Below are 911,887 nucleotides of genomic sequence, written 5' to 3' on the forward strand. Positions count from 1 at the left end.
ACAAGTCAGAACCGATCGTCGGGTTTCCGTCGGGTGACCGGCGTCAGACGTCCAACATATCGGCAGCGAACTTCGACTTTCGTATTGACGGGTTTTGCATTCGGGCCGAGTGTTGCAATCGCAGCGTCAAAAGACGCGCATATTGGGAGGAACGGATGAAACGCCTTGCGATGGCCGCGAGCCTCGTCATATCCGCATGCTCGGTTGCGAGCGCACAAACGACCGATCAGTTGGTCAAGGGTGCAACCGATACGTCGAACGTTCTCAATTACGGGATGGGCTACAATCTTCAGCGTTTCTCGACGCTGAACCAGATCAACAAAGACACCGTCAAGAATCTCGTCCCGGTCTGGAACTACTCCTTCAACGACGATCGCAGCGAGGAATCGCAGCCACTGGTGTACCAGGGCGTGATCTACGTGACCTCTCACAACGCGACCATGGCGGTCGACGCCAAGACCGGCAAGCAGATCTGGAAATCCAAGATCGAATATCCGGCGGAGACCCCGCGCATCGTCTGTTGCGGCATCATCAACCGCGGTGCCGCACTGTTCGACGGCAAGCTGTTCCGCACCACGCTCGACGCCAACGTGATCGCGATCGACGCCAAGGACGGCAAGGAGTTGTGGCGGCAGAAGGCGGCCGACATCAAGGAAGGCTATTCGATGACGGTGGCCCCGCTGGTCGCCGACGGTGTCGTCATCACCGGCATCTCCGGCGCCGAGTTCGGCACCCGCGGCTTCATCGACGGCTGGGATCCGGCCACGGGCAAGCATCTCTGGCGCACCCACTCGGTCCCCTCGCCGGACGAGCCCGGCGGCGACACCTGGAAGGGCGACACCTGGAAGCTCGGCGGCGGCTCGACCTGGATCACGGGTTCCTATGATCCCGAGTTGAACACCGTCTATTGGGGCATCGGCAACCCTGGCCCGTTCAACGCGGCCGTGCGTCCCGGCGACAACCTCTACACCTGCTCCGTGCTGGCGATGGATCCCAAGACCGGCAAGATCAAGTGGCACTACCAGTTCTCGCCGAACAATCCGTTCGACTATGACTCGGTGGCCGAGATGGTCCTCGCCGACATGAATGTCGAGGGCAAGCCGACCAAGGTGCTGATGGATGCCAACCGCAACGGGTTCTTCTACGTGCTCGACCGCACCAATGGAAAAGTGCTCGCGGCCAATCCCTACGTGAAGGTGAATTGGGCAACCGGCGTCGATCTGAAGACCGGCAAGCCGATCGAGACCGACGTCGTCAAGGACGCGCGCGAGGGCAAGAAGGTCGTGGTCTATCCGTCGATCCTCGGCGGCAAGAACTGGGAGCCGATGTCGTTCAACCCGCAGACCGGCCTCGCCTACGCCAACACGCTCGCCTTCGGCGGCAGGTACAAGTCGGAGCCGGCCACCTTCAAGCAGGGTGAATGGTATCTCGGCATGGACCTGACCGATCCCTGGGAATGGGGTGACGGTCCGCGCGGTCACCTGAAGGCGATCGATCCGATGACCGGCAAGGCGAAGTGGGAGGCGGCAAGCGACATCCCACGCTTCTCCGGCGTGCTGTCGACCGCGGGTGGCGTCGTCTTCACCGGCGCGTTGACCGGCGAGTTCGAGGCCTTCGACGCCGACAGCGGCAAGAAGCTCTGGCAGTTCCAGACCGGCTCCGGCATCGAGGGACAGCCGGTAACCTGGCAGCAGGACGGCGTGCAGTACATCGCCGTCACCTCCGGCTATGGCGGCGTCTATTCGCTGTTCTCCGGCGACGAACGGCTGGCCAAGGTGCCGCCGGGCGGCTCGCTGTGGGTCTTTGCGGTGAAGCAGTAAACGGCAACACACGTTGAGAGACACAGCTCACAAGACGGTGGCGATCCTCGCCACCGTCGCGGTGCTGACGGTCGCGCTTGCGGCGACCGTTCGTGCCGCGGATGATTCAAGCGGCAATCCCGTGCAGGCGCAGATCGACCACGGCAAGTCGACCTATGCCGAAAAATGCTCGCACTGCCACGGCCCCAATTTGATGAACTCCGGCACCATCACGCCGGACCTGCGCGCCTTTCCTGACGACAAGACGCGCTTCGTCACCACCGTGAAGAACGGCAAGAACAACAAGATGCCGCCCTGGGGCGATATCTTGAGTGACGACGACATCGGCAATCTCTGGGCCTTCATCTCGAGCCGGAGGAAGCCATGAAAGGCAGGCTCGCAGCGATCGGTCTCGCCATGATGCTTGCGGCGCCGGCGACGGCCGCGTGGGCAGCTGATCCCCTCGGCATTTGTCTCGACGAGGATCGCCCGCCGCTCTCGGCGCATCACAAGGGCAAGCCGGATGCGGGCTTCGACGTGCTGCTCGCGCAGGCGATCGCGGACCGGATGGGACGGCCGCTCAAAATTCAATGGTTCGAGAGCAAGCTGGACGAGGATTCCAGCCCACAACTCGAGGCCAACGCCCTGCTCTCCGACGGACGCTGCGCGCTGATCGGCGGTTATGCGCTGACGACGGATTCGCTGGTCAAGCCCGGCGTGCCGACGGCGCGCCTGCCGGATTTCGCCGGCGCCACGCGCGACGATCGCCGCCGCCGCGTCGCCCTCGGCGTGCTCGCGCCGACCAGGCCTTACGTCTATTCGCCGATGACGGTCGTGCTCGGACCGAAGGCGCGCGAGCGCAAGATTGCCGACATCGGCGACCTCGCCGGACTTCGCCTCGCGATTGAAAGCGGCTCTCTCGGCGATGCCATCCTGATGACCTTCGACAAGGGACGGCTGATCGACAACATCACCCATCTCGTTCCCGCGCGCGACGATCTCCTGGGCGCGCTCAATCGCGGCGACTATGACGCGACCCTGATCGACCTCGCCCGCTACGACGCCTATCACGCCGCGCATCCCGACATGGCGATCACGGCCTCGGGCTATTATTATCCCATCGGCGCCAATCGCGGCTATGTCGGGCTCGGCAGCGATCCCGCCTTGATCGAAGCCGTCAACAAGGCGCTGTCGGATCTTGCCGCCGAAGGCAAGATCGCCGAATTCGGCAGGCAGGCCGGCCTGACCTATCTGCCGCCGCGGGAGCCGGCGGTCCTCGGTGACGTCTGGACGAAGATCCTTCAGCGGTGATTTCATTGTCATTCCGGGGCGCCCAAGGGGTGAGCCCGGAATCATCCGGCCTTGGGGGCCCCGTGAACGCCTCGACCGCCCCGCCCACTGCCGGCCTCCGCGATCTCCTCTCCCGCGAGATCAAAAGCCGCGAACTGCTGCGCGCGCTGATCGTCGTTGGTCCGTTCATTGCGGCCTATTTCATCTTGCGCGAAGCGGCGCTGCTCAATTTGGGGCTGATCGCCGTGTCGCTCCTGATCCCGGCGCTGCGGCTGCATCTGCCGCCAAAAGTGATCGTGGGGCACTATATTGCGATCCTCCTGACCTTCGCCGCGCTCTTCCTCGCCGCACCGATCAAGCCGCTATTCGTGGTGCTGACAGCGCTCACCGGCTTCCTCGCCGTGGCGGCAACACGCTATGGCGAGCACTTCCGCACGCTCGGCAATTGGGTCTTCATCGCGGCGGTCTATCTCGCCTGCGAGGTCCGCGAGGGCGTGGACGCGTCGGAAGCGCTGCGTCATGCCGGCATCATCATTGTCGCCTCACCGATCGCGCTGGCGCTGGTCTGCGGCATCCAGATTTACGACCAGCGGCGCGGCAAGGCCGCGACCTCGTTCGGACCGCCCGCGACCGAATGGCTGCTGCCCGCGGCCGCCACCGCCATGGCGGTGTTCGCCGCGGCGGCGCTGGTCGAGATCCTCAACCTCGCGCAGGGGCAGTGGGTGATGTGGTCGGCTGCGAGCGTCGTGGTCGGCGATCTCTCCGCCTCCACCGACAAGCTGAAGCAACGCGCCATCGGCGCCTTCGTCGGCGTGCCCCTGGGCTTCCTCGCCGGCCTGGCCCTGACGCAGAACCGCGTCGGATATGCGCTTGCAGTTCTCGCCGCGACGCTGACGCTGATCTCGTTCTCCCGCTATGTCGTCGGCTTCGGCCTGCGCTGTTTCTTCATTGCATTGGCCGCATCCTTTGCCGGCGGCGCCAGCGGCATTGCCGAGGAGCGTGTCGCCAATGTGATGATCGGTGGCGCGTTCGGACTCGTCGCGGTCGCCCTCACCGATATCGTCTGGCAGCGCGTGGTGCGAAAAGCCCCGACATCGGGTTAGGTCAAGGCATCCGATCTGGGGACGCCCGTGGTTCGTGCAGCAGATGGACGCAGTTCGGTGCCAGGGATGCGGGTGATGCGGACGCGGTCTGGAGCGGAATGCCCCCAGCGCCGCGTGGCCGGAGCGCGCCTAATTCTCGTCCGTCGCCACGGCGACCTGCTGCGCCTTGTGGATCGAGGACGGCACCACGCCGAAATATTTCCGGAATACCCGGCTGAAATGCGATGAGCTGGAGAAGCCCCAGGAGAACGCAACGTCGGTGATGGTCTTGCCGGCGTGCGCCTCGAGCTCCTGGCGACAGTTCTGAAGGCGCGCCTGCCAGATGTAGTCGCTCACCGTGGTGCCGCGCTCGGAGAAGAGCATGTGCAGATAGCGCTTGGAGCAGCCGAGCTCGGCCGAGATCTGGTCGATGCACAGATCGGGATCGCGCAGATGCTCACGGATGAAGAATTGGGCACGCACGTACATCGCCTCGGGCCCGACCCGATCGAACATCGTGTCGGCTTCGCGCAGCGGCAGCAGCAGCAGGTCGATCAAGGAATCGGCAACGCCGACCGCACTGTTGGCCGACAGTTTGGCCGCCTCGTCGAACGTGGCATGGACGAAGTCGTGGGCGATCCGCCCTGTCCCCGTCTTCGCCGAGAGCTTGCACGCCGGCATGCGCTGCGACGGGAAGCCGCGATCGCGCAGCAGTGCCTTCGGCACGATCACCACATCATGGCGCGTGAACGCGGGGCTGACGATCAGATGCGGACATGAGACGTCATACGCAATGATGTCGCCCGGGTTCAGCTCGATGTGCCGACCCTCCTGCTCGAAATAGGACACGCCGTAGGTCTGGAAGTGAATCTTGATGTACGGATGTTCATTGGCCTTGGCGCGCGCAAGCGTGTGCGCGATGCGATGCTGGCTCACCTCGATCTGACAGAGCTTCAACCGCGAGACCGTGGTGTAGTCGATGCGCCCTTCAAGCGATGACGCTTCCAGCGGGTCGACATCGAAATGTCCGCACAGACTCGTCAGCCCGTCGATCCAGCTCTGGACCTGTCGCTTCGGCGTCAGTCCTGTCGTCGAGAGCGTATGAATTGTGTCGGACATTAATCCAGCCACTGGTGTTACCCGGAGATTCGACGCGAATCGCGGCCAGCGCCTGCTGGAGCCCTCAGCCATGATTGCGTGACGTTTACCTCAAATTTGGACGGTCTCTTGAAACGAGCGCCATCGCTCCATCGCCATCCTTGAAAGTTAATCCTCCGCCTTAGTTGCAGCGCCGTCAAGGGGAACCTGACCGTTGCGCGCGGCGCCAAGCCGCATGGAAGCCGCTGAATTCGCTACCGCAAAATCAAAAACTTCGCCTCCGTGCGCTGTCGAGCAAAGCCGGTTCACTCTTGGGCAAGTTTCCCGTTGACGAAGTCGTTAGGGATTAAAGCAGGAACAACAAGAACGGGCCGCTCCTGCACGTGGACCCGTAGCTCTCATCAGGAGGAGGAAACACCACAGCATCGTTTCTGGTCCCCAACGTGACCGCCCTGCACGAGCAGACGCCGGACGAGAAGCCCGGTGATTGAGCAATGCTTCGGAAACAATAAACGAGACCAACGGAGGAATGACTATGCGCAAGGTGCTACTGGCGACTTTTCTCGGCTCAGCGGCGGCTCTTGCCGTCGGGACCGCGTCAGCCAATGACGAGCTGATCAAGATGTCGCAGAACCCGAAAGACTGGGTGATGCCGACCGGTGACTACGCCAACAGCCGCTATTCCAAGCTGACCCAGATCAACGCCCAAAATGTCGGCAAGCTCCAGGTTGCCTGGACCTTCTCGACCGGCGTGCTGCGCGGCCATGAAGGCGGCCCGCTGATCATCGGCAACATGATGTACGTCCACACGCCGTTCCCGAACAAGGTCTACGCCATTGACCTTTCGAACGAGAACAAGATCGTCTGGAAGTACGAGCCGAAGCAGGATCCGAACGTCATCCCGGTGATGTGCTGCGATACGGTTAACCGCGGCCTCGCGTTCGGCGACGGCAAGATCTTCCTGCATCAGGCCGACACGACTCTCGTCGCGCTCGACGCCAAGACCGGTCAGGTTGCATGGACCGCGAAGAACGGCGATCCGAGCAAGGGCGAGACCGGCACCTCGGCGCCGATGGTCATCAAGGACAAGGTGCTGATCGGCATCTCCGGTGGCGAGTTCGGCGTTCAGGCTCACATGAGCGCCTACGACATCAAGACCGGCAAGCTGGCCTGGCGCGGCTATTCGGAAGGTCCGGATGACCAGATCCTGGTCGACGACAAGACCACCGCACTCGGCAAGCCGATCGGCAAGGATTCGAGCCTCAAGACCTGGCAGGGCGATCAGTGGAAGATCGGCGGCGGCGCCACCTGGGGCTGGATCTCCTACGATCCCGAGCTGAACCTGATCTATTACGGATCGGGCAACCCCTCGACCTGGAATCCGAAGCAGCGTCCCGGCGACAACAAATGGTCGATGACCATCTGGGCACGTAACCCGGATACCGGCGTCGCCAAGTGGGTCTATCAGATGACGCCCCATGACGAATGGGACTATGACGGCGTCAACGAGATGATCCTCTCGGACCAGTCGATCAACGGCCAGGCCCGCAAGCTGCTGACGCATTTCGATCGTAACGGCCTCGGCTATACGCTCGATCGCGCCACCGGCGAGCTGCTGGTCGCCGAGAAGTACGATCCGAAGGTGAACTGGACCTCCGGCGTCGACATGGACAAGAACTCCGCCACCTATGGCCGTCCGAAGGTGCTCGACGCAGCTTCGACCGACAAGGCCGGCGAAGACCACAACGTGAAGGGCATCTGCCCGGCCGCGCTCGGCACCAAGGACGAGCAGCCGGCGGCCTACTCGCCCGACACGCAGCTGTTCTACGTCCCGACCAACCACGTCTGCATGGACTACGAACCGTTCAAGGTGAGCTACACCGCGGGCCAGCCCTATGTGGGTGCGACGCTCTCGATGTATCCGCCGCAGGGCGATACCAACATGGGTAACTTCATCGCCTGGGACGGCAAGACCGGCAAGATCGTCTGGTCGAACAAGGAGCAGTTCTCGGTCTGGTCGGGTGCGCTCGCAACCGCCGGCGGCGTGGTGTTCTACGGCACGCTCGAAGGCTACCTGAAGGCAGTCGATGCCAAGACCGGCAAGGAGCTCTACAAGTTCAAGACTCCCTCCGGCATCATCGGCAACGTCACGACCTATGAGAACGGCGGCAAGCAATATGTCGCAGTGCTCTCCGGCGTCGGCGGCTGGGCCGGTATCGGTCTGGCAGCAGGTCTGACTGATCCGACCGCCGGTCTCGGCGCGGTCGGCGGCTACGCGGCCCTCAGCAACTACACGGCACTCGGCGGCACGCTGACCGTGTTCTCGCTGCCCAACTAGCCTCCGTTCAGTCTCGCTCCGGCGCGTGGATCAACTCCATCCACGCGCCGGCTCGTCTCCACCTGATGCCTTCGAGGAACACCTCTTGCGTAGAATCTGCTCTGTCATTGCTGCGATGATCTTCGTTGCGTCCGGGGGAATTGCTGTCGCTGACGGCTCGGGCGACCCGACTGCCGTCAAGCAGAACGAAACCGGCGAATGGCTCGATAAGGACGGTAACCCGACCTACAAGATCAACGGCGACTCCGTCGACTGGTATACCTATTCGGGATACCGCCGCTATCACTCCGACTGCCATGTGTGTCATGGCCCCGACGGCATGGGCTCGAGCTATGCGCCCGCACTGAAGGATTCGCTCAAGACGATGAGCTACGCCGACTTTCTCGGCGTCGTCGCCTCGGGCCGCAAGAACATCTCGACCGCCACAGAGAACGTGATGCCGGCCTTCGGCGATAACCCGAACGTCGCCTGCTACATGGACGATCTCTACGTTTATCTGCGCGCCCGCTCCAACGACGCCTGGGGCCGTGTCCGTCCCGGCAAGCATGAGGACAAGAACGACGCCTACACCAAGAATGAAGACTCGTGCATGGGCAAGAAGTGAACGTTTAGGGCACGCCTGAGACTTGAGTCCTGGCATCCCCGCGAGAATTTGAGGAGCTACCGATGAAGACACGTGCCGCCGTCGCTTTCGAAGCCAAGAAACCGCTCGAGATCGTCGAAGTCGATCTGGAAGGGCCGAAGGCCGGCGAAGTCCTGGTCGAGATCAAGGCGACGGGCATCTGCCATACCGACGCCTATACTCTCGACGGCTTCGACAGCGAAGGGATCTTCCCCTCGATCCTCGGCCATGAGGGTGCGGGAATCATCCGCGAGATCGGCGCAGGCGTGACCTCGGTGAAGCCGGGCGATCACGTCATTCCGCTCTACACGCCTGAATGCCGGCAGTGCAAAAGCTGCCTGAGCCAGAAGACCAATCTTTGCACTGCGATCCGCGCGACCCAGGGCAAGGGCGTGATGCCCGATGGCACCAGCCGCTTTTCCTACAAGGGCAAGCCGATCTATCACTACATGGGCTGCTCGACCTTCTCCAACTTCACGGTGCTGCCGGAAATCGCGGTGGCGAAGATCCGCGAGGACGCCCCCTTCGACAAGAGCTGCTATATCGGCTGCGGCGTCACCACCGGCGTCGGCGCCGTCGTCAACACCGCGAAGGTCGAGCCGGGCTCCAACGTCGTCGTGTTCGGCCTCGGCGGCATCGGCCTCAACGTGATCCAGGGCGCCAAGATGGCCGGCGCCGACAAGATCATCGGCGTCGACGTCAACGACTCCAAGGAGGAATGGGGCCGCCGGTTCGGCATGACCGATTTCGTCAACCCCAAGAAGATCACCGGCGACATCGTCCCGCATCTCGTCACCCTGACCGACGGCGGTGCCGACTACACTTTCGACTGCACCGGCAACACCACGGTGATGCGCCAGGCGCTGGAAGCCTGCCATCGCGGCTGGGGCACCTCGATCATCATCGGCGTTGCCGAAGCCGGCAAGGAGATCGCCACCCGTCCGTTCCAGCTCGTCACCGGCCGTAACTGGCGCGGCACCGCCTTCGGCGGCGCCCGCGGTCGCACCGACGTGCCGAAGATCGTCGACTGGTACATGAACGGAAAGATCCAGATCGACCCCATGATCACCCACACGCTCAAGCTCGAAGACATCAACAAGGGCTTCGACCTGATGCATGAGGGAAAATCGATTCGTTCAGTCGTCGTGTTCTAGCTCGCAAGCGTCACACCCAAGGAGGATCGACCCATGACTTCACTGCATCCCTCGATCGACAACGGCCTCAAACAAGGCACCGGCCATTTTGCCGGCGGCACGCTCGCCTGCAAATGCAAGGACCATCAGGTCAAGATCGGCATCAAGGGCGACGTGGCACACAACCACGCCTGCGGTTGCACCAAGTGCTGGAAGCCGCAGGGCGCGAACTTCTCCGTCGTGGCCGTGGTGCCGCGCCAGAACGTCACCGTGCTCGAGAACGGCGACAAGCTCCAGATCGTCGACGCGTCCGCGGTGATCCAGCGTCACGCCTGCAAGGCCTGCGGCACCCATATGTACGGCCGCATCGAGAACAAGAACCATCCGTTCTACGGTCTCGATTTCGTCCATCCGGAGCTGTTCCAGGAGCAGGGCTCGCAGGCGCCGCAATTCGCCGCCTTCGTCTCCTCGATCATCGAATCCGGCGTCAAGCCCGAGCAGATGGCCGGCATCCGGTCGCGGCTGAAGGAAATCGGGCTCGAGCCCTATGACTGCCTGTCGCCGGCGCTGATGGATGCGATCGCGACCCACGTCGCGAAGGCGAAGGCCGCCTGAGCAAGGCCGCATGACGATGTCCCGTCCGCTCGCTGGTTCGCCAGCGAGCTGACCGGGCGCAACTCTCGAATGATCGCGGCGATACTTGCCGCCTGTGCACTCTGCGTATGCGAGCGCGTTCCGCTCCCTCAGTCCTGGTCTCTGAATGACTGCGCAGTGCCGCCCCCTTCCCGCTTGAAGTCAGCGCGGCCCGGCGATTCTCCCTCCCTCGACTGAGGACTACTGCTTCGTCCGCGCAGTCCCTCTGGCGGACGAAGCTTTTTTGATCTCTTCGATTTTTTTGATCGCCGACCGCGCGAGCTGTTACCGCGCCCCGCTTTTGACAAACCCCGGATGCAACCTGTTCACATCGGGGACAGCTGACCAGGAACACTCGGCTGTGAACACCGATCCGCCGCGATCTCTGCTACGATCGCGTCGTCACGATGCCGCGCGAGTTCAATCAAATAAGAACAAAACGGGAGGTATCGAACACATCCGGACATCACGATTCGTATGCCAGCCTCCCTGCCGGGATTTGCCCGCGCAGGACAACGGGCCGGACATGCGGTCGCACCACCCACGGACCATTGCGCCGACCAAGGTCGGCTATTCCAACATCGGCAAAGCTTATGAAGAGCGAGGGACGATCATGATCAAGGTGAAGATCAACGGCCAGGAACAGAGCTGGGACGGCGACCCGGATCTCCCGCTACTCTGGTTTCTGCGCGACGAAGCCGGCCTGACCGGCACCAAATTCGGCTGCGGCCAGGCCCTCTGCGGCGCCTGCACCGTCATCGTCGACAAGGAGGCGGTCCGCTCCTGCATCACATCGATCAACGACGTGGCGGGGCGCGAAGTCACCACCATCGAGGGGCTGCACCCGGATGGCGATCATCCTGTCCAGAAGGCCTGGCGCCAGGTCAATGTCCCCCAATGCGGCTTCTGCCAGGCCGGCCAGATCATGCAGGCGGCTGCGCTGCTGATGGACAATCCAAAGCCGTCGCATGACCAGATCCGCGAGGCGATGTCCGGCAACATCTGCCGTTGCGGCTGCTACCAGCGCATCGAGAATGCCGTCCACCTCGCATCAACGGGAGTGTGACATGAATTTCATCGACAAACCCGGCAAGCTCCGCGGCTTCGAAAAGCATCTGAAGGTCGAGAAAGTCTCACGCCGCAGCATCCTGAAGGGGCTCGGTGTCACCGGCGGCTTCGTGCTCGCCGCACCCGTGATGACGCGCCCGGCCTTTGCCTATGAGACCGGCGCAGGAAAAATGCCGCATGGCGTCGTGGTCGATCCACGCGTGTTCGTCGCGGTCGCGCCGGACGGCACCGTCACCATCCTCGCCCACCGCTCCGAAATGGGCACCGGCGTGCGCACCAGCCTGCCGCTGATCGTGGCCGAGGAGATGGAGGCCGACTGGTCCAAGGTCAAGGTGCAGCAGGCCCATGGCGACGAGGTCAAGTTCGGCAACCAGGACACCGACGGCTCGCGCAGCACGCGGCATTATCTGATCCCGATGCGCCAGATCGGCGCCTCCGCCCGCACCATGCTGGAGCAGGCCGCAGCGAAACGCTGGAATGTACCCGCGACCGAAGTGAAGGCCGTCAATCACGAGGTCGTCCACAGCGCCAGCGGACGCAAGCTCGGCTTCGGCGAGCTCGCGGCTGATGCTGCCAAGGAATCGGTGCCTGCTATCGAAGGCCTCAAGCTGAAGGACCCCAAGGACTTCCGCTATCTCGGCAAGGGCCAGGTCGGCATCGTCGATCTCCACGACATCACCACCGGCAAGGCGGGCTACGGCGCCGACGTGCGTCTTCCCGGCATGAAATACGCCGTGATCGCGCGCCCGCCGGTGACCGGCGGCAAGCTGACTTCGTTCGATCCGGACGCGGCGCTGAAGGTGCCGGGCGTCGAGAAGGTGATGAAGGTCCAGGGCTGGCCCTGGCCGTCGAAATTCCAGCCGCTCGGCGGCGTCGCGGTGATCGCACGCAACACAGGTGCGGCGATCAAGGGCCGCGACGCGCTGAAGCTGGTCTGGGACGACGGCGCCAACGGCAAATACGACTCGGTCGCCTACCGCAAGGAGCTCGAAGAGGCCTCGCGCAAGCCGGGCTTGGTCGTGCGCCAGGAGGGTGACGCGGACGCGGCGCTGAAGTCCGCCGCCAAGGTCGTCGTCGGCGAATATTACCTGCCCCACCTCGCCCATGTCAGCATGGAGCCGCCGGTGGCGGTTGCCGACGTCAAGGGCGACAAGGCGGAGATCTGGGCACCGGTGCAGAGCCCCGGCGGCACCCGCGAGGACGTCGCCAAGACTCTCGGCATTCCCGAGGGCAATGTCACCGTCAACGTCACGCTGCTCGGCGGTGGTTTCGGCCGCAAGTCGAAATGCGACTTTGCGCTCGAGGCCGCGCTGCTGTCGAAGGAGCTCGGCGTACCCGTGAAGGTGCAGTGGACGCGCGAGGACGACGTCCGCCACGACTTCCTGCACACCGTCTCGGTCGAACGGATCGAGGCGGGCCTCGACAAGGACGGCAAGGTCACGGCCTGGCGTCACCGCAGCGTCGCGCCGAGCATCGGCTCGACCTTCGCGGCGGGCACCAAGCACGAGGCGGCGTTCGAGCTCGGCATGGGTCTCGTCGACATGCCGTTCGAGATCGCCAACATCTCCTGCGAGAACCCGGAGGCAGCCGCGTTCACCCGCATCGGCTGGTTCCGTTCGGTCTCGAACATCCCGCGCGCCTTCGCGGTGCAGTCGATGGTGGGCGAGATCGCCAACGCGACCGGCCGCGACCAGAAGGAGACGCTGCTGGCTCTGATCGGCACGCCCCGTATCGTCAAGCCGGCGGTCAAGGATCTCTGGAACTACGGCGAGCCCTATGACAGCTACCCGATCGACACCGCGCGCCTGCGCAAGGTGGTCGAGCTGGTCGCCGAGAAGGGCGAATGGGGCCGTCAGGTGCCCAAGGGCCACGGACTCGGCATTGCCGTGCACCGCAGCTTCGTCAGCTACATCGCGACCATCGTCGAGGTGGCCGTCGACGAGAAGGGCAAGCTGACGGTGCCGCGGGTCGATACCGCGATCGATTGCGGCACCTATGTCAACCCCGAGCGCATCGCCTCGCAGATCGAGGGCGCCGCGATCATGGGCCTGAGCCTCGCCAAATATGGTGAGATCAGCTTCAAGGACGGCAAGGTGGAGCAGAAGAATTTTGACGACTTCCAGGTCGTCAGGATCGATGAGGCTCCGCTGGTGACAAATGTCTACATCGTCCCGCCCGCGTCGGACACGCCGCCGAGCGGCGTCGGCGAGCCCGGCGTGCCGCCCTTCGCGCCGGCGCTGATGAACGCGATCTTCGCCGCGACCGGCAAGCGCATCCGCGCGCTTCCGATCGGCAAGCAATTGGAGGCTTGAGGCGGAACATCCGGCGGCCTCGCGCCGTTTCCATCGATCTGACAGGAGCAGATCGATGACCAACATTCCCAGGGCGCTCGCAGTCTCGCTGCTGTCGAGCGCCTTTCTTTTGACCATTACAGCCGCGTTCGCCCAGAGCACCACGACGCCACCGACGACGGCGACGCGCCCCACCGCGCCGGAGCAGAATTCGCTTCCCAACGCCACCGCCCCGCCCGCCTCGACCACCCAGACCACCGGGCAAGGCAGCACCGATCCGAAGGTTCGGGAGATGAACCAGAAGGAGAAGGACAAGGTGGACAGGCAGGGGAAGTAGTGGCGTTCGCGGACTGAGATTCTCTCGCCGTCATGGCCGGGCTTGTCCCGGCCATCCACGAGCTTTGCCACAGAACTGGGAACGTGGATGCCCGGGACAAGCCCGGGCATGACGAGTTCGTGGTGAGGGCAGCGATCTTATCTCGCACGCAAAATGCGGCGGACGTTGCCGTCCGCCGCATTTGCCCCCTCTCGCTCCGCTTCTCTCGATCCGCCTGCGGAGCTTATTTCTTCAGCGCGAACACCCAGATCACGCCGCCTTGTGGCACGTTGGCCTCGATGCCGATATTGTTGGTCACGAGCGCGTCCTGGATGCGCTGCGCGTCCACGCCCCAACCCGACTGGATGGCGATGTACTGCGTGCCGTCGATCTCATAGGACATCGGCATGCCCATGATTCCGGAGTTGGTCTTCTGCTGCCACAACAGCTCGCCGGTCTTGGCATTGAAGGCGCGGAAGTTGCGGTCGTTGGTGCCGCCGGCGAACACGAGATCTCCCGCTGTCGCCGTCACCGAGCCGAACATCTGCGATTTCGGGAAGTTGTGTTGCCACACCTTCTTGCCGGTCGCGGGATCCCAGGCCTGGATCTCGCCGAAATGATCGGCGCCGGGCTTGGTCTTCAGGCCGATGTCCTCCGGCTTGGTGCCGAGCCAGAGTTCGCCGGGCTTGAGCGGGACCTTCTCGCCGGTGAAGCCGCCGCAGAAGTTCTCGTTGGCGGGCACGTAAACGAGGCCCGTCTTCTGGCTATAGGCCGCCGACGGCCAGTCCTTGCCGCCCCACAGTGACGGACAGAACTCGACGCGCTTGCCGACCACCGGCTTGTGATCGGGATCGAGGATCGGCTTGCCGTTCTCGTCGATGCCCTTCCAGACGTCGGTCGAGACGAACGGCCAGCCGGCGATGTAGTTGATCTTGGTCGGCGTGCGCTCGAGCACCCAGAAGATCGCGTCGCGGCCGGGATGGACCAGGCTCTTGATGCTGCGGCCGTCACGCTGGAGATCGATCAGCATCGGTGCATCGACCTCGTCCCAGTCCCAGGAATCGTTCTGGTGGTACTGATGATAGGTCTTGATCTTGCCGTTGCCGGGATCGAGCGCGAGCACCGACGAGGTGTAGAGATTGTCGCCTGGATGCATCTCGCCGGGCCATGGTGCGGCGTTGCCGACGCCCCAATAGATCGTCTTGGTGTCCTTGTCGTAAGTGCCGGTCATCCAGGCCGAGCCGCCGCCGTTCTTCCAGTCGTCACCCTGCCAGGTGTCATGGCCGGGCTCGCCCTCGCCGGGAATGGTGTAGGTGCGCCACAGCTCCTTGCCGTCCTTGGCATCGAAGGCGGCAACGTAGCCGCGCACGCCGAACTCGCCGCCGGAGCCGCCGACGATCACCTTGCCGTCGACGATCAGCGGCATCAGGGTCATGTACTGACCCTTCTTGTAATCCTGCACCTTGGTGTCCCACGCCACCTTGCCGGTCTTGGCGTCGAGCGCGACGACGTGGTCGTCGGTGGTCGCGAGATAAAGCTTGTCCTCCCACAGGCCGACGCCGCGGCTGGTCGGATGCAGCTGGAACAGATCGTCGGGGAGCTGCCGCTTGTAACGCCAATATTCATCGCCGGTCTTCGCGTTCAGCGCGATCACCTGCCCCATCGGGGTTGCCACGAACATCACGCCGTTGTTGACGATCGGCGGCGCCTCGTGGCCTTCGACCACGCCGGTGGCGAAGGTCCAGACCGGCGTGAGATCCTTGACGTTGGACGTGTTGATCTGGTCGAGCGGGCTGTAGCCCTGCCCGTCATAAGTGCGGCGATAGAGCATCCAGTTGCCCGGTTCGGGATTCTCCAGGCGTTGCTGGGTAACCGGCGCGTAGCTCTCGATCGGGCCGGCGATCGCAGCGGTCGAGACAACACACGTGAAGGCGACGAATCCGGACAGCAGCAATTGCTTCCTGGTCATTGACCTTTTCATGGACGTTTCCCCTTTTGATCCGATTGAATTCTTGTTTTGAATTCTTGTCGTTCGTCCCGAAATCCGCCCCTCGGCGGATGCGGCCTCTCGTGACGCGGGCCTATCCCGCGTTGTCCATCATCCCGGCTGCGCACCACCTACCTTTCCGATGAAACCACCCGCTACGCTGAGCGAGCCGTCAGCAAGCGCCAGCGGCAGCGCGGCGAGCCGCCGCGGCGCCGGCCCGAACACCACCTGCGCGCCCGCGCGGGGATCGTATTCGGAGTTGTGGCACACGCACTTGAACACCTCGGCGTCGCCGACATCGCTCTTTACCCAGGCGGTGACGGGACAGCCGGCATGGGCGCAGATCGCCGAATAGGCGAGGATGCCGTCGACGGCGCGCGCCTTGGTCTGCTCGTCGAGTTCGGCGGGATCGAGCCGGATGATCAGGAGCTCGTTGAGCCGCGAGGCGCTGCGCACCACCAACGTCCTGGGATCCTGCGGCCACGCATGCACCGGCGGACCGCCAAGCGTCAGGTCAGCTGCCTTGATGAGCTTTCCTTCGCCGTCGCCTTCCGAAAAAACCAGAAGGTCGCCCTTCTGCGGCCGCTCGTCGGAGCCGGGCGGATCTTCGCCCGCGCGCACCGGTGCAGAACAGCCGAGACACGCAGTGGTCGCGAGCGCACCAAGCACCAGCGTGCGCCGCGTTTGCTCCGCGCTCACATCAGCTTCAGGTTCCGCAGTGCTATCGGAGGATGACGGGGTGATGCTGAATGATGCGTGCGCCATGCACCATAGCAGGCGCTGGAACTCTGCCGAAATGAAGGCGCAGATTTGGCGCCGCAGTGCATCAATATGGCTTTACTCGCTTTGATTGAACACGATTGAACGCATTCAACGCGTTTTTGCCATTTCAATGTCATGGCGCGCGATCGGTATCATATTTTGCAGATCACACCGATGATGCGGGACTTGGGGGAGCGTCTCGTCGGCAACCCAACCGCAACGCGATACAACTGCACGCTTTGCAGGCAGCTTCGCCGTCGTCAGGACGACCTGAGCAGATGACGCGGCGCCGCGATGCGGCCGGCAATGGTGGCCGATGCCATCTCAAAGCTGTCGGCGATGCGACGCGCCTTGTCGATGAACAATGCCGCCGCCGGCGGCGGGCAGACTTCGCGGGCGGTCTGCTCGAACAGGTCGAGCCAGCGGTCGAAATGATCGCCAACCAGGCTGAGCGGCACATGCGCCCGCATCGGCGAGCCGTGGTAACGGCCGCTCATCAGGACGACCGAGGACCAGAAGTCCTTGAGCTTGGCGAGATGCTCGTCCCAGTTCTGGACGATCGCGAAGACCGGTCCGAGCAGCGCATCCTCGCGGACGCGTCCGTAGAAACGGGTGACGAGTTCCCCGATCATGTCCTCCGTAATCCCGGTGCGCTCGATCGCATCCTGGGCCAGCAGGTTCCGCCGCGTCGCCGCTGCTTCGCGCTCGGCCTTCAATCGATCCGACATATCCTTCGTTTTCCGTTCGTTGTTCCCGCGAGCCGCCCGTTCGACATTGTCGGGCCAAAGCGCCGCGACATCTTTGTCATAGCGCAAATTGCGGGATCGAGCGGCGGGTATGGAAGCCCGCCGCCCGCGCCGACATCAGGCGCTGTAACTGTAAAAGCCCTGCCCGGTCTTGCGGCCGAGATGGCCGGCGTCGACCATTTCCTTGAGCAAGGGGGCTGGACGATATTTAGGATCGTTGAAGCCCTTATAAAAGACCTCCATCACCGACAGCATGGTGTCGAGGCCGACGAGATCGGCCAGCGCCAGCGGCCCGATCGGATGGTTGCAGCCGAGCTTCATGCCGGCGTCGATCTCCTCGGCGGTGGCGATGCCCTCCTGGAGCGCGAAGATCGCCTCGTTGATCATCGGGCAGAGGATGCGGTTGACCGCGAAACCCGGGCTGTTCTTGGCCGTGATCGCGACCTTGCCGACGCGCTGGGCGAAATCGAGCGCCTTGGCGTGGGTGTCGTCCGAGGTCTGCAGGCCGCGGATCAGTTCCAGCAGCGCCATCACCGGAACCGGGTTGAAGAAGTGCATGCCGATGAAGCGATCCGGGCGATCGGTCGCGGCCGCAAGTTTGGTGATCGAGATCGACGAGGTGTTGGTCGCAACCAGCGTGCGCGGCGACAGCGTGGCGCAGAGATCCTTCAGGATCTTGACCTTGAGCTCCTCGTTCTCGGTCGCAGCCTCGATGACGAGATCGCAATCGGACAGTTTTGCGCGGTCGGTGGTGCCGGTGATGCGCTTGAGGGTCGCCTCGCGATCGGCCGCCGAGATCTTCTCCTTCTTGACCAGGCGCTCGAGGCTGCCGCCGACGGTCGACATGCCGCGGTTCACTGCCGCATCGGAGATGTCGACCATCACCACCGACAGTCCGGCCGCGGCGCTGATCTGGGCGATGCCGTTGCCCATGGTCCCTGCTCCAATGATGCCAACGGTATTGATCATGGAATGACGTCCTTCTCGTTGAGCGAGCCCGACCTTGAGCGGCGACGTGCCCGGTTTGACCTGAATTTCGAGCCGCGGCGTCTTAAGTGCTGCGCCGCATCCAGGCTCTTCCTTAAAGCATCCGTGGCGAGAATAAAGCCGCCTTTCAGGCCGCGGTGGGCATGATTTCGCGGTCTCGCGGCCTGACCGGCCCGAGTTGTGTGGCTGGCGTCGTCCCCGGGGACTGCCGAGGGCGCTGGGAAGGCCGGACGCAGGTTGGCACCGCGGCCCACTGCGCGATATGCGTCATTTCCGAATTTCTGTAACGGCGAATCCCTTCCTGAGCGGGCTTGACTTGCCCGAGCGAACGCACGACGAAGACGCTTGCCGATCCCGACTGAAATCGAAGGTGCCTGCCGATGGACGCGATCATCTACCACAATCCCGAATGCGGCACGTCGCGCTCCACGCTTGCCACGATCCGCAATGCCGGGATCGAGCCGCACGTGATCGAATATCTGAAGACGCCGCCGTCGCGCCCGCTGCTCCAGCAGCTGATCGCCCGCATGGGAATTTCGGTGCGCGAGGCTGTTCGCGAGAAGGCCGCACCCTATGCGGAGCTTGGGCTCGACAATCCTGACTTGACCGACGATCAACTGCTCGATGCGATGATGGCCCATCCCATCCTGATCAACCGGCCAATCGTGGTCACGCCGAACGGCGTGAGGCTTTGCCGTCCCTCCGAACTGGTGCTGGATCTGTTGCCCTCGGCGCAAAATCCGGGATGAACGACTTCACGCGATCCATCGCTGCCGCGTTCACGCTGATTGGCGAAGCCGATCCCGAGCTGCTCGGTATCGTCGCGCTGTCGGTGCGCGTCAGCCTGACGGCCAGCATCATCGCGCTTCTGATCGGCGCGCCGTTCGGCGCCCTGCTTGCGATCACCCGCTTTCGCGGGCGGCAGGTCATCATCGTGCTGACCAATGCGCTGCTTGGGTTGCCGCCGGTCGTGGTCGGGCTTGCGCTTTATCTTCTGCTGTCGCGCTCCGGCCCGCTCGGAACCGCGGGCCTGCTGTTCACGCCGACGGCCATGGTCGTCGCGCAGACGCTGCTCGCGACCCCGATCGTGGTCGCGCTGGTGCACCGGCCGGCGAGCCTGCTGTGGGCCGAGTATGGCGACCTCGCGCGGATTGACGGATTGTCGATGCTGCGCAGCATCGGCCTGTTGTTCGCGCTCGGCCGGACCTCGCTGCTCACGGCCTTTCTCGCCGCGTTCGGGCGCGCGATCGCCGAGGTCGGCGCCATCATCATCGTCGGCGGCAACATCCGCGGCTTCACCCGCACGATGACGACGGCGATCGCGCTGGAGACCAGCAAGGGCGACCTGCCGCTGGCGCTGGGGCTCGGGCTGATCCTGCTCGCACTCAGCGTCGCCGTCTCGACCGTCGCCTTCCTGCTAGTGGGACGCGTTGGGGAAAAATAGCTGCTCGCCACCGACCTTGTAGCCGGCGATCGCATCCTGCCCCTTCGGCGAGATCAGCCAGTCGATGAAGGCCTGCCCGTCTTTCGCCTTCACATTCGGATGCTTGTCCGGATTGACCAGCATGACGCCGTACTGATTGAACAGCCGCTTGTCGCCTTCGGTCAGGATCACGAGCTCCCCCCTGTTCTTGAACGACAGCCAGGTGCCGCGGTCTGACAGCAGATACGCGTTCGACGACGACGCCATGTTCAGCGCCGGGCCCATGCCCTGGCCGATCTCGCGGTACCAGCTGTCTTTGCCATTGGCAGGGTCGATGCCGGCCTCTTTCCACAACCGCAGCTCGGCCGAATGCGTGCCGGATTTGTCGCCGCGCGAGATGAACGGCGCCTTTGCCGCAGCGATCTTGCGCAGGGCGTCGGCGACGTCCTTGTCGCCGGCGATCTTCGCGGGATCGCTCTTCGGGCCAACGATGATGAAATCGTTATACATGACGTCGAAGCGCTTCACGCCCTGCCCCTCGGACATGAACTTGTCTTCGGCCGGCCTGTCATGGACGAACACCACGTCGGCATCACCCCGCCGTCCGATGTCGAGCGCCTGGCCGGTGCCGACGGCGACGACCTTCACCGCGACGCCCCCGGCCCTCGAGAACAGCGGCAGCAGATGGCCGAACAGGCCCGACTGCTCCGTCGACGTCGTCGAGGCCACGGTGATGCTGCGGTCCTGCGCATAGGCATATGTCGACCAGAACAAAATCGCGGCGATAGCGGCAAGCTTCTTCATTGCGTCGTCCTCATTCCCCAAGTGCCTCAAATTAGGCGGGGAAGATGACGCTTGAAAGCCCGACGTTTGGTGCAACGGTTCAATGCGGGTTCCCTCACGCCAGCCTCACGGACGTTGAACCTCGCGTGAGCCGTCGTACGAGAATGCGGCGGCGCGGAATATTGCCTGCCCCATCCGATCCCTGGGATAGAAAGGTTTGGAGCGTCCAATGACAAAGACAAGCATCACTGCCGCCCTGCGGATCATATTGTCGCTTGCAATTGCCGGCCCGGCGCAGGCCTGGCCCGGACAGTCGTCAAGCGTCGACTGCGCGTGGGGCGGTGAACCCACGGAATGCGAGGCACTCACCATGGCGCTCGTCCGCAAGCATGCGCTGGCGCATCTGCAAGGCCGCAAGGCAGAGCACGCCGTGATGCCGCTTGCTCCGGCGCACCAGTTCGATCGCGATCAGGATCCGCTCGCATCGATGCATCTCGAATGAAGATGCGGCGCGAGACTGTGCAGATGTTCTGCAATTGGTCCCGCCTCAATTGACAGGGGTATGACGGCCGGGCATTTTTTCACATTGCTGGCGAATCAGCGATTGCCTACGGCCTGAGTACTTCTTGGACAACTCCCAGTGCTTTCGAAACTGATATCGTTGCTGACCCGCATTCCTGCGGTGAAATGGGCGTTCAACAGGCTTCGGCCCCTGCCGCATGGCGGCAGCATCGACCTGACGCCGAGCACTGCAAGTGAGCAGTCCACGGTCCCTGCGATCGCAGAAGCCGCTCCGACCGTCGATACCATCTGCGCTAAGCCCGACCATCGCGACGCCGACGTCGAACTCACTGCTGCGCTGGTCGAGGACAACGCCGCGACGCCTGTCGTTGAGGATCGCCCGTCCGCGGAGTTGGCCGATCTCAGCGCGAGCGACGGTTTGTCCCCGGAGATTTTGGCAGAGGTTGAGCCCGCCGCCGTCGAAGAGATTTCAGTCCCTGCAGTCGAGGTCGCGAGCGCGCCGGTTGAGAGGCCTGACGTCGTCAGCCATGCTCCGCCTGCGGAACTCCTGGCGGATGCTGAACCCGAGGTCGTGGAAGAGGCACCGGCCTCTTCTATCGAGATCGAGGCCGTCGTCGCGGAGCCCGTCTTTATCGCGGCTGCCGAGATAGAGACGGCTCCGGTCGAGGCCACCGAGCTCATCGTTGACGAAACAGCAGCCGTCGCTTCCGTGGAGATCGAACCGGTCGCCGACGACGAGACGCCCGTGATCGTCGGCGACACTGAGGTCCCCGCGCCTGTTATCGCCGAGGCCGGCATCGACAACGAGCCGGCTCCGAGCGTCGCGGCAGAGATCGAACCGCTCGTCGCAAGTGATCCTGCGCCGGTCGCAGCGCCTCTCGTTGAGGACATGACCGACGACGCGCCCGTTGCCGCCGCGCACATCGATCCGGCTCCTGAAGCTCCCGCGCCGAAGAGTGCTGCCGTCCCAAAGGCGCGCGCAAAGCTCGCCGAGCCCGCCGATCGCGCCGCGCTGATCCGGCAGCGCTGGGCCGAGACCGGCATCAGGATGTGGAATCCGCGTCTGCACGGCGCGGGCGAGGCGACGCTGAACATCCAGGGCAGCATCGGCCTGCTGCCGCCCGAGGCCGGCGAGACCATGCCGCGCTACGACAAGCTCGAATTCAGGATGCTCGGCGGCCAGATCGTCTGCGAGGGCGTCATCGTCGAAGCGCCCGTGCACGCGGGCCAGCGCAGCTTTACCAGGCTCGCCGAACCGCGCAGCCCCGATCGTTCCCGTGAGCCGGTGCGTGAACGCCGCGCCGCCCTCGCCTGATCCCTTTTTCGGCTGCGATAACGCTCGCCATATGCTAGGCTGATGCCTTGGATATGGGAGTTCGCATGTCCGTAAAATTGCTGATCGTGATCGCCGCCCTCTGCGTCTCGCAAGGCGCACTCGCCGCGTCCCACAAACGGCCGCGCCACGTGCACGCAGCACCGCCTGCCACCGATCCTGCGGCTCCCTACAAAGCCAACCGGCTTTCCTCCTCGCGCGGCGAGACCGTCCTCGACACGCCCGGCCAGACCACCGTGCTGACGCGGCAGGTGCTCGACGACATGAAGGCGACGAGCCTCCGCGATGCCATGCGCTCGACCGCCGGCGTAACGATCGGGCGCTAGAGCATCTCGCGACGCCTCATCCCGCAGCATCCAGCCTAGGGCTGGTCGATCCGCGCGGAGCCGCGGTCGGAACCGCAACAGCATCAGGGAGGACATCCCTGAGAGGGCCCGCATGCGCGCTGGTGCTCTCGTGGCCTGAGCGTTCACACGGCGCAATAGCGCTCCTGGATGTCCTTGTCGGCAAGCAGTGCGGCGGCGCTGCTCTCGTGCACGACCTCGCCCTGGTCGATGATCACGGCGCGGTCGGCCAGCCGTAGCGCCCATTCGACGTTCTGCTCGACCAGCAGCAGCGTCTTGCCCTCGTCTCGAAGCCGGCGGAACAGCACGCCCATCTCCTCGACCAGCACGGGCATGATACCTTCCGAGGGTTCGTCGAGCAGGATCATCCTGGGATCGGCGATCAGCGCACGTGCGATCGCCAGCATCTGCTGCTCGCCGCCGGAGAGCGTCACGCCCTCCTGGTCGAGCCGCTCCTTCAGGCGCGGAAACGTCTCCGCGATCTCGTCGATCGCGGCGCGCTCGTCGAGCTCCCGCCCAGCCGCGACAAGGCCGAGCCGCAGATTCTCGCGCACGGTGAGGCCGGGAACGATGCGGCGCTCCTCGGGCACGTAGGCCAGACCGAGATGGAAGCGCTGATGGGCGCGCAGCGGCAGCAGCTCCTTGCCGGCGAACCGCACGCGGCCGGCCGCCTTGGGCATCAGGCCCATCATCGCCCGCAAGGTGGTGGTCTTGCCGGCGCCGTTGCGGCCAACCAAAGCGACCACCTCGCCCTCGTTCACGTGAAGGGAAATACCGTGAAGGATGTGGCTCGCGCCGTACCAGGCGTGGAGATCGTTGATGTCGAGCAGTGCGGTCTCAGCCATAGCCTTCACTCTGTCCGAGATAGACCCGCCGGACCTCCGGATTGCTCCTGATCTCATCGGGCGCGCCGTCCGCCAGCAAACGACCGTGGTGCAGCACCACGACCCGCCTGGACAGGCCCAGCACCATCTTCATCTTGTGCTCGACCAGCAGCACGGTGCGCTTGTCGGCAAGCCGCTCCAGAAGCGCGACCATGTCCTTGGTCTCCTCAGGACCCATGCCGGCGGTCGGTTCATCCAGCAGCAGCAGTTCCGGCTCGGAAACCAGCGCAATTGCGATCTCCAGCGCGCGCTGCTGGCCGTGCGAGAGGAACTTTGCCAGTTCGCCGCGCTTCCCGAGCAGACCGACCGCGTCCAGCGCGGCATCGGCCTTCGCGGCAAGCTCCGGCATCCGCGTGCGGTTGCGCCAGATGTCATAGCTGACGGTCAGCGCCTGCGCAGCAACGCGCACGTTCTCGTGCACGCTGAGGTCAGGGAAGATGTTGGTGATCTGATAGGAGCGCGAAATGCCCTGATGCACGAAGCGGTGCTGCGGCAGGCCGTTCAACTCGAGTCCCCGGAAATGCAGTTTGCCCGAGGTCGGCGTCAGCGCACCGGAGAGGATGTTGAAGAAGGTGCTTTTACCCGCCCCGTTCGGCCCGATGATCGAGGTGAGCTGACCGGCTGCAAAGGACAGGCTGATGTCCTCGAGCGCCGTGAAGCCACCAAAGCGCTTGCCGATGCCCTCGGCACGAAGCAGCTCGCCGCTCATGGCCGCGCCTTTCCGATGCGGAGTGCCTCGAGCAGCGTGCCCCAGATTCCCTTGGGCAGGAACAGGACAAACAGCACGAAGATCGTACCGACAAAAATCTGCCAATGCGGCGTCCAGACCGAAATGACGTCTTCCAAAATCAGGAATGTCGCCGCGCCGACGAACGGGCCGAAGAAGCTGCGGGCGCCGCCGAGCAGCACCATCATCACGATCATGCCCGAAGTCTGGTAGTGCAGGATGTCCAGCGGCACGATCGACAGATGCAACGCCAGCATGCAGCCGCCGAGCGAGGAGATCGCCCCGGACAGCATGAACACGACCAGCTTGCTGCGCTCGATATTGTAGCCGCAGGCCCGCGCCCGCTGCTCGTTCTCGCGGATCGCCTCGATCACTGCACCGAACGGCGAGTTCAGGATGCGCGACTGGACCCACATCGCCAGCGCCGCAAGCACCATCAGCACGTAATACTTGTTGACGGGATCGAGGAAGTTGATGGAGAGACCAAGCAGGTTGATGTGGTCGACGGTGAAGCCACGCAGACCGTTCTCACCACCGGTGAATGATGACGCCTGCAGCGCGAGGTAGTAGATGAGCTGCGCCAGTGCGAGCGTGACCATGGAAAAATAGATGCCGCGGGTCCGCGTCGAAATCACGCCGACCAGAGCTGCGAGCACGGCGCTGCAGAATACAGCAACGCCGATTGCGGCAAACCACGGCACGCCATAGCGGCCGATCGCGATACCCGTGATGTATGCGCCGCAACCGAAGAAGGCGGCGTGGCCGAACGACAACAGCCCGGTGTAGCCGAACAGCAGATTGTAGCCCATCACCACGACGCCGTAGATCAGGACGTTGACGGCCAGAGCCTTCGACGGCAGCAGCCACGGAAGCAACACCAGCACCGCAATGGAGAGCAGCACGCGCTGGTCGAACAGCCAGGCGAGCCGGCCGGACACCGCAGTGGCGGCAATGTTGGAGGACGACGACGTCATGCAGTCCGCCCCTTCACGCCGAACAGGCCCTGCGGCCTGATGAGCAGCACCACGGCCATCAACGCGAACATCACGATAGTCGCCATTTCGGGCGCGAACAGGGCCACCATGCTGATGGAGATGCCGACCATGACGCCGGCGACGACAGCCCCGGCGATGGAGCCCAAGCCGCCGATCACGGTCACCACGAAGGCCTCCGCCAAAACCAGCGAACCCATCTCCGGATTGACGCTGCGCATCGGACCGGCGAGCACGCCGCCAAGGGCCGCAAGCCCGACGCCGAGACCAAAGATCGCAAGCCAGACGCGGCCGATATCGACGCCGAGCACCTGCATGATGGTCGGATCGCGCGCGCCGGCGCGCACGATCAGGCCGATGCGGGTCTTCTCCAGCAGGAGCCAGAGTACCAACAACACCACGGCGACCAGTGCGATGACGAACAGGCGGTAGCGCGGGAAGAAGCCGACGCCCAAGTCGAGCACACCGATGAGCTGCGACGGAGTCGGAAACGGAATGCCGTCGCTGCCGAACACGATGCGCACGCCTTCGACCAGGATATAGCTGAGTCCGAAGGTCAGCAGCAGCGGATCGTCGATCGAGCGTCCGTAGAGCCTGCGGATGAGCACGAACTCGATCAGCATGCCGAAGGCACCCATCAGGATGGGCGCCAGCAGCAATCCCCACCAGAAGCTTCCGGTGAGCGAGGCCAGATACAGCCCGGCATAGGCTCCGATCATGAACAGCGCGCCGTGGGCGAAGTTCACCACCCCGAGCATGCCGAACACGATGGTCAGCCCAAGCGCAGTGATGACCAGGACCGCCCCGAGGGCGATCCCGGACAGAAGCTGCATGACGATCAGCGACAGGTCCATCGGCTAAGGCTTCAAGTCGCGTGGCCGAGTTCGCTGCAGCTGCGCAGCATGTTGTCCGAGCCTGCGTCGTTGGCGACGATCGCGAACAGATCGTTGTCATTGGCCATCGCAGACTTCTTCTTGGACTCGAGCACCAGGACTGACTGCACCGACTGGTGGTCGCATTTGCGGTAATGCTGCGGCCCCTTGGTCAGATCATATTGCAGCTTCTCCAGCGCATCGACGACCTTGTCGTTGTCGGTGCCGCCGGCGGCCTGCATGGCAAGCAGCAACGACCCCACACCCGAATAGCCGTAGGCACCGTAATCGGTAGGGACAGCCCCACCATTGGCGGCCTTGAACGCCGCGTTGAAGCTTGCTGCCGTCTTGCTCTGCGTTTCCAAGCCCCAATAGTAGTTGGCGCCGCCGACGACGCCCTCGAACACATCGGGGCCGACCGCGACTCGCTGGTTGTGCAGGATCACGGGCACGATGATCTTCATCTGCTGCTTGACGCCGAAATCCACCGCCTGCTTGATCGAATTGGCCTGGTCGCGGCCGAAATTGGAGATACAGAGCACGTCGGGCCGCATCGACATCAGGCGCGGCATGAACGTCGAGTAATCGGCAGCGCCCAGCGGATGCAGGATCTCGCCGACGTTCTCGGCGCCGATCGCCGCCTGTGCGCGCTTGAAGCCACGCAGCATCTCATGCCCATAGGCGTAGTCGGCAACGAGGTGTGCGACCTTCATGCCCTTCTTCAGGGTCATCTGCGCCACCGCCGCCGTAGTCATGTGCGGGTTGAGCGCCTCGTGGAAGGTATATTTGCTGAAATCCTTGGCCTCGTTGATGGTGTCGGACTGGCTGATCGAGACATAGATGACGCCGCGGGCGCGCGTGACCTCGTTGACCCCGAGCTGCACGGCACTGGAGAGCGCACCGACCACGGCATGGACCTTGTCCTTCTCGATCAGCTCGAGCGTGCGGGTCGCAGCCTCGCCGGCGTTGAGCTTGTCGTCGCGCACCAGCAGCTCGACCTTGCGACCGGCGATGCCGCCCTTGTCGTTGGCGAGCTTGACCGCGAGCTCGGCGCATTTGACCTGATCGCGGGCCTCGGCGGCATAGGGGCCGGTCAAGGGCGTCGGGAAGCCGATACGAATGGTTTCATCGGCAGCCCGACCGAGCCTGGGCATGGCGAGCGTGGCGACACCGGCGGACATGCCGGCGAGCGCGGTGCGGCGGGAGATCTTCAGGCGCGTCTGGTTCGAACCGATGGTCTTCATGATGTCCTCCTCCTTGATGTTTTTTCTAGAATCGCTTCAGGGCCTTCAGAACAATTGTGGGCGTGATCGGGATCGAATTGATCGTCGCACCGAACGGCGCCAGCGCGTCGTTGACGGCGTTGAGCACGCAAGCGGAGGCTGCCGCCGTGCCGGCTTCGCCAACCCCCTTGGCGCCAAGCGCGGTGTCCGCGGTCGGCGTCTCGACATGCGCGATCTCGATATCGGGCATCTCCACCGACATCGGCACAAGATAATCGGCCAGCGAGCCGTTCATCAGCTGGCCGGTGTCGCCGTAGCGGCATTCCTCGAACAGCGCAGCGCCCAGACCCTGCACGACGCCGCCGCGAAGCTGCTCGTCCACCAGCATCGGATTGATGATGCGACCGCAATCCTCAACGACGTAATGCATCAACAGCTTGATGAAGCCGGTCTCGACATCGACCTCCAGCACGCAGCCCTGAATGCCGTTGGTGAAGGCGAAGGGATAGCCCTGTGGCGCGAAATGGTGGCTGACGGTGAGCTGCGCCTGGGTGCCCGGAGGCAGCGTGTCCGAGCGGAAATACGCGATGCGCGCAATCTCGGAGATCGGCAGGCGCTGATTCCGCGTCGTCGCGTCGACCACCTGGCCATCGATGATGTCGAGCGCCGACGGCTGCTCTTGCAGGATGAGCGCAGCGATCTCCAGGATGTTGCGCTTGAGGGCGCGCGTGGCCTGGAGCGCGGTCTCGCCACCGATGCCGGCGCCACGGCAAGCCCAGGTCGCGCCACCATGCGGTGTCACCTCGGTGTCGCCGGTCACGACCTTGACGTGCTCCTGCGCCACGCCGAGCTGATCGGCCACGATCTGGCTGATGATCGCCTCGGTCCCCTGCCCCTGCTCGGTGACCGAGATCATGCAGCGCACCTCGCCCGACGGCGTCAGGCTGAGAATCGCGCCGTCCTGCGAGGAGATGCGGGCGCCGCCGACGCCGTAGAAGGCCGGGCTCGGGTTGGTGATCTCGATGAAGGTCGCAATGCCGATGCCGCGATAGACGCCGCGCTTGCGCAGATCGGCCTGCTCGGCCCGCAGCGCGTCGTAATTCATCATCTGATGCAAGCGTTTCAGACACACCTGATGCGACAGCGCCTCGAAGCGGTAGCCGGTCGGCGAGGTCTGCGGATAAGCATCGTCGGCAATCACGTTCAGCGCGCGGATCGCGAAGGGATCGAGGCCAACCTTGCTTGCCGCCATGTCGACCAGCCGCTCGGTGACGGCGCAAGCGATGGGATGACCCACGGCGCGATATTGGCTGGTCTGAACCTTGTTCTGGAACAACACTTCCAGCGTCGCGCGATAGTTCTTGAACCGGTATGGACCGCCGATCAGGCGGATCACCTGGTTGCCTTCGACCACGCTGGTGCGCGGATAGGTCGAGAACGCGCCGATCGCGGTGAGATCCACAACGTCCATTGCCAGGATCTCGCCCTTGGCATCCAGCGCCATGCGGGCGCGGACACGGTGATCGCGGGCGTGGATGTCGGAGACAAAGGATTCGATGCGGTCAGCGACATATTTGACGGGACGACCAAGCAGGATCGAGAGGCCGACCACCGCCATGTCTTCGTGATAGACATGGAGCTTCATCCCGAAGGAGCCGCCGATATCGGTCGCGATGACGCGAACACGAGCCTCGGGTATGCCGTAGTGACGCGAATAGAGATCCTGGAACTGGTACGGCGTCTGCGTCGCGTGATGGACGGTGAGCATGCCCGCGGAGGGGTCGTAATCGGCGACGATCGCGCGCGGCTCCAGCGTCACGGCCGTATGACGCCCGAAAGAAAGCTCTTCCTCCACCACATGAGCCGCGTTCGCGAAGGCGTCGTCGACGGCGCCGCTGTCGAGCTGGCTGCGGAAGCAGACATTGTTGGCGGTACCGGGATTGATCACCGGGCCGCCGGCCTGGCGCGCCGCGTCGATGTCCACGACCAGAGGAAGATCCTCGTAATCGACCTCGATCAATTCCAGCGCATCCTCTGCGATCGCCCGGCTCTCGGCGACGACCGCAACGACCGCCTGCCCCGCCCAGACCACGCGGTCGAGCGGCAGCGGCAATTGCGGCGATGAGGTCATGCCCTTGAAATGATCGAGCGTCCCGACCCAGGGCGTGCAGATCTCTGCCAGATCTGCTCCCGTCGCCACGAGATGCACGCCTTCGAGCGCGCGGGCCTCGCCGGTCTTGATCACGACGATCCTGGCGTGCGCATGCGGGCTACGCAGGAAGGCGGCATGCAGCATGCGCGGCAGCTTGAGATCGCTGATGTAGCGCCCGCGGCCGGCCAACAGCCGCTTGGCGTTCGGACGCGGGACCGAGCGGCCGATATAGGAGTTCGGACGGTCAAGCGAGGTCAGCGGTGCGCTCATGTTGCGCCTCCGCCGCCGCTTCGCGCTTTGGCAACTGCGTCGATCGCATCGACGATCGCCTCATAACCGGTACAGCGGCAGTAATTCCCCGACAGCGCGTCGCGGATCTGTTCGCGGCTCGGCTGCGCCAGCTGCGACAAGAGCTCCTGCGCATTGATGAGCATGCCCGGCGTACAGAAGCCGCACTGCAGCGCGTTGCGGCGGTGGAATTCAGCCTGGAGGTCGGCCATCACGCCGCTCTCGGTGAGGCCCTCAATGGTGTTGATCTCAGCGCCATCGGCCTGCACCGCGAACATGAGGCAGGAATGCACGGCGCGGCCGTCGAGCTGCACCAGACAGGCGCCGCAGGCCCCCATCTCGCAGCCGGCATGGGTGCCGGTCAGCTCGAGCTGATTGCGCAGGCAGTCGACCAGCGTCTCGCGCGGCGCGACCTCGCAGGCGACCTTGCGACCGTTGACGATCAGGCGAACCCGCACGGTCTCGTCGGCTTCATCCAGCAAGGCTTGGTCAAAGCCGCTCATGCCCCGTCCCTCAGACGTCCGAGCAGCCGCCCCAGCAGGACGCGGGCGAGATGCAGTCGCATCGCCGGCGGCACTTCGTCGCTCTCCGGCGGTGCGAGATCGCCTTCGAGCGCGGCCTGCGCGGCAGCGATGCGCTCAGCGTCCAAATTCGAGCCGATCAGGGCGGCCTCTGCGCCCTTCACCCGCATCGGAATGTTGCCGACCGAGAAGAAGGAGATGCGGATCTCCTTGATGTGGTCGCCGATGCAGGTGGCAAGCATGCCGCAACCGACCAGCGCGTAGTCACCGCGCCTGCGCGCAAGCTCGTCGAACGCAAAGCGCTGTCCAGTCCTGAACAGGGGCACGTAGACCGCGGTGATCAGTTCGCCGGGCTGCAACGCGGTCTCGAACAGATCGAGGAAGAATTCGTCGGCCTTGACGCGCCGGATGCCCGCGGTGCCCACGATCTCGATTTCGGCATCGAGCGCCAGCGTCATCGCCGGGAATTCGGATGCGGGATCGGCAAGCGCAACGCTGCCGCCGAACGTGCCGCGGTTGCGGATCGCGGGATGGGCGACAAAGGGCGCGGCGGCGTGGAGAAGCGGCGCGAACTCGGCGATTAGGGGCTCGCTCAGCATCTCGCAATGCCGCGTCAGCGCTCCGATGCGCAAATAGCCGCCTTCCCGCCTGACGCCGCGCAGCTCGTCGATATGGGTGATGTCGATCAGGAGCCGCGGCGCCTGCAGGCGCAGTGACAGCGCCGGCACCAGGCTCTGGCCGCCGGCGACGTAACGTGCGTCGTCGCCCACGCGCGCATGAGCGTCAAGCGCCTGGTCGATCGTGGCAGCACGAAAATAGCTGAAAGCCCTCGCCTTCACCGCCGTTTCCTCGATATCCCTCGGCTCATCAGCCGGGACTCCAGATTTGTAACCATCTGGTCTCAAAATCCTGACATGCCATCGGGGGACGGTCAACAGGAAATGACCATTTGGTCACAAATGCATCTTTAGGCTAAGAAGGCGGAAGAGATCGCGATTCACGGCAAAATGGCGAAAAAGACGCAGAAGACGGCGAAACGACCGCGGCGGCGGACCGAGACGCGTGAGACGGCCGGCCCGAAGCGCCGCAACATGCGTGCGGCCGACCGTGAGCGCGCGATCCTGGACGAGGCGATCCGCTTCTTTGCCGAGCGCGGCTTCGAGGGCCAGACCCGAGAGCTCGCCAAGCGCATGGGCATCACCCATTCGGCGATCTATCGCCACTTCCCGAGCAAGGAAGCGCTGATCGAGCGGGTCTATCAGGAGGTCTATCTCAGCCGCTGGTCGCCGGACTGGGGCCCGCTGATCCGTGATCGCTCACAGTCGCTGGAAACCCGGCTGACGCGCTTCTACCTCGGTTATGTCGAACGCGTGTTCGAGTACAATTGGGTGCGGATCTTCGTTTCATCAGGCATGAAGTCGTTCGACATCACCGGCCGTTATCTCGACATCGTTCGCCGCGAGATCATCGAGCCGGCGGCAGCCGAGTTGCGCCACGAACTGAAATTGCCTGATGTGAAGGCGCAGCCGCTTGGTGAACGCGAGACGGAGTTGTTCTGGGGCCTGCACGGCCGCATCTTCTACCTCGCGATCCGCAAGTTCATCTACGGGACGCCGATCCCGTCCGACCTCGACGCGATCGTGCGTGACGCGGTTCTCTCCTTCATGGACGGCGCGAAGGCCACGATGCCGAAGCTGTTGGTGAGCGGCTGACTATTTCGCCAGGCTCGGCAGATCGAGCCCCTTATCGCGCGCGCAATCGATCGCGGTGTCGTAGCCCGCATCCGCATGGCGCATGACGCCGCTGGCGGGATCGTTCCAGAGCACGCGCTCGATCCGCCTGGCCGCCTCCGGCGTGCCGTCGGCAACAATCACCATGCCGGCGTGCTGGGAATAGCCGATGCCGACCCCGCCGCCATGATGCAGCGAGACCCAGGTCGCGCCGCTGGCGCAATTGAGCAGGGCATTGAGCAGCGGCCAGTCGGACACCGCGTCCGAGCCGTCCTTCATCGCCTCGGTCTCGCGGTTGGGACTTGCGACCGAACCGCTGTCGAGATGATCGCGACCGATCACGATCGGCGCCTTCAACTCGCCGCGTGCCACCATCTCGTTGAAGGCAAGACCGAGGCGATCGCGATCGCCGAGGCCGACCCAGCAAATGCGTGCCGGCAGGCCCTGGAACTTGATGCGCTCTTTGGCCATGTCGAGCCAGTTATGCAGATGCTTGTCGTCGGGCATCAGTTCCTTGACCTTGGCGTCGGTCTTGAAAATGTCCTCGGGATCGCCCGACAGTGCGGCCCAGCGGAACGGCCCGACGCCGCGGCAGAACAGCGGCCGGATATAGGCTGGCACGAAGCCGGGGAAATCGAAGGCGTTCTTCAGGCCCATGTCCTGCGCCATCTGGCGGATGTTGTTGCCATAGTCGAGCGTGGGAATGCCCTGCGCATGAAAATCCAGCATGGCCTGGACGTGCTCGACCATCGACGTCTTCGAGGCACGCTCCACCCCCTTCGGATCGGAAGCGCGCTTGGCTTCCCAATCGGAAAGCGTCCAGCCCTTCGGCAAGTATCCGTTGATCGGATCATGCGCGCTGGTCTGGTCGGTGACGATGTCGGGCTTGACGCCGCGGCGCACGAGCTCAGGGAAAATCTCCGCGGCATTGCCGAGCAGACCGACAGAGACGGCCTTCTTCGTCCTTGCTGCCTCCGCCATGATCGCCAGCGCTTCATCGAGAGTTGTGGCCTGGCGATCGAGATAACCGGTCCGCAGGCGCATCTCGATGCGACTCGGCTGGCACTCGACCGCGAGCATCGAAGCGCCGGCCATGGTCGCCGCCAGCGGCTGCGCGCCGCCCATGCCGCCGAGGCCGGCGGTGAGGATCCATTTGCCTGCAAGGCTGCCACCATAATGGCGGCGGCCCACCTCGACAAAGGTTTCGTAGGTGCCCTGCACGATGCCCTGGCTACCGATATAGATCCAGGAGCCCGCCGTCATCTGGCCGTACATCATCAGGCCCTGGCGATCGAGCTCGTTGAAATGATCGAGCGTCGCCCAATGCGGCACGATGTTGGAGTTCGCGATCAGCACGCGCGGCGCATCGGCATGGGTGCGGAACACACCGACGGGCTTGCCGGACTGCACCAGCAGCGTCTGGTCGTTTTCGAGCTTGCGCAACGCATTCGTGATGCGGTCAAAGCTCTCCCAGTCGCGCGCGGCGCGGCCGATGCCGCCATACACGACGAGTTCGCTCGGGCGCTCCGCGACATCAGGGTCGAGATTGTTCATGAGCATGCGGAGCGGCGCTTCCGTCAGCCAGCTCTTGGCGCTGATGTCGCTGCCGCGGGGGGCGCGGATGGTGCGGTCATTGTCCAGTCGGCGGTTCATGAGGACCTCTTCAGACGAGTCTCGGAAACGGATTGGTTGAAAGCCCGGCGAGTGCTGCGGCCGGCAGTGCATCAGCTTCGATCAGCGCGGCGGCCTTGGCGAGATCGCCGGCCATGTAGCGATCCGCGCCGAGTGCGGGCACTTGCGCGCGCAGCGCCGCGATGACGGCAACCAGCGGCGCACTGGTCGCATGCGGCGCGCGCAACGTGATGCCTTGCGCGGCGACCAGGAGTTCGATGCCCAGAATCGCGGCGAGGTTGTCGGCCATATCGGACAGGCGCCGCGCGGCATGCGCGGCCATCGAGACATGGTCTTCCTGGTTGGCGCTGGTCGGCGTCGAGTCGATCGAGCAGGCCGCCGCACGCTGCTTGTTCTCGGCATAGAGCGCAGCCGCCGTCACCTCGGCGATCATGAAGCCGGAATTGATGCCGGGGTCCGGTGTCAGGAACGGCGGAAGACCGAAATTGAGCGCCGGGTCGACCAGCGTCGCGATGCGCCGCTCGCTGATCGCGCCAATCTCCGACAACGCAAGCGCGATCGTATCGGCGGCAAAGGCGACCGGCTCGGCGTGAAAATTGCCGCCGGAGACGATCTCGCCGGTCTCGACCAGCACGAGCGGATTGTCGGTGACGGCGTTGGCCTCGGTGATCAAGGTGCGCGCGGCCTGGGTGACGACGTCGAGCGCGGCGCCTGCGACCTGCGGCTGGCAGCGCAGGCAATAGGGATCCTGCACGCGCTCGTCGCCTTCGAGATGCGACAGGCGGATATCGCTGCCGTCGAGCAGCGCGATTAGCGTTGCGCCCGCTGCGACCTGCCCGGGATGCCCGCGCAGCGCCTGGATTTCAGGACGGAACGGCGCCGTCGACGCCATCGCCGCATCCACCGACAGGGCGCCGGTGACGAGTGCCGCGCGTGCCAGGCGAAATGCGCGCAACACGCCGGCAATCGCATAGGCCGTCGAGAACTGCGTGCCGTTGATCAGCGCGAGGCCTTCCTTTGGACCGAGCGTCAGCGGCGCGAGGCCGGCCGCCGCCAGCGCGTTCGCTCCGGATACGGTTTTCCCATCGAGGATCGCTTGTCCCTCTCCGATCATCACGGCCGTCATGTGCGCGAGCGGTGCGAGATCGCCGGAGGCACCGACCGAGCCCTGTTGCGGCACCAGAGGATAGACGCCCCGCGCCAGCATCGCCTGCAATTGCTCGATCACCTCGCGGCGCACGCCGGAGGCGCCGCGGCCAAGCGAGACGATTTTCAGCGCCATCATCAGCCGCACGATTGGCTCGGGCGTGGCCGGGCCGACGCCGCAGCAATGCGAGACGATGAGATTGCGCTGGAGCAGAGCAGTCTGATCCGGCGGAATGCGCTTCGAGGCCAGCTTTCCGAAACCGGTGTTGATGCCATAGACCGGCGCGGCGGCCTGCGCGGCGTTTGCCACGATTTCGGCCGCCGCATTGACGCGCGGCCAAAACGACGGATCGAGCACAACTGGTGCGCCTTCGAGCACCCGCGCGAGATCATCAAGGCTCACCGTCCCCGGCCTGACGACGATCGCGGCGGCCTGCGCCGTCACTGGCCCCTCCACACTCGCCGATGCAGCGGATTGAAGCCGATGCGATAGACCAACTCGGCAGGACGCTCGATGTCCCAGATCGCGAGGTCGCACCACTTTCCCGCTTCCAGCGTTCCTGAAACATCGAGAGCGCCGAGCGCGCGGGCGCCTTCGCGGGTGACGCCGGCGAGGCACTCGACGACGTTCATCCGGAACAGGGTCGCGCCCATATTCATCGCGAGCAGGAGCGAGGTCAGCGGCGAGCTACCAGGATTGCAGTCGGTCGCGAGCGCCATGGGAACGCCGTGCTTGCGGAACGCCTCGACTGGCGGCTTTTGCGTCTCGCGAATAAAGTAGAAGGCGCCGGGCAGCAGCACCGCGACCGTTCCAGCCTTCGCCATTGCGGCGGCGCCGGCTTCGTCGGTGTGCTCGAGGTGATCGGCCGAGAGCGCGGAGAATTTTGCGGCGAGCGCGGCGCCACCGAGATTCGAGAGTTGATCGGCATGAAGCTTGACCCGCAAGCCCAGCTTCCTCGCAGTCTCGAACACCCGCGCCGTCTGCTCTGCCGAGAACGCGATGCCCTCCATGAAGGCATCGACCGCATCGGCCAGGCCGGCTTTTGCGACCGCGGGCAACATCGCGTTGCAAACGAGGTCGATGTAGCGATCCTTGTCACCATCGGCTTCCGCCGGCAACGCGTGCGCGCCTAGGAAGGAGGTGCGGATCGCAACTTTCCGCTGACGACCGAGGCTGCGCGCGGCAGAAAGCTGGCGCATCTCGGTCTCGGTATCGAGGCCATAGCCGGACTTGACCTCGACCGTGGTTGCGCCCTCGCCGATCAGCGCATCGAGCCGCGACAATGCGCTCGCGACCAGTTCGGCCTCGCTCGCCTTGCGCGTCGCGGCGACTGTCGAAACGATGCCACCACCGGCACGCGCGATTTCCTCGTAGCTCGCACCCTTCAGGCGCAGCTCGAATTCATGCGCGCGGTTGCCGCCATAGACGAGATGGGTGTGGCAGTCGACGAGCCCGGGTGTGATCCAGCGCCCTTCGCAATCGATCCGCTCGATGGCGTCGGCATGGTCGGGAAAGTCGGCCGCCGCGCCAGCATAGACGATGCGGCCGCCGCGCGCGGCGATCACGCCACGCTCGATCTCGCCGACGTCGGGACGGTCGGCCCGCATCGTGGCGAGCCGGGCGTTATGCCAGATCCGGTCGAAGCGCTCTGCCATGCGGGTACCCGTCGGATGCTTGACTTATATGTCTAGACATATAATCGTAAGGCGGTTCTGTCCAGCCGGCGTGTAATCAATCATGACCCGACTGCATTTCGCCTCCGCGCTCCTGCCCTCGGGCTGGGCCAATGACGTGCAGGTGGTGATCACCGCCGGCGCGATCGCGGGGGTGACGCCTGATGTGGCGCCTGATACCGGCGACGAACGCCATGCCATTGCGCTTCCGGGACTGGCGAGCCTGCACAGCCACGCGTTTCAACGTGGCATGGCGGGGCTAGCCGAGCTACGCGGCGACTCGACCGACACGTTCTGGACCTGGCGCGAGACGATGTATCGTTTTGCACTGGCGATGACGCCGGATGATGTCGCCGCCGTTGCGACGTTGCTGTATGTCGAGATGCTTGAGCAGGGCTTTACCCGCGTCGGCGAGTTCCATTATCTGCATCACGATCGCGACGGCTCGCATTACGCTGATCCCGCCGAGATGGCCGGACGCATTGCGCAGGCTGCCGAGGCCTCCAGCATTGGACTTACGCTGCTGCCGAGTTTTTATGCGCACGGTTCCTTCGGTGGCACGGCGCCACATGACGGCCAGCGCCGCTTCATCAACTCGGTCGACCAGTTCGCCGAGCTGATGGCGGCCTCGCGCAAGGCGATCGCAAACTTGCCCGGCGCCAATATCGGCATCGCGCCACACAGCCTGCGCGCGGTGGCGCCGGACGAACTGGCGGCGATCATTCCCCTCGCGGATGGTGGACCGGTGCACATCCATGCCGCTGAGCAGGTGAAAGAAGTCGAGGATTGCCTGGCCTGGTCGGGGCGGCGGCCGGTGCAATGGCTACTGGAGCACGCCCCCATCGACCGGCGTTGGTGCCTGATCCACGCGACGCACATGACGGAACAGGAAGTCATCGCATTCGCCGGGACCGGCGCGGTCGCGGGCCTCTGCCCTGTGACCGAAGCGAGCCTTGGCGACGGCATTTTTCCTGCGCGCGAATTCCTCGACGCCGGCGGCATGTTCGGCGTCGGTACCGATTCCAACGTGCTGGTCGGCATCACCGATGAACTGCGTCAACTCGAATACGGCCAGCGGCTGAAGCATCGCGCACGCAACGTGCTGTCAGGTGGCGCCGGGCGTTCGACCGGGCGCACGCTGTTCGACGATGCCCTCGCGGGCGGCGCGCGGGCACTGGCGCAGCCGGCGGTCGGCCTCACCCCGGGCGCGCGGGCCGACATCGTCACCCTCGACGCCGCGCATCCGTCGCTCGCGGGACGCCGCGGCGATCCAGTGATCGACGGCTGGATCTTTGCGGCAGGAAGCGGCGCGATCGATTGCGTCTGGGCCGGTGGCCACAAGGTCGTCGAAGGTGGCCGGCACAGGCTGCGCCAATCCGCGCGCGAGCGGTTCAACACGGCGGTCGGGAGGCTCGTCGCATGAGCCTCGCCACCGACGCGTCTGACAAGCCGACGCTCTACAAGCGCATCCGCGCCGATATCGAAAAGCGCATCCTGACCGGCGAATGGCCGCCGGGTCATCGCATTCCGTTCGAGCACGAGCTGGTCGCGCGCTACGGCTGTTCGCGCATGACGGTGAACAAGGCGCTGTCGGAGCTGGCGCAGGCCGACCTCATCGAGAGGCGGCGGCGCGCTGGCTCCTTCGTCCGCCGGCCGCAGCATCTGTCTGCCGTGCTCAAGATCGCTGACATCCGCGCCGAGATCACCGCGCTTGGGCGCGCTTACAGCTACGAGTTGATCGGGCGCAAGCTACGCGCCGCAACCGCGGTCGACCGCGAGCGCCTCGGGGTCAAGAAAGCCGGCAAGGTCGTCGCAATCACCTGCCGACACAGCGCTGACAAGGTGCCCTTCGCCGTCGAGGACAGGTTGATTGATCTGTCATCCGTGCCGGATGCGGCGACCGCGGATTTCTCGCGCGAGCCGCCAGGCTCCTGGCTGCTTCATCATGTCCCATGGACAGAAGCCGAGCATACGATCAGCGCCATTGTCGCGGATGATCGCACGGCGGAGGCGCTCGACATCGCCGCCGGCGCGCCCTGCCTCGTGATCGACCGCTACACCTGGCGCAGCGCGCGCACGATCACCGCGGTGCGCCTGCTTTATCCCGGTGATTCTCACCGCCTTGTCGCGCGATTCAAGGGAGGCTGAGAGAACGATGTCGGTACAAATCGTGCAACGCTTCGGGCAACGGTCTGCATAGACCGACAGAGATCAACAGGACGTCAATCCATCTGGGCAAGAGGACGACAATCATGCGTAGTTCGACAATTTTTGCGACCATCATTGCAGTTGCAGCCGCCACTCCCGTGCTCGCCGACGACGTCAAGGTCGGCGTCGGCATCTCCGGATGGACCGGTTTCGCGCCGCTGACGCTGGCGAAGGAAGCCGGCATCTTCAAGAAGAACGGTCTCGACGTCACCATCAAGAAGATCCCGCAGAAGGACCGCCACCTCGCGATCGCCTCCGGCGACGTCCAGTGTGCAGCCACCACGGTCGAGACCTGGATCTCCTGGAACGCCAATGGCGTCGCAACCAAGCAGATCTTCCAGCTCGACAAGAGCTTCGGCGCCGACGGCATGGCCGTGCGCAACGACGTCGCCTCGATCAAGGAGCTGAAGGGCAAGACCGTCGCGGCTTCCGCGCCCGGCACCTCGCCCTATTTCGCGCTGGCCTGGATGCTGAAGAAGAACGGGCTCACGGTGAAGGACGTCACCGTCGTGAACCTCGAGCCGGCAGCCGCCGCACAGGCCTTTGTCTCCGGCCAGAACGATGCCGCGATGACCTATGAACCATACCTGTCGACGGTGCGCGCTGCGCCCGACAAGGGCAAGATCATCGCGACCACGCTGGACTATCCGATCGTGATGGACACGTTCGGCTGCACGCCGAAGTTCCTGAGCGAGAACCCGAAGGCGGCGCAGGCACTGGCCAACAGCTATTTCGAGGCGCTCGACATGATCGCGAAGGACCAGGCCAAGTCATATGAGATCATGGGCGCCGACGTGAAGCAGACCGGCGAGCAGTTCGGCAACTCGGCAAAGTATCTGCGCTGGCAGGACAAGGCCGCGAACCAGAAGTTCTTCGCCGGCGACTTCCTCGCCTTCAACAAGGACGCGACCGAGCTCCTGCTTGAGATCGGCATCATCAAGGCTGCGCCGAAGGTCGAGGACCTGTTCGACGCGAGCTTCATCAAGTAGGCCCCGACAATTGCTGGTCCCGCCGCACGGCGGGGCCAGCACTTGATCGACCATTCGGATAGACAGTTGATGCGTCCCCTGGATTCCGTGACATCGAAGCAGCGCGTGGCCTACGGCCTTGCGTTCTTTGTGCTGTTCGTCGCCCTCTGGTCCTGGGCAACCTTTGGCGGCCATGTGTCGAAGACCTTTCTCGCCAGCCCGCTGACCATGGTGCAGGAAGGTTATGACCTGCTGACGAAGCAGGGCTTCGTCTACGATATCGGCATGACGATCTGGCGGGTCGTCGGCGGCTTTGCGCTCGCCGCAATCATCGCGGTGCCGCTCGGCGTGCTGATGGGTGCCTACAAGCCGATCGAGGCATTCCTCGAACCTTTCGTCTCCTTTGCGCGCTATCTGCCGGCCTCCGCCTTCATTCCGCTGCTGATCCTCTGGGCCGGCATCGGCGAGTTGCAGAAGCTGCTGGTGATCTTCATCGGCTCGGTATTCCAGGTCATCCTGATGATCGCCGTGACCGTCGGCGCGACACGACGCGATCTGGTGGAAGCCGCCTATACGCTCGGGGCCAGCGACCGCGGCATCATCCGCCGGGTGCTCTTGCCCTCTTCTGCGCCTGAGATCGCCGAGATCCTGCGACTGGTGCTGGGCTGGGCTTGGACTTACGTCATCGTCGCCGAGCTGATCGGCTCATCCTCCGGCATCGGGCACATGATCACCGACAGCCAGGCACTGCTCAACACCGGCCAGATCATCTTCGGCATCATCGTGATCGGGTTGATCGGCCTGCTCTCGGACTTCATGTTCAAGGCCTTCAACGCCTGGCTGTTCCCGTGGAGGCTGGCATGACCACGCTCAAAATTGAACAGGTCTCGCGAACCTTCCCGGCGCGCCACGACAATGCGCCGACCAAAGCGCTGGAGCCGACCGACCTCACCATCGGCAACAACGACTTCGTCACCATCCTCGGCCCTTCAGGCTGCGGCAAGTCCACGCTGCTGCGCATCGTGGCCGGCCTCGACCGTCCGACCAGCGGGCGCGTCACCCTCGACGGACGGGAGGTCACCGGCCCCGGCGCCGATCGCGGCATGGTGTTCCAGTCCTACACGTTGTTTCCCTGGCTGACCGTACGCGAGAACATCGCGTTCGGCCTGCGCGAGCGCGGCGTGCCGGAGGCGGAGCGCAACAAGGTCGCCGACGCCTTCATCCGCCGGGTCGGACTTGCCGGCTTCGAGAACCACTGGCCAAAGCAGCTTTCCGGCGGCATGCAGCAGCGCACGGCGATTGCGCGCGCGCTTGCCAACGATCCAAAGATCCTGTTGCTCGACGAGCCCTTCGGTGCGCTCGACAACCAGACCCGCGCCCTGATGCAGGAAATGCTGCTGGGCATCTGGGAACGCGACCAGAAGACCGTGCTGTTCGTCACCCACGACATCGAGGAGGCGATCTTCCTCGGCAGCCGCGTCATCGTCATGAGCGCCCGTCCCGGCCGCATCAAGGCCGAGATCGCCGTGGACCTGCCGCATCCGCGCTCCTACAAGATCAAGACCACGCCCGAATTCGTCCAGTTGAAGGAACGGCTGGTCGAGGAGATCCGCACCGAGGCGCTGAAGGTTGCCGAACATGCCTGACACCAAGCTGCACGCCGATGGCGCGCGCGTCCTCGCCGATCTCAATGCGCTGCGTACGCTGGGCACCTACAAGACCGGCGTGCACAAGCCGACTTTCTCCGAGCCGCACAGGCAGTCACTGGACTGGCTGGTGCAGAAGCTGCCCGAGGCCGGCCTCACCGGCGCGATCGACGGCATCGGCAACATCCTCGGCACCTGCGCCAAGCCTGGACCAAAGCTGCTGGCGGGCTCGCACCTGGAAAGCCAGAATTACGCCGGCTGGCTCGATGGCCCGCTCGGCGTCATCTATGCGCTCGAGGCGGCGCGCGTGCTCAATGGCGATCCGTCCGTGAAGGGCGCAGTCGAAGTTGCCGCATGGTGCGACGAGGAAGGCCATTTCGGCAGCTTCCTCGGCTCGCGCTCCTATGTCGGACAGGTGACCGAGGCCGAGATCGACGCGGCGCGCGACCGCACCAGCGGTCGCACCATGCGCGATGCGCTCGCCGACATGAGGCTCGCCGGACGGTCACGCATCACGGCCGAACCGGGACGGCACATCGGCTATCTCGAAGCGCATATCGAGCAGGGCGACACGCTCGAGAGCGGCAAGCTCGCGATCGGCGTCGTCACCTCCATCGTCGGCATCTGGCAATACCGCATCAGTTTCACCGGCGAGCAGAACCACGCCGGCACCACCCGCATGGCCGTACGCAAGGACGCGGGCCTCGCGCTCGCAAAGTTCTGCGTGGCGATCAACGAGCGCTTCCCGGCCTCGTCCGGACCGCGCACGGTCTGGACCACCGGCCGCATCACGCTCGATCCGGGCGCGCCGAGCATCATTCCCGGCGGCGCCGAAATGCTGTTCCAGATCCGCGACGACAACCCGGCCGTGATCGCGCGGCTGGAGGAGTTGCTGCAGACGATGGCGGCTGAGGCCACCGCGAAGGGCACCTGCACCGTCGCCGTGGAGAAAATCCGCACCGGCGCGCCCGCCATGATGAACCCGGGCATCCAGGACGCGATCGAGGCCGCGAGCAAGATGCTCGCCGATGGACGATCGCTGCGTATGCCGAGCGGTGCCGGTCATGACGCCCAGATGCTCGCGACCATCATGCCCGCGGGCATGCTGTTCGTGCCCTCGATCGGCGGCGTCAGCCATCACTGGACCGAGAACACCGCCGACGCCGATATCATCACGGGGGCACAGGTGTTTGTCGACTCCTGCCGGCGGATTCTTGCGGGCTAACGCCTGGCTACTCCGCCAGATTGTGCTGCTGCCAGCGCAGCAGGTAGGCCTGCAATCGCCAGATCAGTGATGACAGCGCAACGCCGACCAGCATCAGCACGACAACCGCGACCATCATACCGGACGCCTCCGCTCGCGCCTCCGACTCGATGATCAGTCGCCCGATTCCTCGCTCCGCGCCAATGAACTCGCCGACGATCACCCCAATCAGAGCAAAGGAAATCGCAGGCGTCAGCGAGGCGAAGACCCAGGCCATGGTCGAGGGGACGACCACGGTTCGCGTGATCTGCCACTCGCTGGCGCCGAGCAGCCTCGCCGCATTGACAAAGCCCTCGTCGATCGAGCGCGCCCCTTCGAACGTGTTGAAGAAGACGAGGAAGACAACCACGATCCACGAAGTCACGATCTTCGAGGTATCGCCGATGCCGAAGGCCAGCACGATGATCGGCGCCAGCGCGATGCGGGGAATCGAATTCACCGCCGTGATAAACGGTTGGAAAATGGCGCTCAGCCGATCCGAACGGCCGAGTACCAGGCCGGCGACAAAGCCGCTGCTGACGCCGGTCACGAAGCCGAAGAAGGTGTTCTTCAGGGTGACGGCGGTCGCGATCCAGAGATTGTTCTCGGATCGCGCCATGCAGCGGCTGAATTCGCCATTGAACCAGCCGTTGAATACGCCGAGCTTCGACTTGAGGCAGCTCAGGATCAGCAAGTGCTCGAAGATCTCCGAAGGCTTGGAAATGAAGTAGGGGTCGAGCAGATCCGGCACCAGCCAGGGAAGGCGGCCATGCAGGTCGTATCCCCACTGCCAGATCGACAGGAAGCAGATGCAGATCAGCATTTGCCACGCAAACGTCCTGCCGGGGCTGCGTGCGCGTCTCATGGCTTGCGGCCCTTGATGAATTCCTCACCGAGCGAGTGCCAGATCAGCTGGAACAGCTCGGCATAGCGCGGCGTCTCCCGGATTTTCACCGCGTTGCGCGGGCGAGCGAAATCCACTTCAAAACTCTCCTTGATCCGGCCGGGCCGCGCGGAGAACAAAATGATCCGATCCGCCAGCGTCAGCGCCTCGCCGAGATCGTGGGTTACGAACAGCACGGTCTGCTGCTCGCGCTCCCAGATGCGCAGCAGCACATCATGCATGTCGATCTTGGTGTGGGTGTCGAGCGCACCGAACGGCTCGTCCATCAGCAGAACCTGCGGTTCGATCACCAGCGTCCGCATCAAGGCTGCGCGCTGGCGCATGCCGCCGGACAAGGCCGACGGATAGGCGTTGCCGAAGTCCTGCAGTCCGGCCTGCTTCAGGCAGGCATTGATCCGCTCCTTTCGCTCTGCTGGCGGAACGCCCGCAAGCTGCAGACCGTAACCGATGTTGTCGGCCACGGTGCGCCAGGGAAACAGAGTGTCGCGCTGGAACACATAGCCGACGTCGGGCGTCGCCTTTCCGTGAATGACTGGCCTTCCATCGATCAGGATCTCCCCGCTGGTCGGCTTGAGCAGCGTCGCGATCATGTTGAGAACAGTGCTCTTGCCCGACCCTGATGGACCCAGCAGAGCAACGAACTCGCCGCGCCGAACCTGAAACGACACGTCACGCACCGCCTCGATGGCCGCGCCTGCCAACTGGAAGGTCTTGCTCAGGCCGCGCACGTCGATGCGTTGCGTCTCCGCCGACGCAACGAACTCCGGCGCATGCATGGCTTGCACCGTCAAGCTGGATAGGCCTTGCGGGCCGCTTCGATGAAGCTGGTGTTGATGACGTCAGCCATCGCGAGTGGCTTGATGCCGGTCATTTCACGAAACCAGACCTTCTCACCGCGCGCCCAGCTGGCCGCATCGACGACGCAGTTGTAATCGGTGACCTTCTTCATGACCCCGATGTCGAGAAGGTTCGCATCGCGCGACGTGCTTCCGACATATGGCTCGATCGCATCATAGATCTCTTCGGGCGAGTGTCCCTTGATCCACTGGGTCGCGCGCCACAGCGCCGTGACGAACGCCTGCATCTTGGGCGGATCCTTGTCGATGGTCGCTTGCAACGTGAAATGAGACGTCACCGGCACCTTGCCACCGATATACTTGGCCCAGATCGCCTCGTCCGTGCCGTCGAACAACAGCGCACCCCAACCCTGTTCGACCGAGTCCTTCAGAATTGACGGCGAGTTGATGAGAACGTCGACCTGTTTCGTCTTTAACGTGCCCATCATGGTGTCGACGTTACCTGTGCCGATCCAGGTGACCTTGTCGTCCAGTCCCATGGTTTCCATATAGTAGGAAGCCCAGACGTGGTTGGTGCCGCCCAGCGACGATACCGAGACGATCGGCTTGCGCCCGTCGGGCCGCTTCCACTTCGCCAGCGCCTCAATGGTGGTGATGCCCTGGTCGAACAGATCCTTGCGGATGATGAAGATCGCGGCATTGCTGCGAGTATCGACCGGCATCAAGACCCGCGCGCTGCGGCCATGATTGGTTAGCTGCATCGGATGGGTGATGTCGCCGATGCCGATGTCACCTTGGGACGAGGCGATGATCTCGCGCGTCTTCACGCCGCTGCCGCCCTGGATCAGCTTGCAGTCGAGGCCTGCGTCCTTGAAGAACCCGGCCCGGTCGGCGATGAACTGGGATTGGTAGATCGGAATGGCCACTGGATAGATCACGCGGCCCTGCGGGGTATCCGCCCGTGCCCGCCCTGCCGCTATGGTGGCACCTGCGCCGGCGACGATGGTTAGCGCAGACCGTCTGGTGATCACTGTTTTCATCACGCGTGCTCCCTCTCCTTGCCTGCCACTTTCTCGAGCGCGTTCAGCACCGCATCGCCCATCTCCTGGGTCGAAAGCCTTCTTGCGCCGGCTTCGGCGATGTCGGCCGTTCGTGCGCCAGCGGTCAGGGCCGCAGCCACGGCCTGCTCCAGCAGCGCCGCATCATCGGGCCGATTGAGTGTCATGCGCAACATCATTGCGACGCTGAGGATGGAGCCAAGCGGATTGGCAACACCTTTGCCCGCAATGTCGGGCGCGCTGCCATGGACCGGTTCATAGAGTGCCTTGCGGCGCCCCAGCCGGTCCGGCGGTCCGAGCGAGGCCGACGGCAGCATGCCGAGCGAGCCCGACGCCATCGCAGCGCAATCGGAGAGTATGTCGCCGAAGATATTGCAGGTCACCATGACATCGAATTGCGCGGGCGCCCGCACGATCTGCATGGCGGCATTGTCGACGTAGAGGTGCGTCAGCTCCACATCGGAGAATTCCGCCTCGTGCAGCGCGGTCACCTCCTCGCGCCACAGCACGCTGGTTTCCAGCACGTTGGCCTTGTCGACCGAGCAGACCCGCCCCTTGCGCGTCCGTGCCAGCTCGAACGCGGTTCGCGCCACGCGGCGGACCTGGTTGGTCGTGTATTGCTGGGTGTTGAAGCCGCGGCGCTGGCCGTCCGGCAGCGCTTCGATTCCGCGCGGCTCGCCGAAATAGATGCCGCTGGTGAGTTCGCGAATGATGATGAAGTCGACATCTTTCAGCACCGAAGCCTTGAGCGGTGCGGAATCCGCCAGCGCCGGATTGGCGACGATGGGCCTCAGATTCGCATAGAGGTCGTACTTGCTGCGCAGCGACAGCAGACTTCCCGCCTTGCGCGCCGCCGGAGGAACTTCCGTGGTTTCGGGGCCGCCCGTCGCCCCCCAGAGGATCGCGTCGGCCTCCTCCATCGCCTCGACGGTATCCTCCGGCAGCACCTTGCCTGTCGCCAGATACGGGATGAGACCGTATTGCGCTTCGCGCAACGCCACGGGAACGCCGCGCCGGGCCGCAAACCATTTGAGAACGCGATGCGACTGGTCGGTCACCTCAGGGCCGATACCCTCGCCGCCAACCACGGCGACCTTGATCATGTTCGAAAGCGTGTTCATGCCTGATGTGTCCTGCCGATTATTCTGCAAAGTGAATCCACGGCCGCGCAGTGCGGTCGGATGCCTGGAATGCGCGGATCGCCTCGTCGCGCCGCAGCGTCAGCGAAATCTCATCTAAGCCTTCGAGCAGGCCCGCGCGCCGGCGCGGATCGATCTCGAAGCTGTGCCGGACACCCGATGGCGAGGTGACCGTCTGCTCCTCAAGATCGACACCGAGACGTCCCGCGCCCTGGCTCGCTTCGATCTCCGCGGCGAGGCTGTCGATGGTCGTCTTATCCAGCACCACCGGCAGGATGCCGTTCTGGAAACAGTTGGCGAAGAAGATGTCGCCGAAGCCGGATCCAATGAGGGCGCGGATGCCCATCTCCTGCAGCGCCCACACGGCCGCCTCGCGCGACGAACCGCAACCGAAATTGGGCCCGGTCACCAGGATTTGCGCCGCGCGGTAAGGCTCGCGGTTGAGGATGAACGCGGGATTGTCCGAACCGTCGGGCTGATAGCGCAGCGACCCGAACGCCCATTTGCCGAGACTGCCGCGGACGGAATTTCCGATCATGCGGTTGATGCTGATGATGACATCCGTATCGACATTCGTGCGCATGATCGGCGCGGCGATCGCGGACAGCTTGGTGAAGGGTTGCGGCATCTAGCGCTCCATCGTCCGGACGTCGGCGATGGCGCCTGACACCGCTGCGGCGACGGCCATCGCCGGGCTTGCCAGATGGGTACGGGCGCGCGGCCCTTGCCGACCGATGAAATTGCGGTTCGACGTCGATACCGAGCGCTGGCCGGGCGGCACGGTCTCGCCGTTGGCAGCAAGGCACATCGAGCATCCGGGCTCGCGCCATTCGAAACCCGCCTCGGTGAAGATCCTGTCGAGCCCTTCGGCCACGGCATCGCGCTTGACGGTCTCCGAACCCGGCACGACCCAGGCCCGCACGCCCGGCGCGACCTTCCGGCCGCGCGCGACCTCGGCTGCGGCGCGCAGATCGCTGAGACGGCTGTTGGTGCAGGAGCCGATGAAGACCCAGTCCACCGGCGTGCCGGCAATCGGCGCCCCCGGCTTCAGACCCATGTAGTCGAGCGCGATCTCGATCGCACCGCGGCGGGCCGGATCGGCGATGTCCTGGGGGTCCGGGATGCGGCCATCGACGCCGAGGACATGCTCCGGACTGGTGCCCCAGGTGATCTGCGGGATGATGGTTCCGACGTCGATGGTGACCTCGCGATCGAACACGGCGTCGCTGTCGCTTCGTAGCGTCCGCCACGCCGCGACCGCCCGCGCCCACATCTCACCCTTCGGCGCATAGGGACGGCCGCGGATGTAATCGAACGTTTTGTCATCAGGCGCGATCAGTCCCATTTTGGCGCCGAGCTCGACCGACAGATTGCAGATGGTGAGCCGCCCTTCGATCGGCATGTCCCTGATCGCACTGCCGGCATATTCGACGGCATAGCCGGTGCCGCCGGCGGCGCCGACATGGCCGATCAAGGTGAGGATGAGATCCTTCGCCGTGACGCCGAACGGCACCTTGCCGTCGAAATTGACACGCATGGTTTTCGGCCGACGCTGGATGATGGTCTGGGTCGCCAGCACATGCGCGAGCTCGCTGGAGCCGATACCGAAGGCGAGCGCGCCGAGCCCGCCATGGGTGCAGGTATGGCTGTCACCGCAGACGATCAGGCAGCCGGGCAGGCTGAGACCGAGCTCCGGCCCGATGACATGGACAATGCCCTGCCCCGGCTGGTCGAGGTCGAACAGCTGGATGCCGCTGGCGGAAGTCTCGGTCCGCAACGCCGCCAGCAGCTCCCATCCGGTCTTGATCGTGCCGGCCCGCCCGGACGCCGTCGAAATCGCATGATCGGGCGTTGCGAAGGTCAGCTCGGGATTGTGGACCGGGATGTTGCGGTTCTTGAGGTCGATCAGGCCGCGCGAGCCGCCGAGGTCATGCAGCAAATGCCGATCGACATGAAGGAGATCGGTGTCATCACTGACCTGCGCGATGACATGCTGGTCCCAGATTTTGGCCAGCAGCGTACGACCGTGCATATCCACGATCCGTCCTCCCATGTTCCGGCATCTGACGTGCCGTATGGCTGCCGATCATGCCGACCGACAACGATGTTGAGACGAACGATAGAAGAGCGTTCCGCAAATGTGCAGTGACGGTTGGGCAGGGGTGCCATCGCGGCCGGCGATGGCTGGCCGTCTGCGCCGGCGATGTCAGCCCCGACTGCGGACGACCGTCAGCCTGTCGGAGGCACTGCTCACGGTGACACGCGTCTCGTCCTCGGCCCGCAAATGGTCCACCAGCAGTTTCGTGACCGGCGGCAGCGACTTGTAATCACGCACGCCCATCACAAGCTCGCGGCGCGCCCAAGACTCGTCGAGCGGGATGGTGACGAGACTGTCGACGCCGTAGCGGCCGCGAACGATCTCGAGCGGCACGATGCCGACTCCCATCCTGGCATCGATGACGCGGAACAACGCATCGAAACTGCTGACGCGGATGCGCACCTTGAGATGCTGCCCGAGCGCCGCGGCCGCCCTGACGCACAGCGTTTCGATCGAGCTGCCCTTCTCCAGGCTGACGAAGTCGAAATCCACCAGTTCGCGGAAGCGAACGCTGCTGCGGCCGGCCAGCGGATGATCGCGCGTGACCAGCGCGACCAGATTGTCGCTGCGATACGACAGCAGCTCCAGGTCCTGACCGTCGATGTTGCCGCCGAAAATGCCGATGTCGGCGCGGTTCTCCATCACCGCACGCACGATCGCGGGGCTGAGGTCCTCCTCGATGTCGATGTGGACCAGCGGATGCTGCTCGAGGAACAGGCTGAGTTCATCCGCCAGCGCTTCGAGGATCGCGGACTTGTTGGCACAGACCCTGATTAGACCGCGTTTGCCCTGCCGATATCCCGTCAACTCACTCTCGAGGCTGCTGAGATTTCCCAGGATGATGCGAGCATGTTCGAGCAGGGCGAATCCGGCCGGCGTCGGCTCGATCCCCTTGGAATGGCGATGCAACAGCTCGACCTGGAAACGATCCTCGATATCGGAGATGCGTCGGCTGACCGCGGACGCGGCAATGTTCTTCTTCTCCGCCGCCTTCGCAATACTCTGCTCCTCGACGATCGCCACGAACAGCTGCAGCGTCAGGAGATCGATTTTAGCCGTCATCCGCCAGACCCTCGACACAAGCGTCGCAATGGCCAGTCTAGCCCTCAAATTTGCAGGAGGAAGTAAGCGGCGCGACTTATTTCGCACGCCTGTGCGCTACCGAGAACCCTTCTCGATGCGCACGCTCTCAGTGGCGACATTTAGCTCGCAGAAGCTCCGGTGCTGAAGCTCGAAGCAAGAACAAAGCTGTAAACGGCGTTGCTTCTTCCGCCTGATCAAACCACCAAGTGCTTGACTTATATGGTGGGCGCACCAGGGCTCGAACCTGGGACCCGCTGATTAAGAGTCAGCTGCTCTACCAACTGAGCTATGCGCCCGAAAGGCGGTCAATGCCTTGCGAGGCCGGTCGTTTAGCAAAGCGATCCGGGTCTGGCAAGCGATGTGACGCATGTTTTCCAAGGTTCTTCCACAGCCCCTGAAATGCGAAAAGCCGCCGGATTCCAGCGGCTTCTCCAGGGCTGATATCCGGGGAATCCCGGTGCGCTCAAAGACGCCCTTCCCGATCAGGGCCACTATCGCGGTCACCGCCGCGGAAGTGGTCCATGCCATGCTCCATCATGCGGTCCATGCCGTGCTCTCTGAAGTGGCGGCGCGGGCCATCCTCACCGCCGCCGAACGGGCCGCGGTGACGGGTCAGCAGGGCCAGACGGCGCTTCTGGCCGTCGTCGAGGGTCTTGTAGAGCGGATCGGCGGCGTCGGCGATCTTCTTCAGGGCCGCGGAGGTTGCGCCCATGTCGTCGGCACGCTGGCGCAGGCGGGCGACCGGATCGTCCGGCCTGTCGGCGTCCTTGTTCGCGTCGCCGGGACCTGCGTTCATCCGCGCATTGGCGCGGTCGATCCGCAGCTTGGCGAGGTCGCGCACCGCGGCCTCGACCTGCGGCCACAGCTTCTCCTGATCGGCATTGAGCTTCAGCCCGGCATGGACCGCGGCGATCCGCGCGTCGACGAAGGCAGCGCGGTCTTCGGGGTTCATGCGGGTGTGGCGGAAGTGCTCCATCCACGGGTGATGATAATGGGCGTAGACCGCGCCCGAGCCGGCGATGCTGAGCACGGCGATGGCGGCGATGGTGAACTTCCTCATAAGAACCTCCTCTGGAAGGATGTCCTGAAGATGGGCGCCCCCAAGCCGGGGCGCAACTTACAACTTGGACAGAGAGAGCGCTCTAACCAAGATGTAACGCCGCTGAACGTCTGTTCAGGTGTATCCGGAAATCATTCGCAACAAAAAAGAGCTTCCGTGCAGGCCGCACGGAAGCTCTTCATTCAGATCGGGTTCAGCCTAGTTCGTCGTGCTCTTGGCTTCCTTCTGGAATTCGTCGATCAGTGGCTGGCCGACGCGGCTCGCCGCGTCCTTGTAGACCGGCTCCATCGCCTTGCGCATCGCTGCGTCCTGCTCCGGCGTGAGCTTGATGATCTCGCTCTTGCCGCTCTTCTTGATCTCGGCGAGCGCGTCGTCGTTCTCCTTCTGCGACTGCGCGTTGTTGAAGTCGGTCGCTTCCTTCATCGCCTTCGAGAGCTCGTCGCGGATGTCGGCCGGCAGACCGTCCCAGAACTTCTTGTTCACGATCACGACGTAGCCGATGTAACCGTGATTGGTCTCGGTGATGTACTTCTGCACCTCGTGCATCTTCTGGGTATAGATGTTCGACCAGGTGTTCTCCTGTCCGTCGACCACGCCGGTCTGGAGCGCCTGATAGACTTCCGAGAACGCCATCACCTGCGGCAGCGAGCCGAGCGCCTTGAACTGCGCCTGCAGCACGCGCGAGGACTGGATGCGGAACTTGACGCCCTGGTAGTCCGCCGGCGTGATGAGCTTCTTGTTGGCGCTCATCTGCTTGAAGCCGTTGTCCCAATAGGCAAGGCCGGTGATGCCCTTCGGCTCGAGCAGCTTGAGCAGCCGCGCGCCGAGCGGACCTTCCGTCACCTTCCGCAGTGTCTTCAGGTCGGGAAGGATGTAGGGCAGATCGAACACCTCGAACTCGCGGATGCCGAGCGGGCCGAATTTCGAGTTGGACGGCGCCAGCATCTGCACGCTGCCGAGCTGCAGCGCCTCGAGCTCTTCCTTGTCCTTGTACAGCGTCGAGTTCGGATAGACCTCGATCTTGACCTTGCCGCCGGTGTACTTCTCGGCGAGTTCCTTGAATTTCTCGGACGCCTTGCCCTTCGGCGTGTCAGTCGCGACGACGTGGCTGAATTTGATGATGATCGGGTCGGCGCTGGCGGGGCCGGCAAGGCCCAAAGCCAGTGCCGCGACGGATGCCGCGATCGCGAAGGTGCGCATAATCTCTCCCTGTTGTTTTTGGGCCGCCCAGCGCGTGGACGGCCGTTCCTCATGCCGGGCCTTCAATACAGGCCGGCGCCGACGCGTGCTATTGGCTGTTCGCAGGGCAGGTATCTCTTTGGCTGTCATTCCGGGTTCGGCTCTCTTTCGAGCCGCCCCGGAATGACAAGCTTCGCTTGTCAGCTCGCCGCCGCGGTCGTCACGGTGTCGCGCTGACGCTTCATGACGATCTTGTTGAGCGCACCGAGATAGGCTTTTGCGGACGCGACCAGCGTATCCGGATCCGCCGCCCGCGCCGTCATCGAGCGGCCGTCATGCGACAGCCGCACCGACACTTCCGCCTGCGCGTCGGTGCCTTCGGTGACGGCGTGAACCTGGTACAGTTCGAGCTTGGCCTCGTGCGGCACCAGGCGCTTGATGCAGTTGAACACCGCATCGACCGGACCGTTGCCCTCGGCTTCCTCGATCCTGATCTGGCCATCGACGTCGAGCTTCATGGTCGCGCGCTGCGGACCATGGGTGCCGGCGATCACGGTCAGCGAGGTCAGCTTGATGCGATCGTGCGAGGCCGCCATTTCTTCATCGACCAGCGCCTCGATGTCCTCGTCGTAGATGTCCTTCTTGCGGTCGGCGAGCGCCTTCATCCGCGTGAACGCATCTTCCAGCTGGTTCGGACCGAGCTTGTAGCCCATCTCCTCCAGCTTGTGCACGAAGGCATGACGGCCGGAATGCTTGCCGAGCACCAGCGAGGACTGCTTCAGGCCGACCATCTCGGGCCGCATGATCTCGTAGGTCGAGGCGTCCTTCAGCACGCCGTCCTGGTGAATGCCGCTCTCATGCGCGAAGGCGTTCCGGCCGACGATGGCCTTGTTGTACTGCACCGGGAACGAGGTCGCCGCCGACACCACTTTCGAGGCGCGGGTCAGCTGCGTGGTGTCGATCTTGTTCCAGTAGGGGAATTTGTCGTTGCGCACGTTGATCGCCATCACGATCTCTTCGAGCGCAGCGTTGCCGGCGCGCTCGCCGATGCCGTTGACGGTGCACTCGACCTGACGCGCACCGCCGACGACGCCGGCCAGCGAGTTCGCCACGGCCATGCCGAGGTCGTTATGGCAGTGCACGGAGAACACCGCCTTGTCGGAGTTCGGCACGCGCTCGATCAGCGTCTTCATGAAGTGGGTGTATTCCTCCGGCACCGTGTAGCCGACGGTGTCGGGGATATTCACCGTGGTCGCACCGGCCTTGATGACGGCCTCGACGATGCGGCACAGATAGTCCATCTCGCTGCGGGTACCGTCCTCTGCCGACCATTCGACGTCGTCGATCTGGTTGCGGGCGCGGGCGACCATGGCGACGGAAGTCTCCAACACCTCCTCCGGCGTCTTGTTCAACTTCACCCGCATGTGCAGCGGCGAGGTCGCGATCACGGTGTGGACGCGGCCGCGTTTGGCAAACTTCACCGCTTCGGCGCAGCGGTCGATGTCGGCGGGATGGGCACGCGACAGGCCGGCGATGACGGCGTTCTTGGAGCGGCGGGCGATCTCGCTGACCGCTTCGAAGTCACCCTGCGAGGTGATCGGGAAGCCGGCCTCGATGACGTCGACGCCCATATCGTCCAGCAACTCGGCGACCTCGAGCTTTTCCTCGAAGGTCATGGTGGCGCCGGGGCACTGCTCGCCGTCGCGCAAGGTGGTGTCGAAAATGATGACGCGGTCCTTGTCGGACTTGTTCGCGGGGGCCATTGCAAATTTCCTTTTGAGCTTTTGCGCCGTCAGTCTGCTGGGCGCTTGAGGTGTCCGGTGATCTCGACCAACCCCTGAGCGCCCAGGCGCGTGGCGCCCAGCCGGCCCTCAGGGGCAAGTAAGAAGAAGGCCGCCAATAAGGAGGGTGGGCAGCAGCGCAGCCGGGATCGTGGCGGCGGCCAGAGCCACCTCCCCCGAAATCCCATCAATTTGGCCGCGAATCAGCATTGCCAGACCCTTTGAGCCCCAAATCCTCGGTCAAAACCGTTGACGGTTGGTTGCCGGGAGGCTCAGTGCGTCGTTTCTAGACGAGAAATGGCAGCAACTGCAACGCCAAAAGATGGTCAGCATAGGTGACCTACCATGGACCCAAAGGAGAGCGAGATGCAGCCGCCTTCTCGGCATCGTCCCGACGAAAGCCAAGACCCGCGGTCCGTCGATTTGATGCCCGTCCCAGCCGACCGGTCTTTGGCAAATCGGCATTCGCCTGGACCAGAATGGACGTCATATGCCGTAAATCCGAATTTCGGCGAAGCGAAATAATTTGACGTAGAGGAATTGACCCAGCGCTGGCGTGTTTTGCCCGTCAGGCAACGCAAGCAATGATGGCGGTTGAATTCTGCATGATGCGCAGCGACGCCGCTTACCCCGCCCGACGGAGGCGGGCCCTGTTCTCCCAGCGATCCAGCATCTGGCCGAGCTCGCTGGTGGCCGGCACCGGCGCCGTCATTTGATTGACGACAGTCACCTCGTTGGTGTTGGCAGGCGGCTGCGCGTTGAGCCAGTCCGGCTGCACGTAGCCGCGCCAGCGGCGGGCCTTCGCACGGCGTTGGCGGGACATCAGATCGCGCAGGACATAACCCGACGCAAACGCAATCGCGAGCAAGATGATCAGTACAGCGACACCCACAACAAACTCCGGCCTTTCGCCCCTGATCGTTTTGCGAAGCATCACACGCGAGGTCAAGGCTTGACATGAACGAAGCAGGCTTCGGCGGACTCCGCGGACAAACGAATTGTCGCGTTGCCAACAAGCGGCCGCAATGCAGCCGTCTTTCAGCCCACGCGCGACAGCTTATCGCGCAGAGGATGCGTACCTAACTCTCGCAACCGACAGCGGTCCGGACTAGTCTTCCGCTGCTCGGCCGGATCAACCGGCCAGCCGAAAAAACCGGGAGGACGCGAATGACACGCCAACAGCAGCGTGAGGATGTTGCGCTTTCACGCCGGACGCTGGTGCAGGGCCTTGCGCTCGGCGCCGCTGCCACGATGGCCGGAACGGGCACCGCGCTGGCCCAGACCGGACCTGCCGCCCCGCCAACGACGATCACCACACCGCCGCGCGACTTCGGTCCGCACGGCGCACCGACCACCTATTTCTGGGACCCCGATGTGATCGCGGTCGATCCCACCTTCAACGATCTGGCGCAACCCAACACCGCGATCAAGCGGCTCTTCACCGGCGTGCTCTGGGCCGAAGGCCCGGCGTGGAGCGCGCAAGGCCGCTATCTGTTGTGGAGCGACATTCCCAACAACAGGCAGATGCGCTGGAGCGAGGACGACGGCCGCGTCAGTGTGTTCCGCACGCCTTCCAACAACTCCAACGGCAACTCGTTCGACTTCCAGGGCCGCCAGCTCTCCTGCGAGCACCTGACGCGGCGGGTGACGCGCTACGAGCATGACGGCACCGCCACCGTGCTGTGCGACAATTTCAATGGCAAGAAGCTGAACTCGCCGAACGACGTCGTCGCCCATCCCGACGGCAGCTATTGGTTCACCGATCCGCCCTATGGCGGTCAGCTCTATGAGGGCGAACCCGACTCGGGTGGCAAGCTCAATCCCAGAATCGGGCAGCCGGCCGACTTCATGCCGAAGAAGCGTGAGCTGCCGACCAATTGCTATCGCATCGATCCCAGCGGCCGCGTCGATCTCGTCGTCAGCGAGGAGCAGGTGCCGGATCCCAATGGCCTCTGCTTCTCGCCCGATTTCGAGAAACTCTATGTCGTCTCGACCGGCAAGGGACCGGGCGACACCGGTCCCGGCGGCAAGGGTGAGATTTTTGTGTTCGATGTCGGCAGCGACAACAAGCTGTCAAATCAGAAGAACTTCTCCGATTGCGTGATCGACGGCGTCAAGTGCGGGCCGGACGGCGTGCGCTGCGACGTCAACGGCAACGTCTGGGCCTCCAGCAATGCCGGCCGCGCCGTTGGTTATAACGGCGTGACGGTGTGGTCGCCGGAAGGCAAATTGCTCGGCCGCATCCGCCTGCCCGAGGTCTGCGGCAACGTCTGCTTCGGTGGACCCAAGCGCAACCGCCTGTTCATGGCCGCGAGCCAATCGCTCTACGCGGTCTTCACGGCGACGCAAGGTGCAGCGCCGGGCTAAAGCAGCTCGTGAGCTGAATTGCGACGAGGCGCCGGCGTGCCCCGCCGGCGCCTCGATGTTTGGACAACCGCACCGATGCGCGAACATCGAGGCAAGAGAGGTGACTCCCGAACAAGGCCCGTGATAATTGAGCCATGGCAGACAAAATTCGCGTCGTTGTTCTCTATGGCGGCAGGTCCGGTGAGCACGAGGTCTCGCTGAAATCAGCCGCCTCGGTGCTCAGGCATCTTGACCGAGCGCGCTTCGAGGTGATCCCGGTTTCGATCGACAAGACCGGCCGGTGGCAGTGGAACGATCTTGCCGGGATCGATCCGGCACAGGTGTCTTTACCGATCCTGCCCGATGCGCCCGAGATACGGCTCGCCAGAGGCGCGGATGGACGCGGCGTTCTCATGCCGATTTCCGAAGGCGCGGGCGGGCCTGTCGCAATCGACGTTATCTTTCCCGTCATGCACGGCCCCCTGTGCGAGGACGGCACCGTGCAGGGCCTGCTGGAACTGGCCGACGTCGCCTATGTCGGGTCTGGCGTTCTCGCCTCCGCGGTCAGCATGGACAAGGACGTCGCCAAGCGGCTCGCTGAATTCGCCGGCGTCCCGGTCGCGCCCTATCGCGTGCTCACGCGCAAGGCCTTCGCCGCAGACCGCGCCTCCGCTCTCGCCAGGGCGGCCGAGGGTCTCAATCTCCCGGTGTTCGTCAAGCCGTGCAACATGGGCTCCAGTGTCGGCATCCACAAGGTGAAGACATGGGAGGCGCTCGGCCCGGCGCTCGACGATGCGTTTCGCTACGATCTCAAGGTGCTGGTCGAACAGGGCATCGACGCCCGCGAGATCGAGGTCGCCGTGCTCGAGGGCGAGACGTTGTTTGCCAGCGTCGCCAGCGAGCTCAATCCCAACGCCCATCACGAATTCTATTCCTACGAGGCCAAATATCTCGATCCTGATGGCGCACGCGTCGATCTTCCGGCCAAATTGGATGCGACCCAGATGGCGCGCGTGCGCGCGCTCGCGGTGCGGGTGTTCGCAGCCCTCGAATGCAGCGACCTCGCGCGCGTCGATTTCTTCCTCGATCGGCAATCCGGCGAGTTCTGCTTCAACGAGATCAACACCCTGCCCGGCTTCACGTCGATCAGCATGTATCCGAAGATGATGGAAGCCTCCGGCGTACCGTATGGAGAGCTGCTGACGCGGCTCGTCCATCTGGCGCTGGCCCGCTACCAGCAGCGTCATGCCCTGGAACGCGGCTACTCGAGCTAGATTGTCTCCGCAACGATAAGCTCTGAAGGACAAGCCATGCGCGTTGTAATCTGCGGCGGCGGCGTGATCGGGGCCTGTACCGCTTACTTCCTGCGCCGGCTTGGCGTCGATGTCGTCATCATCGAGCGAACCGACGTTGCGGCCGCGGCCTCCGGCAAGGCCGGCGGCTTCCTGGCACGCGACTGGTGCGCGGCCACACCGCTCGATGCATTGGCGCGGCGCAGTTTTGCACTTCACGCGCAATTGCCCAGGGAGATCGCGGGCGATTGGGGCCACCGTCCGATGAGCGCCTATAGCGGCTATGTCGCTCCCGATGGCGATCCGCGCCGGAATACGCCGTCCGCACGCGACTGGCTCAGTGACGGCGTCGTCATCACGCAACGCATCGGCACGACCGGGACGACCGCGATCGTTCATCCGCAAAAGTTCACGTCGGCGATGATGAACGCAGCAATCGCGCAAGGCGCCGAGCTTCGCCTTGGCCGCGTCACCGGCATCGTCCGCGATGCGGACGGGACGCGCGCGAAGGGCGTCGAGATTGAGGGCGGCATCATCGAGGCTGATGCCGTCGTGATCGCGATGGGGCCATGGTCGTTGCTCGCGGCGCAATGGATGAGCCTGCCCGCTGTCTATGGCCAGCGCAGCCCGAGCATCGTCTACGATATCGGCCCCAACGTGCCGGCCGACGCGTTGTTCCTGGAGTGCGAAACCGACGGCAGCGCGGTCTCGATCGAGGTGTTTCCACGCGCTGACGGCAGCACGCATGTCACTGCCCTCTCGGATATCGCGCCGCTTCCGCTCGACCCGGCAGCGGTCACGCCGGAGCGTGACGCGATCACGCGCCTGCAAGCCATGTCCGAACGGCTGTCGCCGCTGTTCCGCCCGGAAAAGATCATCGCGCAACAGGCCTGCTTCCGTCCCGTGACCGAAGACGGCCTGCCGTTGATCGGTGCGGTGCCGCAGAGCGAGGCGCTCTATGTCGCGACCGGACATAATGTATGGGGCATCCTGAATGCGCCGGCGACCGGCGAGGCCATGGCGCAGCTGATCGCAGAAGGCGGAACGCGCGACGTGAACCTCGCTCCATTCGGCCCGGGCCGGCTTGAGCCGCTCGATCCGTCGCTGCTGCAAGCGCGCTGAGCCTGCTCGATGGCAGCCGGGCACCTGCGATACACTCGCATGCCCGCCGACGAAATCTGCATGCCTGAGTGCGGAATACCCGTTCGCCAGCCGGATATTTGCGCAGCTAGACTTTAGTCCCCAACGTACAATCCTGAATACAGTTTTACTTGCCGAGGATTCTCTCGCCGCTATAGTCCGCCCCCAATAGCTCAAAGAAGCTTGGTTCAAGGGAGAGAACAACATGGATAAAGCACTCACTAGTGCATTGCGAAGTGCGTTTGGTGCGGCCGCGGCGGGCGCATTATTGGCAGCCTCAAGCCCGGCCTTTGCGGCCGATCCGATCAAGATCGGCGTCATTGCCGAAGCGCAGGCGATTGCCGGCGCATCGATCCCGCAGGCCGCGCAACTCGCTGCCGACGAGATCAACGCCAAAGGCGGCGTCGACGGCCGCAAGATCGAGATCATCGGCTACGACAATCACTCCTCCTCGGCAGATTCAGTGCGTGCCTTCCAGCGCGCGGTGAACGAGGACAAGGTCAACATGGTCATTGCCAGCTACATCAGCGAAGTGGTGCTGGCGCTGGAGCCGTGGGCGGCGCGCCTGAAGACGCCGTTCGTCACGCCGGGTGCGGCCTCGAACGAGATCAGCAAGAGCGTCCACGCCGACTACGAGAAGAACAAATACACCTTCCACGGCTATCTGACCTCGGCGGCACTGGCGCTATCGGTCTGCGACGGCGCCAAGGATCTCCTCGTCGACAAGCTGCATATGAAGACGGCCGTCATCATGAGCGAGGACGCCGCCTGGACCAAGCCGCTCGACGTCGGCTACGAGGAGTGCCTGGCCAAGATCGGGCTGAAGGTGCTCGACCACATCCGCTTCTCGCCTGATACCACTGACTTCACCCCGATCTTCAACAAGATCGAAGGCTCGAAGCCCGACGTGATCATCACCGGTATCTCCCATGTCGGCGTGCAGCCGACGGTGCAGTGGAAGAACCAGCAGGTGCCGATCCCGATGTTCGGGATCTCGTCGCAGGCCACCAACGAGACCTTCGCCAAGGACACCAACCAGGCGGCCGAAGGCGTGCTCTACCAGGGCGTCTCCGGTCCCGGCGTCGCGGTGACGCCGAAGTCGGTGCCGTTCGCGGAAAACTTCAAGAAGAAGTACGGCAATTATCCGTCCTATGCCGGCTACACCGCCTATGACGAGGTCTATTACATCGCCGATGCGGTGAAGCGGGCCGGCTCGACCGATGCCGACAAGCTGGTCGATGCGCTGGAAAAGACCGACTGGGAAGGCACGATCGGCCGCGTCCAGTTCTACGGCAAGGACGATCCGTTCACGCACTCGATCAAGTACGGCAAGGGCCTGATCACCGGGCTGATGCTGCAATGGCAGGACGGCAAGCAGAGCGCGGTCTGGCCCAAGGACGTCGCCAAGGTCGACATCAAGTTCCCGAGCTTCATCAAGCTCAGCAACTAGGACAGGAAATGCTCCCGGGACCACCTCCCGGGAGCTTCCACTTGCGGCGCTCCGCAGCAACTTCCCTCAAAGCGGCAGCTGACTGCCACGCGGCCATCAATCAATGCGAGCTTTCCAGATTCTGATCGATGGCTTTGCCATCAGCGCTCTCTACGCACTCGGCGCCACCGGTTTCACGTTGATCTTCGGCGTCTCCGGCGTGCTCAATCTCTCCCACGGTGCCATCATGGTGGCGGCGGCGGTGGCGGCCTGGGCCGCGGCCAGCATCCTCGGCGTCGGTACCTATGCCGGTGCGCTGATCGGGGTCGGCGTTGCCCTGCTCACGGCGTTCGCCACTTACTTTGCGGTGGTGAAGCCCATTCAGGACTCCCGGCGCATCCCGAATGAGGAGAAGGAGATCTTCGTCCTCACGGGCACGCTGCTCTGGGGCATCATGATCCAGGAGCTGATCGCCTATTTCTTCACCAACAACGCCAAGACGGTGCTGCCGATCGTCGAGGGCGTGGTGGAGATCCTCGGCGTTCGCACGCCGAGAAACGAGATCTTCACCGCGATCGTGTGCTGCCTCGTGATCGGACTGCTGTGGCTGCTGGTGAACCGCACCCGCACCGGCAAGGCGGTGCTGGCGGCCTCGATGAACCCGCGCGGCGTCACCCTGCTCGGACTCGAGCTCACCAACATCTACATCGTGGTATGGGCGATCTACGGCATTCTGGCCGGCATTGCCGGCGTGCTGCTCGGCATGTTCCTCGGCGTCAGCTCCTACAGCGTGGGACCGCTGACCGCGAGCGCGTTCTCGATCGTGGTGCTCGGCGGCCTCGGCAGCGTCTCCGGCTCGCTGATCGCCGCTTTCGTGGTCGGCTATCTCGAAACGCTGACGGCCTATCTGGTCTCGCCGGCCTACCGCACCATTCCGGCGCTGCTGCTGCTCGTGTTCGTGATGTACATCCGGCCCCAGGGCCTTCTGGGGAGGCGCTGAGATGGCGAGCTTCTTTACCTCGCGCCTGTTCTTCGTCTCGCTGGCGCTCGTCGTCATCGCAGCCACGCTGCCGCTCTATGTCTCCGGCTATGTGCTCGGGCTTCTCACCGTCGCGTTCTATTTCGGCGTGTTCGCGATGGCCTGGGACTTGCTGTTCGGCTTCGCCGGCGAAGTCAATTTCGGCCCGACCTTCCTGATCGGTGTCGGCGCCTATACCGCCGGCATTCTCAATGCCCAGTTCGGCTGGTCGGTCTATCTCTGCATCGTGCTGGGCGCGCTCGCCTCCGTCGTCGCCGGCCTGGTGCTGGCGCTGCCGGCACTACGCGTGCGCGGGCCGTATTTCGGCCTGACCACGCTGGTCGCGGTCCTGATGCTGCAGAATTTCGTCGTCGTGTTCGCCGATCTCACCGGCGGCGAGATCGGCCTCACCATCCCCGACGTCATCACCATCAATGCCGGAGCGAACTACTGGATCGCGCTCGGTTTCATGACGATCTCGGCGGCGATCCTCTACGGCCTGTCGCAATCGCCTGTTGGTCTCGTGCTGCAAGCAAGCGGCCAGGATCCGGTGCAGGCCGGCGCGCTCGGCTTCAACATCGTCAAGCACAAGCTCGCCGCCTTCATCGTCAGCGCGTTCTTCTCGGGGCTATCAGGCGCGCTGCTGGTGTTCTATTTCGGCACCGCCTCGGTCGGCACCGTCGTCGACGTCGCGGTCGGCGTCAACGTGATCGTCTCGGCCGTGCTCGGTGGCCGGCGCACCGTGCTCGGCGCAGCGCTCGGCGCGATCTTCCTGATCGTCGCCGGCGAATTCCTGCGCCCGACCGGCGAGCTTGCGACCTTCATCGTCTCGGCGGTGGCTCTCCTCGTCGTTCTGTTCTTCCCCGGCGGCTTCCTCGGAGCGGCCCTCTCGCGCGAGGCTCGCTCGTAATGGATCAGAAGCTTTCAAATCGGCCCGTGCTCGAAGTGCGCGGCCTGACCAAACGCTTCGGTGGATTGACGGCGGTGAAGAACCTCGGCTTCGAGGTCAACAGCGGCGAGATCTTTGGCCTGATCGGGCCCAACGGCTCGGGCAAATCCACCGCGATGAAGAGCGTGATGGGCATCGAGCGCCCGACCGCAGGCGACGTGATCTTCGAGGGCGAGAATGTCGCCGGCCTGCCCGCGCACAAGATTGCGCGCAAGGGCTTTGGCATGGTGTTCCAGCACTCGCGGCCCCTGAACCGGCAGACGGTGCTCGAGAACATCATGGTGGCGCTGTTGCCGGACAGCCTGTTCATGCTGTTTCCGGACAAGGCGCTGGTCGAGCGCGCGAAATGGATCGCCGACCGCGTCGGCCTGGGCTCCGTGATGAACCGCCGCCCGCCGACGCTGCCCTTCGCCGATTTGCGAAGGCTCGAGCTCGCAAAAGCCATCGCGCGCGATCCCAAGGTGGTGCTGGTCGACGAGCCCTTCGCCGGCCTGACCCGCGCCGAGGTCGACGTGTTCTCCGACCTGATCCGCAGCTTCCGCGACGAAGGCCGCGCGGTGATGCTTGTCGACCACAACGTCAAGAGCGTCGCGGCACTGGTCGACCGCGTGCTGGCGATGTATCTCGGCGAAGAGATCGTCACCGGCAAGGCCGAGGACGTGATGAAGAACGAGACCGTGCGGCGGGTCTATCTCGGCGGCGCGCTCGAGACCCATGCGCGGCCCGAGACCAGCTTCAAGGACAAGGTGCCGCTGCTCCAGGTCGAGAATGTCAGCGTCCATTACGGCAAGGCGCAGGCGCTTGAGAACGTCTCGATCCACATCCACGAGGGCGAGTTCGTCTCGATCGTCGGCCTCAACGGCGCCGGCAAGACCACGCTGTTCAACACCATCTCCGGCTTCTTGCCCTATAGCGGCGAGATCATCCGCGGCGGCGAAAAGCTGCGCGGCACCAGCCCGGCCAAGATCGCGCGCAGCGGCCTCGTCCAATGCCCGGAATCGCGCGAGCTGTTCGGCGAGATGAGTGTGCGGGAGAACCTCGATCTCGGCGGACAACATCTCGATGACGACAAGCGCGCCGCGCAGCTCGCCTGGCTGTTCGAGCTGTTCCCGATCCTGAAAGAACGCCAGGGTCAGCTGGCACAGACGCTCTCCGGCGGCGAGCAGCAGATGCTCGCGATCGGTCGCGCGCTGATGATGCAGCCCCAGATCCTGATCCTTGACGAGCCGACGCTCGGGCTTGCCCCCGTCATCCTAGAGCTGTTGTCCAAGGCGCTGGAGAGGATGCGGCAGACCACGTCGATCACGGTGTTGCTCGGCGAGCAGAACGTGACCTTCGCGCTGCCGCACGCCGACCGCGTCTATGTGCTGGAGCACGCAAGAATCGTCTGGGAGGGCGATCCCGGCCGCTTCGCCGCGGAAGCCGGCGCCGATTTTCTCTAAGTCGCGCATCAACAACAGAAAAACGAAAGGGAAACGACCATGCGATCATCGACGGTTCTGGGCTCTGCCCTCCTCACCTCCGCGCTGGCGTTGTGCCTCGCCGCCCCTGCCTACGCGCAGTCGAACGATCCGATCAAGATCGGCGTCATCGCCGAGGTGCAGTCGATCGCGGGTGCAGCGACGCCCGGCGGCGCGCAGATCGCCGCAGACGAGATCAACGCCAAGGGCGGCATCCTCGGCCGCAAGATCGAGATCGTCACCTATGACAACAAGAGCTCCTCGGCTGACTCGGTGCGCGCGTTCCAGCGCGCCGTGAGCGAGGACAAGGTCTCCGCGGTGATCGCGAGCTACATTTCCGAGGTCGTGCTGGCGCTCGAGCCGTGGGCTGCGCGGCTGAAGATGCCGCTGATCACCCCCGGCGCCGCTTCGAACGAGATCACCAAGGCGATCCACAATGACTACGAGAAGAACAAGTACACTTTCCACGGCTATCTGACGTCAGCCTCGCAAGCGCAACTCGTCTGCGACGCCGCCAAGGACCTGCTCGTCGACAAGATGCACATGAAGACCGTCGCGATCATGAGCGAGGACGCCGCCTGGACCAAGCCGCTCGACGTCGGCTACGAGGCCTGCCTGCCCAAGGCGGGCTTGAAGGTCGTCGAGCATGTGCGCTTCTCGCCCGATACCACCGACTTCACGCCGATCTTCAACAACATGGAAGCCAAGAAGCCTGACGTGATCGTCACCGGCATCTCGCATGTCGGCGTGCAGCCGACGGTGCAGTGGAAGAACCAGCAGGTGCCGATCCCGATGTTCGGCATCAGCGCGCAGGCGCTGAGCCCGACCTTCTGGAAGGACACCAATGGCGCTGCCGACGGCGTGCCGTCGCTGGCGGTTGCGACGCCTGACGTTGCGGTTACGTCGAAGACAAAACCGTTCGCGGCGGCCTTCAAGGCCAAGTTCGGCACGCCGCCCGCCTATACCGGCTACACCGCCTATGACGAGGTCTACATCATCACCGACGCGATCAAGCGCGCCGGCTCGACCGATCCGGACAAGATGGTCGCGGAGATGGAGAAGACCGACTTCGAGGGCACGATCGGCCAGATCAAGTTCTACGGCAAGGACGACGAGTTCACCCACGGCATCAAGTCCGGCCCCGGCGCGGTCACCGGCCTCGTCTTCCAGTGGCAGGACCAGAAGCAGGTCGTGGTCTGGCCGGAAAAGATCGCGGAAGGCAAGCTGAAGTTTCCGAACTTCGTGAAGCTGTCGCAGTAAATATTGGAAGGGCGGCTCCGCAAACGCGCAATGCCCGGGCATGGCCCGGGCATTGTCGTTCTTGCGTACGCGCTTGACGCACCCTTGGAGTGAAGCACCTTGCAAATTCGGCAGGGTCGATCACAGTAAGGCCGCACGCAGGCAGCCTAAGAATCTGCGGCTCATCAAGGAGGACGCATGCTCCCCTATGTCGCCCACGACCCCCGCTTCGATCGACTGGTCTTCGGCCATGTCAATCTCGAGAAGCTCACCAATGGCGATTGTCGCTGGGCCGAGGGCCCCGCCTACTTTCCAGCCGGGCGCTACCTGATCTGGTCCGACATTCCGAACAACCGGATGATGCGGTTCGACGAGACCGACGGATCGGTGTCGGTATTCCGCTCGCCGAGCTTCAACTCCAACGGCAACACCACCGATCGCCAGGGCCGGCTGGTCAGTTGCGAGCATTTCATGCGGCGCGTCACCCGGACCGAGCACGATGGCTCGACCACCGTGCTGGCAGATGCGTTCGAGGGCCACCGGCTGAATTCGCCCAACGACGTCGTGGTCAAATCGGACAATTCGATCTGGTTCTCCGATCCGACCTACGGCATCGACAGCGATTATGAAGGGCAGCAAAGCCCGTCCGAGATCGGCGCCTCCAACGTCTACAGGATCGACGGCAGCTCCGGTGCCATCACGCGCGTGGTGTCCGACCGGGTGCAGCCGAACGGGTTGGCCTTCTCGCCGGACGAGAGCCGGCTCTATGTCGCCGACACCGGTGCGACGCATGTCCGCGGGTTGCCGCCGACGATCTGGTCCTATGACGTTCGGGGACAGACGGTCGGGGAAGCCTCATTGTTCTCGACCTGCCCGGACGGGCTCTATGACGGCTTCCGTGTCGACCTCCATGGCAACATCTGGACGTCGGCGGGCCGCAGCGTGTTCTGCTACGCGCCGGACGGCGCCCATATCGGCACGATTCCGATCGGCGAGATCGTCGCCAATGTCTGTTTCGGCGGCCCGCGCCGCAACCGCCTCTACATTTGCGGCCAGACGTCGCTGTACTCGATCTATCTCAACACGCGGGCGGCGGTTTAAAACAGCGGTCAGCTCGTGACACGTTCACCGCGGCCGTAGACCAGCAGCATGAAGATGATGACGAGGCCGTAGATCACCTGGCGGCCGGCCTCGGGCATGTCCATGATCGACAGCACGCTGTTGAGCAGCACGATCAGCACGACGCCGATCAGCGTGCCGAGATAGCGGCCGCGGCCGCCGAGAATGTTGGTGCCGCCGATCACGACCGCCGCGATCGACGGCAGCAGATAGGCATCGCCCATGCCCTGATAGGCCTTGGTGGAGTAGCCGGCGAGCAGGACGCCGGCGAGCGCAGCGGCGAGACCGCAGAGCACGAAGCAGACCACGGTGATGCGGCGGGTGTCGACGCCGGCGAGATAGGCGGCCGCCTCCTTGTTGCCGATGGCATAGACGTAACGTCCGAGTGCCGTGCGCTGGAGGATAATCGTGACGAGCACCGACACGGCGGCCCAGACGAACAGGGCGTTGGGGATGCCGAACGTGCGATCGCCGGCAAGCATTCGCATCAAATCGGTGGCGGCGGTCTGCGGGGCGTAGCCGCCGGTATGCGCGACCATCAGGCCGCGCATCACCGCGTTGACGCCGAGGGTGAAGATCATCGAGGGCACGCGCAGATAAGCGACCCCGATGCCGTTGATGAGACCGACCAGCAGGCCAACGCCGAGCCCGACCGGAATGGCGAGCGGCCCGCCGATCGACGTCGCCATCATGGCCGCCGCGGCGAGCGTCCACGGCACCGACAGGTCGATCTGGGCGATCAGGATCACCATCATCATCCCGGCAGCCACGATGCCGAGGAACGCTCCGATCTGGAGCTGCTGCAACAGATAGGTCGGCGACAGCAGCGGCGCACTGCCGAAGCGGGCGAAAGTGTAGACCGTGCCGGCGATGAGGATGACGAGGATGAACAACGCCGCGATCAGGATCGGACGGTCGTCGCGGGAGAGTCCGAGGGACGCGGTCGTCATCGAAACAACTCCAGCGTATTCTTGACGCGCAGGACGCCGAGCGCGCCGATGCTGACCGCCCCCAGCAGGATCAGCCCCTCGAACAGCGGCTGCAGCAGCGGCGCGATGTCGAAGATGCGGAAGAAGAACGAGATGACGCGCAGCACCATGGCGCCGAAGATGGAGCCGATCGCGCTGCCGGTTCCGCCGAGCAGCGAGGTCCCGCCGATGACGACCGAAGCGATCGAGTTGAGCGTATAGGCGCCGGCCTGCGGGATGTCGGCATTGCCTGACGATGTCTGGATGGCCAGGAAAAGTCCGCCACAGCCGGCGAAGAAGCCGGCGAGCGTGAAGGCCGCGATCTTGGCGCGGTCAATCGGAAGGCCGGACATGTAGGCGGCGCCCTCAGCCGAGCCCACCGCATAGACGGCGCGGCCCAGCACGGAGCGGCGGAACGGCACCCAGACCAATAGCGCGATCAGCACAAGGAGCACGAAGGGCACCGGGATCCAGGCCACCGGCGCGAACCAGCTCGCGGCGCCGTCGTCGAAGATATGAACGGTCGAAGCAAAATCTCCGAGCGAGTTGGTCAGCGCCCAGTTGAGATCCTCGTCGATCTTGCCGCCCGGCGTCGGCCGCAGGAACAGCGCGATGCCGATATAGACCGCGCCGGTCGCGAGCGTCGCGATGATCGGCTGGATCCGTCCATAAACGACGACGCAGCCGTTGATGAACCCGGCTAGCGCGCCGGTCGCGAGGCACACGACGATCCCGAGCAGGATGCCGCTCACCCCGCCGGGAAAGGTGCCGAGGCCGATATGCAGGCCGAATATCTCGAGGTGCAACGGAGTGCCGCCCGCCACGCCCGTGAGCAGATAGCTGGCAAAACAACCCACCATGGTCATGACGGCGCCCACGGAAAGATCGAGCCCCGAGGCCAGCACCGGCACGGTCTGGGCCATCGCCAGCATGGCCAGCGCAAAGATCTCATCGCCGTTCTGCACCAGAACCGCGGACGAGAAGCCCTTGGGGTGGGCGAGATTGTAGAGCAGGTAGAGGATGGTGAACAACAGGACGGCGGTGACGATGCCGATGTTCTGGCGAACCCTGATGGCGATATCATCAAGCATGGATTGCTCCGGCAGCATCCGGCGTCGCGGCGTCGATGTTCAGCGCACTCGCGATGATGTTGGTCTCGGTGAGCTCGTTGCCTTCGAGCTCGCGCACGATGCGCCCGTCATACATGATCGCCACCCGGTCGCAGCAGCCGATCAGCTCGTCATAGTCGGTCGAGTAGAACAGGATGGCAGCGCCCTGGTCGGCCAGCTCGCGCATCAGCCGGTAAAGCTCCTGCTTGGTGCCGACGTCGATGCCGCGCGTGGGATCGTTGAGCAGGATGATGCGGGGATTTGTCATCAGCCATTTGGCGAGAACGACCTTCTGCTGGTTGCCGCCGGAGAGCGTAGAGACCGCGTCGCCGGGCGCACCGATCTTGATCTGCAGCCGCGCGATGGCGCGCTTGATCGCCTCGGTCTCTCGCGCGCGGTCGACCAGTGGTCCGGTCGAGATCGCGTCGAGCGAGGCAATCACCAGATTGTCCGATATCGACATCGGCAGCATCAGGCCTTCGGTCTTGCGATCCTCCGGCACCAGCGCGATGCCGACCGACTTCGCCGCCGCCGGCGAAGCCGCGCGCACTTCGCGGCCTTCGACGGTGATCTGCCCGGAGACGCCGCGCAGCACGCCGAACAGCGCCAGCAGCAGCGATTTCTGACCCTGGCCGTCGAGTCCGCCGAGGCCGACGATCTCGCCGGCGCCGACGCGCAGCGAGATGCGATCGAGGTGTCTGTCCCAGCTCAAATTCTCGATATCAAGCACCGGCCTCGACGCTTCCCGCGCGGGCTTGGGCGGATATTGGGTCGCGATGTCGCGCCCGATCATGAGCTGAACGATATCGGCGGTCGAGCGTCTGCCCTTGTCGAAGGTTTCGATATGGCGTCCGTTGCGGAACACGGAGGCGCGGTCGGCGAGCGCCTCGACCTCGTGCATACGGTGCGAAATGTAGAGAATGGCGACGCCCTCGGCCTTGAGCCGCGCCAGCATGGCATACACCTTCTCGACGTCGGCGCTGGTCAGGGCCGATGTGGCTTCGTCGAGGATCAGGAGCTGCGGCTTCTTGCCGAGCGCCTTGGCGATCTCCACCACCTGGCGGCGCGACAGCGGCAGATCGCGCACGCGCATCAGGGGATTGACGTCCTCGCAGCCGATCTCGGCCAGCAGCTGCTCGGCACGGCGGCGCTGTGCCCGTGCGTCGATGAGGCCGAAACGGCGCGGCGGTGACGAGATCGAGATGTTGTCCGCGACCGAGAGGTCGGGCATCAGCGACAATTCCTGGAAGATGCAGACGACGCCGGCTGCATTGGCGGCCGATGGCGTCGCGAAGCTCACATCGGATCCACCGAGACGCATGGTGCCGGTATCGGGCTGGACGACGCCGGCGATGATCTTGATCAGCGTCGACTTGCCGGCGCCGTTCTCGCCCAGCACCGCATGGATCTTGCCGCGCTCGCAGGCGAAGTCGACGCCCTCGAGCGCGCGCACGCCGGCGTAGCGCTTGGAGATTCCGGACAGGGTGAGGAAGGCGGATTGGGTCAGGACGGCATCCGGCATGGCGCGGCTCACGCAGCCGCGGCCCGGCGAAGGCCGGGCCGCAACCGTGACATCTCCAGTGCTCTCACTGGGTGTTCTTTTCGCTCTGCGACATGATCTCCGGCGCCGTGAAGTTGACGCCACAGGGCGTGAACTGGTTCGGCGCGAAGAAGTTTGCGTTGAGGTCCGGCCAGTAATTGGTGCCGGGCTTCAGATCCTTGTAGGTCGCAACCGGAATCGGGATCGAGATCAGCTGCGGCATGATGTTGCCTTGCAACGCCGAGATCGCCGCCTTGGTGGCGATGGCGACCAGCGCCGGGGACTGGCCGTAGGACATGCCCTTGAGCCCGTCCTTGGCGTGATCGGCGATCTGCTTGCGGTATTCGTTCTCGCCCTCGCCCGACATCGGCACGAAGGGGTGCTTCGCCGCCATCATGGCCTGAACGGTGCCGTCGGAGCCGCCTTGCGTGAACACGCCATCGAAATGGCCGTGCACGGCAAGCGCGTCCGCCGTCACCTTCTGCGAGGTGCCGGTGTCCCAATTGCCGACCACTTCGGTGATCTTGAAGCTGTTGCCCGCTCCTTCCATCACCTCGCGGAAGCCGAGATGGCGGTCACGGTCGACCGAATTGCCCGGCAGGCCGCGGACCTCGAGGATGTCGCCGCTCTTCTTGCCGCTTTCATCGATGATCCACTTCGCCGACATGCGGCCCATTTCCTTCTGGTCCTCGTTGACCATCATCACCTTGTCGGTGTCGAGGACGTTGTCGAAGGGCACCACGACCACGTTGTTCTTGTCGGCGAGGCGGATGATGCGGTCGAAGCCGTCAGGGGCCACCGCGATGGTGACGATGGCGTCAAAGCCCTGGTTGATGAAGTCCTCCATCGCGCCGAGTTGCGCTGCAACATCGGTACCGGTCGAGACGACCTTGAACTCCTTGATATTCTCCTTGATGCCCGGCTGCGCGGCGAAGGCCTTTGCCGTCTTCACCATCTGGATGCGCCAGGTGTTGCCGACGAAGCCGTTGACGAGGGCGATCTTGTAGGGGCCGGGCTTCTTGTCCCACTGGAAGAACTTGGTTTGGGACGACCAGGGCTTGAAGCAGGCGGGATCGGCGCCCGGACCGGATACGACCTTGGGCCCTGCGAGGGCGCTGACCGAGGACAGCAACAGGCCAACGCAAGCGAGCCCCGTAAAACGAAGCGTCCACACCATATCACTTCTCCTGAGCTTTTGTGTTCCACCCTTAAAGCGGCGCATGGCCGAGCCGGGAATTGAGCTTCCCGTGCAATTCACCGAGCTAGGATGGCACGCAACCTCCGATGCGCACAAGCCGAATGCCGGTCACGGGCGCTGCCGCGCTGCGAACACGAGGAGCAAAACCATCACAATTGCGGGAGACGATCCGGCGTCGCGCCGAAGCTGAAAACACACGCATGACAAGCGGATGTTCGGCCGGCCCGATGCGTCGCGGTTGAATGATCGCCAACCAAGGGACAGCGCAGCGCAAAAGAATGATACTCAGGGAAAAATGCTGACGCGATCATGATCGGCTGCGTGCCCGAATGGCCTGGTGCGGCGCATGTTGACTTTCGTGCACGCCCTCCAAATACTCGCCAAAAAATAAGAGACCAGTCGCAAACGACTGACCGGAGGGAGGGATAGGATGCCGACTTCACGCAGGCAGCTGCTGAAGGGTACGGCGGCTGCCGCCGCCACACTCAGCCTCGATTGGACCCGGGCCCAGGCGCAAGCCGAGAACTTGCGCATCGGCCTGATCTACGATCTCACCGGACCGTTCGCCGCGGGCGGCTCGGTCGCCTCCTCGATCGGCGCGCAGACCGCCATCGATCTCGTCAACGAGAAGGGCGGCATCGGCGGCAAGACCAAGATCGTGTCCGTCCCCGCCGACTCCCAGAGCAAGGCCGACGTCGCCATCAACGAGGCCGAGCGCCTGATCAGCCAGGAAAAGATCGACATCATCAACGGTGTCTATTCCAGCGCGCATGCCGTGCCGATGGCGGCGAAGGTCGAGCAGCAGAAGAAGATCCTCTGGATCACGACCGCGGTGTCGACCGCCGTGTTCAAGGACAAGAACCTGCAATATGTGTTTCGCGCGCAGATCCACTCCGACCAGTACGGCCAGGCCTTTGCCGGTTTCATGAGCGAGCACGCCAAGGCCAAGCTTGGAATGGAGCCAAAGGACGTCAAGATCGCGCTGATCCACGAGGATGGACCTTATGGTGTCGGCGTCGCGGCGGCGGACGAAGCTTATGCCAAGGAAGCCGGTCTTCAGATCGTGCTGAAGGAAGGCTATTCGGCATCGGCTCCCGATCTTTCGGTGCTCGTCACCAAGCTCAAGCGCGCCAAAGCCGACGTGATCTCGCATGCCGGTTACAACCCCGACATCACCCTGCTGCTGCGACAGGCGCGCGAGAGCGGGCTGCGCTTCAAGATGCTGTTTGGTAACGGCGCCGGCTACAGCCAGCTCGACAAGCTGCGGGCGACTTTCGGCACCGACATCGACAATTTCTGCAACATCGATCCGGTACCGGCACAGTTGCTCGATCCGTCGAAGCTTGCGCCCGGCATGGGCGACCTGATCAAGACCATGGTCACGCGCTACCAGGCCAAGACCGGTGCCACCGACGTGCCGCCGCACTGCTCGATGGGTTTCAACCAGACCTGGGTGCTGCTCAACAACGTGCTGCCGGTGGCCAAGGAGAAGTACGGCAGCTTCGAACCGGAGGCGATCCGCAAGGCCGCGCTCGACGTCGACATCCCACCCGGCGGCACCATCCAGGGCTACGGCGTGAAATTCTTCCCGCCTGGCACGCCGCTCTCCGGCCAGAACGAGCGCTCGACGCCGGTGGTGATGCAGAACTCGGGCGAGCATATCTCCGTGGTGTGGCCGACGAACATCCGGACGCAGGACCCGGTATTCCCATTGCCGAAGGGGTCGACCTACGGCACCTAGCGAGCTGACATCAGGCTGACACGCAACGCATCCTCTCTCCTCGCGAGAGAGGACGGTCGCCCGCGGCGGTGTGCTTGGCGCGGACGCCAGACCCCATTGCTCGTCGCGTTGCAACTGAAGTCAATTGCATCCAGTGGTGATCATTTTCGCGCTGTAGTTGGATTTTCGACCAGCGGGCAACTCATGCTGGTTGCGACACATAGTCCTTTTGAAACAAAAGCTTCCCAAAGTGTGAACTGGATAACTAGCGGCCGCTTCGTTTCGTACGTACAAGCCTATCAGCCAATCGCGCTTGGCCTTGGCATAGACGGCAAACCGGCTCGCATTTCGAAGCCGTCCAGCGCGGATCAGAATTCAGAACGCGAATTCCAATGATGGGGGTGACAATGCCCGCCATATTCGAATTGCTCTACAAGGAATTCTGCCGTGCCCGCCTTGCCGAGATGCGCAAGCAGCTTCTGCTCACGGGTAAACATCCCAACCATTTTCTGCCGGACGACGATCCCGCCGCCCCGGATGGGGTCGACCCGCAACACGAAGCCGAATTGAAGCGCACGCGGGAATAATGACGTCGCGGCAACAATATTTTCAAAGGTAGTCCAATCTCAGGAGGCAACATTGAATACGCCCGAATTCTATGCTGCGTCGATTGCCTGCCTGTCTTGCCTGACCATCGTCGTGATGATGGCCGTCGGAGCGTGGTAGGGCTTTGCACTTCCCTTCTCCCTTGTGGGAGAGGGTGCTTGCCGCGCGGCGGCGAGACGGGTGAGGGGTTGTCTCCGCGAGCACATCTCTCGATTTGAATTCGCAGATGGATACCCCTCATCCGGCGCTTCGCGCCACCTTCTCCCACAAGGAGACAAGGATTGCAGCGAGCCAGCAGTGTCGCCCTACAATACCACCCTGCGCCCCTCTTCCGCCGCCCAGTAGCCGGCGTAGTTGACCTTGATCGTCTCGTAGGCCAGCGCGAGGTCCGATAGCGGTTGCCGGCCCGTGGCGGCGCACTCCATGAAATCCTGGATTTCCTGGAGATAACCACGCGTCCATTCTTCCTCGAGACAGACATATTGCCAGCCGGTTTTGCGGTCGACCTTCTCGGTGATGTAGACGTTCGCGAGTTTCTCCTCGTTCGTCTGATAGCTCATCAGATGATTGTTCGGGGTGATGTTGGCGAACAGTGAGCCGCCTGACGTGTAGGTCTCGATCAGATTACGCACGCCGCCCATGATCATGTCGCCGGAGAACACGCTGGCCTTGGTGCCGTCGGAGAAGGTCGCCGTCAGCGTGCCCCAATCCTCGACATCAACAGGATTGGCCTTGATGTAGCTGCGCTCTTCCGGCTTGAGGCTTGCGGTGACATTGCCGACATCGCCGGTCACGCTGGCAACATTGATTTTCTCCCCTCGCGCGCGCGCCTCGACCTGCTTGAGATAGAGCACGGCCGAAAGCGGATGACAGCCCATCCGGATCAGCGAGCCGCCGCCAGTCATCGCCCATTGCGCGGCATGCGCCGCATGCGAGCCGGAATGGCTCTCCTCACCCTTCATGAACAGAATCTTGTCTTTCGTCGCCTTGAGGATCTCGGCGGTCTTGGTCACCGCCGGCGCGTAGATCCAGTCCTCGGCATACATGAAGAGTTTTCCGGTTCGCTCGATCGCGGCACGGGTCCGGTCCATCTCCTCGATGAGGCGCTCATACATCAGCGCCTTCGGCACGTGCTTGCCGATCGGCCGCTTGTCGCCGTCCCGACCAAAATAGCCGGCAAAGGGCTTTTCGCAGATGACGTGCTTGCCGGCCTGCATGCTGGCGACGATCATCTCGGCGTGAAGATTGGGCGGCGTGCAGATGTCGACGACATCGATCTCGGCGTCGGCGATCAGCTCCGCAAAGCTGCGATAGACGCGCGGGACGTTGTGACGGGCGGCAAACTCGACGACGTGATCGCCGCGCGCGGCGACCGCCGTCACCTCGACATCCACGCCATAGACCCGCCGGAACGCATACATATGCAGCTCCGACACGAAGCCGCAGCCGACGAGTCCAACCCTGATCCTGGCCATAGTGCCCCCTTGCTTTTGGGCGGCACTATAGCCCGAAGGCGAAGCTATTCCACCGAGACCCGCACCACGCCCGCGCTCATCATGCCGAGTGCCCGGGCGGCAGGCACAGAGAGATCGACGATGCGGCCGCGGATGAAGGGACCGCGATCATTGACGCGGCATTGGATGGTGCGTCCGCTATAGGACACTCTCAGCACGCTGCCGAACGGGCGCGTCCGGTGCGCACAGGTCAGTTCGCCGCCTCTGCCGGCCTTCCCATATCCATAATATGAGGCAAGTCCGCTTTCAGCGTGGGCGACGGAAAATGCAGAAAGCGACAAAGTGGTCAGACAAAACAAGAGTGTCGGCTGCGCTCGCACGGCACCACTCCCCGGTTGGCCCTGCCCGGCGCTGCAACGTCGTCTGGTTCCAGAAGGTTCCACAACACTGCCGGGGCGATGCCCGGCAGTGCCATCACACATTGTTACTGTTTGTGAAAGACCAGGGCCCGAACCTCAATACTCTCGCGAGGTGGAGCGTCGACCGGTGTGGTTGGATCGACGAAGGCGGTGTGCGGCCCGAAGCGCGTGCGGCCATCGGTTGCCGAGTCGTAGCATTTGAGCAGCAGCGCCTCGTCCACCGTCATCTCCGGAAAATAGAACCAGCGATGATCCGGATTGTATTTCACGGAATAGGTCTCGCCGCGGCGATTGGGATAGATCAGATCCGAAGCGACGAGATCCTCGGGCGCGACAGTCGTGCCATCGGCCATCGCGAGCGGTGAATCGCGCAACGGACCACGGATCGGCCGCCAGTGATTGATCACCTGCACGCGGCCCTTGAGCAACTCTTCGGCCTCGTCAGGCAGATGCTCACGCACCCGGTTGGCGCCGGAGACGGCGGTCTGGTCGACATGGACGCGCGTTGCGGGCTGGCGCGGACCACCATCGCGAATGTCAGGAGCGCCTTCGACGCGCTTGCGCACGGTGTGATCGAAGATGACAACCCGGTCGGCCTTCAGCGTCGCGCGAAGAAACGCCTCGACGGCGGGATAGTAGACGGTGCGGATTTCCTCGTCGTTGTAAAAATCCTTGACCTGGTTGGGGTGGCGCACGAGCGCGAAGCCTTCGCGATCCAGCGAGAAATTTTCAGTGATCAGGCGCGCATCGAAGATGGGGACCCGATGCGGCTCCGGCAGCGACGTGCTCTTGGGTTCGCCCGGCGGCGGATCGAAAGCGTAGGTTCGTGGCTTGCCGGAAACAGGCGCGAGGTAGTTGAGTTCGGCGGTAACGAAGGGAAGCGATTCGATTTTTGTTTCTTGCAGGCCCATGGCCGGTCTCCCGATGTGGTCGTCCGAATGATTTTTGACGACGTGCAGCGGGCCGCAAGGGAGCTGATGCAAATAGCAATGAAGGTATTGTCTCAGGCTCGGAACGCAGAAGGAATGTTTCGAAGAAGCCGGTTGAGTTGAAATGTGCCTCGCACACTTCACGGGTGCTTGAAAGCCCTGTGAGATCTCGTGTCCCGGACGCAGAGCATCACGCAGTGATGCGCTGCTGGGCCGGGCTCCGCCCGATCAAAAACTATATATGCGGCACAAGTCGCGGCTCCGCGGAGCAGGACAATGCGCTGCACCGCTGACCGTGTGGCTGTCGCTCTATCTGTTGCGAGCGCCGTTCAGGCCTGAGCGATCACCAATAATGACGGTAGTAGGGACGATAATAAGCCCGGGGCCGGTAGTAGCCATAGCGATAACCGTAATACGGGCGATAGGGCCGATAGTATCGCGGATAGGCCGGCCCGTAACCGTAGCCATAATAGGCCGGCGCATAACCATAGCCGTAGCCCGGATAGCCATAGCCGCCACCATAATAAGGTCCGCCGCCATATCCGTAACCGTATGGCGCGGCGGCGATGGCGCTGCCGATGATTGCGCCGGCCGCAAGGCCGCCGAAACCCCAGCCCCAACCACGGCCGCGCCAATAGACCTGCGTGACATCATCGCCGGCCGCGGCCTTCATGGTCGCGACATTGGTCGGCATCGGTGCGGCTGAGGCCTGCCCGATTTGGCCGGCCATGACCCCGACCGTCATTGAGCAGGCAATTGCCATTTTCCAGATACTCATCGTCTCACTCCCTGTCTGACGTTTCGTTCGGAAAAGCATCGCCAGCCATGATCTTGCATCCTGGCGCCAAGTCAAAGCCCCGAATTTCGCGTGCAGCGCACAAGACGGCCGCACATGCCTCAATTATGACCGGCCGACGACGACGCTGAAGGGGGTATCACGCCGCGGCAAAGCGTTAAGCTTCCGACGCGTCGCAACCAACAAGCACCTTCCCGATTTACCATTCGTACCGTTACTATCGGTTGCAATCGTGCGCGGCCGGGAGGCTCTTCGCGAAGGCCTGAGCTTGCGCCAGTCGAGTGGGAGGATGACCATGAGTGCCGCCGGAAATGAGCCGCTTGCCCGCCAGGCGTTGGCATTTGTCCTGGCCGGCGGTCGCGGCAGCCGGCTGCTGGAATTGACCGACCGGCGCGCCAAGCCCGCGGTCTATTTCGGCGGCAAATCCCGCATCATCGATTTCGCGTTGTCCAACGCGGTGAACTCCGGCATCCGCCGTATCGCGGTCGCCACCCAGTACAAGGCGCACAGCCTGATCCGGCATCTGCAGATGGGCTGGAATTTCTTCCGTCCCGAACGTAACGAGAGTTTCGACATCCTGCCTGCAAGCCAGCGTGTCTCCGAGAACATGTGGTATGTCGGCACGGCGGACGCCATCTACCAGAACATCGACATCATCGAGTCGCACAATGCGCGCTTCATCGTGGTGCTGGCCGGCGATCACATCTACAAGATGGATTACGAGGTGATGCTGCGGCAGCACGTCGACAGCGGCGCCGACGTCACGGTCGGCTGTCTCGAAATGCCGCGTGCGGAATCCTCCGGTTTCGGCATCATGCATATCGACGAGAACGGCTGGATCCAGCAGTTCCTCGAGAAGCCCAAGGATCCGCCGCCGATGCCGGGCAAGCCTGACGTCTCGCTCGCCAGCATGGGCATCTATGTCTTCAATTCGAAATTCCTGTTCGACGAGCTCAAGCGCGACGCCGAGGACCCGAACTCGAACCACGATTTCGGCAAGGACATCATCCCGTATATCGTCAAGAACGGCCGTGCCATCGCGCACCAGTTCTCGACCTCCTGCGTGCGCTCGGGCAGCGACCCCCGCGCCTATTGGCGCGATGCCGGCACAGTCGATGCGTATTGGGCCGCCAATATCGACCTCACCGACGTGGTGCCGGAGCTCGATCTGTTCGACCGTGCATGGCCGATCTGGTCCTATGCGGAGATCACGCCGCCCGCCAAGTTCGTCCACGACGAGGAGAGCAGGCGCGGCCAGGCGGTGAGCTCGCTGGTCTCGGGCGGCTGCATCATCTCCGGTGCGTCGCTGCGCCGCTCGCTGCTGTTCACCGGCGTGCGCATCAACTCCTATGCCAATGTCGAGAACGCCGTGATCATGCCTTACGTCAGTGTCGGCCGCGGCGCGCGGCTGAAGAACGTCGTGATCGACCGCGGCGTGGAGATTCCGGAAGGACTCGTCATCGGCGAGGATCCGGAATTTGACGCCAAACGCTTCCGCACAACCGAACAGGGCATCTCGCTCGTCACCCAGCCGATGATCGACAGGCTCAATACATGACGCCTGTACGCGTCCTCGCGGTCGCTTCTGAAGTCTATCCCATCATCAAGACCGGCGGCCTCGCGGACGTCGCCGGCGCGTTGCCGATTGCGCTGAAGGCGCACGGCGTCGAGATGCGCACCTTGATGCCGGGCTATCCTGATGTGATGCGGCTGCTCTCGGGCGCGGATGAGATCCGGCGCTGGCCGGATTATTTCGGCGGCCCGGGCCGGTTGCTCGCCGGCTCATACGACGGGCTCGATCTGTTCGTGCTCGACGTGCCGCATCTCTATGCGCGGCCGGGCAACCCATACGTCACAGCCGAGGGCGTCGACTGGCCCGACAACGGCGTGCGCTTCGCAGCGCTGTCGCGCGTCGCGGCTGATATCGGCCACGGTCTCGCCCGAGCCTTCGTTCCTGATGTGGTGCATGCCCATGACTGGCAAGCCGGGCTCGCGCCGGCCTATCTGCACTATGACGGCGGGCCGCGGCCGGGCACGGTGATGACCATTCACAACATGGCCTATCAGGGCAAGTTCGACCGCGATCTGGCAAGAACGATCGGCCTGCCCCGGGATGCCTCGTTCGACGTCCACGGCCTCGAATATTTCGGCGGCATCAGTTTCCTGAAAGCCGGCCTGCAACTCGCCGATCGCATCACCACGGTGTCGCCGACCTATGCACATGAGATCCAGAGCGACGAAGGCGGCATGGGGCTTGGCGGCCTGCTGCGCGAGCGCTCCAGCGTGCTGAGTGGTATCCTCAACGGCATCGACACCGAGGTCTGGAATCCGCAAACTGATGCGCATATCGCCTATCGCTTCGGCGCGCAGGACCTGACGTTCCGGTCCGCGAACAAGGCGGTGCTTCAGCAGCAATTCAATCTCGATTCCTCCGACGAAGCGCCGCTGCTCGGCGTCATCAGCCGGCTGTCCTGGCAGAAGGGCCTCGACCTCCTGCTCGAGGCCATCCCGACGATCCTGGAAGAAGGCATGCAGCTCGCGCTGCTCGGCAGCGGCGACCGCGATCTCCAGGATCGTTATCAGGCCGCCGCGCGCGCCAACCCCGGGCGCATCGGGGTCTTGATCGGCTACGACGAGATTCTCGCGCATCTGATCCAGGCCGGCTCCGATGCGCTGCTCGTGCCCTCGCGGTTCGAGCCGTGCGGGCTGACCCAGCTCTGCGCGCTGCGCTACGGCGCAGTCCCCATCGTCTCCCGCGTCGGCGGCCTCGAAGACACCATCGTCGACATCGACGAAACCGGACGTGACGCCACCGGCTTCAAATTCGGTCCGGTGACGGCAGACGCCTTCGCCGGAACGCTGCGGAAAGCCAATGCAGCCTTTCACAACAAGGCAACCTGGCGGCGGCTGCAATTGAGCGGCCTTGCGACCGACGTGTCCTGGCGCAACCGCGCCGGCGAGTATGCCGCGCTCTATCGCAGCCTGACGGCGTCCCGGCGTAGCTGACGTTTCTTCGCCTCTCTCCGTATGCGGCAGAGCGGTCGCATATGGATTTCATGAAGATTGTCTGCGGGTTTGCTAGGCCTCTCCCGCTTACGGGAGAGGAGAAGGAAGAGTCATCATCCAAACATATACGACGCCATCGCGACATTTGCGACCTCGTCGACGAAGACACGCTTGCCGACGTCGCTGCCGGCGGCGCCGGCCGCCACCATCAGCGGCAGCAGATGGTCCTCGCGGGGATGGGCGAGACGGGCGCTCGGCGCATTCTCCCAGTCGACCAGCATCGCGTTGCGGCGCGCAACATCCGGATTGCCGATCGCCTCGTTCAGATAGGCCTCGAAATCATACGAGACGGGCTTGGACTCGGCGCGTCCAAACCCGCGCATGTTGTGATAGGTGAGCCCGCTGCCGACGATCAGAACGCCTTCGTCGCGGAGCGAGGCGATCGCCTGCCCGACCTTGATGTGCTCGGCCGCATCATAGCTCGACTTCAGCGACAGCAGCACGATCGGCATGTCGGCGTTCGGATACATCAGGCCGAGCGGCACGAAGGTGCCGTGGTCAAACCCCTGATTGGGATCTTCCCGGCAATCGAGACCTACATGCTTGAGCAGCGCCCTCACCTCCGCGGCCAACTCGGGCTGGCCCGGCGCCGGGTACGTGATGTGATAGGTATGCTCGGGGAAACCGTAATAGTCGTACACCATCGGCGGATGCGCCGAGGTCGACACGGTGAAGGCGTCGGCTTCCCAATGGCCGGTGATGACCAGCACCGCCTTCGGTCTTTCAGGGAGAAGTTGCGGCAGCCGGCCGAACTCCGCGGCGGTCTTGGCATATTGCACCCGCCGGTCCTCCATGAAGGGCCAGGGGCCGCCGCCATGGGACAGGAACAGGGTCGGAAATCGCGTCATGTGTGTCGGCTCGTTTCAAAGTCAGCATGCGCGGGTTAAACGCCCGCGCGATCGGCGGCGAGCATAGGCAAACCGGTATGGTTAGCAAGTCGTTAACGATTTACCTCCCACACTCCCGCCGTGGTCGAAGGAATCGGCCAGAAGACGAGCGAGACGTGAGATGAAGAAGTTTGCGCTGGGGGACGTCGTCAACAGTGACAAGGGCCGCCGCGGCGTCGTCCGTGCCGCCTACCGGTCGAAGGAAGGCCAGCAGTTCTATGCCGTCGAGAAGGACGGCGTGATGGACTACCTCGAGGAAGACCGGCTGAGCCCGGCGCCGCGCGTCGAGCTCGCGGCCTAAGTCCACTTCATTTCTTGTTCTCGCGTGCGACCCGGTCGAGACGCTCGGACCAGGGATCGTCGCCGCTCGCGATGTGATCGTTTGCGATCAGCAGCAGATGATCGCGATCCGCGGCCGCATCCCATCGCGGCAGCTCGGCGCCGTTGGGATCGCCGCTCTTCGCGAAATTGATCCAGTAGGACCGCATGCGGTTTGCGACCTCGCGATCACGTCGCGAGAAGATTCCCGCACCGGGAACGCCCTCCACACCGAAGATGAACTGCAACTCGCGCCCGTGGCCCGCGTCGGGATTGCCGCGCCGGGCTTCCGGCACATAGGCGAAGCGATAGCGGAACGTGGGTGCCCCGGTTGCGGCATGAAGCCGGGCAAGCATCCGCACCGGCTCGGAGAAGACCTTGTCGGTGTAGAAGCTCGCTGCAAGGTCCGATGGTTTGGCGGCATTCGGATAGAGCTTGCGCAGCTCGTCGGAACTCTCGGTGGAGGACGACAGCGCGTCCTTGACCTCCAGCTCGCTGTCGAAGCGGGTCTCGTCGTCATTCGAGCCGATGATCAGGGGAATGCGGCTCTCGTGTCCTGCCGCAAACCCCGCGGCGATGTCTTCCGTCACCAGGTGTCCATCCATCGTCGGCGTAAAGCTGCGCGGCGATTTCTCCAGCAGGCGCTTTTCAGCGGCAAGCAGACGCGCCGGCGTGACGGCGCGCAAATCCGCCGCCTGCCCGAGCGCGGCTGCAAACTGCTGGCCTGTTGCAACGGCCTCCTGCGACGACGGCAGGCGAGCACGGCCGGGCACCGATTGCAGAATGGCCTTCTGAAAGAGATCGCGCGATCGGGGACACAGCATCAGCAGCGCGATCGATGTCGCACCGGCACCATTGCCGAACAGCGTGACGTTGTTCGCATCGCCGCCGAAGGCAGCGATGTTGTCGTGCACCCAGCGCAGTGCCGTGATCTGGTCCATCAAGCCGAAATTGCCGGAGCCGCTGTCCGACAGCGCCGGATGCGTGAGCCAGCCGAGCGCGCCGAGACGATAGTTCACGGTGACGACGATGAGGTCGGCCTGCGCAAACCTTGCGCCGTTGAACAGCGGATCATTGGCGGTGCCGGTGACGAAACCGCCGCCATGAAAGAACACCATCACCGGCAGCGGCCCGTCGACGCCGAAGGGACGAAACACGTTGAGCGTGAGGCAATCCTCGCGCGCGGCCGGCAGCAACGGCTGGAGACAGGGCGCGGCATAGTCGTAGGCCATGCTCATCTCCGAGCTCTCGGGCAAGGCCTGCGGCGGACGCCAGCGCAGGCCGCCGACCGGGGGCGCTGCATAAGCGAGGCCCTTGAACGACGCCACCTCGCCCTCGACGGCGCCGAGCATCTGGCCTTCGCGCGTCAATGCAAACGGAAACTGACCGACCGCCTGCGCGACGGCAGGACCGGCGCAGCAGAGAAATGAAGAGGCCACAACGAGCGTCAACAGCCGCCGCATCTTGGAGTCTCGAGGTGCGGAAAGGTTTCCCGGCAGGTTACGTCTGCGGCTCGCTGGGAGGCAAGGTCTGCGGTGCTAGCCGCCTTTGGCAATGATCTCCGCGAGCGCACGCCGCGCGATGATGCCGAGCTCGCCGAGGGTGGAGTGGCCGGATTCCGCCGCCTCGATCAGGCGCTCGGCAATGAACCTGCGGCTGTCATGATCGCCGCCATGCGGCAATTGGCGGCACGTCTCCTCCAGGACGACGTCCATGTTGGCTTTGGTTCGCTCACTCAACTCTGTCATGACGCCTGGTCGGTCGGTACGCGTGGCTAGTAACCGCAAGCATACACAGACGGAACGTCCATGATTAGACCGGGCAATCACGGCCATTGTGCATCGCGATGCGTGCATTGAAGCAGGGTTCGCGCCACCACGATGATGCCGCAAAGCGACTACCGAAGATTGCACTTGCTCTGATGACAAGCCGAGCCTGCAGCGCTAGCCTGCCGGCAAAACAAAATACACGGGAGGAATACCATGCCTGACGCAATGGTCGCCGCACGTGAGTCTAAGGCGGCGAGTGGATCGGCCCAACAGGTCGATGTCGCCGTGGTCGGCGCCGGATTTGCCGGCCTCTATCTGCTCCACCGCCTGCGCAAGGCCGGCCTCTCGGCCGTCGGTCTCGAGGAAGCCGGCGATGTCGGCGGCACCTGGTACTGGAACCGCTATCCCGGCGCGCGCTGCGATATCCAGACCATCGACTACAGCTACACATTCGATCCGGAACTCGACAAGCTCTGGACCTGGTCGGAGAAATACGCGGCCCAGCCGGAGATCCTGCGTTACCTCGGCTTCGTCGCGGATCGCTACGATCTGCGCCGCGACATCCGCTTCAAGACCAAGGTCACCGAAGCCAAATGGGACGAGCAGGCCGAGCGCTGGCAGCTCACCACCGACAACGGCGCGCCTGTTTCATGCCGCCATTACATCATGGCCACCGGCTGCCTCTCCGCGCCAAAGCCGCCGGAGATCGACGGCGTCAAGGATTTCAAGGGCAAGATCTATTTCACCGGACGCTGGCCGCATGACGGCGTCAATCTCGCCGGCAAACGCGTCGCCGTGATCGGCACGGGCTCGTCGGCGATCCAGTCGATTCCGCTGATCGCCGAGCAGGCCGCGCATCTGACCGTGTTCCAGCGTACGCCGAATTTTGCGCTGCCTGCGCATAACGGCCCCTCGCCGGCCGATCGCAGGGACCTGTTCCAGAGCGATCGCGCGGCCTATCGCGAGCAGGCGCGGCAGTCGATGACCGGCGTGCCCTATCCGCAGCAGACCGTCGTGAGCTGGCAGCTCAGCGATGCCGAGCGTCGTGAGCGGTTCGAACGCGCCTGGGCCGCCGGCGACCTCGTCCACATCCTGAGCCAGCTCTGGACTGACCAGGGCAACGAGCTCGACGGCAACAAGATCGTCCAGGACCTGATCCGCGAAAAAATCTCGGCGGCGGTGAAGGATCCGGAGACGGCGGCGGCGCTGATGCCCCACGACCATCCCTTCGGCGCCAAGCGGCCCTGCCTCGATACCAACTATTACGCGACCTACAACCGGCCGAACGTCACGCTGGTCAATCTGCGCCAGGAGCCGATCAAGGCGATCACCGCGGGCGGCATCACCACCGGCAAGCGCAACGTCGATGTCGACGTCATCGTTTTTGCGACCGGATTCGACGCCATGACCGGCGCGATCCGCGCCGTGCATCCGATCACCGGGCGCGGCGGCAAGTCGCTCACCGATGTCTGGGCGCAGGGGCCGCAGAGCTATCTCGGGCTCACGGTCGAGGGCTTCCCGAACTTCTTCATGATCACGGGACCCGGCAGCCCGTCGGTGCTGTCGAACATGGCGGTCTCGATTGAACAGCATGTCGACTGGGTGGTGGATCGCATTGCGGCGCTGCGCGATGCCGGCTTCACCACGATCGAGCCGACCGAGACGGCGCAAGCCGGCTGGAACAGGCACATGGCCGACTGCTCGATGCTGACCCTGCACCGGCTCGCCAACACCTGGTACACGGGCGCCAACGTGCCCGGCAAGGTGCAGGGCCTGATGCCCTATACCGGCGGTGTCGGCCCCTATCGCAGCATCTGCGATGAGGTCACCAGCCGCGGCATGCTCGGCTTCAAGCTCACCGGCCCCAACGTCGCCGCGCAATGCAATGACGGCGAGGTGGTGAAGCTGCAGCCGGACGTACGGCTGGTGCTGAACCTGTTGGCGTCGCTGAACCTGCCGCCGATCGAGTCGATGGGCGCCGCCGGTGCGTGTGCCTTCGTCAACGAGTTCAACAAGGGTCGCCCGGCGGGACGGCCGATCGGCGAGATCGTCGACGGCACCCTGCCCGGCGCCGACGGCCCGTTGCCGTATCGCGTCTACAAGCCGGCGACGCCGGGACCGCATCAGGCCGTGGTCTATTTCCACGGCGGCGGCTGGGTGCTCGGCGACGAGCAGTCGGACGAGCCGTTCTGCCGCGACATGGTGCGGCGAACCGGCATGATGTTCGTCAGCGTCGGCTATCGCCACGCGCCGGAGCATCGCTTCCCGACGGCGGCGGAGGATGGCTATGCGGCGACACGCTGGATCTCGGCGCATCTGGCCGAGCTCGGCGGCATCCAGGGCCCGGTGCTGGTCGCGGGCTGGAGTGCCGGCGGCAACATCGCCGCCGTGACCTGCCAGCTCGCGCGCGATCGCGGCGGGCCCGAGATATCAGGCCAGTTGCTGGTATGCCCGGTGACCGACTGCACCTTCGATCGACCGTCCTACAACGACAATGCGACCGGCTACTTCCTGACCCGCTCGCTGATGTACTGGTTCTGGGACCTCTATTGCTCGCCTGCCGACCGCACCGATCCGCGCGTCTCGCCACTGCGCGGCAAGGTCTCTGGCCTGCCGCCGGCCTTCGTGGTCACCTGCGAGTTCGATCCGCTGCGCGACGAGGGCATCGCCTACGCCGAGGCGATGGCGGCCGCCGGCGTTCCGGTCGAGCAGCTCAAGGCGCACGGCCATTTCCACTCGTCCTTTGCGATGGTCGACGTGGTGATCACAGGCGTCCAGGGCCGGGTGCAGATGGCGGAAGCCCTGCGGCGCTTCGCCGGGCTTCCGCCGGAGGTCAGCCGCGGCGACGAGACCAGCCACGGCCATGCGAGCCCAGGGCACAAGATCGCGGCAGCCGCGAGTTGAGAACGACGCGGCGGCCGGGAACCTTTTCCCCGCCGCCGCGTTGTCGAGGCGGCGTTGAGATGAGTCATGAGCCCTGGCACGCAGGCCTTGCGTGTTGGGGTTCTTTTTGCGTGAGGCGGGGCAATGGCGGATGTATCTTCGGTTTCAAAGGTCGATTTCAGCGCGATCGCGGTGCTGCAAAAATGGCCTTCACTCGCAAATCAGCGCCGGTTGGACCGCGAGCCCTATCAAGTGAGCGAGGGCACGCTTGACGCCTGCATCTCGGCGTTCATGGCGAAGCCCGCACCGTCCAGGCATCTCTATGAAATCCGCACGGGGGCGCAACCGCCGCTGGTCACCGGCATTCTCTCGCCCGAGCACGTCATCGAGCTGTCGCGCTTGAGAGAATTTCTCTGACTGTAGGCGAACACCGCCGCACGACGAACGTCTGATGCGCTTGCCGTGATCGGGGCTGGAACCTTCTTCCGGTTTTTCCCGTTAACAGGGATCGGAAAGCCAATGCGTGAGTGTCTGAGATGCTTGAAGCTGGCGTGCCATCCCCGGTCGTGCCCTATGGTGCAGACCAAACCCTATTCGTGGTGATCGATCGCCTCGGCGAGACAACCGAGATCCGCGTCGAGCGAAGCGATCTGGATACGGCGATCAGCGAACTCGTCGCCGGCTGCTTCAACGACCCCATCAAGGTGATCTCGTTCAACACGCTTGAGCACTGGATGAAGGACATCTCGACCGACGTCGCCGATGAAATCCAGGCCCGCTGTGACATCGACGGGGTGACGCTGCCCGACTATCTCAGCGATTTCGTCGAGAGCCATAGTTGAACGCGTAGTCCTTCACGATCCGCTTCAAATCGCAGGCAACAAAAAAAGCGCCGCTTCCGCGGCGCTTTTCGTATGACACGCTCTTAGTGGTGCCAGAAGATTGCCAGCAGCAGGATGATCGGCAGCGGCACGCCAAGCAACCAGAGCAGAGCACCTCGTCCAAAGCCCATGACTTCCTCCTCCGTGTTCATGACTGACATGACGCCGGAAACAAGAAGAAGTTCCGCGCCTTGCAGCGAGGCCGAATGCGGGCATGGATTGAAGGCGTTGTGAGCTTGTAGCGTCAACCGCGCCGGCGGCTGGCGATGACCTCGATCTCGCGGCGGCGATCGCCGGCGAAGGTCAGGAGCTTTTCGATCGTCGGCGTATCCGTGATCCGTTTGGCAAGTCGCTCGGCGCGCGCCGCCTGATCTTCGAGATACTGGATCGTGTTCAAGCGCCGTCCCCCAAAGCCCCGAATTTCCGGACGCCCATGGTGCGGGAGAGCCGCTAACAGTCAGTTAAGCGCGGCAGCGCCGATGTCGATGAATCGCGCTTTATTGCTTGAGCATGGTCTCTTCGGAAAACCGCTGCACACTTTGCGCGAACGCGGCCCTTCGGGTCCGCATCATGCTCTATTGCACGACGTCGAGCCGGACGTTGGCGAGGCCCTTGTCGACCATGCCGAGCGCCTGGGCCGCAGACGGCGAGATGTCGACGACCCGGCCGCGAACAAACGGCCCGCGATCGTTGACCCTGACGGTCACGAAGCGGCCGGAAGAGACGTCGGTGACACGCAGCCTGGTGCCGAACGGAAGTGTGGGGTGAGCCGCGGTCAACTCGTTCTTGTCGAATTTCTCGCCGCTCGCGGTCTCCGTATCCGAATAGAAGCTCGCCACGCCATGGGAGGCGGACGGCTTGGCGTCCGCGGTATCGCTGCGGACATGATGTACGCGGCTGATGGGCCGCGGATGCAGCGCCGCCACGCGGTGCGGACGCTCGATCGATGCCTGCCTGCTGGTCGCCCCAAGATCGGCTTTCTGGCGGCCAACCGGTGATTGCGCGCACGCGGCGAGCGATGCGGCACCGACGACGGCGAGCAGCAACCGGGACGGAATTGCCAGCGAAGTCAGGGTCGTTTCGGCACGTGCAAAGCAAGACATGATGCGCCCTCCGAACACGCCTAAGTTTCGGTCGGCAATGAGGGCAGAACCTTGTCTGAACAGAAGCGGCCTTGCGGCCGGCATCGTTTCGCGCCGGCTGTGATGAATCCACCACAGTCAGCTGTCTTGAATCGACACAAATCGGCGGGAAATCAATTGGATATGACGCGCCAGATGAGCGGCCGAACCTCCGGCCGCGCCTCGCCGGTCTCGACGTCGCCCGTGACGAGCCGCGTCAGTTCACGACGATAGAGCAGCCGCCAGCCGGTTTTCAGGCTGGCAAGAAAGTCGAGCTCCCGTTGCGTCAGCGTGCACATCATGAACCCGATCCGACTGCGGGCCGCGCCTGATATCCGAGGCCTGGAGCGGTGCAGAACATCCGCCTCAGGTTACCTAGAGTAGTGTTACACACCGTAACGTTTGGAAGATGCGGGCGCAAGCCGGGTTGGCCGCATTCGCTGCGTGATCACGATAATGCGAACAGGCATCCGCGAGGCGCCCGGATGCACGCCGCGCATCTAGAAATTCGGCCCGAGCGCAATCTTGGTGATCGTTCCGTTCCTGACGCCGATCCGCCATTCCGCCGAGCCGTTGGCGAACTGGGCGACATAGATGTCGCTGTCGAGCGCCGTGACGCCACGGAACGAGACCGCGCGCAACGCACCGAGCCGCGCCACGATGGCCTGGTCGAACGGAAGCTGCTGCCGCGTGACGTTGGCGACCTCCGATGTCATATGGTCGTAGTCCGGCTGCCCCTTGCCGAGGCCCTCGATATATTGCCGCAGCATCGCCTCGCCGTTGGCGATCGGAACGGCGCGACGCGCGGCGCGCCCCAGCCTGGCTCCGAGGTTCGAGGCCCCGATATTCTGGAAGCGCGTCTGCCGGCCCGGCAGCAGGATCTCCATGCACTTGCCCGACTTGTCGGCAATGATCCATGGATTGTTCACGGTGGTCAGCGCGGCCCAGGTCCTGTCCGACCTCACGACGCTCTGCGCCTTGCGCTGGCCATTCGCATCGAGATTGAAGATCTGAATATCGTCCTCGGTCTCGTTGTAGAGCATGATCCTGATCGGCGAGGTGCCGGCGCGACCGCGCACGCTCGCCTCCTCCGAACAGGAGACCATGCCGCCGAGCTCGTCATTGCCGTCGGGCCGGAAGGTCACGTCGCCGGCCTTGCCGTCGGGCTCGAGCAGCACACGGAATTCCGCCGTGCCGTTCTCGAACTTGGCACCATAGATGTCGTAGCCGCCGGGCCCGACGCCGCGGAAGAAGATCGACTCGACCGCGCCGAGCGCTGCGAAGGTCGCGCGCAATTCATCGACCCTTCGGTGGATGCTCGCGGCGAGCGGCGCGCTCATGCGATCATAGTTCGGCGTGCCGCGGCGCAAATCCTCGATCCCCCTGAGGATCACCTCCTTGCTGCCCGCGGCCGGGATCTGCTCCCTGAAGCGATCAGGCACCTCCGCAAGGCGGCGGGCGAAGTCGGCCTCGATCGCCTGGGCCTGCGCCGCATCGATCCGCTGCGCCAGGCGGGCGCCGGACGTGACGTTCTGGACCAGCAGGCGTGAGACGCCGGCAGCATCATCACGCAGGAAGATCAGGAGATGATCGCCGTGAACGGAAAAGGCATCGTTGCCCTCGGCAAGCGCTGGCGAACGGCCCTGCCCGGTCTCCTGCACTTGCAGCCGATCGCCGTCGCGCCGCACGGTGAGCACGCGGTTCGGCGCAACCCTGTACCAGCCGACATATTGATCGATCGACACCGGCTCCGTGACCGGTGTCGGCAGCTCGGCGACGCGAACGGCGCGCACGTCGCGGCCGCTCATGTGCAGCATCAGCTCGGACGAACGACGCTCCGCATCAACAGGGAACGTGATCTCGCCGAATGAAGCCGCGTAGGACGCGGTGCCGTCACTCGCGACACTCAGGCGCAGCCTGCGCTGCCCGGTGAGCTGCCCGTAGAGTTCATCACCCTCGCGGAAGATGGCGAACACCGAGGCCGGGCCCATGGCGTAGAAATTGACGAACGGATGGTAATGCTCGGACGGCACCTGGCCGAGATCGGCACCGGCGGGCACCGGGTCCGGCGTCCGATAGGCGATCATGCCGGCCGACACGATCACGACAGGCAGGATCGCGGCCGTGATCGACAGCCGCTTGCGCCAGCCGACCGCGACCGGCGTGGCAGCGGCCGCGATGATGCGCTCGACGCGGGCGCACACGGTCGAGGCCTCCGCCATCGCTAGCTCCATCGGCCGCGGCTTCACGGAGGCTGCGACGTCGAGCAGGATTTCGGCATAGGACAACCGGTCGTCGATCATATCGATCGCGCGGGCGTCGCTGATGATCTCGGCAAGCTCGGCCAGGCGCGCAAACTGCCACCAGGAGAATGGGCTGAACCAGAACGCGACGCGGTTGAGCGAGGCAAGCAGCAGAACGTAGAAATCCCTGTTGGCAACATGCGCGCCCTCGTGCGCGAGCACCGCGAGGCGCTTCTTCGCGTCCCAGCCGAAAAATTGCGGCGGCACCAGGATGGTCGAGCCGAAGGTGACGGGGCCGCCGACGTCGCGGCTGACGCGCACATCGGCATCGATCATCTCACGGCTCTTCACCGGCTGCGCCGCGCGTGCCAGGCGCCAAGTCAGGCAGAGGCCGATGGCGAGCCGCAGCAGCAACAGGCCGGCGATACAGAAGTAGACGGTGGTGGCGACCATCCACCAGTCGATCGAGACGCCTCGCTTCGCGATCGGCGCGACGCCGGCGCCGGACATGATCGGCAGGGAGGCCTGCGGCCGGTCCAGCATCGGAACGTCGGCCGGCCAGCCTTCATCGGGCACCGGCACGGACAAGGGCAGCCGGTCGATGGTGAGCGTCGGCCAATGCATCACGAACGGCATCGCCAGCGACGCCAGCAGCACGACGATCCACGCCGTCATGTGGACGTGCGGATTGCGCACGCGAAACAGGGTGAGACCGATCCAGACGACGCCTCCCAGCGCGAAGGAGCGTAACGCCGCCTCAGCCAGAGCTGCGATCATTCTTTTTTCACTCCCCTCGCCTTCTTCGCCTTGGCCACCTGATCGGCCAGCGCGCGCAATTGCTGCTGGTCGAGCATCGCATTGTCCACCATGCCGACGAGGACCTCCTCCATCGAGCCATTGCAGAACCAGTCGACGATGCGCTGTACCGCCTTGGCCGCGACCCGGGCGCGTTCCTCGGCGGCGTGATAGACGTAGGTTCGTCCGTCAACCGTGTGGCGAGCATAGCCCTTTTCTTCGAGGCGGCGCAGCACCGTTCGCACCGTCGATTCCTTCAGACGACGCGACAGGCGCTCACGCACGATCTCGGCCGTGACCGGCCCATGGGCCCATACTATCTGCATGACCTCGTGCTCGAGATCGCCCAGGTCGGGCAAACGATCGTCCATGGTGGCTTACCTAACGGCTTGAGTTTTTTGTAACGCTACCGACCGTCGCACATAAGGCGACGGCAAACAATTGCGATTCCGGCTGGATTGAAGGCCCAGGCATCCACGTTCTTCTGCCCGCGGTGAAAGCGTGGATGGCCGGGACACGGGCGAGCGGAAGCGACGCCGTCCTTCGGACGGCTATGCCCGGCCATGACGATGTGGAGACCCTAGTACTTCGGCTCGTACATCTGCGACTGGACCAGGCCCTTCACATCGTTGGGCGCTGGCCCGACGGCCAGGCCCCGCTGATAGGCAACATCTGCGACGGCCGCTGCAATGAGGGCCGAGACTTCGCGAATGCGCGGCAGCGCCGGATAGAGGCTGCCCTGATCGAGGTCCTCCTTGCCGACGCAATTGGCCAGCGTATGGGCCGCCGCCATGAACATCTCGTCGGTCACGAGCCGAGAGCCGCTGGCGATGACGCCGAGGCCGACGCCTGGGAAGATGTACGAGTTGTTGCCCTGCCGCGGCACGAAGGTGCGGCCGTTGAGCTTCACCGGATCATAGGGGCTACCACAGGCGAACAGCGCGCGGCCCGCTGTGTAGCGGTAGGCGTCCTCCGCCGAGCATTCGGCCTTCGAGGTCGGGTTGGACAGCGCGAACACGATCGGCTGTTCGTTGAGCTCGGCCATCGCCTTGAGCACGTCGGGCGTGAAGGCACCGCCGACCGCGGCCACGCCGATGATTGCCGTCGGCTTCAGTGTCTTGATCGCGGTGAGGAAGTCGGCAATCGGCGCCTGGTCAGTATGCGCATAGCGCAGCTTGTGGCCATGCAGCCCGTCACGGCCGCTGACGACGAGGCCGCGGGAATCCACCAGCCAGTTGCGCCGGAGCGCGTCGGCTTCGGTTGCGCCCTCCGCCATCATGGCGGAGACGACGAGATCGGCGATGCCGGTTGCCGCCTCGCCTGCGCCGAGGAACAGGATGCGCTGGTCCTTCAGCTTGCCGCCGGTAATACGCAGCGCCGAGAACAGGCCGGCGAGCGCGACCGCCGCGGTGCCCTGGATGTCGTCGTTGAAGACGCAGGCCTCGTCGCGATATTTATGCAGCAGCTTGAACGCCGAATGATTGGCGAAATCCTCGAACTGAATCAGAACGCCCGGGAAGGTTTTTCGCGCAGCGGTCATGAATTCATCGACGAAGCTGTCATAGGCTTCGCCCGCGAGGCGGCGCTCGCGCAAGCCCAGATAATAGGGATCGTTGAGCAGCTCTTCGTTGTTGGTGCCGACGTCGAGCACGATGGGCAGGCAATGCTCGGGATGCACGCCGGCGCACGCCGAATAGAGCGACAGCTTTCCAACCGGAATGCCCATGCCGTTGGCACCGAGATCGCCAAGGCCGAGAATGCGCTCGCCGTCTGTGACGACGATGAGCTTTGCTGGGTAAGGCCAGTTCTTCAGAATTTCTCCGATCTGGCCGCGATCGTGCGAGGTGATGAACATGCCGCGCGGGCGCTGGAAGATCAGGCCGTATTTCTGGCAGGCGAGCCCGACCGTGGGCGTGTAGATGATCGGCTGGATCTCGTCGATATTGTCGACGACCACGCGGAAGAACAGCGCCTCGTTGCGATCATGCAGCGCATTCAAGGCGACATATTTTTCCAGATCGGTCGGCAGCGAGCGGAGATTGATCAGCACGCGCTCGACTTGTGCCTCGATCGTCAGCACACAAGGCGGCAGCAGGCCACGCAGGCCGAGCGCGTCGCGCTCCGCCGCGGTGAAGGCCGTCCCCTTGTTGAGCAGGGGATCGCGCAGCAGCGTCATGCCGAGCGCGGAATCGGATGAGGTCGAATGGGCGCTGACCCGAGCAGCTTTATTCACGAATTCCCCCAGGGAGTTTCTTATTGAAGGGCGAACATTGTCGGCCAGCGCTCTCCTGAGATCAAGGACCGAGCGACGCGAGCATCGATTGTGATCTCGCACCGCAGCGAGATTTTCACGAACGATCCGCAGTTGCGCGCGATGCAAAAAGTTAACGCGGCAAAACTGTCGCTTCTCGTGATGGGGGCGAAAGCCGCCTGTTCTCTCCCTTCGTCATTTCCTGGACGCGACGAAGTCGCGAACCCGGAATCCATCGAGCCGCAAATACCGCCGCGCAACGGATTCCGGGCTCGCGCTGAGGCGCACCCGGAATGACGACAAAACCTCGAGATGAGGGCGTGATTTGCGGCGACAGCGCTTTTGCGGCTTGATGTCCGCCGCTATCCGGCGGCTCGCCGCGGCGCGAGGCTTGCGGCGTGATCTGCCGGCGGCGCGACGTGCATCAAGATGGTCTGGGTGGCGGATGCGACCTCGATACCGTTCTGCTGAAAACGCTGCTTCATGCGGCGGTTGAATTCGCGCTGGACCGGCCAGCGGCCGGCCTCGGTGCAGCGAATCTGGCCCACGATCGACACCATCGCGCCATCGACCTTGTCGATGCCCCAGAGTTCGAGGTCGCCGCGGATCAGGGGACGGAATTCCGTCTCGCGGCGCATCTCCTCGACGATATCCTTGAGGATCTGACCGGCGCGGTCGGTATCTTCCTTATAGGCGACGTTGACGCTGACGGAAGCATTGCCGGCGCCGCGGCTGGCATTGGTGATGGTCGTCACCGCGCTGAACGGCACGATGTGCACGGCACCGTCGCCGGCGCGCAAGCGAATGGTGCGGATCGAGACGTTCTCGACCACGCCCGACAGCCCCGACACGCTGACGGCGTCGCCGACCTGGACTGTGTTCTCCAGCAGCAGGAACAGACCGGTAATGAGATCCTGCACCAGCTTTTGCGAGCCGAAACCGATGGCGATACCGACAATGCCGGCACCCGCGAGCAGCGGTGCGACATTGACGCCGATTTCGCTCAGCGCCGTGAGGCCGACCACGGTGGCGATCAGGCACAGCAGCGCCGTGCGCAGCATCGGCTGGAAAGTGCGCAGCCGCGCCGCGCGGGCATAATGCCCGTCGCGCGACAGCGTGTTGATCTGGCGGTCCAGCAGCGCATTGCTGGCCTCCCAGATCGCCGCGGCGACGGCAACGGCGATGCCGATCGTCGCCACCGCCGAAATCAGCCGGCTGCCGATCTGGCCGCCATAGAACCAGACGATGGCATCCACGCCCCAGACCTCGAGCACCGCGACGAAGCCGATGAAGGCGATCACGCTGGAGACGATCTTGCGCAGCAGCGGCAGATAGCGATTGGCGCGGATCTCCAGCCCGGGAAAGCGCTGGAGGATTTCCGGCTGGATGCGGAAGCCACGGTCGATCAGGCTCAGCGTCACCATGATGGCGACCCGCGTGATCAGCACCACCGCGATGGTGCCGACGAAATATTGCAGCAACAGCGAATAGCCGTTGCGGATGTTCAGCGCCCAGACCGCCCATAGCGCCAGATCGAGCGCAATGGCCAGATAATGCCAGCCACCCGCAATGCGGTCGCGCAGGCGCGCCGCGATCCCCTGCCGGTCCGCCGGCGCACGGATGGCATCGGCGACCTGTCGGCGGCATTGCAGGATGATGACGACGACGAAGAGATGCACAACCAGCATCACCATGCGGATGAGCGCCGCGTAACCGGCGCGATGCAGGCCAAGCAGCAACGCCACATTGGCAAAGGCGATGCCTGACACGGCGACGCCGACGATGCGGCGCGCCCATATCTCGACATAGGCCGCGGTCTCCGCGCGCGCCGGAAACAGGCCGAACGGCCCGGCCAGCGCGCGAACGACGCAAATCAGCCCCCGCGAGAACGCGTAGGCGTTGACGACGGCGAGGATCACGAGGCGCACGGTGGCCGGCTCGCCGATCTCGGTTCCGAGCAGCGCAGTCGCAAGGCTCACGAAAACGACCACCGGGAGCAATTCGAGGACCAATCGTCCCAGCACGAAGGGCAACCGCAGCAGCACCTGCCACGCGCGCGCAAGACTGTGCCGGCGCTTGTGCAAGGCGGGCTCGGGCGTGACGTCGGCGAGCGATGACGGTGGATCGGCAATCGGCAGCGCCTGCACCGGCAACCGCGCAGTTTGCGGCACCCGGCCCTCGAGGAAGGCGACCGGACGCCGGATCAGGCGGACACCGGCCCATTCGCCCGCAAGCGCGCAGCCGAACACCAGTGCCAGCTTCCAGCTGATGTCGATCAGGAGATTATAGGCATCAGGGTCATTGGCAGTCCGCACGATCCAGTAATAGAACGCCCAGAAATGCGTGAGCGTCCGCGCCATGGCGGCAACGTCGCGCGAAATCTCGCCGATCTCTTCAGACACGGTGAGCAGAAGTTGCGCGCCGAGGCCGTCGGCCGACAGCGGGATCGGCGATTTCGACTCCGGCGCCGGCGCCGCCGGCTGCTGCGGGCCTGACGCATTCGCGATCACGCGCAGCGTGTCGATCATCTGCGCGCGCTTCTTGTCGTCCTGGAGCGTGTCCAACGCGCGCCTGGCCTCGTCAGGCGAGAGTGCGGCCGGGCTATTGGCGACCGACGCGGGCGGCTCTGCGCGGGCTCCAGAGGACGATGAGACGGCGAGAAGGAGCGCTGCGAAAAGCGCCGAGGCAAGCTTATGCGACACGCGGATTCCCCAAGGTAAATGATACGCGCCGGCGGAATCGTGACCGCGCGAAGCACTGCGTCATGTCGGAACAGCGCTATTCGCCCCCGTCTTGTGTCGGAAGTGGGCCGACGAGACGACAATGTCTTGGCATTTACTGCAGGAGTCCAAAACGCACAGCGCCGGGCAGGTAGGGGCTATGCCTTGCTGATGCAGCCCACTAAACCTTGACCCGGCGTGCCGTTCGCGGTTTCCGCCGCTATGCGATAGTCCGAACGAGCTCCATCGCACTTAACGCGGCTGGATTTGCGGAGGTGGAGTCATAGACCTCCCCTTGCTCATGAAGTGGACGTTACGCGTCGCTTGTTTGCGACCGTCTGCATGCTCCTCCCGTGACATAAAACTGTCAAGCGAGATCAAGGGCGCAAGGATCACAATTGCAAGCGGTTCCCCGACAGACTGACCAGAGGATTTCTCCGCTGAGATTACGAAAGCGCGATGGTGACATCATGCTCCTGTTTTGCCCGACGAGTCAAATGAAATTCGCTAATTCCGAACATCATTTGCGCTGGCGATCAAGCCGTTGATTCCACGATCATCGGCTACTGTGCATGGGGTTGTTTTCGAGAACAGGGGATACTTACCGCTTCCCCTTCCCTTCCTTCTCCAGCGCCTTGCGCACGTTGTCGAACTCCGACAGCGAGGCCTTGTCGGCGCGGGGAAAGCGCAGGTCCAGTTTTTCCAACTCCGCGACGATGACGGAACCGATCACGACGCGGGCAAACCATTTGTGGTCGGCGGGAACGACATACCAGGGTGCATGAGGCGTCGCAGTATGGCGCACGATGTCCTGATAGACCGCCTGGTAGCGCGGCCACAGCGCGCGCTCCTTGATGTCGTCCATCGAAAACTTCCACTGCTTGGCCGGCTCCTCCAGCCGGTCGAGAAAGCGCTCGCGCTGCTCATCCTTGGAAAGGTTGAGGAAGAATTTCAGCACCAATGTGCCGTTACGCGCCAGGTAGCGTTCCCAGGCGGTGATGTCCTCGAAGCGCTCTTTCCAGATGTCCTTGGTGACGAGCCTTGAGGGCAGCTTCTCCTTGGCGAGGATCTCCGGGTGCACGCGCGTCACCAGGCATTCCTCGTAATGGGAGCGGTTGAAGATGCCGATATGGCCGCGCTCCGGCAACGCAACCACGTGGCGCCATAGGAAATCGTGATCGAGCTCCTTGCTGCTCGGCGCCTTGAAGGCGGAGACCTCGCAGCCTTGCGGATTGATGCCCTCGAAGATCGCCTTGATCGCGCTGTCCTTGCCACCGGCGTCCATGGCCTGGAACACGATCAGGACCGACCAGCGGTCCTGGGCGTAGAGCTTCTCCTGGAACGTGACCAGCCGCTTCTTGTTGGCGTCGAGAATTTCCTGCGCCGCCTCCTTGTCCAGACCGCCCTTCTCGTTGGTCTTGTAGTCCTTCAGGTGAAACTCGCCGGACCCGTCGTGGCGAAACGGCGTGATGTAGCGGTCAAGTTCCTGGGCGAGCGATTTGGACGGCTTTTTGCTCATGAGCGCGGGGCACCTTGCGTTGCGACTTCAATCGGTCGAGCAGGCTACCAAGGATGCCCTTCGGAAGGAATATGATGAAAAGCACCAGCAGCACGCCGTAGACGAGGTTGTCCCAGCCGACCGCCTTGGTGCCGAAGCCGATGCGCAGGGTTTCCGCGAGCAGGATGGTGATGACGGCACCGACGGTCGGACCGAGCGAGACGAACAGCCCGCCGACGATGGCCGCGAACACCATCTGGAGCGACACCGCGATGCCGCTGACGGTGTCCGGCGTGATGAACATCTGGTACTGGCAATAGATCGCGCCGGCGAGCGCCGTCATCACAGCGCTGATCAGCGTGATCTTGAGCTTCTCCGCGGTGACATCGACGCCGGCGGCGGCAGCGGCGTCTTCGTCCTCCGAGATCGCCTCGAGCGCGAAACGGCTCATGCTGCGGTCAACCAGGTGCCAGACGACGATGCCACCGAGCCACACCGCGAGCGCGATCAGATACCAGCTGGTCTTGTCGTCGAATTGCAGCGCCAGCAGCTTGTTGCCGGACGCGCGGTTCGGCGTATAGCCAAGCGAGCCGCCGGTATAGTCGCGCGTCGCCGTGATGACCTGGAGCACGATGCCAGACAGCGCGAGCGTCACCAGCACGAAGTAATGCCCGGTGATGCGGAAGCGGAAGCAGGGATAGCCGACGACCAGCGCCAGCGCACCGGCCGCGACCATGCCGACGGGAATGCCGATCCATGGCGACAGGCCGAGATGATTCCACAACAGCGCGGTGACATAAGCGCCGATCCCCATGAAGCCGCCGTGTCCGAGCGAGACCAGGCCGAACCGCCCCATCATCGACCATGATGTGTAAGCGAACGACCAGATCAGGATCAGCACCAGAATGTGCAGATGATAGGGATCGCGATAGACAAAGGGCAGCGCGACCAGCGCCGCCAGCCCGATGCCCCACGCCGCAAGCCGCCCCTGCCCCGTCATCGCCGCCTCGCAAGCAGGCCCGCGGGCCGAATGAACATCATGACGATGAAGAAAGCGAAGGCGAGCACGTAGCCCCATTCGAGATCAGAGAACAGGCCGCCGAGCGAGATGATCTCGGCGAACACAAAGGCGGCGATGAAGCCGCCGATGAAATTGCCGAGCCCCCCGAGCACGCAGATTAGGAAGGTGATCGGCCCGAAGGAAAGGCCGACGAAGGGATGCACGTCGTATTGCAGCACCAGCAGGCAGGCGGCGAGCCCGGCCAGCCCGCCGCCGATGGCCGACGTGATGAGATAGATGCGCTTGGTGTCGACGCCCATCAGCGCCATGATCTGCCGGTCCTGCGAGATGGCGCGGATCGCGGTGCCGGTGAAGGTGCGGGTCATGAAGAGATAGACCGCGACCATGCCGACCAATGCGGCCAGGAACGAGAGCAGTCGCGCGTAGCTGAAGTTCATGTCACCGAACGCGAGCACGGGCAGGCGAATGCCGAGATTGCGGAAGTCGATGCCGAAGGCGACGGTGGCAAAGCTCTGCAGCACGAACAGCACGCCGCCGGTGGCAAGCAGCTGGTTGATCGGCGGCGCCGTGAGCAGCGGCGCGATCACGAGATAATGCAGCAATGCACCGAGGATCGCGACGAGAAGGATGGTCAGCGGTGCGGCGATGAAATAGCTGATGCCGTAGTACTGGACCATGAAATACATGGCGTACATGCCGATCATCACGAGCTCGGCGTAGCAGATCCAGGTCACGTCGATGACGCCGAAGATCAGGTTCAGCCCGAGCGCAAGCAGCGCCAGCACGCCGCCGAGCAGGATGCCGTTGATGACGGCCTCCAGCAGATAGATGTCGAAAATATCCAGGAACGCCTGCATATGGCCCTCACACCCCGAGATACGCTTCCTTGACCGTGTCGCTCGCGAGCATCTCCGCCGACGTGCCTGAGGCGCGGATGGTTCCGGCCTCGATCAGATAGGCCCGGTCGACCACGCGCAGCACCTGCTGCACGTTCTGCTCGACGATCAGCACCGTGAGCCCGCTGGCGCGGATCCGCTTCACCAGCTCGAACACCTGCTGCACCACGACCGGCGCGAGCCCCGCCGAGGGCTCGTCGAGCAGCAGCAGTTTCGGATTGGACATCAGCGCGCGGCCGATCGCGCACATCTGCTGCTCCCCGCCGGACATGGTGCCGGCCATCTGGTGGCGGCGTTCCTTCAGTCGTGGAAACAGGTCGAACACCTCCTCCAGCCGCGCGGCATAACGACCGCGCGCCTCCTTCATGAAGGCACCCATTTTCAGATTGTCGTCGACCGAGAGCTGCGGAAACAGCCGCCGGTTCTCCGGCACATGCGCAATCCCGAGGCTGACGATTTTGTGCGGCGAGGTCGCAAGGACGTCGACGCCTTCCATCGCGATCGAGCCGCGCGAGGGGCGGATCAGGCCGGAGATGACGCGCATCAAGGTGGTCTTGCCGGCGCCGTTCGGGCCGATGACGCCGACGGCCTCGCCGGCCCTTACGTCGAGATTGACGTCAAACAGCGCCTGAAAGGTGCCATAGCCGGCATGGACGCCGCGAAGCTCCAGCATCACTGGCCTCCCGCGCGGCGGCGCGCTTCGGCGGCCGCGGCCTGCGTGGTCTCGGCATCGGTGCCAAGATAGACCTCGATGACACGCGGATCGCCCGCGACTGCGCTCGGCAGCCCCTCCGAAATCTTCTCGCCATGATCGAGCACCATGACGCGATCGACGACCCGCATCAGCACACCCATGATGTGCTCGACCCAGATGATGGTGATGCCGAGTTCGTCGCGGATGTTGCGCAGCATGTCGGCCGCCTGGTCCATCTCGGCCTCGTCGAGGCCTCCGAGGCTTTCATCGGCGAGCAGAAGTTTCGGTGCGGTGGCGAGCGCCTTCGCGAGTTCGAGCTTCTTCAATCCCGCTGCGCCGAGGCCATCGACGCTGGCGTGGCGATCGGTCGGCAAGCCCACCATTGCGAGTGACCGCTCCGCCGCCTCCTCGGCCTTGGCGCGGCTATGGCGGCCCTGGCCGTAGAAGCCGGCCAGCGCGACATTCTCGAAAATGGAGAGGCGGCGAAACGGCCGCGGAATCTGGAAGGTGCGGCCGATACCGCGGTTGATGATCCGGTGCGGCGCCAGCCCCGCGATCTCCGAGCCATCGAACAGGATCGATCCGGAGCTCGGCGCCAGCGTGCCGGAGAGCATGTTGAAGATCGTGCTCTTGCCCGAGCCGTTGGGCCCGATCAGGCCGAGGATTTCGCCCTGATCGACCTTGAACGACACGTTGTTGACGGCGGTGAAGCCGCCAAACCGCTTCACCAATCCGCTGACCTCCAGCACCGCCCCCGCTCCGCCGCTACTGGTTGCTGTAGGTGGTGCCCTTTGGCAGCGGCAGCACGGCTTCGCGCTGCGCCTGACTCTTGGGCCACACCACCGAGGACTTGTCGTCGATGTATTGGATCACGACCGGGAACGAGCGCTCGTTCTGGCCGGCCATCGGCGTACCCTCGCCGTAGAACTTGACGCCGAAGCCGAGCATGGTGCCCCCCTCGGGGATGTCCGTGTCGAGCGCAGCCTTGCGCAGCGCTTCGGGATCGACCCCGCCATACTTCTTGATGGCCCGCGGCAGCACGTCATCCATGAAGACGTAGGTGTTGGACGCACCGATGCCGACATGGGCGGAGCGGATGGCGACGCCCGGCTTAATCTTGTCGAACTCCTCGCCGACCATCTTGATGACGGGCGCAAGCTTCGGGTTCATGGTCTTCTGGTTGGCGAGCCAGATCGAGATCGGATCGGTGTTGAAGATGTAGCTCGCATCGGCACCCATCCCCTCCTTGAGCTTCTCGTAGACACCGTATCCGGCGCCATGGCCGACGAGGGCTGCGAATTTCAAGCCCTGCTCGCGCGCCTGACGCAGCAGCAGCGTGATATCGGGGTTGTAGCCGGTGTGGAAAATGACGTCGGGCTTGGCACGCTTGAGTTTGGTCACCAGCGCCGATAGATCCGGCGCGGTGGCCGAGTATCCCTCTTTCAGCACGATGTTGAAGCCGGCCTTCTTCGCGCCGGCCTCGTTGCCTTTGGAGACGTCAACCCCATAGGAGCCATCCTCGTGGATGATGGCGACCCGAAGGTCCTTCGGCTCCTTGCCCAGCTTCTCCTTCGAGTTCTGCGCGATGAAATCCATCGTCATCGCACCGAACTGATCGCCGCTCGCCTGCGGGCGGAAGACGTATTTGTAGTTCTTGTCGGCGAACACGGCGGACGAGATGCAGGTGGTCATCCACATGAACTTCTTGAGCTGCTCGACGCGGGCCGCAACCGGCACGCATTGCGCCGAGGAGAAGAAGCCGAGCACCATGTCGACCTTCTCCTGCTCGAGCAGGCGGACGGATTCGTTGATGGCAACATCGGGCTTGCTCTGCGCATCGGCATAGACGGCCTCGACCTTGTAGCCCTCGACGCCGGTCTTGCTGAATTGATCGAGGATGATCTTGGTGCCGAGATATTCGAGCTCGGAGCCGCCGCCGGCGAGCGGGCCGGTCAGGTCGAAAATCACACCGATCTTGATTTTCTTGTCTTGGGCCTGGGCCGAAACGGTCAAGCCCATCGCTGCAGTCGCGATCAACAGCCCACGTACCAAGCGGGCAGCCATGCGCAGGCGCATCTAAACCTCCCTGGACGATTGTGCATTGCAGTTTTTTGTTTGGCTTTTGACCCATCACATGGGCTCGGCCGGGCGATGTCAAGCCTCGCGCGTCAGCGCGAGGCGAACTGCTGCGCGATGAAGGCCGTGACAAATCGCGGCATGGCCGGCGTGAGATCATCCATCCCGCGCACGAGATGGATGGCCGAAAGCTCCGGCTCCTCCTGACGCGCCAGATTGGCTTCGATCAGTGCGCGAGCCGCCTCACCCGGCATATCCAGGTTGAGGATCTGGATCATTGCAAGTGAGGTGGCGGTGACGACGCAGTGCCAATCCGTCTCCGCCGAATAATCGGCAGGGGACAGGCCGGTCTCCTCCTCGAGCTCTCGGACGACGCTGCCGGGAATGTCGAGCGCGCCGTCCCTGACATCGTCGAGGTCGGGCGTGCCCGACGGAAAATAGATCCGCCCCGAATTGGCGGTGTGATGGGCCATCTCGCCCATCACGAAGGCACCATCGGAGGTGCGCAGCGCCCCCATTCCGAACCCGTTGAACACGGCCGGATCGGGAAAGCCCCAGTCGCGCCAGGCCAGGAAGCTGGCGAAATCCGTCTCGAAATAGGTGGCGGCGAGACCGCCCTCGGTGAAGACGGCATCGCGCCCGACCAGAACCCGGCCGTTCCAGAGATTCGGCCGCGCGCGTTGTTGTTCGGCGAAATGCGCCTGGATCTCCGCGCGCCGCTCCTCGGCGAACGGCCAGACCATGGGGCGCACGGCAAGATCAAGCGTCGTGACGCGATGAATGGTCGGTGACGTCATAGAGCCCGACTACCAAGCCATCGCGTCGGTTATTTGGCGTTCCCCGTGGTCTTCTTGGCCTGCTCGACAAACTTGTTGGTAAAGGTCTTGCTGACGTCGATCTTCGCGTTGGCCACCTCGGGCGATCCGACGCTGAACACCGCGAGCACGGCGTCGGCGCCCTTCGGATCCATCTTGCCGGTCTCGGAGAACATCGGGATCGTGTTCTTCAACGCGGCGAGATAAAGGTCCTTGTTCTTGCCGACCATCTCGTCCGGCATCTTGGCCATGATCTCCTCAGGCGAATGCGAGTGGATCCAGGCGATCGTGGCCAGCATTGCGTTGGTCAGCGCCTGCGTCTCCTTCTCGTGACCATTGATCCAGGCCACCGTCGAGTACAGCGCGCCGCCCGGATATTCGCCGCCAAAGGTCTCGAGCGTGTCCTTCTGCGTACGGGTGTCGCTGAGGATGCGCAGATCCTTGTGGCTGCCCTGGAGCACGGTGACGGACGGATCGAGCATGACCGCAGCGTCGATCTGGCCCTGCTCCATCGCCGCGACCGCCGTGGCGCCAAGACCGACGCCGATCACGGCGGTATTGGCGGGATCAACCCCGTTCTTCTTCAGAAGATATTTCAGGAAGAAGTCGGTGGAGGAGCCGGGCGCACTGACGCCGACCTTCTTGCCGGCAAGGTCCTTGATCGACTTGATTTCGCCCGTGTGGGAGGGCGCGACCACCAGCACGAGGCCGGGATAGCGGTCATAGACCACGAAGGCCTGAAGCTCCTGCTTCTTGGCCGCCAGGTTGACGCAATGGTCGAAATAGCCTGAGACCACGTCGGCGCTGCCGCCGAGCACGGCCTTGAGCGCGTCAGAGCCACCCTTGAGGTCGACCAGGTCGACATTGAGACCGGCCTTCTCGTACTCGCCGAGCTGCTTGGCCAACACGGTCGGCAAATAGCACAGGCAGGCACCGCCACCCACCGCGATCGTGACCTTGCTTTGCGCTGCGGCAAGACCGGTGGTGAGCGTCAGCGCGAGCAGCGCACCGGCGAGCCTGGCAATCGTGTTCTTCATTGGTTTCCTCCGTTCGGCTGGCGGCACCATAGAGCAGCGGGATTGGCTTGAGAAGGCGGGTCAAGTGGCACTGGCCATTGGCCTTTCGGCGCAATAGCATGGGCGCACAACAACAATCTTTGATAGGGAGGATCATCCATGAATCGCCTTGCTGCCGGGCTGTCGATCACCGCCGCCTTTGTCGCCGGATGCGGCGCGACCTATCTGCTTGGACCGGCATTCGCCGCCGAAAGCATCACGCCGCAGATCATCCATACCGCCGAGATGGAGGGCGATGCGCTCGGTCCCGCCAACAAGGTCGGCTACCGCTCCAAGACCTTCATGACCGCAGACGGCGCCACCATCTCGATCCAGGTCGGCAATGTGCCCAAGCACATGCATCCCAACACCAACGAGATCCAGTACATCCTGGACGGCACCGGGACAATCTGGCTCGGCGACAAGGAAGTCACGGTGAAGCCGGGCGACCTCGTCATCATCCCGAAGGGCACGCCGCACGGCGGTACCAAGCCGATCAGCGGGCAGGTCAAGGCCATCGCGATCAAGACGCCCCCGCAGGCGCCCGACGACACCAAGCTGCTGGATTGAGCGCCTGCTATCGGGGCTCGCGCCGGCGCGCGAGCCCTTTTGCCGCTAGCCGCGCCCGTCCACGGTCGGCCGCCAGACCAGCAGACGCCGCTCCACCAGCGTCACGCCATAGTCGATCAGAATGACGAAGGCCGACAGCACGAACATGCCGGCAAACACGCCGGCGACGTCGAATATGCCTTCGGCCTGCTGAATGAGATAACCGAGGCCCGCGGCCGATCCCAGATATTCGCCGACGACGGCACCGACCACGGCAAAGCCCACCGACGTGTGCAGCGAGGAGAACATCCACGACAGCGCGGACGGCCAATAGACGTGCCGCATCAATTGCCGCTCGCTCATGCCGAGCATGCGGCCATTGTCGAGCACGGTGCGGCTGACTTCCTTGACGCCCTGATAGACGTTGAAGAACACGATGAAGAACACCAGCGTCACGCCGAGCGCGACCTTGGACCAGATGCCGAGCCCGAGCCACAGGGCGAAGATCGGCGCCAGCACGACGCGCGGCAATGCATTGGCCATCTTCACGTAGGGGTCGAACACCGCGGCGACCAGCGGCTGCCGCGCGAACCAGAAGCCGATCAGCACACCGCCAACCGAGCCGATCACGAAGGCGAGGATGGATTCCCAGAGCGTGATAGCCAGATGCTTCCAGATCACGCCGCTCGCGAACCATTTCACGATCTGGCTGAACACGTCGACCGGATTGGAAAAGAAGAACGGCGGCAGCAGGACTTTTCCAAATATCGGGACGCTCGAAAAGAACTGCCACAGCACGATGCAGACGATCGCGACCAGGACTTGCAGCGCAAGCAGCGTGACACGCGACATCAGACCGCCTCCGCCGCCAGGGTGGACTGCGCGTAGCCCTTCATGACCTCGTCCTTGAGCACGCTCCAGATCTCGCGGTGCAGTGCGTGGAACTCCTTGTCCAGCCGGACCTCGAAAATGTCGCGCGGGCGGGCAAGCTGCACGCGCCAGTCGCCGATGATGCGCGAGGACGGCCCCGCCGACATGATCACGACACGGTCGGCGAGTGCGATCGCCTCCTCGAGATCGTGGGTCACAAACAGCACAGCTTTGCGATCGGCGTTCCAGAGGTCGAGCAGCAGATTACCCATGACCTGGCGCGTCTGCGCATCGAGCGGTCCGAACGGCTCGTCCATCAGCAGGATCTTGGGGTCGCGGATCAGGACTTGCGCAAGCGCCACGCGCTTGCGCTGACCGCCGGAGAGCATATGCGGATAGCGATTGGCAAAGGCGCCGAGGCCGACGGAGGTCAGCCATTTCTGCGCCTGCGGCAGCGCCTCGGCTCGCGGCGTGCCCTTGATCTCAAGCCCGATCGCGACATTGTCGAGCGCGGTCTTCCAGGGGAACAGCGCGTCGGCCTGGAACAAATAGCCGGCGTCCCGGTTCAGCCCCGCGAGCGGCCGGTCAAAAATCTTGACGCTGCCGGCGGCCGGCTTGAGCAGGCCGGCGGCGACGTTGAGCAGCGTGGATTTTCCACAGCCGGTCGGGCCGACGATGGCGACGAACTCGCCCTGTGCAACCGCGAGATGGGCTTTCTCAACCGCCGTGTAGACCCGCCCGTCCCCCAGTCGGAACGCAACCTTGGCATCTTCCAGCGCCACTGCCTTGGGCGTCGTCATATGTTTCCTCCGAACTTGGCTTGATGCCTTAGCCGCTCGCGCGGCCAAGTTCAATCAACCGGCCAAGCGTGCTACGCATGGGCCTCGACCACCCACCCTCTTCGGAGGGCAAGCGAGCTGAGTGCACGTCTGATGCCTTCCAGGCCTATGATTGGCTATGCCCACGTCACCAAGAGCTTCGGCTCCCTCAGAGCCGTCGACGACATGTCGCTCGATATAGCCGATGGCGAGTTTCTGGCCATCGTCGGCGGCTCGGGCTCGGGCAAGACGACCCTGCTGCGGCTTGCCAACCGGCTGATCGAGGCCGATGGCGGCAGCATCACGGTCGAGGGAGAGGACGTCCAAAATATCGATCCGGTCGCGCTGCGACGCCGGATCGGTTACGTCTTCCAGAGCGGCGGGCTGTTTCCTCATTTGAGCGTCGCCGACAATATCGGAATCACGCCAAAATTGCTCGGTGCGCCGACAGGCGAGATCGCCGCGCGCGTCGACGAGCTGATCGAGCTGGTGCAGCTCGACCGTGTTGCCCATCGCGACCGGCTGCCGGAGGCTCTCTCGGGCGGTCAGCGCCAGCGCGTCGGTGTGGCGCGAGCGCTCGCAGCCAGGCCCCGCATCGTGCTGATGGACGAGCCGTTCGGCGCGCTCGATCCCCTCACCCGCGATGCGCTCGGCGAAGACTTTCGCGAGCTGCACCGCAAGCTCGGCCTGACCACCGTGATGATCACGCACGACATGACGGAAGCGATTTTGCTCGCGGATCGCATCGCGGTGATGCGCGGCGGCAAGCTGCTGGCGCAGGGCACGCCGGCGGAGCTGTCCGCGAGCAGCGATGCTTATGTGCTTGAGTTACTGCGCACGCCACGGCGCCAGGTCGAGCGGCTGAACGCACTGCTGCCACAGAGCGGTGCGGCATGAGCCTCTTCCATGATCCACGCTGGGGCGAGGCGCTGTCGCATTTGCCCGACTATCTCGGCAACCATGTGCGGGTGAGTCTCGCCGCGCTCGCACTGGGCCTGATCATCAGCCTGCCGCTCGCGATCCTGACGCGCAACCGCCCGGCGCCGCGCGCCGTCCTGCTCGCGGTCGCCAGCATTGTGCAGACCGTGCCGGGACTGGCGCTGCTCGCGCTGTTCTATCCGCTGCTGTTGCTCGCGGCCTCGGTGACGCTGAAATGGTTCGGCATCTCCTTCTCCGCCTTCGGCTTCCTGCCGGCGATGCTGGCGCTGGCGCTCTATTCGATGCTGCCGGTGCTGCGCAACGGCATCACGGGGCTCAACGGCATCGACCCCGCGCTGATCGAAGCCGCGAAAGGCGTCGGCATGACCGCGCGCCAATCGCTTGTCATGGTCGAGCTGCCGCTGGCGCTGCCGGTCATGATGGCCGGCATCCGCACCGCCGCGGTATGGGTGATCGGCACCGCGACGCTGTCGACCCCGATCGGGCAGACCAGCCTCGGCAATTACATTTTTGCCGGGCTTCAGACCCAGAACTGGGTGTTCGTGCTGTTCGGCTGCTTTGCCTCAGCCCTGCTCGCGCTCGCCGTCGACCAACTGCTCGGCCTGATCGAGAGCGGCCTGCGCCGGCGCGGCCGCCTGCGCGCCGGGCTCGGCGCGATCGGCATCGCTGCGCTGGTTGCGGCGACACTGGTGCCGACGATCGGACGGTCGTCGTCCGGCTATGTGGTCGGCGCAAAAACCTTCGCCGAGCAATATGTGCTCTCGGCGCTGCTCCGGGACCGGCTCCAGGCGGCCGGTCTGTCCGCCACGGCGCGGTCGGGTCTCGGCTCGAGCGTGATCTTCGAAGCGCTGAAGGCTGGCGATATCGATCTCTATGTCGACTATTCCGGCACACTCTGGGCCAATCAATTGCACCGCACCGACATCAAGCCGCGCGCGGAGCTGGTGGCGGAGTTGAAGACGGCGCTCGCCAAGGAGAATATCACCCTGCTCGGCGAGCTCGGCTTCGAGAATGCCTACGCGCTTGTGATGCCGAAAAAGCGCGCCGACGCACTTGGCATCCACACCATCGCCGATCTTGCCGCGCACGCATCGACAATGTCCATTGCCGGCGACTACGAGTTTTTCTCACGACCGGAATGGGCGGCCCTGCAAAAGGCCTATAGCCTCCAGTTCCGCGCACAGCGCCAGATGCAGCCGGACTTCATGTATGCGGCGGCCGCCAGCGGCGAGGTCGACGTCATTGCGGGCTACACCAGCGACGGCCTGATCGCGAAATACGATCTGGTGGCGCTCGACGATCCCAAGCAGGCAATCCCGCCGTATGACGCCATCCTGCTACTGGCGCCGAAACGCGCCGGCGACGAGCGGCTCAAGGCGGCCCTGAACCCGCTGCTCGGCAAGATCGACATCACCACGATGCGCGAGGCAAACCTGCGCGCCAGCGGCAACGATGCGAACTCATCGCCGGATGCGGTGGCGAAATGGCTGTGGGGCAAGATTGGCGGGCACTAGGAGAGTCCTGTCTCGTAGCCTGCGTGCTCCCAGGCACACCCGCTCCCGCTACATGACCGGCTTCTCGACTGCGCCTCCAGCGTCGACCCAATCCTTGAAGCCGCCGACGTTGTAGACGCTGCTGTAGCCCATATCCTTGAGCACCTTGCCGGCGAGGGCGGAACGACCGCCGGAGGCACAATAGAGGATCACGGTCTTATCCTTGGCAAAGGCCTTGTCGTGATACGGCGAGTCAGGATCGGCACGAAACTCCAGCATGCCGCGGGAGACATTCACCGCGCCGTGAACCTTTCCGCTCTTTTCGATCTCCGGCGCATCGCGCACGTCAAGCACGAGCACGTTGCCCTTCCCGATCATCTCCCTGGCCTGGGCCGGCGTGATCTTGGTCACGACGGCGTTGGCGGCCTCCAACATCTGTTTCACGGAAATAGACAATGACTCCTCCTGTGGCTTGCGATTTTGTCGAGCGCTCCCATTAACCGGCCTCGTCTTTCGTAGCGTCCCTCGTTCGGAGGACGATGCGAGGAAGGTATCGAGGGATGTGGTGGCAAAATGGCTTTGCGGCAAGGGCGGACGACAAATGGTAAAGTTGAGGGGGTAGCCGCGATGGGGACTTTGGCCACCCCCTCCCTGCCCTCTCCTGGAGGACGAGAGGGCAAAGCACAATCAGTTCACGCCCTCACCTCCTGCCGCTGAAACAGCACGTAGCTGAACGCAAAAAGAATGATCGTTCCAGCGACGAGGCCGACGGTCTGCGGCCACGCGATCATGATGCTTTCGCCGAAGGGCAGCGGCGCGCCCATGACGGCCCCACGGAGCTGATCGAGGAAGACAGGGCCAAGCGCGCGGGTCGTCGGCGACAGCACTGCAAGCATCGCTTCTTCAAACAGGTCGTTCGGCGACAGCCGCAGCAGTTCGTGCGTCCACACCGCGGTCGCCGGATCGTTCAGGCCGAGCAGCGCGTACCGTGGGTCGGGTGGGGCAACCACCTGAGCCAGAGCCGGAGCCAGCATCGGCCAGAGCACCGTCAGGAACAGCCACACGCCGAGCGCGACCAGGGCCGCGGTGGCAGCCGACCGGAACACCGTGGACAGCAGCATCGCCAACGATAGCCAGACGCCCGCATAGAAGATCGCCACGATCAGGAACACCAGCGATCGCGCGACCTCCTCGCTGCCCGGCGGCACGCCGAGAAAGATCAGGCCGAGGCCGATCACCAGCAGCCACAAGGCGGCAAGGCTGATTCCGATGGTAGCAAGCGCCGCAAGGAACTTCCCCATCAGCAGGGCATCACGGTAGATCGGCTGCGCAAGGATGCGCGACAATGTCCGCCTGGTGTGCTCGCCGTTGACTGCGTCAAAGCCCAGCCCGATCGCCATCAGCGGAATGAGGAAGCCGAGGATCGCGACGAAGGACGGCAACGGCGCCTGGTCGATCGTGAAGAGCCGCAGCAGCAGGAACGGATCTTCGGCAGTCGTCTGCCTGAGGCTGTTGATCGCTTCGTACAGAGCTGCGAGAGCCGTGAAGACGATCAGGAGCTCCAACATCAACATGCGGACGCTGGAGATATGATCGGCAAGCTCCTTGACGAAGACGGTCGACAGTCCCTGGAACGGTGATCCCTCACGCCGCATGACGGACGCCTCCGGTTGGCTGGCCCTGGAAATAGCGCGCGTAGATCGCCTCGAGGCTCGGCTCGTCGACGGACAGCTTGCGCAAGGCGCCGTCGACCCCGACGACCGCGCGCGCCGCATCAGGTCGCACGTCACGCTCCGCGGTCATGCGGAAGCGGTCCGCGGCGAGCGTCTTGACCTCGGTAACGCCGGGGATCATGGCAAGCCGCCGGGCGATCCCCGGTCCGTCGGCCTCGACCTCCACGACAAAGCCGGCGCCCAGAACCTTGACCGACAGCTCCGGCACCGCCCCCATCAGTACGATTTGGCCGGCCTTGAACAACGCGACGCGGTCGCAGATGCGCTGGACCTGGTCGAGCATATGGGATGACAGCAGCACGGTGATGCCTTCGGCCTTGAGCTCGCCGATCAATTCCAGGAATTCCTGGGTCGCCTGCGGATCGAGGCCCGATGTCGGCTCGTCCAGGATCGCGATCTCGGCGCGCTTCATGATGATCTCGGCCAACCCCAGCCGCTGCCGCATGCCGCGCGAGAAGGTCGCGACCCGCTTCGAGGCGACGTCGATCAGCCCGACGCGGTTGAGCGCCTGCTCGATCCTGCCCGCGCGCTCCGCGCGGGCCAGCCCCATCAGCTTGCCGGTGTAGGCGAGGTTCTCCGTGGCCGTCAGCTGGTCGTAGAAGCCGACGGCGTCAGGAAGATAACCGACGCGGCGCTTGACCTTGAGCGGCTCGCGCGCCGGATTGAAACCGAGCACGTTGATCTCTCCGGACGATATCTCGGTCAAGCCGAGCATCATCAGGATCGTGGTGGTCTTGCCGGCTCCGTTCGGACCGAGCAGGCCGAACACCTCGCCTCGGACGATGTCAAGGTCGATACCATCGACCACCGTCGTGTTGCCATAGCGCCGGGTCAAGCCGCGCGCATGGATGACCGGAACGTGCATTGGAGTCCGGGTCTCGGTTTGTTGCTCGCTCATCGCCGTCCAAACCTCGCAACGGCACCCAGCATCAGCAACAGCGCGACGCCGATGACACCGGCGCCCGCGACTCCCCATACAGTCGAGGTGCCGACCGTGATGCGGAACTGGCTCGACGCCGTTTCACCCTTGGAGGTGGCGCGGATGTTGGCCTGATAATCGCCGGCCAGCGATTTGTCGCCAGGCGTGAGCAGCGCCTGCACCTCGCTGTCCTTGCCGGGCACGAGACGATCAATCGTCGCGGGCTCGAATGTCACCTTCCATCCGTTCGGCGCCGTGCCAGCGAGCGCGATGTTCTCTGCCGGCGCCGTCCCGCTGTTGCTCACGACGATCGGGATCGAGCTCTGCTTGCCTGCGACGGCACGCGCGCTCAAGAGACCATCGCGACCGGAGATCTGGAGTTGCGGTTCGCCAACCACGTCGAGCGCAAGCTCGGTCGAGGCTGAAGCGTCCCCCGCCTTCACCGTCACCTTCACCGGAAAATGGCCGGCACCGGTGGCGCTGGGCGGCCGCACCTTCAGCTTGATGTCCTTCGATTGACCGGCGTCGATCGGGATCGAAGACAGCTCCTGCGTGCCATAGGCCTCGGTGAACGAGGTCTCGAAATTGGCGGGTGCATCGGCGGCGAAACTGGCGACGACGTTGCGACCCGAATCGTTCTTGATCGAGAGCGTATAATCGAAATTCGATTTCGGACTGCCGCGCAGCGACGGCAGGCTGGACTTCACGCTGAGCTTGGCGGGCAGCTCCTTCGCGAGCGACACCGCGATGGGAAGCTCTGCGCTGGTGCCCTGCCCCTGGGCTTTGACCGTGAGCGTATGCGCGCTGAGATCGCTGCCGGCGGGGATGTCGAGCCGAAGCTGGAGCGCGACACTGCCGTCGGGCGCCGGCATCGCCGCACCGACCGGCTGGCCGCCGCCCAGCAGCGTCGCGGTCCAGCCGCTGGGCACGCCGGCGACCGAAAGCTGGTAGCGGTCCGGCGCGAGACCGTAATCCTGCAACCGCAGCGACACGTTGGTCGTGGTCCCCGGCCGCACCGTAACGGCCGGATAGTCGGTCATGAGATAGAGGCCCTTGATGTCGTGCGCCGGCTCAGCCGCATAAGCGGCCGAACTGAGCAACATGAGGGCAAATGCAAGACGCGCAGCATCAAGCGCTCGCATGGACGATACTCCTGCAAGGAAAGTGAGCCAGAGATGGATAACGGCGACGCCGGAAAGACGATGGCGGCCGCATGCCGGATGATGGGCGCAATCGTGACAAAGTTTGGGAGGCGAGACGCCGAGCCAATTACAAGTCGGTGATCTCAGGCATTTTTGGCTCAGACTTTAGTTTGAAATTCCGCTTGCGCGGTCAAAGATTAATATATCGTAATACGATATATTTTCGGCTCGCGTGAATGCGGAAGCGCGATCGCTAGAGTCCGTGAATCATCCCCGCATCGATCAGCAACCGGTTGAGCCGCCGCGCCTCGGCGCCGTCCTTGCAACCGTAGAAGACGCCCTTGCACCTGAGCATGATCTCCTTCTGCTCGGCGAAGGAGGGATCGAGCGGAATGCCGGCCGCCTCCTGGATCACCAGCGGCAGATAGGCACCGTCGATCGTGTCCATCACCGCGTCGCTTTTGACCGGCTCAAAATTGACGGCGTCGACCGCGTAGTAGGTCGCGTAGAGACGTGGATCGTAAGCGTCGAGCTTCTTGCCGATCGCGCCTTCGTCGAGCCCGGGCTCGAGGATGCCAGGCGCGAACTCGGGCTGATGATCGCCGTAGCGCACGATCAGGAAAGGCTCGCCCGGAAAGCTCTTCTTCAAGCCTGCGATGAAGGTCTTGTATTGCTCGGCACTCATCGCCTGCCGGCGCAGATATTCGTCGATGGACGGCACATTGCCCGGCGCGCGCCAGTTCGGCAGCAGATCGGGGCGGAAGCGCGTCTCCCAGGGAAAATGATTGGCGCCGAGATAGATGAAGGTGAACAGCGGCTTGTTCGGCGTCCGCTCGCCCATCAGCCGCAGCGCCTTGTCGTAGAAGAAGCTGTCGGGCTCGACGTCCTTCGCGCCAAGATCGCGAGAGTCGAGGAAGCGCTCGACACCGGTCGTCATCTGGAAGCTGCGCGCGCCCATGAAACCACCATACGCGGGATAGAGCGACATGGTGTCATAGCCGCAGCGGCGTAGCGCCAACGGCAGACCGCGCTCGACGCGCCCGGACGCAATGCGCGTCACGAAATAGGCAAAGCGGCCAAACGAGCGCGAGGAGAGGCCCGCGAGGACGTTGTATTCGGTGAACCAGCTCGGGCCGCCATTGCTCTCGGCGAGGAACGTGCGCTCCTTGCCGTCCCAGGATTTGAAATGGCTGCCGTAACCCTGCGGCACCTTGATGCCCTGTGCGGCGCGGATGTCAAAACTCGATTCATCATGGATCATGATGATGTTCGGCCGGCGGCCGACAGGATGGCAGGCATCGACCAGCGGCAGGTTGAGCCGTTCGTTGGTCGAGGCGGCCGACTCCATGAAGCCGTACTGCACGAAATCGGAAACCGCGGTGACGCCGGAGCGGAAGAACTTCGAGAGATAACCGTCGTCGTAATAGCCGCGCCAGGCTTCGTCAGGATGATAGACGGAGTAGAACACCAGCCCGGCGAGGCAGGCCAGCATCGATGCGAGCGCCGGCAGGCGGCGAATACGAAACGGATCGAGCCACCATAGCGCATACATCAGCGGCAGCGTGACGAAGCCGGCTCCGATCACCGACCAGCGCAAATTCGGGAAGATCGTGAACAGGAACGCGACGGTGTCGCGGTCGATCATCATCAGGTCGATGAAGTTCACAGTCATCTGCGCGACGTCGTGCTTGAGCTGCGACAACAGCACCAGCACCACGACCATGGTCAGCGACAGCGCGCCCGACAGCGCCGGCCGCCGCAACAGCGTGATCCAGAAGAAGTTGAGAATGCCCCAGGCGAACAGAAATGAAAGACGGGAGCCGAAATCGGCCTCGGTCTCGTACATCAACGCAAGCGCTGCGAAATGCGGCGCGGCGACCGCGAGCAGCCGCCAGATGCCGAGCGCGGCCACGCTCGCCAGAACGGCGGTGGTGGCGGAAGGACCAGGATTGGGCGCGGACGCCATCGCCGACACGCTGAACTTAGATCCGGCGCGGTGATGCCAAGCCGTCTGGCCGTCCTCGAGACCGCCAGGGCGTCCGGGCAGCCGGCTGCACCGTGTCACAAAACTGTAATGGAATGGTCACAGGCAAGCAACGCGATCCGCCGTCCGACCTTCGCTTAATGTTAGCAGGCGGCGAACGGCCGCACCTCGGCGACGCTAAGCCTTCGCGATCCCGGCGATGAACAGATCGATCACCCCCTCTGCCATCCGCTCGATCTCACCCTCCTCCACGCCCCAGCGCGGGAAATGACCATCGAGGTTCATCCGCGCCAAACCGTAGACCAGGGCACGGCCGGCGATCTGGATGCGCTTGAGATCGACTGACCGCAGCACATCCTGCGCAGCCGCCTCAGCCAGCATCCGTTCCGTCAGCGCGACCAGCTCGGCATTGTCGCGGGTCAGCTCGGCCGAGCTGCCATGGGCGAAATAGCGCCCCGTGGAGATGATCTCGAAATGCGCGGGGTTTCGCATCGCCCATCGCACATAGGCGATGCCAAAGGCGCGGAAGCGCGCCAGCGGGTCGGTGGGCTGAACATTCGCCAGCGTCGCCTCGATCTCGGCCCGAAAACGCCGCTGCGCCTCCTCTGCCGCTGCAGCCATCAGCGCGTCGCGGTTGGGAAAGTGCCGGAACGGAGCCCCCGGCGATACCGCGGCCCGCCGCGCGGCCTCGCGCACCGAGACCTCGGCGCCTTCGGCCGCCAGTTGCAACGCAGCATCGATCAGCGCGCGGCGGAGGTCGCCGTGATGATAAGGCCGGGCTTCAGGCATCTGGCGACGGACGCGAGGTCTTGAGGGCTGACGGGCGGGCATGGCGCTTCCTAACATCACCCGAACGTGAATGTAAGCAGCGATTACACCATTGACGACGATGCCGCTTCGAAATGTAATCGTTGATTACATGAGGAGGAGACCACCGTGTCGCAACGTCGAAGCTGGTTCGAAGGCTGGCGGCTGCTTGCCGTTCTCACGCTGAGCCTCGTCGCCTTGAGCCTCTGGGTCGCTTCGATGCAACAGTTCGAGGTCGAAGGCGTACGCATGGTGATCCGTTTTACCGCCCGCAGTTCGCTGCTGCTGTTCTGCCTGGCCTTCAGTGCCACAGCGCTGGCGCGGCTGTGGCCCAACGCCTGGACGCACTGGCAGCGCCGCAACCGCCGCTACCTGGGCCTCAGCTTTGCGGCCTCCCACGCCATCCATGCCGTTGCGATCATCGTATTCGCCAAAATGGATCCGGCGGGCTTTGCCGAGGCGACCTCGCCGGCCTCCTACATCTTCGGCGGTATCGGCTATGCCGTCATCGTCGCCATGGGCGCGACCTCATTCGACCGCACCGCCGCGATGATCGGCCCCCGCGCCTGGCGCACGCTGCACCTCGTGGGCGGGTATTATCTCTGGTTTCAGTTCATGGTGTCGTTCGGCAAACGCGTGCCGGCGATGCCGACCTACGCGGCATTCCTCATTCCACTCCTGATCGTGATGGCGCTGCGGATGATCGCGATGGCCGCCCATCCACGCGGACGGACGGCCGAAGCGCGCTGAGCGCGGTCAAACCTGCGGCAGCAGTCCGAGCCGTTTGGCGATGATGCGGTCGAATGTCCGCTTCGGCAGTACCGCCCCGATCAGATGGCGCAGCCGGTCCGGTGTGATCTGGTAGCGCACCTTGGGGCTTGGCGAGGTAAGCGCCTCGAACACGATCTCGGCGACCCGCTCGGCGGGCAGACCATTGGCGCCGAGCTCCATCATGAAAGCCATGACCTTGTTGAGCGCGGGGAGATAGGGCGAGTTCTTGTAGACCGAGAGATCGATCTCCTCGGCCTTGCTCCAGATCGGCGTCTTCACCGCGCCCGGGGCGACGATGATGACGTCGATACCGAACAACATCAGCTCGCGGCGCAAACTCTCGGAGAGGCCTTCGATCGCGTGCTTGGAGGTGCAATAAGGCGCCGACAGCGGATTGCCGTTCTTGCCCGCGACCGAGCTGATCATCACGATTCGACCCTTCGGTCCCTTCAGGGACGGGTCGGCGCCGAGCAGCGGGCCGAACGCCTGGGTGGCGATGACAGGGCCGATGACGTTGATGTCCATCTGGCGGCGGAAATCATCCGCCGACAGTTCGAGCACGGGACCGGCGACCGCGACGCCAGCATTGTTGACGAGGCCCGCCAGCGTCTCGCCACCCAGCGCCTCGCGCACCTGGCGCGCGGCGGCCAGCACGGCAGCCTCATCGGTGACATCGAACAGCAGCGGCGTGAAGTTCGCGCCGAACTCCCCCGTCAATCGATCGGCATCCGCTTGTTTGCGGACGCTGCCAAAGACGCGATACCCGCGCCCGATCAGGAATTTTGCAATGGCCCAGCCAATGCCGGTGGACGCGCCGGTGACGACGACAGATCGCATGGTCCTCTCCCCCCTTTAGTGCCCCACGGTCAATGTAGAGAGAGGTCGCGTCAGCGCAATGCCACGGAGTTCTCAGGCCGCGCACGGACGATCTTTTTCGAAGCGGGACCGCGCTGCAAGAGGGTGGATCAGGTGTCGGTTCTTAAGATGAAGCGGCGCGCGAACGCCGCGACATGCGATTGGTCGCGACCTGAGAACGAGGATGAAGAGCCGAATCCTAGACTCTGAAGACGCAGAGCTTTCGGCGATCGCGAGCTCTGGAAATGACCTGAGAAACGACGCGAGCCCAAGAATGTGGTTTAAGTGTCAGTTCTTGTTGCTCTGAGAGGACATAAACTCGCGAAGGATTTGAATGAAGCAGCAATGCTTCGCGCGAGATGAAAAGAGCGAGACCGCTGTTTGCGATCTCGCTCAGATATAATCTCGAAGATTTAAGATTTGGTTTGGCGAGCGAAGCTTTTTGTTTTCGCTCTCGCGTCCCGAACGTAACGCGTCAGCGACGCGCTACCCCGGAACGACAACGACTCAGTTCTTCGACTTGTCGACCAGCGCACCCTTCTTGATCCAGGGCATCATGTCGCGCAGCTTCGCGCCGACTTCCTCGATCGGATGCTGGGCGAGCTTGGCGCGGGTCGCCTTGAACGAGGTCTGGTTGACCTTGTTCTCGAGCATCCAGTCGCGGGCGAACTTGCCGCCCTGGATGTCGGCGAGGACGCGCTTCATCTCGGCCTTGGTCTCCGCGGTGACGATGCGCGGACCGGTGACGTACTCGCCGTACTCCGCGGTGTTCGAGATCGAGTAGTTCATGTTGGCGATGCCGCCTTCATAGATCAGGTCGACGATCAGCTTCACTTCGTGGAGACATTCGAAATAGGCCATCTCCGGGGCGTAGCCGGCTTCGACCAGGGTCTCGTAGCCGCCCTTGATCAGTTCGACCAGGCCGCCGCAGAGCACGACCTGCTCGCCGAACAGGTCGGTCTCGCACTCTTCCTTGAAGGTGGTCTCGATGATGCCGGCGCGGCCGCCGCCGACAGCCGAAGCGTAGGACAGGCCGAGGTCATGGGCATTGCCCGAGACGTCCTTGGCGATCGCGATCAGGCAGGGCACGCCGCCGCCGCGCTGATACTCCGAACGCACCGTGTGGCCGGGGCCCTTCGGCGCGATCATCAGCACGTCGAGGTCGGCGCGGGGATCGAGCAGGTTGAAGTGGACGTTGAGGCCGTGCGCGAACACGAGGGCGGCGCCCTTCTTCATGTTGTCGTGCAGGTGCTCGCGATAGATGTCGCCCTGAAGCTCGTCCGGCGTCAGCATCATGACGAGGTCGGCCCATTTGGCGGCCTCGGCGACTTCCATCACCTTGAAGCCGGCGGCTTCGGCTTTCTTGACCGAGCCCGAGTCCTTACGCAGCGCAATGGCGACTTCCTTGACGCCGGAGTCCTTCAGGTTGAGCGCATGGGCGTGGCCCTGGCTGCCATAGCCGACGATGGCGACCTTCTTCCCCTTGATCAGGTTCAGGTCGGCGTCGCGATCGTAATAAACACGCATAGTCGTTTCCTCGTTCAGGGCCAAAAGCGGCCGATGGTCAGTGTCCGAAGGGTGAAATTTGCGGATTTCGGGGGCTGTCTAGAGCATTTCGGCCCCTGAGGGAAACCCGTTTCTGCATGGAAATCCGCGACATCATGCATCCATGAAAACGGGGTAGAGAGAGGCGAGCAGCAGGAGCGCCATCAGGATATTGAAGGCGCGGACCAGCCGCTCCGAGGTCAGCACCGGCCGTAGTGCAGTGCCGAAGAAAGCCCAGACCACGGTCGAGACCGTACCGACCAAGAGGCTGATCAGGGTCTGGATTGCGATGTTGACCGGGAACTGGGCGATGGCCGCGTAGGCCGTGATCGTGCCGATCACGATCACCCAACCCTTGGCGTTGATCCACTGGAACATCGCGGCGCCCCAGAACGTCATCGGGCCGCGGCCGTCCGCGTCGCCCGGCTTGGCCGGGCCGGACAAGGCAATCGCGGCGGCCAGGTAAATCAGATAGGCCGCGCCGGCATATTTCAGAATGGTCTGGAGGATCGGGTAGGCCAGGAAGACTGTGCCGAGCCCAAGGCCGACGGCGCCGACCATGAAGGCGAAGCCGATGGTGATACCGGCGATGTGCGGGATGGTGCGGCGGAAGCCGTAGGTCAGCCCCGACGACAGCAGCATGATGTTGTTCGGCCCCGGCGTGAAGAACATCACGAGGGCGAAGATGATGAAGGCGTAGAGCAGCGACTGGGACATGCTCACCTCACGCGGTCTTTGCAAGCAGCTGCCGACGCTGCGCCAGCACCATCACAGCGATACCGGCGACCACGGTCAGCATGCCGGCGAGACGCAACGGCCCGAACCGTTCGCCGAACACGATGCTGGACGCGGCCGATCCGACAAACGGCACCAGCAGCGCGAACGGCACGACTTGCGCGGCGGGATAGTCACGCAGCAGCCGTCCCCACAGCCAATAGGCGATGCTGGTGGAAATCGCGCCGATCACCAGCAGGCAGATGAGGCCGGTCAGCGACATGTGGATCAGCGACTGGAAGGTCGGCGCCGGTCCGTTGACGACGAGCGCGAGCGCGAAAAGCGGCACAGCCGAGGTGAGGCATAGCCAGGCGAACAGGTCGAACATCGGCGCGCCACGGGCACCGCGCAGCAGGAGATTGCCGACGGCGAAGCAGATCGGCGAGATCATCAGCACCGCAAAGGCGCTGACACTGAAATCATAGCCAACAGTACCGCAAATCATCAGCAGGCCGGCTGCAGCAATGGCGATGCCGAGCGTCTGCACCGGCGTCGGCCGCTCGCCGAATGCGATCGCCGCAAAGCCGATGGTGAACAGCGCCTGACTCTGCACGACGACGGAAGTCAGCCCCACCGGTACCCCATGGGCGATGCCGTAGGCCTGGCTCAGGAACTGGCCGAGGAACAGCGTGAAGCTGATCGCGATCAGGAGCGACCAGGCGACCTTCGGCTTCGGAATGAACAGGCACGGCACCGCTGCGATGGAAAAGCGCATCGCCGTCATCAGCTCAGGCGAAAATTCGTCGAGCGCGATCCGGCTCGCCACGAAGGCAAGCCCCCAGATGATCGCCACCAGGAGGGCGATGAGGATGTCGGCCGGCTTCATTGTTGTTTCCGGTTCTGCCCTGTCGTGCAGCCCTGCTTGTTCTTCTGTCTAGCCTTGCTCGCCGGCTTTCGGTTTGCGGAGCAGATACGTGCCGTGCATCGGCGCGTGGTAATCGGCCGAGACCAGCGCGAAGCCGACATCGGTCAGCATCCGCTCCATCACCCAGCCGAAAGTCGAATACTCGTCGCGCATATGGGTCACGACACTCTCGTGAGAGAAATCGTGGTTCTTGATCTGGTAGTCGGCCCATTGCTCGATATCGCGCTCGACCGCGTCGGGCATCGAGGCGTAGACGATGTCGCGCAGGTAGAAGGTCGCGCCGGGCTTCAGCGCGCGAAAGATCCGCGACATCGCCACGACCTTCCAGAAGTCAGGCAGATGATGCAGCGTGAACTCGCTGACGATGAGATCGTAGGATTCCGGCCGGTAAGCGAAGCTCAGCAGGCCGGCCGATTGGGTGCGCACGGGCGCCTTGCGATCGCGGGCATAGATCTCGGCAAGCGCCAGCATCGCCGGCGAAATATCGATGGCGTCGACATCTGCGCCCATCAACGCCGCCTCGGTGGCGAGCACGCCGTTGCCGCAGCCGATGTCGGCGATACGCCAGCCGCGCTGGACTCCCAGCATTTTGAGTGCGGCGCGCGCCCGCAGATCGGCATCGTCGTGGGCATCGTAGATCGACGCCACCGCGGGCTCGATGCCCATCCGGTTCCGCTCGTTATAGTACCAGTCGCGCGCCAGCATGGCTCACATCCCCTCAGGCCCGCGGCCGATCGCGGCAACGCCGGTGCGCGACACCTCGACAAGGCCGAGCGGGCGCATCAGGTCGATAAACTGGTTGATCTTGTCCGTATTGCCCGTGATCTCGAACACGAAGCTCTCGGTGGTGGCATCGATCACGCGGGCGCGGAAGGCGTCCGCCAGCCGCAGCGCTTCGACGCGATGCTCGCCCTGCCCGCGCACCTTCACCATCGCGAGCTCGCGCTCGATCGAGCGCTTGGTCTGGGTCATGTCGACGACCTGATAGACCGGGATCATGCGGTCGAGCTGATGCTTGATCTGCGCGATCACCATCGGCGTACCCGTGGTGACGATCGTGATGCGCGAGAGATGCTTCTGCGCTTCGGTTTCCGAGACCGTGAGGCTCTCGATGTTGTAGCCGCGACCCGAGAACAGCCCGATGACGCGCGCGAGCACGCCCGGCTCGTTTTGCACGAGCACCGCAAGCGTGTGCGTCTCGTTCGGATCGTGACGCTCCTCGATGAAGTAGGCTGATGCGGGCTGGTTCATTGTCGTCCCCTCTTGTCTCTGCCTTACGCCATCACTGGCGCATCCGTCCCGACCCAACGGCGGAACAGATCGAAGTCGATATTGCCGCCGGACAGCACGAGACCGACGCGCTTGCCGTTCAGCTTGTTCTTTTCCTGCATCGCCGCGGCGAGCGCGGCTGCACCGGCGCCTTCAGCGAGATTATGCGTATCGGTCCAGTAGGCACGGATCGCTGCAGCGACCTCGTCGTCGGTGACCTGGACAATGCGCGAGGCACCCTTGCGGATCAGCGCGAATGCATCCGCGTCCGGGATGCGTGTCGCCATGCCGTCGGCGCGCGTGTTGGCGGTGGCGGTCGTCACGATCTTGCCGGCGGCAAATGAGAGCGCGTAGGACGGCGCTTCCGTCGACTGCACGCCGACGATCTCGGTCTTCAGGCCGAGCAGGTCGCGGGCCATGATGCAGCCGCAGATGCCGGAGCCCTGCCCGATCGGTACATAGAGAATGTCGAGATCCGGCGCTGACCGGAACAGCTCGAGCGCATAGGTCGCAACGCCCAGCACCAGATCCGGGTGGAACGACGGCACCATGTGGAGTCCGGCGAACTGTGCGCGGCGCTCGGCCTCCTCGCGCGCGGCCTGAAAGTCTTCGCCGTGCTCGACCAGCTCGGCGCCAAATGCCTTCATCGCCCGGTTCTTCTCGACCGAATTGCCTGATGGCACGTAGATCACAGCCGGCACGCCGTGACGGCTCGCGGCAAAGGCCAGGCTCTGGCCGTGATTGCCGCGCGTCGCCGAGATGATGCCCGGCGTGTTCGGTCGCTCGCGCTTGAGCCGATCGAGATAGACCAGCCCGCCGCGCACCTTGAAGGCGCCGATCGGCGTGTGGTTCTCGTGCTTGACCACGACCTCGGTCCCGAGCCGCCCGGCGAGCAGGGGCCAGGCGCGTGCCGGCGTTGCCGGCACCGCCTGCCCCACGATCGCATGTGCGCGCTCGAGCTCCGTCAGGTAGAACATGGCCTCACACCAGTGCCTTGCCGCCGGCGAACGCCTTGGCCGTAGCCTCGTCGTTGGCCTGCTCGGGCAGCAGCATCTCGTTGTGCGCCTTTCCGGAGGGGATCATCGGGAAGCAGTTTTCCAGCGCGGCAACGCGGCAGTCGAACAGCACCGGGCGCTTGACCGAGATCATCTCCTGGATGGCGCCGTCGAGATCCGACGGCTTATGCACCTGGATGCCGACGCCACCATACGCTTCCGCGAGCTTGACGAAATCCGGCAGCGCCTCCGAGTAGGAGTGCGACAGCCGGTTGCCGTGGAGCAATTGCTGCCACTGGCGCACCATGCCCATGTACTGGTTGTTCAGGATGAAGATCTTGATCGGCAGCTCGTACTGAACCGCCGTCGACATCTCCTGCATCGTCATCTGCACCGAGGCATCGCCCGCGATGTCGATGACGAGGCTGTCGGGATGGGCGACCTGCACGCCGACCGCGGCCGGCAGGCCATAGCCCATGGTGCCGAGACCACCCGACGTCATCCAGCGATGCGGCTCCTCGAAGCCGAAGAACTGCGCCGCCCACATCTGGTGCTGACCGACCTCGGTCGTGATGTAGGTGTCCTTGCCTCGCGTCGCCTCGAACAGGCTCTGGATCGCATGCTGCGGCAGGATGACGTCGTTGCTCTTCTTGTAATAGAGCGAGTTGCGGGCGCGCCACTGCGCGATCTGCTGCCACCAGGCCTTGACGTCAGGTTTCTTCGCCTCGGCCTTGAACACCTGCAGGATGTCGCCGAGGATGTTGCCGCAATCGCCGATGATCGGCACGTCGACGCGGATGTTCTTGTTGATCGACGACGGGTCGATGTCGATATGGATCTTCTTCGAGTTCGGCGAGAACGCGTCGACACGGCCGGTGATACGGTCGTCGAAGCGCGCGCCGACGCACAGCATGACGTCGCAATCATGCATGGTCATGTTGGCTTCGTAGGTGCCGTGCATGCCGAGCATGCCGAGCCAGTTCTTGCCCGACGCCGGATATGCCCCCAGGCCCATCAGCGTGGACGTGATCGGGAAGCCCGTGACCTCGACCAGCTCGCGCAGCAGCTTGGTGGCCTCAGGGCCGGAATTGATGACGCCACCACCGCTATAGATCACCGGACGCTTGGCGCTCGCGAGCAGCGACACGGCCTTGCGGATTTGTGCCGCATCGCCCTTCACGCGCGGCGCGTAGGAGCGGTGCACGTCGGATTTGCGCGGCGGATGATAGGTGCCGGTCGCGAACTGCACGTCCTTGGGAACGTCGACCAGCACCGGGCCCGGGCGGCCCGTGGTCGCAACGTAGAACGCCTCGTGCAGCACCTTGGCGAGATCGTTGACGTCACGCACCAGCCAATTGTGCTTGGTGCAGGGCCGCGTGATGCCGACCGTGTCGCATTCCTGGAAAGCGTCATTGCCGATCAGATGCGTCGGCACCTGGCCGGAGATGCAGACCAGCGGGATCGAATCCATCAGCGCGTCGGTCAGCGGCGTCACCATGTTGGTGGCACCGGGGCCGGAGGTCACCAGCGCAACGCCCGGCCTGCCGGTCGAGCGGGCATAGCCCTCGGCAGCATGGCCCGCGCCCTGCTCGTGACGAACCAGGATGTGCTGGACTTCGCTCTGTTGAAAGATTTCATCGTAGATCGGAAGCACGGCGCCGCCGGGATAGCCGAAAATGTCGGTCACGCCATGATCGATGAGCGCGCGGACGATCATCGCGGCGCCGGTCATCTGGTTCGGATCGTGGCTCTTGTCGCTCATTGTCTTGCTCCGGATGCGCTGTTGTCAGCGGCTTCGTTCGTGTCGGGTTCGGGAAATAAAAAAGGCCCCGAAGAGGGACCCTGCACACCGCCTGTCATGTGGATGGCAGCTAGCCATCCCCGGCGGTGTGCCTGGGTACGACGGCGATAAGGAGTTTGGTAATAATGTTGCGCATGGCAGACGCTCGGCTTCCCAAAGGTTGCGCGAAACATAACGACCAAAGCCTCGATGTCAAGGCAAAGCGGCCGTTCCCGCGCGATTTTGGCAGTGTAGCGGTGTTCCCGGGGTTCGGCGAGAGGTAAATGCAGGAACCCGAGCACAAAAGCACGTCAACCGGGATCCCGGACCCCGTTTTCAAGCCATCCCCTTGCCGCCTCCGGCGTCACCCATTCGAATTCGGGCAATTGGTGCCTGAACCAGGTGAATTGCCGCTTGGCGTAGTGACGGGTGTCGGCCCGGCCGATGGTGGCGGCCTCCTCAAGGCTGTGCTCACCACGCAGATGCCGGATCAGGGCCGGCACGCCGTGAGCCTTCATGGCCGGCAGCAGCGGGTCGAGACCGCGGGTAGCGAGCCGCTCGACCTCTCTCAAGGCGCCGGCGCCAATCATGGCGTCGAAACGCGCGTCGATACGGGCATAGAGTTCGTCGCGCTCAGGCGCGAGGAACACCGCGCGAAAGCTGTTCTTGGGTAGTAACGGCGGCTGGCCCTCATTGTGCCAGTCGAGCAGCGAACGGCCGGTCGCCTCGATCACTTCGAGCGCACGTGCGATCCGCGTGCGGTCGCGCAAATTCAATCGCTCCGCCGCACGCCGATCACGGCGCGCAAGTTCAGCATGCAGTGCCTCGACGCCGTTCCGCTCCAGCCGCGCGCGCACATCCTCGCGCACCTCGGCCGGGATCGAGGGCACCGCCGAGAGACCCGCCGTCAGCGCCTTGAAATAGAGCCCGGTGCCGCCGACAAAGATCGGCAGGCGGCCGTCCGCCTCCGCCTCTTCCAGCGTCTTTGCGGCATCAGCAACCCAGGCGCCGGCCGAGAAATTCACGGCCGCATCGACATGGCCGTAGAGGCTATGCGGAACGCGTGCCTCCTCATCCGGCGTGGGACGCGCCGTGATGATCCGGAGGTCACGATAGACCTGCATGGAATCGGCATTGATGATTGTGCCGCCCGCGCGCGAGGCAAGCTCGAGCGCCAGCGCCGACTTGCCGCTGGCGGTCGGGCCTGCGATAAGCACGGCCTTGATCGGATGCCTCTCGCTCACGAAAACCTCAAATGTCCCTCGTCGCCACGCTGATCTGCAATCCCGCCAATCCCGCGCTCGACTCTACGATAGTCGACGGCGCCCGCGCCGTGCTGCCGCAGGCCGCGCCCGCGCACTGGCTGTTCGACGGGGTTGCTGTCGACATTCCCTTCGGCGCCGACAGTAACCTCGAAGGCGACCGCCACGCCATCGAACAGCGGCTGCGCGAGCTGCGCCGCGACCTGCCCATCGACATCGTCGTGCAGCCTGTTGGCTTCCGGCGCAAGAAGCTTTTTCTCGCTGACATGGATTCCACCATGATCGGCCAGGAATGCATCGACGAGCTAGCCGATCTCGTCGGAATGAAGGCCCATGTGGCTGGCATCACCGAACGGGCGATGCGCGGCGAGATCGAGTTCGAGCCGGCGCTGCGCGAGCGCGTCGCGCTGCTGAAGGACCTCCCCGCCAACGTCGTCGACGAGGTGCTGGCCAAGCGCATCACGCTGACCCCGGGCGGCCGCGAACTGGTCGCGACCATGCGCGCCCACGGCGCCTACACCTGCCTCGTCTCCGGCGGCTTCACGCTGTTCACGAGCGCGGTCGCAGCAAAGATCGGCTTCCAGGAGAACCGCGCCAACGAGCTCGTCGTGCGCGACGGCAAATTCACCGGCGAGGTGAAAGAGCCGATCCTCGGCCGTGCCGCCAAGCTCGCGACGCTGGTGGATCTGATGGAGTCGTTCGATCTCGACGATATCGACTCGGTCGTCGTCGGCGACGGCGCCAATGATCTGGCGATGATCCAGGCCGCGGGACTGGGCGTGGCATATCATGCCAAGCCGGCCGTCGCCGCTGCAGCGGCTGCACGGATCGACCACGGTGATCTCACCGCGCTGCTGTACGCACAGGGCTATCGGCGGGACGAGTTTGTTGAAGGATAAGTGCCGTGGTCGGCATGCCCGGGCTCGTCCCGGACATCCACGTTCTTATTGAAGCGCGTCGCGAAAGGCGTGGATGGCCGGGTCAAGCCCGGCCATGGCGAGACCTCAGTGCATCCCCTACTGCACGCTCAGCGCCACGAAGCGCAGCTCGCCGTCGCCGTTCGACACCAGCAACAGCGCCGACTTCTTGCCGTCCTTCTTGATCTGGTCGACGCGCTTCTGCACGTCGGCGCCGCTGGAGACTGCTTCCTGCGCGACCTCGACGATGACGTCGCCGGCGGAGAGCCGCTTCTCGGCGGCGTCCGAATTGGCCTCGACATTGGTGACGACCACACCCTTGACGGTGTCCTTGATCTTGTAACGCGTGCGCAGATCCTTGTTCAGCACGGCGAGATCGAGGCCGAGCGCCTTCTGCGTCACCGGCTTCTCCGGCGGCGGCTCGTCGGTCTTCACCGCGGTCTGTACCTTCTCGGGATCCTGCAGGCGGCCAAGCGTGACCTTCTTGGTCTGCTCCTCGCCCTTGCGGATGATGACGACGTCGACCTCCTTGCCGACCGCGGTGTCGGCAACGACGCGAGACAGGTCCTTCGGGTCCTTGACGTCCTTGCCGTCGAACTTGACGACGACGTCGCCCGGCTCGATGCCGGCGGGCTTCGCCGGGCCCTTGTCATCGATGCCGGCCACCAGCGCGCCGCGCGCCGGCTTGATGTTGAGGCTCTCGGCGATCTCGTCGGTGACGCTCTGGATGCGCACGCCAAGCCAGCCACGGCGCAATTCGCCGAACTGGCGGAGCTGGTCGACGACGCCCGCGACCGTCTTCGACGGCACGGCAAAGCCGATGCCGATCGAGCCGCCTGAGGGCGAGATGATCAGGGTGTTGACGCCGATGACGTCGCCTTCGAGGTTGAACAGCGGGCCGCCGGAATTGCCGCGATTGATGGCCGCATCGGTCTGGATGTAGCTGTCATAGGGGCCTGAGGAGATGTCGCGGTTCTTGGCCGAGACGATACCCGCGGTCACGGTTCCGCCAAGGCTGAACGGGTTGCCGATCGCGACCACCCAGTCACCGAGACGCAGCTTGTCGGAGTCGCCGAATTTCACCGAAACAAGCGGCTTAGGCGGCTTGAACTTCAGGACGGCCAAGTCGGTCTTCTTGTCGACACCAACGAGCTCGGCCTTGATCTTGGTGCCGTCGTTGAGGATGACGTTGATCTCGTCGGCATCGGCGATGACGTGATTGTTGGTCACGACGACGCCGGAGGTGTCGATGATGAAGCCCGAGCCGAGCGAATTGGTCTTGCGCGGCGGGCCGCTGCCGTTGTCGCCGCCCTTGCTGCCGCCACCGGGACCTTTGCGGTTCTTGAAGAAGTCGTCGAAGAATTCCTCGAACGGCGAGCCAGGCGGCAGTTGCGGCATGGTGTTGCTGCCGCCGCCCTTGGCTTCGACCGTCTGCGACGTTGAGATGTTGACGACAGCGTCGATCACCTTCTCGGCGACGTCGGCAATGCCCTCCGGTCCACGCGCTTGCGCCGGCGAGCCGAACACGCTGAAGGCACTGAGCGCGAGCGCGGCCAGCCCAAATCGGACGCCAAGTCGCGCATGTTGGCGCAAGCGGGTCGGGACAATGGTGGCAGCGGTCATTGTTGTCTCCAGAGAAAAGGATTCGGCGTCAAGACTGCGCTCGAACGGGGGCGCCGTGCAAGCGCGCAGCTTAACGGGCCTCAAGATCCCGATAATACGGCGAAAACCCGCCTCGCGCCTTCACTTTGGCGTTGGCGCTGCGGCTAGATCGGGCGCCGTATCACCCAGATCAGGATCAGGCCGACCACAGCCGAGCCGATCCCGACAGCCCGCAGGATGTTGTCCGGCGTGGCGATGGCGCTCTTCATGGCTTTGCGCATCCAGTTCGGACTTGCCGCGAACATCAAGCCTTCCAGCACAAACAGGATGCCTAAGCCGATGAGGAAGTCGGCGAACGCAATGGACCTCATCGGATTGGAACCTCCCGGTATGCTGTTCTTGTCTGGACGAAGGGCGGCCAGAACCTGACGCCCTTGTCTAGCTTACGGTTTCGCCGGTGTCTCGGCCGCCGTCTTGCCGGATGGGTTACCAAAATACCGGAAGAAATCCGAGTCCGGCCGCAGCAGGAAACGGGTGTCATTCGGCTTCAGCCCGCTTTCGTAGGCCGTCATCGACCGGTAGAAGGCGAAGAAATCAGCATCCTTACCATAGGCTTCGGCAAAGAGACGGTTGCGCTCGGCGTCGCCGATGCCGCGCGTCTGCTCGGCCTGCGAGTTGGCTTCGGCGATGATCACGGTCACATCGCGGTCGGCCTTGGAGCGAATTTCCTGCGCCTTCTGGCCGCCTTGCGCGCGGAATTCGGCCGCTTCGCGCTGCCGCTCGGACTTCATCCGGTCGTACACCGCCTGGCTGTTCTGCTCCGGCAGATCGGCGCGGCGAATGCGAACGTCGACGACTTCGATGCCGTAGCCGCCGGCTTCGCGGTCGAGCTGCTCGCGGATGCGCCCCATCAGCTTTTCGCGTTCATCACGCACCACGGTGATGAAGTTGACCTCGCCGAGCACGCGGCGCAGTGCCGCGTTCAGGAGAGAGGTGAGCTGGAGGTTCGCGGCCTGGATCGAGCCGACGCTCTGATAGAAGCGCAGCGCATCCTTGATGCGGTAGCGCGCAAAGGCGTCGACCACGAGACGCTTCTGGTCGGAGGCAATGACCTCTTGCGACGGGTTCTCCAGGTCGAGGATCCGCTTGTCGATGTTGATCACCGAGTTCCAGGGCGCCTTGAAGTGCAGCCCGGGATCAGTGACGACGTCGACCGGCGCACCGAATTGCAGCACGATGGTCTGCTCGGTCTGCTGCACCGTGAACAACGACATGTAGCCGACGATCACGACCAGAAGCGCCGCAAGCAGGGCGACGATACCTGTAACGGGAGACCTCATCTCGTGCCTCCGCTCGGCAACTGGCCCGTTGTCGGGGGCTTCTTGGTCGACAATTCACTGAGCGGCAAATAGGGCACGACACCCTGGCCCGAAGGGCCTCCGTCGTAGATCAGCTTGTCCGAGCCGCCGAGCACGCGCTCCATCGTCTCCAGATAGATACGTTCACGCGTCACGTCGGGTGCCTTCTTGTATTCCTCGTAGACCTTCAGGAAGCGTGCGCTCTGGCCCTTGGCCTCGGCGACCGCCTGTTCCTTGTAGCCCTCGGCATCTTGCTGGATCTTGGCTGCCCGGCCCCGTGCTTCCGGCACGACCTTGTTGGCATAAGTCTGCGCTTCGTTCGACAACTGCTCGAGATTGGCACGCGCCGCCTGCACGTCGCGGAACGCATCGATCACCTGCGCCGGGGGATCGACCTTCTGCATCTGCACCTGGGTGATCTGGATGCCGGCACCATAGCCATCGAGCGTCTTCTGCATCAGATCCTGCACGGTGGTCTCGGTCTGCGTCCGCGCGCCGGTCAGGATCGGCTGGATGTCGGAGCGGCCGATCACTTCGCGCATCGCGCTCTCGGCCACCGCCTTCACGGTGCCCTCGGGATTCTGGATGTTGAACAGGAAGTTGCCGACACCGTTGGGCTTGATGCGCCACAGCACGGTGAAGTCGACATCGACGATGTTCTCGTCACCGGTGAGCATCAGGCTCTCTTCCGGTACGTCACGGATCGAGCGGCCGCGACGGGCCGGATCGTCGATCAGCGTCATGCCGATGGAAATGGTCGACACGCGCAGAGCCTTCGGCAGCAGCACGGTCTCGATCGGATAGGGCAGATGATAGTTCAGTCCGGGGTCAACGGTACGCACATGCTTGCCGAAGCGCAGCACGACGCCCTGCTCTTCCGACTGCACGCGGAAGAAGCCCGACAGCAGCCAGAGCGCGACGACGATGAGCAGGATCAGCGTGATGCCGATTCCGGAGAAATAGCCGCCCGGCATGATCTGCTGGAGCCGGTCCTGGCCACGCCGCAGAAGGTCTTCCAGATCCGGCGGCCTCGGCCCGACCGGTTGCGGGCCTGTGCCCCAAGGTCCTTTCGGACCCGAGCCCCACGGGCCACCGCCCTGATTCTTCCACGGCATTCGACGCTCTCCTCGGCAGACCGGGACTAGAACTAAGCCGGCCCGCATTGTCCGGACCGGCTTTATAGGGGACCGAAAGGGCCCTTACAACGCAAGCCTCGCCGTCCTCCGAGCTAAGCTCGGGGGTAGAAAAGTCAATGTTAACATTGGCGAATGCAGTTAATGGGACGGCCGCCGACGATATGTCACATAGGAGAAGTCGGCGCTGTCGTCCGGGCCAGCCGGGTGGCGGACGCGCGCGGTCTCCTCCCACTGCGCCTTGTCGATGTCGAAATGCGTGTCGCCGTCCGGCCGCGCATGCACTTCGGTGATCTCGAGGCGGTCGGCACGATCGAGCCATTGCCGGAAGATTTCAGCGCCGCCGATCACGGCGATTTCAGCGGCTGAACGCCGCAGGGCATCACCAAGCGCAACCGCGCCCGCGTCGGCTGCCGATGTCGTGACAATGGCGCCGGCAGCGCGATAGGCGGCATCGCGCGTGATCACGATGTTCGTACGGTTCGGCAGCGGACGGCGCGGCAAGGATTCGAAGGTCTTGCGGCCCATGATCACGGGCTTGCCGATCGTGAGCGCCTTGAAGCGCGCCAAGTCGGATTTCAGTCGCCACGGCATTGCGTTGCCGGCACCGATGACGCCGTTCTCGGCGATGGCAACGACGAAGACGATCTCCATCAGGACGCGCTCCCCGCAAGTCGTGTCAGTGCGGGACCAGATACGCGGCACAGCGTCCAGTCATCCAGCATCACCGCGCCTAGCGATTTGTAGAACGCAATCGACGGCGAGTTCCAGTCGAGCACCGACCATTGCAGGCGCGACCAGCCGTTGTCGACGCATTCCTTCGCGAGATAGGTCAGCAGCGCCCTGCCGAGACCTTTGCCCCGATGCGATGGCCGCACATAGAGATCTTCGAGATAGATGCCGTGGCGGCCGCTGAAGGTGGAGAAATTCAGGAACCAGACCGCGAAGCCGACCGGTTCGCCGCTCCACTCCGCAACCGCGCAAAAGAGCCTGGGATCGCCGCCGAACAGAGCGTCCGCAATGTCACTCTCGGTCGCCTCGACCTCATGCGAGAGCTTTTCGTACTCGGCGAGCTCACGGACAAAATCAAGTACGAGCCCCGCTTCGCCAGGACGCGCGCGGCGAATGCTGAGCGACATCGGCGTCAGACCGCGACTGCCGCCTTGATATGCGGATGCGGATCGTAGCCGACGAGCTCGAAATCCTCGTAGCCGAAGGAGAAGATGTCCTTCACGTCAGGATTGATCCGCATCACCGGCAGCGCACGGGGTGCACGCGCAAGCTGGAGCCGCGCCTGCTCCAGATGGTTGGAATAGAGATGGGTGTCGCCGAACGAATGCACGAAGTCGCCGGGCTTCAGGCCGGTGACCTGCGCCACCATCATGGTGAGCAGCGCATACGATGCGATGTTGAAGGGCACGCCGAGGAACACGTCGGCCGAGCGCTGATAGAGCTGGCACGACAGCTTGCCGTTGGCGACGTAGAACTGGAACAGGCAGTGACACGGCGGCAGCGCCATCTTGTCGACTTCGGCCGGATTCCAGGCCGAGACGATCAGGCGGCGCGAGTCCGGATTGCGCTTGATCATGTCGACGACGTCAGTGATCTGGTCGATGCTGCGTCCGTCCGGCGCCGGCCAGGAGCGCCATTGATGGCCGTAGACCGGGCCAAGATCGCCATTGGCATCCGCCCACTCGTCCCAGATGGTGACGCCGTTGTCCTTGAGATATTTGATGTTGGTGTCACCCTTCAGGAACCACAGCAGCTCATGCACGATCGCCTTCAGCGGCAGCCGCTTGGTGGTCAGCATCGGGAAGCCCGCGGACAGATTGAAGCGCATCTGGTGGCCGAACACCGACAGCGTGCCGGTACCGGTCCGGTCGGTCTTCTCGGCGCCGTCTGATAGAATCCGCTCGAGCAGGTCCTGATACTGGTGCATGTGCCAATGAGCCCTTGGGGAGGCGGCGAACTTAACGACGCCCCCGGCGCTGCGACAGCGGCGATTCGCTGTGCACACCGATTATACCCGGAAAAGTGAGAGCTCCCGGCGCAAACGACAAGGGGGCGGAACTAACGTTCCGCCCCTCTCCTATCAACTTGATTGTGCTGCTTAACTTGCCGGCTTGAGCACCGGGGTCCACTTCGCGATCTCGGATTTGACCAGGCTGGCGAGCGCCTCGGGCGTTCGGCCCGCAGCATCCGGAATGACGCTACCGAGCTCCAACAGGCGCTTCTTCACGACCTCGTCGTCGAGCGCCTTGGCGACGGCCGCGTTCAGGCTCGCAAGGATCGCGGGCGAGGTACCCTTGGGCGCAAACATCGCGTTCCAGGCCTGGGCCTGAAATGTCGGCAGGCCGGCTTCGGTGGTGGTCGGCACGTTCGGCAGCGACGGATTGCGCGCCGGCGTTGCGATTGCATAGGCCTTGATGGTGCCGGCGTTGATCTGCGGCACCGCGTTGACGATCTGGTCGCACATGTAGTCGATTTGACCTGCGACCAGTGCGTTCATCGCGGGTCCTGTGCCGTTGAAGGGTACGCTCACCGGCTTGACGTCAAGGATGGAGTGCAGGAGTTCGCAGGACACGTGCGAGACAGAGCCGATGCCGGCATGCGCCGCGTTCACCTTCTCGGCGTTGGCCTTCACGTAAGTCACGAACTCCTTCAGATCCTTCGGCGGGAAATCCTTGCGCGCCAGGATCAGGATCGGCGTGCCCGCGAGCAGCGCGATCGGCTCGAAGTCCTTCTCGGGATGATAGGCGAGCTTCGGATAGAGCGGCACGGAGGCGGCGTGCGTGCCCATGTGCCCGGTGATCAGCGTATAACCGTCATTGGTCGCCCGCGCCGCGCGCGTGGTCGCGGTAGTGCCGCCGGCGCCAACCACGTTCTCGATGATGATGCTCTGGCCGAGCGTCTGCGCCATGTGGCCGGTGACGATGCGCGAAATCACATCGGTCGGGCCGCCGGCCGCGAACGGCACGACCATGGTGATGCTGCGCGTCGGATAGGTCTGCGCTTCGCTCGGCGCGACAAAGCCGCACAGCGATGCGAGCATGGCGGCACATGCGCCCGTGAGCGCGCGAACAGACGTCATCTCGATCTTCTCCGACACAAACAAAAATGCCGGCCACACGGCCGGCATTTTCATTTCACGAAGACGGCGAGCAAGTCGATTGGACTTCCGAATGCGGCGGGCCGACGCGTGACACGCCGACGCAGGCGCGCCGCGATCAGTTCTCGGATTCGGTGAACACCTCGTCGCGCTTGGCGCGTAGCGCCGGCAGCACCGTGAGCACCAAAAGGAAGGCAGCGATCGCCAGCAGCACGGCCGACAACGGACGCGTTAAGAACACGCTCCAGTCACCACGCGAGATCAGCAGCGCGCGGCGCAGGTTCTCTTCCATCAGCGGTCCGAGCACCATGCCGAGCAGCAGCGGCGCGGGTTCGAAGTCGTGCTTGATCAGCCAATACCCGACGAGACCGAACGCGCCTGCGAGGATGACATCGACCGGCGCGTTGTTCACCGAGTAGATGCCGATCGCGCAGAAGATCACGATCGAGGGGAACATCAGCCGGTACGGCACGCGAAGCAGGCGAACCCAGATGCCGACCAGCGGCAGGTTGATGATGATCAACATCAGATTGCCGATCCACATCGAGGCGATCATGCCCCAAACGAGATCCGGCTGTTTCTGCATTACCTGCGGGCCTGGCACGATGCCATGGATGGTCATCGCGCCCACCATCAGCGCCATCACCGCGTTCGGCGGGATGCCGAGCGTCAGCAACGGGATGAAAGAGGTCTGCGCGGCTGCGTTGTTGGCGCTTTCCGGCGCCGCCACGCCCTCGATCGCACCGCGGCCGAACCGCGACGGGTTCTTGGCGATCTTCTTCTCGAGCGTATAGGACGCAAACGACGCGATGACAGCGCCGCCGCCCGGCAAGATGCCGAGGATCGAGCCGAGCACGGTGCCGCGCAGGATCGCAGGCGTCGAGTCGATCAGGTCCTTCCTGGTCGGCATCAGGCCGGTGATCTTCTGCTGCACGAGATCGCGGTTCATCTCGGAGCCGGCGTCGAGGTTGCGGATGATCTCGGCGAAGCCGAACACGCCCATTGCCACCGTCGCAAAGCCGAGACCGTCAGCAAGCTCCGGAATGTTGAATGCCATGCGCGAAGCACCGGTCTCGATGTCGGATCCGACCATCGACAGCAACAGGCCGAACACGATCATCGCGATCGCCTTCAGCACCGACCCCTTGGCCAGCACGACCGCGAAGATCAGGCCGAGCACCATCAGCGAGAAATATTCGGCCGGGCCGAACGCCAATGCGAGCTTGGTCAGCGGCGCGCCGAGCACGGCGATGAGCACGGTCGCGACGCAACCGGCGAAGAACGAGCCGATCGCAGCGATCGCGAGCGCCGGACCGGCACGTCCCTGCTTGGCCATCTGGTGGCCGTCGATGGCGGTGACGACCGATGTCGCCTCACCGGGAATGTTGACCAGGATCGACGTGGTCGAACCGCCGTACTGAGCGCCGTAATAGATGCCGGCGAGCATGATCAGCGCGCCGACCGGCGGCAATCCGAACGTGATCGGCAGAAGCATCGCGACAGTTGCGACCGTGCCGATACCCGGCAGCACGCCAACGAGCGTGCCGACCAATGCGCCAATCAGGCACATCAGAATATTGATCGAAATCGGGATCGACAGTCCGAACAGCCAGGAGGGTGACCACCAGGAAATCTGAAACACCACACCGAAACCGAGGCCCAGATTGTGGAAAAGATCGAACATCACAACCTCACTGAACCAGGAAGCGCGGGAACATCGGCATCGGCAGCCCGAGCACGTAGGGGAAAAGTAGCGCGCAGCCGAGCGTCAGGCAGGCGCCGACGATGATTGCCTCGATCCAGCGCGTTTCATGCGTCCCCATCGCCGCGATCAGGAAACTCACGAACGCAGTAACCACGACCCCAAGTGGGCGAATGGCCAGGGCGAAGAAGACGATCGAGACCATTACGAAGAGCGGCCCGCGCCAGGAATAATGCGCCATCGCCGGTCCGTCGAACAACAATCCGGTCAATGCGATGCCGGCGCCAAGCGCAACCAGAAGCGCGCCGAACATCCGAGGCGCCGTGCCTGCGCCAAAGGAGAAGCCGCGCATCCCCTGCAAATCGCTGGAGGCCCAAAGCGCGAACAAGGCCAACGCCAGCAGGACGATCCCGCCGACATAGTCCTGTGCCGACCGGATCGTCATGAAGATCGTGAGGATCGCCACGGCGAACAGCGGGTAGGAATAGATCAGCGCGAGCAGCACATCCGATGACGCCTTCTTGGTGTCACCGCCGACCGCTCCGACCAACGCAGCGGGAGCACCTGCCACCAGCGCCGTCGCATGCGCGGCCACGATCTGCAATGGACCGCGCCCGGCGCCCCAGCCAAAGATCGTCCCGATCGACCAGATCAATTCGAAAATTTGCGGCGCTATGGCCAGCACACAGAAGCCGATGGCCACCGATGTGTTTCTGGTGGCTGTCGCCGAGTGGCCCATTGTGTCGGCCATGCATGCCTCCTCCGCGACCCGTAAGTCACGAGCACTGTTGTTCTAATCGGCTGGAAAAAGGATCCGCCCGCCCGATCATTGCCTAGCGATTTTCATCACACAATGCCAGCAAAACCCAACAGCCCGCCCGCGAGCAGAAGCCACAGCGGATTGACGCGCGAGACGGAGGCGATCAGTGCGACCGTTGCGGTGAGAAGCAGTGCAGCAATGGTGCGATCTGTCGATTGGGCGAGGATCAAGGCACTCGCCGCCATCAATCCGATCGACAGCGGAACCAGTGCGGCCTGGATCAGGCCGGGCCAGCGCGATTGGCTCGGCCGGTTCAGGAGCCGGCTGACATAATAGGCAAGCAGCGCCGTCGGCAGGCACATCGCCAGCGTCGCTGCCAGCGCGCCGGGAATGCCGGCGACCGCATAGCCGATCAACGTGACGATGAGAACGTTCGGACCCGGCGAGAGCTGCGCGATCGCATAGGCGTCGGCGAATTGCTTGTCGGTCATCCAGTGATGCACATCCACCGCGATGCGGTGCATCTCGGGCACCGCCGCGGCAGCGCCGCCGACCGCGAACAGCGACATCAGACCGAAGGTGGAGATCAGCGCCCAGATCGGGTTCTCGCTACTCATGCTGCTACCTTCCGCCGCATCACATAGGTGAGACCAATGCTGAGCGGGATCGCGATCAGCAGCACCGCCTGCAGCGGCAGACGAAGTATGCCGATAGCAACGAACACGCCGAGCATCAGGATGAGCACGACGACGTCGATCCGTTTGAGCAGCGGCGTCATCATCCGGAAGACCACAGCGATCAGGAGGCCGACCGCCGCGCAGGAGATGCCCGCAAGAATCCGGCGCAGCACCTCCACATCGCCGAAGCGGGCGTAGATGATCGCGAGCACGGTCATGATCAGCGTCGGCGGCAGCAACAGTCCTGTGAAGGCGGCGACGCCGCCGGCGATGCCCCGCAGCCGCGAGCCGAACACCATCGACAGGTTGACGATGTTGGGCCCGGGCAGGAAATGGCAGAGCGCGAAGGTCTCGTTGAACTCGTCGGCTGTCATCCAGCGGTGCTGGTCGACGATGGCGTGCCGGGCAAACACCAGGACGCCGCCGAAGCCGGCCAGCGACATCCTGGCGAAGGCCAGGAATAACGCCAGAAGACCGGGCGGAGCGGCGGGGGTGACGGGAATTTCCGGCTCTTGGGTGGCCGGTGCTGAATCCGTGGACATGTCAGCAGCTTAGAACGCGGGTCGCGGTTCGGCCAAGCTCAGGACTGCGACCGTCCCGGACCTATCCAAAGGAACCTCACCTCTCTGCTCGAAACCTCTGTTTTTTGAAACCTTTGCCCCCTATATTGGGGGTGCCGGTTCGCCGGCTATGGAAATAAACGGTCGTCGCAATAAACCATTCGGACCCGGGGGCGGTACCCGGCGCCTCCACCAAAGCCCATCGTTCGGCGGACTTGGCCCGCTCAAGTGAGCTTCGGCGGGGGCGAAATAGGATCGACGAGGGCGTAAAGGGCGAACTTTTTCCCGGTATTGTTCCGCCGTTATCGGGCTATGCAATAGTTGCCAACGACAACTTTGCTCCGGTTGCTCAGGCTGCGTAACGCAGTTTGAAAGACCATCTTAAAGTCCTAACGGGTTAAGCTCCGTTAGGCGGGGTTCGGAGGCACCTGGCAACAGAAGCCTCCACTTACCTCTGATTTCCTTCCCGGCGGGGACTCCTGCTGACCCGTCAGGCGCGGTACTATTGCGGCTTGGCGAGTCGGGCCGGCAGGGCCCGCCTCCTGGAATGCAACAGGACCACCATGGCGACCGATCATATCCGATACGATGTGCTGGCACGCGACGCGCTGCGCGGCGTGCTGCGCAAGGTGCTGACCGACGCCGCGGCCCACGGCCTGCCGGGCGAGCATCATTTCTTCATCACCTTCGTATCGAAGGCCGAGGGCGTGAAGCTGTCGAGCCGTTTGCTGGCGCAATATCCGGAAGAGATGACGATCATCCTCCAGCACCAATTCTGGGACCTGACTGTGCTCGAGGACCGGTTCGAGGTCGGCCTGTCCTTCGGCGGCATCCCGGAGCGGCTGATCGTGCCGTTCAGCGCCATCAAGAGCTTCCTCGACCCCTCCGTGAAGTTCGGTCTCCAGTTCGACACCTCCGACGTCGCCGAGGTGACCAGCGAGAATTTGCCGTCGGCCGCTGTCCCGTCTGCTGCGGCAATGCCCGCACCGGCCACCGAGGCGGCCGAGACCGCGGAAGAGCCGACCCCGCCGAACCAGGGCGGCGCCGAGGTCGTGCGGCTCGATCGTTTCCGCAAGAAATGATCTAGGTTGGCCGCGAGACCGTCGCGCCCGGCCAAACTCCCTATATAGAAGAGCACATGAAGAGGCCGCGCGGCATTTCGTGCGGCAGAATGGATGTGCCCATGGCCAAAGCTGCGAAGACCGCCCGCCCCGCGACCCGCACCGAGACCGACAGCTTCGGTCCCATCGAAGTCCCCGCCGATCGCTATTGGGGGGCGCAGACCGAACGCTCACGCCAGAATTTCCGGATCGGCATCGACCGCATGCCGATCTCGCTCGTGCATGCGCTCGGCATCGTCAAGCTTGCGGCTGCACAGTCCAACCTCGAGCTCGGCCTGCTCGACAAGCGCCGCGCTGGCGCGATCATCCGTGCCGCGCATGAGGTGATCGAGGGCAAGCTCGATGATCACTTCCCGCTTGTCGTGTGGCAGACCGGCTCGGGCACCCAGAGCAATATGAATCTCAACGAGGTCATCGCCAACCGCGCCAATGAGATGCTCGGCGGCGAGCTCGGCAGCAAGAAACCGGTGCATCCCAACGATCACGTCAACATGAGCCAGTCGTCGAACGACTCCTTCCCGACCGCGATGCACATCGCGGCGGCAAGCCGCATCAGCGCCGATCTCGTCCCTGCCCTTGGCGAGCTGCATCGCGCGCTACGCAAGAAGGAGAAGGAGTTTGCGAAGATCGTGAAGATCGGCCGCACCCACACCCAGGATGCGACGCCGCTGACGCTAGGCCAGGAATTTTCGGGCTATGCCGCGCAGGTCGAGAGCGGCATCGCGCGGCTCAAGGTCGCGGTGAAAGATCTTTATCCGCTGGCGCAAGGCGGCACCGCCGTCGGCACCGGCCTCAACTCCAAGCCCCGCTTTGCAAAGCTGTTTGCAAGGCACGTCGCCAGGATCACGAAACTCCCCTTCACCAGCGCCGCCAACAAATTCGAGGCACTGGCCTCGAACGACGCCTATGTGCTGGCGCACGGCGCCATCAATTCCGTCGCGACAGGCCTGTTCAAGATCGCCAACGACATCCGCCTGCTCGGATCGGGCCCGCGCTCGGGCCTTGGCGAATTGATCCTGCCGGAGAACGAGCCAGGCTCTTCGATCATGCCGGGTAAGGTCAATCCAACGCAATGCGAGGCGATGACGATGGTGTGCTGCCAGGTGTTCGGCAATCACACCGCCATCACGGTCGCCGGCAGCCAGGGCCATTTCGAGCTCAACGTCTACAAGCCCGTTCTCGCTTACAACATGCTGCACTCGATCCGTTTGATGGCAGACGCCGCGCGCTCCTTCACCGAACACTGCGTCAGCGGCATCCGTGCCGATCAGAAGCACATCAAGGAGTTGATGGAGCGTTCGCTGATGCTGGTGACCGCGCTGGCGCCGAAGATCGGCTACGACAATGCAGCCAAGGTCGCCAAGACCGCGCATGCCAACGGCACGACGCTGAAGGAGGAGGCGCTGAGGCTCGGCTTTGTCTCAGGCGACGAATTCGACCGCCTGGTGCAGCCGGAGAAGATGACTCGGCCCGGATGAATTCCGAATTCCGATAGCCATCCGTAATGATACGGAGCCTTAAATCTCAAAATTATAAGGCTTAAAGGACAGGATTTGATTACCGTCAATGCGGCGGCAGAGGCGCATGCTAGGCAAAGCCCCTCTGCCCTTCACAGGGCGAATTCATCGTTTGATGGCCCTCTGGGCCGATTGACGAGGACAAGCGAATGACGATCAAATTCTTTGGGGCGCGAAGCCGCGCCCAGTTTCTGAATGTAACATCCTGCCCGCAGAGGATCGGGTGATGGAGACGCGGCATGGGGAACGTCATCAACCTGAAGCGTTTCAGGAAGCGCGCCGAGCGGGAAGCGTCGGCGAAGCAGGCGGACGCCAACCGAACGAAGTTCGGCCGCACGAAGGCCGAGCGGTCGGCGGACGAGAAGCAGGCGGCCCAGGCGAACACGCATCTGGACCAGCATCGGATCGATCGCGAGGAGCAGCCATGAAGTCGCCCGTCGTGAAGCGATCGATCGTGGTCGCCGGCCACAAGACCAGCGTCAGCCTGGAAGAGGCGTTCTGGAACGGCATGAAGGAGATCTCGGGCCTGCGCAACATGACGCTGTCCGAGCTCGTCGGCGAAATCGACGGCGCCCGCCAGCAGGGCAATCTGTCCTCGGCGATCCGCCTGTTCGTGCTCGACTACTTCAAGAGCCGCGCCATGGCCGCCATCCAGGCAGACAAGGTCCCGGCCTAGCGCCGGGGCGCACTGCCCACGGCTTCGTGATCTGCACTTTAAAATCACTCTAAGGTGCAGTTTCGGCGAGCGTGTGCGCTTGACCTCCATGCCTTGCGTTGAAAATACAGGGCATGACCGACACTCATGATATGCGCCGCGAAATGCCGCTCGGCCTGGCCAAGCGTGGCTATACCGGCGTCATTCAGCACCTCTCGGCCAAGGACGCCGGCTCGGCTCTCACGGATATCGAGCTCGAGAGCCGGTTGATCGAGCTCGGCTTCGTCGAGGGCGCCCGGGTCGAGGTCCTGCACGAGGGGCTGGTCGGGCGCGACCCGATCGCCGTGCGTGTCGACAACATCACCATCGCGGTGCGCCGCCGCGAGGCCATGGCCATCATCGTCGCCTGAGATCGCGACCGGACATCCGATTCCATGGAATTACCCCTTCTGCATCTCGCCCTGGTGGGCACGCCAAACAGCGGCAAGACTTCGCTGTTCAATGCGCTGACCGGCAGCCGGCAAAAGGTCGCGAACTATCCGGGCGTCACCGTCGAGCGCAAGGAAGGTTTTTTCGTCACCCCGCAGGGACGCCAGGTCTCGGTGGTCGATCTGCCCGGCACCTATTCGCTGCGCGGCCGCAGCCCGGACGAGGAAATCACCCGCGACTTCGTGCTCGGCAAGGCCTCCGGCGAGACCGTGCCCGACCTCGTGCTGTGCGTGGCGGACTCCACCAATCTGCGCCTGACCATCCGCCTGCTGCTCGAGCTCAAGCGCACCGGCCGGCCGATGATCCTCGTGCTCAACATGTTCGACATCGCGAACCGCCGCGGCATCTCGGTCGACGTCGTCAGGCTCGCCAAGGAGCTCGGCGTGCCCGTGGTCACCTCGATCGCGGTGCGCAAGGGCGGCACGGCCGACCTCCTGGCGCTGACCGACGAGATCTCGGCCGAACTCGCCGCCGAGCCGGCCGAAAACAGCTGGCGCGCGCTCAGCGTCGCCGAGCTGCGCGCGACCCAGCGCGAAGCCGACCGCATCATCTCGGACTGCGTCAGCTTGCCTGCCAGGCCCGACACGTGGACCGCGCGGATCGATGCGATCGTGCTGCATCCCGTCGGCGGGCTGGTCGTGCTGGCACTCATCCTGTTCGTGATGTTCCAGGCGGTGTTCGCCTGGGCGCAGCCGCTGATGGAGCTGCTGCAATCCGGCTTCGATGCGCTCGGCGACTTCGTTCACGCCACCCTGCCCGGCGGCCTGCTGCAGAGCTTCCTTCAGAACGGCGTGATCTCGGGCGTCGGCAGCGTCATCGTGTTCCTGCCGCAGATCATCATCATCTTCCTGTTCATCCTGCTGCTGGAAGATTTCGGCTACATGGCGCGCGCCGCGTTCCTGATGGACCGCATCATGGGCGGCGCCGGCTTGCACGGCCGCGCCTTCATTCCGCTGCTGTCGAGCTTTGCCTGCGCCATTCCCGGCATCATGGCGACGCGCGTCATCGACAACAAGCGCGACCGGCTGACCACGATCCTGATCGCGCCGCTGATGACCTGCTCGGCGCGCATTCCCGTCTACACGCTGATCATCTCCGCCTTCATTCCGGCCAAGGACGTCTGGGGCTTCATCAACCTGCAAGGCCTCGTGATGTTCGGCCTCTATGCCGCCGGCATCACCAGCGCGCTCATCGTCTCGTTCCTGATCAAGTTCTTCATGATGCGCGACTACGCGCCGGCACCGTTCATGCTGGAGCTGCCGGACTACAAGATGCCGCGGCTGAAATCGATCGCGATCGGCATCTTCACCCGCGCAAAGATGTTCCTGCAGCGCGCCGGCACCACGATCTTTTCGATGATGGTGCTGATCTGGTTCCTGGCCTCGTTCCCGCAGCCGCCTGCGGGCGCGACCGAGCCCGCGATCGATTTCAGCCTGGCTGCCATCATCGGCAAGGCGATCGAGCCCCTGCTTCACCCCGTCGGCTTCAACTGGCAGATCGCGGTCGCGCTGATCCCGGGCATGGCGGCACGCGAAGTCGCGGTCGCAGCCCTCGGCACCGTCTATGCGATCGAAGGCGGCAAGGAGGCGGCCGAGCAGATCGGTCAGGTGCTGGCAACGAAATGGTCGCTCGCGACCGCGCTGTCGATGCTGGCCTGGTACATCTTCGCACCGCAATGCGCCTCCACGCTCGCGGTCATCAGGCGCGAGACCGGAAGCTGGGGCTGGATGGCGGCGACCTTCGCCTACATGCTGGTGCTGGCCTATGCGGCGAGCCTTCTGACGTTCAACATCGCGGTCGCGCTCGGCGCGGGCTAGCTCCCCCGCCCCAAAACTGCGAAAACAACCCCATGCACAGTAGACAGGGGTTGTGAAATCAATGGCTTACGCCTGGGCGGGGCCACCCGACCGTAACGGCAAGCCTCCTGACCTACAGCGTCGCGATCGCCTCTGCGCGATGCTTGCGCTCCGTTTCGGAACCGACCCCATTGATTTGTCTCAATGGTTTACCTCATCGGCCTGTCACGCTTTCTCGTCGTCCTGCAAAGGGAGAGTGCACATGACTGGACGTGCCAAGCTGATCGGATTGTTCGTCACCGCCGCGCTGTTCACGGCAGCGCCTTTGTCGCTTCACACCTCGCCGTCGAAAACGCTCGCCGTGTCCGTTGACACCGCCGCGGCCCGCGTCGGGCGCCCCCTTACGCCGATGAGCGTCGCAGGCGTCAACCGCAGGGTCCATCGGCGGGCGTATTACGGCGCAGCAGCGGCAGGAGCCGCAGCCTATGGAGCCTATGGCTATCGCCGTGCCTGTGGATACTACCCCTATCCGCCCTGCTATTGAGGCGCCGGTTCAAGGGCGCGCAACAAGCCGTTGAACCACATCAAGACCGGATGAATCTGTGCCGGCAACGTCGAGGTCCGACCGCATGGACGGACTATGGGTGCGCTGTACCCCAAGCTTTGGGTTAGGGCGGGTGACCGCGGAGTCGGCACGTCCGGTTCAACCAAGAGCTACTTTATCGCCGATCGGCCCGCGGCTAGTCTCGCTTGACAACGCGGAAGGACGCCGGAATGCGGGCAGTGATCGTCGGTGCCGGAATGGGCGGGTTGATGACGGCGTTGGCGCTGCGACAGTCCGGCGTCTTCACATCGGTCGATGTCTACGAGCAGACCAAGGTCCCCAGCACCGCAGGCGCCGGCTTGAACATTCCGCCCAACGGGGCGCGGTTATGCCGTTGGCTGGGCGTCGACCTCGACGGCGGCGACCCCAAGGGCCCCGATGGGGCAATCGACGGCGGCCGGGCCGCAACGCTGGAGTCGACACGGCAGTTCAACCCGGATGGGAGCGTGACTAAGCGGCCGTTCGATCATGTCACCGCCGCGGGCGACCGCGCCGGGTTTCACCACATGCACAGGCTGGACCTGTTGATGTGCCTCTACAAGCGGGTGTTCGAGTTCGGTCCTGACAGCGGCGCGCCGTGCCCGATCACCGTGCACATGGACTGCAGGCTGACCCAGTTGCATCAGACCGCCAGCGAGGTGACAGCCACCTTTTCCAATGGCCGAACCGCGACCGGAGAGGTTCTCGTGGGTGCCGACGGGATCAACTCGGCCACGCTGCGGCTGGCATGGCCGAATCCGCGTCCCAAGCGCTGGACGGAGGTGACCTGCTTTCGTGGACTGATCCCGCGAACAGCGGTCGCCTCGCTCCGCAAGGCCGACGGCAGCCCGCTGGACAACAATCCCATCGACTCCTTCAGCATGGATCGCCATCGGAACGACAAGAGCGGGGCAACGACGTACTGGGTGCGCGGCGGCGAATTGTTGAATGTCTGGATCGCCCGCTATGAGCCAGACTCTGCCGCATTCGAGAAAGAGGAAGGCGACTGGTTTCCGGTCGGCCGCGAAGAGATCCTTCGCGAGGTCGGCGCGGCATTCGAGGGCAGCCCCAGCAGGGACGACCTGCTCGCCTTGGCGGGGGCCATCGTTCGTCCCACCAAGTGGGGCCTCTACGATCGCGACGCGCTCGAAACCTGGGTGCAGGGCCGCATCTGCCTGCTCGGTGACGCAGCGCACCCGATGCTTCCGACGTTTGGCCAGGGCGCCGCGCAGTCCTTCGAGGACGCCGCCGCGCTCGCCAGCGCCTTCGCCCTGCACAAGAGCGATGTGGCGACCGCGATGCTGCACTACGAACGCGTGCGGCACTACCGCGCGACCCGTTTCCAGCTCGGGTCCAAATTCGCCTTCGATCACTTGCGGGCCAAGGACACCGCTGAGCAGAAGGCACTCCTCGAGAAGCTCGACGAGCGGGTCAGCCCGGCCTTTGCCCACGACAAGCGGGGCGGCGAAGACGATTCCTGGATCTATGCGTACGACGCCCGCAATATCGGCACTGAGCTGCCTTACAAGCGATTGGGGCCGTGGGATTTCCGACGGGCCGCCAAGGCCAACTACACCAAAATTACCGGTCAACTCTGGATGCCAGCTACTCGCGCCAGCGGCAACCGTTCGGTCACGCGCGCAGAGGTCGCCCGGCACAATACGCGGGACGACTGCTGGGTCATTGTTTCAGGGAAGGTCTACGACATCACCGAGTGGGCCCCCCATCACCCCGGCGGCGCCGGCATCGCCAGGATGTACGCCGGCAAGGAAGCCACCGCCGAATTCGGCGACTACCACAGCGCGGAAGCTGTCGCGCACATGGCTCATTTCTGCATCGGCGACCTCGTCGAGGCTCCAGCCACCTTGCCGTGACTGGACATGCGGACGAGCAATCCGCCGATGGGGCGCACCGGAGTTTTCGGAACGGATGAGCCCCCCGGCCGCCGCACCTATTCGATCGTTGCATTCACTGAGATGACCGATCTGCCTGAGCCGTACGGACCTTCGCCTTCGCCATAGATGGCAAACGCATCGCTGCCCTTGTATCCCGATGCAGCGGTGTACCTGAACGTCGTGACGTTGAGCTGCCTGAGCGTCCCGTGAGCAGGTTTCTGGGACACGCCGGAGCTATGCATTGCTCCCGGAATCCGGATCGGGAAATTGCACGTTTGACCCGACCTGACCGCGAAGTAAGCCGTCATGTCGATGCCGAACACGGATGGATTGCCGGTGACCCGGCAGTCGGGGACGGCGTAAGCCGAAACAGGCGCCAAGCTCAAGACGACAGCTATTGTCCACAACCGCATCCTCGCCTCCTGTCAGGACGAACTCGCTTCCCCGACTATCGATCGCGCATCGCACTGGATGGCCATTGATTTGAATCAACAGACTGGCGCGGGTTGGCGAAGCGATGGGATGGCCGAACCGGCGAACCCTGGGAACGCCCTGGTCCATTCATACAGCCCAGCGCGGACACGCATGTTGCTTCATTCTCATGGCGAAGCGGTCAATGCGCCGGCGGCGTGCGGCTGCAACAAAGCGTCGCGCATCAGCCGTTGCGTCGGCTCCTCGAGATAACGATAACTCAAATACGAGGCCAGCAGCGTCGTCCCGACGAAAAGCCCGAAGAAGGCGTTGTCATAGATGGGGACTGGCGCCCGCATCAATGAAAAGCCCAGCATCATCGTCAACTGAATTGGGAATTGCAGCAAATAGCTCGAATAAGTCATGTTGCCGGCAGTCTCGACAAACTGCTGCAGCCGGGCCGGCAAGATCACGTCTCGCGAAAGACTGTACAGCAGCACGGGAGTGACGATCAGCATTACCGCAAGGCCGATCGATTCCAGATGGCCATTCGTGAGCCAATATCCGCATGACACGAAAACACCGGCAACGAGCCAGCCTGCGCCTTCGACCGCCAAGGGATGAACCGTTCGTGCCGTCACGTGTTGCCGCGCCATCGCCGCCAGTCCTCCTGCATAAAAGAAGGCGAAGCAGTCTGCGATTTGTCCCGGAATCATCAGACTGATGACGATGACCACCAGATTGAGCAGCCACGACCGTGTCAGCAGCAACATCACGAAAAAAAAGAAATAGACCAGCACTTCGACGGATATTGACCAGATTGGTCCATTGAAACTCAGGGCTTCCTGGGTCGTGGCGTTGCTCGCCATCAACAGCTGAAGAAGAAAATGGAAGGCATCATTGTTCTGGTAGACAAAGAAGTACCCGGTGATCTGGAAGTACAGGGGCTGAAGCGCGGCGACCAACAGAAGCGTCACGACGTGCAGCGGATAAAGCCGCGAGAAACGCAGCACGAAGAATTTCCACCCGTCGAGCAGGCGACTGGCGACCGCGTCACGGTATTTCCAGAAGAAAATGAAGCCGCTAATGCACCAGAATATCCGGACCGCATACGGGCCGCTTTGATAAAGGGGGCCGAAAAGCCAAAAGATCGGCAACCGATCCTGAACAAGACCCACTTCCCTGTCGCCGACGAAGGCGAATTGGCGATAGTGGAATAATAAAATGGCAAAAGCGGTCAGGAAGCGCAACAGCTCCAAGCCCAGAAGCTTGTTCGATCGGATTGCGACAGCCGCTGGCTTCATTTCGAACCGCATGAGACCGATGCTCCCTTCAAGATGGCCTCATTCCAAAGCTCATACCCGGCAGCGCTCAGATGTACTCCGTCGATCGTGTGCGGCGTCGGCAGCGGCGGCAAGGCAGCAAAGGTCGTGCCGCATCGGACAGCGAGTGCCGGCAGAGCGACATTATAGCTGTCGATGAGCGGCGTGGCTTTTGCTCGCGTCAGGACGGGAAGACGAGATGATGCATCGAGCGGCGGAATCCCGAGCATGATCACATGGGCCGTCGCCTTCGAAAGCGTCGCTACGAGCGAGCCGTAGTTCGCCTCGAACTGCGGCAGGTCCCGCGCGGCCCCCAGCGCGTCGTTGATCCCCAGTGCGATCACGATAGCGGCGGCGGTTTTGCCGTCGAGCGCATCCAGCAGCCAGTCGCCCAATTCGCTCGTCGTCGAGGCACCATCCAGGCCAGCGTTGACGATGGCATGCCCGCAGAGTTCGCGCGGCAGCGTAGACGCTTCGACAATGCTGTCGCCCAGAACGATGATGGGATTATCGATCCGGCTCAGCGTGTAATAAAGGATCGTTTGCCGGCTCCGACGGTGCGACTCCGCAACGGCCTGCTTCTTGGCAATGGAGGTTGCGACCGAAACAGCGCCGATCGCAAGAACTGCAAAGCCGAGCAGCATTCGGTTCATGGACGCACTCGAACATATCAGTGGTTCAAACAGCGAATGATAGGCCGGTGAAAGTTAAGACAATCCGCCAGCGATCGGCGAAATGACCCGTGATCGACCCGCAACGGGCATGTTCGGACTGCCTATTCCTCGTCAATGTCCCATAGCCGGTCGCGTATAGACGCTCTCGTAAAGGCCGGTGTGCTCCTCCTTCCAACCGCGCCTTCCGACGAGGAACTGCCTCAGTTGTTCGTGCCCCGTCAGCCACAACACAGCGTCGATGCGGTATTTCTGGAGGACGTCATCCCAGCTGCGTTCATCGACTTCCCAGTGAACGAGCTTGAAATAGTCGCGCAACAGTTCGTCTGGGTAGGCGGTTGCGGCCCGGCCGTCTACAAACAGGGGGACTGATCCATGGGTGAGGAGGATCAGATATCCTCCCACGTTCCAGTGGTTGAGCACGCGCGAATGCGCGAGATGTGTTTGCAGATATTCGGCGTCCTGCTCCGACAGCATCTCGGGCAACGCCACAGCCGGCCCGATCTGGACGACAACGAGCGGCAGGACACATGCAGCAACGAGTGAGGCGGTCAGGAGAGCCTGTTGGATTTTCAACTGGGGTAGCCGCCTGGGAAGAAGTTGATCGAGGTGCAGAGCGACCGGGACCGCCGAAAATAGAAAGAAGAACGACATGTATCGAAACTGGTGGAGGCCGAGCGCAAGAAACATCCAGGACAGGATGCGCATTTCCAGCCGAATGTTGGATGAGGCGCGGTAGCGGATCTCCAACGCAGCAAACGCAAGAATGTAGATCATTCCGGGAATGCTGCCGGGAAGTTCGATGTTGTGCGAATACGGCAGCCATTCGCCGATATTGCCTTGGACGAAGTGACCCAGGGTGGCTGCCACACCTTGGTAGATCTGCCAGCCCAGCGGATTCACGAACGTTGCGGCAAAGCAGAGGCCGCCCGCCAGCACTATGGCTTTGAGCTTATTCCAATCGCGCCGGATCAGGGCTCCGCCGCCAAACACGGCGAGGATCATGAAGCCGAGCACAAATCCACCGTGGAGATTGACCCAGAGCATCATCAGCAAAGGGAGCCACAACAGCTTCGCCGACCGCAGACATTCGCGGTAGAAGATGACGCTGAACAGCATTGTCGCGACATTCGGGGATGCCGCCAGGTAGATGTTGGGGGCCGCTTCGTAGGCCGGATACAGCAGGCACCCCACAAACACTGCGATGCAGGTTGCGAGTGCAGAGGCTCCGCTTATGAGGCATGCGGACGTGAGATACCCGACGATCAGCGCTCCGCACGCCACAACCAGGGCGATGAGGCCTCCATATCCGGCAAACTCGAAGATGAAGCTGGCGATGACATCCCAGAGCCAGGAAAGGTTGAACCATTGCTTGGTTCCGAGCGTGAATGCCCACGGGTCCTGGAACGGGATGCGAGCTTCGCTTCTAATCAGCTCACCAGCGGCAAGATGCCAGCCCAGATCATAATGGCTCAGGAGAAGTGAAGCGTTGGAAGCATAGAAGACGCTCAAGAGCGAGATCAGGAATGCATATGTCCCGAGTACTCGCGATGACAGCAGGCCTCTTACAGGTGATCTCGCAAACGCCTCACGCAGCCAAAAAGTCCGATCACCCATACTGCACTTCCGCTTCCAAGGCACCGCGCACTTCCAACCGCCTGCGGGTGGTTGCGCGCATGAGCCCTGATTACGGGAGCGCATCTAAAGTAGAGTAAAGAAAGGTTGCGCAACCTCGTACCTGCGCGCAAAAGGAATAATTGATTAATAGATGCTTTACGAAAGGCTCAGGCAGCCGCGCAGCCATGCGCTCGCCGAAACGGCAAGGAAAGCCGTTCGCCAAAATCCGGCGCGTTCGGCATCTTATCGGTGCTGGTCTGTGCCCTTGCTTATCTCGGCCGCGGCGCAGAGGCGCGCGTAGTCGCTCTTTGGCGCCGGACATGCACATGTTTGGTCGGGCAAACTGCCGAGGGCAGCTCTTGAGCCCTTCGGCGAAGCTGCGACTCGCAAGCTTGAAGTCCACGCGCGGGCCTAGCGGACGTGAATTGCTCGCATTGCTTCTCTTACTCGGAGCAGACGTCATCCGGGACATTTGGCTTGACCGGTACTCGGATCGAGGCTGACAATCAGGCGGGTCGGCTCAGCAGATCGTCACAGCATGTGAGAGGCAGGGCTATGGATGGTCGTGTCATCGAAGCTGACTATGTCGTGGTCGGGGCAGGCGCCGCCGGGATGGCTTTCACGGACACGCTGCTGCACCACGGCACATCCACGATAGCGATCATTGACGCGGGCCCCGGGCCGGGCGGTCACTGGAATTATTCATACCCGTTCGTCAAACTTCATTTGCCTTCACACCACTATGGCGTGGAGTCCCGGGTGCTGGGCGACAGCTCGCTCATTCGTGGGGGCCTGAATGACGGCCTATTGTCGATGGCGTCGGGGGCCGGCATCGTGTCGTATTATCACGAGGTCATGGAGCACGTATTCCTGCCGACCACGCGGGTTTCCTACTTTCCGATGACGCGGTTCGATCGGCACGGGCACGCCATCTCTCTGGTCACCGGACGGAGGAGCCCGGTCAAAGCGCGCAAGAAATTCGTCGATGCAACATATGCGGCGGTCGAGGTGCCAAGCGTGCATAGCCGCAAGTTTCAAATACAGGGCGCGCGATGCATCCCCGTCAACGATCTGACCAGAGTTTCGGGGGAGACGCGTCGCTATTGCATCATCGGCGGAGGGAAGACCGCAGTCGATGCGTGCCTGTGGCTGCTTCAGAATGGCGCCGATGCAGACTGCATCAGATGGATTGTCCCGCGCGATGCCTGGTGGATCGATAGATCGAAAGTGCAGTTCACATCCGATTTTTTCGAGACGTCCTTCACGTTTGTCGCGGATCAGATGGAAGCGATCGGCGGGGCAGAGTCTATCGGCGATCTGTTCCTGCAATTCGAGCAGCGTGGATTATGGCATCGTATCGATCGCTCGATCACTCCCACGATGTTCCATGGCGCGACAATATCAGAAGGTGAACTGGCGCAATTGCGATCGATCAAGGACGTTGTCCGAAAAGGGCACGTCCTGGCGATTTATCGAGACCGCATCGTGCTTGAACAGGGGAACGTCGCCGCAGACGACGACTGGTTGTACGTTGATTGTACTGCCGCCGGGATTCCTCCTCGCGAGCCGAAGGTGATATTCGAGCCGGAAAAGATCACCCTGCAATGGGTGAAATGGGGAAGGCCAGTCCTGAGCGCCGCCATCCTGGGCTATGTTGAGGCAACCATCGATGGTGACGATCTCAAGAACGAACTTTGTCAACCAATCTCACCGCCGCGGACTCCCGCCGACTGGGTGGGCATGTTCATTGCGACCGCGCGAAACGAGAAGCGCTGGTCGTCGCAGCATGGTTTGGCAAAATGGGTTCGCTCCTTGCGACTCGATATGGGAGCCAAGACCGCTTCGGAGGTCTCGCCAGATGACGCGGGTCGCGTGGCTATTTTGCAGCGCGTGAGACGAGCTCACCAAACCGCGGTGGTGAACGCGACGCGACTCGTCGCTGAGGCCGGCTGAAGGTCTGTCCTTGGCCTGAAGCGAACTTTTCGCTTTGCGCATCCAATGTCAGCCTTCAAGCGGCGCGTTTGCGGCCTTCGAGGCAGTCTGCGCGAATTTTTCGTACAGCGGCCAGTCCAGCGCGTGTTCTTCCAACGTTTCCGGATTCCACATGCGACGCTCCAGTGTGAAAATGTCGCCGCCATAAACGTGCAGGCCGGTTGCAGGTGCACTGCTACGGCACTGAACCACGTGAACGGTTTCTGAGGGTATGGTCAGTATCTCACCGCGGGTCAGCGTCGCCTCTCCTGCTCTCCGCAGCTTGCCATTTTCTCGCTCGTAGAGCGTATTTTTTTCTTCACCCGACAATTGCAGAATCGTGGCCCATGTTCCGTGGTTATGCGGCGGCGTGCGACGCCCAACAGGAAAACACACCTTGAGCAGCGTAACTTGCGGCGAACGGTAAAACAGCTGCCCCGCATTGCCGCCCGTGCCGGAGATATAGTCCAGCAAACTCTCGAGGGCTTCCACCCGTCCACGCAGGGATTCGAGAATTTCGCGCACCGCATCCATCGGGTTGGCGCTTTCGCCTGCCCTCCCGAAGCTCGCTACGAGTTCATGCACTTTCATGGCGCTCTCCAGTACATCGGCGGAAGGGGTGAGCTACATAAGCCTACGAGAATGCGCGAGCCAGGACGCGCGCAGGTGCTCCGTCGCAACCCTCGATCGGTAGCGGGCAAAATAGAAACTCCACTCTTCGGCCGCCCAATTTGTGAAGGTTAGCTATCTGCTCCGAGATCAAGACGCCATCCTTGAGGAGCGCACAGTGTACCGGAAACTGAAAGTCCTCGGGACGCAGGTCATAAGGAAGATCCGGCGTGGCGGTGTCTACCGCTATCAGCTTGACCTTCTGATCAACCAGCCATTGTGCGGCTTCAACCGAGAGATACGGATGTCGATTCCACTCGGGCGTTCCCCAACGTCCACTCCAGCCTGTGTCTATGGCGACGATATCGCCCGGTTCTATTGTTGGATTCGCAGCGGCAAGATCGTCGATCCCGATCTCTTCGTTGACAGCCTTTTCGAGGCGAATGACGACCCCTTCGCCTGTCATCCGCTCGAGCGGTATCTCGTCCATTCCGGGACCATCAACATAAAAATGCCTCGGGGCGTCGACGTGAGTGCCCATGTGCACGATTGTCTCCATCTGGGTGACATTCAGCGGCCGTTCCGGCATCTGCGCAAAATATGAAAACTTCGGCGGAGAAAATGCTGCGGAACGCGGTACTGACACCGAGAACGGGTGGGTGAGATCGACCCAATTCCCGTCCGCTTTTTGAATTGTCCTTGGTGGTAGCTCCGACCAGCCGCGCCATCCAGTGCGGCCTTTGACAGCAGGACTTTCGCACATTTTCGTTCTCCCGATGGCAGTCGCAAAATCTCAAAGATCATCGCGGGAATTGCAAGGCGAGCGAAGGGGCATGCTGGCCGGGCGCTTCGGTGCTATAATACGCGTATTTCATTGTGCAGATGCCTGTCTCAAAGGGAGGCTTGTCATGCAGTCATTTCGAGGATGTGCATTCGCCGCGCTCTCACTGAGCATCGTGACGTCGTTTCCTTCCGATGCACTGGCCGAACCGAAAGCAGAGGTTGCGGCTGCCACTTCAGCATGGGGACAGGCGCTTGCCGATCCCGAAAAGGTCTCATCGCTTTACTCGGACGAAGCAGTCCTTTGGGGGACGATGTCACCGACCATTCGGTCCGGTCGAGCGGCGGTACGAGATTATTTCGCAGGCGCTGCAAAAGCGCTGCCCGACCTCAAGGTCACGTTCGGGGATCAAATGATCCGTGTCTACGGAAACGCGGCAGTCAACTCCGGCTATTACACATTTTCCTGGGTCAAGGACGGAGAGACGAAGAGCTTGCCCGCACGCTACAGTTTCACGTACGTCAAAGATGGTGATCGCTGGCTCCTTGTGGATCATCATTCCTCAGCGTTGCCGTCGCCTCCGAAATGAGTTCGTCCCAGGCAGGCGAGCGGTGAACGTTGCGATGTACGTGTGGCTCCTGGCGGACGCGGCGCCGCATTGGACCGATGATCGCTCGCCTTACCGCGGCGTGACACCAGTCGAACTGAGCGTCAGCCTCGCTGATTTCGTCTGCGAGCTATTTGCACACGAAAGCCCTTCGCCTCGATCGCGTGGATGAGATCCTGAAGATCGGGTGGCGGTGCTTGATCGGGGGCTGCAGCTTCGGCGCGCGGCTCCATCAGCGCAGATGGATCGACACCAAAAATTTGCGCTACACGCTGGACTGTCGGGGCAATCGGAACGCGCTGCCGGTTTTCCCACAGCCACACAGAAGCCGTGGAGACGCCGAGTTGGTCGGCCAACGCGACGAGCGTCATCTTCCTGGCGTGTCGAAGCTCGCGAAGGCGTGCTCCGAAATTTCGATTCTTGCTCGTCCTTGGCAACCTCAACTCCCCAGAGTCGAGTGCCTACGGGTTACCGAGCGTTCCCGATACAAGATATGTTAATGCAGGCGTGCGGGCCCTGGCGCCCTTGGGACCCGCCGGCTATGGGCGTCGCGCACCTGTTCGCCGGCGGTCCTTTCGGGCACGCCTGTTTCGAGGCGAGCGGCAGTCAAAGCCGCACTTTGCCCAAAGTTCCCGCGCCGCCGGTCTAGTGAATGGGCGCGAGGTTCAGCTCTTTGATCCGACCGGCGGCGTCGAACGCAAACAGCGCGTTCACGATGCCTGCACTCGTGACGTAAGAGAGGATGGTTCCATCGTCATAGGGATTGAGATCGTCCAACGTGCCTGCCGGATACTCGCGAATGCGATCGACCCAATCGGCACGAAGCGCCTCGCGGCCGGTGATGGTCTTGACCGAGCCGCAACCGCAGCGAACCACGGCATCTTCGGCATACATTTCCAAAATCGATTCAATATCGCCTGCGCGGTAGGCATCGAGCCAGTCAACCGCTACGGCCATCGGGTCAAAGGACATATTCCACACCTCAATACCGTCAAAAATCGCGATTTAGGTAGGGTTAAGCCTGCTAAGTCTCTTTCTACCAACGATTAATTGTATTTTAATGCCCCTACCCGGCCCCGGCCATATGCCGAAGGACATAGATCGCCGGGCCGAGGCAGTGCCCCATGTTAGACGTGACTGCGAAGCAGTGGATATTTCAGCGCATCCGGCTCGTGATTGTAGATCGACAACCGATCGTCCTGCAGGGACTGAAGTCGGTATTGGGGGCACAGCAGGACTTCGATGTAGTGGCATCGGCCAGCGATGGGACGAGCTGCCTCGAGGCCATGCGGAATTCAATACCTGACGTCGCGCTTATTGCGGACACCCTGCCGGATCTGACGGTCTCCCAGATCCTCGCGATCGCGAAAGCCGAGAAGCTTCCCACGCGCCTGGTGTTCTTTACCGAATCCGACACCGACCAGGAGCTGGCCGCAGCCATTGCTGCCGGCACCTGTAGCGCCATTTCGAAATATGACTCCCCCGACACGATGCTGCGATCGCTGCGGCTGATGGCGAAGCGCGGCGTGTTGCTGGAGCAATCCGATTTCTCGCCGGCCGGCACCGAAGCTGACGGCGCCAAGATTGAAAAGATGCTGGAGCAATTGACGCAACGGGAACGTCAAATTGTACGACTGGTGTCGGAGGGCATGTCGAACAAGGAGATCGCGCGCCAGCTCAACGTCTCCCAAGGGACGGTCAAAGTCCACCTGTACAATATTTTTCAGAAGCTCGAGATCACCAACAGAACCGTGCTCGCAACCATCGCGTTGCTGCAGCGGACCTCCGCCTTCGGCACGCTCGCGCTGGCCTTTCTGGCGTTCGGCATTGCGGACGAGCTCAAGGCGTCGGAGGCGAACCACGCGCTTGCGCATAGCGACATGCCTCCGAATGACGGCGGCTTCGGCCACGCGGGCACGCACGCCGACTATGAACCCTGGAAGAAGGCCATTCTCCGGCACCGCATGGCCTGGGAATCCAGCGAGACGCCACCGCCCACCCTGAGAGATTTCCTGGCCAAGGTGGGCCAAGTCACGACCCCGGCGGCGACATTGGAAGCGCTGCGCGCGGCCGAGCAGGTTGTCGGCCCCAAATCGTGGACAGAGTTCGGTCCTGCCGGATCGAGCACGCCCAATCTTCCCGCGCTTTCACCGCGAGGAGCCAGCGACACGCAGATTGGAAGCGACCCGGCCGCGGACCATCCATTCCCGCGGCCTGCTTCCAGTCCGATGTCGCTTCAAGGAGGGTATGGCACCTTCGCCATTCTCACCGGCGCCTTGATCTACGCACTGAACGACCCGCATCTCGCCGCACACGCGCATGAGGCGGACAAAGGATCGATCGACAGCCTCCTGGGCCTCACCGGAGAGAATGCGACCAAGGTCGCCGCGATCACCGATGCTGGCGCTCATCGTGTCGACGACAAGGCCCCGGCCTTGCCTTCGCACGAACTCCACCAACCGTCCGCTGACGTGACCACTGGAAACGAAAGCGCCGCTGGAGAAGGCGTCCGGGCTCACATGAGCGATGGCGCGGCCAGCGACAACCTCCAACCGGTTGGCCTATCGGACGCCGGTCACGATGCCGCTCCAGGAGCAGTTCTTGGAGCAGTTCCTGGAGCACATGGCCGCGATCAACTGATTGGTGGCAACGTTGTTCATCGTTCCCCGATCGATTCCAGTTCGACCTCGTCCTCCGCCTTCGATTTCGCAGCGGGATCGAGCAGGATCAATCTTGCGGCTTTCGGAGCGCTTGCCTGGCTGCATATGACATCAGCAGGCAAGACGATACCGCCACATACCCTCGCGTGGGTCTACGACGCCGCCAGCAATGAAACGATCGTCTATGTGAATCCGACCGATCATAGTCTCGATGTCGGTGACCGCGGCCTGCTGGAAGTCCATCTGCAAGGAAACGTGTCCGTTGCGGAGTCGGATCTCGCCGCTCAGCCGGAAGCCGCGGCCGTCGCGATCACGCTGGAGCAGCTCGAACAAGCGCTGCCGTCGGCGATCACGGCGGACGAAGCGGTTCTGAGTGCGGACAATGCCCATGGCACTGCCGGAGCGAGCGAGAGCACATTCGGGACGTCAGGAGTTTGGAGCATCCTGGCCGACGACGGCTCGAGATTCCAGTTCGGGCAGGTCAGGGCCGGCCCAGCGGCGTCGGCGAGGTCCGTAAGTTTCACCAGCGATGCGGCGGAGGCGACGGAGGACAACGATGGCGCTTCGGGCGTATCGGCGTCTCCGTCACCAGTCGTGCTTGCTCATCACGCGGCGGCTGCGACAGGAGAAAACCCCGCGTTGAAGAGCGAGCCGATCAACGCGGACCACGGCGTTTCGCCGATCGGACAGAACGAGATCGTCCAACCGAGCATCGTGACGGCTACCGACGCGGATGAAGCTGAGTCCTCACCGGGCAACAGCGCCGAGCATCGCGCCGAGGCTTCAGAATCGGCGCCGGGCCTAGCGAAGGCGGCAGAAGCACACGCCAGGGAGCACGGCAACTCCGCGCACGCAAACTCTGCAAGCGCAGAAGCCGTCGACAGTCCAGAGGACGTCGCAACGGCCGACAGCGTGGTCCACGGCAATTCGCAGCACACCTCGGATCCGGGGTCTGCGAAGTCGGCAGAGGCGCACGAGAAGGAGCACGGCAACTCCGCGCACGCAAACTCTGCAAGCGCAGCGGAGACCGCCGACAATACCGAACCGGACGCCGCAACGGCCGCCACCGTGGTTCACGGCAATTCGCAGCACGCTTCGGAGCCGGGGTCTGCGAAGGCGGCAGAGGCACACGAGAAAGAACACGGCAATTCCGCGAACGCAAACTCTGCAAGCCCAGTGCAGACCGCCGACAATACCGAACCGGACGCCGCAACGGCCGCCACCGAGGTTCACGGCAATTCGCAGCACGCTTCGGAGCCGGGGTCTGCGAAGTCGGCAGAGGCGCACGAGAAGGAACACGGCAATTCCGCGAACGCAAACTCTGCAAGCGCAGCGGAGACCGCCAACAGTGCCGAACCGGACGCCGCAACGGCCGACAGCGTGGTCCACGGCAATTCGCAGCACGCTTCGGAGCCGGGGTCTGCGAAGGCGGCAACCACGGAGTCAGCTGAATCCGACTCCACTCCGGGCAACAGCGGCGCAGCCCACGGCAACTCGCAGCACGCGTCGGAGCCGGGGCCTGCGAAGGCGGCAGCCACGGATTTGGCTGACGCTGACTCCGCACCGGGCAACAGCGGCGCAGCACACGACAACTCCGGGCACTCAAACGCGGCGGACGCAGCCCAGAGTGTCAATCCCAACGTCGCAACGGCCGATGGCTCGGGCCACGGCAATTCGCAGCACGCGTCGGACCCAGGACCTGCGACGGCGGCAACGACGGATCTGGCTGACTCCACACCGGGCAACAGCGCCGGCAAGGGCAACGGGCATCACGATCAGGCTCCGGACGTTGCGGATGCTGCAGCGGCAGTAACGACCAGTGAGCCGGCCGAACACGGCAACTCCGGGCACGATCTACAAACAGCCTCTGCAGCCGCGCCGGACACAGCCGCGAGTGCCGATCCCGACGTCGCAACGACCGACAGCGCCGGCCACGGCAATTCGCAGCACGCGTCGGACCCAGGACCTGCGACGGCGGCAACCACGGATCTGGCTGACTCCGCACCGGGCAACAGCGCCGGCAAGGGCAACGGGCATCATGATCAGGCTCCGGACGTTGCGGATGCTGCAGCGGCAGTAACGACCAGTGAGCCGGCCGAACACGGCAACTCCGGGCACGATATACAAACAGCCTCTGCAGCCGCGCCGGACACAGCCGCGAGTGCCGATCCCGACGTCGCAACGACCGACAGCGCCGGCCACGGCAATTCGCAGCACGCGTCGGACCCAGGACCTGCGACGGCGGCAACCACGGATTTGGCTAACTCCACACCGGGCAACAGCGCCGGCAAGGGCAACGGGCATCATGATCAGGCTCCGGACGCTGCGGATGCGTCAGCGGCAGCGACCACGACTGAGCCGGCCGAACACGGCAACTCGGGGCACGATGTACAAACAGCCTCTGCAGCCGCGCCGGACACAGCCGCGAGTGTCGATCCCGACGTCGCAACGACCGACAGCGCGAGCCACGGCAATTCGCAGCACGCGTCGGACCCAGGACCTGCGACGACGGCAACCACGGATCTGGCTGACTCCACACCGGGCAACAGCGCCGGCAAGGGCAACGGGCATCACGATCAGGCTCCGGACGTTGCGGATGCTGCAGCGGCAGTAACGACCACTGAGCCGACCGAACACGGCAACTCCGGGCACGATGTACAAACGGCCTCCGCAAGCGCGCTGGACACGGCCGAGAGTGTCGATCCCGACAGCGCAGCGACCGACGGCGCGGGCCACGGCAACTCACAGCACGCGGCGCAATCCGCAGCGATCGCGGTGGAGCCCGCACAGCCGGCTCAAGCAGCACCCGTGGCCAGCGGGATAGATCAAGAACCGGTGTTCCGCTTCGATAGCATGGCAACACCTCCCGCTGTCGCCGCGGTCGTTGCGCCCCAAGAGCTCAATGATTCGCTCGACTCGCACGTTCCGCCCGGTCAGCAAAAGGCTCTTGATGCGATCGTCCAAACGGTTTCGATCGCACCACCGGACGACCACTCCGCCAACCACGGCAATGGCAATTCGCATCATGCGTCTCATGACTTGCTGGTTTGAATGCTCGAGCCATGAACCAGGACCGGGACAAGCGAATCTTGGAAGAGCGTCTTGAGCGCTGCCGCCAGCTCGCCAAGGACTTCCCGACCGGGCCGACGGCAGCGCATATCCGCGAAATCGAGGCCGCGCTTCTCGACGACCTACGCGCTCTCGCAAGCAACGATCCGCAATCCTGAGCGCGAGACCGAGCCGGATTTCGCTGCAGGACACCTGACCGATCGGCGCATCGCAGTTAACCGGGGGGCCGCGCCGCGTTGGGTTCGGCGCTGGCCTGCGCGAGCTTGATCTACATCAACGTGGTCGATCCCTGGAAGAACAGGTTGTGGTCTGCAAATGAAGCGGCGCTGATTGTCTCCATGGCGCAGACAAGAGGGAGATCACCATGCGGTTTTCGATCAAGTCGATGACGATTTCAGGGCTTGCCGCCAGCGCTCTCCTGGGACTTACGGGGGTCACGCTCAATCCGACCCCGGCCGCCGCCGTATATTGTCAGTACGTCGACTATCCGGTTGGCTGCGTCGCGAGGGCCGGCGTCGTGCTGAGGCCGCGCCCGGTTGCGCGTGCGGCAGTCCGCCACAATGCCGGCGGAAACGCAAATGGCGGCGTCAATCGCGTTGGTGCGGGGCGCTAAGGGTCCGGTTGACGGATCACGACATGTGCGAGGCCGATGGTTGTCCGTCTTGCATCCGTAGCTGCGTGGCAGCGGGTCGGGCTGCACGCGCTTCCAACGCCGAGTAGGCGTGACAAAACTAGCACTACGTCGTCGCATGCTGGGCCCATTGGGGGGCGCGGAGCGACTGAGATGCCGCTGTTGGCGTATTTCTGGAAGGTCGGCGCGGCCTTGCTCGCGCTGCTGTTCGCTGCGGACTTCTGTCTGCCCAAGGCAATGGTCGTGCGGGACGACACTAGAGACCGGCCGACCATACGCATTCACTCGGATCGGAAGTTACCCGAGCGCGTGGTGCTCGACACGAGCCAGCCTGTCACCATCGCTGTCCCACCTGACACTGCCGGTGCGCAGGCATCGGCCTTCGTCGACCGGACGGAGCCGCCGGTCACCCGAACGGAGACTCCGGCGGTTGCCGACGCCCTTGCGATGGCGCGCACTGATCAACTCCCGCGCGAAGCGGCCGACCGCAAGCGGCCACGCAGGACGCAACACGTTGCGATGCGGTCGAAGCGGCACGCGCCGCCCCAGATGCTGCTGGCGGCACGGCAGGGACAGTTCCCGTGGTTTGGATACAGGTACTGGTGATTGGCGCAACGGCGCGACACCTGATCACACATGACATGCGTCGGGCGATGACCCGGGCGCGCCGGTGCGTATCCTTCTCACTCGTATTGGGCGCAAACGCCTGCCTGCCACCGAAGGCACCGTCGCACTGCCCGGCGCGTCTGCCGCACCGTGGTTCTGGCGACGCATACGCCATTGATCCGGGTTCGCCCGACTCCGCATGCGGCGGCAACCGGCGTGATCATGCTTTCCGGCTGCACCTGAGGTGCAGGGGTCATGCCTTGGGCCGAGGTTCCGACCAACAAGGCGAAAGTCGCAACAGCAAGCCACTTCGTCATCGTGCGTCTCCCTTGCGTTAAAGACCATACCCCTGCCGGCAAATCCGACCAGCCAGCGCACCGCCGGGCCCCCACCAGCATGGAAGGCTGGCGAGCAGCCTTGTTGCGCTAGATCAAGCTGGCGCTTCTGCCTCCGGAAAACGCTGCAAGCTCGTCAAGGTAACCACGCAAACGCATGAGGATCATATGGTGATCAAGGATAGGCTGCGATTGAGCCTCAACGACTGGCTGCTTACGTTGTTGACGTTCCTTTTGATTTTGATCGTATTCGTGTTCGCGCCCCTCCAGGCGTCAGGCAATTTCGTCTTTCACGCTGGAACCATCACCCTCCTGCTCGCGGTCATGGCGGGCATGACCACGATCTCGAGGAGCAAGACCGCGCTCGTCCTGATGTCGCTTGCTCTCCTCACCAACTTCGTTGTCTTTCTCGAACGCTATTATTATTCCTGGCCCTACAATCTGCACGTGCTCGCCGCATCCTGGCTGATCATCGCGACAACACTCAGTGTCGTCGTCATGCAGGCAGTGTTCGGCCCCGGCTATGTCACCTATCACCGAATCGTCGGCGCGGTGCTGGTCTATCTGCTGATCGCGGTTGGCTTTGCCTGCGTCTTCACTTTTCTCGGACTATCGATCGACGGCGCATTCAAGGGCATCGAGTTCGAGGATGACAGATCACTCGCAAGCAAGGTGTTCTATCTCAGCTTCGCCACACTGACGACCACGGGATACGGCGATATCGTCCCGATTCATCCCTGGGCCCGAAGCCTCTGCAACGCCGAGGCCGTGATCGGACAGCTCTATCCGGCAACGCTTCTGGCGAGGCTTGTGACTCTCGAACTGGGCGAGCAACGACACCACGCCGAAGGATGACGTGCTACCAGAACAGAGCATCGTGCTGTCCATAGGTACAATGAACATTAGGACGATAGTCACCGGTTCCGCTTTGGACCAAGCTTGCTGTCGTACGAGCGAAACGAGCGTGACTCCATCCAGAAAGTTGCGTTCGCTGCGGCTGACAAACCCGATCGCCATCAGATTGAGGAGTTGGTCCAATGCTGATGCACGTGACCTCGTCATCACACTCCCGACCGCATTCCTTCCGGGACCTTGGCATCGCCGCTGCATCGAATCCGATGATCAGCCTGAGCGAGTTCTTCTACAGACGCGGCAGCGAGATCTACGGCGAAAAGGAGCCCGTCGAATATGTCTACCAGGTCAAATCAGGGGCAGTGCGAAGCTACAAGCTCCTGACGGACGGACGTCGCCAGATCGGCGCCTTTCACGTCCCCGGCGACATCTTCGGACTCGACCATGGCGGCGTCCACCGGTTCACGACGGAGGCCGTGATGGACACGACCGCGCGCCTGATCAGGCGCGAGAGCCTCGAAGCCGTCGCCGAGAAAGACAGCATTCTGATCAAGAGCCTGCTTTGCATGGCCACGGCGAACCTGTGGCATGCCGAAGACCACATGCTGCTGCTGGGACGCAAGACCGCGATGGAGCGGGTTGCAGCCTTCCTGATCGAAATGGACAGGCGGCTGACTGCCGCGGGCATCCTGGCGTTGCCGATGACCCGGCGCGATATCGCCGACTACCTCGGCCTGACATTGGAGACCGTTTCGCGATCGCTGTCCTATTTACGTGAGCTCGGCATCCTTCGTTTCATCGACAACAACCAGCGACAGATCGTCCTCATGGACAGGCAGCAGCTCGCCGGATTTGACCGTCCAAACTGAGCTGCCGTCGCCCCTGGTCGGTCCGTGAGGCGCTTTGCCACACGCGCAAAAAGGCCCCGGTTGATGCCGGGGCCTGAGTTCACTGGGAAGTCGCAGGCTCAGTAGCGAGCCGTGACGGGCGCACCGTAACCGCCGAAGCGATAGTTCACCCGTAGCGTGATCATATCGACGTCCTGGCTGACGCCGCTGCCGAGCAGCGTGAAGCCGCCAGGCGTGACCACGCCAGCGAAGTTCGTGTTGTCGCGCCCCATCCAGAGATGGTCATATTCGACACCGAACGACCAGTTCGGCGCAAAGCCATATTCCCAGCCAACGCCCGCCGTACCGCCCCAGCGCGTGTGACCTGCCGACGCAAGTCCGACACCGGTGATGTTGTTGAAGACATCAAAGCGGTTGCGGGTCACCGCGGCGCCGCCCTTCACGTAGAACAGCGATGCGTTCCAGGCCCAGCCCAGTTGCGCGGTGAAAAGGCCGATGCCATCGGTCTTGCCCGTGGTTGAGACCGCCGGATCGAATAGTGTTACGCGCGTGTTCTTGATCTCGGCCCAATCGCCCTGCGCTTCCAGGCCGAACACAAACTGGCTGCTCTGCCAGCGATACCCGAGTTGACCGCCGATGAGGCCGCCGGAGCGATCTGCGCAACCGCTTGCGAGCGTCCCCGCCGCCGTCAGGAAATCGACGCAGCCATGACTCTGCCCCCAGCCTCCGTTGGCGCCGATATAGAACCCGCTCCAGTTATAGATCGCCACCACAGGTGCCGGCGGCGGCGCCGCCTTAACAGCCATGTCGGCCGCCATGGCCGGAGCCGTCATCGTCAGCGCCGCGATGCCGACCGCGGCCATTGAGAGCTTTTTCATCGTTATGTCCCCTTGCTCAGATCTCTTCCGTTCAAAAATGCGAGCGCTCATGCAGGCTGGCGTGCATGGGGCCTGCGAACATCCTGAAGTTTATGCGCGGGGATCGCTTTGGCCCGTATCAAAATGGCAACACTCAAGCGCCATCGCTGTGCACTGCATCGTGCTTAAACGCTGTCCGGCTCTCGGGGCACGGCGGCGTCCACCTGGTCTTCCGCAAGCCACGCCTGGATGCCGGACGCTGGAATGAGCCGCCTGGGAAGGTGGGGATTGATCGTGCCGGCAAAGACTGCGAGCCCCTCGTCGAGCTTGGCGCGCGCGAACAGCTTCGCTTCGCTCTCGGTTGCAAAGGTCGTCGTCTCGCGCGGACTCCGCAGCTTCGGCAGCACTCCACGCTTTCGAACTTCCGCGCTGACGTACCAAGTCGGAATCATTTCACCTACCAGCATGCACCCCTGTGGTGCTTGTGCTGCGGCGGCGATTCCGGCGCTTGATTCAGATCAATCTGCGACTTGACTACCTGACGCGGGCGGTAGCACGTCGGCCTCCATGGATCACTTCAGCACCGACAGGTTGACGGCCGAAAGGCTGAACGGAAGTCACCTCGCCGATCTCGTCGCGCTGCATCTCGATGCCGAGGTCTCCCGCTATCTTGGCGGCATACGCTCGGCCGAGGTGACGAAGGCCTATCTCGCGACCAACATCGCGCATTGGGAGCGGCACGGTTTCGGGCTGTGGGTGCTACGCACGAAGGACGGCGCGTTCGCCGGGCGGGCGGGCATCAGGCACATCCTCGTGGACGGCATGGACGAGATCGAGATTGCCTATACGTTCAGGCGCGACCTCTGGGGCCAGGGGCTTGCGAGCGAGATCGCGACCGCGCTGACTGAGATGGGGCTGTCAGAGCTGAAATTGCCATCCCTGATCGGCCTCGTCCTTGTCGGCCATGGCGCCTCGCGCCGCGTGCTGGAAAAGTCGGACTATGCGCTCGAGAAGAGCACCACGCATCATGGCGAGGCTGTCGTGATCTACCGCATCCGACGGTAGCGTGGCGGCAACTCACAGATTCATGAGCGCCGCAACCAGTCGCTCGGGATGAAACGGCTTTTCGAGCAGCACGCTGTTGGGCACGCCCTGTGACGTCCACAAGGCCGCGCCGGCCCTGCCCGTGATGTACACGACCGGAAGGGCCGGATCCTTTTCCCGCATTCTTCGAGCGAGATCCCAGCCGGTGAGCTTGCCGCCGAGACAGACATCGGTCACCAGCGCCTTGTGACGCTTGCCGCGCGCGACGAACACCGTCATCGCCTCCTCGCCCGATGCGAGGATGTCGGAGGCAAAGCCCGCGTCCGCCAGCGCGCTCTCGAGCACGCCTTGATGCGGATATTCGTCTTCCACGATCAGGATCGAAGGCGGTTCCGACATATTTGCCTTTGGCCCGTCGGCGATCCGACGCGACACGTGTTCCATTTTCGCGTGCAGTCCAGCACGCGTTTTTGGCTTTCTCACGGTGGACGACATGAAACCTGAACAGCCATTCAAGAAAGTTTCTTCCCGGTTCCTGCAACAGGCAATGGCGGCATCAGTTGACTCACCGGACGATGCAGAAGGAGGAACAGATGAGAAAGCTGACTTACGCTCTTGCGGCAGTCGCGACGCTCGCAATCGGTGCCCCCACCATCGCCAATGCGGCCGGCGTCGGCATCTATGTTGGCGGCGACCGCGGTGATTACGGCCCGCGTGCCCGCTTCTACGAGCACGACCGCGGCTGGCATCATGGCTGGTACCACCATAATCGCGATTACGACCGCGGCGTCGTGATCCGTCGCCATCACTGGGACGACGATTAGTTCGTGCCAGCACAGTGAAACAAGGAGGCCTCGCTTCGGCGAGGCCTTTTTGCATCGGATACAGTTCCGGGTATGACGGTTTGTCGCCTCACGGCTCCAACGTATAGGAGCCTCCCGCTTCAAGCACATAGATGGTCAAAAATCGGAGCGGGCGATCCGGGTCGCAATTGCGAAAGTGCGTGTGCGGCAGATCCGAGCGGTCCTGCAACGTCTCGCCCGCGCGATATTGTTTCGGCTCGTCGGTGCCATAAGCGGACTCGGCAACGCCCTCGACGATGTAGATCGCACCGGCGACGGGATGGCGGTGCAGCGGAGCGACGCCGCCCGGCGGATAGGTGACCTCGACGACCATGAGTTCCTGATCGCCGGGCATTGGGAGGCGTTCGAGAACCCTGCGCGTGACGCCCGCGAATCCGGCTTGCGGAGCGCTTGCGTGACTGTCGGGACGTTCAACCATGAGGCACCTTTCATCGAACCGGGATGTCCCGATTTGTAGCTTCCACGGTCTCATGCCGCCATGCTCGAACCGAGCTGCAAAACCCGCTCGGATTTGAATGGCTTTCCCCCGATCGACTCTCTATGGTCGGATCATGTCGCGCTTCCTGTGTCTATTTGTCGCTGCCCTTCTGTCGCTGCTGCCGGTCACCGCCCCGGCTGCGCCAATCCACAAAAAGCAGGTCTGGCGCGGCTACGGCTTCCTGCCGGGTTATCGGCAGCCGCTGAGCAACAGCCAGCCGATTTACAAGCAGAAGAACGGATTTCGGCGTTACGCGCGTGAAAATCAGCGCCCCTGGTATATCGATCCCGTGCCGAGCTATTACCGCTACTTCGACGGCGAATGGCACTATTTCGGCCGGCCCGGCTTCGGTGGGTCCCGCTACAATGGCGGCAGCTTCGGTCCGTGCTGGACGCGGACGCCAATCGGCGCGATCTGGAATTGCGGCTGATCGTCCGGCCGCGCGTCAACCAGGACGCCCCCTATTCGGAACAATACGTTCCGAACACGCGATCCCACATGCTGGTGACCACGCCGAAATTGCACGGCCGCTTGCCGTAGTGATGGCGGGTATGGCGGCGCTTCAAACGCCAGAGATAGCCGCCGCGCTTCAGGCGATGATGGTGAATGACGTGGTGAAGCGCACCGAAATAGATGTAGCCCAGCATCAGTCCCGCCGTGACGGTGCAGGCGCTGCCGAATCCGACGAGCAGCCACACCGGCAGCAGCGATCCCAGACAGATCGAGCCCAGGCTCAGCCAGAGCGGCGAGCCGACCAGCGCCCGCGGATCGGAATGGTGCATGTCATGCAGGGCGGCGAGATAGGCCGGACCATGCAGGGCAAAGCGATGGATGACGTATTCGGCGAGGCTCCAGAGCAGCAGTCCGCAGGCAAAGCCGATCGCCGCCTCGTCCCAGCGCAGCGGCTCCTTCAGCAGCAACGCGACCGCGACCAGCGCGGCACTTGCGAGGGGATAGAATACGAAATCGGCAAAGTACAAGAACTTTTTCAGTCGCATGGATTTGCGCACGGGCTTGTCTTGCTGGAACGCTCCATGGCCGCCCGTGCTTCGACAATCTCCGGCAACTCCTGTGCGTTGGTGAATTTTTCGATCGCCGGACCGAGCACGCTCCGCGCTTGCGCATCCGTGCCGCTCGCCTGGTACAGCCTGGCCAGCGAGAGGGCGGCTCGCAACTCGTACGTCGCGGTCTGCTGGGTTCGCGCGGTCTCGATGGCCTGGGAGAAAGCCGTCTCCGCCGCGACGATATCGATCGGGTCCTTGCGCAGCATCAGCTCGCCGCGCCAGCGATGGATCTCCGGGGTGAACCATTCCTGCCCCGTCCGCTCCACTTCGACGAGCTGCTCGTCGAGGATCGCGAGCGCCTCGTCGAAGAGTCCCTCGCCAGCCTTTGCTTCCGCCAGCAGCGTCCAGGTCAGCGGCACGTAGAGCCCGGTCGCCATCTTCCCGACCAGCGGCAGCGCGATGGAATCCTCCATCTCCTTGAGCCCGGCGGCCCGCTCGCCGAGACGGCAGCGGATCCAGCCGTTCCAGAATTTGCCGGCCCGCGTGTAGAGCAGAAGACCGTGCTCGCGGCTGAGCTCGATCACTGCATCGACATGGGGCCGTGCGCCTTCGGGATTGCCGCGCACCGCTTCGAGCACGATCTTGTGGAAATGCGCGTAGACCATCGTCGCGATATGGCCGCTGTCGGTGGCGCGGCGGATCGACTCCTGCGCCAACTGCTCGGCACGATCGACTTCGCCGAGCGGCCACAGCACCAGCGCGAGGTAAATGGCGGCCGCGATCCCGTAGTCGTGGCCATAGAGGAACGCGAGATTGCGATCGTGCTCGTCGCGGTAGATCGTGAGCGACTGCTCCAGATGCTGCCTGGCATCGACGAAATTGCCCTCGAACCAGCGGGTCATGCCGCAAACGCGGTGGGCGATTCCCGCCTCCGGCGCGTCGGGCCGGTCGGCAGTATCGTCGAGGAACGCCTGCGCCAGCTCCTGCATCGATCCGAGCTCGCTGCGAACCAGGCTTCCGACCCACAGGCCGTAGGTGGCGGCGAACCGTTCGGGTGCGCCCTTGAGCCCGGAGGCAAGCTCGCGCGCACGCGCGAACGCGACCGACGTCTCCGGCGCGCCATAGCCGCGCGTTGCGATCAGCGCATTGCCGTAGGCGACCTGCAATTGCAGCCGGCGGCTCTGCCCCGCCGGGCTCTCGCTCAAGCCCTCCGCAAGGCCAATGGCCTTGGTCAGATGCGCGATCGCCTCGGGATAGGCCGAACTGCGCAAGGACCGGTCGCCGGCCTTGCCCCACCACTCGACGGCATCGTCGACGAGACCGGCCTGCGTCAGATGATGCGCGGCGATTTCGGGAGCTGTCGCGACGGCCTCGGGGAATTTCTCCTGAAGCACGGCTGCGATCCGCTCGTGCAAACGCCGACGGCTGCTCTTGAGCAGGCTCTCATAGGCGGTATCCTGCACCAGCGCGTGCTTGAATGTATAGACGCCTTCAGGCGCGGACCTGTTGCGGAAAATCAATTCGGCGCCTTCGAGCTGCGCGAGCCTCGCGTCGATCTCGGCATCGTCCTTGTCAGAGATCGCACGGAGCAGCCCGTCGGAGAATTCGCGGCCGAGGACGGCGCAGATCTGTGCGACCTCCTTCGCCGGTCCGAGCCGGTCGAGCCGCGCCATCAGTGAATCCTGCAGCGTGGTGGGGATCGACAGGCGCGGCAGGCTGCCGGCGATCCGGTAGCGGCCGCCGGCGCCCTTTTCGAGGACGCCCATCTCGAGCACCGTGCGCGTCAGCTCCTCGACGAACAGCGGGATGCCGTCGGTCCGCGACGCGATCTGCGCGACCAGCTCCGACGGGACCGCGCGGCTTCCGATCACGTCCGCGATCATGCGCTGGACGTCGGTCTCCTTGAGCCGTCCCAGCTGGAGGGTCGTCAGGTTCGCCGGGCCCATCCATGGCAGCGTGAATTCGTTGCGAAACGTCAGAACGAGCAGCAGGCGCAGCTGGTCGGCAAGCCTGACCGCAAGCCCGAGCAGTTCGAGCGAAGTCGCATCCACCCAATGCAGATCCTCGACGATGCAAACCACCGGCGCCTCGGCGCACAGGCGCTGCAAGCGCTGGATCAGCGCAGCCAGCGTGTTGCGCCGCAGCTGCTGCGGCGTCCAGTCGAGCGGCGGATAGCGGCCGTCGGTCGCGATCGACAGCAGATCCGCAAACAGCGGCACCAGCGTCGGCGTCTTCAGGTCGCTGTGCCCGAGCAGCGCTTCGAGCTTGCGCAGCCGTGGCGCGTTGCCGTCGCCGACACTGATCTTTGCCGCACGCTGGAGCTGCGTGATGACGGGATAGAGTGCGCTGGCGCGATGATGCGGCGAGCACTGGTAGCGCAAGCGGATGTGCGGCTCGGCGCTGATCTGCTCGGTGAGGAAATGCTCGGCCAGCCGCGACTTGCCGATGCCGGGCTCGCCCGAGATCAGCACGACCTGGCCCTGGCCGCGCCAGGCCCGCTGCTTGCACTCGGCGAGACGCTCGAGCTCGTGCTCGCGGCCGACAAAGCCCGCGAGTCCCGCGGAGCGATAGGCTTCGAAGCGGCTCGCGAGCGGCGACGGGCGCTCCACGGCCCAGACCTCGACCGGCTCGCTGAATCCCTTGATCTCGCGCGTGCCGAGTTCGCGCAGCTGAAACAGACTGCCGAGCAGCCGGCGCGTCGAGGCCGCGACGATGACCGAGCCGGGATCGGCGAAAGCCTGCATCCGCGCCGCGAGGTTTGGCGTCTCGCCGATCACCTCGAGCCGGCTCGAGGCGCCCTTTGCGATGAGATCGCCGACGACGACGAGCCCGGTCGCGATGCCGATCCGCACCTCCAGCCGCAAGCCCGGCTGCACGTCGATGGCCTGGACCGCTGCGGTGATCTCGAGCCCGGCGCGGACGGCGCGCTCGGCATCGTCCTCGTGCGCGGAGGGATAGCCGAAATACGACAGGATGCCGTCGCCCACCAGACGCGAGACGATGCCGTCATAGCTCGCGATCACCGCAGTCGCGGCCTCGCGATAGGCTTGCAGGATCTCGCGCATCTCCTCGGGATCGAACTGCTGCGACAGCGCGGTTGAGCCGACGAGATCGCAGAACATGATCGTGAGCTGACGCCGCTCGGCGCTCGCGTCCGCCTGCGGTGCGACGAGACGCGCCTTCGGAACGTCCAGCTCGGCAATGGAACGCAACAGCCTGCGCCGGTGCCCGAGCACGACGCCCATGGTCGCGAGATCGCGATCCGTTATCTCGGAAAGAATATCGAAATCGATGCCGTGGTCAGAAAAGGACTTCAGGTATTGCGGCAGGCCGACCTTCTCCAACCAAGCAGCAACCTGCCCAGTCATCACGCGGGTCCAGCATTATTGTACTAAACCTAAAGTATATGCCCCATCGGATTGAAGTCAATCGTGGCAGGCAAGCGTCGGCATTGTTGACGCATTGAGACCCTTGGACCATGCTTGATGGTGGAAGCGTTCCCCATTTTCGCGTGAGAGTATTCATCCGTGAAGCAGGATCCGTATCCGACAGCGGCAAACCCGATCCATCAGGCCGTCGTAAAACTGTTTTATTCGCGCGCCGCGCGCCACCTTTTCACCAACGCCTGGTACGCCCTGCTGAGCAATCTCGACCGGGATGCCGCCATCCGATTCCTCAATTACGGCTATGCCTCGCTGAACGGTGAGCAGGTCGCCCTGCAAGCCGCCGACGAGCCCGATCGCTACGCGATCCAGCTCTATCACCACGCGGTCTCGGGAGCCGCGATCGAAGGGAAGGATGTGCTGGAGGTCGGATGCGGCCGCGGCGGCGGCGCGTCCTACATCACGCGCTATCTCCATCCGCGGAGCTACACCGGGCTCGACATCTGCAAGCCGGCGATCCGCTTCAACAAGGCGCGCTATGCCGGTCAGGACAATTTGGCGTTCCGGGTCGGCAATGCGCTCAGCCTGCCATTTGCGGACGAGAGCTTCGACGTCGTGGTCAACATCGAGAGCGCCCAGCATTACGGCGATATGGGACGCTTTCTCGACGAAGTCCACCGCGTGCTGAGGCCAGGCGGCGCTTTCCTGATGGCCTGTTTCGAAGACCGCTCAAAGGACGTGTATCCGCGCCAGTCGCTGGCCAAGTCGCGCCTGCGCCTCGTCTGCGAGGACGACATCACCGCCAATGTGGCGCGCGCGCTGGAGCTCGACGGCGCACGGCGAACGGCGCTGGCGGACGAGATCGTGCCGCGGGTACTGCTTGGCGTGTCGCACGAATTCGCGGGCATTCCGGGCACGCAGCTGCATGCGTCCTTCGCCGACGGAAGCTGCCCCTATTATTGCTTCACCTGCCGTAAGGACTGACCGCGAGGACTGCGCGCAAGGACTGAGCGACCACTTCACAGCGTCTTGAGATATTCGATCAACGCCTTTCGATCGTCCTCGCTCAAATCCGTTCCATAAGTGTGTCCGGCGTTCGAGTTGCCCCGCACGGTGGTGTCGAATTTGAACGCGCCAGGGGTCTCGCTTGCCATCGCATATCCGACCTTGACCGGATCGAACTCCCAATTGCCGACAAAGAATGTCCTGGGCCGCTGCGCCGGCGGAAGCAGGAGATCATGGAGCGACGGGACGGAGCCGTTGTGCAGATAGGGCGCCATCGCCCAGACGCCGTTGAGGGGCCGTGCACGGTATTTGAGCTCTCCGCGGTACTCGTTGGGGCGTCCGCAATTGATCGCCGCAGCAGCCGCCGCGTTGTCCCCGGATTTGGCGATCCATTGATCGGCGACCTTGCCCGTGACCATCCGTGCGGCCTCGTAGTTGGCAACATCGTCCGCTCCACCGATCTTCGACAGCGTGACCCTGCGCTCGGCGAACGTCGTTGCCTGCGCAGGATCGGTGCCGATCTCCTTGAGATCGAACGTCCGGATCTGAATCTCGTCACAGGCTCCTTGAGCCCCTGCCGCGGGAACGGGATCGTGGCAGTTCGCGCACGCCTTTGCGTACAGCGACGCGCCGACTGCCACCAGCTTCGCGTCGGGCGCATCGAAGATCTTGTCCGGCCAGCGCGGCGCGCGCAGATCCATCAACGTGCGCTGTCCCCAGACCACGTTGTCCATCTGGACCGCATGCGTCACCTGGTCCGTGATCATCGTGGCGTCGTGCTTGATCGGCGCCTGGACGCCGAGCGCCTCGATCAGGTTGCGCGTCAGGGGCTGGCGGATGGAGGCATTGTACAGCACCCAGCTGAACCGCGGCGTATCCCACAGCGGCGGATATTTCACCGGCGCGGTCCGAGGCGCATAATTCCTGGCTTCATTCATCGGATAGGCCAGCAGCTGGTTCAGCCCCTCCCCGTGCGCGTCCAATCTGCCGGCCCCCGCTGATGTCTCGGGGTTCCGCGGATCCGGCGGAAACGATGGGAATGCAGCAAAACACCCCAACGCCGCTCCCACTTCCGGGAGCGGACGCTGCACACGTGCCACGAACCGCGCCAGCGCCTGCGGGTCGTTGTTGAACGCCTGGAGAGCCCCGAAGAGTTGGGCGGTCAGGCCACCGATATCGAGATGGGACGATCCGCCCTCGATGCGAATCTGCTGGCCGCGGTAATTGAGTTGCCCGGTGTGACAACCCGCGCAGCCCAATCCGAGCCAGTTGCCCTTCCAGCACGCATGCTTGCCCTCGGGAAAATCAACCGGCGTCTTGTAAAGGCCAACGGGAAGACCGTCCGGATTGGTCGCATTTGCAGGCTCGGCGAGGAAGCCCAGCCGCTGCAAATTCTGCGGCGCGCGGATCAGTTCGGTTTGTCCGGGCTGCTGACCCGGCTGCTCGAGCGAGAGAAACCATTCGTAGGGGAAGATCGCCGTTCCCTGCGAGATGAAATGCCAGCGATCGGCCGTGTCGGCGGTCCAGCCCTGCGACAAATGCACGGGATTGTCCGACGGCGGCTTGTCTTCGGCCGCGGCAAAAATGAGAGCACCGAGCAGGGCCGCGAAGGCAATCAACACGACGCGTACATCAAATTTCATCATCAGCTCCAATCATTGTGAAGCTCTCAATCATGACGGCGTCAGTGCCGTCGCTACTTGGCAATCAGCAATCGTGCGCCAGCGATGCGCAGCGTGGAGCACCGGAGGCCTTCCAGAAATTGTCATGCAAAAAACGGCACTCGGAGCGCCTGCGCGCTCGCGCCAAATCATCAACAAGGAAGCCACGCCGCCCCATCGCGACCGCTCCGAACCTCATTGTCCGCGACCGCCTTTCGGCGATCGCAAGCGGAGGCTACATCATGTCGGATATAAGCGCAAAGGTAGAGGTGGGACATTAGGACGCGCTGCCGGGAGGCGCGGTGAGGCCGGCTGCGTCAGTTCGCAGGACGGGTACCATCCTGCGGGCAGCTTTAGTCCCGTTACCGGAAATACCCCAGCACGAGATCGATATCCGCGCTGCGCGGCACCGTGCCGTTCAGCTCGGCATCGATGACGCGGCGGCAGGCTTCGATCGCGGCGTGGTCGCCGAGGTCGTTGGCGGCTTCCAGCACGAGCCATGCGGCGTCGACCGTGGCTTTCTCAGGAGCACCACCGCCCGTCTCGGCGACGAGGCTATTGGTGAGGCTCTTGTTCTTGCGAACTGCGGTGCCGAACTGAGGCAACATTGCAAATACTCCCTCGATGTCCCGTTCAGTGAACCTGGAGCTCAGGCTGACGACCCGTGACCGGATCGGCGCCGGCGCTGTTCTTGCGCGACTGGTAGAACTTCAAAATGCTGCGTGACGTCTCGATCTTGAGCCGGCCGAAATCACGTTCGTTGTCGTGGAGCTCGCGGGCCGTGATCAGATGATCCTTGGCGCCGAGGAACAACAGCGACATCGTCGTGTCCCAGCCGAAGTCGAGCGCCTTGCAGAGTACGAGGATCATCTCGCGGTTGCGGTCCATCAGCGCGCGCTCGATCACGTCGACCGGCAGCGACGACAGCAGCGACAGACCGATCTGGACCTCGTCGAAACGGTGCTGGCGTGCATAGTTCGAGATCGAGACCTGGTTGAGGTTGCCCTGCCGGTACTGCGTCGTCACCACGCGCTTGGCCACGAAATAGCTGCGCGAGGACGGGCCGAACTTCGACTGCAAATCGCCGGTGACCTCGGTCACAGAACTCTGGATCTGCGACATCATCTCGGGACGCTCGGTCTCGAGCCGGCGGCGGACGTCTTCCGATGCCTTGGAGATCAACTGCTGGAAGATGTGGCGCGGCACGTCCTTGCGCAGGCCGAGCTGCTCGGCAAGGATCGAGTCGCCCTCGGCGCGACGGACCATATGCAGCAGGCCGGAGCCGGAAAAGCGCGCGCCCTCGTTCTTGGCGACCGAGGTGACAACCTCCTGGTTACCACGCTTGACGAGGACGTCGGTCACGGCCTCGCCGATCGATTCACGTTGCGAGATCGCGAGCAGATGCTCCTGGCCCTTGGTCATGGCGCTCTCGACCAGCAGCTTTTCGTCGATCCGGCTCGAGTCGCGCAGCACGGGGCCGGCGACCGCGATCTCATCGTCCAGAGCAAGCTTCTCGATGACATTGAGCGGAGCATGGTCGCAAACCGCCATCAATTCGGAGAGCTGCGCTCGCGCGGCAACTTCGATCTCGTCGGCAAGCCGTCCGATGACTTCGCCGAACGTGCTGATGTCGTCGTCGACGTAGCGGCCGGTAATCAAAAGATCCGTCGCATGCCACAACGCCTTCGCCCGGCTCTCGTCGGTGCCACGCGCGATTGCGTCGTCCAGATCCTGTAGAAGCGTATTCGCCCCGTCCATCTCGCTAACCCCAATTCTTGGCAGCCATCCTGCTCGTGCCGGCAGGACTCCGAATTCCTCTGGGAACGAGACTAGGGAACAAACGCGATAATCCGGTAAAACCGTCACATCAGTTTTGCTGACGAAATTTCATTCAAATGCGCGCGAATGTGGTTACCAGCGCGTAAGGCGCGCGTTTGACGCGTCGTCATGGCCGGATTTGTTCCGGCCATCCACGTCTCGCAGCACGGCACGAAAGAACGTGGATGCCCGGGACAAGCCCGGGCATGACGGAGACGATCTACGGATTCTGCGGCGTCAGGACCAGTGGCGGCTTCGGCCGGGGCCTTGCGGGCGGCGGGCTGGGGGCGGGTCTCACGTCGATCGGCGGTGGCAGCGGCGCGACCTGCTGGCTTGCCAGCGGCGGGCTCGGCACGGCCGGCGCGGCAAGCGGCGGCTTCGGCGTCGGTGCCGCCTTGGGCTCGACCTTCGCCTTCGGCGGTGCGCGACGCGGATCACGGCCGGGCATCGGCACGTCGGTCAGCGACGGCTCGGGTGCGGGCTCGGGCGAGACCAGCGTCGGCAGCGCGGCGGTCGCCGGCGGCGGCTCGCCGCGCTCGATTGCATCGAGCCGGCGCGTCTCGCGATCGATCGTGCGCACCGCAAGCCACGACGACAGCGGCGTGAGATCGACGGTCCGGCTGAGCTTGTCGGGGGGACCCGCGGCAAACAGCTGGATCTCCGGCGGCGCGCCGGAGAGGCCGTTCATGATCGGCGTCAGGCTGGCGCGGATGTCGGCCTGATCCGCGGGAATGTCGTAACCGCCGGACACGATGGCGCGGGCGTTCTTGGCTTCGAGCGGTGTCGCGCCGACGCGCAGACGACCGTCGCGGATCGTGAACGGGATCTGCGCCGAAGCCACAGTAATGGGAGCCGCGGATAGTGCAGGCTCGACGAGCTGGCGCAATCGGTTGTCATCGCTCACCTGCCCGCCGTCGCTGGCGCGGATCGCGATCTCGAAGGCGCGCGGATTGAGGCCGCTGATCTCGGCCGAGTCCAGCGTCACCGTGCCGTTACCGGCGAGTGCGCCGGTCAGCGCCGAAACGCTGCGGCCCTGGCTGGTCAGCGTCATCTGCACCGAGGCGCGTCCCTTGGGCAGAGCCAGATTGCGGTAACGCAGCGACGCCGCATCGACGTTCGCGAGATCGAGATGCGCGTTCAGCGCCACACCGTTGGGGCCGTTGCGCGCATCGAGGCTTGCGGTCATCTCGCCGCCACCGAGGCCACCCTTGAGCGCGTCGAGCGCGAGCGACTGGCCGTCGCTCTTCAGCGTGCCGCTGAACGGACGCAGCTCGATTCCGCTGGGCAGGCTGCCGCGCAACGCCTGGAACGCGACGCGGCCGTGCCAGCCACTGACGAGACCCGCATTCAGTGCCTCGCCGCTGTCGCGTCCGGCCGCGCCAATGGCAAGCGCGAGCGCCGGCATCAGGTCGAGCGTGTCGAGCCCGACTTCGCCCTCAACGCTCTTCTCCTGATCGATCGTCATGGCGAGATGGCCGCGCAGGTGCGAGCCCGCAGCAGTGCTGTCGAGATCATCGAAGGTCAGGCGATTTCCTGACAGCCCGACGCGCGAGGACAGGCTCACGCTCTGCGCCGATTTGTCGGTCGGGCTGGTTCCGAACAGCGGTCCCAGATTGGCGTTGCGCACGCGCAGGTTCACGCTGCCCTTCGGCTCCGAGAAATCGACGCTGCCTTGCGCATCCGCATCCAGCCCGCCGCCACTGAGCTTAGCGTTCAATTGCATCGGCTTGCGCCACGAGCCGCTCAAACGGCCTTCGAAGCGGGAAGTGCCCTCACCCGCGGCAACCGCGCGATCCAGACCGAACAGAGCGAGCAAGGTGCTGCCGCGCTGCGACGACATTCGCCCGTCGACCGTGAACTCGTTGCGCGAGAGGGCGCCGAGGTCAAGACCGCGAAGGTCGGACAGCGGCGGCGCAGCGGCCGCCTGAAGATGTCCTGTCACTTGCGGCGTCGCGAAGTCGAGCTGGGCCGTGGCCGAGCGGCGGCCACCGTCACCTTTCTTGTCAGCACTGAGATCGAGCACCAGACTTGCGGTGGAAGACCCCGAGGCGGAATCGATCGCCTGAAGACGCTGGGCCCATGCGGGTGAAAGCGTTTCGACGACGGAGGCCATCGGCCGCAGCGAAGCGGCCGTCATGTCCAGCACGAACCGCCCCTGCGAATTGACCCGATCGAGATTTCCGCCGCCATCGACGGAGACGCCTCCTGCCTGATCGAACTTCAGGCGGTCGAGAGCGACGCTCTTCGGATCGTAGGTGAGTCCGGCCGAAAACCGTTGCAGCTCCTGGCCGGCCGAGATCGCCCGGCCGACGTCGAGCGAGAGCTTTGCTTCCTCGGGCCATTCGCCCTGAGGCCCGGCGAGCGCTCGGACAAAGCTCGCGGCCGCATCGAGGTCGAGGCGGTCGGCCTTGAGATCGGCATCGATGCGAGAGCCTTTGCTGGCGCCTGTTTGCACGAAGGCAATGCGGCCCTCGACGGTGCCACCGTCGATGTCGGCTTTCAGTTTGTCGATGGCAAGATGGTTGGCGGCGATCGTCACGTCGCCGGCCAGACGCAGCGGCCGTGTGCTGCGCCTGATGATTTCGCTGCGGCCCTGCAGCCAGGAAACCAGCGTATCGGGGTCGGACGACTCGACGCTGAGGCGGCCGCTAAAGCTGTCAGCGCCGGGCGTGGCGCCGTTGAGCGAGACCTGCGTCATGCCGGGTGCGCGCAGCTCGAGCCGCTGGAAGGTCCAGGACCGGCCGTCGGTCCGAAGCTCGGTCGTGATGTTCTGGAGCGGGCGGCCACCCAGCATGATCTGGTCGGAGTTGAACTCGATCTGCGCCGGGATCGGCGCCTGCGGGATCGCGGCAAGACCGGCGCGCAGGGCGGGCAGAATGCGCAGCGGCTCGGCATCGTCTCGCCCGGAGAGCTTGTCGGCATCGACCTGCCGGGCCGACAGCGCCGCGCGGAGCAGCGGCGAGGCGCCGAACCTGAGGTCGCCGACGCCGCCGACCTTCAGCGCGGTGTCCTCAGGGCCGAAGCTCGCGTCGACCTGATCGAACTTGGCGCCGGCCGGATCGGCCTTGAGTTTTGCCGTGAGCTTCCAGGGCACGGGTCCCGCCTCGCCCGGCTTCTTCGTCGGCGGCACGGCCAGCGTCAGCGCGCCGTCGAATTTCGGCAGGCGGTTGTCGAAGGCGAGAATGCCTTCGAGATCGGCCAGGATGGCGCGATCACCGGGATCGATATTGAGGTGCAGACGGGTCGCACTGCCGTCGGGGCTCGGCCCCGAGGAGACGCGGAACGGATAACGCACTCCATTGGCGGTGAAATTGCCATCACCCCTTACCGAACCTGCGAGCGAGCGCACGTCGCCGGAGAAGACGATGTCGTTGAGCTCCAGCGTCGAGCGGCTGGCGGCATCGTGAAGCGCGATGCGGCCGGTGAGATTGAGCCGCTCGATGGCGAGGGAAGCGAGGTTGAAGGTGCCGCTCGCGGTGGACGGCAAATCGACCTTGCCCCTGGCGTCGAGGCCGAGATCCACCGCCATTCCGCCGACCGTCAGCTCGGTGGCACGCCATTCACCGCGCATCAGCGAGCTCAGGCTGAACTCGACATCGAGCTTGTCGGCGCGCAGTCGGCCGAGATCATTGTTGCCGCCGAAGGTGACCGAGCGGAGCCGCAGCTTCGGTGCCGGCAGGAGCCGCGCATCGAGCTCGCCCCCCACGCGCACGGGCACGCCGATGATCCGGGTCGCTTCCGCCTCGAACTGGGGCCTGAACTGGTTCCAGTCGATGAAGTAAGGCCCGATCAGCGCGGCCAGCAGCGCTAAGATAAAGGCAATCGCCAATCCGAGCAGCGTCGTCTGCACGGGTCTCCCCTCGGCCAAGCCGGCACCCGGGTCAAACCCAAGCTGAAAACCAAGCTTCAGGCGCGCCGGAACTGCCCTTATATAGGGGGAAGTGTGGCGAAGTCACAGCGACTGTTGCGCACGGAGGTTAACGCGCCCCGGGGCTTACCAGCTGGCCGGAAGCTGCTTCAGGCCCCGCAGCACGAAGGTCGAGCGCCATTCCGGGTTTTCGACGTCGTCGATGCGCAGATCCGGCAGCCGCCGCAATAGCGTGGCGATGGCGACCTCGGCCTCGATGCGGGCCAATTGGGCACCCAGGCAGAAGTGGATGCCGCCGCCGAACGACAGCGGCCGGACGTTCGGCCTCACGATGTCAAGCCTATCCGGGTGGTCGGGATAGACTGCCGGGTCGTGATTGGCCGAGCCGAGCAGGCAAAGCACGGTCTCGCCCTTGGGGATCTGCTTGCCACCGAGATCGTCGATGTCCTCCAGCGTGACGCGGCCCGTCATCTGTACTGACGAATCGTAGCGCAGAAATTCCTCGATCGCGTTGGTGATCAGGTCGGGCCGCGCCTTCAAGAGGGCGAGCTGGTCCGGATTGCGATGGAGCGCCAACAGGCCGTTGCCGATCAGGTTGACCGTCGTCTCGTGGCCGGCGCCGAACAGCAGGATGATGTTGGCCGTCAGCTCCTCATTGGTGAGCTTGTTGCCGTCCTCCTCGGCCTGCACCAGCTGGGTGATGAGGTCGTCCCCGGGACTGCGACGGCGCAGCTCGAACAGCTGCTGGAAGTACATCTGCGCCATCACGTTGGCGGCGTTGCCCTTCGCAATCTCCTCAGGCGACATCGGTACCGGATCGAGCAGGCGTCCGCCATCGCGCGAGCTCTTGTAGAACACCTCGCGATGGTCCTCGGGAATGCCGAGCATTTCGCAGATGATGGTGACAGGCAGACGGAAAGCAAAATCCTCGATCAGGTCCATGTGGCCATGATCGATCACGGCATCGATGGTCTGGTCGACGATCTCCTGGATGCGCGGCCGCATGTCCTCGACGCGGCGCGCAGTGAAGGCCTTCACGACGAGGCCGCGCAGGCGGGTGTGGTCGGGCGGATCGGATTGCAGCATCCAATGGCTCATGCTGCGGAACACGGGCTCGTTCATGATCTCGGGGCTATAGCGACGCTTGGAGCGCTCGACGAAATCCTTGCCGAAGCGCTTGTCGCGCATCACCAGGCTGACGTCGGCATGGCGGCTGGCGACGAACTGGCCGAACGGCGTCACATGGATCGGATCGATCGTGCGCAGCCGTTCGTAATGCGGATAGGGATTGCGGATGAAGTCCGGCGCCAGCGGGTTGAACAGCGGTCCGCCTGCGGGTTGCATGTGCTCGTTCATGGTGACCTCACATCGGTTGCCGCACGACACGATACGCCGATCACGGCCCCGGAGCCCGGCGTAACCATCCCTGTGAATTATCAACTCGATACATTGTTGTATCGAGTTGCATTCTGCCCTAAACTGGCGCGATGTCAAGGGTGAGAACCAGACCGACCAGGGACGACACGCGCGACAAGCTGTTCGAGGCGGCTGCGCGCGTGTTCGAGCAGGACGGCATCGGCGGCGCCAGCATCGAGGCGATCGCGGCGGAAGCCGGCTTCACACGCGGCGCGTTCTATTCCAACTTTGGGAGCAAGGACGAACTGATCTTCGCCATGCTCGAGGATCACGTCGAGCAGTCGATCCGGCGCAATATGGAGATCCTGGCGCAGCACACAAATCTCGACGATTTCATCGCGGCCTTGAAGGCGATGGATCGCGGCCGCCAGGATCCCCTCACCCGCTCGCCGCTCCTGCATATCGAGATGATCCTGTTCGTCGCACGCGCCGAGAAGCGCCGGCCAGAACTCGCGAAGCGGCTGCGCGCGCGGCGCAAACTGATCGCCGACATCGTCGAGGCGACGTTGAAGGACAGCGCCAAGGGCGAGACGCTGAACCCGCCCTGGATGGCCTCCGTCGTGCTGGCGCTGGAAGACGGCTTCCGCCTGCACCGGCTGATCGATCCCGAGACCACACCGGCCGACAGCTTCCTGCGTGCGATCACGGATCTGCGGCGCAGGACGGGATTGGCGTCGAACTAGAGCCTTTTCGCGTGTGCCAAACCGTCGCAGTCCGGGGAACGGCGCGACGCAACGTGCGTGCGCGGAACAGCGGAACGCACCAATTACTTCAACCATCGCGATCAGCGACAGGCCCGCTGTCGGGAGACGCGCGGCATCGAGATGAACGCGCATTTATCTTCATGACTCTTTAGTCTCTCCCCACGCGCGCTTGCAACTTTTGCCCGTTGTTTCTGTTGGCCCGACATCACAACACCAACGAGGAGGAAGCACATGAACAAGACTGCGCTGGTTCTCGCAACCGTCGGCGCCCTCGGCGTGAGCGCCGTGGCAGCACCCACGCCTGCGGAAGCGCGCTGGCGTGGCGGCTTCGGCCCGGCGCTGGCAGGCGGATTGATTGCAGGCGCCGTCTTCGGCGGCCTGGCCTCTTCCGCTTACGCGTATGGTCCAGGCTACGGCTACTACGGCCCGGGTTACGGCTACTACGGCGGTTACGCGCCGGCGTATTACGGCGGCGGCTACGACCCCTACCCGTGGGGCGGTTACTCCACGACCTACTACAGCAGTGGGTATGCCCCGGCCTATTACGGCTACCGCTATCGCCGCGTCGTGCGTCCAGCTTACGCCTACTATGGCGCTCCGTTCCCGCGGCGGCACTTCTATCACCATCGCTGGCACCATCACTGGTGATGTGAAGCGGCAAGACAGGGTCAGCGCGGAACGCTGACCCCTCGATTTCAAGTGGCAGGTCGATGCTGCGGCTCTCGACGAGAGAGATCACGCGCGGCCGCGATCAGCAGGACTTTCACCAGACAAATCCAAGGAGACCGAGATGAACGTTGGAAAGAAGAAGTTTCTATTGACCACAGCAGTGCTGTTCGCCGGCGTCAGCCTGGCGTCGGTGCAGGGATCCGCGCAAGGCATGCGCGAAGGTGCCGGCGGCGGAATGAGTGCTGGCGGCGGAGCCGGCGGCAGCGCCAGCGGTGGTGCTGCAGAACATTCCAGCGGCGCGACGTCGCACGGTGCAGGCGGTGCCTCCCACAGCGAAGGCATGACCCAGGGCCGCGCCGGCGGCCGGGCAGAAGGTTCCGCCACGACGCACGAAAGCAGCCGCGCCGCCGACAAGGGTGACAAGCAGACCGTCGGCCAGGGGCGCGATCACGACACTTCGCGCCAGTCGCAATCCGCGCACGAGAAGCAGGGCAAGGGCCAGACCGTCGGTCAGTCGCATGGCGATCGCGACCACGCGCGCCAGTCCAAATCCGAGAGCGACAAGAGCGAACAGAAGAACCAGACTGTCGGCCAGAGCCGCAACGATCGCACGCATCAGTCGCAAGGCGCAGAGCAGAACAAGAGCACGACAACGGGCGCCAACACCAGGGACAACGCCCGGGACAAGAGTGCGCAAGACAAGAGCACCCAGGACAAGAACGCCGAAGGCAAGAATGCGCAGGGTCAGAGCACCACCACGACCGGTGCGAATACCAAGAGCGACGCCCAGAACAAGAACGCGCAGGATCAGAGCAAGACGACCACCGGCGCGAACACTGGCAGCAACGCCCAGAGCCAGAACGCGCAGGGCACGACGACCGGTGCCAACACGCAGGGACAGACCAACGCCCAGGCGCAGACCCAAAACGGAGCTACCCAGAGCATGTCCGGCCGCGTGCAGGTGAGCGCGCAGCAGCAGACACGATTGCAACAGTCGGTGCTGAGCTCGCGCAATGTTGCGCGGGTGCGGGTCAATGACAATGCGATCCACTTCCGCGTCAATGCCGGCGTGGTGGTGCCGCGGAACATCTCGGTGATCGCGGTCTCGGACTATCCGGCGCTGATCGACGTCTACCCGGACTACCGCGACGACAGCTTCTTCGTCGTGAATGACGAGATCGTCGTCACCGACCACAGCCGCAGGATCGTCGACGTCATTCCCGCGGGTCCGCGGACACATTATGCCCACCGCGGCAGCTCGAGCGGTGGCAGCAGCAGCGTTGCAGCGCTGAATCTCAGCCCCGACGAGATCCGTATCGTTCAGCGCGTCCTGATCCAACGCGGCATACTGTCCGGCGAGGCCGACGGCATCCTCGGACCGGATACGCGCCACGCACTGATCTCCTTCCAGCGACAGGAGGGCTTCCAGGCGAGCGGCTCGATCGATACCCGCACCGTCGCTGCGCTTGGCGTGTCCAACCAGATCAGCGCCACCCAGGGCCAGTCGACGACGGTCGGCCAGGGCGGAAACAACCAGTCGACGCAGCAGAACACCACCGGGCAAGGCACCGGTCAGGGCAACGCGCCGGCGCAGCAGAACCAGACCACTGGTCAGGCTCCGCAGAACCAGCCGTCCACGACCGGCCAGGCTCAGCAGAACCAGCCGGCGAACTCGGGCCAGGCCAGCACGAAACCGCCGTCGGGTCAGACGACCGGCCAGGCCCCGAGCAACAACCAGTCGACCGGTCAGCCCAGCACCAACCAGAACAGCCAGACTGGACAGACCAACCAGAACAATGCCCCGCCGCCGTCGACGTCAGGGCAGCCGGCCAAGAAGTAATCCAGCCGGTGACACGCCTTGAGCCCCGCCTTTGGCGGGGCTCTTTCGCGAATGGTAGTGGAACAATCCGGATCAGCCTTTTTGAAGTGCAGCTGCCGCCTTGCGTATCACATCGATCACGATGGCGGGCTGGGACAGCATCGGCACGTGGCTGCTCGTCACTTCGGTGATGGTCGCGCCCATGCGCTTGGAGACCCAGCGTTGCAGATCGGGATTTACGGTGCGGTCCTGCGTGGCCAGAATGTACCAGCTCGGCTTCGACCGCCACGCGACCTTGTCCGCGGTGAGCTTCTGCTGCTGGAATAAATCGGCGACGGGCGCATAGTGGGTGGCCCACACCAGCTTCTGGTCCGCCTCGGAAAGATCGCCCGCGAAGAACTCCGTGCCGTTCGGAAGCAGCCACGCACGCCCATCCGCGATCTCGACGCGGGAGAAAATATCCGACGGATACTTCTCGAGCTGGTCCTGCACGGTCTCGCCGGCATCCGGCGCGACCGCAGCAATGTAGACGAGACCAGCCACGCGCTCGTCAGTGCCCGCGCCGGTGATGGTGGCGCCGCCATAGGAATGACCGACGAGCAGGACAGGGCTATCGACGCGGTTGAGCGTGCGCTTCACCGTCGCCAGGTCTTCTTCGTAGGAGTCCAGACCGTATTGAACGGCGATCACCTCATGCCCGTCCGCCTGCAATGCCGGAATGACTTTGCTGAAGCACGAGCCGTCGGCCCAGATGCCGTGACAGAAAACGATCGCTGGTTTGGCTTTCGCGGGCATTTGCACTCCTTTGCAATTGGAGAGCGCAGTATGGGCGATGAAGCAGCGATGTCTTTCGCGTTAGCACGATAGAGGGAATCAGACCTGCGGAGAAGCGCTGCAGCGAAGCAATTCATCAGCGCCTCCAGGGCAGGTCGTGTGTTCTCGCAAACGAAGATGCGTCTTCGAAAGAACCAGGGTTCGTTCGCGGTGATAAGCCTTTGATGTCGCTTACGGGTCCGGCTTCTCGAAATCCAGGAAGGTGCTTCCGATGGGTCTGCTGTCAAAAACGGCCATAGCAACGGCAGTGTTCGCGATCGTTTCAGGTCAGGCGCTTTCGCAAGCCTGCTGGGACTTCAAGCCGGACATGGCCTACATGTATCGCGGGCCTGGAAACATGACGACCGTCGCCTTTCGAGAAGGCCATCGCGACGGGATCATGAAATACGCAACGAAGGTGCCGACGAAGACCGTCTTCTTCATGAAGGATGGCGAACTCTACTCAGCATCGGGAATGCCGGATTCGTTCAACGGACTTCATATGGAATGATCTGCCCGTAGCGCTACGCCGAGCGTTTCACCACAGCCGTCGCCCCCGGCTTGATGTCCAGCCGGCCGAGCATCGCCCTCGCCTGCTCGGCGCAGTGCTCGATCAGCCAACGCTCGAAGGCGACGGGCGCGAGCGCAGGGGCATAGAGGAAGCCCTGGACGACGTCGCAGCCGAGCTCTGCGAGCACCTTGCGCTGGCCTTCGGTCTCGACGCCTTCGGCGACCACGGTCATTCCGAGCCCTTGACCGACGCGCACCACGGCAGTGGCGATGGCAACTGCGCTCGCGTCCTTCTCAATGTCTCGCATGAAACTGCGGTCGATCTTCAACTCGCGGATCGGCAGATGCGCAAGCCGGCTGAGGCTCGAATAGCCGGTACCGAAATCGTCGACGGACAGGCCGACGCCGAGCGCGCGGATCGCGTGCATCGTCTCCAGCGCAGCCGCGCCATCCTGCATGAAAGTGCCTTCGGTGATCTCCAGCATCAGGGCATCCGGCGGCAACTGATATTCGGCGAGAATGTCTTCGAGCCGCGCAGCCAGCGTGACGTTGCGGAAATTGATCGGCGACAGATTGACCGAGACGGAGGGAATGTTGAGCCCGGCGCGGCGCCAGATCGCCATCTGCCGGCAGGCCTCGCGCACCGACCACAGGCCGATCTGCTCGATCAGGCCGCATTCTTCTGCGAGCGGAATGAACCTTGCCGGTGAGACATCGCCGAGCGCGGCGTCGCGCCATCGCGCCAGCGCCTCGACGCCATGGATGGCGCCGTCGCTGCTGCGGATCTGCGGCTGATAGCTCAGGCTCAGGGCATTGTCGACGATGGCGCGGCGAAGCGCTGCAATCATCGCCAGCCGCTGCTCGGCGAGCCCGTTCATCTCGGCAGAGAACATGCGATGGGTCGAGCGGCCGGCCTGCTTGGCCATGTACATGGCGGCATCGGCCTGCTGCATCAGCGTGTCGATGTCGGTGGCATGATCAGGATAGAGGCTGATGCCGATGCTGGCCGACATCGGCATCAGCTTCGATCCGAGCCGCAGCGGCGCGGCCAGCGCCTCGGCGATCCCGGTCGCGACGTGCTCGGCGCTCTCGGCATTGCGGTTCGGCAGCAGGATGACGAACTCATCGCCGCCGAGCCGGCCCAGCATGTCCTCGGGGCCGATCTGCTCGCGCAAACGCTGCGCCAGCCGGATCAGCAGCTCGTCGCCCGCGGCGTGGCCGAGCGTGTCGTTGACGTCCTTGAAATGGTCGACATCGAGAAAGGCCAGCGCGACATGGCCGCCGGTCGGGCAGGCATCGATTGCGGTGGTGATCAGGTGCCGCAGTTGCGCGCGGTTGGGCAGGCCGGTGAGGATGTCGTGATAGGCGAGCCGCGCGATCTCCGCGCGCGCCTCCTTGCGCTCGATCGCGAAGGCACCGAGGTTGACGCAGGCATCGACGATGCGCCGGTGCCAGTTGCTCGGCGCGCGCGGCTCGCGGAAATAGAAGGCGAAGGTGGCGATGACGCGACCGTCCTTGGCCTTGATCGGTGTCGACCAGCAGGCGTGCAAGCCGATTTCGAGCGGCATGGCCTTGTAGGGCTGCCAGCGCGGATCAGTGTCGAGATCTTCGGCCAGAACCGGCTCGCCGTAGAAGGCGGCGGTACCGCAGGAGCCGACATGAGGGCCGATCGGGATGCCGTCGAGCGCGCGGGAATAGGCGTCAGGCAGGCTCGGACCGCCGAGCGGGTGGATCAATCCCGCGGAATCGATATGGAGCAGCGAGCAGACGACGTCAGGCGCGATCTCCTCGACACGGCGGCACAGCCGGTCGGCAATCTCGGTGATCGGGACCTCGTCGGCGAGCGCACTCATGATGAGCTGCTGGAGCGAGCGCAACTGCCTGGACTCGGTGATGTCCTCCAGCAGCGCGAAGATGTGCTTGACGCGGCCCTTCTTGTCGCGGAAAGCGTCGACCCGGGCAGAAACCCAGATTTCCTCGCCATCCTTGGTGTAGACCATCGTCTCGACCTCACCACGCCGGCCGCCGTCGAGCAGTCGCTTGACCAGCTTCGCGATCGCGGTGCGGTTGGTGTGGCAGCCGGCGATGAGCTCGCCTGCGCGCCGTCCCTCGGCCTCCTCGCTGGTGTAGCCGAACAGCGTCGTGAAGGACGAATTGACGTAGCGGATGTTCTGCTCGACGTCAGTGATGATCACCGCGCGGTTGGTCTGATCGGAGACCGCGTTCAGCAGCCCGATCCTGACGCGGCGCTCGGCGTCGGCGGTGACGTCGCGCGCGAACAAAATGTGATGGGTTTCGCCGCCGATGATCGCCGACGACAGCGCGATCGTCGCCTTGATCCGGCTGCCATCGCGCCGCATCAGGCTGATCTCGTCGCGAAAATCCGCGACCGGATCGGCCTGAAGGCATTTGAGCGTGAGAATTGCGGCATCGTGGCCGAGCGCGTCGGCGCGCCCGAGCTTCCAGATGCGCTCCGCGCCGGCGTTGAAATGGGTGATGCGATGGGCGGCATCGACGATGACGATGCCGTCGTCGGCGCATTCGAGCGCCGCGCGCAGCACGTCCGGCATTTCTGTCACAAGGCGGTCGCTGGTCGTCATGGTCGGGCCCGGCAGCATCAGAGCAATGCGGCAATTTGCCCAAGGCTAACGCTTCGATGGTGTCCAAGACGTTTTTGCAACCGGCTCGCGTGCAGCCAAGCCGCGACATGCTTAACATTCCGCCAAAGATGCGGAGGCAATCCAGCGCAGAAGGAACCTATCCTGCCCCGGTTCCGGACTGGAGCGCATGCAGTCGGCCCGCCACGGCCCGCACCTTGCCGGGCGAGGCCCGCCAGACCGACAGCGCCGAGAGGCCGCTGACGATGATGGCAATGCCGAACGCAAGCGTGTAGTCGCCGGCGCGATCGTAGAGCAGGCCGGTCAACCAGGGGCCGGCCGCGCCGCCCGCCAGCGCCGCGAGCATGATCATGCCGAAGATGCTGCCCTGGTGGCGGCCCTGGAAGATCTCGAACACCACCGCGCCCATGATCGAGGTGAGGCCGTAGCCGAGCGCGCCTTGCGTGAACACCATCAGGCAGACCAGCCAGAACGAGGGTTGGTATTTCAGCGCGATCAGTGCGGCGAAGCAGATCGCAAAGCCGGCGCAGCTGATCGCCCAGACCCATTCCCGTCCGATGCGATCGGAGATGTGGCCGAGAAAAATCTGCCCGGGGATGCCGAGCAGGCTGACGGCGCCGAGCGCCCATACCGCAACACCGGGGCTGAAACCGATGTCGAGCAGGAATTTTGTCTGGTGCACCTGCACCGCGTACCAGATGTACAGGCCGCAGAAATAGCCGAGCGCGATCCACCAGAAGCGCGCGGTCGCGACCGCCCGTCTCAGCGTCCAGTCGGTCGCGGCCCAGACGGGATCGACGACGTTGGAGACCGGCTTGACGGCCCCCGCCGCCGGCGCAGCGTCGCCGTCCGGCTGGAGGCCGATGTCTTCGGGACGCTTGTGCAGGAGCAGATTGATCGGCGCCAGCACGATCAGGATCATCAATCCCATCGCGGTGCAGGCCGTGCGCCAACCGGTCTGCTCGATCAGGTGCTGCACCCATGGCAGCAGCGTCACCGAACCAATGCCGACGCCCGCAAAGGCGATGCCGATGGCAAAGCCGCGCTTGCGGATGAACCAGTTCGGCAGGAACAGCGACTGGCCGGAATAGCCGAGACACACCGAACCGGCGCCGACCATGACGCCAAGCGTCGAATAGAGATGCCAGGGTTGGCTCGTGAGCGGCGCGAGCAGCAGCCCGCCGGCCATCAGCGCCACACCGAGCAACATCACCGCGCGCGGCCCCGCACGATCCATCAGCCGGCCGATCAGCGGGCTCGCCACGCCGGAGGCGACGAAACCAAAGGAGAAGGCGCCCGCGGTGACGCCGCGCTCCCAGCCGAACTCGGAGAGGATCGGCGGAAAGAACAGCGAAAAGGAGGTGCGCGCGTTGACGCCGATGGCCATGGTGACAAACGTCACGGCAACCACGACCCAGCCGTAGAAGAACGGAAGCCGCATTTTTCTGTATTTCATCCCTAGATGATCACTACCGATCATCCGGGACTGCCCGGGTCAAGCGATTTTCGAGGATGCGGCCTGAGCGGCCGGCTCAGGCCGCGTCGCGCTGCGGGCGCTCGGCGGGCTCGTCGAGCTCGATCCGGTCGATCGGCAGCGGGCGGCCGAACAGATAGCCTTGCGCGAAATTGACGCCGAGCGCCTTCAGCCGCTCGAACTCCTCCTCCGTCTCGACGCCCTCGGCCGTGACCGACATGTCGAGCCCGCGCGCGAGCGTCACGATCGAGGAGATGATGGCGGACGAGCGCGGATGGTGCGTGAGGTTGCGGATGAACGACTTGTCGATCTTGATCTTGTCGAACGGGAACGCGGTGAGATAGCTGAGCGAGGAATAGCCGGTACCGAAATCGTCGAGCGCAAGCTCGATGCCGATGTTCTTGAGCCGCTCCATGAAGGCGTGGTTCTCGGTGCCGCGTTCCAGCAGCACGGATTCGGTGATCTCGATCTCGAGCCGTTGCGGCGACAGGCCGGAATCCCGCAATGCCGCGCAGATGACGTCGAACAGATCGGCTTCCTTGAACTGGATCGGCGACAGGTTCACCGCGACCATCAGGTCGGAGGGCCAATTGGCCGCATCGGCGCAGGCGCGACGCAGCACGAATTCGCCGAGCGGCACGATCAGCCCGGTCTCCTCGGCGAGCGCGATGAACTGATCCGGCGGAATCAGCCCGCGGGTCGGATGCCGCCAGCGCACCAGCGCCTCGAAGCCGCGCCGCGCGCCGGCGCCGACATCCATGAACGGCTGATAGTGCACCTCGAGCTGGCAGCACGCGATGGCGTCGCGCAGATCCCCTTCCAGCGTGTTGCGCGCCTCGAGCTCGACCGACATCGCCTCGTCATAGATGGTGAAGCAGTTGCGGCCGGCCGATTTCGAGCGGTAAAGCGCAAGGTCGGCCTTCTTCAGCAGTTGCTCCTGGTCGCTGCCGTGATCCGGCGCGACCGCAATGCCGATGCTGGTGCCGATCTCGACGCGATGCCCGGGCAACAGGAACGGCTCGGCGACAAGCTTGGCGATCCGCGCCGCGAGTTCGGTCGAAGAGACGCGCTGATCCTCGCTGCTCTCCTGGATGATGGCGAATTCGTCGCCGCCGAGCCGCGCCAGCACGTCGGTGGCACGCACAGCGGATTTCAGCCGCTGCGCCACCAGGCGCAACAGCGCATCGCCGGCCCCATGGCCGAGCGAATCGTTGACGTTCTTGAAGCGGTCGAGATCGAGCATCAGGATCGAGAAGGACCAGCCACCGTTCTCCAGCTGGCCGTTCAGTTCGTCGAGCCGGGCGAGGAAGAAGGCGCGGTTCGGCAATCCGGTCAGCACGTCGGTCTGCGCCAGCTCAAGCACGCGCCGGTTGGCCAGCGACAGTCGCCGCGAATTGCGGCTCGCGAGCATCAGATAGGTCGACAGCGACAGCGTCAGCAGCATGCCGACGATCAGCACGGCTGCGGCGCGATCATAAGTCGTCTGCAGCGGACCGCCCGCGGTCGGAACTGCCCTCACCTGCCAATCTGTGTCGCCGATCTTGAGGCCGCCCGACCAATGCCGGCCACGCGCGATATCGCGCATCGATTGCGGTGCATCCGCTGCGGACGCATAATCGGGCAACATCCCTTCCAGGCTGACGATGCGCGCGCTGAAGGGCTGATAGACGTTCATGCTTACTGCGGGGCTGGCCCCTGTCCTGACGCGGATCGCCTGCATCAGCATCGGCAGGTCGAAGATGCCGACAACGAAGCCCGAGATGTTGCGGCGGAGGTCAGTGACTGTGTCACGCGAGGTACCCTTGGCGTAGACGGGCACCACGACGAGCACGTTGGGCAATTGGCCGCCCTCGCTCCGGGCATAGAGCTCGGTGCGGATCGCGGCGATGTGGTCATTGTCCCGCGCACGCTCGAGCGCGGCCTTGCGGTCGGGCACGCTCATATAGTCCATGCCGTAGACACGCGATGTCTTCGACTGTGTCGAGTAGAAGATCGGGTAATACTCGTCGACTTGCGGCGCGGTGACGAAGCTGCCGCCTTCGAGCGCCCTGATGTGATAGCTCGATACGCCGTCGGCAATCGCCGCAGCCTCGTATTCGGCGCGCTCCTTGCGGGTGATCCGCGGCAGCCAGCCGACGCGCAGCAAGCCGGGATAACGTTCGAACAGGCGGCCGCTGAACGTCTCGAATTCGCTGCGTGTAACCCCCTCGTTGGAGGATTCAAACAGGGTGCGCAGCGCCACGAGCCGGCTGATATACTCGTTCATGCCGTTCTGCATGACGATGGACTGCGTCTCGGCGGCGTTTTCGAACTCGATCTTGTTGACGCGGTCCTCCCAGCGCGCCACCGCGGCGGCGCCGGCGAGCGAGAACAGCAGGCCGACGGCAGCGGCGACCAGCGCAGGACGATGGGCGCCGAGCAGCGACGCCATGCGCCCCCCTCCAGTCATACGCCTTCGATCCTGATCGTTCTGATCGCGATCGCCCATCTCGATTCCGCACATCCCCTCGGCGTGGCGCTCGAACTTAGGGTTGAGCCGCCGTAGCGACTATCGGACAAGGAACCGGGTTAAGAACTGCACAATATTGGAACCGACCCTCCGCACATGACGAGGCGTAGTTAACGATTGACCCGCACATTGCCGCAGTCGGGCGGCGGATTGCTGCTTTTACCCGGAATCCTACGGATCGCTCTCTCGGCCGCGGTTAGCGCCCTGTTCAGCCCGCGGACCTATGATGGCCGCAGCCTTTCCTGCATCTGGCGAGTTCCCTCATGAAACGATCGCGCGCGGCGACATGCATCGCGCTCGCCGCCGCGCTGCTGGCGGCCGCAACGCTGACGGCAAGAGGCGACGAGGCCGGCGTCAGCGATAACGCAATCCTGTTCGGCCAGGCCGCCGCGCTCGAAGGTCCCTCCGCCGTGCTCGGACAACGCATGCGGCAGGGCATCGTCGCAGCCTTCACCGAGGTCAATACCAAGGGCGGCGTCCATGGCCGCAAGCTCCAGCTCATCAGCCGCGACGATGGCTACGATCCCGACCGTTCCGTCATGCAGACGCTGCGGTTGATCGAGGACGACAAGGTGTTCGCGCTGATCGGTGCGGTTGGCACACCGACCGCGATGGCGACCATCCCGATCACGAGCGCGCGGGGCGTACCCTTCATCGCACCCGTCAGCGGCGCCGCGCTGCTGCGCGACCTCGAATTGACGAATGTCGTGAACATCCGCGCGAGTTACAGCGCGGAATCGGAAACCATCATCAAGCATCTGACCGAGGATCGCCACTTCACCCGGATCGGCATCTTCTATCAGGACGATTCCTTCGGCCGGGATGGCCTCACGGGTGTGAAGTCAGCGCTTGCCAGGCGCGGCCTCGAACTCGCCGCTGAAGGCACCTTCGAGCGCAACACCCGCGCTGTCGGCGCGGCCTGGCGCACGATCAAGCGCGCCGAGCCCGAGGCGATCGTCATGGTCGGGACCTATGGTCCGAGTGCCGAGTTCATCAAGCTCGCGCATCGCAGCGGCCTCTCACCGACGTTCGTCAACATCTCCTTCGTCGGCGCCACCGCGCTCGCCAAGGAACTCGGCCCGGATGGCGAAGGCGTCGTCATCGCACAGGTCGTGCCGTTTCCCTGGGATCGTTCGATCAAGCTGGTCGCCGACTACCAGGCGGCGCAGGCCGCCTTCGATCCGACGCTGGCACCTGATTTCGTGTCGCTCGAAGGTTATCTCTCCGGTCGCCTCGCGGCAGCCGCGCTGGAAAAAGCCGGACCGAACCCGACCCGCGCAAGCCTGCTGCGCACGATCAACGAGATCGGCCGTTTCGATATCAGCGGCAGCATCGTCACCGTCGGCGTTCGCGCGATCGAGACGCCGCCGAAGGTGTTCTTGACGGTGATCCAGAAGGATGGATCGTTCAGGGCTGTGGACGGACTGTAGGGCCGTTCAAGTCCGCCGCGTCCAGCGCTCGGCGTTGACGGCACCGTGCGGGGCCTCGCCCTTGATGATGGCGTCGACCTGACGCACGGTTTCGAGCGACTGGTACTCGATCGCCTGCGGCGTCAGTCCACCGACATGCGGCGTCGCGACGACGTTCTGAAGCTTTGCCAATTCCGGCGTCGGCATCTGGTCGGGCGCCCGGCCGACATCCATCGCAGCACCGGCGATGCGGTTCTCCAGCAGCGCCTTCGCAAGCGCCGCCTCGTCGACCAGATTGCCGCGCGACAGATTGATGAAGACGGCATGCGTCTGCATGCGCGCCAGCGCCGCCTCCCCGATCAGCTTCTCGGTCTGCTCGTTGGCGATGGCGAGGCAGACGACGTAGTCGGAAGCCGCAAGGAGCTCATCGAGGCCGACCTGCTTGATCGCGCTGTCGCTAACGGTGGCGAAGGGATCGGAGACCAGCACTTCCATGCGCATCACCTTGGCGATCTCGGCGAGATAGCGCCCGATGCTGCCAAAGCCGATGATGCCGATTGTGCTGCCGGCGAGCTGCCGGCCCATCCGCGCTTCCGGTTTGCGGCCGGCATGGTAATCCGCCGTCGCCCGCGACACGCCGCGCGACAGGTCGACCATGTAGCCGACCGCGAGTTCCGCGACCGCCTGCACGAAGCCGGGACCGGCGCGCGTCACCAGCACGCCGGCTTGCGAGGCGGCATCGACATCGACGTTGCGGATATCGACGGCACAGCGAACGAAGGCGCGCAGACGCGGCAGCTGCGCAAAGATCTCGCCGGGGCCTGCGGTCATGCGATCCGCGACGATGATGTCGGCGTCCTTTGCCGCATTGACGAGATTCGCAGAGTCCAGCGCCTGATCGCCCTCGTGCAGCACCACGTCGGCGACGGCGCGCAGGCCGTTCAGGCTGCGGTCACCGTAATAATTTCGACGCATCTCCGGCGTGTGAGCCAGCAGGACCTTCACGGCAACACTCCTTCAATAGCCGAATGCGCGCGGCAGGGCGGTGCTCAGCCATGGCACGAAGGCGATGACGAGCAGGCAGAGGAACAGCAGCCCGAGATAGCCCAGGATCGGCTTCACCGTCTGCTCAATCGGCACATTGCCAATCAGGCAGGCGCCGTAGAGCCCAAGCCCGAGCGGCGGCGCGAACAGGCCGACGCCCATCGCGATCACCAGCACCACGCCGAAATGCAGCGGATCGATGCCCAGCTGCACCGCGACCGGCAACAGCAGCGGCCCGAAGATGATGAGCGCGGCGGCGCCTTCCAGCACCGAGCCCATCACGATCAGCACGGCGATGGCGAGCAGGATGAACAGCCAGGTACCTGATGTCTTGGACAGGCCCAGCATGAACTCGCCGACTGCATGCGGCACCTGCTGCAAGGTCAGCGTGAAGGCCAGCGATTGCGCGGCAGCGACGATGAACAGTACCAGCCCCGCGCGCGTCGCCGCCTGGACGAAACTATGCGCGGCTGATTTGAAGCTGAGTTCGCGGAACACCACGCTGCCGACGACAAGCGCGTAGGCCACGGCGAAGGCGGAGATTTCGGTGGCCGTGGCGAAGCCGCTCTTGAAGCCGAAGAAGATCATGAAGATCAGGCCGAATGAGGCTATCGCGCCGCTCCACAGGCCCGATACCGGCACCTGCGGCTCGACCTCTTCGGCGTCGGCAGGCGGCTTGCCGAAGATGATGGAGAAGGCGATCAGGACGGCCGCCATCAACGCCGCCGGCAGGAGGCCGGCCATGAACAGGCCACCGATCGAGAGGTTCGCGACAAAGCCCAGAATGATCAGGTTGATGCAGGGCGGAATGGTCTCCGCCATCACCGCGGACGCCGCGAGCAGCGCCACCGCACTGCCGGGATTCTGCTTCGAGCGGCGCGCCGCCGGGATCAGCACAGAGCCAACGGCGGCAACGTCGGCCATCTTGGAGCCGGAGATGCCCGAGAACAGCACCATCGAGGCCACCATCACCACGTTCAGGCCACCGCGCATGCGGCCGACCGCGCGCTGCAACAGCTCGATCAGACGCACCGACATGCCGTTGGCTTCCATGAGGTAGCCGACGAGGATGAAGAACGGAATCGCGAGCAGCACGAAATTGTCGATACCGCGCGCCATCTGCTGGGCGAAGATGACGCCGGGCAGCGCGCCCTCGACCCAGATGAAGATCAGTGCGGCCAGCGCCAACGCAAAGCCGATCGGCAATCCGCCGAACAGCGTCGCGAAGAAGCCGATCAGCATCAGCACGCCCGCCGAGGGCACCGAGGATGGCGACAGATAATCCCAGGCGAGATAGAGGCCCGCCACTACAGCGACGGTGATGAGACCCTTGGCGATATCGGGCAGCGGGCGGGCGCAGAGATGGTCGATCGCGAACACCGTCATGAACAGCGCGCCGATGCCCATCGGATAGAACGTCAATTCCAGCGGCAGGCCGGAGCCGGTGGTCTGCCCCGACGTCAGCGATCCCAGCTTGATCGCATTGTAGGCGACGTAGCCGGAGATCAGCACGACGAGCACGGCGCTGGCCGCGTCGACCAGCGTACGCAGCCGCAGCGAAAGCAGGTCGCGGAAGAAGGACACGCCGACATTTTCGCCGCGCGCGAGCGCACTCGCCGCGCCAAAGAACGCGGAGCCGACCATCAACCCGCGCGCAACGTCGTCAGACCATTCGACCGGCGCATTCAAGAAGAAGCGCAGCAGCACGGAAACGCAGACGACCGCGAGATCGGCGGCCAGCAGAATGGCCGCGATCGTGTCGCTGCAGCGAAGCAGAAGCCCAATGCTCCCGTGTCGACCGCCCGAGAGCGGCACGGCCTCTGTCATCGCCATCTCAGGCTTGTGTCGAACGAATGATGTCGATGACGGCCTTGGACTCGGGCCGCGCCTTGATGAAGTTATCGATCTGCGGCGCGACGCGCTTCTTGAACGCCTCGCGGTCGCATTCGGCCACCGTCACGCCCTTCTCGGTCAGAGCCGCCAGCGCCTCCTTCTCGACCGCAAGCCCATGGGCTCGCGTGTCGGCCGCGGCCTTCTTCGCGGCATCGAGGAAGCCTTCACGCAGCTTCGGATCCATGCGGTTGAAGGTCATGTCGCTGAAGTAGATCGCGAGCGGCGAGAAATTGTGCTGCGTCAGCGCGTAGAATTTTGCGGTTTCATAGAACTTGCTGGCGAGGATCGTCGGCGGATCGTGCTCGAGACCGTCGAGCACGCCCGCCTGCAGCGCCGTGTAGATTTCGCCGAACGCCAGCGGCGTTGCGGCGGCGCCCATCAATCGCAGGCATTCGGTGATGACAGGATTGGGCAGGGTGCGGATCTTGAGGCCGGCGAGATCCTCCGGGGTCTTCACGGGCTTCTTGGCAAATACGCTGCGCGAGCCGAAATTATAGGCCCAGGCGACGATGCGGATGTTGCTGCCCTTGAGCAGCGCATCCTCGATCGGCTTTGCGGCACCGGCGTCGAACGCCTTCGTCTGCTGCGGGAAGCTCGCGAACAGGAAGCCGAGATCGTAGGTGCCGACCAGTGGCACCAGATTGGCCGAGATCGACGAGCCCGATACCATGAGATCTATGACGCCGAGCTTCACCGAATTGATGACGTCGATTTCCTGACCGAGCTGGTTGTCCGGGAAGAAGGCAACCTCGACCTGCTCGCCGAGCCCGTTGCCCTTCAGATTCTTCACGAGGTTGTCGTAATAGACGCGCCCGTTGGCGAACTTGGGATCGTTCGGCAGCGAGGACGAGCATTTCAGCTTCAGCGTCGCCGCTTCAGCGCGGCCGATGATGGCGGGAGAGAGCACGAGGCCGGCGGTCAACGCCGTCGACGACTTGATGAAAGTGCGACGGCTGACAGGCACGATAGTCATGGTGTCTCTCCCCAAGATTTTTGTTCGCAGCCGCAGTCGTTGCCACAGCTTGTTGCGCAGACTGTATGGCCAAAGCGGCGGGGCAGGCAAGGCTTGCGGCCGGCGCGATGCGGGCGCGCAAGCGGCAGGCGCGCCGGCACGGATTGCGACGGAACGCCTATGTTTACCGATGTTTTTGATCGTGCCGCATCGCGGCCAAACGTCGGCTATGCAAGATTGACGCAGATCGATCCAATTCAGGTATGGATCAATGCCGAACGCAGATGAATGGGCACGCAGCAAAAGCTGCGGGACCGAAATCCCGCAGCTCTATCAATCCAGCGATAGATGAGATCAGCGCGACGGCGCCGCGCTCAGCTGTCCGCTCGCCGCCTCGACGTCGCGCGAGGGCCGCAGCGCGAAGGCGCCATCGCCGAGCAGCGCCTGCGCGACCAGCGCGATCGCCCAGAAGGCGGGATATTCCCAGCCGCCCTTCGGGTTGGTGAAAAAGAAACCGGCCGCACCGTGCACGGTGAAGATCGCGCCGAGCAGGATCGGGATGCCGGCGATCGCTGCCCAGCGGGTCCAGACGCCGAGGATCAGGGCAATGCCGCTGAGAACCTCCACTGATATCACGAGGTAGGCGAGCTCGGGCGGAAAGCCGAGGCTGCCGAAGAACTTTGCGGTCCCGGCGGGGGTAAAAACGAGCAATTTCAGGCCGGCATGGGCCAGGAACAACGCGCCCAAGGTCACGCGCAACACCAGCGCGGCATAGGGAGCGGTACGGGAATCGATCATGGCGGTCTCCATTGTTCGCAGACCTATGATCTATTCTCGGGAGAATGATAATCTGCTAATCTGGAAAAATACTTCACACCAATAGAGTGAGATAGATGCTCGACCGCCTGACCAGCCTGGAAGTCTTCGCCAAGGTTGCGGCGAACGGCAGCCTGTCCGGCGCGGCCCGGACGATGGGCCTGTCCCAGACCATGGTGACCAAGCACGTCGCCTCGCTGGAGGCGCGACTTGGCATCAAGCTGTTCCACCGCACCACGCGGCGGCTGTCGATCACCGAGGCCGGCCGCCTCTATCTGGAATCCTCCGAGCGGATCCTCTCCGACATGGAAACGGCGGACGCGGCGGTCGCGCGCGAGCGCGTCGAGCCGCGCGGATCGTTGCGGGTCAACGTGCCCGTCGTATTCGGCACACGGCAGATTGCGCCGCTCATCGCCGACTTCTCGGAACGGCACCCTGAAGTCACGATCGAACTCGGCCTCAATGATCGTCTCGTCGATCTCGCCGAAGAAGGCTGGGACCTCGCGATCCGCATCGGCCGCCTGCGCGACTCCAGCATGGTGGCGCGAAAGCTGGCGCCGAACCGCCTGGTCGTCTGCGCCGCGCCCTCCTATCTGGCGAAGCACGGCACGCCGCGAAGCGTCGCCGAGCTCGCCGCGCATAATTGTCTCGGCTACACGCTCTCGCAGCAGGCAAGCGCGGCGGAATGGCTGTTCGGTGCGGACGGCGAGATTCGCGTCCAGGTGTCCGGAAATTTGCGCGCCAACAATGGCGATGCGCTGCGCGCGGCGACGCTCGCCGGCCTAGGCCTCGCGCGGCAGCCGACCTTCATCATCGCCGATGATTTGCGCTCCGGCACGCTGGTCGCGTTGCCGCTCGACCAGCCGGAGATCCAGTCCTCGGCGGTGCATGCGGTCTACCTGCCCGATCGCCGGCCGCCGGCGAAGGTGCGCGCCTTCATCGATTTCCTCGCCGCGCGCTTTGGGCCAGAGCCACCCTGGGATCGTGGACTATTTTGACATCGGCATGACGCTTCGGCTCAGGCAGAGGCGCTGCCCCATTTTGCCGCACGCACATACGTGAGATAGCACACAGACAGAGCAATGGCGGACGACTAGAAAAGGTGACATCCTCGCGTTATTTCCGATGGAGGTGACACCATGCGCCGTCCAGTCCTTTGTCATTTGATCCTTGCCTCAGCCCTGCTTGCACTCACCCAGTTGATGATGCCGACACAGGCCGCGGCCGAAGCGCGGCTTGCGCTGGTGATCGGCCAATCCGCCTATCGCACGGTGCCGACATTGCCGAACGCCTCCAATGATGCCAAGGGTATGGCCGAGATGCTCGGCAATGCCGGCTTCAACGTCACCGCGGCGCCGAATCTCTCACAGAACGAGATGCGCCAGGCGATCTCGGATTTCGCCGAGAAGGTCAGCGCCAGCGGCGCCGACACCGTCGCACTGGTGTTCTACGCAGGCCACGGCCTCCAGATCGACGGCGAGAATTATCTTGTGCCTGTCGATCTCGATCCCAAGCGCGAGGCCGACATTCCGCTGCAGGGCGTGCGACTGAACGATCTGCTCAACACGCTCGGCGCGCTGCCGACGCGGGCGCGCATCTTCATGCTCGACGCCTGCCGCAACAACCCGTTCCCGGCGCTCTCCGGCGCCGGCCACGGACTTGCCATCGTCGACACTAAGGCCGGAGCGCCCGGCTCCTTCATTTCGTTTTCGACCTCGCCCGGAGCCGAAGCCGAGGACGGCTCAGGGGCCGACAGTCCCTACACCACGGCCGCGCTGACGGTTGCCAAGCAACCGAACATCCCGATCGAGGAAGTGTTCAAGCGCATCCGCATCGCGGTGGCGCAATCGACCGACGGGCGACAGATCCCGTGGGAAAGCTCGTCCCTGACGACCGACTTCAAATTCTTCGGCGACAGCAGCGGTCAGCCGCCTGTGCCGGGCGCAAACGCGATGGCGCTTGCGAGCACCCCGCGCAGCGTCGCGGACTGGCGCAAGGATTTGCAGGGCAAGGACTCCAAGGTCGCCTATGACCTCGTGATCGCCGACGACAGCGTGGAGGCCTATCAGGCCTATATCGAGCTGTACGCGCAGGACGTCCGCACGCCGCGCGTGCGCACGGTGGTGGAGCGTCGACGCCAGATGCTGGCGTGGGACCGCGCGGTGGCGATCAACACCCGTGCTTCCTACGAAGCCTATCTGGCGAACTGGAACGCCAGCGATCTCGCCGCGACCGCGCGCCGGCTGCTGCTCCGTGTACAGAACCGCAACTACGTCTTGCCGGTTGCCGCCACAGCGGTCCCGGTCGCCGTCGCAATGGCGCCGACCTGTCCGTGCTCGGCACCGACGCCGGCAACGCCGATCAACCCGACGGTTGCGCCCATCATCAAGAAGCGCGTCGACGACACTCCGCCCAAGCGCAAGGTCGTCGACACGCCGCCGAAGCGCCGTCCGCCGCCTGATGAAGTCGTCGAACGCGCACCGCCGCAAGGACCACCGCCCGCCGCGATCATGGAAGGTATCGGCATCGGTGTCGGGCTTGGCATGGGAATGGGCATGGGCGGCGGAGGCCGTGGCGGAGGGATGGGACACGGCGACTACGGTCGTGGCACCAGATACTGAGGCCGCCGCACTGCGATAGACACAGATGTCCGCAAGCATCGCTTGCGGACATTTCTGTTGACGGGACAGTGCCGCCGCTGTCTGCCGCCCTGCAATCCGGAAATGCTGTAGTCTGACCGACCGACACGCACCTTCCGGGGATTCGACGCCGATGCCAAACAACGCCCACGCCAAAGGCTCATGGCCTCTGTTCAACTCGCTTGCGTCCTATTCCCTGCCCGGCGATCTCATGGCGGGGCTGACGCTCGCGGCCATCGCGATCCCCGAGCAGATGGCGACCGCACGGCTCGGCGGCTTCGCGCCGCAGATCGGCTTCTTCGCCTTCATGGCGGGCTCGCTCGGCTTTGCGCTGCTCGGCGGCAACCGCTTCCTGTCCTGCGGCGCCGATTCCACGATCACGCCAATTTTTGCCGGCGGGCTTGCGGCGCTCGCCACTGCCGGCTCGCCCGAATATCAGGGGCTCGCGATCGCGCTGGCCTTGATGGTCGGCGCGATGATGCTGGCCGGCGGCGCGTTTCGGCTCGGCGGCATCGCCAATCTGTTGTCGATGCCGGTGATGGTCGGCTTCCTCGCCGGCATCTCCGTCCACATCATCGTGTCGCAATTGCCGGGCGTGCTTGGACTGGAATCGCCTGGTGGCCCGACGCTCGATCGCATCGGCGTGCTCGCGACCGAGATCGGCCGCACCAATCCCATCACATTCTGCATCGGCTTCGGCGTGCTGGCAGTGGTCTTCATCTCCGAGAAGATCAGCGCCAAAATTCCGGGCGCGCTGATCGGGCTCGTCGGCGCGACGCTGGCGACGATCGCGCTTGGTCTCGAGAGCAGGGGCGTCAACGTCGTCGGCACGGTGCCGGGCACGCTGCCGCGGCCGACCTTCCCTGATCTTGCGCCGGAGCTCTGGATACGGCTGGTGCCGCTCGCTTTCGTGGTGACCGTGGTGGTCATGGTACAGACCGCGGCCACCACGCGGTCCTTCCCGTCCGATCCCGACAAGCCCGCCGATGTCGACCGCGACTTCCTCGGCGCCGGCGCCGGCAGCGTGCTGTCAGGCCTGTTCGGCGCATTTCCGGTCAATGCCAGCCCGCCGCGCACGGGCATCGTCGCCGAGACCGGCGGACAATCGCAGCTCGCAGGCCTCGCGGCGGCCGTCATCGTGCTGTTGTTGCTCGCGTTCGGGACGGGATTGCTGCGCCACGTCCCGGATGCAGCCCTTGGCGGCATCCTGCTGTTCGTGGCGCTGCGGATCATCCGCATCAAGCAGATCGTCACGATCTATCGCCAATCCTTCAGCGAATTCCTCCTGATCGTCGCCACCGCGGCGCTGATCATCGTGCTGCCGATCCAGCAGGGCGCATTCCTCGGCATCGTCCTGTCGCTGCTGCACGGCATCTGGAGCACGACCCGCGCGCGGCTGGTCGAGTTCGAGCGCGTGCCTGGCACCACGATCTGGTGGCCGGCGCACCCGCACCTCACCGGCGAGCGCGTCAATGGCGTCGCCGTGATCGGGCTCCAGGCACCGCTGTCTTTCCTCAACGCGCCGGGCTTTCGCAACGATGTAAGCAAGGTGATCACGACAGACGCGCCGCAACTGCTGGTGCTGGAGGCGAGCGGCATGGTCGAGATCGACTTCACCGCCGCGCAGATCCTGCTCGACGTCTTCAAGGTGTGCAACGCGCAAGGCGTCACGGTCGCTTTGGCGCGGCTGGAATCTGTGCGCGCGCAGGACGCCTTCGAGCGCTTCAAATTGTTCGATGTCCTGCCGAAGGAGCACGTCTTCCACAGCGTGGACGAGGCCGTGCACAGACTGGCGAAGTAGAGCGTTCGACCGATCGTCGAATGATCTATCCCGCGGGTTCCAGTGTGCTAGCCTGCACGGCTTGAGATGCTCGGCCTTATCCTGGAAGTGACATGAAGCGACGAGGGTTCATCACGCTGCTTGGGGGCGCGACGGTTGCATGCACAGTCGCAGCGCGCGGGCAATCGACAAAACGGCCGACCATTGGTTTCCTGGGAACGGTTGCACAATCATCTTGGACCCGGTCCATCGCCTCGTTCGAAGCGAGGCTGCGCGAACATGGTTGGATTGAAGGTCGCAATGTTGCTGCCATCGATTATCGCTGGGCAGACGGGCGAAACGATAGGATCGCCGAAATTGCCGCGGAGTTCGTCCGTCAGAAGGTTGATATCATTGTGACCGGAGGAAACGCGGTCCTCGCGCTCAAGAAGCTGACGTCCACCATTCCGATCGTGTTCGCCGTGGCCGTGGATCCGGTTGGCAGCGGCTTCGTCGACAATTTGTCCAGACCTGGAGCCAACGTGACCGGCTTGTCAATCCAGGGGCCCGATCTTGCAGGCAAACGAACCGAGCTTTTGCGGGAAGTAGTCCCCGGTCTCCAAGGGCTGGCTGTGATGGCCAACGTTGCCTATCCGGCCGCGAAGCAAGAGTTGGCCGAGGTTCAGGCCGCAGCGCGCGCCCTTGGCGTCAAGGTGGTCGCACTGGAAATCCGCGGCGAGCAGGATATCACGCCTGCGTTCGAAGGACTGAAGGGACGAGCCGAAGCGGTCTACATCGCGAGCGAAGCGCTGGTTGACGCCAGACAAGTTACGATCAACGAGCTGGCTTTGAACGCGCGGCTGCCGACCATCTGGGGTGTCAGTGGTGGTGTCCGAAGTGGCGGGCTCATGTCGTACGGACCGAGCCTTCCGGCCCTGTTCCGCCGGGCGGCCGACTACGTCGATCAGATATTACGCGGGGCCAAGCCGGCCAATCTACCAGTTGAACAGCCGACCAAATTCGAGCTCGTAATCAACTTGAAGACCGCGAAAGCATTGGGGCTGAACGTGTCACCCGCGCTGCTCGCCCGCACCGACGAAGTGATTGAATAGGACTATTTGCAAGGCTGCGTTCGCGGCCTTCCGCTCCCCATCGCCCCTGCCCGGACCCGGCTTTGCGAGTCCTCGCCCTAAACCAGCGTCGGATGATCCCGCTGCACCGTTTCGCGGATCCAGCTGGCATGGATCGCGCGAAACAGGATCTGCGCCGTCTTGAGGTCGTTCGCCGCCATGCAGAGATTGACGATGCGATGCACTGCGTCGTCGCGCATCAGGCCATCGGAGATCTTCATCGCGATCTCCATCGCGACTTTCGCTGCGCGCTCATAGCGCGCGCTCTCGCTCTTGTCGTTACGCGCATATCCCGCGGCGCTCTGGGCCGCAGCGTCACAGATGGCGCGGATGCGCGCGGCGGCTTCGATGTCGCCGAGCGGCCATTCGATCTTTTCGTCCCATATGTCCGCCGGCTTCCGCTTCGCGAACCACTTCATCGCGCCACCACCCGCGGTCTTCCGCATCAGGCCCGCTCAGCATAGAGAGACCGATCGAGATCGGCGAGACGATTTTTTACATCACACTCCTTGGCCGGGCCGGTTCAGGAGGTTCGACGCGGTCCGATGGCTTCGAATTGTGCCTTCTGCTCGTCGTTGAGCGTGTTGTAAAAATCCTCCAACGCCGCGCGAACCGACTTGACGCCGTCGAGCATCACGTCGAGCCGCTTGCGGACCGCTGCCATGCGCGCCGGCGGCGTCATCACGTCGCCAGGCTGACACGCTGCCTTCAGAGATGCGCTGACCTTGGCACTGGTATCCTGGAGCACTTGCAGCGCTGCGCGCTGGGTGTCGTTGGGATGAAGCCTCGCCTCAAGGTCGGCACTAGGCCAGTCGAGCGCAGCGGGCGCACCGCAGCCCTGGACCAGCGACGTCCCGGCCTTGCCGGATGCTGTGACGCGCCGCTGGTCTTCAGCCAGCGCATTGAAGCGCGCCTTCTGCTCGTCGGCGAGTGGGCCGTAGAATTTATCCAGGGCGGGTTGAACAAGATCGACGGCCTTCTCCATCGCCTCGATGCGCAGTTGCATCGCCGCCAGCCGTCCCGGCGCGGTCGCCGCGACTTGCGTCGGGCAGGAGGCACGGATCATCCCGGCCGCATCCATCGAGGCGTTGCCTAGCTCGTCGAGGCTTGCGCCTTGCGCTTCGGTCGGCTGCACCGCTGCGGCGATCTGATCGATCGGCAGACCGACGATTTCGCGGCGGTCGCTGCCGCAGAGCTGATCCAGCGCAACACCACGCGCTTGCCGACGCCCCTGCTGTCGCGGCGCCAGATAGGTCGACAAACCGTCGTAACCGTAGGGCCCGAACAAGCCGGCATAGATGTCCGGATAGCCATAACCCCAGAAGCCGAGACCGTCGCCCCAGATCGTGTAGTCGTAGAGATCGTTGTACGCGAACGGCCAGAACAGCGGTCCGACCCAGCCATAACCGCCTCCTGTATGTTGCCACCATCCGCTGCTCGCACCGTGCCAGCCGGCGAGTGCCGCCGCCGCAGCGATTTGGGCGCGCGCCGCCGGGTTGCCGATCAGACGGCCGTTGCGAAACACACTGGAGTGCAGATTGAACCCATTGCGGAAATTCGCACGACGGACGGATGCATTGCGCATCTGACCGAAGTTCGGACCGCCATGTCGAGCGCCTCTCGCAAAGCGAGGCCCGCCATGATGCCCGCCGCCATGCGCGTGCCCACCACCGTGTCCGCCGCCATGATGGCCACCGCCATGCCCGCCGCCGTGACCACCACCATGGCCACCACCGTGCCCGCCTTTACCCAGAGCCGCGCCCGCCAGCATGCAGGCAACCGCCATCACGGCAATTCCAATGACCGGTCGCAACATCGCACCCTCCCGCAGAGCCGCGCCATTGAGGCATCGGAAATTGTCGGGAATTGGAACCAGCATGGCCGCCGAAAGTTCCGCGAGCGCGACGCGGCAATGCCGCGCGCTACGCCTGCGGCACGATCTTGCCGGGGTTGAAAATATTTTGCGGATCGAGTGCCTTTTTCAGCGCACGCATCGCGTCCAGTGCTTCGGGGCCGAGCTCGGCCTTGAGATATTTTTGCTTGCCCTGGCCGATGCCGTGCTCGCCGGTGCAGGTTCCGTCCATCGCCTGCGCGCGCTCGACCAGGCGATGCATGAACTCCTCGCCGCGCGCCATCTCGGCCGCATCGTTGGTGTCACACACCAGCGAGCAGTGGAAATTGCCGTCGCCGACATGACCGACGATCGGCGACAACAGATTGAGCCGCTTGAGATCCTCCTCGGTCTCGCTGACGCAATCGGCAAGGCGCGAAATCGGCACGCAAACGTCGGTTGCGACCACGCCGATGCTGTCGCCGGGACGCAGCGCCTTGACGGACCAGTACGCATCGTGCCGCGCCTGCCACAGTTTGGTGCGATCCTCCGGCTTGGTGGTCCACGAAAAATCGCCGCCGCCGCACTCCCTGGCGATCTCGCCGAAAGCCTTTGACTGCTCGGCGACCTCGATCTCGCTGCCGTGGAATTCCATCAGCAGCAGCGGCGTCTCCGGCAGCGTCAGCTTCGAATAGGCGTTGCAGGCCTTCACCTGCGCAGCGTTGAGCAGCTCGATGCGCGCCACGGGAATGCCGGTCTGGATCGCCAGGATGACGGCCTGACACGCCCCATGCACGGTCTCGAACGACACCGCGCCGGCCGCGATCGTGTCAGGGATGCCGCGCAGCCGAATGGTCAACTCGGAGATGATGCCGAGTGTGCCCTCGGCGCCGACGAACAGATGCGTCAGATCGTAGCCGGCCGACGACTTCTTCGCGCGCGTGCCCGTGGTGATGATCTCGCCGTCGCCGCGCACCACTTTCAACGCCAGCACGCTGTCGCGCATGGTGCCGTAGCGCACCGCGTTGGTGCCGGAGGCCCGGGTCGAGGCCATGCCGCCGAGCGAGGCGTCCGCGCCGGGATCGATCGGGAAGAACAGGCCCTGGTCGCGCAGGTGCTCGTTGAGCGCCTTGCGGGTGACGCCGGGCTGGATCACGCAGTCGAGGTCCTCGGCGTGCACCGCGAGCACCTTGTTCATGTCGCGCAAATCGATCGAGATGCCGCCGGCGGGCGCGTTGACCTGGCCCTCGAGCGAGGTGCCGGTGCCGAAAGGAATCACGGGCACACCGTTTTTCGCACAGATGCGCACCACATCCTGGATGTCGGCGGTCTCCTGCGCCATCACCACGCCGTCAGGCGGCTGGTTGACGATCCATGTGGTGGTGTGGCCGTGCTGCTCGCGGACGGCCTGCGAGGTGATGAGGCGATTGCCGAAGCGTGCGGCAAGCTGCTCCAAGGCGCTTGCAAGGGCTTTCGGCTCGACCCGCGGCGGATTATTGGTGATAGCAGTACCCACGGATAGTCCTCCCGACAGAAGAAACCGTGGCAAAGGACATCTCACCGGTCAAGTCAAGGGACCGGACGCATAGCCAGGGAATGAGACATGCCGGAGAGTGCCGCCGCAGCCGCCACGCCTGAGCCGTTCCGCTCCTCGATCATGCAGATCGAGCCGCAATGGATCGACTATAACGGCCATCTCAACATGGCCTATTACAACGTGATGTTCGACCGGGCGATCGACCAGATGTGGCTGCAACTCGGGATCGGGCCCACGTACATGAAGGAGCGCAACGGCTCGACCTTCACGGCCGAATGCCACGTGCGCTATCTGCGCGAGATCCATCTTGGAGATCCCGTGCAAGTCTCTGTCTGGCTGCTGGAAGCGGACGACAAGCGCCTGCACACCTTCCAGGAGCTGCGGCACGCGACCGAAGGCTGGCTGTCGGCCACCTCCGAGAACATGTCGCTGCACATCGACATGGGCTCACGCAAAGTCGCGGCATTCCCGCCCGACATCCGCGAGCGCATTACGACCGTGGTCAAGTCTCACAGCGCCGTCACACGGCCCGAGGGCATCGGGCGGAACGTAGCGATGCCCTCGAAGCGGTAGCCGCTAGATCCTGCGGCCGCGGGCGAGGCCGACCACGGCCGAGACCAGGAACAGGACCACCGCGACGAAGAAGATGATCTTGGCGATTTCGATCGACGCGCCGGCAAGGCCGCCAAAGCCCAGGATACCGGCGATCAGTGCGATAACCAGAAACGTCACTACCCAGCTCAGCATGGTCAAAACCTCTGTTTCGATGTCTGTCTGCGATCGGCGCGGCTGAGGCGCCTCACTTGCAGAAACAATCGCCATCTCGGAACATTGGTTCCGGCCGCGAGGGGCTGGAAATTCGCCTGACAGGCCGGAACAAATCGGCCCTCCGCGCACGTGGAAAACCCGACACGGCCGCCCCATATAGGCATCAATCCCTGTTAAGAAGGCTCCCTTCCACCACCCCGCGGTGCCATCGTGGGGCCAATGATTCGCATGACCGAGCCGACCAAGATCAGCAGCGTTCCCGACCACCAGCCCGCAGCCGGCGGCATCGCCGCGCGTGCGCGCGCCTCGGTAGGTCCGAAATACCTCACCGGGCTCAATCCGGAGCAGCGCGACGCCGTGGAGACGCTGGATGGCCCGGTCCTGGTGCTGGCCGGCGCCGGCACCGGCAAGACCCGCGTCCTCACCACCCGCATCGCCCATATCCTGAGCCAGGGCCGCGCCCGCCCCGCCGAGATCCTGTCGGTGACCTTCACCAACAAGGCCGCGCGCGAGATGAAGCACCGGCTCGGCCAGATGCTGGGCCAGGCGGTCGAGGGCATGCCGTGGCTCGGCACCTTCCACTCCATCGGCGGCCGCATCCTGCGCACCCATGCGGAGCTGGCGCAGCTCAAGTCGAATTTCACCGTACTCGACACCGACGACCAGGTCCGGCTGTTGAAGCAATTGCTGCAGGCCGACAACATCGACGACAAGCGCTGGCCCGCGCGCATGCTGGCCGGCCTGATCGACGGCTGGAAGAACCGCGGCCTGACGCCGTCGCAGGTGCCGTCGGGCGAAGCTGCCGTCTTCGCCAACGGCAAGGGCGGCAAGCTTTATGCGAGCTACCAGGAGCGGTTAAAGATCTTGAACGCGGCGGATTTCGGCGATCTGCTGCTTGAAGACATCCGGATCTTCCGCGAGCATCCGGATATCCTTCGGCAGTATCAGCAGCGCTTCAAATTCATCCTGGTGGACGAGTATCAAGACACCAACGTCGCGCAATATCTGTGGCTGCGGCTGCTGTCGCAGGCGCCCTCTTCCACCTCTCCCCGCCTGCGGGGAGAGGTCGCAGCGCGAAGCGATGCGAGTGAGGAGAACTCTCCGCAGACCGCGCTCGTGGAGACTCCCCCTCATTCCGACCTTCTCAGTGCGAGTGAAGCTCGTCACACCCCCGCAAGCGGAGAGGAGCAGAAGTCCCACGTCAAAAACATCTGCTGCGTCGGCGACGACGACCAGTCGATCTATGGCTGGCGCGGCGCCGAGGTCGACAACATCCTGCGCTTCGAGCATGATTTTCCCGGGGCCAAGGTCATCCGCCTCGAGCGCAACTACCGCTCGACCGGCCACATCCTCGCCGCCGCCTCGCACCTGATCGCGCATAACGAAGGCCGGCTCGGCAAGACGCTGCGCACCGAGGACCAGGACGGCGAGAAGGTCACGGTCACGGGCTCGTGGGATTCGGAAGAAGAAGCCCGCGGCATCGGCGAGGAGATCGAGCAGATCCAGCGCCAGGGCGATAAGCTCAACGAGGTCGCGATCCTGGTGCGCGCGTCCTACCAGATGCGCGAGTTCGAAGACCGCTTCGTCACGCTCGGCCTGCCCTATCGCGTCATCGGCGGCCCGCGCTTCTACGAGCGCGCCGAAATTCGCGATGCGCTCGCCTATCTGCGCGTCATCAATTCGCCGGCCGACGACCTCGCCTTCGAGCGCATCGTCAACGTACCCAAGCGCGGCCTTGGCGACGCCACCGTGCAGATGCTGCACGACCACGCCCGCAAGCGCCGCATTCCCTTGTTCGAAGCCGCGCGCGCCGTGGTCGAGACCGACGAGTTGAAGCCGAAGGCGCGCGGATCCTTGCGGGATGTCGTTGCCCAGTTCGACCGCTGGCGGGCCCAGCGCGAGGTCACTGCACATACGGATCTCGCCCAGATCGTGCTCGACGAGAGCGGCTACACCGAGATGTGGCAGAAGGACCGTTCGGCGGATGCCGCGGGCCGGCTGGAGAACCTGAAAGAGCTCGTGCGCTCGATGGAAGAGTTCGAGAACCTGCAAGGATTCCTCGAGCACATCTCGCTGGTGATGGACCGCGACAGCGGCGCCGACGAAGACGCGGTGTCGCTGATGACGCTGCATTCGGCCAAGGGCCTCGAATTCGACAACGTGTTCCTGCCAGGCTGGGAGGAAGGCCTGTTTCCGAGCCAGCGTACGCTCGACGAGCAGGGCCGCGCCGGTTTGGAAGAAGAGCGACGGCTCGGCCATGTCGGCCTGACCCGCGCACGGCGTCGCGCTATGATCTATTTCGCGACCAACCGGCGCATCCATGGCACCTGGTCGACCACGATCCCCTCGCGCTTTCTCGACGAATTGCCGGCGGCCAATGTCGAGATCACGGAATCCAAGGGTGGCTCGGCCTGGGGCGGCACCGGCGGCTACGGCGCCTCGCGCTTCGACGACATGGAAGCCTTCGGCTCGACCTATGCGACGCCGGGCTGGCAGCGTGCCCAGGCCAACCGCAATCGCGGCGGCGGCCGCAATGGCGGTGGTGGCAGAAGCGGCGGCTTCGAGGAAGAGGCCGCAACATTCTCATCGTCTTCGTCTTCAGGCCCCGATTTCGGCAGCTTCTCGTCGCGTCGCCGCGGTCCCCTGACGATCGAAGGCGAACTGGTCGCCAAATCGACCGGCACGACGTCGGAATTCTCGCTCTCCGACCGCGTCTTCCACCAGAAATTCGGCTATGGCCGCATCACCAAGATCGACGGCAACAAGCTCACCATCGCCTTCGACAAGGCCGGCGAGAAGAAGGTCGTGGACAGCTTCGTCCAGCGGGCGTGAGCCCGCCATGCCCCACTACGTTGCCATCATCGAAGACAATGGCCCCGACGACGTCAGCCTGTGGTTTCCGGACCTGCCCGGCTGCATCTCCGGCGGCGACGACGTCGACGAGGCCCTGGAGAGCGCGTCCGAGGCGATCGCATTCTATGCGGAGGAGCTGACCGAGGACGGCCGCCAGCTTCCGCCGCCGCGGACATTGGACGAACTCAAGGCCGATCCCGATTTTGCCGACGACATCAGGAACCATACGGCCGTCCTGATCGAATTTCCGCCCAGCGACAACGCCCAAGAGTGAGGGCCGAGTGAGGACTGTTCGCCGCACTCGCCAGACTCTCGACAGTCCCGGAGCGAACAGCCCTTGACCATGGCGAACTTCCCCGTATCAGATGCAACCATGGTCCGGGGCTCCATCACACTGATCGTGCTTGCATTGGGGATGCCGTCGCTAGCGACGGCGGAAACCATGAGCTTTGGCGATTCGATCGGGCTGCTGGCCAAGAGCTGCGGAGCGGAAATCGTCGCCAATTGCCGCGGCGTCAATCCAGACTCGACCCGCCTGAAGGAATGCCTGTCCCGCAATCGGGATGCGCTCTCCCAACAGTGCCAAAGCGATTATCTTGCCGCGTTCGACGCCATCCAGAAGCGCATCGCCGCCCGCGTCACGGTCGCGAACGCCTGCCAGCGCGAGATCGTCAAGGTTTGCGGCGGCTCGACCAAGGAGACCAGCAAGTCGGTCCCCTGCCTGATCTCGACTCCCAAGGGCATCAGCAACAACTGCTTGAAGGCCGTCGACGACGCGGGGTATCGATGATGCGCGCCATCGGGCACCTCGCCACCGGGATCGGCTTCGCATTGGGCCTCGCTCTGCTTGCCGGCCCGGCCGGGGCGCAGACGGCCCCGACCCGCGACGACATCATCGGCAAGCTCAATCGCTTCGAGGAGACCCCCGAGGTCGACTTCCCAGCGTTGAAGCAGCAGGTGATGGAGCGGGCCAAGGCCAGGATCAAGAACGATCCGGGTCCGGTGAACCGGCCGCTGATCGCCCCTGACCTCGCCAAGCTGCCCGCCTTCAACGCCCAAATCCAGTTCGACGCCGACACGCCGATCATCCAGCCGGAGTCCTACCAGACCGTCGGCCGCATCGCCGACGCGCTGGTTCACGCTTCGCTGCTTCCCTACACGTTCCTGATCGTCGGCCATGTCGAGTCCAATTCGAAGACGCGGGAGGCCAACGCGATCCTGAGCCAGCGCCGGGCTGACGCGATCCGCGACGTGCTGGTGAACACGTTCAAGATTTCGACCAAGCGGCTCCAGCCGATCGGCCTCGGCGAGGAGCAGTTCCTCGACCGCACCAAGCCGACCTCGGCCGTCAACGGTCAGTTGCAAATCCTGACCTTTGCCAAGGTGCCCGATGAAGCACCCCGTCCCGCGGCAGCACCTGCGCCTGCGACGAAAAAGCCCGCCAAGAGACATTGAGCGCGCGACCGTCGCGCCCGCCGGAACTCTTTGAAGTTCTGTCCATTTTGTGAAGTGTCTCACAGCGCGACATTGCAGCTTTGCGCGACAATAGTGCCGGTTTGTGCACTGCCCTATCCGGTGCTATAGGCTGTCTTCGCCCTTCCCCGACCCTGTGCCGCACGAGACCAAGATGGCTGGCTATTTTCAACGCCAACTGGCCGATTATGTCGAATACCATCGCGATCCCTGGAATTGCGCGATGCATGTGGTCGGCATTCTCCTGCTCTTCACCGGCGCGACGCTGCCGCTGACGCGGGTCGCTTTTCCGATGTTCGGGGTCGAGGTGAGCCTGGCGGTGATTTTGGCGCTGCCCGTGCTGGTATACTGGCTGATGCTGGACGCCGGGGTCGGCTTCGGCATCCTCGTGTCGATGATCGTGCTACTTTGGGTCGCAACCTCGATCGGCAATCAGGTCTCAACCGCCATGATGTGGTCGATTTTTGCGGTGCTGATCGGGCTTGGTGTCGCGGCACAGATCGTTGGCCACAGGGTATTCGAGGAGCGGCAGCCGTCGATGGTCGACCACCCCACGCATTTTCTGCTTGGACCAATGTTCGTTATGGCAAAATTATTCATTGCATTGGGCTTCCGTCGCGACCTTGCCGCGATTCTGGTGCCTGTTCAGACCAATTCCCTTTCAACCCGATAGCTCTAGAAGCGAAACAGCAAACCTTCTGCATGGCTCTCGTACTGGTTACCGGTGGCAGCGGCTTCATCGGACATCATCTCGTAGAAGTGCTCCGCGCCCGTGGGCAGCGGGTGCGCGTGCTCGATGTTCGCCCGCCAGCCACACCGAACGCTGACGTCGAATATGTGCACGGCTCGGTGCTTGATGGCACCGCGGTCGATGCCGCGATGTCGGGAGCCGATCAGGTCTATCACCTCGCCGGCCTGCCCGGCATGTGGGTCGCCAACAAGCAGGACTTCCACGACGTCAATTTCCGCGGCACCGAGGTCGTGCTCGGGGCTGCGATGAAGCGCAATGTGTCGCGCTTCCTGCACTGCTCGACGGAATCGATCCTGTTCCCTTATGCGAGCCTCAATGGCGTTGCCGCCGAGGAGGCGCTCCAACCAGCCGACGCGATGCCGGGCGCCTATACGCGCTCGAAGTCGCTCGCCGAGCATCATGCCGCGAAGGCCGCTGCCGCCGGCTTCCCGCTCGTGATCGGCACGCCGACCATGCCGATCGGCGCCGCGGACCACAATCTGACGCCACCGACGGCGATGCTCTGGTACTTCCTTCAGAAGAAGGTGCAGCCGCATCTCGACTTCCTGGTCAATATCGTCGACGTCCGCGACGTCGCCATGGGCCTCGTGCTGACGATGGAACGCGGCCGCCTCGGCCAGCGCTACATCCTCGGCGGCGACTGTGTCCGGCTCGGCCAGATCCTGCGGATGATGTCGGCGATGAGCGGCCGGCGGCAATATCCCGTCGTCGTTCCCGGCAAGATTGCCGAGCTCTCCGCCATCATGCTCGAATCGATCTCCGATCGCATCACGCGCCGCCCGCCGAACGGCACCGCCGAGGGCGTGCGCATCGCGCTTGCCGCGAGCGACCTCTCGATCGGCAAGGCGCGCACCGAGCTCGGCTATGCGCCGCGCCCGATCGAGCCGGTGCTGCGCGAAACCATCACCCATCTGCTCGCCCGCAACGGCCAGCAGCCCTCCGGCGCCATCAAGCATCACGCGCTCTCATCGCGCGCGAGCTAGGCCCGCCGCCCAAACCAAAGAACCTTCCCGCATGTCCTTCGATTTCAGCAAGCTTCTCTCCGTGGCCTGGGGTGGCTGGACCACAACCTGGCCGACTGAACTGCTGGCCCTGATCTGGGTCGCCTTTCTCGCCAGCTGGGTCGGCGCTTCGTTCTGGCAGGGCCGGACCAAGAAGCAGGTCATGACGCTGGAGTCGCAGCGCTATCGCCTGCCGATCCTGATCGGCGGCATCCTGTACACGCCCTGGATCGCACAGGCTCTGGGCTGGAAGCCGCTCTGGGTGCTCGGCAACACCGGCATCGCCATCGCCGCGCTTCTCTCGATCGGCGGCATCGCCTTCGCCTGGTGGGGCCGGCTGCATCTCGGAAAATTCTGGTCCAACACCATCACCCACAAGGAAGACCACCGCGTCATCGACACCGGCCCCTACGGCCTCGTGCGTCACCCGATCTACACGGGACTGATCTTCGGCATGCTCGTCACCGGCATTGCGATCGGCCTGGTCACGACGATCCTCGGCGCCATCCTGATCTCGCTCGGCATGTGGCAGAAGGGCCGGATGGAAGAGGTGTTCCTCTCCAAGGAGCTCGGCGAAGACGCCTATGGCGCCTATTGCCGCCGCGTGCCGATGATCATTCCGTTCCTGTCGCCGCGGTGATAGCGCGGAACCAGCCAGGAACCGCCCCTCCGCTCGCCTGTTAGCCCTCGACACCTGCATCAGCCGCAGAGCATCGAGCCATGTCGGACGCCTACGATTATTTTCGCGCGCACGCGATTGCGGCGGTCCTCAAGGCGCGGGCGCTGCCGCCGGGGCGGCCGAAGCTGAAACAGCGCATAGTGGCGCGCGTCTATCATCTCCTGTCCAAGGAGGCCGCGCTCACCCCGAACGTCCATCACCTCGACGATTTCAGGCACGCCCGACGGCTGGAGCGGCAGGTCCGGCGCTGATCTCGTCGCCTATGCAAATTCGATCAGCAGCCATTCCACGGGAATAGACGCCGCGCGAGTTCCGCCCCGGTTGACCTTTTGACCGCTACCCAGTTGGATGCGCGCGCAAAAGGCACGACGGCATTCCATCGTCGATCTGGAGAGATCGGCGGTCATGCGGAGACTAGCTTCCTGGCCCGCGCGGGGCTTGGTGCGATCCGGCGTTCGATGTGCCGCAGGGTTCGACAGGGGCTTCATCATGACTTTTTCGAGTATCTTCGCGCAGTTCGTCGCAGTCCTCGGCGGCGCCGCACTGCAATGGCGGAAGCTGACCGGCACCGAGGCCGCGCCGGCCTGGGGCCAGGCACCGGCCATTCCTGACGCCAAGCCGCAAGGCGCGATCCCGACCCTGAAGATGCCGACCGCACGTGGCTGGAGCCAGGGCCAGAAGCCGACGGTCGCGCCCGGGCTCAAGGTCAACGCGTTCGCAACAGACCTCGATCATCCGCGCTGGATCGAGGTGCTGCCCAATGGCGACGTGCTGATCGCGGAAGCGACGCAGATCGCTGGCCCCCCGCGCAGCGTGTTCCACTACGCGATGCAGGCGACGATGCGCCGCGCAGCAGCGCTCGGCGTGTCCGCCAACCGCATCACGCTGTTGCGCGACAAGGACGGCGACGGTGTCGCCGAAGTCCGCGGCGCCTTCATGGAGAACCTCAACCAGCCGTTCGGCATGGCGCTGGTCGGCGACACCTTTTATGTCGGCAACACCGACGGCGTGATGGCATTTCCTTACGTCGCCAACGCCGACCGCATCACCGCGCCGGGCAAGCGGCTTGCCACGTTCAAGCCGAGCGGCCACTGGACGCGCAGCCTGCTCGCAAGCCCCGACGGCAAGAAGCTCTATGCCGGCGTCGGATCGCTCAGCAACATTGCCGAGACGGGCATGGAGGTCGAGGAAGGTCGCGCCGCTGTCTACGAACTCGACCTCGCCGCCGGCACGCATCGCATCTTCGGCGCGGGCCTGCGCAACCCGGTCGGGCTTGCATGGGAGCCGAATACGAACGTGCTCTGGACTGTCGTCAACGAGCGCGACGGCCTCGGTGACGAGACGCCGCCCGACTATCTGACCTCGGTGCGCGACGGCGGCTTCTACGGCTGGCCCTATTGCTATTGGGGCAAGACGGTGGACGACCGCGTGCCGCAGGATGCGGCGATGGTCGCCAAGGCGCTTCAACCGGACTACGCGCTCGGCGGCCACACTGCGTCACTCGGCCTCTGCTGGATGCCCGCAGGGACCTTGCCCGGCTTCCCGGACGGCATGGTGATCGGCCAGCACGGCTCTTGGAATCGCAGCAAGCTGTCCGGCTACAAGCTGGTGTTCATCCCGTTCGAGAGCGGAAAGCCGTCCGGCCCCGGTCGCGACATCTTGTCCGGCTTCCTCTCCCCGGACGAGAAGGAATCCTACGGCCGCCCGGTCGGCGTCGTGATCGGCCCCGACAGGAAGTCGCTGCTGATGGCAGACGACGTCGGCAACGTGATCTGGCGCGTGACGGCTGCTTAAAAATTACGTCCCCACACACAACGTGGCGCGCTGCTTGCGGAGCAGCGCGATCACGGACAGCGCGGTGATCATCCCGGTCTTGGGGTTTTCGGACGGGATGTTCTCGATGCCCATGGAGAACCGCGCCGAATCCGCCTCGACCTCGATGCGATGAACATTGCGCGTCACGGTGGGGTCGGCCCAGACCTGCATCTGGGTGCGATCGGGCCCGATGCCCGCCAGCGACAGCGCAACGGCGACATTGACGTTCGCCGGAAAACCCTTCGCCGCATCGCGCGCGCGGCCCTCGAACAGCTTGAGCGGCTCGCGAAGATTGTCGAGATCGATGTTGTTTTGAACGATGAACGGCGCGCCCTTCAGCCCGTCGATTGGCTTGCGCGTCACCATCTTCACCGAATGTATGATCCCAACTGCGGCAGCGTTGACCGCATCGAGCCCGATCAGCGCGCCCGTCGGCACGAGGATGCGGCCGCCATTGGCACGGGCGAGATCGACGAGATCGAAATTGTCGAGAAGCCCGCCGACGCTGACGACGATGGCGGACCTGCCGCGCTTCACCGCAGGCTCCACGATCGCGCGCAGCTGACTGCTCGGCGCACATTCGACAACGATGTCGGCCGCGTCGCCGAGCTGGTCGATCGGAAGGATTTGCGGCCGATGGCGCAGGCCTCCCAGAAACGCGTGATGCTTGCCGGGATCGCGCACGGCCACGGCCGACAGCATCAGCCCCTCGATGCCCTGATCGAGCGCCGTCGCGATCTTGGTGCCGATCGAGCCCAGGCCCGCGATGGCCACCCGCAATTCGTTCGAAGCTTTCTGTTCAGTCATCGCATCACACCTTTTGTCAGGCCAGTGTCATAGCGTCTCACGCCTCCCGCGCATAGCTGCGCAGGCGCGCCTCCAACACCGCCAGCATGGCATCGCGGGAGGGATCGCGCGAGCCGCGCAACCAGGCCGCCGCCAGCGGCAGCCGGCCGACAGGACCGCTCTGCTTCGGCTTGAGCGGCACGAAGCGCACGCCAGTCACCGCCATCCGTGTGGTCCAGCGCGGCACGATCGCAACGCCAAGCCTGGTTGCCACGAGATTGATGATGGTCTGCTTCTCGTCGGCGACCTGCACGATGCGCGGCGTCATCCCGGCTTGCTCGAACAGCTTTATCGTGAGGTCGTGGCTGTGCGGCCGCGAACGCCGGTCCGGCACCAGCATCGCCTCGTCGGCGATGTCGGCCAGCGTAATCGACTTGCGTGCGGCGAGCGCGTGGCGCTGCGGAAAGGCTACGATCGCGGTTTCCTGAAGCAGGTGCCGGAACTCCAGCCGCTTGTCGGCCCGGTCAGGCGGACGGACGAAGGCCAGATCGAGCGCGCCGGTCAGGATCTTCGGCAACAGCCTGATGGTCTTGTCCTCGAGAAGCTGCACCGAAACCTCGGGATGCCCGGCGCGAAAGTCGCGCAGCAACAGCGGCAGCAGCCCGGCGGCGGCGCTGTCGATGGCGCCGATCCGCAACCGCCGCGCGGCGCCCGCGCGCGAGCGGTTGCGCAAATTACTCTCGACGGCCTCGACCTTGGCGAGGATGGCGCGGGCATCGCGCAGCAGCGTCGCGCCGTCCTCGGTGAGCGAGACGGCACGGGTCGTGCGCGCGAACAGCCGCGTCCCCAGATCCTCTTCCAGCAGCCTGATCTGGCGACCGAGCGCGGACGGCAGCATCTGGAGATGCAGCGCGGCGCGGCCGAAATGCAGCTGCTCGGCCGCCGCCACGAAACATCGCAGCTGATGCAATTCCATCCCGGGTCCCCTCGTCTCGCCTCAGGCAACCGCATTGTGTGAGGTCGTCATGGCCGGGCTTGTCCCGGCCATCCACGCCTTTCCCCGCGGCACGAAGAACGTGGATGCCCGGGACAAGCCCGGGCATGACGCTGTGGAAACTTCACTGCGTCCAAAGTTCATCTCACGGCAGCCTTCCAAGGATTATATCATTTTTTTGTATAAACCAGCGCCAATTGAGTGCCCTGCCCATCCCCGCCTAGGCTCATGGCCGGCGTAGACCTTTCGGTCCGTCGACACAACAACAAGCCGGAACTTGAGGAGGCCAGGGGTGGCGAGCGAGATTCAGACGCGCGTGCTGCGCAAGATTACCTGGCGCATCGTTCCCTTCATCATGCTGCTCTACTTCGTGGCCTTCATCGACCGCGTCAATATCGGCTTCGCCTCGCTGACGATGAACAAGGACATCGGCCTGTCGCCGACCGTCTACGGCTTTGGTGCCGGCATCTTCTTCTGGGGCTATTTCCTGTTCGAGGTGCCCTCCAACATCATCCTGCACAAGGTCGGCGCGCGGATCTGGATCGCGCGGGTGATGATCACCTGGGGTCTCGTCTCGGCCGCGATGGCGTTCGTGCAGGGTGCGACCAGCTTCTACGTCCTGCGCTTCCTGCTCGGCGTCGCGGAAGCTGGTTTCTTCCCCGGCATCATCCTCTATCTCTCCTACTGGTTCCCGGCGCGCCAGCGTGCCGCGGTGACAGCGTTGTTCATGGCGGCCGCGCCGCTCTCGACCGTGCTGGGCTCGCCAGTCTCCGGCGCGCTGCTGCAGATGGACGGACTATTCGGATTCAAGGGCTGGCAATGGCTGTTCGTGCTCGAAGCGGTGCCTGCCGTACTGCTCGGCTTCGTCGTGCTGGCGTTCCTCACCGACCGGCCCGAGAAAGCAAAGTGGCTTGCGGAAGACGAGCGCCGCTGGCTGGTCGAGACCATGAACGAGGAGACCACCAGCAAGGCCGCGACCGCGAGCCACAGCATCTGGCGCGGGCTCGCCGATCCCCGCGTGCTGGCGCTGTCACTGATCTATTTCGGCACCTCGGCCGGCCTCTACACGCTCGGCGTCTGGGCGCCCCAGATCATCAAGCAGTTCGGTCTGTCATCGCTCCAGGTCGGATTCCTCAATGCGCTGCCGGCAACCGCGGCCGTCGTCGCCATGGTGCTGTGGGCGCGGCACTCGGACCGCACCGGGGAGCGCACGTGGCACGTGGTATGGGCCTGCCTGATCGCCGCAGCGGGCCTCGCCTATGCCGGCCTTGCATCCGGCGTTGTCGCCGTCCTGGTCGCGCTGGCACTCGTCAACATTGGCATCTCCTCGGCAAAACCGCCGCTCTGGAGCATGCCGACGCTATTCCTCTCCGGCCCCGCAGCCGCCGCCGGCATCGCCACCATCAACTCGATCGGCAATCTCGGCGGCTTCGTCGGGCCCGCCATGATCGGCTGGATCAAGGACCGGACCGGCAGTTTTGTCGGCGGGCTCTATTTCGTCTGCGGCCTGCTCGTTCTCTCGGCGGTCCTGACCCTGCTATTGTCGCGCGCGAAACCCGCGTCCAGCGAACCCGTCCCGCAAGCCCACTGATCTCTCAAACGGAGCACTTCCATGCGCACCCATTCGATCGCAGCCATTCCCGCCGACGGCATCGGCCCCGAGGTCATTTCGGCCGGCGTCCGCGTGCTGGAGGCGCTGGCAGAGCGCAGCGGCGATCTCGCCTTCAACGTCAAGACCTTCGACTGGGGCTCGGACTATTACAAGAAGCACGGCGTGATGATGCCGGCCGACGGCCTCGCCGATCTGAAGAAGTTCGACGCGATCTATTTCGGCGCGGTCGGCGCGCCCGATGTGCCCGACCACATCACGCTGTGGGGCCTGCGCCTGCCGATCTGCCAGGGCTTTGACCAATACGCCAACGTGAGGCCGACCAAGATCCTGCCCGGCGTCGCCTCGCCGCTGCGCAACGTCGGCGTTGGCGATCTCGATTGGGTGATCGTGCGCGAGAATTCGGAAGGCGAATATGCCGGCATGGGCGGCCGGGCACACAAGGGCCTGCCGGAAGAGGTCGGCACCGAAGTCGCGGTCTTCACCCGCGTCGGCGTTAGCAGGATCATGCGCTATGCCTTCCAGCTCGCGCAGTCGCGTCCGCGCAAGTTCCTGACGGTGGTGACCAAGTCGAACGCGCAGCGCCATGGCATGGTGATGTGGGACGAGATCGCTGCCGAAGTCGCGGCCGAATTCCCCGACGTGACCTGGGACAAGATGCTGGTCGACGCCATGACCGTGCGCATGACGCTGCACCCGAAGAGCCTCGACACCATCGTGGCGACCAATTTGCACGCCGACATCCTCTCCGACCTCGCCGGCGCGCTGGCGGGGAGCCTCGGCGTTGCGCCGACCGGCAACATCGATCCGCAGCGCCGCTTCCCCTCGATGTTCGAGCCGATCCACGGCTCGGCCTTCGACATCACCGGCAAGGGCATCGCCAATCCGGTCGCGACCTTCTGGACCGGTGCGCAGATGCTCGAACATCTCGGCGAGAAGGATGCCGCTGCACGGCTCATGCAGGCCGTCGAGCGCGTTTGCGCGGCCGGCGTGCTGACGCCAGATGTCGGCGGCAAGGCGACGACGAGGGAAGTGACGGATGCCGTGATCGACGCGATCCACGGCTCGAACGTCTAGCCGGCCGACGCCCATTTCGGTAGGCCAACCCTGACCTTACTGCACGCCGTAGCGGGCGAAGGCGTCCGCGATCTTGAGGTCGATAAGCTTTGCTGCCGAGACGTCTCGATCGCCGCCGGCGTTGTCGCCCTGCCTGAGCCTGGCAAGTCCGCGTCCATAGAGCGCGCTTGCCAGGTTTGGCGCCAGACGTAGCGCCGAGCTGTAGTCGTCAATCGCCGCAGCGAACTGGCCCATTTTCAAATGGATCAGCGCACGCGAATCATATGTCGCGGCATCATTCGATCCCGACTGGATTGCCCTGTCGCAGTCGTCGAGCCCAGCCTGCAAATCGCCGATGACCGCCCGGGTCCAGCAGCGTCCGCTCGTTGCCCAAGTCAATTTCGGATCGAGGCGGATGGCCTCGTCGAAATCCAGCACGGCCCGATCATACTGGTTCAGCTTCAGGTGCGCTTCCGCGCGGTTGGCGAAGGCGCTGCCATAGGCCGGATCGAGCCTGATCGCCGCGTCGAAAGACTTGACCGCGTCCTCATAGGCTCCCTTCCTCATATAGGCGACGCCGCGATTGTTCAGCGGCTTGACATAGTCCGAGGCGAGTTCGATCGCGCGATCGAAATCGCTGATCGCACGGTCGTACTCCGCCGCGGCAGCATAAGCGTTGCCACGATTGTTGTAAGCCAAAGCCAGCGCCTCGGGCTTGGTATCACCCGAATCGATGAGCGCGGTGCAGCCGGCGACCCGGGCCTGGGCCGGAATGCGGTCCTTACCGTTGCACCGCTCAATGCTCTCGAGGAGATTGGCTTTCTGTGGCTGCTGCGCGGCCGCCGGCCAACCGGGCGACAGCAGCAGGAGGACGGGCGCGACGCTGGCGATGATGGCGGCCCTGATCATCATGGTCGTGTCGCTTCAGCATCCTCTGCAAATGTTTGGCCTGGGACCGCTCCCCTGCTCGGGCGTTGCAGCGGTCACGCGCCTCTGCATCAACTTGCTCTTGCCCTCCTCGATGAGAGTCGAAAACTTGACCGCACCGTCATCCGAAATTTCGATGTGCGGCGTGGTGCCTCGAATGCCCATCGTTGCAACGGGCGTATCGACCTTCATGTCGCCGGTCTTCGCGATCTGGCCGGCGACAAAGGTCGCCGTGCCTTTGGCGAGATTGAAGAACGTTGCGTTGGACTTGCCGTTCGGGTCGTAGACGTACTCATCCAGGGTCATGCGCGCGTTGCTCAACAGATTGAACGACGAGCCATCGCTGAAATTGATGTTGATCCGGCTGTCCGCGCCTGTTCGGACCACATCGCGCAGATACACGACATCGCCGGTCCTGACCTGAGCAGCAGGATCGCCGAGCTTCGCCTGAACGACGACCGCACCTGCGTGCTCGATCGAGACCGAGCCTGTGACGGCTACGACCCTGCCGATGGGTTTTGGCGCAGCGTCATCGAGGCCGCTTGTCGCGGGATTGATCTGGGTCTGCGCCTGCGCAGCGAGACCACTCGCAGATGCCAAAATGAAACCAGTCACTAAAACCGCAATCGCATGCCTGCACATGACCCGCCCTTTCCGAGAAGAGCTTTTTGCGATCCGCCCGGCGGCGCCATATGAGCCCGGCCAAGCTCGCAATTCGTGCATCGCCAATATCTACAACCTGGATCGGTCCTTACTGGGATTTCGCTCCAGACAAAGTATGTCTTGCGCTCTTGATCTTAGGCCTAAGCCGTTTGCCGGACCAGCGAAAGTAAGCTAGCTTTGGTACAGCTTGACCGTCAACTTCTTGAGAGCGCAAATTGCAAATGCGGAGAGGCATCTCCGCTGAACCGACGATCATCCTGGCAAGACCTATAGAGTCACGTTTTTTTCAAACGTCTTCGGCGTGCAGGCCTGGGGTTGCTAACGCCAAAAATAGCTCATTTCGCCTGTGGCGTAGCAAAACCGACAAGAAGACCGCGGCACCGCGCCGAGCCCGAGTTATTCGGCACGCGAGGCCATCGCTATGTCAGTTGCTTTTGGCGTACCCCAGAATGGGGCTGTTGGACCTTTACCCCTCAAGATCATCGGCATCGTACGGAGCGCGTCGGGATACGTCACCCTCACGCGCGATGACGGCCCGGCCATACAGGTCAGCATCGGCGACCTTGTCTGTCACCGCGACATAATCGAAACGGGTGCGGATGCACAACTCGGGATCAGGCTTCTCGACGACACCCTGTTCAACGTCGCCTGCGGGGCTCGCGTCGAACTGCGCGAATACGCCTCTGCTTCCGCATCGCGTTCGACGGTCATCGCAGTCACCGGCGGAAGCTTTGCGTTCGCAGCTGGCCGGCTGGCAAACGGCGGCACCCTGACGGTCGACACACCGCTTGGCAGCGTCCGTGGCCGCTCCCACGCGACCGGATTCGGCATTCTGACGATGGCGGCACTGACCTTCTCGATGATGGAGGAAGCGCGCGGCGCGGACCCTGACGGCGCGTCGTTCGACAACGATACGGTCACTTACAAGGACCTCCATCACGGCGTCTTCGAGCTCATCACCAAAGAGCGGGTGCCGCGTCACATCGTTGTCGATGATCCCGGCGAGACCGTCGTCCTGAACAAGGTCGGCTCCTCGATCAGTGTGAATCAGGTTGCCAACAGCGCGGCCCGCATGGAGGAACTGCACGAAGCTCAACAGGACGTGCTCGCCAATCTCACGCGAGGTCCGGCAGGGTCCGGCACGCCTCCTGGCGTCGACACGCTCCAGCTGCAGCCCATCAACTTCAACTCGGATCACCCGATCGTCCTGCAGAACCTGATTCAGACTCTGCCGTCGGTAGAAGTACCCCCGGTCCAGTACCCGCTGCCCGCACTGAACGTGCCGGGCGGCCCGACCGAGATCGACACGGTCAAGTTCGACGCTACGTTCGCCACGACAACCGGCACTTTCACCGCGAGCAGCCCGCTTCATGTCGTGTTCACCTACGGCCTCAGCGGCGGGACGGCCGCCACCACGGTCCTGAGCGGACAGACATACGATCTCACGCAGGCCAGCCCTTACGGAATCCTCTATCTCAATAGCGCATCCGGCGCCTACGCGTTCGTTCCGAACGCGGATGCGATCAATGCCCTGTCGTCGCCGACGACCACGGGCTTCGTCATCACGGTCTCGGATGGCCAGTTCACGACGAGTCAAACCTTCGTCGTCGCCATTGATGGCGTCAATGACACGGCCCTTATCTCGGGCAACGCCAGTGGGGCAGTGGTGGAGGCGGGTGGTGTCGCCAATGCCGTCCCCGGCATGCCGACCGCAATCGGGACGCTCACCGACGTGGATGTCGACAATCCGCCCAACACCTTCACGACGATCAGCTCACCGGCCAGGAGCGGGGGCAGCTACGGCACCTTCACGATGACGGCCGGCGGCGTGTGGAGCTACACGCTCGACAATAGCAACAGCAAAGTACAGGCCCTGAATGTCGGCGACACGCTGATCGACCGCTTCACTGTAACCAGTATCGACGGCACCCCGCAGGTCGTGACGATCACGATCCAGGGCAGCAACGACGCCGCTGTCGTCTCCGGCGACACGACCGGCTCAGTCGTCGAGGCGGGCGCTTCGCCCGGCACGCCGGTCGCGACGGGCACGCTTGTCGCCGCTGACGTCGACAGCCCGGCCAACACTTTCGTGCCGGTCGGCACGCCCACGGCCAGCGCACGAAACTATGGCAGCTTCACCATCACCACGGCCGGCGTGTGGACCTACACGCTCGACAACACCAATACCGCAGTGCAGGCGCTCAACACTGGCGACAAGCTGACCGACAGCTTCACGGTGATCACGGCCGACGGCACGGCGCAGACGGTGACGATCACCATCAACGGCAGCAATGACGCCGCAATCATTTCCGGAACGGCAACCGGCTCGGTGACCGAGGCCGGCGGCGTGGCCAATGCTGCGCCCGGCACACCGGTTGCGACCGGGACATTGACCGATATCGATTCTGACAATGCATCCAACGCGTTCATCCCGATAATCACGCCGAAGACAAGCGCCAGCGGCTTCGGCACCTTCACCATGACCGCGCTTGGCACGTGGACCTACACACTCGACGATAACAATGCCACGGTGCAGGCGCTCAATGTCGGCGCCACGCTGACCGACCATTTCATCGTAACCACGGTCGACGGCACGCCGCAACTGGTGACGATCACGATCCGCGGCGCGAACGACGCCGCCATCATTTCCGGAACGGCGACGGGTTCGGTGATCGAGGCCGGCGTCATCTCCTCCGGCATGCCGGTCGCGACCGGCACACTTACCGATACCGATGTCGACAATCCCGCCAACACGTTCGCGCCCGTTGCCACACCGACGGCAAGCGCCCGTGGCTACGGCAGCTTCACGATGACCACGACAGGCGTGTGGACTTACACGCTCGATAACACCAATACCGCGGTGCAGGCGTTCAACAACGGCGACAAGCTGACCGACAGCTTCACGGTCACCACGGCTGACGGCACGGCACAGACGGTGACGATCACCATCAATGGCAGCAATGACGCCGCAGTCATTTCCGGAACGGCGAGCGGTTCGGTGATCGAGGCCGGAGGCGTGGCCAACGCTACGCCGGGCACGCCGGCTGCGACCGGAACGTTGACCGACGTCGATCCCGACAACACATTCAACACCTTTACCCCGGTCACCACGCCGAAGACGAGCGCCGGCGGCTTCGGCACCTTCACGATGTCCGCGCTTGGCACATGGAGCTACGCGCTCGACAACAGCAATGCCACCGTGCAGGCGCTCAATGTCGGCACGACGCTGACCGACCAGTTCACCGTGACCACGATCGACGGCACGGCGAAGCTGGTGACGATCACGATCCACGGTGCGAACGACGCCGCCATCATTTCCGGGACGGCGACCGGTTCGGTGCTCGAAGCCGGCGTCATCTCCTCGGGCGTGCCGGTCGTGACCGGCACGCTCACCGATTCCGACGTCGACAATCCCGCCAATACGTTCGCGCCAGTCGCTATATCGACGGCAAGCGCGCATGGCTACGGCAGTTTCACGATGACCGCGGCAGGCGTGTGGGCCTACACGCTCGACAACACCAACAACGCGGTGCAAGCGCTCAACAACGGCGACAAGCTGACCGACAGCTTCACGGTCACCACGGTCGACGGTACGGCGCAGACGGTGACGATCACCATCAACGGCAGCAATGACGCCGCAGTCATTTCCGGAACGGTGACCGGCTCGGTGACCGAGGCCGGAGGCGTGGCCAATGGCACACCCGGCATGCCGACTGCGACCGGAACGTTGACCGATATCGACCCGGACAACACGTTCAACACTTTTACTCCGGTAACCACGCCGAAAGCGAGCACGAGCGGCTTCGGTACCTTCACGATGACCGCGCTTGGCGCATGGGCTTACACGCTCGACAACAGCAACGCTACAGTGCAAGCGCTCAATGTCGGCGCGACGCTGACCGACCATTTCACCGTGACCACGGTCGACGGCACATCGCAGCTGGTGACGGTCACGATCCACGGCGCGAATGACACCGCCATCATTTCCGGAACAACGACGGGCTCGGTGCTTGAAGCCGGCACCTTCTCCCCCGGGACGCCAATCGCGACCGGCACCCTGTCCGATACCGACGTCGACAATCCGACCAATACTTTCACGGCGGTGACCTCGCCGACGGACAGCGACAGCGGCTACGGCACCTTCACGATGACCGCGTCCGGGCTGTGGACCTACACGCTCGACAACAACAATGGCGTGGTCGACGCGCTGAATGTCGGCGAAACGCTCACCGACCATTTCACGGTGACGTCGATCGACGGCACTACGCAAGAGATATCGATCGCCATCCATGGTGCCAGCGACGCGGACCCCAACGACTTCGACAATCTGGCGGTGGGATCAACTGTCGTATCCGATCCGCCGTTTGTCTACGGAACACCCGGTAGCGACAGTGTTGCCGGCGGCGGCAGCATTTCCCAAATCGTCTATGGGGGCGCGGGCGACGATACCCTCAATGGAACAGGCGTGAACGACACCATCTACGGCGGATCCGGCAACGACACGATCAAGGGCAACAACGGCGACGACGTCATCTACGGCGGCTCCGGACAAGACAAGATCGACGGCAGCAACGGCAACGACATCATCATCGGCGGGTTCGGCGCGGACAAGCTCTCGGGCGGCAACGGCGATGACGTCTTCGTCTATCTGTCGGTGGCGGATTCCAGGGCCGGCCGGTTCGATACGATCTCCGATTTCGTGTCGGGGACCGACAAGATCGATTTGACGGCGCTCGGCGCGCTGGGATTCGTAATCCTTGCATTGAACTCGACAAGCTCGTCGGTGCCGCCGCACACCATCGCCTGGATCTACGACAGCTCAGCCAACGAAACCGTCGTGTATGTCAACTCGACCGATCAGACCCTCCAGATCGGCGATTCCAGCCTGCTGGAAGTTCATCTCCAGGGTATCGCAACCATCGATTCGTCGGACTTCATCGTCGATCAAGCCGCGGCCCCGGTCCTGGCGGTCAGCGACACCCTCGATCCGGCCGCCGCCACGCTAGGCGACGCGGCGGTGATGGCATCCAGCACCTCCGACGCTCCCATCAAGGCGACGAACAGCGATGGCCCTGTTTCGTTGAACGGAAGCGTGACAGCAATCGATGTGAGCTCGTTCTTCGATGTGGGTCGCGATCACGGCGCCTGGAGCAATGAGATCACCGCGTTCGCCGCGGACGAGACTGCAACACCACCCAGCCACGCGGAAGCGGCGGTCTTTTCACTATCGATGGAGCCCTTCAAATTCGTCTTCGAACCGTCCGGGACCGACGACAGCATCCATCCGAAGGGATTTGGCGCAACCGGCATGTCCGAGCCAAATCATCCCGCAGCTTTCAGCATGCCGGATCTGCTCCCTGCCATCGAACAGCATCTCGGCAACAGCAAGGCCGCGGAGTCTCCTGGCCATATCAGTCTTGCCGATACCGGGAGCGCCCTCGATGCCGACGTCCAGAAGGGCCACGTGAACGACGGCAACGCTCATTCGAACCCGCCACAGGCAAGCGAACACAGTCATGCTGTGATGGAGGCGCCCGACAAATCCAATGACCAGCCGCATTCTGCGGCAGACGACCCGTCACCCCCACACGGAAAATCGCAGGCAAATCCGCCCGGACAGGGCGATTCCTTCAAGTTCCTGAATCCGGCGATCGTGAGCTCGGGTATGGAATTTTTAGACGATCACGCGACGCCGCCCGGTCATCAGGAAAACACAGCGCATACCCCCCACGGCCATGGCAACGTCGCGACAGCCGACGACAGTCCGCTGCTGGACGACAGCACACACGTCCCGCCCGGCTTGGCCGTGTCTCATGGGCAGCATGGCCATGCTCCGCATGATCTTCTGGTGTGACCTCGATCTGCTGAATGCGCATGCCGGACATGGATCGTAGCACGTCTGCGTGAGGCTTCCCCGCAGGAGAAAGGGAAGTTCGCGTCGCTGGCCTGCAATTGGCCGATCGGCCTCTACTTCCGCCGGGCAGGCGGCGGCGCCACCATCGCGGCCGCTGGCTCCGGCGGCGTCAGATGGCGCGGGACGATGACGGTCTGGCCTGGGATGAGCTGCGCATTCTCCGCAAGCGAGTTGCTCTGCGCGAGTGTCCACAGTGGCACGCGATGGGTCGCCGCAATGCTTTCCATCGTGTCTCCGGCACGTACCGGCACGCGCACGCCGCTGTCCCATAATTCGACCAGCGTATCGGCGGGCACGAGATAGCGCAGCGGCACCGCGTCGGCCTGGGTCTGCAGAGGAATGCGCGGCAGCTGCGTCACCATCTCGACGATCTGGCGATGGATGTCGTCGGACTTCTCGATGTTGATGTGCGAGACACGGCTGTTCAGTTTCAGGTCGTAGCTCGCGTAATGGCCACGAAAGCCGGGCACGGCCACCACATCGCCGCCGCCGAGCACACTGTCGGAGAGGAATATGTTGATGAAGCGCTCGACGTTGAGCGGCACGTCGTCGGTCGCATGCGCGGGGTCGATGGTGATGACGAGGCTGATCGGGACGTTCTCCTTGGCCGCCATCTCCGAGATGAGGATCGAGCACAGTCCGCCCATGGAATGGCCGATCAGCACGATCGGCGCCGGGCTCTCCTTGTAGCTGGCGATGGCGCGGTTGCCGATCAGGCGGCACAAGGTGAATTCGTAGACGTCGGCCGAGAAGCCGGCCGCGGTCAGCTTCTCGCTGAGCCGGTCGATGCCGGTGGAGAAGATCGGCCCCATGGCGCCGCGGAACAGATAGATCTTGGGCGGCGGCAGCGGCTCGACCGGCGGCGCAGGAGGCGGCGGCGCGACAGCGGGGATTGCAGCCGGCTTCGGCTTGGCAGGCGAGGCTGCGGCCAGACCGGGATTCAAGGCGAGCAGCGCAACAGCTGCCAACACCACAAGTCGCCTTGGATCAATCATCAAGTCGCGCAGTCCCACCACGAGGGGGCAAAAGCCTCCCTTGCGGCGCTTAGTGACCACCGATTTGGCGGAATTTGGGGCACGGATCAGACCGCTACGGCCATTTCCTTGACCTTGGCCCAAGTCATGAGCGAGGGCCATTTCTCGGCGCGCGCATAGTGGCTGCCCCGGCGTGGCGTGAACGGCAAACTCTGACATCGGCCAATACAGCCGGACCCGACACACGCGGCCTCTGGCCGACGGTAGCCACGCACGGGCGCAATTGCGACGGACCTCGTCGTCGTTGGCACCGATTGCTCGCTCCCGATGAACTGCCTCACACGGGTACTTTGCTTCCCTTGCTACCTTAAGGGCGCAAGGCCGGGATGAGCGTACTGAGGTCAGGGGTGGATCAGATCAACGTCACGAGGAGTCCAAAGGGCGTCGTGCGCGACGACCTGAGCCCTCAGGACCGCCAGGAAGCGATGGCAACAGGGTGCGTGCGCGCTCGTCTTACGCCCGCGCAGTACCGGTCCTGCCTCGACGCGCAGCCTCTACGGCGTTGAAGCGATCGCGCGGCAGATAAAACAATGCCGCCGTCGACGTGCCTGTCGACGGCGGCATGATGTTCGTTGGGCGCTTTCGGCAAAAAGGTCTAGCGCGTCGGCGCCGTTGCCGCCGCCGAGCGCGGACCACGCGGTGCAGCGCTGGGTGCGGCGACAGGAGCCGGGCCGCCGCGCGAGCGGGCGATCGCGGCGTCGATCTCGGCGATGACGCGGCGCTGGATCGCCTCGTTCTTGTCGATGGTGATGTGGCCGACACCGCTGCCGCGCACGTCAACATTGTCGAGCTTGCCGCGAAAGCCGGACGCAGCGCGCACCGGCTCACCCGGACCATCGCCGATGTAGATATTGATGTAGCGCTCGGCGCCGGTCGTCAGCTTGGTCTTGAACACCGAATCGAGGCCGATCGCCAGCTTCACGGGAACGCCGAGGCGGTTGAGCTTGGCGATCATATCGGGCAGCGCGGTCGCGCCGGAGGAGTGGCCGACCAGGACGATGGTCTTGATGCGGCCCGCCCTGTATTCGGTCGCGGCCTCATCGGCGAGCGAGGACCAGGACACGAAATTCGCGACGGTCACCGGAATGCCCTGCGCCTGGAGCCGCGCGCCGATCGTATCGAGCCCGAGCGAGAAGATGTTGAGCACACCGCGCAGCAGATACACATGCGTGGTCTGAACCGCGGCCTGGCTGGGCGCAGCCTTGGCGGGGGTCGGGCTCATGGCAACAGCTGACAGCAGAAGCAGGCAGATCGCCCAGATGCGGAGGGCGGACAATTGGCTGGCGCCGGCGGTGTGACGGCCGTTCGGTCTCATCGATTTTTTTCCCTGGGGACATACGCTTCGAGATTGGCCGGAATCGTAGCCTCGGCCCGCTCGCAGACGCAACAAAGAGCCGCGTGAACGGCGATCTTAGCAGCAATCCGTGACCATCGCGCAACACCCGCCCGAAACCTGCCACCGAAGGGCCTGTTTTGAGACCATTTTTCCCCCGGCAATTGCGGGCGGGCAAGGCCGTTCCTATTTCAGGGCTCCGCCAGTGTTCCGCCCGCCAAGGGACGGGTTCCGGCGCCTCCCCACCTCCGTAGCGGCCCCCATGTCATCCATCATTTCCGTCGCCAACCTGTCGAAGACCTATGGGTCCGGCTTCAAGGCACTCAAGAACGTCAATCTCGATATCAAGCGCGGCGAGATCTTTGCGCTGCTCGGGCCGAACGGCGCGGGCAAGACCACGCTGATCTCGATCATCTGCGGCATCGCCAATCCGAGCGAGGGGAAGGTCCTGGTCGGCGGTGAGAACATCCAGACCTCCTACCGCAAGGCCCGTTCGCTGATCGGCCTCGTGCCGCAGGAACTCCACACCGACGCCTTCGAGAGCGTGTGGGCGACGGTGAGCTTTTCGCGCGGCCTGTTCGGCAAGCCGAAGAACCCTGACCATATCGAGAAGGTGCTGAAGGACCTCTCGCTCTGGGACAAGAAGGACAACAAGATCATCACGCTCTCAGGCGGCATGAAGCGCCGCGTGATGATCGCGAAAGCACTCTCGCACGAGCCGCAGATCCTGTTCCTGGACGAACCGACCGCCGGCGTCGACGTCGAACTGCGCAAGGGCATGTGGGAGGTGGTGCGCACCTTGCAGCAATCCGGCGTCACCATCATCCTGACGACGCACTACATCGAGGAAGCCGAGGAGATGGCCGACCGCATCGGCGTCATCAACAAGGGCGAGATCGTGCTGGTCGAGGACAAGTCGACCCTGATGCAGAAGCTTGGCAAGAAGAGGCTGACGTTGCATTTGCAGGGCAAGATCGCTGCGCTGCCGGAGAGCCTCGCCCAGTACGAGCTCGACCTCTGCGACGGCGGCGCGACGCTGGTCTACGACTACGACACCAAGGGAGAGCGCACCGGCATTACCAGCCTGCTCAGCGACCTCCGCACCGCCGGCATCCGCTTCAACGATCTCGACACGACCCAATCGTCGCTCGAGGACATCTTCGTCGACCTCGTGAGGACGTCATGAACCACCGCGCCATCCGCGCCATCTATCTGTTCGAAATGGCGCGCACCTGGCGAACGCTGCTGCAAAGCATCGTCTCGCCCGTGGTTTCGACGTCGCTTTATTTCGTGGTGTTCGGCGCCGCGATCGGCTCGCGCATCAGCCAGGTCGAGGGCGTCAGCTACGGCACCTTCATCGTGCCGGGCCTGATCATGCTCTCGGTGCTGACGCAGAGCATCGCCAACGCTTCGTTCGGCATCTACTTCCCGAAATTCACCGGCACGATCTACGAGATCCTGTCGGCGCCGATCTCCTATTTCGAGATCGTGATCGGCTATGTCGGCGCCGCCGCGACCAAGTCGATCATCTTGGGCTTGATCATTCTGGCGACGGCCGGCCTGTTCGTGCCGCTGCACATCCATCATCCGGTCTGGATGCTGGCCTTCCTGGTGCTGACGGCGGTGACCTTCAGCCTGTTCGGCTTCATCATCGGCATCTGGGCCGACGGCTTCGAGAAGCTCCAGATGATTCCGATGCTGGTGGTGACGCCGCTGACCTTTCTCGGCGGCAGCTTCTACTCCATCGACATGCTGCCGCCGACCTGGCGCACCGTGGCGCTGCTCAATCCCGTGGTCTATCTGATCTCGGGCTTCCGCTGGAGCTTCTACGAGATTGCGGATGTAAGCATATCCGTCAGCATCGGCATGACGGTCGCGTTCCTAGCGATTTGCCTGGCGGTGATCTGGTGGATCTTCCGGACCGGCTATCGGCTGAAGAACTGATCCTCGCCGGCATTCCGGACCCGCCCCTTCGGGCGCGCCGGAGTGCCGATCAGCGGTAGCAGTGGAAGTGGTGATAGCCGTCGTAATATCCGCGGCAATGCCGGCGGCCGTGGTAGGGGATGCCGAGAATGCCGTCTACGGCGCCCACAGCGCCACCGACACCGGCTCCGACGACACCTCCGACCGCACCGCCAACGGGCCCGGCAATCCGGTGACCTTCATAGGAGCCTTCCTGCGCGCCACGCACGATGCCCTGGGCGTGGCCGGCTCGCGGTAGCGACAACAGCGCAAGAAGGATGGCGGCGACTGCGAACAGCAGGCGGACAGGAAAACCGGCCGACAGGGCGGCGGCGGTAGCACGGGCTTTGTTCATCTTCAGTCCCAAGGGGTGAAAACGGCGGCGAGAGCCGCGCGTCAGGGTAGGACACGATCAACGCCCGAAGCGGCCAAATGGTTGCGCCTTTGTGACGAATTGTCGGCGTTGTGAACGCTGCTCCCGCTCGCGAAAATGTCAGCGCCGCCAGAGCCGACGCGGCACGAAGCGGCCTTGCTTACGCCCGGCATCACGTTAACGATGGGCGGGCAGGCCGCTGGAACGAAAGCCGGATTGCGGGCATAGTGCATGCCGGGGGACGGAGAGCCGCGGCGCCTAGCGTGAACAGGCCGGAGGCCAGACGTCAGATGCGTTCATTTTTTATCGTTTTCACCTCGCTGATGCTTTTGAGCGCGGGCACCGCGCAGGCCAAGGTCGACATTACCGTCGACAAGGACAATCAGCAGATGACCGTCGTGGTCGACGGCGTCACGCGCTATCACTGGCCGGTGTCGACGGGCATCCCCTCACGCGAAACGCCGAGCGGCGCCTTCCGCGCCTTCCGCATGGAAGAGGACCACTACTCCAAGGAATTCGACGACGCGCCGATGCCGCACTCGATCTTCTTCACCAAGGTCGGGCACGCCATCCACGGCACCGACTCGGTCGGCAGATTGGGCACGCCCGCCTCGCATGGCTGCGTGCGGCTGTCGCGCCAGAACGCTTCGACGCTCTACGCGCTGGTTCAGGAGCAAGGTGTGCTCAACACCACGGTGACGCTCACCGGCTCGGCGCAGGTCGCTCTGGCCCGCAATCCGCGCGGCCGCGCCAACAATGCAGTGGCGCGCGCTCAGCAGCCCGCCGACGAGCAGCGCTACGCAACCTCGGGCGATCCCGTGAATCTGACGCCGCCGACGCAGCCCGCGCGGCGTTACATGCAGCAGGACGACAACTACATCTATCCGGCCGACGGCAGCGATACCGGCGCACGCTATCCGGCGCCGCGTCCGATCACCCGCCCCTATGGAACGCAGGTCTACCAGCAGCTGCCCCAACCGCAGTCGACCTACGACCCGGCGTATAGCCAGCAGGGCTACTACTATCAGCCGCAGCCCCGGCAGTATTATCAACCGCGCAACTACTATCAGAACTGACGCTACTGTTTGAACGCGGCATCGCCGCGCTCGACAATCTTCCGCGCAGCATCGACGAATGCGCGCGCGACCGGCTCGAGGATCTCGGGCCCGGTCGCGGCGAGATCGTCCGCGGGCGTGTGGAAGCTTTGATGGCGGCCGGCCATGCCGAGGAAATTGGCATACCCCGCCGCATGCACGTCGCGCAGCTCCCCGACCGCCTGCTTCTCCGTCACCAGACGCTTTGCTGCGACCGCGCTGAAGGCCTCATCGGTCAGCGCGACGGCTGATTTGCTCAGCACGAGATAGCGCTCCCCCTCCGGCCTGCTGGTGCGCGCGCCTTCCGCGAACGCGTAGCATGCGTTCGACGAGCCGAAGTGGATCCAGGCCAGCGTATCCTTTGGCGCCGGCGCGCCTTCCTTCAGGAACAGCTCCATGCCGCCATGGCCGATCTCGTGTCCGGCGGTCGCGATGAAGACAAGATGCGCCGGCCATTGCTCCGCCGCCGCCGTGCGGGCCAGCGCAAGAAAATTGGCGATGCCGGGACCGCGCTCGCAGACGCAGCTGTACCAGCCGGTCATCGGCGTGGAGACGACGATGGTCGGCCCGCGGCCGATGCCGGTCTCGGCGATGACATTGCGCCCCGACACGTTGCGCTCGTAATGCCCGGCCACATCGAATGTCACCGGCGCACCCGACGCGAGTGCACGATCGAACGTGCCGCGCGCCTTGACGCCGACCACCATCACCGGCACCGGCCAGGGCGCGTCCTCCTGCGTGACGTTGTAGGCAAAGCGATCGTCGGCGGGATTGCCGATCATCAGCAGGATGGCGGCAGGCTTCTTCGACGCTGCCGCGGAGATCGCGGCACGATGGGTCGGACCGAGATAGGCGCCGCGATCGAACGGCAGATCGATCCAGAGAATTTTGCCGGTAACATCGCCGTCGCGCGCGAGCGACGCGGAAAGTTGGAAGCTCGCCTTGTCTTCCGGCGGCCACCAGAACGGCGTCGCCTTGACGCTGGTTCCGGCCGCTTCCGCGCTTGCCCGCTCCACGACGTATTGCCGGCCGAGCATGACGGGTTGAAACCTGATCGCAAAGCCGCTCGCCGACAGCTCGCTTGCGATCCAGTCGGCCGTCGCGCGATCACCGGGCGAGCCGAAGCGATGCAGGCCGAACGAGGCGTAACGCGCGACGTCGGCATAGAGGCTTGCCCCCGACAACACATCCTTGGCTGCCGCATGTCCAACCATCAGAATCACCATTGCCGAGATGAGGATAGGCCGCATGAAGCGCTCCCTGTCTTTTGAAGGTCAGTTTCAGTCTTCCGCGACGGCCGCCAACGGCCCAGAGCGGGGCGTGCACCTGTCGGCGGCGGGAATCCCGCCTGCCCGTGCGCAAAATGAGCATCGGACGACGCCGGAAAGCAACAGTCCCCAACCTTCAACGCCGCGGCGCTCGGGCCAAATTGACAACCTTGAGGTCACCCGTATTGTGATTCCGATTGTTTCTGGGAAATGACATGACACGCGAGCAGATTTCGGATTTTTGCGTTACTGCGCTAGCCAATATCCTGAGAATCTCCAAGGACCGCGTGGACACCGGCACAAAATTCAGCCGCCTCGGCCTCGATTCGGCAATGCTCGTCTATCTCATGATGGAGCTCGAGGAGAAGCTGGACCTCGAACTGTCGACCGACGACTTCTACGACCACCCTACTGTTGAGGCGCTGTCGCGATTTCTCGCCGACAAGCGCGCACTTCGCTCCGCCGCCTGAACGCGGCTGAGGCCGGCGTACCCCGATGGACGATCTCCGCTCGCTCGTGGGTCTGCTGGCCCGGCGCGCGGCCGAGCAGCCTAACGACCGTGCGTATGTCTTCGTCTCAGATCGCGGGACGGAAGAGGCAGTCCTCACTTTCCGTCAGCTACATGAGACCGCAATCGCCCTTGCTGCGCGCCTGACCGCCTCCGCGCAGCCCGGCGAGCGCGCGATCCTGGTGTTTCCACCGGGCATCGAATTCATGGTGGCATTCTTCGGCTGCCTGATGGCTGGCATGATCGCCGTGCCGATGATGATGCCGCGGCGGAACAGTGCGCGCGACGCCAGCGCTGCGATCCTTGCCAATTGCACGCCGGCGCTCGCGTTGACCACGTCGGCTTTCGCCCTGCGCGGCGATCTGCGGGAACGTTTCGCGCAGGAGAATATCAGGTGGATCGAAGTCGATCCCAACGAAACGGCCGCTGTGCCGGCCGATTTGCCCGAGCCGGCACCCGAGGACATCGCGTTCCTGCAATACACCTCCGGCTCCACATCCGCGCCCAAGGGTGTGATGGTGACCCACGCCAACCTGCTCGCCAATCTCGAGATGATCCGGATCGCGCTCGGCAACAGCAAGCAATCGACCTACGTCAACTGGGTGCCGCTCTATCACGACATGGGCCTGATCCTGAACGCGCTGCAAGCGCTGTACGTCGGCGCGGCCTGCGTGCTGATGGCGCCCAACGCGTTCATGCAACGACCACTCGGCTGGCTGCGCGCGATATCTCGATATCGTGCGGAAGTCGCATGCGGCCCGAATTTCGGCTTCGACCTCTGCGTCAGCCGTTATCGCGGCGACCAGATGGAGGGCGTGGATCTGTCCTCGCTCCGAGTCGCGCTCAACGGCGCGGAGCCGGTGCGCGCCGACACCATCGCGCGGTTCATCGAGACATTTGCGCCACACGGATTCGATCCCGGCGCGACGTATCCAGCCTATGGCATGGCGGAGGCGACACTCCTGATTTCCGGCGGGACGCGCGGCGGCGGCCATGTCGTGCGCAGCGTTAGCCGCGCCGCGCTTCAGGTCCATTCAGCTGAGGCGCCGGCGGATCTCGATGACGCCCAGAGCGTCGTCGGCTGTGGCCGCGCGCTGACGGGCGAGCGCATCGCCGTTGTCGAACCGGAGAGCCGGATGCGGCTTGCTGCCGACCGTATCGGTGAAATCTGGGTCGGCGGCGCCAACGTCGCCCGCGCCTACTGGCGTAACGATGCAGCGTCGCGCGAGGAACTCAATGCGGAGATCACGGGCGAGGACGGGCGGTGGCTCCGCACCGGCGACCTCGGTTTCCTCGATCTATCAGGCGAACTGTTTGTCACCGGCCGCATCAAGGACCTCATCATCATCCGCGGCATCAATCACTATCCCCAGGACATCGAGCGTACCGTGCAATTACAGGATGGCGCCTTGCGCGAGAATTGCGGCGCAGCTTTTTCCGTGCCGGACGAAGACGGCGAGGAAAGCCTCGTGGTCGTCCAGGAGGTCGAGCGCACCGCGCGCCATTCGATCGACACCGCCGAAATCAGGGGCCAGATCCGCGAGGCGATCGCTGACAGCCACGAACTCTCTGCGCGACACATCGCGCTGATCCGTCCCGGTGCGCTGCCGAAGACCACCAGCGGCAAGATCCAGCGCAAGCTCGCGCGCAGGCTCTGGCTCGACGGCGGGTTTGAGGAAGTCAGCTAGGCTAGCTCAGAAATCGGTCTTCGCACTCTCGCCATCGCGCAAGCTCGCGGCGATACCCTGCTCGATCTTGCGCGCAAGGACCGGGCGATAGTGGATGAAATCAGCGAAATTGTCGCGATCGCGGGTCAAAGCATTGTCGACGCGATAGTTGATGAAGTTGCTCCGTAGACGGCCCTCCGTGACGGCTTTCAGCGCAGCATCGCAGGCGCGGCGCTCCAGCGCCGCATCTGTGCCGTGCTTCGGCACGGTGGGCGCGAAAGTTGGCGGCACGACGATCACGATGGCCACATCGGGCGGCAGCGACCGGACGACATCTTGCAGTGCACTGATTTCCGGAAAGACTGCGCGCATCTCCGTCGAGATGGCAGGTGCAGGATCACGCGGCGCATTGATCTCCTTGAACCGGCCCGGCGGCCAGATGTCCTCATAGCTGACAAAGCCGTCGGGGTTCATCCGCTGCCGTTTGCCAAGGCCGATGCCGAGGCGCTGAAAAGCCTGCTCGATCGCCTGCCACGAGATCAGCCGCATGGCATAGGTGACGACGCTTGTGTCATATAGCCAATAAGGAAACGGAGCGCCCTCCTCCTTGGGCCGCGCATGCACACACCAGCCGGGATCGGCTGCAATCACCAGCGCGCCGACCTGCTTATGATGGCGCAGGAAGAAGTCCAGCACCGCAAGCTGTTCGCGCGGAGCCGAGCCGGTCGTGTAGAGCTGCACGAAACGCATGCCGGCAGCACGCGACAATTCCGCAGGCTCGATCATCTGCGCCGTCGAGTTGCCGAGAATGGCAGCGTTGAAATTCGGGTCTCGGGCGCGGCTCGCGGCCGTGATCTGCGTGAGGCGACTATTCACGCCATCAATGCCGAGCAGACCGAGCTTGCCGCTGTCGTAGGGATCGACGACCACCATCAGCGCCAGCACCAGCGCGGCGGCACCGATCAGCGTGCCCAGGCAGGCAAGCAGGCTCCTTCCCCAGCCGGAATCGCTCTCAGAACTTGAAATAGACGAACTCATGAAGATCCCGACCACCCATGTGGAGCAGCAATGCGAAAAGACCAAGACCGAGAATACCCGCAAGGAAAAGATTTGGGCGGCGCGTGAAGAACGCGACGATATCCTGGCTCGCCGGCAACAGAAAGGCGAACAACGGCGCCACGATCAGCGGCCAGAGGTGCGGCCCGCGCGCGAGCGGCAGCGGCTGGGTGAGTCCGACGAAGACATGCCAGGCGGCCTCGACCGAGCCGGCACGGAAGATCACGCCGGTCGCCAGCACGAACAGCACGGTCAGTGCCCAGCCGAGCCACGATGGAAAGTGCGGGCCGTAGCGCCGCCACAGAGAACAAGCGATCTGCGCAAGACCATGAACTACGCCCCACAGCACGAACGTCCAGCTCGCGCCGTGCCAGAGGCCACACAGCGCCATGGTGATCAGCATCGCGCCGAAGAACTGCACCGGCAGCCAGCGCCGCGGCAGGAAACGCAGATTGACGAGGGGGTAGAACACGTAATCACGCAGGAACAGCATCAGCGTGATGTGCCAGCGCTGCCAGAAATCCTGGATATTGGTCGAGCGCAGAGGCGCATTGAAATTGTAAGGCAGCTGTACGCCGAACAGCAGCCCGAGCCCGATCGCGATGTCGGAATAGCCCGAGAAGTCGAACAGGATCTGGAACGAGAAGCAGAAGGCGAGCCAGGCGTCGCCGCTTCCGAGCGGTCCACCCGCCGCCTGCGTGTAGATCGGATCGAGCAGATGCGCGATGCTATCGGCGATCACGACCTTCTGAAACAAGCCGAGCGCGATGAAGCAGGTCGCGATGCAGAACTGACGCTGCCAGCCCGGCACATAGACCTGCCTGCCGAACTGATGCATCACCTCCGACCAGCGCGCCAGCGGGCCCGCGATCGCCTGCGGGAAGAAGGCGATGTAGAGCGCATAGCGGTCGAGCGTGTAGAGCGGCGCTTTGCCGCGCTTCAAATCGACCAGATACATGATGTGGTGAAAGGTGAAGAAGGAGATACCGAGCGGAAGGCCGATGTCGAGCGTTGGCAGCGTCGCTTCGAACACATGCCCGAGATTGGCGAGAATGAAGTTGGCGTATTTGAACAGGGCCAGGACGCCAAGATCGAGCAGGACCGCCAGGGTCAGCACCGTCTTCCACTTCACCCGCCCGTAGACAACCGAAGCGAACCAGTTGACGGCGATCGACGCGATCAGGAGCAGGATGAAGGACGGACTGCCCCAGCCGTAGAAGGCCAGCGACAGCGCCACCTGCACGCCGATGCGCAAATGCGGAAAGGGATCGACCAGCCGGTAGATCAGCAGCGCCGCCGGCAGGAAGACCAGAAGGAAGGGGTAGTCGTTGAACAGCATCGGTTCAGCGCTGCGCCGTCATCGCTGGCCGCCGATCCCTAGCCCGTTTCCAGATCGGGCGTCGCATCACCCGGCTGCCGCAGCATCCGCCGCGCGATCTTCTCCTCGCTCGGCACCTTGACGTCCCAGACGAGCCCGAGCGCCTCCAGCGCGCGGATGAAAATGAAGCCGGGATCGAACTCGAACCAGCGCAGGCCGAATGCCGCCGAATACGGAAAAGCATGGTGATTGTTGTGCCAGCCCTCGCCCCAGGCGAGCCAGGCCATCACGCCGAGATTGCGGCTGTTGTCGTCGCGGGTGACGAAGGGCTGCGCGCCAAAGGTGTGCATGACAGAGTTGATGGCGGAAAACGTCTGCTCGACCACGAACATCCGCACTACGCCGCCCCACAAGAGGCCGCTCAGCGCGCCCCACAGGTTCATCGTGACGAGGCCGCCGATAGCGGCCGGCAACAGCAGGCCGAGCACGACCCAGCTATAGTAATAGCTGTTGACGGCGACCAGCGTGCGGTTCGCCATCAGATCCCGCACGTAGTGGGCGACATTGGGATAATCGTGCGCGATCATCCAGGTCAGGTGCGCGTGCAGGAAGCCGCGCAGCCGGCCAAGCAGACCGTCGCCATGCAGGCGCGGCGAATGCAGATCGCCATCATGGTCGGACAATTCGTGGTGTCGCCGGTGCATGGCGGCCCAGGACAGCATCGGACCGCGCCCGGCCATCGAGCCCATCACGATCAGGATCGCGCTCATCGCGGTCGAGGTGGCAAAGGCCCGGTGGGTGAACAGGCGGTGATAGCCCACCGTCAGGCCAAGGCCGGTGATCAGCCAAAAGCCGAAGAGCAGGCTGAACTCGATCCCCCCGATCGGCTGATAGAACAGCAGCCCCAGCGCAATCAGCGTGCCGACAAAGGGCAAAACGTCGAAAATGACGAAATGCCGCCGCTGCATCTTGTGAAAATGCCGGCTCCGAATAATGCGGTGATCGCGTTTCTGTTGCACGGTCGGGGATTCCAAGGTCGCCAAGAGTACATACCCGCCGGCCGGGCGCAACCCAAGCGGCCGCCCAAGCTTTCAACAGGCGCAGAAGCCTGTAGACTGTTCGAACGCCTCCCTTTCACCTGGACTGCGAAGTGTGATGCCGTCACGTGCTGCTACAATGCTGACCTTGCTTTCGATTCTCACGATGGGACAAGCCATGATCGGACAGGCGATGGCTTTCGATCTCGAGGCGCATCGCGGCGGACGGGCGCTGATGCCGGAAAATACCCTGCCGGCCTTTGCCAATGCGCTCACGATGGGCGTGGACACACTGGAGCTCGATGTCGGCGTGACCGCCGATGGCGAGGTTGTCGTGTCGCATGAGCGCGGGCTCAATCCAGATCTCGCCCGAGATGCGAACGGCGCTTATGTCGCCGCGCCCGGCACGCCTTTCGTGAAGCTGCGATTCGCTGATGTCAGGACCTACGACGTCGGCCAGATCCGGCCTGACAGCGCCTATGCAAAACAGTTTCCCCACCAACGAGCCGTGCCGGGGAGCCGCATTCCCACCCTGAAGGAGCTGTTCGCGCTGGTTCGCAAATCCGGCAACGAACGCGTGCGCTTCAACATCGAGACCAAGATTGATCCGGATCATCCAGATCAATCGCTGGAACCGCAGGCCTTCGTTACGAGGCTGCTCGCGGTCATCGCAGACGAGAAAGTGTCCGATCGTGTCATGATCCAGTCGTTCGACTGGCGGACCCTGCCGCTGGTCCAGCAGCAGGCCCCGACCATTCCGACGGTGTATCTGACGCTCCAGCGCGGCTCGGTACCATCGGTCGCCCTCGACAAGGCCACCAGCTGGACGGCGGGTTACAACCCGGCCGATCATGGCGGGTCGCTGCCACGCACGATCAAGGCCGCGGGCGGTGCAGTGTGGTCACCCTATTTCGGCGATGTGACGCCGGCGCTTGTCGCCGAGGCCCATGCCCAGGGATTGCGCGTCGTGGTCTGGACCGTCAACAAGCCCGAGGACATGGCGCGGATGATCGAGATCGGCGTCGACGGCATTATCTCCGACAGGCCGGACCTGCTCCGGCAGGTCGCCGGCGAGAAGGGACTAGCGCTGCCGCCGGGGACGCCGGTCCAGCCGTAGACGTCGGATTTACTGCTCCCCGTACCGCAGGCGCCGATACAGCGCGCCGAGGATGTTGGAATAGTCGTCGGTCCAGACCCTCACCTTCTCGTCGGGGTCGGTCTCCTCCCATTGCTTGGAGGACGCGAGCTTGCCGACGTCATCCGCCTCGCGGGCGGAGATGACGACGTCGGTCGAGAAGATGTAATCGGCGTCGCGGCCCGAATCCTCGTCGTAGACCCAGCTCTTGAGATCGTTGGCGTCGGCAATCCCGACCACGACGGGCTCGAGATCGAGATGCCGGTTGGAGACGTGCATCACCACGGCGCCGTGTGGCGCAAGCTTGTCCTTGTAGATCTTCATCGCCTCTTCGGTCGCCAGATGAATCGGGATCGCATCCGATGAATAGGCATCGACAATGATGAGGTCGTAGACGCCATCCGGCTCCCTCGCGAAGGTGAGCCGCGCGTCCCCGATCACCGGTTTCAGGCCCGGCTGACAGCTCGAGATGTAACGGAAGTTCTTCGGGTCGCTCGCGGCATCGACCATGGACTGATCGATCTCGAAAAACTTCCAGTCCTCACCTGGCTCGGCCGCGCAGGCGAGCGTGCCCGATCCGACACCGATCGCCGCAACCTTCAACGGGGCGCCCTTGCGCTCGCGGATCGCGGTGATGGCCTGACCGATGCCGCCATCCTTGTGGTAGTAGGTGATCGGCTCGGGCCGGCCGGTGACCGGCGTGCCGTCATTGTTGCGGAAGCGCTCGGCACCGTGAATCGTGGTGCCGTGCATGAGCACGTGGAAATAGCCGCCGGGCGTCACCACGATCTTGTGCACGCCGAAGAAGCTGCGCACCGTGGTGACCCGCCCCTCATCGGCCGGATAGATCCGCGTCAACGCCAGCGCCAGCGCGACGGTGGCAAAGATCTTCCAGCGCCCGGCATTGATCGCCAAAGCCAGAAGCGCTCCGAGCGCGCCGACGGCGCTGGCAACCCAGACGCGGTGATCCTCGAACCAGGTCGAGAAATCTCCCGTCACGTAAGACGGCGCAACCAGCGCTACCGCGAGCACGGCCAGCGCCAGCCAATACCATTTCACGACGTCAGCGAAGCGCTCATTCGCCGACGGCCGGCACAGCGCGGCGAGCGCGACCAGGATCGGATATTCGGCGATCCATGAAAAGGTGAAGGGCGCCACGAGGCCGGCAAAGAGACCGCCGACCATGCCGCCGAACGACAGCGCGACGTAGAATCCGGTGAGATATTTGGCGGCGGGGCGAGTCCGTGCCAATTCGCCATGGCAGGCCATGGCAATGACGAAGAAGCAGAGCTGATGGCCGCCGAGCGTCAGCAGCAGATTCTGTTCGCCGCCGAAGGCGAGCAGGAAGATGACGCCCGCGATCGCCACCGGCTGGAGCATCAGCATCCATTTGTGCGGCAATAGCGGCCGCGACTGAAACACCACCACCCATGTCAGGAGGTACAGCGACAGCGGCAGCACCCACAGCAGCGGCGCCGCCGCGACGTCGGTCGAGATGTGTGCGGTGACCGCGATGAGCAGGCCTGACGGCACCGCGGCGAGAAAGATCCAGCGCAGCCGCGTCACAAGCCCAGGTGCCGGCGCGTTGACGTTTTCCGCCTGCGTATCAGTCACAGCCAGTTTCGGCGAACGCAACAGCAGCACGCCGCAGGCCGCGATCAGCACGATCAAAAGACCATAGCCGCCGGTCCAGAGCCGGTTCTGCGTATGCAGCGTGAACATCGGCTCCAGCAGAAACGGATATGACAACAGGGCGAGGAAGCTGCCGATATTGGAGGACGCATAGAGGAAGTACGGATCATGACCATCAGGATGACCGGTGCGAACGAACCAGGCTTGCAGCAGCGGATTGTTGGCAGCGAGCGCAAAGAACGGCAGGCCGATCGACATCACGAACAGGCCGAGCAGCCAGACCGCGTAGCCGGACGCGGGCGGCTCGCCATAGGCGCTGGCGATGCCGAGCGGCAGCGTGACGAAGGCTGCGATCAGCAGTACCAGGTGCACCACCACCGGAACCACGCGACTTTTGATCTGCATGAGGAGATGTGCATAGGCATAACCCGCCAGCAGCAGCGACTGGAAAAACACCATCGCCACCGACCATACCGCCGGCGACCCGCCGAGCCGCGGCAGCACCATTTTCGTGAACAGCGGCTGCACCGAGAACAGCAGGAGCGCGCTGACGAAGATCGCGGCGGTGTAGACCGTCAGGAGCAGCCGGTTGCGCGACGAGGACGGCTGCTCCGTGACGGCGGGTTGCACGATCGAATCCATGGGAGCTCCGGCATTCCTCCGGCGGGCGCCGGGCGCGTGCAATGGAGCACATGGCACGTGAACCGGCAATAAATGCTGTCGTGGTGTTGCGGCCGAGGCTCGCTGATATACAACGGTCATTCCAGGGCGCACGACGTGCGAACGTGGAATCTCGAGATCCTTGGTCTGGTGCTTCGGACCATCCCGGAATGACTGCGGAAAGCCTTGAATTACTCATGACCGAAACCGACGTCGTCATCATTGGCGCTGGCCATAACGGCCTCACCTGCGCGGCCTATCTCGCGAAGGCGGGCTTGCGCGTCCATGTCGTCGAACGCCGCAAGGTGGTCGGCGGGGCCGCAGTCACGGAGGAGTTTCATCCGGGCTTTCGCAACTCGGTCGCGGCCTACACCGTGAGCCTGCTCAATCCGCAGGTCATCCGTGATCTGGGTCTTGCCGAGCAAGGCCTTCGCGTGGTCGAACGGCGCGCGCAGAACTTTCTGCCGGCGCCCGACGGCAACTACCTCCTCACCGGCGAGGGCCGAACGAAAGCCTCCGTCGCGCGGCTCAGCGCGCGCGATGCCGCCACGCTCGACGGTTTTTCGCGCGAGCTCGAGGACATCGCCGACGTGCTGCGGCAGTTCGTGCTGCGCGCGCCGCCGAACCTGCTCGCCAGTTTTGGCATTGGCGCCATCCGCGAGGCCGCGAACGCGTTGACGACGGCCAACATCCTGCGGGGGCTCACGCTGGAGCAGAGCCGCAGCCTGCTCGATCTCTTCACCCGGTCCGCCGGCGAGATGCTGGATGAGCGGTTCGAGCACGATCTCGTCAAGGCGCTGTTCGGCTTCGACGCCATCGTCGGCAATTATGCGAGCCCTTATGCCGCCGGCTCGGCCTATGTGATGCTGCACCACGCCTTCGGCGAGGTGAACGGCAAGAAGGGCGTCTGGGGCCACGCCATCGGCGGCATGGGCGCGATCACGCAGGCGATGGCGCGCGCCGCGCGCGCCCGCGGCGTCACGATCGACCTTGATGCCGGCGTGCGCGAGGTGATCGTCGAGCGCGACCGCGCCGTCGGCGTGGTGCTGGAGAACGGAACGAATATTCGCGCCAAATATGTCGCGGCCAACGTCAATCCAAAGCTGCTCTACACCCGGCTGATCGCTGCCGACGCGCTACCCCAGGATTTTCTCGCTCGCATCCGTCACTGGAAGAATGGCTCCGGCACCTTCCGCATGAATCTGGCGCTGGACCGCCTGCCCTCGTTCACGGCGTTGCCAGGCGAAGGCGATCACCTCACCTCCGGCATCATCCTCGCGCCAAGCCTCGGCTACATGGACCGTGCCTATCTCGATGCGCAGGCGCAGGGCTGGAGCCGTCAGCCGATCGTCGAGATGCTGATCCCCTCGACGCTCGACGACACGCTCGCGCCTGCGGGGCAGCACGTCGCGAGCCTGTTCTGCCAGCACGTCGCCCCGGAGCTTCCCGACGGCAAATCCTGGGACGACCATCGCGAGGAGGTCGCCGATCTCATGATCGCAACGGTGGAGAGCTACGCCCCCGGCTTTGCCTCGAGCGTGCTCGGCCGCGAGATCCTCTCCCCGCTCGATCTGGAGCGGCAATTCGGCCTGCTAGGGGGCGACATCTTCCACGGCGCGCTGACGCTGAACCAGCTGTTCTCGGCACGGCCGATGCTCGGTCATGCCGATTATCGCGGACCGCTGAAGGGCCTCTATCATTGCGGCTCCGGCGCCCATCCCGGCGGCGGCGTCACCGGCGCCCCCGGCCACAACGCCGCGCAGGCGATCTTGCGAGATCACCGCAGCCTGTTCGCAAGCCGTGGATAGGTCTGTGGATGGACTGTGGACAGGCCTGTTGGCAGGGCTGTGACGAAGCGGTAGTGTCTCAGTTTGAATTTAGATGCCTGTGCGCTTGATGATCTCTGCGGCGATATCGTCGAATTCTGCTTTTGCCTCGTCCACCTGTGGATAGTGGCCGGGGTTCACTTTGCCTCGAAGTTTTCCGATACCAACGCCGAACTTCTGGGCTTCAGGGGCGAGGCTGTGGAAGTGCTTGACGCCGCCGACCTTGTTCCCGCTACCATGAGGAACTAATTTCGGATTAATAGCAGCAAGATCTTTGATAATGCGGTCTCGCACCCGCGGCGCAATTTTCTTCTCCCAGTCAGCATGTGGAGATGAGGCGTTACGACCGGCGTTCACCTTGAACGCAGAGGTGATGTAGCCGAGATAGCTGGGCTGGCCACTGAAAACCCGCTTCTTGTCAGCGGGGGAGGCCAGGTTCAATACGGTCTGCCAATCCGTGATCCACTTTGCCATTGCCCTACCCACGGTCGAGAGTGCTCGCAGTGAGAATAGGTCGGCGGCTACAGGTGTTATGAAGTAATCACAATCGAGAAGAATGGCCCGATTAAGTGCGCCAACGTTTGGCCCCACGTCATAGAAGCAGACATCAGCCTTCACACTTTGTCCGGCCTTATCTGCCACTTGTGCAAGTGCTGTCGTGATGTCGTAGCCACGCGTTCGTCGCGCGAAACACTCAGTCCATGCCTCAGGCAGAACCTCTTCATAGTCTGACAAGAGCACATCTCCGGCCAACAGAAATAGGCCGCCACCTAAATCAATCTCTGGGATTGCGGCAATGCCACCACGGCCGTCAACGACCGGCTTGACTGCTGACCACAAGGTCTCGCCCTTGCCGTCTTCGCCAGATTCCCCGAGCATTTCTTCTAGGTCGGATTCATTCAAATAGAACGATGTCAGATTGCACTGGGGGTCAGCATCTACCAGCAACACCTTTTTCCCCCGATCGACGAGCGCATCCGCGATGTTGACCGTCAGTGTGGTTTTTCCAACGCCGCCCTTGTGGTTGAAAAGAGCAACCTTAATCATGCCCGTACCCTTTTTTGATGCCATCGCGACGCCTCTCTTCATCTATCGAGAGCTATATAAGCGCCGCAGAATCCCCGTACAAACTTATAGTCTAACAGCGGAAAAGTTTTCTGGTAGCGCCAGGGTGCGGCTTCAACCAGTACTTTAGTCGGCCGAAATGGCTTCCCGCTTCTTGTAGGGGCCGCGTACAGCCGGGACTGGATTTGCGGCATCGATCAGTTCAACCACGTCCGTCATCTTCATGACGCGGTCGATCAATCCCGCAGCCATTGCCGGGGTCGCGCCAAGCGTCTTGTGGACACGGCAGAAGTTGTAGAACACAAAGTAGAGCGCCAAGGCGTGGCAATGGTTCTCGAACTTCTTGCTGAATGCGTTGGTGAGGCGGGTGAACCGGCGCATTGACATGCGCATGGTCAGGTTCTGGCGCTCCACGAATGACGTATTGATAAGGTCCGGGTCAGGGTTGCCCATGATCGGGTTCTTGATCGCGCCGATACACTTGGGCGGGCTGTAGCGACCGGCGCCAGCATAGTCCGTCGCGAAAATCTTGTTCAGCATTGCATAGTCGGCATCGAAATCGACGGCGGCCACGGCCTTCAAATATGCCTTGTGGCCGTCCGTGGTGAGCTGAACCTTATTGGCGAGCCGGGCCTTCAAGTCGCCCATGAACGCAATGCCGGTGTGCTGGCTGCGGTCGCCAACGTGCCAAGACACGATCAGCTTGGAATCGGCATCCAGCGCCGTCCACGTCCAAACGTCGCCAGCGGCCTCAGGGGCGGCCTTGGCGAACTTGACATTCTTCTGCTTGGCATAGGCGAACGACCAAATCTCATCGCACTGGACGGCCTTGGCAGTCACGCCACGCACCGTCTCGTCATGGAAGCGAGCGCAAGCCAGCCCGGCGTCAATTAGAAGCTTGGAAACCGTGTTGATCGAGACCCCAGTGATCCGGGAGATCGACCGCATGGATGAACCCTCGCAGAGCATCTGGAGGATTTGAACGCGCGTTTGGAGGGGCAGCTTGTTCATAGGAGGAACCCTACCAAACCATTTCAATATGTCAAGCATATAGTTCAGATTGGTTCATTGATACAATCTAGCTATTGACATCCTCGCAGTCAGGATTCATATTCTGGTCGGTATGAAGATCGAGTTCGCCGACCAGCACCTCGCACTCATACTGACGGACCAGGCCCATAAGCTTGGTCTGCCCCTCGGCGTTACAAAATCATGCCGCGATAAGCTGCACGCGATCATGAACGCATCTTCGGAACTGACACTGAGAAACATGCGGAGCCTTCGCTACAAAAAGCTGGAAGGATCGGAGCTGAGACAAATCAGGATCAATGAGCAGTATCGCATCCGCTTCAAGCTGGATGACGGCACAAAGCCACCAACAATAATCGTTACCTTTATTGGCGATCCGCATTGAGCCGGAGGGATAGATGAACAGCTTTGATTATGAGGTGCCCCTTCCCGGCATGTACATCCAAGAGGAACTAGATGCGCGCGAGTGGTCTCAGCGCGATTTGGCTTTTATCCTTGGAATCGAAGAAGCGGCACTTAACAAGATCATCAAGGGCAAGACTGGCATTAGCGTCGAAATGTCAAAGGCGCTCGCCGTCGCCTTCGATATCGACGCGGACTTTTTTTCAAACCTTCAAAAATCATACGACCTTGCGCATTCGGCCGCGCCTGATCCGGCTATCGCGAGGCGCGCGTTACTGCAATCAAAGTACCCTGCTCGCGAGATGATCAAGCGAGATTGGATCAAGAATGCGAACGTGGACCGTTTGGAGCAACAGCTAGAACGGTTTTTCCGCACCGCCAATGATAACAACGTTGCCCCCCTCCGGCATGTGGCAAAGAAAACAAATGCTGGAGAAAGCCCAACCCCCATACAAGAGGCGTGGCTTTACCGAGTAATGCAAATCGCTGAAGCGATGGATTGCAAGCCTTACTCAAGTCGCGCACTGTCGAACGCTGCCCTTGTGCTGAAGGATCTAATGCTTGATCCTTCGGATGTTGCGAAGGTGCCCGATATTCTTGCGATGTGCGGGGTGAGATTTGTACTTGTCGAAGGCCTGCCCAATGCAAAAATAGACGGCGTTTGCTTATGGCTCGATGATACTCGCCCAGTTGTTGGCATGACGTTGCGTCACGACCGGATAGATAACTTCTGGTTTGTGCTCTGGCATGAGCTTTGCCACGTCATGAACAACGATGGGAAAGAAGAGGCCATTATCGATTTAGAACTAAACGGGGAGAAAACTACCGATAACGCGGAGGAGCGGGAAGCCAACCGCTACGCTGCTAATCAGTGCATCAACGCCGGAGACCTAATCTCTTTTTGCGCTCGTCGAAATGGGTTCTTTTCGGAGCGCGATGTCGTGAACTTTGCCCAAATGCATAGGGTTCACCCGGGCGTGGTTGTTGGCCAACTGCATAACCGCACCGGTCGCTTCAATCTGCTTCGAAAGTACCTTGTAAAAATTCGTGAGTACGTTCTGCCCGCGGCGACAATCGACGGGTGGGGCCACGTGGCTCCGGTAACGACCTAACGAGGAAATTCCAATGAATAGACTTGTTGCGGTGCAGTTCCATGGTACCGAGCTTGTAGGTTTTCAGTCCGGCGAAACCGTCCTGATCGCTTTGAAGCCTATTGTTACTGCGATGGGCCTAAATTGGTCCGGCCAAGAGCAGCGCGTGAAGCGAGACCCGGTGCTGAGAGAAGGGATATGTATGATGCATATGCCTTCTAACGGCGGTGCCCAGCGAACCTTGGCTATCCGGTTAGAGCTTCTGAATGGGTGGTTATTCCGGATCGATAGTGGCCGAATCCGCGACGCTCGAATTCGCGAATTGGTTCAGCTTTACCAGCGCGAATGCTATTCTGTTCTTTATTCCCACTTTTCCGGCGAACGAGACAAAATCAAGCGCCAAGAAAACGAATCAGACAGTTTGAGCCTACGCTTAGTGACCGAGTGTCGGCACATCTGGGGAAACCGTAGCGCCGCAGAGCTATGGGAAAAGCGAGGACTGCCCAAAGTAGCGTCTATGGACGCTGCCTTTCGCCAGTATGATCTCTTCGAGACCTCAACCCTGGTTCCTGGGGCGGCTGCGGCCTAGCCCTTCTTCCATCGCGCCGCCGCGGCGGCGCGCGCGATCTCTGATCGCTTTTCAGGAGATAGGGCCTCAAGCCTAGCCTTCGCCCCCTTAACGCCGCCCTTAGCGCGATTAGGAGCCTTTCCAACTGGCTCCTCAATCTCGCCAGTCGCAATCCGGCCAACCATGATGGCGGCTCCAATCACGTCACCGGGTCTGCGTTCGCCTTTGGGTCCTTTGGACATTCGAATAGGGTAAGTCTTGCCGGTAAGCTTCGCAAGGGAGGGCTTCGCTGTGATGAAGGTCATCAAGGGCAACGTAGTGGCCTACTGCGACCGCTGCCCAAGAAGCTACAACACAGGCCTAAAGGTATTCCAACAAGCTGTGGACCTGCTGAGCAGGGCTGAAGGCTGGGAAAGCGTCGAGCACGGAAGAGGCTGGAAAAACTACTGCCCTACATGCTCGGACGAGCGCGGCTACGATTCCGAAGCTGATGGAATTGGAATTGGGTTTACGCAGCGTCGTTCAATAGAGGACGATTGGGACTGAATTTCAAACTGAGACACTACCGACGAAGCCGTGGAAGCCTGGCGCGACCATTGGGTACAAACCTCGATCAGGCTGTGGAGAAGGGACTGGATAGACCGGGTATAAGCCGGTGGATGACTGCCGGATCACAAGCGGACAAGCTGTGAGCACAGGCAGCGGCAATCGCGTCGGCTTCACCCAAAACGACTTCGCCCGCCGGGGGCAATTCCCCCAGCGGGCGGTCGTCGAAAAAATCGTCTATGAAGAAAAGTAGCCCCCGCTGGGAAATGGGAGGCAGAAATTACTTCAAGGAGCTGCTAACCGAACCGAACTTGTCGTTCAAAGTGGTGCCCAGGTTGTTCACCACGGTGATGATCGCCAGCGCGATACCGGCCGCAATCAGGCCGTATTCGATCGCGGTTGCGCCGGACTCATCTGACCAGAACTTCGAAATCATGCGCTTCAAGACTCGCCTCCATTTCCATCCCAGCGTGTGCTGGTTGGTTCCAACATCCGGAAAGATACGGACAGCGCCCTACAGTCACGTTAACTGGGGAACCGCAAGTTAAGCGGAAAATTGGGAACAAAAGTTCCCCAAATTCAATTCAACGGAACCATAGGATGCAGCCTTCCCCCACCCATCGCGCCAGCTTTTCAATCGGAAGCGAGGCTGCCGCCAGGCGTGTCGTCGACGTGCTCACGGAGGTCTTTTTCGAGGGCGATGCCGCGGTCGCCGCCTTCGAGCGGCCGGACGGACAATGGGATGTCACGCTGCATTTCGCCGAGGCGCCGGACCAGCAATTGCTCCGCGAACTCGTTGCTACTTCAGCAGGAAATGACATCGCCTCCACTCTTGCCTTCGACACGATCGAGGCCAAGGACTGGGTCAAGGCGAGCCTGGAAGATCTTGTCCCGGTGCCTGCCGGACGCTTCGTCGTGCACGGCAGCCACGACCGCGATCGCGTGGCGCCGAACAAGCTCGCGATCGAGATCGAAGCGGCACTGGCCTTCGGAACCGGACACCACGGCACCACGCGTGGCTGTTTACTCCTGCTTGACCATGTCCTGAAACATGCACGGCCGACGCGCGTGCTCGACCTCGGTACCGGAACCGGCGTGCTGGGGATCGCGGCAGCGAAAGCGCTGCATCTCGCCGTGCTGGCCTCGGATATCGATCCGCCCTCGGTGCGGGTCGCGGCCGGGAATGCGGCCCTGAACGAAACAGGCCAATATGTGCGGGTGATCCGGGCCACCGGCTTCGCCGCGCCGGACTTTGCCAAAAGCGGCCCGTTCGACCTGGTGCTGGCCAACATCCTTGCCAATCCGTTGCGGCAATTGGCGGGTCCGATGGTCCGGCATCTTGCGCCCGGCGCCCGCGTCATCCTCTCCGGCCTGCTGACCCACCAGGCCCCGGCCGTGATCGCCGCCTACCGTGCGCGCGGCCTGGTGCCGCTGCGGCATCTGCGGATCGAGGGGTGGAGCAGTTTGCTGCTGCGGAAGATGGGTTGAGACGGCACCCTTAATGCCGCCGCCCTACTCCGCCGGCTTGTCGTCCCGGCGTGTTGCGCGCTTGCCTTGCACGGGCCGCCTGGCGCGACGCTCGGCGGCGCGGTCGATCATCTGACCGATGAGACCGCGAGGCTTCTTCGGTGTGGTTGCGGCCGGCGCGGGGCGCAGCGGCGGCGAGATCTTCTCAAAGGTGAACACAGGCATCGCGTGTCCCCTTGCGGCTGAGACCAACCACTCGCTCGAATTTCCCTGCTATTCGGACGACGCGCAACTGTCGCATCCACGACTCCACTCCATTCGAATGGAACATTTGCAAGCACAGTCCATGCCAGACGGGACGGCAATTGCGTCTACATTGCGGACTGATCCCCATGATCATAAACTGAGCCATGTTCGAAGCACACTTCCAGACATTCGAGGAGCCCGAGGCCGGCGTCGCATTGACGGCGCGCCTGGCTGCGCTCCGTGAAGAGCTCGCCCGCCGCAAATTGACCGGCTTCGTCATTCCGCGCGCCGATCAGCAGCAAAACGAATATGTCGCGCCCTCCGAAGAGCGGCTCGCCTGGCTGACCGGCTTCACCGGCTCGGCGGGACTTGCCGTGGTGCTGGCCCAGGAAGCTGCTGTGTTTGTCGATGGCCGCTACACGATCCAGGCGGCCAAGCAGGTCGACGCCAAGGCGTGGACGGTGGAATCGCTGATCGATCCGCCGCCGGAAAGCTGGGTCTCGGCACATCTCAAGCCCGGCGATCGCCTAGGATTTGATCCGTGGTTGCACACTTTTGCGGCAGCCGAGCGCCTTTCTGCGGCCTGCACCAAGGTTGGCGCCGAACTGGTGGCGGTCGACGGCAATCCGGTCGACGCGGTCTGGCAGGACCGCCCGCAGCCGCCGATCGCGCCGGTCGCGATCCACGGCCTGCAATATGCCGGCGTCGCCGAGGCCGAGAAGGTGGCGTTGATCAAGACCGAGATCGAGAAGCTGGGCGCCGATGCGCTGGTGCTGTCCGACAGCCATGCGGTCGCCTGGACCTTCAACGTCCGCGGCGCCGACGTCGCGCATACGCCGCTGCCGCTGTCCTACGCGCTGGTGCCCAAGGTCGGCCGTCCCACCGTGTTCATCGACCACCGCAAGCTCTCGAACCTGACCCGCGATCATCTCGAACAATCGGCCGACGTGCGCGACCCCGATGCGCTGACACCGACGCTGATGGCGCTGGCCAAGAGCGGCGCAGCGATTGCACTCGACAGCGCCACGGCGGCCGACGCGTTGAGCCGCTTGATCGCGAGCGGCGGCGGCAAGCCGGTGCGCGGCAGCGATCCGATCGCGCTGCTGAAGGCCGTCAAGAACGCGACCGAGATCAAGGGCACGCAGACCGCACACCGCCGTGATGCGATCGCGCTGGCGCGCTTCCTCGCCTTCATCGACCGCGAGGCACCGAGCGGCAAGCTCACCGAGATCGATGCCGTCGAAGCGCTGGAGACGTTCCGCCGCGACACCGGCGCGTTGAAGGACGTGTCGTTCCCGACCATCTCAGGCACCGGCCCGAACGGCGCCATCGTGCACTACCGCGTCACCCGCAAGAGCAACCGGCGCATCGTGCCCGGCGATCTCCTGCTGATCGATTCCGGCGCGCAATATGAAGACGGCACCACCGATGTCACCCGCACGATGGCCGTGGGCGAGCCGACGGAGGAGATGCGCGACCGCTTCACCCGCGTGCTGCGCGGCCATATCGCGATTGCGCGCGCGGTGTTTCCCGACGGCACCACCGGCGCACAGCTCGACACGCTGGCGCGGCAATATCTCTGGGCCGCCGGCGTCGATTTCGAGCACGGCACCGGTCACGGTGTCGGCAGCTATCTCAGTGTGCACGAAGGCCCGGCGCGGATCTCGAAGCTCGGCACGACGCCGCTGAAGCGCGGCATGATCCTCTCCAACGAGCCCGGCTACTACAAGACCGACGGCTTTGGCATCCGTATCGAGAACCTCGAGCTGGTGGTCGCCGCCGACATCCAGGGCGCCGAGAAAGCGATGAATGCGTTCGAGACGCTGACCTTGGCGCCGATCGACCGCCGGCTGATCGATGCCGCGATGCTGGGCCGCGACGAACTCGCCTGGCTCAATGCCTATCACGCGCGCGTTCGCACCGAGGTGGGGCCGGCACTGGATGAGGCGACGACGGCGTGGCTCGATCAGGCCACGGCGGAGCTGAAGGCCTAGACGCTGTCCGCATAGCGCTAAGCGATTGGCGCAAGGCTTGGCTGCTTTTGCCTGCGATCGTGGCTGACTTGGCGCGTTCCTCGCCAAGCTTCTCCGTAAAACAACGGCTTGCTGCGCGCTGTTATGATAACAGTCCCGGAATCGGTATAGCCGCATTCCGAAACGCCGATGTCCGTCTTGTGCGAGCAGGCTACAGTCCGACTCGAATTCGAAAGACGGACGCGCATGCACGGGATGATCAGCAGGCCGCAGGACGCGGCGACGAAGAGCATCGCGACTTCGCGCGTGGTGTTGCTGCTGCTGGTCGTCATGACCGGGATCGCGCCGATCTCGCTTTATATTCTGGTGCCGGCGCTGCCCGTGCTGGCAACGAATTTCGGTCGCGACATCTCGATCGCGCAGATGACGGTGTCGCTGTACATGGTGGGCATCGCGCTGTCGCAGCTCATCATGGGACCGTTGTCGGACAAGCTCGGCCGGCGCCCGGTGCTGCTTGGTGGCCTCGCGCTGATGATCGCGGCGAGCGTCGCCTGCATCTTCGCCGAAACCCTTCCGCAGCTGATCGCAGCGCGCTTCTTCCAGGCGCTCGGCGGCGCCTCCGGCATGGTGGTGAGCCGGGCCATCATCCGCGACATCTATGAGCGCGACCGCGTCGCCTCCATGATCAGCCTCGTGGTGGCCGCCCTGATGATCGGCCAGATGGTCTCGCCGCTCACCGGCGGCCTGATCGAGACCGCGTTTGGCTGGCGCGCGATCTTCTACGCCGTCACGATCGGCGCAATTGCGGTTGCCGTCGGCATTGCGATCGCATTGCCTGAGACGCGTCGCGACCGCGCGGTCGGCAGCGGCGGCTTTCGCGGCGACGTCGGCACCCTGATCAAGAGCCGCGCCTTCATCGGCTACGTCATGTGCCAGGTGCTGGCGTCCCAGATCATCTTCACCTTCGCCGGCGGCGGCCCCTACATCGTCGTGACGCAGATGGGCCGGACCAGCGCCGAATACGGCGCCTGGTTCGCTACGACCGGATTCGCCTATCTCGTCGGCAATCTGCTCTGCGTGCGCTTTGCGCCGCGGCACTCGCTTGAGAAGCTGATCTGGTTCGGGCTCGGCCTGCAACTCTGCGGCAGCCTCCTGAACCTGCTCTGGAGTTTCACCGGCTGGAACGAAGCTCCCGCCTGGCTGTTCGGCACGCAGATGATCGTGATGGTCGGCAACGCCTTCGTGATGGCGAACTCCGCGGCCGGCGCCATCAGCATCCGCCCCGAAGCCGCCGGCACCGCGTCAGGTGCAATGGGCTTTCTCCAGCAGGGCATCGGCGCGTTGATGTCGCAGTTCGGCGCCTATCTCGGCGGCCACACCGCGACCACGCTGCCGCTGACTTCGGCGGTGCTTGCGATCTCGTTGCTCTGCGCTTGCACGATGATCTTCGTCGTCCCCCACCGTGAACTGATGGTGAGCGAGACGCTGATCGGGCAGGCTGAAGAGGAAGAGAGCGGGATGATGTGAGGAGCGGCGCGCTGCCTCCTCGTCATTGCGAGCGAAGCGAAGCAGTCCAGACTGTCACTGTCACCGCGGCCAAAGTCTGGATTGCTTCGTCGCAAGAGCGCCTCGCAATGACGGGGAGAGAGCTCACTCCCCGATCAGCTTCAACCACTCATCCTCGGTCAGCACCTGGACGCCGTGCTTGTTGGCCTCCGCGAGCTTCGAACCCGCGCCGGGACCGGCGACGACGAGATCCGTCTTCTTCGACACCGAACCCGACACCTTCGCCCCCAACCGTTCGGCGGTGGCCTTGGCTTCGTCGCGCGTCATCTTCTCCAGCGAGCCGGTGAACACGACGGTCTTGCCCGCGACGGCCGAGTTGCTCTTCGGCTTCTCGGCGTCGACGATCTCGATTTCCCTGGTCAGCCGCTCGACGATGCCGCGATTATGGCTCTCGCCGAAATAATCGGCGATGCTCTTGATCACGGTGTCGCCGATCTGGTCGAGCGCGTCCATCTCCGCCATTGCCTCCTCGTCGCCCTTGGCGACCTTGAGGCAAGCGTCGTGGAAGGCATCCCAGGAGCCGTAGCCGCGCGCGAGCGCGAGCGCCGTGGTCTCGCCGACATGGCGCATACCGAGCGCATAGACGAAGCGCTCCAGCGCAATTTTGCGTCGGCTCTCGATCGCGGCGAACAGGTTGCGTACCGAGGTTTCGCCGTAGCCTTCGATCTCCTCGAGCTTGAGCTTCGAATTGCGCTTCTCCAGCGTGAAGATGTCGGCGGGCTCCTTGACCCACCCTTCATCGAAGAAATACTGGAGCTGCTTCTCGCCAAGACCGTCGATATCGAAGGCACGGCGCGACACGAACAGCTTGAGATGCTCGATCTTCTGATAGGGGCAGGCGAACTCGCCGCTACAGCGGGCGCGGGATTCTTCTTCGCCGGCGGCCGTCTCCCCGCGCACAACATCGGTGTGCAGCGGGCACGGGCACTTCTTCGGGAAAGTGAATTCCTTGGCGCTCTTCGGCCGCTTGTCGAGGACGACGTCGACGATTTGCGGAATGACGTCGCCGGCGCGCTGAATCACGACGGTGTCACCGATCCTGATATCGCGGCCATCGCGCAAGCTCTCGCCCTTGTTGCCGATGCCCTTGATGTAGTCCTCGTTGTGCAGCGTGACGTTCTGCACGATCACGCCACCGACGCCAACGGGCTCGAGCTTGCCAACCGGCGTGAACGAGCCAGTGCGGCCGACCTGGATCTCGATGTCGCGCAGCACGGTCAAGGCGCGCTCGGCCGGGAATTTATGCGCGATGCCCCAGCGCGGCGTGCGCGAGACGAAGCCGAGCCGCTCCTGCCAGTCGATGCGGTCGACCTTGTAGACGACGCCGTCGATGTCGTAGTCGAGCTTTGCCCGCTGCTCCTCGATGGAATGATGGAAGGCGAGCAGTTCCTCGACGGAGTGACAGATTTTGGTCAGCGGGTTGGTCTTGAAGCCGCAGCGCTCGAACCAGTGGATCATGCTGCTCTGGGTATCCTCGGGCATCGCGCTCATCTCGCCCCAGGCATAGGCGAAGAACCCCAGGGGACGCGAGGCGGTGATGGTCGGGTCCTTCTGCCGGAGCGAGCCCGCGGCCGAATTGCGCGGGTTGGCGAAGATGGTATCGCCGGCCGCCTTCTGCCGCTCGTTGAGCGCGAGGAAGGCCTTCTTGGTCATGTAGACTTCGCCGCGCACCTCGCAGATATCGGGAACGTTGCGTCCCTTCAGCTTCTGCGGCACGTCCTCCAGCGTACGGATGTTGGCGGTGACGTCCTCGCCGACCGCGCCGTCCCCGCGCGTTGCCGCGGTGACAAGCTCGCCTCCCTCATAGCGCAGTGACATCGACAGTCCGTCGATCTTGGGCTCGGCCGAGAAATTGATCTTATCATCGTCGAGCTTCAGAAAGCGCACGATGCGGCCGACGAAGTCGCGCAAATCCTCTTCGGCAAAGGCATTGTCGAGCGACAGCATCGGAACCGAATGCTGGACCTTCCTGAAGCGTCCCGACGGCGCCGCGCCGACCTTCTGTGAGGGCGAATCCCCGCTGACGAATTCCGGAAAGCGCTTTTCGATCGCATTGAGGCGCTGGCGCAGGGCATCGTACTCGGCGTCGGTGACGGTGGGCGCGTCGTCTTGATAGTAGCGCTCGTTGTGTCCCTCGATCTCGAGCGACAGCCGCATGTGCTCGACCTTAGCCTGTGCCTTGGTGAGGTCGGCGACGTCACGAAGCGGTTTGGATTTTACTGCTCTGGCCATGGTGCTTGGATACGACGGAGCGGGCGGGACGGTAAAGGCGGTAAAAGTCTTGTGCCCCGGACGCAGCGCAGCGCTTCTTCAGCGGTGCGCTGCAGAGCCGGTGCCCGTGCGGCAACATATTGGGTCCCGGCTCTGCGGAGCAGCGCTATGCGCTGCGCCGCGCCCGGGACACAGAGGTCAAGCCGTCGCCGCCTTGAGCAGCCGGTCCGCGGCCGCCCTCGCCTCGGCCGTGATCTCGGCGCCGGCGAGCATGCGGGCGATTTCCTCGCGGCGGTGGTCGGCGGCGAGCGCATTGACGCGGGTGGCGACCCGCTTGCCCTTGTCCAGCGCATCCTTGGAGATCAGGAGATGCTGGTCGGCGCGGGCGGCGACCTGTGGGGCGTGGGTCACGGCCATCACCTGAACCTTGCCGGCGAGCCGTGCCAGCCGCGCGCCAATGGCGTCCGCGACCGCGCCGCCGACGCCGGTGTCGATTTCGTCGAACACCAGGGTGGGCGCCGAGCCGCGGTCGGACAGCACGACCTTCAGCGCCAGCAGGAAGCGTGAGAGCTCGCCACCGGAGGCGACCTTCATCATCGGCCCCGGCTTGGTGCCCGGATTGGTCTGCACCCAGAACTCGACGCGATCGATGCCTTGCGGACCCGGCGCGGCCTCGTCGGTCGTCACCTGGGTGATGAATTTGGCACGTTCGAGCTTGAGCGGCGCGAGCTCGGCGTTGACGGCCTTGTTGAGCTTTTCGGCCGATTTCTGCCGTGCCGCGGAGAGCTTTTTCGCCGCAGCCGCGTAGCGCGCATCGGCCTCGATCGCGGCCTGCTCCAGCTTCTTCAGGCGCGAGGCGCCGGCATCGATCAGCACGACATCGGCGGCGTATCTGGCGGCCAACGCCGCCAGGCCATCGACCGGCGTCGAATATTTGCGCGAGGCGGCGCGTAAGGCGAACAACCGCTCCTCGATGCGTTCGAGCTCAGCCGGGTCGAAATCGGTCGCGGCGAGCGCGGCCTGGAGGTGCTGGTCGGCCTCCTCCAGCGCGTTGATCGCGATGTCGATCGCCTTCACTGCGGGCTCGACCAGCGCCGGCGAATTGACGCCACGGCGCTCCAGCCGCCGCACGGCGGCCGACAGCGCCGCAACCGGCGAATTGTGGCCGCCGACAACCTCCTGCGCCTCGCGCAAATCGGAGGCGATCTTCTCGCCCTGCATCATGGTGGTGCGGCGGTGGGCCAGCGAGGTCTCCTCGCCGTCCTTGGGCGCGAGCTGCTTCAGCTCGTCCGAGGCATGGCGCAGATAGTCGGCCTCGCGCGCGGCACGTTCCATGCCGGCGCGATGCTCTTCCAGCTCAGCGTTGGCGGTGCGGCGCGCATCCCAGAGCGCTTCGACGGCCGCGACGTCCTTCTCCAGTCCGGCAAAGGCATCGAGCAGGCGGCGATGGGTGGCGGCGTCCACCAGCGCGCGCTCGTCATGCTGGCCGTGGATCTCGACCAACGCGGCGCCGACCGCCTTCAGCGTCTGCACGCTAATCGACTGGTCATTGATGAAGGCGCGGGTACGGCCGTCGGCGAGCTGGACCCGGCGCAAGATCATCTCGCAAGATTCTGCAAAACTCGCATCGTCGAGCCCGTTCTCGGCCAGGATTTTCGTCGCCGGGTGATTCTTCGGGATATCGAAGACGGCGGTCACCTGTCCCTGCTCCACGCCATGGCGCACGAGGCCAGCGTCACCGCGGCCGCCGAGGGCCAGTGCAAAGGCATCGAGCAGGATGGATTTGCCCGCACCGGTCTCGCCGGTCAAAACCGCAAGTCCGGTGGCGAATTCGATATCGAGCCGTTCGATCAGGACGATGTCACGGATCGACAGACGCGCCAGCATGGAACCAGATTTCCTAGCCGAGACCTAGAGGCCTATCTTCTTGAAGGTCTGGCTGATCCAGGACCCCTGATTCTCGCTCGGCTCGAGACCGCCGGATTTTACAAGATTATAGGCGTCCTTGTACCAGCGGCTGTCAGGAAAATTGTGGCCAAGCACGGCGGCGGCGGTCTGGGCTTCGCCGACGATGCCGATCGACATATAGGCCTCGGTGAGACGGTAGAGCGCCTCCTCGACGTGGCGCGTGGTCTGGTACTGCGTCACGACGGCCTTGTATCGGTTGATCGCGGCCGTGTAGTCCTTCTTCTGCATGTAGTAGCGGCCGACGGCCATTTCCTTGCCCGCGAGCTGGTCGCGTGCGCCCTCGATCTTGGCCTTGGCGGAGGTCGCATATTCGGACGTCGGATATTTGCGCACCACCTCTTCCAGCGCGGCGATCGCCTTCTCGGTGCGGCCCTGGTCACGATTGATGTCCGGGATCTGATCGTAATGCGAGGCGGCAATCAGGTACTGCGCATAGGCCGCGTCCGGGCTGCCGGGATGCAGGGTGACGTAGCGGGTCGCAGCGCCGATGCAGCTGTCATAGTCGCCGCCCTGGTAGGATGCGTAGGCCGACATCAGCAGTGATTTGCGCGCCCAGTCGGAATAGGGATGCTGGCGGTCGACTTCCTCGAACTTCTTGGTCGCCGCCTTCATGTCCTTCTTTTCGTTCATGAGGTACAAGCCCTCATTGTAGATCTTGTCGGCGGGCTCCTCGACGAACGTGTCATCCTTGTTGGTGAACTTGTCCCACAGACTGCCGGTACCGCAGCTGGCCAGCGGCAGCGCGAGCAGGAAGAGAGAGGCAAGCTGGAGCAGCCCACGGGCTCGCGGTGAAACCAAGAGATATCCGCGCGTCATACGCTGTGCCGACATGAATTTAAGACCTGACGCCCTGTGATGCGGTGTCCGCCAGCCCATGATCCCGTCACGGGCGCGAAATGTGACCGTGGTGCCTGCCCTGCACCCACGTCGATGTAACCGAAAAACGTTTGTTAACCTATCGGATAGGCAGGCATTCCGCCCGGATTAAGGCGAAAGCGCCGCAATCCTAGTCCATCATGGTTACCAGGAGTTTCCCGGAGAGAACGGCGCTGGACCGCTTGCGCGCAGTCGGCTTTCAGGACACGTCCGGACCGTAGGCCGCGGCGATCCGGCCGCCGACGATACCGCTTCCGACTTCGACCACAGGACGCGTGGTGCGGCGGGCCGCCTCGCCCTCGACCACCCGCCAAGCGGTACGGTCGGCGAGCAGCGCGGTCAGGACGGCGTGGTTGAGCTTGTGGCCACCACGCGCCGAACGGTAGGCACCGAGCAGCGGCAGGCCGGCAAGTGCGAGATCACCGATGACGTCCAGCACCTTGTGGCGGGCGCATTCGTCGGCGTAGCGCAGACCCTCGGTGTTGAGCAGCCGCTCGTCGTCGAACACGACGGTATTTTCGAAGGAGGCGCCGAGCGCATAGCCCGCGCTCCAGAGCCGGGCAACGTCGCCCATCAGACCGAACGTCCGGGCGCGGCCGACGTCGCGGCGGAAGCGCTCCGGGCTGAGATCGAAGGCGTAGCTCTGCTGACCGATGACCGGATTGGCGAAATCGATCTCGACCTCGGCGCGGAAACCGTTGGCGTAGGGCCGGATCTCGCCGAAGGAGTCGCCGAGCTTGACCGAGACCGGCTTCAAAACCTGGATGAACCGGCGCTGTGCCGGCTGGTTGACGATGCCGGCCTGATCGATCGCCGCGATGAAGGCGGCGGCGCTGCCGTCCATGATCGGCACTTCCGGACCATCGATCTCGATGGTGGCGTTGTCGACGCCCATGCCGCGCAATGCCGCCAGGACGTGCTCCGCGGTGGACACCAGCGGCCCGCTGCGATCGCCGAGGACAGTCGCAAAATCGGTGGCGATCACCTGATCGGCAATTGCCTGGATCTCGCGGTCACGCCCTTCGAGGCCGGTGCGGACAAAAATAAAGCCTGCATCGACAGGTGCAGGTCCCAGCGTCAGGGTGACGGGAAGACCGGAATGAACGCCGACGCCGGCCACGGTGGCTTGCGCGCGAAGCGTTGTTTGCCGGCTAAATTTCATCAGGAACCCGCCCCACTACGACCCACTGCGACTTATACTAGACCCGACTGATCGATCGAGATCGACCGTCCGAATCTCCGTATCCCCAAGTCACGCCGAACCATAGTCACAGCCTCAAACAGCGCCAACTCACGCTTTTTTACCGATTGTTACCCCAAACCTGCCGCATTCGCGCCAAGGCTTAACCAAATTGCACCTCGGTTTGGGACCAATATCGGCAGCTTTACTGAAGCACCGAACAGGTAATTAATGATTTAAAATCAGTTGCTTGAACGCGCAATCCGGATATGCACGGGACAAAAGGAAAGGTCCCGGCGAGCTGTCCGCCGGGACCTTTTTTCGTCTGCCTTATTGTAACAATCCTCAGGTCGCCTGCCGCCGCAGGAAGGCCGGGATATCAAGATGGTCGTCTCCCTGTGGCGCCGGCGCAACAGGTGCCGGGCGGCCGTGGGCGTCCAGACCCTGCGGCGCAGGCCGGCGGGCATATTCGGACACCGGCTCGCTGGCGGCGATCTGCTGCTGCACGGTCCGCTGCGGCTTGCGGTCGGGCAACGCCGGCATAGCGGGACCGGCGGTCCGGGCGGCGATCGGCGCCTCGGTCTCCTCGTCGCGACGGCCGAGGCCGACATTGGCGAGGCGCTGGAGCAGCGACAGGCGGGTCTTCTGCGGGGTCTCATCCTCGACCTCGCCGCGGGCCTGACGAAGCTCGGCCTGGGCCGGCATCGGCAGCTCGTCGAGGCGCGGCATGCGCGGGGCGCGGGCCGGGGCGCGCTCGGCCTGCGGCGGGATGAAGGTTTCCGGCGTCATCGGCTCATGCATGGCGAGCGGGGCCTGCTCAGGCTCCGGAAACAGCGTGGGTTTCTGAGCGATCGGGCGCACGGTGACGTCGCCATAGGTCTGCGGCACGGGCGCCGCCGACGGAACTTCGGAAACGGCAGCCGCGATGGCGGCAAGCGCCGCACGCTCGACATTGGCACGCGGCGCAACGGGCGCGGTCGCGACCGGCGCTGTGGCCGCGATCTGCGTTTGGGCACGCTCGGCCAGGCGCTGGTTGTCGGCGCGGAGCCGCGCGGTCAGGTCGGCGAGACGGCTCTCGGCAACGGCGGCCGGCGCTGCCGGTGCCTGCTGCAGCTGCTGCGGCGCGGCGTTCGCAACCGGAGCGCTGGTGCCCTGGCTGTTGCGGGCGATCGCGGCCTGCTCGATGCCGGTGGCAACGACCGAGACGCGGATCAGGCCATCGAGCGCTTCGTCGAAGGTGGCGCCGACGATGATGTTGGCGTCCTGGTCGACTTCCTCGCGGATGCGGGTCGCGGCTTCGTCGACTTCGAACAGGGTGAGGTCCTTGCCGCCGGTGATCGAGATCAGGAGGCCCTTGGCACCCTTCATCGACGAGTCGTCGATCAGCGGATTGGCGATCGCGGCTTCGGCGGCGGTCAGTGCGCGCTTGTCGCCGGAGGCTTCGCCGGTCCCCATCATCGCCTTGCCCATCTCGCGCATGACGGCGCGAACGTCGGCGAAGTCGAGGTTGATCAGGCCTTCCTTGACCATCAGGTCGGTGATGCAGGCCACGCCCGAGTAGAGCACCTGGTCGGCCATCGCGAAGGCGTCGGCGAAGGTGGTCTTCTCGTTGGCGACCCGGAACAGATTCTGGTTCGGGATGATCAGCAGCGTGTCGACCACCTTGTGAAGCTCGTTGATGCCGGCTTCAGCGGTACGCATGCGGCGGCCGCCCTCGAAGTGGAAGGGCTTGGTCACGACGCCGACGGTGAGGATGCCCATCTCGCGCGCGATCTTGGCGATGACAGGAGCAGCACCGGTGCCGGTGCCGCCGCCCATGCCGGCGGTGACGAACACCATGTTCGCGCCCGAGAGATGGTCGCGAAGCTCGTCCATCACCTCTTCCGCCGCGGCAGCGCCGACGACCGGCTGCGATCCTGCGCCGAGGCCCTGCGTCGCCGCGGTGCCCATCTGCACGATGCGCTGCGCCTTCGACATCGTCAGCGCCTGCGCGTCGGTGTTGGCGACCACGAAGTCGACGCCCTGGAGGCCGGCCGTGATCATGTTGTTGACGGCGTTGCCGCCGGCGCCGCCGACGCCGAACACGGTGATGCGGGGCTTCAACTCGTGAATATCAGGAACGTTGATGCTGATGGTCATGTTTGCCTCTCGATCACGCGCGCGTGGGTTCGCCCCGGCCTGCGGCCGCGGGAGTTGGTGAAAATCGACATTTGCGGAAAGCAGTCATCAAAAGCCCTCGCGTAGCCATCGTCCGACCTTTCCAAAGTAACCGCCCGTCCCTGTCCTGACCTGCTGCCGCGTGTGCCGCGGTTCGACATGCTCGTGGTGAACATATTGCGGGTAGACGAGAAGGCCGGCCGGCACCGCGAATGCGGCGTTCTTCGCCTCGTTGGGCAGCCGGCCGAAACCAAGCGGACGTCCGACCCGCACGGGCCGGCCGAGAATCTGCGTTCCGAGCTCGACGAGGCCGGTGAGCTGCGAGGCGCCGCCCGAGAGCACGACGCGCCCCTTGGGCTCTGCCGCGAAGGGTGAATCCTTCAGCTTGTCCCGAACCATTTCGAAGACTTCCTCGGCACGGTGCTTGACGATGTTGGCGATGGTGGCGCGCGAAACGATCTGCGGCAGATCCTGGTCGTCACCGGCTGTCGGTACAGACATCAGCTCACGCGAGTCCGATCCGCCGGTGATGACGGTGCCGTATAACGTCTTGATTCGCTCGGCATCGGCAATGGTCGCCGAGAGCCCGCGCGCGAGATCCATCGTGATGTGTTGCCCGCCGACCGCAAATCCGGCCGCATGCACGAAGCGGCCGCCGGAATAGACCGCGATCGTGGTGGTGCCCGCGCCCATCTCGACCACGGCCGCGCCGAGATCGGCTTCGTCGTCGGTCAGCACCGATAGGCCGGCGACATAGGGGCTCGCGGCCATGGCTTCGACGTTGAGATGGCAGCGTTCCACCGCGAGCATCAGGTTTCGCGCCACGGTGGCGTCGCAGGTGACGACGTTCATGTCGACACCGAATTGATGCGCGACCATGCCGCGGGGATCGCGAATGCCCTTGACGCCATCGAGCGTGTAGCCGACCGGCAGCGCGTGCAGCACGGTGCGGCCCTCGCCCGTGGCGTGACGCATTCCGGTGGAGGTGACGCGGCTGACATCGGCCGGGGTCACCGCTCCGCCGCGGATATCGGCCGCGGCCTCGACCAGCTGGCCCGCGAGACGGCCGCCGGAGACCGACAGCAGAACGGACTCGACCCGGACCTTGGCCATTTTCTCGGCAAGCCCGACGGCCTGGCGCACCGCCTGCTCGCATTCGCCGAGATCGACCACCGCACCGGCCTTCATGCCCCGCGACTGGATCTGGCTGTAACCGATCAATTCCACTGCATGGGTGCGGCCGCGCAGCGCTTCGCTCGGTGCCGACGGCTTCAGCCGCGCGATCATGCAGGCGATCTTGCTGGTGCCGATGTCGAGGCAGGCGACGAGGCCGCCGCGCTTGTGCGGCATCGGGCGCGTCTTCGGCGTCTGGGTGCGATCAAGACCGGTCATGCGGCGTCCCCGGCCTTCTTTTTCTTCTTGTCCTTGAACAGATCATCGCGCGCCTTGGCGGCGTCATCCGACAGCTGCACCACCAAACGGTCGGGCAGGCGCATGTCGATTGCGACGATATCCTTCGAGAACAGGCGGTCGTCCTTGTCCAGCTTGGAGAGCGCGGCAAGCGCGTTGCCGACGTCCTGCTCGGGCAGGCGGACGTCGAGGCCGTCCTTCAACCTCAGGTTCCAACGCCGCTCACCGACGTAGATCGCGGCTTTCGTCACCGACTTGACCTGCGGATAGCGCGCGAGCAGTGCGAGGAAATCGCGAGCCTGGGTGTCGGCGCCCTTCCCGACCACGAGCGGCAGCGACAGGAAGCGGCGCGAGACATAGGGTTCGAGCAGTGCGCCATCGTCGGCGATGACGGAGAGCCTGCCGGCCTCCTGCCACAGCGCGAACGCCTTGCGCTCGGTGATCTCGATCATGAGCTGGCCCGGATAGAGCTTCAGCACGGTCGCATCCGCGATCCAGGGATTGGCCTTGAGCTTGTCGCGGACGTCGTCGGCATCGAGGAACAGCAGCGAGGAGCGGCCGCTGACACCGCCGATCGCGAGGATCTCGTCCTGGCTGAGTTGCTTGCGGCCGTTGATCACGACCGAGGTGATGCGGAAGCCGGCCGAATTGGCCATGGCATTGCGCGCGTCACTGACGGCGGTGATGAAATCCTGGAGATGGCCGCCCTTGACGATGCCGAGGCCACAGCTGCCGATCAGCAGCAACACGGTCAGGCTGATCCCGACCCGGCGCGGCAGATAGCGCTCGACCAGCGCGACCAGGCGCGGCGGCGGCTCGCGCTCGACGACCGCCTTGGCCTTGATCCTCTGCTTGGCGGCGTCACGCGTCTCGTCGCGCTTGTCCTGCACCCACTCGCGCAGAAGCACGACCGCTCCGATAGCGGCCGCCTTCAGGTCAGCTTGGGGCCTCAGCGATCTCACAAACGACCGGGTGAGGCTTCCTGCTCCATCCATTGCACGAGCTCGTCAACAGTTTGCCCACGACACCGCGCGGGTCCTGGCGAACATGACGTCTCGGTCTTGCCGGGCCGGGTGATGGTCTTCGGCAGAAGAAACCGCTCCCCTTCAAGCGTTCGCTGGTGTGGGAAACATCCGCAACAGTTCACGCGCCGGCAGCCAAAACGTCATATGCGCCGCCAGCGTTAACCTTCGGACTTCCTGGTAAACAAAAGGTAAAGTTCGTTAACGGAGAATGCTTTTTGCCCAGCTCTGTGAGCCAGTTGCGCCACGATGTCCGGTATTTTACCGGCTTTGGGCACCAAACCGAGCGTTTTCGCCCGTCCGGCCGTTAACCAATCCTAACTATTTCGGCACCCGCCGCACCGCCAGCTCGATCAGGTCGCGGAGGAAGTCAACGAATTCGATGCCTTCGGCTTTCAGCGCCTTGGGGTAGAGCGAGGACTTGGTCAGCCCGGGCAGCGTGTTGGTCTCGAGATAGACCAGCCCCTTTTCCGACACGATGAAGTCGGAGCGGGAATAGCCGGTACAGGACATCGCCCGATGCGCCAGCATGGCCTGCGTCTTGAGCGCGGCGGTGACCTCCGCGGTGAATCGGCCCGGACAGATCTCCTGGGTGGACTTCAAAAGATATTTTGCGGCGTAATCGAAATTGCCCTCGCCCGGAATGATCTCGATCGGCGGCAACGAGATGATCGAGCCATCGGTACGTTCCAGCACGCCGCAGGTCGCCTCGACGCCGGCGATATAGGGCTCGATCACATACTCTTCGTGCCTGGCGGCATTGCGGACCGCGACGAGGTCCTGCTTGGCGTTGACGAAGATCAGGCCGTAGCTCGATCCGTCGCGCGCCGGCTTTGCGATCAGCTTGCCGTATTCGGCAAAGGCGTTGTCGATGTCATCGAGCGCGATGCCCATGGGCGGTGTCACGCCGCCGAGCGCGGCAAAGCGCTTGGCCGCGATCTTGTCGAAGGCGAGATGCGAGGAGGCCGAGCCCGAGCCGGTGAACGGCACGCCACGCGCCTCGCACATAACCTGCAACTCACCATTCTCCGCGCCCCCGCCATGAAGGCTGAGCACGAGAACGCGATCTTCCGCCTTGGCCTTGTCGAGCGCCTGCGCGAGCGGAATGCCTGAGGTACCCGGCTTGAACTCGTCCTCGAACGGCCTGGAATGTTCGAGCAGTTGCTTCGACTGCACGACATGCACCTTGTCCTCGACGTCCCAGAACCAGAGATCAGCCTCAGGCAGCGCCTGATGCAGCGCCTGGGCCGACGCGACCGAGACCAGACGTTCGCGATTCGAGCCGCCGAAGAGGATGGTTGTGCGCATGTTCATAGTCCGCAATCTCTCCAGTTCGTCATTCCGGGGCGCGACGCAGTCGCGAGCCCCGGGATGACGTTCACGCGGAAACCCCGATCCGCTTGATTTCCCAGTGCAGTTCAATTCCGGAATTCGCCTTCACACGATCGCGCACGGTCTCACCCAGGGTCTCTATGTCCTGCGCGGTGGCATCACCGGTGTTGATCAGGAAATTGCAGTGCATCTCGGAGACCTGCGCGCCGCCGACGCGCAAGCCGCGACAGCCAGCAGCATCGACAAGTTTCCAGGCAGAATGGCCGGGCGGATTCTTGAAGGTCGAGCCGCCGGTCTTTTCGCGGATCGGCTGCGCGGTCTCGCGATGGTTTTGCACCTCCGCCATTCGTGCACGAATCGCATCAGTGTCCCTGATTTCGCCGCGAAACTGGGCCGACGTGAAGATGATGGAGGGATCGACGCCGCTGTTGCGGTAGACGAATTTCATGTCGGCGTTGGAGAATACATGCTTCGTGCCGTCGCGCCCGACGCCGCGCGCCTCGATCAGCACGTCCTTGGTCTCGCCGCCATTGGCGCCGGCATTCATCCGCAGCGCGCCGCCGATCGTGCCGGGAATGCCGAAGTAGAATTCGAGCCCGCCGATGTTGGCACTGGCAGCGACTTCCGCCACACGCTTGTCGAGCGCGGCCGCACCTGCGGTGACGACATTTCCGCTCGCGCTCGCGTCGCCGAAGGCGCGCGGCGCAAGCCGGATCACCACACCGGCAATGCCGCCATCGCGCACGATGAGGTTAGAGCCGACGCCGACGACATAGACCGGCACGTCGCTCGCGAGATGCGCAAAGAAATAAGCGAGATCGTCCTCGTCCGCCGGCGTGAACAGCACCTGCGCCGGACCGCCGACGCGAAACCAGGTCAGCTCGGCCAGCGACTGGTTCGCAAGCAGCCGGCCGCGCAGGTCCGGCATTGCGGCTTTGAGCTCGGGCGTGATGTCGGGAAAGCTCACCGCCCTACCCCAGCGCCTTCAGCTGGTCCGGCAGTGCATACGCCCACTGCGTGATGTTGCCGGCGCCGAGACACACGACGAGATCGCCGGACTTGGCGATTCCCTTGACGATGCCCGCGAGCTCCGGCGCCCCCGGCAGCGGGATCACCTCGCGATGGCCATGCGCGCGCAGGCCTGCGACGAAATGATCGCGGTCGACGCCGTCGATCGGCGCCTCGCCCGCAGCATAGACGTCGGCGACAACAACCGCATCCGCATCGTTGAAGCAGGTGCAGAATTCCTCAAACAGCGATTGCAGGCGGGTGTAGCGGTGCGGCTGCACCACGGCGATGATCTTGCCGTTGGTGGATTCCCGCGCCGCCTTCAGCACCGCCGCGATCTCGACGGGGTGATGGCCGTAATCGTCGATCACGGTGACGCCGTTCCATTCACCTGTCTTGGTGAAGCGGCGCTTGACGCCGCCGAAGCCGGCGATCGCCTTGCGGATCGCGTCGTCAGACACGCCCAGCTCGCGCGCGACCGCAATCGCGGCCGTCGCGTTGGAGGCGTTGTGGCGGCCCGGCATCGGCAGCATCAAATCCGGAATCTCGTGCACATGACCTGTCTTGCGATCACGGAACGCGACCTTGAACTTCGAGCCACCGCCCATCGGGGTCAGATCGACGAACCGCACGTCGGCCTGCGGATTCTCGCCGTACGTAATGATGCGGCGATCCTCGATCTTGCCGACGAGGCTTTGCACGACGGGGTGATCGGTGCACATCACGGCAAAGCCGTAGAACGGCAGATTCTCGACGAAATGGCGGAATGCGTCCTGTACGGCGTCAAACGTCTTGAAGTGGTCGAGATGCTCGGGATCGACATTGGTGACGATCGCGACATCGGTCGGCAGTTTCAGGAACGTGCCGTCGCTCTCGTCGGCCTCCACCACCATCCAGTCGCCGGCACCCAACCGCGCATTGGAACCGTACGCGTTGATGATGCCGCCGTTGATCACGGTGGGATCGAGGCCGCCGGCATCGAGCAGCGTTGCCACCATCGTCGTGGTCGTGGTCTTGCCGTGCGTACCGGCAATCGCGACGCAGCTCTTGAGCCGCATCAGCTCGGCCAGCATCTCGGCGCGGCGCACCACGGGAATGCGCCGCTCGCGCGCCGCCATCAATTCCGGATTGTCGCGCTTGATCGCGGTGGAGACCACGACGACCTCGGCACCGTCGACATTCTCGGCCTTGTGGCCCACGGAGACTTTTGCGCCCTTCTTGCGCAGACGGTCGAGATTGTAATTGTCGGAGGCGTCCGAACCCTGCACGGCGTAGCCGAGGTTGACCAGCACCTCGGCGATGCCGCTCATGCCGATCCCGCCGATCCCGACGAAGTGGATGGGTCCGATCTCGCGCGGCAGTCTCATGCTCTGTTCCCTGACCTTGCCGCCGGAAAAGGGCGGCGTCTGGCGAAGGTCACGGCCAAATCAGCCGCGCCGTTCCTACTGGATGCCCCGCTTTGGAAGACGAAGACAAGGGCTTTTTCGCGTCAGATTCCAGCGACTTTGACCACGAGATCGGCCAGCCGTTCGGCGGCATCGAGCCGACCTGCCGCCTTTGCCGCGGCAGCCATCGTGGCAAGGCGCGCGGGCTCGGCAGCAAAAGCGGAGATCTCGGACGCCAGCCGGTCCGAGGTGAATTCGGTCTGCGGGATGCGGATGGCGCCGTCGACCTTGGCCAGCACGCCGGCATTGGCGAACTGGTCCTGGTCGATCGCGCCCGGCAGCGGCACCAGGATCGAGGGCCGGCCGATCGCGGCGAGCTCGGCGACGGTGCCCGCGCCGGAGCGCGATACCACGAGATGATTGGAGGCGAGCCGCGCCGGCAGATCCGTGAAGAACGGCGCCAGTTCGGCTTTGATCTTGAGCTTGTCGTAGACCGCGCGCACGCGGGTCATGTCCTCGTCGCGGACCTGCTGCGTCAGGACAAGCCGGCTCCACAGCGCGGGCTCGAGCCGCTCGATCGCGCCGGGCACGATGTCGGCCATGATGCGCGCCCCCTGGCTGCCGCCGACGACGAGCAGGCGCAATGGGCCATTCACCTCAGGTACGGCATATGGCACAGCCGCTGCGGCAAGCACGGCCGGCCGCATCGGCGTGCCGACCGTCGTGGTCTTGCCCGCCAACGCCGGATCGCGATCGAGCACGCCCGGCAACGACGTTGCAATGGCCTGAACACGACTCGACAGGAAACGGTTGGCACGGCCGAGCACGGCATTGGCGTCGTGGATGATGCTGGGCACGCCGGCGAATTTTGCCGCAACCAGCGGCGGCAAGGTCGGATAGCCGCCGAAGCCGATGACAGCAACGGGCTTCAATCGCTTGATCAGGCGGTACGCAGAGAGCGTTCCCGTCGCAAGCGTCAGGCCGGCATAGGCGAGCTGCAATGGATTGCGTCCGCGCGCGGTCTCACTCGCAACGACGTCGATCATGTCCTTGCTGAACAGCCCGCTATAGCGCAGCGCGCGGTCATCGGTGACCAGCCGCACGCGAAAGCCGCGCCGGATCAGTTCGACGCCGAGCGCCTCGGCCGGAAACAGATGCCCGCCGGTGCCGCCCGCGGCGAGAAGAATCAAGGGGGAGGTGTCCATAACAGCCCTTTTACAGGGCCTCCGCCGTCATTGCGAGCGCAGCGAAGCAATCCAGACTGCCCCGCGGAGGGATTCTGGATTGCTTCGCTGCGCTCGCAATGACGAAACCTACGCGTAGCTGCGCATCGCGTCGGCGCGGCCGCTGGCTTCCACCTCGGTGCGTGGGCGCAACCGTGTCAACGCCAGCATCATGCCGACGCCATAGGAGAGCGACACGATCGACGAACCGCCGTAGGAAATGAAGGGCAACGTCATGCCCTTGGCGGGGATGAGCTGGAGGTTGACCGACATGTTGATCGCCGCCTGCACGCCGAACAGGATCGCAAGGCCGGACGCCGCGAACCGCGAGAACATGTCCTCATTGGCATAGGCGCGCGACAGGGTGCGGATCACGACGAAGGCGAACAGCGCCAGCATGGCGAGGCACAGGATGATGCCGAACTCTTCGGCGGCAACCGCGAACACGAAGTCGGTATGGCTGTCCGGCAGGCTGCGCTTGGCAATGCCCTCGCCCGGTCCGAGGCCGAACCAGCCGCCGTTGTAGAAGGCCTCCATCGCGGTATCGACCTGGAAGGTGTCGCCGGAGGCGGGATTCATGAAGCGCTTGATGCGGCCTGCGACGTGCGGAACGAACAGGTAGGCGCTGAACAGGCCGGCCGCGCCGAGGCCTGCGAGGCCGAACACCCAGATCATGCGCATGCCCGCGATGAAGAACAGCGAGCCCCACACCATCAGGATCAGCATGGTCTGGCCGAAGTCCGGCTCCATCACCAGCAGCGAGACCAGCATCAACAGCAGCACCAGCGCCATCGAGGTCGCCGGCATCTCCGGCCGCTTGGTCGATTCCGCGAACAGCCAGGCCGCGATGACGACGAAGGACGGCTTGGCGATTTCGGAGGCCTGGATATTGACGCCGAGCAGCGTGATCCAGCGCCGCGAGCCCTTCACCTCGGGACCGACAGCGAGCGTCACCACGATCAGGATGATGCTGATCGTGAAGATGATCAGCGCGCTTCGCCTGATCGCGCGCGGCGACAGAAAGGAGACGCCGACCAGCACCATGAAGGACGGCGCCAGGAACATCACGTGGCGGCTGAAGAAGTGGAAGGGATCGAGCCCGATGCGGGTCGCAACCGGCGGGCTCGCCGCCAGCGACAGGATGACGCCGGTCAGCATTAACACCAGGATCGCGCCGAGCAGCGGCTTGTCGACGGTCCACCACCACTCGGTAAAGGGGGTGCGTTCTTCACGGGAGAGCATGGGCGGCCGCTTTCGGACAGAGGTCCGCCCATTGGTCGCCGAGGTTGGTTACCGGGGGGTTAAGAGAATAGATGAAGTTTTCGGGAGTGCGTGCCCCGGACGCAGCGCAGCGCCCTTGCGGTGCGCTGCAGGGCCCGGGGCCCATGCCGCTGGGTCCCGGCTCTGCGCAGCAGCGTTGCACGCTGCAGCGCGTCCGGGACACGAGACCTCGCGGGGTTGCCCCTATTCATAACTGATCGCGACATCCCCGGCGCGCTGATCGCGCTTGTAGACCTGGTCTGCCTCGGGAATGAAACCGATCCTGACCGCCCGCTCGCTGCTCCAGGCGACGACGACATCAGGATGCCCGCGGACGCTGACGAAGGTCGGCGTGCTCTCGGGCGAGAATGTCCGGCCCCGCGGCACGATGCTGGCTTGAGTACTGTCGGGCACCGTCGCTCCGCACGACTTCCAGACCACGACAACCAACTGACTGCCACTTGGGGAGGCGAACAGCTTCTGGCGAACGACGCGGCATCCGCCGAATTGGTACATGACGCTGTCGATGAGGACGACGCAGAGAAAACCAATGGGAATGGCGAGAGCAGCGATAATTCCGATCCAGCGCCGCCGCGACATCCTTACACCACCGGCTTCACACCCGGCAGCGCCTGCACCAACTCGCGGAACTTGGTGCCGCGAATTTCGAAGTTGCGGTACTGGTCGAAGGACGCGCAGGCCGGCGACAGCAGCACGACCGCATCGGGAAGACCCGAGGCTTCCGCATCGCGCGCGGCGTGCTCGACGGCGACGTCGAGCGTCTGGCTGATCTCGTGCGGGACCGTGCCGAGCGTGCCCGAAAACTCCTGCGCGGCCTCGCCGATCAGATAGGCTTTTCGGATACGCGGGAAGTAGCCGGTCAGGCCAGTGATGCCACCCGCCTTCGGCTTGCCGCCGGCGATCCAGAAAATGTCGGCAAAGGACGACAGCGCGTGCGCGGTGGCGTCCGCATTGGTGCCCTTGGAGTCGTTGACAAACAGCACGTTGCCGCGGCGGCCGACCTGCTCCATGCGATGCGCTAGGCCCGGAAAGCTGCGCAGGCCGTTCTGCAGCACGTCCCGGTCGATGCCCATCGCCAGCGCGGCCGCGGCCGCACACGCCGCGTTCTGCGCATTGTGAAGGCCGCGCAGCGAACCGATGCCGCCGAGCGTGGCGATCTCGCTGCGGGCGCCACCAGCGGTGCGCACGATGGTGCCGTGCTCGACATGAATGCCCGAAGCCAGCGGATTCTTGACGGAGATGCGCACCACATTCTTGCCGGCGCGGTCGAGCCGGTCAGCAATGTCGCGACAATAGCCATCATCGACGCCGACGATCGAGGTGCCGCCCGCCTGCACCCCCGCAACGAGGCGCTCCTTCACGGCGGCGTAACGTTCGATCGTGCCGTGGCGATCGATGTGATCCTCGCTGACATTGAGCAAGATGCCGACAGAGGGATCGAGCGAGGGTGTGAGGTCGATCTGGTAGGACGACATCTCGATGACGTGGACGCGGCCCATGCGCGGCGGCTCCAGCGACAGGATCGCAGTGCCGATATTGCCGCCCATCTGGGTGTCGTAGCCGGCGACCTTGGTGAGATGCGCGATCAGGGCCGTCGTGGTGGACTTGCCGTTGGTGCCTGTGATCGCGACGAACGGCGCATTCGGCGCGTGGCGGCGCCGCTCGCGGCAGAACAGCTCGATGTCGCCGATCACCTCGCAGCCCGCCTCGCGCGCTTTCAGCACGCTCCAGTGCGGCACGGGATGGGTCAGCGGCACGCCGGGCGCGAGTACCAGCGCTGCGAAATTCGCCCAGGAGACGTTGCGCAGATCGGCGGTGATGAAACCGGCCTGAGCCGCCTTGGCGACGTTCTCGGCATTATCATCGGCCGCGATCACCTCGGCCCCACCGGCCTTCAGCGCGTGGCAGGACGCTAGCCCCGAGCCGCCGAGGCCGAACACCGCGACCGTCTTGCCAGCAAAGGATGTAACCGGGATCATCGCGGGACCGTCAGCGCAGCTTCAGCGTGGAAAGGCCGGCGAGCGCCAGCATCACCGAGATGATCCAGAAGCGGATCACGATCTGCGGCTCGGTCCAGCCGAGTTGCTCGAAATGATGGTGGATCGGCGCCATGCGGAAGATGCGCTTGCCCGTCAGCTTGAACGACACCACTTGCACGATGACCGAGACCGCCTCCAGCACGAACAGACCGCCGATCACCGCGAGCACGATCTCGTGCTTCACCGCGACCGCGATCGCACCCAGCATGCCGCCCAGCGCGAGCGAGCCGGTGTCACCCATGAAGATCGAGGCCGGCGGCGCGTTGAACCAGAGGAAGCCCAGGCCGGCGCCCAACAGCGCCCCGCAAAGCACGGCAAGCTCGCCGGTACCGGCAACATATTTGATCTGGAGATAGTCGGCGAACACGGCGTTGCCGGCGAGATAGGCGATCATCGCAAAGCTCGCTGTCGCGATCATCACCGGCACGATGGCGAGGCCGTCGAGACCGTCGGTGAGGTTCACCGCATTGCCGGCGCCGACGATGACGAAAGCGCCGAACACGACGAAGAACCAGCCGAAATGCAGCACGGTGTCCTTCAGGAAGGGAATCGTCAGAGCGGTCGATGCGGGATCGCGATTCAGCCGCACCAGCGCGTAGCAGGCCACAAGCGCGATGATTCCTTCAATGAGCAGACGCAGCTTGCCGCCGAAACCGCTCGTGGTCTGCTTGGTCACCTTCAGGTAATCGTCATAGAAGCCGACGAAACCGAAGCCGAGCGTCACCGCCAGCACGATCCAGACATAGGGATTGAGCGGGTTGCACCACAGCACGGTGCCGACCGTGAGGCCCGACAGGATCATCAGCCCGCCCATGGTGGGCGTGCCCTTCTTGGCCAGATGCGATTGCGGACCGTCGGTGCGGATCGGCTGGCCCTTGCCCTGGCGGATGCGCAAATGATCGATGATCCAGGGCCCGAACAGGAACACGAACAGCGCGCCGGTGACGATGGCGCCGCCGGTGCGGAAGGTGATGTAGCGGAATACGTTCAGTACGGTGCGCACTGCACCGAAGCCCGGAAATGTGTTGGAGAGGTCGATCAGCCAGTAAAACATTCAGTCGGTCCTATGGCGCCTGTTGCACGCGGCCTTCGCGATGGCCTCAACGTGTCTCACGCGCGTTCTCTGGTCTTCGTCATGGGGTCGGGCGACCTCAAAGAAACCGGACGGCGGCGCGCCGCAAAGGGTGGGATTCGGGAACTGCGCCTTCCAAGCAGTTTACGCCTTTGCCTGCAAGGCGGCCACTAGGGCAGGCACAAACTTGTTGACCCAGAACATCTTCTTGCTGCCCTTGACAACCACGACATCGCCTGCCTTCAGCAGGCCCGCGACCTCACCCGGCTTCAGCGTGGCGGGATCGTCGTGCCAGCCGAGCCCCTTGCCGGCGGGAAGCGCGTCATAGAGGTGCCGCATCAGCGGACCGACGCAATAGATGCCGTCGATGCCGTGGAGATGCGTGGTCAGCGCGGTGTGGTAGCTCGGTGCGTCCTCGCCCAATTCCAGCATGTCGCCGAGCACCGCAATGCGACGGCCGCCGGTCATGTTGCGCGCCTGCAAGCTTTGCAGCGCGGCAGCAACACTCGCCGGATTGCCGTTAAAGCTGTCGTCGATCACGGTGACACCGCCGACCGCCTGCTCGACGCCGCGGCCGGTCATGATCCCCACGCGATCGAGCTTGATGGCAAGCGTCGCGACGTCGAGATGCGCGGCGTGAACCGAGGCGAGCGCGGCGAGCGCGTTCTGCACGCGATGCGGCGCGCCCGGGGTCAGGCTGAAGGCGATCTCCTTCTTGCCGATTTTGGCCACGACCTGCCAGCTCTCGCCATGCGGTGCGTGTTTCACCTCGTGCACCTCGGCCTTTTCACCGAAGCGCACCACCTTGCCCTTCCAGTCCGGCGCCTTGATCCCGGCCGGCAGCACCAGCACGCCACCCTCGGACAGGCCGAGTGCAATCGACACTTTCTCGCGCCTGATGGCATCGAGCGAGCCGAGCTTTTCGAGATGCACCGGCTGGACGTTGACGACGAGCGCGACAGTCGGTCGCGTCAATTCGCTGAGTCGCGCGATCTCACCTAGCTGGTTCATGCCCATCTCGACGACCCAGAGGCTGGCATCGGGCCGGGCGTTGCACAGCGTCAGCGGCACGCCCCAGAAATTGTTGAAGCTCGACGGGCTCGCATAGGCATTAGGGTAAGCACCGAGGAATTCCTTGGTGCTGGTCTTGCCCGCGCTGCCGGTGAGCCCGATCACCGGACCATTGAAGCGTGCGCGCGCGGCACGCGCGAGCCCCCAGAGACCGTCGATCAGCGTATCCTTGACGATGATCTGCGGAACACCGATCCCTGCGATCTCGTGCGGCACGATCATGGCGACCGCGCCTGAGGCTTCCGCCTTGTCCGCGAACTCCCAGCCGTCGCGCGCGCTGGCGAAAGCCGAGATGAAGCCGCCGCTCGGCGTGCCTGATAGCGCGACAAAGAGACTGCCCGGCTTCACCAGGCGACTGTCCTGGGTGACGAAGTCGATCGGCGTGTCCGGGAATGATCCGGCCGCGCCCAGCGCACGCGCCACCTCGGCAACCGTCCATAGTGGCCCGCTCATGCGACCCTCGTTGCTAATGCGGCGGCAACCGCCTCATGATCACTGAACGGCAGGACCTCGCCGCCGACGATCTGCCCGGTCTCGTGGCCCTTGCCGGCGACGAGCAGCGCATCGCCATCTTCCAGCTCTTCGATCGCGGCACGGATCGCGGCCGCGCGATCACCGATTTCGCGCGCGCCCTTGGCAGTGGCGAGGATCGCCGCGCGAATAACTTCCGGCTTCTCGCTACGCGGATTGTCGTCGGTGATGATGACACGATCGGCATTTTCCGCCGCGATCTCGCCCATGATCGGGCGCTTGCCGGCATCGCGGTCGCCGCCGGCGCCGAACACGACGATCAGCCTGCGCCTGGCATAGGGCCGCAGCGCCTGCAGCGCCTTCGCGAGCGCATCGGGCTTGTGCGCATAATCGACGAAAACAGGCGCGCCGTTGCGCTCGCCGACGCGCTCGAGGCGGCCCTTGGCGCCTTCGAGATGTTCGAGGCTCGCAAACACATCGGCCGCATCGCTGCCGGTGCCGATGGCGAGGCCGGCCGAGACCAGCGCGTTCTCGATCTGGAATTCGCCGACCAGCGGCAACCGCACCGCATAGGCCCTGTCGCGATGTACGAGCGAAAGCTCTTGAGCGAAGCCTGAGACCTCGGCATTGACCAGCCGGATGCCCTCGCCTGCCCCATCACCATTGCGACCCACCGCCATCACGCGCAGACCGCGTGCCTGAGCAACACTGATCGCTTCGGCCGAGCACTCATGGTCGGCCGAAATCACCGCCGCGCCGCCCGGCGGAACGAGTTCGCGGAACAGCCGGAGTTTTGCGGCGAGGTAATGCGCAACGGTCGGATGGTAATCCATGTGGTCGCGCGTGAGATTGGTGAAGCCGCCGGCGGAGACACGCACGCCATCGAGGCGATATTGGTCGAGGCCATGCGACGACGCCTCGAACGCGAGATGCGTGACGCCGTCGCGCGCGATCTCATCGAGTTGCCGGTGCAGCGCGATCGGATCCGGCGTGGTCAGTGATCCGTAGACGGTGCGCTTGGGCGAGACGAGGCCGATGGTGCCGATGCTGGCCGAAGCATGGCCCGACCGCTCCCAGATCTGGCGCGTGAACGCTGCAACCGAGGTCTTGCCGCTGGTTCCCGTTACCGCCGCGATCGTCGCAGGCTGCGCCGGGAAGAAATTCGCCGCAGCCAGTGCCAGCGCGCGACGCGGATTGGCTGTTACGATGAACGGCACCTTGCAGCCATCAGGCGCATGATCGCCGACCACGGCCGCTGCACCGGCCGCAATGGCCGCATCGATGAAGCGCGCACCGTCGGTCTTGCTGCCCGCCAGCGCGAAGAAGAGATCGCCAGGCTTGACCACGCGGCTGTCGAGCGCAATGCCTGTTACCTCGAGCGCCGCGACGGCGGGCTCGATTGCGGCATCATTGCCTAAGAGGTCACGCAGCTTCATGGTCTTCCAGTTGCCGTGCCGGAAAGCCGAATCCGGGGAAAAATCCCCGACTCAGCAGCGGCTACGGCCTACCCGATTGATTACTGGGTTGTCCTGGATGCTGCAAGAATAAGGCGCTCCGCAGGCGGCAGGTCGTAGCGGGGCTCGATGCCGAGCAGCGGTCCGATACGGGTTATGACGTTGCCTGCCGTGGGAACGGCGTTCCAGCCCGAGGTGATGAAGCCGTAGGTTTCCTTCAGCGGCTGCGGCTCGTCGAGCATGATCAGGAGCTGGTATTTCGGCTTGTCCGCCGGCAGGATCGCGGTGAACGCCGTCAGCACCCGCTTCTTGGCATAGCGGCCGTTGACCACCTTTTCTGCAGTGCCGGTCTTGCCGCCAATGTAGTAGCCGGGAACATTCGCCTTCTTGGCGGTGCCGATCTCTGCGTTCAGCCGCATCAGGAACCGCATCTTGTCCGAGGTCTCGGGCTTGATCACGCGCTTTGCGATCGCTCGCGCTTCCTCTTCGGAGCGCTTGAGGAAGGTCGGGGGAATCAGAAGGCCGCCATTGGCGAGCGCGCTGACACCCATCACCGCCTGCAGTGGCGCGACCGCAATGCCGTGACCAAAGGAGATGGTGATGGTGTTCAGGTCGCTCCAACGTCGCGGCAGGATCGGCGAGGCGCTTTCCGGCAGCTCGGTGCGCAGCCGGTCCATCTGGCCCATCTTGCGCAGGAACGCCTTGTGCGCCTCCACCCCCTGCGCCAGCGCGATGCGCGCCGCGCCGACGTTGGAGGAGAAGGTGAATACCTCTTTCATGTTGAGAAAGCGGCCCTTCGGCTCGTCGTCATGAATCGCGAATTTGCCGTAGTGCAGCGGTCCGCGCGCGTCCCACAGCGAATCCAGACCGTACTTGCCGGTGTCGAGCGCCATCGCCAGCGTGAACGCCTTGAAGGTCGAGCCCATCTCGTAGACGCCGGTGGTCAGGCGGTTGATGCGATCGGGGTCGTGCACTTCCTTCGGGTTGTTGGGATCGAAGTCGGGCAACGACACCATCGCGATGACCTCGCCGGTGTTGACATTGGTCACGAGGCCGGAGGCCGCCTTGGCGTGGAACTTCTCCTTGGCCTTGAGCAACTCATCGCGCAGCGCGTGCTCCACCCGCAGATCGACCGAGAGCTCGACCGGCTTCTGAAGCCGATCGATGGCAAAGCCGGCGCGGTGGAGATCGGCGAGGCCCTGATTGTCGAGCCACTTCTCCATGCCGGCAATGCCCTGGTTGTCGATGTTGACGAGACCGATGAGGTGGGCGACCTCGTTGCCGGTTGGATAGACGCGCTTGTTCTCACGCAGGAAGCCGATGCCGGGCAAGCCGAGCTTGTGAATGTCCTGCTGCTGTTTCGCCGTGATCTCGCGCTTCAGCCAGACGAAGCCCTTGCGCGACGACAGCCGCTCGCGCACCTCGGCCTCGTCGAGATCGGGCACGGTCGCGGTCAGAAGCTCGATCGCCTCGTCCTTGTCGATGATGCGGCGCGGCTCGCCGAACATGCTGGCGGCCTTGACGTCGGTTGCGAGGATCGCGCCGTTGCGGTCGACGATGTCGGGCCGCGCGGTCGCAACCACTTCCTGCGAGGCGGCGCGACGCGCGCTGTGGGCATCGGCGCCGATCGCGAACATCACAAGCCGGCCGCCGATCAGGGCGTAGACGGTGGCAAAGGCCAGCATCGCAAGGCCAACGCGCGCGCGCGCCTTGGCGGCGCGATCGACATTGCGCCCGTAGAGCAGGCTGCGGATCAGACGCTGACGCCAGGGTTCTGTGGGTTTGACCGGAACAGCGCTCATTGCTTGTCCTCGGGCTGAGGCACCGAGCCCGTCACGCTGTCAGGATCGCTCGCGGCTTCGATGGTGTTGATCATGGACCCGATCGGATCGGGCTCGCCCGGCCGGAACATCCGCGGCGGACGGTCCGGCAGGTTCTTCAGTGAATCATATTGCGTGCCGTTGACGGGCTTGAGCGGCAGATGCCGCTCGACGAGGCCTTGCAGCCGCAGGGGCGCATCGAGCTTGGCCCATTCGGAGCGCAGCTGCGCGATCGCATCGCGCTGCTCGCGGATCTCCGCGTGCAGCCGCAGCACCTTCTCGGTGCGCGCGGTGGAATCCATCTTGATCCGGTAGACATAGGCGGCTGCGAAGATCAGCGCACCGATGACGAGGACATGGATGAAGCGCATCTGCTAGCCGCCCCTCATCACGTCGGAGAGCCTTGGCCAGGACGACGGCTCGTCGTCGGCATGCTCCGACGCCGCGGTGCGCTCGGCGGCGCGCAGCTTGGCGGAACGGGCACGCGGATTGTGCACGACTTCCGCCTCGCCCGCGATCACGGGCCGCCGCGTCAAAAGCTGGAAGCTCGGCGCACCTTGCGCCACCTCCGGCAGATGCCGGGAGCCGCCGCCGGTCTTGGCGCGCTCGGAGAGGAAATTCTTGACGATACGGTCTTCCAGCGAATGGAAGGAAACCACGACGATACGACCGCCAGGCTTCAGCACCCGTTCGGCAGCGGCGAGCGCGGTCTGGAGCTCCTCGAGCTCTTCATTGACGAAGATGCGCAGGGCCTGGAACGTCCGCGTCGCCGGATGAATATCGCCGGGTTTTGAGCGCACCACCCGGCCGACGAGATCGGCGAGCGCACGCGTGGTGGTGAACGGCGTCTCTTGCCTGTCAGCCACGATGGCGCGGGCGATGCGGCGCGAATGCCGCTCCTCGCCGAAGAGATAGATGATGTCGGCGAGATCGCTTTCCGAGGCGCGCGCAACCACGTCCGCGGCCGTCGGTCCCGTCTGTCCCATTCGCATGTCGAGCGGGCCGTCGAGACGGAATGAGAAGCCGCGACCGGCCTGGTCGAGTTGCATCGAGGACACGCCGACATCCATCACGACACCGTCGACGGCATCGACGCCTTGGGCGGCACAGACTTCGGCGAGATTGGAAAAGCGGTCTTCGACCAGCGTCAGCCGGCCGGCCGCGCGCGCGACCAGTTCGGCGCCGCCGGCGATCGCGGTGCGGTCGCGATCGATCGCGATCAGGCGGGTTCCCGGCACGTCGAGGATGGCGCGGCTGTAGCCGCCGGCCCCGAAGGTGGCATCGACATAGACGCCGCCTTCGCGCGGCGCGAGATGCGCGATCGCCTCGCGGCCAAGGACGGGAATGTGCGGCGCATCACTCATGTGTCGCGCCTGCCGAATGCGCAGGACAACAGGCAGGTCAAATCGGGGGCGAAGCAGCCCATCACGCCTCGAATAAATCCGCGCCGCGGAAGTTCCACGACCCAACCCCTGTCCAGCATGTGTGCCGCGCCCGGTCGTTCCAGGCGACAGACCCGGTGTTCCCAGTGGAATATGTCGGGCAACCATGGGATTTCGAGCCAAAAACGCTTTTGGCCGCCTCCGGACGCGGGTCGGCTCTTCACCTCTCAGTAACGGCGCTTAGCGTTAAGAAAGCGTTGATCGGCTCGTTACATCTCGAAAAGGTCCGGGGACGGTGATGCGTCATCCACACACTGGGCCCAAAATGCACCCGTTAACCCCACCGCGCGATTGCGCGGACCTGAGGGTAAAGAAATAGTAAAGAGAAGGGCTTGGCCCGTTGCTCGTCCGATTCTGGTTTGTCTATGTCGTCCGGTCCGTCCACACCGTCTGGAACTGATTCGAAGCGTCAGCGCGTACTCCCGGTTCCCAAGACCGCGGCGAGCATGCGGACGTTCGAGCCGGATTCGTCGATCGTCTCGGACATCATCCCCTCGCCCAACCATGGCGACCGCAACAAGGGCCGGCAGCCCGACATGATCGTGCTGCACTACACCGGCATGCCCGACGTCGAGGGCGCGCTGGCGCGGCTGTGCACGGCAGGCACCGAGGTCTCGGCTCACTATGTCGTGCTGGAGGATGGCCGCATCGTGCAATGCGTGCCCGAGGCGCGGCGCGCCTGGCATGCCGGCGTCTCGTCCTGGGGAGGCGAGGACGACGTCAACTCCTGCTCGATCGGAATCGAGATCATCAATCGCGGCCACGATTGGGGTTACCCGGAATATCCGCTGCGCCAGATCGCCGCGGTAATCGCGCTGTGCCGCGGCATCATGCTCCGCCGCAAGGTGACGCCGCAGCGGGTGCTCGGTCATTCCGACGTCGCGCCCGCCCGCAAGAAGGATCCCGGCGAAAAATTTCCCTGGCATTCTCTCGCCAATTCCGGCGTCGGTCACTGGGTGACGCCAGCGCCGGTCGTGCGCGGCGAAACCCTGATGCTCGGCACCATCAGCGACGAAGTGTTGAGCCTGCAGCAGGCGCTCGCACGCTATGGCTATGGCGTGCCGCTGAACGGCAAATACGATGCAGCGACTATGGAGGTCGTCACCGCCTTCCAGCGCCACTTCCGCCCCGCGCGGCTGGACGGCGTTGCCGATCATTCAACGCTGTCGACCTTGCAGTCCCTGCTGGCGAGCCTGCCGGCGGATGGCGCGACTGTCGCCTCGAAGTAGCGCCCTCGCAGTCATTGCGAGCAAAGCGAAGCAATCCAGACTGTCGCCGCGGAAATTGTCTGAATTGCTTTGTCGCTCCTCGCGATGACGGAGTGTGTGGTGGCTAGCCCAGCTCCCGTACCCGCCGCGCATACAGCCGCCGCAATGGCTCCAGCTGGGTCGCTTCAGTCGCTGCAGCGTACGCCGCACGCGCTTCCTCCTTCCGCTCCAACCTTCGCAGCAAGTCCGCGCGCACCGCGGGCAACAGTTCGTAACCGTCGAGCCCGCCGCGCGCGGCGATCGCGTCAACGAGACCGAGCGCGCGACTGGGGCCGTCGACCATCGAGATCGCGGCGGCATGGTTGAGCTCGATCACCGGCGACGGATTGATGCGGAGCAGCACTTCGTAGAGCCCGGCGATCTGCGGCCAATCGGTCTGCTCAAAGCTCGGCGCGCGGGCATGCAGCGCGGCGATCGCCGCCTGCACCACGTAAGCCTGCGGCCGGCCCGGCACGCGCAGCGCATCATCGACCAGACTTAAGCCGTCCTCGATCTGCGCGCGATCCCACAGCGATCGGTCCTGCTCTTCCAGCAGCACGATATCGCCGGCTGCGGTCTCGCGCCCGGCGCGGCGCGCATCGTGCAGCAGCATCAGCGCGAGCAGCCCCTTGATCGCGGCGCGATCGGGCATCAGCCGGTCGAGCAGGCGGCCGAGCCTGATTGCCTCGACGGCAAGATCAGGCCGCATCAGGTCTGCGCCCGAGGTTGCGACATAGCCTTCCGTGAAAACCAGATAGATCACCGCGAGCACGCCGTCGAGCCGCGGCGCCAGCGCGTCGCGCTCCGGCACTTCATAGGGAATCCCGGCAAGCCTGATCTTCTGCTTGGCGCGAACGAGGCGCTGCGCCATCGCATCCTCGCCGACGAGAAATGCACGCGCGACCTGCGCAGCGGAGAGGCCGCAGACGGTGCGCAGAGTCAGCGCGACCTGGACCTCGGCCGCGAAGGCCGGATGGCAGCAGGTGAAGATCAGCCGCAGCATGTCGTCGTCGAGCATCGCCGGCGGCTCGGCCGGCGCATCCGCATTGAGTTCGAGCTCATGCAGGAGCGCCTGTCGCTTGCCGCGGAAGGCGGCCTGGCGACGGACACGGTCGATCGCCTTGTTGCGGCCGACATTGACCAGCCAGGCGCGCGGATTGTCGGGCAGCCCACCCGCCGACCAGCGCTCCAGCGCCACCGCGAAAGCATCCTGAAGCGCATCCTCGGCCAGATCGAAATCCCCGACGAGGCGGATCAGGGTGGCAAGCGCCCGCCCCGCCTCGTCGCGGAATATCTTGTCGATGTCTTCAGGACAGATCACTTGTAGATCATCACCGGCCTGACCTCGATCGATCCCCTCTTGGCTTCCGGAATGCGTGCCGCGATCGCAACGGCGTCGTCCAGATCCCTGGCTTCGACCAGATAATAGCCGCCGAGTTGCTCGCGCGTTTCCGCGAACGGGCCATCGGTGGTCATGGTCTTGCCGTCGCGAACGCGCACCGTGGTCGCCGTCGTCGTCGGCTGAAGCCCGTCGCCGGCCTTGAAGTGGCCGCTCTGGATGATCGACTGCGTGTAGGCGCCGTACTCTCCCGCCAGCTTCTGACGATCGGCGTCGTTCATCTGGGTCATATAGGTTTCGTTGCGGTAGATCAGCAGCAGATACTGCATCGCTTAACTCCTGTTGTTCGGCTGGATCGCCGTCACCAGTCGAACGGGCCAAACTCCAAACGACATCTTCGCGAAATTATTTTCGAGATCATTTGTAGATCATGACCGGCCGGACTTCGATCGACCCGTCGCGGGCACCCGGAATGCGCGCAGCGAGCTCAATCGCGGCATTGAGATCCCTGGCTTCGACCAGATAGTAGCCGCCAAGCTGCTCGCGGGTCTCGGCGAACGGACCATCAGTCTTGAGGGTCTTGCCTTCGCGCACGCGAACGGTGGTCGCGGTCGAGGTCGGCTGCAGCCCATCGCCGGCCTTGAAATGGCCGCTCTCGACGATCGACTGGGTGTAGGCGGAATACTCGGCCAGCAGCTTCTGGTAATCCGCGGGCACCATCTGGCCTTGTTGCGCTTCGTTCCGGTAGATCAGCAGCAGATACTGCATCGCTCAACTCCTGTTGCTCGGCTGGATTGCCGGCATCCAGTCGAACGGGGTCCACGCCCAACGACATCTTCAGGATAAATTATTTACGCTGCGGCGTGCGCGACGATCTCTGCTTGACGAAACCGCCACAAATGCCCATTGCCTTGTCAGTCAGTCGGCCGGACGGCCGCTCCGGCAAGTGCCGAAAGGCCGCCGGGGAGGAAAGTCCGGGCTCCCTTGACATACGGTGCCGGATAACGTCCGGCGGGGGCAACCCCAGGGAAAGTGCCACAGAGAACGAACCGCTCCCTCCTCGGAGGAAGTAAGGGTGAAAAGGTGCGGTAAGAGCGCACCGCGGCTCCGGCAACGGAGCCGGCATGGTAAACCCCACCGGGAGCAAAACCGAATAGGGACGGCTTAAGCGGGCTGTTCGCGCAAGCGATAACGCCGCGGGGCGATGTCAGGCCCGCCGTCCGGGTAGGTTGCTCGAGGCCATGTGCAAACATGGTCCCAGAGGAATGGCCGTCACGTATCGTTTGCGCAAGCGGGCGGTGCCTTACAGAACCCGGCTTACAGGCCGGCTGATATCTTGCAACGAGGGGTTCGATGCTGACGCATCGGACCCCTCACCATATGAGGCACTGTCATTCCGGGGCTCGCGAAGCGAGAGCCCGGAATCCATTCGTCCACCGGCTCTGCGGCCCGATGGATTGCGGGCTCGTGCTGCGCACGCCCGGAATGACGAATGAGTGTTACGCCACGATCTCCGTCAAAACACCCATCAGCGCCTCCGGCGCCGTCACGTTCGGCGCGTGGCTGGCATCGAGCTCGAAATAGCGCCAGCCCTGCTCGCCCTTCGTACGCGCGGCGAACTGCCCGAACACATCGCCCGGCGGAATGCGCTTGCAATAGATATAGCTGCGCGGCATCGCGGGTTCGCCGTGTTGAAGCTTCAGCTTCGTCTCGAAGCATTTGATCGGCATGTTGATGCGGCGCGCATTGAGCCAATCGAGATCGGCTTGCGGCGTATCCGGCGGCGGCGGGTTCGGCGGAATACGATAGCCGTCACCTGCGGATGCGGCCCTGCGCATCGGCTCGCGTCCGCCTTCGTTGAGATCGAACAACGACTGGCCGTCACGCGGCACGAACGCATCGAGATAGACCAGCTGCGTCACGCGCTCTCGCACACGATCGGCAACGCCTGTCGCAACCATGCCGCCATAGCTGTGGCCGAGCAGCACGATGTCGTTGAGATCCTCGAACCTGATGACGTTGAGGATGTCCTGGATATGCGTCTCGAGATCGACCGCGGGACTGGCAAGATGCGCGCGCTCGCCCAGGCCCGTGTAAGTCGGCGCGACCAGGCGGTGGCCGGCCTGAACCATCAGCGGATGCATTTTCCGCCACGACCAGCCGCCGGACCACGCGCCATGACAGAGCAGGAAGGTCTTTGCGCGTGGGGCCATCGGCATTTCCATCGTTCTCGTTTGATACGACGGAGTGTAGCGATGACCTGCGCGATGTAAACGCCGCGAGCTGCCTCAGGCCGCGCGCTGCGCCTTCGCCAGCACGGGCGCCAACTGGCCGGCGTCCCGCCGCAGCTTGCTCGTCTCGAAGCCGTGCATGCCGATCTGCCATTGCAGGCCGACGATGGCGCCCTTGGTCGGTTGCAGCAGAGCGAGCGAGGCAAACAGCGTCACCGGCAGCCACACTGAGAGTTGCAGCCACACCGGCGGCGCGTACGCCGTCTCGGCCGCGAGGATCGCCGGCACCACGAGATGGCCGACCACGACCATCACGAGATAGGCGGGGAAGTCATCGGCGCGCTGGTGAAACAGCTCCTCGCCGCAATGGTCGCAAGCGTCGGCCACCTTGAGGAAGCGGCCGAACATATGTCCCTCGCCACAGTTCGGACACTTGCCGCGAAAACCGCGCCACATCGCCTTCGCCAGAGAAATTGAACCGGTCGCCATGACGACACCTCTTCCTTTTCACCGGCCCATACAATAATATCTTGTATCCATACATTCAAAGGATATGGACCTAAATTGCATGGACTGGACTCCTACAATCTCGGAGCTGTCAGGGCCGCGCTACCAGCGCATCGTCGAGGCCATGGAGGCCGATATCGCGGCCGGCCGGCTGGTGCGGGGACAGCAATTGCCGACGCAGCGCGCGCTCGCCAGGACGCTTGGCGTCGACCTCACCACGGTGACGCGCGCTTACACCGAGGCGCGGCGCCGCGGCATCATGGAGGCGCGCGTCGGCCAGGGATCGTTCGTATCGGAGACCAGCGCACGCCGCGCGGTCGACCTGCCGCATCCAGTCGCGATCGACCTTTCCATGAACGTGCCGCCGCACCCGTTGGAAGCGCAGCTCGACGAGCGCATCATCGCCGGCCTCGAGGCCATTCGCGCGCAATCGGGCCTGACCGCGTTCCTGAACTACCAGCCACCCGGCGGCAGCGCGCATGAGCGCGAGGTCGCCGCGCGCTGGATGCGTGCGCGCGTGCCGCAGGCGCATGCCGACAAGCTCGTGATCTTTCCCGGTGCGCAGACGATCCTGTTCAACCTGCTCGCTCATCTCGCACGGCCCGGCGACGTCGTGCTCACGGAGGCCCTCACCTTTCCGGGCATCAAGGCCGCGGCGGCGCAACTCGGCGTCAAGCTCATCGGCGTCGCCATGGATGACGGCGGCATTTTACCGGATGCGCTGGCGAAGGCCTGCCGCGCGCACCGGCCGAAGGCCGTCTATCTCATTCCGACGCTGCACAATCCGACCACGGCGACGCTCGCCCCGGAGCGGCGTGGTGCGATCGCAAAGATCATCCGCGATGCCGAGATAGACCTGATCGAGGACGACGCCTACGGCCTGCTCGACCGCTCGGCCTCACCGATCGCGAACCTCATTCCGGAGCGGACATATCTCGCGACCACGCTGTCGAAATGCATCGCGCCGGCGTTGCGCGTCGCCTATCTGCTGACGCCCGATAGCGGCGCACAGCTTAAGATGCGCAACCATCTGCAAGCGACCGTGCAGATGCCCGCACCGCTGATGGTCGCGCTGGTGACGCACTGGCTCGAGACCGGCGTCGCAGACCGCATCATCACCGCGATCCGCAACGAAGCCGTCGGCCGCCAGCAATTGGCGCAACGCGCGTTGAAGGGGATTCAGTTCCAGGCAAAACCGGCCGCGCATCATCTGTGGCTGCACTTGCCGGAGGGGCGGCCGGACATCGCGGCACATCTGCTGCGCAACGGGCTCGCGGTCGTTGCCGGCGACGCCTTCACCGTCGACGGAACATCGCCACATCAGGCGCGGATCTCACTCGGCGCGGCGCGCAACAGGTCGGAGTTGACCGAGGCGCTGCGCATCCTCGTCGGCGCGCTGCACAAGCCCGCCGATACGAGGCAGATCGTCTAGCAAACTTCAGATGATACTGACGGCTGCATCTGTGCTAAGCGCCATGAGGCGATTGCGGCTTCGGAATCGCCGGTAACGACAAGGATTTGTTGGTGGAAACGCTCACTTACGCGCTGCTGTTGTTCGGCGCGCTGGCCGGCGGCTTCGTCTCGGGGCTGGCAGGGTTCGGCACGGCGCTGATGGCGCTCGGCATCTGGCTCTACGTGCTGCCGCCCTCGCTCGCGGTGCCGCTGGTGCTGATCTGCTCGGTGATCGCGCAGATCTCGACGCTGCCCTCGATGTGGAAGAGCTTCGACCTCTCGCTGGTGTGGCCGTTCCTGATCGGCGGATTGATCGGCGTTCCGCTGGGAACCATGCTGGTCGCCTCTGCCGATCCAAAAGTGTTCAAGCTGAGCGTCGGCGTGCTGCTGCTGATCTTCCCGAGCGCGCTGTATTTCAACAAGAAGCAGTTCGCCATCACCTTCGGCGGCCGCATCGCCGACGGCGCCATCGGCTTTGCCGGCGGCATTTTGGGCGGGCTCGCCGGCCTCTCCGGACCGCTCCCCATCCTGTGGGCCAATATCCGCGGCTGGAACAAGCACGAGCGGCGCGGCATCTTCCAGCTCTTCAATTTCACGGTGCTTGCAACCGCGCTGGCGTTGCAGACGGCCTCGGGCCTTGTCGCGTTCAAGGTGGTCTGGCTCGCGATGGTCGCATTCCCCGCCACGCTGATCGGGGCATGGGCCGGCGCGCGCGTCTATCGCGCGCTGAGCGACAAGCATTTTGGCGATATCGTGCTTGGCCTGCTGTTCCTGTCGGGCCTCAGCCTGGTCTGGAACAGTATCGGTTCGTTCTAGGGCGTGTGCCCATAATTCCATCGGCATCGACGCAGGGACGGTGATATCCGAATTCCGCTCGAAAGCAGACATTGCAGGGGCACATGGGCGTGTCCGCTAAGGGACCACAAGCGGTCGTCGGCTGGGTGGATCAGCCAGATCCATCCAAGACTTGGCACGACCCAATTCGCGTCTTTTGCACCGATCGATCATCGATACAAACAGTCCGGGTCAAGGCAGCGCGTTGTGCCGCGAGACTGAGACACAGCAACCTTATTCTGGTCGGGAGACTTGCGGATATTGCATCACGAGCCGGTAAGGAATCACGTGACGCCTCTCAACGCGCGGCCAAGAAGGATCGACAGAACCAAGTGAAGCGCAACCGCTGGCCACAAAACCACGCCGGTCAAGCCGCCCGCCAGACCAAGGTAGCCGAGGTAAAGCGCAGCCAGCGCGTTGTAGGCAAACATGCCGATGAGCGGCGAGCCCGGCCAGCAAGCAATCCCTAGCGCGATGAGGGCAACACCAGTGAGTCGCCCGATCGGAATGGCGATGCCAGAAAGGTCTGTCCCGAGCAGCAAATGTCCGACGAGTGACGGAACAATTACCAATGCAAGTCCGGTGACCGTTTCTGCTATTGCGGCGAAAATCAACGCTTTGTTCGGCGCCGGATCAAGACTGCTTTTTGACTTGACCCAACGCATCTACGCACATCCGCAATAGAGCTGCAGAAAACGAGCAATCTCGGTTTCTGGGCCGTAGAGGCGGATGAGACCCTGTCGATAGGCGTCGCTAACCGACAAGCGATGATTGGCGATCTCCCGAACCACGTCCTCGCCAGTGATGAGGACCAGTTCGCCGACGGGTGGTGCAGAGACATGAACTTGCGCGTGAAGGTCGCCGCCCTCAGCGTTAAAGCGCGTCCACAACATCGGCTCTATCAATAACAACGAAAAGGCCAACGGCGCATTTTCGCCTGCGGGTATCCGTAGCTGCTCCCCCAACTGTTCGAGCGATCGCACGGTACGGTGATATGCCCAAAGATCGAGCGTACGCGCCGGAGGCGGAAGCCGTTTCTCGCTGACCGCCTGTGCCATTGCGCCCACGAGATGGAGCGCGTCGGGGTAGGTCCAATTCAGCATGCCGCGCGCGAGCGTGACATCATCGTGGTATCCGCAAGCCATGGATATCGATGGAGAGCAGGCAACGATGTAGCCGAGCAAGGCAGCGGCGGCGATCCGGTGCTTTCGCATGAAACCCTCCGTTTCAGGCCCCCGCGCTATTTCGCCGGCGTGTACCAGATGGGTGACGTAAAAGCTCGCTCGGTGATCTTCATGGCGGTGCCGGGCAACGGCGTGACGCCGTAGCGTTTCGCGTCGTACGCAGTCCAGCGCGGGGTCGGAATCTCGATCACCCGGCCGTAGTAGAATGCGGGCCGGCTTGGGTCGAATTCGGGATCCTTCCACACCGTGATGAGTTCGGGCGCACCGATCGTGTTGGTCCACGTGGCATTTGCTACGTCTACGGTGTCGCCGACCGACGGTAGCTTGCCGTCGCTACCGGGCTTGCGATCTCCCGACCAGGCGACGTCGAAGATCTTTTCCTGCACGTTGCCGTCCTTGTCGAGCCAGCCCTTGATGATCTGGTAGCGATCAAGGTTGGCGCCGATCGGGTCCTTAAGCGCGGCAACGAGGAATGTCGGCACCTTTCCCTGCGGAGCCGCGCGCAAGTCGCCACCCATGGGCACGCCCTTGGTGTAGCCGACCTGAGCGGGCAGACGATTGTCCCCGTCCTGAGGTTCGAAATCCCAGCCGCCGAAGAAGCGCACGATCATGCGGCTGCCGGTGGTGGAATATGTCTCCTTGCGCTGCATGGCATCCCAAATGGATGTGCGGGTGTTCTCGTTGGCCCACACGGCGGCATAGCCGGATGAACCGACCTCCCAATCCATGATCTTCACGCCGGTCGTCTTGTTGTCGATGAAGGAAGCGCTCATCCGGTGCGGGCTCGGCTCCTGGGGAACTGTTTTGCCGAAGAAATTGTTCTCCTCCACCGCGGTGAGGGCGGTGTGGGCGTCGGTGCCGCTGACGAGGCCGAACTTGTAGGGATTGACGCCGAGCCGCTGCTCAAGCTTGAGGCCGTTCTTGTAGGCTGAACGTACATACTCGAATTCCAGCATCTCTTTCTTCTTGGCAACGCTGCCGTCGAGGTTACCCTTGTCCCAGAGTTCGAACGCTGCGAACTCGTCGTTCGGCGACAGATACGGATGGGACTCGCCAGTGCCCTTGGTCTGCGTGGCCTCGTAGAGCCGCTCCCACTTGGCGCGCTGCTCCGCATAGTCGCGGTCCAGCGCTTTGCCGAACGCCTCAACCACCGGGAACATCGTCCCGTTGCTCAAATTGCCGTTGTGAGCGATCGCCAGCACGCTGCCGCCGGTCTTGGCTTCGTAGCCTTGCATCCATTTCCACAGATCGGCGGGATTATCGCTGCCGTAGGGCGGGTACACGGTGAACGGCTCCATCTGGCTCGCCTTGTCACCGTTGTCGCGGTAGATCACGTTGCGATGGAGGTTGTTGCCGCCGGTGTTCGAGCTCCATTCATAAGCGATGAAGGCGGTGAAACGGCCAGGATCGTTGAACTGATCGGCAGCCTCGATCGTCTGCTGCCACGCGCCCCGGTAGGCACGCGTTCCCGGGAAGTACATCAGGTCCTTCGGAAACTTGCCATTCGAAAACGAAACGATGATATCGATCGCGGCCTCGGCACCCTTGCCGGACTTGATCATGTCGTACCATTTCTTGCCGATCGGATCGGCCAGAAGTTCGGGCTTGCCTCCGAACAGGTCTGGGAAAAAGCCCATGTTGTCGGAATGATCGGTCACCGCAAGCCAATCAAGCGGCCGCGAAAGTTTGACCGGCTGGCCGGTGTTGGAGGTGATTTGCTCGCCGCGGGCGAAACGATAGGCGTCTTTCGGGTCGAGCCGGGCACCGAATGCGCCGGCATCCATCGAAAACGACGTATGCAGATGCGTGTCGCCAAAGAACGGTCGCGTCGGAAACTGGCGATTCACGTAAGGCGAATAGGCCGGCTTTTGCAACGATTGCTCGAGATCATCCTTTGCCGGTGCGCCGACGTCCTGCGCGAATGCTGGCAAGACGAAACAGGCGACACTCAATCCGGCGACAATCTGCAACGTTCGGGTCATGTGCTTGCTCCCCAAATTCGATGGCCCACGTCAAATGCAACAACTCGTTCGATCACCCAGAACATGGCAACGCTGCCGATGGCATAAGCTGCCGCGACGCTTGCCACGCGCGCTCTCCCGCTGTGAAAACGCAGAAACAAGGCGGACAGGCACAGCGCCGTTGCGATGAACAGCAACTGGCCGATCTCGACTCCGATGTTGAAAAACAGCAGGGCCACCGGCACATGTCCCTCCGGCAGCCCGATCTCGCTCAGCGCGCCGGCGAAGCCAAATCCGTGCAACAGTCCGAAGGCGAACGCGATCAGCCAGGGCGCCCTTGCCGCCAGGCCTTCCTGTCCGCGCTGCAATCGGACGATCTCCGCCGCAACGAAAACGATGCTCAGGGCGATCGTCGCCTCGACCGGAGCCGATGGTACATGCACGTAGCCAAGCGTCGCCAGCGCCAGAGTGATGCTGTGCGCGGCGGTGAAGGCGGTGACTGTCTTCACCAACAGCCAGGTCCCGCGGGTGATAATGAGCAGTGCCAGCACAAACAACAGGTGGTCAATGCCAAACAGAATGTGCTCGACACCCAACTTCAGATAGATCCCGGCCACCGACCAGCCGCTCTGCTGAGCGGGTATCGTTGCCGCCGGCTCCTGAGGCGTGAGCCGACGCACCCAGGTGGTACCGTCTGAGAAGACGACGCGCACCAGGGCATCCGTCATGGTGTTCTGAAGGCCGTCAATGCGAACCGTCTGGCCGCGCAACGGATCGAGCGCGCGAAAGCGCCAGGTCTGCACCGCAGCATCGACGGTGGCTCGCGTCGTCATCGGCGTGAGGTCTTCAGCGCGGCCGGAGAAGGTGGTCGCCAGCGCAAGGCGTAGCTCTCCGCGCATCGGCGTCTTGAACAGCACGTCGAATTCGCCCGGCCGCTTTTCCCGCACCTCAAGGTAGGACGGGCGCACTTCGTGGGCCGAACACGGCACCAGCCACGCGAGACACCAGGCTCCAAGGATCGCGACCATGGCGAACCTTACGGAGCGGGCCGACAGGGGGCCAAGCTTGCTTGAGCAGCGCGCCGTCACGGCTGCCTCGACGTGGCCGCGATCGGCGTCATCAGCGGCCTCACTGCGTCATCGACGACGAGACGGTATTTCTTGCGCAACTCCACAAGATACAGCTCTTTTGCCCTTGTCTCCTGCTCCCGCTTCCACTCCTCGATAACGCGGTCGCGCAGTTCGGCGAACGGTCGTAGTTGACCGTCTTGCCGGGCCGAAACCTGTACCAGGTGCAGGCCGTAGCCGGATTGGATCGGGCCGCTCCAGGCGCCCGGCTCAAGCGCGAACACGGCCCGCGCGAAGCCGCCGCCGAAAGCCGCGGACAACGATTGCTCGGTCTCGTCGCGGAAATCACCTTCAAGCAACAAGCGGTCGCCTAGCACCGTCGACAGCGTGCCGTCGCCGCGCAATTGCTGCAATGCCGAGATTGCATCCGACCGCGCATCGGCGCGTTGCTGAGGGTTGAAATACAACTGCCTGAGCGAGATGCGGGCATCGCTGCGGAAGTGTTCGGCATGCGCAGCATAGAATTGCTGCAGGTCGGCGTCCGACGGTTCGGCCCGGCGCGCGGTATCCTGGACGAGGAACGTCAGCTTCTGCGCCAGCCGTCTCCGAACGATCACGTCGTTGTCTTCGAGCCCCAGGGCGCGCGCTTCGCGTGCGAGCAGCAGTTCATCGGAATAGTCCGTGACCAATCCACGCATCTCTTCCGGTCTTGGCGGACGCCGCCACTGAGTGGTCCAGTTTTGCGCGAGCCACTCGATGTCGCCAGCGCTGACCTGAAGAGAGGGGATTTGGCCTGCATTCTGGCCGTCCGAGTCGCGATTCATCCAGGCATAAGCGCCGAACAAGGCGGCGCCTACCATCAAGAAGTGGACGAGAGGTTCTTTGAGCAGGTTCATCCCGCATCATGCAAACATCGCGCCCGGGGCCACAGCTTGATGTAGATCAATCTCCCGGCCGCGTGCAGGCGTGAATCCCGCACGCGAAGTAGGCGACGTCCGTTTTGGGCCCACAAGGAGACGTTCCGGCAGTAGTGTCTCGCGCAATAGAGCCTCCCGCGCCAGAAGTCAGGCCAAGCCAAGCACCATACACAGGTTGCTTCATCGCCCACTCACCAACCTCGCGTGAGAGGTAGCAAGCCTTCGGGCATGCCAGCACTACTTCCGAAACCGGACGCCGCAGCATAAGTGCACGACCTAGCTTCCTGTGCGTGACCTCCACGCAAACCGCCAGACACTTTTCCGGATTATGCTCCATCCCACGGCGCGGCAAAGCAGCCGGAACCGTGGGTGGGCGACAAGCACGGGATCTCGCTAGGCCGGCTCGCGCACCGGAGGCGCAACCGGCTCAAGTGTCGCGGGCTTCGGAGCATCTGTCTGCTGCCGCGGCACCAGCCGTTTCCTGAATTCGCGGCGCAGCAGCCACAGGCTCTGAACGGCCTGGAGCGTCGTCGCTACGTTCGACAGATACCAGACATACTCGATCCGAAAACCCGGCTGCGTCGAGAGCCAGATCGCAGGCAAGGAATAGGTGATGACCCGCGTCGCCGAGCTCCACAACACCGGCTTGGTGTTGCCGAGGCCCTGGAACATGCTGGAGCAGGTGAAGATCAACCCCTGCGCCACCATGTTCAGCGAGATCATCTTCAGAAACAGCAGCGCCACGCTCATCGTCTCCGGATCGTTCGAGAAGCCGCCGAGCAGCCATCCGGGCTCGAGCTGAGCGAGAATCGTGAGCGCGGCCATCACGACGGTCGCGATCAGCGCCGCCTTGACGAAAGTCTCCCGGACCCGCTGATAATTGCCCGCGCCGAAATTCTGCCCGACGATCGGCCCTGCCGCGAGCGAGACGGCAAGTGCCGGCATCTGGATCAAGCCGACGACGCGCGTGCCGATGCCGAAGCCCGCCTGGGCCGCCGGACCAAGGTTGCGCAGCACGTAATAGATCGCCGCCATGAAGATGAAGATCATCACGAACTCGCCGCCCGCGGGCAGGCCGACGTTGAGGATTCTCCTCCATTGCCGCAGTTGCGGACGCCATTGCGCAGGATGGAAGGCGACGTAGCGCTCAAGCCTGCGGAAATAGGCGAGCAGGATCAGCACGCCGATGAAGACGGCGATCGTGCTTGCAAGGCCGGCTCCGGCAACGCCGAACGCGTGCCCGGTGCCCCAGCCCGAGATCAGAACCGGCGCCAGCGCAATATTGATCGCCACGGCAACCACCTGCACCAGCATGGTCGGCCGCACGATGCCGGTGGCCCGCAGCGCGGCCCCCATCACCTGCGTGACGAATTGCAGCGCCAGCGCCGGCATGAACCAGTGGAAATAGGTGGTGCCGGCGTCGATCGTGGCCACATCGGCTGCGATCGCGCGCATATAGGGGCGCGCCAGCGCAAAGCCGCCAAGCAGCGTCAACAGACCTGATAACACCGACAGGACGACCGCCTGGTTGAAGACGAGATTGGCGTCGTCGCGATCCTTGCGGCCCACGGCATGCGCGATCAGCGCCACCGTGCCAACGCCGAGCATCTGCATCAGCGCGTTGACGAGGAAGCCGGCGTTACCGGCCGCAGCGACGCCGGCAACAGCCGCGTCGCCGAGCCCGGACACGAAGTACAGGTCGACCAGCTGGCAGATCATGATCGTGATCATGCCGACCACGATCGGTGGCGCCATGTTCAGGATGTGGCTCACGATGGAGCCGCGCGTCAGGTCCTTCATCTCATTCCATCCTTGACGGATTCCTTGGGCCGCGCGGCTGCGGGGCTCTCGCTCCGCTGCCGCGCGTCATTCCGCTGCCGCGATATGCCCGAGCTCCACCACCTGGCGCTCGAACAGGCTGCGATAGATGCCGCCGGGTCTGCCCGCGAGCACGGCATGCGTGCCCTGCTCGACGATCTCGCCACGATCGAACACCAGGATCCGATCGAGGCTGCGAACCGTCGACAGCCGGTGAGCGATCACGATCGAGGTCCGGCCCTTCATCAGCCGCTCCATCGCCTGCTGGATCAGCGCCTCCGATTCCGAATCGAGGCTCGAGGTCGCCTCGTCCAGGATCAGCACCGGCGCATCGGCCAGGAAGGCGCGCGCCAGCGCCACGCGCTGCCGTTCGCCGCCCGACAGTTTCTCCCCGCGCTCGCCGACCAGCGTGCCGTAGCCCTTCGGCAGGCGCAGGATGAAATCGTGCGCATTGGCGAGCCGTGCCGCCTGCTCGATCGCCTCCAGGCTGGCACCGGGCCGGCCATAGGCGATGTTCTCGGCGAGCGTGCGGTGAAACAGGATCGGGTCCTGCTGCACGATCGCGATCTGGCTGCGCAGCGACTGCTGGGTCGCCTTCGCGATCTCCTGCCCGTCGATCAGCACGCGTCCATCGGTGACGTCGTAGAGCCGCTGCACCAGCTTGACGAAGGTCGTCTTGCCGGAGCCGGAGCGGCCGACGAGACCGACACGCTCGCCGGCGCGGATCCTGACCGACAGCCCGTCATACAGCGGCGCGCGATGGCCGCCATAATGAAAGGTGACGTCGTCGAACACGATCTCGCCGCCTTCGATCGCGATCGGCCGCGCGCCGTCGGCATCGGCAATGCCGATCGGCTCGTCGTGGATCGCCACCAGCTCCTCCATGTCGTTGACCGAACGCTGGAGGTTGTTGATGTGCATGCCGACGTCACGCAAATAGGCATGGATGACGTAATAGCTCGTCAGCACATAGGTGACGTCGCCGGGCGTGGCATGCCCGTACATCCACAGCAGCACCGAGCCGCCGATCACGGATCCCCGCAGGCATAGCAGCAGCGAGAGCTGCGCCATGGCGGTGTAGTTGTAGCGGAACCAGGTCCGACGCACGCGCGTGCGCCAGCGCTTGATGACGCGGGCGAGCCGCGCATCCTCGCGCGCCTCGGCGCCAAAGGACTTCACCACCGCATTGCATGTCAGCGCATCCGCCAGCGTGCCGCCGACCTTGGTGTCCCAGGCGTTGGAGACACGCGCCGCCGGCGCGATGTAGCGGGTCGAGAACAGCACCGTCATCGCGACATAGGCAGCCGCGCCGAGCGCGATCACCCCGCCGAGCGAAGCCCAGTGCACGCCGAGCAGGATCATCGATCCGATCAGCACGACCAGCGACGGCATCAGCGCCAGCAGGATGGTGTCGTTGAGAAGGTCGAGCGCCCACATGCCGCGCGTGATCTTGCGCACCGTCGAGCCGGCGAAGGAGTTGGCGTGCCAGTCGGTCGAGAAACGCTGCACGCGCAGGAACGCGTCCTGCGCCACCTCGGACATGATCTTCAGTGTGAACGGCACGATCACTTGCAGCCCGCTCAGGCGCAACACCATCGACGCCGCGCCCAGCACCACGATGCCGCCCAGCGCCACCAGCGCGGCATGACGCGCCTCCGGATCTGATGGACCACGCGTCAACGCGTCGATCAGGTGCCCCGAAAACACCGGCATGAACAGGTCGGCGGCGGTTGCTCCAAGCAAGGCGGCGGCGATGGCGAGCGTGCGCCCCGGCTGCTTCAGCCAGTGCCGGAACACGAAGGGCAGGACCACGCGGATAGCCGCGGGCTTCCTTGAAAGAGCGGTCATGGCATCATCCGGCCGCTGTTGGCGCGAGCCGGCTCCATCGATGGACGCAAGCCGGCCGCGAGGGCGGAGACGGCGTCACTAAAACTGACTTTGACTTGGGAAGCGAAGCGACCGGGACGTTTGGGCTAAACCCGGGCCCAATCGAAGCTGGCGGAAGTGGCCTCTAGCAGGCCGAAAACGTACCGAGCCAGACCATCATCGAGCGCGGAAACGCGATCTGCGAATGCGACGAAATCATGCAAATCTCTCCCCGGTTCGATTGAATGAGGCGCGCTTTATAGATGTGTCGTTTCCGGTTTGCAACGGGCCCCGCGCGAGATCACGCATGAGTGTTGCATTTTGGTGCGCGGCCGCCCGGTCCAACCGGACGACGACACCGATCCTGTGACGTCAGTGCGCGTCACCGCCGGCGCCGAACGGCGAGGCCGGCTTGTTCAGCAGCGTCACCAGCACGCTGAGGCTCAGATAGAACAAGGTGAGAATGAAGAACGCGTCGCCAAAACTCATCACCGCGGCCTGGCGATGCACGATCTGGCTGAGCTGCTTCATCGCCATCAGCGTGGAATCACCGAGTCCCTGGAATTTCTGCGCCAGCATGGTCAGGGTTTCGGTGGCGGTCGCATTGCCCCAGGTCACGCGTTCCTGGAGGCGCGTGATGTGCAGGTCGGTGCGATCGTTGAGCACGGTATTGATGACGGCGAGCCCGACCGCGCCACCGAGATTGCGCATCAGGTTGAACAGGCCCGAGGCATTCTTCACCTTGTCGGGCGGCAGCGTGCCGAGCGCGATGTTGTTGGTCGGCACCATCGCGAACATCATGCCGATGCCGCGCAGGATCTGCGGCACGAGCAGCTCGTAGAAATCGTAGTCGCGCGTGATCCACGTCATCTGGTAGGAGCCCATCGCGAACACGATCAGGCCGAACGCGATCATGTAGCGCATGTCGAGGCTCGCCATCAGCCGGCCGACCAGCGGCGCGACCAGGAACATGGTGATGCCCGAGACGAACATGGTCTCGCCGATCATCAGCGCGCTGTAGCCGCGCACCTCGGCGAGATAGCGCGGATAGATGTAGGTCAAGCCGTAGAGGCCGATGCCCACGCAGAATTGCAGCGTGCTGCCGACCGCGAAGTTGCGGTTGGTGAAGGTGCGCAGGTTGACGATCGGCTCGGCGGCCGTGAACACGCGCACGAAGAAGGCAATTGCCGAGGCGAGGCCGATCCAGGCGCAGATCGCCACGGAGGTGTCCTGCAGCCACTCATATTGCGGACCTTCCTCCAGCACGTATTCCAGCGTCCCGAGGAAGCCGGCCATGAAGAGCAGGCCCCACCAGTCGAAGCGGTCGAGCAATTCGAAATGCGGCTCGTCGAAATCGACCAGCGCCAGCACACCCAGGGTGATGCCGATGCCGGGCACGACGTTGATGAAGAACAGCCAGTTCCACGACATCAGATCGGTGATGTAGCCGCCGACGGTCGGTCCGATCGTGGGAGCCAGGGTCGCAACAAGCCCGATGATGGGGCCGACGATATGGAATTTCGAACGCGGGAACACGGTGTAGGCCGACGCGAACACCGTCGGGATCATGCCGGCGCCGAGAAACCCCTGGAGCGCGCGCCACAGGATCATCTCCTCGATAGTCGTGGCGAAGCCGCAGAGCAGGCTCGACGTCGTGAAGCCCGCCGCCGAGATCGCGAACAGCAGCCGCGTGCCGAAGGCCCGCGACAGGAATCCGGAGAGCGGGATCGCGATCACTTCGGCGATCAGATAGGCGGTCTGGACCCAGGAGACTTCGCTCGAGCTCGCCGACAGGCCCGCCTGGATTTCGCTCAGGGAGGCCGAGACGATCTGGATGTCCAGGATCGACATGAACATCCCGAACACCATGATGATGAAGGCAAACAGCCGCTTTGGCGCGATGCGCTCCGAAGCGGCGGCCGCCATCATGGCAGGTGATGCAGTCGTGGCGTTCGCCATGGTCTGACCTCGCAGCGCTTGACGGCGCTTACTGCGGATGGAGCATGGTGGGATCGTCGAGATCGATCTCGCTGTCGGCGTCGGCCGCACCCTTGTTGGTGTCGACGGTGGCGTAGACCGACATGCCGGCACGGAGCAGGTTCTGCTTCGCAACCGCCTTCGGCACGCGGATGCGAACCGGCACGCGCTGCACGATCTTGGTGAAGTTGCCGGTCGCGTTGTCGGGCGGCAGCAGCGTGAACACCGAGCCCGCGCCGGCCGCGATGCTGTCGACGACGCCGGAGAACTTGCGCATGCCGTAGGCATCGACCTTGATCGTCACCGGCTGGCCGGGACGGATGCGCTTGAGCTGCGTTTCCTTGAAATTGGCGTCGATATAGACGTCGTCGAGCGGCACGACATTGCCGAGGCGCTGGCCGACGGCGATGAAGTCGCCGGCGTTGACGAGACGGTTGGAGAAGATGCCGTCGACCGGCGCGCGCACGGCCGTGAAGGCGAGATCGCGCTCGGCCTTGGCGAGCGTGGTCTTGAGCTCGGCAAGCTGCGCCTGGGCTTCGGCCTGCTGGGCCTTGGCGACATCGACATTGCTCACCGCAACGTCGTAGGCGGCCTGCGCGGCCTTGACTGCGGCGGCGCCCTGATCGCGTCCGGCTTCCGAGGTCTCGAACGTGGCGCGCGAGGCGAAGCCCTTGTTGCTCAGCGCCTGCTGGCGATCATAGTCGAGATCGGCGCGCTTGAGGCCCGCTTCCGCCGAGACCAGTTGCGCCTTGGCCTGTGCGACCTGGCTGTCGAGCGCGGCCGTCTGCCGGCCGATGCGATCGATGGTGGCCTGCTGGGTCGCGATCCGGGTCGCGGCGGCGTCAACCGCGATCTTGTAGTCGCCGTCGTCGATGCGGAGCACGGTGTCGCCGGCATGCACCAGCGTGTTGTCGCGGGCGAGGATCGACGAGATGTGGCCAGAGACGCGCGCGCCCAGCATGGTGTTGTTGGCGCGAACATAGGCGTCGTCGGTGGAGACGAAGAAACGGCCGATCAGCGTGTAGTAGCCGGCATAGCTTGCCGCCGCGAGCGCCAGCACGAGGCCGATGCCCATCATCACGAACTTGCGCTTGCCGGATTTCGGCGCGGCAGCGGCAGGCGCGGATGCAGGCGGGGCCGGCTGGTCGGTCACGGGTTTCTCCGGCGCCTCGCTGGTACGGCGCTTGGTTTCCTCGACCACATGAGAGCGCAACTGCTCGGCGAAGACTGCGGGTGTTCCGGTCGCAGCTTCACCGTCCGGCGTCGTCGTCTCCACCGCTTCCTGGCGAAGGACGCGCGCCGCCTGGTCTCTCGATGTGGCCATAAAGGCCTCCCCAATAAAAACGCGATGCGGGGCAGCCGTCGCACGGCCGCATCTCCGCTCGCCCATCCCAAATACCATTGACCGAACGGTTCGGTCAATATACTTAATATTCCCGGACCGAACCCTACTGGCTCGAATCCTTTATTTACGTTTCATGGTCCTCGCGCCGACCCAAAACCTTTCGAGACGCTAAACCAATGGTTGCAGCCAACCGCGAACAACTGCATGCCCTCCCGGACGAGGACAGCTCCAAGCGCCGCCAGATTCTGGCCGGTGCCCATAAGGTGTTCATGGATCTGGGTTTTGACGGCGCCAGCATGGGCGAGATCGCGCGCGCGGCCGGCGTCTCCAAGGGCACCCTCTACGTTTACTTCGCCGACAAGTCCGCGCTGTTCGAAGCCATCCTCGAGGAGGAAGCGCTGTTTCACGGCCAGGTCGTGTTCAACTTCGACCCCGCGCGCGACGCCGAAACAACTTTGAAGGATTTCGGCCAGGCCTATCTGCATCTGCTCTGCCGGCCCGGCGGTGGATCGGCGATCCGCACCGTGATGGCGATCGCCGAGCGCATGCCCGACGTCGGCCGCCGCTATTATCTGCGCGTGCTGGACAAGACCATCACCCGGCTGTCCGACTATCTCAAGGCCCACGTCGCCTCCGGAGATCTCGCGATCGACGACTGCGATCTCGCAGCGTCGCAGTTCATGGAATTGTGCAAGGCCTCGCTCTTCCTGCCGTTCGTCTTCCAGGCCGCGCCGCCGCCGTCGGAACAGCGCATGGCGGACGTGATCGACAGCGCGACACGGATGTTCCTGAGCGCGTACCGGGCAAAGTAACGGCAGCCGCCCACGCGTTGCACGTCCGGGGCGCGCAGCACTATATTGAGTGCCATGTCCCGTGATCTTCGCCCGCCTGTCGATATCCTCCATTACGAGATCGTCCAGGAACAGGCCTCAGCGCTTGGACGGATGGGCCGCACCCTCGAACAGGCGCTCGCGCAACTACGAGAATTCGACGCCGCCCACGCATTCTCCGAGGCGCCGGCCGCGATGCCGCCGGCCAGGCGCAAGCTGGTGATGGAGGCTGGGCAGGCGCTCTGGATGTTCGTCGTGCAGCGCGAGGCGACCGGCCTGCGCGACAGCCGCCATATCATGCGGACCTATAACGTCCCGGCCGAAGTGCAGCGCTGCATGGGACTGGCGCCGGCACAGTCGAAGCCGGCAGCGAAATGACACGCTGGGTCGGCAGAGCTGCGCCACACTGCCGATCTTGTCAGCTTCAATCGTCCGAGAACTCGTCTTCCTCGTTGACCTTGTCGTGCTTGCTCTTGCGCGCACCGAGCGAGCCGGTCACGGAGGGATCGCGCGAGCTCGCATAAGGATTGCGCCGCTGCGCACGCGCGGCAACCTCTTCACCGGAAACTGCGGCCGGCTGGCAGATCAGGCGGCGGCTGGCGCGGCGCATCAGATCGACGTGGATATGATCGTAATGATAGACGTTGGAGCCCGGCGCCAGCACTGTGGTGAAATGCGCACACGCGCCCGACTGGACGTCGCGCAGGAACCCCTGCTCTTCCGGCATGCCGTGCCAGCCCTCCTTCACCGTGATGCGGCGGCCATCGGCGAGCACGAAGGCGGCGACGTCGAGCGCATTTCCGAAAGCGTGCTCGGAGATATGGGCGTGCGGATTGCCGTTCATGCCGCGGCAGGAATAGGCGGAGATCTGCTTGATCTCGACCACGCGGGCGCCGAACCAGCGCATCGCCGAAGGCTGCACGCTGTCGGCAAACCAGCGGTCGAGTTCGGATACGATCGGACAGGCAAGCGTCGCCGTCGGCTTCACCGCGACCGGACCGACGGCTGTGACGGGATTGCCTTGCGCGGGACCCAGCCGCGGCAGCGGTTGTTGTGTGGGCGCCTGTGAGTACGGCGCCGGACCGGGCTGCCGCGCCGGATAGCTCGGCACGTTCATGTAACGCGCTGCGCCCGCGGCATCGGTGCCCTCGGGCGGCAAATCGATCTCGTCTTCCTGCGGTGCCACGCCAGGCGCGCTGAGCGAGACCGGCCCTGCAGAGGTGCCATAGCCCGCGGGCTGGCGCACGGCGCTTTCAGGATAATTCGATCGCTGCGGATAGCCGGATGCCGGATAATTCGATTGCGGCTGCCTCACCGGCCAGCGCGGCTGGTTGCCGACGTTTCCGGGCGGACGCAGATCCTCGTCGGCGAAGCCGTAGCTGCTGGTGCCTTCGCCAATGGCGGCGACCTTCAGCGGGAATTCAGCGCCGCACATGCCGGGGCCGGAGATCGGATCGATCCGGACGATGTCGGCATTTTCCTTCACGGCGCCCGATTTCAGGCACGCCGCTTCGGCCTCGGCCCGCCACGGTTCGCGTTCGGCCTGGAACAAGCCGCGTCCGCAACCCGCGAGCGAAACGAGGACGATGGAGCCGACGAGATACAAACGAACTCCGCGCGTCATGCGCGCACGTTCGGTGAATTTACTTAAAGACTCTTCAACGTGATGATTTCAGCTTTCCTTAACCATACCGGCCACGCTCATCAGGCGCGGCCGGTCGCGGCAGCGGCGAAGCAGCATCAGAAATTCGAGCAGTCCGATCCGGTGATGCCGCCGATCTTGAAGTCGCGGCACATCATGCCGGGATCATCAGGGTCGGGATAGCGATCGTCCTTCTCGCGCACGGTGTGGCTGAAGCGCCAGCCGCGGGCGCGCATGCAGCGCTTGTATCCCCTCGATGTCACCGTGCCGTTCTGCGGCGCGCCGAGCTGCGCGTCGCAGAAGGAGCTGTCGAGATTCAGCGCATCGTCGCCGCGCTTCTGCTTCAGCAAATTGGTCCAGATGTCGGTATCGGCGTGAGCCGAGATCGCGCTGCCGATCAGCAGCGCCGCGATGAGGGCGAGACGTTTCATGTGCAATCTCCTCGCATGCGTCGTCAGTCATCGGTCGCGCGCAAGGCGGACACCGGTTCGGAGCGGGACGATTACAAATTGGACAGGACACACTCCCTTGCCTTCTCCCCTTGCGGGAGAAGGTGGCGCGAAGCGCCGGATGAGGGGTTGCTTCAGCGAATTCGAAAGCGGGAAATTCACGCGCGGAGAAAGACCCCTCACCCGCCTCGCTTCGCGAGGCACCCTCTTCCAAAAGAGGAGAGGGTTACACCTCGCGCTCCGCTACCGCCAGGTCGTGGTCAATCTTTCCCGTCCCTCCTCGACCCGAATCCAGTCGTAGCCGGAGCACCAGAAGTGACCGAGCGCGCAGGCTTCGACGTAGAGCTTGCCGGAGCTCTTCAGCGTCATCGTCCCATAATAGGTGTCGCCGCTGGCGCGACTGTAGATGTTGCCGGTCCAGACGTCGTGCGTTGTCTGCTTCATGTTGACCAGCACGGTCTCGCCTCGGGTCGACGTCTCGGTCAGCGCGTAACCGCATAGCGCGGCGCCGCAGCGTTCGATGCGGACCGGGCTCTTGGCACCATCGCTCTCCCATTCGCCGAGCGGCATATAGGCCGGCGCGTCGTCGCTGCGCGGCGCGATCGCCACGGTCTGCTCCGACTCTGGTGCGGCAACAGGCGTATCCGGACGCGACAGATCAACCCGTGGCGGGTTGGGGCTCAGAGCCTCGAATTTCGGTGGCTCGATTTTTGGCGCCGGCGGCGACACGATGGGCCGCGAACTTGTCGCGGCAAGCACGGGAGCCGGCGGCGCTGAGGGTGCGACGATTGACCCTTGTGGCGGCCGAACCTGAATGACGGGCTGCGGGGCCTGGACCGCGGGCGCGGGCGGCGGAGACGGCGTCGTGTCGGCATCCTCGAACGGCCGGACGCTCCGATCGGTGGAGATCGAAACGCAGGACATTGATCGGCAATTGCGCGGCGCCTCGACACGGAACCGGTGGCCGTCGATCGTGAAATTGTAGGCGCCGGCCCGCGCCGCGGGCGCGATCGCAGTCAGCACGATCAAACTATTCACCAAGGTCACGGCAAGCCGCTTCATCGACATCTCCCACTCTGTCCGGCCGATGTTAGGCAATTGCACCGCCACTGAATGTGCGCGGGCTCACCCAGGCTGCGGCGCGGCTGTTGTGACGCCCATCACAGAAGGCCCGACGGCGCCGGCATAGGGTCGAACCACATCCGGTCCGCCACCGACTTCAGTCCATCTCAGGACCCACACCATTTCGGAGATTGTCATGAACAAGATCGCCATCGCCTTCACCGCAGTCTTCCTCGCGTCGACCGCCGTCGCACATGCCGGCAATGCGATCTCGTTCCAGATCGACGGCCAGCGCGTCCGTATTGAAAGGCCGCGCAACTGCACCTCGCTTGATTGCCTCACCATCGCGACGCAGGACCTGTCGAACAAGCAAGCCAAGCCGGCCACAACGACGGCACCGCCCGCGCCGGCTCCGGTGCAGCAGCAGCCCGCGCAGCAGACACCCGCGCAGGTCACCGCTCCGGCGGCTCCGCCGGCCCCGCCTGCTCCGGTGGCCGTCGCCGCCGCGCCGACCGTCGACACGACCACGCAGCCTTCGCCCGTCGCGCCTCCCGCACCGGTCGCAGTTGCGCCCGCTCCGGCCCCGGTTGCCGCAGCCCCCGCACCTGCCGCGAGCACGCCGATCGGCGTGTGGGCCACTGAGGAGAACAAGGGCAATGTGCGCGTTGAACAGTGCGGCACCAATCTCTGCGGCTATGCCGACAAGACGAATGACAAGATCCTGATCAACATGAAGCCCGACGGCGCCAAGTGGAGCGGCCGCATCCACGATCCCAACTCCGGCCGCAACTACGACTCGACGATCGCGATGAAAGGCCCGAATTCCATGCGCGTGCAGGGCTGCGCCTTCGGCGGCCTGTTCTGCGGCGGCCAGACCTGGAAGCGCGTGAGCTGACGCCACGCTGACACCGACACAATCTTCGTCATGCCCGGGCCTGTCCCGGGCATCCACGTTCTTCATACTGCGCGTCAAGACGTGGATGGCCGGGTCAAGCCCGGCCATGACGCTATGGAAATACTTAGCCCACGAGAACGTTCACGGTCCCAGCCTCACGGACGTTCATCCGCCATTCAGCAATCTCCGGCTGATATCGGCCGATCTCGCCCTCGTGTTCTCACCGGGACCTCATTCGTGGCTTTGACGGTGGCTTGGCGCCGCATCGTGTTTGCTTTGCCGCTGCTGGCGCTGCCGCTGGCCGGCGCGGACAACGCGCGCGCATCCGACACGATCGAGCTCGCGCAGGCGCAGCCGCAAGCCCAGCCGTCCCCGGCGCCTTCCCCCGCGCCATCGGCAACGCCTGCACCGGCCGCAGATGCACAGTCCGCCGCCGTGGAGCCGATCGGCAACGTCGCGACCGTGACGGGAATCGCGACCGTGATCCGCGACAAGAATTCCTATCCGCTGAAGGTCCGCGACGACATCTATCTCAACGACGTCGTGCAGACCTCCTCGAACTCCTCGCTCGGCATCACCTTCAACGACGCCACCACGTTCAACCTCTCCGCCAGCGCCAAGATCACCATCGACACCTACGTCTATGAGGACGGCGGCAAACAGAACTCGGCGATCTTCGACATCGGCAAGGGCACGGTCGCCTTCGTTGCAGCGGCGGTGGCGAAGACCGGCGACATGAAGATCGCAACACCGACCGCCACGCTGGGCATCCGCGGCACCACCGGCGTCGTCGACGTGCCCGAGGGCGCGACGGCGGGCAACGCCAGCAACGTCAACATCAAGCTTTATCCCGACGCCGACGGCCGGGTCGGCCATATCGACGTCAACGACCGCGCCAGCGGCACGCGGCTTGGCGCGTTGACGCAGGGATCGAGCGGCTTTGCGATCCGGCCGGGCGCGGCCGGCCCGGGCGGCATGCGCTTCGCCGCAGTGCCGATCACGATCCCGCCACAGCAGATCGCGCGCGACCGCGGTTTCGTCAGCCAGGTGCATGCGGCGCAGACCACCGGCCGCCAGATCGTCACCGAGCAGCGCGACTTCCGCCGCGCCAATCCGGCCGCAATCAGCCGCATTCCGCGTCCGGCGCAACCGCCGCAGCAACAGCAATTGCGTCCGAACCCGGCGCCGAGCCAGCAGCAACCGCAGCGGCCGAATGGTCAGCCCGGTCAGAATAATCGTCCGGGTCAGCAGCAGCCGGGCGCTCCAAACCGTCAGGGCATGCAGCAGCCGCAGCGCCAGGGACAAGGCGCGCAGCCGGGCACGCCACGTGCTGGGCAGAAACAGCAGCCACCGGGTCAGCAGCAGGATACGGGAAAGCCGGCCGCCCAGCCGCGCACTGGACAGGGTACGCAACCCGGCGCACCGCAGACGCGACCGCAGCGCGCCGGTCAGACTCCGCAACAACCTGGAGCCGTCGCGCCTCAGCCCGGCCCGACGCCGCAGCCGCAAACGCCGCGCACCGGATTGCAGCCCGGCGCACAGCCGGCCGTCCCGCCGCAACAAGGCGCCGCGCCGCGCCAGCCCGGCTTCCAGCAGCGCCTGCCCGGCGCGCAACGTCCCGCCACCCCGGGCAAACCCGCGCCTGCTCCAAAGGAGAAGAAGAGGCGATAGGGGGAAGGCGCCAATGCCACTCCGTCATTGCGAGGAGCCCTTGCGACGAAGCAATCCAGAGTCCCTCCGCAGAAAAATTCTGGATTGCTGCTCGCAAAGACGACGCGGAAAGAGGCGAACGAAAAAAATCACGCCTCGCCGCGCAGCCAGGCTCTCACCTTTTGCAACAGGCCATGCCGTAGTTCATCGACGGATGCAGCCTCCGCCGGTGTCAGCGTCTGCAAGACGGCGTCGACATCGTCCACCGCCAGCGACGGCGTCGGCTCGGGCGCGGTTGACGGTGCAAGCCCCGCCGCGGCGATCGCGATCGGACCGACCTGGGTGAGGAAGGCGCGCTCATATTCGCGTGACAGCCGCGCGAGCGCCTCGTCCAGCGTCAGCCAGTCGACCGCCTTGATGTCATTCATCAGCTTGCGGACGGGACCGCCCTCGGCCCCCATTCGCCAGAAATGCACGACTTTCGAGCGCCCTCCCGACTGATACACGAGCGTGCCCAGAAATTCGTGGATGGCGACGTCGTGGCCGGTCTCCTCCAGCACCTCGCGATGCGCAGCCTCCTTTGGCGTTTCGCCATCGTCGAGCTTGCCTTTTGGCAGGACCCACTCATTGCGCTTGCGCTGGCGGACAACGGCAATCAGCGGCGTATCGCCACGCCGCAGCACAATGCCACCTGCCGCCATCACCGACGCCCGCGCCATCACCAAATCCGTCGTCGTAGAACTGTCCCGCCGACCATATAGGCGGCGGGAACGGCGGATTGAAGGCTAGTTTCGCTTCAAGAGCGCCTGCCCCGCGCGAATGCGCGTCCCCTCGCCGATCCCGTCGCAGAACGAAAAGTCGCCCGGCGCCAGGACGATGATGGTCGAGCCATGTTCGAACCACCCGAGCTCCTCGCCCTTGGTCACGTCGACGTCGCAGGGGAAATTGACGGGACCTCTGGTCTGCGCGTTCAGCACCATGTCGAGGAAGTGCAAGCGGATGCTGGCGACCAGGATCGCCGCCACCGGCACAAGTGTCACCACCTCGCCGGTCGACAAATGCGTGCGGATCACCGCCCGCTCGTTCTTGCAGAACAGCCGCTCGACCCGCTTCAGCGCGATCGGATTGACGTTCCAGACGTCGCCATGGATCAGCGTGACGCGCTCGATATGCGCATCATAGGGCGCGTGGAAGCGGTGATACATGCTCGATGTCAGCCGCAGCGTGACGAAGCTTCCGTTGCGGTGCTGCTCGACCAGCGCGGGGTCGCCAAGCAAATCGAGCAGCGAATAGGGCGCGCCCTTGACCTGGAACAGCTCGGTATCGGCGATCCGGCCGTGGGCGCCGACGATGCCATCAGAGGGGCTGGCAACCACCGATGGATCCGGATCAAACGGACGCAGGCCCGGCTTCAGCTCGCGCGTAAAGCAGTCGTGCAAGCTTGTGAAATGGGACTTGCGCGCCTCCGACAGGTCGAGGTCGGAGAACAGCTTCCAGAGCGCGATCGAGAAGTCTCGCACCACCGGATTCCTGATCTTGGAGAACCAGCCCATGAAGCGGGTCAGCGCCGCGCGGGGGATGCGATTGGTCAACAGGAAGTTGAGATCTTCCTGCTGGGTGAAAGAGGCGATGAGGGCTTTGACTGTCATGAATCTGTCAGCTCACAGTATTAGCGCTTGTTGTCATGGAAACGACACTCCCGATTCTCTCGATGTCCGTGGCCGCCGCAGCATCTGCTGCCGCCGTCCTTCCGAAGATCAAGGCGCGGGTCGAACTGTCCCGCGCCAAACACCGTTCGCTCGCCGGGCACTCCAAGATGTCGCGCCGGGTGGCCAAGCTGCTGCCGTTCTACGAGTTCGAAGGTGACAAATATTTCGGCTGCGACGGCGCGCCTGACAACGTGGTGAAGCAGCGCAAGGACGCCTTCTTCCGTCTCGCTAGCATCTACGCCGATCGTTACCCCCGGGGACGCGCGATGACGAAGGAGGCGGCGGAGACGATCTCCGACCTCAACTTCACCGAAAGCTACCGCGTGCCGTTCCAGTTCTCGCGCCTCGTCCGCGAGCATCTGGGCACCTCGACCTTCATGGAGTCGTCCAGCGGCGTCACCGTCACCGATGTCGACGGCAACACCTCCTACGACCTCACGGGATCCTACGGCGTCAATATCTTCGGCAACGACTTCTACAAGAAGTGCATCGAGGGCTCCGAGAAGCGCGCGCATGCGCTCGGCCCCGTGCTCGGCCCGTACCACCCCGTCATCCTCGAGAACGTGCAGCGGCTCTGCCAGATCTCCGGCCTCGACGAGGTCTCGTTCCACATGTCCGGCACCGAAGCCGTGATGCAGGCGGTGCGGCTCGCGCGTTACCATACCAGGCGCACGCATCTCGTACGCTTCGCGGGCGCCTATCACGGCTGGTGGGGCGACGTGCAGCCCGGCGTCGGCAATCCCATCGCCGCGCACGAGACCTACACCCTCTCCGAAATGTCCGAGAAGACGCTGCACGTGCTGCGCACGCGCAAGGACATCGCCTGCGTGCTGGTCAATCCGCTGCAGGGCCTGCATCCGAACGGCAACGCGCCTGGCGATTCCTCGCTGGTGGACTCGTCCCGCGGCGGTAACTTTGACCGCGCGGCGTACACCGAGTGGCTGAAGAAGCTGCGCGAGGTCTGCACCGAGCGCGGCATTGTCTTGATCTTCGACGAAGTCTTCGTCGGCTTCCGCCTCGCCGCCGGCGGCGCCCAGGAATATTTCGGCGTCAGGGCCGACATGGTGACGTACGGCAAGAGCCTCGCCGGCGGCCTGCCGGTTGGCGCGGTCTGCGGCAAGAAGGACCTGATGCGGCGCTTCCGCGACGACCGTCCCGCCGACATCTGCTTCGCCCGCGGCACCTTCAATTCGCATCCCTATGTCATGACGGCAATGGACGAGTTTCTGAGCCGGCTCGCCAGCCCGAACTTCCGCGCCATCTATGACGGGCTGGACGCGACCTGGAACGGCCGCGTCCAAAAGCTCAACGAGAGGATGACCGACGCAAAACTGCCGGTGCAGTTCGCCAACTTCTCGTCGATCTGGACGGTGAAATACACCACACCGTCCCGCTACAACTGGATGCTGCAATACTACCTGCGCGCCGAAGGCCTGTCGCTGAGCTGGGTCGGCACCGGCCGGCTGATCTTCAGCCTCAACTACACTGACGCCGACTTCGCGGAGGTCGCCGACCGCTTCGTCCGCGCCGCCGAGAAGATGAAGGCCGATGGCTTCTGGTGGCACGACGGCGTGCTCACCAACAAGAACATCAAGCGTCAGATCTTGAAAGAGATGCTGGCCAAGCGCTTTGGACGCTGAGGCTACAAAATCGGACGCCGTCATGGCCGGGCACAGCCGTCCGAAGGACGGCGTCGCTTCCGCTCGCCCGTGCCCGGCCATCCACGCGTTTCCGCGCGACAGCTCCAACACGTGGATGCCCGGGACAAGCCCGGGCATGACGTAACGATCAGACATCGGAGTATTGGATCTGCGCGGCGCGCTCAGGCGTGCTGCTCTTCGAGCGCGGGATCACCGATCAGGCCCAGCGTGTGCTCGGGGTTGAGGTGCAGGCCGGGATCCATCAGTTCGCCGCGTATCAGGGCGAGCGGAGCGCTGCGATAGAGCATCAGATCGTGGAAGGGGTCAGTCAGGATCTTGGTCATCCAGACGAGGCCGGTCTCGACGTCGCGGATGAAGAACAGGTGCACGGTGCGGAACAGCAGACCGCCGCCACCGATCACCAGCCAGATCTTGGCCACCTGCCGCATGAAGTCGGCAGCACTTGCCCAGGGCGTGAACAGGCCGAACAGCGTGGGATCGACCACCAGCACCAGCGGCGACAGCGCCCAGATCGCCATCAGCACCACCTTGCGCTGAAGGTTGTAGCCGACCTTGATCTCTTCCTTGTGCTCGTGCGTCGCCTGGTTGATGTGGTCGTAATCATGCGGCTCGAAGAAGAAGTGACCGGCCTGGCGCGAGGTCATCGAGACCAGCCAGCCGACCAGCGCCGAGATCATGGGATCGACGAACAGCCAGAGATAGGCAAAGAGGAAGCTCGCCGCGCTGACGAAATGCAGGCTCTGATTGATGCGGCTGTGGTGATAGTAGCGATGGTCGTCCCAGCGCTGGATCCGCAGCTGTTCGAGGTAATTCTTGATCATGCTCTCCCCCAAATTGCTTTCGGGTTCTGGATTTACAGGGATTCGATGTACGCGATGTGACATCATCATTTTGTCATGTGACGATGCGCAGCGACGCGGTGACGCACGCGAACATTTGGGCGGCGGAACGAACCGTCGCTCACGCAGTGCCTTGCTCAGGCTGCCTTGGCGATGTCGACCTTGCGGAAGCGCACCAGCGAGAAATGGCCGAGCGGCGGAATCAGGCGGCGCTCGGCGAGCTCGATACCCTTGGCACCAGAGAGCCACTTCGCATAGCGCGACCAGGCGAACTCCGCGGTGCGGAAGCCGAGTGGACGCACCACCGGCTGGAGCTTCTGCTCGATGAAACGGCGCATGCCGGTGTCGGCGCTGACGCGGGTGAGAATGATCAGCTCGCCGCCCGGACGCAGCACACGGGCGAATTCGTCGAGCGCGGTCTCCGGATTCGGCACGGCGGTGACGACATACTGCGCCATCACGACGTCGAAGGAATTGTCCGGGAATTCGAGCTTCTCGGCGTCCATCACCGCGAGGCCCTCGATGTTCTTCAGATTGCCCTCGCTGACGCGGCGGCGCGCCTTGTCGAGCATCGCTTCCGAAATGTCGGTGCCGAAGATGCGCAGGCTCGGGGCATAGAGCGGCAGCGAGATGCCGGTGCCGACGCCGACCTCGAGCACGCGACCGCCGATCTTGTTGGTGGCTGCGATCGCGGCCTGACGACCCTTGGCGAACACGCCGCCGAACACGAGATCGTAGACCGGCGCCCAGCGATCATAGGCCTGCTCGACCGTACCGCGGGTGAGGTCGAGCTGCTGGGCGCCGTCAAGGTTCATGATCTTAGCCATCGATGAGGTTCTCGCTGTGGGTCAAATAGGAATCAGCCGCGCACCGGCCGCCGCGCCATGACGGGCGAAGCGCGCAAGGCGCGGCTGGGCTGAAGTGAGGTGAGGTTTCCGACGAACTGACGCGCGCTGTTTTCCCAGGAACGCTCCAGCGCAAAGTTGCGACAGGTCTCGCGCGACATGGTGAGCGCGCGCAGGCACGCGGCACGCAGATCATTGTCGATCGCGCCGATCGGATGATCGGCGATGACGTCCTTCGGACCGGTCACCGGGAACGCCGCAACCGGCGTGCCGCAGGCGAGCGCTTCCAACTGCACCACGCCGAACGTGTCTGTGAGACTCGGGAACACGAAGACGTCCGCAGCGGCGAGATGCGCGGTGAGATCCGCGCCCTTCTTCTCGCCAAGGAAGACTGCATCAGGATATTTCTTCTCGAGCGTCGCCTTCTGCGGGCCGTCGCCGACGACGACCTTGGTGCCGGGCAAATCGAGCGCGAGGAACGCCTCGAGATTCTTCTCCACAGCGACACGGCCCATGGTCATGAAGATCGGACGCGGCAGATCGAGCTCGGCAGGACTATCGGGATGGAACAGCTCGGTGTTGACACCGCGCCCCCAGAAGCCGAGCCGCTTGAAGCCGCGCGCCGAGAGCTCCTGCCGCAGCGACGGCGTCGCCACCATGGTCATGGCGGCGGCATCGTGGAAGTGGCGCAGCACGGCATAGCCGACGGCATCGGGAATGCCGGTCCGTACCGAGACATATTCCGGAAAGCGCGTCGTGTAGGAGGTGGTGAAGGCGAGCCCGTTGCGGCGGCAATAGGCGCGCGCGGCCCAGCCGATCGGACCTTCGGTCGCGATGTGCAGCGCTTCGGGTGCGCACCTCTCGATCCGCCGCGCGATCTCCCTAGCCGAGGGCAGTGCGATGCGCAGGCCCGGATAGGTCGGCAGTGGCCAGGACCTGAAGCCGTCAGGCGTCAGGAAGTCGATCTCGACATCGAGGGCCTTGGCGGCGGCTGCCAGCGAGGTCAGCGTCCGGACAACACCGTTGACCTGCGGATGCCAGGCGTCAGTCGCGATTAATACCCGCATGGGGAAATCCCGAGAGTTTGATGATTCTCGGCTAACGACCATCAACCACGGATATTTCAGGCGTGTGACGTCACAGAAGTGTCGGCCCGCTGTTTTGTTCGTTAACGCGTCCGCCCGGCCACGAAACTGTCATGAAACAATTCTTGCCGCGACGAAACCGTTTTCGGTTTTCCGCGCAAATGTCCCGAAACTTATTTCCGTTAGTCATTTAGGCAACGGAGCACCGCAACGGTGCCGCGGTGGCCAAGAACACCGAGCAAACAGGGGCGATCAATGTTCAATCTGGACACGTTGAAGACGTATTCGCGCGCCGTTGCCGTCAGTGCAGTGGCAATCACCGCAATCGCATTTGCCGGCCCGGCCAAAGCCGCGCCCGTACAGCTGTTTCCATTCTTCCAGCCGCTGCCGACGATGACCGCGCCGCAGCCGTACCAGCCCTATCAGGCGCCGACCTACCAGACCGCGCCGTCAGATGATCAGGACGCGGTCGAGACGCCCGCGCGCTTCCGTCGCCAGACCGTCAGCTACTCAACACGTGAAGCCCCGGGCACCATCATCATCGATACGCCCAACACTTATCTCTATTACGTGCTCGGCAACGGCCAGGCGATCCGCTACGGTATCGGCGTCGGCCGCGACGGATTCACCTGGTCGGGCACGCAGTCGGTGACCAAGAAGGCCGAGTGGCCGGATTGGACGCCGCCGCCGGAAATGATTCAGCGCCAGCCTTATCTGCCGCGCCACATGGCCGGTGGCCCCGGCAACCCGCTCGGCGCACGCGCCATGTATCTCGGCGGCACGGTCTACCGCATCCACGGCACCAACGCTCCTGATACGATCGGCAAGCACGTCTCGTCCGGCTGCATCCGCCTGACCAACGACGACGTCACCGACCTCTATTCCCGCGTCAACGTCGGCACCAAGGTGATCGTGCTGCCGATGTCGGAGCGGAGAGCCGAGCTTCGCTGACGCCAGGCGACAGGACATCGTGACGCAAACGGCCCCGGAACCGACCGGGGCCGTTTTCGTTTGCAACGAGCACGCCAAATCATCTTCTCCTGTGGAGGCGCAGATGCAACGACGCCTGCAGACGCCGCCCGCTCCATGGCTGCGCCCGATCGCCGCTGCGGGAGCATTGACGCTGCTCCTCTCCGCGCCTTCCTCGCACGCGCAGCAGCCGGCGACCGGCGATGCAGCGCAGCAGGCCTTCAACAATTCCTGCCGCACCTGCCATTCGGTGAAAGAGGGCGACAACCGCCTCGGTCCCAACCTGAACAAGATCGTCGGACGCAAGGCAGGTTCGCTACCGAACTACAACTACTCTTCGTCGATGAAGGACGCCGGCTTCGTCTGGGACCAGGACAAGCTCACCCGCTTCATGATCAAGCCGGACGAGGTCGTCTCGGGCAACAAGATGCAGCCCTATGGCGGCGTGTCGGCGGAGGAAGCGGGCAAGATCGTTGCCTATCTGCAAGCGGCGTCGCAGTAGCGGCTCAAAAGCGAGCCAACCGAGGCTGAGACCAGGACCGTCTTCGATCTGCGCCGATGATCTGCCTATGCCCGCCCGGCGCGTCGCCGCCCCGAGATCAGCCGCAGCCACGCAGCCGAATGAAACGCGCTCATCAGCAGATACATCGGCACCATCCCGCCCAGCGACAGTCCGTGCCCGCCGGCGCAGAGCATGTCCGCCGGGCCGCCGCTGAGCATGGCCGTCAGCACGGCCATGATCGCAAAGGTTGGCGTGGCCGCAAGACCCAGCCATCGGGCAAGGTGAAATGCGGCCTCGCTGCCGTCCCGGCTGGCGCCGGCGGGATGGACGTCGCTCACTGCGCGCCCTTGGCGCGAAGCGCGATCTCGCCGGCGTCCGACACCTCGACCCACTTCTTGTCGGGCGCGCTGCCTTCCTCGTAGCTGTCGTTCCAGTTCCACCATTTGTAGGTCGGCGTCTGCGGATAGCCTGATGGCGAGTCCTCCCACACCTCCTGGCGGCCGAGCGGGGTGATGTCGAGATAGTTCCAGGTGCCGCCCATCTGCTCGTCGCCGCGGCTCTTGACCAGATAGGTGCGGAAGATGCGTGAGCCGTCGCGGTAGAACACGTTGGTCCCGTGCCACTCGCCGACACCGAAATCGGCATCGAAACTGTCGGTGATGGTGACCCACGGGATGTCCCAGCCCATCCGCTTCTTCAGCCGCGCGATATCCGCCTGCGGCGCGCGCGAGGCGAACACCAGCGTGGTATCGCGGGCGTTCAAATGCGAGACATCGGCGACCTGGTCGGCCACCATGGAGCAGCCGCGGCAGGCATGATCGGGCCAGCCGAACACGCCGGGCTCGAAGAAGGCCCGGTACAGGATCAGCTGGCGCCGGCCCTGGAACAGATCGAGCAGACTGGCCTTGCCCGAGGGCACGTCGAATGCGTAGGTTTTGTCCACTTCCATCCACGGCATGCGCCGGCGTTCGGCGGCGAGTGCATCGCGGGCGCGGGTATGCGCCTTTTCCTTCACGAGCAGTTGCTGACGGGCTGCCTCCCAGTCCTGCGGCGACACCACCGGCGGTGTCTGCATGGCGGTCTGTCCGTTAGTCCCTGCCTTGTCTGTTGACGTCATCATGGTTCTCCAAATCTCTTGCCTGGACGATCACTCCGCGTCTCGCAGACGCGGAACCGTTCGCCCCTCGCCGCACGTCGTCGGCCGTCAACGATTTCTGGCACCAAGCGGTTGCGCAGTGGGAGTAACAAGTGTGGCGGGATTTTCATGGAGTCGCTGATCACGGCCGCCGCACGCGCGCTCGAAGCCGGCGATCCGCTCGGCGCGCTGAACCGCGTCGCGTTGCGCAACGATGCGCCCTCGCTGGCGCTGCGCGGCATCGCGATGGCGCAGCTCGGCGATCTCGCGAAAGCCAAGACGCTGCTGCGCAGTGCCGCCCGCGCCTTCGGTCCGCGGGAAGCGGTGGCGCGGGCCAGATGCGTGGTCGCCGAGGCCGAGATCGCGCTGGTCTCGCGCGACCTGAGCTGGCCGGCCAAGTCGCTTGCAGCCGCACGGGCAACGCTCGCAAGCCATGGCGATCTCGCCAACGCCGCCTATGCGGGCCATATCGAGGCGCGCCGTCTGCTGCTGCTCGGACGCATCGACGAGGCCGAGCGCACGCTGGCCGCGATCAGCGCTGTCCCGCTGGCGCCTGCATCCCTGGTCGTTCGCGATCTCGTGGTCGCAGGCATCGCCATCAGGCGGCTGAAAACCAGGGATGCGCGCGCGGCACTCGATCGCGCCGGCAAGGCTGCGCTGCAGGCGAGAATCCCGGCGCTCGTGGCCGAGGTCGACAGCGCGAACCTCATCCTCAACACGCCGGCCGCCCGGCTGATCGCGCGCGGCAGCGAGCACCCGCTGCTGCTCGGCGAGGTCGAACGACTGGCGACCTCGACCGCGCTCGTCGTCGACACCTTCCATCACGTCGTGCGCCGGCAAGGCACGGCCGTATCGCTAGGAACGCGGCCGGTGCTGTTCGCACTCGCCCGCCTGCTGGCGCAGGCATGGCCCGCGGATGTCTCGCGCGAGGCGCTGATCTCCGGTGCGTTCCAGGCCAGGCACGTCGACGAATCCCATCGCGCGCGGTTGCGCGTCGAGATCGGGCGGCTGCGCACCCAGCTCAAACCGCTGGCCGAGATCAGCGCCACCAGGCAGGGTTTTGAGCTGGCACCACGGAAGACGCGCGACGTCATCGTGCTGGCGCGCCCGGTCGAGGAAAAGCACGCCGCCGTCCTCGCGATTCTTGCCGACGGCGAGCCGTGGTCGAGCTCGGCACTCGCACTCGCGCTTCAAATGAGCGCGCGCTCGGTGCAGCGGGCCCTCGAAGAGCTGGCGCGATCGAACAAGGTGCAATCGTTTGGACACGGTCGGGCGCGGCGCTGGATGACCCCGCCTGTGCCCGGTTTCCCGACAGGCTTGTTACTCCCCGGACCGCTGCTAAAGGCTTAGGCTAAGGCATGATCCGGAAAAGCGTGCAGCGGTTTTCCGACAAGATCATGCGCAAACGATAAAGCCGCATCACAGGGATCGAGCAGATGAAGCGTTCCGCCGCAGAGATCGTCAGGGAATACGGACCCTTTCCGGGCGTCGAGGCCGTGCATGGCGTCAGCTATGACGGCGCCCAGGTCTGGTTCGCGTCCGGCGACAAATTGAGTGCGGTCGATCCTGATAGCGGCAAGGTCGCGCGCTCGCTCGATATCGCCGCGCATGCCGGAACGGCATTCGACGGCCGCCATTTGTTCCAGATCGCGGAGGATCGCATCCAGAAGATCGACGCTGCCAGCGGTGCGATCGTCAGCACGATCCCCGCGCCCGGCGGCGGGGGCGATTCCGGATTGGCCTGGGCCGAGGGCTCGCTCTGGGTCGGGCAATATCGCGAGCGCAAGATCCATCAGGTCGATCCCGACACCGGACGGATTCTCCGCACCATCGAGAGCAAGCGCTTCGTGACGGGAGTGACCTGGGTTGACGGCGAGCTCTGGCATGGCACCTGGGAAGGCGATGACAGCGACATCAGGCGGATCGATCCTGAGACGGGCAAGGTGCTCGAGCAGCTCGATATGCCCGCCGGGACGATGGTTTCGGGGCTGGAATCCGACGGCGGCGACCGCCTGTTCTGCGGCGGCGGCGCCAGCGGCAAGGTGAGAGCGGTCCGCCGTCCCAAACGCAGCTAGGAGCGTTAACTGCCTGAATGGACGGACACGCCGCGGCCGCGTCCGTTAACCCGTTTGCCGCAATTCCACCCCACCGGTGCGCTCTAGCGCCGTGCTCGCCTGCCCTGTAAAATCCTCCTCTGGGCGGCTTGGGGGATCGATGCGTCTGACGTTGAACTTGAAGACTGTGCTGATCGCCGTTGCGGTGCTGGCGGCGTCGTTTTTCATCAGCCTGAAGGCGATGGACCTGCTGTCGCCGCGCGCGACCAATTCGGCGCCTCCGGTCGCACAACTGCCGCCGCTGCCGCCGGTATCCAAGAGCTCGATCGTGGTAGCGCCGGTGGCGATCGCATTGTCGGCGATCCGCGAGCAGGCCGAGAAGGCCTCGCCGCACAATTTCGCCGGCAAGGCCGAGAACCCGATCTCGCAGATCCTGCAGGACGCCGATATCGGCTGGACCGCCGTCCGCGGACCGATGTCGGCCACCGGCGACAAGGACGTGCTGACCCTGTCGACGCCGATCACCGGCAAGCTCAACGTGACGGGCTCGCTGTCGGCGAAAGCCACCGGCGCGCTCGGCGATGCCTTGGGCAGCGTGCTCGGCGGCGACGCGGCGAAACGGATCGGCGCGGTCAACATCAAGAATTTGAACGCCAGCGCGGAAATCAAGGGCAGCGTCGTCGTCACCTCGCGTCCGAAGCTTGCGGCCGCCTGGCATCTCGAGCCCAATCTCGGCGCGCAGGTCAATCTCGGCGACACCAACCTCAACGTCGCCGGCGCGAAGGTCAACGTGCCGGCACAGGTCAAGCCGCTGATCGACAAGACCGTCGGCGATCAGCTCAACGTCGTCTCCGAGCGCATCCGCAACGACCCCAGCCTGCGCGAGAACGCGAAGGTGCAATGGGCCAAGGCCTGCCGCTCGATCCCGCTGCAGGGCAGCGGTTCCTCGGCCGCGCTGCCGCCGCTGTGGCTCGAGATGAAGCCGACCCGCGCCATCGCGGCACAGCCGCGCGTCGACGCGCAGAACGTGACCTTGCTGCTCGGCTTGGAGGCCGAGACGCGCGTGACGTCGACGCAGACCAAGCCGGACTGCCCGTTCCCCGACAAGATCTCGATCGTGCCGCCGACCGGCACCGGCGTGAACATCGGCGTTCCCATCGACGTGCCCTTCACCGAGATCAACAAGTTGATCGCAGCACAGATGGTCGGCCACACCTATCCCGAGGACGGCTCCGGTCCGGTCGAGGTCACCGTGAAGAGCGTCAACGTCGTCCCGTCGGGCGAGCGGCTCCTGATCTCGCTGCTGGTCCGCGCCAAGGAGAAGAAGAGCTGGCTCGGGCTCGGCGCCGAGGCGACAGTGCACATCTGGGGCCGGCCGATGCTCGACCAGGCGCAGCAGACGCTTCGGCTCGCCGACATCCAGCTCGCGGTGGAATCCGAGGCGGCCTTTGGTCTGCTCGGCGCCGCCGCCCGCGCGGTGGTGCCGCAGATGCAGCAGGCGCTGGTGCAGAAGGCGACGCTCGATTTGAAGCCGATCGCCGCCAACGCGCGCGAGAAGATCGCGGGCGTCATCGCCGACTTCCAGAAGAGCGAGGACGGCGTCAAGGTCGAGGCCAATATCAGCAGCCTCACGCTGGCCGACATCGCCTTCGATTCCAAGACGCTGCGCGTGGTCGCGGAAGCCGGCGGAACGCTGAACGTGTCCGTGACCAAGCTGTCGGGAATGTAGCACGCTTTCATGCACGGTATCCGCGCTGCCGCTTGTCGCTTGCCCCGCTGGCATTCTCGTCGGAGGGTGCTAAGCTGATCGTCGCAACCTCGAACGAGGTGCTGACAATAGGGGACACGCGAGGACAACATGGAAGCCGGCATGGTCACGCCTGCGCCGGCATTGGTGCGCTTTTCCGGCATTCAGAAGACCTATGATGGCGAGCACCTCGTGGTGAAGAACCTCGATCTCGACATCAAAAAGGGCGAGTTCATCACCCTGCTCGGCCCGTCGGGCTCGGGCAAGACGACCACGCTGATGATGCTGGCCGGATTCGAGGTCCCGACCCAGGGCGAAATCTACCTCGCGGACCGCCCGATCAAGAACATGCCGCCACACAAGCGCGACATCGGCATGGTGTTCCAGAACTACGCCCTGTTCCCGCACCTGACGATCGAGGAGAACGTCGCCTTCCCGCTGTCCGTCCGCAAGACGAACAAGGCGGAAACGCAAGCGCGCGTCAAGGCGGCGCTGCGGATGATCAAGATGGAAACAATGGCGCAGCGGCGGCCCGGGCAGCTCTCGGGCGGTCAGCAGCAACGCGTGGCGCTGGCCCGCGCGCTGGTCTTCAATCCGCAGCTCGTGCTGATGGACGAGCCGCTCGGCGCCCTCGACAAGCGCCTGCGCGAGCAGATGCAGCTTGAGATCAAGCAGCTGCACGAGTCGATGGGGATCACCGTCGTCTACGTCACCCACGACCAGAGCGAAGCGCTCACCATGTCGGACCGCATCGCCGTGTTCAACGACGGCATCGTGCAGCAGATCGACAGGCCCGACGCGCTCTACGAGCATCCGGTCAACAGCTTCGTTGCCAACTTCGTCGGCGAGAACAACGTGCTTGATGGCACCGTCGAGACGATCGACAAGGATTATTGCCGCGTCGCTTTGGCGGCCGGCGGCACCGTCATGGCCCGCGCGATCAACGTATCAGGCGCGGGCGCAGCGACCGCGCTGTCGGTGCGGCCCGAGCGGATCGCGATCGTCCCTGACGGTGCCTCCAGCGACGGACCGAACCGGCTGCCGGCCAGGGTGCAGAACACCATCTATCTCGGCGACCACGCGCTGGCCGTGCTCGATGTCGGAGGGAATGCCGAGTTCATGGTCAAGCTTCAGCCGGGGGCGCATGACAGCCTGAGCCCTGGCGAAAGCGTCTTCGTCACCTTCCGCCCCGAGGACTGCCTCGCCCTCGATCCCGTCTGATCCAACAATCGACTTCAACCGCAACGCATATGAAGAAGGAAGAAAGACCATGCTGAAGCGCAAGACTGGCAAGATCGCTCTGGGTTTCGTCGCGGCATTCACCGCCAGCGCGGCACTGGCCACGGTCGCCCACGCGCGTGACCTCACCGTCGTGTCATGGGGCGGCGCATATCAGGACGCCCAGAAGAAAGCCTATTTCGAGCCGTTCAAAAAAACATCGGGCGTCGCCATGAACGACGAGTCCTGGGACGGCGGCGTCGGCGTGTTGCGCGCCAAGGTGCAGGGTGGCGCTGCCACCTGGGACCTCGTCCAGGTCGAGAGCGACGAGCTCGCGGTCGGTTGCGAGGAAGGCCTGTACGAGAAGCTGGATTATTCCAAGATCGGCGGCGAAGCGGCCTACATCCAGCCGGCGGTCAATCCCTGCGGCGTCGGCGCCATCCTCTATGATTTTGTGCTCGGCTACGACAAGGACAAGCTGAAGGACGCGCCCAAGGGCTGGGCCGATTTCTTCGACACCAAGAAGGTTCCGGGCAAGCGCGGCCTGCGCCAGGGCCCGAAGACCACGCTGGAGATTGCGCTGATGGCCGACGGCGTCGCGCCGAAGGACGTCTACAAGGTGCTGGCGACAGACGAAGGCGTCGAGCGCGCGTTCAAGAAGCTCGACACCATCAAGAACGACATCGTCTGGTGGAAGGCCGGCGCGCAGCCGCCGCAACTGCTCGCCTCAGGCGAGGTGGCGATGACCTCGGTCTACAATGGCCGCATCGACAGCGCGAACAAGAACGAGAAGAAGAACTTTGGCATCGTGTGGGACGGCGCTCTCTTCACCCTCGACAGCTGGGTCATCCTGAAGGGCAGCCCGAACAAGGACGCCGCCTACAAGTTCCTGGACTTCGCCGGCAAGGCGGACAACCAGTCGAAATTGTCGGAGAACATCGCCTACGGCACCTCGAACAAGGACGCAGCCGGCAAGCTGCAGCCCGCCGTCCTGAAGGACCTGCCGACAGCGCCTGACAACATCAAGAACGCGATCGAGATCAACGTTGCCTTCTGGCTCGAGAACATCGATCGCCTGACCGAGCGCTTCAACAAATGGGCCGCGAAGTAACGCGCGACTGCACCGGGATACGACGCAGGCGGGGGGAACCAACCTCCTCGCCTGCGCCTCTTGCCTGAAGTGATCACCCCATGACAGCAGCGTCCCTGACCGGCGCCGATTCCAGGACCGAGGTGCCGCTCAAGCGCCGCCTGAAGCGAGCTGAGCGCGCGCGCCAGCTCAAGGCGTTGGCGCTGGTTGTGCCGCTGCTGCTGTTTCTGCTCTTCACTTTCGCAGGTCCCATTGCAGGCATGCTGTGGCGCGCGGTCGATGACCCGGAGGTGCGTCAGGTCCTGCCGCAAACCGTCGCGGCTCTCGCCAGTTGGGACGGCAAGGATCTGCCGGACGAACGAGCCTATGCGGCACTCGCCGGCGACATCCAGGCCGCGCGCGCCGCCGGCACCATCGCCATCGCCGCAAAGCGGCTCAATTACGCCCTGAACGGTTTTCGCACGATCCTCACCAGCACGGCACGCAATCTGAAGACGATGCCGGAGCCCGGCACGGCCAAGGAGGCTCTCGGCAAGATCAACCCGGCCTGGCGCGAGCGCGCCACCTGGACGACGATCAAGGACGCCGGTGGCCCGGTCACCAGCTTCTATCTTCTGGGGGCGCTCGACCTTGTCAGGAACGCGGATGGCGCGATCGTCGCAGCGCCGCCGGATCAGGCCATCTACCGCGAGGTGTTCGCCCGCACCTTCCTCATCAGCCTCGGTGTCACCGCACTCTGCCTCATCCTTGGCTTCCCGGTGGCGTACCTGCTGGCGACGTTGCCGCCCGGCCGGTCGAACCTGCTGATGATCTTCGTGCTGCTGCCGTTCTGGACCTCGCTTCTGGTCCGCACCTGCGCCTGGATCGTACTGTTGCAGAGCAAGGGCGTCGTCAACGACAGCCTGCACTGGCTCGGTATCATCGACGAGCCGTTGCGCCTGATCTACAACCGCTTCGGCGTCTGCGTGGCCATGACCCACGTGCTGCTGCCGTTCATGATCCTGCCGCTGTACAGCAGCATGAAGGCGATCTCGCCGGCTTACATGCGGGCCGCCGCCTCGCTCGGGGCGCCGCCCCTCACCGCCTTCCTGCGGATCTACCTGCCGCAGACCCTGCCCGGCATCGGCGCAGGGTGCCTGCTCGTCTTCATCCTCGCGCTCGGCTACTACATCACGCCGGCGCTCGTTGGCGGTGCCGCCGACCAGATGATCAGCTACTTCATCGCGCTCTACACCACCGAGACCGCCAATTGGGGCCTTGCGTCGGCGCTGGGTGCGGTGCTGCTGCTCGCCACTATCCTGCTCGCGCTCGTCTACGGCAAGTTGGTGCAGGGACAGCAAGTGACGGGAGGGATGAAGAATTGAGCGACAATGCTTCCCTCCGCACACCCAGCCAGCGCATCGCGTGGACTGCGACCATCCTCGTCTCCGCGCTCGTGTTCATCTTCCTGATCGCGCCGATCCTCGCGATCATGCCGCTGTCTTTCAGCTCAGGCTCGTATCTCACCTATCCGCTGCCGGGACTTTCCTTCCGCTGGTACGACGATTTCATCAGTTCGCCGCGCTGGATGAATTCGCTGAAGAACAGCATGATCATCGGCGTCGCCTCGACAATGCTGTCGATGGTGCTCGGCACGCTGGCCGCCCTTGGGCTCGCGCAATGGAAGAGCCGGTTCAAACCGCTGGTGCTGGCCTTCGTGCTGTCGCCGGTCGTCGTGCCCGGTGTCATCACCGCGGTCGGTCTCTATTTCTTCTTCGCGCCGATTGGACTGACCGGCAGCTATCTCGGCCTGATCCTGGCTCACACTGCGCTCGCGACACCCTTTGTCGTCATCACGGTCGGCGCGACGCTGCAAAGCTTCGACACCAACCTCGCGCGTGCCGCCGCCTCGCTCGGCGCTTCGCCGCTGGAAGCGTTCCGCCGCGTGATCCTGCCGCTGATCCTGCCGGGCCTCGCATCGGGCGCACTGTTCGCCTTCGCCACCAGCTTCGACGAAGTGGTGATCGTGCTGTTCATGGCGGGCCCCGAGCAGCGCACCTTGCCGCGCGAGATGTTCAGCGGCATCCGCGAGAACATCAGCCCGACCATCACGGCCGCCGCGGTGATCCTGACGACGGTCTCGGTCATCCTCCTCGCCACGCTCGAGGGCTTGCGCCGGCGCAACGAAAGGTTGAAGGGCGGCGGCTGAGCCGCCCCCGACTGTCATTCCGGCACGCGCGCAGCGCGAGCCCGGAATCCATTGTGCCTCATCAAGGCCGATGAATGGATCCGCGCTCGTACCCAAGAGGGCGCGCCCCGGAATGACGAGATACCCCTACTTATTTCTGCCCCACATCACACTTCCCCGGCTTTGCTCCCGCGACGGTTTGTCGCTAAAACCGTTCCCGCAAACAAAGCCCAAACAACAACGCTGAGGGAGAAAACTACATGCAGAAACTCATCGCCGCGGTTGCGGCCGGCTTCGCCATTGCCGCCACCTGCGGCACGGCGCAGGCACAGATTTCCGACAACGTCGTCAAGCTCGGCGTGCTCACCGACATGTCGAGCCTTTACGCCGACGCGACCGGCAAGGGCTCGCTCGCCGCCGTCGAGATGGCGGTCGCCGATTACGGCGGCAAGGTCGCCGGTGTCCCGATCCAGATCGTGTCCGCCGACCACCAGAACAAGCCCGACGTCGGTGTCAACATCGCCCGCAACTGGTACGACAACGACAAGGTCGACGCGATCCTCGACGTACCGACCTCCTCGGTCGCGCTGCCGATCTCGGCGCTGACGCGCGAGAAGAACAAGATCAACCTCAATTCCGGCGGCGGCTCCTCCGACATCACCGGCGTTGCCTGCTCGCCCAACACGGTGCACTGGACCTACGACACCTACGCGCTGTCGAACGTCGCCGGCAAGGCGATGGTGAAGCGCGGCGAGGACACCTGGTTCTTCGTGACCGCCGACTACGCCTTCGGCCAGGCGCTGGAGCGCGACGCCGCCAACGTCGTCAAGGAGAGCGGCGGCAAGGTGCTCGGCGACGTCCGCCATCCGCTGAACTCGTCCGACTTCTCCTCCTTCCTGCTCCAGGCCCAGGCTTCCAAGGCCAAGGTGGTCGCGCTGGCGAACGCCGGCGGCGACACCACCAACGCGCTGAAGCAGGCCGCCGAGTTCGGCATCACGCAAGGCGGCCAGAAGATGATCGCGCTGCTCATGGAAATCACGGACGTTCATTCGCTTGGCATCAAGGCGACGCAAGGCCTGATCATCACCGACGCGTTCTACTGGGACACGAACGACGAGACCCGCGCCTTCTCCAAGCGTTTCAACGAGAAGGTCGGCCACATGCCGACCATGATCCAGGCCGGCCTCTATTCGGCGACCATGCACTATCTGAAGGCGATCGAGGCCATCAAGACCGACGAAGCGCCGAAGGTGATGGAGCAGATGCGCAAGACGCCGGTGAACGACTTCTTCGCCAAGAACGGCAAGATCCGCATCGACGGCCGCATGGTCCACGACATGAATTTGTACGAGGTGAAGAAGCCGGAAGAGTCCAAGGGCGAGTGGGACCTCTACAAGCTGATCGCCACCGTGCCCGGCGACGAAGCCTTCCGTCCGCTCGACAAGGGCGGCTGCCCGCTGGTGAAGTGAGACGAAGCGAAGCAATCCAGAATGCATCTGCAAAGTTAGCTCTGGATTGCTTCGTCGCCAGCGCAACGCGGGCTCCTCGCAATGGCGGAAAACGAAAGACACGACAGCGCGCCCGGTGAAAACCGGGCGCGCTTCGTTTAGGCACTCACGTGATCCTGTTTACTCCGAGTACTTGAACTCGGGCATGTTCTTCAGCTGGTCCTTGGTCGCGTTGAACACGGCGTGGTCCGGATACCACTTCGACGAGGACGACTTGGTGGTGGTTGCGGGAGCAGTCGTCGTCGTCTTCTCGGTGCCGGTCGCAGCACCGGTGGTCGTGGTCGTTGCCGGCCGGGTCGTCGTGGTGGTCGAGGCGACGGCCTCGTTGACGAACTTCAGCTTCTCATAGGGCACGGCGACGAGATGCTCGCCCATGCCGAGGAAGCCGCCCACGCCGATAACGGCGATCTTGACGTTGCCGCTCTTGTCCATCAGCAGATCGTTGATCGAGCCGATGTTCTCGTTGGCCTCGTTATAGACCTTGACGCCGTCCATCTTCGACGTACGCCATTCGCCCGACGCGCTCGTGGTCGTCGTGGTCGCGGTAGCTGCGGGCGGCGGCGTCTTGTCGGTGGTGGTGGTTGGGTTTTGCGCAAACGCAGCGGTGGCAAGCAGAGCGGTGCCGGCAAGGCCGGCGGCGATCGATTTCATCAACATTGTTTGTCCTCTCCTTCAGCAGAAAACTTGTGCGGAGAGAACAGCCACGATCACCCGCAGTTCCTCGCACGCGGCAATTTCGTCGCGCGATTGCGGCGCTGCGTTGCGAGAAAAGTTCCTGCTCAGGAACGTGCGGGATGCACAGTTCCCCGCCAGCGATCATGCGCCCTGGGTGAAGCATGATCGCGGCGAGGAACGCGCCAACCTGGCGTCGCGCAGGTCAGCTCTTGTAGTCGATCAGCAGCGCCGAAAAATCCGAACTGCTTGAAGCGCCCGTGTTGCCGTCGGCACCGTAGGATGAGTTCGAGGATTGCGACTGCTGCAATGCCTGGAGAAACTGCTCCAGGATCTTGGCTGTGCTGCTGTCGGTCGCGCTGCTGCTCGTGGAATCCGACGACGAGGTGGAATCCGAAGAGCCGTCACCCGACGGCGGCGGACCAGGAGGCGGACCACCGGCGCCGTCGGGACCGCCGGGCCCCTTGGCGAAGGCGGACTGAAACACACCCTTCAGCTCGTCGGCCTGGTCCGAGGTCAGCGTCCCGTTGGAGACCTCGTTCGAGATGAGATCGTCGATCTTGGATTTCAGCCCGTCCTTGGACGGCCTGGTGCCGCTGGACTGATCGCTGGAGCGGCTCTGCTGGAGCGTCGTGTCGATGTCTTGCAGGGCGGTCGTGAGGGCGGACTGGTCCGACGACGAGATCGTGCCGTCCGACACTTCCGATTGCAATTCCTGCTGCAGCCGCTGCAGCGGCGACTGGTGATTACTGGCGGATGCCGCCGAGATCGAAGTCATGAGTGCACCGTGGTATTTGCGGGGTTTCGTACGCAACTGCGCCACGGTATGGTTAACCGGCTTAACGAGACCTTGCCGTACGAGGACGCGGTCGTTGCCTTGTGTTGCGGACATTCATTCGGAAACAAACCGAAACAAAAATATTCGCCTTTTGGCCCGAATCTTGGACAAACAAAGCGCATGGCCATTCCCTCTCCCAACATCCTGGTCGTCGAGGACGACCGCGAAACCCGGACGTTGATTGCGAAATATCTGCGCAACAACGCCTGCAACGTGACCGCTGTGAGCGACGGCCGCGAGATGTCGCGCGCCATGGCCGATCACCGCGTCGATCTCATCATTCTCGACGTGATGCTGCCCGGCGAGGACGGTCTCAGCCTGTGCCGCAAGGTGCGCTCGGAAGCGCAGACGCCGATCATCATGCTGACCGCGCGCGGCGAGGACGTCGACCGCATCGTCGGCCTCGAAATGGGCGCCGACGATTACCTGCCGAAACCGTTCAACCCGCGCGAGCTGCTCGCGCGCATCAACGCCGTGCTGCGGCGCCAGGCCTCGGCCCAGGCCGCAAGCTCGATCGAGGGCGCTTCGACGCTGGCGTTCGAAGGCTGGCGCATCGATTTGCGCCTGCGCGAGCTGCGCAATCCGGAGGGCGCGCGCGTCGCGGTGACCAGCGCCGAGTTCGACCTGCTCAGGACGTTCTGCGAGCGTCCCGGCCGCGTGCTGTCGCGCGACAGCCTGCTCGACCTCACGCAGGGCCGCAACACGGGTTCGTTCGAGCGTTCCATCGACGTGCTGGTCAGCCGCATCCGTCGCAAGATCGAGCCCAACCCGGCCGATCCCACCATCATCAAGACGGTGCGCTCCGGCGGTTATCTGTTTACGCCCAGAACCGAAGCGGTTACGACGCCCCTGAGCAACTGACGGGGCTTTGGGACGATGAGGCCGTTCGGGTTCTTCCACCTCAAGGGCATCGGCGGGCAGATCGCGGCGCTGGTGCTGGCTTCGACCGTCGCGCTGCACCTCGTCGTCACGACCGCCTTCCTGATCAACCGGCCCGACCGGCCGGACGCGGCGCCGGACGGCGCTCCCCAATTGATGGATGCCGCGCTGCTGCTCGGCTCGGCCAGGCCGGACGACCGGCCGCGCCTGGTCGCAGATCTCGCGCGCGCCTTCCCGAAGCTCAACCTCGAGATATCGGCGCCGGGTACAGCGACAGTGATCGAAGACAGCGAAAGCCAGCACCTGCACGGCCTCCGCCGTCATCTCGGCCGCGGCTACAAGGTGGTGCAGCTCGCGCCCGAGGGCGGCGCTCATCGCATCGGCGTCGAATTGCCCGACGGCACCGTGGTGGCAGGCCATGTCGAGAACGGTCCGCGTCCGTGGTTCTGGGGCGCGCCGTGGCTGATCACGTTGATGACCGCCTTCATCTCCATCAGCGTGCTCGGCCTGTGGGCGGTGCGCGCGCTGGCGACGCCGCTGTCGTCCTTCGCCAAGGCGGCCGAGAATTTCAGCCTCGATGGCGAGGCGGAGCCGCTGCCCGAGCGCGGCCCGGAGGAGATCCGCTCGGTCGCCCGCGCGCTCAACCGCATGCATGAGCGGATCGCGCGGCTGATGTCGGACCGCACCCGCATGCTGGCGGCGATCAGCCACGATCTGCGCACCCCGATCACGCGGCTGCGGCTGCGCGCCGAGTTCATCGAGGATGAAGGCAACCGCAAGCGCATGCTGATCGACCTCGACCAGATGCGCTCGATGCTGGAGAGCGTGCTGTCGCTCCTGCGCAACGATCGCACGATCGAGGCGGTGACGCTGGTCGATATCGCGAGCACCCTGCAGCTGATCGCCGACCAGTTCGGCGACATGGGCCACGTCGTGCACTATGACGGTCCGACATCGGCGACCGCCGCCGCGCGCCCCGACGATCTGCATCGCGGCGTCACCAACCTCGTCGAGAACGCCGTGCGCTTCGGCGCCGAGGTGACGATCCGGCTGGACATGTCGGGCACCAGCCTCGTCATCGACGTCGAGGACGACGGCCCCGGCATTTCGGATGCGCGCAAGCAGGAGATGCTGGAGCCGTTCGTGCGCGGCGACGATGCGCGCACCATGGACGATTCCACCGGCTTCGGCCTCGGCCTGTCGATCGCGCACGCAATCGCGCTCGCGCATGGCGGCGAGCTGTCACTGCACGACCGCCAGCCGCACGGGCTGATCGTGCGGATGCGATTGCCGATCTGGCAGCAGCCGCGGCTGGCGGCTTAAGCCACCAATTCAGGCCGCGAGCGGCGGATATTCGACGGCTGGCTCGTCGAAGATCGCGATCGCCTCGAAGCGATAATTGCAGGCGTGGCACGTCCAGAGATAGGAGACCCGCCCCTCGCCCGGTTCGACCCAGTCGGGCTGCGCGATCGGCGCGCCGCACTGGGCACACGGGTTCTGGGTGGGGATGTCGCCGGTGTTGACCATGGCTGTTTTTTTCATGGCACCTCTCCCGATTCGCGAGGGCTTCATACTCGCTTTCGAGCGCAAGCGCGAATAGACAGGCTTGCTGTCGCGAGTTGTCCGCCTGAGGGAACCCTGCGCCGGCATTGAGTCGTAACAGCGGCTCTGCGCCGCAAAAACGCAAGCGGCGGCGTTTGGCCACATCATCGCCGCGTTCGGCAGGCCTAACAGCCAGCGGGCGCAGGTACGTCAGGCATTCCGGGATCTCCGATGAAAATTTTATGCGTCGCCGCCTTGCTCGCGGCCGGACTGGTGTCATCGCAGGCCGCGTTCGCAGGCCAGGCGGAATATGCCGAGATGGTCGCGATGCATGCGCGCGCCAACGGCGTGCCGGAGGCACTGGTTCATCGTGTCATCATGCGCGAGAGCCGCTATCAGCCCGGCCTGGTCGGCCATGGCGGCACCATCGGACTGATGCAGATCAAGCTCGCGACGGCGCGCGGCCTCGGCTACACCGGCGATGCCGCAGGGCTGCGCGACCCCAACACCAATCTCACCTATGCCGTAAAGTACCTCGCCGGCGCCTATCACGCTGCCAATGGCGACCACGACCGCGCCGTGCGTTATTTCGCAGGCGGCTATTACTACGTGGCGAAGCAGCAGCGGCAACGGGCGATGGTGCAGGAGGCGAGCTTCGAGCCTCAGCTCGAGCCCAACGGCAATCCGCAGCCGATGTTCGGCACCGTGCCGCACCGGAAGCTCGCCCAGCATATCCGCAATGCGCGGGCGCAGGCGCCCAAGTAGCACTCAGGTCATCCCCTGTTCCAGCCAAACGCGTTGACACAGGCCCCCACAAGCCTACATTAGAGCCGTTCCGAGGGGTGCTCCGAGGAGGAGCTGAGATACCGCTAAATGGGCAATGCAGCCCAGGACCGCGGTGACCCTTTGAACCTGATCCGGGTCATGCCGGCGAAGGGACAGGGATGTTGCAGACGACCAATCGACCGGATTCTCCGGTATCCATCATCGGTGCAGGCATAGCCGGAGCCTGGCAGGCGCTGTTGTTCGCGCAGGCCGGCCATTCCGTGACGCTACACGAGCGCGGTGACGCGGCCATGACCGCCTCCACCAGCCATTGGGCGGGCGGCATGCTTGCGCCCTGGTGCGAGGCGGAGGTCGCCGAACCCGTCATCTCCAGGCTCGGCCAGCGCTCGCTCGACATCTGGCGGCGCGAGCTGCCGGATACCCCCTTCAACGGCTCGCTCGTCGTCGCCCATCCACGCGAGCGCAACGATTTTGAGCGCTTTGCGCGGATGACCGAAGGCCATCGCCGGCTCGATGCCGCGGCCCTGGCCGCGCTCGAACCGTCGCTCGAGGGCCGTTTCCGCGACGCGCTGTTCTTCCCGACCGAGGGCCATGTCGAGCCGCGTCGCGTGCTGCCGAAGCTGCATGAGCGCATCGTGGCCGCCGGCGGCACCATCAGGTTCGGCAGCGACGTCACCGCCCAGGATCTCGACGGTCTCGTAATCGATTGCCGCGGCCTGTCCGCGCGCGACACGCAGCCTGACCTGCGCGGTGTCAAGGGCGAGATGATCCTGATCGAGACCAGCGAGGTGCAGCTGTCGCGCCCGGTGCGGCTGATCCATCCGCGCTGGCCGCTCTACGTGATCCCGCGCGAGGACCATCTGTTCATGCTGGGGGCGACCTCGATCGAGGCCGAGGACACCGGCGTCAGCGTCCGCTCGGCGCTGGAGCTGCTCGGCGCGGCTTACGCTGTGCATCCCGCCTTCGGCGAAGCCCGCGTCGTCGAGTTCGGCTCGGGCCTGCGCCCCGCTTTTCCAGACAATTTGCCGCGCATCGGCGTGCGCGGCGGCAAGATCAGGGTGAACGGGCTCTACCGCCACGGTTTCCTGCTCGCCCCCGCACTCGCCGAGCTGACGCTCGCCTATGTGGAGCGCGGCCAGATCGACAATGAGGTGATGCAATGCGCGTGATGATCAACGGCGAGCAGCGCGAGATCGTCTCGGCCAGCGTCGACGCGCTGCTCGGCGAGCTCGACTACGAGGGCACGCATTTCGCGATCGCGCTCAATTACGACGTCGTGCCGAAAAGCCGCTGGGCCGAGACCAGCCTGAAGGCCGGCGACGAAATCGAGATCATCACACCGCGGCAGGGAGGGTGAGCGGGATGGCACATTCTATCCCCCTGTCGTCCCGGCGAAGGCCGGGACCCATAACCACAGGCCCTCATTGGGACGGACAATATCTCCACGCGTGCCTCAAGCGAGATCGCGCGGTATGGGTCCCGGCCTTCGCCGGGACGACAGCGAAAATTGAGGAGACACCTCTCACATGGTGACCTTCTACGGCAAAACCTTCGCCTCCCGCCTGCTGATCGGCAGCGCGCTCTATCCCTCGCCCGCGATCATGCAGGACGCGATCCGCGCCTCAGGCTCGAACATCGTCACGGTGTCGCTGCGGCGCGAATCCGCCGGCGGCAAGACCGGCGACGCGTTCTGGAAGCTGATCCGCGACCTCGACGTGACAGTGCTGCCGAACACCGCCGGCTGCCGCAGCGTGCGCGAGGCCGTGACCACCGCAAAACTCGCGCGCGAATTGTTCGGCACGACCTGGATCAAGCTGGAAGTCATCGCCGACAACGACACGCTGCAGCCCGATGTCGTCGGCCTGGTCGAGGCCGCCACCATCCTGATCAAGGACGGCTTTGACGTGTTTCCCTATTGCACCGAGGATCTCTCGGTCGCGAACCGTCTGGTCGATGCCGGCTGCAAGGTGGTGATGCCGTGGGCAGCCCCAATCGGAAGCGCCAAGGGCATCATCAACCGCGATGCGCTGAAGCTGATGCGCGAGCGGCTGCCTGACATCACGCTTGTGGTCGACGCCGGTATCGGCGCGCCTTCGCACGCGGCCGAGGCGCTGGAGCTCGGCTATGACGCCGTGTTGCTCAACACTGCGATCGCAAAGGCCGCGGACCCGATCGCGATGGCCAACGCCTTCCGCCTCGGTGTCGAGGCCGGCCGCACCGCTTACGAAGCCGGGCTGATGAACGCCCGCGATTTCGCCTCTCCTTCAACCCCTGTCGTTGGGACCCCGTTCTGGCATGCCGTATCCTGATCGATTTTACCCCGTCGTCGACAGCCTCAAATGGGTCGAGCGCCTGACCAGGCTCGGCGTCGGCACCATCCAGCTGCGCTCCAAAGAGCTCAACGACGCCGACGCGCTGCAGATCGTCACCGACGCGCTGGCGATCACCAAAGGCACGCAGGCGAAGCTCGTCGTGAACGATTATTGGCGCGCGGCGATCGTCGCGGGTGCAAAACATCTGCATCTTGGCCAGGAGGATCTCGCGGACGCCGACCTCAAGTCGATCCGCGAGGCCGGCCTGTCGCTCGGCATCTCCACCCATGACGACGCCGAGCTCGAGACCGCGCTCGCGGCCGAACCGGACTACGTCGCGTTGGGCCCGATCTTCTTCACCACTTTGAAATCGATGCGCTTCGAGCCGCAGGGCATTCCAAAGATCACGGAATGGAAGAAGCGCATCGGCAATATCCCGCTGGTCGCGATCGGCGGCATCAAGTTCGAGCACGCCGCGGAGATCTTTGCGGCCGGTGCCGATTCCATCGCCGTCGTCAGCGACGTCACCCAGAACGCCGACCCGGACGCACGCGTGCGCCAGTGGCTCGGCGAGAGGGAGGCCGCGTGATGCGCGCACTCTCTCCACGCCGTCGTTGCGAGGAGCGAAGCGAAACAATCCAGGCTGCTTCCGCCGAAGCATTTCTGGATTGCTTCGCTGCGCTCGCAATGACGGAGCAGGAAATTACCAGCGCCCCCCAGGCGCACACTCATACGAATTAAACCGGAGGATCCCATGAACATCCGCTCCAATCCCGACAAGACCGTCCCCGCCGTCACCACCGGCCCCCTTCCCTCCTCGCGAAAAATCTTCGCGTCGCCCGATGCCGCGCCTGACATCCGCGTGCCCCTGCGCGAGATCATCCTCTCGGAAGGCGCCGGCGAGCCGAACCTGCCGGTGTACGACACTTCGGGCCCCTACACCGATCCATCCGTGACCATCGACGTCAACGCCGGTCTCGCGCGCGGTCGCAAGCAATGGGTGCTGGAGCGCGGCGGCGTCGAGGAATATCAGGGCCGGCAGATCAAGCCGGAAGACAACGGCAGCGTCTCCGCCGACAAGGCCGCGCGCGCATTCTCGGGTTATCACCAGCCGCTGCGCGGCCTCGACGGCCACATGATCACGCAGCTCGAATTCGCGCGGGCCGGTATCATCACCAAGGAGATGATCTACGTCGCGGCCCGTGAAAATCTCGGCCGCAAGCAGCAGCTCGATCGTGCGGAAGCCGCGCTCGCCGACGGCGAAAGCTTCGGCGCCGAAGTGCCCGCCTTCATCACGCCGGAGTTCGTGCGGAGCGAAATCGCGCGCGGCCGCGCCATCATCCCCTCCAACATCAACCACAGCGAACTCGAGCCGATGATCATCGGCCGCAACTTCCTGACCAAGATCAACGCCAATATCGGCAACTCGGCGGTGACCTCGTCGGTCGAGGAAGAGGTCGAGAAGATGGTGTGGGCGATCCGCTGGGGCGCCGACACCGTGATGGACCTCTCCACGGGCCGCAACATCCACACCACCCGCGAATGGATTTTGCGCAACGCGCCGGTGCCGATCGGCACCGTCCCCATCTATCAGGCGCTGGAGAAGTGCGACGGCGACCCGGTCAAGCTGACCTGGGAGCTTTACAAGGACACGCTGATCGAGCAGTGCGAGCAGGGCGTCGACTATTTCACCATCCACGCCGGCGTGCGCCTGCAATACATCCACCTCACCGCCAGCCGCGTCACCGGCATCGTCAGCCGCGGCGGCTCGATCATGGCGAAGTGGTGCCTGGCGCATCACAAGGAGAGCTTCCTCTACACGCATTTCGACGAGATCTGCGACCTCATGCGCAAGTATGACGTCTCGTTCTCGCTCGGCGACGGCCTGCGTCCGGGCTCGATCGCCGACGCCAACGACCGCGCACAGTTCGCGGAGCTGGAGACGCTCGGCGAGCTTACCAAGATCGCGTGGGACAAGGGCTGCCAGGTCATGATCGAAGGCCCCGGCCACGTGCCGATGCACAAGATCAAGATCAACATGGACAAGCAGCTCAAGGAGTGCGGCGAAGCCCCGTTCTACACGCTTGGACCGCTGACCACCGACATCGCGCCGGGCTACGACCACATCACCTCGGGCATTGGTGCGGCCATGATCGGCTGGTTCGGTTGCGCCATGCTCTGCTACGTCACGCCGAAGGAGCATCTCGGCCTCCCCGACCGCAACGACGTCAAGACCGGCGTCATCACCTACAAGATCGCTGCCCACGCCTCCGATCTCGCCAAGGGCCACCCGGCCGCCCAGCTCCGCGACGACGCGCTCTCCCGCGCTCGTTTCGACTTCCGCTGGAGCGACCAGTTCAACCTCGGCCTCGACCCTGATACCGCGAAAAACTTCCACGACGAGACCCTGCCGAAGGAAGCCCACAAGGTCGCGCATTTCTGCTCGATGTGCGGGCCAAAGTTCTGCTCGATGAAGATCACCCAGGACGTCCGCGACTACGCCGCGACGCTGAACGATCCGAACAGCGTGGGCATGTCACTGGCCGGCACCGCCGAGGACGGCATGGCCAGGATGAGCGCGAAGTTCAAGGAGATGGGCTCAAGCGTTTATCTGGATGCGGAGAAGGTGAAGGAGAGCAACAGGGTGTTGTGAGGGGCTCTAGCTGAATTCGCGTTGAAGGCCGGGCGAAAGCCCGGCCTTTTTGTTCGCCTTCTTCAGCATGGTGGTTACACTTCGCTAACCTCCCCTGCGAAGTCTCCGCCTCCGCTGGTCGCAAGTTCGCTTCATATCGATGTAAGGTAGAAGACAGGATCTCGTGGCACGAGCGGTCGCACCTTTGAAGTACAGATTGCACCATCTGATGTTTTCCTTCCTGCTCGCTGGGGCGTCGGGAGCGCTGGCGCAGGAGCAGCCGCACGAGGTTGCCCGGCCGATCGCACCTGCGGAAGTCGTGCTCTACATCCAGTCAGACTTGAAACGCACGGACTTCGTTCCGCCGCTGGTTTGTGCGCTTCGGCGTGTGCTCACCGCGCCCGTCTCTGTGCAAGCTCTCGACCTTCCGCTCGGATCCGAATTGCTCGCAACGCCCACGCAGTTCGAGGTCACGAAGGTGGCAGACCGGTTCATCCGGCGAACGGCGGACGAAGGAAATGCGCCTTCGTTCAAGTACCTTCTTATTCCGTTCGATATGAAGGTCGACGCCTGGAACTGGCGCTATGCGTTCTCAGTGAGCTTTGGCGATGAAACGACGTCCTATCACGTTGGCGTCGTCTCCACCGCGCGGATCGTCGCCGGCAATTGGTGGCTGCAATCTCCCTGGGACAGCGAGATCACGGCGACACGCGCTTACAAGCTGATTCTCAAATCAATCGCGTACCGCACAGGCCATCGCGGCACGGACGCCTGCATTCTCTCAACTCCACTCAGCCTCGAGGAGCTGGATCGAAAATCATCCGAGTTTTGCCCGGATGACCGTGCCGCGCTTGTTGCGGCTGGCGTCCTCAAGGAAAAGGAACAGCAGAACGACCCCGACTGCATGACCGTTGCAGGGCGATCGCTTGTGCCAATGCTCGTGACAGCACGCAGGACGCTGGACGATTGGTGGGCTGCGTCGCACTGACCTGCCCTGCGCAACGAGCCCGTAGGGTGGGTTAGCGCAGCGTAACCCACCACTTGACATCCAAAACCTCTCGAAACGTGGCGGGTTACGCCTTGCACCGTTGCGTGTTGAACGACCGCGCTTGTGGGCGGCTGACCTACCCTACGCCGCTCAACACAACGACGCCAATTCCCTCGCGAGATTGTCACGGGCACGTCGATCATACTTCTCGGCGAAGCCCGCTTCGGGATAGATCACCGCGCGGGCGGCGAACCTTCGCAGCACCGCGGCGCGGCCGGCGCGGAAGTCGGCGTCGCTGACGTGGATGAACTCCTGCCGGATGGCTGCAGCATAGGCGTCGTAGCGCGCCGGCTTGGCGCCCAGAATGCTGAGGTCGATCGAAATCAGGACGGCACCAAGGCGATCGTCCGCCTGGACGTCGTGCGTCCGCGTCAGGCGGATCAGGCGGCCAACCTCGCTGCTGATATCGGCGCGCACGTGCTGTTCGGCCAGTTGGGCGCTGAGCTCTTCGTTGTCCGGGCGGGACGGATCGTAGACGACGTCATGCCACCAGATCGCTTCCGATAGAATCTCGCGCTCGTGGACCGAAAGACCATCCACCTGCGCAAGCAATGCGAGGCAGTCCTCGATATGCGCGAGGTTGTGATAATGTCGACCAGGCGCAGTATAGGCGGTGGCTAGTTCTTCGCGGGTCATCATTGAAGTATAAGACGCGACGGATGGAAGTGATAGCGAGCGTAGCCCGGATGATCGACGTGCCGAACGCCTCTAGCCACCGCCTCCCCGACCAGCTCCGTCCCAATCTCCGCCTCGTCTTCGTCGGCACTGCCGCCTCGACGCGTTCGGCCGAGGTCGGGCATTACTACGCGCATCCCGGCAATCGGTTCTGGCGTGCGCTGCACGAGGCCGGCATCACGCCGCGGCGCTATCAGCCGGGCGAGTTCGCGGCGCTGATCGAGCTCGGGATTGGGTTCACTGATCTCTCCAAATCGGGCGCGGGCATGGATCATCAGATCGCGGCTGAGGCGATCGACGTGCCCGGCTTCAGGACCAAGATCGCGACGTTTCGGCCGCGGACGATTGCGTTCACGAGCAAGAAGGCGGCGAGCTTGTTTTATGGCCGGCCGTCAGCTGCGATTTCGCTGGGGCGGCAGGTGCGCGATGCGAGCTTGCCCGAGATTTTCGTGCTGCCGTCGCCGTCTGGTGCGGCGTCGGGGCACTGGACGATTGAGCCGTGGAAGGAACTGGCGAGGTGGATTGCTGCTTAATGTGGTTTACGACAGCGCCCCAAAACTCAGCCGTCGTCCCGGCGAACGCCGGGACCCATAACCACAGGGAGAGGTTTGGCGAAGACTCGTCGTTCGGTACTTCTACCGGCCATAACCGATAAATCACGCGGTATGGGTCCTGGCTTTCGCCAGGACGACACCGTGGGTTTAGCTGCGGTCATCCCGCTGAACCGCGAGGCTGCTAAGGTGCACTGCGCAACTCCGACACATTCGAAAACAGGCTACGTTGTCGGAATCCGGCCCCACCGTTCGTCCTCTGCCCATCGCCCCCCAATCCACCCGGAGTTCTCCGCATGCCCCCGACCATCACCGCCTTCGCAAACTCGCCCGACCGCGGCAGGGGACAGGCGCGCGACATGCGGGTTCGCTGGGCGCTTGAGGAGGTGGGGCAGCCCTACGACGTTCGCCTCGTGTCGTTCGAGGAGATGAAGGCGCCCGGCCATCTTGCGCTGCATCCGTTCGGGCAGATTCCGACCTTCGAGGACGGCGATGTCACAATGTTCGAGACCGGCGCCATCGTGCTCCATATCGCCGAGCGTAATGACGGGCTGCTGCCGAAGGACGCGAGTGCCAGGGCGCGCGCCATCGCGTGGATGTTTGCCGCGCTCAACACGCTGGAGCCGCCGATCATCGAGCTCGGCATGGCGACGCTGCTGGAGCGCGACGAGAGCTGGTATGAGGAGCGGCTGCCGATCCTGAGGGATCGTGTCTGTGTCAGGCTCGACGAATTGTCCCGCCACCTCGGCGGCGCCGACTGGCTCGATGGCGCATTCAGCGCTGGCGATCTGCTGATGGTGACGGTGCTGCGCAGGCTGGGTGCGTCGCGCATTCTCGGCGACTATCCGACCCTCTCGTCCTACGTCGCCCGCGGCGAGGCGCGGCCGGCCTTCCGCCGAGCGTTCGATGCTCAGCTCGCGGTTTTCACGGCAGCGTCGGCCGGCTAGGAACCGTGCCGTAGGATGGGCAAAGGCGCATCAGCGCCGTGCCCACGATTTCTCCGTTATGAATAGAGATCGTGGGCACGCTTCGCTTTGCCCACCTACGACAGCATGCCTGGAGCTAGAGATCGAAATTCGTCGGCATCATCACGACGTCGCGGATGGTCATGCCGCGCGGGCGCGTCAGCATGAACATCACCACCGCGGCCACTTCGCTGGCTTCCAGCAGGCTTCCAGAATCCCTCGCCTCTTGCAGCTTCTCGGCTGGCCAGTCCGCGAGCAGCGCGGTGACGACAGGGCCGGGCGAGATCGAGCCGACGCGAATGCCGTGCTTGAAGACCTGGCGCCGCACCGTCTGGACGAAGCAGTTGATCGCCCATTTGGACGACGCATAGACCGGCTCCCATGGCGTCGGAAAATGAGCCGCCAGCGAGCTCGTGACGATGATGTCGCCGGCCCCGCGCGCGATCATGTGCGGCAGCACGTCGTGCACGTTCTTCATCACGACGTTGACGTTCAGGTTCAGCATCCGGTCGATCGCCATGGTGTCGGCATCGACCAGATCGCCGCCGACATAGGTGCCCGCATTCGCGTGGAAGATGTCGAGCTGGCCGGCCTTCTCGAGAACGCGGGGCAGCAACGTTGCGCAGTCTTTGGCATCAAGCAGGTCGATGACCAGCGGGATCACGGCGTCGCCATGCTTGTTGCGGAGCGCCGTCAGCGCCGCCTCGTCGCGATCGACCATCACCACGCGCGCGCCGGCGGCGAGCATCGCCTCGGTGCTCGCCAGCCCGATGCCCGATGCGGCGCCGGTCACGGCCGCAATCTTGCCTTCCAGTTCTCTTGCCATGAGATCACCATCCTGCTGAGGCGGGCAGTATAGCGATGCAAGGCGGATTGGCGAAGATGATCGGTGTGAGGCGTCGTTGGGTGAGCATACGGTAGCGCGTCAAACACAGCCGTCGTCCCGGCGAACGCCGGGACCCATACCGCGGAATCTATCGATTGAGGACGGTCGTAGTACCGGACTCCAAGTCTTCGCCAAACCGCGAAGCGCTCCCCTCACCCCGCATACGCCCTGTCCAACTCCGCAATCACGATCTTCCGCATCCCCATCATCGCCTGCATGACGCGGTTCGCTTTCACCCGGTCGGCGTCGCCGAGATAGCGGCCGAGCGCTGATGGCACCACCTGCCAGGACAGGCCGAACTTGTCCTTGAGCCAGCCGCAGCGGGATTCCGCGCCGCCGTCGGCGGTGAGGCGGCTCCAGAAATAGTCCACCTCTTCCTGCGTCTCGACGCTGATGAAGAACGACACCGCCTCGTTGAAGCGGTGTTGCGGGCCGCCATTGAGGGCGTTGAAGCGCTGTCCCTCGAGCTCGAACACCGCCATGAAGTCGCTGACGGTCTCGACCCTGGCGTTGGGGAATACCGATTTGTAGAAGGCGACGGCTTCCGGGACGTTGTTGTCGAACCAGAGAAACGGCGTGATGGAGGTCATGTCAGGAATTTCCTTTTGTCTCGGCGAGGCCCCGCGACCGCAAGCCGCTATCCCAAGGACGCGGTCGCGCCCGCCGTTCCGACAGCGGGGCGGGAATTTTTCGGCCCCGTCCCCGATCCAGCAAACGGGCGATGCCGCGCATCCTCCGATCGATCGACGTCGCGTGCGGACACTTGCAAGCGCGTGGTTGCGGCGATACGACTTTGGGTGGAACAGCACGGGCCGTCAAAGAGCCGGGCCTCAACCGGCGTGCATCATGTCGAGGAAGCCGCTGCCATGAGCGACGATCTCTCCGGTGTCTGGGACGGCACTTACATCCAACCCGGCACGGGAATGGTCACGTTCACGGCGACGCTGGTCGAGGCCGGCGGCGCGATCAGTGGCAGCGTCACCGAGCCGTGCTCCAAACCGGGCTGCCCGGTGCGAACCCACAGCGCCTCGATATCGGGCCATCGCGCAGGCAGCGTCGTATCATTCGTCAAGCGCTACGATCCGCCGGGCTACGGCTTCGACATCGTCCACTACGACGGCATCATGAACGGCGAGGCGACCGAGATCGACGGGCGCTGGCGATTGCCGGGCACGTCAGGGTCGTTCCTGATGATCCGCTCCGGCAAGCGCGCACTTGCAAGCACGACCGACAAACGGGCCAACGAACCGGCCCCCTAGTTTATTTTTTAGGAGGTGCCGACATGCTGACCCTCTATTCCTACCCGCAACTGTTCGGCGTCGCGGACAACAACGGCTATGGGCTCAAGGTCTACGCCTTCCTGAAACTGTCAGGCGTTCCGTTCGTGCATGAGCACGTGTTCGATGCCTCCTCAGCACCACGCGGACAGCTGCCCTACATCGTCGATGACGGCGTCACCATTGGCGACAGCGAGACCATCATCGCGCATGCGATCGCAAAGTATCATCTGACCATCGATGCCGCGCTGTCGCCTGCGCAGCGCCGTACCCATCATCTCCTCACGCGGATGCTGGATGATCTCTATTGGGTGATGTCGTATTCGCGATGGAAGGACGAGCGTTACTACCCTCTGTTTCGCGACGGCTTCATCGCACAGCATCCGCAGATCGACGCAGCTGGATTCGAGAAGGCGAAGGCCTACAATGCGCAGCGCTATCACTACCAGGGCATCGGCCGCTACACGCCCGACCAGGCCTACGCGCGGGGGCTCGCCGATCTGCAGGTGCTGGCCGAGATCGTGCCCGCGACCGGGTTCGTCGATGGCGAGCGGCCAACCAGCGGTGATGCCGGCATCTACGGCTTCATCGCGAACATCCATTACTTCCCGATCCCGACGCCGCTGAAGGCATTCGTCGACGCACACGGCAATCTCGTCGCGCATTGCGAGCGGATGCATGCGATGGTGAGCGGGTAGTAACCCTTTCCGTCATTGCGAGCGCAGCGAAGCAATCCAGGCTGTTACCGCGGAGGGATTCTGGATTGCTTCGTCGCAAGAGCTCCTCGCAATGACGGTGCCGAAGCGGTGAGCTTCTACCGCATCGTGATCGCGAGGCCGCTCAGATCCGCATTCGCCATCAACCCGACCTGCGTGCCCGACAGCTCCAGCACCGCACCCTTCTGGTTGGTCAGCACGATGGCGCGGGCGCCGCGGCCGACCGCGATGCCGGCACCGGCGGCGCCATAGACGCCGGCGATATCCGAGGGACGGTTGATGTTGGAGACGCGGCCGCGCAGCACGGTCTTGGAGCCGCCGAAGACGAGGCCGTAATCGAGCCCGCCGGTCGAGAGCGAATAAGAGCGGCCGCGGAAGTTCAAGACGCCGGAGCCGCCCGAACCGCCGATGATCCAGCCCGCCTTGTAGATCGTCAGCACCACGGTGCCGCCATCGGCGATCGCCGAGGTCGAGAGGCCGGCCAGCGCGGCAATGGCGACGAGCGCAGCACGCAGGGTGGAAGCAATCTTCATGGGGCGTCTCCGGGGGGCTATTTTCTTTTGCGGGGGATGCGAATCAGAAACCGCAATCTATCCGATTGATCGCGGCGGCAACATGATGGGGTGGAGCTTCGGCAAGTGCGATGGCGGCCGAATTCCCGGACGGCCCTCGCTCTCCGTCATTGCGAGCGCAGCGAAGCAATCGAGACTGTCGCCGCGGAGGGATCCGGATTGCTTCGCGGAGCCTGTCATCGGGCCGCGCGTCGCGAGGACCCGTTGGCTCGCAATGGCGGGTGGACGGATTCCGGCCTCTCATGCCAGCGGGCCATCGGGAGCCTCGAGGCACACCGGCGCATGATGCCATCCTGCCCCTGTTTTGCCCGACGGGTCAACCACAATTTCTGTCTTCCCGAATTCCGGTCTTGCCAGTCATTTCTACGGTGCATGGGGTTGTTTTCGCGTTTTCTGTTTGGAGCACGCCCCGCACACCGCTACGCTTCCCGCACGCTTCACCATTGCATCCGAGGTTCCCATGCCGATCCAGCATTTCGCGCCCCCGCCGCACGTCAAGGCGCCGCCGCTGTCGTTTGCGACGCGCGTCGGCGATCTGCTGTTCGTCTTCTGCTGTTCGTCTCCGGCATTCCCGGCTTCGATGGCAAGGGCGCGCTGCCTGACGGCTTCGAGGCGCAGTTCGCCAATGTCGTCGTCAACATCAAGCGCGTGCTGGACGAGGCCGGCGCCACCACGCGCGACCTCGTCAAGGTCAACGTGCTGCTGACCCGCGCCGCGGACGTCGCCGCGATGAACGCGCTCTATGCCGGCGCGTTCGGCCCGCCGCCCTTTCCTGCACGCACCACCTGCGTGGTGCAGGCGCTGCCCGATCCGAAGATGCTGATCGAGATCGAGGCGGTGGCGTCGCTGGCCAAAGGATAGTCAAGCGGGATTGCGCAGCCATGCGCCTGACATATCCGTGAACAGCCTTGCCGCGGCTTGCAAGACGCGCCGTTTTGCCGCACGAGTTGCCGCGTCATGCCGTTATCCAGGAGATTTTTCATGCGTCGCGTTCTCGCCCTCGGTGCCGTTGCCGGTATCGCTACTTCCGTCTTCGCAATGCCTGCCGCCGCGAAGGTCGGTTATTACGTGATCCGCTGGGACAACACCGGCATCTGCCAGGTCTGGAACGAAGACCTCAAGTACAAGCCGTTCCAGTGGGGCGCATCGACCTACAAGGTCGTCAGCAAGCCGTACCCGACTTTCACGCAGGCCTCCGAACTCCAGATCAAGATGCGCGGCGAGCGCCGCTGCACGCTCTGATCCATCAGGTCGATCCAATTCCTCGAGGGCGGGTTGCGCGAGCAGCCCGCCCTTTCCTTTTGCACTCGCCTGTGCCGGCATTTCTGCCGCGAATTCCGTCAATTCCGGCCCGCCCGTTTTGAACCTGATCAGCACGCGGAACTACTCACCTCTTGTCCGGGGCGCACGCTGAGGCGCGTCCCGCACTCCCCTCCCCGCATTGTCGGGAGGCGCATCACATCTTTCAATTTGAGGAGCTGATCCATGCGTCGTATTTCCATGCTCTGCGCTGCCGCCGGTCTTGCCGCTGTCGCCTTCGCCGCCGCAAGCCCGGTCGAAGCCGGCTATCATCTGATCCGCTGGCAGGACAGCGGCCTGTGCCAGATCTGGGACGAGAGCATTCCGACGACGCCGTGGCCGGCCGGCTACCATCGCGCCAGCGCGACCGTGCCGACGTTCATCGACGCACTTGCGATGAAGGACACTGCGCTCAAGGCCGGTCACTGCAGCTGGTAGGAATTCGATCGGCGGACGACAAGGGCCGGGCAAGGATGCGATACCAGCATCCTTGCCCGGTCGTTTTTTATCTCGCCGACATGGGCGGAGCGCCGTCACGCGTCCTTGTGCGCGCCCGGATGGATCAAGACATCGCGCGCGGCGGAGAGGTCGATGAAGGCCTGCGCGCTGCCGCCCTGGTCGGGATGCATGCCCTTGGCGGCGCGGCGATAGGCCTGATTGATGTCGTCGCAGGTGAGCTGCACGGCGAGCGGCAGGCCCAGCATCTTGCGGGCGCGATCCTCACTGGACAACTTCTTCGGTGCCGCGTTGCGGCGGCCGAAGCGCGGCGCGGTCAGATCATGGACGACATCCAGGATCACGCCGACGCGGCGCCGCGCGGCCAGCGTCACGCCGTGATCGTCGTTGTCGGCAACCTGGCGCAGCACGGGGAGCGCCTGTTCGGCGGCCTGCCGCAACGTGGCATCCGTGCTCATCCGCACGATCTCGGCCACCAGCCGGCCGGCCTCCGCCCAATCGGCTGATTCCGCCGACCGCAGGCGCTCGAGCGCCAATTTCCAGGATTCAAGTCGTTCCATCATGCGCGCAACGTTTAGCAATGAAGACGAGTATGCCAAGGCTGCCGTTTCCGACCCCTTAATTTCGAGTTAGCCTTTCATGAAACTTAGAAACGAATCCGGGAGGAAATTGTCATGGCATTGCTTGCAAACCACATCGCCGTCATCACGGGCGCCGGGTCCGGCATCGGCCGGGCGATCGCCGCCGGTTATGCGCGCGAAGGGGCGCAGGTCGTGCTGCTCGACGTCAACGCCGATACGGTCGCGGAGGCCGCCCAGGAGATCCGCAAGGCCGGCGGCAAGGCCGAGAGCTTCGCGCTCGACGTGACCAAACGCGACGACTGCTTCGCGCTGGCCAGGCAGATCGCCGACGAGGTCGGGCAGGTCTCGATCCTCGTCAACAATGCCGGGATCACCCGCCGCAACGCCTTCACGGCGGAGACCGAGGCTGTTGCGAAGGACTGGAACGACATCATCTCGCTCAACCTCAACGGCGTCTTCAACATGACGCAGGCCTTCCTCGCACCCTTGCGCGCCAGCAAAGGCCGTATCGTCAATATCGGCTCGATCCAGTCCTTCGTGCATCTGCGCACGCCGAGCTCGGCGGCCTACACCACTTCGAAACACGGCGTCCTCGGTTTCACCAAGGCGCTCGCGGTCGAGCTCGGCAAGGAAGGCGTGCGCGTCAACGCGATCGGCCCGGGCTTCATCGAGACCAACATCAACGCCAATGTGCGCGCAACCAATCCGGCGCTGGTGCAGGCCTTCGTCGATCACACGCCGCTCGCGCGCACCGGCAAGCCCGAGGACATTGTCGGCCCCGCGATCTTCCTCGCGTCGGATCTGTCATCCTACGTGACAGGTACGATCGTGATGGTGGACGGCGGATATCGCACGGTGTGAGGCGCAAGATCGGTCCGCATCGCTATGCATCTCGTGCCAATCGCGGCGGTGCGGCGGCATTCCCAAGGTCAATTCGTGCGTTCGCTCGCAATTAACCTTTCATTAACCAAACCCGCCCACCGTGGATCTACGGCTTGGGGGTCGTTTGTTCTCGATCCGCTTCCAACGATGGAAGCGGGCGTTGATCGGGGAGTGTATTGATGACCACTGTTCATGTCGCCGCGTCCGAGCAGGGCGCACAATTTCTTGCACCCAACGAGATCGTTCCACTGTTGATCGGCGCGACCGTCGGCGAGGTCGAGCGCGAGCTCGTGCTCCAGACGCTCGCACGCTGCGACGGCAACCGCACGCGCGCCTCGCGCGTGCTCGGCCTGTCGGTGCGCACGCTGCGCAACAAGATCAGGATCTATGCGGCCTCCGGCATCGACGTGCCGGCCTATCATGATTGAGACGTGATGCGCCCTCGCGCCTGTTGATCAAGCCCGCCGCGATGTGCAGGCGGAATTGCTGCTGTCGTCAAACGCCGCTAAGTAACTTGCGTGCGCAGAAGGAGCAGCGGCGTGGCAGACGATCAGGGACGGCAGGGCCCCCAGGGTCCGCGCGGACGGCAGGGCGAACCGGGACGGCCGGGACCGCAGGGTCATCCGGGCAAGCGAGGCCCGGACGGCGCACGCGGCAAGCCCGGACCGCAGGGCAAGCCGGGGCCGGCCGGAAAGACTGGCGCCCAAGGCAAGCCCGGCCTGCCGGGCAAGGGGGGCGAAGCTGGCCCGCGGGGCGCAGCCGGACCGCAGGGCACCGCAGGTCCGCAAGGTCCCGCCGGTCCTCAGGGCCCGCGCGGCGAGGCTGGTCCGCCCGGCCAATTGCCGTCGATCGAGCAGGTGTTGCCGTGGCTGGAGCAGCTCTTCGATGCCTGGGACGAACGCCGCCGCCAGCGCGAGCAGGAGGCCGCCGAGCGCGCCGCACTTGAAGCCGCCGTGCACGAGGATGAGGATTCGTCCTTCGACGACGATGGTGAGAGCGAGGGTGCCGAGGGCGACGAGCACAAGAAAAAGAAGAAAAAGAAGAAGCACGGTCACAAAAACTAGGCGCGCCTATTTCGCCTGATCCTCACGACGCGGCAACATGCCCATGCGTTCGAATTGCCAGCGCATGGCGCGGTACCAGAGATAACCGACAGCTGCGCCGCAGACCGCGAGGATCACAACGTTGGCGCTCGAGAACGAGCCGCTCCACCACATCATCCACGCGGTCCACAACAGCGTGAAAATCAAGGCACCTGCTTTCAGCGGAAGAAGGGGGCGGCTCATGATCGTGCTCCGGGTTGTCAAAACCCCGGCGAACATCATTGCGCGCAACGGCGGTCACTTCCGTGAGCCAGGTCACGTTGACGTCTAGCCGAAACGCAGCCGCGATCGCTCTTTCGCTTTCTCCGCCTCGACCTCGCGGTCACGCGCCGGCGCATGGGTGTGCAGCGAGGTCAGCAGCTTTCGCGCGGCCTCCGAGACCTCGGCCACCGCGAGCTCGAAGGCCGCCTCGTTGGACTGCGAAGGCTTGTTAAAGCCGGAGAGCTTTCGCACGAACTGCAGCGCGCTGGCATGGATCTCGCCCTCCGTCGCCGGCGGCTCGAAATTGAACAGCGTCTTGATGTTGCGGCACATAAGTTCCTCCTGGAAGGCGATCCTGTTCAAGGACGATCGGCGACCGCCAGATGCTACATGCCGGATCGGCCACTGTCATCGCCATGCGGCACGGGGCGTCAGAACGGGATGGAAGCGCCGAGCCGTTCGAAGAATGCGCGCCCCTTGGGGGTAAGACGAAGCGCGCGCGGAACGCGGTGCGGCGCCAGCGCATGCGTCCCGATCAACCGCTTCAGGATCGCATTGGCAAACGGCCCTGCCAGATGCGGAACACGCTCGGTCCAATCGTTGCAGAGCCGCATGTGAGGATCACGGCCCGGCTTGAAGTCGATCGCCTCCGCATGACACCAAGCAAGCCCCTGGTCTGTAATGCAGGCTTCCCGGCCGCGCAGGGCGATCAGCTGCTTGTCCACCAAGCCGTCCCTCAATGCCACGCCGAGCTGGCCGGCGAGATGGCAATAGCAGGTCCGCGACTGACGGAGCGGCGTCGGCACGCCCCGCGTCCCCGTGAGGTCGGTCCTGGCGGCGACATTGACCAGGTTCTCAATCAGGCCCGCGACCTCGTCGTCGGCGATCCGATAGTAGCGGAACCGGCCCTGCTGCCACACCGAGAGCAGGCGCGCATCCGTCAGCTTCTGGAGATGCGCGCTGGCACTCTGCGGCGACACGCCGGCAAGCGATGCCAGCTCGCCCGCAGGCAGGGCCCTGCCGCCGAACAACGCACTCACCATGGCTTCGCGTGCCGGATCGCTCAAGGCATCCGTGAGCCGCGAAAATCCCGATTGTACCGATCTGCTGACTGCAACCATCAAAAACTCCCGCACCCGATGTGGGCCCGCCGCCACGTCATCGCAATCGCTCCGAAACTGGTCATTTCAGAATTCGGTGAAACCTGGACGGCGTGTCCCCGGCGACAATTCCGAGATGTCACCCCGAATCCAGAGGATTGCAACATGACCGACCCAACACGCCAGAGCGAAGCAGAACGCATCTGCAGACTGTGGGATGAAGCCCTCGGCAACAAGGACCTCGAGGCGTCCCTCGCACTCTATGCCGATGACGCATCCATCGAAAGCCCGCTGGTCCAGCATCTCATGAAGACACCGACCGGGATCGTCCAAGGCAAGGCCAATCTGCGTGCCTTCATTATCAGGGTGTTCCAGACCAATCCGCCGCAGCGAAGACGCTTCAAACAGGGCTTCTTCACCGACGGCCGGATCGTCACCTGGGAATATCCGCGCGTCGCTCCCGACGGCGAGCAGATGGAACTGGTCGAGATCATGGAGATCGACGAGGGACTGATCCAGCGTCACAGGGTCTATTGGGGCTGGTATGCGCTCAGCCTGCTCGCGGAGCACTGAGCAGATCACCTCACTCGGCGGCCGTCAGAATATTCCGCTTGCGCGATGCACCATCAGCAAAATGTTTTGCCGGCCGCCAGCACAATTGCTCTCGATCCCGTTGGCGACGCTGATAAGATTGCGCGCGAAGCGGCCCGGATGAAGGCGGCCGCACGGGGAGAGAATCATGAAGATCTCAGGCACAGTGCTTGCTGTCGCGTTGCTGTCCATCGCGATGCCGACAGTCTCGACATCAGTGATGGCGGCCGATTATCCGGCGCCGAAGCAAGGTGACTGGGTCGCGAAGGACTTCAAATTCCACTCCGGCGAGACAATGCCGGAGCTGCGGCTGCACTACACCACCGTCGGAGAGCCCAGCGGCCAGCCGGTGCTGGTGCTGCACGGCACCGGCGGCTCGGGCGCGAGCATGCTGTCGGCGGCCTTCGCCGGCGAGATGTTCGGCGCCGGACAGCCACTCGATGCGTCCAAATATTACATCATCATTCCCGACGCGATTGGCCACGGTAAATCGTCAAAGCCGTCTGACGGCATGAAAACCAGCTTCCCGAAATACAATTACGACGACATGGTCGAGGCGCAGCACCGCCTCGTCACCGAGGGCCTCGGCGTCAAACATCTGCGGCTCGTGATCGGCAACTCCATGGGCGGCATGCAGACCTGGATGTGGGGTGAGAAGTATCCCAAGGACATGGACGCGCTGGTGCCGATGGCGTCGCAGCCGACTGCGATGGCATCGCGTAACTGGATGCTGCGGCGGATCATGCTGGACACCATCCGCAGCGACCCCGACTACAATGGCGGCAACTACACCAGCCAGCCGCGCATGATGAAATATGCCATCACCGCCTACGGCATCGCCAGCAGCGGCGGCACGCTGGCCTATCAGCAACAGGCCCCGACCGCAGCGAAGGTCGACAAGATCGTGGACGATCGGCTGGCGACGCCGATCACGGCCGATGCCAACGACTTTGTCTACCAGTGGGGCTCCTCGCACGACTACGATGCCGCCGAGAAGCTGGAGGCAATCGAGGCAACGCTACTGTTGATCAACTCCGCCGACGACGAGCGCAACCCGCCCGAGACCGGTGTCACGGACGCCGCGATGAAGCGGGTCAAGAACGGCAAGCTCTATCTCATCCCTGCAAGCACCGAGACACGCGGTCACGGCACCACCGGCAACGCGAAATTCTACAGCGAGCAGGTCCGGCAATTGCTGCAAACGGCACCGCAGCGCACGATGTAGGACGAGCAGGAGCACACGCGCTGGCGCCCCCGCGCCACGCGTGATAGCTCAGCTGATGGATCCTCCTCCGCACGACCGAACACGCGCCGTGATGCGCTTTGTGCTGGCGGCGTTTTACCTCGCAGCCGGCATTGCGCACCTGCAGGTCCCGGACAAGTTGCTCGCGATCACACCGTCCTGGGTTCCGTTTGCCGCGCAGGTCATCCTGGTCACCGGCGTCTGCGAAATCGCAGGCGCGATCGCGTTGGTGACGCGGCCGTTGCGCTGGTGGGCAGGCGTCGCACTGGCTTTCTACGCGCTCTGCGTCTGGCCGGCGAACATCAAGCACGCCATCGAGGGCATCGACCTTCCGCCGATTCCCAACAGCTGGCTCTATCACGGGCCGCGGTTGGCACTTCAGCCGGTGATCATCTGGTGGGCGCTGTACTGCTCCGGCGTGATCGACTGGCCGTGGCGGCGTCACAAAGGGGATAGCAGTCAGGCCGGGGAGTGATATCCTCAAAGCCTCAATCAGGGAGACCTTCGTGACCGACCTTTGCGCCGAAGACCTCGCCACCATCTATGCGAAGCCGACCCCGCGCGTGATCGCGAAAGCGCGTCCGGCGATCGACGTGCATGCAAAGAAATTCATCGAGATGTCGCCGTTCTGCGTGCTTGCGACATCAGGCACCGATGGCAGCGTCGATGCCTCGCCGCGCGGCGGCAGCGTCGGGTTCGTCCACGTTGCCGGCCCTAACCAGTTGCTGATGCCGGATCGCTCCGGCAACAATCGGATCGACAGCTTTCGCAACGTGGTCGAAGGCTCGGGCTTCGTGCATCTGTTGTTCTTTGTGCCCGGGATCGACGAGACACTCCGGGTCGGCGGGCGCGGCACGCTGTCAGCCGATCCGGATCTGCTCGCGTCGATGGTGGAGTTCGGCAAGCCGCCGCGCGCGGTCCTGAACATCGCCGTCAGCGAAATCTATTTCCACTGCGGCAAGGCGCTGATGCGCTCAAAGCTGTGGTCGCCGGAGAAGGTGCAGCGCTCGGTGATGCCGAGTGTCGCCCAGGTGATCCATGACCAGACCGGCCTCGGTGAGCCCGAGAGCCAGGAGATCGTGGAAGAGCGCTACAAGACGCAGCTGTGACAGTTGCCCGCAAAAAAATGTCGTCCCGGCTTTCGCCAGGACGACATGGAATACGCGGCTGACGCTGGAGCTTAGTGCCCCTCGCCCTCGAGCCCGCCGACGTGCTTCTGGGTGTAGAGTTCGAGGCCGATGCGGCCGATCAGATCGAGTTGGGTTTCGAGGAAATCGATGTGGTGCTCCTCGTCGCTCATCAGCTTCTCGAACAGGTCGCGGGTGACGTAGTCCTTGACGCCATGGCAGTAGGTCGCAGCTTCCTGGTAGAGCGCGCGTGCGCTCATTTCAGCCGCGAGATCGCACTCGATGATCTCCTTGACGTTCTGACCAATGCGCAGGGGATCGAGCACCTGCATGTTCGGAAAGCCGTCGAGGAAGAGGATGCGCGCGGTGAGCTTGTCGGCGTGCTCCATCTCTTCGATCGACTCCTTGCGCCAGACCTTGGCCATGTCCAGCAGGCCCCAGTTGTCGAGGAAGCGGTAGTGCAGCCAGTACTGGTTGATTGCAGTCAGTTCGTGACGCAGTGACTTGTTGAGATAGTCGATGACTTTTGCGTCGCCCTGCATGGTTCACTCCAGCTCTTGCAGTCCAAATCGGCCCTATCCGACTTTAGAATGCTTCTAAATCAGATTAAACACGAGGGCAACCGGCTACGGGGACGCAGCCAGAGGAAAAGCTCGATCGTGTTGTGGAAGTTCTCAGCAGGCTGCGAGAGCGAACTGGGCGGGTTCGGCGATCTCATCATTCGCAGCCACCGCGTGGCTGTGCGGACAACCGGTGCAGCAGGACTGCGCACAGGGGCCAAGCGCCTCGTCGATGATGGTCTTGATCGTCCGCGCGCAGCGGCCGCATTCAGCGCTACAGCCGAGGCATCCATAGACCTGCTTGGCATGACGCACGGCATCGTCGGACTCGGCGACGGCGGCGCGGATGTCGTCATCGCTCAGCACGTTACAGGAACAAACGATCATGGAAGCGGTAGGCCCTTCGGTGATGCTTCATCATCGATATTTAAGGGGCCGTCCGGATGCAAAGGGAAAAACCGGTATTTCAAGCTATTCCAAACTGGCTCGGATACTGCCTGGAACGGCTCTAAACAGGGAGTTGGGCTGCATCGAGATGATACCGAAGTGGGCTCAATCGCCGCTCCCGCTTCCGCCGCTATCGCCTCCGCCACCGCAGTCTCCGCCGCTGCTGCCACTATCACTAGCGGAGCAGCTGCCGCTGTCGGTCGAGTTTCCTGAACTGTCGCTGGAAAACCAGCTTCCGAGCGAAAAGCCGTCATTCGTCGTATCCGAATAGCCGTCGCTGCTTCCGCCGTTGCCGCCTGCCCTCGCGCGCGGGCGCGGCGCGCGGTTCTGAAAGTGGGTCATCAGGGCATAGCCAACCACGCCGACGGCGCCCAAGGCGATCAGGGCATTGGTCAGGACGTTCATCGTCGTCTCCCAGGCTTGAAAACCGTGATTTCACCAATTGGTCGCGCTCGGCCAAGGCGCCGTTCATTGATCATTCAAGCGAAATATGGAACTTTGGCCGCAAAAGTTCCGCGCTTTCCTGTGAAGGGTCGTCCAATGAAGAAGTCGCTTATGGCAGTCGCTGCCGTCGCCACCCTGGTTTTGGCCGTGGGAACGCCCGCCCACGCGCAGCGCGGTGTTGCGGCCGGCGTTGCAGCCGGAATCATTGGGGGCGCTATCGTCGGCGGTGCGCTGGCCTCCCCGCAATATTACGGGCCCGGACCGGGCTATGCTTACGGCCCGGGTTACGGCCCCGGCTACTATCCGCCTCGCTACTATGCGCCGGGTCCCGGCTACGTCGCCGACGACTATTACGGTGGCGGCTGTGTCTGGCAGAAGCAGCGCTTCTGGGACGGCTATGCCTGGCGTGTCCGCCGCGTCCGGGTCTGCGGCTGAGGCGCGTTAAGCCGCTTCGGTTGGACCGATTCCATTGGGCCGGTTCACTACGGATCCGCCGTTCATCTTCGGGCCCGAAAAAGACCGCTTTTTCTCGTCACAGCTCCGTGCGCGTTTACCGTGGATTGACCATTTGCGCGCTTCCTAGCTGCAAGGCCAATTCCATCAGAGTCTGCGTGAACCTTTGAACCCCGGGCGCTCCTAACAAGGGACGTCCTTCTCCCAGGAGAGCCAAGAGCATGAAGAAGACCATTGTTGCCGCCCTCACGGTTGCGACGATCGCCGGTTCGCTGGTGACCGCCACGCCGTCCGCCCAGGCCCATGACGGTGTCGGCGTCGGCATTGCCGCCGGCCTGCTCGGCGGCGCGATCATCGGCGGCGCCATCGCGTCGAGCCGTCCCGCTTACGGTGGACCGGTGTACGTGGCCGAGCCCGGCCCGCCGCCCCCGCCCTGCTACTGGCAGCGCCAGCGCTATTGGGACGGCTACGGCTGGACCGTTCGCCCGGTTCGCGTTTGCTACTGAGCTGATCTCACGGCGCTGATGAGGCGCTGCGATCGAAGCCCGGCCGAGATCATCGGCCGGGCTTTTTTCTTTTGAAGAGCCGCTAGCGCGCCGCCTGAATGGCGCGAAGCACCGCTTCGCTCGGCCAGCAATCGACCTTGAGCCCAGCGGACTTCTGATAGGCGCCAAGCGCCGCGCGTGTCTGCATGCCGGCCTTGCCGTCAATCTTGTCCTTGTACAGCCCGACGCGTGTCAGCCCGCGCTGCATTGCCTCGACATCCTTCGTACGCAGCTGCTTCGAGGCCGACCATGGCGTCGCGAACGGCTGCGGGCTCGTCATGCGATCGCTGAGATGGCCGACAAACAACACGTAGAGGTCGGAGAAATTATACTCCTTGATGACGAAGTAGTTCTTCGTGGTCAGGAACGCCGGACCATAGATGCCCTCCGGCTGCAGCAGCGAAGCTGGCTGCGCCTGCGCGGCGACGCTGAGTTTCTCGCCACGGACCGGCACAAAGCCCTCGCGCAGCCACTGACCGATCGGCTTGGTCACCTCGGGTACACCAGCCGTGCAATCGACCGTCGCCGGCGCCTTCACCTCGTAGGCCCAGCGCACGCCGCTCTGCCAACCCTTGTTGACGAGCTGCTGCGCGGCAGAGGCCAGTGCATCCGGCACCGAGTGCCAGATATCGATGCGTCCGTCGCCGTCGAAATCGACGCCATGCTTGTAATATTCGGATGGCAGGAATTGGGTGAGCCCGGTGGCGCCGGCCCAGGACGAGCGCATGTCCTTGCGCGTCACCACGCCCTCGCCGAGAATCTTCAGCGAGAGGATGAACTCGTTGCGATAGGTATCCTTGCGCCGGCCGACATAGGCCTGCGTTGCCAGTACGCGGACGAGATCGTAAGGCAGCGTATAGCGACCGTAATCGGTCTCGCGTCCCCAGATCGCGAGCATGACCGTAGCCGGCACGCCGGAGCTCTTCTCGATTTTCGTCAGCGCGGCGCTGTATTTTTGCAGCAGCCGCTGTCCCTCGCCCGCCAGATTGGCGATCGAGGCTTCCCTGACATAGTCAGCCGGCACCTGCACGAACTCGGCCTGCGACGGCGCGCCGGTTGCCGGGCGTCCGGGCAGGATCAGATCGGGCAGCTTGTAGTCAGGCTCCAGCCCGCGCGTCTGTTCGTCGAACGTCTTGCGCGAAACGCCGGCCTCTTGCGCCTCCGGCCAGAGGGAAGCGATGAACTGCGCGAAGGCGGCGTCGGCCGCACGGGCGGACGACCATCCGCAGGTGAGCACGATCACCGCCGCGATGAGCGCCCGCCGCATCATGCCGCGATCACCGCGTCAGCTTCTTGTACTTCACGCGATGCGGAATGATGCTGTCCTGGCCGAGCCGACGCATCTTGTCCTTTTCGTAATCCTGGAAGTTGCCTTCGAACCATTCGACGTGGCTCTCGCCTTCGAACGCCAGGATGTGGGTCGCGATGCGGTCGAGGAACCAGCGATCATGGCTGATGATGACGGCGCAGCCGGCGAAATCCTCCAGCGCCTCTTCGAGCGCACGCAGCGTGTCGACGTCGAGGTCGTTGGTCGGTTCGTCGAGCAGCAGGACGTTGGCGCCGGACTTCAGCATCTTCGCCAGATGCACGCGATTGCGTTCACCGCCCGAGAGTGCGCCGACCTTCTTCTGCTGGTCGGCGCCCTTGAAGTTGAACGACGAGCAATAGCCGCGCGAGTTGACTTCCTTCTTGCCGAGCAGGATCAGCTCGTTGCCGCCCGAGATTTCCTCCCACACGGTCTTTTTGCCGTCGAGCGCATCACGCGACTGGTCGACATAGCCGAGATGGACGGTCTCACCGACCGTGATCGTGCCTTTGTCCGGCGTCTCCTGCTCGGTGATCATCTTGAACAGCGTGGTCTTGCCGGCTCCGTTGGCGCCGATCACACCGACGATACCGCCGGGCGGCAGCTTGAAGGTGAGATCGTCGATCAAGAGGCGTTCGCCATAGCCTTTGCTGAGGGATTCGAAGTCGACCACGTTGGCGCCGAGACGCTCGGCGACGGGGATAATGATCTGCGCGGTCTGGGTCTGCTTCTCGCTCGCCTGCTTGAGCAGCTCCTCATAGCGCTGGTAGCGTGCCTTGGACTTGGCCTGGCGCGCCTTCGGCGAGGACGCGACCCATTCCTGCTCGCGCGCAATCGTCTTCTGATGTGCGGCGTCCTCGCGGCCTTCCTGCTCCAGCCGCTTCTGCTTCTGGATCAGCCAGGACGAGTAATTGCCCTCGTAGGGAATGCCCTTGCCGCGATCGAGTTCGAGGATCCAGCCGGTGACGTTGTCGAGGAAGTAGCGATCGTGGGTCACGATCAGGATCGCGCCGGGATAGTTGCGCAAATGACCTTCCAGCCACGACACCGACTCGGCGTCGAGATGGTTGGTCGGTTCGTCGAGCAGCAAAAGCTCGGGCTGGTCGAGCAAAAGACGGCACAAAGCGACGCGGCGGCGTTCACCGCCGGAGAGCTTCGTGACGTCCGCATCGTCCGGCGGGCAACGCAGCGCATCCATGGCCTGGTCGACCTTGCTGTCGAGATCCCAGAGGCCCTGGGCCTCGATCTCGTCCTGAAGCTTGGTCATCTCGTCGGCGGTCTCGTCCGAATAATTGACGGCGAGTTCGTTGTAGCGATCGAGGATCGCCTTCTGCTTGGCGACGCCCTGCATGACGTTCTCGCGGACAGAAAGCGCCGGATCCAGGTGCGGCTCCTGCTCGAGATAACCGACGCGGGCTCCCTCGGCGACCCAGGCCTCGCCGGTATATTCCTTGTCGAGGCCCGCCATGATCCTGAGCAGCGTCGACTTGCCCGAGCCGTTGACGCCAAGAACGCCGATCTTGGCATCCGGGTAAAAGCTCAGGCGAATGTTGTCGAGCACCTTGCGGGTCGGGTAGCTCTTGGTCAGGCCTTCCATGAAGTAGACGAACTGGCGCGCCATCGGTCCCGTGAAACCTTCAATTTGAGGAGTTTTGCTTGCCGCCGATGTAGCGATCCCGCCCCCAAAGGGCAATGTTTTCCCTCCGTTCACCACGGATGAATACCAGTCGGTCACCATCCGGACCCCGATCCGGACAATTGAAACCATCTTTTAATAAATCAGGCCAAAGCTCGCTTTCGCGCGGAAACAGCGCCACCCGCTCAGAATGAACGGGAGCACAGCGAGGCCCATTATGGCTCTGATCGAGACCCATTCCCTTCCCGTTCCGGCGGGAGCCCGCCGCGCCTCCACGCTCGTCTCCGACGTCAAGGGTTTCTGGAGGCGCTTCTTCGCCACGGCCTTCAGCCCCTACCGGCCTGAGCTGCACTACATGCGCGGCCCGGGTCCTGCCTGGCGCGCCAAGCACGGCATGGATGCGCCGATCCGGCTGAAGCCCCGCAACCTCTGAGCCGTTCTCCCCTATCGGATTTTTGAAGACCCTGACTGCTTGCGCAGGAAGCTGATTGCGCGCAACCATGGCCTGGTTCCGACGATGGCGCCCCCCTTTGGCGCCTCACCTCTCGCCATGGATAGATGCTGATGACGCGGCTGCGCTGTGCAATTCTCGACGACTATTTCAACCTCGCCCTCGACGTCGCCGACTGGTCGAAGCTGTCCGACCGTGTCGACGCCACCGCGTTCAGCCATCCCTTTGCCTCCGAGCAGGCCGCGGCGAGCGCGCTGGCCGATTTCGACATCATCTGCGCGATGCGCGAGCGCACGGCGTTCCCCAAAAGCCTGTTCGACAAGCTGCCCAAGCTGAAGCTGCTGCTCACGTCAGGCATGCGCAACGCCGCAATCGACATGGAGGCCGCGAAGACAAAGGGCGTCGCGCTCGCCGGCACGCAATATTCGCGCGACCCGACCGCGCCGCTCACCATGGGTCTGATCCTGGAACTGACCCGCGGCATCGGCCGCGAGAATGCGCGCATGCATGCGGGCGAGCCCTGGCAGACCTTCGCCGGCGTCGAGATCGAGGGCCTCACGCTTGGCGTCGTCGGCCTCGGCAAGCTCGGCACCAAGATGGCCGGCATCGCCAAGGCGTTCGGCATGAACGTGATTGCCTGGAGCCCGAACCTCACGCAGGAGAAGTGCACTGCTGCCGGCGTCGGCTACGCCACCAAGGAGGAACTGTTCGCCAAGGCCGACATCATCACCATCCATGTGGTGCTGAGCGATCGCTCGCGGGGCCTTGTCGGCCGCGCGGATCTGGCGCGGATGAAGCCGACCGCGTTCCTCGTCAACACCGCGCGCGGGCCGATCGTGGACGAGCAGGCGCTGCTCGAGGCCTTACAGCAGCGCAAGATCGCGGGCGCGGGCATCGACGTGTTCTCGGTCGAGCCGCTGCCGGTCGACCATCCCTTCCGCAAGCTCGACAATCTCGTGCTGACGCCGCATCTCGGCTACGCGACCGAGGACGGCTTGCGTATCCATTACGGCCAGATGGTCGAGGCGATCGACGCGTTCACCAAAGGCAATGAGCTGCCGCGCAAGCTCGGCTGACGCGACCCAGACCCGGAACGACGAAGGGCGTGCCAATGGCACGCCCTTTTGCAATCTGAGTTGTCGCGAAGCGCTTAGCGTACGGTAACCGGCGCGGGTAACGGCGGCACGACCGTCGGCTGCGTACCCGGGACCGGGCCCGCCTGGGCGGCCATCGGAGCCGGACCGGGCGCGGCCGACGCGGTTGCCTGCGGCGGATTGCCGGGCATCACCACCACGCGGGTGCCGACCTTGACGCGATCGAACAGGTCCGAGACGTCTTCGTTCAGCATTCCGATACAGCCCGACGACACGAATTTGCCGATCGTCGAGGGCTGGTTGGTGCCGTGAATGCGGTAGACGGTCGAGCCGAGATACATGGCGCGGGCGCCGAGCGGATTGCCTTCGCCGCCGGCCATGAAGCGCGGCAGATAGGGCTGGCGCTCGATCATTTCCGCCGGCGGATGCCAATCCGGCCATTCGGCCTTGCGGGTGATCTTCTGCACGCCGGTCCAGGTGAAGCCGTCGCGGCCGACGCGGACGCCGTAGCGGATAGCGCGGCCATTGCCGAGCACGTAATAGAGGTAGGTGTTCGGGGTATCGACGACGATGGTACCGGCCGGCTCCTTGGTCTGGAACGCAACCTCCTGGCGGCGCAGGTTCGGCGACAGTTGCGCGGGCGCGGCGTCAGGCTGCTCCTCGGGCGGCAGTGAGGCGACCGACATCGGACGGCCGTCGGCACCGGGCTGCGGCGGGACCGCGCCGGTCGCGGCCGGACCGCCAACGGCTTCCGGCGGACGCATGCCGTCGCCAGCGGGCGCCTGGCCAGAACGATCGCCATAAATCACCGGGGGCGGACCGGCGGGCCGGCCGTAGCGGGGATCATCGGGCGACATCACCGGCCCCTGCGGCGGGGCGGCGGAATAAACCGGCGGCGCGCCGGCCGGACGGCCATAGCGCGGATCGTCCGGCGACATCACGGGGCCCTGCGGCGGGGCAGCCGAATAGACCGGAGGAGCGCCGGCCGGGCGGCCGTAGCGCGGATCCTCAGCCGGGCCGGGGGGTGGCAGCGAGGCCTGCGGCGCCGCATCCTCATCGTCTTCCAGCGAGTCGAAATTCGGGGTGCGGTCGCCGGGCCGATATTCGGAAGGAGCGCCGTAGCTCGGCACCTGCTGAACCGGATAGCTCTGGGCGTGCACAAGCGAGGTTCCCGCCGCAGCGACTGTTGCGGCAGCGCATATCGTCAGAAAATGTTTGATCATCATCGCTCTTGATTAGTCCCCGGGCCCCGTCCGAGCCGTCAACGGCCAGATGACCGAAGATAGCGGCACATTCAAGACATAACCTGCTGATTTGTGCCTGACTTAGCGATTTGTGATGCAATCGCACACAGTTGCCCCGTTGCATCACGGGGCGGAAATCGCATCACGCCGTAGATTGCCGGAGTTATGGCTCCGATTTTTGCGGAACGGCGCAGAGACGTTGCGATATGGTCGAATCAGCCTGATTCGCCACCCCTTTGCCCTCAAATCCCGCGTGGCGAACGCGGCATCCAGTAATGTCACCGCGTTCAGATGGCTCATGGGCCCTGGCCACACGCCGGGCGGAAATACGTAACCCGTCAATGCTTCCCGGCTTTCGCTTCCTGCTTGCCGCGATCCTGCTGTCTACCTCCATCCTGGTGTTCGGCCTGGGAGCCACTTCGCTGCTGCGGGCGAGCCACGAGCAGTATGTCAACAACCCCTCCTGGCGGAATGGCCCGCAGGAGCAGGTGTTCGCGCAAAGCCCCGAACCGGCCCAGCCGGTGCTCGCGGCGCTGCGCGTGGAGCCGGCCCCGCCGGTGGCCGATGAGGCGGCGCCTGTGATGCAGGACCAGGTCCCGAGCATTGGCCTGCCCGCGGTCGAGACCGGCCCCGAGCAGATGGCCGCAGTGACGCTCGAAGCCCAGCCCGAGTTCCAGGTTGCTGTCATCACCCCGCCTGTCGAGACGGCTCCGCTCGCCGCCGCAGCACCAGCCCCTGAGCCGGCCAAGGCCCCAATTGCTCGCGAGGCTGTGGCTCCCGCGCCCACTGACACACTCACCCCGGCCGACACGACCGTCTCCACCGCCACGACAATCCCGGCCCCGGCGATGAGCGCCACCGACGTGCCGCGCACCGCGACGCCGGCGCTGGCAACGCGCGTGAGCGACCTTGCAGCCGCCAGAGTCGCCGCGCTGAACGAACTCGCGCCGGCGAAACCCAAGGCCGCTAGCGCCACGCCAGAGAGCAAGCCGCGCGCGCATAAGCCGAAGAAGCGTCACCGCATCGTGCGGCGCCCGCCGCCTCAGCAACTTCAGCAGGCGCTCGATCCGTTCGGTCAGCAACAGCAGACGCTCGCCACGAGCGCCAGCCGCACGCGCTGATCCTAGGCCGGCCCCGTCGCAATCGGCGGGCCCTTCTCCTGGCCCCATTCCGACCACGAGCCGTCATAGAGCGCGGTATCGGTCACGCCCATGCGATAGAGCGCGAGTGTCAGCACGCCAGCCGACACGCCCGTGCCGCAGCTCGTGACGATCGGCACATCGAGCTTCACGCCGGCGTTCGCGAAGGCGGCACGGAGATCCTCGAGCGGCTTCATCGTGCCGCTCGCGGCATCGAACAGCTGGCCGTAGGGCACGTTGCGCGCGCCGGGGATATGGCCGGAGCGGATGCCTGCGCGCGGCTCGGGCGCGCGCCCCTCGAAGCGATCGGCGGCGCGCGCGTCGATCACCTGCTCGGCACGGCTTTCGACGTTGGCGATCAGCTGCTGCATGCTCCGCACGCGCTTCGGATCGTAGTTCGCCTTGAACGTCGCAGCCTTCGGCTTCACCTCGCCGCTCTCGACCGGACGTCCCTCGGCACGCCACTTCTTCAAGCCGCCATTGAGGATGCGCACATTGCCGTGGCCGAACGCCAGGAACATCCACCACGCGCGGGGCGCTGCGACCCAGCCGCCTGCATCGTAGAGCACGACGGTGTCGGCGTTGGAGATGCCGAGATTGCCGATGTCGCGGCCGAACTGCTCGGCGCTCGGATACATGTGCGGCAGCGGATTGGAATGGTCCGACACCGCATCGACGTCGAAGAACGCGGCATCAGGCAGATGCGCGGCGAGATAGTCATCCTTCGGCAGCGGCAACACGCCCGGCAGCTTGAAGCTTGCGTCGAGCACCTTGACGTTGGCGTCGCTGATGTGGGCGGCGAGCCATTCGGTGGAGACGAGGGGATCGGTGGCGGTGGTCATCGGCATGCTCCGGCAGTTTTCTTCGTCGTCATGGCCGGGCTTGTCCCGGCCATCCACGTTCTTTCTTACGAGCGGCAAAGACGTGGATGCCCGGGACAAGCCCGGGCATGACGTAGTGGCTGGTTGTCAGCGTCCAATCTAAGCTTTCTTTTTCGGCTCCCACGCTTCCGTCGGACCGCCGGCATCGCGCCAGGCAGCGTAGCCGCCGGCGATGTGCGCGACGGGCGTCAGGCCCATGTCCTTTGCAGTCTTGGCTGCGAGCACCGAGCGCAGGCCCCCGGCGCAGTGGAAGACGAACTTCTTGTCTTCCTGGAAGATCGGCTTCGCATACGGGCTCTGCGGATCGATCCAGAATTCCAGCATGCCGCGCGTGCAGGAGAACGCGCCGGGGATGCGGCCGTCACGTTCGATCTCGCGGGGGTCTCTGATGTCGACGATGACGACGTCACCGTTCTTGGAGATCTCGATGGCGTCCTTGGCGGTGAGCGTCTCGATCTCGGCATTGGCCTCGTCGATCAGCGCCTTGATGCCGCGGGTGATGTTCTGGGGCATGTGCTTCTCCCTCTTGTCGTGTTTCGCAGGCGCGCGTGGCTAGTGCGTCAATTCCTTCATCGCACCTTCGAGTCCCTCGATCGTGATCGGGTACATGCGGTTGGCGAAGATGCGCTTGATGATGGTGGTCGATTCCGAATAGTCCCAGTGCTTCTGCGCGACCGGGTTGAGCCACACCGTGTGCGGATAGGTGCGGATGATGCGGTCGAGCCAGACCGAGCCGGGCTCCTCGTTGACATGCTCGACCGAGCCGCCGGGCACCATGATCTCGTAGGGCGACATCGAGGCGTCGCCGACGAACACGACCTTGTAGTCGTGCGGATATTTGTGCAGCACGTCCCAGGTCGGCGTGCGATCGGTGAAGCGGCGCTTGTTCTGCTTCCACACGCCCTCATAAAGGCAGTTGTGGAAGTAGAAATACTCCATGTGCTTGAACTCGCTCTTCGCCGCCGAGAACAGCTCCTCGACCTGCTCGATATGCGAATCCATGGAGCCGCCGATGTCGAAGAACACCAGCAGCTTCACCGCATTGCGGCGCTCGGGGCGCATGTGAACGTCGAGATAGCCGTGGTTTGCGGTCTCGCGGATGGTGGTGTCGAGATCGAGTTCGTCAGGCGCGCCGGTGCGCGCGAACTTGCGCAGGCGGCGCAGCGCCACCTTGATGTTGCGGATGCCGAGTTCGACATTGCCGTCGAGATCCTTGAACTCGCGCTTGTCCCACACCTTCACGGCGCGGTTGTTGCGGTTCTTCTCCTGGCCGATGCGGACGCCTTCGGGATTGTAGCCGTGCGCGCCGAACGGCGAGGTGCCCGCGGTGCCGATCCACTTCGAGCCGCCCTGGTGCCGGCCCTTCTGCTCCTCGAGGCGCTTCTTCAGGGTCTCCATGAGCTTGTCCCAGCCCATGGCCTCGATCTGCTTCTTCTCTTCCTCGGAGAGGTATTTCTCGGCGAGCTTCTTCAGCCACTCCTCGGGGATCTCCGCCTTCTCCATGGCGTCGAGCAGGCTTTCGAGCCCCTTGAACACGGTGCCGAAGACGCGATCGAACTTGTCGAGATTGCGCTCGTCCTTCACCAGCGAGGTTCGCGACAGATAGTAGAAATTCTCGACCGAATAGTCGCTGAGGTCAGCGTCGAGCGCCTCCATCAGCGTGAGGTATTCGCGCAGCGTCACGGGGACCTGCGCATCGCGCAGAGACGTAAAGAATTGCAGGAACATGGGTGACAGATTGCCCGTCAGATGGCGAACGTCAAGGGGCGCAGCCCACCGCCAAGGTCTGGACCGAGAGGCTTTTTGCTCTAGAATTGCACCGGTTGAGGCTTGGTTTGGGGACGTTTTGCAATGGGTATTCTCGCGGCGCTGATCATTGGCGCGATCGCCGGCTGGCTTGCCGGCAAGATTGTCCACGGGGCGGGATTTGGACTGATCGGCAACATCGTCGTCGGCATCATCGGCGCCCTGGTGGCCGGCTGGGTGCTGCCCCAGTTGCACATCGAACTCGCGACCGGCACCATCGGCGCCATCGTGGATGCGACGATCGGCGCGGTGATTGTGCTGGTCATCCTTTCGCTGATAAGACGGGTCTGAAAGCCTGACCGAACCAGGAACGGCCGCCGCGCGCGGCCGTTCCCATATCGCGACCGGGGCCATGAAATTGGCAATGTCCGGGCCGGCGACAACAAGGACGCGCAATGAAATTTACCGGCACCAAGGACTATGTTGCGACCGACGATCTCAAGGTCGCCGTCAATGCCTCGATCGTGCTGGAGCGCCCGCTCCTCATCAAGGGCGAACCCGGCACCGGCAAGACCGTGCTGGCGGAGGAAGTGGCAAAGGCGCTGAACGCTCCGCTTTTGACCTGGCACATCAAGTCCACCACCAAGGCGCAGCAGGGCCTCTACGAATACGACGCGGTGTCGCGTCTGCGCGACAGCCAGCTCGGTGATGCCCGCGTGTCCGACATCAAGAACTACATCAAGCGCGGCAAGCTGTGGGAGGCCTTCACCGCCGAGCAGCGCCCGGTGCTCCTGATCGACGAGATCGACAAGGCCGACATCGAATTCCCGAACGATCTGCTGCTCGAGCTCGACCGCATGGAATTCCACGTCTACGAGACCGGCGAGACGATCAAGGCCAAGCAGCGCCCGATCATGATGATCACCTCCAACAACGAGAAGGAGCTGCCGGACGCGTTTCTCCGCCGCTGCTTCTTCCACTACATCAAGTTTCCCGACGCCGACACGATGGGCCGCATCGTCGACGTCCACTTCCCCGGTATCAAGAAGCGCCTGGTCGAGGAAGCACTGCGCATCTTCTTCGAGGTGCGCGAAGTGCCCGGCCTGAAGAAGAAGCCCTCGACGTCAGAGCTTCTGGATTGGTTGAAACTCCTGCTCAACGAAGACATGAGCGTCGAGCAATTGCGCGAACGCGACCCACGCAAGCTGATCCCGCCGCTGCACGGCGCGCTGCTCAAGAACGAGCAGGACGTGCACCTGTTCGAGCGGCTGGCGTTCTTGAGCCGAAGGGAAGTTTGAGGGCGCACAATTAGCCACGCTCTCGGTGTCGTCCTGGCGAAAGCCAGGACGACATTGAGGAAGCATTCACTCTCTCCACATCGTCATTGCGAGCGCAGCGAAGCAATCCAGAACCCCTCCGCGGAAAGACTCTGGATTGCTTCGCTGCGCTCGCAATGACGGAGCGAGAGGCAGCAGCCTCGCCCCTCCGCCACGTACTTTGAATCGCAGACACGCCCTCGCATCCTCGCGGCTGATCCCACCCGAGCTTTGCTTCATCTCTCGCACCCTCTGCAAACAGAGGGCGCAGGGAAGGCCGGGTGCCGGCTGGCACCCACGGTCCGCTGTGCGCGTGTAGCGCAATGAGAAATGCACAGCGGCATACAGGTGAAGCCGAACACACGGCCTTCCCTGCGCAGTGGCTTGACGGTTTATGCCGTGCTCTCCCGGGAGCCGAATTCCTTCTGGCCTCCCTCGCCCCGCGAATTGCCGATGTGGTTGATCCGGTTGGACGCTCCACATCTCCGCGAAGGCTTGACCGTAGCGACGACGGCCGGGACCACACGGTTTTGCCGTACGCGCGTTCATCGACGCCACAGGGTCCTTCGGCAGTGTGCACACGCGCCGAAGGAATGCCGGCCAGACGAACTTGACAGCGCCGTTCGTTCACACGCGGGTCTCGGGCTCACAGGGACTACCCGCCCTGCCCGCACCCCTCGCGCCAACGCTGCCGCGTCCACCGCAACCCGGCCCACGTTTCGAACGACAGGCGAGACGCCCCTCTTTCCTCGGGCCGGGCTGCTTCGGTTATGCCGCAATTCCGAATTTCGGTAAAGTGGAATATCTTTGCCGGAAGGGCTTGACGGGGCGCGGGGTGTTTTGTCCGACGGGCAACCTCAAACTCGCAGGATGGGTAGAGCGCCGCGAAACCCATCCCGCGAGGATCGGCTCACGCCACCGCCGCGTCCGGAATGCGCGCGGCTTCCATCGGGGCCTTGCCGCGGATCAGGTCCGAGGCGCGGTCGGCGATCATCATGGTGGATGCGTTGAGGTTCGCCGAGATCATGCGCGGCATCACCGAGGCGTCGATGACGCGCAGGCCCTCGAGGCCATGGACGCGGAGCTGGTCGTCGACCACGGCCCACGAACTATCCGCGGGTCCCATCCGGCAGGTGCAGCCGGGGTGGAAGGTGGTGGTGCCACGCTCGGTGGCGGCGGCCAGGAACTCGTCGTCGGTGTTGATATTCGGGCCGGGGAAATCCTCGTAGGCGTAGTAGGGCGACAGCGGCGCGGACTTCAGCAGGTTGCGCGCGAGCTTCATGCCGCCGACGATGACGCGGCGATCGAGCTCGGCGTCCAGGTAATTGGTCTGGATGATCGGGGGCGCGAACGGATCTGACGACCGGATGCGGACGTAACCGCGGCTCTCGGGGCGCTGCTGCCAGGACGCGACTGTCATGCCGGGCTCGTCCTCGAGCTGCCCCTGCACGCCTTCCTTGTAGGACGCCGGCGTAAAGGTGAGCTGGAGGTCGGAACTGTCCGCGCTCTCGCCGGAGTGCCAGAAGCAATAGACCATGGTCGGCGACAGCGACAGCAGGCCGCGACGCGTGGTCGCCCACTTCAGCGCCTCGATCCAAAGCGAGAAACCACGACGAAGCTCGTTGATGGTCTTGATGTCTTTTACGCGCGCCACCGTACGAGGAGCGTAGTGGTCCTGGAGGCCCTCGCCGACCGGCAGTGCGTGGCGCACCTGGATGCCGTGGGCGCTCAGCAGATCGGGCGAGCCGATGCCGGAGAGCTGCAGCAGTTGCGGCGAATTATAGGTGCCGCCGGAGAGGATGACTTCCTTGTTGGCGCGCACTTCGATCGGCGTGCCGCCACGGCCGCCCTTGGTGTAGCGCACGCCGACAGCGCGCTTGCCTTCGAAGATGATCTCGGTCGCGTGCGCATGCGTATGCACATGCACGTTCGGCCGCTTCATCGCGGGCTTGAGGAACGCTGTCGAGCCGGACACGCGCAGGCCCTTGTCGATGGTGCGCTGGCAGTAGGAGACGCCCTCCTGGATAGCGCCGTTGTAATCGGGATTGCGGGGAATGCCGAGCGAGACTGCACCTTCCATGAAGGCTTCGCAGAGCGGATCGCGCCAGTCCATCGTGGTGACGGTCAGCTTGCCGTCGCGTCCGCGAAAGGTGTTGTCGCCCTCGCCGACCCGCTTCTCGAGCCGCTTGAAGTAGGGCAGCACGTCGGCATAGCCCCAGCCGCGATTGCCCATCTGCGCCCAGGTATCGAAATCCATCCGCTGGCCGCGGTTGTAGATGTGGCCGTTGATCGAGGACGAACCGCCGAGCGTCTTGCCGCGCGGCGCGTAGATGCTGCGCCCGCCGGTGTAAGGCCCGACCTCCTGCTGGTAGGCCCAGTTGATGCTCTTCATATGGAAGGTCTTGATGAAACCCGCCGGCAGATGGATGTAGGGATGCCAGTCGCTCGGCCCCGCTTCAAGCACGCAGACGCTGGTGTTGGGATCTTCACTCAGCCGGCTGGTGAGAATGCAACCGGCGGAGCCTGCGCCGATGATCACGTAGTCAAATCTATCCATGGTGCCTCGGCCGCCTCAGCGCGGCTTGTCGTTGAGTTGATATTCGAGATGCGCCTTCACCGTCGGCCATTCGGCAGCGGTGATGCTGTACACGACGGTGTCGCGCAGTGTGCCGTTCGGCGCGACCTGGTGGCTGCGCAAGATGCCGTCCTGCTTGGCACCGAGGCGCTCGATGGCGCGGCGGCTCTGGTGGTTGAAGAAATGCGTGCGGAATTCCACAGCGATGCAGTTCAGCGTCTCGAAGGCGTGCCGAAGCAAGAGCAGCTTGCACTGCGTGTTGAGCGGACCACGCTGCGCGCTCTTGCCATACCAGGTCGAGCCGATCTCGACGCGGCGGTTGGCGGCATCGATGTTCATGTAGGTCGTCATGCCGACGATGTTGCCGCCGGCGTCGAACACGGTGAACGGCAGCATCGAGCCCGATGCCTGAAGGCCCAGGCGGCGGTCGATCTCCTTGGCCATGTTCTCCGGCAGCGGGATCGCCGTGTACCAGAGCTTCGAGAGTTCACCGTCCCTGACGGCCTCCGTCAGCCCCTGGAGTTGCCCCTTCGACAGCGGCTCGAGACGGGCATGCTGTCCGCGCAGGGTGATGGGATCAGGCCAGGGCATTGAGGTCTCTCTCCGATGTCATTTGCGAGCGAAGCGAAGCAATCCAGAATCATACCGAGGAAGCAGACCGGATTGCTTCGTCGCCAGCGCAAAATTGCTTCGCAGTTTTGTCGCGGGCTCCTCGCAATGACGGCTTGGCTCACTTGTTGAGAAAATTCAACGGCAAACCGCCGCGCGGCCAGTCCATGGCGACGAGTTCGCCCTTGCCCGACAGGGTGATGTAGGCGGTCTTCAGCTCGGGGTCGCCAAAGGCGATGTTGGTGGTGACGCGGTCGCCGGTCGGGACCTGCTCGACCAGGGTGCCGTCGGGCGCGATCACCGAGATGCAGCCGGAGACGAGGGTGGCGACGCAGACATTGCCGTTCGCCTCCACCGCGAGCGAGTCGAACATCTGGTAGCCGCCGAGACCGCAGATCGGCTTGCCGCGCTCGCCGCGATAGATCACGTCGCGTGGCTTCAGCGTGCCCGGCGCGGAGAGCTCATAGGCCCAGAGCCGTCCCGTGGGCGTCTCGGCGATGTAGACGGTGTTCTCGTCCGGCGAGAGGCCGATGCCGTTGGCCGGAAGGATGCCATGCACGACCTCGACGATCTCCTTCATGCCGGGCTTGAGGTAATACATGCCGCCGACATCCATCTCGCGCGCACGCCGCTTGCCGAGATCGGAGAACCAGAGGCCGCCGTGCTTGTCGAAGACGAGATCATTCGGCCCGCGCAGATCGTGCTCGCCGCATTTGGTCACGACGGTCTCGATCTTGCCCGATTGCAGATCGATGCGCTGGATCGAGCCGCCGAGATAATCCTCGGGCTGCGGGCCCGGCATGATCATGTTGCGGGTCGGAATCCAGGAGAAACCGCCGTTGTTGCAGATGTAGATTTTTCCGTCGGGCCCGAGCGCTGCGCCGTTCGGGCCGCCCGGCACTTTCGCGACGATCTCCTTGCGGCCATCGGGATAGACACGGGTCAGGCGCTGGCCGCGGATTTCCACCAGCACCACCGAACCGTCCGGCATCACGACCGGCCCTTCAGGAAATTCGAGGTCGGTGGCGAGAACGCGGACGTCAGACATTGGGGACCCTCCCGGCTACTTGTTATGGCTTGCGCGGGATGTCCGGCACGGGCCCCGCTGGCAAGTTTTGCCAGCGGTTATGACAAAGTAGGTCCCCGTTGCCAAGCAAGCGGGATGGTATGCCAGCGTTGCAGCGCAAAGCGCGACGAGGGTCATCGCGCTTTGCGATATCGTTTGAGCATGATCTTTCCGGAAAACCGCTTCGCACTTTTCCGGATCATGCTACTCCCTGACCGGTATCCAAATCTCGAAGCCGCCATTGCCGGTCACGGGATTGAAGTTTTCGTCATAGCGCTCGAAGTTGGGCGCATCGGCGGCCTTGAGGCCCGAGGCCGGCAGCCATTGATTCCAGATCGCGTTGACGGTGCGCCTGATAGAGGCGACGTGGTCGGTGTGGGCGAACACCGCGTAGCGTTGTTCGGGGATGCGGATGCGGCCGAAGCGGCGTGCGAGATCGGAGAAATCGGCGACCTCGACGCCGGCGATGTAATCGAAATTGCCGGAATCATCGCCGTTGCAACAAACGCCGTAGGCGACGTTGCCCATGCGCTCGGGGATGTCGGCGACCTCCTGGTGGAAGCGCTGCCACAGTCCCGGAATGGAAGCACCATTGTCGCAGGCGATGCGTTCGGCGAGACCGGCGATGAGGAAGGCCTTGGCAGTTTCGAAACGCGGGGCTTTGAGGTTGTCTGATATGGTGGAGTCCATGAGGATCGGCTCCTGAAGCTTGAGGTGACCGGTGCAAGTCGCGGCCCGGACCGCTTCGGGCGTTGTGCCAAATTGGTCGCGGAACGCGCGGGTGAATGCTTCGTGGGAGCCGTAATCCGCGTCCAGCGCCAGCGACAGAATGTCCGGCGCGCCCCTGGCAAGGCTGCGCGCCGCCTCGCTCAGCCGCCGCGCGCGGACGTAGCGCATCACCGGGAAACCGGTGGCTGCGGCAAACGCACGCACCATATGGAACCGCGACACGCCTGCCATCGCCGCAATCTCGTCGAGCGTCATCGGCTCGGCCAGATGGCTTTCGATATACCAGAGCGCGCGCTGGGCTGGATTCATGGGTTAGGACTCTCGTTCGAAGCATGGCGATGATGCGCTCGCCCACCCCGCCGCGCTTGATCGGCATTGCTGTCCGCGCATGAGGATAGTCCGGCAATAGCCACTGGCAACGCCCTTCTGTTCGCGGCTAAACTCGATGAAACCGCTCACAAGAAAGAGGAACTGCGTCATGGAAATCACCGATGTGCGGGCCCACCATATCCGCATCCCCTATGACGCCGGTGTTGCAAGCTTTCGCCAGGGCGCATCCGCCATCTCCGCGCTCGATATGGTGCTGGTCGAGGTCACGACCGATTCCGGACTGACCGGCTGGGGCGATGCCTTCGCCTATGTTTGTCCGCGTACCACGCGCAGTGCCGTCGAGGAGATGATCGCGCCGCAGGCCCGCGGGCTGAAGGTGCCCGATGCAGCGGGCATTCCCGCCGCCGTGGAGCAGATCCAGCGCAATCTGCATCTGTTCGGCCGCTACGGCATCACCATGTTTGCGATCTCGGGGCTCGACATCGCGCTATGGGATTTGGCCGCGAAGGTCGAGGGCGTACCGCTGCATCGTCTGCTCGGCGAGACCAGACGCGCCAAGATTCCCGCCTATGCGAGCCTGTTGCGGATCGGCTCGCCCGAGAACATCGCCGGCGAATGCAGGAAGGCGCTCGCGCTCGGCTATGGCGCGATCAAGCTGCACGAGACCACGACGCCCGCCGTGTTCGCCGCGCGCGAGGCAATCGGGGCCGACATTCCGCTGATGGTCGACATGAACTGCCCGCTGACCGGCGAGCAGGCGATCGCCTTCGCAAAAGCGTGCAAGGACGCGCAGCCGATGTTTCTGGAGGAGCCGGTCTGGCCGCCGGAAGATTTTGCTACGCTTGCCGACGTGCGCAGCAAGGGCGGGCTTGGTATTGCTGCCGGCGAGAATGCCTGCACCGAATATCAATTCCGCCAGATGATGGAAGCGGGTGCGGTCAGCCATGCGCAGCCGTCCGTGATCAAGGTTGGCGGCGTCACGGAATTCCTGAAGGTCGCACGGCTGGCCGATCAGCTCGGCGTGAAGATCGTCCCGCATTCTCCATACTTCGGTCCGGGCCTGCTGGCGACGCTGCATCTCCTGGCCGGCCGCGCCGACGGGCTGGTCGAGATGTTTTATCTCAGGCGCGAAGCCTGCCTCTGGGACGGCCGCGCCGACGTCGATGCCACCGGCCATGTCGCGGTGCCTACGGGACCGGGGCTCGGCTACGAGCCCGATCGCGACGTCATCGAGCGCTATCGCGTGGCGTGATCGCCGCTGCTATTTCGCGGCGTCCTTCGGCGGCGGCGCGTCCTGCTTCTTCTTCAGATCCTCCGCCTGCTTGGCCTGCGCCGCCTGGAGATCGCCGATCGTCTTCTGCAAACCGGCGAGCGTCACCTTCAGCGCGTCGACCTGACGGTTGGCGGCATCGATCTTCTGCTGGTGATCGAGATTGAGTTTTGTGATGGTCTTCTGGAGGAAATCGACATTGCTCTGGAGACAGCTGGTGCGCCGCTCCATGGTCTTCTCGACGGTGCAGATCTCGATGCCCGGCACGTCCTGCGCGCGCACGGGCGTATGCGCGACGAACGGTAACATAGCAAAACAGGCGACAGCGATCCGGCGCGGCATTCGGGTTCCTCATCAAATCGATCACGGCAATGTGCGCCGATTGCGCGCAGCCGCCAAAGGCTACCACACTCGCACCGCATTCTCGCGTTGAGGTTAGGCTGTTCCCTTGGACGGGGAGCAATAAACCGCGTGCGGGAAAAGTGGGCGCTCTTTCCGCGGCTTTGATTAGGGGAGATTTTTAGGATGGCAACGCGTGACAGACGTCTGGCGGATTTTGATGGCGCCGGCGAACCGCCACCCGGCCTGCCGGTCGAGGTTTTGTGTGAAGACCATAGCGGGACATATCAACTGCCGTTCGCCTGCCGCTATGTCGAGGGACGCTGGCAGAACCACGAGGCCGGCATCGCGGTGGAAGCCACCGTCATCGGCTGGCGCCGGCCGCGTGTGAAGCACTCGGCCTGAAGACTGCTTCTGTCCCAAAATGCAACGGGGCCGCGCCCTGCCTTAACGAACGGAACGCGGCCCGAACGAATCACGTCCGAATCAGCCGAATCGTCGCGTACGCGGCTGTTCACGGCTAGATGTCGACAAGCCGCTGCCCGCACCCACAAGATCTGCGCGAGCGCCGTCCGCCGCCTCGCCGGCTCCCGGCGCCAAAAGTTAATGGTGGCAAAGGCACGCTAGGCCGACCACTCCTCGCCCCAGACCTGCACGACATGGCCGGGCGAGACTTCGCGATACTGCCGCACTGGCGGCTGGTAATCAGGCGCGCGAACCGGGCTTCTGATCTCGTCGTTGGCGACCTCGCGCTTGGTGCCGCGGCGAGCCGGATCGGGCACGGGAACGGCGGCCATCAGCTTCCTCGTGTAGGGATGCTGCGGATTTCCGAACACGGACGCACGTGCGCCGATCTCGACGATCTCGCCCAGATACATCACCGCGACACGGTGGCTCATGCGCTCGACCGCCGCGATGTCGTGGGAAATGAAGAGATAGGCGAGCCCCATGCTGGCCTGGAGGTCGAGCATGAGATTGACGACCTGCGCCTTGACCGAGACGTCGAGCGCGGAGACGGCCTCGTCCGCGACGATCAGCTTCGGTCCGAGCGCGAGCGCCCGCGCGATGCAGATGCGCTGACGCTGGCCACCGGAGAATTCGTGCGGAAAACGCGCGGCCATGTCGACGGTGAGGCCGACACGAACCAGGAGATCGGCGACCTTGTCACGCGCCTGCGACGCCGTGGCGAGCCCGTTGGCGAGCAACGGCGCGGCGATCGCCGTGCCCACCGACATGCGCGGATTGAGGCTGGCAAACGGATCCTGAAACACGATCTGCATCTGCTTGCGGAAGTCGCGCAAGGTGCGGCCGTTCATGGCGAGCACATCCTGGCCGTCGATCAGGACGGTGCCGCTGTCAGGCTCGGTCAGCTTGAGGATGGAACGGCCCGTGGTCGACTTGCCGCAACCGGACTCACCGACCAGCGCCAGCGTCTCACCGGCACGCAAGGTGAAGGAGATGTTCTCGACCGCGTGAACGCGACCCGAGACCTTGCCGAACAGGCCCGAGCGGATCGGGAAGCGGGTGGTGAGATTTGAGACCTCCAACAACGGCCGCTCGGCGGTCGAAACCGTGTCAGGCGTTTCGGCCGGCTCGTCAGAAGTGCCCGTGACCTTGTCGACGATCGGAAACCGCATCGGACGCGAGCGACCGTCCATCGAGCCGAGGCGCGGCACGGCCGACAGCAGCGCGCGCGTGTAGGGATGCGAGGGTGCAGCGAAGATGCGCGCGGTCACGTCCGTCTCCACCGCCTGCCCGCCATACATCACGATGCTGCGGTCTGCGATCTCGGCGACCACGCCCATGTCGTGAGTGATGAAGAGGATCGACATCCCCTCCTCCCGCTGAAGCTCCTTCAGCAGCTCCAGGGTCTGGGCCTGGATGGTGACGTCGAGCGCGGTAGTCGGCTCGTCCGCGATCAAGAGCTTCGGCTTGCACGCCAGCGCCATCGCGATCATCACGCGCTGGCGCATGCCGCCGGAGAAGCGATGCGGATGCTCGTGGAAGCGCGATTCTGCGGCTGGAATACGAACACGGTCGAGCAGCCGGATGGTCTCGGCCTCGGCCGCCGCGCGCGACAAGCCGCGATGCTGGATCAGTGCCTCCGCAATCTGGAAACCGACGGTGAGCACCGGATTGAGGCTCGTCATCGGCTCCTGGAAGATCATCGCAACATCATTGCCGCGGATGTCCTTCATGCTCGCTTCGGGCAAGGTCAGCAGATCGCGGCCCGACAGCGTAATACGGCCCTCGATCCGGCCGGTCTCCTTTGGGATGAGACGCATGATCGAGAGCGCTGTGACGCTCTTGCCCGACCCGGACTCGCCCACAATCGCGACGGTCTCGCGCGGCGCGATGTCGAAAGAGACGTTGCGAACGACGGGAATCCATTGCCGCTCGCGCATGAACGACGTGGTGAGGCCCGAGACGGACAGCACGGGCGCCCGTGCTTCGACGATCACCTGGTCAGATCTGCTCGCGCCGCTGCTCATGCAAAGCCCTCAGTAACCGCGACGACGGTCGACCAGCCCCGGCAGCGCTTCGCCGCGGCGATGGCGCGCGATGACGTCGAGCACGAAATCGACGGCGGTGTCCGGACTCGTCATGCTGGCGTTGTGCGGGGTCAGCAGGATGCGTGGATGGCTCCAGAACGGATGGCCCTCAGGCAGCGGCTCGGGATCGGTGACGTCGAGAACCGCGCCTGACAGCGTGCCGCTGTCGAGCGCCGCGAGTAAGTCAGCTTCGACCAGATGCGGGCCGCGCCCGACATTGACGAGCCCCGCGCCGCGCGGCAGGCGCGCGAACAGATCGGCATTGAGGATGCCGCGGGTCTCGTCGGTCAGCGGCAACAGGCAGACGAGGATGTCGGCTTGCGCAAGGAATTCTGGCAACCCATCAGGACCAGCATAGCAGGTGACGCCCTCGATCTCGCGCGGTGAGCGATTCCACCCTGATCGCGGGAAGCCGAACGCCCCAAGGCGTTCAAGTACGGCCTGGCCGAGCTGACCGAGCCCCATCACGCCGACGCGGCGACGTTTGGCCGGCGTGATCCGGATCTCGCGCCAGACCTGCTCCCTCTGCTGGTTGATGAACTGCAGGAGGTCGCGATGCAGCCCGAGCACGGCCATGGTGACGTACTCCACCATGGTTTCGGCGATAGCGGGCTCCAGCATGCGCACCAGCGGAAGATGCACGGGCAGTTTGGTGGCGTCGAACTGATCAACACCCGCGCCGACCGAGAAGACCAGCTCGAGATTGGGAAAGCTCGTCGCGATATCGTCCGGCGGCACCCATGCCACGAGATAGCGGACGTCGGCGGGATCGCCGATGTCGGGCCAGAGCCGGAACGGCACATCAGGCGCGCGCTCCGCGAACAGGGTCGCCCATTCCGCGCCGCGCACCATGTTGGCTTTGTAGAGAACCGTCATGCGGCCCTCAGAACGGGCTGACCGGCGCGAGCCGCCGACCGTCGATCATGCGCTTGTGGCTGTAGGCGGCGGGATCGACCAGCGGTGTCGCACCGGTCACGATATCTGCGGCGAGCTTGCCGGCCGCAGGCCCGATGCCAAACCCGTGTCCGGAAAAGCCGGTCGCCAGGAAGAAGCCCGGCAACGCATCGACCGGCGAGATCACAGGGATCGTGTCCGGCGTGCAGTCGATGGTGCCGCCCCAGGCTTCCGCGATCTCGATGTCCTTCAATTCAGGGTTCGCCCTGATCAGCGAAGCCAGCGCGGCAGTGACCAGCGACATGTCGGGTTCGGGATCGCGCACGCGCTCGATCTCGAACGGCGATGGCTTATCCAGGCTCCAACTGGTCCCACGCATGATCTGGTCGAAGAACGACTTGCCGAACGACATCTTCAGACCGTTGCGGCGGTGCAGGTAAGTCGGCCAGAAGGTGCGCGCGTAGCGGAACAGATCGGGCGACAGCTCGACGGTGCCGCGGTTGCGCAGCGCCAGCGTGAATCCGCCGTCGAGGCGGCGGCGGATGCAGTAGAGATCGGTGCCGAGCGCGCCGGATGTGATCTCGGGCGCCGGCGTGGTCCGGCATGCCGTGGCGTTGACGAGACCGATCGGCAGCTCGATGCCGTGACGGCGACAGAACAGCGATGACCATGCGCCGCCCGACAGCAGCACGGCTTGCGTGCGGATGGCGCCTTTCTCGGTGACGACGGCGCTGACACGCCCGCCCTGCGTCTCCAGCCCGCGCGCGGCGCAGCCCTGGTGGATGGTGACGCCGTGCTTTCGTGCAGCAGCGGCCAGTGCAGGCACGGCCATCGACGGCTCGGCGCGTCCGTCGCTCGGCGTGTGCAGGCCGCCAACCCATCTGTCGGTATTCCCCGGCATGCGCTCGGCAACCTCGGCCGGCGTCAGCACGGTCGAATGGACCTGCATCTCGCGCGCCGTTGCGGCCCAGCGTTCCCAGCTCGCGAGCTCGTCCTTGCTCTTGGTCAGGAACAGCACGCCGGTGCGGCGGAAGCCGGCATCGACGCCGGCGTCGTTTTGCATGTCTTCCCACAACCGCAGCGCCTCGCGCGCGAGCGGGATCTCCTCACGCGCACGGCCCTGCTGGCGGCACCAGCCCCAATTGCGGCTCGACTGCTCGCCGCCGACATGGCCCTTTTCGACCAGCGCGACCGAAAGGCCCTTCTTGGCAAGATGATAGGCCGCGGAGACACCGATGACACCGCCGCCGATGACGACGACGTCCGCCTGTGCCGGCAGGCGTTCGTCGCTGTTTATACGGTTGAGCGGCGGGGACATGATGCACTCCTGAAGATCAATTCGGGTCTCGTCATGGGATGTTCATTCGCGGATCGAGCGCGTCGCGCAGGCCGTCACCGAGGAAATTGAAGCTGGTCACCGCCAGCGTGATGATGACGCCCGGCGCGATCGCGAGCCACGGCGCGCTGGTCAGATAGATCTGTGCGTTGTTGAGCATGTTGCCGAGGCTCGCGGCCGGCGGCTGGATGCCGTAGCCGAGATAGCTGAGATAGGATTCCAGCAGGATCGCATTGGCGACATTGAGCGTCGCTGCAACCATGATCGGCGCAACCGCATTGGGCACGAGCTCGCGGAACATGATTCGCAGGTTCGACGAGCCGAAGGCGAGCGCGGCCACCGCAAACTCGCGCTCCCGCAGCGAGCGCACCTGGGCCTCGACGACGCGCGCCACGCTCATCCAGGCGGTGGCCGCGATGAGCACCGTTGTGGTGACAAGGCCTGGCTCGGTGAGCGCCGCCAACGCAAGCAGCAGAAAGATGGTCGGAAAGCACAGCGCGGCATCGACGAGCCGCATCAGCACCGCGCCGACAACGCCGCCATAGAAGCCGGCAAAGGCGCCGACGACGATACCGACCGCCATCGCCATCACCATCGCGACGAAGCCGATCGACAGTGAGACGCGCGCGCCCATCATCAGCCGCGCCAGCACATCGCGGCCGAGTTCGTCGGTCCCGAGGACGTGCGCGCCCGAGAGCGGCGGCGCAAACCGCTTCATGATGTCGATATAGGTGTCGTCGAACGGCAAGAGATAAGGACCGAACGCCGAGCCGAGGACGAGGATCACAATGATCACCGCGCCAGCCAGCGCCAGGCGGTGCCGGCAGAAGCGTCTCCACGCGGCCTGGCCGGGGGCGGGCGAAGTGGTGGACAAGACTGCAGTCGCCATCGCTTCAGCCCACCCGAATGCGCGGATCGACGACGGCGTAGAGGATGTCGGCAATCAGCGAGCCGATCAGCACCATGATCGCCGAGAACATCAGAATGCCCATCACCACGGGATAGTCGCGATAGCCGATCGAATCGAGGAATAGGCGGCCCATGCCGGGCCAGGTGAACACGGTTTCAGCCACCAGCGCGCCGCCGAGCAGCGTCGGAAATTGCAGGCCCGCAACCGTGATCATCGGCAGAAGCGCGTTGCGCAAGGCATGCACGGTGAGGATGCGCCACTCCGGCAGGCCCTTGGCACGCGCGGTGCGGATGTAATCCTGGTTGATCACCTCGAGCATGGAGGAACGCATGAAGCGGCCCCACATCGCGGTCTCGACCAGCGCCAGCACCATCGCCGGCGCAATCAGATGATGCAGCAGGTCCAGGAAGGAGCCGTCGCCGACGGTTTCGCGATTTCCCGCCGGCAGCCAACCCAGCGTCACCGAGAACACGTAGATGGTGACGAGGCCGAACCAGAAGGTCGGGATCGACAGCGCGATCATGGCGCCGACGGTCGCAAGCGAGTCGAACAGCGAGTAGCGCCTCAGCGCGCCCAATATGCCGATCCAGCAGCCGAGCAGCACGGCGATGATGGTCGCCGTCGTCATCAGCTCCAGCGTCGCGCCGAGATGTGAGGAGATCACCGAGAGCACCGTCTCGCCGTCGCGATAGGACTTGCCCCAGTCGCCTTTCAACATGCGACCGAACCAGTCGAGATACTGGATCGGCAGCGGACGATCGAGCCCGAGCTGTCTGGTGACGCGATCGAGATCCTCCTGCGTCATCTGTGATGAGGCCGCGAATTGCGACAGCGGACCGCCTGGCGCCAGATGCAAGAGAGCGAAGCCGATCGCGGAGACGATCACCAGCAGCACCACCGCCTGCGCGAGCCTATTGGCGACGTAACGGGCCATCTCAGGCGACCCCGCCAGCCTCAGGCATCAGGCCCAGTACCATTCGCGGATATTCCAGCAATTGGTCGAGGTGTTGATGTTGGGGCGGAAGCCATGCAGCCCCTCCTTCACGCCCTCGGCGATAAAACCCTGGAACAGCGGCAGGATCGCGAGATCGTTGCGGATGAGCTTTTGAAGGTCACCGTAGGTGGTCTTGCGCTGCGCGAGGTCGAACTGCCTGGCGCCTTCGGCAAGGAGACGATCGGCCTCCGCGCTCTGGTATTGATAGGTGTTGTACCCGCGGCCGCCCTTGGCGGGAATCGCGCCGGAGCCGAATCGCGGTGTCACGTCGGGATCGCTGCCCAGCATGAAATTCACGCCCACGATCACCGAGTTGAACTTCGACTGCTGCCAGAAATCGCCCCAGATCACGGCAGCCGGCATGTTGTTGACGCGCATGGTCGCGCCGATCGCGCGCCAGTCCTGGATCAGGAGCTGCTGGGTCTGCTCGCGCACGGCATTGCCTGACGTCGTCGAATTGGTGAATTCGAGCTTCACGCCGCCCTTCTCGCGCATGCCCCCGGAGCCGCGCACCCAGCCGGCGGCATCGAGCAGCGCGTTGGCTTTGGTCGGATCGTATTTGTGCTGCGGGAGACCTTGCTGGAACGACCACGCCTCCTGCGGCACGAAACTCTCGGTCTGCGTCGGCAGTCCGTAGTTCAGCGCATCGATGATCGCCTGCTTGTTGATGGCGAGATAGAGCGCCTCGCGAACCGTGCGGTCGGCGAAGGGGCCGAACGCCAGATTGGGCGCGATGTGCTCCACCGACGACGTCGACGAGACGAAGATCTTGCGCGCCTTCAGCGTCTTCGCCTCCTGCACGAAATTCGGCAGGATGCCTTGCAGGCCGGTGTAATCGACCTGTCCGGTGCGGAACTGGGTGTAGAGGACGGTGAGATCAGGAATGTATTTGAAGACCACGCGTTCGACGTAGGGTCCCTTGCCGTGATAGCCGGCATAGGCGTTGAGCAGGATGTGGTCGCCGGGCACGCGCTCACCCCAGCGGAACGGTCCGGTGCCGACCGGCGCGTTGTGGAATGGCGACGAATTCGGATCGGAGACCTTCTCCAGAATGTGCTTGGGCACGATGAAGGTGAGCGACAGGATCGACATGTAGGGCGAATAGGGAGCTTCCATTCGCCAATGGATCTCGTCGGGCGCGACGACCGTGATGTCCTTGACCAAGCTGTGGCCAACGCGGTTGCGGACGCGGAAATCGGGATTGTTGATCAAGTCCAGCGAGAACTTGACGTCATCGGCCGTGAAGGCCGTGCCGTCGTGCCACTTCACGCCGCTGCGCAGCTTGATCTTCCAGGTCAGACCGTCGGCCGACAAGCCGCCATTCTCGACGGTCGGCACTTCCCGCGCGAGGTCGGGCACGAACTTGCCGTCGGGATCAATGAACCAGAGCGGCGAGAACACCTGCCACCAGACGCCCTGGTCGACCTCGATGCCGGGCATCAAGGGATGAAACACCGTCGGCTCCTGCGACAGCGCCGCGATCACCTGCCCGCGCGGCTTGTCCGGCGGGTTAGAGGGGCGTTCGGTCTGGGCGAGAGCGTTGCCTGAGAACGTCCATCCCGCGGCAGCGGCAGCGCCTGCGCCGAGTTGAAAGAATTGCCGGCGACTTGGAATGCCGAGATGATGCAATCCACCAACGCCGAATTTCCCGGTGCTGTCCGCCATGACCAGTCTCCGTTCCCGAACACGGCACCTCTCCCGCGCTCCCGAGACCCGGCAAAAGGACAGGAGTGGAATTTAGTGCTTCTATATTTTTCAGACAAAAGTTCATCATGACTAAATACAGCTGTCAATCGGGTTGCTAGGATGCGGAACCTTTTCACACCGCTGCCGGCGATTCCGGCGGCGAGGCAATGCACGGGAGAGCGACATGGATGGTCGCGGCGACACTGATAGTCCGAAGGACACCCCGGCCGTCGAGACGGACGACGCAGTCGACCAGCGCCTCGGCGAAACCGTTCGCCTGCTGCGCCAGCGCGCCGGTCTCTCGATCCAGGACGTCGCCAACAAGACCGGCCTCTCCAACGGGATGATCAGCCAGCTCGAGCGCGCGCGCGCGATGCCGTCGATCCGCACGCTGCGCCTGCTGAGCATCGCGCTCGAGGTGCCGATTTCCTATTTCTTCGAGACCAGCGATCCCGCCGCCGACGTGCAGCGCTACATCGTCCGCAAGAACAACAGGCGACTGCTGCGCCTCACCGCGAGCGGCGTCGTCAAGGAAGCGCTGACGCCGGATAGCAAGGGCCAGCTCGAACTCTACGAGCTCACGCTCAACCCCGGCGCCTCCTCCGGCACCGACTTCCTCCAGCACACCGGCGAGAAGGCAGGCTATATCCTCTCCGGCAGCCTGCGGCTGTGGCTCGACAACCAGGCCCATGTGCTGGAAGCCGGCGACAGCTTCCGCTTCCCAAGCATCGTGCCGCACATGTTCGACAACCCGACCCAGCAGACGGCGCGTGTGATCTGGGTCACGACGCTGCATCAGACCGATTCGCCGCCAGGTTGACCCTGTGGGGCACCTCGCCAAGGTACCGCCGGAAATTGCCCTCGACGACGCCGCAGGGAGTCTGTAGCTCACAGGGAGCCGGACTCATTCGACAGCGCGCTGGTTGGGCCGCTGATGATGTCGGTGGTGTGAGAGCATGAAACTCAGGGGGCTTCTGACATCAGCGATGGCCGCGCAGGTCGTCGTGACCGCCGTGGCCCTCCTCGTCTCCTATGCCGTGAGCGGACCCGATTTCGGCGTTGCCCAGGTCGTCGCCCTCATCGCCAGCACCGCCGTTGCAGTGCTGCTTGCGCGGCTCTGTGCAGGCCACGTCGCGACGTCAATGGACAAGCACATCGCCGCACGATTGGCCGAGCAGGCGCAGGCGCGCGCGGACAGCGCGCAGGTGACGCAAGCCGTCATCAAGACCGCACTCGACGCCTTCATGCAGACTGACGAACGCGGCATCGTGCTGGAGTGGAGCCCCCAGGCCGAAGCCCTGACCGGCTGGTCGCGGCCCGAGGCAATCGGCGCCGACGTCGTCGAGCTGCTCGTCGCCGAGCCGCTGCGAGCGGGCTTCAGGCAGCGCATGATGCGGCTGTTGCCGGAATTGTCCGGCACCCCGATCGGCATCCGCTTCGAGGCGAACCTCGTGCACCGCAACGGCGACGAGATCCTGGTCGAAGCGTCGAGCACCGCGCTCCGCATCGGAGGCCGCAGCGTCATCAACGTTTTCGTCAAGGACGTCACGCGGAAGCGCGCCGCCGAGGAGCAGTTGATTCAGTCCCAGAAGATGGAAGCGGTCGGCCAGCTCACCGGTGGCATCGCGCATGAATTCAACAACATGCTCACGGTGATCACGGGCACGATCGAGATCCTCGCCGACGCCGTGAAGGACAGCCCGCCGCTCGCCACCATCACCAGGCTGATCAGCGACGCGGCCGATCGCGGCGCGGCGCTGACCTCGAGCCTGCTGTCCTTTGCGCGCAAGCAGGCGCTGCAACCGGCCGAGATCGACGTCAACGATCTGCTCGAGGAGCTTTCCAGGCTGCTGCTGGCGACCTTCGAAAAAAAGATTGAGATCGTGCGGAAGTTCGACGGCAATATCTGGCTCGCCTTCGCCGACCGCGGGCAGCTCTCCTCGGCGCTGCTCAACCTCGCCATCAATGCCCGCGACGCCATGCCCGACGGGGGCCGCCTGATGCTGACGACGCGCAACGTCGTGTTCGGCGTGCGCGAGGCCGTGGCGGTCGGCGCCGGCTATGCCGGCGACTATGTCGAGATCGAGGTCGCCGACACCGGCACCGGCATTCCGCAGGCGATCGTCGAGCGCATCTTCGATCCGTTCTTCTCGACCAAGGACGTCGGCAAGGGCACCGGCCTCGGGCTCAGCATGGTGTTCGGCTTCGTCAAGCAGTCGGGCGGCGGCATCAAGGTCAAATCCGAAGAAGGCCGCGGCACTGTCTTCACGATCTATCTGCCGAAGGCCGAGACCAGCGCGCTTCGCCCTGCAAGCTATGATGCGCGCAAGATCGTGGGCGGGACCGAGACCATCCTCTGCGTCGAGGACGACCGCGACGTCCGCCAATACGTCACGGTTCAGCTCGCAAGCCTCGGCTACAAGGTCGTCCCCGCCGCCAACGCGACCGAAGCGCTCGCGATTGCGGCTGGAGGCACGCCGTTCGACCTGCTGTTCACCGATATCGTCATGGCTGGCGGCATCAACGGACGGGAGCTTGCCGACCAGATGGTGGCCGCGCGTCCCTCGCTTCGGGTGCTGTTCACGTCGGGCTACGCCCACGACTCCCAGCACGTGCCGGGAGGCGCCACCATGGGCGCGCCGCTATTGGCAAAACCCTACCGCAAGGCCGAGCTCGCACGCATGCTGCGCCGCTCGCTCGACACCGCCGTGGACGCCGCAGGCGACGCAATCCCGACACCCTATTCGGTGCAGGCCGAGCTCGAAGGCTTCTTGCGCAAACAGGCAAACGACGATCGCGAGAGCCGATGACCGGCTTCAGCTCATCCGCCGCCGCAGCGTGGCCGACGGCGTCTCGCCGAATTTATCGCGGTAGGCACCGGCCATGCGGCCAAGATGGGTGAAGCCGAGATCGAAAGCGATGTCGGTGATGGAGACGTCTGACGAGGCTTGCGCCAGCCGCGCGTTGAGGCTTGCAAGTCTCATGTCGAGCAGCATTTCCGAGATCGACACGCCGAAGTGACGGCGGAAACCGAGCTGAAGTGCGCGGATGCCGATGCCGGCCGCGCGGGCGAGCTCTACGAGGTCGAGCGGCTCATCGGCGTTATCGGAAAGATAGCCCCGCGCGGCGCGGAGTGCGCGCGGCAAACGCTCGGCGTGCCCCGAGAATGTCCTGATCGCATCCGACAGGTCATGCTGCTGGCCGTTGAGCAGACCATCGAGCAGCGCTTCACGCCGGTGGGCCATCGCGACCGGCGACATCCGCCCGGACGGCCCGAGACGCTCGGCGAACGTCATTAGCTCATCGAGCCGGGCTCGGAGACCGCGTCCGCCCGACGCGTTCAGGTCTATGACTGGATCGAACTCGACTGTGCCGACCGCCCGGCCCGATAGCGCCGCGGCCCGTTGCTCGACCATGCGGCGATCGAGCAGCAGGATGATCTGCGCACAATCGGCCCAGACCATCCGGGTCGGGATCGTGGGTGACAGCAGCGACGCAGTCCTGACTGGCTCGACATCGAATCCACTGGTGCCCGCCGAAATGTGAGCGGTGCCGGTGAGCGGAATCTGCACCAGGAAAAAGCGGTCGAGACAGCCGGGATCGATGCTGACCGTTCCGCCATAGCCGACGTAATTGATGGAAAAGCCGTCAAACGCCGCGCAATTGTGCCGGGCCGAAAATCCGGAAGCGCGAGCCTGCGCCGGCTTGAGATCATGCGGACAGAAGATGCGACCGACCTGCTCCGCCGCCTCATCGACGTCGTCAGTGGTGACACGGGCGAAGGCCGCAAGCCTTTCGGCTACGGGCGGTCCTGCACTCATTTCCAGCACGGCTGCGGACATCATCGACCACGCTTCGCGTCACGGAATTGCTTTAAGCCTATAATAGTTCGCAGGGCCCGAAAAGGGCCGTTCGCAAAATCGTCGTGCTGCATGGCAACAGCGACGGCGGATTCGTTTAGCGGATAGACAGCTGCCCGCGCGTGGCCGAAGCTCCATCCTCGCCGGAATCCAACAGGGAGGCGAGCTATGACTGCACTCGAAAAGGGCATTACCGCAAACGGCACAGGCTATGGCGGCAAGACCTGGAATATTCTGGGTCAGGTCTATTTCCCCAAGGCCGTCACCGAATCCACCTTCGCGTTCGAGACCAACAGCGATCCGGGCCAGTTCGTGCCGGTGCACATCCACCCGACCCAGGACGAGTTCATCCTGGTGCAGGAAGGCACGCTCGACCTCAAGCTCGACGGCAAATGGGTCAAGGCCCATGCCGGTGATCTCGTGCGCATGCCCCGCGGCATCCCGCACGGCTATTTCAACAAATCCGACAAGCCGTGCCGCGCGCTGTTCTGGGTCTCGCCGATGCAAAAGCTGGAGGCGCTGTTCAACCAGCTGCACAATCTGACCGACCCGGCCGAGGTTGTGCGCATCTCGGCGCTGCACGAGGTCGACTTCCTGCCGCCCGAGGCCAACGACTAGGCGCGCCCGCCTCCTCGTCCGCTTTCATCTGCTTGCCGCCCGCCGGCCGCGCCTTGCGGCCGAACGAGGTCGCTTGCGTGCAAAACACATCGATTGCGAGCCATCCCATGGTCAGCCCCAAGCATGTCTGCGTGATCGGCGCCGGCGTCTCCGGCCTCGCCACCGCAAAGGCGTTCTCCACCCGCGGCCACCGCGTCACCATCGTCGAGCGCAGCGCCGATCTCGGCGGCGTCTGGGAGCCGGCGCGCTCCTATCCAGAGGTGCAGACGCAAAGCCCCAAGGATCTCTACCGCTACACCGATCGCGCCATGCCTGATACCTATCCGGAATGGCCGACCGGGCCGCAGGTCCACGCCTATCTCGTCGACTACGCCAAAAGCTTCGGTCTCGACCGCATGCTGCGCCTCAACACTGCGGTCGCCGGCATGGCGCGGCGCACCGACGGCAAGCCCGGCTGGTCGCTCACCCTGAGCAGCAATGACGGCGCGGCGACGAACAAGGATTTCGATTTCGTCGCAGTTTGCACCGGGCAGTTCAACGAGCCGCGCGAGCTGCATTGCCGCGGCGAAGGCAGCTTTCTGGACCATGGCGGGCAGATCCTGCACTCGTCGAAATACGGCAATGCCACGCTCGCGAAAGGACGCCGCGTTGTGGTGCTCGGCGGTTCGAAATCTGCGACCGATATTGCCGTGAACGCGGTCAAGTCGGGCGCGCGCGAGGTCACCATCGTGATGCGCGAGCCGGTCTGGCGCATCCCCTATTTCATAGGCGGGCTCGTGAACTTCAAGCGCATCCTCTACATCCGTGCGCAGGAGGAGATGTTCCCGGGCTGGGGCATCGGGACGATGTCGCGATTCGCGTACCGCCTTGCCGCGCCGCTGATCTGGGCAAACTGGCGCGGGCTGGAGAGCCTGTTGAAGGCGCAACTCAAGCTCAGCAAGTGCAAGATGGTGCCGAAGGAGCGGATCGAGGATGGCGTCAACTGCTCGGTGCCGATCGCTACGCCAGGCTTCTATCCGATGGTCGCCGACGGCCGTATCAAGGCCGTGTTCGGCAGCTTCGATCATTATGAGGCCGACAACATCGTGATGACCGGCGGCGAGCGCGTCGGCGCCGACGTCGCCGTGCTGGCGATCGGCTACAAGCTCGGCGTGCCCTTCCTGCCGGGCGCCTATCAGCAAAAGCTGGTCGATACGGACGGGCAGTACCGGCTCTATCGCCTGATCGCCAACCCTGATCTGCCCGATCTCGGCTTCGTCGGCTTCAACTCGTCGTTCTGCACCGTGCTCTGCGCCGATCTCGCCGCGAACTGGCTGGTGCGCTATGCCGACGGGCAACTCAAGAATCAGCCGACCACGCAGCAGATGCGCGAGAACATCGAGATGATGCTGCACTTCAAGCGGGTCGAGCGGCCGGCCGCCGGCGTCTATGGCGGCCTGTGCGTCGCGCCGTATCACTACCGCCATTTCGACGAGCTGATGGCCGACATCGGTGCAAAGACTCAGAAGCGCGGCGGGCTCGCCGGACACTTCCAGCCGCCCGACGCGGATGCCTATGCCAAGTTCCTGACGTCGGCGCCGGAGTACCGGGCGGCTGGCTAGTTGGTGATGCGAGCCTCGGACACCGCATGATTGAACATCGCGTTCAGCGCCGCCGTGATGTCGGCCGGTGTGTTGGCGGTATAGAAGAAGCCCGGCGAGGCACAGTTCTGCAGGCTCGTCGGAATGTTCGGGATGTTCCAGTTGGCGTAATCGTCCTCGTCGCCGGCGAAGGACGTGTTGACGGGGTCGATCTTCTGGTAGGGAATGTAAAGCACTGAAATGATGATGCCGCGCTTCTTCAGCGGCGTGCAAGACGTGGTCGGATCGATCACGGTGGCGTGGTTGCTGCCGGACCAGGAACCGTTAGGAACGCCCTTGACCTGCGGATCCTGCGCGCCGTCGGTCACGAGGAAGACGTAGGGCAATGTGCTGGTTGTCGCGCTGCCGTCGCCGACGGTCTTGATCAGGTCGTTCACGTTCGACAGCGCCGTGTCGATATGGGTGCCGCCCGAACCGAGATCTGCATTGATGTTCGTGTCGAGCAGGGTCGCCAGATTCGCAGCCGCATAGTTGATGGTCGAAGGATTGGTCGTCGAACCGTTGATACTGCTGGTCAAGGCATAAGATGAATAGAGATAGCGGATGAAGGGGTAGAGACCGATGCGGAACTGGTTCGTCACCTTCGCGGTGTTGTTCGCGGTGATGAACAGCTGATTGACCGCATAGCCGACAGCATCGAGCCGCAACTGGATGCAGGAATCGGTCCCGTCCGTCGGGCAGTTCGCCACGGTCGCGAGATTCGAGTAGAGTGAGTTCGGCAGCCCGGAGACGATCGACGACGGCAACTGCACGCCCATGGGATTACTGGTCTTCTTGGTGAGAAGGCCCTTGTATCCGCTCTGACTGACCCGCGAGATGGCATAGCCGAGGCAGTAATTATTCGTTGGATAGCCTTGCGTGCCTGAATCCGTGCATGCGCTGTTCTGCGGCGAGAAATGGCAGGCCAGTGTGCAGCCGGTCGGATATTGCCGGTAATTGTCGGGATTGATCGACTGCATGCGCTGAGCTTCCGCGGTGGTCGACGGCAAGCCCATCGAACCCGAGACATCCAGCGTCAGATAGAAATCGAGATACAGCGGCAGGGTCGTCGACGACGACGAGGTGCCGGTCACGGTGAGCTTCTTGTAACCGAGAATCTGCATGAAGGTGACCGGCACATCCGCGCTGAACTGCACGGACGAGGTCATCCTGGATACGGTCTTGGTGACCGTGCTCGTCTCGCTCAGATTGGTGAAGCTGCTGGCAAACGCCGAAGCATTTCCGCTGAAGATGTTGTTGGCCTCCGCGACGCCGGCAGCAACCGATCCGTTCGACGTCATCGACATCGCCGCCTTGTAGCCGGCCGAGTTCACGGAGATCGAGGCGACGCTCGCGGAATCCGCTGCCCCCTGCAGCTTGGCCTTGATGCGCGTCGCCATGCTGTAGTCGACGGCGCATCCGATCGACGTGATGATCGGCACGAGTGCGATCGCGAATGTGACGGCGACGTTGGCCCTGGAGTCGCGCCTCAGTCGCGAGACGAGCCGGCCAATGCGATGGATGATTGCCAAATCCGGCATAGTCAAGCCTTCGAAAGTTATGGCTGAGAAGAACTGAGAGCACGCCAAGAAGGGACCGGCGCCGGGACCAACGCTCAGCCAAGAAGAGCGACCTCGCGCGAAGCCTCGCATCGCCCCCCCGGCAAGAGCCGCACATAGTGCTGATGCGAAGCTACTGAAACGTAAAAGCGCCTCGTCATCTTCCTGTAAGCCATCCGTTATTCTACGGAGATTCAGGACGGAGCTTCCTCGACCGCGACCCCGCAGATGCTTACGATCTGCACAGCCGCCGAATCGACAGATGACGGGAACCCTGCGATGCGACCACGACGTCACGCCACTGCGGCCCTCTCGGCACTTGCCTTGCTCCTCGCAATACCGGCCGCGAGCCGGGCGCAGACACTCACGCCGGTGCAATCGGACGCGCAAGCCGCCTACGATCGCGCGCTCGGCGATTTCAAATCGATCCTCGCCGAGCGGCGTCGCCAGATCGAGGCGAAGCAGCCGCTGCCGAACCTGCCGGGCCAGGCGCTTTATCTGGCGCGCGTCGCGGTGATCAGCACCTACAAGGATCTCACCGACGCGATGCCCTCGCGGATCGGGAAGCCGAACAAGTTCGGGATTCCGCCGGCCTATTTCGATGCCGCGATCGAGCCGCTGGTCGATGAATATGCCGACGTCTTCGAGATCATGGAGGCCCCGCCCGCAGGCGCACAGAATTCGGCGACGCCGTTCAAGGACGTCGTCGATCTCGGCGCCGCGATTGCGCGGGCCAAAGGGCTTTCACCCGCTGACGCCAACGCCGCAGGCCTCATCAGCCTGGGGCTGTTCTATGCGGAGACGAACGGCAAGCAGAACGTCCGCAACGCGCGCTCGAACACTTACATGGGCAGCTTTCAGACCGGCCCGTCCGAGGATCGCAACGGCCAGCGGAAATGGGAGGCGATCAAGGGTACGATCGCGAGCGCCGATCCCGCATTGAACACACGCGACGACAAGGAAGAGGCGCGGTCCCGCGGCACCGATCGCCGCTTCAATCACTGGACCAACGTGCGCGACGGCCTCATGAACGCGCATGCGGAACTGTTTGCCGAGATCCCGGCCATCGTGAAGACGCTGCCGGATCCGATCGACCAGATGAAGCTGTTCGAGTTGATCCAGATCATTCCGACGCCGACCCGCTCGGCCCTCAAATCGGGCGACCTGCTGAACTACCGGGTATCCAGCCCCACCATCATGAAGCATTTGCGCAACAACAGCATCCTTGCCTTCGGCAAGGCAGACCGGGCGCGAAGCTCGGCCAGCTTCCGCGAGATTCTCGGCGCGATGTGGCTGTTCAAGCGCAAGTTCGACAAGGCGATGGTCAAATACGCGGAGATCAAGCCGCGCTAGAGGTGCCCGCTAGTTCTCGAGCTTGTGGCCGTCCGTCAGCGTCTTCAGGAAGGCGATGATGTCGGCCTCGTCTTGCTCCGTCATCGCCGGCTTGTCGCCGGGGTGACGATCGAAAGGCGGATCGGTGACGTCGACATTGGCGTGATATTTTGCGGGCAGGTCGTCGTATTTCCGTACCGTACCGTCGGCGGTGTGCGGGAACACCTTTTCCGGATTGGTGTCGCGGAAATTGTAGAAATCGAGCACCTCTTCGAGGGATTTGAAGACGCCGTTGTGGAAGAATGCGTGACGCGTTGCGGTGTTGCGCAACGTCGGTGTCAGGAACATGCCGCAATATTGCGTCTGCTCGGGAATGTCGGTGCGATGCGGACCGCAGACGCCGAGATCGAAATCGCCGGGATCCTTGTTGCCGACAAGCGCGGCGTTGCGCGGCGCGCCGAGCGCTTCATATTGATGATCGGTGAACATCGGCGGCAAGCCGTCGCGGGTCGGCGCGGAGGTGTGGCAGCCGGCGCAATTGGCCTTGTCAGGATCGTTGAACAATTGCAGGCCGCGCAATTCGCTCTCCGACAGCCGCGCCTTGCCTTCGAGCCAGTAATCATACTTGCTGGTGTAGGGATGAAAACTCGGCTCTTCGACCTGATAGCGCGCCACCGCGAACATCGCTTCCGCGATCAATAGCCGCTGGTTTTTCAGCACGCCCGCGCCGAACAGTTCGACGAAACGGTTGGCATAGTGCGCGCGGCGCAGCTTGTCCGCGACGATCTCCGCGCTGCCGCCGTCCATCTCGTTGGGATCGAGCAGCGGGAACAGCGCCTGGTCCTGAAGCGTGTCGGCGCGGCCGTCCCAGAACAGGCCGCCCTGCGGTACGATGTTCGCCGACGCACCGGTGCCACCGGCAATCTTGGTCTTACGCACGGTCTGCTGGCCGAGCGCAGCCATCTGCGCAAGGTCGATGATGTTGTCGTCATCGCCCTTGTCCGGACCGATGCTGAAATTCGGCTGGCGATCGAGATAGGTCAGCGACGGCACTGCGCGTGCGCCTTGCCGCGACAGGTTGGCGCCACCGAGCATCACCGGTCCGTCGTTGGGCGGGCCGTAGGCGTGATCCGGACTGTGGCAGGACGCGCAGGAGAGCGAACCTGATGACGACAGCGAGGCGTCGTAGAAGATGTCCTTGCCGAGCAACGCCATCGCAGAGAGCGGCGCGACGGGCGGACGCATGAGGCGAACCGGGTTCCGGTTCACGCCCACCGGGCTCACCTCTGCAAATCCCTGCGTCTCGGCTGCAAAGACGGCGCCGGCCAGCGAGAGCAGGCCGGCGCCGAAGAGCCACAAAGTGCGGCTGCGCATTTACAGTGTCCCGTTGGACTAGTGGTGGTGATGATGTTCGTCCGGCGGGCTGACGACGACCGTACCGGCGGTCGGATCGAGGAACAGCGCGTCGGTGCGGAAGTCATGGCTGTGATCGTGCTCGAAGTCGAACAGATCCATGATCGATCCCGAGGAGGCATCGAACGAGCCGCCGCCGAGACGCTTTCCGTGCAGCCAGTTGTCCTCGATGAAGCGAACCACCGAAGCCTGGGTCGAGTAGGTGTGGCTGACATAGTTGGTCTTGGCGTAGGGCGAGACCACGATCAGGGGAACGCGAGTGCCCGGACCGCAGCGGCCGTTCACCGGCTTGCCACTGAGGCCTTTCGGCGCCGGCTGCTTGGTCGGGCCGAGACCGCACAGGCCGGGACCGTTGACCTGATCGGCGGTCGCGTCATACGAGGCATTCTTCGGCGCAACGTACTGGTGATCGTACCAACCGTCGGAATCGTCATAGGTGATGATGACGGCGGTCTCGCGCCATTCCGGCTGCTTCTGGAGGAAGTTGATCAGCTCGACATTGCCGGCCTGTTCGTCGAGCGGGTCGGAGTTGCCGGCGTGACCGTCCTGGAAGGCCGGCATCTTGACGTAGGAGACAGCCGGGAAATTGCCGGCCTTGATCGCGGCATAAAGGTCTTCGAGATCGTAGTTGTGGTTGGCCGGATCGACCTTGCCGTTGAAGTCATGCGTATGGCCGATCGCCTCGACCGAGCTCGGCCGTGCGTGGGTCGGGTTGGCTGTGGACGCGTGATACTGGAAGAAGGCGTGGTGCGGGATGTAGTCGACGATCGTGCCGTTGACGTTGCTCGAGAACGTGCTGCGGCCGCAGCCGGTGGTGCCGTTGGCGTTCTTGAGGGTGAGGTCGAAGCCACCCATGAAGCTGCCCCAGCTGATACGCTCGGCGGTGAGCAGGTCGCCGATGTTCTTGCCGCCCATCAGCATGGTGCTGGTCGTGCTCGAGCAGGCATCGTTGCCCGGATCGGTGTCGCCAGTCAGCGTCAGACCGCCCTGGCCGTCGGCGATCGAGGCCGTCGTGCCGATGACCGGCTGCACGCCGTTGGTCTGGCCACCGACGACTTCGAGCATGCCCGGCGTCGACGGACCGAAGGTGTCGGTCCAGTTGTTGTCGCTCATCGAGAAGTGCTGCGCGTAATTCCAGAGAGCGGTGACGGTGTTGCCGTCGAAATAGCCCATCACCTGGCCGTTGGTGCCGAAAGCGCCGGCGCCGCCGGCGGTGCCGCGGCCGGTGAATTTCGGGAACAGGTCATCCTTGCCGTTGTCGACGGCCTGCTGCTCGGGCGTATAGGAATGGTTCTGCGAGCGCGTGTTGGCCTGGGTGCGGTCGAGGCGGAACGGGTCCGTCGCGCCGGTGCCGTTGGCCGGAGTGTTGTTGGGGTTGTTCAGCAGCAGATTGGCATTGGCGAGATTGTTGACCTTCGGCGTATGCGGCTTCGGCACGAAGGGGATCGAGCCCGAGGGATTGGCCGCGTTCGGATAGGTCGCGAAATAATGGTCGAACGAGCGATTCTCGTTGAAGATGATCACGAGATGCTTGATCGGCGTTTCCGTATGAATCTCATGCGGATGGCGATGATGTTCGTCCCTGTTGCCGCTATGGTCGCGATCGCGACCGAAATCGTCTGCGAAAACGGGAATGCTGCACGCAAGGGTGGTCGCGGCCGCGAAAACCGCAGCCGTCGTCAAAAATCTGGATTTCATTTTTGTTTGCCCCGAAGGATTGACCCGGCGACCCTAGCGATCACGGGTGACAGAGCTGTGTCAGTTTGACGCAAGAGACACTTTGCGCGGTTGTCGGGAAAAAGTATTTTCAGCCACGCCTCACCTAAGGCGCCTCGAAACCCAACAGCAGACGACCATCAATGACAGCGAATGCTCATCGGTCGAGCGAGGTCAGGAACTGGTCGGCGACCGCGCGCCACCGTTCGGGATAGAGCCGCAGCAAATGGCCGTCGCCGGGCACGCCATGCAGCAGCTCGAAGCGAGCATTGCCGCCGGCAGCGGCGAACGCCTGCCGATATTCGCGGATCAGATCTTCCTTGTAGAGGCGATCGTTGTCGGCATAGAGCCAGAGTTGCTTGACCTTGTCGCCTGCGCCGCGGCCAGCATTTGCATAATAGGGCGTGGTCACCGGTCCGTACGGGTACCAACCGCCGCTGAAATTCACCACGCCCATCACCTCGCCGGGCTTGAGGCCGGCATAGTGCATGGCGAGGAAGCCGCCGCGCGACTGGCCCGCGAGCAGCACCTTGCCCGGTTTGACGCCAGGCAGCGTGCGGCCATAGGCGATCGCGGAATCGAGGTCCTCGACGGCCTCGGCGACACCTGAGGAGACATCGATCAGGCTGCCGTCGTACTCGCGCCCGAAAGTTTCCTCACCATTGATGCCCTCGGAGCTGCCGCGGCCGCGGCGCATCAGCGCCAACACCGCAAATCCATTGTCACGCAACCAATGCGCCTCGGTCGAGAACGACCAGGACCTGAGTTGATTGCGGCCGATGTCGGACCCGTGGGTGAAGATCGCGAGCGGCGCCGGCCCCTGCCCTGACGGCGGATAGAACGTGCCCTCGAGCGTGATCGGTCGTGCGCCATCAGGCGTGCGACCCGTAAGGTGCGGAATCCGGACGCGCTCGCCGGGCCACGGCCAATCGACCGGCCGCTCTCCCGCAGCCAGGCGCGCCGGATCGACGCGGACCAGCGCCCCCGAGCTGACGGCGCCATTCTTGAGCGTCGCAGTCATGTACAACCGGTCCGGGCCGTCGAAGGCATAACGGAAGATGCGAAACCCCGTCATGGTCAGCACGCCATCGACGATCGTCGCCTGATCACGCCACCATTCGCGATTCATGCCGTTGAAGGCCGAGTCCGACCGAGCGAAGACGAGGTCGGCATGACCATCGGCTTTGACGCGCTCGACGACAAGAATGTGCCTGTCGTCCTGCCAGGTCCCGATCCACGCGCCCTGGAAGCGCGCGATCTCGGGCGGCACATCGGACGCCGGCGGCTCCATGTCGAACCGGGGCGGCAACGGGACGATGGATTCGGGGTCGACCGTCAGCTGTGCCTGGGCGCTCTGCATCATCAAGACCAGCAACAATGTAGCGGTTGCAATCCAACGTCCAAGCATGTGCGCCCAGTCGAAATCCGATATGGCCGGCGAAGGACGAACCTATTCGGTGCGGATCGGCGCGTCCTTCAGCCCGTTGGTATCATAGGCTTTTCGCAAGGTGCCGTTCGTCACGGCCTCGGTCATGAACCTGGTAGCGAGCGTCAGGGCCTGGCTGTGGCCGAGCGGGACGGCAACGGCCGTCACCGTCTTCTTGAATGTCTCGTCCAGCACCCTGGTCCCCGGAATCTTCTGCGCCATCTTGTTGAGCTGATCGCGCGACAACGCGAAGGCGTCGATCTCGCCACTCTTCAGGAGGCCGAAGATTTCATCGTAGGTCTGATAGCCCGTGACCTCGGCGTTCTTCAAATGCGCAACAGCGCCGCGCATCGTGGTCGTGGCGTTCACGGCCGCGACTTTGATGCCGGGCTGGTCGAGCGTCGCAAAATTGGTGACGCTCGAACCCGCCTTGACGATGTAGGTGGCGTCGGCGACCTCGTAGATCGGGCCGAACATCATTTTCGTCTCGCGCTCGGGATCTTTCGGCAACCAGGTGACGTCCCACGCGCCTTTGCTCGCCGCGTCGGTAATCTGTCCGGAATTCTGGTACACGATGTAATCTACGGGGACGCCGAGCTGAGCGGCCAGCTCCTTGCCGAGGTCGACGGGGACGCCGGCATAGCCGGCCTCGGTCTTGGTCGACCAGAACGCACCGCCCGCCGGGCTGATCGCGATCGCGACCCGCAGCTTGCCGGTCGGGGCGATCTCGTTTTTCAGGCCATCGGCTAGCGCGGGCATGGCAACCACAGCAGCGAGAGCGAAGCCGGCGCAGGCCGACCAGAGTAGCGTTGGCATGTCATTGTCTCCTCGCGTTTCTTCTTGTGTTGTCCGATTGCCTGAAGTCGGTCCTCGCGCCGGTCGCGCAGCCTTTGACACAATTCTGGTCGATCGTGCACCCGGTGAAAAGCGATTTGTCGTGACAAAACTGTAAGGCCACGCCGCTGTTTGCAGTGCAAGGGCCGCGACTGCCATGGCTATGGTGTTCCAAGGCCAATCATTTGTTGCTAGCCTGCGGCAACGACGGACAATCATCGGGGGCAACCGAATGACCTCAGCGTATCCCGCTCATCCCGCACAATTTTATCGTGCGTGGCGGCATATCGGGCGGGCCGCGGCCGCCACGGCCGCAGTGATTGCGCTGGCCGGCTGCGAGGAGAAGAACACGTTCGTGGCGCCGCCGCCGCCCAAGGTGGATGTTGCCACACCATTGCAGCGCCCGATCACGCGTTATGTCGAGGCGACCGGTAACACCGCTCCGATCAAGAGCGTCGATCTCGTCGCGCGCGTGCAGGGGTTTCTGCAAACGATCGACTACACCGACGGCAGCTTCGTCAAGCAGGGCACCCAGCTGTTCACGATCGAGCCCGAGACCTACAAGCTCAAGCTCGACCAGGCGCGGGCCGCCGAGACCGGCGCACAGGCTTCGGTCAAGCAGGCGGAGGCCGACTACAAGCGGCAAGTCGATCTGGTGCAGCGGCAGGCGGTCTCGCAGGCGACGCTGGACACCTCGACATCGACCCGCGACAACGCGCAGGCCACTCTCCAGCAGGCCCAGGCCAACACCAGGCTCGCCGACGTGAACTACGGCTACACCAAGGTGACCGCGCCGTTCGACGGCATCGTCAGCGCGCACATGGTCTCGGTCGGCGAGCTCGTCGGCGTTTCCTCCCCGACGCAACTCGCCACCATCGTCGCGATGGACCCGATTTATGTGAATTTCACCGTCAACGAGCAGGACGTCCTGCGCATCCGCGCCGAAGCACAACGCCGCGGGATGACCGCCACCGATCTCAAGCAGCTCCCGATCGAAATCGGCCTGCAGACCGAAACCGGTTATCCTCATGAGGGCAAGCTCGACTACGTCGCGCCGACCCTCAATTCATCGACGGGCACGCTCGCCGTCCGCGGCGTCGTCCCCAACGACAAGCGGGTGCTGCTCCCCGGCTATTTCGTTCGCGTCCGCGTGCCCTTCACCCAGGAGAAGGACGCCCTCCTCGTCCCTGATACGGCCCTCGGCAGCGACCAGGGCGGCCGCTACCTGCTGGTGGCCAACAAGGACGATGTCGTCGAGCAGCGCAAGGTGCAGATTGGCCCGACCGACAACGGCCTGCGCGTGATCGAAAACGGCCTGAAGCCTGACGACCGCGTTGTCACGTCGGGGCTACTGCGCGTGATTCCGGGCCAGAAGATCGACCCGCAGCAGACCAAGCTCGAGCAACCGCAGGCCTCGAACAAGTAAGGGGTCGCGGATCATGATCTCGAAATTCTTCATCGAGCGGCCGGTCCTCTCGAACGTCATCGCACTGCTGATGATCCTGATCGGCGGCGTCGCACTATTCAACCTCGCAGTCGCGCAATATCCTGACGTCGTTCCGCCGACCGTGCAGGTGACGACGCGCTATCCCGGCGCCAGCGCCAGGACCGTGATCGACACCGTGGCACTGCCGATCGAGCAGCAGGTCAACGGTGTCGAGGACATGCTTTACATGCAGTCCTACAGCGGCTCCGACGGCACCTATACGCTGACGGTGACTTTCAAGATCGGCACCGATCTCAACTTCGCGCAGGTGCTGGTGCAGAACCGCGTCTCCAGCGCGCTGTCGCAATTGCCGCAATCCGTGCAGAACCAGGGCGTCACGGTCCAGAAGAAATCGACCTCGATCCTGCTGTTCGTCACGCTGACCTCTCCGGACAAGAAATTCGACAGCCTTTACTTGAGCAACTACGCCACGATCAACATCCGTGACGAGCTCTCGCGACTGCCCGGCGTCGGCAACGTCACGGTGTTCGGCGCCGGCCAGTATTCGATGCGCGTCTGGCTTGATCCGAACAAGCTGCAGGTGCGTGGCCTGGTGCCACAGGACGTCATCAACGCGATCCAGCAACAGAGCCAGCAGGTCTCGGCCGGACAGGTCGGCGCGCCGCCGACGCCGCCGGGACAGGCGTTCCAGTATACGCTCAACGTCAACGGCCGGCTCGACGACACCAGCCAGTTCGAAAACATCATCGTCAAGTCGGGCACCAGCGGCGATGTCACGCGCGTGCGCGACGTCGGATCGGTCGAGCTTGGCGCGCAGACCTACAGCCAGATCTTCTCGCTCAACAAGCAGCCGGCCACCGGCATCGGCGTGTTCCAGTCGCCCGGCGCCAACGCGCTCGAGGTCGAGAAAGCCGTCGAGAGGAAGATGGTGGAGCTCGCCAAGCGCTTTCCGGAAGGAATCAAATACGACACGCCGTTCGACACCACCAAGTTCGTGAACGCCTCGGTGCACGAGGTCTACATGACCCTGATCGAGGCCGGCCTGCTGGTGCTGGTCGTGATCCTGGTGTTCTTGCAGGACTGGCGCGCGATGCTGGTGCCCGCGACCACGGTGCCTGTCACCATCATCGGCGCGTTCGCGGCGATGGCGGCGCTCGGCTTCACCGTCAATATGTCGACGCTGTTTGCGATCGTGCTCGCGATCGGCATCGTCGTCGACGACGCCATCGTCGTGGTGGAAGGTGCAGCCCACAACATCGAGAAGGGCATGAACGGCCACGATGCCGCGATCAGCGCGATGGACCAGCTGTTCGCGCCGATCGTCGGCATCACGCTGGTGCTGATCTCGGTGTTCTTGCCGGCCTCGTTCCTCGCCGGCCTCACCGGCCGCATCTATTCGCAATTCGCGCTGGTGATTGCGGCAACCGCGCTGCTGTCCGCCATCAACGCCGCAACGCTGAAGCCGACGCAATGCGCATTATGGCTGCGGCCGACGGTGCCGCCGGAGCAGCGCAACTTCTTCTACCGCGGTTTCAACGCGGTATACGATCGAGTCGAACGCGGTTATACGCGGCTCATCACCTTCCTGTGCCGGCACGGGACGATCTCGGTCGCGTTCGCGCTTGTCGTGATCGGGTGCAGCGGCTACGGCCTGTCGCGGGTACCGACCGGCTTCCTGCCGATCGAGGACCAGGGCTATCTGATCGCGGCCGTGCAATTGCCCGACGGCGCCTCGCTGGAGCGGACCCAGAAGGTGCTCGACAGGGCCGCCGACATCATCAAGGACACACCCGGCGTCCAGCAGGTCATCACCATCGCCGGCATCTCCGCCCTCGACAACAGCGCCAGCCTTGCCAATGCTGGCGTTGCCTACATCATCCTGAAGGACTGGGAGGCGCGCGGCAAAGGCGAAGACCTGCGCTCGCTGGTCTATGGCCTCAACGACAAGGTCGCTGATATCATGGAGGCACGCACGCTGGTGCTGCCGCCGCCGCCCATTCAGGGCATCGGCAACGCCGCCGGCTTCTCGATGCAGGTCGAGCTGCGCGACGGCAATAACGATTTCGCAAAACTCCAGGCGATCACCTCCGCGATGGTCAGCAACGGCCAGAGCCAGAGCGCGCTGCAGCGCGTGCAGTCGTCGTTCCGCTCGTCGGTGCCCCAGTTCGACATCGAGATCGACCGCATCAAGACCCAGACGCTGCATGTGACGACCGACCAGGTATTCGCGGCGCTGTCGACCTATCTCGGCTCGTCCTACGTCAACCAGTTCAACAAGTTCGGCCGCGTCTTCCAGGTCTACACCCAGGCCGATCCCGCCTTCCGCGTCACCGAACGCGACATCGCCAATATGCAGGTGCGCAACTCGAACGGCGACATGATCCCGATCGGCACGGTCGCCACGATCACGCCGGCCACCGGGCCGTCGCTGATCAGCCTCTACAATCTCTATCCGTCGTCGACCGTCATCGGCCTCCCCGCGCAGGGCTACTCGTCCGGCCAGTCGCTCAAGCTGATGGAAGACATCGCCGACAAGACGCTGCCGCCGGGCACGGGGTATGAATGGACCGCGATGTCGTATCAGGAGAAGGCAGTCTCGAACCAGATCTACTGGGTATTCGGGCTCGCGATGCTGCTGGTCTATCTCGTGCTCGCCGGCCAGTACGAGAGCTGGTACGCGCCGATCTCGGTGATCCTCGCGGTGCCGCTGTCGCTGCTGGGGCCGATGCTGATCCTCTCGGGGCTGAAGATCGACAACAACCTCTATTGCCAGATCGGCCTGATCCTCCTGATCGCGCTGTCGGCCAAGAACGCGATCCTGATCGTCGAGGTCGGGCTTGAGCTGCATAACCGCGACGGCAAGCCGGTGCTGGAAAGTGCGATCGAGGCGGCACGCGCCCGCTTCCGCCCGATCCTGATGACGTCGTTCGCTTTCATCCTCGGCGTGGTGCCGCTGGTGCTTGCGACCGGCGCCGGCGCCAGCGCGCGCAAGTCGATCGGCATCACGGTCTTCTCGGGCATGCTGGCCTCGACCTGCCTCGCGGTGCTGTTCGTGCCGGCCTTCTTCGTGGTGGTGCAGCGCTTCGAGAACTGGCGCGCGTCGAAGAAGGCGCCGAAGGCACAGCCGGCCGCGGAGGTGAAGCACTAGGCTTTCTCGCTCGGCGCCTGCCGCGCTTCGCCGCTGGAGACCAGCAGCACCGAGACCTTCGACTGCCGCAGCACCGCGTCGGCGACGCCGCCGAAGGAGAGATGGTCGCCCTGGATGCGGTCGACGCCGATGACGACGAGATCGACATCGGTGGTATCGATCTCGCGCAGGATCGCAGCCTCGGGTGCCCGGTTGACGCGCAGCGTGGTGGTGATGTCGACGTCGTAACGGGCGGCGAGATCGCTGGCGTCCTTCAGGATACCCGCCTCCTGACTCAGACCACGGGAGGCGCCGCGCTGCGCGCCCTTGTCGCGCGTCGTCGCGACATAGATCACGCGCAGCGAGCCTGATCCGGCTTGCGTCAGGGCCACCGCGACCTCGGCGCCGCGCTTGGAGACGCCGCTGCCGGAGACCGGGACAAGGATGTTGAGTCCTTCCGGCATCGGCTGCTTCAGATGCTTGCCCTTGGCCGCGACGATCGCGAGCGGGCCTTCGAACTTCGTGGCGATGTCCTCGATCTTCCGGTCGAACCGGTCTTTGCTCGCGGCGACCTTGTCGACGCCGACGACGAGGAGGTCAAAACCCTTGCGCGCCTCGTCGGCGATGGTTTCGCCGAGTTCCGCGCGCCGCGTGCGCGTGACGACGTCGACGCTGCCGGCATCGCCGTCGGTATTGGCTGACACGGCCTCAGCGGCCTTCTTCACCACGGCTTCATGGCTCTCCTCCTCGTCACGGCCCTTCTCCTGCTCCTTGGCGCGCTTGCCGATATGGAGCACGGTGATCGGCAGGCCACGCATGCCGGCGACGAGGCCCGCGATATGGGCGGCGAAGGTGGCGTTGACGCTCTCGTCGACCGCCAGCAAGGGGCGTTCGAGATTGGCGACGAAGCCGCGCTTCTCGAACTCCTCCCGCTCGAGGCGTTCCTTCTCCTCCCTGTTCATCGGCAGCTTTGCCAGCGCCGCGCGCAGCATCGGCGGCATCGCCATCGTGGTCACGATCGCCATGGTCACGATCATCGTGAACAGGTTCTGGCCGAGCACGCCGATCGACAGGCCGATGGTGGCGATGATGACCTCGGTCGAGCCGCGCGCATTCATGCCGCTCGCGAGCGCCAGCGACTCCCGCGTGCTCAGCCCGCCCAACGTGCCGCCGACGAAAGCGCCGCCGAACTTGCCGACGCTGGCGATCACGACCAGGAGGCCAGTCAGCATCAGCAAGCCGGGATCGCGCAGCACCGACAGATCGGCACTGAGGCCGGCGAGGCCGAAGAACACCGGCATGAAGAAGCTCGAGATCAGCCCGCGCAGGCGCTCGTCGATCTGCCGGGTCAGGATCGGCGACTCTCCGACCAGGATGCCGGCGACGAAGGCCCCGAGCACCGTGTGGACGCCGATCGCATGCGTGATCAGAGCCATCACGCCCATCAACAGCAGGATCACGGTGATGACCGCGGCCGTGCTGACGAAATTGTCGTTGGCCCAGCGAATGAGCTGGAACACCAGCCGGCGGCCGATGGTGAAGCTGACCGCGAGGAAGGCGAGCGTCCCGAGCACCGCCTTCGCCACCGAGGCGATCTCCAGCGTGCCCTGCGAGGCCAGGCTGAAGATAACGGCGATGATGATCCAACCGATGGTGTCGTCGATCACGGCCGTCGCGACGATGATCTGGCCGACATTGCGGCGCATGAAGTTCATCTCGCGCACGACCACGGCGACGATCTTCACGGAAGAAATCGACAGCGCCGTGCCCATGAACAGCGAGGCCACCAGCCGCTGCTCCGGCTGCGGCAGCAGCGCATCGGGCAGGAATTCGCCGAGCGCGAAGCCGCAGGCGAAGGGAACGAGGATGCCGGCGATCGAGATCGCGACCGCCGCCTTGCCGACCTTCTTGACCAGCTTGAGGTCGGTCTCCATGCCGGTGAGCAGGAGCAGCAGCAGGATGCCGAACTGGGCGATGCCGTCGATCATCGCCTTCTGCTCGGGGGTCTTGGGAAAGATCGCGTGCTGCGCCTCCGGCCAGATCCAGCCGAACAGCGACGGACCGAGGATGATGCCGGCGAGCAGTTCGCCGATCACCGACGGCTGGCCGATCCGCTGCATGATCTCGCCGAGGCCACGGCCAACGGCGATCAGCAGCACGATCTGCGTCACCAGCAGGAATTCGGACGGGCCGGCCGACTTGCCGCCCTCGGCGCTGGCGGCCATGGTGGTGAGGACAAGCGCCGCAGGGACAAGGCCGACCGGTCGGAGCAGGCTCCACTGCATGCAGGTGTCTTTCCCCCGTTTGCCATCCCGGCAACGTGCCGGGGCTACAGGAAGTAGAACCCGCGGAAGGTGGAGCGGGTTCCCTGCAACCGCGACGGGTCAAGGGCGAAAGTTGAAAACAACCCCATGCACAGTAGGGATAGGGTTGAAAAGGCCTGCGATATTTCGGCCTTGCCGAAATCGTTTGCTCCGTCGGGCAAAACAGGGGCATAACGGGATGATGGGCAGCATGGGCGGCGGGTCGCTAGGCCCCAAGCTCTCACTGCATCCTCCGTCATTGCGAGCGCAGCGAAGCAATCCAGAACCCCCCGTGGAAGGATTCTGGATGGCTTCGTCGCTGCGCTCCTCGCAATGACGAGTGGAGAGACGTCAGACCGCCGACGGCGTCCTGATCTCGCGCGGCAGGATGATGGCCGCGGCAATCGCGAGCAGGCAGAGCGCCGCAAATGCGTGCAGCATAGTGACAAAACCGCCCTGCTCGTAGAGCCAGGCGACCAGACCCACGGACGCGCCGGCCGCGGTGAAGCCGATGAAATACCGCACCGCATAGGCGCGCGAGCGCCATTCCTCGCTGGTGTATTTGCCGACCATGGCGTCGTTGACCGTGACCTGCCCGAACGCACCCATGACGATGCCGATCGACACCAGGATCAGCGGGAAATTATCCAGGGTTGCGGCGAGATACAGGAAAGGCGCCAGCATGAAGGACAGCGGCAGGGCCACCGTCTTCAGCGAATAGCGGTCGAGCAGCCGACCGATCGTGTACTGCGTCATCGCACCGAACACATAGACGCAGGCCGCGATGACACCCAGCAGCGCCGGACTCTTGGTCAGATCGGCGAGGCGCTCCGCAAACAGTTTTGGCAGCGCCACGGTGACGGCGTTGAAGGTCGTGGAGATCGCGATCACGACGATGAGCAGCGATAGCACCACACGCCACATGTCCTGCTTGGCGACGCGGGCTTGCGCCGCCGCCTGCTTGCTGCCCTTGCGGTCCTCGTGCACCACCAGCATCGCAAACGCGATACCGATCAGGATGGTGACGACACCGGGGACGATGAAGGCAAATCGCCAGCCGAGATATTGGCCGATCACGCCCGTGACCAGCGCCGACGAGGCGACGCCGAGATTGCCCCAGACGCCGTTGATGCCCATCTCGCGGCCGAGCCTGTCGGCATAGGACACGATCATGGCGGTACCAACAGGGTGATAGATCGAGGCGAACACGCCGATCGCAAGCAGCGCCGCGCCGAGCTGCACGGGGGTCTGCACGAAGCCGACCGAGATCATGGAGGCCCCGATGCCGACGAAGAAGATCAGCATCATGTGGCGGCGGCTCCAGCGGTCGCCGAGCCAGCCGGTCAGCAGCGAGCCGGCGCCGAAGGCGATGAAACCGGGGGTCGCGTAGGGAAGCAGTTCCGAATAGGCCATGCCGAGCGCCGGCCCCATGATGATCACGGCGGCGGCGAAGATCAGCATCGCATAATGGTCGATGAAATGACCGGCGTTGACGAAACTGATGACCCTGACGGGGCTGTTCATTCGGAATCCTCTCCTGCTCCGAAATGAGTTATATGTCGTGCCCATGACGGGATGCTGCCAATGACTGTCTTGCAAACGCCAATCTTGGAAACGCCAATCCTGAGGGAGGTCCAGGGCAACCACCGCTCTACCGCGGGCGTGCACCTGGTCGCGCGCGACTATCCGAAGGGCATGCGGATCGATCTGCACATGCATCGCGAGGCCCAGCTGATCTACGCGGCGAAGGGCACGATGCAGGTGTCGACGCCCGAGGGACGCTGGCTGGTGCCGCCGGATCGCGCGGTCTGGGTCCCGGCCGGACTCGAGCACGCCATCGACCTGCTCGCCGACATCGAGATGCGCACGCTGTATTTCGACGTGGCCTGGCTGAAGCGCGAGCAGCGCGATGAGGGATTGACCCGGGAATTCGTGGTGCGGGTGTCGCCGCTGCTCAACCAGGCAATCCTGGCGTTGTTCGACGCGCGCAATACCGAGGAGCGCACCGAGCTGCTGGTGCGCCTCGTCATGCTGGAATTGCACCAGGCCGAGGATCCCGCGACTTTCGTGCCGCTGCCGCACGAGCCGCGTTGCCGCCGCGCCGCGCTGATCGTGCTCGACGATCCCACCGGCCTGCACGACATCGACACCCTGGCGCGCGAGGTCGGCACCTCGGCGCGCACGCTGTCGCGGCTGTTCTCGACGGAGACGCAATTGAGCTTCAAGAGCTGGTGCCAGCGCGCCCGCATCGCGGCGGCGATCCAACGGCTTTCCACGGACGCGAATGTCTCGGTGAAGCAGCTCGCGACGCAGCTCGGTTATGCCAGCGTGCCGGCTTTCTCGGCAGCGTTCCGCCAGGTAACGGGGCGGACTCCGACGGAGTTTGCGGGGAAGGTGTAGCCCCGTCCCGTCATTGCGAGGAGCACTTGCGACGAAGCAATCCAGACTGTCTCGGCTGAGGGGGCCTTCGCGGGGCATGCCGGTCTTCACCCCGCTGCATAGCCCAACTAAAGATGCCGCATTCCTCTGCTTGATTGTGATCGGCTTCCGCCTAAATCCCGTGTAAGCTTCCGCACCGCACAAACCCGGATTTGAAAAGCCCAGATGGCCAATGCCTATTTCTCCGACCTGCTCGCCACTATCTCCGAGCGCGGCCGCACCCTGCTTCGCCGCGGCGATAGCACGGATACCAAGCAGGATGCCGACGGGCTGATCGAGCTCTGCGGCGCGCTGCTGTCGGGCCGGGGTGAGGCCTCCGGCACCGCCATGGCGCGTGAGGTGCTCGACATCTACCGGAAATTGGATGACGCAGGCCGCCGCGCCTTCTTCGAAGGGCTGGTGCGAGATTTCGGCCCGGACCACGAGCGCCTGACCAAGGCGATCGAGAAGTGGCGCGCCAAGCCCGGCGACGAGGACGCCAGCTCGCTGCATTTCGCCTCGGAGCCGCGGCGGCAGGAGTTGATCCGCCGGCTCAACCGGGCGCCCGGCGGCACCAGCGATCTCGTTGCCATGCGTGCGGATCTGCTCCGTATGAAGAACGGACACACCGATCTCGCCGCACTCGACCGCGACGTCTCGCATCTTCTCTCTTCGTGGTTCAACAGGGGGTTTCTCGTGCTGCGCCGGATTGACTGGTCGACTCCGGCCAACATCCTCGAAAAAATCATCCGCTACGAAGCCGTGCACGAGATCAGCGACTGGGACGATCTGCGCCGCCGCATCGATCCGGTCGACCGTCGCTGCTACGCCTTCTTCCATCCCGCGATGGTCGACGAACCCCTGATCTTCGTCGAGGTGGCGCTGACCGAGACGATCCCCGGCGCGATCGCGCCGCTGCTCACGGTCGATCGTCAGTACCTTCCGATCGAGAAGGCACGCACCGCCGTATTCTATTCGATCTCCAACACCCAGCGCGGGCTCGGCGGCATCTCCTTCGGCAGCTTCCTGATCAAGCAGGTGGTGGAAGAGCTGCGCCGCGAGACTCCAAAACTCGACACTTTCGTGACGCTGTCGCCGGTGCCTGGCTTCATGCCGTGGATCAAGCAGGACAACGACCTGCCGCTCTCGGACGAAGACCGCGAGATCCTCAAGCGCCTCGACGATCCCAAATGGTTCGAGAACCCGGAGACGACCACGCAGTTGCGCAACGTGATCGAACCGCTCGCGGCCCACTACTTCCTCAAGGCGCGCACGTCGAAGGGGCGCCTGATCGATTCCGTCGCCCGTTTTCATCTCGGCAACGGCGCACGGCTGGAGCGCATCAACTGGCTGGGTGACCTCTCGCCCAAGGGCCTGCGCGAGTCCGCCGGCGTGATGGTGAATTACGTCTATCGTCTCGACGACATCGAGAAGAACCACGAAGCCTACGCCAATGACGGCGAGGTCGTGGCCTCCAGCGCAGTGAAGAAGCTGCTGAAGGGCGAAGGACGACGGTTGCTGGATATGCGGTTGTCGTAGGGGCTCGTCGTTGCGAGGAGCACTAGCGACGAAGCAATCCAGAGTGCCACTGCGGAAAGACTCCGGATTGCTTCTCCGAGCAATGACGGAGTGTGTGGCTTCTGCCGTTCGATGACGTCAAGCGTCGGTGGAGTAGCGGCCTACTCCGCCAGCGCCTTCATCTCCTTGTAGAGATCCGACTTGCCTTCGAAGCCGATGCCCGGAAGATCGGGCATGGTGATGTGGCCGTTCTCGACGCGGACGCCGTCGGGGAAGCCGCCGTAGGGCTGGAACAGGTCCGGGTAGCTTTCATTGCCGCCGAGGCCCAGGCCGGCGGCGATGTTGAGCGACATCTGGTGGCCGCCATGGGGGATGCAGCGGCTGGGGGACCAGCCGTGGGTCTTCAGCACTTCCAGCGTGCGCTGGTATTCGCAGAGGCCATAGGACAGCGCACAGTCGAATTGCAGCCAGTCGCGGTCGGGGCGCATGCCGCCGTAGCGGATCAGATTGCGGGCGTCCTGGTGGCTGAAGAGATTCTCGCCCGTCGCCATCGGGCCCGGGTAGAATTCGGCGAGAGCTGCCTGCAGCGCGTAGTCGAGAGGATCGCCGACCTCCTCGTACCAGAACAAGGGATAGTCGCGCAGCATCTTGGCGTAGGCGATGCCGGTCTCGAGGTCGAAGCGGCCGTTGGCGTCGACGGCGAGCTGCGCGTCCTTGCCGATCTCCTTCAGCACCGCCTCGATGCGGGTGCGATCGTCTTCAATCGACGCGCCGCCGATCTTCATCTTGACGACGTTGTAGCCGCGGTCCAGGTAGCCGCGCATCTCAGCCCGCAGCATCGAGAGATCCTTGCCGGGATAGTAATAGCCGCCGGCGGCGTAGACGAACACGCGCGGATTGGCTTTGACGCCGTGACGCTCGGCGAGCAGGCGAAACAGCGGCTTGCCGGCGATCTTCGCCACCGCATCCCACACCGCCATGTCGATGGTGCCGACCGCGACCGAGCGTTCGCCGTGACCGCCCGGCTTCTCGTTGGTCATCATCGCGCCCCAGACCTTGTCGGGGTCGAGATTGTCGCCGCTCGCATTCAGCAGCGACTTCGGATCGGCTTCCGTGATGCGCGAGGCAAAGCGTTCGCGGATCAGGCCGCCCTGCCCGTAGCGGCCGTTGGAATTGAAGCCATAGCCGACGACACGCTTGCCGTCGCGGACGACGTCGGTGACGACCGCGACGAGGCTCGTCGTCATCTTGGAGAAGTCGATATAGGCGTTGCGGATGGGGGAAGAGATCGGCTTGGTGATCTCGCGGACGTCGACGATGCGGACGGACATGGGGGCCTCGATGGTTATTCTCGTCATTGCGAGCGAAGCGAAGCAATCCAGTCTGTCGCTGCGGAAATAGTCTGGATTGCTTCGTCGCAAGAGCTCCTCGCAATGACGAGGAGAGAGTGTGCGCGCGACGCGCTTACTTTTTATCCCGGAAGTACGGCTCCACCGGCCCGTGCACCTTGATGGTCAGCTGATTGCCGTAGCGGTCCTTGGCATTGCCGGCGGCGACGCGGACCCAGCCTTCGCTGATGCAGTACTCCTCGACATTGGTCTTCTCGACGCCCTTGAAGCGGATGCCGACGTCGCGCGACAGGATGTCCGCGTTGTAATAGGGGCTGTTGGGGTCGACCGACAGGCGGTCCGGAAATTCGTCGCTCATTGATGTCTCGCTCATAACAGGGTCTCGATCTTCTGCCGCAATCCTTCCGGCCGCGCGGTCGGCGCGTAGCGCGCGATCACCTGGCCGGCACGGTCCACCAGGAATTTGGTGAAATTCCATTTGATGGAGGCGCCCAGCAGTCCGGATTGCTGGCGTTTCAGGTACTCATACAAGGGATGGGCGTGGGCGCCGTTGACGTCGATCTTTTCGAACAAGGGAAAGGTGACGTCGTAGTTGGTGGAGCAGAACGCGTGGATCTCGGCTGCCGGTCCCGGCTCCTGCGCGCCGAACTGGTTGCAGGGAAAGCCGAGCACCGCGAAGCCGCGCGGCGAGAGGTCGCGATGCAGATCCTCGAGCCCGCGATATTGCGGCGTGAAGCCGCATTTGCTCGCGGTGTTGACGATCAGCAGCACCTGCCCCTCGTAATGACGCATCGACACCTCATCGCCGGCAAGCGAATTGGCCTTGAAGTCGTAGATCACCGACATCGCTAACCCACGGGATCGATCGGCGACGGCGGCACGCCGCCCGCCTCGATCGCTTCGCCGGCGAGAAGACAGAGATCCTCGCGGTAGCGGCCGGAGACGATGTGCACACCGACCGGCGCCTTGCCGACGAGACCGGTCGAGACGACCAGGCCCGGCAGCCCCATGAAGGGCGTGGCGATCTGCGGCATCTGCGCTTCCCAGACCCGCTCGAAGGACTCAGCATCCTTGCGGTCGAGATGATCGGGGAACGGCAGCTCGCCCGAAACAGGCGTCAGCACCACGGCGTATTTTTCAAAGAACACCATCCAGTCGCGTGTGAACGTGGCACGGCGCGTCAGCGCTTGCGCGTAATTCGCCTGGTCCATCGGCGTGACCTTGGCGCGGTTGCCGCGCAGGCACGCCAGCGCGCCGGGATCGCCCTCGCGCTCCGCCATTTCCAGCTGCGCCTCATAGGCTTCCCCGAGCCAGAGTTTTCGCTGCCACTCGACGGCTTCGCGCATCGGCGGGGTGTTCTCGATCACATCGACGGTCCAGCCCGCACGCTCGAGCCGCTTGCCGGCATCGGTCACGGCGGCCTTCACTTCCGGCGTGGTCGCGAGGCCATCCGGGTTGAGGCAGATCGCGGCGCGCTTCGGCACGACCGGGCCTTGCAGCGGCGCCGGCACATACCAGGGATCGCGCACATCGCGCGCCGACATGGCGGCGAGCGAAATCCTGAGATCGTTGACCGTGCGGGCGAGCGGGCCGGACACCGCCATGATCTGCGGCCCGATCGGGCGCTCCGGCAGCGCGGGATTGAAAGCGGGGATGCGGCCCAGGGTCGGGCGGAGGCCATGCACGCCGCAGGCATAGGCGGGATAGCGGATCGAGCCGGCGATGTCGGTGCCGTGGGCGATATGGCCGATGCCGGCCGCAACCGCCGAGCCGGCACCGCCGGACGAGCCGCCCGGGGTCAGCGAGGCGTCGCGCGGATTCTTGGTGTCGCCATGGACGAGGTTGGTGGTGAACCAGCGGTAGGAAAAGGCCGGGCAATTGGTGCGGCCAAGGAGAATGGCGCCCGCTTTGCGGAAATTGGCGACCACCGGATTGTCCTCGCGCGCAATCAGGTCGCGCTGCAGCTTGAGGCCGTTGGTGGTGGCAAAGCCCTCCTGGTCGACATTGGCCTTGATGGTGACGGGCACGCCGGCCAGCACGCCGGGATCTTCCCCCCTGGCGATGGCAGCATCGACCGCGTCAGCCTGCTTGAGCACATCCTCCGGCCGGTGGTCGATCACCGCGTTGAGCGCGGGATTGACCGCGTCGAGGCGCGCGAGGCCGGCCTTTGCGGCCTCCTTTGCCGATACTTTCTTGGACCTGACGAGGGTGGCGAGGTCGGCGGCCGACAGGCGCCAGAGATCTTGCATGGCTTGCTCCGTGTGACCGGCGTCTTTTAACGCCGGGATCGCAGCAAAGCCATGCGGATTTCGCAGGGAGGAAGGCGTCCGGGCGCGCGGATTTCCGCGTTCTTCGTCATTGCGAGGAGCCCTTGCGACGAAGCAATCCAGACTGCCTCCGCGGAGACACTCTGGATTGCTTCGCTACGCTCGCAATGACGGGGATCGAGCGGCACGCCTCGCCAGCCCGCCTCAATGCCGCGTCGCTGATGCGTCCGGCATGTCCAGCAGGGCCTCGCTGAAGGGAAACTCCAGCACGATCTCGCCGTCGTCGTCGGTCACCTCGATGACCGCCTCGAGCAGGGCCGGCTGGGCGCCTTCGGACTTAACCACCTCCAGGATCATCTGGCGGGCGACCTCCCATGCGCGATCAGGGTTGCGCAGATCCTCGCCATCAGGATCCACGATCAATTCATCGCCGATACGGGTGTTGAAGAAGTATTTGGGCATCACGAGATCCAGCTAAAGGCGCCTGTACCGGATTGAAACCTGCACTGCACTCACAACTGCTTTATCAGGACAGGGTTCGCGACCGAATGCGCCCAGGGCAAGGCTATATCGGCAGAAATGGTGTTCCCGTCGTGCTTTCCGCAGCGCAACATGGCCGTTCTCGGGAAAATTTCACTGGCGAACTTTTGCGCGCGCAGTAACTTAGCCAACGGGCGGACACGTCCGAATTCGCGAAATGGAGAGCCAAAATGGCCTGGAAAGCCCCGAAGATCGTCGAAGTGCCGTGCGGCATGGAAATCAACATGTATGTGAGCGCCACCCGCAAATAAGCGGTTGGTGAGTATGCGTTCTGCGCAGGTGGGTCTTTCGGTCACGATCGGTTTCCGAATGATGGAAACTGTGTCGGCCTGAGATCCACCTCGCGACGTTGCCTCCAGGAGACGGATCATGCTTCGCGTCGTCGTCCTGGGCGCCGGGGCTGGCGGCGGAGTCCCGCAATGGAATTGCGGTTGCGAGGGCTGCCGGGCGGCCCGCACCTTTGGACATGAGCTTTATCGAACCCAGGCCTCGGTCGCCTTCAGCGGCGACGGCGAGCACTGGTTCCTGATCAACGCCTCGCCTGATCTGCGCCAGCAATTGAATGCCACGCCGCAGCTGCATCCGAAGGCAGGCGCGCTGCGCCATACGCCTGTATCAGGCGTGATCCTGACCAACAGCGAAGTCGATGCGGTGGCGGGCCTGCTATCGATGCGCGAGGGCTCGCCCTTCACGGTCTATGCGCATGAAAAGGTGCTGGCGATCCTGGCCAGCAACAGCATCTTCAATGTGCTCAACGAGAAGAACGTCAGGCGTCAGCCTATCGACATCCGCGAGCCGTTCGAGCCGCGATTGCCTGATGGTGCGCGCTCAGGTCTCGAAGTGATGCCCTTCGCTGTGCCGGGCAAATCGGCGTGGTATCTCGAAGGCAAGGCGCATCCCGGTGGCGAGAGCGGCGACGGCGATACGCTGGGCCTGAAGATCACCGACAAATCGACCGGCAAGTGTTTCTACTTCATTGCCGCCTGCGCCGAGGTCACCGATGCGCTCAAGGCCGAGATCGACGGCGCTGCGCTGGTGTTCTTCGACGGCACGGTCTGGCAGGACGACGAGATGATCAAGGCCGGGCTCGGCCACAAAACCGGCAAGAGCATGGGCCATGTCGCGATGTCGGGCGCCGACGGCGCGATCGCGCGGCTCGCCGATCTCAAGCTCGACAGGAAGATATTTCTGCATATCAATAACTCGAATCCGGCGCTGCTGCCTGATACGCCTCAACGCAAGACGGTCGAGGCCGCGGGCTGGCAGATTCCCGCCGATGGAACGGAGATCGTGCTGTGAATGCCGCGTTGATGACTGGAATGACTGCGCTCTCTGTCGGCAAGGACATCCGCCTCAACTCGGCCGAAGAGCTGGAAGCGACGCTGCGCCATATCGGCGCGACGCGCTATCACAGCCTGCATCCGTTCCATAAGCTCCTGCATGGCGGCAAGCTGAACAAGGGCCAGGTGCAGGCCTGGGCGCTGAACCGCTACTATTACCAGAGCACGATCCCGATCAAGGATGCGGTGGTGATCTCGCGCTTCCGCGACCGCGCCACGCGGCTGGAATGGCGCCACCGCATCGAGGACCATGACGGTGATGTCGGCTCCGAGGGCGGCATCGAGCGCTGGCTGAAGCTGACCGAAGGCCTCGGTCTCGACACGGCCTACGTGGAATCGACCGAAGGCATTTTGCCGGCGACGCGCTTTGCGGTGGAGGCTTACGTCCACTATTGCCGCGAAAAGAGCCCGCTGGAGGCGATCGCCTCCTCGCTCACCGAGCTGTTCGCGCCGAACCTGCACGAAGAGCGCATCTCCGGCATGCTGGAGCACTACGACTTCGTCAATCCTGATATCATGAGCTACTTCAAGCGCCGCCTCGCGCAGGCGCCGCGCGACGCCGGGTTTGCGCTCGACTATGTCAAGGCGCACGCGACGACGCCGGAACAGCGCGCGCTTGTGTGCAACGCGCTGATCTTCAAGACCAACGTGTTGTGGGTGCAACTCGACGCGCTCCAGCACGCCTATGTCGAAGGCAACATTCCGCCGGGCGCGTTCGTGCCCAAAGCGGGTTGAGGGAATAGAACGATGGCCGGGCCGCGGAACATCAGCGTCAGCGAGGCAAGCCGCCCCGTGCTGCCGCGGCATGCCAAGCTGAAATATGACGAGACGCGGAAAGTCTGGGTGATCCTGGCGCCGGAACGCGTGCTGGCGCCTGACGAGATCGCGGTCGAGGTCTTGCAGCTCTGCGACGGAAAGCGCAGTGTCGGCGACGTATCCGATCTGCTGGCGGCGAAATACGCGGCCCCTCGCGAGGCGATCCTCACTGATGTCATCGTCATGCTGCAGGACCTTGCCGACAAGGGCTTCCTCACCGAGATCAGGGAGAAGACGCCATGAGCGATGTGCTCCCGACTATTCCGCCTGATACCAGCGACAGCCTCGCGGTGCTCGAGAAGAGCCGCTCGACGGCAGAGACATTTGGTATTCCGCTCGCGGTGCTGCTCGAGATCACCCATCGCTGCCCGCTGCAATGTCCGTACTGTTCCAACCCGGTCGAGCTCGATCGCTCCGGCAAGGAGCTGACCACGGACGAATGGAAGAAGGTGCTGAGCGAGCTCGCCGAGATCGGCGTGCTGCAGGTGCATTTCTCCGGCGGCGAGCCGACCGCGCGGAAGGACCTGGTCGAGCTGGTCAAGCATGCAAGCGACGTCGGGCTCTATACCAATCTGATCACTTCGGCCGTGCTGCTGACGCGCGAACGGTTGAGCGAGCTCGCGGACGCCGGGCTCTGCCATGTCCAGATCTCGTTCCAGGGCATCGAAGAGGGCCTCGCTGATCGCGTCGCCGGCTACAAGGGCGGCCATCGCAAGAAGCTCGAAGTCGCGAAATGGACGCGCGAACTCGATCTGCCGCTCACCGTGAACGCGGTGATGCACCGGCAGAACTTGCATCAGCTCCCCGACATCATCCAGATGTCTGTCGATCTCGATGCCGACCGGCTCGAGGTCGCCAATGTCCAGTATTACGGCTGGGCGCTGAAGAATCGCGCTGCGTTGATGCCGACGGTGGCGCAGCTCGAGGAATGCACCCGCATTGTCGAGGAGGCGCGCGAGCGGCTGAAGGGCACGCTCGCGATCGACTACGTCGTTCCCGATTATTACGCGCTGCGCCCGAAGAAATGCATGGGCGGCTGGGGCCGGCAGTTTTTCAACATCTCGCCGGCCGGCAAGGTGCTGCCCTGCCACGCCGCCGAGAGCATCACCGGGCTCGACTTCGAGTCGGTCCGCTCCAACCATTCGATCGCCTGGATCTGGCAGAACTCCGACGCCTTCAACAGATATCGCGGCACCGGCTGGATGAAGGAGCCGTGCAAGAGTTGCGAATTCCGCGAGATCGATTTCGGCGGCTGCCGCTGCCAGGCCTTCGCGCTCACCGGTGACGCCGCCAACACCGATCCGGCCTGCGCGCTGTCGCCGCTGCACGAGACCATCTTCAAGCAGGCCGAGCGCGAGGCCGAGGGCGAGACCAACCGCTTCCTCTACCGCAATTTCGCCGGCGGCACTCCGGAATCCGACAAGAATGCCTGACGCCGACGCAGGCACGTCCGCCAGACGCGCCGATCCCTTTGCGCCGCTGACCTCCGACATGCTCGACGTCGGCGACGGCCATGAGCTCTATGTCGAGAGCGTCGGCCGCGCTGACGGCACCCCCGCGGTCTATCTGCATGGCGGCCCCGGCAGCGGCTGCCAGCCCGATCATCGCCGGTTGTTTGATCCCGAGCGTATGCATGCCGTGCTGTTCGACCAGCGCGGCTGCGGCCGTAGCCGCCCGAAAGGATCGCGCGAGCACAACACGACGGCGCATCTGATCGCGGACATGGAAAAGATCCGCGAGAAATTCGGCTTCGAACGCTGGATGGTGGTCGGCGGCTCCTGGGGCGCGACGCTGGCGCTGGCGTACGCGCAGGCCCATCCCGAGCGTGTCTCCGGCATTGCGCTGCGCGCGACCTTCCTGGGCACGCAGGCCGAGGTCGAGACTGCCTTCACCTCGCGGCTCGCACAATTCTATCCGGCGCTGCACGAGGATTTTCTCAGCGTGCTGCCGCCGGAGGAGCGCGCGCGACCTGTGGAAGCCTATTATCGCCGCATCCTCGATGCGGATCCCGCCGTGCATGGACCGGCCTCGCGCGCATGGCATGACACCGAGCGCGCTCTGTCGGAGCACAAGGCGGCCAAGACGCGCATCGATCTCGCTTCGCTGAACGTCTGGCGCACGCTGCCGGCAACGCCGTTCATGGAGGCGCATTATTTCGTCAACAACTCCTTCATGAGCGAGGACCAGTTGCTGCGAAACGCTGGGCGGCTCGCCGGCATTTCCGGCATCATCGTGCAGGGCCGCTACGATCTGCTGTGCCCTCCCGAGACATCGCAGGCGCTCGCGAAAGTGTGGCCGGGTTCCGAGGTCAGGATCGTGGAAGAAGCCGGACATTCGCTCTATGATGCCGGCGTGCGGGACGCGGTCATGAAGTCGATCGCCGACCTCGCGTCGAAGGCCGCGCGCTAGCGCGCGCAAGCAAGGACAGCAAGAACGATGCCGCTCGCCGGGACAGGCATGCTGCTGACATCGATGAACATCGATGCAGCGGAAGAGGCCGATTTCAACCGCTGGTACGATCGCGAACATCTGGAAGAGCGCGTCGCGATCGAAGGTTTCCTGGAAGCGCGGCGCTATGTCGCGCACGCCGCCAATCCCAAATATCTCTCGCTGTATTCGACCGCGACGCTGGAGGTGCTCGACAGTCCCGCCTACCGCACGCGTCTCGCCAACCAGACCGAATGGTCGCGGCGAACCATGGCGCATTTCAAGAACATGCTGCGCGTGGTCGCGCGCATCACCATCAGCAAGGGCACCGGCCGCGGCGCCGCGCTCGGCCTCGTGCGACTGCGGCCCACCGTCGACAACGCCGCCGCCTGGCGTGATGCCCTGCAATGGAAGCTGGCACCGCAGGATCGCGAAGGCATCATCTCGATGCATCTGCTCGAAAGCGAACCGGAATTGTCGGGCGCGACGGCCGACATTCCGGCGGTACGCAATGAAGGCGCGCGCGACTGGTTCGTGCTGATCGACGGCACGCATGTCGGCGCGGTCTCGGCCGTCATTGCCGAACGCTTCACCGGCCCCGCCGCTGCGCCCTTCCCGCTTCCCGTCTCCGTCGGCACCTATGCGCTGATGTGGGACCTCGCGAAGAGCGATATCGCGCGCGGCTGACGTGACGCCGTCATTGCAATCCAGACTATCCCTGCGGAAACGATTCTGGATTGCTTCGCTGCGCTCGCAATGACGGGGATGGAGCACCGCAACATATTGCACCGCCACATGAACGCGCGCGGCTGTTAATGCTGTCCGCGCGCAGCTCCTATGAAAGCGGGGAAGCGCGAAAATTTGCCGTTGTACTTCGGAGCGGTTCTAATAAGCTAACCCAATGACGTCATTCAGAAACCAGATCGAGCCGCGTTAAGCGTCCGACAAGCTCAAAGAGGCCGCCGGGTCTTTGAGCCTGTGCGGACAGGGTAGGAATGAAACCGACCGATATCGCGGCCCCCGACTACTTTCACAAAGTGGTCGATTGCCAGTGGGCCTGTCCTGCACACACCCCGGTTCCCGAATACATCCGACTGATCGCACAAGGCCGCTACAGCGACGCCTACATGATCAATTGGAAATCGAACGTGTTTCCCGGAATCCTGGGACGCACCTGCGATCGTCCGTGCGAGCCGGCGTGCCGCCGCGGACGCGTCGAGGAAACGCCGGTGGCGATCTGTCGCCTCAAGCGCGTCGCCGCCGACTTCAAGGACGACATCACACAGCGCCTGCCGCATCCGACCGCGAAGAATGGCAAGCGCGTCGCCTTCGTCGGCGGTGGTCCGGCGTCGCTGACTGTGGCGCGCGACCTTGCGCCGCTCGGCTATCACTGCACCGTGTTCGACGGCGATCCCGAAGCCGGCGGCATGATGCGAACGCAGATCCCGAAATTCCGTCTGCCCAATTCCGTCATCGACGAGGAGACCGGCTACATCCTCAATCTCGGTGTCGAGTTCAGGGGTGGTCACCGCATCGAGAGCATGAAGGCGCTGCTCGCCGAGAAATACGACGCGATCTTCGTCGGCTCCGGCGCGCCGCGCGGCCGCGAGCTCGACATTCCCGGCCGCAAGGAAGCAGCCGCCCACGTCCATATCGGCATCGACTGGCTCTCATCGGTGTCGTTCGGTCACACCGACAAGATCGGCAAGCGCGTGATCGTCCTCGGCGGCGGCAACACCGCGATGGATTGCTGCCGCACCGCGCGCCGTCTCGGCGGCGAGGATGTGAAAGTGATCGTACGCTCCGGCTTCGAGGAGATGAAGGCCTCGCCCTGGGAGAAGGAGGACGCGATCCACGAGGACATTCCGATCCTCAACTTCCTCGTCCCCGTCGCCTTCATCCACGACAACGGCAAGCTCACCGGCGTCACCTTCCAGAAGGTGAAGGCCGAATATGATGCCAAGGGCAAGCGCAATTTGGTGCCGTCGGGCGAGCCGGACCAGACCATCGAGTGCGACGACGTGCTGGTCGCGGTCGGCCAGGAGAACGCCTTCCCCTGGATCGAGCAGGACTGCGGCATCGAGTTCGACAAGTGGCACATGCCCAAGGTCGATCCCCAAACCTTCGTCTCGACCAACCCGAAAGTGTTCTTCGGCGGCGACGCCGCGTTCGGCCCGAAGAACATCATCTGGGCGGTGGCGCAGGGCCACGATGCCGCGCTGTCGATCCACAAGCTGCTCTCGGGCGAGGACATCACCGAACGGCCGCTGCCGGAGGTGCAGATCTCTTCGCAGAAGATGGGCATCCACGAATGGAGCTATGACAACGACATCTCCATCGACAAGCGCTTCAAGGTGCCGCATCGCGACAAGGTGATCGCGCTGAAGGACATCCGCACCGAGGTCGAGCTCGGCTACGACGTCAAGCTCGCGCTCGGCGAAGCCCATCGCTGCCTGAATTGCGACGTCCAGACGGTGTTCTCAACCTCGCTCTGCATCGAGTGCGACGCCTGCGTCGACATCTGCCCGATGGATTGCATCACCTTCACGCAAAATGGCGAGGAAGACGATCTGCGTCATCGCCTGAAGGCGCCCTCTCCGCATCCGGACCAGGATCTTTACGTGTCCAGCGACCTCAAGACCGGGCGCGTCATGGTCAAGGACGAGGACGTCTGCCTGCATTGCGGGCTGTGCGCCGAGCGTTGTCCCACCGGTGCCTGGGACATGCAGAAATATTTCATCGAGATGACTCACGCAGGTTCGACATGTCCGACAAAAAGCCGATCAGCAGCGTAAACGACTTCGTCGTCCGCTTCGCCAACGTCAACGGCTCGGGATCGGCCAGCGCCAACGAGATGTTTGCGCGCGCGATCCTGCGCCATGGCGTGCCGGTGTCTCCGCGCAACATCTTCCCCTCCAACATCCAGGGCCTCCCGACCTGGTACGAGGTGCGCGTCACCGAGGACGGCCATCTCGGCGCCCGCGGTGGCGTCGACCTGATGGTCGCGATGAACCCGCAGACCTGGGACAAGGACGTCGCCGGCATCGAGCCGGGCGGCTATCTGTTCTACGATTCCACCAAGCCGATGCCGTCAACCAAATTCCGTGACGACATCACCGTGATGGGCGTGCCGCTCACCGCGATCACCAACTCGACCTATACCGATCCGCGCCAGCGCCAGCTGTTCAAGAACATCATCTATCTCGGCGCGCTCTCGGCGCTGCTCGACATGGACCCGAAGTTGATCGAGCAGCTGATCGGTGAGCAGTACAAGGGCAAGGAGAAGCTCTTGTCCTCCAACGTCCATGCGCTGCATTTGGGCCGCGATTGGGCGCTGCAGAACCTGAAATGCCCGCTCGGATTGCGCATCAAAAAATCCGACAAGGTCGGCGACCGCATCTTCATCGAAGGCAACAGCGCCGCCGCGCTCGGCGCTGTCTATGGCGGCGCGACCGTCTGCGCCTGGTATCCGATCACGCCGTCCTCCTCGGTGGCGGAAGCCTTCACCGCTCATTGCAAGAAGTACCGGCACGATCCCAAGACCGGACAAGCGAAGTACGCCATCGTGCAGGGCGAGGACGAGCTGGCTTCGATCGGCATCGTGATCGGCGCGTCCTGGAACGGCGCGCGCGCCTTCACAGCGACCTCCGGCCCCGGCATCTCGCTGATGACCGAGTTCATCGGCCTTTCATACTTTGCCGAGATCCCGGCCGTGATCATGAACATCCAGCGCGCCGGCCCCTCCACGGGCATGCCGACCCGCACTCAGCAGTGCGACATCATCGCCTGCGCCTATGCTTCGCATGGCGACACCAAGCATGTGCTGCTGTTCCCGGAAGACCCGGCTGAAGCGTTCGAGTTCGCGGCTGCCGCCTTCGACCTCGCCGAACGGCTGCAAACCACGATCTTCCTGATGCTCGATCTCGACATCGGCATGAACCACCGGCTCTGCCGCCCGCTGAAGTGGGACGACGCCAAGCAGTATGACCGCGGCAAGGTGATGACCGCGGAGATGTTGGAAGAAGGCCGCGACTTCGGCCGCTATCTCGACGTCGACGGCGACGGCATCCCCTACCGCACCTATCCCGGCACGCATCCCACCAAGGGCTCGTATTTTACCCGCGGAACGTCGCGCGACCGCTATGCGCGCTATTCCGAGGAAGGCTCTGTTTACGCCGACAACATGCAGCGGCTCGTGCGCAAGTTCGAGACGGCGCAGGACCTCGTGCCGCGACCGCTCCAGGCCAATGCGGAACGGCCGACCAAATATGGCGTGATCTATTTCGGCTCGACTTCACCGGCGATGGACGAAGCGATCGGATTGTTAGAGGCGCGTGGGCACCAGCTCGATCGCCTGCGCATCCGCGCCTTCCCGTTCCACTCGAGCGTGGCGAGCTTCCTCGCCGAGCACGACTTCGTCTACGTCGTAGAGCAGAATCGCGACAGCCAGCTCCGGCAGCTCATCGTCAACGAGAACGGCATCGATCCGGTGCGGCTCGTGCCCATTGTGCATTACGACGGCACTCCGATCACCGCCCGCTACATCGCAAAAGCCATTGGCGACCACCAGGATCACCTCAAGGTGACCCCGCTCCGCAAGGCCGTGTCATGACTTGCGCGTCACTCTCTCCGTCGTCATGCCCGGGCTTGACCCGGGCATCCACGCCTTTCTTCCTTGCCGCCAAGACGTGGATGGCCGGGACAAGCCCGGCCATGACGGCCTTGGAATCGCAGGTGCTCTGATGACCTATATTGCCAAGCCGAAATTTCATCATCCCGGGCTGAAGAAGAACGACCTCGGCTATACGCATCGCGATTACGAAGGAAAAATCTCGACGCTGTGCGCCGGCTGCGGCCATGACTCGATCACGGCCTCGATCATCGAGGCCTGCTACGAGCTCTCGATCGAGCCACACCGGGTGGCAAAGATCTCCGGCATCGGCTGTTCGTCGAAAACACCGGATTACTTCCTTGGCAATTCGCACGGCTTCAATTCCGTGCACGGGCGCATGCCCAGCGTCTTGACCGGCGCCAACCTCGCCAACCGCGATCTGATCTATCTCGGCGTCTCCGGCGACGGCGATTCCGCGTCGATCGGCTTCGGCCAGTTCGCGCATTCGATCCGGCGTGGCGTCAACATGACCTATATCGTCGAGAACAACGGCGTGTACGGCCTGACCAAGGGTCAGTTCTCGGCCACCGCCGACCGCGGCTCGAAGTCGAAGAAGGGCGTCACCAACACCGACAACGCCATCGACCTCGTCGCAATCGCGCTCCAGTTAGGCGCCACCTTCGTCGCGCGCTCGTTCTCCGGCGACAAGAGCCAGCTGGTGCCGCTGATCGCAGCCGCAATCCGCCACAAGGGCGCGTCCTTCATCGACGTCATCAGCCCCTGCATCGCCTTCAACAACCATGCCGGCTCGACCAAGAGCTTTGATTATGTCCGCGAGCACAATGACGCCGTGAACCGGCTCGATGTGCTGGTCGGCCGCGATCCGATTGCGGTGGATTATGCGCCGGGCACGGTGCAGGTGGTCGAGCAACATGACGGCAGCAAACTCGCGCTGCGCAAGATCGACGCCGATTACGATCCGCATGACCGGCTCGGCGCCCAGACCTTCCTCGCGAAGCACGCCGCCAAGGGCCAGATCGTCACCGGGCTGCTGTATGTCGACCCCGATGCGGAAGATATGCACGCGCATCTGAACACGGTCGAGACGCCGCTCAACACGCTGGAAGCCGACACACTTTGTCCGGGCTCGTCAGTGCTGGACAAGATCAACGCCAGCCTGCGTTAGGAACCGGTATCGCGATTCCGAGGCGCGCTCGTGCCCGAGCGCGCCTTAGCTTTTGGACCAAAGCGACGGCTTTCCGTCCGTCTTGTTTTGCCATGGTCAGCCCGCAGGCAGGAGCAGCGCCAATTTCAGCGCGCCTCCCGGGCGAAAGCTCAGCCTGCGTTGATCATTTGCTCCGCGCTGAGACGGGGTGCCTGACGCGCACGGTGATCTTCTCCGACACGACGGGTGGATCGAACGGATAGTGCTTGGCATCGCCCAGCACCAGTTGAAGGGTGTGGGTCCCGGGCGGGAGTTCCAGAAACGTTTCGGTCTGCCCCGCCCCGAAATGCAGATGCGATTTGTCCTGAAGGATCGGCTCCTTCGGATCGATGGGGTCATTGACGTCGACCAACAAATGGTGATGACCGGCGTTCTGATAGTCGTCGCCGGCATGCGTCACGCCCATGTTGCGCAAACCGAACCGGACCCAAAATCCGCCGCGGACCTTCTGTCCGTCAGATGGGGTGATGAAGTAGAGCTTTGCATCCTTGGGAGCGGTCTTGCCTTGCGCGAGTGCTGCGCCCGGAAGCAACGCAAGCGCCATCGACAACGCGATGCAACGAAGGATTTGCATCAAACCTACTCCCCTGCTCAAGGACTGAGCGCCACCCGGAATCCATGCGTCGGATAGCGGACATTGGTGTCGTAGCCATCGCGATTGGATGGCCGCACATATCTCGAATCGTTCTTCCACGAGCCCGAGCGCAAGACATGCGATGTACAATCCCCGCCATTCCATGCTGAGCCATCACCAGGCGCGCCCTGGTAGGTTTTGTGCCAGCAGTCCTCGACCCACTGGTCGACGCCTCCACCCATGTCATGGAGTCCGAATGGATTCGGCTTGAAGCTGCCGACCTTCGCCGGCTGCTCCGCCGCGAGGTCACCGCAATCCTTGCATCCGGCCATGCCCGGCTGGAGCTTGTCGCCCCACCAATATTTGGTCTGCGTTCCGCCTCGAGCGGCGTATTCCCATTCGGCTTCGCTCGGAAGCCGATACGGCTTTTTCGTCGCTTCCGCGAGATAGGCCGCGTATTGCTGCGCGTCGGTCCAGCTCACATTGCTGATCGGCGCATCGTCCTTGCCGCGGGCAACGAAACTGCACGCCTTCGCAGCGGCGCATTCGTTCCATTCACGTACAGTCACCGGATACTTGCCGATTGAAAATGGCTTCATCGTCACCTGGTGGATAGGCCGTTCGGTTGGGTCGTCATTGCTTCCCATCGCGAAGCTGCCGCCGCGAATGGCGATCATCTCGGGTTCCAGGACCGGGGCCGCTGTCGGCTGGCTGGGCGCCGGAGTGGGTGACGGCGGCGCCGACGCCAGCGAGGGAGACGGTTGCGGTGTCTGCGTCGCCGCCTCGCGCGGTGACGGCTGCGGGATCGGTGATGCCGCCGGAGTAGCGGTCGGCGTCGCGGCCTGCTCGCCCACCCTGCCCTTGGGCTGCGCCAGGAGATACCAGAGCACGCCCGTGGCAATCACCAGCAGTGTGATGCTCAGGAGAAAGAGCAAAGTATTCTCGCGCCGGCCGCGTGTCCTGCCGACAGCATCGGCGTCCGGCAGCACGCGATAGACCCGCACGGGATCGGTGATGTTCTTGACCTTGCGATCCCCGAGCGACTCATAGCCGCACACCACCTTGTGCTTGATCTGCTCGTAGATCGCGCCCGAAATGTAGACCTGACCAGGCTCGGCAATGCCCTCGATGCGCGTGGCGATGTTGACGCCATCGCCGTAGACGTCGTCCGGTTCGACGATGACATCACCGAGATTGACGCCAATTCGGTATTCGATCCGGGATTCCTTTGGAATCGAGGCATTGCGGCCGACGAGGTTCTGCTGAATGACGATGCTGCAGCGAACGGCCTCGACGGGGCTGTCGAAAATGGCGATGAAACCATCGCCGGTGGTCTTCACCAGACTTCCGTGATGCTCGACGATGCTGGGTTCGATGAGGTCCCGCTCGATCCGCTTGACGCGGACATGCGTGCCTTCCTCGTCGGCCTGCATCAAGCGACTGTAGGATGCGATGTCGCCGACAATGATGGCCGCGAGACGACGAGGCATTGCACCGTGCGGGGGCGGCTCGTTGTGATTCCCGGATCTGAAGTTGCGAATTTCGCCCATTGCGGGGGACTCCACCAACCTACAAGAGGCGGTCCCAGCCTACGACTTCGAGAAGCAATCGCGTGTGAACGCTATCACATTAACGATCTGGAACAACGTCGAAGGATTCGCCGACAGCGAGTTCCGGAGAGCAGGAGCTTATGAGGTGCCTGAACCTTCCTGACCCAATCTGCGACTAAGGCAACGCTCGGAGCGGCCGTTTCAGCTCCGGGGAACGACTTTCGGGCATTTTCACCGCCTCCAGGCATCTGCAACGATCCGGGGTATCCGCGCCCCTGCTGCGCAAAGCCTCGAACCTTGCGCGAGGCTGCGGGAAGGACTGCCGATGAACGCGCGGCGCGCGGCCTGCGACTAACCGCCAACTGGCCCTTCCCGATGCGGGCCGCCCATGGCTGAAGCCCCGGTGTTCATCATGAAGCTTGCGCTGATCCTTCCACTGGCCCTTGTGGCCTTCATCGGCGCCGCCCGGGCCGAGGAGGCCGGCGACATCCACGAGGCCACCCCGGCTGAAGCCGAGGCCTTCAACGCGCGCATCTATGCAGGCCCGCCGGGCAAGACGGCCTATGCCTGCTTCGTCCGCCGCTACGACGCAGAACATCTGGCGCAGCATCCGAAGCAGAAGGTGGCGTCGATGAAGCTGCTGGTCTCGGCGGAGACCTACGAAGTGGACAATCAGTTGCGCAACTCGTTCCGGCTCGGCTTCCGCTATCGCAACCGCAGCAGCGATTTCGACTCCAGCGGCTCCTGCCACCACGCGGTGTTCACCAAGGATGGCGACGAGGTCCGCCTCGGCTGCGGCGTCGATTGCGAGGGCGGCGGCGTCGGCATTGCACTGTCGAAGGACGACAAGTCGGCCATCGTGCGGCTCGAAAGCATCAGGATCTGGCGGCATGACAAGCCGACTGAAGACGAAGACCGCACGCTGGTCGCGGGCCAGGACGACGGGATTTTCCGGCTCGACCGGGTCGACAACCGCGAGTGCGCCGCACTGGCCTACGATCGCAAGGAACTCGCCGCGCTGCGCCACAAGTGATATGTCTCCGGCAACGAGCAGGAGATCATCATGAACCGCCGGAACATCTTGTGGAGCACCGTCTCGGCGCTGGGCGCAGCCTTTGCCGCCTCGCCCGCCAAAGCCGCGACTGAAAAGGCCGCGACCGAGGCCACCAGGTCGGACAAGCTGAAGGTGGTCTATCACCTGGCCGACGCCGACAAGGTCAATTTCGTACTCGGCAACATCCAGAACCACATCGACGGAGTCGGCGGCCCCGACCACGTCACGCTCGCGCTGGTGATCCACGGGCCGGCGCTGAAGGCGTTTCACTCGGCGCAGGCCAACCCCGATGTCAGCAAGCGGATCGGCAATTTCGCCAAGGACGGCGTCGAGCTCGCCGCCTGCGGCAACACGATGAAGGCGCAGAACATCACGCTGACGGATCTGCTGCCGGGGTTCGTGAGTGCGGAGAAGGGCGGCGTGGTCCGCCTCGCCGAGTTGCAGTCGCAGGGGTATCTGTATTTGCGGCCGTGAGGGGGCGACTCCGCCCTCTCTTCCGTCATTGCGAGCGAAGCGAAGCAATGCAGGCTGCCTCCGCGGTGACGGCCTGGATTGCTTCGTCGCTTCGCTCCTCGCAATGACGTGGAGGCACTTGACATATCCATAACTCCAGGGTTATGAATTAATCCATAACCTATGAGTTATGGATTTCACATGTCCGCCGCGCACGATCTTCTGTTCCGGACGCTTGCCGACCCGACACGACGGGCGATCTTCGAACGGCTGTGTCGCGAGGGCGAGCAGACGGTCGGGGCACTGACGGCGCTGTCCGGGGTTTCCCAGCCGGCGGTCTCAAAGCATCTCGGCGCGCTGAAGCAGGCAGGCCTGGTGCGCGACCGGCATGAAGGACGCCAGACCCATTACAGCGCGCAGCCCGGTGCGCTCAATCCGCTGATCGACTGGACCAGCCAGATGGCGGGCTTCTGGCAGAACCGGCTCGATGCGCTCGACGATCTTCTCAAGAGGATGGACCAATGACTGAAGCTGCGACCGAAACACGTTCCGTGGTCATCGAGCGCGAATTTGCCTATCCACCGGAACGGCTGTGGCGCGCGCTGACGCAGCCGCATCTGATCGAGGAATGGCTGATGAAGAACGACTTCAAGCCATCGGTCGGTCATCGCTTCAATCTGCGCGGCGAATGGGGCGGCGTGCTGGATTGCGAAGTCCTCGCCATCGAGCCGCAGCGCTCGCTCGCCTACACCTGGAATTTCACGCATGAGGACGCGGCCTACGACCTCAAGAGCGTGGTGACCTTCACGCTTACCGCGCAAGGCGCAGGCACGCATCTGCGCGTCGAGCAGGCGGGCTTCCGCCCCAGCCAGAAGCAGGCCTATGGCGGCGCGCATGCCGGCTGGAAGCAGTTTTTCACCAGGCTGGACGAGTTGCTGGCGCGGGCGGAATAGCCCGGCTACGCGCGTCCATTCCCAACATTCCCAGAGGAGACTGAAATGAGTTCGAACATGTGGATCAGGCAGATCCATCGCTGGCTGTCGATCGCCTTCACACTTGCGGTGATCGCCAACATCGTTGCGCTGACCATGCAGGTTCAAGCGACATGGATTGGCCTGATGGCCTTCGTCCCGCTGATCCCGCTGCTCGCGACCGGGCTCTATCTGTTCGCGCTGCCCTATCTTGGCCGCCGCAGCGAGGCGAGATCATGAAGAAAGCCGTGACCGCAAAGACGAGCAGCGCGAAGGAAACGGCCGGGCCGTCGCCATCGAAGTTGATCGACGGCAGGATCAAGGAGCTCGGCGACTGGCGCGGCGAAATGCTGAAGCGCGTCCGTGCGCTGATCAAGGACGCCGATCCCGAGGTGGTCGAGGAATGGAAATGGCGCGGCGTTCCCGTGTGGGAGCACGACGGCATCATCTGCACCGGCGAAACCTACAAGGCCGTCGTCAAGCTGACCTTCGCCAAGGGTGCGGCGCTGGATGACCCGGCCGGCCTGTTCAATTCCAGCCTCGACGGCAACGTGCGGCGCGCGATCGATATTCCCGAGGGAGCGAAGCTCAACGAAAAGGCGCTGAAGTCGCTGATCAAGGCGGCCGTGACGCTGAATGCGTCGAAGAAGAAGCCGGCGAAGAAGAGCTGAGGCCGAGCGGCGGCGTTACGCCACCGCCGCCGGGATCGGACGCGGGCTGACGACGTATTCGCGCAGCACCTTGTCGTTGGCATCGACCTCGATCAGCGCGACGTCGTAGGTCCAGAGATCGGCGAGGTGCTGCAGCACCCGTTTCGTATCGGTCTCGTTGAGCTGCGAGCCCTTGATGACGCGGTGATGCAGGATCAGCCGGCGGTCGCCGGAGAGATCGACGTCGACCACCTCGATATTGGCATCGATGAAGCCGACATCGTGCTGCCGGGCCAGTTCGCGGCGGACGCGGCGGAAACCGCGCTCGTCGTGGATGGCATCGACCCGGATGCCGGCGCGTTCCTCGGGATCGTCGTGCAGATGGAACATGCGGAAGTGCCGCATCAGCTTCGGGCTCAGGAACTGGCCGATGAAGCTCTCGTCGCGGTAATTGGCCCAGACGTCGCGCAGCACGCCCATCACGTCGTTCTTGCCGGCGATATCGGGAAACCACTCGCGGTCTTCGTCTTCCGGATTGGTGACGATGCGCTCGATGTCCTGCATCATTGCGAAGCCGAGCGCATAGGGATTGAAGCCCGAGAAGCGCTGATCGTCGAATTCGGGCTGGAACACCACGTTGGTATGCGAGCCCAGGAATTCAAGGAAGTTGCCGTCGGTGATGCGGCCCTGCTGATGCAGCGCGGTCATGATGCGATAGTGGACGTAGGTCGCCGTCCCCTCGTTCATCACCTTGGTCTGGCTCTGCGGATAGAAATATTGCGCGATGTGACGGACGATGCGCAGCAGCTCGCGCTGCCAGGGCGCCAGCCGCGGCGCGCTCTTCTCCAGGAAGTAGAGCAGGTTTTCCTGCGGCAGTCCGAGCAGCTTGCGGCGCCGTTCGAGGGAGATCGCGGTCCGGGCCTTCGAAGCGCCCTTGGGCACGGTGCGCCAGAGGTCGTTGAAGACTTCCTCCTCGTGCTGGCGGCGGCGCCCTGCCCGCTTCTCCTCCTCGCGCAGATCCAGCTGCTTCTTGCCGGGATAGCGGTCGATGCCGTGCGACATCAGCGCGTGCGCGGCGTCCAGCGTGCGCTCGACCTCGATACGGCCATAGCGCTCCTCGCACTGCATGACGTAGTTCTTGGCGAAATCCAGATAGTCCAGGATGCCTTCCGCATCGGTCCACTGCTTGAACAGATAATTGTTCTTGAAGAAGTGGTTGTGGCCGAAGGCGGCGTGCGCGATCACGAGCGTCTGCATCGTCGCCGTGTTCTCCTCCATGAGATAGGAGATACAGGGCGAGGAGTTGATCACGATCTCATAGGCGAGGCCCATCAGGCCCTTGCGGTAGGACGCCTCGTGATACGCAAAGTGCTTGCCGAACGACCAGTGCTTGTAGAACAAGGGCATGCCGACCGAGGAATAGGCGTCCAGCATCTGCTCGGCGGTGATGACCTCGATCTGGTTCGGATAGACGTCGAGTCCGAGATCCTTCAACGCCACCTCTTCGCAGGCGTCGGTGATGCGCTGCAAGGTGTGGAAATCCCAATCGGCGCCTTCGAACAAGCGTTCCGTCATGGAGCGGCTTTCTCCTGAGCAGTTTCGCGGCGCTGGAACAGATCGTGGAACACCGGGAAGATCTCGCTGCGCTCGCTGACCTTGCGCATCGAGAGCGGCGCGCCGCTGTTGCGCAGGCGCTCGTAGAGAGTCCAGAGCGACGAATCGGAGAGATCGAAGGCGCTGCCGCCCGATTCCCCGACCTCGAGATAGGCGAAGAACTGGCAGACCGGCAGGATCTTGTCGGTCAGCAGCAGGCCGGTGAGTTCGCCGTCGGAATAAGAATTGTCGCCGTCGGAGGCTTGCGCGGCGTAGATGTTCCAGTCCGACGGATTGAAGCGCTCGCGCACGATCTCGTGCATCGCCTGAAGCGCGCTGGAGACCAGCGTGCCGCCGGAGGCCGGGCCGTAGAAGAAGGTCTGCTCGTCCACCTCCTCGGCGCGATCGGTGTGGCGGATGAAGACGATCTCGACATGCTTGTAGCGCCGCTTCAGGAACACGTAGAGCAGCATGTAGAAACGCTTCGCCAGATCCTTCATGTGCTCGGACATCGAGCCGGAGACGTCCATCAGGCAGAACATCACGGCCTGCGCCACCGGCCGCGGCACCTTCTCGTAACGGCGATAGCGGATGTCGAGCGGGTCGATGAAGGGAATACGCTTGGTCTTCGCCTTCAGCCTTTCGAGCCGCGCGAGCAACTCGGCGCGCTCGTCTTCGTCGGTGGATGCGGCGATCGCGGCTTCCAGCTCCTCGACCTCGTCCTTGCTGGGACGCTTGAGCGCGATGCGTCGGGCGAGCGCCAGCTTCACCGTGCGGCTGACCGAGATGTTGGCGGGCGAACCCGACGTGGTGTAGCCGGCGCGCTGGATGCCTTCGCTTTCGGTCTGCGCGATCCTGCGCTTGGCAAGGTCAGGCAGTTCGAGGTCGTCGAGGAAGAGGTCGACGAACTCATCGCGGCTCAGCACGAAACGGAAGGCGTCCTCGCTGTCGCCTTCGCCCGGACCCGAGTCTTTGGCGCTGCCCTGGCCCTGACGCTGGAGATAGTCGCCCTCGATGAACTTCTTGTTGCCGGGCAGCACCATGTCACGCGTTCCGCCTTCACGGCGGAACCGCGGCTCGTGCATGCCATCGAGCGGTATCGTGACCTCACCACCCTCCAGGACGTCCTTGATGTCGCGTTCCTGCGAGGTCTTCTTGACGGCGCCCTGCACCAGGGATTTGGCCCGACGCAAGAACCGCTGGCGGTTCTCAAGACTCTTGCCGCCTGGATTCAGGCGCCTGTCAATAATGTGAATGGCCACTTTCTCATCCGCCTCAACCGGCTTGCTTCACGCGCATGTACCATTCGACCAGCCGGCGAACCTGACGCTCGGTGTAGCCGCGCTCCACCATGCGTGCCACGAACTCGCCGTGCTTCTTCTCCGTCTCGCCGTCCTTCTTCGAACCGAACGAGATGACCGGAAGCAGGTCCTCGACCTGAGAGAATATCCGCTTTTCGATCACATCGCGAATCTTCTCATAGGAGATCCAGGTCGGATTCTTGCCGCCGTTCTGGGCGCGAGAGCGTAACGAGAATTTGACCACCTCGTTGCGGAAGTCCTTGGGGTTGGCGATGCCCGCCGGCTTCTCGATCTTGGTCAATTCCTGGTTCAACAATTCGCGATCGAGCAGCTGGCCGGTATCGGCATCCTTGAAATCCTGGTCCTCGATCCAGGCGTCGGCGTAATCGACGTAGCGGTCGAACAGGTTCTGGCCGTAATCCGAGTAGGATTCGAGATACGCCTTCTGGATCTCATTGCCGATGAACTCGGCGTAGCGCGGCGCGAGATCCGCCTTGATGAACTCCATGTAGCGCTTCTCGACTTCCTCTGGCAGTTGCTCGCGCCGGATCGACTGCTCGAGCGCATACATCAGGTGCACGGCGTCGGCGGCGACCTCCTGCGGATCGTGGTTGAAGGTCGCAGCCAGGATCTTGAAGGCGAAGCGGGTGGAGACGCCGTCCATGCCTTCGTCGACGCCGGCAGCGTCGCGATATTCCTGGACGCTGCGCGCCTTCGGATCGGACTCCTTCAGGCTCTCGCCGTCATAGACCCGCATCTTGCCGAACAGCGTCGAGTTCTCGTGCTTGCGCAGCCGCGACAGGACCGAAAACCGCGCCAGCGTCTCCAGCGTCGAAGGTGCGCAGGGTGCGGCCGCAAGCTCCGAGCCCTGGATCAGCTTCTCGTAGATTTTCTGCTCCTCGGTGGCGCGGAGGCAGTACGGCACCTTGATGACGCAGATGCGGTCGATGAAGGCTTCGTTGTTCTTGTTGGCCTTGAAGCTCGACCACTCGGCCTCGTTCGAGTGCGCGAGAATCACCCCGGTGAAGGGGATCGCGCCGATATTCTCGGTGCCGATGTAGTTGCCTTCCTGCGTTGCGGTCAGCAACGGATGCAGCATCTTGATCGGCGCCTTGAACATCTCGACGAATTCAAGAATGCCCTGGTTGGCGCGGTTGAGGCCGCCGGAATAGCTGTAGGCGTCGGGATCGTTCTGCGCGTAGGTCTCGAGCTTGCGGATGTCGACCTTGCCGACCAGCGAGGAGATGTCCTGGTTGTTCTCGTCACCAGGCTCGGTCTTGGAGACCGCAATCTGGCGCAGCCGCGACGGCTGGATTTTTGCGACGCGAAACTGAGAAATGTCGCCGCCGAACGCTTCCAGCCGCTTGTAGCACCACGGGCTCATCAGGCCGGTGAGGCGCCGGCGCGGAATGCCGTACTTCTCTTCCAGCATCGGTCCGAGATGGTCGGGATCGAACAGGCTGAGCGGGCTTTCGAACACGGGCGAGAGTTCATCGCCGGCTTTCAGCACGTAGATCGGTTGCACTTCCATCAGCGACTTCAGCCGCTCGGCGAGCGAGGACTTGCCGCCGCCGACCGGGCCGAGCAGATAGAGGATCTGCTTGCGCTCTTCGAGACCTTGAGCTGCATGACGGAAGAAGCCGACGATGCGCTCGATGGTTTCTTCCATGCCGTAGAAGCCGGCGAAGGCCGGATAGGTGCGGATCGTTCGGTTCAAAAAAATACGGCCAAGGCGAGTATCCTTGGCCGTGTCAATCGTCTGAGGGTCACCAATCGCAGCTAGCAGTCGTTCGGCCGCGTTCGCGTATTTCATGGGATCGCTTCGACACGATTCCAGGTATTCCGCCATCGACATGTCGTGTTGGCTTCTCGCCTCGAACGACTTAGCGAAAGCGTTGAATAGAGAATCGTTGTACATGATCCCTCTCCGCGTGAGTTCCGCTACAAGCTGAAACGAAAGCAGTTACCGGACCGTTCCTCAGGCCGCTTCTCGAATCAGCGTGAGCACATGACGACCATTGGACACCCGGGTGCCAACACGACGCAACGCACAAGGTAAGCACTCGCTGAATTACGAACAGGCACTTGCCTGTAATTTGTGCGAATCTCTATCTATCTTGGCGCATTTCCAGAATTTGTCACGGGTTCGCCACATCCGGGCAATACCGGGGCGAGTCTCTCCGGCACTGCAACATGGTGATCTCCGAGCGGCAAACTTATGACGCTTGCAGGGCGATGCCTTGCGTGCCGCGTTCATCTTCCTGCTGCAATGCGGTGGCTTGATTGCTTGCAGCGGCCTGGCCGCTTGCAGCATGACAATCGCGGCAAGCGCGCAGCAGTGTGTCAAAATCGGTCGCCAGACCCTCCGAACGGATAACAATCCGATCGTTCGGCGTTCGGCGCGCCGCACTGCGGATGCAGGAAAGCTGCCGCTGCAAGGCGGGCGACGGCGTCAGCACGATCGCCTTGTGCCCCCTGATGTCCTCAGCCGAAACATCCGCAATGGAGTCCCAAAGCAAAAATTCATTGCCGATCCGCAAGTCGCGGATGCCGTAGGGGGTGACAATCACGACCGGCCCGCGTTCGGTCGGCAGCATCCAGATCAGCCAGCCGGTGATGGGACCGAACAAGGCGACGCCGAGATAGCCCATCGTCGTATCGAAGCTGCCGGTGTCGCCCCACCAGTCGAACGCAAGGCTTGATTTGAAAGCAAGGCTTGCGCTCAGCAGCGTCATCACAAAGCCTGCCGCGACCAGCAGCCGCAGGCGCATGGCGCATTGACCGATTTCGAGATCATGGGATGCGTCGATGCAGACAGACGGTGCGATCGATTGCCGGCTACCGGCGATGGCAACGCCATCAGGACGTGCGTGCATGCTTTCCCCCAGCATGGCCATTCGCGACCCGGCCTATGAGTATCAAGACGGATCGATGATCCGCTGATGACACTCCGACGCGACAGACCGACCTCACGCAACAAGACCTCGGCCGAACCGTCCGGCCAAATTTTTATTACGCAAAACCACGTCAGCCGCCTGGATCGCCATGATCACGACGGAGTTAAACTGAGAGTATGACGCCTACGCCTTGGATTGGTTCCCTCCCGGGAGCATGTGGGCTAAAGGATAGCGCGTCAGGACCGGGTCGGAAACCCCTCGCCCGAAGGCTTGGAGATAAATAATCATCATGAATCCCGTCAAAGAACTGGAAAAGCACGGACAGGCTGTCTGGCTGGACTTCCTGGCCCGCGGCTTCATCGCCAAGGGCGACCTGAAGCGGCTGATCGACACCGACGGCGTCAAGGGCGTCACCTCCAATCCTTCGATCTTCGAGAAGGCGATCGGCAGCTCGGACGAGTACGACGCCCCGATCGGCAAGGCGCTGAAGCGCGGCGACCGGACCGTGGCCGATTTGTTCGAGGCGGTCGCGGTCGAGGACATCCAGAACGCCGCCGACGTGCTGCGTCCGGTCTATGACCGGCTCAGGGGCGGCGACGGCTTTGTCAGCCTGGAGGTCTCGCCTTATCTGGCCATGGACACATCAGGCACGGTCGCTGAAGCACGCCGGCTCTGGAAAGACGTCAACCGCAAGAACCTGATGGTGAAGGTGCCGGCGACGCCGGAAGGCCTGCCGGCAATCGAAACGCTGATCGGCGACGGCATCAGCATCAACATCACGCTGTTGTTCTCGAAAGCGGTCTATCTGGAGGTCGCCGAGGCCTATCTCGCCGGCCTCGAAAAGTATGTCGCCGGCGGCGGTGACCCCTCTCATGTCGCAAGCGTGGCGAGCTTCTTCGTCAGCCGCATCGATAGCGTCGTCGACAAGCAGCTCGACGAGAAGATCGCGCGCGCCAACGACCCAAGCGAAAAGGAGCGGCTTGCCGCGTTGAAGGGCAAGGTTGCGATCGCCAACGCCAAGGTCGCCTATCAGGATTACAAGCGCCTGTTCTCGGGTCCGCGTTGGGAGAAGCTCGCCGCCAAGGGCGCCAAGCCGCAGCGCATGCTGTGGGCCTCGACCGGCACCAAGAACAAGGACTACAGCGACGTGCTCTATGTCGAGGAGCTGATCGGACCCGACACCATCAACACGGTGCCGCCGGCAACGCTCGATGCATTCCGCGACCACGGCAAGCCGCGCGACAGCCTCGAGGAGAATGTCGACGACGCCCACCGCGTGCTGGAAGAACTGGAGCGCTCCGGCGTCTCGCTCGACGCCATCACCGAGGAGCTGGTCAAGGATGGCGTCAAGCTGTTCGCCGACGCCGCCGACAAGCTTTACGGCGCAGTCGCCCACAAGCGCGCGACCGTTCTCGGGCCGGAAATCGACCGTCAGCAGCTGTCGCTCGGCGACGGCCTCGGCAAGGCCGTGGCCAAGAGCACCGAGGAATGGCGCGCCGCTGCCAAGATCCGCAGGCTGTGGCAGCGCGACAAGTCGGTCTGGACCGGGACCGACGAGGACAAATGGCTCGGCTGGCTCGACAGCGCGGCGAAAGCCGACGTCGCCGATTACGAAGACTACGCCAACCGCGTAAAGGGGCAGAAATTCTCCGACGCCGTCGTGCTCGGCATGGGCGGATCGAGCCTTGGCCCAGAGGTGCTGGCCGAGACCTTTGCCAAAAAGACCGGTTTCCCGAAGCTGCACGTGCTCGACTCCACCGATCCGGCGCAGGTGCGGGCGATGGAGGCCAAGATCGACATCGCCAACACCGTGTTCATCGTCTCCAGCAAATCCGGCGGCACCACCGAGCCGAACGCGATGAAGGATTATTTCCACAAGCGCGTCGCGCAGGCGCTCGGCCCGAAGGCCAAGACCGGCTTCCGCTTCATCGCGGTGACCGATCCCGGCTCCTCGCTGGAGAAGGCGGCCAAGAAGCTGAACTACGCCCGCATCTTCCATGGCGAGCCCTCGATCGGCGGACGCTATTCGGTGCTGTCACCGTTCGGCCTGGTGCCGGCAGCCACCGCCGGCATCGATGTCAGGACCTTCCTCAAGCATGCGCTCTCGATGGCCCGTTCCTGCGGACCGGACGTGCCGCCGAGCGAGAACCCGGGCGTGCAGCTCGGTCTCGCCATGGGTCTTGCCGGCCTCGAAGGCCGCGACAAGGTGACGATCCTGTCGTCGAAGAAGATCGCCGATTTCGGCGCCTGGGCCGAGCAACTGATCGCGGAATCGACCGGCAAGGAGGGCAAGGGCCTGATCCCGATCGCCGGCGAGCCGCTGGGCGAGTCCTCGCTCTACGGCAACGACCGTTTCTTCATCGACATCCGCACGGAGGGCGAAACGGACGCAGCGCATGACTCGGCGCTCGCCGGGATCGAAGCGGCCGGCCATCCCGTCGTGCGCATCGTCATGAAGTCGATTGATCATCTCGGCCAGGAATTCTTCCGCTTCGAGATGGCAACCGCAGTCGCGGGCAGCATTCTCGGCATCAACCCGTTCGACCAGCCCGACGTGGAAGCGGCCAAGATCAAGACCCGCGAGCTGACGTCGGCGTATGAGAAGGCCGGCGCGCTGCCGGTTGAAGAGCCGGTTGTCAGCACCGACGAAGCCGACCTCTACACCGATGCGGCCAATGCCAAGGCGCTGCGCGCCGCCGGCGCCAACGGCGACCTCACCTCCTGGCTGAAGGCGCATCTGTCGCGCTCCAGCCATGGCGATTATGTCGCCCTGCTCGGCTACATCGAACGCGACAAGGCCACCATCGATGCGCTTCAGGCGATGCGCCTCGAAGTGCGCGAGAAGCGGCATGTCGCGACCTGCGCGGAGTTCGGACCACGCTTCCTGCACTCGACGGGCCAGGCCTACAAGGGCGGGCCGGATAGCGGCGTGTTCCTCCAGATCACCGCCGACGACGCCAAGGACCTCGCGGTGCCGGGCCAGAAGGCCAGCTTCGGCGTGATCAAGGCCGCGCAGGCCCGCGGCGATTTCGACGTGCTTACCGAGCGCGGCCGGCGCGCGCTCCGGGTGCACCTCAAGGGTCCGCTCAGGAAAGGCCTCGCGGCGCTCAATGCCGCGCTCAACGACGCACTGAATTAAGGGAATCTCTCACATGCAACTCGGCATGATCGGCCTCGGCCGGATGGGCGGCAACATCGTTCGCCGGCTGATGCGCCATGGACATTCGACCGTGGTCTATGACAAGGACGCCAAGGCCGTCGCGGGCCTTGCCGCGGATGGCGCGGTCGGCTCGGCAACGCTGGAAGAGTTCATCTCGAAGCTGGAGCGGCCGCGCACGGCCTGGGTGATGCTGCCGGCGGGACGCATCACCGAGCAGACGATCGAGACGATCGCGGGCGTGATGCAGGAAGGCGACGTCATCATCGACGGCGGCAACACCTTCTGGCAGGACGACGTTCGCCGCGGCAAGGCGCTGAAGGTGCGCGGCATCCACTATGTCGACGTTGGCACGTCAGGCGGCGTCTGGGGACTCGACCGCGGCTATTGCATGATGATCGGCGGCGAGAAGGCCGTCGTCGACCGGCTCGATCCGATCTTCGCAGCCCTTGCGCCCGGTGCCGGCGACATTCCGCGCACCGAGGGACGTGACGGACGCGATCCGCGCATCGAGCAGGGCTACATCCATGCCGGCCCTGTCGGCGCGGGCCATTTCGTCAAGATGATCCACAACGGCATCGAATATGGCCTGATGCAGGCCTATGCCGAAGGTTTTGACATTCTCAAGAACGCCAATATCGATGCGCTGCCCGCGGACCATCGGTTTGATTTCAATCTCCCTGATATCGCCGAGGTATGGCGGCGCGGCTCGGTGATCCCTTCCTGGCTTCTCGACCTGACCTCGACCGCGCTCGCCGACAACCCGACGCTGTCGGAGTATTCCGGCTTCGTGGAAGATTCCGGCGAAGGCCGCTGGACCGTGAATGCAGCGATCGACGAGGCTGTTCCGGCCGAAGTCCTCACCGCGGCCCTCTACGCACGTTTCCGTTCCCGCAAGGAACACACCTTCGCGGAGAAAATTCTCTCCGCAATGCGCGCGGGGTTCGGCGGCCACAAGGAGCCGAAGCAGCCGGACGCTTCGAAGCCCAAATAAGGACCATCAAGCGAAGGCCAACAGTTCGTGACAAAAGACCCGCAAGCCAAGCGCAAGCCGGAAAATTGCGCCTTCGTCATCTTTGGTGCGACCGGCGACCTCACGCACCGTCTCGTGATCCCCTCGCTCTACAATCTTGCCGCAGAACATCTATTGCCGGAGAAATTCTGCGTCGTCGGCGTCGGCCGCAGCGCCATGTCCGACGATGAGCTGCGCGACAGCCTTATGAGGGGACTGCGCGAATTTGCGACCCGTCCTGTGGACGATGTCGTCGCCCGGAGACTCCTGGAGCGCGTCAGCTTCGTCGAAGCCGATGCGAAAGACCCGCCGTCATTCGATCGCTTGCGTGACCATCTGGATTCGCTGGACTGCGCGCAAGATACCGGCGGCAACAGGCTGTTCTATCTCGCGACCCCGCCCGCTGCGTTCGCACCGACCGCACGTGAACTCGGGCGCACGGGCATGATGAAGGAGAACGGCACCTGGCGGCGGTTGGTGATCGAAAAGCCCTTCGGCACCGACCTCGCCTCGGCGAAGGCGCTGAACGCCGAGTTGCTGAAGATCATGGAGGAGCATCAGATCTACCGGATCGACCATTACCTCGGCAAGGAAACGGTGCAGAACATCCTGGTGCTGCGCTTTGCCAACGGCATGTTCGAGCCGATCTGGAATCGCAACCATATCGACCATATCCAGATCACCGTGGAAGAGAAGCTCGGCGTCGGCCATCGCGGCGGCTTCTACGACGCTACCGGCGCATTGCGCGACATGGTGCCGAACCATCTATTCCAGCTGATGTCGCTGGTTGCGATGGAGCCGCCGGCGCGCTTCGACGCGCATTCCGTCCGTTCCGAGAAGGCCGAGGTTCTCAGCGCGGTCCAGCAGCCGAACCAGGAAGAAGCACTTCGGAGCTCGGTCCGCGCCCAATATCTCGCAGGCCGCATCGGCGACGACGACATTCCGGACTACCGCAAGACCGAGGACGTCAAGCCCGGCAGCACCACGGAGACCTTTGTCGCGCTGAAGCTGATGATCGACAATTGGCGCTGGGCGGGCGTGCCGTTCTATTTGCGCACCGGCAAGGCGCTGGGCCACAAGCGCACGGAAGTCGCGATCAAGTTCAAGCAGGCGCCCTTGTCGATGTTCTCGGGCACGACGGTCGATCGTCTCTCGCAGAACTTCCTCACCATCGGCATTGCGCCGACCGAGACCATCGAGCTTCAGTTCAACGCCAAGATTCCGGGACCGAGCATCACCATCGACGGCGTCGAGATGAAGTTCAAATACGGCGACTATTTCCGCGCCGATCCGTCCACGGGTTACGAGACGCTGATCTACGACTGCATGATCGGCGACAACATCCTGTTCCAGCGCGCCGACGGCATCGAAGCCGGGTGGCAGGCGGTACAGCCGTTCCTGGATGCCTGGAAGAACGCGGGTACCAACGGCATCGAAACCTATGAAGCCGGCAGCGACGGTCCGAAATGTTCGGATGAGCTGCTGCGGCGCGACGGCCGCAGCTGGCGAAAGTTTTCGTGATGACAGCGGCCGACCAGCCGAAGCTGATCGCCGTCGCGGACGCCGAGGCGCTGGCGCAAGCCGCGGCCGAGCGGGTGATGGCGCGGATCGCGACCAATCCCGACCGCATCACGATTTGCCTCACCGGTGGCTCGAGCCCGAAGAAGCTCTATCAGCTGCTCGATAGCGACGCCTGGCGCAATAAGATCCCCTGGGATCGCGTGCACTGGTTCATCGGTGACGAGCGCTTTGTCCCCGACAGCGATCCTCTCAACAATATGGCGGTCGCACGCGCGACATTTCTCGACCGCAACGCGCCTGCCGATCATATCCATCCCATCCCGACCACGACCGCGAATCCGGACGCCAGTGCCGAGGCCTACGCGCGCGAGCTAAAGGCCTTCTACGGGTCCGAGAGCCTCGATCTGGCCCGGCCGCTGTTCGACCTCGTTCTGATGGGCGCTGGACCTGATGGCCACACCGCCTCTCTCTTTCCCGGCTATCCCGCCGTCGAGGAGACTGTGCGCTGGGTCGTTGGCGTGCCCAAGGCAAATGTCGCGCCTTTCGTGCCGCGGGTCTCGCTGACGCTGCCTGCGCTGGCCTCCTGCCGCGAAATGCTGTTCGAGATATCAGGGCATGACAAGCAGCCGATCTTGACGCGCCTCCTCAATGGCGAGAATTTGCCGGCTGTACGCGCGCGCTCGAATGGTGAGACCGTCTGGGTGGTCGACCGGGCCGCGCTTCCGGAGGACATTCGTGGCGGGCGTTAAAGCACCTTGTGCGTTGATCGTGATGGGCGTGTCGGGTTCGGGCAAGAGCACAGTTGCAGGGGCGCTCGGCGAGCGTCTCGGCTGGCGCTTCGAGGACGGTGACAGCTTTCACCCCGCCAGCAATGTCGAGAAGATGAGGGCCGGTCATCCGCTCACCGACGAGGATCGTTGGCCCTGGCTCAACGCCATCGCCGACGAGGTCGCGCGGGTCTGCAACAAGGGCGAGCATGTCATCATCGCCTGTTCGGCGCTCAAGCACACCTATCGCGACGTGCTGCTGCGGGGACGCGACGACGTGCGCTTCGTGTTCCTGAAGGGCACGCAGGAGCTGATTGCCGACCGGCTCGCGCACCGCAAGGGTCATTTCATGCCCCCCGGACTCCTGACCAGCCAGTTCAACACGCTGGAGCCGCCGGAGGCGGGCGAGCACGTCATCACGGCGTCGATCGACGAATCTGTCGAGGCGATCGTGGATGGCATCGTGCGGCAGCTGAAGCTCGACGGGACAAGCAAGGCCATCACATGACGAAAATCTCACTCGTGGTCTCCGACGTCGACGGCACCTTGCTCACCAAGGACAAGACGCTGACGGAGCGCGCACGGACGGCGGTGCAGCGGCTGCATCAGGCCGGCATCGGCTTCACCATCACTTCCAGCCGCCCCGCGATCGGCATGCGCTTCCTGATCGAGCCGCTGGCGCTGTGGCTGCCGGTTGGCCCGTTCAACGGCTCCTCGATCGTCGATCCCGAGATGAATCCGGTCGAGCAGCATTTGATCCCGAAAAGCGCTGCCGAGCGGTCACTCCAGATTCTCCGCGAGTTCGGCGCCGACATCTGGCTGTTCACTTACGACAAATGGCTGATCGACAATCCGGACGGAAAATATGTCGCGCATGAGCAGCACACGATCCGGTCGGCCCCGACCGTCGTGACGGACTTCACGCCGTACCTCGCGAGCGCCTGCAAGATCGTCGGCGCCAGCGCCGATGCGGCCGGCCTCGAGGCTTGCGAGAAGGCGATGCAGAAGGCACTCGGCAGCGAGGCCACCGCGGTGCGCTCGCAGACCTATTATCTCGACATCACCCCGCCCGGCTTCGACAAGGGCACCTTCGTGCAGGCGATGGCCGGGCGTCTCGGCATTTCCACCGACGCCGTCGCCACCATCGGCGACATGCAGAACGACCTCGCGATGTTCCGCGTCAGCGGCACCTCGATCGCCATGGGCAACGCCACCGACAGCGTCAAGGAACAGGCCACCAACGTCACCGCGACCAACGAACAGGACGGTTTTGCCGAGGCGATGGAGATGATCCTGAAGCGGAACGGGGCCGCCTAGGTCACTGCTTCGACCGCTGCATCGCCGGCTTCTCGCTCTTCCGCCTGGCCGCCGAGAGATTGTGCCCGGTGTTGATCAGTGCGATATGGGTCAGCGCCTGCGGGAAATTGCCGGCCTGGCGGCGCGCGATGGAGTCATATTCCTCGGCCAGCAGCCCGACATCGTTGGCGAGATCGGCCACGCGATCGAACAGCGCCTGCGCCTTGTCGAGATCGCCGGCCAGCACATGGGCGTCGGCCAGCCACAGCGTGCAGGCGAGGAATGCGCCCTCGATCGGCTGCTTCTCCTCGGATATCTCGCGGGGATCGTGGCGGAGCACGAAGCCATCGCGCATCATGTGATTCTCGATGGCTGCGACGGTGCCACGGATGCGCGCGTCGTCGGCCGGCAGAAATCCTACTCCCGACAATAGCAGCACACTGGCATCGAGCAGCTTCGAGCCATAGCACTCGACGAAGGCGTTCTCCTCTGTGTCAAATCCCTTGTCACAGACGTCGCGATGAATGGCCTCGCGCAAAGCACGCCAGTGCAGCAGCGGAGCCTTGAAGCCGAATGTCTCGGCGCTCTTGATGGCGCGGTCGAAGGCGACCCAGGTCATCACCTTGGAGAAGACGTAGTGCTTTGGCTTACCTCGGCGCTCCCAGATGCCGTGATCGGGGTGATCCCAGACCTCGGCAAGGTGCTGGAGCACGGCGCATTCCAGCGCCCAAGTCGTCTCGTCATCGAGCTTGAGCTTGGCCATGCGCGACTGATGGAAGGCGTCGATCAGCTCGCCATAGACGTCGAGCTGAAGCTGCGCATGCGCGGCATTGCCGACGCGCACCGGCTTCGCGCCTTCATAGCCGTCGAGCCAGCCGGCTTCCCATTCCAAGAGCCGCCGCTGGCCCCAGATGCCGTACATGATCTGCATGTTGTCGGGCGAGCCGGCCGCAGCGCGCAGGAGCCAACTGTGCCAGGCAGAGGCTTCTTCGGTGTACCCCGAGTTCATCAGCGCCAGCAGCGTGAAGGTGGCATCGCGCAGCCAGCAGAAGCGGTAATCCCAATTCCTGGCGCCGCCGAGCTTTTCCGGCAGCGACGTGGTGGGCGCCGCAACGATACCGCCGGTCGGAGCAAACGTCAGCGCCTTCAGCGTGATCAGCGAGCGCATGACGAGATCGTGGTAATCGCCCTCGCGATCGTAGCGGTCACTCCACTCCTGCCAGAATTTCTCGGTCTCCTGGAACGCGGTCTCCGGGTCGATCGGCTCGGGAGGATCGAGATGCGAGGGACCGTAGGTCAGCACGAACGGAACGGTTTCGCCGGCCCTGACTTCGAAGTCGGCAACGGTGGTCAGGTCCTCGCCACGGGGTTCGACCGGCGTGCGCAGTACCGTCATGTCCTGTCCGGCGACCGCCAGCAGCGAGCCATCTTTGCAGCGACGGACCCAGGGAATGTCGACTCCGAAGCCGAAGCGGATCACGAGCTCCATCCGCATCTTCACCGTGCCCGTGACGCCGCGCACCAGCCGCACGATGTCGGAGGCCTTGCCGCGCGGCGGCATGAAGTCGATCAGCGCGACGGTGCCGCTTTTCGCTTCAAAGCGCGTTTCGAGGATGAGGGTATCGCCGAGGTACCGGCGCGAGATCGTGGTGACCTCGTCGCTCGGCGCGATCAGCCAGCGGCCGTTCTTGTGCGTGCCGAGGATTGCAGCAAAGCAGGCATCGGAATCGAAGGCCGGCCAGCACAGCCAGTCGATCGAGCCGTTGCGTCCCACCAGCGCTGCGGTCTCGCAGTCGCCGATCAACGCATAGTCCTCGATCTTCTGTGACACTATCTTGCGAGCCCTGGAAATCGTTCCTGGAAAATCCCCGGCCAATCAACTCCCGCCGTGCAGCGAACGTTCCCGCGTCGCGGCCTTCAAGGCCGCGAGATCGACTTTCGAGGCAATCTTGTCGAGCGCGACGGGCAGGCGCTGGCGCCAGTTCGGATGCTCGTCGATGGTGCCGGGAATGTTGGGCTGGTCGATCACGCCGAGCAGATCCTCCATCGACACCGCGAGCAGCCGCGACGGCGTGCGCGACAGGAAGTTAAGCACCGAATAGAGATCGTTGGCGTTGATGCCGTTCTGACGCAGGATCGCGTCGAGCCCTCCGAGCGCGTCCCAACGGGCCTGGTCGTTCTCGCCGGGATCGAGGCCGAGCGAGAGCTTCATCTTGAGATCGCTGAACGAGCGCCAGCCCGCATAAGTGCAGAGATCATGCGTGTTCAGCGTCACCAGCGCGTTCGGCCTGTAATGGTCGATGTTGCGGAAATGACCGGCATCGTCGCGCTCGAACATCATCACCAGGTAGGACCAGATGCCGAAATCCTGCATGGTCTCGCGGAAACCTTCCGGCACGGTGCCGAGGTCTTCGCCGATCACGATGCATTTATGAGTGACGCTCTCGCGCACGACCGCGGCGAGCAGCGCCTCGAGCGGCATCTGCACATAGGCGCCGTTGTCGGGCTTGAAGCCGCGCGGCACCAGATAGAGCCGCTTGAGCCCCAGCACATGATCGAGCCTGATGGCGCCGGCGTGCCGCATCGAGGCGGCCACCATGTTGGCGAACGGCACGAAGGATTGCGCTTCCAGGCCGCCTGCGTTGAATCCGGCGAGGCCCCAATCCTGTCCGACGGTGTTGAGCACATCGGGCGGCGCGCCAACCGCAAGATGGCGCGAGATCGCGGCCTGCTCGTTCCAGGCATCGAAGCCGTTGGACTGCACGCCGACGGCGACGTCGAGATACAGCCCGACACGCATGCCGAGTTCGGCGGAAAGCTCCTTGGCGGCACGCAATTGCGCATCCGCGGTCCACTGCACGAATTCGACGAACTCGACCTCGTACTTGTCGGGACCGTTGCGCAAGCCGGCGCATTTTGAATCGTCCGGCTGCTGCCATTCGACCGGCCACTCCCACCATGGCGCGACGAAACGATGCCGCAGCACCTCGAAGCAGGCGAAGCGCGACAGCAGTGCGCCCCGGTCGGCGCGAAAAGCATCGAACTGATTGCGGCGGACACCGCTCGCTGACTTCACGAAACTGTCAAAGGCGGCGCGAAGACCCAGCCATTTCAGCGCCGCCATGTCGGCGTAAGGGACGCGATCGCCTTCGCGCAGCCGCGCGGCGGTCGTGGTCGCGTCGGGGACGAGATCGGCGGAAAATTCCGGGATGGCCTCGACGTCGATATAGAGCGGGTTGAGAAACAGCCGGCTGTTCGGCGAATAGGGACTGCAATCGGCCGGATGATTGTCGAACAGCACGTGCAGCGGATTAAGGCCGACGCCGTCGGCGCCGAGTTGCTTGGCCAGCCGGACGAGGCCGGCGAGATCGGTGAAATCGCCGATGCCCCAATTGCGATCCGAGCGAACGCTGTAGAGCTGCACGGCCAGCAACCAGCCGCGGTCGAAATCGCCACCGAAGGCGCGCTCGGGTGCCACGATCATCGGCACCTCTTCCGTCTCGCCGGCGGCATCGGTCAACGTCAGCCGGTGATAGCCGAGCGGCAGGCCGGGGGGCCAGGCGATCACGGGCTCGCGCGTCTCGCCCTGTCCGATCACACCAGGTTTGCTGCCGATTTGGCCGTTGCCGGTGATTTTCCATTGCAGCGGCGCCTTACCGACAGCCGCGAGCTCGGTGCGCGGATTGCCCAGCGCGCGCACCACGACGGGCCCGCTGACGAAGCGGTAGACCCGCTTCTCCGGCAGGGCATCGAGGATGGATTTAAGCGCCTCGGGCGCTGTGACGCGCAGCTTTCCGAGGGCATCGACGAATTCGGATTGAACGCCCTTGATCCGGGCTTGAGCTAAAAGGTCCATTCGGCACGCAGCTTGCAGGCCATTGTCAGGCCGGGGGCATCGATTTTAACGTGGTCGCGGAAGAGGTTAGTCGCACTTAACTCACAAACCGCGCCTGCCGTTCCCAAGGGAACCAATGACACACAAGCGGCTTTCTATAGTGGTATCAAGCGTAGGTTCCCGCCAAGGGAAACGGGCCCTGCTTTCTTGTCAATGGCATCACCGTGAACAAGACAATTCAAACTGTCGAGAGTGCCGCTGCCGGCAGCGCTTTCCTGATCGAAGATATCTATCCCTTGATCGATGGCGGCCGCTTCGCCGTGAAGCGGATCGCGGGCGATCGGATCGAGGTGTGGGCTGACATCTATCGCGACGGCGATGCGACGATCAGCGCCGCGCTGATCTGGCGCGGCGAGCAGGACCGGGAATGGCGGCGCGAGAGCATGACCCATCATCGCGATGACCGCTGGTCCGGCGCGTTCACACCGACCGATGCGGGCCAATATCTCTATGCCATCGAAGCCTGGACCGACGAATTCGCCACCTGGCGTCACGGCGTCGAGCGCAAGCAGCTATCTGGTGGCGACGTCACGCTCGATGCGATCGAGGGCGCCGGCCTTCTGACAAAGGCTCATGGCGCGCCGCAGGACGCCGCGGCCATCATCGTCAGGCAATGCGAGGACTATCTCGGCAGCGGCGACGTCACGCCGCTGCTTGTGTCTGAACTCGGCGAGGCCATGGCCGAGAGCCAGGCGCGCCCCGACCTGACCCGGTCGCCGAACTTCCCGCTCGTTATCGATCGCGACAGAGCGCGCTTTGGCGCCTGGTATCAAATGATGCCGCGCAGCCAGAGCGCGGTTGCCGGTCAGCACGGCACGCTCCGCGACTGCATCGCGCGCGTGCCTGATATCGCAGCGATGGGTTTTGACGTGCTCTATTTCACGCCGATCCATCCGATCGGCCGCACCCACCGCAAGGGCCGCAACAATTCACCAGTGGCCAGCGAGGGTGAGCCCGGCTCGCCCTACGCGATCGGCTCGGCCGAGGGCGGTCACGATGCGCTGCATCCCGAACTCGGCACCATCGAGGATTTCCGCGCGCTGGTCGCGACCTGCCTCGAATACGGCCTCGAGATCGCGCTCGACTTCGCCGTGCAGTGCTCGCCTGATCACCCCTGGCTGGCGCAGCATCCGGAGTGGTTCAAATGGCGGCCGGACCGCACGGTGCGGACGGCGGATGGTCCCTATTCGGACATCGTCATCCCCGATTTCGCTTCGGTCGACCGGGTCGGACTGTGGAATGCGTTTCGCGATGCCATGCTGTTCTGGATCGACCAAGGCGTGACCATCTTCGCGATCGACAATCACGACACCGCGCCGTTGCCGTTCTGGGAGTGGCTGATCCGCGACATCCGCTCGCGGCACCCCGAGGTGATCCTGTTCTCCAAAACCTTTGCACGACCGAAGCTGATGAAAGGTCTCGCCAAGCTCGGCTTTGCGCAGTCCTTCAGTTACTTCCCGTGGCGCACCGCGAAGTGGGAGCTGGAGCAGTATTTTGACGAGCTGACACGCTATCCCGAACGGGATTTCTCCCGCCCGAACCTGTTCGTCAACACGCCCGACCTGCTGCCCTATCATCTCCAGAGCGGCGAGGCCTGGATGTTCAAATCGCGTATTGCACTGGCCGCCATGCTGTCGGGCAATTTCGGCCTCTACAGCGGCTTCGAGCTGCTGGAGCACGACGCGATCCCCGGCCATGAAGAATATCGGGATTCCGAGAAGTACCAGATCGGCCAGCGCGACTGGGACAAGCCCGGCAACATCAAGCCCTGGATCACGGCGCTCAACCGCATCCGCAACGACAACGCTGCGCTCCAGCAGACCAACAATCTGCGTTTCCTCGGCATCGAGGACGGCGAGACCATCGCCTTCGTCAAGGAGGCGACCGAACCCGCCAACATCGTCGTCGCGGCCATCGCCCTCTCGCGCCATGCGCGCGAGTTCTGGTTGCCGCTCGGTGACCTCACCATCGACGCAGGCGGCGAACGCCACCGCGTCACCACCCTCGAAAATCTCATGACAGGCGAACAGTCCCGCATCGAATGGGGCGGGATCAAATTGCGTATCGATCCCGACCGCGATCCGGCCTTGTTCTTCCGATGCCTGGCGTAAGGATCACGCCATGAATGTATTGTCTTCCGTCGACACCAAGAAGGCCGAGGCTGCCGAGATCGTGGACGAGCTCTGGTACAAGGACGCCATCATCTACCAGCTCCATGTCAAGGCCTTTGCCGACAGCAACAATGACGGCATCGGCGATTTCGCCGGGCTGACCGAGAAACTGCCTTATCTCCAGGACCTCGGCGTCACCGCGCTATGGCTGCTGCCGTTCTACCCCTCACCCGGCCGCGACGACGGCTACGACATCGGTGACTACGGCTCGATCAATCCCGATTTCGGGACGATGAAGGACTTCAAGCGCTTCATCCAGGAGGCGCAGAAGCGCGGCCTCCGCGTCATCACCGAGCTCGTCGTCAATCACACCTCGGACCAGCACAAATGGTTCAAGCGCGCGCGCCGCAGCCCGGCCGGTTCGAGCGCGCGCGACTGGTATGTCTGGAGCGACACCGACCAGAAATACCAGGGCACGCGGATCATCTTCACCGATACCGAGAAGTCCAACTGGACCTGGGATCCCGAGGCCGGCGCATTCTACTGGCACCGCTTCTTCTCGCATCAGCCCGACCTCAATTTCGACAATCCGCGCGTCGTCAGCGCCATCATCCAGGTGATGAAGCGCTGGCTCGATGCCGGCGTCGACGGATTCCGCCTCGACGCCATTCCGTATCTCTGCGAGCGCGAGGGCACCTCGAACGAGAACCTCCCCGAAACGCATGCGATCATCAAGCGCCTGCGCCATGAGCTCGACGCTTATTCCAAGGGAAAGCTGCTACTGGCCGAGGCCAATCAATGGCCGGAGGACGTGCAGGAATATTTCGGCCGCGGCGACGAATGCCAGATGGCGTATCACTTCCCGCTGATGCCGCGCATCTACATGGCAATCGCGCAGGAGGACCGTTTCCCGATCACCGACATCCTGCGCCAGACGCCGGACATTCCCGCGAGCTGCCAATGGGCGCTGTTCCTGCGCAACCATGACGAGCTGACGCTGGAGATGGTCACCGACGTCGAGCGCGACTATCTCTGGACCACCTACGCCAACGATCCCCGCGCCCGCATCAATGTCGGCATCCGCCGGCGGCTTGCGCCGCTGATGGACAATGACCGGCGCAAGATCGAGCTGATGAATTCGCTGCTGCTGTCCTTCCCGGGCACGCCGATCATCTATTACGGCGACGAGATCGGGATGGGCGACAACATCTATCTCGGCGACCGCAACGGCGTCCGCACGCCGATGCAGTGGAGCCCGGACCGCAATGGCGGCTTCTCCCGCGCCGATCCCGCCCGCCTCTACGCGCCCCCGATCATGGATCCCGTCTACGGCTACGAATCGGTGAACGTGGAAGCGCAATCGCGCAGCCTGTCCTCGCAGCTCAACGCCACCAAGCGGCTGATCTCGGTGCGCAAGTCGACGTTGGCCTTCGGCCGCGGCACGATGACCTTCATACGTCCGGCCAACCGGTCCGTGCTCGCTTACGTCCGGCAGTATGGTGACGAGGTGATCCTCTGCGTCGCCAATCTGTCCCGCGCGGCACAGGCGACCGAATTGGACTTGGCGCCGTGGAAGGACCGCATCCCGCAGGAGATGCTCGGCCGCACCCGCTTCCCGGCCATCGGCGAGTTGCCCTACATGATCACGCTGGGGCCCTACGGCTTCTACTGGTTCCAGCTCCAGGAGCGCGACAAATCCGAGCCGGTGGCGCCGCGGGCGGTCCCGGAATTCGAAACGCTGGTGGTGCCGGTCAACTCCAACTGGGTGTCGCTCGCCCGCGAGCGCGGCGTCTTCGAGCGCGACGTGCTGCCGGGTTTCTTGTCGCGGACGCGCTGGTATCCCGAGCACGATCCAAAGCACATCAAGGCGACGCTGACGTCAGCGGTGCCGTTCAGCGACATCGGCGACAACAGGCCCTGGATCGCGTTCTTCGAGACGACGCAGGACGACGTCACGACCCGCTACGTGCTGCCAATGCAGATCGAGTGGGTCCGTTTCGACCGCGAGCGCTTCAACCCGAGGGCCCTCGCCGCCGTGCGCCAGGGCGCGCGCGAAGGCACGCTGCTCGACGTCGCGACAGACCAGATCTTCATCGGGCTTTTCCTGCGGGGCTTGTCGCAGAACCTGGTGGTGGACGAGAACAATCTGCGACTCGAGTTCAAGCCGACCAGCCTGTTCGCCGACTACACCGTGAAGGAGCCCGCGCGGATCCGGACGGTCGAGCAGTCGAACAGCACCGCGCTGGTCGACAACCAATACGTCGCCAAGATCTATCGCCGCGTCGAAAGCGGCGCCAACCCGGAGATCGAGATCGGTCACTATCTCACCGAGGTCGCACGCTTCCCCAATACACCGGCGTTGCTCGGCAGCGCCGAGCTGGTCGAGGGCGGCAGTCGCAGCGCGCTCGGGGTGCTGCATGCCTATATCGAGAACCAGGGCGACGGCTGGGCCGTCACCACCGGCTATCTCGACCGCTATATCGACGAGCAGAGGCTGGGGCCTGTGGGCGAAGCGCCCCGCGAGACCCAGGAGCAGGCGCCTTACCTGCACTTCATGGGACAGATTGGCCGTCGGCTCGCCGAGTTGCACATGGCGCTCGCCGCCGCAAAATCCGCCGATCTTGCCCCTGAACCGATCGGCCCGGCGGATATCAAGCGATGGACAACCCACCTGAAGGGACGGGCCGAGCGGGTCTTCGAACGCCTCGCTGATAGCCGCGATGGCCTGCGCGAGGCTGATCGGCCCCTGATCGACCAACTGGTTGCGGTGCGCGCGACGCTGCCGGATCATATCAACGCTCTCTTGCCATCCGGCATCGGCGGGTTGAACATCCGTCATCATGGCGACTTCCGCCTCGGGCAAACCTTGATCGTGAAGGACGACATCTTCATCATCGATTTCGATGGCGATCCCCATCTCACGCTGGCCGACAAGCGGCGCAAGCTGCCGGCCGCGCGCGACGTCGCGGGCCTGGTCCGGTCGATTGATCTTTCGGTTAACGCCGCGCTTAACCGGGCGCTCTCAGGGGGCATTGATGAACAGGGTCGGATCACCACCGCGCTCGACGAATGGCGCGAACACACCACCGCGACCTTCCTGTCCGCCTATCGCGAGACCATGGCGGACCGGCGACTCTGGCCGGAAAAGGCGCACTCCGCGGAAAGCATGTTAAGGTTTTTCCTGCTTGATCAAGCGTTCGACGAGGTAGAGTACGAGCTGTCCCACCGGCCGGAGGGGCTCCATGCGCCGCTGACCGGCCTGCTTCGCATTCTGTCCAGTGCCGAGAGCGAAGCCCATGCCTAAACTGCCAGCCGAAGCCTACGCCATCATCGAGGGCCGCCACTCCGACCCCTTCCACTATCTCGGGCTGCATCCCGAGGGCGGCAACAGTGTGGTGCGCGCCTTCCTGCCCGAGGCCTCCAATGTCGAGGCCATCGGCGACCATGGCGAGGTGGCAAAGCTCGACCGCGTCCACGCATCGGGCCTGTTCATCGGCGCCCTGCCCAACGGCTCCAAGCACTACCAGCTCCGCGCCAAGTTTGGTGACAACGTCGTCGAGTTCGAGGACGCCTACCGCTTCCCGCCGATCCTGACCGATTTCGATCTCTATCTGCTCGGCGAAGGCACGCATCAACGGCTCTACGACAAGCTCGGCGCGCACCCGACGCGGCTGGAAGGCATCGACGGCATCGGCTTCGTCGTGCTGGCCCCGAATGCGCGGCGCGTATCCGTTGTTGGCGATTTCAATTTCTGGGACGGGCGGCGCCATCCCATGCGGGTGCGCGGCGCCGGCTATTGGGAATTGTTCATTCCGCACGCCAAGTCCGGAGATCATTACAAGTTCGAGATCATCGGGCCACACGGCCATCTGCTGCCGCTGAAATCCGATCCGATGGCGTTCGCGAGTGAAGTGCGGCCGAAGACCGCCTCCATCGTGTTCGACGAAGCCCATCTTCCGCGGCCGCGGCCGGCGCCTGACGGCATCAACGCGCTGTCGGCGCCGATGTCGATTTACGAGGTTCATCTCGGCTCATGGCGTCGCAAGAACGGCGACGAATGGCTGACCTATCGCGAGCTGGCCGAGCAGCTGCCGGCCTATGCGCGCGACATGGGTTTTACCCATCTCGAATTCCTGCCCGTCAGCGAGCATCCGTTTGACGGGTCCTGGGGTTATCAGCCAACCGGCCTCTATGCGCCGACGAGCCGCTTTGGCACGCCGGAGGATTTCGCCGCACTCATCGATGCCTGTCATCGTGAAGGCGTCGGCGTACTGCTCGACTGGGTGCCCGGTCACTTCCCCGATGATCCGCACGGACTCGGCAGCTTTGACGGGACCGCGCTTTATGAGCACGCCAATCCGCTCCAGGGCCGCCATCTCGACTGGGGCACGTTGATCTACAATTACGGCCGCACCGAAGTGACGAACTTCCTGGTGTCGAATGCGCTGTTCTGGCTGGAGCGTTACGCCATCGACGGCCTGCGCGTCGATGCGGTCGCATCCATGCTCTATCTCGATTACAGCCGCCCGCCCGGCGCCTGGATTCCGAACCAGTATGGCGGCCGCGAGAATATCGAGGCGATCAACTTCCTGCGTCGCTTCAACACCGAGCTGTTCGCGCGTTTCCCGCAGGCGACCACGGCTGCGGAAGAATCCACCGCATGGCCGCAGGTTTCGCGCCCGGTCGAATTCGGCGGGCTCGGCTTCGGCTACAAGTGGAACATGGGCTGGATGCACGACACGCTGAACTACATCAGCAAGGATCCGATTCATCGCAAGCATCATCACGGCGATATCCTGTTTGGCCTGCACTACGCCTTCTCGGAAAACTTCATCCTGCCGCTGTCGCATGACGAGGTCGTGCACGGAAAGCGCTCGATCTTCGGCCGCATGCCCGGCGACGAATGGCAGCGCTTTGCCAATTTGCGCGCCTATTACAGCTTCATGTTCGGCCATCCCGGCAAGAAGCTGCTGTTCATGGGCGGTGAGATCGCGCAGAGCAGCGAATGGAATCACGACCAGTCGCTCGATTGGCACCTGCTCGAGTACAAGTACCATTCCGGCATCCAGGCGCTGGTCCGTGACCTCAACCGGCTCTACCGCGCGGTGCCGGCGCTGCACCAGATGGACTGCGACCAGGCCGGGTTCGAATGGCTGGTTACCGACGACGCCAACCGCAACGTCTTCGCCTGGCTGCGCAAGGGTTTTGACGAGCACGCGCGGTGTCTCGTGGTCGTCAACTTCTCGCCCAACGTCTATAGCAATTACCGCGTCCCCGTGCCCTTTGCCGGCAAGTGGAAAGAGGTGTTCAACTCGGACTCCGCCCATTATGGCGGCACCAATGTCGGGAACGTCGGCGAGGTCCAGACCGTTGACGGCAAGATGCCCGAGCTTCGCCTCACGATACCGCCGCTCGCTGCAATCTTCCTCGTTCCTGAAAGCTGACCGATGCGCCTGACTGCCGGATCGCCCGCACGCCTCGGTGCAAGCTGGGACGGACGCGGCACCAATTTCGCGCTGTTCTCCGCAAATGCGCAGAAGGTCGAGCTGTGCCTGTTCGACACTCAGGGGCGCCGCGAGCTCGAGCGCATCGAGTTGCCTGAAAAGACCGAGGACGTCTGGCACGGCTATCTCAACGACGTCTCGCCGGGCCAGCTCTACGGCTATCGCGTGCACGGGCCCTACGAGCCCGAGCACGGCCACCGTTTCAACGCCAACAAGCTGCTGCTCGATCCGTACGCCAAGCGACTTGCGGGACGCCTGGTCTGGAGTGACGCGCATTTCGCCTATCGCACCGGTTCGGCGCGCGAGGATCTGTCGTTCGACCGGCGCGACAATGCGCGCGGCATGCCCAAGGCCGTCGTCGTCGACGAGACCTTCAACTGGGGCCGGCGCGAGATCCGGCCACACATCCCCTGGGAAGACACCATCATCTACGAGGCCCACGTCAAAGGCCTGACGCAGAAGCGCGACGACGTGCCGCCGAACTTGCGCGGGACCTATGGCGGGCTGTCGTCACCGGCGATGATCGAGCATCTGAAGAGGCTCGGAGTTACCACCGTCGAGCTGCTGCCGATCCACAGCTTCGTCGACGACCGCATCCTGGTCGAGAAGAAGCTCGCCAATTACTGGGGTTACAACACACTGTCCTTCTTCGCGCCGGAGGCGCGCTACGCCCAGGACAATGCGCTGGATTCCTTCCGTACCACGGTGGCGCGCCTGCACGATGCCGGCATCGAGGTGATGCTCGACGTCGTCTACAATCACACCGCCGAGGGCAACCATCTCGGACCGACGCTGTGCTACCGCGGCATCGACAACGCTTCCTATTACTGGCTGAACCGCGAGAACCCCCGCTATTACGACGACTTCACCGGCTGCGGCTCGTCGGTGAACCTCACTCATCCGCGCGTGCTGCAGATGGTGATGGACAGCTTGCGCTACTGGGTCGAGGTCTGCCATGTCGACGGCTTCCGCTTCGACCTCGCCACCACGCTCGCGCGCGGCCCGAACGGCTATGATCGCGGCATCTCGTTTCTCACCGCGATCCGGCAGGACCCCGTGCTGGCGACGGTCAAGCTCGTCGCCGAGCCGTGGGACCTCGGACTCGGTGGCTACCAGGTCGGCGCCTTCCCCTCGCAATGGTCGGAGTGGAACGATCGCTACCGCAGCGCCATGCGCCGCTACTGGAGCGGCGAAGGCAGCCTGATCGGCGACATCTCCAGCCGCATGACGGCGTCCTCAGACCTGTTCAATCACGACGGACGGCGACCGCGCGCCAGCATCAACCACATCACCGTGCATGACGGTTTCACGCTGGCCGACCTGTTCAGCTACAACGAGAAGCACAACGAGGCCAACGGCGAGGACAATCGCGACGGCTCCAACGACAACCACAGCAACAATTGTGGTGTCGAGGGCCCGACCGACGATCCAGATATCCTCAGCCTGCGGCGGCAACTTCGCAAGAACGTGCTGGCGTGCCTGATGCTGGCGCAGGGCATTCCACTGATCCTCGCCGGCGATGAGGTCGGCAACACGCAGTCCGGCAACAACAACGCCTATTGCCAGGATAACGAGGTCGGCTGGGTCGGCTGGGAGAATCTCGGCAAGGAGGGCGACGACATGGTCGATTTCGTCGCCGGTCTCGCCGAAATCCGCCGCCGGTTCTCGCAGTTGCGCAGCCATCGCTGGCTCGATGGCCGGCCCAAGGACGGCATCTCCTACGGCGCGCTGTGGCTGACGCCCGAAGGCAACGAGATGACGGAAAGCGACTGGACATTCCCGGACGGGCGGTTTCTCTCTTATGTGATGGGGCCGATGGAACCGGGCAGCGCGGCGATCTTTATCGTGTTGAACGCTGCGCCCGAAGAGATCGCATTCAAATTGCCCAAAATGCCCGAATACAAGAGCTGGCAGCAGATCCTGAACACGACGGATGCCAAGCTGAACAGCGTTGATTTCCCGCCCGGAAGCGACAGCAAGGCGCCGCCGCGCTCCGTGCTCGCCTTCGCGGGGGCGCTATGAGGCCATCCTTCGGGGCGAAGCCGACCAAGGACGGCGTGTCGTTCCGTTTGTGGGCGCCCGGCGCGCGTCGGGTCGATCTCCTGCTCGAGCGGCGACACGCGATGCAGCGTCGTCAGGATGGCTGGTATGTCGCCGACATCGCCGGCCTGCCCGTCGGCAGCCCTTACAAGTTCAGGATCGACGACGAGATCGACGTGCCCGATCCGGCATCCGCGTTTCAGCCCGACGATGTCTTCGGGCCGAGTGAGGTGATCGACCACGACGCGTTCGACTGGCGCGCGAAAGACTGGCGCGGCCGTCCCTGGGAAGAGACGGTGCTGATCGAGACCCACGTCGGCACCTTCACGAGCGACGGCACCTACCGCGCCATGATCGCCAAGCTCGATCATCTCGTCGCATCGGGGATGACAGCGCTGGAATTGATGCCGCTGGCCGACTTCGCCGGCCGCCGTGGCTGGGGCTATGACGGCGTGCTCTGGTACGCGCCCGATAGCGCCTATGGCCGCCCCGAACAGCTCAAGGCATTGATCGACGAAGCCCATCTCCGCGGCCTGATGGTGTTTCTGGACGTCGTCTACAATCACTTCGGCCCGGAAGGAAACTATCTCGGCCGCTATGCGCCAAACTTCTTTACCGACGCGCACACGCCGTGGGGCAGCGCGATTGACTATCGCGTGCCGCAGGTACGGGCCTTCGCGGTCGAGAACGCGCTGTCCTGGCTCACAGACTATCGCTTCGACGGGCTCAGGCTGGATGCCGCCAACCATATCATGGCGATCCCGGGCGAGCAGTCGATGCTGCAGGACCTCAGCGTCGCTGCCGGTGAGTTGGCCAAGGTCACCGGGCGGCACATTCATCTCGTGCTCGAGAATGGCGACAACCGCGCCAGCCTGCTCGACGCCGCGCAGGAGCCGCCCAACGGAAAATATCGCGCGCAGTGGAACGACGACTATCACCACGTCTGGCACGTGATGCTCACGGGCGAGCTCAACGGCTACTATGCCGACTACCAGACCCCGCGGATGGACCTCGCACGCGCGCTCGCCTCCGGCTTCGTCTATCAGGGTGAGATCTCGGAATTCTGGGGCAAGAAGCCACGCGGCGAGGCGAGCGGCGAGTTGCCGCCGGCAACCTTCATCAACTTCCTGCAAAACCACGACCAGATCGGCAACCGCCCGTTGGGCGACCGGCTGGAGAGCCTGGCATCGCCTGAGCAGATCGAGGCCGCGCTCGCGGTGACCCTGCTCGCACCGATGGTGCCGATGCTGTTCCAGGGCGAGGAATGGGGCTCGAAAGCGCCCTTCCCGTTCTTCTGCGATTTCCAGGGCGGCCTCGCCGATGCCGTGCGCAAGGGACGCCGACAGGAATATGCCTGGGCTTACGAGAAATACGGTGACGAGGTGCCCGACCCGCTCGATCCCGCTACGTTGAAATCGGCCGTGCTCGACTGGACCGGCCGCACGCCGGAGCAAGATGCGCGGCTCGCACTGGTGCGCGAGCTGCTCGCGCTTCGCCGCAAGGAGATCGCGCCGCGGCTGAAGGGCGCGCGCTTCGGCGATGCCGAGGCTGCCGATAACGGCCTCCTCACTGCGCATTGGCGCATGGGCGATGGCACGACGCTCCGTCTGACTGCCAATCTGTCAGACAAGGATATCGCGCATTCCGACAGCAACGTGGGCACGCCGATCTGGGGCGGCGCGGCCGGCGAGCGACTTCCGCCCTGGTCGGTGGTCTGGCATCTCGGAGGTTGATATGCCTTCCGCGATCCCTCTCGCGACATATCGGCTCCAGCTCACCGCGGATTTCGACTTCGACAAGGCGGCCGCGGTCGTACCTTACCTGAAGGCGCTCGGGATCACGCATCTCTACGCCTCGCCGGTGATGAAGGCGCGCAAGGGCTCGACCCATGGCTACGACACCGTCGATCACAGCCAGTTCAATCCCGAGCTTGGCGGCGAGGCCGGCTTTGCGCGGCTAAGCGAAGCGCTCGCCCAGCACGACCTCGGCCTCATCGTCGATTTTGTCCCGAACCATGTCGGCGTGCATTTTGCCGACAATCCGTGGTGGCTCGACGTGCTGGAATGGGGCCAGGCCTCGCCGCACGCGGTCTCTTTCGACATCGACTGGGATCAATTGGCGTTCCGCACCCGCGGCGGCGTGCTGCTGCCGATCCTCGGCACATCCTATGGCGAGGCGCTGGAAGGCGGTGCCATCGAGCTGCGCTATGATCCCGATGAGGGCAGCTTTTCCGCCTGGTATTTCGAGCATCGCCTGCCGATCGCGCCGGAGCGTTATGGCGAAGTCTTGCGGATGATCGTGAGGGAGGCAGATGCCGCCGATACCGTCGCCGGCAAACGCCTGCTCTCGCTCGCCACGCGCTACACCGGCCTGCGCCGGCCAAACCGCAAGGAAGCTCCTGCCTTCAAGGCCGAGCTGAAGGAGATCGCAGGAGCAGCCGACATCATCATTCACGGTCTCGCCGCCTATCGCGCGGCCAAGGATCGGCCGGCGCAGACGCTGGCGCTGCATCATCTGCTGGAGCGGCAACACTACAAGCTCGGTCATTGGCGGCTTGCCTCCAGCGACATCAACTATCGCCGTTTCTTCGACGTCAACGGTCTCGCCGGCCTGCGTGTCGAGGACGCGAGCACGTTTGCCGCCACGCACCGGCTGGTGAAGCAGCTCGTCGCCGACGGCAAACTGCAGGGCATCCGCCTCGATCACATCGATGGCTTGCGTGATCCCGCGCAATATTGCCAGCGGCTGCGCCGGCTGGTGCGCGACGCGCAGGGCAACACAAAGCCGTTCTATACGGTGATCGAAAAGATCCTGTGTGAGCACGAGAAGCTGCCGCGCTTTGCCGGCGTTCAGGGCACCACCGGCTACGAGTGGATGAATGCGATCACGCACGTGCTGGTCGACGCCAAGGGGCTGGAGGCGCTGGACGAGACCTGGCGGCAGATCAGCAACCGCCCACCGCGGCTCGCGCCTTACGTCAAGGACGCCAAGCGGCGTGTGCTGGAGACGCTGCTGACCAGCGAATTCACCGTGCTGACGCGCCTGCTTGCGCGCATCGCCAACGGGCACTACTCGACCCGCGACTTCTCGGCCGACAGCCTGCGGCAGGCGCTGGAATTGTACGTGCTGCACTTCCCGGTCTATCGCACCTATCTGACGCATAGCGGTCCGACCGCGCTCGACCGCAAGCTGATCGACGACACCATCGAACGCGCCTGTGCCGAGTGGTTCGCCGCCGACGAGGGCATTTTCGATTTCCTGCGCGATGCGCTGACCATGGACTTGCTCAAGCCCGGTCGTCCCCCGCACAGCGCACCGCGCGTACGCCGCTTTGCGCTAAAGGTGCAGCAATTCACCGGACCGATGATGGCGAAGTCGCTGGAGGATACCGCGTTCTATCAATTCCACCGGCTGCTCGCGCTGAACGAGGTCGGCGGAGATCCCGCCAGCAAGGGCCTCACCATTCCCGCCTTCCACGAGGCGATGCGCGCCCGCGCCAGGGAATGGCCGCAGAGCATGACGGCCACCGCGACCCACGACACCAAGCGCGGCGAGGACGCCCGCGCGCGCATTGCGGCGCTGAGCGAGATTTCCGGGGAATGGACCGGCGCAGTGGCACGCTGGAAAGTGCTGAACGCGCCGCACCTCGCGCTCCACGGGAATCTGCGTGCCCCGTCGGCAACGTTCGAATACATGCTCTACCAGACCCTGCTCGGCGCGTGGCCGCTGCAAGAGCCGGTCGACACCGGCTTCGTCGAGCGCATCCAGGCCTATGCGCTCAAGGCGGCGCGCGAGGGCAAGGAGGAAACGAGCTGGCTCAATCCGCATGAGGCCTATGAGAACGGCGTCAATAGCTTCATCGAGAAGATTCTCGATCCGGCGCTGTCAGGCGAATTCCTGGGCGCGCTTCAGACTCTGGCCCGCCGCGTCGCGCTGCTCGGTGCGCTGAACTCGCTGAGCCAGCTCACGCTGAAGGCCACGATGCCGGGCGTGCCCGATTTTTACCAGGGCACCGAATATTGGGACCTCTCGCTGGTCGACCCCGACAACCGCCGTCCGGTGGATTTTGCCGCACGAAAGGCCGCACTGAATTCACTGGAAACGCTGGACTGGACCGGACTGATCAAAAGCTGGTCCGATGGTCAGCTCAAGCTGGCCTGGACGCGGCACCTGCTCAAGCTGCGCAACGAACTCGCCGACGTCTTCGTACAGGGCGATTATCAGCCACTTGAGGTTCGCGGCGCGCACGCCGATCACATCATTGCGTTTACCAGACGTCACGGTCGCTCTGCGGCCATCGTCGTGGCCGGGCGGCAATTCGCACCATTCACCCAGGCCGGGCGGGAATGGCCCACATTCGAAGGTTTCGACGCAACGATCGATCTCGGCGGCTATACCGCGCCGGGCCTTGCGAGCAACGCGCTGCCCGTCGCGCAGGCGTTCCGTGATTTTCCCGCGGCTGTCATCGCGGCCCGCGCGGCAAGCTCCATCAAGCACTTGCGGCAGCGGGCGCGTGCCTGACACCTATTTCCCTTCATCCTTGGTGAGCAGCAACTGCCCGCGCTTGCGGATCGTCGCCTGTGCCATCTCTGCAAAGCGCTGCAGCAACCACGGCAGCACGACCTCGACCTTCACGTGATCGTCGGCGACGTCGACCTGCCCGCTCGCGATCTGCCCGAGCGCGCGGATGCGGAAGGCCATGCTGTCGCCGCTCCAGCGCTCCTCCTCGATCTGGACCACGGGAATGCTGGCCGCCGCGCGGCCGAGCCCGCTCTTGAGCCGGCGCACCGCCTCTTCGCGGCCGAGGCGATGCGGAATGGAAACGACTAGCGGTGCTGACATGGCCCTGCCCTGCGGTGACTGATCTTCACATAGTCATGCCGGACGAACCGACAAAGGTTCCATGCAAGTTGGCCGTGCAACCGGTGTTTCATCGTCGGAACTTTAAAACATGCGGCAAGTTGCCTTCGCACAACGGGACAGGTTGCAACGACCCTTTCAACAAAGGGCTGGAGGAGATTCGCATGTCTATCGGTACGATCATTCTGATCATTTTGGTCATCGCGCTGCTCGGCGGCTTCAGTGGCATTGGCGGCGGGCCGTTCTACGGCACAGGCTATTACGGCGGCGGCGGCCTCGGGCTCGTCATCATCATTCTGGTGATCCTGCTGCTGATGGGACGGATCTAGCTGCGAGTACGACGTAAGGTGGGCAAAGGCGCGCTTGCGCCGTGCCCACCTTTCCTCTCTGACGAACGAAGATGGTGGGCACGCTCCGCTTTGCCTACCCTACGGAAGTTGCGCCCCGAGCCGAGATCTACTTCCTTTTCCCCGCCAGCTTCTTCATCGCCGCCTTGATCGACGCGCCCGCATCGTCATAGCCATCCCAGGCTTTCGAGCGCGCCAGCAGGCCCGGCACCGTCCGCACCGTATATCGCTTCGGATCGAGATCGCTCTTCACCTGCGCCCAGGTCAGCGGCATCGACACGGTTGCACCATCGCGCGCACGCGGCGACAGCGGCGCGACGGCCGTAGACAGGCGATCGTTGCGCAGGTAGTCGAGAAAGATCTTCCCGTTGCGCAGCTTCTTCGACATGTTGAGCAGATAACGCTCGGGATCGTCGTCGGCCATCCACTGGCAGACGCCTTGCGCGAACGCCTTGGCCTCTTTCCAGTCCACCTTGTCGCGCGCGCCGTAAAGCAGCGGCACGACAACATGGAGGCCCTTGCCGCCCGTGGTCTTGCAAAAGCTCTCCATGCCGACATCGGCCAGCCGTTGCCGCATCTCCTTCGCGGCCTCGACGACGTCGGCGAACTTCACGTCCGGCGCAGGATCCAGATCGAACACCAGCCGGCCAGGCGTATCATACGCATCCGGCGCGCAATTCCAGGGATGCAGTTCGACGCCCCCGATCTGCGCAACGGCGGCAAGCCCTTCGACGCGGTCGATCTGCAGATACGGCTTGCGATCGCCGGACACCTTTGCGAGTTCCAGCAGGCTCGACGTGCCCTGCATGGCATGGCGCTGGAAGAACTTTTCGCCGCCGATCCCATCGGGCGCGCGCAAAATCGAACAGGGCCGGCCCTTGATGTGTGCGATGATCCACGAGCCAACCGCCTCGAAATAGCGCGCAAGATCCAGCTTCGTCACACCCTCGCCGTCACCGCCGTCCGGCCACAGCTCCTTCTCCGGCTTCGAGATGACGACGCCCATCACCTCCGCGGTGCTCTTCCCTTTCGCCGGCTGCGCTGGAGCACGCTTCCTGGCGGAAGGCTGTGCGAGCTTGGTATCAGCAGGGGTTTCCGCCTCGACCTCCTCGGCCGGCTTGTCCTGCCGCAAGCCCTTGAACGCGGCCTGACGGATATTGCCGTCGGCGGTGAAGCCGGCGAATTCGATCTCGGCCACCAACTCCGGCTTCAGCCAGTGGACGTCCCGGGTCTTCTTCGGGGCATTCTTGCCGCCGAAGGGACTTTCCTTGGCCTCCATGGCTTTCAGTGACGGCATGATGCGCTTGACCTTGTCGGCACCAAATCCGGTTCCGACCATTCCGACGAAGGCGAGATGCCCGCCCCGATGCACGCCCGCCATCAGCGAGCGGAATTTTCCATTGGTGGTCTTGTAGCCGCCGATCACGACCTCGTGCCCGGCGCGGCACTTTGCCTTGGTCCAGCTCTCGGTACGGCCGGAGCGATAAGGCGCATCCAGCTTCTTCGACACCACGCCTTCGAGCTCCAGCTTGCAGGCCGATTGCAGCACCGCATCGCCGCCGCTCACAAAATGCTCGACATAGCGGATCTGGCTCGTCTTCTTCTTTCGCGCCTCCAGCAACGCCTTGAGACGCTCCTTACGCTCGCCGAGCGGCAAACGGCGATAATCGAGGCCTTCGGCGAACAGCAGGTCGAACGCAAAGAAAATCAGATCCTCGGTCTTGCCATCCGACAGCGCGGCCTGGAGCGAGGAAAAGTTCGGCGCGCCGTTATGGTCGAGCGCAACGATCTCGCCGTCGATCATGACGTCGGGCAGCCCGCCCGCTTCCTTCGCAATCGACGCGAACCTGTCGGTCCAGTCGAGGCCCTTGCGCGTCTTCAGCGTCGCCTCGCCGCTCTCGACGCGGAGTTGCACCCGATATCCGTCGAACTTGATCTCGTGACACCAGCCATCGGCTGCCGGCGGCCGCTCGACCGAGGTGCAGAGCTGCGGCGCGACGAAGTCCGGCATCTCCGGGATCTTGCTCGCGTTCGTCGCCGTCGTGGCTTTTTTCTTCGCCGTCTTGCTCTTTGATGTCGTAATGCTCTTCAGCGCCACGCGCGGCGCCGGCTTGACGGTGCGGCCCTTGGTCTCCTCGGCGCGGTTGGATTGCCAGACCGCATCGGCCTTGCCCTTGCTTTTCGCCAGCATGAACGGCTTTGGCGCACGACCCTTGCCTCCGGCGATCTGCTCCATGGCGCGGCCGGAGGCGACCGACTTGTCCTCCGCCAATATATCCTCGTCCTCGCTGGCATATTCGTCGCGATGCTTGATCAGGAGCCAGTTGGTGCGCTTCTCGCCGCCGCGGTTGCGCATGCGCACCAGCACCCAGCTTCCATGCAGCTTGCCGCCATGCAGGGTGAACTTGAGGTCGCCCTTCTTGAAACCCGCATCCGGATCGTCGGACTCCCAGGTGCCGCGGTCCCACAGCATCACCGTGCCACCGCCATACTGTCCCTCGGGAATCGTCCCCTCGAAATCGCCATAGTCGAGCGGGTGGTCCTCGACCTCCACCGCCAGCCGCTTGTCGTGCGGATCGAGCGAGGGGCCCTTCGTCACCGCCCATGACTTGAAGACGCCGTCGAATTCGAGCCTGAGATCGTAGTGCAGCCGGGTCGCATCATGCTTCTGGATCACGAAACGCCGCTGCTCAGACCGCGCCACTGCGGTCTTGCCCGAGGGCTCCGGCGTCTTTTCGAAATCGCGCTTCTTTCGGTAGGTGGAGAGTTTCTGCAGCACGACCGGTCCCGCTTCTTATCCGAGTCAAAGCCTATCACGGCGAAAGTCCCATCCGGAACCAAAACCCCTGGGGAGCTGTTGGGGTTCCAAATCGCCTTGAAATCATTGGAGAATGGAATGGCTCCGCGCGCCTATTGGAAGGGAACGTTGAAACTCTCGCTCGTCAGCTGTCCGGTCGTGCTCTATCCGGCGACCACCGCGGCCGAGAAGACGCGGTTTCACCTGATCAATCGCGAGACCGGCAACCGGCTCAAGCAGCAGATGGTGGATTCCGAGTCCGGCGACGTCGTGGAGAGCGACCAGAAGGGTCGCGGCTACGAACTGCGCAAGGGCAAATATGTCGAGATCGAGCCGGAAGAGCTCGAGGCGGTGCAGATCGAGAGCAACCACACCATCGACATCGAGAGCTTCGTGCCAAGCGACGAGATCGACCAGCGCTATCTCAACCATCCCTATTACATCGCCCCCGAAGGCAAGGCCGCGATCGACGCCTTTGCCGTGATCCGCGACGCCATGAAGGACCAGGATCGCGTCGCGCTTGCAAAGATCGTGCTGACCAATCGCGAGCACATCATCGCCATCGAGCCACTCGGCAAGGGCCTGCTCGGCACGACACTACGATTCCCCTACGAGCTGCGCGACGAGGACGAGTTCTTCGACGACATCAAGAGCCCGAAGATCACCAAGGACATGGTCGATCTCGCCGGCCACATCCTTCACACCAAGGCCGCGCATTTCGATCCGAGCAAATTCAAGGACGAGTACGAGACTGCGCTGAAGGCGCTGGTGAAGCGCAAGGCGAGCGGCAAGACGATCGAGCTGCCGGAGCCGGAGGAGCGGCCGAGCAATGTCGTCAGCCTGATGGATGCGCTGAAACAGAGTCTCAGGGGGCGCGGTGGAAAGAAGACCGCGGCAAAGTCCCATGCGCGGCGCGCTGCGGGTGGGCGGCAGCGGGCGGCGAAGAAGACGCACCGGTCGACGGCGCGTCAGAGGAAGACGGGATAGCTCGCTCTCCCGTCATTGCGAGCGCAACGAAGCATTCCAGCACCATCGGTGGAAAGACTCTGGATTGCTTCGCTATGCTCGCAATGACAACGTGGATGGAGGATCGCGTCCCAAACGGGGACGTTAATCCCCCGCCTTCAGCCGGTACCCGATCCCCGTCTCGGTCAGCACATATTGTGGGCGCTCAGGGTCCGCTTCGATCTTCTGGCGGAGCTGGCGGACGTAGACGCGCAAATATTGCGCATCGGTCAGTTCGTCCCAGAGTTCCTTCAGCAGGAAGCGATGGGTCAGCACCTTGCCCGCGTGCTGCACCAGCACGCGCAGGAGGTCGTATTCCTTCGGCGATAGCTTGACGTCGCGCTCGCCGAGCTTGACGATACGGCGGACGAGATCGACGGAGAGATCGCCGGTGCGGAAGATCGGGCGCTCGCCCTGCACCTGCAACTGGTGCCGTAGCGCGGCGCGCAGGCGCGCCAAAAGCTCGTCCATGCCGAACGGCTTCGTCAGATAGTCATCGGCGCCGAGATCCAGCGCCTGCACCTTGCCGGCCTCGTCGCCGCGGCTGGACAGCACAACGATCGGCACGCTGTCGTTGCGGGCGCGGATGGTGCGAAGCAGCTCATGGCCCTGGATGTCGGGCAGGCCGAGATCGAGAATGATCAGCGCCGGCTCCTCTGTGAGCTTCTCGAGCGCGATCTTGCCGTTCGACGCCTCCAAAATCTCATAACCTTGCGTCGACAGCCCCATCCGCAGCAATTTCCGGATCGGAGGCTCGTCGTCGATCACCAAAACCTTGATCGGGGCAGCGCTCATGCGGCGGTATCCAATGCGTGGGTCTGTGCCGGAACCGGCAGACGGATGGTGAGAACCGCGCCGCTCCGGTCGCTGCGATTGGCAGCCGAGATCGTGCCGCGCATCGCCTCGACGAAACCGCGGGAGATCGCGAGCCCTAGTCCGGTGCCGGGCCGGACATGATCACCCTTCTGCACGCGATAAAACTTGTCGAACACGCTCTCGAGCTCGTCGGGCGGGATGCCGGCGCCTTCGTCGGCGATATCAAGCACCACTTGGTCGCGTTCACGCCGGCTCCCGATCGTGACAATGGTCTCCGCGGGCGAATATTTTGCCGCGTTGTCGAGCAGGTTGAACAGCACCTGCTCGAACAGAACGGCGTCGAGCTCGAGCATTGGCAGATCGGCCGATAGCATCAGTTCGACCTTGTGTGCGGTGAGGATTTTTGACGCCCGCCGCAGCGCACTGCCGACGATCTCGCCGAGATCATGCAGCGCCGTGTTGGGCACGATGGCTCCTGCTTCAAGCTTGGTCATATCGAGCAGATTGGCGATGAAGCGGTTGAGCCGCTCGGACTCATCAATCACGGTCGCGAGCAGATCGCGCTTCTCGGTGTCCGACAGCGCGCCGGCGAGATCGCGCATGGTCGAGGCGGCGCCCAGCACCGAGGCCAGCGGCGTCTTCAGGTCGTGCGAGATCGAGGTCAGGAGCGCCGAGCGCAGCCGCTCGGATTCGACGGTGCGCTTGACCCGGTCCATGTCCTCGACCAGCAGCACCCGCTCGATCGCGAGCGCCCCCTGATCCACCAGCGCGTCAAGCAGCCGGCGCTGGTCCGGCGTCAACAGCGGGCCGGTGCGGTCGTTGTCGATGCCGATCACGCCGATCGGACCGCGCCCGGTGCGCATCGGCAGGAACAGCCGCTTGGCGCCCGGCAGAGTATCCGAACCCCGTCCGGCGGAGCGGTCATTGCTCCAGGCCCAGTTGGCGGCGGCGAGATCTGCCTGATCGAGCTGGTCCTCCGGTGGATAGCCCGACTTCACCGTCAGGAGCCCATCCTCCGGCAGCAGCAGCACCACATGCACCTTGAGCATCAGCGCGATCTGATAGGCCGAGGCCCACAGCACGTCGTCGAGGGTGGCGGTGCCGGCGAGCTTGCGGCTGAAAGCATAGAGCTGCTCGGTGGTCCGGATGCGACCGATTGCCGTGTCGGCCTGCGTGCGCACGCGCGCAGCAACATTCGACACCAGGATCGCGATCAGCATGAAGAAGAAGAAAGCCGCGACGTTGGTCGGATCCGTGATCGTGAAAGTGTAGACCGGCGGCAGGAAGAAGAAATTATAGGCGAGCGAGGCCACAAGGCTTGCGAGCAGCGAGGGCAACAAGCCGTAGCGCACTGCGACGGCAACCACCGCGGTGAGCAGCACGAGATCAACGTTTTCGATGCCGAACCGAGGCTGAAGCAGCGCCGCGGCGCCGATGCCGACCAGCACGATGCCGAGCGACTTCAGGTAGGGCAGCGGATTGAACGGCTCGGACCGCGCCGCGGCAGGCACTGCCGTCCTGGGCGCCGCCTCGCCCGGCAGCTCGTCGCCGGGAATGACGTGAACGCTGATATTGCCGGCACGGCGAACCAGATCATGCACGACAGAGCCGCGCGTCATTTCGAACCAGCGCGAACGCGTCGTCTTGCCGATCACGATCTGGGTGACGTTGTTGCCCTGCGCGAAGTTGATGACGTCGTCGGCAATGCGTCGGCCGACGGCGGGAATGGTCAGCGCCTCGCCGCCCAGGGATTCGGCGAGTCGCAACGTATCGGCCAGCTGGTCGCGCTCCTGCTCGGAGAGTCGTAGCGAGCGCCGCGTCTCGATCGAGACCGCCGTAAACGGCGCATGCAGTCGATCGGCCAGCCGCTTGGTGTAGCGCACGAGGCCGGCGGCGCGCGGGTCCTCGCTGACGCAGACGAGGATGCGTTCGCCCGCGGCCCAGGGACCGGCGATGGCATTCGCCTGCATGTGCGTGAGAAGCTGCTCGTCGACCCGCTCGGCGGTGCGCCGCAGCGCCAGCTCACGCAGCGCGGTCAGATTGCCCGGCGAAAAGTAGTGCTCCAGCGCCCGCTCGGCCTGCCTGGGGACGTAGACCTTGCCTTCACGCAGGCGCTGGATCAGATCGTCGGGCGTGAGGTCGATCAACTCGATCGCGTCGGCACGATCGAAGATCGAATCCGGCACGGTCTCGCGCACCCGCACATGGGTGATCTGCGCAACGACGTCGTTCAAGCTCTCGATGTGCTGGATGTTGACGGCAGTGTAGACGTCGATGCCGCGAGACAGCAACTCCTCGACATCCAGATAGCGTTTGGGATGCCGGCTGCCGCCCGCGTTGGTGTGGGCGAGTTCGTCGACCAATGCGATCTTCGGCCGCCGCGCGATCACGGCATCGAGGTCCATCTCCTCGACGATCTGGCCGCGGTAGTCGAACCGCTTGCGCGGGATCAATTCGAGCCCGCGCACCAGCGCCTCGGTCTCGGTGCGGCCGTGGGTTTCGACCAGACCGACCACGACATCGATGCCGGCCTTGCGCCTGGCATGGGCGCTTTGCAGCATTTCGTAGGTCTTGCCGACGCCGGGAGCGGCGCCGACGAAGATCTTCAGCTTGCCGCTCGCGCCCTCCTCCCGTCGCGCCGCTTCCAGCAGCGCCTCCGGCGACGGACGTTGTTCGGGATCGCGGCGCTGTTGAACCATTAGGTCAATATAATCATCCTGATATTCCCAGCCTAGAGCGCTACTTCGCGGACGCACGATCCAGCGCGAGGTTCAGCGCAAGAACGTTAACCCTGGGTTCGCCGAGCAGGCCGAGCAGACGGCCCTGGATGTTGGAGGCGACGAGTAGTTCGAGCTGGTCCTCCGGCATATTCCGCGCCTTTGCGACGCGCGGCACCTGGAATTGTGCCGCTTCCGGTGAAATGTCGGGATCGAGCCCGCTGGCCGAGGTCGTGACGAGATCGACCGGCACCGCGGCGTTCGGATTCTCGGCCTTCAGCTTGTCCACGTCCTCCTTTAGCCGGTCGGCCAACGCCTTGCTGGTCGGGCCGAGATTGGAGCCGCCCGAATTGGCGGCGTTGTAGGGCGCCGACACCGTCCTGGTCGAATCATTCGGGTCCGGCGCAAGCGTCGCCGAGGGGCGGCCGTGGAAATATTTGTCGTCCTTGAACTCCTGTCCGATCAGGGCGGAGCCGACCACCTTGCCGTCCTTCTCGATCAGGCTGCCTTGCGCCTGCGCGGGGAAGATCACGCCGGCAATGCCGGTCATGGCGAGCGGATAGGCCAGGCCCGTGATGGCGGTGAGCACGAGCAAGAGGACGATGGCGGGGCGAATTTCTCTGAGCATTTTAGGTCTCCTATTGTCTTCGTCACGTGCGAGGCGCGGCCTGCGCGCCCCACGACGACGGTCAAGCCAGGTGCAGGGCAACGACGACGAGGTCGATCGCCTTGATGCCGATGAAGGGAATGACGATGCCGCCGAGGCCGTAGATCAAGAGGTTACGCCGAAGCAGCGCGCCGGCGCCGACTGCGCGATAGGCGACGCCTTTCAGCGCCAGCGGGATCAGCCCGATGATGATCAACGCGTTGAAGATGATTGCCGACAGGATGGCGCTCTGCGGGCTCGACAGGTTCATGACATTCAGCACGTTGAGCTGCGGATAGAACGCCAGGAACATCGCCGGGATGATCGCAAAGTACTTCGCGACGTCGTTGGCGATCGAGAACGTCGTCAGCGCACCGCGCGTCATCAACAGCTGCTTTCCGATCTCGACCACCTCGATCAGCTTGGTCGGGTTGGAATCGAGGTCGACCATGTTGCCGGCCTCACGGGCGGCCTGGGTGCCGGTGTTCATGGCGACGCCGACGTCGGCCTGCGCCAGTGCCGGCGCGTCGTTGGTACCGTCGCCGCACATGGCGACCAGCTTGCCCTTGGCCTGCTCGTCGCGGATCAGCTTGAGCTTGTCCTCGGGCGTTGCCTGCGCCAGGAAGTCATCCACGCCCGCCTCCGCCGCGATCGCGGCCGCGGTCATCGGGTTGTCGCCGGTGATCATGACGGTGCGGATGCCCATGCGGCGCAGCTCGGCAAAGCGCTCGCGGATGCCGCCCTTGACGATGTCCTTGAGCTGGATGACGCCGAGCAGCTTGCCGTCCTTGGCGACCGCCAGCGGCGTGCCGCCGGCTTTCGAGATCTCGTCGGCAATGGTCTGGACCTCGCGACCGGCTTCCGAGAGCCCGGCGGGCTGGATCGCGCGCGCAGCATTGCCGGAAGCAATCGCCAGCGGCGTACCGCCCCCGACATAATTGAGCATGGCATCGACCGCGCCCTTGCGCACCGACGATCCGCCGGCATCGACGCCGCTCATGCGGGTCTGCGCCGTGAACGGAATGAAGGTCGCCCCCAGCTCGGCCATGTCGCGGCCGCGGATGCCGTACTTCTCCTTGGCCAGCACCACGATGGAGCGGCCTTCCGGCGTCTCGTCGGCGAGCGAGGCGAGCTGCGCTGCGTCCGCCAGCTCCTGTTCGGTGACGCCGCGAACGGGACGGAACGCGGTCGCCTGACGGTTGCCGAGCGTGATCGTGCCGGTCTTGTCGAGCAGCAGCGTATCGACGTCTCCGGCGGCTTCCACCGCGCGGCCGGACATCGCCAGCACGTTGAAGCGCACCAGGCGGTCCATGCCGGCGATGCCGATCGCCGACAGCAGCGCGCCGATCGTGGTCGGGATCAACGTCACGAACAGCGCGACCAGCACGATCACCGAGATCGAGCCGCCGGCATAGGCCGCATAGCTCGGAATGGTGACCGTGGCGAACACGAAGATGATGGTGAGGCCGGCGAGCAGGATGTTGAGCGCGATCTCGTTCGGCGTCTTGGCGCGCTCGGCGCCCTCGACCAGCTTGATCATGCGATCGATGAAGGTCGAGCCCTGGGCCGCCGTGATGCGAACGCGGATCCAGTCGGACAGCACCTGGGTGCCGCCGGTTACCGCCGAACGGTCGCCGCCGGATTCGCGGATCACGGGCGCGGATTCACCGGTGATGGCGGCCTCGTTGACGGAGGCCACGCCTTCGATCACCTCGCCGTCGGAGGGGATGGTATCCCCCGCCTCGACAAGCACGATATCGCCGACCCTCAGGCTTGTGCCTGCGACGAGCTCGAAGTCCCGACCCGCATTTGTCAGCAGCTTGGCCTGGCTTTCGGTGCGGGTCTTGCGCAGCGAATCAGCCTGCGCCTTGCCGCGGCCCTCGGCCACGGCTTCGGCGAAATTCGCAAACAGCACCGTGAACCAGAGCCAGAGGATGATCTGGAAGGTGAAGCCGAGATTGGCACCGCCGGTGACGAGATCCCGCAAGAAGATCACGGTGGTGAGCGCGGCCACGATCTCGACCACGAACATCACGGGGTTCTTGATCATCAGCCGCGGGTCGAGCTTGGTGACGGAGGCGCGGATCGCAGGCGCGACGATCCTGGGGTCGAGCATCGCCGAGACGGACGCTCGCTTTTGCAGTTTCATGGTTTCCATGGAGGTCACTCCAAAAATCAGAAGTCGATCAGAACACTTGGCCGGCGTTCATCGCGAGGTGCTCGACGATCGGGCCGAGTGCGAGAGCCGGGAAGAAGGTGAGGCCGCCGATGATCAGGATCACGCCGACGACGAGGCCGACGAACAGCCCGCCGGTGGTCGGGAACGTACCCGCCGACGGCGGAATGGATTTTTTCGCGGCCAGCGAGCCCGCGATCGCCATGGCCGGCACGATCATGAAGAAGCGGCCGACAAACATCGCGGAGGCGAGCGTGAGATTGTAGAATAGCGTGTTGCCGGTCAGGCCCGCGAAGGCCGAGCCGTTGTTACCGGTCGCCGACGTATAGGCGTAGAGCACCTCGGTGAAGCCGTGCGGACCGGCATTGGCCATGGAGGCCACCGCCGCCGGATAGACCACGCCGACCGCGGTCCAGCCGAGATACATCAGCGGCAGCACCAGAATCGCGAGCATCGCCATCTTGACCTCGCGCGCTTCGATCTTCTTGCCGACATATTCCGGCGTGCGGCCGACCATGAGGCCTGCAACGAAGATCGCGAGCACGACGAACAGCAGCATGCCGTAGAGACCGGCGCCGACACCGCCGATGATGATCTCGCCAAGCTGCATGTTGATCAGCGGGATCATGCCGCCGAGCGCAGTGAAGCTGTCGTGCATGGCATTGACCGCACCGCAGGAGGCGGCCGTGGTGACCACGGCAAACAACGAGGACGCGACGATGCCGAAGCGGACCTCCTTGCCCTCCATGTTGCCACCGGTGAGCCCGAGCGCCTGCAGCGTCGAGGTGCCATTGGCTTCCGCCCAATAGGTCACCGTGACGCCGGCGACGAACAGCACGCCCATGACGGCGAGAATCGCAAAGCCCTGGCGCTGGTTGCCGACCATGCGGCCGAACACATTGGTCATGGCCGCACCGATCAGGAAGATCGAGAGCATCTGCACGAAGTTCGACAGCGCGGTCGGGTTCTCGAAGGGATGAGCGGCATTGGCATTGAAGAAGCCGCCGCCGTTGGTGCCGAGCATCTTGATCGCGACCTGCGATGCCACCGGGCCAACCGCGATGATCTGCTTGGCGCCCTCGAGCGTCGTGGCCTCGACATAGTCGCCTAGCGTCTGCGGCATGCCCTGCGAGATCAGGAACAGCGTGTAGACGACGCAGATCGGCAGCAACACATAAAGCGTCACGCGGGTGACATCGACCCAGAAATTGCCGACCGTGCGCATTGACGCACGCGAGAAGCCGCGGATGAGCGCCACGGCCAGCGCGATGCCCGTTGCCGCCGACAGGAAGTTCTGGTGTGTCAGGCCGACCATCTGCACGAGATAAGAGACCGTGCTCTCGCCACCGTAGTTCTGCCAATTGGTGTTGGTGATGAAGGAGATCGCGGTGTTGAAGGAGAGGTCCTCCGCGACCGCGCCCTGCCCCGCCGGATTGAACGGCAGCACGGCCTGCAAGCGCATCACACCATAGATGATGAGGAAGCCGCCGACATGGAACAGCAACATGGCGACCGTGTAGGTCAGCCAATGCTGCTCGCGCTTCTCGTCGACGCCGGAGATCCAGTAGATGCCCGCCTCGATCGGACGCAGCACCGGCGAGAGTAATGTCTTCTCGCCGTTGAACACGCGCGTCATGTACCAGCCGAGCGGCTTTGTGAGCGCGACGATGATAACGCAGAAAAGAATGATCTGGAGCCAACCGATCACAGTCATGGCATTAACCCTTCAGGCCTGGTGTCCGGCGCAACATTGGCCGGAGCACCACAAGCAGGCAGCCGACGAGCGCGACGTCAGCCAGCAGCAATTCGACAAGCAGCAGCACGGCTCAGAACCGCTCCGGCCGCAGCAGCGCATAGGTGAGGTAGATCAGGAGACCGAACGAGACGGCGCCGGCGAGCGCATAATCGAAGATCATGATCCGCTCCGTCACAGCCGTTCGCAGGCGTAGGTGTAGCCGATCGCAACGGCAAAGAAGCCGAAGCCCAGCGCCAGCATGAGAATGTCCATCATGGGATTGCTCCTCGTTGTGCCCTTATGTCGGGAACAACACGTTCTCGGCGACCCGGCAAAGCGCGTGAGGAGACGTGCAACGCATTTCCACGGCACCAGGCGGGACTTTTGACCGTGCTGAAGTGCCATCACGGGCATAGGTTTTCGAGACGAGGGCTATGGCGAAGTTATAGGAATTTCATAAAGGCCGAGCAGAGCGCATCGCGTCCCTCACGAACGCCCGCCCCTATGAAATTCCTATATCTCCCATCCCCGTCCCATCTCGTTTTCCAATGCCCCTCCCGCCATCCTGAAGAAGCCGGCCGACTGACCGACGCCAATTGCAGGAGGCCTGACATGACCGTCGCGTTCCGACACTACGATCCACCTTCCCTCAGCCACCGCCTGCGCAATGCGCAGGGCATGACACGGTCGCTGATGCTCGAGATCATCGACAAGGCCTGCCGCCGCTTTCCCTCGCTCGGACAGGCCGAGCGCACCGGGCGCGTCATGCGCCTGATCGACGCGGAGGCGTGGGTCGATGCAGCGCTGGCGCTGATGGAGCTGGAGTTGCCGCTGTGGCAGGTCCGACGTATTGCCTACGACGAGGGTGAATGGCATTGCGCCCTGTCGCGCCAGCGCGAATTGCCGGATTGGCTCGATGCGGCTGTCGAGGGATTCCACGGCGACCTCGCGATCGCGCTAATGTCGGCTTTCGTGGAAGTCCAGGCACTGGCCGTGGAGGCGACGCGGCCGAGCGTCCCCCACGTGGGTTCCGCCCCTGATGCACTCTACGAGCCTGCAGCTTGCGAGAATTTCGCCTGAACGCGAGGCTTATAGCGCTCCTATGAGATCGCCGCGGGCTCTCTCTCGAAATCCTATCCATTGCGAAAGACGTTGATCGGGCGACTGCGGGACGAGATTCCGCCGCTCGCGTCAATTGGAAGGACTACATCCGTGAAACTCGTCGAACCTCCCTCGTGCAGCTCGTTCTCAAGCATCGTCTTCATCGGCCAAAACCATCGCGGACAATGGATCGCGCAGGAGCAAAACGGCCTCTATGGCGGCCTGTTCGTCAGTCGCGCCCAGGCCATCAAATACGCGCTGTTCGAGAACGGACAGCATCCCGAGACCATCATCGAGCTGCCGCGCGAGATCGAGCTCGACATGAGCAAACACCCCGACGTCTCGCAGCGCGCGGCCTGAGCAAACGCTTTTCAGCGAGCAAGCCATGTTCATCCCGCCCTCAGCCTGGTTCACCGGCTTCATTCCCGATCTGCCGACGCCGTTCGACGCGGCCGATACGATCGACCTCAAGTCGTTCGCCGCACTCTGCGAGCGCCAGATTGCAGCCGGCGTTCCCGCGCTCGTGGCTTGCGAGACAGCGGGCGAGGCGCCGACGCTCTCGCCTGCCGAGCAGGAGCTCGTCATTCGCACCGCGGTCGACGTCGCCCGTGGCCGGGTGCGGGTCATCGCTGGCGCGATGTCGAATGCCACCGGCCGCGCCGTCGAGCTTGCGCGGCGTGCGGAAGCGGCCGGTGCCGACGCCGTCATGGCGGCGGGGCCTGCCTACAACAAGCCGATGCAGGAAGGGATGCTCGCGCATTTCCGCACCATTGCCGCCTCGACCGGCCTTCCCCTGATCCTGCACGACGTCCCCTCCCGCACGCTGCGCCCGCTCGCCGACGAGACGCTTCTACGCCTCGTCGAATCCCGCCAGTTCGTCGGCTTGTGCGATGGCAGTGGCGACGTCACCCGGCCGATGCGCCTGAACCGATTGCTGCCGGCGGGCTTTCGTCTGCTGGCCGGCGATGACGCCACCACCTTCGGCTATATCGCCGGCGGCGGCGACGGCGCGATCGCCGAGGTTTCCAACATTGCGCCGGATCTTTGCCGCACGATCTTCTCGCAGGTCAGGCAAGGCCGCCTGCAAACGGCGCGCCATCTGCACAGGCGGCTTGTGCCGCTGATCGCTTGCCTGTCCCGGGAGAGCCCGGCTGCACTCAAATATGCGCTGAGCACGCTCGGCCTGATGTCGCCCGCCACGAGGTTGCCGATCGTGCCACTGAATGGCGCAGCTCAAGCCGAGGTCACGAGAGCCTTTGCGGCGATTGCCGACGAGGAACTGATCGACGGCATCGGAGCCTGATGCGCCGGAGACCGTCCAGGATATCGCATGCCACCGTCGGAAGACCCTCATCGGCTGCTCCTCGCCTGGAAGCTGGCGCTGCTGCGCTTTGCCGTGACGCGCGACGAGTCCGACCGGGTCAATGTCGTGGCTCTCGCAGCCGAACTCGATCGCCCCGACGGCCGGCGTGACGCGGGTGACACGCTGCACTTCTTCCGACGAACCAGCTCCCGGCTCTGCGCGGTGATCGGCGGGCAGCGGCCGGACGCCCAGGCAATGCTGGAGAGCTTCTGCAAACAGATCGAAGAACCCAGGCTGCAGCTCGCCTTTGCGGCTGCGATCGGGATGATTTGTCCAAATCCCGCATCAGCTCAGCCGCGACCGAAGCGAAACCCCGACCTGTTCAGAGGACTGCCGGCGCGTCGGCCGGCGTCTTTATGACATTCCTATACGGCGGCGCTTGCGTCCGCCTCGCAATCCTACGCGGCGATGATCATCCTGCAAACATATGGCACGGCCGTTTCGCCGTACCACGGACAGGAACTGCTGAAATGTCGATTGTGTCACATGGCTTTGAACGGTCTCTTGATTGGGTCGAGCGCCGGTCGCGGACCTCGACAGCGCGCAAGGCCCGGCTCAAGCGCATCACGATAAGCGCGCTGACGATCATGACAATGGGCAGCGTGCTCACCGCGCTCATCGCGTTGAAGACCGTCATCTACGCCTGGCACCTCCACGCCTAAGGGCACCATCATGACCTTGCAGATGTGCGAAGAAGCCGCGATGGCCGCGATTGCGCTTCAAGCCGCCCACCGCCAGCCACGGCAGGTGCCTGCGGCGGAACTCAGGCCGCTCGATCCCGATGTGATCAGCGCCGCCATTCCCGCCTTTTTCATCGGCCGCAACCGGGCCGGCCTCTGGGTCGCACGCGAGGCGCACGGACGCATCGGCGGCCTGTTCCTGTTCAAGAGCTCGGCCGTCGACTTCGCCAACCGCCAGAGCGCACCGGCGCGGTGCGCGCTGGTGTTTCCCAGCGAGACCTTTGAACTCGACATCGAGAACCGCGGCAATTCCTTGATCGCGCTGGCTGCGCAAGCGAGGCAACTCGTTGCACGGCTGGCCGCGAGGTAACGCAACATGCCGCTCTCCAAAGGACATCTCGAACACGCGGTCACCACGACCATCCTGACCATAACGTTAAGCCTGATCTGGGGGGCGGTCCTGACGATCGTGATCACGCTCGCTGCGCGCGGGTTTGGCGTCTAGCTCTTCGAGGCGAGCAACCGGGGCGCGGGCGGCGGTCGCACAGCCCGGATAAGCCGCCCGCGTTGCGGAAAACGCCCGGCCGATCTGGCGCCGTTTCGCGGAACCGTGTTAGATCGGTTGCATGAGCACAAGCAACGTCAATGTCGTCGCCCACCCCCTGGTCCAGCACAAGCTTTCCCTGATGCGGGAGAAGGATCGCTCGACCAAGAGCTTTCGCGAGATCCTGAACGAGATCGGGATGCTGCTCGGCTACGAGGTGACGCGCGACTTGCCGCTGGAGCTGGTCGAGATCGAGACCCCGATCTCGCCGATGCAGGCGCCGAAGATCGCCGGCAAGAAACTCACGCTGGCGCCGATCCTGCGTGCCGGCGTCGGCTTTCTCGACGGCATGCTGGCGCTGATGCCCTCGGCCCGCATCGCCCATATCGGGCTCTATCGCGACCCCGAGACATTGCAGGCCGTGGAATATTACTTCAAGGCGCCGCAGGACCTGTCGGACCGCACCGTGATCCTGATGGACCCGATGCTGGCGACCGGCAATTCGGCCTGCGCCGGTGCGTCCCTGCTCAAGGACCGCGGCGCCCGCGATATCCGCTTCGTCTGCCTGCTGGCGGCGCCGGAGGGCATCGCGAAGTTCGAGAGCGAACATCCTGATGTGCCGATCTGGACCGCCGCGATCGACGAGTGCCTCAACGATCACGGCTATATCGTACCGGGCCTCGGCGACGCCGGCGACCGGATGTTCGGCACCAAGTAGACAGGTTGGCGCGATCGGGTTACTTCCGTTGCCATGCACGCCGACGACACTTCACTGCAATCGCTGATCGGATCGGAGACATCAGCCGATCCCGCCTTCGTGTTCGACGGCTCGCCCGTCTCGCGCGCGGAGTTTTCAGGCAAGATCGCACAAACCGCAGGCTGGCTTGCCGCGCAAGGCATCGGCAAGGGCGACGTGGTGGCGGTCTGGCTGATCAATCGGGTCGAATGGATCACGCTGCTGTTCGCCGCGGCCCGGCTGGGCGCGATCGTTGCCGCCGTCAACACGCGCTACCGCAGCGCTGAAGTCGCGCATCTCCTCAAGCTATCCGGCGCGAGGCTGCTGGTGGTCGAGGCGGCGTTCCGCTCGATCGATTTCGCTTCCATTCTCGCCGACATCGCCAGGGACGAAGTGCCCGCGCTGCGGAAGCTTGCGGTGGTCGGCGCGGATACGATCTCCGTGCAATGGCCCTGCGTGCGCTTCGATGCCTTCGACAAAGCCTATCCGCCCGCTCCCACCCAGAGCGACATCGACCTGCCCGTGCTGCTCTACACCACATCAGGCACGACCAGGGGGCCGAAGCTGGTCGCTCATTCGCAGCGAACGCTGGCGACCCACGCCAAGTCAGTTGCCAAGGCGCTCCAGCTCTCCCCGCAGCGTCACTCGCTGCTGGCCATGCTGCCGTTCTGCGGCACCTTCGGCATGACGAGCCTGCTCGGCTTCATCGCAGCCGGCGCAACGATCCACGTACTCGACGCCTTCGAGGCGGCACCCGCGCTGAAGATCCTCCGAGAGCATGAAATCACGCACGCCTTCGGCTCCGACGAGATGTTCCGCCGCATCCTTGCGCTGACCGACGCGCCGCGGCCATTCCCGCATCTCGAAGTCTGCGGCTTCGCGGCGTTCCAGCCCGGCTGGCGCGAGTTCGCTGTAGCGGCCGAAGCGCGCGGCTTGGTGCTGTTCGGCCTCTACGGCTCCAGCGAGGTGCAGGCGCTGTTCTCGATCGCCCGCCCCAGTGACACCTTCGCCAATCGTATCGGGGGCGGCGGCTGGCCGATGTCACCTGACGCAAAGGTCCGCGTGCGCGACACCGAGACCGGCGAACTTGCCGTTCCCGACGTCTCCGGTGAGATCGAGATCCGCGCGCCGTCATGCTTCCTCGGCTACTTCCACAACCCCGAGGCGACGCGCGATGCCATGACCACGGATGGCTTCTTCCGCACGGGCGACATCGGCCGTATCCGCGATGGCGCTTTCGTCTATGAAACTCGCGCGGGCGATGCCATGCGGCTTGGCGGCTTCCTGGTTGCGCCCGGCGAGATCGAGGACGAGCTCAAGTCATGCGCCGGTGTTGCCGATGCCCAGGTCGTCGCGATCGATCTGAAGGGCCAGGCGCGCTGCGTCGCCTTCGTGATCCCGGCGGGCATTCCGCCGCAACAGGAGGTGCTGACGGCACGCCTGCGTGAACGGCTCGCCAGCTACAAGGTCCCGGCACGCGTCTATATCGTGGATACCTTCCCCGTTACCGACAGCGCCAACGGCGTCAAGATCCAGCGCGCAAAACTCCGCACCATGGCGATGGAGCGGGTCGCCGCCGAATAGGCAGACCAAAATTCAGAGCGCTCAGCGATCGCCGCTTAAGCCTCGGAGCTGCGCCGACAGCGCATCGCGGTGCTCGGGCGCAGCGATCGCGACCATGCGGCGCGCGCGCTCTGCGAGGCCGCAGTTGCGCAGCTCGGCGACACCCCATTCAGTGACGATGGCATCGACGTCGGCGCGGGGCGTCGTCACCGTTTCGACATGGGCGACGATCCGGCTGGTCCCATCCGATGCCGTCGCCGGCAGCGCGATGATCGCCCGTCCGCCAGCAGACGCATTGGCTCCGCGCACAAAATCGAGCTGACCGCCGATGGCCCCGATCGCCACGCCGTTCAGCGTCTCGGAATTCACGCTGCCGTCGAGCCCGACCTGAAGTGCAGAGTTGATCGCGACCAGCCGGTTGATCCGCGCCAGCACGCCTTGGCCGTGCGTGTAGGACGTCGGCCGCACCGCGACTGATCTGTTCTCATGCACGAAGCGATAAAGCCGTTGCGTGCCGATCACCTGATTGGTGACCGTGATCCCCGCATCGATCCCCTTCTCCGCATTCGTCACCGCTCCGCGCTCGATCAACTCGACGACGGCATCGTTGATCAGGCCGGAATGAATGCCGAGATTGCGTGCGTGCGAGAGCGAGGAGAGGATCGCATCCGGAATGCGGCCGACGCCGAATTGAAGCGTGCTGCCGTCGACAATCAGGTCCGCCGCGTGCGCAGCGATGCGCCGGGAAATATCATCGAGCGGCGGCGAGGCCAATTCAACCGGCGGACGCCGGGCCATCACCCGCATATGGATCGGCACATCTTCAGCCCATGCTGCCCCAAACGTAAAGGGCGCATCCGGGTTGAACTCGGCAATGACAAGGCGCGCACCCCGCGCGGCATCAATGACATAATCGTTGGAGAGGCTGGCACTGAGCCGCCCGTCGCCGGATTCCGCAAGCTGAACCAGGACGACATCAGCCTTGTGGCGACGCGAGGCAAAGTCGGCGCAGAAGGCGCTGTAGTTGCTCGGGATCACGTCGAGCCGCCCCGCCTTGGCCAGCCGCCGCGCGTTGCCGATCACGCCATAGCTCTGGAACGAGACGTTGGGCGGGCAGGTCGCGGAGAACGTCTCCGAGAAGATCGGCCCGACCATCATCCGGAACGCCGGCAGCTGTCCGGCCTGCGCCATCAGCGCTTCGGTCAGGGTGACCGGCTCGGCCGTCGCCTGACCGCACACCACGAGGTCGCCGTCACGGATCAGGCCGGAAAAGTCAGGGGTCATCGATCCCGCCAGCAAGTCCACCCTTCTAGTACGACTTGGCGAGGCCCAGCACCTTCTCCGCGATGAAGCTCAGCGCAAGCTGCGGGCTGACCGGGGCGATGCGCGGGATCAGGACTTCGCGCAGGTAGCGCTCGACGTGGAACTCCTTGGCGTAACCAAAGCCGCCATGGGTCATCACCGCCTGCTCGCAGGCATGATATCCGGCTTCTCCGGCGAAGTACTTCGCGGCATTCGCGCCGGCCCCGCACGGCAAACCCTTGTCATATTGCCATGCCGCCTGCATCACCATCAGCCACGCCGCCTCGAGCTCGACCCAGTTCACCGCGAGCGGATGCTGGATGCCCTGATTTTTGCCGATCGGCCGATTGAACACGACGCGCGTCTTGGCGTATTCGGTCGCGCGCGACAGCGCGAGCTTGCCGAGGCCGACCGCTTCCGCCGCGATCAGGATGCGCTCGGGGTTCATGCCTTCGAGGATGTACTGGAAGCCCTTGCCCTCTTCGCCGATACGGTCCTCCATCGGGATCTCGAAATCCTCGAAGAACAGCTCGTTGGAATCGACGATCTTGCGGCCCATCTTCTCGATTTCGTGGACCTTGATCCTGTTGCGGTCGAAATCCGTGTAGAACAGGCTGAGGCCGTGCGTCGGCGAACGCACCTCTTCCAGCGGCGTGGTGCGCGCCAGCAGCAGGATCTTGTGCGCGACCTGCGCGGTCGAGATCCACACCTTCTGGCCGTTGACGATGTAGCGGTCATTCTTGGCGACCGCGCGGGTCTTCAGCTGCGTGGTATTGAGGCCGGTGTTGGGCTCGGTGACGGCGAAGCATGCCTTCTCGCGGCCCTCGACCATCGGCGGCAGCATGCGCTTGCGCTGCTCCTCGGTCCCAAACACGACGACCGGATTGAGGCCGAACACGTTGATGTGCACGGCGGAAGCGCCGGACATGCCGGCACCGGATTCCGCGATCGTGCGCATCATGATCGCAGCTTCGGTGATGCCAAGCCCCGAGCCGCCATATGCCTCGGGCACACAGATGCCGAGCCAGCCGGCATCAGCCAGCGCCTTGTGGAAGTCATGCGGGAAGCCGCCGTCGTGGTCCTTCTTCAACCAATAGGCATCGGGAAATCCTTCGCAGATCTTGGCGATGGCATCGCGAATGGCTTCCTGCTGATCGGTGAGCGCGAAATCCATGATGGTCTCCTTGTGGAGGCTCTCAAGCGCAATGACGTTGCGCTTGAGGTTCGTTTGTTACGCATGATCTGCGGAAAACCACTGCACAGTTTTCCGGATCATGCCGTGGAAACCTAGCGCCCCATCTGAGAGGGCAGCCAGAGGATGATAGACGGAAACGCCACCAGGATCGCGATTGCAATCAGGTGCGCGATGAAGTGCGGCAAGGTGCCGTGGAACACCTCCGCCACCGGCCGCTTGGCGTAGCGGGCGACGATGAAGCAATTCAGGCCAACCGGCGGCGTGATCATGCCGACCTCGGCGGTGACGATCTTGATGACGCCGAACCAGATCGGATCGAAGCCGAGAGTCTTGATCAGCGGCAATACGATCGGGACCGTCAGCACCAGGATCGCGATCTGGTCCATGAACGAACCCAGCACGATGTAGCCGCACAGGATCAGCGTGATGATGATCCAGCGCGAGGTCGGCAAGGAGCCGATCCAGGCGACGAGGTCCTGCGTCACGTGCGTGAGCGTGAAGAAATAGCCGAAGATCGAGGCACCGACGAGGATCATGATGATCATGCAGGTGCCGTGGCAGGCGCGCAGCAGCGTCTTGTAGAGCGAGGTCGGCGTGATCTTGCCCTTGACGATCGCGAGCAGGAAGGCTCCGAACGCACCGAAAGCCGAAGCTTCTGTCGGCGTCGCGACGCCGAGATAGATCGTGCCTGTCACGATCGAGAACAGCACCACCATCGGCGAGACCTGCCACAGCAGCGCGAACTTCTCGCGCCACGGCACCGATTTCGCGGCCGGCGCGCGCGACGGGTCCTGCCAGACCAGGAAGTAGATCGTCGCCATGATGGTGAACGTCACCAGGATCGCGGGAATGATGCCGCTGATCAGCAGCTTGCCGATGTTCACTTCGGCGAGCAGGCCGAAGATGACGAGCGCAACGCTGGTCGGCAACAGCATCGACAGCGTACCCGAGATCGCGACCACGCCGGCGGCCATCTTCGGCTCGTAGCCCTGGCGGATCATCGCGGGAAGACTGGTCGAGGACAGCGTCGCGGCCGACGCCGTCGAGGTGCCGCAGATCGCGCCGAAGCCGGCGCCAGCAAGCGCGGTGGCCATGCCGAGCCCGCCGGGGACACGGCCGACCCAGGCCGAGGCCGTCTTGAACAGATCGTCCGCGACACCGGATAGCAGCACGAGGTCCGCCATCAGCAGGAACATCGGGATGGTGATGAGCTCGTAGGCGGAGACCGTCGAGAGCGGCGCAGTTTCCAGGATGCCTGATAGCGTCGGAAAGCCACCGACCATGACGAGGCCGACCGAGCCGGAAAACGCCATGGCGAAACCCACGGGCGTACCGAGCGCAAGCAGGCCGAACAGCAGAGCGAGAACGATGAGAGGTGTCATGAAGGCCAGCCGTTACTCGAAACCACGCGCTTCGCCGACGCCCGTCACCGGCGGCAGCGGATAGAGGTCGCGGCCGCTGACGAGACTCAGCACATTGCCGACCAGCTGGAGCGCCAGCCGCAGCACCAGCACACCGCAGCCAAACGGCACCAGCGCCGCCGAAATCCAGGTCGGCCAGGGAATGGCGCCTGAAAGCACGTCGTGCTGCTCGTAATTCTCCAGCGCGCGCGCAAAGCCGACCTTGCAGATCAGGACGAACACGAACAGGCCGGCGAGCGCGGTGACGATTTCGGACAGCCGCCGCCCCGCCGGGGAGAAGCGCGACAACAGGATATCGACGCCGACATGGACATGTTCGCGCAAGGCATCCGACAGCGTGAAGAAGAACACGCCCGCGAGCAGATAGAGCCCGATCAAGTCATAGGTGAAGGAGAACGGGCTGTTCAGCACATAGCGCATGAACACGTCGGTGACCACGAGCACCATGATCACGAACATGAAGAACACCGCAATCACCGTCAACGCGCGCTCCAGCGCGCCGAGCACTTGCCCTGCCCGTTCGATCACGTCGTGTCTCCCTGTTCGTTTCAGGATTACTTGTTGCCGGCGGCCAGCAGGTCTTCGAACTCCTTCAGCGCGGCAGAGGCCTGCTTGCCGCGGCTGTCGAGGCCGGCCGCCCATTCGTGGCCGACGCCCTTGAGCTTGTCCTTCATTTCGGCGCGCGTCGCCTCCGGCAGCGGATCGAAGGTGACGCCTTCGTCCTGCATCTGCTTCTTGGTGACCGCGCCTTCCTTGTCGACGTCGGCGCAGGCCTTCGGCGTGATCGCCTCGGAGGCTTCGTTCATCGCCTTCTTCACGTCGTCGGGCAGCTTGTCCCAGATCGACTGGTTGATGGAATAGGCCACGATGAAGCTGCCGAAGCTGACGCCTTCGGTGGCATGCTTGACCAGCTTGTCGAGTCCGTAAGCCACGACGCTGTCCAGCGGGAACAAGAGACCGTCCATCGTGCCGCGCGAGAGCGACTCATACGCATCGGGCGCAGCCATGCGCACCGGCACGGCGTTGAGCGCGCGCAGCGTGAGATCCTGCGCGCCACCGGTGGTGCGCAGCTTCAGGCCTTGCATGTCCTTGACCGTTTCGACCTTGGACTTGACGGTCCAAACCTGATACGGCGGCAGCACCACGGCCATCAGCAGCTTGATCTTGTTGGGCGCGTATTCCTGCTTGGCCAGCACGCCTTCGCGCGCGCTCTTCCAATAAGCGAGCGTGCCCTGGCAGCTGGTCGCGAACGCGCCGGGCAATTGCGCGACTTCCGACAGCGGCATCTTGTCTGAGACGTAGGATGGCCCGATGTAGCCGATGTCGACGACGCCCGACTGCGTCAGCCGCAGCATATCGGCGGCTTTGCCGATCTGCTGGTTCGGATAATAGGTGAAGGTCACCGCGCCGTTGGTGCGCTTGGTGACGTCGTCCATCCAGGGCTTGAGCATCAGGCGGACGAGATAATGTCCGGCGGGGAAGCTATCGGCGACCTTCAGCTCGAGCGCCTGCGCCTGTTGTGTCGAAACCGGCAGCGACAGAGCGAGCAAAGCTGCCGCCCGGACCAGATTCTTCTTCATGTCGTTCTCCCTGACGCGTCCCGCGCCGAAGGCAGCAGCCGCTGGCTGCCAGACCGTTCGGCCTTCGCTCCATTTCTTGCTTGATGAAAATGTACATATACGTGAATTTATATGTCAAGTATATGAACTATGCATAGGGCCATGCACCATATGGCGAGCCACCTGAATTGACATGCTCAAAATATGAACTCTAACTCCACGTATATGAATTGATCCAACGAGGCCCCATGGGACCGCTCGCCGGCTTCACCATTCTCGACCTGACCTCGGTGCTGATGGGCCCCTATGGCACACAGGTGCTGGCCGACATGGGCGCCGACGTCATCAAGGTCGAAAGCCCCGAGGGCGACATCGTTCGCCAGATCGGTCCCGGCCGTACGCCCGGCATGGGCGGGATGTTCCTCAACGCCAACCGCGGCAAGCGCAGCATCGTGCTCGATCTGAAGAAGCCGGAAGCGCGCGAGACGCTGCTGCGGCTGGCCAGGAGCGCCAATGCGCTGGTCTATAATGTGCGACCGCAGGCGATGGCGCGGCTCGGTCTCGACTACGAGACGCTGGCCGCGATCAATCCGGCGCTCGTTTATGTCGGCGCGTTCGGCTACGGCCAGTCCGGCCCCTATGCCGCCAAGCCCGCTTACGACGACCTGATCCAGGGCGCCGCCACGATCCCCACGCTGTTAGCTGCTGCCGGCGATGGCACGCCGCGCTACGTCCCCGTCACCATCGCCGACCGCATCGTCGGCCTGATGATGGTCAACGCGATCATGGGCGGCTTGATGCACCAGCAGCGCACCGGCCAGGGCCAGCGCATCGACGTTCCGATGTTCGAATCCATGACCGAGTTCGTGCTGGTCGATCATCTCGGCGGCCTGACTTACGATCCACCGCTCGACCACGGCGGTTACGCCCGCCTGCTCTCGCGCTATCGCCGGCCCTACAAGACCAGCGACGGTTATCTCTGCGTACTCATCTACAACGACAAGCATTGGCGCAGTTTCTTCGAGGCGATCGGGCAGCCGCATTTCCTCGAGCAGCCGCGCTTTTCCAACCACGCCGCACGTACAAGACACATCGACGAGATCTACGAGGAAATCGGCCACATCTTCGCAACGCGCACCACCGCGGAATGGCGCGAGTTGCTGGAGCGCGCCGACATTCCGGTGATGCCGATGCACACGCTGGAGACGATCCTGGACGATCCGCATCTCAAGGCGATCGATTTCTTCAAGACGGTGGACCACCCCGTCGAGGGCCGCGTCCGCCAGATGCGCGTGCCCTCGACCTGGAGCGTGACCCAGCCGGAACCGGCTGGCCCGGCGCCGGCGCTCGGCCAGCACGGCCGCGACATTTTGCGCGACGCCGGCTTCTCCACTGAGGAGATCGAGCGGCTTGCGGAGCAGAAGGCAGTTCATCTGGCGCCGCCGCCCTAAAGCCAGGCGCCGCCCAATTCGTACGACGACAGGGAGGAAACCGCGATGGCCGGACTTTATTTCGAGGACTTTTCCGTAGGCCAGGAGTTCAGGCATCCGCTGAGCCGGACCGTCACGGAGATGGACAACACCATGTTCAGCCTGCTGACGCTCAATCCGCAGCCGCTGCATATCGACGCGCATTTCTCGGAAAAGACCGAGTTCGGCCAGCGCATTTTCAACAGCCTTTACACCCTCGGCATCATGATCGGCATGACGGTCTATGATACGACCTTGGGGACCACAGTTGCCAATCTCGGCATGACCGACGTGACTTTTCCAAAACCGGTCTTCCATGGCGACACCTTGCGGGCGACGACGAAGGTGCTTTCGTTGAGGGAATCCAAATCACGCCCGAAAGCGGGCATCGTCGAGTTCGAGCATCACGCCCTGAACCAGAACGACGAGATCGTCGGCAAATGCCGCCGCATGGCGATGATGCACAAGAGGCCGGTCTGATGCGTTCGATGCTGTTCGTGCCGGGCGATTCCCCGCGCAAATTCGAGAAGGCGAGCGAAGGCAAGGCCGACGCGCTGATCATCGATCTCGAGGACTCGGTCGTCACCGACAAGAAGCCGGAGGCGCGCGGGCTCACGCTTGCGATGCTGAAGAGCCGCAACAAGCCGCATCAGCTCTATGTCCGCGTCAACGCGCTCGACACCGGAATGACGCTGACGGACCTTGCCGCGGTGATGCCTGGCAAGCCCGATGGCATCGTGCTGCCGAAATCGCAGGGCGGCGACGACGTGCGCCAGGTCGCAACCTGGCTCGAAGCGCTGGAAGCCGCGGCCGGCATCACGGTCGGCGCAACGCGCATCGTCTGCGTCGCGACGGAGACCGCCAGCTCGATCTTCGGCCTCGGCAGCTACAAGGGCTGCTCCCCCCGCCTCGCAGGCCTGATGTGGGGCGCGGAAGATCTTTCCGCCTCTCTCGGCGCCACCGAGAAGGCGTCCGGCGGCGTGTTCCACAGCCCCTATCGTCTCGCGCGGGATCTCTGCCTGATGGCAGCGGCTGCAGCGGAAGTGGCGCCAATCGACACCGTCTATACCGACATCGACAATCTCACAGGCCTCGAACAGGAAACACGCGCGGCACGGCGCGATGGCTTTTCGGCGAAGGCGCTGATTCACCCCAAGCACGTCGATGTTGTCAACGCGGCGTTCGACCCAACCGACGCCGAGCGCATCTGGGCGGAGAAGGTGATCGCGGCCTTCGCGAGCAATCCGAACTCCGGCACGCTGCGGCTCGACGGCCAGATGATCGACAAGCCGCATCTTCGCGCCGCGAAGAAGATTCTCGGCCAGAGCTAGAGTAGGACACAAAGCCCCACCATGATCGTTCGCCAAGCCGCCAACGTCCTGGAGATCATGGAATTCTTCGCGCAAACGAGGAAGCCGGCGACGCTTGCCGAGATCGCCGATCATTTCGGCTGGCCGCGCTCATCGACCTTCAACTTGCTCGCGACGCTGTCGGAGAAGGGCTATCTCTACGAACCGCGTCCCCGCGCCGGCTTCTATCCGACGCCGCGATGGCTGGCGATGGCACGGATGATCTCCGAGGTCGAGCCGCTGCCGCCGTGGACGCATCAGTTGATCGCCGACCTCTCCGCCGAGACCGGCGAGACCGCATCGATCGTGGCGCCCGCCGGCGTGATGGCGGTCTTCATCGATGTCGTCGAGTCGAGGGCCGCGATCCGCTACTTCGCCACCATCGGGCACCGCGTGCCGATCCACGCCACGGCCAGCGGCCGCGCGCTGTTGCTGCAATATACGCCGGACGAGCGCGACTCCGTCTATCGCAAGATCGAGTTCAAGCAATATGGCCCCTCGACGCCGATCAGCATCGAGGCGGTCGAGGCCGAGCTGCGCAATTCGATCGCGCGCGGCTACTGCCAGAGCTTTGCCGACTACAGCCGCGACCTCGCGGGTGCTGCGATCCCGCTGCCGATCGGCGATCGCCGCCTCTCCGTCGTCGTTGCAGGCCCCGAGTTCCGGATTGGACCGAAGGTCGCGGAGGTGGCGTCGCTGATTGCGAGGACCGTGGACCGGCTGCGACCGAAGACCACTGCGGCTTAGCGCGTCACCCCTTATTCGAACCCCTGCGCGGGCGGCAGCGTTGTCTGCACCGGCGCTGCAGGTGCAGCTTGAACAGGCTGCGCCGCGGGGGCGGCTTGAACCGGTGGAGTGGTCGCAGCCCTCATCTGGCCGTTAGCCTCCATGGCCTCGCGCGTGCGCGCCGGAACGCGATTTGCCTCGCGACGTGATGGCTGCCGGTGTCTTGCCGATCGCGAGCCGTGCATACCCCATGACCGCGCGATCGAGGGGCCGGCGGTGTAGCCGATCACTGCACCCGCGACCGCACCGATCGGACCGAGTACGACGGCACCGGACACCGCGCCCAACGCCGCAGAGCCGGCACGTTCCTGCGCAACGGCGCCTGCAGGTATACCCGCCAGCAGCACGATGGCAGTGATCAAAGCTTTGTTCATCGGAGCGCCTCCCTCACGGGAGATCACTCATCCGCAAATAAGGCCACAGCAGGTTTGTTCGTGGCCCAATGAGAGGCAAACGCCCAGGGAACTCTGGCAATTCAAAGACTTGCCAGAGTTCCCACGCTTCGAAGCGGATCCTCAGACGATCTTGATCGACATGTCAGGCAAGCCCTCGAGCTTGCACAGCAGCACGTCGCCCTTTACGACCGGGCCGACATTCTCCGGCGTGCCGGAATAAATGATGTCGCCGGCCTTCAGCTCGAACGCTTCCGAGAGCTTTGCGATCTGCTCGGCGACGCTCCAGATCATCTTGCTGAGATCCGAGTTCTGCCGCACGGCGCCGTTCACCGCGAGCGAGATCGCGCCCTTGTCGAAATGGCCGGTCTTGGTGGCCGGGTGGATCGGACCGAGCACCGCAGCGTGGTCAAAGCTCTTGCCGATCTCCCACGGCTTCTTCTCCGCGGCCATGCCGTTCTGGAGATCGCGACGGGTCATGTCGAGCCCGAGCGCGTAGCCATAGACGTGATCGAGCGCCTTCTCCGCCGGAATGTTGGTGCCGCCGGATTTGAGCGCAGCGACCAGCTCGACCTCGTGATGATAGTTCTTGGTTAGCGACGGATAGGGATGATCGGCCACTGCGCCGATCGCGACGTTCTGGATCGCATCGGTCGGCTTCTGGAAGAAGAACGGCGGCTCGCGGCTCGGATCCGAGCCACGCTCGATCGCGTGCGCCGCATAGTTGCGGCCGATGCAGTAGATGCGGCGGACCTGGAACACGTTCGTCTCGCCGACGATCGGGATCGTCACCATCGGCACCGGAAAAATCGGCTTGGGTGCCGCCTGCGCTGCCGCCGGCGCCGCATCAACGATACTCGCCGCGGTTACCATGGCGGCGCTTGCGATCAGATCGCGTCGCGTGGGTGAGGAAGTCTTTTTCATGTCTTATGCTCCCGGGGACGGCCATTTGCGTCGGGCCGACCGATAGTGGATCAGGCATGTTTGAGCAACGTCTTTGACCTCGATATCGCAGCGCGTCATGCAGATGACGCGCTAGGATCGGCCCTTGGACAAGACAAGGCGACCGTCATGCGAGCGACCGGGCGGAGCATTCCGAATGCAGCTGCGCGCGCTATCCGCGCCGCCGGCGTGGCGCTGCTCGTCATCGCGATATCGCCGGGGGTCGGCAAGGGTACAGAGATCGTCGCTGCCAAGCGCATGAGAGCGATCGGCACGATCGATCCCCGCTTTCAGTCCTACAATATCGAGATGGTCGAGGTGACCGGCGGCCGATTCTGGAAGCCCTACGGGCAAGGCGACATGAAGCGTGATCGCTACGCTTATCGACCGCCGATCGATCTCGCCAACGCGCATCTGCGCAAGCTCGCCGCGGCGCTCGGGCCGGCCTATGTGCGCGTGAGCGGCACCTGGGCGAATGCGACCTTCTTCGCCGGCAACGACGGCACGCCGGCCGCTCCGCCTGCCGGCTTCAACACCGTGCTCACCCGCACGCAATGGCGCGGCGTCGTCGACTTCGCAGGCGTGGCCGACGCGGAGATCATGACGTCTTTCGCCGTCAGTCCCGGCAGCCGCGACACTGACGGAACCTGGGCGCCGGACCAGGCGCAGCGGCTTGTCGACTTTACGCGATCGCTGGGCAGCCACATCGCTGCCGCCGAATTCATGAACGAGCCGACGCTTGCAGCGAACAACGGTCCGCCGGTGGGGTATGACGCAAATGCATACAGCCGCGACTTCAAGATCTTCCGGGCATGGATGAAGCGCGCATCTCCCGGGACGCTGATCGTCGGGCCTGCTTCCGTCGGTGACTCCGCCTCGCCCGCGGCCGTCGGCATCCACACGCGCGATCTGCTCGCCGCATCGAGTCCCGGACTCGATCGTGTCTCCTATCATCATTACAACACACTCTCACCCCGCTGCGGCGTGCACGACGATCCGGCCCATGCGCTATCCGAGGACTGGTTTTCGCGGACCGACGCGGCGCTGGCCGTCTACCGCGGACTGCGCGACGAATTCGAGCCGGGCAAGCCGATCTGGCTGACGGAGACTGCGGACGCCGCCTGCGGCGGCAATCCCTGGGATGCGACCTTTCTCGACAGCTTTCGCTATCTCGACCAGCTCGGTCGCCTGGCCAAGGCCGGCGTGCAGGTGGTGATGCACAACACGCTCGCAGCGAGCGACTACGGCCTGCTCGACGAGAAGACGTTTCGGCCACGGCCGAACTACTGGGCCGCGCTGCTTTGGCATCGCCTGATGGGAACGACCGTGCTCGACACCCGCATGGCCTCGGCGCTGACCGTTCACGCCTATGCGCATTGCCATCCCACGACGAAAGGCGCGGCGTCCGTGCTCCTCATCAACACGTCGCAACATGGATCGCACGCCGTGACGCTGGCGGCGCGCGCGGACCGCTACACGCTTCGGGCGCGCCACCTCCAGAGCGCGAGCGTGCAATTGAACGGCACGACACTCGCCCTGACTGCCAGCGATGACCTGCCCCGCCTCGTGCCGCGAGCCGCACAGGCAGGTCAGATCCGCCTGGCACCCGCCAGTATTACGTTTCTGGTGATCCAGGACGTGGCTGCCTGCCGTTAGAATTTCAGGTCGTCGCGGGCGGTCTCCGGCGCCATCAACGTCGCGATGATGGTGATGATCGAGAGCGAGATGATGTAGAGCGACACCGGCCAGTAGGAGCCCGCCCAGGCTAGCAGCGCGGTCGCGATCAATGGCGAGAAGCCGCCACTCAACGCGGCTGCGACATTGGCCCCAAGCGAGGCACCGCTGTAGCGTACCGGAGTGCGGAACAGTTCCGGCATAAAGGCGGCCTTCGGTCCGAACAGCAGCGCATGCGTCAGCGTCATCGTGACCACAAGCGCGAGCGTGATCAGCACTGGGTCTCTGGTGTCGAGGAACCAGAACAGCGGAAACGCCAGCGCGACCGAAAACACGCCGCCGGCAAGATACAGCGCCTTGCGGCCGAAGATGTCGGAGAGCCAGCCGGCGAGCGGCAACGTCGCGAACTCGACGATCGCGGCATAGACAACGGCATTCAGGATCACCTGGCGCGGCATGCCGAGCTTTGCCGTGGCATAGACAACGACGAAGACGGTGAGGAGATACGCGAGCCCGACCTCCGACACCGTGATGCCGATCGCCAGTAGAAAGCTGCGCCAGTCGCGGCGAAGCACTTCCCACACCGGCTGCGCCAGCACCTCCTTGCGCTCGACCACCTCCTTGAAGTGCGGCGTTTCCGCGAGCCTCAGCCGCACGATGAAGCCGATACCGACCAGCAGAATGCTGATCAGGAACGGCACACGCCAGCCCCAGCTCAGGAAGTCGGCTTCGGGCAGTTGCGTCATCAGCCCGAAGATGCCGGTCGACGCGGCGACGCCGACCGGAAAGCCGATCTGCACCAGGCTGCCGTAGAAGCCGCGCCTGATGCCGGCGTGCTCGACCACCATGACAACCGCGCCGCTCCATTCGCCGCCGAGTCCTATGCCTTGAACAAAGCGGAGGATGACGAGCAGGATCGGCGCCCAAACGCCGATCTGGCTGTAGGTCGGCAGGCACCCGATCAAGAAGGTGCCAAGCCCCATCGCGATCATGGTCGCGACCAGCATTGTCTTGCGGCCGAGCCGGTCGCCGTAATGCCCGATGATCGCGCCGCCAATCGGTCGCGCCACAAAGCCGACCGCGTAAGTCGAGAATGCCGCCAGTGTGCCGACAAATGGATCGAAGCTCGGGAAGAACAGCTTGTTCATGACGAGAGCGGCAGCCGTGCCGTAGATCAGGAAATCGTACCACTCGATCGCAGTGCCAAGCGCGCTCGCCCACACCACATGCGCCGTTGTCGACCTCTCCGTTTCGCCGGAGACCCCCGTTGCCACAGTCATTGCCATCCGCCCCAAATTCGGAGCGCATCATGACCAATCGCGCTGAGCGTTGCAACCTGCGGAGGTGTTGCCCCAGCGCGGTATCACAGCGCGATGATTTTTCGCTCTGCTGCTCCCCACGCCCGTCATTGCGAGGAGCTCTTGCGACGAAGCAATCCAGACTGCCTCCGAGAACAAAGTCTGGATTGCTTCGCTCGCAACGACGGATGCTGAGGCAGTTGCGCGCACTGCTGCCACCGTCGTCTCAGCGATCGCGGAATTGCATTCGAAGCATTATTCGCCATTGACAAATTAGTTCGCTAATATCTAATTTACATCCAGAACAGCCGGTCGCACCAAGCGGCCCATAAAAGAGAGGGAATGACGATGAGAGGGCTTTTGGCCTGCGCCATGCTCGCGGCCATGACTTCGGCCGCGACGACGACAGCTGCCACCGCGCAAGTCTCCGACGACGTGGTGCGGATCGGCGTCTTGACGGATCTGTCGAGCTGGGGCCGCGACAACTCGGGGCCGGGTTCGGTCGAGGCGGCCAAGATGGCGGTGGAGGAGTTCGGGCCGACCGTGCTCGGCAAGCCGATCGAGATCATCAGTGCCGACCACCAGATGAAGACCGACGTCGGCGTCAATATCGTGCGCGGCTGGTTCGACAACGGCAAGGTCGACGCCGTCGCCGACATTCCCAATTCCGGTATCGCGATCGCCGTGCACAACATGGTGCGCGAGCGCAACAAGATCGCCCTGCTCTCGGGCCCCGGCGCGAGCTCGCTGACCGACGAGCTGTGCAGCCCGAACACGGTGCACTTCACTTATGACACCTACGCGCTGTCCAAGGTGACGGCCTCTGCCGTGATCAAGGAAGGCGGAAAATCCTGGTACTTCATCACTGCGGATTACGCTTTCGGTCAGCAGCTCGAAAAGGACGCCACCCACTTCATCAACGAACTGGGCGGCAAGGTGCTCGGCGGCGTCAAGCATCCGACCAACACGGCGGACTTCTCCTCCTTCGCGCTGCAGGCGCAGAGTTCCAAGGCTGACGTCGTCGCCTTCGCCAATGCCGGCCAGGACACCGATAACGCCATCAAGCAATCCGGCGAATTCGGTCTGGTCCAGGGCGGACAGAAGCTCGTGGGCTTGCTCATGTTCGACACCGACGTGCACGCGATCGGCCTCAAGTCGGCGCAAGGCACCTATATGACCACGGCGTCGTACTGGAACATGGACGAACAGACGCGTGCCTGGTCGAAGAAATTCTTCGCCCGCACCAACGTGATGCCGACCATGATCCACACCGGCGTCTACGGGTCGGTGCTGCATTATCTCAAGGCCATCAAGGCCGCCGGCACCGATGACCCGGCCAAGGTGATGGCCAAGATGCGCGAGCTGCCGATTGAGGATACCTTCGTCCACGGCGGCAAGTTGCGCGAGGACGGCCGCGTCATCCGCGACATGTATCTGGCCAAGGTGAAGTCGCCCGAGCAATCCAAGGAGCCATGGGATTATCTGGAGATCGTCAAGACGGTGAAGGGCGCGGACGCCTTCCGCCCGGTCTCCGAGTCCAAATGTCCGCTGTTGAAGAAGTGAGGTGAGACATGACCGGCATCGAGCGCAACGCAAGCGAAACGTACGAGTGCGATGTGCTCGTCGCCGGATCGGGCTGTTCCGGCATGTCGGCCGCGATCACCGCCAGATATCGCGGCCTCGACGTGCTGATCGTCGAGAAGGAGCCGCGCTTCGGCGGCACCACCGCGCGCTCCGGCGGCTGGCTCTGGATCCCCGGCACTTCGCTTGCGAAAGCCTACGGCATCGCGGAGACGCCGGAGCAGGCGCGCACCTATTTACGGCACGAGGCCGGCAACAATTTTGACGCCGCGCGCGTCGATGCCTTCCTCGGCGCAGGTCCTGAAGCTGTCGATTTCTTCACCACCAAGACCGCGTTGCGGTTCGACATGCCGCTGGTGTTTCCCGACTACCACGCCGAAGCACCTGGCGGCGCCCAGGGCGGCCGCTCCATGGTCACGCGCCCGTTCGATGGCCGCGAGCTCGGCGACCAGATCAAGACCCTGGGCATGCCCCTGCCCGAGCTCACCGTGTTCGGCATGATGCTCGGAAGCGGCAAGGAGATCATCCATTTCATGCGCGTGACCAAATCGATCACGTCGGCGGTCTACGTCGCCAAGCGGCTGTCGCGGCATCTGATGGACGTGCTGCGCTACGGCCGCGGCATGACGCTGACCAACGGCAACGCGCTCGCCGGGCGCCTCGCGAAATCCGCGCTAGACCTCAAGATTCCAATGTGGCTGTCGTCGCCGGTGCGCGAACTGACGGTCGAGAACGGCGCGGTGACCGGCGCGATCGTCTCGCGCGAGGGCCGCGACGTGCGTGTCCGCGCCCGGCAGGGCGTCGTGCTCGCCTGCGGCGGCTTTCCGCACGATGTCGAGCGGCGCAAGAAGATGTTCCCGCACGCGCCGACCGGCAACGAGCATTTCTCGCCGGGACCGACCGGCAACACCGGCGACGGCCTGCGTCTTGCCGAAAGCGCGGGCGGGCATGTCGAGGAACGGCTGCCGAATGCGGCGGCGTGGGTCCCGGTGTCGCTGACGACGCGCAAGGACGGGACGAAGGGCGTGATGCCGCATTTCATCGACCGCGCCAAACCCGGCGTGATCGCGGTGATGCGCGACGGCCGGCGCTTTGCCAATGAAGGCAATTCCTATCACGACTTCGTCCAGGCCATGATCAAGGCCGCAAAGCCCGGCGAGGAGATCGCGGCCTATCTCGTCTGCGATCACCCGACCTTGCGCAAATACGGGCTCGGCTGCGTGCCGCCATTCCCGATGCCGCTGGGTCATCACCTCAACACCGGCTATCTCCTGCGCGGCGACACCCTCGAAGCGCTGGCGACGAAGGCCGGCATCGATGCGACGGCGTTCACCGAGACCGTCAAGCAGTTCAACACGACCGCGCCGCTGGGACACGATGCGGCCTTCGGCAAGGGGTCGAAAGCCTATAACCGCTACCAGGGCGACGCCATGCACGGCCCGAATCCCTGCATCGCGCCGATCGAGAACGGCCCGTTCTACGCCATCAAGATGGTGGTCGGCGATCTCGGCACCTATGCCGGTATCGTCACCGACGAGAATGCGCGCGCGCTCGATGCCGAGGGCGAGGTGATTCCCGGGCTCTATACCGCCGGCAACGACATGGCCAGCATCATGGGCGGTAATTATCCGGGCGCCGGCATCACGCTTGGGCCGGCGCTGACCTTCGGCTACATTGCCGGTCGTCATCTCGCCGACAGCGCCGCCAAGCGCGACGCGGCGTAAGCGAAGCGCATCGGAGGCGCATGAAGAGAGAAAGCCGCGGCATCCAGTCGATCGAGGTCGGCGGAGAACTGCTCCGCGCACTCGCCAGATCCGGCGAGCCGATGATGCTGCGCGATCTCGCGCGCGAGGCCGGCATGACACCGGCCAAAGCGCATCCCTATCTCGCCAGCTTCTCCCGCATCGGCCTGATCGAGCAGGACGAGACCACCGGCCGCTACGAGATCGGCGCGCTCGCGCTCGAGCTCGGCCTGATCAGCCTGCGCCGCCTCTCCGGTGTGCGCATCGCCCGGCCGAAGATCGCCGCTCTGGCGAACCAGATCGGCCACGCCGTCTCGCTTGCGGTGTGGGGCACGCACGGCCCGACCGTGGTGCAGCTGGAAGAACCCGGCCAGCCCGTGCACATCGTGATGCGCGCCGGCTCGGTGATGGCGCTCCTGGAGACCGCCACGGGGCGCGCCTTCGCGGCGTTCCTGCCGGAGAAGACCAGCAACGCCGCGCTCGAGAGCGGGCTCGATCGCCACGGCGTCGGCTACAATCCGAAGCGTCCGGTGAAAGGCGCCAAGGTCGAGGAGATATTGGCTGAAGTCCGCAAGCACGGCCTCGCCCGCGCGCTCGGCGATCCCCTGCCCGGCGTCAATGCGTTCTCGGCGCCGGTGTTCGACCATGCCGGCCATGTCGCGCTGGTGATCACCGCGATGGGCCCGGAAGGCACCTTTGATGCGCGCTGGGACAGCCCGATCGCCCATGCCTTGCGCGATTGTGCCGGCGGCATTTCGAAGCGGCTGGGTTTTGGGATGACGGCGGCGGCGGAGTGACAAGCTCAGCCACGCGTCATGGCAAGGCTTGTCCCGGCCATCCACCCGCGGCCACGGGCGCAGAAAGACGTGGATGCCCGGGTCAAGCTCGGGCATGACGACTGAGAGACACAGCGCCCTACTTATCCTTCACCGGCACTGTGTAGTTCAGGATCAGCCGGCCACCGTCGGGATAGATGGTCTGCCCGGTGATGTAGGACGCATCGTCACTGGCAAGGAACGCCACGACCGAGGCGACCTCACTCGGCTCGCCGCCGCGGCCGGCCGGCGTGCGCGACATCACGGTTTTCCGCGCGTCCTCCGAGGTGTAGATCGACGACGCCACCATGTCGGTCAAAATCGTACCCGGTCCGACGGCGACGACGCGGATGTTGTGCGGGGCGAGCGCGACGGCGGCGACGGAGGTCAGCTGCTTCATGCCGCCCTTGGACATGGCGTAGGTTGCAAGCGCCGGGATCGCCAGCAGCGCATTCACGGAAGACATGTTGATGATGACCCCGCCGCCGCTGCCCTGCGCGATCATCTGCTTCGCCGCGGCCTGCACGCCGAAGAACGCACCCTTCAAATTGATGCCGATGATCTCGTCGAATTCCTCCTCGGATATCTCCAGGAAGTCCCGATTGCGGGCGACGCCGGCATTGTTGACCATGATGTCGAGGCGGCCGAACTCCTTTACAGCGGTCGCGACGAGCCGATCCACATCCGCACGCTTGGCGACATTGCCGACCACGGTGCGCAGCGCATCCGGCCGCCCCAGCTCGGCGGCCGTTACCGCCAGACCATCGGCATCGACATCCGAGATGACGACCTTGACGCCGTCATCGAGGAATCGCTTTGCGCAGGCCTTGCCGATGCCGCGCGCCGCACCGGTGATAGCGGCGACCTTGCCGGATAGTTTCATGGGTCTCACTCCAGGATAGCTGCTTGCGGCAGGCCCGCGCCGGAGAGGACCGAGGGCTAGGTCGCCGCGAAGCCGAGATGAGCACGGAACCGGTTCTTGATAAAGACGGCATCGCGCGAGGGCAGCGAGCGCGGCGGATTTTCGGCCCTCACCTTGATGACAAAAAGCCGCGGGCCATCGGCCGGCGCGGCGATATCAGCCGCGAGGCGCTGCACTTCCTCCAACGTCCGCACCGTGGCGGTCGTGGCAAAGCCGCACGCCACGGCGATCGCCGTGAGATCGACGCCGCGGCCGGTGTGGCTCGCCTGCATGCCTGTTTCGCCAAAGTGCTGATTGTCGATCACGATGACGTCGAGATTGCGTGGGCGCGCGACGCCGATGGTGGCGATGCCGCCGAGGCCCATCAATTGTTCGCCGTCGCCGGTCAGGGCGATGACGCGCCTGGAAGGCTGCGCCTGAGCCAGCCCAAGCCCGATCAGCGCGGCGCCGCCCATGGCGCCCCAGAGATAGAAATTATCGTCGCGGTCGCCGGTCGCATGCAGATCGTAGGTCGGCGAGCCCAGACCGGAGACGACCAGCGCGTCCCCGCGATTCTTGAGGAGCGCCGCAACGGCGGCACGGCGATCGAGCTGAGAGGGAACGGTCATCACTATCACCACTTCTTCTTGCCGATCAGGCGCTGCCCGATCAGAACCGCGATCTGCTGGTCGGACTCGTAGGCGAGCGCAGCAGCCGATTCGACGGTCTCGACCAGATCCTCCGCCGTCTCCGCCCGCATCACCTTCAAACCGATCGCTTCCAGCGACGGCTGCGTCGCCCGGCTCATCGGTACTTGCCAGGGATTGAACTCAGCCCATTCGCCGCGCATGGTCACGAGCATCAGAAGCGGAAAGCGTCCGATCGCCGACAGCGACAGCATGTTGATGCAATTGCCGACCCCGCTCGACTGCATCAGCAGCACGCTGCGCTGGCCGCCAAGCCAGGCACCAGCGGCAATCGCGATGCCTTCCTCTTCGGTCGTCAGCACGTTGGTGGTGACGTCGTTGTCGGCGGAGAACATGCGGATGAGCTGGCTGTGGCCGGCATCCGGCACGTAGGACATCTGCCGGACATCGGCAGCTTTCAGGATGCGATAGAGCTCGGACGGCCAGTCGGTTTCGGGATTCGGCTTTGGGCTATGCACCTGATGTCTCCGTGGAATTTCGAGCGGCAGGCTAGCGGTGCTTGCGAACGAAAGCTCTGACCGTCTGGGACGATCAGATATCGAAGGATTGTATAGCTGAGGGTATCGCGCGATGCGCGTTGCTGCGCCCTCTCCCCTTGCGGGAGAGGGCATCACTGCAGGTAGACACATAATCGCCTGGGTGAGGGGTACCTCTCCATTTGGGGTACATCTGCGCGCGCCGAGAGATACCCCTCATCCGGCGCTTCGCGCCACCTTCTCCCACAAGGGGAGAAGGAAGAGTCCCTCAATTCGTCGCAGCCCGCGCCGCCGCCGGCATGTAGATCTGCGCATAACCTTCCTTGATCGCCGACGTAATGCGATCAAGCCGTCGGTCGATGTGCTTCTCCAGCACGGAGACGCAGGCCTCTTCGTTCCGCGCCTTCAGCCCCTCGACGACCGCGCGGTGCTCGGCCTGGGTGTTGGAGCGGTTGATGCTGTCCATGTCGATCCAGCGCACGAAGCGGATGCGGGCGTTGACGTTGCGCAGCACGCGCAGCATCTCGGCATTGTTCGACATCGCCATCAGCCGCTCGTGGAAGGTCTCGTCCAGCTCGACGAGCTCGACCGAGGAACGCTCGCCAGGATCGGGGCCGGTGGCCTCGAGGAATTTCAGCAGCCCGTCGATGTCCTCGTCCTTGGCGCGCTTGATGGCGAGGCGGACCGAGGCAACCTCGATCGACTTGCGCAGCTCGTAGAGATCGAAGATCTCATGCGCGTCGAGCTCGCGGCAGAAAAAGCCCTTGCCCGGTGTGAAACGCAAGAAGCCTTCGGTGTTGAGCCGGTTGAGCGCCTCGCGCAGAGGCGTGCGGCTGACGCCGAGGCGCTTGGCCAGCTCGCCTTCGTTGAGTCGTTCGCCCGGCTTGAACTCATAGCTCACGGCCATCGCCTTGAGCTGTTCATAGACGCGATCGACGATACTATCGGAGGCCAGTTCCACGTTGCTCATCATCAGCTGCATGCATGTTCGAACACAGCCCAATATACCGGGGCCGTGGGAGTGATTGCAATGCAAAGCAGCGCAGAGGTTGTGAAGAGCTGTGCGACAGGCGGAATCAGCTGAAGGCGCGCGGACGCAGTCCAGCATGAAACCAGGTGATCATGGAATAGATGTCGTAGACCGGCAACCCGACTTCGGCCTGCAATGCCGCCGCATAAGGCGGCATGTTGGTGCATTCGAGCACGATGGCGCCGACATCAGGGTTTTGCGCAACCAATTGCTTCCCCGCCTCGACCACGTCGCGCTCGGCCTGCGCGACGTCCATGTCGTCCTTCTCGGCCTTGATCAGGACGCGGAAGAATTCCTTGCCGTGCTCGGTGCCGACCAGCGGCGTATCGAGCGGCACACCGGCGCCTTCGAGATGGGCCGGCGTCAGGGTCGAGCCCGACACCGTGACGAGGCCGACGCGCTTGCCCGGCGGCAAGGTCGCCTGCACCCACGGCACCTGCATCAGCGACGAGGTTGCAACGGGAACGCCGACCGCCGCCGCGATCTCCTTCTGGAACAGCGAGAGGAAGCCGCAATTGGTGGTGATGGCCTCGGCCCCGAGCCGCACCAGGTCCTTGGCGGCATCGATGAAATCAGGCAGAAGGCCCGCCGCGCCCTTCAGCACCACCTTCTCCGGCGACGCACCGCTCACCACACGGTAGAGCACGGGGAATGGCCAGGTCGTGCCGTTGCCCATGTCGCCGGGGATGCGGGGAAAGCGCGCTTCCAGCATCAGGATGCCGAGCGGCGCACCGTAGATGGCCTTGCCGCCACGGGCGATGCGGGAGGTCGAATTGGCTGTAGGAATCATGGTGCGACCTCAGAGGAAGCGGTTGGGCGAAAACGGCGCGAGCGGAATTTCCGGTTGCTTGCCGCTCAGGAGCTGGGCGACGAGGCGACCGGTGCGGGCCGAGCCGACCAGGCCGACATGGCCATGGCCGAAGGCGTAGACGATGTCGCGCGAGGCGCGCGCATGGCCGATGCAGGGGAGCCCGTCCGGCATGCTCGGACGATGGCCGAACCAGGTCTTGATGCGCGAGGCCGGAATGTCCTTCGGCAGCTTTGGGAACATGCTGAGGAGGTTGTTGCGCAGAATTTCGGCACGCTTCCAGTTCGGTGCGGCCTCCAAGCCGGCGATCTCGACGGTGCCGGCAGCGCGCAGGCCCTTGTCGGTCCAGTTCACCACCATCTTCACGTCGGATCCCATCATCGAGCTGCGCGGACCCGATTCCGGATTCTCGATCATGACGTGATAGCCGCGCTCGGTCTCGAGCGGGAGGGGATCACCGACCGACGCGGTCAGCCGCTTCGAATGCGCGCCGGCCGCGACCACCGCGGCATCGCAAGCGACTTCGCCGGTCTCGGTGAGGACGGCGACGAGCTTGTTGCCGTTCAGCTTCAGACCGGTTGCCTTGGCGCGCACGAGTTTTGCGCCGCTCGCCAGCGCATGCTGAGCCAGCGCGGCGACATAGGCGCCGGGATCGCGGCAACGTCCAGCTTCTTCCACAACCACGCCAAACGTGTAGCGCGGATGCAGATCCGGCTCGCGCTGACGCATTTCGTCGGCACTGAGCTCCATCCACTCGACGCCGACTTTCTTGCGCAGGCGCCAGCCGAGATCGTTGTCGAAATTGCCGCGCGACGGAAACACGTGCATCACGCCGTTGCGTTCGACCAGTTCGGGGACACCAGCTTCTTCCGCGAGTTTCCGATGCAGCAGCGGCGCGTCCCTCAGGAGATCGCGTAGCGCAAACGCCGTCTTCTCGACCCGCGCCTCAGTCCAGCCCGACAGCAGATATTTGATCAGCCAGGGCAGCGCCTTCGGCAAGTAAGACCAGCGGATCGCGAGCGGCCCGAGCGGATCCATCAGATAGCCCGGCACCTTTTTCCAGATGCCCGGCTCCGCCGGCGGGATCACCGAATGCGAGGAAAGCCAGCCGGCATTGCCGTAACTCGCCGCCTGTTCGCCACCGGGTTCGCCTGCGTCGATCAGCGTGACGCGATGACCCTCGCGCAGCGCCTCGATGGCGCTGATCACGCCCACCGCGCCGGCTCCGATGATGGCGACGTGGCGGCCCTCTGCCATCGGCTAGGCCTTCACCGCGAGCGCAAAGTCCTTGCCGACCGAGATCGCCCGCGGATCGATGATGCAATGGAGGATCGACGGCTTGCCCGAGGCCAGTGCGCGCTCGAATGCCGGCGCGAACTCTTCGGTCCGCTCGACGCGCTCGCCATGGCCGCCGAACGCCTTGGCGTACATCGCGAAGTCGGGGTTCTTGAGCTGGGTGCCGACGACGCGACCGGGATAGTCGCGCTCCTGGTGCATGCGGATGGTGCCGTATTGCGAGTTATCGACGACGATGACGACCAGCGGCGCATCGTATTGCACTGCAGTCGCGAACTCCTGCCCGTTCATCAGGAAGCAACCATCACCGGCGAAAGCGACGACGACACGGTCAGGATATTGCCGCTTCGCCAGCACACCCGCCGGCACGCCATAGCCCATCGAGCCCGAGGTCGGCGCGAGCTGGGCGGCAAAGCTGTGGAAGCGGTGATGGCGATGGATCCAGCCGGCATAGTTGCCGGCGCCGTTGCAGACGATCGCGTCCTTCGGCAGGCGATCGCGCAGCCAGGTCATGACCTGGCCGTACTGGAAGGTGCCCGGCAACTCGCGCGCCTTGTCGGTCCAGGCAAGATAATCGGCATGCGCCTTCGCGGCCTCGCCCTTCCATGCAACCGCGCCTGCCGGCTTCAACGTCTCGACAGCGGCCGCGAATGCAGCGGGCGTCGCCTGGATCGCCAACGCCGGCTGATAGATACGTCCGAGCTCTTCCGAGCCCGGATGCACGTGGATCAGCTTCTGTTGCGGCGTCGGAATGTCGAGCAGCGTGTAGGACGAGGACGGCATTTCCGACATGCGGCCGCCGATGAGAAGAATGACGTCGGCATTGTCGATGCGCGCCTTCAGGCCCGGGCTCGGCCCGATGCCGAGATCGCCGGCATAGTGCGAATGGTCAGCGTCGATCAGCGATGCCCGACGAAACGAGGTTGCGACCGGCAGGTCGAAGCGCTCGGCGAAGCGCGCGATGCTCTTGGTCGCTTCATCGGTCCAGCGCGAGCCGCCGAGAATGACGAGCGGCGCCTTGGCGCTCGCAAGCATCGTACTGACCTGCTCGACATCGGCAGGCGCCGGCCAGCTCACTGCGGGCTCGATGCGCATCGCGTCGGCAACAGCAGCGGTCTCGGTCAGCATGTTCTCCGGCAGCGCGATCACGACCGGACCGGGGCGGCCCTGCATGGCGACGCGAAACGCGCGCGCGACCAGTTCCGGAATGCGATCGGGACGGTCGATCTCGACCGCCCATTTCGCCATGGTGCCGAACACGGCCTTGTAGTCGAGCTCCTGGAATGCCTCGCGCTCGCGCATGCCGGTGTCGACCTGGCCGACAAACAGGATCATCGGCGTGGAGTCCTGCATCGCGATGTGGACGCCGTGGCTGGCATTGGTGGCGCCGGGGCCGCGGGTGACGAAGCAGACGCCTGGCCGCCCGGTGAGCTTCCCATAAGCTTCCGCCATCATCGCTGCGCCGCCTTCGGCGCGACAGATCACGACGTCGATCGGACTGTCATGCAGCGCATCGAGTGCCGCCAGATAGCTCTCGCCCGGCACACAGGTGACGCGGTCGACACCTTGCGCGACCAGCTGGTCGATCAGGATCTTGCCCCCCGTGCGGGTATTTCTGATGGTCATGACAGCTCCCTGACGGCTTTGGCGATGCGCTTTACGGCCTCGCGCAAGTTTTGTTCCGAGGTGGCGTAGGACAGGCGGAAATAAGGTGCAAGGCCGAAACAGCTGCCCGGCACCACGGCCACGTCATGCCTCTCCAGCAGAAACCTGCAGAACGCGCCATCGCTGTCGATGACGCTGCCGTCAGGGGCGCGGCGGCCAATCAAGCCGGCACAGCTGGCATAGACATAGAACGCACCTTCCGGCCGACGGCAGGTAACACCGTCGATGGCGTTGAGCGCATCGATCACGATGTCGCGGCGGCGCTGGAACGCGGCGCGGCGCTCGATCAGAATGTCCTGCGGGCCGGTCAGCGCGGCGATCGCGGCGGCCTGGCTCACCGAGGACGGATTGGTCGTGCTCTGGCTCTGCACCACGGCCATCGCCGCGATCAATTCGCGCGGACCCCCGCCATAGCCGACGCGCCAACCGGTCATGGCATAGGCCTTGGAGACACCGTTCACGGTCAGAGTGCGCGATTTCAGACTTGGCTCGAGTGCCGCAGCCGTCACGAACGGCATGCCGTCATAGATCAGGTGCTCGTAGATGTCGTCAGCCATCAGCCAGACATGCGGATGGCGCTTGAGCACATCCAGGATCGGACGCAGCTGCGCCGCCGAATAGGCAGCGCCCGTCGGATTGGATGGCGAGTTCAGCAGCAGCCATCGCGTCTTCGGCGTGATCGCGCGTTCGAGATCGGCGGCATCCAAACGAAATCCGTTGTCTTCGCGGCAGAGCACGTCGACGGGCGTGCCGTCGGCGATGCGCACCATGTCGGCATAGCTGGTCCAGTAAGGCGCTGCCAGAATCACCTCATCGCCGGGACTGAGCGTCGCCATGAAGGCGTTGTGGATTACCTGCTTGGCACCGGCGCCGGCGGTGATCTCATCGGCGGCATAGACGAGATCGTTCTCGCGGCGGAATTTCTCTGATATGGCCGCCTTCAACTCCACCGAACCGTCGAGGATGGTGTACTTGGTCTGGCCGGCGCGGATGGCGCGCTCGGCCGCGTCCTTGGCATGGTCAGGCGTGTCGAAATCAGGCTCGCCGGCGCCCAGCACGATCACCGGCCGCCCCTCGCGCTTGAGCCGCTGCGCGACCGCGCCGATCTTCAGAATCTCGGAGACGCCGATCGCGCTGATGCGTCGCGCGGGGCGGAAGGTCGATGCGGGTGCCCTGACAGTCACGGCCGAGCCCTCATTTGCGTGCGGCGATCGCGATCACTTCGATACGGAAGGCCGGATCGGCGAGCTCGACCTTGCCGCAGGCGCGGGTCGGGGTGTTACCGGGCACGACCCAGGCATCATAGACCGCGTTCATAGCGTCGAAATCGTCCATGGTCTTGAGCCAGACCTGCACGCTGAGCAGGCGCGACTTGTCGGTGCCGGCGCGCGCCAGCATGTCGTCGACCTTGGCCAATGCTTCTTTTGTCTGCTGGATAATGTCGGCAGTCTTGGTATCAGCCACCTGGCCGGCCAGAAAAACGAGATCACCGAACACGGAGGCGCGGCTGCGGCGGGCGTTCTGGTCGATGCGGGTGATATCCGACATGGGATGTCCTTTTTGTCCTTACTTGCCGGTGGCGATGATGCGGCGGCAGTGTTCGAGCGCAGCACCAATGAGGTTGTCGCTCGCCTCCGGCGTGCGGAACGCCGAGTGCGCCGACAGCGTCACGTTCGGTAATTTTGTCAGGGCGTGACCGGCGGGCAGCGGCTCGACGGTGAAAACGTCGAGGCCGGCATGCGCGAGGTGACCCGAGCGGAGCGCCTCTAACATCGCGTCCTCGTCAACGATGGCGCCGCGCGCGGTGTTGATCAGAATGCTGCCCTTGCGCATCCGAGCGATGCGCTCGCGCGACAGAAAGCCCTTGGTCTCGTCGTTGAGCAAGAGATGCAGCGAGATGACGTGGCTCTCCCCCAGCAACGTCTCCAGCGACACGAACTCGACACCGGGATGCGTCTTCGGCGTCCTGTTCCAGGCGATCACCTTCATGCCGCAACCGGCCGCCATGCGGGCCGCTTCCGCGGCGATGCCGCCAAAGCCGATCAGGCCAAGCGTCTTGCCGGTGAGTTGCACGGCGTCGCGGCGCAGCCAGTTGCCCTCGCGCATGCCGCGGTCCATCTCCCCAAAGCTCTTGGCCGACGCCCACATCAGCGCGATCGCGCATTCGGCCACGGCCGTGTCGCCATAGCCTTTGATGGTGTGCACGGAGACGCCGCGCTCAGCGAGCTCTTCCGGATTCATATAGCTGCGCGCGCCGGTGCCGAGGAAGACGACGTGCTTCAGCTTCGCGCACTTCGCCGCAATCACCGTCGGCACGGCCGTGTGATCCACGATCATGATCTCGGCATCGCCGAGCAGGCCAGGAAGCTCGTCAGGTTTGATGGAGGGATTGCGATGGATGCTGACAGGTAGATTCTGCGCGACCAGGAGCTTGTCAGTCACCGCTGCCAGGGTCTCGTTCGCATCGACGAATAGGGCGCGCACAGGCCTCTCCTTGAACTCACATTCAAATAGCGTTCAGCGTTGTATTCAGACTTGAATGCGATTTGCAATCCCTGATCTTCAGGAATTTTCGCAATCCTGCCAGGATATTGGGCTCATTTCTGCCTTGCCGCCCAAATGGACAGCTATCTGAAATACCGTATTGCATTTTATCCTGAATACAGAAATAGTCCAGTGGCCGGAGACGATCCGACCCAAAATTCCAAGGGAGACAGAGACGATGAATCGCAGGGATGCTCTCACCACTGTCGCGCTCGCGGGCGCAGCGATGGCCGCCGCAAGCGGCTCGGCCAAAGCCGACGCACCGACCTCCACGCTCGATCGCATCAAGAAGAATGGCGTGCTCCGCGTCGCCGTCATTGTCGGCCAGGAGCCTTACTTCCATAAGGACCTCGCCACCAACGAGTGGTCGGGCGCCTGCATCGAGATGGCCAAGGACATCGCCAGCAAACTCGGCGCCAAGCTCGAAACGCTGGAATCGACCTGGGGCAACCAGATCCTCGACCTGCAGGCCGACAAGGTCGACCTCGCCTTCGCCGTTAACCCGACGCCGGAACGCGCGCTGGTCATCGACTTCTCGACGCCGATCCTGGTGCACTCCTTCACCGTCATCACCAAGAAGGGCTTTGCCAAGCCGCAGACCTGGGCCGATCTCAACAAGCCCGAGGTCAAGATCGCCGTCGATATCGGCTCGACCCACGAGACCATCGCGCGCCGCTATTGCCCGAAGGCCAACATCCTCGGCTTCAAGAACCGTGACGAGGCGATCCTCGCGGTGGCGACGGGACGCGCCGACTGCAACGTCTCGCTCGCTGTGCTGTCGGTCTCGACTCTGAAGAAGAATCCGAACCTCGGCGATCTCGCCATCCCGCGCCCGCTGCTGACACTGCCGACCAACATGGGCATCCGCGCCGAGAGCGACCGCCGCTACAAGGATTTCCTCAGCGCCTGGGCCGATTACAACCGATCGATGGGCCAGACCCGCGAATGGATGCTGAAAGGCTTCGAAGCCGTCGGCCTCACCGCCGACGATCTTCCGCCCGAAGTGCAGTTCTGATCGATGTACGTTTGGGACTTCGCGGCGCTCAAACCGTATTGGGGCCTGATCTGGCAAGGGCTCCTGGTCACGCTGTTCTATACGGTGACCACGGTGGTCGCGGGTCTCGCCATCGGATTGTTCGTCGGCATCCTGCGCACGACGGCACCGCGTTGGATCACGGTGCCGCTGCGTCTCTATATCGAAGTGTTTCGCTGCACGCCGCTGCTGGTGCAGCTGATCTGGGTCTACTATGCCCTGCCCGTTCTGATCGGTGTCGACATGTCGCCGGCGATGGCGTGCTTCATCGCGCTGTCGCTCTACGCCGGCTCATTCTACGCGGAAATCTTCCGCGGCGGCATCGAGGCGGTCGACACCGGCCAGTGGGAAGCCGGCCGCGCCATCGGCATGCGCCGCGGCAAGATCTTCCGCCGCATCGTGTTGCCGCAGGCAACCCAGGTGATGATCCCCTCCTTCATCAACCAGACCATCATGCAGCTGAAGAACACCTCGCTGGTGTCGGTGGTCGCGGTCGGAGATCTCCTCTATCAGGGCACGGTCATCACTGCGGCGAGCTACAAACCGCTTGAGGTCTACACCACGATCGCCGTGCTCTATTTCGTGGTGCTATTCCCGCTGACGCTGGTCGCTGACCGGGTTGAATTGCGGATGGGGGCGCATCGATGAATGCCCTGATCGCAAGCAATATCCACAAGGCGTTCGGCGATCACCAGGTGCTCAAGGGCGTTTCGCTCTCGGTCGCACGCGGGGAGGTCGTCACCCTGATCGGCGCCTCCGGCTCCGGCAAGTCGACCTTCCTGCGCTGCCTGAACCTGCTGGAAATGCCGCAACAGGGCGAACTTGCCATCGGCACCCACAAATTTTCTTTCGGCAGGGGCGTCCGCCCCGCAGGCGATGCACAGCTTGCACTGCTCCGGCGTAGCGTCGGCATGGTGTTCCAGCACTTCAATCTGTTCCCGCACATGTCGGTACTGTCAAACGTCACCGAAGGTCCGGTGCAGGTGAAGGGCATGGCACAGAGCGAGGCCAACGAACTCGGCCGCGATCTGCTCGCCAAGGTCGGCCTTGCCGACAAGGCCGGTGCATTCCCGAGTCGTCTGTCCGGAGGCCAGAAGCAGCGCGTCGCGATCGCCCGCGCACTCGCTATGAAGCCTGAGGTCATGCTGTTCGACGAACCGACCTCTGCGCTCGACCCCGAGTTGGTCGGCGAAGTCCTCTCCGTCATCCGCAGCCTTGCCGCCGAAGGCATGACCATGGTGCTCGTCACGCACGAGATGGCCTTCGCCGCCGACGTCTCGACGCGTGTCGGCTTCATGAACGACGGCATCATGGCCGAGATCGGGACGCCCGAGGAAACCATTCGCCAGCCGCGCAGCGAACGGCTGAAGACGTTCCTGAGCCGGTTTCACGAGACGCATTGACGCAGATGCCCCCACCAAACCGGGACGCTGATATGCGCGCCGCCTTACGTGGCGCGACCGGTGTTGACGCGAACCCATACGCGTTTAAGTAGGTGAGACAAAGACTGCAGGGGTGGTGACGTTCGCTGGACTGGTTCCCGTTGCCGTCACCCATGCAGGACACATGACGACCCCGCCTCACGCGACTTCGCCTCGCGCTTCAGCACCTCCTCATCTCGCCATCGTCCTGTTCTCGCTCGCGATGGGCGGCTTTGCGATCGGAACCACCGAATTCGCATCGATGAGCCTGCTGCCGTTCTTCGCGGCCGACCTTCATATCGACGAGCCGACGGCCGGACATGCAATCAGCGCCTACGCGCTCGGCGTGGTGCTGGGCGCGCCGCTGATCGCCGTGCTCGGCGCGAAGTTCGCCCGACGCACGCAATTGCTGGCACTGATGGCGGTGTTCGCGCTCGGCAACGCCCTGACTGCGATGGCACCCAGTTTTGGGGCGATGATCGCGGCCCGCTTCCTCTCGGGCCTGCCCCACGGCGCCTATTTCGGCATCGCCGCGCTGGTTGCGGCCTCGCTCGTTCCCCAACATCGCCGCTCGCAAGCGGTTGGCCAGGTGATGCTGGGCCTGACCGTCGCCACCATCATCGGCGTCCCCCTTGCCAATCTGATCGGCCAGGCGGTCGGCTGGCGTGCGAGTTTTGGCTTCGTGTCGGTGCTGGCCTTGCTCACCGTTCTGCTGTGCGCGCTGTTCGCGCCGCGCGACCAGGCCGGCCGGTCGGATCCGCTGCGCGAACTCGGCGCGCTCAAAAGCCGCCGCGTCTGGACGACCCTCGCGATCAGCGCCATCGGCTTCGGCGGCACGTTCGCCGTCTATACCTATCTCGCGACGACATTGATCGAGGTCACCAAGGTCAGCACCGAGGTCATCCCGTTCTTCCTGGCGATCTTCGGTATCGGCGCCACGCTCGGCAACCTGTTCGTGCCGCGCTTTGCCGACCGCGCACTGATGCCGACGGCGGGTGCCATCCTGCTGTTTGCGGCCGTGGCCCTGCTGGTATTTCCGCTCGTCGCTGGCAATCCCTGGCTGCTCGCGATCGACATTTTCGCGATCGGCGCCAGCGTCGCACTCGGTGCCGTGCTGCAGACGCGGCTGATGGATGTCGCGGGGGACGCACAGGCGCTCGCGGCCGCACTCAACCATTCGGCGTTCAATACCGCCAATGCGCTCGGCCCCTTCCTCGGCGGCCTTGCCATTCGCCAGGGGCTGGGCTGGACGTCCACCGGTCCGGTCGGTGCCGCCCTGGCGGTCCTGGGCTTTCTGATCTGGATTGTCGCCTATCGCGACACCGGCCCGGCGCCGGTCGAGCACGCCGCGGGCAGTAATGCCGCGCCACGCGAAACTGCTCCGCTTAAGCGCGCGCCGCCGCTGGCGCCGCGTGAGCAGAGCCGTCCCAAGGAGCCGGTGGCCTGACGGATCGCAACGCGCTCAGAACAGAGCGACGTTGAATGCCTGTCCGTAGATCATCGCGGCCACAAGCGAGACCAGCAGGCCCGCGCCCGAGAAGATCGCGAGGATCTTCAGCGTTTCGATGTCGACATTGGTTCCCGTCGCGCGGGATATTGCTCTTGCCAGTGCAGCAATCATCGCCAGCTCCGAAGCCGGCCGCGCGGACGCGGGGCCTGACCTCATCGAGCGCAGATCGGCGCGGCTGCCTGTGAAGCAGATTACAGGTAACGCCTATCCTGCCACCCGCATTTTGCTCTTGTCGTTGGTCCGATTGCTCAGCTCCGTCCACAGACGAAAGCGAGCACCATCATTCAAAGGCACAACGTGAAACGGCTGGCCAAAGACTGCCAGAGGCTCCCGGCCTGGCTCGAACCGCGGCCAGGCTTCCGCAACATCAGACGCACCCGATGTCACGAAGCGCAGCAGGCTCGTCTGAAACCGCGCTGCGACGTCGATATCATCGGGCGTCATCGGCCCGCCCTTGCGCTTCAGGATCGGGCGATCGATGAAGTCGGGCAGATGCGCCCAGAGGCACGCATTGTCGGCGCCGTGCGTCGGCCCTTGCGACAGGAACGGCTCCAGCGCCGGGCGATGGTCGAACCGGCTCAGCCACACCGCGCCGCCGGCGTCTGCGTGGCTCCGTGCGAGATCCGCCATCGGGCGATGCCAGAACGCATCCGACAGCAGCGCTTCGTAGGGATCCTCGTCGCGGCGCGCGGAGTCGCGATAGCAGGCCAGCAAGCGCTCCCAGCCGGCATCGCCGAAAGTGGCGCGCACATTGCGCTCGGTAGTGCGGGTCATCGCGGCCGGCGGCGTGCTCTTTAGAAACATCACCATCTCGTCGCGGCAGGAGCCGAGCCAGAGCGGAATGTGGCGCAAGCTTCCCTCGGCAAAGACATCGCGCGGCTCGCGCGGGATCTCGGTGCCGTCGAGCACCGGACCGAACACCGTGCCTGACGATGTTTCATCCGCAATCCTGCGGCCGACGCGCTCGACGGCGGCAAAGAGTTTTGCCAGCGGCACCGATGCGATCGCGCTCGCATCGTGCCCGAGTTCCGCCAACACGCTCCGCGCGACGACATCGGCGTGGTCGGCGCTCATGATGTTGCGGCCCGGCGCACTCAGCGCCATCGCGCGAGCGAACTTGCCCCTGGCCTGCGGCAACGTCGCCAGCGCAATCACCAGGGACGCGCCTGCTGACTGGCCCGAGAGCGTCAGTTGGTTTGGATCGCCGCCAAAATTGGCGATGTTGGCGTGCACCCAGTCGAGCGCGGCAAGCGAATCCGAGATCGCGAGATTGTTGGCCTCGCCCAAGCCGTGCCGATGCAGCTGCAGGAAGCCAAGCGGGCCGAGCCGGTAGTTGATGGTGACGATGACGGCCGGGCCATGCGCAGCGAGAAACGCGCCGTCATAATCGGCGCCGCCGCCGGTGACGAACGCGCCGCCGTGGATGAAGAACAACACCGGCAGCGGGCGCTTCGCCCCGACCGGTGCCCAGATGTTCAGGCTGAGACAGGATTCCTCGCCGTGATCGAGATGCCCGGGCTGCGGCGCATAGGCACCGTAATCCGTGCACCGTCGCGGCTCCGTCCACGCGAGCGGCGGCGTCGCCCTGGCAAAGCGCCGCGCGGTCGCGAACGGCACGCCCCTGAAGGCGCGGACGTGCCCCTGCTCGGCCCCAATGATCGGGCCGAGCGTGGTCTGAACGGCGTTGGTCAGCATGCGATCATGTCCTGTCTTTCGCTCACGCGCGCCGCTTGCCGAGGTCGGCGATGTCGACCTTGTGGGTTTCGCGCGCGGTCATTGCCGCCAAGGCCGATGCGACGCAGCAGCCGCCGACGAAGATCGCAACCGGGACCCAGCCGTTCGGGCCCTCACCGACCAGGCTCGCGCTCACCAGCGGCGTGAAGCCGGCAGCGAGGAAGCCGAGCTGCGTGCCGATCGCGGTGCCGGAATAGCGCACGCGCGCTTCGAACATCTCCGCATAGAACGACGGCCAGATCGCGTTCGGCGCGGAGTAGATGATGTACAGGCCAATCGCAGCAGTGATGATCGCGGGCGTGCTGCCCGAGGTCACCAGCATGAAATAGGGGAACAGCAGCACGGCGCAACCGAGCACGCCACCGATGAATACCGGCTTGCGGCCGATTCTGTCCGCCAGCAAGGCCCAGCAAGGCTGGGCGAACAACGCGACGACGTTGCCGAGCGCGCCGGCCCACAGCATGGTCGGACGGGCGACGCCGAACTTGCTGGTGGCATAGCCGAGCGCAAACACCGCGGTCATGGTGCTGACGGTCGCAATCAGCGCGCAGACGATCACGCGCAACACGTCGGGCCAATAATCACGCAGCAGCGCAACGACAGGAAAACGCGCCACCTGCGCCTTGTCCTTGATGTCTTCGAACACGGGCGTTTCGGGCATGGTTCGCCGCACCAGATAGGCGACCAGCAGCACCAGCGCGGACAGCAGGAACGGAATGCGCCAGCCCCAGCTCAGCAATTGATCTTCCGGCATGCTGGAGACGGGAATGAACACCAGCGTCGCCAGGATCGCGCCGGCCTGGGTGCCGCTCAACGTCCAGCTCGTGAAGAAGGCGCGGTTCGAATTGGCGGAGTGCTCCAATGTCAGCGAGTTCGCCCCGCTCTGCTCGCCGGCCGCCGACAGGCCCTGCAACAGCCGCAGCAGCGTCAGGATGATCGGCGCGGCGTTGCCGATGGTCTTGGCATCCGGCAGCAGGCCGATGGCGAGCGTCGAGGCGCCCATGATCACCAGCGTGAACAGCAGCACCGTCTTGCGGCCAATGCGGTCGCCGAAATGACCGAGGATGACCGCGCCGACGGGCCGCGCGATATAGCCGATGCCGAACGACAGCAGCGCGAGCAGGGTGCCGGTCGACGGGTCGACGTTGGCAAAGAACACTTTTGGAAAGATCAGCGCGGCCGCGGTGCCGTAGATGAAGAAGTCGTAGTATTCGAGCATGCTGCCGACGAAGCTGACGAGCGCGGCGCGCTTCGGCAGCCTGTTTTGTGTGGTCTCCGTGCCTGATGGCGCGTGCAGCGATGCAGTTGAGGTCAAGCTCATCAAAATTCCTCCCCGTGTGCGATGGCGGTCGCGGTTCGCGTCATGGCCGTCTGGCCGTGCGCGCGTTTTTTGCTTTTGGTTGCCGCAACCTTGGTTTCATCCCATAATGTACGAACTAGTACGTTTATGCAAGGTCGCGTCTAAAATCGCCGGATTGGGCGAAATTTGCCTTCACCTTCAATGTGATCCATAGAACGGGCGGGAGAAACAGTGATGCTCAAGCGCATGCCACCCCCATCGAAGCGCACCAACGACCCCGAGCGCACCAAGCGCGACATCCTCGAAGTGGCGATGGCTGAATTCGCCTCAGAGGGCTATTCCGGCGCCCGCGTCGACGCGATCGCGGCGCGGACGCGCACGTCGAAGCGGATGATCTATTACTATTTCGGCGGCAAGGAGCAGCTCTACCTCGCGGTGCTGGAGGAGGCCTATCGCACCATCCGCGCGCTGGAGGACCAGCTCGACATCGCCAGCTGCGACGCACGCGAGGGTCTGCGCCGGCTGATCGAGGCGACCTTCGACCACGATGAGCGCAATCCGAACTTCATCCGCCTCGTCTCGATCGAGAACATCCACCACGGCAAGCACCTCAAGCAGAATTTGCAGCTGCGCCAGCTCAACGCCAGCGTCATCGCGACGCTGGACGGCATCCTCAAGCGCGGCCGCGCGGAAGGTGCCTTCCGCAACGACGTCGACGCCATCGATTTGCATCTGGCCATCTCCTCCTACTGCTTCTTCCGCGTCGCCAACCGCCACACGTTCGGCGCGCTGTTCGACCGGGACTTGAGCGAGCCGAAGGTGCTGGCGAAGAGCAGGACGCAGATCGTGGAGATGATCTTGGCTTGGTTGGGGGAGAAGGGGTAAGGCCGCTATACCCCAACTGTCATGCCCCGGCTTGACCGGGGCATCCAGTACGCCGCGGCCCATCGAGGACTCACAACTGTCTCGGAGTACTGGATCGCCCGATCAAGTCGGGCGATGACACCGAGAACGGAGCGGCCACCCCTCACCCACTCCTCTTCTGCCGCGCGCTCGCAGCCAGCACCAGCATGAACGACGCCGCCGTCATCAGCGTCGAGATCGCGGCAATCGTCGGATCGATCTCATCACGCAGCGCGGTGAACATGCGCTTGGTCAGCGGCTGATACTGGCCGCCGGAGATGAACAGCGCGACAATGGTCTCATCCATCGCCGAGATGAAGGCGAAGATGCCGCCGGCGACAACGCTGGACTTGATCTGCGGCAGCGTCACCGCAAAGAAGCTGCGCAGCCGGTTCATGCCGAGGCTGCGCGCCACCATTTCCTGCGCCGGGTCAAAACTCTGTAGTCCCGCGAGCACCGAGATGACGACGTAGGGCAGGCCCAGCATCACATTCGCCAGCACGAGGCCGGGCATGGTCGCGACCAGGCCGACTCTGGCATAGACGAAGAATATCCCGACCGCGGTGATGATGATCGGCACCACCAGCGGCAACAGCAGCGCCATATGGATCACGCGCATGACCCGAAGTTTTGACTGGCTGATGGCGTAGGCGGCAGCGACGCCACACGGGGTTGCGATCACAACCGTGAAGAGCGCGACCGTCAGCGTCACCCGCGTCGCCTGCATCCAGGCGGAATTGGCAAAATATTGCTCATACCAGCGCAGCGAGAAGGACGGCGGCGGGAAGGTCAGGAAGCGCGCACTGGAGAACGAGATCGGCGCGATGATCAGCACGGGCAAGATCAGATAGATCAGCACCAGCGCGCTGATCACATAGAGAGCGACGCGTGCGGGAGAGATGCGGGTCATTTCTGCCCCAACACGCGATCGAGCGAGATGAAGCGGCTGACGGCGAAGAAGATCGCAAGCACGCTGAGCAGCAGCACGACCGCGACCGCGCTCGCCGCGCCAAACTGGTTGTAGAGCTCGACATTGCGGCTCACCAGCATCGACACCATCACGGTGCGACCGCCGCCGAGCAATTCCGGCGTGATGTAGAAGCCGAGGCAAAGCACGAACACCATGGTGCATCCCGCGAGCACGCCCGGCAGCGACAGCGGCAGGAACACGCGGAAGAAGGTGAGCGACGGGCTCGCGCCGAGGCTGGCGCCGGCCTGCATGAGATCGCCGGGGATCTTTTGCATGGTCGCGTAGAGCGGCAGCACCATGAACGGCAGCAGGATGTGCACGGTGGCGACCACCGTACCGAAGGTGTTGTGGACCATGGCCAGCGGCTCGGAGATCACATCGAGATAGCGGAGGAACTGGTTGATCACGCCGGTGCGCTGGAGCAGCGCCAACCACGCATAGGCGCGCACCAGCACTGACGTCCAGAACGGCAGCACCACCAGCGACAGGATCAGGATGCTCCAGCCCTTCGAGACCGAATTGGCGAGATAAGCCACGGGATAGCCGAGCAGCAGCGCGATGACAGTGACCGCGAGGCTGATCTCGAAGGTCAGCGCAAAACTGCGCCAGTAGATGTCCTCAGTGAACACGCGGCGATAGTTCTCCAGCGTAAGGCCGTCATGGTAGATCGACTGCCAGGCGAGCCACCCGACCGGCAGTACGATCAGGAGCAGAATCACGAGCAGCGCCGGCGACACCAGCGCCAGCATCAGGCCGTGCTCACGGCGCTGATGCTTTTGCGATGGATCGGGCCCTGAAGTCATCGGCGCGGCCTCGCTCACTTCTGCATGAACGATGCCCAGCGCTTCTCGGCGGCTTCGCCCGCGGGCGACGACCACCAGGCGTAGGACATCAGCGCCTGCTTCGCCGCATTGGCCGGCTCGCTCGGCAATTGCGCGGCGCGTTCGGGCTTGATCACGCTGGTCTCGAATGCCTTGGGATTGCCCGGACCGTAATCGATGTTGAGCGGCAGATTGGCCTGGTGCACGGGATCGACGGCCTCGTTGAGGAATTTCACCGCGGTGTCGAAATTCGGCGCGCCCTTGAGGATGCAGAGCGAGGTGCTCTGCAGAATGCCCTGGTTGTAGGTGAAGGCGACCTTGGCACCCTCTTTGGCGACCGCGCTGACGCGGCCGTTCCAGGCCATCTCCATGTCAACCTCGCCGTCATTGAGAAGCTGCGCCGACTGCGCGCCCGAGGTCCACCACACCGTGATGTTGGGCTTGATCTCCTCCAGCTTCTTGAAGGCGCGATCGACGTCGAGCGGATAAAGCTTGTCGGGCGCGACGCCGTCGGCCATCAGCGCTGCCTCGAGCGTCGCAATCGGGTGATTGCGCAGCGCGCGGCGGCCGGGGAATTTCTTGACGTCCCAGAAATCGGCCCAGCTGTTCGGCGCGTCCTTCGGGAAGGTCTTCTGGCTGTAGGCCAGCACACTGGAATAGAACTCGTAGGACACCGAATAAGGACTACGATAGGCCTCCGGCATCGCCGCCGCGTTCGGGATCTTGGAGAAATCGAGCTTTTCGATCAGGCCCTGCTCGCCGCCACGCAGGCAATAGCCGGTGGGGGTGTCGACGACGTCCCAGATCGGCTTGCCGCTGCCGACCTGCGTCTTGATCGCGGGCCAGGCGTCCGGAATCGAATCCTGGTTGATGGTAATGCCGAGCTTCTTGGCGGAGGGATCGAGGATCGCCACCGTCTGCGCCTGCTGATAGGCGCCGCCCTGCGAGACGAAGGTGATCTGCTCGGCGGCAGTCGCCGAGGTGGTCAATCCCATCGCGCCCAGCAGCGCGCAGCCCAATCCAAAATTCTGCTTCATTGTCATCCTCGCCTCCTCCAAATGAATCTCACTGACCGATCGCATCGAGAAACTGGTACCAACCGGCGACCATGCGCACGGCGGGCTCGCGCAGCGGATAGAACGGAATGGGTTTCATGCGGCTGACGTGGAGCAGGCCGACATCAGGCGTCTCGCCGCGGACGTAGGCGGCGAGGTAGCGCCCCATCAGGCTCGACATCGCAACGCCCGCGCCGTTGTAGCCCATCGACACCAGCGTGCGATCGTCGATCCGGCCGATATGCGGCACCGAGTCCAGCGTCATCGCCACGAGGCCGGACCATTTGTAGGCAAGCGGGACATCGGCGAGATCAGGGAAAATGCCGACCATGGCTTTGCGCAGCGCGTCGAAGGCGGCCTGCGAATCCTGCTTGCCGAAGGCGCCGCGGCCGCCGAAGATCACTCTGTTATCGACCATGCGGAACCAGCGCATCATGCGCTTGGTCTCGGTGTAGGTGCGCCCCGTCGGCATCAGTTTTCCGGCGAGATTGCGCGGCAGCTGCTCGGTCGCAATGAGAGCACTGCGGAACGGGATCAGCGTGCGCTGCAGGTGCTCAGTCGCACCGGTCAGATCGGAATAGCTGTTGGTGGCGATGATCGCCTGTTTGGCGCGGACCGCGCCTTGCGGTGTCTCGGCGATAACGCCGTCGCCCTCCCGCCGCAGCTTGATCACCGGCGATTCCTGGAAAATCGGAACGCCGCGGCGCGCCACGCCATCGGCGAGACCGCGCAGATAATTCAGCGGATGGATACCGCCCGAGCCTGGATTGAGCACGCCGCCGACAAAGATGTCGGAGCCGGTTTCGTCACGCACGCCGCTTTTGTCGAGGATGCGAACCTCGGCGGAGCCCATCTCGCGCGTCATCCAATTGGCTTCGTCGATCGCCGCCTTGAGCGTGATCTCGTTATGCGCGGCCTTGACCTGGCCGGTACGCACGAGGTTCGCGCTGGCGACACCGAATTCGGAAACCAGCTCCTCGACCATGTCAGTCGATTCATGCGCGATCTCATACATCCGCTTCGCCATCGCGCGACCATGCACGGAATCGATCTCGCGAAACGACAGCCGAAACTTTGCGGTGATCACGCCGCCATTGCGGCCACTCGCGCCCCAGCCGGGACGGTTGGCTTCGAGCACAACCGGCGCGAGGCCGCTCCTGGCGATGTGGTGCGCAGCGGACAAGCCCGTGTAGCCGGCGCCGATGATCACCACGTCCGCTTGTTGCGCACCGGACAGCACGGGAAAGTCGCGCGCCGACTCCGCCGTGGCTTCCCACAGCGAATTGGTCGATGGCAGCGCGCTCCAGTCCCGTGTCATGCCCGCGCTCATCGCTTAAGCCGGGCCGATAGCAGCGTCGGCCAGCGCCTTCAGCGTCGGGAAGTGGAAGTCCGGCCTTGTCAATGTCTCGACCGCTGGCGTGCCGCCGAAGCCAGCAACGCCCTGACGGCGCTCGATCCAGCACACCTTGTAGCCGAGCTTCCGCGCAATCCCGATGTCGTGGTACTGGCTTTGTGCCACGTGGAGAATGTCGGACTGCTTGTAGCCGAACGCCGATTGGCGTCCCTTGTTGTAGGCAAAGAACTCCGGATTGGGTTTTGCAACGCCCGTGTCGTCGGCGCAGACGGTGTCGTCGAAGGGATTGCCGAGCGCATGCGCGTAGCACGACAGCGCGACGCGATCGGCATTGGTCATCGCCACCAGGCGAAACTTCGTGCGCAAGCGTTTGAGCGCCTCGACCGAGTCTGCGAACGGACCCCAGCGCAGCACCGAGAGCTGGAACACGTCACAGGACGCATCGTCTGCGGGCAACCCGAGCTCGGTGGCGAGATGGCGATAGACGTGGAACATCACCTCGCTGGAGCGCTCGTAATGCTTGTCGCGGCCGCGCTTGTAGGGCTCGAAAATCTGCTCGTCGCTGAGCTCGGCCGGCGTCTTGCCCGAGATCCTGCGCACCGCGGAGAGCACACCGGTTTCGAAATCGATCAGGGTACCGACGACGTCAAAGGTCAAAACCTTGAAATTGCTGAACGCGGCTTGGGTCGACATGGTCTTCTTCTCTCAGGTTGCAACAAGGTTTAGTCCACCCTCTTCAGTCCACTCTCGGCACGACGATGGTGTCCTCGGGGTGAAGGGTGACGGTGAGGCTGCCGCCAAGCGGCGGAATGCGGCTGTACGCCTGGTGGTAGCTCGGCTGGCGCAGGCTGAGCGCGATGCCGTCGGCAAGCGAAAGGAAGATACGCAGGCTCTCGCCCTGGTAGACGATGTCGGTGACAGTGCCTGTGAGCCGATTGCAGGCGCCATCCTGCGCGCCGTCGTCGATCAGCAGCTTTTCGCTGTGCACGGCGAGCATCAGTGCATCGCCGTCGGGAATGGCGCGGGCGCTGCGCAGCAACGCGTTGCCGAGCGCGACGCTGGAGGCGTCGACGCGGCGCACCGGCAGCATCGTCGCCTCGCCAATAAAGCTTGCGACAAAGGAATCCGCGGGATGATCGTGCAGCCGCTCGGGCGCGTCGATCTGGATCAGGCGACCGTCCTTCATGACAGCGACGCGGTCGCTCATGGTCAGCGCCTCGCGCTGGTCATGGGTGACATAGATGATGGTGGCGCCGATGCGCCGATGCAGCGCGCGCAGCTCGATCTGCATGGATTCGCGCAGCTGCTTGTCCAGCGCGGAGAGCGGCTCGTCCATCAGGATCAGCTGCGGCTCGAAGATCATGGCGCGCGCCAGCGCCACGCGCTGACGCTGGCCGCCGGAAAGTTGCGCGATGCCGCGTTCCTCGTAGCCGGCAAGGCCGACCATCGCGAGCGCTGCGCGCACCTTGTCGGGCCAGCTCGCTTTCGGCAGACGGCGGGCGCGCAACGGAAAGGCGACGTTCTCGCCGACGCTCATATGCGGGAACAGCGCGTAGTTCTGGAAGACCACGCCGATGTCGCGCTTGTGCGGCGGCATCCAGGTGACGTCACGGCCACCAAAGAGAATGGTGCCAGAGGTCGGCAGGATGAAGCCGCCCAGAATGCCGAGCAGCGTGGTCTTGCCGGAGCCGGACGGGCCGAGCAGCGAAACGAATTCGCCGGCGCCGACATTGAGGGACACGTCGTCGAGGGCGCGAACGGCGCCATACGCCTTGCTCGCGGACCTGATCTCGACGCTTTCCGCTCGTTTGTCCAACGATCGACCTCGTCCCGTTCCCTGCAATGGCGTGCCTCACTGCGCGCCATAAGCTTGCATTATAGACAGAGAGTTGGGGCACCCGCGGTTGCAGCGTGCGCTGCAACTCATCTTTCCTCCGAACACCCTGTCTTTAGGCTGTCATGTCAATGACAACAGAGTTGGCAAAATCCGGCAATTGCCAAATTCTCACGCTCCTCATAACATGACGTTATGCCAGAGCTGCGCCGGATGCTGCCCTCCAGTAACGCCCTGTTCGTCTTCGACGCAGCGGCGCGCAATGGCAGCTTCACGGCCGCAGCCGCCGAACTGAATGTCACGCAGCCGGCAGTGAGCCGCATGCTCGGGCAATTCGAGGAGCATCTAGGCGTCCGCCTGTTCGACCGTAAGGCGGGCCGCGCGGTGCTGACAGAGGAAGGCGAGCTGCTCTATCGCCGCGTGCTCGAAGGCTTTCGCAGCATCGAGACCGGCCTTGTCGACATCGAGCGGCGCCGCAAGGGCACGGAGACGGTGACACTGTCGGTCTCCTCCGCTTTCACCACGCACTGGCTGATGCCGCGCATCGACAAGCTGCAGAAGCAGTTTCCGCAGGTCGATCTGCGCTTCCAGCTGATCTCAGGCGCGCTGCGCGGGCCGGTCGAGAATGTCGATCTCGGTATGCGCTTTCGCGATCGCGAGGAGCCGTCGTCCGGCGGCACGCTGGTGATGAAGGAAGTGATGCTGCCGATGTGCAGCCCCACCTATCTTGGCGAGACCGATCCCGCCGAGGGCAACACCATCATCCGCCTTGCGGAGACGCCGGGCGATTGGGCCGCGGACTACGCTTCGCTGCTCACCGGGCGGCGCGGTGCGGCCAAGGGGCTGAGCTTCACCGATTATGCCGTCGTGGTGCAGGCCGCCCTGCTCGGCCAGGGCATCGCGCTCGGCTGGTTGACGGTTGCCTCGCATTGGCTATTGACCGGCGCACTGGTCCCCGCCTCCGACCGGCTCACCACCACGCGCCGCATCTGCGAATTCCTGCCGCCGCGCAACCGACCGATGCGTCCCATCGCCGCCGAGATCCGCGATTGGATCATTGGCCAGATGCAAAGTGAGATCGCGGCAATCGACAAGCTCTATCCCAAGCTCGGCGCGATGGCCGCCTGCTATTGATGCGGGCGCGCTACCTGAAACGCAGATTGGCGCGCGAGAGCTGGCTGACCGAATTGCAGCCCATCAGCTTCATGCCGCGCTCGAGCTCGGCGCGCAGCAGGCCGAGGGCCCGTTCGACGCCAGGTTGGCCGGCGGCCGCGAGCGGATAGAGATAATAACGCCCTAGCCCCACAGCCTTGGCCCCGAGCGACAGCGCTTTCAAGACATGCGTTCCGCGCTGAATTCCGCCATCCATCATCACGTCGATGCGGTCGCCCACGGCATCGACAATTTCGGCAAGCTGATCGAAAGCCGAACGGGAGCCGTCGAGCTGGCGGCCGCCATGATTTGACAGGACGATCCCCGCGCAGCCGATGTCGACCGCGCGGCGCGCGTCTTCCACCGACATGATCCCCTTCAGGCAAAACGGCCCGCTCCAGGTCTTCACCATCTCCGCAACGTCGTCCCAGTTCATCGCGGGGTCGAGCATCTCGGTGAAATAGCGGCCGATCGACATGGTGCCGCCGCCCATGTCGACATGCTCGTCCAGTTGCGGCAGCCGGAACTTCTCGTGGGTGACGTAATCAATGCCCCACCGCGGCTTGATCGCGAACTGCAGCATGCCGGGAAGCGTCAGGCGGAAGGGAATGCTGAACCCGGTGCGCAGATCGCGCTCGCGATTTCCGCCGGTGATGCTGTCGACCGTCAGCATCATCACCTCGACGCCCGCCTCCCTGGCGCGCTGCATCATGGCGCGGTTGAGGCCGCGATCCCGGTGGAAGTAGAATTGATAGACCTGCGGCGTATCATAGGCCCTGCGCAATTCCTCCAGGCTCACGGTGCCAAGCGAGGAGACACCGAACATGGTGCCAAATTTCGCAGCCGCAGCGGCGACCGCACGCTCGCCATCATAATGAAACAGCCGCTGCAAGGCGGTCGGCGAGCAATAGAACGGCTGCGCGAGCTTCTGGCCCATGACTGTCACCGAGAGGTCGACCTGCTGCACGCCGCGCAGCACGTTGGGCAAGAGATCGCAATGCTCGAAGCTGGCGCTGTTGCGGCGGAGGGTCGTCTCGTCGTCGGCCCCGCCGTCGATATAATCAAAGATCGGGCCGGGCAGCCGGCTCTGCGCCAGCCGCCGGAAGTCGTGGAAGTTGTGACACTCTGTCAGGCGCATCTCTTACCTCTGCTCATCCGCCGCAGCAGATCCCTATCGATGCCCGATCGCGCGAATTGCGCCACGGAGCTCGGCGAGACCGCGGAGGCGGCCGATCGCAGTATAGCCGGGATTGGTGCGCTTGGTGGCGGCGAGATCGTCGAGCATGCGGTGGCCGTGATCAGGTCGGAACACAATTCTCCTGTCCGGTGGCCGCCGCGCGTTCTCCTTCAAGAGCGCCTTCAGCACCGCAATCATGTCGACGTCGCCGTCGAGATGGTCGGACTCGTGGAAGGACACACCATCGGCCTCGCGCCTGGTCGCGCGCAGATGGGCAAAGGCGATGCGCGGGCCGAAGCGTTCGGCCATTGCGGGCAAATCGTTCTCGGCACGCACGCCGAGCGAGCCGGTGCACAGGCAGATGCCGTTGGCCTTTGACGGCACAGCATCGAACAGCGCCTGGTAGTCCTCTGCCGTGGAGGCGATACGCGGCAGGCCAAACAGCGGCCGCGGCGGATCATCCGGGTGCAGGGGCAAGGATACGCCGAGTTGCTCGGCGACCGGGGCGACGCGGGCCAGGAATTCAGCGAGATGCTGCCGCAGGATCTTTGGCGTGATGTCGCGATAGGCGTCCAGCTTGTCGCGGAATTGCGGAATGGTCATCGGCTCGGTGGTCGAGCCCGGCAGCGCGCTGGCGATCACCATGACGAGATAGTCGATATCGGCTTGGCTCATCTGGTCGAACAGCTTCTTGGCGCACGCCTGCTGCTCGGGCGAATATTCCTGACGTGCGGCCGGTCGCTCCAGAATGTGAAGCTCGAACGCCGCAAACCGGTCCTGATCGAAGCGCAGGGCGCGTGCGCCGTTCGGCAATTCCCATTCGAGATCCGTGCGGCACCAGTCGACCACGGGCATGAAATTGTAGCAGATGATCTTGATGTCTGACGCAGCGACCGCTTCCAGGCTCGCGATCCAGGCCTCGATCGACTTCGTCGCTTTGCCGCCAAGACGTTTGACGTCGTCGGGGATCGGAACCGATTCCACCACCGACCAGGTCAATTGCGAGCGGCCGGGCTGGCCGTTCTCGATGAAATTCTTGCGCTCCTCGACCGCCTTGCGCGTCCAGGCCTCGCCGATCGGCACCTGATGCAGCGCCGAGACGATGTCGCTCGCGCCGGCCTGCCTGACGTCGTCCAGGGAAACCGGATCATTCGGTCCGTACCAGCGCCATCCCTCGAGCATCATGGGTTATCTCCAATCAATTGGCGGTCAGCACGACCTTGACGCTCTGCGAGCGGTCGAGCGCCAGCCGGCCCCAATCAATTCCACCGCGATCATGAATTCAAGCCCGGCAGCTTCTACAAGGAAGGTGCGCGGCGTGCGGTAGCGACACTCGTTTCGGCATGATTACAAACTGGGCAGCGATGCTGCACTGCGTTCAAAGTCGGACAGAAGTCGCGCTTGATTTTTGCCTGCCGTTGGCCCACCCGAGAGGCATGGCAAAGGACAACGAGGTCATCGCCGCGAACGCGGCTTTCTACGCCGCCTTCTCGACGGGCGATTTTGACGGCATGAAGCAGATGTGGGCGGATGACGATGCCATTTCCTGCATTCATCCCGGCTGGCCTGCGATCGTCGGCCATGCCACCGTGATCGGCAGCTGGCGCGACATCCTGCAGAGCCCTGAGAGGCCGCAAATCGTCTGTGCCGAGCCGCAGGCGATCGTCGACGGCGACAGTGCCCGTGTGCTCTGCATCGAAATCGTCGATGGCACTGCGCTCGCCGCCGCCAACCATTTCCGCCGCGTCGGCGACGGCTGGAGGCTGGTGCATCACCAGTCGAGCCCGATCGCACAGATCGTCGAGCAGGCAGAGGACGACCGAGCAAGCCACCGGGTACACTGACCCTATCCGAGCTCCTCGAGATCATCCAGCACGCACCGGGCGTCCCGGAAATCATCATCGCGGAAATACATGCTGCGGGTGATGAGCACGGGAATGCCCGCCTGCGAGGCTGCAACCAGCCCATTCGCAGAATCCTCGATCGCGAGGCAATCCGAAGGCGACAGCTTCAGTCGCGCCAGAATCTCGAGATAGACGTCCGGCGCCGGCTTCTTGTGCCTGACATCGTCGCCGGCAACGATCGCATCGAAGTCCGCGGCCCAGCGCGGCCCCAGTGCCTGCGACAGCAGCGCATCGATATTGCCGTGCGAGGTCGTCGTCGCAATCGCCAGCCGCTGGCCGCGCCCCTTTGCGGCCGCGAGCAGGTCCCGCACGCCGGGCCGCAAAGGGCAGCAGCCGGTCTCGACCAGCTCGGCGTAATGCGCCGTCTTGATGCGGTGAAGCTCGGCGATATCAGCGTCCGACAACGGCGGTGCAATCCACTGCCTGGCGTGGAAGGCGCGGATGCGCTCCTTGCCGCCGGTCACCCGCAGCAAATCCTTGTAGATGGCGCGGTCCCAATGCCAGTCGAGCTCCCGACGGGCGAAGGCGTGGTTGAAGGCCCGCCGATGCAGCTCCTCGGTCTCGGCGAGGGTCCCGTCGACATCGAGGATCAGCGCCGCCGCGTTCCAGATCAGCTCTGCCGCATCCGCTGCAGCGATCGCTTCCGCCGGCATGATCCGCGCCTCCCTGTGACAGGCGACCATCGCCCGAGGCGGCCGGCGAGTAAAATCGCAATATCTTTTGCCGGACCCAAAAATCTCTTATGAGCGTGGGCGCGCCGCGCGCGCGCGACCGGGAACTCGGACCCAGCACGGGAAACGCATGCGACTCTTCATCCTCGGCCTCGGCTATAGCGCCCTGCATTTCGTCCGCAAGTTCGGCGGCAGCTTCTCGCATGTCGCCGGCACGGTGCGCGATCCCGCGACGCGGAACGACCTCGCCGGGATCGAGCTGCATGGCTTTTCCGGCAGCCGTCCGGCGGATGCCACGATCGACCGTATCCGCGAGTCCGATGTCCTCATCGTCTCCATCCCGCCCGGCCCCCTTGGCGATCCCGCGCTCGCCGCGCTCGGCGATGTGATGGCGGCGGGCCGCCGCAAGGTCGTTTATCTCTCCACCATCGGCGTCTACGGTGATCACGCCGGCGGATGGGTCGATGAGAGCACACCACCGCAATCTTCCCTCGATCGCGCGCGGATGCGGGTCGCCGCGGAACAAGCCTGGACGGAGACGGCGCACGGGGACGTCGCGATCCTGCGGCTTGCCGGCATCTACGGTCCCGGCCGCAACGCGCTGGTGACGCTGCGCAGCGGTAGGGCACGCCGCATCATCAAGCCCGGCCAGGTCTTCAACCGCATTCATGTCGACGACATCGCGAGCGCCATCATGGCAGCGATCAGCCATCAGGGCTGCGGCACCTGGAACGTCTGCGACGACGAGCCCACGCCGCCGCAGGACGTGATCACCTATGCCGCGCAGCTCATGGGCATTGCACCGCCCGCCGACGAAGCGTTCTCGACGGCCGAGATGTCGCCGATGGCGCGCAGCTTCTATGCCAGCAGCGCCCGCGTCTCCAATGCAAGATTGAAGCGCGAGCTTGGCGTCGCGCTTGTCCATCCGACCTATCGGCATGGCCTTGATGCACTGTGGCGCGCCGAAGATGGGACTCACGCGGCTTGACAGCGAGAGGGCGGCGGATCCGGCCGCCCTCTCCTACATCCAGTGTCAGCTCAACACACCGTATTTCTTGAACCAGGCTTGCGCCTGCTTCCAGGCGTCTTCTGCCGCGTCCTTGCGGTAGCTGCTGCGGTAGTCGGCATGGAAGCCGTGCGGCGCGTCGGGATAGATCTTGAACTCGGCCGTCTTCTTGTTCTGCGCGAGCGCCGCCTTGAACTGCTCGACCTGGGCGACGGGAATGCCGGTATCGGCGCCGCCATAGAGACCAAGCACCGGCGCCTTCATCTCGGGCGCGAGCTGGAGCGGGCTCTTCGGCCAGAGCGGATTGGGCGCATCGACCGGCGGACCATAGAAGGCGACCCCGGCCTTGAGCATGCCGCTGTGGGCGGCATACTCCCAGACCGTGCGGCCGCCGCGGCAGAAGCCGATGATGCCGAGCTTGGCGGTGTCGCCGCCCTGCGATCCCGCCCAGGCCGCAGTCGCGTCGAGATCGGACAGCAGCTCGGCATCCGGCTTGGCGTTGACGATCGTCAACAGGTCCTTGATGTCGGTGATCTTGGTGAGATCGCTGCCCTTGCGGAAGTAATAGTCGGGCGCAACCGCGAAGGCGCCGAGCTTGGCGAGGCGCCGCGTTACGTCCTTGATGTATTCGTGCAGGCCAAAGATCTCCATCGCGACGATGATCACAGGAGCCTTGGTGTTCCCGGCCGGTCGGGCGAAATAAGCCGGCATCTCCGCGGAACCGACCTTGATCTTGGCGTCGCCGGCCTGAAGACCGCTGGTGTCGGTCGTGATCACCTCGGCGCGGACGGGACCTGCCGCAAGCGTATAGCCGGCGGCGACGGCCGCAGTGGCGCTCATGAATCCGCGACGCGAGACCGGGGCGACTTTCGTCAACCCGACCACGTCGGCCGTCATGGTGGTTTCGATGCTCATTGGTCGATCCTTCCTGATTCCTAACCTTGATCGTTCAGGCGGGGCATTCGCCAATAATTGCCGGCGAAACGCAAATCACCAGCCTGCGAGCTTTCGCCGGTCAGACGTTGCGGATCCTGCCCGGCGCGGTCTCCGGCAGCAGGCTCATTGCGACAAGTCCGACAATTCCGGCAAGCAGCAGGTACCAGGCCGGCGCCAGCGGATCGCCGGTGACATGCAGCAGCCAGGTTACGACGAGCTGCGCGGTACCGCCAAAGCTCGCGATCGCGACCGCGTAGACGGTGGCGAACACGCCGCCGCGAATGCTTTGGGGCAGCGCCTCGGTGAAGGTCGCATAGAAGGCCGTGAACGGCAGTGAACCGATGACCGAGAGCACGCCGAAACCAACCAGCAGCGACAGCGTGCCGGGCGCATGAACGATCCACAGGAAGACCGGATAGGTCAGCAGCAGCGTGGCAAGCTGCGGCCAGATCATCACGGGCTTGCGGCCAAGACGATCGGCGAGCCAGCCGCCGACCAGCGCGCCAGCAAACTGAATGGCGTTGCTGACCAGCGAAACTCCGAAGGCGAGCGTCGACGAGACATGCAGCGTGTTCTGCGCATAGGTCGTCATGTATTGCGTGACGTAGGTCGAGATCGTGCCGCTTGCCAGAACCATCAGCGCCAGCACGATCAGGCCGGTGTGGCGGCGGGCCTGCGAGAGATGGCCCGTGCTTTCCGTCGCCGCGACGCCGGCTTCCGCCTGGGGGACCGTCTCCGGCAGGGTTCGGCGCATCCAGACGCCGAACGGCAGACAGACTGCGCCGATCAGAAAGGCAACCCGCCAGCCATAGAGATCCAGCATCTCCGGCGCCATCATCTTGCTGAGGATGACACCGACCAGCGCCCCGGCGGTGGCTGCAATCTCCTGGCTCGCCGGTTGCCATGCCACCACCAGCGCCCGGTGCTCGATCGGTGCGATCTCGATCAGATAGGCGGTGGTCGGCCCGACCTCGCCGCCGAGCGCAAAGCCCTGCACCATGCGGGCCGCGATCACGATGATCGGCGCAGCGAGCCCGATCGAATTGTAGGACGGCGTGAACGTGATGGTCAGGATCGCCGCCCCCATCAGCGCGAAGCTCACCAGCATGGCGGGCCGCCGGCCGATCCGGTCGGAATAGATGCCGAGGACCACGCCGCCGATCGGCCGCGTCACGAAGCCGGCGCCGAACGTCGCCAGCGACAGCATCAGGCTGCCGTACTCGCTTCCGGTCGGAAAGAAGGTGTGGCCGATCTGGATCGCGAAGAAGCTGTAGGTGATGAAATCATAGAACTCGAGCATGTTGCCGACGGTGGCGGCCAGTGCTGCGCGTTTGACGTTGAATGGTGCGGCTTGCACGTTTCCCGACAACACTCTTGAGGTTCCCGATCCGATCACGTGCCCGATTTAACCGCGTCACCGCATTGCGTCGCAAGGGGCGACATCGCCATTCTCAAAACCGTGTTTCAACATTCAGACACGCCTTCGCGTTCTCGCGGCGCGTTTCGCCCGAGCTTTGCTTGATCTCTTTACCCTCTTGTCCAGGAGGGCGCAGGGAAGGCCGGGTGCCGGCTGGCACCCGCGGTCCGCTGCGCGAGATGTAGCGCAGTGAAAGACCGCACAGCAGCATACAGGTGAAGCCCAACACACGGCCTTCCCTGCGCGATGGGTTGACGGCTTATGCCGTGCTCTCCCGGGAGCCGAATTCCTTCTGGCCTCCCTCGCCTCGCGAATTGACGATGTGGTTGATCCGGTTGGACGCTCCACACCTCCGCGAAAGCTTGACCGTAGCGACGACGGCCGGGACCACACGGTTTTGCCGTACGCACGTTCGTTGGCGCCACAAGGGTTTTCCCGCGCTGTCGACGTTGCGGGAAAAATGTTGGCGAGACGAACTTCACAGCGCCGTTCGTCCGCACGCGGTCTCGGACTCACAGGGACTACCCGCCCTGCCCGCACCCCTCGTGCCGACGCTGCCGCGTCCACCGCAAGCCCGGCTCGCAATTCGTGACGACGTACGATCGCCCCTCGAGGATGAGCCGGGATGAGCGATACCTACGCCATTTCCGAATTTCGGTAAAGTGGAATATTTTTACGGAGACAGATTGACAGCCTTCGCGGTGTTTTGCCCGTCGGGCAGCCGTTACTCCGCGCCCGATCCGCCCTGCACGATTTTTTCGTTGAGCTTCTGGTCGACGGTCTCGACCGTGCGGTCGATCTCGACATTGGGCGCGCCGAGCTGATGCGAGATCAGCTTCACGAGAAGGTCGACGCGCTCGATGAAGGGCGCGCCGCTCGCGACCGCGCGCGCGGCCGACGAGGGCTTCAGCAGGCTTTCCGCGGCCTTGGCGTATTTCGCGAACGGCACCTGGTCCTCGGGATCGGCGCCGAGACGGCGGGCGATGGTGTCGACATGGTCATAGATCGTCTGCGAGCGTGCGAGATCGCCGTGCACGGCATCGCGGATCGACTGCGGCTCGTTCGGCGTGATGCAGCGATAGTTGCCGGTGAGCAGCATCGACCATTTCGCCAGCGGGACGAATAGCGAGTCGAATACCTTCAGCTTCACCGGCACGTCCTTGCCGTCGAGCGTCACAGCATCGATGTCGGCTTCGAGCTCGCGCAGCACCTTGTTGTGCTTCTCGTCGGCGAAGGCCGACGCCTTGAAGTTGGTGGGGAGGCCGACATGGAGCACGTTCGCCGCCTCCTCCGGCGGACGGAAGGCCTGCGGATCGGGCGAGCACAGCGTCACCAGTCCCGGCTCAAATCGCTCCCACACCTGCGCATTGGTGTAGGCTTCCTCGAGATCCATGTCGGCGAGTGTCGGGATGCGCTTGAGATAAGGCAGCGGTGGCATGTTCATGATCGAGAGGCACGGCAGCTTCGCCGCGGCGATCTTGACCATGAGCATGCGGACCGTGTGATTGGTATATTGCGGCTCCTGCATCGCCAGGCCGACCATGTCGTAGCGAGAGACGTCGACAGTCTGAGGCGTCACCGCGTCGAGCCTGCCCGGCAGGTTGCGCGAGAAGATGGCGCGATGCACCGCCTCGTCGCGCAGCTTGATGCGCACCTCGGTCCCGTCGCGGTTGATCAGCTCCGCGGTCTTGGCGCGGCAGACCAGGGTCACGTTATGCCCGGCCATCAGGAGCTTGGTGCCCAGCAGGGAGCCATAGGAAGCACCCAGAATCAGAACGTTGCGCGCCATGTTCGTCCCCTCGATATCTTGTGTGATTTTTGAGCCCCGGCCGTCATCCGCGCGGGTGCATTGCAACATCTAAGACAAACCGGTCGGAGATGGCAACTGGGATAATGCATACAAGGCCACCGGACATTCCGTCACACGGATAGCGGCCAGCGAACCGGTTCCTCGCAAAATTGCGGCTTAGCCGAAATACGCGGCGTCGTTGATCCCGACTTGATTCCAGCCCGCACTTCTACAGCTTTCAAATCCCGGCTGAAATTCCGCCGTGGGCAACGCAGTGTGTTCCCACGTGTTTCGCTCGACGCATCCCGATCCGATTGATAAGTCCCTTGCCGCGAATGACGGGGCTTGAGTCGGGGACATGACGGTTGCGATCGAGATGGGGCTGACCACGGCGGGCGCCGGGGCGGCCATGGACCTCGAGGAACTCCTGGCGACCCGTCTTCTGGTGCAGGGCAATTCCGGCTCCGGCAAGTCGCATCTGCTGAGGCGCCTGCTCGAGCAGAGCGCGCCCTGGGTGCAGCAGGCCATCATCGACCCCGAAGGCGATTTCGTCACCCTGGCAGAGCGATTCGGCCATCTGGTGATCGACGCCGAGGATCACACCGAGCGCGGCCTGCAGGTCGCGGGCGAACGCGCCCGCCTGCATCGTGTCTCCACCGTGCTCAATCTCGAAGGGCTGGACGCCGAGAATCAGATGCGGCGCGCGGCCGCCTTCCTCGGCGGCATGTTCGACGTCGAGCGCGACCATTGGTACCCGATGCTGGTGGTGGTCGACGAGGCGCAACTGTTCGCGCCGGCGGTCGCCGGCGAAGTCTCGGACGAGGCGCGAAAGCTGTCGCTCAGTGCCATGACCAATCTGATGTGCCGCGGCCGCAAGCGCGGCCTCGCCGGCATCATCGCGACGCAACGTCTGGCAAAGCTCGCCAAGAACGTCGCGGCCGAAGCCTCGAACTTCCTGATGGGCCGGACCTTCCTCGACATCGACATGGCCCGCGCCGCCGATCTGCTCGGCATGGAGCGGCGGCAGGCGGAAGCCTTTCGCGATCTCGAACGCGGACAATTCATGGCGCTGGGACCCGCGCTGTCGCGCCGTCCGTTGCGGCTCAACATCGGCCCGACCGCGACCTCCCCGCGCAATTCGACGCCGCGGCTGATGCCGCTGCCGGAGGCAGCGACGGAAGATATGCGCGCAGTGATTCTGGCTGCACCGCCGCCGGATGCCAGCCGGCCGCAGCGGCGGCCTGCACCTGATCTGCTCGAGCAACTCCGCGCGGCCAAGGCGGCAGCGCCCGAGATCAGCCCTGAAGTGGTCGAGGTTCCGGTCAGTGCCGAGGAGCTTGCCGAGCGGCGCGAGCGTGTCGACCGTACCTTGCGCGCCGTGCTGGCCGCGCCTGATGCCGGCTTCCGCGCCATCGGCGTGCTCTACCAGGAGTTCGTGGTCCGCTGCCGCATCGAAGGTCTCGGCGCGTCCGTGCCCGACCTCGGCGAATTCCGTCGCATGCTGACGCATGCGCGCGCAGGTCTCGGCACTGATATCGCCGAAGACGATGCCTGGCAGGAGGTGACGCTGCGCGCCTCGATCCTGCCCGACGACATGCAGGGCGTGTTCATGATGATCGCGCGCGCCGCGAAAGAAGGCTGGCCCTGTCCTGGCGATGCCGCGATCGCGCGCGCCTATGGCTCGCATTCGCTGCGCCGCGCCCAGCGTCTCCTCGGCTACATGGAGGAGCAGGGCCTGATCGTGGTCCAGGTCGACGGCGGCGGACGCAGGTTCGTGACGCTGGTGGAATTGGCTTGGGCGACCGCGCCGGGCGACCCCAATGGGGATGATCAGCCGGCGGAGCCGATGCAGAACGCGGCGTCGGCCTAGAACGCTCCTGCGACCGTCAGACGGAACGTCAGCGGCTCGACCGGGTGCAGCACGTAATCCATCACGCCGTTCTGGCAAACCGCGGTCGGCGCGACCCCGCCAGCGCAGAGATTGTAGAGCGTGTCGGTCTTGAGCAGCGAGCCATAGGCATAGGTGATCTGGTTCGCCTGCGCGTTGAAGAGATTGAGCACGTCGAGCTGGATGCGCCAGCCATTGTCGATGCGATAGCCAAAACGGCCGTTGAAAATGCTGGTTGCTGACGAACGAAATGCATTGTCTTCCGTCAGCGGGCTCGCCGCCAGATAGCGCCAGCGCAACGAGCCGAACCAGCCGGTCTTTTCGCCGATCGTGATACCGGCGGACGCCACCATCGGCGGTGCATTCGGGATGTAATTGCCGGGCGCGTTGCCGATCTGCGCTTCGGGATAGCCGGCGAGCGAGGCATAGACCGCGGCCTGGTCGCTGTCAGTGCCGCGAAAGCGCGCATGCGTCATCGCGAGATCGGCGTCGATGTCGATCCAGGAGCGTGGGCGGTAATGGCTGATCCATTCAAAGCCGTAACGGCGACTGGCGCGCGTCGCTTCGGTGTCACCGGCATCGCCGGAGAACAGAATCTCGGAATCCTGATCGAGGATGAAGAGGCTGAGCGAGGCGTCGAGCCCGGGAATGATCCTGCTGCGCACGCCAACCTCCGCGCCGCGCGTACGCACCAGCAGCGGCGACGGCGAGAGTTTTGTGGCGGGATCGCCGGGGTCTTCGGTCGTGGTCGCGCCGCGGGCGTCATTCGAGTGCATGCCATAGCCAGCGCCGAGGAAAAATTCGGTCTGGTTGAAGGGGCCGAACACCATGCGGAATTTCGGGCTGCCGAGTGAGGCATCGACATGCCCGGAATTGTTGGCGTTGAACAGCGAGGTGACATCGGCGGCGTAATAGTCGCCGCGCCAGCCGATTGTGGTGCGGAGCCAATCGGTCCAACGCACGGTGTTCTCGGCAAAGATGCCGACGCTGCCCTCGCCCACCTTGTCGCTGCGGATGTTAGACAGGAAACCGCGCTGGAGCGTGTTGGAGAGCGCAAGATCGATCGCATCGTAGCGCGATTGCAGGCCGAAGGTGGTCCGCATCGGCAGTTCAGCGAACGATCCGTCCAGCGTACGCGAGATATTGGCGCTGGCCATCAGGCGATCGTCGTGCTGGTGGAATTGGTCGCCCAGCACTGGATCATTGAGGTAATAGGTGAAATTATTGAAGAGATCGAGCTGGCTCTTCACGACATAGGCGTTGGCTTTCCAGGAGCCGAGATCGTCGCTCTGTGCGACGCGGCCTGACAGCGCGAAGCGGTTGGTGTTGCCGCCGTCGCTCGGATCCTCCGAGCCGAAGCGGTCGAGAAAGCCTGACGTGATCGCGCGCTGCGGGATCTGATCCGTAGAACTCCATTTGTTCGTATAGGCCATGCCGGTGATGGAGACGCCGTCGGTCGCGGTGCCCTGGCTGTAGCGCAGGAGGCCATTGAGCTTGCGGACATTGTCGGGATTGGCCCATGGACCGTTATAAGTGCCGATCTCGCCGGCGACGAGCAGCGAGCCATCGCTGACCTTCGTGGAGTCCATACCGAGCAGGCGGCGATAACCGAAACTGCCGACTGTGACCTGCGCCAGGCCTTTTTCGGTGCGATCGATCAGGCCGATATGGATGCTGCCGACGGAGGCAAAATCGCCTTCGTCGGCGAAGTACGGCCCCTTGCGCACGTCCATCGCGCCAATGGTCTCGGGGATCAGCCAGTTGAGGTCGGCATAGCCCTGGCCATGCGCATGGGTGCGCATATTGACGGGAACGTCGTCGACGGTGATGGCGAGATCAGTGCCGTGATCGAGATTATAGCCGCGCAGAAAATACTGGTTGGCTTTGCCCTCGCCGGAATGCTGGGTGACGATCAGCCCCGGCACGGCTTCGAGCGCCTCTCCCGGCCGCGTGAAGGTGCGTGCGTTGAGCGCCTCGCCGGAGATGGTGAGCTCGCTTGCCATGCTTGGCGCGCTCGTGGCGCCGGAGGCGACACCTGCGGGAGCAGACAGCGGCTGCGCGACGAGATGGCGCGGCGCTGTGGCCAGTCTCGCTGTGCGGCGCGGAGGTGGAGGCTTCTTGCGATGCGGCGCCTCGCCGCCGATGATTTGGATCGGCGGCAGCTCGCTCTGCGCCAACGGCTTGCCTTCGCCAGCGACGAGGACGAAAGCCGGGAGCGCCGCGAGAACGACGCAGCGCTCAGGCGGCCTCGGTCGCATCGAGACCATCCGGCGTCGCACCGCGCGAATCCGCGAACATCCGGCGATAGAGCACGCTCGAGACGAGCCACGCGATCACGAACAGCGCGACCACGGCAAAGCCGACATTGCCGAGCGACTCATTGAGGGCGTCGACCAGCGTCCAAACGCCGCCGGACAGGCCGAGCCGATCGCTGATCAGACCAAGCGCCTCGATGCCGCCGATGAACAGCGCCACTGCGACGGAGGCGCCTGTAATGGTGAGGTTGTACCAGAGCTTGCGCATGGGATCGACGAGGGCCCAGCGATAGGCGCCCGCCATCAGCGCGGAGTCGGCGGTGTCGACCAGCGCCATGCCTGACGCGAACAGCGCGGGCAAGACCAGGATATCGGCGAGCGAGGCACCACGTGCGGCCTCGGTCGCGGAGATGCTGAGCAGGCCGATCTCTGTCGCGGTGTCGAAGCCGAGGCCGAACAGGAGGCCGAGCGGAAACATGTGCCAGGGCCTCGTCACCAGGCGGAACATCGGGCCGAGCAGGCGCGCCAGGAATCCACGATGAGCGAGCAGCGCATCGAGCCCGGCGGCATCGTGAACGCCCTGCTCGCGCGCCAGGCGGAACGTCCGCCACAGGCCGGCGAAGATGGCGAGGTTGATGGCGGCGATCGCCAGCAGGAACAGCGCCGACACCGAGGTGCCGACCAGGCTGCCGATATCCTTCAGCAGGCTGTCGCCGCCAAGACTGACGACTCCGAGCGCGAGCAGCATGGTCGCGACCACAACGACAGTGGAGTGGCCGAGCGCAAAATAGAGGCCGACACTGCGCGGCGCATCGCCTGCCTGCATCAGCTTGCGCACGACGTTGTCGATGGCGGCGATGTGGTCGGCATCGACGGCGTGGCGCAGGCCGAACACCCAGGCGAGCAGCGCCGTCGCCATCACCGCAGGCCGGTCGCCGAACGCCGCGAAAGCCCAGGCCCATGCGGCAACGTTGGCGGCGACGAGCCCGCCGAACAGCAGCACCACACCGGGCTCGGCCGCCCGCACAGACCATCTCGTCACGACACGCATTCCCGCCGCACGCCCCATTGTGCCAACGGTATGATCTTTTCACAGGATAGTCATACTGACCAGTGCAAACCCAGGCGATCGGAACGGTCTTCGCGCATGGCGGCCCTACGCCGCCTCGGACCCGCCGAGATAGGCGTCGCGCACGCGAGGGTCGTCCTTCAGCGTCCGCGCCGAACCCGACAGCACGATCTTGCCGGTCTGAAGCACATAGGCCTCGTGCGCGATCTCGAGCGCGAGGCTGGCGTTCTGCTCGACCATGAAGACCGAGACGCCTTCCTGATTGATGGTCCGGATCAGCTCCAGCACGCGATCGACATAGAGCGGCGACAGGCCCATCGTCGGCTCGTCCATCACGATCAGGCGGGGCCGGCTCATCAGCGCGCGCGCCATCGCGACCATCTGCTGCTCGCCGCCGGACAAGGAGCCCGCGCGCTGCGACAACCGTTGGCCGAGCTTCGGGAACAGCGTCAGCATCCTGTCGAGATCCTGCACGACCGCGTCGCGATCATTGCGCACGAAGGCACCCATCAGGATGTTCTCGCGGACGCTCATGTCCGCGAACAGCCGTCGCGCTTCCGGCACCGAGGCGATGCCGCGGCGAACGATCTGCGGCGTGGTGAGGCCGAGCAGCGAGGCGCCGTCGAACGTCACCTCGCCGGAGCGTGGCTTCACCAGGCCCAGAATGATCTTCATCGTCGTCGACTTGCCGCTGGCATTGCCGCCGAGCAGGCAGACGATGTGGCCGCGACCCACCGTGATCGACAGGTCGAAATGGACCTGGGCCTGGCCGTAGAACGTGTTGACGTCAGTCAGCGCCAGCAGAGGTTCGGGTGCGCTTGTCGTCATGCCGCGCTCTCCTGCTCTGGTCCGCCCGACAGACCGTGGCCGAGATAGGCCTCGATCACCTTGGGATTGCCACGCACCTCTTCGCCCGGCCCTTCCGCGATCTTTTGGCCTTCGTCCATGACGATGACGCGGTCGGAGAGCCGCATCACCATCTCCAGCTTGTGCTCGATCAGGAGGATGGTCAGCCCCTCCGCCTTCAGCTCGGCGACGAGCGCCTGCATCTCCGCGGTCTCGCTGGGGTTCATGCCGGCGGTGGGTTCATCGAGCAGCAGGAGCCGCGGCTTCAGTGCGAGAGCGCGCGCGATCTCGACGCGGCGGCGATTGGCATAGGACAGGCTGTAGGCGGGCTGGTCGATCCGCGGCAGCAGCCGCTCGCCGAAGCGGGCGAGAATGGTTTTGACTTCCTCGCGCAGGCGGTCTTCCTCAGCCTTCACGCTCGCGGGCCGCAGCAGCGCCAGTCCCAGCTCGAGCAGCGGACCGATCACCGGCATCGCAGGCTTCACGGCGCGTAAGCGCGTGTGGGCGCCGATCAGGACGTTGTCCATCACGCTGAGATTGCCGAAGACGCGGCCGAGCTGGAATGTGCGCGCGATGCCTTGCGCCGCCAGCCGTTCCGGCGAGAGGCCGGTGATGTCCTGCCCCTCGAACCTGACGGTGCCCGCATCCGGCCGGTCGAGCCCGGTCACGAGATTGAACAGCGTGGTCTTGCCGGCGCCGTTCGGGCCGATGATGCTGATCAGCTCGCCCTTGGCGAGGTCGAGATCGATGGCGTCGACGGCGGTGAGGCCACCGAAACGGCGCGTCAGTCCGCGCAGGGACAGCATGGACGCGGGTTCCGCCATCACATCGTCCCCAACAGGCCCTGCGGCCTGAACCGGACCAGCAGCAGCAGCACGATGCCGTAGATCAGGATGCGGTACTCCGCCGCGATCCGGAAGACTTCGGGCAGGCCGACCAGCGCCACCGCGCCGACGATGGCGCCGACGACGTTGCCGAGGCCGCCGAGGATCACGACGGTCAGCGCCAGGATGGATTGCTGCGTGTTGAAGGTCTCGTGGTTGATGTAGGAATAGAGATGCGCGGCGATGCCGCCACTGACACCGGCAGCGAACCCGCCGAAGATGAAGGCAAGCGACTTGTAGCGGTTCAGGCTGAGGCCATAGGCGCGCGCGGCGACGTCGTCGTCGCGGATGGCGCGAAAACTGCGACCGAGATGCGAGCCGAGCAGGCGCGCCTGCAGTAGCGCCAGCACAACCATCACCGCAAAGCTGAACCAGTAGATCGATGTCGGGCTGGTCAGCTCGTAGCCGAACAGCGACAGCGGCGGAATGCCGGAGATACCAATCGGACCACGCGTGACGCTCTCCCAGTTCAGGATCACCAGCGACACGATTTCACCGATCGCGAGCGTCGCGATCGAGACGTAATGGCCGCGCAGGCGGAACGACGGCGAGATCAGGATGGTGCCGAGCGCCGCGCTCATCAGGCCGCCGGCGATGATGGCAAGGCCGACGGGGACAGCTAACGTCAGCGACAGCAGCGCGGACGTGTAGGCGCCAATCGCGAGCAGCGCGGCGTGACCGAGCGAGACCTGCCCGATCGTGCCGGCGACGAGCGTCAGGCTGAGCGCGAGCATGCCAAGCAGCCAGGCGTTGATCAGCGTCTGCAGCATGTAGAACGACACCGGCAGCAGCGGCAGGATCGCAAACACGGCCGCCACGACCAGCAGCGCCCAGCGCGGAATCCGCACCGGTCGGCTCGGCGCGATGAACGTGCCGGTGAGCGGCTCGGGCGGGGCCTGCCGGGCGCTCGCGAACAGGCCGTTCGGCCGCAGCACCAGCACGACGACCAGCAGCAGGAAGGCGAACAGGTTGCGGTAGCTGGTGCCGAACACGGCGACGCCGTAGCTCTCGACCAGTCCGAGCAACAGGCTGCCGACCACTGCGCCTGGCACATTGCCGGCGCCGCCGACGACCTCGGCGACGACGCCCTTGAGCGTCGCCTGCAGGCTCATCGCGGTGTCGATCTGGTTGTAGTACATGCCGACCAAAAGGCCGGAGACGCCGCCGAGGGCGGCGGCAATGCCGAACACGGTTTGATTGACGCGGTTGACATCGACGCCCATCTGCATCGCGGCGTCGCGGTCCTGCGAGGCGGCGCGCACCGCCCAGCCGAGCTTGGTATAGCGCAGGAACACGAACAACATGAGCGCGCTGGAGATGCCGACGCCGGCGATCAGGAGATCGAGCGGGCCGATGGTGCCGCCGCCGACCTGGAAGCGCACATCCGGCAACTGGCTCGGCAACGCGCGCGGATTGGGCGAGAAAGTCAGCATCACCAGCTGGTCCAGCACGAAGCTGATGCCGATCGTCGCCAGCAGCGGCGCGATGCGCACGGAGTTCTGCAGGGGACGCAGGCCGAACCGCTCGATGATCAGCCCGACCAGAGCGGCAACCACCGCAACGAAGATGATGGTCAGCGGCAGTGGCGTGTGCAGCTGCACCACCGCGACCCAGCCGATATAGGCGCCGACGAGATAGATCGAGCCCTGCGCGAAGTTGATCAGCCGGCTGACGCCGAAGATCAGCGCGAGCCCGACCGCAACGAGGGCGTAGACGTTACCGACGATCAGCCCGTTGATGGTGTAGTCGAGCCAGGAAGACACGCAGGGTTCCTAATGAAGGGAAAAAGGCCGGCGCGAGCGCTCCGGCCATCATGTCAGGTCGGCTTGCCGTCCCAAAGCGCGAACTGGCCCTTGCGCACGACGAGCTCGGCATTCATCGCGCCCTTGACGCGGCGGGTCGCGACGTCGAACGTCGCGGTGCCGAAGATCACGCTCGGGACGTCCTTGACCTTGGCAAAGGCATCGCGGATCGCCTTGCGATCGGCGCCGCCGATCCTCACCACGGCTGCGGCCATGTTCATCGCGTCATAGGCGTAGGCGTTGAAGGCGTCGGGCTCGAGCCCGTTGTACTTCTTCTTGAAGCCGGCGATGAACTTCTGCACCTCGGGCCGCGGGTCCTCCGGGAAGTAGCGCGTGCCGACATGGACGTCCTCGACGGCGTCGCCGCCGAGCTCGAGGAATTTCGGCGAATAGACCGAGCTCGCGGCGCAGATCACCTGCTTCAGCCCGACCTGCCGCGCCTGCCGCGCGATCAGCGCACCATCGGAATAATAGGAGATCAGGACCAGGCCGTCAGGATTGGCGTCGCGCACGCGCACCAGCGTGGAGCGGAAGTCGCGCTCCTCGGGGATATAGCCTTCGGTGACGACGATCTCCGCACCATATTCCTTGGCGGCGTTGTTGAAATAGTCGCGGCTGGTACGGCCCCAATCGGTGTTGAGGTGCAGCACCGCAAGCTTCTTGAGGCCGAGGCTCTTGACGGCATATCGCGCCAGCAGCGGCTGCTCGTCGGCCTGGCTGACCGACGTGCTCCACATGAAGTCGCCGCCCTTGGTGAAGTCAGGATGCGAATTGGTGAAGCCGAACTGCACGAGGCCGCCGCGCTGGTAGATCGGCGAGGCCGCCATCGAGGCGGTGCTGGAGAAATCACCGAGCTCCAGGACGATGCGGGGATCGGAGACGAACTTCTGCGCGATCGCCACCGACTGGCGCGGATCGCTCTGGCTGTCTTCGAACGTATAAGCGAGCTTGCGTCCGTTGATGCCGCCGGCGGCCTGGATCTCGTCCAGCGCGAGATCAAAGCCCTGCTTCCATTGCGTGCCGTATTGCGCATTCGGGCCCGTCAGCGGACCGCTGACGCCGAGCAGGATCGGATCGGCGTCAGCGAATGCCGCGCGCGAAAGTGCCGTTCCAGCGAGTGCGGCGGCGAGCGAGCCCTTGACCAGGGTTCGGCGATTGATGTTGCTCATGCACGGCTCCATCCAGTCTGGTGTTGAAACAGATTACTTCGAGGGCTCGCCGAGCGACAGCATCAGCCGGTTCGCCCAGTTGAAGAACGAGGCGCCGTTGATGACGTCGACGATCTCGGCGTCGTCGAGGCCGGCGCTGCGCAGCTCCGCGATATTCTCGGGGCCGAATGCGATCGGCGTCGACGCCAGCGCCACCGAGGCCTTGACCACGGCATTCCAGCGCTCGCCGAGATCGGCATCGACACCCTCGTCGAGCAGCTTCTGCACGTCCTCGCGGCGCTTGGAATAGGTGCTGGCGAAGCGCGCATGCACCGAGGCGCAATAGATGCAGCCATTGTAGCGCGAGGTCGCAGCCGCCGCGAGCTCGCGCTCGGCACGCGGCAGGCCGTCGGCGACGTTGTAGAAGATGTCCTTGTCGGTCTTGGTGCGGGCCTCCAGCACCTCAGGGTCACGCACCAGCAGGCGGAAATATTCCGACTTGGCGCGGGCGCGATCGACCAGGCCATTGAAATGCCGTTCGGTGAGCTCGGCCTCGGGTAGCGGCTCGATCCAGGAGACCCAGCCGAGCTCATCCTGGGTGAAGGCGACCGGCGGATTGACGGTGGCGCTCATGATGCAGCCTCCTCTTATGCGTTCACGGCGGCGAGCGTGCGCAAGCCGCTGACGACGCGCACCTGAAACGACAGGAACGCGACGAGTTGTGAGAAGGTGACGATGCCGGTGTTCGACCAGCCGGCGGCAAGCAGCGCGTTCATGTCGCTGGACGCCGCATCACGCGGCCGGAACACCAGCAGATGCGCATGCTCGAGCGCCGCGACGAGCCGGGTGCCGAGCCCCGATTTGCTTGCCGCGCTCACGCGAAAAATGAGACCCGCCGTGTTCTCGATCGACAGCGGCCCTGCCGGAAACGAGCCATACGGGCCCGAGGTCTTGCCGCGTGCGATCTCGGCGTCGATCGCATCAAGCAGAGCCGCGCCGCCCGAGGTCGCCGCAAGCTTGTCGCGATAGAAGGCCGCAACGGGGGATTCGCCATGGAGCCCGGTCACGAAGGCCGCGACGGCGGCGCGTTCGAGCAGCGAAAAATCGCCGGTGTCGATCGGCTCGAACAGAGAGAGATAGCTCTTCTGAGCGTTCTCACGCGCTTGCAAGCGGCGCGCGCGGATGCCGTCCAGCGCCGATCCCGGTTCGATGCCGGCGAGTTTGTCGATGATATCGGTCGGTGCCATCATTCAGCCTCGTGCAACGCATTCACATTCATATCGACTAGCCTGCCAGCGCCACGCCGGGCGCGGTCCGGGTCCAGCCCAGCGCCGGCGCGACCTTGTCCGCCACGAGCTCAATCGAGCGCAGGACGTGGGGGTGCGGCGCATCGACCGAATGCACCTGGAACACCAGGTCAGTCACTCGATCCAGCGTCGCATCGGCGCGCAGCGACGCAATCACTTCGTCGGCGCCGCCGACATGGGTATCAAACGCAATGATCATCTCCTCCAGTGTCTCGCCGGGAGGAAGGTGACCGCTCTTCATGAATTGCGGCAGTGCGCGACGCAGCCCGATATCGGCGAGCCGCATCGCCTCGCGATGATCGTCGGCGACGAACACACTACGCGAGGCCATGATGCGCGGTTCCGCACCCGGCGGCAGCGCGGCGAGATAAGCGTCGATGATCGGGTTCTGGATCTCGGCGAGCGTGGCCGCCGGCGCGTCCTTGGCCCGAGGCTGGGTGCGCGACAGCAGCAGGCCATCGCCGGCCTTTCCGGCCCGCGCGCCACCTGCCACGGAGAAAGTCGCCTGCCAGATACGTTTGTCGAGCTGCGGCCGCTGCGGATAGAGCGTGTCGCCGCCGTCGAGCGGCTTGCCGGTCAGCGCCTTGCGGACCACTTCAAGATTGCGCGCAAAGATCTCGTTGCGCTGGGTGCCGTCAAGGCCGAAGGCGGCAAAGGCAGACGGGTTGCCCCCGGTGCCGACGCCAAGCTCGAACCGACCATTGCAGAGCAGATCCAGCACCGCGGCGTCTTCCGCCACCCGTACCGCGCTCTCCAGCGGCAAGGTCACGATGCCGGTGCCAAGGCGAATCCGAGAGGTTTGCGCAGCGACGTAACCGAGGAAGGTAAAGGGAGATGGCAGCCCGCCCTCGCGCTCGTGGAAATGGTGCTGCGCGATCCACGCGGAGTCGAGGCCCGCCTTCTCGGCACGCACGATCTGCTCGGCGGCGAAGCGATAGCGCTCCGCCGGCGGCGCTTCATCGAGCAGCCGCGTGAAAAATCCCAGGCGTTTCAGGTTTGCAAAGCGTTTCATACGACCCCTGTCGGGCGAGGATGGCCACGGCCCCCGATGATGTCGGTTGCAGCGACCCGAGACAAGCGGGCAATGCGCAAGGCTGCCCGCCGGGATCGCCGCCCGCGCCGGACCCTGGCCAGGCAGACTGCCTACCAGCTCGGCAACACCGCACCCTTGAACTTGGTGAGGATGAACTCCTTCACCTCGGGCGTATGATAGCTGTCGATCAGGATCTTGACCCAGGGCTTGTCCTTGTCGGCGCTGCGCACGGCGATCAGGTTGACATAGGGCCCCTTGGGGTCTTCGCGCAGGATCGGATCCTTGACCGGATCGAGGCCCGCCTGGGTTGCATAATTGGTGTTGATCGCGGCCGCGTCGACATCGTCGAGCGCGCGCGGCGCCTGAGCCGCATCGACCTCGATGAACTTCAGCTTCTTGGGGTTCTCGGTGATATCGAGCACGGTCGGCTTGAAACCGACACCGTCCTTCAGCTTGATCACACCCTTGTCGCGCAGCAGGAGCAGCACGCGACCGCCATTGGTCGGGTCGTTCGGGATCGAGATCTTGCCACCGTCGGGAATGTCGGCGAAGGCCTTGTGCTTCTTCGAATAGACGCCGATCGGGAAATTCACGGTGAGGCCAGCCGACTCGATCTTGTAGCCTCGATCGGCCTTCTGGTTGTCGAGGTATGGCTGGTTCTGGAACGAATTGGCCTGGATCTCACCGGCATCGAGCGCGGCGTTCGGCACCACGTAGTCGGAGAACTCGATGAGCTGGATGTCGAGCCCCTGCTTGGCCGCGACCGGCTTCACCGCCTCGAAGATCTGCGCATGCGGCCCCGGCGTCACGCCGATCTTGATGGTCTCAGCTGACGCTGCGGCCGACCATACGGCCAGCGCGGTTGCGACGATCAAAGCGGGACGAAACGACATCTTGGTCTCCATGACTCGACGACAATGAGTGGAACCGTATTCGCTTCTCCGCCGGACGAAATCAATGAAATGAAAATCCATATTGACCGCCTGTAGCGGGCAACGCTTCTCCCTTCGCCGCCAAATGGGAAACGAACGCAGATTGGGTCAGCTCGAAGCCGCGCGCAAGCCCTTCCTAGGCGCGCTGCTCGGCGCGCCAGGTCGAGGGCGAGACCATGATCAGCACCGCGATCACGGCATAGGCGGCGAGCGATACCGTGACCATGCTGGCAAGCCCGGTCATTCCCGCGCCGAAATACGCAACCGCAATCCAGCCGCCGCCGGCTGCGATCAGGATGCGGGCGACCCCGGAGGCGAGCGGGCCCAGCGCCCGGCCCGCTCCTTGTGCTGCGAACGATGTGACGAAGCCAAAACCCAGCGCTGCATAGGCCGGCCCGACAATGCGCAAATAGGTCATGCCCTCGCTCACCACATCGGCGTCGTGGCTGAAGAGATCGAGCCAAGCGGTCGGGACAATCGCGACAAACAGTCCGATCGCCCCCGTCATGATCATGCCGGCGGCGCCGCTGACCCAGCCGATCCGTTGCGCCCGCGCGGCCTGGCCTGCCCCCATGTTGACGCCGACCATGGTCAGCGTCGCCGTGCTGATGCCGAACAGCAGCGGGATCATGATGTAGTCGAGCCGAGAGGCGATGCCGTAGCCGGCGAGCGCGGAGGTGCCGAACAGGCCGACCGCGCCGGTGACGAGGATGACGGTGAGATTCGTCAGCACAGCATTGAAGGCGGTGGGGATGCCGACCCTGAGCATGTCGCCGAAGATCTTTGCGCGCAATGGCACGATGTGCAGCCGCAGGCCGGCCGCGCCCGAGGACATGTAGCGCAGCAGGAACAGCATCGCCGCGCTGTAATAGAGGCCGAAGGCAATGCCGGCGCCTCCGATGCCGAGGCTTGGAACCGGCCCGAACCCGAAGATCAGCAACGGCGAGACCGGGATCGTCACGATCGCGCCGATCAGCGTCACCAGCGCCGGGACCTTGACGTTGCCGGAGCCGCGCAATGCGGCGGCCTGGAGATTGACGATCCAGACCGGAATCGCGCCTGCGAAGAGATAGCTGGAATAGGTGATGGCCGCGTCAAGCGCGCCGGCGCGGCCGCCGAGCGTCCGAAACAGCGCCGGGCCGCCAAAGTGCACCCCCAGCGTGAACAGCGCGCCGGCGATGATCGCAAGCACGATGGCGTGGAAAAGTGCCGCATCCGCATCGTCGCGACGGCCGGCGCCGACCGCGCGCGCTACCGAGGAGGCGACGCCGGAGCCGAAACCGCCATTCGACATCATCGTCATCAGCATGAAGATCGGGAACACCAGCGCGGCGCCGGCCAGTGCGTCGGTGCCGAGATAGCCAACGTAATAGGCCTCGGCGATGTTCACCGCGGTCTGTGCCACCAGCACGGTCACGGTCGGTGCCGCGAGCTTGAGCAGGGTCGGCAGGATCGGCGCGGTCAGAAGCGCGGCGCGACGCTGGTCGGCGGTCGATGCCACCGGGCGAGGCGCAGCCGCACCCTGCGCAGGGGCCTCGATCACGGACAGTGGCGGTGCGGCGATGTCCTCGACTGACATTCCTGGGTCCTGTTGTGTTCCGGAGCCGCCGATCCGACGACCATTGTATTATGATCATAATTCATTATTATGATCATAATGCAATAGTACATCACTCACGATCCCGTGGCCGCTGCCATTCAGGCCGACGTCGAGAGGGAGTTACAGTCCATGCGATATGAAAAGGGGCACAGGGACGAAACGCGCCGGCACATCCTTGATGTCGCCTCCACCCGGTTCCGCGAGAGCGGGATCGCCGCGGTCGGCCTCGCCGGCATCATGTCGGAGGCGGGCCTCACCAACGGCGCCTTCTACACGCACTTTGCCTCCAAGGAGGAGCTGGTGCGGGAGGTGCTGACCGAGGCCCTCACAAGGCGTGAGGAGCGGCACAAGGCCAACCTGGAGAATGGCGTCGCGCTCGAAACCACGATCCGCGATTATCTCTCGACACGTCACCGCGATCGCGCCGGCGCCGGCTGCCCGACCGCCGCGCTGGTCGCCGAAATCGCGCGGCATCCGAAAGCAACGCGCGATGCCTTCACGGGCAAGGTCTCCGACATCATCGTGCTGGTGGCGGAGCAGATCAGGCAGGGCTCGGCGAAAGAGCGGCGGCGCAAGGCGATCACGATCTATTCGACCATGGTCGGCGCGCTGCAACTGGCGCGCGCCGTCAACGACAGGAAACTGTCCGACGAGATTTTGGAGAATGCGATTGAAGCGGCGGTGACAATCGCGAACGCGCGTTGACGTGTTCGACGATCCGGCCACCATCCGTGGTGGCTTGGAGGCGACTGCAATGATTCTCCGGCCGCTGCAACACGACGTAACTTGAGGGCGCCCAGCGACCGGGCCAGCGTTCGAGCGCGGCCTTGCAACTTCCCAAGTTCACTAAGTTCGTACTGAACCGCCGCCTGAACCTGCTGTCAGGCGGCGGTCCGGATTTCGTTTCGCAAAGCGGAAAGGCACGCCGTTGCGATCGTTACACCGGATCGAACGCCCGGATCGGTGGCAGATTGCCGGTGAACTTCTCCACCTCCACCGTCGTGAGCTGGCCGGTGCAGCCTTGCGCGAAGGACGAGGTGCCGATGTCGCGGGTGAGCACGTTCGGATTGCCATGAACGCAGAGCGGCGCGTCGTCTTCCGGATCCATCGGGTCATACCAGGCGCCGGTCGGCAATTGCACGACGCCGGGCGCGATGTCGTCGGTCACATGCACCGCGGCAAGGCAGGCGCCGCGTTCGTTGAACAGGCGGATGATGTCGCCATCGACGATGCCACGCGCGCTCGCGTCGCGCGGGTTCATGCGCGCGACCTCGCGGCCACGATGTTTTGCCGCGAGCGAATGCCCGCCGAAGTCGAGCTGACTGTGCAGTCGCGTCACCGGCTGGTTGGCGACCAGGAAGCACGGCGCACCCGGTTTTGGCATGTCGCTCTTCTCGAGCCAGACCGGATGGCCGGGACAATCCGCATCGCCGTGACCGGCGATCTTGGCTGAGTAAATCTCGATGCGTCCGCTCGGCGTCGGCAGCGCGTGCGCGACCGGGTCCTCGCGGAAGCTGCGCAAGCGGCCGCCGTCGTCGGGCTGCTGCGGCACGACCAGGCTACCGCGTTGCCAGAACTCCTCGAAGCTTGGGGCCTCCAGGCCACGCTTGGCGAGCGAGGCGCGGGTCGGCTCATAGAGATGCTCCAGCCATTGCCGCGAGGTCCGCCCTTCCGTGAACGGCTCGCGGGCGCCGAGGCGATCGGCGAGATCGGCAAAGATGTCGTAGTCGTCGCGCGCCAGCCCAAACGGCTCGGCAATACGATGCATCGCGACCATCAGCGGATCGTTGGTGGAATAGCCGATATCCTCGCGCTCCAGTGTCATGGTCGAAGGCAGCACGATGTCGGCGTGGCGCGCGGTCGCCGTCCAGGCAAGTTCGTGCACGACGAGCGTATCGACCTTCGCAAACGCCTTGCGCAGTCGGTTGATGTCCTGATGGTGATGGAAGGGATTGCCCCCGGCCCAGTAGACCAGGCGAATATCCGGATAGGTGCGCGTCTCGCCATTGTAGCGATAGGTACTGCCGGGATTGAGCAGCATGTCGGCAATGCGCGCCACCGGAATGAAATCGCGGACGCCGTTGCGTCCCTGCCCCAGCGTCGGCCCCGGCACGTCGTTGACGCGGCGGCCGTAATAGCCGATCGCGCCCAGCGAATAAGCGTAGCCGCCGCCGGGAAGACCGATCTGGCCCAGCGCTGCCGCCAGCACCATGCCCATCCACACCGGCTGCTCGCCATGCTCGGCGCGCTGCAGCGAATGCGACACGGTGATCAGCGCACGCTTGCCGGCAAGCCGCCGCGCGAGCGTGCGGATCGCGTTGGCGTCGATACCGCAGATCGCGGCCGCCCATGCCGCGTCCTTGGCCTGCCCGTCGCTCTCGCCGGTGAGATAGCGCAAGAACACCGGCCAGCCCTCGGTGTAGCGATCGAGGAAGGCCTGGTCGTGCAGACCCTCGCTGACCAGCGTGTGGACCATGCCGAGCATCAGCGCAGTATCGGTACCGGGGATGCAGGTCATCCATTCGGCGCCGGCTTCGAGGGGCAGGTCCTCGCGCAGCGGGCTCATCAGGATGAACTCGCAGCCGCGCCGGCGCGCCGCCGCCATGGCGCCGCGCTCGACATGCTTGCTGATCGAGCCGCCGGCCACCATCGAGTTCTTCAGCGCCATGCCGCCGAAGGCCAGCACGATCTCGGTCTCATCGGCGATCTGCTCCCAGGTGACGTTACGCTTGGTGATGTCCTCATAGCCCGCCATGATCTGCGGCAGCAGCACCGACGACGCGCCGGAGGAATAGGAATTCACCGAGCGCACATAGCCGCCCATCGCGATGTTGAGGAAGCGATGCACCTGGCTCTGCGCGTGATGCAGCCGGCCCGCGCTCGACCAGCCATAGGAGCCGCCGAACACGGCGGCGGGGCCGCGTGTGTCGCGGATGCGCGCCAGCTCGTCGCCGAGCAGATCGAGTGCCTTCTCCCAACTGACGGAGACGAATTCATCGCGGCCGCGCCTGTCATCCGGACCCGGTCCGCGCTCGAGCCAGCCGCGGCGGATGGCGGGCTGGGCAATGCGCGCCTGGTGACGCAAGGCGCCGGGAAAATTGTCGATGATGCCGTTCGGATCGGGATCCCCGCCATAGGCCCTCACCTCCAGCCCGGCTGCGCCATCGCGTGCGGAAAACACACCCCAATGCGAGGTGTGCGGCTTGAATCCGTCGGACAAATCCAGGCCCGGGTCGGGGAAGCCAATCGTATCGTCCATCGCGTGGCCCTCAATCGCGGAGCGCCGAGCAGGCGGCTCCGATCGCAACATCAGGCCAATATAGAGAGCCATGCGCGTGCAGGGCAACGGATTACAGATGCGTGGAACCGATCGCATGGCCGCATCCCGCAGATCGCACGGCGACCTGCGGCGCGTTCCCTCTCGACCGGTGCTCTGCTCAGCTCTGGGCGTTGACCTGGCTCGTACGATCGGATGACGCCGCCTGCTGCGCGGCATAGGCGGACGCGGCAGATGATGCGGGCGAATATTGCGCGAAGGCTTCGGTGAGTTCCTCCGCCGCCTCCGTGAGCTCCTTCATCACGGCCGCACTGTCCGTGACCTGATTGCCGGAGGAATGGATGACTTCGAACGACAGCCCATTCGGAAGATCGACATGGATCTTGTCGATCCCGACCGTGTCGGGGGTGTTGTCATTCTGCGGTTGGCTGCTTGCGGAGGACGGATCTCCTGCCACCTGCTGGCTCGCGAACCTCTGCACGAAGTCCTCGATGGATTTGAGCGCGCTGCTGTCGAGACCACCGCCGCCGAAATGGACGATGCCGACCGACATGCCGTTCGGCAGGTTGACCTTGACCTCGTCGTAAGGCGTTCCGTCATGCAGCAGCGAGCTGAAGGTCGAGACGTCTCCTCCTTGCGAACCACCCGGCGATTTCGATGGGCTGGAGGATGACGACGAACTCGCCGTGCTTCCACCAACGATGCTGCTCATGCCGCCGACGCTCATACGCGAACTCCACTGTCATTGCGAACGCACGTTCCGCGTGCAATGGGCGTGCCAGTTGACGGAACCATATCCATCAAGGGGTTATCGCAAATTCCGGGTGGGAGATCCTTCGCACCGGCAAGTCTGCCCCGGCAGAAGCTGCCCATCGCCGCGAAATCCTCACCGTCCTGATGCTTGCCGAGGGCATGCCGCTTTGCGGTACGCCTGCTCGCCATTTCGTCGCAGGTTGTTCCTCCTCTCCCGGCATTGCCCCCTCGTCCATGATCAAACATGATGGGTCAGGGCCAGTGACGACTTTTTCGTGGTGGAGGTCATCCAATGAACGAGAACGAAATCCGCAACGCAATCGCGGAAGTGAAGCAAGGCACACTGTCGCGACGCTCGTTCATCCGGACAATGGCCGCGGTCGGAATTACCGCGCCGGTCGCGGGCCAGATGCTGCTCTGGAACGACGTGGCGATGGCGGACGCAACGCTGCAGTACAAGCCGACCAAGGCCGGCGGCGGCGGTCCGCTCAAGATCCTGCTGTGGCAGGCCCCGACGCTGCTGAATCCGCATTTCGCGATCGGCACCAAGGACCAGATCGCCTCGCGCATCTTCTTCGAGCCGCTCGCCGGCTGGGACGCGGACGGCAACCTCATCCCCTGCCTTGCCGCCGAGGTGCCGACCAAGCAGAACGGCGGCATCGCGGCGGATGGCACCAGCGTGATCTGGAAACTCAAGCAGGGCGTCAAGTGGCATGACGGCAAACCGTTCACTGCCGACGACGTGGTCTTCACCTGGAGCTACGCCGCCGATCTCGCCACGGCCGCCTACACCACGGGATCCTACAAGGACATCACGGTCGAGAAGATCGACGACCACACCGTCAAGGTGATCTTCAAGGCGCCGACCCCGTTCTGGGCCGACCCCTTCGTCGGTTCGGTCGGGCAGATCCTGCCAAAGCATCACTTCGGCGACTATTCCGGCGCGAAGTCGCGCGAGGCGCCGGGCAATCTGAAGCCGATCGGCACCGGCCCGTACAAATTCATCGAGTTCAAGCCGGGTGACATGATCCGGGCCGAGCGCAACCCCGACTATCACGTCAAGAACCAGCCTTTTTTCGACACGCTCGAAGTCAAGGGCGGCGGCGACGCCGTCTCGGCGGCGCGTGCGGTGCTGCAGACCGGCGAATACGACTATGCCTGGAATCTGCAGGTGGAGGACGAGGTCCTCAAGCGCATGGAGGCCGGCGGGAAGGGCAAGGTCGACGTCACGCTCTCCGGCAATGTCGAGTTCATCATCCTCAACACGACGGATCCATGGACCGAGGTCGATGGCGAGCGTTCGAATGCCAAGACCAAGCATCCGACGCTGTCCGATCCGGCGGTGCGCCGCGCGTTCAACCTGCTGATCGACCGCGACGGCATCCAGAAGTTCATCTACGGCCGCGGCGGCGTTGCGACCGCAAGCTTCGTCAACCAGCCTGCGCAGTTCAAATCGAGCAAGCTGCACTACGCGTTCGACATCGACAAGGCGATCAAGATTCTGGACGAAGCCGGCTGGAAGCCGGGCGCGGACGGCATCCGCGAAAAAGACGGCAAGAAGCTCAAATACGTGTACCAGACCTCGATCAACGCGCCACGGCAGAAGACACAGGCCATCATCAAGCAGGCCTGCCAGAAGGCCGGCATCGAGATCGAAATCAAGGCCGTCGTCGCATCGGTGTTCTTTTCGTCCGATGCCGGCAATCCCGACACCTACTCCAAACTCTATGCCGACATGGAGATGTACAACACGACGCAGCCGCAGCCCGATCCGGAGCGGTTCTTGAACCAGTGCGTGTCCTGGGAGATCGCCAACAAGGACAACAAATGGCTGGGACGCAACATCTCGCGCTGGTCCGACCCGGAGGCCGACAAGGCCTACAAGGCTGCGCAGAACGAGCTCGATCCGGTCAAGCGCGCCGCGCTGCTGATCAAGGTCAACGAGATCTTCTGCGAGGCCAACATCCTGGTGCCGCTGCTGTCACGCAATATCGTCGGCGGCGGCGTCAACAACCTGATGACCGACATCTCGGGCTGGGATGTCACGACGTGGAATTTGGCGAGCTGGTATCGGAGTTGACGGCGGCTGCTTGCGACCCCGGTTCTCTCAAAGCGCCGGGTCGCACGCCGTATTGGCGCATGATGGCCTTGCTCAGGGCACTCTCGGACGCATAGCCGACCTCGGCCGCGATCTTCGCGATCGGATCTGACGTGCCGGCCAGCCGCTTGCGCGCGACCGCCAGCCTCAGATCGGACAGGAACGTCATCGGCGCGACGCTGGCGCGCTTCTGAAAGGCGCGCACCAGCGTTGCGCGCGAGGCGATCGCGACCTCCGCCATTTCGTCGAGCGTCCAGTCGCGCGCGAGATCGCCAAGGATCGCCAGCACGACACGGGCCGTGGTGCGGTCCTGCAACAGCGACAGCGTGCCGTCATCGGAAGCCTGCTCCGTCAGATGGTCGCGGAGCATCATGACGAACAGGGCCCGCGCGAGGTCGGCGGCGACCATCTCCGATCCGGCCCGCCCCGCATCCAGCTCGTCGCGAATATCGAGCAGCAGGCGCCGAAACCGTTCCAGCAGCGGCTCTCCTGCCGTGCGCAGGATGATCTCGTCGGGAAGGGCTGCGATCAGCGGGTTCTCGTCCGAGGTCTCGAACAGGAAGCGGCCGCATAGCAGCTCGGTATCCACCGTGGCATCGACGGTCGCGCGCTGACGCACACCGTTTCGGACGTCGGTCGAGACCCGGCCCGCGGCACCTTTCACATTGCTTCGGACCCGATGACTGTCGCCGTGCGGCAGCAGGAGAATATCGCCGGCCTCCAGCCTCTGCGGGCCCAGACCCGGCCGCTCGACCACGCAGGCGCCGCGCGTGACCATGTGGAATTGCGCCCATCCCTTGCCGTTTGGTGCGTGCAGCGATTCCCAGCTGCCGCCAAACCGGCAGGAATCCTCGATCACGGGGCGGATCCTGAACAGCGGCACCATCGCATTCAACAATTCGGCTGCTTCAGCCTCCGACATTCGCACTCCTTGATCCGCCCGGACATCGGTCCGAGCCGCCCGGCCATTCCCCGGTGCAGCAGGCGCCGACACATTAGAGGACGAGACATCAATGGAGGTTAACATGGCTATGCTCGACTGGAACACCTATCGCCGCCAGGTCGTCGCCGGCGTCGGCGAGATCGGGAAGCTCTCGCCCGAGACGGTCAAGGGCTACGCGACCCTGAGCGGCGCCGGCGCCAAGACCGCACACCTCGATGCCAAGACACGCGAGTTGATCGCGCTCGCCGTCGCCATCAGCCTGCGTTGCGACGGCTGTATCACGGTCCATGCCGCCGAAGCGAAGAAGCATGGCGCGACCGAAGGCGAGTTGGCCGAAGCGCTCGGCACCGCGATCTCGGTCAACGCGGGAGCGGCGCTGGTCTACTCGACCCGCGCGCACGAGGCCTTCAAGGAAGCTTGAACGACCCGCAGGAGTGAGCGCGCCAACGCTCACTCCTTCTAACACAAGCTAACAAGCAATCTGCGCGGCATGCGGTAAACGTCGCGACATGAATGGGATCTGGTTTTCCAAAAAACACGAATATCAGTGGGAGATGGCATGACGTCCAAGACGCCAATCGAGTTGTTGTCACGGCCTGCGAATGTGTCGCGCCGTGGCTTCGTGGGAGGACTGTCGGCGGGCATTTTGAGCGTTGCCACGACCGAAGCGGCGAATGCGGAATCGCTGGCCGACGTCCCCGATCGAGGACCCGGCGCAGATCTCGGCGCGCACAGCGAACGTTCGCGGTTTGCCAAGATCGATCGCATCCCGGAGTCGACGCCGGGCAAGCGCAACATCGATCCGAGCGATGCCATCAATTCCAAGACGCCGCATCAGAAGCTGGTGGGCAACATCACGCCGACCGATCTGCACTACGAGCGCAGCCATTCTGGCGTGCCCGATATCGATCCCGCGCAGCACCGTCTTCTCATCCACGGCATGGTGCGGAAGCCGCTGGTGTTCAGCGTCGACGATCTCAAGCGGATGCCGTCGGTCTCGCGCGTGGTCTTCATCGAGTGCACCGGCAACGGCTGGGAGAACTGGAAAAAGGCCGATCCCGAGCTGACGGTGCAGAACACGCATGGCCTCGTCAGCACCAATGAATGGACCGGCGTTCCGCTGAAATTCCTGATCGACCTCGTCGCCAAGGACAAGGGCTCGACCTGGATGCTGGCGGAGGGCGGCGACGGCGCGGGTGTCGATCGCAGCATCCCCCTCACCGACGAGATCGTGAACGAGGCATTCGTCGCCTATGGCCAGAACGGCGAGCCGCTCAGGCCCGCGCACGGCTTTCCGATGCGGCTGGTGATGCCGGGCTTCGAGGGCAACCTCAACATCAAGTGGCTGCGGCGCCTCAAATTCGGCAATGAGCCCTGGATGACGCGCTGGGAGACGGCGCGCTACACGCAGCTGCTCGCGAACGGCAAGGCACGGCAATTCCAGCTGCGGATGGACACCAACTCCGTCATCACCCGGCCCTCGGGCATGATGCAGATCCAGCCCGGTTATGTCAGAATCTCCGGTCTCGCCTGGAGCGGTCATGGCAAGATCGCCAAGGTCGAGATCTCGACCGACGGCGCGAAGACCTGGACGCAAGCGCAACTGAGCCAGCCAGTGTTGTCCAAGGCGCAGGTGCGATTCCAGATGGATTGGGTCTGGGACGGCAAGCCGACCACAATCGTGAGCCGCTCGACCGACGAGCAAGGCAATGTTCAGCCGGACCGGAAATCCTTCATCGCCGCGATGGGGACCAACGCCCTGTTTCACTACAACGCCCAGCAGACCTGGAGCATCGACGAAGCCGGGAGGGTCCGCAATGTCCTCGCATAACAAGCTGGTTCTCGCAGGGATCTTCGCGGCCGGCCTGCTTGCAGCGCCCGCATTTGCCTTCGACTTCGGACGTCCGGCGACGCCTGATGAGATCAAGCTTTGGGACATCGATGTCGGGCCCGACGGCAAGGGCCTACCTGACGGCGGCGGCACGGTCGCACAGGGCAAGCAGGTGTTCTCCGACTATTGCTCGGCCTGTCATGGCGAGAACGGCCAGGGCGGCATCAAGGATCGTCTTGCCGGCGGACAGGGAACGCTCGCCTCCAGCATGCCGGTGAAGACCGTCGGCAGCTTCTGGCCCTATGCAACGACGCTGTTCGACTACATCCATCGCGCGATGCCCTATCCGACGCCGGGCTCGCTCAGCATCGACGAGACCTACGCCGTCACGGCCTACATCCTGAGCCTGAACGGCATCGTTCCGGCCGACGGCAAGGTCGACAAGGCCAGCCTCCCTGAGATCAAGATGCCCAATCGTGACGGCTTTGTTCCGGATCCGGAATTCGACCCGGCGAAGCTATTCCACAAGAAGTGAGCCCGACATCATGAGGCTTTCGGCACTGATCAGGACCCTTGCCCTGGTCGCAACGATATTTTCATGGGAGACACAGGCAATGGCCACGGACGGACTCATCACCATCAAGAGCAGCTTCGGACCTGAGGACACGATGAAGCGGCTCGAGGCCGAGGTGAAGGCCAAGGGCCTCACCGTATTTGCCCATGTCGACCACGCCGCGGGTGCGGCCGCCGTTGACATGACGTTGCGGCCGACGGACCTTCTCATCTTCGGCAATGCCAAGGGCGGCACGCCGTTGATGCAGCAGGCGCAGACCATCGGCATCGACCTGCCGCTGAAGGCGCTGGTCTGGCAGGACGAGCAGGGCGCGACCTTTCTGTCCTACAACGATCCCGCCTATCTCGCCGGCCGTCACGGCATCGGCGAGCCGGCCAAGGCTGTCGTCACTGCGCTGACAGGTGCGCTGCATGCGATCGCGACCAAGGCGACGGCACCGTAACCGACAGTCGCGCGATCCGTGCGCGAGGAGAGGCCGATGACCAGCACCGACAATCAACCGTCCACCTCCGGGGACAGCAAGCTCGCCCGATGGGTGGTCATCGCGGTGCTGGCTGCCTTACTCGCCGCCGCCTGCATTCTCGGCTATCTCGGCTGGACCAGCACCGACACCAGCGTGCCGGCGTCGGGCTATGTCGCGCTGGTGCTCGGCGTCGTGTTCTCGCTGGTCGTCGGCGCCGGCCTGATGGCGCTGGTGTTCTACAGCAGCCGCAAGGGCTATGACGAGCCGGTGGTGCTGATCCCCGAGCCGGAGAGCGATCCCGACGATGGACGCGGCCCGCACTGACGACACATGATCGCCGCGCGGAACTGGGCTGCGCTGCCGCCTGTTGGAGATCAGCGGTCTAACGGGCTAGGTCTTGCGCGATCCGGAATGCTGTGAGGGCCTCGGTGTCGACCGAGGCCCTTTTCGTGCCGGACGTACCCCGTTGCAATCGTTCGACATGAAGCCTTACGACAACAGAGCCTGGTTCCTGGTGCTTCCCGCCCTGGTCATCGTGACCCTGGTCGGAATCCTCCCTCTGATCGCCGTCACCAATTATTCCTTCCAGGATCTCTTCAGCCTGAACAATCCCTATTGGATCGGCATCGACTGGTACCGGAACATCGTCACGTCGGACCGCTTCTACGCGAGCCTCGGACGCAGCTTCCTGTTCTCGGCCATCGTGCTGTCGATCCAGCTGCCGCTCGGCATCTGGATTGCGCTGCTGCTGCAACGATCCCACCAATTCATCGTCAGCACCGTCCTCGTCCTGATCACCGTGCCGCTGGTGGTGCCCTGGAACATGATCCCGGTGATCTGGCTCAATTTCATCAATCCCAATGCCGGCCTCGCCGGGCGGATGCTGGCCTGGCTGGGCGTCGGCTTCGACTACAAGTTCAATGCCCTGCACACCTGGATCGTGCTGGTGGTTATGGATACGTGGCACTGGCTCGGGCTCGTCGTCGTGCTGGCCTATGCCGGCATCTCCAGCATTCCGGCCGCCTACTACCAGGCCGCAGCCATCGACGCCGCGTCGCCATGGCAGGTGTTTCGCTTCATTCAGCTGCCAAAGATGAAGACCGTGCTGTCGATGGCCGTGTTGCTTCGCTTCATGGACAGCTTCATGATCTATATCGAGGCCTTCCGCATCAATGCCGGCCGCCCCGATAGCGCCACCGCATTTCTCAGCCTCGATCTCGGCGAGGAGATCCAGTCCTTCAATTACGGTCCATCGGCCGCTCGCTCGATCATCTACTTCCTGATCGTTCTGACCGTCGCCTGGACTTTCAAGGCGGCGACGAGCACCCGGGCCCGGGCCCCCGTCGGGATGGAGCCCACCAGGTGAAGTCATCGCTTGGGCGCACCGTCTTGTTCGTCGTGATCGGCGCCTTCGTGCTGGTGCCGCTGGCGCAGACGATCATGACCAGCTTCGTCTCGACGCTGCCGAGGGCCGGGATCACGGAGGGACATTTCAGCCTCGTCAATTACCGGAACATCCTCAATTCGCCGGTCCTGAAGCAAGCGATTCTGAACTCGATCATCTATGTCGTGCTGAACGTCGCGCTGTGCCTCGGCGTCGGATTGCCGGCGGCCTACGCGTTCGCGCGCTACAGCTTCGTCGGCGACCGGCAACTGTTCTTCCTGCTGCTGGTGTTCCGCATCACCCCGACCGTCGTGCTGTCGCTACCGATCTTCGTGCTGTTCGCGCAAATCGGCCTGGAGAACACTCCCGTCGGCATTGCGCTGGTCCACTGCGTCTTCAACATCCCGATCTCGATCTGGATTCTGGAGGGCTTCATCGCCTCAGTGCCGCGCGAGTTCGACGAGACGGCCTTTCTGGACGGTCATTCGCTTCCGAGCTTTTTCTTTCGCCATCTCGTTCCGGCGATCGCGCCGGGCATCGGCGTGACCGCATTCTTCTGCTTCATCTTCTCCTGGGTAGAGGTGGTGCTGGCCCGCATCCTGACGACGACAGGCGGCAAGCCGATCACCATGGCCATCAACGCACTGTTCGGCTTCCGCACCGATTTCGGCCTCGTCATGGCCATGACCGTGCTGGCGCTCGTGCCGGGAATCGCGATGATCTATTTCGTGAGGAATCATCTTGCGAAGGGATTTGTCATCAGGACGTGATGGGTGGAGCGGGGGACACGCTTTCCCTCCACGCCGTCATTGCGAGCGGAGCGAGGCAATCCAGCCTGCCTCCGCGGAACGACTCTGGATTGCTTCGCTGCGCTCGCAATGACGGAGTATGAGGCAGCACTTCGCTCTTCCAGCGGGCAACTTGAATCGCAGACACACCTTCGCGCTCTCGCGGCCTAATCCGCCCGAGCTTTGCTCAATCGCACGACCCGCAGCGTTACGCTGACCGAAGCAGGCGCCTAGCTGGTGGCGCAACTGCGCAACGCCTTCGACGATATCGACGCCGCTGGATTCGATGCCGGAATCCGCTTCGGTGAGCACCTGGCGCAGGACAAGATCGCGATGCGGATCGGTGCTGGACTCCCGTCCTTTTGAGACGCGATGAGCTTGGTCGATGATCCAGTACGTAATACGTAGGATGGGTTGAGCGAAGCGATGGGTTTCGCAAGGGCTCAACCCATCCTACGAACTCCGAACTATGTCCGCCCAATCAGTTGAGCGATCTCCCAGACATGACCTGACGGGTCGGCGAAAGCCGCGGTTCGCCGTCCCCATGGACGGTCGATCGGGCCATTGAGCAGTTCGACACCGATCGCCCGAAGGCCGGAACACACTGCGTCGACGTCAGCGACCCTGATCGTCAACAGCGCGCGGGCGCCTGCGGACGACGGCCCAACCGGCAACGGCTCCACGAGCATGGGTGCCTGGGACGCGGCGAGAAGATTGACGAGCAGCCCGCCGAATTTCAGGACAGACGAGTTGGCGTCCTCCCAGATGGTCTCGGCTGTGAATACCCGGGCGTAGAACGCCTTCGACGACGCAATGTCGTCGACGAACAGCGTGATGACTTCGACTTCGCTTTGCAGACCATTGACCATGTCGTCCCACTTCCCACCGTTACGGCGCGTGTTTGCACAACAGCGCAGCCGATACGCCGCTCAAATATGGGCGACGCCGGGTCTTGGCTGAGTTCTGCTGAGCTATCAAATAGGAGCTTGGGGAAATGAATGGTAGCGGGAGAGCGCTACCTACGTCCCCCCCGACTGATTTCCGCAGAGTTTATGGTGTCCGTGGCCTAGCAATCCGCCGGAACAACGTTCTCCCCCTGCGCAGGGAAGGTTTTCGTACAAAAGATACAGATAAATCAATATGATGCGACTTTTGTGTCCATATTTGTGTCGCGATCTAAGGCCAGATCAACACCAGCCAAATTCTCGTGGATATCGTATTGAGAACGTGGCGCACTAGCTAACTACGCGCGTATTTGTTGCAGCGCATTGAACAAGATCGCGGATAAGTTGCACCCGCGCTGTTCAGCGACATATGGCGGGTTATGATGCCGCTATAATCGTGGGGCTCGAATGACGCGCAAATCCTATCCCGGACTACTGCTCAATCAGAATAAGCATCGGTTCTACTTTGCGACCGTCCCAGTCGACGACCTTTTCCCCAGTTGCTTCGTCGCGCGAAGAGATGACGATCCGCTAACGGGATTTCAGCGGTCCTTAAACGAAGCGCGAGCCGACGACATCGCCAAGTATTTGGCCGACGGTACTGGTTCAATTCCCAGCAACATTGTTCTCTCTGCGCAGTCGGGCGCAGCATTTCGCTATGCACGTCGAACTAAATCGATTTCGTTTGAGGCGATCAAGAAGGCCTTCCTTGTTCTCGATGGGCAACATCGACTGTGGGGCTATCATAAGTGCCGCATTAGGCATCGCGTTCCCGTGGCGATCTACTCTGGCCTATCTTCTGCGGAAGAAGCCAAACTGTTCGTTGATATCAATACGACGCAACGAGGAGTCCCCGCCGCGCTGTTGCTGGACATCAAGCACATCGCTCAACTAGAGTCTGATAAGGAGCAAATCCTACGAAGTGTCTTTGATCGCCTAAATCGAGATGCCGAAAGTCCCCTTGCTGGACGGTTGAGCCCCGCCAAGAGCATAACAGGCAAAATTTCTCGCGTGACCTTCAATCGTGCGATCGGATCGATCTTGATGGGCGGTGTGATGTCAGAGACGGGGGACGATCAACGATACAAACTTATCCGTAACTACCTCAATGCCTTCGATGCTGAACTAGAAGACAGTTCGCTCTTGGCGCGCTCAACATTCTTCGAGGCGATTTTCGCCATTTTTGATCAGGTCATTCAGATCGCAATTTCTACTTCGAAAAATGTGAAGCCGGAAGCGATTCGGAAGATCATAAGGCCCCTTGCTCGATTGAGTTATTTAGGAGCGGGCGGCAGAGCCCTTCTCGATAAGAAGGCAATGACGGAATTGATGCAGTCTACCTTGAGAGCCAAAACGCCAATCAGCAACGAGATGCTCTAATGCTCCCTAGAGGGCCTGCTTGGCAGAGCCTTCGGCAACAAGCGCTGATGGTCGTGCCCGAGAGAACGGTGGTATTGAAAACGAAGCCAACGACGGTTCGCGAGTGGCTATCAAACGGCGCGTTCGTTACGACAGCAACCTCGACCCGTCAGTTTTTGCTTTCGGCTTCTCATGTTGAAATAGCCGCTGCACTTCATTCAGAAGTGGCCTTCTATCTGGATCACGCAACGGAACACTCAGTCACCCTGCGACATCAACTGAGTTCGGGGCGCTGGTCTAGTCCTGCGTGGCTCTGTGTGACGTTTTATTATTGGGCATTTTTTCTAGCTCTCGGTCTCACTCGCGTGCTCGGAAAAACAGCAGTGTTTCTAGAGCGAAAGCAAGTTCAGGATCTTCATCGCCTGTCGAGCGCAGCATCGCCCTCGCCCGGAGCTGGGGCATTCGTAATGGAATGTGTACCGTCCAGCACTGTGGCGTACGCGGACGTTAAGCTCACAAAATCCAACCAAACCCGAGTACATAATCTCGTTTGGCAGCTCCTGACAGATGAAATCGCAAAGCTGGTCAAGCTCACGATTTCTGGCGATGATGAAGATAGGCTTTACGTGGCGCTCTGGACCGCTTTTGATTTGCTTGGAAGCGCATGGCCGTCGGACCTTAGGAACGCGGTGAACTATCGACCGGGCGAGGGATACTCGGCGGGGCGTGTCCCAGCAAAAATAAAATCGTTCGGCACCCTCAAGATCGATCCGCCGACTAATTTCAGCGCCAGTCTAGGGCGATTAGAGAACGCGATATCTGGAGTGTCGAAATCGACGACTGTCTCCGGCGACGTGGATCTCATGTCTAAAATTCTCCTTGAAACGACACTGATACTCGATGCGCTTTATCGCGAGCTTCACTCTGAGGTAATCGATCGGCGACGGATTGACATTAGGTGGCAGAATTCTCGAACCCGTTTTCTGAGCCAACAGTTTGCATGCTATAATGAGCCTAGTTGGCCGTTTGCATTGTGAGTTCGATTTTCTTTCTCGGCCGAACCGCCCCGAATGCGTACAGCTCACGCTGTTCGGCCGCCACCATACGAAACGCGGAAGCCGCTGTGACCGCCTCTAGCTTCAGCGAAAGTGATTGAGAAAAGCAGTGGCCGCGACGATGATGATCCGTCTTCATCGTGGGTTCTCCCTGAGTCGCCAATTTCGGCGAGACGCTCGGTTTGACCTCAAGGCGGAACTCATTCGTACGCACACGACTAACGTCTAGGGGCAACCAATCGAGACCTCGCGTGCGCTATTCTTCGCGCCGAGAAATGTCAGAGGCACGGCGAGCACTAGTATCGAGCTTGCTTGGTGTTGAAACTTGCGTCCGCAGTGGCCGCTGTGCAAGTTCATCAAGGTGAGTCGATCGAGAAACCGCGCGGTTCCCAATCTGAAACTCAAGGACCGTGGGTACAGGTCGATGAACACTAAAAGTGTTTCCATAGTCGCAAGCGCCTTGGCAATTTACGGGGTGATCATCACTCCCACATTTGCCCAAGCAGTCAATCTGACCTGTCGAGGGCGCTATCATGTCTACCCTCCTGAAGAGTCGATAGATGCATCGCTTCCACCCTCTGCATCATCGGTAGATCTTGCGGCAAAGCGGATCGTTACACCCTTGGGTGCTTACACGCTCTCGCAAATCGACGAGGATCAACTCACGTTCGATGCGCCAGCCAGCCCTACCTTCGGTTTTATCACTCACGGCACGCTCGATCGCGTGACTGGCAAGATGCTAATCTGGTGGTTCCTGCCACCGGAATACGAACGGTTCAAGGGCAATCGGTCTGCACATGCGGCTCGGTACGCAGAACTCGAATGTTCGATTGCGAGGCGCTTGCTCTAGAGGCTACAGAAGTGGCAGTCTGCTCATCGACGATTTGACAAGCGTTCAAACTTAAGCAGCTGCTGGCTGTATCGGTTGGCGTGTTGCAGGCGGCTCCGGCCGCGCCGCAGCAGCACTGAGCATCATGTTAGGTTGGATACAAGATCGGACGCAGCGCGGGCCATAATGGGGCACATCGATGCGGTTTTCAAATTGGGTCAAGTTCGATGAGCGAGACCTGCTGAAAAACACAAATTACCCCGGCGTATACGCCATAGCAATTTCCAGAACGAATATCGCAGGCAAGCGGTTCGGTTGGGTAAAGGAGATATGTTACTTCGGTTTCACAAATGGGGTCAGCGGCCTTCGCGGTCGCCTCAATGCGTTCAATAACACGTTGCGCGACAAGTCCGGTCCGGGCCATGGCGGCGCCGAGAGGTTTCGCGGCAAATACCGCAACGGTAATATGCTTGCGAAGAAGCTCTATGTGGCTGTTTGTCCATTTGAGTGCAACGTCTCCTCAAACTTGCCTAAGGACTTGCGGACAATGGGCGATGTCGTGCGGGCGGAGTACCTTGCATTTGCAAAGTACGCGGCCCTTTTCGGTCGATTGCCGGAGTTCAACGACAAGGAGAAATCGCCGAAGCGACAGATGCTTTGACGGCGAGCATGAAGTAGCCGATATCGTGCAACCGGCAGCGCCGATGTGACGGCAACAGCGCTACTACGTTCGCAGCTTTACGGTCACCAAGGATCGAATGATTCAAGTTGAGCGCGAGCCAGCGACACTTTAGCGACGGCATCTCTTCGCAAATCGTGTCCGGCAGCCGTCAAATCGAACCCCACGATGAGACCGAGCCGTCTTAACGTCAGAAGGGCAAGAGGGTCACACAGTTCAATGGAAAGTCCGGCTCCTAATACAGCAATGGTGCGCTGTTCATCGCTATCGAGATCAGCCCATGAGAGGTACATCACGCGGCTCCGCGCTAAACGATTATCTAAAACCCAAATGCGTGCCTGATTTGCCGCAGCATAGCCATTGCGGCATCGGTGTACCGACCGTTGGTTAGATACTGATCGAGTTGCGCTGAGCTAACCAGCGCCACAACCGCCACTGTGAAGCCTTTAAACATGGCCTCTCCTGAAAGAGACCGCCAACCGAGCGTGTCGAAAATCTACCCGTTCTTAGAATGCGCTGCCGCATATCGCGGCCTAATATTCAAATGGTGACATCGATCTCTCACCAATTCCCTAACGGGCGACATACCGTGCGTGCGGTGTGATGAGGACGATGGGTTGCATTATGTTACCTGAAAATCCCGTTCGCATTCCTGTGCGTGGAACAGAGAAGGAAGTTTGGTCAGTCGGGTGTACAGGGAAACAAACAACTTTGGAGTGGTCTGTCTGAGTTGGCGATTTGACTTGCTGCCGCAAAAAGCCGGGAGGCAATTCATCGCTGAGCAGGCCATGGCTCGCAAGCAATTCCGTCCCGGTCGCGATCGTGGTGTTTCCAATAGCCTGGCTCTCCACGCCTTGACGGCGCCAGACCCACCAAGCGAGCAAATTCGCAGTTTGGCGCGGATGCAATATGTCTCAGCGTTGTCGCGACCGGCCAAGGACTCGAAATAAGAAGCCAAATAGCCGGATAGACAACAAAAATGACAGCGATGGCGCTAAACGCCGCAATGGCCCACCGCAACTTGGTAGTAGTACGATCACGGCGCGATACCGCACGGAAACGGCGCTGCAAATCGCGCAGTCTCTGATCTGGACCGGGGTCGGAATGAGCCGGGTTTGAGCCGGGAAGTTGCGGCATGAATTCAGCAGGCTGACATTTGGGCCAAGTCAAGCAGCGCTTGCGATCTAGCAACACGGCTAGTTCGCAAGCTCGCTCACGGCTATTGCGTCCGTTGCAGTTCTCATTCGCATACTCTGTCTGTATTCGATTGCCTCCGCTACCTCGCGAAACTCCAACAGTTGGCCCGTCAATTGGGCAAGATGGGCCTTCACGACTAGCGGAGTGGCGCGGAAGAATTCCCTTCGTCGATTGACCTCGTTTACGCGGCAGCCAGATAGCCGATCATGCATCGAGCTTTCGATGCCGACCGCATCGTCGGAGAAAAACAGTGCGTGAACGTCGAAATTGAATGGCACTGATGCATCGCTCAACTCTCGAATGCGTTCCATCGGGTCGAGCCGCCTTGTCATGCCGATCTTCACCATATCCTGTCCAAACGAGCCGAGATTAGAGATCACGTAGACATATCCAGCGCGCGTATTGGCGGCACGAGCATCAACGCTCTCAATGGCTTTCTCAACTTCAACAATTTGCTCCCGGAGCCGCAGCATCCCGTCTTCATCGCCGTTCGCTGTCACCGCATCCAATGCGTTTTGGTAGTGCTGTCGCTCCTTGGTTAGTTTTGCGCGCTCTCGTTCGATCTCCTGCTGCGCTTTGCGCTCATCACGCATCCGCTCCCGCTGCTGTCGCTCCGCTTCTTTTTCCTCTGACTGCTTTTGGAGAAAGTCAGCAGTAAGTTGCAACTCGTCAATGCGGAGCTGGACGTAGCTCGGTAAAATACTCACCTGCATCGTGACACCCAGTTTCCGGATGGTTTCCTCAACCTTTCTTAGACGGTCTATAGCACTGTCGAGCTTGAAGGGCTTCAAACCACGGACCAAGTTGTCTGCCTCCGCATTGAAGGCACGCAACATCAGCTTGGAAATCTCTCTGACCATCTTGTTGCCGTCGGTGGTCGATCCATTCACCGTCCAGTTTGTTGCTGCGAGAACTGCGCCGCCGTCTTTCTTTGCGGCTGCCTTAATGGCATCTTGAAGACGATCAAGAGCGTGCTCGTAGGCCAATGCGTCGGTGAGCGGATGCCGATACTCATAGATGCCGACTTCTTGAAGTAGGGCCGTCTCCCTCGTCTCAACTACCATTCGCCGGGCTTCATCAACTTCACCCTTTAGGTTGGCGCGCTCCGCAGCAATATCTGTACGAGCTTTTACGAGCTCCTCCTTCAGCGCATCTACCGCTGTCTGCAACTCGCGCCGCCGTGCGTCCAAATCAAGCAACGGAAGAGCGCCGATAGTGACTAGCTGCTGCTGCGCAGTATTCCGCTCGGCCCGAAGCTGGGCGACCTCCGCTCTCAGTTGGGCCAAGCAGGAGGAAGCCTCCCCAATCTCCCCATCTGCTGAAGCAAGTCTAGCGTTGAGCTGGTCCATCTCCTCTAAAAGCTTGCGCGCAAATGCGCGGGCGCCGAAGAACGGCACGGCCCTAGCTTGACTGACCTGTTGCATTGAGAGCCCCAAAAGAGAAAAAGCCTTGTCTGGAAGCGCGGCACGATTAATGGTTGAGTAGAGTTTCAGAACATCATTGTAGGTGCAAGCGGGACTAGAGGTCGCAAGCAGGGTCTCCGTTAGGCATTGCGAGGGCAGCGTGTGCATCGCACTGCATGATCGCAACGCTCCGCAATGTGTCGGTTTGTGGCAATGCGACGAATTGCGAGGCCCTGATCCAATTGGTGTCGCAACTCCAAATTGATGTGCTAAATTCTTGGTGGCCCTAGCGGGCCAATATTTCAGATCAGCACATTTTGGAGGGAATTAAGATGCGACGCACTTACGTTCTATGTTTCGTCTTGGCCGCTCTCAGCTCTCCCTGCCTTGCAGCGGATGCAGATCTCAAGCAGGAGGTAGAAAAACTCGGTTCCGCTTATGCCGACAATTTCAATAAGCAGAACGCGGCGGGTATTGCTGCGCTCTATGCGACCGGCGGGATGATGATCAATGCAGCCGGACCTCACACAAATATCGCGGAAACCTACACCGGAGTATTCAAGGCCGGCTTCAATCACAATGAGATAACGGTGGATCAAGTCTCGCCCTTGGGGCCTGATACCCTGGTTGCGGTCGGTGAATTCCATCTCACTGGCAAGAATGCAGCCGGGGAGCCTATGGATTTCAAAGGGCTTTGGACAGCGACGGATGTTCGTGAAGGCGGCGTATGGAAAATTCGGGCGCTCGCTGCCTTCCCGAAAGCGCCACCGCCGAAAGACTAGACTTGCAATGGCGGAGGAGCGCCCAAATGCAGTCTGGCTTCCTCCGCCTGACCCCTATGGAGTGCGCCGCAATATCGCGCGATCAGCCATAATCCGTAATTTTACGGGAATTGCATATTTATCCCGTTTCGCATCTACTTCAGATTGTTTTTATGACCATCCGAATTTCAGACGGGGCCAATGAGCGTCAAAGCCATGATGGCAACTATTCTCCAAGACCAGATGAAGTCACGCGGCATTAGTTCGCTGTCGCGATCCGACTACGAGCAGATCGTAGAACTGCTGATTGAGCAGCTTCGCGAACTTGAGTTCGAGTTGGCGGCGCGAGAACTTCGTCGGCCAGAACCATGATTTGGGGATCATCTCCATGCCAGCGTACTCCTCAAAAGCACAGCCATATTTGCACGCGATCGCCGAAGGGATCTTCTCCTCAGAGAAAATCAGAGACTGGCTCATCAGCGGCACGCCAGCCGAAGTCGAATATACCGGGGCCGATGTTCTAAGGGACGAACAACGTAGGGTGCGCTGGCAAAAGAAACAAACGAAGCAGCCGTTCTGGGCAAACTACTTTTGTGGCAAGGACGCTCGATGCACGTGCAGGATCGAGGGGAGCAAAGGCTTGGAGACGGACGCGATCTTCTTTCTTCGCTCCCGCTCTCGCAGAGTATTGGCCGTTCATGCGGAATTCAAACATGTAAACGAAGCTTTCGGGTATGGACAGCCGGAAGCTTATCCGTTGCGGGCTGCTTGTTTCGCAAAAACCTATCAATCGCGCCCCACGATAAATCCGCATCATGATTGGACGACGGTTCTATTCTGCGGTGAGGATGCCCTTTCAGATGAACGCATCTCATGCTTTCAACGTGTAATCACTCACACCGAAGCCGCACTAGCGATTTCAGCTTATCCTTACCGAAATTAGTCACACGAGGACGATCCGATAAACGAAAGAGAAAGGAGGAGGAGTTGCGGGTGCTCTTAATCTGGACACTGTGTGCATCACTCGTTTGTGCTTCGTTGCCAGCAATGGCGGCTGACCTCCCCGACTACGCGGTCGAAAAGTGGTGCGATCAGGTTTCTCGAACCAGCGGATCGCGCTCCGAACTCATTTATGGCGGATGCATCGATCAGGAGCAGACAGCTTACGATCGCCTGAAAGCCACTTGGTCTAGTGTGCCTTCACAAACGCGAAATTGGTGCGCGCAGGTCGCCCGGTCAGGTGGTGGTGGCTCGTATACGATCCTCAATGGATGTGTCGATCAAGAGAATACCGCGCGCCAACAAAACACAACACGCCGTTTCCAGCGCTAGCGAGAGAGATTAGATGGACGGAGCATTTTGGATACTGATCGGAATTTCCCTCCTGATCTATCTAGCCCCCAGCATCGTCGCTGCCGAGCGTCGTCATCATCAACTGAAAGCCATTGTGGCCCTCAATATCTCTGCTGGCGCCGTTGTGCTCGTGTATCTACTCGTGATGACGTACTTTCTCCCCAAGAATGATGCGACCGAGCGACTCGCGGCCCTCATTGCTATGTACATCTTTGCAGGCGCAGTGAACGTTGGCTGGGTAGTCGCGTTGGTTTGGTCGTTGACGCAGACTTATGGACAGCAGGCTGCCCGAGACGGGAATGCGGTGCCGCCCCCCGTCGCGGAGCAAAGCCGTTGGCTCACTCTGATGAAGGAGAAGCGCCCGCGAATTATCTCTGACAAGCGGTGACTACCGCTGTCATGGCAAAGAGATCGACGATAGATCGCCATTACCCATTCGTCGGAGAGACAATTTGTGTGTGGCGGCAAACCGCGCGAGGGCGTTTGAATGAAGAGGATATGCATCCCGTCATCTGGTGCTGCGAGCTGGCAAGCCCTTCTCGCCGATCCTGTGAAACATTGGCGCACTGGGTACTCTGCACGAACACTGGCGCAATGCTGGGAAGCCGCAGACGGTTTGCCAGCGGAGGTCGCCGCTCTGTTCGGATCAGATGCCGAACTACTCATTGCGATACCGGAACATAAAGTGTCTCTCCGTGATGCAGGCAGAGAAAGTCAGACAGATATCTTTGCTTTGATAAAAGCCGACAATCGCACCATAGCCACCGCCGTAGAAGGCAAAGTCAATGAGACGTTTGGGCCGCTCATCAAGGATTGGTTTGCGGAGCCTTCGCCCGGAAAGCAGCAGCGGCTCAAGTTCTTGTGTGACCTGATCGGCGTCAGGTGTCCGCCGCCGGATAATCTGCACTATCAGTTGTTCCACCGAACCGCTTCGGCCATTCTTGAAGCCGAACGCTTCAAAACCGATGATGCGGCTATGATTGTTCATTCCTTCTCGCCTGAGAATAAATGGTTCGATGCGTATGCGGCGTTTGTCCAATTGTTTGGGATAATTGCCCGCCCCGGAGAACTCGCCGGCAAACCCATGCGCGACGGTCGTACAATGTACTTTGGCTGGGCGAGCGGCGACCCGCAGTATTTATCGATGTGAACGCAGCGGGCGACCACAGTTGAGGCTGGGAAAGAGCGATGGAAGCGGTCAAAAAAAATCGAAATCAGTCTGAGGCTCGTCGCGTTGCCGAATTGGCTTATCCTTATCCCGGCTGTTGCCTGTGTGGACAGACGGTCGGAAGAGAGCTGGCGCATCTAGATCACGAGGCGTCGAACAATGATCCAGACAATCTTGTGTGGCTCTGCAATCAACATCATTGGATGTATGACGCTGGCCTCTTTTCGCTCGCCGCATTGAAGCTCCAACGCTCTCATTGGCAGGACAGAAAGGGAGAGCGGACCAACGCATATATGAAGGATGCCGGAAAGAAGGCTGCGGCTACACGTGCAGCGAACGCCATTAAGAAGCGCCGGAGCGAGGCCGCGCGAAAGGCCGTTGCGACACGTCGAGCAAATGCAGTGAAGTTGCAAGGCGCAGCGAAAAACGACAAAAGTGCCGACAGCCAGAGCCCGTCTAGTTCGCCGGAAACTGCTCTGCCTTCGCACGGCCGGGTTTAGCCGTGACGAAGGCTGGTCAAACGAACCGAACGCGAATGCACACCGCGTTCCTACGTCGCACATTGTGGGTACTGCCCGCAGCGAGCCTATCGTGCCCTGCAATTGCGCAGGGCGATGGGGCAAGTCCTACTCGCTATCACGTCAACTCCCGAACCGCCACCTATGAGGTGCTGGAAAGTCCCTCAGAGGGAGGCGGCAAGTGTCTATATCGGGACCAGACCCAGCTCTTGTGCCCTGGGACGGCGTTCATTGCCTTTGAGAAGCACTACAGAACGAAGGACTATGATCTCATCCTGATTTCTATGGGCGAAACTGGATCGGGAACACGATGGTGGGATTGGAAGGTCATCGTTGATGATGGAAAGCAAGCGACAGTTAAGCCCTTCGCTGACGAGTGCCTTGAATGCGACATCCAAGTCGAGAACTTGGACTTCCGTTCAAATAAGGCTGTTTTCACCTATCGTCAGAAGAAGCAGGAAGTAATCGTGAGCTTCCACGCCGGTAAACTGACGGAGCGGAAAAAATCGCTCAACTCTCGTGAACCGTTGGACCAAGAGACCTGTAACGGACTGTTTGGCAATTATGAAGAATGTACAGCTACGCGGCAGAATGCGGCGAACTGCACAATGGCTCGAGCCAATGCTGGCCACTTCTTTCTCATGCGAACTGAGGATCGCTACGCTGGGATTTCATACAAAGGTCTGCAACTACTGTGCAAGAACGCCTGCTCAACTGGGAAGGCCATGAAGCGCGAAACGTTCCTCAAGAAGGTATGCCGACGATAGGCCGCTGCTCGTGATTTGGTGCAGAACGTGGCACGGCTGCGGCATCAGCGTGATCACATGCGGCTCGAAAACGGTCCGCCTCCGTTTGGGCCTTACGCCACTCGGCCCGGCGCCGCCGCTCAATTGCTATCGCCTTGCGCGCCACCACGTCAGAAATGATCTCATCGATATCTCGGCCATTCAGCGTCCGCTTGATACGCAGCACGATAGACAGTGTCATTAAGACATCCCCATGAGGCGCCAGCAGATCACGGGCCACGACATCGCAGTGCGCGAGAAACGTCTCGATCGCCTCATCGCCGGAGCAGATGAGCGAGGCCAACTCGTGGGCCTGCCGAAGATCATCAACCGGCTGGGAAGGCTCACCATCCATGAGCAACCGCTCAGCGGCGCGACCGGCAACAAATTCAATGCATTTGGCGTAGACGCTGCCAAAGATATCGGCCACCGGGCGGCGATCTTCGCCGGACTTAGGCATTATCGGACTGATCGCGGCCCGAACGTCTGAGGCATCGCCACGGCCCTCTGAATAAGCCTGCGAATGACCGACATCCCAACACAAGCCGTCAGAGCCACGGATCGGGTCCGGGTTGATCGTGACACCGCCAACCTCATGTCCCAACAGCCGCGCGCAGACAGCATGACCGGCTTCGTGAACCGAGATGCGTTGATCTTGCTCTTCGGTCCTGCCAAGCGCGAAAAGTAGATCATCGTACTCGTTCGGTGGCTCATCGGGGCCGCCGTCAGACACCGCAACGACCCTTTCGGCGCTAACGGCGGCCCCAGTTGCGGGAGAACGGGTCGCGTACTCAGCAACACCATTCTCGGCCGTCGATCCATCAGACATGGCCGAGAACCGTCAAATGACGAGCGACCATGCGGGCGCGGATAGCTGCAACGTGTGGGTCCGCAAGTTGGGGCATGGCGCGCGCGATCATCTCTGCAACGCGCGCCGGGACGCCGCCCTTGTTCTTCGGCTCGACGATCCATCCATCAAGGCGATTAACAACTTTGTGCGGCTGCCAGCCGGGAGGTGCCGATTTCATGTGCGCGACACCTCAATCTGGATCGAATGCGCTTCGGCGCGGCAGTCAGTGACTGCGAAATTCGCCGCGCCGATCGCAGGAGCACCGGTTGCTGCGCCCACGAGATCATCGCCTGCATCAAGGTCGACAACATCCGCCGCTTTCGGATCGAAGTCACCGCCACGCATGCCGCGAAGTCGGACACGACGCGGATCAGTCAGCGGAACCGCAATGCCGCGATCCAGTGCTCGCTGAGCAGTCGCCACCAACATCACAGCGTCCTCCCACTGACCAGCAAAACGCTTGCGACCGTCGCCGTCGCGATGGTGGGCGCTGCGCAGCATAAAGACCGTCGTTGTCGGTTCAGTCTCGGTTGTTGCATCGGCGCGCAACGCGACCGGCTCGCCCGGGATGGGCAGACGACCATGCCGGATAGCGTCGGGCATCGCTTTCAGCTCCGCGAGCGCGAAGTTGGCCGCAACTTCGATCTGGCCGGACGTATTCTGGACGTACCCGGCCATCTGACTGCTTTCGACGTGCGAGTGAGCGATCTCAGACAGGGCATTAGAAAGAACGCGGGAATGCTCAAGATAAGCCGGCAATGCCGCCTCGATGGCGCCAACCTGCTCGGCCAACTTGCCTGCGGCCGCCGCGCGCATGATGTGATCGCGTTCGGCGGCGAGTTGGCGTTCCGCTTCAGCCTTCTGGCGGATCAGGGCAGCGAGAGCATCATCGATGCCAGCCAATGCCGACGATCCGGTATCGACGGCAGCCTGCACTTTGTCGAGCGCGCGCTGGTCTTCGAGGTCGCCCGACAAGAGCGCCTTTTGACGGGTCACAGTCGCGGTGTCCAAAGCGTTTTTAGCGATGGCACGCTTTATGGTGAGTTGTTCGAGCCGCTTCGCAAATGAAGCGATCGTGGCTTCGAGTTGTTGCATCTGGCTTTTGCGGAATGGGTTTTTCATCCGAACAGATTAGATGCAATGAAACCATTTTCTTAGGCGCAAGGCGTGGCGCGCTCCACGTTCTAGGTACATTGCCGTGGTGCGCACCATACTTAGAGCGGTTATTGGGCATGAGACGGATCACTCGATTCGAGACGATGCGCAAGAGCAGTGACGCATTGCCGTTGTCCGCCGAACGCCTAATCAGCAGAAACCCGTCGCCTGACAATCGCCCGTGCTTGGCGGTGACCGCGCGGTAGATAGTCGGAGGTCATCAACTTAAAGTCGGCGCGCATACTTAGGACCACGTTTCAAATCAGGCGACCAGATCCGCGAATAGGGTCACATCGTCCGCAACGTGGCGATGATAGAAGTGCAAACCTCGATACAATTACGTGCCGACTCGATTTGCTTGTTGCGGGAGGCAAACGTCTGAGCAGAGTTGTTGAGTAGCCTAATGCCTTGCTCTTCCGCATCCGGGCCCGCTGTGCCCGGCATAAAATCTCCAGCGCGCGAGGCTGTTGAATGATCAACTCCCGTTACACCTGTCTGAATACTTCCGTGGCACAGATAGTGTTGAATGAATTTGGTCGTATGACCATGCCCAGAAGGAGGATCAATTGCGTCACCTATGCCGCTGTACCAGACTCGCTCGAAAAGAGGGCTGATATCGGCGACTAAAGCGTTCTGATCAGCCGTAAGCGTCTCTAGCGCATTTGCAAAAGATGCCTTGGTTTTGGGATCGATGGCACTTGCGTAGTACTCGATCGCGGTCTTCACGAAATCCTTAAAAAGCTTTTTGTTGTGGTTGAACTTCGCAAGACCCGCCGCCGCGGAAATACCTACTGCCACAATTGCAAATTGTTCGAATCCCCAATTTTCAAAATCCATGTTGTCCTCGACCAAAGTTTTTATATGGTCGAAATGCGTTTCCCAGCGTCTTCTTTCACTGTCTGAGCGCGGCCCGCGAGGCGACGTTGCCATTAGGTCGTTTGCATCTTCGACGGCGCTCCGAATCTGCGTTGCCCAAATCTTCCGTTGCTCTGCGTCCAACAACGTGACGAAAATTCCCGGAATTAAATGCAAGAAAGCATCGATTTCTGCCAATTTCGAAATAATCTCGTTGAGTTTACCCGAGACCGAATTTTTCCATTGGATGTCTTGTTCTTTTTCATAGAACTCGGCAGCGGCTTTGACGACTGCAATAATGATCGTTGCCCACATACTGCATCCCCACACATCAACTTAAAGTTCTATTATAGCTGCTTGCAACGGCAGTTCAACCCGAGAGCGGTGACGTGGGCCCTCGCCAAAGGTGGCGAATGCGGCTCCAGCAGAAGGCCAGACGTGCGGCCACTTCCTAATCGCCCCGACCAGAAGACATCAGACTAGTCGCTGACTTGGACGGCCCAAGGTGTCAATAGCCGCACCATGGGGCCTCTCCAATCGCGCGTCCGCTTGCCCTCCATAAGCTGTCTTAAGGCGGCTGTGCCGGACCCCTGTCGCTTTGGTTCAGTCCTGCGGCTCCGACCAGATCGGCCACAATTCCCGCAGCCGGTTCTTGGCCTTCACGCGGGCAGGCAACCCACCCTGATACTTTTCGATATAGTCGAGCAGCCGCTCGGTGCCGATCAGCCACGTCGCCCGCTTCAAGCCGAGCGAGCCGCCCCGGCGTTCGGCATCAGCGATCCATCGATAGCACGTCTGATCACTGATTTCGCAAACGGCCGCCGCCTGCGGGACGGTCAGTAGCCCCCCGTTGGAAATGCTATCGATCACGTCATCTGCACGCTCAAGTCGGCGTAACCGGTCGGCAAACCGGTCCAGCTCGGCCGCGAGCGCTCTCGGATCATCTGCCATCAGATCGCCGCCTCCTATCTTAGGCATTTATGGGACGGGTCAATGGCAACCCCGGGTTTAAATTTCTAGCCGTGGCGACCCGCCGCGGCTTCGCGCCACCCGCATGGGCCGGGCGAACGGAAGGACCCTGACGAGGAAGCCGCCAGCGCAGCCGGTGCACCACTGCACCACCTTGCATCGGTCTTTCGGCTTTCTCCTAAACTCCTATAGAAACCGTTATTCCTATTCTCTCTTAAGAGACTTACTGGTGATACTGGTGCAGTGGTGATTACCCCTGCGGCACAGCGGTCTCCTGCATCACCGCTGTGTCGGCGACGACTGGTGCAGGCTGCTTGAGAGTGGTGACATTGCTGCCCGGCTCAGTCTCGGCGGCTTTCTTGCGCCCATCAATCTCCTCTTGGCGGGCATCCTGCACCAGTTCGTCCTCCGTCGGCGCGCGCACGTACATCCACACGCGCTTGTCCTGCGGCTTGCCCTGCACCGTGGTCTCGATCGTGACCTGCTTCCGCGTCCAGCCGAGCCGTTTCAAGCAGCGGGCGACCCGGTTCATCGCGGCCTGATCCCAATTCACTTCGTCGAGGCCGATGGCGTTCTTGAACACGTGCTCAATCACAACCCGGTAGGCGGGGTGGGCCGGCGGCCGGTGCAGGCGGCTGTCGAGATAGTCGGCAATCAGCGGCTCCCATGCTTCGGCCTGATAGCGGGCCTCCTGTTCCTGCTCCGCCTTTGCGGCAGCGGCCTTCCCAGTCTCGGTGTCGGTAAACCACCAAGCCACACCAGCCTCATAGAGAATGCGCGCCTCAGCCCACAGCATGTCACGATCACGCTGCAAGCCTTCGATATCGACCTGCGTCACGCTGACCGGCAGAAACCGGCGGGCGCCGGTCCAGTCCTTCAGATAGTCGTTGCAGTTGGTGGTCCCGATGAAGATGCAACTGCGCGGCCGTTCGATGATGCGGCGACCATAGGGCGGCCGGAAGCGATCATCAGTGCGCGAGATGAATGCCTTGATGCGCGACGCCTCCGTCTTGCTCATGGCGTCCAACTCGCCGATCTCGATGCACCAGACACCGGCACACTGCATGCTTGCGTCCTTGCTGCCGAATTGTTCGATGTCGTCGGTGAACCACGGATAGAACAGCACCTTGACGGCCGTCGATTTCAGAAGGCCCTGCGGACCTTCGAGGATCATCATCGTATCGACCTTCTCGCTATAGCCGAGAATGCGAGCGATGGCGCTGATCATCACGTTGCGGCCGACCATCTTGGTATATTCCGACTGCTCGGCACCGAAATAGGTCGAGAGCATTGTATCGAGCCGGAACACGCCGTCATGCTCAAGACTATTGAGATAATCTCGCACCGGGTGATAGCTGCGGTCGCGAGCCACCAGCTCGACGGCCTGCGCAGCGACCGCAGGCGTTACCGCGATGGCTTCCACTGTCTGCAACCAATGCGTCAACGCCAGATCGTCCTGCTCCGTCCACGGACGCGGTTCGAAGTTGGCAGCGCCAATCCACGGCTCCCACGGCGGAACGTCGTTCAACATGGTCTGATGCGCGAACACGTCAAATGCCAGCACACCTTGCCAGCACTGAGCGCCACGCAGCGCAATCACTGCGTTGGCAAACAAAGGTTTAAGGACGCCGTTTTTTGCGCGGATAAATTCGGCGCGCCATCCAGTCTTGTCCATGGCCCGCTCAGACTAATTCGCAATTGAGCTGAGCAGATACACCGAGGAGTTGAACCGCAGCACGCGCAGCTTGTCCATGGGCGCAGTGACCATTTCCATCAGAAGACCTCCACTCTTGCGAGGTCGCTACAGCCGTGGCATTATTGTCATGCAAATCGTGACCAAGCCAAGACTGGGATGCAACCCCAGTTTCGAAAGAACCCTGCCGCTGATACGGTGGGGTTCTTTTCATTCTGAGGTCGAGCTTCGCGGAAGAACAGGAAAAGCGGCGATCAATTTTCCGATCGCTGCGTAGCGCCTTGATCGGAAGAGCCAGCCCGGGCCGCTATCTTCCGAGCAATGTTATTGATGGACGCATCGGTCGGTCGAAATCTCTTTTCAAGTCCGATCCAATCAAACAGCGTACCAAATAGCTCTTTACGATCAGCTTCGATCTCGCGTCCGACCATCAGCTTCAGAAACGGCTCCACAATCTCTGTGCGCACGTCCCGTTTCCGGTAATCTTCGAGGGTGATCTTGAACCAATGATCGATATCTTCCCCCCGTGCCGCGAGCGCCCGATCAACTTCAGCACCTGTTCGACCGTGTTGGTCCATCAGGTCATGCAATTTTCCGTCGTCAGCATCAGGGTTAAGCCGCGCCCATCTTGCCTTCTCGATCTCGTTATCAAAGAAATCCGGTCCGATCTTCTTGGAAAGCGCGAGCACTTTGGCGATTGCCGCACGATATTGATGCACCAACTTGCGATCTGGCTTTTTCCTCTGCGCTGCCGCCCAGCGCGCTTCGATCTGCTTGAGAGCAGGCTCCAACCCATATCGATCGAAGGGATCGGCCGCGTTCATAGTCGATAAAAGCCGCGCGAATTGCTCGTCGCGCACTTCCTCTTCGCTTTTGGCCGGTCTGTCCTTGATCATGCGGGCTGGCACACCGAAGCGCTATTCGGCAGCACGAAAATTGACCGCCGGTTTTCCTTCTCGGGACTGCAATGCTGCGTCAATTTACGGCGCAGAACAAGCCCGCACAGATGCTGTTTGCGCAGCTCGATGTAGCCGCGCAACGAACGCCCAGCGCCTCAAAGGGCCAATCAACGAGTGTGGATGTCAGATCGCGCAATCTTCAGCCGCGTCCTGTGCGAAAGTTCCAAGTGAAGCAGGGGCACGACCATCATCGTGAGCCGGTGACGCCTGAAGCCTCATTGCGAGCACAGGCCATGGCGCCTCACGAAATCCAGAATCAAATAATACCGCCAAATAATTCCGACGAGGCCATTCTTCGCTATGTGCGGGAGCTTGCCAAACGCCACGCGCGCGAGGATCATGAGGCCGAGATCGCAGCCCGCCAAGCATCCATCCCTGCGACGAGCGAGAGACAATGATCCGCGCTTCGGTCTACGCCCGCTTTTCTTCGGACCGGCAGAAAGATCGTAGTATCGACGATCAAATTGCCTTATGCCGCGATCTATGCGCGCGCGAGGGCATGGCGGTGATCTCGGCGTTTGAAGACCGCGCGGTTTCCGGCTCGTCTGCTGTTAACCGCCCGGGCTTTCAGGCCCTGATGCAAGCCGCCGAGAGCAGGTTGTTTGACGTCATCGTCGCCGAAGATATGGATCGTATCTTCCGCGATCAGGCGGACTATCATAACATTCGTAAACGTCTCGACTTTCTCGGTATCACTCTGCACACCGCTTCTGGCAGGGTTGGCACGATTGACGGTGCCCTACGGGCGTTGATGAGCGAGCAGTTCATTGAAAACCTGCGAGTGCATACTCGGCGCGGTCTTGAAGGTGTCTTGCGCGACGGCAGACATGCTGGCGGGCGCGCGTACGGCTACCGCGCTGTGAAGGACAAGCCCGGCGAGTTGGAGATCGTCGAAGAAGAGGCCGAGATTGTTTGCCAGATTTTCGCCGACTACGTCGCCGGCATGACGCCTCGCCAAATCGCGCACGACCTCAATAAGCGCGGCGTGCGCCCGCCCCGCGGCAAGCTCTGGAACGGTTCGACCATCAATGGTCACGTCGCGCGCGGCAGCGGCATGATCTTGAACGATCTCTACGCCGGTCGCATCGTCTGGAATAAGGTCCGGATGGTGAAGGACCCGAGGTCCGGCAAGCGCCTTTCGCGCCCCAACCCGAAGGAGCAGTACAAGATCGTCGAGGTGCCGCACTTGCGCATCATCGACAACACCACATTCAAGACGGCGCAGGTTATCAAGATCGAGCGCCGACGCGACGCAACACCGGCAACGGCACAAAAAGCGCGCGCGCCGAAGCGGGTTTTCTCTGGGCTGATCAGATGCGGCTCGTGCGGTGGGGGTATGTCTTCGATCGGCCGTGATCGCAAGGGTGCGCGGTTACAATGCTCGGCGTACCGTGAAAGCGGTTCATGCGAGAACAGCCGCCGCGTTTACCTCGACGACATCGAGGCGCTCGCAGTCAAGGGATTGTGTCAGCATCTCGCGCATCCCGCGATGATCACCGAGTATGTCGACGTCTATAACGCCGAACGCATGCGCCTCAAGAAAGAGGCAACCACGGAACGCGCTCGGCTGGAACGGCGTCTCGGCGAGATCGGACGCGAGATGAAGCGGATTGTTGACTGCATCGTGGTCGCCGGCATGCCGCCAGAGCAATTCGTCACCCGGATGCAGGAGCTTGAAGCCGAGAAGACCAAGGTCATGGCCGGGCTCGAAAGCGCCAAGGGGAGTGATAACGTGGTCGCCCTGCACCCGAAGGCGCTGGACCGATACAAGCGCGCCGTGATGGAGTTGGCCGACGAGCTGAAGCGCGGCGCCCCGCGCGAGTTTGCGACCATCCGCGAGTTGGTCACAGCGATTATCGTGCATGCCAGCCCTAGCCGACCGGGCGGCACAGGGACCAAAGCCAGTGCCGAGGATGATCGGAGTGTGCGGATCGACATCAAAGGGCGTCTCGCCGCGCTCTGCGACAATCCGGTCCTGTTTCCGAACATGGCTATGTCGGGGGGAACGTTGGTAGCGGGAGAGGGACTCGAACCCCCGACCCCAGGATTATGATTCCCGTGCTCTAACCAGCTGAGCTACCCCGCCACAGGGTCGCGAACGGCAGCTAAGGCCGATCTCGCGAACGCGCGGCATATAAGGAAGGGGGCGGCGGGAAGTCAAGCAAAGTGGGGCTGATTTTGACGCCAGAATCGGCCGCGTTGTGCATCAGGCTCGCGGCAGGCTCGCGGGAAGTCGCCCTCACCCGGAATCCGCGCCTTTGCGCGGATTCCGGCCTCTCCCCGCAAGCGGGGAAGCGGCGAAGGAAGAACTGCCGAAACTAGCTTATTTCGGCTTGATCGTGGGGTCGCCGCCGGGGCTGCCGGGGGGCGGGATGACGGGCATGCTGCCGCCCGTGCTCGGCGCGGGGGCGTGCATGTCGGGGTCGACGCCGGCGGGCGGGCAGAGCACGCCGTCGGATTTGGCGAGCTTGTCGCCGAGCGGTTCCCGCGACTGGCCGGTCGTCGTGCCGTCGGGTGCGGTGGCGCGGTTCGGGCGGTCCTGCGGCGTACAATCGGCCGTGTGCTGAAGGGATGGCGGCGCGGTCTGTTGCAGCGGCGTCGCCGGGGCGGGCGGGGCCTGCGCGATCGCGGCGCCGGAGGCGACGATCACAAGGCCCGCAAGAATGAGGTTTGATGTCGTGCGCATGGGAGGGAAACGCGCGAAGCGCACGCCCTGTTCCCTCCGCTGAACATTACGATTTGTGGTAGCGGATCAGCGAGAAATGGCCCATCGGCGGCATGGGGCGGCGTTCGGCGAGGGTGACACCGCCGTGTTTGGCGGCCCAGTTGACGAGGCGGTCCCACGGGAATTCCGGGCGCCAGCCGAGGCGGCGGGCGATCGGCGCGAAGGCCAGTTCGAACAGCTTGCGCGGGCCGCTCTCGGCGCCGATGTGGTTGACCAGGATCAGCTCACCCCCGGGCTTGAGCACGCGCACGAACTCGTCGAGCGTGCCCTCGGGGTCGGGCACCGCCGTGATGACATATTGCGCGACCACCGCATCGAAAGCACCATCGGGGAACGCGAGGTTCTTCGCGTCCATCACCGAGAGCACTTCGACATTGGAGAGGCGCAGGGTTCGCACGCGTTGTTGCGCCTTGCGCAGCATCGGCTCGGAAATGTCGACGCCGCAGATTCTTGTGGTGCGCGAATAATCCGACAGCGACAGTCCGGTGCCAACACCGACGTCGAGGATACGGCCGCCGATGCGGTCGGCCTCCGCGATGGTCGACTGCCTTCCGGCATCGAACACCTTGCCGAACACGAGATCGTAGACCGGCGCCCAGCGGCCATAGGCCTTTTCGACCCCGGCCCGCGAGATGTCTGCTGCCATGCCCCCTGCCCCGGAAATTATCTAGCCGCGGACCGCTTCCACCAGCGGCCTCGCCGTGCTCGTCGCGACCTTCGCGGCAGCGCTTTGGATGAAGCCGCCGCCAAGCACGCGCGCCTGCCCCGCGGGCGCGTCGTAGAACACACAAGCCTGGCCCGGCGAGACGCCCTCTTCGCCGGCGACGAGCTCGACCTCGTATTGACCGTTCGCACCGCGCAGCCAGGCCGGCTGCGGCGCGCGGGTCGAGCGCACGCGGACGAACAACTCCAGACCAGCACCAATCGCGCGATCGATGTCGCCGCCGCCGATCCAGTTGACGTCGCGCAAGGCGATGCGATGCATCTTCAGCGCCTCGCGCGGGCCGACGACGACGCGGCGGTTGGCGGCATCGAGTCGCACCACGAACAGCGGCGCGCTGGCGGCGATGCCGAGGCCGCGGCGCTGGCCGACGGTGAAGTTGGCGATGCCGTGATGCTGGCCGAGCACGCGGCCGTCGAGATCGACGATGTCGCCGGGGTCCATCGCGTTTGGACGGAGCCGGGTGATGATGTCGGTGTAACGGCCGGTGGGCACGAAGCAGATGTCCTGGCTGTCGTGCTTGTCGGCGACCGAGAGACCGAAGCGGCGCGCGAGCTCGCGCGTCTCGGGCTTGGTCATGTCGCCGAGCGGGAAGCGCAGGAAGTCGAGCTGCTGCTGCGTCGTCGCGAACAGGAAGTAGCTCTGGTCGCGGTCGCTGTCGGCAGCGCAGACCAACGCGCGAGAACCGTCGTCGCGGCGGCGCGAGGCGACGTAATGGCCGGTCGCTAGTGCCTGCGCGCCGAGTTCACGCGCGGTCTTCAGGAGGTCACGGAATTTGACACTGCGGTTGCACTCGATGCAGGGGACCGGCGTCTCGCCGAGCGCGTAAGAGTCGGCAAAGTTGTCGATGACGGACTCGCGAAAGCGGTCCTCGTAATCGAGCACGTAATGGGGAATGCCGAGCTTGGCCGCGACGTCGCGGGCGTCGTGGATATCCTGGCCGGCGCAGCAGGCGCCCTTGCGGTGGGTGGCCGCGCCATGATCGTAGAGCTGGAGCGTGATGCCGACGACGTCGTAGCCCTCGGCCTTCAACAGCGCAGCCGTCGTCGAGGAGTCGACGCCGCCCGACATGGCAACGACGACCCTGGTATCCTCAGGACGACCTTCGAGATCCAGACTGTTGAGCATGGGCCTAAGCTGACGTGACGGCGATGATCCACGATTCCTGTTGCCTTGAGCCGGGACGTCAGCGGTCCCCGGGAACCTGAGTTCCCTCGGGGGCACTGGCTGGCCCGGTCGAAGCGGCTGGGAGCACCCTTTAATATAGGCGGCATTCCGGTGAAGCAATCGCGCCCGCCCCAAGCTTGGGGCAATTCTTGCCGGGGCGGCAGAAATGCCGGGGCTTTGAGGGGGCCGATGGCAGTGACGCTCAATCTTCAAGCTACTGATTTTACTGTATAAAATAACGATACACGGAACTGGCCCGCTCCTTGCTGACCTTCTGGCCGGAAGATGTTTTCAAGGGGTCGCCTGTGGTTGGTGTCACGTCAGACGTAGCGGCAAGCGCGCAGGTGTCCAGCGCGCAGCAGAAGCCTGCCCGGTCGCAGAGCACCAAGGACACCACGCCGAGTGACTCCTTCGGTTCGCTGGTCGACAGCAACACCCAGGCCATCAGCAACAGCGCTCCACCCTCGGCCCAGGACCCTGCACCGCGGCGGAGCGATTCATCGTCGTCCTCGTCGCCCGACAAGAGCACGCGCGACAGCTCTTCGACGGACCAATCCTCGCAGAGCAAGGCGAACGACAACACCGATTCCTCGACGCAAGTCTCCAGCGATACGCCGTCGGGTCCGACCAAGGCGCCCGCCAAGACCAAGGACAAGGCTGACGCCTCCGCCAGCAAATCCGGCGACAAGTCCGAGGACACCAAGGACGACAAGACCGACAGCACCGACGGCCTCGCCGCCGCGGTGGATGCCTCTGCCGCCGCGCAAACCGCGACGCCGGCGGTGGTGGATCCGAATGCCGTTCCCGTTGCCGCGCCCGTAGTGCCTGTCGACCCGAACGCCGCGACCAACCAGGCCGCCGATACCCCCTCCTCCCCGCTGACGATCGCCGCCGCCGGCATCGCCGCCAGCGCCTCCACCGCCGCGCAGATCGCCGGCACCAAGACGGATGCGACCGGCAAGACCACCAAGACCGGCGACGCCAAGACCACCGACGCAAAGGCCGCGCTCACCGATGCGGCCAGCGATGCGACCGACGCCACCGCGACCGATGCCACGGCCACTGCCGCGCAGCTCACCGCGGTCGATCAGGGCACGCCGAAGACCTCGTTCAAGGCGGCGGCAACCGCGCAAGGCCAGACCGACGTCTCCAATATCGGCCAGGACGCGACCAAGACCGCGCAGACTGCGGCCACCGCGCCAAATCCCGCGACCGCGACGACCGCGGCCAATGCCGCGCATCCGCAGGCCGCCAAGCCGCAGGCTGACGCGACGACTGCCGATGGCAAGCCAGCCGCCACCGATAGCAAGGCGGATGCCACTCCGGCCGCGCCGACCACGCACGCCCATGCCGACACGCAGGCGGTTGCTGCTGCGACCGACGCCAGCGCACAAGCCGCCAACGCCGTGCAGGCGCCGCTGACCAACACGACCTCGGCGGCCACCGCATCCACCGCGACGCTGACCGCGACCGCGGCCAACCCGAATGCGGTGCCGATCAGCGGCATCCCGGTCGAGATTGCGGCTGCCGCGCGCTCCGGCAAGACGCGCTTCGACATCAGCCTCGATCCGATCGACCTCGGCCGCATCGACGTCCGCATCAATGTCGATCGCAACGGCCAGGTCACCTCGCATCTCACCGTCGAGAAACCCGAGACACTGCAGATGCTGCGGCAGGACGCGCCGCAATTGCAGCGCGCGCTCGACGATGCCGGCCTCAAGACCGGCAGCAACGGGCTCTCCTTCAGCCTGCGCGACCAGAATTCATCGGGGCAGAACACCGGGCACAACAACGACAATGGCAGCAATTCCCGCCGGCTGATCATCAGTGAGGATGATCAGGCCGCGGCCGCGCCCGTCAGCCGCAGCTATGGCCGTATGCTCGGATCGAGCAGCGGCGTCGACATCAGAGTGTGAGGAGTAATTCGACATGACCACCACGAATTCCGCCACCGCGCCTGCGGTCGTCTCCGGCACGACACAGACCTCGTCATCGTCCTCCTCGTCGAGCTCGAGCCTGGGCTCGTCCACGGGAGCGACGCTCGCCGGCAATTTTCAGACCTTCCTGACGCTGCTGACCACGCAGCTGCAGAACCAGAATCCGCTCGATCCGCTCGACACCAACCAGTTCACCCAGCAGCTGGTGCAGTTCGCCGGCGTCGAGCAGCAGCTCAAGACCAACGACTCGCTCTCGCAGCTCGTGACCTTGCAGCAGACCACGCAGGCGACCCAGGCGCTCGGCTTCGTCGGCAAGACCGCCGTGGTCGACGGCACCACCGCGACGATGACGAACTCGTCGGCGACCTGGCATCTCAACGTGCCGACCGACGCGACCGTCGACATTTCCGTCGCCAATGCCAGCGGCCAGACGGTGTTCACCGGCAAATATACCGCCGGTGCTGCCAGCGACGTTCCCTTCACCTGGAACGGCCAGGGCAATGACGGCACGCAATGGCCCGACGGCAAATACACGATCACCGCGACGGGCAAGGATGTCGCGAACAACAATGTCGGCATCGCCGCGCAGGTACAGGGCACGGTCAGTTCCGTCGACCTGACCCAGTCGCCGCCGCTGCTCACCATCGACGGCAACAGCTACACGCTGAGCCAGGTGAAGAGCATCGTCGCGACCAGCAGTAATTAAGGGCGATTCCGCCGCGACATAAGCGGTGCCGTCCTGGCGAAGCCAGGACCCATGATCACCGACGTCATTTCGAACCGAGGACGCAACCTCGGGTTCTCGCCAAACTTCGCCCTGGGGTCATGGGTCCCGTATCCTTGCCGGGACGACAGTTCGGGCCTTGGCGAGCAGCCCACAGGCCTCGTTTATTAGTAAAGCATTTACGAAGACCCCGCTCGGCCGCCTGAATCCGCGTATTCAACCCGCCGGGCCAGCGTCGTTCCAGCCAGTTTCAACGAGAATTGTATTGAAGCCTTAGGCTTAGCGGATTTTTAAGCCGGCCCGCGTAGGGTTACGGCGTGAGTTCAGTGGTTGAGAGTTTGTGAGTACGCCATGACAGAACCCCATCGCCCGAGGGTAAAATACGTCATCGGGCCGGACGGCAGTCCGCTGACGATTGCAGATCTGCCCGCACCCGGCACCAAACGCTGGGTCATCCGCCGCAAGGCCGAAGTTGTCGCCGCCGTCCGCGGTGGACTTCTCTCGCTCGAGGAGGCCTGCAGCCGTTATACCCTGACGGTCGACGAATTCCTCTCCTGGCAGTTTTCCATCGACCAGCATGGTCTGGCGGGTCTTCGCACCACCCGCATTCAGCAATATCGCCAGTAAGCAATCCGGAAATCTGCTGCCTTTGACGAAAATCGGCCCCGCCCTGCGAGGCCGATTTTTTTCATGTTTCCTTTTGGCGCTACTTTTGTCCCAGCTCTTAATCTTCGTTAACCATATCGAAACCATCACCTAGGCAATAATTGCCCACTCGGCCGCTCTTGGATTGCGGATCGATTTCTCGGGGCGGTTGCTTGCAAGGTCTTGCGGACTTTTTAAAAGGTATCGGTGCCGCCCGTTTCGGGGCGATGATCGCGGTCACCGCCGCGCTCATCGGTTTCTTTGCCTTCGTCATCATGCGGGTCACCACGCCGCAGATGACGACGCTGTTCACCGACCTCTCGGTTGAAGATTCTTCCAGCATTATCAAAGACCTGGAACGCCAGGGCATCCAGTTCGAGCTGCGCAATGAAGGCACCATCATCATGGTGCCCAAGGACAAGGTCACGCGCCTGCGGATGAAGCTCGCCGAAGGCGGCCTGCCCAAGGGCGGCGGCGTCGGCTACGAGGTCTTCGACAAATCGGACGCGCTCGGCACCACCTCTTTCGTCCAGAACATCAATCATCTGCGCGCACTGGAGGGCGAGCTCGCCCGCACCATCCGCGCCATTGACCGGATTCAGGCTGCCCGCGTCCATTTGGTGCTGCCGGAGCGCCCGTTGTTCGCGCGCGAGGCGCCGGAGCCGTCGGCCTCGATCGTCGTGCGGGTCCGCGGCTCGCTCGAGGCCCAGCAGATCCGCGCCATCCGTCATCTCGTCGCTTCCGCCGTCAACGGGTTGAAGCCGCAGCGGGTGTCGATCGTCGATGAAGCCGGCCAGCTCCTCGCCGACGGCGCCGCCACCGATCCGGAGCAGGCCGCAGGCGACGACCGGCGCATCGCCTTCGAAAAGCGGCTGCGCAAGCAGGTCGAGGACATCGTCTCCTCCGTGGTCGGCTCGGGCCGCGCCCGCGTCGAGCTCTCCGCCGATTTCGACTTCAACAAGATCACCCAGACCTCGGACAAGTACGATCCCGAAGGCCGCGTGCTGCGCTCGACCCAGACCCGCGAAGAGCAGAGCATGACCGCCGACAATAACGGCCAGGTCACGGTCAACAACGAGCTTCCCGGCCAGCAGCAAAACAGCGGCCCGGCGGCGAAGGACCAGAGCAAGAAGACCGAAGAGACCAACAATTACGAGATCTCGCGCACCACCAAGACCGAGGTGACCGAGGCCGGCCGGGTCAACCGCATCTCGGTCGCAGTGCTGGTCGACGGCATCTACGCCAAGAACGAGAAGGGCGAGCTCGCCTACACCGACCGCAGCAAGGAGCAGCTCGACCGCATCGCCACCCTGGTGCGCTCGGCGATCGGCTTCGACCAGAAGCGCGGCGACCAGGTCGAGGTCGTCAACCTGCGCTTCGCCGACGCTCCCTCCACCGCCCCGATCGCCGAGCCCTCCGGCTTCCTTGGCATGCTCCAGTTCACCAAGGACGACATCATGTATTTCGTCGAGCTCGGCGTGATGATGCTGCTCGGCCTGGTCGTGATGTTCATGGTGATCCGCCCGCTGGTGAAGCGGATCCTCGCCTCCGACGAGGTCGCCGCCGCCATCTCCGGCGTGCTCGCCGGCCCAGCAGCCTCGGACGAGGCGGCGCCGGCCACCGGTCAGTCGCTCCTGCCGAGCGGCGCCGCCAGCGCGATCGACGTCGCCACCATCCAGGGCCAGGTCCACGCCCAGTCCGTTCATCGCGTCGGCGAACTCGCCGAGCGCAACCCCAACGAAACCGTCGCCATCATCCGCCAGTGGCTGACCGAACCCACGAAATGATCGAGTGAACTGACATGGCCGCTTCCCTGCAAAATGCCAATTCGAGCGACATCACCAGCGTGATCTCGACGCTCGGCCAGCGTGCCGGCAGCCGCACAGGCGGCGGCAAGATCGAAACCGTGGCGGGACCGAAGCGCGCCGCGATCCTGATGCTGGCGCTCGGCGAACAATACGGCGGCAAGATCTGGTCGCTGCTCGACGACGACGAGGTGCGCCAGCTGTCGCTGGAAATGTCCACGCTCGGCACCGTCGAGGTCGACACGGTCGAGGACATGCTGCTCGAATTCGTCTCGCGCATGTCGGCCTCGGGCGCGCTGATGGGCAATTTCGACGCCACCGAGCGGCTGCTCCAGCAATATCTGGCGCCTGAGCGCGTCAACGGCATCATGGACGAGATCCGCGGCCCCGCCGGTCGCAACATGTGGGAGAAGCTCTCCAACGTGCAGGAAGAGGTTCTCGCCAACTACCTCAAGAACGAATATCCGCAGACCATCGCGGTGGTGCTGTCGAAGCTGAAGCCGGAGCATGCCGCGCGCGTGCTCGGCATCTTCCCCGAAGAGCTCGCGCTCGACGTCGTCAACCGCATGCTGAAGATGGAGGCGGTGCAGAAAGAGGTGATCGAGAGCGTGGAGAAGACGCTGCGCACCGAATTCATGTCGAACCTGTCGCAGACCCGCCGTCGCGACGCCCACGAGGTGATGGCGGAAATCTTCAACAATTTCGACCGCCAGACCGAAACCCGCTTCATCACGTCGCTCGAAGAAGAGAATCGGGAATCGGCCGAGCGCATCAAGGCGCTGATGTTCACCTTCGACGACCTCGTGAAGCTCGATTCCGGATCGGCCCAGACCCTGATGCGCAACGTCGACAAGGACAAGCTCGGCGTGGCGCTGAAGAGCGCCAACGAGGATGTCCGCAACTTCTTCTTCGGCAACATGTCCTCGCGCGCCGCCAAGATGCTCCAGGACGACATGGCCGCGATGGGCCCGGTGCGCCTGCGCGACGTCGACGAGGCCCAGGCGCTGCTGGTCAATCTCGCCAAGGACCTCGCCGCCAAGGGCGAGATCATGCTGACCAAGAACCGCGCTGACGACGAACTGGTGTATTGATGGGCGCTCCGGCCAAATTCCTGTTCGATACCGACTTCGCCGCACCCGACCGGACGCGCGAGAAGGCCGCGACCGCGACCGAGATCGCGCAGAAGGTCGCGGAAGCCGAAGCGCGCGCCTATCAGGACGGCTTTGCCGCCGGTCAGCGCGAAGCCAAGGCCGAAAGCGACCGCCGCGTCGCGCTCGCCATGGAAGAGATCAACATCTCGATCCGCGGCATCGCCTCCGGCATCGGCAGCATCGAGACCAAGATGGAGACCGAGGCCGTCGACGTCGCGGTCGCGGTCGCGCGCAAGCTGTGCGCCGACCTGGTCGCCGCCGAGCCGCTCGGCGAGATCATGGCGCTGGTCAAGGACTGCTTCTCGCATCTGGTCGCGACGCCGCATCTGGTCGTGCGCATCAACGACGCGCTCTACGACAGCGCCCGCGAGAAGATCGAGCGGCTCGCCAAGCAGAGCGGCTTCGAAGGACGGCTGGTGATCCTGGCCGAGCCTGAAATTGCCACCGGCGACTGCCGGATCGAATGGGCCGATGGCGGCGTCGTGCTGGAGCGCAGCGCCATCGCGGCCAAGATCGACGACATGGTCGGACGCTATATTGCGTCCCGCAAGGGGAACTAAGCCATGAGCGAGAACGACGGACAGGTCCCGCTGCCCGATCTCAACGGGCCGTTGCCGCCTGCCGGCGCCGACATCGGCTACAACGAGGACGAATATGCCTCGCGCGTCGCCGCAGACCTCGAGGCCGTGTTCGACGTGCCGGTGCAGGTCTCGGCGGTGCTCGGCCGCTCCAAGATGGATGTCGGCGAGCTCCTGAAGCTCGGACCCGGCACCGTGCTCGAGCTCGATCGCCGCGTCGGTGAGGCCATCGACATCTACGTCAACAACAAGCTTGTCGCCCGCGGCGAAGTCGTCCTCGTCGAGGACAAGCTCGGCGTGACCATGACCGAAATCATCAAGACCGAACGCAGCTAGCGCCACAGACATAGAGCGCGGCAGCGCGAACAGACGGACAGGAGACTCACATGCGGCTTCTCATCGTTGGCACATTGAAGGGCCAGCTCACCACCGCCACCAAGATCGCGATGGAGAACGGCGCCACCGTGACCCACGCCGAGGATCACGAGCAAGCGATGCGCGTGCTGCGCGGCGGCAAGGGCGCCGACCTCCTGCTGGTCGACGTCGCGCTCGACATCCGCGACCTCGTGATGCGGCTCGAGGCCGAGCACATCCACGCCCCGATCGTCGCCTGCGGCATTACCAACGACGCCCGCGCCGCGGTCGCCGCGATCCATGCCGGCGCCAAGGAATACATCCCGCTGCCGCCGGAGCCGGAGCTGATCGCAGCCGTGCTCGCCGCCGTCGCCAATGATTCCCGCGAGCTGGTCTATCGCGACGACGCCATGGCGCGCGTCATCAAGCTGGCGCAGCAGATCGCCGGCTCCGACGCCTCGGTGATGATCACCGGCGAATCCGGAACGGGCAAGGAAGTGCTGGCCCGTTACGTCCACACCCGCTCGGCCCGCGCCAAGCGCCCGTTCATCTCGATCAACTGCGCCGCGATCCCCGAGCATCTGCTGGAATCCGAGCTGTTCGGCCATGAGAAGGGCGCCTTCACCGGCGCGATCGCCCGCCGCATCGGCAAGTTCGAGGAGGCCACCGGCGGCACGCTGCTGCTGGACGAAATCTCCGAGATGGACGTTCGCCTGCAATCAAAGCTGCTCCGCGCCATCCAGGAGCGCGTGATCGACCGGGTCGGCGGCACCAAGCCTGTCGCCGTCGACATCCGCATCATCGCGACCTCGAACCGCAATCTGGCGGACGCGGTACGCGAAGGCACGTTCCGCGAGGATCTGCTGTTCCGCCTCAACGTCGTGAATCTGAAGATCCCGCCGCTGCGCGAGCGCCCTGCCGACATCATGGAGCTCGCCCAGCATTTCGTGAAGAAATATGCCGAGGCCAATGGCGTGCCGATGCGCCCCATTTCGGCCGAAGCCAAGCGCGTGCTCTCGACCAACCGCTGGCAGGGCAACGTTCGCGAGCTCGAAAACACCATGCACCGCGCGGTGCTGATGGCGCAGGGCGACGAGATCGGCCCCGATGCGATCCTGACGCCGGACGGCGACCGCCTCGATCTCGCCAAGACGGCACCCGCCGTGGCGCATGCCACCATGGCCGCCGAGCAGGTCACGCGGGCGCTGGTCGGCCGCACCGTCGCCGACGTCGAGCGCGACTTGATCCTGGAGACGCTGAAGCACTGCCTCGGCAACCGGACCCATGCCGCCAACATCCTGGGCATCTCGATCCGTACGTTGCGCAACAAGCTCAACGAATACGCCGACGGCGGCATCCCGATCACGCCCGCCGGTACGCCGGGGGAATATCCGCGGATGCCGATGGTGGGGGCGTAAGCCGCCTCCACGCGGAATCAGAGAGAATGCGAATGCCCGGGCCAAGTCCCGGGCATTCTCGTTTTGCGGGCTGCCCGCCTCGTCATTGCGAGTGCTCTTCGCATATCGGGACCGCGTTACGTGACTAGGCCATGACGGCGGCAGGCCCTATAACCGCTCGCGACACCCACGCGAGGAACCACATGTCTGAAGCTCAAATCACGGATTGGCTGGCGTCGCAGCGGCAGGCGATGATCGATCTGTTGCGCGACGTCGTGAACATCGATTCCGGGTCGTATGACAAGGACGGCGTCGATGCGGTCGGTGCGCGGTTCGAGCGGCATTTTTCCGAGCACGGCATTCCGTCGCGCAGGGAAAGTCACGGCACGTTTGGCGATGCCATTCATGCGGAGGTGGCAAAGCCCGGCAGCAACGAGAAGCCGGTGCTGTTGATGGGGCATCGCGACACCGTGTTCGGCAAGGGCGAGGCCGGGCGCCGTCCGTTCACGATCAAGGACAAGCGCGCCTACGGACCCGGCGTTGCCGACATGAAGGCCGGCGTCGTGATGAACATCTTCGTCGCCACAGCCTTCCACAAATTCGGCGGCAACCCGCATCCGATCAGGCTGCTGATCACCTCTGACGAGGAGATCGGCTCGCCCTCGTCGCGGCCGGTGATCGAACGCGAGGGGCGCTCCGCGCGCGCCGTGTTCAATTCCGAGCCGGGCCGCCCCACCGGCAACGTCGTCACCAGCCGCAAGGGCGGCATCTTCATGCATATGGCCATCACCGGGAAGGCTGCGCATTCCGGCGCCAACTTCGCCGCAGGTATCAGCGCGATCAGCGAGCTCGCGCACAAGATCATCCAGATCCACGCGCTGACCGACCTCACCAAGGGCATCACGCTCAATGTCGGCCTCATCTCGGGCGGCCAGTCGGTCAACACGACGGCGCCCTATGCCGAGGGCCAGATCGACATGCGCTATGTCGATCCGAAGGATCGCGCCACGGTCATGGCCGAGATCGAGCGGATCATCGCGACACCTTCCGTGCCCGGCACCGGCGCGACGCTGACGATCAAGGGCGAGTTCGTGCCTGTCGTGCAGAGCGAGAGCTCGAAGGCGCTGTTCGAGAATTATCAGGCCGCCGCAAAGCAGGCCGGCCTCGCCACGCTGCAGGGCGAGTTCTCCGGCGGCTGCGCCGATTCCGGCTTCACGGCCGCGGTGGGGACGCCGACCATCTGCGGCGTCGGGCCCGTCGGCGGGCTCGCGCATTCGCCGGAAGAATATCTCGAGCTCGACAGCATCGTGCCGCGCGCGCAGGCGCTGGCCCTGGCGATCTTGCGGGGATAGTCGTCATCCATTCCGTCAAGCCCGGCCATGACGAGGAGAGAGTCCTCACGAATAACTCGGTGCGTCCGGCTTGCGGAAAATATGGATGGGATCGCCGGGCACGAAGGGCTGCCCGCGGAACATCGCATAGGCGTAGAGCGCGAGATAGACGATCGCCAGCGCGCCGACGGCATAGAAGGCCCAGGTCCCGACGCGCTTCATAGCTCCGCTCCATGGCCGTCCCGCCATGGGAGGCTGAGGGCGCTTCTAGAGCGATGAGGGAGAAAAGGCCAGCCCGCGCGGCGTCTCGATGCGGCGATCAAACGCCGCGGAGGCCGCGCACTGGAACACTGATCGCGGCGAGTCCCAAAGCGTCCTCGTCGTGATCCACCGCGACGTACTGGCCGTGCCAATAGGCCAGCGCCGCATTGCGGGTTGAATTCCTGACGGACCTGACGCGGCCGATGACGATGCCGTGCGAATGGCGCTCGACGATGTCCTCGACTTCGCAATCGACCGCCGACAACGCGCCGACCAGCAGCGGCACGCCGGAGACGGCCGTGACCCATTGGGCGCCCGCAAAACGCTCGGCCCCCTTCAGCCCGTCCTTGCCGGCAAAGCGCTCGGCGACATCGAGCTGATCGGCGGCGAGGATGTTGACGCCGAAGGCGCCGTAGCGGCGGATCAGCGGAAAGGACGAGGCATCGCGGTTGATGCTGACCAGCAGCGTCGGCGGGTCGACCGACAGCGAGGTCACCGACGTCACGGTCATGCCGGTGACGTCCTTGCCCCGTCCGGCGGTAATGACGCTGACGCCGCCGGTGAGATGGCGCATGGCGCCGCGAAAATCGGCGGACGAGACGGGAATTTCGGTCATGAGCTCGCGAGGGACTGGATTCATGGCATGCTCCCCGAAGCGGGGTTCCCCTCTATTTAGGCACGATCGTCCGCCGACGAAAGATGGCTCAGGATCGAGCCTTCGAGGCCGGCGAGCTCGATTGATCGTTCAAGCGCTCGACGGAATAGAAAAACGCGAAAACAACCCCATGCACAGTAGCCGGGGCGCGCCGAGCAATCGATTGCGCATAATCCGAATATTGTTTGACGCGTCGGGCAAAACACTGGCATGATGCCATCATCGCAGGTGCCCTGGACGGAGCCTTCTCACCGGGCTAGTGCTGCCACGTCATCGGCAGATTCTGCAAACCGCGGAACGCCCAGCCGCCGATCCGCACCGGCTCGTCGCCGGCGAGCTCGAATTGCCTGGCGCGCGCAAACAATGTCGGCAGCGCGACGTCGGCTATCATCGCGCGCGAGGCCCAGGCGCCGGCGCAGAAATGCGGGCCGGCGCCGAAGGCGACGCTCTTGGCTGTATCGCGCCGCACGTCGAATTCGTCGGCGCGCTCAAAATGCTTCTCGTCCCGGTTGGCGGACCCGAACATCAGGAATACGCGCTCGTCCATCTCGAAGGAAATATCGCGAATGCGCCACGGCCTGGCGATGCGCCGCGGCGACATGCCGATCGGCGAGATCCAGCGGGCATATTCCTCGAACGCCTCGAGCCACGTCACCTCGCCTTTGCGCACGAGATCGAGTTGCTCGGGATGCGTCAGCAGCGCCCACACCGTGCCGGCGATCGCCTTGCGCGGCTCGTTCTGGCCGCCTGATATCGCGAGTTTCACATTGGCGCGCACGCTCTCCATCGCCATGCCGGAGGCGAGCAGCACGCCGAGGATGCTTTGATCCGGGTTCCTGCGCATCACCGGCAGGATGTCGTCGATCGCGGCATCGATGCCCGCGGTCGCAGCGTGACAGCGCGCCTCGACCGCGGGATCGCCGCCGTAATTGGCGATGCCCTCGATCATGCCTTGCGACCACGCATCCATGTCGGCAAAGCCGATATTGGTGAGGCCGGTGATCGACTTCAGGCACTCGCCGGAGAACGGCAGCGCGAAGTCGCGCATGAAGTCGATACGTCCCGGCGCGATGGCGTCGATGATGCGGTCGGCATGGGCCTGGAACAGCGCCGTCCAGTGCGCCTTCACCGTTTTCGGCGACACCGTCGGAAACATCGCGCGCCGCTCGATTTGATGCGCCTCGCCGTCCTTGCGCATCATGTTGTGGCCCATCAAACGGTTCATCAGGCCGGCGGGCTGGTGCGAGGAGAATACGTCGATCTGCTTCTCGGAGATCGAGATGTCGTCGCGGCTCGCCAACAACGTCGAGCCGAGTTGCGGCACGTAGGCGATCGGCGCTTCCTTGCGCAGCCTTGCAAGCATCGGATAGGGGTCGGCCCAGAATGCGCTGGGGTCGATGTCGATGCGTGGCGCGGTGCTCAAGGCCGTCTCCCCGGAGTTTGCTCCGGCCAGACTAGCGAACTCCGCTGCCGGCGTCTGTCCCTAGCGATAGGGACGGACGGCATTGGCCGCGCGCCTTCACGAGTGTGAAACGCCTTCATCGTCATCCGGACGAAGAGGCGGTTCGCATCGCTCTGGAAAATTTCTCGAAATCCTCCGGACGCTTCATCATCCTCTTTGTGAGCTCCAGCTGTTTTGGCAAATCCCCTGCAAACCGTTCAAACGCCGCGCGCGCACGCGGCAAATCTCCAGTGGCAACCGAACTCAGCACAAGCGCACGGATAGCGATTGTGAAATTCGGGTTCTCTTGATAGGCGCGCTCGGCCCAAAGATGAGCCTCATTGTGCTGACCCAGCAGAAAATGCGTCATTGCGATGATCGACATGATCTGGACCCGGAGCGGTCCTGCCGGATTAAGCCGGAGCGCCCGCGCCTCACACTCCAGCGCGCGGGCATGCTCACCAAGATACATGGCACCCGCGCCGAGCACGAACCATCCCTGTGCGGAATTGACATTGAGATTGACTGCCCGTTCGGCCAGGGCCGTCCCTCGCTCTGAATCGTCAAAAATGCCGATCGTGATCGCTGCATGCACCAGAATTTCCGCATCGTCGCCGTCGAGTTCGATGGCTTTCTGGATATGGCGCATTGCCTTCGCACGTAGAGATTCTACACCGGAGTCGTGGCCCACCATGTAGCGGTCAGTGTAACAGGCTGCCAAAAGCGCATGGGCCAGGGCGTAGCCAGGCTGTAATGCGATCGCGCGTTCCAGCTGGGCGAGCGCTTTTTCATTGTCTTCGAGGCGCCGAGAGACCCGGAGGGCCTGCGCTTGAAGGACGCAGTCATACGCATGCAGACTATCAGGTCGCTGCTGTTGTGCCCGGGCAACCTCGGCGGTGCGAACCTTGGGTAAAATTGCGGTCACCACTTGCTCGGTGACTCGATCCTGCAACAGGAAGATATCTTCGAGCGTGCCATCCAGCTTGTCGGCCCAAAGATGCATGCCCGAGGCCGCATCGATCAACTGACCCGTGATGCGCACGCGCCCCTTCGCGTTGCGAACGCTGCCTTCGAGCACGTAACGTACCCCGAGTTCGCGACCAACCTGCTGGTGGTGTGCGACCTTGCCCTTGTAGGTGAAGCTGGAATTGCGTGCGATGACGAAAAGCGACTTGAAGCGAGATAATGCCGTAATGATGTCTTCCACAATCCCGTCCGCGAAATACTCCTGTTCCGGATCCGAGCTCAGGTTGGTGAAGGGAAGGACGGCTATCGAGGGCTTATCGGGAAAGGAGAGAGCGGGCTGCGGCAGATTTTCCGGGTTGTCCGCCGAGGCCGCCGCTGCGGGACCTTCCGATTCCCGCACTGTTGCGACAAAGCGGAAGCCCTTTCGTGGCAATGTCTTGATGAGGCGCTGTTCCTCGCCGGTATCGCCGATGGCGCGTCGAGCGGCATTCAGTCGCGTCGTGAGTGCAGTCTCGGAGACGACACGCCCCTTCCAGATGGCGTCCATCAGGTCATCCTTGCTGACGACACGCTCCCTGTTGCGGACCAGGTAGTTCAGCAGGTCGAAGACCTGCGGGGGAATGGCGACCAGTTCAGCGCGGCGGCGTAGCTCGCGACGATCGGTGTCCAAAGCGCAGTTCTCGAAGAGGTAACGCAAGCTGCCGTTCCCCCAAACAGCCTCCAAATATCGGGGCTGCAACACGCCGGTGAGGTGAAGATTAAGCTGCCGGTGACGAAAATGTAAGGATCAAGTAAAGCGTGCACGCTCATACCCCGGCATCCTCTGGGCCGAAACAACGCCCCAGAAGAGACCGCCATGAGCAACATAACAGCATCCACACAGCCGTTCGTGCTCGCCCGGCAAGCCCCTGGCTTCATTGGGCGATGCTGGAATGCGATTCAGGAGCGACGCGCACGCGAGAAAGTGCGAGCTGCGTTGTATGGCCTGAATGGCCGCGAGCTGCACGATATCGGCATTGCCCACTGCGATATCGAGCACATCGTCTCGCACCCGGAAGTCGACCCGCGAGGCATCTGACGGGAGCGCGGTGCCGGGCCGGTGACGTCTGCAACGGGTCCGGTCGCGCCGCCGGTCACGAACCCCTTCCCTGGCGGGGCAGTCCTCCGGTCCGCTCGGCAATGAACCGGGCTACGAACTCGGAAGCCGAGCCTGGCGTAAAGCCGAATCCGACGGATCTCACGAGACTGGAATGCGCGTGCTTGTCGGCCTCGCCCTCCCAGAGTTCGGCGTAGGCCCACAAGGTTTCGTCGTCCACGGCCTCGGCTGTCTCCCTCAGACGGCGGAAAATCGCTGCCGCGTTGCCCCGGCGGGGATCGGAGGGGCCCATCGAGCGCCACATCTCGGCCTGCTCGAAGAGTTCCCGAAGCGTCAGGCGAAGCGTCTCCACGTCGATTTGCATGGGAGGGAAGGCCCTCGAAGACAGATGGTTTCTCTGGATTGCCTGGTCGTCACGTGTCGCGTAGCCAGGCTCATTGCGCCGGCTGGCCGTTCGACGCGGACACGCCGCCGTCCACGGCGCTCGGCGCTTGGATAAAATGTCCCGAGGGGGGACGAGACGATCGGGTCGTCGGGAAGTCCTCGCTACCGCACCCCGGGGCCTTGTCCGGCAGTCGTCCAACATGCCGGACGCGACGCCAACTCCAGCGCAATTCGGTCGTTCCTAGAATGCGCCAGCCTGTCGTTCGGATATTCATTTGCGAGGCCTCACCGGAAGACGGCCATGAGAAGGCCGGCAAGGAAGATCACGAAGCCGATGGTGGCGATTCCCAGACAGATACGGGCCGGAAATGCATGGGTTTCAACGTGGGGGTCTCGGATCATGTCTCAGCTTCGCATCCGCGGGCCAGGCGATTTCAGCCACTCGCTCATGTGCAGGCCGGTGTCGCACTCGCGAGCTTTGCGCAACAGGTGCTCTCGCGCGCTACCTGGCGAAGATTTTCCGGCCCTTGCGCGCAGGCGATCGGCTTCCGCCATAAGGCGTGCCTCCAAGGACTCGGTTTGCTTGAACCGACGCCGGCGCTTGATCATGGAGCGCTCCTTTCTGGTCCGAGAGAGGTGCGAGCGCTGTGATGAGCGTTGCCATCACCCACGAACTGCTGCGGCAGCGGGGTGATGAGCGAAGCTTGCCAAAGGCGAAAAGCCGACACGACAACCTAGGTTAACGCGGTCGAAGCTTTATTTCTGGGTGCAACTGGAACTTGTCGCAGCGGGCCGCGCGGTGAGGTTCGGTCTAGGAACGTTGCCAGGTGCTGTCTGGTTGATAGCTCGGAGAACCAATCTCGATGCGCCGCAGCAGAACGCGACTCAAATACCAGATATCCGGCCAGGCTCGCCGACGCGATCGGCGAGTTGGCGTCGAGGAAGACGAAGAAGGTATCGAGGACTGGATGGTCGGCGGAGGCGACAGTCCGTCAACTTGAACTGCGAAAGCCGACGATCTCCTCGACCCTCGCTCGGGATGCCGCAAGTCCCTCCTGCGTTTCCCGCACGATCGCACGCGCCGCCAAAATGGCCTTGTCAGCGCGTTGCAAAGGATCATCCGCAGGGTTTGGTTTCAAAAGAACAGGCGCATACGGTCCGTTTTGTCTCGACAACACGGCCGCAGTGGCGTCGGTCACATGATGGACGACCGCAATGATCGACCCCTTGTCATCGAGCACCGGCCAGTTTTTCGGATGCCAATAGCGCACCTGCCATGGCCGGTCCTGCGGCTGGATGTCATATCGTTGCAGCGCCATGGTGTGCCCGCGCGCTTCATGAAGCACCTTTTCGAATGAAGCGCTCAGCTTGTTGACGCCATCTGCAAGTGTCGCATGCGGATTGTCGGGAAATGCCTCGAACATCTGCAATCCGGCGAGCGTGTCCCGCGACCGGATCACCTCGCGAAGATAGCTCTCGTTCGCATTGACGATCTTGAGGTCCGGCGTGAGCAACAAGACCGGGATCGGCGAATGTTCGAATAACCGACGCCAGGCGTTTTGTGCCTCGGCCATCAAGGCTTCCGGCGACCGAAAATTGGGTTGCGTGATGGTCATGGCAAGACCGTGACTTCAGGACAACACACCGACGGTGGGGGGGGGGGGTACCATACAATCAGGCGCCGAAGTTCGTATAGCCCCCTTTGCGAACGAAAAAAACCGCACGGAACACAGGGGCTTATGCGTGGAGAATTACGGCTCGAGCGCCTTCTGGATATCGTCTCGGTGCTGGATGAAGAGATCTTGGCTTGCGCAGAATTCGTCCAGCAGGCCTTTGGCCATTGTTACGTCGTGGCCGCGTCGCGCAAGATCATGAATCCGATGCTCCTGCTCGGCGATCCGTCGCTCACCTTCGGCAACATGCCGCTCCGCCTGCTCCAAATGGCGGACGTGCATCGCGCGATCGGCGACGGACAGGCGGCGAGGCATCGACCGCTCCCCTCTCAGGCGGGAGCACAATCGGTCTCTCAGCCACCGACGCCTGGGCATAGCCTTGGCCGATGATGCCGACAGCTTAGCACAAGTCGGCCCGGAATGCCCACTGGCAATGACAGATCCGCAATTGTGACAACTGGCAAGGGCCCTGACGATGTTGGACTTACGGGTTTGCCGCCGCCGCGGCGGTCGCCACATATTTCGTGTAGAATTCGGCGACGCGGCCGCGCCACATGCCGACGAACGCCTCTGACGTCACGTTATCCACCGACTTCCAGGTACGCTTGAACGCCGGAAGTGCATTGCCCCAGATCGCGCGTTTGCACCACCTCTCGCCCTTCTCCCTGCCTTCGCTGGTGGCGCACATGGATTTCCAGGCGGTGCGAGTGGGCCGGCTGATGTGCTCAGCGGCGCCTTCCCAGCCCTGCTGATGGATCAGGTAAAGATCGCTCATGTCCGGCTTGCGGTGCGTGATCCACTCGAACTGGATGCCTTCGGTAATGATCTTGTAGGCGGCCGCAACGGCGTTGTCGCGCGGGCTGCGAATCTGCCCGAAGCCGAACTTCCCGAACTCATACTGGCTCAGCTGAAACAGGCCGATATACGAGCCTGTGCGTTGATTGGGGTTGAAACCGGATTCGATCTTGGCAACCGCCATCATGAAATTGGAATCGAGACCGAACGCGTCGGAAGCGCGCTTGATCTCTTCTGCCGGCGTTCCGACCGGGATGTCCTTGAACGCACGCAAGACGATCTCCGCCGGCTTCTCGGCGGGCGGCAGCTCGGACCAGACGTAGTAGATCAGATAGCGGAAATCCTGCGTCGACGCCGCTTTCGGAGCATTGTCGGACGCATCGCGTGCGGCCGGCAGCGGCTGGACGATGTCCTGTCCCAACGACGCCAGTTTCGGCGCGACGGGCTCATCGGCGATTTCGGCCGCAGCGCTCAACGGCGCGGGACCTGCTGACGTCACCGCGCCAGGCTCTGCGCCTTCAGCCCGAAGCGCTGCTCCAAGTCTGGCGGATGCCTCCGCGTATTCTTCAGGCGTCGCCAAATTTGCAGGAGCCGCCATGTTCGCGGGGGCGGCCAAGTTCTTCGCAGGAACCGCAATGCTTGCAGGTGCCGCGATGTTTGCTGCCGCTTCCGGCATGACATCCGGCACGATCGCGGCCGGTCTGTTTGAGGCGGCCAGATAAAGTCCCACGCACGCGATGACACCGGCGATGCAGCTGGTGTGCAAAGCCTTCATTGCCCGAAGTCCACGGATGGCTTCTGTAACAAGGGTGTTCGCATGTTCCTGCGGCCTGTGGTCAGCCTCCTTCGTAAAATCTTAAGGTTTAAATGTGGTGAACGAGAGCGGGCGTTGATCCGACGATGGCGTTGGCGCTTCCGTGAGGAACGTCACACAATGGGGAGGCGCGGCACAGAGCACTCGCCTGTTTCCGCAAGAATCCGGGCATTTTGAACCGTGCGCGGAACAAGTGTGACCGACGTCGCAGAGCCGGGTGAAGGGTTCCAATATCTGCAACGGGATCGTTTCATGGATCGGAAGCACTCCCGTGAAGAACCATTTTGCACTGCTGGATCCGCTGCGCTTCGCCACCGCCCTCGGGGTCGCCATTTTTCACCAGATGTTCTGGTCCTGGGCCTGGGTCTCGATTGGCGTCTCCGGCTTCGAGCGTTACGTCTCCGCCGAAGTCATCTATCCGTCCGCTGCGCCCTTCACATGGTTCGGCTGGGTGGGCGTCGAGATCTTCTTTGTCATTTCCGGCTTCGTCATCGCGAATTCCGCGTGCAAATCGTCGCCGGGCGAATTTTTGCTCGGCCGCGCACTCAGGCTTTATCCGGCGGTTTGGGTTTGTGCGACCACGACCCTCCTCGTTTTGCTGATCTTCGGCAGTGGACCGGCATCCGAATTCATCCTGCCCTACATCCACGCCATGCTGATGGTCCCCAAGGGGGTTACGGGTCAGTGGCTTGATGGCGTCTACTGGACGCTGGCTGCCGAGACCGCGTTTTACGGGCTCGTGTACTGCGCCATGCTCACGAAGAAGGTCACGCTGAGGCACCTGGCTTTGGGTCTCACCATCTACAGCGCGATCTTCAACGCTTTCTCGCTGGTGGTGCTGTCGTGCACGACGCCGTCCGATTTGCCCTATCTCATCATTCTGATGTTTCGGGTGCCGGCCGCAGCATATTTGTTGAATCATGGCTGCTTCTTTGCGCTGGGCATCTGGCTGTTCATTTCCGCAAACAGGGAATTGACCAAGCTCGAACGCATCGCCGTCGCCGTCACCTGTCTTTCGGGGGCCGCGGAGATCTACTATTTTGCGTCGTTCTTCCTGACGAGCATTCCCGCCATCGCGGACCAGTCGGCGCTGGTGCCGATCGTGGTGTGGGGTGCCGCGGTGCTGCTCATCGCCTTCGCCGCGAACCGCAACAGGAACAGGCGCGCTGCTGGTATCGCTTCTCCCGAAGCGCCGGCCTATTGGAGAACGCTCGGCCTGATCACCTATCCGTTCTATCTCATGCACAACGTCGTCGGCACCGCGATCATTCGTGCGCTGGTCGATGCCGGCCTCGATGCCACCACGGCCGTGTGCGTCCAACTGGGCATCGTTGTCCTGATCTGCTGGTTCATTTGCGCGAAGGTCGAGCCCGCCATCAGGGGTGCGATGACCCAAACGATGACATATTTCGGACAGCTTCCGGAACGACTGCCAAAATCGAAGCGCCCGAGGTTTTCCCGGGGGCTGGGCCTTCGGCCGCCCGTCCCGGCAAGGATGATCGCTACGCTGCAATAGAAGATGGCCTGCTGGAGCCATCGCGCCTTAGACTGACTTGCTGAACTCGGCAGGACGCATCGGATGAAAGTCACCAGGGAGATGGTGGATGAAGACCTGCGCGGCCGATATGCCTTTGGACGGGTCATCGCAAGCTTCGTTCACACGAAATGGTTCTCTCTGCTCGTATTCCGTTTCTCTGCGGCCGTTTTACGGGGACGCAACATCAGGGGACTTATCTGCCGAGAGCGACACATTCCAAGCACGAATGGCGGGGCGCCCATTCGATTGAGAGTCTATCGACCAACCGCCGCAGCCGGACCGCTGCCGATCATGCTCTACATGCACGGTGGCGGTTACGTTCACGGGGTGCCTGAGCAGTTCGGCTCGATCCTCAAGGACTTCATCGATACGGAGCCGTGCATCATCGTCGCGCCGGACTATCGAAAGGCCGTTGAAGCGCCGTACCCGGCCGCATTCAATGACTGCTACGACACCCTGCTATGGATCAGGGATCATGCGGCCTGCCTCGGCGGAAGGGGTGACAAATTCATCGTGGCGGGCCATAGCGCGGGCGGAGGGCTCGCGGCCGCCGTCTCGCTCAAGGCGACCGATACCGACGACGCAAGAATAGCATTTCAGATGCCGGTCTATCCGATGATCGATGACCGGCAGACCAGCGCATCCGTCATCGGCAACGACGCACCCGTCTGGGATGAAAAAGCCAACAGACTGGCATGGGCCCGCTATCTCGACGGCGTGGAGACCATTCCGCCTTACGCGGCTGCGGCACGCTGCACGGACTACGCGAAATTGCCGCCGACGATCACGTTCGTCGGCAGTCTCGAGCCATTTCGGGATGAAACGAAAATCTACGTCGAGAACCTTCGCCGGGCCAACATTGCGGTCGCGTTCGAAATCTTCGACGGCGCATATCATGGTTTTGATATGATGGTGCCGGGCGCTCCGATCAGCAGGCGCGCACATCGGTTCCTGATGGTAAACTTCCAGAGGTTTGTTCAGCGATATTTCAATTAGGTTGCCCTCAGTTCAGGGCATGCGGACCGGCCAGCAGGCCCAGCACGATTGCAAACAATTCGTTCTGCGAGGAAATGCCGAGCCGCTCGTAAGCGCGCTTGCGATAGGTCAGGGTCGAATGCAGGCTGATGCCGAGTGCTTGCGAGATCGCCTCGGAGCTGAAGCCGAGCAGGATGCGGCGGCAGACGTCCTGCTCGCGTGGTGTCAGCATGGAGAGCGGCGCGCGGGTCGCGAACAACGTGGCGAGGTTCTGGTCGGGCGTCGCCGCCTGCTGGAAGTGGCGTGCGACGCTGGCGCCGATCGCCGGCGCGATGGTCCGGAGCCGCGCGCGCTCGATATCACCAAAACGGCCCTGGGACGTGATGCGGTAGAAATTGACATAGAAGCAGGTGTCGCCGGTCCAGATCGCGGTGGCGCATTTGTCGACGATGTCGGAGTCGTTGAAGAAGATCTTTCGGTAGCGCGCGCCATACATGCGCGGCGCGAATGAGGGCAGCATGATCGGCGCACCGCCCTCGCCTTCGAACAGCGCGTCGCGGTTCGGATCGGATTCGTGGAACTGGCCGGCATAGGCGGCGCCGAGATCGCTGCCGGTCGGGATATTGCCGGCATCGAGCAGGCAGCTCGCCGCGCCCGCGCGGCTCAGGCCGAACACCATGCAATGGCCGACGCCGGCCTGCCGGCGCAAGGTGTCGATGAGGACATCAGGGAAGTCCGGCCGGCCGATCGCCAGTACCGTTCGTGTCACATCGCCGGCCGCCAGCTTCGGAGCCATCTCGTGGAGCCGCATCGTTTCCTCCCAGGCTCTTTTGCGGACAATTAGCAGCGATGGCGGTAGGGCGGAAGACGGATTTCGCCGGCACCCGTTGCGCAATGCCGCCGGGCCAAATGGACAGAGGGGCTCTGCTCAGGACTCCGCTTTTCGCAGGATCTTGTCCATCGTCTTTCCCTTGGCCAGCTCATCGATCAGCTTGTCGAGATAGCGGATCTCTCGCATCAGAGGTTCCTTGATCTCCTCGACCCGAACGCCGCAAACGACACCTTTGATCATGGCTCGCTGGGGATTGATCCGAGGCGCTTTCGCAAAGAAGGTTTCAAAGTCCGCCTGCTTTTTTAGTTGAGCTTCGAGCTCCTTCTGATCATAGCCTGTCAGCCAGGAGATCACCTGGTCGACCTCGGCTTTCGTCCGTCCCTTCTTCTCCGCCTTCGCAACATAAAGCGGGTAAACGCTGGCGAAGCTGGTTGTGTAGATCCGGTGTTTCGACACGAGCCCCCTACCCCGCCGCAGCCTTCGCCGGCGCGACGTTGATGGCGAGCTTGCCGTAGCGGTCCGTGAAGGCCTCGGTGTCGATCTCTTCCAGCTTGATGTCGCCGCTCATGACGCCCTGCTTCCAAGCGGCCTGATCAGGATCGTTCTGGAACTCCGGCATCACCTCGCGGCCGAACAGCTCCAGCGATTCGCAGATGTGCGCGTGGCTGTTCTTGCCGGCCTGGTTGAGCAGGATGACCTGGTCGATATGCGACGACTGGAACCGCTTCAGCTTCTTGCGGATCGTCTCGGGCGAGCCGATCAAGCCGCCGCGCAGTGCCGCTTCCTGGGCTTCCGGGTTGTCGCGCTTCCACTTGATATACTCGTCCCACATGTTGACGGTGTAGGGCGCCGGCCGCTGGCGGTTCTGCGAGGCACCGTAGAAGCGCAGCGCGAACTGGAAGAAGGTGGCGCCGTCGGCGCGCGCACGCGCCTCTTCGTCGGTCCTGGCGCACATGAAGAACGACACCAGCGCCATGTTCGGGTTGATCTGGTAGTCGGCGAGCTTGTGCAACCGCTTGGTCATGGCGTTGTAATAGGCGTGCACCCAGGCATGCGCGGCATCGGCGCTGACGAACTGGAAACCGAGCGCGCCAAAGCCGTGACGGCCGGCGCGCTCGATGGTCGGCAGTTGCGAGCAGGCCATCCACAGCGGCGGATGCGGCTTCTGCACCGGCTTCGGCACGACATTGCGCAAGGGGATGTCGAAATACTTGCCGTGGTGTTCGGCGCCTGCGTCCTTGAACATCGGGAAGATCGCCTGCACCGCTTCCTCGAAGACCTCCTTCTTGGTCTCCATGTCGCGGCCGAACGGCGTCAGCTCGGTGATCGACGCGCTCTCACCCATGCCGAATTCGCAGCGGCCGTTGGAGAGCAGATCGAGCACCGCGACGCGTTCGGCGACACGCGCCGGATGGTTCGTGGTGAGCTGGAGGATGCCGTGGCCGAGTCTGATATTCTTCGTGCGCTGGCTTGCGGCTGCGAGGAACGATTCCGGCGAAGGCGAGTGCGAATATTCCTCGAGGAAGTGATGCTCGACCACCCAGGCATGGTCATAGCCAAGCTTGTCGGCGAGCTCCATCTGCGAGAGCGCGTTCTGGTAAAGGGCGAGCTCGTCGCCGGCCACCCAGGGCCGCGGCAGTTGCAGCTCATAGAAGATGCCGAACTTCATGGCGCCGTCTCTCCCACGCTTATTTTTGTTGCGGGCATCTTAATGCGTGGGGCGGCGCTGTCTACGCAGTCGCAATTCCGCTGCGCGGGAGAACGCGCTTTTCGGCGCGGCGGCCGTTCAGGATCGCACCGATGAAGCTGAAGCGTACCAGCAGATGATAGCTCGCCAGCATCGGCGGAATCGCGACGATGAGAATGATCGCGAACTTGACCAGACCGGGCCAGTCGAGCTGCGACAGCGCGACCTGCAACGCCATCACGATCGGCAGATGGATGATGTAGAGCCAGTAAGACGCATCGGCGAGGTAGCGCCAGGTCGGGCTGAAGCCGGACATGAAGCGCAACGCGAGCCCCAGCGCGGCGAACGTCGTCATCCAAATCGCGGGCGCGTAAAGCATGGCGGAGGCGAGCCGGAGCGTGGCGAAGCTGTACGGCAATTTCGGCGCCCCCGGCGCGGAGAACATCACACCGGACAGCACGAAGCCGGTCCAGATCAGAACGACCGCCAGCACCAGATGCGGGAGCCAGCGCCGCTCGAGGATTCGCAGCAGATCGATCTGCCGATGCAACAGCCAGCCGGCACCAAAAGCTGTGCCGAAACAGATCCAGGCCTGCGCGTTGGTGATGAGCGATTGATCGGGCGTCCGCACCCCGATCACATTGACCCATCTCGGGTCGAGGCAGAACGCGATGCCGATCGGGATCGCCAGAATGAGCGGCGCCAGCGGATTGCGGATGACGCTCGCAAAGACGCGGTCAATGAGCATTCGCAACGTGCCTGACGCATCGAGCCAGACGATCGCGCCGCGCAGCAGCAGCATGGCGAGATAGAGCTCCAGCAGAACGTAGAGAAACCAGAGATGGGTCAGGCGGAAATTCGGCAGTGCCGGCAGCCAGCTGGAGCTCCATTGGAGCGAACCGCCATTCGGAAAGTGCGAGGCCCACGTGATCACCAGGGCGATGGGCACGAACACGAGCGGCCAGCAGACCACGAGCGGCAGGGCGATCCGCTGCAACCTGTCCTTGACGAAGCCTAAGCTGCCACGGCGATGAAAGCTCATGCGGGCGAAGAAACCGGCCATCAGGAAGAAGGTCGTCATCCGGAACACATGGATGGTGAAGGACAGCAGGCTCAGGATGAAGCTTGGATGCGTATCCTGGATGATCCAGAACCGGGGCGAGGCCAGCACGAACGACATGGCTGCGTGCAGGACGATGCCAAGCAGCAGCGCGATGCCTCTCAGCGCATCGAGGGCGTGAAGCCGTTCGGGTGCGGGAGTGACGGCGCTCGCATGGGACATCGACAGGCTCCCGCTGGCTGGACACGCTTTCTACCGCACAGTCTGCCCGATCGGGGCAAGTCTCTCTCGCCCGATCCAAAAATCGGCTAGCCGATTTCTCGACGCGGCTCGCCGATATCAGGTCGGCTCAGCGCCTCGCGCCGGAATTCGGTCGGGGTCACGCCGGTTTCCGCCTTGAAAGCCCGATTGAAAGGTCCGAGCGACTGGAAGCCGGCATCCATCGCGATGGTCAGGACGGGAACGTCCCGTTGTGTCACATCCGATAGCGCCAGCCTCGCATCTTCGATCCGGTAGCGGTTCAGGAACGCGTTGAAGTTCCGGTAGCCGAGCCCTTCGTTGATGGCCTGGCGCAGCCGGTGTTCGGGAACGTCGAGCTTCGCGGCGAGCGCCCCGATCGCAAGGCCTTCCTGCCGGTAGGTGCGCTCCACATTCATCAGATGGTCGAGACGCCGCAGCAGGATGGGATCGACGGCGATCCCGGGGGCGACGACGACCGGACCCGCGGGAGCGCGATCGGCCCCACGCGCGCCGCTGGATGCGATGGCCGCGGTCGCGTCATGGACCAACACGGTCGGCTGCATCGTCGCCAGCCCGGCGATCATGGCCACCACGAACAGGACGAGCGCGGTCGGCAGACTGCCGGACGCGCCGGGGACCGCGACGGGAATGGCCGCGAAGCCGGCACCCGCGACGACCGCAATGAGCCCGACATTGATGCCGAGCATCGCCAGCCGCAACCGGCGCCGCCGCGCGACCAGATCGGCACGCCAGGTCTTCACCGTCTGGATTGCGGCCGCGAGCGCCAGCGCCAGATTGACCAGAGCCAGGCCTCGACCGCCGGCCCCGGCCAAAGCGGGCCGGTACGCCCAGCCCAGCGTGAGCGCAAAGCCGAAGGCCGCGATGCCCAGCCACAGGGCGCCGTGCCATCGCCTCAGCACGAAATCGTCGTCGAACGCCGCGCGGGCCCACAGCCAGAACACGGCGGGCTGCGCGGACAGGATCGGCAACACCCACCACCATGACGATTTGGGAAAGGACGGGGCGGTCGCGATGGCGTAGAACACGCCGCCCGCGGACATCGCCATGCCCAGCAAAGCCTGCTGGCTGGTGGCACGACGCAGCAGCGCCACGAGAATGATCAGCAGGAACACGCCGCTCGCGGCACCGCGAAGCCCGAGATCGATGGCCGTCAGCCCCATCACAGCTTGCCGTCTCCACCAGGGAGCCCAACTCTCGCATCGCCTTCGCGTGTGCACAATCCAAAATTGCGCTGACGGTCGTGATGGCTGCGACGATCGCAACTTGATCGGTTGATCCAGATCAACGCATCAGCCGGTCTGATGCATCTAAATTGCAGCAAGGCAACGGCCCGGATGCCGTCCCGAGTCCCAGACCATTTCAGAGAGACCGAATATGTCGGCCCCTGACGACACGACCTCGCGCGTGCGCCGTAAGCGCATGGAGATTTTTGCGTTCCTGTTCCTGACCGCGGTCGTGATGCCCGTCCTCGCAGTCGGAACGGTCGGCTCTTACGGGCTCGGCGTCTGGATCTACCAGATGTTTGCAGGCCCCCCCGGCCCGCCGCCCTCCCCGCATTGATCCCCGAAAGCGAAAGACAGGCATCATGGCCCAAGGCCTCCCCAAGCAGGGCTTGCTCAACAAAGCCAAACTCAACCGCCGCACATTGATCACCGGCCGGGTGCTCAGCGCCGAACGGATCGTCTCGCCGCCAGGCTACGAGATCGCCAGCATCCTGGTACAGGCGCGCCCCGAACGCCTCGCCGAGCTGGAAGCCGAGATCATCGCGATTCCCGGCTGCGAGATCCACGGCCGCGACGTCAGAGGAAAACTCGTCGTCGTGACCGAAGCGCCTGATGCCGGCAGCCTCGGCACCATTCTCAACACCATCCAGTCGCTGCCGAACGTCTATTCCGCGGCGCTCGTCTTCCACGCCATCGAAACTGCCTGAGTCAGGAAGAGCCATCATGACATCGCCGAAGCTCGACCGCCGCCAGATGCTGAAGCTCGAGGCCGCCGCGATCGCGGCGGCTGCCGCTGGGCTCCCGGCGCCGGCGCTCGCCGCCAATCTCGTCGCCGAGCGCGACAACAGCGAACTGAAATGGGACAAGGCCCCCTGCCGCTTCTGCGGCACCGGCTGCTCGGTGATGGTCGCGACCAAGGACAACCGCGTCGTCGCCACCCACGGCGACATCAAGGCCGAGGTCAACCGCGGCCTCAACTGCGTCAAGGGCTACTTCCTCTCCAAGATCATGTACGGCCATGACCGCCTGACGCAGCCGATGCTGCGCAAGACGGATGGCAAGTACGACAAGAACGGCGAGTTCACGCCTGTGTCGTGGACCGAAGCCTTCGACATCATGGAAGTGAAGTGGAAGGAAGCCTTCAAGAAACGCGGCCCGAATGGCGTTGCCATGTTCGGCTCGGGACAATGGACGGTCTGGGAAGGCTATGCGGCGTCAAAGCTGTTCAAGGCCGGCTTCCGCACCAACAACATCGACCCCAATGCGCGGCACTGCATGGCCTCGGCCGTCGCCGGCATGATGCGCACCTTCGGCATGGACGAGCCCGCCGGCTGCTACGACGACATCGAGGCCACCGATGCCTTCGTGCTGTGGGGCTCCAACATGGCGGAGATGCATCCGATCCTGTGGACGCGCGTGGCCGACCGCCGGCTGTCGGCGCCGCATGTCCGCGTCGCCGTGCTCTCGACCTTCGAGCACCGCTCGTTCGACCTCGCCGACATTGGCATGGTGTTCACGCCGCAGACCGACCTCTACATCCTCAACGCCATCGCCAACCACATCATCAAGACCGGCCGGGTCAACAAGGATTTCGTTGCCGCACATACCATCTTCCGGCGCGGCCAGACCGACATCGGCTACGGCCTGCGGCCCGAGCATCCCCTGCAGAAGAAGGCGACGGGCGCGGCGAAAGCCAACGACTCCACCGACATGAGCTATGACGAGTACGTCAAATTCGTCTCGGACTACACGCTGGAGAAGGCCGCAAAGATGTCCGGCGTGCCGCTCAACCGGCTGGAGGCGCTGGCCGAGCTCTATGCCGATCCGAAGATCAAGGTGCTGTCGTTCTGGACCATGGGCTTCAACCAGCACACCCGCGGTGTCTGGGCCAACAACCTCGTCTACAACATCCATCTTCTCACCGGAAAAATCTCCTCACCCGGCAACAGCCCGTTCTCGCTGACCGGCCAGCCCTCGGCCTGCGGCACCGCGCGCGAGGTCGGCACCTTCTCGCATCGCCTGCCCGCCGACATGGTCGTCGTCAACAAGGCGCACCGCGACATTGCCGAGAAGATCTGGCAGCTGCCCGAAGGCACCATTCCCGACAAGAACGGCGCCCACGCCGTGCTGCAGAGCCGGATGCTGAAGGACGGCCTGATCAACGCCTATTGGGTGCAGGTGAACAACAATCTGCAGGCCGGTCCCAACATCAACGAGGAGACCTATCCGGGCTTCCGCAACCCCGACAATTTCATCGTCGTCTCCGACGCCTATCCGACGGTAACGGCGCTCGCCGCCGATTTGATCCTGCCGACCGCGATGTGGGTGGAGAAGGAGGGCGCCTACGGCAATGCCGAACGGCGCACGCAGTTCTGGCACCAGCTCGTCAACGCGCCCGGCGAGGCCAAGTCCGACCTCTGGCAGCTCATGGAGTTCTCGAAGCGCTTCAAGATCGAGGAGGTCTGGACCGAGGAGCTGATCGCCAAGAAGCCGGACGTTCGCGGCAAGACCCTGTTCGACGTGCTCTACAAGAACGGTCAGGTCGACAAATTCCCTGTTGACGAGATCGAGGAAGGCTACGCCAACGAGGAATCCAGGGCGTTCGGCTTCTACGTGCAGAAGGGCCTGTTCGAGGAATACGCCCAATTCGGTCGCGGCCATGGCCACGACCTTGCGCCGTTCGACACCTATCACCGCGAGCGCGGCCTGCGCTGGCCGGTCGTCAACGGCCAGGAAACCAAATGGCGTTTCCGCGAGGGCAGCGATCCCTACGTCAAGCAAGGCAACGACGTGAGTTTCTACGGCTACCCGGACGGCAAGGCGCGCATCTTCGCGCTGCCGTTCGAGCCGGCGGCGGAATCGCCCGACGGCGAATATCCGTTCTGGCTCTCGACCGGCCGCGTGCTGGAGCACTGGCATTCGGGCACCATGACGCGCCGCGTGCCCGAGCTCTACAAGGCGTTCCCCGAAGCGGTGGTCTTCGTGCATCCAGACGACGCGCAGGAGCTCAAGCTTCGCCGCGGCGACGAGGTGAAAGTGGTTTCGCGCCGCGGCTTCATCCGCGCCCGCGTCGAGACGCGCGGCCGCGACCGGCCGCCGAAGGGCCTCGTCTTCGTGCCGTGGTTCGACGAATCCAAGCTGATCAACAAGGTGACGCTCGACGCCACCGATCCGATTTCGCTGCAGACAGACTTCAAGAAATGCGCCGTGCGCATCGAGCGGGTGTGACCATGTTGAAGCGAACTGGAATTGTCCTGCTGGCGCTCGCGATAGCCGCGGGCACGGCGTCGCTGACCGCACAGACCGTGACCTCCGGCCTGCGCGGCCCGGCGCCGCTCAACGAGGAAGGCCCGGCGCCGCCGATGCTGCCGAACCGCAACAGCTCCGAGAGGGAGGCACGGAATTATCCGGAGCAGCCGCCGGTGATCCCGCACAATATCGACGGCTACCAGATCGACCTCAACAGCAACAAATGCCTGTCCTGCCATGCCCGCTCGCGCACGTCCGAATCGCAGGCGCCGATGGTCTCGATCACGCATTTCATGGACCGTGACGGCCAGTTCCTGGCCTCGATCTCGCCGCGCCGCTTCTTCTGCACGGAGTGCCACGTGCCGCAGAACACCGCTACGCCGCCCGTCAGCAACGACTTCACCGACATCGACACGCTGCTGTCGCGCACAAGCCCCGGTGGCCGACGATGACGACGACCGCCGACGATCCAAAAGCCAAGCGCGGCTTCATCGCCCGAACCTGGGATTTCGCACTTGAACTGTGGGGTGTGCTGTCACGTCCGAGCACGGTCTTCGCGCTCGGCACACTCGTGCTCGCAGGCTTCGCGGCCGGCGTGATCTTCTGGGGCGGCTTCAACACCGCGCTGGAACTGACCAACACCGAAAAGTTCTGCACCAGCTGCCACGAGATGAAGGACAACGTCTTCCAAGAGCTGAAATCGACCATCCACTTCACCAACCGCTCCGGCGTGCGCGCGACCTGCCCGGACTGCCACGTGCCGCACAACTGGACCGACAAGATCGCGCGCAAGATGCAGGCCTCGAAGGAAGTATGGGGCAAGATCTTTGGCACGATCGACACAAGGGAGAAGTTTCTGGATCACCGGCTCGAGCTCGCCGCGCATGAATGGGCGCGCTTCAAGGCCAATGACTCCCTGGAATGCCGCAACTGCCACAGCGCCGATTCCATGGACATCACCAAACAGTCGCCGCGGGCCTCGGTCGCGCATCAGCGCTTCCTGTTCACCGGCGAGAAGACCTGCATCGACTGCCACAAGGGCATCGCCCACCATCTGCCCGACATGCGCGGCGTTCCCGGCTGGCAGTAGTCAACGCTCCCACGGCGTCATGGCCGGGCTCGTCCGGGCCATCCACGTCTAGCCACGCGGCAGAAGGACGTGGATGCCCGGGACAAGCCTGCGCATAACGACCTCTTGCGATGGTCGCTTGTGAGTACCCCACAGGTAGTTTGCGGGACGACCGCGCTTGAACCGGCGGGGCGAATGGTTAGTTTTGGGGGATGGCGAATCGGTCGATTTCGCCCTTTCTCAAGACAGATATGACCAATTTCTCACCGCATCAGGATGCCGCGCTGAAAGCCGTCGGCGAATGGCTTAAGGCCAAGCCCGGCCGCAACGGCACGCCGCCGATTTTCCGCCTGTTCGGCTTTGCCGGCACCGGCAAGACCACGCTGGCGCGGCATATCGCCGAAGGCGTCGACGGCGAGGTCAAATTTGCCGCCTTCACCGGCAAGGCGGCGCTGGTCATGCGCAACAAGGGTTGCGACGAGGCCTCCACCATCCACTCGCTGATCTACCGCGCCCGCGAATCCGGCGAGGAGCAGCCGAGCTTTGAGCTGTGGGACGACGCGCCTGCCTCCAAGGCCAAGCTTATCGTGATCGACGAATGCTCGATGGTCGATGCCGAACTGGGGCGCGACCTGATGTCGTTCGACTGTCCGCTGCTGGTGCTGGGTGACCCCGCGCAGCTGCCGCCGATCCAGGGCGGCGGTTTCTTCACCAACACCGAGCCCGATGCGATGCTCACCGAAGTGCACCGCCAGGCCCAGGACGATCCGATCGTGCGGATGTCGATGGATGTCCGCGAGGGCCGCGAGCTCGACATCGGCCGCTACGGCGAGAGCGAGGTGGTGTCGCGGAAAGAACTCGATCCCGATCGCGTCATGGCCGCCGACCAGGTGCTGGTCGGCCGCAACAACACCCGACGCGCCTACAACATGCGGGTGCGCCAGCGCCAGAACATCGAGGACGTCTTCCCGGTCGCCGGCGACAAGCTGGTGTGCCTGCGCAACAACCGCAAGAAGGGCCTGTTCAACGGCGGCCTGTGGCGCGTGAAGTCGCGCAACGCCTCGCGCTCGAAATCGCGCATCCTCTCCATGAGGCTCTCGCCGGACGAGGATCTTGGGCACAAGGTGACGAAAGTCTCCGTACGCGCCGATTGCTTCGAGGGCGGCGTCGAGCAGATCGCCTGGGAGCAGCGCAAGCCCTATGACGAGTTCGATTACGGCTATGTGCTGACCGTGCACAAATCGCAGGGTTCGCAATGGGACGACGTCGTGCTGTTCGACGAGAGCTTTGCGTTTCAGGACAGCCGGGCGCGGTGGCTGTATACGGGGATTACGCGGGCGGCGAAAAGGTTGAGTATCGTGGTTTAGCGTCGTCCCGGCGAAGGCCGGGACCCATACCGCGTGATCTAACTTTTGCAGATAGTATCCATACCGTGGAAGATTTTATCACTGCGATCTTCGCCAAACTTCTCCCTGTGGTTATGGGTCCCGGCCTTCGCCGGGACGACACTGATTATGAGACGGCGCTGTTACAGCCCACGCTGGCCCCTCACTTCCCCGCCACGAAATAAAAATCCTCGCGGCCCGGCGGCGAGCCGTAGGTGAACGGCTGCTGCACGTGCTTGGTGGCGGACCAGACGTCGTCGCGGACGATGTCGAACAGCTTTCGGATCTCGACCTTTGGCACCTTGATCTCGCGGGCGAGCGCAGTGGAGAACGGGCTGTCGGCGCCGTTGTCGCCGTCGATCGCGGTCTCGCCGTGCTTGGCGGCGTAGACCACCATGAAGCCGGCGCCGGGCTCGATGTTGGAAAAGCCCTTGTCGACCAGCTTCAGCGACAGCGTGTGCTGCATGGTCGGCGCGAACGGATTGTCGCGGCAGGCATCCAGGATCACCAGGCGCACTTTTCTCGCAGCTCCCACCGCCGCGATCACCTGCTCCAGTGCGACGGCCTGGGTCTCGGCATCCCTGTCGGCGGCGAGCCTCGCGTCAACGGGAACGAGGTAGTTCACGCCGCCGATCTCGAAACCGTGGCCGGCGTAATAGACCAGCGCCCAGTCGGCCTTCTCCGCCTCGTCGGCGAACGTCTTCAGCGCATCGAAGAACTTGTCGCGGGTCAGGTCGTTGGCGGAGATGACGGTCTGGAAGCCGATATCGTGCAGCACACCCGCGATCAGTTTCGCGTCGCGCGGCGGATTGGGCAGTGCGTGGACGTTCTTGTAGGCGCCGTTGCCGATCACCAGCGCGACGCGGCGCCCACTGGGCGCGCCCCCAGGTGTCTGCGGCGTCAACGCGGCGAGCCGCTCCTGCGCGATGGCACGGGCGCGCGCGACGTCGAGTTCGTCGAATTTCGTCAGCGAATAGGCCGCGGAGCGGTAGTCGGCGCGCGCCTGGGCGAGATCGTGCTTGCGCTCGTAGATCTGGCCGCGGCCGGAATGGGCGCGGACATTGTTCGGGTTGAACTGCAACGAAATGTTGTAGTCCTTCAACGCGGCGTCGACGTCGCCTTTCATCATGTTGACGTCGGCGCGATTGTTGATCGCGAAAACGTTTTTCGGCTGCCTTTCGATCAAGCCGTTGCAGTCGGCGAAGGCCAGATCGTATTTTCCCATCAGGCCGTAGGTGATGCAGCGGTTGCCGGCGATCTGCTGCGCGGTCGGATCGATCTTCTCGGCCTCCGCAAAATCGGAGATCGCGCCGTCATAATCCTTCATCAGCGTGCGTACGCGGGCACGATTGGTCCATCCGAGCAGAAACTTCGGCGTGTACTTGATCGACAGGTTGAAATCGTCGAGTGCGCTCTGCAGCGCGCCACGTCGCAGTTGAATGGTCCCGCGGTTATTGTAGGCAAAGCCGAAAGTGGCGCGCTTCTGGATAGCGAGGTTGTAATCGGCCATCGCGAGATCGTCCTCGCCCTTGTGCTCGCGGGCGACGCCGCGCACGTTGATGGCGCCGACATTGTCCGGATCGGCCTCGACGGCAGAATTCAGCGCCTCGATCGCGCCGTCATAATCGCGCTTGCTGATCAGCGCGTTGCCGTGAATGACGAGCGCGAGCGACTTGTCCTTGCCGGTGACGCGGCCCGTGTTGAGCAGGTTCTCGCAGGCCGTGATCCGCGCCTGGGTCTCGGCCTGGCGGTCACGGCAGGTGGCGAGGTCGTCGCCGGCTTGCGGCTCGGCCGCCGCTGCGATCGCGACGCCCGAGAGGAGTATGACCAGGGTCAGGCAAACGACGCGCAGCATGTTGTCAGATCCCACCATTGCGCCGGCTCGACCGTCGACCGCCCGGCTTCACCGGCTATATGCCCGGACCGGGATCGGATGGACAGCCCGTTGAAAGCCCGCAGCTAACACAGCCCTGCAATTCCGTCACTTCCCCGCCACGAAGTAGAAGTCTTCGCTTCCCGGCGGCGAACCGTAGGTGAACGGCTGTTGGGTATGCCTGGTCGCGGACCAGACATCGTCCCGGACGATGTCGAACAGCTTTCTGATCTCGATATGGGGTTGCTGCACCTCGTGGGCGAGCGCGAGCGCAAACGGGCTGTCGGAGCCGTCGCCGTCCATCGCGGTCTCGCCGTGCTTGGCGGCGTACACCACCATGAAGCCGATGCCGGGCTCGATGTTCGAAAAACCCTTGTCGACCAGCTTGAGCGACAGCGTTTGCTGCATGGTCGGCTTGAAAGGATTGTCGCGACAGGCGTCGAGGATCACCAGGCGCAGCTTGTGCGCGCCTCCGACCGCGGCGACGACCTGCTCGAGCGCGACGGCTTCCCGCTCGGCGTCCTTGTCGACCGCAAGCCTGGCGTCAACAGGCACGAGGTAGTTCACGCCGCCGATCTCGAAACCGTGGCCTGCATAGTAGACGACGGCCCAATCCGCCTTCTCCGCTTCCGCGGCAAAGGCGTGCAACGTCGCGAAGAACTGGTCGCGGCTCAAATCGTTCGACACCGTCACCGTCTGGAAGCCGACATCGCGGAGCGCAGCTGCGATCAGCTTGGAATCGCGTGGCGGATTGCTGAGCGCGTGAACGTTGCGGTAGGCGCCGTTGCCGATCACCAGCGCCACGCGGCGAAGCGTGGTGCTGACGGCCGGCGATTTCGGCTCGAGCACGGCAAGGCGGGACTTTGCGCTGGCGCGCGCCAGCGTGGTCTCGATTTCGTCGAACGGCGTAAGCGCAAAGGCGGCCGCGCGGTAATCGGCGCGCGCCTGGGCCAGATCCTGCTTGCGCTCGAACACCTGGCCGCGGCCGGCATGGGCGCGGACATTGTTCGGGAAGAGCTGGAGGATGACGTTGTAGTCGTTCAGAGCGGCATCCAGATCGCCCTTGGCAAGGTAGGCGTCGCCGCGATTGAGGAGGACAAACTGGTTCTTCGGCTGCTTTTCCAGAACGCCGTTGCAATCGGCGAGCGCTTCGTCGAAGCGCCCCATCGCCGTAAAGGTCACGCAACGATAGCTGGCGATCTGCGGCGCATTCGGGTCGATCCTGGCCGCGTCGGCGAAGTCCGAGAGCGCGCCGTCATAGTCCTTCATCATCGTGCGCACGCGGGCGCGATTGGTCCATCCGAGCAGGAATTTCGGCGTGTACCTGACCGCCGCGTTGTAGTCATCCAGCGCGCTTTGCCACGCGCCTTTGCGTATATACAGCAAGCCGCGGTCGTTGTAGGCGCCACCGTAATTGGGGCGCTTCTGGAGCGCGAGATCATAGGCGGCCATCGCAAGATCGTCCTGACCCTTGCGCCAATAGACCTGGGCCTGGCCGTCGATGGCGATGACGTTGTCGGGATCGGCATCGCGTGCCGCGGAAAAGTCCTGGAAGGCATGATCGAAATCAGCCTTGCTCAACCGCGAGAAGCCTCGCGAGATCAGCGCGACGGCCTTGTCCTTGCCGGTGACGCGATTGGCATCGAGCAGGCTTTCGCAAGCCTTCAGCCGCGCCGGGCCATTCGCCTGCCGATCGAGGCAGGTTGCGAGGTCGTCGCCGAGTTGGGGATCGGCAGCCGCCATCGTCGCAAAGGACGACACGATGAAACCGGTCAGGACGAGGCCACGCCACATGTTGAAGGGGAAGCTCCAGCGCCACATTTGGTAAGTCGATGGTCGGAACAAGGGGTTCATTCAAGCCGGATTTCGCGGGCCGCGCCAACCCCATTCCCCAGGCCCTGCCTTTTTCACGGACTCGTGTCGCGCCGGCCGTAACAATCGCCCCGCCCGTCCGTATCTGAAGTGTCTGAAAACGCCGGGCAGGCTGTTCGCCCGCCCTCAACCGCCCTAAACTGTCAGGCCTTCCGAAAGAGGATCCGCCCATGCGCCGCTCCGTCCTGTCCCTGCTCGCCGCCACCGCCGCCTTGTCGCTGGGCTTTGCCGCACCGACCCGGGCCGCGGAAGACGCCGTCGTGATCCCCGCTCCCGCAATGGACGCAGCCCCCGCGAGCGGCATCCAGACCGCGGTGGTCGCCGGCGGCTGCTTCTGGGGCGTACAGGGTGTGTTCCAGCACACGGCCGGCGTCGTCAACGCCGTCTCCGGCTATGCCGGCGGCAACAAGGCGACCGCCGACTACCAGACCGTCTCGACCGGCCGCACCGGCCATGCCGAGTCGGTCGAGATCAAGTTCGACCCGAAGAAGATCTCCTACGGCAAGATCCTCCAGATCTACTTCTCGGTCGCGCACGACCCGACCCAGCTCAACCGCCAGGGACCGGACACCGGCACGCAATATCGCTCGGCGATCTTCACCACCACCGACGAGCAGAAGAAGGTCGCGGAGGCCTATATCGCCCAGCTCGACGGCGCCAAGGTGTTCGGCAAGCCGATCGTGACCAAGGTCGGCGCGCTGGAGGCGTTCTATCCGGCGGAGGGCTACCACCAGGATTATCTGACGCTGCACCCGAACCAGCCCTACATCGCCTATAACGACATCCCCAAGGTCGAGAACCTGAAAAAGCTGTTCGCGGATAACTACATTGAGAAGCCGACGCTGGTGAGTGCCAGCAAGGCCACCAACTGATCCAGAGATCACCAAAGAAACGGGAGACCCATGCCCGACGCCAAGACGAAACCCACCGACGACAAGGTCATCAAGAGCGAAGAGCAGTGGCGGAGCGAATTGACGCCGATGCAGTACGCGGTGCTGCGCGAGAAGGCGACCGAGCGTCCCTTCTCCGGCGAATATGAGCATGACCATCGTGCCGGCACCTATGTCTGCGCCGGCTGCGGCAATGTGCTGTTCGAGTCCGACGCCAAGTTCGATTCCGGCTGCGGCTGGCCGAGCTTCACCGCGCCTGCGGTCGACAGCCATATCGACGAGGAACGGGACACGACGCACGGCATGATCCGCACCGAGGTGCTCTGCTCCAAATGCAGCGGCCATCTCGGCCATGTCTTCCCCGACGGACCAGGGCCGACCGGGCTGCGCTATTGCATCAACTCGGCATCCCTCAAGCTCGAGCCGAAATAAGATTGCGCGCCGCCGGGTTCCCCGATGGAACCCAGCGGCGCGATGTGCTTTTCTTCTGTGGCGGCAGCCGTTGAGCGCAATCCGGCGGCCGTCAGGGAGGATGCCATGACACTCGGGACCATCCTGATCATCCTGGTGATCATCTATCTCTTGGGCGGCTGGTCCGGTCGGATCGGCGGCTATGGCTACGGCATGGGCCATTCCGGCATGGGGATCGGCGGCGTCGTTCTCGTGGTGCTGCTCGTCCTGCTGCTGCTTGGCAAACTGTAAACCATCCAAGTCATTGAAATTTATTGGTTTATGTCCTCAGCGGGGCTGCTATGCGTGGATTCATCATCTCCCATCGCAGGGGTCGCATTTCTGTCAAAACGGCCTATATTGGAGGACGAAAATGCGAAGAGCGTCGGGCCCACCGATCGTGGCCCCCGCCTTGCCAAACCCCACGCGCTTAAAGCCCCAGACAAGATCACGAGGTCTTTGACCATGCGTCCACTGCGTCCGTTCAACTTCAACACCTCCGCCGAACTCTTCCCCGCCGCCATCCGCAAGAAGAAGCGCGCGGGCTTCACCTACCGCCGGTTCGGCACCGCGGCCGAAGCCGTGCAGTTCGCGATGGAGCAGTTGCCGACGGATTCGCTGAATGGCGCGTATCTCCAGGTCGAGGAAGCCCGTTTCGACCAGAACGGCATCCGCTCTCTCTATGAGAGCGAGGCCTTCCCGCTGCCGCGCCACCGCAAGCCGGAACCGGTCGCCGAGACCGACGCCGACGCGGCGTAAATTTTACTGAAGCCTCCGATGGGCACGGAAAGCGCGATAGCCGAAAGGCTGTCGCGCTTTTTGCGTTTGCGCGTTTCCCAGGGCGAGATTCAGATCCGCGGCTGCTTGTCGAGCCAGCGGCGCAACAGGCGCACGTTACGCATGTTGGCGCGGAACATGACGTCGAAGGCGTCGCCGACGAACGGCACGATGCCGACCACGCCGTCGACCGCGACATTGCCGAGCATGCGCGCGGTGATGTACCAGGGCGCGCCGAGTGCGCGGGCCTCCCGCACAAGCCAGAGCGAGATCGCGGTGGTGATGATGTCGCCGATCACAGGGATGAGGCCGATCAGGCCATCGATGCCGTAGCGGATGTTGGTGCCGGGCAGGATGAAGGCGACGTCGAGCAATTTTGCGATCGCCTCGAGCCGCGCAATGCGCTGCTCCCGCGTCAGATTGCCGAACGGATTGCCTTGCCCGAATTCGAAGCGAAATTCCTGAAACCCCTGCTCCAGGGTTTCAGGACGGATCTCCTGGCCATCCTGGTCGATGATCGGCCCGCGCGCCGCGCGGCCGGAGAAATCGGCATGCGAATGCGCCCCGGAGCGGGACTTGCGCGGCGTGAGAATGTCGTCATCGGGCATGGTCATGGCCATTGGGCAACGCAGGGACGAAGCAGAGGTTGCTGCGCCGCGGCTTGAGGTCGCGCGCTCAGCTCGCCGCCGCGACCGGCTGTGGCTCCTCGGCATAGTGATGCACGAGCCACGATGACAGCACCGCCGGCACGAAGCCAACCATGCCATACAGGATGAACTGAATCGTGCCGGAATCCGCCCCCCGCGAGCTGTAGGTGAACGCGGCGAGGATGAAGGCAAACGCGCCGACCAGCAGCATCCGCAGCGCCGGCCGGATCCGCCTGACATGGATCAGGATGTCGTCGACCGCGCCGATCATCAGCGAGGGCAGGAAGCCGAACAGATAGCTGTATTGCAGCGTCTTGAAGAATACGACGAACAACTTGCCGACTTCCTCGAGACCGGTCTGCGTCCAGTAGCCCGACTGGTAGGTCGTCGTCAGCAGAAGCAGAAACCCGCCCACGAACGGACCAACGAGCGCAAACACCAGATAGCGTTTCATCAAGAACTCCTCGTACGCCGAGAGCTTTATAGCAGCGCGGCGGGAACCTTGAACAGCGGTTACGATCTCCCGGAGGGGAACAAGTGGCAAGGCGATGAGTTCAAACAGGACTGAAATTGACCTGTCAGATTTGGAGCCGCCGATGTCTCGTAAACTGTTCTTGCTGGCGACGATCACCCTGACGGCCCTCGGCGGCCTGTCGAACGCACCCGTCTTTGCGCAGGGCCATATGGGCACGGCGCAGGAACAGAACGCGTGCTCGCGCGACGCCTCGCGGCTGTGCCGCAAGGAGCTCGGCAATGACGGTGCGGTGCAGGGCTGCCTGCAAGCCCACCGCGCCAAGCTGTCGCGATCCTGCAGCAAGGTGTTCGAGAGTCACGGCATGTGAGCTTGCGCCGACTTGTTGCGTGACGGTCGCGCAACATCTGCGAATTCCTTCGCGTCTCCCATTGAAGCTTCGCGACTTTCGCGCATACTCGAATCGGGCGGCGCAGCACTTTTCGATTCGAACATCAGGAAATCGAGCGACCACATGCGGGATTGAGTTCCCGGCGTGAAGGCTGTGACATGCGGCAGATCAAGCCGCGTGCGGCGCCCCAAAACCAAGTGGTTCAAACCACGGAACTCGGGGACGCATTCTTCATGACACGCTACCAGACCATCGCTTCGCTCGTCGCAATCTCCGCCACCGCTTTCACCCTCCAGACATCGCCCGGCCTCGCCTTCTCATCCGAAGCGCAGCAGATGTGCTCGGGCGATGCGATGCGGCTGTGCTCCGATGAAATCCCCGATATCCCGCGCATCAGGGCCTGCATGGTGCGGAAGAAGGCGCAGGTCAGCCCGGGCTGCCGCGCCGTGATGGACCGCGAAGCGGCTGCCGCCGCAGCCTCGCGCAAACGGGAAGCGGCCGCGCAATAGCGCTGACCATCCACCACCCGCTCCAAGGCACAAACAACGTGGATGCCCGGGACAAGCCCGGGCATAACGATCTCTCTCGGTGAAAAGGAAGAGCCCTACTCGCCCCACTGCGCGAAGGCGTCGTTGAAGGCGCGCTCGCCGGGAGCGCCCTTCTCGATGGCGATGATGGCGCGGCGCTGGTTGGCGTAGACCAGCGGCACGTCGAACCAGGAGCGCTCCTTCAGGAGCTGGATGTTGCGGCTGCGATCGGCGTCGACATTGGAGAGACCGACCAGGAAGAAGCCGTCGGTGACCTTGACGGCGAGCCCCGCGAGCGGCGTGCCGCGCGCCTGCTCGTTCGACTTCATCAGGATGCCCGGCACGTTGGAGACGCTTCCGCCCGGAAAGTCCGGCGGCAGGATGAAGGTCAGCTCGGCCGTATGGCTCGCCGGCAGCGACGAGTCGGTGTTGCGGCGGAACGACATCGTCATCTTGAACTTGCGATCGGGAATCTCGATCTCGGCGCGCACCGCGACGTCGGCCTTCTGGTTGCCCGACGCCTTGATCGGCTCGAGCCGCCACACCACCGAGCCGACATATTGCTTGCCCTTCGGGTCGGACGGATCCTCGTCATAGAGCACGACCTTCTGCGCCACCGGCGCGACGGGCTGGTCGCTCGCCGAGGGTTGCCCGACGCGATCCGGAATCTTGGGCTTGCTCTGCGGCTGCGACGTATCCTTCGGCGCCTCCACCACCTGGGTGGGCGAGGGCTTGAGCATGTTGGTCGCGATCTGGACCAGCTGCTTGCCCCAGAGGATGCCGGCGCCGACCAGGATCAGCACGATGCCGATGGCAATCGCGCTCTTGAACGGGAACGCCGAACCGGTGCGCCTGGGCTTCTTGGCACCGCGATCGGCTGCGATGCGCGGACGCGGCGACGGCGGCTGCGGCGTGTAGCGCTCGGCCTCCTCGATCGACTCGTCATAGGAATAGGGCGCGTCGGGTTCGGCGACGCGGTTTTCCAGGCTCGGCTCGAGCCGGTCGAATTCCGGCGAGGGCGACGGCACATTGGCGTAGGTGCGGCGCGCGGCGCGATTGGCCTGCGCGGCGGCGCCGCCGAGATCATTGACGTCGGCGGTGATGTCGCGGAAGCCGCGCACGCCCGGTGCCGGCGGCAATGGCGGCGGCGGTCCGCCTTCCTGCGGGCGGCGCTGCGGAGAGCGATCGCGCGCGGCCGGCGGCTCCGGCTGGCGCGGCGCATCGAAACGCGGGGCGCGCGGCGGACGCGGGGCATCGCCCTGGTCGTCGCCGCCGACCGGCGGGCGGTCGTTGCGCGGCGGCGGGGCAGCGGGACGGGCGCGCGGCGGCGCGGCCGGCTGAGGCGATGCGGACGGGTTATTTTCGGTGGCACGGGCGCTGGCCCTGCGGAACGCTTCGCCGCTGCCGCCGCCACTACGCGCGCCGCCGCCGGGGCGCGAGGCCTCGCGGGCGCGCTGGGCGGCCTCCGATTCGACCTTGCGGACGGCCTCTTCCAGCGACAGCCGCTCGCGGGTGATCTCGGACTCCGAGAGCGGCGGTTGCACGCTGCGCAGTTGCGCGATCAGGGCGGTGCGCGCCCGTTCATAGAGCGCGCGCCGGCTTTCGCCGGGAGCGTTGGGGTCCAGGGCGGCAATAGCGCGGGCGATCAGCGGATAGTAATCAGCCATTTCTACTCAACTATACCCGCGTCCTGGTAAGAGATCGTTAAGCCTCAAACGGGTTTTGCACCAGGATAGTATCCTCGCGTTCGGGGCTGGTGGAAAGCAGCGCAACCGGGCACCCCACCAGTTCCTCGATCCGGCGGACATATTTGATGGCCTGGGCCGGCAGGTCGGCCCACGACCGCGCGTTGGCGGTCGGCTCCTTCCAGCCTTCGATGGTCTCCCAGATCGGCTCGACCCGGGCCTGGGCGCCCTCGCCGGCCGGCAGATGGTCGATCTCCTTGCCGTCGAGCTTGTAGCCGACGCAGACCTCGATCGAATCGAAGCCATCGAGAATGTCGAGCTTGGTCAGCGCCAGCCCGTTGATGCCGCAGGTCCGCACGGTCTGGCGGACCAGGACGGCGTCGAACCAGCCGCAGCGGCGCTTGCGCCCGGTGTTGACCCCGAACTCGCGGCCACGACGGCCGATCTCCTCGCCGATCTCGTTGGTGAGCTCGGTCGGGAACGGTCCCTGGCCGACGCGGGTCGTGTAGGCCTTGCAGATGCCGAGCACGTAGCCGACCCCGTTCGGACCGAGGCCCGTTCCGGTCGCGGCCTGCGCCGCCACCGTGTTGGACGACGTGACGTAAGGGTAGGTGCCGTGGTCGACGTCGAGCAGCGCGCCCTGCGCGCCTTCGAACAGGATGCGCTTGCCGGCACGCCGCTCGATGTCGAGCAAACGCCACACGGTCTCGGCGTAAGGCAGCAGCTGCGGCGCCAGCGCGCTCAGCTCCTTCAGGATCGCGTTGCCGTCGAACTCCGGCAAATTGAGACCGCGACGCAGCGCGTTGTGATGCGCAAGGAGCCGGTCGATCTTGTGCGGGAGCGTGTCGAGATCGGCGAGGTCCATCAGCCGGATCGCGCGACGACCGACCTTGTCCTCATAGGCAGGTCCGATACCGCGGCGCGTCGTTCCGATCGCCGTCGCCGAGTTGGATGATTCGCGCAGCGCATCGAGCTCGCGGTGCAGTGGCAGGATCAGGGTGACGTTCTCCGCGACGCGCAGATTGTCCGGACTGACCGCCACGCCCTGGCTACGCAGCTTGGTGACCTCGTCGATGAAGGCCTGCGGATCGAACACGACGCCGTTGCCGATCACCGACAGTTTGGACGGGCGCAGCACGCCGGAAGGCAGCAGCGCGAGCTTGTAGGTCGCGCCGTTGATGACCAGCGTATGGCCCGCGTTATGGCCGCCCTGGAAGCGCGCGACGATGTCCGCCTGCTCCGACAACCAGTCGACGATCTTGCCCTTTCCTTCGTCGCCCCATTGGGCGCCGACGACGACAACATTGGCCATTCGCGGGTAATCCTTCGAGGAAATTAGATGCGCCCCAGCCCAATTCCCGGCTTGGAGCCGTTCCTATGCGGGGCAGCCAACCGGATAAAGGAAGCAGCCTCTCTAGGCAAGCAAGAACGGGGCTTTTTGAGGACCCAATGCCTGATCCAAGCCCTTGATATCCCCTGAAAATCCGGAAATCTTTCCAGGCCACGCGCAGACCCCGACCAAAGCGCTAGGCACAGCGCCGGCCGCCGCATGGTCGCGATGCGCCCGCCCCCGTTGATACAGCCTCGATTTCCGTGTCTTTGAACGGTGCCGGGTCTTGACCGGCCCGCACAAGGCTGGGCCGGAGGCCTTGGCGTTCTTCTCGGCGCACTCCATCGCGGGGCCATAACAATCACAATGTCCGCCACCGGCCAGACCACGAGCGCCGAAACATCCGGCCAGCACTGGATTGCCAACCAGCCCTATCTCCTGCTCAGCATCACCGCGCTGTGCTGGGCCGGCAACGCGGTCGTGGGGCGCCTTGCCGCCGGCCACATTCCGCCGGTGACGCTGTCCTTCCTGCGCTGGACCTTCGCCTTCCTGCTGGTGCTGCCGTTCGCCTGGAAGCATCTCGTCCAGGACTGGCCTGCGATCCGCGCAAAGCTCGGCCTGATGATCGTGCTGTCGGTCACCGGCATCGGCGCCTTCAACACCCTGCAATATTGGGCGCTGGAGCATACCCAGGCGCTCAACACCCTGCTGTTGCAGTCGGCCGCACCGCTCGTCGTCGCGCTATGGTCGCTCGTCATTCTCGGCATCCGCCTCACCGCGGCGCAGGCCTTCGGCGTGGCTCTATCGATGTGCGGCGTGCTGATCATCCTGCTGCATGGCGATATCACCACGCTGTCGAACATCGCCTTCAACAAGGGCGATTTGATCTTCATCGTCGCGCTGATCATCTTCGCGCTCTATTCGGTGCTGACTTTGAAGCGGCCGCCGATCCACGGCCTGTCGTTCCTCGCCTTCACCTTCGGCGCGGGTGCGGCCTGTCTCATTCCGCTCGAGATCTGGGAGATCTCGGCGCGTCCCGTCATGAAGCTCGATGGACCGAACCTTCTGACACTGTTTTATGTCTCGGTGTTTCCATCGACGCTCGCCTATCTCTGCTTCAACCGTGGCGTCCGGCTGATCGGCGCCAACCGTGCCGCACCGTTCTTCCACGTCGTACCGGTGTTCGGCTCGATCATGGCGATGGTCTTCCTGGGCGAGAACCCGCAGGCCTTCCACTTCATCGGCTTCGCGCTGGTGTTGTCGGGCGTATTCGTGGCGTCACGGAAGCAGACCGCGGGCTGAGCCGTAGAATTGGTGCGCAGCACGGCCTCTCGCAGATGGCCATCTGGCTTCCTTGCAATTTATGCGGGACCAAGGTTCAATAGATCGATTGCTGGCTTCCGACCTACTTTCTCACTCTGATTATCAGGAGAGTCGTATGGGCGCGTTGATGGCCGAGGACGATATCTATATCGGCCCGCTGTTTGATCTGTTCAATTTGAGATTTGGTCCCGAACAGACAGAGCAAGAGTTCGAGGCCGGGGGCTCGTCCGAGATCAAGGCCCTGCAGGACGAATTCGATATCTTCCAGCAAGGGCGAACCTTCGTCGAAAGCGCCAAGCTGCTCGGGCTGGGCGGCCTGCACAACAATCGCGCGAAGAACCGGTGGTTCAGCCTGCTGACCTGGCTCGCCAGGGTGCCGTCGGATCAGGACGGAGAGACCGGCGACCAGCGCATCGTGAACGCCCTGATCAAGAATTTTGCGCGTAAATCGCCGCTGCCTTGCTTCATGAAGGCCCATGACTCACGCGGCCCCGACGGACTGCGCGTCATCGTCTGCGAGGACAAGCCGATCTTCTATATCGATCGAACCTACCTCACGATCTCGCTGCCGATGGCGCCGAAGGTGCCACCCGCAGGCAAGGGCGCCAAGAAGAAATCGAAGAAATAGGCGGCTCGATGCGCGCCGCCGTCGCCGCCGCTAGGGAGCTTGCTCCTCCGGGCGACGGAGGGCTGAGTGAAATCTACGCCGGTATCGCAGCCTATTATTCGGCAACGATCGCGCGCTTCGGCACGACGCCTGAAGGCGTGGACTGGACCTGCCAGGCCACGCAGGAGATGCGTTTCGTCCAGCTCCTGAAATTGTGCGACTTCGCATCGCCCTTCTCGCTGAACGATTGCGGCTGCGGCTATGGCGCGCTGATCGCCTATCTCGATCGCCGGCATGGCGACTGCGCTGTCGACTATCTCGGCATCGACGTCTCGGGTGCGATGGTCCGGCGGGCGCGGCGGCTGTGGCGGGACCGCCGCAACACGGCCTTCACCCTTGGCCATGCCAGCCCCCGGACGGCCGACTATGCGATCGCCAGCGGCATATTCAATGTTGCGCAGGATCAGCCGCGCCACGACTGGGAGCGCTTCGTCGCGGCGACCCTCGACGAGCTCCATCGCAGCACCAGGCGCGGCTTCGCCGTCAATTTCATGAAGCTGCCCGCAGGTGCAACCGGCCGCCGCGGCCTTTACACCACCGACACCGCGTCCTGGGCACGCTACTGCGCCAGCCGGTTCAATGCCGCGGCCGAAGTGCATGACGGCTATGGATTGATGGAGTTCACGCTCATCGTGCGAAAGCTCTAGCCTTCAGGCACCGACCGACAGCCGCCGACGCGCTTCCTCCAGAAGGCGCCGGTAGATCCCCGCTCCCGTCAGTTGGATCAGCGCTTCAGCTCGGTCGACGAGGCGAGCCACCTCCTCGTATCCATGCAGATCGTTGCTTGCCGCCGCATGCGCAGCGGCGAGCGTGATCGTCGCCCGGCACTCCGGCAAGCGGGCGTGACGTTCCTGGGCAACCGCGATCGCCTCCCGTGCCTTGTCGATGGCTGCGGCATGGGCGCCAGAACGGAGCTGATAGTCGGCGATGCTCGCAAGCATCTCCGGCTCGATCTCCATGGCGACACTCGCCGCGCGCACGAACTCGACGCCCTCGGTCAGCGACGGGATCGCCGCCTGATAATTGCGGGCAATGCCCTGCGCCGTGCCGATGCAGGCCAGCGAATAGGCGCGCAGATAAGGGCTGGCCTGGCGCGTCGCAAGCTCCACCACACGCCACGCATGGGTCGAGGCCATCGCGGGATCACCGAGACACCAGGCCAGATCGACGTGCCCGAGATTGGCGATGAACTGCACGGTCGGATCGATCAGCGCCGGATCGATGGCGAGGATGCGATCGAAGCACAGCCGTGCCTCGTCGAAACGCCCGAGTCGAACCAGGATCCGGCCGCGCAGGCTGAGGATCCAGTGCTCGACATTGTAGCCGAGAAACTGGTGCTCGAACTCGGTGATCGCTGGAACACCGGCAAGCGCCGCATCGCTGGCCGCGAGCGCCTGGCGCAGCAGGCCCGCCCAGCCATAGGCCTGGCTGAGCGAGGCATTGAGCGTCGCAGCGCGGCCGGTGAGCTGACGCGATTCCGTCAGCGCCAGCGCCTCCTTGACCGTATCGACATAGGCATCAGCCTGCCCGCCGCTCGCACCCGCGATCCGTCCTTCGACGAACAGCAACAGCGGGATCATGGAATCGTCGCTGTCCTGCGCCCATTGCAATGCTTCCTGGATGAAGGGCCGCGCGTCCTCCGACGTCATGCCCTCGCGCCAGCCGAGCCAGGCGATCTGGCTGCTGGCCCTGATCCTGAGTGCATCGCCCGCCGGACTGCGCTGCTGTCCCGCCTTCAGTGCACGCACCTTGTGCCAATGCCGGATCGCTTCCGCCGGATTGGTCGAGCCGATCCAGCGCGCGGCGCGCGCGGCATGTTCGGCGGCGGCATCGACCTCGCCGGCCTGCTCGAAATGGTGCGACAGCAGTGCCGCGAACTCCTCGAGCCGCTCCGGATAGAATTGCTCGATCGCCCGCGCCACGCGCGCGTGCAGGAGCGAGCGCCGCGCACGGAGCTGGGTCGAATAGGCGACCTCCTGGATCAAGGGATGGCGGAAGCTGTAGCCGTGGCCGTCCAGGCCGCCACGCACCTGGAGCATCTCGCTGGAACAGAGCCGGAGCAGCGTCGCCTCGAGCTCGGCGGCGGGCAGGTTCGACACGCTCAGCAGGACGGCGAACTGAAACTCCTTGCCGATGATCGCCGCCGTGTGCAGCAGATCGCGATCGCCTGGCGCCAGCCGATCGATCCGCGCGCCGATCACGGCCTGCACGGTCGGCGGCAGCATGTCGGAGGTGCCGGAAATGCCGCGCCGATAGCCGCCCTGCTCGCCGACGATGGCCAGATGCTCGACCAGAGAGCGGATCAGCTCCTCCGCAAAGAACGGGTTGCCGCCGCTGCGCTCGACGACACGGCGCCGCACGTCGGAAAGCCCTTCCCCGAGCCCGAGCAGTTCGTCAACGAGATCGTGCGTGTCCGTCGGCGAGAGCTCGGCGAGCTCGACCTGCTGGTACAGCGGCCCGCGCATCCAGGGCGCGAAATAGGCCGGCCGAAAATTCACGATCAGGACCGTCTTGGTGGCGGTCACCGCGTCGACGAGCGTCGCAACGAACTCCTCGCTCGCCGGATCAAGCCAGTGCAGATCCTCGATGATGATCACCGACGCCGAGGCACCGCGCTGGCGGATCATGTGCCTGACGATCTCGAGCAGACGGACGTTGCGGGCGCGCGGACCGAGCAAGGGGGGCGGGCCCTGGCCGTGCCTGATGCCGAGAAAATCGCAGACCAGCCGCAGGTCCGCCTCGAAGCTCGGACCGAGTTCGGCGAGACGCGTGGCGATCTGCTTCACCGCCAGATCGGGATCATCGTCCGGCGAGACGTTGAAATAGGTCGAGCGCAGGAATTCCAGCACCGGCTGCAGCGGTGTTGCCGCGCCATAGGGCTGCGCACGGGCTTCGAACACCGGAATGAGGCGCGCACGGCACCATTCCGCGAACTCGTAGCACAGGCGGCTCTTGCCGGTACCGGACGGACCGACGATGCCGGTGACGCGCGTGCCGCCCGTCTCCACCGCCGCCAGGGCCCGCTGCAGCAGAGCCATCTCCCGCTCGCGCCCGCGGAACGTCGCCAGGGCGACGCCGCGGAATTGCTGGCTGGCGACCGCCGGCTTCAGCTTCTTCAGGAGGTAAAGCTCGATCGGCTCGGGCACGCCGCGCAGGCGGTGACGGCCGAGCGGGCCGACGTCGCAGAACGAACGTACCAGCCGGTAGGTCTCGTCGGTCAGGCAGATCTCGCCCGGCTCTGCCTTGGCCGGCAGGCGACTTGCCAGATGAATGGCAAGACCGTAGGCGCCGTGCTCGGCGACGGTGTCGACGAGCGGAGCATCGGCGACGATCTCGCCGGAATGCAAGCCGATGCGGACCGACATGGCATCGTCGCGCCCGCGAAACGCGTCCCGGATCGCCAGCGCGGCCTCGCAGGCCAGCAGGGCGTGCCCCTCCTGCGCGCGCGGCGCGCCGAAAAAGGCGAGAATTCCGTCGCCGAGCGTTCGCACCACCGTTCCCTCGAATCGGCTCACGGCGTCGCACATCGCGTCGAGCGCGGGCTTGAGGCGCTGCATGGCATCTTCGGCGGTGAGGCCGGCAACGATCTCGGTCGAGCTGACCAGATCGGCAAACAGAACTGTGACCTGCTTCAGCTCGCCCCGAACCGGCTTGGCGAAATGCCCCGCCGGGGCCGTGATGGGCCTGCTCATGACAATCAACGCCGTGCCGCAGCCCCCGCAAAAGCCTGAGCCGGGCGGGCTGAGGTGATTACAGGAGGGACACGCCATCGGCAGAGCCGAGCCGCAGCCGTGACAGAAGCGATTCGTCGCCGGATTGTCTCCGCTGCAGCGCTCACAAAGCATCTGATCCCCGAAACGAAGCAAAATCGGCCAGGAGAAAGCATCACGGCGACGCCTCGTGCCGGGCCAGCAATGCCCCGACAGGTGCGTCACCCGCCAAAGGCACCATCTTTGGCACCCCCACGCAATCGACTAGTTCACATTTGGCGTGCAACCCGTCGAAGCCGAGCCAAAAAAAGTCGGGAAGCTGCTTCTGAAGTGCGCCCCTGGCCCCGAGGGGCAATGTCAGCCGCCGACAAGCTTGCCGTAGGCTTGCTCGGTCGCGATGATGACGTGGTCGGCACAGCCGTTGACACGATGCGGATCTGCATCACGCTCGTAGGCTTCCGATGTCATCATATCGAGGAAGGCCGCGACCGACGGGTAGAACACCAGCGCGACAAAGTCCCATTCATTGCCTGCTTGCGGTCCGAGCGCGACCGCCCTGGCTTCGCCGGTCCACAGCAGCGTGCCGCCGCGCGCCTTGATCATGGGCACTGTGATTGCGCTGTAGCGCAGATAGGCATCCCAGCCCGAACCATTTCCGTCACGCGAACGCGCGTGAAAGCGCATCAGGTTCAGCATCACCACCGGCGCATGCTGCTGGAGCCCTTCGAGGCCCTGAATGTTCAACATATTGACCGCCAATGGCACCTCCTCGGGTCCTGGCTGCATTGTAGCATTGCGGCGGCGTGACTTGTGTCATGCCGGCGAACCGGCGCAAGCTCGCAATCGACGCCAATGACGATCGCTTCGCCCGCGCCACCTGCCTCCAATCCGGCCAGCTGGCTCAACAACCAGCCTTATCTGCTGCTCAGCCTGAGCTCGCTGTTCTGGGCCGGCAACATCGTGCTCGCGCGCCATGTCGGCGCGCATGTGCCGCCGCTGACGGTGACCACGATCCGCTGGTTCGGCGTATTCCTGATCCTGCTGCCGTTCTCGTGGCCGCATCTGAAGCGCGACTGGCCGGCCTTGCGCAAAAGCCTGCCGCTGATGCTGTTCCTGTCGCTGGTCGGCTTCGCCTTCAACAACGCGATTTCGTACTGGGCCCTGCAATACACAGAGGCGCTGAACGCGCTGCTGATCCAGTCGGCAGGTCCCCTGTTCGTGGCACTGTGGTCGCTGGTGCTGTTCGGTGTGCGGCTGACCGGCGGGCAGCTTGCGGGCATCGCGATCTCGCTGATCGGCGTATTGATCATCATCCTGCGCGGCGATCTCGCGGCGCTGGCGAGCATCTCGTTCAACAGGGGCGACATCATGTTCGCCTCCTCGCTGGTGGCGTTCGGAATCTACTCCGCCTTCATCCCGCGGCGGCCGAAAGTTCATCAGCTGTCGTTTCTGTCCTTCACCACCTGCTGCGGCGCCATGATGCTGCTGCCGACGGCGATCTGGGAGGCCTGGAGCGGCAGCGTCATCCAATTCGACGCCGTGACGCTGATGACGCTCGGCTACATCCTGATCTTCCCCTCGACGCTCGCCTATCTCTTCTTCAACCGCGGCGTCGCGCTGATCGGTCCGAACCGCGCCGCTCCATTCTTCCATCTGGTGCCAGTGTTCGGCTCGGCGATGGCGATCCTGCTGCTCGGCGAAAAGCTTCAGCCGTTTCACCTGATCGGCTACGCGCTGGTGCTCGTCGGCGTCGTCATCGCCTCCCGCCAGGGCTCTGCCGTGAAGTAGCCCCGGCGGCTTCAAAACGAAAAAGGTGGGCACGATGCTTGCGCATCACTGCCCACCCTACGCAACTCAACGCGAAGACTTACGCCGCGCGGACCTTGGCGAGGAAGCCGTCCACCGCGCTGCGCAGCGCGCCGGACTGGTTGTCCAGCTCGCGGGCGTTGGTCAGCACGTCGCCGGCCGCCGTGCCGGTCGCTTCGGCGGCCGAGGTAACGCTGCCGATATGGGCGTTGATCTCGCTGGAGCCGGCGGCGACCGACTGAATGTTGCGGGCGATCTCGCGGGTGGCCTCGCCCTGCTGCTCGATCGAGGACGAAATGCCGGCGGTGATCTCGCTCATCTCGGCGATGGTCTGGGTGATGCCGCCGATTGCCGCGACCGCATCGCTGGTCGAGGTCTGCATCGCCGCAACCTGGGCGGAGATTTCTTCGGTGGCCTTGGCGGTCTGGTTGGCCAGCGCCTTGACTTCTGAAGCGACGACGGCGAAGCCGCGACCGGATTCACCGGCGCGCGCCGCCTCGATGGTGGCGTTGAGCGCGAGCAGGTTGGTCTGCGCCGCGATCGAATGAATGAGCTTGACCACCTCGCCGATCTTCTCGGCACCGGTCGAGAGCTCCTGCACCGTGGCGTTGGTACGCTCGGCGTCGCTGACGGCGCGGCTCGCCACTTCGGTCGAACGCGTCACCTGGCGGGAGATTTCCGCAACCGAGCTCGACAGCTCCTCGGCGGCAGCGGCGACCGTGCCGACATTGCCGGAAGCCTTTTGCGAGGCCGCACCGACCGTTGCCGCGCGCGACGAGGCGTCGCTGGCGGTCGCCGTCATCGACTGCGCCGTCGACTGCATGCCGGCTGCGGCCGAGGAGACCGAGCGGACGATGCCGTTGACGCTGCGTTCGAAGTCGTTGGCGATATCTTCCATCGTGTTGCGGCGTTCCGCCGCGGCACGCTCCTTCGCCACTGCATCGGTCTTTTCAAGGTCGCGGATGCGGATCGCGTTGTCCTTGAAGATCTGGACGGTCGCCGCCATCGCACCGATCTCGTCATCACGGCCGACGCCGGGGATGTCACCCTCGAGCTTGCCGTCGGCAAGATCCTTCATGCGGGTTCCGAGCAGTGCGAGCGGACGGCTGATGCTGCGGCCGATCATCCAGGCGATCGAGCCGGCGACGATGCCGATGCCGAGGATTGCGAGGCCGAGCAACCAGGCGATCGGGCGCATCTTGGCGTCGAGATCGTCGAGATAGACGCCGGTGCCGACAAACATGTTCCAGCCGGGGATCGCAACCGCGTAGGACAGCTTGCGGATCGGCGTCTCCTGGCCCGGCTTCATGTATTCATACCGCAGCGTGACATCGCCGTGGGCGGCAACGCCGTCGCGCAGCTCGCGCGCCAGCTTGCGGCCATTGGTTTCGATATCGAGACGATTGGTGCCGATCTGCTTCGGATCCGGCGCGGAGACAGTGATGCCGTCCATCGTGTAGGCGAAGACGTAGCCGGCGCCCTTGTCGTAGGTCAGGGTCACGGCGCGGTGGCCGAACTCGGCAATCGCGGCATCCTTGGTCATGTGGCCGGCGTCGACCTGCTTTTGCAGCCCGATGGCCATGTTGCGCGCCATTTCGGCCATCGCCTTGCTCTGCTCGAAGCGGGCATTGACCATCTCGCCCTGCATCAGGTAGCCCGCGAGGAGACCCGCGACACACAGGCCGAGTAGCGTCACCCCCACCAGAATGCCGAGTTTGGGGGTAATCTTCAGGTTGGTCAGCTTCACGGGATGGACTCCGGAGAAAAGGGGTACGGGCACGCGAGTGAAACGATCGAGATTGAATCAACTCTTAGTGTCGGACCCCTTAGCAAGTTACTTACACGCCTCCGTAGAAGCCCGGACGATGCCGCCAAATCGGGCAATTTATCTTGGAGTCAGCAACCGGGAATTGTACGCGCCCGCGACGATTTCGCGTAAAAGACGCAAAGGCCCGTTCAAAAGGTGCGGGTCACAACAAGAACCGACAAACCAAATCGGGAGCAGGAAATGCCGAAATACAGGGTGGTGACGCCGAAGGGCGCGAGCTTCACGGTCGCTGGCAGCGATTATTCGTACGAGCGCGAGGCGCTCGATCCGATCGATGCCGAGATCGTCGAGGCGCCGGCCAACGAGGCGGAATTCATCGCCGCCGCGAAAAATGCCGATGCGATCTACGCCAAGGGCATCCCGATCTCCAAGACCATCATCGACGCGCTGGAGAGCTGCAAGGTCATCACGCTCGGCTCGGTCGGCGTCGACAGCGTCGACGTGAAGGCCGCGACCGCGCGCGGCATTCCCGTCACCAACATTCCCGACACCTTCATCGAGGAGGTCGCCGACCACGCCATGATGTTGCTGCTGTCGGGCTTCCGCCGCCTGGTCGAGCAGGACAAGATGGTGCGCACCGGTCGCTGGGCCGAGGGCCGGCCGGCGCTCCTGAAGGTTCCGCGGCTGATGGGCCAGACGCTCGGCTTCGTCTCGTTCGGTCGCGTCGCGCGTGCGGTAGCGAAGCGCGCCGCTCCCTTCGGCCTGCGCATGATGGCCTACGACCCCTTCATCCAGGAAACGCTGATGTGGGACCACGGCGTCATCCCGGCCACGCTGAACGAGGTGCTGTCGCAATCCGACTTCGTCTCGATGCACGCACCCGCCCGGCCCGAAGTGCATCACATGCTGACCGAGAAGCATTTTCGGCAGATGAAGAAGGGCTCGATCTTCATCAACACCGGGCGCGGCGCGACGGTGGACGAGGAAAGCCTGATCAAGGCGCTGCAGGAGGGCTGGATCGCGCATGCCGCCCTCGACGTGCTGGAGAAGGAACCGCCGTCGCACAACAACCCGATCCTCAGCATGGAGAACGTGACCCTGACCGCCCATGTCGCCTCCGCCTCGGCACGGTTCGACGAAGCGCGCAAGCGCCGGGTAGGCTACGAATTGTCACTGGTGCTTCAGGGCATGTGGCCGGTAAGCTGCGTGAACCCGTCGGTGCTGCAAGACACCGCGCTCCGCCGCTGGCAACCTGTCGGCATGGACCGCGGACCGAACAGCTAAGACGGCAGGCCGCAAATCGCGGTTGAAAGCAGGAAACGGCCCTTCACCGGCGATCAACGCCGGGAAGGGAGCCATCATAGGGAGGAACTGATGAGGAACGACATCACACGTCGTGATGCCTTGGCGCTGGGCCTATCCGCTGCGACCGTTGCGGCCACTGGTGTTGCAGCGCACGCTCAATCCGCGATCAAGGCGGCCGACGTCCCCGCACCGAAACTGCCGATTGAGAAGGGCGCGACGCTCCGCATGCTGCGGCCGGTCCGCTTCGTCCAGGCCGACGAGGACGTGTTCCGCGCCAATGCGGCAAAGTTCACCAAGGAGACCGGCGTCGAGATCAAGGTCGACTTCGTCGGCTGGGAGGACATCAACCAGCAGACGGCGGTGACCGCCAATTCCGGCGCCGGCCCCGACATCATCATCGGCTTCTCCGACGCGCCGCACATCTATATCGACAAGCTGATCGAGCTCACCGACGTCGCCGACTATCTCGGCAAGAAATATGGCGGCTGGCAGAACCTGGCGAAGGCCTATGGCAAGAAGGCCAAGAGCGATACCTGGATCGGACTCCCGTTCGGGGCCTCCGGCGGACCGCTGATCTATCGCAAGTCCGTTCTCAAATCCGTCGGGTTCGACAAGGCGCCGGACGACCTTCCTGGATTCATGGACCTCTGCAAGAAGCTGCAGAAGGCCGGCAAGCCCGCCGGCTTTGCGCTCGGCAATGCCGTCGGCGACGGCAACGGTTTTGCGGACTGGATGATGTGGTCGCACAACGCTTCATTGCTGGACGAAGAGGGCAACGTCACCATCAACAGCAAGGAGACCATCGCGGCGCTGAACTACGTGAAGGAGCTCTATCCGACCTTCATCGCGGGCACGCCGTCGTGGAACGACGTCAGCAACAACCGCGCCTATTCCTCGCAGGAAATCGCGCTGACGGCGAACGGCGTCTCGCTGTACTTCTCGCTGAAGAACGATCCGGCGACGGCGGCAATTGCCGAGGATTCCGAACATCAGCCATTGCCGAAAGGTCTTGCACCGGTCTCGCCGATGTCCGGACTGACGCTGAACGCCATGGTGTTCAAGCACAGCCAGTACCCCAACGCCGCCAAGGCCTTCCTGCAATACATGTTGGAAAAGGACCAGTACGAACCGTGGCTCAACGCCAATAGCGGCTACTGGTCGCAACCGCTGGCAGCCTATGCCGACGCGGCGGTGTGGAAGGGCGACCCCAAGGTCGCGATCTTCAAAGACACCATGAACAGCAAGTATTACGCCGGCTACAAGGGTCCGATTTCGACCGCCACCGGTGCGGTTCGCGCGGACTATGTCACGGTGCAGATGTTCGCCTCGGTCGCAACGGGCGCTGCAACGCCTGAGGCCGCTGCAGCGGAGGCAGAGCAGCGCTGCAAGCGCTACTTCCGGCGCCAGAGATAGCGACCGGCGACAAAGCAACCGTCATTGCGAGCGAAGCGAAGCAATCCAGTCCATCCGTAAGGTTACAGCCTGGATTGCTTCGTCGCTTCGCTCCTCGCAATGACGGGTGTGGTGACTCATAAGACAGGACAACGCCCTGATGTCCGTGACCGCCCTCTCCTCTCCCGAACTCGCGCAAAGGCAGCCGAACTGGCTGGTCCGCCTGTTCGATTACAAGCCATTCCTGGTCACGATGTGCCTGGCACCCGCGATCGGTCTGCTTGCAGTGTTCCTGACCTATCCGCTGGGGCTCGGCATCTGGCTCGCCTTCACCGACACCACGATCGGCCGGAAGGGCATCTTCATCGGTCTCGAGAACTTCCAATATCTGCTCACGGATCCCCTGTGGTGGAACGCGGTGTTCTACAGCGTGGTCTACACGGCAATCGCGACCTTCGGGAAGTTCGCGCTCGGCTTCTGGCTCGCGCTGCTGCTCAATAATCATTTTCCGTTCAAGAGTCTCTTGCGCGCGATCGTCCTGTTGCCCTGGATCGTGCCGACGGTGCTCTCGGCGCTGGCGTTCTGGTGGATCTACGATCCGCAGTTCTCGATCATCTCCTATCTGCTGGTCGACGTGCTGCATTGGCGCACGAGCAATGTCGACTTCCTCGGGTCGCCGTGGCCGGCACGGTTCTCGCTGATCGCCGCCAACATCTGGCGCGGCATCCCCTTCGTTGCGATTTCGCTGCTGGCGGGTCTGCAGACCATTTCGCCCTCGCTCTACGAGGCCGCCATGCTCGACGGCGCGAGCGCCTGGCAGCGCTTCCGCTATATCACCTTCCCGATGATGATGCCGATCCTCGCCATCGTCATGACCTTCTCGATCATCTTCACCTTCACCGACTTCCAGCTGGTCTACGCCATCACCCGCGGCGGGCCGGTCAACTCGACCCACCTGCTGGCAACGCTGGCGTTCCAGCGCGGCATCGCCGGCGGCGAGCTCGGCGAAGGAGCCGCGATCGCGGTGTCGATGATCCCGTTCCTGGTGTTCGCGACGCTGTTTTCCTATTTCGGCCTGGCGCGCCGCAAATGGCAGCAGGGAGAGGCCAATGACTGATACTGTCGCACAAGCCTCGACCGTAGCTGATGCGAAGGCGGCGCCCGACACCATGGCCTGGGATTCCGGGCTGCGCCGGCTGATGATGATCTATCTGCCGCTCGGCTGCTTCGTGCTGATCCTGCTGTTTCCGTTCTACTGGATGGCGATCACGTCGTTCAAACCGAACGCGGAGCTGCTGAACTACAAGGAGCATAATCCGTTCTGGATCACCTCGCCGACGCTGGCGCACATCAAGCACCTGCTGTTCGATACCTCGTACCCGCGCTGGCTGTGGACGACGATGCTGGTCGCGATCGGGGCGACCACGCTGTCGCTGGTTGCGAGCACGCTGGCTGCCTATGCGATCGAACGCCTGCGCTTTCGCGGCAGTCCTTATGTCGGTCTCGGCATTTATCTGGCCTATCTGGTGCCCCCGTCGATCCTGTTCATCCCGCTCGCGACGGTGGTGGTGCAGTTCGGCCTGTTCGACTCGCCGCTTGCCCTGATCCTGGTCTATCCGACCTTCCTGGTGCCGTTCTGCACCTGGCTCCTGATCGGCTATTTCAAGTCGATCCCCTACGAGCTCGAGGAATGCGCACTGGTCGACGGCGCCACAAGGTTGCAGATCCTGCGGCGGATCACGCTGCCGCTCGCGGTGCCCGGCCTGATCTCGGCCGGCATCTTCTCCTTCACGCTGTCCTGGAACGAGTTCATCTACGCGCTCGCCTTCATCCAGAGCGGCGCCAACAAGACTGTGCCGGTGGCGATCCTGACCGAGCTCATCACCGGCGACGTCTATCAGTGGGGCGCGCTGATGGCGGGCTCGCTGCTCGGCTCGCTGCCGGTTGCGATCTTCTACTCGCTGTTTGTGGATTACTACGTGTCTTCGCTGACCGGCGCGGTAAAGGAGTAACCGGCCGCTGCGACGTTTGGCCCGGCTTCACAAAACTGCAATCTGCGATCCGCATAAGGCGTCGTCCGCTAACAGGAGACGCACATGCGCGCGACTTTTCTCGGCACCGTCGCAACGATCATTCTCACCGCGAGCACCGCGCTCGCGCAGAGCGAAGGTGAATTCCCGGCCAAGCTCGCCGGCCACGTGGTGATGCCGGCCGCGACCTTCATCGATGCCCCGGCCGATGCGCCGGCCGATCTCAAGACCTCGGGCAAGTACACCACCGGCAAGCGGGTCGACGCGCTCGGCACCGTGATGGGCAAGTCCGCCGAACGTCCGACCGGCGTCTCGCTGCCGTTCAAGGGCCAGCCGCTGCAGGGCCATTCCGGCATCAAGAAAATGGCTGACGGCACCTTCTGGGTCATCACCGACAACGGCATGGGCGCGCGCGCCAATTCGATGGACTCGATGCTGTACCTGAACCACTACAAGATGGATTGGGCGGGCGGCAAGATCGAGCGCCAGGAGACCGTGTTCCTGCATGACCCCGACAAGAAGGTGCCGTTTCGCATCGTCCACGAGGATACGGAGAAGCGCTATCTCACCGGCGCCGATTTCGACACCGAAGGCTTTCAGATCATCGGCGACACGTTCTGGATCGGTGACGAGTTCGGCCCCTACGTGCTGAAAGCCGACAAGTCAGGCAAGATCCTCGCGGTGTTCGAGACCATCGCCGATGGCAAGCCGGTGCGCTCGCCAGATCATTGGGCGGTGGCGACCCCGGGCGCGCCCGGCGCGACCTACACCAACGTCAATCTGCGGCGCTCCAAGGGCTTTGAGGGCTTTGCCTCGTCCAAGGACGGCAAATTCCTCTACGGCCTGCTCGAAGGCCCGCTGTGGGATGCCGACAAGAAGGACTGGGAGCGGGTTGACGGCAAGGAAGCCTCCCGCATCCTCGAATTCGACGTCGCCGCCGAAAAATTCACCGGCCGCTACTGGCAGTACGTGTTCGAGCAGAACGGCAATGCCATCGGCGACTTCAACATGATCGACCCGAGCGCGGGTCTCGTCATCGAGCGCGACAATGGCGAAGGCACGCCCGACAAGGCCTGCCCGGCCGGCACCCGCAGCGAGAACTGCTTCCCTGACATCGCTAAGTTCAAGCGCATCTACAAGATCGAGCTCACCGACGCCAATGTCGGCAAGCCCGTGCGCAAGATCGGCTATATCGACCTCTTGAAAATCCAGGACCCCGACAAGAAGGCCCGCAAGCCGCTTAATGATGGCGTCTACACCTTCCCGTTCTTCACCATCGAGAACGTCGATCGCGTCGACGACACCCACATCATCGTCGGCAACGACAACAATTTGCCGTTCTCGTCCAGCCGCGATCCCAACAAGGCCGACGACGACGAGTTCATGCTGCTCGACGTCGCCGACTTCCTGAAGGCGAAGTAAGACGAGCTCTCTCAACACGGTCGTCGCCCGGCCTGACCGGGCGACCCAGTACGCAGCGGCTGTCGTGTGACACGGATAGGCCACAGTGTATTGGATGCCCCGCTTTCGCAGGGACAGAGAGCATGATGCGGAGCGAGGTAAGAAAGCGCAGCACCTCGCTACATGCCGCGCCCTAACCCGACGGCACGATCACCATGCTCTTGTCCTTGGGCCAGCGGACGCGCCAGGCGAAGTTGATGTCCTTGACTTCGCCGGGCTTGGCGTCGAACGACCATTCCAGCACGCCGCGCTTGTCGCGGACGTCCCTTGCCGTGGGCGGCGTGGTCGCGGGCAACATCTCGACGGCGATCTCGTCATTCTCGCTGACCGGCAGCTGATCCTCGATCGCGACGTGAATCGGGAAATCGTGACCATTGCGGACGGTAGTCTTGAAGGCGCGCTCGTCGGTCTTCGAGGTCGTGACCAGGAGGCCCGCGGAGCCCTCGTTGCGCTTGAGCACGGCGCGCTCGATCTTGACCTTGTCGTCGGCGCCGAAGCCGAGCCGGACGATGTCGTCCTTGGCCGAGGCCGAGAGCTTGCCGCGGCCGACGAAAACGCCGTCACGGTAGATCGCGACCTTGCCCGGCAGCAGCGTCGTGTCGTCCGTCTGCCTGAAGCTGGCTTCGAGGAAAGCGGTCGGGTCCTGCACCGGCGCGGCGCGCACCGCCAGATCGGCGGGCACGCTCATCGAAGCAATGCGCAGGCTCTTGGCACCCTCGGCGGCACCGAGGCTGACGCGGCCGGGGATTTTGAAGGTCGCCTGGAAGTCGCCGATCTCCGCAACCGCTTGCCGTTCGTCGGCACGTTGGGCCAGCAGATCAAATTGATCCTTGTCTTGTGCCGCCTCCATCTTCCGCAACATCGGTGCTGCCGCGGGCGCAGGCATCGCCATGTCCGCGACCGAGCCCAGCGCGCGCGGCTTCGGCACCTGCGGATATTGCGCGACCAGCGAGCCCAGCTCCGGTGCGCTGCCGCCACGGGCGATACGGACGGTGGAAACGCCGAGCGTGACGTTCGACCAGTCCTCGCCGGTCGATTGCGTCACCTCGGCACGACGAACGAGCTCGAGCTGCGGCTTGCGGTCCTTGGCGCCGGTATCGAGCCGGGCGTCGTAGAGCGGCAGCCAGCGCGCGTTGCGGACGGCGTAGGTGACTCGCAGCGTTGCCTTGGTCGCGGCTGCCGAAGCGACGTCGATCCGCACTTCGAGCTTGCTCGGCGGCTTGGCGGATCGCTCGGCTTCGAGCTGCGCGATCTGGCGATCGATCTCGCGCTGCTTTCGCGCGGCATCACGGATCGCGGCATCGGCGGCCGCGACTTCTTCAGCCACGGCGGTAAAGGCCGCGCGCCACTCGGTGATCGGGCGTGCCTCGCCTTTGTCACCGAGGCCGGCGGGAGAGGCTTCGGCAAAGTGTTGCGCGAACTTGCGCCGGGCGGTCGCCGCGTCGATCGCGCCTTGCTGGTCGGCGCGCTCGTCCTTGAGCGCCTCGATGCGCTTGTCGAGCTCAGGAAGATTGACCGGCGGCGCCGCGCGCGGCGGCCGGGCATCGATGGTGCCAATGGTGAGCCTGGCGCCCGCCTCGCCCTCAACGCGGAGGGAGGACGGGTCGAGCGAGAGCGGAAAATCCCTGGCGACCAAGGTGCTGTCGCCGGAGGCGAGGTCGAGCGCGATCACGCGGGTGACGGTGGCGCCATCTGGATAGACGGTGACGGTGTCGATGGCCGACGTGGCATCCACATCGGCAGCCCATGAGGGCAGAGCGAGCGCCGAGGTCACCATGACCAGGCTCGTCGTCGCCAGACATCTTGTGATCGTGCGCATCAAACTTCTCCCAGCCGATATCGCTGCGCCGCCAGCCGGACGCGCGAAAACAAGCCACGCCATCGTGGTGAGACGCGACGGGGAAGGAACCGGTTCGATTGGGGTTTCCGTTGGGCAGCGCTGCGGCAGCACCATGGCCGCGGAACGCGTCACCACACCGCGGCACCACCGAATTAACTCAGACCTGGCCGGGCGAACCCTGGCCGAAGATGCGGCGGAGCAGATCCGTCACATTGCGCGCGCCGGCCTTCTTGAGAATGCTGGCGCGATAACCCTCGACCGTGCGCGCGCTCAGATGCATGCGGCGGGCGATTTCCTTGTTGGTCAGGCCGCCGGCAAGATGCGCGAGCACATCGTTCTCGCGCGCGGTCAGGGGCTCGCAACCGGGCAGCCAGCGCTGCCTGGTCGACTCCGGCTGGACAGACTCGTCGATCGCGGCATCGATCCGGCCGACGATATCGTTCGTGCGAAACGGCTTCTCGATGAAGTCGGCCGCGCCACTCTTGATGGCGTCAACGGCCATGGCGATGCTGCCATTCGCCGATGTCACCAGCACCGGCGCCATGCAATTTTCCTCGCGCAGGCGCCTGAGCACGTCCAGCGCGGAGCGATCCGGCGGCATCTCCAGCAGCACGCAGGCCGGCATCCGCGCCTTCGCTTCCGACAGCAGCGATGCGCCGTCGGCGAAGCAGATCACCTCATAGGCGCTCTGCTGGAGCGCGTTGGATAGTTGTTCGCGGGAGGCGGCGTCGGTTTCAATGACGAACACCTCACCCTTGGAAAGCGTGTTTCCCGGCATAATTCCGATCCAGCAATGTCTTGGTCAAATGATGAGAGACGGCCGGAGGCCCCATCGCGCTCCGCCGTCCCAAACACGGCATTCGCGCCTGTGCTCCGCTTTCCTTTATGTATGTTCCGCCTTGTTCCCGGATTTGACGGATCGGGACAGAAACTTTACATTTCGGGACATCTGCGGGAATGGCTGACAGGAACGGGTCGCATGACCGACCTCATGCGCAGCGCCGGCTTAAGTTATTATCCGGAGGTCGCCCGGTCGGTCGGGCTCGACCCCAGGCAGATGATGCGCAAGGCCAGGCTGCCGCTGGCCGTTCTCGACAAGCCCGACACGCCCATCGCCGTCGCAAGTCTGCGTCGCCTGCTCGAGATGTCGGCCGAAGCCTCCGGTGCTGAAGATTTCGGCTTGCGGCTGGCCGAACGCGGCGGACTGACCAATTTCGGCGCGGTCGGCCTGATCGTGCGCGAACAGGCGACTGTCGGCGAGGCGATCGAAGCTTTCTCCCGCTTCATCCATGTCCACCACGACGGCATGAAGCTCGACGTCGTCAGGGACAAGCAGACCGTGACGATCACGCTGCATCTGCGCGGACGACAGCCGACGGCCCCGCGCCAGTCGATCGACATGGCGCTCGGCAGCATCCACCGCATCATCCAGTCGCTGTTCGGCAGTGACTGGCGGCCGCAGGAAGTGCATCTGCACTACCCGCCGCCGCACGACCGCAAGCGCTACCGCGACTTCTTCGGCTGCCGCGTGATCTTCAATGCGGAGGAGGATGCGATCCTGCTGTCGGTGCACGACATGGAGCGGCGGATTCCGAGCGCGCATCCCCTGATCGCAAGCTATCTGCGCAAGCGGATCGAGGCGATCGAGAACCGGCCGGCAAGCTGGGAGCAGAAAGTCGACGAGGTCGTGCGCATCCTGCTCGCGAGCGGCGACTGCACGGTCGAACGGGTGGCCGAGCATCTCGCCTGCACCCGCCGCACCATCCACCGGCATCTCGCTGAAGCCGGCACCAGCTTCTCGGCGATCCTCGAGGCGCAGCGCGCCGATCTCGTGATCCAGCTGATCGAAGACCCCGACCGGCCGCTCGCGGATATCGCCGCGCAGCTCGGCTTCTCCGCGCAGAGCGCCATGGCCCGCTGGTTCCGCAACCGCTTCGGCTGCACCATCACGGAGTGGCGGCGGGGTGTGCGGCCGTTGACGGTGAACGCAGCCTGATTCAACGCGCCGCTGCCGGCGCGCCCATGATCGCGAGCGCGCGCCGGGGATTGCCGGCGAGCAGCGGTCCGAACGCGGCAGCGAAGCCGAGGAACGCGACGATCCAGCCGCAGGCCGCAACATGCAGCAGCACATCGCTATGCGCCGGCAGCACCACGGCAGCGACCCGCGCCAGCGCCGCGACGATGATCGCGACGTAGATGCCTTGGGTCGCGGGTGAGGCCGTCAGCGCCTGCCCGGTATGGCCGAGGCTCGCGCGCGTCATCACCGCAAGCGTCATGACTCCGGCGGCGCCCGTCATCCACGCATGAATGCCGGCACTCGGCGGCAGCGCGCCGAAGCCGGCCAAGGCATTCAGGAGGAAACCAACCGGCACGAAAGCGTAGCCGACATGGAGGATCAGCAGCAGCCGTTCCTGCGTGGTGCGGTCGCCAGCCCACCGCGCGATCCGTACCAGATGCAAGATTCCAACAAGGGCCATCACCACGCCGACGATCGTGTTCAGCGGGGCCACAATCCACGCAATGAGTGCGAGCGCGCTCAGTCCGATCACCGCGCCGTCGAACCGGCCGAACGGTACCGGCAGGCGGCCGGGATTGAACTTGACCAGCCAGTTGCGGGTGAAGCTCGGGATGATGCGGCCGCCGATCAGCGAGATCAGCAGCATGACGATGCCGATGCCGACGCGAATGCTGACGTCGGCAGCACCCTCGTAGTGTGCTTCGAGATGGAACGCGACATTGCCTGATAGCAGCAACAGCACGAGCACCACGACAGGCAGGTTGCGCCAATTGCCGCCCGCGATGATCTCGCGGGTTGCGGCCGCGACGACCAGCGCCAGGAAAGCGGCATCCACGACAAGCGCGACCTCCCAGCCGATCCCGGCGGACAGCACCACCGCGGCACGCCCGCCGAGCCAGACCAGCAGCAGCGCGCCCAGCGACGTGCCTTGGATCGGCAGCCGCCCGGTCCAGTTCGGGATCGCCGTGAACAGGAACCCGGTGATGACAGCAGGCAGGAAGCCATAGAGCATCTCGTGGACGTGCCAGTCTCGCGGCGCGAAGGCCGACGCCACCGACAGCTCGCCATAGAACATCGGCAGCCAGACCAGGATCGACAATCCCGCCTGGATGGCAGCGAGCAGGAAAAATGGCCGGAAGCTGTTCGCAAACAGCGGCCAGCCCTGAAAATTGCGGGATCGGGCGCCAGCCATGGGACAACTCCTGTGAATTCGGATCATTATCTGGAAAAATACTGCCGTCCGGCCGCCCCGTTTTGCGCTATCGCAAACATCAGCACGATTGCAGGTGCCATCACACTCCGGAGCGCCGAGGAGGCAGAATGGCCAAGGTCGACACATCGCTGGTTGCGCATTTGCCGCTGTTCGAGGGCGTCAAGCCCGAGGACCTCGACGAGATCCTGCGTGAGGCCCGTTCGACGCGCTATCCCAGGAATACCGCCATTTTCGAGCAGGGCGCAGACGCGCATTCCTTCTTCCTGCTGCTGCACGGCCATGTGCGCGCGGCCAAGACCACGCCGACCGGGGAGCAGATCGTGGTGCGCTATGTCGCGCCCGGCGAGACCTTCGGGCTCGCGATGGCGATCGGCGCCGCACACTATCCGGCGACCGCAATGGCGGTCGACGACAGCGTGGCACTGATCTGGCCGAATTCGGCCTGGCCGCGGCTGATCGAACGGTTTCCCGCCCTTGCCGCCAACACGATGCAGGCCGTCGGCAAGCGGCTGCAGGAGAGCCACACGCGCATCCTGGAAATGTCGACCCAGCAGGTCGAGCAGCGCGTCGCGCATGCGCTGCTGCGGCTTGCCAGCCAATCCGGCAAGAAGCTCGACCACGGCATCGAGATCGACTTCCCGATCAGCCGCCAGGACATCGCACAAATGACCGGCACCACACTGCACACGGTGAGCCGTATCCTCAGCAGTTGGGAGAGCCAGGGTTTGGTCGAGAGCGGCCGTCAGCGCATCATCCTGCGCGATCCGCATCGGATCGTCGTGCTGGCAGAGCGCAACCCGGACAGCGGCGCCACCTGACGACAGGGGTGAGGGCGCGTCCGCTTACGGCGAAAGCTCACCCTCACCCGGGAATCCGCGCGCCCCCTGCGCAGACTCCAACTCCCTTACGCCGGCACGCATTCGCTCAGCGCGGCGAGAAATGTGTCGCGGTCGATACGATGCTCGCGACACGCGTCGTCCACGGTGTGGAAGGTTGCGATCGGACAGCCGACACAAGCCATCCTGAAGGCGAGGAATACGCGAATCGTGCGCGGCGCCGCACGCATGATGTCGTCGACCAGATCGTCGGATTGGAAAGGCATGGACAACTCCGCTCCGACGTGACGATAGCGGAGATGGCCCGGATTTCTTTGTGGAAGCGCAAGCCGACGGCGTCAACCCGAGCGCCGGTGTCGCATCTCGGCAAACCTCCTAAGGACTTAGCCGGGGACGAATCCGGCAAAAGCTTGTCGCAGCACAAACACCCCAGCCGCAACAGGCGCACACTGCATCCGCCATCAAGACCCTTTCACATGAAGGATGCTTTACGATGTTCACCCGCAGAGCCGCATTGATCAGCGCCGCCGCGACCGCTTTGATGCTCGCCACACCCGCCTTCGCCGCCAGCGATCTCAAGCTGCCGCGGCAGAGGGTCGAACTGGTCGCGCCGCCCTTCGTGCACGCGCATGAGGAGGCGACGACGCAGCCGCCCAAGATCATGGAGTTCAAGCTCACGATCGAAGAGAAGAAGGTCGTGATCGACGACAGGGGCACGACCTTCCAAGCCATGACCTTCAATGGCTCGATGCCGGGACCGCTGATGGTCGTGCATGAAGGCGACTATGTCGAGCTGACGTTGGTGAATCCCGCGACCAACACTATGCCGCACAATATCGACTTCCATTCCGCGACCGGCGCACTCGGCGGGGCCGAGCTCACGATGGTCAATCCCGGCGAGGAGGTCGTGTTGCGCTGGAAGGCGACGCGGACCGGCGTGTTCGTCTATCACTGCGCGCCGGGCGGCCCGATGATCCCCTGGCATGTCGTCTCCGGCATGAATGGCGCCGTAATGGTGCTGCCACGCGACGGACTGTACGACGGCAAGGGCCATGCGCTGACATACGATAAGGTCTACTATATCGGCGAGCAGGACATGTATGTGCCGCGCGACGAGAAGGGCAATTTCAAGTCCTACGACTCGCCGGGTGAAACCTTCACCGACACCGAAGAGGTGATGAAGAAACTGATCCCATCCCACGTCGTGTTCAACGGCAAGGTCGGCGCCCTCACCGGCAAGAATGCGCTGACGGCCAAGGTCGGCGAGAATGTGCTGATCGTGCATTCGCAGGCCAATCGCGACAGCCGCCCGCATCTGATCGGCGGCCATGGCGACTATGTCTGGGAGACCGGCAAGTTCTCCAACCCGCCGGAGACCGGACTAGAGACCTGGCTCATCCGCGGCGGCTCGGCGGGAGCCGCGATGTACAAGTTCCTGCAGCCCGGCATCTACGCCTATGTCACGCACAACCTGATCGAAGCCGCCGACCTCGGCGCCACCGCGCACTTCAAGGTGGAGGGTCAGTGGAACGACGATCTGATGACCCAGGTGAAGGCGCCTGCGGAGATACCGGCCCCCAACACCAACTAGACGCGACAAGGGGCCGGCCATCGCCGGCCCCTTCGTCTTTCGGGGGAAATGAACATGTTGATCGCATTCAAGCTCAAATTGCTCGTCGCCTGTGCCGCCGGCTTCGCAGGACCGCTCGCTGTTGCGCCACTGGTCTCCGAGATGTCGACGCGCGACGCGCAAGGCGAGCCTGTGATCATCGAGATCGCGCGGGGCAGCTTCGCCTATCGCGAGGCCGGCGATTTCACGCGCGCCGGGCGGCCGGTCGAGGCGCCGCTGCGCACATTGCAATTCGCAAAGTCGCTTCACATCATGCGCGATCAGGTCTCCTCCGCCGACTACCAGCTTTGTGTGCGAGACCGCGAATGCCACGCGCTCGATCGCGGCGTGGCGATCGCGCCCGATCGGCCCGCGGTGCAGGTGAGCTGGCACGACGCGCAGGCCTATGCGGACTGGTTGTCGCGCAAGACCGGTCACCGCTTTCGCCTGCCGAGCGATGCGGAATGGGCCTTTGCCGCAGGCTCCCGATTCAGGGATGACAGCGGGCCGGTCGACGCGGACGATCCCGCAAAGCGCTGGATCAGCCGCTACGAGCGCGAGTCCGAACGCGATCTCTCCGACACCACGGCCTATCCGTTCGGCAAATTCGGCCTGAACGAACGCGGCGTGTCCGATCTCGCCGGAAATGTCTGGGAGTGGACGTCGACCTGTTTCGTGCGCTCGCGCGTCGACGCTTCTGGCAATGCCGGCCGTTCGACGGTGAATTGCGGCGTGCGCGTCGCGGAAGGCGCGCACCGCGCCTATGTCACCGACTTCATCCGCGACGCCCGCGCCGGTGGCTGCGCACAAGGCGTGCCGCCGGCCAATCTCGGCTTCCGCCTGGTGCGTGAGGAACGATCATGGATGGCGAGCGTCTCGGCGCGATGGAGCAAGGTGTGGACGGCGCGGTCATAGCAGGCGCGCAAACATCCGAAAGCCAGGTGCGCCGATGATCGACTCGAACGCGGGATCGCGTTTCTCGTCCGCGAACACAAAGCCGGCCTTGGCGTAAGCACGCTCGGCCGGCTCGTTGCCGATCAGGAACGAGATCGTCGCGCGCGAAAATCCAGCTTCCCGCCCTTTCTCAAGAGCGCGGGCCATCAACGCTTGCACGAGGCCGCGACCACGATAGGCGGGATCGGTGGCAACATGCTCGATCATCCAGTCACCTTCGCCGCCCTGAACCCAGCAGGCACGTGTGTAGGCAGCGCGTTGGCGGATGGCATCGAGCTCCGACGCGGAGAGCCCGGTCGCGAAACCAACCTCCTCGATCGCACGCCAGGCCGCAGGTCCGGTGTTCGCTGCAGGCACGGCGCACAGCGCCGCGACCGGCTTCCCGTCAATCTCCGCGACCAAGAACTGCGAGACGTGCCACATCGATACCGCACGCGCGGTTGCAACGCGCGCGATGAAATCGAGGCACCTGGCTTCAGGCCAGCCCAGCGCAACGTCGAACCAGCCACGCGACCGGTAGCCGCGCATCGATGACAGGATGATTTCTGCGATGAAATCGGCGTCTTCGGGACGCGCAGACCGGATCGTCATGCGCGCCCCTACTATGAAGACCTTACGTGTTCTTCAGCGCGACGCGGAATTCAGCCTCGGTCTTGGCCTTGACCTCGTCGAGCGTGACACCGTCGGCGAGCTCGATCAGCGCCATGCCGCCGTCGCCGTGCTTGTCGATGGTGAAGACGGCGAGATCGGTGACGACCATGTCGACCACGCGCTCGCCGGTGAGCGGCAGGTTGCACCTCTTCAGGAGCTTGGCGCCGTCCTTGGCGGAATGCTCCATCACCACGACGACGCGCTTGACGCCGGCGACGAGGTCCATCGCGCCGCCCATGCCCTTGACCATCTTGCCGGGGATCATCCAGTTGGCGAGATCGCCGTTCTGGGCCACCTGCATGGCGCCGAGGATCGACAGATCCATATGGCCGCCGCGGATCATGCCGAAGGAATCCGCGCTGGAGAAAAAGGAGGTCGAGGGCAGCTCGCTCACGGTCTGCTTGCCGGCATTGATGAGATCCGCGTCCTCTTCGCCTTCATAAGGGAACGGACCCATGCCGAGCATGCCGTTCTCGCTCTGCAGGCTGACGTCGACGCCGTCTGGGATGTAGTTCGAGACCAGCGTCGGGATGCCGATGCCGAGGTTGACGTAGTAGCCGTCACGCAATTCCTTCGCGGCGCGCGCAGCCATCTGTTCACGGGTCCAGGCCATATCGCTCTCCTGATCTTAAGCTGCGGTGCGCGGGCGGGTGTTGCGGAATTCGATGCGCTTCTTGTCCGTGCCGACCTCGACGATGCGCTTCACGAAAATGCCGGGCGTATGGATGTGGTCGGGATTGAGTTCACCGGCAGGAACCAGGTGCTCGACCTCGGCCACCGTGACCTTGGCGGCGGTCGCCATCATCGGGTTAAAGTTGCGCGCGGTCTTGCGGTAGATGAGGTTACCTGCGGTGTCGCCCTTCCAGGCATGCACGATGGCGAGGTCGGCGAACAGGCCGCGCTCCATCAGGTATTTCTCGCCGTCGAATTCCTTCACTTCCTTGCCTTCGGCGATCAGCGTGCCGACGCCGGTCTTGGTGTAGAAGGCCGGGATACCGGCACCGCCGGCACGGATACGCTCGGCCAGCGTGCCCTGCGGGTTGAATTCGAGTTCCAGCTCGCCGGCGAGGAATTGCTGGGCGAACAGCTTGTTCTCGCCCACATAGGACGAGATCATCTTCTTGATCTGGCGGGTTTCCAGCAGGCGGCTGAGCCCGATGCCGTCGACGCCGGCATTGTTGGAGATCACCGTCAGACCCTTCACGCCCGAGTCGCGGATCGCATCCGACAGCGTCTCGGCGATGCCGCAGAGGCCGAAGCCACCGGACATGATCATCATGTTGTCCTTGAGAACGCCCTCAAGAGCCGACCTGGCGTCGGGATAGACCTTGTTCATGCAAAAACCCTCGACTTAACCTGAGAGGCGTCGCGCCTTGTTGGCGGCGATTATTAGGCGAAATCGTCCGAAGCCGTCAATGATACGGGGTTCTCCGTTCAGGTCACCGGTGGTAGAAGCTGCCCACACTGTGGGCAGACCCGTCCGCGGCCTTGAAAGCGACAAGAAAACCCATCAAGTTGCGGGGGTTGGGCGTGGGGGCGCGCAGGTTTCACGTCCCGCCCTTCCGGCTCCAGCGACGAACCCGATCAGGACATGCCATTGACCATGGCCCAAGGAATGAAGCGCCTCGGGACGCCGATCGCGGCGCTGCTCGGCGTTGCGCTGATCGCCCTGATCGCGAGCTCCTGGCTCATCAACCGCGACGCGCTGCGCAAGGCAGTGGAAGCGCAGATTCGCGACGTCACCGGACTCGAGCTCAGCGTGACGGGCAGCATCGACATTTCCGTGCTGCCGGCGAGCTACATCTCCTTTCATGACGTCGGCCTGAAGGGCGGCGGCACCGCCGATCCCGCGCTCCATGTCGACGTGCTCACCGCCAACCTCAGGCTCCTGCCCTTGCTGCTGCAGCGGTTCGAGATCGCGGACCTCACGCTGCTGCGGCCGCATATCCATGTCGGCCTGAAGCCGGATGGCGAGAGCAACTGGACACCTTTCATCCAGACCATTGCGCGGACGATGAAGCCCGGCGCCGACAACCAGGTGTCGTTCTCCGAGATCAGGATCCAGGATGGCGTGCTCAATTACGAGGACGTCGCCACACACGCCGCCGAGACACTCGAGGACATCGACCTGTCGCTGGCCTGGCCCTCGATCTCGCGCTCCTTCGCCGCGACCGGCCAGTTCGACTGGCGCGGCGAGCGCGTCGACGGCTCGATCAGCTTTGCCGATTTCGTCGCGGCCCTCTCCGGCGACCGTTCGGGATTGAAGGCGCGAATCGTCAGCGCCCCGCTGAAGCTTGCCTTCGACGGCAGCGTCGCCAACCGCACCAGCCCGATGATGGAAGGCACGCTCACCATCGACAGCCCGTCGCTGCGCAACGCGCTGCGCTGGACCGGGCAACCGCAGCCCGGCAGCGGCGGCTTCGGCCGCTTCGCGTTGAAGGCGCGCGCCAATGTCGTCGGCGCCTCGATCGCGCTGACCAACGTCAATCTCGAACTCGACGGCAATGCCGCCGAGGGCGTGATGACCTACGCCAATAACGGCCGGCAGACCCTGCAGGCGACGCTCGCCGCCGACGCGCTCGACTTCACGCCTTACATCTCCACATTCCGCCTGCTCGCGAGCGGCGCGCGCGACTGGAACAGGCAGCTGTTCGATCTCAACGGATTGTCGAGCACCGACCTCGACATGCGCCTGTCGGCGGCCAAGCTGACGGTCGGCGCGACCAAGCTCGGCCGCACTGCGATCGGCGCCAATTTGCGCAACGGCACGCTGGCGCTCTCGGTCGGCGAGGCGCAGGTCTATGGCGGTATCGCCAAGGGCTCGTTCGGCATCTCGCGTGCCGATGCCGTCGCCGACATCAAGGCGCAACTCCAGTTCACCGACGTCGACCTCCAGGCCTGCGCCTCCGAATTGTTCGGTCTCAACAAGCTGTCCGGCCGCGGCAACATCAACGTGTCGCTCGTCGCCTCCGGCTCGAGCCCGTTCGGCCTGGTGCAGTCGCTCGACGGCACGGCCACCGTGACAGGCCACGACGGCGCGATCGCGGGCTTCAATGCCGAGCAGTTGCTGAAGCGGCTCGAGCGCCGGCCGCTGTCCGGCGGCGGCAACTTCCGCAACGGCTCGACGCCCTACGACAATCTCACCATCGCGGTGAAATTCGCCGACGGCATAGCCACTGCCGAGGACATTCGCATCGAGGGGCCGGCTGCGAAGATCACGCTGACCGGCACCGCGTCGGTGCCGACGCGCGAATACGACATGAAGGGCGTCGCGAGCCTCAACACGACGTCCGGCTTTCAACTGCCCTTCATGGTGCAGGGTCCCTGGGACGATCCGCTGATCTTCCCAGACCCCGAGGCCCTGATCCGCCAGTCCCCTGCCGCATCTCCTTTCCTCGACCTCTTGAAGCAGCGCATCACCGGCGGAAAGCGCCAGGCGCCGGAGGGATCGCCGACGGCGGAGAACGCGAAGGACAGCGCGAAGTCCAATTAGGACGGCGTCAACCGATCACGCGAATTGATCGGGGCGAATTGATGCGGTGATTGGATCGATGCACGCGTTAAGCATCCCCGAGAGCCCGATACCCCTCGACCTAGGTCTGACAACATGCCGCTAGATCGGATAGCGGCCATGGGCTAGTGTTTTATCCGACCGGTTAAAAACTCCGGCCGTTTGAGGGAGAAAAACGTGAGATCCAAGGTTATTGGCGCAGTGTCACTGGCGGTCGCTGCAGTTGGGCTGTTCGCCGCCGCTGCACCCGCCTTTGCGCAACAGAAGACGATTACGGTCTGGTGGGGCAAGGGCTTCTACCGCTCCGAAGACGACGCACTGCTTGAGACGATCAAGAAGTTCGAAGCCAAGACCGGCATCAAGGTCGAATTGTCGCAGTACGCGATTCAGGACATGATTCCGAAGACGGTCGCTGCGCTCGATGCAGGCACCGTGCCCGACGTCGCCTACTCCGACACTTACGACGTCCAGGCGCAGGGCAAATGGGCCTTTGAGGGTAAGCTCGAAAATCTCAACGACGTCATGGAGCCGATCAAGGATCGGTTTGCGCAAAACACGCTGGATGCGTCGATCCTCTACAACGACGTCACCAAGAAAAAGGCCTATTACGGCTTCCCGCTGAAGCAGCAGAGCATGCACGTCCAGATCTGGAAGGACATGCTCGAGAAGGCCGGCTTCAAGCAGAGCGACATCCCGAACGACTGGGCGGGCTACTGGACGTTCTGGTGCGACAAGGTGCAGCCGGGCATCCGCAAGGCCACCGGCCAGCGCATCTATGCTGTCGGACAGCCGATGGGCGTGGAATCCACCGACGCGTTCCAGTCGTTCTACACCTTCATGGACGCCTACCACGTCAAGCTGGTCGACGACGACGGCAAGCTCACGGTCGACGACCCCAAGGTGCGTGACGGCCTGATTCACGCGCTGAAGGACTACACCGACACCTACATCAAGGGCTGCACCCCGCCGTCCTCCACGACCTGGAAGGATCCGGACAACAACGTCGCCTTCCACAACAAGACGATCGTGATGACCCACAATTTCACGATCTCGATCGCGGCGAAGTGGTACGAGGACTCGCAGAACCAGGCGCTCACGCAGGAACAGCGCGACGCCGGCAAGAAGGCCTATGGCGAGGACATCATCACCGCGTCCTTCCCGAAGGCGCCGGATGGTTCGACCATCCGCTACCGCTCCGACGTCAAGACCGGACTGGTCTTCACCGCGGCCAAGAACAAGGCCGAGGCCAAGCAGTTCATCAGCTTCCTGCTCGAGGAAGACAATGTCCGGCCGTATATCGAGGGCGCGCTCGGCCGCTGGTTCCCGGTAACCAAGGCGAGCCAGGAGAGTCCGTTCTGGCAGTCCGACAGGCACCGCAAGGCGGTTTATGCCCAGTTCAAGGGCGGCACCGCGCCGTTCGACTTCACCAAGAACTGGAAGTTCACGATCCTCAACAACGAGAACGTCTGGGCCAAGGCGATGAACCGGGTCGTCAGCGAGAAGATCCCGGTCGACAAGGCCGTCGACGAGCTGATCGCCCGCATCAAGCAGGTTGCAGGCTAAGTACTCTTTCTTCCTCTCCTCGCTAGCGCGGGGAGAGGCAAAACGCTAAACACCGGCCGCCTCGTGCGGCCGGAAGTCCTTTCAAAGAGTCCCAAAGAATGGCGATCACGCTCTCTGGCGATCAGTCGATCCCCGCTCCACCCCTAACGTCGCGGCTGACCACGGCGCAGGTCTGGGGCATCGTCCTGCTCGCCCCATATCTGCTCGTCTTCCTCGCTTTCGTCGTCTATCCCGTCGGCTACGGATTGTGGCTGGCGCGAGCGCCGTCGAACTATGTCGCGCTCTATAACGACCCGATCTTCGCCCGCGCCGCGGTCAACACGCTGATCTTCCTGGTCATCGGCATCAACATCAAGATGGTGATCGCGCTGTTCCTGTCCGGCTTCTTCGCTCAGCAGCGGACCTGGATCAAATGGCTTTCGGTGATCTTCATCCTGCCCTGGGCTGTGCCGTCGATCCCGACCATCCTGTCGGTGCGTTTCATGCTCAATCCCGAATGGGGCGTGATCAACCACCTCATCTTCTCTTTTACCGGCGATGACGGCCCGAACTGGCTGAACGACCCGACCGTGGCGCTCTCCATGGCCATCGGCGTGCACATCTGGAAATCGCTGCCGTTCTGGACGCTGATCCTGATCACCGGGCGCCTTGCAATCGCGCAAGACCTGTTCGAGGCCGCCGAAGTCGACGGCGCCAACTGGTGGCAGAAATTCCGCTTCATCACCTGGCCGTCAATGCAGACGCTCTACATCACCTGCACGCTGCTCTCGATGATCTGGACGCTCGGCGACTTCAACAGCGTCTATCTGCTCACCGGCGGTGGTCCGGCCGACCTCACGCATGTGCTGTCGACGCTCGGCATCCGCTATCTCCGGCTCGACCAGCTCTCGCTCGCGATGGCTTCCATCGTTTGTGCGATGCCGTTCGTCCTGCCGCTCGTGTATTTCATGATGAAACGGTTGTCGCGATGAAGCTTCCCGGCGTAAGCGAATTTTCCTGGCGCGACGTCGCGACCGAGGCGCGGCTCCTGCTGATCGGTATTCCCGTCTTCCTGTGGACGATGATTCCGATCTACCACATGTTCCTGTTCGCGATTTCCCCAAAGGAAGACGCGTTCTCGGGCAAGCTGTGGCCGGACCATCCGACGCTCCACAACTTCGAGATCGTGTTCAAGCAACAGCACTACTTCCTGCGCGACTTCTACGTCCAGTTCTGGAATTCTGTGGTGATCGCCGCCGCGGTCGGCGCGCTGACCCTGGTCATCGCGACTGCCGCGGCGTTCTCGATCTCGCGGCTGAAGGTACCGGGCGGGCGCATGGTGCTGAACCTCGCGCTGTTCACCTACTTCATTCCGGCGGCGTTCCTCGCCGTGCCGATGTACCGAACCATGGGCAATTACGGACTGCTCAATAATCGCTGGTCGCTGATCCTGGCGATGGTGACGATTGCCAGTCCTTACGCGATCTGGGTGCTGAAGCAGGCTTCAGACAAGCTACCGGTCGAGCTCGACGAGGCCGCGGTGATGGACGGCGCCACCACGCTGCAGATCTTCCGTCTGGTCTATTTGCCGCTGATGATGCCCTCGCTGGTCGCGATCGGCACCTATGCGGTGCTGCTCGCGTGGAACGAGTATCTCTATGCGTTCCTGCTGCTCTCGAACGACCAGGACATCACGCTTCCTGTCGCGCTCGGCAACTTCCTTGCCGCCGACGACTCGCCATGGGAGCTGCTGATGACCACCGGCTTCATCTACGCGCTGCCGCCGGCCGCGGTCTATTACGCCTTCCGCCGCTACATGGTGGGCGGGCTTACTGCGGGCGCGGTGAAGTCCTAAACATCCTCGGCGCGCTTCCTGCGATACGCCAGCAGCAGCGCGATCATCGAACCGAAGAAGTAACCGGCGGTCGCGCCAGAGATGGCGCGGCCGACGATGAAAGCCACCGCGCGATCGTCGGCATCGATCGCCGAAATCACGCTCACCGTGTACTGCAGAGTGAACACGACGAGATTACGGATCAGCGCGAACGCGCTGCCTGGTCGAATGATCTCTCCGGTCTTGTGATCGACATCGAACGGCCGTGGTGTCAACACGCCGAGGGGCAGCAACGCCAACGCGGCCGCGATCCAGGCGAGTAGCGGCCAGGCGCTGTCCTGATGCCCGAATCCGATCCGCGAGATTCCCCAGACGATGAAAACGACCGGCACGATCAGTGCGCGCCAGATCGGGACCGTGCGCGGCTGCATCGCCTTGATGCCCTGCCAGACCAGATAGGCAAGCAATACCCAGACCCAGGGCGGGGTGTGGACCAGGATCTGATAGGCGAATGTCATGACCCGTCCTCCCTAGAGCGGCGCCGCGCTCTCGCCCTGCGAACTCGACAGTTTCGATGCGAGCGACGCGACGACAATGACCCCCGCGATCAGCGCGATCACCAGCGTGCAGATCGCATTGATCTCCGGTTTTACACCCAGCCGCACCTCGGAATAGATCCGGATCGGCAGGGTTGCCGAGCCGGGCCCCGTGGTGAAGCTCGCGATCACGAGATCGTCGAGCGAGAGCGTGAAGGCGAGCATCCATCCGGCAACGATCGCCGGCGCGATCAGCGGCAGCGTCACCGACAGGAAAGCGCGGACCGGGGCGCAGCCGAGGTCCATGGCCGCCTCCTCCAGCGAGCGATCGAGCGAGCCGAGCCGGGACTGCACGACCACCGTGACGAAGCACATCGTCAGCGTGGTGTGGGCGATCGTCACCGTCCAGAAGCCGCGCTCGGCATTCAGCGCGACGAACAGCAGGAGCAGCGACAATCCAGCGATCACCTCCGGCATCACCAGCGGCGCATAGAGCATCCCGGAGAACAGCGTGCGGCCGTGAAAGCGCTCGCCGCGCGACAGCGCCACCGCGGCGAGCGTGCCGAGCAGCGTGGCGATGGTCGCGGAGGAAACCGCGACCCGCAGGCTCATCCAGGCCGCCTCGATCATGGCACGATCGGCAAAGAACTCGTGATACCAGCGCAGCGACCAGCCGCCCCACACCGTCACCAGCCGAGAGGCGTTGAAGGAATAGATCACGAGAATGAGGATCGGCAGATAAAGGAAGGCGAGCCCCAACGCGATCGAGACAATATTGAAACGGGACAGGCGGGAGACTTTGCGCATCTCACCGTTCCTCCAGTTGCCGGCGCTGCAGCCGCTCATAGAGCAGTAGCGGCAGCAACAGCACCACGAGCAGCACGATCGCCGAAGCGGAGGCAACCGGCCAGTCCTTGTTGGTGAAGAATTCGAGCCACAGCGTCTGGCCGATCATCAGCGAGTCGGAGCCGGCGAGAAGGTCCGGGATCACGAACTCACCTACGATCGGGATAAAGCACAGGAGCACGCCGGCGCCGACGCCGGGCAGCGACAGCGGGAAGGTGACGAGCCAGAACACCTGCCAGGGCGGCGCGCCGAGATCGCTGGCGGCTTCCTCAAGCGTCGGCTCCATCTTGGCGAGCGTGGCGTAGAGCGGCAGGATCATGAACGGCAGATAGGAATAGACGATGCCGATATACATCGCGGTGTCGGTGGAGAGCCACACCACGGGCTCGCTGACCAGATGCAGCGCCAGCAGGATCTGGTTGAGCAGGCCATCATGCTGGAGGATGTTGATCCAGGCATAGATGCGGATCAGGAACGAGGTCCAGAACGGCACGATCACCAGCACCATCGCCACCGCCTGCCAGCGCTTCGGCAGCCGCGCCATGCCATAGGCGATGGGATAGCCGATCAGCAGCAGCAATGCGGTCGCCGTGAGGGCGACGGTCAGGCTGCGCAGATAAGCGAACACGTAGAGATCGTCAGAGGCGATCAGCTTGAAATTGTCGATCGAGAGCGCGGCAAAGGCCGCCTGGATCGCCGTCCATCCCGCCGTCAAGTCGAACACCGGCTCGTAAGGCGGCTGCGCGATCGCGGTCTGCGACAGGCTGATCTTCAGCACGAAGCCGAACGGCACAAGGAAGAACAGCACCATCCAGACATACGGTGCGATCGCGGCAAAGCGCGCCGGCCGCGCAAAGATCCGGCGCGCGCTCATGACGGCAGCACCACGCAGTCATCAGGCGTGAACCAGGCAACGATCTGCTGGTTCAGGCTATAGGCATCGACATCGAGGCGCGCGCTGTTGGCGACAGAGGCTTGTATCGTTCCGCCCGTATCGAGCTTGACCTTGTAGGTGGTGGTGCCGCCGAGGTAGCAGATATCGGCGATCACGCCGTCCAGCTGGTTGATCGCGGTTTCACGACCGGCCTCGCCCACGGGCCCGCGACGCGACAGCTTGACCTTCTCGGGACGGATCGCGACCGAAAATTTGACCTCACCGAGCGGCTGGCGCGGCTCGGCCACCACCAGCGTCCCCGCATCACGCGTGCCGATGACCAGGCGATGACCGTCGCGCAGCTTGGATTCGGCGTCGAACAGGTTGATGTCGCCGACGAACTCCGCGATCCAGCGCGAACGCGGCGCCTCGTAGAGCTCGCGCGGGCCAGCGACCTGGGCGAGCTTGCCCGTGTTCATCACGCCGATCCGGCTGGCCATCGTCATTGCCTCTTCCTGGTCGTGCGTGACGATGATGAACGTCATGCCCAGTCGGCGCTGCAGCTCCATCAGCTCGCCTTGCGTGCTCTCGCGCAGCTTCTTGTCCAGCGCCGCGAGCGGCTCGTCGAGCAGCAGCAATTGCGGCCTGCGCGCCAGTGCACGGGCCAGCGCGACACGTTGGCGCTGACCGCCGGAGAGCTGGTCGGGCCTGCGCTTCTCCAGTCCCTCGAGCTTCACCAGCGCCACCATCTCGGCGACGCGCGTCGCGATGTCGGCGCGTGCCATGCTGGCGCGCTTGAGGCCGAAGGCGATGTTGTCGCGCACCGACAGATGCGGAAACAGCGCGTAGTTCTGAAACATCATGTTGATCGGCCGCTCATGCGGCAGCGCCTGCGCGATGTCCTTGCCGCCGAACAGGATGCGCCCTTCATCGGGCGCCTCGAAGCCCGCAAGCATGCGCAACAGCGTGGTCTTGCCGCAACCACTCGGGCCCAACAGCGCAAAGAACTCGCCGGCCCTGATGTCGAGCGACACGCCGTCGACGGCACGGAACGTCCCGAACGTCTTCGCCACGTTCTCGATGCGCAGCAGCAGCTCGCCCGCGGCCGGATGCGTATCTCCAGCCGCATTGGCCGCCGCGTCTGTCCTCGGCAACTCGTCAGTCATGGTCCCTGCCAACCCTAATGCCGCCGCACGCTAGCGGCGGATCGTCCTTTGCTCAACCGGTTCGAGACGGATCCGCCATGAACGCAGCCAGCGCCTCACGGGCGGCCTGCGGCATCGTCAGGCCGAGCTTGGAGCGGCGCCACAGGATATCCTCGGGGAAGCGCGCCCATTCGTGGTTCATAAGATAGCGCACCTCGGCGGCCGTCAGGTCCGGGCCAAAGGCAGGGCCGAGCTCGTCGCGTGTCTTTGCTTCGCCGAGTATGGCCGGCAATCGCGAGCCATAGGCCGCAACCAGCCGCCGCGCCTGGGGCTCGGAGAGAAAACGCCAGCGATCGCGCGCCAGATCGATCTCGGTCTCGAAACGGTCCCAGGCGAAATCTCCGCCCGGCAATGCTGCGCCGGCAGTCCAGGGCCGCGACATCGGATAGAACGACGTCAACCGCGTCACCGCCCGCTCGGCGCGAAAGCGCGAGGTCGTGACGTCGCCGCCGAACATCGTGAGCAACGGTGCCTTGCGCCTGCGCGCGTGGAACAGCGTCGTGCCGTCGCGGCGTCGTCCGGACGCGGGCGACAGTTTGACGGCGGAGACTGTGTGCACCACGTCGGTCGGAGCGACGCGCTCGCGGAAGTAGCGGCTCACGGCGTCGCAGAGATAACTGACATCGGCGCCCGACATCGCGACGATCGCGGGATCGCCCGTGAAATCATGCGTGACCGTGCCGACCAGCGTGAAATCGCGCTCGAACGGGCTGGCAAAAATCAGTCGCCCATCGTTGTTCTGGAACACATAGACGTTGTCGGACTCGAATAGCCTGGGCACGACGATCTGGCTCATCTGCATGGCCGCCGTGGCCGGCTGCGGCTGCCGCAACACGGTCTCCGCGACCATCGACGTCCAGCCGCCGCTGGCATTGGCCAGCGCACGTGACGTGATCACCCGGCGATGGCCGCGGTCGACCAGCGCGAGCCGCCAGACGTCGGTCCTGTCGGCGCGCACGCAACGCGCCCCGGTGCGGATCGTGGCGCCGCGCTCGGCGGCATCCAGCGCCGTGAGCACCACCAGGCGGGAATCATCGACGACGCAATCGGCATATGCGAGGCCGATGCCGAAGGGCCGCTTCAGCGCATTGCCGACCGGATGATGCGTGATGTCGAGCGTCGTCGAGGCAGGAAGGCCGCCACGATTCGTCAGCGCGTCATAAACATACAGGCCGGCCCGCAGCAGCCAGGGCGGACGCTCGTCGGAGTGCGCTGGGATCACAAAACTTGCCGGCCGCACCAGATGCGGCGCGATCCGCAACCAGATGCGGCGCTCGGCCAGGGCCCGGCGCACCCGCCAGAAGCCGCGCCGTTCGAGCACCGACAGATCGCCGTGGATCAATCGTGGTGTCGCCGAGGATGCAGCGCCGCCAAGATCGCCCTGCTCGATCAGGATCACCCGCAGCCCGCGACCGGCGGCATCGCGTGCGAGGCTGACACCGTTCAGGCCGCCGCCGATGATCGCGAGGTCGTAATCCGCCATGAAACCGTCGAGAGGGAGCGAAGCAAGTGCCCCACCTCACTAGAGCTATTTTCGTTCCGATGAAATCGGAACGAAGCTCTGGATTCTTGTTTTGACGCGTTTTCTTGACGCGAACCGGCGGCCACTTCGCTTGAAAACGCCTTAGCCGGTCTTGAGCGCAAGCTCCATGGCCTCGACGCGGCCGACGAGGCCGGCATATTGCCCGATCGGCAGCGGCTTGCCGAGCAGATAGCCCTGCACGCCGTCGCAACCTTCCCGGGCGAGGAAGGCGAGCTGATCGATCGTCTCGACGCCCTCGGCGATGATCGACATTTCGAGACCGTGGCCGAGGTCGATCACGGCACGCACGATCGCGGCCGATTGCGGGTTGCGGCCGAGATTGATGATGAAGGCGCGGTCGATCTTGATCTTGTCGAACGGGAACGCCTGGAGATAACTCAGCGAGGAATAGCCGCTGCCGAAATCGTCCATGGAGATGCGCACACCCAGCGCCTTCAGGCGGCGCAGCAGCGCCAGGCCGCGATCAAAGTCCTCGATCAGCACGCCCTCGGTGATTTCGAGCTCGAGCCGGCCCGGTGCAAGCCCGGTCTCGATCAGGATCGAATGGACCAGCCCGACCACGTCACCGTGCATGAACTGCGCCGGCGACAGGTTGACCGCGACCTGGAGCGGTTTCGGCCACGACGCGGCCTCGCGGCAGGCCTCGCGCAGGATCCATTCGCCCATCTCGACGATCAGGCCGCTTTCCTCCGCGATCGGGATGAATTCGGCCGGCGAGACCTGGCCGCGTACCGGATGCTGCCAGCGCGCCAGGGCCTCGAAGCCGATGATCTCGCTCTCGGCGACGCTGTCGCGCGCGATGCCTTGCGGCTGGAAGGCCAGCGACAGCTCGCCGTTCTTGATCGCCTTCGACAAATCCTGGTGCAGCACGCGGCGGTCGCGAATCTGCTGGTCCATCTCGGGCTGGTAGAGGCTGATCGTGCCGCGCGATTTCTGCTTGGCGCGGAACAGGGCGGCGCCGGCATTGGCGAGCAGCGCGGCGCCGTCGGGGCCATTGTGCGGGAAGATCGACATGCCGGTGGTAATGCCGGCGCGGACGGCGCGGCCGTCGATGTGGAATTCCGCCGCGAGCGCCTCGCCGAGCTGCTGAGCCAGCGCGAGGCCGGCTTCAGGCTGCTTGCCGTCGATGATCAGGCCGAACTCGTCGCCGGACAGGCGCGCCACCAGGCCGCCGCGTGCGGCGTCCTGGAACCGCTGGGCCACTTCGATCAGCAGCTTGTCGCCGAGCGCATGGCCGAACACGTCATTGACTTCCTTGAGGCCGTCGAGATCGACGCAAAGGACCGCGAACTCCTCGTCGGTGCCCTCGCAGGCCTCGATCATCTGGGTCAGCGCCTGAAGGAAGGCGGCGCGGTTCGGCAAATCGGTGAGGCCGTCGTGGTAGGCCATGTGTGCCATGCGCGACTCGGTCTGCCGGCGGTTGGTGACGTCCTCGTGGGTCTTGATCAGATATTGCGGCTCACCGACGTCGTTGAGCACCGTGGCACGCCGGGTCAGGAACAGGCGCAGGCCGTCCTTGGTGGAGATCGGATGCTCCTCGGTGATCATCCCGCGTTTCTTGATCGCGGCCTCGTCGCGCGCGATGATCAGCTTGGCTTCCTTGGCATTGAAGATGTCGGAGGCCGTCAGGCCGGTGGCTTCCTCGCGCCTGCGGTTGAGGATTGTCTCGGCGCTGCGGTTGGCAAGCAGATAACGGCCATCCCGGACCTGCTCCACGATCAGCGCCACCGGGATGTTGTCGACCACGAGCTCGAGGAACTTCTTGGTGCTCTCCAGCTCCATCGACAGCGATTGCCGGTCGGTGATGTCCTCGAACACCACCAGCAGGAATTCCGGCTTGTTGCTCTCGTTGCGGACCACGATGCGGGTCGAGGCCACCATGCGGCGGGCCTGGTCGACGTCGACTTCGAATTCGTTGCGATACTGTCCCTCCGGCGCCAGCAGCGCGGCCCGGTCGGTCGCCTCGATGCTGTCTGCCGATTTCGGGCCGAACAGCTCGCGCGCGTTCTTGCCGACGACCTGGTCCCGCGAGAAGCCCCAGAAACGCCCATAGGCACTGTTGGCGAAGATGTAGCGGCCGTCCTCGATGTTCTTCGCGGCGACACAGGCCGGCACGTTGTCCAGCACCGTTTCGAGGAATTGCGTGGTCGAGGCGAGCTGCCGCGACAGCTTGCGCTGCTCGCTGACGTCGAGATGGGTCGCCACCGATCCGCCGTTCGGCAGAATGAAATATTTGACCAGGATCGCCCGGGCGTCGGGCAGTTCGGTGATCAGGCCGTTGGGGCTTGCCGCCTTCTCGTAGAATTCGTCGTCGGTGACGCCAAGGACCCCGCGCTTGCGCCGCAATCCAAGGATGTCGTAGCCGGTCATGCCGGTCCACAGGTCCGAGCGCGCAAGGCCGTAGATCTCGAGATAGCGGTCATTGCAGAAGATGATGCGCCGCTGCGCATCCGTCATCACCACGCCCTGGTTGAGATTGTTCATGGCGGAGGAGACGAAGGCGTTGCGCCGCAACTGCGAACGCCTGCTCCGGCGCAGGGCGGAATGAATCCACAGCGCGAGCGCCGCCAGGAACGCGCAGACGACAATGCCTCCGATCAGGCCTTCCCAGACCAGATTGGGATCCAGGGCGCCGATATAGCTTGCCGGAGTGAAGCCGTCGGCATAGGCACGCGAAGGCGCAACCGCGCTGATCAGGCACACGACGGCCTGCACAGCAATCGGAAGCATGCTGCCTTCCTGCCAGTTCTTCTCAGCCATCAGCCACCCGCAATTTCAACTGCGGATTGTCTGGCTTCACGGGTTTGGATCGGGTAAACGCCTGTACGCCCAGCAGAAAAATGTGACGTGAAATACGGCAATTGCCCTGACATGATAAATGCTTCCTTAACGGAAAATGCCCGCGCGGCGCGTTTCCCAGGCAAATCGGCACCTTCAGCGGGACTTCTGCATCACCATGGATAGGGTCGACTGCGTCGTCATCGGAGCCGGCGTGGTCGGGCTCGCGGTGGCAAGAAAGCTCGCACAGGCCGGGCGCGAAGTGATCGTGCTCGAGGAAGCCGAGGCGATCGGCACCGTCACCTCCTCACGCAACAGCGAGGTGATCCATGCCGGGATCTACTACCGCGCAGGGAGCTGGATGGCGCGGATGTGCGTCGACGGCAAGCATGCGCTCTATCGGTATTGCGGTGAGCGCGGCATCCCGCACAAGAATTGCGGCAAGCTGATCGTCGCCACCAATGCGAAGGAAACCGAGAAGCTGCAATCGATCAAGGCGCATGCCGAGGCCAACGGCGTGCTCGACATGCAGTTGCTCTCGGGCGAGGCCGCGCGCGCGCTGGAGCCGGCGCTGGCCTGCGATGCGGCACTGCTCTCGCCGTCGACCGGCATCATCGACAGCCACGCCTACATGCTCTCGCTACGCGGCGAGGCCGAGGAAGCAGGCGCAGCCTTTGCGTTTCATACGCCGCTGCTCCGCGCCAAGGCGGAGGCCGGCATGATCGAGATCGAGGCTGGCGGCGAAGCTCCGATGACCCTGCAATGCGACCTGCTCGTCAACGCCGCCGGACTGTCGGCGACGTCCGTGGCACGCCATATCGACGGCATGCCGATCGACCGGATTCCGCCGGCCTATCTCGCCAAGGGCAACTATTTCAGCTGCAATGCGCGCGCGCCGTTTTCGCGCCTGATCTATCCGGTGCCCGAGCCCGGCGGGCTTGGGGTGCATCTCACCCTGGACATGGCAGGACAGGCGCGCTTCGGTCCCGACGTCGAGTGGATCGAGACGATCGACTATGAAGTTGATCCGTCACGCGCCGAGCGCTTCTATCCGGCGATCCGCAAATACTGGCCGACATTGCCTGACGGCGCGCTGATGCCGAGCTATTCGGGCATTCGTCCGAAGATCGTGCCACCGGCCGTGGCGACGCAGGATTTTCTCATGCAGGGTCCGCGCGACCATGGCGTCGCTGGTCTGGTCAATCTGTTCGGGATCGAATCGCCGGGACTGACATCGTCGCTCGCAATCGCGGACCATGTCGCGGAGCTCGCGAACGTCTAGAAAGCATTTCCGAGAGAGAGCGTGTCGGAAAACGCGGCCAGGCAAAACAGGCGCTTGCGCAACGATGGTTGCGCAATGCGCGCCTTACAGCAGGGACGAGCGCAAAGGCTCTCATCCCTGCCTGAAAGGATACGATCAAACTTTACGCTGTTACGGGGGTTACTAGTGAAGCGTGTCGCCCGACTGCTTCAGTCGTTCAATCTGGTCCTTGACCAACAACTTCCGGCGTTTCAACTCAACAATTTGCAGGTCGTCTGTTGAAAGGTGCACGAGAGCTTCGTGCAATTCGTTTTCGAGAGTTTTGTGTTTCCGTTCCAATTCAACCAGATGTGCCTGAATTGTCATTCGAAACCTCCTCGGTAGGGGTGAACCTTGGATTCGATCCGGACGAGGAAGTGTACATCACCGATTCGTTCTGTCGATGGGTATCCGTCGTCGCAGCGTCATTTTTGAAAATTCATATGTAATGAAGCGTGAGTAGGGAACCACGCGGCGAAAAATCCATGATATCAATGTGCTCGCGCGACACGCTTACGAATCGTTGAAATATCTTGCGAGTGAGCGGTGCGTGACGGTGGTAGATCGCTTGCGGTCACGCCGCGCAAGGACGATAATTTCCACAGGGCATCCACAGCCTTGATCTCAAGCCTATCGGTTTTTCGGCCACCGCAGACATGACCCATGAAGACGAGCGTGAACTCGAAGCCGAGCTCACCCGGTTGCAGCAGGAACACCGAGATCTCGATGCGGCGATCGATGCACTGCATCAATCGCCCGCCCCCGACCTGTTGCGGTTACAGCGGTTGAAGAAACGCAAGCTGTTGTTGCGCGACCGTATCGCCTTCATCGAAGACCAGATCACACCCGACATCATCGCCTGATTTGCGGAGGTTTGCGGATTGCCGCGGCTGAATCCGCTTGACTCAAAAAGAACAAAAGAAGAACATAAATCTCGCCCCGACGCCCCAGGAAAAGCCCAAGGCCACCCTCATGGCCAACCCGCAAGGACACCGCAAATGTCAGTCCCCGCCCTTCTCGACAACAGCCACTACGAACAGGCCTGCGACCAGGCGATCGCGATGTGCGACGGCAACTTGCGCAGCACCATCAAGGCGCTGATCATGGCCAACGAATATCTGGAAGCCGAGCTGGAAGAATTGCAGGCGGCGGTTTCGGCCGGCTGCATTCCTGAGACGTCGCGCAGCAGAAGCAGCGCCGCCTGAATTCACCATTGGAGCGCAATGCCATGTCAGACGTGACCTACTACGTTGCAATGCCCTTCCTGATCGATGCCGACGGATCGCCTGTCGCGGGCACCGCGGAGGAATGCCAAAGCTCGACGGCCGCGTTGCGGCGCGCCGAGGTTTTGGCGCACGGTGCCGGCCATATCGGCGCAGTCGCGTTCAGCCGCTGCGGCGATCCCATGACCGGCGAATTCGGTGACGCCACGCTGCTGCGCAAGTTCGGCAACGTGCCGGAAGATCTCGCGACGCTGTAAAGTCAGCTACTCACGAGCTTGATCCGCGGCTCGTGGCGCCGGTGCGCCTTGCGCACATACATGGCTGCATCGGCCTCCTCCAGCGCGCGGGCGGCATCGGCCTGCGCACCGAGCAGCGCAACACCCGCAGAGGCGCCCGCGGTCACATGCTGGCCGCGAAAGGTGAACGACAAATCATCGATCGCCTGCTCGAAGATGACAGCTTTCGCCTTGGCATCGGTCTCGCTGAGATTCCACAACAGCAAGGCAAACTCGTCGCCTCCGAGACGGCCGACCACGTCGGAAGCGCGGATCTGCCGCGTCAGCGTGCTCGCGATCGTCTTCAGCACCTCGTCGCCGGCGGCGTGGCCGAAGGAATCGTTGATCGGCTTCAGCCGGTCGACGTCGAGCACGATCAGCGCGCCGCTGGCGCGGTATCGCTTCATGTAGGCGATGGCGCGCTGGAGCTCGCGCTCGAAACCGCGCCGGTTGGGAATATCGAGCAGGAAATCGGTGTCGGCTGCGGCCTCGAGCTCGGCGACGCGCCGCAGCGCCCGCGTCAGCTTGGTACGCAGGCCACGGATGGTCGCCTTGCCGGTGTCTTTGCTCGCGGTCTTGGCAGCAGCGCCGGCGACGGACGCGCGGCGCGGCGCCGCAGCCGCGGACCGCTTCCTGGATACGATTTTTGGTCGGCTCCCGCTGGTTTTCCGGCCTTTTTTGGCCTTCGCAGCAGTCGCCCTTTTTGGTTTCTTCATGGGCATCCTGCTCAATGAAGGCTTGCGGGGATTCACCAAGACAGGATAGTGCATTCCCTTCTCCTTGCCACCGCCTTGCGAGCCGCCGGCCGGAACCGTTAATCTGGCCTATCTTTCTGTTTTCCGAGCACAATTGACGTCATGACCGCGCCGATCGCCATCATCATGGGAAGCCAGTCGGACTGGGAGACGATGCGGCACGCCGCCGACACGCTCACAGCGCTGGGTGTCGCCTCCGACACCCGCATCGTTTCGGCTCACCGGACCCCCGACCGGCTGTTTACCTTCGCCAAGGGCGCCAAGGCGGCCGGCTTCAAGGTCATCATCGCCGGCGCCGGCGGCGCCGCGCATCTCCCGGGCATGGCGGCGTCGCTGACGGAACTGCCGGTGTTCGGCGTCCCCGTCGAGTCCAGGACGCTCAAAGGTATCGATTCCCTTTATTCGATCGTGCAGATGCCCGCCGGCATTCCGGTCGGCACCCTTGCGATCGGCAAGGCTGGCGCGATCAACGCGGCGCTGCTCGCAGCGTCCGTGCTCGCACTGTCCGATCCGGCCTTGTCCGACCGCCTTGCTGCCTGGCGCAAGGCGCAGAGCGAGGCGGTCGCCGAGCGCCCGGAGGACAAGGCGTGACTGACGCAAAGCAGGTGAAGCTGAAGCCCGGCGACACCATCGGCATCCTCGGCGGCGGACAACTCGGACGGATGCTGGCCATGGCCGCGGCACGGCTCGGCCTGCGCTGCCAGGTGTTCTCGCCCGATCCGGATTCGCCGGCTTTCGACGTCGTGCTGAATGCGACCTGCGCCGAATATGCCGACGTCGAGGCGCTCGAGCTGTTCGCCCACGACGTCGACGTCATCACCTACGAATTCGAGAACGTGCCGTCCGCAGCCGCCATGGTGCTGGACGCGCGCCGCCCGGTGGTGCCCAACCGCAAGATCCTGGAGACCACCCAGGACCGGCTCGCCGAGAAGGATTTCGTGACGCGGCTCGGCATCGGCACCGCCGCCTATGCCGACGTCTCCTCGGTCGCATCGCTGCGCGAGGCGATCGCGAAGATCGGCCTTCCCGCGGTGCTGAAGACCCGCCGCTTCGGCTATGACGGCAAGGGCCAGGCCATCATCCGCGAGGGCGACGACATCTCGAAAGTGTGGACCAGCCTTGCCACCAAGTCGGCGATCCTGGAGGCCTTCATCCCGTACGAGCGCGAGATCTCCGTGATCGCCGCGCGCTCGGCATCCGGGCAGGTCGAATGCTTCGACGTTACCGAGAACGAGCATCGCGATCACATTCTGAAAATTTCCCGCGCACCCGCGCCGATCCCGGATGCGCTCGCCGAGGAGGCGCGCAGCATCGCCGGCAAGATCGCGACCGCACTCGACTATGTCGGCGTGCTCGCGGTTGAGATGTTCGTGCTCGCCAATGGCGGCGGGTCGAAAGTGCTGGTCAACGAGATCGCCCCGCGCGTGCACAATTCCGGACACTGGACGCTCGACGGCGCATCCGTTTCCCAGTTCGAGCAGCACATCCGCGCCATCGCCGGCTGGCCGCTCGGCAAGCCGGTGCGTCACGGTGAGGTCGTCACCATGACCAACCTGATCGGCGACGAGATCAATGATTATGAATCATGGCTGAGCGTGCCCGGCGCGACCGTGCACATCTACGGCAAGGGCGCCCCGCGCCCCGGCCGCAAGATGGGCCACGTCACCGAAGTCAGGCCCTCAAAAGCAAAGTGAGGGGACCGCCGCAAGAGCTGCGATCCCGCTTTCGCAATCAAGCCGTCTTCACGCCCGCGACGACGCCCGAGGGCTCCTCGCTGAGCCAGCGATAGACCACTCCGCCCAGCGCGCCACCGATCAGCGGTGCGACCCAGAACATCCAGAGCTGCGACAGCGCCCAACCGCCGACGAACAGTGCGGGTCCGGTGCTGCGCGCCGGATTCACCGAGGTGTTGGTGACGGGGATGCTGACGAGATGGATCATCACAAGCGCAAGCCCGATCGCGAGCGGCGCGAAGCCTGCCGGCGCGCGGCCGTGGGTCGCGCCCATGATGACGAACAGGAACATCATGGTCATCACCACCTCGGTGACGAAGCACGCGATCATGCTGTACTGGCCGGGCGAATGCGCATCATAGCCGTTGGAGGCAAAGCCCTTGGTGACGTCGAAGCCGGGCGCGCCGCTGGCAATCACATAGAGCAGCTCGGCCGCGACGATCGCACCGCAGACCTGCGCGATCACGTAAGGCAGGATCTGGCCTGCCGGAAACCGTCCACCGGCGGCGAGGCCGACCGTGACGGCCGGGTTGAGATGGCAGCCCGAGATATGGCCGATCGCATAGGCCATGGTGACGACGCTCAAGCCGAAGGCGAGGGACACGCCGACCAGGCCGATGCCGACCTGCGGAAACCCGGCTGCGATCACCGCGCTGCCGCAGCCTGCAAATGTGAGCCAGAATGTGCCGATGGCCTCGGCCGCGTATTTCTTCATGTCCATGTGGCGTCTCCCCTGATTTCAAACATTCCGGAACTATGTCCGCTGCGGCCCCAGATTGGCGCCGAATCTCCCAAATCTGGGCCGCACGAGAGCATTTTCGCCGCATTTAATGGCTGAACTTGGCCCGAAACTCCGCTTGGCAGGTGGACATCCCAGGTTTTGTCTGATACATCCGCGCCCTCAAGGTTAAGGGCTTGCGCTTTTTGCCATCCCTTTGACTTACCAGAATTCAAATCCGATCCACTGAAGAGGATGCCGCGTGCAGGTTCTCGTTCGCGATAACAATGTCGACCAAGCCCTCAAGGCGCTGAAGAAGAAGATGCAGCGCGAGGGCATTTTCCGCGAGATGAAGCTCCGCGGTCACTACGAGAAGCCCTCCGAGAAGAAGGCCCGCGAGAAGGCCGAAGCCGTGCGCCGTGCGCGCAAGCTGGCCCGCAAGAAGCTGCAGCGTGAAGGCCTGCTGCCGATGAAGCCGAAGCCGGTGTTCGGTGCTGGCCCCGGCGGTGATCGTGGCGGCCGTAGCGGCCCCGGTGCAGGTCCGCGCGGACCGCGCTGATCTTGCCGATCATGCAGGATTGAGTTTTCGATGACGCGGGCCCCGAGCCCGCGTTATTATTTTGTGAGCGGTGCCTTTCTGGGATGGGGCACTACAGATGCGGCACCAGCGCGAGCGAACCGTAGATGGCCTCCCCTTTCCCCGAGCCCGGCTTGGCGCGGCGACGCCAGATCTGGCGCCAGCCGCTCACGCTGGCCTTGATGGGGATCGCACTGTGCGGCTGCTCCTTCGATATTGGCTCGCTGGGTCCGGAGAAGGATAAGCCGCAGGAAGCAGCACCCCAGGCGGCAGCCGCGCCGGATAGCGCCGTCAGCGCTGCCAACGTCACCGAGGCCCAGACCCACACGACAAAGGCCCAGGCGCTGGTCAAATCGGGCGCGACGCAGGCCGCGCTGGATGAGTTCAATCGCGCCGTCGCGCTCGATCCCTACAACGCGCAAGCGCTCTACGGCCGCGCCCTGCTCTATCAGGGCAACAATCAGCACGACTTCGCAATCGCCGATTTCGGTGCCGCCAGCGGGCTCAATCCGCAGAAAGCCGAGCCGCTGCTTGGCCGTGCCGTCAGCTATCTCGCCATCGGCAAGGTCAAGGAGGCGGCCGCCGATCTCGACGAGGCTTCTGACGCCGATCCGCACAACGCCCAGATCTGGACGACACGGGGACAGGCCTATGAGCGGCTGGGCGACAAGACCAAGGCGGCGGCGTCCTACAACAAGGCCGTCGCGTTGCGCCCACGCGATGATGCCGCCCGCAGCGGCCTGGCCCGCGTCGGCGGCTAGCGGTCCCCAGGACGCGCTGGCACGGTCCTGGTCTTAATCGGGGGTGGCGGTCTTCGGCAGAACCGCGTGGAACATCGACTTCATGCCCGACAGCATTTCGTCGGCGACATTGGTCTTGGGCCGCGGGGGCGGTGTGGCTCCGCCTGCATCGGCACGCAGATCGAGCGGCGGCGCAATCATCGGCACCGGAATATCAGCCGGCGGCGTCAGCCGATTCGGATCGTCATTCCCAATCGAGGCCGTGTAGGGCGGATTCGCCTGCGAGCCGCCATTGCCATAGGCCTCGGGCGACGGCGTCGACACATTGATCGGCGGCGGCAGCGGGCGCACCGCCGACGGCACCGCATTGATGACGCGAGGAGCCTCCGGCGTGCGGGAGGCTTCCTGCACTGCAGGCTCGGGCGTCTTCTCGACCGCCTTGGTCTCGACAGGCTTGATTTCGGATTTGGCCTCGGCGGCCTTCTCAGCCGCCTTGCCTTCAGGCGATTTGCGCAGGCGCTCGATGGCGGCCCGCGCGAGATCGTTGGCGTCGGGGGTCACGGCCGGGGCGGCCGGAGACGAATTGGCCTCAACCACGGGCGCGGCGGGCGCTGCCGGGGTCGACTTGGCGACCGCCTTTTCATGCGCGGGGGCACGGCTGTGCGAAGCGGCCTCGTCGGCGGCCTTGCTCTCGGCAGGCTTCTCGGTCGCGGGCTTGTCCGTCGCGCTCTTCTCCGAAATGCTCTTCTCGGAGACACCCTTGGCCTTGACACCCGGGGCCGGGAGGTTGGCGACGTCGGCGGGCTTGCCATTCTTGCCTGCACCGGCAGGCGCCACCACGGCGGCTGGCGTATCCGCCGCCGGCCTGGCGTTGATGTAGTGATTAACGATGTAGGCCCCGATGATCGTGGCGAGCACCGAGGGGAAAATATCCATCGAGATTTTAGCGAGGTATTTCAACATTTCTCGGCCACTCCCCGCGCGATCTGATGCGGGAACTTTGGGGCATTGTAAGGGATCAACTGCGACGGATCGATGGCAAAGGTTACGCGTGCCTTACGGCTTCAGCTCAATCTCAAGGAACACGATCTCGGTTGAGGTTTCGTTAAGTACATCATGTTGGACCCCGGCCTTGCGGAAGTAGGATTTTCCGGCCGCAAGCTGCGCCTTGGAGCGCTCGCCGCCGGGCGCCACGATGGTCATTTCGCCGGCGACGACGGGAACGATCACGTAGTCCATTCCGTGGGTGTGATGCCCGGTCGCGCTGCCGGGAGCAAGCCGCCATTCGGTGACCCGAACCTCGTCGTTGTCGACCTGAACTTCGGACCTGGCGGCAAGCATCGGAACCTCTCCGGGGAATCGGTTCAGGGTACGAACACCATGAACGCGTAGACGGCAAATACCACCATATGGACCAGGCCGAACAGGACATTGGTCCTGCCGGTGCCGAAGGTCAGCATGCTCAACAAGAATGTTAGGAACAGCAGCGCCGTGTTCTGGGGATTGAGCCCCAGCACCAGGGGCTGGTCGATCACATAGGTGGCGAGCCCGACCGCCGGGATGGTCAGGCCGATGGTGGCCAGCGAGGACCCGAGCGCCAGATTGATGCTCTTCTGGAGGTCGTTCTTGCGCGCCGCCGCGATCGCGGACACCCCCTCCGGCATCAGGATCAGGAGCGCGACCAGGAGACCCGCAAACGCCGGCGGGGCGCCGATCCTGTCGGCGACGGCGTCCACCACCAGCGAGAATTTTTTGGCAAGCAGCACGACGGCCAGAAGCGAGATCAGCAGCAGCGCGACGCTCAGCGCCAGCATCTTGCCCGACAGATGGGCCTCTCCGCTTTCGCCTTCCGCCCGCTCATGAACGAAATAGTCCTTGTGCAGGACGGTCTGGGTGTAGAGGAACACGCCATAGAGCACGATGGTCACGAGGTCCACGAAGCCGAGCTGAAGTGCCGAGTAGATCGGCCCCGGCGTAGTCAGCGTGTAATTGGGCATGATCAGCGTCAGCGTCGCGAGTGCAATCAGCACGCTGAGATAGACGTTGGCGCCAGACAGCTGAAAACCCTGCTCGCGGTAGCGAACTCCGCCAATGAAAATGCAGAGGCCAACGAGACCATTGCAGACGATCATGACGACCGCGAAGACGGTGTCGCGCGCAAGCTCCGGCGCCGGCTTGTCACCGAGCATGATGGTGGTGATCAGTGCGACCTCGATGATGGTCACCGCGAGCGTGAGCAGCAGCGTGCCGTAGGGCTCGCCGATCCGCTCCGCGATCACCTCGGAGTGGTGCACGGCCGCGAACACGGTGCCGAACAGGATCACCAGCAGGACGATCGCGAACAGGCCGCCGCCGGCCGACATCTCGAAGCCGTAGCCGGTCGCGGTGACGATCAGAAACAGCAGCACCGCCAGAGCGGGAAAGATCCATGACGACCGCGGCATCGGTCCGTGTGCACTCATTTCGGGCGATTCCTCCAGGTGGGATGCCGATTATGCGCGAGAAGATCGCGCCCGTCAGCCCTCAGGACCCGTTGATGAAGGCTCGCGCGATCTCCAGAGCGCCAAAGTTATCGAGATTTTCGTGCCCGCCGCCGGGAAACCGGACCAGTTTCTTCGGCTCGTGTGCGAGCGCAAACAGGCGCTCGCCGAATGTGATGGGAATCGCCGGATCGTTGGTGCCGTGCATGATCAACAGCGGCGCGGCCACGCGCGCGATGCGTTGGTCCGAGTGGAACTGGTCGCGCATCAAGAGGCGGATCGGTACGAAGCGAAAGAGCGACGCCGCGACGTCCACCGTCGACGTGTAGGGCGCTTCCAGAATCAATTTCCCGACCGGATGCTCGGACGCGATGGCGACTGCAACGCCCGTCCCAAGCGAAAACCCCCAGGCAACAATGCGCTTTGCGTCGTAACGCTCCGTCGCAAAGGCGTAGGCCGCTGCGGCGTCTTGCAACAGGCCCTGCTCGCTCGGCGCGCCAGTCGAGCCCGCGTAGCCGCGATAGGACAACGCAACGAGACCCGTGCCGTCCGCAGTGATGCCCTTGAAGCGACTGACGCGTCCCGCAAGAAAATCACCGTTGCCATGAAAGAACAGGACCACGGCATGGCCGGGCCTTGCCGGCACATGCCAGACGATGACTTTCTCGCCATCGGATGTCGTCAGGACGCGCTCTTCGGCTTCTGGAAATCCCGCAACGACCGGCGCTGTGCGCTCTGTGGTCGGGATCGGAAACAGCATGGTGCGCTGCTTGACGAACAGCAGGACAAGGCCGGCGACATAGCCGGCCACGAGGATGATGGCGGTCCATTTCAGGAATGTCATCGCAGCCGGGTCATTCCAACGCTCAGGGCTTGCGGCGCCCCTTGAGCGATTTGAGGACGTTGGCGCGGATACTCAAGGGGACCTCGCGGCAGCCGCACGCCGCGGCATGGGCGTCGCGCCATGCGACGGGCTGCTCACGCGTCGCTTCATCGGCACGCAATGGGACCGGTGCCACTTCTTAGTTCAGGGCCACGGTCCCCTCGTATTACATCGCCTTGACGATGTTCTCGGTGACCTTCTTGGCGTCGCCGAGCAGCATCATGGTGTTGTCGCGGTAGAACAGCGGGTTGTCGATGCCGGCATAACCCGACGCCAGCGACCGCTTGATGAACATCACCGTGCCGGCCTTCCAGACCTGGAGCACTGGCATGCCGTAGATCGGCGAGGTCTTGTCCTCTTCGGCCGCCGGGTTGGTGACGTCGTTGGCGCCGATCACGAAGGCGATGTCGGCCTGCGCGAATTCGGAGTTGATGTCCTCAAGCTCGAACACCTCGTCATAGGGCACGTTGGCCTCGGCCAGCAGCACGTTCATGTGGCCGGGCATGCGGCCTGCGACCGGGTGAATGGCGTATTTCACCTCGACGCCTTCCTTCTTCAGCATGTCGGCCATTTCGCGCAACGCGTGCTGGGCCTGGGCAACCGCCATGCCGTAGCCGGGCACGATAATGACCTTGGACGCGTTCTTCATGATGAAGGCCGCGTCATCAGCGGAGCCGAGCTTGGCGGGCTTCTGCTCACCGGAACCGCCGCCGGCAGCGGCCGTCTCACCGCCGAAGCCGCCGAGGATGACCGAGATGAAGGACCGGTTCATCGCGTGGCACATGATGTACGACAGGATCGCGCCGGACGAGCCGACCAGCGCGCCGGTGATGATCAGCGCCGAATTGCCGAGCGTGAAGCCGATGCCCGCCGCGGCCCAGCCGGAATATGAGTTCAGCATCGAGATCACGACCGGCATGTCGGCGCCGCCGATCGGGATGATCATGAGCACGCCGAGCGCCAGCGCCAGGATGACGATCATCCAGAAGTCGAACGCGCTGCCGGACATCACCAGCCCGACGATGAAGACGACCAGTGCGATCGCCAGCGCGATGTTGATGACGTGACGGAACGGCAGGATGATCGGCGCTCCGCTCATCCGCGCGGACAGTTTCAGGAACGCGATCACCGAACCGGTGAAGGTCAGCGCGCCGATGGCGACGCCGAGCGACATTTCGACCAGGCTCTGCGCATGGATGTTGCCGGGCGTACCGATGTCGAAAGCCTCGGGCGCGTAGAACGCACCGGCAGCGACCAACACTGCGGCCATGCCGACCAGCGAGTGGAAGGCGGCGACGAGTTCCGGCATCGAGGTCATCGGCACGCGACGCGCGATGACCGCACCGATGCCGCCGCCGATCGCGATGGCAACGATCACGAGCAGCCAGGCCACGCCGTCCGCCGGCGGATGATTCGCCAGCGTGGTCGCGACCGCGATCGCCATGCCGATCATGCCGAACAGATTGCCCTGGCGCGACGACGCCGGGCTCGAAAGTCCACGCAGCGACAGGATGAACAGCACCCCCGCCACGAGATACAAGAATGCAGAGAGATTAGCGCTCATCTCAGGTCCCCATTGATCCCATCAGCCCGAGGTGGCCGCTTACTTAGACTTCTTCTTGTACATCGCCAGCATGCGCTGGGTGACAAGGAAGCCGCCGAAGATGTTCACGCAGGCGAAGATGAGCGCGACGAAGCCGAAGCCGCGCGCCCAGCCCGAACCGCTCGAGACGTTGGCGACGCCGACTGCGAGCAGCGCGCCAACCACGATCACCGAGGAAATCGCGTTGGTCACGCTCATCAGCGGCGTATGCAACGCCGGCGTCACCGACCACACCACGAAATAGCCGACGAATACGGCGAGGACGAAGATCGACAGCCGGAAGATGAAGGGGTCGACGACCTGTGCAGCATGCTCCATGACGGCTCTCCTTAAACCTTCGGCTGGAAGTTCGGGTGGATTACGGCGCCGTCCCTGGTCAGTGCGGTGGCCTTGACGAGTTCGTCGTCCCAGTTGACGGCGAGCTTCTTCTCTTTCTTGTCGACCATGGTCTCGATGAACGAGAACAGATTGCGCGCATAGAGACTGGAGGCCGAGGCCGCGACGCGGCCGGCGACGTTGGTATAGCCGACGATCTTGATGCCATCGGCCTCGACGACTTCGCCGGCTCGGGCGCCCTCGACATTGCCGCCGCGCTCGACGGCGAGATCGACCAGCACAGAGCCCGGCTTCATCGACTTGACCATCTCGCCCGACACGAGCTTCGGCGCGGGCCGGCCCGGGATCAGCGCGGTGGTGATGACGATGTCCTGCTTCTTGATGTGCTCGGCGGTGAGCGCGGCCTGCTTCGCCTGGTACTCCTTGGACATTTCCTTGGCGTAGCCGCCCGCGGTCTGCGCGTTCTTGAACTCCTCGTCCTCGACGGCGAGGAATTTCGCACCGAGCGATTCCACCTGCTCCTTGGTGGCGGGCCGCACGTCGGTCGCGGTGACGATGGCGCCGAGGCGGCGCGCGGTCGCGATGGCCTGGAGGCCGGCAACGCCGACGCCCATCACGAACACCTTCGCAGCAGGCACGGTGCCGGCCGCGGTCATCATCATCGGGAAGGCACGGCCGAAGGCCTCGGCGCCCTCGATCACGGCGCGGTAGCCGGCGAGGTTCGCCTGCGAGGACAGCACGTCCATCACCTGGGCGCGGGTGATGCGCGGCATCAATTCCATCGCGAAGGCGGAGACGCCGGCATCGGCGATCGTCTTCAGCGCGGCCTCGTTGCCATAGGGATCCATGATGGCGATGACGAGCGCGCCGCGCTTGTACTGCGACAGCTCAGAGGCCTCGGGACGCTTCACCTTGATGATGATGTCGGCGTCCTTCAGCGCCTCGGCGCTGACCGTGGCGCCAACCGCGGTGAATTCTGAATCCGGCAGGCCCGACTTGATGCCCGCGCCCGGCTCGATGGCGATCTCGGCGCCGAGCGCCTTGAATTTCTTCACCGTATCAGGCGAAGCCGCGACCCGCGGCTCTGACGGATCGATTTCCTTGGCAACGGCGATCTTCATAGGTCCTCCGGCGGCGCGGGACAGCGCACGCGCAAAAAAGTAGCGTTACTCCCGCAACGTTGCTTACCGGTTTTGGAACCGGCTTGTTTGCAAATTTTGTGGGCAGCTGCCGCCGCAAGCGTGGGCAGCCGCCGAAGTCGAATTAGGTGAGGAAGATCGCCATCAGGATCACGATCAGCGCGACCGAGGCAGTGCCGTACTTCACCAGCTTGATGAAGCCCTCATAGGTCTGCTCGTGCGCAACGTAGTCATTGCCGTCGGCGGTGCTGTACGCAACTTCGCTATGATCTGCCATGGATGTCCCCAGTCGAAAGTCGAATTCTTTGGCTGGGATACCTTAAACCGCCGGACAGGGCAACGGCACGGAGGCGCGGTTTTCCAGCAAATAGGCTCATTTGGAATCCTGATTATCGCGGATCCGGCGCGCGGAATTGGCTTTGCTGAACCACGGTTCAACAGATTCCGCGCACCGCCCCTGCCCTAAATCCGGGCATCCGCGGCCCTCAGCCCATCGCCTCCAGCTCGTCGATCATGCCGGCGATGACGCTGAGCCCGCCGTCCCAGAACTTCGGGTCCTTGGCATCGAGCCCGAACGGCCGCAGCAGCTCGGAATAATGCTTGGTGCCGCCGGCGGCGAGCATGTCGAGATAGCGCTCGGCAAAGCCCTCGGCCGCGTTCTCGTAGACGGCATAGAGCGAGTTCACGAGGCAATCGCCGAAGGCATAGGCGTAGACGTAGAACGGCGAGTGGATGAAGTGCGGGATGTACATCCAGTAGTTCTCGTAACCGGCCTTGATCTCGATCGCCGGTCCCAGGCTCTCGCCCTGCACCGACAGCCAGAGTTCGCCGAGCCGCGTCGCGGTGAGTTCGCCGTTCTTGCGCTCGGTGTGGACCGCGCGTTCGAACGAATAGAACGCGATTTGCCGCACCACGGTATTGATCATGTCCTCGACCTTGCCGGCGAGCAGCGCCTGGCGCTGCCTGGCGTTCTTGGTCTGCGCCAGCAGCCGTCGGAAGGTCAGCATCTCGCCGAACACGCTCGCGGTCTCCGCCAGTGTCAACGGCGTCGGCGCCATCAGCGCGCCGTTCTTCGCCGCCAGCACCTGGTGAACGCCGTGACCGAGCTCATGGGCGAGCGTCATCACGTCGCGCGGCTTGCCCTGGTAGTTCATCAGCACATAGGGGTGCGCCGACGGCGTGGTCGGATGCGAGAAGGCGCCCGGCGCCTTGCCCGGACGCACCGGCGCATCGATCCAGCGGTCGGTGAAGAAGCGCTCGGCGATGTCGGCCATCTCAGGCGAGAAGCCGCGATAGGCCGTCAGCACCATGTTGCGCGCGTCGGGCCAGCCGATGGTGTCGGTCGCGGCGAACGGCAGCGGCGCGTTGCGGTCCCAATAAGCGAGCTTCTTCTTGCCGAACCACCTCGCCTTCAGCGCGTAGTAGCGATGCGACAGTTTTGGATAGGCTGCCCGTACCGAGGCGACCAGTGCATCCACCACCTCGCGCTCGACGCGGTTGTTCAGATGGCGGGAGTCCGCGACGTCCTTGAAACCGCGCCAGCGGTCCGAGATGTCCTTGTCCTTGGCGAGGGTATTGGTGATCAGCGCGAAGGTGCGCTCGTTGGCCTTGAAGGTTTTCGCCAGCGCTTCCGCCGCGGCCTTGCGCTTGGCGCCGTCACGATCCTGCAGGAAATTCAGCGTCGGCTCGATCGCCAGTTCCTTGGAGCCGACCTTGAAGCGAAGACTTGATATGGTCTGGTCGAACAGCCGGTTGAAAGCGGAATAGCCGGTCTGCGCCTTCTCCAGGAACAGCTGCTCGAGCTTGTCGTCGAGCTGATACGGCTTCTCCTTGCGCAGATCCTCGATCCACGGACGATAATGCGCGAGCTCCGGAGCTTGCATCGCGCGGTTCAAAATATCGTCATCGATACGGTTGAGCTCGAGCGCGAAGAACAACAGATGCGTCGACGCTGCCGTCAACCGCTCCGACACGTCGCCGTAAAACTTTGAAATCGCAGGGTCCACGCTGTCGCCGGCGTGAACGAGACCGGCGTAGGAGCCGAGACGGCCGGCGAGATCGTCGATAGCCTCATAGCGTCGCACGGCTCCCGCGAGCCATTTTCCGCCATCTTCGTTTGCTGTGCCTGTTGCGAGCTTGCCCTTGTAGTCCGTCTCGAACGCGACGCAATCGGCATCCATCGTTTTGAGATCGCGCGCCACTTCCGGCGCATCGATCCCGGAATAGAGATCGGCAAGGTTCCACTCCGGAAGCTTGCCTGTCTTGCTCACCGGCTTTGCGGAGGGTTTTGCCTTGACGGCGGATTTCTTGGCGACGGATTTCTTGGCGGCGGACGTCTTGGTAGCGGCCTTGCGGAGAGCGGGCTTTTTAAGAGCGTTCTTGGAGCGCGAAGTCATTGTGTGGGAAACCTGTGTTCAACAAGCGCTGCGGCGGGCGGGGGCATCAAGGTTTAAGAGTGCGTTAATCGGCTTCGGCCAGAGTGACCCGATTCGAGACAGATAGTAGTAGCGTGCGGGGAGCACCATGGCTGCCAGTATTTTGATCGCCGACGACGATGCCGTAGCCCGCCGTCTGGTCGAGAACATGGTGCAGAAATGCGGCTATGAGACGATCGTCGTCGAGTCCGGCGACGCCGCGATCGCTACCCTCACCGCCCCCGATGCGCCGGCGATCGACGCAGTCATCCTCGATCTCGTGATGCCCGGCCTCGATGGCATGGGTGTGCTGTCGAAAATCCGCGAGGCTGGCCTCAGCGTTCCCGTCATCGTGCAGACCGCCCATGGCGGCATCGACAACGTGATCTCGGCGATGCGCGCCGGTGCGGCCGACTTCGTGGTCAAGCCGGTCGGCCTGGAGCGGCTCCAGGTTTCTCTGCGCAACGCGCTCAACGCATCCGCGCTCAAGGGCGAATTGCAGCGCATCCGTCACAGCCGCGAGGGACGGCTGACCTTCTCCGACATCATCACCCGCGCCGAAGCGATGTCGGGCGTGATGCACGCGGCGCAAAAGGCGGCGAACTCCTCGATCCCGGTGCTGATCGAAGGCGAGTCCGGCGTCGGCAAGGAGATGTTCGCGCGCGCCATCCATGGCAGTGGCGATCGCAAGGCCAAGCCGTTCGTCGCGGTCAATTGCGGTGCGATCCCCGACAATCTCGTCGAGTCCATCCTGTTCGGCCACGAGAAGGGCGCGTTCACCGGCGCGACCGAACGGCACACCGGCAAATTCCTCGAGGCCCATGGCGGCACGTTGTTTCTGGACGAGGTCAGCGAACTGCCCTTGACCGCGCAGGTCAAGCTGCTGCGCGCGCTCCAGGAAGGCGCCGTCGAGGCCGTCGGCGGCCGTAAGCCCGTGAAGGTCGATGTCCGCATCGTCTCTGCGACCAACCGCAAGCTGCTGGAGCGGGTCAAGCAGGGTCATTTCCGCGAAGATCTGTTCTATCGCCTGCACGTGCTGCCGCTGACGATCCCCTCGCTCAGGGCCCGGCGCGAGGACATCCCGCATCTCCTCAGACACTTCCTGGCGCGCTTTGCCGCCGAGGAGAACCGCTCGATCTCCGGCGTCTCTGGCGAGGCCGTGGCGCATCTCGCCCAGCTCGACTGGCCGGGCAACATCCGCCAACTCGAAAACGCCGTTTACCGCGCCGTGGTGATGAGCGAGGGCGACCAGCTCGGTCTGGACGATTTCCCGCAGCTGGCCTCGCATCCGCATTCCGTGACGGAAATTCCGACTGCGCCGCTGATGATCGAGCCGATCGCAGCGCCCTCAGTGGTATCGGGTAGCGAAATACCCATCGCGCCGCTGCCCATGGCAGGATCCCTCTCCATGTTGACGCCAACCGGCGACGTCCGCCCGCTGGAGGACATGGAAAACGAAATCATCCGCTTTGCGATCTCGCACTACCGCGGACAGATGTCCGAGGTGGCACGTCGGCTCAAAATCGGCAGGTCCACGCTGTACCGCAAACTCGACGAAGCCGGGGTTCCCGGACATGGCGGAAAAAGCGACGAGGAGACGCACTGAGCCTGATGCGAACGGAGGTTCGTGCGAGATGCCGATGCGCCCGCAAGCCGTTGAATTACGGCAAAATTCGGCTGTGGCCGAAACCGTGACTTGGAAGTGACAGACACCGGGAAAAGCGCGCGGTGAAACCGCACAATCCGTTGCAAACGGGCTGTCTTGAAGTCAGTTTGTCGTGAGTTTCCCGGAGTAGCGCTAGCTGCAAAAACGGGGCCTGTATATCGTCTGCGTATGAATCGTTGCGTGCAGGCGTGCAACTTTCGAGAGGCCGGCGCGGTTTAGCCGAAACTCAATTTGGCGATAACGAAAGCTGTTCCACGAGGGACAGTTCACCCAAGGGGTGCGACACAATGCGTGACTGTTTGAACCACCGTGCAGGCTTTGACCGCGTTTTGGCGACGGTCGCGGCGACCTTCCTCACGGTATCGGCCGGCTCGGCGCTGGCACAGGATCAAGCGCGCAGCAGCGCCGCCGAACTTGCAATCGAAGCCGCGATCCCGCGCCCTGAGCCTGCAAACGTCCCGCCCCCGACCGCCTCCGACATCAAGCTCGACACCACCGCCACGGTGCAGGACGCCTCGAAGGATGCGGCCAAGGAACCCGTGAAGGCCGAAGCTGCTCCAGCGCCGGCTCCCGACAAGGTCGAGACCAAGCCCTCCGACGTCGCCACGACGCCCGCAACCGACGCGCCGAAGAGCGAGACGGCGACCACCGAACCCGCGAAGGCCGAGCCTGCCAAATCTGAAGCGGCCAAGTCGGAGCCTGCCAAAGCTGAACCTGCCAAGGCTGACACCGCGGCCGCGCCTGCGGCGGCTCCCGCAGCACCTGCGGCGGCAGCAGCAACTCCGGCCACCGAGCCGGTGAAGGCGGCGAGCAACGTCCCCGCCGCCGACCAGCCGGTGGCCGACAAGCTCAAGGACATCATCGGCGCCAAGACCTCGCGCCATTTCGACCGCAAGAACGAGCGCGCCGCCGTCGAGAAATTCTACGGCGCCCGCGACTTTGCACCGATCTGGACCCAGGCCGGCAGTCTGACCGCCGCGGCCAAGGGCGTGATCGCCCGGCTGAAGGATGCGGCCTCCGACGGTCTCAATCCCGCCGACTATCCGGTGCCTGACTTCGCCGCCGCCACGACGCCCGATGCGCTCGCCGACGCCGAGTTGAAACTCACCGCCAGCATGTTCGACTATGCGCGCCAGGCGCAGAGCGGCCGCATGCACTGGTCCCAGGTCAGCGCCGACATCCTCTATCCCGAGCATCCGGTCGATCCCAACGAAGTGCTCACCAAGGTGACGACGGCAGCCGACGCCTCCGCTGCGCTCGACAGCTACAACCCGCCGCAGAAGCTCTACAAGGAGCTGAAGGCGCAGCTCGCGAAGCTCCGTGGCCAGGGCGACGGCCCGGTGATCGAGATCGCCGACGGCCCCGCGCTGAAATACACGCCGGCCAAGGGCAAGAAGCAGGCTGAGATCGTCGTGCAGGATTCGCGCGTGCCGCAGCTCCGCGCCAAGCTCGGCGTCACCGAGAACGCCAGCGACGACCACTACGACGCGACGGTCGCCGAAGCCGTGCGCAAATTCCAGGACGGCGCCGAGATGAAGGCGACCGGCATCCTCGACGACAAGACGGTCAGGGCGCTGAACAGCCCGAAGCGCGACAGGCAGATCGACACCGTGCTGGTGAACATGGAGCGCTGGCGCTGGCTGCCGCGCGACCTCGGCGTTCCCTCGCTGGGCGACGCCTACGTCATCCTCAACATTCCCGACTATACGCTGAAGGTGATGCAGCGCGGCCAGCAGGTCTGGACCACCCGCGTCGTCACCGGGAAGCCGGGCCAGCACGCAACGCCGCTGCTGACCGAGACGATGAAGTACATCACGGTCAACCCGACCTGGAACGTGCCGCCGTCGATCGTCTATGGCGAATATCTGCCGGCGCTCCAGCAGGATCCGACCGTGCTTCAGCGCATGGGCCTGAAGCTCGAGCAGAACCGCGACGGTTCGGTGCACATCTCGCAGCCGCCCGGCGAAGCCAACGCGCTCGGCCGCATCCGCTTCAACTTCCCGAACAAGTTCCTGGTCTATCAGCACGACACGCCGGACAAGTACCTGTTCGCCAAGGACGAGCGTGCGTTCAGCCACGGCTGCATGCGCGTTCAATATCCTGACCAGTACGCCTCCGTGCTGCTCAACATCGCCATGCCGAACGAGAAGTACACGCCGGAGCGCGTGCGCAGCATGTACGGTTCGGGCGAGGTCGACTTGAAATTCCCGACCCCGATCCCGGTCAACATCACCTACCAGACCGCGTTCGTGGACGACGGCGGCAAGCTGCAATTCCGCAAGGACGTCTACGGTCGCGACGCCACCATGATCAACATCCTGAAGAACAGCCGCGGCAAGGATCTCGAAACGGTCGTGGCCCACTCGCAGCCGAGCTATTCGCGTCCGGCGACGACGCTGCCTTCAGGCGTGGCCATAGCCAACAATGGCGGCGGCTTCGGCTCGTCCGGCCCGAACTTCTTCGAGCGGCTTTTCGGCGGTGGGGCCCCTGCCCAGCCGCCGGCTCCGGTCGGCCGTCGGCCCCAGCAGCGGGTGTTCACCCGCTAAACCAGGCCAGCCCTGAAACTCGAAAATTTTCCAACGAAATCAGCGACCCCATCCCCTGGATGGGGTCGTTTAACGTTAACCATTCGCCACTCGGGTTCCGGCGGCCGGCGTTTTTTCGCCACAGTCAACCGGTTAGGATTGTAGTCTGACTTGGTTTGGGGGCGGGAAGGTCAACCTCGAATTAACCTTCTCGCTTTAAGAAAGCGTTCACCCTCTTTCGCGCGCTAACGGGGTTGGCGGGAGAGTCCATTTGAACGCTCGTCGACTGGGTGGGCTCATACGTGCTGGCTTGTTTCGCACGCCAAATTGCTGCGGTGTCGTTGTCCCATGCGGGTGTGAAGGTCGGATCTCGGATCGGCCTCGCCTCGCTGGTGCTGCTTGCGGCTGCCGGTTCGGTTCATAACGCAGCCGCGCTGAACGAAACCAAGACGCTCTCCTTCCACCACACCCATTCCGGCGAAGACCTCACCGTCACCTTCAAGCGCGATGGCCGCTACGACGAAGCCGCGCTGAAGACGCTCAATCATTTCCTGCGCGACTGGCGCACCCAGGACGAGACGGTGATGGACCGTCACCTGTTCGACATCCTCTGGGAAGTCTATCGCGACGTCGACGGCAAGCAGCCGATCCAGATCATCTCCTCCTATCGCTCCCCCGCCACCAACGCGATGCTCCGCCGCCGCTCCGCCCATACGGGCGTGGCGCGCTTCAGCCAGCACATGCTGGGCCATGCGATGGACTTCTACATTCCGGGCGTGCCGCTGGAGCAGATCCGCTTCGCGGGCCTCCGCCTCCAGCGCGGCGGCGTCGGCTTCTATCCGACCTCCGGCTCGCCCTTCGTGCATCTCGACACCGGCAACATCAGGCACTGGCCGCGGATGACACATGACCAGCTCGTCCGCGTCTTCCCGGACGGACGCACGGTCCACGTCCCGACCGATGGCGTGCCGCTGAAGGGTTACGAACTCGCCAAGGCCGACATCGAACGACGTGGCGACGGCGATGACGCCAGCAAGCCGGGCTTCTTCGCTGCTCTCTTCAAGAGCAAATCCGCTCCGGCAGCTGGCAGCGACGAGGACGACGAGAGCGCTCCCGCCCCGGCCGCCAAGCCGACCGTGGTCGCCGCCGCAGCCAAGCCTGCCGAAGCAAAGCCCGCCGATCCGGTGCCGACGCCGCGCGCCAAGCCGTCCGTCGCCGCGACGATCCAGCTCGCCTCGGCCGACGCGCAGCTCGTTGCACCGCCCAAGCCGAAGCCCGCGCCCGTGGCTGACAAGCCGGCTGCCGGCAGGCTCGAGACTCCGGCCGACATCATCAACGCCCGCGGCTTCTGGGATGCCCCTGCCACGCCGCAGCAGGCGACGCCAGCTCAGGTGGCTGCGTTGAAGGCCCGTCAGGCGCTTGCCGCCGCCACCGAGCCGCAAGCCACGGCAAGCGTCGCCAGCGCAACCCTTCAGGCGCTGGCTTACGCGCCGGCCGCCTCCCCGGTTGACCGCGCCAATGTCGTCACCGCCTCCGCGCCGATCCCGCGCGGCGTGCGTCCGGTGTCCGCAGCCCGCAATGCCGCCCCGGCCACCGAGATCAACACCGTCGTCGGCAAGAGCACCGACGGGATGATCGCAACCGCGACCCGGCTCTCCGCCGCCAAGGGTGAGAGCATCTGGCTCAAGATCGCGATGCTGTCGCCGAGCGCCAGCCGCGCGATGTCGGTGACGCTGATGGGCGAACTCGACATGGCCGAGATGCGCGCCTATTTCGTCAAGCCGCACGCCGTGGTCGCGATGGGCTTCAGCGACGATCCGATGCAAGGCCTGTCCTGCGACAGTTTTTCGGGCAGCGCGACCGCGAAGATCGAGACGACGTCGTTCGTCATGCGAACCGCCGCGCTGCGCTGAGGCCGAACGCCTAGCGCGCTTTCTTGCCCCGCCGATCCAGATGATAGGTCAGCGCCAGCGACAGGCAGACTGACAGCTCCAGCTTCGCAAGCTTGCCCGCCACGGGCAAAAGCAACGCCCGAGTCTGCCGATATTCGAACTGATCGGGAAAACGCTCGCGAAACGTATCGACGAGCGTGGTTTTGCAATTGAAGAGAATGGCGGCTTGCTCGGAGTCCTTGAGGCGGCCGAGCCGGATTGTCGAGCCGCTGCCGGTCTCATCGGTCAGATAGGCAGGCTCGCCCCATTTCAGAGTTTCGGTGAGCCGGCCGACGTTGTCGTGCTTCGCAGCCGTCGCGAAAATCAGGTCGCGCACCTGGAGCAATTGCCGATCGGCGCTGGAAGAGCGCCGAAGGCATGGTTCACGTCACGGGGCAAGGGTGGTGCGGTCACTGGCGTCTCCGTTCACAAACGAAGTGCAACAACCGCGATTTGTAGCCTGATCAATGTCCGAGGCGCAAAACGCCTCAGAGCATGCCCAGCGCCTGCATGTAGGTCTCGAGAATGGTCTCGGCTTCGGCGCGTTCGTTGGGGTCCTGCTTGCGCATCCGCACGATGGTGCGCAGCGCCTTGACGTCGTAACCGTTACCCTTGCTCTCGGCATAGACGTCGCGGATGTCGTCGGAAATCGCCTTCTTCTCTTCCTCCAGCCGCTCGATGCGCTCGATGATGGATTTGAGCTGGTCCTTGGCAAATTTCGTCGCGGGCTCGTCGTCGCGGACGGCGGCGGAGGTGGCCATCTTGGTACTCCCAATGGAACTGGCAAAACGAGGTGACGCCGGCATCCTCACCGCGCGTGCTGCCAGAACCCTTAGGGTTGGCGCTCCTCACGTTCAAGCAAGCATCGCGCTCGTCCACAGCGCGCCCACACCTTCCTGCTGGCAAGCAAAGAAAGCTGTTGTGTGGTGCGACTCAAGCGGCTCCTCGGACAGTCCCCTCAGTGATTGTGGGGATGGACCTTCTTCATCGCCCCGATCTGCTCGGGCGTGGCCGTGCCCTGGTGCTTCGCCTTCCAGGTCTCGTAAGGCATGCCGTAGATTTCCTCCCGGCTCTCGTCCTTGCTCAGGGGCACGCCTTGAGCGTCCGCGGCGTCCTTGAGCCAGTTGGAGAGGCAGTTGCGGCAGAAGCCTGCCAGATTCATCAGATCGATGTTCTGGACGTCGGTCCGCGTCTTCAGATGTTCGACCAGGCGCCGAAAAGCGGCCGCCTCGAGCTCCGTTCTGGTTTTGTCGTCGATTGCCATGGCTGGGCCCCTTGGCCTTTCGTTTGAAGGTGGTCACCCTTACGGGATCAGGTGGGGTCCTGTCACAGATTTTGCCATATCGCGGCGCAAACGGCCGCTGAGCCGACAAATCGGCAGTTCCTGGCCCCTACGCCAAATCGTCAATCATCTGGTATACGTTCCGCGACAATGATCGCCGAATCTCCCCGCTCCCCCCTTCGCCTGCTCGCCCGGTTGGTCCCGGTGCTCGCGGTTGGCCTGATGTGCCTCTGGGCCAGCCCGGCCGCGGCCGATTTCCGGCTTTGCAACAACACCTCCAGCCGGGTCGGCATCGCGCTCGGCTACAAGGACGCCGACGGCTGGACCACCGAAGGCTGGTGGAACATCTCGTCCCGCTCCTGCGAGACCCTGCTGCGGGGAACGCTGGTCGCCCGCTACTATTACATCTACGCGATCGACTATGACCGCGGCGGCGAATGGTCGGGGCAGGCCTTCATGTGCTCGCGCGACAAGGAATTCACGATCCGCGGCACCGAGGACTGTCTGGCGCGCGGCTACGACCGGACCGGCTATTTCGAGGTCGATACCGGCGAGCAGCGGGCGTGGACGGTGCAGCTCACCGACGTCAATGAGCAGCCGTCGCAGCCGCGTGTCCCCGGGATGCCCGGCCCTGTCGGCCCTGGTGGCGGCGTTCCGGGTTTGCCCAATAGTCCGCCCGGTGGTACGCCCCCGGCCGCACCTGGCCTCCCGCCAGCCCCCTCGCCACCGTCTGGGAATAAGCCATGAGGCGTCTTCGCCGTATCAAGATTCTCGCGACCCTCGGACCCGCCTCTTCGGATCTCGCGATGATCCGCCGCCTGTTCGAGGCCGGCGCCGACGTGTTCCGCATCAATATGAGCCACACCCCGCATGACAAGATGCGGGAGCTGGTGGCGACGATCCGCAACGTCGAGAGCAGCTACGGCCGCCCGATCGGCATCCTAGTCGACCTCCAGGGCCCGAAGCTCCGGCTCGGCTCCTTCGCCGAAGGCTCGGTCCAGCTCCAGAACGGTCAGACCTTCACGCTCGATTCCGACAAGACGCCGGGCGATGCCAATCGCGTCAACCTTCCCCATCCCGAGATCCTGGCGGCGCTACGGCCCGGCCACGCGCTGCTGCTCGACGACGGCAAGGTGCGGCTGATCGCGGAAGAGACCACCAAGGAACACGCGGTGACGCGTGTCGTGGTCGGCGGCAAGATGTCCGACCGCAAGGGCGTCAGCCTGCCCGACACCGATCTGCCGGTCTCGGCAATGACGCCGAAGGACCGCGCCGACCTCGAGGCCGCGCTCGTCACCGGCGTCGACTGGATCGCGCTCTCTTTCGTGCAGCGCGCCGATGACGTGCTCGAAGCCAAGAAGATGATCCGCGGCCGTGCCGCTGTGATGGCCAAGATCGAGAAGCCGCAGGCGATCGACCGCCTCGCCGACATCATCGAGGCCTCCGACGCGCTGATGGTGGCGCGCGGCGACCTCGGTGTCGAGCTGCCGCTCGAGCGTGTGCCGAGCCTGCAGAAGCAAATGACGCGCATGGCGCGGCGCGCCGGCAAGCCGGTGGTGGTCGCGACGCAAATGCTGGAATCGATGATCCAGTCGCCGGTGCCGACCCGCGCCGAAGTCTCCGACGTCGCCACCGCCGTCTATGAGGGCGCCGACGCCATCATGCTGTCGGCGGAATCGGCGGCCGGCAAATTCCCGGTCGAGGCGGTCTCGACCATGAACCGCATCGGCGAGGAGGTCGAGCGCGACCCGACTTACCGCTCGGTGATCACGGCCCAGCGCCCGGCGCCGGAATCCACCGCGGGCGATGCCATCGCGGACGCCGCGCGACAGATCGCCGAGACGCTCGACCTGCCCGCCCTGATCTGCTGGACCAGCTCCGGCTCGACCGCAGCGCGCGTGGCGCGCGAGCGGCCGAAGCCGCCGGTCGTGGCGATCACGCCGAACATCACCGCCGGCCGCCGGCTCGCCGTCGTCTGGGGCGTGCATTGCGTGGTGGCGGAGGACGCGCGCGACCAGGACGACATGGTGAGTCGCGCCGGCCAGATCGCCTTCCGCGACGGTTTCGTCCGCGCCGGCCAGCGCGTGATCATCGTCGCCGGCGTACCGCTCGGCATTCCCGGCACCACCAACATGGTGCGCATCGCCTCGGTCGGCCCCGAGGGCGACGCGAATTTGTGAGGCGGCGGGCCAGCCGCCAACCAGATCCGCGAAAACAACCCCATGCACAGTAGGCGGCCTGTCCGGCTGCCCTGCCCGGGTTTTGCGAAAACAGCTGCCCGGGCAGCAGCCTGAGCGCGGTCAGATCTCCGTCGCCTGGTGCAGCGGAACTTAAGCCCCGACCAGCGCCTTGGTCGTCGGCAGCAGCGTCTGCTGCACCACCAGACCACGCGCGCGGGCGTCCATGACGCCGACGGCGCGCAGCGCCAGCAACGTCACGGTCTGCACCGCATCGCGCATCTTCGCGGGATCTTCGAGATTGTCGGGCGCCAGCGGCCCGACCAGCGCCTCGTGCAGCGCGCCGAGCAGCGCGGTTGCGGCCAGGGCCGTGTCCTGCGCCGGCAGATGGCCGGCGCGCACCGCAGCGTCGATCCGTGCGGCGATCTCACCTGCGATCTCGCGGCGGCTGGCGAGCCTGGACGCGCTGACATCGACGTCGACGGGCTCAGCCAAAATGCCCCAGGCCAGCCGGCGCTGCGACAGCGTGTGGACCGCCACGGTGGTCACCGCCGCTGCCAGCGCGGAGGACGGCCCCGGCGCGGCATCGGCCGCCCGCCTGATCGCCGCGAGCTCGTCGCGGGAGACCTCGGAGATCAGTTCGGAAATCAGCTCCGCCTTGGAAGGGAAGTAACGATAGACGGTCCCGGCGGCCACGTTGGCCCTGACCGCGACGGGCGCGATCTGCACCGCCGCCATGCCCCCTTCGGCTGCGGCTTCCCTTGCCGCCGCCAGGATGGCGCTGCGCCGCGCCGCAAGGCGCTTCACCACTTGATGCGTCCGCCGATAAACCATGGCGCGCTTCCTGTCCCACCACGCCTGCCGCACGCCCGCGGCCGAACGCTTCGTCACTGAATTCGCTGCAAATCGCCCCGCAAGGACTGAACAACTATTCACGGGGGATGACAAGAAGCAAATGCGTGATGCGTCACACTTGGAAGGGCCTGCGACGCTGCGCTGCAAACCGCTCAAATTGCAGGGAATCAATTGGCAAACGGCTGACCACAATTCTTACCGCGGTCTTAAAGCGCCTCCGCGACTGTGGCTGCGATCCAACCCGGTGCAGCATGGTCGACACGGACGCCAAGACCGCCTGGCAGCTCTTCCATTTGAACTGGCTTCCCATCGCAACCATGGGCGGCCTGCTCATGCTTGGCCTGTCCATCACCGGCCTCAGGCTCGAGCCGGTCGCCTACGGCATCACGCTTGCGATCGCGGCCTCTTTCGTGGCCATCGCCTATCGCCACCGCATCGCCAGGGGCGATCTCGCCGATCCGAAACTGATCTTCTCGCTCGGCACGATTGGCCAGGTCATCATCACCTGCGCCATCGTCGGGCCGCTCAGCTATGTCGCCGGCAAGATGGGGTTTCCGCTCCAGGACCACGCGCTGCTCGCAATCGATCGCGCGCTCGGTCTGGATCCGGAGCCGATCGCACGCTTCGTCAACGACCAGCCCTGGCTCTCGGACTTGCTCTCGCGCGGCTACGGCCTGATCAAATGGCCGCTGCTCGGCGTTCCCGTCGTGCTGTCGCTGACGGCGCGTTACGTGCGGCTGCAATTGTTCATGCTGGCGATGAGCCTTGCGCTCGCGGTCACCATCGCGATCTCCGCGCTGGTGCCAGCCATCGGCACCTATTACGCACTGCAATTGCCGGCCGCGCATTTGCCGGAGATCAACACCACTGTTTACGCCGGGCAGTTGCGCGACATCCTGGCGCTGCGCGACGGCAGCCTGCATGAGCTGCGATTGTTCAGACTCGCCGGCATCGTCTCGTTTCCGAGCTTTCACGCCGCCTCCGCCGTGCTCTATATGTGGGCGCTGTGGCCGGTGCGCCGTATCGGCGGCATCGCTGCCGCGCTCAATGTCCTGATGATTGCGGCAGCGCCGGTGATCGGCGCGCATTACATCATCGACGTCGCCGGTGGCGTTGCGCTGGCGGCAGCGTCGATCTGGGCCGCGAAGGCTTATCTGGAATGGATGAGCCGCGCGGCGAATGACGTCGCGAAGGACGCAGCGACCGTCTGGCAGCCCGGCCTCGGCTAGGTTGCCGTAAGGTATGCAAAGGCACGCGGCGCCGGGCCCACAATCACGATAGCAACGATCGAACGCTGACGCTGCCGCGCGCCCAAAACGAAAAGAGCCCCGTCCGAGGACGGGGCTCTTTGAAACTCTTGCTTCGTCTCAGCTTACTTGAGGCTGGACGAGATCGAGCCGAACTTGGTGTTCAGCGTGGTGCCGAGGTTGTTGACGACGGTGATGATCGCCAGCGCGATGCCGGCAGCGATCAGGCCGTATTCGATGGCGGTGGCGCCGGACTCATCCTTCACGAAACGCGAAACGAGGTTCTTCATAGACTGCTCCAAAAGGTACACGAGGCTTCAATGGTCTGGTCTCTTCGGCTTCCCAGCGCCGCCGAACCATGGAACTCAACCTAAGCTCAAAGACTTGCGCCGCAGTTAATTCGACTGCGTAAACACGGAATGGATTGCATGTATTCGCCGATGGTAAACCGAAATTGAAAACAATCGGTTAAATTGCGCGGACATCCAGCAAGCCATTTCCGCCGATTTACTGGAAGTTATGACCGCCGTGGTCCAATGCCGCCCGCTCGGCCAACAGGACCAAGAACAACACGAGGCGGCATGTCCCTTTCCTTCACCAACAGCATCACAGTGCAGGGCCGCGCGCGGGCGCTGGTGCCGCTGTGTGTCGGCGCGGGTGCCTATCTCTTCTTCCTCTATATCGGCGACACGCTGCTTCAGGACTCCGACTCGTTCTGGCAGATCAAGATCGGTCAGTGGATCCTCGATCACCACGCCCTGCCCTACACCGACTTCTATTCCTTCACGCGACAAGGCCAGCCCTGGATCTCGACGTCCTGGCTGTCGCAAATTCTGTTTTCGGTCTCCTATACGCAGTGGGACTGGGCGGGACCGGTGATCCTCTCCGCGCTCGCGATCGCGGCCTCCGCGGCGATCTTCGTGTACCTGCTCGACGCCCATCTCGAAATTCCGCACTCGGTGCTGTTCGCGATGCTGGCGGTGCTGCTGTCGCTGCATCACATCCTGGCGCGCCCGCACATCCTGGCGCTGCCGGTGATGATCGCGTGGGTCGGCGTGCTGATGAATGCGGCTGATCGCAAGGTGACGCCGTCCTGGGTCTGGCTGCCGTTGATGTCGCTATGGGCAAACCTGCATGGCGGTTTCGTGCTCGGCCTCGCACTGATCGGCCCGATGGCCCTCGAGGCCATCTGGACGCTGGATTCCGGCAAGCAGATCCGGCTGCTCGCGCGCTGGTTCCTGTTCGGCGTCGCCGCGATGGCGGCCGCCTGTGTTACCCCCTATGGCTGGCGCACGCTGCTGGGTGCGACCAATATCCTCAATCTCGGCGAACTGCTGTCGGTCATCTCGGAATGGATGCCGGCGAATTTCGCCTCGTTCTCCGCATTCGAGGGCGCGATCCTCGGCCTCATCGCCATCGGCCTGTTTCGTGGCCTCACGCTGTCGCCGCCGCGCATCCTGCTGATCCTGCTGTTCACCTGGATGGGACTGACCCATGTCAGGAGCATCGAGGCCTTTGCCTTCCTGGTGCCGCTGGCGCTGGCGAAGCCCCTCGGCGAGACCTCGCCGCTGCCGCAAACCGACACGCCGGCCACCGAGAGCTGGGCGGCGCGCTACGTCACCATGACGGGCGCGCTGATGATCGCGGCCGCGGCCTGGACCTCGACCTCGATCTACATGTCGCATCACCGCTTCACCTTCACGATGGACCAAACGCCGGTCGCCGCCGTCGACCTGCTCCAGCAGCGCAAGGCGCAGCGCATCTTCAATGCCTACCAGTTCGGCGGCTATCTGATCTCGCGCGACATTCCGGTGTTCGTCGACGGCCGTGCCGAGCTCTATGGCGAGAAGTTCGTGATGGACTTCTTCAAGGCGATCGAGGTCAAGAAGCTCGACAACCTCACGCGGCTGCTTGACGAATACAAGATCGACGCCACGCTGCTGGTCGCCGACTCGCCTGCCGCCCAGGTGCTCGACCACATCAAGGGCTGGAAGCGGCTCTATGGCGACAACATCGCCGTGATCCATGTGCGCGATGACGAGGCAGGCGCGGTCGCGCCGGCCAAACCTTGAACGTGACCGCATGACCATCGCCGCCAGTCTTCCGGTCGCGCGCACCCAGCGCAATCTGGCGCCGCTCTGCGTCGCAGCCGCGAGTTTCCTGCTGCTGCTGGTGAGCGGCGACAGCCTGCTGCACGATCCGGATACGCTCTGGCAGATCAAGGTCGGCCAGTGGATTCTCGATCATCACGCCGTGCCCTGGACCGATCTCTATTCGCTGACGCGTCAGGGCGAGGTCTGGCTCTCGACGTCGTGGTTGTCGCAGGTGCTGTTCGCGACGACCTATGCGGGGTGGGGCTGGGCCGGGCCCGTCGTGCTCACCGCAGCCGCGATCGCGCTCGCGATGGCGCTGCTGCTGGCCTTCCTGCAACGGCATCTCGACCTGCCCTATGCACTGGTGTTCTGCCTGCTGATGATGACGCTGGCGGCGCCGCATCTGCTGGCCCGCCCGCATGTGCTGGCGCTGCCGGTCATGGTCGCCTGGAGCGGCGCGTTGATGACCGCCGCCGATCGCGGCCGCGCGCCATCATTCCTGTTGCTGCCGTTGATGGCGCTGTGGGCCAACCTTCACGGCGGCTTCGTGCTCGGGCTCGCCCTGACCGGTGCAATCGGCCTCGAATCGCTCTGGCGCGCAGCGCCCGCGCGCCGGCTGGCGCTCGCGGTGCAATGGGCCACATTCGGGCTTGGCGCGCTCGCGGCGAGCTGCTGCACGCCCTATGGCCTGGACACGCTACTCGGGGCCGCCCGCATCCTCAACCTCGGCAAATCATTCTCCGTCATCGCCGAATGGCGTCCGGCCGATTTCAGCTCCTTCAGTCCGTTCGCCGGCGCACTGCTCGGATTGCTCGGTCTCGCGTTGACGCGCGGCCTGTCGCTGTCGCCGCCGCGCGTGCTGCTGATCCTCGGCGCCACCTGGATGGCGCTGGCACATGTCCGCAGCATCGAAACCTTTGGTGTGCTCGTCCCCCTGGTTCTGGCGCAGCCGCTGAGTGGCTGGATCAAGTCCGTTTCAGAACCACCGCGCGGCCTGCGGATGGCACCCGGCGCCCCCGCGGCTCTGGCCGCCATGGCGATCCTGCTCGCGACCGCAAGCGCGACAGCGACCTTCGCCGCACATCACACCTTCGAATTCTCCACGGCGCAGACGCCGGTTGCGGCAGCCGATGTGCTGGCCGAGCGCAAGGCCGCGCGCATCTTCAATTCCTACGGTTTCGGCGGCTACCTCATCGTTCGCGGCATCAGGCCTTTCGTCGATGGCCGGTCGGAGCTTTTCGGCGAGAAATTCCTGATGGACTATTTCGCCGCCGAAGACGGCCGCGACGTGCCCGGCCTCCTGCGGATGCTCGACGAATTCGGGATCGATGCGACCCTGCTGACGGTCGATTCACCCGCCGCCCAAATTCTGGATCACATCAAGGGCTGGAAGCGGGTCTATGCGGACAAGATTGCCGTGATCCATATGCGGGACGATCAGCAGATCACCACGCCGCCGAAGTGAACGCAGGGCATGCCCAGGCCGCGTTCGATTGCTCAACCGGCAGATCGATCGGCCGTCGGCGATGTGTCTTTCCGTGCCGCAGGCCGATCGGCGCCCGTTGAAAATACGCAGAGCCGCTTCGTTCGATAGAGCAGGCCGCTTCCCGTTTCCGGGCCCTGACAGATGTCGACGACATAGCCGATGCCGTTGCGCGACGCGTAAGCCATTCGCTCCGCGAGCGAATTGAGGCCATCGACGTCGGTCATCCGGGGTCGCCAGATTCGATAGTAGGAAGGCGTCAGCACCGACGATCCACCGCGTTTGAAATCGACCCAGATGCGACGATGCGAGACGAACTCGAAGACGCCGGCGCGATCCAGCGCCATATCGGCAAGGCTCACTTCGGGCCGACCCTCGAGCTCCGGTCGTCTTGGCGTGAGGAACATCGCCGTGGAAGGCGTGTTGAGACGCGCCCACCTGCCAATGTCGGTCCATTCGGCAACCGCCTCATCGCAGAGACGGTTGAAGTTGACGCCGGACCGGATCGCGAGCGGGCATGCAACGAACACGGTGATGGCAAGCACCAGGTAGCCGGCGGTGCGCTGATAGGACGGCGCCGGTCCAGCCACGCCAGTTCGAAAGACAAAGATCAAAACGGCGGCAACGAATGCCAGGCCGGTCCAGCCTTCAAAGGTCAGGAACAGCACGACAAGACAGGCCGGGAGGAAAGTCGCCTCCCCGTCGCGCCGCAACCAGTTCGTCGCCAGTGCCGCAATCGCCAGGGCGGCAAGCAGGTGAATGACCGTGCCCGATCGCAGCAGATGAAGGTTGATAAGAATCGGTGATCCCGTGAGGGAAGGAAGGACGATGCCGATCAGATAGACCAGAATGGCCCCCAAATAGGCTGCCCGCAATTCGGGGGCGACCCGCTTCGGCCAGAAGAACGCAAGCGCACCGACGAGGGTGACACCAAGCAGTCCGACGATGTCGCCGATCGAGGTCGAACCGATCAGGAAATGCCCCGGAAAATACTGGCGAAGGAAACTGCGAAAATCGATGTCCAGCGGGTGACCAAATTCCGGATTTGCGAGAAACCCGTGAAGCACGACCAGCAGGAACGGCAAGCTCAGAACGGAGCCGATCAGCACGCGCAAGGAGAGCTGGCCGATCGTCGTTCTCCGCTGCGACAAATGATAGATTCCAATCAGCACCAGCGGCGGCACGAGCCAGGCCGCAAAGAAGGCGTTGATGAAGGCCGTGATGCCGACGGCGACGACTGCTGCTGTGTAGCGGCCCCGTGCGCCAAAGTAGATTGCCAGAAGAGCCACGCCATTCGCCATCTCCGAATGAGTGAAGTAGTTGATGAACAGACCGCCGGAACCGGCGTAGCTGTAGCCATCCAGAAACGCGGTGAAGCAGACGATCAGGCTGAAGACGATCTTGTCGCGGCGCTCGGTCACCCCCAGCAGGGTGGCGCAACAGAGAAATCCGACAAAGCAGACGAGCCGGGAGAGGAAAAACAGGATGAAGAACAGCAGCGGAATGTGGTCGAAATACTTCTCGACTCCGCTCAACACCAGCCAGACGCCGGACGCGAAGTAACGCAACGACTGGATAAACCCGTCGTCCTGATATTGCGGCTCGTTGTAGAGACCGGCGACGATCGGCAGATGATAGAGATTATTCGTCAGGCCGAAGACGAATCCCGTGCGCAACACGGATAGCGCCGTGGCGACCGCTGCGACCGGAAAGGTTTCTGCCCAGAAGGTCGAGATGCTGGTCGAGCGACCTTGGCAGACCATGTCAGAAGTGACGTTGACGTCCGCCATTGGGGTGCCGGAAAAGGTGACGGCTGGGCATCAGCCTCGGTTGAGCGCAAGATCGACAGTCCGTCATGGACGCCCTGGCGCTCCACGCTCGCGGAGCGATGAAGACGGACAGCATCAGGACTAAAGCGCAAACGCTAATGGCGAATTAACCGACGCTCCCGGATCGGACCACCGCCCCCGGTGACAGGTCTCTTAACCAGGATACGACCCCCCTCGCCGGCATGGTCATCGATGGCACGCCATCGCGGTCATCATGGTGGATGGTATCTCGCAACGGCACCTGGACGCACCGGGACCGAGTGCCTGTCTGCAAGCGTGAGGTTTGCTCCCCCACACCGTTGCGAGAGGCCTTGCACGGATCGATCTGCCTCCGGCATCATGGGCCCGGAGGCCGCCTATCCGTGTCATTGAAGAATCCGGACGCAATCGCCGTCATCGTGTCAGCACTTCGCGACGTCCACGGAGACGACGTCGCGCGAATGATGCTGGTCGAAGGCATGAGTCTGGCCAATCTGCTCGATGCGATGTTTTCGGCGCCCCTGACGCACCGTGAGGCCATTCGCGCGATTACCGACGGGCTGGATGACTTCATCATCACGCCGGACCTCGGGCCTGTGTGGCACCTCAAATATATCTACGGAAACCAGCCTGGCTCCCTCCACGTCGTGGACCTGGAGATCGCCACGCCGGACGGTACGCTGGCGAGCACGGACGCCTGGCTTCGTCTCGCCTCCTGAGAGACGGCGGGGCTGAATTACGGTCGCAACCGCGGCCGTCTCGTCATTGCGAGCGCAGCGAAGCAATCCAGAATACCGCCTTGGAGAGACTCCGGATTGCTTCGCTGCGCTCGCAATGACGAGGCAACACTGTTTCCGCCCGCAAGAAAAAAACAGCCAATAAAAAACGCGGCGTTTCCGCCGCGTTCTTCAATTCGATCTGCCGCTTCTCGATTACGCCTGCGGCTGCGGCTCCAGGCCGGGATCCGGATCGGGCCGCGGGCGCGATTTGCCGGCCGGCGGCACGGCGGAAGCGCGCGGCGTGGTCGGCTCGAGCACGGACTCGCGGTTCGGCTTCTTGCCCTTGAGCAGGTCGATGATCTCGTCACCGCTGAGCGTTTCGAACTCGAGCAGGCCCTTGGCCAGCGCTTCGAGATCGCCATGCTTCTCGGTGAGGATGCGGGTCGCTTCCTTGTAGCCTTCCTCGACCAGACGGCGGATCTCGGAGTCGATCTTCTGCACGGTCGCCTCAGACGCGTTCTGCGTGCGCGAGACCGACATGCCCAAGAACACCTCGTCCTGGTTTTCGCCGTAGGAGACGGTGCCGAGTTCTTCCGACAGGCCCCAGCGCGTCACCATCATCCGGGCAAGGCGCGTGGCCTGCTCGATGTCGGAGGCAGCACCAGAGGTCACCTTCTCGCGGCCGAAGATCAGCTCTTCGGCGACGCGGCCGCCCATCATGATGGCAAGGCGCGAGGTCATCTGCTCCAGAGACATCGACAGCTTGTCGCGCTCGGGCAGCTGCATGACCATGCCGAGCGCACGGCCGCGCGGAATGATCGTCGCCTTGTGGATCGGATCGGTCGCAGGCACGTTGAGGCCGACGATGGCGTGGCCGCCCTCGTGATAGGCCGTCAGCAGCTTCTCTTCCTCGGTCATGACGAGCGATTTGCGCTCGGCGCCCATCATCACCTTGTCCTTGGCCTCCTCGAACTCGGCCTGGGTCACCATGCGTTTGTTGCGGCGGGCAGCGGTGAGCGCGGCTTCGTTGACGAGGTTCATCAGGTCGGCGCCGGAGAATCCAGGCGTGCCGCGCGCGATGGTCTTGAGGTTGATATCGGGGGCCAGCGGCACCTTGCGGACGTGAACCTTGAGGATCTGCTCGCGGCCGACGACGTCGGGATTGGGCACCACGACCTGACGGTCGAAGCGGCCCGGACGCAGCAGCGCGGGATCGAGCACGTCGGGACGGTTGGTGGCGGCGATCAGGATCACGCCCTCGTTCGCCTCGAAGCCGTCCATCTCGACCAGCAACTGGTTCAGCGTCTGCTCGCGCTCGTCATTGCCGCCGCCGAGACCGGCGCCACGGTGACGACCGACCGCATCGATTTCGTCGATGAAGATGATGCAGGGCGCGTTCTTCTTGGCCTGCTCGAACATGTCGCGGACGCGGCTGGCGCCGACGCCGACGAACATTTCGACGAAGTCCGAACCCGAAATGGTGAAGAACGGCACGTTGGCTTCGCCCGCGACCGCGCGGGCGATCAGCGTCTTACCGGTGCCGGGAGGGCCGACCAGCAGCACGCCGCGCGGAATGCGACCGCCGAGGCGCTGGAATTTGCCGGGGTCGCGGAGGAATTCGACGATCTCCTGGAGGTCCTGCTTGGCCTCGTCCACGCCGGCGACGTCCTCGAAGGTGACGCGGCCATGGGCCTCGGTCAGCATCTTCGCGCGCGACTTGCCGAAGCCCATCGCCTTGCCGGCGCCGCCCTGCATCTGTCGCGACAGGAAGATCCACACGCCGATCAGCGCGATGAAGGGCAGCCAGGAGACGAGCAACGAGACGAACCACGGCACGTTGTCGCCGGGCGGCTTCGCGGTGATCTGGACCTTGCTGTCATAGAGGCGCTTCACCAGCGTCGGGTCGTTCGGCGCATAGGTCTGGAAGCTCTGGCCGGTGGTAAAGGTGCCGTGAATATCGGGACCCTGGATCACGACGTCACGGACGCGACCCTGGTCAACATCGCTCAGGAGCTGGGAGAACGCGATGTCCTGCGAGGAGGCCCGTTGACCCGGATTCTGGAAGAGCGTGAACAACGCCAACAGCAGCAAAACAATGATGACCCAGAGGGCGAAATTGCGCAGATTGGCGTTCATCGATCTTCCTTCGTGGTCGCGCGGATCGCGGCCTCATCCTTGGGCTTCACGAGGAAATCCCCAAGGAATCCTCATCGTTAGACGTCTACAATTTAGGTGCCGCCCCGGTCGCTGCCAAGGGAACGAGATGGGACTATTTAGCCCATCTTAGGGCGATTCCCGCTGAAATAATGGCACCGGGGCCGGGGTTTTTCCTGCCTGGTTAAGGTGTCCTGTCAGTGGCCAATGGAAACGGCCGGTGTCGTGGTCCGTCCCCATCCGCCCTTCAGGCCCCCTTTTGCGCTCCTTTGCGACGACGGGCCGGCGCAGGCGCGACGTGGATACGCCCCCCGGCAAGGCTGATCAAGGCTCCCGCCAGGGTCTGCTTCAGGATCGCACGGCCATTTGCCCGCGCGCGGGACGCGCCAGCCATGTTCTGATCGCGCACGGCCTGATCGAGCGCGGCCAGCAGGGTCTCGATCTTGCCGAGTTCCGCAGGCCCTTCGTGGCCGAGCGCGTCGATCGCCCGCAGCAGGAGCCGCAGCCGGACTTCTTCCGGCAAAGTGGCAAAAGCCGCGGCCTCGAAACTGCGAACGCCCGGCTGCGGCTGTTGGCCGCGATCCCGCAATCGGAGGAAGCGCTCGGCGCCGTCGGTCAGGACCTCGACCGCCGCGTTGGCGCGGGCAAGCCGCACCGAGAGCCGCACCAGCGTGCGGGCGTCGCCGCCCTCGGCTGCGAGCTGCGGCAGCAGTGCGCGAAGCCGGGGCCGCGTGAAGGACGCGTCGCGGTTGGTGGGGTCGTCGGCGAAGCCGATCCCGGCCCGCTTCAGGGTTGCGATCAGTTGCGATTTCGGAACATCGAGCAGCGGACGCGCCAGCACGACGCCGTCACGGCTCGAGAAGCGCGCCATCGCCGAGAGCCCGGCGATGCCGCTGCCGCGGAGCAGCCGCATCAGAAGCGTCTCGGCCTGGTCGTCACGGGTATGAGCGGTCAGCACGTGGCTTGCGCCGGCGCTGCGGGCGGCTTGCACGAGCAGGCGGTAGCGGGCTTCGCGCGCGGCGGCGGGCAATCCCGTCGTCGGCTTGGCGCCGCGCCAGCGCAGGGTCCGGTGCGCAAGGCCAAGCTTGGCGGCGAGCCGCTTGACCTCGCGCGCTTCGCGTGCGGCCTCTGCCCGCAAACCATGATCGACGGTGACGACCGTGAGCTCAGGGCCGCGCGTAAAACTGCGCCGCCAGCGCGCCGCGAGCCACATCAGCGCGACCGAGTCGGGTCCGCCGGAGACCGCGAGCACCAGCGCCGGCGCAGCCTTCAACTCGGCAAAGAGCTGCTTCGCCGCGCGTGCGGAGATCGGAGAATTGTCGCCGTCGGACATGACGCTGCAATCTAGCGCAGCGTCATCCGCCTTGTCAGCGATCGCCACTACGCGCGAAGCGCGATTTATTGTTGGCGCCTGATCTTTCCGGAAAGCCACTGCTCACTTTGCGCTATGCGGCCATTCGGGTCCGGATCAGTCCCTAGCACTTCACCCGCTTCTGCTCGCGCTCGACGGCAGCTTTGACGCCGCCCGACGCACGCGGATATTTGCGGCCGACCTCGCCGAAGGCGGCGCAGGCGGCTTCCTTCTCCTTCAGCGCGGCGAGCGACTGGCCGAGCCGCAGCAGCGCGTCCGGGGCCTTGGCCGATTTGTCGTACTTCGTGGTGACGGCGAGGAAGGCTTCGGCGGAATCGCGATATTGCTGGCGCTGGAAATAGCTTTCGCCGAGCCAGTATTGGGCGTCGCCGAGCAGCGGGTCGTTCGGATACTTCGCGGCGAAATTCTTCATGGTCTGCTCGGCGAGCGCGTAGTCCTTGCGCTGCATGTAGCCGATGCCGAGATCGAACTCGTCGCGCGGCGTCGCCGAGGGCGGCAGCGTCGCGAGCGCCGGAGCGCCGGCCGGCGGCGCGGGATAGCCCTGTTGCGCCGGCGGATAGCCGGGCTGGGCCGGCGCTGCGGCCTGCGGATAGCGGCCACCGTTGTTGCTGAGATCGAGCGGCTCGCCGGCGCCGCGCCCGCCAACCTGGCCACCGCCCGCCGACATCGGCTGCTGGCCGCCACCGAGTGCGCGCGGTGCACCGGGCGCATTCGGGGTCTGGCTCGGGTCGAATGCATCGCCGCGGCGGCGAACGCCGGGAGCGCCGGGGCCCGGCTGCTCCTGGACGATCGGCGCGGGAGACGCGATCTGCGGCTGCTCGTAGTTCGGCTGCATGGCCTGTTGCGGCAGCTGCTGGCGATAGCCGGGGGCGACCTGAGCCGGTGGGACGCCTGCGACATTGGGCTGGACCGGCGGCTGGCCGGGCGTCGCGCCCTGCGCGCCGCCCTCGAGCTGCCGGATGCGATCCTCGAGCTGGCGGTTGCGATATTGCAGCTCTTCGTTCTGGCCGGTGAGCTGGCGCAGCTGGTTCTCCAGCCGCTCGATCCGAATCTCGGGGTCGCCGTCGTCCGACTGAGCGAAGACAGGCGTGCAAAAGCAGAGCAGCGCGGCGGTGACCACGGTGCCGGTAAAGACCTTAAATCTGGATGACATCTTGCCCTGACGACGAAAGCGAAATGGCCTGCGACGGAACATGCGCGCGCCACACATTGAAGGGGAGTACGCCAAAACTGTGACTGGCACCACGGGGATTCTGTCACAGAATGCTGAAACAAAACCGGCGCCCGTGAGGGCGCCGGCATAGTCGGTTTCCGAAGATGAACGGCGGCTGACTGAAGCGTCAGGAGCTCGCGTTCAGCACGGTCACAGCACGACGGTTCTGCGACCAGCAGGAGATGTCGTTACACACGGCGACCGGGCGCTCCTTGCCGTAGGAGATCGTGCGCATGCGGTTCGCATCGATGCCGCGCGAGGCGAGGAACGAGCGCACCGACTGGGCTCTGCGGGCGCCGAGGGCGATGTTGTACTCGCGGGTGCCGCGCTCGTCAGCGTGACCTTCAATGGTGAAGGAGTAGCGCGGATAGGTCTGCAGCCACTGCGCCTGCTTCTCCAGGGTCACGATCGCCTGCGGGGTCAGATCGGTCTGGTCGCTCTCGAAGAACACGCGGTCGCCCACGTTCACCACGAAATCCTGCTGGCTGCCCGGCGTCGCCGCGCTCGCATTGGCATCCAGGCCCGCATTCTGCTTGGCGCACGCCCCCATCGACAGCGCGATTGCGACCACTGCAGCCAGCTTCAATCCCTGGAGGATACGCATAGGATATTTCATTCCGGAGCCTCCACGCTCACGTTCGTCCACTGCTGTCCGGTCTACAGGGGGTTGGTTAAGCGAACGTTCCGTCAACCTTGACGGAACCTTGCCTCAGCCGGTCAAATGCCCCCAACCAGCGAAAAGCACCCATCATGGTTAATGGGTTGTAAATGTGGCGCGAGGGTGAAGGCAAGCCGCTGGATGCGCGGAACCGGGGATTATTGAGCCCGGCCTGGACCTTCTGCGGGGCTGGACCGCAGCTTCCGGTCGGGCGACCCGCCCGACGGGGTCGTCAGGAGGAAGCAACCAGCTTTGGACGCTCGGAGGCCACTTTCGGCAGGTCAGCGCCCGCCGACCGCGCACCGCTCTGCTCAAACAGCATGCGCCGCTCGAATGCGCTCGAGCGCATGATCGGAAAACGCGTCAGGACCTTTTCCCGCACGGCGCGGAAATCGGACGCCATCAATGCCACCTTTGCCAGGGCATTCGGAAACAGGCGCGGCGCAGCGATGGTTTCGTTCAGGAACACCCGGCGATAGAACGGCTCGTGCGCAGGTCGAACGAGCGCGAGGCCGGTATCCGCGTTGAAATGTTCGCAGGCCAGAAACACCAGCCGCACCGTCATATAAGGAAGCTCCGGAAAACACTTGGCTTTTTCTGGGCTTGCAACAAAGCGGGCCGGATCGATGAAAACCTCGCCCCGATCCAGGCGCGGGTGAAGGACGTCGCCGAACAAATCGGTCGTGCAGGACATCCGCTGTTCCGACGTCAGGACGTGGAGACGGATCGAGCTGCAAATCTCTCCATCGACATAAACGCCGAATGTCTTCGCATTGGGCGCATCGTCGTAACTATCGCTGTAGCGCTGGGACTCGGACGGCGGGATGAGTCCGCCGCGCGTATAGGCCCTGTAGCGCATCTGATAGAGCTGATCTTTCTCCTCAGGAGTCTCGATGGATCGGTAGTCGATGCGATCGAACAGCGCTCCCCCTCGCACAGAGAGCGAAGCCCGCGGTTCGGCTTCAAACTTCATCCAACATTCCTCAACTGAACAAACAACTCTCGCGAGTGTAAAAAAAGATTAACAGCTCCTTAACAATGATGCAATGCAATCACCCTGTTAGGGTTAACCCTGGCGGTTGTGCAATGTCAGCGATTAATCCGTAATTTTACGGGGGATGTCAGGCGATCGATCGCGAGGGGATGGTCAGCAGCTGGTCGTCCGACGGGCGGCGGCCGTGCGAGGCATTCAGCAATTGCCGAACCCGAACCGATGGCACGGGCCGGCTGAAAAGATAGCCCTGTCCTTCGGTGATCGTACCGTCTGCGCTGATCAGCTCGAGCTGCTCGTTGGTCTCGATGCCCTCGACCACGACCGACATGCCGAGATCAGCGGCTAGCCGCGCCACGCCGCGCAGCAGCGTCAGCGGCCGATCGGTGTCGATGCCCTCGAGGAAGGAGCGGTCGATCTTCACCTTCTGCATCGGGAAATTGTGCAGATAGCTGAGGCTCGAATAGCCGGTGCCGAAATCGTCCAGCGAGATGCGCACGCCGAGCGTATGCAGCTGCGACAGGACGTCGTGGGTGAGCTGGGTGTTACGCAGCAGCGAGGATTCCGTGATCTCGATCTCCAGGCGACGCGCCGGCAGGCCTGACACTTCGAGCGCGTAGCGGATCTCGCTCAGCACGTCGCGCTGGTGGAATTGCTGCGGCGAGAAGTTGACGGCGACGCTGACGCCCTCCGGCCACTTCATGCATTCCATGCAGGCGCGACGCAGGATCCAGCGGCCGAGGTCGACGATCAGGCCCATGTCCTCGGCGACCGGAATGATGTCGATCGGCGAGACCGTGCCGCGCACCGGATGATTCCAGCGCAACAGCGCCTCGCAGGTGGTGATCTTGCCGGACTTCAGATTGACCAGCGGCTGGTAGAACAGCTCGAATTCCTCGTTGGCCAGCGCCTTGCGCAGGTCGAGCTCGAGGATGCGGCGGGCCTCGACGGTCGCCGCCATCTCGTCGCGGAAGAAGCAGAAGGTGCCGCGGCCGTCGGCCTTGGCGCGGTAGAGCGCCATGTCGGCGTTCTTGAGCAGCGTGTCGGCGCTGGCGCCCTCCGGTGAGGTCAGCGCGATGCCGACGCTGGCGCCGATCTCGACCAGATGATTGTCGATGCGATAGCGCTCGCTCAGGCGCTCGACGATGCGGCGAGCGAGGCTCGCGGCATCCTCGGCCGAACTGATGTTCTGCTGGAACACGACGAACTCGTCGCCACCGAAACGGGCGACGAAATCTTCCGGCCGCAGCATCTCGCGCAGACGGTTGGCAACCGCGCAGAGCAGCTGGTCACCGCAGGGATGACCAAGCGTGTCGTTGACCTGCTTGAACTGATCGAGGTCGACGAACAACAGCGCGGAGAGCCGTTCGGATTGGTGCGAATGGGCGAGCAGACGCTCGATCTCGTCGCGGAAGGAGACACGATTCGGCAGAGCCGTCAGTTCGTCATAGCGCGCGAGATGGCTGATGCGGGCTTCCGCATTGGTGCGCTCGGTGATGTCTTCCAGCAGCACGACCGTGCCGCCGCCCACCATGGGCTGGAACGTCCAGGACAGCGTGCGGCCACGCGCGAAATTCGGATCGGTGGTCAGGAGTTCGCGGGCCCGTCCTTCCTCGATCTCGCAGAGGATCAGACTGCCGCTCTCCGTCGAGATCGAACCGCCACCGACGCATGCCGCGATGATTTCGGACGCGTTGGGGCCGCCTTCCACGAGACCCTCGGGCAGATGCATCATCTCGCCGAAACGATGATTCATCACCGCGAGCTGCCCGTCGACACCGAACATGCACAGACCGTGCGGCATGTTGTTGAGGGCGGTGTCGAACTGGCCCGCAAGGGCCGCTTCGCGTTCACGCGCGACGAGCGCCCGCATGAATATCCTGTGCAGGTTGGCCGAAATCTGTATGACGGCCACCAGAAACGCGGCGCACAGGACGGACATCACGATGTAATAGGGTGTACCACGCACCGCCAGCGCGATCACCGTTGAACCGAAGCAAAGCAAGGCCTGCAGCTTGTATATCCACTGCCGCCCATAGGCCCTGCCCGCGCCTCCCGCCACGAACCCGGTGGTTGTGGAGAGAGCGATCATATGGGCCACGGCATCGTCACTGACCAACAGCGTCGTCGTGCACCAGATGCCGACCGCAGCGGCCTGGATCATCGCCCCGACCTGATGCCGGTTCTTCCACCGCGCAGCTTCATCGGCGGTCAGCGTCGATTTGCGCATCTGATACCGCCGCAAGTCGAACGCCCGAATGGCGCCGGCGAGGATGAGAAGCGCGACACACGCCCAGATCGAGGTTGCGCCGGTCTTCAGCGCGGTCGCGGCCGCGGCGACGGCGCCGAACACGAGACCCGTCAGCAACGGAGCGGGCGTTTCGAACAGCGAATCGATCAGCGCCGCCGAAATCGTCGGCGAGGCCTGCCGTTGGTTCGGCTCTCCGCTGTGGCTTGCGAGCTGCATCTGCTTTGTAAACGCGTCCTGTTTGGCGCCTACTTTTACCCAGACCAGATGAAGCCTTTCTGAGGGAACATCGTTAAAGTCGAGTTGTTTTTCGGCAATAGCGAAGCGATTTCTGCTGAAATTTCAAGCAACTGGGCAAGGCTTGCCGAGCGCAAGGTGAAGGAAACCTTGCCGCACGCGCAGAAAGCGAAAAAATCGGTGCTCTTTTTCGAAAAGATCGCGCGTTGCCGAGCGCGATCTTTTTACTGGCCCGCTGTCGCGGAGAGCAGCGGCGACCATGCCGGATCCGAGGCGAAGCCCGGCGTCGGCACCTTCAACTCGTTGCGGCCGGAGATGTCGACCGAGAACAACGACGGTCCACCATTGCCGCCGGGATCGCGGAAGAACATCAGCACGCGTCCGTTCGGCGAGAAGGTCGGGCCTTCATTGTGGAAGCCTGACGTGAGCAGACGCTCGCCGGAACCATCCGGCTTCATCACGCCGATCGAGAACTGTCCACCGCCCTGCCGCGTGAAGGCGATGTAGTCGCCGCGCGGCGACCACACCGGCGTCGAATAGGTGGCGTTGTTGTCGTCCTTGGAGAAGGAGATGCGCTGCGCCTGTCCGCCGCCCGCCGCCATCACATAGATCTGCGACCTGCCGCCACGATCGGATTCAAAGCAGATGCGGGTGCCGTCCGGCGAGTAGGACGGAGACGTGTCGATCGCCGGGGTGTCGGTGAGGCGCGTGGTCGAGCGCGAGCGCAGGTCCATCACAAACAGGTTGGAATTGCCGCCCTGCTGCAGGCTCATGATGACGCGCTGGCCGTCCGGCGAGAAGCGCGGCGCAAAGGTCATGCCGGGGAAATTGCCGACGATCTCGCGCTGGCCCGTTTCGATGTTGAAAAGATAGACCTTCGGATCGCCCTGCCCGAACTCCATATAGGTGATCTCTTGCGAGTTCGGCGAGAAGCGCGGGGTCAGCACCAGGTCGGCGCCGCGGGTCAGATAGCGCACATTGGCGCCGTCCTGGTCCATCATCGCGAGCCGCTTGACGCGGCGCTCCTTCGGCCCGGACTCGTCGACGAACACGACACGGCTGTCGAAATAGCCCTTCTCGCCGGTCATCTGCTCGTAGATCTGGTCGGAGATGATGTGGGCGATGCGGCGCCAATATTCCGGCGAGGTGAAATATTGCTGGCCGGCAAGCTGCTGGCCGGTGACGACGTCCCACAGGCGGAATTCGGCCTTGAGGCGGCCGTCCTGCTGCCGCGTCATGCGGCCCGTGACGAGGGCCTGTGCGTTCAGCGTCTTCCAGTTCTGGAATTGCGGCGCGACGTCGATATTGGTGATGCGCTCGATGAAGGCGGCCTGGTCGATCGGGGCAAACAGGCCCGAGCGCTTCAGATTGTTGGTGATGACCTGCGTGACACCGTTGCTGACGTCGCCGTCGGCGGGCGAACCCGGCACGAAATTGGTGATCGCGATCGGGATCGGACGAAACTCAGTGGGATCGATGCGGATACGCCCCTGCGCGAAGGCCGGCCCGCTGCCGAGCAACGCGAGCGTCGATCCGGTCAAGGTCATGAAGCGGCGGCGGTTCATCGATCCAACGTCATTCATTGCAAAAATCTTTTGTTCGGATGTCACAACATGTCTTTCAGACCGAAAGTCATCGGAATGAGCTTCCAGCTGTCGTATTGCTGCTTCGGCAGGAACGAATAGACCTGGCACTGCACGATGGCGCGCTTGGCGCTCTCCGCCACCGCCTGGGCGATCGACCGCGACGGTCCGCGCACCGCGACGATCACGGGTTCGGACGCGAGCGATCCGTCGAGCTTCATGGGAATATCGATGTCGGCTTCGTACAGGTTTGCGTCCTGCCCGTTATAGGTCGGCGTGAAGCAGCGCTTGACCGCGCCCTGGAATGCACCCTGCCAGGTCGCGACGTTGTTTGCGGCTGTTCCTGACGTCGAACCCAGCGACGCCGACGCATTCAGCGCCGATCCCGCAAGCTCGTGCCGGGTCGCAGCCCGCTTGTCGAGGTCGCGGGCAATCTGCGCGGGATCGAAGGTGCGCTCCTTGGGCTTCGGCTGCGGCTGGACAGCCGCGACCTTCTGCTCCACCGGCTTCGGCGGCGGCTTCTTGGTTTCGAGCTTCTTCTGGAGTTCCGCGATCGGATCTTCCTTGGCCGGATCAGGCTTCTTTTCCTGCGGCTTCGGCTCGTCCTTGGGCTTGGCCTCGGCGACCGGCTTCGGCGGGTCGGGCTTCTTCTCGACCGGCTTTTCGACAGGCTTCGGCGGCGGCGTGTCGGGGGTCGAGTTGGTCTTGATCAGCTCTTTCTTCTCGGTGACCTTGCCGACGGCATCTTCCTCCGGCTTGGCCTCGGCGATCTTCTCGACCTTGGGCTTCGGCTCTTCCTTCTTGCCGGTTTTCTGCCCGTTGGTGATCTGCGCGAGCTGGTCGGTGGAGATGATGTCGATCGGAAGCGACTCTTCCGGCGCAATGAAGGCCTTGCTGCTAAAGGTGAGCAACCCCCATCCAATCACGAGGACATGGAGGGCAATCGACGCAACGAGTGTCTTGTCGACGTTCACCTTCACCGGCCTAGGACCCCTGATCCGCTTCCGTGACGAGCGCCAGCTTCTTGAAGCCCGCGCCCGACAGTTGGCCCATCACCTTGGCCACCGTGCCGTAATCCGCCTTCTTGTCGGCGCGCAGGTAGATGCGCTCCTCGAGCCCGCCGCGGGCGTCCGTGATCGCCTTCAGCTTCGGGATCAGATCGGTCAGCGCCACCTCGGCGTCATTGATGAAGACCTTGCCATTGATGTCGATCGACATCTGAAGCGGCTTCTGGTCGTTGTTTTCGAGGCTCTTGGCCTGGGTCTGCGGCAGGTCGAGCGGCACGCCGACCGTCAGCATCGGCGCCGAGACCATGAAGATGATGAGCAGCACCAGCATCACGTCGACCATCGGCGTGACGTTGATCTCGGCCACGACCGGCTTGCGCCGGCCACGGCGCCCGCCGCCTCCGGACGAACTCGCGACGTTCATGCCCATGGCTTGGTGCCCAATCTCGCCTTCACACTATACATGCCGTCCGTCAGCCCCGCTCGTCGATCTGGCGGGACAGGATGGCCGAAAACTCGTCAGCGAAGCCCTCGAGCCGCTGGGCCTGCCGGTTCACCTCGGACGTGAACTTATTGTAGAAAATAGTGGCAGGAATGGCGGCGATAAGGCCGACGGCGGTCGCAAACAGCGCCTCCGCAATACCGGGCGCCACCACCGCCAGGGAGGTATTTTTCGATGCCGCGATCGACTGGAAGCTCGACATGATGCCCCAGACGGTGCCGAACAGGCCGACAAAGGGGCCGGCCGAGCCGACCGTCGCCAGCACCAGGAGGCGGCGTTCCAGCCGCTCGACTTCGCGGGCGATGGAGACGTTCATGACCTTGTCGATGCGCATCTGGAGGCCGGCAACCGAACGGGCGTGGCTTTCGAAGGAGCGCTTCCATTCGCGCATTGCCGCGACGAAACAGGCCGCCATGGAATGGGTCGGCTTGGCCGAGAGCGTGCGGTAGAGCTCCTCGATCGATTCGCCCGACCAGAACGCCTGCTCAAACCGGTCCATCGAGCGCCGGGTCCGGGCATACAGGAAGATCTTGTCGATCGCGATGGCCCAGACCCAGACGGAACAGGACAGCAGGCCCAGCATGACGCATTTCACGATCCAGTGAGCCTGCCAGAACAGCGCGATCAGCGACACGTCGGCGGAGGCGGCAACCGGAAGGGCGGACTGAGCCACGTCGGCCGGATTCATCAGCAGTATCCTCTCAAGACGATCGTTTCTTGGCGATCGTTACCTATCCCCCGGCCCGCAAATGGCGACCGGTTCCCCAACAGCCGCGCTAGAACCGGCGCAGCCGGCAAGCCCGCTCAAAGCCTTTTCTTTCTGGGGTGCAGGGGCTCGTCCAAAGCCGCCGCCTGCATTCCCTGCCAAGATGTCAAAACTAAGGGCCTCGACGACGGCACCGGGCGCGATTGTCCATAAATACCAGAGCCCGGCGATGGTTAATGCTGGGTTACCAGGAACGAATTTGGCTGCGGGAAAGGGAGGCGGCGCAGGGGGATCGGGACACGATCCCGTGTCCCGGGCGCACTGCAACGCGCCTCGCGTTGCAGTGCGGAGCCGGGACCCAGAAGCCCCGGGCAATCGTACGATGAGATGGGCCCCGGCTCTGCATCGCATCGTCGAAGCGACGCTGCGCTGCGTCCGGGGCACGAGAGTTCCGCTCCTCCCGGCCGTTTACCCGCTCGGAGGAACCGGCCCGGGAACGTCGCCATTGGCGATCGTCCCCGTCAGGCTGCAGCCGCAGGTTCGGGACAATTAGTCAGTCTCGCTGGATTGCCGATCGCGGTGCAGCCGCCAGGAACATCGGAGATCACGACCGTATCGGCGCCTACTTTCGCGAAATCACCGATGTTGATGTCGCCGAGAATAGTCGCGCCGGCGCCGATGTAGACACCGCGGCCGATGCGCGGCGAGCGTGTCGGCATTTCGCTGCCGCGACCGATACTGACGTTCTGCAGGATGGTGACCTCGTCACCGATCACGACATTGGCGCCGATGACGATGCCGGTGGCGTGGTCGAGATAAACCGCCGATCCGATCGTCGCGGCGGGATGGATGCTGACCTGCAGGACGTTCGACGCTTCGTTCTGAAACAGCAACGCCGCATCGCGACGATCATTAAGCCAGAGCCAGTGCGAGACACGCCAGGCCTGCAGCGCGACGTAACCCTTGAAATGAAGCAACGGTGCCAACAATCCGGCGATGGCGGGATCGCTCCTCACAATGGCCTGCAAGTCATGACTGGCCGCTTCGATCAGATCCGGCTGGCGGTGAAAGGCGTCGCGAGAGAACGCAGCGAAGTTTTCGCAGCCGACGTCGCCACCGCCAAGCCGCCGCCCGATCAGATCGGCCAGCGCGGCCGCAAAATCATCATGCGCGAGAATGGCGCTCGCGACGGACTCGCCGAAAACGGAATCGGCGGCAGCAGCGCCTTGCGCCTCGTCGCGAATCTTGCGCCAGAGGCTGTCGCTCGCCAGGATCGCAGCTTCCGCCATCGCGGCCTCCGGTATTTTGGTGGTTCTCCATATTAGGTCGAGCCCAAGGCGGGCGCCATGCCACGTCAGCGGCAAAACCGATCCGACCAACATGCCGCAGTTCCCCGTGAGGCTACGAGCTTGCATGCCAGATGCCCACGACCATATAGTCCCGTGAATTTTCGGCCGACGCTGCGTTGGTCGGGGATGTCGAAAGCATTCCAAGCCCGCGCGGTGGTCCGTCATCCCGCGGGTTTTTCGTACCCCGACCATCTCCTGCGCTGCCGACACCAAACTCCGATCTCCCTCATCCGAGGTTACGCCAAGACATGAACGCGCCCGCCGACGACCAGCACGACGACATCATGTACCCCTCCGCCGTGCCGTTCCTGCTGGTCCATCTCGGCTGCTTTGCGGCGATCTGGACCGGCATCACCTGGCAGGCCCTCGTGATCTGTGCGTCGCTGTATGTCGTGCGCATGTTCGGGGTCACGGCGGGCTACCACCGCTATTTCTCGCATCGGGCTTATGCGACCAGCCGGGTGTTTCAATTCGTCCTGGCCTTCATCGCGCAAAGCAGCGCGCAGAAGAGCGTGTTGTGGTGGGCGGCCAAGCACCGCCACCATCATCTGCATTCCGACACCGAACACGACACGCACTCGCCGCGTCAGCGCGGCTTCCTGTACAGTCATCTCGGCTGGATCTTCTACCGGGAGCACGACACGACCGACCTGGTGAAGGTCGGCGATCTCGCTGCTTATCCGGACCTGATGTGGCTGCATCGGCTGGAGCTGCTGCCGGCCTTCGTGCTTGCAGGACTCTGCTTCCTGATCGCGGGATGGTCGGGCCTGGTGGTCGGCTTCCTGTGGAGCACGGTGCTGGTCTACCACGCGACCTTCTGCATCAATTCCCTGGCCCACGTGCACGGGCGCAAGCGCTACGTGACGGGCGACGATTCCCGCAACAACTGGCTGCTGGCGTTGTTCACGCTTGGTGAAGGCTGGCACAACAATCACCACGCCTACCAGAGCAGCGTGAGACAGGGCTTTCGCTGGTGGGAAATCGACGTGACTTATTACGTCCTGACGATCCTGTCCTGGTTCGGGGTAGTCTGGAACATGAAGGCGCCGCCCGAGCAGGTGCTTCGCAACGAGCAGCCGCTCGGCGCACGCGTCATCAATCGGGCCGCCCGCGAGCTTGCCGGACGGTTCGACGCGCACGCTCTCGCGCATGCAATCTCGTCGGCGCTGCACCGAGCGGATCTCGCCCAACTGCAATTGCCGACCCTGCACGACATCCTCAATCGCGCGCACGACGGCGTCGACGCGCTGACACACCTGCATCTGCCGAAGATTCCGACCCGCGAGGAGTTTCTCGCTGAGGCGAGGGCGATGTTCGCGCGAACGCGATCCCTCAACGAGATCGTGGACCACGCCTATGAGCACTTCCTGACGTCGGTTCGCGCGAAGCTCGTGACGGTGCGCTGAAGTTCGCGGGCCGCGCTCGTGCGCCCTGACATGGCGTGCTTGCGCAAGTCGAGCGCATAGAGCCAGCCGGCGGCCGCAACGAGGCCCGGAAGGATGAAGAGCGCGAAGTCGCAGAGCAGGATCATGAGTCCAGGCCCGTCTTCGCGAACTTGATCGCGCGGTCGAGCGCGAGGCCGGCCAGGAAATACAAAAAGCAGCTGAGAAAGAATTTCCAGGACTCGCCGACCTGCCAGTGCGGATAGAGCTCGACCTTGGTCGGCCATCGATTGAGGAACGCGACCGCCACGGGAATAAAGCCGCCGAACCGATCGAACAGTGAGCTGGCGTGCTCGAGCAACGCGATGCGCTGGCTGATCTGATTGCGTTCGGCGTTGATCATGGTCGGACCCGTTAGCGCAAAAGGTGCGGTCAGGACTTGGTCGGGCCGCGCCCGGATCCGGTTCTATGGCGTTTGCACATTTGCGTGAGCCACGCCGCAAAACGCGCGTCCGCCAGGACAGGGACGGAAATGGCAATCGGGATCGGCAGCACAGCTTCCATAGACCAGACCGACATAGCCAAGCACCGCGAAGGCGGTGGCGCCGAGCAGCAAGCGGGTGCGGAGGTCCAATTGCGTTAGTGTTGGGAAGCGTGCGCCGGTTCGCGGCAGAAACGCGAATGTATCCGTGCCGTCATGGCCGGGCTTGTCCCAGCCATCTACGTCTTGCCTAGCTGATCCAAGAACGTGGATGCCCGGGACAAGCCCGGGCACGACGGACCTTTGTCGGGGCGAGGTGAAAACCGGCGCCCCCAAAAAACCAAACCGCCCGCCTGCGGGGTGCGCAGGCGGGCGGCTCGGGGCCATCAGGACTTTGGGGGCATGCGCCTGAAGGCTTTGAGAGGTTTCAGCCCTGCTGCTGGTCGGTCGGCGGCGGGGTCGGACGCGTCTTGTGCTGCGCCATGAACTGGTCGAACTCTTCCTTGTCCTTGGCGTGACGCAGGCGATCGAGGAAGTTCTTGAACTCGACCTGCTCTTCCTCAAGCCGCTGCAACGTCTCGGTGCGGTATTCGTCGAAGGCGCGGTTGCCGGAGGACGGCGGGCCGAAACCGAAGCCGAAACCACGGCGCTCCATGCGGCCGCGCATGCGGTCCATCTTGTACTGCATCCGCTCCATCTTGTTCTGCCAGCGATCCTGGTTGCTCCAGCACGACATTCTTCTGCTCCCGAGTGTGAAAAAGAGAAGGGCGAGTCCGATCGGCCACCAGATGATGAAGCCGAGGATGGTCACGGCAATCCAGCCAGGATGCCACGGCGTATCGAGCATGTGGGGCCGCTCGTATTGCTGGTGTTGGTCCGAGGGGCCGCGCCAGCGATTGACATCAGCGGTGTAGGCCATTTCCCTTCTCCATCACGGCATCAGCGCCGTTGTGAATGTAAATAACATTTACATAGCTAGACCATCCCACGATTTTGTCAAGCCGGCCGCCAAACACGGTCTCGGGATTATTTGCGCAACTTTATTTCGGCTTGCCCCAGGGCCCTCCTGGCGGGACGCCAGAACCGGAGGACGCCTCCGGCGGGACCGGCGGCGGCTCGGCGCCCTTGCCCGCCGGACGACGATCCGTCGGGAAGCCGAGGCCGCGCAGATAGATCAGCACCTCGGCCTCGAGCAGTTCGTCCGGCGACATCGGCAGCTTTCGCCGCGCGGCATCCCCACGCGAGAACAGCGAGGCCACGCCATGCGCCATCGACCAGATGTGCAGCGCCATCATCATGGCCGGCGGTCGCGGCGCGCCGGGCGGCGCGAGCGCGGCAAGGCGCTCGGCGGCGGCGCGAATGACGTTAAAAGCGCGCTCGCTTGCGGCCTGGAGCGCCGGATTGGCATCGACCGGCAGCCCGGATTCGAACATCGCGTTGTAGAAGGCCGGCTCCTCGCGGGCGAAGGCGAGATAGGCCCGGCCAACACGCTCGAACGCGGTGACGGTGTCGGGACGGCCATCGTCCCACGCTGCAGTCAACCGCTGCTCGAACTGCTCGAAGCCACGCTGGGCGATCGAGGACAACAGCTCGTCACGGTCTCGAAAATGCCGGTAGGGTGCCGCCGCGCTGACGCCGGCCATGCGCGCGGCATCGGCGAAAGTAAAGCCGGCCGCCCCCTTCTCGGCGATCAGCCCGAGGGCGGCCTGCAGCAGGGCTTCCTTCAGATTGCCGTGATGATAGCCGCGCTCGGCGCGGCGCTGCTCCTTGCGCCAGCTCATGTGAACGACTTTTACATGAGCTGTGCATGTAGGTCACTAGCGGCGACGGGCTTTGGTGAACCCGTACTTCCACGTATCGAGCGTTCCGACGCGCCCTAGCCGCCCGGGATCGGCAGCACCGGCATGATCTCGACGCGCTCGCCGGGGAAAATCGCGAAATGCGGATGGTTCTCGAACATCCTGGCCGCGGCCTCGTGCGAGGCGGCTCGGACCACGGTGAAGGCGCCCATCTCGTTGGCGATGTCGGCGACGCCCTTGCCGTCGACCTTCTTGGTCGTGCCGAGCGGGCCGCCCATCGCCTGGATCGCGCCCTGGTGCTTCTCGACCCAGGCCTTCCAGGCCGCAATGCCCTCTGTCTCCTTCGCCTTGCGCTCCGTATCGGACATCGCAGTCCACGCAGACCATTTCGGACTGGTCTTGCTGCCGAGGAAGACGGCGAGATAGGTATCGGTGCTCATCGGTCGTTTCTCCCTTGCTTGATCATGGACGGGTGCCGCGGGGCGCGGCTATGCTTTCAGATCGTCGAAACCGGCGGCGGCGGCCTGCACGTCAGGCGGAAAGTCGGACATTTCCTGCACCTGGCGGATCTCGATGATCTCATTGGCCGAGGCCGGGCATTTCCTGGCCCAGGCGATCGCCTCCTCGCGTGAGCCGACCTCGATCATCCAGTAGCCGCCCAGCACTTCCTTGGCTTCCGCGAACGGGCCGTCGGTGACGATGGGGACGCCGGTGGAAAACGAAACGCGGGCGCCCATCGACGGCGGATGCAGGCCATCCAGCGTGATCAGCACGCCGGCATCCTTCAGCGCCTCGTTGTAGCGCATCATCGCGGCGACACGTTCGGGGTCGAGTTGGACGTCCGCCGGCGCGGTCTCGTAGCCGAGCGGGATCATCAGCATCATGAATCGCATGCGGTTCCTCACTGGGGGCGGGCCTTCGACTTGCGCTCCCATTTAAAGACGAACGAGATTCTACGAGACCGACACGGCCGAGGAAATTATCTGGGAGGTCATTGCGACGTGCGCGGCGGCCTGTGTGAGCCTCTGCAAGACGATCCAGACGCGGCCGCGCCGACAACCTGTCGCAGCCTGTCGATGCGGGCGGCCAAAATATTTTCCAAGCGCCGCCGTAAAATTACGGTCGCCCACCCGCGCACGTATGAACCTTGCCGTGATTATGCAGCCAGAATGCTCGTAAACTGAACGACATCGAAATCGTACGTGAAAATACGGAAGAAGAGCGGCTGCGGGTGATCGTTTACAGTTGCTCAATCACAGCATGCAACTTTTTAGATAAAGCGCGACGATATCTTGATTCAGCGACCCGTCCTTAGATCATTGCGGAGCGACACGTGTTCAATTTCCAGAGCAAGAAAGTCAGGCATGCCCTTGCAGAGGCCGAGGCGCTCGACCGGTCGCAGGCGGTCATCGAGTTCGGTCTCGACGGCACCATCGTCACCGCAAACGAGAACTTCCTGAAGGCGATGGGTTACTCGCTCGGCGAGATCAAGGGCAAGCATCACGGCATTTTCGTCGATCCGGCCGAGCGCGAGAGTGCCGCCTATCGCGAATTCTGGGCGCGGCTCAATCGCGGGGAGTACCAGGCGGCGCAATACAAGCGCTTCGCCAAGGGCGGCCAGCCGGTGTGGATTCAGGCCTCCTACAATCCGATCATGGACAACAACGGCAAGCTGACCGGCGTCATCAAGTTCGCCACCGACATCACCGCCGAGAAGATCAAGGCGATGGAAGACGCCGGCAAGCTCGCCGCGATCAACCGCGTCCAGGCCGTGATCGAGTTCAACGTCGACGGGACCATCATCACCGCCAACCGGAATTTCCTCGATGCGATGGGCTACTCGCTCGACGAGATCAAGGGCAAGCACCACAGCATGTTCGTGACGCCGGAGGACCGCGCGAGCGCGGCCTATGGCGCGTTCTGGGCCAAGCTGGGCCGCGGCGAGTTCGAGGCGGGCGAATTCAAGCGGATCGCCAAGGGCGGCCGCGAGATCTGGATTCTCGCGAGCTACAATCCGATCCTCGACGAGACCGGCAAGCCGTTCAAGGTGGTGAAGTTCGCAACCGACGTCACCGCCCAGAAGATGCGGGCCGCCGACAATGACGGCCAACTCGCCGCGATCCAGAAGTCGCAGGCGGTGATCGAGTTCAACATGGACGGCACGATCCGTACCGCCAACGAGAACTTTCTGGGCGCGATGGGTTATGCGCTGGCCGAGATCAAGGGCCAGCATCACGCGATGTTTGTCGAGGCGAACGAAAAGAATTCGCCCGCGTACCGCCAGTTCTGGGAAGCCCTCAACCGCGGCGAATACCAGGCCGCCGAGTACAAGCGGATCGCCAAGGGAGGTCGCGAGATCTGGATCCAGGCGTCCTACAACCCGATCTTCGACCTCAACGGCAAGCCCTTCAAGGTGGTGAAATACGCCACCGACATCACCGCACAGGCGATCGGCCGCAAGAAGGCCGACAATGCGCGCGGGCTGATCGAGGCAGTCGCGGCCGGCAGCGAGGAGATGAGCGCATCGATCCGCGAGATCTCCGAGACCATGTCGAAGTCGCGCGAAAGCTCCAAGGTCGCGGCGACCCGTGTCGAGACCGCGGACGGACAGGCGCAGAAGCTGAACGCAGCCGCGCAGGCGATGCGCGGTATCGTCGAGCTGATCTCCGGCATCACCGGCCAGATCAATCTGCTGGCCCTGAACGCCACGATCGAATCCGCCCGTGCCGGCGAGGCGGGCCGCGGCTTCGCGGTGGTCGCGTCCGAGGTGAAGAGCCTCGCCAATCAGGCCAAGCAGGCGACCGATACCATCTCCTCGGAAATCGATGCGCTGAACAGCATTTCCGGCGACGTCGCCGGCTCGCTGGTCGCGATCAAGAGCGCCATCTCCGGCCTCAACGAGTTCATTGCCTCGACCGCCGCCGCGGTCGAAGAGCAGAGCATCGTCACCGCGGACATGTCGGCAAACATGCAGCGCGCGTCTGGGGAACTGTCCTAGACACTCACTCTATCACTGTCCCCGTCATCCCGAGGCTCACACTGCAAAGCGGTGCGGGCCTCGAAGGTTGAATCGGCCCGGGTTGTGGCCGTCGCCGTTCGCGAGCCGCTGAAAAAGCGGCCGCCTCAGGGCGACGGCTCAGGCATTCCTGCTCCCGATCAACCGCCCCCTTCCTCTGCTGGACCGATGCGCAGTAAAAGGAGCGCGTGCTCATGCACGCCTCCCTTCGACACAGGACGGAACAACCGATGCCGCAAGCCCAGCAGAAAGTCGCCCTCGTCACCGGAGCCGCGCGCGGCATCGGGCTTGCGACTGCGAGGAAGTTCCTGGCCGAAGGCTGGCGCGTGGCGCTGCTCGACATCGAGGGCGATCTGCTCGCCAGGGCCGTCGCCGACATCGGCAAGGGCGACGAGACGCTGGCGCTCACCTGCGACGTCTCGGACAGCGCCGCGGTCGGTGCCGCGATGACGGCGGTCGAGCAGCGCTTCGGCCGGCTCGACGCGCTGGTCAACAACGCCGGCATTGCGGTATTCGCGCCGCTGATGGAGACGTCGGAGGCCGACTGGCGCCGCGTGCTCGAAGTCAACCTCACCGGCCCGTTCCTCTGTACCAAAGCGGCGGTACCGCTCATGCGCGACGGCAATGGCGGCGCCATCGTCAACATCACCTCGATCTCAGCGGTGCGCGCCTCGACGCTGCGCTCGGCCTACGGCACCAGCAAGGCCGGGCTCGCGCATCTCACCAAGCAGCTCGCAGTCGAGCTCGCCGCGCTCAATATCCGCGTCAACGCGGTCGCGCCGGGGCCGGTCGACACCGCGATGGCGAAGCAGGTGCACACCAAGGAGATCCGCGCCGACTATCACGACGCCATCCCGCTCAATCGCTACGGCCTGGAGGAGGAACTCGCGGAGGCGATTTTTTTCCTGTGCTCGGAACGCGCGAGCTACATCACCGGCCAAATTTTGGCCGTTGATGGCGGCTTCGATGCAGCCGGCATCGGCCTGCCGACGTTGCGGGGCCAGCGCCGGAACGGATAGAATCTCGTAGGGTGGAGTGCTCGATGCGACGCGTCACCGTCCTCAAAGCTGCCGCACTCGCGGCCGCCCTGCTCGCTTCCGCAACCGCCAGGGCCGAGATCCGCATCATCCAGAGCCCGGGCGGAGAGGTCGGACCGTTCCTCGATTTGTTCGAGAAGGTGCGCGAGAGCGGCGAGCGCGTGGTGATCGACGGTCCCTGCCTGTCCGCGTGCACGTTGGTGCTCAGCATCGTGCCGAGCGAGCGCATCTGCATCACCAGGCGCGCCGTGCTCGGCTTTCATGCCGCCCGTTCGGTCGACCGCCGCGGGCGCTTCTATGCCGAGCCGGAAGCATCCGAGGCCGTGCTTGCCGCCTATCCCGGCCCGGTCCGCAACTGGATCAGCCGCCGAGGCGGGCTCACTTCACGGCTGCTGCTGTTGAAGGGGCGCGACCTCGCCGCGATCTATCCGCGCTGCCGATGACATCTTGACCCTTGACCACAGATGGCGGCGTGACGCTCGCAACCCTGCGGTTCCATGATCGTCGTGATGGGAGTGAGCTTCATGCTAATTGCGCTGTTCATCGCCTGATGCTCGACGCGATGTTCCGCGTGGGACTTCTGGCTCTACGTGCTCGCGCAGGGAACCGTGGCCGTCACAAGCTCGCCGCTCGTCTAGTGGAAAGCAATCTGAACCATCGGCACAAGCTTCACGCTAGCGCAGATGAGCATACCCCAAAGAGCAAAATTGATTTGTAGCGCCGCCGCCATCGGTCGCTCCCTTCCAAGTCACGTCCACCCCAATTTGTAGCTATTGTGAATATTGTTATCGATTCTGGCTTGAGTGCACAGCCTAATCTTGCGCCAGTTGTTGTGCGATGCAATTCGCTTCGTGTCACAAAGCCGCTCGCGCGGTTCTCGCCACGTCACCCGAGCGCACGAATCTCCTTTCAGCCATGCTGGCGACGTCGTTTTCCCTCAAGTGCGAGGTAGACGTCGCGATGAAAAGTTTTCCACACAGATTCGCGTGGCACAGCGCACGACAGGTCCGGCATGACTCGACACATTCTCGTCTTGCTTAGTTTTTGCGCAGCACTCGCGGGATGCGCAAGCGCGCCGGCAGCGGAGCGTCGCGCCATTGCGTGGGACGGACTCGGTCAGGATCCCAATCGTCCTGCTGTCACAAAACACCGCGCGGCCAATCACGCAGCACCGGAGCGCGATCCCAACCTGGAGCGGCAAAGGGTACTGGCGACGCTGCGCCCCTATTCCGACGCATGGTGGGCGGTCCAGGACGAAATCGAAGCCGAGAACGACAGGCAACTCGGCTCGAAGCTCGTGATCTGCCGCAGCTGCGGGGCGCAGCCACCGAGCGAGGACACCACCGGATCAATCCGCTGATGAGGCACGCCTCCTCTCTCATGACAAGGAAGAGAGGAAGCAGCAGCTCAGGACATCAGGGAAACGTCACGCTCACATGCCCTCGGCCGGGCAGTTCACCATCCAGGGGATACCGAACTTGTCGACGCACATGCCGAAGCCCTTGGCCCAGAACGTCTTGCTGAAGGGCATGGTGACGGTTCCGCCTTCGGCCAGCGCGTTGAACTTGCGATCGCCTTCCGCGGGGTCCGCGACCGTGACTGAAACCGCAAAGCCCTGCGGCTTCTGGTGGTGCTCGGGCGGCGCGTCGGAGGCCATCAGGACGCTGCCGCCAGGCAACGACATCCGCGCATGCATGATCATGTTCTCACGTCCGGGCGATGGAGCCATATCGGCGGGCCCCTCGCTCGCACGCATCATCATCTCGATCTTGCCGCCAAGCACCTTTGCATAATGGTTGAAGGCCGCTTCGCAAGTGTCCTGATAGAACAGATAGGGATTGAGCATCGCTTCTTTCCTCTTTGCTTTCTCTGGGCGGTGGTTGGCTTTACTTCTCGGTGAGCTTCTTCAGGCTGGCGAGGCCGGCCTCGAAATCCTTGCCGATCATGGTGTCCATGTTGATGAAGACCTGCATCACCTTGGACATGAAGGGCGCCGGACCATACATCGCCCATGTGACCAGTGTGGCATCGCCTTGCGGCACAAAGGTGAACTCGGCGGTGTTATGGCCCTCGAACGGCCGCTCGAAATCGAGCTTGATGCGCAGTTTCGACGACGCATTCGCCTCGAGGATCTCCATATGGCCGGCGCCGACATTGTTGTTGCCGTCCCAGGCATAGGTTGCGCCCTTCCCTGCCGCGGTTCCACCGTAGGTGCGCTTCATGGCGGGATCGCGGTTCTCGTAGGGCGACCAGCCAGTCCAGAAGTGGAAATCGGAGACGAGCGGATAGATCGTCTCGGCCGGCGCCTTGAGCGCGAGCGAGCGCTCGACACGGAACGTGTCGGGTTTGGTCAGAGCGAAAACGAGGATGCCCGCGATCCCGATCGCGAGCACGGCGGCGATAATGGCAATAGCTTTCAGCATGAATGGCTCCCTGGATACGGGATTAAGACGAAGGGGGAGGGCCGTGGCCGACACTAACGGAAGCGAAATTTTTGCTATTGCCCGTCATGGCCGGGCTTGCCCGGGCATGACGACGTGGGAGCAGACGGGCCTACTTCGCCTTCGCACCTTGCCGCGCGCCGCCCTTCGGCTGGCTATCCCGGATCAGGCGATCGATGTGCATGCGGATGTGGGCGGCCTCGGCCGAGGTGTTGGCTAGCGCGATGGCGCGGTCAAAGGCGATTCGGGCTTCATCGTTGCGGCGGAGCTGCATCAGGAAGGCGCCGCGCACGCCGTAGAAATGAAAGTAGTTGGCAAGTTTCGGCGCCAGCGGCTCGATCAGATCGAGCGCGGCCTGCGGGCCGTGCACCTTGGAGACCGCAACCGCGCGATTGAGCGTCACCACCGGCGAAGGTTGCACCACTTCGAGCGCACCGTAGAGCAGGTCGATCTGGGCCCAGTCGGTCTCATCGGGCGTCGCGGCGCGCGCATGCAGCGCGGCAATCGCGGCCTGGATCTGGTAGGGCCCGCTGCGGCGGTGGCGCATCGCCTTGTCGATCAACGCAAGGCCTTCCGCGATCATGGTGCGGTTCCACAGCGAACGGTCCTGGTCGTCGAGCAGGATCAGCGAGCCATCTTCGGCAAAGCGCGCGGCGCTGCGTGCGTGCTGCAGCAGGATCAGTGCCGTGAGCCCCATGATCTCCGGCTCGCTCTGGAACAAGCGCAGCAACAACCGCGCCAGCCGGATCGCCTCCTCGCAAAGTGGCTTGCGGATTTCCGCGGTGTCGCCGCTCGCCGAATAGCCTTCGTTGAAAATCAGATAGATCATCGCGGCGACGCCGGCGAGCCGCTCCGAGCGTTCGATCGCGCCGGGCGCTTCGAACGGTGTCCCGGCTTCCGCGACCTTGGCCTTGGCGCGGGTGATGCGCTGCTCCATCGCCGCGTCGGAGACCAGGAAGGCGCGCGCGATCTGCTTCACGGTCAGGCCGGAAACGATGCGCAGCGCCAGCGCGATCTGCTGAGTGGCCGGCAGTTGCGGATGGCAGCAGATGAACATCAGCCGCAAGATGTCGTCGCGGTAGTGCGAGCCGTCGAGCCGCTCGGCGAGTGCGCCCTCGGCGTCGTCGAGATCGGAGATCGCCTTGTCGTCCTCCGGCAGCGGTTGCTGCTTGCGGGTGCGTCGCACCTCGTCGATCGCGACGTTGCGGCCGACCATGATCAGCCAGGCCGCGGGATCGCGCGGCGGCCCGTTCTGCGGCCAGGTTTTCAGCGCGCGCAGGCAGGCGTTCTGAAACGCCTCCTCGGCCGTGTCGAGATCGCGGAAATAGCGCAGCAGCGCGCCGACCGCCTGCGGACGCGCTGAGGTCAGCGCCGTCTCGATCCAGGCGGTATCAGTGTCGCTCACGCCGAAATTCCTCCGGGCCTGAACACGCCGACCGGACGCACCTCATAGGCGCCGCCGGGATTGGCGGCTCCAAGGTCGCGCGCCACCTCGAGCGCATCGTCCAGGTTCTTGCAGTCGACGATGTAGAAGCCGAGCAGTTGCTCCTTGGTCTCGGCATAGGGACCGTCGAGCACCAGCGGCGGGTCTTCCTTGCGCAACGTCGCCGCCGCCGTGGTCGGGAGCAGGCGCGCCACTGGGCCGAGCCGGCCTTGGCTCGTCAGCTTCTCCTGCACCACGGCGAGCTTCTTCATCACGGCCTCGTCCTGGTCCTTGCTCCAGGAGCCGACGAAGTCCTCGTCGTGATAGCAAAGGATCGCATAGAGCATGGGCAGCACCTTCCCTGAACGCTTGTTTTGAAGACGATCCACTATGCCCCGCCCCGACAGGGCTGCGGAAAAAATTTGCGAGAAAATTCCGACGGATCGTGCCAAGGAGGAGCGTCAAAAGCGGAACCGTATGAGGCACTTCGAATGACCGTGGGCACACTGGCCGTCCTGATCAACAGCACGCAGCAGAACTGGCTGCCGGAGCGCTGGAAGGCCCGGTTCGATGCGGTCTGCCGCGGCCGCCGGGTGGTGCTGCTGCCGGATACCGGGCTGGATCCGGCCGAGGTGCACTACGCCGCGGTGTGGAAGCCGGTGCCGGGCGACCTCGGCTTTTTCCCAAACCTGCGTGCGATCTTCAATCTCGGCGCAGGCGTCGACGCGCTGATGGCGGACAACAGCTTGCCTGATGTGCCGCTGGTGCGCGTCGCAGTGCCCGATCTGACCAACCGCATGACCGAATATGTCGTGCTGCACGTGCTGATGCACCACCGCCAGGAGCTTTACCTGCGCGACTCGCAGCGCGCCAAGCGTTGGGAGCCGCAATATCAGTGGTCGGCGAGCGCCGTGACGATCGGCGTCATGGGCCTCGGCACGCTCGGCGCGGACGCCGCCGACGTGCTGCGACGGCTCGGTTTTCGCGTTACCGGCTGGAGCCGCAGCCCGCGCACGATCGCCGGCGTCGAATGCTTCCACGGCACGGCCGGAATGGACGCGTTCCTGCGCAAGACCGACATCCTGGTCTCACTGCTGCCGCTGACGCCCGACACCCAAGGCATCCTCAACCGCGACGTCTTCGCCAAGCTCAACCGTACGAGCCCACTCGGCGCACCCGTCCTGATCAATGCCGGCCGCGGCGGCTTGCAGAACGAAGCCGACATCCTGGCTTGCCTCGACGACGGCACGCTGGGTGCCGTCTCGCTCGACGTCTTCGTACAGGAACCGCAGCCCGCGGATAGCCGGTTCTGGACCCACCCGAAGGTGGTGCTGACGCCGCACAACGCCGCCGACACCGACGCGGACGCGATCTCGGCCTACGTCGCCGAGCAGATCGCGCGGTTCGAGGCCGGTGGAGCGCTGGAGAATGTCGTGGATCGGGGAAGAGGGTATTAGGGCTCGATAGCGCACCACCCCCGATGTCGTCCCGGCGAAGGTCAACTTTTGGCGCCAGCCCCCACCATCACGTCGATCGCGCCCTTCACGATCGCTTCCAGGTCCTTGCGCGATACGCGGGCGCGTGAGCGGATCGCGATTGAATGCACCGTTGACGATGCGAGCTGGGCAAGCGCCACCGGATCGGCGCTCTGCGGTAGCTCGCCCTTCTCCTGCGCCCGCCGGAAGCAATTGGCAAAAGCCTTGTCGAGCTCGGTGAGCCCCTCCAGCACCATGGCGCGAATCTCGGGATCGCCCACAGCTTCGGACGCTGCCGTAACCACCGTGAAGCAGCCGCGCGGGCCGGTCTCGCCGGAGAGATAGATGTTCAATGCGGCAGCAAAGATGCGCTCCAACCGCTGACGCACCGGCATCTCCTGGCGAAAGATCTCGACCATCGATGCGCGGGCGTCCTCGCGGTAGCGCTGATAGCTCTTGATATAGAGCTCGCGCTTGTCGCCGAAGGCGCCGTAAAGGCTCGGCCGGTTCATGCCCGTGGCTTCGCTGAGATCATCGAGCGACGTCGCGGCAAAGCCCTGCTTGCGGAACAGATCGAGTGCCTTGCCGAGGGCGACGTCCGGCTCATAGGCGCGCGGCCGACCGCGGCGCTTGGGTTCGCTGCGGCCCCCGGATTCTTTGGCTGTAGCTGGCGGCTTCGAATTTTGTACCATGTCGCAAATTAATCCTTGACCAGCCCCATATTATGCAAGACAGTACAAAAATCAATCTGGCCAGGTTGAGCGACACTCACAAGAGGAATTGCCCAAGGAGGCCCACGATGGATCTTTATTTCTCGCCGCTCGCCTGCTCCATGGCGACACGCGTCGCGCTTTATGAAGCCGGCGCCGAAGCGAATTATCTGGAAGTCGATTCGCCGACCAAGAAAGTGCTCAAGGACGGCTCCGACTTCCGTACCGTCAATCCGATCGGCCTGGTGCCGACGCTGCGTACCGACGAGGGCGTAGTGCTGACCGAGAACGCCGCGATCCTGCAATATGTCGCCGACCGCTTCCCGCAATCGGGGCTCGGCGCGACTGAAGGCATCGATCGCACACGGTTGCACCAATGGCTGTGCTTCATCGGCACCGAGTTGCACAAGGGACTCTTCATTCCTGTGCTCGACCGCAAGGCGTCGCAGGACGTCAAAACCTACGTGCTGGAGAAGAATCTGTCGCGGCTCGACTATCTCGACAACTACCTGAAGGGTCGCGAGTTCCTGCTCGACCATTTCAGCGTGGCCGACGCCTATCTCGTCACGGTCATCAACTGGACCATGGCGACGCCGCCGATCGAACTTTCGAAATGGCCGAACGTGAAGGCCTATTACGAGCGCCTGCGTCAGCGGCCTTCAGTCGCGAAAGCGGTCGCGGAGGAATTCGAGCTGTACAAGGCCGAGCAGGCGCGGAAGAAGGCGGCGGCGTAAATTCAACCCATCAAGACAACGTCCCGGCCACCAAGGCCGGGACGACGCTTTTTCAGTATCTCACCGCGCGTAGCCGTAGACCATCGCCGCATTGTCCGCCGACACAAGCCCGCTCTCGACATCGTCCTTGACCGCCGCGCGATCGCGTTCGTCCGGCGCGCCGATGCCGGCGCCGCCGGGCGTCATCACCACCAGCCGATCATCAGGCGGAATGGTCTGAAAGCCCTTGCCGCGCATTTTCTGTCCGGACTTCAAACCGACATAACCGGCTTCGCCGTTCTTGCCGCCATCCCGGCCGCGTGGCGGATGCTCGATACGGTCGAATGCCGCAAGGATGTCGAAGGGTGCATCGATGCCGGTGCCGACCTCGATGATCTGGCCGAGACCGCCGCGGGTACGCCCTGCTCCGCCGGAATCCGGGCGCAACTCCTTGCGCCAGAAGATCAACGGCGTCTGCGTCTCCGCGATCTCGACCGGTGTGCCACGCACGCCGCTGGGATAGGCGGTCGCGGAGAGACCGTCCTTGCCGAAGCGCGCGCCGGTGCCGCCGTTGGACGTCACCGCCATCGAGAATCCGTAATTGCCGCCGACGCCGCTTCGCGTCTGGCCACGCACGTTGAGATTCCACAGGCACGACGTGCCTTCGGCCGGCACGCGCTCGGGAATGATCTGTCGCAGGCAGCCGAACACGACGTCCGGCAGCATCTGGCCGATGATGTGACGCGAGGCGACCGGCGCGGGCTTCGGCGCATTGAGGATCGCGCCAGAAGGCGCCGACACCGTCAGCGGCGAGAGCGAGCCGGCATTGTTCGGGATCTGCGAGGCAACGACGCAGCCGAGGCCGAACACGGTGTAGGCCGTGGTGTAGGACAGCGGCACGTTGATGCCGAATTTCGACGCGGCCGACGTGCCGTCGAAGTCGACATGGATACCTTTGTCCGAAATCGTCAGGGTCGCTGCGAGCGTCACCGGGGCGTCATAGCCGTCGACGACCATGCTGTTGCGCCAGATCCCCTTCGGCAACTTGGCGATCTCGGCGAGCACGGCCTCGCGCGAGCGGTCGCAGATGTAGTCGCCGAGCTCGTCGAGCGTGTCGATGCCGAACTCAGTCATCATCTCGACCAGGCGCTCGCAGCCGACGTCGTTGCAGCCGGCCAGCGAATAGGTGTCGCCTTCGGTGTCGATCGGCAGCCGCGTATTGGTGCGGATCATCGCCATGAGCGTCTCATTGACGACGCCCTGGTCGATCAGCTTGAGCATGGGGATGTAGAGCCCCTCCATGAACACGTCGGTGGCGTCAGGGCCGAAGCCGATGCCGCCGATATCCATGAGATGGCTGGTGCAGGAGAACAGTGCGACGACCTTGCCGTCCTTGAAGCAGGGCGTGGTGACGACGAAGTCGTTGAGATGGCCGGTGCCCATCCAGGGATCATTGGTGATGTAGGCGTCGCCTTCCTTCATCGTCTCGAGCGGGAAGTGGTTGATGAAGTGCTTGACCGATTCCGCCATCGAGTTGACGTGACCGGGCGTGCCGGTCACCGCCTGCGCCAGCATCCGTCCCCTCAGGTCGAACACGCCCGCGGAAAGGTCGCCGCATTCGCGCACGATCGGGCTGAACGCGGTGCGGAGCAGCACCTGTGCCTGCTCCTCGACCACGGCGATCAGCCGGTGCCACATGATCTGAAGGTCGATCAGGCTCGCGCCATTTGCCTTGCTCATGATCAGGCCGCCTTCCGTTCCATGACGATGCTGCCGGCACCGTCGATATGGGCATCAAAACTGTTGGAGACGAACGTGGAGGTTTCGTCCTCCGCGATCACAGCCGGCCCCGCAATCGTCGCGCCGGGCGCCATGTCCTCGCGGCGATAGAGCGGGATATCGATGACCTCGCCTGCCCTTCCGTCGAAGAACTTGCGGCTGCCGGAGGCCTTCGCCGCAGGCTTGCGCGCAACAGCCGCAACCGCCGATGGGTTGCGTGCATCAGTCGTCGCAAGCACCGACCAGCTCAAGACCTCGATCGCGGCGCCAGGAATTGGCCGCTCGAACATCGCGGAATAATCGGCCTCGAACTTCTGGCGGAGACTTGCAAGATCAGCCGAGGTCAGCGGCCGGTTCGGCAGCTCGACGGTGATCTCGTGGCCCTGGCCGACGTAACGCATGAAAGCCGCGCGGCGCTCACGCACCGGCGCGCCGGCCGCACCGGGCTCGACCAGCGCCCGCGCCTCGGTCACCATCTCCTGCAGCAGATCGGAGACGGCGCCGGTGTCGAAATCGTCGAGCCGGACGTGACGGCTGCGCACCAGCTCATAGGCAATAGGCGCCGCGAGGAAGCCGACCGCCGAGCCGACGCCGGCATTCGACGGCACGATCACCCTGGCAACGCCGATCTTCTCGGCAACGCGCGCCGCATGCAGCGGTGCGGCGCCGCCGAAGGCGATCAGCGTGTGCTGGCCGACGATCTCACCGCGCTCGACCGCATGCACGCGCGCCGCACTTGCCATGTTCTCGCAGACGACCTCGTGCACGGCATAGGCCGCGGTTTCCGCCGACAAGCCGAGCGGCTCGCCGACACTGCTCAGCAGCGCTTTCTTCGAAAGCTCCGGGTCGAGCCTGATGGTGCCACCCGCGAAGGCGTCGGGATCGATCATGCCGAGGGTGACATCGGCATCGGTCACTGCAGGACGCTGACCACCACGGCCGTAGCAGGCGGGCCCCGGCTCGGACGAGGCACTCTCCGGGCCGACAGTGACACGCTTCATCGCGTCGACATGCGCGATCGAGCCGCCACCGGCGCCGATCTCGACCATCTCGATCACGGGGATGCGCACCGGCAGGCCTGAGCCTTTGAGGAAGCGCGCCGCGCGATCGACCTCGAACACGCGTGACGTCTCGGGCTGATACTTTTCGATCAGACAGATTTTTGCGGTGGTGCCGCCCATGTCAAAGGACAGCACCTTGCTTTCGCCGAGCCTTGCCGCGATCTGCGCCGCGAAGATCGCGCCGCCCGCCGGGCCGGACTCGACGAGCCGCACCGGGAAGCGCCGCGCCGTCTCGATCGAAGTGACGCCGCCGCCGGAAGTGACGAGATAGATCGCGCCGCGATATTGCTCGACCTGCAGGGCATCGGACATGCGCGCGAGATAGCCGTCGATCAGTGGCTGCACATAAGCGTTGGCGACCGCGGTCGAGGTGCGCTCATACTCGCGGATCTCGGGGCACACCGCCGACGATACAGTCACGGAGATGCCGGGCATTTCCCTGCTGATGATGGCGGCCGCGCGGCGCTCGTGCTCGGGATTGGCGTAGGAATGCAGGAAGGCAATCGCGACGCTTTCGACCTTCAGCTCGCGCAATTTCGGCGCGAGCGCGCGGACCGCAGCTTCGTCGAGCGGAAGACGGACGGCGCCGTGGGCGTCGATCCGCTCGGGCACGGTGAAGCGCAGATTGCGCGGCGCCAGCGGCTTCGGCTTGTCGATGCCGAGATCGTATTGGTCGTAGCGGCTCTCGGTGCCGATATCGAGAACGTCGCGGAAGCCTTCGGTCGCGATCAGCGCCGTTTTGGCACCGCGCCGTTCGATGATGGCGTTGGTCGCAAGCGTCGTGCCGTGAATGAAGACGTCGATGTCGCTGATATGCGCATGCGCATCAGTCAGGATGAGACGCATGCCGTCCAGCACCGCCTGCTCAGGCCGCTGCGGCGTGGTTAGCACCTTGCGCGTCTTGCGCACTTCACCCACGTCCAGCACGATGTCGGTGAACGTGCCGCCAATATCAACGGCAAGCCGTACCTCGGCCCCCTCAAGCATTCCTGAACACTCCGTGCTGATCGCCAAACTGCGGTCGAAGCCGCAGCAATTTTCATACCAGCGACGCCGCGAATGGTGAAGCCTTCCGCCCCCATTGCGTGGCACCTATGCGGCAGGAGAGCCCTGCCCGTTCAGAGCAGAAATGCCAGCGCTGCTTCGCAGCGCTCCTCGACCTTGAGCGTCAGGAGATCGTCGGCGCGGGTGCGCCCGAGATTGACCGCGGCAATCGGGATTTGCCGTTTGGTCGCAGCCTGCACGAAGCGGAAGCCGGAATAGACCATCAACGAGGAGCCGACGATCAGCATGGCATCGGCCTGCGCCAGATGGTCCTGCGCGGTCGCGACCACGTCGCGCGGGACGTTCTCGCCGAAGAACACGACATCGGGCTTGAGGATGCCGCCGCAGGCCTCGCAAGCCGGCACCTTGAACGACGAGAAATCCGCGTGATCGAGATCAGCGTCGCCATCAGGCGCATCCGCCGCATCCAGCGTCAGCCATTCCGCGTTGGCGCGGCCAAGCGCCTCCTGGAATTCGCTGCGCGGTGTCTTGCCACCGCAGCCCATGCAGCGGACCAGGTCGAGCCGCCCGTGCAGATCGATCACCTGCCGGTGGCCGGCGGATTGATGCAGCCGGTCGACATTCTGGGTCAGCAGCATCTCGCAGCGACCGCTGGCCTCGAGCCGGGCGAGCGCATGATGCGCGTCGTTCGGACGGGCTTGTCCGAATCGCCGCCAGCCGATCAGGCTGCGCGCCCAATAGCGCTGGCGCGTCTGCTCTTCCGACATGAAGGCCTGAAAATTGACCGGCTGGGTCCGCTTCCAGTTGCCATGGCTGTCGCGATAGTCGGGAATGCCCGAATTGGTGCTGCAGCCCGCGCCGGTCAGCACGAACAGTTTTTCGTGCCGGCCGACGAAATCCTGGAGCGGGTGATTTGCCATGGCGCAGATGTAGTCTGCGCCGCGGCATTTTGCCAGATGGGCCGACGCGGCCGACTAGCTCGCCCAGTTGTCGCGAAACTCGGGAAACAACGTCAGGCCGCCGCAGGCGTAGATCGTCTGCCCGGTGATGTAGCTTGCATCGTCCGAGGCCAGGAAAGCGAACACAGCGGCGATCTCTTCCGGCATGCCGACGCGCCCAAGCGGGATATGACTTGCGACGTTGGCGCGCTTTTCCGCATCGCCGGTCCAGGCCGCGTTGATCGGCGTGTCGATCGCGCCGGGACCGACCGCATTGACGCGAATGCCGCGGCCGGCAAATTCGAGCGCCAGCGTGCGGGTGAGATTGGCCATGCCACCCTTGCTGATCGAATAAGCGAGATAGCCGGGTTTTGGGATGATCTGGTGAACGCTGGAGCAGTTGATGATGCTGCCGCCTCCATCGCGCCCGACGAAATGCGCGAGCGCCTTCTGGGCACAGAGCACGGCACCGTTGAGATTGACGTCGATGATGCGGCGATAGCTTTCGATGTCGAGCGCCTCGCTGGGCGATTCACGCTGGAAACCGGCATTGTTGACGAGACAATCGAGGCGCTTCCAGCGCGCCAGCACCGTCTCGAACATCGCAGCCACCTCCTGCTCATTGCTGACATCGGCCTTGACGATGACATGGTCGAGCTTGCCGTGGCCGCGATCATCCGATCCCGTCCTCGCCAGCGCAAGCGTCTCCTCGGCTCGCTCTGGATGGTCGATATAATTGATGGCGACGGTCGCGCCTTCCTGGGCGAGCCTGACCGCAACGGCGCGGCCGATGCCCTGGGAGGCACCGGTCACCAGCGCGTGTCGGCCGACGAGACGTGAGGGAAACGAAGTTGAGAGATCGGTCTGTGGCATAGGCTTTCTCCGGGACACCTGATCATGGATGGAACCGGTGTTTTGTTCCATCCACGAGCGCATCCCTGGGATTCATTCCGCGCGGCGCGCGATCGGCGAGGTCAGGATCTGATACAGGATGATCGCGCCGAAGGTCGCGGTGCCGATTCCGCCGATCGTGAACGCGCCGAATTTGAGCGTGAGGTCGCCCGCGCCCGCGGTCAGCGCCACGGCGACGGTGATCAGGTTCGCCGGGTTGGCGAAGTCGACCTTGTTCTCCACCCAGATCCGGCCCGCCATCGCCGCGATCAATCCGAACAGCACGATCGAGAGGCCGCCGATCACGGGACCCGGGATCGACAGGATCAGCGCGCCGAATTTCGGCGAGAAGCCCAGCAGGATCGACACCGTGGCGGCGAAGGCAAACAGCAGGGTCGAATAGACCTTCGTCGCCGCCATGACGCCGATATTCTCGGCATAGGTGGTGACGCCGGTGCCGCCTCCAAACGCCGCGACGATCGTCGCGAGGCTGTCGGCGAACAAGGCGCGCCCGAGATAGCCATCGAGGCTCCGGCCCGTCATGGCGCCGACGGCTTTGATGTGACCCAGATTCTCGGCGACGAGAATGACCGCAACCGGCGCGATCAGGAAGATCGCATCGGCCTTGAAGGTCGGCGTGGTGAAATTCGGCAGGCCGAACCACGGCGCGGCCGAAAGCTGCGCGAAGTCGATCGGCTTGCCGAAGCCGAGGCCGTTCGCGAACAGCAGGTACAACAGGTACCCGCCGATCGCGCCGAGAATGATCGGCAGGCGACGCCACAGGCCCGGAGCGGCCACGGCGACCACGCCGATAATCAAGACGGTCGCGAGCCCGATCCAGGTGTCGAACGCATTGGCGCTCACCGCCTTGACCGCGACGGGTGCGAGGTTGAGGCCGATCGCGGCGACCACGGCGCCGGTGACGGCCGGCGGCATCAGGCGCTCGACCCAGCCGATTCCCGACCACATCACGATCAGCGCGATCACGCCATACAGCACGCCGGCGCCGACGATGCCGCCGAGCGCGACTGAGATGTTCGGATTCGGCCCCTGCCCGGCATAACCGGTGGCGGCGAGAACGACGGCGATGAAGGCGAAGCTCGAGCCGAGATAGCTCGGCACACGCCCGGCGACGATGACGAAGAAGATCAGCGTGCCGATGCCGGAGAACAGGACCGCAACATTGGGATCGAATCCCATCAGCAGCGGCGCGATGATCGTCGAGCCCGACATGGCAACGCAATGCTGGAGACCGGAGACGATGGTTTGCCCCCATGGCAACCGCTCCTCCGGCATGATCACGCCCGAGGTCTTCAGCTTCCAGCGCGGAAAATAGCTGTGCGCCTGCTCGTCCGAGCCTGATGCGTTCGACATGTTCCCCCCATTGCGGTGCAGCGATTGATCTTCGTGCGATCCGACAAAAATGTGATTGTTGCTTATAGGGCGATCATCACATGATGTGAATCATGCAAGATCAATGCGTTCCAGGGCTCACATTATGACACAAGTCGCGATCCAGCCAGCCGCCCATCGCCGGCACCTGCCCTGGTACAAGATCCTCTATGTCCAGGTGCTGATCGCGATCGCGCTTGGGGTGCTGATCGGCTATCTCTATCCGGACCTCGGCAAGGCTCTGAAGCCGCTCGGCGACGGCTTCATCGCGCTGATCAAGATGATGATCGCGCCCGTGATCTTCTGCACCGTGGTGCACGGCATCTCCTCGATGGGCGACCTCAAGCGTGTCGGCCGGGTCGGGCTGAAATCGCTGATCTATTTCGAATCGGTTTCGACGGTGGCGCTCGCAGTCGGCCTCCTGGTCGGCGAGGTGCTCCAGCCCGGACACGGCTTCAACATCGACCCTGCCACGATCGATCCGAAGTCGGTCGCCACTTACGTGACCAAGGCCAAGGAAGATGGCATCGTGGCCCATCTGATGGGAATCATCCCCGACAGCTATTTTGGTGCGATCGCACGCGGCGACCTGCTTCAGGTGCTGCTGGTCTCGATCCTCTCCGGCTTTGCCATCGCATTCCTCGGCAAGGCCGGCGAGCCGATCGCCGACGCCGTCGACAAGGCCGCAAAAATGTTCTTCGGCATCATTCGCATCATCGTGCGCGTGGCGCCGATCGGCGCGTTCGGGGCGATGGCGTTCACCGTCGGCGCCTACGGCCTCGGCTCGCTGCTCAACCTCGCCGCCCTGATCGGCACGTTCTATCTCACCAGCATCCTGTTCGTGCTGATCGTGCTTGGCTCTATCGCCAGACTGGCCGGCTTCTCGATCCTGCGCTTCATCGCTTATATCAAGGACGAGCTTCTGATCGTGCTCGGCACCTCGTCGTCGGAGACGGTGCTGCCGCAGATGATCCAGAAGATGGAGCATCTCGGCGCCTCGCGCTCGGTGGTCGGCCTCGTAATCCCGACCGGCTACAGCTTCAACCTCGACGGCACCAACATCTACATGACCCTGGCGACGCTGTTTCTGGCGCAGGCGACCAACACCCATCTGACGATCTGGCAGGAGTTGGGCATTCTCGGCATCGCCATGATCACCTCGAAGGGCGCATCGGGCGTTACGGGCGCCGGCTTCATCACGCTCGCCGCAACGCTCTCGATCGTGCCCGACATCCCGATCCAGTCGATCGCGATCCTGGTCGGCATCGACAAATTCATGAGCGAGTGCCGCGCGCTGACCAACCTGATCGGCAACGGCGTCGCCTGCGTCGTCATCAGCATTTCCGAGGGAGAGCTCGATCGCGAGGCGCTGCACGAGACCATGGCGCATCCGCTGGAGATGGGCGAAGCGCTGGAGCCCGGCGGCAGCGCGTGAAACCACCACAGCGCGTAAATCGGCAGGCGCAGGTCGGTTTCGATGCGGTATTTTACCGGAGTAGAAATTTCATAGGACTGGAGTCACAACAGCGGCGTTGGGATCACCGATTGATACTCATCCATTCCACCCGACGCGCTGGGGGCAGAGCGTCGGGTTTTTGAAGAATTACCAGGATTTGCCTGGCGAGATCAGATGATCCCGCCATTGGCGCGAAGCACCTGACCATTGATCCAGCCACCATCTGGACCTGCAAGGAACGCAACCGCGGCGGCGACGTCCTCGGGCTGGCCAAGCCGCTCCAGCGGCGCGAGCTTGGCGAGATGATCGACCAGCTCCTTCGACTTGCCATCCAAAAAGAGCTTCGTTGCGGTCGGTCCGGGCGCCACCGCATTCACGGTGATGTTGCGGCCGCGCAGCTCCTTGGCCAGCACATGCGTGAGGGCTTCGACCGCCGCCTTGGTGGCGGCATAGACGCCGTAGGTCGGCGACAGGATGCCGGCCTGGCTCGACGACAGATTGACGATGCGACCGCCATTGCGCAGCCGCCGCGCCGCCTCGCGCAGCGTGTTGAAGGTGCCCTTCAGGTTGATCGCGATCTGGCTGTCGAACGCAGCATCCTCGGCATCCGCAATCGCGGCGAGACGCATGACACCGGCATTGTTGACGAGCACGTCGACGCCGCCGAACACGGACTCAGCCGCATTGAACATACGTGCGACAGCAGTTGCGTCGCTGACGTCAGCCTGCGACGTGATAGCCTGGCTGCCCGCTTGCGTAATCCTGTCGGCAAGCGCCTCCGCTTCGGCGGCGCTCCCGGCATAGTTGACGACGACGGCAAAGCCGTCGGCGGCGAGCCGTTCGGCGATCGCGGCGCCAATGCCGCGTGAGCCCCCGGTGACAATGGCGACCTTCTTGTCTGGGTTGGACATGTGCGTTCTCCGTGGTTCGGGTCCGCTGCTTGCGGCTGACACCGGAGGATTTGCCCCATTTCCCGCGAGAGATAATCAGCCTCCGGCCGGCATCATTGTTCAGTTCCGCCGAACAATCCGCCTGAGGCGCCAAGATCGAGTCGGCGCGTGATCCCGATGGCCTCCAGGAACGCCTCGTCATGGCTGACGACGAGCAACGCGCCGTCATAAGCCCGCAAGCCTGCTTCGACGGCCGCGATGGACTCGAGGTCCAGATGATTGGTCGGCTCGTCCAGGATCAGCAGCGTCGGCGGCGTCGACCCACCCAGCACGCAGGCGAGGCCCGCGCGAAACAGCTGGCCGCCGCTCAGGCTGCCGGCGATCTGCAAGGCCGCATCGGCGCGAAACATGAAGCGTGCCAACGCGGCATGGCATTCATTCGCGCCCGCCCTCGGATTGAGACGCCCAAAATTGTCGAGGATCGGGATCGCGGGATCGAGCAGGCTGACCTTCTGGTCGAACAGAGCGAAGTCCGGCCTGACTCGTACGGTACCCGAGACAGGGCGCAGCTCGCCGGCGACCAGCTTCAGCAGCGTCGTCTTGCCGGAGCCGTTGGGTCCGACGATCGCGACGCGCTCCGGCCCGACGACGGTGAGCGATAGATCGCGCAGGACCGGCCGCTCCGGCAAATAGCCGGCACTGACGCGATCGAGCCAAATCACTTCCCTGCCCGCTGGCAAGCGGGTCGAAGGCAGCTTTACGGAGAGCGGCTGGAGAACTTCGATGCGCCGGCGCGCGGTGTCGACCGCATCGACCGCTTCCGCGCGGCGCCGCTCAGCGATCTGCGTCGTCTTGCCGCCGCTGTCCTCGCTACGATCCTTACGCGCTCCGGCCAAAATCCGCGGCATGTCACCCTTGGCGCGCTTCGCTCTTCCACCGCTGTCCTTGCGCGCCTTGCGTTCGGCCGCCTCCTGCGCCTTGCCGTCGATTTCGGACAGGTGCTTCTCGGCATGTGCGAGGTCGTGCCTGACGGCGGCGACTTCGACAGCCTTTTGTTCACGATAGCTGCTCCAGTTACCGCCATAGCGCGTCGCGCCGAGCGAGGTCAGCTCGACGATGGCGTCCATGGTCTCGAGCAGTGCCCGGTCATGGCTGACGACGATCGCGCCGCCGCGCCAGCCAGCCAGCAGATCGATCACGGCCTGGCGCCCGTCGCGATCAAGGTTGTTGGTGGGCTCGTCGAGCAACAGGAAGTCCGGCTCGGCGAACAGCAACGCGGCGAGACGGACACGCGTGACCTGCCCGCCGGACAAACGGTCCAAATCCAAATCAGGCGCGATATCGAACCCGACACGCGCAAGGGCGGACGCCAGCCGCGTCTCGAGGGTCCAGTCGACCTCGGCGACCTCCTCGGCGGAGGCATCGCCGCGTTCCGCCCGGCGAAGCAGATTCAGGGCATCGCGCGCGTCAAAGAGGTCAACGACCCTCGCGCCGGCGCGAAGCTGGGCATCCTGGCGCAGGAGCCCGACGGTGCCGTTGACGACAACGCGCCCCGACTGCGGAACGTGCCTGCCCGTGATCGCAGTGAGCAGAGTCGTCTTGCCGACGCCGTTGCGGCCGACGAGGCCGGCGCGTTCCGCGCCGAAAGTCAGATCGATGTTGGAGAGAAGCGAGCGGCCGTCAGGTGTGGACAGCGACAGGCGCGACAGGATGATGGAAGCAGGCATGGAATTCCCCGTGAGCAATGCGGATGGGCGTTGCGGTCGGGGTCAGATCCATGGCTGCGAATATCCTTGATGAGATGCCTCTAACTAGTCCCATCCGGGCGGGAGATCAAGTCGAGGCATAAGCGCGCGACGCGCTGACGTCGTGGTCGGCCTATCACAACTAACCCTTGAGCGCGGTGACGACCACCTCGATCAGCGCGCTGCCGCCGAGATCGGCGACGCCGACGGTGGCACGGGTCGGCAGATTATCGCCGAAGAACTCGGTCCAGGCCGCATCCATCTCCTTTTTCTTGGAGAGGTCCGTGACGAAGATCGAAGCGCTGACCACGCGCGACTTGTCGGTGCCGGCTTCCTTCAGATAGCCCGCGATCTTGCCGAGAATGTTGCGGGTCTGGTCGCCCATCGAGACCGAGGTATCGTCGGCGATGGTGCCGCCGACGAAGACGAAACCGTTGGCTTCGACGGCGCGATGCATGATGGGCGTGCGGATGCTGCGGGTGATGCTCATGATGTCCTGTTCTTTTTAGAGCGTGGAGGGATGGAAGCGGTCGATGCCGAGATCGCTGACACGGGTCTGAGTGCCGCCATTGACGATCAGCTCCGCCATCACGGCGCCGGCGCCGGGGCCGAGCTGAAAGCCGTGCAGCGAGAAGCCGAACTGGTGATAGAGCCCCTTGTGGCGACTGCTCGGGCCGAACACGGGGATATCGTCTTTCATCTTGGCCTCGATGCCGGCCCAGGCGCGCACGATGGTGGCGCTGCGCATCACCGGGAACAGCTCGAACACGGTGCGCGCACTGGTCGCGAGACTTTTCCAGTCCAGCACTGTCTCGTTGCGGTCCTGGTAGGGCGTAGCCAGATGGCCGCCGCCGATCAGCACGGTGCCGTTGGTGAATTGCTTGAACGAGAGTTTTCGCCCGCGCAGAATCACGACGGGATCGATGAAGTGCGGCACGCGCGAGGTGATCATCAGCATCGGCGCCACGGTCTCGACCGGCACCGGCTCGCCGAGATCGGCGGCGATCTTGCCGGCCCAGGCACCGGCGGCGTTGACCAGTACTGGCGCGGCAAAGGTTTCAGGGCCGACATCGACATGCCAGAGACCGTCGCGATGGCGGATATTGCTGGCGGCGACGCCCTCTCGCACGGTGGCGCCCAGTTGCTCGGCCTTGCGCCGGAACGCCGTCGTCGCCTGTGCCGGATTGGCCGCGCCATCACGGCGTGAGACCACGCCACCGGGACAAGTCTCGGCCACCGCCGGCACGAGGCGTCGCAGTTCAGCCGCGTCGATCAGCTCTTCATGGGTGAAGCCGAGCGCATTGAGCTCGGCGACGCGCGCGCGGCAGATCGCGAGCTCTTCGTCGTTCTCCGCGACCAGCACTTGGCCATGGCTCTCGAAGCTGCAGTCATCATCGAGGAGATCGGAGATCTTCTCCCAGATTCCCATCGAGCGGATCGAGAGCGGGATTTCGGGAATGTGCCGCGCAAGCTGGCGGACACCGCCGGCATTGACGCCCGAAGCGTGGCGGCCGGCATAGTCTTTCTCGATCAGCACCGGCTTGAGGCCGGCGAGGCACAGATGCAGCGCCGTCGAGCATCCGTGGATGCCGCCGCCGACGACGATCGCATCCACATTTCCAGTCATCCGCGCACCACGGCCTTGACGTCTTCTTCCGTTTTCGGAACGGCGGCGAGCTCGGCCAGCGTGATCGGCTTCACCGGCGCGCGCAGCCGGTAATAGCCGATCTCCTGCGGGGTCTTGCCGCGCGCCTGCGCCATCAGCTCGGTGACGGTGAGGCCGCAGAGCCGGCCCTGGCACGGGCCCATGCCGGTGCGGCGATAGGCCTTGAGCTGGTTCGGCCCCGTGGCGCCGATCGCGACGGAATCGAGAACGTCCTTCGCGGTGACCTCCTCGCAACGGCAGACGATGGTGTCATCAGAGGGAATGCGGAACTGCGGCGACGGACGGAACAGCGTGTCGAGGAAAACGCGGCCGCGCTCGGCCTTGGCGAGATCGGCACGGAGCGTCGCCATTGGCGTGAGCTTCGCGGCAGCAGCGGGCGCCAGTGCCTCCACAGCCGCGCGCGCCGCGATGCGGCCACGCACTACGGCGGCATTCGCGCCGCCGATGCCGGCACCGTCGCCGGCGATCGCGATACCGGCGACCGACGAATTGCCGCTCGCGTCCAGCACCGGCGACCAGCACAGCTGCAAATCGTCCCAGCGATGCTCAATGTCTGCGGACATCGCCAGATTGACATTGGGCACCACACCCTGATGCAGCAGCAACAGATCGGCCGGAATGGTCTCGCGCTTGCCACCGGCGACATAGCTCACGCTCGTAAGCTGACTATCACCAGCTGCCGCAAGCTCAGTGACGCCGGAGACGACCTGCACCTTCGCTTTCACCTCGCGCATCATCGCGAGGCCTTTCGCGAAATAAGGCGAAGTCAGGAACGCGAAGGCGTGCGGCAGCGCGGCGAAATAATTGCCGCGCTCGGTGGTGTCGAGGATGCGATCGATGCGGCCGCCGAGACGCAAAATCTGTGCGGCGAGCAGCCAGAGCAGCGGCCCCTGCCCTGCAATCACGGTGCGACCATCGGGCACAAGCGCCGATGACTTCAGCATCGTCTGCGCTGCGCCCGCGGTCATGACGCCCGGCAATGTCCAGCCCGGAATCGGAAACGGCCGCTCCAGCGCGCCGGTCGCGAGGATCACGCGCTTCGCTCTGACGAAGGCCGACGCGCCGCCGATTGAGACCGCGATATCGAGATTGCGGTCGAGGCTCCAGACAGTGGCACGATGGATGACCTCGGCGCTGCTCGCGCGCAGCGCCTGCACGAGCTCTGTGCCGATCCAATAGTCGGCGCCGAGCTGGCTACGCTCGGTCACCGGCGTCGAAGATATGGCGCGAAAGACCTGACCGCCGGGACCAACGTTCTCGTCGAGCAGCAACGTCGTGAGACCCGCTTCAGCCGATGCCGCAGCCGCCGCGAGGCCCGCGGGTCCGGCGCCGATCACCACGACGTCGTAATCTTCCCGCTTGGGAGCCATAGTCATCTTCCGATCTCCCGCTTGCCCTTCTGGATCTCGACTTGCATGCCCTCGGCCACGGGCACAAGGCAGCCCTGACGATTGCCGATACCGTCGATGGTGACGAGGCAATCGAAACAGACGCCCATCATGCAATAGGGCAGACGCGGTGCGCCGCTCACCGCGGTGGAGCGACGAGCGTCCTGGCCGGATGCGAGCAGAGCGGCAGAAACGGTGTCGCCCTGGCGCGCCGCGACGGCCACGCCGTCGACGAAAATCTGCACCTGAGGGCGCTTGTCCTGTTCGGATCGTCTAAACATGGATGCCTCTTGGCTCCTTGATATCTCTAATAGCCGCTGTTGTTCGCTGCGCCCGCACCGCCGAAACGACTGGCGGAGAACGCGCCGACCAGCTCCCGCTCGAGCGCGCCCTGCGCCACCATGCGCGCGATTTCGAAGGCGTGGTTGGAGGCAAGCGTCACGCCGGAATGGCAGCACGCGACGAAGGCGCCGGGATGTGTCTCCGACTGATCGTAGATCGGGAAACCGTCCTGCGGCATCACGCGGATGCCGGCCCAGCTTCTGACCACGTTCAGCCGCGACAGATGCGGAAACATGCGTTGCGCGCGATCCGTCATGACGGCGCTGATCGAATGTTTCAGCGCGCGATCATCCAGCTCGTCCTCCTTGCTGTCTCCGATCATCACGGTGCCCTCGTCGGTCTGGCGGATCGTGGTCAGCGGATGCGGCAGGAACGGCATGGTGCGCTCAGTGACCACGATCTGGCCACGGGTCGGGCCCATCGGCGCGTAGAGGCCGACCATGGGCGCCAGCGTCTGGTTGGCATTGCCGGCCGCAAGCACGATCTTGGCGGCACGCAGCTCGCCCTGCGGCGTGGTCAGCCGGAATTCGCCGCCGCTCTTGCTGATCGCGGAAACCGGCCGCTCCGGAAAATAATCAATGCCAAATTCCTTAAAGCCGGTGTGGAACGCCCGGAACGTTCGCAGCGAGTTGACGTGGCCATCGAGCGGACAAAAGCTGCCGCCGGAAACCTCCGGTCCGATGAGCGGCAGCGACTTCCTCACCTCGGAGGCCGAAAGCATCTTCATCTTGTAGTCGGCCGCACCCGTCTGGTTGTGCATTCGCTTGACCAGCTCGGTGCGCTGGCCGAATTCATCTTCACCAAGGGTGAGATGGAAACCGCCGTTCTGCTGAAGGGAAACGTCGAGGCCGGTCTGTTGCTTCAGCTCCGAGGCAAGCCGACCCCATGCCTGCGACGCCTGCACGGTCCAGACTGTGTAGGCGGGCATGCCCAGGCCTTTGCTCTGAACCCAAACCAGCGCAAAGTTTGCCCGCGAGGCGCGCTTGGTGATGTCGCCCTCGTCGAGCACGGCGACGCTCTCGCCAAGTCGGCCGAGGCCCCAGGCAATCGCAGAGCCAAGCAACCCGCCGCCAACGACGGCGACGTCATAATCTTTGGGCATGAGTTCTCCTATCGTCCCGCATCGCCCTTGCCGGCGAGCACGCGGTCGAGCCCGTAGAAACGGTCGAGCAGAATGAGGGCGGTCATGGTCACAGCGATCACGCAGGCCGAGACCGACGTCACCAGCGGATCGATGTTGTCCTGGATATAAAGGAACATGCGCACGGGCAATGTCTCGGTGCCGGGCGCCGCGAGAAAGACGGTCATGGTGAGATCGTCGAAGGACTGGATGAAGGCGAGCGCCCAGCCGCTGATGACGCCAGGCAAGATCAGCGGCAAGGTCACGCGGCGAAACAGCGTCCAGCCGCCGGCACCGAGCGAGACCGCCGCCATCTCGACCGTGCGGTCCATGCCGGTCGCGGCCGCCAGCGTCAGCCGCAGCGCGAACGGAAACACGATGATGACATGCGCGATGATCAGCGCCGTAAAACTGCCGCCGAGCCCCGCCGAGGTGAAGAAACGCAGGAAGGCGATGCCGAGCACGACATGGGGGATCATCAACGGCGACAGGAACAGCGCAGCCAGCGCGTCGCGGCCGCGGAAACGATAGCGCGCGATCGCCAGCGCCGCCGGCACCGCGAACAGCAGCGCCACGAACGACGACAGCGTGCCGAGGCCAAGACTGATCCAGAATGCATGGATGAATTCGGGATAGTCCGCAATCGCCCTGAACCAACGCAGCGAGAAGCCGTTGGTCGGCAGCGACAGGAAACCTTCAGGCGTGAAGGCGACGAGGCAGACCACCAGGATCGGTGCCACCATCACGGTGACGAAGATGGTGTGGAAGATCAGCGCCAGCGGGCCATTCCGTCTCATCGGAACACCTCCGCGTAACGGCGTTCGATCAGCGCGTTGCTGCCGACGACGATCAGCACGAGCGCGACCAGCAGCAGCGTTGCGACCGCAGCCCCGAGCGGCCAGTTCAGCGTATTGAGGAATTCGTCATAGGCGAGCGTCGCCGCGACCTTGAGCCTGCGGCCGCCGATGATCGCCGGCGTCGCAAAGGCACTGGCCGAGAGCGAGAACACGATGATCGCGCCCGACAGCACACCCGGCATGATCTGCGGCATGATGATGCGGCGGATGATGGTCACGGGGCCCGCGCCGAGCGACATCGCCGCGCTCTCGATCTGCGGATCGAGGCGCTGCAGCGCCGCCCACACCGACAGCACCATGAACGGCATCATCACATGCGCGAGCGCGACGACCATGCCGGTTTCCGTGAACATGAAGGGAATGGGCGAGCGGATCGCACCGAGCGACATCAGCAGCTTGTTGACGAGGCCATTATTGCCACCGAACAGCAGCGCCCAGCCGAGCGTGCGCGCCACCACGGAGATCAGCAGCGGGCCGAGGATAACCAGCAGGAAGAGGCTCTTCCAGCGGCCGCTCATGCGATTGAGGATGTAAGCTTCGGGCGCCCCCAACAGGGCGGTCAGGAGTGTGGTCAGAATCGCGATCCGAAACGTCCGCCAGAACATTTCGGCGTAATAGGGATCGGTCGCGATCTCCTTCCAGTTCTTGAGGATGAAGACCGGTTCGATGCCCTTGTATTGGCCCCAGTCGTGGAACGACAACATCACGGTCATCGCAAGCGGAATCAGCAGCACGCCGACGAACAGCATCAAGGCGGGCGCCGTCAGCACCCATGGCGCGCGCGCACTGCGCTCGTGGGCGGCCGCGCTCATGCGCTGGCCCTCGCGCGCACACTCATGTCCTCGGGCCGCCAGGTCAGGCGCACAGCCTCGCCTTCGGCCGGCTGGGGCTTGCCGTCATTCTGGCGGATCACGATCGCCGGGCCGCATTCGCTGTCGCACTGGAACAGCCAGTGATTGCCCTGGAAGATGCGTGTGACGATTTTTGCGCTGAGGCCGGCATCGCCAAAGCCGATTCTCTCTGGGCGAATGCTGACAGTGACAGGACCGCTGAGCCCAGCCGGCGCCGGCGCGCTCCAGGAGCCCGCCACCAGCCGCGCCGGTGTTGCGGTTCTGTCGATCGTACCAGCAAAGTCGTTGGTCTTGCCCAAAAACTGCGAGACGAAGGCCGAGGCCGGCTTCTCGTAAGTGTCCTGTGGTGTGCCGATCTGCTCGATGCGGCCCTGGCTCATCACCACGATACGGTCGGACAGCGACATCGCCTCGTTCTGGTCGTGGGTGACCAGGATCGTTGTGGTGCCGATGGTGCGCTGAATCTGGCGCAGCTCGATCTGCATCTCCTCGCGCAGCTTTGCATCGAGATTGGACAGTGGTTCGTCGAGCAGCAGCACGCTCGGCTTGATCACGAGCGCACGCGCCAGCGCCACGCGCTGCTGTTGGCCGCCGGACATGCGGCGGGGATGGCGGTCCTCGTAACCGGCGAGGCCCACCATCGCGAGCGCGGCACGGACGCGTTCGGCTCTCTCAGCACGCGATACGTCGCGCATCTCGAGGCCGAATGCGACGTTCTCCGCCGCGGTCATATGCGGAAACAGCGCGTAGCTCTGGAACACGATGCCGAGTCCACGTTTTGCCGGATGGATCGCGGTCAAATCCTTGTCCTCCAGGCGGATCGCGCCGCGCGTGGGATCGAGGAAGCCCGCGATCATCTGCAAGGTCGTGGTCTTGCCGCAGCCGGACGGGCCGAGGAAGGAGATGAACTCTCCCTTGCCCACCGCGAGACTGAAGTCATCGACGACAGTCAGCGGGCCGAACTGCTTGGCGACCCGATCAAGCTCGAGATAGACCATACGCTGTCTCCGCTCCGGACGATCAGGTCAGCGCTCGACCTCGCGATTCCAGCGCTTGGTCCACTCTTCGCGCTTCTCGTTGATGGTGGTCCAGTCCGGATTATAGAGCTTGGCCGCCCGATCGCCGATGGGGGCCATCTTGCCGAGCTCGGGCGGCACCTTCAGCGATTTCAGTACCGGGCCGTAGCCGTAGTCCTTCAGCATCACGAGCTGGATCTTTGGATCGAGCAGCATCTTCACGAAGCTCGATGCCAGCGGCGAGGCGTTCGGCTTGGCAATCGGACACGCCGTCGTCAGCAGCGTTGCCGCGCCTTCCTTCGGGTAGACGAAGTCGACGGGGAAGCCGGTGTTGGCAAAACTCTGCACGCGGCCCGTGCCCCACACCGCGATTACGGCCTGGCCGGACTGGAACAGCTCGGTCATCTTGCCCGGAGACGGCTCATAGGCGAGAACGTTCGGATTGATCTGCTCCTTGAAGATCTTGAAGCCGGACTCGACATTGCTCTCACCGCCACCGTTCATCTTCGACAGCATCACGAGCGCTTCGAGACCATAGGTGTTGTTGATCGGCGGGATCACGAGTTGCTTGGCGTATTTCGTGTCCTTCAGATCGTTCCACGAGGTCGGCGGCGCCCAACCCTTCTCGGCAAACACCTTGGTGTTGTACATCAGGCCTGTCGCGACGATGCCGATCGCCACGGCGCGATCGTCCTTGAAGCGCGCGGTGTCGTAGAGATCGGCAGCCGGCAGGCCGTCGAGCTTGCCGCAGAAGCCGAGCTGGATCGCCTGGTACATCGGGCCGTCGTCGACGATGGCGACGTCGATCTGCTGGTTACCCTTCTGCGCCTGGAGTTTTGCCAGCGTGTCGGTGGAATTGCCGGCGACGTACTCGACCTTGACGTTATTCTCTTTCTCGAAGGTCGGGATCACCTCGTCGCGGATGGTCTTCTCGAACGAGCCGCCGTAGCCGGCGACGTAGAGCGTCTTTTGCTGGGCCGAAGCTGGAGCGGCGACGAGCGCCGCGATGCTGACCGCGGTCAGAAGGCTGAGAGTCTTCATGTGGTCCGATCTCCATACCGGAATGAGGTGACGTGCCGACAAGTCTCGCTAGCCAAAGCACCTTCCGCATTTCCTTCCGCGCCGCCCGTCCGATCAGGGCTCCGGTCCCTGTTCAGCGGATTTTGGCGCGATTTAGAGGTTTGAACGCCTCCAAGGTGCCGAAAAAGCGGGCCGTCTCCAGCTCTGATGAAAAAGATCGCAAACCCCGCCTTCCATCGTCCAATGAATAATGGCACCCTCTGCATGCCAGAATGTTATGAATGGTATCTTGGATGGCCCGGATCAATTCGCGGCAGATAGAAGCGTTTCGCGCGACGATGCTCACCGGCAGCGTGACCGAGGCGGCGGCGCTGATGACGGTCACGCAACCGGCGGTCAGCCGGTTGCTGCGCGATCTCCAGGCGCTGCTGAAAATGGAGCTGTTCGAGCGGCGCGGCACCGGCCTGGTGCCGACCGCGGCAGCGATGGCGCTCTATACCGAGGTCGAGCGGTCCTTCGTCGGCCTCGAACGCATCACCGCCGCAGCCGAGGAAATCCGCGGCCGCCGCACCGGCTCGCTGCGGATCGCGGCACTGCCGGCGCTGTCGAACGGCTTTCTGCCGCGGCTGACAGGTCGCTTCCTGAAGGAGCGGCCGAACCTCAACCTGGCCTTCTTCGGCGTGATCTCGCCGATCGTGGTCGATTGGGTGCTGAACAACCAGTGCGACATCGGCTTTGCCGAGGTGCCGATCGCGCATTCCGGCCTGCCCAGCCAGAAGCTGCCGGCGCCCGCACGTGTCGCGGTGCTGCCGACCGGTCATCGCCTCGCAGAAAAGCAAGTGCTGGAGCCACGCGACTTCGAGGGCGAGACTTTCATCTCGCTGTCATCAGGGTCGTCGAGCCGACATCTCGTCGACCAGGTCTTCCATCGCCACGACGTCCGACGCGTGCTGCGCGTGGAGACCGCATTGTCGGAGATCATGTGCGGCCTGGTGTCATCAGGACTCGGCGTCGCGATCTGCGATCCCTTCACCGCACAGGAATTCTCCACCCGCGGCGTCGTCGTGCGCCGTTTCCTGCCCCGTATCGACTTCGAGTTCTCCGCGGTGTTTCCCGCGCAGCGCAGCCCCTCTCCGGTGGCGCTCGATCTGGTCGAGACTGTGCGAAAATCGCTTGCTGAATTCGACGATCAATCCGCGTCCGGATGATCGAACGCTTGCATGGATAAGGCCGATCTCTTAGGTGAGGACAATGGCACGCATCACAATCATCGAGACAGGGCAGGTCCCGCCAAAATATCGCGAGCAGCATGGCTCGTTTCCGGACATGTTCGAGCGCATGGTCCGCGCCGAGGATCCGGACGCCACGGTCGATGTCGTCAGCATTCCGAATGGCGACGCGCTGCCCGATCCGGGCAAGCTCGAGGCCGTGCTGATCACCGGTGCTGCCGCCGGCGTCTATGACGGGCTCGACTGGATCGCGCCGCTGGAAGATTTCGTGCGCTCAGCGTACGCCAACAAGACGCCGATGGTCGGCGTGTGCTTCGGCCATCAGCTGATCGCGCAGGCGCTCGGCGGCACCGTGCGCAAGTCCGAGAAGGGCTGGGGCATCGGCCGGCACGTCTATCAGGTGCTACCGGAGAACGGCGTCGTCGACGGCACCGAGATCGCGATCGCCTGCTCGCATCAGGACCAGGTGATCGAGCCGCCTGATGATGCGCTGACGATCCTCTCGTCGGACTTCACGCCGCATGCCGGCCTGCTCTACGCCAATGGCGCGACACTGACGGTGCAACCGCATCCGGAATTCGACGTGGAGTTCGCGCAAGTCTGCTGCGAACTGCGCAACGGCAAGGCACCGGATGACGTCGTCGCCACGGCGAGGCAGTCCCTGGCGGAGCCGATGGACCGCGCAAAGCTGGGCGGGGCGATTACGAGGTTTCTGGCGAGGCGTACGGCGCTCTAAGCCGCGGGGCTCCTCTTCCCTTGCGGGAGAAGGTAGAAACAGCGCCGTTCGCCGAAATGATCAGAACGGATCCGTCCCCAGCCCTTGCACATCCGCTGGCCTCGGCCCCGGCGCGGCCCAATGAAACCGGCGGTCCTTCTCCGCAATCGCGATGTCATTGATCGAGGCCTCGCGACGCCGCATCAGGCCGTGCTCGTCGAACTCCCACTGCTCGTTGCCGTAGGAGCGATACCATTGGCCGCCGGCATCGTGCCATTCGTACTGGAAGCGCACCGCGATGCGGTTCTGGTCGAAGGCCCAGAGGTCCTTGATCAGGCGATACTCCTGCTCCTTCTCCCATTTGCGGGTGAGGAACGCGACGATCGCCTCGCGGCCTTGGAAGACTTCGGATCGGTTACGCCAGCGGCTGTCCTCGGTATAGGCGAGCGAAACCCGCACCGGATCGCGCGAATTCCAGGCATCCTCGGCCATGCGCGCCTTCTGCGCGGCGGTCTCTCGGGTGAAGGGCGGAAGCGGCGGGCGCGACATGGGAGCCTCATCGATGTGCGGGACCGCAATCTATCTCTGCAGGCGATGGAGTCGAGAGGCGATCTCCTATCGGGCGATCACGAAATCAGATCGGCTTTCATCAGCGTGCGGATCGATTTGGGGATCGGCTGCGCGCGGCCGCCGCTGATGAAGGCGACGCGGACCTCGGCTTTCACCAGCGCGTCCTCGCCGCGCCGCACCTCCTGCGCCAGCATGATCGATGCGCCCTTCACAGCGACCGGCCAGGTCACGACGTCGAGCACGTCGTCCATCCGCGCCGGCTTGAGAAAATCCAGATGCATCGAGCGCACCACGAAGGCAAAACCGGAGCCTTCCGTCTCGGGCTGCTCGAACAGCGCCTGCTGCTCGGCGCCCATCAGCCGCAGATGATTGGTGCGCCCACGCTCCATGTAGCGCAGATAATTGGCGTGATAGACGATGCCGGAGAAATCCGTGTCCTCGTAATAGACGCGGACCTGCATGTGGTGGCGGCCGTCGCGGATCTCGCCGTCGAGATGAGCTGTCACGTCGCGAGCCTCTTTGCTTGTCGCTACCGGCCCGTTTTGCGCAAAAACGGCCGGCAGCGCAAGCGCGGCTACGACACGATTATCGCCGGCACCCGCCCGAGCGTCACCTCGACGATTTCAGGCGGCACCCCGACGCGGACAGGAAATATGCTGCAACCGAGACCGCCGGAAACGATGACGTCGCAGTTCAACCGAAAGTGCCCATAGGCGAGCTGCGCGGCATATTGCTTCGGGAGCGCCGGCGACCAGCCGAACAGACGAACCTGGCCGCCATGGGTATGACCGGAGAGCTGTAGTGCGACGCGCCCGGGCACGCGCCAGGCGATGTTGGGCTCATGCGCGAGCAGGATCACCGGCGCATCATCGGTGACCTTTGCGAGCGTCGCGGTGAGATCGTCGGCACCGAAGCGACGCGCGCGGCCGTAGCGTTGCGCCGGCGCATAAGCGAGCTGATCGCCGAGACCGGCGAGCCAGAACGAGCGACCGTCCTTGGCGAGGCGCACGGCATCGTTGTCGTAAACAGGAATGCCGGCAGCCTGAAGCGCGCGATGGGCAACAGGCGTCCCCTGCCCCGCTCGCTGCACCGTCTTGTCGTCCCAATAATCGTGATTGCCCATGACCGCATGAACACCGAGCGGGGCCCTGAGGCCCGTCAACACCCTGGCCCATTCATCGGACGGAATGAACCGCGTCACATAATGGTGGCCGGCGACGTAGTCGCCGAGCAGCACGATGAGATCGGGCTTGAGCGCGTTGGTCTGGTCGACGATGGCCTCGATCCGCTCCAGCGACATCCAGGGATCGCAGGCATGGATGTCGGCGATCACGGCGATCTTCAGCGGCACGTCCACAGGCCATTGTCGCGGGGTCGGACGATAGCGGGTGATGCGCGGCCGCAGTTCCGGCTCGACGCCGACGCCATAGGCGGCCGTCGAGATGCCGAGCGCGGAAAGACCGCCGACGGAACGGATGAGATGACGCCGAGTGATCATGGAAGCCTGCTTCAGATACGCTTCCGTGATGCGGTCCGATTGGAGCGGAATTGGGGTGCGCTTGTGCAGATCATCAGCACAGGGATTACCGAAAGTTCATGACAGCTAGAGCAAATAGCGACCTGGGCAGGTCACTCGTCGCTGTCATCAGTGCCGAACAGGCCGAACTGCGCCGCGGCATCGCGCGAGGGTTCGGCGATGCCGAGGTGGCGGAAAGCGTGGGAGGTGAGCAGGCGACCGCGCGGAGTGCGCTGGAGATAGCCGCACTGGATCAGATAGGGCTCGATGATGTCCTCGATCGCATCGCGCGGCTCGGACAACGCGGCCGCCATCGTCTCGACGCCGACAGGGCCGCCACCGTAGTTCATCGCGATGGTCGTAAGGTAGCGGCGGTCCATAGCGTCAAGGCCGGCGGCGTCGACCTCGAGCGCACTCAGCGCATGATCGGCAATCTTGCGATCGATCGAGGCTGCATCAGCCGCTGACGCGAAATCGCGGACGCGGCGCAACAGACGGCCGGCGATGCGTGGCGTGCCACGGGCGCGGCGAGCGATCTCGTTGGCACCATCCGCACTCATGCCGACATTGAGCACGCGCGCGCCGCGGGTGACGATGCTCTCCAGCTCCTCGATCGTATAGAAATTGAGGCGAACCGGAATGCCGAAGCGATCGCGCAAGGGATTGGTGAGCAGTCCGGCGCGTGTGGTGGCGCCGACGAGAGTGAATTTCGACAGCTCGATCTTGACCGAGCGCGCCGCCGGCCCCTCGCCGATGATGAGGTCGAGCTGGAAGTCCTCCATCGCGGGATAGAGCACCTCTTCCACCGCCGGGTTGAGACGATGGATTTCGTCAATGAAGAGCACATCGCGCTCTTCGAGATTGGTGAGCAACGCAGCGAGATCACCGGCCTTGGCGATCACCGGCCCCGAGGTGGCGCGAAAGCCGACGCCGAGCTCTTTCGCAACGATCTGCGCCAGCGTGGTTTTGCCGAGACCGGGGGGACCGACGAACAGCACGTGATCCAGCGCCTCGCCGCGCTTGCGCGCCGCCTCAATGAAGATCGAGAGGTTCTTGCGCGCCTGCTGCTGGCCGACGAAGTCGGACAGCGATTGCGGACGCAGCGCGGTGTCGCCGACATCGTCGCTGCGGCGCTCGGGCGAGACCATGCGATTGGCCTTGGGATCGCTCACTTCGAGAGTTCCTTCAAGCCGAGACGAATGAGTTGCGCCGTTTCGGCATTCTCACCGGCGCTGCGCGAGGCGGATGCGATCGCCGCAGCCGCTTGGGGCTGACCATAGCCGAGATTGACCAGCGCGGAGATCGCATCCGCGACCGGTCTTGGCGCGCGCTGATCGTCGACGGCGCCGGCGAGATGCACGACGGCCGGATCGACATTGGCGAAGGCCGGCGCCTTGTCCTTCAACTCGGTGACGATGCGCTCGGCGACCTTCGGCCCGACGCCGGGCGTGCGCGCCACCGCAGCCTTGTCACGCAGGGCGATTGCGTTCGCGAGATCGGCCGGCGCCAGCGTGCCGAGCACGGCGAGCGCGACCTTGGCACCGACGCCCTGCACGGTCTGGAGCAGGCGAAACCATTCGCGCTCCTGGTCGGTGCGGAAGCCGAACAGCTTGATCTGGTCCTCGCGGACATAAGTCTCGATCGACAGCACGGCGGCTTCACCCGGCGCGGGCAGATGCTGCAACGTCCGCGCCGAGCAATGCACCTGGTAGCCGACGCCGCCGACGTCAAGGAGGACAAAATCCTCGCCGTAGGAATCGATCAAACCCTTGAGCTTGCCGATCATAGTCCCGCCACCTTCAGCCGAAGCGCCGTACTCTGGCGATGATGGGCGTGAGTGATGGCAATGGCGAGTGCGTCGGCAGCGTCCGCTGACGGCGGCTCGGCCTTGGGCAGCAAGATCTTCAGCATCATTGCAATCTGCTGCTTGTCGGCATGGCCCGCGCCGACGACCGTCTTCTTCACTTGGTTCGGCGCGTATTCGGCGACAGAGATACCGAACATCGCGGGCGACAGCATGGCGACGCCACGGGCCTGTCCGAGTTTCAGCGTCGCGACGCCGTCCTTGTTCACAAAGGTCTGCTCGACCGCGGCTTCCACCGGCTGGTGATTGGAGAGAATGGCCGCGAGGCCCTCATGGATCGCCAGCAGCCGGCTCGCCAGCGGCAGATCGTCCGGCGGTTCCACCGAACCGCAGGCGATGTAGATCAGCCGGTTGCCATCGGCCTCGATCACGCCCCAGCCGGTGCGGCGCAGGCCGGGGTCGATGCCGATGATGCGAACGGGTTGGCGAATCGGGAGCGCGGTCATGGGCCAGTGATAGCGGTTGGCCCATAATAGCGAAACAGAAACAGAACAGAAGTCCCCGGGGAAAGGCCGTCTCGCGCCTTTACCCGCCGATCTTCGCGATCAGCGCGTCCGACACCTCGAAATTGGCGTAGACGTGCTGGACGTCGTCGTGCTCGTTGAGCAGATCCATCAGCTTCAAGAGCTTCTCGCCGGTCTCGTCGTCGACCGCGACGGTGTTCTGCGGCTTCCAGATCAGCGCGGCCTTGCGCGGCTCGCCGAACTTGGCTTCGAGCGCCTTGGCAACGTCGCGATAGCCTTCGGTCGAGGCGTAGATCTCGTGGCCTCCCTCACCCGACACCACGTCGTCGGCGCCGGCCTCGATCGCGGCATCCAGCACCGAATCGTCATCGGCGACGCTGCGGTCGTATTCGATGACACCGGTGCGGTCGAACATGAACGAGACCGAGCCGGTTTCGCCGAGATTGCCGCCTGACTTGGTGAAGAAGGAGCGGATGTCGGAGGCGGCGCGGTTGCGGTTGTCGGTCAACGCCTCGACGATGACGGCGATGCCGCCGGGGCCATAGCCTTCGTAGCGGATCTCGTCATAGTTCTCGCCGTCATTACCAAGCGCTTTCTTGACCGCGCGCTCGATATTGTCCTTCGGCATGTTTTCCTGGCGCGCCGCGATGATGGCTGCACGCAAGCGCGGGTTCATGTTGGGGTCAGGCGTCCCGAGCTTGGCTGCGACGGTGATTTCACGTGCCAGCTTGCCGAAAAGCTTCGACTTCTGGGCATCCTGCCGCCCCTTGCGGTGCATGATGTTCTTGAATTGGGAATGTCCGGCCATGCGTGATCTTCTCTAGGGAATCGTGCGCCAAAGGTGAGCGTGGGGAAGCGCGGCCTTATAGGCCGCCCGCCCACCGGAATGAAAGAGCCTCTCATACTTTAAGGTAATAACGTAGTGGCATGTGCCGGAAGTCAGGCATCGTTAACCCTGATTTCATTCCGACCGGCGAAAATAGCGTCCGCCCACCTCCCGACAAGAGTTGACCCAATGGCGTTCGCAATTTCCCGGAAGCGCCGGCCCGAATTGGCCATGCCAGCGGCAGCTCCGCAAACCGCCTTGCCGGCGGCCCATTCGGGGGCAATTCCGGCCGCCGAGGTCGATTCGGCCCGGGAGATCCTGGAACTGCTGGAACTCGAGCTCGGCGCTATGATCAGACAACTCGAGCGCGCCGCCAATTCGGTCGCGGGCGGCGCCGAGGCGACTGCGGCCACGCTCGCGGATATCCGCCAGCGCACCGACGCGCTGACCGGGCGGACCAATGCCGCGCAGTCGAACGCTTCGGGCTTTGCCCATGCCGCCGACAAGTTCACCCAGTCCGCGCAAGGCATCGGCGCGCAGGTCCGCGAGGCCGGCAAGCTCGCCGATGCGGCAAGCGCCGCGGCGCAGGAGGCGCGTGAAAATGTCGACCGCCTGCGCGAATCCTCCGCGGCGATCGGCAACGTCGTCAATCTGATCGCCCAGATCGCGCGGCAGACCACCCTGCTCGCGCTCAACTCCACCATCGAGGCTGCGCGCGCCGGTGCGGCCGGCAAGGGCTTTGCGGTCGTCGCCACCGAGGTAAAGGCCCTCGCAGTGCAGACGCAGGGAGCCACGGAAGAGATTTCCAGGAAGATCGACGCGCTCCAGCGCGATGCCGCGGGCTCCGCGGACGCCGTGCACCGGATCTCTCAGGCGATCGAGGCGATCCGCCCTGTCTTCGACACCGTCAACGGCGCGGTGGCCGAGCAGAACGCGACCACCAATGAGGTCTCCGGCAACGCGAGCAGCGCATCGCAGTTCATCATCTCGGTCGGCGAGAGCGCCGCCGAGATCGACGCGGCGACCAAGGCCGCCGAGACCCATGGCGAGAACGTCGCCAGCGCCGGCAAGGCCGTGACGACCTTCGCACGGAAGCTGAAATCGCGTTGCGCCGTGCTGCTCAAACAGAGCGAACACGATGACCGCCGCAAGACCGAGCGGCTGCCATGCCATCTCAAATTGGAAAGCGCGCGCGGGGTGTTGCCGGTCTACGATATCGCGATGGACGGCGTGCTGATCGGCGGAGCCGAAGCAAACCGGCTCGCGCCGCAAGCCATCATCGACGGCACGCTCGAAGGCGTCGGCGCCTGCCGCCTGCGCGTGATCGAGCAGTCCACGGCCGGCGCACGCACGCAATTCGTCAGCCCAGCTGCCGAGCTGCGCGAAAAGATCGAAGACAAGCTCTGGTCGATCCACGAGGAGAACACGGAGTTCGTCACCCGCGCGATGGAGGCGGGCAACGCGCTGACCCGAATCTTCGAGCAGGCCGTCGCGCGCGGCGAGGTCAAGATGGACCATCTCTTCGACACGGACTACGCCGAGATCGCCGGCAGCAATCCGCAGCAATACCGCACGAAATATCTCGATTGGGCCGACCGCGCGCTGCCGCCGTTCCAGGAGGCCTTCCTCGCCAAGGAACCGCGCATGGCGTTCTGCGCCATGGTCGATCGCAACGGCTTCCTGCCGGTCCACAACAAGGTCTATTCGCATGCGCAGCGACCGGGCGACACCGCCTGGAACACGGCCAACAGCCGCAACCGCCGCATCTTCAACGATCCGGCGGGGTTGGCGGCCGCGCACAATCTGCGGTCGTACCTGATCCAGAGCTATGCGCGCGACATGGGCAACGGCAACACGGTGATGATGCGCGAGATCGATGTTCCGATCCGCGTGCAGGGCCGGCACTGGGGTGGATTTCGCACGGCCTACAAGCTGTAGTGCACGCTCAGGCAAGACGCCGGATGCGAATCATCCTCTAAGGTTGGAATTGGAATGGGAATGCCGCGGTGAGCCGATGGACGGCCCCGAGTTGAGGAAGCCCGTAACATGTCCCTCGCACAACTTGCCGTCATGGACACTGGGTCCAACCGGACGCTCGCCGAACGGCTGATCGACCAGCTCGCCGACCGCATCGGCGGCCTCGGGGTCGAGCTCGCCGACATCGCCGGCAACGTCCAGGAGGTCGCCAATCGCGTCTCCAATCAGTCGGAGCGGTTCCACCACCTCCAGCAGACCGCGGAGACCATGGTCTCCGCCAACCACGACATCGCCAACGCCTCGCAGGCGGTGCAATCGACCACATCGGCCGCGGTCGGCGAGATCGCGCAGTCGCGCAACGCAGTCGATACCGCGGTCAGCCACATCTCCGAGCTCGTCGCGGCGGTGGAGCGGATCGAGGCGCGGCTGGGCGCCGTCGGCTCCGCGCTGGCGCAGGTGGCAAAAGTCTCCGGTTCGATCGAGGCGATCGCCAAGCAGACCAACCTGCTTGCGCTGAACGCAACCATCGAAGCCGCACGGGCCGGCAGTGCCGGACGCGGCTTCGCCGTGGTCGCAAGCGAGGTCAAGAACCTCGCGGAGGCGACCCGGCAGGCCACGCACCAGATCTCCGACACCGTGCGCGATCTCGACGGCCAGATCGAAGGCCTGATCGGCGAGAGCAGCGACGCCTCGCAGCGCGCCAAGACCGCCGGCGAAGGGGCCCAGCAGATCTCCGGCATCATCTCGCGCGTCCAGCAGGGCTTTGCCTCGGTGGAAGCCGAGATCGACAGCGTCACGCGCGCGGCGACCTCCAATCTCGGCCATTGCGACACCGTGATCAGCGAGCTCAACGAACTCGCCAAGGGCGTCGACCTCTCCTCGCGCGATCTCAGGAGCGCCGACCAGCGCGTGACAAAGCTGCTCGACACCTCCGAAGGCCTGATCGCCCTGATCGCCGACAGCGGCGTCGAGACGTCGGATGCGCCGCTGATCCGCGTCGTCGTCGAGACCGCGAAGCGGATCTCGGCCGAGTTCGAGGCCGCAGTCGCGCGCGGCGAGATCACGCTCGACCAGCTCATGGACGAAGACTACCGGGAGATCGCCGGCAGCGATCCGAGGCAGTACAAGACCGCCTATGTCGACTTCACCGACCGCGTGCTGCCCGCCATCCAGGATCCGATCCAGAAATCCGATCCTCGCATCGTGTTCTGCGTCGCCTGGGCCAAGGGCGGCTATCTGCCGACGCACAATCCGAACTATCGGCTGCCGCAGGGCAAGGACCCCGTCTGGAACAACGCCAATTGCCGCAACCGCCGCCTGTTCACCGATCGCGCGGTGAAGAAGGTCGCGGCCAACACAAAGCCGTTCCTGCTCCAGACCTATCGCCGCGACATGGGCGGCGGGCAGTTCGTGCTGATGAAGGATCTGTCCTCGCCTATCGTGGTCCGCGGCAAGCACTGGGGCGCCTTCCGGATGGGTTTTCGGCAGGGCTAGCCGCTGCTCTCAACCAAAACTCGAAAACAACCCCATGCACCGTAGCGTGGGGCATCGATGGTTCGTACCGGCAGGCCACGACGCAGCTTGACGCGTCGGGCAAAACAGGTGCATAATTCTACTATTCCGAAATCGCATGCTCCTCTTCCTTCTCCCCTTGTGGGAGAAGTGGCGCGTAGCGCCGGATGAGGGGTCTGTCTCCGCGGGCTGATCTGCTCACGTATGTGAGAGGGTCGTATGCGGATAGAGACCCCTCACCCCAACGTGCTTGTGTCTGCTGACGTCGCTGCCCTCTCCCACAAGGGGAGAGGGCACAATCATCTCCGACGTGCTCGTCGCCACCGATTTCCCAATCGCACGACTTTCGCCATCGCATGATTTTGCACGTTCGCACGATCGTCTGCGGCGGTTCATGGCGCGCGTGACGAAAATACGCCAGAAAATGACGCTTATCATATCAACTAGCCCAAACCGTCGCGGAAATTCCCGCACAAATTCGTGAACGTCATGGCCTGACGCGCCAACCGCGCAGATATGCATTGCTGCGAATCTGGAAGCTTCATCGTTTCGCATCGCTATGATTATGGTCGCGCGAAAATCTCGCCGGCCCGATCACCGCAAGCGATCGGCGAGCAAGGGGATGCACATGGCAACGACACTCACCATCAACGGCGAAACCAGATCGTTCGACGCGCCACCCGACATGCCGCTGCTGTGGGTGCTGCGCGACATCCTCGGAATGACCGGCACCAAGTTCGGCTGCGGCATCGCGCAATGCGGCGCCTGCACCGTGCACATCGACGGCAAGGCGGTGCGTTCCTGCGTGCTGCCGGTCAGCGCCGTTGCGAACCACGCCATCACCACGATCGAGCATGTCGGCAGCACCCCTGCCGGCGCGAAGGTACAGAAGGCCTGGCTCGACGCCGAAGTGATCCAGTGCGGCTATTGCCAGTCCGGCCAGATCATGTCGGCCGCGGCACTTCTGGCGGCCACCCCCAACCCTGACGATGCCGACATCGATGCCGCGATGGCAGGCAACATCTGCCGCTGCGGCACCTATGTGCGCATCCGCGAGGCCATCAAGCAGGCCGCTTCCGGTCGCCAGTCGTGAGGTCCGCCATGATCACCGACAAGGCTCTTCCCAACGTCTCCCGCCGCGCGCTCCTGACCGGCGGTCTCGCCACCGGCTTCCTGCTCGCCTTCCATCTGCCGCTGCGCGCAGCCGCCAACGAGCCTCCGCAGAAGGATGTGACCGAGGGCAAGTTCGCACCCAACGCCTTCATACGCATCGACGCGACCGGCCGCACCGTGCTGATGATGCCCCAGGTCGAGATGGGCCAGGGCACCTACACGTCGATCTCGGCCGTGCTTGCCGAGGAGCTGGATGCCGACTGGAGCAAGGTCGAGGTGCAGCATGCGCCGCCCAACGACAAGCTCTATGCTAATCCTACTTTCGGCCTCCAGGTCACCGGCAACTCCAACTCGATCCGCGCCTGGTGGATGCCGCTGCGCAAGGCCGGCGCGACCGCGCGCGCGATGCTGGTGCAGGCTGCAAGCAGCCAGTGGGGCGTCGAGCCCGCAAGCTGCACGACATCGAAGGGCGAGGTCGCCCATGCCGCGAGCGGCCGCAAGCTCGGCTATGGCGAGCTGGCGCTCGCCGCGCAGGGCCAGACGCCGCCCAAGGACGTCGCGGTCAAGGATCCCAAGGATTTCGTCCTGATCGGTCAGCCGCTGAAGCGGCTCGACACGCCCGACAAGGTCAACGGCAAGGCGCTCTACGGCATCGACGCGATCCTGCCCGACATGAAGATCGCCGCGATCGCCAATTGCCCTGTGTTCGGCGGCAAGGTCGGCAAGGTCGACGACAGCGCCGCGACGAAGGTCGCCGGCGTGCGCAAGATCGTCGTGCTCGACGACGCCGTCGCCGTGATCGGCGACCATATGTGGGCTGCGAAGAAAGGTCTCGAAGCGCTCAAGATCGAGTGGAACGAGGGCCCCAACGCGAAAATCAGCTCCCGGGACATCTGGCAGAACCTGCGCGACGCCAGCACGAAGGACGGCGCGGTCGCGAAATCCACCGGCGACATCGCCAAGGCGCTCGCAACGGGCGACAAGTTCGAGGCGGCCTACGAGCTGCCGTTCCTGGCGCATGCGTCGATGGAGCCGATCAACGCCACGGTGCGGGTCACGAAGGATTCCTGCGAGATCTGGACCGGCACGCAGATCATGACGCGGGTGCAGTCCGAGGCAGCCAAGGCCGCCGGCCTCCCGGTCGACAAGGTGATCGTCAACCAGCACCTGCTCGGCGGCGGCTTCGGCCGCAAGCTCGAGCCCGACATGGTGATCGCGGCGGTGAAAATTGCAAAGCAGGTCGACTATCCCGTCAAGGTGATCTGGACCCGCGAGGAGGACATCCAGCACGATGTCTATCGTCCTGTTTATCGCGACCAGATCACGGCATCGCTGGTCGACGGCAAGGTCGCGGCCTGGAAGTACAAGGTCGCCGGCTCCGCCGTGCTGGCGCGCTGGCTGCCGCCGGCGTTCCAGAAAGGTATCGACATCGACGCGGTCGATGCGGCGGTCGACGCGCCCTACGACTTCGCCAATTTCCACGTCGAATATGTCCGCGCCGAGCCGCTGTCGGTACCGACGGGCTTCTGGCGCGGCGTCGGTCCGAACAACAACGTGTTCGCGGTCGAATGCGCCATGGACGAGCTTGCGCGCAAGGCCGGCAAGGATCCGATCGAATTTCGGAAATCGATGCTGACTAAGAACCCGCGCATGCTCGCGGTGCTCAACCAGGTCGCTGAAAAGTCCGGCTGGGGCCAGCCGCTGCCGCCGCGCGTCGGCCGCGGCGTCTGCGTGCAGCCGTCATTCGCGAGCTTCATCGCGACCGTCGTGGAAGCCGAGATCGACGATTTCGGCGAGATCACGCTTCGCCGCGTCACCTCGGTGGTCGATACCGGCATCGCGGTCAACCCTGACACGGTGAAGGCGCAGATCGAGGGCGGCCTCGTCTTCGGCCTCACCGCCGCGCTCTATGGCGAGATCACCATCGACAAGGGCCGCGTGCAGCAATCGAATTTCCACGACTACCGCATGATGCGCATCAACGAGACGCCGAAGATCGAAGTCATCGTCGTCAAGAGCGGCGAAGCGCCCGGCGGCATCGGCGAGGCCGGCGTCAACGCCGGACCGCCTGCGCTGCGCAACGCGATCCTTGCTGCAACCGGCGTGACGCTGCGGCGCCTGCCGATCGATCGGAAACTGCTGGCGGCGGGGAAGAAGGCATGACCAGGACAATGCGTATCCTTGCAAGCCTGGTCGTGATCGCCATCGTCGCGGCAGCGCTGGGCGTCTTCGTCATCCGCGGGCCGGGCCCGCTCGATTTTGCCGGCGGCACGAAAGTGGCGCTGGCGGATTACCGCGCCGGCAAGCCCACGGGCGTGCCGGCGCGGCTCGAGAAGGCCGGCATGGTCGAACGCGGCGAATATCTGGCGAAGGCGGCCGACTGCATGGTCTGCCACACCAAGCCCGGCGAGAAGGACTATGCCGGCGGGCTCGCCTTCAGGCTTCCGTTCGGCACGCTCTATTCCACCAACATCACGCCGGACAAGGACACCGGCATCGGCAATTACAGCGACCAGGATTTCCTCAACGCGGTCCAGCGCGGCAAGCGTCATGACGGCGCCCGGCTCTATCCGGCGATGCCCTACACGTCCTACACCTACATGAGCGACGAGGACGTGCTGGCGGTGAAGGCCTATCTGTTCAGCCTGCCGGCGGTGCGCGCCAAGGCGCCCGACAATACGCTGTCGTTCCCGTTCAACCAGCGCTGGGCGATGATGTTCTGGTCGGCCGTGTTCAATCCGGACACGCGCTTCGCGCCTGATACCTCGAAGAGCCCGGAATGGAATCGCGGTGCATATCTGGCGGAAGCGCTGGCGCATTGCGGCGAGTGCCACACGCCGCGCAATCTCGGCTTCGCGCTCGACAACCGCAAGAAGTTCGCCGGCGCCATCACGGCCGGCTGGCACGCCTTCAACATTTCGTCCGACAAGGCCACCGGTCTCGGCAACTGGCGTGACGAGGATCTGATCGCCTATCTGTCGCTCGGCCACGCACCGGGCCATGGCTCGGCCTCGGGGCCGATGGGTGAAGCGGTCGACCACAGCTTCAGCCAGTTCGCGCCGGAGGATATCCGCAGCATCGTTGTGTATTTGCGCAGCGTGCCGCCGGTGCCCTCGCCTGATCTGCCAGCCACCACGGCACCGGTCGCACCGGCCTCGCACAAGGACGGCGTGACGGCAGACGCGCGCGGCAAGAAGGTGTTCGCCGGCGCCTGCGCCAGCTGTCACGGCTGGAGTGGCGAAAGCCCGGTGTCACCGATGGCAACGCTCACCGGCACCTGGGCCGTCAACGACCCCGCCGCCACCAACGTCGCGCAGATCGTGATATCAGGCACCAGGCGGCACACACCCGATGGTGCCCTGTCGATGCCGGCGTTCGGCGATGCGTATACGGATGACGAGATCGCGGCGGTGGCGAACTACGTGACGGCAAGGTTCGGCGCGAAGGGCTCGAAGCTGACGGCAAAGGATGTGGCGGAGCTGCGGGAGCAGGCCGCGGAGTAGCGCCGGCGGGATTGACGGTTGCGAGGTTGATGTGCGAGCGCGCGCGTCAATCTCCGCCGTCGTCCCGGACAAGCGAAGCGCAGATCCGGGACCCATAAGCCGCAGCAATCGTTTGGCGAAGCCCGGAGGACTGCTAGGTGCCAGAAGCGGAAGCCGTCGTCCGTCTCTGCGGAGGTACCGCGCAATCATCATGGCGCGGCAACAACAACCGTTTCTTCGATGATCTTAGGCTGTCCACCTTCGCTCGACAGGATGGACGAATAGTAGCCATGAAACGACCGGTCCCCGACCTTGGCTTGCCATGTGCCCGCGTTGAACACAAAGGTGCCTTCGGGACGTGAGATGGTTCCTTGAACCGAATAATCGTGTAGTCCCATCTTCAGGGCGTCGCTGAAGCTCCGGCGAATGGCGTCCCGCCCTTGAAAAGTGCCGCTGGGCGTCACACGCACTGCGTTCTCTGCAAATGTCGCCGCCATCTTGTCCAGGTCACCACGATTGTACGCCTCTGAAAACTGCCTGTGCATCTCATCCATGGCGGCATCGTCAAGCGTCTCTCCCGCTATTGAGAAGTGCGGAACGGCCAGCAACAGGCAAACAGCAAAAGCCGCGAGCTTGGATGTCATGTTGTCCTCCGTGCGCTCTAACACATCAGGCCTGGGAGCACTGATCTCAGGCAACCGCCGCCATCTCGGGGAAGTTCCGTTCACGGTAAATCGCGTTAGTTTGGCGGTCGGCCAGTCACCTCCGGTGCACTCCAATCAACCGACATCATCAGAATGGTCCCGCGGGTCGGTTTGGGACACAAGCGGTCTGCCGCCTTATTCAATGACCTTGTCCGCAAGGCGAGCCCGGCGATGGTCTTTGAGTTTTCGGAAGATCGCGAGCCGACTGCCTTCTTCATCGTTGTGCTCAGCAAAGTGGTCGCGCTCATCTTTTGTGTCGCGATCGCGTTGCGCGCCGTCGGCGTACTGTCCACGGACCCGATTGCAGAAATCAAGCATTGGCTTCCGTGGCTGGGCCGCGTTCGGATTCGTTGCAATGCCACTATTCGATCACCTCGTTGGCGCTGATGAGCAACGCCTGCGGCAGCGTCACGCCAATCTTCTCCGCCGCTTTGGTGTTAAGCGACAGACGGAAAGCGATCGGTTGCCGGAACGGAATTTCGGCGGGGTTGTGGCCGGATAATATCTGCGCCATCTGAGCCGCCATCTGCCGAAACGCGTCAGGCAAATCGCGATAATAAGCCATCAGCCCTCCAGCCACGACGAGATCGTGAAAGGGATAGCAGGCGGGCAGGCGAGTACGGGTGGCCAGATCGACGAGCCTCTTGCTGTGGGACAAGTGTTCCGGCTCGTCGGAGACCAGCAGCATGTCGGATCTGGACCAGTCGGTTGAGGCGAAAGCAGCATCGTAGGCCGCATCGTTCAGATCGCTTCCGAGGTCCACTTGTGAAAGCGAAAGTTTGGACGATTGTGCAGCCTCCCGAACCATGGCGGCCTGTGGTTGCCTCCAAGCCTGCGAAGACGAAAGATAGGCCACTCGCGAAGCCTCAGGCTTTATCTCTCGTAGCAGTCCAAGACGCTTTCCATGAAGCTCTATCCCCGCGTCAACGGTCACGCCGGTCACGTTCCCTCCCGGTCGCGCGAGACTTGTCGCAAGCCCCCAGACGACAGGGTCACCTATGATGGTGACTATTGGAATGCTCTGTGTTGCCGCCCTGAGAGCGAGGGTCATAGGACCGGCTGATGTCAGGATTGCCTCTGGATTGGTGCTTACAACTGTTCTGGCCAACTCAGGATAGCGATCCATATCGCCACCTCCCGAATAGCGCTCAATGGCAAGGTTCTGCCCTTCGGCAAATCCCAGGCGCGCAAGTTCATCGAGGAACGCCCGATTGTAAGAGTTCGTCCTGAGACTTTCAATCGAGCGGGAAGGTGCGACGATTGCAATCCGTCTCTGTCCGGGCGGCTGCGCTCTGGCGATACCAGACAACACAACCGAACCGCCGAAAGCGCCTGCGATGAACTCTCGTCGCTTCATCATGGCTGCCCGACATTGTCCTGTCCGGAAAAGCATATGATCACAGGCTGCAAAGCGCGACCAGCCCAATCAGGACGGTCCTCCAGGTCGGAGCCGGGGCAACCGCTGACACTGGGCGTGCGGCAGGACAAGGCCGGGTGTGGACCAAGAACGGAAGTCAGCGCGGCAAGATGATTGCGCGATCTTCTCCCGAACGAAGTCGTTCTGCCGATCGACATCGGCAATCGCAACACGAGCAAATTCGGTCAGGGTTATCTCGGTCATGGCCGCGCTCCCTGCTCAAGCAGGCGGGAGCGCAATCAGTCTCTCAGCCACCGGCGCCTACGGGCAGGGCCTCGGCCGGTGATGATCCAACAACTAACACAGACCGGCTTGGTTGAACACTTAGTCAACCGGATCAACCATTCCCCAGCGAAGATGGCGACATCTGGTTATTTCTAGGCGAGCCAGTAAGACATTGCTTCTAATCCTCGCTACTTCAATGCGAGCTTGCAGTAGTCGGTTGCGCATCTCGGCTCTCATTGCCTGAGTATCCGCTATGACCGTATCCGCACGTTTCAGCAACAGATCGTCCATGTCGCCACGGTAGCGAATCCTCCCCCCCCCCCCGCACTAACCCATGACATGCCGACCGGCGGGTCTCGACGCGTTCACCGCGTGTCCGCTCCGGGTCAAAAGCGGGCCTGAGCGTGAGAAATGTCAGTTAATCTACTGGAAGCGGACCTGTCAGCGCACCGGGCGAAGGTCAGCAACGGGCCCAGTAGGCGACAGTTCGACTGTCGAACCGAATTGGCCCATTAGCTTGCAGCAGGATTTCCCCGATCAGCACTGATCCTGTCGGCTGTTTCCGTCTGAAGATGAACAGCTCCAGCCCTCTCCACGCGCCTCAGCAAAACGTGGGCTCGGAGCTTGCCGGCTTCCGGCCGCGCTTTGCGAAGGGCCCTGCGCCCCTCTTCTCTCAGGGCGAGAGTATCTGCGATGAGGGTGTCAGCGTATTTTAGCAGACTATCCATAGACCCAGATAAGCCGAATAGGACCGTTCAGTCGTTGATGTCGCTCAATCGTCGCTTGAACCAGCAGCGGTCAACGCATAGACGCTTGAGCGCCCGAAAATCGGAAGAGTTCCGATCTTCAGCCACTTCGGCTTCCTAGGCCGTTGGCCAACGAGGGACGTCGGCAGCAATATCCGCGTCATCAGCAACGGGCCAAAAGGCGACCTCGGCACCCAAGAGGAACGGCATCTTCGTGGGGACGTTTCACGATGGGCGTTTCAGTGGAGCTAAAGCATGGATCGAGAAGCCGAAGTCGAACGCCTCGGGCAGTCCGACAGGCATATCGCGACTGCCGAGCAACACATCACGAAGCAACGACTTTTACTCGACAATCTGCGGTCGGACGGTCACGACACAAAAGTTGCAGAGGAGATGCTTACGGGCTTCGAGCACAATCTGAAGACGCTGCTTGAGCATCGAGAGCTAATTCTCAAAACGATTGAGCAGATCGACAACGGGCTGGCCTGATCACTGGGCGTTACCGATCCAGACGAATTCGGCTCTCTGTTTTTCTTATGGGCCGGCATCAACGACCAAATGACCAGGTTGCCTTACAGGCCCTCGTCGGTCTCCTCGATGGCCCTAAGGATAAGCTCTCGGTGCTCGCGCATTACCTGCAGATTGGCCTCGAAAACCCTCATGGTTTCCTCCGCGAGCTTTGTGTCCTGGCCATCGCAACGCAGGTTCTCGATCAAGGCCGTTTGCTCACTGATCACACGTTCAGCTTTTCCTACGTGTTCATTGGCAAGAGACAGATGTTGCCGCTCAAGGGATCGCCACTCCCCCTTTGCCTTCAGTTTCCTATCGATGGCTGTCTGTATCCGAAGGTCGTCAGGGGGGCGAGACGATGGCGTTTCGGGCGTTTCGGTCTTGGGCTGCGCGATCTTTGGAATGTTTGGCGGAGGATTTTCCGCCAGCACTTTGCGGCCCAGCGCGACAGCCGCCCGTCCTGACGCCAGACTGCGATCCTCCCTCTCCTTGTCGAGAGGAGACAAACGGAAAATGCGGACAGCCGGCACCAACATTTCCGATGCTCCCGGTCCTGCAGTCGGGAATCTGTCGTGAGCATCCTACCGGACTTAATACCTGAATGACAGGGCATCGGCCTTTCAGCCTGGACAGTTCGGCGGAACAGAAGCGCCCCCCCGTTATAGGGGATGGCACAGGACCTAGAGACGCTGTTCGCACGTGCCCAAACCGCAATTCTGCGCTCCAAGCAGCTCGCGGAAGACTTTGTTGCAGCGCATAGGCGCATGCTGGACCAGATAACCGCGAGGCGGATGAAGGACTTCACGCCGGCTGATCGGAAGATAAGGTACCCGCAGGACATTCCTCAAAAGCGTCCTGCCTATCAGCCATTTCCAACCGAGACTGACGATAACGAGACCTAGCGCTCCGAGCACGACCGACGGCTAATCTCAGCGCGCGGGCCACCCTTCTGACCTGCACGAGTTGTTCTATTGCCTCGTCCCTGACGCGATAGCCCTCTTCGATTGCCCGGTCGGCGCGCTTGAGCAGATCGTCCATCGCTGCATAAGACGACGCGAAATAGATCGTTCCGATCAGCTCCCAAAGTCCGTTGCGGGTCACTATCGGGCTTCCCGGACTTGCCCGTACCTGGTCCCCTCACGGTGCCAAGCAGACGCTCGGATCCATGATTGCAGTCCTAGCTCAGCCAGAACTTCGGCGTCGCCGGCTCCAGCCTTCCGCCGACGCGCACCGGCGCAATCTTCAGCGCCAGGCCCGTCGCGTCGTCCGTCTCGACTGCGACACCGCTCAGCGTCGCAACACCCGCGGCCGGCTCGAACCGGCCCGACGGAATCCCGGACGTGAACCGGCGCAGCGGCTCTTCCTTCTGCATGCCGATGATGGAGTCGTAGTCGCCGGTCATGCCGGCATCGGTCATGTAGGCGGTGCCGCCCGACAGGATCTGGTGATCGGCCGTCGGCACATGGGTGTGCGTGCCGACGACGAGGCTGGCGCGGCCGTCGCAGAAGAAGCCGACGCCCTGCTTCTCGCTGCTCGCCTCGCAATGGAAGTCGACGACGATGGCGTCGGCGGCAACACCGAGCGGACAGGCGCCGAGTTCGCGCTCGAGCGCGGCAAAGGGATCGTCGAACGGGGTCATGAAGACACGGCCAAGCGCGTTGACGACGAGCGCGTGCTTGCCGTTCTTGGTCTCGACCAGGGCGGCGCCGCGGCCGGGCGTGCCGCGCGGATAATTCGCGGGCCGCACCAGGCGCTCGGCGCGCTCGATGAAGACAAGGGCTTCGCGCTGGTCCCAGGAATGATTGCCAAGCGTCACCGCATCGGCACCGGCATTGAGAAACTCCTGGTAGATCGCTTCGGTGATGCCGAAGCCACCGGCCGAATTCTCGCCGTTGACGACGACGAAATCGAGCGACCAATCCTTGACCATGCCGGGCAGATATTCGGCGATGGCATCGCGCCCCGCCCGACCGACGACATCACCCACGAAGAGAATGCGCAACTTCAGAACTCCGGAAATCGAACACGTCCGATTCCGTTAGCACATAATCCAGCGCCACGTCGTGGGCCAATGCCGGAACCGCCTTGATCTCCTGCGCGGCAAAAGCAAGCCCGATGCCGAGGATGTTCTTGGCCTTGCGCAGGTGAGCGAAGGTGACGTCGTAGTGCCCCGCACCATATCCGATGCGATGGCCCAGACGATCGAAGGCCGCGAGCGGCGTCAGCATGATGTCGGGGATGACCTCGGCGGCTGCCGGCGACGGCTCGGGAATGCCGAGCGGGCCGAGCATCAGGCGGTCGTTCGGATGGAAGAGGCGGAAGATCAGCGACTGACCGCGCGCGGTGACGCAGGGCAGCGCCAGCCTGGCACCTGCCTCGGCGAGCTTCTTCATCAGCGGCAGCGGATCGATCTCGCTGCGGATCGGCGAATAGCCGGAGACGATGCTGCCGGGCAGCAGCTCGAACGGCAGCCCGCGCTTGGCGAGTTTCGTCGCGGCGGCAGTGCGCTTCTTGTCGCTCAGCGCGTCGCGCGCCGCGAGGGCTTTGGCGCGGAGTTCGGATTTTGAATTGGACATGCGCGTTGGTCCCCCAAGGTCATCACCCGCCTTGTGCGCGCTTGCGCACTGGAGCGGATGATCCAGCATTCCAGAGGCGGTGGTGAGTCACACGAAAGCCGCGGCGTACTGGATTCCCCGCTTTCGCGGGGAATGACACCTACTGAACTGGCCGCGGTCATTTCGACAGGCAAGAACCAGAAGGAAGAAACAGTGCGAAGCCGCGGACGCCGTTGAAGCACTCGATCCCGGAGTTCCCTACGAAAGTAGGTGGGCACCATATGTCCGGGCCCACGGGCCCGGCCAGGGACAGTTCCCTAAAGGATCGATAAGGCCCCGGGGATATATGGCTCCGGACGCGCGTCGCAGCCTCGCCGGGGCAATGTAACAACGATACTGACGAATCGCCAGCCCGGCGGACGGCCGTCCACGGTCAGCCGATCGCGATCCCGTTGCCGACGGTCCGGTTCAGGACCTGGGTCGACTTCTCGATGCGCTCGGCTGCGGAGTTCAGTGCGTTGACCACGGCGGTCTGGGTGATCCGGGCGCGCTCGACGGCGGCGTTGCGGAAATCCCTAAGCTCGGTCAGCTCCTGCTCCATGGTGCGGATGCGGTTGCCGGCATCGACCAGCTCGTCGCAGACGGTCAGTGCCGCCATCACGGTGAGGCGTGCATCGCCGATCTCGCCGAACTTTCCGCGCAGCGACTGAATCCGCGTCTCCAGGCTTTCGGCGAGCTTCAACAACCGCACCTCCTGGCCCTCCTCGCAGGCCATGCGGTACTGGCGGGCATTGATGGTGACGTTGATGTGGCTCATCCGTCCTCTCCGGTATCAAGTACCGAGCGTATCGTGACGATCGCGGAATCCAGCCGATCCGAGATCTCGCGGTTGGTGCGCTCGAGCTTGCGCGCCTTCACCAGCGCGCCGTCGAGCTCGTCGGCAAGACGCGAGCGATCCGCGCCCAGCGCCTGGATTCGCGTCGCAAGCTCATTCTCGTCGCGGTCGGCATCGCGACGCCGCTCGACCGCGCTTTCGAGCGAGTCGAGTGCCGCCGTGAGTCTGCGGGTCGCAATCTCGATCTCGACGGCGGACGACTCCGTCATGGCGGAGCTTTTGGAAACGCGATCGTTCATGCAGTCAGCGGCGGAACCTGTGGGCCTTGCCCGTGGCCTTTACCTGGGAGCTTGCCGTCCGGCAAAAGACTCGGTTCGGCAAGCGGTTAGAAGCAGAAATTTACGTGGCAAGCTAGCCGAGCGCAACGCCGCCGCGAAACTATGCACCGCTAAGCAACCTTTACGGCCAAACCGACGTTTGATTGCCTTGGACTCCCGGAACCGAGGTGCTATCCCAGCCCCGACCTTCAGTGGCCGAAAGGCTCCTTTCCGCGCGGCCCGCACCACCGCCAAGCGCCTCATTTCAGACGGATTTCAGACATGACGCAAGTCGATCACAACCGCATGGCCAACGCGATCCGTGGCCTCTCGATGGACGCCGTCGAGAAGGCGAAATCGGGCCACCCCGGCCTGCCGATGGGCGCCGCCGACATGGCCACGGTGCTGTTTACGCAATTCCTGAAGTTCGACGCCGCAGCGGTCGACTGGCCCGACCGCGACCGCTTCGTGCTCTCCGCCGGCCACGGCTCGATGCTGCTCTACTCGCTGCTGTACTTGACCGGCAATGCCGACATGACGCTGGACCAGCTCAAGCATTTCCGCCAGCTCGGCTCGCTGACGCCGGGGCACCCCGAGAACTTCCACACCAAGGGCATCGAGACCACCACCGGCCCGCTCGGCCAGGGCATCTCGACCGCGGTCGGCATGGCGCTCGCCGAGAAGATGCTCGCCGCCGAGTTCGGCAAGAAGATCGTCGATCACCACACCTACGTGCTCGCCTCCGACGGCGACCTGATGGAAGGCGTGTCGCAGGAAGCGATCGCGATGGCCGGCCACTGGAAGCTCGGCAAGCTGATCGTGCTCTACGACGACAACGGCATCTCGATCGACGGCCCGACCTCGATCTCCGACTCCGTCGACCAGGTGAAGCGCTTCAAGTCGGCCGGTTGGGCCGCCGAGAAGATCGACGGCCACGACCAGGCAGCGATTGCTGCCGCGATCACCCGCGCACAGAAATCCAACAAGCCGACGCTGATCGCCTGCCGCACCACCATCGGCTTCGGCGCGCCGCACAAGGCCGGCACCGCAAAGGCGCACGGCGAAGCGCTCGGCGCCGACGAGCTCAAGGCCGCCAAGGAAAACCTCGGGATCTCGCAGGACGCCTTCTCGGTGCCGGATGACGTGCTGAAGGCCTGGCGCGCTGCCGGTTCGCGCGGCGCCGCGGCCCGCCGGGAATGGGAGGGACGGCTCGGTGAACTCGGCAGCCGCAAGCGCGCCGAGTTCGAACGCCGCCTGCGCCACGAGCGTCCGGCCGCGCTGGCAAAGAACGTGCGCGCGTACAAGAAGGAGCTGCTGGAAAAGCCGATGACAGCGGCGACCCGCAAGTCCTCGGAAGCCGTGATCGAAGTGATTGCCGGCGCGATGCCGATGGAATTCCTCGCAGGCTCCGCCGACCTCACCGGCTCCAACAACAACAAGGCGAAGTCGGCGACCGCGTTCTCGGCGAAGACGCCGAAGGGCCGCTTCATCCATTACGGCATCCGCGAGCACGGCATGTGTGCCGCGATGAACGGCATCTTCCTGCATGGCGGTTTTGCGCCGAACGGCGCGACCTTCCTGGTGTTCACCGACTACGCGCGTCCGGCAATGCGCCTCGCCGCGCTGATGGGCGCCGGTGTCGTCTACGTGATGACGCATGATTCCATCGGCCTCGGCGAAGACGGCCCGACCCATCAGCCGGTCGAGCATCTCGCCGCCCTTCGCGCCATTCCGAACATGCGCGTGTTCCGCCCCTGCGACGCGATCGAGGTCGCCGAGTGCTGGGAGCTTGCGCTGAATCGTATCGACGGTCCGACCGTGCTGGCGCTGACGCGCCAGAACCTGCCGCAACTCCGCACGTCAGCGCCGAACGAGAATCCGTGCGCGGCCGGCGCCTACGAGCTGGTCGCTGCCCAGGGCGAAGCCAAGGCGACGCTGTTCGCGTCCGGCTCTGAAGTCGAGATCGCGGTCGCCGCCCAGAAGCAGCTCGCCGAGCGCGGCATCGCGTCACGGGTGGTCTCCGTGCCCTCGCTCGAGCTTTTGTTAGCGCAACCAGAAGCCAAGCGTGCCGCCATCATCGGCAATGCGCCGGTGAAGGTCGCAATCGAAGCCGCCGTGCGCTGGGGCTGGGATGCCGTGATCGGCCAGGATGGCGAATTCATCGGCATGCATTCGTTCGGCGCCAGCGCGCCGGCGAAGGACCTTTTCAAGCACTTTGGCATTACCGCCGAGGCTGCGGTCAACGCCGTCCTGAAGCGCGTTTCCTGAGAGTTGAGCTTGGCGGGAAAAAGGACTACGTAAGTCTCATATGTTCAAGCATCGCCCGGCCGAACCGGGCGTCCGCCCTAAAAAACCCTCGCAGGCGCGCTAAGCGCGTTGTGCGGGATGATCGGGGTTATTGAACACGTCATCGAACGGTCACAAGGAGACGAAACATGGTAGTCCGCGTCGGAATTAACGGTTTTGGTCGCATCGGCCGCAACGTCCTGCGAGCTATCGCTGAGTCCGGCCGCAAGGACATCGAGGTCGTCGGAATCAACGATCTCGGCCCGGTCGAGACCAATGCCCATCTCCTGCGCTACGACAGCGTCCATGGCCGCTTCCCCGGCACGGTGACCGTCGATGGCGACACGATCAGCCTCGGAGCCAACAAGATCAAGGTGACCGCCGAGCGCGATCCCTCGAAGCTGCCCTGGAAGGATCTCGGCGTCGACATCGCGCTGGAATGCACCGGCATCTTCACCTCGAAGGACAAGGCCTCCGCGCATCTGACCGCCGGCGCCAAGCGCGTGCTGGTCTCCGCGCCCGCCGACGGCGCCGACGCCACCATCGTCTACGGCGTCAACCACGAGACGCTGACCAGGGATCACCTGGTCGTCTCCAACGGTTCGTGCACGACGAACTGTCTCGCGCCGGTCGCCAAGGTGCTGAACGATCTCGTCGGCATAGAGACCGGCTTCATGACCACGATCCATGCCTACACCGGCGACCAGCCGACGCTCGACACGCTGCACAAGGATCTCTATCGCGGCCGCGCTGCCGCGATGTCGATGATCCCGACCTCGACCGGCGCCGCCAAGGCGATCGGTCTCGTGCTGCCGGAACTGAAGGGCAAGCTCGACGGCGTCGCGATCCGCGTGCCGACCCCGAACGTCTCGGTCGTCGACCTCAAGATCGTCGCCAAGCGCGCCACCGACGCCAAGGAAATCAACGCGGCGATGAAGCGCGCCTCCGAGCAGCAGCTCAAGGGCGTGCTCGGCTACACCAATGCGCCGAACGTCTCGATCGACTTCAATCATGATCCGCACTCCTCGACCTTCCACGAGGACCAGACCAAGGTGCAGAACGGCACGCTGGTGCGGGTGATGTCCTGGTACGACAACGAGTGGGGCTTCTCGAATCGCATGGCCGACACCGCCGTCGCGATGGCGAAGGTGATCTAACTGCACTCTCGTGTCCCGGACGCGATGCAGCGTGAAACGCTGCTTCGCAGATCCGGGACCCGTCGATCGCGGGACTCGCTGCAATGTGGGTCCCGGTTCTGCACAGCGGCGCTGCGCGCCGCAATGCGCCCGGGACAAGGAAGCGTCCGATGACCAACAAATTCCGCACCCTCGATGACGTCGACGTGAAGGGCAAACGCGTGCTGCTGCGCGTCGATCTCAACGTGCCCATGGACAATGGCCGCGTCACGGACGCGACCCGGCTCGAGCGCGTCGCGCCGACCATTACCGAAATCTCCGACAAGGGCGGCAAGGTCATCCTGCTCGCGCATTTCGGCCGGCCGAAGGGACGCGATACCAAGGACTCGCTTCTGCCCGTCGCGGAAGCGCTGTCGAAGGTCGTGAAGAAGCCCGTCGCGTTTGCCGATGACTGCATCGGCGAGCCCGCGGCCAAGGCTGTCGCGGCGTTGAAGGATGGCGACATTCTCTGTCTGGAAAACACCCGTTTCCACAAAGAGGAAGAGAAGAACGATCCCGCATTCGTCGCGGAATTGGCAAAACTCGGCGACATCTGGGTGAGTGATGCGTTCTCCGCGGCGCACCGCGCCCATGCCTCGACCGAAGGCCTCGGCCACAAGCTCCCCGCCTATGCCGGCCGCACCATGCAGGCCGAGCTCGATGCGCTGGAGAAGGCGCTGGGTTCGCCGACCAAGCCGGTCATCGCCATCATCGGCGGCGCAAAAGTCTCGACCAAGATCGACCTGCTCGAAAACCTCGTCAACAAGGTCGATGCGCTGGTGATCGGCGGCGGCATGGCCAACACCTTCCTGCACGCCCAGGGCGTCGGCGTCGGCAAGTCGCTGGCCGAGAAGGATCTCGCGCCGACGGCGCTGCGCATCATGGAGAAGGCGGAAGCCGCCAACTGCGCCATCATCCTGCCGGTCGACGCCACCGTCGCCTATCATTTCGCGGCGAATGCACCCTCGCACGCCTACGGGCTTGATGCGATCCCGGCCGACGGCATGATCCTCGACGTCGGCCCGCAATCGATCGCGCGCATCCATGCGGCGATCGACGATGCCGCGACGCTGGTCTGGAACGGGCCGCTCGGTGCTTTCGAGATGCAGCCGTTCGATCGCGGTACGATGGCGGCCGCCAAGCACGCAGCCGAGCGCACCAAGACCAAAAAGCTGATCTCGATCGCGGGCGGCGGCGACACCGTCGCGGCCCTCAACCAGGCCCATGTGGCCGGTCAGTTTACCTATGTCTCGACCGCCGGCGGCGCATTTCTCGAATGGATGGAAGGCAAGCCCCTGCCCGGCGTCGAAGTTCTGCGTACCAGGTAATTCGAACGGCAAGAAAACAGCAAGAAACAAGCGGCCCTCAGGCCCAACCGGAGAAGAAGACAGATGGCTCGGATCACGTTGCGTCAATTGCTCGACCATGCGGCTGAGAACGATTACGGCGTACCGGCCTTCAACATCAACAACATGGAGCAGGCGCTGGCGATCATGGACGCGGCCAACCAGGTCGACGCGCCCGTCATCATCCAGGCCTCGCGCGGTGCGCGCTCCTATGCCAACGACGTCATGCTCAAGCACATGATGGACGCGGTGACCGAGATCTACCCGCACATTCCGGTCTGCGTGCATCTCGACCACGGCAACGAGGCCGCGACCTGCATGACCGCGATCCAGGCCGGCTTCACCTCGGTGATGATGGACGGTTCGCTCAAGGCCGACGGCAAGACCCCCGGCGACTGGAGCTACAATGTCGGCGTGACCAAGACCGTCACCGACATGGCTCATCTCGGCGGCATCTCGGTCGAGGGCGAGCTCGGCGTGCTCGGCTCGCTGGAGACCGGCATGGGCGACAAGGAAGACGGTCACGGCGCCGAAGGCAAGCTGAGCCACGACCAGCTCCTGACCAATCCGGACGAGGCCGTGAAGTTCGTGCAGGAGACCAAGGTCGACGCGCTCGCCATCGCGATGGGGACGTCGCACGGCGCCTACAAGTTCACCCGCAAGCCCGACGGCGACATCCTCGCCATGAACGTGATCGAGGAAATCCACCGCAAGCTGCCGAACACGCATCTGGTGATGCACGGCTCCTCGTCGGTGCCGCAGGACCTGCAGGACATCATCAACGCCTATGGCGGCAAGATGAAGCCGACCTGGGGCGTGCCCGTCGCCGAGATCCAGCGCGGCATCAAGCACGGCGTGCGCAAGATCAACATCGACACCGACAACCGCATGGCCATGACCGGCCAGATCCGCAAAGTGCTGAAGGACAATCCGGAAGAGTTCGATCCGCGCAAATACCTGAAGCCGGCGATGGAAGCCATGACCAAGCTGTGCAAGCAGCGGCTCCAGGAGTTCAACACCGCAGGGCAAGCCGCCAAGTTCAAGAAGATCCTGACCCCCGCCGACATGGCCAAGCGCTATGCCAAGGGCGAGCTGGACCCGAAGGTCGCGTAAGGCAGCTCCGCAGGCACCTTCTCCCGTCATTCCGGGGCGCCGCAAAGCGGCGAACCCGGAATCCATGGTGCCACCGTCGACGCGGATCAATGGATTGCGGGCTCGCGCCAAGGGGCGCGCCCCGGAATGACCGATGTCCCTTTTACCCTGCGACCAACGTTAACTCGGAAATTGCCCGAGAACGGTCTAACTTCACAGGCAAGGGCAGAATCGTTTTGGGAGGACCTCTCGATGAATCTGACTGAGCTCAACAAGGTTGCGACCGCCATGGTCGCACCCGGCAAGGGCATCCTTGCCGCCGATGAATCCTCCGGCACCATCAAGAAGCGGTTCGACGCGATCGGCGTGGAGTCGACGGAAGGCAACCGCCGCGACTATCGCGAGATGCTGTTCCGCTCGAAGGAGGCCATGAGCCAGTACATCTCCGGCGTGATCCTCTACGACGAGACGATCTGGCAGGACGCCGCGGACGGCACGCCCCTGGTCCGGCTGATCGAGCAGAGCGGCGCCATTCCCGGCATCAAGGTCGACGAGGGTACGCAAGCCCTGCCGATGTGCCCGGGTGAAACCGTCACCGTCGGCCTCGACAAGCTCGCCGAGCGCCTGAAGAAATATTACGAGCGCGGCGCGCGTTTCGCCAAATGGCGTGCGGTGATCGATATCGCAAACGGCATTCCCTCGATGACCGCGATCAGCGTCAATGCCCATGCGCTGGCGCGTTACGCCGCGCTGTGCCAGGCCGCGCAGATCGTGCCGATCGTCGAGCCTGAGGTGCTGATGGATGGCGATCACGACATTGATCGCTGCTATGACGTGACGAGCCGCGTGCTCAACAAGACCTTCCAGGAACTACGCGTGCAGCGCGTCGCGCTCGAAGGCATGGTGCTGAAGCCGAACATGGCGATCTCGGGCAAGAAGTGCGCAAGGCAGGCCTCCGTCGAGGAAGTCGCCGACAAGACCATTCGCCTGCTCAAGGCCTGCGTGCCCGCCGCCGTGCCCGGCGTCGCCTTCCTCTCCGGCGGCCAGTCGGACGAAGAGGCGACCGCGCATCTCAACGCCATGCACAGGCTGGGCCCGCTTCCCTGGGGACTGACCTTCTCCTACGGCCGCGCGCTGCAGGCCGCGCCGCAGAAGGCCTGGTCGGGCAGGCCCGAGAATGTCGCCGCCGGACAGAACGCATTCAGTCACCGCGCCCGCATGAACGGCCTCGCCTCCAAGGGCGAATGGCAAAGCAGCCTGGAAAAGAAGGCAGCCTAGATCTTGTCGAACAAACCGCCTCCGCCGCGCCCGGCGCCGCGCCTCTATCTCGCGACGCCCGTGGTCGATGATCCCGCCTCGCTCCTTGCCGAACTGCCGGCGCTGCTGGCCGCTGCCGATGTCGCGGCCGTGCTGGTGCGGCTGAAGGAGACTGACCAGCGCACCATGATTTCGCGCATCAAGGCGCTGGCGCCGGTGGTGCAGAAGGCCGGTGCCGCGCTGCTGGTCGACGGGCATGCCGAGCTGGTCGCGCGTGGCGGCGCCGACGGCGCGCACCTCCCCGGCATCGCCGCGCTGAAGGAGGCGCTGCCGTCGCTCAAGCCCGATCGCATCGCCGGCGTCGGCGGGTTGACAACGCGGCACCACTCCATGGATGCGGGCGAGATCGGCGCGGACTATTTGCTGTTCGGCGAGCCGGACGCGAACGGCCAACGGCCGTCATCGCAGGCGATCGCCGAGCGGCTGGACTGGTGGGCCGAGCTGTTCGAGCCGCCCTGTGTCGGCTTCGCCGTTTCGTTCGAGGAGGCCTACGACTTCGCCGCCAGCGGCGCCGATTTCGTGCTGGTCGGCGATCTCGTCTGGGCCGATCCGCGCGGGCCCAAGGCTGCGCTGATCGAAGCCGACGCCGCAATCAAGAAGGCCTTCACGGCTGTTGCCGTGGACCAGAGCTAGCACCTGACATGACGCTTCCGCGCATCATCCTTCTGGCCACGCTGCTGCTGGCAACGCCCGCGGTCGCGCAGCTCCAGATCACGCCACCGGCCACGATTCCAAGCCCTGCGCCCGAAAAGCAGAAGCCCAAGGAAGCACCAAAGGAAGCGGCAAAGGAGCCGGCGAAGGACAAGCCGAAGGTCGCGCCGCACACGATCACCAAGAAGAAAGAGGCCACGCCGGCGCCGAAGCCATCGGCCTCGCCGAGCCCGACGCTGCCGGCGACCGTGATCCCGGCGCCGCCGACCGACAATTCCAACGTCGATCTGGTGTTCGGCGCCTATCAGCGCGGCGAATACAAGACCGCCTTCGACCTCGCCAGCGCGCGCGCCAAGACCGGCGACGCCAAGGCCATGACCATGCTGGGCGAGCTCTATTCCAACGCCATGGGTATCCGGCGCGACTACGCCAAGGCGGCCGAATGGTACAAGCGCGCCTCCGACGCCGGCGACCGCGAGGCGATGTTCGCGCTCGCCATGCTGCGCATGGCCGGCCGCGGCGGCCCCATCGACAAGGGCGACGCGGTCAAGCTGATGGCCTCCGCCGCCAAGCTCGGCGAGCCCAAGGCGGCCTATAACCTTGCTCTGCTTTATCTCGACGGCCAGACCCTGCCGCAGGACGTCAAGCGCTCCGCCGAGCTGTTGCGCCAGGCGGCCGACGCCGGGCTGCCCGAAGCGCAATACGCGCTCGCGACCTTCTACAAGGAAGGCACCGGGGTGCCGAAGGACCCCGAACGGTCGGTGCGGCTGCTCCAGGCGGCCTCGCTGGCCGACAATGTCGATGCCGAGGTCGAATATGCCATCGCCTTGTTCAACGGCACCGGCACGCCGAAAAACCAGCCCGCGGCCGTGGCCTTGCTGCGCAAGGCGTCCCGCCAGGGCAGCGCAATCGCGCAGAACCGCCTCGCCTGGGTCCTGATCAACGGCATGGGCACGCCCGTGGACAAGATCGAGGGGTTCAAATGGCATCTGGTGGCCAAAACATCGGGCAAGGGCGACCCTGAGCTCGACAAGGAGCTGTCCGATCTGCCCGCCGACGACCGCGCCAAGGCGGAGGCAGCCGCCAGGAAATGGCTCGGGAACAAATGACCTGACGCAATCTCTTGACGTTTGCCCCCTCGCGGGGCACCCAATTCCCTCAAATGGCGCCCTTTCGCGCCCCTCCCCCGCCAAAGACTGATCTCATGCTGTATTCTGCAACTATCAACGTCATGGTCAAAGCCGCGCGCCGTGCCGGCCGCAGCCTCAAGCGCGATCTCGGTGAGATCGAGCATCTCCAGGTCTCGCTGAAGGGGCCGGCCAACTTCGTCTCCCTCGCCGACAAGCGCGCAGAAGAAATCCTCTATCAGGACCTCGCCAAGGCGCGGCCCGGTTATGGCTTCATCGGCGAGGAAGGCGGCACGCGGGAAGGCACCGACAAGAGCCACACCTGGATCGTCGACCCGCTCGACGGCACCACCAACTTCCTGCATGGCATCCCGCAATTCGCGATCTCGATCGGTCTCGTGCGCGAGGGCACCATCATCGCCGGTGTGATCTACAACCCCGCCAATGACGAGCTCTATATCGCCGAGCGCGGCAAGGGCGTCTTCCTCAACGACCAGCGCCTGCGCGTGGCCGGCCGCCGCCAGCTCAACGAATGCGTGGTGGCCTGCGGCCTGCCCCATATCGGCCGCGGCGACCACGAGGAATTCCGCCGCGAGATGACTGCGATGCAGGACCGCGTCGCCGGCCTGCGCCGCTTCGGCGCTGCTTCCCTCGACCTCGCCTTCGTCGCCGCAGGCCGCCTCGACGGCTATTGGGAGCGCAATCTGCAATCCTGGGACATCGCCGCCGGCATGCTGATGGTGCGCGAAGCGGGTGGCACCGTGAGCGATATCGCGACGCCGGGCGACCCGCTGGTCACCGGTCACGTCGTGTGCGGCAACGAGTTCGTGCACGGAGAGCTGGTGAAGATTTTGCGGAAGTAGGCGAAGGCTTCCGCTGCAGCTCCGCTGTCATTCCGGGTCGCGCCACTCGGCACGGGCCCGGAATCCATTTCGTCACTGGAATTGCGGTTCGATGGATTCCGGATTCGCGCTGCGCGCGCTCCGAAATGACAGCATCAATGGCCGTGCGACGCCGGCGCCGGCGGGCCGTACGCTTCGCTTTCCCTCGCCGCCTTCGGCTCCCTGTCCCCCGCCAGCACGCGTTGCACGGAGACGAAGAAAACCGGCACCATCAGCAGCGCCAAAATCACCACCGCGATCATGCCGCCCATCACGACGCTGCCGAGCGCTTGCTGGCTGGCGCCGCCGGCGCCGTGGGCAATGGCCATCGGCAGCACGCCGCAGATGAAGGCGAGACCCGTCATCAGGATCGGGCGGAAGCGCAGGCGGCAGGCTTCGATCGTGGCTTCGAGCAGCGGCTTGCCCTCTTTGCGCAGATCCTTGGCGAACTCGATGATCAGGATCGCGTCCTTTGCCGCAAGGCCGATGATGGTGATCAGACCGACGGTGAAATAGACGTCGTTGGGCAGGCCGCGCAGCATGGCCGCCGCCACCGCGCCGACGATGCCGAGCGGTACGGTGAGCAGCACCGCGAGCGGAATGGTCCAGCTCTCGTAGAGTGCGGCCAGACACAGGAACACCACGAACACGGAAAGCGCGAGCAGGAACGGTGCCTGCGAGCCCGACAGCTTTTCCTGGAGCGACTGTCCGGTCCATTCATAGCCGAAGCCGCGCGGCAGCCTGCCGGCAAGTCTCTCCATCTCGGCAATCGCATCGCCCGAGGTGAAGCCCGGCCTGGCTTCGCCCGAGATGCGCACCGCCGGATAGTAGTTGAAGCCTGCAATCTGCGTCGGACCGCGCGACCATTCGACCGTGGCGAAGGACGAGAACGGCACCAGCTGACCCCGGCTGTTCTTGACGTTGTAGTTGAGGATGTCCTCGGGCTTCATGCGGTCGCGGCTGTCGGCCTGCACCACGACGCGCTGCATGCGGCCACGGTTCGGGAAGTCGTTGATGTAGTTCGAGCCGAGATTGGTCGAGATCGTGTTGTTGATATCCTCGAAGGTGACGCCGAAGGCGCCGGCCTTCTCGCGGTCGATCACGAGATTGACCACGCCGGCTTCGGGCAGGCCCTCCACATAGACCTTCTGCAGCACCGGGCTGGCATTGGCCTCCGTGATCAACTGGTCGGCGGCGCGCATCATGGCCGGATAGCCCTTCTGGCCGCGATCCTGGAGGCGGAACGAGAAGCCCGAGGAGTTGCCGAGATTGTCGATCGGCGGCGGCTGCAACGCCGAGATCTTGGCGTCGCGGATCGACGACGACAGATCGCGGTTGATGTCATTGACGATCGCCGCGGCCGAATCCTTCGGCCCGCGCTCCGACCAGTCCTTCAAGGTGATGAACGCCTGTGCGGTGTTCATGCCCTGGCCGGAGAAGCTGAAGCCCGTGAGGAAGGTGACATTGTCGACACCGGGCCGCTGCGCCAGATATTTTTCGACCTTCTCGATCACGGACTCGGTGCGGCCGTAGGACGAGTCGGACGGCGTCTGAACGTCAGTGGTGACGAAGCCCTGGTCGTCGACGGGCAGGAAGCCGCCGGGCAGGCTGACGAAGGCCCAGGACAGCCCGACCAGCAGCGCTGCATAGACCAGCATCAGGCGGCCGGTACGTTTCAGGGAGAAGCCGACCGTGCGGGAATAGCCCTCCTTGCCGCCTTCGAGCATGCGGTTGAACCAGCCGAACACGCCCTTCCTCGCATGACCGTGACCGGCCGCGACGGGCTTGAGCAAGGTCGCGCACAGCGCCGGCGTCAGCGACAGCGCCAGGAAGGCGGAGAAGCCGATCGCCGCGACCATCGTCACCGAAAACTGGCGGTAGATGATGCCGACCGAACCCGGGAAGAACGCCATCGGCACGAACACCGCCATCAGCACCAGCGTGATGCCGATGATGGCGCTGGTGATCTGAGACATCGCCTTGCGCGTTGCTTCCTTCGGCGACAGGCCTTCCTCCGCCATGATGCGCTCGACGTTCTCGACGACGACGATGGCGTCGTCGACGAGGATGCCGACCGCCAGCACCATGCCGAACATGCTGAGCATGTTGATGGAGTAACCGGCGAGCAGCAGCGTGGTACAGGCACCCAGCAGCGCCACCGGGACGACGATGGTCGGGATGATGGTGTAGCGGATGTTCTGCAGGAACAGGAACATCACCACGAACACCAGCACCACGGCTTCGAGCAGCGTCGAAAGCACCTTCTTGATCGAGGCCTCGACCACCGGCGTGATGTTGTAGGGAATTTCGTAGGAGATGTTGGCCGGGAAGAAGCGCGACAGCTCCTTCATCTTTTCCTCGACCGCGCTGGCGGTCGCCAGCGCGTTGCCGGTCGGCGACATCAGCACGGAGAGGCCCGCGGTCGGCTTGCCGTTCAGGCGGGTATTGAACTGATAGCTGAGGCCGCCGACCTCGATGCGCGCGACATCGCGCAGGCGCACGGTCGAACCGTCGGCATTGGCGCGCAGGATGATGGCGCCGAATTCTTCGGGCGAAGAGAGCTGGCCCTTGACCAGCACCAGCGCGGAGGTGCGCTGGGTCGCGGTCGACGGCTCGGCGCCGATGCTGCCCGAAGCGACCTGCGCGTTCTGCGCCGCGATCGCCTTGTTGACGTCGTCGGCGGTCAGCCCATAGCCGACGAGCTTTGCGGGATCGACCCAGACGCGAAGGCTGCGCTCGGTCGAATAGAGCGTGGCGCGGCCGACGCCGGGAATGCGGCGGATCTCGCCGAGCACGTTGCGGATCATGAAGTCGCCGAGGCCGACCTCGTCGAGGCTGCCGTCGGTCGAGTTCAGCGTGATGATCTGAAGCACCGCGCTGGAGGCTTCCTCGATCAGGATGCCCTGCTGGATCACGGCGCGCGGCAGGCGCGCCTCGACGCGCTTGATGCGGTTCTGCACCTCGACCGAGGCCGCGCTGGTATCGGTGCCCGGCTGGAAGTTGGCGATGATCTCGACCTGACCGAGCGAGTCGCTGGTCGATTCGAAATTGAGGATGCCGGAGGCGCCGTTGAGCTCCTCCTCGATCAGGCGCGTGACGCTGTTGTAGAGGTTCTCCGGCGACGCGCCCGGATAGCTCGTCGAGATCGAGATCGAGGGCGGCGCGATGATCGGATATTGCGCGATCGGCAACAGCGGGATCGAGATCGCACCGATCAGACAGATGAACAGCGCGACGACCCAGGCGAAGATCGGCCTGTCGATGAAGAAGCTCGGCATGGCGCGTTACTGCGTGACCTTGAGGGCTTGCCTGTTATCCGCGCTCGCCTCGGCCTCCGCCTCGGCCCAGGATTGCGGCTTGACCTTGTCGCCGGCCGCGAACTTCTGGAAGCCTTCGACGACGACCTTGTCGCCGGCCTTCAGGCCGTCGGTGACGAACCAGAATCCGTCCTGTACCGAGCCGGTGCGTATCGGCCGAACCGCGACGCGGTTGTCGTCCTTGACGACGAACACCTCGCTGCCGCCGCCGCCATTGCGCTGGACCGCCTGCTGCGGCACCGCGATCGCGTCGCTGTCGAGACCCTGTTCGATGCGAACGCGGACATACATGCCCGGCAGCAGCTCGCGCTTGGGATTGCGGAATTCGCCGCGCAGCGTCACCTGGCCGGTATGCGCGTCGACCTTGGCCTCGGAGAACAGCAGCTTGCCGTCGAGTCCATAGATGGTGTTGTCGTCCAGCACGAGCCGGATCTTGGCGGCATCGGGCGCGATGCGCTCGAGATCGCCGCTGTCGAAGTCGCGGCGAAGCTGGCTGAGCTCGGTCACCGACTGCGTGAAGTCCGCATAGATCGGATCGAGCTGCTGGACCGTGACAAGGTTGGTCTGATCCTGCACGGCGAGCGCGCCCTCGCTGACCAGCGCGGCGCCGACGATGCCGTCGATTGGCGCGCGTACGGTGGCGTAATCGAGATTGAGCTTGGCACGCGCGAGCTCGGCCTTGCGTCCCTCGACCTCGGCCTTGGCCTGGAGCTCGGCGGCAATCGCCTTCTCGTTTTCGGCTTCGGGCGCGGCGCGCTGGCTGGTCAGCGTCGCGATGCGGTGCGCCTGCTGCCTGGCTTGAACCAATGCAGCCTCCGCCTTGGCGACCGCTGCCTGGCTTGCCATCACCTCGACCTCGAAAGGACGCGGATCGATGCGGTAGAGCGGATCGCCCGCCTTCACCTCACTGCCCTGGCGAAACAGCCGCTCGACCACGATGCCTGACACGCGAGGGCGCACTTCGGCGACGCGCGTCGGCGCGATCCGGCCCGGCAGCTCGCGCACCACGGCACGCGGTTGCGGCCTGACAGTGACGATGCTGACATCGGGTTCGATGGGTTGGGTGGCGGAGATGGCGGATGAAGATTCGTCGCAAGCGCTCAGCAGCGGCGCAAAGGCCGCGAGCATCATTGCAACGCATGCCGATCGCGCTCGAAGTCCTGACATGAAGTGGTGTGCCCCGGAATTGTTGAAATCGATCAGTCCTCGCGCCACCGCCTGTTCTGGGCAATCTGCGTAGCTGACGCGATCAAAATAGAATGGACGTGCTGCGACGCAACGCATTACGCGGGCGGCTCAATGTCACATCCGCTATCGCGCTGAGTTCAGGGTGATTTTCTGGATTCACCAGATTGTGAGTCAGGTTCCATCTCGTCGCACTGCGACAGAACAACGCAATTAGTCGACCGCCTTCATCCGATAGTGGCTGACACCCCACTCGGTTCCGTCGGCATAACCGAACAGGCCAGCGGTGGCGAGGAAGAACCAGCGCCAGCGCCGCATCCACAAAGCGGTCTCGTCGCCATAGACGTTGCGCAAGGAGGTTTCGATCGCGTCGCGATGCGCGTCGAAATTCGCGAGCCAGTCATTGGCCGTGCGCTGATAATGTGTGCCGCTCCAGCGCCACTCCTTCTCGATGGCGAAGATATCGGCATATTGCCTGACGAGCTGATGGCTCGGCATCACCCCTCCGGTGAAGAAATGCTGCGCGATCCAGTCCTCGCGATTGGCCCGGTCGAACACATAGGAACCGGCGCGATGGGTGAAGATGTGCATGAAGAAGTGCCCCTCGGGGGCAAGCCATGAGCGAACGCGCGTCATCAGCTTGCGCCAGTTCATCATGTGCTCGAACATCTCGACCGAGATAATGCGATCGAACTGGCCCTCCGGCGCGAACACGTTCATGTCCGATGTGACGACGCGCAAGTTCAGCAGGCCGCGGCTCTGCGCCATTTCCTCGATATAGGCGCGCTGCGACTGCGAGTTCGACACCGCGGTCACCTTCGCATGCGGAAACTGGCGCGCGATCCACAGCGACAGCGAGCCCCAGCCGCAGCCAAGTTCGAGAATGGTCTGGCCGTCGGCGAGGCCGGCATGCTCGACGGTCTGGCGCAGCGCCTCCTCCTCGGCCTCCTGAAGTGTTGTCGCATCGGTCTTGTAGAAGCAGGAGGAGTATTTCCGGTTCGGGCCCAGCACCTGCGCGAAGAAGCTCGACGGCACTTCGTAATGCTGGGTATTGGCCGCGTCCGCATGCTCGGCGATCGGCCGCAGCATCATCCGTCCGGCGAAGGCGGCATCGTCGGGCGCGCCGAGCGCCGACAGGCGCGTTGCGGTGCGCGAGCACAGGCGCTGGATGGCGGCGCGGACCACGAGGTCCGGCAGCGGCACGCGTTCGGCAGTCCCGATGATCGTGGACATGACGCTCATGCGGCCATTCCCTCTCTCGGTGGCAACGGAAAGAACATGCTGGTGCGGGATTGATAGGCGCGGTAGCGCTCGCCGCGCGATCGCAGCATCTGCGCTTCCAGAGGCGGGATGCCGGTGACGTGGACCAGGATCCAGTACATGAAGACAGGCGCGAGCAGGCTGGCCCAGCCCCAGGGATAGCCGGCCGACAGGGCGATCACGGGATAGGCGAGCCAGCCGAACCATTCGAAGAAATAATTGGGATGGCGCGACCAGCGCCACAGCCCGGCATCGCAAACCTTGCCGTGATTGGCGGGGTCATGCCGGAAGCGGCGCAGCTGCGCATCGGCCAGCGCCTCACCGGCGATGCCGATCAGCAGGATCGCAGCTCCCAGGACGTCCTGAATGCGCAGCGCCGACACAGGGACATGCGCGGCGACGAAAATCGCAAACACCAGGGGCACCGAGCCCAGCGCCTGGTTCTGCAGGAAGATGAACATCCGCCGCGGCGCGTTGAGCCCCCATTCCGCGGCAACGGCGGCATAGCGGGGATCGTCGCTGATCCCGGCGGTGCGGATGGCGATATGGATGCCCAGACGGAGCGACCAGACCGCGACGAGGCCGGCGACCAGCCACTGCCTGGCATTGGGTCCCTCGCCCGCGAGCGGCCACAAGGCGCTGCCGGCGCCGACCAGCCCGATCGCGAAGGTCCAGATCGTGTCGACCCAGCCGGAATTGCCGGTGCGCTGCTGCACAACCCAGGCGAACGCCATCAGGACCGCGAGCGAGAGCGCGATGGCCGCCAGTCCCCCAATGAACATCACCATGCAAAAAATCCGACCTAAGTCTGTGGAATGCCGAAGTTTTGCAAAATACGTGGATATCAAAGCCCGGTTTCAGCTTTGGGTTCCGCCCCTCTTTCCCGAAATCCGCACATCCGGCGCTTTTTTTGGGCGGGCGCTGTGCCATAGTGCGGAGGCAAGCAAGCTTTCGTAACGGATGATACCGACCATGCCGTCAGGCGCCTCGCCCCGCTCTGCCATCGACATCGAGTACACAAAACTGTCCTCGCCCAGCGTCTTCCTGGTGCGGATGCTGGTTTTCCTCGTGCTGTGCACCCTCGTGGGCGTGGTGCTCTACAAGCAGATCATCCAGGCCTTCTTCGCCAATCCCGGGCTCAATGCCCTGATCGGCGGCGTGATGTTCATCGGCGTCATCCTCGCCTTCCGCCAAGTGATCCGGCTCTACCCTGAAGTCTCCTGGGTCAACAATTTCCGCATCGCCGACCCCGGCCTGGCGCCGGCCCGGCACCCAAAACTGCTGGCGCCGATGGCGATGATCCTGGGCGGTGAGCGCACCGGGCGGATGTCGATCACCCAGACGACCATGCGGCATCTGCTCGACTCGATTGCGACCCGCCTCGACGAGGCCCGCGACATCTCCCGCTACATGACGGGCCTGCTCGTCTTCCTCGGACTGCTCGGCACCTTCTGGGGCCTGATCGAAACGGTCGGCTCGGTCGGCAAGGTCATCGACGGGCTCAAGGTCGGGGGCGATTCCGGCGCGCTGTTCGACACGCTGAAGGAGGGCCTGGCCGCCCCGCTCGGCGGCATGGGCATTTCGTTCTCGAGCTCGCTGTTCGGTCTCGCCGGCTCGCTGATCCTCGGTTTCCTCGACCTGCAATCGAGCCAGGCGCAGAACCGCTTCTACACCGATCTCGAAGACTGGCTCGCCACCACCGTGCGCGAGTACGGCAGCGGTGAGGTCGCTCCAGTCGTCGCCTCCGGTGGCGGGGGGATTGCCAGCGGCGAGCTCCAGGCCGCCGTCGAGCGCCTGCGCTCCGTGCTCGAGGAAGGCAGCGCCAGCCGCGGTACCACGGCGGCGATGGCGAGCCTTGCCGAAGCGATCCAGGCGCTGGTCTCGCACATGCGGACCGAACAGCAGATGATCCGCGAATGGGCCGACGGCCAGGGCGAGCAGAACCGCGAGATCCGCCGCCTGCTGGAGCGCATCGCGCGCCAGCCCGAGAAGAGTTAAGCAATCAGCATTTGAGAGGCGAGCATGGCTCTAGCCCGCGGCCGCCGCAGCGAAGGCGCCTTCAACTACTGGCCCGGATTCGTCGACGCGCTATCGACGCTGGTGCTGTCGATCGTGTTCCTGCTCTCCGTGTTCCTGGTCGTGCAATTCTTCCTGTCGCAGGAGGTGACCGGCAAGGACAAGGCGCTTGAGCAGCTCAACGCCAAGATCGCCCAGCTCACAGAGCTGCTGTCGCTGGAGAAACTCGGCAAGCTCTCGCTCGACGACCAGGTCTCGCAGCTCAAGGCCGGCCTCGCCTCGGCCGAGACGGAGCGCGACCGCATGAAAGGCCTCTATGAAGGCCTCGCCAATGCCGGCAACGACGCGCAAGGCAAGACCGCCGAGCTCGGCAAGGCACTCGACTCCGAGAAGTCGGTCTCGGCGCGGGCGCTCGCGCAGATCGAGGTGCTGAACCAGCAGATCAGCGCGCTGCGCCGGCAATTGGCCGCGCTCGAAGAAGCGCTCGACGCTTCGGAAAAGAAAGACAAGGAATCCCAGAATCGCATCGCCGATCTCGGCTCCCGCCTGAACGTCGCGCTGGCCCAGCGCGTGCAGGAATTGTCGCGTTATCGCTCCGAATTCTTCGGTCGGCTGCGCGCCATTCTCGGCAACCGTCCTGACATCCGCGTGGTCGGCGACCGCTTCGTGTTCCAGTCCGAAGTGTTCTTCGACACCGGACAGGCGACGCTGCTGCCCGAGGGCCGCGCCGAGCTCGACACCGTCGCAGCGGCGCTGATCGAGCTCGACAAGAAGATCCCGACCGAGATCGCCTGGGTGCTGCGCGTCGACGGCCACACCGACGTGCGGCCGGTCAATGGTCCGAACTTCAAGTCGAATTGGGACCTGTCGTCGGCGCGCGCGATTTCGGTGGTGCAATATCTGATCTCGCTCGGCGTGCCCGCCCAGCGCCTGGTCGCCGCAGGCTTCGCCGAATTCCAGCCGCTCGACACCGCCAACACCGAAGAGGCCTACAAGCGCAACCGCCGCATCGAGCTGAAGCTGACGGAGCGGTAGTGAGCGCGCTCCGCCTCCGGCCCTACGCAGATTCCGACGAAGCGGCGGCGATCGACCTCTGGCACCGCACCTGGCAGCAGGCCTATCCGCAGATCGACTTCGCCGCGCGGGTTGACTGGTGGCGCGAACGCTGGCGCAACGAGCTGGTGCCGAAGGCGCAGATCGTCATCTCGGAACAGGACGGCACGCTAACCGGTTTCGTGACCATCGATGGCGAGGGCTATCTCGACCAGCTCGTCGTCGACCCCAACCGTTGGGGCTCGGATGCGGCAAGGCTGCTGGTTGATGAAGCGAAGCGCCTGTCACCGTCGGGCGTGACGCTGCTGGTCAACAAGGACAACAGTCGCGCCATCCGCTTCTATGAGCGCAACGGCTTTGCGCATGAAGGCGAGGACGTGAACCCGACATCGGGACGGCCGGTGCTGAAGATGGCGTGGCGGCCGTGACATCAGGCGAGCAGATGGAGAGGATCGATGCGGCTGAGCGATCTGGCCAAGGGGTCTTCGGTGTTTCTCGGTGTCATCGTCGCCGGCTACGTGTCGACTGTCTATGTCGACCAACGGCTTGCGGCGCCGCCCAAGGCGGTTGAGACGTCGAACTCGCCTGCATCGACGAGCTCCCCTGCTCCATCAGACAGTCCGTCTCCGGCCAATGGCGGATCGCCCTGTATCGGCGAAGGCGGAAGCTGGAAGAACTGGCCGTGGCCGAATGTGCCGATGGGCTCGCCGAAGTGCAAGTGAGATCGGCGCCGCGTCACACCCCCTCGAACTGCAGCCTTGCCAGCCTCGCATAAAGCCCATTCGCCGCGACGAGCTCGGCATGCGTTCCCTGCTCGACGATCTTGCCCTGGTCCATCACCAGGATGCGGTCGCAGGACAGCACGGTAGCGAGCCGGTGCGCGATCACGAGGGTGGTGCGATGGGCCATCAGCTCTTCGAGCGCGGTCTGCACCAGCGTCTCGCTCTCGGCGTCGAGCGCGGAGGTGGCTTCATCGAGCAGCAGCAGCGGCGCATCGCGCAGGATGGCGCGCGCGATGGCGATGCGCTGGCGCTGGCCGCCTGAGAGCGTCACGCCGCGCTCGCCGAGCGGGGTCTCGAAACCTTCCGGCAGGCGGCGGATGAACTCGGTGGCGTGCGCGAGTTCGGCGGCGCGCTCGACCTCGGCATCATCAGCATCGGGCCGGCCGAAGCGGATGTTCTCGCGGGCACTCGCCGCGAACACGTTGGATTCCTGCGGCACCAGCGCGATGCGCGAACGGAAGTCGCGCGGGTCGGCGGCCTTCACCGGCACGCCGTCGAGCGAGATCGCACCGTTACGCGGATCGTAGAAGCGCAGCAGCAGATGGAAGATGGTGCTCTTGCCGGCGCCGGACGGGCCGACGATCGCCACCTTCTCGCCGGGCCGCACCGCGAACGACACGGCGTCGAGCACATTGACCTCTGGCCGGGCCGGATAGGCGAAGCTGACCTGATCGAAGCCGACCTCGCCGCGGCCGGGCATCGGCAGCGCGCGCGGCGCTGCCGGCGCCTTGATGTCGGGCTGCACATGCAAGATCTCGAACAGGCGTTCGGCCGCGCCCGATGCTGCAGACACCTCGCCCCAGACTTCGCTGAGCTGGCCAAGGCCTGCAGCCGCGAAGGCCGCATAGAGCACGAACTGGCCGAGCCGGCCCGGCGTGATCGCGCCGGTGAGCACGTCATGCGAGCCGATCCAGAGGATGCCGACCACGCTTGCGAACACGATGAAGATGACGATGGCGGTGAGCACGGCGCGGGCCTGCGTGGACGTACGCGCGGCCTCATAGGCCTGCTCGACCTCGCCGCCGAAACGCTTCGCAGCCAGTCCTTCGCTGGTGTAGGCCTGCACGGTGCGGATCGCGCCGACCAGCTCGCCGGCATAGGCTGACGCATCGGCCAGCGTATCCTGCGCATTGCGCGACAGGCGCCGCACCCAGCGGCCGAACGCCACCAGCGGCAGCACGATCAGCGGGATCGCCAGCAGCACGAAGCCTGAGAGCCGAGGGCTGGTAATCACCATCATCGCGGCCGCGCCAAAAAACATCATCAGATTGCGCAGCGCGATCGAGACGGAGGCGCCGACCGCGGATTTGATCTGCGTCGTATCGGCGGTGAGCCGCGACACCAGCTCGCCGCTGCGCGCGGAATCGAAGAAGGATGGCGACAGCGAGAGCAGATGCCCGAACACGTCGCGCCTGAGATCGGCGACGATGCGCTCGCCGATCGTCATCACGAGGTAGTAGCGCGAGGCGCTTGCCAGCGCGAGCACGGCGACGACCGCAATCATCACCGAGAAGTAGCTGTTGATCAGCGCGATGCCCTCGGGCGTCAGGCCGAAATCGATCATCCGGCGCACCGCGACCGGCACCAGCAGCGTGGTCAGCGCGGCGACCGTCAGCGCCACGAAGGCGAGCGCCGCGCGGCCGCGATAACGGGCCACGTAGGGCGCGAGCGCCATCAGCGGCCGCAGCCTGGCGCGGCCCTTCGCGGGCTGCTCGATCAGCTCGACTTCGATTGACGGGGCCTCTGCGGGCCCGGTTTCAAGCCGTTCAACTGCGCTCATTGGAATCCGACCAAAAGAGAGACGTTGGCTCCACATAGGCCCCAGCAGGAGGCGAGGCAAATCCGGGATGTCCCCTAAGTGAGGCCCGGTTCTGCAGTGCCCACAATGGCTTGTTTTAGGGCCCCCTGTGGGGTATAGACCCGGCCAAATCCGTCATTCGATAGTCACTCAAGAAGGCGCCGGTCGCCCTAGGAATTGCCATGAAAGCCGAAATTCATCCGGATTATCATACGATTAAGGTCGTGATGACCGACGGAACCGAATACATGACCCGCTCCACCTGGGGCAAGGAAGGCGACACGCTGAACCTCGACATCGACCCGAAGTCGCATCCGGCCTGGACCGGCGGCAACGCCCAGCTGATGGATCGCGGCGGCCGCGTCTCGCGCTTCCAGAAGAAGTTTTCGGGCTTCCTCAAAAAGGATTGATCCGGCCTGCAAGGCTGGAGACGAAAAAACGCCCCCGGGAGACCGGGGGCGTTTTTGTTTTGGGGACTCCGCAATGACGGAGGCGGGAACCTTACCGCTCGAACGCGGCCTTCAGTGCGTTGAGGTGCGGCACCAGCGGGTTGCCGATCGCAATGTGGTCGGTCGGCGGAGTGTGGATCGAGGTGTCCAAGCGGCGCACGCGAGTCTGCAGGCTCATCGAGCGATGGATCAATTCCTGGAGCACCGACGGCAGCTTATCGATGGTGTCGGCAGGGCCCGGATCGGCGGCGGTGAGCTTGACCTTGGTCTTCTCGCGATTGGCCTGGACCAGCGTCATCTCGCCTTCCTTCACCGCGCGGTGCAGCAGCAGCCACGAGGCCAACTGCATCAGGCGCGTGGTGAGGCGCATGCTCTCGGTCGCATAGGTGAGGCTGACGGAGCGGTCGAGCGCCTTGGCTTCGTTGCGGCCGGCGCCATCGAGATAGGCGGCGGTCTCTTCGACGAGATCCATGCCTTCGCGGAACAGCGCGCCGAACGCCGCAGAATTGGTGAACCTCTCGCTGATTTGAACGAGAGCACCGTCAGCTTGCAAACGTTCCATGGTTAACGCCCCTTACGCAACTGTTTACCCGTCCGGCTTTGGCACCGGCTTTATGATGAACAAATCATTGCGCGGGCGAACCGCGGAGTCCAGCGACAACAGCGGATATGGTTTCCGCGGGTCATTCCTCGAAATTCAACCGGGGCGAGATGCAAAAACGCAAAAAAGAGCCGCCGGAGACCGGCGGCTTTGAAAGTTGATAACAGGGAGGCGTCAAACAGAGTGGACAGGAGCCACTCGGTGTCCAAACGAGGACAGCTCCAGTCATAAACTCGAAAGCTTAATGGCGCGTAAACGAACGATTTTTTTGAGGGTTCGTTAGCCATGTCGGTCACTGGCCGAGTGGTGACTTGCTCTCACCGTCGCCCCGGCGAAGGCCGGGGCCCATAACCTCGGAAAACATTATCGCGCGAGCAGATAACTCCGAGTCATCGCCAAACGACGTGCACGGAGTATGGGTCCCGGCCTTCGCCGGGACGACAGCTGTTGGTGGGGCGCCACCTACGTCTTGAAGAAACTGTTCGCCGCATCGCGCGAGGCGCGCTTTTTGGTGGCGGCTTCTTCCAGCCTGACGATCTCGGTCTTGAGCAGGGCGACGCGCTCGGTCAGTTCCTCGACCGACAACAGTGAGAGATCCTGTCCGATTTCGTGGGTGATCTTCTTGCGCGGGCGGTCGTCGTCTTCTGTCGGCATCGTCGTTCCTCCTGCGTCCGCGGACCGGACCACACGGCTTGATACACGGCTTGGGCGGTTGCCAGCTTGAACCGCGCTGGCTAAGCAAAGGCCTCGTTCCACCCTCGCACCTTTGCTCAAGGACACATCATGGACAAGCTGCCCGCGCAAATGACCGTGGTCGCCATCTCCAAGCCCGGCGGACCGGAGGTGCTGGTACCGGAACAACGGGCGCTGCCGCAGCCCGGTCCCGACGAGATCCTGGTCAGGGTGCAGGCCGCCGGCGTCAACCGGCCCGACGTGGCGCAGCGCTCCGGCGCCTATCCGCCGCCGCCCGGCGCCAGCGACCTCCCCGGTCTCGAAATCGCGGGCGAAGTCGTGGCCGTCGGCAGCAACGCCAAGCGGCACAAGATCGGCGATAAGGTGATGTCGCTCGTCGCCGGTGGCGGCTATGCGCAGTACTGCATCGCGCAGGACGCCCAGGCGATGGGCGTGCCGCCGGCGCTGTCGATCAAGGAAGCCGGCGCGCTGCCGGAAACCCTGATGACGGTCTGGCACAATGTGTTCGAGCGCGGCGGGCTGAAGGCCGGCGAGACGCTGCTGATACACGGCGGCTCCTCCGGCATCGGCACCATGGCGATCCAGCTCGCCAAGGCGTTCGGCGCAAAAGTGTTCGTCACCGTGGGCTCGCAGGACAAGATCGATGCCTGCCTCAAGCTCGGCGCGGACCGCGCCATCAATTACAAGACCGAAGACTTCGTCGCCGTGGTCAAGGAAGAGACCGACAAGGTCGGCGTCAACCTGATCCTCGACATGGTCGCCGGCGAATATGTCGACCGCAACTATGACGCGGCCGCCGTCGACGGCCGCATCGTGCAGATCGCGACCCTCAACGGCCCCAAGGTCAGCGTCAACATCGCCAAGGTGATGGTGAAGCGGTTGACCCATACCGGCTCGACCTTGCGCCCCCGTAGTAATGCGGACAAGGCGGCGATGGTGGCTGCGATTGAAGCGAAAGTGATGCCGCTTTTGCGCGATGGCCGGGTCAAGCCGCTGATGGACAGCGCTTTCCCGCTGGAAAAGGCCGCCGACGCACACCGGCGCATGGAGACCTCCGCACATATTGGCAAAATTGTGTTGGAGGTCTAGGCCGCTGGCCCACCAAGCGAGGCGGAAACCCTTTGATTTTCCTCGCTTTCGTGGCATCTATCGCGACGCACCGAGCCAATTCCGTCCGGTGTGAAAATCGTCTTCCACCGAAGAGTTGCGTCGAACGCGGAGAACTGGCCTTGCGTCTGATCAGGTGCCTCGCGCCCATCGCGCTGGGCCTCGTGATTCTTGTCGCCGCGTCCCCTGCACGCGCGCTTGATGCTGTCAGCGTCCGCGGCGATGCGCCCGCGATCGATCTTACCGGCGTGCTCGAGCATCAACGCAGCGATGCCGACCGCATCCAGGTCTCCACCGCGCCCGGCACCGACGGCATCGTCCGCCGCATCGAGGTGCGCGCGCGTGAGGGCGGCCAGAACTGGGTGGTGTTCGCGCTCGCCAACAATACCGACGACCAGCTCGACCGCCTGATCGTCGCCCCGCATTACCGCATCGTCTCCTCGGGCCTGCTGTGGCCCGACCTCGGCCTCTCGCGCATCGCGACCATCACGCCCTCGACCGGCGACCGGCCGGAGCGGCAGGAAAGCCCGACCGCCGACGTCTTCCGCATCACGCTCGATCCCGGCGCCGTCGTGACCTTCGTCGCGGAACTGCGCACCGACAAGCTGCCGCAGCTCTATCTGTGGGAGCCGGAAGCCTACAAGGACAAGGTCAACTCGTTCACGCTGTACCAGGGCATCGTGATCGGCATCTCGGGGCTGCTGGCGCTCGTTCTCACCATTCTGTTCGTGGTGAAGGGCAGCATCATGTTCCCGGCCGCGGCCGCGTTGGCGTGGGCAGTGCTGGTTTACATCGGCGTCGATTTCGGCTTCTGGGGCAAGGTGCTCGACATGTCGAACAACGCCGAGCGCATCTGGCGCGCGGCGGGCGAAGCGATCTTGGCGGCGACGCTGCTGGTGTTCCTGTTCGCGTATCTCAATCTCAGTCGATGGCATGTGCGCTACTCCCACATCACGGTGGGCTGGCTGGCGTTCCTCGGCTCCCTCGTCGCGCTCGCTTTGTTCGATCCGGCCGTCGCCTCCGGCATCGCGCGCATCTCGCTGGTGCTGATCGCCTTCGCCGGCTTCGCGCTGATCGTCTATCTCTCCACCCACGGCTTCGACCGCGCGGTGCTGCTGATCCCGACCTGGTTCCTCCTGGTGGTGTGGGTGGTCGCGGCCGGCATGACGGTCGCCGGTTCCGTCACCAACGACATCGTCGGCCCCGCCCTGCTCGGCGGCCTCGTGCTGATCGTGATGCTGATCGGCTTCACGGTGATGCAGCATGCCTTCGCCGGCGGCGGCGCCACCACCGGCGTGGTCTCCGACATCGAGCGCCGCGCGCTGGCGCTCGCAGGTTCCGGCGATCTGATCTGGGACTGGGACGTTTCCGCCGACAAGGTCTTCACCAGCCCCGAGACCGAAGCCCTGCTCGGGCTCAAGCGCGGCACGCTGGAAGGCCCGGCCGCCACGTGGCTCGAGGTGCTGCATCCGCTCGACCAGGACCGCTTCCGCGCCGCGCTCGACAGTGTGCTCGACCAGCGCCGCGGTCGCCTAGTGCAGGATTTCCGTCTGCGCACCCCGGACGGTCATTTCATGTGGTTCGCGCTGAAGGCGCGCCCGGTGGTCGGCTCGGACGGCGAGGTCTCTCGCGTGGTCGGCACGCTCACCGACGTCACTGAGCTGCGCAACGCCGAAGAACGCCTGCTGCACGATTCCGTGCACGACAATTTGACCGGCCTGCCCAACCGCAAGCTGTTCATGGACCGGCTCGGCGCCGTCGCGCATTTCGCAAAGTCGATGCCGACGCTGCGGCCGACGCTGATGGTGATCGATCTCGACCGCTTCAAGCAGGTCAACGATTCCGTCGGCATCGCGGTCGGCGATTCCATCCTGCTGACGCTGGCGCGCCGCCTCACCCGCATCCTGAAGCCGCAGGACACGCTGGCGCGACTCGCCGGCGACCAGTTCGGACTGATCCTGCTCTCGGAGCAGGACCCGGCCCGCATCACCGCCTTCGCCGAAACGATCCGCAAGACCATCCGGGCGCCGATCGCCTTCAACGATCGCGAGATCTTCCTGACCGCCTCGATCGGCCTCGCTCTTTCCGATCCGCAGACGCAACTGACGGACGAGATCATCAAGGACGCCGAGCTTGCGATGTATCACTCCAAGCGCATCGGCGGCGACCGCATCGACGTCTACAAGCCCGCGATGCGCGCGCGGAAGACCGACCGCCTGACGCTGGAGAGCGAACTGCGCCGCGCCATCGAGCGGCAGGAGCTCACCATCCTGTACCAGCCGATCGTGCGGCTGGAGGACCGTTCGGTCGCCGGCTTCGAGGCGCTTGCGCGCTGGGATCATCCGAAGCTCGGCCGCATGGCGCCGTCGGAATTCATCACCATCGCGGAAGAGACCGGCCTGATCGTCGACCTCGGCATGTTCGTGCTCGACCAGACCGCAAAGCAGCTCTCGATCTGGCAGCGTGCGATGCGCTCGCGCGAACCGATCTTCGCGAGCGTGAACGTCTCCTCACGGCAGCTGTTGCGCCATGACCTCATTCACGACATCCGCACCGTGCTGTCACGCTCCTCGGTGGCGCGCGGCACGTTGAAGCTGGAGCTGACGGAATCGCTGGTGATGGAGAATCCGGAGCACGCTGCGCAAATGCTGACGCGCATCCGCGAACTCGGCACGGGTCTCTCGCTCGACGATTTCGGCACCGGCCATTCATCGCTCGCCTATCTCCAGCGCTTCCCGTTCGACACCATCAAGATCGACCAGTCGTTCGTGCGCACCACCAATCGCGGCACGCGGCCGGTGATCCTGAAGTCGATCATCGCGCTCGCGCATGACCTCGGCATGGACGTGGTGGCGGAAGGTGCAGAGACCGATTCCGACGCGGTCGAGCTGTATCAGTTGGGCTGCGAATACGCGCAGGGCTTTGCCTTCGGCGAGCCGATGGACGCGGACGCCGCGATGCGGCTGCTCACGGAAGTGCGGCTGGAAGCAGCGAGCTGATCTCAAGAGGAACGGTGACTTCCGGTCTTCCTTGCTGAGAAGGTGGTGCAGGCAGCATTCGGACATCGTTCTCGAGGCCGGCGCAGCGTCTCACTGTGCACGCGTGAACCCAGGACATTGACCTGGATCAATGCTGCCTTCGATCCGAGTGCACCGGATGTTGCGCCGACTTGGAGGAGGTTCCGGTGCGCACATTGGCTTTGACGATTTTGACGATAGGTATCGTCTTAACATCAGGGCATGTCCGGGCTCAGGAATATGATCCGACTTTTCCCTGCAGGGCACCGGCCAACGGTCAGATGCGCGACCTGAACCCGTACTACGCTTGTGCGATGGCGCGGGTAAAAGGATCAAGATCGGCCGCACGTGCCGAGACCAGATCCCATGTGCCGCCGAAGTCATCGATCCACTCCCGGTCCACACCGTACAATCGATCAACTGAACCGTATTACGGGGCCTCCCAAGGTTACGCCCCTGGTGAAAAGCAGCAATTTCTCGAAAGCGTGAGACAAAGCCTTTAGGCCGGCCTACAGCACAATCCTGACACTCCATACCGGCCCAGGAAACCTCGCTACCTCCGCCGGTCGCTCTTCATCTTCGTGAATCGCACGCTCTGGCCGTCGGGCATCCGGACCGCCTTGAAGCCCGCGGCGAGGCAGGCTTCGCGCTGGGGCATCTGGATGTCGGGGCTGCGGAGGCTGTCCCACCATGAGGCTCGGTTGGCCGCGCGCGGCAGGGCTGCGCCGATGATCTCCTCGATCTGCTCAAAGCTCAGCACGAATTCCATCTGCTTCTGCCGCAGCAGGTATTCGCGTAGCGCGTCGTAATCGTTCACCGCCGTCCTCACCCTTTGACCGCGGCCTGATCTGCGCAAAAGCGTGGCTCACGGAAACCAATCCTTAACTCATTGCGGCAGCGCCGTCGCGGCTTAAACACTACGCAAGATTTCAGGCGCATCCACTAGTGTCTGGAGCAATCGATGCTGTCTGGATGGCGTGAAGCCATGGCTCGCCGGCCGTGGCGCATTTCGGCGAAACTGCTGATCATCTCGTCCGTCGTGACGGTGATCGGCTTTTCCGCCATTTGCGTCAACGTCATGCTCGACATGCGCCGCGGCGAGGAGGCGCTGGCCCGCCAGACGCTGGAAAATCTGGCGACCTCGATCGACGCCGACATCAGCCGCAACATCGATATCTACGACCTGTCCCTGAAGGCGGTCGCCAGCAACATGCTGCTGCCCGAGATCAACACGGCCTCGAAGCCGATCCGCCAGCTGATCCTGTTCGACCACGCCACCACCGCAAAGCATTTCGGCGCCGTGCAGGTGTTCGACGCGGATGGCAACCTCAGCATCGATGCCTCGACGCTCGATCCGGTCGCGGAAAATCGCAGCAGTGAGGAGTATTTCACGGTTCACCGCGACAATCCCAACGTCGGCCTGTTCATCAGCCGCCCGATGCTGTTCCGCGGCGCCTATTCGATCGTCCTGAGCCGGCGTCTCAGCGATACCGACGGCGGCTTCATGGGTGTCGTCGCCGGCTCGATCCGCTTCACCTATTTCCACGAGTTGTTCGAGCGGCTGAGCCTCGATCCCGAGGACACCATCACCGTCCTCAAGCGCGACCGCACCGTCATGATGCGGCGGCCGTTCGATCTCGACATCATCGGCAAGAACCTGAACGACCGCCAGTCCTGGAAGGCCGACAACCTCCGCGTCGGCGGCTCGTTTGCGGGACAGGGCCCGGTCGATCCGACCGCGCGGCTCTATGCACGCAGCGGCGATAGCGGTCCGCTGTTCGTGGTGGCGGGCAAGCCGCTGACCGCGGTGTTCGCGCTGTGGCAGAAGGAAGCGCTCCGCATCGGCGCCGTGGTTCTGGTGCTCGCGCTGTTCGTGCTGGGGTCGGCGATCGTGCTCGCGCGCGAGATCAGCCGGCGCGCGGATGCCGAAAGCAAGCTCGAGGAGATGGCGACCACCGACGCCCTCACGGGCCTGCGCAACCGCCGCAAGTTCGACCAGGTCATCGACGCCGAATGGCGCCGCGCGACTCGCCAGAAGACGCCAATCGCACTGCTGATGATCGATGCCGATCACTTCAAGGCCTATAACGACACGTTCGGTCACCAGGCCGGCGACCAGGTACTGGTCGGCATCGCCATCTGCATTTCAGACTCGGTGCGCCGGGCCGGCGACTGCGCCGCGCGCTATGGCGGCGAGGAGTTCGCCGTGCTGCTGCCGAACACGTCCGCCGCCGACGCCTTCAAGATCGCCGAGATGATCCGCGGCAAGGTGCAGGGCTGGTCCGACGGCGGGGCGGGCTCGACCGTCTCCTGCGGCATCGCCAGCCTCGCGCCCACCGCCGGCATGGACTGGGCCATCCTGGTCGCTGCCGCCGACAAGGCGCTCTATGCCGCGAAAGCCGGCGGGCGGAATCAGTCGGTGGTCGCGAGCCTGCCGAAGCTGTCGCTGGTTGCGTGAGGCATAATGTCGTCCTGGCGAAAGCCAGCACGACACAGTGGCCTACTGCCCCAGATACTTCTTCATCTCCGCGATCAACCCCTCGCGCAGCTCCGGCCGCTTCAGGCCATAGGCGATGTTGGCGCGGAGGAAGCCGGGCTTGGAGCCACAATCATGGCGCTCGCCCTCAAACTCGACGCCGTAGAATTTCTGCGACCTGGCGAGGCCGATCATGGCGTCGGTGAGCTGGATCTCGCCGCCGGCGCCGCGCTCCTGGGTCTCCAGGATCTTGAAGATCTCTGGCTGGAGAATATAGCGGCCGGTGATCGAGAGGTTGGAGGGCGCTGTGCCCTTCGCCGGCTTCTCGACCATTCCGTCGACCTCGAACATCTTGCCGGTGCGTTTGCCGACGCCGCAGATGCCGTATTGATGGGTGAGATGGTCGGGCACCGCCTCGACCGCGATCAGATTGGACTTCTCGCCCAGCGTTGCAGCCGTCTCGATCATCTGCTTCAGGCAGCCGGGCGAATTGAGCACGAGCTCGTCGGGCAGCACCACCGCGAACGGCTCGTTGCCGACGATGTCGCGCGCGCACCACACCGCGTGACCGAGGCCGAGCGGCGCCTGCTGGCGGGTGAAGCTGACGGCGCCGGCTTCCGGCTGGTTCTGCGCCAGGATGTCCTGCTCGGCCTTCTTGCCGCGCGCGGCGAGCGTCGCGTCGAGCTCGAACATCCGGTCGAAATGATCTTCGATGACATTTTTGTTGCGGCCGGTGACGAAGATGAAGTGCTCGATGCCGGCTTCCCGCGCCTCGTCATAGACGTACTGGATCAGCGGCTTGTCGACGATGGTGAGCATTTCCTTCGGCATGGCCTTGGTGGCGGGCAAAACGCGGGTGCCGAGGCCGGCGACGGGGAATACGGCTTTGCGGATTTTCATGGGATTGATCGATGACCTTGAGCGCAGGTGAAAGAAGCAATGGCGGCTTGCTAGCCGGTTTGCAGCGGGTAACAAAGGCGGATGTAGGGCTCGGCCCCTGGAATTAAGAAAACCTGGAATTGAGAAAAGGCCGCCACCGAAATTTCACCTTTGTTAAGCTATTGGCAACCGTAACGGGGCCTCCTGATGGCGAATTTTCGGCCGGACGGATGGGACATGATGCAATCGGTGGCAGGGCTGGTGACAAGGCAGGCAAAACGGACGGGATATGTCGCCGGCGCAACGATGATTGCGACCGCATTGCTGTTCCCTGCAATCGCGCAGGCCCAAGGGCAGCAGGGACAACAAGGGCAAAACGGCCTCTCAAAACTGTTCGGCGGAATCTTCTCCGGCTCGGACCCGGCACCATCACAACCCACACCCGCCCCCGGCGGCGCCCAACCCTGGAGCGGCGAGGACGGGGCCTCCGGCCATCCACTGATGACGGCGGCTGCGATCCGCGAGGCCGCCGGCAATTTTGACAATTGCGTTGCAGGCATGTGGCCCGATGCCGCACGGCGCAACATCACCCAGCAAAATTTCCAGCGCTTCACCGCAGGACTCGTCCCCGATCTGCGCATCATGGACCTGATGGACTCGCAGCCGGAATTCACCAAGTCGATATGGGACTATCTCGACATCCTCGTGAACGACAACCGCCTCGCCAAGGGCAAGGAAATCCTCGCCAGATACAAGGCGCAGTTCGACGCGACCGAAAAGGCCTATGGCGTCGACCGCTACATCATCGCGGCGATCTGGGGTATCGAGTCCAATTATTCGACACAGATGGGCGACCGCAGCGTGCTGCAATCGACCGCGACGCTTGCCTGCGTCGGCCGCCGCCAGGCCTATTTCAAGGACGAATTCCTCTCGGCACTGGAGATCGTCAATCGCGGCGATTTGCGCCCTGAGCAGATGCGCGGCTCCTGGGCCGGCGCGTTCGGCCCGACCCAGTTCATGCCGACGGCGTTCAAGCGCTTTGCCGTCGACGGCGATGGCGACGGACGGCGCGACGTGGTCGACAACCCGACCGACCTGATCGCCTCCACCGCCAACAACCTGAAGAAGGACGGCTGGCAGACCGGCCAGACCTGGGGCTACGAGGTCGTGGTGCCCCAGGGCTTCAACTACATGCTGGCCGACCGCGCCAAGATGATGACGATCGCGCAATGGGAGAAGCTTGGCCTCAAGCGGCCGACCGGCCAGCCCTTCCCGCATCCGGCGGAGAAAGCCTATCTGCTGGCGCCCGCCGGCGCGCAGGGGCCGGGCTTCCTGATGCTGCAGAATTTCCGCGTCATCATGAAATACAACCCGGCCGAGGCCTATGCGATGGCGATCGGCCATTTCGCCGACCGCCTGCGCGGCGGCCAGCCCTTCGTGCAGCCCTGGCCGCGGCAAGAGCGGGAGCTATCCCGCGCCGAGCGGCTGGAACTCCAGCAACTGCTGGCCCAGCGCGGCTTCTACAGGGGCACCCCGGACGGCCAGTTCGGCGGTCAGACCCGTGACGCGCTGCGCAACTTCCAGGTCTCGATCGGCCTCCCTGCCGACGGGTTTGCCACCTCCGACGTGCTGGACCGGCTGCGCGGGCGGTAAAACGGCCTGAAAGTAACCCTGAACGGCGATTTTGGCCGATCAGCAGTGCATGGGCCCAAGAATCTGCAAGAGAATTTGCCCGTTTGGCGCCCGATTCCGCTATTATAACGACCTACCTCCAGACCCCGTTGCGCGCGCCCGAGATCGCATGTCGAAGCCCAAATCCTTTTTCAAGGCGCTGACCGAGACCGGCCCGTTGATCGCGCTGGGGACGGCGCTTGCGATCCTGGTGTCGGTCGCGGGGGCCTCGGCGCAGGGGTTCTTCAACTTCCCGGGCTTCGGTGGGCCGCCGCAGCGCCAGGCTCCGCAACGCGGCGGTGGTGGCGGCGGCTGGTTCGGCGGCGACTTCTTCGCACCGTTCCAGCAACCGCAGCAGCAGGCCCCGCGCCAGGATTTTTCGCGCGCGCCGTCGCCGGCCAAGCGCGAGACCATTGCCGACAAGAACGTGCTGGTGATCGGCGACGCCATGGCCGACTGGCTCGCCTATGGCCTCGAGGACGCCTACACCGAGCAGCCCGACATGGGCGTGATCCGCAAGCACAGGACCAATTCGGGCCTGATCAAGTATCAGCCCAAAGGTGAGCCCTCGGACTGGGCGGCGGCCGCAAGGGGTATTCTGGAGACCGAGAAGCCTGACGTGATCGTCGTCATGCTCGGCCTCAACGACCGCATCGCCATCCGCGAAGCTGTCGAAAAATCCGACAAGGCCTCCGACAAGGACAAGAAGAACGACAAGGCCGCGCGCGGCAAGCCGCCGGCAAAACCCGGCGACGCCAAGCCCGACACCGCAGCCAAGCCCGACGACAAGCCTGTCGACACCGACCTGCCGCAAGACGACGCCGACAACGCCGATACGCCGGCGGCCGTGCCGGAAAAGACCGCGCGCAATCCGAACGGCCTCTACGAATTCCGCGACGAGCATTGGGTCGAGCTCTACGGCAAGAAGATCGAAGAGCTCGCGAACGTCCTCAAGGCGAAGGGCGTGCCGGTGCTCTGGGTCGGCCTGCCTGCGATCCGCGGGCCCAAGGGCACCGCGGACATGCTGTTCCTGGATTCGCTCTATCGCGAAGGTGCGGCCAAGGCCGGCATCACCTATGTCGACGTCTGGGACGGCTTTGTCGATGAAGCCGGCCGCTTCCTCCAGAAGGGTCCGGACTTCGAAGGCCAGATCCGTCAACTCCGCAGCGGCGACGGCGTCTATTTCACCAAGCCCGGCGCGCGCAAGCTCGCGCATTACGTCGAGCGCGAGATCACGCGCCTGCTGGCGGGCCGCTCCGGCCCGATCGCGCTGCCGAGCGAGCCGGGGACGCCCGACACCAGCGCCGAGCCCGGCAAACCGGCGCCGCGGCCGCTCGCGGGCCCGATCGTGCCATTGGTTGCGGCCTCGATCTCGACCGATCAATTGCTGGGTGGACCGGGCACGCGTCCCGCCGCCGTCGATGCGCTCGCCGCCCGGACGCTGGTGAAGGGCGAGCCGCTCGCCGCGCCCGCGGGCCGTGCCGATGATTATTCCTGGCCGCGCCGCGAAGTCGGCCGCGAGCAGGCCAAGGGCGATACGCCTGTCGCGGCGACGACGCCTGACGGTGGCACTGCGGCTCCAGTTGCGCCGGGTGCGGCCGCCGCGATCGCGCCGCCCAAGCCACCCGCACCGAAGAAGCCGACGCCGCCGCAGCAGCAGCCGGCACAGGCAACGCCGTCCTTCCGCGATTTCTTTGGCTTCGGCTCGCCGCAGCCGGCACCACGTCAATTGGCGCCCGGGCCGCGCAACCCGAATCCGAACCCTGCGATCCCGCGGCCGCCGGGCAATGTCGGGCGATCGGCGGAAGTTCGGTAGGGAATTGCTGTCATTCCGGGACGCGCCGCCTGGCGCGAGCCCGGAATCCATTCAACAGCATTGATGGTAGCACGATGGATTCCGGGCTCGCGCTCCGCGCGCCCCGGAATGACGGGCACCGACTAGCCGTAGTAGCGCCAGCGCGGCGGCGGGCGACGCGCAGGGCGCGACATCAGCAGCGCGAGCGCAAAGCCGATGCCACCGGCGACGAGCAGCGCGCCGAGCGGATTGTCCTGCACTTTCTTCGACAACGCCTGCGAACCATCGCGAAGCGTATCGCCGCTGTTGTCATAGGCGTCCTTGGCGTAGCTCGTCGCCGTGTCTGCGGCGTCACGCACGGCGTCCTTCGCCTGGCCGTAGAGATTCTGCACGGTGCCGGCAGCTTCGCGCGCCTTGCCCGACGTCTGCGTCTGCGCATCGCCTGCGAGATCGCCGACAGCGCCTTCTGCGCGCCCAGCGAATTCCTTGGCCGATCCGACGATCCTGTCCTTGTCCATGATGCTCCTCCTCGGGGGTCTGCCCAAGTAACAGATCAGGAGGAGCGCAGTTCCACGGCCGCTGAGACTTTGGCCTAGAGAATAAGCCCACCATCGACCACGAGCGTCTGTCCGATCATGTACGAAGACAGCGGCGAAGCCAGGAACAGCGCCGCGCCGGCCATATCAGCCGGCGTGCCCAATCGCCGCAGCGGAATGCGTGACAATGCACCTTCGAGCCGCTTGGGATTGTCGGTCGTCACCTTCGTCATCTTGGTGTCGACGAGACCGGGCGCGATGCCGTTGACGCGGATGCCGTCTTCCGCCCAAGCCTCGCCCAGCGTCCGCGTCAATCCAACCGCGCCGGTCTTCGACGCATTGTAGGCGGGATTGCCCATGGTGGAATGATAGGCCGCGGTCGAGGACACCATGATCAGCGCGCCGCTGGAATCCCGCAACATGGAATGAAACCGCGTCGCGCACGCCATCAGGCTCATCAGATTGACCTCGACGACCTTGCGGAAGCCGGTCATCTCGAATTCGCCGCGACGATAGAGCACCGCGCCCTGTGCGAGCACCAGGATATCGAGCCGATCGAATGACGGCTTGAACGCTTCGACCGCACCGGGGTTGCCGACGTCGAGCTGCGCGTAGGCGAGACCGGCGAGATCGGAGCCCTCCTCAGCCTGATATTCCGTTGCACGAGCGCGCGTGCCACACACCGCAACAGCTGCGCCTCTCGCGCGAAAGGCTTGCGCGATGCCGTTGCCGATACCGCTGGAACCACCGACGACCAGCACCTGCTTGCCAGAGAAATCGAGTTCGTTCGCCATCGCGGCCTCCCCTTTTGTTTTGCTTGTTTGACCTGTCTGCGGATCGATGCCAGCCTTGTCCATCTCACAACAAGAAACAAGAGACCGCGAGGAAACACCATGTCCGAATTCAAAGAGCTCAGCCGCTCCGTGAAGGGCCTCACCGTTCTCGTCACCGGCGCGGCGAGCGGCATGGGGCGCGCCACTGCGCGCGTGTTCGCGACGGAGGGCGCCAACGTCGCCGTCACCGATCATGACGAGCAAGGCGCGCACACGGTTGCGAAGGAGATCGCGGCAAGCGGCGGTTCGGCGAAGGCGTGGAAGCTCGACGTTGCCGACGGCGGCGAGATCAAGCGCGTGGTCGGCGACGTCGCCGCGCATTTCGGCGGGCTCGACATCATCGTCAACAATGCCGGGATCTCCGTGCGCGTCGCGATCGACGACGAGAGTTACGAGGACGCCTGGGCCAGGGGCATCGCGGTGATGCTGACGGCTCATCCCCGCATCATCCGCGCCGCCCTGCCTCACTTACGCAAGTCGAGGAGCCCGCGCATCGTCAACATCGCCTCGACCGAGGCGCTCGGCGCTACCGGATTGCACAGCCCCTACTCTGCAGCAAAGGGAGGCGTCGCGAGCCTGACGCGGTCGCTTGCGGTCGAGCTCGGCCGCGAGGGCATCACCGTCAACTGCATCTGTCCGGGGCCGATCCGCACCGCCATCACCGACCGCATCTCGGAAGAGCACAAGACCATCTACGCCAAGCGCCGCACGGCACTCGGCCGCTACGGCGACCCTGAGGAGGTCGCGCATATGACGCTGAGCCTGTGCCTGCCGGCCGCGTCCTTCCTCACCGGCGCCGTGATTCCGGTCGACGGCGGGTTGATGGCCCGAAACGCGTGAGAGCCATGCGCGAGGAGCGTTGACATCATCAGGCGCGAGAGTAGCTTTTTGACCAGCAGAGCGGGACCAACCGCTCGCGGTTCGCGGGAGAGACGCCATGACGATCGCCATCCGGCAACTTCAGACGCATTTTGTCGGCGAGGTTTCCGGCCTCGACCTACGAAAGCCTCTCACGCCGGATGAAGCCCGCGACGTCGAGGCCGCCATGGACAAATACGCGGTGCTCGTCTTCCACGACCAGGACATCACCGACGAGCAGCAGATGGCGTTCGCGCTGAATTTCGGTCAGCGCGAGGACGCGCGGGGCGGCACTGTCACGCAGGCGAAGGACTATCGGCTCCAGTCCGGCCTCAACGACGTGTCCAATCTCGGCAAGGACGGCAAGCCGCTTGCGAAGGACAGCCGCACGCATCTGTTCAATCTCGGCAACTGCCTGTGGCACTCCGACAGCTCGTTCCGTCCCATCCCGGCAAAATTCTCGCTGCTCTCGGCACGCGTGGTGAACCCGAAGGGTGGCAACACCGAATTCGCCGACATGCGCGCGGCCTACGACGCGCTCGACGATGAGACCAAGGCCGAGATCGACGATCTCATCTGCGAGCACTCGCTGATGTATTCGCGGGGGTCGCTCGGCTTCACCGAATATACCGATGACGAAAAGGCGATGTTCAAGCCGGTGCTGCAGCGTCTGGTGCGAACGCACCCCGTGCATCGGCGCAAGTCGCTGTATCTCTCATCGCATGCCGGCAAGATCGTCAGCATGAGCGTGCCGGAAGGACGGCTGCTGCTGCGCGACCTCAACGAGCATGCGACACAGCCCGAATTCGTCTACGTCCACAAATGGAAGCTGCATGACCTCGTGATGTGGGACAACCGTCAGACCATGCACCGCGTCCGCCGCTACGACCAGTCTCAGCCCCGCGACATGCGAAGGGCGACGGTAGCGGGGACCGAGCCGACGGTGCAGCAGCAGGCGGCGGAGTAGGCTAATGTCGTCCCGGCGAAGGCCGGGACGAAAAGCGTGACCGCTTCAACAAACTCCGTCATTGCGAGCGAAGCAATCCAGAATGCCTGCGCGGAGGGATCCTGGATTGCTTCGTCGCTTCGCTCCTCGCAATGACGGCGCTGAGGGTTACGCTATGACCACTTTCAGCTAGGCGTGCCCCGCCTCGTTCGACAGCATGCCGGGATCAATCCCGATCTTGCGCAGCGCGCGGCCGTATTTCTCGTCGACATCGTCGCCGAAGATCAGATCGGCGTCGGCGTCGCAATGCAGCCAGCCATTGCTCTGGATCTCGGTCTCGAGCTGGCCCGGCGCCCAGCCGGCATAGCCGAGCGCGAGGATGGCGTGCTTGGGGCCGGAGCCGTTGGCGATGGCGCGCAGGATATCGACGGTCGCGGTGAGGCAGACGCCGTCGTCGATCCGCAGCGTCGCATGCTCGATGTAGAAATCGCTGGAATGCAGCACGAAGCCGCGACCGGTATCGACCGGGCCGCCGGCCAGCACCTTCATGCTTTCGGCATTTTGCGGCAGCTTGATGTGCTCGCCCTTCTTGACGATGCCGAGCTGTTCGAGCAGCTCCGGGAAATCGATGCTGCCCGCCGGATGATTGACAATGATGCCCATCGCACCCTCGGCCGAATGCGCACAGAGATAGATCACCGAGCGCTCGAAGCGGGAGTCGCCCATGACGGGCATCGCGATCAGGAGCCGACCGTCGAGATAACCGGCCGAATTGGGGAGCGCGGGGCCTGCGCCGCGGGTGCTTTCGCCCGTCCTTTTGCCAGTGGGAGCCATCGGTAAAGCACTCCGGTTTCAATTCCTATCCTGATGTCGGGCCGGGCTGCTGTCAAATCAAGGCTTGCAGAGACTTGATTCGAGTGCATCCATCACAAGCAATTCAATGGTTTGCCCCCGGGTGACCCTGTAAAGACGTGCCATGCTGACAAGAGTTCCCCTGCATGCGGCGATTGGCGTCGCGACAACCTTGCTTGCGTCGTCGCTGGCGATGAGCGCCCATGCCGACGATGCGTCACAGTGGCAACGCGACGGCCATTCCGCGGTGCGGCTCCTCGCGGGATCGCGCAGCGGCGCGGTCCTGCTCGGCGGTATTGCTTTCCAGCTCCAGCCCGGCTGGAAAACATATTGGCGCATGCCCGGCGATTCCGGCGTGCCGCCACGGTTCGACTTCTCGAAGTCGGATAACGTCGAAGCCGTGACGGTGATGTGGCCGGCACCGCTGAAATTCGACGACGGCGCGGGCGGCCACTCGATCGGCTATCACGACCAGATCGTGCTGCCCCTGCGCATCGTCGCCAAGGCCGCCGACAAGCCGGTGACGTTGCGCGCCGAGATCAATTACGCGGTGTGCGAGAAGCTCTGCGTTCCCGTCGAGGCCAATGTCGAGCTCGGCTTCAACAACGTCGCCTCGACCGAAGACGTCAATTTGCGCTCGGCGCTGGATTCGGTGCCGAAGCCCGCCAATGTCGGCGATCCCAATCCCCTGACCATCCGCGACGTCAAGCGCGACGGGCCCAAGAACGTATTGGTGGATGTCGTTGCGCCTGACAGCAGCAAGGTCAATCTGTACGTGGAGGGACCGACGCCCGAGTGGTCACTGCCGATCCCAGCACCCGTCGAACACAGCCCACCCGGCGTGAAGCGATTTTCCTTCGAGCTCGACGGATTGCCGCCGGGCGTCAAGCCCGACGGCGCAGCGCTCAAGTTCACGCTGGTCGGGCCCGAGAAATCCTACGAGTTCAATACGAATTTGGAGTGAGCGTCGTCCCGGAAGCTGTCGAGATGGCGCCGAGTGATTTCCGTTGCTAGCGCTCATTCGCCGCTGTCGTCCCGGACGAGCATAGCGAAGCGGAGCACAGATCCGGAATCCAGAACCACAGGGAGTGGTTTGGCGAAGACTCGGAGTTGCCAGCCAGCGCATCAACTTCTCCCTGTGGTTATGGGTCCCGGCCTGCACCGGGACGACGGCGGGGGTTGAGACGGCGGCACCCCACCCAACCGAATCTTAACGAATGGTTGCTAATCCCGAGCCCACCGCAGCATGCGGGATGCCTGGGGATCTCGACTTGGCCGTGATGGATGCAGAACCCGCAACGACCGGACCGTCAGGGCTGATCGCGCGGCTGCGTGCGAAGCTCTCGGGCGGGTCGAGCGAGGCATCGCTGACGCGGCGGCTGGCCGGCACCATCTTCATCATCCGCGTCATCAGCGCAGGGCTCGCCTATTTCTCGCAGGTGCTGCTGGCGCGCTGGATGGGGACGTCCGACTACGGCATCTATGTCTATGTCTGGACCTGGGTGCTGCTGCTCGGCAGCATGATGGACTTCGGCATCTCGGCTTCCGCGCAAAAGATCATTCCGGAATATCGCGCCAGTGGCGACCACGCGTTGCTGCGCGGCTTTCTCTCCGGCGGCCGCTGGCTGGTCTTCGCCGTCTCGGCGCTGGCGTCGCTCGGCCTTGCCGGCATCGTCAAGCTGCTGTCGCCCTGGATCGATCCTGCCGAGGTGCTGCCGCTCTATATCGGCTGCATGACGCTGCCGGCTTTCGTCGTTGCGAATACCCAGGACGGCATCGCGCGATCGCATGACTGGATGCAACTCGGCCTGATGCCGCAATTCATCATCCGCCAGGCGCTGATCATCGGCATTACCGCCAGCGCCTTCCTGCTCGGCTATCATCTCGGCGCGATCGCCGCGATGCTCGCGAGCGCCGGCGCGGTGTGGATCGCGATGACCGGACAGATGGCGGTGCTGAACCGCAAGCTCGCCGGTCACATCGCGCCCGGCCCGAAGGCCTATGACGTCAGCGGCTGGCTCGCGGTCTCGCTGCCGATCCTGCTGGTCGAGAGCTTTTATCTGCTGTTGTCCTACACCGACGTGCTCGTGCTGCAACAATTCCGTCCATCCGATGAAGTCGGCGTCTACTTCGCGGTCGTGAAGACGCTGGCGCTGGTGTCGTTCATCCACTACGCCATGTCGGCGACGACGGCGCATCGCTTCGCCGAATACAACGCGAGCGGCGACAAGGCGCGGCTGTCGGCCTATGTCGCGCATGCCATCGTCTGGACGTTCTGGCCGTCGCTGGCCGCGACCGCCGTGCTGCTCGTTCTCGGCAAGCCCCTGCTCTGGCTGTTCGGGCCGCAATTCGTGGTCGGCTACGACATCATGTTCGTCGCCGCGATCGGCCTCGTGGTACGCGCCGCGATCGGCCCGGTCGAGCGGCTGCTCAACATGCTCGGCCAGCAGAAGATCTGCGCGCTGGCCTATGCGCTCGCCTTCGTCATGAACGTCATTCTCTGTATCGCGCTGGTGCCGCGCTTCGGCGGCCACGGCGCTGCGGCCGCAACCTCGCTCTCGCTCACCTTCGAGACGGTGCTGCTGTTCTGGATCGTACGGCAGCGGCTGGGGTTGCACGTGCTGGCGTTTGGGAAATAGGGACTAAGCACCGGTCCCTGCTCACCGCCTCGGGGGACGACTGTTTCCCAACGAGCCCGAGAACAAGGCGAAACACCTACCGAGTTCCATATTGGAGTAGAATTTTTCTTATTCTGCCCAAACGGTTGCGCCCCAGGGAAAGTTTATTCTACGTCGTATTGCCCAACTGACGAGATAAACCTAGATTCCCTCAGCCATGATTGATCCGCTTTACGTCGCCTCGGGTTTTGGCGTCGGCCTGCTTGTCGGGTTGACCGGCGTAGGGGGCGGCTCGTTGATGACGCCGCTCCTGATCCTGCTGTTCGGCATTCATCCGACCACCGCCGTCGGCACCGACCTGCTCTATGCCGCCGCCACCAAGACCGGCGGCAGCGTGGTGCATGGCTGGTCGCGCAGCGTGCACTGGCCCGCGGTACTGCGGCTCGCCTGCGGCAGCATTCCGGCGAGCGCGCTGACGCTGCTGGTGCTGTGGAAGCTCGATCTGCGCGGCGATACCGAACGCAATCTGGTCAATCTGGTGCTGTGCTTTGCGCTGCTCTTGACCGCGACGTCGCTGATCTTCCGCAAGTCGATCATGGAGCGCTATCGCCGCCGCATGGAGCAGATCAGCGAACGCACCACGGTGATTGCGACCGTGGTCACCGGGATCGTGCTCGGCGTGCTGGTCTCGATCTCGTCGGTCGGCGCCGGCGCGGTCGGCGTGACCGTGCTGCTGCTGCTCTACCCGCGCCTGCCGATGGCGACCATCGTCGGCTCCGACATCGCGCACGCCGTGCCGCTGACGCTGGTGGCGGGCATCGGACACTGGGTGCTCGGCTCGGTCGACTGGGGCCTGATGGGTGTTCTGCTGCTCGGTTCACTGCCCGGCATCGTCATCGGCAGCTACAGCGCGACGCGTGTGCCGGAGACCGTGCTGCGCGTGGCGCTCGCCAGCGTTCTCATCGTGGTCGCCAGCAGGATCATGTTCGCGGAGCTCAACCTGCAATCCGCGATCGTGACGGCGCTGGCCTGGAGCCATTGAGGCCCGACCAGGCGAGAGAATTGTAGGGTGGGCAAAGCGAAGCGTGCCCACCCCCCTTTTGTGATGAGAGAGAGATGGTGGGCACGGCGCTTGCGCGCCTTTGCCCACCCTACGGTGGTGTCACCGGGGCAACAGCAGAGTGCGAGCCGTTACTCCGCAGTCCAGCCGCCGTCGATCGAGAGGTTCGTGCCGGTGATCTGCGCGGCATCGTCGCTGCACAGGAACAGCGCGAGAGCTGCGACCTGCTCTGAGGTCACGAACTCCTTGGTCGGCTGCGCGTCGAGCAGCACGTCGTTGATGACCTGCTCGCGCGTGAGGTTGCGCGCCTTCATGGTATCAGGGATCTGCTTTTCCACCAGCGGCGTCCAGACATAGCCGGGGCTGATGCAATTGCAGGTGATCTTGTTGGTCGCGACCTCAAGCGCCACCGTCTTGGTCAGGCCGGCAATGCCATGCTTGGCCGACACATAAGCCGACTTGAAGGGCGAGGCGACGAGGGAGTGCGCCGACGCGGTGTTGATGATGCGGCCCCAGCCCTTCTTCTTCATGCCGGGAACGGCAGCGCGGATGGCGTGGAAGGCCGAGGACAGGTTGATCGCGATGATCTGGTCCCACTTCTCGAGCGGGAATTCCTCGATCGGCGAAACGAACTGGATGCCGGCATTGTTGACGAGGATGTCGACCGAGCCGAACGACTTCTCGCCGAGCGCGATCATCCCGGCGATCTCGGCCGGCTTGGTCATGTCGGCGGGCGAATAGACCGCCTTGACGCCGAAATCGGACTCGATCTTGGTGCGTTCCTTCTCGATGTCCTCCGGCGAGCCGAAGCCGTTGATGACGACGTTGGCGCCGGCGGCGGCGAAGGCGCGCGCATATGCAAGCCCGATACCGCTGGTCGATCCGGTGACGACGGCGTTCTTGCCTGACAGAGTACCCATATTATTCGCTCCTTTTTGGCGGGGGCGCGGTGACGTCCCCCGTGAGATCGTAGGTCACCATGGTCTCGCCGGACTGCGGCTTCTCCAGCCAGTCCTTGTGGCGCATCGACAGATGCACGTCGCGGACGCCGCTTTCCCAATGCTCGACCATGGCGACATGCGAGAAGTCATAGTCCTTCGACGAGGATTCGTAGTTCTTGCTGCGATAGATCAGGTGCACCACAGTAACAGTGCTTTCGCGCGAAACTTTTGCGAGGAATTCGACCGCAGGGTCGTTCTTCAGATAATCGGGCAATTTGGCAATGAGGTCGCGCGCGGCGCGGCGGGCATTGTGCAGTTGCTTGTTCTTGTCGGTGTTCATCCGCGTGCGGCTGGAGAAACGGATGTCCTTCTCGCGCTCGGTGGCCTCCAGGAGCGAATTCGGCAGATCGCCGCGCGCGCTGAACAGGTCGACCTGGAAGATCAGCATGTCGCGATCAGTTTCCGCATCGAGCACGAAATCGAGCGGCGTATTTGAGGCGATGCCGCCGTCCCAATAATGCTCGCCGTCGATCACGACCGACGGAAAGCCCGGCGGCAGCGCGCCGGAGGCCATGATGTGCTCCGGACCGATTTGCTTGCCGAGCTTCTTGAACTCGTAATTGTCGAAATATTTGAAGTTGCCGGAGGTGACGCCCACGGCGCCGACCGACAAGCGCGTCTTCAGATCGTTGATGCGGTCGAAGTCAACGAGCCGCTCCAGCGTCTTCTTCAGCGGCGCGGTGTCGTAATAGCTCTCGGCTTGCGGGCTGCCCGGCGGCCACATCGGCGCAGGCGGCACGCGCGGGACGAAAAAGCCGGGCACGCCGAAGGTCGCGATCAGCGCGGCGCTGGTGGAATTGAACAGCTCGCGGCTGTGATCGCTCTTGCCGATCGGCTTCCACGGCACCGGCGCGGACACCATCTCCCAGAATTCCTTGAGCCGCTTGACGCGGGTATGGCCCTCATTGCCGGCGATGATGGCGGCATTGACCGCGCCGATCGAGATGCCGGCTACCCATTCGGGCTCAAAGTCGAAATGGCAGAGCGATTGAAAGGCGCCGGCCTGATACGAGCCGAGCGCACCACCGCCCTGGAGAACCAGGACGCGCTGCGCCTTCGCGGGGACTGTTGCGACTTCCGGGCTGTGATCTGTCATAAGGGACTAATAGCAAAAGGCGAGCCACCGTGGCGACAGTCTGCCGCGGCGTCAATGCATCCCGGGATCAAGTCTGGCTTATCGGGGGTCGGTCGAGGCCAGGATCATGGTCCAGAACACCTTGTATTTGGTGCCAGGAGCATAGCTCGCCGCTATGCCCAATTTTGTGACACCGCCCTTGAGCATGTTGGCGCGGTGGGGCGGCGAGTCACGCCAGCCGGAAAACGCTTCCGCCAGCGTATGATAGCCGGCCGAGATGTTCTCGACCGCCACGGTCGCGGGATAGCTGCCGGCGGCAAGCCGCTTGCCCAGGGGCGCGCGGACGTCATGGTCCATCTTGTTGGCGGCCGCCATGGCATTGGACTGGGATTCGGCGAGCCGCATCAATTCGGGGTCGACCTCGACGGTGCCGAGCCCGTTGTTCTGGCGGTATTGCGAGATCATGATTGCGGCGGCCGGGGCATCGAGCCTGGCGCCCGGGACCGACATATCGGCATACATCGACGGCTGCTGGACCGGCGCTTCGTTGCCGGCGCAGCCGGCGAGAAGCAAAGTGATGAGAATTGCGGCCGCAGCGCGCATGAATCGAGGCCCCCAGATGAGGGGCCGTTGTTGCATACCAACCGTGGCTGAAAGGTGAATTTTGAGGAAAATTCGATCCTTTGGGACGGCTCAGGCGCCCGCAAATATGCGGTAGCGGCGGGGCTTTAAGCCGATCGTATCGCCGGCGCGCAGTTCCCGGTCGCGAGGGGCATCGATCTCGATGGTCTCGCCACCTGATAGCGCCACCTCAGCCCGCTGCACGGGACCGAAATTGCGGACTTGCTGGACCGCGCCTTCGAAGGCACCCGAGCCGGGTGGGCCGACCAGCATGTCGTGTCGCCGCACGAACAGTTTTGACGCGCCAGACATGAGCCCGTCCGCCGCAAGATCGAGCGGACGATCGCCGAGCCTGACAACGCCGCCGTCAACCTGAACAGGCAACTCGATGGATTCACCGATGAAGCCGTGAACGAATGCGGTCGCCGGGGTCTCATAGACGTCGTCGGGCGAACCGATCTGCTCGATCCTGCCCTTGTCCATAACGACGACGCGGTTGGCGACTTCCAGCGCCTCCTCCTGGTCATGGGTGACGAAGATCGAGGTGACGTTGATCTCGTGATGCAGCGAGCGCAGCCATTTGCGCAACTCTTTACGCACCTTGGCATCGAGCGCACCGAAGGGCTCGTCGAGCAGGAGGATGCGCGGCTCGATCGCGAGCGCGCGGGCCAGCGCAATGCGCTGGCGCTGGCCACCGGAGAGCTGGCTCGGATAGCGATCGGCGAGCCAGTCGAGCTGCACCAAGTCGAGCAGCTCTTTCACCCGCCTTCGGATCGTCGCCTCGTCCTTGCGGATCGCGCGCGGCTGCACCCGCAGACCGAACGCAACGTTCTCGAACACGCTCATGTGACGGAACAGCGCGTAGTGCTGAAAAACGAAGCCGACGTGACGCTCGCGCGCGCCTTGCGCCAGCGCGTCCTCGCCATTGAAGGAAACTTCACCGGTATCAGGCCAGTCGAGGCCGGCGATGATCCGCAGCAGCGTGGTCTTGCCGGAGCCGGAAGGACCGAGCAGCGCCAGCAGTTCGCCGTCATTGACCTTGAGGTCGACGCCATCAAGCGCCGCAAAGCTGCCGAACTTCTTGACGAGATTTTTGACTTCAATGGTCATTGACGTCGTGTCCTTCGTCGAGCTGGCGTTCGAGAACGGTCTTGGCGATCAGGGTGATCAGTGCCAGCAGCGCCAGCAGCGAGGCAATCGCGAAGGCCGCAACGAACTGGTATTCGTTGTAGAGAATCTCGACCAGCAGCGGCATGGTGTTGGTCTCGCCGCGGATGTGGCCGGAGACGACCGACACCGCGCCGAACTCGCCCATCGCGCGGGCGTTGCACAGCAGAACCCCGTAGAGCACGCCCCATTTGATGTTGGGCAGCGTGACGCGAAAGAAGGTTTGCAGGCCTGAGGCGCCAAGCGAGATCGCGGCTTCCTCCTCCTGCGTGCCCTGCTCCTGCATCAGCGGGATCAGCGCACGGGCCACGAAGGGGAAGGTCACGAAAGTGGTGGCGAGCGCAATGCCGGGCACCGCGAACAGGATCTGGATGTCGTGATCCCTCAACCAATTGCCGAAATAGCCCTGCGCACCGAACAGCAGCACGAAGACCAGGCCGGAGATGACCGGGCTGACCGAGAACGGCAAGTCGATCAGCGTAATCAGGAAGGTCTTTCCGGTGAATTCGAACTTTGCGATCGCCCAGGACGCGACGAGACCAAAGACGAGATTGAGGCTCACCGAGATCGCGGCGACCACCAGCGTCAGCTTGATCGCCGCCAGCGCCTCCGGCTCAGCGAGCGCCGCGAGATAGGCGAGCACGCCCTTCGAGAAGGCCTGCGCGAAGACCAGGACTAGCGGCAATACGACGAAGACGGACAGGAACGAGATCGCCAGCGTAATGATGACGACCTGAACACCCCTCGGCTCGGTGCGGAGATTGTTGCGCGCGGCTGCAGCATGGGCGCGCGCCCTGGCATCGAGGGACGAGAGCGGGACGGAATCTGCGATCTGCATCGTCATCGTTCGCCCTCAGCGCGCCGGGACGCGGTTCTGCGCCCAGCGCTGCAACCGGTTCACCGCGAAGATGATGACAAAGGAGACGACGAGCATGACTGCGGCGATCGCGGTCGCGTCGGCATAGCGGAATTCGGAGAGCCGGATCACGATCAGCAGCGGCGCGATCTCGGAAACGTTGGGCAGGTTGCCGGCGATGAAGATCACCGAGCCGTACTCACCGACCGCACGTGCGAAGGCGAGCGCCAGGCCCGTGAGCAGCGCCGGCGCGAGCGACGGCAGGATCACGCGGACGATGGTCTGCCATCGGCTGGCGCCGAGACTACCCGCGGCTTCCTCGATCTCGGAGTCGATATCCTGCAGCACCGGCTGCACCGTGCGCACCACGAAGGGGATGCCGATGAAGATCATCGCGACGAAGATGCCGACCGGCGTGAATGCCACCTTGATGCCGAGCGCGGCGAGCGGCGCGCCCAGCCAGCCCTTCTCGGCAAACAGCGCGGTCAGCGCGACGCCCGCAACGGCCGTCGGCAATGCGAAAGGCACGTCGACGATGGCGTCAAATATCCGCCGGCCCGGAAAACGGTAGCGCACCAGCGCCCAGACGATGATGCTGCCCATCACGAGGTTGACGCAGGCCGCCGCAAACGCGAGCCCGAACGACACGCGGAGCGCATTCAGCGTGCGGCGGCTCGAGAGGATGTTCCAGAACTGCTCGGGGCTGAGCTCCAGCGATTTCAGGAACAGCCCGGCGAGCGGAATCAGGATGATGACGGACAGCCAGGTCAGCGTCAGTCCCATCGTGAGACCGAAGCCCGGAAGAGTCCGTCGTCGTGCTGCGATTACGCTCACCAGGCCCCCTGCTGCCTCCTGAGACAGAGCTCTATCAATTCCTGTAGATCTGATCGAACACGCCGCCGTCGGCGAAATGTTCCTTCTGCGCCTTGGTCCAGCCGCCGAACACGTCGTCGATCGTGAACAGCTCGACCTTTGCGAAGGAGTGTTCATATTTTTTGGCGATCTCGGCATCGCGCGGACGATAGAAATTGCGCGCGGCAATCTCCTGACCTTCCCTGGTGTACCAATACTGGAGATAGGCATCGGCGACGTTGCGGGTGCCTTTCTTGTCGGCAACCTTGTCGACATTCGCAACCGGCGGCTCGGCGAGGATCGAGAGCGGCGGTGCCACGATCTCGAACTTTTCGGGGCCGAATTCCTTCAGCGCGAGATAGGCCTCATTCTCCCAGGCAAGCAGCACGTCGCCGACGCCGCGCTCCACGAACGTCACGGTCGCACCGCGCGCGCCGGTGTCGAGCACCGGGACCTGCTGGTAGAGCTTTCCGATGAAATCCTTGGCCTTGTCGACGGAGCCATATTTCTTCTGCGCAAAGCCCCAGGCGGCCAGGTAATTCCAGCGCGCGCCGCCCGAGGTCTTCGGGTTCGGCGTGATCACGGCAACGCGGGGCTTGAGCAGATCGTCCCAATCCTTGATGCCCTTCGGATTGCCCTTTCGCACCAGGAACACGATGGTCGAGGTATACGGCGATGAATTCTGCGGCAGGCGCTTCTGCCAATCGGCCGCGGTAAGACCTTTGCCGGCGATGGCATCGATGTCGTAGGCAAGCGCGAGCGTCACCACGTCGGCCTGCAAGCCGTCAATCACCGCCCTCGCCTGCGAGCCGCTGCCGCCATGCGACTGCTTGATCTCGACGCTCTTGCCCGTCTCTCTCTGATAGGCGTTCGCGAACGCCTTGTTGAACTCGACATAGAGCTCGCGTGTCGGATCGTAAGACACGTTCAACAGATTGATATCAGCAGCGAGAGCCGCGTCTGCCAAGAAACCCGTCGCGAGAAGTCCGGTTGCGAGAAGTCCTGCAGCGAGCGGAACGATACGACGCATCATGTCCATCTCCATTCACTTCGACGACGTCAATGTCGACGAAGGCATGCAGGCGAAACTCGTGGCGAAACGCTCTCAAGTCAACGGAACCGGATTTTCTTGTTCGCAAGCTTGCAGCTTGGCTGTGCTACGAAGTCTTCATTGTGTGGATGCCGCATTCTGTCTTGGCGCGGCCACGCCAGCGACCCGCGCGCTCATCCTCGCCTTCGGCCGTTCTGCTCGTACAAGGCATACACCCAACCGAGCGAAAACCCGACGCCGCAAGCGGGTGACGCGGCAATTTGGCGCGGACGAAAATCGCTTCGAGTTCCTCACGCGAGACATTTGCGAACGGGTTGAATTTCAAACGTGCGCCATCATCCTCGACGACCGGAATGTCGGTGCGCGCATTGCCCTGAAAACGCTTGCGACCGTTGAGCCAGGCCGAAAACGGCTTGAGCGCACGCGTCAGCGGTTCCACCTTGCGGATACGGCAGCAGGCGTCGGGATCGGAGAACCAGAGCTCGCGGTCGGGATCGTCGCGCGTCAGCGTCTCCTCGGCCGGCTGGATCGAGCGAACGTCCGTCAAGCCCAGCGTTGCGATCAGCGTGTCGCGATAGGCGAGCGTCTCCTCGAACAGCCAGCCGGTGTCGAGAAAGATCACGGGAATGGCCGGATCGACATCCGCCATCACCTTGAGCAGCGTCGCCGATTCCGTGCCGAAGGACGACACCAGCGCAAGCTTCTCGCGCCCGACCGCCTTCAGAGCAGCAGCGATGACCTCAGCGGGCGAGGCATCGCGCAGCGCGCGGTCCAGCTCCACGGCCGAAGGCGGCGGAGAAGTGGACGCTGATGTGGCCTGAGACGCGGTGGCGTTCACGTGCCGACACCCTCGGAGTGACGCAACTGCATCCGCCGGTGCAGCGCCGTGATTCGGCCGTCGCCGGTCGGCTGGTAGAACACCGAGTAGCGCTTCGCGGTCTGCATGAAGGCTTCCGCGTCAGCCTGCTTCTTGACCTCGAAGGAGTCGAAGCCGGCGCGCAGCATGAACACGAACTGGTCGCGCAGGATCTGGCCTGTCGCACGCAGATCGCCCCGATAGTTGTAACGCTCGCGCAGCAGCCGCGCCTGACTATAGGCACGTCCGTCGCGGAAGGTCGGAAACACCAGAGCAACCGTGGCGACCTTGCCGAGATAGGGTACGAGCTCGTCGATGTCGCGGTTGTTCGGCCAGATCACGCCGACCTTGCCGGCGCGCTTGAGCAGCACATCCGCCTCGCCGACGAAGCGCTCGGCCGGAACCAGGATGTCGCCGCCCTCGGGCAGCGGCGTGTCGACGGCCAGCTTGACGAAGCTGTCGTCGACGATCTTCCCGCCCTTAACGAGTGGCATAGACGCGCTCCTTGAAGGGTTCGACGCCAAGGCGCTTCACCGTGTCCATGAACAGTTCTTCCGGCCGCTCGCGCAGCGCCAGATAGGCTTCCACGACGTCCTCGATGACGTCGGCGACTTCGTCGAATTTCACACCCGGGCCGATCAATGTCCCGAGCGCAGCGCCCTCATCGGCGCGGCCGCCGATGGTGATCTGATAGACCTCCTCGCCGTTCTTCTCGACGCCGAGAATGCCGATATGGCCGACATGGTGGTGGCCGCAGGCGTTGATGCAGCCCGAGATGTTGATGTGCAGACGGCCGATCAGGTTGGCGAGCTCGTGGTTGGCGAAACGCCGCGTCAGCTCCTGCGCGATCGGGATCGAGCGCGCATTGGCCAGCGAGCAATAGTCGAGGCCCGGGCAGGCGATGATGTCGGTGATCAGATTGACGTTGGGCGTCGCCAGGCCGAGCTTGTCGAGCGCCTTCCACAGTGCCGGCAAATCGCGCTTGGCGACGTGCGGCAGCGCGAGGTTCTGCTCATGACCGACTCGGATCTCGCCGAAGGAGTATTTGTCGGCGAGATCGGCGAGCGCATCCATCTGCTCGGCGGTGGCATCGCCCGGGGGCTTGCCGATCGGCTTCAGCGAGATGGTGACGATGGAGTAGCCCTGGACCTTGTGCGGGGCGACCGAGTTCTTCCGCCATGCCTCGAAGTCGGGATCGGCCGCCGCCTGGCGCAACTCGTCCGGCATGTGCGGCAGCTTCTCGTAGGACGGATAGCTGAACCGCGAGCGGATGTCCTCGATCACCTCGTCGTCGATCTGGAGCGAGGAATTGCGGATGTGCTGCCATTCCTCCTCGACCTCGCGCGAGAATTTTTCGATGCCGAGCTCGTGCACCAGGATCTTGATGCGCGCCTTGTAAATGTTATCGCGCCGGCCATACTGATTGTAGACGCGCAGGATCGCCTCGATATAGCTGAGGATATCGCGGCCATGCACGAAGTGCTTGATGGTCTTGGCGATGAACGGCGTGCGGCCGAGACCGCCGCCGACCAGGACCTCGAAGCCGGTCTCGCCCTTCTCGTTCCTGATCAGCTTGAGCCCGATGTCGTGGATCTTGATCGCGGCGCGGTCATGGTCCGACGCGGTGATCGCGATCTTGAACTTGCGCGGCAGGAACGAGAATTCCGGGTGCAGCGTGGTGTGCTGGCGGATCAGCTCCGACCAGATGCGCGGATCCTCGATCTCGCCGGGTGCGACGCCGGCCCACTGGTCCGAGGTGACGTTGCGCATGTTGTTGCCGGAGGTCTGCATCGCATGGATGCCGACCTTGGCGAGATCGGCCAGCGCATCCGGAAGCTCGGCGAGCTTGATCCAGTTGAACTGGATGTTCTGCCGCGTGGTGAAGTGGCCGTAGCCGCGATCGTATTTGCGCGCGACATGGGCGAGGGCCCGCAACTGGTTCGTCGCCAGCGTCCCGTAGGGAATCGCGACGCGGAACATGTAGGCGTGCAGCTGCAGGTAGACGCCGTTCTGGAGCCGCAGGAGCTTGAACTCATCCTCGGTGAGCTCGCCCGAGAGGCGGCGCTTCACCTGGTCGCGGAACTCCGAGACGCGCTCGTTGACGAGCGTGCGGTCGATTTCATCGTAAGCATACATAAGCGAAAGCCTTAAACCTGGGCCGACTGCCCGATGGTCACGCCGGTGAGGCGGATCTGTTCGCGCAGATTGCCGGGCTCGACCTTGCCGTCCTCGCCGACCTGCACCGGAGCGATATAGGCACCCACGGCGCCGACGTCATCGGCCACGGACTCCGCAAGCAACGCTTTGGCCTCGTCGGAATTGCGCACGATCGCGGCTTCCGAGAGGTCCGCGGACCAGCTCTTGGCGGCCGTGCGGTACACCACGATGCCGTCCCAGGTACGGTTGGCGGTCACGACCGAGGGGCCGGCGATTTTGATCTTCTTCTGTTCAAGCGGGGAGGTCATTCGGCTGCATCCAATAGGTCAGAGATGAGTTGAGCTGAGTTCTTTTCGGGGGTTTGGCGGAGAAGCGACCCGGCATGCCGGACCACGTCGCCGATGATGAGGATGGCGGGACCGCCATTGGTCTGCCGCACGAGTTCGGGCAGGTCACGGAGTGTGCCGATCGCGCCCTGCGCATCCGGCCGCGTCACGCGGGCAAACACGCCGACGGGCGTCTCCGGCGAACGGCCGGCGGCGAACAGGCCCGCACGCACGGCAGGCGCGGCGGTCATACCCATGTAGACCACAACGGTCATCTTCGTATCGGTCAGCGTCGACCAGTCGACGGTCTCCGCATCGCGCGCCTTGTGCGCGGTGAGGAACGTGATGCGGGTCGCCTCATGACGGTAGGTGAGCGGCACCTCGAAATCAGCGGCGCCGCCGAGCCCTGCGGTGATGCCGGGAATAATCGAATAGGCGATGCCGGCTGTGCGCAGCGCTTCAACCTCTTCACCGCCGCGACCAAACACGAAGGGATCTCCGCCCTTCAGCCGCACCACGCGCTGACCTGCCTGCGCGGCTTCGATCATGCGCTTGTTGATGGCGTCCTGGCCGATACCGGGCTTGCCGATGCGGCGGCCGACCGGAATGCGCGTGGTGTCGCGGCGGATGCGATCGAGAATCTCAGGCGAGACCAGCTCGTCGTGGAACACGATGTCGGCGTCCTGCAACGCGCGCAGCGCCTTGATGGTGAGCAAATCGGGATCGCCGGGGCCGGCGCCGACCAGCGCGACGGAGCCTTCCGGCTTGTCAGCGCGCGCAAACGCAGACGGATCGGAAATCGCGTTGAGCGCAGCGTCCGCCTCGTCCTTGCGGCCGGCCAGCACGGAGGCGCCGATAGGACCATCGATGACGCGCTCCCAGAAGCGGCGGCGCAGCGGAAATTCGGCGATGCGCCCGTTGATGGATTTGCGGAAGCCGCCGATGAACTCGGCCAGTTCGCCGATGCGCGCGGGCAGCAGCGCCTCGATCTTCTCGCGCACGCGCCGCGCCACCACCGGCGAGGCGCCGCCGGTCCCGACCGCGACCACGACATCGCCGCGATCGACGATCGCCGGGAAGATGAAGCTGGAATGTTCGAGATCGTCCATGACGTTGACGGGCAGGCCGAGCGATTTCGCCCGCGCCGACATCGCCACACCAACATCGCCTGCGCCCGCGCAGACGATGGCAATGACGCCGGCGAGATCGGCAGTCAAAGGATCGTCCGCTGCGACGTCGATCCGCGCGGCGTCTTCGGAGCTCAGACCCAGATCCTGATTGCCGTCGATCATATGCACGCGGATGCGCGCGCCGGCGGCGGCGAGCACGCGCAATTTTGCGCGCAAAAGCTCACCCGCGCCGATGAGAACCACCGGGCCGGCCTTGAGATCGAGGAACACCGGCAAGAACCGCATTCGATACTCGCTTCCCCCACATCCGGGGTTGACTGGAATTATTTTCTATATATGTGTCGTTTCGAGCGCGCAAAGAGAAAATTTTTTCTTCTCTTCGGCACCGCAACTATAGAATTTTCGCCTCCAAACGCAAAGTGGCAGAGATGCATCTTCTCAGGACCGATTCCGGCGCAGATGGGCTGGGTTTCGCAGCTTCCGTTTCCGAGCAAAACGCGATCGAGCAGACCGCTCCCAGCATGGATCATCTCGACCAGCTCGAGGCCCAGAGCATCTACATTTTTCGCGAGGCCTTTGCCCGTTTGAAGAAGATTGCCCTGCTGTGGTCGCTCGGCAAGGACTCCAACGTGATGATCTGGCTGGCGCGAAAGGCGTTCTTCGGCCGCGTGCCGTTCCCGGCGCTTCATGTCGACACCGGCAAGAAGTTTCCGGAGATGTACCGGTTCCGCGATCACTACGGGAAGGAGTGGGAGCTCGACCTGCGCGTCGAACCCTGCCCGCCCATCGACGCCGTCGACCCAACGCTGCCGCCGGCCGCCCGTTCCGCCGCGCGCAAGACCGAAGGCCTCAAGATGGCACTCGGCAAATATGGTTTTGACGGCCTGATCGCTGGCATTCGCCGCGACGAGGAAGCCACCCGCGCCAAGGAGCGCGTGTTCTCGCCGCGCGGCCTCGAAGGCAATTGGGACGTGCGCGATCAGCCGCCGGAGTTCTGGGATCATTTCAACGCATCGCCGCCGCAGGGCGCGCATTTGCGTATCCACCCGATCCTGCATTGGACCGAGTCCGACATCTGGGCCTACACCAAGCGCGAGAACATCCCGATCATCCCGCTCTATCTCTCGCAGAACGGCAAGCGCTATCGCTCGCTGGGCGACCAGGACATCACCAATCCGGTCGCCTCGACCGCGTCGAACATCGACGAGATCCTGGCCGAGCTCGAGCAGACCAAGGTGCCGGAGCGTGCTGGCCGCGCGCTTGACCACGAGACCGAGGACGCTTTCGAGCGCCTGCGCGTCGCCGGCTATCTCTGATCCAAGGACGCATCGCGGTCATGAACATGCTCGTCACCCCCACCTCGCCCGCCACGCCGAACGGCACCACGCGTCCCCAGGTCCGCATCGTCATCGTCGGTCATGTCGATCACGGCAAGTCGACGCTGGTCGGCCGCCTTTTGCATGAGACCGGCAGCCTGCCCGACGGCAAGCTCGAGATGCTCAAGGCCGTCAGCGCACGGCGCGGCATGCCGTTCGAATGGTCGTTCCTGCTCGACGCGCTGCAGACCGAGCGCGACCAGGGCATCACCATCGACACCACACAGATCCGCTTCCGCACCAATTCGCGCGACATCGTGCTGATCGACGCGCCTGGCCACGCCGAATTCCTGCGCAACATGATCACCGGCGCCTCGCAGGCCGACGGCGCGGTGCTGATCATCGACGCACTGGAAGGCGTGCGCGACCAGACCCGCCGGCACGGCTATCTGCTGCATCTGCTCGGCGTGAAGCAGGTCGCCGTCGTCGTCAACAAGATGGACCGCGTCGATTTCTCCGCTGAACGTTTCAAGGACATCAGCGACGAGATTTCGGCGCACCTCAATGGCCTCGGTGTGACGCCGACGGCCGTGATCCCGATCTCCGCGCGCGACGGCGACGGCGTTGCGGAGCGCACCGATCGCATCTCCTGGTACAACGGACCGACCGTGGTCGAGGCGCTCGACCAGCTCGAGCCAGCGCGGCCGCTCGAGGCACTCGCGCTGCGCCTGCCGGTGCAGGCGATCTACAAGTTCGACGACCGCCGCATCGTCGCGGGACGCATCGAATCCGGCAGCCTGGTTGCCGGCGACGAGATCGTGATCATGCCCGCCGGAAAGATCGCCAGGATCAAGACCGTCGAGAGCTGGCCGGTGACGCCGGTGGCGGGACGCCAAGGCGCCGGCCGCTCGGTCGGTATCACGCTCGACCGCGAATTGTTCATCGAGCGCGGCGATATCGTCGCGCATGTCGGCACCGCCCCGCGCGAAACGCGCCGCCTGCGCGCGCGTATTTTCTGGCTCCACGACAAGCCACTCGCCAAGGGCGACCAGTTGCTGGTGCGCTGCGGACCGAAGGAAAGCCGCGCTACGGTCGTTGCCATCGAAAAGGCGGTCGACCCCGGCGAACTCTCGAGCAGCGAGAACAAGGCGATCAGCCGCAACCATGTCGGCGAGATCGACATTTCGCTTTCGAACCCGATTGCGACCGATCCCTACACCGAAAATCCGCGGACCGGCCGTCTCGTGATCGAGGTTTCCGGGCGCATCGCCGGTGGCGGCCTGGTGCTGTCGGTCGATGCTGGCCAACGCGCCGTACCTGTCGATATCGTGCCGGTGGAATCGGCGCTGCGTCCCGACGAGCGCTCCGCGCGCTATCGCCACAACGGTGCGGTGGTCTGGCTCACGGGCTTGCCGGCCTCCGGCAAGTCGACACTGGCGAAGGCGCTGGAGCGTCGTCTGTTTACCAATGGCGGCTCGCCGATCCTGCTCGACGGCGACACGCTGCGCGCCGGGCTCAACAGCGATCTCGGCTTCTCCGCCGCCGATCGCAGCGAGAACATCCGCCGCCTCGCCGAGGTCGCCACACATCTTGCGCGCAACGGCCACATCGCCATCGTCGCCGCAGTCTCCCCGGCGCGCGAGGATCGCGCCACCGCGCGCCGCATCGCCGACACCGCATTCCGCGAGATCCATGTCGCGACGCCAGCCGAGGTGTGCGAAGAGCGCGATCCCAAGGGCCATTACAAGAAGGCCCGCTCCGGCGCGCTGGCGTCATTCACCGGCATCGGCAACGACTACGAGCGGCCCGAAGCGGCCGAGCTCGCGATCGACACGTCGACGCGGTCGGTTGCCGAGGCAGCAGACGAGATCGAGCAGATGCTGAAGACATCAGGGGTGCTGTTCGACGAACTCGTGGACCTCGCCGCGAATATTTGAGGCGGGCTTTCCGCCGGTAGGCGCACGGGCCACCATGCAGGCAGTGCGTTCCCTCCCCCCTTGCGGGGGAGGGCTAGGGAGAGGGGTCCACACGGGGACTCCCTTCGTCAGCTGAAACAACGCCGAACTCACCTGCACCTTTTCCTGGGCCACCCCTCTCCCCCGCCCTCCCCCGCAAGGGGGGAGGGAGCGCAGTCGTGCGCATAGCAAGGAGCCCAGCTCGATCACTTGTAAAAAGCGTCACTTCCCCACCTCGCCTTGACATTTTGACAAGCTCCCGGGGGTCTTCTCACCGCCCCGATTTTGGGGCTAATAGGTCGCGAAAGCCGCCCCGAATGGGCGCATTTTGCTGCTGTTGGGTCAAAAGCAGCCAAAAACAGCCATTTCCAACAAGAAAGACCATCATGAAACGCGTTGACGCCCACGGATTGAAGATCGCCCCCGTCCTTTTCGATTTCATCGCCAAGGAAGCCGCCCCGAAATCGGGGATCGCGCCGGATGCGTTCTGGGCCGGGGTGGCCGCCATCATCAAGGAGCTGGGGCCGAAGAACCGGTCGCTGCTCGCCTTCCGTGATCAGTTGCAGGCCAAGATCGACGACTGGCATCGCGCCAGCAAGGGCAAGGCGTTCGACCTCGACGCCTACACCGCCTTCCTGAAGGAGATCGGCTATCTCGTCCCGGAGCCGGCGACGCAGAAGGTCGAGACCGCCAATGTCGACGAGGAAATCGGCAAGATCTGCGGCCCGCAGCTGGTCGTGCCGCTCACCAACGCGCGCTACGCGCTGAATGCCGCGAACGCGCGCTGGGGCTCGCTCTATGACGCCTTCTACGGCACCGATGCGATCCCGCATGATCCGTCCGAGAGCGGCAAGGGTTACAACAAGGCGCGTGGCGACAAGGTGATCGCCAAGGCCAAGGCGTTCCTCGACGCCGCCGTGCCGCTCGCGACCGGCAGCCACACCGACGTCACCGCCTATAGTGTCGTCGCGGGCCAGCTCGCGGTGAAGCTGAAGAGCGGTAACGCCACCGCGCTGAAGAACGCCGCGCAATTCGCAGGCTTCCAGGGCGATGCGGCCGCACCATCAGCGGTGCTGCTCGTCAACAACGGCATGCATGTCGAGGTGAAGATCGATCGCAGCAGCGCGATCGGCAAGGACGATCCGGCCGGCGTCGCCGACATGATCATGGAATCCGCCGTCTCGACCATCCTCGACATGGAAGACTCGGTCGCGGCCGTCGATGCCGAGGACAAGGTGCTTGTCTATCGCAACACGCTCGGCCTGATGAACGGCACGCTGTCGGCGGATTTCGAGAAGGGCGGCAAGACGCTGACGCGTTCGCTCAACGCCGACCGCAGCTACAAGACGCCCGACGGCAAGGGCGAAGTGAAGCTGCACGGCCGCAGCCTGCTGCTGATGCGCAATTGCGGTCACCACATGTTCACCGATGCCGTGCTGGACGAGAAGGGCGAGGAAGTCCCGGAAGGCCTGCTCGACGCCGCCGTCTCCGGCCTGCTCGCGATCCACGACATCAAGGGCAACTCCAAGGTCAAGAACAGCCGCACGGGATCGGCCTACATCGTCAAGCCGAAGATGCACGGCCCGGACGAGGTCTCGTTCACCTGCGAGATTTTTGACCGCGTCGAGAAGATGCTGGGCCTGCCCGAGAACACGCTCAAGGTCGGCATCATGGACGAGGAGCGGCGCACCACCGTCAACCTCAAGGCCTGCATCCAGCGCGCCTCAAAGCGCATCATGTTCATCAACACCGGCTTCCTCGACCGCACCGGCGACGAGATCCACACCTCGATGGAAGCGGGTCCGATGATCCGCAAGAACGAGATGAAGGCGCAGGCCTGGATCAAGGCCTATGAGGACTGGAACGTCGACATGGGCCTGATCGACGGCCTGCCCGGCCATGCCCAGATCGGCAAGGGCATGTGGGCCGCGCCCGACAAGATGGCGGACATGCTGCAGCAGAAGCTCGCGCATCCGCAGGCGGGCGCCACCACGGCATGGGTGCCCTCGCCGACGGCAGCGACCTTGCACGCCCTGCACTATCACCAGGTCAACGTCATCGCGCGCCAGCAGGAGCTGACCAAGGGCGGACCTCGCGCGAAGCTGTCCGACATCCTCACCATTCCGGTGTCGAAATCGAACTGGGCGCCCGACGACGTCAAGCAGGAGATCGACAACAACTGCCAGGGCATTCTGGGCTACGTCGTGCGCTGGATCGACCAGGGCGTCGGTTGCTCCAAAGTGCCCGATATTCACGATGTCGGCCTGATGGAAGATCGTGCGACCCTGCGCATCTCCAGCCAGCATCTCGCCAACTGGCTGCACCAGGGCGTCATCACCGAGGCGCAGGTGATGGAATCGCTCAAGCGCATGGCCGTCGTCGTCGACAAGCAGAACGTGGGCGATGCCATCTACAAGCCGATGGCGCCAGCCTTCGACGGCGTCGCCTTCAAGGCAGCCTGCGACCTGGTCTTCAAGGGCCGCGAGCAGCCGAACGGCTACACCGAATACATCCTCACCGCGCGCCGCCGCGAGGCCAAGGCAGCCGGCTGAGACGGCCGCTTGTTCGAACATCAAAAGCCCCGGCTCGCGCCGGGGCTTTTTTGCTGGGCAAGCGCGCCGCCGCTAAAACACTGCGAGATATTTCAGCAGCGACACGATGCCGATGATGATGACCACCACGCGCGCGATCTGCTTGGCGCGGCCATCCATCGGCAGCATGTTGATGAGATAGAGAACGAGAATGATGACGAGAAAGGTGACGAGTACGCCGACCAGCATCGCAGGGCCCCCTTCAGGCAAATTGCTGACGAGGCTCTAACGCCTATCTCGCGCGCCGGTTCCATCGACGCAACCCATTGCAGCTTCTGGTAAATGCGTAATTCTACGAGCAGCCGGCCTGCCTAAGCCTTACCCTTTTCGCTTCAGCTATCGAAACCGTTCGGCCTGCGCGAGGTCAACGAGATCGCCGCCGCGATCGCCAACGCCGTGCAGTCACAGGGCGTGGCGGCGCAGGAGATCACCCGAAGCACGAGCCACATTCTCGATGTCGTCCTGGCGAAAGCCAGGACGATGCGAGAGGAAGGCCCTACTCTTTCGCCACCACCGGCACCTGACGGAACTTCGCGCGCATTTTCTCCGGCAATGGGGAGAAGTTCATCGCGACGCCGCGGCGATCGTTGGCGTTGCGATTGGCGACGACGAGGCCGTCGCTTCCTGCCACAATATCTCCCTTGCGCAGCGTCGGATCGTCGTCGATCTTGACCTGAGCAAGCCCGGCCGGATCCTTGCCGTTGCAAGTACAGCCCGCGACGATCTCGTTGCGATAGCGGAAAGCGTTGGGCAGGTCGGAATAGGGCTTGCCCTTGTCCGTGGTGGCGTCGTCGATGTCGTTGCCATAGACCAGTGACGTCTCTGACGCCGGACAGAAGCTGCTGCAGGATTGCGCCTTGCTCTCGGCATCATTGCCTTGCGCCGGGAAGTAACGGCCGTCGCAACCGCGCACGCAAAAGGCCGTGCCGCCGCCATAGGAGGCGCGCTGGCGCGGCGCGTCATAGCGCGGCGTGTCGTCGTTCGGGAACGGCACGCGGATCTCGGGCGCCGGCCGCGTGCGGAAGCCGCCGAACAGGGCCGAGAAGAAATCTTCCGCATGCGCCGACGGCGCCAGCGCAAGGCCGAGGGAAGCGATCGTGACGAACGCAGCCGTTCCGCCAGCAAGCTTGCTGATCGAACGTCTCATCATGTGACCTCTCTTAAGCTTTTAGTCCACCGACGACGCCGAGATGTTCAGCGCCTGGCGGCCCGAGTGCAGCGTCGTCACCGCCGGACGCTTGCGCACGGGATCACCGCCGCGCGCCATCAGCGGCGCATTCTTCGGCAGCACCACGACCCTGGCGCCGACACTGACGCGGCTGAACAGGTCGGTCACGTCCTCATTGGTGAGGCGGATGCAGCCGGAGGAGACGAACTTGCCGATGGTGGTGGGATCGTTGGTGCCGTGAATGCGATATTCGCTGGAGCCGAGATACATCGCACGGGCGCCCAGGGGATTGCCGGGGCCGCCGGCGACGAAGCGCGGCAGATAGGGCTGGCGCGCGATCATCTCTGCCGGCGGATGCCAATCCGGCCATTCCGCCTTGCGGCTGACGCTCTGCACGCCCGACCAGGTGAATCCCTCGCGGCCGACGCCGACGCCATAGCGCATGGCGCGTCCGTTACCGAGCACGTAGTACAGATAGGTGTTGGCGGTATCGATCACGATGGTGCCGGCCGGCTCGCTACGGTCGAAGCTCACGATCTGCCGGCGCAGGCGATCGGGCAACGCTGCATCCTCGTCGGCGGCCTGGGGCGCTTGGCTCGTATACTCCTGCGAATAGGTCTGGTCTTGCGGATAGAATTGCGGCTGCATCGACGCGTAGCCGAGCGATTGCGCTTGTGCCGCGAATGGCACAGTCAGAAAAGCTGCCGCAAAGACGCAAGCGGTGACGACGCGCGGCGACAAGCTGCGACGGATGACCGATAACTTTGTCATGTGCTGCCCCGTTGGATGTGTGCATCTGGGTGATGCTGCTGTCCCGTAAACGCAGCAGTGCCGACTCAAGTTCCCGCGCCAGGCGCGGCAGCGGGGTCACAGTCAAGCGACCGCGAGTTCACGAAGCCGCGATGGAACCTCGCCGCCCCCGGCACGTTGTCTCGTCATCAATGGGCGCTCGGAGGCTTTCCGTGCGGGGAGAGATATTGTGCGCGTCCTTCCCAGTGAACGACTGATTTCCGGCGACAACGAAGGCACCCCGCTTCCCGACAGCCATAGCGAACTGCCGCCGGTGATCCGGCGCACCGAGTTCGTCGCCTTTGCAATTGCCGGCCTGCTCCTGATCGCCGTCGTCGCCGTGCTCTACGTGGCCAAGGCGTTTTTCCTGCCGGTGGTCATGGCCATCGTCGCCGGTACCATGCTGTCGCCGGCCGCGACGTTCCTGGAAAAACGGCGGGTCCCCCGCGCCGTGGGCGCCGTGCTCATCGTGATCGCGGTGACCGCGATGGTCGCGTTCGTGTTCGCACTGATTGCCGCACCGGCCATGGAATGGAGCTCGCGCCTGCCGGAACTGGGCGCGCAATTGAAGGACAAGCTGCACGTCTTCGACCGGCCGCTGGCGCTTTGGCGCGAGCTGCAAACCATGGTCGGCGGCTCCGAGGGGCTGCCGAGCTTTCAGCTTCCCAAGTTCGAATGGGTGCAGCCGACGCTGGAATTCCTGTCGCCGACCTTCGCCGAATTCCTGCTGTTCTTCGTCACACTGATCCTGTTCATCGCGAGCTGGGGCGATTTGCGGCGCGCATTGATCATGACGTTCGGCGAACGCGACGCACGGCTGCGTACGCTGCGGATCCTGAACGAGATCGAGGTCCATCTCGGCAACTACCTTCTCACGGTGACCATCATCAATATCGGCGTGGGCGTCGCGACCGGAATCGTCTGCGTGCTCACCGGCATGCCCAATCCGGCCGGCCTCGGCGCCCTTGCGGCGGCCCTCAATTTCATCCCCATCATCGGACCGGTCGCAATGTTCGTTGTTCTGGTCGTGGTCGGGCTCGTCGCCTTTCCGACCCTCGGCGGCGGCCTGATGGCGGCGATCGCTTTCGGCGGCGTTACCTTCATGGAGGGGCACTTCGTCACGCCGACCATCATCGGCCGGAGGCTGGCGCTGAACGCACTTGCGGTGTTCATCGCGCTCGCCTTCTGGACCTGGCTGTGGGGGCCGATGGGTGCGTTCCTGTCGTCGCCGCTGCTGATCGTCGGGTTGATCCTGAAGGAGCATCTGCTGCCGGAGAATTCGCCGCAGCTTCCGCAGGCGTAAGCGCCGCCGCGAACGGAACTTCCCCGAAGACGAAGCGTTTTCCGGCTATCTCCGCCGCCGACAGTTTTGGAGCCCCTTGATGTCAATGACCACTGGCGAAACCGGGATGAGAGACTGGACCGACAAAGCCACCGCAGAACGTCTCGAGAAGGATGTAGCAGCCGTGAAAAGCGATATCGCCGCCCTCACCGACCAGATCACCGACGCCCTCAACACATTCGCCAACTCTACGGGCAAGCAGGCCCGGCGCGGCTACAAGCAGGCGCGCGACAACATGGATTCGACGCTCGACGACTTCTCGGAGCGCGGCAGCGCGATGATGGACGCGGCGCAGGATGCGTATGGCTCGATCGAGGAGACGCTGGAAGAAACGATCACGCAGCGACCGCTCGCGACCGTCGGCGTCGCGCTCGGCATCGGCTTCCTGATCGGCTTCGCCTGGCGCCGGTGAGATGACGAGCGGATCTTGAGAGGACGGCGACGCTGCAGCGCCGCCCTTCCGGCTTGTGACGATACGGCTTGCTGGGATTTGAGGAGCTAGGCCATGTTTCAGCGTATTCTCGACGGCATCAGTGCCTCTACCGGCACGACTGTCCGACTGACCTCGCTGGCAGCGGGTGCGGCCTTCGCGCTCTTCATCACCACATGCTTCCTGTGTGCGGCCGCCTTCATCTCGGTGCTGGAAAAATACGGTCCGGTGCAGGCCTGCCTCGCGGGTGCCGGCGTTTTCTTTTTGCTAACCCTGACTGCGGCCGTGAGCTACTGGGCCTACAGGCGGGAGTTACGCCGGGAAGCACGTGTGGCCGCCGAGCGCGCCGCCAAGGCAGCTCCGAGCATGCTCGCCGATCCCATGCTGCTCGCCACGGGCCTGCAGATCGTCCGCGCCGTCGGCGTCAAGCGGCTTCTGCCGATCCTGGCGATCGGTGGGGTCGCACTCGGAATCATGGCAAGCCGCGCCGGCGCTGCAGACGAGACCGCGGCCGAGCCGGCCGAGTAAGGACGCGAGCACAAAGAAAGTTGCGCCACAGGCCGCCGAGCGAGCCGCCCGGGAAATTTGACGGGCGCCTCTGCGCAATATTTCATCAGCCGCGGTAAATCCGGCCTCCTTCACGTAATCGCTACTCGGACGGACAGGCGGTTGCCGCTAAAAGCATCGCCCTGATTCCAGATGAAATATTTAGCAATGAAGCCGTCTGTTAGGGCGAACCTCACCGCATTCCAGCACGACGCAAGGCTGTACTTGACGCTCGGCATTGCGACCTGGTCGGTGTTCGTCGACCACATCCCGAACAATGTCGTCAACCTGCTGACGCTGCGCAACTTCGGCTTCAGCGGCGCGGCCGACCTGTTCGTGTTCGTGGTGGGCTATGGCGTCGCCATCATCCACGGCAGGATGGCGCTGGAGCGCGGCTATGTCGTCGCCGCGACGCGCATCTTCCGCCGCGTCTGGCGGCTCTATGCCGCCTATGTCGTGCTGTTCGTGATCTACATCGACACCATCGCCTATGTCGCCTCGCAATCGATGGCGCCGGAGATCATCAGCGACTACAACATCTCCGGGATCCTCGATCATCCGCTGCGTATCCTGGTCCGTGGTCTTTTGCTCCAGGAAGAGCCGCTGAACCTGGATTTGCTGCAATTGATGATCCCGCTGATGGCCTTCTTTCCGTTCGTCCTGTGGGGGCTGCTGCGGCGGCCGAACGTGACGCTGGCGCTCTCTGTTGTGCTCTACGTCGCAGCACGCTGGTTCGACTGGAATTTCCGGACCTATCCGGACCAGGAATGGGCGTTGAATCCGTTCTGCTGGCAGATGTTGATGGTGCTGGGCGGCTGGTTCGCGGTAACAGGCGCGTCGGGCCACCGCTTGCGCCAGCTGTCCTGGCTGCGCGCGCTCGCGGGCAGCTACCTCGTGGCGGCGATGGCCATCACCTTGATGCGTCACTCGCCGACCTTGTCCGCCTATTTGCCTGACACCGTGCTCAACGGCATCTCGCCGACCGACAAGGAAAACCTCGCGCCCTATCGCGTGATCCATTTCCTCGCGCTCGCCTTCATCGCAACGCACCTCATCCCGGCCGATCATCCGGGATTGCAATGGAAGCCGCTGCAGATGGTGATCAAATGCGGCGAGGAATGGCTCGCCGTCTTCTGCGTCGGCGTGTTCCTGTCCTTCGCCGGCCACCTCATCCTGATCACCGGTGCCAATCTGGTCGTGATGCAGATCGGGGTGAGCCTCGTCGGTTTCGCGGCGATGACGGCAGTGGCCTATTATATCTCATGGTCGAAGCGTCAGGACGAGCCTGCGGCGCTGCGGCAGCGAGCCTAGCCGGGACATCAGCGCGATTCCGCTAGGCCGGGCGCCGCGCCTGCGCTATGCGAGACGAGGCGGCCTGCGGCGGCGGGCTCTGCGCAAGGAGACCGGCTTGGTCATCGCGAAAGGCACGTCTGATGCGGTCGAGAATGCGCCCCGGCGCGGCCGGCCGCGCTCGATCGAGACCACCAACGCCATCCTCGAAAGCGCCTACACCCTGATGGCCACGACCGGCCTGGCCGCATCCACGATCGATGCCGTCGCGCGCCATTCCAATGTCTCCAAGATGACGATCTACAAATGGTGGCCGTCACGGGAAGCGCTGCTGATCGACGCCTTTCTTCATCACGCCGCCCAGATGCTGCCGCTGCCGCCGGTGAGCACAGGGACGCCCGCGGTGCGCGCGCGCCGCCACGCCGCGTCCTATGCCGAAGCCCTGCAAGGCGAGTTCGGCAAGGTGCAGCTTGCCGTCATCTCCGAATGCATTTCCAAAACCGGCTCGGCGGAGCTGTTCTACGCCCGCTATCTCCAGTTCCGCCGCGACGCGCTGGTCGAGATGATCGCGACCGGGCAGCGCGACGGCAGCATTTTGGCCGAAGCGCCGGCGGCGGATCTCTACGACGCGATCTATGGCAGCCTGTTCTACCGCTACATCTTCGGGATCGCGCCGATTACGCCGGCCTATGCGCGCTCTCTGGTCGATCTGGTGTTGCAGCCGAAAGGCTAGACCCGGCGCCGGATGCGACAAATCTCACCCCCATTTCGACAGGAGCATCGTTTTCGTCATGATCAAGCGCATCTTGCCATACGAAGGATTACTCCACGAAGTGGTGGAGCATTCAGGCGTGCTTTACATCGGCGGAATCGTCCCCGAGGACACGAACCTCGACATGTCGGGCCAGGCAAAGGATGTGCTTGGCCAGTTGTCGCGTCTGTTGGAGGCACTCGGATCCGATAAAGCCAACGTGTTGCAGGTCACCATCTTCATGACTGACCTCGGCGAGAAGGCTGCATTCAACGCCGCCTGGAAAGCGCACTTTGCAGAAGCTCATTTGCCGGCGCGCGCCGCCGTCGGCGTGGCCGATCTCGGCCCGGGCGTCAAACTCGAGATGACCGCCATCGCGGCGCGCGTGGGTTCGAGCTGAATCGCATGATCTACTACCTGACCGGCTTGACCGGCTGCGACAGCTTTTCCGTGCGGTCACGTTCGGTCATGTCAACCACCGTTTCCATCGGCGCGGTCAGTTCGTAGACGTAGGAGACGTCGGTGAAGTAGCGCTTGGCGGTGCCGCCAAGGGCTTCGGGCGCGACGCGATCGAGCAGGATCAGGCCGAAATCCGAATCCGGGCGACGCGTCGCTTCGCTGGTGTTGAGCTCCTCCCAGCGGAAATGAAACACCGTCTCGGGCTCCTCGCCCGTCACCGTCCAATTCGCGGTGATATGCGGATGCTTGCCGACCAGCGACAGGCCCTCATCGGAATGCGAGGCGAGTTCGAAGAACAGCAGCGACAGGCTTTGCGCGGCGCGCGCGCTGACGGCGATGTCCGGACCGCTGACCGCGATGCGATCGGCATGCGGAATGGCGCGCGCCTCGAACAGGCCCTTCAGCTTCACGCCCTGCCACTGGCTCTCGCTGAGCAGCGAGACCACGTTGGACATGGCGTGGATACGGCCGATCAAGAGCTCGCGCGCGACGTCGATATCCGAGCCGTGCCGCAGCGTGCGCGTCACGATCGACTGGATCACCGCAAGGATGTTCTTCACGCGATGGTTCAGCTCGTCGATCACGGCCGTCAGCCGCCGCTCGAAGCCGATCCGCACCTGGATTTCGCGGCTGAGCCTTAGATTATTGTAGGCGACGTAACCGAACAGGCCGCACACCATCGCGGTGATGGCAAAGCCGATCGCGGCCACGATGATTGCCGTCTGCTCGGCGCGCCGTGCCGAATTGGTCTTGGCATAATAACCGAGCTGCCAGTCGCGGCCGCCGAAGCTGATGGTGCGCGTCGCCGACGGGGCCGGCCCGTCCGGCGGCGTTATGCGGGTGGAGACGACGCCCTGATCGTTGGCAACGAGCTCGCTGCCGTCCTTGCGTGGGTCCTTCAGTGCGACCGAGAACAACGACAGGTCGTCATTGGTCAGCATCAGCGAAGCCAGCTCGTAGGAAAATGTGATGAAGCCGACAGGTTCGGTCGCCCCCAGGGGAATGACGGGGGCGGCCACGATGACGCCGATCGGCCCTTTGCCGCTCAAGAGCGGTATCGGGTCGGAGGCCACCGACCGCTTTTCGACCCTGGCCCGGGTCAGCATCGCGCTGCGAACAGGATCCTGATCGTAGCTGCGACCCGGCAGCGTTTTGGTTTCGTCGCTGCGCGGCTCAAGGTCCATCAACACGTCGACCGGATGGGTCAGGCTTGCAGGGTCGATCGGCTTGTCGTTGGTGTCCCGAATCTGCGGCCTCGGGAAGCCGGCGGTCGCAATCGCGACCTGCGCCGCGGCGAGCTCGCTCGGCTGGAGCCGGGCGACCCAGCCGGCCACCACGAAATCGGTCTTGAAGGCATAGATCGCCGAGCGCAGCGGCTCCAGCATGTTAGGCTTCAGCACCGATGGCGCGCGGAACAGGCCTGAGGCGACACGCGCAAGCAACTCACGCTCGGTCGACCTGTCCTGGACGAGGCTTGCATGGACGTCGATCGCGCGTGCCAGCGCAATCCGATCCAGCGCCAACTCCTGGTCATGGACGCGATAGGCCGCAAGCCCGGAGAGCAAAGCTCCGAGCAGAGCGATGAAGCCGATGATGAAACCCAGCCGGACCACGCGATTACTCAGGCGAAGGCAGGAGGTCGGCAATTAACACGGAGCATATGAACGCCGCTCGAACGGCCATGTGCCGAAACAGGGTGGAGCCCAGTGGCAGGGATAATGACGGAGGAGGCATCTGCACGCAACTCGGGTCGCCCAAAAAGCTTAATCCGCCCGGCCGATCGTCTGGCCGACAACGGCTTTGCCCGGGCACAGGAGGTAGATAATCGCCGTGTCCGAAATTTGTTCCGCTGAAGCGGATTTGCCTCAGAGGTTAACGGCGGGAAATGCCTGCGCCATGTCGCCGCGGCCCGTCAGCCCGCCCGTTTCAATCCCCCCTTGGTCTCGATGAAGCCGACGATGCGGTCGAGCCCCTCGCTCTTCTTCAGATTGGTCATCACGAAGGGGCGCTCGCCGCGCATGCGCCTGGCGTCGGTGTCCATCTTCTCGAGAGATGCACCGACATGAGGCGCGAGATCGATCTTGTTGATGACCAGAAGATCGGAGCGGGTGATGCCGGGGCCCCCCTTGGACGGAATCTTGTCGCCCGCGGCGACATCGATCACGTAGATGGTGAGGTCGGCCAGCTCCGGCGAAAAAGTGGCCGCGAGATTATCGCCGCCTGATTCGATCAGCACGAGATCGAGCCCGGGGAATTTGGCGCGCATGTCCGCAACGGCCGCGAGATTCATCGACGCGTCCTCGCGGATCGCGGTGTGCGGGCAGCCGCCGGTCTCAACGCCGGCGATGCGGTCCGGCGTCAGCGAGCCGGAGCGCACCAGGAATTCCGCGTCCCATTTCGTGTAGATGTCGTTGGTGATCGCGGCGATGTCGTAGCGCTCGCGCATGGTCTTGCAGAGCAGGTCCATCAGCGCGGTCTTGCCCGATCCGACGGGGCCGCCGACGCCGACACGCAAGGGGCCGTGAGATTTCGACATGGATATCTTCCTATCGTCGTCCTGGCGAAAGCCAGGACCCATTACCACAGCATTCCGTTGTTGCGGCAAGCCGGAGCCGCATCTCTGCATAACCACAAGCATTTGGGGTTATGGGTCCTGGCTTTCGCCAGGACGACGGCGGAGGATGCCACTCGCTCACGACCTGAACAGCCGCGTATATTGCGTCTCGTGCCGCAGGCTGGCGAGATCGGCGCGGAAGCTCGCGCTGCCGAGATCGTCCAGCGTCGCGTTCAGCGACCGATTGGCTGCTGTGGCGACGGCGGCCTCCAATTTCACCAGCACGCGCTGGCTGTCGGTCTGGCCAAGCGGAACGAGGCGGCTGGCCGCCGAGATCCAGTTCGAGACCAACGCATGCAGAAAAGCGTGCAGCGTCGATGCCAGCGGCACGCCGTGCAATGCGGCGACGACGCCGACGGCAACGGGATAGACCAGTGGCGTGCGGCATGCCGCGACCATGGCATCAAGGCCTTCGGCATCCCACGCAGCGCGTGAGATGTCGATGAAGGCGCGGCCTTGCGAAGTGGTCTCGAGCTGTCGCTCGCGCGAGGGCACGAAGGCGGCAGCAAGCTCCGCGATGTCTGATAACGAGGCCCCGTCGCCCACCTCGGCAGCGCGATAGGCGTGGACCAAAAAGGTCGCATCACAAAATCCGGAGCCGTCACCGAGCATCGCGTCGAGCCAGTCGGCGAGCGTCACGATGTCGGTAATATCTCCGGCCTCGACCGCCCATTCGATGCCGCTGGAATAAGAGAAGCCGCCGACCGGAAACGCCGGCGACAACCACGTCATCAGCCGATACAGCGCCGCCGCCTCGCGCTCGGCGAGATCGCCCGCACTGACAGGCTCATTTGTGGTCATGAGCATGCTTGTGGCCGTGGTGATGGTCGGGATGGTCGCAATGTTCGTCATGGTGATGGTGGTGATCATGCCCGTGGTCATGCGCGGCATGATCATGAGGATGGTCGTGGTCATGATGATCGTGGTGATGATGGCCATGATCATGGTGTGCGTGATCATGATGTGCATCATCGTGATGCGCATGGTCATCGTGTCCATGCGCATGGCCGGCGTCGGCATAGGCGCCGCCCTCGGGATCAAACGGCGCCTCGATCTCGACCACCCGCGCGCCAAGCCCCTTCACCATGGCTTCGATCACGTGATCGCGGCGGATACGCAGGGCCTTGGTCATGAGTTGCGTGGGCAGATGGCGGTTGCCGAGATGCCAGGCAACGCGGATCAGGTGGTGCGGATCCCGGCCACGAATCTCGAGCAACGGCTCGGGTGCCGCAACCACTTCGACCAGCCTTCCGTCCTCCAGCACCAGCGCATCGCCGCCGCGCAGGGCGACGGCATTCTCCAGGTCGAGCAGGAATTCGAGGCCCCGCGTCCCCGTCATCGCCATGCGGCGGCGGTGCCGATCGTCGAAATCGAGCACGACCGTATCCGCCGGCGTTTCCGTGAAGCGGTGCTGTCCCTTAACCTGCGTCGCCCGGATCATGCGCGCTTACCTCGTCTCAACCTTCTCAGGCGTAATCACTTCGATCTTCGGCGGAGCGGTAAAGCACTTCACCGCGACACGGCCGAACGTCTTCATGTGCTCCTGGCCGCGATGCGGCACCAGCGCCTCGGCATTCTCCCACTGCTCGACGAACACCATCTTGCTGGGATCGGTGACGCTCTCATGCAGATCGTAGGCGATATTGCCGGGCTCTTTCCGCGTCTCCTTGATGCAGGCCGTGGCGGCTGCAATGAATTCGGCACGCGTTTCGGGCTTGATGGTCAAGGTGGCAACGACGTAGATCACGAGCAATCCTCCCGGCTTTTCTTCTGAAGGGTTAGATACCGGCCGGGACATTAGACCAGCCGGGATCGAACGCAAAACCGGAAAAGCCGTCCCAAGACATGCAATCGACATGCGCCGGGGACATGCGTTGAGACGCTATTTCAGTACATGAAATATCGCTGCGCCATCGGCAGCACCTCGGCGGGCGGACAGGTCAGCAGCTCGCCGTCGGCGCGCACCTCATAGGTCTCCGGATCGACCTCGATATCGGGCGTGGCGTCGTTGTGGATCATGCTCTTCTTCGAAATCCTACTGCGGGTGTTCTGGACCGCATAGAGCTTCTTCTCGATCCCGAGCCTTCGCGCGAGACCGCCGGTGACAGCTGCCTTGGAGGTGAATACCACGGACGACGCCGTACGCGCCTTGCCGAAGGCGCCGAACATCGGCTGGTAATGCACCGGCTGCGGCGTCGGAATCGAGGCGTTCGGGTCGCCCATGGGCGCGGCGACGATCGAGCCACCCTTGACGATGCAATCCGGCTTGACGCCGAAGAAGGCCGGCGACCACAGCACGAGGTCGGCAAGCTTGCCCTTCTCGACCGAGCCGATCAGCTTCGACACGCCGTGCGCGATCGCCGGGTTGATCGTGTATTTGGCGATGTAGCGCTTGACGCGAAAATTGTCGTTGTCCTTGCCCTTGTCCTGCGGCAGCGAGCCGCGCTGCTTCTTCATCTTGTCGGCGGTCTGCCAGGTCCGGATGATGACCTCGCCGAGGCGACCCATCGCCTGCGAATCCGATGACATCATCGAGAGCGCTCCAAGATCGTGCAGAATGTCCTCGGCCGCGATGGTCTCCTTGCGGATGCGACTCTCCGCGAAGGCGAGGTCCTCTGCGATCGAGGGATCGAGATGGTGGCACACCATCAGCATGTCGAGATGCTCGTCGATGGTGTTGCGCGTGAAGGGGCGTGTCGGGTTGGTCGAGGACGGCAACACGTTCTTGAGGCCGGCGACCTTGATGATATCAGGGGCGTGACCGCCGCCGGCGCCTTCGGTGTGGAAGGCGTGGATGGTGCGGCCCTTGAACGCCTTGATGGTGTCCTCGACGAATCCGGACTCGTTCAGCGTGTCGGAATGCAGCATGACCTGGATGTCGTGGTCATCGGCTACCGACAGGCAGTTATCGATCGCAGCCGGCGTCGTACCCCAATCTTCGTGAAGCTTCAGCGCGCAGGCGCCGGCCTTGACCATCTCGACCAGCGCGGCCGGGCGCGAAGCGTTGCCCTTGCCTGAGATGCCGAGATTGACCGGGAACGCGTCGAACGACTGGATCATTCGCGCGATGTGCCAGGGACCAGGCGTGCAGGTCGTGGCGAAAGTGCCGTGCGAGGGGCCGGTGCCGCCGCCGAGCATCGAGGTGACGCCGGACATCAGCGCATGCTCGATCTGCTGCGGGCAGATGAAATGGATGTGGCTGTCGAATCCGCCCGCCGTGAGGATCTTGCCCTCGCCCGCGATCACGTCGGTGCCGGGGCCGATGACGATGGTGACGCCCGGCTGGATGTCGGGATTGCCGGCCTTGCCGATCGCGGAAATCATGCCCTCCTTGATCGCAACGTCGGCCTTCACAATGCCCCAGTGGTCGACGATGAGCGCATTGGTGATGACGGTGTCGGCGGCGCCCTGCCTGTTGGTCACCTGCGACTGCCCCATACCGTCGCGGATCACCTTGCCGCCGCCGAACTTCACCTCCTCGCCATAGGTGGTGAAATCCTTCTCGACCTCGATGATGAGGTCGGTGTCGGCCAGCCGAACCCTGTCGCCGGTGGTCGGACCGAACATGTTGGCATAGACGGAACGCTTCATCTTGACGGACATATAAGTGCTCCATCTGCGGAAGTTTTCACAGCGCGCTCCTCGCGAGCTTTACAGTATCGTCGAATTCGCGGTCCAGAATCGCGTTGACGCCCCGGCATCCCGCAACGACACTCTCGGCGAAAGCGACATAGTCGACCAGGTCGTCGCGCTCTTCCGGCGTCAAGTCGCCCGGGATGCGCGCGCGAATGTTGCTGATCTTGTCGGCGATCTTGATCAGTTTTGCCGACGGCGATTTGTGCGGGGCATCGACGACCTGCTTTTGTCGGCGCTCGGTTTTCGGCAGGGTCATGTCGTCGGTCACCTCGACAACCAGCGCCGCCACACGTGCCCCGAATCTTGCGGCCAATTCCTTTCGCGTGGTCGGCGTATCCTCGACGGTGTCGTGCAGCCAGCCGGCAGCGACCAGCTCGGCGTCCACACCATCGGTCGCCGCCGACAGCAGGTTCGCGACCTCGGCGAGGTGATTGATGTAAGGCTCGCTGCCGCGCCCCTTGCGCGCCATCCCATTGTGGCGGCGCGCCGCGAGGTCGGCAGCTTCGGAGACCAGGCGCAATCCGAAAAGCATTGCCCTACAGCTTCCCCATCACGTCGCCGCGAAAACCGTAGATCGTCTTCTTCCCCGCCAGCGCGACCAGTTGGATGTCGCGGGTCTGGCCGGGTTCGAAGCGGACGGCGGTGCCGGCGGCGATGTCGAGGCGCATGCCGCGCGCTTTCTTGCGGTCGAATTTCAGCGCCGGATTGGTCTCGAAGAAATGGTAGTGCGAGCCGACCTGGATGGGGCGGTCGCCGGTGTTGGCGACCGTGAGCTGCACGGTCTTGCGGCCGGCATTGAGCTCGATCTCGCCGTCCTGGATGAAGAGTTCGCCGGGGATCATGCTCTCGCTCCTATCGGATCGGTTCGTGCACGGTGACGAGTTTCGTCCCGTCCGGAAACGTCGCCTCGACCTGGATGTCGTGGATCATCTCGGGGATACCCGGCATCACCTGGTCGCGGCTCAGCACCTGCGCGCCGGACTGCATCAACTCGGCGACCGTACGGCCGTCACGCGCACCTTCGAGAATGAAATCGGAGATGATCGCGATCGCCTCGGGATGGTTGAGCTTGACACCGCGATCCAGCCTGCGGCGCGCCACGATGGCCGCCATCGAGATCAGTAGCTTGTCCTTTTCGCGGGGAGACAGGTTCATGAAGAATCTCTTCCGTTCAACACGTCAATTCAACCACAGCCGCGGCAAGGCAGCACCGCTACGCGCCAGCACCGCCATCATGTCGGCACGCAAACGCGCCGCATCTTGGGCACAGAACCGCGCCATTGCAAAGCCATTCCACGCAGAGATTCCCACCTCACCGGAGAAGGATTCCGACGCCTCGCGGAGGCGCTCGACCAGCGCCTCGTCGCCGGGAACGATCAACGCCGTGCCGATTGCAGCGCCGCCCTTGGCGACTGCGGATCGCGCCAGTTTTGCGCCAACATCGCCGTCGAGCCTGATCGTCTCGGCGAACACCAGCCTGCCGCCACGGCGCAGCCGCCAGCGGTCGACGAACTCGCCCTGCTCCATGCGCTCGCCCATGGCGGTGCGGCCGAATACGACAATTTCACAAAGCAGGAGCGAGGCGGCATCATCGAGCTCGATGTCGAAGCGGCGATGAACCCGTGCCCGGTCGAACAGGATCGTCTCCTGCGGCAGCCAGCCGAGATGCGCGCCGGCAGCGACCTTCAGGGAAATGTTGAGCTGCGCCGCCGCCCCTGGCGCGCGATAGACCTTTTCCGCGGCGGCAGTCGTCAGTGTCAAGCGCGCAGCGTCGGCGGCTGATATCTCGATGTCGAAGCGATCGCCGCCGGCAACGCCACCGGCCGTATTGACGAACACACCAGACAGGCCGTCATCCTCCGGCGAGGGAAAGCGCACGCGGAGCGAGCCGGATTCATGCAAGGCGCCGCGCCGCGTCACGCCCTCGCGGGCGCGTACGTCGAAGCGCACCGCGCCGCGGGCACGGTTGGCTTCGAACACCGAAGATGTCGCCAAAGGGGTCACCAGGGCGTCGCTGCGCATCCGTCTCCTCCGGCCGGCCGCGGCAGGATTTTCGAGCCTACAATGTCCCGGCTTACAGCGCCATCTGGCGGCTGATCTCGCTGGCATCGAGAGTGGAGCGATCACAGGTGAATTTCACCGCGCCACGATCCATCACCGCGAAACTGTCTCCGAGTTCGCAGGCAAAGTCGAGATATTGTTCGACCAGCACGATGGCGATGTTGCCGAGATTGCGCAGGTAAGAGATGGCCCGACCGATGTCCTTGATGATCGAGGGCTGGATGCCTTCGGTCGGCTCATCGAGCAATAACAGCTTCGGACGCATCACCAGCGCGCGTCCGATCGCGAGCTGCTGCTGCTGGCCGCCGGAGAGATCACCGCCGCGTCGCCCGAGCATGGACTCCAGCACCGGAAACAGCGAAAACACGTCGTCCGGAATGTTCTTGTCCTGGCGCTTGAGCGGGCCGAAGCCGGTCTTGAGGTTCTCCTCGACCGTCAGCAGCGGAAAGATCTCGCGGCCCTGCGGCACGAAACCGATGCCCTTGCGGGCCCGCTCATAGGGCTTGAGGCCGGTGATGTCGCTGCCGTCGAATTTGATTGCACCCGAGGAGATCGGATATTGCCCGACCATGGCGCGCAGCAGCGAGGTCTTGCCGACGCCGTTGCGCCCGAGCACGCACGTCACCTTGCCCGGCTCCGCCGCGATCGACACGCCGCGCAGCGCCTGCGCCGCACCGTAAAACAGGTTGATGTCCTTGACCTCAAGCATCGCTCAGCGTCCCAGATAGACTTCGATGACCCGCTCGTTGGACGAGACTTGGTCGATGGTTCCTTCGGCGAGCACCGTGCCTTCATGCAGGCAGGTGACCTTGACCCCGAGCTCGCGCACGAACGTCATGTCGTGCTCGACCACCATGACGGTGTGGGTCCTGTTGATCTCCTTGAGCAGCTCGGCGGTGAGATGCGTCTCGACGTCGGTCATGCCGGCGACAGGTTCGTCGACCAGCAGGAGTTTTGGATCCTGCGCCAGCAGCATGCCGATCTCGAGCCATTGCTTCTGGCCGTGACTGAGGCTGCCGGCGAGGCGGTTGCGGGCGTCGGTGAGGCGGATCGTCTCCAGGACCTTGTCGATACGCCCGGACTCAGCCTTGCTGCCACGCCAGAACAGCGTGCCCTTGACGCTGTGATCGACGTTGAGCGCCAGCAGCAGATTGTCCTGCACGCTCTGGCTCTCGAACACGGTCGGTTTCTGGAATTTGCGGCCGATACCGAGCTCGGCGATGCGGGTCTCGTCCAGCCGCGTCAGGTCGGTGACGCCGTCGAACAGCACGGTGCCTTCATCCGGCTTGGTCTTGCCGGTGATGATGTCCATCATCGTGGTCTTGCCGGCACCGTTCGGGCCGATGATGGCGCGCATCTCGCCGGGCTCGAGCGTCAGCGACAGATTGTTGATGGCGTGAAAGCCATCGAACGAGACATGCACGCCGTCGAGATAGAGCATCGCGGAGGTCGCGCGGGTATCCATGACGTTCATGACCGCTACTCCGCCATGTTGGGTTCGATGACGCCGGCTTCGGCCGCCATACTTACGGTGGCTGGAGCGGAGCGCCTCTCTCTCGACTGGTCGCGCCACGCATTGAAGGTGCCGACGATGCCCTTGGGTAGCAGCAGCGTCACCAGGATGAACAACGCACCCAGCATGAACAGCCAGTATGGCGCCAGCACGCCTGAGGTGAAAAAGGTCTTGGCGTAGTTGACGACGATGGCACCGAGCGCCGCGCCGACCAGCGTCCCGCGACCGCCGACCGCGACCCAGATCACCGCCTCGATCGAATTGCCAGGCGCGAATTCGGATGGATTGATGATGCCGACCTGCGGCACGTAGAGCGCACCGGCAACGCCGGCCATGCAGGCCGACAGCGTGAACACGAACAGCTTGTAGGATTCGACACGGTAGCCGAGGAAGCGGCTGCGCGATTCCGCATCGCGGATGGCGATCAGCACCTTGCCGAGCTTGGAGGACACGACCGAGCGGCAGATCAGGAAGCTGAGGATCAGCGCCAAACAGCTCAGCGCGAACAAGGCGGCGCGCGTTCCCTCGGCCTGGACGTTGAAGCCCAGAATGTCCTTGAAGTCGGTCAGGCCGTTATTGCCGCCGAAGCCGAAATCGTTGCGGAAGAAGGCGAGCAGCAGCGCATACGTCATCGCCTGCGTGATGATCGACAGATACACGCCGGTGACGCGGGAGCGGAACGCGAGCCAGCCGAAGCAGAAGGCGAGCAGCCCAGGCACGAGCAGCACCATCAGCGCCGCGAACCAGAACATGTCGAAGCCGTACCAGGACCAAGGCAGCTTCGAATAGTTCAGGAACACCATGAAATCAGGCAGAACAGGGTTGCCGTAGACCCCGCGGGCGCCGATCTGCCGCATCAAATACATGCCCATGGCGTAGCCACCGAGCGCGAAGAAGGCGCCGTGGCCGAGCGAAAGGATGCCGCAATAGCCCCAGATCAGGTCGATCGAGAGCGCGAGAATGGCGTAGCAGACATACTTGCCCCAGAGCGCGACCAGATAGGTCGGCACCTGCAGGAACGAGCCCGCCGGCAGCAGCAGGTTGGAGAGCGGAATGAGGATGCCGCAGGCAGCGACGATCATCAGGAAGATCGCCGCGCCGCGGTCCAGCGATCGCGTCAGCATGTGAGGGGTCATGCTTCCACCGCACGGCCCTTGAGCGCGAACAGTCCGCGCGGGCGCTTTTGAATGAAGAGGATGATGAGAACGAGGATGGCGATCTTGCCGAGCACGGCGCCGGCGACCGGCTCCAGGAACTTGTTGGCGATGCCGAGCGTAAAGGCTCCGACCAGCGTACCCCAGAGATTACCGACACCGCCGAACACCACGACCATGAAGCTGTCGATGATGTAGCTCTGACCGAGATTGGGGCTGACATTGTCGATCTGCGACAGCGCCACGCCTGCGATGCCGGCAATCCCCGAGCCGAGCCCGAAAGTCAGGGCGTCGACGCGCGAGGTCGCGATGCCCATCGAGGCCGCCATGCGGCGGTTCTGCGTCACCGCGCGCATCTCGAGGCCGAGTGCCGTGTATCGCAACATGGCGAGCAGGATCGCGAACACGGCGAGCGTGAAGACCAGAATCCAGAGCCGGTTATAGGTGATGGTGATCTGACCGAGCTCGAACGCACCGCTCATCCAGGAGGGGTTGCCGACCTCGCGATTGGTCGGGCCGAACATGGTGCGCACCGCCTGCTGGAGCACCAGCGACAGGCCCCAGGTCGCGAGCAGTGTCTCCAGCGGCCGGCCGTAGAGGAAGCGGATGATGCTGCGCTCGATCAGCACGCCGATGGCGCCGGCGACGAGGAAGGCGAGCGGCACGGCGATCAGCAGCGAATAGTCGAACAGAGCGGGGTAGCGGGTGCGGATCAGCTCCTGCACCACGAAAGTGGTGTAGGCGCCGATCATCACCATCTCGCCATGGGCCATGTTGATGACGCCCATCACGCCGAAGGTGATGGCAAGGCCGATCGCGGCGAGCAGCAGCACCGATCCAAGCGACAGGCCGTACCAGGCGTTCTGCACCGTGGACCAGACCGCAAGCGAACTCTGAATCGAGCTGATGGCACTCGTTGCGGCCTTTGCCACGGAGGCCGGCTGGTCCGTACCGATGTCGGACAGTAGCGCCAGCGCTTCCTGATCGCCGCGCGCCTTGATGGTGGCGACGGCCTCGAGCTTCTGCACTTCGGTGGCATCGGACTTGAACAGCAGGATTGCCGCGCGCGCTTCACCGAGCGCGGTCCTGGCCGCCTTGTTGGTTTCCTTGACAAGTGCGCTTTCGACGGGATCGAGCGCAGTCTCCTCATGCGACTTGAAGACGGATTGTGCGGCCTGAAGCCTCGCGCCGAGATCGGGCGACTGCAGCGTCAGGCTGCCGAGCGCGGCATCGACGCTGCGGCGCAGCCGGTTGTTGAGGCGAACGGCGCTGGCGCTGTCAGGCACACTGGCGACGGCCCCGCCGGTCGCAGCATCGATCGACTTGCCGTCGCTGCCGGTGACGTAAACCTTCTTGCTGTCGGGATCGGCCATGAGCCGACCGTCCTGGAGCGCATTGATGATCGGGAAAGCGAGCTTGTTGCCGCTGCTGGCAACCACACCGATCGCTTCTTCCGTATCGGAATAGTCGTCGTTGGCGAATTTGGCGACCGCATCCTCGAACGGACCGGCAAAGGCCGGCAGCGCGAATGCGATCAGAAGAAGCGAGAGAACAAAGGTGCAGAGACGAGCGGATAGGTTGGTTGGCACTGTGGATCACCCCGGCAGAAGTGGGGAGAAGGCGGCGGAATAGCCGTCTCCTCCCATTGTGCAATCGAATGTCAGATCCGGATCAGGAACCGGCGCCGAGGCACTTGTTGGTCTTGGTGTTGAAGTTGCCGCACTTCTTGCCGACCCAGTCGCCGATCAGGTCCTTGGAGCCGTCGAGCTCCTTCGACCAGGCGTCGCCCGCCACGAGGCCCGGGGTCTTCCAGACCACGTCGAACTGGCCGTTACCCTTGATCTCGCCGATGAACACCGGCTTGGTGATGTGGTGGTTCGGCAGCATCTTCGACACGCCACCGGTCAGGTTCGGCGCCTCGATGCCGGGAAGCGCATCGATCACCTTGTCCGGATCGGTCGACTTCACCTGCTCGACCGCCTTCACCCACATGTTGAAGCCGATCACGTGGGCTTCCATCGGGTCGTTGGTCGTGCGCTTGGGATTCTTGGTGTAGGTCTGCCAATCCTTGATGAACTTCTCGTTGGCCGGGGTCTTGATCGACTCGAAGTAGTTCCAGGCGGCGAGATGGCCGACCAGCGGCTTGGTGTCGATGCCGGCGAGTTCTTCCTCACCCACCGAGAACGCGACCACCGGGATGTCCTTCGCCTTGATGCCCTGGTTGCCGAGTTCCTTGTAGAAGGGGACGTTGGCGTCGCCGTTGATGGTCGAGACCACCGCGGTCTTCTTGCCGGCCGAGCCGAACTTCTTGATATCGGCCACGATGGTCTGCCAGTCGGAGTGACCGAACGGCGTGTAGTTGATCATGATGTCGTCCTGGGCGACACCCTTCGACTTCAGATAGGCTTCCAGGATCTTGTTGGTGGTGCGCGGATAGACGTAGTCGGTGCCCGCGAGCACCCAGCGCTTCACCTTCTCTTCCTTCATCAAATAGTCGACGGCGGGGATCGCTTGCTGGTTCGGAGCAGCGCCGGTGTAGAACACGTTGCGCTCGGACTCTTCACCCTCGTACTGCACGGGGTAGAACAGGATGTTGTTGAGCTCCTTGAACACCGGGAGCACCGACTTGCGCGACACCGAGGTCCAGCAGCCGAACACGACCGCGACCTTGTCCTTGGTGATCAGCTCGCGCGCCTTCTCGGCGAACAGCGGCCAGTTCGAGGCGGGGTCGACGACGACGGCCTCGAGCTTCTTCCCGAGCACGCCACCCTTCTTGTTCTGTTCGTCGATGAGGAAGAGGATGGTGTCCTTCAGCGTGGTTTCGCTGATGGCCATGGTGCCGGAGAGGGAGTGCAGGACGCCGATCTTGATGGTGTCCTCCGCGGCCTTCGCGCCGGAAATGGACGCCAGGCCGAGCATCAGTCCTGCACTCGCGGCGAGCACGCCGCGGCGGCTGAATGACGCCGCGATATGATGAATGGATTTGGTAGGCATGGATGTATCATCTCCCTGACGCAGACGTGAAAAACGCTGCGAAACGGCCCCACGGCCGCCTGCGGTTAACGGAATCGCAAGAACCGTGCCATGGGCCGGGCGCCCGCCAAGTAATTGGTCAATCTAGATAATTTCGTCGCAATCAAAATTTAGCCACGGCCTGATTGCTCAAATCTTGAGCTCATAAAATGGATGCTTAAGTGGCAATCAGTTCATTTTTTAAGCAGACGACCTTCGCTGGCTAAATTTGCGGCATAACTATTTTTGCACCGCAATCGCCGTTTAAGGTCCCCCTGCCTTGAAAGCGCCCCCTGAATGTTCCATATGACTGTGCGAGACCTCTTGCGAATCAAGGGGTCGTAGCGAGCCGCGTGTTCTTAAGCCCATACGGGCGTCTGGCTTGCCCCATAATCTCCCAAGCCATCCGACACCCCAAACACGCAGGTGTCCTCTCGACACCCTTATGCGCGCGCCCCGCTGATTGCGTCGGGCGCCTGCATTTGACATGGAAAGAACCATCTTTTGACTTCGTTTCAGGACTTCGGCCTCGCCGAACCGATCGCACGTGCTCTCACCGAAGAGAATTACGTCACCCCGACCCCCATCCAGGCCCAGACTATCCCCACGGCGCTGACCGGCCGCGATGTCGTCGGCATCGCCCAGACCGGGACCGGCAAGACCGCGTCTTTCGCACTGCCGATCCTGCATCGCCTGCTCGAGAACCGCATCAAGCCGCAGCCCAAGACCTGCCGCGTGCTGGTGCTCTCGCCGACGCGCGAGCTTTCGGGGCAGATCCTCGACAGCTTCAACGCCTATGGCCGCCACATCCGCCTGTCCTCGACGCTCGCCATCGGCGGCGTGCCGATGGGCCGCCAGGTCCGCGCCCTGATGCAGGGCGTCGACGTGCTGGTTGCCACCCCCGGCCGCCTGCTCGACCTCGTGCAGAGCAACGGGCTGAAGCTCGGCAGCGTCGAATTCCTCGTGCTCGACGAGGCCGACCGCATGCTCGACATGGGGTTCATCAACGACATCCGCAAAATCGTCGCCAAGCTGCCGATCAAGCGGCAGACGCTATTCTTCTCGGCCACCATGCCGAAGGACATCGCCGAGCTCGCCGACGCCATGCTGCGCGACCCCGCCCGCGTCGCGGTGACCCCGGTCTCCTCGACCGCCGAGCGCATCAACCAGCGTATCATCCAGGTCGATTTCTCGGCCAAGGCGACCTTCCTGACCAAGCTGCTGAAGGACGAGCCGATCGACCGCGCCCTGGTGTTCACCCGCACCAAGCACGGCGCCGACAAGGTCGTGAAGACGCTCGAGCGAGCCGGCATTCCTGCCAGCGCCATTCACGGCAACAAGTCGCAGAACCATCGCGAGCGCACGCTGGCGCAGTTCCGCTCCGGTGAAATCCGCACCCTGGTCGCCACTGACATCGCCGCCCGCGGCATCGATGTCGACGGCATCACCCACGTCATCAATTACGACCTGCCGAACGTGCCTGAGACCTATGTTCACCGCATCGGCCGCACTGCGCGTGCAGGCGCCGAAGGCACCGCGATCTCGCTGGTCGCCGGCGGCGAGGAGCTCAGCTATCTCCGGGATATCGAGAAGCTGATCCGCGTGGCGCTGCCGCGCGAGGATCTGCGCACCGATGCCGGCCGCCGCGATGCGGGCGCGCCCCCGCCGCAGCAACGGCAGGGCCGCCCCGGAGGCCGTCCGGGCCAGCGTCCGCAAGGCGCGCGCCACGGTGACGGTCGGCGTAACGATGAACGACATGGCGATGGACGCCACCACAGCGCCGGCAAGCAGGGCGAAGGCCGGCACGGCGACCCACGGCATGCCGACGGAAGGCACCCTGAGGGACGGCCCGGCAACGGTCCGCAGGCCTCGAAAGGGTCTCGCCGCCGCCGCTCCGGTGGAAAGATGCATTCTTCGTCGACCGACCGCCCGGAACAGCGTTCCGCGCATAGCGCGGGGGCGTCTGATGGGATACAAGGCGTGGCCTTTTTGCGCCGTGAGAGTCGGCCGAACGGCCACCCGAACCGCAAACCCCATTCGCACTAGCCGTCCACGACCTGGAGAAATTCATGGCTAAGGAAGAGCTGATCCAGTTCGAAGGACTGGTCACCGAAATCCTCCCCGACGCGCGCTACCGCGTGCAGCTCGACGCCGGGCACGAGATCGTCGCCTACACCGCCGGCAAGATGAAGAAGAACCGCATCAAGACGCTGGCGGGAGACCGCGTGACGGTGGAGATGTCGCCCTACGACCTCGAAAAGGGCCGGCTGATTTTCCGTCACAAGGACGAACGTCCGAGCGGAATGGGCGGACCTCCCCGTCCCGGACAGCGTGGCGGCCAATTCCGTCGCCGTTAACGGCCCGCCGCGCGCAAGCGCGGCATGGAAATTCCGACCTGTATGCTGATCCGCCGTGGGTAACCCGGCGGATCAAAAAATCGTGCACGTCAGGATTGTTTTGGAGCCCTATTTCCAATAAAATGGGCTTATCGATTTTCGGCCGGACGATATTAGCATCCACCGGTACAGCCGGTTCAGACACGCTGACGACCCTTCCAAAAATTCGATCTAACCTGCCTGCGCAAGCAGGCTCTGACATTGTGTTCTTTGAGAAGGGACTACCCCATGAGCATGGGAACCGTGAAGTGGTTTAACGCGACCAAGGGCTTCGGCTTCATCCAGCCCGACGACGGCGGCCAGGACGTTTTCGTTCACATCAGCGCCGTCGAGCGTGCCGGCCTCGGCTCGCTGCGCGAAGGCCAGAAGATCTCCTACGAGATCGTTGCCGATCGCCGCTCCGGCAAGTCGGCTGCCGACAATCTCCGCGACGCAGGCTGATCTCTAGCGCGCCCTTATGGCGCGTACACGGATCGGCGCGAGCGCGCTGAACAACGGAAAAGGCCGTGCGGATGCACGGCCTTTTTCATGTCTGACGGGCGATGCGCTCAATAGGTCGTGCAGGCCGTATCCGGGCTGTAATAGACGCAGGAAGATTGGCGCGGGCGCGTATACGAGACATCGCTCAGCGTGATCGCGCTCTTGAGGACGTAACCGACCGACGGCGTGTAGATGTAGCTGACCTCGCTGAAGATCAGATACGTGCCGGCGATCGCAAGCGTGGTCGGAATCGAGACCGTCGATTTCTGGGTCCGCGGCGCCGACCCCTTGCTCCACTGAACATGCGCCGTCTGCGTCGAATCCACATAGAGCTCGGTGATCGTCGCCGTCACCGGTGTCGCGGAATAAGGCGTCATGATCGCGGTCGATGCCGCGAAGAAATTGGTCATGTCGGCATCGGCAACCGACGTCGATTGCGAAGTCAGGTCCGACAGCGTGCGGGCCATCAGCGTCACCTTGCGATCGATCGCCACGGCCGACGAGAATTCGACCGTGCCGAAGAACATCACCAGCATCAGCGGCACGATCACCGCGAACTCGGTGGCCGCGAGCCCCCTGCCATCGGCCAGGAATTCATACGCGGAGAAACGGGTCGCCCGCCAGAATTTCGCAATCATCTGCATCGCTCTGTCCGGTCCGTTGATCTCAATAGGGCTCGTTCTTGAACGCGGCCGTAGCCACCAGCAACCGCTTGCTGGTGCTGCCGCAGCCGATATTGTAGCCAAGCCCGGTGACGAACAGCGGCCACTGATAGAACAGCCGGACCACCACGATGTCGCCGGCGTTGCCCGCGCTGTAGTTCATGTTGGTGTCGAAGTTACAGGCCGCATCGAGATGGGTGGGCAGCGTCACGGCCGAGAACGACGAGAAACTGGTGACGTCGACGTACAGGCTGTTGCAATCAAACAGTGCCGGGATCTGGCTGCAGACGTAGGTCTTGAACGTCGCTTGCGTGCAAGCCTTGGCGACGCCGCCCACCGCGCAAGCCGTCACAGACCCCGATTGCGCCTGGCCGGTCAGCACCACGCGCGCGGAATTCTGCGTGATGGTCTCGAGCACCTGGCCCGAGAAGAACACCAGCGCCGTCTCGATGATGGCAAACAGCAGCGCGAAGAAGATCGGCGCAACCAGCGCGAACTCGACCGCTGCGGATCCGCGACGATTGCCGCGAAATCTGCGCAGTGCAGTCCGGAGTTTGAACCTCGAAGGTGCAGGCGATGGCATCGCGTCAAATTCCCTGGCGGCGGCGATCACAGGCCCTGACCAGTACCGGAAACTGATTGTTTAAGTGTTTCAGGCGATCCGCACCGGCCGGCCCGAGTCGTTTAGAACGGGTTAACCACGCCATCTCGCCAATGCAGGTACCGGCTCAGGCGGGAGCGCCCGTGCGGGACCAGAGGTCCCGCCGGTCACCCGATCACGATGACTTTGTCGTGCTAGTTCGTCTTGTTAGTTCGCCTTGGCCGCCGGCGCGGCCGCCGTGCCGCTGGCATTGCTGTTCAGCGTACCGGCCTGGCTCATCGTGGTGTTGAAGTAGTTGTCGCTGTCGCCGAGCGTGACGCGACGCTGGCAAAGCGGCATGCAGCTATAGGATTCCCGCTCGACCCCGCGATAGACGGTCACAAGCCGGTCGCTCGGACCTTCGACCTGGATCTGCCGGTCGATCAGGATCTCTCCGCCGCGATCGAGCGCGATGAAGTTGGTGGCGCCGTAGCCTTTGCCTGTTACGACGATCATTCCGCCGGGCTGAAGCGTCACGTCGGCGATCAGCGGATTGCCGACCACGATCGTCGCCACCTTGCCGGGCAGCCGCACCAGCTTGGCCTGGTCGACATTCACGGCGATGGTATCGACGGTGGGCTCCGCGAGGCCAATGGCCGGCGAAGCCAGCACAGCAGCCGTAGCCAGAAGACAGATGCGCGCATGATGGCGCAGGAACTCTTTACGCATACTCTTACCCCGGGACGTCACAAACCGGCATAATCGATCAGGAAGCGGAGCCGGCGCCCGACCCGGTTAACCTGCCTGTAATTCGTGAACGTTCCGCAAACTCGCCGACTATTGTTCTAACGGATTGACGTTTTGTCGCCCGAGGGCGCCTAGTGCCGGAACGGATAGGCAAGCTGGCCGGGAAATTCCTTCGGCATGGTCGCTTCGTCCTTGCCGTAGTCCTGCGGAAGTTCACCCTTCGGCATACGGAAGGTCCCGAACAGCACGTCCCAGATCGGAAAGGTACCGGCGAAATTGGTGTCGCCGCCCTCTTCAAGCGACGTGTGGTGCCAGCGGTGGAACACCGGCGTCGCCAGCAGATACCGGAACGGTCCGAAGGTCCAGTTCAGGTTGGCGTGCACGAAGGCGGAATGGAAGGTCGTGAACGGTCCGACCCAGATCATCACGTTGGGCGAAATGCCGGCCATCAGCAGCACGACGTCGACACCGATGGTGCCGAGCATCAGGTTCACCGGATGGAAGCGGGCCGCCGAGATCCAGCTGATCTCCTCCGAGGAGTGATGGATCGCATGGTACTTCCAGAACCCGCCGCCATGAAACAGCCGGTGCAGCCAGTACAGCATGAAGTCGGCCAGGACCAGGAACAGCACGCCCTGCACCCAGAGCGGCAGTTGCGACAGCGGGCCGTGGCCGTTGTCGTAGAAGGCGATCAGCTCGTCGGCATCGTGGATGTTGAAGACGAAGCCGGCGGTGACGATCAACAGTCCGATCCGCATGGTCCGGGCGAACACCGGAACGAAGAACCAGTAGCAGATGTCGGTCACGATCTCCCGCTTGCGCCACCACGACGGACCGGGATTGCAGGCCCAGAAATACTCGAGCACGGTGAACACGACCGCGAGCATGAAGGTGACAGGAACCACCTTCTCGATGGTCTCACCCAGCATCAGGGCGACTTGCATGGGCAGGCTCGACATCATCGCTTCTCTTCCAGGCTACTGATCTCTTCCAGACCTACTCCGCGAAATTTAAGGGAGGGTGAAGTTGACGCCGGGTTCGGAACTGAACCGAATTGCAATAGCCCTCTTAAGGCGAAATTCACTCTGGCCAAAAGCATCGCCTGACGCGCGCGTTTGACCGATCGAATTAACCCCGCCGAAAGAGCTCGGCTCACATGGTCAATGCGTCAAGACAGCGCCGAACGGCGACCTCACCCAGATGGAGTTTAGTTCATGAAGAACCTGATTGCCCGTTTCGCCAAGGATGAATCCGGCGCTACCGCCATCGAATACGGCCTGATCGCCGCCGGCATCGCGCTGGCCATCATCACCGTCGTCAACAACCTCGGCACCACGCTGAACACCAAGTTCGGTTCGATCAGCTCCTCGCTGAAGTAAGCCGGCCGACCAACGATGGCAAAAGCCCCGGACCTCCGGGGCCTTTGTTTTTCTGGCGTGTGCGAGTTCCAGTGGTGTTGCGTAAGCACAGATCCGATGCCGCGGTCGCGGCGAACGAGGCGGACACGGCGCGCATCGACGCGTCGGCCTATTGGGTCTGCCTTGCGCTGCTGCTCGCGATGATCACGCTCGCGACGCGCATCGCCAGCATGTGGTGAGATCGCCGCCACCCGGTTCCGAAGCTGCCGCGGCCGTTGTCGGTTTGTTTAGCACTGACCGCTAGCATGCGCCGACGCCCCGATCCGGCAACAGACCCAGGCTTCAAGACGCAGCCATGATCCTCGACCTCGCGCGCCTTCTGCTCTTCCCGGCCCTGATGGCGTTCGCAGCCGCGAGCGATCTCTTCACCATGACGATTTCGAACCGCGTCTCGCTGGCGCTGGTCGCAGGCTTTTTCGTGCTCGCCTTTGCCGGTGGCATGGCACCTTACGAGGTGCTGAGCCATGTCGGCGCCGGTGCGTTGATCCTCGTCGTGGCCTTCACCTGCTTTGCGATGGGCTGGATGGGCGGCGGAGACGCCAAGGTCGCAGCGTCCGTGGCGCTCTGGTTCGGCTTCGCCCAATTGATGGACTTCCTGCTCTACGCCTCGCTGTTCGGCGGAGCGCTGACGCTGCTCCTGCTGCAGTTCCGGCAATGGCCGTTGCCTTTCGGGCTTGCCGGCCAGGCCTGGCTCGCACGGCTGCACGCCAAGGAGAGCGGCATTCCCTACGGCATCGCGCTCGCGCTTGGCGCGTTGATAATCTACCCCGAGACCGAATGGGTGAAGGCGATCGACCTCACTCACCTCGCGCTGCGCTGAACGCCCCGGATAAACCCGGCGTTAAGGCGATTTAGATACGCCTCATTAACCATGCTTTGACGAATAGCTGGTCAACTGCCGATTACGGCGGCGGCAGCGTCGCGGCGTTCTGTGGAAAGTGAAGCGTATGAATAGGGCACGCATAGTCGTCCTGACGGTCGCCATCTGCGCCGGCGGTATCGCCGCGTACCTGGCGAGCAGCTCGGACTCTGCGCCGCCTCCGGCGGCTCCAGTCGCGCAGCTTCCCACTACCGACGTTCTGGTCGCCAAGAACGACATCGGCCTCGGCCAGACCGTGAAGCCGGAAGACGTGCAGTGGCAGACCTGGCCGACCGCGACCGCCAGCTCCACCTTCATCCGCCGCAACGAGCGCCCCGATGGCGCAACCCAGGTCACCGGCTCGATCGCCCGCGCTCCCTTCATCCAGGGTGAGCCGATCCGCGACCAGAAGCTGGTCAAGGCCGACGGCTCCGGCTTCATGGCCGCGATCCTGCCGAGCGGCATGCGCGCCATCTCCACCGAAATCTCGCCGGAAACCGGCGCCGGCGGCTTCATCCTGCCGAACGACCGCGTCGACGTGATTCTCACGCGCCGCCTCAAGAACCCCGATCAGAGCTCCGGCGCTCCTGACATCGTCAAGTCCGAGATCCTCCTGGTCAATGTCCGCGTGCTGGCCATCGACCAGGCTCCGAAGGAGAAGGAAGGCCAGAACTCGGTGATCGGCAAGACCGTGACCCTGGAGCTCAATCCCGCACAGACCCAAGTGCTCTCTTCGGGTCGCCAGGCCGGAACGCTGTCGCTGGCGCTGCGCAGCATCGCCGACGTCAAGATGAGCGAGATCACGCTCGATGACTCCGCGCAGAAGCGTGAGGGCGTTTCGATCATTCGCTACGGCATTCAAAGCCAGGCGGCGAAGGCACAATGAGGACAGTCGATATGAAATGCAGGGCAGATCTGGCGACGATGCGGACCTCGACGGTTCGTGCCCTGTCGTTCTCGGCCGCTCTCGCGCTGACACTCAACCCGGCGCTGACGCCCGTGATCGCCGCGGACTACCGTCCCGCAGCGCCGCCGGTTGCAACCGACGGCCAGATGAATGCGCGCTTCCTCTCGCTCGGCATCGGCAAGTCGATCGTGATCGACCTGCCGCGCGACATCAAGGACGTGCTCGTCGCCGATCCCAAGATCGCCAATGCCGTGGTGCGCTCGTCCCAGCGCGCCTATATCATCGGTGCTGCCGTCGGCCAGACCAACATCGTGTTCTTCGATTCCGCCGGTCAGCAGATCGCTGCCTATGACATCGCGGTCAAGCGCGACCTCAACGGCGTGCGCGCGGCGCTGAAGCAGATTTTGCCAAATTCCGACATCCAGATCGACGGTCTCGGCGACGGCGTCGTCCTGAGCGGCACCGCGGCCAACCCGGTCGAAGCGCAGCAGGCCAACGATCTCGCGGTTCGCCTTGCCGGCGGCGCCGACAAGGTCGTGAACTCGATCGTGGTCCGCGGCCGCGACCAGGTCATGCTGAAGGTGACGGTCGCGGAAGTCGCGCGCAACATCGTCAAGCAGCTCGGCATCGACCTGTCGGCGAACCTCAACTACGGCACCTCGGTGGTGAGCTTCACCAACTCGAACCCGTTCACCGCCTACGGCCGCAACCTCGTCGACGGCAACAATCTGACCACCAAGTTCGGCGCGACACCGTCGGTGCAGGCGACCCTGCGCGCGATGGAGACGGCGGGCGTGGTGCGCACGCTGGCCGAACCGAACCTGACCGCGATCTCCGGTGAATCCGCGACCTTCATCGCCGGCGGCGAATTTCCGGTGCCGGCGGGCTATGCCTGCGATCCCACCACCCACGTCTGTACCACCCAGATCAGCTTCAAGAAGTTCGGCATTTCGTTGAATTTCACGCCGGTGGTGCTGTCCGAAGGCAAGATCAGCCTTCGGGTAATGACCGAGGTGTCGGAGCTCTCCAACGACAACGCGATCACGCTGTCGCAGGCGGTGACCTCGAGCTCGGTCAACTCGCTGACCGTGCCCTCGATCAAGACCCGCCGCGCCGAGACGTCGCTGGAAATTCCCTCCGGCGGCGCGATGGCGATGGCCGGCCTGATCCAGCAGCAGACCAAGCAGGCGATCAGCGGGTTGCCGGGCCTGATGCAGCTGCCGATTCTCGGCTCGCTGTTCCGCAGCCGCGACTTCGTCAACAACACGACCGAGCTCGTCGTGATCGTGACGCCTTACATCGTGCGCGCAGCTGCGCCAAAGGACCTGTCGCGGCCGGATGACGGCTTCGCGGCACCTGCAGATCCGCAGGCCCAGCTGATCGGCAACGTCAACCGCATCTATGGCGTGCCGGGCCGGACCGAACCGGCAAAGAACTACCGCGGCACCTACGGCTTCATCACCGACTGACGTGGAACGGGGACATAGTTATGATCACAGCACGACCCCAGACCCGCTACCGCGCCGCCGTCCTCGGTAGCGCGCTCGTCGGTATCGCGCTTGCGCTCGGCGGCTGCCAGCACGACGAAGTGGCGACGGCTTCCATTCCCGACGATTACAAGCAACGTCATCCGATCGCGATCGAGGAACAGAATCGCTCGATCGTCGTGTTCGTCGGCCACGCCCGCGGCGGCCTGACCGCCGCCCAACGCGCCGACGTGATGGGCTTGGCTTCGACCTGGCTGCACGAGGGCACCGGCGCCATCCATATCGACGTGCCCGCGGGAACGCCCAATGCGCGTCCGGTTGCGGAAACCATGCGCGAGATTCAGGCGATGCTGGCGGCGGCGGGCGTTCCCCCGCGCGGCATCATCTCTCGCCCCTACCAGCCGGAAGACAAACGCTTCCTGCCGCCGATCCGGATGACCTATTCCAGGATCGCTGCGGTCGCGGGCCCCTGCGGCCTGTGGCCGGAGGATCTTGGCCCCTCGATCAAGAACAAGAGCTGGTTCGAGAACAAGGACTATTACAACTTCGGCTGTTCCTATCAGCGCAACATGGCAGCCATGGTCGACAATCCGTCGGACCTCGAGCAGCCGCGGCCTGAAACCCCCAGCTACATGGCGCGGCGCGTCACCGCCTTCGAGAAATATCGCAAGGGGCAGACGACGACCACCAGCTATCCCGAGGCCGACAAGGCCAAACTCAGCGACACCGGCAAATGATCAACTACGCGCGCCAGACTCAGGAAGAGCAGCCGGAGGCCATGCCGCCGCCGGCCGAGGAGCATATTGCGCCCGCGCCGCGTGTTTCGGTCCAGGCCTTCTGCGAAACCGTGGAGACCGCCGCCGCCGTGCAATCGGCCGGCGAGGATCGCCGCCTCGGCAAAGCCCATCTGAAGATCCAGATGGGCGGCATGTCGGCTGCGATCGAAGCTTATCGCTCGGCGCCCACGCCGAACGTGATCGTGCTCGAGAGCGACGCCCGCAACGACCTGCTTGCCGGCCTCGACCAGCTCGCCACCGTTTGCGACGCCGGCACCCGCGTGGTCGTGATCGGCCGCATCAACGACGTCATGCTCTATCGCGAGCTGGTGCGCCGCGGCGTCAGCGACTACGTGCTCGCTCCGGTCGGCGCGATCGACGTCGTGCGCTCGATCTGCAACCTGTTCTCGGCGCCGGAAGCCAAGGCGGTCGGCCGCATCATCGCGGTGGTCGGCGCCAAGGGCGGCGTTGGCGCCTCCACCATCTCCCACAACGTCGCCTGGGCGATCGCGCGGGACCTCGCGATGGACGCCGTGGTCGCCGATCTCGATCTCGCCTTCGGCACCGCCGGGCTCGACTACAACCAGGACCCGCCGCAGGGCATCGCGGACGCCGTGTTCTCGCCCGACCGGGTCGACACCGCCTTCATCGACCGTCTGCTGTCGAAATGCACCGACCATCTCAGCCTGCTGGCTGCACCGGCGACGCTCGACCGGGTCTATGATTTCGGCACCGATGCCTTCGACGCCGTGTTCGACACGCTGCGCTCGACGATGCCCTGCATCGTGCTCGACATTCCCCACCAATGGTCGGGCTGGACCAAGCGCGCTTTGATTGGAGCCGACGATATCCTGATCGTGGCGGCGCCGGATCTCGCCAATCTGCGCAATACCAAGAACCTGTTCGATCTCCTGAAGGCCGCGCGTCCCAACGACCGTCCGCCGCTGTACTGCCTGAACCAGGTCGGCGTTCCAAAGCGGCCGGAGATCGCCGCCACCGAATTCGCCAAGGCAATCGAGAGCCAGCCGGTCGTCTCGATCCCGTTCGAGCCGCAGATCTTCGGCGCGGCCGCCAACAACGGCCAGATGATCGCGGAGATCTCCGCCAACCACAAGTCGATCGAGATGTTCCTCCAGATCGCCCAGCGCCTGACCGGGCGCAGCGAGACGAAGAAGCAAAAGTCGTCCTTGCTTTCACCGCTGATTGAGAAGTTGCGGGGAAAATAGGTCGCCGCATGGAGTTGTTAAGTGTTCGGTAAGCGTAGCGGAACAGACACCGATACTCGGGCTCCCAAGCCCGGCGCCGTGTCGCCAGAGCCTGCCTCGGCTCCGGCGCCGACGGTGTCGCGCGCGCCGCCCCCGCCGGCCGTCGCCTCCCCGCCGCTCGCTCCCTCCCGGCCCCCTCCGGCCATGGAGAGCCGCCGCTCGGACAATTATTACGAGGTCAAGGCGACCATCTTCGGTGCGCTGATCGAGGCCATCGACCTCGCCCAGCTCGCCAAGCTCGATTCCGAGTCCGCGCGCGAGGAAATCCGCGACATCGTCAACGAGATCATCGCGATCAAGAATATCGTGATGTCGATCGCCGAGCAGGAAGAGCTGCTCGACGACATCTGCAACGACGTGCTCGGCTACGGCCCGCTCGAGCCGCTTCTGGCCCGCGACGACATCGCCGACATCATGGTGAACGGCGCCGGCACGGTCTTCATCGAAGTCAGCGGCAAGATCCAGCGCACCGGAATACGGTTCCGCGACAATCAGCAACTGCTCAACATCTGCCAACGCATCGTCAGCCAGGTCGGCCGGCGCGTCGACGAATCCTCGCCGATCTGCGACGCGCGCCTCGCCGACGGCTCCCGCGTCAATGCCATCGTGCCGCCGCTCGCGATCGACGGTCCCGCACTCACCATTCGTAAGTTCAAGAAGGACAAGCTGACGCTGGATCAGCTGGTCAAGTTCGGCGCAATCTCGCCGGAAGGCGCGGAGATCCTCCAGATCATCGGACGCGTCCGCTGCAACGTGCTGATCTCCGGTGGTACGGGTTCGGGCAAGACGACCCTGCTGAACTGCCTGACCAACTATATCGAACATGACGAGCGCGTCATCACCTGCGAGGACGCCGCCGAGCTTCAGCTCCAGCAGCCCCACGTGGTGCGTCTCGAAACCCGCCCGCCCAACATCGAAGGCGAAGGCCAGGTCACGATGCGCGAACTGGTGCGCAACTGCCTGCGTATGCGCCCCGAACGCATCATCGTCGGCGAAGTCCGCGGCCCGGAGGCCTTCGACCTCCTCCAGGCCATGAACACCGGCCATGACGGTTCGATGGGAACGCTGCACGCCAACAATCCCCGCGAAGCGCTGTCGCGCTGCGAATCCATGATCACGATGGGCGGCTTTTCCCTTCCTTCGCGAACAATCCGCGAGATGATCTGCGCCTCGATCGACGTCATCGTCCAGGCCGCGCGCCTGCGCGACGGCTCGCGCCGCATCACCCACATCACCGAGGTGATGGGCATGGAAGGCGACACGATCATTACCCAGGACGTCTTCCTCTACGACCTGGTCGGTGAGGACGCCAACGGCAAGATCATCGGCAAGCACCGCTCGACCGGCATCGGCCGCCCGAAATTCTGGGAACGCGCTCGCTACTACGGCGAAGAGAAGCGTCTTGCCGCTGCGCTCGACGCCGCGGAATCGACACCGAAGACGTGAGCAGGTCGGCGCAACCATGAACATTCAGGTCCTCGCCCTCGCTTTCCTCGCCACCGCAGCGGTCGGCGGCATCGCCTGGGTCTTCCTCTATCCGCTGCTATCCGGCGAACGGAAAGCCGAGAGTCGCCGCGCCTCGATCGGACGCGCCGATGCGCCCTCGACCAAGCAGGCCGAGAAGAGCCAGCGATCGCGCCGCGAGCAGGTCGAGAGCTCGCTCAAGGATCTCGAGGCGAGGCGCGCGCAGGAGAAGAGCGTTCCGCTCAACGTCCGCTTGTCGCAGGCCGGGCTCGACTGGACGCCGCAGAAATTCTGGATCGCGTCCGGCGTCGTGGCCGGCGTGTTCTTCTTTGGCGCGCTGCTTGGCGGCGGCGGCCTGCTCGGCGCGGCTGGTCTCGCCTTTGCCGGCGGCCTCGGCCTGCCGCGCTGGGCGCTGGGCTTCCTGAAGAAACGTCGCGAAAACAAGTTCCTGAAAGCGCTGCCGGACGCCGTCGACGTCATCGTCCGCGGCATCAAGGCGGGCCTGCCGCTGTTCGAATCCATCAAGGTCGTCGCAGCCGACGCGCCGGAGCCGCTGCGCAGCGAGTTCCTCCAGATCATCGAGACGCAGGCCATCGGCATGCCGCTCGGCGAGGCCTGCTCGCGGCTCTACGATCGCATGCCGCTGCCGGAGGCCAATTTCTTCGGCATCGTGGTGTCGATCCAGCAGAAATCGGGCGGCAACCTCTCCGAAGCGCTGGGCAACCTCTCCAAAGTGCTGCGCGACCGCAAGAAGATGAAGGAAAAGATCCAGGCGATGTCGATGGAAGCCAAGGCCTCGGCCGGCATCATCGGCTCGCTGCCGCCGATCGTCATGTTCCTCGTCTACCTGACGACGCCCGGCTACATCTCGCTGCTGTGGACCCATCCCACCGGCCAGCTCATGCTGGTTGGCTGCGTCGTCTGGATGTCGATCGGCATCATGGTGATGAAGAAGATGATCAACTTCGATTTTTGATGGTGCCGTATGGTTGATTTGCTCGTCACTAAGCTGCACGACGTCCACTTCATGACGATGATGCTGGCGGCCATCGCCGCCAGCGCCACCGTCTATACCCTGGTCATGCCGCTGTTCGCCGGCGAGGGCCTCTCCAAGCGCATGAAGGCGGTGGCCAGCGAGCGTGAGCGGATCCGGCAGCGCGAGCGTGAACGCCTCAACAAGAGCGAGAAGGTGTCGCTGCGCCAGACGCCCAAGCAGCTCGTCTCCAAGGTCGTCGATGACTTCAACCTCACCAAATGGCTGGCTCAGGAGGCTGCGCGCGACAAGCTGATCATGGCCGGCTATCGCGGCCAGGCGCCTTACATCACCTTCCTGTTCGCCCGCATGGTGGCCCCGCTCGTGCTGTTCGTCGGCTCGGTCGTCTACGTGTTCCTGATCGCCCATATGGACCGCCCGATGCCGATCAAAATCGGCATCTGCGTCGGCGCGGCCTATCTCGGTCTCCAGGCGCCGATGCTGTTCCTGAAGAACGCGATCTCCAAGCGCCAGCTCTCGATCAAGCGCGCCTTTCCCGATGCGCTCGACCTGCTGCTGATCTGTATCGAATCCGGCATGTCGGTCGAAATGGCGTTCCGCAAGGTCGCGACCGAGATCGTCGGCCAGTCGATCGCGCTGTCGGAGGAATTCACCCTGACCACCGCCGAGCTGTCCTATCTGCAGGACCGCAAGGTGGCGTACGAGAACCTGGCCAAGCGCACCGGCCTCGAAGGCGTCAAGTCGGTGTGTCTGGCGCTTCAGCAGGCGGAACGTTACGGCACGCCGCTCGGCCAATCACTGCGCGTCATGGCGCAGGAAAATCGCGACATGCGCATGAACGAGGCCGAGAAGAAGGCCGCCGCACTGCCGCCGAAGCTGACGGTGCCGATGATCCTGTTCTTCCTGCCGGTGCTGTTCGTCGTCATTCTCGGACCGACCGGCATCAAGATCTCCGAGCTGCACTGACGCGGGACGGGATCGGGACCGGCCCGATCCCGGCCTTCACCACAAAAACGCGAAAACAACCCCATGCACAGTAGCCGGCCGGCGCCGGCTCGATGCCATGTGGATCGCGGCAAACCTTCGAAATGTCCGGCGAAATTCAGCTCATCGCGCCAAAGTCGGCGGATCAGTCGGATTGGCTGAGCGAGGCGACCGGCGTCCGCTTCGGCGCACCGCGCGGACCATCGTGGCGGTTCAGCATGTCCTTGAGATACGCGACATTGGCCGCGGCCTCGTCCGGCGGCAGGTCCGCCTTCACGATGCTCTCGGCTTCCGCGAAGCGGCCCTGGAGACCGACCACCAGGCCGAGATTCTGCCGCACGCGCGAGCTCGCACGCGGGGACGCATAGGCCTGCCGCAGCGTCTCCTCCGCCTTGGGCAGATCGCGCGTCAACATGTAGGACAGGCCGAGATTGGACAGCACGCCGGGATCCCCGGGCGCGATCTTCAGTGCGCTCGCATAATAGGCGCGCGCCTCGTCGTGACGGTTCATCTGGTCGAGACAGGTGCCCTGCACCGAGAGCAGACGCCAATCCGGATTGTCGGGCGAATGCGCCTTGGACAGCACGTCGAAGGCCTGCTGGAAATTGCCGTTGTCGGCGAGTGCGCGCCCATATTGGGCAAGCAGCGGCTTGTTGGAGGGATTGGCGATGGTCGCCTGTTCGAGCACGGCCGCCGCCTGGGCGTTCTGGCCGTTGGCACGCAAGGCCTGGCCGTAGGCCAGTGCCGCATTGGGATCCTTGGGATTGGCGCGATAGCGCTCACCATAGGCGTCGACCGCGCGTACCGGATCGACCGGCGCGGCCTCCGCCTTCGACCCGATCGAGCCGGTGACGTCGGAGAGCTTTGACATTGCCGTGCAGCCGCCGAGGCTCGCGGCCACCAGTGCGATCAGTGAAGCGGAAGCAAGAAGCCGGGCAGGACGGAACCGTTGACGCATGACGCTTTGACTCTCGGGCCAATTGATCGAGCCGAACGCGTCAGCAATAGACTGTTAACCCTAATGGCCGGTTAACGCGGGGGACCGCGGCCTTGCGGCGGCATCTCCCCGCCCAGGCCAAGATCGAGGCCGAGCAGCTTCACCCGATCATTCAGGTCCCGCAGCAGGTGCAACCGCTGCTGCACCCTTCCCGCGACTTCGACGGCCTCGCGCGGCAGCATCGGCCATCGGCGCAAGAGGTCGTCGCGATTGACCAGGCGGTCGGCCAGGAGCTCATCGAGCGTGGCAGGGTCGATGCCGAGCATGTCGGCCGATTGCCCGATCAGCCGGCGAAGCAGCGCCCTCACCTCCGCCAGCGCCGCGACATCGGGCTTCGACGCCGACCTCGCGAACCTGGCTTCGAGATCGACCCAGGCATGAGACGTGACGAGATAGGTGTAAAGATGATCCGCCCAGCCCTGTCCGCCTTCATCATGGAAGGCAGGGCGCGACAGCATCAGGCGGACGAGCCGCAGAACCTGATCCCGCTTCAGCGACGCGCTCGAGGCGATCTCGATGGCCGACTGAATGGCGGGATCGCGGGACAGATCCCGTCCCACCGCAAGGCTGATCAGCCCATCCGGCAGATTCGAATCGAGCGGCCGGAAGCCGCCGTCATTGCGCGGCCGCGAGTAGCGGGCGATTGTGAACCGATATTCGGACCGTTCCGCCTCGGACGCCGGGCCGAAATGGATGACGTTGAAGCCGGCATCGTCGCCGCCCTGCCCGGTGGAGGACGGACAGGACAGCACATAAATCGTGCGCCAGAATTCCTCGCCGCCGCTGCGGGGCGCGCGTGGATCGGGAATCGAATAGCGGGTGAGCCCCTCGACATGGCGATGCCCGTGCAGGACCAGAGTGACGTTGAGCGAGGTGGCCGCTTCGAGAAAGGTCGCGGGCGCCGCGAGATACATCAGCGGCTCGTCGGGAACGCCGAGAAACCGTTTGCCCTCGCCGGTGGCCTGCGGCAGCGGATGGTGATGCAGCGCCAACACGCGCAGCAGATTGTCCGCGGGCTCGGAATAACAGGCGCGTCCGGACGTGCCCAGGGTCCCTGCGAGCTCGACGCTCAGCCGGGCGGACTGCGTGACCATCGCATGGTAGGCCTGCTCGTCGACATGACCGCCGGCAAGCGTCGTCAGGCTTGCCCTGTTGGAATCGAGCAGCACCAGATCGAGACCGGCCTGGCGGTAATAGACGCTCTTCGACGTTCGCGGCAGATGCAGATAGTCATAGGCATCGTGCCGGCCGCTGCGCTGGCTTGGACGCTTGACGTCGTGATTGCCGGCGACCGCCTGGATGTCGGTGAACAGTCCGGTCTGCCGCAGGGACGCGATGACCGCGAGCGCTTCGTCCAGCGCCGGCGGCGTCGGGTCGTTCACGAGATCGCCCGTGATCAGCAGGATGCGGTCAGGCACTTCGGCGAAAGCCGCCATTCGTTCGCGCAAGGCAGCGATGAGGGTCTCGATCGTCCCAAGCAGCCGGCCGGACCCGTCCAGATGCAGGTCGGAGATCTGCGCAATGACAAACGATCTATCCATTTTGCGCCGCTCATTGCGAATGCTGCGTCGCTGAAACGATTGAGAGAAATGCCTTCGACGAAGAATTCAGGCAGGTAACAATCGGGATCGGTATCGTCAGGGAGTCGGCGGCGCTCCTGCGCCCGATACGTGCAGAGACGCACCGCACAACCCAGGAATATTCGTCAATAATGCCACAACCGCAGCGCTAGTAAAGCCCTGGGGCTGCGCACGCATGAACGGCAGGTCTCAGACAACGTACGAGTACCGTCCGCAGATGGTTTCGAAGGGTTCAATCAATATTCGATGGCGAGGCGCTTGCGGATTTCGTCGATGCGCTTGTCGAGCGCATCGAACCGCGCGTGAACCGAACGGTCATGGAGATAGAAGACGTAGCCACCCGCAAGAAACGCAAAGACCCAGTGATGATGCTCGACATAGCCAAAGACCCCCTCGACGGCCTGGCCGGCGAATGTGACCACACTCCACACAAATTCCATTGCGATTCCTCCCGGCACGCTTCGTCTCCGGTCGCCGGCGTTCTCTGCGCGCCGGGCAGCCAGTGCCGGAACCTAGCATGACGGCTTCCCTGCGAGTAGCGGCACGCCGAACGGTCACCGCAAAGCCGATTGCAGGCACGGCCAAACTCTGCGAAGTCTCCTCCAACCGAATGACCTCCGAGCCCGCCAATGCCTTCCGTGTTCGAGACATCTGCGACTGCCACCCCGATCACCTTCGTCACCAAATCGAGCTGGGAGGCCGTGCGCGAGACACTTCCGCCGGCGCAACGCCAGTTCGCCATTGCCAGCGCCTTCACCGCCAAGCCGGGCGGCTATCTCGCACTGCCTGCGCCTGACGGGACGATCGCGCAGGTGCTGTTCGGCCTCGAGGACGACGGCGCCAGATCGCGTGATCCGTTCCGGCCGGGCGCGCTGCCCGGCTTGCTGCCGCCAGGCACCTATCGCTTTGCCAATTCACCGCACGATGTACGGCTCGCGGCGCTCGCCTTTGCGCTGGGGTGCTATCGCTTCGCCCGCTACCGCAAGGCTGACAGGCCCGATGTCCGGCTGGTGCCGCCTGATGGTGTCGACGCCCCCGAGATCGACCGCATGGCCGATGCCGCGATGCTGGCGCGCGATCTGATCAACACGCCGTCCAACGACATGGGACCGGAGGAACTGGCCGCGGCTGCGCAAGCCCTCGCGGTCGAGTACGGCGCGAGCTTCGCCTGCATCATCGGCGACGAATTGGAGAAGGACTTCCCGCTGATCCACGCCGTCGGTATGGCGTCGGATCGCGCGCCGCGGCTGATCGACATCGGCTGGGGCGACCTCGCCCACCCCAAGGTGACGCTGGTCGGCAAAGGCGTCTGCTTCGACACCGGCGGGCTCGATCTGAAGCCGTCGAGCGGCATGCTGATCATGAAGAAGGACATGGGCGGCGCCGCCAATGTGCTGGCGCTGGCGCGCATGGTGATGGACGCGAAGCTGAAGGTGCGCCTGCGCGTGCTGATTCCGGCCGTGGAGAACGCGGTCGCCGGCAATGCCTTCCGCCCGCTCGACATCTTCACCTCGCGCAAGGGCATCACCGTCGAGATCGGCAACACCGACGCGGAGGGCCGGCTGGTGCTTGCCGACGCGCTGGCACTGGCCGACGAGGAGAAGCCCGAGTTGCTGATCGACCTGGGCACGCTGACCGGCGCCGCACGCGTCGCGCTGGGGCCGGATTTACCGCCCTTTTACACCAATGATGAGACGCTGGCCGCCGACGTCGCGCGTTGCGCGGTGCAGGAGAACGATCCGTTGTGGCGCATGCCGCTGTGGCCGCCTTACGATGCCTGGCTGGACTCCAAGACCGCCACCATCACCAACGCGCCGTCGGGTGGCTTTGCCGGCTCGATCACTTGCGCGCTGTTTTTGCAACGCTTCGTCGAGCAGGCCAGAAGCTGGCTGCATGTCGACATCTATGGCTGGACACCGTCGGCGAAGCCGGCGCGGCCCGAGGGCGGCGAATGCCAGGCCGCCCGCGCCATCTACAAGATGCTGAGCGAGCGCTATGCATGATATCAGGCTGACACCGGCGCGCGGCGACCTTGCCGCCAAATATCTCGAAGGCAAGGTGCAAGCCGATCGCTTCGTCGCGGGCGAGGAATTCGAGGTGGTCGCGCCCATCGCGCCGGTCCGCGAGCAGCCGTCATCGGGCGCAATGCTGATGACGGAAGCGCTGCGCGGCGAGCGGGTCACGGTCTACGATCGCAACGGCGAGGGCTGGGCCTGGGGCCAACTCGGCGGCGACGGCTATGTCGGCTGGCTCCCGGACGCCACGCTGATGAGGCCGGCGGCCGCACCGACACACAAGGTCAGCGCGCTACGGACGCTCGCCTTCCCCGGCCCCTCGATCAAGCTGCCCCCGGCCGACATGCTGGTGTTGGGATCGATGCTCACGGTCGCGCGCGAGGACGGCAGTTTCTCAGTCACGCGCGAAGGCGCGTTTCTGCCGAAGATCCATCTCGCGCCGCTCGATCATCGCGAGCCGGACTTCGTTGCGGTCGCCGAGCGCTTCGTCGGCACGCCCTATCTCTGGGGCGGCAAGAGCAGTCTCGGCATCGACTGCTCCGGCCTCGTCCAGGTCTCGCTGACATCATCAGGCACCGGCTGCCCGCGCGACAGCGACATGCAGCAGGAGGGCCTCGGCCGCGCGCTGGAGCCGCACGAGCGAGGCAGCTTGCTGCGCGGCGATCTGATCTTCTGGAAGGGCCACGTCGCCATCGTCCGCGACGCCAGCACCATGGTCCACGCCAACGCCCATCACATGGCAACGGTGATCGAGCCGATCGAGCCGGCGATTGCGCGGATCAAGGCCGCCGGAAGCGAGGTCGTCGCGATCAAGCGACTGTAGCCTGCCGCATCGAAAATGCATTGCGTCTGCTTTAGTCTCGGAAGGCGACATCGAGGCGTCCAAGCCCATGTCTGCGTTGGGCCAAAAGCTGCCATCATGATCCTCAAGCACCTTTGCCAACTGAAGGCGTCTAAGGTGAACCGGGCAGTTCAGTTGATGACTTTGTCTTCGTCGCCGCGCTTCTGCGGAAACGGCTTGCGAGTTTTTTGAGGCCTTCGACCGCTATCGCGAGGAACATCATCAACCACGTCGCAAGCGCGGCGCACCACAACAAGACTTCTAGCGTCTCCGGCATTGCAATCTCCCCGAATAGGCTTCCGGAAGTGAACTCGAGACTTGCTCGTTGAGAGGCTGACTACGAGGAATATCTCTGACCTGAAACGGCTGAAAACTGAAACACTTAGCACGATAAAAATGGCGCCCTTGGTGGATCGCTCGCCGGGGAGGTTTTAGTATCCCGAACCGCAGGATGATGCTGTACAATTGCCCTTTGCGTCCCGAAATCCGTCCGATATTCGACCGATATTTTCCGAAGCGGTCCACGAGGCCTCCTTTGCTCAAGCCCTCGCAGCTTTCGATTGTTGTTGGCGACCGGAAAGTGGACCTGGCTCGCGGGTTGCTGCTCGATGAACGAGGCGACATCGTGCCATTGCGCCCTCGAGCTTGGGCGGTGTTGCGGCTCCTGGCGCAACACGTTGGCCGCCTAGTGAGCAAGAATGAGATATTGGATAAGGTCTGGTCGGACTGCGAGGTCACCGAGGACTCTCTTGTCCAGGCCATCGGCGATATCCGACGAGCTCTGGGAGAGGCCGGCCGACTGGCCCTGAGGACCTTGCCTCGCCGCGGCTACATGCTGGTCGCGAATGGCGTGCCAATCGACGACCCGGTTTCTTCCAACGTTGCGACCTCGTCTCGGTCGGACAGCAACTGGGAACCGTCGGCTTCATCTTCGATTCCGCACCTGTCTATCGTTGTTCTACCATTCGCAAATAAATGCGGTGATGTGGAGCAGGAGTATTTCGTCGATGGCGTGACTGATAGTCTGACCACCGACCTATCGCGCATCGCCGGTGCGTTTGTCATCTGCCGCAGCACAGCGTTCACCTTCAAAGGCAAAGCCGTGGACGTGCGCCAGATCGGCCGTGAATTGAATGTGCGCTACGCCTTGGAAGGGTCGGTGCAACGCGGCAGCAACCGCTTTCGCGTGAACGTTCAGCTGAGCGACACGGAAACTGGAGCGCAGCTATGGGCCGAGCGCTTCGACAAGCTCGACGCTGACTTGCTGAACATGCAGGATGAGATCGTATCTCGGCTCGCCAATACCTTGAACGCCGAGCTCATCAAGGCCGAAGCGCGACGCGCAGAGCGGTCGCTGCGGCCGGACGCCATGGATCTCTATTTTCAGGGACGGGCTTTCCAGAACAAGGGAATAACGCCTGCGGTTATGGCGAGAGCGAGGGATTTTTTTGTGCGTGCCTTGGCGCTTGATCCCGACTGTATTGAAGCGGCGGTTGCCACTGCTCACGTCGATTTAGCGATCGGTTCTTCTTCCATGGTCGATGACGGATCGGTGCATTTCAGAGCCGCCGAGAAAGCGCTGAGCAATGTGTTGTTGCAGGCGCCGAACCATCCCAGAGCTCATATGTTTCTCGGCGCGATTCAAATTCGGACAAACCGCGCGGTGAAGGGAATCGCTGAATGTCAGCAGGCGCTGGCGCTCGACCCCAATTTGGCTGATGCGCACGGGTTCATTGCTCTTGGTAAGTATGCACTTGGGCGCGGCGAGGAAGTCGAGGGGCATATTCAAGAGGCGTTACGATTGTCCCCGCGCGATACCCGTACCTTTCTTTGGTTCATGTTCGTCGGGATGGCGAAGTTGATGATCAACGCGGATCTTGAGGCCCTCAACTGGCTTCGCCGGAGTATTGAGGCCAATCCCAACTACGCGCTCTCTCACTTTCACTTGGCCGGAGTGTTGGCCATGATGAGAGACATCAAGGAAGCGCGATCAAGTGCCGAAGTTGGCCTCGCACTGGATCCTGGTTTCACTATTCGTCGATACGACATCAGCGTCTCCTTCCTCTCCGACAATCCGGGATGGCTCGCAAGGCGTGAGTGCTTCTATGAGGCTATGCGCCTGGCCGGCGTACCGGAGGGGTGATATTGGCCTTGGAAGCGGCTCGGTCACGGATCTCCCAGCGTCAGATATGAGTTGCGAACGGACCCGGTTTGTCGCGGTAGCGTCCGAGTCGGGTCAGAAGCGGTCCCACGCCTACCCGGAAAAGCAGTTCCGCTATTGTCCAAAGCTGACGTTTAGGCGCGTTGTTCTGCCTAGCTCTAGGCAACCTGTTTCCAACGTCCAAGGGCGATCAGCGGCCTGCCCATGTTACGATTTGGCGGATCAGTGTTCGGCCGGATCGTCTGTCACGGCAGTCTGCTTGATCTCCCAAAGCGGAAGCGATTGGTCGCCCATCCAAAGGACTGCATCGGGCCAGAAGCGGTCATTCGATCACTTCGTCAGCCCGGACAAGGAGAGTCGTCGGCATTGGCAGGTCGAGCGCCTTCGCGGTCTTGAGATTTATGATCAACTCGAAGCGGGTCTGCTGGTAAAATGGAATGTCGCCCGGATTGTCACCTTTGAGGACCCGATAGACGAGGTTGGCGCAGCGCTGCTGAACATCTACAAGGTCGGTCGAATAAGCCATCAGACCGCCAACATCGACGAACGCGCGATAAGGATAAACTGCCGGAATCCGCGTGTTTGCGGCGAGTTCCGTAATGGCTTTGAGATAAGGAAGATGGTCCGGCTCGTCCGACACGACGAGTGAATCCACGCGATCTTGCTCCATCAAGCGAAAGGCGGGCTTGTATGCCTGCTCGCTGATCGTCGTTAGTAGCGTACCCAACATATTAATTCCGGCTTGCCGAGCAGCCTCCTGGACCGCCGCCGCCGAGCCAGACGTCCTCTCCCACAAAGCTTGCGACGAGAGGAAACGCGCATTGGCGAGATGTGGTCTCGCTTCTGCAAGCAGTCCAAGACGCTTTCCCCAAATTTGTATTCCAGCATCCACGCTGACTCCCGTGATGTTACCGCCGGGTCGGGCAATGCTTGGGACAAGCCCGAGTGCTATCGGATCGGCGGATATTGCAATAATGGGTATCGTCGCGGTCGCCGCTTTAAAAAGTAAAGCTAGAGGACCGGACATTGCATAGATCAAATCGGGCCGTGTGCCGACGACATCGTGAGCAAGATCGGCAAAATGCTTGATGCGTCCTTCCCCGGAATATCGTTCCACCGAGAGGTTTTGACCCTCAACATAGCCAAGTCGATCCAACTCTTCGAAGAAGGCACGAAAATATCGGTTGCCATTATTCATATCGCTGGTCTTGGTTCCCGGCGAAACGAGCGCGATTCGTTTCATCTTCGCTGGTAGTTGCGAACGCGCAAGGGTCGGCCACGTAACCGCACCGCCAACGAGGAGCTTGACGAAACCGCGCCGACGCACGCTTCCCCCTATTAAGCTGTCCAACGATCCTGCTCAGCCTAGCATCTCGCGCCGTGACTGCGAACGCGAAATGATCCGCGATGGTCTCGCGGCGCTGGCATACGCGACGCCTGCTTTGGGTCAATCGCGTCGTTTTGGCCCGATCAAACCGTGGTCTGGTCTTTTCCTCATTGCCGACATCAAGTGTCAGAGCGGGCTTGTCGCAATGGGCCAACAGCTGACGTGGCCTCGGTTCCTATCGTGGTTCTCTCAGATGCCAATCCCCATTCCGGTGCTCGATAGATTTCCGCAGCAACCTGAGCCGCTCCTGCTCAAACCCGGTGATCTCCAGCTGCCACTCCCTGTACTTAGCTGCGCTTATGGGAAGCTCGATAAGATGAAACCCAAAGGCGTCTTCGTACATCGCCACAAAATATTCTCGCGCGAGCTGGCTCGGGATACTGGGACCCAAAGCGTAGTCGTGATTTGGATCGCCCCCGCCGAACCTTACATTTAGGCGCTCCCGTTCTGGTCGCGGCCCGCGAATAATATCGAGCATCTGTAACCAAGCTGACCATGGCTCGCGGAGCTTCTCCCCTGAAGGACGCCCGGATTGGTCGGGAAGAAGCAGGAATGTAGGCCGATCTATAACCCGCACCTTGGCCAAAATCACTTGATCCATGGAGAGCAGGAGCTCGGGCTTCGGAAATGCGAGAGGCAACTCGTCCGAAAAGTAAGTGAGCGGGGGACTGTCGGACGCTCTTGCGAGGAGGCATGGCTGAGCAATTGCCAATGCCACGAGAGATAGCAGAATGAAGACGCGACGAGTGTTATGCATCGCAAAATTCGGGATGATCCGTTCGATAAAATTTGACTGGGAGAGCCTTACCACAAGATCGATCTCTAGTCTGCTTTGGGTCAATCGCGTCGTTCTGGTCCGATCGATGCCGCGTCTGCTTTACCCCTCATCGCCGACATTGACGCGCCGCGCCGAGTTTGTCGCGATGGGCCAACAGGCGATATCATTCAATCACCTCGTCAGCTTGAGCAAGCAAGATGGGCGGCACGGCAAGTCCAAGGGCACTTGCGGTCTTGCGATTGATGACAAGCTCGAACGTGGTTGGTTGTTCGACCGGAAGATTGGCTGGTTTGGTGCCTTTCAAGATCTTGTCCACATAGGTGGCGGCGCGTCGGAACAAGTCGGCGAAGCTCGCGCCGAACGACATCAGGCCTCCATCCTTCGGAAACTCGCGAAGTCCGTACACGGCCGGAAGGCGGTGAGCGGCAGCAAGAGCAATGATCCGGGGTCTATGTACGATGGTCAGAACGTCGTCGAAGACGATGAGAGCCTGGGCGTCGCCTCCTGTGGCGGCGGCGAACGCCGGTTCAAAATCCTCGGGCCTCCCCACTTCGAGAGACTGTAGGACTACGCCCAAAGTGCGTGCCGCCACCTCAGCCGTTCGCCAGAAGGTAGCGTGGACAGAGACTGTCGGGTTCTTCATTACAGCGATCCGCGCAAGGCCCGGCATCAACTCCTTCAGGAGTTGCAGTCGCTTTGCGATCATTTCCTCGTTGAAGAAGCTCAGTCCCGTCACGTTCCCGCCGGGGCGCGCCAAACTTTCCACGAGACCAAGGCCGACCGGATCGGCCGCAACCACAACAATGGGGATCGTTTGAGTAGCCTTCTTGGCCGCTATCGCAGCGGTGCTGTTGCTCGCCACCAGCACCTCCGGCTTGAGACCGATAAGCTCGGTCGCCAGCTCGGGGTACCGCTCGGCACGGCCCCCGGCCCAGCGCACCTCCAGCGCGATGGATTGACCTTCAACATACCCCAGTTCGGCAAGCCTCTGCCGAAATGCCGCAAAGATCCACGGCGCCGTAGCCTCATCGCCCCCAGCCAAGTACCCGACACGCCGAACCCTTGGTCGCTCCTGCGCGCCCACCACGACAGGCCGCGCAACCCAGGCGGCTGTTGCCCCACCGAAGAGTATTGCGAACTCACGCCGTCGCATTCCGCTCCCCAACGCTGACAACCAGCAAATCCTAACACAGCTATTGCCAATGAGCCGTCCGTTTAGGGTCCAAGTCCGGACATTATAGAGGAGGCGTATTCGCGTCCGGCCTCCGCGCGACAAAAATGGTGGAAATGCATTCCAGCACCGTCTCGCGCTTTTGATTGCGCAAGAGGTTTCGATTACGGACTATCCCCCTGTCAGGTTTCGACTTCGAGGCGCGCGCGCAGCTCCAGGATCGTCATTTCGAGATCGAGTGCGTCGCCAGGGCGTACCGGATTGGTCAGCTTAAGCTCCTCCCACCCCAGTCCCATCAGCACCTGGTAATGTGGTCGAAGCTGGCTCGAGAGCAGGATGTAGACCGCAAACGTATTCGATCCCGATGCCGTCAGTCCGCCAAACACCGATTTCGCCGCTGCTTCCTCGTCGATGTGGCGGGGTATCGGATCATATTGTTTGGCGAAGCGGATGATCTCATCCTTGGAGAGCAAATGCGGGCCAGCCGTGCTGCGGGCTCCGACTTGCAGTTCTTCAAAGTAAAGGTTGGTCATCGATGCTTCCGTCGATGAAGCGAGAGGCAATGCGATATCTACTCGCCGGTTCAACTGTTGACATTGTAACAGCCGGAATTGACCCCTGTTAGTGGCAATCTCTGGTTTAGTTCCGAGCCCGAGTCGGGTCACAAGCAGGGGTCATGGCAAGAACGGCCACGCGTCCGTGCCTGCCGCCGATAGCCGACATGGCCTGCCCTACTGTCGGACTGCAGTGCGCCCGGCCGCCCAGGTTCTCTCCAGAAACTCGAAGACGCGCCGCTTCGCCTCCTCCGTGATGCCGGGATTGAAGCGGTACACGATGTTGATGCCGCGGCGCGTCCGCGACGTCCCGTTCAAGTGATCGCAGTCCCAGCAATGCGTGGCATCCCGGAAAACGTACCATTCAACGGGTGCACCCGCCTCCTTGGCCGCCTGAAGCTTCCGCACGCATTCATCCGCCGGCGTCTCGACATCCTTGTCTCCCATCAGCACCAGGAGGGGATGGTCGATACTGTTGCGAACGATCTCGAACGGCGGCGCTCCGTTTGACGGTCTGATCGTGAAACACCCCGGATACAGTGCAACGGCAGCTTCAAAGCCTTGGCTGCCGGGCAGGACCTCACGCAACTCCTTGCTGCCGCCGATCAGCGCGACCATCGCTCCCCAGGAGAACCCGACATGGGCTATCCGCTTCTTGTCAATGTAGGGCAGTGTTCGCAGGTAATCCGCCGCCTGCATCGCGTCGCGCACGCCGCGTGGAAAGTTGACCCCGTTCTTCGATCCCTCGCAGACCGACGCGACGCCACGTTGATCCAGGGAATCGATCAACAGGACCACATAGCCATGCTGAATCGCGGCTCTTGCCCACTCACCCATCGAACGGTTGGGTTTTCCGTCCAGTGTCCGGAGGCCCGCGCATTGGTGATGCAGAACGATTGCCGGAAACGGCCCCGGTCCGTCGGGCTTCAGCAAAGCCATTCGTGAACCATTGACGGTCGCCGCGACGGACGGCGACGAGGGCAAGATAAGGTCTTTTGCCTGCGTCGCGATACCGAGCACCCCTTGCGCACCGGCGGGACACGACGCCAGGACAGCACCGGCAACGAGCGGGATGAACCATCTGATTGTCATGGATGCCTTTCTCTATCCGGCCGGCCTGCGATGGTGTGGCGCGCAATTTCTCAAATCGAGTCCAGATTGTTGTCGAGATCGAAGCGTCATTGGTCGCGCCGTCTCATCCGACGATCACCTCTGGACACCCTCGATAGCCTACCCGGAGAACCCGATTGGTTGAAAGTACAGCCGAATGTTACGTCTGCGAAGGGCGCCAGGAATAGCCGGAGAAATTACGTCGCGACCGCCCCGTCGCCCGCCGTCTCCAGCCGGAATGCCGCCGCGAACAGCGCGCGGGTGTAATCCGTCTTCGGGTTCTTGAACAGCTCCGCGGCCTGGCCTTCCTCGACCACCTTGCCGCCGCGCATCACGATGAGATGGCTGGCGAGCGAGGCGACGACGCGCAAATCGTGCGAGATGAACATGTAGGTGAGATCGCGCCGGCGCTGCAATTCGCGCAGCAGGTCGACCATCTGCGCCTGAATGAGCATGTCGAGCGCGCTGGTCGGCTCGTCCAGCACGATGAAATCAGGCTCCAGCACCACTGCACGCGCGATGCTGATGCGCTGGCGCTGGCCGCCGGAGAATTCATGCGGATAGCGATAACGCGTATCCGGCTTCAGCCCGACATCCTCGAGCGCCTTGACGACACGTGCCTCGCGCTCCTCGCGCGACAGCTTCGGCTGATGCACGGTAAGGCCTTCGGCAATGATGTCGTCGACCGACATGCGCGGACTGAGCGAGCCGAACGGATCCTGGAATACGATCTGCATGTCGCGCCGGTAGGGGCGCATCTCCTTGAAGCGCAGGCCCTGGATATCCTTGCCCAGGAACACGATGCGCCCGTTCGAGGAGATCAGCCGCATCAGCGCCAGGCCCAGCGTGGTCTTGCCCGAACCGGATTCGCCGACGACGCCGAGCGTCTCGCCCTTGCGTACGGCAATGCTGACGCCGTCCACCGCCTTGATGTGCCCGACCGTCTTGCGCATCAGGCCGCGCTTGATCGGAAACCACACCTTGAGATCATCAGCCGACATCACCACCGGCGCATCCGGCTGCGGCGGCGCCGGATCCGGCTTGGGCTCGGCCGCGAGCAGATCGCGCGTATAGGGATGCTTCGGAGTCCTGAAGACCTGTTCGACCGGCCCCTGCTCGACGATCTCGCCGCCCTTCATGACGCAGACGGTGTCGGCGATGCGGCGCACGATGCCGAGATCGTGGGTGATGAAGAGCAGGCTCATGCCGAGCCGGGCGCGGATCTCGGCGAGCAGAGCCAGGATCTGCGCCTGCACGGTGACATCGAGCGCCGTGGTCGGCTCGTCCGCGATCAGCAAGTCCGGTTCGTTGGCGAGCGCCATCGCGATCATCACGCGCTGGCGCTGGCCGCCGGAGAGCTGGTGCGGATAACTCTTGAGCCGCGTCTCCGGATCGGGAATGCCGACCTGCGTCAGCAGTTCCAGCGTCCGCTCGCGCGCCTTCGCATTGCTGGTCGGATTGTGCAGCTGGATGATCTCGCCGATCTGCGCCTCGATCGTGTGCAGCGGATTGAGCGAGGTCATCGGCTCCTGGAAAATGATGGAGATGTCGCTGCCGCGGATCTCCCGCATCTCCTGCTCGGTCCGGTCGATCAGTTCCTGGCCCTTGAAGCGGATGCTGCCCGAGGGATGCGAGGCACTCGGATAAGGCAGCAGCTTCAGGATCGAGAGCGCGCTGACCGACTTGCCGGAGCCGGACTCGCCGACCAGCGCCACGCATTCGCCGCGCTTGATCTGGAACGACACCTTGTCGACCGCAAGCGTCGTGTTGCCGCCCTGGTGGAAGGCCACCGAGAGGTTGCGCACGGCCAGCAATGGCTGGTTGATCGCGTCCATCACGCCCTCACTTGAAGGTCTTGCGCGGATCGAAGGCGTCGCGCACGGCTTCGCCGACGAAGATCAGGAGCGACAGCATGATCGCGACCGAGAAGAAGCCCGAGAAGCCGAGCCAGGGCGCCTGCACGTTGGACTTGCCCTGGGACAGCAGCTCGCCGAGCGACGGCGAGCCGGGCGGCAATCCAAAGCCGAGGAAGTCGAGAGCCGTGAGCGTCATGACCGACGAAGAGACGATGAACGGCAGGAACGTCATGGTCGCGACCATCGCATTCGGCAGCAAATGCTTGAACATGATCGTGGCGTTCGACACGCCGAGCGCGCGCGCCGCCTGGATGTACTCGAAATTGCGCCCGCGCAGAAACTCCGCGCGCACGAGCCCGACCAGCGACACCCAGGAAAACAGCAGCAGGATGCCGAGCAGCACGAAGAAGCCGGGCACGAGCACCGACGACAGGATCAGCAACAGATAGAGCGAGGGGATCGCGGTCCATATCTCGATGAAACGCTGGAACAGCAGGTCGACCCAGCCGCCGAAATAGCCCTGCACCGCGCCGGCCGCGATGCCGACCACGGACGAAACAATGGTGAGGCACAGGCCGAACAGCACGGAGATGCGGAAGCCGTAGATCAGCCGCGCCACCACGTCGCGGCCCTGGTCGTCGGTGCCGAGCCAGTTGTATTCGAGATCACGGCAGCTTTTGAGACCCTTCTTCTCGACGACGGGCTTGCACTGCGCCTCCGTCAGCATCCAGGTCGGCGGCGACGGCGCCGGCGTCGGCAAATCGAGATTGTGGGTGTCGTAGGAGTAGCGGATCAGCGGCCAGACGATGCTGCCGCCCTTGTCCTTGATCAGCTTTTGCAAATAGGGATCGCGGTAATCCGCGGCCGTCTCGAAGTCGCCGCCGAACGTGGTCTCGGAATAGGTGACGAAAGCCGGCCAGTAGAGATGACCGTCATATTTGACCATGAACGGCCGGTCATTGGCGATCAGCTCGGCGAACAGCGACACGACGAACAGGATCATGAAGATCCAGAACGACCAATAGCCGCGCCGGTTCGCCTTGAAATTCTGCCAGCGGCGCCGGTTGAGCGGCGACGGCGCGAACGGCTTGCGCGTGATCGGCACGGCGTCACCGAGCGGCGATTTCGCGGTGGTTTCGATCGGAGTCGGAGCGGTCAGCGTCATCAGACCTCCCGCGCCTCGAAATCGATCCGCGGATCGACCCACATATAGGCCAGGTCGGAGATCAGATTGACCACGAGGCCCACGAGCGAAAAGATAAAGAGTGTGCCGAAGACAACAGGGTAGTCACGGTTGAGAACGCTCTCGAAACTGAGCAGTCCGAGCCCGTCCAGCGAGAAGATCGTCTCGATCAGAAGGGAGCCCGAGAAGAAGGCGTGAATGAAGGTTGAGGGAAAGCCCGCGATGACGATCAGCATCGCATTGCGGAAGACGTGGCCGTAAAGCACCCGGTTCTCGCTGCAGCCCTTCGCGCGGGCGGTCATCACGTATTGCTTGCGGATCTCGTCGAGAAACGAGTTCTTGGTCAGGAACGTCATGGTGGTGAACGCACCTAACCCCATGGCGATCAACGGCAGGGTCAAATGCCAGAAATAATCGATGATCTTCCAGTACCAGGGAAATTGCGACCAGCCGTCCGACGTCAATCCGCGCAGCGGGAACCAGTTGAAGAACGAGCCGCCGGCAAACAGGATGATGAGGAGGATCGCGAACAGGAAGCCTGGAATGGCATAGCCGAGCACGAGCACGCTCGACGTCCATGTGTCGAAGCGCGCGCCGTCCTTCACCGCCTTGCGGATACCGAGCGGAATCGAGATCAGGTAGGTCAGGAGCGTCAGCCAGATGCCAAGCGAAATCGAGACCGGCAGCTTTTCCTTGACCAGCTGGATCACGCTGACGTCGCGAAAATAGCTGTTGCCGAAATCGAAGCGGGCGAAATTCCACACCATCAGCGCGAAGCGCTCCGGCGCCGGCTTGTCGAAGCCGAATTGCTTCTCCAGTTTCTTGATGAAATCAGGGTCGAGACCCTGCGCGCCACGATATTTCGAGTTGATGGCGTCGCCGCCGGCCCCCAGCTGCCCCGGCGCACGCTGCGCAAAGTCGCCACCGCCCGAAATGCGCGAGGTCCCGCCGGTGTCGGCGCCCGACAATTGCGCGATCACGCGCTCGACCGGGCCACCCGGCGCGAACTGCACGACGACGAAAGAGACGAACATGATTCCGAGCAGCGTCGGAATCATCAGGAGAATGCGGCGGGCGATATAGGCGCTCATGATTACTTCGCCTGCTCGAGCTTGGCCGCCTTCGCCGTGTCGAACCACCAGTTCTCAGGCGCCCCGACGCCTTGGGCATATTTCGGCGGCTTGTCGGGATGACTGAACTGGTCCCAATAGGCGACGCGATGGAAATTCGCATACCATTGCGGCACCCAATAGCGCCCGGCCCGGAACACGCGGTCGAACGCCCTGCACGCGGTGGTCAGTTCGGTGCGGGTCTGTGCAGCGATGATCTTGTCGATCAAGGCGTCGATCACCGGATCGGAAATGCCGGCGAGATTGTACGAGCCTTTGGTCTTGGCCGCCTGCGACGAGAAGAACGCCCGCATGGCATCGCCCGGCGTCGCCGACATCGAGAAGCGTTCGATCGTCATGTCGAAATCGAAATCCTCGAGTCGCGCCCGATATTGCACGGCATCCACCAGGCGGAACGTGGCGTCGATGCCGAGCGTTGCGAGGTTCTTCAGGTACGGTCCGTGATGCGGCTGGATCGACTGCTCGTCGTTCAGGAACTCGATCGTGAACGGCTCGCCATTGGGCAGAACCCGCTTGCGGTCCTTGACGAGGTAGCCGGCTTCGCTGAGCAGCTCGCTCGCCTTGCGCAGCAGAGCACGGTCCTGTCCCGAGCCGTCCGACACCGGCGGCACGAAAGGCTGACCGAACACTTCGTCGGGCACTTTGCCGCGGAAGGGCTCCAGCAGCGCAAGCTCCTCGGGCGAAGGCGGGCCTGACACCATCATGTCGGAGTTCTGGAACGGCGAGCGCGTGCGCGCATAGGCGCCATACATGATCGACTTGTTGGTCCACTCGAAATCGAAAGCGTAGATCAGCGCCTCGCGCACGCGCGAATCCCGGAACTTGTCGCGGCGCATGTTGATGAACCAGCCCTGCGCGCCCGAGGGGGTCTCGTCCGGCAGCTGCTCCTGCTTGACGCGACCGTCCTTCACCGCCGGGAAATCGTAACGCGTGGCCCAGATGCGCGACGTGAGCTCCTCGCGGAACAGATAGTTCTTGCCGGTGAAGCCTTCAAACGCCACGTCGCGGTCGCGGTAGAATTCGTAGCGCACCGTGTCGAAATTGTAGCTGCCTCGGCAGACAGGCAGATCGGCACCCCACCAGTCTCCGACGCGATCGTATTCGATGTAGCGGTTGACCTCGAACCGGCCGACCTTGTACGGGCCGGAGCCCAGCGGCGTATCGAGCGTCGATTCATCGAAGGCGCGCGTGGCGTAATACGCCTTCGAGAAGATCGGCAGGCTGGCGACATAGAGCGGCACGTCGCGCGCGCGGTTGGGCGCGAAGGTGACGGCTACGGTGGCGTCGTCGGCTGCCTCGGCCTTCACGAAATCGCGCAGCTGCACCACGATTAGCGGATGCCCTTTCTCCTTCAGCGTGTTGAGCGAGAAGGCGACGTCATGAGCCGTGAGCTTCGAGCCGTCGTGGAAACGGGCTTCGGATCGCATCGCGAAGGTGTAGGTCAGCTTGTCCGGCGAAATCTGGACCGACTTCGCGGCAAGCCCGTACATGGCGTCGGGTTCGTCGTTGGCGCGCGCCATCAATGCGGCGAATGTCATGTCCATGCCCTGCGCGCCTTCGCCCTTCATGATGTAGGCGTTGAGCGAGGAGAACGTAAAATAGGATTGGTTGTAGGCCCGCACCGACGGAATCAGCGAGAACGCTCCGCCTTTGGGCGCACCGGGATTGACGTAACCGAAATGGTGGAAATCAGCGGAGTATTTGAGGTCGCCGAACGCCGAAATGCCGTGGGCCTCGGTGGGCCCCTCGGACGCCGCGACGCCGCGGAGTGCGGCCGCGCTGAATGCACCGCCGACACCGAGGACCAGCACATGCCGGCGTGAAAGCTGCGCCATGCGGGACATGTCCTTCACGACTTCTTTGCGATCCGTGCCGCCTTGTCCGCGTCGTACCACCAGACGAACGGGAAGCCGGACTGCCCGTATTTGGGCAATTCCGTCGGCCGGCCGAAGCGGTCCCAGCGCGCGGTGCGCACCTTCGTATAGGTCCACTGCGGCACGACGTAGTGATTCCACAGCAGAACGCGGTCGAGCGCCTTGGTCGCCGCGACGAGATCATCGCGGTCCTTGGCGTAGATCAGCCGCTCGATCAGCTTGTCGATCGCCGGATTCTTGATGCCGCCAATATTGCGCGAGCCGGCGACATCGGCCGACTTGGACGACCAGAACTCGCGCTGCTCGTTGCCCGGCGACTGCGACTCGCCCCACGAGTTGGTGACGATGTCGAAGTCCCAATCGCGAGTCCTGTTCTCGTATTGGGTCGGGTCGACCGTCCGTACGCTGACGGCAATGCCGAGCCGCTCCAGCGACGGCTTGTAGAACAGCGTGACCCGTTCGAAGCTCGGATCCTGGTTCAGCAATTCCAGGGCAAACTGGGTACCGGTCTTGACGTCGACCAGCTTGCGGTCGCGTACCTCGTAGCCCGCTTCCTTGAACAGGCGCAGCGCCTCGCGCAAATTGTCACGCACTGCTTCGGGACTGCCGCCGACCGGATTGGCATAGGCCGTCGTGAAGACTTCGGGCGGGACTTCCGCGCGGACGGTCTGGAGAATTTCGAGCTCTTTTCCCTGCGGCAATCCGGTAGCCATGAGCTCGTCGAGACCATCGAAATAGCTGCTGACGCGCTTGTACTGACCGTAAAAGAGCTGCTTGTTCATCTCCTCGTAGTCGAACGCGAAGTTGAGCGCACGACGCACGCGGGGATCGCTGAACTTGGCGCGGCGCAGGTTCGGCACGAACGCCTGCATGACGCCCGAGCTGCGATTGGCGAATTCCTCGAGGATCACGCGCTTTTCGGTCACGGCCGGGAAGTCATAGGCCGTCGCCCAATTCTTCGCGCTGTTCTCGGTACGCCAATCGACCTGATCGGCCTTGAAGGCCTCGATCGCCACGGTGGCGTCGCGGAAATATTCGTAGCGGAGCTCGTCGAAATTATTGCGGCCCACATTGGTGGCGAAGTCGCGTCCCCAATAATCCTTGACCCGCTCCAGCGTGATCGAGCGTCCGGCAACGAATTCCTTGACCCGGTAGGGGCCCGAACCGAGCGGCACTTCGAGCGTGGTGGCGGAGACATCGCGCTTGCGCCCCTGCGCATCGGTTCCCTCCCACCAATGCTTCGGCAGAACCGTGAGCTGCCCCACGATCTGCGGCAGTTCGCGATTACCAGGCGCATCGAACACGAACTTCACCTCGCGCTCGCCGACCTTCTCGGCCTTCACCACATGGCTGTAATAGGCCGAGTACATCGGATGATGCTTCTTGAAGGCATCGAGCGAGAAGATCACGTCATCCGCGGTGACCGGCTTGCCATCGTGCCATTTGGCCTCCGGCCGCAAACGATAGGTGACGTAGGAAAAATCGTCGGGATGGCTGACGGCCTCGGCGAGAGCGCCGTACTCGGTCGAAACTTCGTCGAGCGCGGGCGTCGTGAGCGATTCGTAGATGAACGCAACCGCGCCGGCGACCTGCCCCTTCACGCCGGAGACGACGATGTTGAAATTATCGAAGGTGCCGACGGCGATCTGGCGCGCGGCACCGCCCTTGGGCGCCTCCGGATTGACGTAGTCGAAACGCTTGAAGTCGGCCGGATATTTGACCTTTCCGAACAGCGACAGCGCATGGCGCCAGGGCAACTCACCGGCCGATTGCGCTTCTGCCGTGCCGACGACGGGAACCCCCGCCGCGGAGCCGAGGGCGGGAAGCGCAGCGACGGCCGCGCCGGTGAGCAGGAGATCGCGTCGGGTAATGGCCAAATCAACATCCCTGTCTTGAAGGAGGCTACTCCTTTAAGTTCCCAATATAGGCGAGGTTTCGACGGAATATGTTGCTTTTTCCTCATCTTGGAAGACCGGCCGGCCGATCAGATGCGGCCAAACGCCCCGATAACATCGCCGCGAGGCCCGGACATGGAAACGGCCAGGCTTTGAGGCCTGGCCGTACATCCAAGATCGAGACCGAAGAGCTTTATTTCGCCGCAGTCGGGAGCGGCTTCGGGCTGTCGGAGAGGGTGTTCAGATAGGCGATGACGTCGGCGCGCTCTGAGTCCTTCGGGATGCCGGCGAAGCCCATCGCGGTGCCGGGAATGAAGCCCTTCGGATTGGCAATGAACTTGTTGAGGTCGTCGATGGTCCAGGTACCGCCCTTGGCCTTCATCGCCGCCGAGAAGTTGAAGCCGTTGCGGCCTTCGCCGCGGTGGTCGTCAACGATGCCGTAGAGGTTCGGGCCGACGCGATTCGGGCCGCCCTTTTCAAAGGTGTGGCAGGCGCCGCACTTCTTGGCGGCGGAGGCGCCCTTCTCGACGGAAGCGGTCTGGAGCAGCTTTTCGATCGGCTCGGAGGGCGCTGCGGCGGCCGCACCACCTTCCTTGTCACCAGCGACTTCCTTCACGGCGATCTCGAAGCCCGGTTTTTCCGGCATCTTGGGCGAGAACAGCGCGTTCGCGGTGAAGCTCGTCACCAGCAGAATGAGACAGGTACCGAGCACGGCACCGAGAATCTTGTTGAGTTCGAAAGAGTCCATTTCCGGCCAGGCCCCACACCGCAAGAAGGAACAAGCGGCTCAATAGCCGCCAGGACGAGCCTCGGGAGAATCACACGTTCCCTGTCTTTCCCCCGAGTTTTGCCATTCAGATATCGGTTTGCCCGGGGTCTGGCAACCCGTATAAGCGATGCGGCTTTCAGCCCATCCCCACCCCATTTCCCGGTGCGGAAAACGCCCCGTTTTCAGGCTCTTGAACCGATGACCGATCCCCGCATTCTGGTGCTGATCCCGGCCCGCATGGCGGCCACTCGCCTGCCTGGCAAGCCGCTCGCCGATATCGCGGGCCTGCCGATGATCGTGCATGTGATGCGGCGAGCCGTAGCCGCCGGCATCGGCCGGGTCGCGGTGGCAACCGACACCTCGGAGATCGCATCGGTCGTGACCGCCCATGGCGGCGAAGCCGTGATGACCAGCCCCACACACCCCTCCGGCTCGGACCGCATCCACGAGGCCATGCAGAAGCTCGATCCGGACGGCAAAGCCGAGATCGTGGTCAACCTCCAGGGCGATTTCCCGACCATCACGATCGACAACATCCGCGAAGTGCTGCCGCCGCTGGGAGACCCGGCCGTGGACATCGCCACGCTCGCCTCGCAGATCCACACCGTGGAAGAGGACCTCGCCCCGAGCGTCGTGAAGGCGATTGGAACCTCGCTCGGCGGCAGGCGCATGCGCGCACTTTATTTCACGCGCGCCACGGCGCCGACCGGCGACGGACCGCGCTACCACCATATCGGCCTGTACGCCTATCGCCGCGCCGCGCTGGAGCGCTACGTCTCCTTGCCGCCCTCGCCGCTGGAAGTGCAGGAGAAGCTCGAGCAACTCCGGGCCCTCGAGGCCGGGATGCGCATCGATTTCACCATCGTCGATACCGTGCCCCGCGGGGTCGACACGCCGGCGGATCTCGAGACCGCCCGCGGCATCCTTTCCAAATCCTGAGCCGCTGCTACAAGGCCCGTCATGAGCAAGATGAAGATCGCATTCCAGGGTGAACCTGGCGCCAATTCCCATATCGCCATCGTCGAGGCCTTTCCCGACGCAGAGCCGATGCCTTGCGCCACCTTTGAGGACGCGCTTTCGGCGATCTCCTCGGGCGAGGCCGATCTCGGCATGATCCCGATCGAGAACTCGGTCGCAGGTCGCGTCGCCGACATCCATCATCTGCTGCCGGCCTCGGGCCTCTTCATCATCGGCGAATGGTTCTTGCCGGTCCGGCATCAACTGATGGCGATCAAGGGCACCAAGATTTCCGACATCAAGTCCGTCGAGAGCCATGTGCATGCGCTCGGCCAGTGCCGCCGCGTCATCCGCAAGCTCGGCATCAAGGGCATCGTCCATGCCGACACCGCCGGCAGCGCCCGCGACATTTCCGAGCGCAAGGACAAGACCGTCGCCGCGATCGCCTCGCGCCTGGCCGCGCAGATCTACGGCCTCGACATCCTCGCCGAGGACATCGAGGACGAGGCCCACAACACCACGCGCTTCGTGGTGCTGGCGCGCGAGCCGAAATGGGCCGCGCAAAATTCAGGCCCGCTGGTCACCACTTTTGTCTTCCGGGTGCGGAATTTGCCTGCGGCGCTCTACAAGGCGCTCGGCGGCTTTGCCACCAACGGCGTCAACATGACCAAGCTCGAAAGCTACATGGTCGACGGCAATTTCTTCGCCACGCAGTTTTATGCCGATGTCGACGGCCACCCCGACGACAAGGGCCTTGCGTTCGCGATCGAGGAGTTGAAATTCTTCTCGCGTGAATTCCGCATCGTCGGCGTCTATCCCGGCCACCCGTTCCGTGCGACATTCAGCGAGACGCAGCAGGATTAGTCGTCGCCCCGGCGAAGGCCGGGGCCCATAACCATCGCTGCGCATTGTTACGAAAGGTCTCCGATACCGAATCCTCCCGGAGAGATTCCGCGGTATGGGTCCCGGCCTTCGCCGGGACGACGAGCTAGGCCGCGCTCTTCGCCAGCCCGAATGCTTCCGCGAGCAGCGAATAGGATTTCTTCCTCGCCTCGTGATCGTACACGGCGGTGATCACCATCAACTCGTCCGGCTTGCTCGCGTCGATCAGCGGCTGCAGCTTTTTCTGCACCGTCGTCGGATTGCCGACGAACAGCCGCGAGCGGTTGCGCGCAATCGAGACGCGCTCGGAATCGGTGTAGGGATAGGACGAAGCCTCCTCGACACTCGGCAGCGGCAGATATTGGCCGCGGTCGCGGCGCAGGCGGTTGAGGTCGAACGACGTCGCGAGCTTTTCGGCCTCCTCATCCGTGTCGGCCGCGATGACGGCGACGGCGAGGATGGCGCGAGGACTCGCGCTCCAGGCCGAGGGCTGGAAATGGTCGCGATAATGCATCATCGCATTGATCGCATCGTGGGATGCGAAGTGATGCGCGAAGGCGAAGCCCATGCCGACCTGGGCCGCGAGCTCCGAGGAATAGTCGCTGGAGCCGAGCAGCCAGATTGGTGGCAATGGCGTGTCGTCGGGCATCGCGACGACGTTGTTGTAGGGGTGGCCTGACGGGAATTCGCGGGTCTGCCACAGGATCAACTCGTGCAGCCGCTCCAGGAAATCGTCGCCCTCGCGACGGTCGAGCCGGCTTCTGAGTGCATATGCCGTGGCGCCATCGGTGCCGGGCGCGCGACCGAGACCGAGATCGATGCGGCCAGGAAACAGCGCCTCCAGCATCTTGAAGCGCTCGGCCACGACGAGCGGGGCGTGGTTGGGCAGCATCACGCCGCCGGAGCCGACGCGGATGTGTTTTGTCACGGCCGCGATCTGCCCAATCATGACGTCAGGCGCGGGGCTCGCGACCGAGGCGAGGTTGTGATGCTCGGCAAGCCAGTAGCGGACATAGCCGAGCCCATCGACATGGCGCGCCAAATCGATGCTGTTGCGCAGCGCCGCGGCGGGCCTGGTGTCTGTGGTAACGACGGATAAGTCGAGGACTGAAAGCGGAATCATGGCGCGCTAACCTAATAGAGGGCCGCACGGCGGCAATGGGTCGCCAACGCAGGTCTGGCGTGTGTCGGTGGAGAGGCCAGGCGGGCGGCAAGGTTGAGCGTTGGGACAGGCCAAGCGTGGACAACGACAAACTCACGTTGCCCACACCATAAAGAGGATATTCCATCAACGCTCAAAACGGAATATACCATTGAAATTAAGGTATAATATCTCATATTTAGAAGGATCCCACTCAGATCCTCTGCACCGCAATATCTAAGGGATTTCCGCGCGAAGTGGGCGACTTCCCATCTCCGATGGGCTGTCGAGCAATCCGCCTTTGCCCTATCTTACGGTCTCCCAAGATAGGACCGCCGGCCGCCAGACCCCTGGCGAGCCCTTTGAGTGAGTGGTGCCATGACCGAGACGACGACGCCTGCCCACAATGACAGGCAAGACGGGCACCTCGCCACCAAGCGGCCTGCGATTTCCTTCGAGTTCTTTCCGCCCAAGACCGAAGATATGGAGCGGAATCTCTGGGAAACCATCAACCGCCTCGCCCCGCTCGACCCCAAATTCGTCTCGGTGACCTATGGCGCCGGCGGCTCGACCCGTGAGCGCACTCATTCGACCATCTCCCGCATCCTGAAGGAGACCGCGCTGCTGCCGGCCGCGCATCTGACCTGCGTCGGGGCCTCGCGCGGCGAGATCGACGAGATCGTCGACCGCTATCACGAGGTCGGCGTCCGCCACATCGTCGGCCTGCGCGGCGATCCCGCCGGCGGCATCGGCACGCCCTATGCGAGCCATCCCGACGGCTATCAGACCTCCGACGCGCTCGTCGCGGGGATCAAGAAGCGGCACGCGGACATCGAGGTGAGCGTATCGGCCTATCCCGAGAAGCATCCCGAAGCCCGCGACTTCGACGCCGACATCGACACGCTCAAGGCCAAGGTCGACGCGGGCGCGACGCGTGCGATCACCCAGGTGTTCTTCGATAACGATCTGTACTTCCGCTATCTCGACCGCGTCCGCGCCCGCGGCATCAACATCCCGATCGTGCCCGGCATCATGCCCATGCACAATTTCAAGCAGGCCCGCAATTTCGTCACCCGCGCCGGCACCACCGTGCCGGACTGGTTTGCCGCGAAATTCGAAGGCCTCGATGACGACGCCGAGACCCGCAAGCTGGTGGCGGCGACCGTCGCGGCCGGCCAGGTGCAGAAGCTCGCGAAGCACGGCGTCGACACCTTCCATTTCTACACCATGAACCGCGCCGATCTCGTGTTCGCGATCAGCCATTTGCTCGGCATTCGCGCCAACAGCGCGCAGAAGGCGGCGTAAAGCACAATGACCGTATCCACTTCGCCCAAGCGAACCGCCCTCATCAACGCCGCGCGCGAGCGCATCCTCGTGCTCGACGGCGCGATGGGCACGATGATCCAGAACCTCCAGTTCGACGAGGCTGCCTTCCGCGGTGAGCGTTTCAAGGATTTTCATCGCGACCTGCGCGGCAACAACGATCTCTTGATCCTGACCCAGCCGCAGGCGATCGAGGACATCCACGCGGCCTATTTGCGCGCCGGGGCCGACATCGTCGCGACCAACACCTTCTCCACGACCTCGATCGCGCAGGCCGATTACGATCTCACCGGCATCGTCTACGAAATGGCGCGCGAAGGCGCCCGCCTCGCCGGCAATGCCGCCAAGCGCGTCGCCGTCGAAGACGGCAAGCCGCGCTTCGTCGCGGGTGCCATCGGCCCGACCAACCGCACGGCCTCGATCTCGCCTGACGTGGCCAATCCCGGCTACCGCGCCGTCACCTTCGACGACCTGCGAAAGTCCTATGGCGAGCAGATCCGCGGCCTGATCGAGGGCGGCGTCGATTTGCTGCTGGTCGAGACCATCTTCGACACGCTGAATGCCAAGGCAGCGCTCTACGCCATCGCCGAGATTAGCGAAGAACTCGGCATCGACATGCCTGTGATGGTGTCGGGCACCATCACCGACAAATCCGGCCGCCTGCTTTCCGGCCAGATGCCGGAAGCGTTCTGGAATTCGGTGCGGCACGCCAAGCCCGTCACCATCGGCTTCAACTGCGCGCTCGGCGCGGAAGATCTGCGCGCCCACATCGCCGATATCGGCCGCGTCGCCGATACGCTGGTTTGCGCCTACCCCAATGCCGGCCTGCCCAACGAATTCGGCCAGTATGACGAGACACCGGAATACATGGCGCGCCTGGTCGGCGAGTTCGCCCGCGACGGCCTCGTCAACATCGTCGGCGGCTGTTGCGGCACCACGCCGGACCATATCGCGGCGATCGCTGCTGCGGTGGCCCCGCACAAGCCGCGCATTGTGCCTGACATCGCGCCAAAGCTTCGGCTCTCCGGCCTCGAGCCCTTCGTGCTGACCGATGCGATTCCGTTCGTGAATGTCGGCGAGCGCACCAACGTCACGGGATCGGCCCGTTTCCGCAAGCTCATCACCGCCGGCGACTATACCGCCGCGCTGCAGGTCGCACGCGACCAGGTCGAGAACGGCGCGCAGATCATCGACGTCAACATGGACGAGGGCCTGCTCGACTCCGAAGCGGCGATGGTGACCTTCCTCAATCTCGTCGCCGCGGAGCCCGACATCGCCCGCGTCCCCGTGATGGTTGACTCCTCGAAATTCTCGGTGATCGAGGCCGGCCTGAAATGCGTGCAAGGCAAGCCGGTCGTCAACTCGATCTCGATGAAGGAAGGCGAGGAGAAGTTCATCCACGAGGCCAAGATCGCCCGCCGTCACGGCGCGGCCGTCGTGGTGATGGCGTTCGACGAGGTCGGCCAGGCCGACACGTTCGCCCGCAAGACCGAAATCTGCAAGCGCGCCTACGACATCCTGGTCAACCGCGTCGGCTTCGCGCCTGAAGACATCATCTTCGATCCGAATATCTTTGCGATCGCGACCGGCATCGAGGAGCACAACAATTACGGCGTCGATTTCATCGAGGCAACGCGCTGGATCCGCAAGAACCTGCCGGGCGCGCACATCTCCGGCGGCGTGTCGAACCTGTCGTTCTCGTTCCGCGGCAACGAGCCGGTGCGCGAGGCCATGCACTCGGTGTTCCTGTATCATGCCATCAAGGCCGGCATGGACATGGGCATCGTCAATGCCGGGCAGATGATCGTCTATGACGACATCGACCCTGAATTGCGCCAGACCTGCGAGGACGTCATCCTCAACCGCGATCCGGGCGCGTCCGAGCGCCTGCTGGCGCTGGCCGAGAAATTCCGCGGCAAGAAGACGGAAGCCAAGGAAGCCGATCTCGCGTGGCGCGAATGGCCGGTGGAGAAACGCCTGTCGCATTCGCTGGTGCATGGCATCACCGAGTTCATCGAGCAGGACACCGAAGAGGCTCGCAAGGCGTCGTCGCGCCCGCTCGACGTGATCGAGGGCCCGCTGATGGCCGGCATGAACGTGGTCGGCGACCTCTTCGGCGACGGCAAGATGTTCCTGCCGCAGGTGGTGAAGTCGGCGCGCGTGATGAAGCAGGCGGTGGCCTGGCTGATGCCGTTCATGGAAGAGGAAAAGGCCCGCAACGCCGCCAACGGTGTCGAGAGCGGCGCCACTTCGTCGGCCGGCAAGATCGTGCTCGCGACCGTCAAGGGCGACGTCCACGACATCGGCAAGAACATCGTCGGCATCGTGCTCCAGTGCAACAATTACGAGGTGATCGACCTCGGCGTGATGGTGCCGGCGTCCAAGATCGTCGAGATCGTGAAGGCGGAGAAAGCCGACATCGTCGGGCTCTCCGGCCTGATCACGCCTTCGCTCGACGAGATGGCGTTCTTCGCCGGTGAACTCCAGCGCGAAGGCCTCAAGCTGCCGCTGCTGATCGGCGGCGCCACCACGAGCCGCGTGCACACGGCGGTGAAGATCGACCCGAGCTATCGCGCCGGTCCCGTCGTGCATGTCAACGACGCCAGCCGCGCCGTTGGCGTCGCCTCCTCGCTGCTCAGCCCCGAGAAGCGCGATGCCTATGCCGCCGAAGTGCGCGCCGAATACGCCAAGATCTCGGACGCGCATATGCGCGCGCAGGCCGACAAGAAGCGGTTGAAGCTGGAGGCTGCACGCAAGAACCGCGTGCCGGTCGACTTCGCCGCGAACAGGCCGGTGAAGCCGACCTTCCTCGGCACCAAGAGCTTCGACGAATACGACCTCGCCGAGCTCGTGCCCTATATCGACTGGACGCCGTTCTTCCAGACCTGGGAGCTCGCCGGCCGCTTCCCCGCCATTCTCAAGGACGACAAGGTCGGCGAGGTCGCACGCTCGCTGTATGACGACGCGCGCAAGATGCTCGACACCATCGTCAAGGAGAAATGGTTCCGGGCGCGCGCCACCGTCGGCTTCTGGCCGGCGAACGCGCAGGGCGACGACATCGTGCTCTATGCCGACGAGAGCCGCACCAAGCAGATTGCAACGCTGCACACGCTGCGCCAGCAGCTCGAGAAGCGCGAGGGCCGGTTCAACGCCGCGCTCGCCGACTTCGTCGCGCCCGCGGGCGTGCCCGATTATGTCGGCGGCTTCGTCGTCACCGCCGGCATCGGCGAGGACGCCGTCGCCGACCGCTTCAAGATGGCGAACGACGACTACTCCTCGATCCTGTGCAAGGCGCTGGCCGATCGTCTCGCGGAAGCCTTTGCCGAGCGCATGCATGCCCGCGTGCGCCGCGAGTTCTGGGCTTACGCGCCGGACGAGAACCTTTCCAACGACGAGATGATCCTGGAGAAATACCAGGGCATTCGCCCCGCGCCCGGCTATCCGGCCCAGCCCGATCACACCGAGAAGGCGACATTGTTCGAGCTGCTCGACGCGGAGAACACGGCCGGCGTGAAGCTGACCGAGAGCTTTGCGATGTGGCCGGGCTCGTCCGTATCAGGGCTCTATTTCGCGAACCCCGAGAGCTATTATTTCGGCGTCGGCAAGATCGAGCGCGACCAGGTCGAGGACTACGCCGCGCGCAAGGGCATGAGTGTGGCCGAGACCGAGCGCTGGCTCGCGCCGGTGCTGAACTACATTCCGTCGCAACAGGCCGACAAGGCCTTTGCCGCGACACCTGCGAACGACGAGAGTTCGAAGGATCTCGCCTCGCATCCGCCGGGCTGCACCTGCGCGGTGCACCTGGTCTGGCAGAAGAAGCGCGCGGGGGCCGGCTAGGCGCCCGAACGGTAAACGCGAAAACAACCCCATGCACAGTAGGGCTGGGGTCGATGTTTTTTCGGCCTTACCGAAAATCGCTTGCTCCGTCGGGCAAAACACCTGTATGAATACATGATCGGATGTTGTGCGTGATCGCAACTCCGCCCCTCACCCCTTCGGTGGCGCCAGCGGCTGCACGATTTCCCTGAACGGTGCCAGCGTTTCGCAACGCTCAGCATGGGCTGAGAGCGCCGGATAGCGCGCGGCGTCGAACAGCTGCGGATGCGCCTCGCGGGTGAACCTAACGACGCAGGCGACTGCGATGTCGGCATGGCCGATGCGGTTACCGAGCCAGTACGGCGTCGTCACCTTCGCACGTTCGGCCTCCAGCACGCCGAGCACATCGCCGATCTGCGCCTGGCAGCGCTCGACCCATAGCGCGAGCTGCTCCTTCCGCAGCACGCGCTCGTAGAGCAGGCTGACCGCCTTGTCGCCGAGGCCGGTCGCGAGCGCGCAGATCCGCAAATGCTTCCGTCGCTCGACGCCGCTCCGCGGCAGCATCGCCTTGTCCGTACCGACGAACTCGTCGAGATAATCGAGAATGATCGTGCTCTCGATCAGCGCCTCGCCGTCATCGAGCACCAGCGTCGGCACCCGGCGCAGCGGATTGTACGGCGCAATCTTGTCGGCATCGCCAAAGGTCGACCACGGCCTGTGCTCGAAGGCGAGCCCGTAAAGCCGCAGCGCAATCGCGACGCGGCGGACAAAGGGGGAATCATATTGGCCGATCAGGAACATGGTTCTCGCTCTTCTCTGGCGTTGGACAAGGCAGGGCCGGCCAGTTCATCGTCAATGCACGGCGGGCGCAAGAGATATCCTGGAAGGTGAGCGACGACGAGGCTTTGCGGCAACAGCCGCCGATTTCCTTCACCGCGTGCGTCTGCTGCGCCTTGCCGAACAAAATGCCGCATGGTTCCATCCCCGTGGACTTGGGGCTGGACATGGCTCGGCGGGCAAGTTGCGCTGTAGCGATTGGAATGATCCTCGCGCTTGGCGGGACGAGCGCAGTGGCCGCCGATCTGCCGCTGAAGGCTCCGCCGAAGCCGATCGATTTCAATCCGTTCTGGGCCGAGGCCGGTTACCTCGCCTGGAGTGTGACCGGTGACAAGCTGCCGGCTCTGGTCACGACGGCGCCTGTCGGCACGCCATTGGCGGTGGCCGGCGTCCTGGGACAGCCGACCACGACGGTGCTGTTCGGCAATTCCAGCGTCAACAACGACTGGCGCTCGGGTGGCCGCATCACGCCGGCTATTGGTTCGATCCGCAGCGGAGCCGCGGCGTCGAGGCCTCGTTCTTCGGGCTGGAGAACATCGGGACCGGCTTTGCGGCCGACACCGGCACCTATTCGATCCTGACGCGACCGTTCCTGAACGTCTCGATCGGTGCCCAGGATTCGTTGATCGTCGGATTCCCAGGGACAAGCACCGGCAGCGTCAACGCCAACGAGACCTCGCGCTTGCTCGGCGCGGGTGCGCTGTATCGGCAGGATCTGGGCGCGTGGGGCGACAGCCGCGTCGGCGCGCTGATCGGCTATCGCTATCTGCGCTCCTCCGACACGCTGTGGATCACCGACACCGCGAGCAGCCTCGCCTTCGGCACGTTCATCCCCACCGACAATTTCAAGGCGGCGAGCAATTTTCACGGTCTCGATCTCGGCCTGACCGGCGAATGGCGCAACGGACCCTGGTCTCTGGAATGGCGCGGCAAGGTCGCGCTCGGCGCCAATTTCAACACCGCCGACATCTCCGGCTCGACGACGAGCATCATCGGCGCCATCACCACGACAACAGCGGGCGGCTTCCTCGCCACTCCCAGCAATATCGGCCATTTCGAGCAGACCCGCTTTGCGGTCGTGCCGGAGATCTCGCTGAAAGCAGGCTATCAGATCGCACCAGCCTGGCGGCTGACCGCCGGCTACGACGTGATGTACTGGACCGGCGTCCAGCGCGCCGGCGGGTTGATCGACACCGGCATCAATCCGACCCTGGTGCCGGGCCCCGGCATCGGACCGGTCCGGCCGCTGCCGGTGTTCAACACCACCAATTTGCTCGCGCAGGGCTTCAGCTTCGGCGTTCGGTATAATTATTGAGGGCGGAGCGAACGCGATCACCACTCTCCGTCATTGCGAGCGCAGCGAAGCAATGACAATGGAGGGAGCCGTCGTCACTCGATAACAGGCACATGCTTCGCCGCGTCGCGCGGCGCCGTGCCGTCGAGGCGCGGATCATCCGCAATCTCGATCTGGCGGCGGAACGGACGAAACCCCGAGCGCTGATAGAACGCGACGGCCGAGGGATGATCGAAGGTGCAAGTATGCACCCAGACGCGGCGCACCTCGCCGGACCAGGCGCGCTCCAGCGCGCGGTTCATGAGGAAGCGGGCGGCGCCGGTGCCGATCAAGCCAGCGGTCACGCCGAAATAGACCAGCTCGCATTGGCCGGGTTGACGGAAGTCCAGCTCCAGCAGGCCTTCCTCGCGACCGTCGACGACGAGCGCAGAGACCTCGATGCCAGCAGCATGGATGATCGCGGCGAGCTCGGTGTCGTTCATGCGCGCCCGCGAGAACCACAGCCAGTTCTCGCCGACGCGGCGGAAGAGATCGCGGTACCAGGCGAGCGGCGGCGCATCGACCTTGCGCAAGGTCCACGCGCCCGGCGGATCAGCGCGGCGCGCGGGAGGTGCGGTCATCTCCAGATGGGTGACGACCGCGGCGATCTTCCCATGGGGCACATCGGAATAGCCGTCGGGGAGGATCACTCACTCCCCCTCGTCGCTCGCCAGCACGCCCTTCACCGCGCGGGCCCAGCCGGCGAGCTTTCGCTCGCGCGTCGCCTGGCTCATGTTCGGCTTGAAGCGATGCTCCAGCCGCCAATTGTCGGCGAACTTGGTCGGCTCCGGATAGACGCCGGCGGCAAGCCCGGCGAGATAGGCTGCGCCCAGCGCCGTCGTTTCCTGGATCACGGGGCGGTCGACCGGCGCATCGAGCAGATCGGCAAGGCGCTGCATGGTCCAGTCGGACGCGGTCATGCCGCCGTCGACACGAAGGACGTTCTCCGCCTTTTCGCCGGGCCAGTCGGCGCGCATCGCCGCACGGAGGTCGTAGGTCTGGTAGCAGACGCTCTCCAGCGTCGCGTGCGCGATCTCGGCCGGGCCGGTGTTGCGGGTGAGCCCGAACAGCGCACCGCGCACCCGCGGATTCCAGTAGGGCGCGCCCATGCCGACAAAGGACGGCACCAGATAGACGCTCTGCATGGAATCAGACTGATCGGCGAGCGGGCCGGTCTCGGCCGCGTGCTTGATCAGCTTGATGCCGTCCCGCAGCCATTGCACTGCGCTGCCGGCGACGAAGATCGAGCCTTCGAGCGCATAGGTGCGTTTGCCCCCGAGCTGGTAGGCGATGGTGGTGAGCAGCTTGTTCTTGGACACTACAGGCGTGGTGCCGGTGTTGAGCAGCGCGAAGCAGCCGGTGCCGTAGGTCGATTTGATCATGCCCGGGCGGAAGCAGGCCTGGCCGATGGTCGCGGCCTGCTGGTCTCCGGCAATGCCTGATATCGCGATGGCGCCGCCGAACAGGTCCGGCGTGCTTTCGCCGAACGCCGCGGACGAATCCTTCACCTCCGGAAGCATCGAGCGCGGCACGCCGATGATCTCCAGCAGTTCGTCATCCCACTGGCCGGTGTGGATGTTGAACAGCAGCGTGCGCGAGGCGTTGGTGGCGTCGGTCGCATGCACCTTGCCGCCGGTGAGGCGCCACAGCAGGTAGCAATCGACGGTGCCGAACATCAGCTCGCCGCGCGCGGCGCGCGCGCGTGCGCCGGGGACGTGGTCGAGGATCCAGGCGACCTTGGTGCCGGAGAAATAGGGATCGATGATCAGGCCGGTCTTCTGCGTGATGAGCGGCTCACGGCCATCATGCTTGAGCCTGGAGCAGACGTCCGCGGTGCGGCGGTCCTGCCAGACGATGGCGCGGTGCACCGCCTGGCCGGTGGCGCGGTCCCACACCACAGTGGTCTCGCGCTGGTTGGTGATGCCGATCGCGGCGATGTCCTTAGGCTTGATCCCGGCCTTCTCGATCGCCTCGCGGCAGACCATCACGGTCGAGGTCCAGATGTCCTCCGGCTCATGCTCGACCCAGCCCGAGGCCGGAAAATGTTGCGGAAACTCCTGCTGCGCCGTCGCCGCAATGGAAATGTCGCCGCGAAACACGATCGCGCGCGAGGAGGTGGTGCCCTGGTCGATGGCGAGGACGAAAGACATGGAAGCTTACCTTGGCGTTTCCCCGGGTGGCCGGGCCATTGTGTCGCGCCAAAGGGAGCGGATTAGGACGGCAAGGTCAAGGTGGCTTGCGCGGCGCCGCGGCGGATGGTCGTGCACACCCAACCCTGACAGGGAGACTAGGACGGCGGGGGCGAAGATGGTACATGCCGGACCGGGCAATCCGGGGCGGCATGACATTCACTTCTCTTCAGTTCGGCATCTTCGTTGCGATCGTGTTCGGCGTTTATTATTTGCCGCCGCTGCGCCGCTTCCAGGTCCAGATGCTCGTGCTCGCAAGCCTGGTGTTCTATGGCTCCGGCCAACCGGCCCTGCTGCCGCTGCTGCTCCTCGCCGTGCTTGGAACCTATCTCTGCCTGGTGCTGGCGTTCGACAACCGCGCGGTGTGGATGCGAGCCGGCATCGTCTTCAACCTCGCACTGCTGGCGTTCTTCAAATACAAGCTGCTGTTCATCGACCCGGCCGCGGTTCACCCGACCGGCGTCACGCCGCTCGATGTGCTGCTGCGCCTGCCGCTGCCGATCGGCATCTCGTTCTTCGTGTTCCACAATATCAGCCTGCTGGTCGACCTCACGCGGGAGAAACGGCCGCCACCGTTGCGGGACGTGTTCCTCTACATCATCTTCTTTCCGCAGCTCGTATCCGGGCCGATCACACGCGCCGGCCAGTTCATGCCGCAGATCGCGCCGAAGCGGCTCGCTGAGGTCGATTTCGTCGCAGCCGCCAAATGGGTCCTGACCGGCTTCTTCTTCAAGCTCTACGTCGCGAACAATCTCAACGAGATGACGTCCTATATGGACTATCCGCTCTACGAGACCGTGGCGACGCCCGACCGCTGGCTGCTCGTATTCCTGTACAGCTACCAGATCTATGCCGACTTCTTCGGCTACTCGGCGATCGCGCTCGGGCTTGGATTGCTGTTCGGCTATCGCCTGCCCGTCAATTTCAACCTGCCCTACATCTCGGTCTCGTTCTCCGAATTCTGGACGCGCTGGCACATCTCGCTGTCCACCTGGCTCAGGACCTATCTCTACATCCCGCTCGGCGGCAACCGGAAGGGACCGGTCCGAACCTGTCTCAATCTGATGATCGTGATGACGCTCGGCGGGCTCTGGCACGGCGCAAACCTGAGCTACGCGCTGTGGGGTATGTTGCACGGCCTGTTGCTGGTCGTCGAACGGCCGTTCCTGACATTGCTCGGCGACACCGGGCCAGTGGTGCGGGTCGCCCGCATGGGCGTGGTGTTCTTCTGTGTGACGATGCTCTGGATCTTCTTCAAGTTGCCGAACTTCGATCACGCGGTCGGATATATCTCGGGCATGTTCTCGCCGACGGACAATCCCAATCCGACAAAGCTGTTCCGCAACATGGCCCTGCTCTACGCCCTGCCTGTCCTCATCCAGCACTTCGGCATCGGTGCGCTCGTCGACGGCAGATTGCGGCGATGGGAGCCGTATCTTTATGGAGCGCTCGCGGCGATGGCCTTTCTCGAGGCCGGGCCGGATGCCGCCTTCATCTATTTCCAGTTCTGACCATGCAGCACGCTTCCCCCCTTCCATGGCTGATCAAATGCGCAGGCGCCGCAGGGGTGCTGCTGCTGGCCTGCGGCCTTGCCACCGCGCGATTCGGCTCCGCGCTGCAGCAGCCGACCGTCACGACCCGCGACGGCACCGTCGTCACCCTCAACCGCTATGTGCGAGAGCCCGTGCCTGACCTCGTGCTGGCCGGCAGCTCGGTCGCCTGGCGGCTCAAGGAGGAATATTTCTCGCGTCCCGGCGTCCGCAATCTCGCCCTGGCCGGCGGCAGCCCGGTGACCAGCCTCGACATCGTCGCGAAGCAGAAGAGCTTGCCGAAGATCGTCCTGATCGAGAGCAATGTTCTCACGCGCCTGCCCGACGTGGCGCTGATCGAAAAATTTTCGGGCGACAAGCGCGCGGAGCCGTTGTTCCTGCGCCCGGTACGAACGGCGGTTGCGGTCTACGAGACGTGGAATCACCCCCCGCCCAATCCTGCCGAGGCGCGTGCCGGGCGGGATCGCCTGCTCAGCGAGCCGCCGAGCAATTTCGACAACAAGGTCTATCTCGACCGCGCCGTGCAACAGATGAACGACGGCGACGATCCCACCGGTCCGGCGGAGGTAAACGTGGCGCGCATCCGCGAGCTCATCGACGACATCGAGCGGCGGGGATCACGTGCATTCCTGCTCGAGATTCCGGTCGCGCCGGAGATCGAGGATTCGCGCATGGTCAGAATGAGCAACGCGATCATCCACGCGGCCTTCCCGGATCACGCGCGCTGGCTGCCAATCCATCCGCCGATGAAGGAGCTGCGCTGGGCCGACGGCGTGCATCTCGACGAGCGATCGGCCCTGCTCGTCGTGCGCGCCATCGAGAGCGCCTTGGCCGAGCGTGGCCAGTAGCGGCTACACCGCCGCCGTGGTCACGCCGCCGTCGATCACGATGGTCTGGCCGGTCATGAAGCTTGAGGCATCGGAGGCGAGATAGGCGACCGCGCCGGCGATTTCGTCGGGCTCGCCGATGCGGCGGAGCGGCGTGGTGGCAGTGCGGCGCTTGAGGTTGGCTTCGTCTTCCCACAGCGCGCGGGCGAAGTCGGTCTTGACGAGGCCAGGCGCGATGCAGTTGACGCGGACGCCTTTCGGACCCCATTCGCCGGCGAGCGAGCGGCACAGCGCGAAGTCGGCGGCTTTCGAGATGCCGTAAGCGCCGATGACGGTCGAGCCGCGCAAGCCCCCGATCGAGGAGATGATGACGACGGAGCCGTTGCCGCGTTCCGCCATCTGCGGAATCGCCAGCGCAGAGAGCCAGATGTTGCTCTTCACGTTCGAGCCCATGATCTTGTCGAAGGCCTCGTCGGTGATGTCGAGCAGCGGACCATAATAGGGGTTCACTGCGGCGTTGCAGACGAGAATGTCGATCTTGCCGTAATGCCTGGTGGCGCCGGAGATCAGCGCTTCGACCTCGGTCTTGCGCGCGATGTTGCAGGGGATGACGATGGCGTCACCGCCCGAGGCATTGATGCCGTCGGCGACTTCCTTGCAGGCGTCGGCCTTGCGCGAGGAGACCACGACCTTGGCGCCAAGCTTTGCCAGCAACTCGGCGGAGGAGCGGCCGATGCCGCGGCTGGAGCCGGTGACGACAGCAACCTTGCCGGTGAGATCGAACGGGGTGTTTTTCATTGTTGTTGCTCTCTCCAGTTCGTCATTCCGGGGCGCGACGAAGTCGCGAGCCCGGAATCCATTTTACCGCAGGTGACGCCGCCTAATGGATCCCGGGCTCATTGCTTCGCGATGCCCCGGGATGACAGTAGCGACTAGATCAGCCCACCCGAATCCGCAACGCGGCGCTGGTGGTAGTCGGTATCGCCGAAGGTGTTCTCGATCATGGTGAGGCGCTTGAAGTAGTGGCCGATCTTCGCCTCCATGGTCATGCCGATACCGCCGTGGAGCTGGATCGACTGCTGGCCCACGAACTTCAGCGACTTGCCGATCTGCACCTTGGCCGCGGCGATCGCGTTCGAACGCTCCTTCGCGTTCTCGAAATCACCGGCCATGGTCGCGAACATCGACATCGAGCGGGCCTGCTCGGCCGCGACGAACATGTCGGAAGCGCGATGCTGCAGCGACTGGAACGAGCCGATCGCGACGCCGAACTGCTTGCGCGTCTTGATGTACTCGACCGTGGTCTTGAGCGACTCGTCCATCAGACCGACTGCCTCGGCGCAGAGCGCGACGCGGGCTTCATCGACAACACGCTCGATCAGCGCGAGCGAGTCGTCGGGGTTGCCGATCGCGGCATCCGCGCCCACTTCCACACCGGTGAAGGTGATGTCGGCGGCATGCAGGCCATCCTGGGTCGGATAGGACTTTCTGGTCACACCCTTGGCATTCGCGGGGACCAGGAACACGCCGATGCCGGACGTATCGCGGCGGTTGCCCTTGGTGCGCGCCGTGACGATCAAGGTCTCGGCGTTCTCGCCGTTGAGCACGACGAATTTTTCGCCGTCGATGACCCAGCCGTCGCCCTTCTTCTTCGCCGTCGTGGACACGTCGAAGAGATCGTAGCGCGAGTTCTTCTCGAGCTGGGCGAACGCCAGCGTCTTGCTGCCGTCGATGATGCCGGGGACGTGCGCAGCCTTCTGCGCGTCGGAGCCGGCGTGGCGCAGGAAGCCGCCGCCGATCACGACCGTTGCGAGATAAGGCTCGAGCACCAGCGCCTTGCCGAGCGCCTCCATCACGATCATGGTCTCGACACCGCCGCCGCCGAAGCCGCCATCGGCTTCCGCGAAGGGCAGACCAAGCAGGCCCTGCTCGGCGAGCTTGCCCCAGACGGCCTGGCTCCAGCCGCCCTTCTCCTTCATGTACTTCTTGCGGCTCTCGAAATCGTAGGAATCGGTCAGCAGGCCGTCGATGCTGTCCTTGAGAAGCCGCTGCTCCTCGTTCAAATCAAAATCCATTTCTTGTTCCTCGTACCCGAAAATTATGCGTCGTTATTCCGGGATGGCCCGAAGGGACAGGCCCGGAATCCATTTCACCGTTGAACGTGCGGCTTGATGGATTCCGGGCTCGCGCTGCGCGCGCCCCGGAATGACAGCTAGAGCCCCAGCACCGCCTTGGCGATGATGTTGCGCTGGATCTCGTTGGAGCCGCCGTAGATCGAGACCTTGCGGTTGTTGAAGTAGCTCGGCGCGATCTGGGCGGTCCAGTCCATGGCTTCGTTGGAGCCGTCATCTCCGTGCACGTCGTAGGGCGCGGCGAGCGGGCCGATCACTTCCATCAGCAGCTCGGTGGTGGTCTGCTGGATCTCGGAGCCCTTGATCTTCAGCACCGATGACGCCGGATTGGGCTTGCCCTTGCCATGCTTGCCCTCGTCGGCAACGACGCGGAGCTGCGTGAGCTCGAGCGCCTTCAGCTCGATCTCGCAGGCCGCAAGCTTCTCGCGGAAGGCTGCGTCCTGGATGATCGGCTTGCCGCCGGATTCGACCTTACCGGCCAAATCGCGGATGCGGCGCAGCCGCTCCTTGGAGACGCCGACGCGCGCGATGCCGGTGCGCTCGTTGCCGAGCAAGAATTTGGCGTAATCCCAGCCCTTGTTCTCTTCGCCAATCAGGTTCTCGTAGGGAACCTCGACGTCGTCGAAGAACACTTCGTTGACCTCGACGCCGCCGTCGATGGTCTGGATCGGGCGCACGGTGACGCCCTTCGACTTCATCGAGAACACGATGAAGGAGATGCCCATCTGCTTCTTGGCGGAGGCATCGGTGCGGCAGAGGCAGAAGATCATGTCGGCGTGCTGGGCCAGTGTGGTCCAGGTCTTCTGGCCGTTGATGATCCACTTGTCGCCCTTGCGCTCGGCCTTGGTCTTGAGCGAGGCGAGATCCGAACCGGAGCCGGGCTCGGAGAAGCCCTGGCACCACCAATCGTCGACATTGGCGATGCGCGGCAGATATTTCTTCTTCTGCTCTTCGTTACCGAAGGTGTAGATGACCGGGCCGACCATGCTGACGCCGAAGGCGAGCGGTTGCGGCGCCGGATAGGACTGCAGCTCCTCGTTGAAGATGTAGTGCTGCACCGAGGTCCAGCCGGTGCCGCCATACTGCGTCGGCCAGTGGCTGGTGCCCCAGCCCTTCTTGTTGAGGATGCGCCACCACGTCACCATCTCGTCCTTCGAGAGGTGACGGCCCTCGACCAGCTTGCGCCGCGTATCCGGCGGCACGTTGTCGCGGAAGAATGAACGCACTTCCTCGCGAAACGCCTGCTCTTCCCTAGTGAATGCGAGATCCATCGGATCCTCCTGTGAGCTTCCTTCGTCGTCCCGGCGAAGGCCGGGACCCATAACCACCGGCCTTCGTTGTTCGGCGAAGGCCATTACCATTCTGCATTCCACACTCCTGCCGTGGAGTATGGGTCCCGGCTTTCGCCGGGACGACAGAAAACTACTGCAATACTTCGAACAGACCGGCTGCGCCCATGCCGCCGCCGACGCACATGGTGACGACCGCGTACTTGGCCTTGCGGCGGCGGCCTTCGATCAGGGCGTGGCCGGTGAGGCGCGCGCCCGACATGCCGTAGGGATGACCGACCGAAATCGCGCCGCCATCGACGTTGATCTTGTCAGGGTCGATGCCGAGCTTGTCGCGGCAATACAGCACCTGCACCGCGAAGGCTTCATTCAGCTCCCAGAGGTCGATGTCATCGACCTTGAGGCCATGACGCTTGAGCAGGCGAGGCACGGCGAAGACCGGACCGATGCCCATCTCGTCCGGCTCGCAGCCGGCGGAGACGAAGCCTCGGAAGATGCCAAGCGGACTAAGGCCGCGCTTCGCCGCTTCCTTGTCGCTCATGATCACCGAAGCGCTGGCGCCATCCGAAAGCTGGCTGGCATTGCCGGCGGTGATGGAGAAACCTTCGCCGCGCACGGGCTTGAGGCCGGCGAGGCCTTCGATCGTGGTCTCGGGGCGCGGACCTTCGTCCTGCGACAGCGTCACTTCCTTCATCGACACGGCGCCGGTCGCCTTGTCGGTGACCGCCATCTGCGTGGTGATCGGCGCGAGTTCGTCCTTGAACTTGCCGCCCTGCTGGGCTGCCGCGGTGCGGCGCTGGCTCTCCAGCGAATATTCGTCCTGCTTTTCGCGCGAGATGCCGTAGCGCTTCGCGACGACTTCTGCTGTGTCGATCATGGGCATGTAGACCTCGCCCTTGATCTTGAGCAGCGCCGGGTCCTGCGCGTGGAAGCCGTTCATCTTGTCGTTCTGTACCAGCGAGATCGACTCGCCGCCGCCACCGACCGCGACCTCGACGCCATCGAAGATCACCGAGCGTGCGGCCAGCGCAATCGCCTGCAATCCCGAAGCGCATTGCCGGTCGATCGTGGTGCCGGCAACGGTGACGGGGAGACCGGCGCGGAGCAGCGCCTTGCGCGCGATGTTGCCGCCGGTCGCGCCCTGCTGAAGGGCCGCGCCCATCACGACGTCCTCGATCTCCTTCGGATCGACCTTTGCGCGCGCAACGGCTTCACCGATGGCGTGGCCGAGCAGCGTCGCGCCCTCGGTGGCGTTGAGCATGCCGCGATAGGCCTTGCCGATCGGCGTGCGGGCGGTGGAAACGATGACGGCGTCGGTCAAGAGCGACCTCCTGATTGCTTGGATTGTGATGGTTTCTGCTGCTGGCGCAATTCGTGGCGCGACAGCTTTCCGACCGGCGTGCGCGGCAGATCCTCGACGAACTCGACTTCCGCCGGCAATTCATGCTTGCCGACCTTGCCGGTGAGCTGCGCACGCAGCTCGTCGAGCGAGAACGGCTTTGCGTCCGGCTTGAGCTTGATGAAGGCCTTTGCGGCCTCGCCGCGATACTGGTCGGGAATGCCGAGCACGATCACCTCGTGCACGCCGGGAACGGTGTAGATCGCCTGCTCGATCATCTGCGGATAGACGTTGAAGCCGCCGGAGATGATCATGTCCTTCTTGCGATCGACCAGGAAGAAATAGCCGTCGGCGTCGACGTAGCCGATGTCGCCGGTGAGGAAGCGGCCGTCGGAGAAATACTCCGCGTTTTCTGCCTGCTTGTTCCAGTAGCCCTTGGTGACGTTCGGGCCCTTGATGCGGATTTCGCCGACTTCTCCCGCCGGCAGCACTTTCCGTGAATCATCCAGCGAGACGACGTCGAGCTCGATGCCGGGCAGCATCAACCCGATCGAGCCGGGCTTGTCCGGACCGACAGGCGGATGGCCGGTGCCGGGCGAGCAGGTCTCGGTCATGCCCCAGCCGCTCTTGAGCTTCTTGCCGACCTTGCGCTCGAAGAAGCTCGCGACCTCGACCGGCAGCGGCGCGCCGCCGGAGCCGATGGCGTTGAGCGAGGAGAAGTCGCGCTTGTCGAGATTGGGCAGCGCCGCAATCGCGATCCACATCGTCGGCACGCCGGGGAAATAGGTCGCGCGCTTGACCTCGATGTCGCGCATCACGGCTTCGACGTCGAAACGCTGATGGATCGAGATCAGATTGCCGCGGCTGAGCGCGGACAGCAGCACCACCGTGAGTGCATAGATGTGAAACAGCGGCAGCACGCAGATCACGCGCTCGACGACGTCGCCGCGCGCCGCGCGGTTCGGCTTGCCCCAGACGTCGTAGATCGACACCGCCGAGGTGAGATTGCCGTGTGTCAGCATGGCGCCCTTGGGCAGGCCGGTGGTGCCGCCGGTATATTGCAGCAGCGCGACGTCATCGACGGCCACAGCGGGCCATTGTGCCGGCAGCGGCGCGCCCTCGACGAAGGTCTTGAAGGTGACGATGCGGGGATCATCGGGGATTGCCGCCTGCGGCGTGCCGACCTTGCCCCAGCTGTCGTCCTCGCAGACGACCAGGCGATCGATCAGGCCCCTTTCCAGAAATTTCAGCGCGGTCGGCAGCAAGGCCTGGAGGTTCGAGGTGACCAGCAGGCGCGAGCCGGAGTCGGAAACCTTGTGGGTCAGCGCGATCTCGCCGTCGAGCGGCGACAGATGCGCGACACGGGCACCCGCCTTCAGCGCGCCGAAGAAATTGACGGGATGATCGGGCGTATTGCCGAGGAACAGTGCGACGGAGCTGTTCTTGCCGCAGCCGGCGCGCAGGAACGCGGCCGCCGCACGCTCGGCCTGAGCGGCGAGCTCGGTATAGGTGATCGGACGGTCGCGAAATTCAAGCGCGGTGCGGGTGCCGTAGTTTGCTGCGGCCGTCGAGAGCAGGTCAGGCAGCGTGCCCTGGGCGATGGTGTCGTCCCAATGCACGCCCTCTGGGTAAAACTGTTCGCCGGGATGGGTCATCGCTTCGTTACTTTACACGTAAGGCGGGCGCGGACGGATGGGCTCCCCTCCCCCTTGCGGGGAGGGGTTGGGGAAGGGGGTGGCCACAAACGCTGACCTCGCCCGGGGCTACCCCCCTCCCTGCCCCTCCCCCGCAAGGGGGGAGGGAACGGAGAGAGCGTTGCCCTGGAAAGGCGTTCGTGATCACCGAGCCCAACTTGATCACGCCGCTTTCGACGCCGCGGCCAGCGAGGCGAACGTCTTGCCTTCGGCTGCGAGCTTCTTCAGCAGCGGCGCGGGCTCGAGGCTCGGGTCGTTGGTCTCCTTGGCGTAGAAGGCCAGGCGATCGGCGATGTGCTTGAGGCCGACGGTGTCGGCCCAGAACATCGGGCCGCCGCGATAGATCGGCCAGCCATAGCCGTAGAGCCAGACCACGTCGATGTCGGACGGACGTGCCGCGATGCCCTCTTCGAGGATCTTCGCGCCCTCGTTGATCATCGGGTACATCATGCGCTCGAGGATCTCGTCGTCGCTGACGATTCGCTTCTTGCGGCCGAGGCGCAGCAGCGTCTCGTCGATGAGCTTCTCGACCTCGGGATCGGGCATCGGCGCGCGCGAGCCCGCTTCATACTTGTAGTAGCCCTTGCCGGTCTTCTGGCCGAAGCGGCCGGCTTCGCAGAGCGCGTCCGCGATCTCCGACTTGATGCCGCGGTCCTTGCGCGAGCGCCAGCCGATGTCGAGGCCGGCGAGGTCGCCCATCGCGAACGGACCCATCGGCATGCCGAATTTTGTCACCACGGCGTCGACCTGCTGTGGCAAGGCACCTTCGAACAGCAGCTTTTCCGACTGCTTGCCGCGCTGGGCCAGCATGCGGTTGCCGACGAAGCCGTCGCAGACGCCGACCACGGCCGGCACCTTGGCGATCTTGCGGGCGATGCTCACCGCGGTCACCAGTGCATCCGGCGCGGTCTTGTCGGCGCGCACGATCTCGCACAGCTTCATCACATTCGCCGGCGAAAAGAAGTGCATGCCGAGCACGTCCTGCGGACGCTTGGTCGCCTTCGCGATCTCGTCGATGTTGAGGTACGAGGTGTTGGAAGCGAGCACGGCGCCTTGCTTGACGTACTGGTCGAGCTTGCCGAACACTTCCTTCTTCACCGCCATGGTCTCGAACACGGCTTCGATGACGAGGTCGGCATCGCCGACATTCTCGATACCGACGACGCCGTTGATCAGCGCCATGCGCTTGGCGGGCGCGTCAGCCGGGATGCCGCCGCGCGCGGCGGTCGCTTCCCAGTTCTTCTGCATGATGCCCATGCCGCGCTTGAGCTGCTCCTCGCCTGTCTCGATCAGGGTGACGGGGATGCCGGCATTGGCAAAGGACATGGCGATGCCGCCGCCCATGGTGCCGGCGCCCAAAATGGCGACACGGTTGACGGGACGCGACTTGGTGCCCTCAGGAACGCCTGCGATCTTGTTGGCCTCGCGCTCGGCGAAGAAGGCGTAACGTTGCGCCTTGGACTGGTCGCTGGCGACGAGCTTGAGGAAACCCTCGCGTTCCTTCTTAAGACCTTCGTCGAACGGCAGGTCGATCGCCGCGCCGACGGCGTCGGCCGCCGCGAACGGCGCCTCCAGGCCGCGCGCCTTCTTGGTCATGGCCGCAACGGCATTGGTGAAGATTGAGCGGTCAGCCTTGGCGGCCGCGATCTTGGAATCGTCATCGCGCAGGCGGCGCAGCGGGCGCTTCTCCGCCAGCAGCTTGCGCACGAAGGCTTCGCCACCGGAGGCCGGGCCTTCGACGATCTCCTCGATCAAACCATTCTTCAGCGCTTCAGCCGCACCGATGGGATCGCCGCCCACGATCATCTTGACCGCGAGTTCGGGACCAACTGCGCGCGGCAGGCGCTGGGTGCCGCCGGCGCCCGGCAGCAGGCCGAGCTTCACCTCGGGCAGGCCGAGCTTGGCCTCTTTCACGGCGACGCGGAAATGGCAGGCGAGCGCGACCTCGAGGCCGCCACCGAGCGCGGTGCCGTGGATCGCGGCGACGATCGGCTTCGGCGAATTCTCCATCTCGGCCAGCACCTCGTTGAGGCCCGGCGGCTTCGGCGGCTTGCCGAATTCGGTGATGTCGGCACCGGCAATGAAGGTGCGGCCGGCGCAGGTCAGCACGATGCCCTTGATGGCGGGATCGGCGACGGCGGCCTTGATGCACTCCAGGATACCACCACGGACTGCGGCACTCAGCGCATTGACCGGAGGGCTATTGACCGTGACGATCCCGACTTCGTCATGACGCTCAAGCTTGACCACTTCGCTCACGGTTTCCCTCCTTGGTGGGGATTTACTTTTGTTCGATTTCGCGGTGCGGAATTTAATTCCGCATCTTGACGGCAGGGTTATTTTGAAGCACGTGGCTTGTCAACGACTCCGCGCAAGAAGCAGATCAGGGATGAAGCGTACAGGAAAGAAGACTGCGACAGATCGGAATTTCGTCGTCGCGCTTTCCCGCGGGCTTGATGTATTGCGAGCATTCCAACCGAGCGACGGACTTCTTGGCAATCAGGAGATTGCCTCCCGCACCAATCTGCCGAAGCCGACCGTTTCACGGTTGACCTATACGCTGACGAAGCTCGGCTATCTGACACCGGTTCCCCGTTTCGAGAAATATCAGCTCGCCCCCGCCGCAATGGCGCTGGGCTATGCGGCACTCGCCAATCTCGGCGTTCGGCATTTGTCCGAGCCGTTCCGCGAGGAAATGATGCGCGCCACCGGCGGCGCCGTCGCGATCGGCGGCCGCGACCGTCACAGCATGATCTATTTCGGGCAGAGCCGCGGCAGCGAAACCGTCGGCGTTCAACTCGACGTCGGCTCCCGCGTGCCGATTGCAACCACCGCGATGGGTCGCGCCTATTTCTGGGCGCTCGGCGAGGAGGAGCGCGCGGAACTGTCGCGCGTGCTGCGCGAACATTACGGCAGCCGCTGGCCGAAGATGCGCGACGGGCTGGAGCGTTCCGGCGAGACGGTCGCCAGGCACGGCTTCGCGACCTCGGTCGGCGACTGGCACGACGACATCGGCGCCGCCGGCGTTGCGCTCAAGCTCAACGACGGAACCGGACCTTACGCATTCAATTGCGGTGCACCCGCATTCCGCTTTACGGAAGAACGATTGATCAACGACATTGGACCGCGTCTGCTGGCGATGGTAAGGAACATCGAAGCGGCACTTGGGGGTCTGATGTCGCTATCCAAAAAAGACGACAGCAAAAAGCTGAAATCAGGAGGGAAAGTTGCGCGCGTGGCCGAGGGGATCAGATAGCCATTGTCAAATCATGGAGCGGTTCGCATCGCCCCTTCGCCCACTGAATAGTGTGGGCGAGACGAGATGACGCAGGCACAGCTCGCGCAGGGGACGTCGCCCCTGCTCGCGGTTCGCGACGTCAGCGTCGTGTTCGGCGGCATCGTCGCGCTCAACGGCGTGTCCTTTGACATGCATAAGGGCCAGATCCTCGGATTGATCGGCCCCAACGGCGCCGGCAAGACCACGCTCTTCAATTGCCTCTCCCGCCTCTACCAGCCGTCATCCGGCGACATCCTGATGGAGGGCGCGAGCATCCTGACGCGGCCGCCGCACCGGATCGCCGAGATCGGCATCGGCCGCACTTTCCAGAACGTCGCGCTGTTTCCGAACCTCTCGGTGATGGACAATGTCCGCGTCGGCACCCACGCCCGCACCTCGAGCGACATCATCAGCGACTCGCTGCGCCTCGCCTGGATTCGCCGCGGCGAGAGCAGCGTGAACAAGAAGGTGCACGAGATCCTGGCCTATCTCGATCTCGAGGACGTTGCCCACACCACCGTCGCCGGCCTGCCGTTCGGCACACAGAAGCGCGTCGAGCTGGCGCGCGCGCTGGCGGCGGACCCGAAGATCCTGTTGCTCGACGAACCGGCCGGCGGCCTCAACCATGAGGAGGTCTACGTCCTCGGCGACCTGATCCGCAAAATCCGCGACGAACGCCACATGACCGTGCTGCTGGTCGAGCACCACATGGGTCTCGTGATGTCGATTGCCGATCACGTCGTCGCGCTGAATTTCGGCAAGAAGCTCGCAGAAGGCACGCCGGCCCAGGTGCAGGCGGACCCCGACGTCATCAAAGCCTATCTCGGGAGCAAGGACCAATGACGACGCTGCTCAACGTCAAGGACCTGCGCGCCTATTACGGGCAGGTCCAGGCGCTCCACGGCCTCTCCTTTTCGCTCAGCGAGGGCTCGCTGACGACGCTGCTGGGCGCCAACGGTGCCGGCAAGACCACGACGCTCCGCGCGATCTGCAACATGGTGCGCTCCACCGGCGGGATCGAGTTCGATGGCAAGCCGCTGAACAACCGTTCCACCGAGAGCATCGTTCGGTTCGGCATCGCCCATGTGCCGCAGGGCCGCGGCACCTTCACCACCATGACGGTGGAGGAAAACCTCCAGCTCGGCGCCATCACCCGCAAGGACAATGCCGGCATCGTCGCTGACATCGAGCGCATGTATGCGCATTTCCCGGTGCTGAAGCAGCGCCACACCCAGCAGGCCGGCACGCTCTCCGGCGGCGAGCAGCAGATGCTTGCGGTCGCGCGCGCGCTGATGCTGCGGCCGCGGCTGATGCTGCTCGACGAGCCGTCGTTCGGCCTGGCGCCGCTGGTGGTGCGCGACCTGTTCGGCATCCTCGGCAAGATCAATCGCGAGGACAAGGTGTCGATCCTGGTGGTCGAGCAGAACGCCCAGCTCGCGCTCGAACTCGCCGACCAGGCCTATGTGATCGAGACCGGCCGTATCGTGATGTCGGGCAATGCCAAGGACATCGCGAACAACGAAGAAATCCGCAAATCCTATCTGGGTTACTGAGGAGCCGGCACGATGGAGCTTTTTACCAACCAGGTGCTGGCCGGCATTGCCACTGGCGCCATCTACGCCTGCATGGCGCTCGCCGTCGTCATGATCTACCAGGCGATCGACCATCTCAACTTCGCGCAAGGCGAGATGGCGATGTTCTCGACCTTCATCTCCTGGCAGCTGATGCAGTGGGGCATGCCCTATTGGGGTGCCTTCGTGATCACGCTGATCATGTCCTTCATCGGCGGCATCGCCATCGAGCGCATCCTGTTCAAGCCGCTCGCAAAGGCGCCGGTGCTGACCAATGTCGCCGGCTTCATCGCGCTGTTTGCGATCATCAACTCCTCGGCGGGCCTGATCTGGGACTTCACCATCAAGCAATATCCGACCCCGTTCGGCTCCTCGCCGTTCCTGGGCAGCCAGCTGATCTCGACCCACCAGGCCGGCATGATCGGCGTCACCGTGCTGCTGCTGCTCGGCCTCTATTTCTTCTTCCAGTACACCCGCATCGGCCTCGCGATGCGGGCGGCCGCCTCGGTGCCTGAATCGGCACGCCTCGTCGGCATCAACACGAGCTGGATGATTGCGCTGGGCTGGGGCATGGCCTCGGCGATCGGCTCGATCGCCGGCATGCTGATCGCGCCGGTCGTATTCCTCGAGCCCAACATGATGGGCGGCGTGCTGATCTACGGCTTCGCCGCAGCCGTGCTCGGCGGACTGACGAGCCCGTTCGGCGCCGTGGTCGGCGGCTTCCTGGTCGGCATCTTCGAGAACCTCGCCGGCACCTACATTCCCGGCGTCGGCAACGAGCTGAAACTCCCGATCGCGCTCGCGCTGATCATCTCCGTCCTGGTCGTCAAACCCGCTGGTCTGTTCGGCCGGCACATCGTCAAGCGAGTTTGATCATGAGCGCAGCAGAAGAAGTCGTCGCCGAAGGCAACGAGGCGGTCGAGGCCGTTCCGAAGCGGGCCATGACGCTGGGCACAGGCACCTCGCTGGTGGTGCTGCTGCTTCTCGTCGTCGTTCCCCTGTTCGCGAAAAACTTCGTGATCTTCCAGCTGACCCAGCTCTTGTATCTGGGTCTGGCGGTGCTGGCGCTGAACATCCTGACCGGCGGAAGCGGCCAGTTCTCGCTCGGCCAGAGCGCGTTCTACGCCATCGGCGCCTACATCACCGCGGTGATGATGGAGGTGTTCAACATCCCGTACTTCCTCTGCCTGCCGGTCGCAGGCGTGGTGTGTTTCGGCGCGGGTTTCCTGTTCGGCCAGCCGGCGCTGCGGCTCTCCGGCGTGTACCTGGCGCTTGCGACCTTCGCGCTCGCCACCGCGATGCCGCAGCTCCTCAAGCTGAACTTCCTCGAGAAGTGGACCGGCGGCGTACAGGGTCTCGTCGTCACCAAGCCCGATGCGCCGTTCAGCCTGCCGATGTCGCAGGACATGTGGCTGTATTACTTCACGCTCGTCGTCGTGCTCGTGATCTATATCTGTTCGGTGAACCTGCTGCGCTCCCGCTCGGGCCGCGCGTTCATGGCGATCCGCGACAACGAGATCGCGGCCTCCGCCATGGGCATCAACGTCGCGCTGTACAAGACGCTGGCCTTCGGCGTCTCCGCGGCCATCACCGGCGTCGCCGGCGGCCTGAGTGCGATCGCCGTGCAGTTCGTCGCGCCCGACAGCTTCACCATCACGCTCGCGATCCAGCTGTTCCTCGGCATGGTCGTCGGCGGCGTCGGCTGGCTGCCCGGCTCGATCGTCGGCGCCGCCTTCATCATCTTCGTGCCGAACATTGCGGAGGGCATCTCCAAGGGCCTCTCCGGCGCCGTGTTCGGCGTGCTCCTGTTCCTCGTCATCTACCTCGTGCCGCACGGCGCCAGGCAAGTCGCGATCCTGGGCCAGCAACTCGCTGGCCGGCTCAGGAAAAACTGATCCATCGTCAAGACTGTTGTTTTAACCAAGGAGACCCAATTGCTTTTCGGAAGAACACTGCGAACCGCTGCACTCGCAACGGCGGTCGCCACACTCGCCTCCAGCGCCGCCCTTGCCCAGAAGAAGTACGACACCGGTGCGACCGATACCGAGATCAAGATCGGCAATACCATGCCGTACAGCGGTCCGGCCTCGGCCTACGGCGTCATCGGCAAGACCGAAGAAGCCTATTTCAAGATGATCAACGACAAGGGCGGCATCAACGGCCGCAAGATCGTCTACGTCACCTATGACGACGGCTACTCGCCGCCGAAGGCCGTGGAGCAGGTGCGCAAGCTGGTCGAAAGCGACGAGGTGCTCGCCGTGTTCAACCCGCTCGGCACGCCCTCGAACACCGCGATCCAGAAATACCTCAACGCCAAGAAGATCCCGCAGCTGTTCGTCGCGACCGGCGCCACCAAGTGGAACGATCCGAAGAACTTCCCCTGGACCATGGGCTGGCAGCCCTCCTACCAGGCCGAAGCGCATATCTACGCGCAATGGCTGATGAAGGAGAAGCCCGACGCCAAGGTCGCGATCCTCTATCAGAACGACGATTTCGGCAAAGACTACCTCAAGGGCACCAAGGACGGTTTTGGCGCCAAGGCCTCGTCCGCGATCATCATGGAAGAGAGCTACGAGGTCTCCGAGCCGTCGATCGACGGTCACATCGTCAAGATCAAGGCCGCCAATCCCGACGTGCTCCTGATCTACACGACGCCGAAGTTCGGCGCGCAGACCATCAAGAAGACCGCCGAGCTCGGCTGGAAGCCGCTGCAGATCATCACCAACGTGTCGGCCTCGGTCGGCAGCGTGATGAAGCCGGCCGGCTTCGAGGCCGCCCAGGAGGTGCTGTCGGCAGCCTATGCCAAGGACGGCGCCGATCCGCGCTGGAACGACGATGCCGGCATGAAGAAGTGGGTCGAGTTCCTCGACAAGTACATGCCCGGCGCCGACAAGACCGACTCCAGCGTCGTCTACGGCTATGGTGCCGCGCAGACGCTGGTCAAGGCGCTGGAACAGTGCGGCGACGATCTCACCCGCGCCAATTTGATGAAGCAGGCCGCGAGCCTGAAGGACTTCACGCCGGACACCCTGCTGCCCGGCGTCAAGATCAACACCGGACCGAACGACTTCGCCCCGATCAGCCAGTTGCAGATGCAGCGCTTCAAGGGCGAGAAGTGGGAGCCGTTCGGCGACATCCTGAGCGGCGACGTGGCGCCGGAATAAATCCGACGTCGCAATAGTCCAGGCCGACATGGCCCCCGCGAGCGATCGCGGGGGCTTTTTGTTGACGTCGTGCATCAATCTTGTTCAATGCGACGCCGATCCAGTTGGGGTAGGAGAGCAATGACTGTCGTTCGATTTCAGGTTGCGGTGATCTCGGCCGCATTCGCGTTGTGCATTGCAACAGGCAATCCCGCCCTCGCGCAAAAGACCTACGACAGCGGCGCCTCCGATACCGAGATCAAGATCGGGAACATCATGCCCTATAGCGGGCCGGCTTCAGCCTATGCCGCGATCGGCAAGGCCGAGGAAGCCTATTTCAACAAGGTCAATGCCGAAGGCGGCGTCAACGGCCGCAAGATCAAATTCATCTCGTATGACGATGGCTATTCGCCGCCGAAGACGGCGGAGCAGGCCCGCAAGCTGGTCGAGAGCGACAACGTGCTGCTGATCTTCGGCTCGCTCGGCACCTCCACCAACGGTGCCATTCGCAAATACATGAACGAGAAGAGGGTGCCGCAATTGTTCGTGGCGAGCGGCGCCTCGAAGTGGAACGATCCGAAGCAATATCCGTGGACCATGGGCTGGCAGCCGAGCTACGCCAGCGAGGCCAAGATCTATGCCAAGTACATCATGAAGGAAAAGCCGGACGGCAAGATCGGCGTGCTCTTCCAGAATGACGATTTCGGCAAGGATTATCTGAAGGGGCTGAAAGACGGGCTCGGCGCCAAGGCCTCCATGATCGTGCTGGAAGAGCCCTACGACACTTCGGAGCCTGCAATCGACGAGCACGTCGTCAAGCTGAAGGCCGCGGGCGCCGATGTCTTCGTCAGCATCACCACGCCGAAATTCGCGGCGCAGGCGATCAAGAAGGCGGCCGAGATCAACTGGCACCCGGTCCACATCATCTCCAACGTCTCGGCGTCGGTCGGCGGCGTGATCGAGCCCGCGGGCCTCGAGATATCGCAAGGCATCTTGTCGGCGAGCTACACCAAGGACGGCTCCGATCCGCAATGGAATGCCGACGACGGCATGAAGAATTTCTACGACTTCGTCGCGAAGTACGATCCAAAGGCCAACAAGCTCGATGCCGGCGTGGTGTTCGGCTACGCGGCGGCACAGACCATGGTGAAGGTGCTGCAGATGTGCGGCGACAACCTCACCCGCGACAACGTCATGAAGCAGGCGGCATCCCTGAAGGATTTCGCACCGGACACCCTGCTGCCCGGAATCAAGATCAACACGTCGCCCGACAATTTCGCGCCGATCGAGCAACTCCAGATGATGCGGTTCAAGGGCAAGGCCTGGGAATTGTTCGGCGGGATCATCTCGAGCGATCCCGGCCACTAGCATCCTGCCCCTCGCAATCACAAATCGACGCGCGTAACGGCCTCAACTTCACTAACTCTCTCCCGGGGCCGCACCAATGTTTCGGTGCGGCAGGAAATCCGGCGTCGCCTGAAAGACTTGCTGCAAAGCAAGACGCGAGCGCGCCGCGGCTTCGTTGCCGTCGCCACGGTTCGACACGCCTGACACGAATGTTCCGGCGTCTTCGACATCGCTCGCGACCATGCGACTAAAGATAATTCCTCGGCGCTGACTTCTCACGAGTCCGTTCCTTGCTGGCGATGTGGGAAGGGCATTGAATGCTGCCGGAGCCAACAAGAGCTCCCGATCAGCAAACAGCGACACATTCAACGGATCCAAGGAGATCAGCACATGGATTCCATCCGCATGCGGAGGGGAGCCTTTTCGGCTGCCCTGGTACTCGCCGTCACGCTGTCTACGGCGGCCCTTGCCCAGAAGAAATACGACAGTGGCGCGACCGATACCGAGATCAAGGTCGGCAACATCATGCCCTATAGCGGCCCTGCGTCCTCTTACAGCGTGATCGGCAAGACCGAGGCTGCCTACTTCAACAAGATCAACGCTGAAGGCGGCATCAACGGCCGCAAGATCAACTTCATCTCCTACGACGACGGCTACTCGCCGCCGAAGACGGTCGAGCAGGCGCGCAAGCTGGTCGAGAGCGACGAGGTGCTGCTGATCTTCAATTCGCTCGGCACGCCGCCGAACTCGGCGATCCACAAATACATGAACTCGAAGAAGGTGCCGCAACTCTTCGTCGCCACCGGTGCCACCAAGTGGAACGACCCGAAGGAATTTCAATGGACCATGGGCTGGCAGCCCAATTACCAGAGCGAAACGCAGATTTACGCGAAGTACATCCTGAAGAATTATCCGAATGCCAAGATCGGCGTACTCTACCAGAACGACGATTACGGCAAGGACTATCTGAAGGGCTTGAAGGACGGGCTCGGCTCGAAGGTCTCCATGATCGTAGACGAAGAGAGCTACGAGACGACCGAACCGACCATCGACTCGCACATCGTCAACCTGAAAGCAGCTGGCGCCGACGTGTTCGTCGATATCTCGATTCCGAAGTTCGCCGCGCAGGCGATCAGGAAGAGCGCCGAGATCGGCTGGAAGCCGGTCCACTTCCTCAACAGCGTCAGTTCGTCGGTCAGTGCCACGATCAAGCCTGCGGGCTTCGACAACGCGCAAGGGATCATCTCGGCGGCCTATCTGAAGGACCCGACCGATCCACAATGGAAGGATGATGCCGAGATCAAGGCCTGGAATGCGTTCCTCGACAAGTACTATCCGGAAGCCAACCGGGCCGATGCCTTCGTGATCTATGGCTATGCCGCCGCGCAGACCATGGTTCACGTGCTCAAGGAGTGCGGCGACGACCTGACGCGTGCGAATATCATGAAGCAGGCGGCAAGCATGCACGACTACACGGTAGCCGGCCTGCTGCCTGGGGTGAAGATCAATACCAGCCCGACGGATTTCGCCCCGATTTCGCAGTTGCAACTGGAGCGGCTCAAGGGCGATAGCTGGGAGCGCTTCGGCGACGTGATCAGCGGCGACGTGAATGGTTAACGGGCGCCTGGGCCGCGAGCCGGGGCAAAGGCCGCGGCGGAAGCACCGATGGCGGGCTTTTAGCTACTAAAGGAGCAGCCCCTGCGACTTGGTCGCAGGGGCTTTTTCTTGAAGCCATCGGCCAAATCGTATTGAATTGCGACCGCGCGGCCCAAAAACAATCAAGCCAAGAAAAGGAGCGCACACACACCAAGAAAAATAGGGAGATTGGAATGCCCGCTGTCACCGGCAAGCTTGCGGCCGCGTCATTGGCGCTCGCGCTCATTGCGGCCACGACCTCCATCGCGTCCGCCCAGAAGAAATACGATACCGGCGCGACCGATACCGAAATCAAGATCGGCAACATCATGCCCTACAGCGGACCGGCCTCCGCCTACGGCATCATCGGGCGGACCGAAGCCGCCTATTTCAAGAAGATCAACGACGAAGGCGGCATCAACGGCCGCAAGATCAACTACATCAGCTATGACGACGCCTATTCGCCGCCGAAGACCGTCGAGCAGGCACGCAAGCTGGTCGAGAGCGACGAAGTGCTGTTCATCTTCAACTCGCTCGGCACACCGCCGAACTCGGCGATCCACAAATACATGAACACCAAGAAGGTGCCGCAGCTGTTCGTCGCCACCGGCGCCACCAAGTGGAACGATCCGCAGAACTTCCCCTGGACCATGGGCTGGCAGCCCAACTATCAGAGCGAGACGCAGATCTACGCAAAGTGGCTGCTCAAGAACAAGCCGGACGCCAAGATCGCCGTGCTCTACCAGAACGACGATTACGGCAAGGACTATCTGAAGGGCCTCAAGGACGGCCTCGGCTCCAAGGCGTCCTCGATGATCGTTGCGGAGGAAAGCTACGAGACCTCCGAGCCGACGATCGACAACCACATCGTCAAGCTGAAGTCGACCGGCGCAGATGTGTTCATGAACATCTCGACGCCGAAGTTCGCAGCTCAGGCGATCAAGAAGAATGCCGAGATCGGCTGGAAGCCGCTGCACTTCCTCAACAACGTCTCGGCCTCCGTCGGCAGCGTGATGAAGCCCGCCGGCTACGAGAACGGCCAGGACATCATCTCGGCCGACTATCTCAAGGACGTATCCGATCCGGAATGGAAGAACGACGCCGGCATGAAGGAATTCATGACCTTCATGGACAAGTACTTCCCCGAGGGCGACAAGCTCGACAAGGGCACCATCGTCGGCTTTGCCGTGGCGCAGACGCTGGTGGCGGTGCTGAAGCAGTGCGGCGATGATCTCACACGTGCAAACATCATGAAGCAGGCGGCGAGCCTGAAGAACTTCCGCACCGAGGCGCTGCTGCCGGGCATCCAGATCAACACCGGCCCGAACGACTTTGCGCCGATCAGCCAGCTCCGGCTCGAGAAGTTCAAGGGCGAGCGCTGGGAACTGTTCGGCGACGTCATCAGCGCCGACGCCGGCGGCTAGTCCCATCTGAAAATGCAGCGATAACAGCCCCCTGCGATCATCACGCAGGGGGCTTTCGTTTCCGCCTGATACTATCACGCGATTGCACAATCGAATGATGGTAAAGCCTGCTTACCCTTTTGCGCCCGATGCGCTAGGCAAGGGAATGGCGACGTCCTCGCCACAGCTCTAGTCTGCTCACGAGTTTGCTGAAGGCCATCGTCATGACCGATCGACGCCCCCTGCTCCGCGCGCTCTACGACGCCGCCGTTGCCGCCGCTCATCCCAGCACGATTTTGGCGCCTCACTTGCGCCCCGCGCCCAAGGGCCGCGTGATCTGCCTGGCCGCCGGCAAGGGCGCCGCAGCGATGGCCGCGGCAGCCGAGCGGCACTATCTCGACACGCTCAAGCTCGCGCCGGAGCGGCTTCTCGGCATCGCCACCACGCGTCATGGCTATGGCGTGCCGACGCGCCGCATTCGCGTCGTCGAGGCCGGCCATCCCGTGCCTGACGAGGCCGGCCTGAAGGGCGCCGCCGACACGCTTGCGCTCGCGGGCGAGGCCGGCCCTGACGATCTGCTGCTGGTGCTGCTCACCGGCGGCGGCTCGGCAAACTGGATCGCACCGGTGGACGGAATCAGCTTTGCCCAGAAGCAGGCGGTCAACAAGGCGCTGCTGCGCTCTGGCGCACCGATCGGCGAGATGAACGTCGTCAGAAAACATCTCTCGCGCATCAAGGGCGGGCGTCTCGCGCGCGCCGGCCGCAACGCCGCCGAGATCGTGACGCTCGCGATCTCCGACGTGCCGCATGACGATCCCTCCGCGATCGCCTCGGGACCCACCGTGCCCGATCCGACCACGCTCGCCGATGCACGCGCGATCGTCGCCAAGTACAAGCTCGCGATCGACGATGCCGTGCGCCGCGCGCTCGACGATCCCGCCAATGAAAGCTGCAAGCCCGGCGATGCCGCCTTTGCGCGCGCGCATTTCGAATTGATCGCGCGTCCCAGGCAATCGCTCGACGCCGCGGTGAAGCGCGCAAAGGACGCCGGCTACGAGACCATCGATCTCGGCGCCGATCTCGAGGGCGAGGCCCGCGAGGTCGCCGCCGATCACGCCAGGCTCGCGCTCCAGGCCAGAGCGCAGGGCAAGCGCGTCGCGATCCTCTCCGGCGGCGAGCTCACGGTGACCGTGCGCGGCCAAGGGCGCGGCGGCCCCAACCAGGAATACGCGCTCGCGCTGGCGTCCCTGCTGAAGGACACGCCCGACATTTCGGCACTCGCCGGCGACACCGACGGCGCCGACGGCGGCGCCGGTCACCCCACAGACCCCGCCGGCGCGATGATCGATGCGGCGACCTTCGCCAAGATGACGTCGCAGGGACTTACGCCGCAGGCCTATCTGGACAACAACGACGCAACGACGTTCTTCGAGGCGACGGGGGATCTGCTCCAGCCCGGCCCGACGCTGACCAATGTGAATGACATCAGGGTGATTTTGGTGGATTGAGGTCCGCCGGTGTCTCTATCGCCC

At 63.9% G+C, this 911,887-nt stretch carries 850 protein-coding genes, 2 tRNA genes, 2 other RNA genes, 5 pseudogenes and 1 riboswitch; of the genes and pseudogenes, 381 read left to right on the top strand and 478 right to left on the bottom strand.

Annotated elements, in window-relative coordinates:
* Positions 1–155: 155 nt before the first annotated feature.
* The 4 genes from JQ631_RS21365 to JQ631_RS21380 all read left to right on the top strand — a co-directional run bounded on the left by JQ631_RS21365 (position 156) and on the right by JQ631_RS21380 (position 4,192).
* The gene (locus tag JQ631_RS21365) at positions 156–1,820 is read left to right on the top strand and encodes a methanol/ethanol family PQQ-dependent dehydrogenase (protein WP_212328910.1); all 1,665 of its coding nucleotides are present in this window, start codon (positions 156–158) and stop codon (positions 1,818–1,820) included.
* Between the two features lie 13 nt (positions 1,821–1,833).
* The gene (locus JQ631_RS21370; RefSeq protein ID WP_212328912.1) at positions 1,834–2,187 is read left to right on the top strand and encodes a c-type cytochrome; all 354 of its coding nucleotides are present in this window, start codon (positions 1,834–1,836) and stop codon (positions 2,185–2,187) included.
* Complete coding sequence (locus tag JQ631_RS21375; RefSeq protein ID WP_212328915.1) at positions 2,184–3,110, top strand: substrate-binding periplasmic protein; 927 nt, start codon at positions 2,184–2,186, stop codon at positions 3,108–3,110. Before JQ631_RS21370 ends, JQ631_RS21375 begins: the two co-directional genes overlap by 4 nt.
* Before the next feature lie 62 nt (positions 3,111–3,172).
* On the top strand, positions 3,173–4,192 hold the full coding sequence (locus JQ631_RS21380; RefSeq protein WP_212328916.1) for an FUSC family protein: 1,020 nt from the start codon (positions 3,173–3,175) through the stop codon (positions 4,190–4,192).
* A gap of 129 nt (positions 4,193–4,321) precedes the next feature.
* On the opposite strand, the gene JQ631_RS21385 is transcribed toward JQ631_RS21380, so the two are convergent.
* Positions 4,322–5,290 (bottom strand): helix-turn-helix domain-containing protein, encoded by a 969-nt coding sequence (locus JQ631_RS21385; RefSeq protein ID WP_212328917.1) that lies wholly within the window; start codon positions 5,288–5,290, stop codon positions 4,322–4,324.
* A 514-nt stretch (positions 5,291–5,804) separates the two neighbouring features.
* On the opposite strand from JQ631_RS21385, the gene xoxF5 reads away from it, so the two are divergent.
* The 7 genes from xoxF5 to JQ631_RS21420 all read left to right on the top strand — a co-directional run bounded on the left by xoxF5 (position 5,805) and on the right by JQ631_RS21420 (position 13,691).
* A complete protein-coding gene (gene xoxF5 / locus JQ631_RS21390) occupies positions 5,805–7,607 on the top strand; it encodes a lanthanide-dependent methanol dehydrogenase XoxF5 (protein WP_212328918.1) in 1,803 nt (600 codons plus the stop codon).
* Between the two features lie 115 nt (positions 7,608–7,722).
* A complete protein-coding gene (locus tag JQ631_RS21395) occupies positions 7,723–8,211 on the top strand; it encodes a c-type cytochrome, methanol metabolism-related (protein ID WP_212331486.1) in 489 nt (162 codons plus the stop codon).
* A gap of 62 nt (positions 8,212–8,273) precedes the next feature.
* The gene (locus tag JQ631_RS21400; RefSeq protein ID WP_195803158.1) at positions 8,274–9,383 is read left to right on the top strand and encodes an S-(hydroxymethyl)glutathione dehydrogenase/class III alcohol dehydrogenase; all 1,110 of its coding nucleotides are present in this window, start codon (positions 8,274–8,276) and stop codon (positions 9,381–9,383) included.
* Positions 9,384–9,416: 33 nt separating this feature from the next.
* Entirely contained in the window at positions 9,417–9,977 is a 561-nt protein-coding gene (gfa, locus tag JQ631_RS21405) for an S-(hydroxymethyl)glutathione synthase (RefSeq protein WP_212328919.1), read from the top strand.
* 631 nt (positions 9,978–10,608) lie between these two features.
* Positions 10,609–11,061, top strand: coding sequence for a (2Fe-2S)-binding protein (locus JQ631_RS21410; protein ID WP_128950514.1), 453 nt, complete (start codon positions 10,609–10,611; stop codon positions 11,059–11,061).
* 1 nt (position 11,062) lies between these two features.
* Positions 11,063–13,375, top strand: coding sequence for a xanthine dehydrogenase family protein molybdopterin-binding subunit (locus JQ631_RS21415; protein WP_212328920.1), 2,313 nt, complete (start codon positions 11,063–11,065; stop codon positions 13,373–13,375).
* A gap of 55 nt (positions 13,376–13,430) precedes the next feature.
* Positions 13,431–13,691 (top strand): hypothetical protein, encoded by a 261-nt coding sequence (locus JQ631_RS21420; protein ID WP_212328921.1) that lies wholly within the window; start codon positions 13,431–13,433, stop codon positions 13,689–13,691.
* Positions 13,692–13,914: 223 nt separating this feature from the next.
* Here JQ631_RS21420 and JQ631_RS21425 read toward each other — a convergent pair whose 3' ends face one another.
* The 4 genes from JQ631_RS21425 to JQ631_RS21440 form a co-directional block, all read right to left on the bottom strand.
* Positions 13,915–15,639 carry a methanol/ethanol family PQQ-dependent dehydrogenase gene (locus JQ631_RS21425; RefSeq protein ID WP_212331489.1) on the bottom strand — a complete coding sequence of 575 codons (1,725 nt, stop codon included), beginning with the start codon at positions 15,637–15,639 and terminating at the stop codon, positions 13,915–13,917.
* 129 nt (positions 15,640–15,768) lie between these two features.
* Entirely contained in the window at positions 15,769–16,422 is a 654-nt protein-coding gene (locus JQ631_RS21430) for a QcrA and Rieske domain-containing protein (protein ID WP_212328922.1), read from the bottom strand.
* Between the two features lie 257 nt (positions 16,423–16,679).
* Positions 16,680–17,147, bottom strand: coding sequence for a group III truncated hemoglobin (locus JQ631_RS21435; RefSeq protein WP_212328923.1), 468 nt, complete (start codon positions 17,145–17,147; stop codon positions 16,680–16,682).
* 135 nt (positions 17,148–17,282) lie between these two features.
* Positions 17,283–18,134, bottom strand: coding sequence for a 3-hydroxybutyryl-CoA dehydrogenase (locus tag JQ631_RS21440; RefSeq protein ID WP_212328924.1), 852 nt, complete (start codon positions 18,132–18,134; stop codon positions 17,283–17,285).
* 398 nt (positions 18,135–18,532) lie between these two features.
* Between JQ631_RS21440 and arsC the strand changes: the two genes are divergently transcribed.
* Both arsC and JQ631_RS21450 read left to right on the top strand, forming a co-directional pair.
* Entirely contained in the window at positions 18,533–18,901 is a 369-nt protein-coding gene (arsC, locus tag JQ631_RS21445; protein ID WP_212328925.1) for an arsenate reductase (glutaredoxin), read from the top strand.
* A complete protein-coding gene (locus tag JQ631_RS21450) occupies positions 18,898–19,596 on the top strand; it encodes an ABC transporter permease (protein WP_212328926.1) in 699 nt (232 codons plus the stop codon). Before arsC ends, JQ631_RS21450 begins: the two co-directional genes overlap by 4 nt.
* On the opposite strand, the gene JQ631_RS21455 is transcribed toward JQ631_RS21450, so the two are convergent.
* Positions 19,570–20,379: an ABC transporter substrate-binding protein gene (locus JQ631_RS21455; protein WP_212328927.1), complete on the bottom strand. Its 810-nt coding sequence runs from the start codon at positions 20,377–20,379 to the stop codon at positions 19,570–19,572. The genes JQ631_RS21450 and JQ631_RS21455 overlap by 27 nt on opposite strands.
* A gap of 208 nt (positions 20,380–20,587) precedes the next feature.
* On the opposite strand from JQ631_RS21455, the gene JQ631_RS21460 reads away from it, so the two are divergent.
* The 3 genes from JQ631_RS21460 to JQ631_RS21470 all read left to right on the top strand — a co-directional run bounded on the left by JQ631_RS21460 (position 20,588) and on the right by JQ631_RS21470 (position 22,539).
* Positions 20,588–20,860: a hypothetical protein gene (locus tag JQ631_RS21460; RefSeq protein WP_212328928.1), complete on the top strand. Its 273-nt coding sequence runs from the start codon at positions 20,588–20,590 to the stop codon at positions 20,858–20,860.
* Positions 20,861–20,998: 138 nt separating this feature from the next.
* Positions 20,999–22,195, top strand: a complete 1,197-nt coding sequence (locus JQ631_RS21465; protein ID WP_212328929.1) for a hypothetical protein — start codon at positions 20,999–21,001, stop codon at positions 22,193–22,195.
* A 53-nt stretch (positions 22,196–22,248) separates the two neighbouring features.
* Positions 22,249–22,539 (top strand): TonB-dependent receptor plug domain-containing protein, encoded by a 291-nt coding sequence (locus tag JQ631_RS21470; RefSeq protein WP_433995522.1) that lies wholly within the window; start codon positions 22,249–22,251, stop codon positions 22,537–22,539.
* A 143-nt stretch (positions 22,540–22,682) separates the two neighbouring features.
* On the opposite strand, the gene JQ631_RS21475 is transcribed toward JQ631_RS21470, so the two are convergent.
* Genes JQ631_RS21475 through JQ631_RS21510 form a run of 8 tightly spaced genes read right to left on the bottom strand, consistent with a single transcriptional unit; the run spans position 22,683 to position 31,055 of the window.
* Entirely contained in the window at positions 22,683–23,402 is a 720-nt protein-coding gene (locus JQ631_RS21475; RefSeq protein ID WP_212328931.1) for an ABC transporter ATP-binding protein, read from the bottom strand.
* Positions 23,395–24,150 carry an ABC transporter ATP-binding protein gene (locus JQ631_RS21480; RefSeq protein WP_212328932.1) on the bottom strand — a complete coding sequence of 252 codons (756 nt, stop codon included), beginning with the start codon at positions 24,148–24,150 and terminating at the stop codon, positions 23,395–23,397. Before JQ631_RS21480 ends, JQ631_RS21475 begins: the two co-directional genes overlap by 8 nt.
* Positions 24,147–25,142, bottom strand: coding sequence for a branched-chain amino acid ABC transporter permease (locus JQ631_RS21485; RefSeq protein ID WP_212328933.1), 996 nt, complete (start codon positions 25,140–25,142; stop codon positions 24,147–24,149). Before JQ631_RS21485 ends, JQ631_RS21480 begins: the two co-directional genes overlap by 4 nt.
* Positions 25,139–26,014, bottom strand: a complete 876-nt coding sequence (locus JQ631_RS21490) for a branched-chain amino acid ABC transporter permease (protein WP_212328934.1) — start codon at positions 26,012–26,014, stop codon at positions 25,139–25,141. The genes JQ631_RS21485 and JQ631_RS21490 overlap by 4 nt, the downstream gene beginning before the upstream one ends.
* An 11-nt stretch (positions 26,015–26,025) precedes the next feature.
* A complete protein-coding gene (locus tag JQ631_RS21495) occupies positions 26,026–27,276 on the bottom strand; it encodes an ABC transporter substrate-binding protein (RefSeq protein ID WP_212328935.1) in 1,251 nt (416 codons plus the stop codon).
* A gap of 25 nt (positions 27,277–27,301) precedes the next feature.
* On the bottom strand, positions 27,302–29,677 hold the full coding sequence (locus tag JQ631_RS21500; RefSeq protein WP_212328936.1) for a xanthine dehydrogenase family protein molybdopterin-binding subunit: 2,376 nt from the start codon (positions 29,675–29,677) through the stop codon (positions 27,302–27,304).
* The gene (locus JQ631_RS21505) at positions 29,674–30,198 is read right to left on the bottom strand and encodes a (2Fe-2S)-binding protein (protein WP_212328937.1); all 525 of its coding nucleotides are present in this window, start codon (positions 30,196–30,198) and stop codon (positions 29,674–29,676) included. Before JQ631_RS21505 ends, JQ631_RS21500 begins: the two co-directional genes overlap by 4 nt.
* The gene (locus JQ631_RS21510; protein ID WP_212328938.1) at positions 30,195–31,055 is read right to left on the bottom strand and encodes an FAD binding domain-containing protein; all 861 of its coding nucleotides are present in this window, start codon (positions 31,053–31,055) and stop codon (positions 30,195–30,197) included. Before JQ631_RS21510 ends, JQ631_RS21505 begins: the two co-directional genes overlap by 4 nt.
* A 252-nt stretch (positions 31,056–31,307) precedes the next feature.
* On the opposite strand from JQ631_RS21510, the gene JQ631_RS21515 reads away from it, so the two are divergent.
* Positions 31,308–31,928, top strand: coding sequence for a TetR/AcrR family transcriptional regulator (locus JQ631_RS21515; protein WP_212331492.1), 621 nt, complete (start codon positions 31,308–31,310; stop codon positions 31,926–31,928).
* Here JQ631_RS21515 and hutU read toward each other — a convergent pair whose 3' ends face one another.
* From hutU to hutI, 3 genes are read right to left on the bottom strand one after another with little or no spacing between them, the layout of a single operon-like run.
* Positions 31,929–33,599: a urocanate hydratase gene (gene hutU, locus JQ631_RS21520; RefSeq protein ID WP_212328939.1), complete on the bottom strand. Its 1,671-nt coding sequence runs from the start codon at positions 33,597–33,599 to the stop codon at positions 31,929–31,931.
* A 10-nt stretch (positions 33,600–33,609) separates the two neighbouring features.
* On the bottom strand, positions 33,610–35,169 hold the full coding sequence (gene hutH / locus JQ631_RS21525; protein ID WP_212328940.1) for a histidine ammonia-lyase: 1,560 nt from the start codon (positions 35,167–35,169) through the stop codon (positions 33,610–33,612).
* Positions 35,166–36,380, bottom strand: coding sequence for an imidazolonepropionase (gene hutI / locus JQ631_RS21530; protein ID WP_212328941.1), 1,215 nt, complete (start codon positions 36,378–36,380; stop codon positions 35,166–35,168). The genes hutH and hutI overlap by 4 nt, the downstream gene beginning before the upstream one ends.
* A gap of 82 nt (positions 36,381–36,462) precedes the next feature.
* On the opposite strand from hutI, the gene JQ631_RS21535 reads away from it, so the two are divergent.
* The 6 genes from JQ631_RS21535 to JQ631_RS21560 all read left to right on the top strand — a co-directional run bounded on the left by JQ631_RS21535 (position 36,463) and on the right by JQ631_RS21560 (position 42,445).
* Positions 36,463–37,821: a formimidoylglutamate deiminase gene (locus JQ631_RS21535; RefSeq protein ID WP_212328942.1), complete on the top strand. Its 1,359-nt coding sequence runs from the start codon at positions 36,463–36,465 to the stop codon at positions 37,819–37,821.
* Positions 37,818–38,546, top strand: a complete 729-nt coding sequence (gene hutC, locus JQ631_RS21540) for a histidine utilization transcriptional repressor HutC (RefSeq protein WP_212328943.1) — start codon at positions 37,818–37,820, stop codon at positions 38,544–38,546. The genes JQ631_RS21535 and hutC overlap by 4 nt, the downstream gene beginning before the upstream one ends.
* A 104-nt stretch (positions 38,547–38,650) precedes the next feature.
* Positions 38,651–39,595 carry an ABC transporter substrate-binding protein gene (locus JQ631_RS21545; RefSeq protein WP_212328944.1) on the top strand — a complete coding sequence of 315 codons (945 nt, stop codon included), beginning with the start codon at positions 38,651–38,653 and terminating at the stop codon, positions 39,593–39,595.
* Between the two features lie 69 nt (positions 39,596–39,664).
* Positions 39,665–40,438: an ABC transporter permease gene (locus JQ631_RS21550; protein WP_212331495.1), complete on the top strand. Its 774-nt coding sequence runs from the start codon at positions 39,665–39,667 to the stop codon at positions 40,436–40,438.
* The gene (locus JQ631_RS21555) at positions 40,435–41,220 is read left to right on the top strand and encodes an ABC transporter ATP-binding protein (protein WP_212328945.1); all 786 of its coding nucleotides are present in this window, start codon (positions 40,435–40,437) and stop codon (positions 41,218–41,220) included. The genes JQ631_RS21550 and JQ631_RS21555 overlap by 4 nt, the downstream gene beginning before the upstream one ends.
* Positions 41,213–42,445, top strand: a complete 1,233-nt coding sequence (locus tag JQ631_RS21560) for a Zn-dependent hydrolase (protein WP_212328946.1) — start codon at positions 41,213–41,215, stop codon at positions 42,443–42,445. Before JQ631_RS21555 ends, JQ631_RS21560 begins: the two co-directional genes overlap by 8 nt.
* 7 nt (positions 42,446–42,452) lie before the next feature.
* Here JQ631_RS21560 and JQ631_RS21565 read toward each other — a convergent pair whose 3' ends face one another.
* The 12 genes from JQ631_RS21565 to JQ631_RS21620 form a co-directional block, all read right to left on the bottom strand.
* Positions 42,453–43,328 (bottom strand): ABC transporter permease, encoded by an 876-nt coding sequence (locus JQ631_RS21565; RefSeq protein WP_212328947.1) that lies wholly within the window; start codon positions 43,326–43,328, stop codon positions 42,453–42,455.
* The gene (locus JQ631_RS21570) at positions 43,325–44,158 is read right to left on the bottom strand and encodes an ABC transporter ATP-binding protein (protein WP_249160866.1); all 834 of its coding nucleotides are present in this window, start codon (positions 44,156–44,158) and stop codon (positions 43,325–43,327) included. Before JQ631_RS21570 ends, JQ631_RS21565 begins: the two co-directional genes overlap by 4 nt.
* Positions 44,155–45,204: an ABC transporter substrate-binding protein gene (locus JQ631_RS21575; protein ID WP_212328948.1), complete on the bottom strand. Its 1,050-nt coding sequence runs from the start codon at positions 45,202–45,204 to the stop codon at positions 44,155–44,157. Before JQ631_RS21575 ends, JQ631_RS21570 begins: the two co-directional genes overlap by 4 nt.
* Complete coding sequence (gene leuB / locus JQ631_RS21580; RefSeq protein WP_212328949.1) at positions 45,204–46,343, bottom strand: 3-isopropylmalate dehydrogenase; 1,140 nt, start codon at positions 46,341–46,343, stop codon at positions 45,204–45,206. Before leuB ends, JQ631_RS21575 begins: the two co-directional genes overlap by 1 nt.
* Before the next feature lie 19 nt (positions 46,344–46,362).
* Complete coding sequence (gene leuD, locus JQ631_RS21585; RefSeq protein ID WP_212328950.1) at positions 46,363–46,989, bottom strand: 3-isopropylmalate dehydratase small subunit; 627 nt, start codon at positions 46,987–46,989, stop codon at positions 46,363–46,365.
* Positions 46,990–48,393, bottom strand: coding sequence for a 3-isopropylmalate dehydratase large subunit (leuC, locus tag JQ631_RS21590; protein WP_212331501.1), 1,404 nt, complete (start codon positions 48,391–48,393; stop codon positions 46,990–46,992).
* Between the two features lie 174 nt (positions 48,394–48,567).
* Entirely contained in the window at positions 48,568–49,521 is a 954-nt protein-coding gene (locus JQ631_RS21595; protein ID WP_212328951.1) for a LysR family transcriptional regulator, read from the bottom strand.
* A 241-nt stretch (positions 49,522–49,762) separates the two neighbouring features.
* Positions 49,763–49,838 (bottom strand) — tRNA-Lys (locus tag JQ631_RS21600).
* Between the two features lie 167 nt (positions 49,839–50,005).
* Positions 50,006–50,602: a Spy/CpxP family protein refolding chaperone gene (locus JQ631_RS21605; RefSeq protein WP_212328953.1), complete on the bottom strand. Its 597-nt coding sequence runs from the start codon at positions 50,600–50,602 to the stop codon at positions 50,006–50,008.
* Between the two features lie 198 nt (positions 50,603–50,800).
* A complete protein-coding gene (locus JQ631_RS21610; protein ID WP_212328955.1) occupies positions 50,801–51,802 on the bottom strand; it encodes a TRAP transporter substrate-binding protein in 1,002 nt (333 codons plus the stop codon).
* A 179-nt stretch (positions 51,803–51,981) separates the two neighbouring features.
* Entirely contained in the window at positions 51,982–53,544 is a 1,563-nt protein-coding gene (locus JQ631_RS21615; protein ID WP_212328956.1) for a 2-isopropylmalate synthase, read from the bottom strand.
* Positions 53,545–54,187: 643 nt separating this feature from the next.
* On the bottom strand, positions 54,188–54,496 hold the full coding sequence (locus JQ631_RS21620) for a hypothetical protein (RefSeq protein ID WP_212328958.1): 309 nt from the start codon (positions 54,494–54,496) through the stop codon (positions 54,188–54,190).
* Positions 54,497–54,729: 233 nt separating this feature from the next.
* On the opposite strand from JQ631_RS21620, the gene JQ631_RS21625 reads away from it, so the two are divergent.
* The 9 genes from JQ631_RS21625 to JQ631_RS21665 all read left to right on the top strand — a co-directional run bounded on the left by JQ631_RS21625 (position 54,730) and on the right by JQ631_RS21665 (position 65,536).
* Complete coding sequence (locus JQ631_RS21625) at positions 54,730–55,929, top strand: SMP-30/gluconolactonase/LRE family protein (protein WP_212328960.1); 1,200 nt, start codon at positions 54,730–54,732, stop codon at positions 55,927–55,929.
* A 134-nt stretch (positions 55,930–56,063) separates the two neighbouring features.
* Entirely contained in the window at positions 56,064–57,182 is a 1,119-nt protein-coding gene (locus JQ631_RS21630; protein WP_212328962.1) for a D-alanine--D-alanine ligase family protein, read from the top strand.
* 36 nt (positions 57,183–57,218) lie between these two features.
* A complete protein-coding gene (locus tag JQ631_RS21635) occupies positions 57,219–58,322 on the top strand; it encodes an NAD(P)/FAD-dependent oxidoreductase (protein WP_212328964.1) in 1,104 nt (367 codons plus the stop codon).
* A gap of 223 nt (positions 58,323–58,545) precedes the next feature.
* Positions 58,546–59,790 carry an ABC transporter substrate-binding protein gene (locus JQ631_RS21640; RefSeq protein ID WP_212328966.1) on the top strand — a complete coding sequence of 415 codons (1,245 nt, stop codon included), beginning with the start codon at positions 58,546–58,548 and terminating at the stop codon, positions 59,788–59,790.
* 103 nt (positions 59,791–59,893) lie between these two features.
* A complete protein-coding gene (locus JQ631_RS21645) occupies positions 59,894–60,769 on the top strand; it encodes a branched-chain amino acid ABC transporter permease (RefSeq protein ID WP_212328968.1) in 876 nt (291 codons plus the stop codon).
* Between the two features lies 1 nt (position 60,770).
* Positions 60,771–61,697: a branched-chain amino acid ABC transporter permease gene (locus JQ631_RS21650; protein ID WP_212328970.1), complete on the top strand. Its 927-nt coding sequence runs from the start codon at positions 60,771–60,773 to the stop codon at positions 61,695–61,697.
* Positions 61,697–63,178, top strand: coding sequence for an ATP-binding cassette domain-containing protein (locus JQ631_RS21655; RefSeq protein WP_212328972.1), 1,482 nt, complete (start codon positions 61,697–61,699; stop codon positions 63,176–63,178). Before JQ631_RS21650 ends, JQ631_RS21655 begins: the two co-directional genes overlap by 1 nt.
* A 39-nt stretch (positions 63,179–63,217) precedes the next feature.
* Positions 63,218–64,456 (top strand): ABC transporter substrate-binding protein, encoded by a 1,239-nt coding sequence (locus JQ631_RS21660; protein ID WP_212328975.1) that lies wholly within the window; start codon positions 63,218–63,220, stop codon positions 64,454–64,456.
* Between the two features lie 177 nt (positions 64,457–64,633).
* Positions 64,634–65,536, top strand: coding sequence for an SMP-30/gluconolactonase/LRE family protein (locus JQ631_RS21665; protein ID WP_212328977.1), 903 nt, complete (start codon positions 64,634–64,636; stop codon positions 65,534–65,536).
* Positions 65,537–65,544: 8 nt separating this feature from the next.
* On the opposite strand, the gene JQ631_RS21670 is transcribed toward JQ631_RS21665, so the two are convergent.
* From JQ631_RS21670 to JQ631_RS21685, 4 genes are all read right to left on the bottom strand, one after another.
* On the bottom strand, positions 65,545–66,504 hold the full coding sequence (locus JQ631_RS21670; RefSeq protein WP_212328979.1) for an ABC transporter permease: 960 nt from the start codon (positions 66,502–66,504) through the stop codon (positions 65,545–65,547).
* A complete protein-coding gene (locus JQ631_RS21675) occupies positions 66,501–67,613 on the bottom strand; it encodes an ABC transporter permease (RefSeq protein WP_212328981.1) in 1,113 nt (370 codons plus the stop codon). The genes JQ631_RS21670 and JQ631_RS21675 overlap by 4 nt, the downstream gene beginning before the upstream one ends.
* Positions 67,606–69,153, bottom strand: a complete 1,548-nt coding sequence (locus JQ631_RS21680) for a sugar ABC transporter ATP-binding protein (protein ID WP_212328982.1) — start codon at positions 69,151–69,153, stop codon at positions 67,606–67,608. The genes JQ631_RS21675 and JQ631_RS21680 overlap by 8 nt, the downstream gene beginning before the upstream one ends.
* A gap of 64 nt (positions 69,154–69,217) precedes the next feature.
* On the bottom strand, positions 69,218–70,348 hold the full coding sequence (locus tag JQ631_RS21685) for a sugar ABC transporter substrate-binding protein (protein ID WP_212328984.1): 1,131 nt from the start codon (positions 70,346–70,348) through the stop codon (positions 69,218–69,220).
* A gap of 451 nt (positions 70,349–70,799) precedes the next feature.
* Here JQ631_RS21685 and JQ631_RS21690 point away from each other — a divergent pair, with 451 nt between their 5' ends.
* Positions 70,800–72,110 carry an ABC transporter substrate-binding protein gene (locus JQ631_RS21690; protein WP_212328985.1) on the top strand — a complete coding sequence of 437 codons (1,311 nt, stop codon included), beginning with the start codon at positions 70,800–70,802 and terminating at the stop codon, positions 72,108–72,110.
* Between the two features lie 386 nt (positions 72,111–72,496).
* Positions 72,497–72,676 (top strand): hypothetical protein, encoded by a 180-nt coding sequence (locus tag JQ631_RS21695; protein ID WP_212328986.1) that lies wholly within the window; start codon positions 72,497–72,499, stop codon positions 72,674–72,676.
* A gap of 324 nt (positions 72,677–73,000) precedes the next feature.
* On the opposite strand, the gene JQ631_RS21700 is transcribed toward JQ631_RS21695, so the two are convergent.
* From JQ631_RS21700 to JQ631_RS21715, 4 genes are all read right to left on the bottom strand, one after another.
* Complete coding sequence (locus tag JQ631_RS21700; protein ID WP_212328987.1) at positions 73,001–74,170, bottom strand: Gfo/Idh/MocA family protein; 1,170 nt, start codon at positions 74,168–74,170, stop codon at positions 73,001–73,003.
* Positions 74,171–74,214: 44 nt separating this feature from the next.
* Entirely contained in the window at positions 74,215–74,529 is a 315-nt protein-coding gene (locus JQ631_RS21705; protein ID WP_212328988.1) for a septal ring lytic transglycosylase RlpA family protein, read from the bottom strand.
* Positions 74,530–74,633: 104 nt separating this feature from the next.
* Positions 74,634–75,479 carry a CmcJ/NvfI family oxidoreductase gene (locus tag JQ631_RS21710; protein WP_212328989.1) on the bottom strand — a complete coding sequence of 282 codons (846 nt, stop codon included), beginning with the start codon at positions 75,477–75,479 and terminating at the stop codon, positions 74,634–74,636.
* A gap of 361 nt (positions 75,480–75,840) precedes the next feature.
* The gene (locus JQ631_RS21715) at positions 75,841–76,275 is read right to left on the bottom strand and encodes a hypothetical protein (RefSeq protein ID WP_212328991.1); all 435 of its coding nucleotides are present in this window, start codon (positions 76,273–76,275) and stop codon (positions 75,841–75,843) included.
* 313 nt (positions 76,276–76,588) lie between these two features.
* On the opposite strand from JQ631_RS21715, the gene glgC reads away from it, so the two are divergent.
* Both glgC and glgA read left to right on the top strand, forming a co-directional pair.
* Positions 76,589–77,851, top strand: a complete 1,263-nt coding sequence (glgC, locus tag JQ631_RS21720) for a glucose-1-phosphate adenylyltransferase (protein WP_212328993.1) — start codon at positions 76,589–76,591, stop codon at positions 77,849–77,851.
* Complete coding sequence (gene glgA, locus JQ631_RS21725) at positions 77,848–79,299, top strand: glycogen synthase GlgA (RefSeq protein WP_212328995.1); 1,452 nt, start codon at positions 77,848–77,850, stop codon at positions 79,297–79,299. The genes glgC and glgA overlap by 4 nt, the downstream gene beginning before the upstream one ends.
* 113 nt (positions 79,300–79,412) lie before the next feature.
* On the opposite strand, the gene JQ631_RS21730 is transcribed toward glgA, so the two are convergent.
* On the bottom strand, positions 79,413–80,207 hold the full coding sequence (locus tag JQ631_RS21730; protein WP_212328997.1) for a DODA-type extradiol aromatic ring-opening family dioxygenase: 795 nt from the start codon (positions 80,205–80,207) through the stop codon (positions 79,413–79,415).
* A 160-nt stretch (positions 80,208–80,367) separates the two neighbouring features.
* On the opposite strand from JQ631_RS21730, the gene JQ631_RS21735 reads away from it, so the two are divergent.
* Positions 80,368–80,547, top strand: a complete 180-nt coding sequence (locus JQ631_RS21735; protein WP_212328998.1) for a hypothetical protein — start codon at positions 80,368–80,370, stop codon at positions 80,545–80,547.
* Between the two features lie 7 nt (positions 80,548–80,554).
* On the opposite strand, the gene JQ631_RS21740 is transcribed toward JQ631_RS21735, so the two are convergent.
* Both JQ631_RS21740 and JQ631_RS21745 read right to left on the bottom strand, forming a co-directional pair.
* Entirely contained in the window at positions 80,555–82,027 is a 1,473-nt protein-coding gene (locus JQ631_RS21740; protein WP_212328999.1) for a carboxylesterase/lipase family protein, read from the bottom strand.
* A 75-nt stretch (positions 82,028–82,102) separates the two neighbouring features.
* On the bottom strand, positions 82,103–82,312 hold the full coding sequence (locus JQ631_RS21745) for a hypothetical protein (RefSeq protein ID WP_212329000.1): 210 nt from the start codon (positions 82,310–82,312) through the stop codon (positions 82,103–82,105).
* 234 nt (positions 82,313–82,546) lie between these two features.
* On the opposite strand from JQ631_RS21745, the gene JQ631_RS21750 reads away from it, so the two are divergent.
* The 3 genes from JQ631_RS21750 to JQ631_RS21760 all read left to right on the top strand — a co-directional run bounded on the left by JQ631_RS21750 (position 82,547) and on the right by JQ631_RS21760 (position 86,058).
* A complete protein-coding gene (locus JQ631_RS21750; protein WP_212329001.1) occupies positions 82,547–85,237 on the top strand; it encodes a flavin-containing monooxygenase in 2,691 nt (896 codons plus the stop codon).
* Positions 85,238–85,360: 123 nt separating this feature from the next.
* Positions 85,361–85,633 carry a hypothetical protein gene (locus JQ631_RS21755; protein ID WP_212329002.1) on the top strand — a complete coding sequence of 91 codons (273 nt, stop codon included), beginning with the start codon at positions 85,361–85,363 and terminating at the stop codon, positions 85,631–85,633.
* A gap of 119 nt (positions 85,634–85,752) precedes the next feature.
* Complete coding sequence (locus JQ631_RS21760; protein WP_212329003.1) at positions 85,753–86,058, top strand: hypothetical protein; 306 nt, start codon at positions 85,753–85,755, stop codon at positions 86,056–86,058.
* Between the two features lie 283 nt (positions 86,059–86,341).
* Here JQ631_RS21760 and JQ631_RS21765 read toward each other — a convergent pair whose 3' ends face one another.
* The 6 genes from JQ631_RS21765 to JQ631_RS21790 form a co-directional block, all read right to left on the bottom strand.
* Entirely contained in the window at positions 86,342–86,494 is a 153-nt protein-coding gene (locus JQ631_RS21765) for a hypothetical protein (RefSeq protein ID WP_212329009.1), read from the bottom strand.
* Between the two features lie 178 nt (positions 86,495–86,672).
* Positions 86,673–87,200 carry a septal ring lytic transglycosylase RlpA family protein gene (locus JQ631_RS21770; RefSeq protein ID WP_212329011.1) on the bottom strand — a complete coding sequence of 176 codons (528 nt, stop codon included), beginning with the start codon at positions 87,198–87,200 and terminating at the stop codon, positions 86,673–86,675.
* Between the two features lie 152 nt (positions 87,201–87,352).
* On the bottom strand, positions 87,353–87,520 hold the full coding sequence (locus JQ631_RS21775) for a hypothetical protein (protein WP_212329012.1): 168 nt from the start codon (positions 87,518–87,520) through the stop codon (positions 87,353–87,355).
* Between the two features lie 198 nt (positions 87,521–87,718).
* Positions 87,719–90,238 carry a M56 family metallopeptidase gene (locus JQ631_RS21780; protein WP_212329014.1) on the bottom strand — a complete coding sequence of 840 codons (2,520 nt, stop codon included), beginning with the start codon at positions 90,236–90,238 and terminating at the stop codon, positions 87,719–87,721.
* Positions 90,235–90,627 (bottom strand): BlaI/MecI/CopY family transcriptional regulator, encoded by a 393-nt coding sequence (locus tag JQ631_RS21785; RefSeq protein WP_212329016.1) that lies wholly within the window; start codon positions 90,625–90,627, stop codon positions 90,235–90,237. The genes JQ631_RS21780 and JQ631_RS21785 overlap by 4 nt, the downstream gene beginning before the upstream one ends.
* 209 nt (positions 90,628–90,836) lie before the next feature.
* Positions 90,837–92,489 (bottom strand): NAD-dependent malic enzyme, encoded by a 1,653-nt coding sequence (locus JQ631_RS21790; protein ID WP_212329018.1) that lies wholly within the window; start codon positions 92,487–92,489, stop codon positions 90,837–90,839.
* A gap of 90 nt (positions 92,490–92,579) precedes the next feature.
* Between JQ631_RS21790 and JQ631_RS21795 the strand changes: the two genes are divergently transcribed.
* Positions 92,580–92,804 (top strand): hypothetical protein, encoded by a 225-nt coding sequence (locus JQ631_RS21795; protein ID WP_212329020.1) that lies wholly within the window; start codon positions 92,580–92,582, stop codon positions 92,802–92,804.
* Positions 92,805–92,869: 65 nt separating this feature from the next.
* Here the strand turns inward: JQ631_RS21795 and JQ631_RS21800 are convergent, their stop codons facing one another.
* The 9 genes from JQ631_RS21800 to JQ631_RS21840 all read right to left on the bottom strand — a co-directional run bounded on the left by JQ631_RS21800 (position 92,870) and on the right by JQ631_RS21840 (position 103,264).
* The gene (locus tag JQ631_RS21800) at positions 92,870–95,209 is read right to left on the bottom strand and encodes a mechanosensitive ion channel domain-containing protein (RefSeq protein WP_212329026.1); all 2,340 of its coding nucleotides are present in this window, start codon (positions 95,207–95,209) and stop codon (positions 92,870–92,872) included.
* Between the two features lie 619 nt (positions 95,210–95,828).
* Positions 95,829–96,746 (bottom strand): polyphosphate kinase 2 family protein, encoded by a 918-nt coding sequence (locus tag JQ631_RS21805; RefSeq protein WP_212329027.1) that lies wholly within the window; start codon positions 96,744–96,746, stop codon positions 95,829–95,831.
* A complete protein-coding gene (locus JQ631_RS21810; RefSeq protein ID WP_212329028.1) occupies positions 96,706–97,725 on the bottom strand; it encodes a branched-chain amino acid ABC transporter permease in 1,020 nt (339 codons plus the stop codon). The genes JQ631_RS21805 and JQ631_RS21810 overlap by 41 nt, the downstream gene beginning before the upstream one ends.
* The gene (locus JQ631_RS21815) at positions 97,722–98,603 is read right to left on the bottom strand and encodes a branched-chain amino acid ABC transporter permease (protein WP_128950396.1); all 882 of its coding nucleotides are present in this window, start codon (positions 98,601–98,603) and stop codon (positions 97,722–97,724) included. The genes JQ631_RS21810 and JQ631_RS21815 overlap by 4 nt, the downstream gene beginning before the upstream one ends.
* 7 nt (positions 98,604–98,610) lie before the next feature.
* Positions 98,611–99,315, bottom strand: coding sequence for an ABC transporter ATP-binding protein (locus JQ631_RS21820; RefSeq protein WP_212329030.1), 705 nt, complete (start codon positions 99,313–99,315; stop codon positions 98,611–98,613).
* Entirely contained in the window at positions 99,315–100,085 is a 771-nt protein-coding gene (locus JQ631_RS21825; RefSeq protein WP_212329032.1) for an ABC transporter ATP-binding protein, read from the bottom strand. Before JQ631_RS21825 ends, JQ631_RS21820 begins: the two co-directional genes overlap by 1 nt.
* Before the next feature lie 16 nt (positions 100,086–100,101).
* Positions 100,102–101,412 carry an ABC transporter substrate-binding protein gene (locus JQ631_RS21830; RefSeq protein WP_212329033.1) on the bottom strand — a complete coding sequence of 437 codons (1,311 nt, stop codon included), beginning with the start codon at positions 101,410–101,412 and terminating at the stop codon, positions 100,102–100,104.
* Positions 101,413–101,504: 92 nt separating this feature from the next.
* Complete coding sequence (locus tag JQ631_RS21835; RefSeq protein WP_212329034.1) at positions 101,505–102,209, bottom strand: NUDIX hydrolase; 705 nt, start codon at positions 102,207–102,209, stop codon at positions 101,505–101,507.
* Positions 102,210–102,238: 29 nt separating this feature from the next.
* The gene (locus tag JQ631_RS21840) at positions 102,239–103,264 is read right to left on the bottom strand and encodes an ABC transporter substrate-binding protein (RefSeq protein WP_212329036.1); all 1,026 of its coding nucleotides are present in this window, start codon (positions 103,262–103,264) and stop codon (positions 102,239–102,241) included.
* 138 nt (positions 103,265–103,402) lie between these two features.
* Here JQ631_RS21840 and JQ631_RS21845 point away from each other — a divergent pair, with 138 nt between their 5' ends.
* Complete coding sequence (locus JQ631_RS21845; protein ID WP_212329038.1) at positions 103,403–103,852, top strand: cupin domain-containing protein; 450 nt, start codon at positions 103,403–103,405, stop codon at positions 103,850–103,852.
* Between the two features lie 45 nt (positions 103,853–103,897).
* Here the strand turns inward: JQ631_RS21845 and JQ631_RS21850 are convergent, their stop codons facing one another.
* Both JQ631_RS21850 and JQ631_RS21855 read right to left on the bottom strand, forming a co-directional pair.
* Positions 103,898–104,683, bottom strand: coding sequence for an ABC transporter permease (locus JQ631_RS21850; protein WP_212329040.1), 786 nt, complete (start codon positions 104,681–104,683; stop codon positions 103,898–103,900).
* Positions 104,683–105,501 (bottom strand): ABC transporter ATP-binding protein, encoded by an 819-nt coding sequence (locus JQ631_RS21855; RefSeq protein ID WP_212329042.1) that lies wholly within the window; start codon positions 105,499–105,501, stop codon positions 104,683–104,685. Before JQ631_RS21855 ends, JQ631_RS21850 begins: the two co-directional genes overlap by 1 nt.
* A gap of 132 nt (positions 105,502–105,633) precedes the next feature.
* On the opposite strand from JQ631_RS21855, the gene JQ631_RS21860 reads away from it, so the two are divergent.
* Both JQ631_RS21860 and JQ631_RS21865 read left to right on the top strand, forming a co-directional pair.
* Positions 105,634–106,416: an ATP-binding cassette domain-containing protein gene (locus JQ631_RS21860; protein ID WP_212329044.1), complete on the top strand. Its 783-nt coding sequence runs from the start codon at positions 105,634–105,636 to the stop codon at positions 106,414–106,416.
* Positions 106,413–107,972 (top strand): ABC transporter permease/substrate-binding protein, encoded by a 1,560-nt coding sequence (locus JQ631_RS21865; protein ID WP_212329046.1) that lies wholly within the window; start codon positions 106,413–106,415, stop codon positions 107,970–107,972. The genes JQ631_RS21860 and JQ631_RS21865 overlap by 4 nt, the downstream gene beginning before the upstream one ends.
* 48 nt (positions 107,973–108,020) lie before the next feature.
* Here JQ631_RS21865 and JQ631_RS21870 read toward each other — a convergent pair whose 3' ends face one another.
* From JQ631_RS21870 to JQ631_RS21895, 6 genes are all read right to left on the bottom strand, one after another.
* Positions 108,021–108,407 (bottom strand): rhodanese-like domain-containing protein, encoded by a 387-nt coding sequence (locus JQ631_RS21870; RefSeq protein WP_212329047.1) that lies wholly within the window; start codon positions 108,405–108,407, stop codon positions 108,021–108,023.
* Between the two features lie 236 nt (positions 108,408–108,643).
* A complete protein-coding gene (locus tag JQ631_RS21875; RefSeq protein ID WP_212329049.1) occupies positions 108,644–109,606 on the bottom strand; it encodes an ABC transporter permease in 963 nt (320 codons plus the stop codon).
* A complete protein-coding gene (locus tag JQ631_RS21880; RefSeq protein ID WP_212329051.1) occupies positions 109,596–110,549 on the bottom strand; it encodes an ABC transporter ATP-binding protein in 954 nt (317 codons plus the stop codon). The genes JQ631_RS21875 and JQ631_RS21880 overlap by 11 nt, the downstream gene beginning before the upstream one ends.
* 29 nt (positions 110,550–110,578) lie before the next feature.
* Entirely contained in the window at positions 110,579–111,745 is a 1,167-nt protein-coding gene (locus tag JQ631_RS21885; RefSeq protein ID WP_212329053.1) for a COG1470 family protein, read from the bottom strand.
* A gap of 253 nt (positions 111,746–111,998) precedes the next feature.
* On the bottom strand, positions 111,999–113,711 hold the full coding sequence (locus tag JQ631_RS21890; protein WP_212329055.1) for a sulfatase-like hydrolase/transferase: 1,713 nt from the start codon (positions 113,709–113,711) through the stop codon (positions 111,999–112,001).
* A 195-nt stretch (positions 113,712–113,906) separates the two neighbouring features.
* Entirely contained in the window at positions 113,907–114,560 is a 654-nt protein-coding gene (locus tag JQ631_RS21895; protein WP_249160868.1) for a TetR/AcrR family transcriptional regulator, read from the bottom strand.
* Between the two features lie 105 nt (positions 114,561–114,665).
* Between JQ631_RS21895 and JQ631_RS21900 the strand changes: the two genes are divergently transcribed.
* Positions 114,666–115,286: a hypothetical protein gene (locus JQ631_RS21900; protein ID WP_212329064.1), complete on the top strand. Its 621-nt coding sequence runs from the start codon at positions 114,666–114,668 to the stop codon at positions 115,284–115,286.
* A 6-nt stretch (positions 115,287–115,292) separates the two neighbouring features.
* Here the strand turns inward: JQ631_RS21900 and JQ631_RS21905 are convergent, their stop codons facing one another.
* The 9 genes from JQ631_RS21905 to miaA form a co-directional block, all read right to left on the bottom strand.
* Complete coding sequence (locus tag JQ631_RS21905) at positions 115,293–116,144, bottom strand: SDR family oxidoreductase (protein WP_212329066.1); 852 nt, start codon at positions 116,142–116,144, stop codon at positions 115,293–115,295.
* Positions 116,145–116,669: 525 nt separating this feature from the next.
* Positions 116,670–117,689 (bottom strand): ketol-acid reductoisomerase, encoded by a 1,020-nt coding sequence (ilvC, locus tag JQ631_RS21910; RefSeq protein WP_027529584.1) that lies wholly within the window; start codon positions 117,687–117,689, stop codon positions 116,670–116,672.
* Between the two features lie 132 nt (positions 117,690–117,821).
* Positions 117,822–118,424 (bottom strand): LysE family translocator, encoded by a 603-nt coding sequence (locus JQ631_RS21915; protein WP_212329068.1) that lies wholly within the window; start codon positions 118,422–118,424, stop codon positions 117,822–117,824.
* Positions 118,425–118,431: 7 nt separating this feature from the next.
* Positions 118,432–119,307 carry an EamA family transporter gene (locus JQ631_RS21920; protein WP_212329070.1) on the bottom strand — a complete coding sequence of 292 codons (876 nt, stop codon included), beginning with the start codon at positions 119,305–119,307 and terminating at the stop codon, positions 118,432–118,434.
* A gap of 48 nt (positions 119,308–119,355) precedes the next feature.
* Complete coding sequence (locus JQ631_RS21925) at positions 119,356–120,051, bottom strand: class I SAM-dependent methyltransferase (RefSeq protein ID WP_212329072.1); 696 nt, start codon at positions 120,049–120,051, stop codon at positions 119,356–119,358.
* A gap of 3 nt (positions 120,052–120,054) precedes the next feature.
* Positions 120,055–120,597 (bottom strand): acetolactate synthase small subunit, encoded by a 543-nt coding sequence (gene ilvN, locus JQ631_RS21930; RefSeq protein ID WP_008131512.1) that lies wholly within the window; start codon positions 120,595–120,597, stop codon positions 120,055–120,057.
* Positions 120,598–120,620: 23 nt separating this feature from the next.
* The gene (locus JQ631_RS21935) at positions 120,621–121,592 is read right to left on the bottom strand and encodes a threonine dehydratase (protein WP_212329074.1); all 972 of its coding nucleotides are present in this window, start codon (positions 121,590–121,592) and stop codon (positions 120,621–120,623) included.
* Between the two features lie 4 nt (positions 121,593–121,596).
* The gene (locus JQ631_RS21940) at positions 121,597–123,372 is read right to left on the bottom strand and encodes an acetolactate synthase 3 large subunit (protein WP_212329076.1); all 1,776 of its coding nucleotides are present in this window, start codon (positions 123,370–123,372) and stop codon (positions 121,597–121,599) included.
* A 329-nt stretch (positions 123,373–123,701) separates the two neighbouring features.
* Complete coding sequence (miaA, locus tag JQ631_RS21945; protein WP_212329078.1) at positions 123,702–124,634, bottom strand: tRNA (adenosine(37)-N6)-dimethylallyltransferase MiaA; 933 nt, start codon at positions 124,632–124,634, stop codon at positions 123,702–123,704.
* 11 nt (positions 124,635–124,645) lie between these two features.
* Between miaA and serB the strand changes: the two genes are divergently transcribed.
* On the top strand, positions 124,646–125,551 hold the full coding sequence (gene serB, locus JQ631_RS21950) for a phosphoserine phosphatase SerB (protein WP_212329080.1): 906 nt from the start codon (positions 124,646–124,648) through the stop codon (positions 125,549–125,551).
* 117 nt (positions 125,552–125,668) lie between these two features.
* Here serB and JQ631_RS21955 read toward each other — a convergent pair whose 3' ends face one another.
* The 12 genes from JQ631_RS21955 to JQ631_RS22010 form a co-directional block, all read right to left on the bottom strand.
* Positions 125,669–127,192 (bottom strand): Do family serine endopeptidase, encoded by a 1,524-nt coding sequence (locus JQ631_RS21955; protein WP_212329084.1) that lies wholly within the window; start codon positions 127,190–127,192, stop codon positions 125,669–125,671.
* Between the two features lie 143 nt (positions 127,193–127,335).
* Entirely contained in the window at positions 127,336–127,542 is a 207-nt protein-coding gene (locus JQ631_RS21960) for a DUF2065 domain-containing protein (protein ID WP_212329085.1), read from the bottom strand.
* Positions 127,543–127,614: 72 nt separating this feature from the next.
* Positions 127,615–128,511, bottom strand: coding sequence for a protease modulator HflC (gene hflC, locus JQ631_RS21965; RefSeq protein WP_212329087.1), 897 nt, complete (start codon positions 128,509–128,511; stop codon positions 127,615–127,617).
* Complete coding sequence (gene hflK / locus JQ631_RS21970) at positions 128,508–129,644, bottom strand: FtsH protease activity modulator HflK (protein WP_212329089.1); 1,137 nt, start codon at positions 129,642–129,644, stop codon at positions 128,508–128,510. Before hflK ends, hflC begins: the two co-directional genes overlap by 4 nt.
* Positions 129,645–129,803: 159 nt before the next feature.
* Positions 129,804–130,316 (bottom strand): dihydrofolate reductase, encoded by a 513-nt coding sequence (locus tag JQ631_RS21975; RefSeq protein ID WP_212329091.1) that lies wholly within the window; start codon positions 130,314–130,316, stop codon positions 129,804–129,806.
* Positions 130,316–130,801, bottom strand: coding sequence for a GNAT family N-acetyltransferase (locus tag JQ631_RS21980; protein WP_212329093.1), 486 nt, complete (start codon positions 130,799–130,801; stop codon positions 130,316–130,318). Before JQ631_RS21980 ends, JQ631_RS21975 begins: the two co-directional genes overlap by 1 nt.
* Before the next feature lie 5 nt (positions 130,802–130,806).
* Entirely contained in the window at positions 130,807–131,601 is a 795-nt protein-coding gene (locus JQ631_RS21985; RefSeq protein WP_212329095.1) for a thymidylate synthase, read from the bottom strand.
* Positions 131,602–131,772: 171 nt separating this feature from the next.
* Entirely contained in the window at positions 131,773–132,753 is a 981-nt protein-coding gene (locus JQ631_RS21990; protein WP_212329097.1) for a tripartite tricarboxylate transporter substrate-binding protein, read from the bottom strand.
* A gap of 136 nt (positions 132,754–132,889) precedes the next feature.
* Positions 132,890–134,455, bottom strand: a complete 1,566-nt coding sequence (locus tag JQ631_RS21995; RefSeq protein WP_212329099.1) for a tripartite tricarboxylate transporter permease — start codon at positions 134,453–134,455, stop codon at positions 132,890–132,892.
* A gap of 7 nt (positions 134,456–134,462) precedes the next feature.
* Entirely contained in the window at positions 134,463–135,224 is a 762-nt protein-coding gene (locus tag JQ631_RS22000; protein ID WP_212329101.1) for a tripartite tricarboxylate transporter TctB family protein, read from the bottom strand.
* 95 nt (positions 135,225–135,319) lie between these two features.
* Complete coding sequence (locus JQ631_RS22005; RefSeq protein WP_212329103.1) at positions 135,320–135,850, bottom strand: chromate transporter; 531 nt, start codon at positions 135,848–135,850, stop codon at positions 135,320–135,322.
* Positions 135,847–136,452 (bottom strand): chromate transporter, encoded by a 606-nt coding sequence (locus JQ631_RS22010; RefSeq protein WP_212329105.1) that lies wholly within the window; start codon positions 136,450–136,452, stop codon positions 135,847–135,849. The genes JQ631_RS22005 and JQ631_RS22010 overlap by 4 nt, the downstream gene beginning before the upstream one ends.
* A 94-nt stretch (positions 136,453–136,546) precedes the next feature.
* Here JQ631_RS22010 and ssrA point away from each other — a divergent pair.
* The 9 genes from ssrA to JQ631_RS22055 all read left to right on the top strand — a co-directional run bounded on the left by ssrA (position 136,547) and on the right by JQ631_RS22055 (position 144,505).
* Positions 136,547–136,919, top strand: a transfer-messenger RNA (tmRNA) gene (gene ssrA / locus JQ631_RS22015).
* Positions 136,920–137,033: 114 nt separating this feature from the next.
* The gene (locus JQ631_RS22020) at positions 137,034–137,552 is read left to right on the top strand and encodes an SspB family protein (RefSeq protein ID WP_212329106.1); all 519 of its coding nucleotides are present in this window, start codon (positions 137,034–137,036) and stop codon (positions 137,550–137,552) included.
* 89 nt (positions 137,553–137,641) lie between these two features.
* Complete coding sequence (gene fumC, locus JQ631_RS22025) at positions 137,642–139,069, top strand: class II fumarate hydratase (RefSeq protein WP_212329108.1); 1,428 nt, start codon at positions 137,642–137,644, stop codon at positions 139,067–139,069.
* A gap of 278 nt (positions 139,070–139,347) precedes the next feature.
* Complete coding sequence (locus JQ631_RS22030) at positions 139,348–139,536, top strand: DUF4169 family protein (RefSeq protein ID WP_212329110.1); 189 nt, start codon at positions 139,348–139,350, stop codon at positions 139,534–139,536.
* Positions 139,533–139,784 carry a ribbon-helix-helix domain-containing protein gene (locus JQ631_RS22035; RefSeq protein WP_092022051.1) on the top strand — a complete coding sequence of 84 codons (252 nt, stop codon included), beginning with the start codon at positions 139,533–139,535 and terminating at the stop codon, positions 139,782–139,784. Before JQ631_RS22030 ends, JQ631_RS22035 begins: the two co-directional genes overlap by 4 nt.
* Positions 139,785–139,897: 113 nt before the next feature.
* Positions 139,898–140,173, top strand: a complete 276-nt coding sequence (locus JQ631_RS22040; RefSeq protein ID WP_212329112.1) for a FeoA family protein — start codon at positions 139,898–139,900, stop codon at positions 140,171–140,173.
* 24 nt (positions 140,174–140,197) lie between these two features.
* On the top strand, positions 140,198–142,069 hold the full coding sequence (gene feoB / locus JQ631_RS22045) for a ferrous iron transporter B (RefSeq protein ID WP_212329114.1): 1,872 nt from the start codon (positions 140,198–140,200) through the stop codon (positions 142,067–142,069).
* 241 nt (positions 142,070–142,310) lie between these two features.
* Positions 142,311–142,592 (top strand): hypothetical protein, encoded by a 282-nt coding sequence (locus JQ631_RS22050; protein WP_212329116.1) that lies wholly within the window; start codon positions 142,311–142,313, stop codon positions 142,590–142,592.
* Positions 142,593–142,822: 230 nt separating this feature from the next.
* Positions 142,823–144,505, top strand: coding sequence for a cytochrome b5 domain-containing protein (locus tag JQ631_RS22055; RefSeq protein WP_212329122.1), 1,683 nt, complete (start codon positions 142,823–142,825; stop codon positions 144,503–144,505).
* 77 nt (positions 144,506–144,582) lie between these two features.
* Here JQ631_RS22055 and JQ631_RS22060 read toward each other — a convergent pair whose 3' ends face one another.
* From JQ631_RS22060 to JQ631_RS22075, 4 genes are all read right to left on the bottom strand, one after another.
* Positions 144,583–144,939, bottom strand: a complete 357-nt coding sequence (locus JQ631_RS22060; protein ID WP_249160870.1) for a hypothetical protein — start codon at positions 144,937–144,939, stop codon at positions 144,583–144,585.
* Between the two features lie 186 nt (positions 144,940–145,125).
* Complete coding sequence (locus JQ631_RS22065) at positions 145,126–146,253, bottom strand: acyltransferase family protein (protein ID WP_249160872.1); 1,128 nt, start codon at positions 146,251–146,253, stop codon at positions 145,126–145,128.
* Positions 146,238–146,912, bottom strand: coding sequence for an SGNH/GDSL hydrolase family protein (locus JQ631_RS22070; RefSeq protein ID WP_212329124.1), 675 nt, complete (start codon positions 146,910–146,912; stop codon positions 146,238–146,240). Before JQ631_RS22070 ends, JQ631_RS22065 begins: the two co-directional genes overlap by 16 nt.
* Before the next feature lie 132 nt (positions 146,913–147,044).
* The gene (locus JQ631_RS22075) at positions 147,045–148,442 is read right to left on the bottom strand and encodes a hypothetical protein (RefSeq protein WP_249160874.1); all 1,398 of its coding nucleotides are present in this window, start codon (positions 148,440–148,442) and stop codon (positions 147,045–147,047) included.
* Positions 148,443–149,102: 660 nt separating this feature from the next.
* On the opposite strand from JQ631_RS22075, the gene JQ631_RS22080 reads away from it, so the two are divergent.
* Entirely contained in the window at positions 149,103–150,500 is a 1,398-nt protein-coding gene (locus tag JQ631_RS22080; protein WP_212329126.1) for an NAD(P)-binding protein, read from the top strand.
* Positions 150,501–150,548: 48 nt separating this feature from the next.
* Here the strand turns inward: JQ631_RS22080 and JQ631_RS22085 are convergent, their stop codons facing one another.
* The gene (locus JQ631_RS22085) at positions 150,549–151,109 is read right to left on the bottom strand and encodes a cysteine dioxygenase family protein (protein ID WP_212329127.1); all 561 of its coding nucleotides are present in this window, start codon (positions 151,107–151,109) and stop codon (positions 150,549–150,551) included.
* Positions 151,110–151,152: 43 nt separating this feature from the next.
* The gene (locus tag JQ631_RS22090) at positions 151,153–151,890 is read right to left on the bottom strand and encodes a cyclase family protein (protein WP_212329128.1); all 738 of its coding nucleotides are present in this window, start codon (positions 151,888–151,890) and stop codon (positions 151,153–151,155) included.
* 145 nt (positions 151,891–152,035) lie between these two features.
* On the opposite strand from JQ631_RS22090, the gene JQ631_RS22095 reads away from it, so the two are divergent.
* Entirely contained in the window at positions 152,036–152,497 is a 462-nt protein-coding gene (locus JQ631_RS22095) for an SgcJ/EcaC family oxidoreductase (protein WP_212329129.1), read from the top strand.
* Positions 152,498–152,619: 122 nt separating this feature from the next.
* Here the strand turns inward: JQ631_RS22095 and JQ631_RS22100 are convergent, their stop codons facing one another.
* On the bottom strand, positions 152,620–152,958 hold the full coding sequence (locus JQ631_RS22100; protein ID WP_349645014.1) for a helix-turn-helix domain-containing protein: 339 nt from the start codon (positions 152,956–152,958) through the stop codon (positions 152,620–152,622).
* Positions 152,959–153,160: 202 nt separating this feature from the next.
* Positions 153,161–153,487 (bottom strand): nuclear transport factor 2 family protein, encoded by a 327-nt coding sequence (locus tag JQ631_RS22105; RefSeq protein WP_212329139.1) that lies wholly within the window; start codon positions 153,485–153,487, stop codon positions 153,161–153,163.
* A 152-nt stretch (positions 153,488–153,639) separates the two neighbouring features.
* On the opposite strand from JQ631_RS22105, the gene JQ631_RS22110 reads away from it, so the two are divergent.
* The 6 genes from JQ631_RS22110 (at position 153,640) to JQ631_RS22135 (ending at position 161,537) form a co-directional block, all read left to right on the top strand.
* Entirely contained in the window at positions 153,640–158,226 is a 4,587-nt protein-coding gene (locus JQ631_RS22110; RefSeq protein WP_212329141.1) for a response regulator transcription factor, read from the top strand.
* A gap of 38 nt (positions 158,227–158,264) precedes the next feature.
* Complete coding sequence (locus tag JQ631_RS22115; protein ID WP_212329143.1) at positions 158,265–158,402, top strand: hypothetical protein; 138 nt, start codon at positions 158,265–158,267, stop codon at positions 158,400–158,402.
* Between the two features lie 206 nt (positions 158,403–158,608).
* Entirely contained in the window at positions 158,609–158,857 is a 249-nt protein-coding gene (locus JQ631_RS22120; protein ID WP_212329144.1) for a hypothetical protein, read from the top strand.
* A 171-nt stretch (positions 158,858–159,028) separates the two neighbouring features.
* Positions 159,029–159,481 carry a hypothetical protein gene (locus tag JQ631_RS22125; RefSeq protein WP_212329146.1) on the top strand — a complete coding sequence of 151 codons (453 nt, stop codon included), beginning with the start codon at positions 159,029–159,031 and terminating at the stop codon, positions 159,479–159,481.
* A 503-nt stretch (positions 159,482–159,984) separates the two neighbouring features.
* Positions 159,985–160,671 carry a potassium channel family protein gene (locus JQ631_RS22130; RefSeq protein ID WP_212329148.1) on the top strand — a complete coding sequence of 229 codons (687 nt, stop codon included), beginning with the start codon at positions 159,985–159,987 and terminating at the stop codon, positions 160,669–160,671.
* Between the two features lie 182 nt (positions 160,672–160,853).
* Positions 160,854–161,537, top strand: coding sequence for a helix-turn-helix domain-containing protein (locus JQ631_RS22135; protein ID WP_212329150.1), 684 nt, complete (start codon positions 160,854–160,856; stop codon positions 161,535–161,537).
* A 98-nt stretch (positions 161,538–161,635) separates the two neighbouring features.
* Here JQ631_RS22135 and JQ631_RS22140 read toward each other — a convergent pair whose 3' ends face one another.
* Both JQ631_RS22140 and JQ631_RS22145 read right to left on the bottom strand, forming a co-directional pair.
* Positions 161,636–162,394 carry an outer membrane protein gene (locus JQ631_RS22140; RefSeq protein ID WP_212329153.1) on the bottom strand — a complete coding sequence of 253 codons (759 nt, stop codon included), beginning with the start codon at positions 162,392–162,394 and terminating at the stop codon, positions 161,636–161,638.
* 164 nt (positions 162,395–162,558) lie between these two features.
* On the bottom strand, positions 162,559–162,780 hold the full coding sequence (locus tag JQ631_RS22145; RefSeq protein WP_349645015.1) for a hypothetical protein: 222 nt from the start codon (positions 162,778–162,780) through the stop codon (positions 162,559–162,561).
* 160 nt (positions 162,781–162,940) lie between these two features.
* On the opposite strand from JQ631_RS22145, the gene JQ631_RS22150 reads away from it, so the two are divergent.
* Positions 162,941–163,438: a GNAT family N-acetyltransferase gene (locus tag JQ631_RS22150; RefSeq protein ID WP_212329161.1), complete on the top strand. Its 498-nt coding sequence runs from the start codon at positions 162,941–162,943 to the stop codon at positions 163,436–163,438.
* A 12-nt stretch (positions 163,439–163,450) separates the two neighbouring features.
* Here the strand turns inward: JQ631_RS22150 and JQ631_RS22155 are convergent, their stop codons facing one another.
* Positions 163,451–163,912: a response regulator gene (locus tag JQ631_RS22155; protein WP_349645016.1), complete on the bottom strand. Its 462-nt coding sequence runs from the start codon at positions 163,910–163,912 to the stop codon at positions 163,451–163,453.
* Positions 163,913–164,010: 98 nt separating this feature from the next.
* On the opposite strand from JQ631_RS22155, the gene JQ631_RS22160 reads away from it, so the two are divergent.
* A complete protein-coding gene (locus JQ631_RS22160; RefSeq protein ID WP_212329163.1) occupies positions 164,011–164,241 on the top strand; it encodes a hypothetical protein in 231 nt (76 codons plus the stop codon).
* An 88-nt stretch (positions 164,242–164,329) separates the two neighbouring features.
* On the opposite strand, the gene JQ631_RS22165 is transcribed toward JQ631_RS22160, so the two are convergent.
* Entirely contained in the window at positions 164,330–164,614 is a 285-nt protein-coding gene (locus JQ631_RS22165; protein ID WP_249160876.1) for a cupin domain-containing protein, read from the bottom strand.
* 217 nt (positions 164,615–164,831) lie between these two features.
* Here JQ631_RS22165 and JQ631_RS22170 point away from each other — a divergent pair, with 217 nt between their 5' ends.
* Positions 164,832–165,188 (top strand): hypothetical protein, encoded by a 357-nt coding sequence (locus tag JQ631_RS22170; protein ID WP_212329172.1) that lies wholly within the window; start codon positions 164,832–164,834, stop codon positions 165,186–165,188.
* Positions 165,189–165,219: 31 nt separating this feature from the next.
* Here the strand turns inward: JQ631_RS22170 and JQ631_RS22175 are convergent, their stop codons facing one another.
* Positions 165,220–165,756: a sterol desaturase family protein gene (locus tag JQ631_RS22175; protein WP_212329174.1), complete on the bottom strand. Its 537-nt coding sequence runs from the start codon at positions 165,754–165,756 to the stop codon at positions 165,220–165,222.
* Positions 165,747–169,130, bottom strand: coding sequence for an AAA family ATPase (locus tag JQ631_RS22180; RefSeq protein WP_212329175.1), 3,384 nt, complete (start codon positions 169,128–169,130; stop codon positions 165,747–165,749). The genes JQ631_RS22175 and JQ631_RS22180 overlap by 10 nt, the downstream gene beginning before the upstream one ends.
* 159 nt (positions 169,131–169,289) lie before the next feature.
* On the opposite strand from JQ631_RS22180, the gene JQ631_RS22185 reads away from it, so the two are divergent.
* Positions 169,290–170,129: a class I SAM-dependent methyltransferase gene (locus JQ631_RS22185; RefSeq protein WP_212329176.1), complete on the top strand. Its 840-nt coding sequence runs from the start codon at positions 169,290–169,292 to the stop codon at positions 170,127–170,129.
* Positions 170,130–170,164: 35 nt separating this feature from the next.
* On the opposite strand, the gene JQ631_RS22190 is transcribed toward JQ631_RS22185, so the two are convergent.
* From JQ631_RS22190 to JQ631_RS22210, 5 genes are all read right to left on the bottom strand, one after another.
* Positions 170,165–171,796 carry a di-heme-cytochrome C peroxidase gene (locus JQ631_RS22190; RefSeq protein WP_212329177.1) on the bottom strand — a complete coding sequence of 544 codons (1,632 nt, stop codon included), beginning with the start codon at positions 171,794–171,796 and terminating at the stop codon, positions 170,165–170,167.
* Between the two features lie 377 nt (positions 171,797–172,173).
* Positions 172,174–172,419 (bottom strand): hypothetical protein, encoded by a 246-nt coding sequence (locus tag JQ631_RS22195; RefSeq protein ID WP_212329179.1) that lies wholly within the window; start codon positions 172,417–172,419, stop codon positions 172,174–172,176.
* Positions 172,420–172,444: 25 nt separating this feature from the next.
* Positions 172,445–173,569, bottom strand: coding sequence for a DUF2336 domain-containing protein (locus tag JQ631_RS22200; protein WP_212329180.1), 1,125 nt, complete (start codon positions 173,567–173,569; stop codon positions 172,445–172,447).
* Between the two features lie 280 nt (positions 173,570–173,849).
* A complete protein-coding gene (locus JQ631_RS22205) occupies positions 173,850–177,479 on the bottom strand; it encodes an AsmA family protein (RefSeq protein WP_212329182.1) in 3,630 nt (1,209 codons plus the stop codon).
* A gap of 144 nt (positions 177,480–177,623) precedes the next feature.
* Positions 177,624–178,853 carry a cytochrome P450 gene (locus tag JQ631_RS22210; RefSeq protein WP_212329184.1) on the bottom strand — a complete coding sequence of 410 codons (1,230 nt, stop codon included), beginning with the start codon at positions 178,851–178,853 and terminating at the stop codon, positions 177,624–177,626.
* Positions 178,854–178,984: 131 nt separating this feature from the next.
* Here JQ631_RS22210 and JQ631_RS22215 point away from each other — a divergent pair, with 131 nt between their 5' ends.
* From JQ631_RS22215 to JQ631_RS22225, 3 genes are all read left to right on the top strand, one after another.
* Positions 178,985–179,596: a TetR/AcrR family transcriptional regulator gene (locus JQ631_RS22215; protein WP_212329186.1), complete on the top strand. Its 612-nt coding sequence runs from the start codon at positions 178,985–178,987 to the stop codon at positions 179,594–179,596.
* 252 nt (positions 179,597–179,848) lie between these two features.
* Positions 179,849–180,265, top strand: coding sequence for a hypothetical protein (locus JQ631_RS22220; protein ID WP_212329188.1), 417 nt, complete (start codon positions 179,849–179,851; stop codon positions 180,263–180,265).
* Between the two features lie 142 nt (positions 180,266–180,407).
* A complete protein-coding gene (locus JQ631_RS22225; RefSeq protein ID WP_212329190.1) occupies positions 180,408–182,126 on the top strand; it encodes a peptidoglycan-binding domain-containing protein in 1,719 nt (572 codons plus the stop codon).
* A 72-nt stretch (positions 182,127–182,198) separates the two neighbouring features.
* On the opposite strand, the gene JQ631_RS22230 is transcribed toward JQ631_RS22225, so the two are convergent.
* Complete coding sequence (locus JQ631_RS22230; RefSeq protein ID WP_212329192.1) at positions 182,199–182,900, bottom strand: alpha/beta fold hydrolase; 702 nt, start codon at positions 182,898–182,900, stop codon at positions 182,199–182,201.
* A 250-nt stretch (positions 182,901–183,150) separates the two neighbouring features.
* On the opposite strand from JQ631_RS22230, the gene JQ631_RS22235 reads away from it, so the two are divergent.
* A complete protein-coding gene (locus JQ631_RS22235; protein ID WP_212329193.1) occupies positions 183,151–183,429 on the top strand; it encodes a hypothetical protein in 279 nt (92 codons plus the stop codon).
* A gap of 13 nt (positions 183,430–183,442) precedes the next feature.
* Here the strand turns inward: JQ631_RS22235 and JQ631_RS22240 are convergent, their stop codons facing one another.
* From JQ631_RS22240 to JQ631_RS22250, 3 genes are all read right to left on the bottom strand, one after another.
* Entirely contained in the window at positions 183,443–186,028 is a 2,586-nt protein-coding gene (locus tag JQ631_RS22240; protein WP_212329194.1) for an EAL domain-containing protein, read from the bottom strand.
* 157 nt (positions 186,029–186,185) lie between these two features.
* Positions 186,186–187,487, bottom strand: coding sequence for an MFS transporter (locus tag JQ631_RS22245; RefSeq protein WP_212331517.1), 1,302 nt, complete (start codon positions 187,485–187,487; stop codon positions 186,186–186,188).
* A 91-nt stretch (positions 187,488–187,578) separates the two neighbouring features.
* Positions 187,579–190,008, bottom strand: a complete 2,430-nt coding sequence (locus JQ631_RS22250; protein WP_212329197.1) for a bifunctional diguanylate cyclase/phosphodiesterase — start codon at positions 190,006–190,008, stop codon at positions 187,579–187,581.
* Positions 190,009–190,292: 284 nt separating this feature from the next.
* On the opposite strand from JQ631_RS22250, the gene JQ631_RS22255 reads away from it, so the two are divergent.
* Entirely contained in the window at positions 190,293–191,459 is a 1,167-nt protein-coding gene (locus tag JQ631_RS22255) for an ABC transporter substrate-binding protein (RefSeq protein ID WP_212329199.1), read from the top strand.
* A 6-nt stretch (positions 191,460–191,465) separates the two neighbouring features.
* On the opposite strand, the gene JQ631_RS22260 is transcribed toward JQ631_RS22255, so the two are convergent.
* The 4 genes from JQ631_RS22260 to JQ631_RS22275 all read right to left on the bottom strand — a co-directional run bounded on the left by JQ631_RS22260 (position 191,466) and on the right by JQ631_RS22275 (position 196,125).
* Positions 191,466–192,443 (bottom strand): hydroxyacid dehydrogenase, encoded by a 978-nt coding sequence (locus tag JQ631_RS22260; protein ID WP_212329201.1) that lies wholly within the window; start codon positions 192,441–192,443, stop codon positions 191,466–191,468.
* Between the two features lie 12 nt (positions 192,444–192,455).
* Positions 192,456–194,309 (bottom strand): TRAP transporter large permease, encoded by a 1,854-nt coding sequence (locus tag JQ631_RS22265; RefSeq protein ID WP_212329203.1) that lies wholly within the window; start codon positions 194,307–194,309, stop codon positions 192,456–192,458.
* A gap of 7 nt (positions 194,310–194,316) precedes the next feature.
* The gene (locus JQ631_RS22270; RefSeq protein WP_212329204.1) at positions 194,317–195,348 is read right to left on the bottom strand and encodes a TRAP transporter substrate-binding protein; all 1,032 of its coding nucleotides are present in this window, start codon (positions 195,346–195,348) and stop codon (positions 194,317–194,319) included.
* 333 nt (positions 195,349–195,681) lie between these two features.
* A complete protein-coding gene (locus tag JQ631_RS22275) occupies positions 195,682–196,125 on the bottom strand; it encodes a DoxX family protein (RefSeq protein ID WP_212329205.1) in 444 nt (147 codons plus the stop codon).
* A gap of 95 nt (positions 196,126–196,220) precedes the next feature.
* Between JQ631_RS22275 and JQ631_RS22280 the strand changes: the two genes are divergently transcribed.
* From JQ631_RS22280 to JQ631_RS22295, 4 genes are all read left to right on the top strand, one after another.
* Entirely contained in the window at positions 196,221–197,141 is a 921-nt protein-coding gene (locus JQ631_RS22280; RefSeq protein WP_212329206.1) for a LysR family transcriptional regulator, read from the top strand.
* A 141-nt stretch (positions 197,142–197,282) separates the two neighbouring features.
* On the top strand, positions 197,283–198,764 hold the full coding sequence (locus JQ631_RS22285) for a caspase family protein (protein WP_212329207.1): 1,482 nt from the start codon (positions 197,283–197,285) through the stop codon (positions 198,762–198,764).
* A 151-nt stretch (positions 198,765–198,915) separates the two neighbouring features.
* Positions 198,916–200,583, top strand: coding sequence for a SulP family inorganic anion transporter (locus tag JQ631_RS22290; protein WP_212329208.1), 1,668 nt, complete (start codon positions 198,916–198,918; stop codon positions 200,581–200,583).
* A gap of 92 nt (positions 200,584–200,675) precedes the next feature.
* Positions 200,676–201,653: an ABC transporter substrate-binding protein gene (locus JQ631_RS22295; RefSeq protein WP_212329209.1), complete on the top strand. Its 978-nt coding sequence runs from the start codon at positions 200,676–200,678 to the stop codon at positions 201,651–201,653.
* 77 nt (positions 201,654–201,730) lie between these two features.
* On the opposite strand, the gene JQ631_RS22300 is transcribed toward JQ631_RS22295, so the two are convergent.
* Positions 201,731–202,090: a hypothetical protein gene (locus JQ631_RS22300; RefSeq protein WP_212331520.1), complete on the bottom strand. Its 360-nt coding sequence runs from the start codon at positions 202,088–202,090 to the stop codon at positions 201,731–201,733.
* A 104-nt stretch (positions 202,091–202,194) separates the two neighbouring features.
* Positions 202,195–203,256 (bottom strand): Spy/CpxP family protein refolding chaperone, encoded by a 1,062-nt coding sequence (locus JQ631_RS22305; RefSeq protein WP_249160882.1) that lies wholly within the window; start codon positions 203,254–203,256, stop codon positions 202,195–202,197.
* Between the two features lie 54 nt (positions 203,257–203,310).
* On the opposite strand from JQ631_RS22305, the gene JQ631_RS32355 reads away from it, so the two are divergent.
* Positions 203,311–203,625, top strand: coding sequence for a hypothetical protein (locus tag JQ631_RS32355; RefSeq protein ID WP_249160884.1), 315 nt, complete (start codon positions 203,311–203,313; stop codon positions 203,623–203,625).
* Here JQ631_RS32355 and JQ631_RS22310 read toward each other — a convergent pair.
* Positions 203,594–205,018 carry an FAD-binding oxidoreductase gene (locus tag JQ631_RS22310; protein WP_212329218.1) on the bottom strand — a complete coding sequence of 475 codons (1,425 nt, stop codon included), beginning with the start codon at positions 205,016–205,018 and terminating at the stop codon, positions 203,594–203,596. The two genes, JQ631_RS32355 and JQ631_RS22310, sit on opposite strands and share 32 nt — an antisense overlap.
* Before the next feature lie 87 nt (positions 205,019–205,105).
* Here JQ631_RS22310 and JQ631_RS22315 point away from each other — a divergent pair, with 87 nt between their 5' ends.
* Entirely contained in the window at positions 205,106–205,612 is a 507-nt protein-coding gene (locus JQ631_RS22315; protein ID WP_212329220.1) for a thioesterase family protein, read from the top strand.
* A gap of 3 nt (positions 205,613–205,615) precedes the next feature.
* Here JQ631_RS22315 and JQ631_RS22320 read toward each other — a convergent pair whose 3' ends face one another.
* Positions 205,616–205,786, bottom strand: coding sequence for a DUF1328 domain-containing protein (locus JQ631_RS22320; RefSeq protein WP_045006173.1), 171 nt, complete (start codon positions 205,784–205,786; stop codon positions 205,616–205,618).
* A 240-nt stretch (positions 205,787–206,026) separates the two neighbouring features.
* Here JQ631_RS22320 and JQ631_RS22325 point away from each other — a divergent pair, with 240 nt between their 5' ends.
* The 8 genes from JQ631_RS22325 (at position 206,027) to JQ631_RS22360 (ending at position 212,815) form a co-directional block, all read left to right on the top strand.
* Positions 206,027–208,639 (top strand): ATP-dependent helicase, encoded by a 2,613-nt coding sequence (locus tag JQ631_RS22325; protein WP_212329222.1) that lies wholly within the window; start codon positions 206,027–206,029, stop codon positions 208,637–208,639.
* A 7-nt stretch (positions 208,640–208,646) separates the two neighbouring features.
* Positions 208,647–208,934, top strand: coding sequence for a type II toxin-antitoxin system HicB family antitoxin (locus JQ631_RS22330; protein WP_212329224.1), 288 nt, complete (start codon positions 208,647–208,649; stop codon positions 208,932–208,934).
* A gap of 99 nt (positions 208,935–209,033) precedes the next feature.
* Positions 209,034–209,450, top strand: a complete 417-nt coding sequence (locus tag JQ631_RS22335) for a hypothetical protein (protein ID WP_212329226.1) — start codon at positions 209,034–209,036, stop codon at positions 209,448–209,450.
* Entirely contained in the window at positions 209,450–210,115 is a 666-nt protein-coding gene (locus JQ631_RS22340; protein WP_212331522.1) for an OmpA family protein, read from the top strand. The genes JQ631_RS22335 and JQ631_RS22340 overlap by 1 nt, the downstream gene beginning before the upstream one ends.
* A 172-nt stretch (positions 210,116–210,287) precedes the next feature.
* The gene (locus tag JQ631_RS22345) at positions 210,288–210,806 is read left to right on the top strand and encodes an Mpo1 family 2-hydroxy fatty acid dioxygenase (protein ID WP_212329228.1); all 519 of its coding nucleotides are present in this window, start codon (positions 210,288–210,290) and stop codon (positions 210,804–210,806) included.
* Between the two features lie 29 nt (positions 210,807–210,835).
* Complete coding sequence (locus JQ631_RS22350; RefSeq protein ID WP_212329230.1) at positions 210,836–211,867, top strand: NAD-dependent epimerase/dehydratase family protein; 1,032 nt, start codon at positions 210,836–210,838, stop codon at positions 211,865–211,867.
* Positions 211,868–211,898: 31 nt separating this feature from the next.
* Positions 211,899–212,525 carry a methyltransferase family protein gene (locus JQ631_RS22355; RefSeq protein ID WP_212329232.1) on the top strand — a complete coding sequence of 209 codons (627 nt, stop codon included), beginning with the start codon at positions 211,899–211,901 and terminating at the stop codon, positions 212,523–212,525.
* A gap of 80 nt (positions 212,526–212,605) precedes the next feature.
* Positions 212,606–212,815, top strand: coding sequence for a hypothetical protein (locus JQ631_RS22360; RefSeq protein ID WP_212329234.1), 210 nt, complete (start codon positions 212,606–212,608; stop codon positions 212,813–212,815).
* 9 nt (positions 212,816–212,824) lie between these two features.
* On the opposite strand, the gene JQ631_RS22365 is transcribed toward JQ631_RS22360, so the two are convergent.
* Positions 212,825–213,055, bottom strand: a complete 231-nt coding sequence (locus JQ631_RS22365; protein ID WP_212329236.1) for a hypothetical protein — start codon at positions 213,053–213,055, stop codon at positions 212,825–212,827.
* Between JQ631_RS22365 and JQ631_RS22370 the strand changes: the two genes are divergently transcribed.
* On the top strand, positions 213,054–214,358 hold the full coding sequence (locus JQ631_RS22370) for a PQQ-dependent sugar dehydrogenase (protein ID WP_212329238.1): 1,305 nt from the start codon (positions 213,054–213,056) through the stop codon (positions 214,356–214,358). The two genes, JQ631_RS22365 and JQ631_RS22370, sit on opposite strands and share 2 nt — an antisense overlap.
* 3 nt (positions 214,359–214,361) lie before the next feature.
* Here the strand turns inward: JQ631_RS22370 and JQ631_RS22375 are convergent, their stop codons facing one another.
* Both JQ631_RS22375 and JQ631_RS22380 read right to left on the bottom strand, forming a co-directional pair.
* Positions 214,362–215,186, bottom strand: coding sequence for an aspartate dehydrogenase (locus JQ631_RS22375; RefSeq protein WP_212329240.1), 825 nt, complete (start codon positions 215,184–215,186; stop codon positions 214,362–214,364).
* A 37-nt stretch (positions 215,187–215,223) separates the two neighbouring features.
* A complete protein-coding gene (locus tag JQ631_RS22380) occupies positions 215,224–216,141 on the bottom strand; it encodes a LysR substrate-binding domain-containing protein (protein ID WP_212329242.1) in 918 nt (305 codons plus the stop codon).
* Positions 216,142–216,451: 310 nt separating this feature from the next.
* Here JQ631_RS22380 and JQ631_RS22385 point away from each other — a divergent pair, with 310 nt between their 5' ends.
* Together JQ631_RS22385 and JQ631_RS22390 are read left to right on the top strand one after the other, a co-directional pair.
* A complete protein-coding gene (locus JQ631_RS22385) occupies positions 216,452–217,750 on the top strand; it encodes an MFS transporter (RefSeq protein WP_212329244.1) in 1,299 nt (432 codons plus the stop codon).
* A 21-nt stretch (positions 217,751–217,771) separates the two neighbouring features.
* Positions 217,772–218,845, top strand: a complete 1,074-nt coding sequence (locus JQ631_RS22390; protein ID WP_212329245.1) for a tartrate dehydrogenase — start codon at positions 217,772–217,774, stop codon at positions 218,843–218,845.
* A gap of 36 nt (positions 218,846–218,881) precedes the next feature.
* Here JQ631_RS22390 and JQ631_RS22395 read toward each other — a convergent pair whose 3' ends face one another.
* Both JQ631_RS22395 and JQ631_RS22400 read right to left on the bottom strand, forming a co-directional pair.
* Positions 218,882–219,736: a tetratricopeptide repeat protein gene (locus JQ631_RS22395; RefSeq protein WP_212329248.1), complete on the bottom strand. Its 855-nt coding sequence runs from the start codon at positions 219,734–219,736 to the stop codon at positions 218,882–218,884.
* A 12-nt stretch (positions 219,737–219,748) separates the two neighbouring features.
* Positions 219,749–220,474: a FecR family protein gene (locus JQ631_RS22400; protein ID WP_249161002.1), complete on the bottom strand. Its 726-nt coding sequence runs from the start codon at positions 220,472–220,474 to the stop codon at positions 219,749–219,751.
* Positions 220,475–220,835: 361 nt separating this feature from the next.
* Here JQ631_RS22400 and JQ631_RS22405 point away from each other — a divergent pair, with 361 nt between their 5' ends.
* On the top strand, positions 220,836–226,268 hold the full coding sequence (locus tag JQ631_RS22405) for a VCBS domain-containing protein (RefSeq protein ID WP_212329249.1): 5,433 nt from the start codon (positions 220,836–220,838) through the stop codon (positions 226,266–226,268).
* A 113-nt stretch (positions 226,269–226,381) separates the two neighbouring features.
* Here JQ631_RS22405 and JQ631_RS22410 read toward each other — a convergent pair whose 3' ends face one another.
* Together JQ631_RS22410 and JQ631_RS22415 are read right to left on the bottom strand one after the other, a co-directional pair.
* On the bottom strand, positions 226,382–227,323 hold the full coding sequence (locus JQ631_RS22410) for a LysM domain-containing protein (protein WP_212329251.1): 942 nt from the start codon (positions 227,321–227,323) through the stop codon (positions 226,382–226,384).
* A gap of 634 nt (positions 227,324–227,957) precedes the next feature.
* Positions 227,958–228,677, bottom strand: coding sequence for a hypothetical protein (locus tag JQ631_RS22415; protein ID WP_212329253.1), 720 nt, complete (start codon positions 228,675–228,677; stop codon positions 227,958–227,960).
* A gap of 280 nt (positions 228,678–228,957) precedes the next feature.
* On the opposite strand from JQ631_RS22415, the gene JQ631_RS22420 reads away from it, so the two are divergent.
* Together JQ631_RS22420 and JQ631_RS22425 are read left to right on the top strand one after the other, a co-directional pair.
* The gene (locus tag JQ631_RS22420; RefSeq protein WP_212329255.1) at positions 228,958–229,881 is read left to right on the top strand and encodes an ABC transporter ATP-binding protein; all 924 of its coding nucleotides are present in this window, start codon (positions 228,958–228,960) and stop codon (positions 229,879–229,881) included.
* Entirely contained in the window at positions 229,878–230,639 is a 762-nt protein-coding gene (locus tag JQ631_RS22425; RefSeq protein ID WP_212329257.1) for an ABC transporter permease, read from the top strand. The genes JQ631_RS22420 and JQ631_RS22425 overlap by 4 nt, the downstream gene beginning before the upstream one ends.
* Before the next feature lie 49 nt (positions 230,640–230,688).
* Here the strand turns inward: JQ631_RS22425 and JQ631_RS22430 are convergent, their stop codons facing one another.
* Positions 230,689–231,012 (bottom strand): hypothetical protein, encoded by a 324-nt coding sequence (locus JQ631_RS22430; RefSeq protein ID WP_212329259.1) that lies wholly within the window; start codon positions 231,010–231,012, stop codon positions 230,689–230,691.
* Between the two features lie 308 nt (positions 231,013–231,320).
* On the opposite strand from JQ631_RS22430, the gene JQ631_RS22435 reads away from it, so the two are divergent.
* The gene (locus tag JQ631_RS22435) at positions 231,321–232,106 is read left to right on the top strand and encodes a L,D-transpeptidase (protein ID WP_212329261.1); all 786 of its coding nucleotides are present in this window, start codon (positions 231,321–231,323) and stop codon (positions 232,104–232,106) included.
* Between the two features lie 2 nt (positions 232,107–232,108).
* Here JQ631_RS22435 and JQ631_RS22440 read toward each other — a convergent pair whose 3' ends face one another.
* Positions 232,109–233,374: a hypothetical protein gene (locus JQ631_RS22440; RefSeq protein ID WP_212329263.1), complete on the bottom strand. Its 1,266-nt coding sequence runs from the start codon at positions 233,372–233,374 to the stop codon at positions 232,109–232,111.
* On the opposite strand from JQ631_RS22440, the gene JQ631_RS22445 reads away from it, so the two are divergent.
* From JQ631_RS22445 to JQ631_RS22455, 3 genes are read left to right on the top strand one after another with little or no spacing between them, the layout of a single operon-like run.
* Positions 233,373–233,606 carry a hypothetical protein gene (locus JQ631_RS22445; protein ID WP_212329271.1) on the top strand — a complete coding sequence of 78 codons (234 nt, stop codon included), beginning with the start codon at positions 233,373–233,375 and terminating at the stop codon, positions 233,604–233,606. The two genes, JQ631_RS22440 and JQ631_RS22445, sit on opposite strands and share 2 nt — an antisense overlap.
* A gap of 1 nt (position 233,607) precedes the next feature.
* Positions 233,608–233,862, top strand: a complete 255-nt coding sequence (locus tag JQ631_RS22450) for an acyl carrier protein (RefSeq protein WP_148754112.1) — start codon at positions 233,608–233,610, stop codon at positions 233,860–233,862.
* Positions 233,863–233,887: 25 nt separating this feature from the next.
* A complete protein-coding gene (locus JQ631_RS22455; protein WP_212329273.1) occupies positions 233,888–235,588 on the top strand; it encodes a fatty acyl-AMP ligase in 1,701 nt (566 codons plus the stop codon).
* A gap of 6 nt (positions 235,589–235,594) precedes the next feature.
* On the opposite strand, the gene JQ631_RS22460 is transcribed toward JQ631_RS22455, so the two are convergent.
* The 3 genes from JQ631_RS22460 to JQ631_RS22470 are packed head-to-tail and all read right to left on the bottom strand — an operon-like array spanning position 235,595 to position 238,960.
* A complete protein-coding gene (locus JQ631_RS22460) occupies positions 235,595–236,605 on the bottom strand; it encodes a hypothetical protein (protein ID WP_212329274.1) in 1,011 nt (336 codons plus the stop codon).
* Entirely contained in the window at positions 236,580–237,962 is a 1,383-nt protein-coding gene (locus tag JQ631_RS22465; protein ID WP_212329275.1) for an MBOAT family O-acyltransferase, read from the bottom strand. The genes JQ631_RS22460 and JQ631_RS22465 overlap by 26 nt, the downstream gene beginning before the upstream one ends.
* A gap of 38 nt (positions 237,963–238,000) precedes the next feature.
* A complete protein-coding gene (locus tag JQ631_RS22470; protein ID WP_349645018.1) occupies positions 238,001–238,960 on the bottom strand; it encodes an acyl-CoA desaturase in 960 nt (319 codons plus the stop codon).
* 157 nt (positions 238,961–239,117) lie between these two features.
* On the opposite strand from JQ631_RS22470, the gene JQ631_RS22475 reads away from it, so the two are divergent.
* Positions 239,118–240,095, top strand: a complete 978-nt coding sequence (locus JQ631_RS22475) for a glycerophosphodiester phosphodiesterase (RefSeq protein WP_249160888.1) — start codon at positions 239,118–239,120, stop codon at positions 240,093–240,095.
* A gap of 9 nt (positions 240,096–240,104) precedes the next feature.
* Here JQ631_RS22475 and JQ631_RS22480 read toward each other — a convergent pair whose 3' ends face one another.
* Positions 240,105–242,387: a spermidine synthase gene (locus tag JQ631_RS22480; protein WP_212329277.1), complete on the bottom strand. Its 2,283-nt coding sequence runs from the start codon at positions 242,385–242,387 to the stop codon at positions 240,105–240,107.
* 215 nt (positions 242,388–242,602) lie between these two features.
* Between JQ631_RS22480 and JQ631_RS22485 the strand changes: the two genes are divergently transcribed.
* Positions 242,603–244,213, top strand: a complete 1,611-nt coding sequence (locus JQ631_RS22485) for a phytoene desaturase family protein (RefSeq protein ID WP_249160891.1) — start codon at positions 242,603–242,605, stop codon at positions 244,211–244,213.
* Between the two features lie 69 nt (positions 244,214–244,282).
* Here JQ631_RS22485 and JQ631_RS22490 read toward each other — a convergent pair whose 3' ends face one another.
* Complete coding sequence (locus JQ631_RS22490; RefSeq protein WP_212329279.1) at positions 244,283–245,302, bottom strand: ParA family protein; 1,020 nt, start codon at positions 245,300–245,302, stop codon at positions 244,283–244,285.
* Between the two features lie 120 nt (positions 245,303–245,422).
* Positions 245,423–246,307 (bottom strand): IS1 family transposase, encoded by an 885-nt coding sequence (locus JQ631_RS22495; protein ID WP_212329280.1) that lies wholly within the window; start codon positions 246,305–246,307, stop codon positions 245,423–245,425.
* Positions 246,308–246,419: 112 nt separating this feature from the next.
* On the opposite strand from JQ631_RS22495, the gene JQ631_RS22500 reads away from it, so the two are divergent.
* The 4 genes from JQ631_RS22500 (at position 246,420) to JQ631_RS22515 (ending at position 248,932) form a co-directional block, all read left to right on the top strand.
* A complete protein-coding gene (locus JQ631_RS22500; RefSeq protein WP_212329283.1) occupies positions 246,420–246,710 on the top strand; it encodes a type II toxin-antitoxin system RelE/ParE family toxin in 291 nt (96 codons plus the stop codon).
* Positions 246,711–246,723: 13 nt separating this feature from the next.
* Entirely contained in the window at positions 246,724–247,839 is a 1,116-nt protein-coding gene (locus tag JQ631_RS22505; RefSeq protein ID WP_212329285.1) for a helix-turn-helix domain-containing protein, read from the top strand.
* Between the two features lie 13 nt (positions 247,840–247,852).
* Positions 247,853–248,407 (top strand): phage antirepressor N-terminal domain-containing protein, encoded by a 555-nt coding sequence (locus JQ631_RS22510; protein WP_212329287.1) that lies wholly within the window; start codon positions 247,853–247,855, stop codon positions 248,405–248,407.
* 273 nt (positions 248,408–248,680) lie between these two features.
* Complete coding sequence (locus JQ631_RS22515) at positions 248,681–248,932, top strand: hypothetical protein (protein WP_212329289.1); 252 nt, start codon at positions 248,681–248,683, stop codon at positions 248,930–248,932.
* Between the two features lie 280 nt (positions 248,933–249,212).
* Here the strand turns inward: JQ631_RS22515 and JQ631_RS22520 are convergent, their stop codons facing one another.
* Positions 249,213–249,368 carry a Flp family type IVb pilin gene (locus JQ631_RS22520; RefSeq protein WP_433995528.1) on the bottom strand — a complete coding sequence of 52 codons (156 nt, stop codon included), beginning with the start codon at positions 249,366–249,368 and terminating at the stop codon, positions 249,213–249,215.
* 164 nt (positions 249,369–249,532) lie between these two features.
* Here JQ631_RS22520 and JQ631_RS22525 point away from each other — a divergent pair, with 164 nt between their 5' ends.
* A complete protein-coding gene (locus tag JQ631_RS22525) occupies positions 249,533–250,420 on the top strand; it encodes a 50S ribosomal protein L11 methyltransferase (protein ID WP_212329294.1) in 888 nt (295 codons plus the stop codon).
* A 24-nt stretch (positions 250,421–250,444) separates the two neighbouring features.
* On the opposite strand, the gene JQ631_RS22530 is transcribed toward JQ631_RS22525, so the two are convergent.
* Positions 250,445–250,624 carry a hypothetical protein gene (locus JQ631_RS22530; protein WP_212329295.1) on the bottom strand — a complete coding sequence of 60 codons (180 nt, stop codon included), beginning with the start codon at positions 250,622–250,624 and terminating at the stop codon, positions 250,445–250,447.
* Between the two features lie 185 nt (positions 250,625–250,809).
* On the opposite strand from JQ631_RS22530, the gene JQ631_RS22535 reads away from it, so the two are divergent.
* Both JQ631_RS22535 and JQ631_RS22540 read left to right on the top strand, forming a co-directional pair.
* Entirely contained in the window at positions 250,810–252,639 is a 1,830-nt protein-coding gene (locus JQ631_RS22535; RefSeq protein ID WP_212329297.1) for an aminopeptidase P family protein, read from the top strand.
* A gap of 225 nt (positions 252,640–252,864) precedes the next feature.
* A complete protein-coding gene (locus tag JQ631_RS22540) occupies positions 252,865–254,145 on the top strand; it encodes a multidrug effflux MFS transporter (RefSeq protein WP_212329299.1) in 1,281 nt (426 codons plus the stop codon).
* 123 nt (positions 254,146–254,268) lie between these two features.
* Here the strand turns inward: JQ631_RS22540 and ligA are convergent, their stop codons facing one another.
* The 20 genes from ligA to rsmH form a co-directional block, all read right to left on the bottom strand.
* Positions 254,269–256,416, bottom strand: coding sequence for an NAD-dependent DNA ligase LigA (gene ligA, locus JQ631_RS22545; RefSeq protein WP_212329301.1), 2,148 nt, complete (start codon positions 256,414–256,416; stop codon positions 254,269–254,271).
* A gap of 177 nt (positions 256,417–256,593) precedes the next feature.
* Positions 256,594–258,282 carry a DNA repair protein RecN gene (gene recN, locus JQ631_RS22550; protein WP_212329303.1) on the bottom strand — a complete coding sequence of 563 codons (1,689 nt, stop codon included), beginning with the start codon at positions 258,280–258,282 and terminating at the stop codon, positions 256,594–256,596.
* Positions 258,283–258,306: 24 nt separating this feature from the next.
* On the bottom strand, positions 258,307–259,194 hold the full coding sequence (locus JQ631_RS22555; RefSeq protein ID WP_212329305.1) for an outer membrane protein assembly factor BamD: 888 nt from the start codon (positions 259,192–259,194) through the stop codon (positions 258,307–258,309).
* Between the two features lie 244 nt (positions 259,195–259,438).
* The gene (lpxC, locus tag JQ631_RS22560) at positions 259,439–260,401 is read right to left on the bottom strand and encodes a UDP-3-O-acyl-N-acetylglucosamine deacetylase (protein ID WP_212329307.1); all 963 of its coding nucleotides are present in this window, start codon (positions 260,399–260,401) and stop codon (positions 259,439–259,441) included.
* A 363-nt stretch (positions 260,402–260,764) separates the two neighbouring features.
* The gene (gene ftsZ, locus JQ631_RS22565; RefSeq protein WP_212329308.1) at positions 260,765–262,558 is read right to left on the bottom strand and encodes a cell division protein FtsZ; all 1,794 of its coding nucleotides are present in this window, start codon (positions 262,556–262,558) and stop codon (positions 260,765–260,767) included.
* Between the two features lie 87 nt (positions 262,559–262,645).
* On the bottom strand, positions 262,646–263,968 hold the full coding sequence (gene ftsA, locus JQ631_RS22570; RefSeq protein ID WP_092228292.1) for a cell division protein FtsA: 1,323 nt from the start codon (positions 263,966–263,968) through the stop codon (positions 262,646–262,648).
* Positions 263,965–264,981, bottom strand: coding sequence for a cell division protein FtsQ/DivIB (locus JQ631_RS22575; protein ID WP_212329313.1), 1,017 nt, complete (start codon positions 264,979–264,981; stop codon positions 263,965–263,967). Before JQ631_RS22575 ends, ftsA begins: the two co-directional genes overlap by 4 nt.
* 348 nt (positions 264,982–265,329) lie before the next feature.
* Positions 265,330–266,316: a D-alanine--D-alanine ligase family protein gene (locus tag JQ631_RS22580; protein WP_212329314.1), complete on the bottom strand. Its 987-nt coding sequence runs from the start codon at positions 266,314–266,316 to the stop codon at positions 265,330–265,332.
* Between the two features lie 70 nt (positions 266,317–266,386).
* Positions 266,387–267,307 carry a UDP-N-acetylmuramate dehydrogenase gene (gene murB, locus JQ631_RS22585; RefSeq protein WP_212329315.1) on the bottom strand — a complete coding sequence of 307 codons (921 nt, stop codon included), beginning with the start codon at positions 267,305–267,307 and terminating at the stop codon, positions 266,387–266,389.
* 4 nt (positions 267,308–267,311) lie between these two features.
* On the bottom strand, positions 267,312–268,715 hold the full coding sequence (gene murC, locus JQ631_RS22590) for a UDP-N-acetylmuramate--L-alanine ligase (protein ID WP_212329316.1): 1,404 nt from the start codon (positions 268,713–268,715) through the stop codon (positions 267,312–267,314).
* A 122-nt stretch (positions 268,716–268,837) separates the two neighbouring features.
* The gene (gene murG / locus JQ631_RS22595) at positions 268,838–269,938 is read right to left on the bottom strand and encodes an undecaprenyldiphospho-muramoylpentapeptide beta-N-acetylglucosaminyltransferase (RefSeq protein ID WP_212329317.1); all 1,101 of its coding nucleotides are present in this window, start codon (positions 269,936–269,938) and stop codon (positions 268,838–268,840) included.
* Between the two features lie 108 nt (positions 269,939–270,046).
* Positions 270,047–271,198: a putative lipid II flippase FtsW gene (ftsW, locus tag JQ631_RS22600; protein ID WP_212329318.1), complete on the bottom strand. Its 1,152-nt coding sequence runs from the start codon at positions 271,196–271,198 to the stop codon at positions 270,047–270,049.
* 222 nt (positions 271,199–271,420) lie between these two features.
* Positions 271,421–271,816 carry a hypothetical protein gene (locus JQ631_RS22605; RefSeq protein ID WP_212329319.1) on the bottom strand — a complete coding sequence of 132 codons (396 nt, stop codon included), beginning with the start codon at positions 271,814–271,816 and terminating at the stop codon, positions 271,421–271,423.
* A gap of 2 nt (positions 271,817–271,818) precedes the next feature.
* Complete coding sequence (murD, locus tag JQ631_RS22610; RefSeq protein WP_212329321.1) at positions 271,819–273,216, bottom strand: UDP-N-acetylmuramoyl-L-alanine--D-glutamate ligase; 1,398 nt, start codon at positions 273,214–273,216, stop codon at positions 271,819–271,821.
* 10 nt (positions 273,217–273,226) lie between these two features.
* A complete protein-coding gene (mraY, locus tag JQ631_RS22615) occupies positions 273,227–274,330 on the bottom strand; it encodes a phospho-N-acetylmuramoyl-pentapeptide-transferase (protein ID WP_212329323.1) in 1,104 nt (367 codons plus the stop codon).
* A 162-nt stretch (positions 274,331–274,492) separates the two neighbouring features.
* Positions 274,493–275,872, bottom strand: coding sequence for a UDP-N-acetylmuramoyl-tripeptide--D-alanyl-D-alanine ligase (locus tag JQ631_RS22620; protein ID WP_212329325.1), 1,380 nt, complete (start codon positions 275,870–275,872; stop codon positions 274,493–274,495).
* Positions 275,869–277,326 (bottom strand): UDP-N-acetylmuramoyl-L-alanyl-D-glutamate--2,6-diaminopimelate ligase, encoded by a 1,458-nt coding sequence (locus JQ631_RS22625; RefSeq protein ID WP_212329327.1) that lies wholly within the window; start codon positions 277,324–277,326, stop codon positions 275,869–275,871. Before JQ631_RS22625 ends, JQ631_RS22620 begins: the two co-directional genes overlap by 4 nt.
* A gap of 80 nt (positions 277,327–277,406) precedes the next feature.
* A complete protein-coding gene (locus JQ631_RS22630; RefSeq protein ID WP_212329329.1) occupies positions 277,407–279,146 on the bottom strand; it encodes a peptidoglycan D,D-transpeptidase FtsI family protein in 1,740 nt (579 codons plus the stop codon).
* On the bottom strand, positions 279,143–279,535 hold the full coding sequence (ftsL, locus tag JQ631_RS22635) for a cell division protein FtsL (RefSeq protein ID WP_212329331.1): 393 nt from the start codon (positions 279,533–279,535) through the stop codon (positions 279,143–279,145). Before ftsL ends, JQ631_RS22630 begins: the two co-directional genes overlap by 4 nt.
* A 3-nt stretch (positions 279,536–279,538) precedes the next feature.
* Positions 279,539–280,528: a 16S rRNA (cytosine(1402)-N(4))-methyltransferase RsmH gene (gene rsmH, locus JQ631_RS22640; RefSeq protein WP_212329333.1), complete on the bottom strand. Its 990-nt coding sequence runs from the start codon at positions 280,526–280,528 to the stop codon at positions 279,539–279,541.
* 524 nt (positions 280,529–281,052) lie between these two features.
* Between rsmH and JQ631_RS22645 the strand changes: the two genes are divergently transcribed.
* Positions 281,053–281,835: an N-acetylmuramoyl-L-alanine amidase gene (locus JQ631_RS22645; RefSeq protein WP_212329335.1), complete on the top strand. Its 783-nt coding sequence runs from the start codon at positions 281,053–281,055 to the stop codon at positions 281,833–281,835.
* A gap of 103 nt (positions 281,836–281,938) precedes the next feature.
* Here the strand turns inward: JQ631_RS22645 and JQ631_RS22650 are convergent, their stop codons facing one another.
* From JQ631_RS22650 to JQ631_RS22675, 5 genes are all read right to left on the bottom strand, one after another.
* Positions 281,939–283,171 (bottom strand): RNA polymerase sigma factor, encoded by a 1,233-nt coding sequence (locus JQ631_RS22650; protein WP_212331528.1) that lies wholly within the window; start codon positions 283,169–283,171, stop codon positions 281,939–281,941.
* Positions 283,171–283,521 (bottom strand): YciI family protein, encoded by a 351-nt coding sequence (locus JQ631_RS22655; protein WP_212329338.1) that lies wholly within the window; start codon positions 283,519–283,521, stop codon positions 283,171–283,173. The genes JQ631_RS22650 and JQ631_RS22655 overlap by 1 nt, the downstream gene beginning before the upstream one ends.
* 88 nt (positions 283,522–283,609) lie before the next feature.
* Positions 283,610–283,960: a YciI family protein gene (locus JQ631_RS22660; RefSeq protein WP_212329340.1), complete on the bottom strand. Its 351-nt coding sequence runs from the start codon at positions 283,958–283,960 to the stop codon at positions 283,610–283,612.
* Between the two features lie 731 nt (positions 283,961–284,691).
* Positions 284,692–285,405 (bottom strand): alpha/beta fold hydrolase, encoded by a 714-nt coding sequence (locus tag JQ631_RS22670; protein WP_212329342.1) that lies wholly within the window; start codon positions 285,403–285,405, stop codon positions 284,692–284,694.
* 75 nt (positions 285,406–285,480) lie between these two features.
* Entirely contained in the window at positions 285,481–285,912 is a 432-nt protein-coding gene (locus JQ631_RS22675) for a DUF983 domain-containing protein (RefSeq protein ID WP_212329343.1), read from the bottom strand.
* 79 nt (positions 285,913–285,991) lie between these two features.
* Here JQ631_RS22675 and JQ631_RS22680 point away from each other — a divergent pair, with 79 nt between their 5' ends.
* Together JQ631_RS22680 and JQ631_RS22685 are read left to right on the top strand one after the other, a co-directional pair.
* Positions 285,992–287,362: an aminotransferase-like domain-containing protein gene (locus JQ631_RS22680; RefSeq protein ID WP_212329345.1), complete on the top strand. Its 1,371-nt coding sequence runs from the start codon at positions 285,992–285,994 to the stop codon at positions 287,360–287,362.
* A 92-nt stretch (positions 287,363–287,454) separates the two neighbouring features.
* On the top strand, positions 287,455–288,198 hold the full coding sequence (locus JQ631_RS22685) for a sulfite exporter TauE/SafE family protein (protein ID WP_212329347.1): 744 nt from the start codon (positions 287,455–287,457) through the stop codon (positions 288,196–288,198).
* A gap of 302 nt (positions 288,199–288,500) precedes the next feature.
* On the opposite strand, the gene JQ631_RS22690 is transcribed toward JQ631_RS22685, so the two are convergent.
* From JQ631_RS22690 to JQ631_RS22730, 9 genes are all read right to left on the bottom strand, one after another.
* Entirely contained in the window at positions 288,501–288,881 is a 381-nt protein-coding gene (locus JQ631_RS22690) for a hypothetical protein (protein WP_212329349.1), read from the bottom strand.
* Positions 288,882–289,430: a hypothetical protein gene (locus tag JQ631_RS22695; protein ID WP_212329351.1), complete on the bottom strand. Its 549-nt coding sequence runs from the start codon at positions 289,428–289,430 to the stop codon at positions 288,882–288,884.
* 26 nt (positions 289,431–289,456) lie between these two features.
* Positions 289,457–291,382: a DUF3604 domain-containing protein gene (locus JQ631_RS22700; RefSeq protein WP_212329353.1), complete on the bottom strand. Its 1,926-nt coding sequence runs from the start codon at positions 291,380–291,382 to the stop codon at positions 289,457–289,459.
* Positions 291,379–292,389, bottom strand: coding sequence for a HupE/UreJ family protein (locus JQ631_RS22705; protein ID WP_212329355.1), 1,011 nt, complete (start codon positions 292,387–292,389; stop codon positions 291,379–291,381). The genes JQ631_RS22700 and JQ631_RS22705 overlap by 4 nt, the downstream gene beginning before the upstream one ends.
* Positions 292,390–292,445: 56 nt before the next feature.
* Entirely contained in the window at positions 292,446–293,324 is an 879-nt protein-coding gene (locus tag JQ631_RS22710; protein ID WP_212329357.1) for a peptidyl-prolyl cis-trans isomerase, read from the bottom strand.
* A 414-nt stretch (positions 293,325–293,738) separates the two neighbouring features.
* Positions 293,739–295,145 carry an MATE family efflux transporter gene (locus JQ631_RS22715; protein ID WP_212329360.1) on the bottom strand — a complete coding sequence of 469 codons (1,407 nt, stop codon included), beginning with the start codon at positions 295,143–295,145 and terminating at the stop codon, positions 293,739–293,741.
* Between the two features lie 66 nt (positions 295,146–295,211).
* On the bottom strand, positions 295,212–297,011 hold the full coding sequence (locus JQ631_RS22720) for an ABC transporter ATP-binding protein (RefSeq protein WP_212329362.1): 1,800 nt from the start codon (positions 297,009–297,011) through the stop codon (positions 295,212–295,214).
* Positions 297,012–297,401: 390 nt separating this feature from the next.
* The gene (locus JQ631_RS22725; protein WP_212329364.1) at positions 297,402–298,988 is read right to left on the bottom strand and encodes a DHA2 family efflux MFS transporter permease subunit; all 1,587 of its coding nucleotides are present in this window, start codon (positions 298,986–298,988) and stop codon (positions 297,402–297,404) included.
* A 28-nt stretch (positions 298,989–299,016) separates the two neighbouring features.
* On the bottom strand, positions 299,017–300,330 hold the full coding sequence (locus tag JQ631_RS22730; protein WP_212329367.1) for an HlyD family secretion protein: 1,314 nt from the start codon (positions 300,328–300,330) through the stop codon (positions 299,017–299,019).
* Positions 300,331–300,527: 197 nt separating this feature from the next.
* On the opposite strand from JQ631_RS22730, the gene JQ631_RS22735 reads away from it, so the two are divergent.
* Both JQ631_RS22735 and JQ631_RS22740 read left to right on the top strand, forming a co-directional pair.
* On the top strand, positions 300,528–301,163 hold the full coding sequence (locus JQ631_RS22735) for a TetR/AcrR family transcriptional regulator (RefSeq protein WP_212329369.1): 636 nt from the start codon (positions 300,528–300,530) through the stop codon (positions 301,161–301,163).
* Positions 301,164–301,217: 54 nt separating this feature from the next.
* Positions 301,218–301,559: a DUF6665 family protein gene (locus JQ631_RS22740; RefSeq protein ID WP_212329371.1), complete on the top strand. Its 342-nt coding sequence runs from the start codon at positions 301,218–301,220 to the stop codon at positions 301,557–301,559.
* Between the two features lie 46 nt (positions 301,560–301,605).
* On the opposite strand, the gene JQ631_RS22745 is transcribed toward JQ631_RS22740, so the two are convergent.
* From JQ631_RS22745 to JQ631_RS22755, 3 genes are all read right to left on the bottom strand, one after another.
* Complete coding sequence (locus JQ631_RS22745; RefSeq protein ID WP_212329379.1) at positions 301,606–302,805, bottom strand: extensin-like domain-containing protein; 1,200 nt, start codon at positions 302,803–302,805, stop codon at positions 301,606–301,608.
* Positions 302,806–302,921: 116 nt separating this feature from the next.
* Positions 302,922–303,254: a hypothetical protein gene (locus JQ631_RS22750; RefSeq protein WP_212329381.1), complete on the bottom strand. Its 333-nt coding sequence runs from the start codon at positions 303,252–303,254 to the stop codon at positions 302,922–302,924.
* Between the two features lie 261 nt (positions 303,255–303,515).
* Positions 303,516–304,334 carry a DUF2147 domain-containing protein gene (locus JQ631_RS22755; RefSeq protein WP_212329383.1) on the bottom strand — a complete coding sequence of 273 codons (819 nt, stop codon included), beginning with the start codon at positions 304,332–304,334 and terminating at the stop codon, positions 303,516–303,518.
* A 196-nt stretch (positions 304,335–304,530) separates the two neighbouring features.
* Between JQ631_RS22755 and JQ631_RS22760 the strand changes: the two genes are divergently transcribed.
* Together JQ631_RS22760 and JQ631_RS22765 are read left to right on the top strand one after the other, a co-directional pair.
* On the top strand, positions 304,531–305,229 hold the full coding sequence (locus JQ631_RS22760) for a DUF2147 domain-containing protein (protein WP_212329385.1): 699 nt from the start codon (positions 304,531–304,533) through the stop codon (positions 305,227–305,229).
* 237 nt (positions 305,230–305,466) lie between these two features.
* Complete coding sequence (locus tag JQ631_RS22765) at positions 305,467–306,900, top strand: FecR domain-containing protein (protein ID WP_349645019.1); 1,434 nt, start codon at positions 305,467–305,469, stop codon at positions 306,898–306,900.
* Positions 306,901–307,028: 128 nt separating this feature from the next.
* Here JQ631_RS22765 and JQ631_RS22770 read toward each other — a convergent pair whose 3' ends face one another.
* Entirely contained in the window at positions 307,029–307,598 is a 570-nt protein-coding gene (locus JQ631_RS22770; RefSeq protein ID WP_212329387.1) for an NUDIX hydrolase, read from the bottom strand.
* Between the two features lie 66 nt (positions 307,599–307,664).
* Positions 307,665–308,528: an archaetidylserine decarboxylase gene (asd, locus tag JQ631_RS22775; protein WP_212329389.1), complete on the bottom strand. Its 864-nt coding sequence runs from the start codon at positions 308,526–308,528 to the stop codon at positions 307,665–307,667.
* 35 nt (positions 308,529–308,563) lie between these two features.
* Between asd and JQ631_RS22780 the strand changes: the two genes are divergently transcribed.
* Complete coding sequence (locus tag JQ631_RS22780) at positions 308,564–310,228, top strand: aminotransferase class III-fold pyridoxal phosphate-dependent enzyme (RefSeq protein WP_212329391.1); 1,665 nt, start codon at positions 308,564–308,566, stop codon at positions 310,226–310,228.
* Positions 310,229–310,410: 182 nt separating this feature from the next.
* On the opposite strand, the gene JQ631_RS22785 is transcribed toward JQ631_RS22780, so the two are convergent.
* The 3 genes from JQ631_RS22785 to JQ631_RS22795 all read right to left on the bottom strand — a co-directional run bounded on the left by JQ631_RS22785 (position 310,411) and on the right by JQ631_RS22795 (position 313,000).
* Positions 310,411–311,070: a hypothetical protein gene (locus JQ631_RS22785; RefSeq protein ID WP_212329393.1), complete on the bottom strand. Its 660-nt coding sequence runs from the start codon at positions 311,068–311,070 to the stop codon at positions 310,411–310,413.
* 155 nt (positions 311,071–311,225) lie between these two features.
* Complete coding sequence (locus JQ631_RS22790; RefSeq protein ID WP_212329395.1) at positions 311,226–311,915, bottom strand: class I SAM-dependent methyltransferase; 690 nt, start codon at positions 311,913–311,915, stop codon at positions 311,226–311,228.
* 32 nt (positions 311,916–311,947) lie between these two features.
* Positions 311,948–313,000, bottom strand: a complete 1,053-nt coding sequence (locus JQ631_RS22795) for a glycosyltransferase family 4 protein (RefSeq protein WP_212329397.1) — start codon at positions 312,998–313,000, stop codon at positions 311,948–311,950.
* Between the two features lie 273 nt (positions 313,001–313,273).
* On the opposite strand from JQ631_RS22795, the gene JQ631_RS22800 reads away from it, so the two are divergent.
* Together JQ631_RS22800 and JQ631_RS22805 are read left to right on the top strand one after the other, a co-directional pair.
* On the top strand, positions 313,274–313,969 hold the full coding sequence (locus JQ631_RS22800; RefSeq protein WP_212329399.1) for a L,D-transpeptidase: 696 nt from the start codon (positions 313,274–313,276) through the stop codon (positions 313,967–313,969).
* Between the two features lie 103 nt (positions 313,970–314,072).
* Positions 314,073–314,489: a c-type cytochrome gene (locus JQ631_RS22805; protein ID WP_212329401.1), complete on the top strand. Its 417-nt coding sequence runs from the start codon at positions 314,073–314,075 to the stop codon at positions 314,487–314,489.
* 65 nt (positions 314,490–314,554) lie between these two features.
* Here JQ631_RS22805 and JQ631_RS22810 read toward each other — a convergent pair whose 3' ends face one another.
* Both JQ631_RS22810 and JQ631_RS22815 read right to left on the bottom strand, forming a co-directional pair.
* Positions 314,555–314,827 (bottom strand): hypothetical protein, encoded by a 273-nt coding sequence (locus JQ631_RS22810; RefSeq protein ID WP_212329403.1) that lies wholly within the window; start codon positions 314,825–314,827, stop codon positions 314,555–314,557.
* Positions 314,824–315,609 (bottom strand): DUF899 domain-containing protein, encoded by a 786-nt coding sequence (locus tag JQ631_RS22815; protein WP_212329405.1) that lies wholly within the window; start codon positions 315,607–315,609, stop codon positions 314,824–314,826. Before JQ631_RS22815 ends, JQ631_RS22810 begins: the two co-directional genes overlap by 4 nt.
* A 144-nt stretch (positions 315,610–315,753) precedes the next feature.
* Here JQ631_RS22815 and JQ631_RS22820 point away from each other — a divergent pair, with 144 nt between their 5' ends.
* From JQ631_RS22820 to JQ631_RS22855, 8 genes are all read left to right on the top strand, one after another.
* Positions 315,754–316,974, top strand: coding sequence for a helix-turn-helix domain-containing protein (locus JQ631_RS22820; protein ID WP_212329407.1), 1,221 nt, complete (start codon positions 315,754–315,756; stop codon positions 316,972–316,974).
* A gap of 86 nt (positions 316,975–317,060) precedes the next feature.
* Entirely contained in the window at positions 317,061–317,699 is a 639-nt protein-coding gene (locus JQ631_RS22825) for a Vgb family protein (RefSeq protein WP_212329409.1), read from the top strand.
* Positions 317,700–317,838: 139 nt separating this feature from the next.
* The gene (locus JQ631_RS22830; protein WP_212329411.1) at positions 317,839–319,407 is read left to right on the top strand and encodes a DUF4403 family protein; all 1,569 of its coding nucleotides are present in this window, start codon (positions 317,839–317,841) and stop codon (positions 319,405–319,407) included.
* A 129-nt stretch (positions 319,408–319,536) separates the two neighbouring features.
* Positions 319,537–320,646 (top strand): ABC transporter ATP-binding protein, encoded by a 1,110-nt coding sequence (locus JQ631_RS22835; RefSeq protein WP_212329413.1) that lies wholly within the window; start codon positions 319,537–319,539, stop codon positions 320,644–320,646.
* A gap of 49 nt (positions 320,647–320,695) precedes the next feature.
* Positions 320,696–321,754, top strand: coding sequence for an ABC transporter substrate-binding protein (locus JQ631_RS22840; RefSeq protein WP_212329415.1), 1,059 nt, complete (start codon positions 320,696–320,698; stop codon positions 321,752–321,754).
* Between the two features lie 80 nt (positions 321,755–321,834).
* Positions 321,835–323,097 carry an ABC transporter permease gene (locus JQ631_RS22845; protein ID WP_212329417.1) on the top strand — a complete coding sequence of 421 codons (1,263 nt, stop codon included), beginning with the start codon at positions 321,835–321,837 and terminating at the stop codon, positions 323,095–323,097.
* A complete protein-coding gene (locus JQ631_RS22850) occupies positions 323,094–323,921 on the top strand; it encodes an ABC transporter permease (RefSeq protein ID WP_212329419.1) in 828 nt (275 codons plus the stop codon). The genes JQ631_RS22845 and JQ631_RS22850 overlap by 4 nt, the downstream gene beginning before the upstream one ends.
* A 239-nt stretch (positions 323,922–324,160) precedes the next feature.
* Positions 324,161–325,369, top strand: a complete 1,209-nt coding sequence (locus JQ631_RS22855; RefSeq protein ID WP_212329421.1) for an ABC transporter substrate-binding protein — start codon at positions 324,161–324,163, stop codon at positions 325,367–325,369.
* Positions 325,370–325,528: 159 nt separating this feature from the next.
* Here JQ631_RS22855 and JQ631_RS22860 read toward each other — a convergent pair whose 3' ends face one another.
* The gene (locus tag JQ631_RS22860) at positions 325,529–326,065 is read right to left on the bottom strand and encodes a PRC-barrel domain-containing protein (protein WP_212329430.1); all 537 of its coding nucleotides are present in this window, start codon (positions 326,063–326,065) and stop codon (positions 325,529–325,531) included.
* A 220-nt stretch (positions 326,066–326,285) separates the two neighbouring features.
* Complete coding sequence (locus JQ631_RS22865; protein ID WP_212329432.1) at positions 326,286–326,858, bottom strand: hypothetical protein; 573 nt, start codon at positions 326,856–326,858, stop codon at positions 326,286–326,288.
* 180 nt (positions 326,859–327,038) lie between these two features.
* Here JQ631_RS22865 and JQ631_RS22870 point away from each other — a divergent pair, with 180 nt between their 5' ends.
* Positions 327,039–327,779 (top strand): response regulator, encoded by a 741-nt coding sequence (locus tag JQ631_RS22870; RefSeq protein WP_212329434.1) that lies wholly within the window; start codon positions 327,039–327,041, stop codon positions 327,777–327,779.
* A gap of 15 nt (positions 327,780–327,794) precedes the next feature.
* Positions 327,795–329,120, top strand: a complete 1,326-nt coding sequence (locus JQ631_RS22875) for an ATP-binding protein (RefSeq protein WP_212329442.1) — start codon at positions 327,795–327,797, stop codon at positions 329,118–329,120.
* 9 nt (positions 329,121–329,129) lie between these two features.
* Here JQ631_RS22875 and JQ631_RS22880 read toward each other — a convergent pair whose 3' ends face one another.
* Positions 329,130–329,339, bottom strand: coding sequence for a hypothetical protein (locus tag JQ631_RS22880; protein WP_212329444.1), 210 nt, complete (start codon positions 329,337–329,339; stop codon positions 329,130–329,132).
* Positions 329,340–329,570: 231 nt separating this feature from the next.
* Here JQ631_RS22880 and JQ631_RS22885 point away from each other — a divergent pair, with 231 nt between their 5' ends.
* From JQ631_RS22885 to JQ631_RS22915, 7 genes are all read left to right on the top strand, one after another.
* Positions 329,571–330,104, top strand: a complete 534-nt coding sequence (locus JQ631_RS22885) for a lytic transglycosylase domain-containing protein (protein WP_212329446.1) — start codon at positions 329,571–329,573, stop codon at positions 330,102–330,104.
* 63 nt (positions 330,105–330,167) lie between these two features.
* A riboswitch (TPP riboswitch) is annotated at positions 330,168–330,296 on the top strand.
* The gene (locus tag JQ631_RS22890) at positions 330,284–331,294 is read left to right on the top strand and encodes an FAD-dependent oxidoreductase (protein WP_212329448.1); all 1,011 of its coding nucleotides are present in this window, start codon (positions 330,284–330,286) and stop codon (positions 331,292–331,294) included. (Overlaps the previous riboswitch by 13 nt.)
* Entirely contained in the window at positions 331,285–331,482 is a 198-nt protein-coding gene (gene thiS / locus JQ631_RS22895) for a sulfur carrier protein ThiS (RefSeq protein ID WP_212329449.1), read from the top strand. The genes JQ631_RS22890 and thiS overlap by 10 nt, the downstream gene beginning before the upstream one ends.
* Positions 331,483–331,651: 169 nt before the next feature.
* Positions 331,652–332,434, top strand: a complete 783-nt coding sequence (locus tag JQ631_RS22900) for a thiazole synthase (RefSeq protein WP_212329451.1) — start codon at positions 331,652–331,654, stop codon at positions 332,432–332,434.
* Positions 332,421–333,026, top strand: coding sequence for a thiamine phosphate synthase (locus JQ631_RS22905; protein ID WP_212329453.1), 606 nt, complete (start codon positions 332,421–332,423; stop codon positions 333,024–333,026). Before JQ631_RS22900 ends, JQ631_RS22905 begins: the two co-directional genes overlap by 14 nt.
* Positions 333,027–333,191: 165 nt before the next feature.
* Positions 333,192–335,090 carry a phosphomethylpyrimidine synthase ThiC gene (gene thiC, locus JQ631_RS22910; RefSeq protein WP_212329460.1) on the top strand — a complete coding sequence of 633 codons (1,899 nt, stop codon included), beginning with the start codon at positions 333,192–333,194 and terminating at the stop codon, positions 335,088–335,090.
* A gap of 196 nt (positions 335,091–335,286) precedes the next feature.
* Positions 335,287–336,057 carry a hypothetical protein gene (locus tag JQ631_RS22915; RefSeq protein WP_212329462.1) on the top strand — a complete coding sequence of 257 codons (771 nt, stop codon included), beginning with the start codon at positions 335,287–335,289 and terminating at the stop codon, positions 336,055–336,057.
* Between the two features lie 150 nt (positions 336,058–336,207).
* Here JQ631_RS22915 and JQ631_RS22920 read toward each other — a convergent pair whose 3' ends face one another.
* Positions 336,208–336,753: an HD domain-containing protein gene (locus tag JQ631_RS22920; protein ID WP_212331532.1), complete on the bottom strand. Its 546-nt coding sequence runs from the start codon at positions 336,751–336,753 to the stop codon at positions 336,208–336,210.
* A 50-nt stretch (positions 336,754–336,803) separates the two neighbouring features.
* Here JQ631_RS22920 and JQ631_RS22925 point away from each other — a divergent pair, with 50 nt between their 5' ends.
* Entirely contained in the window at positions 336,804–337,325 is a 522-nt protein-coding gene (locus JQ631_RS22925; protein WP_212331534.1) for a mismatch-specific DNA-glycosylase, read from the top strand.
* 314 nt (positions 337,326–337,639) lie between these two features.
* Positions 337,640–338,290 (top strand): glutathione S-transferase family protein, encoded by a 651-nt coding sequence (locus JQ631_RS22930; protein WP_212329464.1) that lies wholly within the window; start codon positions 337,640–337,642, stop codon positions 338,288–338,290.
* Positions 338,291–338,405: 115 nt separating this feature from the next.
* Here the strand turns inward: JQ631_RS22930 and JQ631_RS22935 are convergent, their stop codons facing one another.
* Complete coding sequence (locus tag JQ631_RS22935; protein WP_212329466.1) at positions 338,406–339,134, bottom strand: SDR family oxidoreductase; 729 nt, start codon at positions 339,132–339,134, stop codon at positions 338,406–338,408.
* Positions 339,135–339,346: 212 nt separating this feature from the next.
* Positions 339,347–339,784, bottom strand: a complete 438-nt coding sequence (locus JQ631_RS22940) for a VOC family protein (RefSeq protein WP_212329468.1) — start codon at positions 339,782–339,784, stop codon at positions 339,347–339,349.
* Between the two features lie 276 nt (positions 339,785–340,060).
* Between JQ631_RS22940 and JQ631_RS22945 the strand changes: the two genes are divergently transcribed.
* On the top strand, positions 340,061–340,453 hold the full coding sequence (locus JQ631_RS22945) for a hypothetical protein (protein WP_212329476.1): 393 nt from the start codon (positions 340,061–340,063) through the stop codon (positions 340,451–340,453).
* 23 nt (positions 340,454–340,476) lie between these two features.
* Positions 340,477–341,169 (top strand): glutathione S-transferase family protein, encoded by a 693-nt coding sequence (locus JQ631_RS22950; RefSeq protein ID WP_212329478.1) that lies wholly within the window; start codon positions 340,477–340,479, stop codon positions 341,167–341,169.
* Between the two features lie 116 nt (positions 341,170–341,285).
* Here the strand turns inward: JQ631_RS22950 and JQ631_RS22955 are convergent, their stop codons facing one another.
* Complete coding sequence (locus JQ631_RS22955; protein ID WP_212329480.1) at positions 341,286–341,720, bottom strand: hypothetical protein; 435 nt, start codon at positions 341,718–341,720, stop codon at positions 341,286–341,288.
* 499 nt (positions 341,721–342,219) lie between these two features.
* Here JQ631_RS22955 and JQ631_RS22960 point away from each other — a divergent pair.
* The 3 genes and pseudogenes from JQ631_RS22960 (at position 342,220) to JQ631_RS22970 (ending at position 343,496) form a co-directional block, all read left to right on the top strand.
* Positions 342,220–342,620: pseudogene (locus JQ631_RS22960) on the top strand (RidA family protein).
* 120 nt (positions 342,621–342,740) lie between these two features.
* On the top strand, positions 342,741–343,001 hold the full coding sequence (locus JQ631_RS22965) for a hypothetical protein (protein ID WP_212329482.1): 261 nt from the start codon (positions 342,741–342,743) through the stop codon (positions 342,999–343,001).
* A gap of 243 nt (positions 343,002–343,244) precedes the next feature.
* On the top strand, positions 343,245–343,496 hold the full coding sequence (locus tag JQ631_RS22970; RefSeq protein ID WP_212329484.1) for a hypothetical protein: 252 nt from the start codon (positions 343,245–343,247) through the stop codon (positions 343,494–343,496).
* 95 nt (positions 343,497–343,591) lie between these two features.
* Here JQ631_RS22970 and JQ631_RS22975 read toward each other — a convergent pair whose 3' ends face one another.
* Positions 343,592–344,077, bottom strand: coding sequence for a J domain-containing protein (locus JQ631_RS22975; protein WP_212329486.1), 486 nt, complete (start codon positions 344,075–344,077; stop codon positions 343,592–343,594).
* 111 nt (positions 344,078–344,188) lie between these two features.
* Here JQ631_RS22975 and JQ631_RS22980 point away from each other — a divergent pair, with 111 nt between their 5' ends.
* The 3 genes from JQ631_RS22980 (at position 344,189) to JQ631_RS22990 (ending at position 346,041) form a co-directional block, all read left to right on the top strand.
* On the top strand, positions 344,189–344,956 hold the full coding sequence (locus tag JQ631_RS22980) for an SDR family NAD(P)-dependent oxidoreductase (protein WP_212329488.1): 768 nt from the start codon (positions 344,189–344,191) through the stop codon (positions 344,954–344,956).
* 200 nt (positions 344,957–345,156) lie between these two features.
* Positions 345,157–345,405 carry a helix-turn-helix domain-containing protein gene (locus tag JQ631_RS22985; RefSeq protein WP_212329490.1) on the top strand — a complete coding sequence of 83 codons (249 nt, stop codon included), beginning with the start codon at positions 345,157–345,159 and terminating at the stop codon, positions 345,403–345,405.
* Positions 345,406–345,516: 111 nt separating this feature from the next.
* Complete coding sequence (locus JQ631_RS22990) at positions 345,517–346,041, top strand: collagen-like protein (protein ID WP_212329492.1); 525 nt, start codon at positions 345,517–345,519, stop codon at positions 346,039–346,041.
* Between the two features lie 6 nt (positions 346,042–346,047).
* On the opposite strand, the gene JQ631_RS22995 is transcribed toward JQ631_RS22990, so the two are convergent.
* From JQ631_RS22995 to JQ631_RS23005, 3 genes are all read right to left on the bottom strand, one after another.
* Positions 346,048–346,263, bottom strand: a complete 216-nt coding sequence (locus tag JQ631_RS22995; RefSeq protein ID WP_212329494.1) for a hypothetical protein — start codon at positions 346,261–346,263, stop codon at positions 346,048–346,050.
* An 84-nt stretch (positions 346,264–346,347) separates the two neighbouring features.
* Positions 346,348–346,614, bottom strand: a complete 267-nt coding sequence (locus JQ631_RS23000) for a DUF2277 domain-containing protein (RefSeq protein ID WP_212329496.1) — start codon at positions 346,612–346,614, stop codon at positions 346,348–346,350.
* 98 nt (positions 346,615–346,712) lie between these two features.
* Positions 346,713–347,402 (bottom strand): ArsR/SmtB family transcription factor, encoded by a 690-nt coding sequence (locus JQ631_RS23005; RefSeq protein WP_212329498.1) that lies wholly within the window; start codon positions 347,400–347,402, stop codon positions 346,713–346,715.
* Positions 347,403–347,546: 144 nt separating this feature from the next.
* Here JQ631_RS23005 and JQ631_RS23010 point away from each other — a divergent pair, with 144 nt between their 5' ends.
* The 4 genes from JQ631_RS23010 (at position 347,547) to JQ631_RS23025 (ending at position 350,324) form a co-directional block, all read left to right on the top strand.
* On the top strand, positions 347,547–347,954 hold the full coding sequence (locus JQ631_RS23010; RefSeq protein ID WP_212329500.1) for a nuclear transport factor 2 family protein: 408 nt from the start codon (positions 347,547–347,549) through the stop codon (positions 347,952–347,954).
* A gap of 166 nt (positions 347,955–348,120) precedes the next feature.
* Positions 348,121–349,197, top strand: coding sequence for an alpha/beta fold hydrolase (locus JQ631_RS23015; protein ID WP_212329502.1), 1,077 nt, complete (start codon positions 348,121–348,123; stop codon positions 349,195–349,197).
* Positions 349,198–349,252: 55 nt separating this feature from the next.
* Complete coding sequence (locus tag JQ631_RS23020) at positions 349,253–349,690, top strand: DoxX family protein (protein WP_212329504.1); 438 nt, start codon at positions 349,253–349,255, stop codon at positions 349,688–349,690.
* A gap of 31 nt (positions 349,691–349,721) precedes the next feature.
* Positions 349,722–350,324, top strand: a complete 603-nt coding sequence (locus JQ631_RS23025) for a pyridoxamine 5'-phosphate oxidase family protein (protein ID WP_212329506.1) — start codon at positions 349,722–349,724, stop codon at positions 350,322–350,324.
* A gap of 71 nt (positions 350,325–350,395) precedes the next feature.
* On the opposite strand, the gene bfr is transcribed toward JQ631_RS23025, so the two are convergent.
* The 3 genes from bfr to JQ631_RS23040 form a co-directional block, all read right to left on the bottom strand.
* Positions 350,396–350,884 carry a bacterioferritin gene (bfr, locus tag JQ631_RS23030; protein WP_027529403.1) on the bottom strand — a complete coding sequence of 163 codons (489 nt, stop codon included), beginning with the start codon at positions 350,882–350,884 and terminating at the stop codon, positions 350,396–350,398.
* A gap of 132 nt (positions 350,885–351,016) precedes the next feature.
* Entirely contained in the window at positions 351,017–351,289 is a 273-nt protein-coding gene (locus tag JQ631_RS23035) for a (2Fe-2S)-binding protein (RefSeq protein ID WP_212329508.1), read from the bottom strand.
* Positions 351,290–351,454: 165 nt separating this feature from the next.
* Positions 351,455–351,754: a hypothetical protein gene (locus tag JQ631_RS23040; RefSeq protein ID WP_212329511.1), complete on the bottom strand. Its 300-nt coding sequence runs from the start codon at positions 351,752–351,754 to the stop codon at positions 351,455–351,457.
* A 135-nt stretch (positions 351,755–351,889) separates the two neighbouring features.
* Between JQ631_RS23040 and JQ631_RS23045 the strand changes: the two genes are divergently transcribed.
* The gene (locus JQ631_RS23045; protein ID WP_212329513.1) at positions 351,890–352,228 is read left to right on the top strand and encodes a hypothetical protein; all 339 of its coding nucleotides are present in this window, start codon (positions 351,890–351,892) and stop codon (positions 352,226–352,228) included.
* A 239-nt stretch (positions 352,229–352,467) separates the two neighbouring features.
* Positions 352,468–352,752 (top strand): hypothetical protein, encoded by a 285-nt coding sequence (locus JQ631_RS23050; protein WP_027529399.1) that lies wholly within the window; start codon positions 352,468–352,470, stop codon positions 352,750–352,752.
* Positions 352,753–352,834: 82 nt separating this feature from the next.
* On the opposite strand, the gene JQ631_RS23055 is transcribed toward JQ631_RS23050, so the two are convergent.
* Positions 352,835–354,061, bottom strand: coding sequence for a lytic murein transglycosylase (locus JQ631_RS23055; RefSeq protein WP_212329515.1), 1,227 nt, complete (start codon positions 354,059–354,061; stop codon positions 352,835–352,837).
* Positions 354,062–354,068: 7 nt separating this feature from the next.
* The gene (ettA, locus tag JQ631_RS23060; RefSeq protein WP_212329524.1) at positions 354,069–355,718 is read right to left on the bottom strand and encodes an energy-dependent translational throttle protein EttA; all 1,650 of its coding nucleotides are present in this window, start codon (positions 355,716–355,718) and stop codon (positions 354,069–354,071) included.
* A 232-nt stretch (positions 355,719–355,950) separates the two neighbouring features.
* Here ettA and JQ631_RS23065 point away from each other — a divergent pair, with 232 nt between their 5' ends.
* Both JQ631_RS23065 and JQ631_RS23070 read left to right on the top strand, forming a co-directional pair.
* A complete protein-coding gene (locus JQ631_RS23065) occupies positions 355,951–356,166 on the top strand; it encodes a hypothetical protein (RefSeq protein WP_212329526.1) in 216 nt (71 codons plus the stop codon).
* Positions 356,167–356,297: 131 nt separating this feature from the next.
* Positions 356,298–357,260 (top strand): D-2-hydroxyacid dehydrogenase family protein, encoded by a 963-nt coding sequence (locus JQ631_RS23070; RefSeq protein ID WP_212329533.1) that lies wholly within the window; start codon positions 356,298–356,300, stop codon positions 357,258–357,260.
* 74 nt (positions 357,261–357,334) lie between these two features.
* On the opposite strand, the gene JQ631_RS23075 is transcribed toward JQ631_RS23070, so the two are convergent.
* On the bottom strand, positions 357,335–358,504 hold the full coding sequence (locus JQ631_RS23075) for a L,D-transpeptidase (RefSeq protein ID WP_433995523.1): 1,170 nt from the start codon (positions 358,502–358,504) through the stop codon (positions 357,335–357,337).
* A gap of 359 nt (positions 358,505–358,863) precedes the next feature.
* Here JQ631_RS23075 and JQ631_RS23080 point away from each other — a divergent pair, with 359 nt between their 5' ends.
* Entirely contained in the window at positions 358,864–359,643 is a 780-nt protein-coding gene (locus JQ631_RS23080; protein ID WP_212329535.1) for a hypothetical protein, read from the top strand.
* 2 nt (positions 359,644–359,645) lie between these two features.
* On the opposite strand, the gene sseA is transcribed toward JQ631_RS23080, so the two are convergent.
* The 3 genes from sseA to JQ631_RS23095 all read right to left on the bottom strand — a co-directional run bounded on the left by sseA (position 359,646) and on the right by JQ631_RS23095 (position 362,270).
* On the bottom strand, positions 359,646–360,503 hold the full coding sequence (gene sseA, locus JQ631_RS23085) for a 3-mercaptopyruvate sulfurtransferase (RefSeq protein ID WP_212329537.1): 858 nt from the start codon (positions 360,501–360,503) through the stop codon (positions 359,646–359,648).
* Positions 360,504–360,641: 138 nt separating this feature from the next.
* Positions 360,642–361,055: a rhodanese-like domain-containing protein gene (locus JQ631_RS23090; RefSeq protein ID WP_212329539.1), complete on the bottom strand. Its 414-nt coding sequence runs from the start codon at positions 361,053–361,055 to the stop codon at positions 360,642–360,644.
* A gap of 39 nt (positions 361,056–361,094) precedes the next feature.
* The gene (locus JQ631_RS23095; RefSeq protein ID WP_212329541.1) at positions 361,095–362,270 is read right to left on the bottom strand and encodes a vWA domain-containing protein; all 1,176 of its coding nucleotides are present in this window, start codon (positions 362,268–362,270) and stop codon (positions 361,095–361,097) included.
* A 123-nt stretch (positions 362,271–362,393) separates the two neighbouring features.
* Here JQ631_RS23095 and JQ631_RS23100 point away from each other — a divergent pair, with 123 nt between their 5' ends.
* Positions 362,394–362,639, top strand: coding sequence for a GlsB/YeaQ/YmgE family stress response membrane protein (locus JQ631_RS23100; protein ID WP_212329543.1), 246 nt, complete (start codon positions 362,394–362,396; stop codon positions 362,637–362,639).
* 104 nt (positions 362,640–362,743) lie between these two features.
* Complete coding sequence (locus JQ631_RS23105; RefSeq protein ID WP_008140272.1) at positions 362,744–363,586, top strand: AAA family ATPase; 843 nt, start codon at positions 362,744–362,746, stop codon at positions 363,584–363,586.
* Positions 363,587–364,514: 928 nt separating this feature from the next.
* Here JQ631_RS23105 and JQ631_RS23110 read toward each other — a convergent pair.
* From JQ631_RS23110 to JQ631_RS23125, 4 genes are all read right to left on the bottom strand, one after another.
* Positions 364,515–366,161, bottom strand: a complete 1,647-nt coding sequence (locus tag JQ631_RS23110) for a GMC family oxidoreductase (RefSeq protein WP_212329545.1) — start codon at positions 366,159–366,161, stop codon at positions 364,515–364,517.
* Between the two features lie 15 nt (positions 366,162–366,176).
* Complete coding sequence (locus JQ631_RS23115) at positions 366,177–366,770, bottom strand: GNAT family N-acetyltransferase (protein WP_212329547.1); 594 nt, start codon at positions 366,768–366,770, stop codon at positions 366,177–366,179.
* 139 nt (positions 366,771–366,909) lie between these two features.
* The gene (locus JQ631_RS23120; protein WP_212329548.1) at positions 366,910–367,836 is read right to left on the bottom strand and encodes an SMP-30/gluconolactonase/LRE family protein; all 927 of its coding nucleotides are present in this window, start codon (positions 367,834–367,836) and stop codon (positions 366,910–366,912) included.
* Positions 367,837–368,058: 222 nt separating this feature from the next.
* Complete coding sequence (locus JQ631_RS23125) at positions 368,059–368,892, bottom strand: AraC family transcriptional regulator (protein ID WP_212329550.1); 834 nt, start codon at positions 368,890–368,892, stop codon at positions 368,059–368,061.
* A gap of 169 nt (positions 368,893–369,061) precedes the next feature.
* Here JQ631_RS23125 and JQ631_RS23130 point away from each other — a divergent pair, with 169 nt between their 5' ends.
* Entirely contained in the window at positions 369,062–370,165 is a 1,104-nt protein-coding gene (locus JQ631_RS23130; RefSeq protein ID WP_212329552.1) for a mandelate racemase/muconate lactonizing enzyme family protein, read from the top strand.
* A gap of 9 nt (positions 370,166–370,174) precedes the next feature.
* On the opposite strand, the gene JQ631_RS23135 is transcribed toward JQ631_RS23130, so the two are convergent.
* A complete protein-coding gene (locus JQ631_RS23135) occupies positions 370,175–370,525 on the bottom strand; it encodes a hypothetical protein (protein WP_433995524.1) in 351 nt (116 codons plus the stop codon).
* A 183-nt stretch (positions 370,526–370,708) separates the two neighbouring features.
* Here JQ631_RS23135 and JQ631_RS23140 point away from each other — a divergent pair, with 183 nt between their 5' ends.
* A complete protein-coding gene (locus JQ631_RS23140) occupies positions 370,709–370,927 on the top strand; it encodes a hypothetical protein (protein ID WP_212329554.1) in 219 nt (72 codons plus the stop codon).
* 218 nt (positions 370,928–371,145) lie between these two features.
* Here the strand turns inward: JQ631_RS23140 and JQ631_RS23145 are convergent, their stop codons facing one another.
* The 6 genes from JQ631_RS23145 to JQ631_RS23170 are packed head-to-tail and all read right to left on the bottom strand — an operon-like array spanning position 371,146 to position 378,873.
* Complete coding sequence (locus tag JQ631_RS23145; protein WP_212329556.1) at positions 371,146–373,014, bottom strand: ABC transporter ATP-binding protein; 1,869 nt, start codon at positions 373,012–373,014, stop codon at positions 371,146–371,148.
* 9 nt (positions 373,015–373,023) lie between these two features.
* A complete protein-coding gene (locus tag JQ631_RS23150) occupies positions 373,024–373,950 on the bottom strand; it encodes a 2-hydroxyacid dehydrogenase (protein WP_212329558.1) in 927 nt (308 codons plus the stop codon).
* Positions 373,951–373,957: 7 nt separating this feature from the next.
* Complete coding sequence (locus tag JQ631_RS23155; RefSeq protein WP_212329560.1) at positions 373,958–375,286, bottom strand: NAD(P)/FAD-dependent oxidoreductase; 1,329 nt, start codon at positions 375,284–375,286, stop codon at positions 373,958–373,960.
* Between the two features lie 31 nt (positions 375,287–375,317).
* On the bottom strand, positions 375,318–376,193 hold the full coding sequence (locus tag JQ631_RS23160; RefSeq protein WP_212329562.1) for an ABC transporter permease: 876 nt from the start codon (positions 376,191–376,193) through the stop codon (positions 375,318–375,320).
* 4 nt (positions 376,194–376,197) lie between these two features.
* Entirely contained in the window at positions 376,198–377,148 is a 951-nt protein-coding gene (locus JQ631_RS23165; protein ID WP_212329563.1) for an ABC transporter permease, read from the bottom strand.
* 27 nt (positions 377,149–377,175) lie between these two features.
* Complete coding sequence (locus JQ631_RS23170; RefSeq protein WP_212329565.1) at positions 377,176–378,873, bottom strand: peptide ABC transporter substrate-binding protein; 1,698 nt, start codon at positions 378,871–378,873, stop codon at positions 377,176–377,178.
* 205 nt (positions 378,874–379,078) lie between these two features.
* Here JQ631_RS23170 and JQ631_RS23175 point away from each other — a divergent pair, with 205 nt between their 5' ends.
* Together JQ631_RS23175 and JQ631_RS23180 are read left to right on the top strand one after the other, a co-directional pair.
* The gene (locus JQ631_RS23175; RefSeq protein ID WP_212329567.1) at positions 379,079–379,714 is read left to right on the top strand and encodes a cupin domain-containing protein; all 636 of its coding nucleotides are present in this window, start codon (positions 379,079–379,081) and stop codon (positions 379,712–379,714) included.
* Between the two features lie 136 nt (positions 379,715–379,850).
* Positions 379,851–381,704 (top strand): ATP-binding protein, encoded by a 1,854-nt coding sequence (locus tag JQ631_RS23180; protein WP_212329569.1) that lies wholly within the window; start codon positions 379,851–379,853, stop codon positions 381,702–381,704.
* 6 nt (positions 381,705–381,710) lie between these two features.
* Here JQ631_RS23180 and JQ631_RS23185 read toward each other — a convergent pair whose 3' ends face one another.
* On the bottom strand, positions 381,711–382,736 hold the full coding sequence (locus tag JQ631_RS23185; protein ID WP_212331542.1) for an AraC family transcriptional regulator: 1,026 nt from the start codon (positions 382,734–382,736) through the stop codon (positions 381,711–381,713).
* 186 nt (positions 382,737–382,922) lie between these two features.
* On the opposite strand from JQ631_RS23185, the gene JQ631_RS23190 reads away from it, so the two are divergent.
* Together JQ631_RS23190 and JQ631_RS23195 are read left to right on the top strand one after the other, a co-directional pair.
* The gene (locus tag JQ631_RS23190) at positions 382,923–383,372 is read left to right on the top strand and encodes a cupin domain-containing protein (RefSeq protein WP_027529369.1); all 450 of its coding nucleotides are present in this window, start codon (positions 382,923–382,925) and stop codon (positions 383,370–383,372) included.
* Positions 383,373–383,479: 107 nt separating this feature from the next.
* On the top strand, positions 383,480–384,973 hold the full coding sequence (locus tag JQ631_RS23195; protein ID WP_212329571.1) for a flavin-containing monooxygenase: 1,494 nt from the start codon (positions 383,480–383,482) through the stop codon (positions 384,971–384,973).
* Here the strand turns inward: JQ631_RS23195 and JQ631_RS23200 are convergent.
* A complete protein-coding gene (locus tag JQ631_RS23200) occupies positions 384,970–386,532 on the bottom strand; it encodes a TadE/TadG family type IV pilus assembly protein (protein WP_212329574.1) in 1,563 nt (520 codons plus the stop codon). The two genes, JQ631_RS23195 and JQ631_RS23200, sit on opposite strands and share 4 nt — an antisense overlap.
* Positions 386,533–386,829: 297 nt before the next feature.
* On the opposite strand from JQ631_RS23200, the gene JQ631_RS23205 reads away from it, so the two are divergent.
* Positions 386,830–387,903 carry a hypothetical protein gene (locus JQ631_RS23205; RefSeq protein ID WP_212329576.1) on the top strand — a complete coding sequence of 358 codons (1,074 nt, stop codon included), beginning with the start codon at positions 386,830–386,832 and terminating at the stop codon, positions 387,901–387,903.
* 9 nt (positions 387,904–387,912) lie between these two features.
* Here JQ631_RS23205 and JQ631_RS23210 read toward each other — a convergent pair whose 3' ends face one another.
* The 4 genes from JQ631_RS23210 to JQ631_RS23225 all read right to left on the bottom strand — a co-directional run bounded on the left by JQ631_RS23210 (position 387,913) and on the right by JQ631_RS23225 (position 393,253).
* Positions 387,913–389,256 carry a cytochrome-c peroxidase gene (locus tag JQ631_RS23210; RefSeq protein WP_212329578.1) on the bottom strand — a complete coding sequence of 448 codons (1,344 nt, stop codon included), beginning with the start codon at positions 389,254–389,256 and terminating at the stop codon, positions 387,913–387,915.
* An 18-nt stretch (positions 389,257–389,274) separates the two neighbouring features.
* A complete protein-coding gene (locus JQ631_RS23215; protein ID WP_212329580.1) occupies positions 389,275–390,993 on the bottom strand; it encodes an alkaline phosphatase family protein in 1,719 nt (572 codons plus the stop codon).
* 175 nt (positions 390,994–391,168) lie between these two features.
* Positions 391,169–392,419, bottom strand: coding sequence for a dienelactone hydrolase family protein (locus tag JQ631_RS23220; RefSeq protein WP_212329582.1), 1,251 nt, complete (start codon positions 392,417–392,419; stop codon positions 391,169–391,171).
* Positions 392,420–392,461: 42 nt separating this feature from the next.
* The gene (locus tag JQ631_RS23225; RefSeq protein WP_212329584.1) at positions 392,462–393,253 is read right to left on the bottom strand and encodes an ABC transporter substrate-binding protein; all 792 of its coding nucleotides are present in this window, start codon (positions 393,251–393,253) and stop codon (positions 392,462–392,464) included.
* A gap of 250 nt (positions 393,254–393,503) precedes the next feature.
* On the opposite strand from JQ631_RS23225, the gene JQ631_RS23230 reads away from it, so the two are divergent.
* On the top strand, positions 393,504–394,697 hold the full coding sequence (locus tag JQ631_RS23230; protein WP_212329586.1) for an efflux RND transporter periplasmic adaptor subunit: 1,194 nt from the start codon (positions 393,504–393,506) through the stop codon (positions 394,695–394,697).
* 13 nt (positions 394,698–394,710) lie between these two features.
* Entirely contained in the window at positions 394,711–397,866 is a 3,156-nt protein-coding gene (locus tag JQ631_RS23235) for an efflux RND transporter permease subunit (RefSeq protein WP_212329588.1), read from the top strand.
* Here JQ631_RS23235 and JQ631_RS23240 read toward each other — a convergent pair.
* Both JQ631_RS23240 and JQ631_RS23245 read right to left on the bottom strand, forming a co-directional pair.
* The gene (locus JQ631_RS23240; RefSeq protein ID WP_212329604.1) at positions 397,863–400,130 is read right to left on the bottom strand and encodes a cation:proton antiporter domain-containing protein; all 2,268 of its coding nucleotides are present in this window, start codon (positions 400,128–400,130) and stop codon (positions 397,863–397,865) included. The two genes, JQ631_RS23235 and JQ631_RS23240, sit on opposite strands and share 4 nt — an antisense overlap.
* A 369-nt stretch (positions 400,131–400,499) precedes the next feature.
* Positions 400,500–401,672, bottom strand: a complete 1,173-nt coding sequence (locus JQ631_RS23245; RefSeq protein ID WP_212329606.1) for an MFS transporter — start codon at positions 401,670–401,672, stop codon at positions 400,500–400,502.
* A 51-nt stretch (positions 401,673–401,723) separates the two neighbouring features.
* On the opposite strand from JQ631_RS23245, the gene JQ631_RS23250 reads away from it, so the two are divergent.
* Positions 401,724–402,548, top strand: coding sequence for an AraC family transcriptional regulator (locus JQ631_RS23250; protein WP_212329607.1), 825 nt, complete (start codon positions 401,724–401,726; stop codon positions 402,546–402,548).
* Between the two features lie 204 nt (positions 402,549–402,752).
* Positions 402,753–404,105 carry a malonyl-CoA decarboxylase gene (locus tag JQ631_RS23255; protein WP_212329609.1) on the top strand — a complete coding sequence of 451 codons (1,353 nt, stop codon included), beginning with the start codon at positions 402,753–402,755 and terminating at the stop codon, positions 404,103–404,105.
* Positions 404,106–404,245: 140 nt separating this feature from the next.
* Here JQ631_RS23255 and tarD read toward each other — a convergent pair whose 3' ends face one another.
* The 5 genes from tarD to JQ631_RS23280 form a co-directional block, all read right to left on the bottom strand.
* On the bottom strand, positions 404,246–405,415 hold the full coding sequence (tarD, locus tag JQ631_RS23260; RefSeq protein ID WP_212329611.1) for a D(-)-tartrate dehydratase: 1,170 nt from the start codon (positions 405,413–405,415) through the stop codon (positions 404,246–404,248).
* A 133-nt stretch (positions 405,416–405,548) separates the two neighbouring features.
* The gene (locus JQ631_RS23265) at positions 405,549–405,806 is read right to left on the bottom strand and encodes a DUF3297 family protein (protein WP_212329613.1); all 258 of its coding nucleotides are present in this window, start codon (positions 405,804–405,806) and stop codon (positions 405,549–405,551) included.
* Positions 405,803–406,279: a glutathione peroxidase gene (locus tag JQ631_RS23270; RefSeq protein WP_212329615.1), complete on the bottom strand. Its 477-nt coding sequence runs from the start codon at positions 406,277–406,279 to the stop codon at positions 405,803–405,805. The genes JQ631_RS23265 and JQ631_RS23270 overlap by 4 nt, the downstream gene beginning before the upstream one ends.
* A gap of 2 nt (positions 406,280–406,281) precedes the next feature.
* Positions 406,282–407,682, bottom strand: coding sequence for an amidase family protein (locus JQ631_RS23275; protein WP_212329617.1), 1,401 nt, complete (start codon positions 407,680–407,682; stop codon positions 406,282–406,284).
* A gap of 222 nt (positions 407,683–407,904) precedes the next feature.
* Positions 407,905–408,162 carry a DUF6894 family protein gene (locus tag JQ631_RS23280; protein WP_212329618.1) on the bottom strand — a complete coding sequence of 86 codons (258 nt, stop codon included), beginning with the start codon at positions 408,160–408,162 and terminating at the stop codon, positions 407,905–407,907.
* 248 nt (positions 408,163–408,410) lie between these two features.
* Between JQ631_RS23280 and pqqA the strand changes: the two genes are divergently transcribed.
* From pqqA to JQ631_RS23330, 10 genes are all read left to right on the top strand, one after another.
* A complete protein-coding gene (gene pqqA, locus JQ631_RS23285) occupies positions 408,411–408,491 on the top strand; it encodes a pyrroloquinoline quinone precursor peptide PqqA (protein WP_007595659.1) in 81 nt (26 codons plus the stop codon).
* A gap of 118 nt (positions 408,492–408,609) precedes the next feature.
* On the top strand, positions 408,610–409,539 hold the full coding sequence (gene pqqB, locus JQ631_RS23290; RefSeq protein ID WP_212329620.1) for a pyrroloquinoline quinone biosynthesis protein PqqB: 930 nt from the start codon (positions 408,610–408,612) through the stop codon (positions 409,537–409,539).
* The gene (pqqC, locus tag JQ631_RS23295; RefSeq protein ID WP_212329622.1) at positions 409,536–410,315 is read left to right on the top strand and encodes a pyrroloquinoline-quinone synthase PqqC; all 780 of its coding nucleotides are present in this window, start codon (positions 409,536–409,538) and stop codon (positions 410,313–410,315) included. The genes pqqB and pqqC overlap by 4 nt, the downstream gene beginning before the upstream one ends.
* Positions 410,316–410,327: 12 nt before the next feature.
* A complete protein-coding gene (gene pqqD / locus JQ631_RS23300; protein ID WP_212329624.1) occupies positions 410,328–410,639 on the top strand; it encodes a pyrroloquinoline quinone biosynthesis peptide chaperone PqqD in 312 nt (103 codons plus the stop codon).
* Positions 410,636–411,829 (top strand): pyrroloquinoline quinone biosynthesis protein PqqE, encoded by a 1,194-nt coding sequence (gene pqqE, locus JQ631_RS23305; RefSeq protein WP_212329631.1) that lies wholly within the window; start codon positions 410,636–410,638, stop codon positions 411,827–411,829. Before pqqD ends, pqqE begins: the two co-directional genes overlap by 4 nt.
* Positions 411,822–412,805 carry a prolyl aminopeptidase gene (gene pip, locus JQ631_RS23310; RefSeq protein ID WP_212329633.1) on the top strand — a complete coding sequence of 328 codons (984 nt, stop codon included), beginning with the start codon at positions 411,822–411,824 and terminating at the stop codon, positions 412,803–412,805. The genes pqqE and pip overlap by 8 nt, the downstream gene beginning before the upstream one ends.
* Positions 412,806–412,832: 27 nt before the next feature.
* Complete coding sequence (locus JQ631_RS23315) at positions 412,833–413,510, top strand: DUF4286 family protein (protein WP_212329634.1); 678 nt, start codon at positions 412,833–412,835, stop codon at positions 413,508–413,510.
* 308 nt (positions 413,511–413,818) lie between these two features.
* A complete protein-coding gene (locus tag JQ631_RS23320; protein ID WP_212329638.1) occupies positions 413,819–415,618 on the top strand; it encodes an FAD-dependent oxidoreductase in 1,800 nt (599 codons plus the stop codon).
* Complete coding sequence (locus tag JQ631_RS23325; RefSeq protein ID WP_212329639.1) at positions 415,588–417,435, top strand: 2-oxoacid:acceptor oxidoreductase subunit alpha; 1,848 nt, start codon at positions 415,588–415,590, stop codon at positions 417,433–417,435. Before JQ631_RS23320 ends, JQ631_RS23325 begins: the two co-directional genes overlap by 31 nt.
* A gap of 130 nt (positions 417,436–417,565) precedes the next feature.
* Positions 417,566–418,621, top strand: a complete 1,056-nt coding sequence (locus JQ631_RS23330) for a 2-oxoacid:ferredoxin oxidoreductase subunit beta (RefSeq protein WP_212329640.1) — start codon at positions 417,566–417,568, stop codon at positions 418,619–418,621.
* A 163-nt stretch (positions 418,622–418,784) separates the two neighbouring features.
* On the opposite strand, the gene JQ631_RS23335 is transcribed toward JQ631_RS23330, so the two are convergent.
* Positions 418,785–419,234, bottom strand: coding sequence for a DUF4399 domain-containing protein (locus tag JQ631_RS23335; RefSeq protein WP_212329641.1), 450 nt, complete (start codon positions 419,232–419,234; stop codon positions 418,785–418,787).
* A 17-nt stretch (positions 419,235–419,251) separates the two neighbouring features.
* On the bottom strand, positions 419,252–420,784 hold the full coding sequence (locus JQ631_RS23340; RefSeq protein ID WP_212329650.1) for an SUMF1/EgtB/PvdO family nonheme iron enzyme: 1,533 nt from the start codon (positions 420,782–420,784) through the stop codon (positions 419,252–419,254).
* 412 nt (positions 420,785–421,196) lie between these two features.
* Here JQ631_RS23340 and JQ631_RS23345 point away from each other — a divergent pair, with 412 nt between their 5' ends.
* The 6 genes from JQ631_RS23345 (at position 421,197) to JQ631_RS23370 (ending at position 423,933) form a co-directional block, all read left to right on the top strand.
* On the top strand, positions 421,197–421,817 hold the full coding sequence (locus JQ631_RS23345) for a hypothetical protein (RefSeq protein WP_212331544.1): 621 nt from the start codon (positions 421,197–421,199) through the stop codon (positions 421,815–421,817).
* A gap of 30 nt (positions 421,818–421,847) precedes the next feature.
* A complete protein-coding gene (locus tag JQ631_RS23350) occupies positions 421,848–422,312 on the top strand; it encodes a DsrE family protein (protein WP_212329652.1) in 465 nt (154 codons plus the stop codon).
* Between the two features lie 180 nt (positions 422,313–422,492).
* Positions 422,493–422,816 (top strand): ArsR/SmtB family transcription factor, encoded by a 324-nt coding sequence (locus JQ631_RS23355; protein WP_212329654.1) that lies wholly within the window; start codon positions 422,493–422,495, stop codon positions 422,814–422,816.
* Entirely contained in the window at positions 422,813–423,244 is a 432-nt protein-coding gene (locus JQ631_RS23360) for an SRPBCC family protein (RefSeq protein WP_212329656.1), read from the top strand. Before JQ631_RS23355 ends, JQ631_RS23360 begins: the two co-directional genes overlap by 4 nt.
* A 45-nt stretch (positions 423,245–423,289) precedes the next feature.
* Positions 423,290–423,502 carry a hypothetical protein gene (locus JQ631_RS23365; RefSeq protein WP_212329658.1) on the top strand — a complete coding sequence of 71 codons (213 nt, stop codon included), beginning with the start codon at positions 423,290–423,292 and terminating at the stop codon, positions 423,500–423,502.
* Positions 423,499–423,933, top strand: coding sequence for a DUF1801 domain-containing protein (locus JQ631_RS23370; RefSeq protein ID WP_212329660.1), 435 nt, complete (start codon positions 423,499–423,501; stop codon positions 423,931–423,933). Before JQ631_RS23365 ends, JQ631_RS23370 begins: the two co-directional genes overlap by 4 nt.
* A 15-nt stretch (positions 423,934–423,948) precedes the next feature.
* On the opposite strand, the gene JQ631_RS23375 is transcribed toward JQ631_RS23370, so the two are convergent.
* The 4 genes from JQ631_RS23375 to JQ631_RS23390 form a co-directional block, all read right to left on the bottom strand.
* On the bottom strand, positions 423,949–425,487 hold the full coding sequence (locus tag JQ631_RS23375) for a SpoVR family protein (RefSeq protein ID WP_212329662.1): 1,539 nt from the start codon (positions 425,485–425,487) through the stop codon (positions 423,949–423,951).
* Positions 425,484–426,767 carry a YeaH/YhbH family protein gene (locus JQ631_RS23380; RefSeq protein ID WP_212329671.1) on the bottom strand — a complete coding sequence of 428 codons (1,284 nt, stop codon included), beginning with the start codon at positions 426,765–426,767 and terminating at the stop codon, positions 425,484–425,486. The genes JQ631_RS23375 and JQ631_RS23380 overlap by 4 nt, the downstream gene beginning before the upstream one ends.
* Positions 426,768–426,780: 13 nt before the next feature.
* A complete protein-coding gene (locus JQ631_RS23385; protein ID WP_212329673.1) occupies positions 426,781–428,724 on the bottom strand; it encodes a PrkA family serine protein kinase in 1,944 nt (647 codons plus the stop codon).
* 298 nt (positions 428,725–429,022) lie between these two features.
* Positions 429,023–429,703, bottom strand: coding sequence for an STM3941 family protein (locus JQ631_RS23390; protein WP_212329675.1), 681 nt, complete (start codon positions 429,701–429,703; stop codon positions 429,023–429,025).
* Between the two features lie 289 nt (positions 429,704–429,992).
* On the opposite strand from JQ631_RS23390, the gene JQ631_RS23395 reads away from it, so the two are divergent.
* Genes JQ631_RS23395 through JQ631_RS23420 form a run of 6 tightly spaced genes read left to right on the top strand, consistent with a single transcriptional unit; the run spans position 429,993 to position 437,477 of the window.
* Complete coding sequence (locus JQ631_RS23395) at positions 429,993–432,842, top strand: bifunctional transaldolase/phosoglucose isomerase (RefSeq protein ID WP_212329684.1); 2,850 nt, start codon at positions 429,993–429,995, stop codon at positions 432,840–432,842.
* Between the two features lie 13 nt (positions 432,843–432,855).
* Positions 432,856–433,854, top strand: a complete 999-nt coding sequence (gnd, locus tag JQ631_RS23400; protein WP_212329686.1) for a phosphogluconate dehydrogenase (NAD(+)-dependent, decarboxylating) — start codon at positions 432,856–432,858, stop codon at positions 433,852–433,854.
* A gap of 27 nt (positions 433,855–433,881) precedes the next feature.
* Positions 433,882–435,393, top strand: coding sequence for a glucose-6-phosphate dehydrogenase (zwf, locus tag JQ631_RS23405; protein ID WP_212329688.1), 1,512 nt, complete (start codon positions 433,882–433,884; stop codon positions 435,391–435,393).
* A complete protein-coding gene (gene pgl / locus JQ631_RS23410) occupies positions 435,393–436,142 on the top strand; it encodes a 6-phosphogluconolactonase (RefSeq protein ID WP_212329690.1) in 750 nt (249 codons plus the stop codon). The genes zwf and pgl overlap by 1 nt, the downstream gene beginning before the upstream one ends.
* Positions 436,129–436,668, top strand: a complete 540-nt coding sequence (locus JQ631_RS23415) for a gluconokinase (RefSeq protein ID WP_212329692.1) — start codon at positions 436,129–436,131, stop codon at positions 436,666–436,668. The genes pgl and JQ631_RS23415 overlap by 14 nt, the downstream gene beginning before the upstream one ends.
* A complete protein-coding gene (locus tag JQ631_RS23420; protein WP_212329694.1) occupies positions 436,665–437,477 on the top strand; it encodes an HAD family hydrolase in 813 nt (270 codons plus the stop codon). The genes JQ631_RS23415 and JQ631_RS23420 overlap by 4 nt, the downstream gene beginning before the upstream one ends.
* A gap of 1 nt (position 437,478) precedes the next feature.
* Here the strand turns inward: JQ631_RS23420 and JQ631_RS23425 are convergent, their stop codons facing one another.
* Positions 437,479–439,287: a glycoside hydrolase family 15 protein gene (locus JQ631_RS23425; RefSeq protein WP_212329696.1), complete on the bottom strand. Its 1,809-nt coding sequence runs from the start codon at positions 439,285–439,287 to the stop codon at positions 437,479–437,481.
* A gap of 45 nt (positions 439,288–439,332) precedes the next feature.
* Positions 439,333–441,312 carry a 4-alpha-glucanotransferase gene (malQ, locus tag JQ631_RS23430; RefSeq protein ID WP_212329698.1) on the bottom strand — a complete coding sequence of 660 codons (1,980 nt, stop codon included), beginning with the start codon at positions 441,310–441,312 and terminating at the stop codon, positions 439,333–439,335.
* A gap of 203 nt (positions 441,313–441,515) precedes the next feature.
* On the opposite strand from malQ, the gene JQ631_RS23435 reads away from it, so the two are divergent.
* Genes JQ631_RS23435 through treY form a run of 6 tightly spaced genes read left to right on the top strand, consistent with a single transcriptional unit; the run spans position 441,516 to position 455,527 of the window.
* Positions 441,516–443,462: a maltotransferase domain-containing protein gene (locus JQ631_RS23435; protein ID WP_212329706.1), complete on the top strand. Its 1,947-nt coding sequence runs from the start codon at positions 441,516–441,518 to the stop codon at positions 443,460–443,462.
* A 10-nt stretch (positions 443,463–443,472) separates the two neighbouring features.
* Complete coding sequence (treS, locus tag JQ631_RS23440; RefSeq protein WP_212329708.1) at positions 443,473–446,766, top strand: maltose alpha-D-glucosyltransferase; 3,294 nt, start codon at positions 443,473–443,475, stop codon at positions 446,764–446,766.
* Positions 446,759–448,906, top strand: coding sequence for a 1,4-alpha-glucan branching protein GlgB (gene glgB / locus JQ631_RS23445; protein ID WP_212329710.1), 2,148 nt, complete (start codon positions 446,759–446,761; stop codon positions 448,904–448,906). The genes treS and glgB overlap by 8 nt, the downstream gene beginning before the upstream one ends.
* Before the next feature lie 3 nt (positions 448,907–448,909).
* Positions 448,910–450,988, top strand: coding sequence for a glycogen debranching protein GlgX (gene glgX / locus JQ631_RS23450; protein WP_212329713.1), 2,079 nt, complete (start codon positions 448,910–448,912; stop codon positions 450,986–450,988).
* Complete coding sequence (gene treZ / locus JQ631_RS23455; protein ID WP_212329715.1) at positions 450,985–452,739, top strand: malto-oligosyltrehalose trehalohydrolase; 1,755 nt, start codon at positions 450,985–450,987, stop codon at positions 452,737–452,739. The genes glgX and treZ overlap by 4 nt, the downstream gene beginning before the upstream one ends.
* Position 452,740: 1 nt before the next feature.
* Positions 452,741–455,527: a malto-oligosyltrehalose synthase gene (gene treY / locus JQ631_RS23460; RefSeq protein WP_212329717.1), complete on the top strand. Its 2,787-nt coding sequence runs from the start codon at positions 452,741–452,743 to the stop codon at positions 455,525–455,527.
* A 3-nt stretch (positions 455,528–455,530) separates the two neighbouring features.
* On the opposite strand, the gene JQ631_RS23465 is transcribed toward treY, so the two are convergent.
* Positions 455,531–455,848 carry a polyhydroxyalkanoic acid system family protein gene (locus JQ631_RS23465; protein WP_212329724.1) on the bottom strand — a complete coding sequence of 106 codons (318 nt, stop codon included), beginning with the start codon at positions 455,846–455,848 and terminating at the stop codon, positions 455,531–455,533.
* Between the two features lie 182 nt (positions 455,849–456,030).
* Here JQ631_RS23465 and JQ631_RS23470 point away from each other — a divergent pair, with 182 nt between their 5' ends.
* Positions 456,031–456,195 (top strand): DUF3309 family protein, encoded by a 165-nt coding sequence (locus tag JQ631_RS23470; protein WP_212329726.1) that lies wholly within the window; start codon positions 456,031–456,033, stop codon positions 456,193–456,195.
* Between the two features lie 127 nt (positions 456,196–456,322).
* Here JQ631_RS23470 and ligD read toward each other — a convergent pair whose 3' ends face one another.
* Positions 456,323–458,992, bottom strand: coding sequence for a DNA ligase D (gene ligD / locus JQ631_RS23475; RefSeq protein WP_212329728.1), 2,670 nt, complete (start codon positions 458,990–458,992; stop codon positions 456,323–456,325).
* 117 nt (positions 458,993–459,109) lie between these two features.
* Between ligD and ku the strand changes: the two genes are divergently transcribed.
* A complete protein-coding gene (gene ku, locus JQ631_RS23480; RefSeq protein WP_212329738.1) occupies positions 459,110–459,997 on the top strand; it encodes a non-homologous end joining protein Ku in 888 nt (295 codons plus the stop codon).
* 123 nt (positions 459,998–460,120) lie between these two features.
* On the opposite strand, the gene JQ631_RS23485 is transcribed toward ku, so the two are convergent.
* From JQ631_RS23485 to JQ631_RS23510, 6 genes are all read right to left on the bottom strand, one after another.
* Positions 460,121–460,810 carry a response regulator gene (locus tag JQ631_RS23485; protein WP_212329740.1) on the bottom strand — a complete coding sequence of 230 codons (690 nt, stop codon included), beginning with the start codon at positions 460,808–460,810 and terminating at the stop codon, positions 460,121–460,123.
* The gene (locus tag JQ631_RS23490) at positions 460,807–463,530 is read right to left on the bottom strand and encodes a sensor histidine kinase (RefSeq protein ID WP_212329742.1); all 2,724 of its coding nucleotides are present in this window, start codon (positions 463,528–463,530) and stop codon (positions 460,807–460,809) included. Before JQ631_RS23490 ends, JQ631_RS23485 begins: the two co-directional genes overlap by 4 nt.
* Positions 463,531–463,570: 40 nt before the next feature.
* Positions 463,571–464,176 (bottom strand): K(+)-transporting ATPase subunit C, encoded by a 606-nt coding sequence (locus JQ631_RS23495; RefSeq protein WP_212329744.1) that lies wholly within the window; start codon positions 464,174–464,176, stop codon positions 463,571–463,573.
* 61 nt (positions 464,177–464,237) lie between these two features.
* The gene (gene kdpB / locus JQ631_RS23500) at positions 464,238–466,352 is read right to left on the bottom strand and encodes a potassium-transporting ATPase subunit KdpB (protein ID WP_212329746.1); all 2,115 of its coding nucleotides are present in this window, start codon (positions 466,350–466,352) and stop codon (positions 464,238–464,240) included.
* Between the two features lie 28 nt (positions 466,353–466,380).
* Complete coding sequence (gene kdpA, locus JQ631_RS23505) at positions 466,381–468,084, bottom strand: potassium-transporting ATPase subunit KdpA (protein ID WP_212329748.1); 1,704 nt, start codon at positions 468,082–468,084, stop codon at positions 466,381–466,383.
* A 112-nt stretch (positions 468,085–468,196) separates the two neighbouring features.
* Positions 468,197–468,286, bottom strand: coding sequence for a K(+)-transporting ATPase subunit F (locus tag JQ631_RS23510; protein ID WP_035698142.1), 90 nt, complete (start codon positions 468,284–468,286; stop codon positions 468,197–468,199).
* A gap of 431 nt (positions 468,287–468,717) precedes the next feature.
* On the opposite strand from JQ631_RS23510, the gene JQ631_RS23515 reads away from it, so the two are divergent.
* The 9 genes from JQ631_RS23515 to JQ631_RS23550 all read left to right on the top strand — a co-directional run bounded on the left by JQ631_RS23515 (position 468,718) and on the right by JQ631_RS23550 (position 474,113).
* Positions 468,718–469,185, top strand: coding sequence for a hypothetical protein (locus JQ631_RS23515; RefSeq protein ID WP_212329750.1), 468 nt, complete (start codon positions 468,718–468,720; stop codon positions 469,183–469,185).
* Positions 469,186–469,317: 132 nt separating this feature from the next.
* Positions 469,318–469,566 carry a hypothetical protein gene (locus JQ631_RS23520; RefSeq protein WP_212329752.1) on the top strand — a complete coding sequence of 83 codons (249 nt, stop codon included), beginning with the start codon at positions 469,318–469,320 and terminating at the stop codon, positions 469,564–469,566.
* 25 nt (positions 469,567–469,591) lie between these two features.
* Positions 469,592–470,509 (top strand): 4-hydroxy-tetrahydrodipicolinate synthase, encoded by a 918-nt coding sequence (gene dapA / locus JQ631_RS23525; protein ID WP_212329754.1) that lies wholly within the window; start codon positions 469,592–469,594, stop codon positions 470,507–470,509.
* Positions 470,510–470,536: 27 nt separating this feature from the next.
* Positions 470,537–470,929, top strand: a complete 393-nt coding sequence (locus tag JQ631_RS23530) for a hypothetical protein (RefSeq protein WP_212329756.1) — start codon at positions 470,537–470,539, stop codon at positions 470,927–470,929.
* Between the two features lie 110 nt (positions 470,930–471,039).
* Positions 471,040–471,231, top strand: a complete 192-nt coding sequence (locus JQ631_RS23535) for a hypothetical protein (RefSeq protein ID WP_212329758.1) — start codon at positions 471,040–471,042, stop codon at positions 471,229–471,231.
* 10 nt (positions 471,232–471,241) lie between these two features.
* On the top strand, positions 471,242–471,619 hold the full coding sequence (locus tag JQ631_RS23540) for a hypothetical protein (RefSeq protein WP_212329760.1): 378 nt from the start codon (positions 471,242–471,244) through the stop codon (positions 471,617–471,619).
* 6 nt (positions 471,620–471,625) lie between these two features.
* Positions 471,626–471,754 carry a hypothetical protein gene (locus JQ631_RS32505; RefSeq protein ID WP_283841810.1) on the top strand — a complete coding sequence of 43 codons (129 nt, stop codon included), beginning with the start codon at positions 471,626–471,628 and terminating at the stop codon, positions 471,752–471,754.
* A 121-nt stretch (positions 471,755–471,875) separates the two neighbouring features.
* Positions 471,876–472,511, top strand: coding sequence for a uracil phosphoribosyltransferase (upp, locus tag JQ631_RS23545; protein ID WP_212329762.1), 636 nt, complete (start codon positions 471,876–471,878; stop codon positions 472,509–472,511).
* A 33-nt stretch (positions 472,512–472,544) separates the two neighbouring features.
* A complete protein-coding gene (locus JQ631_RS23550) occupies positions 472,545–474,113 on the top strand; it encodes an AMP-binding protein (RefSeq protein ID WP_212329764.1) in 1,569 nt (522 codons plus the stop codon).
* Positions 474,114–474,134: 21 nt separating this feature from the next.
* On the opposite strand, the gene JQ631_RS23555 is transcribed toward JQ631_RS23550, so the two are convergent.
* From JQ631_RS23555 to JQ631_RS23575, 5 genes are all read right to left on the bottom strand, one after another.
* The gene (locus tag JQ631_RS23555) at positions 474,135–475,376 is read right to left on the bottom strand and encodes an acetyl-CoA hydrolase/transferase family protein (RefSeq protein ID WP_212329766.1); all 1,242 of its coding nucleotides are present in this window, start codon (positions 475,374–475,376) and stop codon (positions 474,135–474,137) included.
* A gap of 25 nt (positions 475,377–475,401) precedes the next feature.
* A complete protein-coding gene (locus JQ631_RS23560) occupies positions 475,402–476,568 on the bottom strand; it encodes an acyl-CoA dehydrogenase family protein (RefSeq protein WP_212329768.1) in 1,167 nt (388 codons plus the stop codon).
* Positions 476,569–476,681: 113 nt separating this feature from the next.
* On the bottom strand, positions 476,682–477,971 hold the full coding sequence (locus tag JQ631_RS23565; protein WP_212329770.1) for a TRAP transporter large permease: 1,290 nt from the start codon (positions 477,969–477,971) through the stop codon (positions 476,682–476,684).
* A 12-nt stretch (positions 477,972–477,983) separates the two neighbouring features.
* Positions 477,984–478,538: a TRAP transporter small permease gene (locus tag JQ631_RS23570; RefSeq protein ID WP_212329772.1), complete on the bottom strand. Its 555-nt coding sequence runs from the start codon at positions 478,536–478,538 to the stop codon at positions 477,984–477,986.
* A 26-nt stretch (positions 478,539–478,564) separates the two neighbouring features.
* A complete protein-coding gene (locus JQ631_RS23575; RefSeq protein ID WP_212329784.1) occupies positions 478,565–479,590 on the bottom strand; it encodes a TRAP transporter substrate-binding protein in 1,026 nt (341 codons plus the stop codon).
* A 227-nt stretch (positions 479,591–479,817) separates the two neighbouring features.
* Between JQ631_RS23575 and JQ631_RS23580 the strand changes: the two genes are divergently transcribed.
* The 4 genes and pseudogenes from JQ631_RS23580 to JQ631_RS23595 all read left to right on the top strand — a co-directional run bounded on the left by JQ631_RS23580 (position 479,818) and on the right by JQ631_RS23595 (position 483,134).
* Entirely contained in the window at positions 479,818–481,020 is a 1,203-nt protein-coding gene (locus tag JQ631_RS23580) for a CaiB/BaiF CoA transferase family protein (RefSeq protein ID WP_212329787.1), read from the top strand.
* A 30-nt stretch (positions 481,021–481,050) separates the two neighbouring features.
* Positions 481,051–481,518, top strand: a pseudogene (locus tag JQ631_RS23585) (MaoC family dehydratase); the annotation flags it as partial.
* A complete protein-coding gene (locus JQ631_RS23590; RefSeq protein WP_212329797.1) occupies positions 481,518–482,369 on the top strand; it encodes an HpcH/HpaI aldolase/citrate lyase family protein in 852 nt (283 codons plus the stop codon). The pseudogene JQ631_RS23585 and the gene JQ631_RS23590, both read left to right, overlap by 1 nt.
* Before the next feature lie 21 nt (positions 482,370–482,390).
* A complete protein-coding gene (locus JQ631_RS23595) occupies positions 482,391–483,134 on the top strand; it encodes an IclR family transcriptional regulator (protein WP_212329799.1) in 744 nt (247 codons plus the stop codon).
* A gap of 11 nt (positions 483,135–483,145) precedes the next feature.
* Here the strand turns inward: JQ631_RS23595 and JQ631_RS23600 are convergent, their stop codons facing one another.
* Both JQ631_RS23600 and JQ631_RS23605 read right to left on the bottom strand, forming a co-directional pair.
* The gene (locus JQ631_RS23600) at positions 483,146–483,547 is read right to left on the bottom strand and encodes a hypothetical protein (protein WP_212329801.1); all 402 of its coding nucleotides are present in this window, start codon (positions 483,545–483,547) and stop codon (positions 483,146–483,148) included.
* Between the two features lie 141 nt (positions 483,548–483,688).
* Positions 483,689–484,489 carry a fumarylacetoacetate hydrolase family protein gene (locus JQ631_RS23605; RefSeq protein WP_212329803.1) on the bottom strand — a complete coding sequence of 267 codons (801 nt, stop codon included), beginning with the start codon at positions 484,487–484,489 and terminating at the stop codon, positions 483,689–483,691.
* A gap of 147 nt (positions 484,490–484,636) precedes the next feature.
* On the opposite strand from JQ631_RS23605, the gene JQ631_RS23610 reads away from it, so the two are divergent.
* Positions 484,637–486,163, top strand: a complete 1,527-nt coding sequence (locus tag JQ631_RS23610) for a glycosyl hydrolase family 79 N-terminal domain-containing protein (protein WP_212329805.1) — start codon at positions 484,637–484,639, stop codon at positions 486,161–486,163.
* On the opposite strand, the gene JQ631_RS23615 is transcribed toward JQ631_RS23610, so the two are convergent.
* Positions 486,160–487,461: an MFS transporter gene (locus tag JQ631_RS23615; protein ID WP_212329807.1), complete on the bottom strand. Its 1,302-nt coding sequence runs from the start codon at positions 487,459–487,461 to the stop codon at positions 486,160–486,162. The genes JQ631_RS23610 and JQ631_RS23615 overlap by 4 nt on opposite strands.
* A gap of 366 nt (positions 487,462–487,827) precedes the next feature.
* Between JQ631_RS23615 and JQ631_RS23620 the strand changes: the two genes are divergently transcribed.
* From JQ631_RS23620 to JQ631_RS23630, 3 genes are read left to right on the top strand one after another with little or no spacing between them, the layout of a single operon-like run.
* Positions 487,828–489,042, top strand: a complete 1,215-nt coding sequence (locus JQ631_RS23620) for an ABC transporter substrate-binding protein (protein ID WP_212329809.1) — start codon at positions 487,828–487,830, stop codon at positions 489,040–489,042.
* Between the two features lie 8 nt (positions 489,043–489,050).
* Complete coding sequence (locus JQ631_RS23625) at positions 489,051–490,784, top strand: FAD-dependent oxidoreductase (RefSeq protein ID WP_212329811.1); 1,734 nt, start codon at positions 489,051–489,053, stop codon at positions 490,782–490,784.
* Positions 490,785–490,804: 20 nt separating this feature from the next.
* Positions 490,805–491,599, top strand: coding sequence for an IclR family transcriptional regulator (locus JQ631_RS23630; RefSeq protein ID WP_212329813.1), 795 nt, complete (start codon positions 490,805–490,807; stop codon positions 491,597–491,599).
* A gap of 118 nt (positions 491,600–491,717) precedes the next feature.
* On the opposite strand, the gene JQ631_RS23635 is transcribed toward JQ631_RS23630, so the two are convergent.
* The 10 genes from JQ631_RS23635 to JQ631_RS23680 form a co-directional block, all read right to left on the bottom strand.
* Positions 491,718–492,500: an SDR family NAD(P)-dependent oxidoreductase gene (locus tag JQ631_RS23635; protein ID WP_212329821.1), complete on the bottom strand. Its 783-nt coding sequence runs from the start codon at positions 492,498–492,500 to the stop codon at positions 491,718–491,720.
* Between the two features lie 56 nt (positions 492,501–492,556).
* On the bottom strand, positions 492,557–493,147 hold the full coding sequence (locus tag JQ631_RS23640; RefSeq protein WP_212329823.1) for a thiamine pyrophosphate-dependent enzyme: 591 nt from the start codon (positions 493,145–493,147) through the stop codon (positions 492,557–492,559).
* Positions 493,148–493,152: 5 nt separating this feature from the next.
* Positions 493,153–493,683 carry a thiamine pyrophosphate-binding protein gene (locus JQ631_RS23645; protein WP_212329825.1) on the bottom strand — a complete coding sequence of 177 codons (531 nt, stop codon included), beginning with the start codon at positions 493,681–493,683 and terminating at the stop codon, positions 493,153–493,155.
* 286 nt (positions 493,684–493,969) lie between these two features.
* The gene (locus JQ631_RS23650; RefSeq protein ID WP_212329827.1) at positions 493,970–494,683 is read right to left on the bottom strand and encodes a GntR family transcriptional regulator; all 714 of its coding nucleotides are present in this window, start codon (positions 494,681–494,683) and stop codon (positions 493,970–493,972) included.
* Positions 494,684–494,777: 94 nt separating this feature from the next.
* Complete coding sequence (locus JQ631_RS23655) at positions 494,778–495,521, bottom strand: aspartate/glutamate racemase family protein (protein WP_212329829.1); 744 nt, start codon at positions 495,519–495,521, stop codon at positions 494,778–494,780.
* Between the two features lie 9 nt (positions 495,522–495,530).
* Entirely contained in the window at positions 495,531–496,796 is a 1,266-nt protein-coding gene (locus tag JQ631_RS23660; protein ID WP_212329831.1) for an NAD(P)/FAD-dependent oxidoreductase, read from the bottom strand.
* A gap of 3 nt (positions 496,797–496,799) precedes the next feature.
* A complete protein-coding gene (locus JQ631_RS23665; protein WP_212329833.1) occupies positions 496,800–498,461 on the bottom strand; it encodes a thiamine pyrophosphate-binding protein in 1,662 nt (553 codons plus the stop codon).
* Positions 498,458–499,684: a pyridoxal phosphate-dependent aminotransferase gene (locus tag JQ631_RS23670; RefSeq protein WP_212329835.1), complete on the bottom strand. Its 1,227-nt coding sequence runs from the start codon at positions 499,682–499,684 to the stop codon at positions 498,458–498,460. Before JQ631_RS23670 ends, JQ631_RS23665 begins: the two co-directional genes overlap by 4 nt.
* Before the next feature lie 10 nt (positions 499,685–499,694).
* A complete protein-coding gene (locus tag JQ631_RS23675; protein ID WP_212329837.1) occupies positions 499,695–500,048 on the bottom strand; it encodes a RidA family protein in 354 nt (117 codons plus the stop codon).
* Between the two features lie 18 nt (positions 500,049–500,066).
* Positions 500,067–500,984: an NAD(P)-dependent oxidoreductase gene (locus JQ631_RS23680; RefSeq protein WP_212329839.1), complete on the bottom strand. Its 918-nt coding sequence runs from the start codon at positions 500,982–500,984 to the stop codon at positions 500,067–500,069.
* Positions 500,985–501,222: 238 nt separating this feature from the next.
* On the opposite strand from JQ631_RS23680, the gene JQ631_RS23685 reads away from it, so the two are divergent.
* The 4 genes from JQ631_RS23685 to JQ631_RS23700 all read left to right on the top strand — a co-directional run bounded on the left by JQ631_RS23685 (position 501,223) and on the right by JQ631_RS23700 (position 504,945).
* Positions 501,223–502,059, top strand: coding sequence for a transporter substrate-binding domain-containing protein (locus JQ631_RS23685; RefSeq protein ID WP_212329841.1), 837 nt, complete (start codon positions 501,223–501,225; stop codon positions 502,057–502,059).
* Between the two features lie 3 nt (positions 502,060–502,062).
* A complete protein-coding gene (locus JQ631_RS23690; protein ID WP_212329843.1) occupies positions 502,063–502,725 on the top strand; it encodes an amino acid ABC transporter permease in 663 nt (220 codons plus the stop codon).
* Complete coding sequence (locus JQ631_RS23695; RefSeq protein ID WP_212329845.1) at positions 502,722–503,480, top strand: amino acid ABC transporter ATP-binding protein; 759 nt, start codon at positions 502,722–502,724, stop codon at positions 503,478–503,480. Before JQ631_RS23690 ends, JQ631_RS23695 begins: the two co-directional genes overlap by 4 nt.
* Before the next feature lie 163 nt (positions 503,481–503,643).
* Positions 503,644–504,945 carry an MFS transporter gene (locus JQ631_RS23700; protein ID WP_212329847.1) on the top strand — a complete coding sequence of 434 codons (1,302 nt, stop codon included), beginning with the start codon at positions 503,644–503,646 and terminating at the stop codon, positions 504,943–504,945.
* 15 nt (positions 504,946–504,960) lie between these two features.
* Here JQ631_RS23700 and JQ631_RS23705 read toward each other — a convergent pair whose 3' ends face one another.
* From JQ631_RS23705 to JQ631_RS23715, 3 genes are all read right to left on the bottom strand, one after another.
* Complete coding sequence (locus JQ631_RS23705) at positions 504,961–505,119, bottom strand: hypothetical protein (protein ID WP_212329849.1); 159 nt, start codon at positions 505,117–505,119, stop codon at positions 504,961–504,963.
* A 93-nt stretch (positions 505,120–505,212) separates the two neighbouring features.
* A complete protein-coding gene (locus JQ631_RS23710; protein ID WP_212329851.1) occupies positions 505,213–506,703 on the bottom strand; it encodes a carboxylesterase/lipase family protein in 1,491 nt (496 codons plus the stop codon).
* 22 nt (positions 506,704–506,725) lie between these two features.
* On the bottom strand, positions 506,726–508,063 hold the full coding sequence (locus JQ631_RS23715) for an MFS transporter (RefSeq protein ID WP_212329853.1): 1,338 nt from the start codon (positions 508,061–508,063) through the stop codon (positions 506,726–506,728).
* 213 nt (positions 508,064–508,276) lie between these two features.
* Here JQ631_RS23715 and JQ631_RS23720 point away from each other — a divergent pair, with 213 nt between their 5' ends.
* Positions 508,277–508,927 carry a TetR/AcrR family transcriptional regulator gene (locus JQ631_RS23720; RefSeq protein ID WP_212329855.1) on the top strand — a complete coding sequence of 217 codons (651 nt, stop codon included), beginning with the start codon at positions 508,277–508,279 and terminating at the stop codon, positions 508,925–508,927.
* Positions 508,928–509,069: 142 nt separating this feature from the next.
* On the opposite strand, the gene JQ631_RS23725 is transcribed toward JQ631_RS23720, so the two are convergent.
* The 6 genes from JQ631_RS23725 to JQ631_RS23750 are packed head-to-tail and all read right to left on the bottom strand — an operon-like array spanning position 509,070 to position 514,961.
* A complete protein-coding gene (locus JQ631_RS23725; protein WP_212329857.1) occupies positions 509,070–509,855 on the bottom strand; it encodes an ABC transporter permease in 786 nt (261 codons plus the stop codon).
* Positions 509,852–510,718 carry an ABC transporter permease gene (locus JQ631_RS23730; RefSeq protein WP_249160895.1) on the bottom strand — a complete coding sequence of 289 codons (867 nt, stop codon included), beginning with the start codon at positions 510,716–510,718 and terminating at the stop codon, positions 509,852–509,854. The genes JQ631_RS23725 and JQ631_RS23730 overlap by 4 nt, the downstream gene beginning before the upstream one ends.
* Positions 510,719–510,732: 14 nt before the next feature.
* Positions 510,733–511,779, bottom strand: coding sequence for an ABC transporter substrate-binding protein (locus JQ631_RS23735; RefSeq protein ID WP_212329859.1), 1,047 nt, complete (start codon positions 511,777–511,779; stop codon positions 510,733–510,735).
* Between the two features lie 22 nt (positions 511,780–511,801).
* Positions 511,802–513,109: an NAD(P)/FAD-dependent oxidoreductase gene (locus JQ631_RS23740; RefSeq protein WP_249160896.1), complete on the bottom strand. Its 1,308-nt coding sequence runs from the start codon at positions 513,107–513,109 to the stop codon at positions 511,802–511,804.
* A gap of 15 nt (positions 513,110–513,124) precedes the next feature.
* On the bottom strand, positions 513,125–513,838 hold the full coding sequence (locus tag JQ631_RS23745) for an HAD family hydrolase (protein ID WP_212329863.1): 714 nt from the start codon (positions 513,836–513,838) through the stop codon (positions 513,125–513,127).
* Between the two features lie 43 nt (positions 513,839–513,881).
* The gene (locus JQ631_RS23750) at positions 513,882–514,961 is read right to left on the bottom strand and encodes an ABC transporter ATP-binding protein (protein ID WP_212329865.1); all 1,080 of its coding nucleotides are present in this window, start codon (positions 514,959–514,961) and stop codon (positions 513,882–513,884) included.
* Positions 514,962–515,174: 213 nt separating this feature from the next.
* Here JQ631_RS23750 and JQ631_RS23755 point away from each other — a divergent pair, with 213 nt between their 5' ends.
* Positions 515,175–516,113, top strand: a complete 939-nt coding sequence (locus JQ631_RS23755) for a LysR family transcriptional regulator (RefSeq protein WP_212329867.1) — start codon at positions 515,175–515,177, stop codon at positions 516,111–516,113.
* Between the two features lie 10 nt (positions 516,114–516,123).
* On the opposite strand, the gene JQ631_RS23760 is transcribed toward JQ631_RS23755, so the two are convergent.
* Both JQ631_RS23760 and uxuA read right to left on the bottom strand, forming a co-directional pair.
* On the bottom strand, positions 516,124–517,269 hold the full coding sequence (locus tag JQ631_RS23760; protein WP_212329869.1) for an alpha-hydroxy acid oxidase: 1,146 nt from the start codon (positions 517,267–517,269) through the stop codon (positions 516,124–516,126).
* A 33-nt stretch (positions 517,270–517,302) separates the two neighbouring features.
* On the bottom strand, positions 517,303–518,493 hold the full coding sequence (gene uxuA, locus JQ631_RS23765; protein ID WP_212329878.1) for a mannonate dehydratase: 1,191 nt from the start codon (positions 518,491–518,493) through the stop codon (positions 517,303–517,305).
* Positions 518,494–518,744: 251 nt separating this feature from the next.
* Here uxuA and JQ631_RS23770 point away from each other — a divergent pair, with 251 nt between their 5' ends.
* Complete coding sequence (locus JQ631_RS23770) at positions 518,745–519,152, top strand: nuclear transport factor 2 family protein (protein WP_212329880.1); 408 nt, start codon at positions 518,745–518,747, stop codon at positions 519,150–519,152.
* 2 nt (positions 519,153–519,154) lie between these two features.
* On the opposite strand, the gene JQ631_RS23775 is transcribed toward JQ631_RS23770, so the two are convergent.
* Positions 519,155–519,865: an HAD family hydrolase gene (locus tag JQ631_RS23775; RefSeq protein WP_212329883.1), complete on the bottom strand. Its 711-nt coding sequence runs from the start codon at positions 519,863–519,865 to the stop codon at positions 519,155–519,157.
* A 148-nt stretch (positions 519,866–520,013) separates the two neighbouring features.
* Between JQ631_RS23775 and JQ631_RS23780 the strand changes: the two genes are divergently transcribed.
* Positions 520,014–520,871, top strand: a complete 858-nt coding sequence (locus tag JQ631_RS23780; protein WP_212329885.1) for an SDR family oxidoreductase — start codon at positions 520,014–520,016, stop codon at positions 520,869–520,871.
* 45 nt (positions 520,872–520,916) lie between these two features.
* Here JQ631_RS23780 and JQ631_RS23785 read toward each other — a convergent pair whose 3' ends face one another.
* From JQ631_RS23785 to JQ631_RS23795, 3 genes are all read right to left on the bottom strand, one after another.
* Positions 520,917–521,804, bottom strand: coding sequence for a dienelactone hydrolase family protein (locus JQ631_RS23785; protein ID WP_212329887.1), 888 nt, complete (start codon positions 521,802–521,804; stop codon positions 520,917–520,919).
* Between the two features lie 100 nt (positions 521,805–521,904).
* Positions 521,905–523,125 (bottom strand): MFS transporter, encoded by a 1,221-nt coding sequence (locus JQ631_RS23790; protein WP_249161028.1) that lies wholly within the window; start codon positions 523,123–523,125, stop codon positions 521,905–521,907.
* A gap of 841 nt (positions 523,126–523,966) precedes the next feature.
* Complete coding sequence (locus JQ631_RS23795; RefSeq protein ID WP_212329889.1) at positions 523,967–525,031, bottom strand: ketopantoate reductase family protein; 1,065 nt, start codon at positions 525,029–525,031, stop codon at positions 523,967–523,969.
* A gap of 358 nt (positions 525,032–525,389) precedes the next feature.
* On the opposite strand from JQ631_RS23795, the gene JQ631_RS23800 reads away from it, so the two are divergent.
* Positions 525,390–526,901 carry a helicase HerA domain-containing protein gene (locus JQ631_RS23800; RefSeq protein ID WP_212329891.1) on the top strand — a complete coding sequence of 504 codons (1,512 nt, stop codon included), beginning with the start codon at positions 525,390–525,392 and terminating at the stop codon, positions 526,899–526,901.
* Here the strand turns inward: JQ631_RS23800 and JQ631_RS23805 are convergent.
* The 11 genes from JQ631_RS23805 to JQ631_RS23855 all read right to left on the bottom strand — a co-directional run bounded on the left by JQ631_RS23805 (position 526,898) and on the right by JQ631_RS23855 (position 539,774).
* Entirely contained in the window at positions 526,898–529,177 is a 2,280-nt protein-coding gene (locus JQ631_RS23805) for a TonB-dependent receptor (protein ID WP_433995525.1), read from the bottom strand. The two genes, JQ631_RS23800 and JQ631_RS23805, sit on opposite strands and share 4 nt — an antisense overlap.
* A complete protein-coding gene (locus tag JQ631_RS23810; RefSeq protein ID WP_212329893.1) occupies positions 529,158–530,225 on the bottom strand; it encodes a HoxN/HupN/NixA family nickel/cobalt transporter in 1,068 nt (355 codons plus the stop codon). Before JQ631_RS23810 ends, JQ631_RS23805 begins: the two co-directional genes overlap by 20 nt.
* A 105-nt stretch (positions 530,226–530,330) precedes the next feature.
* The gene (locus JQ631_RS23815; RefSeq protein WP_212329895.1) at positions 530,331–531,071 is read right to left on the bottom strand and encodes an ABC transporter ATP-binding protein; all 741 of its coding nucleotides are present in this window, start codon (positions 531,069–531,071) and stop codon (positions 530,331–530,333) included.
* Complete coding sequence (locus JQ631_RS23820; protein WP_212329897.1) at positions 531,068–531,913, bottom strand: ABC transporter ATP-binding protein; 846 nt, start codon at positions 531,911–531,913, stop codon at positions 531,068–531,070. The genes JQ631_RS23815 and JQ631_RS23820 overlap by 4 nt, the downstream gene beginning before the upstream one ends.
* Positions 531,913–533,736, bottom strand: a complete 1,824-nt coding sequence (locus JQ631_RS23825; RefSeq protein WP_212329906.1) for an ABC transporter permease — start codon at positions 533,734–533,736, stop codon at positions 531,913–531,915. Before JQ631_RS23825 ends, JQ631_RS23820 begins: the two co-directional genes overlap by 1 nt.
* Before the next feature lie 53 nt (positions 533,737–533,789).
* Positions 533,790–534,944 (bottom strand): ABC transporter substrate-binding protein, encoded by a 1,155-nt coding sequence (locus JQ631_RS23830; protein ID WP_212329908.1) that lies wholly within the window; start codon positions 534,942–534,944, stop codon positions 533,790–533,792.
* 33 nt (positions 534,945–534,977) lie between these two features.
* Complete coding sequence (locus tag JQ631_RS23835) at positions 534,978–535,556, bottom strand: alkylhydroperoxidase domain protein (RefSeq protein WP_212329910.1); 579 nt, start codon at positions 535,554–535,556, stop codon at positions 534,978–534,980.
* A 14-nt stretch (positions 535,557–535,570) separates the two neighbouring features.
* Positions 535,571–536,170 carry a CMD domain protein gene (locus JQ631_RS23840; RefSeq protein WP_212331554.1) on the bottom strand — a complete coding sequence of 200 codons (600 nt, stop codon included), beginning with the start codon at positions 536,168–536,170 and terminating at the stop codon, positions 535,571–535,573.
* Between the two features lie 37 nt (positions 536,171–536,207).
* A complete protein-coding gene (locus JQ631_RS23845; protein ID WP_212329912.1) occupies positions 536,208–537,242 on the bottom strand; it encodes a putative FMN-dependent luciferase-like monooxygenase in 1,035 nt (344 codons plus the stop codon).
* A gap of 131 nt (positions 537,243–537,373) precedes the next feature.
* Entirely contained in the window at positions 537,374–538,168 is a 795-nt protein-coding gene (locus tag JQ631_RS23850; RefSeq protein ID WP_212329914.1) for a MetQ/NlpA family ABC transporter substrate-binding protein, read from the bottom strand.
* Between the two features lie 163 nt (positions 538,169–538,331).
* Positions 538,332–539,774, bottom strand: coding sequence for an MATE family efflux transporter (locus JQ631_RS23855; RefSeq protein WP_212329923.1), 1,443 nt, complete (start codon positions 539,772–539,774; stop codon positions 538,332–538,334).
* Positions 539,775–539,924: 150 nt separating this feature from the next.
* On the opposite strand from JQ631_RS23855, the gene JQ631_RS23860 reads away from it, so the two are divergent.
* Positions 539,925–540,500: a TetR/AcrR family transcriptional regulator gene (locus tag JQ631_RS23860; protein ID WP_212329925.1), complete on the top strand. Its 576-nt coding sequence runs from the start codon at positions 539,925–539,927 to the stop codon at positions 540,498–540,500.
* A gap of 232 nt (positions 540,501–540,732) precedes the next feature.
* On the opposite strand, the gene JQ631_RS23865 is transcribed toward JQ631_RS23860, so the two are convergent.
* Both JQ631_RS23865 and JQ631_RS23870 read right to left on the bottom strand, forming a co-directional pair.
* On the bottom strand, positions 540,733–543,054 hold the full coding sequence (locus JQ631_RS23865) for a molybdopterin guanine dinucleotide-containing S/N-oxide reductase (RefSeq protein ID WP_212329927.1): 2,322 nt from the start codon (positions 543,052–543,054) through the stop codon (positions 540,733–540,735).
* A 178-nt stretch (positions 543,055–543,232) separates the two neighbouring features.
* Positions 543,233–543,784: a hypothetical protein gene (locus JQ631_RS23870; RefSeq protein WP_212329936.1), complete on the bottom strand. Its 552-nt coding sequence runs from the start codon at positions 543,782–543,784 to the stop codon at positions 543,233–543,235.
* 333 nt (positions 543,785–544,117) lie between these two features.
* Between JQ631_RS23870 and JQ631_RS23875 the strand changes: the two genes are divergently transcribed.
* Positions 544,118–545,905, top strand: a complete 1,788-nt coding sequence (locus tag JQ631_RS23875; protein ID WP_212329938.1) for a peptide ABC transporter substrate-binding protein — start codon at positions 544,118–544,120, stop codon at positions 545,903–545,905.
* On the opposite strand, the gene JQ631_RS23880 is transcribed toward JQ631_RS23875, so the two are convergent.
* Positions 545,868–546,845, bottom strand: coding sequence for an AraC family transcriptional regulator (locus tag JQ631_RS23880; RefSeq protein ID WP_212329940.1), 978 nt, complete (start codon positions 546,843–546,845; stop codon positions 545,868–545,870). The two genes, JQ631_RS23875 and JQ631_RS23880, sit on opposite strands and share 38 nt — an antisense overlap.
* 103 nt (positions 546,846–546,948) lie before the next feature.
* Here JQ631_RS23880 and JQ631_RS23885 point away from each other — a divergent pair, with 103 nt between their 5' ends.
* From JQ631_RS23885 to JQ631_RS32510, 8 genes are all read left to right on the top strand, one after another.
* Positions 546,949–547,287, top strand: a complete 339-nt coding sequence (locus JQ631_RS23885; RefSeq protein WP_212329942.1) for a carboxymuconolactone decarboxylase family protein — start codon at positions 546,949–546,951, stop codon at positions 547,285–547,287.
* 138 nt (positions 547,288–547,425) lie between these two features.
* The gene (gene soxC, locus JQ631_RS23890; RefSeq protein ID WP_212329963.1) at positions 547,426–548,697 is read left to right on the top strand and encodes a sulfite dehydrogenase; all 1,272 of its coding nucleotides are present in this window, start codon (positions 547,426–547,428) and stop codon (positions 548,695–548,697) included.
* Positions 548,684–549,232: a c-type cytochrome gene (locus JQ631_RS23895; RefSeq protein WP_212329965.1), complete on the top strand. Its 549-nt coding sequence runs from the start codon at positions 548,684–548,686 to the stop codon at positions 549,230–549,232. Before soxC ends, JQ631_RS23895 begins: the two co-directional genes overlap by 14 nt.
* Positions 549,233–549,242: 10 nt before the next feature.
* Positions 549,243–549,713, top strand: a complete 471-nt coding sequence (locus JQ631_RS23900) for a DUF302 domain-containing protein (RefSeq protein WP_212329967.1) — start codon at positions 549,243–549,245, stop codon at positions 549,711–549,713.
* 36 nt (positions 549,714–549,749) lie between these two features.
* A complete protein-coding gene (locus JQ631_RS23905; protein WP_212329969.1) occupies positions 549,750–550,058 on the top strand; it encodes a hypothetical protein in 309 nt (102 codons plus the stop codon).
* Positions 550,059–550,215: 157 nt separating this feature from the next.
* Positions 550,216–551,100, top strand: a complete 885-nt coding sequence (locus JQ631_RS23910) for a carbohydrate ABC transporter permease (protein ID WP_212331559.1) — start codon at positions 550,216–550,218, stop codon at positions 551,098–551,100.
* Complete coding sequence (locus JQ631_RS23915; RefSeq protein ID WP_212329971.1) at positions 551,097–551,888, top strand: carbohydrate ABC transporter permease; 792 nt, start codon at positions 551,097–551,099, stop codon at positions 551,886–551,888. Before JQ631_RS23910 ends, JQ631_RS23915 begins: the two co-directional genes overlap by 4 nt.
* Positions 551,889–552,143: 255 nt before the next feature.
* Complete coding sequence (locus tag JQ631_RS32510) at positions 552,144–552,272, top strand: hypothetical protein (protein ID WP_283841811.1); 129 nt, start codon at positions 552,144–552,146, stop codon at positions 552,270–552,272.
* Positions 552,273–552,373: 101 nt separating this feature from the next.
* Here the strand turns inward: JQ631_RS32510 and JQ631_RS23920 are convergent, their stop codons facing one another.
* Entirely contained in the window at positions 552,374–552,775 is a 402-nt protein-coding gene (locus JQ631_RS23920) for a VOC family protein (RefSeq protein ID WP_212329973.1), read from the bottom strand.
* Positions 552,776–553,258: 483 nt separating this feature from the next.
* Here JQ631_RS23920 and JQ631_RS23925 point away from each other — a divergent pair, with 483 nt between their 5' ends.
* Together JQ631_RS23925 and JQ631_RS23930 are read left to right on the top strand one after the other, a co-directional pair.
* Positions 553,259–554,230, top strand: coding sequence for a DGQHR domain-containing protein (locus tag JQ631_RS23925; protein ID WP_212329975.1), 972 nt, complete (start codon positions 553,259–553,261; stop codon positions 554,228–554,230).
* A gap of 47 nt (positions 554,231–554,277) precedes the next feature.
* Positions 554,278–555,246, top strand: coding sequence for a hypothetical protein (locus JQ631_RS23930; protein WP_212329977.1), 969 nt, complete (start codon positions 554,278–554,280; stop codon positions 555,244–555,246).
* On the opposite strand, the gene JQ631_RS23935 is transcribed toward JQ631_RS23930, so the two are convergent.
* A complete protein-coding gene (locus JQ631_RS23935) occupies positions 555,224–555,403 on the bottom strand; it encodes a hypothetical protein (protein ID WP_212329979.1) in 180 nt (59 codons plus the stop codon). The two genes, JQ631_RS23930 and JQ631_RS23935, sit on opposite strands and share 23 nt — an antisense overlap.
* A gap of 285 nt (positions 555,404–555,688) precedes the next feature.
* Here JQ631_RS23935 and JQ631_RS23940 point away from each other — a divergent pair, with 285 nt between their 5' ends.
* Together JQ631_RS23940 and JQ631_RS23945 are read left to right on the top strand one after the other, a co-directional pair.
* The gene (locus JQ631_RS23940) at positions 555,689–556,114 is read left to right on the top strand and encodes a hypothetical protein (RefSeq protein WP_212329981.1); all 426 of its coding nucleotides are present in this window, start codon (positions 555,689–555,691) and stop codon (positions 556,112–556,114) included.
* 178 nt (positions 556,115–556,292) lie between these two features.
* The gene (locus JQ631_RS23945) at positions 556,293–556,754 is read left to right on the top strand and encodes a hypothetical protein (RefSeq protein ID WP_212329983.1); all 462 of its coding nucleotides are present in this window, start codon (positions 556,293–556,295) and stop codon (positions 556,752–556,754) included.
* Between the two features lie 83 nt (positions 556,755–556,837).
* Here the strand turns inward: JQ631_RS23945 and JQ631_RS23950 are convergent, their stop codons facing one another.
* The 3 genes from JQ631_RS23950 to JQ631_RS23960 all read right to left on the bottom strand — a co-directional run bounded on the left by JQ631_RS23950 (position 556,838) and on the right by JQ631_RS23960 (position 559,540).
* Entirely contained in the window at positions 556,838–557,065 is a 228-nt protein-coding gene (locus JQ631_RS23950; protein ID WP_212329986.1) for a hypothetical protein, read from the bottom strand.
* A 478-nt stretch (positions 557,066–557,543) separates the two neighbouring features.
* The gene (locus JQ631_RS23955) at positions 557,544–557,909 is read right to left on the bottom strand and encodes an excalibur calcium-binding domain-containing protein (protein ID WP_212329988.1); all 366 of its coding nucleotides are present in this window, start codon (positions 557,907–557,909) and stop codon (positions 557,544–557,546) included.
* A gap of 59 nt (positions 557,910–557,968) precedes the next feature.
* Positions 557,969–559,540, bottom strand: coding sequence for an SNIPE associated domain-containing protein (locus tag JQ631_RS23960; protein WP_212329990.1), 1,572 nt, complete (start codon positions 559,538–559,540; stop codon positions 557,969–557,971).
* A 164-nt stretch (positions 559,541–559,704) separates the two neighbouring features.
* Here JQ631_RS23960 and JQ631_RS23965 point away from each other — a divergent pair, with 164 nt between their 5' ends.
* A complete protein-coding gene (locus JQ631_RS23965) occupies positions 559,705–560,154 on the top strand; it encodes a YybH family protein (protein WP_212329992.1) in 450 nt (149 codons plus the stop codon).
* A 228-nt stretch (positions 560,155–560,382) separates the two neighbouring features.
* On the opposite strand, the gene JQ631_RS23970 is transcribed toward JQ631_RS23965, so the two are convergent.
* Positions 560,383–560,523, bottom strand: a complete 141-nt coding sequence (locus tag JQ631_RS23970; RefSeq protein ID WP_212329994.1) for a hypothetical protein — start codon at positions 560,521–560,523, stop codon at positions 560,383–560,385.
* Between JQ631_RS23970 and JQ631_RS23975 the strand changes: the two genes are divergently transcribed.
* The 5 genes from JQ631_RS23975 (at position 560,522) to JQ631_RS23995 (ending at position 563,939) form a co-directional block, all read left to right on the top strand.
* A complete protein-coding gene (locus JQ631_RS23975) occupies positions 560,522–561,076 on the top strand; it encodes a hypothetical protein (protein ID WP_212329996.1) in 555 nt (184 codons plus the stop codon). The two genes, JQ631_RS23970 and JQ631_RS23975, sit on opposite strands and share 2 nt — an antisense overlap.
* A gap of 402 nt (positions 561,077–561,478) precedes the next feature.
* Positions 561,479–561,874, top strand: a complete 396-nt coding sequence (locus JQ631_RS23980; protein ID WP_212329998.1) for a hypothetical protein — start codon at positions 561,479–561,481, stop codon at positions 561,872–561,874.
* Between the two features lie 99 nt (positions 561,875–561,973).
* Entirely contained in the window at positions 561,974–562,636 is a 663-nt protein-coding gene (locus tag JQ631_RS23985) for a DUF6946 family protein (RefSeq protein ID WP_212330000.1), read from the top strand.
* 38 nt (positions 562,637–562,674) lie between these two features.
* A complete protein-coding gene (locus tag JQ631_RS23990; protein ID WP_212330002.1) occupies positions 562,675–563,154 on the top strand; it encodes an HNH endonuclease in 480 nt (159 codons plus the stop codon).
* A 35-nt stretch (positions 563,155–563,189) separates the two neighbouring features.
* Positions 563,190–563,939: a hypothetical protein gene (locus JQ631_RS23995; RefSeq protein ID WP_212330004.1), complete on the top strand. Its 750-nt coding sequence runs from the start codon at positions 563,190–563,192 to the stop codon at positions 563,937–563,939.
* Here the strand turns inward: JQ631_RS23995 and JQ631_RS24000 are convergent.
* The 7 genes from JQ631_RS24000 to JQ631_RS24030 form a co-directional block, all read right to left on the bottom strand.
* On the bottom strand, positions 563,917–564,786 hold the full coding sequence (locus JQ631_RS24000; protein ID WP_212330012.1) for an ATP-dependent metallopeptidase FtsH/Yme1/Tma family protein: 870 nt from the start codon (positions 564,784–564,786) through the stop codon (positions 563,917–563,919). The two genes, JQ631_RS23995 and JQ631_RS24000, sit on opposite strands and share 23 nt — an antisense overlap.
* Positions 564,779–564,985: a hypothetical protein gene (locus tag JQ631_RS24005; RefSeq protein WP_212330014.1), complete on the bottom strand. Its 207-nt coding sequence runs from the start codon at positions 564,983–564,985 to the stop codon at positions 564,779–564,781. The genes JQ631_RS24000 and JQ631_RS24005 overlap by 8 nt, the downstream gene beginning before the upstream one ends.
* Entirely contained in the window at positions 564,982–565,929 is a 948-nt protein-coding gene (locus JQ631_RS24010; protein ID WP_212330016.1) for a hypothetical protein, read from the bottom strand. Before JQ631_RS24010 ends, JQ631_RS24005 begins: the two co-directional genes overlap by 4 nt.
* Before the next feature lie 321 nt (positions 565,930–566,250).
* On the bottom strand, positions 566,251–567,132 hold the full coding sequence (locus JQ631_RS24015) for a hypothetical protein (RefSeq protein WP_212330018.1): 882 nt from the start codon (positions 567,130–567,132) through the stop codon (positions 566,251–566,253).
* 288 nt (positions 567,133–567,420) lie between these two features.
* Positions 567,421–567,768 carry a hypothetical protein gene (locus JQ631_RS24020; protein WP_212330020.1) on the bottom strand — a complete coding sequence of 116 codons (348 nt, stop codon included), beginning with the start codon at positions 567,766–567,768 and terminating at the stop codon, positions 567,421–567,423.
* Between the two features lie 268 nt (positions 567,769–568,036).
* Positions 568,037–569,461 (bottom strand): virulence-associated E family protein, encoded by a 1,425-nt coding sequence (locus JQ631_RS24025; RefSeq protein ID WP_212330023.1) that lies wholly within the window; start codon positions 569,459–569,461, stop codon positions 568,037–568,039.
* A 272-nt stretch (positions 569,462–569,733) separates the two neighbouring features.
* A complete protein-coding gene (locus JQ631_RS24030; protein WP_212330032.1) occupies positions 569,734–570,375 on the bottom strand; it encodes a hypothetical protein in 642 nt (213 codons plus the stop codon).
* 71 nt (positions 570,376–570,446) lie between these two features.
* Here JQ631_RS24030 and JQ631_RS24035 point away from each other — a divergent pair, with 71 nt between their 5' ends.
* The gene (locus tag JQ631_RS24035; RefSeq protein ID WP_212330034.1) at positions 570,447–570,836 is read left to right on the top strand and encodes a hypothetical protein; all 390 of its coding nucleotides are present in this window, start codon (positions 570,447–570,449) and stop codon (positions 570,834–570,836) included.
* Positions 570,833–571,837: pseudogene (locus JQ631_RS32360) on the top strand (recombinase family protein); the annotation flags it as partial. The gene JQ631_RS24035 and the pseudogene JQ631_RS32360, both read left to right, overlap by 4 nt.
* 3 nt (positions 571,838–571,840) lie before the next feature.
* On the opposite strand, the gene JQ631_RS32365 reads toward JQ631_RS32360, so the two are convergent.
* The 5 genes from JQ631_RS32365 to mnmA all read right to left on the bottom strand — a co-directional run bounded on the left by JQ631_RS32365 (position 571,841) and on the right by mnmA (position 575,012).
* Positions 571,841–572,302, bottom strand: coding sequence for a hypothetical protein (locus JQ631_RS32365; protein WP_249160898.1), 462 nt, complete (start codon positions 572,300–572,302; stop codon positions 571,841–571,843).
* A gap of 145 nt (positions 572,303–572,447) precedes the next feature.
* Positions 572,448–572,524: transfer RNA gene (locus JQ631_RS24045), tRNA-Met, on the bottom strand.
* A gap of 237 nt (positions 572,525–572,761) precedes the next feature.
* Complete coding sequence (locus tag JQ631_RS24050) at positions 572,762–573,124, bottom strand: hypothetical protein (protein ID WP_212330036.1); 363 nt, start codon at positions 573,122–573,124, stop codon at positions 572,762–572,764.
* Positions 573,125–573,170: 46 nt separating this feature from the next.
* Positions 573,171–573,809, bottom strand: a complete 639-nt coding sequence (locus tag JQ631_RS24055) for a class I SAM-dependent methyltransferase (RefSeq protein ID WP_212330038.1) — start codon at positions 573,807–573,809, stop codon at positions 573,171–573,173.
* A gap of 21 nt (positions 573,810–573,830) precedes the next feature.
* Entirely contained in the window at positions 573,831–575,012 is a 1,182-nt protein-coding gene (mnmA, locus tag JQ631_RS24060) for a tRNA 2-thiouridine(34) synthase MnmA (protein WP_212330040.1), read from the bottom strand.
* A gap of 344 nt (positions 575,013–575,356) precedes the next feature.
* On the opposite strand from mnmA, the gene JQ631_RS24065 reads away from it, so the two are divergent.
* The 9 genes from JQ631_RS24065 to JQ631_RS24105 all read left to right on the top strand — a co-directional run bounded on the left by JQ631_RS24065 (position 575,357) and on the right by JQ631_RS24105 (position 584,994).
* A complete protein-coding gene (locus JQ631_RS24065) occupies positions 575,357–576,967 on the top strand; it encodes a flagellar hook-length control protein FliK (RefSeq protein WP_212330042.1) in 1,611 nt (536 codons plus the stop codon).
* A gap of 13 nt (positions 576,968–576,980) precedes the next feature.
* Positions 576,981–577,694, top strand: a complete 714-nt coding sequence (locus JQ631_RS24070; protein WP_212330044.1) for a flagellar hook assembly protein FlgD — start codon at positions 576,981–576,983, stop codon at positions 577,692–577,694.
* 369 nt (positions 577,695–578,063) lie between these two features.
* Positions 578,064–578,339: a CtrA inhibitor SciP gene (gene sciP / locus JQ631_RS24075; protein WP_002714638.1), complete on the top strand. Its 276-nt coding sequence runs from the start codon at positions 578,064–578,066 to the stop codon at positions 578,337–578,339.
* 191 nt (positions 578,340–578,530) lie between these two features.
* On the top strand, positions 578,531–580,144 hold the full coding sequence (gene fliF, locus JQ631_RS24080; protein WP_212330047.1) for a flagellar basal-body MS-ring/collar protein FliF: 1,614 nt from the start codon (positions 578,531–578,533) through the stop codon (positions 580,142–580,144).
* Positions 580,145–580,158: 14 nt separating this feature from the next.
* On the top strand, positions 580,159–581,253 hold the full coding sequence (gene fliG, locus JQ631_RS24085; RefSeq protein WP_212330049.1) for a flagellar motor switch protein FliG: 1,095 nt from the start codon (positions 580,159–580,161) through the stop codon (positions 581,251–581,253).
* The gene (locus JQ631_RS24090) at positions 581,253–581,873 is read left to right on the top strand and encodes a FliH/SctL family protein (protein WP_212330051.1); all 621 of its coding nucleotides are present in this window, start codon (positions 581,253–581,255) and stop codon (positions 581,871–581,873) included. The genes fliG and JQ631_RS24090 overlap by 1 nt, the downstream gene beginning before the upstream one ends.
* A 3-nt stretch (positions 581,874–581,876) precedes the next feature.
* Positions 581,877–582,227 carry a flagellar motor switch protein FliN gene (fliN, locus tag JQ631_RS24095; RefSeq protein ID WP_212330053.1) on the top strand — a complete coding sequence of 117 codons (351 nt, stop codon included), beginning with the start codon at positions 581,877–581,879 and terminating at the stop codon, positions 582,225–582,227.
* A gap of 50 nt (positions 582,228–582,277) precedes the next feature.
* The gene (flbD, locus tag JQ631_RS24100; protein ID WP_212330055.1) at positions 582,278–583,663 is read left to right on the top strand and encodes a sigma-54-dependent transcriptional regulator FlbD; all 1,386 of its coding nucleotides are present in this window, start codon (positions 582,278–582,280) and stop codon (positions 583,661–583,663) included.
* Positions 583,664–583,845: 182 nt separating this feature from the next.
* On the top strand, positions 583,846–584,994 hold the full coding sequence (locus JQ631_RS24105) for a M20 family metallopeptidase (protein ID WP_212330057.1): 1,149 nt from the start codon (positions 583,846–583,848) through the stop codon (positions 584,992–584,994).
* Between the two features lie 45 nt (positions 584,995–585,039).
* Here JQ631_RS24105 and JQ631_RS24110 read toward each other — a convergent pair whose 3' ends face one another.
* The 4 genes from JQ631_RS24110 to JQ631_RS24125 all read right to left on the bottom strand — a co-directional run bounded on the left by JQ631_RS24110 (position 585,040) and on the right by JQ631_RS24125 (position 588,993).
* The gene (locus tag JQ631_RS24110) at positions 585,040–585,195 is read right to left on the bottom strand and encodes a hypothetical protein (protein WP_177243026.1); all 156 of its coding nucleotides are present in this window, start codon (positions 585,193–585,195) and stop codon (positions 585,040–585,042) included.
* 97 nt (positions 585,196–585,292) lie between these two features.
* A complete protein-coding gene (locus tag JQ631_RS24115; RefSeq protein ID WP_212330060.1) occupies positions 585,293–585,874 on the bottom strand; it encodes a flavin reductase family protein in 582 nt (193 codons plus the stop codon).
* A gap of 271 nt (positions 585,875–586,145) precedes the next feature.
* A complete protein-coding gene (locus JQ631_RS24120; RefSeq protein WP_212330062.1) occupies positions 586,146–587,312 on the bottom strand; it encodes a cytochrome P450 in 1,167 nt (388 codons plus the stop codon).
* Positions 587,313–587,433: 121 nt separating this feature from the next.
* On the bottom strand, positions 587,434–588,993 hold the full coding sequence (locus JQ631_RS24125; RefSeq protein WP_212330064.1) for a winged helix-turn-helix domain-containing tetratricopeptide repeat protein: 1,560 nt from the start codon (positions 588,991–588,993) through the stop codon (positions 587,434–587,436).
* A 159-nt stretch (positions 588,994–589,152) separates the two neighbouring features.
* Here JQ631_RS24125 and JQ631_RS24130 point away from each other — a divergent pair, with 159 nt between their 5' ends.
* Positions 589,153–589,374: a DUF1127 domain-containing protein gene (locus JQ631_RS24130; RefSeq protein WP_212330066.1), complete on the top strand. Its 222-nt coding sequence runs from the start codon at positions 589,153–589,155 to the stop codon at positions 589,372–589,374.
* 55 nt (positions 589,375–589,429) lie between these two features.
* Here the strand turns inward: JQ631_RS24130 and JQ631_RS24135 are convergent, their stop codons facing one another.
* The 4 genes from JQ631_RS24135 to JQ631_RS24150 form a co-directional block, all read right to left on the bottom strand.
* A complete protein-coding gene (locus JQ631_RS24135) occupies positions 589,430–589,756 on the bottom strand; it encodes a hypothetical protein (RefSeq protein ID WP_212330068.1) in 327 nt (108 codons plus the stop codon).
* A 1,012-nt stretch (positions 589,757–590,768) separates the two neighbouring features.
* Positions 590,769–591,392, bottom strand: a complete 624-nt coding sequence (locus JQ631_RS24140; RefSeq protein ID WP_212330071.1) for a PAS domain-containing protein — start codon at positions 591,390–591,392, stop codon at positions 590,769–590,771.
* Between the two features lie 135 nt (positions 591,393–591,527).
* A complete protein-coding gene (locus tag JQ631_RS24145; protein WP_249160902.1) occupies positions 591,528–591,764 on the bottom strand; it encodes a hypothetical protein in 237 nt (78 codons plus the stop codon).
* Positions 591,765–591,933: 169 nt separating this feature from the next.
* Entirely contained in the window at positions 591,934–592,743 is an 810-nt protein-coding gene (locus tag JQ631_RS24150; protein WP_349645020.1) for a transglycosylase SLT domain-containing protein, read from the bottom strand.
* Positions 592,744–593,329: 586 nt separating this feature from the next.
* Between JQ631_RS24150 and JQ631_RS24155 the strand changes: the two genes are divergently transcribed.
* On the top strand, positions 593,330–594,574 hold the full coding sequence (locus JQ631_RS24155) for an acyltransferase family protein (RefSeq protein WP_349645021.1): 1,245 nt from the start codon (positions 593,330–593,332) through the stop codon (positions 594,572–594,574).
* Positions 594,575–594,637: 63 nt separating this feature from the next.
* Positions 594,638–595,591, top strand: a complete 954-nt coding sequence (locus JQ631_RS24160; RefSeq protein WP_212330075.1) for an alpha/beta hydrolase — start codon at positions 594,638–594,640, stop codon at positions 595,589–595,591.
* 7 nt (positions 595,592–595,598) lie between these two features.
* Here JQ631_RS24160 and JQ631_RS24165 read toward each other — a convergent pair whose 3' ends face one another.
* From JQ631_RS24165 to JQ631_RS24185, 5 genes are all read right to left on the bottom strand, one after another.
* Positions 595,599–596,381 (bottom strand): helix-turn-helix transcriptional regulator, encoded by a 783-nt coding sequence (locus tag JQ631_RS24165; RefSeq protein WP_212330077.1) that lies wholly within the window; start codon positions 596,379–596,381, stop codon positions 595,599–595,601.
* A 117-nt stretch (positions 596,382–596,498) separates the two neighbouring features.
* The gene (locus tag JQ631_RS24170; RefSeq protein ID WP_212330079.1) at positions 596,499–596,858 is read right to left on the bottom strand and encodes a DUF2200 domain-containing protein; all 360 of its coding nucleotides are present in this window, start codon (positions 596,856–596,858) and stop codon (positions 596,499–596,501) included.
* 7 nt (positions 596,859–596,865) lie between these two features.
* On the bottom strand, positions 596,866–598,071 hold the full coding sequence (locus JQ631_RS24175; protein WP_212330081.1) for an LLM class flavin-dependent oxidoreductase: 1,206 nt from the start codon (positions 598,069–598,071) through the stop codon (positions 596,866–596,868).
* Positions 598,072–598,132: 61 nt separating this feature from the next.
* Positions 598,133–599,371: an acyltransferase family protein gene (locus tag JQ631_RS24180; protein WP_212330083.1), complete on the bottom strand. Its 1,239-nt coding sequence runs from the start codon at positions 599,369–599,371 to the stop codon at positions 598,133–598,135.
* 86 nt (positions 599,372–599,457) lie between these two features.
* A complete protein-coding gene (locus JQ631_RS24185; protein WP_212330085.1) occupies positions 599,458–600,570 on the bottom strand; it encodes an AraC family transcriptional regulator in 1,113 nt (370 codons plus the stop codon).
* A 214-nt stretch (positions 600,571–600,784) separates the two neighbouring features.
* On the opposite strand from JQ631_RS24185, the gene napE reads away from it, so the two are divergent.
* The 6 genes from napE (at position 600,785) to JQ631_RS24215 (ending at position 606,318) form a co-directional block, all read left to right on the top strand.
* Complete coding sequence (gene napE / locus JQ631_RS24190; RefSeq protein ID WP_027532529.1) at positions 600,785–600,970, top strand: periplasmic nitrate reductase, NapE protein; 186 nt, start codon at positions 600,785–600,787, stop codon at positions 600,968–600,970.
* Between the two features lie 25 nt (positions 600,971–600,995).
* Complete coding sequence (locus JQ631_RS24195; RefSeq protein WP_212330087.1) at positions 600,996–601,340, top strand: chaperone NapD; 345 nt, start codon at positions 600,996–600,998, stop codon at positions 601,338–601,340.
* 16 nt (positions 601,341–601,356) lie between these two features.
* On the top strand, positions 601,357–603,861 hold the full coding sequence (napA, locus tag JQ631_RS24200; protein WP_212330089.1) for a nitrate reductase catalytic subunit NapA: 2,505 nt from the start codon (positions 601,357–601,359) through the stop codon (positions 603,859–603,861).
* A 2-nt stretch (positions 603,862–603,863) separates the two neighbouring features.
* Positions 603,864–604,334, top strand: coding sequence for a nitrate reductase cytochrome c-type subunit (locus JQ631_RS24205; RefSeq protein WP_212330091.1), 471 nt, complete (start codon positions 603,864–603,866; stop codon positions 604,332–604,334).
* On the top strand, positions 604,331–604,972 hold the full coding sequence (locus JQ631_RS24210; RefSeq protein ID WP_212330093.1) for a NapC/NirT family cytochrome c: 642 nt from the start codon (positions 604,331–604,333) through the stop codon (positions 604,970–604,972). Before JQ631_RS24205 ends, JQ631_RS24210 begins: the two co-directional genes overlap by 4 nt.
* Positions 604,973–605,202: 230 nt before the next feature.
* Positions 605,203–606,318 carry an ATP-dependent DNA helicase gene (locus JQ631_RS24215; protein WP_212330095.1) on the top strand — a complete coding sequence of 372 codons (1,116 nt, stop codon included), beginning with the start codon at positions 605,203–605,205 and terminating at the stop codon, positions 606,316–606,318.
* Positions 606,319–606,499: 181 nt separating this feature from the next.
* Here the strand turns inward: JQ631_RS24215 and JQ631_RS24220 are convergent, their stop codons facing one another.
* Together JQ631_RS24220 and JQ631_RS24225 are read right to left on the bottom strand one after the other, a co-directional pair.
* Positions 606,500–608,191, bottom strand: coding sequence for a caspase family protein (locus tag JQ631_RS24220; RefSeq protein ID WP_212330097.1), 1,692 nt, complete (start codon positions 608,189–608,191; stop codon positions 606,500–606,502).
* Between the two features lie 126 nt (positions 608,192–608,317).
* The gene (locus JQ631_RS24225; protein WP_212331570.1) at positions 608,318–610,003 is read right to left on the bottom strand and encodes a caspase family protein; all 1,686 of its coding nucleotides are present in this window, start codon (positions 610,001–610,003) and stop codon (positions 608,318–608,320) included.
* A 248-nt stretch (positions 610,004–610,251) separates the two neighbouring features.
* On the opposite strand from JQ631_RS24225, the gene msrA reads away from it, so the two are divergent.
* The 4 genes from msrA to JQ631_RS24245 all read left to right on the top strand — a co-directional run bounded on the left by msrA (position 610,252) and on the right by JQ631_RS24245 (position 612,180).
* On the top strand, positions 610,252–610,953 hold the full coding sequence (gene msrA, locus JQ631_RS24230; RefSeq protein WP_212330099.1) for a peptide-methionine (S)-S-oxide reductase MsrA: 702 nt from the start codon (positions 610,252–610,254) through the stop codon (positions 610,951–610,953).
* Between the two features lie 30 nt (positions 610,954–610,983).
* Positions 610,984–611,403 (top strand): peptide-methionine (R)-S-oxide reductase MsrB, encoded by a 420-nt coding sequence (gene msrB / locus JQ631_RS24235; RefSeq protein ID WP_212330101.1) that lies wholly within the window; start codon positions 610,984–610,986, stop codon positions 611,401–611,403.
* 105 nt (positions 611,404–611,508) lie between these two features.
* Positions 611,509–611,673: a DUF3309 family protein gene (locus JQ631_RS24240; protein ID WP_035731827.1), complete on the top strand. Its 165-nt coding sequence runs from the start codon at positions 611,509–611,511 to the stop codon at positions 611,671–611,673.
* A gap of 213 nt (positions 611,674–611,886) precedes the next feature.
* Positions 611,887–612,180 (top strand): hypothetical protein, encoded by a 294-nt coding sequence (locus JQ631_RS24245; RefSeq protein ID WP_027532521.1) that lies wholly within the window; start codon positions 611,887–611,889, stop codon positions 612,178–612,180.
* Between the two features lie 89 nt (positions 612,181–612,269).
* On the opposite strand, the gene JQ631_RS24250 is transcribed toward JQ631_RS24245, so the two are convergent.
* Positions 612,270–612,812 carry a DUF4112 domain-containing protein gene (locus JQ631_RS24250; RefSeq protein WP_212331572.1) on the bottom strand — a complete coding sequence of 181 codons (543 nt, stop codon included), beginning with the start codon at positions 612,810–612,812 and terminating at the stop codon, positions 612,270–612,272.
* A gap of 61 nt (positions 612,813–612,873) precedes the next feature.
* Positions 612,874–613,299 (bottom strand): DUF5413 family protein, encoded by a 426-nt coding sequence (locus JQ631_RS24255; protein WP_212330109.1) that lies wholly within the window; start codon positions 613,297–613,299, stop codon positions 612,874–612,876.
* Positions 613,300–613,441: 142 nt separating this feature from the next.
* On the opposite strand from JQ631_RS24255, the gene JQ631_RS24260 reads away from it, so the two are divergent.
* Positions 613,442–613,687, top strand: coding sequence for a hypothetical protein (locus tag JQ631_RS24260; protein ID WP_212330111.1), 246 nt, complete (start codon positions 613,442–613,444; stop codon positions 613,685–613,687).
* A 254-nt stretch (positions 613,688–613,941) separates the two neighbouring features.
* Positions 613,942–614,217 carry a hypothetical protein gene (locus JQ631_RS24265; protein ID WP_249160904.1) on the top strand — a complete coding sequence of 92 codons (276 nt, stop codon included), beginning with the start codon at positions 613,942–613,944 and terminating at the stop codon, positions 614,215–614,217.
* 95 nt (positions 614,218–614,312) lie between these two features.
* Here JQ631_RS24265 and JQ631_RS24270 read toward each other — a convergent pair whose 3' ends face one another.
* Complete coding sequence (locus tag JQ631_RS24270) at positions 614,313–615,902, bottom strand: hypothetical protein (RefSeq protein ID WP_212330115.1); 1,590 nt, start codon at positions 615,900–615,902, stop codon at positions 614,313–614,315.
* Positions 615,903–615,939: 37 nt separating this feature from the next.
* A complete protein-coding gene (locus JQ631_RS24275) occupies positions 615,940–617,232 on the bottom strand; it encodes an adenylosuccinate synthase (RefSeq protein ID WP_212330116.1) in 1,293 nt (430 codons plus the stop codon).
* Positions 617,233–617,616: 384 nt separating this feature from the next.
* Here JQ631_RS24275 and JQ631_RS24280 point away from each other — a divergent pair, with 384 nt between their 5' ends.
* From JQ631_RS24280 to JQ631_RS24290, 3 genes are all read left to right on the top strand, one after another.
* Positions 617,617–618,552 carry a DMT family transporter gene (locus JQ631_RS24280; protein WP_212330118.1) on the top strand — a complete coding sequence of 312 codons (936 nt, stop codon included), beginning with the start codon at positions 617,617–617,619 and terminating at the stop codon, positions 618,550–618,552.
* A 136-nt stretch (positions 618,553–618,688) separates the two neighbouring features.
* Positions 618,689–619,201, top strand: a complete 513-nt coding sequence (locus JQ631_RS24285) for a hypothetical protein (RefSeq protein WP_212330120.1) — start codon at positions 618,689–618,691, stop codon at positions 619,199–619,201.
* Between the two features lie 8 nt (positions 619,202–619,209).
* Positions 619,210–619,887, top strand: coding sequence for a class I SAM-dependent methyltransferase (locus JQ631_RS24290; protein WP_212330122.1), 678 nt, complete (start codon positions 619,210–619,212; stop codon positions 619,885–619,887).
* A 3-nt stretch (positions 619,888–619,890) separates the two neighbouring features.
* Here the strand turns inward: JQ631_RS24290 and JQ631_RS24295 are convergent, their stop codons facing one another.
* Both JQ631_RS24295 and JQ631_RS24300 read right to left on the bottom strand, forming a co-directional pair.
* A complete protein-coding gene (locus tag JQ631_RS24295; protein WP_212330123.1) occupies positions 619,891–623,085 on the bottom strand; it encodes an AAA family ATPase in 3,195 nt (1,064 codons plus the stop codon).
* A 222-nt stretch (positions 623,086–623,307) separates the two neighbouring features.
* Positions 623,308–623,697, bottom strand: a complete 390-nt coding sequence (locus tag JQ631_RS24300) for a DUF1330 domain-containing protein (protein ID WP_212330125.1) — start codon at positions 623,695–623,697, stop codon at positions 623,308–623,310.
* A gap of 105 nt (positions 623,698–623,802) precedes the next feature.
* On the opposite strand from JQ631_RS24300, the gene JQ631_RS24305 reads away from it, so the two are divergent.
* Positions 623,803–624,738: a DMT family transporter gene (locus JQ631_RS24305; protein ID WP_212330127.1), complete on the top strand. Its 936-nt coding sequence runs from the start codon at positions 623,803–623,805 to the stop codon at positions 624,736–624,738.
* A gap of 79 nt (positions 624,739–624,817) precedes the next feature.
* Here the strand turns inward: JQ631_RS24305 and JQ631_RS24310 are convergent, their stop codons facing one another.
* Positions 624,818–626,503 carry a methyl-accepting chemotaxis protein gene (locus JQ631_RS24310; protein WP_212330129.1) on the bottom strand — a complete coding sequence of 562 codons (1,686 nt, stop codon included), beginning with the start codon at positions 626,501–626,503 and terminating at the stop codon, positions 624,818–624,820.
* A gap of 261 nt (positions 626,504–626,764) precedes the next feature.
* Here JQ631_RS24310 and JQ631_RS24315 point away from each other — a divergent pair, with 261 nt between their 5' ends.
* From JQ631_RS24315 to JQ631_RS24335, 5 genes are all read left to right on the top strand, one after another.
* The gene (locus JQ631_RS24315) at positions 626,765–627,808 is read left to right on the top strand and encodes a C-terminal binding protein (RefSeq protein WP_212330131.1); all 1,044 of its coding nucleotides are present in this window, start codon (positions 626,765–626,767) and stop codon (positions 627,806–627,808) included.
* A gap of 90 nt (positions 627,809–627,898) precedes the next feature.
* On the top strand, positions 627,899–629,242 hold the full coding sequence (locus tag JQ631_RS24320) for an ABC transporter substrate-binding protein (RefSeq protein WP_212330133.1): 1,344 nt from the start codon (positions 627,899–627,901) through the stop codon (positions 629,240–629,242).
* Positions 629,243–629,381: 139 nt separating this feature from the next.
* The gene (locus tag JQ631_RS24325) at positions 629,382–630,338 is read left to right on the top strand and encodes a carbohydrate ABC transporter permease (RefSeq protein ID WP_212330135.1); all 957 of its coding nucleotides are present in this window, start codon (positions 629,382–629,384) and stop codon (positions 630,336–630,338) included.
* On the top strand, positions 630,331–631,233 hold the full coding sequence (locus tag JQ631_RS24330; protein ID WP_212330137.1) for a carbohydrate ABC transporter permease: 903 nt from the start codon (positions 630,331–630,333) through the stop codon (positions 631,231–631,233). The genes JQ631_RS24325 and JQ631_RS24330 overlap by 8 nt, the downstream gene beginning before the upstream one ends.
* An 84-nt stretch (positions 631,234–631,317) precedes the next feature.
* Positions 631,318–632,673 carry an esterase-like activity of phytase family protein gene (locus tag JQ631_RS24335; protein ID WP_212330139.1) on the top strand — a complete coding sequence of 452 codons (1,356 nt, stop codon included), beginning with the start codon at positions 631,318–631,320 and terminating at the stop codon, positions 632,671–632,673.
* A 172-nt stretch (positions 632,674–632,845) separates the two neighbouring features.
* On the opposite strand, the gene JQ631_RS24340 is transcribed toward JQ631_RS24335, so the two are convergent.
* Positions 632,846–634,531, bottom strand: a complete 1,686-nt coding sequence (locus JQ631_RS24340; protein WP_212330140.1) for a mucoidy inhibitor MuiA family protein — start codon at positions 634,529–634,531, stop codon at positions 632,846–632,848.
* Between the two features lie 178 nt (positions 634,532–634,709).
* Complete coding sequence (locus tag JQ631_RS24345; RefSeq protein WP_212330142.1) at positions 634,710–635,330, bottom strand: response regulator transcription factor; 621 nt, start codon at positions 635,328–635,330, stop codon at positions 634,710–634,712.
* Between the two features lie 201 nt (positions 635,331–635,531).
* On the opposite strand from JQ631_RS24345, the gene JQ631_RS24350 reads away from it, so the two are divergent.
* The gene (locus JQ631_RS24350) at positions 635,532–636,548 is read left to right on the top strand and encodes an AraC family transcriptional regulator (RefSeq protein ID WP_212330144.1); all 1,017 of its coding nucleotides are present in this window, start codon (positions 635,532–635,534) and stop codon (positions 636,546–636,548) included.
* Position 636,549: 1 nt separating this feature from the next.
* Here the strand turns inward: JQ631_RS24350 and JQ631_RS24355 are convergent, their stop codons facing one another.
* Entirely contained in the window at positions 636,550–637,761 is a 1,212-nt protein-coding gene (locus tag JQ631_RS24355; protein WP_212330146.1) for an NnrS family protein, read from the bottom strand.
* A 128-nt stretch (positions 637,762–637,889) separates the two neighbouring features.
* Here JQ631_RS24355 and JQ631_RS24360 point away from each other — a divergent pair, with 128 nt between their 5' ends.
* Entirely contained in the window at positions 637,890–638,600 is a 711-nt protein-coding gene (locus JQ631_RS24360; RefSeq protein WP_212330148.1) for a Crp/Fnr family transcriptional regulator, read from the top strand.
* Positions 638,601–638,686: 86 nt separating this feature from the next.
* On the opposite strand, the gene JQ631_RS24365 is transcribed toward JQ631_RS24360, so the two are convergent.
* The gene (locus tag JQ631_RS24365) at positions 638,687–638,884 is read right to left on the bottom strand and encodes a DUF1858 domain-containing protein (RefSeq protein ID WP_212330150.1); all 198 of its coding nucleotides are present in this window, start codon (positions 638,882–638,884) and stop codon (positions 638,687–638,689) included.
* 227 nt (positions 638,885–639,111) lie between these two features.
* Here JQ631_RS24365 and nirK point away from each other — a divergent pair, with 227 nt between their 5' ends.
* Both nirK and JQ631_RS24375 read left to right on the top strand, forming a co-directional pair.
* On the top strand, positions 639,112–640,209 hold the full coding sequence (nirK, locus tag JQ631_RS24370) for a copper-containing nitrite reductase (protein WP_212330152.1): 1,098 nt from the start codon (positions 639,112–639,114) through the stop codon (positions 640,207–640,209).
* 54 nt (positions 640,210–640,263) lie between these two features.
* On the top strand, positions 640,264–641,142 hold the full coding sequence (locus JQ631_RS24375) for a formylglycine-generating enzyme family protein (RefSeq protein ID WP_212330167.1): 879 nt from the start codon (positions 640,264–640,266) through the stop codon (positions 641,140–641,142).
* Here JQ631_RS24375 and JQ631_RS24380 read toward each other — a convergent pair.
* Genes JQ631_RS24380 through JQ631_RS24390 form a run of 3 tightly spaced genes read right to left on the bottom strand, consistent with a single transcriptional unit; the run spans position 641,137 to position 643,168 of the window.
* Positions 641,137–641,772 (bottom strand): GNAT family N-acetyltransferase, encoded by a 636-nt coding sequence (locus JQ631_RS24380; RefSeq protein WP_212330169.1) that lies wholly within the window; start codon positions 641,770–641,772, stop codon positions 641,137–641,139. The genes JQ631_RS24375 and JQ631_RS24380 overlap by 6 nt on opposite strands.
* Before the next feature lie 22 nt (positions 641,773–641,794).
* Positions 641,795–642,445 (bottom strand): 3-oxoacid CoA-transferase subunit B, encoded by a 651-nt coding sequence (locus JQ631_RS24385; RefSeq protein WP_212330171.1) that lies wholly within the window; start codon positions 642,443–642,445, stop codon positions 641,795–641,797.
* A 15-nt stretch (positions 642,446–642,460) separates the two neighbouring features.
* The gene (locus JQ631_RS24390; protein WP_212330173.1) at positions 642,461–643,168 is read right to left on the bottom strand and encodes a CoA transferase subunit A; all 708 of its coding nucleotides are present in this window, start codon (positions 643,166–643,168) and stop codon (positions 642,461–642,463) included.
* A gap of 267 nt (positions 643,169–643,435) precedes the next feature.
* On the opposite strand from JQ631_RS24390, the gene JQ631_RS24395 reads away from it, so the two are divergent.
* The 4 genes from JQ631_RS24395 (at position 643,436) to JQ631_RS24410 (ending at position 648,740) form a co-directional block, all read left to right on the top strand.
* Positions 643,436–645,325: an AsmA family protein gene (locus JQ631_RS24395; protein WP_212330175.1), complete on the top strand. Its 1,890-nt coding sequence runs from the start codon at positions 643,436–643,438 to the stop codon at positions 645,323–645,325.
* Positions 645,326–645,520: 195 nt separating this feature from the next.
* Positions 645,521–646,906, top strand: coding sequence for an ABC transporter substrate-binding protein (locus JQ631_RS24400; RefSeq protein WP_212330177.1), 1,386 nt, complete (start codon positions 645,521–645,523; stop codon positions 646,904–646,906).
* Between the two features lie 98 nt (positions 646,907–647,004).
* The gene (locus JQ631_RS24405) at positions 647,005–647,877 is read left to right on the top strand and encodes a carbohydrate ABC transporter permease (RefSeq protein WP_212330179.1); all 873 of its coding nucleotides are present in this window, start codon (positions 647,005–647,007) and stop codon (positions 647,875–647,877) included.
* Positions 647,874–648,740 (top strand): carbohydrate ABC transporter permease, encoded by an 867-nt coding sequence (locus JQ631_RS24410; RefSeq protein WP_212330181.1) that lies wholly within the window; start codon positions 647,874–647,876, stop codon positions 648,738–648,740. The genes JQ631_RS24405 and JQ631_RS24410 overlap by 4 nt, the downstream gene beginning before the upstream one ends.
* Here the strand turns inward: JQ631_RS24410 and JQ631_RS24415 are convergent.
* The 6 genes from JQ631_RS24415 to JQ631_RS24440 all read right to left on the bottom strand — a co-directional run bounded on the left by JQ631_RS24415 (position 648,737) and on the right by JQ631_RS24440 (position 656,483).
* Positions 648,737–649,237 carry a DUF6622 family protein gene (locus JQ631_RS24415; protein WP_212330183.1) on the bottom strand — a complete coding sequence of 167 codons (501 nt, stop codon included), beginning with the start codon at positions 649,235–649,237 and terminating at the stop codon, positions 648,737–648,739. The two genes, JQ631_RS24410 and JQ631_RS24415, sit on opposite strands and share 4 nt — an antisense overlap.
* 12 nt (positions 649,238–649,249) lie before the next feature.
* Positions 649,250–650,062 (bottom strand): ABC transporter permease, encoded by an 813-nt coding sequence (locus JQ631_RS24420; protein WP_212330185.1) that lies wholly within the window; start codon positions 650,060–650,062, stop codon positions 649,250–649,252.
* A gap of 1 nt (position 650,063) precedes the next feature.
* The gene (locus JQ631_RS24425) at positions 650,064–650,975 is read right to left on the bottom strand and encodes an ABC transporter permease (RefSeq protein ID WP_212330186.1); all 912 of its coding nucleotides are present in this window, start codon (positions 650,973–650,975) and stop codon (positions 650,064–650,066) included.
* Positions 650,972–652,141: an ABC transporter ATP-binding protein gene (locus JQ631_RS24430; RefSeq protein ID WP_212330188.1), complete on the bottom strand. Its 1,170-nt coding sequence runs from the start codon at positions 652,139–652,141 to the stop codon at positions 650,972–650,974. Before JQ631_RS24430 ends, JQ631_RS24425 begins: the two co-directional genes overlap by 4 nt.
* A 52-nt stretch (positions 652,142–652,193) precedes the next feature.
* The gene (locus JQ631_RS24435; RefSeq protein ID WP_212330190.1) at positions 652,194–653,663 is read right to left on the bottom strand and encodes a glycerol-3-phosphate dehydrogenase; all 1,470 of its coding nucleotides are present in this window, start codon (positions 653,661–653,663) and stop codon (positions 652,194–652,196) included.
* A 141-nt stretch (positions 653,664–653,804) separates the two neighbouring features.
* Positions 653,805–656,483, bottom strand: a complete 2,679-nt coding sequence (locus JQ631_RS24440) for a sensor domain-containing protein (protein WP_212330192.1) — start codon at positions 656,481–656,483, stop codon at positions 653,805–653,807.
* 196 nt (positions 656,484–656,679) lie between these two features.
* On the opposite strand from JQ631_RS24440, the gene JQ631_RS24445 reads away from it, so the two are divergent.
* Positions 656,680–657,783, top strand: coding sequence for an NAD(P)/FAD-dependent oxidoreductase (locus JQ631_RS24445; RefSeq protein WP_212330200.1), 1,104 nt, complete (start codon positions 656,680–656,682; stop codon positions 657,781–657,783).
* A gap of 162 nt (positions 657,784–657,945) precedes the next feature.
* Here JQ631_RS24445 and JQ631_RS24450 read toward each other — a convergent pair whose 3' ends face one another.
* The gene (locus JQ631_RS24450) at positions 657,946–658,128 is read right to left on the bottom strand and encodes a YdcH family protein (protein WP_092302764.1); all 183 of its coding nucleotides are present in this window, start codon (positions 658,126–658,128) and stop codon (positions 657,946–657,948) included.
* A 329-nt stretch (positions 658,129–658,457) separates the two neighbouring features.
* Here JQ631_RS24450 and JQ631_RS24455 point away from each other — a divergent pair, with 329 nt between their 5' ends.
* The 3 genes from JQ631_RS24455 (at position 658,458) to JQ631_RS24465 (ending at position 659,281) form a co-directional block, all read left to right on the top strand.
* Positions 658,458–658,664, top strand: coding sequence for a YdcH family protein (locus tag JQ631_RS24455; protein WP_018641547.1), 207 nt, complete (start codon positions 658,458–658,460; stop codon positions 658,662–658,664).
* Positions 658,665–658,799: 135 nt separating this feature from the next.
* Complete coding sequence (locus JQ631_RS24460) at positions 658,800–659,006, top strand: hypothetical protein (RefSeq protein ID WP_212330202.1); 207 nt, start codon at positions 658,800–658,802, stop codon at positions 659,004–659,006.
* A gap of 23 nt (positions 659,007–659,029) precedes the next feature.
* A complete protein-coding gene (locus tag JQ631_RS24465) occupies positions 659,030–659,281 on the top strand; it encodes a hypothetical protein (RefSeq protein ID WP_212330204.1) in 252 nt (83 codons plus the stop codon).
* A gap of 2 nt (positions 659,282–659,283) precedes the next feature.
* Here JQ631_RS24465 and JQ631_RS24470 read toward each other — a convergent pair whose 3' ends face one another.
* Entirely contained in the window at positions 659,284–660,015 is a 732-nt protein-coding gene (locus JQ631_RS24470) for a GGDEF domain-containing protein (RefSeq protein ID WP_212330206.1), read from the bottom strand.
* Positions 660,016–660,156: 141 nt separating this feature from the next.
* On the opposite strand from JQ631_RS24470, the gene purE reads away from it, so the two are divergent.
* Together purE and JQ631_RS24480 are read left to right on the top strand one after the other, a co-directional pair.
* Positions 660,157–660,645, top strand: a complete 489-nt coding sequence (gene purE, locus JQ631_RS24475) for a 5-(carboxyamino)imidazole ribonucleotide mutase (RefSeq protein ID WP_212330208.1) — start codon at positions 660,157–660,159, stop codon at positions 660,643–660,645.
* Positions 660,642–661,748, top strand: a complete 1,107-nt coding sequence (locus tag JQ631_RS24480; RefSeq protein ID WP_212330210.1) for a 5-(carboxyamino)imidazole ribonucleotide synthase — start codon at positions 660,642–660,644, stop codon at positions 661,746–661,748. The genes purE and JQ631_RS24480 overlap by 4 nt, the downstream gene beginning before the upstream one ends.
* 37 nt (positions 661,749–661,785) lie before the next feature.
* Here JQ631_RS24480 and aqpZ read toward each other — a convergent pair whose 3' ends face one another.
* On the bottom strand, positions 661,786–662,508 hold the full coding sequence (gene aqpZ / locus JQ631_RS24485; protein WP_212330212.1) for an aquaporin Z: 723 nt from the start codon (positions 662,506–662,508) through the stop codon (positions 661,786–661,788).
* Between the two features lie 259 nt (positions 662,509–662,767).
* Between aqpZ and rpsU the strand changes: the two genes are divergently transcribed.
* On the top strand, positions 662,768–663,064 hold the full coding sequence (gene rpsU / locus JQ631_RS24490; protein WP_014492442.1) for a 30S ribosomal protein S21: 297 nt from the start codon (positions 662,768–662,770) through the stop codon (positions 663,062–663,064).
* Positions 663,065–663,189: 125 nt separating this feature from the next.
* Positions 663,190–663,843, top strand: a complete 654-nt coding sequence (locus tag JQ631_RS24495; protein ID WP_212330214.1) for a tetratricopeptide repeat protein — start codon at positions 663,190–663,192, stop codon at positions 663,841–663,843.
* A gap of 33 nt (positions 663,844–663,876) precedes the next feature.
* Here the strand turns inward: JQ631_RS24495 and JQ631_RS24500 are convergent, their stop codons facing one another.
* From JQ631_RS24500 to JQ631_RS24540, 9 genes are all read right to left on the bottom strand, one after another.
* Complete coding sequence (locus JQ631_RS24500) at positions 663,877–664,785, bottom strand: hypothetical protein (RefSeq protein ID WP_212330216.1); 909 nt, start codon at positions 664,783–664,785, stop codon at positions 663,877–663,879.
* A 93-nt stretch (positions 664,786–664,878) separates the two neighbouring features.
* A complete protein-coding gene (locus JQ631_RS24505) occupies positions 664,879–665,163 on the bottom strand; it encodes a cupin domain-containing protein (RefSeq protein WP_212330218.1) in 285 nt (94 codons plus the stop codon).
* 23 nt (positions 665,164–665,186) lie between these two features.
* Complete coding sequence (locus JQ631_RS24510) at positions 665,187–666,284, bottom strand: calcium:cation antiporter (RefSeq protein WP_212330226.1); 1,098 nt, start codon at positions 666,282–666,284, stop codon at positions 665,187–665,189.
* 61 nt (positions 666,285–666,345) lie between these two features.
* The gene (locus JQ631_RS24515) at positions 666,346–667,146 is read right to left on the bottom strand and encodes an alpha/beta hydrolase (protein WP_212330228.1); all 801 of its coding nucleotides are present in this window, start codon (positions 667,144–667,146) and stop codon (positions 666,346–666,348) included.
* A 205-nt stretch (positions 667,147–667,351) separates the two neighbouring features.
* The gene (locus JQ631_RS24520) at positions 667,352–668,749 is read right to left on the bottom strand and encodes an NAD(P)(+) transhydrogenase (Re/Si-specific) subunit beta (RefSeq protein WP_212330230.1); all 1,398 of its coding nucleotides are present in this window, start codon (positions 668,747–668,749) and stop codon (positions 667,352–667,354) included.
* A gap of 39 nt (positions 668,750–668,788) precedes the next feature.
* Entirely contained in the window at positions 668,789–669,106 is a 318-nt protein-coding gene (locus tag JQ631_RS24525) for a proton-translocating transhydrogenase family protein (protein ID WP_212248738.1), read from the bottom strand.
* 11 nt (positions 669,107–669,117) lie between these two features.
* Positions 669,118–670,245: a Re/Si-specific NAD(P)(+) transhydrogenase subunit alpha gene (locus JQ631_RS24530; protein WP_212330232.1), complete on the bottom strand. Its 1,128-nt coding sequence runs from the start codon at positions 670,243–670,245 to the stop codon at positions 669,118–669,120.
* Positions 670,246–670,387: 142 nt separating this feature from the next.
* Positions 670,388–670,540, bottom strand: coding sequence for an aa3-type cytochrome c oxidase subunit IV (locus JQ631_RS24535; protein ID WP_018317799.1), 153 nt, complete (start codon positions 670,538–670,540; stop codon positions 670,388–670,390).
* Positions 670,541–670,748: 208 nt separating this feature from the next.
* Complete coding sequence (locus JQ631_RS24540; protein WP_212330235.1) at positions 670,749–672,659, bottom strand: M3 family oligoendopeptidase; 1,911 nt, start codon at positions 672,657–672,659, stop codon at positions 670,749–670,751.
* A gap of 127 nt (positions 672,660–672,786) precedes the next feature.
* Here JQ631_RS24540 and JQ631_RS24545 point away from each other — a divergent pair, with 127 nt between their 5' ends.
* The 3 genes from JQ631_RS24545 to JQ631_RS24555 all read left to right on the top strand — a co-directional run bounded on the left by JQ631_RS24545 (position 672,787) and on the right by JQ631_RS24555 (position 678,781).
* Entirely contained in the window at positions 672,787–674,283 is a 1,497-nt protein-coding gene (locus JQ631_RS24545) for a sigma-54-dependent transcriptional regulator (RefSeq protein WP_212330237.1), read from the top strand.
* A gap of 347 nt (positions 674,284–674,630) precedes the next feature.
* The gene (locus tag JQ631_RS24550; protein ID WP_212330239.1) at positions 674,631–676,889 is read left to right on the top strand and encodes a L,D-transpeptidase family protein; all 2,259 of its coding nucleotides are present in this window, start codon (positions 674,631–674,633) and stop codon (positions 676,887–676,889) included.
* A gap of 269 nt (positions 676,890–677,158) precedes the next feature.
* Positions 677,159–678,781 (top strand): peptidoglycan L,D-endopeptidase MepK, encoded by a 1,623-nt coding sequence (locus JQ631_RS24555; RefSeq protein ID WP_212330241.1) that lies wholly within the window; start codon positions 677,159–677,161, stop codon positions 678,779–678,781.
* A 10-nt stretch (positions 678,782–678,791) separates the two neighbouring features.
* Here the strand turns inward: JQ631_RS24555 and JQ631_RS24560 are convergent.
* From JQ631_RS24560 to JQ631_RS24570, 3 genes and pseudogenes are all read right to left on the bottom strand, one after another.
* A pseudogene (locus JQ631_RS24560) lies at positions 678,792–679,213 on the bottom strand (DUF1801 domain-containing protein).
* A 74-nt stretch (positions 679,214–679,287) separates the two neighbouring features.
* Positions 679,288–679,560: a DUF2312 domain-containing protein gene (locus tag JQ631_RS24565; protein ID WP_014492426.1), complete on the bottom strand. Its 273-nt coding sequence runs from the start codon at positions 679,558–679,560 to the stop codon at positions 679,288–679,290.
* A 197-nt stretch (positions 679,561–679,757) separates the two neighbouring features.
* A complete protein-coding gene (locus tag JQ631_RS24570; protein ID WP_212330243.1) occupies positions 679,758–680,063 on the bottom strand; it encodes a DUF1244 domain-containing protein in 306 nt (101 codons plus the stop codon).
* A gap of 168 nt (positions 680,064–680,231) precedes the next feature.
* Here JQ631_RS24570 and JQ631_RS24575 point away from each other — a divergent pair, with 168 nt between their 5' ends.
* Both JQ631_RS24575 and pyk read left to right on the top strand, forming a co-directional pair.
* Positions 680,232–680,828 (top strand): DUF1036 domain-containing protein, encoded by a 597-nt coding sequence (locus JQ631_RS24575; protein WP_212330245.1) that lies wholly within the window; start codon positions 680,232–680,234, stop codon positions 680,826–680,828.
* Positions 680,825–682,261, top strand: coding sequence for a pyruvate kinase (gene pyk, locus JQ631_RS24580; RefSeq protein WP_212330247.1), 1,437 nt, complete (start codon positions 680,825–680,827; stop codon positions 682,259–682,261). Before JQ631_RS24575 ends, pyk begins: the two co-directional genes overlap by 4 nt.
* Before the next feature lie 150 nt (positions 682,262–682,411).
* Here the strand turns inward: pyk and JQ631_RS24585 are convergent, their stop codons facing one another.
* Complete coding sequence (locus tag JQ631_RS24585) at positions 682,412–683,092, bottom strand: TetR/AcrR family transcriptional regulator (RefSeq protein ID WP_212331575.1); 681 nt, start codon at positions 683,090–683,092, stop codon at positions 682,412–682,414.
* A gap of 272 nt (positions 683,093–683,364) precedes the next feature.
* Here JQ631_RS24585 and JQ631_RS24590 point away from each other — a divergent pair, with 272 nt between their 5' ends.
* On the top strand, positions 683,365–684,342 hold the full coding sequence (locus tag JQ631_RS24590) for a phosphatase PAP2 family protein (protein WP_212330249.1): 978 nt from the start codon (positions 683,365–683,367) through the stop codon (positions 684,340–684,342).
* A gap of 143 nt (positions 684,343–684,485) precedes the next feature.
* Here JQ631_RS24590 and JQ631_RS24595 read toward each other — a convergent pair whose 3' ends face one another.
* Positions 684,486–684,650: a Flp family type IVb pilin gene (locus JQ631_RS24595; RefSeq protein ID WP_194466236.1), complete on the bottom strand. Its 165-nt coding sequence runs from the start codon at positions 684,648–684,650 to the stop codon at positions 684,486–684,488.
* Between the two features lie 291 nt (positions 684,651–684,941).
* Between JQ631_RS24595 and JQ631_RS24600 the strand changes: the two genes are divergently transcribed.
* The gene (locus tag JQ631_RS24600; protein ID WP_212330251.1) at positions 684,942–686,432 is read left to right on the top strand and encodes a hypothetical protein; all 1,491 of its coding nucleotides are present in this window, start codon (positions 684,942–684,944) and stop codon (positions 686,430–686,432) included.
* Positions 686,433–686,442: 10 nt separating this feature from the next.
* The gene (locus JQ631_RS24605; protein WP_212330253.1) at positions 686,443–687,918 is read left to right on the top strand and encodes a hypothetical protein; all 1,476 of its coding nucleotides are present in this window, start codon (positions 686,443–686,445) and stop codon (positions 687,916–687,918) included.
* Between the two features lie 32 nt (positions 687,919–687,950).
* Here the strand turns inward: JQ631_RS24605 and JQ631_RS24610 are convergent, their stop codons facing one another.
* Positions 687,951–689,726: a DUF6798 domain-containing protein gene (locus tag JQ631_RS24610; RefSeq protein WP_212330256.1), complete on the bottom strand. Its 1,776-nt coding sequence runs from the start codon at positions 689,724–689,726 to the stop codon at positions 687,951–687,953.
* A gap of 401 nt (positions 689,727–690,127) precedes the next feature.
* Here JQ631_RS24610 and JQ631_RS24615 point away from each other — a divergent pair, with 401 nt between their 5' ends.
* Positions 690,128–690,463 (top strand): hypothetical protein, encoded by a 336-nt coding sequence (locus tag JQ631_RS24615; RefSeq protein ID WP_212330258.1) that lies wholly within the window; start codon positions 690,128–690,130, stop codon positions 690,461–690,463.
* Positions 690,464–690,676: 213 nt separating this feature from the next.
* Here the strand turns inward: JQ631_RS24615 and ftsH are convergent, their stop codons facing one another.
* The 11 genes from ftsH to JQ631_RS24670 form a co-directional block, all read right to left on the bottom strand.
* The gene (gene ftsH, locus JQ631_RS24620; RefSeq protein ID WP_212330261.1) at positions 690,677–692,599 is read right to left on the bottom strand and encodes an ATP-dependent zinc metalloprotease FtsH; all 1,923 of its coding nucleotides are present in this window, start codon (positions 692,597–692,599) and stop codon (positions 690,677–690,679) included.
* A gap of 265 nt (positions 692,600–692,864) precedes the next feature.
* Positions 692,865–693,950: a tRNA lysidine(34) synthetase TilS gene (gene tilS, locus JQ631_RS24625; protein WP_212330263.1), complete on the bottom strand. Its 1,086-nt coding sequence runs from the start codon at positions 693,948–693,950 to the stop codon at positions 692,865–692,867.
* A gap of 142 nt (positions 693,951–694,092) precedes the next feature.
* The gene (gene ybgF / locus JQ631_RS24630; RefSeq protein WP_212330265.1) at positions 694,093–695,142 is read right to left on the bottom strand and encodes a tol-pal system protein YbgF; all 1,050 of its coding nucleotides are present in this window, start codon (positions 695,140–695,142) and stop codon (positions 694,093–694,095) included.
* Between the two features lie 187 nt (positions 695,143–695,329).
* Positions 695,330–695,818, bottom strand: coding sequence for a peptidoglycan-associated lipoprotein Pal (pal, locus tag JQ631_RS24635; RefSeq protein ID WP_148772002.1), 489 nt, complete (start codon positions 695,816–695,818; stop codon positions 695,330–695,332).
* 274 nt (positions 695,819–696,092) lie between these two features.
* Positions 696,093–696,833, bottom strand: coding sequence for an N-acyl amino acid synthase FeeM domain-containing protein (locus JQ631_RS24640; protein ID WP_212330267.1), 741 nt, complete (start codon positions 696,831–696,833; stop codon positions 696,093–696,095).
* A 148-nt stretch (positions 696,834–696,981) separates the two neighbouring features.
* Complete coding sequence (locus tag JQ631_RS24645) at positions 696,982–699,318, bottom strand: putative bifunctional diguanylate cyclase/phosphodiesterase (RefSeq protein WP_212330269.1); 2,337 nt, start codon at positions 699,316–699,318, stop codon at positions 696,982–696,984.
* Between the two features lie 242 nt (positions 699,319–699,560).
* A complete protein-coding gene (tolB, locus tag JQ631_RS24650; RefSeq protein ID WP_212331584.1) occupies positions 699,561–700,901 on the bottom strand; it encodes a Tol-Pal system beta propeller repeat protein TolB in 1,341 nt (446 codons plus the stop codon).
* Positions 700,902–700,942: 41 nt separating this feature from the next.
* A complete protein-coding gene (locus JQ631_RS24655) occupies positions 700,943–701,899 on the bottom strand; it encodes a protein TolA (RefSeq protein ID WP_212330271.1) in 957 nt (318 codons plus the stop codon).
* Positions 701,900–701,903: 4 nt separating this feature from the next.
* Positions 701,904–702,356 carry a protein TolR gene (gene tolR, locus JQ631_RS24660; RefSeq protein WP_212330273.1) on the bottom strand — a complete coding sequence of 151 codons (453 nt, stop codon included), beginning with the start codon at positions 702,354–702,356 and terminating at the stop codon, positions 701,904–701,906.
* A 43-nt stretch (positions 702,357–702,399) separates the two neighbouring features.
* Complete coding sequence (gene tolQ, locus JQ631_RS24665; protein ID WP_027532430.1) at positions 702,400–703,116, bottom strand: protein TolQ; 717 nt, start codon at positions 703,114–703,116, stop codon at positions 702,400–702,402.
* A gap of 539 nt (positions 703,117–703,655) precedes the next feature.
* Positions 703,656–704,423 carry a serine acetyltransferase domain-containing protein gene (locus JQ631_RS24670; RefSeq protein WP_212331586.1) on the bottom strand — a complete coding sequence of 256 codons (768 nt, stop codon included), beginning with the start codon at positions 704,421–704,423 and terminating at the stop codon, positions 703,656–703,658.
* 308 nt (positions 704,424–704,731) lie between these two features.
* On the opposite strand from JQ631_RS24670, the gene JQ631_RS24675 reads away from it, so the two are divergent.
* Positions 704,732–705,889, top strand: a complete 1,158-nt coding sequence (locus tag JQ631_RS24675) for an acyl-CoA desaturase (RefSeq protein ID WP_212330275.1) — start codon at positions 704,732–704,734, stop codon at positions 705,887–705,889.
* Positions 705,890–706,010: 121 nt separating this feature from the next.
* On the opposite strand, the gene JQ631_RS24680 is transcribed toward JQ631_RS24675, so the two are convergent.
* The 5 genes from JQ631_RS24680 to JQ631_RS24700 all read right to left on the bottom strand — a co-directional run bounded on the left by JQ631_RS24680 (position 706,011) and on the right by JQ631_RS24700 (position 709,038).
* Positions 706,011–706,268, bottom strand: a complete 258-nt coding sequence (locus tag JQ631_RS24680) for a hypothetical protein (protein WP_212330277.1) — start codon at positions 706,266–706,268, stop codon at positions 706,011–706,013.
* A gap of 505 nt (positions 706,269–706,773) precedes the next feature.
* Entirely contained in the window at positions 706,774–707,265 is a 492-nt protein-coding gene (locus JQ631_RS24685) for a DUF2852 domain-containing protein (RefSeq protein ID WP_212330279.1), read from the bottom strand.
* A gap of 121 nt (positions 707,266–707,386) precedes the next feature.
* Positions 707,387–708,127, bottom strand: coding sequence for a TetR/AcrR family transcriptional regulator (locus tag JQ631_RS24690; protein ID WP_212330281.1), 741 nt, complete (start codon positions 708,125–708,127; stop codon positions 707,387–707,389).
* A 95-nt stretch (positions 708,128–708,222) separates the two neighbouring features.
* Positions 708,223–708,585 carry a hypothetical protein gene (locus JQ631_RS24695; RefSeq protein ID WP_212330283.1) on the bottom strand — a complete coding sequence of 121 codons (363 nt, stop codon included), beginning with the start codon at positions 708,583–708,585 and terminating at the stop codon, positions 708,223–708,225.
* 48 nt (positions 708,586–708,633) lie between these two features.
* Positions 708,634–709,038, bottom strand: a complete 405-nt coding sequence (locus JQ631_RS24700; protein WP_212330285.1) for a YciI family protein — start codon at positions 709,036–709,038, stop codon at positions 708,634–708,636.
* Between the two features lie 440 nt (positions 709,039–709,478).
* Here JQ631_RS24700 and JQ631_RS24705 point away from each other — a divergent pair, with 440 nt between their 5' ends.
* The 4 genes from JQ631_RS24705 (at position 709,479) to JQ631_RS24720 (ending at position 713,558) form a co-directional block, all read left to right on the top strand.
* Positions 709,479–711,143 carry a methyl-accepting chemotaxis protein gene (locus JQ631_RS24705; RefSeq protein WP_212330287.1) on the top strand — a complete coding sequence of 555 codons (1,665 nt, stop codon included), beginning with the start codon at positions 709,479–709,481 and terminating at the stop codon, positions 711,141–711,143.
* Between the two features lie 248 nt (positions 711,144–711,391).
* Entirely contained in the window at positions 711,392–712,180 is a 789-nt protein-coding gene (locus JQ631_RS24710) for an SDR family NAD(P)-dependent oxidoreductase (RefSeq protein ID WP_212330289.1), read from the top strand.
* A gap of 23 nt (positions 712,181–712,203) precedes the next feature.
* A complete protein-coding gene (locus tag JQ631_RS24715; RefSeq protein ID WP_212330291.1) occupies positions 712,204–712,641 on the top strand; it encodes a hypothetical protein in 438 nt (145 codons plus the stop codon).
* Between the two features lie 569 nt (positions 712,642–713,210).
* The gene (locus tag JQ631_RS24720; RefSeq protein WP_212330294.1) at positions 713,211–713,558 is read left to right on the top strand and encodes a hypothetical protein; all 348 of its coding nucleotides are present in this window, start codon (positions 713,211–713,213) and stop codon (positions 713,556–713,558) included.
* Positions 713,559–713,630: 72 nt separating this feature from the next.
* Here JQ631_RS24720 and JQ631_RS24725 read toward each other — a convergent pair whose 3' ends face one another.
* From JQ631_RS24725 to JQ631_RS24740, 4 genes are all read right to left on the bottom strand, one after another.
* Positions 713,631–714,044, bottom strand: coding sequence for a VOC family protein (locus JQ631_RS24725; RefSeq protein ID WP_212330296.1), 414 nt, complete (start codon positions 714,042–714,044; stop codon positions 713,631–713,633).
* 40 nt (positions 714,045–714,084) lie between these two features.
* Positions 714,085–714,621 carry an SRPBCC family protein gene (locus JQ631_RS24730; RefSeq protein WP_212330298.1) on the bottom strand — a complete coding sequence of 179 codons (537 nt, stop codon included), beginning with the start codon at positions 714,619–714,621 and terminating at the stop codon, positions 714,085–714,087.
* Positions 714,622–714,751: 130 nt separating this feature from the next.
* Positions 714,752–716,044, bottom strand: coding sequence for an RNA polymerase sigma factor (locus JQ631_RS24735; protein WP_212330300.1), 1,293 nt, complete (start codon positions 716,042–716,044; stop codon positions 714,752–714,754).
* Complete coding sequence (locus tag JQ631_RS24740; RefSeq protein WP_212330301.1) at positions 716,041–716,409, bottom strand: YciI family protein; 369 nt, start codon at positions 716,407–716,409, stop codon at positions 716,041–716,043. Before JQ631_RS24740 ends, JQ631_RS24735 begins: the two co-directional genes overlap by 4 nt.
* A gap of 144 nt (positions 716,410–716,553) precedes the next feature.
* On the opposite strand from JQ631_RS24740, the gene JQ631_RS24745 reads away from it, so the two are divergent.
* Complete coding sequence (locus tag JQ631_RS24745; protein ID WP_212330303.1) at positions 716,554–717,519, top strand: 2-hydroxyacid dehydrogenase; 966 nt, start codon at positions 716,554–716,556, stop codon at positions 717,517–717,519.
* Positions 717,520–717,560: 41 nt separating this feature from the next.
* Here the strand turns inward: JQ631_RS24745 and JQ631_RS24750 are convergent, their stop codons facing one another.
* Entirely contained in the window at positions 717,561–718,229 is a 669-nt protein-coding gene (locus JQ631_RS24750; RefSeq protein ID WP_212330305.1) for a TetR/AcrR family transcriptional regulator, read from the bottom strand.
* Between the two features lie 107 nt (positions 718,230–718,336).
* Here JQ631_RS24750 and JQ631_RS24755 point away from each other — a divergent pair, with 107 nt between their 5' ends.
* Positions 718,337–718,981 (top strand): glutathione binding-like protein, encoded by a 645-nt coding sequence (locus tag JQ631_RS24755; protein ID WP_212330307.1) that lies wholly within the window; start codon positions 718,337–718,339, stop codon positions 718,979–718,981.
* Positions 718,982–719,041: 60 nt separating this feature from the next.
* Here the strand turns inward: JQ631_RS24755 and JQ631_RS24760 are convergent, their stop codons facing one another.
* The 5 genes from JQ631_RS24760 to JQ631_RS24780 all read right to left on the bottom strand — a co-directional run bounded on the left by JQ631_RS24760 (position 719,042) and on the right by JQ631_RS24780 (position 726,008).
* Complete coding sequence (locus JQ631_RS24760) at positions 719,042–720,700, bottom strand: hydantoinase B/oxoprolinase family protein (protein ID WP_212330309.1); 1,659 nt, start codon at positions 720,698–720,700, stop codon at positions 719,042–719,044.
* Positions 720,701–720,702: 2 nt separating this feature from the next.
* Positions 720,703–722,787, bottom strand: coding sequence for a hydantoinase/oxoprolinase family protein (locus JQ631_RS24765; protein WP_212330311.1), 2,085 nt, complete (start codon positions 722,785–722,787; stop codon positions 720,703–720,705).
* Between the two features lie 131 nt (positions 722,788–722,918).
* Positions 722,919–723,725 carry an NAD-dependent protein deacetylase gene (locus JQ631_RS24770; RefSeq protein ID WP_212330313.1) on the bottom strand — a complete coding sequence of 269 codons (807 nt, stop codon included), beginning with the start codon at positions 723,723–723,725 and terminating at the stop codon, positions 722,919–722,921.
* 54 nt (positions 723,726–723,779) lie between these two features.
* Positions 723,780–724,616 carry an SDR family oxidoreductase gene (locus tag JQ631_RS24775; protein ID WP_212330315.1) on the bottom strand — a complete coding sequence of 279 codons (837 nt, stop codon included), beginning with the start codon at positions 724,614–724,616 and terminating at the stop codon, positions 723,780–723,782.
* A 72-nt stretch (positions 724,617–724,688) separates the two neighbouring features.
* Positions 724,689–726,008: a solute carrier family 23 protein gene (locus JQ631_RS24780; RefSeq protein ID WP_212330316.1), complete on the bottom strand. Its 1,320-nt coding sequence runs from the start codon at positions 726,006–726,008 to the stop codon at positions 724,689–724,691.
* Positions 726,009–726,132: 124 nt separating this feature from the next.
* On the opposite strand from JQ631_RS24780, the gene JQ631_RS24785 reads away from it, so the two are divergent.
* Positions 726,133–727,461 carry a dicarboxylate/amino acid:cation symporter gene (locus tag JQ631_RS24785; RefSeq protein ID WP_212330318.1) on the top strand — a complete coding sequence of 443 codons (1,329 nt, stop codon included), beginning with the start codon at positions 726,133–726,135 and terminating at the stop codon, positions 727,459–727,461.
* 191 nt (positions 727,462–727,652) lie between these two features.
* Here JQ631_RS24785 and JQ631_RS24790 read toward each other — a convergent pair whose 3' ends face one another.
* The 11 genes from JQ631_RS24790 to JQ631_RS24840 all read right to left on the bottom strand — a co-directional run bounded on the left by JQ631_RS24790 (position 727,653) and on the right by JQ631_RS24840 (position 738,398).
* Positions 727,653–728,393: an SDR family oxidoreductase gene (locus tag JQ631_RS24790; RefSeq protein WP_212330320.1), complete on the bottom strand. Its 741-nt coding sequence runs from the start codon at positions 728,391–728,393 to the stop codon at positions 727,653–727,655.
* Between the two features lie 92 nt (positions 728,394–728,485).
* Positions 728,486–730,099 (bottom strand): ABC-F family ATP-binding cassette domain-containing protein, encoded by a 1,614-nt coding sequence (locus JQ631_RS24795; RefSeq protein ID WP_212330322.1) that lies wholly within the window; start codon positions 730,097–730,099, stop codon positions 728,486–728,488.
* Positions 730,100–730,259: 160 nt separating this feature from the next.
* Positions 730,260–730,607 (bottom strand): RidA family protein, encoded by a 348-nt coding sequence (locus tag JQ631_RS24800; protein WP_212330324.1) that lies wholly within the window; start codon positions 730,605–730,607, stop codon positions 730,260–730,262.
* Positions 730,608–730,622: 15 nt separating this feature from the next.
* The gene (locus JQ631_RS24805) at positions 730,623–731,744 is read right to left on the bottom strand and encodes an NAD(P)/FAD-dependent oxidoreductase (RefSeq protein ID WP_212330326.1); all 1,122 of its coding nucleotides are present in this window, start codon (positions 731,742–731,744) and stop codon (positions 730,623–730,625) included.
* Positions 731,741–733,159 (bottom strand): FAD/NAD(P)-dependent oxidoreductase, encoded by a 1,419-nt coding sequence (locus JQ631_RS24810; protein WP_212330328.1) that lies wholly within the window; start codon positions 733,157–733,159, stop codon positions 731,741–731,743. The genes JQ631_RS24805 and JQ631_RS24810 overlap by 4 nt, the downstream gene beginning before the upstream one ends.
* Entirely contained in the window at positions 733,156–733,452 is a 297-nt protein-coding gene (locus JQ631_RS24815; RefSeq protein WP_212330330.1) for a (2Fe-2S)-binding protein, read from the bottom strand. Before JQ631_RS24815 ends, JQ631_RS24810 begins: the two co-directional genes overlap by 4 nt.
* Before the next feature lie 26 nt (positions 733,453–733,478).
* Positions 733,479–734,615 carry an NAD(P)/FAD-dependent oxidoreductase gene (locus tag JQ631_RS24820; RefSeq protein ID WP_212330332.1) on the bottom strand — a complete coding sequence of 379 codons (1,137 nt, stop codon included), beginning with the start codon at positions 734,613–734,615 and terminating at the stop codon, positions 733,479–733,481.
* Positions 734,616–734,623: 8 nt separating this feature from the next.
* Positions 734,624–735,430 carry an ABC transporter permease gene (locus JQ631_RS24825; RefSeq protein WP_212330334.1) on the bottom strand — a complete coding sequence of 269 codons (807 nt, stop codon included), beginning with the start codon at positions 735,428–735,430 and terminating at the stop codon, positions 734,624–734,626.
* Positions 735,427–736,302, bottom strand: a complete 876-nt coding sequence (locus JQ631_RS24830) for an ABC transporter permease (protein WP_212330336.1) — start codon at positions 736,300–736,302, stop codon at positions 735,427–735,429. Before JQ631_RS24830 ends, JQ631_RS24825 begins: the two co-directional genes overlap by 4 nt.
* Positions 736,299–737,339: an ABC transporter ATP-binding protein gene (locus JQ631_RS24835; protein ID WP_212330344.1), complete on the bottom strand. Its 1,041-nt coding sequence runs from the start codon at positions 737,337–737,339 to the stop codon at positions 736,299–736,301. The genes JQ631_RS24830 and JQ631_RS24835 overlap by 4 nt, the downstream gene beginning before the upstream one ends.
* A gap of 27 nt (positions 737,340–737,366) precedes the next feature.
* Positions 737,367–738,398, bottom strand: coding sequence for an ABC transporter substrate-binding protein (locus JQ631_RS24840; RefSeq protein ID WP_212330346.1), 1,032 nt, complete (start codon positions 738,396–738,398; stop codon positions 737,367–737,369).
* A gap of 272 nt (positions 738,399–738,670) precedes the next feature.
* Between JQ631_RS24840 and JQ631_RS24845 the strand changes: the two genes are divergently transcribed.
* Positions 738,671–739,585, top strand: coding sequence for a LysR substrate-binding domain-containing protein (locus JQ631_RS24845; protein WP_212330348.1), 915 nt, complete (start codon positions 738,671–738,673; stop codon positions 739,583–739,585).
* Positions 739,586–739,628: 43 nt separating this feature from the next.
* Positions 739,629–740,342, top strand: coding sequence for a type 1 glutamine amidotransferase (locus JQ631_RS24850; RefSeq protein ID WP_212330350.1), 714 nt, complete (start codon positions 739,629–739,631; stop codon positions 740,340–740,342).
* 60 nt (positions 740,343–740,402) lie between these two features.
* Here JQ631_RS24850 and JQ631_RS24855 read toward each other — a convergent pair whose 3' ends face one another.
* The 7 genes from JQ631_RS24855 to JQ631_RS24885 all read right to left on the bottom strand — a co-directional run bounded on the left by JQ631_RS24855 (position 740,403) and on the right by JQ631_RS24885 (position 745,543).
* Positions 740,403–740,870 carry a nuclear transport factor 2 family protein gene (locus tag JQ631_RS24855; protein WP_212330352.1) on the bottom strand — a complete coding sequence of 156 codons (468 nt, stop codon included), beginning with the start codon at positions 740,868–740,870 and terminating at the stop codon, positions 740,403–740,405.
* 77 nt (positions 740,871–740,947) lie between these two features.
* Positions 740,948–741,397 carry a tol-pal system-associated acyl-CoA thioesterase gene (gene ybgC / locus JQ631_RS24860; RefSeq protein WP_212330354.1) on the bottom strand — a complete coding sequence of 150 codons (450 nt, stop codon included), beginning with the start codon at positions 741,395–741,397 and terminating at the stop codon, positions 740,948–740,950.
* 68 nt (positions 741,398–741,465) lie between these two features.
* The gene (locus JQ631_RS24865) at positions 741,466–742,389 is read right to left on the bottom strand and encodes a metallophosphoesterase (protein WP_212330356.1); all 924 of its coding nucleotides are present in this window, start codon (positions 742,387–742,389) and stop codon (positions 741,466–741,468) included.
* Positions 742,390–742,520: 131 nt separating this feature from the next.
* The gene (ruvB, locus tag JQ631_RS24870) at positions 742,521–743,579 is read right to left on the bottom strand and encodes a Holliday junction branch migration DNA helicase RuvB (RefSeq protein WP_349645022.1); all 1,059 of its coding nucleotides are present in this window, start codon (positions 743,577–743,579) and stop codon (positions 742,521–742,523) included.
* Positions 743,576–744,193, bottom strand: coding sequence for a Holliday junction branch migration protein RuvA (ruvA, locus tag JQ631_RS24875; RefSeq protein ID WP_212330358.1), 618 nt, complete (start codon positions 744,191–744,193; stop codon positions 743,576–743,578). The genes ruvB and ruvA overlap by 4 nt, the downstream gene beginning before the upstream one ends.
* Positions 744,190–744,717 (bottom strand): crossover junction endodeoxyribonuclease RuvC, encoded by a 528-nt coding sequence (ruvC, locus tag JQ631_RS24880; RefSeq protein ID WP_212330360.1) that lies wholly within the window; start codon positions 744,715–744,717, stop codon positions 744,190–744,192. The genes ruvA and ruvC overlap by 4 nt, the downstream gene beginning before the upstream one ends.
* Positions 744,718–744,796: 79 nt before the next feature.
* Complete coding sequence (locus JQ631_RS24885) at positions 744,797–745,543, bottom strand: YebC/PmpR family DNA-binding transcriptional regulator (protein ID WP_212330368.1); 747 nt, start codon at positions 745,541–745,543, stop codon at positions 744,797–744,799.
* A 207-nt stretch (positions 745,544–745,750) separates the two neighbouring features.
* Between JQ631_RS24885 and JQ631_RS24890 the strand changes: the two genes are divergently transcribed.
* The 5 genes from JQ631_RS24890 to JQ631_RS24910 all read left to right on the top strand — a co-directional run bounded on the left by JQ631_RS24890 (position 745,751) and on the right by JQ631_RS24910 (position 753,666).
* Positions 745,751–747,499 (top strand): methyl-accepting chemotaxis protein, encoded by a 1,749-nt coding sequence (locus JQ631_RS24890; protein ID WP_212330370.1) that lies wholly within the window; start codon positions 745,751–745,753, stop codon positions 747,497–747,499.
* A gap of 108 nt (positions 747,500–747,607) precedes the next feature.
* Positions 747,608–749,032 (top strand): methyl-accepting chemotaxis protein, encoded by a 1,425-nt coding sequence (locus JQ631_RS24895; RefSeq protein ID WP_212330372.1) that lies wholly within the window; start codon positions 747,608–747,610, stop codon positions 749,030–749,032.
* 646 nt (positions 749,033–749,678) lie between these two features.
* Positions 749,679–750,143: a (2Fe-2S)-binding protein gene (locus JQ631_RS24900; protein ID WP_212330381.1), complete on the top strand. Its 465-nt coding sequence runs from the start codon at positions 749,679–749,681 to the stop codon at positions 750,141–750,143.
* Between the two features lie 8 nt (positions 750,144–750,151).
* Positions 750,152–752,326 (top strand): xanthine dehydrogenase family protein molybdopterin-binding subunit, encoded by a 2,175-nt coding sequence (locus JQ631_RS24905; protein WP_212330383.1) that lies wholly within the window; start codon positions 750,152–750,154, stop codon positions 752,324–752,326.
* Positions 752,323–753,666 (top strand): cytochrome c, encoded by a 1,344-nt coding sequence (locus JQ631_RS24910; protein ID WP_212330385.1) that lies wholly within the window; start codon positions 752,323–752,325, stop codon positions 753,664–753,666. Before JQ631_RS24905 ends, JQ631_RS24910 begins: the two co-directional genes overlap by 4 nt.
* A gap of 188 nt (positions 753,667–753,854) precedes the next feature.
* Here JQ631_RS24910 and JQ631_RS24915 read toward each other — a convergent pair whose 3' ends face one another.
* The 3 genes from JQ631_RS24915 to JQ631_RS24925 form a co-directional block, all read right to left on the bottom strand.
* The gene (locus JQ631_RS24915) at positions 753,855–754,289 is read right to left on the bottom strand and encodes a YybH family protein (RefSeq protein WP_212330387.1); all 435 of its coding nucleotides are present in this window, start codon (positions 754,287–754,289) and stop codon (positions 753,855–753,857) included.
* Positions 754,290–754,484: 195 nt separating this feature from the next.
* Entirely contained in the window at positions 754,485–754,667 is a 183-nt protein-coding gene (locus JQ631_RS24920; protein ID WP_212330389.1) for a hypothetical protein, read from the bottom strand.
* Between the two features lie 43 nt (positions 754,668–754,710).
* On the bottom strand, positions 754,711–755,709 hold the full coding sequence (locus JQ631_RS24925; protein ID WP_212330391.1) for an ABC transporter substrate-binding protein: 999 nt from the start codon (positions 755,707–755,709) through the stop codon (positions 754,711–754,713).
* Between the two features lie 1,283 nt (positions 755,710–756,992).
* Here JQ631_RS24925 and JQ631_RS24930 point away from each other — a divergent pair.
* Positions 756,993–757,226: a hypothetical protein gene (locus JQ631_RS24930; protein WP_212330393.1), complete on the top strand. Its 234-nt coding sequence runs from the start codon at positions 756,993–756,995 to the stop codon at positions 757,224–757,226.
* A gap of 83 nt (positions 757,227–757,309) precedes the next feature.
* Here the strand turns inward: JQ631_RS24930 and JQ631_RS24935 are convergent, their stop codons facing one another.
* From JQ631_RS24935 to JQ631_RS24965, 7 genes are all read right to left on the bottom strand, one after another.
* Entirely contained in the window at positions 757,310–757,783 is a 474-nt protein-coding gene (locus JQ631_RS24935) for a hypothetical protein (protein WP_212330395.1), read from the bottom strand.
* A gap of 265 nt (positions 757,784–758,048) precedes the next feature.
* Positions 758,049–758,348 (bottom strand): hypothetical protein, encoded by a 300-nt coding sequence (locus JQ631_RS24940; RefSeq protein WP_212330397.1) that lies wholly within the window; start codon positions 758,346–758,348, stop codon positions 758,049–758,051.
* Between the two features lie 76 nt (positions 758,349–758,424).
* Positions 758,425–759,249 carry a TIGR00282 family metallophosphoesterase gene (locus JQ631_RS24945; protein ID WP_212330399.1) on the bottom strand — a complete coding sequence of 275 codons (825 nt, stop codon included), beginning with the start codon at positions 759,247–759,249 and terminating at the stop codon, positions 758,425–758,427.
* Positions 759,227–759,823, bottom strand: a complete 597-nt coding sequence (locus JQ631_RS24950; RefSeq protein ID WP_212330401.1) for a 5-formyltetrahydrofolate cyclo-ligase — start codon at positions 759,821–759,823, stop codon at positions 759,227–759,229. The genes JQ631_RS24945 and JQ631_RS24950 overlap by 23 nt, the downstream gene beginning before the upstream one ends.
* A gap of 193 nt (positions 759,824–760,016) precedes the next feature.
* Positions 760,017–760,177: non-coding RNA, 6S RNA (gene ssrS / locus JQ631_RS24955), on the bottom strand.
* 58 nt (positions 760,178–760,235) lie between these two features.
* The gene (locus JQ631_RS24960) at positions 760,236–760,619 is read right to left on the bottom strand and encodes a cell division protein ZapA (RefSeq protein ID WP_212330403.1); all 384 of its coding nucleotides are present in this window, start codon (positions 760,617–760,619) and stop codon (positions 760,236–760,238) included.
* Positions 760,616–760,906: a DUF4164 domain-containing protein gene (locus JQ631_RS24965; protein WP_249160910.1), complete on the bottom strand. Its 291-nt coding sequence runs from the start codon at positions 760,904–760,906 to the stop codon at positions 760,616–760,618. Before JQ631_RS24965 ends, JQ631_RS24960 begins: the two co-directional genes overlap by 4 nt.
* A 330-nt stretch (positions 760,907–761,236) precedes the next feature.
* Between JQ631_RS24965 and tkt the strand changes: the two genes are divergently transcribed.
* The 8 genes from tkt (at position 761,237) to JQ631_RS25005 (ending at position 770,811) form a co-directional block, all read left to right on the top strand.
* On the top strand, positions 761,237–763,222 hold the full coding sequence (gene tkt, locus JQ631_RS24970) for a transketolase (RefSeq protein ID WP_212330407.1): 1,986 nt from the start codon (positions 761,237–761,239) through the stop codon (positions 763,220–763,222).
* A 167-nt stretch (positions 763,223–763,389) separates the two neighbouring features.
* Entirely contained in the window at positions 763,390–764,397 is a 1,008-nt protein-coding gene (gene gap / locus JQ631_RS24975) for a type I glyceraldehyde-3-phosphate dehydrogenase (RefSeq protein WP_212330409.1), read from the top strand.
* A gap of 149 nt (positions 764,398–764,546) precedes the next feature.
* Complete coding sequence (locus JQ631_RS24980; protein ID WP_212330411.1) at positions 764,547–765,743, top strand: phosphoglycerate kinase; 1,197 nt, start codon at positions 764,547–764,549, stop codon at positions 765,741–765,743.
* A gap of 63 nt (positions 765,744–765,806) precedes the next feature.
* Complete coding sequence (fba, locus tag JQ631_RS24985) at positions 765,807–766,874, top strand: class II fructose-bisphosphate aldolase (RefSeq protein WP_212330413.1); 1,068 nt, start codon at positions 765,807–765,809, stop codon at positions 766,872–766,874.
* 231 nt (positions 766,875–767,105) lie between these two features.
* On the top strand, positions 767,106–768,131 hold the full coding sequence (locus JQ631_RS24990; RefSeq protein WP_212330415.1) for a class I fructose-bisphosphate aldolase: 1,026 nt from the start codon (positions 767,106–767,108) through the stop codon (positions 768,129–768,131).
* Positions 768,132–768,134: 3 nt separating this feature from the next.
* On the top strand, positions 768,135–768,803 hold the full coding sequence (locus tag JQ631_RS24995) for a thiamine phosphate synthase (protein WP_212330417.1): 669 nt from the start codon (positions 768,135–768,137) through the stop codon (positions 768,801–768,803).
* An 8-nt stretch (positions 768,804–768,811) separates the two neighbouring features.
* On the top strand, positions 768,812–769,930 hold the full coding sequence (locus JQ631_RS25000; RefSeq protein WP_212330419.1) for a tetratricopeptide repeat protein: 1,119 nt from the start codon (positions 768,812–768,814) through the stop codon (positions 769,928–769,930).
* Positions 769,931–770,025: 95 nt separating this feature from the next.
* The gene (locus JQ631_RS25005; RefSeq protein ID WP_212330421.1) at positions 770,026–770,811 is read left to right on the top strand and encodes an inositol monophosphatase family protein; all 786 of its coding nucleotides are present in this window, start codon (positions 770,026–770,028) and stop codon (positions 770,809–770,811) included.
* Positions 770,812–770,945: 134 nt separating this feature from the next.
* Here JQ631_RS25005 and JQ631_RS25010 read toward each other — a convergent pair whose 3' ends face one another.
* The 4 genes from JQ631_RS25010 to JQ631_RS25025 form a co-directional block, all read right to left on the bottom strand.
* Positions 770,946–774,107 (bottom strand): multidrug efflux RND transporter permease subunit, encoded by a 3,162-nt coding sequence (locus tag JQ631_RS25010; RefSeq protein ID WP_212330423.1) that lies wholly within the window; start codon positions 774,105–774,107, stop codon positions 770,946–770,948.
* A gap of 6 nt (positions 774,108–774,113) precedes the next feature.
* On the bottom strand, positions 774,114–775,313 hold the full coding sequence (locus tag JQ631_RS25015; RefSeq protein ID WP_212330425.1) for an efflux RND transporter periplasmic adaptor subunit: 1,200 nt from the start codon (positions 775,311–775,313) through the stop codon (positions 774,114–774,116).
* A 231-nt stretch (positions 775,314–775,544) separates the two neighbouring features.
* Positions 775,545–776,573 (bottom strand): SAM-dependent methyltransferase, encoded by a 1,029-nt coding sequence (locus JQ631_RS25020; RefSeq protein WP_212330427.1) that lies wholly within the window; start codon positions 776,571–776,573, stop codon positions 775,545–775,547.
* Positions 776,570–777,379, bottom strand: a complete 810-nt coding sequence (locus JQ631_RS25025; protein ID WP_212330429.1) for a DUF1295 domain-containing protein — start codon at positions 777,377–777,379, stop codon at positions 776,570–776,572. Before JQ631_RS25025 ends, JQ631_RS25020 begins: the two co-directional genes overlap by 4 nt.
* Before the next feature lie 184 nt (positions 777,380–777,563).
* Between JQ631_RS25025 and JQ631_RS25030 the strand changes: the two genes are divergently transcribed.
* From JQ631_RS25030 to JQ631_RS25045, 4 genes are read left to right on the top strand one after another with little or no spacing between them, the layout of a single operon-like run.
* Positions 777,564–778,589: a flagellar motor protein MotA gene (locus JQ631_RS25030; RefSeq protein ID WP_212330431.1), complete on the top strand. Its 1,026-nt coding sequence runs from the start codon at positions 777,564–777,566 to the stop codon at positions 778,587–778,589.
* Positions 778,590–778,613: 24 nt separating this feature from the next.
* A complete protein-coding gene (locus tag JQ631_RS25035; RefSeq protein ID WP_212330433.1) occupies positions 778,614–779,642 on the top strand; it encodes a peptidoglycan -binding protein in 1,029 nt (342 codons plus the stop codon).
* Entirely contained in the window at positions 779,642–780,088 is a 447-nt protein-coding gene (locus JQ631_RS25040; protein ID WP_212330435.1) for a GNAT family N-acetyltransferase, read from the top strand. Before JQ631_RS25035 ends, JQ631_RS25040 begins: the two co-directional genes overlap by 1 nt.
* A 27-nt stretch (positions 780,089–780,115) precedes the next feature.
* Positions 780,116–780,382, top strand: a complete 267-nt coding sequence (locus JQ631_RS25045) for a hypothetical protein (RefSeq protein ID WP_212330437.1) — start codon at positions 780,116–780,118, stop codon at positions 780,380–780,382.
* 13 nt (positions 780,383–780,395) lie between these two features.
* Here the strand turns inward: JQ631_RS25045 and JQ631_RS25050 are convergent, their stop codons facing one another.
* Positions 780,396–782,222: an ABC transporter ATP-binding protein/permease gene (locus JQ631_RS25050; RefSeq protein WP_212330439.1), complete on the bottom strand. Its 1,827-nt coding sequence runs from the start codon at positions 782,220–782,222 to the stop codon at positions 780,396–780,398.
* 200 nt (positions 782,223–782,422) lie between these two features.
* Here JQ631_RS25050 and rpmE point away from each other — a divergent pair, with 200 nt between their 5' ends.
* A complete protein-coding gene (gene rpmE / locus JQ631_RS25055) occupies positions 782,423–782,650 on the top strand; it encodes a 50S ribosomal protein L31 (RefSeq protein ID WP_212330441.1) in 228 nt (75 codons plus the stop codon).
* Positions 782,651–782,741: 91 nt separating this feature from the next.
* On the opposite strand, the gene rcdA is transcribed toward rpmE, so the two are convergent.
* Positions 782,742–783,251 (bottom strand): protease adaptor protein RcdA, encoded by a 510-nt coding sequence (gene rcdA, locus JQ631_RS25060; protein WP_212330443.1) that lies wholly within the window; start codon positions 783,249–783,251, stop codon positions 782,742–782,744.
* 501 nt (positions 783,252–783,752) lie between these two features.
* Positions 783,753–783,944: a DUF1192 domain-containing protein gene (locus tag JQ631_RS25065; protein ID WP_212330446.1), complete on the bottom strand. Its 192-nt coding sequence runs from the start codon at positions 783,942–783,944 to the stop codon at positions 783,753–783,755.
* Positions 783,945–784,073: 129 nt separating this feature from the next.
* On the opposite strand from JQ631_RS25065, the gene JQ631_RS25070 reads away from it, so the two are divergent.
* Both JQ631_RS25070 and JQ631_RS25075 read left to right on the top strand, forming a co-directional pair.
* On the top strand, positions 784,074–785,072 hold the full coding sequence (locus JQ631_RS25070; protein ID WP_212330448.1) for an NAD(P)H-quinone oxidoreductase: 999 nt from the start codon (positions 784,074–784,076) through the stop codon (positions 785,070–785,072).
* A gap of 140 nt (positions 785,073–785,212) precedes the next feature.
* Positions 785,213–788,089, top strand: coding sequence for an EAL domain-containing protein (locus JQ631_RS25075; RefSeq protein ID WP_212330450.1), 2,877 nt, complete (start codon positions 785,213–785,215; stop codon positions 788,087–788,089).
* A 571-nt stretch (positions 788,090–788,660) separates the two neighbouring features.
* Here JQ631_RS25075 and JQ631_RS25080 read toward each other — a convergent pair.
* Entirely contained in the window at positions 788,661–788,924 is a 264-nt protein-coding gene (locus JQ631_RS25080) for a DUF7662 domain-containing protein (protein ID WP_212330452.1), read from the bottom strand.
* Between the two features lie 144 nt (positions 788,925–789,068).
* Here JQ631_RS25080 and JQ631_RS25085 point away from each other — a divergent pair, with 144 nt between their 5' ends.
* Complete coding sequence (locus JQ631_RS25085; protein ID WP_212330454.1) at positions 789,069–790,565, top strand: sensor domain-containing diguanylate cyclase; 1,497 nt, start codon at positions 789,069–789,071, stop codon at positions 790,563–790,565.
* A gap of 42 nt (positions 790,566–790,607) precedes the next feature.
* Here the strand turns inward: JQ631_RS25085 and JQ631_RS25090 are convergent, their stop codons facing one another.
* Positions 790,608–791,483: a UTP--glucose-1-phosphate uridylyltransferase gene (locus JQ631_RS25090; protein ID WP_212330456.1), complete on the bottom strand. Its 876-nt coding sequence runs from the start codon at positions 791,481–791,483 to the stop codon at positions 790,608–790,610.
* A 216-nt stretch (positions 791,484–791,699) separates the two neighbouring features.
* Between JQ631_RS25090 and JQ631_RS25095 the strand changes: the two genes are divergently transcribed.
* Together JQ631_RS25095 and JQ631_RS25100 are read left to right on the top strand one after the other, a co-directional pair.
* Positions 791,700–793,115, top strand: a complete 1,416-nt coding sequence (locus tag JQ631_RS25095) for a lytic murein transglycosylase (RefSeq protein WP_212331591.1) — start codon at positions 791,700–791,702, stop codon at positions 793,113–793,115.
* 148 nt (positions 793,116–793,263) lie between these two features.
* Positions 793,264–794,949, top strand: coding sequence for an SGNH/GDSL hydrolase family protein (locus JQ631_RS25100; RefSeq protein WP_212330458.1), 1,686 nt, complete (start codon positions 793,264–793,266; stop codon positions 794,947–794,949).
* Between the two features lie 122 nt (positions 794,950–795,071).
* Here the strand turns inward: JQ631_RS25100 and JQ631_RS25105 are convergent, their stop codons facing one another.
* Positions 795,072–795,446 carry a CsbD family protein gene (locus tag JQ631_RS25105; protein WP_212330460.1) on the bottom strand — a complete coding sequence of 125 codons (375 nt, stop codon included), beginning with the start codon at positions 795,444–795,446 and terminating at the stop codon, positions 795,072–795,074.
* A gap of 74 nt (positions 795,447–795,520) precedes the next feature.
* Positions 795,521–796,258, bottom strand: coding sequence for an SDR family NAD(P)-dependent oxidoreductase (locus tag JQ631_RS25110; protein ID WP_212330462.1), 738 nt, complete (start codon positions 796,256–796,258; stop codon positions 795,521–795,523).
* Between the two features lie 99 nt (positions 796,259–796,357).
* On the opposite strand from JQ631_RS25110, the gene JQ631_RS25115 reads away from it, so the two are divergent.
* Positions 796,358–797,137: an SDR family NAD(P)-dependent oxidoreductase gene (locus tag JQ631_RS25115; RefSeq protein ID WP_212330464.1), complete on the top strand. Its 780-nt coding sequence runs from the start codon at positions 796,358–796,360 to the stop codon at positions 797,135–797,137.
* Between the two features lie 97 nt (positions 797,138–797,234).
* Positions 797,235–798,122 (top strand): TauD/TfdA dioxygenase family protein, encoded by an 888-nt coding sequence (locus tag JQ631_RS25120; RefSeq protein ID WP_212330465.1) that lies wholly within the window; start codon positions 797,235–797,237, stop codon positions 798,120–798,122.
* Positions 798,123–798,290: 168 nt separating this feature from the next.
* Here the strand turns inward: JQ631_RS25120 and JQ631_RS25125 are convergent, their stop codons facing one another.
* Entirely contained in the window at positions 798,291–798,935 is a 645-nt protein-coding gene (locus tag JQ631_RS25125) for a YqgE/AlgH family protein (RefSeq protein ID WP_212330468.1), read from the bottom strand.
* Positions 798,936–799,077: 142 nt separating this feature from the next.
* Between JQ631_RS25125 and JQ631_RS25130 the strand changes: the two genes are divergently transcribed.
* The 3 genes from JQ631_RS25130 to JQ631_RS25140 all read left to right on the top strand — a co-directional run bounded on the left by JQ631_RS25130 (position 799,078) and on the right by JQ631_RS25140 (position 802,613).
* Positions 799,078–799,917: a protein-disulfide reductase DsbD domain-containing protein gene (locus JQ631_RS25130; protein WP_212330469.1), complete on the top strand. Its 840-nt coding sequence runs from the start codon at positions 799,078–799,080 to the stop codon at positions 799,915–799,917.
* A 307-nt stretch (positions 799,918–800,224) separates the two neighbouring features.
* A complete protein-coding gene (locus JQ631_RS25135; RefSeq protein WP_433995526.1) occupies positions 800,225–801,592 on the top strand; it encodes a flippase in 1,368 nt (455 codons plus the stop codon).
* A 196-nt stretch (positions 801,593–801,788) separates the two neighbouring features.
* Positions 801,789–802,613 carry a sulfite exporter TauE/SafE family protein gene (locus JQ631_RS25140; RefSeq protein ID WP_212330473.1) on the top strand — a complete coding sequence of 275 codons (825 nt, stop codon included), beginning with the start codon at positions 801,789–801,791 and terminating at the stop codon, positions 802,611–802,613.
* A 149-nt stretch (positions 802,614–802,762) separates the two neighbouring features.
* Here JQ631_RS25140 and JQ631_RS25145 read toward each other — a convergent pair whose 3' ends face one another.
* The 12 genes from JQ631_RS25145 to cysG all read right to left on the bottom strand — a co-directional run bounded on the left by JQ631_RS25145 (position 802,763) and on the right by cysG (position 814,008).
* Complete coding sequence (locus JQ631_RS25145; RefSeq protein ID WP_212330475.1) at positions 802,763–803,551, bottom strand: 3-hydroxybutyrate dehydrogenase; 789 nt, start codon at positions 803,549–803,551, stop codon at positions 802,763–802,765.
* Between the two features lies 1 nt (position 803,552).
* The gene (locus JQ631_RS25150; protein WP_212330477.1) at positions 803,553–804,728 is read right to left on the bottom strand and encodes a DUF3734 domain-containing protein; all 1,176 of its coding nucleotides are present in this window, start codon (positions 804,726–804,728) and stop codon (positions 803,553–803,555) included.
* A 78-nt stretch (positions 804,729–804,806) separates the two neighbouring features.
* Entirely contained in the window at positions 804,807–805,310 is a 504-nt protein-coding gene (locus JQ631_RS25155; protein WP_212330479.1) for a CAP domain-containing protein, read from the bottom strand.
* Between the two features lie 90 nt (positions 805,311–805,400).
* Positions 805,401–806,438, bottom strand: a complete 1,038-nt coding sequence (locus JQ631_RS25160) for a sulfate/molybdate ABC transporter ATP-binding protein (protein WP_212330481.1) — start codon at positions 806,436–806,438, stop codon at positions 805,401–805,403.
* Complete coding sequence (cysW, locus tag JQ631_RS25165) at positions 806,428–807,339, bottom strand: sulfate ABC transporter permease subunit CysW (protein WP_212330488.1); 912 nt, start codon at positions 807,337–807,339, stop codon at positions 806,428–806,430. Before cysW ends, JQ631_RS25160 begins: the two co-directional genes overlap by 11 nt.
* 9 nt (positions 807,340–807,348) lie before the next feature.
* Entirely contained in the window at positions 807,349–808,185 is an 837-nt protein-coding gene (gene cysT, locus JQ631_RS25170) for a sulfate ABC transporter permease subunit CysT (RefSeq protein WP_212330490.1), read from the bottom strand.
* Positions 808,186–808,219: 34 nt separating this feature from the next.
* Entirely contained in the window at positions 808,220–809,248 is a 1,029-nt protein-coding gene (locus JQ631_RS25175; protein WP_249160912.1) for a sulfate ABC transporter substrate-binding protein, read from the bottom strand.
* Positions 809,249–809,360: 112 nt separating this feature from the next.
* Positions 809,361–810,092, bottom strand: coding sequence for a phosphoadenylyl-sulfate reductase (locus JQ631_RS25180; protein ID WP_212330492.1), 732 nt, complete (start codon positions 810,090–810,092; stop codon positions 809,361–809,363).
* A complete protein-coding gene (locus JQ631_RS25185) occupies positions 810,089–810,604 on the bottom strand; it encodes a DUF934 domain-containing protein (RefSeq protein ID WP_212330494.1) in 516 nt (171 codons plus the stop codon). The genes JQ631_RS25180 and JQ631_RS25185 overlap by 4 nt, the downstream gene beginning before the upstream one ends.
* Positions 810,591–812,246, bottom strand: a complete 1,656-nt coding sequence (locus JQ631_RS25190; protein ID WP_212330496.1) for a nitrite/sulfite reductase — start codon at positions 812,244–812,246, stop codon at positions 810,591–810,593. The genes JQ631_RS25185 and JQ631_RS25190 overlap by 14 nt, the downstream gene beginning before the upstream one ends.
* 11 nt (positions 812,247–812,257) lie before the next feature.
* Positions 812,258–812,575 carry a DUF2849 domain-containing protein gene (locus JQ631_RS25195; RefSeq protein ID WP_212330498.1) on the bottom strand — a complete coding sequence of 106 codons (318 nt, stop codon included), beginning with the start codon at positions 812,573–812,575 and terminating at the stop codon, positions 812,258–812,260.
* Positions 812,572–814,008: a siroheme synthase CysG gene (gene cysG / locus JQ631_RS25200; protein ID WP_212330500.1), complete on the bottom strand. Its 1,437-nt coding sequence runs from the start codon at positions 814,006–814,008 to the stop codon at positions 812,572–812,574. The genes JQ631_RS25195 and cysG overlap by 4 nt, the downstream gene beginning before the upstream one ends.
* A 236-nt stretch (positions 814,009–814,244) precedes the next feature.
* Here cysG and cysD point away from each other — a divergent pair, with 236 nt between their 5' ends.
* The 3 genes from cysD to JQ631_RS25215 all read left to right on the top strand — a co-directional run bounded on the left by cysD (position 814,245) and on the right by JQ631_RS25215 (position 819,546).
* Positions 814,245–815,039 (top strand): sulfate adenylyltransferase subunit CysD, encoded by a 795-nt coding sequence (gene cysD, locus JQ631_RS25205; protein WP_212331596.1) that lies wholly within the window; start codon positions 814,245–814,247, stop codon positions 815,037–815,039.
* A gap of 20 nt (positions 815,040–815,059) precedes the next feature.
* Positions 815,060–816,976 (top strand): adenylyl-sulfate kinase, encoded by a 1,917-nt coding sequence (gene cysC / locus JQ631_RS25210; protein WP_212330501.1) that lies wholly within the window; start codon positions 815,060–815,062, stop codon positions 816,974–816,976.
* A 404-nt stretch (positions 816,977–817,380) separates the two neighbouring features.
* On the top strand, positions 817,381–819,546 hold the full coding sequence (locus JQ631_RS25215; RefSeq protein ID WP_212330503.1) for a malate synthase G: 2,166 nt from the start codon (positions 817,381–817,383) through the stop codon (positions 819,544–819,546).
* Positions 819,547–819,618: 72 nt separating this feature from the next.
* Here JQ631_RS25215 and JQ631_RS25220 read toward each other — a convergent pair whose 3' ends face one another.
* From JQ631_RS25220 to JQ631_RS25230, 3 genes are all read right to left on the bottom strand, one after another.
* Positions 819,619–819,774 (bottom strand): Thivi_2564 family membrane protein, encoded by a 156-nt coding sequence (locus tag JQ631_RS25220; protein WP_084292245.1) that lies wholly within the window; start codon positions 819,772–819,774, stop codon positions 819,619–819,621.
* A 307-nt stretch (positions 819,775–820,081) separates the two neighbouring features.
* On the bottom strand, positions 820,082–820,735 hold the full coding sequence (locus JQ631_RS25225; protein WP_212330505.1) for a DUF2865 domain-containing protein: 654 nt from the start codon (positions 820,733–820,735) through the stop codon (positions 820,082–820,084).
* A gap of 18 nt (positions 820,736–820,753) precedes the next feature.
* Entirely contained in the window at positions 820,754–821,524 is a 771-nt protein-coding gene (locus tag JQ631_RS25230; RefSeq protein ID WP_212330507.1) for a L,D-transpeptidase, read from the bottom strand.
* Positions 821,525–821,732: 208 nt separating this feature from the next.
* Between JQ631_RS25230 and JQ631_RS25235 the strand changes: the two genes are divergently transcribed.
* The 6 genes from JQ631_RS25235 (at position 821,733) to JQ631_RS25260 (ending at position 826,301) form a co-directional block, all read left to right on the top strand.
* Positions 821,733–822,845 carry an AI-2E family transporter gene (locus JQ631_RS25235; protein ID WP_212330509.1) on the top strand — a complete coding sequence of 371 codons (1,113 nt, stop codon included), beginning with the start codon at positions 821,733–821,735 and terminating at the stop codon, positions 822,843–822,845.
* A gap of 79 nt (positions 822,846–822,924) precedes the next feature.
* Positions 822,925–823,296 (top strand): ElaB/YgaM/YqjD family protein, encoded by a 372-nt coding sequence (locus JQ631_RS25240; RefSeq protein ID WP_212330511.1) that lies wholly within the window; start codon positions 822,925–822,927, stop codon positions 823,294–823,296.
* A gap of 93 nt (positions 823,297–823,389) precedes the next feature.
* A complete protein-coding gene (locus JQ631_RS25245; RefSeq protein WP_212330513.1) occupies positions 823,390–823,842 on the top strand; it encodes a hypothetical protein in 453 nt (150 codons plus the stop codon).
* Positions 823,843–824,028: 186 nt separating this feature from the next.
* Entirely contained in the window at positions 824,029–825,171 is a 1,143-nt protein-coding gene (locus JQ631_RS25250) for an OpgC domain-containing protein (RefSeq protein ID WP_212330520.1), read from the top strand.
* Positions 825,172–825,268: 97 nt separating this feature from the next.
* On the top strand, positions 825,269–825,883 hold the full coding sequence (locus tag JQ631_RS25255) for a TetR/AcrR family transcriptional regulator C-terminal ligand-binding domain-containing protein (protein ID WP_212330522.1): 615 nt from the start codon (positions 825,269–825,271) through the stop codon (positions 825,881–825,883).
* A 58-nt stretch (positions 825,884–825,941) separates the two neighbouring features.
* Positions 825,942–826,301, top strand: a complete 360-nt coding sequence (locus tag JQ631_RS25260) for a RidA family protein (protein WP_212330527.1) — start codon at positions 825,942–825,944, stop codon at positions 826,299–826,301.
* Between the two features lie 13 nt (positions 826,302–826,314).
* Here the strand turns inward: JQ631_RS25260 and JQ631_RS25265 are convergent, their stop codons facing one another.
* The 15 genes from JQ631_RS25265 to urtA form a co-directional block, all read right to left on the bottom strand.
* Positions 826,315–827,973, bottom strand: coding sequence for a CHASE domain-containing protein (locus JQ631_RS25265; protein WP_212330529.1), 1,659 nt, complete (start codon positions 827,971–827,973; stop codon positions 826,315–826,317).
* 299 nt (positions 827,974–828,272) lie between these two features.
* Positions 828,273–828,896 (bottom strand): urease accessory protein UreG, encoded by a 624-nt coding sequence (ureG, locus tag JQ631_RS25270; RefSeq protein WP_212330530.1) that lies wholly within the window; start codon positions 828,894–828,896, stop codon positions 828,273–828,275.
* A gap of 156 nt (positions 828,897–829,052) precedes the next feature.
* A complete protein-coding gene (locus JQ631_RS25275) occupies positions 829,053–829,781 on the bottom strand; it encodes an urease accessory protein UreF (RefSeq protein ID WP_212331598.1) in 729 nt (242 codons plus the stop codon).
* A complete protein-coding gene (gene ureE / locus JQ631_RS25280; protein ID WP_212330532.1) occupies positions 829,762–830,415 on the bottom strand; it encodes an urease accessory protein UreE in 654 nt (217 codons plus the stop codon). The genes JQ631_RS25275 and ureE overlap by 20 nt, the downstream gene beginning before the upstream one ends.
* 6 nt (positions 830,416–830,421) lie before the next feature.
* On the bottom strand, positions 830,422–830,721 hold the full coding sequence (locus JQ631_RS25285; RefSeq protein ID WP_027530199.1) for a putative quinol monooxygenase: 300 nt from the start codon (positions 830,719–830,721) through the stop codon (positions 830,422–830,424).
* Between the two features lie 140 nt (positions 830,722–830,861).
* Positions 830,862–832,577 carry an urease subunit alpha gene (ureC, locus tag JQ631_RS25290; protein ID WP_212330534.1) on the bottom strand — a complete coding sequence of 572 codons (1,716 nt, stop codon included), beginning with the start codon at positions 832,575–832,577 and terminating at the stop codon, positions 830,862–830,864.
* Positions 832,578–832,602: 25 nt separating this feature from the next.
* Positions 832,603–833,142, bottom strand: a complete 540-nt coding sequence (locus JQ631_RS25295; RefSeq protein ID WP_212330543.1) for an HD domain-containing protein — start codon at positions 833,140–833,142, stop codon at positions 832,603–832,605.
* A gap of 4 nt (positions 833,143–833,146) precedes the next feature.
* Positions 833,147–833,452, bottom strand: a complete 306-nt coding sequence (locus JQ631_RS25300; protein WP_212330545.1) for an urease subunit beta — start codon at positions 833,450–833,452, stop codon at positions 833,147–833,149.
* A gap of 10 nt (positions 833,453–833,462) precedes the next feature.
* Positions 833,463–833,765: an urease subunit gamma gene (locus JQ631_RS25305; RefSeq protein WP_158667522.1), complete on the bottom strand. Its 303-nt coding sequence runs from the start codon at positions 833,763–833,765 to the stop codon at positions 833,463–833,465.
* 24 nt (positions 833,766–833,789) lie between these two features.
* Positions 833,790–834,632: an urease accessory protein UreD gene (locus JQ631_RS25310; protein WP_212330547.1), complete on the bottom strand. Its 843-nt coding sequence runs from the start codon at positions 834,630–834,632 to the stop codon at positions 833,790–833,792.
* 52 nt (positions 834,633–834,684) lie between these two features.
* Positions 834,685–835,380 carry an urea ABC transporter ATP-binding subunit UrtE gene (gene urtE / locus JQ631_RS25315; RefSeq protein WP_212330557.1) on the bottom strand — a complete coding sequence of 232 codons (696 nt, stop codon included), beginning with the start codon at positions 835,378–835,380 and terminating at the stop codon, positions 834,685–834,687.
* A gap of 3 nt (positions 835,381–835,383) precedes the next feature.
* Positions 835,384–836,145 carry an urea ABC transporter ATP-binding protein UrtD gene (urtD, locus tag JQ631_RS25320; RefSeq protein ID WP_212330559.1) on the bottom strand — a complete coding sequence of 254 codons (762 nt, stop codon included), beginning with the start codon at positions 836,143–836,145 and terminating at the stop codon, positions 835,384–835,386.
* A gap of 5 nt (positions 836,146–836,150) precedes the next feature.
* Positions 836,151–837,320, bottom strand: a complete 1,170-nt coding sequence (gene urtC / locus JQ631_RS25325; RefSeq protein WP_212330561.1) for an urea ABC transporter permease subunit UrtC — start codon at positions 837,318–837,320, stop codon at positions 836,151–836,153.
* On the bottom strand, positions 837,317–838,927 hold the full coding sequence (urtB, locus tag JQ631_RS25330; protein WP_212330563.1) for an urea ABC transporter permease subunit UrtB: 1,611 nt from the start codon (positions 838,925–838,927) through the stop codon (positions 837,317–837,319). Before urtB ends, urtC begins: the two co-directional genes overlap by 4 nt.
* A gap of 82 nt (positions 838,928–839,009) precedes the next feature.
* Positions 839,010–840,332 carry an urea ABC transporter substrate-binding protein gene (gene urtA / locus JQ631_RS25335; RefSeq protein ID WP_212330565.1) on the bottom strand — a complete coding sequence of 441 codons (1,323 nt, stop codon included), beginning with the start codon at positions 840,330–840,332 and terminating at the stop codon, positions 839,010–839,012.
* A 522-nt stretch (positions 840,333–840,854) separates the two neighbouring features.
* Between urtA and JQ631_RS25340 the strand changes: the two genes are divergently transcribed.
* The 3 genes from JQ631_RS25340 (at position 840,855) to JQ631_RS25350 (ending at position 843,187) form a co-directional block, all read left to right on the top strand.
* Complete coding sequence (locus JQ631_RS25340) at positions 840,855–842,396, top strand: DEAD/DEAH box helicase (protein WP_212330567.1); 1,542 nt, start codon at positions 840,855–840,857, stop codon at positions 842,394–842,396.
* Positions 842,397–842,419: 23 nt separating this feature from the next.
* Positions 842,420–842,707, top strand: a complete 288-nt coding sequence (infA, locus tag JQ631_RS25345) for a translation initiation factor IF-1 (RefSeq protein ID WP_007599789.1) — start codon at positions 842,420–842,422, stop codon at positions 842,705–842,707.
* A gap of 267 nt (positions 842,708–842,974) precedes the next feature.
* Entirely contained in the window at positions 842,975–843,187 is a 213-nt protein-coding gene (locus tag JQ631_RS25350; RefSeq protein WP_027530211.1) for a cold-shock protein, read from the top strand.
* Positions 843,188–843,294: 107 nt separating this feature from the next.
* Here JQ631_RS25350 and JQ631_RS25355 read toward each other — a convergent pair whose 3' ends face one another.
* The 4 genes from JQ631_RS25355 to JQ631_RS25370 all read right to left on the bottom strand — a co-directional run bounded on the left by JQ631_RS25355 (position 843,295) and on the right by JQ631_RS25370 (position 846,174).
* Entirely contained in the window at positions 843,295–843,870 is a 576-nt protein-coding gene (locus tag JQ631_RS25355; RefSeq protein WP_212330569.1) for a TadE/TadG family type IV pilus assembly protein, read from the bottom strand.
* 22 nt (positions 843,871–843,892) lie between these two features.
* Entirely contained in the window at positions 843,893–844,471 is a 579-nt protein-coding gene (locus JQ631_RS25360) for a TadE/TadG family type IV pilus assembly protein (RefSeq protein ID WP_212330571.1), read from the bottom strand.
* A 225-nt stretch (positions 844,472–844,696) separates the two neighbouring features.
* Complete coding sequence (locus JQ631_RS25365; RefSeq protein WP_212330573.1) at positions 844,697–845,197, bottom strand: pilus assembly protein N-terminal domain-containing protein; 501 nt, start codon at positions 845,195–845,197, stop codon at positions 844,697–844,699.
* A 149-nt stretch (positions 845,198–845,346) separates the two neighbouring features.
* Complete coding sequence (locus JQ631_RS25370; protein ID WP_212331600.1) at positions 845,347–846,174, bottom strand: sterol desaturase family protein; 828 nt, start codon at positions 846,172–846,174, stop codon at positions 845,347–845,349.
* Between the two features lie 255 nt (positions 846,175–846,429).
* Here JQ631_RS25370 and JQ631_RS25375 point away from each other — a divergent pair, with 255 nt between their 5' ends.
* The 10 genes from JQ631_RS25375 to JQ631_RS25420 all read left to right on the top strand — a co-directional run bounded on the left by JQ631_RS25375 (position 846,430) and on the right by JQ631_RS25420 (position 855,351).
* Positions 846,430–846,594: a Flp family type IVb pilin gene (locus tag JQ631_RS25375; RefSeq protein WP_079851750.1), complete on the top strand. Its 165-nt coding sequence runs from the start codon at positions 846,430–846,432 to the stop codon at positions 846,592–846,594.
* Positions 846,595–846,671: 77 nt separating this feature from the next.
* Positions 846,672–846,812, top strand: a complete 141-nt coding sequence (locus JQ631_RS25380) for a hypothetical protein (RefSeq protein ID WP_212331625.1) — start codon at positions 846,672–846,674, stop codon at positions 846,810–846,812.
* Positions 846,813–846,928: 116 nt separating this feature from the next.
* A complete protein-coding gene (locus tag JQ631_RS25385; RefSeq protein ID WP_212330575.1) occupies positions 846,929–847,453 on the top strand; it encodes an A24 family peptidase in 525 nt (174 codons plus the stop codon).
* 127 nt (positions 847,454–847,580) lie between these two features.
* Entirely contained in the window at positions 847,581–848,378 is a 798-nt protein-coding gene (gene cpaB, locus JQ631_RS25390) for a Flp pilus assembly protein CpaB (protein ID WP_212330578.1), read from the top strand.
* An 11-nt stretch (positions 848,379–848,389) separates the two neighbouring features.
* Entirely contained in the window at positions 848,390–849,868 is a 1,479-nt protein-coding gene (locus tag JQ631_RS25395) for a type II and III secretion system protein family protein (RefSeq protein ID WP_212330580.1), read from the top strand.
* 20 nt (positions 849,869–849,888) lie between these two features.
* Positions 849,889–850,623 carry a CpaD family pilus assembly protein gene (locus JQ631_RS25400; RefSeq protein WP_212330582.1) on the top strand — a complete coding sequence of 245 codons (735 nt, stop codon included), beginning with the start codon at positions 849,889–849,891 and terminating at the stop codon, positions 850,621–850,623.
* The gene (locus JQ631_RS25405) at positions 850,620–851,888 is read left to right on the top strand and encodes a CpaE/TadZ family protein (protein ID WP_212330584.1); all 1,269 of its coding nucleotides are present in this window, start codon (positions 850,620–850,622) and stop codon (positions 851,886–851,888) included. The genes JQ631_RS25400 and JQ631_RS25405 overlap by 4 nt, the downstream gene beginning before the upstream one ends.
* A 21-nt stretch (positions 851,889–851,909) precedes the next feature.
* On the top strand, positions 851,910–853,373 hold the full coding sequence (locus JQ631_RS25410) for a TadA family conjugal transfer-associated ATPase (protein WP_212330588.1): 1,464 nt from the start codon (positions 851,910–851,912) through the stop codon (positions 853,371–853,373).
* A 16-nt stretch (positions 853,374–853,389) separates the two neighbouring features.
* Positions 853,390–854,367 (top strand): type II secretion system F family protein, encoded by a 978-nt coding sequence (locus JQ631_RS25415; RefSeq protein ID WP_212330604.1) that lies wholly within the window; start codon positions 853,390–853,392, stop codon positions 854,365–854,367.
* A gap of 9 nt (positions 854,368–854,376) precedes the next feature.
* Positions 854,377–855,351, top strand: coding sequence for a type II secretion system F family protein (locus JQ631_RS25420; protein ID WP_212330607.1), 975 nt, complete (start codon positions 854,377–854,379; stop codon positions 855,349–855,351).
* 163 nt (positions 855,352–855,514) lie between these two features.
* Here JQ631_RS25420 and JQ631_RS25425 read toward each other — a convergent pair whose 3' ends face one another.
* The 3 genes from JQ631_RS25425 to JQ631_RS25435 form a co-directional block, all read right to left on the bottom strand.
* On the bottom strand, positions 855,515–856,327 hold the full coding sequence (locus JQ631_RS25425) for a tetratricopeptide repeat protein (protein ID WP_212330610.1): 813 nt from the start codon (positions 856,325–856,327) through the stop codon (positions 855,515–855,517).
* 71 nt (positions 856,328–856,398) lie between these two features.
* Positions 856,399–857,907 carry a metallophosphoesterase family protein gene (locus JQ631_RS25430; protein ID WP_212330613.1) on the bottom strand — a complete coding sequence of 503 codons (1,509 nt, stop codon included), beginning with the start codon at positions 857,905–857,907 and terminating at the stop codon, positions 856,399–856,401.
* A gap of 275 nt (positions 857,908–858,182) precedes the next feature.
* Positions 858,183–858,386 (bottom strand): hypothetical protein, encoded by a 204-nt coding sequence (locus JQ631_RS25435; protein WP_212330616.1) that lies wholly within the window; start codon positions 858,384–858,386, stop codon positions 858,183–858,185.
* Positions 858,387–858,575: 189 nt separating this feature from the next.
* Here JQ631_RS25435 and JQ631_RS25440 point away from each other — a divergent pair, with 189 nt between their 5' ends.
* The 3 genes from JQ631_RS25440 (at position 858,576) to JQ631_RS25450 (ending at position 862,945) form a co-directional block, all read left to right on the top strand.
* Positions 858,576–859,949 carry a leucyl aminopeptidase family protein gene (locus JQ631_RS25440; protein WP_212330618.1) on the top strand — a complete coding sequence of 458 codons (1,374 nt, stop codon included), beginning with the start codon at positions 858,576–858,578 and terminating at the stop codon, positions 859,947–859,949.
* A complete protein-coding gene (locus JQ631_RS25445; RefSeq protein WP_212330621.1) occupies positions 859,942–860,784 on the top strand; it encodes a C40 family peptidase in 843 nt (280 codons plus the stop codon). The genes JQ631_RS25440 and JQ631_RS25445 overlap by 8 nt, the downstream gene beginning before the upstream one ends.
* A 553-nt stretch (positions 860,785–861,337) precedes the next feature.
* A complete protein-coding gene (locus tag JQ631_RS25450; protein WP_249160917.1) occupies positions 861,338–862,945 on the top strand; it encodes a winged helix-turn-helix domain-containing protein in 1,608 nt (535 codons plus the stop codon).
* 340 nt (positions 862,946–863,285) lie between these two features.
* On the opposite strand, the gene JQ631_RS25455 is transcribed toward JQ631_RS25450, so the two are convergent.
* The 10 genes from JQ631_RS25455 to JQ631_RS25500 all read right to left on the bottom strand — a co-directional run bounded on the left by JQ631_RS25455 (position 863,286) and on the right by JQ631_RS25500 (position 876,649).
* Positions 863,286–864,206, bottom strand: a complete 921-nt coding sequence (locus tag JQ631_RS25455) for an ABC transporter substrate-binding protein (protein ID WP_212330624.1) — start codon at positions 864,204–864,206, stop codon at positions 863,286–863,288.
* Between the two features lie 1,085 nt (positions 864,207–865,291).
* Entirely contained in the window at positions 865,292–866,170 is an 879-nt protein-coding gene (locus JQ631_RS25460) for an ABC transporter substrate-binding protein (protein WP_249160919.1), read from the bottom strand.
* A 311-nt stretch (positions 866,171–866,481) separates the two neighbouring features.
* Positions 866,482–866,832, bottom strand: coding sequence for a MaoC/PaaZ C-terminal domain-containing protein (locus JQ631_RS25465; RefSeq protein ID WP_249160921.1), 351 nt, complete (start codon positions 866,830–866,832; stop codon positions 866,482–866,484).
* A gap of 198 nt (positions 866,833–867,030) precedes the next feature.
* Entirely contained in the window at positions 867,031–867,945 is a 915-nt protein-coding gene (locus JQ631_RS25470; RefSeq protein ID WP_212330630.1) for a dienelactone hydrolase family protein, read from the bottom strand.
* 215 nt (positions 867,946–868,160) lie between these two features.
* On the bottom strand, positions 868,161–869,798 hold the full coding sequence (locus JQ631_RS25475; RefSeq protein ID WP_212330633.1) for an ABC transporter ATP-binding protein: 1,638 nt from the start codon (positions 869,796–869,798) through the stop codon (positions 868,161–868,163).
* Positions 869,799–869,805: 7 nt separating this feature from the next.
* Positions 869,806–870,984 (bottom strand): ABC transporter permease, encoded by a 1,179-nt coding sequence (locus JQ631_RS25480; protein WP_212330636.1) that lies wholly within the window; start codon positions 870,982–870,984, stop codon positions 869,806–869,808.
* On the bottom strand, positions 870,984–872,093 hold the full coding sequence (locus JQ631_RS25485) for a microcin C ABC transporter permease YejB (RefSeq protein WP_212330639.1): 1,110 nt from the start codon (positions 872,091–872,093) through the stop codon (positions 870,984–870,986). Before JQ631_RS25485 ends, JQ631_RS25480 begins: the two co-directional genes overlap by 1 nt.
* 2 nt (positions 872,094–872,095) lie before the next feature.
* Complete coding sequence (locus tag JQ631_RS25490; protein WP_212330641.1) at positions 872,096–873,967, bottom strand: extracellular solute-binding protein; 1,872 nt, start codon at positions 873,965–873,967, stop codon at positions 872,096–872,098.
* 14 nt (positions 873,968–873,981) lie between these two features.
* Positions 873,982–875,883 (bottom strand): ABC transporter substrate-binding protein, encoded by a 1,902-nt coding sequence (locus JQ631_RS25495; RefSeq protein WP_212330644.1) that lies wholly within the window; start codon positions 875,881–875,883, stop codon positions 873,982–873,984.
* A 211-nt stretch (positions 875,884–876,094) separates the two neighbouring features.
* Positions 876,095–876,649, bottom strand: coding sequence for a c-type cytochrome (locus JQ631_RS25500; RefSeq protein ID WP_212330647.1), 555 nt, complete (start codon positions 876,647–876,649; stop codon positions 876,095–876,097).
* A gap of 219 nt (positions 876,650–876,868) precedes the next feature.
* On the opposite strand from JQ631_RS25500, the gene JQ631_RS25505 reads away from it, so the two are divergent.
* Positions 876,869–877,609, top strand: a complete 741-nt coding sequence (locus tag JQ631_RS25505) for a 3-deoxy-manno-octulosonate cytidylyltransferase (RefSeq protein WP_212330650.1) — start codon at positions 876,869–876,871, stop codon at positions 877,607–877,609.
* 21 nt (positions 877,610–877,630) lie between these two features.
* Entirely contained in the window at positions 877,631–878,491 is an 861-nt protein-coding gene (locus JQ631_RS25510) for a prephenate dehydratase (protein ID WP_212330653.1), read from the top strand.
* A gap of 124 nt (positions 878,492–878,615) precedes the next feature.
* On the opposite strand, the gene JQ631_RS25515 is transcribed toward JQ631_RS25510, so the two are convergent.
* Positions 878,616–879,632, bottom strand: coding sequence for an LLM class flavin-dependent oxidoreductase (locus tag JQ631_RS25515; protein WP_212330656.1), 1,017 nt, complete (start codon positions 879,630–879,632; stop codon positions 878,616–878,618).
* A gap of 396 nt (positions 879,633–880,028) precedes the next feature.
* Here JQ631_RS25515 and metF point away from each other — a divergent pair, with 396 nt between their 5' ends.
* Entirely contained in the window at positions 880,029–880,955 is a 927-nt protein-coding gene (metF, locus tag JQ631_RS25520; protein WP_212330660.1) for a methylenetetrahydrofolate reductase [NAD(P)H], read from the top strand.
* 6 nt (positions 880,956–880,961) lie between these two features.
* A complete protein-coding gene (metH, locus tag JQ631_RS25525) occupies positions 880,962–884,810 on the top strand; it encodes a methionine synthase (protein WP_212330663.1) in 3,849 nt (1,282 codons plus the stop codon).
* Positions 884,811–884,960: 150 nt separating this feature from the next.
* Here metH and JQ631_RS25530 read toward each other — a convergent pair whose 3' ends face one another.
* Positions 884,961–885,590 carry a glutathione S-transferase family protein gene (locus JQ631_RS25530; protein WP_212330666.1) on the bottom strand — a complete coding sequence of 210 codons (630 nt, stop codon included), beginning with the start codon at positions 885,588–885,590 and terminating at the stop codon, positions 884,961–884,963.
* Positions 885,591–885,829: 239 nt separating this feature from the next.
* Between JQ631_RS25530 and JQ631_RS25540 the strand changes: the two are divergent.
* A pseudogene (locus JQ631_RS25540) lies at positions 885,830–886,941 on the top strand (BBP7 family outer membrane beta-barrel protein).
* Positions 886,942–887,015: 74 nt separating this feature from the next.
* Here the strand turns inward: JQ631_RS25540 and JQ631_RS25545 are convergent.
* Together JQ631_RS25545 and glpK are read right to left on the bottom strand one after the other, a co-directional pair.
* Positions 887,016–887,609 carry a GNAT family N-acetyltransferase gene (locus JQ631_RS25545; protein WP_212330672.1) on the bottom strand — a complete coding sequence of 198 codons (594 nt, stop codon included), beginning with the start codon at positions 887,607–887,609 and terminating at the stop codon, positions 887,016–887,018.
* The gene (gene glpK / locus JQ631_RS25550) at positions 887,610–889,109 is read right to left on the bottom strand and encodes a glycerol kinase GlpK (RefSeq protein WP_212330674.1); all 1,500 of its coding nucleotides are present in this window, start codon (positions 889,107–889,109) and stop codon (positions 887,610–887,612) included.
* Between the two features lie 191 nt (positions 889,110–889,300).
* Between glpK and JQ631_RS25555 the strand changes: the two genes are divergently transcribed.
* Both JQ631_RS25555 and JQ631_RS25560 read left to right on the top strand, forming a co-directional pair.
* Complete coding sequence (locus tag JQ631_RS25555; protein WP_212330678.1) at positions 889,301–890,659, top strand: MBOAT family O-acyltransferase; 1,359 nt, start codon at positions 889,301–889,303, stop codon at positions 890,657–890,659.
* 2 nt (positions 890,660–890,661) lie between these two features.
* Entirely contained in the window at positions 890,662–891,546 is an 885-nt protein-coding gene (locus JQ631_RS25560) for an SGNH/GDSL hydrolase family protein (protein WP_212330681.1), read from the top strand.
* A gap of 3 nt (positions 891,547–891,549) precedes the next feature.
* Here JQ631_RS25560 and JQ631_RS25565 read toward each other — a convergent pair whose 3' ends face one another.
* From JQ631_RS25565 to JQ631_RS25590, 6 genes are all read right to left on the bottom strand, one after another.
* On the bottom strand, positions 891,550–892,323 hold the full coding sequence (locus tag JQ631_RS25565) for an SDR family NAD(P)-dependent oxidoreductase (RefSeq protein ID WP_212330695.1): 774 nt from the start codon (positions 892,321–892,323) through the stop codon (positions 891,550–891,552).
* Positions 892,324–892,457: 134 nt separating this feature from the next.
* Positions 892,458–893,600 carry a pimeloyl-CoA dehydrogenase small subunit gene (gene pimD / locus JQ631_RS25570; RefSeq protein ID WP_212330698.1) on the bottom strand — a complete coding sequence of 381 codons (1,143 nt, stop codon included), beginning with the start codon at positions 893,598–893,600 and terminating at the stop codon, positions 892,458–892,460.
* A gap of 137 nt (positions 893,601–893,737) precedes the next feature.
* Positions 893,738–894,928, bottom strand: coding sequence for a pimeloyl-CoA dehydrogenase large subunit (pimC, locus tag JQ631_RS25575; protein WP_212330701.1), 1,191 nt, complete (start codon positions 894,926–894,928; stop codon positions 893,738–893,740).
* 151 nt (positions 894,929–895,079) lie between these two features.
* Positions 895,080–896,267, bottom strand: a complete 1,188-nt coding sequence (locus JQ631_RS25580) for an acetyl-CoA C-acyltransferase (protein ID WP_212330704.1) — start codon at positions 896,265–896,267, stop codon at positions 895,080–895,082.
* On the bottom strand, positions 896,264–897,940 hold the full coding sequence (gene pimA, locus JQ631_RS25585) for a dicarboxylate--CoA ligase PimA (RefSeq protein ID WP_212330707.1): 1,677 nt from the start codon (positions 897,938–897,940) through the stop codon (positions 896,264–896,266). Before pimA ends, JQ631_RS25580 begins: the two co-directional genes overlap by 4 nt.
* A gap of 201 nt (positions 897,941–898,141) precedes the next feature.
* Positions 898,142–900,238, bottom strand: coding sequence for a 3-hydroxyacyl-CoA dehydrogenase NAD-binding domain-containing protein (locus JQ631_RS25590; protein WP_212330710.1), 2,097 nt, complete (start codon positions 900,236–900,238; stop codon positions 898,142–898,144).
* Positions 900,239–900,368: 130 nt separating this feature from the next.
* Between JQ631_RS25590 and JQ631_RS25595 the strand changes: the two genes are divergently transcribed.
* The 7 genes from JQ631_RS25595 (at position 900,369) to JQ631_RS25625 (ending at position 907,338) form a co-directional block, all read left to right on the top strand.
* Positions 900,369–901,235: an IclR family transcriptional regulator gene (locus JQ631_RS25595; protein WP_212331604.1), complete on the top strand. Its 867-nt coding sequence runs from the start codon at positions 900,369–900,371 to the stop codon at positions 901,233–901,235.
* Between the two features lie 66 nt (positions 901,236–901,301).
* Complete coding sequence (locus JQ631_RS25600; protein ID WP_212330713.1) at positions 901,302–902,099, top strand: ABC transporter ATP-binding protein; 798 nt, start codon at positions 901,302–901,304, stop codon at positions 902,097–902,099.
* Complete coding sequence (locus JQ631_RS25605) at positions 902,096–902,809, top strand: ABC transporter ATP-binding protein (protein WP_212330716.1); 714 nt, start codon at positions 902,096–902,098, stop codon at positions 902,807–902,809. The genes JQ631_RS25600 and JQ631_RS25605 overlap by 4 nt, the downstream gene beginning before the upstream one ends.
* Before the next feature lie 12 nt (positions 902,810–902,821).
* Entirely contained in the window at positions 902,822–903,700 is an 879-nt protein-coding gene (locus JQ631_RS25610) for a branched-chain amino acid ABC transporter permease (RefSeq protein WP_212330720.1), read from the top strand.
* A gap of 2 nt (positions 903,701–903,702) precedes the next feature.
* The gene (locus JQ631_RS25615) at positions 903,703–904,722 is read left to right on the top strand and encodes a branched-chain amino acid ABC transporter permease (protein WP_212330724.1); all 1,020 of its coding nucleotides are present in this window, start codon (positions 903,703–903,705) and stop codon (positions 904,720–904,722) included.
* A gap of 39 nt (positions 904,723–904,761) precedes the next feature.
* Positions 904,762–905,991 carry an ABC transporter substrate-binding protein gene (locus tag JQ631_RS25620; RefSeq protein ID WP_212330727.1) on the top strand — a complete coding sequence of 410 codons (1,230 nt, stop codon included), beginning with the start codon at positions 904,762–904,764 and terminating at the stop codon, positions 905,989–905,991.
* A gap of 120 nt (positions 905,992–906,111) precedes the next feature.
* Complete coding sequence (locus JQ631_RS25625; protein WP_212330730.1) at positions 906,112–907,338, top strand: ABC transporter substrate-binding protein; 1,227 nt, start codon at positions 906,112–906,114, stop codon at positions 907,336–907,338.
* A gap of 51 nt (positions 907,339–907,389) precedes the next feature.
* Here the strand turns inward: JQ631_RS25625 and JQ631_RS25630 are convergent, their stop codons facing one another.
* Positions 907,390–907,707, bottom strand: a complete 318-nt coding sequence (locus tag JQ631_RS25630; RefSeq protein ID WP_212330734.1) for a hypothetical protein — start codon at positions 907,705–907,707, stop codon at positions 907,390–907,392.
* Between JQ631_RS25630 and JQ631_RS25635 the strand changes: the two genes are divergently transcribed.
* The 3 genes from JQ631_RS25635 to JQ631_RS25645 all read left to right on the top strand — a co-directional run bounded on the left by JQ631_RS25635 (position 907,708) and on the right by JQ631_RS25645 (position 911,863).
* A complete protein-coding gene (locus tag JQ631_RS25635; protein WP_212330737.1) occupies positions 907,708–908,934 on the top strand; it encodes an ABC transporter substrate-binding protein in 1,227 nt (408 codons plus the stop codon).
* Positions 908,935–909,146: 212 nt separating this feature from the next.
* The gene (locus JQ631_RS25640) at positions 909,147–910,376 is read left to right on the top strand and encodes an ABC transporter substrate-binding protein (RefSeq protein WP_212330740.1); all 1,230 of its coding nucleotides are present in this window, start codon (positions 909,147–909,149) and stop codon (positions 910,374–910,376) included.
* Between the two features lie 203 nt (positions 910,377–910,579).
* Positions 910,580–911,863: a glycerate kinase type-2 family protein gene (locus JQ631_RS25645; RefSeq protein WP_212330743.1), complete on the top strand. Its 1,284-nt coding sequence runs from the start codon at positions 910,580–910,582 to the stop codon at positions 911,861–911,863.
* The last annotated feature ends 24 nt before the right edge of the window (positions 911,864–911,887 follow it).

Source organism: Bradyrhizobium manausense (assembly GCF_018131105.1).
Lineage (GTDB): Bacteria > Pseudomonadota > Alphaproteobacteria > Rhizobiales > Xanthobacteraceae > Bradyrhizobium > Bradyrhizobium manausense_B.

Coding starts and splice junctions, on each gene's coding strand:
- JQ631_RS21365 (WP_212328910.1), top strand. CDS start 156: ATGAAACGCCTTGCGATGGCCGCGAGCCTCGTCATATCCGCATGCTCG.
- JQ631_RS21375 (WP_212328915.1), top strand. CDS start 2,184: ATGAAAGGCAGGCTCGCAGCGATCGGTCTCGCCATGATGCTTGCGGCG.
- JQ631_RS21385 (WP_212328917.1), bottom strand. CDS start 5,290: ATGTCCGACACAATTCATACGCTCTCGACGACAGGACTGACGCCGAAG.
- xoxF5 (WP_212328918.1), top strand. CDS start 5,805: ATGCGCAAGGTGCTACTGGCGACTTTTCTCGGCTCAGCGGCGGCTCTT.
- JQ631_RS21395 (WP_212331486.1), top strand. CDS start 7,723: ATGATCTTCGTTGCGTCCGGGGGAATTGCTGTCGCTGACGGCTCGGGC.
- JQ631_RS21400 (WP_195803158.1), top strand. CDS start 8,274: ATGAAGACACGTGCCGCCGTCGCTTTCGAAGCCAAGAAACCGCTCGAG.
- gfa (WP_212328919.1), top strand. CDS start 9,417: ATGACTTCACTGCATCCCTCGATCGACAACGGCCTCAAACAAGGCACC.
- JQ631_RS21410 (WP_128950514.1), top strand. CDS start 10,609: ATGATCAAGGTGAAGATCAACGGCCAGGAACAGAGCTGGGACGGCGAC.
- JQ631_RS21415 (WP_212328920.1), top strand. CDS start 11,063: ATGAATTTCATCGACAAACCCGGCAAGCTCCGCGGCTTCGAAAAGCAT.
- JQ631_RS21420 (WP_212328921.1), top strand. CDS start 13,431: ATGACCAACATTCCCAGGGCGCTCGCAGTCTCGCTGCTGTCGAGCGCC.
- JQ631_RS21425 (WP_212331489.1), bottom strand. CDS start 15,639: ATGACCAGGAAGCAATTGCTGCTGTCCGGATTCGTCGCCTTCACGTGT.
- JQ631_RS21430 (WP_212328922.1), bottom strand. CDS start 16,422: ATGGCGCACGCATCATTCAGCATCACCCCGTCATCCTCCGATAGCACT.
- JQ631_RS21435 (WP_212328923.1), bottom strand. CDS start 17,147: ATGTCGGATCGATTGAAGGCCGAGCGCGAAGCAGCGGCGACGCGGCGG.
- JQ631_RS21440 (WP_212328924.1), bottom strand. CDS start 18,134: ATGATCAATACCGTTGGCATCATTGGAGCAGGGACCATGGGCAACGGC.
- arsC (WP_212328925.1), top strand. CDS start 18,533: ATGGACGCGATCATCTACCACAATCCCGAATGCGGCACGTCGCGCTCC.
- JQ631_RS21450 (WP_212328926.1), top strand. CDS start 18,898: ATGAACGACTTCACGCGATCCATCGCTGCCGCGTTCACGCTGATTGGC.
- JQ631_RS21455 (WP_212328927.1), bottom strand. CDS start 20,379: ATGAAGAAGCTTGCCGCTATCGCCGCGATTTTGTTCTGGTCGACATAT.
- JQ631_RS21460 (WP_212328928.1), top strand. CDS start 20,588: ATGACAAAGACAAGCATCACTGCCGCCCTGCGGATCATATTGTCGCTT.
- JQ631_RS21470 (WP_433995522.1), top strand. CDS start 22,249: ATGGGAGTTCGCATGTCCGTAAAATTGCTGATCGTGATCGCCGCCCTC.
- JQ631_RS21475 (WP_212328931.1), bottom strand. CDS start 23,402: ATGGCTGAGACCGCACTGCTCGACATCAACGATCTCCACGCCTGGTAC.
- JQ631_RS21480 (WP_212328932.1), bottom strand. CDS start 24,150: ATGAGCGGCGAGCTGCTTCGTGCCGAGGGCATCGGCAAGCGCTTTGGT.
- JQ631_RS21485 (WP_212328933.1), bottom strand. CDS start 25,142: ATGACGTCGTCGTCCTCCAACATTGCCGCCACTGCGGTGTCCGGCCGG.
- JQ631_RS21490 (WP_212328934.1), bottom strand. CDS start 26,014: ATGGACCTGTCGCTGATCGTCATGCAGCTTCTGTCCGGGATCGCCCTC.
- JQ631_RS21495 (WP_212328935.1), bottom strand. CDS start 27,276: ATGAAGACCATCGGTTCGAACCAGACGCGCCTGAAGATCTCCCGCCGC.
- JQ631_RS21500 (WP_212328936.1), bottom strand. CDS start 29,677: ATGAGCGCACCGCTGACCTCGCTTGACCGTCCGAACTCCTATATCGGC.
- JQ631_RS21505 (WP_212328937.1), bottom strand. CDS start 30,198: ATGAGCGGCTTTGACCAAGCCTTGCTGGATGAAGCCGACGAGACCGTG.
- JQ631_RS21515 (WP_212331492.1), top strand. CDS start 31,308: ATGCGTGCGGCCGACCGTGAGCGCGCGATCCTGGACGAGGCGATCCGC.
- hutU (WP_212328939.1), bottom strand. CDS start 33,599: ATGAACCGCCGACTGGACAATGACCGCACCATCCGCGCCCCCCGCGGC.
- hutI (WP_212328941.1), bottom strand. CDS start 36,380: ATGGCAGAGCGCTTCGACCGGATCTGGCATAACGCCCGGCTCGCCACG.
- JQ631_RS21535 (WP_212328942.1), top strand. CDS start 36,463: ATGACCCGACTGCATTTCGCCTCCGCGCTCCTGCCCTCGGGCTGGGCC.
- hutC (WP_212328943.1), top strand. CDS start 37,818: ATGAGCCTCGCCACCGACGCGTCTGACAAGCCGACGCTCTACAAGCGC.
- JQ631_RS21545 (WP_212328944.1), top strand. CDS start 38,651: ATGCGTAGTTCGACAATTTTTGCGACCATCATTGCAGTTGCAGCCGCC.
- JQ631_RS21550 (WP_212331495.1), top strand. CDS start 39,665: ATGCGTCCCCTGGATTCCGTGACATCGAAGCAGCGCGTGGCCTACGGC.
- JQ631_RS21555 (WP_212328945.1), top strand. CDS start 40,435: ATGACCACGCTCAAAATTGAACAGGTCTCGCGAACCTTCCCGGCGCGC.
- JQ631_RS21560 (WP_212328946.1), top strand. CDS start 41,213: ATGCCTGACACCAAGCTGCACGCCGATGGCGCGCGCGTCCTCGCCGAT.
- JQ631_RS21565 (WP_212328947.1), bottom strand. CDS start 43,328: ATGAGACGCGCACGCAGCCCCGGCAGGACGTTTGCGTGGCAAATGCTG.
- JQ631_RS21575 (WP_212328948.1), bottom strand. CDS start 45,204: ATGAAAACAGTGATCACCAGACGGTCTGCGCTAACCATCGTCGCCGGC.
- leuB (WP_212328949.1), bottom strand. CDS start 46,343: ATGAACACGCTTTCGAACATGATCAAGGTCGCCGTGGTTGGCGGCGAG.
- leuD (WP_212328950.1), bottom strand. CDS start 46,989: ATGCCGCAACCCTTCACCAAGCTGTCCGCGATCGCCGCGCCGATCATG.
- leuC (WP_212331501.1), bottom strand. CDS start 48,393: ATGCACGGTCGTACGCTGCTGGCCAAAATCTGGGACCAGCATGTCATC.
- JQ631_RS21595 (WP_212328951.1), bottom strand. CDS start 49,521: ATGACGGCTAAAATCGATCTCCTGACGCTGCAGCTGTTCGTGGCGATC.
- JQ631_RS21605 (WP_212328953.1), bottom strand. CDS start 50,602: ATGAGGAAGTTCACCATCGCCGCCATCGCCGTGCTCAGCATCGCCGGC.
- JQ631_RS21610 (WP_212328955.1), bottom strand. CDS start 51,802: ATGCGCACCTTCGCGATCGCGGCATCCGTCGCGGCACTGGCTTTGGGC.
- JQ631_RS21615 (WP_212328956.1), bottom strand. CDS start 53,544: ATGGCCCCCGCGAACAAGTCCGACAAGGACCGCGTCATCATTTTCGAC.
- JQ631_RS21620 (WP_212328958.1), bottom strand. CDS start 54,496: ATGCTTCGCAAAACGATCAGGGGCGAAAGGCCGGAGTTTGTTGTGGGT.
- JQ631_RS21625 (WP_212328960.1), top strand. CDS start 54,730: ATGACACGCCAACAGCAGCGTGAGGATGTTGCGCTTTCACGCCGGACG.
- JQ631_RS21630 (WP_212328962.1), top strand. CDS start 56,064: ATGGCAGACAAAATTCGCGTCGTTGTTCTCTATGGCGGCAGGTCCGGT.
- JQ631_RS21635 (WP_212328964.1), top strand. CDS start 57,219: ATGCGCGTTGTAATCTGCGGCGGCGGCGTGATCGGGGCCTGTACCGCT.
- JQ631_RS21640 (WP_212328966.1), top strand. CDS start 58,546: ATGGATAAAGCACTCACTAGTGCATTGCGAAGTGCGTTTGGTGCGGCC.
- JQ631_RS21645 (WP_212328968.1), top strand. CDS start 59,894: ATGCGAGCTTTCCAGATTCTGATCGATGGCTTTGCCATCAGCGCTCTC.
- JQ631_RS21650 (WP_212328970.1), top strand. CDS start 60,771: ATGGCGAGCTTCTTTACCTCGCGCCTGTTCTTCGTCTCGCTGGCGCTC.
- JQ631_RS21655 (WP_212328972.1), top strand. CDS start 61,697: ATGGATCAGAAGCTTTCAAATCGGCCCGTGCTCGAAGTGCGCGGCCTG.
- JQ631_RS21660 (WP_212328975.1), top strand. CDS start 63,218: ATGCGATCATCGACGGTTCTGGGCTCTGCCCTCCTCACCTCCGCGCTG.
- JQ631_RS21665 (WP_212328977.1), top strand. CDS start 64,634: ATGCTCCCCTATGTCGCCCACGACCCCCGCTTCGATCGACTGGTCTTC.
- JQ631_RS21670 (WP_212328979.1), bottom strand. CDS start 66,504: ATGACGACCGCGTCCCTCGGACTCTCCCGCGACGACCGTCCGATCCTG.
- JQ631_RS21675 (WP_212328981.1), bottom strand. CDS start 67,613: ATGCTTGATGATATCGCCATCAGGGTTCGCCAGAACATCGGCATCGTC.
- JQ631_RS21680 (WP_212328982.1), bottom strand. CDS start 69,153: ATGCCGGATGCCGTCCTGACCCAATCCGCCTTCCTCACCCTGTCCGGA.
- JQ631_RS21685 (WP_212328984.1), bottom strand. CDS start 70,348: ATGGTGTGGACGCTTCGTTTTACGGGGCTCGCTTGCGTTGGCCTGTTG.
- JQ631_RS21690 (WP_212328985.1), top strand. CDS start 70,800: ATGCCGACTTCACGCAGGCAGCTGCTGAAGGGTACGGCGGCTGCCGCC.
- JQ631_RS21695 (WP_212328986.1), top strand. CDS start 72,497: ATGCCCGCCATATTCGAATTGCTCTACAAGGAATTCTGCCGTGCCCGC.
- JQ631_RS21700 (WP_212328987.1), bottom strand. CDS start 74,170: ATGGCCAGGATCAGGGTTGGACTCGTCGGCTGCGGCTTCGTGTCGGAG.
- JQ631_RS21710 (WP_212328989.1), bottom strand. CDS start 75,479: ATGGGCCTGCAAGAAACAAAAATCGAATCGCTTCCCTTCGTTACCGCC.
- JQ631_RS21715 (WP_212328991.1), bottom strand. CDS start 76,275: ATGAGTATCTGGAAAATGGCAATTGCCTGCTCAATGACGGTCGGGGTC.
- glgC (WP_212328993.1), top strand. CDS start 76,589: ATGAGTGCCGCCGGAAATGAGCCGCTTGCCCGCCAGGCGTTGGCATTT.
- glgA (WP_212328995.1), top strand. CDS start 77,848: ATGACGCCTGTACGCGTCCTCGCGGTCGCTTCTGAAGTCTATCCCATC.
- JQ631_RS21730 (WP_212328997.1), bottom strand. CDS start 80,207: ATGACGCGATTTCCGACCCTGTTCCTGTCCCATGGCGGCGGCCCCTGG.
- JQ631_RS21735 (WP_212328998.1), top strand. CDS start 80,368: ATGAAGAAGTTTGCGCTGGGGGACGTCGTCAACAGTGACAAGGGCCGC.
- JQ631_RS21740 (WP_212328999.1), bottom strand. CDS start 82,027: ATGCGGCGGCTGTTGACGCTCGTTGTGGCCTCTTCATTTCTCTGCTGC.
- JQ631_RS21745 (WP_212329000.1), bottom strand. CDS start 82,312: ATGACAGAGTTGAGTGAGCGAACCAAAGCCAACATGGACGTCGTCCTG.
- JQ631_RS21750 (WP_212329001.1), top strand. CDS start 82,547: ATGCCTGACGCAATGGTCGCCGCACGTGAGTCTAAGGCGGCGAGTGGA.
- JQ631_RS21755 (WP_212329002.1), top strand. CDS start 85,361: ATGGCGGATGTATCTTCGGTTTCAAAGGTCGATTTCAGCGCGATCGCG.
- JQ631_RS21760 (WP_212329003.1), top strand. CDS start 85,753: ATGCTTGAAGCTGGCGTGCCATCCCCGGTCGTGCCCTATGGTGCAGAC.
- JQ631_RS21770 (WP_212329011.1), bottom strand. CDS start 87,200: ATGTCTTGCTTTGCACGTGCCGAAACGACCCTGACTTCGCTGGCAATT.
- JQ631_RS21775 (WP_212329012.1), bottom strand. CDS start 87,520: ATGATGTGCACGCTGACGCAACGGGAGCTCGACTTTCTTGCCAGCCTG.
- JQ631_RS21780 (WP_212329014.1), bottom strand. CDS start 90,238: ATGATCGCAGCTCTGGCTGAGGCGGCGTTACGCTCCTTCGCGCTGGGA.
- JQ631_RS21785 (WP_212329016.1), bottom strand. CDS start 90,627: ATGGACGATCGTTTGCCCGACCTGGGCGATCTCGAGCACGAGGTCATG.
- JQ631_RS21805 (WP_212329027.1), bottom strand. CDS start 96,746: ATGAGCAAAAAGCCGTCCAAATCGCTCGCCCAGGAACTTGACCGCTAC.
- JQ631_RS21810 (WP_212329028.1), bottom strand. CDS start 97,725: ATGACGGGGCAGGGGCGGCTTGCGGCGTGGGGCATCGGGCTGGCGGCG.
- JQ631_RS21815 (WP_128950396.1), bottom strand. CDS start 98,603: ATGCAGGCGTTCCTGGATATTTTCGACATCTATCTGCTGGAGGCCGTC.
- JQ631_RS21820 (WP_212329030.1), bottom strand. CDS start 99,315: ATGCTGGAGCTTCGCGGCGTCCATGCCGGCTATGGCACCTTTCAGGCG.
- JQ631_RS21830 (WP_212329033.1), bottom strand. CDS start 101,412: ATGCGCCTGCGCATGGCTGCCCGCTTGGTACGTGGGCTGTTGATCGCG.
- JQ631_RS21835 (WP_212329034.1), bottom strand. CDS start 102,209: ATGACGTCACCGACCATTCATCGCGTCACGACGCTTGATCTTGCCGTG.
- JQ631_RS21840 (WP_212329036.1), bottom strand. CDS start 103,264: ATGAAGAACACGATTGCCAGGCTCGCCGGTGCGCTGCTCGCGCTGACG.
- JQ631_RS21845 (WP_212329038.1), top strand. CDS start 103,403: ATGAATCGCCTTGCTGCCGGGCTGTCGATCACCGCCGCCTTTGTCGCC.
- JQ631_RS21850 (WP_212329040.1), bottom strand. CDS start 104,683: ATGTCGCGTGTCACGCTGCTTGCGCTGCAAGTCCTGGTCGCGATCGTC.
- JQ631_RS21855 (WP_212329042.1), bottom strand. CDS start 105,501: ATGACGACGCCCAAGGCAGTGGCGCTGGAAGATGCCAAGGTTGCGTTC.
- JQ631_RS21860 (WP_212329044.1), top strand. CDS start 105,634: ATGCCTTCCAGGCCTATGATTGGCTATGCCCACGTCACCAAGAGCTTC.
- JQ631_RS21865 (WP_212329046.1), top strand. CDS start 106,413: ATGAGCCTCTTCCATGATCCACGCTGGGGCGAGGCGCTGTCGCATTTG.
- JQ631_RS21875 (WP_212329049.1), bottom strand. CDS start 109,606: ATGCGGCGTGAGGGATCACCGTTCCAGGGACTGTCGACCGTCTTCGTC.
- JQ631_RS21880 (WP_212329051.1), bottom strand. CDS start 110,549: ATGCACGTTCCGGTCATCCATGCGCGCGGCTTGACCCGGCGCTATGGC.
- JQ631_RS21885 (WP_212329053.1), bottom strand. CDS start 111,745: ATGCGAGCGCTTGATGCTGCGCGTCTTGCATTTGCCCTCATGTTGCTC.
- JQ631_RS21890 (WP_212329055.1), bottom strand. CDS start 113,711: ATGGCGTCCGCGCCCAATCCTGGTCCTTCCGCCACCACCGCCGTTCTG.
- JQ631_RS21895 (WP_249160868.1), bottom strand. CDS start 114,560: ATGCCCGCCCGTCAGCCCTCAAGACCTCGCGTCCGTCGCCAGATGCCT.
- JQ631_RS21905 (WP_212329066.1), bottom strand. CDS start 116,144: ATGCGATCTGTCGTCGTCACCGGCGCGTCCACCGGCATTGGCTGGGCC.
- ilvC (WP_027529584.1), bottom strand. CDS start 117,689: ATGCGTGTTTATTACGATCGCGACGCCGACCTGAACCTGATCAAGGGG.
- JQ631_RS21915 (WP_212329068.1), bottom strand. CDS start 118,424: ATGTCCCAGTCGCTGCTCTACGCCTTCATCATCTTCGCCCTCGTGATG.
- JQ631_RS21920 (WP_212329070.1), bottom strand. CDS start 119,307: ATGAAGCCGGCCGACATCCTCATCGCCCTCCTGGTGGCGATCATCTGG.
- JQ631_RS21925 (WP_212329072.1), bottom strand. CDS start 120,051: ATGCTGGCGCGCGACTGGTACTATAACGAGCGGAACCGGATGGGCATC.
- ilvN (WP_008131512.1), bottom strand. CDS start 120,597: ATGAACCAGCCCGCATCAGCCTACTTCATCGAGGAGCGTCACGATCCG.
- JQ631_RS21935 (WP_212329074.1), bottom strand. CDS start 121,592: ATGTTCTACCTGACGGAGCTCGAGCGCGCACATGCGATCGTGGGGCAG.
- JQ631_RS21940 (WP_212329076.1), bottom strand. CDS start 123,372: ATGAGCGACAAGAGCCACGATCCGAACCAGATGACCGGCGCCGCGATG.
- serB (WP_212329080.1), top strand. CDS start 124,646: ATGTCCCTCGTCGCCACGCTGATCTGCAATCCCGCCAATCCCGCGCTC.
- JQ631_RS21955 (WP_212329084.1), bottom strand. CDS start 127,192: ATGACCGCTGCCACCATTGTCCCGACCCGCTTGCGCCAACATGCGCGA.
- JQ631_RS21960 (WP_212329085.1), bottom strand. CDS start 127,542: ATGAGGTCCATTGCGTTCGCCGACTTCCTCATCGGCTTAGGCATCCTG.
- hflC (WP_212329087.1), bottom strand. CDS start 128,511: ATGAGGTCTCCCGTTACAGGTATCGTCGCCCTGCTTGCGGCGCTTCTG.
- hflK (WP_212329089.1), bottom strand. CDS start 129,644: ATGCCGTGGAAGAATCAGGGCGGTGGCCCGTGGGGCTCGGGTCCGAAA.
- JQ631_RS21975 (WP_212329091.1), bottom strand. CDS start 130,316: ATGGAGATCGTCTTCGTCGTTGCCATCGCCGAGAACGGCGTCATCGGT.
- JQ631_RS21980 (WP_212329093.1), bottom strand. CDS start 130,801: ATGTCGCTCAGCATTCGCCGCGCGCGTCCTGGCGAAGCGGGGCTCGTA.
- JQ631_RS21985 (WP_212329095.1), bottom strand. CDS start 131,601: ATGCACCAGTATCAGGACCTGCTCGAGCGGATTCTATCAGACGGCGCC.
- JQ631_RS21990 (WP_212329097.1), bottom strand. CDS start 132,753: ATGACGTCTGTTCGCGCGCTCACGGGCGCATGTGCCGCCATGCTCGCA.
- JQ631_RS21995 (WP_212329099.1), bottom strand. CDS start 134,455: ATGTTCGATCTTTTCCACAATCTGGGCCTCGGTTTCGGTGTGGTGTTT.
- JQ631_RS22000 (WP_212329101.1), bottom strand. CDS start 135,224: ATGGCCGACACAATGGGCCACTCGGCGACAGCCACCAGAAACACATCG.
- JQ631_RS22005 (WP_212329103.1), bottom strand. CDS start 135,850: ATGAGTAGCGAGAACCCGATCTGGGCGCTGATCTCCACCTTCGGTCTG.
- JQ631_RS22010 (WP_212329105.1), bottom strand. CDS start 136,452: ATGTCCACGGATTCAGCACCGGCCACCCAAGAGCCGGAAATTCCCGTC.
- JQ631_RS22020 (WP_212329106.1), top strand. CDS start 137,034: ATGGCGACCGATCATATCCGATACGATGTGCTGGCACGCGACGCGCTG.
- fumC (WP_212329108.1), top strand. CDS start 137,642: ATGGATGTGCCCATGGCCAAAGCTGCGAAGACCGCCCGCCCCGCGACC.
- JQ631_RS22030 (WP_212329110.1), top strand. CDS start 139,348: ATGGGGAACGTCATCAACCTGAAGCGTTTCAGGAAGCGCGCCGAGCGG.
- JQ631_RS22035 (WP_092022051.1), top strand. CDS start 139,533: ATGAAGTCGCCCGTCGTGAAGCGATCGATCGTGGTCGCCGGCCACAAG.
- JQ631_RS22040 (WP_212329112.1), top strand. CDS start 139,898: ATGACCGACACTCATGATATGCGCCGCGAAATGCCGCTCGGCCTGGCC.
- feoB (WP_212329114.1), top strand. CDS start 140,198: ATGGAATTACCCCTTCTGCATCTCGCCCTGGTGGGCACGCCAAACAGC.
- JQ631_RS22050 (WP_212329116.1), top strand. CDS start 142,311: ATGACTGGACGTGCCAAGCTGATCGGATTGTTCGTCACCGCCGCGCTG.
- JQ631_RS22055 (WP_212329122.1), top strand. CDS start 142,823: ATGCGGGCAGTGATCGTCGGTGCCGGAATGGGCGGGTTGATGACGGCG.
- JQ631_RS22060 (WP_249160870.1), bottom strand. CDS start 144,939: ATGCGGTTGTGGACAATAGCTGTCGTCTTGAGCTTGGCGCCTGTTTCG.
- JQ631_RS22065 (WP_249160872.1), bottom strand. CDS start 146,253: ATGCGGTTCGAAATGAAGCCAGCGGCTGTCGCAATCCGATCGAACAAG.
- JQ631_RS22070 (WP_212329124.1), bottom strand. CDS start 146,912: ATGAACCGAATGCTGCTCGGCTTTGCAGTTCTTGCGATCGGCGCTGTT.
- JQ631_RS22080 (WP_212329126.1), top strand. CDS start 149,103: ATGGATGGTCGTGTCATCGAAGCTGACTATGTCGTGGTCGGGGCAGGC.
- JQ631_RS22085 (WP_212329127.1), bottom strand. CDS start 151,109: ATGAAAGTGCATGAACTCGTAGCGAGCTTCGGGAGGGCAGGCGAAAGC.
- JQ631_RS22090 (WP_212329128.1), bottom strand. CDS start 151,890: ATGTGCGAAAGTCCTGCTGTCAAAGGCCGCACTGGATGGCGCGGCTGG.
- JQ631_RS22095 (WP_212329129.1), top strand. CDS start 152,036: ATGCAGTCATTTCGAGGATGTGCATTCGCCGCGCTCTCACTGAGCATC.
- JQ631_RS22105 (WP_212329139.1), bottom strand. CDS start 153,487: ATGTCCTTTGACCCGATGGCCGTAGCGGTTGACTGGCTCGATGCCTAC.
- JQ631_RS22110 (WP_212329141.1), top strand. CDS start 153,640: ATGTTAGACGTGACTGCGAAGCAGTGGATATTTCAGCGCATCCGGCTC.
- JQ631_RS22120 (WP_212329144.1), top strand. CDS start 158,609: ATGCGGTTTTCGATCAAGTCGATGACGATTTCAGGGCTTGCCGCCAGC.
- JQ631_RS22125 (WP_212329146.1), top strand. CDS start 159,029: ATGCCGCTGTTGGCGTATTTCTGGAAGGTCGGCGCGGCCTTGCTCGCG.
- JQ631_RS22130 (WP_212329148.1), top strand. CDS start 159,985: ATGGTGATCAAGGATAGGCTGCGATTGAGCCTCAACGACTGGCTGCTT.
- JQ631_RS22135 (WP_212329150.1), top strand. CDS start 160,854: ATGCTGATGCACGTGACCTCGTCATCACACTCCCGACCGCATTCCTTC.
- JQ631_RS22140 (WP_212329153.1), bottom strand. CDS start 162,394: ATGAAAAAGCTCTCAATGGCCGCGGTCGGCATCGCGGCGCTGACGATG.
- JQ631_RS22150 (WP_212329161.1), top strand. CDS start 162,941: ATGGATCACTTCAGCACCGACAGGTTGACGGCCGAAAGGCTGAACGGA.
- JQ631_RS22155 (WP_349645016.1), bottom strand. CDS start 163,912: ATGTCGTCCACCGTGAGAAAGCCAAAAACGCGTGCTGGACTGCACGCG.
- JQ631_RS22160 (WP_212329163.1), top strand. CDS start 164,011: ATGAGAAAGCTGACTTACGCTCTTGCGGCAGTCGCGACGCTCGCAATC.
- JQ631_RS22165 (WP_249160876.1), bottom strand. CDS start 164,614: ATGCCCGGCGATCAGGAACTCATGGTCGTCGAGGTCACCTATCCGCCG.
- JQ631_RS22170 (WP_212329172.1), top strand. CDS start 164,832: ATGTCGCGCTTCCTGTGTCTATTTGTCGCTGCCCTTCTGTCGCTGCTG.
- JQ631_RS22175 (WP_212329174.1), bottom strand. CDS start 165,756: ATGCGACTGAAAAAGTTCTTGTACTTTGCCGATTTCGTATTCTATCCC.
- JQ631_RS22180 (WP_212329175.1), bottom strand. CDS start 169,130: ATGACTGGGCAGGTTGCTGCTTGGTTGGAGAAGGTCGGCCTGCCGCAA.
- JQ631_RS22190 (WP_212329177.1), bottom strand. CDS start 171,796: ATGATGAAATTTGATGTACGCGTCGTGTTGATTGCCTTCGCGGCCCTG.
- JQ631_RS22195 (WP_212329179.1), bottom strand. CDS start 172,419: ATGTTGCCTCAGTTCGGCACCGCAGTTCGCAAGAACAAGAGCCTCACC.
- JQ631_RS22200 (WP_212329180.1), bottom strand. CDS start 173,569: ATGGACGGGGCGAATACGCTTCTACAGGATCTGGACGACGCAATCGCG.
- JQ631_RS22210 (WP_212329184.1), bottom strand. CDS start 178,853: ATGAACGAGCACATGCAACCCGCAGGCGGACCGCTGTTCAACCCGCTG.
- JQ631_RS22215 (WP_212329186.1), top strand. CDS start 178,985: ATGTCAAGGGTGAGAACCAGACCGACCAGGGACGACACGCGCGACAAG.
- JQ631_RS22220 (WP_212329188.1), top strand. CDS start 179,849: ATGAACAAGACTGCGCTGGTTCTCGCAACCGTCGGCGCCCTCGGCGTG.
- JQ631_RS22225 (WP_212329190.1), top strand. CDS start 180,408: ATGAACGTTGGAAAGAAGAAGTTTCTATTGACCACAGCAGTGCTGTTC.
- JQ631_RS22230 (WP_212329192.1), bottom strand. CDS start 182,900: ATGCCCGCGAAAGCCAAACCAGCGATCGTTTTCTGTCACGGCATCTGG.
- JQ631_RS22235 (WP_212329193.1), top strand. CDS start 183,151: ATGGGTCTGCTGTCAAAAACGGCCATAGCAACGGCAGTGTTCGCGATC.
- JQ631_RS22240 (WP_212329194.1), bottom strand. CDS start 186,028: ATGACGACCAGCGACCGCCTTGTGACAGAAATGCCGGACGTGCTGCGC.
- JQ631_RS22245 (WP_212331517.1), bottom strand. CDS start 187,487: ATGCGGCTTCCGTTCTTCTACGGCTGGGTCGTGGTTGCCGTGACGTTT.
- JQ631_RS22250 (WP_212329197.1), bottom strand. CDS start 190,008: ATGGGCGATCGCGATCAGAACGATCAGGATCGAAGGCGTATGACTGGA.
- JQ631_RS22255 (WP_212329199.1), top strand. CDS start 190,293: ATGAAACGATCGCGCGCGGCGACATGCATCGCGCTCGCCGCCGCGCTG.
- JQ631_RS22265 (WP_212329203.1), bottom strand. CDS start 194,309: ATGACAGAGGCCGTGCCGCTCTCGGGCGGTCGACACGGGAGCATTGGG.
- JQ631_RS22270 (WP_212329204.1), bottom strand. CDS start 195,348: ATGACTATCGTGCCTGTCAGCCGTCGCACTTTCATCAAGTCGTCGACG.
- JQ631_RS22275 (WP_212329205.1), bottom strand. CDS start 196,125: ATGATCGATTCCCGTACCGCTCCCTATGCCGCGCTGGTGTTGCGCGTG.
- JQ631_RS22280 (WP_212329206.1), top strand. CDS start 196,221: ATGCTCGACCGCCTGACCAGCCTGGAAGTCTTCGCCAAGGTTGCGGCG.
- JQ631_RS22285 (WP_212329207.1), top strand. CDS start 197,283: ATGCGCCGTCCAGTCCTTTGTCATTTGATCCTTGCCTCAGCCCTGCTT.
- JQ631_RS22290 (WP_212329208.1), top strand. CDS start 198,916: ATGCCAAACAACGCCCACGCCAAAGGCTCATGGCCTCTGTTCAACTCG.
- JQ631_RS22295 (WP_212329209.1), top strand. CDS start 200,676: ATGAAGCGACGAGGGTTCATCACGCTGCTTGGGGGCGCGACGGTTGCA.
- JQ631_RS22300 (WP_212331520.1), bottom strand. CDS start 202,090: ATGAAGTGGTTCGCGAAGCGGAAGCCGGCGGACATATGGGACGAAAAG.
- JQ631_RS22305 (WP_249160882.1), bottom strand. CDS start 203,256: ATGCGCAATGCATCCGTCCGTCGTGCGAATTTCCGCAATGGGTTCAAT.
- JQ631_RS32355 (WP_249160884.1), top strand. CDS start 203,311: ATGATGCCCGCCGCCATGCGCGTGCCCACCACCGTGTCCGCCGCCATG.
- JQ631_RS22315 (WP_212329220.1), top strand. CDS start 205,106: ATGCCGGAGAGTGCCGCCGCAGCCGCCACGCCTGAGCCGTTCCGCTCC.
- JQ631_RS22320 (WP_045006173.1), bottom strand. CDS start 205,786: ATGCTGAGCTGGGTAGTGACGTTTCTGGTTATCGCACTGATCGCCGGT.
- JQ631_RS22325 (WP_212329222.1), top strand. CDS start 206,027: ATGATTCGCATGACCGAGCCGACCAAGATCAGCAGCGTTCCCGACCAC.
- JQ631_RS22330 (WP_212329224.1), top strand. CDS start 208,647: ATGCCCCACTACGTTGCCATCATCGAAGACAATGGCCCCGACGACGTC.
- JQ631_RS22335 (WP_212329226.1), top strand. CDS start 209,034: ATGGTCCGGGGCTCCATCACACTGATCGTGCTTGCATTGGGGATGCCG.
- JQ631_RS22340 (WP_212331522.1), top strand. CDS start 209,450: ATGCGCGCCATCGGGCACCTCGCCACCGGGATCGGCTTCGCATTGGGC.
- JQ631_RS22345 (WP_212329228.1), top strand. CDS start 210,288: ATGGCTGGCTATTTTCAACGCCAACTGGCCGATTATGTCGAATACCAT.
- JQ631_RS22350 (WP_212329230.1), top strand. CDS start 210,836: ATGGCTCTCGTACTGGTTACCGGTGGCAGCGGCTTCATCGGACATCAT.
- JQ631_RS22355 (WP_212329232.1), top strand. CDS start 211,899: ATGTCCTTCGATTTCAGCAAGCTTCTCTCCGTGGCCTGGGGTGGCTGG.
- JQ631_RS22360 (WP_212329234.1), top strand. CDS start 212,606: ATGTCGGACGCCTACGATTATTTTCGCGCGCACGCGATTGCGGCGGTC.
- JQ631_RS22370 (WP_212329238.1), top strand. CDS start 213,054: ATGACTTTTTCGAGTATCTTCGCGCAGTTCGTCGCAGTCCTCGGCGGC.
- JQ631_RS22365 (WP_212329236.1), bottom strand. CDS start 213,055: ATGATGAAGCCCCTGTCGAACCCTGCGGCACATCGAACGCCGGATCGC.
- JQ631_RS22375 (WP_212329240.1), bottom strand. CDS start 215,186: ATGACTGAACAGAAAGCTTCGAACGAATTGCGGGTGGCCATCGCGGGC.
- JQ631_RS22380 (WP_212329242.1), bottom strand. CDS start 216,141: ATGGAATTGCATCAGCTGCGATGTTTCGTGGCGGCGGCCGAGCAGCTG.
- JQ631_RS22390 (WP_212329245.1), top strand. CDS start 217,772: ATGCGCACCCATTCGATCGCAGCCATTCCCGCCGACGGCATCGGCCCC.
- JQ631_RS22395 (WP_212329248.1), bottom strand. CDS start 219,736: ATGATGATCAGGGCCGCCATCATCGCCAGCGTCGCGCCCGTCCTCCTG.
- JQ631_RS22400 (WP_249161002.1), bottom strand. CDS start 220,474: ATGCACGAATTGCGAGCTTGGCCGGGCTCATATGGCGCCGCCGGGCGG.
- JQ631_RS22405 (WP_212329249.1), top strand. CDS start 220,836: ATGTCAGTTGCTTTTGGCGTACCCCAGAATGGGGCTGTTGGACCTTTA.
- JQ631_RS22410 (WP_212329251.1), bottom strand. CDS start 227,323: ATGATTGATCCAAGGCGACTTGTGGTGTTGGCAGCTGTTGCGCTGCTC.
- JQ631_RS22415 (WP_212329253.1), bottom strand. CDS start 228,677: ATGAGACCGAACGGCCGTCACACCGCCGGCGCCAGCCAATTGTCCGCC.
- JQ631_RS22420 (WP_212329255.1), top strand. CDS start 228,958: ATGTCATCCATCATTTCCGTCGCCAACCTGTCGAAGACCTATGGGTCC.
- JQ631_RS22425 (WP_212329257.1), top strand. CDS start 229,878: ATGAACCACCGCGCCATCCGCGCCATCTATCTGTTCGAAATGGCGCGC.
- JQ631_RS22430 (WP_212329259.1), bottom strand. CDS start 231,012: ATGAACAAAGCCCGTGCTACCGCCGCCGCCCTGTCGGCCGGTTTTCCT.
- JQ631_RS22435 (WP_212329261.1), top strand. CDS start 231,321: ATGCGTTCATTTTTTATCGTTTTCACCTCGCTGATGCTTTTGAGCGCG.
- JQ631_RS22445 (WP_212329271.1), top strand. CDS start 233,373: ATGAAGCGCTCCCTGTCTTTTGAAGGTCAGTTTCAGTCTTCCGCGACG.
- JQ631_RS22440 (WP_212329263.1), bottom strand. CDS start 233,374: ATGCGGCCTATCCTCATCTCGGCAATGGTGATTCTGATGGTTGGACAT.
- JQ631_RS22450 (WP_148754112.1), top strand. CDS start 233,608: ATGACACGCGAGCAGATTTCGGATTTTTGCGTTACTGCGCTAGCCAAT.
- JQ631_RS22455 (WP_212329273.1), top strand. CDS start 233,888: ATGGACGATCTCCGCTCGCTCGTGGGTCTGCTGGCCCGGCGCGCGGCC.
- JQ631_RS22460 (WP_212329274.1), bottom strand. CDS start 236,605: ATGAGTTCGTCTATTTCAAGTTCTGAGAGCGATTCCGGCTGGGGAAGG.
- JQ631_RS22465 (WP_212329275.1), bottom strand. CDS start 237,962: ATGCTGTTCAACGACTACCCCTTCCTTCTGGTCTTCCTGCCGGCGGCG.
- JQ631_RS22475 (WP_249160888.1), top strand. CDS start 239,118: ATGCTGACCTTGCTTTCGATTCTCACGATGGGACAAGCCATGATCGGA.
- JQ631_RS22480 (WP_212329277.1), bottom strand. CDS start 242,387: ATGGATTCGATCGTGCAACCCGCCGTCACGGAGCAGCCGTCCTCGTCG.
- JQ631_RS22485 (WP_249160891.1), top strand. CDS start 242,603: ATGACCGAAACCGACGTCGTCATCATTGGCGCTGGCCATAACGGCCTC.
- JQ631_RS22490 (WP_212329279.1), bottom strand. CDS start 245,302: ATGGCATCAAAAAAGGGTACGGGCATGATTAAGGTTGCTCTTTTCAAC.
- JQ631_RS22495 (WP_212329280.1), bottom strand. CDS start 246,307: ATGAACAAGCTGCCCCTCCAAACGCGCGTTCAAATCCTCCAGATGCTC.
- JQ631_RS22500 (WP_212329283.1), top strand. CDS start 246,420: ATGAAGATCGAGTTCGCCGACCAGCACCTCGCACTCATACTGACGGAC.
- JQ631_RS22505 (WP_212329285.1), top strand. CDS start 246,724: ATGAACAGCTTTGATTATGAGGTGCCCCTTCCCGGCATGTACATCCAA.
- JQ631_RS22510 (WP_212329287.1), top strand. CDS start 247,853: ATGAATAGACTTGTTGCGGTGCAGTTCCATGGTACCGAGCTTGTAGGT.
- JQ631_RS22515 (WP_212329289.1), top strand. CDS start 248,681: ATGAAGGTCATCAAGGGCAACGTAGTGGCCTACTGCGACCGCTGCCCA.
- JQ631_RS22520 (WP_433995528.1), bottom strand. CDS start 249,368: ATGATTTCGAAGTTCTGGTCAGATGAGTCCGGCGCAACCGCGATCGAA.
- JQ631_RS22525 (WP_212329294.1), top strand. CDS start 249,533: ATGCAGCCTTCCCCCACCCATCGCGCCAGCTTTTCAATCGGAAGCGAG.
- JQ631_RS22530 (WP_212329295.1), bottom strand. CDS start 250,624: ATGCCTGTGTTCACCTTTGAGAAGATCTCGCCGCCGCTGCGCCCCGCG.
- JQ631_RS22535 (WP_212329297.1), top strand. CDS start 250,810: ATGTTCGAAGCACACTTCCAGACATTCGAGGAGCCCGAGGCCGGCGTC.
- JQ631_RS22540 (WP_212329299.1), top strand. CDS start 252,865: ATGCACGGGATGATCAGCAGGCCGCAGGACGCGGCGACGAAGAGCATC.
- ligA (WP_212329301.1), bottom strand. CDS start 256,416: ATGGCCAGAGCAGTAAAATCCAAACCGCTTCGTGACGTCGCCGACCTC.
- recN (WP_212329303.1), bottom strand. CDS start 258,282: ATGCTGGCGCGTCTGTCGATCCGTGACATCGTCCTGATCGAACGGCTC.
- JQ631_RS22555 (WP_212329305.1), bottom strand. CDS start 259,194: ATGTCGGCACAGCGTATGACGCGCGGATATCTCTTGGTTTCACCGCGA.
- lpxC (WP_212329307.1), bottom strand. CDS start 260,401: ATGAAATTTAGCCGGCAAACAACGCTTCGCGCGCAAGCCACCGTGGCC.
- ftsZ (WP_212329308.1), bottom strand. CDS start 262,558: ATGACCATCAGCATCAACGTTCCTGATATTCACGAGTTGAAGCCCCGC.
- ftsA (WP_092228292.1), bottom strand. CDS start 263,968: ATGACCGGTCTTGATCGCACCCAGACGCCGAAGACGCGCCCGATGCCG.
- JQ631_RS22575 (WP_212329313.1), bottom strand. CDS start 264,981: ATGGATGGAGCAGGAAGCCTCACCCGGTCGTTTGTGAGATCGCTGAGG.
- JQ631_RS22580 (WP_212329314.1), bottom strand. CDS start 266,316: ATGCGCACAACCATCCTCTTCGGCGGCTCGAATCGCGAACGTCTGGTC.
- murC (WP_212329316.1), bottom strand. CDS start 268,715: ATGAGACTGCCGCGCGAGATCGGACCCATCCACTTCGTCGGGATCGGC.
- murG (WP_212329317.1), bottom strand. CDS start 269,938: ATGGACACCTCCCCCTTGATTCTTCTCGCCGCGGGCGGCACCGGCGGG.
- ftsW (WP_212329318.1), bottom strand. CDS start 271,198: ATGCTCTCCCGTGAAGAACGCACCCCCTTTACCGAGTGGTGGTGGACC.
- JQ631_RS22605 (WP_212329319.1), bottom strand. CDS start 271,816: ATGTCGCGGCGGCGCTGGATCGGAATTATCGCTGCTCTCGCCATTCCC.
- murD (WP_212329321.1), bottom strand. CDS start 273,216: ATGATCCCGGTTACATCCTTTGCTGGCAAGACGGTCGCGGTGTTCGGC.
- mraY (WP_212329323.1), bottom strand. CDS start 274,330: ATGTTTTACTGGCTGATCGACCTCTCCAACACATTTCCGGGCTTCGGT.
- JQ631_RS22620 (WP_212329325.1), bottom strand. CDS start 275,872: ATGAGCGGGCCACTATGGACGGTTGCCGAGGTGGCGCGTGCGCTGGGC.
- JQ631_RS22625 (WP_212329327.1), bottom strand. CDS start 277,326: ATGAAGCTGCGTGACCTCTTAGGCAATGATGCCGCAATCGAGCCCGCC.
- JQ631_RS22630 (WP_212329329.1), bottom strand. CDS start 279,146: ATGAGCGCTGTTCCGGTCAAACCCACAGAACCCTGGCGTCAGCGTCTG.
- ftsL (WP_212329331.1), bottom strand. CDS start 279,535: ATGCGCTTCATCCATGTCCTCGTCATCGGTGCGCTGATCTTCGCAGCC.
- rsmH (WP_212329333.1), bottom strand. CDS start 280,528: ATGAGTGATGCGCCGCACATTCCCGTCCTTGGCCGCGAGGCGATCGCG.
- JQ631_RS22645 (WP_212329335.1), top strand. CDS start 281,053: ATGCGGACGTTCGAGCCGGATTCGTCGATCGTCTCGGACATCATCCCC.
- JQ631_RS22655 (WP_212329338.1), bottom strand. CDS start 283,521: ATGCAGTATCTGCTGCTGATCTACCGCAACGAAACCTATATGACCCAG.
- JQ631_RS22660 (WP_212329340.1), bottom strand. CDS start 283,960: ATGCAGTATCTGCTGCTGATCTACCGGAACGAAGCGCAACAAGGCCAG.
- JQ631_RS22670 (WP_212329342.1), bottom strand. CDS start 285,405: ATGGCCCCACGCGCAAAGACCTTCCTGCTCTGTCATGGCGCGTGGTCC.
- JQ631_RS22675 (WP_212329343.1), bottom strand. CDS start 285,912: ATGGCGACCGGTTCAATTTCTCTGGCGAAGGCGATGTGGCGCGGTTTT.
- JQ631_RS22680 (WP_212329345.1), top strand. CDS start 285,992: ATGGACTGGACTCCTACAATCTCGGAGCTGTCAGGGCCGCGCTACCAG.
- JQ631_RS22690 (WP_212329349.1), bottom strand. CDS start 288,881: ATGCGTTGGGTCAAGTCAAAAAGCAGTCTTGATCCGGCGCCGAACAAA.
- JQ631_RS22695 (WP_212329351.1), bottom strand. CDS start 289,430: ATGCGAAAGCACCGGATCGCCGCCGCTGCCTTGCTCGGCTACATCGTT.
- JQ631_RS22700 (WP_212329353.1), bottom strand. CDS start 291,382: ATGACCCGAACGTTGCAGATTGTCGCCGGATTGAGTGTCGCCTGTTTC.
- JQ631_RS22705 (WP_212329355.1), bottom strand. CDS start 292,389: ATGGTCGCGATCCTTGGAGCCTGGTGTCTCGCGTGGCTGGTGCCGTGT.
- JQ631_RS22710 (WP_212329357.1), bottom strand. CDS start 293,324: ATGAACCTGCTCAAAGAACCTCTCGTCCACTTCTTGATGGTAGGCGCC.
- JQ631_RS22715 (WP_212329360.1), bottom strand. CDS start 295,145: ATGAAGGACCTGACGCGCGGCTCCATCGTGAGCCACATCCTGAACATG.
- JQ631_RS22720 (WP_212329362.1), bottom strand. CDS start 297,011: ATGACCGCTCTTTCAAGGAAGCCCGCGGCTATCCGCGTGGTCCTGCCC.
- JQ631_RS22725 (WP_212329364.1), bottom strand. CDS start 298,988: ATGGCGAACGCCACGACTGCATCACCTGCCATGATGGCGGCCGCCGCT.
- JQ631_RS22730 (WP_212329367.1), bottom strand. CDS start 300,330: ATGGCCACATCGAGAGACCAGGCGGCGCGCGTCCTTCGCCAGGAAGCG.
- JQ631_RS22735 (WP_212329369.1), top strand. CDS start 300,528: ATGGTTGCAGCCAACCGCGAACAACTGCATGCCCTCCCGGACGAGGAC.
- JQ631_RS22740 (WP_212329371.1), top strand. CDS start 301,218: ATGTCCCGTGATCTTCGCCCGCCTGTCGATATCCTCCATTACGAGATC.
- JQ631_RS22745 (WP_212329379.1), bottom strand. CDS start 302,805: ATGACGCGCGGAGTTCGTTTGTATCTCGTCGGCTCCATCGTCCTCGTT.
- JQ631_RS22750 (WP_212329381.1), bottom strand. CDS start 303,254: ATGAAACGTCTCGCCCTCATCGCGGCGCTGCTGATCGGCAGCGCGATC.
- JQ631_RS22755 (WP_212329383.1), bottom strand. CDS start 304,334: ATGAAGCGGCTTGCCGTGACCTTGGTGAATAGTTTGATCGTGCTGACT.
- JQ631_RS22760 (WP_212329385.1), top strand. CDS start 304,531: ATGAACAAGATCGCCATCGCCTTCACCGCAGTCTTCCTCGCGTCGACC.
- JQ631_RS22770 (WP_212329387.1), bottom strand. CDS start 307,598: ATGGCGCGGGCGTCGGTGATGGCGGCAGGTGGCATTGTGCTGCGGCGT.
- asd (WP_212329389.1), bottom strand. CDS start 308,528: ATGACAGTCAAAGCCCTCATCGCCTCTTTCACCCAGCAGGAAGATCTC.
- JQ631_RS22780 (WP_212329391.1), top strand. CDS start 308,564: ATGGAAACGACACTCCCGATTCTCTCGATGTCCGTGGCCGCCGCAGCA.
- JQ631_RS22785 (WP_212329393.1), bottom strand. CDS start 311,070: ATGATCAAGAATTACCTCGAACAGCTGCGGATCCAGCGCTGGGACGAC.
- JQ631_RS22790 (WP_212329395.1), bottom strand. CDS start 311,915: ATGGCTAAGATCATGAACCTTGACGGCGCCCAGCAGCTCGACCTCACC.
- JQ631_RS22795 (WP_212329397.1), bottom strand. CDS start 313,000: ATGCGGGTATTAATCGCGACTGACGCCTGGCATCCGCAGGTCAACGGT.
- JQ631_RS22800 (WP_212329399.1), top strand. CDS start 313,274: ATGTTCAATCTGGACACGTTGAAGACGTATTCGCGCGCCGTTGCCGTC.
- JQ631_RS22805 (WP_212329401.1), top strand. CDS start 314,073: ATGCAACGACGCCTGCAGACGCCGCCCGCTCCATGGCTGCGCCCGATC.
- JQ631_RS22815 (WP_212329405.1), bottom strand. CDS start 315,609: ATGATGACGTCAACAGACAAGGCAGGGACTAACGGACAGACCGCCATG.
- JQ631_RS22820 (WP_212329407.1), top strand. CDS start 315,754: ATGGAGTCGCTGATCACGGCCGCCGCACGCGCGCTCGAAGCCGGCGAT.
- JQ631_RS22825 (WP_212329409.1), top strand. CDS start 317,061: ATGAAGCGTTCCGCCGCAGAGATCGTCAGGGAATACGGACCCTTTCCG.
- JQ631_RS22830 (WP_212329411.1), top strand. CDS start 317,839: ATGCGTCTGACGTTGAACTTGAAGACTGTGCTGATCGCCGTTGCGGTG.
- JQ631_RS22835 (WP_212329413.1), top strand. CDS start 319,537: ATGGAAGCCGGCATGGTCACGCCTGCGCCGGCATTGGTGCGCTTTTCC.
- JQ631_RS22840 (WP_212329415.1), top strand. CDS start 320,696: ATGCTGAAGCGCAAGACTGGCAAGATCGCTCTGGGTTTCGTCGCGGCA.
- JQ631_RS22845 (WP_212329417.1), top strand. CDS start 321,835: ATGACAGCAGCGTCCCTGACCGGCGCCGATTCCAGGACCGAGGTGCCG.
- JQ631_RS22855 (WP_212329421.1), top strand. CDS start 324,161: ATGCAGAAACTCATCGCCGCGGTTGCGGCCGGCTTCGCCATTGCCGCC.
- JQ631_RS22860 (WP_212329430.1), bottom strand. CDS start 326,065: ATGTTGATGAAATCGATCGCCGCCGGCCTTGCCGGCACCGCTCTGCTT.
- JQ631_RS22865 (WP_212329432.1), bottom strand. CDS start 326,858: ATGACTTCGATCTCGGCGGCATCCGCCAGTAATCACCAGTCGCCGCTG.
- JQ631_RS22870 (WP_212329434.1), top strand. CDS start 327,039: ATGGCCATTCCCTCTCCCAACATCCTGGTCGTCGAGGACGACCGCGAA.
- JQ631_RS22875 (WP_212329442.1), top strand. CDS start 327,795: ATGAGGCCGTTCGGGTTCTTCCACCTCAAGGGCATCGGCGGGCAGATC.
- JQ631_RS22880 (WP_212329444.1), bottom strand. CDS start 329,339: ATGAAAAAAACAGCCATGGTCAACACCGGCGACATCCCCACCCAGAAC.
- JQ631_RS22885 (WP_212329446.1), top strand. CDS start 329,571: ATGAAAATTTTATGCGTCGCCGCCTTGCTCGCGGCCGGACTGGTGTCA.
- JQ631_RS22890 (WP_212329448.1), top strand. CDS start 330,284: ATGTTGCAGACGACCAATCGACCGGATTCTCCGGTATCCATCATCGGT.
- thiS (WP_212329449.1), top strand. CDS start 331,285: ATGCGCGTGATGATCAACGGCGAGCAGCGCGAGATCGTCTCGGCCAGC.
- JQ631_RS22900 (WP_212329451.1), top strand. CDS start 331,652: ATGGTGACCTTCTACGGCAAAACCTTCGCCTCCCGCCTGCTGATCGGC.
- JQ631_RS22905 (WP_212329453.1), top strand. CDS start 332,421: ATGCCGTATCCTGATCGATTTTACCCCGTCGTCGACAGCCTCAAATGG.
- thiC (WP_212329460.1), top strand. CDS start 333,192: ATGAACATCCGCTCCAATCCCGACAAGACCGTCCCCGCCGTCACCACC.
- JQ631_RS22920 (WP_212331532.1), bottom strand. CDS start 336,753: ATGACCCGCGAAGAACTAGCCACCGCCTATACTGCGCCTGGTCGACAT.
- JQ631_RS22925 (WP_212331534.1), top strand. CDS start 336,804: ATGATCGACGTGCCGAACGCCTCTAGCCACCGCCTCCCCGACCAGCTC.
- JQ631_RS22930 (WP_212329464.1), top strand. CDS start 337,640: ATGCCCCCGACCATCACCGCCTTCGCAAACTCGCCCGACCGCGGCAGG.
- JQ631_RS22935 (WP_212329466.1), bottom strand. CDS start 339,134: ATGGCAAGAGAACTGGAAGGCAAGATTGCGGCCGTGACCGGCGCCGCA.
- JQ631_RS22940 (WP_212329468.1), bottom strand. CDS start 339,784: ATGACCTCCATCACGCCGTTTCTCTGGTTCGACAACAACGTCCCGGAA.
- JQ631_RS22945 (WP_212329476.1), top strand. CDS start 340,061: ATGAGCGACGATCTCTCCGGTGTCTGGGACGGCACTTACATCCAACCC.
- JQ631_RS22950 (WP_212329478.1), top strand. CDS start 340,477: ATGCTGACCCTCTATTCCTACCCGCAACTGTTCGGCGTCGCGGACAAC.
- JQ631_RS22955 (WP_212329480.1), bottom strand. CDS start 341,720: ATGAAGATTGCTTCCACCCTGCGTGCTGCGCTCGTCGCCATTGCCGCG.
- JQ631_RS22965 (WP_212329482.1), top strand. CDS start 342,741: ATGCGTCGCGTTCTCGCCCTCGGTGCCGTTGCCGGTATCGCTACTTCC.
- JQ631_RS22970 (WP_212329484.1), top strand. CDS start 343,245: ATGCGTCGTATTTCCATGCTCTGCGCTGCCGCCGGTCTTGCCGCTGTC.
- JQ631_RS22975 (WP_212329486.1), bottom strand. CDS start 344,077: ATGATGGAACGACTTGAATCCTGGAAATTGGCGCTCGAGCGCCTGCGG.
- JQ631_RS22980 (WP_212329488.1), top strand. CDS start 344,189: ATGGCATTGCTTGCAAACCACATCGCCGTCATCACGGGCGCCGGGTCC.
- JQ631_RS22985 (WP_212329490.1), top strand. CDS start 345,157: ATGACCACTGTTCATGTCGCCGCGTCCGAGCAGGGCGCACAATTTCTT.
- JQ631_RS22995 (WP_212329494.1), bottom strand. CDS start 346,263: ATGAGCCGCCCCCTTCTTCCGCTGAAAGCAGGTGCCTTGATTTTCACG.
- JQ631_RS23000 (WP_212329496.1), bottom strand. CDS start 346,614: ATGTGCCGCAACATCAAGACGCTGTTCAATTTCGAGCCGCCGGCGACG.
- JQ631_RS23005 (WP_212329498.1), bottom strand. CDS start 347,402: ATGGTTGCAGTCAGCAGATCGGTACAATCGGGATTTTCGCGGCTCACG.
- JQ631_RS23010 (WP_212329500.1), top strand. CDS start 347,547: ATGACCGACCCAACACGCCAGAGCGAAGCAGAACGCATCTGCAGACTG.
- JQ631_RS23015 (WP_212329502.1), top strand. CDS start 348,121: ATGAAGATCTCAGGCACAGTGCTTGCTGTCGCGTTGCTGTCCATCGCG.
- JQ631_RS23020 (WP_212329504.1), top strand. CDS start 349,253: ATGGATCCTCCTCCGCACGACCGAACACGCGCCGTGATGCGCTTTGTG.
- bfr (WP_027529403.1), bottom strand. CDS start 350,884: ATGCAGGGCGACGCAAAAGTCATCGACTATCTCAACAAGTCACTGCGT.
- JQ631_RS23035 (WP_212329508.1), bottom strand. CDS start 351,289: ATGATCGTTTGTTCCTGTAACGTGCTGAGCGATGACGACATCCGCGCC.
- JQ631_RS23040 (WP_212329511.1), bottom strand. CDS start 351,754: ATGAACGTCCTGACCAATGCCCTGATCGCCTTGGGCGCCGTCGGCGTG.
- JQ631_RS23045 (WP_212329513.1), top strand. CDS start 351,890: ATGAAGAAGTCGCTTATGGCAGTCGCTGCCGTCGCCACCCTGGTTTTG.
- JQ631_RS23050 (WP_027529399.1), top strand. CDS start 352,468: ATGAAGAAGACCATTGTTGCCGCCCTCACGGTTGCGACGATCGCCGGT.
- JQ631_RS23055 (WP_212329515.1), bottom strand. CDS start 354,061: ATGATGCGGCGGGCGCTCATCGCGGCGGTGATCGTGCTCACCTGCGGA.
- ettA (WP_212329524.1), bottom strand. CDS start 355,718: ATGGCGCGCCAGTTCGTCTACTTCATGGAAGGCCTGACCAAGAGCTAC.
- JQ631_RS23065 (WP_212329526.1), top strand. CDS start 355,951: ATGGCTCTGATCGAGACCCATTCCCTTCCCGTTCCGGCGGGAGCCCGC.
- JQ631_RS23070 (WP_212329533.1), top strand. CDS start 356,298: ATGACGCGGCTGCGCTGTGCAATTCTCGACGACTATTTCAACCTCGCC.
- JQ631_RS23075 (WP_433995523.1), bottom strand. CDS start 358,504: ATGATGATCAAACATTTTCTGACGATATGCGCTGCCGCAACAGTCGCT.
- JQ631_RS23080 (WP_212329535.1), top strand. CDS start 358,864: ATGCTTCCCGGCTTTCGCTTCCTGCTTGCCGCGATCCTGCTGTCTACC.
- sseA (WP_212329537.1), bottom strand. CDS start 360,503: ATGACCACCGCCACCGATCCCCTCGTCTCCACCGAATGGCTCGCCGCC.
- JQ631_RS23090 (WP_212329539.1), bottom strand. CDS start 361,055: ATGCCCCAGAACATCACCCGCGGCATCAAGGCGCTGATCGACGAGGCC.
- JQ631_RS23095 (WP_212329541.1), bottom strand. CDS start 362,270: ATGTTCCTGCAATTCTTTACGTCTCTGCGCGATGCGCAGGTCCCCGTG.
- JQ631_RS23100 (WP_212329543.1), top strand. CDS start 362,394: ATGGGTATTCTCGCGGCGCTGATCATTGGCGCGATCGCCGGCTGGCTT.
- JQ631_RS23105 (WP_008140272.1), top strand. CDS start 362,744: ATGAAATTTACCGGCACCAAGGACTATGTTGCGACCGACGATCTCAAG.
- JQ631_RS23110 (WP_212329545.1), bottom strand. CDS start 366,161: ATGGATAGATTTGACTACGTGATCATCGGCGCAGGCTCCGCCGGTTGC.
- JQ631_RS23115 (WP_212329547.1), bottom strand. CDS start 366,770: ATGCCCTGGCCTGATCCCATCACCCTGCGCGGACAGCATGCCCGTCTC.
- JQ631_RS23120 (WP_212329548.1), bottom strand. CDS start 367,836: ATGTCTGACGTCCGCGTTCTCGCCACCGACCTCGAATTTCCTGAAGGG.
- JQ631_RS23125 (WP_212329550.1), bottom strand. CDS start 368,892: ATGAATCCAGCCCAGCGCGCGCTCTGGTATATCGAAAGCCATCTGGCC.
- JQ631_RS23130 (WP_212329552.1), top strand. CDS start 369,062: ATGGAAATCACCGATGTGCGGGCCCACCATATCCGCATCCCCTATGAC.
- JQ631_RS23135 (WP_433995524.1), bottom strand. CDS start 370,525: ATGCCGCGCCGGATCGCTGTCGCCTGTTTTGCTATGTTACCGTTCGTC.
- JQ631_RS23140 (WP_212329554.1), top strand. CDS start 370,709: ATGGCAACGCGTGACAGACGTCTGGCGGATTTTGATGGCGCCGGCGAA.
- JQ631_RS23145 (WP_212329556.1), bottom strand. CDS start 373,014: ATGAGCAGCGGCGCGAGCAGATCTGACCAGGTGATCGTCGAAGCACGG.
- JQ631_RS23150 (WP_212329558.1), bottom strand. CDS start 373,950: ATGACGGTTCTCTACAAAGCCAACATGGTGCGCGGCGCGGAATGGGCG.
- JQ631_RS23155 (WP_212329560.1), bottom strand. CDS start 375,286: ATGTCCCCGCCGCTCAACCGTATAAACAGCGACGAACGCCTGCCGGCA.
- JQ631_RS23160 (WP_212329562.1), bottom strand. CDS start 376,193: ATGGCGACTGCAGTCTTGTCCACCACTTCGCCCGCCCCCGGCCAGGCC.
- JQ631_RS23165 (WP_212329563.1), bottom strand. CDS start 377,148: ATGGCCCGTTACGTCGCCAATAGGCTCGCGCAGGCGGTGGTGCTGCTG.
- JQ631_RS23170 (WP_212329565.1), bottom strand. CDS start 378,873: ATGGCGGACAGCACCGGGAAATTCGGCGTTGGTGGATTGCATCATCTC.
- JQ631_RS23175 (WP_212329567.1), top strand. CDS start 379,079: ATGGATGGTCGCGGCGACACTGATAGTCCGAAGGACACCCCGGCCGTC.
- JQ631_RS23180 (WP_212329569.1), top strand. CDS start 379,851: ATGAAACTCAGGGGGCTTCTGACATCAGCGATGGCCGCGCAGGTCGTC.
- JQ631_RS23185 (WP_212331542.1), bottom strand. CDS start 382,736: ATGTCCGCAGCCGTGCTGGAAATGAGTGCAGGACCGCCCGTAGCCGAA.
- JQ631_RS23190 (WP_027529369.1), top strand. CDS start 382,923: ATGACTGCACTCGAAAAGGGCATTACCGCAAACGGCACAGGCTATGGC.
- JQ631_RS23195 (WP_212329571.1), top strand. CDS start 383,480: ATGGTCAGCCCCAAGCATGTCTGCGTGATCGGCGCCGGCGTCTCCGGC.
- JQ631_RS23200 (WP_212329574.1), bottom strand. CDS start 386,532: ATGCCGGATTTGGCAATCATCCATCGCATTGGCCGGCTCGTCTCGCGA.
- JQ631_RS23205 (WP_212329576.1), top strand. CDS start 386,830: ATGCGACCACGACGTCACGCCACTGCGGCCCTCTCGGCACTTGCCTTG.
- JQ631_RS23210 (WP_212329578.1), bottom strand. CDS start 389,256: ATGCGCAGCCGCACTTTGTGGCTCTTCGGCGCCGGCCTGCTCTCGCTG.
- JQ631_RS23215 (WP_212329580.1), bottom strand. CDS start 390,993: ATGAAATCCAGATTTTTGACGACGGCTGCGGTTTTCGCGGCCGCGACC.
- JQ631_RS23220 (WP_212329582.1), bottom strand. CDS start 392,419: ATGCTTGGACGTTGGATTGCAACCGCTACATTGTTGCTGGTCTTGATG.
- JQ631_RS23225 (WP_212329584.1), bottom strand. CDS start 393,253: ATGCCAACGCTACTCTGGTCGGCCTGCGCCGGCTTCGCTCTCGCTGCT.
- JQ631_RS23230 (WP_212329586.1), top strand. CDS start 393,504: ATGACCTCAGCGTATCCCGCTCATCCCGCACAATTTTATCGTGCGTGG.
- JQ631_RS23235 (WP_212329588.1), top strand. CDS start 394,711: ATGATCTCGAAATTCTTCATCGAGCGGCCGGTCCTCTCGAACGTCATC.
- JQ631_RS23240 (WP_212329604.1), bottom strand. CDS start 400,130: ATGCAGTGGAGCCTGCTCCGACCGGTCGGCCTTGTCCCTGCGGCGCTT.
- JQ631_RS23245 (WP_212329606.1), bottom strand. CDS start 401,672: ATGAACAGCCCCGTCAGGGTCATCAGTTTCGTCAACGCCGGTCATTTC.
- JQ631_RS23250 (WP_212329607.1), top strand. CDS start 401,724: ATGCTGCCAATGACTGTCTTGCAAACGCCAATCTTGGAAACGCCAATC.
- JQ631_RS23255 (WP_212329609.1), top strand. CDS start 402,753: ATGGCCAATGCCTATTTCTCCGACCTGCTCGCCACTATCTCCGAGCGC.
- tarD (WP_212329611.1), bottom strand. CDS start 405,415: ATGTCCGTCCGCATCGTCGACGTCCGCGAGATCACCAAGCCGATCTCT.
- JQ631_RS23265 (WP_212329613.1), bottom strand. CDS start 405,806: ATGAGCGAGACATCAATGAGCGACGAATTTCCGGACCGCCTGTCGGTC.
- JQ631_RS23270 (WP_212329615.1), bottom strand. CDS start 406,279: ATGTCGGTGATCTACGACTTCAAGGCCAATTCGCTTGCCGGCGATGAG.
- JQ631_RS23275 (WP_212329617.1), bottom strand. CDS start 407,682: ATGCAAGATCTCTGGCGCCTGTCGGCCGCCGACCTCGCCACCCTCGTC.
- JQ631_RS23280 (WP_212329618.1), bottom strand. CDS start 408,162: ATGCCCAAATACTTCTTCAACACCCGTATCGGCGATGAATTGATCGTG.
- pqqA (WP_007595659.1), top strand. CDS start 408,411: ATGGCCTGGAAAGCCCCGAAGATCGTCGAAGTGCCGTGCGGCATGGAA.
- pqqB (WP_212329620.1), top strand. CDS start 408,610: ATGCTTCGCGTCGTCGTCCTGGGCGCCGGGGCTGGCGGCGGAGTCCCG.
- pqqD (WP_212329624.1), top strand. CDS start 410,328: ATGGCCGGGCCGCGGAACATCAGCGTCAGCGAGGCAAGCCGCCCCGTG.
- pqqE (WP_212329631.1), top strand. CDS start 410,636: ATGAGCGATGTGCTCCCGACTATTCCGCCTGATACCAGCGACAGCCTC.
- pip (WP_212329633.1), top strand. CDS start 411,822: ATGCCTGACGCCGACGCAGGCACGTCCGCCAGACGCGCCGATCCCTTT.
- JQ631_RS23315 (WP_212329634.1), top strand. CDS start 412,833: ATGCCGCTCGCCGGGACAGGCATGCTGCTGACATCGATGAACATCGAT.
- JQ631_RS23320 (WP_212329638.1), top strand. CDS start 413,819: ATGAAACCGACCGATATCGCGGCCCCCGACTACTTTCACAAAGTGGTC.
- JQ631_RS23325 (WP_212329639.1), top strand. CDS start 415,588: ATGTCCGACAAAAAGCCGATCAGCAGCGTAAACGACTTCGTCGTCCGC.
- JQ631_RS23330 (WP_212329640.1), top strand. CDS start 417,566: ATGACCTATATTGCCAAGCCGAAATTTCATCATCCCGGGCTGAAGAAG.
- JQ631_RS23335 (WP_212329641.1), bottom strand. CDS start 419,234: ATGCAAATCCTTCGTTGCATCGCGTTGTCGATGGCGCTTGCGTTGCTT.
- JQ631_RS23340 (WP_212329650.1), bottom strand. CDS start 420,784: ATGGGCGAAATTCGCAACTTCAGATCCGGGAATCACAACGAGCCGCCC.
- JQ631_RS23345 (WP_212331544.1), top strand. CDS start 421,197: ATGAAGCTTGCGCTGATCCTTCCACTGGCCCTTGTGGCCTTCATCGGC.
- JQ631_RS23350 (WP_212329652.1), top strand. CDS start 421,848: ATGAACCGCCGGAACATCTTGTGGAGCACCGTCTCGGCGCTGGGCGCA.
- JQ631_RS23355 (WP_212329654.1), top strand. CDS start 422,493: ATGTCCGCCGCGCACGATCTTCTGTTCCGGACGCTTGCCGACCCGACA.
- JQ631_RS23360 (WP_212329656.1), top strand. CDS start 422,813: ATGACTGAAGCTGCGACCGAAACACGTTCCGTGGTCATCGAGCGCGAA.
- JQ631_RS23365 (WP_212329658.1), top strand. CDS start 423,290: ATGAGTTCGAACATGTGGATCAGGCAGATCCATCGCTGGCTGTCGATC.
- JQ631_RS23370 (WP_212329660.1), top strand. CDS start 423,499: ATGAAGAAAGCCGTGACCGCAAAGACGAGCAGCGCGAAGGAAACGGCC.
- JQ631_RS23375 (WP_212329662.1), bottom strand. CDS start 425,487: ATGACGGAACGCTTGTTCGAAGGCGCCGATTGGGATTTCCACACCTTG.
- JQ631_RS23385 (WP_212329673.1), bottom strand. CDS start 428,724: ATGTACAACGATTCTCTATTCAACGCTTTCGCTAAGTCGTTCGAGGCG.
- JQ631_RS23390 (WP_212329675.1), bottom strand. CDS start 429,703: ATGGCCATGCTGGGGGAAAGCATGCACGCACGTCCTGATGGCGTTGCC.
- JQ631_RS23395 (WP_212329684.1), top strand. CDS start 429,993: ATGAATCCCGTCAAAGAACTGGAAAAGCACGGACAGGCTGTCTGGCTG.
- gnd (WP_212329686.1), top strand. CDS start 432,856: ATGCAACTCGGCATGATCGGCCTCGGCCGGATGGGCGGCAACATCGTT.
- pgl (WP_212329690.1), top strand. CDS start 435,393: ATGACAGCGGCCGACCAGCCGAAGCTGATCGCCGTCGCGGACGCCGAG.
- JQ631_RS23420 (WP_212329694.1), top strand. CDS start 436,665: ATGACGAAAATCTCACTCGTGGTCTCCGACGTCGACGGCACCTTGCTC.
- malQ (WP_212329698.1), bottom strand. CDS start 441,312: ATGGACCTTTTAGCTCAAGCCCGGATCAAGGGCGTTCAATCCGAATTC.
- treS (WP_212329708.1), top strand. CDS start 443,473: ATGAATGTATTGTCTTCCGTCGACACCAAGAAGGCCGAGGCTGCCGAG.
- glgB (WP_212329710.1), top strand. CDS start 446,759: ATGCCTAAACTGCCAGCCGAAGCCTACGCCATCATCGAGGGCCGCCAC.
- glgX (WP_212329713.1), top strand. CDS start 448,910: ATGCGCCTGACTGCCGGATCGCCCGCACGCCTCGGTGCAAGCTGGGAC.
- treZ (WP_212329715.1), top strand. CDS start 450,985: ATGAGGCCATCCTTCGGGGCGAAGCCGACCAAGGACGGCGTGTCGTTC.
- treY (WP_212329717.1), top strand. CDS start 452,741: ATGCCTTCCGCGATCCCTCTCGCGACATATCGGCTCCAGCTCACCGCG.
- JQ631_RS23465 (WP_212329724.1), bottom strand. CDS start 455,848: ATGTCAGCACCGCTAGTCGTTTCCATTCCGCATCGCCTCGGCCGCGAA.
- JQ631_RS23470 (WP_212329726.1), top strand. CDS start 456,031: ATGTCTATCGGTACGATCATTCTGATCATTTTGGTCATCGCGCTGCTC.
- ku (WP_212329738.1), top strand. CDS start 459,110: ATGGCTCCGCGCGCCTATTGGAAGGGAACGTTGAAACTCTCGCTCGTC.
- JQ631_RS23485 (WP_212329740.1), bottom strand. CDS start 460,810: ATGAGCGCTGCCCCGATCAAGGTTTTGGTGATCGACGACGAGCCTCCG.
- JQ631_RS23490 (WP_212329742.1), bottom strand. CDS start 463,530: ATGGTTCAACAGCGCCGCGATCCCGAACAACGTCCGTCGCCGGAGGCG.
- JQ631_RS23495 (WP_212329744.1), bottom strand. CDS start 464,176: ATGCTCAGAGAAATTCGCCCCGCCATCGTCCTCTTGCTCGTGCTCACC.
- kdpB (WP_212329746.1), bottom strand. CDS start 466,352: ATGGAAACCATGAAACTGCAAAAGCGAGCGTCCGTCTCGGCGATGCTC.
- kdpA (WP_212329748.1), bottom strand. CDS start 468,084: ATGACTGTGATCGGTTGGCTCCAGATCATTCTTTTCTGCGTTATCATC.
- JQ631_RS23510 (WP_035698142.1), bottom strand. CDS start 468,286: ATGATCTTCGATTATGCGCTCGCCGGCGCCGTCTCGTTCGGTCTCCTG.
- JQ631_RS23515 (WP_212329750.1), top strand. CDS start 468,718: ATGACCGTCGCGTTCCGACACTACGATCCACCTTCCCTCAGCCACCGC.
- dapA (WP_212329754.1), top strand. CDS start 469,592: ATGTTCATCCCGCCCTCAGCCTGGTTCACCGGCTTCATTCCCGATCTG.
- JQ631_RS23530 (WP_212329756.1), top strand. CDS start 470,537: ATGCCACCGTCGGAAGACCCTCATCGGCTGCTCCTCGCCTGGAAGCTG.
- JQ631_RS23535 (WP_212329758.1), top strand. CDS start 471,040: ATGTCGATTGTGTCACATGGCTTTGAACGGTCTCTTGATTGGGTCGAG.
- JQ631_RS23540 (WP_212329760.1), top strand. CDS start 471,242: ATGACCTTGCAGATGTGCGAAGAAGCCGCGATGGCCGCGATTGCGCTT.
- JQ631_RS32505 (WP_283841810.1), top strand. CDS start 471,626: ATGCCGCTCTCCAAAGGACATCTCGAACACGCGGTCACCACGACCATC.
- upp (WP_212329762.1), top strand. CDS start 471,876: ATGAGCACAAGCAACGTCAATGTCGTCGCCCACCCCCTGGTCCAGCAC.
- JQ631_RS23550 (WP_212329764.1), top strand. CDS start 472,545: ATGCACGCCGACGACACTTCACTGCAATCGCTGATCGGATCGGAGACA.
- JQ631_RS23555 (WP_212329766.1), bottom strand. CDS start 475,376: ATGACCCCTGACTTTTCCGGCCTGATCCGTGACGGCGACCTCGTGGTG.
- JQ631_RS23560 (WP_212329768.1), bottom strand. CDS start 476,568: ATGGATTTCGCGCTCACCGATCAGCAGGAAGCCATTCGCGATGCCATC.
- JQ631_RS23565 (WP_212329770.1), bottom strand. CDS start 477,971: ATGACACCTCTCATCGTTCTCGCTCTGCTGTTCGGCCTGCTTGCGCTC.
- JQ631_RS23575 (WP_212329784.1), bottom strand. CDS start 479,590: ATGAAGAAGAATCTGGTCCGGGCGGCAGCTTTGCTCGCTCTGTCGCTG.
- JQ631_RS23580 (WP_212329787.1), top strand. CDS start 479,818: ATGGGACCGCTCGCCGGCTTCACCATTCTCGACCTGACCTCGGTGCTG.
- JQ631_RS23590 (WP_212329797.1), top strand. CDS start 481,518: ATGCGTTCGATGCTGTTCGTGCCGGGCGATTCCCCGCGCAAATTCGAG.
- JQ631_RS23595 (WP_212329799.1), top strand. CDS start 482,391: ATGATCGTTCGCCAAGCCGCCAACGTCCTGGAGATCATGGAATTCTTC.
- JQ631_RS23600 (WP_212329801.1), bottom strand. CDS start 483,547: ATGAACAAAGCTTTGATCACTGCCATCGTGCTGCTGGCGGGTATACCT.
- JQ631_RS23605 (WP_212329803.1), bottom strand. CDS start 484,489: ATGAAAAAGACTTCCTCACCCACGCGACGCGATCTGATCGCAAGCGCC.
- JQ631_RS23610 (WP_212329805.1), top strand. CDS start 484,637: ATGCGAGCGACCGGGCGGAGCATTCCGAATGCAGCTGCGCGCGCTATC.
- JQ631_RS23615 (WP_212329807.1), bottom strand. CDS start 487,461: ATGACTGTGGCAACGGGGGTCTCCGGCGAAACGGAGAGGTCGACAACG.
- JQ631_RS23620 (WP_212329809.1), top strand. CDS start 487,828: ATGAGAGGGCTTTTGGCCTGCGCCATGCTCGCGGCCATGACTTCGGCC.
- JQ631_RS23625 (WP_212329811.1), top strand. CDS start 489,051: ATGACCGGCATCGAGCGCAACGCAAGCGAAACGTACGAGTGCGATGTG.
- JQ631_RS23630 (WP_212329813.1), top strand. CDS start 490,805: ATGAAGAGAGAAAGCCGCGGCATCCAGTCGATCGAGGTCGGCGGAGAA.
- JQ631_RS23635 (WP_212329821.1), bottom strand. CDS start 492,500: ATGAAACTATCCGGCAAGGTCGCCGCTATCACCGGTGCGGCGCGCGGC.
- JQ631_RS23640 (WP_212329823.1), bottom strand. CDS start 493,147: ATGACCGTTCCCTCTCAGCTCGATCGCCGTGCCGCCGTTGCGGCGCTC.
- JQ631_RS23650 (WP_212329827.1), bottom strand. CDS start 494,683: ATGCAGCTGATGATGAGCAACGTGGAACTGGCCTCCGATAGTATCGTC.
- JQ631_RS23655 (WP_212329829.1), bottom strand. CDS start 495,521: ATGATTCCTACAGCCAATTCGACCTCCCGCATCGCCCGTGGCGGCAAG.
- JQ631_RS23660 (WP_212329831.1), bottom strand. CDS start 496,796: ATGGCAGAGGGCCGCCACGTCGCCATCATCGGAGCCGGCGCGGTGGGC.
- JQ631_RS23665 (WP_212329833.1), bottom strand. CDS start 498,461: ATGACCATCAGAAATACCCGCACGGGGGGCAAGATCCTGATCGACCAG.
- JQ631_RS23675 (WP_212329837.1), bottom strand. CDS start 500,048: ATGTCGGATATCACCCGCATCGACCAGAACGCCCGCCGCAGCCGCGCC.
- JQ631_RS23685 (WP_212329841.1), top strand. CDS start 501,223: ATGAATCGCAGGGATGCTCTCACCACTGTCGCGCTCGCGGGCGCAGCG.
- JQ631_RS23690 (WP_212329843.1), top strand. CDS start 502,063: ATGTACGTTTGGGACTTCGCGGCGCTCAAACCGTATTGGGGCCTGATC.
- JQ631_RS23695 (WP_212329845.1), top strand. CDS start 502,722: ATGAATGCCCTGATCGCAAGCAATATCCACAAGGCGTTCGGCGATCAC.
- JQ631_RS23700 (WP_212329847.1), top strand. CDS start 503,644: ATGACGACCCCGCCTCACGCGACTTCGCCTCGCGCTTCAGCACCTCCT.
- JQ631_RS23705 (WP_212329849.1), bottom strand. CDS start 505,119: ATGATTGCTGCACTGGCAAGAGCAATATCCCGCGCGACGGGAACCAAT.
- JQ631_RS23710 (WP_212329851.1), bottom strand. CDS start 506,703: ATGCTGACCAACGCCGTTCAGACCACGCTCGGCCCGATCATTGGGGCC.
- JQ631_RS23715 (WP_212329853.1), bottom strand. CDS start 508,063: ATGAGCTTGACCTCAACTGCATCGCTGCACGCGCCATCAGGCACGGAG.
- JQ631_RS23720 (WP_212329855.1), top strand. CDS start 508,277: ATGCTCAAGCGCATGCCACCCCCATCGAAGCGCACCAACGACCCCGAG.
- JQ631_RS23725 (WP_212329857.1), bottom strand. CDS start 509,855: ATGACCCGCATCTCTCCCGCACGCGTCGCTCTCTATGTGATCAGCGCG.
- JQ631_RS23730 (WP_249160895.1), bottom strand. CDS start 510,718: ATGACTTCAGGGCCCGATCCATCGCAAAAGCATCAGCGCCGTGAGCAC.
- JQ631_RS23735 (WP_212329859.1), bottom strand. CDS start 511,779: ATGACAATGAAGCAGAATTTTGGATTGGGCTGCGCGCTGCTGGGCGCG.
- JQ631_RS23740 (WP_249160896.1), bottom strand. CDS start 513,109: ATGACACGGGACTGGAGCGCGCTGCCATCGACCAATTCGCTGTGGGAA.
- JQ631_RS23745 (WP_212329863.1), bottom strand. CDS start 513,838: ATGTCGACCCAAGCCGCGTTCAGCAATTTCAAGGTTTTGACCTTTGAC.
- JQ631_RS23755 (WP_212329867.1), top strand. CDS start 515,175: ATGCCAGAGCTGCGCCGGATGCTGCCCTCCAGTAACGCCCTGTTCGTC.
- JQ631_RS23760 (WP_212329869.1), bottom strand. CDS start 517,269: ATGCGCCTGACAGAGTGTCACAACTTCCACGACTTCCGGCGGCTGGCG.
- uxuA (WP_212329878.1), bottom strand. CDS start 518,493: ATGATGCTCGAGGGATGGCGCTGGTACGGACCGAATGATCCGGTTTCC.
- JQ631_RS23770 (WP_212329880.1), top strand. CDS start 518,745: ATGGCAAAGGACAACGAGGTCATCGCCGCGAACGCGGCTTTCTACGCC.
- JQ631_RS23775 (WP_212329883.1), bottom strand. CDS start 519,865: ATGCCGGCGGAAGCGATCGCTGCAGCGGATGCGGCAGAGCTGATCTGG.
- JQ631_RS23780 (WP_212329885.1), top strand. CDS start 520,014: ATGCGACTCTTCATCCTCGGCCTCGGCTATAGCGCCCTGCATTTCGTC.
- JQ631_RS23785 (WP_212329887.1), bottom strand. CDS start 521,804: ATGAGCATCGAAACCACCATGACGGCCGACGTGGTCGGGTTGACGAAA.
- JQ631_RS23790 (WP_249161028.1), bottom strand. CDS start 523,125: ATGCTCGAGTTCTATGATTTCATCACCTACAGCTTCTTCGCGATCCAG.
- JQ631_RS23795 (WP_212329889.1), bottom strand. CDS start 525,031: ATGGCGCGCAACGTTCTGATTCTGGGTGCTTCCTATGGCTCCCTGCTG.
- JQ631_RS23800 (WP_212329891.1), top strand. CDS start 525,390: ATGACGGTTGCGATCGAGATGGGGCTGACCACGGCGGGCGCCGGGGCG.
- JQ631_RS23805 (WP_433995525.1), bottom strand. CDS start 529,177: ATGCGACCGAGGCCGCCTGAGCGCTGCGTCGTTCTCGCGGCGCTCCCG.
- JQ631_RS23810 (WP_212329893.1), bottom strand. CDS start 530,225: ATGCGTGTCGTGACGAGATGGTCTGTGCGGGCGGCCGAGCCCGGTGTG.
- JQ631_RS23815 (WP_212329895.1), bottom strand. CDS start 531,071: ATGACGACAAGCGCACCCGAACCTCTGCTGGCGCTGACTGACGTCAAC.
- JQ631_RS23820 (WP_212329897.1), bottom strand. CDS start 531,913: ATGGCGGAACCCGCGTCCATGCTGTCCCTGCGCGGACTGACGCGCCGT.
- JQ631_RS23830 (WP_212329908.1), bottom strand. CDS start 534,944: ATGAGCAACATCAATCGCCGAACCCTGGTCAAGGGCTCGCTCGCCGCC.
- JQ631_RS23835 (WP_212329910.1), bottom strand. CDS start 535,556: ATGAGCGCCACCGTCAATCCGCCGGTCGCCTTCACCCAGGATGAGCTC.
- JQ631_RS23840 (WP_212331554.1), bottom strand. CDS start 536,170: ATGGCACCGACCGATATCATCGACAAACTCGCCGGCATCGAACCGGGA.
- JQ631_RS23845 (WP_212329912.1), bottom strand. CDS start 537,242: ATGAAACGCTTTGCAAACCTGAAACGCCTGGGATTTTTCACGCGGCTG.
- JQ631_RS23850 (WP_212329914.1), bottom strand. CDS start 538,168: ATGGAGACCAAGATGTCGTTTCGTCCCGCTTTGATCGTCGCAACCGCG.
- JQ631_RS23855 (WP_212329923.1), bottom strand. CDS start 539,774: ATGTCAGTCGAGGACATCGCCGCACCGCCACTGTCCGTGATCGAGGCC.
- JQ631_RS23860 (WP_212329925.1), top strand. CDS start 539,925: ATGCGATATGAAAAGGGGCACAGGGACGAAACGCGCCGGCACATCCTT.
- JQ631_RS23865 (WP_212329927.1), bottom strand. CDS start 543,054: ATGGACGATACGATTGGCTTCCCCGACCCGGGCCTGGATTTGTCCGAC.
- JQ631_RS23870 (WP_212329936.1), bottom strand. CDS start 543,784: ATGAGCAGCATCGTTGGTGGAAGCACGGCGAGTTCGTCGTCATCCTCC.
- JQ631_RS23875 (WP_212329938.1), top strand. CDS start 544,118: ATGAACGAGAACGAAATCCGCAACGCAATCGCGGAAGTGAAGCAAGGC.
- JQ631_RS23880 (WP_212329940.1), bottom strand. CDS start 546,845: ATGTCGGAGGCTGAAGCAGCCGAATTGTTGAATGCGATGGTGCCGCTG.
- JQ631_RS23885 (WP_212329942.1), top strand. CDS start 546,949: ATGGCTATGCTCGACTGGAACACCTATCGCCGCCAGGTCGTCGCCGGC.
- soxC (WP_212329963.1), top strand. CDS start 547,426: ATGACGTCCAAGACGCCAATCGAGTTGTTGTCACGGCCTGCGAATGTG.
- JQ631_RS23895 (WP_212329965.1), top strand. CDS start 548,684: ATGTCCTCGCATAACAAGCTGGTTCTCGCAGGGATCTTCGCGGCCGGC.
- JQ631_RS23900 (WP_212329967.1), top strand. CDS start 549,243: ATGAGGCTTTCGGCACTGATCAGGACCCTTGCCCTGGTCGCAACGATA.
- JQ631_RS23905 (WP_212329969.1), top strand. CDS start 549,750: ATGACCAGCACCGACAATCAACCGTCCACCTCCGGGGACAGCAAGCTC.
- JQ631_RS23910 (WP_212331559.1), top strand. CDS start 550,216: ATGAAGCCTTACGACAACAGAGCCTGGTTCCTGGTGCTTCCCGCCCTG.
- JQ631_RS23920 (WP_212329973.1), bottom strand. CDS start 552,775: ATGGTCAATGGTCTGCAAAGCGAAGTCGAAGTCATCACGCTGTTCGTC.
- JQ631_RS23925 (WP_212329975.1), top strand. CDS start 553,259: ATGACGCGCAAATCCTATCCCGGACTACTGCTCAATCAGAATAAGCAT.
- JQ631_RS23930 (WP_212329977.1), top strand. CDS start 554,278: ATGGTCGTGCCCGAGAGAACGGTGGTATTGAAAACGAAGCCAACGACG.
- JQ631_RS23935 (WP_212329979.1), bottom strand. CDS start 555,403: ATGAAGACGGATCATCATCGTCGCGGCCACTGCTTTTCTCAATCACTT.
- JQ631_RS23940 (WP_212329981.1), top strand. CDS start 555,689: ATGAACACTAAAAGTGTTTCCATAGTCGCAAGCGCCTTGGCAATTTAC.
- JQ631_RS23945 (WP_212329983.1), top strand. CDS start 556,293: ATGCGGTTTTCAAATTGGGTCAAGTTCGATGAGCGAGACCTGCTGAAA.
- JQ631_RS23950 (WP_212329986.1), bottom strand. CDS start 557,065: ATGTACCTCTCATGGGCTGATCTCGATAGCGATGAACAGCGCACCATT.
- JQ631_RS23955 (WP_212329988.1), bottom strand. CDS start 557,909: ATGCCGCAACTTCCCGGCTCAAACCCGGCTCATTCCGACCCCGGTCCA.
- JQ631_RS23960 (WP_212329990.1), bottom strand. CDS start 559,540: ATGCACACGCTGCCCTCGCAATGCCTAACGGAGACCCTGCTTGCGACC.
- JQ631_RS23965 (WP_212329992.1), top strand. CDS start 559,705: ATGCGACGCACTTACGTTCTATGTTTCGTCTTGGCCGCTCTCAGCTCT.
- JQ631_RS23975 (WP_212329996.1), top strand. CDS start 560,522: ATGCCAGCGTACTCCTCAAAAGCACAGCCATATTTGCACGCGATCGCC.
- JQ631_RS23970 (WP_212329994.1), bottom strand. CDS start 560,523: ATGGAGATGATCCCCAAATCATGGTTCTGGCCGACGAAGTTCTCGCGC.
- JQ631_RS23980 (WP_212329998.1), top strand. CDS start 561,479: ATGGACGGAGCATTTTGGATACTGATCGGAATTTCCCTCCTGATCTAT.
- JQ631_RS23985 (WP_212330000.1), top strand. CDS start 561,974: ATGAAGAGGATATGCATCCCGTCATCTGGTGCTGCGAGCTGGCAAGCC.
- JQ631_RS23990 (WP_212330002.1), top strand. CDS start 562,675: ATGGAAGCGGTCAAAAAAAATCGAAATCAGTCTGAGGCTCGTCGCGTT.
- JQ631_RS23995 (WP_212330004.1), top strand. CDS start 563,190: ATGCACACCGCGTTCCTACGTCGCACATTGTGGGTACTGCCCGCAGCG.
- JQ631_RS24000 (WP_212330012.1), bottom strand. CDS start 564,786: ATGTCTGATGGATCGACGGCCGAGAATGGTGTTGCTGAGTACGCGACC.
- JQ631_RS24005 (WP_212330014.1), bottom strand. CDS start 564,985: ATGAAATCGGCACCTCCCGGCTGGCAGCCGCACAAAGTTGTTAATCGC.
- JQ631_RS24010 (WP_212330016.1), bottom strand. CDS start 565,929: ATGAAAAACCCATTCCGCAAAAGCCAGATGCAACAACTCGAAGCCACG.
- JQ631_RS24015 (WP_212330018.1), bottom strand. CDS start 567,132: ATGTGGGCAACGATCATTATTGCAGTCGTCAAAGCCGCTGCCGAGTTC.
- JQ631_RS24020 (WP_212330020.1), bottom strand. CDS start 567,768: ATGGCAGATGATCCGAGAGCGCTCGCGGCCGAGCTGGACCGGTTTGCC.
- JQ631_RS24025 (WP_212330023.1), bottom strand. CDS start 569,461: ATGGACAAGACTGGATGGCGCGCCGAATTTATCCGCGCAAAAAACGGC.
- JQ631_RS24030 (WP_212330032.1), bottom strand. CDS start 570,375: ATGATCAAGGACAGACCGGCCAAAAGCGAAGAGGAAGTGCGCGACGAG.
- JQ631_RS24035 (WP_212330034.1), top strand. CDS start 570,447: ATGCTGCGTCAATTTACGGCGCAGAACAAGCCCGCACAGATGCTGTTT.
- JQ631_RS32365 (WP_249160898.1), bottom strand. CDS start 572,302: ATGCACGATAATCGCTGTGACCAACTCGCGGATGGTCGCAAACTCGCG.
- JQ631_RS24050 (WP_212330036.1), bottom strand. CDS start 573,124: ATGCGCACGACATCAAACCTCATTCTTGCGGGCCTTGTGATCGTCGCC.
- JQ631_RS24055 (WP_212330038.1), bottom strand. CDS start 573,809: ATGGCAGCAGACATCTCGCGGGCCGGGGTCGAAAAGGCCTATGGCCGC.
- mnmA (WP_212330040.1), bottom strand. CDS start 575,012: ATGCTCAACAGTCTGGATCTCGAAGGTCGTCCTGAGGATACCAGGGTC.
- JQ631_RS24070 (WP_212330044.1), top strand. CDS start 576,981: ATGACCACCACGAATTCCGCCACCGCGCCTGCGGTCGTCTCCGGCACG.
- sciP (WP_002714638.1), top strand. CDS start 578,064: ATGACAGAACCCCATCGCCCGAGGGTAAAATACGTCATCGGGCCGGAC.
- fliG (WP_212330049.1), top strand. CDS start 580,159: ATGGCCGCTTCCCTGCAAAATGCCAATTCGAGCGACATCACCAGCGTG.
- JQ631_RS24090 (WP_212330051.1), top strand. CDS start 581,253: ATGGGCGCTCCGGCCAAATTCCTGTTCGATACCGACTTCGCCGCACCC.
- fliN (WP_212330053.1), top strand. CDS start 581,877: ATGAGCGAGAACGACGGACAGGTCCCGCTGCCCGATCTCAACGGGCCG.
- flbD (WP_212330055.1), top strand. CDS start 582,278: ATGCGGCTTCTCATCGTTGGCACATTGAAGGGCCAGCTCACCACCGCC.
- JQ631_RS24105 (WP_212330057.1), top strand. CDS start 583,846: ATGTCTGAAGCTCAAATCACGGATTGGCTGGCGTCGCAGCGGCAGGCG.
- JQ631_RS24110 (WP_177243026.1), bottom strand. CDS start 585,195: ATGAAGCGCGTCGGGACCTGGGCCTTCTATGCCGTCGGCGCGCTGGCG.
- JQ631_RS24115 (WP_212330060.1), bottom strand. CDS start 585,874: ATGAATCCAGTCCCTCGCGAGCTCATGACCGAAATTCCCGTCTCGTCC.
- JQ631_RS24130 (WP_212330066.1), top strand. CDS start 589,153: ATGAGCAACATAACAGCATCCACACAGCCGTTCGTGCTCGCCCGGCAA.
- JQ631_RS24135 (WP_212330068.1), bottom strand. CDS start 589,756: ATGCAAATCGACGTGGAGACGCTTCGCCTGACGCTTCGGGAACTCTTC.
- JQ631_RS24140 (WP_212330071.1), bottom strand. CDS start 591,392: ATGACCATCACGCAACCCAATTTTCGGTCGCCGGAAGCCTTGATGGCC.
- JQ631_RS24145 (WP_249160902.1), bottom strand. CDS start 591,764: ATGCCTCGCCGCCTGTCCGTCGCCGATCGCGCGATGCACGTCCGCCAT.
- JQ631_RS24160 (WP_212330075.1), top strand. CDS start 594,638: ATGAAAGTCACCAGGGAGATGGTGGATGAAGACCTGCGCGGCCGATAT.
- JQ631_RS24165 (WP_212330077.1), bottom strand. CDS start 596,381: ATGCGGCTCCACGAGATGGCTCCGAAGCTGGCGGCCGGCGATGTGACA.
- JQ631_RS24175 (WP_212330081.1), bottom strand. CDS start 598,071: ATGAAGTTCGGCATCTTCTATGAGCTGCAACTGCCGCGGCCCTGGGTG.
- JQ631_RS24180 (WP_212330083.1), bottom strand. CDS start 599,371: ATGTCCCATGCGAGCGCCGTCACTCCCGCACCCGAACGGCTTCACGCC.
- JQ631_RS24185 (WP_212330085.1), bottom strand. CDS start 600,570: ATGGGGCTGACGGCCATCGATCTCGGGCTTCGCGGTGCCGCGAGCGGC.
- napE (WP_027532529.1), top strand. CDS start 600,785: ATGTCGGCCCCTGACGACACGACCTCGCGCGTGCGCCGTAAGCGCATG.
- JQ631_RS24195 (WP_212330087.1), top strand. CDS start 600,996: ATGGCCCAAGGCCTCCCCAAGCAGGGCTTGCTCAACAAAGCCAAACTC.
- napA (WP_212330089.1), top strand. CDS start 601,357: ATGACATCGCCGAAGCTCGACCGCCGCCAGATGCTGAAGCTCGAGGCC.
- JQ631_RS24205 (WP_212330091.1), top strand. CDS start 603,864: ATGTTGAAGCGAACTGGAATTGTCCTGCTGGCGCTCGCGATAGCCGCG.
- JQ631_RS24210 (WP_212330093.1), top strand. CDS start 604,331: ATGACGACGACCGCCGACGATCCAAAAGCCAAGCGCGGCTTCATCGCC.
- JQ631_RS24215 (WP_212330095.1), top strand. CDS start 605,203: ATGACCAATTTCTCACCGCATCAGGATGCCGCGCTGAAAGCCGTCGGC.
- JQ631_RS24220 (WP_212330097.1), bottom strand. CDS start 608,191: ATGCTGCGCGTCGTTTGCCTGACCCTGGTCATACTCCTCTCGGGCGTC.
- JQ631_RS24225 (WP_212331570.1), bottom strand. CDS start 610,003: ATGTGGCGTGGCCTCGTCCTGACCGGTTTCATCGTGTCGTCCTTTGCG.
- msrA (WP_212330099.1), top strand. CDS start 610,252: ATGCGCCGCTCCGTCCTGTCCCTGCTCGCCGCCACCGCCGCCTTGTCG.
- msrB (WP_212330101.1), top strand. CDS start 610,984: ATGCCCGACGCCAAGACGAAACCCACCGACGACAAGGTCATCAAGAGC.
- JQ631_RS24240 (WP_035731827.1), top strand. CDS start 611,509: ATGACACTCGGGACCATCCTGATCATCCTGGTGATCATCTATCTCTTG.
- JQ631_RS24245 (WP_027532521.1), top strand. CDS start 611,887: ATGCGTCCACTGCGTCCGTTCAACTTCAACACCTCCGCCGAACTCTTC.
- JQ631_RS24250 (WP_212331572.1), bottom strand. CDS start 612,812: ATGACCATGCCCGATGACGACATTCTCACGCCGCGCAAGTCCCGCTCC.
- JQ631_RS24255 (WP_212330109.1), bottom strand. CDS start 613,299: ATGAAACGCTATCTGGTGTTTGCGCTCGTTGGTCCGTTCGTGGGCGGG.
- JQ631_RS24260 (WP_212330111.1), top strand. CDS start 613,442: ATGTCTCGTAAACTGTTCTTGCTGGCGACGATCACCCTGACGGCCCTC.
- JQ631_RS24265 (WP_249160904.1), top strand. CDS start 613,942: ATGACACGCTACCAGACCATCGCTTCGCTCGTCGCAATCTCCGCCACC.
- JQ631_RS24270 (WP_212330115.1), bottom strand. CDS start 615,902: ATGGCTGATTACTATCCGCTGATCGCCCGCGCTATTGCCGCCCTGGAC.
- JQ631_RS24275 (WP_212330116.1), bottom strand. CDS start 617,232: ATGGCCAATGTTGTCGTCGTCGGCGCCCAATGGGGCGACGAAGGAAAG.
- JQ631_RS24280 (WP_212330118.1), top strand. CDS start 617,617: ATGTCCGCCACCGGCCAGACCACGAGCGCCGAAACATCCGGCCAGCAC.
- JQ631_RS24285 (WP_212330120.1), top strand. CDS start 618,689: ATGGGCGCGTTGATGGCCGAGGACGATATCTATATCGGCCCGCTGTTT.
- JQ631_RS24290 (WP_212330122.1), top strand. CDS start 619,210: ATGCGCGCCGCCGTCGCCGCCGCTAGGGAGCTTGCTCCTCCGGGCGAC.
- JQ631_RS24295 (WP_212330123.1), bottom strand. CDS start 623,085: ATGCTTTGTGAGCGCTGCAGCGGAGACAATCCGGCGACGAATCGCTTC.
- JQ631_RS24300 (WP_212330125.1), bottom strand. CDS start 623,697: ATGTTGAACATTCAGGGCCTCGAAGGGCTCCAGCAGCATGCGCCGGTG.
- JQ631_RS24305 (WP_212330127.1), top strand. CDS start 623,803: ATGACGATCGCTTCGCCCGCGCCACCTGCCTCCAATCCGGCCAGCTGG.
- JQ631_RS24315 (WP_212330131.1), top strand. CDS start 626,765: ATGCCGAAATACAGGGTGGTGACGCCGAAGGGCGCGAGCTTCACGGTC.
- JQ631_RS24320 (WP_212330133.1), top strand. CDS start 627,899: ATGAGGAACGACATCACACGTCGTGATGCCTTGGCGCTGGGCCTATCC.
- JQ631_RS24325 (WP_212330135.1), top strand. CDS start 629,382: ATGTCCGTGACCGCCCTCTCCTCTCCCGAACTCGCGCAAAGGCAGCCG.
- JQ631_RS24330 (WP_212330137.1), top strand. CDS start 630,331: ATGACTGATACTGTCGCACAAGCCTCGACCGTAGCTGATGCGAAGGCG.
- JQ631_RS24335 (WP_212330139.1), top strand. CDS start 631,318: ATGCGCGCGACTTTTCTCGGCACCGTCGCAACGATCATTCTCACCGCG.
- JQ631_RS24340 (WP_212330140.1), bottom strand. CDS start 634,531: ATGCGCACGATCACAAGATGTCTGGCGACGACGAGCCTGGTCATGGTG.
- JQ631_RS24345 (WP_212330142.1), bottom strand. CDS start 635,330: ATGCCGGGAAACACGCTTTCCAAGGGTGAGGTGTTCGTCATTGAAACC.
- JQ631_RS24350 (WP_212330144.1), top strand. CDS start 635,532: ATGACCGACCTCATGCGCAGCGCCGGCTTAAGTTATTATCCGGAGGTC.
- JQ631_RS24355 (WP_212330146.1), bottom strand. CDS start 637,761: ATGGCTGGCGCCCGATCCCGCAATTTTCAGGGCTGGCCGCTGTTTGCG.
- JQ631_RS24360 (WP_212330148.1), top strand. CDS start 637,890: ATGGCCAAGGTCGACACATCGCTGGTTGCGCATTTGCCGCTGTTCGAG.
- JQ631_RS24365 (WP_212330150.1), bottom strand. CDS start 638,884: ATGCCTTTCCAATCCGACGATCTGGTCGACGACATCATGCGTGCGGCG.
- nirK (WP_212330152.1), top strand. CDS start 639,112: ATGTTCACCCGCAGAGCCGCATTGATCAGCGCCGCCGCGACCGCTTTG.
- JQ631_RS24375 (WP_212330167.1), top strand. CDS start 640,264: ATGTTGATCGCATTCAAGCTCAAATTGCTCGTCGCCTGTGCCGCCGGC.
- JQ631_RS24380 (WP_212330169.1), bottom strand. CDS start 641,772: ATGACGATCCGGTCTGCGCGTCCCGAAGACGCCGATTTCATCGCAGAA.
- JQ631_RS24385 (WP_212330171.1), bottom strand. CDS start 642,445: ATGGCCTGGACCCGTGAACAGATGGCTGCGCGCGCCGCGAAGGAATTG.
- JQ631_RS24390 (WP_212330173.1), bottom strand. CDS start 643,168: ATGAACAAGGTCTATCCCGACGCCAGGTCGGCTCTTGAGGGCGTTCTC.
- JQ631_RS24395 (WP_212330175.1), top strand. CDS start 643,436: ATGGCCCAAGGAATGAAGCGCCTCGGGACGCCGATCGCGGCGCTGCTC.
- JQ631_RS24405 (WP_212330179.1), top strand. CDS start 647,005: ATGGCGATCACGCTCTCTGGCGATCAGTCGATCCCCGCTCCACCCCTA.
- JQ631_RS24410 (WP_212330181.1), top strand. CDS start 647,874: ATGAAGCTTCCCGGCGTAAGCGAATTTTCCTGGCGCGACGTCGCGACC.
- JQ631_RS24415 (WP_212330183.1), bottom strand. CDS start 649,237: ATGACATTCGCCTATCAGATCCTGGTCCACACCCCGCCCTGGGTCTGG.
- JQ631_RS24420 (WP_212330185.1), bottom strand. CDS start 650,062: ATGCGCAAAGTCTCCCGCCTGTCCCGTTTCAATATTGTCTCGATCGCG.
- JQ631_RS24425 (WP_212330186.1), bottom strand. CDS start 650,975: ATGAGCGCGCGCCGGATCTTTGCGCGGCCGGCGCGCTTTGCCGCGATC.
- JQ631_RS24430 (WP_212330188.1), bottom strand. CDS start 652,141: ATGACTGACGAGTTGCCGAGGACAGACGCGGCGGCCAATGCGGCTGGA.
- JQ631_RS24435 (WP_212330190.1), bottom strand. CDS start 653,663: ATGGCGGATTACGACCTCGCGATCATCGGCGGCGGCCTGAACGGTGTC.
- JQ631_RS24440 (WP_212330192.1), bottom strand. CDS start 656,483: ATGGCTGAGAAGAACTGGCAGGAAGGCAGCATGCTTCCGATTGCTGTG.
- JQ631_RS24445 (WP_212330200.1), top strand. CDS start 656,680: ATGGATAGGGTCGACTGCGTCGTCATCGGAGCCGGCGTGGTCGGGCTC.
- JQ631_RS24450 (WP_092302764.1), bottom strand. CDS start 658,128: ATGACAATTCAGGCACATCTGGTTGAATTGGAACGGAAACACAAAACT.
- JQ631_RS24455 (WP_018641547.1), top strand. CDS start 658,458: ATGACCCATGAAGACGAGCGTGAACTCGAAGCCGAGCTCACCCGGTTG.
- JQ631_RS24460 (WP_212330202.1), top strand. CDS start 658,800: ATGTCAGTCCCCGCCCTTCTCGACAACAGCCACTACGAACAGGCCTGC.
- JQ631_RS24465 (WP_212330204.1), top strand. CDS start 659,030: ATGTCAGACGTGACCTACTACGTTGCAATGCCCTTCCTGATCGATGCC.
- JQ631_RS24470 (WP_212330206.1), bottom strand. CDS start 660,015: ATGAAGAAACCAAAAAGGGCGACTGCTGCGAAGGCCAAAAAAGGCCGG.
- purE (WP_212330208.1), top strand. CDS start 660,157: ATGACCGCGCCGATCGCCATCATCATGGGAAGCCAGTCGGACTGGGAG.
- aqpZ (WP_212330212.1), bottom strand. CDS start 662,508: ATGGACATGAAGAAATACGCGGCCGAGGCCATCGGCACATTCTGGCTC.
- JQ631_RS24495 (WP_212330214.1), top strand. CDS start 663,190: ATGGCCTCCCCTTTCCCCGAGCCCGGCTTGGCGCGGCGACGCCAGATC.
- JQ631_RS24500 (WP_212330216.1), bottom strand. CDS start 664,785: ATGTTGAAATACCTCGCTAAAATCTCGATGGATATTTTCCCCTCGGTG.
- JQ631_RS24505 (WP_212330218.1), bottom strand. CDS start 665,163: ATGCTTGCCGCCAGGTCCGAAGTTCAGGTCGACAACGACGAGGTTCGG.
- JQ631_RS24510 (WP_212330226.1), bottom strand. CDS start 666,284: ATGAGTGCACACGGACCGATGCCGCGGTCGTCATGGATCTTTCCCGCT.
- JQ631_RS24515 (WP_212330228.1), bottom strand. CDS start 667,146: ATGACATTCCTGAAATGGACCGCCATCATCCTCGTGGCCGGCTATGTC.
- JQ631_RS24520 (WP_212330230.1), bottom strand. CDS start 668,749: ATGAGCGCTAATCTCTCTGCATTCTTGTATCTCGTGGCGGGGGTGCTG.
- JQ631_RS24525 (WP_212248738.1), bottom strand. CDS start 669,106: ATGGAGCATGCTGCACAGGTCGTCGACCCCTTCATCTTCCGGCTGTCG.
- JQ631_RS24530 (WP_212330232.1), bottom strand. CDS start 670,245: ATGAAGATCGCCGTTGCCAAGGAAATCGATCCGTCAGAGCCGCGGGTC.
- JQ631_RS24535 (WP_018317799.1), bottom strand. CDS start 670,540: ATGGCAGATCATAGCGAAGTTGCGTACAGCACCGCCGACGGCAATGAC.
- JQ631_RS24540 (WP_212330235.1), bottom strand. CDS start 672,659: ATGACTTCGCGCTCCAAGAACGCTCTTAAAAAGCCCGCTCTCCGCAAG.
- JQ631_RS24545 (WP_212330237.1), top strand. CDS start 672,787: ATGGCTGCCAGTATTTTGATCGCCGACGACGATGCCGTAGCCCGCCGT.
- JQ631_RS24550 (WP_212330239.1), top strand. CDS start 674,631: ATGCGTGACTGTTTGAACCACCGTGCAGGCTTTGACCGCGTTTTGGCG.
- JQ631_RS24565 (WP_014492426.1), bottom strand. CDS start 679,560: ATGGCCACCTCCGCCGCCGTCCGCGACGACGAGCCCGCGACGAAATTT.
- JQ631_RS24570 (WP_212330243.1), bottom strand. CDS start 680,063: ATGGCAATCGACGACAAAACCAGAACGGAGCTCGAGGCGGCCGCTTTT.
- JQ631_RS24575 (WP_212330245.1), top strand. CDS start 680,232: ATGATCGCCGAATCTCCCCGCTCCCCCCTTCGCCTGCTCGCCCGGTTG.
- pyk (WP_212330247.1), top strand. CDS start 680,825: ATGAGGCGTCTTCGCCGTATCAAGATTCTCGCGACCCTCGGACCCGCC.
- JQ631_RS24585 (WP_212331575.1), bottom strand. CDS start 683,092: ATGGTTTATCGGCGGACGCATCAAGTGGTGAAGCGCCTTGCGGCGCGG.
- JQ631_RS24590 (WP_212330249.1), top strand. CDS start 683,365: ATGGTCGACACGGACGCCAAGACCGCCTGGCAGCTCTTCCATTTGAAC.
- JQ631_RS24595 (WP_194466236.1), bottom strand. CDS start 684,650: ATGAAGAACCTCGTTTCGCGTTTCGTGAAGGATGAGTCCGGCGCCACC.
- JQ631_RS24600 (WP_212330251.1), top strand. CDS start 684,942: ATGTCCCTTTCCTTCACCAACAGCATCACAGTGCAGGGCCGCGCGCGG.
- JQ631_RS24605 (WP_212330253.1), top strand. CDS start 686,443: ATGACCATCGCCGCCAGTCTTCCGGTCGCGCGCACCCAGCGCAATCTG.
- JQ631_RS24610 (WP_212330256.1), bottom strand. CDS start 689,726: ATGGCGGACGTCAACGTCACTTCTGACATGGTCTGCCAAGGTCGCTCG.
- ftsH (WP_212330261.1), bottom strand. CDS start 692,599: ATGAACGCCAATCTGCGCAATTTCGCCCTCTGGGTCATCATTGTTTTG.
- tilS (WP_212330263.1), bottom strand. CDS start 693,950: ATGTCCGACGGCGACAATTCTCCGATCTCCGCACGCGCGGCGAAGCAG.
- ybgF (WP_212330265.1), bottom strand. CDS start 695,142: ATGTCATCCAGATTTAAGGTCTTTACCGGCACCGTGGTCACCGCCGCG.
- pal (WP_148772002.1), bottom strand. CDS start 695,818: ATGAAATATCCTATGCGTATCCTCCAGGGATTGAAGCTGGCTGCAGTG.
- JQ631_RS24640 (WP_212330267.1), bottom strand. CDS start 696,833: ATGAAGTTTGAAGCCGAACCGCGGGCTTCGCTCTCTGTGCGAGGGGGA.
- JQ631_RS24645 (WP_212330269.1), bottom strand. CDS start 699,318: ATGCAGCTCGCAAGCCACAGCGGAGAGCCGAACCAACGGCAGGCCTCG.
- tolB (WP_212331584.1), bottom strand. CDS start 700,901: ATGAACCGCCGCCGCTTCATGACCTTGACCGGATCGACGCTCGCGTTG.
- tolR (WP_212330273.1), bottom strand. CDS start 702,356: ATGGGCATGAACGTCGCGAGTTCGTCCGGAGGCGGCGGGCGCCGTGGC.
- tolQ (WP_027532430.1), bottom strand. CDS start 703,116: ATGAATCCGGCCGACGTGGCTCAGTCCGCCCTTCCGGTTGCCGCCTCC.
- JQ631_RS24670 (WP_212331586.1), bottom strand. CDS start 704,423: ATGGCGGAAGCTGCGATCCTGGCGAGCGACAGCCTCTGGCGCAAGATT.
- JQ631_RS24675 (WP_212330275.1), top strand. CDS start 704,732: ATGAACGCGCCCGCCGACGACCAGCACGACGACATCATGTACCCCTCC.
- JQ631_RS24680 (WP_212330277.1), bottom strand. CDS start 706,268: ATGATCAACGCCGAACGCAATCAGATCAGCCAGCGCATCGCGTTGCTC.
- JQ631_RS24685 (WP_212330279.1), bottom strand. CDS start 707,265: ATGGCCTACACCGCTGATGTCAATCGCTGGCGCGGCCCCTCGGACCAA.
- JQ631_RS24690 (WP_212330281.1), bottom strand. CDS start 708,127: ATGAGCTGGCGCAAGGAGCAGCGCCGCGCCGAGCGCGGCTATCATCAC.
- JQ631_RS24695 (WP_212330283.1), bottom strand. CDS start 708,585: ATGAGCACCGATACCTATCTCGCCGTCTTCCTCGGCAGCAAGACCAGT.
- JQ631_RS24700 (WP_212330285.1), bottom strand. CDS start 709,038: ATGCGATTCATGATGCTGATGATCCCGCTCGGCTACGAGACCGCGCCG.
- JQ631_RS24710 (WP_212330289.1), top strand. CDS start 711,392: ATGCCGCAAGCCCAGCAGAAAGTCGCCCTCGTCACCGGAGCCGCGCGC.
- JQ631_RS24715 (WP_212330291.1), top strand. CDS start 712,204: ATGCGACGCGTCACCGTCCTCAAAGCTGCCGCACTCGCGGCCGCCCTG.
- JQ631_RS24720 (WP_212330294.1), top strand. CDS start 713,211: ATGACTCGACACATTCTCGTCTTGCTTAGTTTTTGCGCAGCACTCGCG.
- JQ631_RS24725 (WP_212330296.1), bottom strand. CDS start 714,044: ATGCTCAATCCCTATCTGTTCTATCAGGACACTTGCGAAGCGGCCTTC.
- JQ631_RS24730 (WP_212330298.1), bottom strand. CDS start 714,621: ATGCTGAAAGCTATTGCCATTATCGCCGCCGTGCTCGCGATCGGGATC.
- JQ631_RS24740 (WP_212330301.1), bottom strand. CDS start 716,409: ATGCTCTATGCGATCCTTTGCTATCACGACGAGGACTTCGTCGGCTCC.
- JQ631_RS24745 (WP_212330303.1), top strand. CDS start 716,554: ATGACCGTGGGCACACTGGCCGTCCTGATCAACAGCACGCAGCAGAAC.
- JQ631_RS24750 (WP_212330305.1), bottom strand. CDS start 718,229: ATGGTACAAAATTCGAAGCCGCCAGCTACAGCCAAAGAATCCGGGGGC.
- JQ631_RS24755 (WP_212330307.1), top strand. CDS start 718,337: ATGGATCTTTATTTCTCGCCGCTCGCCTGCTCCATGGCGACACGCGTC.
- JQ631_RS24760 (WP_212330309.1), bottom strand. CDS start 720,700: ATGAGCAAGGCAAATGGCGCGAGCCTGATCGACCTTCAGATCATGTGG.
- JQ631_RS24765 (WP_212330311.1), bottom strand. CDS start 722,787: ATGCTTGAGGGGGCCGAGGTACGGCTTGCCGTTGATATTGGCGGCACG.
- JQ631_RS24770 (WP_212330313.1), bottom strand. CDS start 723,725: ATGGCAAATCACCCGCTCCAGGATTTCGTCGGCCGGCACGAAAAACTG.
- JQ631_RS24775 (WP_212330315.1), bottom strand. CDS start 724,616: ATGCCACAGACCGATCTCTCAACTTCGTTTCCCTCACGTCTCGTCGGC.
- JQ631_RS24780 (WP_212330316.1), bottom strand. CDS start 726,008: ATGTCGAACGCATCAGGCTCGGACGAGCAGGCGCACAGCTATTTTCCG.
- JQ631_RS24785 (WP_212330318.1), top strand. CDS start 726,133: ATGACACAAGTCGCGATCCAGCCAGCCGCCCATCGCCGGCACCTGCCC.
- JQ631_RS24790 (WP_212330320.1), bottom strand. CDS start 728,393: ATGTCCAACCCAGACAAGAAGGTCGCCATTGTCACCGGGGGCTCACGC.
- JQ631_RS24795 (WP_212330322.1), bottom strand. CDS start 730,099: ATGCCTGCTTCCATCATCCTGTCGCGCCTGTCGCTGTCCACACCTGAC.
- JQ631_RS24800 (WP_212330324.1), bottom strand. CDS start 730,607: ATGAGCATCACCCGCAGCATCCGCACGCCCATCATGCATCGCGCCGTC.
- JQ631_RS24805 (WP_212330326.1), bottom strand. CDS start 731,744: ATGACTGGAAATGTGGATGCGATCGTCGTCGGCGGCGGCATCCACGGA.
- JQ631_RS24810 (WP_212330328.1), bottom strand. CDS start 733,159: ATGACTATGGCTCCCAAGCGGGAAGATTACGACGTCGTGGTGATCGGC.
- JQ631_RS24815 (WP_212330330.1), bottom strand. CDS start 733,452: ATGTTTAGACGATCCGAACAGGACAAGCGCCCTCAGGTGCAGATTTTC.
- JQ631_RS24820 (WP_212330332.1), bottom strand. CDS start 734,615: ATGCCCAAAGATTATGACGTCGCCGTCGTTGGCGGCGGGTTGCTTGGC.
- JQ631_RS24825 (WP_212330334.1), bottom strand. CDS start 735,430: ATGAGACGGAATGGCCCGCTGGCGCTGATCTTCCACACCATCTTCGTC.
- JQ631_RS24830 (WP_212330336.1), bottom strand. CDS start 736,302: ATGAGCGCGGCCGCCCACGAGCGCAGTGCGCGCGCGCCATGGGTGCTG.
- JQ631_RS24835 (WP_212330344.1), bottom strand. CDS start 737,339: ATGGTCTATCTCGAGCTTGATCGGGTCGCCAAGCAGTTCGGCCCGCTG.
- JQ631_RS24840 (WP_212330346.1), bottom strand. CDS start 738,398: ATGAAGACTCTCAGCCTTCTGACCGCGGTCAGCATCGCGGCGCTCGTC.
- JQ631_RS24845 (WP_212330348.1), top strand. CDS start 738,671: ATGGCCCGGATCAATTCGCGGCAGATAGAAGCGTTTCGCGCGACGATG.
- JQ631_RS24850 (WP_212330350.1), top strand. CDS start 739,629: ATGGCACGCATCACAATCATCGAGACAGGGCAGGTCCCGCCAAAATAT.
- JQ631_RS24855 (WP_212330352.1), bottom strand. CDS start 740,870: ATGTCGCGCCCGCCGCTTCCGCCCTTCACCCGAGAGACCGCCGCGCAG.
- JQ631_RS24865 (WP_212330356.1), bottom strand. CDS start 742,389: ATGATCACTCGGCGTCATCTCATCCGTTCCGTCGGCGGTCTTTCCGCG.
- ruvA (WP_212330358.1), bottom strand. CDS start 744,193: ATGATCGGCAAGCTCAAGGGTTTGATCGATTCCTACGGCGAGGATTTT.
- ruvC (WP_212330360.1), bottom strand. CDS start 744,717: ATGACCGCGCTCCCGATTCGCCAACCCGTTCGCATCATCGGCATCGAC.
- JQ631_RS24885 (WP_212330368.1), bottom strand. CDS start 745,543: ATGGCCGGACATTCCCAATTCAAGAACATCATGCACCGCAAGGGGCGG.
- JQ631_RS24890 (WP_212330370.1), top strand. CDS start 745,751: ATGGCGTTCGCAATTTCCCGGAAGCGCCGGCCCGAATTGGCCATGCCA.
- JQ631_RS24895 (WP_212330372.1), top strand. CDS start 747,608: ATGTCCCTCGCACAACTTGCCGTCATGGACACTGGGTCCAACCGGACG.
- JQ631_RS24900 (WP_212330381.1), top strand. CDS start 749,679: ATGGCAACGACACTCACCATCAACGGCGAAACCAGATCGTTCGACGCG.
- JQ631_RS24905 (WP_212330383.1), top strand. CDS start 750,152: ATGATCACCGACAAGGCTCTTCCCAACGTCTCCCGCCGCGCGCTCCTG.
- JQ631_RS24910 (WP_212330385.1), top strand. CDS start 752,323: ATGACCAGGACAATGCGTATCCTTGCAAGCCTGGTCGTGATCGCCATC.
- JQ631_RS24915 (WP_212330387.1), bottom strand. CDS start 754,289: ATGACATCCAAGCTCGCGGCTTTTGCTGTTTGCCTGTTGCTGGCCGTT.
- JQ631_RS24920 (WP_212330389.1), bottom strand. CDS start 754,667: ATGCTTGATTTCTGCAATCGGGTCCGTGGACAGTACGCCGACGGCGCG.
- JQ631_RS24925 (WP_212330391.1), bottom strand. CDS start 755,709: ATGATGAAGCGACGAGAGTTCATCGCAGGCGCTTTCGGCGGTTCGGTT.
- JQ631_RS24930 (WP_212330393.1), top strand. CDS start 756,993: ATGGATCGAGAAGCCGAAGTCGAACGCCTCGGGCAGTCCGACAGGCAT.
- JQ631_RS24935 (WP_212330395.1), bottom strand. CDS start 757,783: ATGTTGGTGCCGGCTGTCCGCATTTTCCGTTTGTCTCCTCTCGACAAG.
- JQ631_RS24950 (WP_212330401.1), bottom strand. CDS start 759,823: ATGTCCAATTCAAAATCCGAACTCCGCGCCAAAGCCCTCGCGGCGCGC.
- JQ631_RS24960 (WP_212330403.1), bottom strand. CDS start 760,619: ATGAGCCACATCAACGTCACCATCAATGCCCGCCAGTACCGCATGGCC.
- JQ631_RS24965 (WP_249160910.1), bottom strand. CDS start 760,906: ATGACGGAGTCGTCCGCCGTCGAGATCGAGATTGCGACCCGCAGACTC.
- tkt (WP_212330407.1), top strand. CDS start 761,237: ATGACGCAAGTCGATCACAACCGCATGGCCAACGCGATCCGTGGCCTC.
- gap (WP_212330409.1), top strand. CDS start 763,390: ATGGTAGTCCGCGTCGGAATTAACGGTTTTGGTCGCATCGGCCGCAAC.
- JQ631_RS24980 (WP_212330411.1), top strand. CDS start 764,547: ATGACCAACAAATTCCGCACCCTCGATGACGTCGACGTGAAGGGCAAA.
- fba (WP_212330413.1), top strand. CDS start 765,807: ATGGCTCGGATCACGTTGCGTCAATTGCTCGACCATGCGGCTGAGAAC.
- JQ631_RS24990 (WP_212330415.1), top strand. CDS start 767,106: ATGAATCTGACTGAGCTCAACAAGGTTGCGACCGCCATGGTCGCACCC.
- JQ631_RS25000 (WP_212330419.1), top strand. CDS start 768,812: ATGACGCTTCCGCGCATCATCCTTCTGGCCACGCTGCTGCTGGCAACG.
- JQ631_RS25005 (WP_212330421.1), top strand. CDS start 770,026: ATGCTGTATTCTGCAACTATCAACGTCATGGTCAAAGCCGCGCGCCGT.
- JQ631_RS25010 (WP_212330423.1), bottom strand. CDS start 774,107: ATGCCGAGCTTCTTCATCGACAGGCCGATCTTCGCCTGGGTCGTCGCG.
- JQ631_RS25015 (WP_212330425.1), bottom strand. CDS start 775,313: ATGTCAGGACTTCGAGCGCGATCGGCATGCGTTGCAATGATGCTCGCG.
- JQ631_RS25020 (WP_212330427.1), bottom strand. CDS start 776,573: ATGAGCGTCATGTCCACGATCATCGGGACTGCCGAACGCGTGCCGCTG.
- JQ631_RS25025 (WP_212330429.1), bottom strand. CDS start 777,379: ATGGTGATGTTCATTGGGGGACTGGCGGCCATCGCGCTCTCGCTCGCG.
- JQ631_RS25030 (WP_212330431.1), top strand. CDS start 777,564: ATGCCGTCAGGCGCCTCGCCCCGCTCTGCCATCGACATCGAGTACACA.
- JQ631_RS25035 (WP_212330433.1), top strand. CDS start 778,614: ATGGCTCTAGCCCGCGGCCGCCGCAGCGAAGGCGCCTTCAACTACTGG.
- JQ631_RS25045 (WP_212330437.1), top strand. CDS start 780,116: ATGCGGCTGAGCGATCTGGCCAAGGGGTCTTCGGTGTTTCTCGGTGTC.
- JQ631_RS25050 (WP_212330439.1), bottom strand. CDS start 782,222: ATGAGCGCAGTTGAACGGCTTGAAACCGGGCCCGCAGAGGCCCCGTCA.
- rpmE (WP_212330441.1), top strand. CDS start 782,423: ATGAAAGCCGAAATTCATCCGGATTATCATACGATTAAGGTCGTGATG.
- rcdA (WP_212330443.1), bottom strand. CDS start 783,251: ATGGAACGTTTGCAAGCTGACGGTGCTCTCGTTCAAATCAGCGAGAGG.
- JQ631_RS25065 (WP_212330446.1), bottom strand. CDS start 783,944: ATGCCGACAGAAGACGACGACCGCCCGCGCAAGAAGATCACCCACGAA.
- JQ631_RS25070 (WP_212330448.1), top strand. CDS start 784,074: ATGGACAAGCTGCCCGCGCAAATGACCGTGGTCGCCATCTCCAAGCCC.
- JQ631_RS25085 (WP_212330454.1), top strand. CDS start 789,069: ATGCTGTCTGGATGGCGTGAAGCCATGGCTCGCCGGCCGTGGCGCATT.
- JQ631_RS25090 (WP_212330456.1), bottom strand. CDS start 791,483: ATGAAAATCCGCAAAGCCGTATTCCCCGTCGCCGGCCTCGGCACCCGC.
- JQ631_RS25095 (WP_212331591.1), top strand. CDS start 791,700: ATGATGCAATCGGTGGCAGGGCTGGTGACAAGGCAGGCAAAACGGACG.
- JQ631_RS25100 (WP_212330458.1), top strand. CDS start 793,264: ATGTCGAAGCCCAAATCCTTTTTCAAGGCGCTGACCGAGACCGGCCCG.
- JQ631_RS25105 (WP_212330460.1), bottom strand. CDS start 795,446: ATGGACAAGGACAGGATCGTCGGATCGGCCAAGGAATTCGCTGGGCGC.
- JQ631_RS25110 (WP_212330462.1), bottom strand. CDS start 796,258: ATGGCGAACGAACTCGATTTCTCTGGCAAGCAGGTGCTGGTCGTCGGT.
- JQ631_RS25115 (WP_212330464.1), top strand. CDS start 796,358: ATGTCCGAATTCAAAGAGCTCAGCCGCTCCGTGAAGGGCCTCACCGTT.
- JQ631_RS25120 (WP_212330465.1), top strand. CDS start 797,235: ATGACGATCGCCATCCGGCAACTTCAGACGCATTTTGTCGGCGAGGTT.
- JQ631_RS25125 (WP_212330468.1), bottom strand. CDS start 798,935: ATGGCTCCCACTGGCAAAAGGACGGGCGAAAGCACCCGCGGCGCAGGC.
- JQ631_RS25130 (WP_212330469.1), top strand. CDS start 799,078: ATGCTGACAAGAGTTCCCCTGCATGCGGCGATTGGCGTCGCGACAACC.
- JQ631_RS25140 (WP_212330473.1), top strand. CDS start 801,789: ATGATTGATCCGCTTTACGTCGCCTCGGGTTTTGGCGTCGGCCTGCTT.
- JQ631_RS25145 (WP_212330475.1), bottom strand. CDS start 803,551: ATGGGTACTCTGTCAGGCAAGAACGCCGTCGTCACCGGATCGACCAGC.
- JQ631_RS25150 (WP_212330477.1), bottom strand. CDS start 804,728: ATGACAGATCACAGCCCGGAAGTCGCAACAGTCCCCGCGAAGGCGCAG.
- JQ631_RS25155 (WP_212330479.1), bottom strand. CDS start 805,310: ATGCGCGCTGCGGCCGCAATTCTCATCACTTTGCTTCTCGCCGGCTGC.
- JQ631_RS25160 (WP_212330481.1), bottom strand. CDS start 806,438: ATGACCATTGAAGTCAAAAATCTCGTCAAGAAGTTCGGCAGCTTTGCG.
- cysW (WP_212330488.1), bottom strand. CDS start 807,339: ATGACGATGCAGATCGCAGATTCCGTCCCGCTCTCGTCCCTCGATGCC.
- JQ631_RS25175 (WP_249160912.1), bottom strand. CDS start 809,248: ATGGAGATGGACATGATGCGTCGTATCGTTCCGCTCGCTGCAGGACTT.
- JQ631_RS25185 (WP_212330494.1), bottom strand. CDS start 810,604: ATGCCACTCGTTAAGGGCGGGAAGATCGTCGACGACAGCTTCGTCAAG.
- JQ631_RS25190 (WP_212330496.1), bottom strand. CDS start 812,246: ATGTATGCTTACGATGAAATCGACCGCACGCTCGTCAACGAGCGCGTC.
- JQ631_RS25195 (WP_212330498.1), bottom strand. CDS start 812,575: ATGACCTCCCCGCTTGAACAGAAGAAGATCAAAATCGCCGGCCCCTCG.
- cysG (WP_212330500.1), bottom strand. CDS start 814,008: ATGCGGTTCTTGCCGGTGTTCCTCGATCTCAAGGCCGGCCCGGTGGTT.
- cysD (WP_212331596.1), top strand. CDS start 814,245: ATGGATCATCTCGACCAGCTCGAGGCCCAGAGCATCTACATTTTTCGC.
- cysC (WP_212330501.1), top strand. CDS start 815,060: ATGAACATGCTCGTCACCCCCACCTCGCCCGCCACGCCGAACGGCACC.
- JQ631_RS25215 (WP_212330503.1), top strand. CDS start 817,381: ATGAAACGCGTTGACGCCCACGGATTGAAGATCGCCCCCGTCCTTTTC.
- JQ631_RS25220 (WP_084292245.1), bottom strand. CDS start 819,774: ATGCTGGTCGGCGTACTCGTCACCTTTCTCGTCATCATTCTCGTTCTC.
- JQ631_RS25225 (WP_212330505.1), bottom strand. CDS start 820,735: ATGATGAGACGTTCGATCAGCAAGCTTGCTGGCGGAACGGCTGCGTTC.
- JQ631_RS25230 (WP_212330507.1), bottom strand. CDS start 821,524: ATGACAAAGTTATCGGTCATCCGTCGCAGCTTGTCGCCGCGCGTCGTC.
- JQ631_RS25240 (WP_212330511.1), top strand. CDS start 822,925: ATGTCAATGACCACTGGCGAAACCGGGATGAGAGACTGGACCGACAAA.
- JQ631_RS25245 (WP_212330513.1), top strand. CDS start 823,390: ATGTTTCAGCGTATTCTCGACGGCATCAGTGCCTCTACCGGCACGACT.
- JQ631_RS25250 (WP_212330520.1), top strand. CDS start 824,029: ATGAAGCCGTCTGTTAGGGCGAACCTCACCGCATTCCAGCACGACGCA.
- JQ631_RS25260 (WP_212330527.1), top strand. CDS start 825,942: ATGATCAAGCGCATCTTGCCATACGAAGGATTACTCCACGAAGTGGTG.
- ureG (WP_212330530.1), bottom strand. CDS start 828,896: ATGTCGAAATCTCACGGCCCCTTGCGTGTCGGCGTCGGCGGCCCCGTC.
- JQ631_RS25275 (WP_212331598.1), bottom strand. CDS start 829,781: ATGCTCATGACCACAAATGAGCCTGTCAGTGCGGGCGATCTCGCCGAG.
- ureE (WP_212330532.1), bottom strand. CDS start 830,415: ATGATCCGGGCGACGCAGGTTAAGGGACAGCACCGCTTCACGGAAACG.
- ureC (WP_212330534.1), bottom strand. CDS start 832,577: ATGTCCGTCAAGATGAAGCGTTCCGTCTATGCCAACATGTTCGGTCCG.
- JQ631_RS25295 (WP_212330543.1), bottom strand. CDS start 833,142: ATGCTTTTCGGATTGCGCCTGGTCTCCGAAGCTGCCGACCTCGCGGCG.
- JQ631_RS25300 (WP_212330545.1), bottom strand. CDS start 833,452: ATGATCCCCGGCGAACTCTTCATCCAGGACGGCGAGATCGAGCTCAAT.
- JQ631_RS25305 (WP_158667522.1), bottom strand. CDS start 833,765: ATGAACCTGTCTCCCCGCGAAAAGGACAAGCTACTGATCTCGATGGCG.
- JQ631_RS25310 (WP_212330547.1), bottom strand. CDS start 834,632: ATGCGCAGCGACGCCCTGGTGACCCCTTTGGCGACATCTTCGGTGTTC.
- urtE (WP_212330557.1), bottom strand. CDS start 835,380: ATGCTTGAGGTCAAGGACATCAACCTGTTTTACGGTGCGGCGCAGGCG.
- urtD (WP_212330559.1), bottom strand. CDS start 836,145: ATGAACGTCATGGATACCCGCGCGACCTCCGCGATGCTCTATCTCGAC.
- urtC (WP_212330561.1), bottom strand. CDS start 837,320: ATGACCCCTCACATGCTGACGCGATCGCTGGACCGCGGCGCGGCGATC.
- urtA (WP_212330565.1), bottom strand. CDS start 840,332: ATGCCTACCAAATCCATTCATCATATCGCGGCGTCATTCAGCCGCCGC.
- infA (WP_007599789.1), top strand. CDS start 842,420: ATGGCTAAGGAAGAGCTGATCCAGTTCGAAGGACTGGTCACCGAAATC.
- JQ631_RS25350 (WP_027530211.1), top strand. CDS start 842,975: ATGAGCATGGGAACCGTGAAGTGGTTTAACGCGACCAAGGGCTTCGGC.
- JQ631_RS25355 (WP_212330569.1), bottom strand. CDS start 843,870: ATGCAGATGATTGCGAAATTCTGGCGGGCGACCCGTTTCTCCGCGTAT.
- JQ631_RS25360 (WP_212330571.1), bottom strand. CDS start 844,471: ATGCCATCGCCTGCACCTTCGAGGTTCAAACTCCGGACTGCACTGCGC.
- JQ631_RS25365 (WP_212330573.1), bottom strand. CDS start 845,197: ATGCGTAAAGAGTTCCTGCGCCATCATGCGCGCATCTGTCTTCTGGCT.
- JQ631_RS25370 (WP_212331600.1), bottom strand. CDS start 846,174: ATGTCGAGCCTGCCCATGCAAGTCGCCCTGATGCTGGGTGAGACCATC.
- JQ631_RS25375 (WP_079851750.1), top strand. CDS start 846,430: ATGAAGAACCTGATTGCCCGTTTCGCCAAGGATGAATCCGGCGCTACC.
- JQ631_RS25385 (WP_212330575.1), top strand. CDS start 846,929: ATGATCCTCGACCTCGCGCGCCTTCTGCTCTTCCCGGCCCTGATGGCG.
- cpaB (WP_212330578.1), top strand. CDS start 847,581: ATGAATAGGGCACGCATAGTCGTCCTGACGGTCGCCATCTGCGCCGGC.
- JQ631_RS25395 (WP_212330580.1), top strand. CDS start 848,390: ATGAAATGCAGGGCAGATCTGGCGACGATGCGGACCTCGACGGTTCGT.
- JQ631_RS25400 (WP_212330582.1), top strand. CDS start 849,889: ATGATCACAGCACGACCCCAGACCCGCTACCGCGCCGCCGTCCTCGGT.
- JQ631_RS25405 (WP_212330584.1), top strand. CDS start 850,620: ATGATCAACTACGCGCGCCAGACTCAGGAAGAGCAGCCGGAGGCCATG.
- JQ631_RS25415 (WP_212330604.1), top strand. CDS start 853,390: ATGAACATTCAGGTCCTCGCCCTCGCTTTCCTCGCCACCGCAGCGGTC.
- JQ631_RS25420 (WP_212330607.1), top strand. CDS start 854,377: ATGGTTGATTTGCTCGTCACTAAGCTGCACGACGTCCACTTCATGACG.
- JQ631_RS25425 (WP_212330610.1), bottom strand. CDS start 856,327: ATGCGTCAACGGTTCCGTCCTGCCCGGCTTCTTGCTTCCGCTTCACTG.
- JQ631_RS25430 (WP_212330613.1), bottom strand. CDS start 857,907: ATGGATAGATCGTTTGTCATTGCGCAGATCTCCGACCTGCATCTGGAC.
- JQ631_RS25435 (WP_212330616.1), bottom strand. CDS start 858,386: ATGGAATTTGTGTGGAGTGTGGTCACATTCGCCGGCCAGGCCGTCGAG.
- JQ631_RS25440 (WP_212330618.1), top strand. CDS start 858,576: ATGCCTTCCGTGTTCGAGACATCTGCGACTGCCACCCCGATCACCTTC.
- JQ631_RS25445 (WP_212330621.1), top strand. CDS start 859,942: ATGCATGATATCAGGCTGACACCGGCGCGCGGCGACCTTGCCGCCAAA.
- JQ631_RS25455 (WP_212330624.1), bottom strand. CDS start 864,206: ATGAAACGAATCGCGCTCGTTTCGCCGGGAACCAAGACCAGCGATATG.
- JQ631_RS25465 (WP_249160921.1), bottom strand. CDS start 866,832: ATGACCAACCTTTACTTTGAAGAACTGCAAGTCGGAGCCCGCAGCACG.
- JQ631_RS25470 (WP_212330630.1), bottom strand. CDS start 867,945: ATGACAATCAGATGGTTCATCCCGCTCGTTGCCGGTGCTGTCCTGGCG.
- JQ631_RS25475 (WP_212330633.1), bottom strand. CDS start 869,798: ATGGACGCGATCAACCAGCCATTGCTGGCCGTGCGCAACCTCTCGGTG.
- JQ631_RS25480 (WP_212330636.1), bottom strand. CDS start 870,984: ATGACGCTGACCGCTCCGACTCCGATCGAAACCACCGCGAAATCGCCG.
- JQ631_RS25485 (WP_212330639.1), bottom strand. CDS start 872,093: ATGAGCGCCTATATCGCCCGCCGCATTCTCCTGATGATTCCGACGCTG.
- JQ631_RS25490 (WP_212330641.1), bottom strand. CDS start 873,967: ATGGCGCAGCTTTCACGCCGGCATGTGCTGGTCCTCGGTGTCGGCGGT.
- JQ631_RS25500 (WP_212330647.1), bottom strand. CDS start 876,649: ATGGACTCTTTCGAACTCAACAAGATTCTCGGTGCCGTGCTCGGTACC.
- JQ631_RS25505 (WP_212330650.1), top strand. CDS start 876,869: ATGACCGATCCCCGCATTCTGGTGCTGATCCCGGCCCGCATGGCGGCC.
- JQ631_RS25510 (WP_212330653.1), top strand. CDS start 877,631: ATGAGCAAGATGAAGATCGCATTCCAGGGTGAACCTGGCGCCAATTCC.
- JQ631_RS25515 (WP_212330656.1), bottom strand. CDS start 879,632: ATGATTCCGCTTTCAGTCCTCGACTTATCCGTCGTTACCACAGACACC.
- metF (WP_212330660.1), top strand. CDS start 880,029: ATGACCGAGACGACGACGCCTGCCCACAATGACAGGCAAGACGGGCAC.
- metH (WP_212330663.1), top strand. CDS start 880,962: ATGACCGTATCCACTTCGCCCAAGCGAACCGCCCTCATCAACGCCGCG.
- JQ631_RS25530 (WP_212330666.1), bottom strand. CDS start 885,590: ATGTTCCTGATCGGCCAATATGATTCCCCCTTTGTCCGCCGCGTCGCG.
- glpK (WP_212330674.1), bottom strand. CDS start 889,109: ATGTCTTTCGTCCTCGCCATCGACCAGGGCACCACCTCCTCGCGCGCG.
- JQ631_RS25555 (WP_212330678.1), top strand. CDS start 889,301: ATGACATTCACTTCTCTTCAGTTCGGCATCTTCGTTGCGATCGTGTTC.
- JQ631_RS25560 (WP_212330681.1), top strand. CDS start 890,662: ATGCAGCACGCTTCCCCCCTTCCATGGCTGATCAAATGCGCAGGCGCC.
- JQ631_RS25565 (WP_212330695.1), bottom strand. CDS start 892,323: ATGAAAAACACCCCGTTCGATCTCACCGGCAAGGTTGCTGTCGTCACC.
- pimD (WP_212330698.1), bottom strand. CDS start 893,600: ATGGATTTTGATTTGAACGAGGAGCAGCGGCTTCTCAAGGACAGCATC.
- pimC (WP_212330701.1), bottom strand. CDS start 894,928: ATGGATCTCGCATTCACTAGGGAAGAGCAGGCGTTTCGCGAGGAAGTG.
- pimA (WP_212330707.1), bottom strand. CDS start 897,940: ATGACCCATCCCGGCGAACAGTTTTACCCAGAGGGCGTGCATTGGGAC.
- JQ631_RS25595 (WP_212331604.1), top strand. CDS start 900,369: ATGAAGCGTACAGGAAAGAAGACTGCGACAGATCGGAATTTCGTCGTC.
- JQ631_RS25600 (WP_212330713.1), top strand. CDS start 901,302: ATGACGCAGGCACAGCTCGCGCAGGGGACGTCGCCCCTGCTCGCGGTT.
- JQ631_RS25605 (WP_212330716.1), top strand. CDS start 902,096: ATGACGACGCTGCTCAACGTCAAGGACCTGCGCGCCTATTACGGGCAG.
- JQ631_RS25610 (WP_212330720.1), top strand. CDS start 902,822: ATGGAGCTTTTTACCAACCAGGTGCTGGCCGGCATTGCCACTGGCGCC.
- JQ631_RS25615 (WP_212330724.1), top strand. CDS start 903,703: ATGAGCGCAGCAGAAGAAGTCGTCGCCGAAGGCAACGAGGCGGTCGAG.
- JQ631_RS25625 (WP_212330730.1), top strand. CDS start 906,112: ATGACTGTCGTTCGATTTCAGGTTGCGGTGATCTCGGCCGCATTCGCG.
- JQ631_RS25635 (WP_212330737.1), top strand. CDS start 907,708: ATGGATTCCATCCGCATGCGGAGGGGAGCCTTTTCGGCTGCCCTGGTA.
- JQ631_RS25640 (WP_212330740.1), top strand. CDS start 909,147: ATGCCCGCTGTCACCGGCAAGCTTGCGGCCGCGTCATTGGCGCTCGCG.
- JQ631_RS25645 (WP_212330743.1), top strand. CDS start 910,580: ATGACCGATCGACGCCCCCTGCTCCGCGCGCTCTACGACGCCGCCGTT.